We start from the raw sequence: 901446 nt of genomic DNA, 5'->3' as shown, positions 1-901446 counted from the left end.
GGTCTGCCCCCTCGTGGGTCAGATTCCCTACGGCGTCAGCGATGTCCGCAGCGAATCGGTCATCGGGCGGCGAGACCTCGGTCAGCGCTGAGCGCAGATCGCGTCCGGTGCGGTGGGGTGCGGGTCGGATCTCGGCGATCGGCCGGTTCCCCCGGGTCACCGTGACCGTGTCGCCCGCCTCGATCGCATCGAGCAGGTCGGAGAATCGGCGGGATGCCTCAGTGGCGCTGACAGTACGCATACACCCAGGTTATCTGATAATCAGATCCGGTGAGGCGATCCGGATGAAGCGCCCGGGTGTGATGGAGGCTCTCAAACCTGTGAAGGATGAGAGACCCGCTCGCGCGAGCGCCGACTGGTCCCGTCGCGCACGTCACTCGCGCGACGAACGGTTGGCGACTGCAGCACCGACAAGGCTGACGGCTATGCCGACGGCGGCTCCGAGCAGCGTCTCGGTCATACGGTCGCGAAGCAGGACTCCGGCGCTGAGCGGCCGGGCGAGTTGCGTCATGAGCAGTGCCAGGGGTGTCACGAAGATCATGGCCAGACCGTAGTTGCGCATCACGAAGAGCTCGGCTCCGATCTGCAACAGGACAACGAAGGCGATGATCTCGAGCGCGTCGGTGCTCACCGCGAGCAGGAGCGCCGTCAACGCGACTCCCAGGAGGGTTCCCAGCACGCGTTGCCCGGCGCGCACGAGGTGACCCGTCGTGTCGGCAGCGCCGAGCGCGGCCGACGCAGCGACCATCGCCCAATACGGATGCCCCATGCCGATCACCGTCGGAATCGCCCCGGCCGCGAGGACCGCGACCCCCGCACTGAGCACCCTGAGCGGCTCTCCTGGGCGCGTTGCTGTCGCGCGGAACGAGATCACCAGTCGAGTCGGCCGGCGTGAGCGCCACCGGGGCACCGTCACGCCGACGGTCGAGATCGCCATGGCAAACGCGGCGCTGACGCTTGCCGTCGCGAGCGCCAGAACGATGTCGAAGGGCGTCGCCGGAACGGAGGCGCACGCGGCCATGGCGAACACGAAGAAGAGAGCACCGGGCGGATGCCAGTTCAGCACATCCGAGACGAAGGTCATAGCAGATGCCATGACGGACACAAGCAGGAGGATGAGCCAGTCGCGCATGCCGAACGCGCTCACGGCCGTACCGGCCACGACCGCGAGCAGCAGGCCGACGCCGGCGGTCGCCTGCATGCGCGCCCGGGTGACGTGGGTGTGCGTACGGCCGTACAGCGCCGTGAACGCACCGAAAGCGGCGTAGAGAGCAAGCTGCATGTGGTCGGTCGAGTAGAGGACGACAAGCGGCACAGCCACCGCGATTCCGGCCCTCAGCGCAGCCCAATGCGCGTCCCCGTGAGGACCGATCTCGATCAGCCGCCGAGGGTGCGGTAGCACCCCCCCTCGACCGAGCGACCGAGCTGCCGAGTGCTGGCTGGAACGTGCTCTGCGGGTGGTTTCGGCCATGGATTTCCTTATTCGACGTCTCAGGTCATCGACGACCGCGAGGGTTTCGGCTATATACTTTACTCGTAAACTATCTTATCGTAGCGGTATGGCAGCTGACCGACGCGATGAGGTGGACCGCATTCGCTCCGAGTGGGCGGAGCACCACCCGAAGCTCGACACGGCGACGATCGACGTCGTGGGGAGAATCCTTCGCACGGCAGCGATTGTGACCAAGCGCGGCGACGCTCTGCTCGCGGAGTTCGGGTTGACCCGCGGTGAGTTCGACATCCTCGCCGCTCTTCGCCGCCAGGACCTGCCGCAGTCGCCTGGCTCCCTCCGCACGGTCGCCCTGGCCAGCGGCCCGGCCATCACCAAGCGCCTTCGCTCGCTCGAGTCGCGACTCCTCGTGCAACGCTCACCCAATCCGATCGACGGCCGCGGCGCCCTGATCGCGCTCTCGGGCCAGGGAATCGCCCTCACCGATGAGGTCTTCCCACGGATGCTGGGCCTCGAACGCGATCTTCTTGCCGGCATCCCCAGCGAACGTGCGCCACACGTCGTCGACGCGCTCCGTCTTGTGCTCGCGAGCGTCGAGTCGCGAGGGTAGGCAGCCCGCCCTCGTCCTCCAGGTAGCGGAGGCGGCACGCGACACATCACCCTCGGCCATCCGGTCGGTGAACATCCGCACCGCGCGGGCCTGCGTCTCGGCGTCGTACTTCTTCTGAGCGGGCATCTGATTCTCTCCTTGTTAGATCAAACCCTCCGACAAACCCAGGCCGATTCACCCTGTACTGCGGCTGCGGGAAACGCATGACGATCAACCATGCTCGCAACCGGCACGGCGAGACCTACCCCTACTTCATCTGCCTCGGCCGCCACATGGGCACCAGCGGCTGCGAACGACAGGCCGTGCTCGTCTCGACCGTCGAGAACTTGGTAGCCGAGCACTACCGCACCATCGAGCTCTCACCCGAAGCCTCCAACGCCCTCACCGGCATGATCGAGGACATCTTCGACCGCATCGACGCCGAATCCGAGACCCAGCGCCGCGATCTGACCCGGCAGAAGGAACGCCTCGAAGACGAACAACTCCGGCTCTCGCAAGCCCACTACGCCGACGCGATCAGCCTGCCCGTCCTCAAGAAGGAACAGCACCGCATCGAAGCCATCCTCACCGACATCGACCAACGCCTGTCTGCCTGCCGGTCTGGGCGCGAGGATGCCAAGCTCCGGCTACGCGCCTGCCAGCACCTGGCCACCAACGCCCACGCGTTCTACCTCGCCTGCGACGACGCCCGCCGGCGCCTGTGCAACCAGGCGTTCTTCACCAAGATCACGCTCAAAGAGAACCTTGACGTGACCTCGGAGTTCATCGGCATCTACGAGACCATCCTCGACCCCACCAACCGACTCCACACCGAATTCTGGCAACGCACCGGCCAACTCCACCCCGACATCAACCTGGAGCACAACGAAGAAACCCTGCCCCACGATCAGCGGGGCAGGGTTGGAACTTCGACCAAATGGTGGACCCAGGGGGATTCGAACCCCCGACCTCTTCATTGCGAACGAAGCGCGCTACCAACTGCGCCATGGGCCCTTGCAACCCGGACCACATTACCAGAGTCGCCGCCCCTCTCCCAACCGCGCCGCGTGTCCGGCGAGCCCGACTCAGCCGGTGGCTCGACGGGCCAGCAGCTGCCGCACGTGCTGCTCGATCTCGGCGTCGTCGACGTAGCCCATGCGGGCGAACGCCGACTCCCCCGCGGGAGCCGCGGGACGTGCGGTCGAGATCGGGACGGGCTCGGGCGCCATCCGCTCGGCCTGATCGCGCAGCGCCTCCTCGCGTGCGGCGGCGCGCAGCGCCTCCCGCGCGTCCAGTCCCGCGCGCACGACCGCGGCGCGGGATCCCGACACGGATGTGAGCGGTGCGGGAAGCGACCGTGGCGTCCAGCCTCGATCCTCGGGGTTCATGAGCACCGGCTCCGCACGGCGGACGGGGACCGTCTCGGCGACGGGTGCCGTCTCCTGCACGGAGGGGCGCCGGCGCGAACGGCGCTGCACGTCGGCCATCCGTCGCAGCGTCTGCACGCCGACGAAGGTCACGGCCGCCGCTCCCGCGAGCCACCATCCGGTGCCGCCGGTGGCGGCGATCCAGCCGCCGATCCCGCCGAGCGCCAGCCCTGCGACGAGAAGAGACGTCGCGACGAGCCGGACGGCGCGCCGGCTTCTCGCCTGCCGCACACGCAGCGCCTCCGGGTCGAGACGAGCCGCCTGGATCTCGCGGCGGCGCCTCTCCGACTCGAGCACGAGCTCGCGGCGACGGCGCTCGATCTCGATCGTCGCCTCTTCTCGGGTCCGCTCGACCTCGGCCTGCACCTCGAGCCTCTTGCGCTCGACCTCGAGGCGGTCCTGCTCCGCCCGGAGCCTGTCGTCCTCGGCGCGCAGCTGCCGCACCAGCCTGTGCTGCGCGCGGGCCTCGCGCGCACTCAGCTCGACGCGGATCTCCTGGGGCGTCTCGCTCGTCTCGGCGAGCACGCGCAGCGCCTGGTTCAGCCGCACGGCGTTGCGCTCCGCCGCGTCGTAGCGCATCCGGCTCTGCCAGGTCGGCAGCAGGTAGACGATCCAGAGCAGCACGGCGACGGCGATGATCACGCCTCCGCCCAGCACCTGCCCGCCCATGCGTTCAACGGTAGGCGACGACGGGGGAAGCGCCGGCAGCGGCGCGAGCGTGTCGCGGCGGGATCATCCGGGCAGGAGATCGAGAGCCCAGCCCCCATCGCGACGGCGGTACCGTGCGCGTCGGCTCGGCGCGACCGCCGAGCCCTCCCAGAAGAGCATCTCCTGCGGACGCAGCACGAAGCCCGCCCACGTCTCGGGGGCGTCGAGGTCGGGGTGCGCCGCGTCGAACGCAGCCCAGCGCTCCTCCCGCTCGGCACGCGGCAGCCTCGCGACGTCGGGGGTGTTCATCCACGCCAGCACCTGCAGATAGCGGCCGCGGCGGGCGTAGGCGTCGCGCGCATCCCGTGCGACGGAGCGCTCGACGCCGCCGCGCAGCACGACCTGGCGCGCCGCCGCCTCCCAGCGCACGACCAGCGCCGCCGTCGGCCGTTCTGCGAGCTGCCCCGCCTTGCGGCTGCCGGCGTCCGTGTGGAAGCTCGCGCCCTCGCTCGTGACGGCGGACAGCAGGACCGTGCGCGCATCGGGCAGGCCGTCGGCGTCGAGCGTCGCGAGCGTCGCCGTGGGGCGGACCGGGTCGTCGTTCGACGGCGCCCAGGCCATCAGGAGGGCGAACGGGTCCTCGGGAAGGGCACCGTCCTGCACGGGGCGCTCGAGGTCCGCGGGCGGGATGTTGCCGGGCGCCCCGATCATCCGCGGTGCCGGAACCGTGAGATCTCGGTCAGGGCACGGGCGACGAAGGCCGTCCCCTCCTCGACGAGCACGCGCCCGTACTCCGCGGTCGCGCCGGTGGGGTCGCCGATCACGCCGCTCGCGCCGAAGTCGTCGGAGGTCCATCCGAAGCTCACGGGGTAGCCGTTGAACCCGATGGTCGTGTACTCCGCGATGTGCTCGGGCACGCTGCGGACGGCGGCGTCCATGCGCACCAGCTCGGGGCGCAGCGCGAGCATGACGCTCGTCTCCGAGTGGCCGGCGTGGATGCCCATCCCGAGCTCGTCGGGACCGTGGACGCCGTCGCCCGCCCGCTGCACCCCCGATCCCATGCTGAAGGTCCGCAGCCCGTGCCGACGCCGGATCTCGCGATTGACGACGCCGAGCAGCGCCGTGTTCCCGCCGTGCCCGTTGACGAACACGAGCGACCCCGCGCCGGTCGCCGCGACGGACCGGCCGATGTCGAGGAGCGTGTCCCACAGCGTCGACGCCTCGAGCCAGATCGAGCCGGCCGCCCAGTGGTGCTCGTCGCTCTTGCTCACCGCGAGGGGCGGCAGCAGCCACGCGTCCACGCCTGCGGCGGCGACGCGCTCGACCGCTGCCGTCGCGATGGCGTCGGGGACGACGAGATCCGTGTTGAGCGGCAGGTGTGCCCCGTGCTGCTCGAGTGCGCCGACGGGCTGCACGACGACGGAGTCGTCGTCGAGCAGCGCGGCAGCCGTGGGCTGGGGCAGGTCCGTGAGCAGGCGGGTCATGGCCTCGGTGCTTTCTCGTCGGTCGTCTCCGCGGTCACCGGATGGCCCCCTTGACGGGCCCCGCGTAGTCCGGATCGAGCTTCCCGGGGTTGAGCAGGCCCCGCGGGTCGGTGGTGCGCGCGAGCTCGACCGTGCGCTGCAGCTGGAAGTCGACGTTCCACTGATGCGGGTTGTGCACGCCGACGCCGATCGCCTCGAGGCGATCGATCGCGGCGGCCACCTCGTCGGGTCCGCGGTACTCGGCGGCGAGCATGCCGATCGGCACGGTATGGCCCGCCTCGATGTGGAGGAGTCCGTCGCCGATCGTCGCGTGCACGAGGTCGACGTCGTCGGCCAGGACGTCGCCGGAGACCTCGAGGTGGTAGTAGTAGCCCGGCCGCGTCTTCTGCAGCCACTCGATGGGATGGTTGTAGCTGAGCGTCGACAGCCGTGCCGACGCCTGAGGGCCCGTCCGCACCTCCTCGACACGGCCTCCTGCCCCCTCGACCAGCGCGATCGCGTCCGCCAGGGTCTCCGGGGCGAGGATGGCGCGCAGGCTCGACCGGCCACCGGGGACGGCGGGATCGTCGGGCAGTGCGCGCGAGACCTCGATCGTGTCGGCCGAGACGAGACGCGGACGCGGCGAGAGCAGGCCGATCTCCCGGACGACGCCGAGCGCGCCCGTGAAGGCGGGGAAGGAGGCGTAGAGCGCGCGCCAGTCGACGAGGGGCTCGAGCCGCACGGTCGCACGGGCGATGACACCGGCCGTGCCGTAGTTGTGGACGTACTGCTGCGCCTCGTCGCCCTCCACGTGTCGCATCCCCGTGCCGTCGGCGCTCACGACGTCGAGCGCGACGACGAAGCCCATGTGGTTGGCGCCGTGCTCGATCGTCCCCGTGCCGCCGGACCCGCCGGCGAGGAAGCCGCCGATCGAGGAGTTCATCGTGGAGGGATACATCCAGAGCTGCTGATCCGTCTCGCGCGCCGCCTGCTCGAGGGCGAGCATCGTCGCTCCCGCCTCCGCGGTGATCTCGCCGTGTCCGACGGCGACGACGGCACGGGCCCGCGACGTGTCGAGCACGAGACCGCCGTGCGAGGGGATGGCCTGGCCGTAGTTGCCCGTCCCCTTCCCCCGGGGTGTGACGGGCACGTCGAGGTCGACGGCCGCCTGCACGACCCGGGCGATCTCCTCCGCCGTCGTCGGGAACGCGACGAGCTGCGCGACGCCGAGCGGCAGCAGCTCGCTGATGACGGGCGACATGCGCGCCCCGTCGACGGAGGCGCGCTCGAGCAGACGCGCGTCCCGGGAGACGCCGCGCGGCCCGAGCAGCCCGGCGAGTCGATCGTGCAGGGCGATGACGGTCGTCTCGTCGGCCATCGGATGTCCTTTCGGGAGGGCGAGGGCGGCGCATGCCGCCCTCGCCACGCGATCTCGGGTGCTAGAGCCCGATCGAGGTGTCGATGAACTCGTTGGTGTAGATGTCGGAGGCCTCCAGGTCGGGGTCGACGTCCGCGGCGATCTCGGCGAACAGGTCCATGCCGATGTCGAAGAACCCCTCGACGCGCTCGGGGTCGAAGTCGCCGATGTGGTCGTTGCCGCCGTTGGAGACGATGCCCTCTCCCAGGAGGGTTTCGACGGCGTAGTCGGCGACGCCCTCCGAGTAGGTCCACCCGTTGTCGTACTCCGCGACGAGCTCGAGGACGAGGTCGATCGCCTCGTCGGGCTCGTTCACGAAGTCGACGATCGCCTGCTGCATGACCGGCACGAGCTCGGCGAGGCACGGCGAGAGCTCTTCGAGCCTGTCCGCGCGCACCGAGAGCGCAGAGCCGTAGATGTCCCATCCGGTCGACGAGATGAGCGCGTAGTCGACGGGCTGGTCCCACTCCGGGACCTCGTTCGCGTAGATGTACGGCTCGGCCGATGCGAACCCCTGCTGCACCGAGACGCCGCCGTCGGCCACGAACGACGCGGGCGTGCCGTCGTACCCGCCGTCCGTGAGCTCTTCGGGCACGGTGCCCGATGCGATGAGGTACTCCATGTACGCGGCACCGCCGAAGTAACGCCACACGCCGCCCGTCTCCTCCAGCGCCGAGACGAGGCCCGGGATGTCGTCGACGCCGGGGTACGTCTCCGGATCCCACATGACCATCTGGGGGTTGACGTCCATCTGCGCGAGGACGCCGACGACGGGGGTCGTCGCGGAGCTCGAGATGGCCGCGTCGGAGTGGACGTAGCCGAGGGTGATGGCGTCGTCCTGATACATGAGCGACTGCACGGTGCTGTAGCCGACGGCGGGGCCGCCCGAGCGCACCTCGAGATTCACCCCCGTGTACTCGCCGCCCGCGAGGAGCGGACCCGACACGGACTTGTCGTCGGAGTCGATCGTGTAGTCGTCGCCGAACATCTCGTAGAGGTGACCGTGCTCGGCCTCCGGGTTCCAGTCGGTCTGCACGACGACCGTCGCGGGGCAGACCCCGGACAGGTCGACGGAGCCGATCTCGAGGTCGGCCGCCGGGGCGGCGTCGTCGGCGTCGGCGGAGCAGGCGGCGAGCGCGAGCGCGGAGACGCCCAGGAGCGACACGGCGGCGAGGCCGCGGCGGTGCGAGGGGGAGGCCATTGTTCTCTCTTTCCAGCGGGAGCAGTCGGATGGTGCGGTGCGGTGGTGCGGGAGGGATCAGGCCTTCGTGGCGTCGTACCAGCGGCCGACGGCGAGGCGCGAGAGGAGACCGAAGGCGACGAAGATCGCGACGCCGAGGAGCGCGGCGACGACGACGGACGCGTAGAGCTCGGGGGCGAGCAGCCGCGACGTGTAGGTGCTCATGAGGGACCCGAGGCCAGGAGTGCCGCGACGGAAGAAGTAGTCGCCCACGATGGCGCCGACGATCGAGAGGCCCGCCGAGGTGCGCAGGCCCACGAACATCGCGGGAAGGGCCTGCGGCAGCTGCAGCTTCCAGAGCGTCGTCCAGCGGCCCGCCCGCTGCAGCTGGAACAGCTCGCGCTGCGATCGATCGACCGACTGCAGGCCGAAGAGCGTGTTCGACACGAGCGGGAACAGCGAGATGAGCACGCACACGATGACGCGGGCGGGGAGGCCGTATCCGAACCAGAAGCCGATGAGGGGGACGAGCGCGAGGATCGGGATGCACTGCAGGATGACGGCGTAGGGGTAGAGCGACCGCTCCGCCCACTTGGCCTGCAGCATGACGATCGCCCATCCGACCCCGATGACGACGGCGATCGCGAGCCCGATGAACGCGACGAGCACCGTCTGTCCGAGCGCCTCGACGATCTCGGGCAGGACGATCGGATCGAGCAGGCCCTCGGTGAAGATGCGGGACGGGGCGGGGAGGAGGAAGCTCTGCTCGCCGAGAAGGGCGCTCGCCAGGGACCAGGCCGCGAGGATGACGGCGAAGACGACGAGGGGCGGCCAGATCGTGGCGAGCGCGCCGCCGCGCCGGCGGCGGGGCGGCGCGGGGAGGGCCGTGACGGGCGCCGGCGCGATGCGGGTCATGCGTGAGCCTCCTTGAGCGAGTGCGAGACGCGCCCGACGAGCTCTCCGAACTCCGGGGTGTAGCGCAGCTCGGGGTCGCGCGGCATGTCGAACGGGACGTCGACCACGTCGACGATGCGCCCGGGCCGCCCCGACATGACGACGACGCGCGTCGACAGGTACACGGCCTCGGCGACCGAGTGGGTGATGAAGAGGCCGCCGAAGCCGCGCTCGGCGAAGAGCCGCAGCAGCTCGTCGTTCAGCCGCTGCCGGGTGATCTCGTCGAGGGCGCCGAACGGCTCGTCGAAGAGGAAGAGGTCGGGGTCGAGCGTGAGCGAACGGGCGAGCGACGTGCGCATCCGCATCCCGCCCGACAGCTGCCGCGGGAGCGAGGACTCGAAGCCCGTGAGCCCGACGAGCTCGATCGCCTCGTGCGCCGCCGCCCTGCGTGCGGCGGCGGGGAGCCCGTTCAGCTCGGCGAGCAGCTCGACGTTCTTCCGGACGGAGCGCCAAGGCAGGAGGGTCGCGTCCTGGAACACGAAGCCCACGCGTTCCGTCGTCGTCTCGCAGTCGCCGGCGGTGTGCGTCTCGAGGCCGGCCGCGATGCGCAGCAGGGTCGACTTGCCGCATCCGGAGGGGCCGACGACCGTGACGAACTCGCCGCGACGCACCGCGAAGTCGATGTGCTCGAGGGCGATCGTCCCGCCGGCGTAGGTCATCCCGACGTCGCGGAAGTCCACGAGCGCCGTCTCCCGCTCCGTGCCGACCCCGGGGTCGGCGGTGGTGGTGGTCATGCGGTGTCCTCCTTGCCGGCGCCGGAGTCGATCCAGCGGGTGGTCGTGGAGCGGGCGACGACGCGCCCGCGGGAGAAGACGATGCGATCGGCGGGCGCCGTCGCCATGGCCTCGGGCAGCGAGGCCGCGCGCACGGCGAGCAGCTCGGCCACCGCGCCGACGCGGGGTCCCGCCTCCGGCAGCGCCATCACCGTCCGAGCGTCGTCGCTCACCGCGCGCCAGGCGTCGTCGATCGGGAGATGGCCTGCGACGACGAGCAGCATGGCCGTCTCGAAGGCGTCCGCGCGACCCAGCGGGTTGAAGGGATCGCGCACGTTGTCGCCGCCCGCCGCCGTCCGCACGCCGGCGCGACGCAGGCGGTCGAGCGGGGCGATCCCGCGCGGCGTCGCGACCGGCTCGTCCCACCCCTGCAGCCAGAGGTTCGTCATGGGGTTGGCGATGACGCCGATGCCCGCGTCGGCCACGGCTCGTGCGACGTGGTCGAACCGCGGCGCGGGCAGGGTCGACAGCCGCACGCAGTGGCCGGCCGAGCGGACCACCGACCAGTCGCGCGTGCGCTCCGCGTACGCCTCGAGGGTCTCGCCGTGGCGCAGGTCCTCGTCGACGTGCAGATCGGCTCCCACGCCGCGCCGTTGGGCGATGTCGAGGAGGCGATGCAGGTCCGCGAGCTGGTCGTCCGCGAGGTGCGGTGCGCCGCCCACGAGGTCGGCTCCGGCGTCGAGCGCCGCGTCGATCCTGTCGTCGGTCGTGTCGGGGCCGGCGAGCGCGACGATCTCGAGGCGGACGCGGCCGGCGAAGCGTTCGCGCACCTCGGCGAGCGCGCGCACGGCCCGCACGGGGTCGCCCTCCGCCGGGACGTCGGCGTGGGTGCGGATGGCCGTGGTGCCGTTGACGAGATACGCCTGCACGGCGCGGGTCGCGCGGGAGGAGATCTCGGCGCTGTTGATCGTGGCGACATAGGACCGCCACGCGGCGATGGCCGTGCGCAGATCCCCCGACGGCGGCCGGATCGCGTCCCAGGAGAGGGCCTTGTCGAGGTGCGCGTGCGGGTCGGCGGGCGCCGTGAGGAGCAGGTGCTCGGAGAGATCGATCTCGGCCGGCCCGAGGGCATCGCCCGCGGCGGGCTCGATGCGTGTGACGCGGTCGTCGACGAGGGTGACGTCGACGACGGAGCCGTCTGCGAGCGTGGCGCCGCGGAGGCGGGTGGGAGCCGAGATGTGCATGTGATGAACCTGTGCCAGAATCCGAATGTTGATGTGATCAACATCACCGACGGTACGATTCCGAGGTTTCCACGACGTAACGCGACGATTTCCGTCCTCGCCGGCACCGCGAGGACGGAGGGAGAGGGGTCAGATGGACAGCGAGGACGCCGAACGTCTCGGCGCGAGCATCAGGGCGCGGCGCAAGCGGCTGGGCCTGACGATCGTGCGGCTCGCGGAGCGGGCGAGGCTGTCCCACCCGTTCGTGAGCCAGGTCGAGCGCGGCCTCGCGAGCCCCAGCCTCGACTCGCTCGGCCGCATCGCCCACGCGCTGGGCACGAGCCAGATCGAGCTCATGTCGGGCAGCGCGCTGGCCGCGGGCGGCCCCGGGGTCCAGCTGTCGCGCGCGAGCGCGTCCACGGGGACGTACGGCATGGAGGAGGCGCGCATCCTCGTGCGCGGCGACACCCGCTTCACCCCCATCGACGTGCGGGGCGCGCATCGGGGCCGCGGCGAGTACTACGTGCACGACGAGGACGAGTTCGTCACGGTCATCGTCGGCACGGTCGACGTCGATCTCGGCGACGAGGGCGTCTTCACGCTCGGGGTCGACGAGTCGCTCTACTTCCCGGGCGGCACGCCGCATCGCTGGGGAAGCCACGACGGCGAGCCGTATCGCATGCTCGTCGTGAAGGAGCGGCCGGCGCCGACCGCGACCCTGCGAGGACGGTCCCCCGCATGAGCTTCTTCAGCGATGTCGAGCGGGAGCTCGTCGTCACGGACCGCGTCGAGATCGCGGAGGGGATCGTCGCCCTCGACCTCGCGTCGTCCAACGGCCGTCCCCTGCCCGCGTGGACCGCCGGCAGTCACATCGACCTCGTGCTCGGACCAGGACGGGAGAGGCAGTACTCGCTGTGCTCCGACCCCGACGATCGCGACGCCTGGCGCATCGCCGTCCTGCGCGAGGCCGGCGGACGGGGCGGATCCGCCGCCGTGCATGCCCTGGAGCCGGGTCGGCTCGTGCGATCCCGGGGCCCCCGCTCCCACTTCGACTTCGAGCCGCCCGCGGCCGGCGAGCGCGCCGTGTTCGTCGCGGGCGGCATCGGGATCACGCCCGTGCTCCCCATGGTCCGCGCCGCGGCAGCGTCGGACGCCGACTGGTCGCTCGACTACGCCGTGAGGTCGCGGGCGGCGCTGCCGTTCGGCGACGAGCTCGCGGCCTTCGGCGACCGCGTGCGGATCCACGTCTCGGACGAGGGCGCCAGGATCGACATCGAGTCCCTCGTGGAGGCGGCCGGCGACGCGCCGATCTGGGCATGCGGTCCCGCCCGCATGCTCGACGCGCTCACCGCGGCGTCCACGGAGCGCACCCGCCTGCACGTCGAGCCCTTCACCGCCGGCCGGCTGCCGGAGCCCGTGCGGTCGGAGCCGTTCGAGATCGAGCTGCTCTCGACCGGGGACGTGCTCGAGGTGCCGCCGGACCGGTCGATCCTGGAGGTGCTCGAGGAGAACGGCGTGCTCACCGTGTCGTCGTGCCGGGAGGGCACGTGCGGCACGTGCGAGACGGTCGTCGTCGACGGCGTCGTGGACCACCGCGATCGCGTGCTGAGCGTCTCCGAACGCGCGACGAGCCCCGTGATGATGGTGTGCGTCTCGCGCGCGGCGTGCCCGCGCCTCGTCCTCGACGCCTGAGCGGGCTCAGCGTCCGACGCGGGCGCGCAGGCCGGCGACGATGTCGCGCTCGTCCGCCGTGACGAGACGGTGGTCGCGCACGACGACACGGCCGCCGACGACGACATGGCGCGGACGACGGCCCGGTGACGCCCACAGCAGGCCTGCGACGGGGTCGGACACCCCCGCGTCGGCGACGCCCGAGACGTCCCAGACACACACATCGCCCGCCGCCCCGGGCGCGATCCGGCCGAGCTCGGGGCGCCCGAGCCCGTCCGCGCCGCCGGCGGTCGCCGCCGTGAGCACCTCGCGCGCGGTCAGCTGCCGGCCGACGAGGGCGGAGACCTGGAGCGCCAGCCGTGCGTCGGCGATCAGATGGCCCGCGTCGTTGCTGCCGCCGCCGCTCGTGCCGAGCCCCAGGGGGATCCCCGCCGCGAGGATCCGGGCGGCGGGCGCGATCCCCCATCCCATCGGGACGTCGCAGCCCGGAGCGTGCGTCGCGGCGACGCCGCGCTCGGCGAGCAGCGCGATCTCGCCGTCGGTGATGTCGCACAGGTGCGCGATCGTCGTCCCGGGCACGAGCCAGCCCCATTCGTCCAGGAGCTCGAGGGGTCGGCGCCCGTAGCGCTCCGCCGCGATCGCCGTGTCGACCTGCTCGTTCGCCTGGGTCCTCCGCCGGAGCCCGCGTGCGCGTGCCACCTCGCCCAGAGCGTCGAACGTCGCCTTCCCGTCGCTGTGCACGCCGGCGGGCCCCACCGCGACCTGCACCGCGCCGTCCGCGCTCACTCCCCCGTGCCCGGGCGCGAGCGCGGACGCGACGGCGTCCGCGCTCCGTGCCGCCGTGTCGGCGTCGTCCCCCGCCGTGCCGCGGACGAAGGCGATCCTGCCGCCGAGCTCGCGCGCGGCGCGCGCCGTCCCGCGGGCGATGTCGACGCCGTCGTCCCCGTCGAGGCCTGGCCACGTGAGGTGATGGTCCGCCACCGTGGTGACACCGCTCAGCAGCGCCTCCGCCATGCCCGCCCGTGCCGCCGCGTACGCCAGCTCGCCGTCGACGCGTGCCTCGCGATACGCGGCCGCCATGGCGGGCAGCCAGTCGGCCATGGGGACGCCGCGCGTGCCGGGCAGCGTGCGGAACGCCGTCTGCAGCAGGTGGTGGTGGGCGTTCACGAGCCCGGGGGTCACGATGCAGCCGCTCGCGTCGAGAGCCTCGGCGCCCGCGGGCCCCTCCTCCGCGATCGTCCCGTCCACGACGTGGACGTCGCCCGGCCCCTCCCCCGAGACGGACCACACGGACAGGGCGCTGCGGAGGGTGACGGCGGAGCTCACCCCTCAGGAGTACCAGCGACGTATTGCACGCAGATGTCGCAGCGACCTGCCTCCGGCGGCGGGGTCCTCACGCGCTCATCGTGTCGCTCGGAGGGATCGCGGCCGCGTCCGCGGGCACGCGGCCGCTGATCCAGCGTGCGAGCACGCCCTCGGGGACCTCGTCGCGGACGAGGGCGAACGCGTAGTGGTCCCGCCAGTCCCCGTTGATGTGGATGTAGCGGCGGCGCAGGCCCTCGTAGCGGAAGCCGAGCTTCTGCACGACGCGCAGGCTGGCCGCGTTCTCGGGACGGATGCAGATCTCCATCCGGTGCAGCCTCAGCTCCGTGAAGCAGAGATCCGTCGCGAGCGCGACGGACGTGGGCGTGATGCCCTTCCCCGCGAATCGCTCGCTGACCCAGTAGCCGATGGTCGCGGACGACAGGGAGCCGCGGGAGATGCCCCAGACATTGAGCTGCCCGCACACCTCGCCGTCGTACTCCATGACGAGGGGCACCCCGACGCCGTCGCGGTACTGCTGCAGGAGGCGACGCACCCCGGCGCGCATGTCGAACGATATGGCGCCCTCGGGGTTCGTCGCCTCCCACGGGCGCAGCCACGAGCGGTTCCCGATGAGCTCCTGCTGCAGCACGCGCGCATCGCGCGAGCGGACGAGCCGGATGGAGACGGCGCCGTGCTCGCGCCAAGGCTGAGTGTCCATCCGGTCCCTCGGCAGATGTCGGAGCGGCCGGCTCAGAGAGTGGCCGCGAACTCCTTGAACCACGGCCGGAGGTCGGGTCCGAGGTCGGGACGGTCGGCGGCCAGCTGCACGATGGCCTTGATGTAGTCGAGGCGATCGCCCGTGTCGTAGCGGCGCCCGCCGAAGACGACCCCGTACACCCCGGGGCCCTCCGCGTCGGTCGCGACCTCCTGGAGCGCATCGGTGAGCTGGATCTCCCCGCCCTTGCCGGGCTCGGTGCGCTCCAGCACCTCGAAGATCTCGGGCGCGAGGACGTATCGGCCGATGATGGCGAGGTTGGACGGCGCGTCCTCCTTCGCGGGCTTCTCGACGAGGCCGTTCACCTTCACGACGCCCTCGGTGTCGGTGGGCTCGACGTCCGCGCAGCCGTACATGTGGATGTGGTCCGGGTCGACCTCCATGAGCGCGACGATCATCGCACCGCGCTTGGCCTGCTCGTCGATCATCGTCGTGAGCAGCTCGTCGCGCTCGTCGATCAGGTCGTCGCCGAGCAGAACCGCGAACGGCGAGTCGCCGACGTGCGCCTTGGCCCGCAGGACCGCGTGCCCGAGCCCCTTGGGGTCTCCCTGTCGGACGAAGTGGATGTCGGCGAGGTCGCTCGACGCCTTCACCCGCTCGAGACGGCCGGTGTCGCCCTTCTTCTCGAGGTTGCGCTCCAGCTCGGGAACGGAGTCGAAGTGGTTCGCGAGCGCGTTCTTGTTGCGCCCGATGATCATCAGGACGTCGCGGATGCCGGCGGCGACGGCCTCCTCGACGACGTACTGGATCGCAGGCTTGTCGACGACCGGCAGCATTTCCTTGGGCGTGGCCTTGGTCGCCGGGAGGAAGCGCGTGCCGAGGCCCGCGGCGGGGATGACCGCCTTGATCTTCGGTGAGTCCATGGAGCCAGCCTAGGCGATCCGCCGTTACGCCCTCGTGATCCCCCTCGGCGCAGCGACCCGGCGCGGCCGTCCTGCGCTCTGCGCCCCTACGATCGGAAGCATGACGGAAGACGCGAGCGACGCCAAGCGGTCCGTGCGCTCGACGGTCCGCGAACAGCGTCGGCAGCGGACCGCCGCCGACCGCGACGCCGCGGCCGACGGCATCCGGCGTCAGCTCGACGCGCTCGTCGAGCGCCTCGGGGCGCGGTCGCTCTCCTGCTACCTCCCGACGCCGTCGGAGCCGGGGACCCGGCCGTTCCTCGCGGCGGCCGCGGCGCGTGGCCTGCACGTGCTGCTTCCCGTCACCCGCGCCGACGGGCTCCTGGACTGGACGGTCGCGAGCCCGGACGGTCACGAGGCCAACGGCGTCCACGGCGTCCCGGAGGCGGTGGGCGAACGCCTCGACCCGGCCGCGGCCGGAGACCTCGACGTGCTCATCGTTCCCGCGGCCGCCGTGGACCGCCGCGGCGCCCGGCTGGGCTGGGGTCGCGGCTTCTACGACAGGACGCTCGACGCCCTGACGCACAGGCCGCCCGTATACGCGGTGATCTATGATTCCGAGTTGGTCGATCGCGTTCCGCGCGATCCCCACGATCAGTCCGTGGACGGCGTCGTCACCCCGACGCGCACCGTCCTGCTCAGCGGCTGAGACCCATCCGGCCACCGTCGACCGCCCTTTCGAACGAGGAACCATGCCCACCTACGCATATGCCTGCACCGCCTGCTCGCACCGCTTCGACGCCGTCCAGGCGTTCAGCGACGCCTCCCTGACCGAATGCCCCGAGTGCGGCGGGGCGCTCCGGAAGCAGTACGGCTCGGTCGGCGTGACGTTCCACGGCTCGGGCTTCTACCGCACGGACTCGCGCGCCTCCCCGGCCTCGTCCGGCGCGTCCGCTGGCGAATCCGCGCCGGCTGCGCCATCATCTTCCTCTGGGGCGGCATCCGCCCCCTCCACGGCCGGCGACTGACGGCTCGCGGAGTCGATTCCGCCGGCCGTCGCCGGCAGATGGGGGAACAGCAATGCTTCAGGGGTTCAAGGACTTCATCCTTCGCGGCAACGTGGTCGAGCTGGCCGTCGCGGTCGTCATAGGAACCGCGTTCAACGCCATCGTCACGGTTCTCGTCGACGCTCTCATCACCCCGCTGGTCGGCCTCTTCTTCAACGCCGACAGCCTCGCCGACTCCCTGCGGGTGACGGTGCCCACCCTGCTCGGCGGATCGTCCACGTTCGCCTTCGGCGCCGTGCTCGCAGCGGCGATCAACTTCCTCGTCGTCGCAGCCGCCGTCTACTTCGTCATCGTCCTGCCCATGAACACCTTCAACGAACGTCGCCAGGCGAAGCTCGGCGTCGCCGAGGAGACCCCCGCGCCCACGCAGGAACAGCTCCTCACCGAGATCCGCGACCTCCTCGCGAAGCAGGCGACGAACTAGTTCCCGGCTTCCGGGCGCCCGTCACCAGTGCGGCGGCCGGTCGCGCCGCAGCCGGTCGTCGTTGGGCCCCTTCTCACCCGCGACGGGCGCGCCCGCGGAGTCCTCGTCGCGTAGCGTCGCCTCGGCGTCCGCATCCGCCAGCGTGCCCTCGACCTTCGTCAGCCGGGCCCGTCGCGAGCCTGCGACCTTCTCCACGCGCTGACGGGGACCCTCCGCCATCAGAACGCCAGGGGCTCCGTGTCGCTGTCCACGCGCGGGGTGTCGGCGGAGACGCCGAGCACGGCGGCGATCCGCCCGGCGACCGCCGCGGGATCGCTGTAGAGGTCGAACGCGTGCACGCGCACGTAGTGCCATCCCAGACGCCGCAGCGCGTGGGGACGGAGGCGCAGCGACTCGCGCAGCGAGGCGTCCTGCGACTCGGGGTCGCTCTCGACGACGACCGCCTTGCCTCCGCGCTGGGCGACGAGGGGAAGCGCCCCGTGGTAGTCCACGTCGACCGCCACGCCGAGCTTGCGCAGCTCGCGGGCCAGGACGAGCGTGAGCGGATCGGCGTCGTCCTCGCGCCGCGCCTCGCGGCTGCCGCCGTCGATTCCGCCGAGGATGCCCATGAGGGTCGCCGCGCCGTGCTCGAGCCTGCCGTCGTCGGCCGTGGGATGGATGGAGGACACGATGACCATCGACCGGCGCGCGCGCGTCATCCCCACGGTGAGCAGTCGCTCGCCGTCGGGCGTGGAGAGGTCTCCGAAGTCGCTCAGCACCCTGCCGTGCCTCGTCACGCCGAAGCCGAGCGAGAAGATCACGCGGTCTCGGCTCTCCGCGACCGACTCCTCGAGCGTGAGGACCGTCAGGGGCTCCGCCGTGTCGCGTGAGAGGAAGTCGGCCACGTCGGAGCGGCCGGCGAACCCCGCGGTCACGGCGGAGCGGACGCGCTCTGCGTGCTTGCGGCTCGCGGTGATGACCATGAGCGACTCGTTCGGCCGGTTGACGGCGTGCTCGACGACGAGCGTCACGACCCGCTGGACCTCGGCGTCGGGGCTCTCGACGGCGCCGCTCTCCGGGTCCGGCGCGCCGAAGCCGCCCTCCACGTAGTCGACCGACAGGCTGCCGCGGCCCAGGTACGACCCTGCCCAGGGCAGGGAGACGATCTCGCCGCCGTAGAAGGCGTCGTTCACGAGCTCGGCGAGGTCCTCGCCGCCGGCGCGATAGCTGTGGGTGAGGGTCTCGACGGGCAGCACCTCGGCGAGCTGCTCGAACACGCTCGTCGCCTCCGCCGGCGCGGACGGCGCGCCCTGGACGGCGACCGAGAAGGGCGTCGGCCGCTGCGTCACGGGGTCGCCGAACGCGACGACCTGGCGCGCTCTGCGGATGGCGGGGGCCGCCTCGGCGAGGCCGATCGCGCCCGCATCCGCCAGCAGCACGACATCGAACCCGGGAGCGTCGGGGATGAGGGGGACGTCGTACGGCGACGCGATCCACGCCGGGGCGATCGTGCGCGTCAGGGTCGGCGCGATCGCGGCGAACGATGCGGGCGTGAGCGAGCCGCGCGTGAGGGCCCGGCGCAGGGCGTCCGACTCGGCCGGCTCGTCGACGATGCCGATCTTCCACTGCGTCGCGAGCTGCCAGGCCAGCAGGGGGCCGGACGCGGCCGCATGCGCCTCGTCCACGAGGCGGAAGTCGCGCTCGAGCCTGTCGACGACGGAGGTGTTCGCGCCGAGGAGCGCCCGGTCGGTCTGCAGGAGGTGCTCGAGCACCGACTGCCACCAGGCGAACTCGAGCTCCTCCCCCACGCGGGCCTCGTCGACGTGACGCACCGACAGCTCCGTGAGCAGCGGCTCGAGGCCGAGGCCCGAGAGCTCGGCGCGCAGCTGCGCGCGCTCGACGATGTTGTCGAAGACGTCGGAGTCGGCCGCGAGCCCGGCGAGCGTCCGCACGAGCCGCTGCACGGGCATCGAGGCCAGACGCGTCCCCCGTCCGAGCGCCCCGTCGAGGTCCGTCAGCTCGGCCTCGACCTTCTGCCACTCCACCTGCACGTCCGAGAGCCCCAGCGGGAGCTCCGGGATCGTCCCGACGTCCACGAGCTGCTGCCACTGCTCGCGCTGGCTCTGGATGCGGGTGAGCGCCGCGTGCATGTCGCTCACGTGCACGCCGGGGCGCAGGTACTCCTTCGACAGGCGCTTGAGGCGCCGGCGCTGCGCCGAGGGCATCCCCGAGTCGCGGCGCGATCCGAACGCCTTGATCATGTCGGCGAGCGGCCGCTCGAACACCGCCGGCGCGAACCGGTCGAGCGAGTCGCGGATGCCGTGCAGCAGCCGGAGGTACTCGCCGAGCTCGTCGATCGTCGAGAACGGGCGCATGCGCGTCTGCGAGATGAGCTCATAGCCCCGCTCGAGCAGGTCCGGCACGCTCGTCCGGTGCAGCTTTCCCGCCATCCGGTGCGCCTGACGCGCATCCTCCGTCGAGGAGAAGGTGACGCCGTACCACGGCGAGTCATCGGGACCGACGCGGAACTCGCCCAGTCGCGCCGCGAGCGCGAGCGTCGACGCCGCGGCGCTGCGATCGCCGGCCAGCTGCCGCACGGCGCGGATGCCGAGACGCGCGGTCGTCGAAGGCGGTTCCGGCAGCGCGGCGAGCCGCGTGAGCGTCCGGGTCGCCTCGAGCACCGAGACGCCGACGTCCTCGTGCACGCGTGTGAGGGCTCCGCGATAGTCGCGCAGCACGGATCGCAGGCGCACGAGCGCCTCGTCGATGTCGGCGACCTTGGGCTGCGTCGCCTTCTCGTTGCGCCCGATCGCGCGGATGAGGTCGCGGCGGAGATCGGTGGGCGACACCGCGAGCGCCTCGAGGCCGAGACGCGAGAGCCGGTGGCGGATGCCGTCGAGCGTCGAGCGTCTCGCGCTGACGACGAGGACCCGCTTGCCCTCCCGGACGAGCGCGCCGACCGCGTTGATGACCGTCTGCGTTCCTCCCGTGCCGGGGAGGGTGTGGACGGCGAGCGACTGCCCCGCGGTGATGCGGCTCAGCACGCGCTCCTGCTCGGCGTCCGCGTCGAGGAGCAGCGTGTCGGAGGCGGGCGCACGGTCGTCGGGATCGGACGGCGTCGAGGCCGGCCTCGCCTGGGTGACGGCGGCGAGGTCGTGAGGATGGCCGGCGAGGGCGTTGAGCAGCGGATGGTCGAGCGCGCGCATGTCGCGTGCCATCACCTCGCCGACCTCGGCGAACGTCGAGACGATGAGCCGCGGCTTCACGCTGAAGGTGTCGACATGGGCGACCAGGCTGCGGAGACGGTCGATCACCGGCTGCGGCTTGAAGACGCCGTCCTCGTAGGCGAGCGCGGCGAGCGCGTCGCCGTCGAGCTCGACGCCCAGGTGATCGTGCGCGACGCGGACGAGCTCGGGGTTCACGGAGAACGAGCCGTGGAGCTTGAGCTCGAAGTCGGAGTGGTGCCGGCGGATGGCCAGCGGCCGCAGGAGCACGGGAGCGACGAACTCGTCGTCTCCCACCCGCCAGGCGGCCAGCCCGACGGCCAGGCGCACGGCGTCGATCCCGCGCACCGTGCGCAGTTCGAGGTTCTTCGCCGTGATGCGCTCAGCGGCCAGGCGGGCGTGACGCAGCGCGACCTCGTCGCGGAAGAGGTTCGAGAGGAGCGTCGACCGGCCCGTGATGAACTGCGGCAGGCTTCCCGGGTGCGCCTTGGTGATCTCGATGCCCGACTCCGACGACGGGCGGTAGCGCAGCAGGGGCGATCGTCCTCCGAGGGCGCCCGCGACCGCCCGCAGACGCTCCCTGTCGGCGGACGCGACGTGCCCGACCGACACGTCGGGGTCGGCGACGCGCAGATCCGCGGGAGTCACGAGAGCGAACCTCATGTTCTCCGCGGCGACGTCTTCAGCTGGCAGCACACCTGCCAGAGTAAGGCGCGCCGCACGGAACCTGCCCGCGCACGGCGGAGTTTCGCGGAATCCCGCCGTCGATACGCCCCGCGACGCCGCGTGCACAGCGCGTCCGGCCACGGCGTGTCGCTCCACGACCGCCTCGTGGAGGCTCGACCGGGCCATCGAGCCGATCAGGATGGAGCCATGACCTTCCGGTACGCGATCATCCCGACACCCATCGGCGACGCGGTGTCCGCCTTCTCGGGCGAGGGGCTCGTCGCCCTCCGCATCGCTCCCGAGCCCGAGTGGGCACTGGAGTCCGTGTCCCGCGAGCTGCGCGGCGCGCTCCTTCCCGACGACGGCTCCGACGCCGCCGAGGAGCTCGCCGCACAGCTCGAGGCGTACTTCGCGGGCGAGCGACGGAGATTCGACGTCGCGCTCGACTGGCGGCTCGTGGCCGGCTTCACGCGCGAGGCGCTCGAGGCGGTGCGCGAGATCCCCTACGGCGCGACCGCGGCCTACGGCGAGGTCGCGGCGATGGCGGGCAGGCCCCGTGCCGCCCGTGCGGTCGGCACGGCCTGTCGCACGACGCCCTACTCCCTCGTCGTGCCCGTGCACCGCGTCGTCCGCGCGGACGGCACGATCGGCGGCTACGGCGGCGACGAGGACGTCAAGAGGTTCCTCATCGAGCTCGAGCAGGACGCCCTTGCTCCGGGCCGGGTCCCGCATCCGGGCGTCGATCACCGGTCAGACGGCGCCGCCGGCTCCCGCGAGTAGGCCGCGGGAGCCGGCGGCGCGCATACGCCTCAGTGTTCGACGGCCTTCTCCGCGCCGAACCCGGTGAGCGAGCGCACCTCCATCTCGGCCGCGAGGCGCGGATCCTCCTTCGCGCGCGAGGTGACCGACCCGAGCCATCCGAGCGCGAACCCGACGGGGATCGAGACGATCCCCGGATTGCTCAGCGGCCACACCGCGAAGTCCGCACCGGGGAAGACGCTCGTCTCCGTGCCGGAGAACACGGGCGACAGGACGATGAGGACGAGCGCCGTCGCAAGGCCGCCGTACATGCTCCACACGGCACCGCGCGTGGTGAAGTTCCGCCAGAAGAGCGAGTACAGGATGGTGGGCAGGTTCGCGGACGCCGCGATCGCGAACGCGAGGGCGACGAGGAACGCGACGTTCTGGCCCTGCACGCCGATGCCGCCCACGATCGCCAGCGCCCCGATGACGAGCACCGTGATACGGGCGACCCGGACCTCGCCGTCGCCTTCGCCCTTGCCCTTCTTGATGACGTTGGCGTAGATGTCGTGCGCGAAGGACGTCGCCGCCGTGATCGTGAGGCCGGCGACCACGGCGAGGATCGTCGCGAACGCCACCGCGGAGATGAAGCCCATGAGCACGGGCCCGCCGAGCGCCTGAGCGAGCAGCGGCGCGGCCGAGTTCACGCCGCCGGGTGCCGCCGCGATCCGGTCGGCTCCGACGAGCGCGCCGGCGCCGTATCCGAGGACGAGCGTCAGCAGGTAGAAGAGCCCGATGAGCCAGATCGCCCACACCACCGAGCGCCGGGCCTCCTTCGCCGTCGGCACGGTGTAGAAGCGCATGAGCACGTGGGGCAGGCCCGCCGTGCCGAGCACGAGCGCCATGCCGAGCGACAGGAAGTCGAGCGGCAGGGCGCCGTACTGCAGCCCGGGCGCGAGGATGGCGTCGCCCGACTCCGAGTTCGCCACGGCCGCCTCGAGCAGCCCGTTGAAGTCGAAGCCGTGCTGCGCGAGCACCCAGACGGCCATGGCGATGGCGCCGCCGATCAGCAGGAAGGCCTTGATGATCTGCACCCACGTCGTGCCCTTCATCCCGCCGATGAGGACGTAGAGCACCATGAGCACGCCGACCACGGCGATGACGAGCGACTGGCCGAGACGGTCGCCCACGCCCAGCAGCAGCGAGACGAGCCCGCCGGCGCCCGCCATCTGGGCGAGCAGGTAGAAGAAGCACACGGCGAGCGTCGTGATCGCCGCGGCCATCCGCACGGGGCGCTGTCTCAGCCGGAACGACAGCACGTCGGCCATCGTGAACTTGCCGGTGTTGCGCATGAGCTCCGCCACGAGCAGCAGCGCGACGAGCCAGGCCACGAGGAAGCCGATCGAGTAGAGGAATCCGTCGTAGCCGTTGAGGGCGATCGCCCCGACGATGCCGAGGAACGACGCCGCCGACAGGTAGTCGCCCGCGATGGCGAACCCGTTCTGCGGGCCGCTGAACGAGCGTCCGGCGGCGTAGAAGTCCGCGGCCGAGGTATTGTTGCGGCTCGCCCGGATGACGATGAAGAGCGTCACGGCCACGAACGCGCCGAACACCGAGATGTTGAGCACGGGATTGTTCTCGGGCACCGCTGCGGCCTCGATGCCCGCCGTGAGCGACGCCATCCGCCCGCTCATGCTCCCGCCTCCTGCTCGAGCTGCTCGCGGATCTCCGCGGAGATCGGATCGAGCCTGCGGTTCGCGAAAGCGACATATCCCATCGTGATCGCGAACGTCGTCACGAACTGGCCCAGCCCCAGAAGCAGGCCGAGGGTGATATCGCCCCATACGCGCTGTCCCATGAATTCGGGGAAGAAGCCCGCGAGCACCACGTAGACGAAGTACCAGACGAGGAAGAACACGGCGAGCGGGAAGACGAAACTCCGCTGCGTGCGCTTCAGCTCTCGGAAGCGCGGCGATTCCTCCACCGCGACATAGTCGATCGCCGCCGGAGCGACGCCACCAGGAGAATCAGTCATGAGGCCTCCTTGCCACATGGTCCGATCGCGATGCGTCGTCGCATCGCGCAGTTCCGGCTCGTGCCGGTGATATCTTCGACGCTACGGACAGCGACAGCGCAGTCGTCACCCCCGAAAGTAGGTAGCTCGTGCAGGCAACGACGCAGACGCGACCCGGCGATGAGCAGCGGCTCATCGCCCGTGCCGTGGACGACCTCGCCCGCCGGACGCGTTTCCCCGTCGCCTTCGGGGGGCTCTTCCGGGGCGGACGTGTCACGATGACGGCGTTCCACGGGACGCGCACCACCGCGCTGGAGGGTCTCGCCGTGAAACCGGAGCGCGGGCTCGGCGGCCGGGCCTTCACGGAGCTGCGTCCACGGATGGCCAACGACTACCGGACGGCACAGCAGATCACCCACGACTACGACCGCTACATCCTCGGCGAGGGCATCGGCACGCTGCTGGCGGTTCCCGTCGTCGTCGACGGCGCTGCACGGGGCGTCCTCTACGGCGCCTCGTGGGGGCAGTGGGGCATCGGCGGCGTCGCCGCCACGCCCGCCGTGCAGGTGGCGGAGGAGCTCGCGGCCGGTCTGCGCGCGCGCGACGAGCAGGACCGCGAGCGCGAGACGATCCGGCAGGAGGACGTCTCCCCCGCCTTGACGCCCGCGCATCAGGAGGAGTTGCGCGAGAGCTACGCCGAATTGCGCAGAATAGCCGCTTCCGTCGACGACGCGGCCATCCGGTCACGACTCGAGGACGTCGAACGCAGGCTCGCCGTTCTGTCCGGAATATCGCACGCCGATTCCGGCGGAGCGACGACGACGGATGTGCGTCTCTCCCCTCGGGAGACCGATGTCCTCGCCTGCGCGGCCCTCGGGGCGACCAATGCGGAGATTGCCGCACAGCTGGGTCTCAGGGAAGGGACCGTGAAGGCGTATCTCGGAGCGGCGATGTCGAAGCTCGACGCGTCGACGAGGCTCGCGGCGGTCGCCAAAGCACGACGCGCGGGAATTCTCCCCTGAAAGCAATTGTCAAGCGGCAATTCAGATGCGGCTCGAAGGCTTATGTGCGGTACATTCGGAGCATGGCCCGAAAAATCATTCACCAGCTCGTCGACGACCTCGACAACACCACTCTCGAGCCCGGAGAAGGAGAGACCGTGCTGTTCTCCCTCGACGGAAAGAGCTACGAGATCGACCTGACGGCGAAGAACGCCGCCGCCCTGCGCGCAACCCTCGAGCGCTACATCTCCGCAGGACGTCGCGTCAGCTCGTCGGCCGCCTCCGGCGGAGCGCGCACGAGCAGCGCCCGCCGTCGCAGCGGTCAGACCGACTACGGCCCCGTCCGCGCCTGGGCGAAGGAGAACGGCTACAAGGTGTCGGAGCGCGGACGCATCCCCGCCACCGTCCTCGAGGCGTATCAGGCGGCGAACTGACGCCTCTCCGCCGGAACGGCGCCGGTTCGCGCGGTCTGCAGATGTGCATCCCGTGTGAATCGGCGCCGATTCGCGTTCATGGGCTTGCATCCGCTGCCGGCTCTCGGAATCGTGGCTGGCCCGAGGGAAGGAGAGCCCGATGCTCACACTGACTGAGAACGCACAGACCGCCGTCCGCTCCATCGTGGACCAGTCGCAGACCCCCGCCACGGCGGGTCTCCGCATCGACGGGACGAGCGCGTCCTCCGAGGGATACACCCTGACGCTCGCACCGGAGCCGCAGGTCGAGGACGCCGTCGTCGAGGCCGGTCCGGCCCGCGTCTTCCTGCCGCAGGAGTCGGCCGTCGAGCTGGACGACAAGGTGCTCGACGCCGAGGTCACCCCCGACGGAGTGCGGTTCGCGCTCGCCGTCCAGGCCTGATCACGAGACGAGGCGCCGCCCGGACACCGGGCGGCGCCTCGTCATGTCCGCACGCTTGTTAGGCTGGTGCGGACGCCCCCGTAGCTCAGTGGATAGAGCGTCGGTTTCCTAAACCGTGCGTCGCTGGTTCGAGTCCAGTCGGGGGCACCGGACGATCGGCATGCCCCGACTGCGCCCCTCTCGGGATCACGCCGCGATCGGCAGGTAGCGCTCCCACTTCGGATCGGTCCGCTCCGCTCCCCGCACCGTCCAGGTGCCGCCGCGCGGCGCCGAGGGCGCGATCCGGAGCTTCCACCCCATCTCCTGCGGAGTGCGGTCGCTCTTGACGTTGTTGCAGCGCAGGCAGCAGGCGACCAGGTTCTCCCAGGAGTCCTTGCCCCCGCGCGAACGCGGCAGGACGTGGTCGATGGTCGTCGCGGAGGAGCCGCAGTAGCCGCACCGGAAGCCGTCGCGACGGAGGACGCCGCGACGCGTCACGGGGCTCCGGCGCGCGGACGGCACCCGCACATAGCGTGTGAGGACGATGACGGCGGGCCTGTCGTAGACCGCGCGCGTGCCCCAGACGGGCTCGCCCTCCACACGCTCGACGATCGTCGCCTTCTCGTTCATCACGAGCACGAGGGCCCGCTTGAAGGAGACGACGGCGAGGGGCTCATATCCCGCGTTCAGCACCAGCGTTCGCATACTCGATCCCTTCGACATCACCCGGACGGCTTCCGGGTGATCGAACACGCGTCGCGTCGATCGGCGCAGGGGCGCGCAGGCACGAAGAAGGGCGCCGTCTCACGGACAGCGCCCCGGGAAGGCCGCGGTGATTCCGCGGCCCGTGTGCACACGATGCCGAAGGACGTAACGCCCGAGCGCATCCATGGTGCGGATGCGAGGTATTCGTTCCACCGGCTCCCTCCGAATTCTCTCGGCGACACGGTCAGGCTAGCGCACCTCGGGCGTGTCGAGGGCGACGGACCGGCACCCCCTCCGGCGTGTCACCCCTCCGCCGGATGCCACGGCGCCCGGCACGATGTCGTGCCGGGCGCCGTGGTGAGGCTCTGCGCGGATCAGATCGGGAGGTACGTCCTCGGGTCCACGACCGCGCCGTTGACCCGGACCTCGATATGCAGATGGTTCGCGGTCGAGCGGCCCGTCGTCCCGACGTAGCCGATGATCTGCCCCGCGGTCACGACGTCGCCGGGGCTCACGACCGGCGTGGACACCATGTGACCGTACCGGGTCTGCACGGCGACCCCGTCGATCACGTGCTCGATGTAGACGCCGTTGCCGTAGCCGCCGAGCCAGCCGGCCGACGTGACCGTCCCGTCGGCCACGGCGTAGATCGGCGTGTCCTGCGGCGCGAGCATGTCCTGGCCCTCGTGGCCGCGGTAAGCGGCCTCCGTGCCCTGGCCCAGCGAGTAGGTGCCTGCGGGCAGCGGGTTGACGAGCCCGTTCACGGCGACGGGGACCTCGTAGTCCTGGGTCTCCGCCGGCTGCGAGGAGTCCTCCTCCTGCTGCTGAGCGAGAAGCTCCTCCTGCTCCTGAGCGCGCTCCGCTGCGGCCGCAGCAGCCGCCGCGGCCGCCGCGGCGGCCTTGGCCTCCGCGATCTCCTCCGGCGTGGTGGCGGAGTAGACGGCGCCGCCGAGCGGGGCGGCCTCGACCGCCGCGTCGACGGAGATCGACTGCGCCTCGTCCTCGGCAGCGTCCTGCAACGAGACGGTCTCGGGAGCGGGCTGCGTGGCGGCGTAGGCGGGGATCGCCACGCCGGCGAGCAACGCGAAGACGGCCACGACCGTCCCGGCCGCGCGCAGCGGCTTGATCTTCTGCGCGCCGGCTCTCCGGGTCGCGCGCTCGATGCGACGCACGTCTCTGCGCGACATCTGGACGACGGATCGGGGGCGGGTGGTCTGCACGGCGTGAGCAGCTTGCGTCTGGTCGGCGTCGGGGGTGCCGGCGGACGATGCGTTTTCGGCCAAAGTTGTTCTCCTCCGTCGCCTCGCGTCAGGGAACGCCGGCTCGTCAGAACTGGATCGGGGCACAGTGTCACTCCGTCAGAACGACGAGCCGAGGAGGCGATTTCCGACGAAGCCCGTCCGAGACTCGCGTCACGGACATCGCTCCACGGTAACGGAAGATAACGAAAATGTCACGCTCCGACGAGCGCGTCCGAGAAGCCGCGTCGGACGCGTCCGAGAACCCGTTTCAGGCGCGCTCGTCGACGAGGAAGATGTGCGAGGCGATCTCGACCGGCAGCTCCAGGGCGTCCTCCGCGCCCTCGATCTGCACGAGCACGTAGCCCTCGCTGTACCGGAAGTCTCCCCGCGCGCCCGGGATCACTCCCGCATCGCGGAGCTGCTGCAGCAGCTCGGGGTCCACCTGAGCCGATTCCGCGAGCCGGCGCACGGTCCCGCCCACCGGCCCGCCGGTCTCGTCGAGAAGGCGCACGAGACCGACGACGCCCCCGTCGACGCGCTCGGTCGTGAACTCCCCCAGCTGATCGAGGCCCGGGATGGGGTTGCCGTACGGCGACTCCGTGGGGTACCCGAGGAGCTCGACGAGCCGGCGCTCGACCTGCTCGCTCATGACGTGCTCCCAGCGGCACGCCTCCTCGTGGACGTACGCCCAGTCGAGGCCGATGACGTCGGAGAGGAGCCGCTCGGCGAGACGGTGCTTGCGCATCACGTCGACCGCCTTGCCACGCCCGTCGTCGGTGAGCTGCAGGCGCCGGTCCTCCGCGACGACGACGAGTCCGTCGCGCTCCATCCGGGCGATCGTCTGCGAGACCGTCGGCCCCGAGTGCCCGAGCCGCTCCGAGATGCGAGCACGCAGGGGGACGATCTCCTCCTCCTCGAGATCGAGGATGGTGCGGAGGTACATCTCCGTGGTGTCGATCAGGTCGGTCATCGCAGCCTCCGTGTCGGTCTGAGGCAATCCTAACGGGCACGCGGGGAGCGAGCGGGGGCGCTCCGCCGAGCGGCTGGGGACCGCGGCGGCGAGTCCTAGGATGAAGGGCATGACGCTCACGATTCCCGCCGATCTCCTTCCCGCCGACGGCCGATTCGGCTGCGGTCCCTCGAAGGTGCGCGCCGAGCAGGTCGCCGCCCTCGCCGAGGCCGGATCGTCGCTGCTGGGGACGTCGCATCGTCAGGCTCCCGTCAAGAACCTTGTCGGGAGCGTCCGCGAGCGTCTCTCCCAGCTGCTCCGGCTGCCCGACGGCTACGAGATCGTCACGGGCAACGGCGGCTCGACGGCCTTCTGGGACGCCGCGGCGTTCGGCCTCGTCGAGCGACGCAGCCAGAACCTCGTCTTCGGCGAGTTCGGCGGCAAGTTCGCCAAGGCCGCGGCGGCCCCGTGGCTGGAGGCTCCGGATGTCCGTAAGGCCGAGCCGGGCTCGCTCGCGGCGGCGGAGGCCGTCTCGGGCGTGGACGTGTACGCATGGCCGCACAACGAGACGTCGACCGGCGTCGCCGCTCCCGTCCGGCGCGTGGCCGGGGACGACGGCGCGCTCACGGTGATCGACGCGACCAGCGCCGCGGGCGGGATCGACGTCGACGTCGCGGAGACGGACGTCTACTACTTCGCCCCGCAGAAGAACCTCGGGTCCGACGGGGGCCTGTGGTTCGCCGCGGTCTCGCCGGCCGCCATCGAGCGCATCGAGCGCATCCACGCGTCCGACCGGTACATCCCGGAGTTCCTGAGCCTGTGGAACGCCGTCGACAACTCCCGCAAGAACCAGACGCTGAACACCCCCGCGGTGTCCACCATCCACCTCCTCGACAGCCAGCTCGGCTGGATCCTCGGCAACGGCGGTCTGACGTGGGCCGCCGCGCGCACGGCCGAGTCCTCGCAGGTCCTCTACTCCTGGGCGGAGGCCTCCGCCGTGGCGACGCCCTTCGTCGCGGAGGCGGCGCACCGCTCGCCGGTCGTGGTGACGATCGACTTCGACGAGTCCGTCGACGCGGCCGCGATCGCCCAGACGCTGCGCGCGAACGGGGTGGTCGACACGGAGCCGTACCGCAAGCTCGGCCGCAACCAGCTCCGCGTGGCGACCTTCGTCTCGATCGAGCCCGACGACGTGCGTCAGCTCACCCGGGCGATCGACCACGTGCTCGCGAACGCCTGACGCGCGGAGCGGAGACGAGGAACGCCCCGGCCGTCCGGCCGGGGCGTTCCTCGTCTCCGTCGGCTCAGTCGCCGGACTCGCGCCGGTCGTCGCGCGCGTCCTCCGACTCGTCGTCCAGCGCCTCGACGTCCTCCTCGTCGTCCGGCGCCTCGGCGTCGAGCTCGTCGATGTCGACGCCGTCCAGATCGCCGGCGTGGAGGATAGGAGAGCCGTCCTCGTCGAAGTCGTCCTCGTCGAAGTCGTCGGCGGCGTCCGCCTCCACGTCCTCGTCGTCCTCGGGGTCCTCCTCGCCGTCGGCGCGCGCAGCGGCCTCGGCGGCCGCCTGCGCGGCCTTGTACTCCTCCAGCCTCACCGACCACGGCACCCACTCCGGCGCGAGCAGCGCGCCGTCGCCGGGGAGCAGCTCGGCCTCGAGAACCGTGGGCTCGGCGTCCTCCACGACCGCGAGAGACACCGTCCAGTGCCATCCGGGGTAGCCGGGAAGCGTGTTCTCGAAGCGCAGCGAGACGACCCCGCCGTCCTCGACGAGATAGCCCGCTGGCGCGCCGATCGTCTGCGCGGGGGTGATCTCGCGCAGCGCCGCCAGGGCGAGGTCGTGCGCCTCGAGGAGGCGGGGATCGGAGGCCGCGCCCTCGTCCTCAGGCATCGAGCTCGTCCGCGACCTTGCGCAGCACGGCTGCGATCTTGCGGGAGTGCGACGACGAGGGGTAGCGTCCGCGGCGCAGGTCGCCGCCGATCCCGTCGAGGAGCTTCACGAGGTCCTCCACGATGATCGCCATGTCGTCGGCGTTCTTGCGGGACGCCTTCACGAGGCTGGGCGGCGCGTCGAGAACGCGCACCGACAGCGCCTGGGGCCCCTTGCGCCCGTCGGCCACGCCGAACTCGAGCCGCGTGCCCGCCTTCACGACGGTGCCCGCGGGAAGCGCGCTCGCATGCAGGAAGACGTCCTGACCGTCCTCCGACGTGATGAAGCCGAAGCCCTTGTCGTCGTCGTAGAACCTGACCTTGCCGGTGGGCATGAGAACCTCGCTGAGACCGCTGGAGTCGTCCGAACGGGATCGTGCGATCCCGCCGCCCCAGCCTACCGCGCGTGCGGATACGACTAACCTGGTACGGATGAGCACACCGCCCAGCGAGGAACCGTCCGTTCGACGCATCGATCGCATCCTCGCCTTCATGTCCCTGGGGATCGTCGTCCTGTCGATCGCATGCTTCCTGTCCGTCATCATCGCGACGGCGGTCGGCAACCAGGACTTCTCGGGCGGCGTCTGGCCCGTCGTGTACCTCGTGCAGATGATCGGCCCCGTGATCGCCTTCCTCCTGCTCGTGGCGTTGCTCATCATGAGCTTCGCGCGAAAGGGTCGTTCCTCGAGCAGGGACTGAGCCGATGAGCGGCGCGGACGCACGCGCGCTGGCCGAACGGCTGGCGGGGATGTCCGACGCGCAGCTCTCCTCGCTCCTCGCCGCGCGGAGGGTCCCGATGCAGGTCGGATGGCGCGACTTCTTCGACGCCGCCGAGGCGCTGCTCTCGCCCGAGTCCGTCTCGACCGCCCTGCGCGCGCTTCCGCGGGACGTGCTCGCCGGACTCGCCTCCGGGCGACCGGTGCGCGGCGACGGCGTCGTGTCGTCGCTCGTCGATGCGGAGGGCCGCCGCCTCTCCGCCGTGGCAGCCGCCCTCGCCGGCGCGCGCTTCGAGTCCGCACCGCACGAGGAGCCCGCGCACGCCGACGACACCGCGACCGCCCACGCGGCCGAGCGCGCGTTCACGTCGCTCGCCGCGCTCGCCGACGTCCTCATCGGCGCCCTCAAGACGCCCCTCTCCCGCGTGGGCGGAGGCGCCGTGGGCGCCTCGGACCGGCGCCGTCTCGTGCAGGAGGAGATCGTACGGGACGCCGCCGAGCTCGACGACCTCGTCGCGCTCGGCGAGACCGCGGGGCTGCTGTACGCCGTCGAGCGCAGCTGGCTCGTGACCGACGCCGGACGCGAGTGGATCCGCCGGCCGACGCGAAGCCGATGGACGCTGCTCGTGCGCGGATGGCGCAACGCCCTGCCCGCGGGCGTCCGCACGCCGGAGGGCGGCTGGATCGCACCGTCCTCCTGGCCGGTCGCCTATCCGCTCGATCCCGCCTGGCCCGACCGGGCGACGCTCTGGGGGAGGCTGGCGGTGCTCTCCGGCCTGCTGACCCCGGAAGGCGCCGAGCCGCCCTGGGCGGCTCCCGCCCGCCGCGGCGGCGAGCCCGACGCGGAGGGGCTGGCGGCGTTCCTGCCCGGGGAGGTCGACAGGGTGTTCCTGCAGAACGACCTGACCGCGATCTCCCCCGGCCCCCTCGCCCCGGAGCTCGACGTACGGCTGCGGACGATGACGTCACGGGAGTCGCACGCCCAGGCGTCCACCTACCGGTTCACCGAGACGACGCTCTCCTCCGCGATCTCCGCCGGCGAGACGGCGGAGGGCATCCGCTCCTTCCTCTCCGGCCTGTCGCTCACCGGCATCCCCCAGCCTCTGGACTACCTGCTCTCGCGCGCGGACGAACGCCACGGCCTCGTGCGGGTCTCGATCGAGCCGGAGAGCGGCCACACGATCGTCTCCAGCCGCGATCACCAGCTCATCGAGACGATCGGCGTCGACCAGGCGCTGCGCGCCCTCGGGCTCGTCTTCGAGGGCGCGCTGCTGCGGACGAAGGCCTCCCGCGACGCCGTCTACTGGGCGCTCGCCGACGCCCGCTATCCCGTCGTCGCGCTGGACTCCGCCGGCGACGCCCTGTCGCTGCACCGGCAGCGCCTCGCCGCAGAGGGCGCGGAACGAGACCCGGCCGCGCGGTACGCTCCCCTCGTCGCCCGGCTCCGCGGCGCGCACGGGAACGACTCGGAGGCCGCATGGCGGGAGCGGGAGCTCGACTCGGCCGTGCGCGCGAAGGCGCTCATCGTCGTCGAGGTCGCGATGCCCGACGGCAGCACGCGCGAGCTGACCCTCGAGGCCTCGGGCCTCGGCGGAGGACGGCTGCGGGGGCGCGACCGGGCGGCGGACGTCGAGCGCACGCTGCCGGTGGCGCTCATCCGCTCGGTCCGCCCCGCCTGAGCGCCGCGGGACGACGCCGCGGGCAGCGGGCGGAGGTAGACTGGTCAGCTATGTCTGACGGTCCCCTCATCGTCCAGAGCGACCGCACGGTGCTGCTGGAGGTCGCGCATCCCGACGCGGAAGCCGCACGCCACGAGCTGGCGGTCTTCGCCGAGCTCGAACGCGCGCCGGAGCACATCCACACCTATCGCGTGACGCGACTGGGCCTGTGGAACGCGCGCGCAGCCGGCCACACCGCCGACGACATGCTCCAGACCCTCGATCGGTGGTCGCGCTTCCCCGTGCCCCCCTCCGTCTCGCTCGACATCCGCGAGACGGTGGGCCGGTACGGACGCCTCGTCATCGATCGCGACGAGGAGGGGCTGCTGCGTCTGACCTCGACGGACCGGGCGGTGCTGACGGAGGTCTCCCGCAACAAGCGCATCCAGCCGCTGCTCGTGGGCCATCCGACCCCCGACTCGTTCGTCGTCGACGCCTGGGCCCGAGGGCAGATCAAGCAGGAGCTGCTGAAGATCGGATGGCCGGCCGAGGACGTCGCCGGGTACACGCCGGGGACGCCGCACGAGATCGCGCTGGACGAGAGCGGATGGTCGCTCCGCCCGTACCAGCGTCTCGCCGTCGACACCTTCAGCGAGGACGGCTCCGGCGTCGTCGTGCTGCCCTGCGGCGCGGGCAAGACCCTCGTCGGCGCCGGCGCCATGGCGGCGACGAAGACGACCACCCTCATCCTCGTGACGAACACCGTCTCGGCCCGGCAGTGGCGGGACGAGCTGCTCCGTCGCACGACGCTCACGGCGGAGGAGATCGGCGAGTACTCCGGGCAGTCGAAGGAGATCAAGCCGATCACGATCGCGACCTACCAGATCCTCACGTCGAAGCGGAAGGGCGAGTACGCGCACCTGTCGCTGCTCGACGCGCTCGACTGGGGCCTCATCGTGTACGACGAGGTGCACCTGCTGCCGGCCCCCGTGTTCAAGCTGACCGCCGACCTGCAGGCGCGCAGGCGTCTGGGGCTCACGGCCACGCTCGTGCGCGAGGACGGCCGGGAGGGCGACGTGTTCAGCCTCATCGGCCCGAAGCGGTTCGACGCGCCGTGGAAGGAGATCGAGTCGCAGGGCTTCATCTCCCCGGCGGCCTGCTACGAGGTGCGCATCGACCTTCCCGCCTCCGAGCGCCTCGAGTACGCCGCGGCGGCCGACGACGACCGCTACCGTCTCGCCGCGACGGCGCCGGCCAAGATCGACGCGGTGCGGACCATCATCGCCAGCCATCCCGGCGAGCAGGTGCTCGTCATCGGGCAGTACCTCGACCAGCTCGACGAGCTCGCCGAGGCGCTGAACGCCCCGAAGATCACGGGCGCGACGCCCGTCGACGAGCGCGAGCAGCTGTACGGCGCGTTCCGCGACGGCTCCCTCGGCCTGCTCGTGGTCTCGAAGGTCGCGAACTTCTCCGTCGACCTGCCCGAGGCGTCCGTCGCGATCCAGGTGTCGGGCTCGTACGGGTCCCGACAGGAGGAGGCCCAGCGTCTCGGCCGTCTGCTCCGGCCCAAGGAGTCAGGACACACCGCGAGCTTCTACACCCTCATCGCGCGCGACACCGTCGACCAGGACTTCGCGCAGAACCGCCAGCGGTTCCTCGCCGAGCAGGGCTACAGCTACACGATCCTCGACGCCGACCGCCTCGCGGCCTGAGCCTCGGTGCTCCGACCGCCTCACGGGAGAAGAAGGCGGCGAGAGGAGGACGATTCTCAGGGACGGGCCCTCCCCTGGGCGTCTTCTCCTCCTTTCGGTCGATCCGTCCGACACCAGCCCACGGATAGCCTGGCCGCATGACCTCAGCAGACCGTCCCCCGTCGGCCGCCCGGCGCGCATGGGGCGCAGCGGGGCAGGCCTCAGCGCTGCTGGTCCTCGGAGCGTTCGCGTTCGTCGCCGTCTACGGCGAAGCCATGACGAGGATCGCTCCCGATCGCCCCGATGCTCCTCGGCTCCTGCTGCTGTTCCTGGCCGACATCCCTCTCGGCATCGCGGTTCTGGCACTGTTCGCTCTGCGGCGACGTGCGCCGGTGCTGTTCCCCGCGATCGGTGTCGCGCTGTCCGCGCTCTCCGCCTTCGGCACACCCGCCGCGCTCGCGTTCGTGGTCTCCGTCGCCGCGCGTCGCAGACCACGCGAGATCGCTCTCGTGTCGATCCTGCTCGTCTGCGCGGCGACGGTCGACCTGCTGGTGCGCCCGGACGGCGGCTCGAGGTCGTTGTGGGAACCCGTCATCGGGATGGTCGTGCTCGCGACGATGCTCGTCCTGATCGGCCTCCTGATCGGTTCACGCCGTCAGCTTCGCGCGGCACGTGCAGAACAGGCCGCAAGCGCCGCGCTTCAGCACGCGGCTGAGCTCGAGAGCGCCCGTGCACAGGAGCGGACGAGGATCGCGCGGGAGATGCACGACGTCCTCGCGCACCGTCTCTCACTCGTGACGATCCATGCGGGCGGGCTCGAATACCGCGACGATCTCACTCTCGAACAGGCGAGAGAGACGGCGGGCGTGATCCGGGAGAACTCGCATCGGGCGGTCGATGAGCTCAGAGACGTCCTCGGCGTGCTGCGCGACGACACGGACGACGACGGATCCTCCCCCCGCCCGCAGCCGACCCTCCGCGACATCGCAGCTCTCGTCGAGGAGGGTCGCGCGGTCGGCACACCCGTGCGTCTGGCTGCACCCCCGGACGCGGTGATCGCATCCGTCCCCGAGGCCGTCGGGCGGCACATCTATCGCATCGTGCAGGAGATACTCACGAATGCGCGTCGACATGCTCCCGGCGCTGCCGTCTCCGTGCAGATCCGAGTCGACGGCGGGAGCCAGAGCATCCGGTTGTCGGCGAGCAACCTCACGACCGCAGAAGTCCCGTCCGGCGCATCCGGTTTCGGGCTCGCGGGGATGGCCGAACGCATCCGCCTCGCAGGGGGGACGTTCGATGCGGGCCACCGCGACGGCCTGTTCGTCGTCGACGCGGTGCTGCCGTGGACCTCGTGAACGTCCGTGTCCTCCTCGTCGACGACGAGGTTCTGGTGCGCTCCGGCCTCCGGCTCATCCTCGAGGGACGCGCCGGCATAGAGATCGTCGGGGAGGCGGCCGATGGCGTCGAGGCGATCGCCCTCGTCGAGGCGCTGCGGCCCGATCTCGTGCTCATGGACATCCGCATGCCGGTCCTCGACGGCCTCGCCGCCACAGAGCGCATCCTGAGCCGCGACCCCGACCAGATCATCGTGATGCTCACGACCTTCGACGCCGACCGCACCGTCCTGAACGCTCTCCGCGCAGGGGCGCAGGGCTTCCTCCTGAAAGACACACCGCCGGCGGATCTCGTCGCGAGCGTGCTCCAGGCGGCGGACGGCCGCGTCATGCTCTCGCCCGACGTGACTCGACGCCTCGTCGCGATGACCGCGGGCGTTCCGCGGAGCACCCGTCGCACGGAAGCGGCGACGAGGCTGGCGACGCTCACCCCGCGCGAGCGCGAGGTCGCGGGGGAGGTCGCCTCAGGGCGTTCGAACGCCGAGATCGCCGAGCGCCTCTTCCTGAGTCTCGCCACGGTGAAGACGCATGTGCGGAGAGTCATGGAGAAGCTCCCGGCCGACAACCGCGTGCAGATCGCCGTCTGCGTCCACGAGGCGGAGAGAGAGTGAGGCGGACGCATCCTGCGGACGACGTGCGCTCGGAGCGAAATCCGCGGATCACGCGCCCATTTCCAGCCAGCGCATACCCGGCACCGACATAATGGGGTCATGACCGCACCTCGCATCCTGGTCGTCGACGACGAGCCGAACATCCGCGACCTGCTCTCGCAGAGCCTGCGATTCGCAGGATTCCAGGTCAGGACCGCCGCCAACGGCGCCCAGACGATCTCCGCCGTCCTGGAGGAGGAGCCCGACCTCATCGTGCTCGACGTGATGCTGCCCGACATGAACGGCTTCAGCGTCACCAAGCGGCTGCGCGATGCCGGTTACACGGCGCCCATCATCTTCCTCACCGCGAAGGACGAGACCGAGGACAAGATCAAGGGGCTCAACGTCGGCGGCGACGACTACGTCACCAAGCCCTTCAGCCTCGACGAGATCGTCGCGCGCATCCAGGCCGTGCTGCGCCGCACGATGCAGAGCGACGAGGAGGAGTCGGTCATCCGGGCGGGCGAGCTGACGATGGATCAGGACACGCACGACGTGTACGTCGGCGACGATCAGATCGACCTCAGCCCCACGGAGTTCAAGCTCCTGCGCTACCTCATGCTGAACCCCAACCGCGTGCTGTCGAAGGCGCAGATCCTCGACCACGTGTGGGAGTACGACTTCAACGGCGACGCCGGCATCGTCGAGAGCTACATCTCCTATCTGCGCCGCAAGATCGATCCGCACGCGTCGGACTCGCTCATCCAGACCAAGCGCGGCTTCGGCTACATGCTGAAGGTCGACAAGGTCTCCTGACAGCCGGCGAGCCAGGCTCGCCCCGCGGAAAGGCCCTGCCCTGGAGCCCAGACCGGATGCGGTGACCCGCTGGTGGCGACGCATCAGCCTGCGCGCCAAGGTCACGGGCGTCACGGTCTTCGTGCTCGCCGCCGGGCTGCTCACGGCGGGCCTGGTGACCTTGCCGATCCTGCGGAGCAACCTCTCCATCAACGTCGACAACGCGGTGCTGGAGTACGCGGAGTCGAACGTCGCCGAGCGTCTGCTCACGCCCTACACGACGGCGACGGGCGATCTGCGGTTCGCTCCGACCGACAATGCGCCACGCACCGAGTACTACGTCGCGATCTACGACCGGGAGGGCTCGCTCGTCGCCACGGCGGGCGGCACGGGCGACGAGGACGTCCCGCCCGCCTTCCCCGCGGAGATGACGCTCGACAAGGCCTACATCCAGCAGAACAACGTGCTCGCGCTCGACAGCGCGACGGGCGCCGGAGCGGGCTTCCACGCCGCGGTGTCGGTCAACACCCTCCAGGCGGCGAGCTACGACCTGCCGTACGCCACGATCATCGCGCTGCCGCTGAGCGACGTCGACGAGTTCGCCCGCACCTACGTCGGCGTCTTCACCCTCGTCGCGTTCGCGACGGTGCTCGTGGCGGCGTTCCTCACCCGCGGCGTCGTGACGCTGACCTTCCGCCGGTTCGGGCAGGTCGAGGCGACCGCGATGGAGATCGCCGCGGGCGACTTCAGCCAGCGGATGACCGACATCGAGCCGCGCACCGAGATCGGCCGGCTGAAGATCGCCATCAACACCATGCTCGACCGCATCGACGGCGCCATCGACGAACGCGACGCCACGGTGCGCCAGATGCGCCGTTTCATCGGGGACGCGAGCCATGAGCTGCGCACTCCGCTCGTGAGCGTGCGCGGTTACGCCGAGCTCTACCGGATGGGCGCCCTCCAAGGCGACGAGGCGACGGCGAAGGCCATGGAGCGCATCGAGGCCGAGGCGAAGCGGATGGGCGTTCTCGTCGAGGACCTCCTGGCGCTCACCCGGCTCGACGACCGCCGCGAGCTCGACATCCGTCCCGTCGATCTCCGTCCCATCGCCCACGACGCCGCCCTCGACGTGCGCGCCGCCGATCCGGCACGCGACATCAGGGTCGTGGACCACACGTTCCGGGCGATCACCGAGCCCGTCACACTGCCCGAACGCGCCGTCTTCGAGACCTCGGACCGCGGAGAGCCGGACGCGACGCCGGACGAGCAGGCCGAGGCGGATGCGCCGAGGCGGCGCCGGGGCGGCACGCCGTCCGCGATCGCACGGGCCTCCGCGGCGACGCGGTCGGTCCTGCGCCGGCGCAGGACGGGCCAGACCGACGAGCAGCCCGTCGTCGCGCAGCTCGACATCCCCGTCCAGCTGCCGTCGAAACCCGTCGCGCTGCCTCCCGTCGTGCGCGGCGAGGAGGACAAGATCCGGCAGGTCGTGTCGAACCTGCTCGGCAACGCGCGTCGCTACAGTCCCGAGGACTCCCCCATCTTCATCGAGGTGGGCGTGGACGCCCGCACCCAGCGGGGGTGGATCGCGATCGTCGACCACGGTGAGGGCGTCGCGGAGTCCATCCGGGACAAGGTGTTCCAGCGCTTCTGGAGAGCGGACTCCTCCCGCGCCCGCGACACGGGCGGCAGCGGCCTCGGGCTGTCGATCGTCGCGTCGATCGTCGACTCCCTGAGCGGCACGGTCGAGGTCTTCGACACCCCCGGCGGCGGCGCGACCTTCCAGGTGGCGTTCCCGCTCGCGCGCGAGCGCTCCGACACGTCGGAGACCGCGACGCCGCGTGCACAGCCTCCGGAGACCGCCGTGTCGCCGGAACCGGCTGTGGACTCCGACGCAGACGACTCCTGACGCTTCTAGCGTGAAGCCACACCATCCCGGTGGCGACACGAAAAGGAGTCCAGAATGTCCGTCTTCGCCGTCGACAGCGACGCACTCATCTCGCAGTCCTCGAACGTCCGCGCGACGTCCGATCGCATCCGCACGGAGGTCAACACGATGCTCGCGCAGCTCCTCCAGCTGCAGCCCGTCTGGCAGGGCGCCGCGGCGGCGGGCTTCCAGGGCGTCGTAGAGCAGTGGCGTGCCGCCCAGCTCAACATGGAGGAGTCGCTGACCTCGATCGGCCAGGCGCTCAATGTGGCGGGCAGCCAGTACGCCGAGACCGAGCAGGCCGCAGCCGGCATGTTCCGCTGAGCGTTCCGACGACCGGCACGAGGAAGGGCCCCTCCGAAGAGGGGCCCTTCCGGTGTGCGGACTCGGATCAGAAGTCCATGCCACCGCTGGGGTCGGCGGGAGCCGGAGCAGCCTTCTCCGGCTTGTCGGCGACGACGGCCTCCGTGGTGAGGAAGAGGCCGGCGATCGACGCGGCGTTCTGCAGCGCCGAGCGCGTGACCTTCGCCGGGTCGATGATGCCCGCGTCGAACAGGTTGACGTACTCGCCGGTCGCCGCGTTGAGGCCCTCGCCCACGGGGAGGTCGGCGACCTTGTTCGCGACGACACCGGGCTCGAGGCCCGCGTTGAGGGCGATCTGCTTGAGCGGTGCCTCGATCGCGATCTTCACGATGTTGGCGCCGGTCGCCTCGTCGCCCGACAGCTCGAGACCTTCGAAGGCGATCTTCGCGGCCTGGATGAGCGCGACGCCACCACCGGGGACGATGCCCTCCTCGACGGCCGCCTTCGCGTTGCGGACGGCGTCCTCGATGCGGTGCTTGCGCTCCTTGAGCTCGACCTCGGTCGCCGCGCCCGCCTTGATGACGGCCACGCCGCCGGCGAGCTTGGCGAGACGCTCCTGCAGCTTCTCGCGGTCGTAGTCGCTGTCGGTGCTCTCGATCTCGCGACGGATCTGGGTCACGCGACCCTCGATCTGCGACGCCTCGCCGGCGCCCTCGACGATCGTGGTCTCGTCCTTCGTGACGATGACCTTGCGGGCACGGCCGAGCAGCTCGAGGTCGGTGTTCTCGAGCTTGAGGCCGACCTCCTCGGTGATGACCTGGCCGCCGGTGAGGATCGCGATGTCCTGCAGCTGCGCCTTGCGGCGGTCGCCGAAGCCGGGAGCCTTGACGGCGACCGACTTGAAGATGCCGCGGATCTTGTTGAGGACCAGCGTCGCGAGCGCCTCGCCCTCGACGTCCTCGGCGATGATGACGAGCTCCTTGCCCGACTGGATCACCTTGTCGACGACGGGGAGGAGATCCTTGATGTTCGAGATCTTCTGGTTCGCGATGAGGATGTACGGGTCCTCGAAGACCGCCTCCTGGCGCTCCGGGTCCGTGACGAAGTAGGGGTTCAGGTAGCCCTTGTCGAAGCGCATGCCCTCGGTGAGCTCGAGCTCGGTGCCGAAGGCCTGAGCCTCCTCGACCGTGACGACGCCTTCCTTGCCGACCTTGTCGATGGCCTCGGCGATGAGCTCGCCGATCGACGGGTCGGCTGCCGAGATCGAGGCGGTCGCGGCGATCTGCTCCTTCGAGTCGATCTCCTTGGCCGACGAGAGGAGCTGATCGGTGACGGCCTTGACCGCCTTCTCGATGCCGCGCTTCAGGCTGATCGGGTCGGCGCCCGCGGCGACGTTGCGAAGGCCCTCGCGGACGAGCGCCTGAGCCAGGACCGTGGCCGTGGTCGTGCCGTCGCCGGCGACGTCGTCGGTCTTCTTCGCGACCTCCTTGACCAGCTCGGCGCCGATCTTCTCGAAGGGGTCCTCGAGCTCGATCTCCTTGGCGATGGAGACGCCGTCGTTCGTGATCGTGGGGGCGCCCCACTTCTTCTCGAGCACGACGTTGCGACCACGAGGGCCGAGCGTCACCTTGACGGCGTCGGCCAGCGTGTTGAGGCCGCGCTCGAGACCGCGGCGGGCCTCCTCGTCGAAAGCGATGATCTTTGCCATGTGTTTCTCGTCCCTCCCGGACGTAGGGCGTATGGGTTTAGCACTCGCCTCTCGGGAGTGCTAATCACATTTTGGCACTCGACCCCATCGAGTGCAAGCCGGATCGCGTCACCGGAGGACACACGACGAAGCGCCCCGCGATCGGATCGCGGGGCGCGGGGGACGACGGTCCGCGGCTCAGGCCAGACGCACGGTCTCCGCCTGCGGTCCCTTCTGACCGGCGCCGACCGTGAACTCCACGGCCTGTCCCTCCTCGAGCACGCGGAACCCGCTCATCTCGATGTTCGAATAGTGCACGAAGACGTCCTGGCTGCCGTCGGCGACGGTGATGAAGCCGTAGCCCTTCTCGGCGTTGAACCACTTGACGGTGCCCTGGGTCATGACGATCACTCCTGATTGCGGGTGGGAACTGGAGTGATCGTATCCACGCCGATCCGCGCCAGAACGCGGTTCCGGCGACGTTTGACACGCCCGTCGCGACAGTTTTACCCGGCCGAAACACGATCCAGTCCGACGACCACCGTGAGCTCCTTCTGCTCGGGGTTCTCGTTCTGGTACGCCGTGCTCTGCACGACCTCGCTCGCGCCGATCGCCTCCGCGACGCCGCGGGCCACGGCCTCGTCCACCGCGTCCGCGTAGTACACCGTCGTCTCGGCGAAGTCCGTGGAGCTGGAGTCGGTCGGGATCACGAGGTCCTCGGCGAAGCCCGCCGCGACGAGCTCCGCGGCGACCTCGTCGTCGAGTCCCTCCGTGGCCGTGCCGTTGAGGACGAGCACGGTGTACGAGGTGTCGATGGCGGCCGCGGTCGTCTCGACGGGCGCCGGATCGTCCGTGGGGGCCGGGAGGGCGCCCTGCTGGGAGAGGTACAGGAATCCGAGGACGCCTGCGATCACGAGCACGATCGTCGCGACGGCGGCCCAGAGGAAGACGACGACTCCGCGCATGCCGGGGTTCTCCGCGCGGTGCGCGCCGACGCGTCCTGACTCGTGCGGGACCTCGTCGAAGCGGTCCCGGGGGTAGGTGCTCGGCATCCCTCGATGCTATCCCGCGACGTTCGAGGATCAGCTGGTGACGCGGAGACGCTCTGCGATGCGCTCGTCGCGGATGCGCCGCAGGCGCTTCACGAGCAACGGGTCGGCGGCGATCGCCGCCTCCGTGTCGATGAGCCGGCCGAGCAGCTGGTAGTAGCGGGCGGGGCTGAGACCGAGCTGCATGCGGATGCCCTCCTCCTTCGCCCCGCTGTGCCCGCCCCAGGTCGCCTCGAAGGCGAGGATGGCGCTCTCGCGGTCACTGAGTGCGGCTGCTGCGGACATGCTCCGAGCGTAGATCGGCGTCCGGCTCTCGCCCGTCAGGCACGCCAGTGCAGCCACGACCCGAGCGGATCGGCCGCTGCGAGCACGTCGCCGTCCAGCGCGAGCGCGAAGCCGTCCCCCCACGTGCCGGGGTCGATCGGCGTCGTCCACGCGTCGTGCAGCGCGGGCTGGTCGAGGGTGACCCACCGGGCGTCGAGATCGCGGATGCCCGCGACGAGCGCCTCGCGCCTCGCGCGCGGCAGGTACGGGAGCAGGCCCGGCGTCGTGATCACGAGCGTCGCCCCGACCGGCGCGCTCGCCGCGACTTCCCGGAGGAGGGCGAGGTCGGCGACGTCACCCGCCACGAGCCGCGGCGCACCCGACGCCGCGACGTCGACGGCCGCGGCGATCCGCTCGGCCCGCCCCGTCTCGCCCGGCCACACGAGTCCGGCGAGCCATGCCCTGTCGTCCGGGTCTCGCGGATCCCGGGGCTGCAGGTCGATGCCCGCGCGCCACACGATCTCGGGCATCCGCACCGCAGGCACGACCGAGCCCCGCAGCTCCGCCGCCAGGACGACCGGCGAGGCGCCGTCCGCGGGATCGAGCGCGACCTCTCCCGCCGCACCGGCGTATCGGTACGAGTACCGATCGGGGAAGAGGCACAGTCCGCCCGACGCCCCGAGCTCCAGGAGGGCGACCGGCCCGTCGACGAGAGAGAGGGCGGGCAGGAGCGCCGCGCATCGGAGGGGCTCGTTGGTCTGCAGGCTGCGCGCCGCGCACTCCGCGACGATCCCCTCGGCGTCCGCCCGGACGAACGCGGCCCAGCTCGCGTAGTCGGAGGCGGCCGCGCCGCGCAGGCGCGTGACGGCGAACACGAGCGGCGGCTGCCGGTGCGAGGCGGGGATGCGCGCGAGAATCGCGGCGATCTCCCCGTCCCCCGCCACCCCGCCGGCCCATTCCTCGTAGACGTCGGAGCGGCCGGGCGCCTCCTCAGCGGCGAACCGCGCGAACCGCTCCCTGACCCTGGCGACCTCGTCCATCCGTGCCATTGTGCCCCGCCCGCGCACGACATGTCGCCGCGCCGCCGGGGAGACGGCTCCCCGCCCGCCCCCGGAAGGCCGTGCGGCGGTACCATGGACGCATGTCGTATGAGGTCGAGAAGTCCGACGCCGAGTGGCGCGAAGAGCTGTCGCCGGAGCAGTACGCGGTGCTCCGCGAAGCCGGCACGGAGAGGCCGTGGACGGGTGAGCTCCTCGACGAGGAGCGCGCCGGTCTGTACACCTGCGCGGCCTGCGGCGCGGAGCTGTTCAAGAGCGGCACGAAGTTCGACTCGCACTGCGGATGGCCGAGCTTCTACGAGTCGGTCCGCCCCGACGCGGTGCAGCTCCTCGACGACACGAGCCAGGGGATGGTGCGCACCGAGGTGCGCTGCGCCACCTGCGGCTCGCACCTGGGGCACGTCTTCCCCGATGGGTTCGGGACGCCGACCGGCGACCGCTACTGCATGAACTCGCTGTCGCTGGACTTCACCCCCGAGGCGTGAGCCGCTCGTCATGAGTTCCGCCCTGGAGGCCGCCCGAGGCCGCCGCTCATGGTCGAAGGTGACGGAGGAGGCGCCCACGCGCGAGGAGCTGCTGCCGCTCGTGGCCGCAGCAGGACGCGTCGCGGACCACACGAGGCTGATGCCCTGGCGGCTCGTCGAGCTGCGCGGCGACGACCGACTGCGCCTGGGCGAGGCGATCGGCCGGGCCACCGGCGACGGACCGTCGACGAAGCCGCTGCGCGCACCTCTGCTCATCGCGATCGTCTCGAGTCCGCGGCCGAGCGGGAAGGTCCCCGAGTGGGAGCAGGAGGCCGTCGCCTCCGGCGTCGCGCACACGCTCAGCCTGCTGCTCGACGAGGCCGGCTGGGGCGTCATGTGGCGCACGGGCGGCTTCGTCCGCTCCGCCGCGGTCGCCGAGGCGCATGGGCTGACGCGACGCGAGAAGCTCCTCGGATGGCTGTACGTCGGCGGCCGTCCCGACCGAGACCGGGAGGGCTTCCGGGCCGGGGTCGATCCCGACCGCGTCCTCACGCGGATGCCCGGGGCCTGACGGCCGTCCGCCATCGCGGGGCGGGGCGGGATCAGCCGCGCCGGAGACGCGGCGGCAGCGACGCGACGATCACGCCCGCGGCGGCCAGGGCCACCGTGAGCGCACGCTGCCACACGGCGGGCGGCGACTCCGGCGGCCAGACGACGTCGAGCACGACGGATGCGGCGAGCATCCCGAGCACAGACCCCAGCGTCATGAGCAGCACGCCCGTGCGCGGGGTGAGCGCGGCGGAGATGAAGATGTACGCGACCCCCAGCGCCCCGCCCAGATAGAGCCACGGCTGCGGCGGCGCGGGGGCCGGGGCGCCGACGAACGCGACGTGGCAGAGCGCGGCGACGCCGAGGACGAGGGTGCCGCCGGCGAAGTTCACGAGCGTCGCCGAGAGCGCGGACCCGATCCGCTGGCGCAACCGCCCGTTCGTCGCCGTCTGCCAGGCGACGCCCGCTCCGACGAGGAACGGCAGCACGAGCATCCACAGCGGCGTCCGTGCGATCGACCCGCCCGTGAGCGAGACGGCGACGGCGGCCAGCACGAGCAGCGCGCCCGCCAGGCGGGGCAGGGTGACGGCGCTCACGCCCGCGGGGCTGTAGCCGACGCGGTCGAGGACGAGGCCGTGCACGGTCTGCCCGGCGATCATGCCGACGGAGAACATCGCGACGCCGATCACGGCGACGGTGAGGCTCTGCGTCGCGACGCTGAACGCTCCCGCGCCGCCCCCTGCGAGGAGCCACCAGGGCAGCCGTCGCTCGCGCAGCGCGGTCGCGAGCGACGAGAGGCCGCGGCGTCCGGCGGGCAGCGCGGCCGACAGCACGACGAGGATGAGGAAGCCCGAGCCGAAGGAGACGACCGCCGCGACGAGACCCGCGTCGAGCGCGAGGCCGAGCTGGCCGTTGACGCGCGCCTGGACGGCGGTGAGCGCTCCGACCGCGACGGCGCCGCCGACGCCGACGACCGGGCGAAGAAGCCCTCGCCGGGGCACTCCGGAGGCCATGGCCTCCTCCCCTCCCGCGTCGGTCACGCGCTCCGACATCCTACGGGCGGGCGGGTGCGGTCATCCGCTCGCCGTTGCGCGCACGCCCGGCGTCCGGACGATGCGCGCTCAGGCGAGGACGCGGCGCGTCAGCCGGCGTGGCCTCGACGTGCGGGGGGCGCCGGGACGACGCCCTCTCGCGGGCGGGTCCTCTTCGAGCGCGGCGAGAGCGGTCGCGAGCGAGTCGAAGTCGCCGATCTGCTGACCGTGGCGGTCGTGTGCGAGATGACGACGGCCGTCGAGGGCGACGAAGCCGGCGAACTCGCCGTCGTGCGTCGCGACGAAGACGTCGTCCGCCGCCTGCTTCCAGGCGAGCGGCTCGTCGGTATGGTGATGGTCTTCTGTGGGTGTCTGGGTCATGCTGAACTCGGTTCGTCTGGTGCCGGGCGCCCGCGTGCGGACGGCCGGATCGTCTTTCGGTCGGGCGGGGATCTGCTCGCATCCGTGCGAACGACCCGTGCAGTGGGCCCGTGACCGGTGAGCCGACGCGGCCTGCCCCGAGAGGAAGGCAGAGAATTCACGCTGACGGCCTCGACCAGTGTAGCGGCTTCACCTGTGAACGGGATCGGCGTCTCCGCGGGACCGGGAGGGATCAGGCGTCCCCGTCGTGTGCCGGCTGCGGGGTTCGAACCCACGACCCCCTGTCGGGTCGGGTGGAAATCAAGCGAGACCGCGGCAGGGTTCGGGAAGCCGCAGATCACCGGCGCAACCAGGTGTTTCCCGCTGTGACGTGGCCGCATGAGCGTGTACGAGATTGATCGTGCGTGCGTTGTCATCTTGGACGAATGTTAGACGTCATCTGACCTCCGCCAGAGTGTTGCATACTTCCAACACTTGCGTTAGGCTGGTCACATGGTCAGCAAGGGACGACACCCCAAGAACCCAATCGCCAACGCCCTCGCGGCGCTCGACGGCGAGAGGTTCGAGGTCGTCGAGGTCCACAAGGGGCACCGCTGGGGCGTCGTCTCCTGCCGAGCATGCGGCGCGACGACCCAGGTCTGGTCAACGCCCCGCGTTCCCGAGCACAACGCTCAGGCCATCGCACGATTCGCTCACAACCACACGCACTAGAAGGGAAGACACCATGAGCCTCCACGAGTTCACCGTCTACCTCGACCGCCAGCCGGCAGACGAGGAGTTCGACGCCCTCTTCGACGCGGGCCTCGACGACACCACACCCGAAACGAACAACGGCCGCGGGCTCCTCCACGTCGCACGCGACGCGGACACTCTCGCGAGCGCGATCCTCAGCGTCGTCGACGACATCGCCAAGGCAGGCTTCCACGTCGTCGGGATCGAAGACGAGGACCTCGTCTCCCTCAAGACGATCGCCGCCCGCCTCGGACGCACCCCCGAGAGCGTGCGCCTGCTCTCCACCGGCAAGCGCGGACCCGGCAACTTCCCTGCCCCGCTCACCGGCGACGGTTGGTCGCTGTACTCCTGGACCGCCGTCGCGTCATGGTTCGCCCAGAACCTCGGTGACGACACCGCAGCGGACGAGCACACCCGCATCATCGCCGCCGCGAACCACCTCGTGCGAGCACGAGCACTCGTCCCCGACCTCGCCCCCCTCGCCGCCCTGGCCCGCTGACGATCATGGGATTCTTCTTCCACAAGTCCAAGAAGCTCGGCAAGACCACCCGGCTCAACCTCTCCGGCTCGGGCGCCTCGGTGTCGAAGCGGGTCGGACCGTTCACCATCTCAAGCCGCGGATACTTCGGCGTGCGCCTCGGCAAAGGCATCGGGTTCCGCAAGAAGCTCTGGTAACCCACCCCCACGATGCTGCCCCTCCGCCCCAGCAGGCGCCGGCGTAGGCTCGTTCCGTGTTGATCGGCATGATTCGTCCCGCAACGTCCACAGACATCACCGCCGGCTCGCACGTGCAAGCCGAGCTGCGTGAGGCTCTCGAAGCACAGGTCCCCGCCGGACACCAGCTCACCGACGCACGCGTGGAGATGGTGAAGCGATCCACCGAGCTCATCGGGCACGGACGCTACCGGTCGACGGAGGTCCGCGAGATTGAAGCCGACGACAGGGACGCGCTCGACGCGCTCGTGCCCGACGGGTGGCAGCTGTTGTCGGTGCGGATCGTGTGAGAAGGTTTCGGCATGTGCGGGCGATTCGCTCTGAACGCGACGACGGATGAGCTGATCCGGGAGTTCGTCGCGCAAGGCGGGAGGCCTCAGGACTGGCGTCCCGGGTGGGAGCCTGCGTTCTCGATCGCCCCCACGGACCTCGCCCCCGTCATCCGCGCCCACGAGGGCCGGGAGCTCGAGCTCGCACGATGGGATTGGCCGAAGCCCACGAACCGCCCCAAAGGGCCGCCGATCATCAACGCCCGCATCGAGAAGCTCACCGGCGCGTTCTGGCGGACAGGGTTCGCACGAGCCCGCTGCTTGGTCCCGATGACCGGCTACTTCGAGTGGACCGGCGAGAAGGGCGACAAGACCCCGCACTACATCCACGGCACAGGGCTCCTCGCCGCCGCCGGGATGACGCGCCTCGTCGACAGCGAACCCCGCTTCGTCGTCATCACCCGGGAAGGTCGCGACGCCGCCGGCGACGTCCACGACCGCATGCCCTCGTTCCTCCCCACCGAGACGTGGGACGAGTGGCTGTCCGACGCTCCAGGAGACCCTGGCCTGCAGCAGTTCCTCACCGACGCTTCCGAGCACGTCGCCGGCACCCTGCATAGCCGCATCGTCGACCGTCGCGTGAACTCCGTCCGAGGCGCCGGCCCCACCGACCCGACGCTCATCGAGCCCGCCGGCTGATGGAGATCGCCGACGCCGCCGAGGTCGACGTGCGCAGCCCGGTCGGGCCGTTCGTCTGCCCACGCTGCGGGACGACCCTCCGGGATGACCCGCGCGGCTTCTGGTGCGCCGGAGAGAACGTCCTCTACGTCGTCCGGTGAACGTCACAGCGTCGGGCTAGGGCGCGGGAGTTCCCTGTTCGGGGCACCCCGGTAGACCGATTGCCGCATCCGCTCATACCGGGCGTACGCCCCCTCGCACGCGGACTTGAACGTCGTCGTCCACCCCATCACCTCGCCCGACATGGTCACCCGATACCGGGGGCCGACCTCCGTGCGCCGCAGCTCGATGTCCGCGAACGTACCCGTCGCGGAACTCCCCATCAACCAGTGGCCGGGCTCGACCTCCTGCGTCATCAACATCACGTGATACGGCGGCTTCCCCATGACGCGGCAGCGTACGCCGCACTTCGGACACGGAAGAGCCTCCCTCTTGCGCTTGTCCTAATTTAGGGCATATAGTGGAGATATCAGGCAGGGCATCAGGCCCGACCGAGACCGGAAAGAGACTCCGATGAGCAGCTACGACCGTGAAGCCACCAGCACCTCCGCTGACGCCTACACCCGCTACCTCACCCTCTGCGACGCGATCGACGCCGGATGCTTCCCCGCCGAGCTTCTCCACGAGATCGCCGACGAGGCGCACCGCCTCGGCTACCCGCGCGCCGACATCGACCGCGAGCTGGCGAGGATCTGACCATGACCATCTCCCACGACCTCGACACTGCGATCGACCAACTCGACACCACCCCAGGCCTTGACCCCTTCACGTGGCTGCTCAGCTACGCCACGGCCGTGATTGATCACGTCATGACCGCTGGGGAGCACACGCAGGTCACGATGCGACCCTCCCTACCGCTGGACGACACCGCCATCGACGTGTACACGGTCAGCGACATCATGTCGGTGCAGCGCATCACGACCGTGACCCACTCCGAGGGCATCGCCGCACTCACACTCGCCCTCGACGCCGCATGGCGTGAGCGTGGCATCAGCGCCCTACCGCGGGAGCGTCGCGTCGAGACGGCTATCCAGTGGGCCGCAGACGACATCGAGTCCAGCGTCCTGACCGAGCACGTCGGCCTCTCGCCCGTCATGCACGCCTACCGGGCGGGGCTGGCACTGTGAGCACGATCGAGCAGCTCCGCGACGTCTTCGCCGACGCCGGTATCCGCACCGCCCCGACCGTGACCCGATGGGGTGAGAAGACCTGGACGGTGGAATGCGTGTCCGCCCTCACCCGTCGGCAGATCATCGACGCCCTCCCCGCGGACGCCCAGGAGCGGAAGCTCGCCGAGGCGGACGCGTACAGCACCGACCTCGACGTGCAGGACACGATCACGATCCACGCGCACGCCTACCGCCGCGACCTCGGGCACGAAGACCTCACCCTCGACCGGTGGCTGTACGACCTCGCCCAGAAGATCCCCGCCGGCTACCAGCCCGCCCGGATCATCACCGAGCCCGGCACCGTCCGACCCTCCCGCACCACGCTCACCGCCGAAGAGATCGCCGCCCGCCGACACCTCATCGGCCTCACCCTCGAAGAACTCGCCGCCGAGCTCGGCGTCAACCCCCGCTCCATCCGTCGCTGGGAGGCAGGCACCGCGACACCCTCCGCCGGCGTCGAAGCCGACCTCGAGAGACTCGTCGCGGAGCACACCGCCGACACCGACCGATACCCCGACATCGACGAAAACCGGCCCCGCGGATGGGTGATCGCCGCCCTCGCCCGACGTCTGGACCGCGCCCCCGGGGATGCGGTACGGTGAACCCAGCCCCGCCTCAGCGGGGATGATCCGACTGGCGGACGAGACCCCGACGAACCCACCAGTTCCCCGCCTCTCGCGGGGATACGACGAAACCGCCCCTCCTGGGGAGCCGGCGAAGGCTCACCCAGGAGGGGCGGTGGTCGGTGTGTGAGGTCAGGGCTTGGTGATCGGCGGCACGTCGGCCGACTCGACGACTTCGTACGTCGCGTCGAGCACGTGCGTAGTGGGGTCGTACGGGAGGGTCGCGAGGATGAGACGCACCAGCGAGAGCAGAGCGGACAGGGCGGCAGCCTGGAGGACGACGCCCCAGTCGACGTCGGTGAGGAGTGCGGCGCCCACGAGGCCGGCGGCGAGGGACTGCGCGAAGGTCTTCGCGGTGCGTTCGACGGCGGCGAGCCACCAGGGCAGGTCGACGCCTTCGACCTCGGGGAGGCCTGCGAGGGACGTCGCGAGGGAGGCGATGAAGCCGAGCACGCCGACCGAGAGGACGGTGAGCCAGGGGACGTCGGTGATGAGCGTCGCCCCGAGGTAGGGGACGACGACGGCGAGGGCGGTGTAGACGGCGCGGAGGGAGGCGTCCTTCCACCACAGGGGCGAGGTGAGGTTGGTGAGCATGACTATGAGTCCTTCTTGGTGTGGGCCTGCCGGCCGCGGTGACGTTCGTAGTGGAGGATCGTGATCTTCGCGGTTGCCGAGCCTGCGACCGCGAGCGCGATGGGGAGCCGGTACCATTCCTCGGCGCGCTGGTCGAAGACGATCGCGTAGACGACGAGGCTGAGGAGGGCGACCATCGCTCCTCCGTAGAGGAAGATCACCCAACCGAGGGGGCTGCGGTACCAGGGCGAGAGGAGACCGTAATCGAGCCAGAAGACGAGCACGATGCCCGCCGCGACGAGGAGGACGATGTCCGAGGGGTCGAGCATCAAGGTGTTCCTCTCATGATGGCGCGGAGCTTGTCCGCATAGTGGTTTCGTTCCCGGTGCGCGCGGATCGCTGCGAACACGTCGAGAGCATCGGTGAGGATCTCGGACGTGCGGGCGGTGGACTCGCGGGTCTCGTCGAGCGCTCGACGCGCCCGGGTCGGGTCGGTGTGCTCGCTCATGTCACACTCCTCGCAGCCTCGTCGAGCGCTTGGAGAGCTTGGAGGGACGCCTTGGCGACCTCCACGGACTCGGCGAGGCGATCTGTGGCGGCGTCCGCGCGGGCGCGTTCCTCAAGACGCGCCTGCCGGTAGTAGTCCCGTGATTCACGCATCTCCGCGAGAATGCCCGCCTGGGTCGCGAGCTCACGGTTGTGATGCGCGGTGAGGTCCGCGACGCGGCGGGTGTGCTGTCCCTTCGTCATCACCCGGTCGGTCGCGAACAGGATCGCGAGCGCGCCGAGCCCGAGGGCGGTGAGCACCTGGTCGACCGACGTGGTCGTCGTCATCCACTCCCACGGGGTCACCGCACACCACCTCTCGGGTCACGCATCGGTCAGCCTCGGGGCGGGTAGACGGCGCGGAGCAGGTGGAAGCCGGCCGTGTCGAGGTTGAAGAACGACTCGGGCTTCGAGTAGACCGGCGGCTTGGGGTAGACCTGCGGGTCTCGCTCGTGCAGGATCCGGGCGATGTCGATCAGCTTCTTCGCGTCGGCCTCCTTCTTGAGGTCGATCGACTGCGAGCCGACGATGACGAAGATCAGCGAGTTGTAGCGGAAGAACGTGAGCACGGGGTCTCCTTCGATCAGAGCGGCGATGCCGCCAGGGGTGGTGTCGTTGCTGTCGGGCACGGATGCGCCCTGCCCCGCGTTCGCGGCGGCGATGTAGGCGTTCGGTTCGAGCGAGTTCCACGCGGCGTCGCGGAACTCGTAGTGGGAATGCACGCCCGTGCTGTTGCCGGTCGTGCCCATGATCCCGACGGGGTCGCCCTGCCGGATGGTCGCGCCCTCACGGGTGAGGAAACTCGCGTGGTGCATGAGGCGGACGCTGTCGCCGTTTGGGCGCCGGATGCGGACCTCGTTGCCCGCGCCGCCGTTGTAGCGGGCGAGAGTGACCACGCCGTCGCAGGGGGCGACGACCGTCGACCAGCCCACGAGGTCGATGCCGTGATGGAACGACAGCGGCACCCCCGACACGGGGTGGGTGCGGTTCCCGTACAGGGACGTGACCGTCGGACGGGTCGCGGACCCGTTCGGCCAGATGACGGCGGCCATCAGCCGGCCTCGTCTTCGTAGCCCTCGACGACGAGCACGTCGCCCACGAGGTGAGCGATGTCGTCGGACCCGTCCGGATACACGACGATCACCTGGTCGGCGCCCGCGAGCGCCTCACGGATGATCCGCTCATGCTCGCGGCCGTTCGCGTCGGCTTCCTCCTCCGACGTCGCGGCAGGCAGCTGCGGCAGCTGCACTCTCGGAATGCTCATGGGTGTCTCCTTCTGAAACGAGAGAAGCCGCCCCGTCGGGGCGGCTTCGGATGATGGCCGGGACAGCAGCGGGTTGTGTGCTCAGGCAGTGAGGTAGCTGATGATGACGCCGGCGGAGCCACGGGACCCGGCAGCGTCCTTCCAGAGGTTCATGACGCCCTCCGAATTGACCTGCGCGGTTCCGGCGATGTATCCCGTCGTCGCGAAGAAGACGTTCCCGTAGGCGCCCATCACGGGCCGCCATCCGGCACCGATCCTGCCTGCTGATATGTAGTTGACGCCGGAGGTGTCAAACGTGCCGGAGAGCGCGATCTGCATCGTCACCATGCCCGCGACGCGGCGAGCGGCGAAGCCGTTGACGGTGATGTCGGACGCGGGCGTGAAGATGCCCGTCCGGTCGGTGATGAGCCCCGTGTCGCCGATCTCCTGCCGGAGCGCCGTGATCGCCGCGGTGACGGCGTCGCTCGAGGGGACGCCGAGCGCTGTTCGCGCAGCAGCAGCAGTAGCTCCGCCTGTGCCGCCCTTCCCGATCGGCAGCGTGCCGGTCACGCCGGGCCGCGGCGATGCCGTCATCGGCGACGCGGCCGCCCCGCTCTCGAGGTTCACGAGCAGCGAGGGGGCGACGTTCATGCCGGTGCCGCCCTGCGAGATCGGCAGCAGGCTGTCGAGCGTGTGCACGGCCGCCCAGTCCCCGGCGACACCAGTCGCGTTCAGCTGCAGCTCGAAGTCGCTCGTGTTGAAGACGAGCATCCCGGGCCACAGGTCGACGAGGACATCCCGCTCCGCAGTCGTCACCGATCGGATGCCCGGCATCGTCTCGAGCTTGAACGCGAGGGCTTCAATATCGGTGCGCGGCTTGTCGGGGTCGTCCGGCGTCGGGTACGGGAACCCCTTGTCGGTGGCGGCGGCCATGTCGGTCCTCTCAGATGATGACGGTGATCGTCGACAGCGGGGCGCCATCAGCGAGGGTCGTCGCGATGGCCGTGATGTCGGGTTCTTGCACGCGGGGCTCCCACCTGGCGATCGCGTAGGCGATGTCGCCGGCGTCGATCGTCACGGCGCCGAGCTGGTCGATGAGGCCGTACTCCGACAACGGGGCGCTTCGTTCCCCGATGGTCGTCGACAGCAGCGAGCGCACTGACTGGGCGAGCTCGAGGCTGCTGTCCTGTGCGAGGGTGCGGAGGGCGCCACCCGGTGTGAGCTCGAGCGGCAGGCGGAGGGTCGCGGCCATGATGCTCCTATTCGTCGACGGACACGATCCACGGCCCCGTCGATGTGAAGACGAGGAGCACGTGCATCCCAGGCGCGAGCGGCCCGGACGCGGTCACACGGGGGCCACGGCACGGCCCGACGGGATGGTCGGCGGTCTGCCCCGTGGGGGTCGCGAAGACACCTGCCTCGGTCACAGCGGTCACGACCGCGGATGTCGGAGGCAGCTGCACCGTCGGGGGACGACGGCGCACGAGATCATCGACCGTCATGCGCTCACTCCTCCGCGGCCCGGTAGGTGCCCGCGAGGACCTCGGCGTCGGCGTACGTGCCGGCGACGTCCTCCGACTCCTGGTACGACCGGGGCGGGTAGAACGTGTACTCGAACGTGATCCCCACCGGCCTGTGCCGCTCGGCAAGCGCGCGGATCGTGTCGGCCGTGACGCCGGGCCCGTAGTCGGACTCGTACACGCGGATGCCGACATGCCACGGGTCGGGGTCGCGCTCGGCGACCTCGACTCTCTTCTCGCCCGTGAGGACCGTGCGGATGGCGGCGAGCAACGCCTGGTAGGTGCCGCCCCACCACGCGCCGCGGTCTCGGATGACGTCGCGCTGCTGCTGTGCGGTGAGGGTGGGGTCGGCGGGGATACCGACGAGCTGGGCGAGCCATGCGGGGTTCCCGGCGTCGAGATCGAACATCGCCGCCCACCCCGCGGGGGTCGTGGTGGTGAGGTCGTCAGCGGGTGCGGTGGGTGCGGTGAGTGCGGTCACGAGCGGCGGGAGGAGGTGCCCGGCGTTGCGTCGGAAGCCTGAGCCGAGGCCTTGGAGGACACGAGCGGAGATCGCGGTCACGATGCGGTCACCTCCACTGTCGCGTCGATGAGCGCCCCGGGGCCGGTCAGGGTGACGTCGGCGGTGTCGCCGTTGAGGGTGATCGCTCCGATCGCGGCGACGTCGGGCACGTTCGCGACGACGAGTGCGACGTCGAGCGTGCGCAGCGTGGTGGTCTCCGCCCATGCCGCCGGGTCCCCGCCGCTCCCCCACGCCGCCGGCGACAGGGCTGCCTCGACGGCCGTAGCGACCGCGGACTGGACCGCGGTCACGTCGCCGCCGACGGCGACCGTGACGGTCACGTCGACGGTCACGGGGGTTCGCACCGGGTCGATGATGTGGACGATGAAGCCGACCTCACGGATGCTCTCGATCTCCGTGCGCAGACGGTCGACCTCGAACGAGGCGAGGTCGCCGCCGGCGGCGTCGATCGGGATGATCGTCACCGTCCGATCCGCCGGTGTGCCGGGGTTCTCCGGGTCGTACCGGTCGAGCGCGAGCGCGCGACGCACACCGGGCACCGTCGCAGCGAACGCCGCGAGGTCAGCGGCACGCACCCCGCCGGGCTTGAGCGTCGCGAGCCACGCGGTGAAGCGCGACAGGAACGCGGTCAGCGTCTCCGCTCCCTCCCCTCCCGAGGCGGGAGCGGTGAGGGTGGCGGCGATGATCACCGGAGACACGGTCTGGATGGATGCGACGTCGCCGGCGGCACCGATGTTCCACTCGTCCCCGGCCTCGTACGCGGCGAAGTCTGCCGTGATGATCCCCCGCCAGTACCCGGTGAAGTCGCCCGCCGTGACCTGCGTGAATGCGGCCACACGAGTCACCTGCTTCGGGACGATGAACGGCTGCCCGCCGATGGTGATCGTGAAGCCCGCCGGGACCGTCACCGCCCGTGAGAACGCCGCCGTGCCCGCGGACGGGGGAAGCTGCGCGGTGAGCGTCACATCCTGCAGCACCGCCTTCGTGCCCTCGATCGGCTCGAACCCGAACGCCGCGGCGACGCCCGCGGCCGCGTAGTTCGCGGCCGCCACGGCCGCGGCGTTCACCGCGGCGAGCTGCACGCCGATCTCCTCCGCGAGCGCGACCTCCGGGGCTCCCTCGATGGGCACCCATCCGGGGATCGCCGTGGCGATGCCGGTGAGGATGGTCGTGATGATCTGGTCCTGGTCCACAGGAAGAGGCAGCGGCTCCCAGGCCATGTCACGCTCCGATCGTTGCTGGTCGCGTCAGCCGCACCCGGCCGGGTGCGATGTGCGGAAGATCCCGTGCCCACTCGGACACGAGCCACCGGCCGTCGGCGGGACCGGTGCCGTAGACCTCGACAACCGAACCGGCGTCAGCGGTCCACGTGTCGTCGACGTCGATGGCCGCACGGTCGTACGGCTGGCCGGCGTCGAGGTGGAACGTGACGTCGCCCTGCACGGCGCCGGCTGAGCCGGTCACGCGCGGCGCGTCACGGGCCAGCAGGACGCTGTCCGGGGCGACGACGAGGCGGCTGCCGTCGGAGAACGCCCGCCCGCCCAGACGGTCCGCGAGCGCGCTGATCTCACGCCAGGAGTCGGTGGTGTCGAGGAGGGACCGTCCGGCGCCTTCGACGTGGATCTCCCCGAGGGTGGGGTCGATGTCGGCGGTCACTCCCGCGTCGGTGCAGAAGCGGCCGATGATGTCCGCTGCGGGGAGCGCGACCTGGTACATGATGCGGGACTGCTCGGCGCGGAGGGCGGCGATGATGGTGTCCTCGTAGACGAGGCGGATGGTGTCGCCCTCGCGGCGGATGCCGACGAGCGTCCAGGTTCGCCCGTCGGCGGTCGCGGTGCGCGCCTCGGTGAGGCGTGCGGTGAGCAGATGCTCGGGCAGGTGGACGTGAAGGGTGGACGCTCCGAGGAGGGTCGTGCGGATGCGTGCTTTCGTGGCCGCGGCGACGAGGTCGATGCGGGTCTCCCCGGTGGGGGTGGTGATCGTGACGGTAGAGGCCTTCACGATCACCACCCCTATTCATTGAGGGCCTCGCGGAGCGCTTCGGCGTACCCCTGCGCGGTGACCGGGACGCTCTCGGTGAGCGTCATGGTCACGTCCTGCTGGATGCGCTGCCCCTGCTCGTTGACGACGAACTCGCCCCAGTCGAGACCGGTGATCGCCCAGTTGATCGACAGGGGAACGCGCACGTTCCCGGACACCCGGACGAGGGTGGGCGGGTTGTGCTCGCCCGTGCGCCGTCGGCCCGCTGACGCCCAGTCCTGCAAGCCGCGGATATCGCCGTCGACGGTGTACTCCCATCCGGCGAGGAACCGGTCGAAGCGCAGCGGCAGCGTGTAGGTGCGGAGCGGCTGCTCCGTCCACACGAGGATCGGCTCGCGGAGCCGGCGGGGGACCTCTTTCCACCCGCCGACCCCGCCGCCGAGCTTGTCGGTGCCGATGAGCTTGAGCGTCATGTGCGGGCGGTTCGGGAGGAGCGCCGTGATCCGCACGTCCAGGTCACGGCTCACAGGCGCGCCTCCTCATCAGCCGCATCATCGAACACGGTCTCGGCCAGCACTCGACCATCGACCGTGACCACACGAACGATCGTGCGGTCGCCCCGCGATCCGGCCTGCACCTCGACGTCCTCGAGCGACGAGGAGATGTCCGCGGCGCTCTGACCGGTGAACGTCGGCACCTGCGGGTACACGTACCCGTCGGCGCCCGGCACGAACAGCTCCGGCACACCGCCGTCGCCGACGATGTAGCCCTTGCCCTGCTCGACCGCCCCGCCGTCTGCCAGCATCGGGAGCACGCCACCGTCGCGCATGGCGACGTGGACGTGGTTGTAATGCTGCGCCTTGACCGCGGGCGACCAGCCGGAGAACGGCTGACCGTTGAGCAGCTGCCGGTTCCCGGCAGGCGTGTAGATGAGCTCGGACGCGTTCGGGAACAGGGCCGCGACCTTGTTGAACGTGTCCATCGTGGCGGGGATCAGGTCGATCGCACGCCCGAGAGCGTGATACGACTGCCCCCCGTTCACGGTGGTCGCACCCGGCCGGTAGTTCGACGTCATCACGAGACCGGAATCCGCGCCCTGGACCATGGCCCACATCGCTTCCCATCCCATGCCCGCCGTGCCCGTCCCGGACGCCCCGCCGAACGCGTCGACGAGGTTCTCCACGAGCATGATCGGCAGCTCACCGAACGCCCGCTGGAAGACGTTCCCGCCGTCCCCGAGCAGGGGCCGCAGGATGCCGTCGATGACGTGCGTCTGGATCGCCCCCGCAGGGTCGGTGAGGAACTCCGTCGCCACCGACACGGCCGACGTGATCGTGTCCCAGATGCCCGCACCGAAGTCACCGATCGTGCCCCACACGCCACCGTCCGCGAACGCCTCGCCGCGGCGCGCGGCCGCGTTGAGACGCTCCACTCCGGCGGCTCCCCCGACAGCGCGGGTGAACTCCGGGCGCATGATCGCCTCGCCACCAGACAGAGCGAGGAATCCCGCCGTCGGCGAGTAGAACTGGTGCACGTCACGACCCGGCGTGTAGCCGGGCATCACGCCGCCCTCGGCGAACTCCACCAGCGGCGCCTTCGGGAGCTTGAGGTCCTCGAGACCCAGCGCACCGACGACGTCGTTCCAGAACGATCGCAGGCCGTTGTTCCACACGGTGTCGAGGACGAAGTTGATCGGCACCGCGGCAGCCCGCTTGATGCCATCCCACGACTTCGCGATCGCGTCGGCCCCGACCTTGAAGCCCCGTACGATCAGGTCGATCCCGTCGCGGAAAGGCTTGAAGACGAGGAAGTCGATGAACTGCCACACGACGAGGAACCCGTCCTTGACGGCGTTCCAGATCGTCAGCAGCTGATCACGTGCCGACCCCGACCCGGTGACCAGGGAGACGAGCCAGGTGATGCCGGTAGAGATCCATGAGACGACCTGGGTCAGCACCCCGACGAGGACCCCGAGCGCGCCGGTCGCGAGCTGCAGGATCGGGGAGATCAGCTGCAGCACGACCGGAAGGACGGCCATCAGCAGGCCGATCAGCGGCGGCAGCAGCGCGCCGACGATCGGGATGAGCGCCGTGATGATCGGCAGGAACGCGAGTCCCAGCTGGAACACGGGCGGGAGGAGGGGCAGCAGCATCGTCAGCACCTGGCCGGCGAGCTGAGCGAGCATCACCAGCAGGGGGGCAACCGACACCAGGGCCGACGCGAGCGCGCCGGCCAGGCTCTGCGCGATCTGCAGGACGAGCGGCATCAGGGTGACGATGGCGTCCGCGAGCGTGCCGGAGAGCATGGTCGCGACGGGCATCGCGACCGGGACGATCTGCTGCAGCACCTGCATGAGCGCGCCACCGAGAACGGATGCGAGCATCCCAAACGTCGATGCAAGCTGCGGGAGAACGGGCTGTATCGCCGTCAAGATGAGCGAGAGGGGCGAGAACGCCGACCACAGCTCGAGCACCGGGGCGATGAGCGGGCCAACGGTGTCTCCGAGGTCGGAGAGCATGAACACGACCTTCATCAGCCAGCTCGTGATGAAGGGGGAGAGCTCCTGCGACTTCTCCGCCAGGGCTCCCATCACGCCGCCGAGCGCGTTGAACACAGCGGTTCCGAGCGGCTCGAGCGTGGCGAGCACGTTGTTCTTGATGAGCTGCCACGATTCGGCAGCGTCGGCGGTCTCCTTCCCGACGCCGAGGATCGTGTCCCCGGTGCCGGCGGCGGCCGCGGCGAGGTCGTCGAGGTTGAGGACGCCGGACTGCAGCGCTCCCACGAACTGCGCAGCGCCCTTGGTGCCGAACACCTGCGATGCGAGATCAAGCGCGGAGGCCGTGTCACCGGCTTCGACGAAGGTCCCGATCTCCCCCGTGACGCGCTGGAACGCAGTGGCCGGGTCCTCCCCTGCCCGGGCGAGGTTCACCATGCCCTTCGTCATCGACGTGAGCACAGCGGTCGAGTTGAGACCGGCCTTATCGAGCGATCCCATGAGGGACACGGACTGGTCGAATCCGAACCCGAGCTCCTGCAGGCCGACCGCGTTCGTCTGCACACCGGAGGCGAGCTCGTTCATGCCGACACCGGTGGTCTGCGACACCCGGAACAGGGTGTCGAGGGCGCCGGAGACCTCGTCGCCTTCGATCTTGAACGCCGAGAACGCGGCCGATGTGCCCTTGACGTCGACGGCCTCGCCGAGGATCTCGCCCGCCTGCAGGTACTGGCTCGAAACCGTCTTGAGGGTCTGTCCGGTCAGCCCGAGACGCTGGTCGACCTCGGAGACGACGGGGCCGATCTTCTCGAACTCGACCGGGACATCACGGCCGACCTCCTTCGCGATGCCCACGAGACCGACGAGCGCGGCACCGCTCTTACCGGTGCCGACACGAATCGTGTCCGTGACGTCGTCGAAGGTCGACCCGACCTGGTAGAGGGCCGTCGCCGACGCCGCGGCCGTGGCCACGAGCCCGGCGGCGACACCAGCGACGGCGAGCTTCCACCCGCCCATCCGGGTCTCGCCCTCGCCGAGCTTGTCGCCGAAGCTGTCGAGACCGGACGACACCGACCCGAGTCCGGTGTTGATGGGCAGGACGCTGCTGGCGATGTTGTCAAGACCTCCGGCGAACGATGCCAGCTTCTTGACGCCGCCGCCGGCCTTCGTGCTCGTCTGCTCGAGCGTCGTCCCGACCTCACGCGCCTGCTTCGCCGCCCGCTCCGTACCCGATGTGCGGAATGTGAGGAGGACGACGCCAGCAGCCACCATGCACCTCCTGGTCGGTCACCTCCGCATCTTGGGGAGGTTCTTGCCCAGCCATCTCGTGATGGCCTGCGCGGTCAGCGCGGCGGTCTTCCCGGCGAGGTAGTCCATGCGGCCCCGGTCGCGTTCCTCGTCGATGCGGGCACGCTCGGCGATGATCAGATTCATCAGCCGGAAGTCGTCCTCTTCGAGCGCGAGGAACGCGATCGGGTCCTGCCCATAGACGGAGGCCACCGCTGCCGCTCTCACGGCGCGGTGGCCCCTCAGTTTCCCTCGTACTCCTCGACGGCCTGCTCCTCGGCAAACCCGGCCCACCGGCCGAGCGCCGCCGCCTGCGCGATGATGTCGCCGTCCGTGAAGAACAGGGCGCGCACGACGTCGACGGCCCGCTCGAGCTTCGGCTCACCGAGGTACTCGGCGAGGTCCTTGTCGAACTTCGGCCACTGCTCCGGCTGCCCGATCGGCTTGCCAGCATCGTCCTTCTGGAACACCCCGACCGCGCACTCCGCGAGGAGTGCCGCCTCGGCGAGCGCGTCCTTGTCGCGGGACTTCTTGGCGCGGTCGTTGATCCGGTTGATCTGCGCCTTGGTGGGCGCCGTGTACCGGACGTACACGGGCTCGTCGTATCGGGGCACGAGGAGGTCGAGGTGGAGGGACGCCTTGATCTGCTCCCTCTGCTTGCGGAGGGAAGCGAGGCCCGACGTGGGTGCCGCGGGGGTCTCGCCCTCGTGGGCGTCGAAGGTGGCGAAGTCGCTCATGTCGTGGTCTCTCTTCTTTGGTTACGCGGTCGCCCAGACCACGGCCGTGACCGTGATCATGCGGACATCGTCGGAGTTGGAGTCGACGTCACCAGCGGTGACGCTCGAGACGCGGCCCGTCCAGGTGCGCGGCTTGCCGAACGCGATGCCGTCGACGTCAGTCGGCTGCTCGGTGATCGTGAGGACACCGACGCCCACCCGGTTGCGGAGCTGCTTCTCGATGTCGACGTCACGGTCGACCGTCCACCGGCGCGAGATGGTGACGTCGCTGATGTCGGGGCGGCCGGCGTCGACGACCTGCTGCTTGGTCCCGCCGGGACGGTACTTGCTGATCTCGGCCGTGGACTCGCCGCCGGATCGGGTGTCCCAGATGCCGATCGACTTCCCGTCGAGCGAGGCGGAGACGATGGCCTGCGATGTGGTTCCCATGGTGGTTTCCCTTTCCGTCTCAGCCCGCGAGCGAGGTGACGATGTTGATGACGATCTGCTCGGCCGCCGTCGAGGCGGTGATCGCGATGTCGGCGTGGACCTCACCGTTCGCGATGGTCTCCGCGGTGTTGTTCGAGAAGTCGCACACGATCTCGTAGGCATCCTCCGGGGTGTCTCCGTAGAGCGCCCGCGCGGTGTGGAGACCGAGCAGGTACCCGCTGATGTCTCCGGCGACCTGCGACAGGAGGATGCCCTGACCGTCGATCGGCGACCCGAGGTACTGGTACATGAGCGACGAGATCCGGGCGGAGATCTCCGCCGTCAGGCGGCCGATGTTCAGCTGACGCCACACGGCATCCGTGCCGAGCGACTTCCACCCGGTGAGGGTGACGACGCCGAGCACGTCGCGGAAGACGTTCGCGCCCGCGTCGTACAGGGTGTCGACCTCCCCGTCGCCGAATGCCGACACGACGCCGAGCCCGTTGCGCACGCTTCCCGCGCCGCGACCCTGGTCGAAGATCGGGGCGTGGTTCGCGTTGCCGACCGCCGCGTCCCCGCGGGCCGCGAGGCCCGCTGCGACGAGCGACGCGGGGACCGCGCGGGCTCCCGTCGTTCCCGGCAGCTGCACCCACGGGCCGAACAGCCCCGTACGCTCCGCACCGGCCGTCGCTGCGAGTGCGGCGGCCGTGGTCGCGATGGTCGCGGCGGTGTCGTTCTCGCCGACGTCGAGGAACGCGACCCGCTGCGGGTTCGCAGCGACGTGCGCGAGGAGGGCCGTGTGGGCGGCGGTGCTGGCCACACCGGGGATGGTGACCTGGCCGGGTCCGAACGACGGGGCGAGGAGGTCGAGCGCGGTCGCCCATTCCGTCTCGGTGACGGCCGTGGCGGACTCCGCGGCGGCACGGAGGACGATCACCTCGGGGACGCCCTGCGAGAGAGCATCGCCGATCTGAGTGGCGATCGCGGCGGGGACGCCGGCCGTCTCCGCCTCAGCGGCGGACGTGACGGACGTGGGGACGAGGGGGCCGCCGGTGCCGGCGAACGCGTAGAAGAGCGTGCCGGTCGCGGTCGGGAGCGAAGCGACAGGGAGCGCCTCGCTGATGTTGACAGATACCTGAGGACGCGCCATGGCGGGGTCTCCTTAGTGGGGTTGGACGTTCGGGTGAACAGAGATGAGGGTGGGGTCGCGGCGGAGCGACGTGAGGTCGAGGGCGGTGTCGACGTGCGCGTCGAACAGCACCTCAGCGCCCGCGATGGTGCGGGCGTCCTGCTTGGTGGGGATCAGGTCGTAGAGCTCGCCCGCCCAACGCATCTCGATCCGTGTGCCGGTGAGCGTGCGAGACAGGAGCGCGGCGACACGCAGGACCTTCGCCCACGCCTGGATCTGCGTCTGGGTCTCCTCGTGGTCCTTCCCACGAGCGAAGACGCCGACCGACACTTCCCAGTCGGCGGAATATTCCGTGTGCGACCCGCGCGGCTGCGTCGACACCCTCGGCGTGACGATCGCCACGGCGGGAAGCTGCGCGGCGGAGATCGCGTCCGCGTCGGGCACGACCTGCCACGTCTTCACCTCTCCGAGACGTTCGAGCTTGAGCGCCTCGATGACGAGAGGGACGTTGCCCTTGAGTTGCGCCTCGAGGGCGGTGACGATGTCGTCCCCGCCGATCACGACCGGGGTGCCTGTCATGTGCGGTCCTTCGGTGTGACGAGGCCGAGGAGGTCGGCGGTGAGGATTGCGATGCGGTCGCGCGGAGGTCGCGGAGCGGGGTTGCGGCGGGGCATGTGGCCGCCGAGGCCCTGCCATCCGGCGCGGCGACCGGTACCCGTCTTCGATTTCTCACCGAACCGGCCCGCCTTGAGGTGCTGGGCGTGCTCCGGGCCGCGCAGCTGCACAGATGCCTTCATCTGCCTCGGTGCGCCCGTGAGCGCGGCGAGCAGGGCGCCAGTGCGGACGAGTGGCCGTCCCGGCGTGGACGACGCGAGAGGCTTCCACCGGCGGCCAGCAGCGGCGCCTTGGGAAGAGAACACGTCCCGTTCCCAGTCCTGCGCGAACCGACTGATCTGACCGAGCAGACGCGAGCGGTCCTCGAGGCGCTTGGCCGCCTCCTCGAGAACCTTTGCGCCGAGCGTCGCGTTCAGTTCCGCGCGAAGGGTGGACTTCTCAACGGGCTTCTTGGGGGCGGCCATGACGCACCTCCTGGCTGCTACCGGTAGGGGCGGTAGCCGTAGCGGTCGTGCTGGGCGGGATCGGGATACGGCCGCGCCGGCGGGAAGGATGCCCGCGAGAGTCCCGTGGCCAGGCCGCCGGGCCCCGTCGCGGGCATACTGCGGAGCGTTGCGAGCAGTTCGTTGAATTTGAGCTTGAGGAAGTAGCCACGCCCCACGTCCCCGGCGGTCTGCTGCTCAGGGAACATCGCGTATTCCACGGAGGATGCCACGCCGTAAGCGATGCACTGCACGGCGAGATCCCGCACCACGCCCGTCGGCGACGGGCCGACGACGGAGATCACCTCGGGCACGATCTGCGACACCGTCTCCTCGAACACGGAAGTCGGCGCCTCCGGATCGCCGTACTCGCGATCGAGGATCCCCGGATCACGCTCCACGAGCAGCACGCCGACCATCGGCTTCGTGACTTCGGCGGCGATCCCGGTCAGTGCCATGGTTACTCCTCGGTCTTCGTGACCTTGCGGCTCACGCGCTTCGACGCCGTCGCCACCACCTCGACGCCGACAGTCCCGTCGGCGAGCGCAGCCGCATCGGCGGCGGGCTCATCCGGCGTCGTCGCGGTGTCGTCTTCGCGGATGACTCCGAAGCGGAGAAGCCGGGCGATCTCGATGTCATCGACGCCGTCGGGGAGGCGCGTGGACGGTGCAACCTTCACGGGCTGACCGTCCACGCGGACGACGGCGAAGACGTTCGTGATGTGGTCCGTCATCGTCGTTCTCCTGCTCCTACTTAGCGGCGGCCGCTGCGGCGTCGGCCTTGGCCTTCGCCTCCGCGTCAGCCTTGGCCTTCGCCTCCGCTGCGGCTTCCGCGTCGGGGTCGGCGGCCTGCCTCGTGGATCGCGAGCGGGAGGATGCCGACGGGGCCGGCGCCTCGGCGATGAAGCCCTCCTTGAGCAGACGGGTGATCTCCGCGTCGGGGGCGTCGGCGGGGACCTTCTGCCCGGCGTACACGTACGCCTGCGTGCCGTTGGGGAGCTTGATGATGGTGAGGGCTTCCTTGCCGACGTATCCGTCGGCGGACTGACGGCGCGCCATCAGACGCCCGTCACCTTCACTGCAGCCCGCGGCTCCTGGACGATCGGCACGCCGTTCTTGCGCACCTGGATCTGCCAGCCGTCGCGGTCCTCGAGACGGAACTGCTTCGTCTCGATGCCGAGCGGGTCGGACGGATCACCGAGGTACCCGCCGCCGACGGCCTCGAAACCGATCGACCCGAGCGCGGTGCTGTCCAGCACGAGCACCTCGGTGTTCGCGGGCAGGTGCGTCGACTTGAGCAGCGTGAGGCCGGCGACCTGCAGGACGTTCCCGTTCGCGATGATGTCCGGGGTGCCGATCGCACCGGCGAACGTCTTCGCGAGCGAGCCCACCAGGCGCGCCCACTTCGCCGGGCGTGCGACGACGGTGTTCGCCTCGTAGCCCTCGTTGAGCTCGTCGATCACGGCGCCCGCGAGGAGCAGGTCGAGGAACTGGTCGGCGCCCGTCGTGTTCCAGGCACCGGCAGCGGCCTGCGTCTGCGTCACGGCGGAGCCGATGGCGGACATGATCACCGAGTCGAACTGGAACACAGCCCGGTTCGACATGCGGCGCAGCTTCCGCCCGAACACGTCGAGCCGGTTGCGGGAGATGTTCTGGTCCGATATGCGGGACGCGAACCCGCGAGAGAGGGCCTGTGCGATCGAAGGCTCCGCCTCGCTGTCGTCGATGAGCTTGTACTCCGCGAGCTCGTCGCGGACCTCGGGCTCCTCGTCGACCATGATCGGGTTGTCGACCTCGTAGACCGCGGCGCCCGATCCGGTCATGTCGATACGACCGGTGAGCAGGTGGCCGCCGATGAGCCGCTGAGCCGCGATGTCGCGCACGAGGCGCTGCACAATCGTGGGCTGGTTCAGCAGGTACTCGACGGTGATCTTGCTGCCGTCGAGAGACGGCGCAGGGGGTGCGTAGGTGGGCATGGAAGATCTCCTTGTCAGCGCAGGAACTTGGTGGGGACGGTGGCGCCGACAGCACCCACAGCGAGCGCGACACCGAGGAGGGTCTCGGGGGCGTCGGTGCCGGGGGTGTAGACGGCGATCTCGCCGTCGGCGGCTGCCTTGACGAGGTCTTCGATGGCGATGGGCTCGGCGGCGACGAGCTCCTGGACGCCGCCGCCGTAGACGGTGACGTGCTCTCCGGTGACGACCGTGCGGGCGGAGACGCCGACGACGCTGGGCGAGTCGGCGGGCGACTGTGCGCCGGCGGCGGTGACGAGGCGGCCGGCGGTGATGTCGGTGGTGGCGAGGACGGTGAACGCCGCGCCGGGGTTGAACTTGGGCAGGTATCCGGTGGACACGTTCAGGCTCCGATCGTGATGCCGAGCCGGGAGGCCGCGGCAGCGTAGGCGACGTCCTCGGACGCCTTGACGGTCTCGCCGTCGGCGTCGAACCCGAGCTCGGCGACGGGGATGGTGTTCTCCGCGAGGGAGTTGATGATGGCCGTGGTGCCCTCGGGGTCGGCCTTGTGGAGGGCGAGGAAGTGGTCGCGGCGCGCGGCCGCGAACTTACCCTTCGCGATGGCGCCGTCCACGAGCCGCTCACGCTGCTCGGTGATCTGCTGCTCGCGTGCCTCGACGCCGGCGCGCGCCTGGGCGCGGAGCTCGTCGAGTGCGGTGGCGTCGATCATCTCGACGCCCTCGGGAACAGCGGGTGCCCGGCGGGCTGCGACGGCCGCGAGGATGGCCGTCTCGTCCGCGTCGTCCGCGAGCCCCAGGGAGGCTCGCATGGTGTTGAGCTGGTCGGTGCTGAAAGCCACGGCCGTCTCCTTTCCTGTGTGGGGGTCTCCGGGCGCGGACGCGGCCGGGGTCAGCGTCGCGGCGACGCGCAGGTGCGCGACGTCCTCGACGAGGTCTTCGTCGTCGTCGATGTCGTCTCCGACAGTGGCGGTCTCACCGGCATCGGGGATGACGGCGACACGGTCGGCGAGGCCGAGCTCGACGGCGTCTTTCGCGGGCAGCCAGGTCTCCTCGGCGAGGAGCGCCGCCCAGTCCTTCTCACCGGCCTTGCCGGCATAGATCTCGACGATGGTGGCCTCGAAGCTGTCGAGCGTGGAGGCGACCTTGCGGAGGTCGGTGGCGTTGCCCATCGCGAACGACCATGGCGAGTGGATCATCATCTGCGTGCCGGGCGACATGACCGTCTCGTCGCAGCCGACCGCGATGACGCTGGCGGCCGACGCGGCGAGGCCGTCGACGACCGCGACGATGCTGGCCTTGTGGGCGCGGAGCATGTTGAGGATCGCGACGGCCTCGGAGACCTCACCGCCGGGCGAGTTGAGGCGGAGGATGATCGTCTCGACGCTGTCGGGCAGCTGGTCAAGCACCTCCCCGATGTCGCTCGTGGAGATGCCCCACCATCCGCCGTAGGAGTCGATCGGTCCGTACATGCGGATCGTCGCGACCTCCACGCCCGCCTCGCCCGTGACGGGCGTGGTGACGGCGTTGAAGAACTCGGCCTTGGTCTTGGGCGGAGTGCGGTCCCCCCAATAGCGGTTCTCGTGCTTTCCCATGCGTCCTCCGGGGCGGTGAGCGGCCGTGTCGGCCGGCGAAGCGTCGATGTCGAGGTGGTCCGTCGTGACGACGTGTCCGTCCTCGCGGAGTGCGGCGGCGACGACTTCGGCGAGTGCGACCGATCGGTGCCTGCCCTGGGAGCAGCCGATGGCGAGCGATGCGTCGCCATCGCGTTCGGTGGCCTCCGCGACGAGCTCGTCGCGCCATTCCTGTGCGCGTGTGGAGCCCATGACGGAGTCCTGCACGTCGGGGTCGAGTCCGTTGGAGTCCTCGTGTCCGTTGACGACGATGCCGGGGATGTCGCGCACGTCGGCGACGACATCGGTGTCGGGGGCGTCGCGGAACGAATACCCGAACGTCTGCACTCGGACGCTCATGCCGCGTCCTCTGAGGTGTCCGTGCGCGTGGCGGGCGACGCCGGCGGCAGCTCGAGCGTGGAGCGGATGAACTTCTCGAGGTCCTCGTCGGCGTGCAGCACCCCTGTGGAGACGAGCGAGGCGATCGCGGTGAGGATGGCGCCCTGACGAGATCCGATCTCGTCGAATACGATCCGGGGCGCTGGCTCGTCGGGACCGTAGTTGATGTCGACGAGGTCCTCGACGATGTGCCTCGTGGCGGTCTCGCGGATGTTCTCGGCGACGGCCTGGATCGACAGCGTGAAGAAGTCCGCGAACGTAGCGCCGAGTGCCCACGAGCCGGTCTGGCTGCCGAGGTTCAGGAAGTGCGCGAGGACCGCGCGAGCGATCTGCTCGTCGTGGTACTTGATCTTCTCGAGGATGTCCGGGAGCGTGCCGGTGACGCCCTTGAGGTCGAAACTGGCACCGTTCGCCAGCGAGACGCCGGAGTTGTCTCCGGCCTGCACGGCCTCGACGATTTCGAGGCCCGCCTCGATGGCGGCCGCGGAGCCGTCTGCCGCTTCGTGCGTCGGTATGCCGAGACCGTTACGTTCGACGACCATCGAGTCGACGCGCAGGTAGCGGTCCTTGAGCATGACGTTCTTGTATGCCGAACGCAGTACGCTCTCGCCGACCCAGTTGCCGCCCTTGCGTCGGTTCGTGTAGACGACGAGCCGGTCGACGGGCAGCGGGGTTCCGCCGATCGTGCCGAACCCGGTGAGCACGCCGCCCTCGTTCAGACCGCCGTACTGCTGGATGCCGACGAGCCCACCGTCCGGGGCGACGTTCCACGCTGCGATCGTGCGCGCCGGCCGGTAGCCGAGCTTGCGCAGGTGGAAGAGGCCGTCCCCGCCCTCCTCGACGGATCGCGGACGGAAGTAGACCTGCTCGAACACGGCGTGCCCGAACTGCAGATGATCGGGGACGACGACGGCGAGGTGCTCGGTCCACGAGAACCGGCCACGCGTGCGGGACGCGGGGACGCCGTTCGCCTCCCCCGCGATCGGCAGGCCGAGGTCGGCGGCGACGTGCGCGGTCACCTCGGGACGGCAGCCCTTCCCGTCGACACGCCAACCGGTGCGCATGATCGGCGTCGCGATCGCGGACAGCACGCTCGACGCCTGCGCGTCCTGCCGGACCATGTCCTCGAACACGGGGATCGACAGCGGCCAGCGCAGCTCCGGCGTGCGCTCGTTCGTGAGATCCGACCACCATCCGGATGCGGACTGCGCGGTGTATCCGCGCTCACGCGTCGCCGCGGAGGAGTGCACGAACGCCTGCACGCGCGGCGTGCGGCGGGTGGTCTGGCGGACGCGGGGGCCGGTCATGGTGCCCCCTCTCGAAGGGTCAGAAGCTGGATGTGCGCGGGTCGAACCCGCCGGGCTTGCGAGTCCGGAAGTGGCGCGGCTGCTGGCCGGGACCGGAGGCGCCGTCACCGGTCCGGTTCGCTCGACGGGAAACACCGGCTGCCTGCGTCGGCTTCGCGATGTCAAGACCGTGCGCCGCCCACGTGGCGGCGATGATCGCCGACGAGCTCTCCGTCGTCGTGCGCTTCCACGTCGTCGAGCCCTGCACCGGCCGTGTCTCCGCTGCCGCCGCGGCGCTGGTGAGCACGAGGCCGCCGGTGTGATGGATCGTCGGGTCCTCCGCGGCGAAGGCGTCGTAGAAGTTCCCCCAGGCGGCGGTGACGTCCGCGACCTTGAGCATCACGAGCGGCACCCCGGCGTCACGGAGCGGACCGATGAGGGAACCGGCTGGCCCGCCCGGGTCGATCACAACCCCGAGGTTGTCGTGTGCCTGCGTGAGGCGCTTGAGCTCGGTGACCGCCCACGCGACGCCGACCTCTTCCGCGATCGCTTCGACGTGCTTGTGACCGTCGGCTCGCCATCCGGCGGCGACGATCGCGGTCGAGCTGCGATCCATCCGCACCTCGACGGAGAACGTAACCGGTCCGACCATCTTCGATTGGCGGTCCTCGCCGGCTTCCCACCGGCGGCGCGGGATCGCCCAGTCCTCGCCCTCGTCGCGCGGGTAGTCGCCCACACCGAGACGCTCGGCGGCGAACCGTGTCACGTCCAGCGCGGCCCCCATCGCCACGTACTCCTGCATGACGTAGTCGAGCGAGATGCGTCGGCCGAGCGCGGGGTTGACGCGTGCGATGACTTGCGGGTCCGCGGGGTCGTCGACGTCCAGGTCGGCGGCGAACCGTGCCATGAGCAGGCGACGCTCGCGCGGTTCCTCGCCGGCTTCCCGGCGCTGCAGCTCGGCGTTGGTGCGCTTGACGAGACGGCCGAGCACGGTCGAGCTCCGTTTACCGGCCGACCCGCCGTACCAGATCTGCGGGTCGCCCGTGATCGAGCGGGCCGCGAGCGAGGGGAACAGTGCCGCGATGTGGTCGTCGGTGGCGTCCTGGACCTCGTCGATGATGACGCAGTCTCCGGTGAGCCCACGACCGCCGCCCGGGGTGCGGGTGCGGAACTTGATCATCTGCCCCGTCTTGCGTCCGGGCCGCGGCTTGAGGAGGATCGCCTCCTTGCCGTTCGCGGACGGTGTCTTCCACAGCTCGCGCTTGAGGTCAGGGGACGACTCGATGTACTCGACCATGCGGGTGTACGCCTGCATGGCGGTCTCGCCCTTGTGCGCCGAGTAGACGACCAGGTCCTCACGGAAGACGTAGAGGCCGACGAGCGCGCGGAGCTCGAAGATGACGGACTTGCCGTTCTGCCGGCTCAGCTCGATCGCGTTCTCGTACGTCGCCCACTTCGACCCGCCGTCGGGCGTGCGTCGGCGCCCGAGCCCGTGTGTCAGGAACTCGTCCTGGTAGGGGTCCAGGTCGACGCCGACCATGTCCGCGATCTCACGCACCGCGACGACGTCGGAGTAGTCGACGTCGGGCGGCACGAGAAGGTGCGTCGGAGTCTGCGAGCCGAGCAGCTCAAGCGTTCCCTCCGGCACGACGTTGGTCCTCTCGCTCGCGACGCAGACGCTCCATGCGGTCCTCGGGGACGACGCCCTCGGGCACGTCCCCGCTGCCGGCGCGCGGCGTCGGCGCCTGCGCTGCTCGCACGGCAGCGGGGATCTTCGCCCACTTCTCGGGGAACCGCCGCTCGAGGAACCATCGGTCCGCGTCGGACGACTTCTCACGCACCGCGCGCAGAGCGACGTACTCGGCCCTCGCGATCGCGATCGCGAGGTTCTGCGCGTACTCGGCATGCGCCGCGGTCATCAGCTCGGTCGAAACCTCGTCGGTCGGAGGCGCAGCCTTCCACTCGGCGTGCTCGTCGGCGGTGATGCCGTACGCGAGCGCAGCCCGGTCGGGCTCCATACCGAGCACGACCGCGTCGAGGATCAGTTGCGCGATCACCGGATCGAACATCGCTCACCACGCTCTCGACGGCCGGAAGCGCTCCTTATGCGAGCGCAGCATCGCGCCGAGCGTGCCGCCGGCGGAACGGTTGCAGTCCGCGTGCTCGATGCGGTCACCGACCGAATGCGGGTCGATGGCGTGGTCGACGGTGTGACCGAGGTCGAGGTCGTCGGTCTCGAGCATGATGTTGCCGCAGCGCGGACACGGGGTGTTGTACGCGAGGGGAAGCAGTTCGGCGCGGCGCTTCTGGTGCTCCCACCCGTATGGAGAATCCGTCATCCCCACCCCCTCGCAGGAAGCCGTGTACGCCCCGTAGAGCGACGTGGTCTCGTCAGGTCATCGCCGTCCAAGCCCGCCGTGAACGGCCGTCCTACCCGGGGTGGACGCCCGCCCCGGGTAAAAATTCCTGATCCCGGGGAGAAAAAAAGAGGTGGGGCAGGGATGAGGAAGACGCTCGAAGCCGAGATTTTTTCGCGGAAACGGGGAGAAGACCTGCGCGACGACACTCGCCCGCCAACGACGAACGCCCCATCCGGATTGGACGGGGCGTTCGGTAGTTACAAGTCTGACGCAAGGCTCAGCCTATCACGATGCCGTGCGGGATTTGAAGGGTTTTCGTTTGGCCTCATGCCACTCGTCGTGTCGGACGACGTCGAACACGACCGCACCGCACTCGAGACAGACGTCCACCTCGACGCGATCGGCCGAGTCGGCGAGCCACCCCGACTGGACGGGCAGTACCTTGCGCTCGGTCAGCATCTTGATCTCGACCTTGCCGCCCTCAGCCATTGCCCTGCCCTCCGGTCTCGACACCGTCGTACGTCGGCCCGACGTGGAGCACGGTCGCAGGGAACGCGATCCACGTCGGACCCCACCGGCCTGCTACACCGGCCTGCTCCCACCCGCGCCCGCTCACCTTCTGCCGAGCATCGCCCATGTGGTCCCGGATGATCGAACCGACCGGCAGCGCGTCCGCCTCAGCCTCGGACGTGATGACGCCGTGCTCAGCCATTGCTCTGCCCTCCGGTCTCGGCGATGCTGCCGATGAGGTAGCCGCGCTGCTCGCAGACGGGACACTCGGTGAACGAGTAGCGAGACGTGCCCGGCGCACGATCCCCCTCGCGCTCGGCGCGGAGGAAGCCGACCCCCTCACATGCGCTGCATTCGACGTTGCCGGGCTTGTGGCGGTGGCAGAAGGTCTGCTCCCCCACCATGGTCCAGGTCTCGTCGTCGTTGAAGCCACGCGGCTCGGCGAGCGCCTCCACGACGTACTCGCGCGGCATGTGCGACGCGCCCTCGTGGTCTTCGTTTGGAAGGGTCTCCTCGCATCCCTTGGCGTCACACTCGGCACGGTAGAACGTCTCACTCGTGATGCTCATCGGTCTTCTCCTCGTAGATCGCCGGGTCCCACGGGTGCCACTCCGTGTCGGACTCATGCAGCACGAGTCCATTCGCCCAGTCGACGCCGACCTCTGCTCCGTGACTGCTCATCGGCTCTTCTCCTCGCTCGGGTTGAGGGCGGCGGTCAGGGTCGCCTGAATGTAGGGGCGGAGCGTCTGGCGCTTCGACGCCGTGGTCGGCCACGATGAGCCCGTCCCCAGCCAATCCACCAGCTCGCCCTCCTCTCCTGCCTCCGCTTCGAGATAGCCCGTGATCCCTCGCTCGACCATCTCCTCGGTGACCTGCACGGGGGACGGCTCGCCCGCACGCACACGGATCGCTGAGCACAGCGTCGCCCACGTGTCGGCGTAACCGTGCGCGTCGTAGAACGTGTCGAACGCCCCAGACGTCACGTGCCCGTAGAGCGCCATCCAGACCTCGAGCATCGCGTACCGAGGGATCGGGCCGCCGTGAGCGCCGGGGTCGTCACGCTCGGCGGGCGTTCCAACCTCGGTTGGGGCGTCGGTCTGACCCTCCAACTCCGGGGCCGCCTCCGTGGGAGCATCGGCGGGCTTGTCGACCGCTGCGCGGACCGCCCGGATGATGTGCCGAAGAGGCTCCCCCGAGTGCTCGTCGAGCCGGTTCAGGACGCCGCTCGGGACAATCCCGCGCACCTGATCCACGATCCCGCGCAGACGGTCACGCTCGGCCCGGGCATCGTCACGCTCGATCTGCACGAGTCGCGTCGACGATGCCACCAGGGATGCGAGACGCTTCGCCTTCTCGGGTGATCCCGCAATCGCCGCGTACGCCTCTGCCAGCTCGTCCCGCATTTCGAAGAGGGCGTCGGCGGCACGGTCGATCAGCGCGACAGTCTCACTGTCAAGCGGATACGCACCACGCGCGAATCGCGCATCCGCGATCAGCTTGTCGATGTCGGTCATGATGCGTTCTCCAGGTCGGGCAGGTCCACGTGCCCATCGGCTCGCAGCCCGCGGATGATGTCACGCAGTTCGTCCTGGGAGACGTAGAAGGTCGTGACGGACTCGATGTGGTCTTGCAGATCGGAGATGAAGCGCTCCGCCTCGCGCTGGGGCATCTTCACGACTGCCCCTCCCCCTGAGCCCTGATGCGGGCGGCGATCCGACGTGCGGTGTCGTCGCGGGCGGCAGCGGTGAAGGACGTGACCCGGCCGGGCTCGGTTAGGCCGTCCGCGATCCGCGCCGCCTTCTCGCGCTCCTCCTGGCGAACGGCCTCGACCATTCGGTCAAACGCCTCAGCCCGGAACCTCTCGCGTGCCTCCTCGGCTTGGTCGACCTCTACCCACGGGCGAGGCTCACCGCCCGTCTCGACGTACTCACGCATCTCCGCCACACTCGGCGTGTACGGCTCGGTGTCGGTCATGATCCCTCCTGGGTGGTCTTCTCGGTGAGTGCAGGGACGGTGCCCCAGCGGATCCAGCCGGTGCCCATGTGGGCCTCGCGCCTCTGCCTCGGATGGGGCGAAGGAAGCTCGCACCGGGCACGGTCGCGCATCCACGCATCACAGCGGGGCATCACTCGGTCCGCTCTCGGATCTCGAAGCGGGCGAGGAGGGCGTCGGCGGATTCTCGTGCCGCGTCGATCCCAATCGTCGTCGAGTAGTACCCGGTCCCGACGACGATGCCCGAGATCTCCTCGGCCACCGCCTCCCGTGTGGCGGGAGCCGTGGGCGCACCGACCGCCGCGAGGATCGCCTTCGTGATCGTGCCGACCAACAGCCCCATCGGCTCGCTGACCCACTCCTCGGGCTCACCGCTCGGGAAGCCCCGGGTTTCCACCATCGCGGCGTCGTGCAACGCCTCCTCGATCACGTCCCCGAGCGCACGCTCATCCAAGGCGGGAGCCTGACGAGATGCCCCGGCGATGTAGCCGTCGATGAACGCTTCGGCCTCCCAGTAGTCCCGGTCGTGCGGGCTGTCCGCCCACCCCGGGCGATAGTTCTGCGCCTCGGCGCGGGCCTCAGCCTCGACGCTCTCGTGCTCGGTCATGACTTGTCCTCATCTGTGCGGCTTTCGTGGCCAGTTGTGAGCGCTCGGTGGGTCAGCCGCTGCTCGGTGACGGCGGCGATGTAGGCGTCGACGACCACACCGGACGCGTGGACGACGGCGCCCGCGAAGAGCGCGAACCCGCGAGCGAACTCGGCGATCGCGTCGACCCAGAGCCGTCCGATGCTCGCCAGGTCGATGTGCTGCAGCTGCGCGAGCATCTCCCGCTGCTGTCGTTGCTGCTTCCGGATCGCGCGACCCGCGCGACGTCTCTCTGCCTTCATGTCCTGTCCTTCCTCGGGCGCCCAGGGCGCTTGCTCTTCCTGGCCGCGACGACCAGGTCCTCCCGGTAGAGGCCTCGCTCCGCAGCGAGTGCGGCGGTTCGGCGGTCGTGGGTGGGTTCGGTGTCGGCGGGGTGGAGGAGTCCTTCGTCGATCCAGGTGCGGATGGTGCGTTCTGTGCGGCCGGCGGCTTCCGCGGCTTGGGTGAGGGTGAGCCAACGGGCGGTCATGCGGCTGTTCCTTCGAGGTGGGTGGTGATGTCGTCGCGCCGGTAACGGCCGTCGCGTTTGGTGACGATGCCCTTGTCTGCCCAGTGCCGGATGGTGGCGGGGGTGCGGTGTGCGAGGCGGGCGGCGTCGGCGAGGGTGAGCCATCCGGGGTCGTGGGGGGTGGGTTCTTCGCGTTCGATTTCGTCGCGGAACACGTGCGCCCACAGGCCTCCGTCGTCGGCGCTGTTCGCGACCCATCCGCATGACCGGCACAGGTACCGGGTGTCGTTCCCGCCGCGGCGGGGCGGCTGGACGTGCACGGTCAGACGTGCGCACTCCGGGCACGGCTGCTCCGCGGTGCGGGGCTGGTCGTCGAGCGGGAACCGGGCGAGGGCGTCGGCGACGGTCCACCGGTCCGGGTCCCCCGGCGTGCGGGCGGCGATGTCGGCGTGGAGGCCGAGGGCGGCGTCGTGGTTGTTCGCGATCCGGTCGAGGTCGGTGAGGATGAGGTCGGCGCAGGCGGCAGCGTCCTCATGCGACGACGCGGCGTCGGCGCCCGCCTCGAGGCCCTGAGCCCGCCACGGGTGCCCATACCCGAACTGCACGTACAGCGCCCACGCACGAAGCGCCTTCACGATGTCGTCGGAGGCGTCGATGATCGACGCCTGCACCGGAGCGGGAAGCTCGATCCGACCCGACAGCACGAGACGGTCGAAGTTCCACGACGACCGAGTCGGGTCCGCGATCGAACGCAGATGCCCGACGACATCCGCCGCATCCTCAAGACACCCCCGGATCGCCCGATAGCAGCGCTCACAGATGAGCGCTCCGTCACGCGCCTCGACGGGGACGCAGCCCCTGCACGTGCCGTCGGCGTTGCCGTAGTCGGGGCACGCGGCGAAGTGCTCGCCACGGATCGTGCACCCTCGGGCGCAGTAGCGTTCACTCGTCATCGGTCGACTCCGTTCCGGCGGGGTGGGTGCGTTCGTAGTTCCAAGCCATGAACTCCATGCGGCGGTCCTGACACTTCACGCAGGGCTCCCCGTCTGATCCGTCCGGGAGGTGGTCTGAGCAGAAGCGTGGGGGCGGTGGGCGCAGAGTGTCCCGGCGGGCCGAGGGCGGGGCCTCTCGCGCGCTCGCGCCCTCTCTCGCGCGCTCGCGCTCTCTCTTCTCTCTCCCTACCGATGCTATGAATTCGCTGTGATCGGGCGTTGGCGGGTGCCCCACGCCCTCGTGAGGAGGGGCCGTGAAGCGCTCGAAGGCGTACCGTTCGAGGCCGCGATCGTCGACCCATGTGCGCAGGATCGCCGCCGCTTCGAGCTCGAGAACGTCCATCGACAGGCTCTCCGACGTCACCGTCGTGTCGAGCGGGAAGAACTGCCCCTTGATCAGCGGGAGGTTCAGACGCGCGCTCGACGACGCCCCCAGCCGCGAGCGCAGCACGAGCGACAGGAACCGCGCCGTCACCGGCAGCATGTTCATGTCCTCGTCGGTCAGCTCGGCAGTCAGCTCGTCGGGCGAGAGTTGCAGGGGTGGGTCCTGGTTCATATCGGGTGATTCCTTCGTGGATGATCATGTCGACGGCGATCTCGACTGCTTCGGGGGCGACGAGGAAGCACTCTGTCCACCCCTTGCCTTCGTGTGGGAGCACGTGGGCTGCGGCGTCGCGGGAGGTGAAGGCGGGGTCGAACCATTCGTGCAGGGTCGCGAGGGCGCCGGCTTCCCACGAGGCGGGGGTGTTCTCCCAGTACCACTCGATGCGTGCGCCGGCGGCTTCGTAGTCGTTCAGGCGGCTCTCTCGCCAGGCACGGCCGACTTTGAGGGTCATCGTGTCGGGGAAGTAGACGACGTAGAACTTCGCCAGCTCGGGGATGTGCACCTTCCCCGTCGCCGGGTTCAGGCGGCGGCCTCGCGGGCTGCGGAGTAGCGGACGGGTCGCGGTGGTGGTCATGACCACCCCAGGGCGTTGGCGATGCGGGTGCGGTCGGAGCTGGACAGGTTGACGGCCTCGTCTTGGAGGACGATGGTGGGCCGGGCGCCTCGAGCAAGGCGAACGACCGCGGCCTTGCCAGAACGGTGTCCGCCTGGCGAGACGTACACGCCGCGGCCGACGTATACCTCGGTGCCGCTCAGCGCGATCGTCGCCCAGGCCAGCTGCCACGGCATGAGCTCGATCCCCGCGTCGAGCGCGATCCCGGTGATGAGGCGTTCCTGCCGGCGGCGCTTGCGGATGGCGCGGCCGGCTCGGCGCTTGTCGGCGCGCATCAGTCGTCCGCCAGTCCGAGCCAGATGAGGAAGCGTCGCCACCAGGAGCGGGGTTCGGGAGCCCAGTCGTATCCGGTCGAGTCGTTCGAGGCGACGTGATCGGTCGCACGGTGAGGGTGGTACGGGTCGGGGTCGATGCCGATCATGCGCAGCGCCGCCCGGCGTGCTTCCTCGTCCGTCAACTGCGGCGGGGCCTGCTCGCCATCAGGACGCATGCCAGCGAGGGCACGCTCGGCGGTCTCCGCGCGCGTCTCGGCGACGGCGAGCTCCTGCTCGAGGCGGACGGCGGTCTTGCGGGCACGCTCCGCGGCGAGCCACCAGTTCACCTCCGCCCAGGTGGGACGGTCATCGGAGTGGTTGTCGGGGGCGCTCATCGTGTTCCCTTCGTGGGCAGGCGGTCGCGGGTCGTCTCCCACACGCATGCCCCGTTCGAGCGGTTCGTGGACGCGAGGATCACGACGTCGCCTGCGGCCCATCGGATGAGCCAGCGGACGTTGCCGATGGTGACGACGTCGCCCACCGTCCAGCGGGCGACGACAGGGCGGGGACGTGGGGTCTCGAGGAGAAGGCTCATACGTGGGGTCCTTGGGTCAGGTGGGCGGCACCGCGGCGTGCGGCGACGAATCGGTCGTACTGGTCGGCGAGGAGACGGCAGAGGATCGGGTCGTGCGCCTGGCCCTCCGGGGAGCGCCAAGCGCGACCGAGGAGCGCGTGATACCAGGCCGGCGCGATGCCGAGCTCGGCGCGGATGGCCTCGTCCTTCCACCCCGACTGCTCCCGGTGCTCCCGCTCGAAATCGAGCAGCTGCCCCGGCGTCGGCCGCGGCGAGCGCACGCCGGTCCGTGCCCGGTTCGGTGTGAGGAGGGGTGTCTCGGTGTAGGTGTCGGTGGGGGTCATGCTGCCCATCCCTCCCTGGTGTCGGCGTCGTGGCGTTGCTGCTCGTAGCGGGCGAACGTGGGTCGCGGGTGGGTGGCCCAGTGTTCGAGGAGCTCCTCGGAGGCGTACGCGTTCGCGTAGGTCTGGTTGCTGCGGAACAGGCGGACGGGGTCGATGCCGGCGGTCTTCCCGGCCCGGTTGAGGAGCGCCCCGTTGCACGCGGTCTCTGCGGCCTCGTATGCGGCCCAGAGGACGTCCTCGTACTCGGCGCGGATCTGCGCACGCCGGTCGAGGGCGTCACGGACGAACGGGCTGCCGGTCATGACCGGCCCCACCGTTTGTGTGCGGCTTGCCGGGTCGTGCCGGTCGCTGCGGCGATGCCCGCCCACGTCACACCCCGCTCCCGCTGCCCCTTCACGGCGGCGGCGATCGCGGCGTCAAGGTCGGCCCGGATGGCGATGAGCATGCCGAGCTCGATCTCGTCCGCGTCGGCCACACGCTTCGACGCGGACCGGATTACACGGCGCACGAATCCGAGCCATTTCGCGGTCTCAACGTCATGCTTGGGCATCCGCCGCACCTCCCCCGAGTACGCGATCCGGTGTCAACCCGCGGTTGACCTCAGTCGAGCCCGATGGCGTCGCCTCCCAGAGCGTGCGGGCGACGTGGTCCGCGCGGTTTTTCCGCGGACGTGACGGCGTGCTCCACCCGGGCCGGGACGGGCGCTGCGCGAGCACCCGATACCCGGCGGCACGCAGGCTCGCGCCGGTCTCCCCGTCCTGCGTGTAGGTGATGAGCCGGTCGTAGCCGAGCGCGAACGTCGCCCGCTTGCAGGCGCCGTAGAGCATGCTGTTCGCGTTCCGGGTGCCGTCCGTCGCGGAACGGATGACCTCGAGCGTGCGGCCCTCGGACTGGATCACCCGAGACACTGGACGCCCCACGATCGCCACCCCGACGAGACGCTCACCCTTCGCGACGCCGACAGAGAACTTGTGCCCAACCGGCGCGGCGTGGTGCCGATGGTGGGCGTCGACGAACTCCTGCGCGTGCTTGAGGTCGACGGGCACGATGCGAAGATCGCTCATCCGGCCACCTCCGCGAACACGAGATCCCACGCATCCCGCACACCCGGCTCAGCGAGCAGAGCACCCAGGATCGCGGCACCCATCAGAGGCGGGACAGCGTTCCCGATCTGCAAGAACTGCGACGTCTTCGACCCCCGCCACGCGAAGTCGGGCGGGAACGTCTGCAGGGTCGCCGCCTCGTCACGCGTCAGCTTCAACGCGGTGCCCGACTGCTCGCCGTGCCCGTGATGCTCCCGCGTCGTGACCTCGCCCTTACCCGCGACCGTCGTCGCCGGGGCGTCCTTCCACTTCCACAGGTCCGCGCGCGCGGTCAACGTCGGAGCCGGCGCATCGACGGACTTCGAATAACGCTCCTTCCGCCCACCACCCAGTTGCGAGTCCTGGTTCGTCTCGAGCCGCTCACCTCGGCGAGGCACCTTCCACACGAACCCGCCGGAGGCGTTGCCCCCACCGTTCGCGCGAAGCGTCGGCGCAGGCTGATCCGCCCGCCGGCCCGGACGCTCCCCATACCTCTCCGTCTGCCCCGCACCACGCAACGCATGCGCCTCACGCGGATCATCCGAGTCCCAGCCGAGCGCTTCGGCCATCGACACCCACTTCTCCACACCCGCGTCCAGGCGGGACGGGTCCGTCGAGTAGTAGCGAGAATGCGTCGGTGCCGGCGGCTGCACCTTCCCATCGAGACGAGCCATGAGGATCGCCCGCTTCCGCGTCTGCGGCACCCCGAACATCTCCGCCCGGAGGATGCCCGTCCACACCGAGTAGCCGAGGGTGCGGAGCACCGCGGCGATCGCGTGCCACACCGGCAGCACCTCCGGCACCTGCTCCAACGCCACCAGCTCGGGGCGATGCGCCCAGATGTGCGCGAGCGGAGTGAGAACCAGCGCGGTCCGCGGGTCCAGCCGGTCCGCCAGCCCGTGCAACTGCTCGGGTTTCTTCCACGACTCGTCGTCGATCGCGGCCAGCACATCAGCGAGCGCGTCCCGGCCTTCCCCGTTCCCCGCCATGCTGAACGTCTGACACGGCGGGGACGCGATGTAGAGCCGGTGGGCGGGGATCAGCCACGGGAAGAACAGCCCCGACCACACGTCACGGACGATCGTGCGCATCCCGTTCGCCGTGCGGGAACGAATCGCTTCCTTCGCCCGCTCGATCCCGTACTCCCGGACACCGAGCCACTCACACGCGACACCCCACCCGACACCCGCGAACGCATCCACCGCGGCCGTAGCGCTCACCAGGACACCACCGATACAGTGCGGGCATGAGCCAACAAGTCATCGACTTCCTCAACGATCTTCCCGACGCATCCGAGGGGCATGAAGTCAGCGAATTCGGCGTCTACTTCGACAACCAGGAGGTAACGGTCCGAGTCATTGATCGAGGTGCCGACTCTGGTCACATCCGATACACCGTTGAGGCATGGCTTTCCGCGAGTACCCATCTGCCGCCGTGGGAACGCGGCAACGGATATAGCAGTGGAAATGCGGCGCCCACTCTCGAGCTCGCGTTGCATGAAGTCCACTGGAACGCGATCCGCAACGAAGCGCTGAAGGACGACTGACCCGGCGGCGGCCTTGGCGCTCATGCTGCGTCACCGCCCCACAGATCGAGCACGCCAGCGCGGGCCCGGTTGATCCAGAGCACCTCGACACGATCCTTCTGCACCGCGTTGCCGGTGAACCCCGCCAGCTCGACCCGGTCCCACCCGGTGAGCGCTCGGTCGTAGAGGTCGGCGGCGTAGCCGGAGAGCATCACCGCGGCCCGGCAGTCGAGGAGGGCGTCGAGGAGACGCTCATGGTCGACCGCTGCGCTCATCTCGTGCGCGTAGCGGCCACCCTGCCGGGTCGAGGACAGGTACGGCGGGTCGACGTACAGTAGGTTCCTGGCGTGCTGCCCGTACTGGGCGATGACGTCGAGGGCGTCGCGGTTCTCGAGGGAGACGGCGGCGATGCGCTCGGCAGCGGGGATGATCCGCCCGCGGTAGGCGTCCATGTACATCGCGTACGACGCGCCGGTGTTCCGGCCGGCGGGGTCGGCGAAGAACCGCCACCCGGTGCGGTTCAGGGTGCGGGAGCGGCCCTGGGTGAGGAGCACCCACACCTGGCGGGCGGTCTCAAGCTCGTCGAGATCCGTGCGCAGCTGCATCGCCTGCTCGAGCTCTGCCCGAGAGTGCGGGGTCAGAGCGGCCGCTCTAGCCAGGTCGAGCGGACGGTCCCGCAGGACACGCCAGAACGTCATCAGACGCCCGTCGATGTCGTTGACGACCTCGATGCCCGCGGGCTTCGGCTTCGCCAGCAGCACAGACAGGGAGCCCGCGAACGGCTCGATGTACCCGTCGTGCTCCGGCATCAACGCGACGATGCGCTCCGCGAGCGACGTCTTCCCACCGAAGTACGCGATCGGCGGCTTAAGTACGCTCATGCGGCGTCACCGCCCTGCGGGTCGTCGAGGCGGATGATGGTGAGGGTGAAGCCGCGGTCCGAGACGAGGCCGGCGGACTGGGAAACGGGCAGGATCGCGGCGCGGTCCTTGACCATCAGCGCGGGGCGGTCGTCGGCGACGACGCCGGCGCGGACGATGGCGTCGAAGAGGCGCTTCTCGAGGCGGCCGAGGTTGTCGACGTCGCGGACGTGGTTCGTCGTCACCCACCACGTCACGAGCGCGCGGCAACGACCGAGAGCGGGGATGCGGGCGAACTGCTGGATCAGCTGCTGCGCGTGATCCCGAACGTCCCGCTCCGCCACGGCGGCACGCCGCCAGTTCGCGCCCTTCGGGCCGTTCATCGGGAGCGGGTTCGTCGGCCACGCGAAGTGCACATGCCACATGCCCGGGGCCGGGTTCGACCACCCGCGCACCTCAAGCTCCGTGCGCTCCACCGGCGTCGTGCGGGCGCTCATCGTCCATCCCCGCACACGTGGGAGTGGTGATGGATCGCCATGACCAGGAGGTGCTCGAGCAGGTCCTCCACGCGCTCCGCGTGGTGGGTGCCGTTCACCCACGGCAGCACGAGCGCCATCAGCATGTCGTGGTCACGGTTCGCGGCCGCGGTGACGATCTGCGCCGACGTGAGCTGCATCGGCGAGTACCCGGCACGCGGGTCGATCGCGAACGGCGCCATCCGCATCGGCGCAGGCAACGCAACCCGGTACTCGTGCAACGCCACAGCGGCCTCCGTCGCGACCGCGAGGATCAGGTGCATCAACTCCTCCCCATCGGTCGGCTGCAGGGCGCTCAGCGCCGCCGAACGCTCCTCGTCGGGTCCGTGGAGGACGGCGAGCCTGTGCGCCTGCCAGCGGGCGATGCCACGCTGCGCGGCCTCCGCGCGTGCGGCGGCGTCGTGATCGGTCATGCTGCTTTCTCCTGCTCTGTGACGCGCGCGGCGGCACGGGCGGCGGCGCGCAGACGGTCGACGGTCTTCTCCGCGCAGCCCACGACCTCCGCGATCTCCCGGTGGGTGAGCTCGCCACGCTCCGCGAACGCGTGCACGACACGGTGGAGCTCCTCGCCCCGCAGGCGGGCCGGGGTGCCGACACGGTGCTGCTCGAGGAGCGCGGCGAGATCCAGCTCGAGGTCGAGTTCGTCGTCGGTGACGAACGACTGCGACGGCAGCTCCGGATCGGTGTCGACGTCGTCCCACGCGAGCGGGCCATGCCAGCCCCGATCGCGGGCATGACGCTTCGTGCGCGCAATCATCGCCCGCTCCGTCGCCGTCTCCCCCACCGCCGGCGTGACCGACAGCACCTCATACAGGTCCCGCACCTCGCGAGCCGTTCCCGCGGTGACACGTCGGGCGCGGGCGAGGCGTGCGACGTTTGTGTCGATGCGGCCCAGATGACGGCCAATGACAGCGAAGGACCAGCCCATCGCGGCAAGGGCACGCAGACGGCGGCGCGTGCCGCGTCCGTCAATCACCGCGTGCGCGGCATAGTGATCCAGCGTCGGCGTGAACCCGGCCAGCGTGCGGGCGACGCGCGCCGTCACGAGCTTCTGCTCGGCGCGGGTGCCGTCACGGCGCGTATACCCGTAGATGAGGTGGTCGACGTTGGCACCCGTGGCCTCGCGCAATGTCCGCACGCCGACGCCCTGCGCGATCATGCCCTTCACGTGCTCCCGGATCGGGGCGGCTGGGACGAAGCGCCGGTCGTACGTGCCGTAGGCGAGCTGCCGGCGGCGAACCCGCTGCCTCGCCGTGTTCTCTGCCCTGCAGGCGTCGCACCGGCACTTGTGGTGGAAGTAGCACGTCGTCGTCTCCGCGTGATCGTGCTCCGGCGGGCACGCGTGCCGCGCAGGCGAACCGGCGGCGGTCACAGTGTCACCGCCAGGGCTGCGCATCCGAACGCGACGGCAAGGATCCCGACCGTCGTCGCGAAGAGAAAGCCGAGCGACTCCTCCCACGGCATCACCGCGAGGACGACGATCGCGGCCACGAGCGGCAACGCTGCGAGAGGCTCGTGCGCGATCGTGATGTTCAGCAGCAGGACGACCGTGAAGAACGCCGCGACGCACACGCTCACGAGCGCGGTGACGGCGATGCGCCGGTGTCGGGCGCGACGAATACTGGTGGCCATGACGGCACCTTCCATGGGTGGTCAGTCGAAGAGAGCGGGAGTGAGCGCCGGGGTGAACTCCGGCGCGTCGGAACGGAGCGAAGCGCGGAGCTTGTCCATGCCGGCGGGGGTGACGTAGATGCGGGGGTAGGAGGCGTGCTTCCCGCGCGACGGGTCCGGGTGCGGGATCTGCCGAACCGTGAGGAACCCCTCGGCGCGGGCGTGGTCCGTGGGCGTCCATTCGTCGCCGGCGCGGCGCACCCACCCGCACCGCTCGAGGTACGCGAACAGCTGCACCCGGTTCATACGGAGGCCAGGGTTACGGAGCAGCTGCGCGGCGGTCTGGTCGATCGTGAACGACACCAACGGGGACACGTCCCGTCGGGCCTGAGCGACGACGTCCGGGGCGAGCAGCTGCGGGAGCGTCACGTCCAGCCAGCCGAGAAACTCCCGCGCCGGTTCCTTCCCCGCATGCTCGGACACCTTCGCGACCGCAGCCTCGAGCGTGTAGAACGGGACACCGTCGAGCTCCTCCGGCCACTCGTCACCGAGGACCGTCTCACCCGCAGACCATGCCGGGACCTGCGCGAGGCGCTCGACGTCGTCCGCACGCAGGAACGTGCGATCCCCGTCGACGACGATCATCACGTCGCCACGGCGTGGCCACCGGGCGATCAGCTTCACCGGGATCACCATGGTCAGCCCCTCCCCTGCGTGCACACGCGCTCGTGCGTGAGCGCCGCGACGAGGATCGAATCGAGAGGCCCCGCAGCGTGGAAGCCGCACGGGCACCGGAACCCGGCCATCAGGCAGCCACCTCCGCGAGCGTGGGGACCGCGTCACGCACCAGCGCCGCGGTGATCGCCCACATGCGTGCATCCGCGAGCGGTTTCCCCTCGGCGATCGCGTGCCCGATCATCGCCCGGTCCTCGCCCTCGCGATCGAGGAGAACGACGACGTCACCGTCCGCCGCTTCGATCTGCAGCTCGGCGACACCGATCGCGATCCGCGTGCCGCTTTCGTCCGGGAGCATCGCCGGGGCCATCAGCTCGCCTTCCCGCGGGGCTCGACGCGAGCGCTGGTCAGCCAGGCGATGACGTCGGCACGGGTGTACCGGATCATGCGGCCATCGGGGATCGTGATGTACGCGGGACCGGTGTTCTCCGCACGCCACCGTTGCAGCGTGGCCGCGGTCGTCTCGAGGAACCCGGCGAGTGTCTTCGGGGACATCACCGCGGGCATGTCTTCGAAGCCCGGGACCTCGGGGGCCGGTGTCGCGCCGTCGGCGCGGAGGGGCGTGATGTTGCTCATGCCGCCACCGCCTTCGGTACGATTCGGCCATGAGTCTCATCGACGTTCTGCGGAGCCTTTTCGGCGCGAGGCGCGACAAGGAGGTCACGCCGGCGGCCCCGGCGCCGCGGAGTGCTGTGAAGCGCGAGTCGGTCGCTCTCACGGTGTTCGACGACAACCCGTCGAGCTGGCGCGCCATCTCGGACGCCGGCTACTACCAGGACGAGCTCCGGGGCAAGGTGCCGCGGCGAGTGGAGATCCGCCTGCAGGCGATGCTGCGGGAAGATGCGGTCCGGGCGTACCTCGGTAGTCGCCATGTCGGCGATGCTCGGCTGGCCGGTGAGGTTCGTGACGCTCTTCGTGAACGACGGAAGGCTGGGCTTCCGGACATCGTCGTCCAGGGTGAGGTTCGACCCGGCGACCACGTGCCGGTCTACCTCGCGGCCGACCTGCCCCGGAAGCAGCATGCCGTGGTCGTCGCTCCCGAGGGCTGGACGCTGCCCAAGAACTGACACGACGGCGCTCACGCTGCCACCGCCTTCGACGTTGCGCGAGCGATGAGCTCGAAGATGGGAACGCCGAGCCATACGGAGACGGATGCCAGTTCGATGACGTTGAACGGGACGGCGCCATTGAGGCGACGGCCGACGGTGTGTGCGGTGATGCCGAGGTATTCCGCGAGATCGGCGGCCGATCGGCGCTGACGCGCCATCTCCGCGCGGATCTCGTCGGCGACTCGCTGGGCGAGCGCTTCAGAGGCTGTCTGCTTCGTCATACACATCAGAATGGATGACAAAGCAGACACTGTCAAGCTCATCATTCATGTTGACGAGAAATCATCCATACGACAGGATGAGTTACATGACCCCAGATTTCCCCGCGCGCTTCTCTGACGCGCTCGTCTCCGAGATCAAGGCTGAGATGGGCCGCCAGGACTTGTCCTCACGTGCTCTCGCTCGGCTCATCGGATCCAACGCGCAATTCGTCTCATCCCGTCTCGACGGCGGCAACCCGCGAACCGGCGAGCGCGTCATCCTGACAGTGAGGGACCTCTCGGCGATCGCGCATGCCCTCGGGCTCTCGGAGCTTGAGCTCGTAAGTCGCGCGCAGAGCGTCGCTAACTCGAACGTCGTCCCCCTGCGGCGAGTGCGGACGAGCACTGAGGATCTGGCGGAGGTCGCGTCGGAGTCCATCACGATCAACCCCGACGACACCGACGACCAGTACTGAGCCGGACGACGCATGGACCGACTGCTCAGCATCGCGGAGGACCTCGGCCTCCGGCTCGTCGAAGCGCGCGGCGAGCACGCCGGCGGCTACCGCCCCGATGAGAAGATCATCCGCGTCACGCCCGGTCTCGCTCGTCGCGGCGCACGCTCCGTGCTCGCGCACGAACTCGGGCACCATGTCCTCGGACACCAGCCCTCGCACTTCGGGCCTGTACGGAGCCGCCAGGAGCGTGCCGCGAATGAGTGGGCGGCGCGCTTCCTCATCGACCGGGAGGCGTTCGCGGAGGTCGAGCGCCTGCGGGACGGGCACGTCGCGTCCATGGCGTTCGACCTCGACGTCGTCCCCGAGCTCGTTCAGGCGTTCCAGGCGATGCTGCTCCGCCTCGGCGACACCGTGTACGTGAAGCCGCGCATGGGCGAAGGCCAGTGGGATCACAAGGTCGACGTCGAGGACGCGCGCTGATGGCCCGCGCATGGATCACCGACCGGTGGGTGAAGGACGCCACCGTCACGATGCCCGACGGCAGCACGACGAAGATCAGCCCCACCAGCGCACAGCTCAAGTCCCTCAAGACGCTCCCCGAGCACTTCCGGACGGCGAAGTTCGGAGTCGGGTCACGATGGATCGCCGGCTGGTACGAGCCCACCGCGACCGGGCAGCGGCAACGGCAACGCCTCTTCGCCCGACGGAGCGACGCCGAGGCGTTCGTCGCCGCGCTCGAGGACGACATTCGCTCGCACCGGTACATCGACCCATCCGCCCGCGACCGCACCTACCGCGACGTCGCCGAGTCGTGGCTCGCGTCGAAGAACCGTCTCAAGGGATCGAGCTACTACCGGTACCATCGCGAGCTCACCATGTACGTCCTCCCTCAGTGGGGCGAACGCGCGATCGGCAGCATCACCCGCGAGGACATCGACGCGTGGATCGCGCAGTTGCGCGCCGGCACCGCCGTCTACGTGTTCGACGCGAACAAGCACCTCAAGAAGCCCCGCAAGCCGAAACCGATGAGCCCCGCCTACCTGCGACACGTCGCAGGGGCGACGTTCGGCGGGCCACTCCGGTACGCGGTCAGCGAGCAATGGATCGGCCGCAACCCCCTGCAGAACGTCGAGTTCCCCCGCGTCGGCGGCGACCTCGAGCAGGATCTCCCCTCCCTCAGCTACGCCGCCATCGAAGAGCTCGCGAGCGAGGCGTCGAAACGGACCAACAACTCCTCCGACCGGATGCTCGTGCAGACCCTCGCCTACTCCGGGCCACGCATCGGCGAGGCCACCGCGCTCAAGATCAAAGACCTCGACCTCGACGGAAAGCGGGCACGCATCCACCGCACCTGGACCACCGACCGCGACGGGCACCGCATCCTCGGACCAGTGAAGACCTGGGAGAAGCGATGGCTCCCCCTTCCCGCGTTCGTCGTCGACGGGCTGCGAGCGCTCGTCGAGGGACGCGATGGTGAGGACTTCGTGTTCCGCAGCGTGCAGGGCGCCGCGGTGAACGGGGATGCGTGGCGTAACCGTGTGTGGATGCCGACGTGCACCGCGGTCGGCCTCGCGGTGCCGATGACCGTGCACGACCTCCGGCACGTCGCAGCGACCAATGCGATCGCGGCCGGCGCGGATGTGAAGCTCGTGCAACGGATGCTCGGTCACAAGGACGCCACGGAGACGCTCAACACCTATTCGCACCTCTGGCCCGACCGGGTCGAGGAGGTCATCGCGCAGGTCGAGAAGCGCCGCGCGGAGCAGCTCGACCTCGCGGCGTAGATTCCCGTGTTAGACGAGTGTGAGACGCGGACCTCGGCGAGCGCCTCCCGGACATGGGAAAGCCCCCGGCTCCCGCGTGATTACGCGGGAGCCGGGGGCTTGTGTGTGCCGGCTGCGGGGTTCGAACCCACGACCCCCTGTTTACAAGACAGGTGCTCTACCAACTGAGCTAAGCCGGCGGCGGCCCGGAGGGGCCGGGAAAAGCATACCGTCGCGAGACGGACTCCCCGATTACTCCGCGGGGGTCAGGGTCGGAGCCGGCTCCTCCGTGGGCGCGGGCTCCTCGGTCGGCTCGGTCTCGGCGGGGACGGGCTCCTCCGTGGGCTCGGCGCTCTCCGTCGGCTCGGCCGTCGAGTAGTACGCCTCGCTCGAGACGGTCAGGACGAACTGCGCGAACTCCGCGGGATCGTCGAGCGCGCCGGTGTACGCGCGGCCGTTCACGAGGATCATGGGCGCACCGGTCAGCTCGACGCCGTCCGTGCCGGGGAGGGGCTCCTCCAGCACGCGCTGGGTCGTGTCGCTCGCCCACGTGACGAAGTCCTCGTTCTCGATGCACTCGCGCACGGCCTTCGTGTCGTCCGCCCCCACGGCGGCGGCCCGCGACGCGAGCTCGCCGTCGGTGTAGCCGTCGGTGTCGACGGACGGCTGGTCGACGAGCAGCTCGTGGTTGAAGGCGATGGCCGTCTCCGGAGCGTGCGTGCTCACGCAGGCCACCGCACCGGCGGCGCGCAGCGAGTACTTGGTCCCGTTCGACTTCGCGGTGAGGAGGGCCACGGGGTGGTAGGAGAGCTCCGCCGCTCCCTGGCCGACCCACTCCGCGATCTGGGACGCGTTGGTCTGCTCGAACTCCGCCGACCCCTCGGAGAGGTAGTCGACGTAGACCCGGATGCTGACGGCCGAGGTCGTCGCGGCGCGCGCTTCGTCCGGTTCGACGGTCGTGGCCGACAGGGAGCTCGCGACCATCGACGACAGGTCGTCGTCCTGCTCGACGGAGATGCCGTCCTGGTCGAGGTTGGCGGGCGACAGCACGGGCTTGCTGAGGGTCGGCATCACGACGCTCGTCACCGCGAACGCGATGGCGGCGACGCCGGCGACCGCGACGAGCGCGATCCCGCCGCGGCGCAGCGCCTTCGCGCGCCGCTGTCTCGCCTTCACCTGCTGGGCCTTCTCGCGCACCGCGTCGCGTCGCTCGCTGCCCGCCGGAACGATCGGGTTCTCGTTCGTCATCGCCTGCTCGCACTCCCCTTCGCCGCCGAAAGGATGACGGTCGGTCGCGTCCGATGCTAGACAGCGTCACTGTGAAATGCCCAGACGGGCCATCCGCGGCGCCTGACGGCGCCCCTCGCACGCGCGGCGTCTCCCCCCACGCCACGCGATTCGGTGACATACTGATCCCGGGTCCAAAGACGGGCCCTCGGCGGGTCGACCGCCGCTTCCATTCACAACGGATCGTCCGGCACGTACCTGCCGGTGAAGGAGAAGAACAAGATGGCCACTGTCACTTTCGACGACGCGTCGCGTCTCTACCCCGGCGGCACCCGTCCCGCGGTCGACAAGCTGAACCTGGAGATCGCGGACGGCGAGTTCCTCGTCCTCGTCGGTCCCTCCGGCTGCGGGAAGTCGACGTCGCTGCGCATGCTCGCCGGTCTCGAAGAGGTCAACGACGGCCGCATCCTCATCGGCGACCGCGACGTCACCGACGTCCCGCCCAAGGACCGCGACATCGCGATGGTGTTCCAGAACTACGCGCTCTACCCGCACATGACCGTCGCCGAGAACATGGGCTTCGCGCTCAAGATCGCCGGCGTGAACAAGGACGAGCGTGCCAAGCGCGTGCTGGAGGCGGCCAAGCTGCTCGACCTCGAGGACTACCTCGGCCGCAAGCCGAAGGCCCTCTCGGGCGGTCAGCGTCAGCGCGTCGCCATGGGCCGCGCGATCGTGCGCGAGCCGCAGGTGTTCCTCATGGACGAGCCGCTGTCGAACCTCGACGCCAAGCTCCGCGTCCAGACGCGCACCCAGATCGCCTCGCTGCAGCGCCGTCTCGGCGTCACGACGGTCTACGTCACGCACGACCAGACGGAGGCCCTCACGATGGGCGACCGCATCGCGGTGCTGAAGGACGGCGTCCTCCAGCAGGTCGGCACCCCGCGCGACCTCTACGAGAAGCCGAAGAACGTGTTCGTCGCCGGCTTCATCGGCTCGCCCGCCATGAACCTGTTCCCGGCCGACATCGCAGACGGCGGCATCGCCTTCGGCTCCAAGGTCGTCCCCGTCGAGGCCACGGCCCTGAACAAGGCGCACGGCTCGAAGGTCACCGCGGGCGTGCGCCCCGAGGACTTCGTCGTCGGCGCCGCCGGCACCGACGGGCTCCCCGTCAAGGTCGACCTCGTCGAGGAGCTCGGAGCGGACGGCTACCTCTACGGGCACGTCGAGGGCAGCGACGCGCAGATCGTCGCCCGCGTCGACGGACGCCAGCACCCGCTGGCCGGCGAGACCGTCTCGCTCCTCCCGACGCCCGGGCACATCCACGTGTTCGACGTCGAGACCGGCGAGCGCCTGCTCGACAAGGCGATCGTCTCGGCGTAACCGCCCTTCCGTGTCCGCGGCGCGGACGAACCTCCACGGTTCGTCCGCGCCGCGGCTCGTCTCTGGGGCAGGATCTTCATCATGGCCGACTCCCTCCGCATCACCGCCGCCGAGATCGATCCGCACCTGCTGACCCTCCCGTGGCGCACGAAGCTCGCCGAATGGCCGAGCAGCGCCATCGTGAAGCTGCCGAAGGGGATCTCCCGCCATATCGTGCGCTTCAGCGAGCTGTCGGGGATGGTCATCGCGGTGAAGGAGACGACGGCTCACATGGCGAGCCGCGAGTACGAGCTCCTGGGCGCGCTGCAGCGCCTCGAGGTGCCGTGCGTCCGTCGTGTCGCCGTCATCGACGGCCGCGCCGACGAGGAGGGCAGGCCGCTGCCGGCCGCGCTCGTGACGGCGCATCTGAGGTTCTCGATGCCCTATCGGGCCCTGTTCACGCAGACGCTGCGCCCCGAGACGGCAACCCGCCTGGTCGACGCGCTCGCGCTGCTCCTCGTGCGCCTGCACAAGGTGGGGTTCCGGTGGGGGGACGTCTCGCTGTCGAACACGCTCTTCCGCCGTGACGCCGGCTCCTTCGCCGCCTATCTCGTCGACGCCGAGACGGGGGACCTGTACGAGGGCGGTCTCACCGACGGCCAGCGCGAGCACGACATCGACATCGCGCGCACGAACATCGCGGGCGAGATCATGGACCTCGAAGCCGGCGGCCGCGTCGAGCACGGCCTCGACGCGGTGTCCGTCGCGGATCAGCTGGTCGCGACCTACGGCGAGCTCTGGGCGGCGCTGACGGAGTCGGAGACCTTCGCCCTCTCGGAGACGTGGCGAATCACCGAACGCGTGCAGCGGCTGAACGGGCTCGGCTTCGACATCGACGAGATGACGATCCAGACCGAGCCCGACGGCACCCGCGTGTCCATCCAGCCGAAGGTCGTCGACGCCGGGCACCACCGCCGCCGCCTCCTGCGGCTGACGGGCCTCGACGCGGAGGAGAACCAGGCGCGCCGCCTGCTGAACGATCTCGACGAGTACCGGATCCGGGTCTCGCGCTCCTCCGACGAGGAGGTCGCGGCGCATGACTGGGTCACCCGCGTCTTCGAGCCGGTCGTCCGAGCCATCCCGTACGAGATGCGCGCCAAGCTGGAGCCCGCGGAGGTGTTCCACCAGGTGCTCGAGCACCGCTGGCTGCTCTCGCAGGAACGCGGCGCCTCCGTGCCTCTCGCCGAGACCCTCACGAGCTACATCCGCGACGTGCTGAGTCACCGACGCGACGAGGCGACCATCATGGGTCCGCTCACCGAGACGCTCACGGCGCCGATCACGACCGCGACCGGAGCGATCCGCGACTGGCGCGATCTCGTCTGAGGCCCGGGGTCAGTCCCCCTGAGCGGCCCTCAGCGTCGACACCTGGTACAGGGCCACAGATGCGGCGATGCCGGCGTTGAGCGACTCCGTCACGTCGGAGATCGGGATCGAGACGATCTGGTCGCAGTTCTCGGTGACGAGACGCGACAGCCCCTTGCCCTCGCTGCCCACGACGATGACGACGGGGCGATCGGCGAGCTCGATCGACGGCAGCGAGACATCCCCGTCGCCGTCGAGCCCGAGCACGAAGACGCCCTGCTTCTTGAACTCCTTGAGCGTCGTCGTGAGGTTCGGGGCGATGACCACCGGGACCCGCGCGGCGGCGCCCGCGCTCGTCTTCCACGCCGCGGAGTTCACGCCGGCCGACCGTCGCTGGGGGACGATGACGCCGTGTCCGCCGAACGCGCCGGTCGAGCGGATGATCGCGCCGAGGTTGCGCGGATCGGTGATGCCGTCGAGGGCGATGAGGAGCGGTGTCTCCTCCCGCCCGAGGATCTCCTCGAGGAGATCCTGCGGGTGCCCGTACTCGTACGGCGGCACCTTGAGCGCGACGCCCTGGTGCACGCCGTCGAAGCCCGCCATGCGGTCGAGCTCGGGCCGGGTCACCTCGAGCACGGGGATGTCGCGGTTGCGCGCGATCGCGAGCATCTCCTTGACGCGGTCGTCCATCTCGACGCGCTGCGCGACATAGAGCGCCGTGGCCGGGATCCTCGCGCGCAGCGCCTCGAGCACGCTGTTGCGCCCGGTCACGTTCTCGGTGTCGTCCTTCGGGCGCGAGGAGCGCGGGGCGGCGGGCTTCTGCGCCCCGCCGCGCTTGCCCGCGAGCCGCTCGGCGGCCTGCTTGCGCTTGTGGGCGACGTGGTATGGCCGGTCCTCCGCCTTCGGGGTCGGCCCCTTGCCCTCGAGCGACCGGCGGTTCTTGCCGCCGGTGCCCTTGGTCGGGCCTTTCTTGCCCCTGGGGGCGCCCGGCCGTCCTGTCTTAGCCATCGATGCTCCAAACTGTTCCGTCTGCGGTGTCTTCGAGGACGATGCCGGCCGCAGCGAACGTGTCGCGGATGCGATCGGCCGTCGTCCAGTCCTTCGCCGCGCGCGCGTCGGACCGCTGGGCGAGGAGGTGATCGACCAGGGTGCCGAGCGCGGCCTCCGCTGCGCCGCCCGATGCGACGGCCTTCGCGCTCGCGAACCCCAGGACGTCCATCATCCCAAGAACGGCTGTGAGAGCGCCCCGCGCGGTCTCGTCGTCCCGCGCGTCGAGGGCGGTGTTGCCGATGCGCACGTGCTCGTGGAGCACCGCGAGCCCCTGGGGGATGCCGAGATCGTCGTCCAGCGCCGCCTCGAACGCCTCCGGAAGCACGCCGGACGCCGTCGGGCCGAGGGTGCGGAGCGCGCGATCCCGGAAGGTGCGGATGCGGTCGAGCGCGGCCTGCGCCTCCTCCCGCGCCTTCGCCGAGATGTCGAGGCTCGACCGGTAGTGCGCCGCGGCGAGCGCGTAGCGCACCACCTCGGACGGCCAGGTCTCGAGCAGGTCGGCCGCGGGGACGACGTTGCCCAGCGACTTCGACATCTTCTGCCCGTCGACGGTCACGAGGCCGTTGTGCACCCAGTAGCGCGCGAAGGCGTCGCCCGCGGCGGTCGACTGCGCGAGCTCGTTCTCGTGGTGAGGGAAGCGCAGGTCGAGGCCCCCGCCGTGGATGTCGAACTCCGGGCCGAGATACCGGCGCGACATCGCCGAGCACTCGATGTGCCAGCCCGGCCGGCCAGCTCCCCACGGAGACTCCCAGACGGCGCTCCGCGGCTCGTCCGGCTTGGCGCCCTTCCACAGCGCGAAGTCGTGCGGGTCGCGCTTGCCGCGCGGATCGGCGTCCTGCGCGTCCTCCATCGCGTCGATCGACTGCCGCGTGAGGGCGCCGTACTCCCGCCACGAGCGCACGTCAAAGTAGACGTCGCCCTGGGCGGCGTAGGCGTGGCCGCGGTCGATGAGCTCGCGGATGATCTCCTGCATCTGCGGGATGGACGCCGTCGCCCGGGGCTCGTAGGTCGGCGGAAGGATGCCGATCGCGGCATACGCCGCGTCGAACTCCTGCTCGACGCGGTAGGCGAGAGCCCACCACGGCTCATCCGGCGTCGCGTTGTCGAGGACCTTGTCGTCGATGTCGGTGACGTTGCGCACGAACGTCACGCGCCCGTGCCGATGCGCGAGCCAGCGGCGCAGCAGGTCGAACGAGAGGGCGGCGCGCAGGTGCCCGACGTGCGGGCCGGACTGCACCGTCGGGCCGCACACGTACATCGTCACGTTCTCCGGATCCAGCGGCGCGAAGTCGCGCAGCGCCTGCGCGCGGGTGTCGTACAGCCGGAGAGTCACCGTTCCAGCCTACTGGCCGAGTCGCCGCGGGCACGCGGACGGCGCCTCACGGCCCGCCGTCGTCCGCGTGCCCGGCGAACGGTGTAGAACCGTAGGGTGCTCTCCGTCCTCGCCGTGCTCGCCGCGGCGGTCCTGTTCGGCACGACGGGGACGTCGCAGGCGCTCGGCCCCGACGGCACGACGCCGCTGGCCGTCGGGGCCGTGCGGATGGTCGTGGGAGGGCTCGCGCTCGCCCTCCTGAGCGGCGTCCTCGCCCGGCGACGGAGGGGGGCCGCGTCGCCCCCGGGCCCCCGTCCGACCCTCCGCTCGGGCCTGCTCATGGGCCTCGCGGGGCTGTGCCTCTTCGCGTATCAGCCGCTCTTCTTCCTCGGGACGTCCCTCAACGGCGTCGCCGTCGGCACCGTCATCGCCCTGGGCTCGTCGCCCGTCATCGCGGGCCTGCTGGAGTGGGCGCTCACCCGCCGCTCCCCCGGCGCCCTCTGGCTCGGCGCCACGGCCCTCTCGACGGCGGGCGTCGCCCTCCTCGCGTTCGGCGGGCGGAGCGGCACGGCGGCGTCGGCGCTCGGCGTCGTGGCGTCGATCGGGGCGGGAGCCGCGTTCGCCGTCTTCGCCGTCGCGCAGCGCCGTCTGCTCGACGGGGGATGGCAGCCGCTCACCGTGATCGGCACCGCGGGCGGCGTCGCGGCTCTCCTCGCCCTGACCCTGCTCCCCGGCCAGGACCTGTCGTGGCTCGCCCGGCCGAGCGGCGTCGCGATGACGCTGTGGCTGGGTCTCGGCGCCACGACGCTCGCCTACGTGCTGTTCACAGGGGGCCTGAGCGGGCTGAGGGCCGCGACGGCGGCGACGCTCACGCTCGCCGAGCCGCTCACGGCGAGCGTGCTCGGGCTCGTCGTGCTCGGCGAGAGGCTCGCGCCGCTCGGCGTCGCGGGCGTCGTCGTGCTCGGCGCGGGTCTCGTCCTGATCGCCTGGGGCTCGCGGCGCCCCCGGGCGCCCCGGCCCTACGCCCTGGAGGGCTGAGACCATGACCATCGACATCCGCGCCGACGATCTGAGCGATCCCGCGACGCAGGCGCTCGCAGCCGTCCACCTCGCCGGCATGCACGCGGGCTCGCCCGCCGAGAGCGTGCACGCGCTCGACCTCGACGGGCTGCGCGATCCCTCCGTGACCCCGTGGTCGGCGTGGATCCGCGGGGAGATCGCGGGCATCGGCGCCCTCAAGGAGCTCGACGCCCGGCGCGGGGAGCTGAAGTCCTTCCGCACGGCGGAGACGCATCTCGGGCGCGGCGTCGCGAGAGCGCTCCTCCGACACGTCATCGCCGCGGCAGCCGATCGCGGCATGACCTCGCTCTGGCTCGAGACCGGCAGCGACGAGGCGTTCCTCCCGGCACGGCGCCTCTACGCGAGCGAGGGGTTCGTCGAGTGCGGGCCGTTCGAGGGCTACGCGGCGGACCCGCTCTCGACGTTCATGAGCCGCACCGTCTGACGCTGCGGCTATGCGCGCACGACGAGCGCGACGGCGAAGGCCTGGACGCCCTCGGCGCGGCCGGTGAAGCCGAGGCCGTCGGTCGTCGTGGCGGAGACGCTGACGGGCGCGCCCCCGAGCGCGGCCGACAGGACGGCCTCCGCCTCGGCGCGGCGGGGGGCGAGCTTCGGCCGTGCCGACTGCACCTGCACGGCGACGTTGACGACGGCCCATCCGGCGCTCGCGAGGTGGGCGCGGGTGTCCGCGAGGAAGGCGTCGGCATGCGCTCCGGCGAGCTCCGGCCTGTCGGTGCCGAAGCGCGAGCCGATGTCCCCGAGCCCCGCGGCCGACAGGAGAGCGTCGACGATCGCGTGCGCGACCGCGTCGCCGTCGGAGTGACCCGAGAGCGCGGGCTCCCCCGGCCACTCGAGCCCCGCGAGCCACAGGGATCCCTCTCCGCCGAACGCGTGCACGTCCGTGCCCACGCCGACCCGCGGAAGCGCCGGGCCGACCGCCGCACCCGGGACGGGCGCGATCGGCGCGCCGGACACGAGCGCCCGCGCCCGCGCGAGATCGGCGGGCGTGGTGATCTTGAAGGCCCGGGCATCGCCGGCGACCGAGGCGATCGGGTGGCCGGCATCGGCCACAAGCGCCGAGTCGTCGGTGTACTCGGTGCGCGCGACGCGGTACGCGGCCTCGAGCACGTCGCGGCGGAAGCCCTGCGGGGTCTGCGCCGCGGCGAGCTCCGCCCTGTCGACGACGCCCGTGATGCGGTCCTGCTCGACGCGCTTGATCGTGTCGATCACGGGCAGCACCGGAACGACGCCCCATCCCGTCCGGTCGACGGCGTCGACGACGCGGTCGACGAGATCGCCCGGGGCGAGGGCGCGTGCGGCGTCGTGCACGAGCACGGTCTCGACATCGGGCCAGACGGCCTCGAGGCCCGCAGACACCGACCGCTGCCGGGTCTCCCCCCCGGCGACGACCGAGACGAGGTCGCGGCGCTCGCCCGCCGCCTCCTGCGCGTCGGCGAGCGCCTCGCCGACGCGATCCCCCGGCGCGACGACCACCACCTGCGCGGGCCGCGCGTCGAAGACCCCGCGCAGGCAGTGCCGGAGGACGGTGTGCTCGTCCAGGCCGACGAACGCCTTGGGCGCTCCCGCGGACAGACGCGTTCCCGACCCCGCGGCCACGACGATGACGGCGACACGGGGGGATGACGACACGATGCTCACGACAACAACGTACCCGCCGCGCGCGGCACGGCCCGGCTCCCCGATGGCGAGCCGGGCCGTGCGGTGACCGTGCGGTGCGTCAGCTGCTCGCGAGGACCTCGTCGAGCATCTCCGCGGCCTTCTCCTCTTCGACCTTCTCGGCGAGCGCGAGCTCCGAGATGAGGATCTGACGGGCCTTGGCGAGCATGCGCTTCTCCCCCGCCGAGAGCCCGCGATCCTGATCGCGGCGCCACAGGTCGCGCACGACCTCGCTGACCTTGATGACGTCGCCCGACGCGAGCTTCTCGAGGTTCGCCTTGTAGCGACGCGACCAGTTGGTCGGCTCCTCGGTGAACGGCGCGCGCAGGACGTCGAAGACCTCGTCCAGCCCCTCCTGGCCGATGACGTCGCGAACGCCGACGAGGTCGACGTTCTCGGCGGGGACCTCGATGACGAGGTCTCCCTGCGTGACGTTCAGCTTGAGGTAGATCTTCTCCTCGCCCCTGATGACGCGGGTCTTGACTTCGGTGATCGTCGCCGCCCCGTGATGCGGGTATACGACGGTCTCGCCAACCTCAAAAAGCATAGAAATGTGTCCTTTCGGCGATCTCTATGATATCACAGCGAGGGATGCGCTAAAGTATGCCGGCCTTTCGCCCGGAGGGCGCCTCGACCGTCGGCAGAGGATCCGTACACGTCCCTTTAGGATGGACGGGAAGCGTCCGCTGAGGGGCGACGCCCGCAGCATCAGGAGGATCCGTGAACTCGCGCGCACTCGCGTCAGCCGCCCTTGCCGGGCTCGTCGTCCTGGGAGCCGCCGGCTGCGGGGCGATCACCCCGCAGGCGACGACCATCGACTACTCGGCGTCCGACGGCGTCAACGTGCCCGACACCGAGGGCGCCCCGCTCCAGGTCCGCAACGCCGTCGTCATCGCCGACGACGAGGGCGACCTCGGCAACCTGGCCGCCGCCATCGTCAACACCTCCGACAGCGCGGCGACGCTCGTCCTCGAATGGGGCGACGAGTCGGCGACCGTGCGCGTGCCGGCGGGCAGCGTCGTGAGCCTGGGCGCCGAGGACGAGGAGCCGCTGCTGCTGAGGGCCATCGACTCCCCGGCGGGGTCGACGCTCCCCGTCTACTTCCAGTCGGGCGACGCCGAGGGCGTGCTCGTCGAGGTCCCGGTGCTCGACGGCTGCCTGGCGCAGTTCGAGGACCTCGTGCCCGGCGGCGGCACCAGCGACTGCGAGGTCCCCGCCGTCGAGGAGGCGGAGTCGCACTGACCCGGGGCGCTCAACCCTCGAACCGGTAGCCGAGTCCTCTCACGGTCACGAGCATGACGGGCTCGCTCGGCACCCTCTCGATGCGCGAGCGGATGCGCTTGATGTGCACGTCGAGCGTCTTCGTGTCGCCGAAGTAGTCGCTCCCCCACACGCGGTCGATGAGCTGCCCGCGCGTGAGCACGCGTCCGGCGTTGCGCATCAGCAGCTCGAGCAGCTCGAACTCCTTGAGGGGCATGTTGATCTGCTGACCGTCGACCGAGACGGTGTGACGGTCGATGTCGACGGTCACCCGGCCGCCCTCCAGCACGCGCTCGTCGAGGTCGGCCTCGCTCTGCGCGGTGCGGCGCAGCACGGCGCGCATGCGGGCGAGCAGCTCGCGCGACGAGTAGGGCTTGGTGACGTAGTCGTCGGCGCCCAGCTCCAGTCCCACGACGATGTCGACCTCGGAGTCCTTCGCGGTGACCATGATGATGGGCACCGCGGAGGTCGTGCGCACCTGGCGGCACACCTCGGTCCCCGGCATCCCCGGGAGCATGAGGTCGAGCAGGATGACGTCGGGCTCCTGCTCCCGGAACGCGGCGAGCGCCGCGTCGCCGTCCTCGGCGATCTCCACCTCGTACCCCTCGCGCCGGAGCAGGTAGGCGAGCGGGTCGGCGAGGTCGGGTTCGTCCTCGACGAGCAGAACACGGGTCATTCGTTCACATTCCTTCCGTTGCGCCCGTCACGCGGCGTGAGCCGCACGAGCGCCCTTCTTCTTGTGCTTCACGGACTCGGGCTCCCCCGCCGGCGCGTCCGCGCGCGGGAGCCTGATCGTGAACGTCGACCCCCGCTCGGGCTGGGACCACAGACGCACCTCGCCGCCGTGTCGGCTGACGGCGTGCTTCACGATCGAGAGCCCCAGGCCCGTCCCGCCCGTGCGGCGGGAGCGGGCCTGATCGGCGCGATAGAACCGCTCGAACACCCGCTGCTGGTCGGCCTCGGCGATGCCGATCCCCTGGTCGGCGACGGCGATCTCGACGGCGTCCGGGGTGCCGCGCACGCCGATCCCGACGCGCGACCCGTGCGGGGAGTAGGCGATCGCGTTCGCGATGAGATTGCCGAGTGCCTCGACGAGGATGGTCGCCGATCCGCGCACGACCATCCCCCGGTCGCCGCCGCGCACGAGCGCGACCTCCGCCGAGTCCGCCTGCACCTGGTACTGCTCGAGCGCCGCGGCGACGACCTCGTCGACGGCGACGTCGCCGATCTCGGTGAGCTCGTCCGCGGCCTGGAGCTTCGAGAGGTTCATGATGCGGCCGGTGAGCTGTCCGAGCCGCCTCGCCTCCGCCGACATCCGCTTGGCGAACGTGCGCACCTGCTCCGGGTCGTCGAGGGCCGACTCCATCGCCTCCGCGAGCAGGCCGATGGCTCCGACGGGGGTCTTCAGCTCGTGGCTCGTGTTGGCGATGAAGTCCTGCCGCATCTGCTGCAGACGCTCCTGCTCCGAGATGTCCCGCACGATGAGGAGCGTCAGCCGATCGGCGATGCTCGCCGCGCGCGCGACGACGAGCCGGGTGTCGTCGGAGATGCGGCCGCGGCGGACGCGCATGGTCCGGGACTGGGCCGGCGCGCCGAAGCGGACGGCCTTGACGAGCTCGCGCAGCTCCGGCTGCTCCAGCGCCTGCCCCAGGGCGAGGCCGAGCCAGGCCCCGGAGGACGACACCGCCACGACCGCGCCCGAGGTGTCGACCACGGCGGTGGCGTCGTCGATGGCGTCCAGCGCGGCCGTCAGGACCGGGGACACCTCCCTGCTCTGCTCGCGGATCGCCCTGTCCCGTGTGCGGACCGCGAGCGCCACGATGAGGGTCACGCCTGCGCCGAGGATGATCCCCAGAGCGAGAGCGAGCAGCCCGAGCTGGGTGGAGTCCATGCGTCCAGAGTAGAGTGCAGCCGGGAGCCCCTCTCGACGAAAGGGTTCACGCGGGAACGCCCCCGACGCACTGTTCACCATTCGGGCACCTGCCGTTCACCTTCGCGATCGAGAATCGCGAGGCGCAGACGCGACGCCGAGGCCGCCGCGCGGCTCCACACCCGAAACGACGAAAGGTTCGCCCGATGCGCGAAGTCTTCCACCAGGCACTCGAGGACATCCAGGACCGCCTGGTCGAGATCGCGGAGATGGTCACCGTGGCGATCGACAAGGCGACCACGGCGTTCGAGACGAGCGACGTCGCCCTCGCCGAGGAGGTCATCGCCGACGACTCCAAGATCGACGACCTCGCCGTCTCCGTCGACGAGCTCGCGATCGACACGCTCGCCATCCAGCAGCCGGTCGCCCGCGATCTGCGCATCATCGTGAGCGCGTTGCGCACGAGCGCGTCGCTCGAGCGCATGGGCGACCTCGCGGAGCACATCGCCCAGCTGGCCCGATCCCGCTTCCCCGAGCGCGCCATCCCGAAGGGCCTCAAGGGGACCTTCGTGAAGATGGGCAAGCTCGACGTGTCGGTGGCACGCACCCTCGTCGATCTGCTGCGCACGCAGGATCTGCGGTACGCGGCGGAGATCCGCGACTCGGACGACGAGATCGACGAGCTGCACGCCACCGTGTACGAGAAGGTCCTCAGCGAGGCCTTCAGCGGCGACGCGAGCCACGTCGTCGACGCCGCCCTCGCCAGCCGCTATCACGAGCGCTTCGGCGACCACGCCGTGTCGATCGCCAAGAAGATGGTCTACCTCTCCACGGGCGACTGGACCGGTCAGTCGGACCCCGAGGCCGACGTCGAGATCGTGGACGGACCCGCGGGCGCCGACGACTGAGCCCCCGGAAAAGGAGAAGCGCCCCGCCTTCCGGCCGGGCGCTTCTCCGGTGAGAGGCCGAGAGGCTACTTCTTGCCCTGGGCGGCGACCGCGGCCGCTCCCGCCGCCGCGGCCTCCGGGTCGAGGTAGCGACCGGGCCCGGTCGGCTTCAGGTCGTCGTCGAGCTCGTACACGAGCGGGATGCCCGTGGGGATGTTGAGACCGGCGATGTCGTCGTCGCCGATGCCGTCGAGGTGCTTCACGAGCGCGCGCAGCGAGTTGCCGTGGGCGGCGACGAGCACGGTCTTGCCCGCCTTCAGGTCGGGGACGATCTCGCCCTCCCAGTACGGGAGCAGGCGGTCGATGACGATCTTCAGCGACTCGGTGCCGGGGATGTCGCCGTCGATCCCGGCATAGCGCGGATCGTGCGTCTGGGCGAACTCGTCCTCGGGGTCGATGACGGGCGGCGGGACGTCGAACGACCGGCGCCACTCCATGAACCTCTCCTCGCCGAACTCGGCGAGCGTCTGCGCCTTGTCCTTGCCCTGGAGAGCGCCGTAGTGGCGCTCGTTCAGCCGCCAGGAGCGCTTCACGGGGATCCACAGGCGGTCGGCGGAGTCGAGGGCGATGTCCGCGGTCTGGATGGCGCGGCTCAGGACGGACGAGTGGAGGATGTCGGGCAGCACGCCCTCCTCCTTCAGGAGCTCGCCGCCGCGAGCGGCCTCTGCCCTCCCCTGCTCGGTGAGCCGCACGTCGACCCATCCGGTGAAGAGGTTCTTCTCGTTCCACTCGCTCTGCCCATGGCGGAGCAGGATCAGGGTGTGCGTCATACCTTCCATGCTATCGAGGCTCTGCGCCGGCCGACGTCTCCGCAGGATCCGCACGGGAGAATGGAGCCCATGCCGACGACCGAGGGACGCGCCACCCGCGGCACGACCGGCACGAACCGCCTGCGACGCGTCGACCGCTGGATCGCTCGGCACAGTGCGCTGCGGAGCGCCTCCGACCCGCTCGTGGTCGACCTCGGGTTCGGCGCCAGCGGCGTGACGGCTCTGGAGCTCGCGGCGCGGCTCCGGCGCTCACGCCCCGACGTCGAGGTCCTCGGGCTCGAGATCGACCCCGATCGCGTCGCCGGGGCGATCGATCAGCTCGCGGACGTCCGCGCCGGTCGCACGCCGTTCCCGGCCGATGCGGCGGTGTCGTTCGCGCGCGGGGGCTTCGAGGTGCCGACGGAGCGCGGACGGCGCCCCGCCGTCATCCGCGCCTTCAACGTCCTGCGCCAGTACGACGAGCACGAGGTCGCCGGGGCCTGGAGACGGATGGCCGCGCGGCTCGCTCCCGGCGGCGTGCTCGTCGAGGGCACCTGCGACGAGCTCGGACGCGTGTGCTCGTGGGTCGACGTCGCGCCCGACGGCTCCGCGACGCACGTGACCGTGTCGCTGCGGCTGGCGGGTCTCGAGCGTCCCGGCATCGTCGCCGAACGGCTGCCGAAGGCCCTCATCCACCGCAACGTCCCCGGCGAGCGCGTGCACGGGTTCCTCCGGGCGCTCGACCGCGAGTGGGAGCGCTCCGCCGCGCTGTCGCCCTTCGGCCCCGTGCAGCGCTGGATCGGGACGGTCGAGGCGCTGCGACGCGACGGATGGCCCGTGGCCGGCACCCGCTCCCGCTGGCGGCTGGGCGAGATCACGGTGCCGTGGGCGGCCGTGATGCCCGCGCAGTGAGAGCGCGGCCCGTCAGACGCGCGGGATGGAGGCCCACGCCTCGTCACGGGGGACGCCGCTCGCGATGAGCAGGTCGACGGCGAGCGGGCGCATCGCGGCGACGAGGGCGAGCTCCCCCTGCGGAGCGCCGGGGAGCATCGCGGCGGGATCGAGCCGCCGTGCGATCGCGAGGAGCGTCTCGCGGGCGACGGGCTCCGTCGCGATGTCGTCGAGCGACTCCGCGACGAGGACGGCCGCGCGCTGCAGCCCGGCGAGGGTGTCGGCCGCGACGGGTCTCTGCTCGCCGTCCCGCGACGCGTAGGCCGCACGACGCGCGACCACGCGCAGGTTGCGGCTCGCGAGATCCATGTTCCGCTGGACGCGGGCGTGGCGCTGGAGCTCGATGCGGCGCGAGCGCAGGAAAGGCGACAGCGCCGACACCGCCTGGGCGGACTCGAGCGAGGCGCTCCAGGCGTCCACGAGGCCCTGCACGTCGCGTGCCTTCTCGAGCCCGCGGTCCGCACGGATCGCGTCCCCGCGACGCAGGCCCTGCACGACGCGCCCCGCCGCCGCGTCGAAGGCGGCGAAGAGGGCGCGGCCGTCGCGCACCTCGGCGCTCATCGGGTTGCGCGGCAGCAGCGCCGTGACCGCGACGGCCAGGACGCCGCCGATCGCGCCGTCGGCGAGCCTCATGAACGGCAGAGGCCCGACCGGCAGCACCATCGCGATGGCCGCCTGGATGGCCGCGGCCACGGCGAACTGCGGCGACGGCATGAGGAAGCGCGCCAGGAGCATCGTCACGGCGAGCGTCGCGCCCAGCTGCCACGCCCCCGAGCCGAAGGCGAGACGCAGCAGCTCCGACACGAGGATGCCGGTCAGCATGCCGAGCACCGTCTCGAGCACCCGGCGAGGGCGGGCGTCCCGCGCGAGCCCGAGGCTCGAGATCGACACCGTCGCCGCCAGCAGCGGCGTCTCGTGCCCGAGCAGGTAGTACGCGACGAGGAAGCCCCCCGTCGCCGCCACGACGATCTGCGCGACCGCGACCCAGGAGTCCCGCACGCGCGCCAGCCCGGGGCGCGGCGAGATCCGCCGCCGCCAGGGGACGGGGACGGCCGAGGTCAGCGGCGCGGAGTCGGTCACGTCACGAGGGTATCGCCGGCGTGCGCGCCGCTCGAGAGGCCGCGCGCCGCCGACGCCCCGGGAGTCACCCCCAGATCGCGTCCGCCCAGTCGGGGTTGTCGACGAAGGGGTTCCGGTTGCCCTGGTAGTCGGCGAAGACGATGTCGTTGCGCCGCTGCTCGAACGCGTCCGGCGGATCCTGCTCGTTCCACGCGAGGAGCGCCGAGACACGGCCCACGTTCGGCACGGAGCCGTTGCCGGCGACGTCGTTCACCTCCAGGTCGGCGAAGCCGTCCGTGCCCTCGTAGCGGACCGACATGTAGAAGATCATCCGGGCGACATCGCCCTTCACCTCGTCGCGCGGCTCCCAGGAGTCGGCGTCGGAGAAGTTCCCCGGCGCCTCGTCGTTCTCGGCGCCCCCCTCGTCGAAGTCGAGGTTGCCGCGATCGGCGTTGACGGTGACGTCCTCGGCACGCAGATGGTGCAGGTCGGTTCCCGGGCCGGCGGCCGTGCCGAAGCCTCCGTGCGACTGGGGCCAGACGTGCTCTCGGTTCCACTGGTCCACGCCGCCGCCGTTGTCGTCCTTCGGCAGAGACAGGCCGCTGTACAGGGTCACGACGTTCGCCGGGTCCGCAGGATCCTCGTCGGTCTCCTTCAGGGCGTCCCACACCGCGCTGTAGGAGATCGTCCGCGCGTCGGCGGAGACGATCTCGTGCAGCTCCTGCTCCAGGGCCGCGCCCGTGAGGCCTGTGGCGCTGTCGTAGTAGCCTGTCGGCGCGGCGAGCGGTCGGACGACGGCCGCGGACGTCGCCGTCCCCGCGGGGGAGGCGACGGCGGGCGCGGGGGCCGCCCCGAGAGCGACGATCGCCGCGATGCCGATGAGCGCCGCGACGCCGCGGCGGGGCATGACTCGCAGGGTGTGCCGTGTGGGGGTGCTCCGCATCGGGCCCGTCTCGCTTCCGTCGCGAGCCCGCGTCGTCACCGGCACGGGCTCCGTGTCACGAGCCGGGAGACCGCGACGGCTGTCACGGGGCTCGCGGATCCGATGCTAGGAAGCGACGATGGCCTGAGCGTGTCGGACGGATGACGGACGGATGACGACGGCGCGGTCGTCTCCCCGCCTCACCGTGCGAGGGGTCGCCGCGACAGGCGCGTGAGCCGCGGCACGTCGGCGGTCGCGCCGGCGTCGCCCGGCACGATGACCTCCTGTGCCGCGGCGATCCGGATCCCGTCGGCCTCGACCGTCAGCGTCTCGCCGGGCGGCGTGCGACGCGAGACGATCGCGAGGGCGATGGGGCCCAGTTCGTGGTGGCGTGCCGAGGAGGTGATGCGACCGGCTTCGGCGTCGCCCGCGAAGACGGCGGCGCCGCGCTCGGGCAGGACGCTGTCGCTGCCGTCGAGGTGCAGCATGACGAGACGGCGGGGCGGATGGCCGAGGTTGTGGACCTTCGCGACGGTCTCCTGACCGCGGTAGCACCCCTTGTCGAGGTGCACGGCCGTCCGCAGCCAGTCGGCCTCGTGCGGGATGGACCTCTCGTCGACCTCGCCGGTCCAGCGCGGGCGCCACGCGGCGACGCGGAGCGCCTCGGCGGCCAGCAGTCCCGCGGCGGGCCGGTCCGCCGCGACCTGCGCCACGTCCTCCTCCGCGACGAGCGCCTCCGCCCATCCGTAGTCGGCCCCCGGATGCGCCTCCGTCGCGGCGTACTGCCATCCGCCCGCCCGCACCCCGCCCCAGGGATCGGCCCACACGAGCGGCAGGCCGCCGGGCGACGAGGCGGCCGCGACGAGCGTGCGCTCGGCGGCGCCGCCGCGGACGAAGCCGATCACCGCGAGCTCGGGGCGCAGGGCGACCTCGACCCGGGAGCGGAAGCGCATCATGCCGAGCCAGGCCGCGAGGCCCGCCGCGTCGGGCGCGTCTGCGATGAGCCACGTCGTCTCGCCGTCGTCGAGCACGGCGGCCGCGTGCTCGATGCGGCCCTGCGGGTCGAGGACGAGCAGCTCGGTGCTCTCGCCCGCGGCGAGGCGCGAGACCGCCTGGGAGGTGATCGAGTCGAGCCACGTGAGACGGTCGGGCCCGCCGACGGAGACGACGAGCCGGTCGGCGCGCGGCACGACCGCATCGCCCTCGGCGAGGGCGCGCTGCTCGCGCACGGGGTCGCCGAAGTGCGAGATGCCCGCCTCGGAGCTCACGGCGCCCGGCAGCTGGGCGAAGACGTCGATCACGGGCGGCACCTCATACGGGTCGTCGGCACGGCGCGGGATGGCCGTGGTTCTATTGTGCGCGCGCCGGAGGCGGCGGGCGCCGATCAGTCGACGCGGGCGAGACGCGCGGACGCGTGCGAGGCGAGCTCCCGTCCGAGCGCCGCGATGTCCCACGCCCAGAGGAGATGCCCCTCGACGAGGCCGTAGAGACGGGTCGCCGCGGCGTAGTGCTTCGCGCCGGCGGTCCGCACGACCGCATCGGTCGCGAGATCGATGCGCGGCCCCTTCGCCTCGCCCAGATAGAGCTCGCTGACGCCGTCGGAGTGCACGATGTTCGCCTCGATCTCGAACCCGCCGTCCGCCGTCCGCAGCCTCTCGACGTCGTCGACCGTGCGGACGGCCTCCGTCTCGAGCGCGGGCAGCAGGCCGGGCCCCGGCGTCGCGGCCGTCGCCGGGCGCGCCAGGCGCCAGAAGCCCGTCTCGGCGACGAGGCGCTGCGACGGCCGGTCGTCCGTCGCGGCGAGCCAGGCGGTCGCGGCGTAGTTCAGATAGGGGCCGCCGTCCTGGCTGAAGCTCACGCGATGGGTGAACTCGCCCTCGAAGCGGACCTCTCCCACGCGGTAGTCGATCACGCCCGTGCCCTCCCACACGCCGATGAGCCACGAGAGGGGCGCGAGGTCGGCGGGGAGGTCGGTCGGCAGCTCGATCACGAGGCTCCGGCCGCGCTCAGCGCTGGCCGCGGAAGAGGTTGACGATCACCACGCCGGAGCAGAAGGCGATCGCGAGCGACGCGAGGCCCAGCAGGCCGACGAAGAACAGTTCGAGGGCGACGAGATCCATGCGGCCACTCTAGTCGGCCCGCGGGCGCGGCGCGAGCGTCCCCGCGCGGGCCCTCTCAGGCCGGAGCGATGGCGGCGAGCGCGAACGTGACGGAGATGAGGCCCATGACGGCGACCGCTCCGACGGTGGACGCCGCGACCCGGAAGATGAAGCCGTCGGGCCGCCCGAGGCGGAGGTCCAGGGCGAAGCCGACGAGGAGCGAGGCTCCGGCTCCCACTGCGAGCCACCCGAAGCGATCCCCGATGGGGACGAAGAGGCCGATGGCGATCGCGACGACGGCGCCGAACGCCCACGTCGCCACGACGCCTGCGGGCGAGTTGCGCGGAACGAGAACGGGAGCGGTCACACATCCATTGTCGTCCATCTACGCTGTGCAGGAATACCCGCGTCTCAGCGCGCTCCCAGCAGCGCCTATCATTGGTCCCACGGTGCGGACACCCCGCCGCCCGAAAGGAAGTCGATTGGCTCAGCTCCTCGTCCTCAGCTCCGCCCCGGGCGGAGGATCCGCGCTGCCCGCGCTCGAGCTGCTCAGCCATCGCGTCCGCCAGATCCCCGCGGAGCCCGCCCAGCTCGTGAACGCCCCGCAGGCGGACGCGATCTTCGTCGACGCCCGCTTCGATCTCGTCGGCGCGAAGTCGCTGTGCAAGATCCTCGCCACGACCGGGCTCGACGGCCCGCTCGTGCTCATCGTCACCGAGGGGGGCCTCACGGCGGTGTCGCCGGACTGGGGGATCGACGACGTCATCCTCGTCACCGCCGGCCCCGCCGAGGTCGACGCCCGCATCCGGCTCGTCATCGGCCGTCAGGTCGCCGAGCAGACGACGAGCCGCATCCAGACGTCCGGCATCACGATCGACGAGTCGTCGTACTCGGCGAAGGTCCACGGCAAGCCGCTCGACCTCACGTACAAGGAGTTCCAGCTCCTGCACTTCTTCGCGACGCATCCTTCGCGCGTCTTCACGCGCGAGCAGCTGCTGAGCGAGGTCTGGGGCTACGACTACTTCGGCGGCACCCGCACGGTCGACGTGCACGTCCGCCGCCTGCGGGCCAAGCTCGGAGACCTCGAGCAGCTCATCGGCACCGTGCGCAACGTCGGCTACCGGTTCAACGTGTACGAGGACGACCAGGTGCCGGCGCCGAAGGCGCGACAGAGCCAGAGCTGACGCCCGCGCACGCGACGTGTTCACATGCGCGTCACCGGCGGGTGCGAGGATAGGCACATGACGGAAGCCCCCCTCGTAGACCCCGGCTTCGACACCGAGGACGACGACTTCGACGAGATCGTCGAGGCCCCCGACGCGCAGCTCCCCGAGCACCGGTTCCTGGATCGCGAGATCAGCTGGCTCGCGTTCAACAACCGCGTCCTCGAGCTCGCCGAGGATCCCGCGGTGCCGCTGCTCGAGCGGGCGAACTTCCTCGCCATCTTCGCGAGCAACCTCGACGAGTTCTTCATGGTCCGCGTCGCAGGCCTCAAGCGCCGCATCGTCACGGGTCTCGCCGTCCCGACGAACGTGGGCACCGCCCCCGTGAAGGCGCTCGGGAACATCTCCGACAAGGCGCAGGAGCTGCAGGCGCGCCACGCGGCCGTCTGGCACGAGAACGTCAAGCCCTCGCTCAGCGAGGCCGGCGTCGACTTCGTGGGCTGGACGGATCTCACCGACACCGAGCGGGCCGGTCTCTACGACTACTTCCAGTCGCAGGTCTTCCCCGTGCTCATGCCGCTCGCCGTCGACCCGGCGCACCCCTTCCCGTACATCTCCGGGCTCTCGCTCAACCTCGCCATCCGCATCCGCAACGCCCGGACCGGGCGCGAGGAGTTCGCCCGCCTGAAGGTGCCGCCGATGCTGCCGCGCCTCGTGCCCGTGCCGGTCGGCGAGGGCGACCCGGAGAACATCCGCTTCCTGCCGCTCGAGGACCTCATCGCCGAGCACCTCTCCGACCTCTTCCCCGGGATGGAGGTCCTGGACCACCACGCGTTCCGGCTCACCCGGAACGAGGACGTGACGATCGAGGAGGACGAGTCCGAGAACCTCATCCAGGCGCTCGAGGCCGAGCTGCTGCGCCGCCGCTTCGGGCCGCCCATCCGCCTCGAGATCGCGGAGGACATGGACGACGTCACGCTCGACCTGCTCATCCGCGAGCTCGACATCTCCGAGCAGGAGGTCTACCGCCTCCCCGCGCCGCTCGACCTCCGCGCCCTCTTCAGCCTCGGCCGGATCGAGCGGCCCGACCTGAAGTACACCCCGCATCTGCCGGTCACGCCCCTCGCCTTCCAGCCCGCCGACGTCGACTCGAAGCACGCGCGCGGCGACATCTTCGGAGCCATCCGCAAGGGCGACGTCCTCGTGCACCACCCCTACGAGTCGTTCGCGACGAGCGTGCAGGCGTTCCTCGAGCAGGCCGCGAGCGATCCGCACGTGCTCGCGATCAAGCAGACGCTGTACCGCACCTCGGGCGACAGCCCCATCGTGCAGGCGCTCATCGACGCGGCGGAGGCCGGCAAGCAGGTGCTCGCGCTGGTCGAGGTCAAGGCGCGCTTCGACGAGGCCAACAACATCGAGTGGGCCCGCAAGCTCGAGAAGGCCGGCGTGCACGTCGTCTACGGCCTCGTCGGCCTGAAGACGCACTGCAAGCTCGCCCTCGTCATCCGCGAGGAGAAGGGCCTGCTGCGGCACTACACCCACGTGGGCACGGGAAACTACAACCCGAAGACGAGCCGCACCTACGAGGACCTCGGGCTCTTCACGTGCGACCCGGACGTGGGCCGCGACGTCACGCGCCTGTTCAACGAGCTCAGCGGCTACGCGATCGAGAAGAAGTTCAAGCGCCTTCTCGTCGCGCCCCTGCACCTGCGCAAGGGCCTCCTCCGGCTCATCGACCGCGAGCGGCGTCATGCCGCGGCCGGGAAGCCCGCGCACGTGCGCATCAAGGTCAACTCGATGGTCGACGAGCAGATCATCGACGCGCTCTACCGGGCGTCGCTCGCCGGAGTGCAGGTCGACGTGTGGGTCCGCGGCATCTGCAGCCTGCGCGTCGACCTGCCCGGCGTGAGCGACAACATCCGCGTGCGCAGCGTGCTCGGCCGCTATCTGGAGCACGCCCGCATCTTCGCGTTCGCGAACGACGGCGACCCCGAGGTCTACGTCGGCAGCGCCGACATGATGCACAGGAACCTGGACCGGCGCGTCGAGGCGCTCATCAAGGTCGTCAAGCCGCAGCACATCAAGGAGCTCCAGGCGTTCTTCGACCTCGGGATGGCCGACTCCAGCGCCACATGGCATCTCGGCGCCGAGGGCGTCTGGACGCGCCACCACCTCGACGACGAGGGAAGACCGCTGGCGGACGTGCAGGACAAGACCATGGCGGCGATCCAACGACGTCGACGTCCGCGCGCGACACGATGACCTCGCGCACACGACCGGTGCAGGCGGCCGGATGCGTCGTCTGGCGCGAGCGGGACGGCGAGATCCTCGTGCTGCTCGTCCACCGCCCGAAGTATCGCGACGTCTCGCTCCCCAAGGGCAAGCTCGATCCCGGCGAGATGCTCCCGCAGACCGCCGTGCGGGAGATCCACGAGGAGACGGGGATCCGCGTCGCCCTCGGCCCTCCGGTCGGGCGATCGGTCTTCCTCCAGCCCTCCGGACGCGAGAAGGTCGTGCACTACTGGGCCGCGGAGGCGACGCCCGAGGCCATCCGGGAGAGCGCCTTCGTGCCGAACAAGGAGATCGCCGGAGTCGAGTGGGTCGCGCTCCCCGACGCCCGCGAACGCCTGAGCTACCCGGTCGACGTCGAGATCCTCGAGAACTTCGACGAGCTCCGGCGCGCCTCGGCTCTGCGGACCTTCCCCATCGTGCTGCTGCGTCACGGCAAGGCCGTCGCCCGCGACCACTGGCACGGGCCGGACGCCCGGCGGCCCCTGCAGCGGCGCGGCAAGGAGCAGGCGAAGGCCGTCGTCGGCGCGCTGCGCGCCTTCGGCGTCCGCAGGATCGTGTCGAGCACCGCCGAGCGCTGCGTGAAGACCGTCGCGCCGCTGTCGAAGGCGCTCGGCAGGCGCATCGTCGAGACCGACCTCATCGGGCAGGATGCCTGGGAGGCGGGCACCGCCGACGTGCGCGAGGTCGTCGGCCGCCGGGTGCGCTCCGGCAAGCCCGCGGTGCTGTGCAGCCACCGGCCCGTGCTGCCCGCGATCGCGCGAGAGCTCGCGCTGGCGACGGGAACGGCGGACGGCTCCCCACTCGACGGGGCCTCGTCGCTCGAGCCCGGCGCGTTCATGGTCGCGCACGTCTCCGCGACGCATCCCGATGCCGGCGTCGTCGCGGTGGAGACGCACGCGCCCCGCGTCTGACACCCCGTCTCGGGCGCTCGGCCTAGGATTGTCGGGTGACTCAGAAAGCGCGCCTCTACTCGGGAATGCAGCCCTCCGCCGACTCGCTCCAGATCGGCAACTACATCGGGGCCCTCCTGCAGTGGCGCGGCATGCAGGACACCTACGACGCGTTCTTCTCCGTCGTGGACCTCCACGCCCTCACGCAGCCCAACGACCCCGCCGAGCTGCGCGAGAAGACCCGCCGCACGGCCGCGCAGTACATCGCGGCGGGCATCGAGCCGTCGAGGTCGACGCTGTACGTGCAGTCGCACGTGCGCGCACACGCCGAGCTCGCCTGGGTGCTGTCGACCATCACGGGGTTCGGCGAAGCCGGCCGTATGACGCAGTTCAAGGACAAGTCGCAGCGGTACGGCGCGGATGCGACGAACGTCGGGCTGTTCACCTACCCCGTGCTCATGGCCGCCGACATCCTGCTGTACCAGACGCACGTCGTCCCCGTCGGCGGCGACCAGAAGCAGCACGTCGAGCTCGCGCGCGACCTCGCCGAGCGCTTCAACGGCCGCTACGGGGAGACGTTCCGCCTGCCGGAGCCGGTCATCCAGAGCGAGACCGCGCGGATCTACGACCTGCAGAACCCGACCGCGAAGATGTCGAAGTCGGCCGAGTCGCACGCCGGCGTGGTGTGGCTCCTCGACGACGTCGACGTCACCGCCAAGAAGATCATGCGCGCCGTGACGGACAACGACGGCGTGGTCGCCTACGACCGCGAGGGCAAGCCGGGCGTCTCGAACCTGCTCACGATCTACGCGGCGCTCACGGGACGCCAGATCCCGTCGATCGAGGACGAGTTCGCCGGCCGCGGCTACGGCGACTTCAAGAAGGGCCTGCGGGACGTCGTCGTGGCCGAGTTCGAGCCCGTGCGCGCGCGTGCGCTCGAGCTGCTGGACGATCCCGCCGAGCTCGACCGCGTCCTCGCCGCCAACGCGGACAGGGCGACGGCCGTCGCCGACGAGACCCTCCAGAACGTGTACGACCGCGTCGGCCTGCTGCGCCGTGCGTGAGCCGCTGATCCTCCGCACCGGACGCCTGACGCTCACCCCGCCCGACGAGGACGACGTCGAGGCGATCCGCCTGGCGTGCCAGGACCCCGACGTGCAGCGGTGGACGACCGTGCCGTCGCCCTACACGCGCGAGGACGCCGAGAGGTTCGTCGAGCTGGTGGCCGGCGGGTGGCGAACCGGCGAGGAGTACAACTGGGCCGTGCGCGACGCGACGGGCCTGGTCGGCATGATCGGGCTCAGCCGCATCTCCGACGGCGCGGCGGAGCTCGGCTACTGGATGTCGGCGGACGCTCGCGGCCGCGGATACGGCACGGAGGCGGGATGCGCCGTGGTCGACTTCGCGCTCGGCCCGATGCGCCTGGAGCGACTCGAGTGGCACGCCGTGGCGGGCAACGAGCCCTCGGCGCGTCTCGCGCGGTCGCTCGGATTCCGCTACGAGGGCACGCGTCGACGCGGCATCCGCACGGCCGGCCGCCGCGAGGACGCCTGGCTGGCGGGGCTCGTCGCCTCCGACGACCGCGCCCCCGTCGGCTGGCCCGTGCTGGACGGCTGACGACGGGGCGAGCACAATGCAGGAATCCTCGGCCGGCCGATCCCCGTGAGCGCCGGAATCGTCCGGCGTGTGCGCGGCGGACACGCGGAGTTCCTGCATTGTGTCCGTCCCAGCCTCGTCGCCGGCCGCACCGACGCACGGCCTTCGCCCGTTCGGGCTGCGTCTCGGGGCGAGCACGACGCAGGAAACCCGCGGTGGGACGCACGCGATCGTCGCATCGTTGCGCTGAGAAACCTGATCGAGGTCGGTGGTCTTCCTGCGTCGTGCTGTGGATCAGAGCCGACCACGCGACGCCAGCAGACCACGCACCGCTTCGACGAGGACGTTCGGCTCGTCGAAGATCATGCGTGCGGTGACCCTCACGCTGACGTATCCGAGCGTGGCCAGCGCGAGATCGCGTCTCCGGTCCTCCGCCTGCGCATTCCACGAGGAGTGGAACTCCCTGCTGTCGCACTCCACGACGATCCAGCCGTCGACGACGAGATCGACCCGGCCGACACCGGATATCCGCACCTGCACATCGATCCGCTTGCCGAGCGACCGGAGCGCCAACCGCGCGAGCGTCTCCGGGCCCGACTCCGCGCGTCCGTCGACGAGTGGTCGAAGAACGCGATACCGGTGGGGAAGCAGAGCGAACACGTCGCCGAGCTCGATCCCATCGATGACGCCGAGATGCAGCGCGCTGTCGATCGTCGCCACGGCATCGCGAGGCGATTGGCAGCGCACGGCGCGCGCGAGAGACGCGACCCTGTCCGTCAGCAGGGCGTGGCCCGGCGCAGGGTCGTCACACCAATGCACCACCACGGCATCCTCGCGGGCACGTCGGCGACCCCGGTCCTGCGGCGAGCGGAGTCGGCTGCCGTTGCGTGGAACCTGCACGTGCAGTCGTGTGTGCTCGCGGACGAAGACGCCACGCTCCCTCATCGCCGACACGCAGTCGAGACGCCCGCCGACGCGCGCTGCGGCGAACGCGCGGGGACCCGCCTCGGCTGACACGTACACGTCGCGCCTCGCGCGGAGGAGAGCCCCGCAGTCGAGCGCACGCACGATTCGCCCACGGCTCATCCCCTCAGCGCGCAGGTCGGCGAACGAGTACGACCGCAACGTCTTCTCCGCCCTGGTTTCGAGGTTCATAGGGGCATCGTCGCCGGGGTCGGTGTCCTCCGACCCGCCCTGTGGAGAGAAGGCTCCGCGACACGCCGGAGGATGCGGTGTGTGCACGCGGTGTCTCTGCCCGCGTCCGGGCGCCGCGGTAGGTTGGCGGTCATGCACGACGATCTCGACGGCGTGCCGCTCGTCGGGGGCAACATGGATCCTGTCGTGCGGATCGGCGACACCGTCCGGCGGACGAAGGGGCCGTGGACCGAGTCTGTGCACAGCCTCCTCGGCACGTACGCCGAGGCGGGGCTCACCGAGACCCCTCGCGCGCTCGGGATCGACGCGCGGGGCCGCGAGATCCTCACGTTCCTCCCCGGCGAGCCGCTGTCGGAGTCCGCGCCGGAGGTCCTCTGGGCACCGTCGACGCTCACCGCCGCGGCCGGGCTGCTGCGACGGCTGCATGACGCGAGCGCGCCTCTCGTCGGAGAGCCCGGCATCTGGCGGATGGAGGACCACCCGCCCACCGAGGTGATCTGCCACAACGACTTCGCCCCCTACAACCTCATCGCCTCGGACGGCCGCCTCGTCGGGGTCATCGACTTCGACATGGCCTCCCCCGGATCGCGGCTGTGGGACCTGGCCTACCTCGCCTACCGCATCGTGCCTCTCGCCGAGGACGCCCGGGGGTTCGACGACGTTCGGTTCGGCGCCCGCGACGACCGGCTCCGCACGCTCGTCGACTCCTACGGTCTCGACGCCTCACCCGACGCGGTCGTCGACGCCGCTGGGCGCAGGCTCGACGCCCTCGCAGCGTTCACCGAACGGCGCGCAGAGGTGACGGGGCGCAGCGACTTCGTCGAGCACGCCGCGATGTACCGGCGCGACGCGGAACGCCTGCGTTCAGGCAACGTCACACGACCTGGTATGTGAAGCCGCGGTGCGATCCGACGGAAAGGCCCCGTGCTCGGATGGCGTGCGACGCCATCCGAGCACGGGGCGCTCAGGGGATGCGGGCTACGCTCGCAGCACGCGACGACGAGCGATCAGCAGCGCGGACCCGGCGATCAGCAGCAGGCCGACGATCCCGCCGAACACGAGCTCCGTTCCGGTCGGAGCGAGCTCCGCGGTCGACGCAGGATCGATCGTGATGCGATCCCAGCCGATGAGCGCGCCCTCGCTGTCGTAGACGGCGATCCTGTGCTCGCCCGTCACGCCCTCCGGCAGCTCGACCACGACGGTGCCGCCCACCGCGACCGTCTCGGTGCCGAGAAGCACCGGCTCGGATAACAGGTGCACGCTGACCTGCTCGCCTGCGCGGTCCGCCCCGACGGTGACCGTCACGCTGCTGCCCTCGGTCGCCGTGTCGGGCACGGTGATCAGCCCCTCGGTCTCCGCGGTGAGGTCGTCTGCGGACGGAGCGTCCGGGCTCCCGGACTCGGCAGGCTCGTCTGCGGGATCTGACGGTTCCGCGGGCTCACTCGGCTCCGCAGGCTCACTCGGCTCCGCAGGCTCACTCGGCTCACTCGGCTCACTCGGCTCACTCGGCTCACTCGGCTCCGCAGGCTCCGTCGGCTCCGCAGGCTCACTCGGCTCCGTGGGCTCCGCGGGCTCACTCGGCTCCGCAGGCTCACTCGGCTCCGCAGGCTCACTCGGCTCACTCGGCTCCGCAGGCTCCGTCGGCTCCGCAGGCTCACTCGGCTCCGTGGGCTCCGTGGGCTCCGCGGGCTCACTCGGCTCCGCAGGCTCACTCGGCTCCGCAGGCTCACTCGGCTCCGCAGGCTCACTCGGCTCCGCAGGCTCCGTCGGCTCCGCAGGCTCCGTCGGCTCCGTCGGCTCCGTGGGCTCCGTGGGCTCACTCGGCTCCGCAGGCTCACTCGGCTCCGCAGGCTCACTCGGCTCCGCAGGGACTTCCTGTCCCGCGAAGTACACGGGAGTGAACGTCTCGAGCGCCGCATCGGCCCCACCGTGCGCGCCGATCGTGAACACGCCACACTGGACGCTGCCGTCGAGGCAGTCCACCGCGTTGCCCGAGGCGCCGGTGAACGTCGACTGCGCCGTCAGGCCGTCGACGCTGAACGCTCCGGCGTCGTCGAGCAGCGCGTTCGCCGCCGCCGCCGTCGCGCTTCCCGGCCATGCCACGAAACGCTGGTTCGACGTGCCGCCGATGTAGTCGTAGTCCTTTCCGATCTGCGCGCCCTCCGAGGGGAAGGCCGTGGCGTACCCGAACAGCACGTATACGCCGTGCGGGTTGGAGTTCTTCTCGTAGCCGGCGCCGGTGACCGTCACCGTGTCGCCGATCTGGAGCTCACGGTCGGGCGCGACCGTCAGCCGCGCTCCCTCCACGGGCTCCTCGACCGCGTCGGATGTGACCGTGATCTCGACGGCCTCGGTCTCCGCGACACCGCTGGCGTTCGTGAACACCGCACGGAAGGTGTGCGTGCCCACCGCGAGCCCGGCCGCCTCGTACGACGGGGATGTGGCGCCCGCGATGTCCTCCCATCCGCTCTCGCCGAGACTCTGCCACTGCGCGCTCGGCGCGGGGGATCCGACGGCGCTCGCGGTGAGCGTCACGGAGCCGCCCTCCTGGACGGTGACCGGCGACGGCTGGACGGTGATCGTCGGCTCGCCAGGGGTGAAGTGATCCTCACCGTCGCCGAGCGGATCGAGAGGATCGATCCGCGCGCCTTCGGCGGACGCGCCCTCCGTGCTCGTGGCGAACCTCACCGTCACGGACTCCGGAGCCTTCTCCGGGTCGCGCGTGCTCCCGCTGGCGAGGAACCACGCCCGGTTCCCGTCGCTCAGGTAGTCGACGAAGGACGCCGGGAAGCTGTTCGGGTAGACCGTCGAGTCCGCCAGGCCGGGCTTCGTGTACGCACGCCCCGCCCATTCCGGCGTTCCGGTGACGGTCGTCGTGGTCTCTCCGGCCTCGACGTCGACCGACGAGAACGTCGCGATCACGACACGGGTGTAGCTCTCCGCCACGGAGCCGCTCCACGATCCGCCCCCGTCGTTCCAGGCGACCTCCGCCGTGAGCGTGGCACGTCCGTCGGCGGCGACCGCGAGATAGGGGTTCGAGAAAGCGAGGTAGAGCCCGGCGTACCCGCCGTAGGGCCGGTAGATCGCGGTGCCGTCCCAGAGGATCTGCGTCTCACCGGTCTCGGCGTTCGTCCATCCCGTTCCGGCGCCGAAGGCGAAGCCGCCGTCGTCCGCCAACGCGACGTCCGTCCCGGCGACGGCCCTCGCCCACTCGTGCGAGTAGGCCGAGAGGTCGAGTCCGTACGTGGCGTCCGAGACGACCGTCGCCCCCTCGACCGCCGCGCCGATCTGCACGTCGGACGGCGTCATGACGCTCAGCTCTGCCGCGTCGGTGGCGACCTCGGCGTCCCCGGCGCGGAAGATCGCTCGGAAGCGCGCACCCTGATCGTCCGCGGATGCCGCGAACACCAGCTCGGCGGACGTCGCCCCGGCGATGTCCGCCCAGGTGTCACCGTCCGTGGAACGCTGCCACTGCACGCTCGGCGCGGGGTCCGACTCGGCTTCCGCGCGGAAGGTGACCGTCTCGTCGACGGTGGCCCGGGCTGCGGACGGCTGCGTGACGACGGAGATCCCGACGTCGCTCTCCTGCTCGTCAGCGATCCTGATCATCGTCACGGCGCTGGCCGTGGACCCGAGAGAATTGCTCACGCGGTACCGCCACAACGCGTCGTAGCCCGCGTCCGGGATGGACACGGAGACCTCTGTCCGGGAGAACGCCGACGTCGTCAGCAGTGCGGGGTCCGCCTCCTCGCGCACCGACGGAGCGACGCCGTCGAGCGGTTCCGAAAGCTCGGGCAACGCATACGTGACGTCGCCGATGTCGTCGACGGCGGTCGACCACTCGGCGCCGCGCTCGGCCCACGAGTCGCCGTCGTCGAGGCTGTACTCCCACACCGCGGTGAGGGATCCGGTGCCTCGCGCGGCCAGGCCGAAGGTCACGCCGTCGCCGCGGCTGGCGACCTCCAGGCTCGGTGTCGTGTTGGGCTCGGCGCGCGAGAGCAGCGATGTGCGATACCGGTAGACGGTGCCGTCGATGTCCGACAGGAACGTCGTCGACGGCGACCAGGCGAGCGCCGACCGCAGCGATCCGGGCAGGACGGTGCCGGGCGGTGTCAGGGCGGGGCGCTCCGCGCCGTCCGTCGTGGCGATACGGGCGACACCGTCGCCCGTATCCGTGACGATCTGCAGTTCGTCGATCGCCTCGACGAACTGCAGGGACGCCACGCCTTCGCCGGCGGACGTCGTCGTGATGACCGACGGGTCACCGGAGGTCGAAAGGAGCGCCACGTCGCCGTCCGCATCGGCGATCGCGGTGAGTCCGTAGACGAGCGCCCAGTCGGTGGCCACGCCGAGCTCCGGCACGTCGACACTCCGCTGCTCCGTCGGGGAGTAGATGGAGACCGTGTCGAAACCGCCCTCCCGGCTGGAGAAGACGTTCCCGTACGAGTCGATGGAGAACGAGCGCTCCACGCCGGAGAACGGCAGGACGATCGGAGCCCTGCCTGTCTGCGCGACCATGTCGCCGTCGATGCGCTGTCCGATGTAGACCGGCTCGCCGTCCTGCTCCGAGCGGTACACGAGCAGGCTGCCGGGGACCAGCAGCGAGACGTCCTCGAACGCGACGCCCGTGGTGCGGGCGAAGTCCTCCGCGTCGACGACCTCGACGGTCACCTCGTCGGCAGAGCCGAGCGAAGTGGTGCTGGGCGTGACCAGGCGCACGACGACAGGCTCGCCCTCCTTCTCGCCCGTGACGTACACGACCATCGGGAAGGGCGAGGAGCCGCTGTAGTCGACGAAGTGCGATCCGTACGAGACCGAGTCGAGGTGCTCCGACAGGTCGAAGGACGACTGGAGCTCGCCGGTCGTCTCGTCGACGACCTCGAGCGAGACACGGTCCGCGCTCGGCTCGACCACAGCGCGGAGCGAGCGGCGAGCGGCGGAGAGCGGAGAGGACGTCGCGCCCGTCAGAGGCACGATCTCGGCGTCGGCGACGATGTCGCTGGCCGACACCGCTGAGGTCTCGAAGACGGCGTAGGGAAGATCGGCGGCGGGGGCCGCAGCGGCGGGGGCCGCGGCCGTGACGCCGAGGAGCGCCACGAGGGAGGTCGCCAGCACGGGTATGTGCCAACGGCGTGACAGAGATTGCAAGGTGGTCCTTCCGGGTGAAAAGGGGTCGCCGAGCACCCCCGATCGGGGGAGGCGGGTCGCACGAACGGACGCGATGGTTCCAGGGTGACGTCGACGTCGTGCTTTGGTAAGCCTAACCTAAACTATGCGTCTCCTGGGAGGGTGCTCCACGGCTCCGAGCTTGCGAGGGTCGGTGCCGACCGTGAGGATGGGCGCATGCCCGAGATGCCGGAGGTCGAAGGACTCGCGCGATTCCTGCGCGGCCGCGTCGTGGGGCTCGGCATCACGAAGGCCCGCGTCGCGGCGATCTCGGCGCTCAAGACCTATGACCCGCCGATCGACGCGCTCGTAGGCGCTCGCGTGGAGGACGCGCGACGCCACGGGAAGTTCGTCGACCTCGTGCTGGAGGGCGGCCTGAATCTCGTCTTCCACCTCGCGAAGGCCGGATGGCTGCGCTGGCACGCGGCTCTTCCCGAGACGGTCGTCAAGCCGGGGCGCTCCCCCATCGCCCTGCGCGTCGGCTTCGACGACGGCTCCGGGTTCGACCTCACGGAGGCCGGCACGAAGAAGTCGCTCGCGGTGTACGTCGTCCGCGATCCCTCCGACGTCCCCGGCATCGCCCGCCTCGGCCCCGATCCGCTCGACGAGGGCTTCGATCGCGACGCCTTCGCCGCGCTCCTCGAAGGACGCCGCACGCAGATCAAGGGCCTGCTGCGCGACCAGTCGGTCATCGCAGGCATCGGCAACGCCTATTCCGACGAGATCCTCCACGCGGCGCGGATGTCGCCGTACGCGCTCGCGGCGAACCTCGACGGCTCCGAGGTCGACGGGCTCTACGAGGCGATGCGGACGACGCTCGCGGACGCCGTCGCGACGGCAGCGGGGAAGCCGCCGGCCGAGCTCAAGGACGCGAAGCGGCGCGGGATGGCCGTGCACGCGCGTTCGGGCGAGACCTGCCCCGTGTGCGGCGACACGATCCGCACGGTGTACTTCGCCGACACCGACTTCCAGTACTGCCCGACGTGCCAGACGGACGGGAAGATCCTTGCCGATCGCAGGCTGTCGCGCCTGCTGAGATAGCACGGACCCCGCACGATCCTCGCCCCCCTCGCCGAAACGCAACGACTCATGCGCCGCCGGGAATAACGCGGGTGGACCGCGGTTGATTATGCTGAGACCAATACGTGCTCCGGGGTCGGTGAGAATCCGAACCGGCGGTGACAGTCCGCGAACCTCAGCCATCCGGCTGAGGCCGATCCGGTGGAAGTCCGGGACCGACGGTGATGCGAGGCGAGAGCCTCGCGAGTCCGGAGGAGAGGCAGCACGCAGCGGATGCCCCTGGCGGGCGCCGTTCGCGAACCCCGGCACGACGAGACGGAGGTTCGGATGGCGTTCAGCGAGGCGGAGCAGCGGGCGATGGCCCGGGCGCTCGAGCTCGCCCGCCGCGGACCCCGCAGCCGCAACCCGCAGGTCGGAGCCGTCATCCTGTCGCCGTCCGGCGACGTGATCGCGGAGGGCTGGCATCGGGGCGCGGGCACGGCGCACGCCGAGGTCGACGCCCTCTCGCATCTCGAGGGAGACGCCGCCCGCGGGGCCACGGCGGTCGTGACGCTCGAGCCGTGCAACCACACGGGCCGCACGGGCCCGTGCGCGGCGGCGCTCATCGCCGCGGGCGTCGCCCGTGTCGTCTACGCCCTCGACGATCCCGGCGACGTCGAGGGCGGAGGCGGCGAGCGCCTGCGCGCCGCGGGCGTGAGCGTCGAGAGCGGCCTGCTCGCCCCCGAGGCCGCCGGCCTGCTCGCGTCGTGGCTGACGGCCCGTGCGCTCGGCCGCCCGCACGTCACGGTGAAGTGGGCGCAGAGCCTCGACGGGCGCGCGGCGGCGGCGGACGGCACGAGCCAGTGGATCACGGGCTCCGAGGCACGGGCGGATGTCCACGCACGACGGGCGCAGGCGGACGCCATCGTCGTCGGCACGGGGACTCTGCTCGCGGACGACCCCGCGCTCACGGCGCGCGACGGCGACGCCCTCTTCGCCGCCCAGCCGGTCCCCGTCGTCATCGGATCGGCGCCGATCCCGGCGCACGCGGCCGTGCTGCGGCATCCGCGCCCGCCGCTGCACCATCCGACGCGCGACCTGACCGCTGTGCTCGACGACCTCCACGACCGAGGTCTGCACCGTGTCTTCGTCGAAGGCGGCCCGACGCTCGCGAGCGCGTTCATCGCCGCCGGCCTCGCCGACCGGCTGCTCGTCTACGTCGCGCCGACCCTCCTCGGAGGCGACCGGCTCGCCCTGTCCGATGTCGGCGTCGGCACCATCTCCGAGCAGCGGCGCCTCACGGTCGAGAGCATCGAACGTCTCGGCGACGATCTGCTGGTCGTCGTCGCACCGGATCACGCCCCTGAAGGAGGCAGCTGACATGTTCACCGGCATCATCGAGGAGATCGGCCACATCACGGCCATCGAGCCCTCGGGGGACGGGGTGCGCCTCACCCTGCAGGCGCCGACGGTAGTCGCCGACGCGCACCACGGCGACTCCATCGCCGTCAGCGGCGTCTGCCTCACCGTCGTCGACTGGACGCCCGACGGCTTCACGGCCGACGTCATGCGTCAGACGCTCGACACGTCCACGCTCGACGGGGCGTCCGTCGGGACGGCCGTCAACCTCGAGCGGGCGACCGCGTCGGGCGGACGCCTCGGCGGTCACATCGTGCAGGGGCACGTCGACGGCACGGGCGCCGTGATCGGCGTGCGCCCCGGCGCCGAGTGGCGCGTCGTGCGCGTCTCCCTGCCCGTCGCGCTCGCCCCCCTCGTCGTCGACAAGGGCTCCATCGCCGTCGACGGCGTCTCGCTCACGGTCAGCGCCGTGAGCGCCGCGGACGAGCCGAACCCCTGGTTCGAGGTGTCGCTCATCCCCGAGACGCTCGAGGCCACCACCCTCGGCGAGCGCCGCGTCGGAGACGCCGTCAACCTCGAGACCGACATCCTCGCCCGCCACGTGCAGCGTCTCCTCTCGTTCCGCGCGCAGGAGCCGATCGCGACGTCCGCCGCGGCATCGGCGACGCCGCCCCCCACGGCCGCCTCCGCGCAGCGCGCCGCGGGCACGGGGCCCGGGATGTCCTTCGCGACGTACGACGTGCCCGCCGCGGACTTCGTCGTCCTGCGCCCGACCCCCGAAGGAGGCTCGCGATGAGCCTTGCCAGCCGGCTCTCGGCCATCCCCGAAGCCCTCGACGCCCTGCGTGCCGGCCGCCCCGTCATCGTCGCGGACGACGAGGGCCGCGAGAACGAGGGCGACGTCATCCTGTCGGCACAGCTCGCGACGCCCGAGTGGATCGCCTGGGCCGTGCGCTTCTCATCGGGCTTCCTGTGCGCCCCGATGCCGCAGGAATGGGCCGACCGCCTCGACCTCGCGCCCATGGTCGCCGTGAACGAGGACGCGCGCTCGACCGCGTACACCGTGAGCGTCGACGCGGCGGACGGCGTGACGACCGGCATCAGCGCGCACGACCGCGCCCGGACCGTCAACGTGCTCGCCGACCCCGACGCGACGCCGACGAGCGTGATCCGCCCCGGCCACGTCCTCCCGCTGCGCGCCGTGCCCGGCGGGGTGCGCGAGCGCGCGGGACACACCGAGGCCGCCGTCGACCTCATGCGCCTGGCCGGGCTCGCGCCCGTCGGCGTCATCGGCGAGATCGTGGCCGAGGACGGCGACATGATGCGCCTGCCGGGCCTGCTGGACCTCGGCGAACGCGAGCGGATCCCGGTCGTCACGATCGAGCAGCTCATCGCCTACCTCGGGGAGGTCGAGCCGGCGGGCGAGGAGGTCACGCCGTTCCGCCGTCAGGTGAGCCTGCGCGCGGACTCGACCGTCCCCACCGCGCACGGCACCTTCCGCTTCCTCGCCTACAAGGACCGCGCCACGGGCACCGATCACCTCGCCGTCGTCAAGGGCGACCTCTCCGCCGACGCACCCCTCGTGCGCGTGCACTCGGAGTGCCTCACGGGCGAGGCGTTCGGCTCGCTCAAGTGCGAGTGCGGTCCCCAGCTCGACGCCGCCCTCGACACGATCGAGCAGGAGGGCGGCGTCGTCATCTACATGCGAGGACACGAGGGGCGCGGCATCGGCCTCATCAACAAGCTGCGCGCATACGCCCTGCAGGAGCGCGGATACGACACCGTCGACGCGAACACGGCGCTGGGGCTGCCTGCCGACGCGCGGGACTACGCGGCGGCGGCGGGCATCCTCGCCGACCTCGGCATCGCGAGGCTGCGCCTGCTGACGAACAACACCGACAAGGTCGCCCAGCTGCGCGGCCTCGGCATCGACGTCGTCGAGCAGGTCCCCCTCATCGTGGGCGTCGGCCCCAACAACCACCAGTACCTCGAGACGAAACGCGACCGGATGGGCCACGTCATCGGCGAGGAGGCGCTCGCTGCGGCGATCGCCCAGATGCACGAAGGAGCAGACAAGTGAGCGGCACGGGCGCACCCGCACAGGGAGACATCGACGCGACGGGCGTGAAGGTGACGGTCGTGGCCGGCACGTGGCACGAGGAGATCACCGCGGGGCTCATCGCGGGCGCGCAGCGCGTCCTCGACGCCGCCCGCGCCGATTGGGAGATCGTCCGCGTGCCGGGGTCCTTCGAGCTCCCCGTCGTGTCGAAGGCCGCACTGGACTCGGGGGCCGACGCCGTGGTCGCGCTCGGCGTGATCATCCGCGGCGGGACGCCGCACTTCGAGTTCGTCTCGTCCGCCGCGACGGACGGCCTGACGCGCGTGGCCGTCGACACGGGAAAGCCCGTGGGGTTCGGCGTGCTCACCCTCGACGACGAGCAGCAGGGCCTCGACCGCTCGGGCCGCCCCGGATCGAAGGAGGACAAGGGCGCGGAGGCGGCGGACGCCGCACTGCGCACGGCGCTCGCGCTCCGTTCGATCCGCGGCTGACTTCTACGTAGGGTAGAAGGATGGAGATCCTGGGCAGCATCGTCCTCGTCGTCCATCTCGCCGGATTCGCCGCCCTCTTCGGCGCCTGGCTCGTCGAGATCGTGAACCGCCGCACGAACGTGACACGTCTCATGCAGTGGGGTCTCGTCGTGACGCTCGTCGCCGGCCTCGCCCTCGCAGCACCCTGGGGCATCCATCACGAGCTCGACTACGCGAAGATCGGCGTCAAGCTCGTGATTCTCGTCGTCATCGGGGCGCTGCTCGGCATCATCGGGGCGCGGCAGAGGCGCGGCGCGAGGGTCGCCGCGCCGCTGTTCTGGGCGATCGGCGTCCTGACTCTCGGCAACGCCGCCCTCGCCGTGATCTGGTGACCTCGCCGGGCTGAGCATTCCGCACAGCCGCCGTCGCGAACGCGAGCCTCTCGCTGTGCAGGTCGCACGCGCGAGGAGGCCGTCGTGCCCGGATTGCTCAGAAGGGGTACGATTGCTCTTCGTGCTCCGACAGGCGCCGAAAGCGGTCGTCCCCGATCAGCGCCTCTCGACGCACGGCAATCTCCCCCGGCGGTCGCACCGCACGGGCGACACCGGCTCCCTCCCGACAGGCACTCCATGACATCCACCGCCGCATCCGCGCCCACACCCTCGAAGCCCGCCAACTCGCGCGGCCGCGTCATCACCGCGAGCCTCGTCGGCACGACGATCGAGTTCTACGACTTCTACGTGTACGCCACGGCCGCCGTCCTCGTCTTCCCCGTGCTGTTCTTCCCGACCGGCAACGACACCACCGCCCTGCTCGCCTCGTTCGCGACGTTCGGGGCGGCGATGCTCGCACGGCCCGTCGGCGCGATCGTCTTCGGGCACTTCGGCGACACCTTCGGCCGCAAGGCGACGCTCGTCGCATCGCTCCTGACGATGGGCGTCGCCACCTTCCTCATCGGGCTGCTGCCCACCTTCGACAACATCGGGCTCTGGGCGCCGTTCCTGCTGCTCCTCATGCGCCTCGCTCAGGGCTTCGCGCTCGGCGGCGAGTGGTCGGGAGCGGCGCTCGTCGCCACCGAGAACGCCCCGCAGGGCAAGCGCGCGCTCTACGGGACCTTCCCTCAGCTCGGCGCGCCCATCGGCTTCATCATCGCGAACTCGCTCTTCCTCGTCATCAACTTCGTGCTGCCGGGCGAGAACGGCGCGCCGTCGGAGGCGTTCCTCACGTGGGGCTGGCGCATCCCGTTCCTCTTCTCCGCCGTCATGGTCATCATCGGGCTGTGGGTGCGCCTCAAGCTCGTCGAGTCGAAGTCCTTCACGAAGGCCGAGAAGACCGGCACGATCACGAAGTTCCCCCTCGGGCAGACCGTCAAGAGGCACTGGTGGGCGCTCATCCTCGGCACGTTCTACATGCTGGCGACGTACGTGCTCTTCTACCTGATGACGAGCTTCACGCTGTCGTACGGGACGCGTCCGGCGGACGCCGACGTGCCGGGCCTCGGGTTCACGTACGTCGACTTCGTGCTCATGCAGATCATCGGCGTGGTGTTCTTCGGCATCTTCACGCTCGTGTCCGGACCGCTCGCCGACGCGATCGGACGTCGAAAGCTGCTCATCGGGGTGACGGCGGCGATCATCGCGTTCGGCTTCGTGTTCGTCGTGTTCCTCCTGCCGCAGGGCGATGAGGCCGTGACCCGCACGCTCGTGCAGACGTTCCTCATCCTGGGCTTCCTCCTCATGGGGATGACCTTCGGCCCGATGGGCGCGCTCCTGCCCGAGCTGTTCCCGACGAACGTCCGCTACACGGGGTCGGCGATCTCGTACAACGTCGCCTCGATCCTCGGCGCCGCGCTCGCCCCCATCGTCGCCGTGTGGCTGTGGGACATCGGGCAGGGCAACCCGTGGCTCGTGGGCGTCTACCTCTCCTTCGCGGGCGTGCTGACGCTCATCGCGCTCCTCCTCGGCAAGGAGACGAAGGACGTCGACCTCGACGACGACGCCGCCGTGGAGGCTGCCGGGCGTCGCTGAGGCCCCGCAACGGCTCAGAGCCCGTACGCCTCGAGCAGCCGCAGCCAGACCTCGCTCACCGTGGGGTACGAGGGGACGGCGTGCCACAGACGCTCGATCGGCACCTCGCCCACGATCGCGATGGTCGCGGCGTGGAGCAGCTCGCCGACGCCGGGGCCGACGAACGTGACGCCGACGAGCACGCGCCGGTCCTCGTCCACGACGATCCGCGCAGCACCGGAGTATCCGTCCGCCGTGAGGGACGCTCCGGCGACGGAGCCGAGGTCGTAGTCGACGACCCGGGCGCGGATGCCCGACTCTTCCGCCTGCGCGGCGGTGAGGCCGACCGACGCCACCTCCGGGTCGGTGAACACGACCTGCGGCACGGCGGTGTGGTCGGCCGTCGCCGCATGCGCTCCCCAGGGCGCGTCGTCGATGTCGAGACCCCTCGCCCGCGCGACGACGACGTCGCCGGCGGCGCGCGCCTGGTACTTGCCCTGGTGCGTCAGGAGGGCGCGGTGATTGACGTCGCCCGTCGCAGAGAGCCAGTCGACGCCGCGCACGCGGAGGGTGTCGTCCACGTCGAGCCACGAGCCGGGCTCGAGGCCGACCGTCTCGAGGCCGAGATCCTCTGTGCGCGGCACACGGCCGGTCGCGACGACGATCTCGTCGGCGTCGACGACCTCGCCGACCTCGATCTCGACGTGCACGCCGTCCCCGTCGCGCGTGACCCGCACGGGGGACGCCTCGCGCACCACGACCCCTCGCTCCCGCAGCGCATCTCCCACGCGCTCCCCCGCGAACGGCTCGAACGCCTTCAGCAGTCCGCTGCGGGCGAGCACCGTCACGTCCGCGCCGAGGTCGGAGAGGAACGTCGCGGCCTCGACGGCGACGACCCCGCCGCCGACGATGACGACGCGCGCGGGCACGCTCTGCAGGGACGTCGCCTCGCGGCTCGTCCACGGCTCGGCCTCCCGCAGCCCCGGGATGTCGGGCAGCAGCGCGGCCGTGCCCGTGGCCACCACGACCGCGTGGCGCGCGACGAGCTCGACGTCGCCGTCCTCCGAGGAGACCGTCACGCGCCGCTCCCCGGAGAGACGGGCGTGGCCGCGAACGAGCCCGATGCCCGCCCCGAGGACCCACTCCGCCTGGCCCGAGTCGTCCCATCCGCTCGCGAAGCCGTCCCGGCGCCGCAGGACGGCGTCGGGATCCACACGCCCGCCCGCGACCCCCACCGCCCGCGCAGCGCGCTCGGCCGCACCCGTGCGCAGCAGCGCCTTCGAGGGCATGCACGCCCAGTACGAGCATTCGCCGCCCACGAGCTCGCTCTCCACGAGGACGGCCTCCAGGCCGCCGCGCACGACGCGATCCGCGACGTTCTCTCCGACGGGCCCCGCCCCGATCACCACGACGTCCGTCTCCCGCACCTCTGCTGTCATGCGACAGACGCTACGCGTGCGGCCGCGACGAACGACACCCCCTTGACGGGTCCGGGGCATCCGGCCAGTCCCCTGGCCGAGTTGCATAGGCTGGCAGAAGCGCCGCGACATCGCGTGCGCCGAGGACGCGCAGGTGCGTCGCGCCCGGCTGCAGGGGAACTCCCGGCAGGAGATCGCGGCGGCGATCGGCGCGACGGAACAGGCGGCCCACCGCACGTACGGCCGGAAGCAGGGATCCCGTGAGCCAGACCGCATCGCGAGCACGTCGCTCGCCGTTCTCCCGCCCTCGGCCCGACGAGGGCCCGCGCGCGACCTTCCGCCAGCTGCTGCCCTTCCTCTTCGAGCACAAGGGCGTCCTCGTCGCCGTCGCGGTCCTCAGCGTCGTCGAGGCGGTCGCGACGCTCGTGCAGCCGCTCCTCATCGGACAGGTCATCGACCGCGTCCAGACGGGAACGGCGCTGGGATGGCTGCTGGGGGCGCTCGTGCTGCTCGTGCTCGTCTCGAGCGTGGTCGGCGCGTATCAGCACTATCTGCTGCAGAAGACGGGAACGGCCGTCGTCTACTCGAGCCGCCGCAAGCTCATCTCCCGCATCCTGCACCTGCCGGTGAGCGAGTTCGACGCGCGCCGCACGGGCGACCTCGTCTCGCGCGTGGGGACGGACACGACGCTGCTCTACGCCGTCCTCACACAGGGACTGGCCGACAGCGTGGGCAACGTCCTGCTGTTCGTCGGCGCCCTCATCGCGATGGTCTTCATCGATCCCGTCCTGCTGCTCACGATCGTGGGGGTGATCGGCGTCTCGGCCGCCGGCGTCGGGCTGCTCTCCGGCCGCATCCGCGTCGCCTCCGCCCAGCAGCAGGAGAGGGTCGGGGAGCTCTCGAGCGGCGTCGAGCGTGCGATCGGCTCCATCCGCACGGTTCGCGCGGCGGGAGCGACCGATCGCGAGCAGGAGGCGGTGAGCGGGATGGCGACGGCCGCGTACCATGCGGGCATCCGCGTCGCGAAGGCCTCGGCGCTCGTCGTCCCGGTCGCGGGGATCGCCATGCAGGTGTCGCTGCTCGTCGTGCTCGGCGTCGGAGGCATGCGCGTCGCATCGGGTGCGCTCTCGGTCGCAGAGCTCGTGACGTTCGTGATGTTCCTCTTCCTGCTCATCATGCCGCTGGCTTCCGCCTTCGGCGCGATCGCGAGCGTCGGCCAGGCGCTGGGCGCCCTGGGCCGCATCCAGGAGGTGCTCGACCTGCCGACCGAGGACGCCGGCGACCGCGCGCGGGAGGGGGCGGCCGCGGTGGCGGACGCCCCGTCCCGCGAGGGCGAGGCGGCCGCCATCGCGTTCCGCGAGGTCCGCTTCGCCTATCCCGCGGCGGCGGTCGCCGCGCGCGAGGAGGCGGCGAGGGAGGCGCAGCGCGCGATCGAGCGCGCCCGGCTCGAGACCGGGGACGCCGAGCCGGCGGATGCGCCCGGCCGGGAGGTTCTGCGGGGGATCTCGTTCGACGTCCCGCGCGGCGCGCGCGTCGCGCTCGTGGGCCCGTCCGGTGCGGGCAAGTCGACGGTGCTGTCGCTCATCGAGCGCTTCTACGACCCGACGAGCGGCGCCATCCTCCTCGACGGCGACGACATCCGCGACCTGCCGCGCACGGCCCTGCGGAAGAACTTCGGCTACGTCGAGCAGGACGCCCCGACCCTCGCCGGCTCGCTCGCCGACAACCTGCGCCTCGCCTCCCCCGACGCGAGCGACGCGGAGTGCGACCGTGCCCTGCGAGCCGTGAACCTCGGCGAGGTCGTGGATCGCAGCCCGCTCGGCATCGACACAGCGGTGGGAGAGGACGGCGTCATGCTGTCGGGCGGCGAGCGTCAGCGTCTGGCGATCGCGCGCGCCCTGCTGGCCGCGCCGCCGATCCTGCTGCTGGACGAGTCGACGTCGTCGCTCGACGGCGTGAACGAGCAGCGCATGCGCGAGGCGATCGACGCCGTCGCATCGGGCCGCACGCTCATCGTCATCGCGCACCGGCTGTCGACGGTCGTCGACAGCGACCGGATCGTCGTCCTGGACCACGGCCGCGTGGTCGGACAGGGAACGCATTCCGAGCTGGTGCAGGACGTGCCGCTCTACCGCGACCTCGCGAAGCACCAGCTTCTCGTGTGAGGGCGGCCCGGCTCAGTCCGTGAGCCGGTACGACGAGCCGTCGCGCGCACGCTCGAGGATCCCGTGGTCGACGAGGTGCCGGCGCAGCAGCGCGACGTCGTCGGCCAGCACGCGCAGCCGCTCGTTGGGCGCGGGCTCCGCGACGGTCTCGCCGGGAGACATCGCCCGGGCGGCGACGAGTCGGAGCAGCTCCTCACGTTCGGCGAGAGCGGACGGGTACCGGTCGACGCGGCCGGAGGAGGTGAGGAAGCGCTCGGCGCCCGTGGGACGCGGCGGAGGCGCCGCCTTCGCCAGCAGCCGGCGGAACACGTCCCCGTCTGCGGCGTGGTCGTCGCCCTCCCGCACGAGTCCGGCTGCCACGAGCTGACCGACCACGCGGGCGCGGCGCGACGGGGAGAGCGACGCGGCGGCCTCCTCGATCGTCCGTCCCATGACCAGCCCCGCCCACACCCGTCGGGCGTCGTCGTTGGCGAGCGCCGCCGCGACGGGGCGCCATCCCTCTGGTCGTGTCATCCGCATCCCCCTCGTCCTGGCAGCCTTCCAGGCTAGCAACAGCGAAGCGGCCCGCCCCCGATCGGAAGGAGGGGCGGGCCGCTGGGGTGCGAAGGCCCCGGCGTGCGGTCCGGGGCGACGCGGCGAGAGGTCCGATGTGCGGGATCAGGCCTTCGCGGTCTTCACACGGTCGCGCAGGGCGTCCAGCTGCGCGCGGAGCGCGCCGGGCACCCGCTCTCCGAACGTGTCGTAGAACTCCTCCGTCAGCTGCGCCTCGGCGAGCCACGAGTCGGGGTCGATGTCGAACAGCTCGGCGAGGTCCTCCTCGGGCACGTCGAGCCCCGAGAGGTTCAGGTCGTCCACGACGGGCAGGCGCCCGATCGGAGAGTCGACCGCTTCGGCCTCGCCCTGCAGCCGCCGGATGATCCAGTCGATGACGCGCGAGTTCTCGCCGAAGCCGGGCCAGAGGAAGCGGCCGTCGGCTCCCTTCCGGAACCAGTTGACCTGGAAGACGCGCGGCAGGCGCTCGGCCTTGCCGCCCATCTCGAGCCAGTGCCCGAAGTAGTCGGCCATGTTGTAGCCGCAGAAGGGCATCATGGCGAACGGGTCGCGGCGCAGCTCTCCGACGACGCCCTCGGCGGCCGCGGTGCGCTCGGACGAGATCGTGGAGCCGAGGAAGACGCCGTGCTCCCAGTCGAACGCCTCCACGACGAGCGGCACGTTCGTCGCGCGCCGACCGCCGAAGAGGATGGCGTCGAGCGGGACGGCCTCCTCCCAGTCGTCCGCGATGGACGGAGCCTGCGCGGCGCTCACCGTGAAGCGCGAGTTGGGATGCGCGGCGGGCCGGTCGGCGTCCGGCGTCCAGTCCTGCCCCTGCCAGTCGACGAGGTGCTCGGGCGCCTCGTCGGTCAGCCCCTCCCACCACACGTCGCCGTCGTCGGTCAGTGCCACGTTCGTGAAGAGCACGTTGCCCCACAGCGTCTCGACCGCGGTGACGTTCGTCGACTCCCCCGTGCCGGGCGCGACGCCGAAGAAGCCCGCCTCGGGGTTGATGGCGTGGAACCGCCCGTCGTCGCCGGGCCGGATCCAGGTGATGTCGTCGCCGAGCGTCTCGACCCGCCAGCCGGGGATGGTCGGGCGCAGCATCGCGAGATTCGTCTTCCCGCATGCGGACGGGAACGCCGCGGCCACCTGGTACGCCCGTCCCTCGGGGTCGATCACGCGGATGAGCAGCATGTGCTCGGCCAGCCACCCCTGGTCGCGTCCGAGGACCGAGGCGATGCGCAGGGCGTAGCACTTCTTCGCGAGGATCGCGTTGCCGCCGTAGCCCGATCCGTACGACCACACCTCGAGCGAGTCGGGGAAGTGCACGATGTACTTCTCGTCATTGCACGGCCAGGCGACGTCGGCGTCCCCGGGGGCGAGGGGCGCCCCGACGGAGTGCACCGTGCGCACCCACGGCGTGCCCTCCGCGATGAGGCGCGTGACGTCCTCGCCCACGCGCGTCATGAGCCCGATCGACGCGACGGCGTAGGGGCTGTCGGTGACCTGCACGCCCAGCTGCGAGATGGGGCCGCCCACCTTGCCCATGGAGAAGGGCACGACGAACATCGTCCGTCCGCGCATGGAACCCCGGAAGAGCGGCTGGATGGTCCGGCGCATCTCGTCGGGCGCGGCCCAGTTGTTCGTGGGACCGGCGTCCTCCTCGTCCTCGGAGCAGATGAAGGTGCGCGACTCGAGCCGGGCGACGTCCCCGGGGTGGGAGCGGGCGAGGTAGGAGTTCGGGCGCTTCTGCGGGTCGAGCGCGATGAGGGTGCCGTCGGCGACCATGCGGGCGATGAGCGCGTCGTGCTCGTCCGGCGTCCCCGAGACCCAGTGGATCCGGTCCGGCTCGGTGAGCTCGGCGATCTCCTCGACCCAGGCGAGGAGCTCGGCGGCGCCGGGCCCGTCGTAGGCGGGCTGCGCGCCGAATCCCGCGAGGGCGTCGGTCGCGAGGGGGGCGGTCGTGCGCGGGGCGAGCGGTTCGGCGATGACCATCAGAGCTCCTTGGGATGTGGGGAGGCGGCTTTGCCAGGTTCTCGCGGATGTCGAAGAGATTTCAGCCGGATGTGTGAGAAAGAATCCTTGATCTTTAGCTATCATCAAGGAATGGCTCCGACCAGCGACCAGAAGACCGGAATCGAGCTGAAGACCCTCGGCCACCGCATCCGTCACCACCGCATCCGCAACGGCCTGACGCTCGACGACCTGGGCGCGATCGTCGGCGTCGCCGGCAGTCAGCTCAGCCTCATCGAGAACGGCAAGCGGGAGCCGAAGCTGTCGCTGCTCCAGGCGATCGCCGACGCCGTCTCGACGAGCGTCACGGATCTCATCTCCGGGGAGCCCCCGAACCGGCGCGCGGCGCTCGAGATCGAGCTCGAGCGCGCCCAGTCGAGCCAGGTCTTCCGTCAGCTCGGCGTCCCGCCGGTCAAGGTCTCGAAGGGTCTTCCGGACGAGACGCTCGAGTCGATCATCGGGCTCCATCGCGAGCTGGAGCGACGCGAGCAGGAGGCGATCGCCACGCCCGAGGAGGCCCGCAGGGCCAACACCGAGCTGAGGCTCCGGCAGCGCGTCGCCGACAACTACCTGCCCGAGATCGAGGCGCTCGCGGAGAAACAGCTGCGGGCGGCCGGGCACGCATCGGGCGCGCTGACGCACCGCACCGTGAGCATCATGGCCGAGCAGCTGGGCTTCGAGCTCATCTACGCGGCCGACCTGCCGTCGTCGACGCGATCGATCACCGACCTGGAGAACGGCCGCATCTACCTGCCGCCGGCCTCCATCCCCGGCGGGCACGGGCTGAGGTCCATGGCGCTGCAGGCGATGGCGCACCGGCTCCTCGGCCATGAGCGCCCCACCGACTACGCGGACTTCCTGCAGCAGCGCCTCGAGATCAACTACTACGCGGCCTGCTGCCTCATGCCCGAGACCGCCGCCGTCGCCTTCCTCGAACAGGCGCGGCAGGAGCGGAACCTCGCGGTCGAGGACTTCCGTGACGCCTTCGGCGTGACGCACGAGGCGGCCGGCATGAGGATGACGAACCTCCTGACGACGCACCTCGGGATGCGCCTCCACTTCCTGCGCGTCGGGGGCGAGGGCCAGGTCGAGCGCGTGTACGAGAACGACGACCTCCCCCTGCCGGAGGACGTCACGGGCGCGATCGAGGGGCAGATTGTCTGCCGGCGGTTCTCGGCGCGCAGCGCGTTCGATCAGCAGAACCGCACGACCGAGCACTACCAGTACACGGACACCCCCACCGGGACGTTCTGGTGCTCGACGCAGACGGGCTCGCGCAGCACGGGCGAGTTCTCCATCACGGTGGGCGTGCCGTTCGACGACGCGAAGTGGTGGCGCGGCCGGGAGACGCAAGTGCGTGCGACGTCGACCTGCCCCGACGAGTCGTGCTGCCGCCGCCCGCCGACCGTCGCGCAGTCGCCGTGGCGGGGGAAGGCGTGGCCGAGCGCCCGCGTGCACACGCACATCTTCTCGCCGCTCCCCCGCGGCGCCTTCCCCGGCGTGGACGACCTCGAGGTCTACGAGTTCCTCGACCGCCACAGCACGAGCTGAGCCCCGGGGACGGTCCGGGGCTCAGCGAGCCGAGCGCCTACGGCCGCCGGCCGCCGATCGATGTGCCCTGCGCCGGGGTGTCGCCCGGCGGGTCCGTCAGCACACCGGACGCACGCAGCTCGCTGCGGGCCTCGGCGATGTCCTTCTGCTCGACGTCGAACGTGTTGATGCGCTTCCCGCGGAAGCCGGCCCATCCGATGACGCATCCCACCGCGACGACGAGCGCGATGAGGCCGTACATGAGCCGCGGCGTGCCGAGCAGCGAGGGCGTGAACAGCGCCAGGAGGGCGGCCGCGACCCGCGCGACGGCGATGATGGCGCCTTGCGCGGAGGCCCGCAACAGCGTGGGGAACGACTCCTGCGTCCACACCTTCATGATCCCCTCGAAGGCGAAGGCCATGCCGAACGCGCCGAGCGCCTGACCCGCGATGATCGTGATCAGGCTGAACCCGAAGACTGCGGGCACGCCGAACCCGAGGACCATGAAGACCGCCCCGACGACGAAGTACGTCATTCTGCGGGGTCCGTCGGCGACGCGCATGAACCACAGCGCGAACAGCGTCGCCACGGGCAGCGCGACGAGCGCGATGACCGAGTACGCGGAGACGCCGATGCCGGCGACGTTGACCGCGACGTAGGTCCCGAACTGCCCGCCCGTGTTCGCCCCGAGATTCGTGAGGGCGTAGAAGCCGAGGAGAGCGAGGAACGGAACGAGGTAGATCCGCTGCGTCAGGATGTCGCGCAGACCCGAACGCTGAGCGCGGACGGTGTGGGCGCCGACCCTGCGCTCGGCGCTCGCCTCCGTCCACGCGGCCGACTCCGGGATCGTGAGACGCAGCGCGAAGACGATGACGGCGACGATGCCGACATGTGCGAAGAGCGCCTGCCCGCCGAGATACCCCAGGCCGCCGACGACGATCTGAATCGCCGTCGTCGCGATGATGCCCGCGTACCACATGATCTGGGTGAAGCCGATGAGCTTGCCGCGGTTCGCATCGGTCGCCGCTTCCGAGACCGTCGCGATGGAGACCGGCAGATCGGCACCCGTGCCGACGCCGACGAGGATCGATCCGATCAGGAGGGGCGCGAAGCCGCCGCCGAACACGAGGAGGGCCGCGCCGACGATGATCGTCACCATCGTCGCGAGGAACACCGAACGCCGGCCGAGGCGATCGCCGAGGCGACCCCCCAGCAGCGCGCCGAGAGCGATCGAGAAGGTCAGCGCGGCCGAGATCGCTCCGATCTCCCGCTCCTCAAGGCCGATCGAGTGCTGGTAGAGCACGAGGGCGGTACCGCTTCCCACGATCGCCGCGGAATCGACATATGACGCCATGCCGGCGATCACTCCCACCGCCCACGGATGGGGCGCACGTCGTGTGGTCATTGAGTTCTCCTTTGAACTGCTGCGCTCGGCAGCCGGGACGACCTCGCGAACGGGAGGCCGCGTGAAAGAGCATGACACATTTATTGTCTTCAGGAAACTAGTTAGTATCGATCGGACACGACACCGCGACCCGCCCGCTGGCGCCGGCCGCGGCATCCCGCGTTCGAAGGAGAACCCATGTCCCGCTTGCACGACCACCTGCCGCACCTGCAGGAACCGCCGATCGAGTTCCGTCCGGAGCTGCGCTGGTGGCTCGCGGAGGGCCTGCACACGGATCAGACGCTCCGCCGCGAGATCGATGCCGCCCACCGGCTCGGATTCGGCGGGATGGAGTTCCTCGCCATGGACGAGGAGGCGATCGACCATGCACGCTACGGATGGGGATCCGAAGAGTGGGTCCACGATTCCGAGATCGTCGTCGAGGAGACCACCGCACGGCAGATGTCCGTGAGCTTCACCTCGGGGACGAACTGGTCCAATGCCAACCTGCCGACCATCGACCCGGATCATCCCGCCGCCTCGCAGGAGCTGGACTTCGTGTTCGAGGACGTGCGCAGAGGAGCGGGCCGTGACGGCGCTCTCCCGCGCATCGACCTCGCCGCCGAGCGAACCGCGCTCGTCGTGCCCGGCGAGCGCGTCGCCCCCACGAAGCAGACCCTCGTCGCCGTGATCGCGGTGCCGCTCGTCGCCGCGACGGACGGCGGCGGCTCCCTCGACGCATCCGCCGTCGTCGACCTGACCGCGTCCGTCCAGGACCTGGCGCTGACGTGGGAGCCGGAGGACGATCGCACATGGCGGCTGTTCGTCTTCTGGTCCCACGGCACGGGCCAGACGGCCTCGCCGTCGGCGAGCGTCAACTACACGGTCAACTATCTCGAGCGCGCCGGGGTGGACGCCGTCATCGACTACTGGGATTCCACCGTCCTCACGTCCCGGCTGCGAGAGAGGATCGCGAGGAATCCCCGCGCGCAGATGTACATGGACTCGCTCGAGCTCTCGACCTGGGGCGACGGCGGGATGTTCTGGGGCGCTTCCGTCCGCGAGGAGTTCCGCTCTCGCCGCGGGTACGACATCGTGCCATGGCTGCCGTTCCTCGTGCGCGAGGTGATGATGATGGCGGCGAGCACGACGTACCGCTATGACGCGGGCGAGGCCGAGCGCGCGACGGTGGAGAAGGTGCGCCACGATTACGTCCGCACGCTCACCGACCTCTACATCGAGAACATGCTGCGGCCCTTCGCCGGGTTCCTTCACGAGAACGGCGTCGCCCTGCGCGCGGAGATCAGCTACGGCCTGCCGTTCGAGCTCACACGCCCCGGGCCCGAGGTCGACGGGATCGAGACGGAGTCGCTCGAGTTCGGCTCTCAGATCGACGCCTACCGGCTGCTCGGCGGCCCCGCGCATCTGTTCGGCAAGCAGTACTCGTCCGAGACGGGAGCGACCACCCGAAACCACATGCTCGACCACCGCTTCTACGACCAGATCATCGCGACACAGCTCGCAGCGGGCGTCACGAAGACCGTCCTCCACGGATGGGCGAGCGTCGCCGGCGCCGAGGGCGCGACGCAGTGGCCGGGGCACGAGGGCATGTGGCCGATGTTCTCCGAACGCTTCGACACGCGACAGCCGGCGAGCGAGTTCTACCCGCTCTGGAATCGCACGATCGGCCGCTTCCAGTATCTTCTGCGGCAAGGCCGGCCTCGCATCGATGTCGGCATCCTCCGCACGGACCATTTCGTCGACAACATGTCCGGCATGACGCTCGTGGACGCCGAGGGCCGCCGGATACCCGATGAGGACGCATACGGCCGCCTGTGGATGCGAGATCGAGAGAACCACTGGTGGCAGGACCTCGGCATGCAGGACGCCGGCTGGAGCTATGAGTTCCTCGACCCCTCGCTTCTGCTCCACGAAGACGTCGTCCTCGCCGACGGAGTCGTCCAGCCCGGCGGCCCCGGCTACCAGGCTCTGATCGTGTATCAGGAGGCGCTCGACGCCGACGCCGCCGCGTTGCTGCTCGACTGGGCGCGGCGCGGGCTGCGCGTGGTCATCGTGAACGGCGCGCGCGAGCTCCGGCATCTGCTCACCGGGCGGCACACGACGCATCGCGCGGCCGCATCGCGCACGCCGGGCCTGGACGGACGCGACGACGAGCTGGCGTCGATCGTCGACGCGCTTCGCGAGCTGCCGACGGTCGCGGAGGTCCACGATCCGGCGGAGACCCTGCCCGCGCTGCGGGCCCTCGGTGTCGTCGGCCGCGCCGAGTTCACCGCCGACGAGCCGTCCGTCCTCACGTATCTGCGGGAAGACGGCGACCTCCTCCACCTCTACGCGTATCACTTCCTCTACGAGACGGGCTCGGAGACGACCGTCGAGATCGCGCTCCCGGGACACGGCGACGCGCACCGGATCGACCCGACCACCGGAACGGTCGCACGCCATCGGGGCGTGCGGATCGACGGCGACCGGACGGTCGTGTCGCTGACCCTCGCACCCGGCGAGACCGCGCTGGTCACGCTCGACCGCTCCGCCGCCGCGCGGGAGTCGGCGCCGGACGAGCTCGTCCCCCTGCTCACCCTGGAGCAGTGGGACATCGTCGTCGAGAGCTGGGACGCCGGAGAGCCGGAGCTCATCGTCGAGGATCGCGGTCTCGGCTACGAGACGCGCGAAGTGCGCCCGACGACCGCGATCACGCGGCTTCCCGCCGCGGAGACGACGCTCCGCCCGTGGACGCGGCTCGCCGGCGTCGGCCCCGACGTCTCGGGGGTCGGCGAGTACCGCACGACGTTCCGCCTCGACGCGGACGCCGTCGCCCGAGGACGCCTCGTGCTCGACCTGGGATCGACGAGCGGAGGGCTGGGCGCGATCTCGCTCAACGGCTCCGAGCCCCGTGGGTTCGACACGTCCCACCCGGTCGTCGACATCGCCGGCCTCGCCCGCGAAGGCGAGAACGAGCTCGTCGTACGGGTCGCGAGCTCGCTCAACAACCGCCTCCTCGCGCGCGGCTACTACGATTCGATCCCCGATGTCGTGCTGAGCTTCGTCGGCAGGCAGGACCAACATGTGACGCGCGTCCGCGAGCACGGGCTGGTGGGTCCCGTGCGCGTCCTGCGAGCGCAGGCGTAGGGCGAGAGGGGGCGCGGCCCTTCGCGGCCGCGCCCGTCGGCCGCTCGTCCGGGCTGCGATAGTGGACGGGGAGGATCCATGACCGCTCACCCAGATTCCACAGAGATCGACATCTCGCCCGTCGTCGAGCAGGACCCGCTCGATCTGCGCATCTCCGTCGCCGCCATCATCCACTGGGCCGACAGCCGCGAGGTCCGGCTGCAGGTCATGCGGAAGGTCGACTTCCCGGTCGACGACGTCGCGATGTTCGTCGTCGTCAATCAGCTGGCCTACCGCGGCGCCCTGAGGCCGACTGACCTGGCGTCGACGCTCGGCACGGGCAAGGCCAACGTCAGCAAGATCGTCCAACGGTCGGAGGACGTCGGCCTCGTCGTGCGCGTTCCCTCCCGGTCCGACGAGCGCAGCGTCCTCGTCGCCCTCACCCCCGCCGGTCGAGCCATCGGCGAGAGGATCATGGACGCCGCGGAGGAGCAGTACCGCGCCACGGTCGCCGGGTGGGACGACCAGGAGATCGAAACGCTCCGGAGGTACTTCTCACGGTTTGCCCGGGAGGCCATGGCCGAGATGGCCTCCCGGTCGCCCGCGATCGGGCACGACATCTAGGCCGGACGTCAGAGCCCGGCGAGAGCGTCGTCGAGGTCCTGCAGCAGGTCGTCGACGCCCTCGATGCCGACGGACAGGCGCACGACCTCTTCGGGGACGGCGAGCTCGGTGCCGCGCACCGAGGCGTGCGTCATGGCGTCGGGGTAGTTCAGCAGCGACTCCACGCCGCCGAGCGACTCCGCGAGCGTGAACAGCCTCGTCGACTCCGAGAAGCGGCGTGCGGCGGCTCCGTCCGCGAGCGCGAGCGACACGATCCCGCCGAAGCCCGACATCTGCTGCGCAGCGATGTCGTGACCGGGATGGGATGCGAGGCCCGGGTAGTAGACGCGGGCGACCGCGGCATGCGGTGCGAGGAACTCCGCGACCGCCTGCCCGTTGGCGCTGTGGCGCTCCATCCGTACAGCGAGCGTCTTGATCCCCCGCGTCGTCAGCCACGCGTCGAGCGGCCCCGACACGGCGCCCGCGGCGTTCTGCAGGAAGGCCGGCTGCTCGGCCAGATCGGCGTCGGCGAAGACCAGCGCGCCGCCCACGACGTCGGAGTGACCGCCGAGGTACTTCGTCGTGGAGTGCACGACGACGTCCGCGCCGAGCCGCAGCGGCTGCTGCAGGGCCGGCGAGGCGAACGTGTTGTCCACGACGACGAGCGCCCCGGCGTCGTGCGCGAGCCGCGACACCCGCGCGATGTCGACGATGCGCAGGAGCGGGTTGGTGGGGGTCTCGATCCAGACGATCCGGGGCGCGCGCTCGGCGATGGCGACCGCGACCGCATCCGCGTCCGAGAAGTCGACGACGCGCAGCTTCACGCCCCACGGGCCGAGGACGCGTGCGATGAGGCGGTAGGTGCCGCCGTAGACGTCGTTGCCGAGGAGCACCTCGTCGCCGGGGCGGAGGCTCGCTCGCAGCAGGGCGTCCTCCGCGGCCAGTCCCGATGCGAACGACAGCGCCCGCACGCCGTCCTCCAGCGCGGCGAGCTGGGTCTCGAGCGCCGTGCGCGTCGGGTTCCCGCTCCGGCTGTACTCATAGCCCGCGCGCAGGCCGCCGATGCCGTCCTGCGCATAGGTGGACGAGAAGTGGACGGGCGGGATGACCGCACCGGTCTCCGCGTCGGGCGCCTGGCCCGCGTGGATCGCGCGGGTGGCGAAGGATGTCGGTCGGTCGTCGGTCATGCGTGGCTCCTCGGAGTCGAAGGGGTCGTGTCGGTCGTGTCGTAGCCGCGCGCGGTCATCCACTCGTCGTCGAACACCTTCGCGAGGTATCCGCGCCCGTGATCGGGCAGGAGGACGACGAGGACGGCGTCCTCCGGGAGGTCGCGGGCGACGCGGAGGGCGGCGACGACGGCCATCCCGCTCGAGCCGCCGACGAGCAGTCCTTCCTCGCGGGCGAGCCGGCGCGTCATCGCGAAGGACTCCGTGTCGGAGATCCGCTCGTACGCGTCCACGACGGAGGAGTCGAAGGTGTCGGGGAGGAAGTCCTCGCCGACGCCCTCGACGTCGTAGCCGTGGAGGTCGCCGCCGGAGTAGATGGACCCCTCCGGATCGGCGCCGACCACGACGACCTCGCCGCCCGACGTCTCCTTGAGGAAGCGGCCGGCGCCGCTGATCGTGCCGCCCGTGCCGATCCCGGCGACGAAGTGCGTCACGCGCCCGTCGGTGTCGCGCCAGATCTCCGGCCCGGTCGTCTCGAAGTGCGCTCGCGGCCCGTTCTGGTTGGCGAACTGGTTCGGCTTGAAGGCGCCGGGGATCTCGCTCGCGAGACGGTCGGACACGCTGTAGTACGACCGCGGATCGTCGGGCGGGACGTTCGTGTCGGTCACGACGACCTCGGCGCCGTATGCACGCAGCACGTCGGCCTTCGGGCCCGCGAACTTGTCGGGCACGACGAAGACGCAGCGATAGCCGCGCTGGAGCGCGACGAGCGCGAGGCCGACACCCGTGTTGCCGCTCGTCGGCTCGACGATCGTGCCGCCCGGCCTCAGGTCCCCGGACCGCTCGGCGGCGTCGATGATGTTGGCGGCGATGCGGTCCTTCGAGGACCCGCCGGGGTTGAAGTACTCGACCTTCGCGAGGACCGTGGCGCGGATGCCGTCGGTGACGCGGGCGAGACGGACGAGGGGGGTGTTGCCGACGAGGTCGGACACGCTCTGGGCGTAGCGCACGAGGTTTCCTCAAGGGAGGCCGCGAGAGGACGCGGGATCTGGCAGGGGTCGTCGAAGGCGGCGCGGGAAGCGCTCAGTGACGACAACGACAGATCTGCACGCGGCCACGGTAGCACACGGTGGCGGCCCTCACCCCCGGGACAGCCCGGCGCGGAGTCCCTCGGCGATCGGGCGCAGGATGTCCCCGAGCTCCCCGATCTTCTCGGGGTCGACGTGATCGAGGACGGCGCGGCGGATCTGCTCCATGTGTCCGGAGGCCGCGGCGAGGAAGGCCGTGCGGCCCGTGCGGGTGGGCGACACGTATCGATTCGCACCTCGTCGCTCGCGGGTGACGAGCTCGCGTTCCTGAAGCCTCGCGACCGTGTGGGACAGGCGGGAGAACGAGCCGGCGGTCAGCGTGCTGAGCTCGTCGCGCAGCTCCGCGCCGACGTCGCCCTCGCCGCGGCCGACACCGTGCTCATCGCGATCCCGAACCAGCTCGGCGTCGCCTACAGCACCCGACAGCTCGCGGCCATCCGGGACATCGGCGATGAGATCGGCTGGAACGACCCGCCCACGGCCCGTCGCGGGGGCCTTGACGCAACAAACCGACCCGCGCCTCGCACGGGCCGCGTCTCCGCGCGAGAATGATCCGGAGCCCGCCTGCCCGGCGCGGGCCGCACCCCGGGAGGTCTCGTGAACCGTTCGCTCGCCCGCGTCGCCTCGACGGCGGCCGCCGTCGCCGCCCTCGCCCTCGCCGGATGCGCGGCCGACACGACCGCCGACGACACGACCGCCGACGAGGCCTCGTCCGGCGGCTACGTCAACGAGGGCACGCTCACGATCGGAACCGGAGAGCCCGCCTACTACCCCTGGGCGATCGACGACGACCCCTCGTCGGGCGAGGGCTTCGAGGCGGCCGTCGCGTACGCCGTCGCCGACGAGCTCGGCTTCGGCGTCGACGACGTCGAGTGGGTCCGGACGACCTTCGACGAGGCCATCGCGCCGGGACCGAAGTCGTTCGACATCAATCTGCAGCAGTTCTCCATCACGCCCGAGCGCGCGGAGAACGTCGACTTCAGCTCGCCCTATTACACGACCTCGCAGGTCGTCGTGACCACGGGCGATTCCCCCGCGGCCGACGCGACCTCGATCGCCGATCTGGAGGACCTCCTCATCGGCGCCCAGACGGGGACGACGAGCTTCGACGCCATCGAGCGGGTGATCGATCCCTCCCAGGGCGCCCAGGCGTTCAACTCGAACGACGACGCCAAGCTCGCGCTCGAGAACGGCCAGGTCGACGCGATCGTCGTCGATCTGCCGACCGCGTTCTACATCTCGGGCGCCGAGCTCACCGACGGCGTGCTCGTCGGGCAGCTCCCCGAGATCGACGGCGCCGAGGGCGACGATTTCGGCCTCGTGCTGGCCAAGGACTCGCCGCTGACGGACGACGTCACCGCCGCCGTCGACGCGCTGCGCGAGGACGGCACGCTCGACGCGCTGGCGGCGGAGTGGCTCGGCGGCGAGGACGAGGCGCCGCTCCTCGAGTGACCGCGGAGCGCTCGGGCGGGCGCCGCGGCCCGGCTATCCTGGCACGATGATCCCGCCCGGCGCGCGCCCCGTCAGCGCCGTCGAGCAGGAACGGCGCGTCCACCGTCGGAGACAGGGCATCCGCTCCGTCCTCATCAGCCTCGCCTCGACCGTGGCGCTCGCGGTCGTCGTCTGGTTCGCGCTCGTGAACACACCGGGGTGGGCACGCGTGCAGCAGTCGTTCTTCGACCCCGACGTGCTGATCGCCTCGCTCCCCCGCGTATGGGACGGCTTCCTGCTGAACCTGCGCGTCCTCGCCGCGACGGCCGTGCTCGTCCTCGTCCTCGCGCTGCTGCTCGCCGCCGTCCGCACGCTGCGCGGCCCGGTCTGGCTGCCGCTGCGGGCGCTGGCCGCGGGCTACACCGACCTCTTCCGCGGGCTGCCGCTCATCATCGTCCTGTATCTCGTCGGATTCGGGATCCCCGGTCTCGACCTCATCCCCGAGCGCCTGCCGTACGAGTTCTGGGGCACGATCGCGCTCACCCTCACCTACTCGGCCTACGTCTCGGAGGTGTTCCGCGCGGGCATCGACGCCGTGCATCCCTCGCAGCGGCAGGCGGCCCGCTCGCTCGGGCTGAGCCATGCGAAGACGATGCGCCTCGTCGTCATCCCGCAGGCCGTGCGCAAGGTCACCCCCGCGCTCATGAACGACCTCGTCGCACTGCAGAAGGACGTGGGCCTCGTCTCCGTTCTGGGAGCGGTCGACGCCGTGCGCGCCGCGCAGATCCAGACGGCGGCCTTCTTCAACTTCACCCCGTACGTGCTGGCGGGGCTGCTCTTCGTCCTCCTCGCCATCCCCACCATCCGCCTCACCGACTGGTACACGGCCCGGGTGCGCGAGCGCGAGCAGATCGGGGGCGTCGTATGAGCGCGGCCGTGCTGCGGGTGGACGACGTCTGGAAGAGCTTCGGCGACGACGTGGTCCTCCGAGGCGTCGACCTCGACGTCTCGCCCGGAGAGGTCGTGGCGCTCATCGGCGCGAGCGGGTCGGGGAAGTCGACGCTGCTGCGCACGATCAACCTGCTCGAGCCGATCGACGACGGGCAGATCTGGCTGCGCGACCTCGACGTCAGCGACCCGCGGGTCGACGCCGACGCCGTCCGCGCCCGCATCGGGGTGGTCTTCCAGCAGTACAACCTGTTCCCGCATCTGACGGCACGGCAGAACATCGCGCTCGCGCTGCGGCACGTGCACGGATGGCCGAAGGCGCGCGCGGGCGCCGAGGCGCTGTCCGCGCTGGCGCGCGTGGGACTCGAGGACAAGGCCGACGAGCATCCGGACCGCCTGTCGGGCGGTCAGCAGCAGCGCGTCGCGCTCGCGCGGGCGGTCGTGAGCGCGCCCGAGCTCCTGCTGCTCGACGAGATCACCTCGGCCCTCGACCCGGAGCTCGTCGGCGAGGTGCTCGAGCTCGTGCGCGCCCTGGCGGACGACGGCGCGACGATCGTCATGGCGACGCACGAGATGGCGTTCGCGCGCGACGTCGCCGACCGCGTCGTGTTCCTCGACGGGGGTCGCGTGGTCGAGGAGGGGCCTCCGGCCCGGTTCTTCGGCCGGCCGCGCGAGGAGCGCACGCGGGCCTTCCTCGCGCGCTTCAGCGCCTGAGCGCCCCTCGGGGACGACGTCCGGGGCACGGTCCGGGGCATCCGGGATGAGACCGTGGGGTGACCCGGGTTCATCCCTCAGCGGGATGTGCACGAGGGGCGATGTCACGGAGGCTGAACGGACAGCACCCGCCACCGACCCGACAGGAGCCGACATGCCCGCCATCGCCGTCCCCCCGCCGTCCCAGCCCGCGGATCCGCCCCGCGCCCGCGTCGCCGACCCCGCCTACACCGCGCTCAGGCTCGCCGCGGGCTCGCTCGTGTTCCTCGGGACGGAGTCGACCGCATCCGTCAGCACGCTCAGACTCGCCGGGCGGTGACCGGACGTGGCAGGCTGGGCGCATGAAGAAGTGGCTCATCCGCCTCGTCTGCCTGTACCTGTTCAACGTCGTCGTCCTGCTGCTCGTCGGATGGTTCGAGGGCTCCGTGACCGTCGGGTGGGCCGCCTGGTGGGCAGCGCTCGTCCTCACCCTCGCGACGATCTGGCTCAAGCCCCTGCTCGCGCGGATCTTCCACGGCGCGGCGTCCTCGATCGCGCAGCGGGCGAGGATCGGCGAGAAGCTGGTCCAGTACCTCGCGACGTTCGTCGTGCAGGCGGTCATCTGGCTGCTCGTCGTCTGGCTCTCCGATGTCGCCGTCCGCGGATGGTTCTGGGGATACGTGTTGCCCCCGCTGTACCTCCTTGTGGCCTGGGTCGTCTACGACCTCCTCGACGACCGCTTCGAGCGCGGCGCGACGAACCTGTACGACCGGACCCGCGCGCGGAGCCGCCGGAAGCAGCCGTAGCCGGAGGCGTCACCCCGCGTCTGCCCCGGCGCCCTCCGTCCCGTACGCCTCCCGCAGCTCACGCGCCACGAGGTCCTGCCACGACCGCGCTTCGGGCGAGATCGCCGTCGCGGCGGGCGAGCCGTGGACGTGGCCTGCTCGCACATGCACGCGGACGTGTCCGCCCTGCGCGCGCAGACGCTGCGCGAACCCGAGGGCGCCGTCGGTGAGCACGTCGAACTCGGCGAGCACGAGCAGCGTCGGAGGGAAGCCCTCGACCGTGTCCGCATCCGCGACGAACGCGAGGTCGGGGGCGCCGGGCGCATAGGCCGCGCTCAGAGCGGGGTACTCCGCGATCTGCGCGGCCATCGCGGGATGGGGAGCGTCGTCCGCCGAGCGCTCGCCGATCCCCCGGAGGGAGAGGGCGGGCGCCTCGAGCGAGGCGTGGAAGGGCACGGGTCCGCCTTCCCGGACGAGGACGAGCGCAGCGCTCGCCGCGACGGAGCCGCCGGCCGACATGCCTCCGATCCCGATGCGCTCCGCGTCGATGCGGAGCTCCTCCGCGCGATCGTGCAGCAGCCGGAAGACGCGGACGACCTCGTCGCGGGCGGCGGGGTACGGATGCTCGGGAGCGAGCGCGTACTCGTAGGAGACGATGCGCAGACCGGTCGCGACCGACCTGGCGGAGAGCAGCGCGTCGTTCACGCGCTCGCGCGCGCCGCCGAAGAGGAAGCCGCCGCCGTGCAGGAACAGCTGCGTCGGCGGTGAGGAGGGCGTGCCCGGCGGCTCGTAGACGCGGGCGAACGACTCCCCCGCGACGCCGGGCAGCGCGATCTCGTGGATGCGGGCGCGCTCGTCGACGGGCGCCGCGGCCTCCTCCGCGAGCAGGTCCGAGACGGCTCTCGCGAGGCGCCGGCGCTCGTCGAGCGCGAGCCCCGGCGCGTCCGCGCCGAGGCGCGCCCGCGCCCGCTGCTCCCTGCGGATCCAGTCGATGCCGACGCCGCCCGGCTCCGTCACGTCCTCCGCACCCATGTGGCCTCCTCCGCGCTGGTCCTCCGGACGAATCCAAGCACGTCGGCCGGACGCCCGCCAGGCACGGCCGCCGCGTCAGGAGGTCGAGCGCTCCGCCGCCTCGACGACGTTCGTCATGAGCAGCGCCACCGTGAGCGGGCCCACGCCGCCGGGGTTCGGCGAGAGGAAGCCCGCCACCTCGGCCACATCGGGATGCACGTCGCCGTAGACCCTGCGCTTCCCCGTCTCCGGGTCGATCTCGCGCGTGACGCCCACGTCGAGCACGGCCGCGCCCGGCTTGACGTCCTCGGGCCCGACGAGGTGCTTGACCCCCGCCGCCGCGACGATGACGTCGGCCTGCCGGAGGTACCGCGAGAGCCCGACGGTGCCGGTGTGGGTGAGCGTCACGGTCGCGTTGACGTCGCGCCGTGTGAGGAGCAGCCCGATCGAGCGGCCGATCGTCACGCCGCGGCCGACGACGACGACGTGCTTGCCGGTCAGGTCGTAGTCGTTCCGCGTGAGCAGCTCGATCACGCCGCGGGGCGTGCAGGGCAGCGGGGTGTGGATCGGCTGGCTGACGTTGAGCACGAGCCGCCCGAGGTTGGTCGGATGCAGGCCGTCGGCGTCCTTCGCGGGGTCGATGCGCTCGAGGATCGCGTCGGTGTCGATGTGCTTCGGCAGCGGCAGCTGCACGATGTAGCCGTGGCAGGCCGGGTCGGCGTTCAGCTCGTCGACGAGCGCCTCGACGTCCTCCTGCGTCGCGTCGGCCGGCAGCTCGCGCTGGATGGAGTTCATCCCGATCGCGAGCGACTGCTTGTGCTTCATGCCCACGTAGAGCTGCGACGCGGGGTCGGCCCCCACGAGCACGGTGGCGATCCCGGGCGTGACGCCCTTCGCCGTCAGCGCGGCGACGCGATCGGCGAGCTCCGCCTTGATCGCCGCCGCTGCGGCCTTGCCGTCCAGAATCTGTGCCGTCATGTCCTTCGTCCTCCGTCAGATCCGTTCAACCGTCCGGCCCATCCGCCGCGAGAATCCATCCGCTGCCGGCATTCTCGCGGCCGGGCTGGATCCTCGCGGCCAGGATGGCGGGAAGGGCTGAGCGCGGGTCAGGCCGCCGTGTAGCCCTGGCCGGCGCTCTCGACACCGGGGTAGAGCGGGAAGGCGTCGGCGAGCCTCGCGACGCGCTCGCGGAGCGCGGGGACGTCGGCGCCCGGGAGCAGCGCGAGGGCGATGACATCGGCCACCTCGGCGAACTCCGCGTCGCCGAAGCCGCGCGTCGCGAGCGCGGGCGTGCCGATGCGCAGGCCCGACGTGACGAGCGGCGGGCGCGGGTCGTTCGGCACCGCGTTGCGGTTGACCGTGATGCGGATGTCGTGCAGGAGGTCCTCGGCCTCCTTGCCGTTGATCGCCGCGTCGCGCAGGTCGACGAGCACGAGGTGCACGTCGGTGCCGCCCGAGCGCACGGCGATGCCGGCGTCCTCGACGTCCTGCTGCGAGAGGCGGTCGGCGAGGATCGCGGCGCCGCGCAGGGTGCGCTCCTGGCGGTCCGCGAACTCGGGGGTCGCCGCGAGCTTGAACGCGGTCGCCTTGGCGGCGATCACGTGCATGAGCGGGCCGCCCTGCTGACCCGGGAAGACCGCGGAGTTGATCTTCTTCGCGAGATCGGCGTCGTTGGTGAGGATGAAGCCCGAGCGCGGGCCGCCGATCGTCTTGTGGACGGTCGACGAGACGACGTGCGCGTGCGGCACGGGGCTCGGGTGCACGCCCGCGGCGACGAGCCCCGCGAAGTGCGCCATGTCGACCCACAGGTAGGCGCCGACCTCGTCGGCGATCGCGCGGAAGGCGGCGAAGTCGAGCTGACGGGGGTAGGCCGACCAGCCGGCGATGATGACCTTCGGCCTGTGCTCCAGGGCGAGGCGGCGGACCTCGTCCATGTCGACGAGCGACGTCTCGGGGTCCACGCCGTACGCGACGATGTCGTAGAGGCGGCCGGAGAAGTTGATCTTCATGCCGTGCGTCAGGTGGCCGCCGTGGTCGAGCGAGAGCCCGAGCAGGGTGTCGCCGGGACGCGCGATCGCGTGCAGCACCGCCGCATTCGCCGTCGCGCCCGAGTGGGGCTGGACGTTCGCGAACTCCGCGCCGAACAGGGCCTTGGCGCGCGCGATGGCGAGCTCCTCGGCGACGTCGACCTCCTCGCAGCCGCCGTAGTAGCGACGGCCCGGGTAGCCCTCGGCGTACTTGTTCGTCAGCACCGAGCCCTGCGACTGCAGCACCGAGAGGGGCACGAAGTTCTCGGAGGCGATCATCTCGAGGAACCCGCGCTGGCGATCGAGCTCGCGCTGCAGGACCTGCGCGATCTCCGGGTCGACCTCGGCGAGGGGGGCGTTGAACAGCGGATCGGTCATGGCGATCTCCTGACGACAGACGAATGGATGGTGTTCGCTCCGGCCCAGGCGTGCGGTCGGATGCCGTCTCGGTCGCTCCCCGGTGGTGTCCCACCTCAACGCCAGTCGCGACGCGAACAGCATAGCCGACGGCGTGGCCGTCCGTGGAGGACGGCTGTGCTGCGGCGGGCGGATGTGGGATGGTCGGGACATGGGCACGGTGATCCACGCGACTCTCCTCGTCTCCGACGGCCGCGCGGTCCGCGACGGGTGGGCGCGCTTCGAGGACGGACGCGTCACGGCGACGGGCGACGGAGACGGATGGCGGGCCGCGACGCAGACGGGCGACGAGGTGCTCGACGCACGCGACGCCGCAGGGGAGGGCGCCGTGCTCACCCCGGGGCTCATCGACCTGCACGGCCACGGCGGCGGCGGCGCATCCTATGACGGTGGTCTCGAGGCCGTCCGCACCGCTCGCGCGCTGCACCGCGCGCACGGCACGACGCGCGCCGTGCTCTCGCTCGTGACGGCTCCGCTCGACGAGCTCGAGGAGCACGTCACGGCGATCGGACGGCTGTCCCTGCGGGAGGACGACGTCCTCGGCAGCCATCTGGAGGGGCCCTTCCTCGATCCCGGTCACCACGGCGCGCACGATCCGCGGCTGCTGCGTCGCCCCGAGGAGTCCGACGTCGCGCGTCTGCTCGACGCCGGCATGATCGACGGGGTCCAGACCATCCGGCAGGTGACGATCGCCCCCGAGCTGCCGGGTGCCGTCGACGCCATCCGTCGTGTCGTGGCTTCCGGCGCGATCGCGGCGATCGGGCACACGGATGCCGACGCCACGGCGACGCGGCAGGCGATCGACGCCGGGGCCACGCTCCTCACGCACGCGTTCAACGCGATGCCGGGCATCCATCACCGCCGTCCGGGACCCGTTCCCGTGTCGGCGGGCGACGACAGGATGACGCTCGAGCTCATCGCCGACGGCGTGCACGTCGACGACGACGTGATGCGCATGCTCTTCCGCTCCGCGCCCGGGCGCGTGGCGCTCGTGACGGATGCCATGGCCGCGACGGGGATGCCCGACGGCGACTACGCGCTCGGCCCGCTCGACGTCGTCGTGGCGGGAGGGGCCGCGACCGTGCGCGGCACCGGCACGATCGCGGGGTCGACCCTCACGCAGGATGCGGCCCTGCGCCGCATCGTGGGGCTCGGTGTGCCTCTGCCCGAGGCCCTCGGCGCGCTCACGGCCGCACCCGCCCGCGCGATCGGCCGCGCCGACGAGCTCGGCACGCTGCGCGCCGGAGCGGTCGCCGACGCGGTGCTGTGGACCGGGGGGCTCGACGTGGCGCGGGTGTGGACGGCGGGGACGGCGCGCTGACCGTCGTTCCCGTAGGAGGAGAGGCGGGGCTCGGACCCCTCCCCCGAACAGTCCGAGCCCCCGTTTCGCTTCGGGGTCGATGCCACCGGAGCGAAACCGCCCGACCGGCACTCCCCAGCAGCCGGGCGAACGTCTCTCTCATGCCATGAGACGGGCCGCGGGTGGTTTCGTTACGCGGCTTCGCAGGATTTTTCCGGAATCCGCGAAAACCGCGCGCTTCCGCGGGGGAGCCGTCGTCGCTCCCGCCAACGGGGTGGCGTCGGAACCCGAACAGGGGGAAGATGATTCGGATGGCCTGACACCCGAGTCGGGCGAGCCCGATGAGACGTGCGCCGTGCGCGCCGTGTCGGAGGCGACGACGAGCACACGGATCAATCTGTATGACCACAGACGACGAGAACCTCCACGACGGCGACGCCGACCTCTCGGCGACGCCCGACGTCGATCTCGTCCTGCGCTCCCGCTCCGGCGACCGCGAGGCGTTCGCCGAGCTGTGGCGACGTCATTACCGATCCGGAGTCGTCGCCGCGCGGTCGATCACGTCGAGCTTCGACGCCGACGACCTCGTGCAGGAGGCCTACGCGAAGATCTTCCAGTCGATCCGACGCGGCAAAGGCCCCACCGGGTCCTTCCGCGCCTACCTCTTCACGGCCATCCGCAACATCGCCGCGTCGTGGGGCCGCTCGAGCAACGAGGTGGCGAGCGACGAGCTCGAGAACGTCGAGGACCCGGGGTCGACCGACCAGGCCACGGACGAGGCGCTCGACCGCAGCCTGACCCACACGGCGTTCCGCAGCCTGCCCACCCGCTGGCAGGAGGTGCTCTGGTACACGGAGATCGAGCAGATGAAGCCGGGCGAGGTCGCCCCGCTCCTGGGCATGAAGGCCGCCGGCGTCTCCCAGCTCGCGTTCCGCGCCCGCGAAGGCCTGCGCGAGGCCTGGATCCAGGCGCACATCGCATCCGTCGAGGACGGCTCCGATCACGCGTGGACGATCGAGCGGCTGGGCGCGTACACGCGCGAGAACCTCGGGCCGCGTGACCGGAAGAAGGTCGAGGACCACCTCGGCGACTGCGCCCGCTGCGCGATCGTCGCCTCGGAGGCCAAGGAGGTCAGCGGTCGCCTGGCGCTCGTCCTCCTGCCCCTCACGATCGGCACCGCCGGGGCCGCCGCGTATCTCGCATCGTTGCAGCGCGGGGAGGCGGCGGTCGTCGCCCTCGCCGCCATGCCCTCCTCGGTGCACGAGGGCGCGGCGGTCGTCGCGGGCGGCATGGGCACAGCCGCGGCGGCGGATGGCGCCGCCCAGGGCGGCGGGACGGCCTCCGGGACGCCCGCATGGACGATCGGCGGTCTCCTCGCCGCTGGCGTCGCCGCCGTGACCGTCGCCGGCGTCGTGCTCGCGGCGACCCTCACGGGAGGATGGTCGGGCTCGGCGAACGACGCCGCAGGGGCGTTCGACGACGCGAACCAGCCGGATGCCTCGATCGAGGCGTCGGACGAGCTGCTGACGACCGAGGATGAGAACGGCGACCCCATCGAGCCGCCGATCGGGAGCACGCCGACGCCCACCCCGACGCCGTCCGCCTCATCCACGTCGGAGCCGCGGCCGGAGAGCCCCGCTCCCCGCCCGTCGGCCTCCCCTCGGCCGAGCGCGGACCCGCTGCCGACGGCCGAGCCGGAACCGCTCCCCGAGCCTGAGCCGTCCGCGCTTCCGACCGGGGAGCCCGAGCCCTCTGTCGAGCCCGAGCCGACGGCAGAGCCCTCGCCCGAGCCGACCCTCGAGCCTTCGCCCGAGCCGACCCTCGAGCCTTCGCCCGAGCCGACCCTCGAGCCTTCGCCCGAGCCGACCCTCGAGCCCTCGCCCGAGCCTTCGCCGGAGGAGACGCCCGGCGAGCCCTTCGCTCAGATCGCCGTGGAGCAGGCGTCCGTCGTCGACGCGGACGAACGGATCATCGAGCTCGAGCTCACCGGAGAGGCGGATGAGACGGTGTCGGTGAGTGCCGGGGCCACGACGGGCGCCGCTGCGGCGGCTTTCGCGTCGCTGTCGTTCTTCTCCGCTGCGGACACGTCCGACGCCCTCGCCGAGGGCGATTTCACCGCGCACGGCACGCTCGACCTGGAATTCTCGCTGACGCCGGTGCACGTCACCGAGGACACGCGTCTCGTCATCGCATATCGCGACGGCGAGGGCGACGTCGCGGCGTTCACGGCGTCGCTCTCCGAGTTGGGAGTCCGTGCCCCGCTCCTGGAGGCGCTGGAGTCCGAGCCGACGCCGAGTCCGAGCCCGACGTCTTCCGCCACCCCGAAGCCCAGCGCTACGCCGACACCGACTGCCTCCCCGACGCCGATGCCTACCAAGACGCCGACGCCAACGCCAAGTTCGACAGCGACTCCACCTCCGACGCCGACCCCCTATAGACCTCTCCGGCTCGTCGACGAGTCGGTTCAGGGGAACAAGCAGGAAGGCACGGTCAGCTTCACGGTCACGGGCGAGACAGATGCTCGCGTAGACGTTCTGCTCAATGGCGCGCTCGTCGCCGACGACATCGTGCTGTCGGGACCTCAACGTGTTATCGATCTGCCGCTCGACTTTGCAACCGCGAGCAACAACCCGTCCGTGACGGTCTCTTACGTCGACGGGGATGCTCTCGCCGAGCCGCTCAGCTTCCGTGTGGGAGATAAGGTCCCGCTCGAAGAGCTCGTCATCAATGACGCGCTGGAATTCCGCACGGCATCACTCGATATGGAGAGACCCGTTCAAGGGGCGGTTGAGATCCCAGTAACGGGCGAGCCGAGCGTCGACGCTGTCGCCTCGATCGGCTCGCTGATCGTCGACGTCCCGCTCGACGATGCGGGAAGCGGGACCCTCGCGCTTGTCCTCACTCGCGACCAGCTGGAGTCTGCGCAACCAATCACGTTGAGTTATCCGCAGAGGAACGCCGATCCCGGCACGACATACACGAAGGACGCCGACGAACTCGGCCTCTCTGACCTGCTGGTGTACGACATCGAGGCAAGCGAGTCGCGTCTCACTCAGCCCGGCGGGCTTTCTGTCCTGACGCCCTTACAGGGGCACGCCGATGAGACCGCGCTGGTGACGGTCACGACACAAGATCGTCCAGACGAGTACCTTGAGATCCGCTTCGGTGAGAACGGAGAGCATCTCTTCGAGTACACGGGCGAGCTGGATCGGCGTTTCGACTTCACTGTCGAGTACACCTCCATACCGCCACAGGTATACGGCACGGGAACGACGTTCGGTTGGACGGTGACGCGGAGATGACCCACCTGAGATTCACCCGGTGACGTCCCCCGACCCCTACGGCCCCGAGTGGGTGCGGCACACCGCGATCGCGAGCGACGGCATCCGGCTCGCGTACTGGACGGCGGGTGAGGGCACGCCGCTCGTGCTCGTCGCGGGGCAGGCCGTCGATCACCGGTCGTGGCAGATCGCCGGTCCGGCGCTGCTGCCCGGACGGCAGGTCATCGTCTTCGACCACCGCGGCATCGGCGACAGCGAGCTGGGCGACGCCTCGCGCTTCACGATGCGGCTGTTCGCGGAGGACGTCGTGAGCATCCTCGACGCGGCCGGCGTGGAGCGGGCGGATGTCGTCGGACACTCGATGGGCGGACGCGTCGCGCAGTGGCTGGCGATCGACCATCCCGGACGGCTGCGTCGTCTCGTGCTCGTATCGACCTCGGCCGGCGACGCGTACGGCACCCTGCGATCCGACGCGACGGATCACGCCATCCGCTCCTCCGACCCGAACGAGGTGGCCACGCTCTTCTGGGCCGAGGACCGGCGCGACCTCGTGCGGCTGCTCGCCGTCGGCCGCGATCGCACGGCGCTCGCACGGCATCATCGTGCGAGCACGCGTCACGACGCGCTGGCCGACCTCGGGCGCATCACGACGCCGACGCTCGTGCTGCACGGCGAGCTCGATCCGCTGACTCCGCTCGACAACGCGCGGATCCTCGACGAGCACATCCCGACCGCGCGCCTCACGGTCGTGAAGGGGGCCAGGCACGGCATCGTGCTCGACGGGGGTCTCGGACTCCAGATCGTCGACCGCTTCCTGCGCCCGGATCGGACGCCTTCCTCCCGGGCGAACGGAGGAGGCCGGGATAGCGTCGGGGGATGAGCCCTCTTCGCATCGCCGTCACCGGGGCCGCCGGACAGATCGGCTACAGCCTGCTCTTCCGACTCGCGAGCGGAGGCCTCGGCGATCGCCCCGTCGAGCTGCGGCTGCTCGAGGTTCCGTCGACGCTCCCGAAGGCGGAGGGCGTCGCGATGGAACTGCTCGACAGCGCGTTCCCGCTCCTGAGCGGTATCGAGATCGCCGACGATCCGCGACGGGCCTTCGACGGCGCCGACCTCGCGCTGCTCGTGGGTGCCCGGCCTCGGACGGCGGACATGAACCGCGGCGACCTGCTGTCGGCCAACGGCGCCATCTTCACCGAACAGGGTCGTGCGCTGAACGAGGCCGCAGGCGCCGACATCCGCGTGCTCGTGACGGGGAACCCGGCGAACACCAACGCCCTCGTCGCCCGCGTGAACGCTCCCGACATCCCGGCGGAGCGCTTCTCGGCCCTCACCCGCCTGGATCACAACCGCGCACTCGCGCAGCTCGCGCTCAAGACCGGCGCACCCGTCACGGAGATCGACCGTCTCACCGTCTGGGGAAACCACTCCGCGACGCAGTACGCCGATCTCACGCACGCCCGCGTGCGCGGGCAGGACGCCCTCGACCTCGTCGACCGCGCGTGGGTCGTCGACGACTTCCTGCCCACGGTCGCTCACCGCGGCACGGCCGTCATCCAGGCGCGCGGCGCCTCCTCCGCCGCCTCCGCGGCGAGCGCGACCGTCGACGCGGCGCGCGACTGGCTCGGCGGCACACCGGCCGGCGACTGGACGTCCATGGCGGTCGTGTCGGACGGGTCCTACGGCGTCGCCGAAGGACTCGTCTCGTCGTTCCCCGTCACGACGTCGAACGGCCGCTGGCGCATCGTCGAAGGCCTCGACATCGACCCGTTCTCGCGCGAGCGGATCGACGCGTCCGTCGCGGAGCTCGCGGTCGAGCGAGACGCGGTCAGGCAGCTGGGGCTCATCCCCTCCTGACCGGGCGGTGAGCGCTCCCGGATCTGCCACGATCCCGGCGCAGGGCGCACCCGATCGCCCACGCCCGGCTGCCCACGCCCGGCTGCGTCGCACGGTCAGAAGGGCGGCGGATCTGCGGATGCCTCGCTGCGAGGCGGATCTCCTCCGGGAGGGTCGTCTCCGGGTGGGGCATCCGGTCGCAGGGCGACTTCGTCGAGAGCGGTGAATCTCACCCGCGGCGCCGGGGGTGTCGACGTGCGTCACGCCCGCGGGGCTCGTCCACTCCAGCACTCCGGGCGTGAGGTGCCTCACCCGCCAGGGAGTGTGGTGCTTGTCGCGGTGACATCCCTTGCAGAGGCAGGCGAGATTGCCGATCCGGGTGGTGCCGCCTTCGGAGTTCGGGCGGGTGTGGTCGATGTCGGCGTGGACGGCGGCGTTGGTGCAGGACGGGAACCGGCACGTCTCATCCCGTGCTCTGAGGAACCGTCTCTGCGCCGCGGTGGGGGTGTATCGGTCGACCGTGAGCAGCGCACCGGTGTCGGGGTGGAGGAACAACCGCTCCCACCCCATGCCATACCCCGCGAGGCGTCCTCTGCGAACCCCACCGCACGCTCCTCGAACACCGCCCGCTGCTCGTCGGCGAGCCGTTCGCCGTGCTCGCGGATCACCGCAGCGTGTCTCGCCGTGATGCGGGCATCGGCCAGCGCCTGCGTCGTGACCGGAGAGTACGACACGAGCACGGAGGCGTTCGCCATCCGGGTCTGCACGGCCCTCTTCGACTCCCCCGCGACGGCGGCGAGCTCGGACGCCATCGATCGGAACGGGAAATCATACTGCGACGACGTGTCCGCCCGCACGGTCTGCTCCCGCGCGACAGCCGCCCCGAGAGCGAGGGCGCGCGTCTCGACCGCGTCGGCCATAGCGCGCATCCTCTGCGCCGTCTGCATCGACTCCATCACCACGCGCGTGACCGTCTGCTCGGCATCCGTCGGCTCCCACGGAAGCCCCGCCACCTCGCTGACGCCTGCGGTGATCTCCATACCCCGACACTACGACGGACATCGGACATTTGTTCGAGAGATCGTCGCCGAGGCCGCCACTCGTCTCCTGCCCTCCGACGAGCCCCTCCGGCACCGGGACGCGGCCTTCTGCGCCGTCCCTCTGCTCATCTCCGAGCCATCGCCGCGCCGCTCGCGGGACGCACGGCGTTCCCCCTCGTAAGCGGATCGCCGCATTCATACGGCGCATCCTCTTGCGGAGGGGATCAGCGGCCGTTGGCTCGGAGCACCGCCACAGCGGAGACCGTCGCATAGCCACGCCATTCGAGAGACGCGGCCTCCGAATGGCTGGTGAAGTCGACGGCCCATCCTCCGTCGGCCTGCTGCCCGTTCTCCAGGCGGTCCAGGTCGGCGGCGACGTCGTCGTCGTCGACGAGGTCGCGAACCGCGCGCCCGGGTTCGGGAGCGAGGTCGAGGAGGTGGAGCATCTCGCCCTCGGCGCCTCCCGCGACCGGGACTGCGCCGTCGGCGGGCACATACTGCCGCAAGCCGCGCAGGAGATCGTGCGCCTCGGGATGGGTGTCGGCGGTCGCGTCGAGGAACCGGAGCGCGAACGACAGGACGTAGGCGAACGGGGCCTCGTCCATCCTGCCGATCGCGTCGAAGCAGAAGCGCGTCACCCGTTCCAGCCAAGGATGTCCCTTCGCCCGCTCATCGAAGCGGGCGACGCGGTGCGCCTGCGCAGCGACCCCGGCGGTGATCTGCAACGACGACTCCTCGGAGTCGGTCTCGACCCAGAACGGCGCGCAGGCCACGGGGTTCGCGATGGGCAGCGCGAACGGGAGGCCGCCGTCGGGCAGGGTCACGGAGTCGAGCCAGTCGAAGAGCCGGACGGTCGTCGGCGTCGTCTCCGGTCCGGCGTCGCCGATCGCTTCCAGCGCATGGAGAGCGCCGGCCGGCTGGCTCTCCGGCGCCCGGAGGTCGGGTTCGAGTCCCCATCCGAAGCCGCCGTCGCCGTTGCGGTAGCCCTCCACCGCGGCGAGAACGGCGCCCCGCTCCCGAGACGTCGCCTCGCCGGCGAGCAGTGCGAAGCGGCGTCGATCGAGGACGCGTCCGTGAGCCGCCAGGAACGATGCCGCGCGGCCGATGTCGATGCTCATGCATCCCACGGTGCCACCCACGGGGGTGTGATCGTCTTGGACGAATCGGCCAGTCGCGCCCTTCGCGGATGCAGCACGCGAGGAGGCGCACAGCGCGAGAGGACTCGCCTGTCTCACACGACGAGGTCGGCGGGAGTCGTCCCGGCAAGACGCCGCACATCGCGGGTCAGATGGGACTGATCGACATAGCCCGCCATCGTCGACGCCTCGCCGAGCGGTGTGCCTGAGCGGACGAGGGCGAGAACGCGCTGGAAACGGTGGATAGAGGCGAGCGTCTTCGGGCCGTAGCCGAACAGCCTGTCGGTGAGACGACGCAGGGTGCGTTCCGAGAGGCCGTGCCGATCCGCGATGTCGGTGACACGGGCGCCTCCCCGGGCGGCACGGTCCAGCGACGCGGCGAGTCGAAGCGTTGATCTGCGAGGTCCCGTGCCGGGATGCCCAGGAGGGAGTAGGCCACACCGGGTGCCAGCCTCAGCCCCCACGTCGTTCCTCCGTGCTCAGACGCCGAGATCATCGCCGTGGTGTCCGCACCGGCGAACAGGAACCGCCCCTCGGACCACATGAGGTCCATGACGCCGTCGGGCAGGATGCGCAGATCGCCGGGATCGACCTCGACCCGCCATAGCAACGCCCCCGTCCGGCGCCCACGCCGCGCCTGATAGCTGCCCATCTTCATCTCCCGGTCAGGCGAGCACGACCTCCGCCGCCGGCACGACCCGCGAGGCCGCTCCCGGCCAGCGGGCGATGGACGCGATGCGGTTGAGGTCGTCGACGAGGCCGTCCGCCGTCACGGGCTCTCCGCGGTACTCGTCGTCCTCGGTCGTGTGCGCGTCCTCGACGAGCGTCACGGGATATCCGCGGACGAGCGCGCCGTGCAGCGTAGAGCGGATGCAGTAGTCGGTCTGCGCCCCGCAGAGCACGAGCTCCGTGATCCCCTGCGCGGTGAGACGCTGCACGAGATCGGTGTCCGCGAAGGAGTCGCCCCACTGCTTGTCGACGATCGGCTCGTCCGCGGCAGGGACGAGCTCCGGCACGATCCGCCATCCGTCCGAGCCCTCGACGAGCCCGTCGTCATGATGCCGCACCCACACGACCGGCGTGCCCGCCGACCGCGCGCGGTCCACGAGCGAGACGATGCGCGCGACGACGTCCTCCGCGTGCGCGCAGACGTCCATGACGTCGTTCTGCACGTCCACGACGAGCAGTCCCTGCGCCATCCCCGCCTCCTCGCGTCTCAGCGGCGCCGCGCGCCGCCGAACAGGCCGCGGATCACGCTGTCCACCAGAGCCGCCGAGTCGAGCACGTCTCCTCGACGCGTGGCGGCCGGAGCCCGCCGCGTCGTCGAACGGCCCTTCGTCGCCTTCAGCAGCCGATCGTACTCGCGCTGCGCCTTCCTCTCCACGGCCGCGCGCTGCTTCTCGTGCTCGGCGTCGATCTTCGCCTGCGCGAGCGTCCGCTGCTCGGCCTCCTGGGCCGCCGCAGCCGCGTTCATCTTGGCGGTGAGGATCTCGTACGCCGACTCGCGATCGATCGCCTCGCCGTAGGTCGGCAGCAGCGGAGACGCCGCCACCGCCCTGGCCACGTCGTCAGCGGGCAGGGCGTCCATCCGCGCCTGCGGCGCACGCACGCGGGTCCACGCGACGGGGGTCGGCGCACCACGCTCGCTCATCACGGTGACGACGGCCTCCCCGGTGCCCAGCTCCTGGAGCACCCTCCCGAGGTCGTACCCCGAGGTCGGATACGTCCCGACGGTCGCGCGCAGGGCCTTCGCGTCGTCGGGCGTGAAGGCGCGCAGCTGATGCTGCACGCGCGACCCGAGCTGCGCGAGCACGTCGGCGTGGACGTCCTTCGGCGTCTGCGTCACGAAGAAGACGCCGACTCCCTTCGATCGGATGAGCCGCACGGTCTGCGTGATCGCCGCGAGGAAGTCCTTCGACGCGTTCTTGAAGAGCAGATGGGCCTCGTCGAAGAAGAACACGAGCCTCGGCTTGTCGACGTCGCCCACCTCGGGCAGCAGCTCGAACAGCTCGGCGAGGAGATACATGAGGAACGTCGAGAACAGCTCCGGCCGGTCGGCGACTCCGGGCACCTCGAGCAGCGACACGATGCCGCGGCCATCCGTCGTCGTCCTCAGGAAGTCGGCGACGTCGAACTCCGGCTCGCCGAAGAACACGTCGGCCCCGCCGTCGGCGAACGTGATCAGCTCGCGCAGGATGACGCCCGCCGTCGCCGAGGAGAGCCCGCCCAGCCCCTTGAGCTCGGCTTTGCCGTCATCGCTCGTGAGATACGCGAGCACGGCCCGCAGATCCGCGAGGTCGACGAGCGGGAGCCCGTTCTTGTCGGCGTAGTGGAACACGAGCCCGAGACTCGACTCCTGCGTGGCGTTGAGCCCGAGCACCTTCGACAGGAGCAGCGGGCCGAACCCCGTGACCGTGGCGCGCACCGGCACGCCCGCGCCGATGCCGCCCAGCGCGAAGTGCTCGACGGCGGATGCCCGGGGCGTCCAGTCCTGCCCGATCGCCCTCGTGCGGGCGAGGAGCCTCTCGCTCGACTCCCCCGGCGCCGCCATGCCCGTGAGGTCGCCCTTGATGTCTGCGGCGAACACCGGGACGCCCTTCTCCGCGAGCTGCTCGGCGATCCCCTGCAGCGTGCGCGTCTTGCCCGTGCCGGTCGCGCCGGCGACGAGCCCGTGGCGGTTGAGCATCGAGAGCGGGATGCGGACCTGCACGTCCGCGAGCGGCTCGCCGTTGACGAGCGCGCCGAGGTCGAGGGTCTCGCCGTCGAACACGTAGCCGTCGCGGATCCTCTGCACGCCGGACGCATCGAGCGGGCCGGCGGGAACCCCGTCGGGCTCCGACGCGACGTCGCCGGGCTCGGGCGTCGCGACCGGCTCGACCGGCGCGTCGGATGCGGATGGCGCGGACGCGATCGTCTCGGACGGCGCGGAGCCGGCGCCGTCGGCCGCGGCCCTCCTCGCCGCCTCGGCCTCCGCCGCGGCCAGCCTGGCGCGCGCCTCGGCCGCCCTCAGGGCGGCCTCGGCGAGCTCGGCCTCCGCCCGGAGCCGTGCGAGCTCAGCCGCGGTCGACGCGCTGTCGGGGCTCATGGCTCACAGCCTAGCCACGTCCCGCGCGCGATCCCGTTCCCGCAACGGCGTCATCGCCGCCGCGACGGCGAGGGCGACGCCCGTGCCCACGAGGGCGCCGCCGAGGGTGTCGCTCGCCCAGTGCGCGGAGAGGTACGTGCGGGAGAAGGCCATGGCGACGATCCACGCCGCCGCGATCACCCCCGTCCACCACCGCGGGAAGAGGATCCAGAGCGCGATCCCGACCGTCGCGGCGTTCGCCACATGCCCCGAGGGGAATGAGCCCTCGTCGACGACGACGAGGATGTCCTCGGGCCGCGCACGCGCGAACAGGTGCTTGAGCGCCTGCACGAGCAGCGCGCTGGCCGCCGACGTCGCGACGAAGTACAGCGCGCCCCATCGCCGCCCGACGAGGAAGAGGACGAGCGCGATGCCGGGCGGGACCACGAAGACGGCGATCCATCCTCCGCCGGCGCCGTCGAGCAGCAGCGAGAACGTCAGCACGCCTCCGCCGGGCGGGCTGGACAGGACGTCCGCCCACCACGCGTCGACGGCGAACGGGATCCCGCGCAGCATCGTCCCGAGCCCGAGGGCGATCGCTGCGGCGATCATCCCCGCGCCCCACCATGCCCTCGCGGATCGTGACGTCATCATCGCCCCATTGTCGTCGATGCGCCGACCGTCCGCCGGACACGACGCAGGAAGAACGGCCGCCCGAGCGGCCGCGCGCCTCGGGACTCCGGGACCGACCGGCAGACGCGGCGAGGAGTGTCCTGCGTTGTGCACGCGCCCGGGCCCGGAGCGCCCGTCCCCGCCGGCCGCAGTCCCTCAGCCCTGCAGCAGGCCCAGGGTCCTCGGCCGCACGATGGCCCAGAGCGCGATCACGGCGATCGCCGAGCATCCGATCATGACGACCGCCATCGTGGTCCCCGTGATGCCGGAAGCGGCGGAGATGACGCCGACGAGCGGCGAGACGACGCCCGCGACGCCGTTGTTCGTCGCGCCGAGGATGGATGCGGCGGTGCCCGCGGCCTCGGGATGGCGGTCGAGAGCGAGCACCTGGGCGCAGGGGAAGGTGAAGCCGCACGTCGTCATGAAGAGGAAGAGCGGCACCACGACACCCCACACCCCCAGCCCGAGCTGATCGCACACGACGATGGCGGCGGACGACAGCAGCAGCGCGCCCGTCGAGAACGCGAGCACCCACTGCGGGCCGAACCGCGCAGCGAGCCGGGCCGCGATCTGGTTGCCGACGACGAGCCCCACGGAGTTCGCCGCGAACAGCACGCCGTACTGGAGCTCGGAGAATCCGTACGACTGCTGGAAGAGGAAGGAGGAGGCCGAGAGGTACGAGAAGAGGCCCGAGAATGTCATCGCGCCGATGACGAGCACCCCGAGGAACACGCGGTCGGTGAGGACGACGCGGTACCGGTGCCACACGGAGACCGTCGCATGCGCCCGGCGATCGGCGACGGGGCGTGTCTCCGGCAGCGCGAAGAGCGCGCACAGCAGCATGACGGCGCCGTACGCCGCGAGGACGACGAACAGTCCCTGCCAGGGGATGACCGCCAGCAGCGCCGATCCGATGAGCGGGGCGGCGACGGGGGCGACGCCCGTCACCAGCGCGAGTCGCGACAGCATCACGACGAGCCGGCGTCCGCCGAAGAGATCGCGCACCATCGCCATCGCGACGACACCGCCCGCGGCCGCGCCGATCCCCATGAACACGCGTGCGGCGCCCAGCAGCCCGAGCGTCGGTGCGAATGCCGCGGCGAGGCTCGCCACGACGTGCAGGGCGGTCACGGCGAGAAGCGGCACGCGCCGGCCGACCTTGTCACTCAGCGGGCCGACGACGAGCTGCCCGAGGGCGAACCCGATCATCGTGCCCGTCAGCGTGAGCTGGATGGCCGCGCTCGTCGTGTCGAAGTCGCGTTCGAGCACGGGGAACGCCGGCAGATACAGATCGATCGTGAACGGGCCGAGCGCCGTGAGCGCCCCCAGCAGGAGCACGTACACGATGCGGCGACGGCTCGACAGCGCATCGCCCCTGTGGGTCGCGGGGACCTCTCCCGCGGCGGCACGGGCGGAGTCGGGCAGCGGGATGGTGCCGGTGGGCACCGGGATCATCCCGGTGGCGGTCGGGATGATGCCGGGGCGCGGAAGGCGGTCGCGGCGCGCGTCGCCTGCGGCATCGCCGTCCTCTTCGCGATCGTGTCGGGTGTCGTCTGGGGTCATCGTGAGCGTCGGTGCTTTCGCGAGCGAGTCGTGCGGGGCATGAAAGAAGTCCCGGACATCGGCGGTCGATCCGCACGAAGGGGACTCAGACAATCCTAAGGCCGCTCCCCGGATGCTCATAGGGTGGAACGCCAGCATCCGCTCCCCGATTTCCCAGCACGGCGCGCATTCAGGCGCATAGGATCGAGAACGTGTCGACGCAGAAGCGCCCCCAGCGGTCCAGCGGCAACCCCGCCAAGCAGGCCGAGATCAGCCAGTCCGTGAAGCAGCAACGCGATGCCAAGCGGCAGGAGAAGCTCGCGGAGTACCAGCGCCAGCTTCAGAAGCGCCGCCGCGGCAAGATCGTGTGGTGGACCGTGGGCACGGTCGCGGCCATCGCCGTCGTAGGAGCCGTCGTCGCCTCCTACGTGTTCGCGCCGGCGTCGACGTCGGCGAGCTACACGGCCGGCGGATCGGGGGCGGAGATCGACGGCGTCGAGACCTTCACGAACGAGACGACGCACGTCGAGGGGGTCGTCGACTACGAGCAGACGCCGCCGGCGGGAGGCCCGCACAACGCGTACTGGCTCAACTGCGGCGTCTACACCGAGCCGCAGACGAACGAGAACGCCGTCCACTCCCTGGAGCACGGAGCGGTGTGGATGACCTACGATCCCGAGCGCGTGAGCGACGACGACATCGCGACGCTCGAGGGCTACCTCCCGTCGAGCTACGCCATCCTCTCCCCGTACCCCGACCTGGGCTCGACCGTCGCGGTCAGCGCGTGGAACGCCCAGCTGAAGGTCGACTCGGCCGACGACGAGCGCATCCCCGAGTTCTTCGAGGAGTACTGGCGCAGCGAGAACGCCCCCGAGCCGAACGCCGCGTGCACCGGTGCGCTCGACGGTCCCGGCAAGGCCGGCTGACATCCCCGTGTCCGACACCGAGGCGGCCGGGCGGGCGCGCACGCCGTGGCCGCTCGTGGCGGTCGGCGTCGTCCTCGTCGCGGCCCTCGCCTTCGCGGGCGGGCGCTTCACGGCCTTCGGCACGCTCGCGGACGCCACGGACGCAGGCACCGGGCCGAACGCGGCGGACGCGGGCTTCGCGCGCGACATGCAGGTGCACCACGCGCAGGCGGTGGAGATGGCCATGATCGAGTACCGCGCGACGTCCGACGAGGAGCTGCGCGTGCTCTCCTACGACATCGCGACGGCGCAGTCGGGGCAGCGCGGCGAGATGTTCGGATGGCTCGTCGGATGGGGCCTGCCCCAGTCGGGCGATCCGCTCATGTCGTGGATGTCGGGCGCCGACCACGGCCACGCCGACGACGCGGCGACGACGGAGGAGCTCGAGGCGGCCATGGGCATGGCGACGGACGAGGAGCTCGCACGCCTGCAGTCGCTCTCGGGCGCCGAGCAGGACTGCCTGTTCGTGGAGCTCATGATCCGCCACCACGCCGGCGCGATCGAGATGACGGAGGCCGTGGTCGAGCTCGGGAGCGTCGAGCGCGTGATCGACACCGCCCGGCAGATGGGCGAGAACCAGACGGCCGAGATCGACGCGATGCAGGACGTCCAGGAGCGTCTCGGCTGCTCGGGCTGACGTCGTGAACGCCGGAGGGCGCCCGCCTCGCAGCGGACCCCCTCCGCCCTCTCGGTCAGCCCTTCGCCGAGCCTGCGAGCAGACCCCGCACGAAGTAGCGCTGCAGGAACAGGAACACCAGCAGCGGCACGATGATCGCGATGAACGCGCCCGCCGTGAGGAGGTGCCAGTCCTCGCCGCGCGATCCCGTCATCTGCGCGAGCAGCTTCGTGATCGGCGCGACGTTTCCGTCCGCGAAGATCAGCGCGACGAGCAGGTCGTTCCAGACCCACAGGAACTGGAAGATCGCGAACGACGCGATCGCCGGCATCGACAGCGGCAGCACGATGCGGAAGAAGATCTGCCCGTGCCCCGCGCCGTCCACGCGTGCCGCCTCGATGACCTCCCCGGGGATCTGCGCGATGAAGTTGTGCAGCAGGAAGATCGCCAGCGGCAGGCCGAAGATCGTGTGCGCCACCCACACCTGGGCGTACCCCGCCGACCCGAACGCCTCGATGACGGGGAACCCGAAGACCGTGCCCTGCGAGAACAGCTGCAGGAGCGGGATGAACGCCATCTGGATCGGCACGATCTGCAGTGCGAAGACGAGGACGAACAGCAGGTTCTTCCCGCGGAAGTCCATCCAGGCGAAGCCGTAGGCCGCGAGCGTGGCGAGGATGAGGGGCAGGATCGATCCCGGGAGCGTGATCGCGAACGAGTTGACGAACGCCCCGAGCATCGTGAGGCCGCCGGCGCCCGAGTTCAGGGCCTCGACGTAGTTGTCGCCGGTCCACCCCCAGTTCTGGAAGACGGTCCACCAGCCGGTCGTCTGGATCTCGTTCCGCGGCCGGAACGACGACACCAGCACGCCGAAGGTGGGGATCGTCCACAGCACGGCGATGACGAGTGCCGCGATCGTCGCCCGCGGCGAGGTGAGGCGGCGCTTCGTGTCGTTCAGCGCACGTCGTCCGGACGGCTTCTCCGCCGTCGTCACGAGCTCTGTCGCGGTCATCAGCGCACCTCCCTCTGGGCCTTGATCTGCCGGGCGTTGTAGATGACCAGGGGCAGCACGAGGACGAAGAGGATCACGGCGTACGCCGCGGACCTGCCCGCCTCGAAGCTCCGGAACTGCTGGTACATCTCGTTCGCGATGACGGAGGTGTTGTTCGCGCCCGCCGTCATCGTGCGGACGATGTCGAAGATCTTCATCGACGCGATCGCGATCGTCGTCAGCACCACGACGATCGACGGGCGGATGCCCGGCACGACGACGTTCATGAACCGCTCGTACGCGTTCGCCCCGTCGAGCTCCGCGGCCTCCAGCTGCTCGGTCGGCACGCCCTTGATCGCCGCGGAGAGCACCACCATGGCGAAGCCCGTGTAGATCCAGACGAACACGATGATGAGGAAGAGCGTGTTCCAGGGCTCGACCTGCAGGAAGGGCACGGGCGAGCCGCCGAGCCACACGATCACCTGGTTGACGAAGCCGATCTGCTCGGCGCCGGCAGGACGCGCGGTGTACATGAACCGCCAGATGATCGACGCGCCGACGAACGAGATCGCCATCGGCATGAACACGAGGATCTTGTAGACCTTCTCACCGCGAGACTTGTCGATGAAGTACGCGTAGACGAGCCCCACGACCGTCGACACGACGGGCGCGATGAGCACCCACACGATCGTGTTGAGGATGGTCCGGATCCCCTGCGGCCGCGTGAAGATCCACAGGAAGTTGTCGAGCCCGACGAATCGCGTGCCGCTCGAGTTCAGCATCGACTGGCCCACCGTCTGGATGACCGGGAACACGAGTCCGACGAGCAGCAGGATGAGAGCCGGGGCGAGGAAGCCGACCAGCTGGAACAGGTACCCGGCTCCCGCCTTGGCCCGGTAGTCGAGCCAGAAGAACAGCAGTCCCAGGACGCCGGCGGCGAGGATCGCCCACCACCAGGACTGCAGCGCCCACATGACGCCCAGCGGGAAGAGCACGCACGCCGCGAGCCGGATGATCGTGTACACCCGGCCCGCGCGCGGCGCGATCTCGATGAAGAAGAGCAGGATGCCCACCGCCGCGGCGAAGACCCCGATGATGAGAGGGATCTGCAGCCACGGCGAGAGCACGCTCAGCCATGCGAGGAACGAGGCCATGTCGGTCTACTCCGACGGCCAGCCCGACTCGATCTGATCGAGCACCTGCTCGGTGGAGGCCCCGTTCACCCAGTCGCGCATTCCCTGGAAGAACGTCCCGGCGCCGACGGCGGACGGCATGAGGTCGCTCGCGTCGAAGCGGAACGTCGTGTCCGGGTCCTGCAGGATCTCGATGGCCGACTGGAGGATGGGGCTCTGCGCGTTCTCGGGGTCGAGACCCGAGTTCGCGCTGATGACGCCGCCCAGGGAGACGCGCGAGTTCGCCCACTCGGGGCTGGAGAGGTACTCCTGCACCTGCACGACCGCGTCGTCGTCGCTGAAGGCGCCCACGATCTCGCCGCCGCCGACGACGGTCGATCCCGTGGCGTCGCTCGCCTCGTACGGCGGGAGGATGAACGCCCACACGTCGCCGTCCTCGCCCACCTCGGCGCCCGCCTCGACGAGGAAGCCGTCGAGGAACGACGCCTGATGCGTCAGCGCGCAGTCGCCCGACGCCATCGCGTTCGCCACGTCGCCGAAGGGCGTCGAGACGATCGAGCCGACGTCGCCGAAGCCCGCGTTCACGTAGTCGGGGTCCAGGATGACCTTGCCCACCTCGTCGAAGGCCGAGGCGATCTGCGGGTCCGTGAACGGGACCTCGTTCGCGACCCACTGGTCGTAGACCTCCGTGCCCGACTGGCGCAGGATGAGGTCCTCGATCCAGTCCGTGCCGGGCCATCCCGTCGCCGCATCGGAGCCGAAGCCGACGCACCACGGCGGCTCGCCGGTCTCGTCGCGGATCTGCTGGGTCAGGTCGAGCACCCCCTGCCAGTCGGTCGGGATCTCCCATCCGTTGTCGGCGAACTGCGCGGGCGAGTACCAGACCCAGCCCTTGACGCTGGCCATGAGGGGCGCGCCGTAGAGCGTGTCGTCGACGGTCCCGTACGCCGCCCAGTCCTCCGACCAGTAGTCGGCGACGTTCGAGGCGACGCCGTCCGGCGCCGGCACGAGGTAGCCGCGACTGGCGATGTCCGCGAGCAGGCCCGGCTGCGGGAAGATCGCGAGGTCGGGGGCGTTGCCGCCCTGCGCGCGCACCGCGATCTGCGTCTCGAACTCCTGCGACCCCTCGTACTGGATGTCGATCCCGTTCTCCTCCTCCCAGTCGGCCCACGACTCCTCGAGGAGCTCCTGCTCGGCGTCGATGATCGTGCCGTAGACGGTCACCACCGTGCTCCCGTCGCCGCCCCCGTCGCCGTCGCCGCCTGAGACACCCGGCCCGCCCGTGCATCCGGCCAGGGCGAGGCCGGCGACGCCGAGCCCGCTCGTCGCGAGGAGGATCCGTTTACGTCCTGCAGTCTTCATCGTCTGCTCCCATCTCGAGCACATCGCTGTGGAACCGATATCCCCAAGCTATGAGCCGTAGGAGCGCTTCCACAATCATTTGATGGTCACGGAGCCGTAACGCCCGCGGACGCACGAAGACCCCGGGACGGATCCCGGGGTCTTCGTGAAGAGCTTCGCGAGGAAGTCCTACTTGAGCGTCACCGTGGCGCCGGCGCCCTCGAGGGCCTCCTTGGCCTTCTCGGCGGCGTCCTTGGGCGCGCCCTCGAGGACGGCCTTGGGAGCGCCGTCGACGACGGCCTTGGCCTCGCCGAGGCCGAGCGAGGTGAGCTCGCGGACGACCTTGATGACCTGGATCTTCTTGTCGCCGGCGGCCTCGAGGACGACGTCGAACGAGTCCTTCTCCTCGGCCTCCTCGGCGGGGGCGCCACCGGCGGGCGCGCCGGCTGCCGCAACGGCGACCGGGGCGGCGGCGGTGACGTCGAAGGTCTCCTCGAAGGCCTTCACGAACTCGCTGAGCTCGATGAGGGTGAGCTCCTTGAACGCGTCGAGCAGCTCGTCGGTGCTGAGCTTCGCCATGATGTATCTCCTACTTTTCGGGGTTGGTGGGGTTGCTTGTCCGCGGCCCGATCAGGCTGCGGTCTCCTGCTTCTCGCGCAGCGCCTCGACCGTGCGGACGGTCTTCGACAGCGGCGCCTGGAAGAGGGAGGCAGCCTTGGACGTCGAGGCCTTGAGGAGTCCTGCCACCTTGGCGAGGAGGACTTCGCGGCTCTCGAGGTCGGCGAGCTTGCCGACCTCCTCAGGGCTGAGGGCGGCACCGTCGAAGTACCCGCCCTTCACCACGAGAAGAGGGTGCGCCTTGGCGAAGGCGCGCAGACCCTTGGCGACGGCGACGGGGTCGCCGTGCACGAAGGCGACGGCCGACGGGCCCTTGAGCTCGTCGTCCAGCTCCGTGATCCCCGCGTTGTTCGCGGCGATCTTGGTCAGCGTGTTCTTCACCACGGCGTATTGCGCGTCCTGACGGATGGTGTTGCGGAGCTCCTTGAGCTCGGCAACGGTCAGGCCGCGGTACTCGGTGAGCAGGACGGCGGTCGAGCTCTCGAACTGCTTCGTGAGCTCGGCGACCGATGCATCCTTCTGCGCCATGGCCACTCCTTGGTTGTACGAGGCGCTCCACGGAGGTGGGGCGCCGGCCGCGCCGCTGGACCCCGACAAAGAAAAAAGCTCCGGCGCAGGCGCACGGAGCAGGAATTCCGGAGAATCGTTCGTGACACCTGCGCGGGCCCCTGCTTCGCAGAGCTTCGATCGTCATCCGCTTGCGCACACGACGATGACCGGCGGTCTTCGGCTCCGCTCAGGCTACCCCATCCGGCCCCAGTCCCCCAAATCGGGCGCGTCCCGACGGGGAGGCCGCGGATGGCGGGCGTAGGGTCGACAGGTGACCCCCGAACTCTCCGCCCGGATCGTCGCGGACTCCCGCGACCGGGTGGCGTGGCTGAGGGCGAGGTCGCAGGGCATCACGGCGACGGACATCGCGACGATCACGAGCGAGCGGGTCATCCCGCGCGCGGCCGAGCAGAAGCTGCGCGGGTCGTCGTTCGGCGGCAACGCCTACACCGACCACGGCCGGCGCCGCGAGCCGGAGATCGCCACGTGGGTCGCGGCGACCCACGGCATCCGGCCGTCGAGCGCGCTCTTCCACGCCGCCGTCGAGAGACGCCATCTCGCCACCCCCGACGGGATATCGGTCGACGCGGACGGACGGATCCTGCTCGCCGAGATCAAGACGACGAACAAGACCTGGCGCTCCATCCCCCGCTCGTACCTGCGCCAGGTCTGGTGGCAGCAGCACGTGCTCGGCGCCGAGCGCACCCTCTTCGCCTGGGAGGAGCACCGCGACTTCCAGCCGCTGCACGACGAGCCGAAGTGCGTGTGGATCGAGCGCGACGACGCCGAGATCGCTCACCTCGTGACGCTCGCGACCGCGCTCATCGACGAGCTCTACCGGCGCACGACGGGCAACGAGCCGCCACGACGCGACGCGGAGACGCCCGCCGTCACCCCGCGCGAGCGCGCCCTGCAGCGCTCCGCATACCGCGCTCTCGCGCTGAGCGACTGACCGGGAATTGGTTGCGCTAGGTCAACGTTTCAGATATCGTTGACTTTCCTCAACTTCCGCACGCCGTCGTCGCCGTGCGCCCGAGAACCGATTCCCGAAAGGTGCGAATGAGCGCGCAATCCACCGACACCCAGGCGACAGCCGCACGGATGTCCCGACGCCAGGTGCTCGAGGCCCTCTCCGGCCTCCTCCTGGCGATGTTCTGCTCCATGGTGTCGACGACCGTCGTCGGAACGTCGCTGCCGATCATCGTCCCCGAGCTCGGCGGCACCCAGACGTCCTACACGTGGGTCGTCACCATCACGCTGCTGACCACGGCCATCTCGACCCCGATCTGGGGCAAGCTCGCCGACCTCGTCAACCGCAAGACGCTCATGCTCATCGCCCTCGCCGTCTTCGTGCTCGCGAGCGCCGGGGCCGGCATGTCGACGAGCGCCGAGATGCTCATCACGTTCCGCGCGTTCCAGGGACTCGGCGGCGGCGGTCTCGCGGCGCTCAGCCAGGTGCTCATGGCCGACATCATCAGCCCGCGCGAGCGCGGCAAGTACATGGGCCTGTTCTCGGGCGTCATGGCTGTCGCCACCGTCGGCGGCCCGCTGCTCGGCGGCATCATGACCGACACGATCGGATGGCGCTGGAACTTCTACGTCGGCGTGCCCCTCGGCATCATCGCCTTCGTCGTCCTGCTGCGCACCCTCAGGATCGATCACGTGCGCGCGGCGAAGGTGCGCATCGACTACGCCGGCATCGTCCTGCTCAGCGTCGCCGCCGGCCTGCTGCTCGTCTGGATCTCCAACGTGTCCGACTACGGCTGGATCAGCTGGGAGACGCTCTCCATGGTGGGCGGCGCGATCATCTCGGCCGTGGCGTTCGTCCTCGTCGAGCTGCGGGCGTCCGAGCCGCTCATCCCGCTCACGCTCTTCGCGAACCGCACGTTCACCCTGTCGGTCCTCGCGTCCATCTCGATCGGCGTCGCGATGTTCGGCACGGCGGTCTACCTCGGCCAGTACATGCAGATCTCGCGCGGGTACGGCCCCACGCAGGCCGGTCTCCTCACGATCCCCATGGCGGTGGGCATGTTCGTCGCGTCGACCGCGGCGGGGCAGCTCATCACGCGATTCGGCCGGTGGAAGAGCTATCTGGTCGTCGGCGCCGTCCTCATGGTCGCCGGCACCACGATGCTGTCGACGCTGCGCTTCGACACCTCGCTGTGGCTCGTCGGCACGTACATGCTGCTGCTCGGCGCCGGCACCGGCATGACGATGCAGAACCTCGTCCTCGTCGTGCAGAACACCACGAGGCCGCAGGAGATCGGCGTCGCGAGCTCGGGCGTGAACTTCTTCCGGACGGTCGGCGGAACCACCGGCGTCGCGGTCATGGGCTCGGTGCTCGCCTCGAGCATGTCTCAGCAGCTCGCGGATCGCGCCCAGGACGTCATGGCGGCCGTCGCCACGCTCGGCGACGAGGGGCAGAGGATCCTCGCGGAGCTGCAGTCGGGCGCGCTCCCGGTCACGCGCGACATGCCTGCGGCCATCGCCGTCATCATCGAGGACGTCTCGGCGCAGGCGATCTCGCACGCCTTCCTCATCGGCGTGCCGCTGGCGGTGCTCAGCCTCGTCGCGATCGTGTTCCTGCCGAACAAGCCCCTCACGAGCCAGAACAACGTCGAGCGGATGCGCGCACAGCATCTCGAGGGCGAGCTGGCCGTCGCCACGGCCGAGACGGGCTCCGTCCCGGTGCACGTCGCCGACGACGGGCCGACGTCGTCGGGGCCTTCACGCTGACGCGATCCGGGAGAATGGTCCCGTGACGAACGACACGAGTCCCCCGGGCGCCGCGCCTTCCGGGAAGGCGCGGCGCCCGGGCTCCGTCCCGCCGGAGCGGGCCGAGGCCATCAAGGCGGTGGAGTCGGAGTTCGGCGAGCTCATGATGCGCGTGCGGCGGATGATCCACCGGAACGCGGATCGCGTCTCGCCCGGCATGAACCCGGGCGCCTACAAGATCTTCACCTCGATCGTCCGGAACGGCCCCGTCAAGGCCTCCGACATCGCGGAGCGGATGATGCTCGACAAGGGCCAGATGAGCCGCACGGTGAAGGAGCTGGAGGACCTCGGCCTCGTCACGCGCACCCCCGACCCCGGCGACCGGCGGGCGAGCCTCCTCGAGGCGACGCCGCACGGAGTCGCGCGCCTCGACGAGGCCCGCTCCGGGAACGACAGCCTGCTCTACGACACGCTGGTCGACTGGGACCTGGACCGCGTCCTCGACCTCGCCGATCTGCTCCACGCGCTCACGAACGGGACGGCGCCCGAGAGGCGCTGACCCCGCCTCACGACCCGTTCGCGTACGAGCACGACTGGAGGACGAGAAGGCTCGACGACGAGACCGTGGTCGTCCCCGGAGAGACCCAGGTCGCGCCGCCGTAGTCGACGGATGTGCTCAGCGAGACCGTGTAGTTGCTGACGACCACGCCGAGCACGTCGGCGAGCAGGCCGCGGTCGAACGTCGAGGTGTACAGTCCCGCGGCATTGGGCCCGGTCGTGACGACCCCGGTGGCCGCGGAGCCGTTCACCTGCCACGCCACGTCGGATGCGTCGACGGCGTCATAGGGCGCACCGCTGGCCGGCCAGCGCCACGTGAACACGAGGACAGGGACGCCGAGGAGGGCCGAGATCGGGTTGGCGCACGTGCTGATCGCCTGGACCTGCGGAGGCTGCAGCCGCGCTGCGGCCAGCTCGACCCGCGCGTGCTCGGCATCGGTGAAGGCCGCGTCCCCGTGCTCCGCCGCCGTCGACAGCCCGGCAGCGGCGAGGAGCACCGCCGACGCCGCGGAGACGCGAAGCAGGCGCCGGCGCCGGGCGGTCATCCGCTCGTCCTCTCGCGCCCGCGGCGCAGCAGCCGCGCGATGCCCGCCACGCCCGCCCCGGCGATCAACGCCGCCGCGAACGGCCAGGGGTCGAACGACGCGCCGGTGCCGATGAGGACGTCCTGCTCCTCCTCGCCGGGGACGCTGACCTCCTCGTCGCCCTCGCCGCGGACGTGCACCCGCACCTCCGCCTGCGCCGAGGAGGCCGCCGACTCATCGACCGTCACGCGCAGGCGCAGATACGTGGTGTGGTCGTGCGCCGTGCGGTCGATCCACGTCGTCCCTCCGTCGAGCGGCACCGACCACCCGGCGTGCAGGTCGCGCCGACCGCGCGCGCAGTCGTCGCCGCTCCAGGCGACCTCGCAGCTCGACACGTCGACGACGAGGGGCAGCTCCCCCGAGCCGCTGACGCCGATGTCGAGGTACCCCGGCTCGGGCGCGTCGGCGGAGATGACGAGGTCCCACACCTCCCATCCGCCCGACGCGAGTCCGCCCATCGCGTCCCAGTCGGCGGTCGACACGATCCGGATGTGCTCGCTCTCCACCGTCTCGGTCGTGGAGCCCTCGTCCGCGGCCGCCGGAGCCGCCCCCAGCGCAGCAGCGGCGGCGGCGAGGACGACGCCCGACGCGAGGCCCCTCCCCCGTCTCATCCTCGCCGCCCTGTCCGGCCTCGCCGGGCGCCTCTCACGGACCCGCGCGGCCAGAACGCCCACATCACGAGGACCGTCGCGCCCACCGTCAGCCCGCCGAGGACGAGCGGATCGCCCAGCGACGCGATCACGGGAGCGAGGGCCGGGACGGAGAAGAGCACGATGCGCGCGGACGACACGGCGTACGGATGGGGGTCGTCCTGCTCGTTCGCGTCGCCGCGCATGGTGATGACGCGCTCGTCCGCGCTCTCCGAGCCCTCGACGGAGGTGATCCGGTGCGTGATCGGCAGGAGCCCCTCGCGGTCCACCGTCACCACGTCGCCGACGGAGAGCTCGTCCGCGGCGACACGCTGCACGACGGCGACGGAGCCGGTCGGGATGGTCGGCTCCATCGATCCGGTCCGGAACAGGATGAGGGAGACGTCCAGGAGATGCGCGAGCAGCACGAGCACGATGCAGGCCGCGCCCGCGATCGCCGCGAGCGTCAGGAGGGCGTCGCCGACGACCCCGGCTGGGCCGCGTCCGGTCCTCGTGCCGGGCACCCGTGCGTCCCGGCGGGTCCGGGGCGCCTCCGGAGCGGTCGTCTGCGTCATCGTCGGGACCTCACGACGCGGTCGCCGTGAACTGCCACGCGGGCGAGACCGCCGCTCCCTGCGCGGCGTTGGGCGCGTCGGCGCGCAGCGTCACGGCGAAGCAGTAGTGCACGGTGCTCCCGCCGCCCGCGTCCAGGCTCCGGGCTCCTGCGCCACCGGTCGTGAGGACGCTCCCCGACGCCACGACGTCCGACGACGACCCCGCGAAGGCCGCCGCGTCGCACGTCGTCGAGGAGACCGTCCGCACCCCGTATGTCAGGTACTGCCCGAGCCCGGCTCCGTTGGCCGCGTCGGCTGCCAGCTCGACGGTGCCCGCGACCGACGACGCGGTCGTGCGCACGCTGAACAGCGCGTAGGTCGTGGCCCCCGGCGTCATGGCCGTCGGCGCCACCTGGAAGTTCAGCATCGCCGGCGCGTCCGCCGTCGCGTGTTCCGCGAAGCCCTCCCCATCGGTCGAGCCGACGATGCCGAACGTCCCAGCGGTGAACGTGGCCGAGCCGTGCTCGACGTCGTTCCACGCGGCGAGCGTCGCGGAGGCGCCGACGCCCAGCACCGCTCCGCCCGCCAGCAGCGCTCGCACGCGTCGCCACCGCAGCGCGCGTCGTGTCGCGCGCCGCGCCGCTTTGCGCGCCACGTGCTACTCCGACGTCGCGACGAACGACCAGGTCGCCGTCGTCTCACCGCCCTCTTCGAGCCCCGCGCCGGCGGTCACCTCGAAGCACAGCTGAACGGGCGTCCCCGCGACGCCGTCGCCCGCGGCGAGGTCGGTCCCCGCGCCCACCGTGATCACGTCGAGCGTCGTGCCGGAGGCCACGAGAGCGCCCGTGGCGGCGGTCGCGTCGCACGTGGCGGCGGCGTCGATCGCGTAGACCTCGTAGGCGAGCTGGGCGGAGTTCGCGCCCACGGCGTCGGTCGCCTCCGCCGTCGAGGCGACGAGCGTCGCGGGCGTCGTCGTCGTCTCGTCGAGCCGGACCCAGAAGGGCGCGTACACGACGTCCTCGGGCGAGAGGTTCTCCGCGAGCGGAAGGGTGAAGGAGAGAGGGGCGCCCGGCGCGGCCTCGTGGTCCGCGTAGCCGGCCGTCGCACTCGTCGTCGACCCCTCCAGGTTGAACGCCCCCGCGGCGAACGTGCCGGTGGCGAATTCGGAGTCGTTCCACGCGGCGAGCGTCACGGCCGCGCCCACCCCGAGGACGAGTCCTCCAGCGAGGATCGCGAGCGCCTTCCGTCGTCCTGTGTCCGATGCCATGTCGATCCTCATTCTCTGCGAACGGCGGGTGCCGAATTCTGATATTTCGCCATCCTGCACGTCGTGCCCGGGCAGTGCAAGCGCAACATGCCCCGCGTCGGTGACGATCGTGCAACGACTTCTCGCGCCGGTCTCACCCTCGTAACGCGTCGGAGACAAAGCGCCTGTTGACTTCCCTGCACGGGGGTCGCGATGCCGCGTCCCCGCGGACGAATCGAAAGGGGGCCGCCGATGCGCTTCCGCGCCCAGCGCTCCACCGCCAGCGCTCCTCTGCCCGAAGACGTGGACCCGGCGCCGCGGCGCATGCGCGCGGTCGTGGTCGACGGACCCGGCCCGGCGGGCTCCCTGCGCACCGCCGACGTGGCCGTGCCGGTGCCGGTGATGGACGAGGTGCTCGTGCGCGTCGTGGCCGCCGGGGTCAATCCCGTCGACGCCCAGACGCGCGACGGCGAGGGCGTCTCCGCGCAGATCGGCTCGTATCCGTCCCCGCTCGGCGTCGACTTCTCGGGCGTCGTGGTGAGCGCGCCGTACGAGGCGCATCCGACCCCGCCGGGCACTCCCGTCTTCGGGATGACCGCGTTCCCCCGCGTGGGGGGCTCGTACGCGGACTACGTCGTCGCGTCGTCCCACGCGATCGCCGTGAAGCCCCCGCGGCTCTCCCACGTCGAGGCGGCGGCGGTGCCGCTCGCGGCGCTGACCGCCTGGCAGCTCGTCGTCGACACGGCGCGCACCCACGCCGGCCAGCGGATCCTCATCCATGCCGGAGCCGGAGGGGTCGGGCACTTCGCCGTGCAGCTCGCGGCGCACTTCGGCGCGCACGTCACGACGACGTGCTCCACCCGCAACCTGTCGTGGATGCGCGAGCTGGGCGCGGACGTCGTCATCGACCACACCACCACGCCCTTCGAGGAGGTCGTGCAGCCCGTCGACGTCGTCGTCGACCTCGTCGGCAACGCCCACGACCGCACGGGCTCCCGCTCGCTCGCGGTGCTGCGCCCCGGCGGCCTGCTCGTCACCGTGCCGACGGGGGGATGGACACGGTACTCGGAGGAGGCGGCCGAGGCCGGTGTGAGCGCGACGTCGTTCCGTGCCACGCCCGACGGCGTGACCCTCGCCACGATCGCCCGGCTCCTGGAGTCGGGCGAGCTCGCCGTGTACGTCGACAGGGTCTTCCCGCTCGACAACGCCGCCGCCGCGCACGGCGCATTGGAGGAGCATCACGCCCGGGGAAAGCTCGTCCTCCAGGTCTCGGACGGGTGAGCCCTCCGTAACGCGGAGAAGGGGCCCCGCCGCGTGGCGAGGCCCCTTCTCTGCGTCAGGTGACGTGCGTCACGCGATCGCGTTGACGTCCAGCGGGATGCCGGGGCCGAACGTGGTCGACACGGCGCCCTTCTGAACGTAGCGGCCCTTCGAGCTCGACGGCTTGAGACGCACGATCTCCTCGAGCGCGACGCCGATGTTCTCGTTCAGCTGCTCGGTCGAGAACGAGGCCTTGCCGACGACGAAGTGCACGTTGGCGTGCTTGTCGACGCGGAACTCGATCTTGCCGCCCTTGATCTCCTCCACGGCCTTGGCCGGGTTGGGGGTCACGGTGCCGGTCTTCGGGTTCGGCATGAGGCCGCGGGGGCCGAGCACCTTGCCGAGACGGCCGACCTGGCCCATGAGCTCCGGCACGGCCACGGCCGCGTCGAAGTCGGTCCAGCCGGCGGCGACCCGCTCGATGAGCTCGGCGCCGCCGACCTCGTCGGCGCCGGCCGCGATGGCGGCCTCGGCGGCGGGGCCGTTCGCGAAGACGATGACGCGCGCCGTCTTGCCCGTGCCGTGCGGGAGGATGACGGTGCCGCGCACCATCTGGTCGGCCTTGCGGGGGTCGACGGAGAGCTTCAGCGCGACCTCGACGGTCGAGTCGAACTTCTTCGAGCCGGTCTCCTTGGCCAGGGCGACGGCCTCAGCGGGAGAGTAGAACCTGCCGGCCTCGATCTTCGAGACGGCGGCGTTGTAGGCCTTGGACTTGGTAGCCATGTTCTTCGTTCCCCTCAGCCCTCGACCGTGATGCCCATGGAGCGGGCGGTGCCGGCGATGATCTTCGACGCGGCCTCGAGGTCGTTCGCGTTGAGGTCGGGCTGCTTCGTCTTGGCGATCTCGGCGACCTGCTCCTTGGTGATCTTCGCGACCTTGACCGTGTGAGGCGTCGCGGATCCCTTGCCGACGCCCGCAGCCTTCTTGATGAGCTCGGCGGCCGGCGGGGTCTTCAGGACGAACGTGAAGCTGCGGTCCTCGTAGACGGTGATCTCCACGGGGATGACGTTGCCGCGCTGCGACTCGGTCGCGGCGTTGTACGCCTTGCAGAACTCCATGATGTTGACGCCGTGCTGGCCCAGGGCAGGGCCGATCGGCGGTGCCGGGTTGGCCGCGCCGGCGTTGATCTGAAGCTTGATCAGGCCGGTCACCTTCTTCTTCGGTGCCATTTCCTCTTCCTTTCGTCGAGCGGATGCCGGATGCATCCGCTCTCCCGCGGCCCGGCTGGTCCGAGAGCGGTGGTCTTTCGATCCCCGAGGGGATCAGATCATCTTGGTGACCTGGTCGAACGACAGCTCGACCGGGGTCTCGCGCTCGAAGAGCGACACGAGCACCGTGAGCTTGCCGCTCTCGGGCTTGATCTCGCTGATCGAGCCGGGCAGGCCCGCGAACGAGCCCTCCTTGATGGTGATCGTCTCGCCGATCTCGAAGTCGACCTCGGCGGGGATGACGCGGGTGGACGACTGCTGGCCCTTCTTCGTGGGGCCCTTCGCAGCGGCGGCCTGCGCCTCCTTGATCTCGGCGAGGGGCTTCAGCATGGTGAAGGCCTCCTCGAAGCGCAGCGGCGTCGGATTGTGGGCGTTGCCCACGAAGCCCGTCACGCCGGGGGTGTGGCGCACGACCGACCAGGTGTCCTCGTTGAGCTCCATGCGCACGAGCACGTAGCCCGGGATCCGGACGCGCGTGACCATCTTGCGCTGGCCGTTCTTGATCTCGACGACGTCCTCCATGGGGACCTCGACCTGGTAGATGTCCTCTTCGACCTCGAGCGTGGACTTCCGCTGCTCGATGTTGGCCTTCACCTTGCGCTCGAAGCCCGCGTAGGAGTGGATGACGTACCACTTGCCCTCGAGCGAGCGGAGCTCACGACGGAACGCCTCGTACGGGTCCTCGTCGATGTCCTCGGGCTCCTCGTCGGCGCCGGCCTCCGGGCCGTCGTACGGGGCGACCTCGTCGTCGGCGGCGGCGGCGGCCTCCTCGGCCTCCTCCGCCGCGGAGTCGGTGAGGACCTCCGCTGCGGCCTCGACCTCGGCGGTCTCGTCGATGTTCAGGGCGTCGTTCACGATCGCGTCTGCCTCCGGGTCGTCGATGTCGATGTCCTCGTCCACGGCGCCGTCCTCGTCGCCCTCCACGTGGAGGGCCGAGTGCTCCGCGGGCGCGCTGGCGCGCTCTTCCTCGGCGAGGACGTTGCCCTCCTGGGCCTCGTCGTCCTCGCTCGACTGCTCGGCGGCCGTCGCCAGGTCGACGTCGTCGCCATACTTCTCAGACACGTGGTTTCTCTTCCATTCAGCTCGGGACCCCGAACACCACCGTCGTGACCCACACGAAGAGGTAGTCCAGACCCGAGACGAGCGCCATCATGACCACCACGAACCCCAGCACCACCGCGGTGAACTTCAGGAGCTCCTTGCGGGTGGGCGTGACGACCTTGCGGAGCTCGGCGATCACCTGGCGGATGAAGAGCGCGATCCGCTGGAAGACGTTGAGCTTCTTCTCGCCTGCCGTGCCGTTCGCCGCGACGATCTCGCCGCCCGATGGGTCGTGGGCCATTGAATACCTTTCGTGAGTCAGCTGTCGCTGACGCGCAGGGCGGACAGGAATCGAACCTGCAACCTGCGGTTTTGGAGACCGCTGCTCTGCCAATTGAGCTACCGCCCTAGAGATCTCCCGATCCCGAGAGCGCCCCCTGCCCCCTCCGCGCACAAGGCACGGCGAAAGGATGCAGACGACCACTGCTCCCTCCAGCATACGGCATGGGGTCACGCACCGCGAACCGGGGCGTGTCGATCGTCACCCCCGAGAAGCGGGAATCTCGCACGGAGCTCGCGGTGCAGCCGCGACACGCGCGGGCTCGCGGAGCAGCCGATCCAGACCACGCGCGGCGCCTGCTGGCCGCCCTCGAACATCCACTCGTCGAACCACGCGTGGACCGCCCGCACGACGCACTCGCCCCGCGGCGCCATCCGCCGCGCCGCGCCGTCCCCGACGCCGTCGCGCAGGAGCCAGGTCAGGGAGACCCCCTCCGGCACCTCGAAGCGCTGGATCTGGACCCTCGACGCGATCTCGACGAACACCTGTCCGTAGGCGGCCACGGGGAGCCGCTCGAGCATCCGCCGGATGGCGGGGAGGTCGGTGCTGTCTCCGACCAGGAGGAAATGGGGACGCACGGGATGACGTTCGGCGCTCATGCATTCACATTAGGTTAGGCTTACCTTCACCTCAAGAGGCGGAGTGGACGGCTTCCTGCCGGACGCGCGATCGGTGCGTCCCCGTCGCTCCGCGGAGCTCCTCGATGAACCCAGCAGAGACCGCCCTCCCCCTGTCCGCGCCCGCCGGAGGACCGGACGGGCCGCCCGGAGGAAGAGCGCACGCGAAGGCGATCCTGCTCGGCGAGCACGCCGTGGTCTACGGCGCCCCGGCGATCGCCGTCCCGGTCCGCTCGCTCGAGGCGACGGCGGCCCTGGTGCCGTCCACCGGCTCGAAGATCCGCTCCGCGCTGTACACGGGCCCCGCCGCCGACGCGCCGCCGAGCCTCGCTCCCGTGCTCGCCGCGTGGCACGCGGCCGCCGAACGCTGCGGGACCGCCGGATGGGCCTCGACGCTCACGGTGCGCAGCGACATCCCTGGGGGGCGCGGCCTCGGGTCCAGCGCCGCGGTCGCCGCCGCCGTGGCCTCCGCTGTGGCGGCCCAAGCGCGCATCGTCCTCTCGGACGAGGAGCGCCACGCGCTGATCCAGCGGGCCGAGACGGTCGCCCACGGCAGGCCCAGCGGCATCGACGCGCGCGCCGTCGTCGCGACGTCCCCGTTCCGGTTCCAGCGCGGAGCTGCCGACCCGATCGACGTGGGGGCTCCCCTCGCCTTCGTCATCGCCGACACGGGGACGGCCGGATCGACCGCCGACGCCGTCGCCTCGGTGCGCGCCCTGCGCGACAGCCACCCGCGCACGGTCGACACGGCCGTGGAGCGGATGGCGGAGCTCGCCGACGAGGCGGCCATCGCGATCGCCGAGGCCGATCCCGACGCGCTCGGCGCGAGGATGAGCGCGGCGCACGAGATCCTCGCCCTCCTCGGCGTCAGCAGTCCCGGTCTCGACTCCCTCACCCGGGCCGCGCACGCGGCGGGATCGCCCGGCGCGAAGCTGACAGGGGGCGGACGGGGAGGATGCGTCATCGCGCTCTCGCTCTCGCCGGACACGGCCGGGCTCGAGCGCGCGCTCCGCTCCGCCGGCGCCGTCCGCACGTGGACGACGACCCTGGCGGCGACCGCGTGAGCGCCGCCACCGCCCGCGCCCATCCGAACATCGCGCTCGTCAAGTACTGGGGCAAGCGCGACGAGGAGCTCGTGCTGCCGGCCGCGGGAAGCCTCTCGCTCACGCTCGACGCGTTCCCCACCACCACCACGGTGCGCCTCGACCCCGCGGCGCGCGAGGACTCCTTCGAGCTGAACGGCGACCCGGCCGCGCCCGCGCAGACGGCGCGCGTCGGCCGCTTCCTCGATCACGTGCGGCTCCGCGCGGGATCGGCGGTCAGCGCGCGGGTGAGCTCGGTCAACGAGGCCCCGACGGGCGCGGGGCTCGCCTCGTCCGCCGCGGGCTTCGCCGCCCTCGCGACCGCCGCCGCGTCCGCGTACGGGCTCCCCCTCGACTCCGCCGGCCTCAGCCGCCTCGCACGGCGCGGATCCGGATCCGCCGCGCGCTCGATCGTCCCGGGCCTCGCCGTCTGGCACGCGGGCGACGATGAGACCTCCTTCGCCGAGCCGATCGCCGGGCCCGCGATGCGGATGGTGATCGTCACGGTCGACCGGTCGCAGAAGCCGGTCTCGAGCCGCGAGGCGATGCGGCGGACCGCCCTCACCTCGCCCTTCCACGGGGCCTGGGCCGTCTCGGCCGAGAGCAGCCTGCGGGCGATGACGGCGGCGTGCCGCGCGGGGGACTTCACCCGCGTCGGGCGCATCGCGGAGTCGAACGCGCTGCGGATGCACGCCGTCATCCAGTCGGCCGATCCGCCCATCCGCTACCTCACGGCGCGCGGCACCGCGGTCTTCGACGAGGTCGAGGCGCTGCGCCGCGAGGGGCTCGAGGCCTACGCGACGGCGGACGCGGGTCCCAACGTCGTCGCGATCGTGCGCCCGGACGACGCCGACGACGTCGCGGCGCGCCTCGCCGGCCTCGGCGCCGTGCAGGTCGTCGGGCCGGGCCCCGGCGCGCGGCTGGTGTCGCAGGAGGAGGACGCATGATCGAGAGCCGCGCCCCGGGCAAGCTGTTCGTGGCGGGCGAGTACGCCGTCGTCGACCCCGGGCGGCCCGCCGTGCTCATCGCCGTCGACCGGTACGTCACGGTGCGGCTCGAGGAGGGCGCGGACGTCGGGCGGGTGCACTCGAAGGAGTACGGCTGGCTCCCCCTCGTGTGGACCCGCGACCGCGACGCCGTGAGCCTCGTCATCGAGCACCAGCCGTACGACTACGTGATGGCCGCCATCTCGGCCGTCGAACGGCTGCGCGACGACCTCGGCCTCGCGCCGCGCTACTTCGACCTGCACATCGAGAGCGAGCTCGACGACGCCCGCGGGCGCAAGTTCGGGCTCGGCTCGTCGGCCGCCGTGACGGTCGCCGTCATCACCGCTCTCGACGAGTTCTACCGGCTCTCGCTCACCCGCGCCGAGCGGTTCAAGCTCGCGCTCCTGGCGACGATCCAGGTGGCGCCGACCGCGTCGGGAGGGGACGTCGCGGCGTCCGTCTTCGGCGGATGGATCCGCTACACCGCACCGGACCGCACCGCGCTCGGCGCCGTGCTCGACGCGCACGGCGCCGCCGAGACCCTGCGGTCCGACGCGTGGGAGCACTGCTCGGTGACCCGCCTGCCCCCGCCGGGCTCCGTCCGGCTGCTCGTGGGATGGACCGGGTCGCCGGCGTCCACGGAGCGCCTCGTCGACGGAGTGCGCCGCCCGCGGGCGGCCGCGGACCGTCCGTACGACGCGTTCGCCGACGACAGCCGGGCGTGCGTCGACGACCTCGTGCAGGCGCTCGCCGACGACGACGCACCCCGCGCCCTCGACGTCGTGCGCCGGGCGCGCCGCGTTCTGCAGCGTCTCGGCGCATCCACGGGCATCTCGATCGAGACCGCCGAGCTGCGCACGCTGTGCGACGTGGCCGAACGTCACGGCGCCGCGGGGAAGCCGTCGGGAGCGGGCGGCGGCGACTGCGGCATCGTCCTCGCCGACGCGTCGTCCGCCGTCGGCGGGCTGCTCGCCGCGTGGGAGACGCACGACATCCGCCGGCTGAGCCTGTCGGTGCACCCTCCGGAGGGAGCGGCCGATGGCATCTGACGGGACGGCCGCCGCGAGCGCATCGCGCAAGGACGACCACGTGCGTCTCGCCGCCGCGCAGCGGCGGGAGCCCGCGACGCGGAACGACTTCGACGACGTCGAGCTCGTCCACCACGCGCTCGACGGGATCGACGCGTCGGAGGTCGATCTCCGCACCCGTGTCGCGCACTGGACCTGGCGGTCGCCGCTGTACCTCAACGGCATGACGGGCGGCACGCCGAAGACGACCGCCGTCAACCGGGAGCTCGCCGTCGCCGCGCGCGAGACCGGGATGCCCATGGGATCGGGGTCGATCGGCATCGCGCTCGACGACCCCGACGCCGCAGCGGGCTTCCGGGTCATCCGGGAGGAGAACCCCGCGGGGCTCGTGTTCGCGAACATCGGCGTCGGGCGCAGCGCCGACGAGGCCCGCCGCGCGGTGGACCTGCTCGAGGCCGACGCGCTCCAGGTACACCTCAACGCCGTGCAGGAGACGATCATGCCGGAGGGCTCGCGCGCCTTCTCGGGGTGGGCGGCGTCGCTCGAGGCGATCGTCGCGGCGTCCGAGGTCCCCGTCATCGTGAAGGAGGTCGGCTTCGGCCTCAGCAGGCGGACACTCGAGCGGCTGCGCGACATGGGCGTGCGGCTGGCGGACGTCAGCGGATCCGGCGGCACCGACTTCGCGCGGATCGAGAACGCACGCCGGTCCGCATCCGACTACGCCTTCCTCATCGGCCACGGCTCGTCCGCGGTCAGGAGCCTGCTCGACGCGCCCGAGGACGGGCCCACGCCGCTCGGATCCGGTGGCGTCCGCACCCCGCTCGACGCCGTCAGGGCGCTCGCGCTCGGAGCGCGGGCCGTGGGCGTGGCGGGAGCCTTCCTCGCGCCGGCCGTGTCGGGAGGGGCCGCAGAGGTCGTCGCCGTCGTCCGCACCTGGACGTCGCAGCTGCGGGACCTGCACGCGCTGTTCGGCGCGCCGACGCCGGAGGCGCTGCTCACGAAGGACGTGCTCGTGCACGGCGGCGTCCGCGAGTTCTGCGAGCTGCGGGGCATCGACGCCCGTGCCCTCGCGCGCCGTTCCGAGGATCAGCACCCGAGGGCCGGCGGGCAGCCGGCCGGCCCGGACGACAGGAGGACGACATGACCGATGCCGAGACCGTCACGGCGATCCCGACCCGCTGGGTGGGGCCCGTCCGGGTGAGCGGCGACGCCGTGCACGGCGAGATCGAGATTCCGCTCGCGACGTACGAGTCTCCGCTGTGGCCGTCCGTCGGGCGCGGGGCACGCGTGTCGCGCAGCGTTCCGGACGGCATCCGCATCACCGTGGCGGGCGAGAGCATGACGCGCTCCACGCTCTTCGTCGCAGCCGACGCGGCGCACGCCCACGCGGCGGTGTCCGCCATCCGGTCGCGACTTCCCGAGCTGCAGGCCGCCGTCTCTGCCCAGAGCCGCTACGCACGACTCGAGGGGATGCACGAGGAGGTCGTGGGGAACCTCCTCTTCACGCGCTTCTCGTTCGCCGTCGGCGATGCGTCCGGGCACAACATGGTGACGCAGGCCGCCGACACGATCATGGAGCTCGTGCTCTCCTGGGGCCTCGGACTGGAGTACGGCTCGATCTCGGGGAACTTCTGCTCCGACAAGAAGGCGACGGCCGTCAACGGGATCCTCGGGCGCGGCCGCAGCGTCGTCGCCGACATCCTCATCCCCCACGAGGTCGTGCGGAAGACGCTGCGCACGGACGCTGCGAGCATGGCCGACCTCGTCGTGCGGAAGAACCTCGTCGGCAGCACGATCGCCGGGGCCATCCGGTCGGCGAACGCGCACTACGCGAACATGCTCCTGGCGTTCTACCTCGCCACGGGGCAGGACGCCGCCAACATCGTCGAGGGCTCCCAGGGCATCACCTACGCCGAGGCTCGCGAGGAGGGGCTGTACTTCTCGTGCAGCATCCCGCACCTCATCGTCGGAACGGTGGGGAACGGCAAGCACCTCGCGCACGTCGACGAGGCGCTCGACCGGCTCGGATGCCGCGAGGAACGCGATCCCGGGGCGAACGCCCGCCGGCTCGCGGGGCTCATCGCCGCCGCAGTGCTCTGCGGCGAGCTGTCGCTGCTGGCCGCCCAGACGAACCCGGGCGAGCTCATGACGGCCCACCGCGCCCTCGAGCGGAAGGAGCGCGGCGCGTGACGACGATCGGCATCGACGACATGGCGCTCGCGACCGCGCATCACGTCGTCGACCTCGCCGACCTCGCGGCCGCCGCGGGCGTGGACCCCGCGAAGTACCGTGTCGGGCTCGGGCAGGACCGCTTCGCGTTCCCGGCGCCCGACGAGGACGTCGTGACGATGGGCGCGGCCGCCGCGCTGCCGATCGTCGAGCGGCACGGCGCCGCGGGCATCCGCACCCTGCTCTTCGCGACCGAGTCGGGCGTCGACCAGTCGAAGTCGGCGGGGCTCTTCGTGCACGGCCTGCTGGGGCTGCCGCCGCAGATGCGCGTGGTCGAGCTCAAGCAGGCCTGCTACGGCGGCACGGCGGCGCTGCAGGCCGCGATCGGGATCGTCTCGCGGAACCCGTCCGAGCGCGTGCTCGTCGTCGCCTCCGACGTGGCGCGGTACGAGCTCGACTCCCCCGGCGAGCCCACGCAGGGCGCCGGCGCCGTCGCGATGCTGGTGGCGGCCGATCCGCGGCTCGTCGAGATCGAGCCCGTCTCCGGCCTCAGCTCGGCGCATGTCGACGACTTCTGGCGTCCGAACGACTCGTCGACCGCCGTCGTCGACGGGGCGCTGTCGATGAGCGCGTACCTGTCGGCGCTCACCTCGGCGTGGGACGACTTCGCCGCGCACGGCGGCGCGGGCATCGACGAGATCGACCGGTTCGCGTTCCACCAGCCCTTCACGAAGATGGCGCGCAAGGCGCTGCGCCGGCTCGCGACGCACACGGGCGCCGCGCTCGACGACGTGCTGCAGGAGGCGACATTCGCCTACAACCGCGAGCTCGGGAACACCTACGCGGCCTCGCTCTACGCCGGGATCGCCGCCCTGCTCGACGGCGACGACGACCTCGCCGACCGCCGCATCGGGCTCTTCAGCTACGGCTCGGGCGCCGTCGGCGAGCTCTTCACGGGCGTCGTCCGGCCCGGATACGACCGGGTGCTCCGCCCCGGCGCGGTGCCGGACGCCCTCGCGGCACGAGTGCCCCTGGGGCTGGCGGAGTACCGCGCGCTGCACGCCGTCCAGCACCCGAGCGACGTCGATCTGACGACCCCGAGCGTGACGAAGGCCCCCTTCCGATTCGCCGGGCTCCGCGGCAGGGCGAGACAGTACGAGCGCACGGCCTGACGGCCTCGCACGATCCGTCTGTGGGCGGAAAACGCCGTTTACCCGGACGGGAAAGCGACGTTTTCCGCCCACAGACAAGCCGAAGACGAAGGAGAACGATGAGCACGCACATCCGTTGGAACGGCGGCGTCCAGGAGGAGGCCACGGACGTCCTGCGTCGCGGCGGCGAGATGGTCGTGAGCCCCACCAAGGTCGGCTACGTCGTGATGGCGTCCGACCGCGAGGGCCTCGAGCGGAAGTTCGCGGCGAAGAACAGGGCGCGCACGAAGCCCGCCGTCGTCCTGTGCGGCTCGCTCGACGAGCTGCGCGAGCTGGCCGAGCTGAACGACGAGATCGAGGCGTTCTACGAGCGTCACTGGGACGACGACATCCTGCTCGGATGCATCCTGCCGTGGTCGGAGCGCGGAAGGTCCCTGCTCTCCGCCGACGCCGCCGAGCTCGCCACGGACGGGCGCGGGACGAGCTGCTTCGTCGTGCGCTTCGGCACACCGGGCGAGCTGATCGCGCGGGACCTGTGGGAGAAGGACCGCACGATCGTCTTCGCGAGCTCCGCGAACCCCTCGGGGCGCGGGAACCGCGGCCTCGTCGAGGGCATCGGCGACGCGATCGACGACGCGGCCGACCTCGTGATCGAGGCGGACGACTACGTGCGCGGAATCCAACCGGAGGCCTCGCTCGAGACACGCTACGAGCAGGGCGTCATGGTGTCGTTCGTCGACGACGAGGGCCGCCTCGTCCCCGAGCAGCACGGCGAGAGATCCGTCTCCCCCGCGCCCACGGTCATCCGGGGCGGCCTCGACGTCGACCGGATCCTCGCGCGCCTCGCCCGGTCGTTCCCGAGCTGGGACTACCGCCACGGCGAGTACTACTGAGGCGCCCGGGCACGAACCGCGCGTTCATATCGCGATAAGTGCGCTTCGCGGGTGAGCGAAAGAGCACTTATCGCGATATGAACGAGGCTCGCGTCCTCACCAGCTCGCCACCGGCAGGGAGTCGGCGAGGTCCTCCCACGCGGCGTGCGCCTCGGCGCCCACGATCCCGAGCTGCGTGAACATCGCCACCGTCCTGCCGTGGGCGTCGTAGAGCTCGATCGCGGACGTCTGCCCGTGCGGACCGTGCGAGCGGACGAGGACGCTCTCGTGCACGAGAGCCAGATCGACATCGATCGTGCACTGGCCCAGCACGGTGCCGAGGCGGCCCTCGTCCGACGAGGAGACGAGTTGCACGACCCCGTCTGCGAGCTGGACCACGCCACCGGAGAACACCGCGGCGGACACGGGCAGCTGCGTCGCGCAGAGATGATCGAGCACGATCGGCAGCACGCCCAGCTCGACCGAGCGCACCTCGCCCTCGTAGAGGTCCACCAGGCGCTGCCGCCGCATCACCCCGCCGTCCGCGAGGATCCCGTCGAGCTGCGCGAGCTGATCCGCCTCGTGCCACGGCGTGCGGACGGGAGGGAGCGCGTCCCGCGGCGCCTCCGCACCCAGCTTTCCCTCCGGGCGCGCGAGGCCGTCGAACACGAGCGTGTCGGTCGGCGAGAGCGCCCGGACGCGATGCACGACGTCGTCGCGACGATCGACGAACTGCAGCATCCGCTCCCCGCGTCCGCGGTCGACGACGCCCGCCCGCAGGCGCTCGGGGTCGACGCGCAGGGCGATGCGGCCGTGGGGCGCGACGAGCGCCTGCCCCGGCTCGGTCGGCGTCGCGAAACGTCCCGTCTGCGCCATCACGGCGGCGTAGCCTCCCGTCACGGCGAGCGCGTACTCCAGGAGGGGCAGGGCGGGGAGCACGTCGGACGCGGCGAGGCCGTGCTCAGGGCGGCGCCCGCACGGACAGCGCCGATCCCTCGCGTCGCCGTGGTGCCCGCACCGTCCGCCGTCGACCATCAGTACACGTCCCTCACGTATCGCTTCTCGCGCTTCAGCTGCGCGAGATACTCGGCAGCGCCGTCCGCGTCGACGCCTCCCTGCTGTGCGACGACGTCGAGCAGGGCGCGCTCGACGTCCTTCGCCATCCGCGAGGCGTCACCGCAGACGTAGAAGGACGCCCCTTCCTCGAGCCAGGCGTACAGCTCTGCGGCGCGCTCGCGCATGAGGGTCTGGACGTAAACCTTCTCCGCCTGATCGCGCGAGAATGCCAGGTCGAGGCGTGTCAGGACGCCGCGGTCGGCCAGCTCCTGCAGCTCCTCCTCGTAGACGAAGTCGGTGGCGCGGTGCTGATCGCCGAAGAAGAGCCAGTTCCCGCCCGTCGCGCCGCTCTCCGCGCGTTCGTGCAGGAAGCCGCGGAACGGCGCGATGCCCGTTCCCGGGCCGACCATGACGATCGGCGTCTCGCCGTCGTCGGGGACGCTGAAGGCGGCGTTCGGCTGGGGGTAGATGCCGACGAGGTCGTCGTCGGAGAGCCGATCGGCCAGGAACGTCGAGCAGACCCCTTCGCGCACGCGGTCGTCGCCGTGCCGGACCGAGGCGACCGTCAGGTGGATGCGGTCGGGGCTCTGCAGGGGGCTCGACGAGATCGAGTACTGGCGCGCCTGCAGCGGGCGCAGGAGACCCGCGAGCTCCACGGGGTCGAACCGCACGCCGGGGCTCGCCTCGAGCAGGTCGAGCAGGTCGCGCCCCCACAGCCAGGAGTCCATCGCCTCACGGTCGTCGCGCCGCACCATCTCGGCGAGCTCGCTCTCCGGGTCGCGCTCGGCGATGGCGGCGATGAGGTCCTTCGAGGGCGTGCGGATCTCCCAGTCCTCGCGCATGCGCTGCTCGAGCGTCGCGCCGTCGGCGTCGTCGCCGGCACGCAGGCCCAGCCTGTCGAGGATCCTCCGCGCGAGCGCGGGATCGTTCAGGGGGACGACGGCGAGCGCGTCTCCCGCCGCGTACTCGATTCCGCTGTCTCCGAGCTCGAGCTCGTAGTGGCGGATCTCCTTGGCGCTCCCCAGCCTCGACAGCACGCGGTTGACGGCCAGGCGTGATCCGTAGGGGGTGCGGCGGTTCCACGGCAAGCGCGCCCGGGCCGGAGCGACAGGCGCGGGCACGGAGGCGGGGGCAGCCGCGCCCTCGGGGGCCTCCGCCGCGAGGATGGCCGCGACGTCGGCCGACCACGCGAGCGCCGTCTCCTCGAAGTCGACGTCGCAGTCCGCCCTCGGCGCGACACGGACGGCGCCGAGCTGCTCGAGACGCAGATCGATGAGCTTCCCCGCCTGGCAGAAGTCGTCGTATCCGCTGTCGCCGAGGGCCAGGACGGCGTAGCGCAGGCCCTCCAGACGGGGCGCGTCCTCCGCGCTGAGCGCCTCCCAGAAGAGCTCGGCGTCGTCCGGCATCTCGCCTTCGCCGTACGTGGACGTCACGACGACGACATGCGTCGCCTTCGCGAGCTGCTCGACCCCGACGGCGTCGAGCTCGGCGAGGTTCGCACCGAGCCCGCTCGTGCGAAGCGACGCCGAGAGCTGCTCGGCGAGGAAGGCGGCGTTGCCCGTCTGCGTCCCGTAGAGGACCTCGACGGTGAGCGTCGCGACGGGCGCCTCCGGCTCGTCGGCTCGGCGCATCTGCAGTCCGGCGAAGAAGCCGTCGAGCCACGCCTGCTGCTGCAGCGTGAACGGCGCGTCGGAGGGGATGAGGACGTTCATGCGAGCGCTCCGTGGGTGCTCGGGAGATCCTGCGCGCCCTGCCAGGAACGCGCGAGGTCGTCGAGGGAGGCCGTCGCGATGATCTCGTCGAAGCGCGACGGGTCCGTTCGCCCGGCGTTCTTGCGGTCCTGGTGCAGGATCCACCCGTACGTCGCCGGCGCGTCGCTGCCGCGCACGTTGCGCAGCGCGAGCGACCGCTTGTAGTCGTCGAGGCGCTTGGCCGCGATGAGGGCGGCGAGCTCCGCGTCGTCGAACCGCTCGAGGGCGTCGCGCAGGTAGCGGACCACCTTCTGCATGACGAAGAAGTCCTCCGTGAGGATGATCCTGCGCACCGCGTCGTCGACGCGGGGGTCGTCGGGGCCCAGGGCGCCGGGCACGCGCTCACGCGCGATCTCCTTCGCCACGCTGAGGATCGTGAACGAGCTGAGCAGCGCGAACATGTCGGACGCCCCCTGGTCGCCCGCGAGCGGAGCGCGGCCGCCGACGACCATCCGGTGGTCGCGGTAGTCGAGCTTGAACGCACGCAGGCGGTCGGTCGCGACGGACGTCGCCAGCTCGTCGAGCAGCTCCCTCCGCGATGCGGCCGCGAGGATCTGGTCCGCGTCCTGGTACAGCAGGAGGGCCCGAGGCATCCCGCAGAACATCCTCAGACGCGTCGTCTCCCAGTCGTCGAGGAGGCGGGAGGCGAGGTCTGACCCCGTCGCGTCGAGGTGCCAGCGCAGCAGCAGGAGCACGGCCTCCTCGTGGAAGGCAGCCTCCTCGCTCTCGGCGATGGGGAAGACGAGCAGCGAGTCGGCGCTGACCTTCCCCGACAGCCCGCCGTCGGGGTCGTACTGGTACAGGAACCCACCGCTCATGCCGTTGCCGAGTCCCTTGCCGAAACCGCCGAGGTTCAGCACGGCGCCGTTCGTCATGTACTCGCAGCCGAACTCGCCGATGCCCTCGACGACGGCCGTGGCGCCGGAGTTGCGGACTGCGAACCGGTCTCCCGCCTCGCCCTCGACGAACGTCCGTCCGCCCGTCGCGCCGAAGAGCGCGAAGTTCCCGATGAGGACGTTGCCGCCGCGCTCCGCCGACCCTCCGCCGGGAGTGCGGACGACGATGCGTCCTCCGGACTGGCTCTTGCCCACCCCGTCGTTCGCGGTGCCCGTGTGCACGAGGTCGATACCGTCGTTGCAGAACGCGCCCAGCGATTGTCCGGCCGACCCGCGCGTCTCGACGCGCACGGCGCCGTCGGCGAGCCGTGCGCGCCCGCGGTCGTCGCGGATCGTCGACGGGAGCGCGTCGACGGCCTCGCGCCGCAGCTCGTGGTTGAGCATCCGCTCGACGTCGATGGACAGCTGGCCGCCGACGGACTTGTTCCGGTTGCGGAGGGCGACGCCGTCGATCCGCACCGAGGGCTCGGCGCGATCGACGAGCGCCTCGCGCACGCGGGCGGCGAGCGCGTCGTCGACCGAGAAGTCCTTCTCGAGGTAGACCGGGTCCTCGACGACCTTCTCCGGCACGCGCGTGAGCATGGCGCGCACGTCGAGCCGCCCGACGCTCGCGGGGTGCTCGAGCAGCTGGAGGAGGTCGCTCCTCCCCCGCGCCTCCCGCAGAGAACGGAGGCCGAGGCGCGCGAGGATCTCGCGCACGTCGTGGGCGATGTTGAGGAGGTACTGCGCGAGCGCGCGGGGATCGCCGTCGAACACCTCGGGGTTCGTCGTCAGACCGGCCGGGCACTTGAGGTTGCAGTTCTTGGCCATGACGCACTTGAGCATCATGAGCGCCGTCGTGCCGAACTCGAAGCTGTCCCCGCCCAGCAGCGCCGACACGACGACGTCGCGGCCGGTCTGATGGGCTCCGGAGCAGCGGAGGACGACCTTCTGCCGCAGGCCGTTGGCGAGCAGCGCCTGGTGCACCTCGGCCACGCCGATCTCGGCGGAGCGGCCGGCATACTTCAGGCTCGTGACGGCCGCGGCGCCCGTTCCTCCCGTGTTGCCCGCGACGTTGATGACGTCGGCGCCGGCCTTCGCGACGCCCACGGCGATCGTGCCGATGCCCTCCGACGACACGAGCTTGACGATCACGCGCACGCGCGCCGCCTTGCAGTCATGGATGAGCTGCGCGAGGTCCTCGATCGAGTACGTGTCGTGGTGCGGCGGCGGCGAGACGAGCTCGACGCCGGGCGTCCCGCCGCGCGCGGCGGCGATGTCGACCGTGACCTTCGGCGCCGGCAGCTGACCGCCCTCGCCGGGCTTGGCGCCCTGGCCGATCTTGATCTCGATCTCCTGCAGCTGCGGATCGGCGAGGTATCCGGCCCAGATGCCGAAACGCCCCGAGGCGAACTGCTTGATGCGCGACCCGCGGATGGTGCCGTAGCGGGAGAAGTGCTCGCCGCCCTCACCGCTGTTCGACATCCCGCCGACCATGTTCGTCCCGTGCGCGACGGCCTCGTGCGCGGTCGCGACGAGCGCGCCGTGGCTCATGGCGCCGGAGGCGAGCGAGCGCGTGATCTCGTGCGCGGGCTGGACGTCGTCGAGCGGGATGGATCCGGGCGCCTCCTGGAACAGCTCCAGCAGCCGCCGCGCGCTCCCCTCCGCCGAGAGGGTCACGGCGTCCTCGTCCACGCGCACGCGGGAGACCTCTCCCGGATGCGCGTCCCGCAGCCAGACGGCGAGCTCCCCGTGCCGTGCGAGGTCGCCGCGCGCGAGCCTGAGGACGAACCCGCCGTCCTCGCCCGTCACGGCCATCCCCCGCACCTGGATGGAGAGGTTGCCGTCGATCGAGAACCGGCCGAGCTCACGCGCGAAGTCGTCCGCCGTGCGGAGCCCCGTGACGTCGGCCGGCAGCGCGAGCACGTCGCGCAGGGCGGACGGGCGCCGCGCGCGCTCGGTCTCGGTCGTGGAGACGAAGTCGCGGTAGCCCGGCGTCACGTGGAAGTCGTCGATGCGCTCGGGCGGCAGCTGCGCGTATCCGGCGTTCGCGTATGCGGCGTCGTCCAGCCCGAACGCGTCGCCGAGCTGGCCGAGCGTCAGCAGGCGCAGGCCGTCGTCGGCGTCGGACCCCGAGCCGAGCGCGACCGGCTCCTCCGTCATCCCCGCGAACCCGCGGACGGCCGTCGTGCCGAACGAGTGACCGGCTCCCTCCGACCGCTCCTTGAAGAGGCCGATGAGGGGGATCTGGCCCTCCGCGGCGACCGAGCGCGCACGCTCGTGCCACTCCGCCGCGGCCTGGGCGATGCGGCGGAAGCCGACCCCGCCCACGGGCGCCGCCATATGCGGGAAGCAGCGGGCGAGCACGGGGTCGCGCGTGTCGAGGTAGTTGGGCTCGAAGAACTCCCCTCCGATGTAGCTCTCGACGGTGCACAGGCCGACGCGGCCCATGGTCTTGCCGAGGGACTTCAGCGCCGCCTTCCGGAAGCGCGCGAACGCCTGGTCCGTGTCGGTCTCGATCCCCGCGGGGCCCGCGGGGCTCGGGTACTTCTCCTCTGCGCGCAGGCGTGCGCTCAGGCTGTAGACGGCGCTCGCGCCGAAGCCGAGCGCGGCGGCGATGTGGTGGGAGCTCGGCAGCTGCCCGCTCTCGACGACGAGCGAGGCTTTGAGGCGCAGGCCCGTCGCGATGAGGCGCTGGTTCACCGCCGCGACGGCGAGGAGGAGCGGCACCGGTGCACGGCGGGAGTCGGTCTCGCGGTCGCTGAGCAGGGCGATGCCGCCGCGCTCGCGCGCGAACCGCTCGACGCCATCGCACAGCACGTCGAGCGCCGCCACGAGGGCGTCGGCGTTACGTTCGCCGTCATGCGCGTCGGCGTCGTACAGGAGGGCGAAGCGCTCCAGTGGGGTGACGTCCTGCTCGCGGAGGCGCACCATGTCGAGGTGGCTCAGGATGGGGGACGGCACGACGATCTGCCGCGTGCGGCGCCCCTGCCCCTCGGGCTTCGCGCCGAGCGCGACGCGGAAGCTCATGCCGTCGGCCTCGCGGATGCTGTCGAGCGGCGGGTTGGTGACCTGCGCGAAGCGCTGCGAGAAGTACTTCGCCATCCCGCCCTCCTGGTCGGAGAGCGCGTTGATGGCGTTGCCGTAGCCCATCGCCGAGATGCGCTCGGCGCCCGTGGCGAGCATGGGGTCCATCATGAACCGGAAGCTCTCCTGGTTGAGCGAGTAGGCGACGTAGCGGCCCGCCTGGGAGAGGTCGCCCGTGTATCCGAGGGTGTCGTCGCCGCGTTCGATGCCCGTCACGGGGATGGCGGAGATCTCCACGCGCGCCTCCGCGAGCAGCGCGCCGTAGTCGCGACGCTCGCTCAGCATCTCGAGCGCCTCGCGCGTGCGGTGGCTGCGCCCTGTGCGGTGGTCGAGGTAGAGCATGCCGCCCGCCTCGATGCGGCCTCGCGCGATGACGGTCTCGTCAGGGACCTCGAGCTGGCCGGCCTCCGACGACACCATGAGGTAGTCGTCCGTCTCGACCGTGCGGAGGGGGCGGAGGCCCAGGCGGTCGAGACGCGCGCCCACGACGTCGCCGTCGCTGAAGACGACGGCAGCGGGCCCGTCGTTCTTCTCCTCGTAGAGCGAGAAGTACTCGAGCATGTCGCGCACGGGCTGCGACAGCGTGACATCGTTCTCCCACGCGGGAGGCATGAGCGCCACGACGGCCTCCACGAGGTCGAGCCCGTCGTCGAACACCCGGCTCTGGAGCGTCTGGTCGAGGCGGCTGGAGTCCGACTGACCCGGCGGGCGCACGATGCTGCGGGAGCGAGCCCGGGCGAGGGCCTCGTCGGAGAGGCGGTTCTTGCGGTCGGTGTTGAGCTCGCCGTTGTGCGCCATGAGGCGGAACGGCTGCGCCATGCTCGGATGCGGCTCGGTGTTCGTGGAGAAACGCGTGTGGAAGTACAGCGTGCGCACGGAGTGGCGCTCGTCGAGGAGGTCGGTGAAGAACGGGATGACCTCGCCCGAGTTGAGACGCCCCTTCAGCACCTGCGTACGCGTGCTGAGGGACAGCGGGTAGAGGCCCTTCAACTCGGGACGCCCGTACGCCTCGCGCTCGATGCGGAGGAGCGCCGCGTTCGCGGCGCGGTCGGCGTCCGCGCGGGTCGCCCCCTCCCGCGCCTGGAAGACCCACTGCAGGATGGGGAGCTGGTAGCGGCGCGCGGCCGGACGCGTCACCGAGTGGTCGACGGGCACCTCGCGCACGAGCACGATCTGGAGGCCCTCGGCGTCGAGCGCCTCCGTCACGACATCCCGAGCCGCCTGCTCCTGGGCGTCGTCGTCCGGCAGGAAGAAGTTCCCCACGCCGAAGAGCCCGGCCTCGAGCTCGCGCCCCGTGATGCCGCGGAAGAACTCCGTCGAGAGGTCGATGCTCACACCCGCGCCGTCGCCCACGCCCTCCGACGACATCCCGCCGCGGTGAGGGATGGCGCACAGCGCGGCGTCGCCGCGGAGGATGACGTCGCGCGAGGGCACGCCGTCCTTGCGGGTGATGAAGCCCACGCCGCAGTCGCTGTGCTCTGCAGAGGGGTCGTAGAGACCGAAGGGGAAGTCGTTCACGAGGAGTCCTGAGGGGTCCGCGCGAGCGCCGTTGCACGCGGTGTGGTGGCACGCCGGTCGTTGCCGCTTGTGGCGGACGACGGCACCTCGACTCGGGCATGAAGAAGTGAGGCCAGGCTAACCTAAAGCACAGGGGGCCACTTCGCCAAGACCCGGTCGGGATCTCTCCCGCACGGGCCCCGCATCCCGGATCCCGATGCGGATCGCCTGCGCGATGAGAGAATGGCGCTGAAGCCCGCGGGTCGGGCTCCCGCACCCGGCGACGGCAGGAGCGTCCCGATGACGACACCCTTCAGCCGCACGGGCGGCTCCGTCGCCGACGACGTCGCCCGGCATCTCGAGAGGCTCATCCTCGGCGGCGTCTACCCGCCCGGAGCGCGCCTCCCCGCCGAACGGCAGCTCGCCTCCGAGATGGCGGTGTCGAGGACCGCCGTCCGCGACGCTCTCGCGCGACTGGAGGAGGCGCGGATGATCGTGCGGCGCCAGGGCAGCGGAACACGCGTCGCGGAGGAGCTCTCCCTCACCGCCGCCCTCGCCTCCGCGCTCGCGGTGCACGATGACGAGGCCGACCACTCGGCGGAGCTGCGCTCCGTGACGGAACCGGGGGTCGCCCGCCTCGCCGCAGAGCGCATCACCGCGGCACAGCTCGCACGGCTCGACGACATCGTCCGATCCTCCGAGGAGGAGCCGGACGCCGACCGATCGGTCCAGCTCGACATCGCGTTCCACGTCGGGGTCGCCGAGGCCACGGGCAATCCGCTGCTCCTGACGCTCAGCGAGCTCACCGTCTCCTGGACCGTCGAGGAACGCGTCCACTCCCATCTGGAGGGCGAAGGCCGCCGGCTCTCGCGCGAGGGCCATGAGCGCATCCTCGCCGCGCTGGCGCGGGGCGATGCCGCTCGGGCGGGTGAGGAGATGGAGCTCCACCTCCGCGAGATCGGAGAGGTGATACGCCGCGTCCGCGACGCGCGCTGACGGCGACTGGCGGGCCTGCCTCGCCGAGGAGGCCTCCGCCGGGGAGATATGTGAGCGGGCGGTAAGGATGTTGTTTCCGGGACGTGAAACGTGCTGTTCCGCTGTGGAACGACCACGGCGATCCGCCTAGCCTCGCCTATTGGTATGACCAATACGCGGCCCGGAGGAACCCCATGACCCGCATGCCCTCGACCGCCCCCGCGCATCCCGCGCCGCGACGGCGTCTGCTGCCGAGACGGCGGGCCTCGCCGGGTCCGGTCGCCATCACGACGCTCTTCTCGCTCGGGTGGGTGTTCATGTACGCCGACCGGAACATCCTCTCGCCCGTCATGGGCGTGATCGGCGAGGAGTGGGGGCTCACGCAGGCCGAGCTCGGGCTCCTCTCGACGGTGTTCTTCGCGACGTACGCGTTCATGCAGATCCCCACGGGGTACCTCGCCGACCGCCTCGGACGCGTGCGCATGGTCGTCGTCGGCTACATCGCCTTCGGGATCGGGACCGTCCTGAGCGGCCTGGCACCCGGCTTCCTCGTGTTCCTCGCGATGCGCGCCTTCACGGGCCTCGGCGAGGGGACGTACTACAGCCCGGTCTACGGGATCTCCTCCAGCCGCATCTCGCCACGATGGCGCGGCGTGTCCGCGGCGATCATCAACAGCGGGATGGCCGTGGGCATCTCCCTCGGGTTCATCGGGTCGAGCTTCCTCACCTTCACGCTCGGATGGCACTGGGGCACGTTGTTCCTCGTGTTCGGCGGCGCGACGATCGTGGTGGCGGCGCTCATCCACTACTGGCTCTCGCCGATCGACGACGAGCACGCGGCGGAGCGCGACCGTCTCGCCGCGAGCGGCGTCGAGGCGCCGGCGGAGTCGAGCCGGGCGCTCTTCACGCGGAACCACGTGCTCACGTACGTGCTCATCTTCTGCTCGCTCTACGGCTTCTTCTCGATGCTCACGTGGCTGCCGTCCTACCTCCAGCAGGCTCGCGACGTCGCCGCGTCGGACACCGGCGTCATCTCCTCCCTCGTCCCCTGGGCATCGATCCCCGGCGCGATCCTCTTCAGCATGCTCGCGCGACGCCTGAAGGACACGCGCGCGCTCATCGTGACGATGGCGGTCCTCGGCGGGGCCTGCCAGATCCTCGTGCCGCTCACGGGCGACTACTCCCTCGTGCTCGTCGGCCTCGTCGTCTACGGCCTCGTGGGAAAGCTCGCGCTCGACCCCGTGCTCATCGCGTTCCTCGCCGACAACACGCCCCCGTCGATGTACTCGCGCGCCTACGGCTACTTCAACTTCGCCGGGATGGTGTCGTCGATCTTCGCGCCGTACGTCACCGGGGCGCTCGCTGATGCCACGGGCAGCCTCGAGGCGGGTTTCTACCTGTCGGCGGCGCTCCTGATCGCCGGAGCCGTGGCATTCTGCTTCACCCGGAAGGCGGGGCGCAGGGGGCACCGGAGCCGCAGAGAGGCTGACCCCATCGCGGCGCCTCGACGCGGGCGGTGAAGAAGTGAGGTCACGCCAAGAGCACGGGAGGCCACTTCGCCAAGACCCGGATCTCTCCTGCGGATCCCCGCGACGCCATGTCCGAACACCGGGGATCCCGCGAACGCCGGATGACAGATGCGGTTCCGCTCCGGCGCTCGCGGGATCCCCGGCTTTCTCCGACGTCTCGATGACGCCGCCGCTCAGCCGAGATCGCCTGCTGGAGGCCGGACGGCCTCGGCCGGAGGATCCTCGTGCCGGAACACGAAGCGGTCATAGCTCAGGTAGCGGAAGGCCGTCGCGAGCGCCTGCCCGATGAGCGTGCCCGAGACGTTGTCGGCCACGATCCCGTCGAGCCCCAGGACGTAGCGGGAGAACGCCAGGCTCCCCAGCTGCAGGCCGATCGCGATGAGGTTGCAGAGCGCGAAGGCCGCATAGCGCGAGAACCGGCGCGGCAGGTGCCGATCGGCGAAGGTCCAGTACCGGTTTCCCGCATACGTCACCAGGGAGGCGACGACGATCGCGACGATCTTCGCGAGAAGGGGAAACGCATGGAGCGGGCCGGCGCCGGCGCCCCAGAAGACGAGCAGATTGTACATGAACGCGTCCACGAGGAACGCCAGCCCGCCGATCGCGAGGAACGATCCGGCCTGTCCGGCCTTTCTCGCTGCTCGACTCGCATGCATGGGACTCCTCGGTGCGACGATGTGCGCAGCACCGTTGCCCTCGACGCTGCGTGCTAGCCTGGGTCGGCTTCGAGAGGGCCTGTACGGCGCCTCGCTCGCCAGATGAGATCTTAACGTCGCCGAAAGAGAAGCCATGACGTCGTCGCCCGTGATCGCCGCGATCGTGCCCTGCTACAACGAGGAGCTCGCCGTCGCGAAGGTGGTCGCAGATCTGCAGGCCGCCGTCCCCGGCATCCGCGTCTACGTGTACGACAACAACAGCACGGATCGAACCGCCGAACTCGCGCGGGCAGCTGGGGCTACGACACGACACGAAGCACGCAGAGGCAAGGGCAACGTCATCAGACGCGCCTTCGCCGACGTGGAGGCCGACATCTACGTGATGATCGACGGCGACGACACCTACGATGCATCCGCACTGCCGGAGATGATCCGCGTCCTGCAGGGAGGTCCGTACGATCATGTTCTCGGCGTGCGCGACCAGCGGACGCAGACGGCATATCGCCCAGGACACGAGTTGGGGAACCGCGGCTTCAACAAGCTCGTCGGCGGCGTCTTCGGCACCGAGGTGAGCGACATGCTCTCCGGTTACCGGGTCATGTCGAGGCGCTTCGTCAAGAGCTTTCCCGCGTCGTCACGCGAGTTCGAGATCGAGGCAGAGCTCACGGTGCACGTCATGAGCATCCGCGCGCCGCAGGCCGAGATGCACGTCGGCTTTCGCGACAGGCCGTCAGGCAGCGCGAGCAAGCTGCGCACCTATCACGACGGCTTCCGCATCCTCTCGCTCATCGGACAGCTCGTGCGGCACGAACGGCCGCTGCTCTTCTACGGCCTGATCGGCGCTCTTTCCGTTCTGGTGGGCGTTCTGTTCGGGTCGCCGCTCGTCGTCGAGTTCCTTCAGACGGGCCTCGTGCCACGAATACCGACCGCTGTCCTCGTCGTCGGCCTGGGCCTCATCGGCGCGCTCGCCTGGACCATCGGGCTCATCCTCGACGGCGTGCTGCGCGCACGGCGCGAACAGAGCCGTCTCAGCTACCTGCAGTACCCGGCGGTGCCCGGCCCCGACGATCGCTGAACGCCCGCCGATCTCGCTCAGATGCCGGAGCGCGCACGGTGCAGAGCCGACGTCTACGTCGGCGCGACGGCGACGGGCTCCGGCTTGCGCGACGATGGCCAGCCGCTGACGAGCAGCGTCGATGCGACGATGCCCAGCCCGAAGGGAATCGCGAGATACGTGAAGAACACGTGATGGATCGAGTGACCGGACATGACCTCGAGCCACACGGGATTGACGGCCGCAGTGGCGAGGCCGACGGCCAGGAAGGGCCACGAGACGCTGCCGCGCGAACGCACCGCTCGGACGATGAAGACGATCGCCAGCACCAGGAGCAACGCGAGCACGATACGCGCCGACGGCATGCCGTGAATCCAGTACCCCGTCGCCGTCTTGCTGGATTCGCCGAGCCACGCTCTTTCAGGCTCGCCTTCACCGGTCCACAGGAACATCTTGCCGATCAGCTCCGTCAGCGTCTCGCCACCCCAGAGCACCGCGATCATCCAGCGGCTGCCCCAGGTGAAGGCATAGCCGACGATCCAGCTCGCGACCGCCAGCAGCGCCCATCCGACCAGCCGCCAGGTCGTGACACCGCGGCGGAACGTGACGAGGACGGACGAGAAGACGAACAGCGACCAGGCGATCGACGGGTTGTGCAGGAAGTCCATGTAGTTGAACACACTGCCCGCGAGGAACCCGGTCGCGAAGAGATGAAAGGGTCTCAGCCGACGCAGGAAGAACGGCAGGGTCGCCATGAACGCAGCGACGGCGAACTCGAGGAGGTGAGTGAATCCGTAGACGGTCTGAGCGAACATGTTCGTGCTGAAGGCCAGAGGCACGAGCATCACGACACCGGGTACGAGCGCGGATCGGCGCGCAGAGCACGTGAGGAGCAGCGCGACCGAGCCGACGGCGAGCGCGAGGACGACGGTGCGGAGCAAGGAGATCCCGCCCATCGCGAGAAGCGGGCGGATGATCACGCTGTTGCCACCCCAGTACCGCGGATAGAAGCGTTGGACGAACGGGGCTCCCTGCTCGATCTGTTCCAGCGCCTGGAAGGACTCCTCGCAGTTGCCGAGGTGGGGATACCGGACAGCCCGCTGGAACGGACTCAGCTCCTGTGCATAGAGTCCGGTCGTCAGGGAGATGCAGTCCGTGTACGCGTCGAGCAGGCCGTTCCGGGACACGCCGTCGGGGACGAAATTCGCGTCGCTCCAGAGCTGCTCCTGCGCGTCTTGCTGAAGCTTCTGGAGGATCCGGTCGTTGGGGATGCTCTCCGTGACCACCAGGGCGGAGAAGAAGACGACCTGCAGCAGGACGGCGCCGACGACGATCGCCCCGATCCGCGCGGCCCATGTCTTCCACGCGCACCGTGGCGTCTGCATGGGGGGCGTCACCATATGTCCTTTCCCATTTCCTTGAAACGACGGCTGCGACTGATCCGTCAGCAGCGAGAGCCTCGGGCGGCGCGAGACGGTCTCTCGCCCCTTGCTCCGATGGTCGGGACGATCCTATGATCCGAGGACGCGAAAAACCGAGAGCCGCGCGACGTGGAAACGCCAGCCACCGATAGATCGAGTGACAAGCTGCTGTTGGCCCCGAGCACTCACGTTCTACTCCGTCAAATACGCCTGTGAGGACGGTCAGTCAAGGTAGGAGCACGTTGCCGGTGATGACATTCGTCGTGTCTCCTCCCCGAACATACGGGGCTGTGGAGATGTAGTTATGGGCGACGACCGCGTACGTACGATAGGTCGTCGTCGCACCGCCAACGCTGATGGTCGCACCGGCCGCGTCACTCGGCAGCCAGACGTAGTTCCCGGCGATGACGCAGCGCTGGGCGGTGCCATTCGAGAAACTCGTCTGAGGCATGAGGAGAATGCCGCTGTCGTAGTCAGCTTTCCGGCGGACCTGATTGCCCATGACTCGGGCCCGATCGCATGAGTACACCTCAATGGCTCCGTTATAGATCGAGTTGTTGACGACAGAGCAGTCGTCCGATCCACGCCACTCGATCTTGCCTTGGTGGATCGTGTTGCCGGAGACCACCGTCATCTTGTTGGTACGCGACTGACCGGTCGTCAGAGCCGCCTCGACGATACCCATTGCACTGTTTCCTGGGTCATTGACGATGAGGTTGTCCTTGATCTGGACGTTCTCGAGGTACGTCGTCGTCGGGCTCGTAACGCTCGGAGTCATGACGATGCCCCCGCGAATACCGGTGCTATATGCGTTGACAGTGTTCGACGAAGTCTGAACGATCGTGTTCGCGACGATCGAGCACTGGATGCTCCGGTAGAAAGTAGTGATACATCCGTAATGGGCGTCAACGACAGTGTTGCCCACCACAGCGCAGCGGAAGCATCCTTCCATGTCGATGCCGACGTCGCGTACGCTGGTGACGAAGTTGGCCTCGACGATGTAGTCTCGACAGCTCGTCAGAAAGACACCTGTGCTCTTCTTCCCCTCCGCATCCGGCGTTCCGAACCCAGCGGGCAGGAGACTGCTTCTGAACATGTTGTTGGCAACGATCCCGCGAGTGTTCGCCAAAATGCTTGTGCGAGCATCGATGAAGCTGGAAGATCCCGGGTTGCTCTCTCCACCGTGGCCAATGAACCCCGCCCGGTACATCGTGACATTGTTTCCGAGAATGGTGACGTGGTTGGAGTACCACGCATCTACGAAAACCGCACAGTTGACCGCCGTGCAATTAATGACACTGAGCCCGTCAGCACCCTTCGTGGTACCGGAGCCCAACTGCCCCCTGCCGACGATGATGACGAACTCGCCGCCGTCGAAGTGCACGTCTTGGATCGTCACGTGAGCATGATTGACCTTGATGACATTGTAAAGACCCCAGTTGGGGTAAGTGCTGGCCGCTTGAGCGATCAGTCTCCCCCCCCCCGGCACCGAGGAAGGTCTGCCGGGCTGCCGCCGTGGTGATCGCCTGCGTGACCCGATACGGCCTGTCAATAAGCACCGGCTGGCTCCCGGCGGCATTGACGGCAGCCTGGATGGCCGCAGTATCGTCTGTGGTTCCGTTTCCCGCAGCTCCGTAGTCCAACGGAGACACCCCGAAGCCCGGCGTGACATCGGCGAGTCTCAAGACCTCGCCGGTTCTCGTCTGGACCTCGGTCGAGATGAGCCCATTTGCGGCGCCCGTCCTGCCGGATACTCCCAAAATACCAAGCACTTCTTCGATCGACTCAGCTCGCCCGATCTGCTTTCCCAGATCCGTGGCGTCGGCGATGGAGTCGAAGTCCAGATCTGACACCCCTCCCACAGGGGGCCTCATCGGAGCGTCGTCTTGATGATTTTTCTCAGACATCACTTTTCTCCTTCAAGCGGAATAGAACACATTGAAAGCGCAACAGATACTCGTGCGCTTGTCAACATCAGATCTCGCCACTTCGCTGCTTCAGGAGGCGGCCTGGCTCATCACAGCATCACCCCCAAAGAACCTCCGATCCCGACCTACATCAGTAGCGTCATGGGGCAATCCTCGAACAGATCACATACCAGCAGAAGCGTGACCTCACGCACTAGGGCCATTGACCGTCGCCCTCGCGCCGCTCCTGCTGGTACCGGAGATGATCAGCAGCAGGGCCTGCCTCGCCCCTCGCATCACTCAGCCCCCACGGGCGCGTGCGCCTCCAAAAACTCGTACATCTCCGTCGTGTCGACGCCGGGGAAGGCACCCGAAGGCAGGGTCGCGAGCAGCGTCCGGGGTGTGCTGACGTTCGGCCACACCCCATCCCGCCATGTCGCTTCCAGCTCGGCCGGCGGGCGACGGCAGCACACCTCGACGGCGTGGCGCGAGACGCCGCGCTGCGTCGTGTCGCGCCCGACGAACCACTTCGTGTCATCGAACCGGACGCCGACGCTCACGGAGTGCGCGCCCTGGCTCGAGTGCTCCACGCGCGCGGTGCACCAGTAGGTGCCGTTTCCCGTGTCGGTGTACTGGTAGTACGGGTTGAACCGGTCGTCCACGTCGAAGACGGCACGGCTCGTCCAACGCCGGCAGCACATCTGCCCCTCGATGGATCCCAGGCGGTCGGTCGGGAAGTTCACGTCGTCGTTCTCGTACGCCTTCGTGATCGTGCCCGACTCGTGCACCTTGAGGAAGTGGACGGGGATGTCCAGGTGACGCGTCGCGAGGTTCGTGAAGCGGTGCGCGGCGCTCTCGTACGACACCGCATAGGCGTCACGGAGGTCCTCGATCGAGATCGCGCGGCGCTTCTTCGCATCACGGAGGGCGGCGACGGCGTGCGCCTCGGGGATGAGCAGCGCGCCGACGAGATAGTTCTGCTCGACGCGCTGGCGCAGGAAGTCGGCGTAGTCCGTCGGCTCGGAATGCCCGAGCACACGGCTCGCGAGCGCTTGGAGCACGGCCGTGCGAGGGTCGCCCGTGACGCGGTTCGAGAGATACAGCCGACCGTGCTTCAGATCGGCCACGCTCCGGGTCGTCTGCGGCAGATCGGCGACGTAGTGGAGCGTGAAGCCGAGATGCGCGGCGATGTCGCTCGCGGCGCGCTGCGTGAGAGGCCCGCCGGGATGGTCGATCGCGGCCAGCAGCTCGCGTGCGTGCCGTTCGAGCTCGGGGAAGTGGTTGTCCTGGCGCCGCATGAGGTGGCGCAGCTCGACGTTCGCGCGCCGGGCGACCTCGGGGGTCGCCGAACGCTCGTCGTGCAGCCGGTCGATCTCGCCTGTGAGGCGCAGGAGGGTCCGCAGCACCTCGTCGGGCAGGGCCTTGGGGATGCGGAACGGCTCGATCCCGAGGGACTGCAGACGCGGCGAGCGCATCGCGCGCTCGAGGGCGATCTCCATCCCGGCCCGCTCGTCCAGCTGCTCGGCTTCGAGCAGGGCGTCGAGCCCGACGCCGAGGGCCTTGGCGATCGTCCGGAGCATCGACAGCCGCGGCTCGCGCCTGCCGTTCTCGATCATGGAGAGCTGGCTCGGCGCTCGCCCCACGGATGCGGCGAGCGCGTCGAGCGTGAGGCCGCGCTCGACGCGCAGCTGCCGGATCCGCCGCCCCACGGCGAGGGCGTCCGGGCCGTCTTCCTGGAGGTCTTCCGCGAGGGTCATGGCGCGATCATGTCACAAACCCTCACGTTTGCAGAAGTATTAGAGAAATTCTTCACACGAATCCCCTTGCGAGCCGGCGAACTTCACGGATGGTGGATGGCATGACACCCGCGGCACCCGCCGCCAACGACGACGAGGAGCACGATGATGAGCACCCCCGCAGAGCACAGCGGTCGCCGCCCCGGCGACCAGACGCAGACCGCCGACGACCTCCGCCTCGAGTGGAGCGCCGACCCCCGCTGGCACGGCATCCGTCGCGACTACACCGCCGAGGACGTCCTCCGCCTGCGCGGAACCGTCCGAGAGGAGTCGACGCTCGCGCGCCGCGGTGCCGAGACCCTCTGGGAGCGCCTGACGTCGGACGAGTACATCCGCGCCCTCGGCGCTCTCACGGGCAACCAGGCCGTGCAGCAGGTGCGCGCAGGGCTGAAGGCCATCTACCTCTCCGGCTGGCAGGTCGCCGCCGACGCCAACCTCTCGGGCCAGACCTACCCCGACCAGTCGCTCTACCCCGCGAACTCCGTGCCGGCGGTCGTCCGCCGCATCAACAACGCGCTGCTGCGGCAGGACCAGCTCGAGCACGCCGAGGGCTCCGTCACGCGCGACTGGCTCGCGCCGATCGTCGCCGACGCCGAGGCGGGCTTCGGCGGCCCGCTCAACGCCTACGAGCTCGCCCACTCGATGATCCAGGCGGGCGCGGCCGGCATCCACTGGGAGGACCAGCTCGCGAGCGAGAAGAAGTGCGGCCACCTGGGCGGCAAGGTGCTCGTCCCGACCAAGCAGCACATCCGCACCCTCAACGCCGCCCGCCTCGCCGCCGACGTGGCCGGGATCCCGACCATCCAGATCGCCCGCACCGACGCCCTCGCAGCCGATCTCCTCACGAGCGACGTCGACGAGCGCGACCGCGCGTTCACGACGGGCGAGCGCACGGACGAGGGCTTCTACCGGGTGCGGAACGGCATCGAGCCCGTGATCTCCCGCGGCCTCGCCTACGCGCCCTACGCCGACCTGCTGTGGGTCGAGACGGGGACGCCCGACATCGAGCTCGCCCGCGAGTTCGCGAGCGCGATCCACGCGGAGCACCCGGGGAAGATGCTGGCCTACAACTGCTCCCCCAGCTTCAACTGGCACCGCGCCCTCTCGGACGCGCAGATCGCGTCGTTCCAGGAAGAGCTCGCGGAGCTCGGATACCGCTTCCAGTTCATCACGCTGGCCGGCTTCCACGCGCTGAACCACTCGATGTACCAGCTCGCACGCGGCTACGCCGAGCACGCCATGACCGCGTACGTCGAGCTGCAGGACGCCGAGTTCGCCGCCGAGGCCGACGGCTACACCGCCACCAAGCACCAGCGCGAGGTCGGCACGGGCTACTTCGACCACGTGTCGACCGCGCTCAACCCCTCGAGCGCCACCCTCGCGCTCGTCGGATCCACCGAGTCCGAGCAGTTCCACTGATGCCGACCCCGGCATGACCATCCACATCCTCCCTTCCTCGAAGGAGACATCATGACCATCACCGACATCGCACCGCCGACACCCGATCCGCGCGCCTCAGAGCGCACGTTCCCCGCGATCGAGGTCGCAGGTCCGCTCCACGAACGCTACGAGCAGATCCTCACGCCCGAGGCACTCGCCTTCCTCGCCCAGCTGCACGAGCTGTTCGCCGGGGCGCGGTACGACCGCCTGGCCGACAGGATGCGCCGCGGCTACGAGATCGGCATCGGCCGGGATCCGCGCTTCCGCGAGGACACGGCGCGCATCCGAGAGGACGCCTCCTGGCGCGTCGCCGGCGCGGGCCCCGGGCTCGAGGACCGCCGCGTCGAGATCACGGGCCCGACCGACCCGCGCATGACGATCAACGCCCTCAACTCGGGGGCGCGCGTCTGGCTCGCCGACCAGGAGGACGCCACGAGCCCGACCTGGCGCAACGTCATCGGCGGGCAGCTGTCGCTGCGCGACGCCATCCGCGGGGAGCTCTCGTTCACGACGCCCGAGGGCAAGCGGTACGAGGTGACGGCCGAGCGGACGCCGACGATCGTGATGCGGCCGCGCGGCTGGCATCTGGAGGAGCACCACCTGCGCTTCACCGACCGGCACGGGAGGACGATGGCGGCGTCGGGATCGCTCGTCGACTTCGGGCTGTACTTCTTCCACAACGCCGGCGAGCTCATCGCCCGCGGGGCGGGTCCGTACTTCTACCTGCCCAAGATCGAGTCGTCGGAGGAGGCGCGGCTGTGGGATCAGGTCTTCTCCTTCTCCGAGCAGTACAGCGGGATCCCGCACGGCACCATCCGCGCCACGGTCCTCATCGAGACGCTGCCCGCGGCGTTCGAGATGGAGGAGATCCTCTACGAGCTGCGCGACCACTGCGCGGGCCTCAACGCCGGGCGGTGGGACTACATCTTCTCGATCATCAAGACCTACCGCGGGCGCGGGTCGCGCTTCGTCCTGCCCGACCGCAACGAGGTGACGATGACCGTCGACTTCATGCGGGCGTACACCGAGCTGCTCGTGAAGACCTGCCACAAGCGGGGCGCGTATGCCATCGGCGGCATGAGCGCCTTCATCCCGAGCCGCAAGGAGCCGGAGGTGAACGCCCGCGCGATGGAGAAGGTCGCGGCCGACAAGAAGCGCGAGGCCGCCGACGGCTTCGACGGCACATGGGTCGCGCACCCCGACCTCATCCCCATCGCGCAGGCCGAGTTCGACGCCGTCCTGGGCGACAGGCCGAACCAGCTCGACCGGCAGCGCGACGACGTGAAGGTCTACAAGCGCCACCTGCTGAACCTCTGGATCGGACGGCCCATCACCGACGAGGGCGTGCACGGGAACGTGTCCGTCGCCATCCGGTACATCGAGGCGTGGCTGCGCGGCCAGGGCGCCGTGGCGATCGACGGCCTCATGGAGGATGCGGCGACCGCCGAGATCTCCCGCTCGCAGATCTGGCAGTGGATCCGGCAGGAGCAGGTGACCGAGCAGGGGACGGAGATCACGCGCGAGCACGTGTCGGCGCTCGTCGACCGGGTTCTCGGCGAGGTCGAGCGCTCCGAGGGCGACCGCTTCGACGAGGCCGCCGAGGTCTTCCGCGACGTGGCGCTGAGCCCCACGTTCCGGGCCTTCCTCACGACGAAGGCCTACGCCGACCACCTGGTCGAGCCGGCCTGAGCGGACTCGAGACGCGGAGGGCACCCGGCGATCCGGCCGGGTGCCCTCCGCGTCGCCCGAGCACGACGCAGGACTTCTCGCCGCTCCGGTCGGCCGGAGGCCCGGGATCCCGGGCTCTCGTCGCTGCTCCCCGCGCAGATCTCCTGCGTTGCGCACACGTCGCGTCCGCGTCGCTCCGACCGGGCCGCCGACTACGCTGGAGGCGTGACCGACCGCGCTCCCCTCTCACGCAAGCTCTCCGCCATCGCCGAGTCCGCGACCCTGAAGGTCGATGCGAAGGCCAAAGCGCTGAAGGCCGAGGGCAAACCCGTCATCTCCTATGCGGCGGGCGAGCCCGACTTCGCGACCCCGCAGTTCGTCGTCGACGCCGCCGCCGAGGCGCTGAACGACCCCGCGAACTTCCGGTACACGCCGGGAGCCGGGCTCCTGCCGCTGCGCGAGGCGATCGCCGCGAAGACGCTGCGCGACTCCGGCCTCGACGTCTCCCCGTCGCGGATCGTCGTGACCAACGGCGGCAAGCAGGCCGTCTACCAGGCGTTCCAGGCGGTCGTGAACCCCGGCGACGAGGTCCTCCTCCCCGCGCCGTACTGGACGACGTACCCCGAGGCCATCCGCCTCGCCGACGGCGTGCCCGTCGAGGTGTTCGCGGGTGCGGACCAGGACTACAAGGTCACGGTCGAGCAGTTGGAGGCCGCACGGACCGACAGGACGACCGTACTCGTCTTCGTCTCGCCGTCGAACCCGACGGGGTCGGTGTACACGCCGGAGGAGACCGAGGCCATCGGCCGCTGGGCCCTCGAGTACGGCATCTGGGTTCTCACCGACGAGATCTACCAGAACCTCGTCTACGAGGGCGCCAGGGCCGTCTCGATCGTCGAGGCCGTGCCCGAGCTCGCGGAGCAGACGCTGCTCCTCAACGGCGTCGCGAAGACCTACGCGATGACGGGATGGCGCGTGGGCTGGCTCGTCGGGCCGTCCGACGCCGTGAAGCTCGTCGCCAACCTGCAGTCGCACCTCACGAGCAACGTCAACAACGTCGCACAGCGCGCGGCCGCCGCGGCGCTCAGCGGCCCGCAGACGGAGGCCGAGGCGTTCCGCGCCGCCTTCGACCGCCGCCGCCGCCTCATCGTCGACGAGCTCGCGAAGATCGACGGCGTCACCGTGCCGAACCCGCTGGGCGCGTTCTACGCCTACCCGGACGTGCACGGTCTCCTCGGCCGCGAGTGGAAGGGCCGCCGCGTCGAGACGACGCTCGAGCTCGCCGACCTCATCCTCGACGAGGCCGAGGTCGCCGTCGTCCCCGGCGAGGCCTTCGGCCCGAGCGGCTATCTGCGCCTGTCCTACGCGCTCGCCGACGACCAGCTCGTCGAGGGCATCCACCGTCTGCAGGAGCTCTTCGCGTAGCGGACGGTGAGATCGCTCCTGGATGCGGTCACCCCGGATCGGTGCACCGGCCGAGCCCACGTTCACGCCCGACGAACAGATGAGTCTCGCTAGGAGAAATGTAGATCTTCATCGGAGGCTGCGGGCGGATCGAGATGAACGATCGACGGAAGAGTCGCACATCCTCGTCAAGGTCTCTGCCCGCCAGTCCGTGCACCACGCACAGCCGAAAAATGCTCACCATCCCCCGATGAGCACGCGAAGCGACCCTTGGCCGCGATTCGACACGGCTCACGCAGGCGCTCCTGGATTCCAGAGGGCACAGGCAGCTCAATATCGGTGAGTGCCTGATCCGAACAACGCTTGGCTCCCGATACGGTCAACGTCATGCCAACGAGCGAGCGCTGCGCGGTCACAGACCTTGCGGAGAGCACAAATCGTTACACAATCGATCCCTACTTCTATGAGACCGCTGATAGCTTACAGGTGTTCAGATAAAAGCGGGGCATCCATGCGTCGAAAAGTTTTGTGGAGCGTTGTCGGCGGCCTCATGAGCGTTACGCTCGCAGCGCCCGCGTACGCCACTATCCCAAGCGATGTCCCCGGCTGCCCTGCCGAGGGTGCGCCTTCGGGCCCGCTCACCCCGGAAGACGCCGACGGGTTGAATCTTTCCACCTGCGACGTGGAAGGCTACGCCGTCGAGGTGGATGGGCAAGGAGTGCTCATCCCCGAACCCGGTATCACCGTGACATCCGAGTCCTTCACCGCGACCGCGACGACTCTCGGAGAGACAGATGGGACCTATCTGCAAGTCGAAGTGACGGAAGATGGCACCGTAAACGTCTCCACGATAGAACCGGAGATCTTCTATGGTTCGCCCGTAAACTCGGAAGAGCCGCCGGCACTCGAACCCAACGCCGTCGCTGGATATTCAAGGTGCAGTGACTACGCATACGCGACGAAATTTCAGCCCTCTCCCCTCCACAATTCTTGGAAAGACTTGCACCTGGACTCGCACTTCCGACGGACGTCCGCTCAATAAGGATATCCGAATCGACAACTCAAGTCGCTCGTGGGTGACAACAATCTCCTCCGGGTGCTCAGGCTCGTACGATCTCCGCTCAGTGGTCACTCATGAACTCGGCCACTTCCTTTCACTCGGCCACGCGGGCGAGCGTGGTCTTAACGACCTCACCATGAGCACGGCCACTTCCCCATGCAACTCCGCTGCACGACGTTTGGGAGCGGGAGATGTCACAGCGATCTATTCACAGCACCGCGACTAGGCTTGCGGCGGCAGCGGCAGCCGCACTCGTCCTCGCCGCGGCAGGCTGCTCGGCGACGACCGAGCCGTCTCCTGACACGACCGCGTCCGACGACGTCGCCTGCGCCGCACCGTTCGTCCTCATCGACTCCGTCGAGGTGCCGGAAGCCGACAGCATCACGGTCACGATCTCCGACAACGCCGTCGAGCTCTCGGGCGAAGGATGGCTCGCGTGCAACGACACCAACGATGGACCAACAGCAGTCCCCTGGACGGACGTCGACATCGTCTGGAGGCAGGAGACACGCACCTCAGAGCCCGTTCTGGCGGAGATCGACGAGTCGGGCGCGTTCAGCCTGACGCTCGACGTCCCGCCGGAGTTCACCGCAGGACCCGCGTCGCTCGTCCTCACCGTTCCCGACTACCGGAGACGCATCGACGTCGACCTCACCGCTGGGTGACGTCCGCCCTCCCGGGAGGATCCACCCGCGCCGACGAGCCCCCGGGTCAGCCCATCGGGATCACGGCGTACAGCAGCCAGGTGAGGAGGAACCCGGCGACGCCAAGGACGGTCGTGAGCACCGTCCATGTGCGCAGGCCGTCCTTGACGGAGAGGCCGAGGTATCGCGTCACGACCCAGAAGCCCGAGTCGTTCACGTGGCTGAGGCCGAGGCTGCCGTAGCCGATCGCGACGGCGACGAGCGCCGTGTGGACGGGCCCGAGGCCGAGGACAGCCACGGACGGCAGCATGAGTCCGGCCGTCGTGGCGATCGCGACCGTCGCCGATCCCTGCGCGGCGCGCATGATGAGCGAGATGAGGAACGCCGCGAGCAGGAGCGGCATCCCGCTCGCCGCGAGCACCTCGGCGACGGCGCCGCCGATGCCGGTCTCGGTGAGCACGCGGCCGAACGCGGCGCCCGCGCCGGTGACGAGGATGATCACGGCGGTGCCCGGCAGCGACGCCTCCAGCACCTCGCCGAGCTTCGCGGCCGACCATCCGCGGCGGACGCCGAGGGCGAACATCGCCGCGAGGATCGCGACCATCAGCGCGAAGATCGGCTGGCCGATCATGGCGAGGAAGCCGTGCCAGAACGTGCCGGGTTCGAACAGGGGCGCCACGGCCGTGCCGAGCATGATGAGCGCGAGCGGCAGGAGGATGATGCCGAGCACGGTCCATCCGCTCGGGGCCCTCTCGCCGTCGCGGAGCCCGGCGTTCGCGGAGGCCTCGTCGGTCCCGAAGCTCGCGAACATCTCCCTCGTCGCGTCGAGCATCGCGAACTCCCGCTTGTTGAGCCGGGCCGACACGGCGTACGACACCGCGGCGAGGGGGATCGAGATGAGGAGCGAGAAGATCATGACCCAGCCGATGTCGGCGCCGAGGATGCCCGATCCTCCGACGATGCCGGGGTGCGGCGGCACGGCCACGTGCACGGCGAGCATGATGCCGGCCACGGGCAGGCCGAACCTCACCGGGTTCAGGCCCGCGAGCTTCGAGAAGGCGTAGATGATCGGCACGAGGATGATGAACCCCGCGTCGAAGAAGACGGGGATGGCGAGGATGCCCGCGGCGATCACGAGCGCGAGCCCGACCCGGCGCGGCCCGAGCCATCCGGTGAACTTCCCCGCGAGCGCCTCTGCGCCGCCGGAGAGCTCGATGATCTTGCCGAGCATCGACCCGAGCGCCACGAGCAGGGCCACGGAGCCGAGCGTCCCCCCGGCGCCGGCGATGATCGCCTGGACGACGCCGAGGCGTTCGGGCGTGTCCTCGGTCGCGGGAATGGTCGTCATCGGGAGACCTGCGGCGAGGCCGACGGCGACCGAGACGAGCAGGAGGGCGTAGAAGGCCTGCATCTTGAACCGGATGATGAGCAGGAGCAGCAGCCCGATGCCGGCGAGCCCGATGAGGATGAGGGCGGGAAGAGGAAGCGTCACTGGATCTCTTCTTTCAGGTCGGGGGCGCGCTAGGAGCGGCGCTCGGGGGCGACGACGCGAATGACGGCGGAGTCGTCGCGGGCTCCGAGCCCCTGCGCCTCGCCGAGGAGGAACAGCTGCTCCGCCGCGGCCGCCACGGGCGTCGAGAGGTGCGCCCGACGGGCCGCGTCGCCCACGATGCCGAGGTCCTTCACGAAGATGTCGAGGCGGCTGAGCACCTCGGCGCCCTCCTCGTCGTACGCCTGCAGGGCGCGCGGGCCGCGGTTGCCGAGCATGAACGAGCTCGCCGCTCCCGCCGTCAGCGCCTCCAGCGTCTTCTCGCGGTCGAGCCCCAGGGCGTCGGCCAGCGCGAGCGCCTCGGCGGCCGCGGCGATGTGGACGCCGCACAGCAGCTGGTTGACGGTCTTGAGCGCCTGACCGTCTCCCGGCTTCTCGCCGACGATCGAGAGCGTCGACGCGAGCTGGTCGAGGACGGGGCGGGCGGTCTCCAATGCGCTCGGCGCGGCGCCCACGACGATCAGCAGATCGCCCTCGCCCGCGCGGACGGGGCCGCCCGACAGGGGGGCGTCGACGAGGTGGGCGCCCTGCTCCGCGAGACGAGCGGCGATGTCGCCGATCCCCTCGGTCCCCACGGTGCTCGTCAGGATGACGACGGATCCGTCCGCGAGGTGCGGCGCGAGTCCGGCGTCGCCGAAGAGGAGGTCGTGGAGCTGGCCGCCCGTGCGCACGGCGACGAGCACGGCGTCGGCGCCGGAGACCGCGTCGGCGGCAGAGGGGGAAGCGGCCACGCCGTTCCCGGCCGCGAGCGCCACGCGCTCGGGGGCGATGTCGAAGCCGCGCACGTCGAAGCGCTGGGCGAGCCGGGTGGCCATCGGGAGCCCCATGGCTCCGAGACCGATGACAGCGACGGTGGATGTCATGACTTTCCTATCTGTGGGAGGGGTTCAGCGCGCGTCGGCGAGGGTCGCGACGACCTTCGCGAGCGAGTCGGTGTCGCCGACGTTGCCGGCGAAGACGACATACGGGATGCCGACGGCGGGGCCGGTCTCGGGCTGCCACAGCGACACGATGCCGGGGAGCAGGGGGCCGAGCACGGTCGCACGGCGGATCTCGAGGGCCTCGCTCGCGACGTCGCTCGACGTGATCCCGCCCTTGGCGATGACGAACCTCGGCGGGGCGATCGCGAGCACGCGGCGCACGAGCTCGACGACGCCGCCCGAGACGCGGCGCGCGATGTCGAGGCTCTCCTCGCCGTCCGCCCCCGTCACGAGCTCGCGCGTGGTGTGGACGACGACGCTGCCGTCGGCGAGCGCCCTCGCGACGGCGGAAGCCTGCGCGTCGAGATGGGCATCCCGCCGGTCGTCGATGAGGCTCCGCACGTCGAGCTCGATCGTCGCGGTCTCGGGGCGAGCGCGCCGCAGCTCGTCGAGCTGGGCGGTCGTGAGGGGGACGTGGCTGCCGACGACGATGAGCCCGCCGCGGTCGTGGGCGAAGGGGATGTCCGCGGCGCGCACGGGCTCGGCGATCGCCTGCCCGATGTGCGCGCGCACATACGGCGGGCCGACGCGGAGCAGCACGTCGCGATCGCGCAGGCGGTGGACGGCGAGGGCCACGACGCGCATGTCGGTCTCCTCGACGACGTCGACGGCGACGACCGTGCCCGGGGTGAGCGCGCGGAGGAACTCCTCGACGGCCAGGGCCCCCGAGCGGATGACGTCGATCGTGAGGGCGGCGACGTCGGCCGCGAGGATGCGCCCCGCGGTCTTCTCCTCGACCCAGTCGCGCAGGTCGGAGGAGGAGAACCCGAACGTCGCGTCCTCCGCGAAGGCGGTCTCGCCGACGGGCGTGGCCTCGCCGTCGACGACCCAGTAGTGCACCGCGTCGACCGTGATGCGCCCGGCGTCGGGGAAGGCGGGGACGAGCAGCGTCAGGGCCGGCTCACGCCCCCCGTGGGCGACGATCTCGGCGGCGAGCACATCCGTCTCGAGCGGGAAGTGCCCGCGCAGGGTCGAGTCTCCGCGCGAGACGAACGTCACGTGCCTGCCGACGGAGCGGGCCGCCGCGAGCGCCGCGGCGACGACCTCCCGGCCTCGCCGCGCGGCGGTCTCCTCGTCGAGCGATCGCGTGTTCGTGAGCACGTACACGGCCGGGGCGCCCGTGGCGATCGCGCCGTCGAGGTCCTCGCGCTCCCAGCGGGTCAGCACGGGCAGGTGCGCGACCGACTGCGTCCCCGTCGGGTCGTCGTCGAGGACGACCACGAGGCTCGCCTCGTTGACCTCCGCGCTCACGTCGGCCGCGGTGACCTCGACGGGAGCGGGAAGGGGGGCCAGCAGAGCGTCGACGTGCACGCGAACTCCTTTGTTCCTGGGGTGTGACGGGTCGGGGTGACGGGAAATCCGATATCAGATATCGAAGCTAGCGGAGGATGCCGCGCACCGCAAAATCCGTCAGCGTCCGTGCACGTAGGTGAGGAGGTCGTCGCGCGTCTGCCGCATATGGCTCGCCATCGCCTCGCGTGCCGCCTCCGCGGACCCCTCCGCCATCGCCGCGAGGATGGACGCGTGCTCGGCCAGCGCGTGCGCGCGGATCTGGGGGACGGCGCTCGTCTCGCTCCGCGTGGCCTCGAGCATCGAGGTCAGCGGCCGCATGGAGGCGACGAGGATGCGGTTGTCCGCCGCGCGGATGATGACGTCGTGGAACGCGAGGTCCGCCTCCACGAACACCGCGACGTCCCCCCGCGCGTGCGCCCCGCGCATCCGCTCCAGCGAGGCTCCGAGCTCGACGACGTCGTCGTCCTCTCGACGCGTCGCGGCGAGCTCGGCCGCGCCCGTCTCGAACATCACGCGCATCTCGAGCATCTCGAGCGAGGAGCGCTCCCGTGCGTCCGCGCTGCGGGCGTGCCGCACGACGGCGTCGAGACCCGTCCACTCCGCCGTCGGCGCGATCCGGTGCCTGCTCCCCGGCACCGGCACGATGACGCCCTGCGCCTGCAGCAGACGGACGCCCTCGCGCAGCGTCAGGCGGGACACCTCGAGCTCCGCGGCGAGATCGGCCTCAGGCGGCAGCGGCTCCCCCGCGACGAGACGCCCGGCGATGATCGCGTCGAGCAGGCCGTCGACGACCGCCTGCGTCCGCGTGACGCGCTCGGCCATCGCTACAGCTCGACGCCCACGAGCACGGGCTCGGGCTGCAGCACGATGCCGAACTCGGCGGCGACGCGGCTCTGGATGAACCGGGCGAGCTCGGCGACCTCGCCGCCGGTCGCGCCACCGCGGTTGGTGAGGGCGAGCGCGTGCTTGGTCGAGACGCCCGCGCGCGAGTGCGGCAGCCGGAAGCCCTTCGAGACGCCGGCGTGCTCGATGAGCCAGGCCGCCGGCACCTTGACGTCGACGCGCGACGAGACGACGGGCGGCAGGGCCCCGTCGTACGACTCGAGCGGGATGACGACGACGGGGTCGAGGTCGGGCTCGACGGCCCAGCGCGGGCAGTCGTCGGGGAGCGTCCGCGCGACCGACTCCGGCAGGATCGGGTTCTGGAAGAACGACCCGGCGCTGTGCGTATCGGGATCGGGGCCGTCGAGGACCATGCCCTTCGACGCGCGGATGGCGAGGACCCGGTCGCGGATCCCCGCGAGGGAGATCTCGGCGCCGTCGGGCAGGCCGATCGCGGTGCGGAGCCGCGCGTCGTGCAGGGGACGCTCCCCCGTCCCGACCCGCTCGAGCTCGAGGGTGAGCGAGAGGACGACGGCCTCCCGCTCGGGCGCGCCGCCGCCGTGGCGCTTGAGCACGGATGTGCGCGGCCCGAGCCCGAGGTCGCCGGCCGGGACGGCCGACACCTCGCCCGTGCGCTCGTCGACGAGGTCCACCTCGACGAGCGTCTGCACGATCTCCTGCCCGTAGGCGCCGACGTTCTGGATGGGCGCCGCCCCGGCCGTGCCGGGGATGCCCGACATCGCCTCGATGCCCGCGAGCCCCTGCGAGACCGACCAGGCGACGAGCTCGTCCCAGTTCTGCCCGGCCTCGACGCGCACGCGCACGAAGCCCTCGCGTGCGCCGCCGGCGATCTCGACGCCGCGGGTCAGGATGCGGACGACCGTGCCGGGGAACGGGTCGTCCCCCACGAGCAGGTTCGACCCGCCGCCGAGGACCATCCACTCGCCGCCGTCCGCCCATACATCCCAGAGGGCTGCGACGAGCTCCTCGCGGGTGTGCGCGTCGACCATCCGCTCGGGGGCGGCGCCGACGCGCAGCGTGGTGAGCTGCGACAGCGGGATGGCGGTCATGCGAGGCGGACGCGCACCTGCGCCTTGCCGAGCACGGTCGTGTCGGCGTGCTTCACGGTGAGGTCGACGCGCGCGGTGTCGTCGTCGAGCTGGCCGATCTTCGCCGACACCGACACGTCGGCGCCCGTCTCGGGATCGACGACGACCGGACGCGTGAAGCGCACGCCGTACTCGAGGATGCGGCCGGCGTCTCCGAGCCACTCGGCGATCGTGCCCACGGCGAGGCCCATCGTGAGCATGCCGTGCGCGAGGACGCCGGGGAGCCCCACGGACGTCGCGACGTCGTCGCGGTAGTGGATGGGATTGAAGTCGCCGGATGCGCCGGCGTACCGCACGAGCGACTCGCGCGTGAGGTGGACGGTGCGCTCGGCGACGACGTCTCCGACGGTCAGCTCAGGCATCCTCGTCCCCCTCTCCGCCGACGAGCAGCACGCTCGTCGCGGTGACGACGTGCTCCCCCGCGGCGTCGGCGATCTCGGCGTCGCTCGTGATCATGGCGTTCGCGCCGACCGTGCGGATGCCCGTGACCGTGAGCGTCGCGGTGAGCTCGTCGCCCGCCACGATGGGCCGGGTGTAGCGGAAGCGCTGCTCGGCGTGGATCGTCCGCTCGAGGGCGATGCCGCTGCCGGGCTCGTGGAGGAGCTGCTGCAGCGTGTGGTCCTGCACGACCATCGCGAAGGTCGGCGGCGCCACGACGTCGGCGTAGCCCAGTGCGCGGGCGGCCTCCGGGTCGCTGTGCTGCGGGGCGTCGGCGAAGACGGCGCGCGCGAACTCGCGCACCTTCTCGCGACCGACCAGGTACGCGGGCGTCGGAGGGAACTGCCGTCCGACGAGTTCGGGGTTCACGGGCACCCGGCCATCCTAACGAGCGGGGCTGCGGACGTGCTCGTCCCCGACGGCGTCGACATGCGTAGACTCGGGGGCGTGTCCATCGCGATGAGCGTGCCCCGCACGCGTGAGGAGGTCGCCGGCGCTTCCTGCGCCGGCGTCAGAGGCTGAACGCGCTCGCCGCCGCGAGCCGCTCGATCCCGCGCGCCGTCCGCGCGCCGCTTCCCTCATCCGTATCGCTCCTTCCGCGACGATCCGTCATGCCCGCGAGGATGCACGTGCCGCACGCGTTCTCACGGCGGGTCCGGATGCTCGCGAGTCGTGAGCACGCCCACGAAAGACCGACATGACACCGTTCGCCGAGCGCGACATCCGCGCATCGTTCCTCAACGCCTCCCGCAAGGAGGCCTCCGACCTCTCCCTTCCCGCCGACGTCGCCGACCGCGACTTCACGCGCCTCGACTTCCTCGGCTGGGCCGACCCGAAGCTGCCGCGACGCGCGTACGTCGTCGCCGAGATCGCCGGCGGACCCGTCGGCGTGCTGCTGCGTCAGGCGGAGCAGCGCACGCTCACGCGCGCTCAGTGCTCGTGGTGCGAAGACGTGACGCTCGCCAACGACGTGCAGTTCTTCTCCGCACGCAAGGCGGGGGCCGCCGGGCGCAAGGGCGACACGATCGGCACGCTCGTCTGCGCGAACTTCGGCTGCAACGCGAATGTGCGGAGGCTCCCGCCGCTCGCCTACGAGGGATACGACCGCGAGGCCGCGCGCGAGGAGCGCATCCAGCGTCTGCGCGCGCACGTGCGGTCGTTCGTCCACGGGCTCGGCGCCTGACGCCCCCGGCGGCGCCATCCGCACTGCCATCCGGCCCGCGCCCGCTGGCGAACTGGAGTGTCGGCAGGCGGGCGGATGCTCAGGCCGACGTGCGGGCGGCCGTGATCGCCTTCTGCGCCATCTGCGCCGCGATGATCAGCAGGAACACGGCGAAGAGGACGTTGCCGAGCTGGGGGTCGACGAGGTGCGCGACCCACGCTCCGAGCGGCGTCATCGCGCAGGCGGCGAGACCGACGCAGCCGGCCGCGACGAAGTCGACGTTGCGCTTGCGGAAGTTCGCGACGGTGCCCGAGATCGAGGTCGGGATCATCATGAGCAGCGACGTCCCCTTCGCCACGAGATCGCTCACCCCGAACAGCAGCATGAGCACGGGGACGACGACGATGCCGCCGCCGACGCCGATGAGCCCCGAGAGGATGCCCGTGAGGAGGCCGAGCAGCACGAGCGCGGTGCCGTTGAGCCCGTCGATCACGAGCATGGCGTCGCGCGAGGGGACGATGAGGAACAGGCTCACGATGACGACGACGAGGAAGCCCACGAAGATCCAGCGCAGCACGGTCTCCGAGAGGATGTGCAGCAGCCGCACGCCGATCTGCGCGCCCACCACCGCCCCCGCCGCGATGAGGAGCCCGGCGATCCAGTCGACCTGCCCCTGCGTCGCGTAGGAGACGACGCCGACCGCGGCGGTCGGCAGGATGGCCGCCGACGACGTCCCCGCCCCGAAGCGCTGCGAGAACCCGACGAGCAGCACGAGCAGCGGGACGATGACCGTGCCGCCTCCGACGCCGAACAGACCCGAGAGGAACCCGGCGAGCGCTCCGATGAGCACGAAGGAGACGATCGCCCTCGGGCCGCGCCGCCGCACCTCGGTCACGACGCCGCGCCGTTCGCGAGGTCTCCGCACATCGACGCCATCGATCGCCTCCAAGTCAGCCGTGGTCAACCCGTCAACGCTACCAACGCCGTACGTCGCGCGATGACCGCCCTACCGCAGCGAGCGCACGAAGACGGCCGAGCCCTCGCCGGGCAGCCGCGTGAAGCCGAGCCGCTCGTAGAAGACGAGCGCCCCGGCGTTCGCCGGATCGGCGCCGAGGTGCACTCCGGGCACGCCGCGCTCGCGCAGCGCGTCCTGCAGCAGGCCGATGAGGCGGCGCCCGACGCCCTGGCCCTGCGCTCCGGGCAGCAGGTCGATGTGGAGATGCGCCGGATGGCCGGCCACGTACGGCGGCGTCTCGCGCCCGCGCCCGGATGCGTAGCGCAGCAGATCCGCCTCGCGCCCCGTCGCATCGCCGGGGTGCGGGAACCGCTCCGCGTGCGCCGGCCACCACTCGTCGAGGAACCACGTCTCGAACGCGACGGTGTCGGGCGCGCACACGAGGTAGCCCGCGGCGCGGCCGTCCGTCTCGACCGTGAAGGCAAGGTCGGGATGGCGATCGGCGTACGGGAAGAAGAACAGCGCGGGCCAGAGCCCGTCGTCGCTCAGCAGCCCCGTCGCGTCGCCGCCGGCGTCGGCCGTCCGCACGCAGACGTCGCCGAGCGCGGCGCGGTCGGCCGGGCGGTACGGACGGATGACCGACGTCACGACGAGCCTCGTGGCGGCCGCGCGACGAGCTCCCTGTGCAGCATCGCGAACCAGGCGTCCGGCTCGCTCCCCCAGCGCCGCCACCCGTCGGCGATCCACGCGACGCGGTCACGGTCGGCTCCCTGGCCCGCGGCCTGCTCGGCGAAGACCTCGCCGGAGATCCGGTCGGCCTGGCTCTCGCCCCACCAGCGCGTCGACTCTGCGTCGGCGTAGGTCCAGACGGACGCCGTGAGGCGGATGTCGGAGAGTCCCGCGGCGAGCGCCCACTCACGCAGGCGCCGCCCCGCATCCGGCTCGCCGCCGTTCGCTCGCGCGGCGGCGCGGTACGTGTCCCGCCACAGGTCGAGCTCGGGCGAGGCCGGATGCCAGGTCATGGCCGCGTAGTCCGCGTCGCGTGCCGCGACGACGCCGCCGGGGCGGCACACCCGCGCCATCTCGCGCAGCGCCGCGACGGGGTCGCCCAGGTGCTGCAGCACCTGATGGGCGTGCACGACGTCGAAGGAGTCGTCGCCGAACGGCAGGCTCATCGCGTCGCCGACGACGAAGCGCGTCGTCGTGTCGCCGCGCCCGGCCGCCGCGGCACGCGCCGTCTCGAGGGGGCCTCGACCCGTTCGAGCCCCGTGACGGCACCCGGGGCGACGGCTTCGGCGAGATCGAGCGTGATCGATCCCGGGCCGCAGCCGACGTCGAGCACCGTCATCCCCGGCTCGAGCAGCGGCAGCAGATAGGCAGCCGAGCTCGCCGCCGTGCGTGTGCCGTGCGACGCCAGCGTGCTCTGCTCGTGTCCGTGCGTGTATCGCGTCATCGCGCCGCGTCCTCTCCCGCGAGATCCCGGATGAGCGCACGGTGGAGGACCTCGCCGCACCGGGGTGCCGTCCGTCTCCGTGTGGCCGCCGAAGGGCGAGACGGACGTCGCGACTCCGCGGCGCCGGGTCGCACGGTCGCATCGATCATGCGTCAACGCTATCGGCGCCTCGCACCGGGGGCACGTCGCCCGTCGGGCGAGGCGGTCCCTCCCGGGGGAGGAGCCGCTCATCCGGCTCAGCCGACGCGGATGAGCTTCTTGTTCACGAACTCGTCCGCGGCGAGCAGGCCCAGCTCGCGCGACGTGCCGCTGCGCTTGACGCCGCCGAAGGGCAGCTCGGGACTGTCGGCGAGCACGACGTTGACGTAGACCATCCCCGCCTCGAGGCGATCGGCCACGCGCTGGGCCTGCTCGGCATCGGTCGTGAAGACGTACGAGCCCAGACCGAACGGCGTGTCGTTCGCGAGGCGGACGGCCTCCTCCTCGTCGGCGACGCGGTGGACGACGCCCGCGGGGCCGAAGAGCTCCTCGCGGTAGACGTCCATCTCGGGTGTGACGTCCGTCAGCACGGTGCCGGGGAAGTACGCCCCGGACCGCTGTCCGCCCACGACGAGGGTCGCTCCCTGCTCGACGGCGCGGTCGATCTGCGCCTGGAGCCGCTCGGCGGCCGCGAGCGAGGACAGCGGTCCGAGCACGGTGTCCTCGTCCAGCGGATGGCCGACCTTCGCCGCGCCCATCGCGCTCGCGAACCTCGCCAGGAACTCCTCGTACAGACCGTCCACGACGATGAACCGCTTGGCGCCGTTGCACGCCTGGCCGTTGTTGTCGAGCCGGGCGTCGACGGCCGCCCGCACGACCGCGTCGAGGTCGTCGGCGGACAGCACGATGAACGGGTCGGAGCCGCCGAGCTCGAGCGCCACCTTCTTCAGGTGCTGGCCCGCGAGCGCCGCGACGGCCGACCCCGCGCGTTCGGAGCCCGTCACCGACACGCCCTGCACGCGCGGGTCGGCGATGATCGCCGCCGACTGCTCGTTCGTCGCGTAGACGTTGACGTAGGCGCCGTCGGGCAGCCCCGCGTCGCGGAAGATCTCTTCGAGCGCCGCGGCCGACTCGGGGCACTGCGGTGCGTGCTTGAGGACGATCGCGTTGCCGTTCGCGAGGTTGGGGGCGGCGAACCGCGCGACCTGGTAGGCCGGGAAGTTCCACGGCATGATGCCGAGCAGGACGCCCAGGGGCGACCGGCGGATGACGGCCGTGCCCTCTCCGAGGATGTCGAGCGGCTGGTCGGCCGTGACGACGCCGGCGTTGTCGGCGTAGTACTCGATGATGTCGGCCGAGAAGTCGACCTCCCCGAGCGCCGCCGCGAACGGCTTCCCCATCTCGCGGACGATCGTCGACGCGAGCGACTCGCGCCGTTCGCGGTGCAGCGCGGCGACGCGCCGGAGGCCCGCGGCCCGCTCGTCGGCGGGCAGCGCCGACCAGGCCGCGAAGCCGGAGGCGGCGCGGGCGACCGCCTCGTCGATCTGCGCGTCGGTGAACGTGTCGTACTCGGCGACGGTCTCCCCCGTGGCGGGATCGACGACGGCGTAGTCGCTCATGGCTTCCTCCTGCGATCAGTCGTTCGGGATGAGCGTGTACTTCGTGGAGAGGTACTCGTGGATGCCCTCCACGCCCCCTTCGCGCCCCACGCCCGACTGCTTCACGCCGCCGAACGGCGCCGCCGCGTTGGAGACGACGCCCGCGTTGAGGCCCATCATGCCCGTCTCCAGCCGGTCGATCATGCGGTGGCCGCGCGCGAGATCCTGCGTGTAGACGTACGACACGAGCCCGTACTCCGTGTCGTTCGCGAGGCGGACGGCCTCGTCCTCGTCCTCGAACGTCGCGATCGCGAGCACGGGCCCGAAGATCTCCTCGCGGAGGATGGCGCTGCCCGCGGCGACGCCCGTCAGCACCGTGGGTGCGTAGAACGTCCCGGGTCCGTCGAGCTTCTCACCGCCCGTGAGCAGCGTCGCGCCGCGGCCGGTCGCGTCGACGACGAGCTCGTCGGCCTTCGCCACGGCGTCCTCGTCGATGAGCGGGCCGATCGCGACGCCGTCCTCCGTGCCGCGGCCGATGCGCATGGCCTCGACGCGCTCGGTGATCCGCGCGGCGAACGCCTCCGCGACCGACGCGTGCACGATGAAGCGGTTCGCCGCCGTGCACGCCTGGCCGATGTTGCGGAACTTCGCCGCCAGCGCGCCCTCCACGGCCTTGTCGAGGTCGGCGTCCTCGAACACGACGAACGGCGCGTTGCCGCCGAGCTCCATCGACACGCGCAGCACGCCCTCGGCGGCCTGCGCGATGAGCTGACGCCCGACCTCGGTCGAGCCCGTGAACGACAGCTTGCGCAGGCGCGGGTCGGAGATGATGGGCGCCGACACGCGCCGCGACGACGCCGAGGGGACGACGTTGACGACCCCGGCCGGGACGCCCGCCTCGGCCAGCAGCTGCGTGAAGAACAGCGTCGTGAGCGGGGTCAGCTGCGGGGGCTTGACGACGACCGTGCAGCCGGCCGCGAGCGCGGGGGCGATCTTGCGCGTCGCCATCGCGAAGGGGAAGTTCCACGGCGTGATGAAGAACGACGGTCCCACGGGGCGCTGCGACACGACCATCCGCCCCGTTCCCTCGGGGTTCAGGCCGTAGCGGCCCGTGATGCGCACGGCCTCCTCGCTGAACCAGCGCAGGAACTCGCCGCCGTACACGACCTCGCCTCGGGACTCCGCGAGCGGCTTGCCCATCTCGAGCGTCATGAGCAGGGCGATGTCCTCCTTGCGCTCCTGCACGAGCTCCCATGCCCGCCGCAGGATGTCGCTGCGCGTGCGCGGCGCCGTGGCCGCCCACTCCTCCTGCGCCGCCACGGCGGCGTCCAGCGCGCGTGTGCCGTCCTCGGCCGACGCGTCGGCGACGCGGGCGATCACCTCGTTCGTCGAGGGGTCGCGCACGTCGAAGGCCGCGCCGGCGGACGCGTCCGCCCACTCGCCTCCGATGAAGAGACGGGTCGGCACGGCGGCCAGCAGCGCGCTCTCGCGGTCGTTCGTCATATCGGTTCCTTTCGGTCGGTCTCAGGAAGGTCGCCGCGGCTCAGCGGCGAGCGCGGCGACTCGGCGGGGCGTCTCGGGAGAGTGTCTCGCCTCGGAAGAACGCCGGGCGGCGCACGGCCTGCCACACCATCACGACGATGCCGACGACGATGATCGCCATGCCGAGGAGGAAGACGAGACCGACGCCGCCGATGTTCGACCCGCTCTCAGAGTAGGCCGGGTCGGCGCTGTCCACGAGGGTCGTCGCGAAGAGGATCGCGAGGATGACGCCGCCGAGGAGCGGGAAGAGGAAGGTGAAGAAGAAGGCCCGGACCGAGTCCAGCCACTGCCTGCGGAAGTACCACACGCACGCGAAGGCGGTGATGCTGTAGTAGAGGCAGATCATCATGCCGAGGGTCAGGATCGTGTCCCAGAGCACGTCCTCGCTGACGACGCGCATCACCGCGTAGAACGCCGACGCCACCACGGAGGCGACGATCGTCGCGTAGCCGGGGGTGAAGAACCGCGGGCCGACCTTCCCGAAGGACGGCGGCAGGGCTCCGTAGTGGCCCATCGCGAGCAGCGTGCGCGCGGGCGAGACGAACGTCGACTGCAGCGAGGACGCGGAGCTGGTGAGAACCGCGAGCGACACGAGGAACGCCAGCGGCCCCATGATCTGCCCGGAGAGGGCGACGAAGACGTTCGACTGGATCTCGGGGTTCCCCAGCCCGTACGCCCCGTCCCCCGTGCCCGCGAACATCGTCAGCCCGACGGAGAGCAGCAGGTAGATCGTGACGATGGCGAGGACGGTGAGGGTCGCCGCGCGGCCAGGGGTCTTGCCGGGGTTCTTCGTCTCCTCGTTCATCGTGAGCGTGACGTCCCATCCCCAGAAGATGAAGATCGACAGCGACAGGCCGGCGACCGCGGCGCTGAAGGACGAGACGGCGAACGGGTCGAACCAGGACCACGAGAAGGGCGTCGGATCGAAGGCGTTGCCGCTCAGCGTCTGGACGACGGCCGTTCCCGCGAACACGAGCAGGACGAGCACCTGGAAGGTCACGAGGACGTACTGGAGCCTCTGCGTGGTCTGCATGTCGCGGTATGAGACGAACGTCGCCCCGAGCATGAAGAGCAGGCAGACCACGATGTTGATCCAGGTCACGCCCGCGAGCTGCGCCGCCGAGTCCTGTCCCGTGACCTGCGCGACGAACAGGAAGAGGAAGTCCACCGCGATGCCGGCGAGGTTCGAGAGCACGAGGATCGTCGCCACGACGAGCCCCCATCCGGCCATCCAGCCGACCCACGGCCCGAAGGCGCGCGTCGCCCAGGTGAACGACGTGCCCGAGTCGGGCATCTCGCGGTTGAGCTCGCGGTAGCCGAACGCGACGAGCAGCATCGGGATGAATCCCACGAGGATGATCGCGGGCACCTGGGCGCCGACGGCGCTCGTGGTGGGGCCGATCGCGGCGGTGAAGGTGTAGGCCGGCGCGATGCAGGAGATGCCGATCACGACGGCGCCGAGGAGGCCGACCGCCCCCGTGCTCAGCCCCTTGCGGGAGATGCCGGCGGTGACGGGGTCGGACGCGGCGACGGGCTGCTCCTCGGACATGGCTCAGCCCTCTCCCGACGCCCGCGTGCGGGGCACGACGACCAGGGGAACGGGCAGCTCGTGCAGCATCTTCGCCGCCGTGGAGCCGAGGAACAGGAGCCGGGGACGGGCGAGCCGGCTGGAGCCGACGAGGACGACCTCCCCCGGCAGCCAGTCCAGACGGGCGACGGCGTCCTCGATGCTCTCGCCGTCGGCGACGACGGCGTCGACGGCGAGACCCGCCGGCAGCTGGTCTCGGGCGGCGTCGAGCACCTCGTCCGCGTGCGACGAGCCCACCGCGCGGATCGCCGCCGTCTCCAGGCCCGCGGGCAGGTCGACCGTCACGAGCGAGACGAGGCGCAACGGCACCCCGGCCGCCGTCGCGAGCGCGGCCGCCTCGTCGATGAGCACGTCGGCGCCCGGGCGCGTGCCGACGGCCGCCGTCACGCGCGAGAGCGGTGCGGCGTCCTCCGCCGACCCCGCCGGCGCGAGCACCACGGGCACGTCGGACGAGTGCAGGAGCTCGCTCGCGACCGAGCCGAGGCGATGACGGCCTCGGCGGCCGCCGTTCGCGGCGCCCACGACGATGTGCGACGCGGCGAACTCGCGCGCCGCCGCCACGAGGCCCTCCGCGGACGAGTCGGCCGTGCGCACGTGCGCGTTGCGGCCCACCCCGGACGGCAGGATGTCGGCGGCGTCGCGCAGCCAGTCGCGTGCCTGGTCGCGCACGTACGCGTCGTACGACGCGTCGGGCGGCGTGAGCACGCTGCGGCCGTCGGACGGCACGACGAGGACGACCTCGACGAATGCTCCGGCGGCTTCGGCGATGCGTCCGGCGAGAGCGACCGCGTCCGCGCCCTGCGGCGTGGCCGTGTAGCCGACGACGAGCGAGGCGGTCATGACCGCGACAGCTCGACGATGTCGGCCGCGGCGAGGCGGCCCATCCGTATGGCGCCGTCGACGTGCTGGTATCCGAGCCCTGCGAGGTCGCTGCACGCGAAGTGGACCGGGCCGACGGGAGTGCTCTGGTCCTTGCCGTAGCGGTGCAGGCCTCCCAGGTCGAAGCTCGCCGCGTAGGCGCCGCGGGTCCACTCCTCCGAGCCCCAGTCGCTCTCGTAGTAGACGACGGGGTTCTTCGCCTCGGGCCCGTAGTAGTGGGAGAGCGACTCGAGGATGCGCTCCCTGCGCTCCTCGGCGCTCAGCTCGAACACGTCATCGGCGTTCTTGTCGGAGACGAAGCCGACGAGGGTGCCCCGCTCGTCGCCGTGGATGGTGTTGTCGTATGCCTCGTGCGACAGCTCGTAGGGGCTGAAGGCGGTTCCCGACAGTCCCTGCTCGCGCCAGAACGGGCGGTCGTACACGGCATGCACCTTGATGACGAAGCCCATCGAGAGGTGCTGGTGGAGCTGGTGCTGCCTGCGCGGCAGAGCGGGAACGAACGAGATGCGGTCGTAGAGCACGGGCGCGAGCGCGAGGATCGCGTGCCTCGCGCGCACGGTGACACCCTCCGCCTCCGCGACGACGCCGCCCGCCCCCCAGCGGAGCGTCCGCACGGGGGCGTTCAGGTGGACATCGTCCCCGAGCCGGTCCGCGAGGAGCTGCGGGACCTGCTGCAGCCCGCCGACGACGCGCTGGTCGAGGATGAAGTCGGCGTCGACGAGGTTCGAGAAGCTCCCGGCGCTCGCGGCCATGTGCAGCGCCTGCAGGGCGGAGAACGCGTGGGCGGGCTTCGTGAGCATCGCGCCCGCGATGAACAGCGCGATGTTGTCGCGGGCCTCCCGGTCGTCCGTCTGCCGGGCGAGCCACGCCTCGAACGAGATCGTGTCGAGCGCCTCCGCGTCGGGGTGCTCCCAGGGGCGGGCGGGGTCGATCTCGGCGACGAGGCGGTCGAGCCTCTCGATGAGCTCGACCATGACCCTCTCGGTCTCGGCCGCGACGGGGAAGATCTCGCCCGTGAAGCGCGTGAGCTCGCCGTCGGGGCCGATGTACACGCTCTCGCCCTCGCGGTACCGGCTGTAGGTCTCGAGGCCGAGCTCGGCGATCGTCTCCGTGAGCGCGTCCTGGTCCGGCGACACCCACTGGCCGCCGATCTCGAGCGTCGCGCCCTCGACGACGTCGGTCCAGAGACGCCCGCCGACGCGGTCGCGCGCCTCCAGCACGGCGACCGAGAGCCCGGCCTTCTTCAGCTCGTTGGCCGCCGTGGTGCCGGCGGCGCCGGCGCCGACGACGACGACGTCGCGTGTGATGTCTGTCATGAGGACTCCCTCGTTGGGTGGATGACGACGCGCGCGGTCAGCCGCGCCCGGCTGTCTCGCGGCTGCGCCGACGCTGCACGATGAGGCCTGCGACGATGCACACGATCGCCACGACGAAGCTCGTCGAGACCTCCACCAGACGCGTGGGACCCGCGAAGAACATGAAGACGAGCAGCGCCGAGAGGGCCACGATGACCGCCCACGTGATGTACGGATGCCCCCACATGCGGATCGCCGAGTCCTCGGCGCCCGTGATCCTGCGGCTGCGCAGCTGCGAGACGGCGATCATGATCCAGACGAAGATCGCGATGGCGCCGGTGGAGTTGACGAGGAAGGAGAACACGTAGTCGGGCGCGACGTAGTTGAGGATGACCGTGAGGAGGCCCACGACGGCCGAGACGAGGATCGCCGCGTAGGGCGTGCCGCGGCGCGACACCTTGCGGAGGGCGCGCGGGGCCTCCCCGCGGCCGGCAAGGGAGAACGCCATGCGCGAGGCGGTGTACAGGGAGGCGTTGAGGGTCGAGAGCAGCGCGCTGAGGACGATGATCTCCATCGCGAGCCCGGCCCATCCCACGCCCGCCACGTCGAGCATCGTCACGAACGGACTGACGCCGGCGGTGATCCGGTCCCACGGCAGCACGATGAGCACGACGAGGATCGAGCCGATGTAGAAGAGGAGGATGCGCCACACGACGGAGTTGACCGCCTTGCGGACGGCGGCCTGCGGATGCTCCGACTCCCCGGCCGCGACCGTGGCGACCTCGGCCCCGAACATCGAGAAGATGACGGGCAGCAGCGCCGTGAGCACGCCCGCGATCCCGTAGGGCAGGAACCCTCCCCCGGCCGGGACGAGGTTTGCGAACGACGCGGTGTCGTTGGGGACGACCCCGAGGATGAGGAGGACGCCCACGATGATGAACACGACGATCGCGGCGATCTTGATCGAGGCGAACCAGAACTCGAACTCGCCGAAGGACTTCACGGAGATGAGGTTCGCCGCGAGGAAGAAGAGGGTGATGACGAGCGCCGCCGCCCACTGCGGGACGGCGGGGAGCCATCCGCTGATGATCGCGGCGGCCGCCGTGGCCTCGATGCCGACCACGACGACCCAGAACCACCAGTAGAGCCATCCGATCGACAGCCCCGCCCAGGGTCCGATGAACCGCGTGGCGTAGGCGGAGAACGAGCCCGTCTCGGGCGACGCGGAGGCCATCTCGCCCAGCATCCGCATGACGAGGACGACGATGAGCCCTCCCACGGCGTAGGCGAGGATGACGCCGGGCCCCGCCGCGAGGATCGCCGTGCTGGACGCGACGAGGAGCCCCGCGCCGATCACGCCGCCGAGGGCGATCATCGACAGGTGGCGGGGCTTGAGCGTGTGGGCGAGCTGCGTGTCCTGGTGGACCGCCTCGACGACGGCCGGCTCGCCGAAGATCACCTCGGTGTCCGGCGCGGCCTGTCGTGCGTCGCGGGAGGGGGGTGTGCGGACCATGGGAACCTTCCTGGGGACCATCGGCTCGATGCCGTCTGGTCGTCGGGGACGCCGGCGTGCGGAGCGGGGCGGCGCGGTGGAGAAGAGGCGGTGCGGCGGGGGTCCGGCCGGCGGGATCGCCGCCGGCCGACGGTCAGGCTGCGGCGAGTGCGTCCGTGACGACGCCGAGTCCCTCCGACAGCAGGTCGTCGGCGATCGAGAGGGGCGGCAGGAATCGGATGACGTTCCCGTACGTGCCGCAGGTGAGGACGATGACGCCGGCCGCGATCGCGGCCTTCGCCACGGCGGCGGTGAGCGTCGCGTCCGGCTCGCCGGTGACGGGGTCGACGAACTCCGCGGCGACCATCGCTCCGACGCCGCGGACGTCTCCGAGCCGGGGATCGGACTGCTGCACCCTCGTGAGGTGCTGGGTGAGGAGCGCGCCGATCTCGCGCGCCCGCTCGACCAGCCCGTCGTTCTCGAACGCGTCGATCGCCGCGAGCGCCGCGGCGCAGGCGACGGGGTTGCCGCCGTAGGTGCCACCGAGGCCGCCGGCGTGCGAGGCGTCCATGATCTCGGCCCTGCCCGTGACCGCCGCGAGCGGCAGCCCCGCCGCGATGCCCTTCGCGGTCGTGATGAGGTCGGGGACGATGCCGAAGTGCTCGCTGGCGAACATCGCCCCTGTCCGGCCGAAGCCGGTCTGCACCTCGTCGGCGATGAAGACGACGCCGTTCGCGCGGCACCACTCGACGACCGCGGGGAGGAAGCCTTCCGCGGGGACGATGAAGCCGCCCTCGCCCTGGATCGGCTCGATGACGACGGCGGCGAGGTTGTCGGCCCCGATCTGCTTCTCGATCTGCGCGATCGCGCGCCTCGCCGCCTCCGCGCCGGACAGGCCGTCGCGATAGGGGTACGAGAGGGGCGCCCGGTACACCTCGGGTGCGAAGGGGCCGAAGCCGCTCTTGTAGGGCATCGACTTCGCGGTGAGGGCCATCGTGAGGTTCGTGCGGCCGTGGTAGCCGTGGTCGAACGCGACCACGGCCTGACGGCCTGTGTGCTTGCGCGCGATCTTCACGGCGTTCTCCACGGCCTCGGCGCCGGAGTTGAACAGCGCCGACCTCTTCGCGTGGTCGCCGGGCGCGAGGCGGTTGAGCGCCTCCGCGACGGCCACGTACGACTCGTACGGCGAGACCATGAAGCACGTGTGCGTGAAGGCGGCGACCTGCGCCTGGACGGCCTCGACGACCTTCGGGTGGGCGTTGCCCACGGTCGTCACGGCGATGCCGGAGCCGAGGTCGATGAGGGAGTTGCCGTCGGCGTCGACGACGACGCCGCCGCCCGCTGCGACGGCCGAGATCGGCACGGTGTGCCCGACCCCCGCGGCGACGGCGTCGGCCTTGCGCGCCAGGAGCTCCTGCGAGCGCGGGCCGGGGATCGAGGTCACGAGCCGGCGCTCCTGGGGGAGGGCCGGGCCGCCCGCGACGGGGGCGAGGGATGCGGTGCTCATCCCGCGAGCGTAGGTCCCTCACCACACCCGCGCATTCGCCGATGCGTACAGATCCCTGCCATCCGCTATACGCTCTGTACATCATGTCGCCGCCTGCCCCGTCCGCCCCGACGCTGCGCGCCCTGCTCTCTCGCGCCGACCTCCGCCTGCGCCTCGCGCCGGGCGCGCGCGACACGTCGGCGCTGACACGTCCCATCCGCTGGGTGCACAGCTCCGACCTCGCCGATCCCACGCCGTTCATCGCCGAGGAGATGGTGCTGCTGACCACGGGCACCCAGTTCTCGGGAGACGATCCCGTCCCCTACGACGCGTACGTGCAGCGGCTCGCGGATCGCGGCGTCGTCGCCCTCGGCTTCGGAACGGAGGTGGTCCGGGCCGGGATCCCGGCCCCGCTCGCGGACGCGTGCGGGGCGCGTGCGCTCCCGCTCTTCGAGGTGCCCTACCGCACGCCGTTCATCGCCGTCGCCCGTGCCGTCGCGGAGGCGCTCGCCGCCGGGGCGTACGCCCGGCGCACATGGGCGCTGTCGGCTCAGCGCGCCGTCGCGCTCGCCGCGCTGCGGCAGGACGGGATGGGCTCCGCCCTGACCGAGCTGTCGCGACAGCTGGGCGCGTGGGTCGGGCTCTACGACTCCGCCGGCGCGATCGTGCGCGCCGCGTCCCGACTCGGCGCCGACGCGGACGAGCAGGTCGGACGGGAGGCCGCGACGATGCTCGCCCGGGGCGCGAGCGCCGCCGGGGTCGTCCGCGTCGGCGAGCGCGCGTTCACCCTGCAGACCCTCGGCCCGGGCGGGAGCCTGCGCGGAGTCCTCGCCGTCGGCGCCGAGGCCCTCGACGAGGAGGCGCGGAGCGTCGTCACGGCCGTCGTCGCGATGACGGGCTTCGCCCTGGAGCAGAACGAGTCCCTCGTCCGGACACGCGGCACGCTGCGCGCGGGCGTGGTGCGCGCGCTGCTCACGGGCGACACGGCTCTCGCGGGCGAGATCGCCGACGCCGCCTGGGGCGGCCTTCCGTCCGATCCCGTCGTGGTCGCGGCGACCGACGGCGCTCCGGCAGCCCTCTCGGCGTTCCTGGAGCTGCACGCGGAACGCGAGCAGGAGAGGTTCTTCTTCGGAGAGGAACCGACGGGAGGGCTGGCGATGGCGATGCCCGCCGACGCCGCCGACGCGCTCGGGCATCTCGTCGAGCGGTTCGGCGTCCGGATCGGCGTCTCGGAGCCCGCTCCCCTCGGGTCGTTCGGCGCGGCGCTCGAGGAGGCCCGCATCGCCCGCGGTCGGGGGGAGGCGGTCACGCGCTTCGCCGACGTCGCATCGGCCGGCGTGCTGAGCACCCTCTCGGACGACGCGGCGAGCGTCGCCCGCTCCGTCCTCGCTCCCGTCGTCCGCTACGACGAGGCCCACGGCACCGCCGTCCTCGACTCGATCCGCGCCTGGCTGCTGCACGACACGCGCTACGACGACGCCGCCCGGGCGCTGGGCGTGCACCGGCACACCGTGCGGACCCGCATCCGTCTCGCCGAGCGGCTGCTCGAACGCGACCTGCGGTCGTTCGCCGCCCGGGCCGAGATCTGGGTCGCCCTGCTCGCCGCGCGGGAGGGGGCGCGTCCTTCCGGCTCGTCCTAGCGCCGTCGGGCCTCGTGCACCGCCCACCACACGAGCGGCGCCTGCAGCGGCAGGCGCAGGGCGGCGATGACCCGGCCTCGCCGCGAGCGCGCACGGCGGAAGGACTCGACGTTGCCCGGGAACACCGCGACGAAGAACACGCCCACCGCCGCCGCGGCGAGCCGCCGGGTGCGCGGGGGCAGCAACGCGGCGGCGAGGAGCACCTCGGCCGCACCGCTCACGACGACGACCTGCCGCCGCGTGCCGGGCACCCAGTCCGGCACGATCGGCTCGTAGATCCGCGGCCTGGCGAGGTGCAGCGCGCCCGCGGCTGCGAGCAGGGCGGCGAGGACGGCGGTGGATGCGCGCATACCCGATGCTCTCATCCGCCTCGCCGGGAGGCCATCGGATGGTAGGTTGTGACCGTCATCGTTTTTTCGGTCACAACCGCAGGAGGATCCCCGTGGAACGCAGGATCGAGATCGCGCTCTCCTGGGGCTCCGTCTCGGCCCTGGAGTGGACGCACGGATCGGCCGCGGACCGCGCCGTGCTCCTGCTGCACGGCGGAGGGACCGACAGCGCGTCGCTCTCGTGGGGCGGGATCGGCGGCCGGATCGCCGGCGCGGGCTATCGCGTCATCGCCCCCGACCATCCCGGCCACGGCCGCAGCCCGTCCGCGCCGTGGCCGGTCACGCAGGAGCGGCTGGTCGAGCACGTCGGCGAGGTCGTCGACGCGCTCGCGCTGGAACGCCCCGCGATCGGCGGGCTCTCGCTCGGCGGCGGGATGGCCATCGGCCATGCGCTCCGGCAGCCGGGACGCGTGAGCGGCGCGATGGTGCTCGGCGGCTACGGCATCATGCCGAGGCTCGGCGCCGGATGGCTGTCGCGTCCCGCCCAGCTCCTCGGCTGGGCACTCGTCCGAAGCGGCCTGATGCCCGCGCTCATGCGCTCCTACGCGTCGTCCCCGGCGAGGATGGAGCGCGGCCTCCGCGATCTCGTCCGGGACGCGGACCGGCGCACGCCCGAGCTCGTCGCCGAGGCGATGCACACGCTGCGGCGCGAGGGCGCCCTGGAGACGTTCCAGGAGTGGCAGCGCGACGAGGTCCTGTGGAACCGGCTGCGCACGGACTACTCGTCGCGGCTCGGCGCCCTCCGCGCCCCCGTGCTGCTCGTGCACGGCGAGAGCGACGCCGGCGTGCCCCTCGCCGCGGCGCGCCGCGCGGAGCGCCTCCTCCCCGACGCACGCCTCGTCGTCGCGCCCGGCGCGGGTCACTGGGTGCAGCGCGACGCGCCCGACGTCGCCGTCGCGGCCATGACCGGCTTCCTCGACTCTCTGGAGCGGTAGCCGGTGCCCCGCCCCCTCATCCCCGATCGCCGCGCGCGCATCCTCGACGCCACGGAGGCTCTCGTGCTCGAACGCGGGTTCGACGCCATGAGCGTCCAGAGCATCGCCGGCCGGGTCGGCATCGCCAAGGGCGCCGTGTACCGCGAGTTCACGAGCAAGAACGAGATCCTCGACGAGCTGCTGCGGCGCGCGATGACGCGGATGACGCGGAAGAGCGAGGCTCTCCTGGGCGGACAGGGGCGTCCGCCCCTCAGCCGCGCCTACGCCGTCGGCGCGCGCGTCCTCCTCGACGACCGGCTCATGACCGCGGCCTTCCTCGACGACCGCGGTGTGCTCGGGGCGTACCTCGACGCCGTCGACGACGACCGCTATCGGCGACGTCACCGCGATGTGGTCGCCTGGATCGAGACGCTGCAGCGTCGAGGCTCCCTCAGCCGCGCCGTCGACGCCGAGGCCTTGGCGCTCGTGCTGTCGAGCACGACGATCGGGCTCCTCCAGGCGGCGCGCCATGTCGGCCCCGTGACGGAGGACGATCTCCACGCGGCGATCGAGACGATCGGGGGCCTCCTGCGCCCGCTCGAACGCGCCGACGACGACGGCTGACCCCGCCGCGCGCCTCAGCGGGCGTCGTCGTGCTCGAGGATGCCCTGCGCGTTGTCGGCGACCCACTCGACCAGCGGGAGCATGCGCTCCATGAGATCGCGCCCGAGCGGAGTGAGGCTGTACTCCACGTGCGGGGGCACCGTCGGCAACGACTCACGGTGCACGAGGCCGTCGGCTGCGAGCGTGCGCAGCGTCGAGGCGAGCATCTTCTCGCTGATGCCGTCGACCTCCCGCCGGAGCTCCCCCCAGCGGAGCGTGCCGTCGGACAGCGACGACAGCACCAGGACTCCCCACTTGCTCATGATGTGGTCGAGGACGACACGCGTTCCGCAGCCCTCCGTGAAGACGCGCGGCGTCGACTCCTTGATCTCAGCGAAACTAACCGTCATGTGGGTACCTTACGTCAAAGTGGGTATGGTCTGCTGGGAAGGCTCCGCGCTGGGGCCACGTTGTCGCCTACGACCCATCCACGAAAGGACTCGTCATGACCACACTCGTCACCGGAGCCACAGGCCAGCTCGGCCGCCTCGTCATCGATCGCCTCATCGCACGCGGGGCCGAGCCGCAGAGCATCGTCGCCGGCGCGCGCGACACCGCCAAGGCGTCCGACCTCGCCGCACGCGGCGTGCGCGTCGTGCCGCTCGACTACGACGACGCCGCGACCGTGACGGCCGCCGTGGACGGCGCCGACGCGGTGCTCCTCATCTCGGGTTCGGCGGTCGGCAGGCGCGCCGCCCAGCACCAGGTCGTGATCGATGCCGCCGTCGCCGCGGGCGTGGAGAAGCTCGTCTACACGAGCGCGCCGAAGGCCACCACGAGCGACCTCGTCCTCGCGCCGGAGCACAAGGCGACGGAGGAGGCCATCGCCGCGTCGGGCCTCCCCGCCGTCATCCTCCGCAACAACTGGTACACCGAGAACTACGCCGCCGAGGTGGCGCGCGCCGCCGACACGGGCGCGATCTCCGCCAGCGTCGGCGAGGGCCGCGTCGCCTCCGCGAGCCGCGCCGACCTCGCCGACGGCGCGGCCGTCGTCCTGCTCGAGGACGGCCACGTCGGGCAGGTGTACGAGCTCGGCGGCGACGTCGCCTGGAACTACCACGACCTCGCCGCAGCCGCCGCCGAGATCACGGGCCGTCCCGTGACGTACGTCGCGCTGTCGCCCGAGGAGCACGCCGCAGCGCTCAGGGCCGCCGGCCTCGACGAGGGCACCATCGGCTTCGTGACGGCGCTCGACGCCGGCATCCGAGGCGGCGCGCTGGCCGACACGGACGGCACCCTGTCCCGCCTCATCGGCCGCCCGACCACTCCGCTCGTGGAGGGCCTGCGCGCCGCTCTCTGACCGGACGCATCGGGGCCGTACCGCTGGTGCGGTGCGGCCCCTCTCGCGCCTCTCAGTCCCTCGCGTACACGACAAGACCCCGGAATTCCGGGAGTCCTGGTCGGTAGCCGCACGCTTCACGTCTGCGTCGACCAGCTCCACGGAGCCGCCTCACATTTGCGGAAAGGCCACAGCCACGTGCCCGGAGACTTCGTCGTCACGATCGACGAGGAGCCGAGCAACGGCATCTGTCGGCGACTGCACACTGAACTTCGCGCTCGTGTCACCGCCGATCGTCCGATCGCCGTCACTTTCGATCAAGCGCGCCGCCTTCGCAACGAGGCGCGGTGCAGCTGCACGGAGGAGAGCCTGGAAGGCTTCGTTCTCCGCCGACGGGCCGCTCAAGTGCCCGAGCTCAAGGCGCCTCGCGATGTATGGCCAGAATTCCGGATCCGAACCCGGAACTGTGTCGAGCAGGAGTGACAGGGTGTCTGGGCCGAGCGACGCTGGCGATTCCCTCACCCCCGGGAACGACGTGGATGTGTTCCCGCCGCCGACCCACGCCGCCTGCAGCAACATCTGTACCCGAGAAACGGAGCTTGTGCCGCATCCATGCGGTTCGCCGTCCGGGACGAGTCCGAGGCTCCGCTTACGGTGGAGAGGTGACCTTCCGCCCCGCTGACCGCGTCTACGTCGACGAGTCGAAGGCGCGAGGCTACTATGTCGTTGCTACCGCCTGTGTGATCGGCGACGTGCGAGCATCCGAACGGGCATTGCGCGGTCTCCTCAAGCCGGGTCAGCGACGCATCCATTTCAAGAGCGAGAGCGACAGTCGACGCCGCCAGATCCTCTCGCGCATCTGCGATCTCGATGTGCGCGTGTCCGTGTGGGTCGTCACGCAGCGGTCAGATAAGGAGGCGCGGCCTCTGACTCTCGGCGCGCTCGCTGACCAGGCCATCCGCGCGGGCGTCGCGCAGCTGATCATCGAACGAGACGAGTCCCTCGAACGCGCTGACCGTCGACTGATCGCCGACGCGATCCGCCGTGCTGGATCTTCGGAGATGCAGTACCGACACGTCGCGCCGCACGAACATCCGTTGCTCTGGGTGAGCGATGCCGTCGCCTGGTGCTACTCGAACGGCGGCGACTGGATCCGTCGCGTCGATGCGGTCGTCGAGTCTCGGGTCACCCGGCTGTAGAAACACGTGAGCCTGGCTCGTCATACCGTCCGGAAGACTGCCAGGCTCCGAGGGCTACTGCCCGCCGTGCTCCCAGTGTACCTCGGCGGTCCGCGACCGGCCAGTGCGATGTGTTCTCGACGCCTCAACCGGCACAACAGCCGTCGCAGCATCCCGGACTCACCTCCCGGAAACGACAAAACCCCCGGGATCCCGCGGGTTTCATTCTGTAGCAGGAGCGGGGCTTGAACCCGCGACCTCACGATTATGAGTTAGATGCGGCGGGCTGGTAGGTGCCGATTGGTAGCTGTTTGCCGCGTGATTCCGCGGATGATGTCATCGTTGGTCGTGGCTGGATGAGGGTGGTTTCAGCTGAGCTACCGGCACAAAACCGGCACGCTTCACTTCAGCGTCGATTACCGAGCGACTTCACGTTTCCGGAAAGGCCACGGCCACATGCTCGGAGACCTCGTTGTCACGATCGACGAGGAGCCCCGCAACAGCATCTGTCAGCGACTGCACACTGAACTTCGCGCTTGTGTTCCCGCCGACCGTGGAGGATGAGAAATCGACTGTCATCTCGGGGCCACGCGTCTCAACGACGGCACGTCGCACCTTCGCCGCCACTCCAAGCTGCTCCTCGAGACGATCGATACGGTTATCGGCGACGAGGGAGGTGCCGTCCTCGCTCACAAACTCAAGCCGCCGATCGTCCGAGGCGAGAACAATACGAAGCACGGTCGTTTGGTTCGCCTGGGCGCGTGCCCTGAACCTGGTCGCAGAAGGGCTGAGATCAGTTCCTGAAGATGCAAACTCGTTTTGGCTCCGGTCAGCAAACTGAACACGCAGGGTGCCGACGAGAAGAGTCAGCAATCCGTGGGCTGTTCCCCAACGAAGTCCGTCAACCCGATCGCTGTCACTTTCGACCAAGCGCGCCGCCTTCGCGACGAGGCGTGGGGCGGCCGCACGCAGCAGAGCCTGGAAGGCTTCGTTCTCCGCTGACACGCTCAGGCCGCTCAAGTGACCAAGTTCGAGGCGCCGCGCGATGTGTGCCCAGAATTCCGGGTCCGAACCTGGAACTGTATCGAGGAGGAGCGCCAAGGTATCTGGGCCGAGCGACGCTGGCGATTCCATCGTCCCCGGGAACGATGTGGATGTGTTGCCGCCGCCCACCCACGCCGCCTGTAGCAGCTCCGAGAGAGCGGCTGTCCTCGCGGGGTCCAGGATCTCTTCTGCTGCTCGGACAGCTCCGGCAGTCGATTCGACTTCGCCATTCAATGCCCCGCTAAATCCGGCGGAGACGGCCTCACCAAAGTTGACGGCACCGGCTCCATCGACGAGCCCCTTTCCGCCTTGTAGCACCGCCCGAGACGCCAGGTTTCTGACGGGGCTGCTTCCCAAGCTTTCACCCAATGACGTCAGGCTCGAAGTCTCGGCGACAAGCGCACCCACAGACTGCGAGACGTTGTTGAGTGAGCGCATTGCAGCGTCAACGGAGTCATGCTGTATACCGTCAAGCGGCATGATCATCGGGTCCCGTTGCTGCAGAAGTTGGATGTCCTCAGCGAGGTACTGCTCCCGGTCAGTAGTCCGAAGGTAGACCTTGCGGTCCGCCTTCAAACCTGCCCACGTTAAAACGAGATCGGGCGCGTATGTGTGATTGAAGTACTCCGTCTTGTGGATCCGTACGGAGTCATCGGTGGCACGCAGCGTCGAGATCACGCTCGCCTTTACCGCCTCGATCGAAGAAACGGCGTCGAGACCGCTCCGTTGCACGTGCTCCATCAGCTCTCCTGCAGAATGCGAAGCTTCATAACTTCGGCGCGGTCCTCGCGGCTGATCACCAGTGTCTCCTGACGGTCCGACAACACAATCACCCAGACCCGGTCAGCAAGGTCCGCAACAACGCTTGCATCGAGCTGGTCGGACAGGCCCGTCTCGTCCTCGCCCGTCGTACCGAACACACGCTCCTGCTCGCGAATGAGCGCCTTGACGATCTTCGTCTCGCTGCTCAGTTCGTTCCAGGTGTTGATCCGGAAGGGGTGCCACGTCATCCAGATGAAGTGGTCGGCCAGATGAGGATAGTCCCGCAGGGTTACGTAACTCTGGGCGAGGAACTTATCGAAGTGGCCACCCTGGCTGGCAGAGGAGTACTTCTTGCACTCGACGAGGAAAGCCTGCTTGTGCAGGTCACCCCCGTAGAAGATCCCACCTATGTCATAGGAGTATGCTTCGTCGTCATTCGGCCACGGGTAGGACAATCGGTCCTTTCCGAATTTGTCGTACACCGACCAAGTCGATTCGACGCGTGTCGTCGAGTCCAGCCAGAGCTTCGCGCGGCGGGCACCATCTTCACCGAGCTTCTGAAGGAGCTCGCCCGGATCTTGGTTGGTGAGAGACGGCACGTTCGGATCATATCGACACATGCGGGCCAACTATCGCATCTCGAGCGCCGCGCCATCGGTTGATCAGAGTCGCTGACTACCGCGACCGAACCAGAACCCTCGCCTGTGCCTACGGCAGACCTGTCAGTTCAGCTGCCCGAAAGGATGCTCGCAAGCCGTCGGAGAAGGACAGCGCCGGATGGTGCCGCGCTGTCCATCGCTGCCAACGTGATGGATGTCGCGGCCCGTCACCGAGCTGGAAGACGGGACACCCCGTATTCACCAGGCGCTCGCTCAGCCACTGCAACTGCGCTCGGTGGTGCGCTCTTGCAGAACCAGTTGGCTCTGCAAGTCCGTAAGCAAGTAGCACTCCGTCGCATGACGTGAGCGCACGGTTCAGGTGTTTGCGCGCTGCCAACCAGCCATCTGGCGTCGCACCGAGGTTCGAGATCGCTGTGACGTCCTTGGAAGGGAGCGCGAACAGGTTTCCGACCCGGACTACCTCGAATCCGAGTATGCCGCGGCCCAGCGCCAACCTCCCGAGCGTCCGCTCCCCTGATCCGGCAGGTGGATTGGCGAGGATGCAGAGCAACTCGTCTCGCGGCCTGACGTCAATCCTCGTCACCGCCGTAGAGGATGTCCGTGATGCGGGTGACCGTGCTGTTCTTGATGTCCTCCGCCAGCCTCACGAGCCCAAGGCTCATGAGGGTCTCGGCAACCTCAGCCGGATCCTCCGCAGCAGGGTGGAAGGCCCGCACCAGGTCGAGCAGCTCGCCGCTCGGGTCGAACGAACCCACATTCATGTTTTGCCCGTCTCCGGCCCGACCGAAGTCAGCGCCACGGGTGGGTTCCAACTTCAGCCGCATGGCATAGGAAAGCCCCAGACGGACGATCTGCTGCTTCTCCTTGAACGGGAAGCGCTCGTGAATTTCGTCTCTCGCGAGTTCCGCCTTACCAGTTAGAGCGATGTTCACACGCCCTCGGGTCGAGATTGAGTCAGACACTATGAAGCTCCTGGAGGTTAGTCTGATGAGCGGAATCCCCGCGTCGCAGCTCGAACTCGGCCAACATACGACCTCGGAGCAGATCACGTGCGGTGCTACGAGGTAGTTCACGCTCTGTGACGAGAAGGAACACCTGTGATGTGAGCTTGTCTACGTTCTTGACGACGTCCTCGACGTGGTGCTCGTCGAGACGCCCAAACGGCGAGTCCATGACGAGCGGCCCGCTGATCGGCGAACTCGCCTGCAGACCTCCCAGAAGCGACAGCGCCACCAGGTGCTCATAACCAGCGCTGCGGTGTTTGACAGGCTCTCCTCGTTTGTCGAGGATCCGCAGCCCATACGACTCATTGATTGTCAGCTTCACGAAGTCCTGCTCCGACCGCATGGCCACGAAGAGCTCCGTGGCCTTCTGCTGGACATTCTCCTTGAGCTGGTCGCGGTAGGTGACCACGGCCTGCTCGAAGAGTCTAGAAAGATCCTCGGCCAGTTGCTGACGGACGTAGACACCCTGGTCAGCTTGGCCAGCTCCACCAAGCAGTCGGATCTTCTCATCCAGCTTCGCGATGTTTTGCTTTGCTTGCTCGTGCAGGTCGCGCTGCTTGCGGTATTCGTCTCGCGCGCGATTCAGTTGAATCTCGACATTCTTCGTCCGCTGCACCAACTCGTTTAGGTCATCGTCTTGCCCCTTGAGTTTGTCGTCGTAGTCGTCGAGGTCCTCTCGGTAGTCTTCAATCTGCTGTTGCACCTTCAGGTAACTGTCCTCGACCGACCTAATATCGGCACGGACTTCGTGACCGCGTCCCGAGTCACGGAGCCGTTTCAGGTTCGCCTTCAGTTCCACCGATTCATCCTCGGCAGAAATCAGGTCGCCTGACTTGTTCGCGTTGAGGTGGCTCTCCAGGGCCGCGCGGTTTCTGTCATCCAGGTGCGACGCGCACACCGGGCATGCACCTCCGGACGTTTCATAGTGGCGCGCCAGAGTTGCCGCGAACCTTAGATCGTCAAGCTTCTCCTCCAACGAGTCAAGCTCAGCCTGGCTCTGGTCCAAGCGCGCCGCGATCGGTTCGACGAGCACTGCCCGCCAGGAGTCCGCCAGAAGGCTCTGGAACTTCTCTCGAGTCTCGGAGAGCTCCCCCTCAGCGTTGAGCAAGTTGTTACGCGCTTCATCGCGGAGCGCCTTGATCTGGAGTTTTCCGGACTGCTCGGCCACCTGATGCTCGAGTTTGCGGGACTCGGCTTCGAAGCCCTTCGCTTTCCCGTCTTCCGCCTCGTAGTTCTGACGAAAGGTGGCAAGGCGATTCTGTTCCGTAATCAGCGCGTCGCCGAGAACCTTCGTCTTGGTGTCACGCTGAGCGGCCTTGGCGATCTCCTTGCCAGCGTCCTCGCCGACTCGAGCGCTGTCCTGGGCTGCGTGCTCAAGGATCGGAAGTCCCAGGATGCGCTCGATATCGTCGCGGAGCGTTGCGCCGACCGTGCTGTCGTCGTCGAGGAGTTTTTCGTACTGGTCCAGCAGCTCGCCGTCAAAGAGGAAGAATTGCTCGATCTCCCGCGGCATGATTTCAGCGACCTGCCTCTCAGCATCGGCCGCACTAAGCGCAATCGAGTTCTTGCGAAGGATCAGTTCCTGCGAGTACTCGCCGCCTTCATGGGTGAGCGAGCGAGTGAGGTCCCACTCTGCACCGTCAGCCTCGAACTCCAATCGGACGCGGCAGCGCACTGAACCTCCACGCGCCTCCTGGAGGGCGACGCTGTTGGTGATGTCCTCGATCGGCAGAGGCCTAGTACTGCGCTTTCGAACCTCGCCGCTCCAGACCCAGCGGAAGGCATTGAGCAGTGACGTCTTGCCCTTCCCGTTCCGACCGTAGACGACGACCACGCCGTCCTTGTCCGGGATGGTGAGGTGCTGCTCTCCCTTGAAGACCAGGAAATTCTCGAGGGTCAGGTGCCGGTATCTCAAGCTTCAGCGCTCCCGACCAGGTTGTGCTGGATGGCGCGAGCGACGCCCTCCTGCGCCCGCGGGCGGTTCTCGACGTGCTGCTTCTCGATCTCGACGATCTGTTGCACCAGCTCTGGATCGATGTGGCTGAAGAACTGTGAACGCACCGACTCGACAACGTCGGCGAGGCTATCTCGCATATCTACGAACTCCTATTACGTGGTTGGTTGCGTTCATTGGCTCGGCCGGTAAGCGCCTGTGTTGTGTCAGTCGTCGGTCTCCTCGCCGACGTCGAGGTACTCATAGAGTGCCTCAAGATCCCCGCCAAGTCCTACAACTAGTCGTTCCAATGGGTCCCGCGCGTCGCTGTTGAGGGCATCCCGAGCGAAGTTACCCGCCCGGGCGAGTTCCCCCTGAAGCAACGACATCCCGGAGGTGTCGTTCAAGCTCTCGGGCTGCAGAATCGCGTCGTACACGGTCGCGACGGTCTTTCCTTCGGCTCTCCTGAGCACACGTCCTCTCCTCTGGATGAACTCACGCGGGTTCCTAGATGAAGCAAGGATCAGGGCATGATCGGCGTTCGGTATGTCGACGCCTTCGTCAAGACACTTGATCGATACGACCACGCCGCCATTCTCATCAAAGTGGCGCAGGGTCGCAGCCTTGTCCGCAGGCATGTCCGAGTAATACTGGTAAGCGTCGATTCCGGCGCTCCTCAGGCCAGCCGCGACTGCGTCCATCTGGCCCTTATCATCGCAGTAGACGAGCCATCGCTGCCCACGCTCGTAGTGCTTGGACACGATGGCCTGTGCCAAAGGTGTCTTTGCGGCCGCCTTCTTGGCGATGCGCGCTCGCTGCATCGTCAGCATCCGAATCCGCTCCAACTGGCTCGCGGTTGGCCCACCAGAAGCGTTGTGTGACTGCGCGACGAGCTTGCCAATCTTCTTGCTGAACTCGTCCCAGTCCTCCTGCTCCTGAGGCGAGAGCCGGACCAACTGCGGGTGGTACAGATAGTCACAGAGCGCGCCGGCCATCAGCGCATCGCGGAGCGTGTAGCGATGGATTACTCCGCCGAAGTACTCAAAGACGGCGGCGGTGCCCTCCGAATCACCGGCACGCTCCGGTGTCGCAGAGAGCCCTAGACGCGCCGCCGCGTCGATCTCAAGGATCTTGCGATACGAAGCGGCGCCAAGGCGGTGCACCTCGTCGCCTACAAGCAGGAGGTTCTGCGCGCGCGATGCCTGATTGACAAAGCTCTGCTGGGCAGCCGTTGGGGCGAGTGCGACCACCACGCGTTCAGCAGCGGGCTGCGAGAGCCAGTTCCTCAGCCGGGTCTTCCACGCTGTCTCGCCGTCGCCACACAGATGTACTCGTCGACCCGTGTCCTCAAGCTGTTCCTTCCACTGCCGCGCAACGAGCCTGGACGGCGCGACGACGAGCGCGGGGCCGTTGTAGTTAGCAATTGCTGTGATGCCGGTGACTGTCTTGCCGGACCCTGTCGCGTGAGCGAGGATCCCGCGTTTCCCGTTCTCCTCCCACTTGTCCAACCCGGCGATCTGCTGCTCTCGCAGAGGTCTCCCGTCCGGCGCTGTGCGGATGACCAAATCGTGTTCAGTCTCGGTTGTGATTTCAGCGGCGAATTCTCGCCAAGCCATACCGTCCGCCTGGGACTCGAGCCAGTGGCGAAACGGTGCGGGAAGTGCCAGGACTTCCACCCCTTCACTCTTGCCGTCCCAGAGCTTTTCGAAGCGCTCAGAGGACCGCTGTACACGAATGCTGTCGTTGCGTCCCGTCCAGCTTGTCCATGCATCGAAGGACTCGATGTTGCCGTCTGAGGCGATCCCATACCGCGTCTCGTTGAGTGATCCGCGGAAGCCGATGCGCTGGCCGCGCTCATCAGCGAATAACCCCACCTTGTCGTGGAACATACGGCGATCGTCCAATGACGCGCGGGCCACCCGGGCGAGGCGCACCTCGAGCAGACCCTCGGAGATGAGGGCCGCTAGTGCGAGCGCAGGCTTGCGAAGTTGCTCACTGATGAGCAGCGCGTCGAACTCCGCCCGGAGCACCGCCGCCAGGGACTCGTCATCGCGAGCATCGTAGCCTCGTTCAATGCCTTGAGCATCCTTCTCGGTGATGCGAGGGGAACAGAGGACACGGATCTTCCCGCCGCGGTCCACGAAGTCCGGTATCGCGCCCCAATACAGTGCCAAAGCGCTGCTGGCGAAGAAGCCCGTGATCCGGTCATACGTGACTGCCTCGACAAGCGCGCGCATGTAGAAGTCGTTGAGAATGTCGTCGCGGTCGCTAGCGTACTCGGGTTCCGGAGTCCAGCCGGACGCCCCCCACCCCTCGCCCGTCATGCCGTCAGCCGTTCGATCGACAGTTGCCACCGAAGCTCCAGCGCTTCAGGAAGTGCGTCTGGACGCGATGCAATGACCGTCTCAGTCTCACCAGCGTGGCGGAGCGTCCTCTGCTGACAGGCAACCCCCTGCGAAAGCGCGGTGAGCAAGGTGTTCTCCCGAAGCTGGACACCCTTGGAATGGGCGATCCCCGTCGCCACATCATGAGCCATCGCATCCCACATAGCAAAGACCTCCAGCTTCGGTTCGAACCCGGCCAGGATGATGAAAGGGTTATCTGTGGCATCGAAGTGCCGAGCCTTCCCAGGAAGCATGACCTGAATCCGGTACGCACCCTCCTGCCGTTCTGATGGGTGTGTCGTCATCGTGAACATATAGACCCGCAGCAGTGGAGGAAACGGAGACGACATCTGCAGGTCGAACGGCTTCTGGTCCGTCTCCGCGGAGTCGAGCGAGGCGGAGTAGTCCTCGAGTGAGGCGGCAAAGAGTTGGTTAGCCCGTTTCGTGCCGTCAGCTACTCGCGACCTCTGCACTACGGGCGCGAGCCTGCCCAATGGCAGCAAAGCGTCGGCAGCGCTATCCACGGGGGTCGGCATGAGTCATTCAGCCCAAATGCCCGTCAGGCACCTCGACGCCAGCTGGACCATAGAAGCTATCAAGGGCAGCTGCCGCGGCGCGGGCTGTGGCCAAGGCCTTGGCTTGCGTCTTGATCCGCTTCATGGCGACCGACTGTCGCGCCATCGCAAGTGCCGCCTCCTCACCTGCGCGCTGCAAGGCAGCAATTATGTCGCTGGAGTTGTCGACTGGATCGACCCGTTCCATCTCGGCCCTGTGTTCGATTGCTCTAACATGCTCGAACTCCTTCTCCCGCTGCACCCCCGCCGCGTGCAGTTCCTTCTCGGCGAGCCTGAACTCCTTCTCCGCCGACTGTATCGCTATCGGAATTAGACCTCGCGCTTCTGAGGGCAACGAGACAGTCTTCCTCCGGGCCCTCTCATACAGTGAGAGGGCCGCCTTGGCAGGCATCGAGGGCAAGAACCGCATGATGGACAGCGCAGCGTAGTCGCGGTTGAGCTCAAACGAGTACCACTTCCGACCTAGCTGCTCAGCAACCATTCCTGTGGTGTTTGAGCCCGAAAAAATGTCTACAACGACATCCCCTGGACTCGTGAGGAATTCGATGAAGAACTTGGGCAGGTCGTTGGGAAACCGGGCCGGGTGCGACTTGATCTCAAGCTCGCGGCATAGGCGCAAATAGTTAGTGTTTGATTCGGTGTTGGAGATCTGCAGCAGGTTCGACGGGATCGCACCACCGTTGTCGTTGCCAAAGTGCTTCGAGATGTCATGCTCACTTGGCCTCAATGAGGTCTTGTAGTACTTTTCAGGGTCCTTGAGTAGTTTCTCCATGTTCTTGGAGTAAGGCTGAAGCACCCGATTGACGTCTGCCTGCGGCCATTCCGTCTTCGAGAACCACCACACCGTGTTGACGGCATCCTTAACTCGGATTCGACGCTTGTTTACCCACTCGAGAGGACTGGGCAGCTTTGCCGGGTTGTACCAAAAAAACTCTTCGGCGAGGTGGTACTCGAGCTCATCAACAAATTTGAGTAGGACGCGGTACGGGTAGAGGGAACGAGTAGGGCTCCCCTTACGGTAGGCATTGCCAATGTCGATGACGAGGCTGCCAGTGTCCTTCAATACCCGCTTGGCAGCCTCGCCAAACTGGGCGAGCCAGTCGACGTACGCCTCCTGCTCCTCATTGCCGTACGCCTTCTTCCGCTGCAGTGCGAATGGGGGGCTCGTGACGATCAAGTCAATACTCTCGTCCTCGAGGCCCTTGAGTAGCTCCAGCGAGTCGCCATGAAGTTGCGTGCCCCACGGCGTCGTGTAGACCTTCTGGTCGTCGGTGAACATCGTCACTGCTTCCTCGTCTTGCGAGCTAAAAGAACTAATGGGAGCTACCCCCGCGAAGCGATGGGCGGAGTGCCCGCCGAGGAGCGCCCGGACCGCAGCGGAGCGAGGACCGGACGCACCGCAGTCGGGCACTCCGCCCATCGCACAGCCGGCCGGAGGCCGGCCCTTGAACGAGTAAAGAAAGTTCTCACAGATTCCTCGGTGACCCGATTGTGCCGTCCACGTGAGCACGTTCCTTCGCATACTGGTCCGGCATGAGATCCGCGAGAGTTCCAGGGGTCGGCGTCGACAGTCGGGCTGTCTCGCTCGACGCGCTCCAGGGATGGAACTTAGGATCGGCCTCCGCGGCAGCGATCACCGAGTCGAGTTCATCTGAGATCCCACGGAGGTCTTCGAATCCGAGGGCCCGGATGCCCGCGCGGATCGCAGCAAGATCGGGCTTAGGCGAAAGCAACGCTTCGATCGCTGCCACGGTCTTCGGCGTGTAGCGCTTGGCGAACGACTGTGTGACTGCACCCTGCATCGCAGCCAGCTCCCCAATAGGAGGCTTCGGCTGGTGAAACTTGTGCGTGTACGCATTGAACAAGCTGCGGTAGTCGCGGGTCGCGCGGTCTGCAGCCTCCGACGCCGCGGACATCTGCAGAAACGCCGCGTCGTGGTTCTGGGGAGCCACTCCCCCAATCTGGGCAGTATCCATCGCCTCGACAGCTTCCGCCGCGCGCTCTTGCAGTCGCTGCAGGACACCGCGCACCGGCTCGGGGACGACACCCCAAACCAGGGGCACCGATTGATCGCTCATGCTCGCACGTCCATCCCATCAGCTTAGTGGCCGCGCCTATCACTTCGCGAGTGAGACTCAGTTCGACGATGTAAGAGAAAGGTTGACACTCGACCCATTTCGCGTCATGCTGATGCTGTGAGCAAAAGGTTCACCAACTGAGCGGAACTAGTTATGGCACTGCAGTCAGGAATCCCGGTCAGCTTCGAGGCGTACTTCCCCCGCGGAGCGTTCATGGTCGGCGAAATCGAAGCGGTCGTGAAGTGGTCCGACGACGGCCAACGTCAGGGACAGGATCTCGACAAGAACTCGGGGCACCCGCTGTGGCAGGTGCGCGTCATCGACGCGGATCCCGAGGCCCGGAAGGGCCAAAACGAGGTCACGGTCAAGATCGCGAGCATCTCGGAACCGACGGCACCGCCGGAGGCCAATGGCCTGCCGTTCCGCCCGGTCTTCTTCGACGGGCTCACCGTGACGCCCTACGTCAAGGAGACCGGTGGTCGACCTCGCGTCGCCTTCTCCCTCCGTGCACGCGAGATGAAGCCTGCTGGCAAGCCGCGGGGCGGTGAGTGATGACCTGGTCCTGGCGTGTTGAACGCGCCTACTGGGCGGGCGAGTGGCCGCTGCTTTGGCGACGCGGCTGGTGGCTACTCCCCTTCCTGCTCATCCTCACGTTCTTCAGCGCAGCGCCCTTCGTCGGCCACGTCATCAACTGGACCGTCGTCGCGGCGGTCGCGATCATCGTGTTGCGTCGGATTCGCGCCGCTCGACACTTCGACTCGCTTCTGCAGCGTCGCTGGCAAGAGCAGACCGCGAGGTGGATTGTCGGCTCGTGGCCGTCGCTTGCAGTCCAGCTGGGGCTCGAGGTCAGGGACTACTCCGGGCGAAAGATCGTCACTGGCGCGGGAAACCCAAGCTGGGACGGTTCGACATGTTTCCTTCAGGTATCGATGCCTCCAGGCCTCGCCCGAGAAGACCTTGTCGCGGCGGCTGCTCGCATCGCTCAGGCGTTCAACGCTGTACGCGTAACGGTCGAGGGTGAGCAGATCAGTTCGCTCGCCCTACGGATCGAGTACGTCGATGCACTGGCACAGCCCTTCGGCTTCCCGCTCGGAGGCACCTGGGATGGCGCATCCGTGCTCATGGGGATCTCGGACGGCGGTGCCGAATGGCGACTGCCTCTCGGGCCCCACACGCTCGTGGCGGGCTCCTCGGGCAGCGGAAAGGCCTCGCTCGTGTGGGGACTCCTCCTCGGCCTCGTGCAGCCGATCCATTCCGGACTGATCGAGGTGTGGGGCATCGACCGCAAGGGAGGCATGGAACTGGCGATGGGGCGCGATCTGCTGACTCGCTTCGCTTCCGATGCTGCCCACTCGGTCGCACTGCTCGAGGATGCCGTCGACCAGATGCAGGATCGCGCGCGAAAGCTCGCCGGGATCACGCGTCAGCACACGCCGACCGTAGACAGCCCAACCGTGATCGTCCTGATCGATGAACTGGCTGCCCTCACCGCGTACGAGACCGATCGCGAGATGCTGCGGCGCGCGAACGCAGCCATCGCCACACTCGCCTCACAGGGTCGCGCCGTCGGCTTCATCGTGTTCGCATGTCTGCAAGACCCTCGCAAAGAGACGCTGCCTGCGCGCGGACTGTTCACCCAGACCGTCGGACTCCGTCTGCGTGACCGAACCGAGACGGCCATGGTGCTTGGTGACGGCGCGGTCGCGGCTGGTGCGCTGTGCCACGAGATCTCGGCTTCCACGCCGGGCGTTGCCTACGTCCTTGCGGAGAACGGAACGCCGCCCCAACGGGTACGCGCGGCCTACGCAGCTGACGAGCAGATCCGCGATGCCGCTCTCACCTACTTCGCCCCGAACCCACGACCGGTGGTTCTGCCGGTCGTGGAGGACGAGTCGAAACCACGACGGACCCGCGCCACCCGCAGGACCAAGACAACCGAACCTCAGGAGGAATCATGACCATGAAGAATCGCATCGGGATCGCAGCAATCGCGATCCTCAGCGGCGCAGTGCTGCTGATCGGCGGTGCAACCGGCGGCTACGCGATCGCCGCGCACACCTCGTCCACCTCGCCGACCTCGCTCACCGCTGACGAGGCATCCGCGCAGCCCGTGCCCTGCAACCTACGGCTTGTCTGGGACCGTGTCGAACAGGACTACCTCGCGGTCTACGAGGACTCAGCGATGGTCTCGTATACCGGCGTCTATGGCCGAATCGCGAATCTGTCTTGTACCGACGCCGACATCCTCGAGTGGCAGCAGCACCGTCGTGTGAATGACCTCGACGCTGTGGTCTGCCGCCCCGTCCTGGCAGCGGACGTCATCGGCACGGTATCTCCGATCGGCTGCGCCGTTCCGACGATGGTGGTGACCGGTGAGCCTCGCTGAGTCCGTCGCCACACGCCTGCGGAGCGCGGAGTTCGATCAGTGGATGGCCGGTGCCGCTCGAGTTGGATTCTGCTCGAACCCGGTTCGCCTGACTGGTTCGTCGGCAACGCTCGATCCGCAGAGCGGAGGGGTGATCCGCGAGTTCGCCACGTCGACGCAGCCCGACGGTCTGACGTACACGCGTTGCGGCAACCGGCGTGCCCGTCGATGCGAGTCGTGCAGCCACGAGTACAAGGGTGACACCTGGCACATGATCATGGCCGGTGCCGCGGGCGGGATGAAAGGCGTCCCTGAGACCGTCGCTGATCACCCGATGGTGTTCGTGACCCTGACAGCGCCATCCTTCGGCTCGGTCCACTCGACTTCGCGGTCGCGGCTGCGCGGTGTCTGCTCCCATGGTCGACCGCGCGGCTGCAACTGCGGCCACGAGCAGGGGGATCCGGTGCTCGGCGATCCGATGTGCGACGAGTGTTACGACTACGAGGGACATGTCGTGTGGCAGTTCTTCGCCCCCGAGCTGTGGCGTCGATTCACGATTCAGCTCAGGCGAAGCCTCGCTCACGAGTTGGGCGTCACTCAGCGTGCCGCCGCGGACATCGTTCGAGTTCAGTTCGCGAAGGTCGCGGAGTTCCAGCGTCGCGGCGCCGTGCACTTCCACGCGATCGTTCGACTCGATGGCGTCAGTGCCACCGAGGAGTTCCCGCCGACGCCAGCCGACGTGACCGAGGCGCATCTCACGGCTGCGGTCAAGGCGGCAGCGCAGCGAGTTTCGTTCGAAGCGCCGATCGTCGGCAACGATCTGACCACACGGATCCTTCGGTGGGGTGCTCAGCTTGACGTGCAGCCCATCGTCAGGCGCGGAGGACTCGACGGGGCGCTGTCTGATCGCGCAGTCGCTGCGTACATCGCCAAGTACGCGACGAAGGCGACGGAAGATCTGGACGGCGACACCGGTGGACGGCTCCACATCCGGCGCATCAAGGCGAGTGCAGAGCTGATCGCGGACGCAAGCGGAGCAGAAAGCCCATACGTCCTGCTGGCCAAGTGGGCGCACATGCTCGGCTTCCGCGGGCACTTCTCATCGAAGTCGCGCCGCTACTCCGTCACCCTCGGCTCGCTGCGCGGCGCTCGGCGTCGTTGGCGGCTTGATCGGGTCATCGAACGCGCTCAGGCCGAAGGACATGACGTCGATGAAGTCCTCGTGATCGGCAGCTGGAGTTTCGCCGGGATGGGATGGCGCACCGAGGGTGATCGCGCTCTTGCGGTCGAAGCGGCACGAGCAGCACGTGAATGGCGAGACGCGCGACGTGTGCGTTTCGAAGAGAAAGGAGAGAAGGATGCGTAACACCGCGGAGCTCGTTGAAGACCGAGCCGACATCGAGTCAACTCAGGTCGACAAGTACATGACCCGAAAGGAGGTCGCCGAGCGTTGCCGCGTCCCGCTGTCGACGTTCGATTCGCTGCGGAGACAGGCACGCGTCCCCTTCCCTGACGCGCACGTGGGCAAGCACATGCTCTGGCGAACCTCCACGATCGAAGCCTTCCTGGACTCGGGAGGCACTCATGGCCTCCGGTAACGAGCGGATCGATCCGAAGACGAGGAAGGCGCTCCCCGAGGGCATCCGCTATCGTGCCGACCGAAACAAGTACCAGGTGCGAGTGTGGGCGCTCGGGATCAACGGAGAGCAGCGGGAACGCAGCTTCCTCGTCGACACTCTCGCGGAGGCCAAGAAGCTTCGCAGCGAGGCCCGGCTCAGCGTTAGGCCCGAGGGCGGGATGACTCTCAATGCCTAGAAGGTGCGCCACTGGGCGACCTTGATCGGAGGCGTCCGCCCAGCGACGGAAGCAGCATATGAGCGCGGTTGGCGACTCCGTGTGCAGCCTTGGCTCGGGCATCGGAAGCTCGAATCGATCGGAGTCACTGACGTCGACGACGCGATAACCAGCTGGACCGGCACGGCGTCGACGCGCAACGACGCGCTCGCAGTACTCAGTCGCCTCCTCGAGGGCGCTGCGCGTGCTGGGATCATCTCCGCGAATCCAGTGCGGTTGGCGCGGCGGCCTCGGCAGGAGCGGTCCACGGACGTCCGCTCTCGAGCGCTGACTGTGGGCGAAGTCGGGATCATGCTCGACTTCGTAGAAAGCGAGCCTCACCGCGACTACCTCGCCGCTCTCGTCTACACAGGCATGCGGGCAGGCGAGGCCAGCGCGCTGCGGGTCAGCGACGTGGATCTCGCCCACGGGGTGATCAACGTTCGGCGCAGCTTCTCGCCAGCAGGCGGCGGCAAAGTACGCGAGCAGACGCCGAAGAGCCACAAGGAGCGCACCGTTCCGCTGCCGTCTGCACTGCGGCCCGTCATTGTTCGCCGTTTGCAGGGCCGCGGTCGAAACGAACTCGTCTTCACCGGACCGAATGGCGGACGCCTGAATACGTCGAACGTAAGACGAGCCGTCGACTGGGATGCCCTCCGAGCGCAGTTGGATCGCCCGGACCTCCGCATCCATGATCTCCGCCACACGCTGGCCACGCTGCTATTCGACGCCGGAGCCGCCGCGAACGACGTGCAGGCCATCCTCGGGCACTCGTCGATGCAAGTGACTGAGAAGTACACCAAGGCACGGGCCGATGCCGCGCTGCGCGCAAACGGTGCGCTCGACAAACTGATGGGAATGGAGAAGTAACGATGGTTCGGGACTATCACCAGGTGCGGCTGGGTCGCTACTCACCGCTGTTCGACTACCTGATGGAGCACAACGACGAGGACTCGATCACACTCTCGTTTGACGAGATTGAGACGATCCTTGGAAGGCCGTTGCCCTCGAGCGCGCGGTCGTACGGCATTGGGTGGTGGACCACCAATCCGACGGCGACGCACGCCCGGAGCTGGCTGGCTGCCTCACGGCATCCGCACCCCACGGGCGACGGCCGCGTCGAGTTCGTTTCGGTGAACACCATCTCGTGGAACGGGGCTGTAAACCACGGGCGTGAGGAACGAAGTGGTGACAGGTTCGGTTTAGGCCGCGAGTGTGAGCGGCTCGGCTAGCTTGGCTTCGAACTCGATGGGCGTCAACCCGCCGAGGGTGTCTTGGGCTCGCTGACGGTGGTACTTCCGCTCGATCCAGACCACGATGGCCAGCCGCAGCTCTTGCCGCGTCGCCCACCGCTGTTGGTTAAGCACGTTCGTCTGCAGCAGGGACCAGAAGCTCTCCATGGCCGCGTTGTCGCCAGCCGCGCCGACTCTGCCCATCGATCCGACCATGTCATGACGGCGCAGCTCGCGGACCATCGCGCGGCTGCGAAATTGACTGCCCCTGTCGGCGTGCAGAATGCAGCCGGCGACCTCACCCCGGCGAGTGACGGCGTTGCGGAGCGCGTCGACGGCGAGCTTCGCGGTCATCCGGTTCGAGATCGAGTAACTGACGATCCGGTTCGAGAACACGTCCTTGATCGCGCAGCAGTAGAGCTTGCCTTCGCTCGTCCAATGTTCCGTGATATCCGTGAGCCAGAGCCGGTTCGGCGCGTCCGCGCGGAACGCCCTCTGGACGTGATCATCGAACACGGGCGGGCCGGCCTTCTTGCCCTTGCCCCGCCGCCGGCGTTGCGCCGACGAGAGAATCGCGGCCTGAGAGCATAGCTTCCACGCCGTCCTGCGGCTCATCCGCCACCCTGCACGACGCGCCTCATCGGCGAGGTATCGGTATCCGAACGTGAGGTCGTCGTGGTGCGCGTCATGCAGCGCGTTGGTCCGATACGCGCGGAGGACGTCTGCGTCGCGGATGGGATCATTGCGCCAGCGGTAGTAGGGCTGGCGGGCGAGCTTGAGGACCCGGCACGACACCGTTACGGGGATCCCCGCGTCGGCGAGCTCGGCAACGAGCGGGTACGTCATTTTGGGGAGCCACCGAGTTTCAGGTTCGCTTGCGACAGATACGCCGCCGCTCGCCTGAGGACCTCGTTCTCCTGCTCGAGGAGACGAATCCGCTTCTTCAACTCGCGAGCCTCCGCGGCGTCCGCGGCGGTCTGACCGGGACGGTTGCCGTCTTCGACATCGGCCTGGCGGAGCCAGTTCTGCAGCGTTGCTTCGCTGATGCCGAAGTCGGTGGCGATCTGTTTGATGGTGACGCCACTCTCGCGGCTACGAGCGACCGCGACGACGTCCTCGCGGAACTCTCTGGGATAAGGACCAGGCATGATGACATCCTCCCCGTCAGCGCCTCCCGGCACTAACGATCAGTTGTCACCGATTCGTTCCTCACGCCCCACCTCCGCATCACGCGTATGGCCGTGGCGTATGCCCGCGATCGTCTCACCGACTCGGCGTCACTCGACAAGTGGATGCGCGAGATCACCGACGGTTGGTGGGAGCCCCACGTCGTCTACGTGATTCGCTACGGCGAGGCGAAAATCTCAAAGGTTGGTCTCACGAACGTCAACTCCTCGCGGCTCCGGATGCTGACTCAGATCGGCGGCGAACTGGTCGACACCCTTCAGGTGCCGAACCGTTGGGTGGCGAGGGTGCTAGAAGGTGAGTGCCTGACGCTAGTGGATGAGTACCGAGTCGAGCCTCCTCTGTGGATCGCGCAGGTCGCGGGTGCCACCGAGTTCTGGAGAGACGGCTTCGAACTGCCATCTCTTCAGCAGGTCTTCGAGACCACTTGCGGCGCAGAGACCAGTGATAGCTGGAAGACATCCATCGCGCGCTCCGAGGCGACGGTGGACGACCACTGACCAAAGGGCTCCAGGCCTTCGCAGGGTCCCAGCTCCACCACCGGGAGGAACCACCAGTGATCATCACAGAGTTTCGCGAGCGTGTACTCGACTCTCGAGAGCGACGCATGCTTGCCGTTGATGAGAGCACCGGCGGCCACAGCTTGTCGGATTGCATCGAACTCGAGGAGATCCCCCTCGATCGGAGGGCAACTGACGGCCGGCTATGGCTTCGAGACGATCCGGTTCGCTGGGCTCATGCTTATATTGGCATTCCGCAGCGGATACCTCGCGGCATTTGTGACCGTGGACGTCGGTGTCGGAATGGGCACGCCGGGTTATTGAAGTCTGGCAGTCCAGGATTTGTCCAGCCCTGCGGCGAGCATCAGTCGTCCCGCAAGCGCGCCACCTGTCACCTCGCCGTTGCGATGCGCAAGTGGGTCGAGAAGCTGCGCAAACCGTCGCGGTCGCAGGAACGTTCCCCGCTGCGCCGCGTGCCGCAGAGCGTCCGCTATGAGCGATGGATCTTCCCGTGCTTCTATAAGATCGGCGATCGCGCGCTCAACGGTCATGGTCGGCAGTCCGTCAACGAGGGTCACGTCGACGGAGTGTAGAACCTTGGTTCGCAGTCGAACGCCGTCGAGTCGAGTCGTGCGTCGAGTCGGGGTCACGAAATCGCTCGTGTTGGGGAACCAGTCGCCGATGCTGTGCAGAGTGGTCGCTGTCACCCCCGCGGCGACCACCGATACCGAGCCGCCGAGAGCGAGCCAGTGGATCCGGATCGTATCTATCTCCAGCACCGCAGCCGGAGCGCCTGCCATGCGATACACGCCTTGAGCAACACGCTCGACTGCGCCGGAGGCAGCAAGACCGGACAGCGTCTTACGGGGGATCCCAGCAGCGGAGGCCTGCGACGTCGTGACCATGCCCCAGCGCTCGGACGCGATCGCTCCGAGGCGGGAAAAAGTGCGACCTGACATACAGCATTTGTAGCCTATTGGAGGGACAAAAGCTGATTTCAACGAGAGATCGGCGAACTGCTAGGTCCCTAGCACCCGCGGACGCGACTTGACGCGATCTCGGAAGCGCCGCGCTAGGGTTCAGAGATGAACTCGTTCCCGACTCCAGCGGATGTGGCCCGACGGCAGTCAGGCGAAATCGGCCCTGTAACCGAAGGCCATGCTGAGCGTCTGCGGTCGTTCGCGTTCTTCCCGTATCGGGGACCCCGGCAGGCACCAGGCACGATCGAGCCAGTTGAGTTGGGACGCCTCGCGTGGGAAGAAACATTGACGTCGCTCGCGCATCTCTCCGAGCCCGAAGAGTGGACGGGGTCTACGCCGACCGGACGCCCTTTGCCGATCCTGGATAGCTTCTTGCGGTACACATATCGGCGGTTGGTCATGGAAGACAAGATCGCGGTAACCGCGGATGGCGAGTTCGCGGCTTTCAACACAGGCCTTCTCACTCCTCATGCCGAAGAAATCTTCGGCTTCTTCCAGCGCAACCAGCACGCAGCGCAGCGTTGGTATTTCACCGGTTGGGTAACTGAGTCGAGCCGAGACCTCCTGCGGAACTTCGATCAACCGCCGCAGATGGCCGAGTACGTAACTTCGGCTTCGGAGTTGGTCTACGACTGGCGACGCGAACTCAAGCTTGCGTATGACCACATTCTGGGGGACAACATCGATCGATTCCCTGCAGAGATGATCGAGCAACCGCTACGCGCTCGACAGGCCCTTGATTCGGCCATCAATCTGACGTTGCGTCGAGTCCGACGAAACCACAAGCTCGTAATCCCGCAGTGGTATCCCAAGCTGGGAGAAGCGGGGGCTCAGTTCTTGATGCCACTGGACCTGACAGGCGATCGGACTGCCGATCTAGCGCTCGTGGTCTCGGTTGTAGGTGACCGAGCGTATCGCGGTCATACGGTACTGACCCTCGACATGGCCTACACAAACGCGCGTCTAGTCGCCAGGCCAGATAGCGATTGGCTCGCCCCTAGTGCGACCGCCATACCATCAGTGGACGATGCGTTCTCGGACGATGAAGTGGGTCCCGAGCTGGAGGCCTAGTCAACGACTACTGCGCGTTCAGAGGCCGTCTGCTGAGCGGCCACCGGCACAAAACCGGCACAACCGCCGAGGCCACTCCTCCAGATATCGCCCCACATACGACAAAACCCCCGGAAAACCGGGGGTTTCATTCTGTAGCAGGAGCGGGGCTTGAACCCGCGACCTCACGATTATGAGTCGTGCGCTCTCACCAACTGAGCTACCCTGCCGCGATGCATCCGCAGATGCCGCGAGCCCCGAGTCAGGATTGAACTGACGACCCCTTCCTTACCATGGAAGTGCTCTGCCACTGAGCTATCGGGGCATGCCGCCTTCAGAAGGCAACCACACGAGGATATCATCCCCGGCGCGTGTGTTCGAACGCGCACAGGCCGCGCGCGTCGATCACTCGACCGTGATCTCGTCTCCCAGGAGGGTGGCCAGGCTCGCGTCCGCCGCAGCCTCCTCGTCGTCGGAATAGCGCGTGTTCGCGTACTCCTGCAGCCAGGGCAGGGGGTCTGTCGTCGACCCGTTGATGATGATCTCGAAGTGCATGTGCGCACCGTACGAGCGGCCGGTGTTGCCGGTGAGCCCGACGATGTCGCCCGCCTCCACCTTCTGGCCCTGGACGACCTGCAGAGAGCCGTACTGCATGTGCGCGTAATGGCTCGTCACAACCTTGCCGTCGATGACGTGGTCGATGTACACCGTGACGCCGTAGGCGCCGCCCGACTCCGTCGCGATGCGCACGACGCCGTCGGCGATCGCCTGGACGGGAGCCCCGTCGCCGGGCGTGAAGTCGATGCCCTCGTGCAGGCGGCCCCAGCGCATGCCGTAGCCCGAGCTCATGCTCGTCCCCACCGCGAAGGGCCACTGGATGTCGGCGGAGGCGTCGTTGGTGAAGAACGCCCCGGAGGTGCTGATGCCGTCCGCCGACGCGATGGTGGCGAGCGTCTCCGCCGAGTAGCCCTGCGAACGCTGGACATCGAGGTTCTGGACGTCCGACGAGGCGACGAACGCCTGGATCTCCTCGTCGCCGAGCGCCTGCTCGTCGCTGTCGGCCGCGATCGAGACCGACGCGGCGGCGTTCGCGCCGTCGCCCTGCGCGATGGCGCCGAGCGGCGTCGTCATCCCCACGGCGAGGAGGCCGATGACGCCCATCGCGCCGATCGACGCGGCGGTCGTCGCGACGCGGCGGAAGGCGGGACGACGACGCGGGGCGACATGCGCCGCGTCCGACGAGACCTTCTCGGGCGTCGGCGCCTTCGCGGCCTCCGCCGGAGCGACGACGGGCGTCTCCCCCGTGAACCGGAGGGCGCGCGCCGCCGCGAGGAACTCGTCCTCGTCGCGGGGAAGCGGGATGGCTCCCGTCGCGCTCGCGACCTGCTCGGCGACCTTCAGGGGCTCGCCGAAGTCGGCGTCTCCGTCGTTGATGATCTCGGGAGTGGCCGAGGCGAGCTCGCGCAGCCGCCGACGCGTGAGAGGCGGCTCGGGCAGCACGGCCTCGTCGGCTCGCGCCTGCACACGATCGGACTGCGGGTTCGGCGGGGTCGTCACGCGAAGATCGCGACGCGAGCGGCGCGGGGGCGCGGCTTCGGCCGAGGGCATGTCGAGCGGCAAGGAGGCGTACTTTCCGTCGGTCACTGTGGGGGACAGCGAGAAACGTGAACGGGGAGTGATCGCCTCTCCTGCGTTCGGGTCGCAAAAGTAACGATCGCGTAACCAACGTAGCGGATGATCTCTGGGAGCGCCATCCACGGCCCTCGGCTGGGGATGAATTTACGGCACATGACGCCCTGTGCACGAATCGAGCGTCATGCGCGGAGCACGCCGACGAGCTTTTCGTGCAGGTGGGCGCTCGCGGCGACGAGCATCCTCCGCCCCCGTTCGTCGGCGTCGAGCCATCCGATCCGCCCGCCCGCCTCCTCCACGAGGAGCGAGCCGGCGGCCATGTCCCAGGGCTTGAGCCCGCGTTCGTAGTAGGCGTCGAGGCGCCCGGCGGCCACGAAGGCGAGGTCGAGCGACGCCGCACCGGCACGGCGGAGGTCACGGGCGATCGGCATGACGCGGCTCAGCTCCGCGATGGCGCCCGCGTGCGTGGCCGGGTCGTACCCGAAGCCCGTCGCGACGAGCGCGCCGGCCGGGGAGCCCTCCGTCACGGAGAGGCGCTGCCCGCCGAGGAACGCTCCGTGCCCGCGCGCGGCGACGAAGACCTCGCCGAGAGCGGGCGCGGCGACGACGCCCGCCTGCACCTGCCATCCGCCCGGGTCGGCCGGCCCCGTCACGGCAGCGATGCTCACGGCGTACGACGGCTGTCCGAAGGCGTAGTTGACGGTGCCGTCGATCGGGTCGACGACCCACGTGACGCCGGATGCGCCCTCGTCTCCCCCGGACTCCTCGCCCAGGAACCCGTCGTCGGGGCGCGCCGCGGAGAGCCTCTCGCGGATGAGGGCCTCGACCTCCTGGTCGGCCTCCGTGACGATGTCGGCGATCGTCGACTTGCTGGCGGCGATCGCGACGCCCTCGGCGCGTCGGCGCCGGGCGAGCTCCGCCGCCTCGCGGGCGATGTCGATGGCAAGGTCGCGCAGCTCGAGTTCGAAGGTCATGCCCCCACGCTATCGATCCTGCGCCACGGCGCCCCTGGTGCCGGCCGTCGCCGTGCCGTCAGACGACCGGAGGAAGGGGCGGACGCGGCGGGATGTCCTGGCCTCCGGGACCGGAGGATGGGTCGGGGGCGGGCTGCCCGGAGGACGTTTGCGCGGGCGCGGACCACTGCTGCCCGGACGGATCGGGCGCGGCGGAGGGGTCCTGCCACGACGGCGCCTGCGACCACTGCGGATAGGTCGGATACCCCGTGTAGTACGCGTTCCAGTCGGGGCTCCCGTCGGGCAGAACCGGAAGCGGCGTGACGCCGTCGACGTATGTCGGCCACGCCTGCGGCTGCGGAGCCGCCCCGACCGGCGCCCACGAGTCGGCGACGCCGTACGAGGGTGCGACCTGCGGCACGGAGGCGCCCGGTGCGCCGGCGTACGCCGACCGGGGCCGCTTCGGCGCGAACAGCGCGTTGAGCAGCGGGAGGATCGTCGTGCCGACCGCCGCGAGGATGGCCAGGGAGACGACGATGCGCCAGTAGAGCTCGCCGTACTCGACCGTGCGCGGGAAGGTCAGGAAGAAGACGAGCATCCCCGCCAGCGCGAGGAGGAAGGCCGTCGTCACGATCGCGATGGTGCGCGTGAAGGTCGTCACGTGGCGCTCGTGCGCCTTCCAGTAGAGGCGCGCGTGCAGCAGCGTGAGCTGGAGCACGCCGATGACGAGCACGAACTGGAAGAACCGCTCGGCCCCGTCCACGCCGTAGCCGTATCCATAGCCCATCGCATCCCGCCCGTACGGGGGATCCTTGATCCAGATCTTCACGGCCCCCACGAGGAGGACGACGATCCACGACACCATGCTCGCGAGCGCGAACCAGTCCGGGCGACGCGGCGCGAGACCCGCGTCGAGCAGGACGACGCCCGCGAACGCCGCGAGCAGCAGGACGGTGAGGAAGGCCTTCCCGATGAGCCCGTTCTGGTCCCCGACGAGCACCCAGACGACGCACACGAGCGCAGCGGCGATGAGGGCGCCGATCGCGATCCAGATCGAGCCCTTGATGAGCTTCGACATCGGGCGATCCTCGGGCTGCGGCGGCTGCTGCGGGTCATACGGCGCGTACGGTGCAGACATCTTCATCCCCTTCGACGGGCAGGGCGGGTGCGGTGAGGCCATCCTTCCACGACGCGCCGGGCTCCGGGAGGCTCCCCGCCGAACCGGGGGCAACGCGCCCGGGCAGCCGCCCGGCCGGAGGATTTCGGCTCGCCGCCCTCACCGGGTAACATGATCTCTCGCGCCTCCGGTCGTCTGTCCAAGTCGGGCGGGTGCGCACTGGCGAGTTGCCCGAGCGGCCAAAGGGAGCTGACTGTAAATCAGCCGCGTCATGCTTCGGGGGTTCGAATCCCTCACTCGCCACCCCTGTGCAAGAGCCCCGGATCGCATCGATCCGGGGCTCTTGCGCTGCCGAGGCGCCTCCCTGCGGCTCAGCCGAGCCGCTCGACGGCCTCCCGGATCGCCCCGATGCCGGCCTCGATCGTCTCCCGGTCCGTCGCGAACGACATGCGGAAGAACGGCGCCACGCCGTAGGCGGACCCCTGGATGACGGCCACGCCCGCTTCCTCGAGGAAGTAGAGCGCGACGTCCTGATCGTTCTCGAGCACGGCGCCGGTGGGCGTCGTGCGGCCGAGGAGTCCGCGGCAGTCGACGAAGAGGTAGAACGCCCCGTCCGGCACGATGGGAGCGAGCCCGTCCACCGCGCCGACGAGCTCCACGGCGCGGTCCCGCCGCTCGCGGTACACCGCCGCGGCCTCGGCGACGAACGACTGGTCCCCGGTCAGCGCCTCGGCGGCGGCGGCCTGCGTGATCGAGGAGGGGCACGACGACGTCTGCGACTGCAGCAGGTTGATGGCCCCGATCACCCCGGGATCGCCGACGGCGTAGCCGAGCCGCCATCCCGTCATGGCGTAGCTCTTCGAGACGCCGTTGACGGTGAGGACCCTGTCGCGGATGCCGGGGGCCGCCTGCGCGAGGCCCACGGCGCGCTCGTCGCCGAACACGATCTCGTCGTAGATCTCGTCCGTGAGCACGCGCACGTGGGGCGCCTCGGCGAGGACCTCGCCGAGCGCCGCGAGCTCCCCGCGCGTGTAGAGGACGCCCGTCGGGTTGCTCGGGGCGTTGAGCACGAGCCACTTCGTCCGCGGGGTGATGGCGGCCCGGAGCGCGCCGGGCGTCACCTTGTAGCGGTCCTCGGCGCGCGTCGCGAGGATCACCGGCGTCCCGTCGTTGGCCCGCACCATGTCGGGGTACGAGACCCAGTAGGGCGCCGGGACGATGACCTCGTCGCCCTCGTCGAGCGATGCCGTGAACGCGAGATAGACGACCTGCTTCCCGCCGCCGCCCACGGTGATCTGCGCGTCGTCGTACCGGATGCCCGTCGTCCGGAGCAGTCGCGTGCGGATCGCCTCGCGCAGCCGCGGCGTGCCGTTGACGGGCGTGTACTTCGTCTCCCCCGCCTCGATGGCGCGGATGGCCGCGTCCTTCACATGACGAGGAGTGTCGAAGTCCGGCTCTCCGACGGTGAGGTCCAGGACGTCCCGGCCCGCGGCCTTCAGCTCGCGCACCCGGGCGGCCGCCGCCGAGCTCGGCGACTCTCTGATCCGCCGGACGCGTGCCGCGGGCATGAAGGGGACGGATGCGGTCACGGGCGCGCCCCCAGTCCCTGATCGGGGTCGACGTCGTCGATGTCGGTCGTGAGTCCCTTCTCGCGCAGCACGTCGTGGAGGTTGCAGAGGTCGATCGTCGTGCGCCCCGCCTTGTACAGCTCGATGAGCTCGGCCTCGTGCTCCTCGCGCGCCTGGGAGAGCGCGGCGACCCGGTCGATCTCGTCGTGGCGCACGACGACGACGCCGTCCGCGTCGCCCACCACCGCGTCGCCCGGGTGCACGAGCTGGCCTCCGAAGACGAGGGGCTGGTTGATCGGCCCGAGCGTCTCCTTGACGGTGCCCGTGATCGACACGCTGCCCGAGAAGACCGGCAGGCCCAGCTCGCGCAGCGACGCGGTGTCGCGCACGCCGCTGTCGGTGACGACCGCGGCGACGCCCTTCGCCTTGCTCGCGTTGCCGAGGACGTCGCCGAAGGTCCCGGCCTGGGCGAGCTCGCCGGCCGAGACGAGCAGCACGTCGCCGGGCTGCGCGTAGTGGATCGCCACCTGCAGCATGAGGTTGTCGCGCGGGGCGCACACCACCGTGAAGGCCGAGCCGGCGAAGCGCATCGACGGATCGACGGGCTTGATGTGCGAGGCCACCGCGCCACGACGCCCCTGCGCCTCGTGGATGCTCGCGGTGCCGAACCGGCCCAGGCGCGCGATGGCCTCGGGGGCGGCGCGCTCGAGGCGCGTCGTGACGTGCGGCGGGGTCGTCAGGGGACGGACGGACGTCGTGGTGCTCATGCGTTTCTCCTGTCGAAGGTGAGTCCTCCGGGCACCTGGAAGGTCGGCATGATCTCCAGGAGGCCCACGTTCACGTGCCGCGGCGCGGCGATCGCGAAGTCGATGGCGGCGACGATGTCCGCGGTCGTGAGCGACTCGTACCCCTCGTAGTAGGTCTCCCACGCCTCCTTCATCGCCTCGGGCGATCCGCCGAGGTTGCGCCCGAAGATCTCGGTCTCGACGCGCCCGGGCGCGATCTCCGTCACGCGGATGCGCTTGCCGACGGTGTCGTTGCGGATCTGTCGCGAGATCTGGTGCACCGCGGCCTTGGTCGCGTGATACGCGGTGTGCCCGAAGAAGTTGTACAGCCCCGCGATGCTCGAGACGTTGACGATGTGGCCGAGATCGCGCTCCGCCATCCCCGGCAGGAAGATCCTCGTGAGGTGGAGCACGGCGCGGAGGTTCACGTCCACCATCGCGTCGACGGTCCCGCGCGAGGCGTCGAGGATGTTTCCCGGCGCGCTCACGCCCGCGTTGTTGACGAGGACGTCGACCTCGATCCCCGACAGCTCCTCCTCCAGCCGGTCGGTGTCGGACAGGTCGACGGCGTGCGGGACGGCGCCCGTGCGCTCGGCGAGCGCCTCGAGACGCGCGGCGTCCCGCGCGACGGCGTGGACGACGATGCCGTTCGCCGCGAGCCTCTCGACCGTGGCGGCTCCCATCCCGGTCGACGCGCCCGTCACGAGGGCGGTCCGATAGTCGCTGTAGGGCACGGATGCCCCTCCTTTCGTTGCCGCGGCGCCGTGCGCCGCGAGGTCTCGTGGCGGCGTCACTCGTCCCGTAGCGGGACGTGCGCGCGATCGGTGACGGTGAGCACGGCGAACAGGGTGCCGAGCGAGGTGACCACCGCGTAGAACGCCGGCATGTAGACGTTGCCCGTCAGCCCGATGAGCCAGGTCATGAGCAGGGGCGCGGTGCCGCCGAACAGCGCCGAGGAGATGTTGTAGCCGAGGCCGTAGGCGCTGTAGCGGATGCGCGTCGGGAAGAGCTCCACGATGAGGATGTGGATGACGGCGGTGTGCCCCGCGAACACGACGGCCATGGTGCAGGCTCCGAGGATGGCGAGGCCCAGCTGTCCCGTCGCGATGAGCGCGTAGGCGGGTATCGCGACGATGGCCATCGCGATCGCGGCGCCGGCGATCACGCGCTTGCGGCCGACGCGGTCCGACAGCGCGCCCATGACCGGGATGGCGATGCAGATCGCCTCGAGGCTGCTCGCCGTGACGATGAGCGCCGTGCCGATGTCGAACCCGATCTGGTCGCCCTTGAGGAACGTGGGCATGTAGCTGAACAGCACGTAGTATCCGGATCCGTTCATGAGCGGGATGATCAGGGCCAGCATCATCGCCCGGCGGTGCTCGGGCGTCGAGAACGCCTCCTTGAGCGGGTTGCGGGAGAGCCCGCCCTCCGCCTTGAGCCTCTGGAAGTTGGGGGTGTCCTCGAGCGACTTGCGGATGTACCAGCCGATGACGCCGAGCGGCACGGCCACGAGGAACGGGATGCGCCAGGCCCACGCTCCGAACCCGCCGCCGTCGATGGCCTCGGCCGTGAGCCACGGCGACATGAGGTAGGCGACGATCGTGCCCGTGAGGAGCGCCGCGAACGACGCGATCTGCGCGAGGCTCGTGTGCAGGCCGCGCCTGCCCTCCGGGGCGTGCTCGGCGAGGAACGTCATGGCGCCCGCGGCCTCGCCGCCCACCGAGAAGCCCTGCAGCATGCGCAGCAGCACGAGGAGGATGGGGGCGGCGATGCCGATGGCCGAGTACGGCGGCAGCAGGCCCAGCCCGGCCGTGGCGACGCTGATGAGCATGATGACGGCGACGAGCATCCGCTGTCTGCCGAAACGGTCGCCGAGGATGCCGAAGAAGATGGCGCCGAGCGGGCGGACGAAGAACGACACGGCGTAGCCGGCGAAGACGAAGACGAGCGCGCTCGTCGCGTCGTCGCGGGGGAAGAAGACGAGGGCGAGCGCCGACGCCATGAAGGCGAAGATGCCGTTGTCGTACAGCTCGACGAAGATGCCGATGCAGCCCGCGGTGACCACCTTGCGGCGGCTCGGCTGCTGGTCGATGCGGACGGTGCGGGTTCGTGTAGCGGAACTCATGGGAGATTCCTTTCGAGTGGGCGGAGCGGGACGAGGTCGTCCGCGCCGATGCAGGAGTAGACGGTCGCGACGCGGTCGCGGAGGGCGTCGAGGCGCTCGCGCCACGCGCGCGCGTCCCTGCCCGCCTGGTCGACGGTGACCCCGCGGAACACGACGGACGCCTCCGGCCGCACCTGGCCGAGGGCGTCGAGGGAGGTGGAGGTCGCGACCGCCAGGACCGGATAGCCGGCGGTGACCCCTCTCCCGCGATGGAGGACCAGGAGCTCGTCCCCCGGCGGGACCTCGATCGCGCCGACCGGGATGCCGCGAGAGATCATCTCGTCGGCCCTCACCCGCTCGGGGAGCGATCCGGTCATGCGCAGCCCGATGTGGTCGCTCTGCGTGCTCACCCGGTAGGGCGCGTCGAAGAGGCGGCGGGACGTGCCGGCGAACTCCTCGATGTCCGGGCCGTCGGTGACGTCGACGTAGGCGGTGTCGCCGAAGTGCGGGCGATCCACTCCGAAGTGGAAGAGCGAGATGCCGAAGTAGGGGTTGACGGGAGCGGCGGTGCGGGCGCGCAGGGCGATCGCGGCGCCGTCCGCCAGCACGGTGCCGAAGCCGATGACGGTGTCGGGGGCGCAGCTGCCCAGGAGATCCGGCACGTCGAACGATCCGTGCACGGCCACGTACGTGCGCATGCCCGCCGTCATCGATGCCAGCCGCACCTCCTGCCCGGCGACGACGGGCACGGGCTCCCACATGGGCCGGGCGCATCCGTCGACCGTGACCTCCATCGACGCGCCCGTGACGGCGATGAGGACGTCGGTGTCGGGGACGAAGGCGACGTCGAACGCCGTGGCCTCGATGATCGGGGCGTTCTCGTCGTTGGCGACGAGGATGTTCGCCACGCGCGCGGAGTACTGGTCGAGCGCGCCGTTGACGGGGAGGCCGAACGCCGGCCCGCGCGCACGGCCGAGGTCGGTCACGGCGCTGCGCCCCGCGACGGTGACGACGAGACGAGGGCTCATCGTGTCGCGTCCTCGGGTGCGAGCCGGCGGCCGGCGAGCTCCTCGAACCGCGCCTCGTCGATCCGCTCGAAGCGCAGCGTGTCGCCCGGGGCGTAGGGCACGAGCGGCTCGGCGGCGAGGTCGAGCACCGTGTACGGCGTGCGGCCGATGAGGCACCATCCGCCCGGGGCGGCGGCCGGCGTGATGGTCGCCTGACGTCCCGCGAGCGAGACGGCTCCCTGCGGGACGTGCGTGCGCGGGCTCCGCAGGCGCGGCACCGGCACGGGGAGCGACGGGCCGTCGAGCATGGGCGAGCCGCCCGGGGCGCCCAGGCATCGCACCACGTAGGTCGGAGCGGTGTGCGCAGCGACGACCCCCTCGGGCGTCAGGCCGGTGACGGCGGCGACGTGCCCGAGGTCCGGACCGCCGTCGCCGCCGTAGAGCACCGGGACGACGAAGCGGCGCGAGGGACCGGGGAGGGGCGCGGCGGGGTCGATCTCCGCGAGGAGAGCCTGCAGCACGGCCGTCATCGCCGCGTACCCCGTCGTCGTCGCGTCGAACTCGACGAGCACCGACTCATACGTCGGGATGGCGCTCAGCACCCCGTCGACGCCGTCCGACGTCACGCGACGCGCGAGCGCGTGGACGACGCGCCAGTCGGCCTCGCGGTCGCCCGTCGTCCCCGTCACACGGAGCGCGGACTCGCCCGTCGGCAGGATGGTCGCGATGCTCACGGGCGGAGCGCATCCGCGTCGAGGGGGGCGACGTCCACGCCCGCGGCCTCGAGCGATGTCCGGATCCGCCGCGACAGCTCCACGGCCGACGGGTTGTCGCCGTGGAGGAGGATCGTGTCGGCGGCGACGGGGAGGAGCACGCCGCCGCGACTCTCGACGACGCCGTCGAGGACCATCCGGACCGTCCGCCGTGCGATCTCGTCGGCGTCGTGGATCACCGCTCCGGGCTTCGAGCGCGGCACGAGGGTGCCGTCGTCCTGGTAGGCGCGGTCGGCGATCCCGACGATGCCGACGGCGAGGCCCGCCGCCCGTGCCGCGGACGCGAGCTCGCCGTCCTGCGCGAGCACGACGAGCGTCGGGTCCACGCCGAGCACGGCGTCGACGACGGCGGCCGCGTAGTCGGGGCGCGTCGCGACGAGGTTGCCGAGCCGTCCGTGCGGTGCGAGGTGCGCGACGCGCGTGCCGTGCACGCGGGCGAACGCCGAGAGCGCGCCGAGCTGGTAGACGACGTCCGTGCGCACCTCGTCCGCGGTGAGGTCCATCGCGCGTCGGCCGAACCCGACGAGGTCCGGGAAGCTCGGATGCGCCCCGACGGCGACTCCCCGGCGGACGCACTCCGCGACCGTGCGGTCCATGATGCGGGGGTCGCCGGCGTGGAAGCCGCACGCGATGTTGGCCGACGTGAGGACGTCAAGGAGCGCCTCGTCGTCTCCCATGCGCCAGTCGCCGAAGCCCTCGCCGAGGTCGGCCACGAGGTCGATCGTCCGAGTCACCCGGGGGCTCCTTCCGTCGTCGGGGACATGCCGTTCGGTCATGTCAGAAGCACGCTATTGAAGTGAATGTTTCCCCCGCGTAAAAGGCAACGAGATTTGCCAGATCCTTGCCAGATCCGCTCGGCTCGCAGAAATGCAGTGCGGTAGTCTCGGCCACATCAGCCATCCATCTGGCAATTTTCTTGCCATGTGAGAGGAGCTCCGATGGCGATCCCCTCCCCGAGGAATTCCCGCAGGGTCACCCTGACGGACATCGCCGCGGCGTGCGGCGTCGCCCCATCGACCGTGTCTCGCGCGCTGTCGAACCCGAATCGCGTGAGCCCCGCGATGTACGAGCGGATCGTGCGCAAGGCCCGGGACATGGGCTACCGCTCCGCCGCGCTGACCGACGACCGCGACCGGATGGCCCGGGGCAGCGTCGCCCTCGTGCTGCCGAACCTGTCGAACCCCTTCAACCTCGACGTCATCCGCGGCAGCCAGGCGCAGGCGCAGGCGGCGGGCTACCTCCACCTGCTCGTCAGCACGGAGGAGTCCGTCCACGTCGAGACGACCTGGCTCGGGGAGCTCTCCCGCACGGTCGACGGCGTCGTGCTCGCCTCCCCGCGCGCGGACGACGCGGTCATCCGCGACATGGCCGACAACGTCCCGCTCGTCGTGCTCAACCGCGAGATCGAAGGGCTGACGGGAGTGCTCATCGACACCCCGTCGGGGCTCGCGCAGTCTCTCGACTACCTCGTCTCACTCGGCCATCGGCGTATCGCGTACGTGCGCGGGCCTGCGAGCTCGTGGAGCGATCGCGCCCGGTTCGCCGCCCTGACGGGCGCGGCCGAGGCCCACGGCGCCGACCTCATCCCCGTCGGCTCCTTCCAGCCGTCCCTCGCCTCCGGCGCCGCGGCGGCCGACGCCGTCGCCCTGACGCCGGCGACCGCGGCGATCTTCTTCAACGACACCCTCGCGATCGGGGCGCTGCAGCGCTTCCGGCGGCTCGGCATCGCCGTCCCCGGTCGGATGAGCGTCGTGGGCTGCGACGACATCTTCGGCGCGTCCTTCGCACACCCGCCGCTGACGACGGTGACCTCCCCCGGCGAGCGCGCCGGGCGTGACGTCACCGACCTCCTCATCGGCCGGCTCGCGACGCGCGACCGCGGCCACCGCGTGGACCGCATCGCGGCGCACCTGTCGGTGAGGGAGTCGACGGGGCCGGCCCCCGGGTGAAACCCTCCGGCGCTATGCGGCGTCCTCGAGCACGCGCTCGACGAACGCCCGCGACCGCCGAGCGGTGCCGTCGATCTTCCTGTCGACGCTCGCGCGGTACTCGTTCGGCGCGAGCGGCAGCGCGAGGCGCACGTTCTCGTGACACGAGAGGTCGGCGCAGATGTACGTTCCGATGCTGTCGCCCTTCTCCCCCGCGCTCCCCGCCTTCCGCGCCGTGAACATCGTCACCTGGCTTCCCGGCTGCATCGTGCGGCAGATGTTGCAGATGCCGTGGCGCGCGTTCGACGTGCTCGACGCCGCGCGGAGCACCACCCCCGTCGGCGCGCCGTCGATCTCGGCGACGAGGTACCCCCGGCTGCGCGTGTTCGGATCGCGCCAGGCGAGGAAGTCGAGGTGGTCCCACTCGGTGAGCGGGAAGTCGTGGGGCAGCGCGACGACCGCGAGCTCGCGGTCGTCCGCGTTGACGAACGAGTCGATGACCTCGTCCTCTGTCAGCGGTCGCATCCGTTCCTCCTCGCCTGTGGGCATCCGCCGGACAGTCTACGAATCTCCCGGCGCGGCGGGGCGGATGGGTAGGCTTTCGGTCATGGCAGACTCCAGCTTCGACATCGTCTCCAAGATCGACCGGCAGGAAGCCGACAACGCGCTCAACCAGGCGCGCAAGGAGGTCGAGCAGCGCTACGACTTCAAGGGCACGGACTCGTCGATCGAGTGGAGCGGCGAGGCCATCCTCATCAAGGCGAACAGCGAGGAGCGCGCGAAGGCCGTCCTCGACGTCTTCCAGTCGAAGCTCATCAAGCGCGGCATCTCGCTCAAGAGCCTCGAGGCGGGCGAGCCCGTCGCCAGCGGCAAGGAGTACCGCATCACCTCCACGCTGAAGGAGGGCATCGCGCAGGAGAGCGCCAAGAAGATCGGCAAGATCATCCGCGACGAGGGCCCCAAGGGCGTGAAGTCGCAGATCCAGGGCGACGAGCTGCGCGTCCAGTCGAAGAGCCGCGACGACCTGCAGGAGGTCATCCGCCTGCTCAAGGCCGCCGACCTCGACATCGACCTGCAGTTCATCAACTACCGCTGAGGCGAGCTGTGGCCTGGGGGTTCTCGGTTTCCGTCTGCAGAGAGTCCGGCCGCTGTGCTCGGGGGATGGTCGAAGCGCACGATCTACGAGTGGGTCCGCTCGGAGCGGATAGCGTCCAGGCTCATCGGCGGCAAGATGCACGTCCTCGCGAAGGCCGCTGATCGGCTGGGCGAGACGCTGAAGCGAGGACGCCCGAGCGGCATTCCGACACGCCGCTGAACGTCGAGCGAAATCGAATATGGAAATCTTGCGTTCATAGCACAGTGTTTAGTGGACGGTGGAGCATTCCGCCCAGACAGAAGCCCCGGAACGGTCCCTGAATAGAGTCATACCGCCGAGGCTTCGTCGTGTCAGTCGCCGCCAAAAATGTACTCGCTCCCGTCGTCGCTGACCATATTCCAATCGCGTTTCATCTGGTCGAGACTCCCCTCCGGGTCAAGCGCCCAATCGCGAATCCTCGCGGCCGTGCGCTCATCGTTCTCGTCCAAGCGCCCATAGGCCACCGCCCTTTCACCTTCGTCCGTATCCCGCCCGTCAGGGACTACCAGGTCCCGGCTGCGGATGTCGTAACTGGTCAAATCGAAGAGCAGCTGGGCCCCGGGCACAAGACTCTGAGTCAAGAGCACCTCCGCGTCAAGACGCGCTTCCTCGGCGTCGCTTCTAGGAAGCGGGCTGGTGAGGGCCGCCGACCGGCCGAAACCGATCCTCTGATGACGGACCTCGGACAGCCACCGTTGCAACGCACGAGCCTCGACAAGCGCCATCTCCTGGAGACGAAGTCGCCTTTCGGTCCTTTCCCGCTCGTCTTGCGCCGCCACCCGTTGCCGCTCAACATCGTGCGCGAGCTTCGTCGCACGACCCGAGGCAACTAACGCAGCGATCGAGACGACCACCGTCGCAGCGCCGAGTGCCGCCGGTATCCAAATCTGCGCCCACCACTCGAACGTCAAGTAATCCGTCAGGCTCACACTCCCATCATTCCCCCGTTCCGACGACGCACAACTACTGACACCGGCCCAGGCGCCCGGATCGGAGGCCTCCAGCCCCGCGGACGACCAGTCACCGCGGAAACACGCCAGCGCGTACACGAGCTTCACGCTGAGGAAATGTCGCGGAACTCGATCGCGAAGACGGTCGGACTGTACGGGGCGGTGGTGACGAAGATCGCGAAGCAGCTGGGCTTGTCGTTCGACCGGTCGGCTACGGCGGCGGCGGTTGAGGCGCATCGGGTGGATCTGGCGGAGTCGCGGCAGTTGTTGGCGGAGAAGATGATGGCCGCGGCGCATGGTCTGCTGGATTCGCTCGACAGCCCGTACGAGGTGTTCAACTTCGGCGGGAAGGACAACACGTTCAATTCGCACACGTTACAGACGTCGCCGGTCGAGGTGAAGCGGTCGATCATGACGACCGCGGAGACGAGGCCCGCCGCCGCGGTCACGCGCAACTCACCCTGCGCACATATGCCGAGATCCCGTGGAACGCGCCCTTCTACGCGCGCGCTGGCTTCGTAGAGGGCGAAGCAACGGCATCGTTCCACCACGCGTTGATCCGGGCCGAGGTCGCGCAGGGTCTCGACGGCTATGGGCGCCGCATCATTATGACGGCACCGCTCACGTAGCCGCTCAGGGCATCCGCGCGGCATCCGGGCATCCGCGCACGAGAGGCGGGCAGGCCGGGCGAGTCGTCGACGGGCGCACCGCCGTATATCGCGCGCGACACGCCCGCAGGGGCATCCCTCCCCGCTCGCGCCGGAGCGCATCACGACCGAGCATCCGAGGCACGTCACGAAAGCGCCTGCGACGGAAGCTCGGTGCCCGCCGTGTCCCCCGAAGAGGGGACTGCGTCCCGATTGTCCTCTGCGTAGCGTGGGGGATTCGACGTCGAACCGCACGAAGTGTGAAATCGAAGGAGAGACGATGAACATCAATATGGGCTCGAAGCCCGTTCAGAGCAGGGTCCCGGCGAGGAGACCACCCCGAGGCCGTCTGACGCCCATAGGAGCTGTCGTGGCCTCGCTGGTGTCGTTCGGCGTTGCGGCATCGGCATCGGCGGCCGAGGAGCCCCCCGTGTCCCCCGAGACGCAGATCTTCGAGGAAGGCGGCACGCTCACGGCTGAGCAAGCGGCGGAGCTCGACGCGCTCGAGTCCGCCACCGACTTCGGCGCCAAGACGTTCGACATCGGTGCCGCAGAGGATACAGGGGCGTCTGCGCAAGGCATCGCGGACTTCGCTCACGTTCTCGAAACGCAAGGGTGGACGACCATCGGCGGTGGGCTTACGGTCTCCCCGTCTACGGCGACTGCGCAGATCATCGCGACGGCTGCTGCCGCATGCACGGGCAAGAGCGGGTACACCGGCTTCTACGGGGCGTTCTGGCAGTGGGCGCTGAACTCGTGTCAGACGGACACGCTCATCGCAGGCGTGGCAGCGGGGGCCGCTGGTGCAGGCGCTGTCGCGGCAGTCTTCGCCGCGGTTGGCGTCGCGCCGGCTGCGGGTGTCAGCACTGCGATCGGCGCATTGGTAGGTGCCAATGCCGCCTTCCTCACCGTCTGCAAGACCGCTAGTTATGGCGTGCACGCCATCTACCTCAACGCCTACGTCACCGGCGGCGTGGGATGCTGGGGGCAGTAGATCATGAGCACCACATCATTCAAAGACAACCTCCGGCATCTCTCGACACGCTGGCTCACCTTGGGAGCGCTCGCAGGCGGACTGCTTTGCCTGGTCGCGGTGATCCTCTTCATTTCGATAGCGGCGGTCTCTGCTGGCGGTGACGTTCCCAGTGCGTCTACTGCCATTCAGGCGACGGTTTTCCTCGTGATCGGCCTGGCGCTGACGACGTGGACATCGTTCGCTCTACGGCGACGCACAACGAGTTCGTCACACTGAACGAACCCACTCATGCCGATCCCTTCCGCACCTGGGAGGGATCGGCTTCGTCGCTGTGACAGAGTGCGGCGGGGGACGTCGATCCCGGGTCGGGGTGCTTGGTGGATGCTCTCGTCCCCGGCGTTACCTTCATCGACGGCCAGCTCGGCGGCCGTGGCCCGCGCTTCCTCGACGAGGAACTGGCGTCCCAGCCTGTTCGCCGTGCGATCGTGGCGATCCTCGCCGACGGCCAGCCCAGCGCGGGCCACCTGATCGGCGTCGAGATCCTCCACGCGTCCCGGCTGCTTCGTCCTGAAGACCTCCTCGACTGACTGACGACGGAGTCACGCACACCCGCCCGAGCGTCTCAGACGAAGCGCACCGTCTCCTGCAGGCGCGTGCGCACGTCGAACAGCTCGTTGCCGCCGATGTCGCGCGCCCCCGGGACGCCCGTGCGCAGCACGTGGTGCAGGACGCTGCGGCGCACGACGACGACGGGTGTGCCGCGCACGGTGCCGAGCGGGTTGACGGCCTGCACGAGGTCGTCGTCGGGCAGCACGACGATCGCGCCGCCGAAGCGCACGCGCGCGGCGCGAGCGATCACGCGCATGCGCGACAGGAGAGCGGCGACCGGCGCGCGGGATCCTGCCGCCGGGCCGATGATCTCACCGCGGCGGAACCGCACCTCGCCGCCGAAGTCCTCCGACATCACGCCGTAGAGGCCCGACGGGCTGAGCACGACGTGGTCGAGCTTGTCCTCGGCGCCCTGCCCCGCGGCCACGTCGTGCCACACCGTGAAGCCCATGCCGAGGCCGGCCACGGTGCGAGCCGTGGCCTCCTCGGCGAGCGCGTCGGCGAGGAGGCGGCGGAGCTCCCAGGGCGCCGCGCGCACCAGGTCGGGGGCGTACGGGTCGGGGACCTCGACGCCGCGACCGGCCCATTCGCGGATGAGCTCCAGGTAGCGCTCCCGCCGCCAGCCGCCCGGATGCCCGTACGACCGGGCCCGCGGGCGCGTATCGGCCCTCGCCGGCGGCGCGTGCCCGCCGCCCCACGCCGTGTCGGACGCGAGACCGTTCCCGCGGTCGTAGACCGCACGGCCCTCGGGAGTGCCGACGAGCTCCCAGGCGCGCTGCACCTGGATGAACACGGCCGCGTCGCCGCCCGTGTCGGGGTGCGTCTGGCGGAGCCGCAGCCGGTAGGCGCGACGGAGCTCGGCCTCGTCGGCGGTCGGCTCGACGCCGAGCACCTCGTAGGCGGACGCCGAGAGCGGGCTGTCGAACATCTCACTCCCTCCGGCCGCGATATCCAGGCTAAGTCAGCCGCGGGCCTCGGAGGTCGGTCCTCAGGCAGCTCGCCGCGGACACATCGACAAGCCGCCCTCGGGCGACTCGGCGCGACCTCAGGTGCTCGAAGGCCCCTGCTGCGGCCCCGAGCCCGGCGCGGGAGGTCCGGAATAGCCCTGCTGCGGCGGGTACGCGCCGCCCGGTCGCGGCGGGTATCCGCGTGCGGCGCGCTCCTCGTCCGCCTTCAGGATGCCGTTCTTCACCGCGGTGCGGATGATCAGGTATCCGATCCACAGCACCAGCGCGAGGATGGCGAGGTAGAGGACGATCCCGAAGATCACCACTCCGATCCCCAGCCCCGCGGCCCATCCGTAATCGTCGTTGTACATCGTGAACCCCCTTCGTCGACGGACTCTGTCCAGAGCACAGTATCGAGCAGGCCCCTCCGAGCGCATCATCGGCTCGGGATGCTAGAGTCGAGATCTGCGCGCTTCTGTCGCGCATCGTCGTGTCTTGATCGCGCGGAGGGCTCAGCCCGCAACGCGCCTCGCGAACATCCTGCCGCGGCGAACGGATCCGGCACCCGCCGAGTTCGCCATCCACCGCCGCGCCGGCATACGAACCTCGCTTCCCCGTGCGCGACGGCTTTCTCGAAAGCAGTCACCCTTGACCACTGCTCCCACGCAGACCGAGCCCACCTTCGCCGATCTCGGCGTCCCCTCCAACCTCATCGACGTGCTCGTCGCCGAGGGCCGTCCGACCCCCTTCCCCATCCAGCGCGAGACGCTGCCGTCCACCCTGGCCGGCCACGACGTGCTCGGCCGCGGGAAGACGGGATCGGGCAAGACCCTCGCCTTCGCCATCCCGCTCGTCGCACGTCTCGCGGCGGCGTGCCAGCCCCGCACGGCCGGCCACCCCTCAGCGCTCGTCCTCGCTCCCACCCGCGAGCTCGCGACGCAGATCGCCCGCGTCGTGACGCCGCTCGCCGAGGCCGCGGGCCTCACGACCACCGTCGTCTTCGGCGGCGTCTCGCAGAAGCCCCAGGAGGCCGCCTTCCGCGCCGGCGTCGACATCGTCGTCGCCTGCCCCGGCCGCCTCGAGGACCTCATGGGCCAGGGCGTCGTGAACCTCGACCGCATCGCCGTGACCATCCTCGACGAGGCCGACCACATGGCCGACCTCGGCTTCCTGCCCGGCGTCACGCGCATCCTCGCGAAGACCCCGGCCGGCGGCCAGCGGATGTTCTTCTCCGCCACGCTCGACAACGGCGTGGACAAGCTCGTGAACAGGTTCCTCAAGAACCCGGTGCGCCACTCGATCGACTCGGCCGAGTCGCCCGTGCCCGCGATGACCCACCACGTGTTCGAGGTGTCGGACGACGACAAGGCCGAGCTCGTGCGCACGCTCGCATCGGGCGTCGCCCGCCGCATCCTCTTCACCCGCACGAAGCACCAGGCGAAGAAGCTCGCCAAGCAGCTCACGGCCCACGGCATCCCCGCGGTCGACCTGCATGGCAACCTGTCGCAGAACGCGCGCGACCGCAACCTCGGCGACTTCTCCGCGGGCCGCGTTCGCGTGCTCGTGGCGACCGACGTCGCGGCGCGCGGCGTGCACGTCGACGGCGTCGACCTCGTCGTGCACGTCGACCCGCCCGCCGAGCACAAGGCGTACGTCCACCGCTCCGGCCGCACCGCTCGCGCCGGCTCCGCGGGAGACGTCGTCACCGTCATGCTGCCCTCGCAGCGCGGCGACACCGCCCAGCTGCTGCGCAAGGCCGGCATCAAGGCGCAGCCGCAGCGCGTGACGTCCACGAGCGCGGCCGTCGCCGGGCTCGTCGGCGAGACCGCGCCGCACATCGCTCCCGCTCCGGGCGCTCCGGGCGCGGGCAACGCGCCCGCTCAGGGCAGCACGGGCGGCGGCGCGTCGCAGGGTGCCAACGCCCGCCGCAAGCGCGCGGGCCGCGAGGGCGGGCAGGCGACGCAGGGCGGTCGCGGCGGCCAGGGCCAGGGCGGTCGCGGCGGATCCCGCGGCGGCCAGGGCGGCCAGCCGCGAGGCGGCAAGGACAACAGCGGGCGCCCGCAGGCCGGAGGCGGACAGCGCGTGTACTCCACGTCGTCCAACGACGCCGCGCCGCGGACCCATGCGGCGGGCGCCGACGGCGGCGCATCGCGGCCGCCGCGCCGCCGTCAGCCACGACGGGCCTCCGCGCCCGCTCAGACGACGCGGGGCTGATCCCTTTCAGACGCCCCCGGCCATCCGACGCGGATGGCCGGGGGCGTCTGCGTCGCCGCCGCTACGGTCGCGACACGATGAGCCGCAGCGCCCCGTCGAAGGTCGCGGCGGTGCGGAGCGCTCCGTGCCGCGCGTCCCACGCGCCGGCGTCGAGGTCGGCGCGCAGCGACCTCTCGAAGCGTTCGCCCACCGCGGCGTCGACGAAGCTCCATGCCGAGTTCGCCGATCGCGCGCCGGGATCGAGGAGCGCCTCGGGGCGGCCGTAGTAGGCCTCTCCGAACCCGTCCGTGCAGTCGAGCGGGATCGGGAGCGAGGAGACCTCGACGACACCGCCGAGTCCGTCGGCGACGGCCGCGATGCTCGGGTATCTGCCCGCTTCGGTGGCGATGACCTCCGGAGCGTACTCGGCGAGCCAGAAGCGATCGAGCGCGGTGGGGTCGCACGTGAGCACGACGACGGGGCCGGTCGTGACGCGGCGCAGCTCGCGGAGCCCCGCGCGCAGGTCGCTCCGCTGATGGACGGTGAACGAGGCCAGGGCCGCGTCGAAGGCGTCGTCCGCGAACGGCAGCGCCTCGGCCGTCGCATCGATGGCCGTCGCGAGGGAGGCGGGACGCTGGGCTCTCATCGAGGCGCTGGGTTCCACGGCGGTCACGTCCCGGTCGACCGGTTCGTACGAGCCGGCTCCCGCGCCCACGTTGACGACCGTGCGGGCGTCACCGAAGGCCGCCTCGATGGCGGCGAGGATCCGCGGGTCCGGGCGTCGGTACGTGGCGTACCCGGCGCCGATCACGCCGTAGTCGGCGTCGCCCGCGCTGCCGTCCGCCATCCGCTCGATCATGCGCCCACTTCCGCCGCTGCCCCGCAGGCTACTCGCCGCGCGAGATGCGCACCATCTCGTCGCGCGGGACGACCTTGATCCGGGCGCGCCCCTGCGGCTCGCCCAGCGCGACCTCGTGCGCGTCCAGGCGATGCCAGCCCTCGAGGTCGGTCCAGGCGATGCCGCGCTCGGCGAGGAGGGCCGGGATGGCCTCGTCCGAGGAGTCCTCCGGCTGCCACCACGACGCCTGGTCGTTGACGATGTGCTGCACGGTCTCCATCGCGTCGGACTTCGTGTGGCCGATGAGCCCCACGGGGCCGCGCTTGATCCAGCCCGTCGCGTAGAGGCCCGGCACCTGCTCGTTCGACTCCTCGTGCAGCACCTGCCCCTCGTGGTTCGGGATGACGCCGTGCCGCTCGTCGAACGGCACGCCCGGGAGCGGCGATCCGAAGTAGCCGACGGCCCGGTACAGCTGCCCGAGCTCGACCTCGCGGTACTCCCCCGTGCCGACGACCCCTCCCTCGGCATCCGGCCTCGTCCGCTCGTAGACGAGGGCGGCCACGCGGCCGGCCTCGTCCGTGCGCACCTCGACGGGCCTCGCCCAGAAGTGCAGGTGCAGCCGCCGCGAGGCCTCCCCGCCCGCGCCGTTCGCGCCGGGCCGCGTGCGCCACTGCTGCAGCACGCGGTCGATGACCTTCACCTGCTTGTTCGACGCGACCGCCGCCTTCGACGCCTCGTCGTAGTCGAAGTCCTCGTCGTAGACGACCATGTCGACGTCGCGCAGCTCGCCGAGCTCGCGGAGCTCGAGCGGGGTGAACCTCACCTGCGCGGGCCCTCGACGTCCGAAGACGTGCACATCCGTGACGGGAGACGCCTCGAGGATCTCGTAGACGTTCTGCGGCACCTCCGTCGGCAGCAGGTCCTCGGCGTGCTTCGCGAGGATGCGCGAGATGTCGAGCGCGACGTTGCCGTTTCCGATGACTCCCACCGAGGCGCTCGTGAGCGGCCAGGTGCGGGGCACGTCGGGGTGGCCGTCGAACCAGCTGACGAAGTCGGCGGCGCCGAACGAGCCCTCGGCCGCGATGCCGGGGATGTCCAGGTCGGCGTCCCGCACGGCGCCCGTGGCGAAGACGACGGCGTTGTAGTGCTTCTTCAGGTCGTCGAGCACGATGTCCTCGCCGAAGCGCACGTTGCCGAAGAAGCGGATGTCGCCGCGGTCGAGCACCTCGCGCAGGGCGCCGATGACGCCCTTGATCCGCGGATGGTCGGGGGCGACGCCGTAGCGGACGAGGCCGTAGGGCGCCGGGAGGTGCTCGAACAGGTCGATCGACACGTCGAAGCTGCGTTCGGCCTTCAGGAGGATGTCGGCGGCGTAGATGCCCGCGGGGCCGGCGCCGACGATGGCCAGACGGAGCTTGGTCATGTGCTTCCTTTCGATCCGCGCCCGGGGTGCTCAGGCGCTCGTGACAGGCGAGTCTCCCGCGCCGTCCTGGACGGATGCCATCAGCTGGAGCGGATGGCGAGGCTCTCCGCGAAGCGCGTGAGCGCCTCGCGGACCGTGCCGCGAGGCAGCGCGTCGAGGGCGGCGACGGCTGCCCGGGTCCACTCGAGCGAGAGCTCGCGCGTCGCCTCCGTGACCTCGTGGTCGCGCAGCTCCGCGAGCGGGCCGTCGAGGAGGGACGGATCGGCTCCCTCGGCGATGCGGGCGACGCCGTCGTCGATGCGGCCCAGGAGTTCGCGGGACGCCTCGTCCTCGCGCCTCGCGAGCAGCAGGTACGGCATGGTCGGCACGCCCGCACGGAGGTCCGTGCCGGGCACCTTGCCGGTGTCGCCGGGCGCGGCCGAGAGGTCGATGACGTCGTCGGCCAGCTGGAAGGCGACGCCCACCTTCTCGCCGTAGGTGCGCAGCGGCTCGATGAAGCGCTCGTCGGCTCCCGAGAAGTAGGCGCCGGCGCGCGCGGCGGCGGCGATGAGCGACCCCGTCTTGTCGGCGAGCACCTGGATGTAGAACGCGATCGGGTCGTCGCCCGGCTGCGCTCCGAGCGTCTCGTGCATCTGGCCCAGCACGAGCCGCTCGAAGGTCTCGGACTGCAGGCGCATGGCCTCCTCGCCGTTGCGTGCCATGATCACGCTCGCGCGGGAGAGCAGGAGATCGCCCGTGAGGATGGCGATGCTGTTGCCCCAGACCTGGTGAGCGGCCTCCACGCCGCGGCGGCGGTCCGCCCCGTCCATGACGTCGTCGTGGTAGAGGGAGCCGAGGTGCATGAGCTCGAGCGCCTTGGCGGCGTCGACGACGCGCTGCGAGACGCCGCCGCCGAGCTGCGCCGTGAGGAGAACGAGCATGGGACGCACGCGCTTCCCGCCCGCCTCGTAGAGGTAGCGGCTCGTCGCGTCGACGAGGGGGTCGGCCGCCTTCAGCTCCTCCGCCAGCTCGCTCTCCACGCGCTCGAGTCCCTCCTCGATCCTCGCCGCGAGACGGCGCGCGATGGGACCGGCGAAGACGCGGTCGTTCAGACCGAATCGGCTCGCCAGCGGGGAACCCGGCGCGGAGGGGCTCGGAGTCACCCGTCCAGCCTACCGTCCGACGCGGACGGCCAGCTCCTCCGATCCCTCAGGACTGCGGGCCCGGGTAGGGCTTGACGGCGCGATGGAGGGCGACGATGCCGAAGGTGAGGTTGCGGTACGCGACGTCCGACCATCCTGCCTCCCGGATCCATCCGGCGAGGGTGGCCTGATCCGGCCATTCCCTGATCGACTCGTTCAGGTAGTCGTACGCCTCGGCGTTCGAGCCCACGAGACGGGCCACGCGCGGCAGCACCCGGTCGTTGTAGAAGCGGTAGAGGCCGCGGAACGCGGGATGCGGAGGCGTGGAGAACTCGTTGACGACGAGGCGACCTCCCGGCCTCGTCACGCGGAGGAGCTCGGCGATCGCCCTCTTCGGCTCGTTGACGTTGCGCAGCCCGTACGACATCGTCACGGCGTCGAACTCGCCGTCGGCGAAGGGCAGCGCCGTCGCATCGGCCTGCACGAACGAGAGGTTGCGGACGCTCCCGTGCCGGCGCCGGCCCTCCGCGAGCATGCCGGGCGAGAAGTCGGCGGCGACGACGTCCGCCCCGCTGCGGGCGAGCGACGCCGAGGACGATCCCGTCCCCGCCGCGAGGTCGAGGATGCGCTCCCCCGGCCTCGGCGCGACCGCGCGCGTCGTCGCGGCCCGCCAGAGCGCGTCGTTGCCGAAGGTCATGGCGACATTGGTGACGTCGTAGCGCGCGGCGACCTCGTCGAACATTCCCGCGACGCGAGCCGGGTCCTTGCCCAGGTCGGCGCGGTTCGGGTTCTTCGGCTCGGCGGTCACGCGACGAGTCTATGCGCGCGTGACCGGCGAGCTCCCGGCCCGTCTCTCAGGACGGCGCGAGTCCGTGGAGGACGCCGAACCAGCGGCGGGAGGTCTCGTCGTCGAACGGCGCGGCGTCGGCGCGGACGTCGCGCTCGAGGTCGGCCGTGATCCGTTCGAGCCGCTCCTGCACGTCGGCGGGATACCCGTATGCGGTGCGGTGCTCATCCCACTCGTCCCGATCGTCGACGTAGACGCCCGCCTCGTCGAGACGGTGCACGACGTCGAGGTCCATGTCGATCGCCGTCGGCTCCGGCCCGTCCCACCGCGCGTCCCACGCCACGTCGATGTAGACGCGGGTCTTCGACGGCGCCGCGTTGCGCGTGAGCACCCAGGCCTGCGAGCCGGAGGGGAGCAGCTCGACGCAGGCCGCGTCGAGGGCGACCTCCCGCCCCGGACGCGCGCTGCGCCATCCGGGGAGCTGGCCGAACCAGTCGCCCCACCGATCGGAGCCCAGGTAGACGCACTCGTGCACCCAGTGCGGCGTGCCGTCCCACTTGCGCCAGCGGAAGAGCAGTCTGGTGCCCACGGCGGGCCGGTCGGCGGTCATCCCGCCGAGTCTAGGCGCGGCGAGGGGCGGCTCCGGAACCGCCCCTCGCCGCGGCCGTCAGCGGCGGCCGACGAGCTGAGAGGTGTTCTACGCCGTCCGGATGGTCGCCACGACGAACTCGATGGCCATCCGGTAGAAGATGAGCGACACCAGGGGCACGAGCCATCCGAGGAGCAGGACGAAGATCCCCGCGACGGGTTCCGCGGCGAACGCCGAGATGACCGCCACGAGATAGCCCAGGGCGAGCAGGACGATGAGGAGCGCGTAGATGAACTTGGCGAACTTCAGCGTGACGAACTGCGAGAACGAGAAGTCGAACAGCGCACGGAAGAAGCCCGAGGCGTCCTCGCCCGCCTGCTGCGGCGTCGACCACGGCGGCGTGGGGGCGCCGCGGGGCGGCACGGGGCCGCCCTGGTACGGATGGGGAGCGCCCTGCGGCGGAAGCGCACCCGGCCGCCCGGACGGATACGGAGGCGCCGCAGGGCCGGAAGCGCCGGGGCCCGGGGCCGCGGGAGGCTGCTGCGGCGTCGTCGCGGGCGGGTTCGAGCCGTCCGCGCGGTTGTCCGCCCTGTCGGGCTCGGGTGTGTCGGGGTTCGACGGGTCGCTCATGGTCGGTGCCTCTCTGTCGGTCTGCTCTCGGTCCTCGCCGGCCGGTGTGCGGAGACGCCGGCGACGGCGACACCAGACCAACGCAGGAGGCCGCCGGCGACGCCCGGCGTCGCCGTGTGTCACCCCGCCGGTTCTAGGATTGACGGCGTGCCCGCCCCGCTCTCGCTGCCCCGTCTCGCCGCGATCACGCGCTCCCTCGACCCCGTCGACGACCCGCTGCTGCTGACGTCTCCGGGCGACCCCCTCGTGTGGTCCCGGCGCGGCGAGGGCATGGTCGGCATCGGCCCCGACGTGCTGCGCATCGAGGTCGGCGAGGACGGCCGTCTCGAGGCCCTCGCGGACGTCTGGCGCGCGATCTCGGCGTCCGCGGAGGTCGACGACGCCGTGCGGCTGCCGGGGACGGGGCTCGTCGGCTTCGGCGCGTTCGCATTCGACGACGCGTCCGCCTCGCCCAGCACCCTCGTCGTGCCGAGCACGATCGTCGGGCGCCGCGCCGGGCGCGGCTGGATCACGCGCATCGGCCGGCTGGACGCCCCGATCGCACCGGGCTCTCCCCTGCCGACGGCCTACGGCCCGCACTGGTCGGCGACGCTCGGCCCCGGCGCGCTCGACCCCGAGGCGCACATCCGCGCCGTGACCCGCGCGCTGGACGCGATCGACGCCGGCGAGCTCGAGAAGGTCGTCGTCGCCCGCGACATCACCGGCACCCTCCCGTCCGACGCCGACCTCCGCCGTCTGGTGCGCGCTCTCGCCGAGGGCTACCCCGACACCTGGGCCTATGCCGTCGACGGCATCGTCGGCGCGAGCCCCGAGACGCTCGTGACGGTCTCGGGCGGCACGGTCACCGCCCGTGTCCTCGCCGGCACCCGCCCCCGCGGCGCCGACGCCGACGAGGACACGGCCATCACGGCCGAGCTCGCGACCACGGCGAAGGATCTGGACGAGCACCGCTACGCCGTGCAGAGCGTCCTCGCCGCGCTGCGGCCGCACACGTCCACGCTCGCCGCGGCCGAGCAGCCCTTCACCCTCAAGCTGCCCAATGTCTGGCATCTCGCCACGGACGTCGAGGGCACGCTCGCGAACGGCGGCTCCGCGCTCGACATGGTGCGCGCGCTCCACCCCACTGCGGCGGTCGCCGGCACCCCCACACCCGCCGCGATCGACGCCATCCGCCGCATCGAGCCGTTCGACCGCGGTCGCTACGCGGGTCCCGTCGGATGGATCGACGACCGGGGCGACGGCGAGTGGGCCATCGCCCTGCGATGCGCGCAGATCGGCCCGTCCGACGGCGAGCGTCGCGCCATCACGGCGCACGCCGGAGGGGGCATCGTGGCGGGGAGCCGACCGGACGCCGAGCTGCTCGAGACGCGCGTGAAGTTCCGCCCGATCGTCGACGCCCTGGCCTGAGGCTCCGTCAGAGCGCGTCGAGGAACGACAGGAACGGGTTGCGGAGCCTCCCGTCGGGGTCGTACCGACGCGCGAGTGCGGCGAAGTCGGCCAGGCGCGGCCACACCGCGGCGAGCACCTCGGGGTCGAGGCGGGTGAGCTTGCCCCAGTGCGGGCGCGCGCCGTACGGCTCGAGCGCCCGCTCGATCTTCGCGACCACGGCCTCCACCTCACGCTGCCGCGGCTGCCACGTGAAGTGCAGGCCGACGGCGTCGTGACCGTACGCGGGGCTCAGCCACAGGTCGTCGGCGCGCATGGAGCGGACCTCGGTGACGAGGATGAGCGGCGCGATGTCCTCGGCGAGTGCGCGAACGGCGCGGATCGCCTCGACCGCGTGCGCACGGGGGACGAGGATCTCCGACTGCAGCTCGGCCCCGTTCGACGGCGTGTGGCTGAGCCGGAAGTGGGCGAGGCGGTCGAGCCAGGGCCCGGGCTCCCCGCGCTGCGCGGTCGTCGCGGCCGGGGAGACGCCGGCGAGCATGTGCACCTGCTCGGCGGCCTCCGCGATGCCGCCGGGGAGCCGGGGCGAGGCGTCGCCGCGCGCCTTGGTCCAGACCTGGTCGACCACGTCGGGGTCGTTCCAACGCAGGAAGAGGCTCACGCTGTAGGCGGCGCCCATCACGGCGTCGAACTCGGCGAGCGCGACATCGAGCGGCAGGCTCTCGTAGACGCGCTGTCGGATGGCGAAGGTCGGCTCGATGTCGAGCGTCACCTCCGTCACGACTCCGAGGGCGCCGAGCGAGACGACGGCGCCGTCGAAGTCGGCGTCCTCGCGACCCACGCGCACGACCTCGCCGGGCGGTGTGACGATCTCGAGCGACGACACCGCCGAGGAGAGCGTGCCGACGCCGTCGCCCGAGCCGTGCGTCCCCGTCGCGATCGCGCCGGCGATGGAGATGTGCGGCAGCGAGGCGAGGTTGGCCAGCGCCCATCCTTCGGCCTCCAGCGCGGGAGCGAGCTCGCCGTAGCGCGTGCCGCCGCCCACCGTCACGGTCCTCGCGGCGGCGTCGATGCGCGGCGGCGACGTCAGGCGCGCGGTCGAGAGCAGCGTGTCGTCGGTGTCGGCGATGAGGGTGAACGAGTGCCCCGAGCCGAGCGGCCGCACGTGCTCGGCCGAGGCGAGGACGGTGCGCACCTCGTCGACGTCCGCCGGCGTCTCGATCCGCCTCGCGCCGAAGCGCACGTTCCCCGCCCAGTTCGCCTGCGTCATCGCCGTCTCCTCGTCCGCTCCGGTCGTCCGCGACCGCTCCGTCTCATCCTGCCGGAATCCGCACGCGCATGGCGCCTGCGCCGCGACGGCCGCCTCGCGAGGAGGTGCAGCTGCCGCATCGCGTGGCTGCGGATGGCTGCAAGGCCGTCACCGCGAGACGGAGCGCGCCGCCGGGTCGAGCGGCTCGCTCACGGGGCCGTCTCGGCCCGGCCCGTCAGAGCGCCGCGGCGAGCGCCGCTCCGGCGGCGCGCAGGTGTGCCGCGGGGTCGGCGACCGCCGCCTCGGCGGAGCCGGCGAGCTCGGTGAGCGACAGCGCGTGGGCGACCGAGCCGGTGTCGGCCGCGATCCTCCCCGCGACGATCGCGACGGGGGCGCCGGCCGCGTCCGCGAGGGCCGCGACGTGAGCGGGCGCCTTGCCCGCGGCCGACTGCCCGTCGTACGACCCCTCGCCCGTGATGACGAGGTCCGCGCCTTCCACCGCCCCGGAGAGGCCGGTGAGCTGGGCGACGCGCACGGCGCCGGGCACGAGCTCGGCGCCCCAGACGAGCAGGCCGTAGCCGGCGCCTCCGGCCGCCCCCGAGCCCGGCGCGTCGGGGTCGGCCACGCGCGCCATCGTCACGGCCAGCGTGTCGCCGTCCAGCCCGCGGATCACGTCGGCGAAGCGCGCGAGCCCGGCGTCGGCGCGCGCGACGCCCTCCGCGTCGAGCCCCTTCTGCGGCCCGAAGACGGCAGCCGCCCCCTGTCCGCCCAGGAGCGGGTTCGTCACATCGCTCAGCACCTGGACGCCCGCGGGCGGCAGCGCCCGCAGGTTCGCCAGGTCGGCGCGCGCGACGTCGTCGAGGCCCGAGGCCCCGGGCGCGATCGAGGTGCCGAAGGCGTCGGTGAACCGCGCGCCCAGGGCGGTGAGCAGGCCGGCGCCGCCGTCGGTGGACGCGCTGGATCCGATGCCGAGGACGAGCTGCGACACGCCCGCGGCGAGTGCGGCGGCGATCGCCTGGCCGAAGCCCAGGGTCGACGCCTCCCAGGGACGGAGGTCGTCGCCGAGCAGCTCGATGCCCGACGTCGATGCGAGCTCGACGACGCCGATGCCGCCGGGGGCCTCCTCCGTCGGGGGCAGTCGCAGCCAGGCGGCGTCGATCGCGAAGCCGGTCGGGCCGGTCACGCGCACCGGGATGCGCGCAGCCTCCGGCACCGCCTCGGCGAACGCCTCGAGCGTCCCCTCGCCGCCGTCGGCCATGGGCCGGAGGACGAGCTCGTCATCCGGGCGGACGGTCGCCCAGCCTGCCGCGATCGCGGCGGCGGCGGCCGCTGCGGAGATCGTGCCCTTGAAGCTGTCCGGTGCGATGACGATGCGGCCCATGCCCCCATCCTCCCGCATCCGCGTCCCGGCGGCCGCTCGGCCGCGCGCCGCTTCCGCCCCCGTCAGCGGAGGGTCGCGCGCAGGCGTTCCTTCTCGGCCTCCACGTCGAAGTCGGCCGCCGGCCACTGCGGATCGACGCCCTCGAGCGTCTCGAGCAGCAGCTCCTGCACGGCCAGGCGGGCGTACCACTTCCGGTTCGCCGGCACGACGTACCAGGGCGCGGCAGCGGTCGACGTGCGCTCGAACACCGTCTGGTACGCCTGCTGGTATGCGGGCCAGAGCTCGCGCTCGTCGACGTCGCCCGGGTTGTACTTCCAGTGCTTGTCCGGCCGTTCGAGACGCTCCATGAGCCGGTCGCCCTGCTCGTCGTACGAGATGTGGAGCATGACCTTCACGATCCGGGTGCCGCGCTCGACGAGCCGCCTCTCGAAGTCGTTGATGGCGTCGTACCGCCGTTCGATCTCCTCCGCGGGGGCGAGCTCGCGCACCCGCCCGATGAGCACGTCCTCGTAGTGGGAGCGGTCGAAGACGCCGATGAAGCCGGGTCGCGGGACGCGCCTCTCGATGCGCCACAGGAAGTCGTGCTCGAGCTCCTCCGGCGTCGGCGCCTTGAACGCCGCGAGCTCGACGCCCTGCGGGTCGACGCCCCCGACGACGTGCCGCACGATGCCGCCCTTGCCCGCCGAGTCCATCGCCTGCAGCACGAGCAGCACGGAGTCCTCGCCGTCGCCCGCATGGCTGTCCGCGAAGAGCCGCTCCTGGAAGTCGGCGAGCTGTGCGAGCCCGGCCGCCAGGTCGATCGCGCCGTCCTTCTTGTCGCCGCCGTAGCCGGGTGTGGCGGCGGGGTCGAGAGCGTCCAGCCGGAACCCGTCCGGGGCCTTCAGCACGGTCAGCGCGTCGTCCGTCCACTTCACCTGGCTCTTCGCAGTCATGAGCCCCATCCTGCCCTGGCCCGGGCGCGGGGCGCCAGGGTCACGGACGGAGCGGGACGGCGCCGAGCCGCCGCGACGGGGACGCGGTCCGGACGGAGCGGGTCAGCGCGCCAGCGGGACCTCGACGATCTTCCGGCGCCCGGCCGTCGACGTGAGCGCCTGGTCGAGCGCGCCGCGCGTCGTCACGCGCTGGTACTCCCAGCCGTAGGCCGTCGCGAGGTGCTCGATCCGCACGGACTGCGGTGTGTACTGCACGCGCGTCAGGTCGTCCTCCGACGCCGTGGCCGCGACCTCGAGGCCGTCGAAGATCGTGCCGCCCCGGTCGTTGCCGACGACGACCTGGATGCGCGGCTCGTCCTCCGCGTCGGGCAGCAGCAGGGCGCCGACGTCGTGCAGGAGGGCGAGGTCGCCGAGCAGCACGCGCGTCACGCCCGGCCCGCCTCCCGCCTGGCTGGCGACGGCGATGCCCATGGCCGTGGCGACGGTGCCGTCGATGCCGGCCAGCCCCCGGTTGCCGTGCACGGGGACCCTCTTCCCCGCCAGCACGGCGTCCGCCACGCGCACGAGACGGGACGAGCCGAACACGAGCCGGTCGTGCGGCCAGCTCGCCGCCCAGACCGCGGCCGCGAGCTGCTCGCGATCGAGCGGACGGCGCACGGCGTCGAGCTCGGCGCGGACGGCGGCCCGGCGCTCCTGCGGGTCGGTCGACGACAGGCCCGCCGTGTCGGGTGCCGGGGCGTCGAGCTCGGCCGCGTGAGCGCGGGAGAACCGCGTCCAGGCGCCGAGCCATCCGCGATCCGGCGCGCCGGGCCCGACCTCGATCGCGTCCGCGGCGATCGTGCGCCCGTTGAGGTCGAGCTCCTCGCCCGGGCCGCGCAGCGCGACGACGTCGACGGCGGCGTCCGAGAGGAGCGCCGTCACCTCGCGGCTGAGCGTCGGATGCCCCAGCACGACGGCCCGCTCGATCCGGCCGCCGAGCTCCGGCTCGCGCAGTGCCTCGCGGTATCCGTGCACGACCTGCCTGCCGAACCGGGCGCCGCTCACGATCTCGGCGATGAGCGGCCATCCGCCCCGGTGCGCGATCTCCTCGGCCATAGGCCCCGCATCCGCGCCCGCGACGACGACCGTGCGCGGGCCGCGGTCGACGACCGTGACGGCGGGCACGCCCGCGGGCGCCCCCGACTGTCGCAGCGGGGCCTCCGCGCGCTCCGGCAGGTGTCCCGCGAGCGGCTCGCGGTACGGGAGGTTGAGGTGCACGGGGCCGGCCGGCACGATGCGGCCCTCCGCATCGACGCCTCCGACCGCGCGCGCGTACGCCTCGGCCGCCAGCGTGTGCGCGGCGACGTCCTCCCCCGCGGCGCCCGTCGGCGTCGAGGCGTCGACCGCGAGACGGGCGATCCCGCGGAAGAGGTCCGACTGGGCGCCCGTCGCCTGGTTCGCGCCGACGCCGCGCAGCTCGGCGGGCCGATCGGCCGTGAGCAGGAGGAGCGGCACCCCGGAATGGTGCGCCTCGAGCGCGGCGGGCAGCAGGTTCGCCACGGCGGTGCCGGAGGTGCAGACCACGGCCGCCGGCTCCCGCGTCTCGCGCCCGATGCCGAGGGCGCTGAACCCCGCCACGCGCTCGTCGATCCGCACGTGCAGCCGGATGGCGCCCTCGCGTTCGAGCCGGGCGGCCGCGAGCGCCAGCGCCTGCGAGCGCGATCCGGGGCTCACGACGACATGCCGCACGCCGAGCGCGACGAGCCCCGAGAGCAGCGCCCACGCCGACGCCGACGCCGGGGAGTCGATCCGCTCGCCCGGCCCGCCCTCGCTCACGTCAGCCGAGCGACCCGCGGGCGTCGCGGGCGTCGTCGTCGGAGTCGGGCTTCTCGTCGCCGTCGTTCTCCCCCTGCTCGACGTCTTCGGCGTCGAGCCTGGCGAGCTCCTCCTCGAGCTGACGGATGCGCTCGTCCTGCTCGGCGGTCGATCCGATGCTCCCGAGGAAGGCCGGGTCGTCGTCCGGCGCGCGTGGGCCGACCGGCTGGCTGCCCGGGCGCGAACGGCCGATGACGAACCACAGCAGCCCGCCGATGACGGGGATGAGGACGACGATGAGCAGCCACGCGCTCTTCGAGACGCCGCGATGACGGCTGGCCGGTTGCACCGCGCAGTCGACGATGCTGAACACCCAGAACACGACGGCGGCGACCGCTAGGACGATGAGAGCGCGGGCCATCGGGCCATTCTAGGCGGGGGAGCTTGGCGAAGCCTCCGTGTCCCGGGAACCCCCAGACGACCGTCCCTAGGATGGCTGCGTGAGGATCCGCTCTGTCGTCGTCTACTCCGTGCTGCGCCTGCTGGCCTTCCTGGTGCCCTTCGGCGTCATGATGATCTTCCCCGTGTTCCAGGACCTGTGGTGGCTCGCGGCCATCTTCGCCGCGCTCATCGGCCTGAGCCTGTCGATCCTGCTGCTGCGGAGGCCCCTCGACGATGTCTCGACGAGCCTGTACACGCGCAGCCAGGAGAAGCAGGAGCAGCGCAAGACCGGTCGCGAGCTCGACGCCGAGGCCGAGGACGCCGCCGTCGACGACGAGCGCTGAGCCGCCGGAGGGATCTCAGCCGACGAACGCCCAGGCGAGGACGGCGCCGTAGGCGACGGACGAGAGGGACGTCAGCTGCAGCACGAGGACGAGCTCTCGCGCGGTCCGGTAAGACCAGACGATGACGATCGCGGGGCCCGCGGCCAGCAGCACGAGCAGGGTGAGCCACGCGATGGGATAGAAGAACGCGAGGTAGGCCCCGATCGCGAGCGCCAGCACGACGAGCGACGTGTAGACGGCCTGCGTCGCACGGCCGCCGATGAGCACCGTCAGCGTGCGCTTTCCCGCGACCCGGTCCTGGTCGATGTCGCGCAGGTTGTTCGCGAGCAGGACGGCGCAGGCGAACAGGCCGGCAGCGACGGCGCCGAACCACGCCTCCTGCGGCAGGGCGTGCGCCTGCACCCACGTCGTGCCGAGCGTCGCGACGAGCCCGAAGAAGACGAAGACGAAGACCTCGCCGAGGGCGTTGTAGCCGTACGGCCGCCTGCCGCCGGTGTAGAACCACGCCGCGACGATGCAGACGGCCCCGACGGCGAGCATCCACCACTGCTGGGTGCGGACGACGATGGCGAGACCGGCGAGACCGGCGAGACCGAAGAAGACGAACGCGACGGCGAGGACCGTCTTGGGCTTCACGCGCCTCGACGCGGTGAGCCGGGCGGGTCCGACGCGGTGGTCGTCGGTGCCCCGCACGCCGTCCGAGTAGTCGTTGGCGAAGTTCACGCCGATCTGCAGCGACACCGACACCGCGAGGCACGCGAGCGCGATGACCCAGTGGAAGAGGTCGCCGACGAGCACGGCCGCCCCCGTGCCGATGAGGACCGGCGTGATCGCGAGCGGCAGGGTCCGCAGCCGTGCGGCGCCGATCCAGTCGCCGAGCGTGACGGGCTTCGGCGGGGGCGCCGTGACGGAGCCGCGCCTCGCCGGGTTGCCGCTGATCTGCCTCTTGCGGTTCTTCGCCTGTGCCACGGCTTCCGATCCTAGGCCCGAACGGCTATGCGCCGCCTTCGAGAGCGGGGCGGACGGCGCCGGGCGTCAGCCGACGAGGGCACGGATGGCGCGGCGGTCGGGCTTGCCGGAGGCCAGGCGCGGGAGCGTGTCGACGAGCACCAGGCGGGACGGCCGCGCCGGCTTCCCGATCGCGGCCTCCGCGGCGGTGCGAGCAGCGGCGAGCGCGGTCTCCTCCTCGGCGACGGAGGCGCGTGCCGCGACGACGACGGGCGTCTCGCCCCAGCGATCGTCGGGAGCGCCCACGACGACGGCGTCCTCCAGTCCCGGCAGCTCCCGCACGACGCGTTCGACGCGGTCGAGCGAGACGTTCACTCCGCCCGAGACGACGACGTTGTCGACGCGCCCCGTGACGGACACGACGCCGTCCGCGACGGTTCCGACGTCCCCCGTGCGGTACCAGCGCACCCCGTCGGCATCCGTCGCGAAGACCTCGGCCGTCCGCTCGGGGTCCCCCAGATACCCCTCGGCGAGCGTCGGCCCGGCGATCCGCAGCTCGCCGTCGACGGCGGCCACGCGCACGCCGTCCAGCGGCACGCCGTCGTAGACGCACCCGCCGCTCGTCTCGGTCGAGCCGTAGGTGCGCACGATGCGGGCCCCGAGGGCGCCGGCGCGCTCGCGCAGCGCGGCGGGCAGCGCCTGGCCCCCCACGAGGATCGTCTCGAACGACGCCAGCGCCCGACTCACGTCCGGATCGTGCTCGGCCGCGCCGACGAGGGTCTGCAGCTGCGCGGGGACGAGCGAGGTGTATGTCGGCACACGTATGCCATGGCGGGACGAGTGCATTCCGCTGGCGACATGAACGAAGGCCTGCGCGGAGAAGCGACCGGAGAGGATCGCGGGCTCCTCGCCCTGGACGAGCCCGCGCACGAGCACCTGCACGCCGGCGACGTACGACGCCGTGAGGGGCAGGAGCCATCGTCCCGCTCCGATGCGCGCCGCCGTGGCGAGCGCGCTGGACGTGAGGGCATGCCGCGACAGGACGACGCTCTTGGGCACGCCCGTCGACCCCGAGGTGGTCAAGACGACGGCCGTCCCGGCGGGGACCTCGTCCGGCAGCGCGCCCCGGGGCGGCGCACCGAGCGCGATCGCGGGCCCCGCGCCGAGCGCCGCCCGCAGCGCCCGCAGCAGGTCGCGGGGGTCGTCGCCCGTCAGCCGCTCGAGCCTCATCCCCGCCGTCCCCGACACTCGGTCATCCGCCGACGCCCGGGTCTCAGAAGTGCCAGGGATAGGGCGACCAGTCCGGCGCGCGCTTCTCGAGGAACGAGTCCCGGCCCTCGACGGCCTCGTCGGTGCCGTAGGCGAGGCGCGTCGCCTCGCCCGCGAAGAGCTGCTGGCCGACGAGGCCGTCGTCGACGGCGTTGAAGGCGTACTTCAGCATGCGGATGGCCGTGGGCGACTTGCCGAGGACGGTCCGCGCCATCGAGATCGCCTCGCGCTCCAGCTCGGCATGCGGCACGACGCGGTTGACGGCGCCCAGCTCGTACGCCCGCCGCGCGGAGTACGTCTCGGCGAGGAAGAAGATCTCGCGCGCGAACTTCTGTCCGATCTGCCGGGCGAAGTACGCCGACCCGTAGCCCGCGTCGAACGAGCCGACGTCGGCGTCGGTCTGCTTGAACCTCGCGTGCTCCTCCGACGCGATCGAGAGGTCGCACACGACGTTCAGCGAGTGCCCGCCTCCCGCCGCCCATCCGGGCACGACGGCGATGACGACCTTCGGCATGAAGCGGATGAGCCGCTGCACCTCGAGGATGTGCAGGCGTCCCGCGCGTGCGGAGTCGGTGACGGCGCCCTCGTCCTCCGAGTACTTGTATCCGTCGCGTCCGCGGATGCGCTGATCGCCGCCCGAGCAGAACGCCCAGCCGCCGTCCCGGGGGCTCGGGCCGTTTCCCGTGAGCAGGACGACGCCGATCCGCGGGTCCGTGCGCGCGATGTCGAGCGCCCGGTAGAGCTCGTCGACGGTCGCCGGGCGGAAGGCGTTGCGCACCTCCGGCCGGTCGAACGCGATGCGCGCGATCCGGCCGTCCTTCGACACGTGCGCCGTGATGTCGCGGTAGGCGTCCGCGCGGGGCGCGGCGTCCCACTCGGCCGGGTCGAACAGGTCGGATACGAAGGCGTCGCTCACGCCGTCCACCCTATTCCCGCCTCCCGCCCGGCCGGGAGCGGACGGCGGGACGCAGGGTCAGTTCTTCGCGTCGCGCCAGTCGAGCCAGCGGCGCACGACGTCGAAGTCGAGCTCGGGTCCGGATATCCCGAGGGTGAACAGGCGCACGCCCGCGTCGTAGAGGGCGTCGGCCTCGGCCTCGTCGCGTTCCCTGAGCTCGTTCGAGACGACGAGCCCCGACAGGTCGCGCTCCTCCTTCTCGCCCCAGCGGGCCAGGACGTCGAGCTTTCGCGTGAGCTCCTCCCCCGTGACGAAGCTGTGCCAGATGTCGGCGTGACGGGCCACGAGGCGGAGCGTCTTCTGCTCGCCCTTGCCGCCGATGAGGACGGGGACGCGCCGTGTCGGCGCGGGGTTCAGCACGTCCCAGCGGGCCTCGACGCGCCGCAGCCCCTCGGCGAGATCGTCCAGCCGGGACCCCGGCGTGCCGAACGCGTAGCCGTACTCGTCGTAGTCGCGTTCGGCCCAGCCCGAACCCGTGCCGAAGATGAAGCGGCCCGTGTCGCCGCCCTTCGCCGAGATGTGGTCGACGGTGCGGGCCATGTCGGCCTGGAGGTCGGCGTTGCGGTACGAGTTGCAGTTCACGAGGCATCCGAACTCGACGCGCTCCGTCTGCTCGGCCCACGCGGCGAGCATGGTCCAGGCCTCGAAGTGCGTGCCGTCGGGGTCCCCCGACAGCGGGAAGAAGTGGTCCCAGTTGAAGAGGACGTCGACGCCGAGGTCTTCCAGGCGGCCGACGGCGTCGTGGATCGCGGCGTAGGTCGAGTGCTGCGGCGCGAGCTGCACGCCGAGCCGGACCGGGGTGTCGAGAAGAGGCATGGCGCCAGCATAGGATCGCGGGGAAGCCCGCGGCAGGGGGCAGGATGGAGTCATGACCGCCCCGCTGCCCCCGCTCGCCGAGATCCTCGACACCGTGCGCGTCGTCTCGCTGCCGATGGGGACGCGCTTCCGCGGCATCGACCGCCGTGAGGCCGCCCTCGTCGAGGGGCCGGAGGGATGGGCCGAGTTCTCGCCGTTCCCGGAGTACGACGACGCGGAGGCGGCGACGTGGCTCGCGGCCGCCGTCGACTTCGCCTGGAGCCCGCAGCCGCCCCCGCACCGCGCATCCGTCCCGGTCAACGCGACGATGCCCGCCGTCGCCGCCGGCCGCGTCGCGGAGGTGCTCGCCCGCTTCGACGGATGCCGCACGGTCAAGGTCAAGGTCGCCGAACGCGGCCAGGGCCTCGCGGACGACATCGCCCGGGTGCGCGCCGTGCGCGAGGCGGCAGGACCGGAGGCGCGCGTCCGCGTCGATGCGAACGCCGGGTGGAACGTCGACGAGGCCGAGCGGGCGCTCCACGCCCTCTCGGAGTTCGACCTCGAGTACGCCGAGCAGCCGTGCGCCTCGGTGGACGAGCTCGCCGAGCTCCGCCGGCGGCTGCGCGACTGGGACATCCCGATCGCCGCCGACGAGAGCGTCCGCAGGGCCTCCGATCCCCTGCTCGTGGCCCGCGCGGAGGCCGCCGACATCCTCGTCGTCAAGGCACAGCCGCTCGGCGGCGTGCGCCGGGCACTCGACATCGTCGCCGCTGCGGGGCTGCCGGCCGTCGTCTCCAGCGCCCTCGACACCTCCGTGGGGCTCGCGCAGGGGGCAGCGCTCGCGGCGGCGCTCCCCGCGCTCGACTACGACTGCGGGCTGGGGACCGCCGCGCTCCTCGCCGCCGACGTCGCCGAGCCTCCGCTCGTCGCGAAGGGCGGCGCCATCCCGGTCGGCCGCGTGGATCCGCGGCCCGAGCTGCTCGCCGAGCACCGCGCCGCCCCCGAGCGCGAGGAGTGGTGGCGCGAGAGGATCGCGCGCTGCCACGCGGCGCTCGGGGCCCGCGGGTGAGGGACGCGCTCAGCCCTTCTCGATGACGAGCTGCACGACGCGGCCCACCTCGACGCTGCGCTGCTCGGCGATCGCCTCGGCGTCGAGGCCGGCGATCGCCGCGCGCGCCGACACGTCGGCCCAGACGGCGAGGATGATCCGCGCCGCGTCGACCGACGGCACGCGCAGCACGAGTCCCTTCGCATCGGCGATCTCGTCGATGATCTGCACGACCTCGCCGAGCAGCTCCTGCTCCTGGGCCGCGTAGGCCGTGCCGAGATCGCGGTCGCGCATCGCGCGGATGCTGATCTCGTGCATGAGGAGGGTGCTGACGCGGTCGTCGTCGATCACGTCGAGCACGCGGACGATCGCCGCGGCGTTCGCGAGGTCCAGGTGCAGCTGGGCCCCGGCGTCGATCTCGGCCACCCGGGCGCGCACGGCGGCGACGCGGTCGCCCGCGACGACCTTCGCGAGCTGGAGGAACATCTCGTCCTTCGAGGCGAAGTTCGAGTAGAAGGCGCCGCGGGTGAACCCCGCCCGCTCGCAGATCCGCTCGACGGACGCCTCGCCCAGCCCGACCTCGGCGAAGACCTCGGCGGCGGCGTCGAGGAGCCGCGCGCGCGTGTTCTCACGGCTGCGGGTGCTCGCGCGGGGGTCGTCCGTCACGTCGCCTCCTCACTGCTCCGCCGTCGGCCGCGGACCTCACACCGGTATCCCAGCCTTGTTGCGTCATCCGCGGATACGATACACAATCGTACTGGATACAGCGCTGTATCGAATTCGCCAGGCTTGTCCGCCCGCATCGGAGGCGCCCCACGTGTCCACTCTGCTGTACTCCCTCGGCCGCTGGTCCTACCGTCACCCGTGGCGCGTGCTCGGCTCATGGCTGCTCGTCCTCGCCATCGCGGCCGGCGGCGCGCTCGGGCTGAGCAAGGGGTTCGACAACAGCTTCACCATCCCGGGGACGGAGTCGCAGGAGGGCCTGGAGCAGCTCGAGCGCACCTTCCCCCAGGTCTCGGGCACGGCGGCGCAGTTCATCGTCGTCGCCGCCGACGGCGAGAGCGTCGAGGACGACGCCTACCGCGAGCCCATCGAGGAGAAGGTCGAGGAGCTCGCCGACTTCCCCGGCGTCGAGGCCACGACCTCCCCCTACAGCGAGCTCGTCTCCGGCCTGATCTCGGACGACGGCACGGCCGCGATCGTCCAGGCGCAGTTCTCCGGCACCAGCACGGAGATCGAGGACGACGTCAAGGACGGCTTCGCCGACTCCGTGCACGAGCTCGGCGAGCTGCTGCCGGACGGCTCGCGGATCGCGCTCGGGGGCGATCTCTTCGGCACGGAGCTTCCCACGGTGACGCTCACGGAGGCCCTCGGCGTGATCATCGCGCTGCTCGTGCTGATCGTCACGTTCCGCTCGTTCGTGCTCGCCGGGCTCCCGCTCGGCGTCGCCCTCATCGGCGTGGGGGTCTCCATGCTGGGGATCCTCGCGGCCACCCAGTTCGCGACCGTCTCGGCGACGACGCCGCTGCTCGCGCTCATGCTCGGGCTCGCCGTCGGCATCGACTACGCCCTGTTCATCGCCGCGCGACATCAGGATCAGGTGCGCGACGGCGTCGATCCGGAGGAGTCGGCGGCACGGGCGACGGGAACCGCCGGCTCGGCCGTGCTCTTCGCCGGCGTGACGGTGCTCATCGCGCTCATCGGCCTGGGCTTCGCGGGCATCCCGTTCCTCACGACGATGGGAATCGCCGCGGCCGCGGCCGTCGCGATCGCCGTGCTCATCGCCGTCACCCTCACGCCGGCCCTGCTCGGGTTCGTGAAGCACCGCGCGGCCGGCCGGCCCCGCCGGACGAAGCGGGCGAAGCGGTCCGACGGCGGCGAGCCCGCCGCGCCGAAGCCGGGGTTCGCGACCCGCTGGGTGCGCGGCGTCACCCGCCATCCGGTCGTCACGACCGTCGCCGTCGTCCTCGGTCTCGGCGTCGTCGCCATCCCGGCGGGGCAGCTCACGCTGGCCCTGCCCAACGCCGGCGCCCTCCCCGCGGACAGCGAGGCACGGCAGAGCTACGACCTCGTCGACGAGTACTTCGGCGAGGGGTTCAACGGGCCCCTCATCCTCACGGGCACCATCGTGACCTCCGACGACCCCCTCCAGCTCATGGAGGACCTGAAGGCGGAGGTCGAGGCGATCGACGGCGTCAAGGAGGTCGCCCTCGCCGCCCCGAACGAGACCGCCGACACGGGCATCGTGCAGGTGGTCCCCGAGACCGGCCCGTCCGATCCCGCGACGAGCGACCTCGTGCGCGAGCTGCGCGCGCACCACGACGAGTGGCTCGACGAGTACGGCATCGACCTGAAGGTGACCGGCTTCACGGCCGTCGCGATCGACATCTCCGATCGGCTCGGAGCCGCGCTGCTGCCGTTCGGGATCTTCGTCGTGGGGCTGTCGTTCATCCTGCTGATGATCGTGTTCCGCTCGATCTGGGTGCCGGTCAAGGCGGCGCTGGGCTATCTGCTCTCGGTCCTGGCCGCGTTCGGCGTCGTCACCGCGGTGTTCGAGTGGGGATGGGGGGCCGACCTCCTCCACGTCTCGCGCACGGGCCCGGTGATCGCGTTCATGCCGATCGTCGTCATGGGCGTCCTGTTCGGCCTCGCGATGGACTACGAGGTCTTCCTCGTCTCGAGGATGCGCGAGGAGTTCGTGCACGCCTCCCGGAGGCTCGGCGCCACCAACCGGGTCGCGGTGGACGCCGTGCGGACGGGCTTCACGGCGTCCGCCCGCGTCGTCACCGCGGCGGCGATCATCATGTTCGCCGTCTTCGCCGCCTTCGTGCCGGAGGGCGACATCAACATCAAGCCCATCGCCCTCGCGCTGGCGGTCGGCATCGCCGTGGACGCCTTCCTCGTGCGGATGACGCTCGTCCCCGCGGTGATGACGCTGCTCGGGAGGCGTGCGTGGTGGATGCCCGCCTGGCTCGAGCGGATCCTCCCCCACTTCGACATCGAGGGCGAGGCCGTCGAGCGCGAGCGCGAGCTGGCGGACTGGCCCGAGCCGCGCTCGACCGCCCAGGTCGCGGCCGAGGACCTCGAGATCGCCGAGGGCGGCCGCACCGTCGCCGCCGGCGTCTCGCTGCGCGTCGAGCCCGGCGAGGCACACGTCCTGACCGCCCCCGATCCCCGCCGCTCTCGAGCGGTGCTGCTGGCGATCGCCGCGCGCCTCGCGCCCGACGGAGGGCGCCTCCGCGTCGCGGGGCACCTGCTGCCGGGGCGCGGCGCCTGGGTGCGAGCGCACGTCGGCGTCGCCCTGCTCGATGGCGCGGCCGATCCCGCCACGGTCGTCCGCGAGGCGCTCGAGGGGCGCACCCGCCTCGTCGTCCTGGACGGCCTCGACACCGTCTCGCCCGCCGCGGCGGACCAGATCGCCGCCGTCCTCCGCGACGCCGACAGAGAGCTGGGCCCCGTGACCCCGCTCACGGTCGTCGCCTCCGCGAGGGACGTCGGCGCCGCACGGTCGGTGCTCTCGGACGCCGGCTTCCCGGCGGCGGGCGCCACAGAGATCCGCACGAACTCCGCATCCATCGAGGTGAACGCATGACCCGTGCACGACGTCCCCTGGCCATCGAACGCGCCCAGTCGCGCCGGCCGGTCACCTGGCTCACGCTGGCCGGGGTGCTCCTGCTGCCCGCGCTCATCGGCGGCGTCCTCGTCGCCGCGCTCGACCAGCCCACCGAGCGCCTCGACAACATGACGGCCGCGATCGTGAACGACGACGACGGCACCGAGGTCGACGGGCAGACCGTGCCCCTGGGCCGCCAGCTGGCGGCCGGTCTCGTCGAGGGGTCGGACGACCTCGACAGCAACCTCGACTGGGTGATCTCCAACGACGACGACGCCGCGGAAGGCCTCGCCGACGGCACGTACCAGGCGGTCATCACCATCCCCGAGGACTTCTCCGCCTCGGCGCTGTCCTCCTCGAAGTCCCTGTCGGGGGAGGACGCCGACCCGACGCAGGCCACGATCGACGTGACGACCGCGCCGGATGCGCGCATCGTCGACGGCGCCATCACGAACCAGATCGCCTCCGTCGCGGCGTCGACCCTCGGGTCGTCGCTGTCGGAGTCGACGCTCGAGAACGTCTTCGTGAGCTTCACGACGCTCGGCGAGCAGCTCGGCGAGGCCGCGGACGGCGCGACGCAGCTCGCCGACGGGGCGACCGAGGCGCAGGACGGCGCGGGGCAGCTCTCCGACGGCGCGACGCAGCTCGCCGACGGCATCGGCCAGCTCGGCGACGGCGCCGGGGAGCTCTCCTCCGGAGCGGGCGAGCTGGCGGGGGGAGCGAACGAGGCGAGCGCGGGAGCGTCGCAGCTGTCCGACGGAGCAGGCCAGCTCTCCGGCGGCGTCGCCGGCCTCCAGTCGGGCGCCGGCGAGCTGGCGACCGGCGCCGGCTCCCTCGCCGACGGCGCCACGCAGCTCGCCGGCGGAGCGACGGAGGCCTCCGGCGGCGCCGCGCAGCTCGCCGACGGCGCGAGGCAGAGCTCCGACGGCGCGGCCTCGCTCGCCGAGGGCGCGACGCAGGTGTCGGATGGCGCGGCGGGGCTCAAGAGCGGCGCCGACGCGCTCGCGGCGGGGCTCGCGACGCTGGCCGACGGCACGCATCAGACGCAGCAGGGGGCGGCCGACCTGCAGACGCAGCTGAACGCGGGCGCGGATCGGATCGAGAGCGACGGGCTCGTGCCCGCCGAGCTCACCACCGCGGCCGACGGATCGGCTCAGGCGACCGCGGGCGTCGCGCAGGGCCTCGCCGCACTCAGCGAGCAGTGCGCCGTCTCCGGCGCCGCACCCGAGTACTGCGCGCAGCTCGCGGCGCTCGTCGACGGCGCGAACACGGCGCAGACCGCAGCAGCCGGCACCTCCGCGGGTCTCGCCCGGTTCGCGCAGGAGGCGCCCGCCGAGATCGGCGGGCAGCTGCGCGCGGCGGGCGAGGGCGCAGGGCAGCTCTCGACCGCGCTCACCGGGATCGCGCAGGGCGCCGACGCGTCGACGACCGGTGCGGGCGAGCTCGCGGGCGGGGCGGGCGAGCTCGCGGGCGGGGCGGGAGAGCTCGCCGGAGGCGCGACGGCCCTCGCCGACGGCGTCGGCGCGCTCGCCGGAGGCGCCGACGAGCTCGCCGGAGGCGTCGGCGCCCTGTCGGGCGGAGCCGCCCAGCTGTCGGACGGCGCCGCGCAGCTCTCCGACGGGTCCTCCCAGCTCGCCGACGGAGCCGGACAGGCGGAGTCGGGTGCGAGCGAGCTCTCGACCGGCGCCGACGAGCTCGCCACGGGCATCGGCGCGCTCGCGGGCGGAGCCACCCAGCTCGCGAGCGGAGCCGGCCAGCTGGAGGCCGGCACGGTCCCGCTCGGCGACGGCGCCTCCGGGCTCGCGACGGGCGCCGCCGAGCTGGGCGACGGCATCGGCCAGCTCGGCGACGGCGCGACGACCCTCGGCGACGGCCTCTCGCAGGCCTCGGAGTCCCTCCCGTCGTACAGCGACGACGAGGCGAGCGACCTCGCATCCGTCGTCGCCGATCCCGTGTCCGCCGACGCGTCCGCGCTCGAGCTCTTCGGCGCATCGGCCATCCCCCTGCTCGTCACGCTCGTCCTCTGGTTCGGCAGCCTCGCGACCTTCGTCGCGCTGCGCTCCGTGACCGGCCGGGCGCTCACCTCCCGGCGTCCGTCGGCGCTGCTCGCGGCGGGCGCCCTCCTGCCGGCCGCGCTCGTCGGGGCGGCTCAGGGCGCGATCGTCGCGGTCATCGTGCAGCTCACCGCCGAGTACGACGCGGCGACGTTCGCGCCCCTGCTCGGGCTCAGCGCCCTGGTCGGCGTCGCCTTCGCGGCCGTGAACCAGGCGCTCGTGGCGCTCTTCGGCGGCGCCGGGCGCTGGATCGCCGCGATCGTGGGGACGCTCGCCCTGGCCACGAGCGTCGTCTCGACCATCCCCGGAGCCCTCGGAGACATCGCGGGCGTCCTGCCCACGGCGCCCGCCTACTCCGCCCTGCTCGCCCTGATCGCCGATTCCGGCGGGATGGGCGGTGCGATCGCCGGTCTCGTGCTCTGGACCGTGATCGCCTTCGTCGTGACGACGTTCGCGGTCGTCCGCGAGCGCACGGTCTCGACGAAGGCGGTGCTCGCCGGCTGAGCCGCGCACGCCGCACACGACGAAGGAGGGCGCCCCGTGCGAACACGGGGCGCCCTCCTTCGTCGTCGAGCGCTGCGGGACGGCTACGCCGCGACGGCCTCCGCCTGCGCCGCCACGACGACGTTCTCGCGCCTGCGGGCGAACCTCTTGAGGAAGACCACGGCGAAGGCCGCGACCACCGTCCCCGCGAGGAGCGCCAGCGCGAAGCCCCACAGCGGGTCGATCGCGAAGAACACGAAGATCCCGCCGTGGGGCGCGCGCGAGCCGACGCCGAAGAGCATCGTGAGCGCGCCGGTCACCGCGCCGCCGAGCATCGAGGCCGGGATGACGCGCAGCGGGTCCGCCGCGGCGAACGGGATGGCGCCCTCCGAGATGAACGACAGGCCCAGCAGCCAGGCCGCCTTGCCGTTCTCCCGCTCGGGGGCGGTGAACTCCTTGCGCGCGAGCACGGTCGACGCGAGCGCCATGGCCAGCGGCGGCACCATCCCCGCCGTCATGACGGCGCCCATGATGAGGTACGGCACGGTGTTCGTGGCGGAGGCGTCGCCGAGGCTCGCGACGGCGAACGCGTAGGCGACCTTGTTGACGGGGCCGCCGAGGTCGAAGCACATCATGAGGCCGAGGATGATGCCCACGACGACGATGAGGCCGGAGCCGGCGAGGTTGTTGAGCCCTTCCGTCATGAGGGCCATGAGCGCCGCGATCGGCGACCCGAGGAAGAGCACCAGCAGCCCGGAGGCGAAGATCGAGGCCAGCAGCGGGATGATGACGACCGGCATGAGGCCGCGCAGCCACCTCGGGACCTTGAGCGAGCCGAGCCACCAGGCCGCGAGGCCGGCGAGCAGGCCGCCGACGATGCCGCCGATGAAGCCCGCGCTCATGAGCACCGCGACCGATCCGGCGACGAAGCCCGGCGCGAGGCCCGGCCTGTCGGCGATCGCGAAGGCGATGTAGCCCGCGAGCGCCGCGACGAGGAAGCTCATCGAGATGTTGCCGATCGCGAAGAGGACCGCCCCGAGGTACTCCGTGAGGCCGCCGTCCGGCAGGTTCCACAGCGCATTGCTCACGACGATGTCGTTGGCCGAGGCGTTGATCTCGAAGCCGCCGAACAGGAAGCCCAGCGCCATGAGCAGACCGCCGCCCGCGACGAACGGGATCATGTACGACACGCCCGTGAGCAGGACGCGCTGGATGCGCGCGCCGAACGACTCCGCGGGGGCGTTCGAGGCGGCCGCGGCGGCGGACGCGTCGCCGCTCACGCGCTCGGCCGACGGGTCGGTCGCCGCGGCGACCGCCTGGGCGATGAGCTCGGAGGCGTGCTCGATGCCGGCCTTGACGGGGCGGCGGACGACGGGCTTGCCCGCGAAGCGCTGCGGCTCGCGCACGTCGACGTCGACCGCGAAGATCACGGCGTCGGCCTCGGAGATCGTCCGGGGGTCGAAGGGGTCGTAGCCGCTCGAGCCCTGGGGCTCGACGGCGAACTCGACGCCCGCCTTCTTCGCGGCGGCCGTCAGGGCGTCCGCCGCCATGTAGGTGTGGGCGATGCCCGTCGCGCAGGCCGTGACCGCGACGATGCGCGCGGGATGCCCGTCGACGCGGGGGCCGTCCTCGACGGGGGCCGCGGCGGCCGCGGCCTGCGGAGCCGACGGCGCCTCTCCCCCGTCCTCGCCGATCGCGGCGCGGACGATCGCGACGGCCTCCTCGGCGTCCTTCGCGGCACGCAGGGCCGCGAGGAAGTCCTCGTCCATGAGGTGGCGCGCGAGGGCCGACAGCACGGCGAGATGCTCCTCCGCCGCCGTGTCGGGGGCGGCGATCATGAAGACGATGTCCGCGGGGCCGTCGGAGGCGCCGAAGTCGACGCCCGGCGAGAGGCGGGCGAAGGCGAGCGAGGCCTCCGTGACGGTGGCGCTCTTGGCGTGGGGGATGGCGATGCCGCCGGGCAGGCCCGTCGCGTCGGTCTCCTCGCGCGCCCACGCCGCGGCGAAGAGCTCGTCGGCGTCACGGGCACGGCCCTGGGCGACGAAACGCGCGGAGAGGGCGCGGAGCACAGCCTCCTTGTCTGCTCCGAGGTCCTCGTCGAGACTGACGAGCTGGGTGGTGATGGTGGACACGATGCCCTCCTGATCTGGTTCGGGTGGGGGGAGCGCGCGCTCAGGGGATCGCGCGGACGGGGATGTCGCCGGCCGGGAGGTCGGCGGGGGAGGCGAGCTGCGTTCCGGGCAGCGAGGCCGTCGCGGAGCCGTAGCGGACGGCGCTGCGGAGGAGGTCGTCCTCGCTCGCGCCGGCGAGGAACGCCAGCAGGTACCCGGCGAGCGAGCTGTCGCCCGCGCCGACGGTGCTCTGCACCTGCACGCCGGCGGGGATGGGCGCGTGCCACGCGCCGTCCGCCGTCACGAGCACGGCTCCCTCGCCGCCCAGCGTGACGAGCGCGGCGCCCACCTTCGCCGGGACGACCTCGCGCGCGATGCGCGCGACGGCGTCGACGAGGTCGGGCCCCGCCGGCACGCCGACGCCCGCGAGCTCGGCGAGCTCGAGCTCGTTCGGCTTGATGAGATCGGGGTGCGCCGACGCCACGGTCGCGGCGAGCGCCGGTCCCGAGGTGTCCACGACGACGAGCGGCGCGGGATCGACGCCCGCGCGCACGGCCGCGGCGACGCGCGCGTAGAAGCCGTCGTCGACGCCGGGCGGGAGCGAGCCGCACAGCGCGACGGCCTCCGCGCGTGCATCTCGCGCGGCCACGACGACCGCGTCGACGAGGGCGTCCGCCTCCTCGGCCGAGAGCTCTGCCCCCGGCAGGTTGACCTTCGTCGTCGTGCCGGCGGGGTCGGTGACGGCGATGTTGGAACGCGCCAGGCCCGCGACCGGCACGGCTCGGGCCGCGACGGCGTCCGCGAGGACGCCGGCGTAGGGATCGCCCTCGGCGAGCGGGAGCACCGCGAGCGCGTCGGAGCCGGATCCGCGCAGGACCCGCGCGACGTTGACGCCCTTGCCGCCGGGGTCCTCGTGCGACGCCACCGCCTGCTGCACCTCGCCCGGCCGCAGCGGCTCGGCGAGCACGACGGTGCGGTCCAGCGACGGGTTCGCGGTGAGGGTGACGATCATGCGACCCACACCTCCACTTCTGCGTTCTCGAGGGCTTCCGCGAGCGCGTCGTCGGGCTCTCGATCGGTGACGAGGAGGTCGACCTCGTCGAGGCGGGCGAACCGCTGCAGCGACTCCCCGCCGAACTTCGAGGCGTCGGCGAGGAGGATGACGCGGCGCGCGGCGCGCACGATGGCGCGCTTGACGTCGGCTTCGTCGGGGTCGGGCGTGCTCAGGCCGAAGTCGGCCGTGAGCCCGTTGGTCCCGACGAAGGCGATCTCGGGGCGCAGCGAATCGATCGCCTCGACGGTGCTCGCGCCGACGGCGGCCCCCGTCAGCCCGCGGAGCCTTCCGCCGACGACCGACAACGCGATCTCGTCGGTCGCGCCGAGCGCCGCCGCGATCGCGACGGCATGCGTGACGATCTCGACGCGCGCTCCGGCGAGCCTGGCCGGCAGGAGATCGGCGAGCGCGGCCGTCGTCGTGCCCGCGTCGATGAGCAGGGAGCCGCTGAAGTCGTGTCCGAGCACGTCGAGCGCCCGCGTCGCGATGGCGCGCTTCGACGCGCCGTGGCGCCCGGACCGCTCGCGCAGATCGGCCTCGGCGAGGCTGCCGCGTCCGGCGGGGACGGCGCCGCCGTGCACGCGTCGCAGGACGCCCGCCTGCTCGAGCACGGCGAGATCGCGGCGCACGGTCTCGGTCGTCACCCCGAGCCGCACGGACAGATCGGCGACCGCGACGCGGGAGTGCTCGCTCAGCGCCTGCTCGATGAGCTCCCTGCGCTCCGTCGCGTACATGCGATCCTCCTTCGGATACCCACAGAATACAACTCAAACCCACACGAAACAATATCCGTTCGCTCAGACCCCGACAGGGGCGTCCGGCGCCCCCGCCACGTTTCGCACGCGACCGGCGTTTCCCCGGAGCCGTGCAGACATCCCCCCTAGGCTCTCGGCGTGATGCACATCACCGCGACGCTCCCCCCGGGCCGGCAGTTCGCCCTCACGTGGGCGATCGAGGACTCCTGGGGCGGGATGACGTCGGCGATGCTCCACAGGAGCCGGGCCTTCGTCCGACTCGGCGGGCAGCCCGTGACGGTCCTCACGTTCGATCCGGACCCCGGGTATCCGGAGCGCGAGGCGAGGCTCCGCGCGGCCGGAGACCTCATCGAGGGGATGCGGCTGCTCAACATCTGGGACTGGCTTCGGCAGAACGCCCTCCCCGGCGGCTCGGCGAGACTCGACCGCCATCCGTTCACACCGCTGTCGGAGCTCCCGCCGGATCCGAGCGAGCGCATCACGGAGCGCCGACGCGGAGACCTCGTCCTCAGCCGCGTGCGCTCGGGCGCCGACGGCGGCATCCTGCAGACCGATCACTTCCGCGAGGACGGATCGCTCCTGCTGTCGGAGCGCCGCGACGGGAAGGAGCGCGGAACGCAGGGCGGCAAGTCGGTCGTGCTCTGCGACGGCGACGGCCGGCCGGTGCGCTCGTGGGGGCGCATCGCGCACCTCTACCACGCGTGGCTCGACCGGCTCACGGCATCGGGCCCGGCCTTCCTCGTCGTCGACAGCAAGACCGTCGCCCAGTGGGCGCTCGAGTACCGGCGCCCGCGCGCCGTGACGATGCACGTCGTCCACGCGTCCCACCTCGTCGGCACCCGCCGCCCCCACGCGCCCCTCCGCGAGTCGCGCCGGAAGGTGTTCGAGAACCTCGGCGGCTTCGACGCGGTCGTCCTGCTCACCCGGCGTCAGCGCGACGACGTCGTCGCGCTGCTCGGCCGCCGCCGCACTCTCGAGGTGATCGCGAACAGCCGCGACCTGCCCCCGTCCCCCTCCCTCGAGCGACGGGCGGGGGCCGGGATCATGCTGGCGAGCCTCACGCCCCGCAAGCGCGTCGGACACGCGATCCGCGCCGTGCACGCGGCTCGGGCGCGAGGGGCGGACGTCGAGCTCGACGTGTGGGGCGACGGCGAGGAGCGCGACGCCCTGGCGGGGCTCGCCGGCGACGGCGTGCGCCTCCGCGGCCACTCCGCGGACGCGGCGACGAGGCTCGCGGAGGCGTCGTTCCTGCTGTCCGCCTCGACGTCGGAGGGCTTCCCCCTCGTGCTCGTCGAGGCGCTGGCCGCCGGCTGCGTGCCGATCGCCTACGACGTGCCCTACGGACCGGCCGACGTCATCCGCGACGGCGTGAACGGCTTCCTCGTGCCCGCGGGCGACGAGGAGGCGCTGTCGGCGGCCGTCGAGCGGTTCGTCGCCCTGCCCGAACGGGACCGGGCCCGGATGCGCGCGGCGGCGGTGTCGTCCGCGCAGCGCTTCACCGACGAGGCCGTCACGCGCGAGTGGGGCCGGGCGATGCGTCGCGCGCATCGGCGGAAGCGCCTCCGCCTGGCCCGCTGAACAGCGCCGCGACGCGCCGGCCTGCGGCACGCGCGGCCCGGTGCGACGGCCGCTCCGCCACGATGAAGAACAGCCAGGCGACGACGATGCTGAGCGGGAGCCCGACGAGCCCGACGAGCGGCCAGTTCTCGTCGCCCCAGGCGAACGCCAGCGTGGCGAGCACGGGGGCGTGGACGAGGTAGAGGCTGAACGAGATGCTGCCGAGCCACCGCATGACGCCCGTCTGCATGAGCCGCCCTGCGAGGGGCGAGCAGACGACGACGAGGACGAGTCCCGCCGCGCCCGCTCCGGCGAGCCCCCAGACGGCGTCGCTCAGGGGCGTGGAGGCGGGGATGAACGGACGGGTCCACCACGCCGCGATGAGGAGGAGCGCCGACCCCACGCCCAGCGCCAGCCACAGCATCGGGCGCGGGCGCCGGCGCGCCCACGCCGTCACGTCGTCGAGGCGCACGGCGATGAGGCACCCGAGGAGGAACGTCGGGAGGTAGACGAGCGCATCGAGGTCGAGGGGCCGCTCGTCGAGCATGCGGCCCGCGACCATCGCGAGGACGCACACGGCGGCGACGGGCCACGCCCACCGGCGCAGCAGCAGCGCGACCGCCGCGAACACGGGGAGGAGGATGCTGAACAGGAGCTCCCAGCGCAGCGACCACAGCGTGTTGACGGTGTCGTAGGACGCGGGCGTCAGGGATGCCTCGCGGAGCGCGAGCACCCAGTCTGGCGTGACGATGTTGGCGTTCACGATCCAGACGTCGGCCGTGACCTGAGCGGGATCGCGCGGGAGGGCCACGACGAGCGCCACCGACAGGAGGATGGCCGCCCACACCGGCAGATAGAGGCGCACGAGGCGCGACGCGTAGTAGCCCGGCCAGGAGAACCCGTCCCGCAGCGCCGGCAGCGTGACCACGAGGCCGGACAGCACGAAGAACACCTGCACGGCCTCGGTGCCCGCGAAGCCGAGCTTCAGCGGCGTCTCGGTCGCCGTCTCCCAGATGAGCCGCGCCGTGCCGTCCTCGGCGAACGGACGCGCGATGAGGCTGACGTGGTAGAGGACCACCACGAACGCCGCCGCACCGCGCACGCCGTCGAGCGCGTGCAGCCTCTCCGCTCTCGGTGCCCCCACCCGACCACCCTATGCGCGGCCGGCGGGCCGGCGCTCAGCGCTCTCCCACGCGGGCGTGGTGCGGTGCCTCGCGATCAGCTCAGGCCGCTGTACGCGTGGAGCCCCTCGAAGAACATGTTCACGACGGTGAAGTTGAAGATGACGGCGACGAAGCCGACGATCGAGAGCCATGCCGAGCGGGTGCCCCGCCAGCCGCGGGTCGCGCGGGCGTGGATGTAGCCGGCGTAGAGCACCCAGATGATGAAAGTCCACACCTCCTTGGTGTCGAAGCCCCAGTAGCGGCCCCACGCGTCGTTGGCCCAGATGGCGCCGGCGATGAGCGTGAAGGTCCAGAAGATGAATCCGATGATCGCGAAGCGGTACGCGAGCCCCTCGAGCGCCTCGGCGCTCGGGATGGTGCGCAGCATGCTCTTCTTCGCCGGCCCCTCCGCGGCCTCGACGGCCCGGCGCTCGCGGCGGGCCTGCAGGAGCTGCAGGACGGAGAGCGCGAACGCCAGCGCGAGGAACGCCGTCGCGAGCGACGCGACGAAGACGTGGATGACGAGCCAGATGGACTTCAGCGGGTCCATGAGCGGGACGACCTCGACGTAGAACAACGACGAGCTTCCCAGGAGCACCGCGACGAGGCCCGTGATGAACGCGCCGAGGAAGCGCAGGTCGCGCCAGAACAGCACGCCGAGGTACACGGCCGTGATGAGCAGGGTGCCCGTCATCGCGAACTCGTACATGTTGGACCACGGCACGCGCGCCGCGGCCACGCCGCGCAGCACGGTGGCGCCGAGGTGGAAGACGAGACCGAGCCAGGTGAGCGAGGTGCCGATGCGGCCCCACACGTAGCGCGGGGGCCGCTGCGGGGCGGCGTCCGCGCCGGGGGCGGCGGTCGTCGCGCCTCGCGCGCCCACGCCCGCGAGCTGCCTCTCGGCGGCCGCGTCCTTGGCGGCGATCGACGCCTGGGAGCGGTTCGCGAGGTCGACGGAGTAGGCGAGGAAGCTCAGGACGTAGAGCGACACCGCCGTCCAGACGAGCACGACGGAGTAGGTGTCCAGCGTCACGGCATCGAGCTGCATGGCGTCCATCCTAGATCTCGTGGGCGTACGGCGGTCGGGGTCATCCTCGCAGCGCGGCCTGATGCGTGGTCCGGAGCTGTTCGACGGCCTCGCCGAGCGTCGGGTCCTCCCCGCGCGCGAGGCCCGCGTACTCGATCCGCACGCCGTCGCCGTCGGGCGTCGCCTTGACCCACATGCGCCGGCGCGGCACGAACAGGGCGACGAGGAGGCCGAGCGTGGCGAGGATCGCGAAGAGCAGCACGACGGGCGCCGAGGCGTCGTGGTGGATCTGCAGCGACGCGAACCGCTTGACCGACTCGGTGTACCCGAGGGCGGGGTCGGCGTCCTCGGGCGTGGCGTCCTCGAACGTGATGGTTCCCAGCCCGTTCGGGAGGTCGGCGGTCTCGCCGGGGGCGAGCTCGATGGAATCGGTCTCGGTCTCGGTCCCCGTGAGCTTCTCCATCCCGGTGGGGTCGAGCGTGTACACCGAGCGCGGCGTGCCGTCGTCGATGCCGAGGTCGCCCGCATACACGTCGAGGGTCAGCATGGGGTTGAGCAGGTCGCCGTAGGCGGAGGCGAACGCGCCCGAGCTGTTCTGGACCTGCGTCGGATAGAAGAAGCCGACGAGCCCGAGCTGCTCCGGCATGCCGTCGGTCACCTTCACGACGCCGAGCGACGTCATGTTCGCGTCCTGCGGCAGGAACGGCACGGAGTCGGCGTAGACGACGTCGCCGTCGGCGTCGCGCACCGTGATGGTCGGCGCGTAGCCGTTGCCGAGCAGGTAGATGGCGTCGCCGTCGAGCTGGAGCGGATGGTTGACGCGCACCGCCTCCTCGGTGGTCCTGCCGTCCGTGTGCGTGACGGTGACGTTCGCGGAGAAGTCGCCCGCCTGGCCGGCGCCGTTCGTCCCGGGCTCCACATAGGTCACGTCGAACGTGTCGAGCTTCATCGAGTACGGCGACAGCGCCGCGTCGGAGACGAAGCGGCCCCGGTTCATGGAGGAGTAGTCGAGGAGCGAGTTCACGAACGTCGTCCCCTCGACCACGACCCGCTGTCCCGTGTAGGCGAAGCCCCCGCCGACGCCGACCGTGACGAGGATGCCGACGAGCGCGGCGTGGAAGACGAGGTTGCCGGTCTCGCGCAGGTAGCCCCGCTCGGCGGAGACGGAGTAGGAGCCTCGGCCGTCGTAGCGCTCGACCCGATATCCCTGCGACCTCAGCTGGGCGGCCGCGAAGTCGACCGCGTTCGCGGCCTCGCCGTCGGGGTCGTCGCCCGCCTCGATGCGCTCCTCGCGGAAGTCGTCGAGGCGCCGGAGCCGCACGGGGGTGCGCGGCGGGCGTGAGCGCAGCGCCTTCCAGTGATGCTGGGTGCGCGGCAGGATGCACCCGATGAGCGAGACGAAGAGCAGGATGTAGATCGCCGAGAACCACACCGACTGATACACGTCGAACAGCTGCAGGGCGTCGAGCACGGGGAAGAGGTCGGGGTTGTCGCTCTCCCACTGCGTCACGCCGTTGGGGTTCGCCATCCGCTGCGGGAAGATCGACCCCGGCACGGCCGCGATCGCGAGCAGGAGCAGCAGGACGAGCGCCGTCCGCATGCTCGTGAGCTGGCGCCATCCCCACCGCAGCCATCCGACGAGGCCGAGCGAGGGCTGGGTGATCGTGTCCTCGGAGTCGAAGTGGTCGGACGGCCGCAGCGGCTCGCTCCCGTCGCGTGGCGGTGCGGTGTGCGTGTCGGTCACGGGCTCTCCCTGGTCGGGGGTCACAGCGGGAGGACGATCGTCTGGAAGAGCGCGCCGAGACGCGACATGAGCCCGCCCCAGACCCCTGTCACCATGAGCACGCCGAGCAGGATGAGCAGGACGCCGCCCGCGATGTTCACGGCGCGCACGTGGCGGCGGAGGAAGGACACCGAGCGCGTCGCCCAGCCGAGCCCGAGCGCGACGAGGAGGAACGGGATGCCGAGCCCCAGAGAGTACGCGACGCCGAGGAGCGCCGCGCGCCCGGGGTCGCCGATGTTCCAGGCGAGCGTCGTGATGGCCGCCAGGGTCGGGCCGATGCACGGCGCCCATCCGATGCCGAGCGCGATGCCGAGAAGGGGGGCGCCGACGAGCCCCAGGCCGCCCTTCACCTGCGGACGCGCGATCCGCTGCGCCGACCCGAAGAAGCCGAGGAAGACGAACCCCATGAGGATGACGACGACGCCCAGGACGCGCGTGACGATGTCGCCGTAGAGCAGCGAGAAGCGCTGCGTCGCTCCCCCGGCGACGCCGCCGAGCACGATGATCGCGACGAAGACGAGGGTGAAGCCCGCGATGAACAGCAGCACGCCGCCGACGAGGCGGCCGCGCGACCCTCCGGGGACGTCGAACGCGGCGCCGTCCGCTCCGCGCGGCGCGACGGCGCCGCCGATGAACCCGAGGTATCCCGGGATGAGCGGCAGCACGCACGGCGAGAGGAACGACAGCAGTCCCGCGAGCAGCGCGACCGGGATCGCGAGCCAGAGCGTCCCGCCGACGACGAGGGCGTCGACGTTCACGAGGCGCGCCGCGTGGTCGTCACGCCGTCTCCGCGAGCGCGTCGGCGACGAGCGTGGAGAGGATGGACGCGCCTTCGAGCTGCCCGATGATGCGCGCGGCGACACGGCCCTCCGCGTCGAGCACGAGGGTCGTGGGAGTGGCCTGGATGGGCGTGGCCGCCGCGAACGCGAGCTTCACGGCGCCGTCGTTGACGTCGATGATGCTCGGGTAGGTGATCTCGTACTGCTTCGCGAACGACTTCGCGGTGTCGGCCTGGTCGTAGGTGTTCACGCCCACGAAGCTGACCTCGTCGTCCCGGTACTCCTGCCACACCGACTCGAGGTCGGGGGCCTCCACACGGCAGGGGCCGCAGGCGGCGTACCAGAAGTTCACGACGACGACGTCTCCCGCGGTGTCGTCGCTCGTCAGCTCGTCGCCGTCCTCCGTGACGCCGGCCCACTCGACGGGCTCGCCGCGCTCCTCCTGCGGGATCTCCTCGACACGGAAGTCGCCGGAGATGTAGCCCTGGTTCGTGCCCGACAGATACGCCTCGGTCGCGGGGTCCGCCGAGCACGCCGCGAGCGCCGCGGCGAGCACGAGGACGGCGGCGGCAGCACCGGCACGGCGGGCCTGAGGGGCACGCGTCTTCGGGGACGTGGCTGCTGGGGGACGCACGGATCCCATCCTACGTTCCCGCTCCCGCACTGGCTGGGTCGGGGCTGTGCGTCCCGCCGCGTCGGGCCGCCGCGCTGCGGGTCACACCGCGCCGACGTCCACGGCGCCGTCGGTCGCCCCGGGCTCGGCGTAGTCGGTCTCGCGCCACACGTCGCCCTTGCGCTCGAACGACGTCACGCTCGAGAGCGCGCACCGGCGCGTGCGCGGATCGTGCCGCAGCGGGAGCCCGGCGACCCGCAGGTGCGCGATCCAGATGGGCGACTGGTGCGTCACGATCACGACGTCGCCGTCGTCCGCGCGATGCCACGCGTCGTCCATGGCCGCGGTCATCCGCTCGGCGATCTGCGCGTACGGCTCCCCCCAGCTGGGAACGGACGGCCGACGCAGACGCCACCAGTTCGTCGGGATGAGGACCGCCTTGCTCATGCGCGTGCCCGCGAAGGCGTTCCACGGCTCGACGACGCGGTCGTCGACGCGCGGGGCGAGGCCGAACAGCGCCGTGAACGGCTCCGCGGACTCGCGCGTGCGCTGCAGCGGCGAGCAGACGAGCTCGGTGAGCGGCCGGTCGAGGCCGCGCACGTACTCCGCAGCGGCCCGTGTCATCCGCCGCCCGTCGTCGCTCAGCCCGAAGCCGGGGATGCGCTCGTAGAGCACGCGACGCGGATTGAAGACCTCTCCGTGGCGGACGAGGTGGAGTCGTTCGGCGGGCACGGCCCCAGTCTAGGGACGTGCGTCACGCGGCCGGGGGTTCGACCGCGTGGTCGTCGTTCTTCCGGCGGGCGCGGACACGGACGACGACGAACCACGCCACGACGGCGACGACGACGACGATCACGACGTTCTGGACGACGTCCATGTACTCCTCGACGATGTGCCAGGACTCGCCGAGGTACCACCCCACGAGGATGAACGCCGTGTTCCAGATGAGGCTGCCGGCGGTCGTGTACAGCCCGAAGCGCCACAGCGGCATGCGGACGACGCCCGCGGGGATCGAGATGAGGCTGCGGAAGATGGGGATGAAGCGCCCGAAGAAGACCGCCTTGCCGCCGTGCGTGCGGAACCAGGCGACCGTGCGGTCGACGTCCTCGACGTAGACGAGGGGGAGCTTGTCCGCGACCCAGCGCAGGCGGTCGATCCCGAACCAGGCGCCGATGCCGTACAGCAGCAGGGCGCCCACGAGCGAGCCGATCGTCGTCCAGAGGATCGCCTCCCAGAGCGCGAACTCGCCGGCGTGCGCCGCGAGTCCCGCCATGGGCAGGATGGCCTCGCTCGGAAGAGGCGGGAAGAGGTTCTCCAGGGCGATCGCGAGCCCCGCCCCGTAGGGGCCGATGACGCCCATCAGCCCGACGACCCAGTCGACGAGTGTCGAGAGCCATCCCTGGTCGGCCGCGGCGGCCGCCTCGGTCGTCGTCATGCGGGTGTCGTCCCCTCGTGGCGTGCGGATGAGCCTCCGACGCTACCGGCATCCCCGTCCACGTTGCTGTGAAGCCCCGCACACGGCTGTCCGGGAGGCGCCCCGTCCCGTTCGGCCGCATGCGCCGTCCGCCCGGCGGCGGCGGACCCCGCCCGTAGACTGAGGGAGTTCGTCACCCCGACCAGAAGGATTCCTCCGTGCTTCGCACCCACACGGCCGGCTCGCTGCGAGCCGAGCACATCGGTCAGACCGTCACCCTCACGGGCTGGGTCGATCGTCGTCGCGATCACGGAGGCGTCGCCTTCCTCGACCTGCGGGACGCCTCGGGCATCGCCCAGGTCGTCATCCGCGACGAGGAGACGGCGCACCCGCTGCGGAACGAGTTCGTGCTGCGGGTGACCGGCGAGGTGTCGCACCGCCCGGAGGGCAACGCGAACGCCCATCTCGCGACGGGAGACGTCGAGGTCATCGCGACCGAGGTCGAGGTGCTCAACGAGTCGGCGCCCCTCCCCTTCCAGGTGTCGACCGCGCTCGACGGCACCGAGACGATCGGCGAGGAGGTCCGCCTCAAGCACCGCTACCTCGACCTGCGCCGCCCGGCCCCCGCGGCCGCCCTGCGCCTGCGCTCGAAGGCGAACGCCGCGGCCCGCGAGGTGCTCGCCGGCCACGACTTCGTCGAGGTCGAGACCCCGACGCTCACGCGCTCGACGCCCGAGGGCGCGCGCGACTTCCTCGTCCCCGCGCGCCTGAGCCCCGGCAGCTGGTACGCGCTCCCGCAGTCGCCGCAGCTGTTCAAGCAGCTCCTCCAGGTCGGCGGCGTCGAGCGCTACTACCAGATCGCCCGCTGCTACCGCGACGAGGACTTCCGCGCCGACCGCCAGCCCGAGTTCACGCAGCTCGACGTCGAGGCGAGCTTCGTCGACCAGGAGGACGTCATCGCGCTCGGCGAGGAGATCGTCTCCGCGCTGTGGCGGCTCATCGACGTCGAGGTCCCCACGCCCATCGAGCGCATCACCTTCGCCGACGCCATGCGGCTCTACGGGTCGGACAAGCCCGACCTCCGCTTCGGCAACCCGATCGTCGAGCTGGCCGAGTACTTCTCCGGGACGACGTTCCGCGTCTTCCAGCAGGAGTACGTCGGCGCCGTCGTGCATCCCGGCGGCGCCTCGCTGCCCCGCCGGCAGTTCGACGCGTGGCAGGACTGGGCCAAGTCGCGCGGCGCGCGAGGCCTCGCCTACGTCACGTTCGGCGAGGACGGCGCGCTCGGCGGCCCCGTCGCCAAGAACCTCACCGACGCCGAGCGCGACGGCCTCGCCGAGGCGACGGGCGCGAGGCCGGGGGACGCGGTCTTCTTCGCCGCGGGGACGACGGGCGAGGCGCGCGCGCTGCTCGGCGCCGCCCGCGTCGAGATCGCCCGGCGCACCGGTCAGATCGACGAGGACGCCTGGTCGTTCGTGTGGGTCGTCGACGCGCCGCTGTTCAAGCCGACCGGCGAGGACGACGACGTCGACCTCGGGCACTCGGCGTGGACGGCCGTGCACCACGCCTTCACCTCGCCCAAGCCCGAGTGGATCGACCGCTTCGAGGAGGCTCCCGGCGAGGCGCTCGCGTACGCCTACGACATCGTCTGCAACGGCAACGAGATCGGCGGCGGCTCCATCCGCATCCACCAGCGTGCCGTGCAGGAGCGGGTGTTCGAGGTGATGGGCATCGCCGAGGAGGAGGCGCAGGAGAAGTTCGGCTTCCTGCTCGACGCCTTCCAGTTCGGCGCCCCCCCGCACGGCGGCATCGCGTTCGGCTGGGACCGCGTGGTCTCGCTGCTCGCCGGGGCGTCGTCGATCCGCGAGGTCATCGCGTTCCCCAAGACGGGCAACGGCTTCGACCCGCTGACGGCCGCCCCCGCGCCGATCACCCCTGCGCAGCGCGCCGAGGCCGGCGTGGACGTCGAGCCCAACGAGGGCTGAGAAGAGAGCGCGGTCCGGCGCGCCGGGCCCCGGTGGGGCGTGGCGGACCGCTCAGACCTCGAAGTCGATCGCGGCGCGTCCGCTGCGGATCGTCCCGATGAACGACGCGGTCTCGACGTGTGCCGGATGGACCTGGTAAGCCTCGAGCGCGGCGACGTCGGGGAAATGCGACTCGAGCACGATGTCGAAGTTCGAGCCCTCGTAGGCGACGTTGCGAGAGACGGTGAGGTCGAGCAGGTCGGGCACGACCCCGACGAGCGCCTCGAGACGACGCTTGGCCTCGGCGGCGTGCTCCTCGCGCGTGGCCTCGTCGGTCGCGGCGAGCTGGAACAGGACGATGTGGCGGATGGCCATGGCGGTGCCTTTCTCGGGGTCAGGAGGCGGCGGCGAGCGCCGCGCGCAGTCGGTCGGGCGACACGCGCCAGTGTCCGTGGAGCTGCCCGTCGATGAGCACGACGGGGATCTTCTCCCACCACTGCGCGGCGAGCGCCTCGTCGTCGGCGATCGAGCGCTCGACGATCTCGATGCTGTCGGCGGTCTCGTCGGGGAGATCGGCGACGACCTGGTCGACGACCTCGCGTGCGACGTCGCACAGGTGGCAGTCGGGCTTGCCGATCAGGGTGAGCTGCGTCACCGCGTCACGCCTCGACGTCGTAGCCGGCGTTGCGCCAGGCGCTCGTGCCGCCCGCGACGTTCGTGGCCTCGTAGCCGCGCGCCGTGAGCGCCTCCACGACGCGGCCGGAGCGGCCGCCCAGCTCGCAGATGACGTCGAAGGACTCGGCGGGGAGCTCCTCGAGCCGGTCGCCGATCTCGGACAGGGGGATGTTGACCGCGCCGGGCACGTGCCCCGCCGCGAACTCGTGCGTCTCGCGCACGTCGATGAGAGGCACGTCGCCGCGGGCATGGAGGTCCTGAACCGTGATCTCGTTCATGCTCTCCAGTATCCCGCACACCAGAAACGCCGGCCCGTGGATCACGGAACCGGCGTCGCGGGGAGCCGCTGCTACTTCTTGTTGCGGCGCTGGTGGCGAGTCTTGCGAAGCAGCTTGCGGTGCTTCTTCTTCGCCATGCGCTTGCGGCGCTTCTTGATGACAGAACCCACGGGAACCTCGCTATGTCAGGGGTTGGATGTCGGATGCGGCGACGCCGCGGACACCCGGGATCGGGCACGAAGAAAACGTGCCTCCGATCATCCTATCGTACCGCGGCGACGGAGCCTGAACGGCGGCGGGACGTCAGCCGGCGTCGGCGATGCCCCGCTCGGCAGGACGCTCCAGAGCGGCGGTGACGGCCGACTCGGGGACGCGGTAGCTGCGACCGAAACGCACGGCGGGGAGCTCACCCGAGTGGACGAGTCGATAAACGGTCATCTTCGAGACGCGCATGATGTCCGCGACCTCGGCGACCGTGAGAAACCGCACATCGGGCAGTTCAGCCATTCCCCCACGACCCTCTCTGTTCGATCCTGACAACTCTAGGGGTAAACGGAGACCGGTGTAAACCCGCGTGACGCCTGTGAACGGTGGGGCGTCGCGGATCGCGCCGCCTCTTTCACAGCCGTTTCATCGCGGCGGCATCGTCGCTTGAGAGACCGGCTCGCCAGCGTGGGGGTCATGACCGATCAGAACCTCTCGACGGCGCCGGCCCCGAACGCGGGCGCGGATGCCCACCCGGACGCGGCGCGGTACCTGGCGGCGACACGGCCGTCGACGGACGACGCCCCCGACGCGGACGCCCCGAAGGCGGACCGCGGGGCCCGCAAGGGCCGCCGCGGCTGGAAGGTCGGAGGCGCCGTCGCGGGAGGCGTCGTCGCACTCGGACTCGTCTTCGGCGGCGGCGTGGCCACGGGCCTGGCGATCGGCGACACCGGCCAGGGCGGCCCCGGCTTCTCGACGGAGCAGGGGCCCGGCGACGGGGGCTTCGGGGGCGGCACCCCGCCGGAGATGCCCGGGAACGGCACGACTCCGGGCGACTCCACGGGCACGGCGCCGGACGGGACCGCACCCGACGGCTCGACGTCCAACGGCTCGACGTCCGACGGCTCGACGTCGGACGGCTCGACCTCGGACGGCTCGACGACCTGACGCCAGGGGTGGTCCCGCCCCGGTCCCGCTACGCGCCGAGGCGGCGCAGCGCGGACTGCACGACGTTCTTCGCGGACGCGGCGGCGCGCCCCACGGAGTCGGCGACGCGCGCCGCCGGCTCGGAGAGGCCCGGAGCCAGGTACGCCGCAGCCTCGTCGGCGAGGCCGGCGTCGTCGACGAAGAACGACACCAGCCAGTCGTCGACCGCCTCGAGCGGCTCGGGCGACAGGCTGTAGAAGCGGTGCTGCCCCTCCTCGCGCACGGACACCAGCTCCGCCTCGCGCAGCACCTTGAGGTGCTTGGACACCGTGGGCTGGCTCACGCCGAGCTCGGACACGATCTCCGACACGCTCGTGCCGTCGTGGCCATCGGTCGACCGACGAAGCAACAGCTGCAGGATGTCGCGCCTCGTGCCGTCCGCGATCACGTCGAAGATGTCCGCCATGCCGATAGGTTAGCCGGGCGCGGCGCGGAGTACCATGATGGGCGACTTCGGCGCGAAGGGGGATGCGGATGGCGGCCAGCCGGTCAGCGGGCTACGCCGACTCCGCACGACGGGCGACGCGCGCAGCGGGGCACTTCTTCAAGGAGTTCACGACCTCGTCGCCCTCGCGCTTCGCCATCCTCGTCTTCGTCAGCCTCATCCTCATCTTCACGGCCCTGCTGTCGCTGCCTGCGGCCAGCACGCAGCACTCGCGCACCCCCTTCGCGGACGCCCTGTTCACCGCCGTGTCGACGATCTGCGTGACGGGGCTCTCCACGGTCGACACCGCGACGCACTGGTCCCCGTTCGGGCATGTGGTCATCTTCGTGGGCGTGAACATCGGCGGGCTCGGCGCGCTGACCCTGGCGTCGCTGCTCGGCCTGGTCATCTCGAAGCGTCTCGGCCTGCGCGCCAAGCTCATGGCCGCCGGCGACAGCAATCCGCTGCGGTCGCACGGCGGAGTCGTCAACGAGAGCCAGACCGTGCGCCTCGGCGAGGTCGGCCAGCTGCTGCGCACCGTGGCGCTGTCGACGCTCGTCATCGAGGGGGCCGTCGCGCTGCTCCTCTACTTCCCGGTCGTCTGGGCCGGCTACAGCTGGTTCGAGGCGCTGTGGATCGCCCCGTACTACGCCGCGATGTCGTTCACGAACACCGGCTTCACGCCGACGGTGGGCGGGCTCGAGTCGTTCCATCACGACTACTTCTTCCTGTCCATCCTTATGGTCTCGGTGTTCCTCGGCAGCATCGGGTTCCCCGTCATCTACGCCCTCTCCCGGCATCTGACCACGCCCAAGCGCTGGCCGCTCCACACGAAGCTCACCCTCATCACCACCGTGATCCTGTTCTTCGCCGGCGGGATCGTCCTCCTCGTGCTCGAGTACGGCAACCCCGGGACGTGGGGGACGAGCGACGCGTGGGACACCGTGTTCCAGGCCTTCTTCCTCTCGGCGATGACAAGGTCGGGCGGCTTCTCCGTCATCGATCCCGGCGCGCTCTACGAGTCGTCGATGCTCGCCGCGTGCATGCTCATGTTCGTCGGCGGCGGCTCGGCGTCGACCGCGGGCGGCATCAAGGTCACGACCCTCGCCGTGCTCGCGCTCTCCGTCTGGTCGGAGGCGAAGGGGCGCCGCAGCGTCGAGGTGTTCGGCCGTCGCATCCCGAGCGACGTCCAGCGCGTCGCGGTGGCCGTCGTCGCGTGGAGCGCGACGATCGTCGCGCTGTCGACCATCCTCATCGCCCAGATCACGAAGGCGCCGCTCGCCGAGGTGCTGTTCGACGTCATCTCGGCGTTCGCGACGGTGGGCCTCACGACGGGGCTCACGTCCGACCTCCCGGATCCGGCCGTCTACATCCTCGCCGTCACGATCTTCATGGGCCGCGTTGGTACAGTGACCCTCGCGGCGGCCGTGGCCGCGACGTCCAGGACGCAGCATTACGCGCTGCCCGTCGAAAGGCCCATCGTTGGTTGAGCAGATCCGCAGCGATGCTCCCGTCCTCGTCATCGGGCTCGGGCGTTTCGGCGCCGCGTGCGCCGGCGAGCTCGACCGCCTCGACAGGGACGTCCTCGTCATCGACGACAACCTGGAGCTCGTGCAGAAGTGGTCCGAGCGCGTCACGCACGCCGTGCAGGCCGACGCCCGCAGCATCGAGTCGCTCTCGCAGATCGGCGCCGCCGACTTCCAGGTCGCCGTCGTCGCCGTGGGCTCCTCGATCGAGGCGTCGGTGCTCATCACCGCGAACCTCGTCGACCTCAAGGTGCCGCAGATCTGGGCGAAGGCCGTCTCGCAGTCGCACGGCAAGATCCTCGCCCGCGTGGGCGCCAATCACGTCATCTACCCCGAGCGCGAGGCCGGCGAGCGCGTCGCCCACCTCGTGAGCGGCCGCATGCTCGACTTCATCCGCTTCGACGACGACTTCGTGCTGGCGAAGATGTACCCGCCGAAGTTCATCCGCGGCACCGGCCTCAACGAGTCGGGCGTGCGCACGAAGTACAACGTCACGGTGGTCGGTGTGAAGAGCCCCGGCAGGGCGTTCCGCTACGCGGAGGGGAACACGGTCGTCACGAACCACGACCTCATCATCGTCTCGGGCACCAACGAGGACATCGAGCGCTTCGCCTCGCTCGACCGCTGACGCCCCGCACGGCTGCGGGGCGCCCGAGAGACTCGGACGCCCCGTAGCGGGTCACGACGAGAGCGATGCGCCGTCGGTCGCGATGACCTCGCGGTACCAGTCGAAGCTGGCCTTCGGCGTCCGGTCGCCGGTGCCGCGGCCCTCGTCGTCGAGATCGACGTGGACGAGCCCGTATCGCTTGGTCATCTGCGAGGTCGACGCGCTCACGATGTCGATGCCGCCCCACACCGTGTAGCCCATGAGGTCGACCCCGTCCGCCACGGCCTCCGCCGCCTGCTGGAGATGACGGCGCAGGTAGTCGATGCGGTAGTCGTCGCGGACGCTGCCGTCCGGCTCGACGCGGTCGCTCGCCCCGAGCCCGTTCTCGACGATGAAGAGCGGGACCTGATACCGCGTCCACAGATCGGTGAGGGCGATCCGCAGGCCGATCGGATCGAGGTGCCACCCCCACTCCGACGTCTCGAGGTGCTCGTTCTTGATGGTGCTGAACAGGTTGCCGCCCGTGGCGCCGTACTTCGAGGGATCGACCGCCGAGACGAGCGTCATGTAGTAGCTGAACGAGAGGAAGTCGACCGTGTTCTCGGCGAGGATCCGCTCGTCCTCGGGCTCCATGCGCACCTCGATTCCGTGCTCGCGCCAGTGCCGGCGGATGATGCCGGGGTAGGCGCCGCGCACCTGCACGTCGGAGTGGGCGAGGTTCATGTCGTTGTCGTGCTGGGCCTGCTGCACGTCGGCGGGGTCGGACGTCGCGGGGTAGTGCAGCATCCGTGCGAGCATGCATCCGATCCTCGCCTCCGGATCGATCTCGCGGGCGCGGCGGGTGACGAGAGCGCTCGCGACGAACTGGTGGTGCAGCGCCTGGTACGCGCGCTGTGCGCGGTCGCCGCTCCCGTCGTCGATCACGCCGCCGCCCGTGTACGGCTCGATGACGGTCGTGTTGATCTCGTTGAAGGTCAGCCAGTTGCGCACGAGGCCCTTGTACCGTCGCAGGACGACGTCCGCGTAGCGCTCGAACAGCGCGATCACGCGCCGGTTCGCCCATCCGCCGTACTCCGTCACGAGGTGCAGGGGCATCTCGTAGTGCGACAGCGTCACGACGGGCTCGATCCCGTGCTCGCCGAGGCGCGCGAAGAGCCGCTCGTAGAACGCGAGACCGGCCTCGTTGGGCTCGTCGTCGTCGCCGTCCGGGAAGATGCGGCTCCACGCGATCGACAGGCGCAGGGCCCGGATGCCGAGCCGCGCGAAGCTCTCGACGTCCTCCTCCCAGCGCTCGTAGAAGAGCGAGCCGCGGCGCTTCGGGTATCCGGCGGTGCCGGGCGTCGCGGCCGCCCTCGCGATGCGCTCGGGCGTGGGGCTCATGAGCTCGTGGAGATCGACGTAGTCCGACGCCTTCGCGAAGGGGACGACGTCGGCCTGCGAGAGGCCCTTGCCGTCGGCGTCGTAGGAGCCCTCGGCCTGGTTCGCGGCGAACGCGACGCCCCAGAGGAAGCCGTCGGGGAAGGCCGTGCCGGTCATCGGGTCGCCTCCTTCGCGGACGCCCCTGCGCCGTCCGGGCTCCGCAGCGCGAACAGCTCGTCGCCGGCCGAGACCGCTCCCGTGCGCGCGTCGACCACGGCGTCCGCGGGGCCCTCCGTGACGACCACCACGACCGACGTGTCGTGCGTGAGCGCGACCTGGTCGAAGTCCACCGTCAGGATCCGATCCCCCGCCGCGACGCGGTCGCCCTGCGCGACGTGCGCCTCGAAGCCGCGGCCTTCGAGCGCCACGGTGTCGATCCCGACGTGCACGAGCAGCTCGACGCCGGCGTCGGAGCGGATCCCGAACGCGTGGTGCGTGGGGAACAGCGCCACGATCTCACCGCTCACGGGCGCGACGATCTCGTCCGATGCGGGTCGCACCGCCACGCCGTCTCCCATGATCCCCTCGGCGAAGACGCGATCGGGCACGGTCGACAGGGCGACGGCCTCGCCCGTCACGGGGGAGCCGACGAGGAGGCCGTCGGCGGACGACGGGGCCGTCGCGCCTTCCGGCGCCGCGACCGAGTCCGCGTACGCCGACTCGTCGAAGCCCAGCACGAGCGTCATCGCCGTGGCGACGACGAACGCCACCGCGAGACCGACGATCGCCCAGCCGAACGTCTCGCCGACGAGGCCCGGGAGCCCGGGGACGCCGCTGTTCCCTGCCAGCACGTAGGCGTCGACGCCGAAGCCCAGGCTGATCGCGCCGCCGGCGGCGGCGCCGATCATCGTCGCGATGAGAGGACGGCGCAGCGGGACGACGAGACCGTACAGCGCAGGCTCGGTGACGCCCATGACGCCCGTGAAGGTCGTCGAGAACGCGAGGGACTTGAGCGTCTTCGACTTCGCCCGCAGGGCCACGCCGAGCGCGGCGCCCGCCGTCGCGAAGCTCTGGACGTACGTGAGCGGGAGGAAGCGGTCGGCGCCCGTCTGCGCGAGGTTCGTGAGGATGAACGGGACGAGCGCGTAGTGCACGCCCGTCATGATGATGAGCGGGAGCAGCGCTCCGATGACCGCGCCGGCGACGACGCCGCCGTTCTCGAGCGCCCAGCTGATGCCGCCGGAGACCCCGTTGCCCACGAACGTGCCGAGCGGTCCGAGCACGACGAGGGTGATCGGCGTGACGACGACGAGCGTGAGGAGCGGCACGACCATGAGCCGCACGGGCCGCGGGACGATGCGGTCGAGGCCGCGCTCGACCCACGACATGAGATAGACGCCCAGGAGCACGGGGATGACCGCGTACGAGTAGGTCGTCGCCGTGACCGGGACGCCGAGGAAGTCGACGGCGTCGCCGGAGCCGAGCGCCGTGACGAGCGAGGGGTACACGAGCACGCCGGCGAAGGCGACCGCGACGTACGGGTTCGTGCCCAGCCTGCGCGCGGCCGTCATGGCGACGAGCACCGGGAGGAAGTAGAACGCCGCGTCGCCGATCGAGCTCAGGACGAGGTAGGTGCTCGACGCGGTGTCGATCCATCCGGCGAAGGACAGGAGCGCCAGGATCCCCTTGAGCAGGCCGGCCCCGGCGATCGCCGGGAGGAGGGGCGCGAAGACCCCGCCGATGAAGTCGAAGAAGCCCTGGAACGGGTTCTTCGACGCGGGCGCCGCCTGGGGCGCCGCGTCGCCGCCGAGCCGCGGCACGGCCGCCGCGATCGCGCGGAAGACGTCCGGCACCCTGTCGCCGACGATGACCTGGTACTGGCCGCTCGCCTCGTTCACGCCGACGACGGTCGGGATGGCGGCGAGCGCGGCGGCGTCGGCCCTGCTGTCGTCGTGCAGCGTGAATCGCAGCCGGGTGATGCAGTGGAAGGCCGACGCGATGTTGTCGGCGCCGCCGACGCCTTCGATGATCGCGGCGGCGTCCTTCTCGTATTTCATGACGGGCTTTCTGGTTCGGAGGAGAACGGCTGACGCGGATGACCCTGACGCGCCGACGGGAGGCAGCCGGCTCAGACGAACCGGCTGACGTGCATGGCGATGTAGACCTTCTCGGTCGATGTCATCGCGTGGTCGTGGACATCGCGCGTGTACGCGTCGATGCGGTCGATGACGGCGAACACGCGGGGCATCTGCTCGCGCAGGACGTTCATGAGGTCGGCGTCGTCGCGATCGATCTCGGTGCCCGAGAGCACGCGCTGGGCGAAGTACCGCACGTGCGTCGCGAAGCGCGCGTACGCCGGGTCGGCGTCGTCGTAGGAGATGCCGAAGCGCAGGCGCACGATGTCGAGCACGTCCCGCGTGAACGTCGTGAGCGCCGCAGCAGACCCGTCGCCTCCCCCGACCTCGGCGGTGATGAGGTGCAGCGCCACGTTGGCGGCCTCCGCCGACGGCATCGTCGTCCCCGTCGCCCGCTCGACGACGGCGAGCGCCTCGAGCGCGACGGCGTACTCGTTCGGATAGAAGCGGCGCACCTCGCCCTCGAGCGCGCTCGCGAGGTCGACGTCCTCCCGCGCCCGCTGCACCGCGAACGCCAGGTGGTCCGCGAGGGCGGCGTAGATCGAGTCGCTCAGCCTCTCGCTCAGCCGATCCCGCGCGAGGGTCACGATCTCGTCGGTGGCCCGGAGGATGTCGGCGGGCACGTGCGCCGCGACCTGCGCGAGATGCGTGCCCTGGGCGCTGTCGTCGAGACGGAAGACCTTCTCCACCGACGCCGGGTCGATGTGGTCGCCGGGATGCGCGTGGAAGCCGATCCCCCGCCCGAGGACGATGACCTCCCGCATCGCGTCGTCGAGGGCGTCGACGACGCTGTTGTTGAGAACACGGCGGACGATCATGGCAATACCTCGTGAGGATGGGGAGGACGGTCGTCGACGACGCGTCCGGGTATTGCCCGCAGAACCGCGGTAGCAAGCCGCAACCACCGTACGTCCGCACCGTGCGACGGCGCAAGTCCGCCCGTCCGGGCGCCCCACGACGTTCGCGGGGGCTCACGGGTCAGGCGCCCGCGGCGAGCTCCCGCGCCCGCGCGATCGCGGCATCCGTCGCCTCGCGGAACACGCCGCCCAGCGCCGCGCGCTGCAGCACGGCGACCGCCCGCTCGGTGGTCCCCTTCGGGCTCGTGACGCGGCGGCGCAGCTCGGCGGGGTCCTCGCCGGTCGCGTCGAGCAGCGCGGCCGCTCCGATGAAGGTGCCCTCCGTCATCGCGCGCGCGTCGGCCTCCGAGAATCCCTGCTCCACGGCCACGCGCGTGAGCTCCTCGACGAGCAGATAGACGTAGGCGGGCCCGGACCCCGAGATCGACGACAGCGCGTCGATCCGTTCCTCGGGCACCTCGATCACCGTGCCGACGGTCTCGAACAGGCGCCGTACGATCGCGGTCTCCTCCGCGGACGCGACCGGTCCGGCCGCCAGCCCCGTCACGCCCTTCCCGACGAGCGCGGGGGTGTTGGGCATCGACCTCAGCACGGCCGTCTCGTCGCCGAGGATGCTCGCGAAGGTCCGCAGCGTCACGCCCGCCGCGAGGCTCACGACGATCGCGTCGTCGCGCAGCACGGGCGCGATCTCGCGCAGCAGGTCGGGGACCATCGCGGGCTTCACCCCGACCAGCACGACGCGCGCGGACGCGGCGGCCGCGACGTTCCCCGACGGGTCGTCCTCGAGCGCGACGCTCGTGACGCCGTCGAGCCCGGCGAGCTCCGCCGCCTTCGCGGCCGAGCGGTTGGTGGCGAGAACTCCGCCGTCGACGGGCAGGCCGCTCGCGACGAGACCGCGCAGGATCGCGCCGCCCATGGAGCCGGCGCCGAGGAACGCGACGGATGGCAGGGAATCGGACATGCCCTCATCCTATGGACGGCCTCCGACCTCGCGCTGGGCGTCCGTTCCCGCCCCGCGCGGCAGGCGTCCGCCGAATAGACTTCGAGCATGAGCGCACAAGGCGGCAGCAAGGCGATCCTGGCGGCATTCGCGGCGAACCTCGGCATCGCGATCGCGAAGTTCGTCGGATGGATCATCTCCGGCTCGTCGTCGATGCTCGCGGAGGGGATCCACTCGGTCGCCGACTCCGGCAACCAGCTGCTCCTGCTGCTCGGCGGCAGGAAGGCCCGGCGCAAGGCCGACAGGGAGCATCCCTTCGGCTACGGGCGCGAGCGGTACGTCTACGCCTTCGTCGTCGCGATCATCCTCTTCTCCGTGGGCGGCGTCTTCTCCGTCTACGAGGGCATTCAGAAGATCACCGACCCGCACGAGCTCGAGAACGTCTGGCTGCCGATCGTCATCCTCCTCATCGCGATCGGCCTTGAGAGCTTCTCGCTGCGCACCGCCGTGAAGGAGAGCGACCAGGTGCGCGAGAAGGGCCAGTCGTGGGTCTCCTTCGTGCGCCGGGCCAAGGCGCCCGAGCTGCCCGTCGTGCTCCTCGAGGACGTCGCGGCCCTCACGGGTCTCGTGCTCGCCCTGGCGGGCATCGGCCTCACGGCGATCACCGGCGACGCGGTGTTCGACGCGATCGGCACCCTGTGCATCGGCGTGCTCCTCGTGCTCGTCGCGATGGTCCTCGGCATCGAGACGAAGAGCCTGCTCGTCGGCGAGGGCGCCACCGACTCGGACTTCGACCGGATCGTCGCCGCCATCGAGTCGGGTCCCGAGGTCGAGAAGCTCATCCACGTCAAGACGCTCTACGTCGGTCCCGACGAGCTGCTCGTGGCGGGCAAGATCGGCCTGCCGCAGGACATCTCGGTCGCCGAGGCGTCGCACGACATCGACCTGGTCGAGGCGCGCATCCGAGCGGCCGTCCCCGCGGCGCGCATCGTCTATCTGGAGCCCGACGTGTACCGCTCGCCGTCCGAGCCGAGCCTGCCGACCGAGACGTTCATCCTGAAGTCCTCGGACTGACGCCCGCGCGGGCTGCCAGACTGGGCCCATGGAGTTCTGCGTCTTCACCGAGCCCCAGACGGGCGCCGACTACGACACCCAGCTCGCCTTCGCCCTGCAGGCGGAGAGATCGGGCTTCGACGGGTTCTTCCGCTCGGACCACTACATGGCGATGCACGGCGCGGACGGACGTCCCGGCCCCACGGACGCCTGGACGACGCTGGCGGGTCTGGCGCGGGAGACGAGCACGCTCCGCCTCGGGACGCTCGTGTCATCCGTGACGTACCGGTGGCCGGGCATCCTGGCCGTCCAGGTCGCGCAGGTCGACGCCATGTCGGGCGGCCGCGCCGAGCTGGGCCTCGGCACCGGATGGTACGAGGCCGAGCACCTCGCCCACGCGATCCCGTTCCCTGCGAAGCGCTTCGGGCTGCTCGCGGAGCAGCTCGAGATCGTGAACGGCCTGTGGTCCGCCCCGGCCGGCGAGCGCTACGCCTTCGAGGGAGAGCACTACCGCATCGTCGACTCCCCCGCCCTCCCGAAGCCGACGCAGGAGCGCATCCCCGTGATCGTCGGCGGCGCGGGTCTCACGCGCACGCCGGAGCTCGCGGCGAGGCATGCGACGGAGTTCAACATCGCCTTCCAGCCCGAGGACGTCATCGCCGATCGCTTCGACCGTGTCCGCGCGGCGTGCGAGCGGGAGGGCCGCGACCCGGCGACGCTCGGGCTCAGCGTCGCCCTGCCGACCCTCGCGGGGGAGTCCGAGGCCGATCTCGCCCGGCGGGCGGCGGCCACCGGCGTCGACCTCGACGCCTTCCGTGCGGGCGACGGCTTCAGCGGCACGGCGGAGGAGATCGCCGAGAAGGCGGGCCGGCTGCGGGACCTCGGCGCCTCGCGCCTCTACTTCCAGCTCATGGACATGTCCGACCACGACCACGTCGCCTATCTCGGCGAGGAGCTGCTGCCGCGGCTGCGCTGAGGAGCCGCCTCACCCCTCGCCGAGCATCTCGTCGACCGCGTCGCGCTGCGCGGCGATGAACGCGCCGAAGTCGTCGCCTTCGAGGTAGGCGTCCGTCCATCCGTTCGCCTGCAGCGCCTCCCGCCAGGCGTCGGTCTCCCGCATGCGCGACAGGTCGTCGATCCACGCGACGCGGTCGGGCTCGGCGATGCCGGGCGGCGCGGCGAACCCGCGCCAGTTGCGGAAGACGAGGTCGACCCCCGCCTCCTGCAGCGTCGGCGCGTCGATCCCCTCGGCCCGCTCCGGGCCCGAGACGGCGAGCACCCGCACCGAGCCCGCGCGCACCTGCGGACGGGTCTCCCCGCTTCCGCCGAACGCGACGTCGACCGCGCCCGTCAGCAGACCGGACAGCAGGTCGCCGCCGCCGCTGAACGCGGAGAACGCGATGTCCCCGGGGGCGATCCCGAGAGCGCGCGCCACGCCGACGGCGAGCAGGTGGTCGGGGCCTCCCGCCACCGACCCGCCGCCGACCCGGAGCCTGCGGGGGTCGGCACGCCAGGCCCGGAAGAACTCGTCGGCGGTGCGGAAGCCCGTGCTGTCGTCGACGAGAAGAGCCCCCGGCTCCTCGGAGACCCGGGCGAGGGGCGTGATGTCGAGGAGCTCCGCCCGCGTCCCCGACGTCCTCCAGGCGCCGACGACGCCCATGCCCATGGCGAGCGCGAGCCCGCCGTCGCCCTCCTCGGCGATCGCGCGGACAAGCCCCAGCACGCCGCCCGCGCCCGGCACGTTGAACACCTCGGGGTGCTCGGACGTGATGCCCTCGGCGGCGAGGATCTTCGCCACGGTGCGCGCCGTGAGGTCGTATCCGCCTCCGGCCGCTGCGGGGACGAGGATGCGCCGCGCGGTCACGTCGACGGGCTCGGCCCCTCCGTCCGGGCGTCGGGGCGCGCAGCCGACGGCGCCCGCCAGGAGCGCGGCGCCGAGGCCCGCCGCCGTGACGCGCAGGAACTCCGATCTGCGCACGCGGCCTCCGTTCCTCGGCATCGGGCCGTTCGGCATAGGGTGTCCCTGTCCGTACCTGCACGTCGGCAGCGCCGCCCGACCGGCTTCGCGCACACCCTATCCGCTCGTGGGAGGCTCCCGTGCCCGGTCCTCGTCCCCCGCGCCGTCTCAGTCTCGCCGCCCAGCTGCTCGTGCTGCAGCTCGTGATCCTGCTCGGCGCCCTCGGCGGCGTGCTCTGGCTCTCGATCAGCCAGTCGCTGCGCACCTTCGAGTCGCAGGAGAGCCGTCGCACGCTCTCGGCGGCCGAGTCGCTCGCCGCCACCCCGCTCGTGCGCGCCCTCCTGCCGGACGCGGACGCCTCGGGCCGTGCGGCGCTCGCGCCGGCGGTCGAGTCGGTGCGGGCCGTGGCGGGCCTCACCGAGGCCGCCGTCATCGACGCCGCGGGCTCGGTCGTCTCGTCGAGCGACGTCACGCTCGCCGGGGAGCCGGCGCCGAGCGGCTATCTCGCCGGCGACGCCGGGCGCGCCTGGACGGGCACGACCGAGGTCGACGGCAGGAGCCTGCTGCTCTCGCGCGTGCCCGTCTTCGCGGAGTCGGGCGAGCGGATCGGGCTCGCCGTGGCGGCGCGCGCGTATCCGGGATGGCCCGAGCGCCTCGGCGCCGCGGTACCCGACATCCTCGTCGCCCTCGTCGTGTTCGGGGCGGTCGGGCTGGGCGGCTCGTACCTGCTCTCGCGCCGGCTCAAGCGCCAGACGCTCGGCATGGAGCCCGGCGAGATCGCCGCCGTCGTGGAGCACAGGGAGGCGCTGCTGCGCGGGGTCAAGGAGGGCGTCGTGGCGGTCGACACGGACGGGCGCATCACGGCGCTCAACGACGCCGCCCGCGCGCTGCTCGGATGGCACGACGTGCGGGAGGGGCGCACCCTCGAGGAGACCGGGGCGCCGGCGTCGGTGCTGCTCGCCCTCGCTCCGGACGGCGGGCGGGCGCATCCCCTCGACGAGCAGGTCGACGCGCCGCTCGTCGTGGGCGACCGGCTCGTCGTCGCGAACCGGCGTCCCCTCCGCTCCCACGGCCGCGACATCGGCGCCGTGACGACGCTGCGCGACCGCACGGAGCTCATCGCCCTCGAGGACGAGCTCGGCGCCAGCCGGATGACGGCCGAGCTGCTGCGCGCCCAGACCCACGAGTTCGCCAACCAGCTGCACACGGTCGCGGGCCTCATCCAGATCGACCAGGCCGCGGGGGCCCTGCAGTACATCTCCGGCATCGCGTTCACCCGGTCCGCCCTCGTCGACTCGGTCACCGACCGGATCGCGGATGCGCCGCTGGCGGCGCTGCTCATCGCCGCCTCGTCGGCCGCCGCCGAACGGCACGTCGTGCTGCGCATCGACGAGGACTCGCGGCTCGAGCCGGTGCCGGCCGCGCTCTCGCGCGATCTCATCACCGTCGTCGGCAATCTCGTCGACAACGCCGTCGAGGCCGCGTCGGGGACGGACGCCGCCGCGGTCGACGTCGACGTACGCGACGCCGGCGGGGTCGTGACGATCACGGTGCAGGACTCCGGCCCCGGCCTCGAGGGGCACGACCCCGAGCTCCTCTTCCGGCGGGGCTTCAGCACCAAGCCCGGCGGGATGCCCGGGGGCCGCGGATACGGCCTGGCGCTCACCCGGCAGGTCTGCCGCCGCCGTGGCGGCGACGCGACCGCGCGGGAGCGCGACGGAGCCGTGTTCGTGGCGACGCTGCCCCGTGAGGAAGGGAGCCGGCCCGCATGATCGACGTCCTCGTCGTCGACGACGACGTCACCGTCGCCCGCATCCACGCCGGCTTCGTCGCAGCCGAGCCCGGCTTCCGCGTGTGCGCGGTCGCGCACACCGCGAGCGCGGCCCTCGACGCCCTGGAGCGGCACGGCCCCGAGCTCGTGCTGCTCGACATCCACCTGCCCGACGGCAGCGGGCTGGACCTGCTCACGCGGATGCGGGCGGTCAGGCCACAGCTCGACGCCATCGTCATCACGGCCGCCCGCGAGCACCGCACGGTCGCCCAGGCGCTGCGGGTCGGGGCGGCGGGCTACCTCATGAAGCCGTTCCCGCGCGAAGACCTCAGCGCGCGGCTCTCGGCGTACCGCGCGCACCTCCACGGCGCGGACGAGGGCGGGGTCGCCGATCAGGCGGCGGCGGACCGTCTCTTCGGCGCCCCGCCGGCCCGGGGAGCCTCTGCGCGGGGCGTCGCCGAGACGACGCTCCGCGCCGTGCGCGATGCGCTGGCCGCCTCGCCGGAGGACCTCTCCGCGCAGGAGACGGCCGAGCGCGTCGGCGTCTCGCGCGTCAGCGCCCGCCGCTACCTCGAGCATCTGCACGACCGCGGCGAGGTGCGGGTGCAGCTGCGCTACGGGGCGGGGCGCCCCGAGCGCCGCTACCGCCTCGTGCGCTGAGCCGTCTCCGCCTCGACGGGCTCGGCAGCGGCCGGGCTCGCGGTCCGCCGCGCCCTTAGCCGTCCCACGATCGAGATCGCGAGCGCGCCGAGCAGCAGCAGGTAGATCGCGATCGGGATGGGTCCGGCGACGAAGGTCGCGTAGTCGCCGCCGGAGCTCAGGAGGGCGTCGCGCAGGCTCGTCTCGGCGAGCGGGCCCAGCACCATCCCGATGAGCAGCGGGGCCAGCGGGACCTGGAACCGGCGCATGGCGAAGCCGAGCAGCCCCGCGCCGAGCAGGAGCAGCAGCTCGAACGAGGAGGACGACGTCGCGAAGACGCCCAGGCCGCACATGAGCGCGATCCCTCCGTAGAGGTAGGGCCGCGGGATGAGCAGCAGCTTCGCCCACAGCTGCGCGAACGGCAGGTTGAGGACGAGCAGGACGATCATCGCCAGGAAGAAGCTCGCGAGGAGGCCCCAGACGAGGTCGGGGGCCCGCTCGAACAGCAGCGGACCGGGCTGCAGCCCGTACTGGCGGAACGCCGCGAGCATGATCGCCGCCGTCGCCGACACCGGCAGGCCCAGGGCGAGCAGCGCCCCCATCGCGGTGCCCGTGGTGGCGTTCCCCGCCGCCTCGGGCGCAGCGAGGCCGCGGATGGCGCCCCTCCCGAACTGCGGATGCGCTCGCCGTCTGTCGAGGCCCTTCTCGGCGGCGTACGCGATGAACGTCGGCACGTCGGCGCCCCCGACGGGGATGACGCCGAACGGCAGCCCGATGCCCGTGCCGCGCAGCCACGCCGGGAGCGCCTCGCGGAACTCCGCCCGGGACAGGAACGGGCGGCCTTCGCTGCGCAGGATGCGCGAGGTCGGATCCCGCCGGATGCGGGAGGCGACATGGAAGACCTCGCCCAGCGCGAGGATCGCGACCGTGATCGTGACGAGCGAGACGCCGTCGAACAGCTGCGGGACGCCGAAGCTGAAGCGCTCGGCGCCCGAGACGGAGTCGATCCCGATCGTCGCGATCCCGAGGCCCAGCACGAGCGACGCGAGCCCCTTCAGCACGGAGTCCGACACGACGGACGACGTCGCGACGAACGCGAAGAGCGCGAGCGCGAAGTACTCGGCCGGCCCGAACTCCGCCGAGAGCGCGGCGAGGGCGGGAGCGAGGAACACCACGACGATGCAGGAGATCATCCCGCCGATGAACGCTCCGATCGCGGCCGTCGCCAGCGCCTGCGGGGCCCGGCCCGCTCGCGCCATCCGGTGTCCCTCGAAGGTCGAGGCGATCGCGGAGGCCTGCCCGGGGGTGTTGAGGAGGATGGCCATCGTCGAGTCGCCGAAGAGGCCGCCGAAGTAGACCCCGGCGAACATGATGAACGCGGCGGACGGGTCCAGGGCGAACGTCATGGGCAGCAGCAGCGCGACCGCCATCGACGATCCGAGGCCCGGCAGGACCCCGACCGCGGTTCCCAGCAGGCAGCCGATGACGACGAAGAGCAGGTTCATCGGGGTGAAGGCGTGCCCGAACCCCTCGAACAGCAGCGACAGGGACTCCATCACAGTCCTCCCAGGATCCCGGACGGCAGGTTCAGCCCGAGCACGACGCCGAAGGCGAGGTAGACGAGGCTGCTCATCATGAGCGCCACGACGAGGTCGACGACGGGGCGCCGAGAGCCCATCGACCGGGCGACGCACCAGAACAGCAGCGCTCCCGCGACGATCCATCCGGCGGGCATGAGGAGCAGCGAGAACGCGAGGAACCCTCCGGCGGCCCAGCCGACCGCCGTCCAGTCGGAGAAGGTGCGGTACGAGACCCGCGCGGCGGCCTCCGCCTCGGCGCGCGCGGTCTCGGAGACCTCGTCGAGCGCGCTGTACCGCGCCGGCTCAGCGGGCTCGGGCGTGCGGAGGTATCGGAGGGCCAGCAGCACCGCGACGACGTAGCCGGCGACCGCGATGAGCGTCGGGAAGAACCTCGGCCCGGGCGAGGTGACGCCCGGCGGCACCTGCATGGTCACGATCCCCACCACGAGATAGGTCGAGAACGCCGCGAGGATCGCGGGGACGACGAGGCCGGAGCGTCCGGTCCACCACGAGGCGGAGGCGCGGCGGGCGTCTTCCGCGGCGTCGACGCCGACCGTGCTCACAGCCCCAGCTCCTTCACGAGCTCGGCGGTGCGCTGCTGGTCCTCGACGAGGAAGCGCTCGAGCTCCTCGCCGTCGAGGTACGAGTCGACCCAGCGGTTGCGCGCGAGCGCATCGGCCCAGGCCTCCGACTCCGCGGTCTCGTCGACGATGGCCTTGACCGCGTCGAAGTCCTCGTCGGCGATGCCGGGGACGGCCACGAGGCCCCGCCAGTTCACGAGGTCCACGCCGTAGCCGAGCTCCTCGAACGTGGGGATGTCGACGTCGGCGAGGCGCTGCGGCGCGGAGATCGCGAGCGGCTTGACGCGTCCCGCGTCGATCTGGTCGGCGACCTCGTTGTACCCCGTGACGGCGACGTCGGCGGTGCCGGAGAGGAGGGTCTGGATGGCCTCCCCGCCGCCGGACTTGGGGATGTACGTGATGTCGGAGGGGGCGATCCCCTCGACCTGCGCGAACTGGGCGACGAGCAGATGGTCGATCGAGCCGGCCGAGCCGCCCGTGAACCGGATGCCGCCGTGGTCGCCGGCCCACGCCGCGGCGAACTCGTCCACGGTGTCCCACGGCGCGTCCGCGTGGACGATGAAGACGGCGTAGTCCTCGGCGATGCGGGCGATGGGGCGGACGTCGGTGAGGTCGACGGGCGAGTCGTTCATGACGATGCCGCCGAGCATCGCCGCTCCCGTCGCGAGGAGAGTGTTCGACTGGCCCTCCATGGTGACGAAGGAGCTGAGGCCGATGGTGCCGCCGGCGCCGGGGATGTTCACGACCTGGACGTTGTTCGCGATGCCGTCCAGGCGCATGGCCTGCTGCTGCTCGCGGGCGAAGCCGTCCCATCCGCCGCCGACGCCCGCCGGCGCGATGAGGGTCAGCGACGAGCGCGGGTCGGTGCCGGTGCTCCCGGACGCGAACGAGAACGCGGTCGCCGAGACGACGGAGGCCACGGCGACGACGCCGAACACGATCCTGCCGATCGCGCGCGCCCACCGGGGTGCGCGCCTCGTCGGCAGCACGCCCGTGTACACCGCCGCGGACGGGTCGTTCCTGGCATCCGCGTCCTTGATGGACTCGGAGAACATCATCTGTCCCTTCAGAGGATGAACGAAGGCGGGTCGTCCTCGACTCGCTCGTCCAGGCTGCCCGCCGGGGCACGTTCGCGCATAGCTTGCGTAAGTTGCGTCAACGACGCGCTCAGCGCCGTCTCTCGAAGAACGCCCTCAGCCGCCGGGTCGTCTCCTCCTCGCGCACGCCGCCGACGACCTCGGCGCGCGCGGGCAGGCGCCGGTCTCGCACGACGTCGTAGCGGGACCCCGCCGCTCCGGCCTTGTCGTCCCACGCCCCGAAGACGAGCCGCGAGACGTGCGCCTGCAGCAGCGTGCCCGCGCACATGACGCACGGCTCGAGCGTCACGACGAGGGTGCAGCCCTCAAGGTTCCACGAGCCGATCGCGGCGGCGGCCTCGCGCATCGCGACGACCTCGGCGTGCGCGGACGGATCGTGCGTCTCCTCGCGGCGATTGCGTCCCTCGCCGAGCACGGCGCCGTCCGCCCCGAGCACGACCGCGCCGACCGGGACCTCGCCGGCCTCCGCGGCCTCGTCCGCGAGGCGGAGGGCGCGCCCCATCGCGGCGAGGTCGGCCGGCGAGGGTGTCATGCGTCGAGCCTAGGCGGCCCCGACCCGGGCGGCCGGGACGACAGGACCGGCGCTCACCAGCGGACGCCGAGCATCCGCGCGCTGCGCTCCCCATGCTCGCGGACGATCTCGGGGTCGTAGGCCTGCGCGTTGGTGCGCCCGATCCTGCGGTTCTCGTCGTAGTACTCGCCCGATGCCCAGTCGGCTCCCGGCTCGCCGGCGATGAAGGACGCGAGGGTCGCGCCGCCGCGCTCGGGGGAGATGAGGAACCTCTTCAAGAACCCGTGGTAGATCCACCGGAGAGGGCTGGTGGTGTCGGAGGCGAAGCTCGTCGCGACGTTCCCGGGGTGGAACGCGACCGTCGACAGCCCCCGGTCGTGGAAGCGCTCGTGCAGGGCCCGCGTGAACAGGATGTTCGCGAGCTTGGCGTTGCCGTAGGCCCGGTTCGGGCGGAAGGCGTCCCACGTCTCGAGGTCGTCGAGATCGATGCGGCCGAACAGGCGGGCGGCGACGCTGGAGGTGTTGACGACCGCCGCCCGGCTGTCGACCAGCCGGTCGATCAGCAGGTTCGTGAGCAGGAACGGCGCGAGGTGGTTGATCTGGAACGTCTTCTCGAACCCGTCGACGGTGCGCGTCGGGCCGGAGAAGATCCCGCCGGCGTTGTTGGCCAGCACGTCGATCCGCTCGCAGGACGCGAGAAGCGCGGCGGCCAGGTCGCGGACCTCGTCGAGACGCTCGAAGTCGGCGATCCGATGCTCCGCGCCGACGCGCTCGGCGACGGCCTTCGTCTTCGCAGGCGACCGTCCGACGAGGATCAGCCTGTCGTCCCCTCCCGCGAGAAGGTCCGCGGCGGCCGCGCCGATCCCATCGCTCGCACCGGTGATCACGATCGTGCGCATGTCGGTCTCCGTCCGCCCCGGTGAGGTTCGCCCTCGTACCGCCACGGTAGCCTGAGTCCATGCGCTTGCACGTCGCCGACCACCCGCTCATCACGCACAAGCTCACGGTGCTCCGCGACGAGAACACGTCGTCGCCCGTCTTCCGTCAGCTCACGGAGGAGCTCATGACGCTCCTCGCCTACGAGGCGACGCGCAACGTGCGCGTCGAGCCCTTCACCATCCGGACGCCGGTCACGGAGACCACGGGGGTGAAGATCGCCGACCCGAAGCCCCTCGTCGTCCCGATCCTGCGCGCCGGCCTCGGCATGCTCGAGGGGATGACGAAGCTCGTCCCGACGGCGGAGGTGGGCTTCCTCGGCATCGTCCGCAACGAGGAGACCCTGCAGCCCACCACGTACGCCGAGCGCCTCCCCGACGACCTCAGCGACCGGCAGTGCTTCGTCCTCGACCCCATGCTCGCGACGGGCGGCTCGCTCGCGGCCGCCATCGAGTACCTCTTCGACCGCGGCGCGACCGACGTCACGGCGGTCTGCCTGCTCGGCACGCCCGAGGGCCTGCACGCGATCGAGAGCCTCGTCGGCGACCGCGACGTCACGCTCGTCCTCGGTGCGCTCGATCGGGGACTGAACGAGCGCGGGTACATCGTGCCCGGCCTGGGGGACGCGGGCGACCGCCTCTACGGCACCGTCTGAGGCACGCCCGGCCGCACCGCCCCGACCAGGCGCGCGAACGCGCTCATGCGCGCGACGCCCTCCGCCGCGTACGGCAGGTCGTCGAGCAGCGCGGGCGAGTGGACGAGATACGCCGCCACCATGGCGCGCGAGATCGCCACGTTGAGCCGGTTCTGCAGCAGCAGGAAATCCGTGCCGCGAGGCGCGTCCCGGCCCGACGACGCCGCGAGCGTGACGATCGAGACGGCGGCCTCCTGACCCTGGAACCTGTCGACCGTGCCCACGCGGACCCGACCGTGGCCCGCGCCGCGGAGCGTCTCCTCGACGAGCCGCTGCTGCGCGTTGTACGGCGCGACGACGATGACGTCGTCCTCGGCGAGCGTCCGCGGCGGCAGCGGATGGGCGATGCCGTCGTCGTCGATGCGGATGTCGGTGAACGCGCGGCCGAGCACGTCGCGCACGATGCGCACGACCTCGTCCGCCTCCGCCTGTGACTCCGTCGCATCGCCCCGGTGGCGCACCGGCACCGGATGCACGCCCGGGACGAGGCCGTCGATCGCCCGTCGATCGGCGCCGTCGCGCGACGCGAGCCGGCCCGCGTAGGAGAGGTGCGACACGGCGTCCGCGACGGCGGGGTGCATCCGCCAGGAGGAGGCGAGGAAGTACCCGTGCGTCTCGGGCAGCACCTGCTGGCCGGCCATCACCCATCCGAGCGCGGAGGTGTCCACGGGCTCCGGGTGGACACCCTGGCTGACCTGCGGCAGCTGCTGCGGATCGCCGAGCAGCAGCAGCCGGCGTGCTGCGACCGACACGGCGATCGTCGACGCGAGGGAGAACTGGCCCGCCTCGTCGACGACGAGCAGGTCGAGGCCGCCGCGCGGCACGCGCCCGGCATGGCTGAAGTCCCAGGCGGTGCCGCCGATCACATGGCCGTCGGGATGCTCGGCGGAGAACGGCGCGACGCCGTTCTTGGGGATGAGCGTGAACCGGGGATCGCGGGGCTCCGACCCGCTCTTCGGCGCCTTGGCGATCCTCTCCCCCGGCACGCCCGCCGCGACGACGCGGTCGAGCATGTTCTCCACGACGGCGTGCGACTGTGCGACGACGCCGACCCGAAAGCCGTGGTCGTTCACGAGACGCGCGATGACATGGGACCCCACATAGGTCTTGCCGGTTCCGGGAGGACCCTGCACCGCGAGGAAGGAGCGGTCGAGGCCGAGCAGGGTGCGGACGATCGCGTCGACGTCGTCGCCCGCCGACGGGACGACGGTCCCGCGCGGCGACCGGCGCCGCAGGATGTCGGTGGCGGGGTCGGCCGGGAAGCCGTCGCCGCCGTCGACCGCCTCGCCCGCACGGACGAGGGACTCCGCCCACTCGTCGACGGCGCCCTGCTGATTGCCCGCGCGCGGCGGCGGGGACGGCGTGAGCGCGATCGGCAGCTCCTGCCAGGTCTCGCCGCCCGCCGCGCGCTCCTCGATCACGGCGCCGTCGTCGAGGACCTCGACGACGCGCGCCTGCCTCGGGACGTGCACCCAGCGGGGCGAGGCCTCGCTCGGGAACGGCGCCGGGCGCGCGTAGAGCAGATAGGGCTCGCCGCCGTCGCTCAGGCGCGTGCCGGGGGCGAGCTCGCCGCGCAGCGCGACGAGTCGGCGGAGCGATCTCGCGCCCTCCGGCCGATCCCAGTCCTCGACGACGCGCGAGCGCTCCGCGTCGATCGCGAGCACGTCTCGCGTGTCGTTCCAGAGCCCCAGCGGCTCGCGCAGCCGCTGGAAGTGCCCGTGCCAGAAGCTCTTCGCCTCGCGCGGGTAGTAGTCGATCGCGGCGGCGGCGAGACGGAGCGCGTCCTCGTCGGCCGTCGGCGCCGACGCCGGGTCGACGGAGACGCGGGAGTCGCGCAGCGTCGCCGCGCGTGCGGCCAGCGCCAGCGCGAGCGGCGACGGCGCATAGGCGTGCTCGTCGGCGTCCTCCGGCGGGGCGGGCGTCACGCCCGTCTCGCGGGCGCGCTCGACGAGCCAGTCGCGCAGGCGCCGCGTCGAGACGCAGTCGTAGCGGTTGTAGTCGGCGAGGTCGTCGAGGATCTCGCGCGCCGCGTCCTCCCGGCCGTCGCCGAGCAGCGCTCGCGCCTCGACGTAGCGACCGATGGAGTCGTCGCCCTTCTGCACGTCCTGCGTGCGCACCTCGTCGCCCATGTAGAGCGGCTCGAGCCTCTTGATCGAGTACGACCGCGACCCGACCCGCAGCGCCCGGCGCACGATCGGGTACAGGTCGACGAAGACCTCGTCGCGCAGCATGCGGTCGACGTCGGCCTCGCGCACGCCGTGCCGTGCCGCCATCGCCGACAGATGCGTCGGCTCGTAGGGCGCGTAGTGGTAGATGTGCATGTCGGGATGGGCGGTGCGGCGCGCGGCGACGAAGTCGCAGAACCTCTCGAGCGCCTGCTTCTCCTCCGCGAGCGTGTGCGCCCAGAGCGCGGAGTACCGCTCGTCCAGATCGATCCATCCGAAGAGGTAGTCGATCCCCCACGACGCCGCGGCGGCGCCGACCTGCTCGCTGTAGAGCGGATCGCCCTCGAAGTCGAAGAAGATGTCGCCCCGGCTCGGCCGCGGCATGGCCCCGAGCGCGGCGGGCTGCACGACCTCGTAGGCGGGGATCGGATGGGCATCGACCGGATGCGCGTCGGCCGGGTCGTCCGCGGCGGGCACGCCGGCGGGGCTCCGGAGCTGCAGGCGCGCCTGTGTGCGCAGCGAGTCGAACGTCTCGGCGCTCATCCTCTCCGGCCCTGTCGCCGCCGTGGCCAGCTCGTCGATCGTGCGGATGCCCGCATCGCGCAGCCGTGCCCGCTGCGTCGGACGCATGCCGGCGACGAGGAGCAGGTCGCGGTGCACGACGACCTCGAGCTCGCACGTCGCACAGCGTCCGCAGGCGACGACCGACAGGTCGCCGCGCTCGTCGCCCCACGCGATCGGCTCGGCCCCGGCGCCGCTCTCGACGCGGCGGTCCGAGATGAGGGCGCGCAGCCGGTCGCGGCGCACCTCGAACAGCGGCAGCAGGTCGTCCACCCGATGCGTCGACACCGTGCCGTCGCCCAGCAGCAGGTCGACCTCCCCCGAGCGGGGAACGCCGAGTCGATCGAGCTGGTCGACGTATGCCGCGAGCTGCATGAGCGCCGTGACCCGCGCGGTGCGGGCGAGCTTGCTGTCCTGCACGCGCCACCGGCCATCCGCCTCCCGCACGAGGAAGTCGGCGAACCCCACGAACTCGTCCGTCGCGAACGCCGCCTGGAACAGCACCCGCGCATCCGAGCCGAGGGCGTCGATCGTCCGGTCGACCGCCGCGCCCAGCGCCTCGGCGTCCGCGGACGACGCCCTCTCGATCTCGACGACGCCGTCGCCGACCTCGTCGCGGTAGCGCGCGAGCACGCGCTCCTCGTGGCGATCGCCCAGACGCGCCGCGCGCTCGAGCATGGCGTCCTCGGGCTCGTCGACGGCCGCCGTCCGCCCCAGCTTCGCGTCGATCGCCCGCAGCCAGGCGAACTCGCACTCGGCGGCCGCCTTGAGGTCGCTCGCGCTCCAGACGATACGCTGCTCTGCCGGGATGTATCTCACGCTCCGACGCTAGCCGGGCGCGCCGACATTCCGCGCCGTCATCCCCCGAGCGAGAACCCGCCGTCGCTCGTGAGCACCTGCCCGACGACCCACGACCCGGCGTCGGACGCCAGCCATCCGACGAGCTCCGCCGGGTCCTGCGGCCGCCCGAAGCGCCCGAACGGCATGGCGGCGAGCGTCTCCTCGACGCCGTCGAGCGGCCTGTCGGTCGTCTCGGGGTCGAGATAACCCGTGTTCACGGGCCCTGGGTTGATCGTGTTCAGCACGATTCCCTCGTCGAGGAGCTCGGCTGCGGCGGTCGACGTGATGCCCGCGAGCGCGGCCTTGCTCGTCGCGTAGGCGATCTCGCCGCGCATGGGCCCGTGGATCTGGCCCGAGGTCATCCAGAACACGTGCCCCCGCGGCGCGGCGAAGGGCCCCGTGCGCTCCCCGCGCTCGCCGGGCATCCGCGCCCTGTCGGTGCCCGCGCCCGACACGCGCCGGGCGTACTCGGCCGTGAGCAGCAGCGACGAGCGGGCATTGGCGTCCCAGAAGGCGTCGAGCCGCTCCGCCGTCATGCCGAGCAGGCCGCCGTCTCCCCCGCTTCGCGCATGGTTGCAGACGACGACGTCGAGCCGGCCCGTCAGGGCGAACGCGGCGTCGAGGAGCGCCGGGATCTGCGCCGCGTCCGCGAGATCGGCGCTCGCGTCGCCGAGGCGCGCGCCGTCGACGAGCGCCTCCCGGACGCCGTCGCGGACCGCATCCAGGTCGTCTCCGCCCCACGGCTGATCGAGGTCGTGCGGCCGGAAGTGATGGAAAAAGACGCTCGCGCCCCGCGACGCGAGCGTGCGGGCGACGGCGAAGCCGATGCCGCGGCGGCGGGAGACGCCCGTGACGAGCGCGGTCCGCCCGAGCAGGGGGAGCGAAGGGGAAGCGTGCATGCGTGAGCCTTTGCGACATGCGCCGACGGCGCGACGGGTCGGGAGCGGAGGCCGGCTCACAGGCATTGCATGCTGCGAGCGTACTCCCCTCGCGGGGGCTTGTCCTTGATCGGTGCGGAAGCACGGTGCACGGTGCACGGTGCCCGAACACCGGAGATCCGGCGAACACCGGATGCTTTCGCCCGTATCGATCCGGCGTTCGCGGGATCCCCGGCGCTGAGGGCCGGATGACGGCTTCCGCACCGGCGAACGGGGCGCGCCGCTCAGCCTCGGGCGGACAGGCGGCGTTGGATGCGGCGGGCGGGCCCGGCGAGCCCCGCCACGAGGATGACGACACCGGCGACGAGCACGACGGCGACGGTCCCCGTGACCGGGTCGACGGCGAGCACCCAGTCGATCGTCGCCGACTGCGCGTCGAGATAGCGCCCAGGGCTCGTCGCGACCCACAGCCCGGCGCCTGCGAGGGCCGTGAAGACGACGCCCCAGATGACGGACGCCCAGCGGATGCGCGGGCTCTCCTGCTCGGTGCCCGCCGCGAGCGCGGGCAGCACCTCGGCATCGGTCGGGATCGACGCCGTCGCGATGGGGGCGAAGACCCGCGTCTCGCCGTCGCGTGTTTCGTCCGTCCTGGATTCCCGCTCGCTCATCGCGTCTCCTCCTGCACCTGGATGATGATGCTTCCCGACCCCTGCGTCACGTCGATCGTCCGCACGATCCCGGTGTCGGCGTCGCCTGTGTGGCGCCACGTCACGACACCGTCCTCGGGGACGAGGTGCTCGACCTCGATCTCGCCCCCGGACGACGTGACGACCTGGACGTCGCCCTCCGCCAGGCGGAGCGTGGCGTCCAGCTCGACATCCGGGTCCACCGTCAGGAACGTCGTCCCGCTGCGCAGCCGGACATCGGCTTCACCCGGCTCCGCGTCGTTCGCCGTCACCGCGAGGTGCAGCTCCCCGAACGTCTGCTCGATGGCGTACTCCCCCGCGCCGATCTCGTATCCCGTCGACGAGGCGATCCCGAAAAGCCCGACGCTCGCGAACAGCGTCCCCCCGCCGACGACCGTGCACACCACGGTCATGAACGCGAGCGCCCCGCTGCGCCGCCGGAGGAGGCCCGCCGCGATCATCCCGGCGGCGGCCACGCCGCCCGCGGCGAGCAGCGCACCGGAGATCGACGCGACCATCTGGTCCGTCGGGGACGGCCATCCCTCGTCCTTCATCACGACGAGGGCGGTCACGGCGCCGAGCACGAGGGCGAGGCCCAGCGTCGACGCTCCGTAGGCGAGCGAGATGCGCGGACGGGATGCCCGTCGCTCGGCACGGAGCCGCGCCGACTCCTCCGCGAAGGCCTGCGACGCGGCCCTGCGGCGAGCGCGCTCCTCCTCCCTCGCGACCCGGTCCGCGTCGGCCTGCTGCTCGCGCCATCCCTCGTGCTGCTGATGCCAGGCCTCCTGCTGCTGGCGCCACGCGTCGAAGTCGGCGTCCCCTCCGAGACCGGCGGACGGATCCGCCGGAAGGGCCGCAGGGACGACGCCCGCGTCCTCCGGGTCCGCCTTCGTGGCAGGCTCCGGGGACGGCCCTGCGATGTCCGTCGCGCCCCGCTCCCCGATCCTCCCCGCGGACGGCTCCCCGAAGGGCGGGGCGACAGCCCCCGCTGCCGCCCCGCGGTCGGCGAGGGCTCCCTGGCCCCCGCCGAGGCCCCCGCCCGATCCGGGGGACGAAGACCGCGCGGGCCGCCGCACGAGCCAGAGGACGAGTCCGACCAGGCCTCCGACGACCGCGAGCGGAAGCAGGCCGGCGCCGACCGCATCGGCGAGGCCCCGCGAGTCGGGCCATCCGAACACGAGCCCTGCGAGCCAGCTGCCCGCCCACGTCGACACGACCGCGAGGAAGACCGTGATCCCCACGCCGAACAGCGCGGGGTCGTCCGCCCGCCCGCCGCCGAGCGGGCTCCTCCCCGTCTCGTCGGGGAGGAAGGCCCATCCGATCGCGTACAGCCACAGGCCCGGGAAGCCGAAGAGGGTCGCGACGACGAAGACGCCGCGCACGATCGCCGGGTCGACGCCGATGCGATGGGCGATCGCGGAGCAGACGCCCCCGATCCATGCGTCGGAGCGCACGAGGCCGAGCGAGCGGACCCAGAGGCCGAAGCGCCCGGGAGCGGGCGGCGCCGCGGCGCCCGGTGCAGACGCGGTGGTCGATTCGTTCATGCTCCGATCGTCGCGCGAGGCCGGCCCGTGCCGCCATGAGGGATGACCCTGATCCGACCCCGAAACCGTCCCGCCATATCGTGCCGGGGTGCTTTCATGGGGAGCATGACCGCTCTGCCCCTCCCCGTCGCCGGGTTCGCGCCGCACCCGCCGCTCGTGCGTCCGCGTCGCATGATGGTCGCCGGCGTCGCGGAGGGGCTCGCCGAGCACCTCGGATGGCGCACGGGCGTCACACGCGCGCTGTTCGTCTGCACGACGGCCGTGTTCGGTGCCGGCGCGCTGCTCTACGCGTGGCTGTGGGCTTTCGCACCGCTCACGCCGGGGGACGCACGCGTGACGCGCCGGGCACCGGTCTCGGTCGTCCTGCTCGGCGCCGCGGCGACGATCTCGCTCGTCACCACACCCGCGCTGCTCGACATCGTCCGATACGGCGACGGGGTCATGTCGCTGACCGTGGTCGCAGCCCTCGCCCTCGCGATCCCGCTGACGGCTGCCGGCGGCGTCTGGTCGGCCCTGTTCGACCGCACGGACCCGGCGCGCGGCCCCGCGCACGACCGCACGGCACGTGTGAGTTCCACGGCGCTTCTGGTCCTGCTCGCGTTCGGCTCGCTCCTCGTCGGCAGCGGCAGCGAGTACGGCGTCTTCGCCCTCCTCCTCGCGCTCGCCGCCGTCATGTGCATCGCCGCGGTCTGGTCGTCGACCTGGATCGCGCGTTTCCGCGAACTGCAGACCGCACGCGTCGAGGGCATCCGGGAGGAGCAGCGTTCCGCGATGGCGGCGCACCTGCACGACTCCGTGCTCCAGACGCTCGCCCTCATCCAGAACCGCGCGGGCGCGTCGAGCGAGGTGGGCCGTATCGCCCGCGCCCAGGAGCGGGAGCTGCGCGCCTGGCTCTACGACGCCGACGCTCCGGCCGACAGCGACCTCGCGACCGACCTGCGCGACTACGCGACGGCCCTCGAGCTCGACTACGAGGTCGCGATGACGGTCGTCTCCGCCGGCTCGTCCACCGAGCGCGCCAGCGGCGAGGTCGCGGCGGCCGCGCGCGAGGCGATGCTCAACGCCGCACGGCACGCGGGCGGCGACGTCTCCGTCTACATCGAGGGATCGCCCGGCGCGGTCGACGTCTACGTGCGCGATCGCGGTCCGGGGTTCGATCCGCAGGCGGTTCCCGACGACCGGCTCGGCGTGCGGGAGTCGATCGTCGCACGGATGCGGCGCATCGGCGGCGTCGCCACGGTCTCCCCGGGCGAGGGCGGCACCCAGGTCCACATCCGCTATCCGGCGGCGGGTGCCCGTGCCTGAGCTGACGGTCGTCATCGTCGACGACCACTCGATCTTCCGCTCGGGCCTGCGCGCCGACCTCGACCGGGCGCTCACGGTCGTCGGCGAGGCGGCGGACGTCGCGAGCGCCGTGTCGGTCATCGCCGAGACCCGGCCCGACGTCGTGCTGCTGGACGTCCACCTGCCCGGCGGCTCCGCAGGATCGGCGGGGGGTGAGGACGTGCTGCGGCAGGCCGGCCCCCTCGCACCGGCGACGCGGTTCCTCGCGCTGAGCGTGTCGGATGCCGCGGAGGACGTCGTGCGCGTCATCCGCGCCGGCGCCCGCGGCTACATCACGAAGGGCGCCTCCGGTGCGGAGGTCTCGGAGGCCGTGCGGCTCGTCGCCTCGGGCGACGCCGTGTTCTCCCCGCGGCTCGCCGGCTTCGTCATCGACGCCTTCGGGGCGGCCTCGGGCGAGACGGCGACGGCCGACGACGAGCTCGACCGTCTCTCGGCGCGCGAGCAGGAGGTCATGCGCCTCATCGCCAGGGGATACGCGTACAAGGAGGTCGCCTCCGAGCTGTACATCTCCGTCAAGACCGTCGAGACCCACGTGTCGGCCGTGCTGCGGAAGCTCCAGCTCTCCTCGCGGCACGAGCTCACGGCGTGGGCGACGGCCAGGCGCCTGCTGTAGTCACTCGGCGCCGCATCCGGTCCCGCGCGCGCCGTCCGGCACCCGAACACCGGGGATCCCGCGAACACCGGATGCTTTCGCCCGTATCGATCCGGCGTTCGCGGGATCCCCGGCGCTGAGGGCCGGATGACGGCGAGCCCCACCCGCGCACCCGCGCGTCGCGGGGTGCGAGACTGGACCCGTGAGCGACTTCGACTTCGGCAGCGCATACCGCCACGGCTTCGCCCGCGTCGCGGCGGCGACCATCCCGCTCGCGATCGCCGATCCGGCCGCCAACGCCGAGACCGTCCTCGCGAGCGCACGGGAGCTCCACGACGACGCCGTCGCGGTCGCGGTCTTCCCCGAGCTGTGCCTCTCCGGATACGCGATCGACGACCTCGTCCTGCAGGACGCGCTGCTCGACGACGTCGTGACCGCGATCGAGACGATCGTCGCGGCATCCGCCGACCTGCTCCCCGTGCTCGTCGTCGGCGCGCCCCTCGTGCACGGCAGCCGGGTCTACAACACCGCGGTCGTCATCCACCGCGGGCGGATCCTCGGCGTCGCGCCGAAGTCCTACCTGCCGACCTACCGCGAGTTCTACGAGCGCCGCTGGTACGCCCCCGGCGACGATCAGCGCGGCACGATCCGCGTCGGCGCGCGCGACGTGCCGTTCGGACCGGATCTGCTCTTCGAGGCGACGGATGTCCCCGGCCTCGTCGTCCACGCCGAGGTCTGCGAGGACATGTGGGTGCCCGTGCCCCCGTCGTCGCTCGCAGCGCTCGCCGGCGCGACCGTGCTGCTGAACCTCTCCGGCAGCCCCATCACGATCGCGCGCGCGGACGACCGCCATCTGCTGGGCAAGTCGGCCTCGGCACGGTGCCTCGCGGCGTACGTGTACGCGGCGGCGGGGCTCGGCGAGTCGACCAACGACGTCTCCTGGGACGGCCAGACGTTCGTCTACGAGGCGGGGGGCCTGCTCGCCGAGACGGAGCGCTTCCCCGACGGCGCGCGTCACGCCGTCGCCGACGTCGACCTCGACCGGCTGCGGCAGGACCGGCTCCGCCAGGGCACGTTCGACGACAACCGCCGCACGCTCGCCGGCCGCACGGAGTTCCGCACGATCTCCTTCGAGCTCGACCCGCCGCGCGGCGACGTGGGACTGCGGCGAGCGCTCGATCGCTTCCCCTTCGTGCCCGACGACCCCGCCCGCCTCGCGCAGGACTGCTACGAGGCGTTCAACATCCAGGTGACGGGCCTCGTGCAGCGCCTGCGGGCGATCGGCGACCCCCAGCCGGTCATCGGGGTGAGCGGCGGGCTGGACTCCACGCACGCCCTGCTCGTCATCGCCCGCGCCATGGACCGGATGGGCCGGCCCCGCAGCGACATCCTCGCGTACACGCTGCCGGGCTTCGCGACGAGCGACCACACGAAGTCGAACGCGATCGCGCTGGCCGAGTCGGTCGGCGCGACGATCGAGACCATCGACATCCGGCCCGCCGCGACCGAGATGCTGCAGAGGATGGGCCATCCGTTCGCCGACGGCGAGCCCGTCTACGACGTCACGTTCGAGAACGTGCAGGCGGGGCTGCGCACCGACTACCTCTTCCGGCTCGCGAACCACCACGGCGGCATCGTCGTCGGGACGGGCGACCTGTCGGAGATCGCCCTCGGCTGGGCGACGTACGGCGTGGGCGACCAGATGAGCCACTACGCCGTGAACACGGGCGTGCCGAAGACGCTCATCCAGCACCTCATCCGCTGGGTCGTCGCGGAGGGCCAGGGCGTCTCGCACGACGAGGCCGTCGTGCTGCAGTCCGTGCTCGACACCGAGATCAGCCCCGAGCTCGTGCCCGCGGGCCAGGACGGCAAGGTGCAGTCGACGGAGAGCACGATCGGGCCCTACGCGCTGCACGACTTCACGCTCTTCCACGTGCTGCGGCACGGCTTCCGCCCGTCGAAGATCGCCTTCCTCGCCGAGCGGGCCTGGGCCGATCCCGATGCAGGGGCCTGGCCCCCCGGCTTCCCCGTGGCGGACCGCTACGCCTACGACCTCGCGACGATCGTGAAGTGGGAGCAGGTGTTCCTCGAGCGCTTCTTCGGCTTCGCGCAGTTCAAGCGCTCGGCGATCCCGAACGGCCCCAAGGTGTCGCCCGCGGGATCGCTCTCGCCGCGCGGCGACTGGCGCGCGCCGTCCGACGGCAACGCCCGCGCCTGGCTCGCCGAGCTGAGGGCCGCACTCCCCGGCCTCGTCGACTGAGCTCATCCGGCCCGCGCTCCCGCGCCCCTTCTTCCCCACGAGAATCCACAGACGCCGCAAGAATGCGCGCGCCATCCGGACTCTCACCGGCCGGATGGACTCTCACCGGCCGGATGGACTCTCGCCGAGCCGGGGCGGTGCCCCGCGCGTATCGTGGCGACATGGACGGCTTCGCGGCGGTCGACTTCGCGCTCGCGCGAGAGGTGCTGCAACGCGGCATCGCGGCGCTGTACGTCGTCGCGTTCCTCTCGACGCTGAACCAGTTCCGCCCGCTGCTCGGGGAGCGCGGGCTCCTTCCCGCCCCCGCGCTCCTGGACCGGGCGCGCTCGTCGTCCCGCGCGGCGAAGGCCCTCCGTCCGACCGTCTTCCGCTGGATCCGGTACACGGACCGGCGGCTCGTCGCCCTCTGCGCCGGCGGCATCGCCGTGGGCCTCATGCTCGTCGTCGGGCTGCCGCAGGCGGGTCCGCCGTGGGCGCCGATGGCCTGCTTCCTCGCGCTGTGGCTCGGCTACATGTCGGTCGTCTCGATCGGGCAGACGTTCTACGGCTTCGGATGGGAGATGCTGCTCCTCGAGGCAGGGTTCCTCGCGGCGTTCCTCGGGTCGCAGGATCAGCCCCCACCGACGGCGATCGTCGTGCTCTTCTGGTGGCTCGTGTTCCGTCTCGAGTTCGGCGCCGGGATGATCAAGATCCGCGGCGGGAGGGAGTGGCGCGATCTCACCGCGCTCACCTACCACCACGAGACCCAGCCGATGCCGGGGCCGCTCAGCCGCCAGGCGCATCTGCTGCCGCGCTGGTTCCACCGCCTCGAGGCGATCGGGAACCACATCGCCCAGCTCGTCGTGCCCTGGCTCCTGTTCGCGCCGTTCCTCGGGCTCTGGCTGCCGGGTGCCGTGCCGCAGCTCGTCGGCGCCATCGCGGCGGCGATCGTCGTCGCTACGCAGCTGTGGCTCGTCGTCACGGGCAACTTCGCCTGGCTCAACATCGCGACGATCGTGCTCGCCTTCTCGGCGATCGCGGTGCCGCCCGCGGGCGTCCCGGCCGCGTCCATCCCCGTCCCCTGGCTCGTCGTCACATCCGGAGTGACGGCGCTGTACCTCGTGCTGAGCTGGCAGCCGCTTCGGAACCTCTTCTCCCGACACCAGCTCATGAACGCGAGCTTCAACCGCTGGAACCTCGCCAACGCATACGGGGCGTTCGGCACCGTCACGAAGGAGCGGATCGAGTTCGTGGTCGAGGGCACGCTCGATCAGGACGATGCCGGATGGCGCGAGTACGGCTTCCGCGGGAAGCCGGGCGACGTGCGCCGGCGGCCCTGTCAGGTCGCCCCGTATCATCTTCGGCTCGACTGGCTCATGTGGTTCCTCCCGCTCGGACGAGGCCTCGACGGCTGGTTCCTCGCGCTCCTCCTGCGTCTTCTCGAGGCCGATCGCGCCACCCTGCGGCTCCTCGCGCACGATCCCTTCGGCGGTCGCCCGCCGCGCGCCGTCCGCGTCGTGTCCTATCGCTACCGTTTCGCCACGCGGGCCGAGCTCCGCGACACCGGCGTGCGCTGGGTGCGCGATCGGCGCCGCACGGTCGTCCCGCCGTCCTCGCTCGACGCGTGACGCACTCCGTCCGACCGCCCGGCCTCCGTCCTCCCGTCCGCCGACCGGCATCCGCCCGACGGCGGCGGATGGGCCGGCGCTGGCCGGATGCGCTCAGCGCGACGCGCCGGGCGCCTCGGCCCAGATGCGGCGCTCGCGGGCGATGCGGACGAGCACGTCGCGCACGAACAGGACGGCGGGGCGCGACTCGCCCTCGGCCGTGACGGCGCACATCCGCCGGGAGGCGAGACGGCTGCGGATGGGCACCTGGACGCATCCGGCCGGCGTCGCGGGCTGCTCGGGCATGATCGCGACGCCGAGGCCGGCCGTCACGAGGCCGCGCACCGTGATGAGGTCCTCGCCCTCGAACGCGATGCGCGGGGTCAGCTCGCTGCGCGCGAAGAGCAGGTCGAGCGAGTCGCGCAGGCCGAACCCCTCGGCGAGGGTCACGATGGGCGACGCCGCGATCTCGGGCACCGACACCGACGGATGCGCTGCCAGCGGATGCCCGTCGGGCACGAGCGCGACCAGCGGCTGCTCGAAGAGCGGCACGACGTCGACGCGGTCGCCGAGGGGCGGCCTGTCGACGACGAGCGCCAGGGCGACACGGCCCCCTCGCAGCTGATCGATGAGCAGCGTCCTCGCGCCCTGGTGCAGCTCGAAGCGGATCTCCGGGCGATCCCGCCGCACCTCGCTCAGGACCTCGGGGATGAAGCGCTCGCCGAGCGAGGTCTGGAACGCGAGGGCGACCGTCACGGCGGACGATCCCGTGACGGTGTCGACGCCCTCCTCCAGCTCCTGCAGCGCGCGCCGGAACGCCGGGAGCAGTGCCCGGGCGTCGGGGGTGAGCCGAACGCCGCGGCCGTGCCGCTCGACGAGGGCGGCGCCGAGCCGCTGCTCCAGGGTGCGGATGGCGCGGCTCACGTTGGGCTGGGGCATCCCGAGGAGCTCGGCGGCCGCCGTGACGTGCTCGGTCTCGCCGACCGCGACGAGCACGGGGACGAGGGGGAGGATGGCGCGGAGTCGCGGAAGATCCATGCTCTGATGATATCGAACAAGGTATTCTGGTATTGGAACCGCATGGATGTCGCGCGCTAGCGTTGCCGTGTGACCTCGACCGCCGCGGGCCCGCGACAGCGCGCCGACGCCGAGAACGCGCCGACGCGCCGCCTCTCGGTCGCGATGTGGTGCGCCGGCGTCGCGACCTTCGCGCTCCTCCACGCGCCGCAGGGGCTCCTCACCTTCATCGCGGCCGACACCGGGCGCTCCGCCGCCGCCGTCGCGTGGGTCGTCTCGGGAGTCACCCTGGGTCTCGCGCTCTCCCTGCCGGTGTGGGCCGTGCTCGCCGGGCGCATCGGCATCGCCTGGTCCATGCGCGTCTCCGCCCTGTCCTCCGCGCTCGTCGCGCTCCTGCTGCCGTTCGCCCCGACCCTCGAGGCGCTCGTCGCCGGCCGCGTCCTGCAGGGTGCCGCGATCGGGGGCATCCCGGCGCTCGCCGTCGCGATGGTGCACGAGAGGCTTTCGGGACGGCTCGCGGGCGTCATCGCGGGCGGCTACATCGCCGCCGCGAGCGTCGGGGGTCTCGCGGGGCGGGTCGTGGCCCCCGTCCTCGCCGACCTCGGCGGATGGCGGAGCGGGCTGCTCGTCCTCGACGCGCTCGGCGCGGCCGTGACGATCACGATGGCCGTGCTGCTCCCCCGCACCGAGCCGTCCCGCACGCCCGCACGGCGAACGCTCCGCACCTTCGTCGCGCAGCTGCGCGATCGGCGCCTGCGTGCGCTCTTCCTCATGGGAGGGGTGCTCCTGGGCGCCATGCTCGGCATGTACAACGCCATCACGTTCCGCCTCGAGGCGCCGCCCTATGCACTGCCCGCCGCCGTGGTGTCCTTCGTCTTCCTCGCGTACCTCGGCGGCACCGCGGCCGCACAGCTCTCCGGGCGGCTCACGGCGCGCTTCGGCCTCCGGACGCCGCTCCTCGCAGGCTGCGCGCTCATGCTCGCGGGAGCCCTGCTCACCTGGGCGATCCCGCTGCCGCTCGTCGTCGCGGGCGTCGTCCTCGTCACGACGGGGATGTTCCTCGCCCACTCCGTGGCGAGCTCCGCGGTGGCGGGGATCGCAGGTCCCGACCGCGCGAGCGCGGGCTCGATGTACAACGTGTTCTACTACGCCGGGTCGAGCCTGTTCGGATGGCTGTGCAGCGCTGCGTGGAGCGCCTTCGGATGGCCCGCCGTCGTGGCCGTGCTCTCCGGCCTCGCGATCGCGGCGGCCGCCTGCGCGCTGTCGGCGACGGCGCCCGGCCGTCAGCCGCGGGCGTTGTAGACGGTGATCGCACCCGCGTCGGCGGCGGCGCGGTACTCGCGGAAGACGGCGATCGCCTCGTCCTTCGCGACGCCGTCGATCACGGCGATGCCGCGGGCCTCGAACGCGGCGGCCCAGTCCTCGATCATCGGCCCCTCGTCGAACGTCGTGATCTCCTCGCACTCGGGTCCGGAGCCGGCGATCGCGAGCGTCGTGATGCCCGACCACATCGCCGCGCCGTAGCACTGCACGCACGGGCGCCAGTTGACCACGAGCTCGTGCCGCGGCTGTCCCGCGCCGCCGAGGTCCCACGCGCCCACACGGGCCTGGGCGAGACCGAGCGCGGTCACCTCGGCGTGGCCCGACGTGACCCCCGTCGAGAGCACGACGTTGACGCCGACGGAGACGATGCGCCCCGTGTCGGCCTCGGCGACGAGCGCCGCGAACGGCCCGCCGTTGCCCTCGCGCCAGTTGCGGTCCGCGAGACGGTTCACGAGGGCCATGCGCTCCTCGAGGGTCGGGACGACGTCGGGGACGTCTGCGAGCTCGTCCTCGATCCACGAGGGCAGGGCGATGGTGTACGAGGCGGCGAGAGGCGGGAACTCCATCCCGCCAGCATGCGCCATCCATGTGTCGCGCATGTGTCGCGACCCCGCCCGGCGAAGAGGCGCCGACAGATCATCCGCGCGAAACGACAGATTGTGCGTCCGCCCGCTCACGGGGCGCGCGCGGGCGCTGGAATGGGGGAAGACGTCGTCGCACCGAAGCACGGCGCGGGTCTCCGCCGGAGGAGACCGGCAGCAGGAGGAGAGAGCACATGGGTTCAGCGAAGACCAGACGTCCGATGTCGAACAGGACGTTCCTCGCGATCTGGATCCCGGTCGTCGCGTTCGTCGCGATCGTGGCCGTGGGAGCGAACGTCGCGATCGGGATGTTCCGCGGCGCCATCGAGTCGTACATGGGGACGGGCACGTACGTCGTCAGCAACACCGCCGAGGGCGAGCAGCTCGACACCACGTACAACGAGGCCGGCTACGCGACCGAGGGCGAGGCGAAGGCCGCTTCCGCGGAGCTGGTGGAGGACATCGCCGACGAGGGCATGACGCTGCTCAAGAACAACGGCGCGCTGCCGCTCGGCACCGGCGCGGTCACCCTCCTCGGCCGCGGTGCGGCCGACCCCGTGTACGGCGGGTCCGGATCGGGCACGGCCGACACCCGCACGGCCGTGGACATCCGTCGGGGCCTCGAGAACGCCGGCTTCACGGTCAACGACACCGTGTACGAGGAGCTCGCCGCCTTCGCCGAGGCGAACCCGGCGTCCGAGGGCGGCCGGACGAACATCGTCATGGACAAGCCGGAGGAGTCCAACTACGACATCGGCGAGATGCCGGTGTCCGACTACTCGCAGGACGCGCTCGACAGCTTCGCCGAGTACGGCGACGCGGGCGTCGTGGTCATCGGCCGCGGCGGCGGCGAGGGCGGAGACCTCGCCACGAACATGGAGGCGTGGGACGACAACGCCGAGCCTGGGCAGCACCAGCTCGAGCTGAACCAGGACGAGAAGGACCTCGTCGCGCTGGCCGCCGAGAGCTTCGAGACGGTCGTCGTGGTGATCAACGCGTCGACCTCGATGGAGCTCGGCGTCCTCGAGGACGCCCCCGCCGTCGACGGCATCGTCCTCGCCGGGTCGCCCGGCGTCACCGGCTTCAACGCGCTCGGCGGCATCCTCAGCGGCGCGGTGAACCCCTCCGGGCACACGGTCGACGTGTTCTCGCGCGACTTCACGGCCGATCCGTCCTTCGTGAACTTCGGAGACTTCTCCTACTCGAACCTCGACGAGGCGTACTTCGTCGACTACGAGGAGGGCATCTACAGCGGCTACCGGTACTACGAGACCGCTGCGGTCGAGGGCTTCGTCGACTACGACGACGCCGTCGTCTACCCCTTCGGGTACGGGCTGAGCTACACGACGTTCGACTGGGCCGTCACGGACTCCGAGACCGGTGCCGTCGACGGCGAGATCTCGGTGGACGTCGAGGTCGCGAACACGGGCGACGTCGCCGGTCAGGACGTCGTCCAGCTCTACTACACCGCCCCCTACACCCCCGGCGGCATCGAGAAGGCCCACGTCGTGCTGGGGGACTTCGCCAAGACGGCGGTCATCGAGCCCGGCGCGTCCGAGACCGTCACCGTCACGATCGCCGTGGAGGACATGGCCTCCTACGACTCGGCCGATGCCGCAGCGTACGTGCTGGAGGAGGGCGACTACGAGATCACGCTCCAGACCGACTCGCACACGCCGAAGGACGGCGTCGACCCGATCGTCTACACGGTCGACGAGACGGTCGCCTACTCCGACGGCCGCGCGAGCGACGCCGATGCCGCGACGAACCGCTTCGACGACGTCACGGCGGAGTTCACGGAGGGTCGGCGCACCGAGTTCTCGCGCGCCGACTTCGCGGGGACCTTCCCGACGGCGCCCGAGGGCGACGATCTCGTCGCGAGCGAGGCGACGGTCGCGGCGTACGAGCCCTTCGACGCCTCCGTCCTCGCGGACGAGGACGCCGAGGAGCCGACCTGGGGCGCGGACGGCGACGTCTCGCTCGTCGACCTGCGCGGTCTCGCCTACGACGACCCGGCCTGGGAGGAGCTCCTCGACCGGCTGGAGCTCGACGAGGTGCTGACCATGCTGAACTCCGGCGCCTACAACACGGCCGCCTTCCCCGAGATCGGCAAGATCCGCACGAACGATCTCGACGGTCCCGCCGGGTTCTCCTCGTTCATCAACCCCGAGCTGTGGACGGGCACCGCGTTCCCGTCGGAGTACCTCATCGGGCAGACGTGGAGCAGGGACCTCGCCGAGCGGATGGGCGTGGCGATCGGCGACGAGGCGCTCACGATGGGCGCGAACGGCTGGTACGCCCCGGCGGTCAACCTCCACCGGTCGCCGTTCGCCGGACGCAACTTCGAGTACTACTCGGAGGACCCCGTGCTCTCCGGGGCGCTCGCGACCCAGGTGGTGGACGGCGCGCTCACCAAGGGCGTGTACTCGTTCACGAAGCACTTCGCGATGAACGATCAGGAGACCAACCGCGTGAACGGCGATGGGCTGTCGACGTGGGCGACCGAGCAGACCATCCGGGAGCTGTACCTCAAGCCCTTCGAGACGGTCGTCAAGGACGCCAGCGGCGAGGTGGAGTACTACGACGCCGACGGCGTGCTGCAGACGACCGAGATCGGCTCGACGGCCATCATGAGCTCGTTCAACCGCATCGGCGCGACGTGGGCCGGCGGCTCCGAGGCGCTCATGCACGACGTCCTGCGCGGCGAGTGGGGCTTCGAGGGCTTCGCGATCACGGACTTCAACCTCTACGGGTACATGTACCCCGACCAGGCCTGGGACGCCCGCGGCACGGACCTCATGCTCACGTTCGAGGGCTCGAAGACGATCGAGGACACCGCGAGCCCCGCCGCGCAGGAGAACCTGCGGTACGCCGCCCACAACATCCTCTACACCGTCGCGAACTCCAACGCGGTCAACGGGATGGCGTCGGGCGCCACGCTGAGCTACCAGCTGGCGGGCTGGGAGATCGGCGTCATCGCCGGGACCGTCCTGCTCGCGCTCCTCGTGGTGGCCGGGGTGATCTGGATCATCGTCCGGGTCCGCCGCCACAGGGCCCACCCGTCCATCGCCGCGGCGGGCGCCGAGTCCTACTGACCGGCATCCGCCACACGACCCGGGGCCGGGAGGCGCGCCTCCCGGCCCCGCACAGGAAGACGTCATCGTGAACGAGACCACAACGCTCCTCTCCGAGCTCACCCTGCTCGAGAAGGCCGCACTGCTGAGCGGCGAGAACACCTGGCAGACACGCGCCGTCGAACGGCTCGGCATCCCCGCGGTGTGGATGTCGGACGGCCCGCACGGCGTGCGCAAACAGGTCGGCTCGGCCGATCACCTCGGCATCCACGGCTCGGAGCCCGCCACGTGCTTCCCCACGGCGGCGACCGTGGCGAACAGCTGGGACGAGGGCCTCGCCGCCGAGATCGGCGCCGCACTCGGCGCCGAGGCCGCATCGCAGGGCGTGCACGTGCTGCTCGGTCCCGGGCTCAACATCAAGCGCAGCCCGCTCGGCGGGCGCGGCTTCGAGTACTTCTCGGAGGACCCCGAGCTCGCGGGCCGCCTCGCCGCCGCCTATGTGCGCGGCATCCAGTCGCAGGGAGTGGCGGCGACTCCGAAGCACTTCGCGGTGAACAGCCAGGAGCTCCGGCGCATGGTCAGCGACTCCGTGGTCGACGAGCGCACGCTTCGGGAGCTCTACCTCACGGCGTTCGAGATCGTGGTCCGCGAGGCGAGCCCGTGGGCCATCATGTCGTCGTACAACCTCGTGAACGGCGTCTACGCCCATGAGAACCCGCATCTCCTCATCGACGTCCTCCGCAGGGAATGGGGCTTCGACGGCGCGGTCGTCTCCGACTGGGGCGGCGGGAACGACGCCGTCGCCGCGGTGCGCGCGGGCGGCACGGTCGAGATGCCCTCGCCCGGCTACGACTCCGTGCGGCAGATCGTCGCCGCCATCGAGGCCGGCGACCTCGACGAGGCGGACCTCGACGCCCGGGTGGGCGAGCTGCTCGACCTCGTCCGCCGCGTCACGGAGCGCGCCGTCACCGCGCGCTTCGACGTCGACGCCCACCACGCGCTGGCGCGCAGGGCCGCGGCGGAGTCGGCCGTCCTGCTGAGGAACGAGGGCGGCCTGCTCCCCCTCGGGAGCGGCACGCGCGTCGCCCTCATCGGCGACTTCGCCGACACGCCGCGGTATCAGGGAGCCGGCTCGTCCGCCGTGAACCCCACACGCCTGACGAGCCTGCGCGAGGCGATCGGGGACACGGGCCTCGTCCTCACCGGCTTCGCGCGCGGCTTCCGCCGCGACGGCGCGGCGGACGCCGGCCTCCTGGCGGAAGCGGCCGCGCTCGCGGAGACCGCCGACGTCGCCCTGCTCGCGCTCGGGCTGCCCGAGATCTCCGAGTCCGAGGGCCTCGACCGTTCGGGCCTCGCGCTTCCCGCCGTGCAGGTCGGCCTCCTCCGGGCGGTCGCCCGGGCGAACCCCCGCACGGTGGTCGTGCTGAGCGCCGGCGGTGTCGTCGAGACGCCGTGGCTGGACGACGCTGCAGCCCTCCTGCACGCGTACCTCGGCGGGCAGGCCGGCGCCGAAGGGGTCCTCGACGTCGTCACGGGTGCGACGGGCCCCGGCGGGCGTCTGGCCGAGACCGCGCCCGTCCGCCTCGGCGACACCCCGACGGCGGGCCGGTTCCCCAGCACGCAGCGCACGAGCGAGTACCGCGAGGGCCTCTACGCCGGCTACCGCTACTACGAGACGGCCGGCGTCGACGTGGCCTTCCCCTTCGGCTTCGGCCTCGGCTACACGACGTTCGCGTACTCCGGCCTGCGGGTCGAGGACGGCACGGCGACCTTCACCGTGACGAACACCGGCGACGCCGCCGGCGCCGACGTCGCGCAGCTGTACGTGCGCAGGCTCGGCGGAGGCCGGGTCCACCGCCCCGCGCGCGAGCTCAAGGGCTTCGCGAAGGTGCGGCTCGAGCCCGGCCGCTCCGAGACCGTGACGATCGGGCTCGGCGAGCGCGCGTTCCGCCACTTCGACGTCGCCGAGGGGACATGGCGGATCGAGCAGGGCGACTACGAGATCGCCGTCGGGCCGAACGTGCGCGATCTTCCGCTCACCGCCGTCGTCCCCGTCGAGGGCACCGTGGCCGCGGGCACGCCGGATCCCGCGCTCGCGGTCTACGCCGCGGCAGACATCCGCAACGTCTCCGACGACACGTTCGCCGCCCTCCTCGGCCGCACCGTGCCGCCGGCGGGCTGGGGCAGGGGCCCGCTGGAGGTCAACGACCCCATCGACCGGCTCCGCGTGGCGCGCAGCGGCCTCGCGCGCCTGGCGTTCCGCATCCTCGACGCGCGCCGCCGGAAGGCCGCGAGGTCCGGCCATCCGGATCTCGACATCCTCTTCGTCTTCAACGGCCCCTTCCGGCTGATCTCCAAGATGAGCGGCGGACTGGCCACGCGCCGGCTCACCGACGCCCTGCTCACGCTCGTCAACGGGCAGACGATCCGCGGCCTCGGCCGTGTCGCCGCCGCCTTCTTCCGCGGACGCCGCGAGGAGAAGCGCACCCGCGAGGCCTTCCGGTCCGCCGCGTCGCCCGACGCCGGCCGCCTCACCTCGACCAGGAGCGCCTGATGTTCGCCTCGATCGGGACGTGGTGGCGGGGCTTCCAGGAGAGGCATCCGGAGCTGTCGAGGTTCCTCATGTTCTTCGTGCTCTCCAACGGCGTCACCGTGCTGCAGCTCGCCCTCATGCCGGTCTTCCGCTGGGGCCTCGACGCGTTCACCGGCCTCGTGGACGTGTCCTTCCAGGTGCTTCCGGTGGGCTCGAACGTCGACGGCAGCCAGTACTACATGTTCGACTACGCCGCCGGACAGCTGCCCGAGGGCGGCGGCGGGCTCGCGTACTTCCTCGCGGTGCAGATCACGCTGCTCATCGCGCAGGTGATCAACTTCTTCCTGCAGCGCAACATCACGTTCAAGTCGAACACGTCGATCTGGGTCGCGGCCTTCTGGTACGCCATCGCCTACGTCGTCATCACGTTCATCGCGGCCGCGGCGCAGGGCTTCTACAAGGCGCCCATCTACGACCTGCTCATGAACGGCTGGGGCTGGGGCGGCACCGGCCAGGTCGTCGCCGACGTCGTGACGATGATCGTCAACTCGGCGATCTCGTTCTGGGTGTTCTATCCCATCTTCAGGGTCATCTTCCGTCAGCGGCAGGACGAAACCCTCGCCGCTCCTGTCAACTGAGCGTCCGGACGGGCAGACTAGAGCCATGCCTCTGCTGACGATCGTGGTCCCTGCGCACAATGCGGAAGGCTACCTTCACCGCGGACTGGTGCCGCTCCTGCGCGTGCGGCACGACATCGAGGTGATCGTCGTCGACGACGGATCGACCGACGGCACGGGCGCCATCGCAGACGACTACGCCCGGCGCCGTCCCGACGTGTTCCGCGTCGTGCACCAGGCCAACGGCGGGCACGGCGGGGCCATCAACACCGGCATCGCCCATGCCGCCGGCGACTATCTGAAGGTGCTCGACGCCGACGACTGGCTGAGCATCCCCGCGCTCGAGCGGACGCTGCAGACCCTCGCGGGACTCGAGCAGCACGGCGGCGTCGACGCGCTGTTCACCGACTACGTGCACGACAGGGTGGGGAAGAACAACCGCGTCTCGCGTTTCGACTCGGTGTTCCCCGACGGACGCATCTTCGGATGGGAGGACACCGAGCGCTTCAGCAGACGGCAGTACCTCATGATGCACGCGATCGTCTACCGGACCGACGTCGTGCGCGCGTCGGGTCTCGTCCTCCCCGAGCACACGTTCTACGTCGACAACCTCTATGTCGTCGTGCCGCTCGCGCACGTGCGCGCGATGTACTACCTGCCGGTCAACCTCTACCACTACTTCATCGGCCGCGCCGACCAGTCGGTGAACGCCGACGTCATGCTGCAGCGCGTCGACCAGCAGCTGCGGGTGAACAGGCTGGCGCTGCACGCGCTGCCCTCCCCCGCCGCGGTGGCGAGCGGAGAGATCCCCACGCCGCTCTACGCCGCCCTCCTGCACTACGTGGAGGCGATCTGCGCCGTCACGTCGGCGACGCTCGCACGGGGCGGGACGCGCGAGCACGTCGAGGCGCGGAACGCGTTCTGGCGCGAGGTCAAGGCCGAGAGCCCGTGGGTCTACACCCGCCTGCGGCGCGGCTTCATGGGCGCGAGCAGCAACCTGCCGGGCGAGGCCGGCCGCCGGGTCACCTCGATCGCCTACCACGTCGCCCGCCGCGTGGTGGGCTTCAGCTAGGGCGCACGCGGAGTCGCGGCGCGAACGTCCCTCAGACGGGAAGGAGCAGGGATGATCCGGATCGGCGTCGTCGAGGACGACCCGGGCAGCATCGACCGGCTCCTGTCGCACCTCGACCGGTTCCAGCGGGAGCACGGCGAGCGGTTCCACGTCGGCGCCTTCCACGACGGCGCCGACATCCTGGAGGACTACCGTCCGGACTGGGACCTGCTCCTCCTCGACATCCAGATGGAGCGCGTCGACGGGATGACGGCGGCGAGACGCATCCGCGAGGTCGACTCCGAGGTCGTCATCGTCTTCGTCACGAGCTCACCGCAGTACGCGATCAGCGGATACGAGGTGGACGCCCTGAGCTATCTGCTCAAACCCGTCGCGTACGCCGCGTTCGAGCAGGAGATGATCCGCAGCCTGACACGGCTGCGTCGCCGGGAACGCCGCCATCTGCTCTTCACCTCGACGGACGGCGCCGCACGACGCGTCGACGTCGCCGACGTCCTCTATCTCGAGAGCGTGAAGCACCACGTCCGCATCCACACGCTCGACGACGAGCACGCCGTCGTCACGACGCTCAAGGCGATGGAGGCGGAGCTCGGGGCCGAGGGCTTCTTCCGCTGCAACAGCGGCTTCCTCGTGAACCTGCGCCACGTCACGGGCGTCGAGGGCAACGACTGCCGCGTCCGCGGGGGCGTCCGACTGCAGATCAGCCGCCCCCGGAAGAAGGACTTCCTCGCAGCGCTCGCCGCCTACATCGGCGCCCGCGGGATCACGGCGTGATGAGCCGTTCGGCGCCGGTGCCGACGGGAGGAGAACACGGCGGCAGGAGGACGATGCCGCGCGATCCGGCCTCCCCTCCCGGCCTCCTCCTCCCCTCGGCCGGTCCCGGCGCATGAACGACATCGTCGCGGAGGCGGTCACCGACATCCCGCGCCTGTTCACCGCCCTCGCCGAGTGGGGTGCGTGCGTCGTCTACATCGTCATCGTCCGACGTCGGATGCGGTGGCTGCCGTCGGTCGCCGTCGCCGCGGCCGGGCTCGCGGCGCTCGTCGCCGTGCAGACGTGGGCGGGCACGCTGCCGCTCGCGCTGTGGATCCCGGGGATGCTCGCCGGCGCGCTGACGATGTTCGCGCTCGTCTTCGCCTCGCTGCGCATCCCGGCCGTCACCGCCGGGTACCTCACCGCACGCGCCTTCGTGCTCGCCGAGCTCGCGGCCTCCCTCCACTGGCAGCTCGACCGCTTCTACCTCGCCGACTCCGGCGCGCTGCCGCAGACCCTGTTCTTCGGAACGGTCTACGCGCTCGTCCTCGCCCTGGCCTGGGTCGCCGAGCGCCGGCATCTGCCGCGCGGCGCGCACGTCGAGATCGGATGGCGCGATCTCGTCGGCGCGCTCGCCATCGCCGCCGTGACGTTCGGCATCTCGAATCTCAGCTTCACGAACGCGAGCACGCCGTTCAGCAGCCGGCTCGGACCCGAGATCCTCTACATCCGCACGCTCGTCGACCTCTGCGGGTACATCGCCCTGTACGTGCAGCACGAGATCCGCCGCGAGATGCGGACGCGGCGCGACGCCGAGGCGATGTCGCGGCTGCTGCAGAGCCAGCACGACCAGTACGAGATCTCTCGACGCGCCATCGACGAGGTCAACCGCAAGCACCACGACATGAAGCACCATCTCGACGCCCTTCGCGCCGAGACCGATCCCCGCACCCGTGCGCGGATGCTCGACGACCTCGAGGGGTCCATCCGCGACTACGGGGCGCAGGTGCGCACGGGCAACAGGGTGCTCGACGCCGTGCTCACGGCGAAGCGGATGCGGGCCCGGGAGGACGGCGTCGAGGTGTCGTACGTCGTCGACGGCGGCCTGCTCGACTTCATGGATCCGCTCGACGTCACCTCCGTCCTCGGCAACGCGCTCGACAACGCGATCGAGGCGACGCGACGCGTGCCGGACGCCGACGAGCGGCTCGTGCGCGTGGCCCTCTTCGCCCAGGACGGCTTCGTGATGCTGCGCGTCGAGAACACCTTCGACGGCGTCGTGCGCCGCGCGGACGACCGCATCGTCTCGCGCAAGGACGAGACGGGTCACGGCTACGGCCTGCGGAACATCGAGGCGGCGGTCGAGAAGTACGGCGGCTCGGTGTCGATCGGCGCCGACGAGCGCTGGTTCTCGCTGCGCGCGCTGTTCCCTCGCGGCTGACTCAGCCCCTGTCGGAGCGGAAGAGGCTTCTCAGCACGAAGAAGACGATCACCGCGACGACCGCCACGACGCCGAGCCGGAAGACGAACCACATGACCGAGAACAGCACGTTCACGATCCACCACGCGATGACGACCGCGACGACGACGCCGAGGACGGTCCAGATCGTGCTCTTGTTCACGACTCCAGCCTAGGCCGCATCGCCATGTGTTTCTCCTCCGAGCCCGGGGGCGGCGAATGCTCCTAGCCTGGAAGGCGCGCCCGCCATCGGACGCGCGGATCAGTTCGAAGGGACATCACCATGGCACGGATAGGCTCCAGCGACCTCGACGTCTTCCCCCTCAACCTCGGCGGCAACGTCTTCGGATGGACGGCGGATCGAGAGGAGTCGTTCCGCATCCTCGACGCGTTCGTCGCGGGCGGCGGGAACTTCATCGACACGGCCGACTCGTACAGCGCGTGGGTGCCGGGCAACACCGGGGGCGACAGCGAGCGCGTCATCGGCGCATGGCTCGCGGCCCGCAAGCCCTCCGGCGTCACGGTCGCGACGAAGGTGAGCCAGCACCCCGACTTCACGGGACTCGCCGCCGCCAACGTGCGCGCGGCCGCCGAGGCGTCGCTCCAGCGCCTGGGCGTCGAGCAGATCGACCTGTACTACGCGCACTTCGACGACGAGACGGTGCCGCTCGAGGAGACCGTCGCGGCGTTCGGCGCGCTCGTGAAGGACGGCCTCGTCCGCTACACGGGCGTGTCGAACTACTCCGCCGAGCGCATCCGCGAGTGGATCTCGATCGCACGCGACCTCGGCGTCGCCGAGCCCGTGGCGATCCAGCCCCACTACAACCTCGTCGAGCGCGGCATCGAGAAGACCGTCCTCCCCGTCGCCGAGGAGTTCGGTCTGAGCATCGCGCCGTATTTCTCGCTCGCGAAGGGCTTCCTCGCCGGCAAGTACCGCACGACCGACGTCGAGGGCGCCGGCTCTCCTCGTGCCGCGGGCGCCGTCGAGTACGTCACCGAGAAGAACCTCGCGCTCATCGACGCGGTCGAGCGCATCGGCCAGGAGCACGACGCGTCGATCGCGACGACGTCGCTCGCGTGGCTGCGGTCGCGTCCGGCGGTCGTGGCGCCCATCGCGTCGGCGTCGCGTGTCGATCAGGTCGCTGACCTGCTCGCCGCCGGCCGCCTCGAGCTCACGGCGGACGAGATCGCCGAGCTCGACCGCCTGTCGGCGTAGGAGGTCGCCCCGGCGCCCGGGGCGTCGTCTCTCAGACGCTCACCTCCTGCGAGACGACGCTCCACCCGTGAGGACTGCGATCGACGCGCAGCTGTGCGGGGATCTGCTCCTTCATCGCCTCGACGTGGCTGATGACGCCCACCGTGCGGCCCCCCTCGCGCAGCCCGTCGAGCGTGCGCATGGCGACGTCGAGGGTCTCGGCGTCGAGCGATCCGAAGCCCTCGTCGATGAAGAGCGTGTCGAGGGCGATGCCGCCGGCGCGGTTCGTGACGACCTCCGCGAGCCCGAGGGCGAGGGCGAGGGAGGCGAGGAAGGTCTCCCCACCCGAGAGGGACCGCGGCGACCGGGCCTGGCCGGTGAAGCGGTCCATGACCTCGAGACCGAGACCGCTCGCCGCGCTGCGGTAGACGACGGCATCCGTGTGCCGCAGCGCGTAACGCCCGCCCGACATCTCGTCGAGACGTCGGTTCGCCGCCTCGACGATGCCCTCGAGCTCGGCGGCGAGGACGAACGTCTCCAGATCCATCTTCTTCCCGTTGCGGCCGGCGACCGCGTCGGCGAGATCGCGGACGACGGCGGCCTCACGGGCGGCTTCGGCGATCTGCCGGTGCGCCTGGTCGGCGCGGGCGAGCGCGTCGCCGAGCGAGGTCGCGAGCTGGCGCATGGCGCCCAGGCGGGCCTGCGCGTCGTCACGCGCGTCTGAGGCCGCCGCGAGCGCACGCTCGGCCTCGGCGACGTCGATGGGCTCGGCCCCCAGCACGAGCAGCTCCAGGTCGACGAGCGTCGCCTTGGTGCTGCGCAGGTCGGCGTCGTGCCGGGCGATGCGCTGCTCGAGCGCCTGCCGCGTCGCAGGCTCTCGGATGGCCGCGCGGGCCGCCTCGACGTCCGCGAACCCGGCGTCGTCGAGGGCGGCGGCGAGCGCGTCGGCGGCGTCGGACGCCGCGCGCTCGGCCCGGGCGGCATCGCGCTGCGCCTGCGCGAACGCGGTGGCGGCGGATGCGCGCGTGCGCTCGGCGGCGATCCGCTCCGCGACGGAGGCGGCTCCTCCCTGCGCGTCCGCGATGCGGGCGCGCACGCGCGCGATCTCGTCGTCGAGCGAGCGGATGCGCGCGGCGCGTTCGCTCCTGGCCTCGCCGAGGGCATCCCGTCGAGCGGCGAGCAGCGCCTCCTCGTCGGCGAGCGCGACACGGGCCGCGTCGATCCCGGCGAGCTCCGCGACGGCCGCGTCTGCGGCGGCGAGCCGCTCCGCGGAGGCCGCACGGTCGGCGTCGAGCGTCTCGACGTCGAGCCCGCCGGCCTTCGCCTCGGCCGCCACGAGCGCCTGCTGCGCGACCCGCCGCGCCTCGGAGGCGGCGAGCTCCGCCGTGGCCGTGGCCGTCTTGCGCTCTTCGGCCGCCTCGATCTGCTCGGCCGTGACGTGATCGTCGGCGCGCTCGGCCGGCGCGGGGTGAGCCGTCGAGCCGCAGACGGCGCAGGCCTCGCCGTCGACGAGCGCGCGGGCGAGCTCGCCCGCGTACCCGCCGAGACGACGTCGGTGCAGGTCACCGAGCTCCCTGTCGGCGGCCTCGCGGGCGCGCAGCGCCGCCTGGGCCGCCTCGACCGACCGCGCATACTCCTCGGCGAGGCTCGCCGCCGCCTGCGCCGCCGCCAGCCGGGCGGCGAGCGTCTCGAGCCGGTCGGCCGCGAGCGCACGGGCGGCCGCGATCTCCCCCGCCGCCGCCGCGGACTCGTCGAGATCGCGCCGCCGCGAGGGGATGGCGTCCAGCCGCTGCGCGACGTCGTCGAGGTCGGCGGACGCCGCCTCCTCCTCGTCGTGCAGCGCGGCGCGCGCCTTCTCGTGTGCGGGCAGTCCCTGCTCGAGCTGCTGCACGGGCTGCCAGGCGCCGATGTTCCGCTGCGCGGCCTCGGCCAGCGCGTCGAGCCCCGCCGGCTCGAGACCGGTGTCGCCGTCGACCTCGGCCCACGCGATGCTCGTCGTCCCGACGGCGTCGGCCGCCGCGACGACCGCGGCGAGCGCACGCGTCGCGGCGTCCAGCGAACCGCGCACGCTCTCGGCACGGCGAGCCGCGGCGAGCTCCTCTCGCTCCCTCTCGATCCCGGAGGCGGCCGCCTCGAGGCGATCGAGCGTCGCGCGCAGCTCGTCGCGCTGCGTCTGCTTCTCGCGGTCGCCGCGTCTCCGATCCCGTTCGGCCTCCGCGGCGGCGCGGCGTTCCCGCGCATCCGCCTCGACCGCCTCCGCGATCTCGACCTCGTGCCGCGCACGACGCTCGTGGAGCGCGAGCCGCGCGAGCCGCAGATCCTCCGGAGAGGCGACGGGGCCCGCCGTGACGTCACGATCCGCACCGGCGGCGGGCTCCGGCGCGACGATCTCCGGCAGCGCCTCGGCGAGGGTGTCCGCGTGGTCGAGGACGGCGGTGAGCGCGGTGACGCCGTGCGCGACAGCGCCCTCCGCATCGCTCTTGCGGCGGCCGAGCTCGGCCTCATACTCCTCGAAGCGGCGCGACCCGAAGAGGGTCCGCAAGAGCCGCTGGCGGTCGTTGTTCCCGGCGAGCAGGAACTCGGCGAAACGCCCCTGGGCGAGCAGGATGACCTGGAGGAACTGGTCCTTCGTCAGGCCGATCTCCTCCGCGACGAGGACGGCGACGTCACGGTCTCTGACGGCCTTCCACTCGACGTCCTCTCCGACGACGACGCCCATCCGGGATGTCGCCGGCGACGTCGTCATCCCCTCGCCACGCCGCTTGGGACGCTCGTACTCAGGCGCCCGCTCGATGCGCCAACGGGTTCCGCGCGAGGTGAACTCGACGCCGACCGAGGTCGGGTCGTCCGGCTCGCAGTGGTCGCTCCGCAGCCGCTTCTCGCCTCCCTCGTAGCGCGGGACGCTGCCGAAGATCGCGAACGCGACGGCGTCGAGGATGCTCGACTTGCCCGCACCCGTACGACCGCCGATGAGGAACAGCCCGTCGGCGGCGTACGCGTCGAGGTCGACGACCTGCCGCGTTCGGAAAGGCCCGAACCCCTCGATCTCGACGCGATGGATCCTCACGCGCGGGCCTCCGCGCCTTCACGGGTGCTCACGACGTCGCCGATGATCTCGCGCTCGGCGTCCGTCGCCCGTCGCCCGCCGCGCACGTGCGCGAGGAAGTCGTCCACGAGCTCGCCGTCGGACCGGGCGCTCTCGACCCGCTCCCGGAACGTGCGCCGGTCGGCGTCCGCGCCGCCCTCGGGCGCGATCCGGACGGTCGCGCAGTGCGGGAACCGGGCCTTGAGCTTGCGCATGGGCTCGAGCGGCGGGTTCGGATCGGTGAGGACGGCGCAGACCCAGTCGCCCTCGTGCGGCGCGAGCCGCTCATCGGTCAGCAGGTCGTCGAGCGGCCCGCGGAGGGTCGTCAGCCGGCGCGGGACGGGCAGGTCCATCCATTCGACGCCCTCGACGCCGTCCGCCCCGATGTCGACGATCCAGGCGCCGCGCGGCTTGCCGCCCTCGCCGAAGCTGTAGTGCAGCGGGGCGCCGGAGTACCGCACGTTCTCGGCGAGACGGGACCGCCCGTGGATGTGGCCGAGGGCGACGTAGTCCGGCCCGCCGAAGTCGGCCAGCGGCACGACGTCGAGCGTCCCCTGCCGGATCTCGCGCTCGACGCCCGCCGTCGGCTCGACATCGCCTGCGAAGCAGTGCGACACGACGACGGAGCGCCCGCCCCGCTCCGCGCGGTCGGCGTTCACGAGGCCCATGGCATGGCGGATGGCGTGCTCCTGCGTGCGGAGCTCGGCACCCGGCCAGACGCTCCGCACGATCGCCGGCTCGAGATACGGGATGCCGTAGAAGTGGACGGGGCCGTGCGCATCGTCGATCGTGACGGGGGCGCCGACGGCGCGCGGATCGGTGATGACGTGGATGCCGTCCCGCAGCAGCGGCGCCGTGAACCCGAGACGGGCGGCGTTGTCGTGGTTGCCGCTCGTCAGCACGATCCGGGCGCCGGTCGCGCCGATCTCGCGCAGCGCATCGGTCAGCACCGTGTAGCAGGAGGCCGCGGGCGTCCCGGTGTCGAACACGTCCCCCGCGACGACGACCACGTCGACGTCGCGCCGCCGCACCTCGCCGACGAGGGCTCCGAGCACGCCGCGCAGCGCGTCGAGCGTCGAGTACCCGTGGAAGGTCCGCCCGATGTGCCAGTCCGACGTGTGGAGGATCCGCATGACTCCACGGTACGGAGCGGGTCCGACATCGCCCGCACGACGCGGCGCGACGACGGATCTCGGGACGCGCGGCGAGACGGGGCCCTACGCCCCGTGCCTCGCGATCAGGCGGTCGAACGCCGCGTCCAGCTCGTCGTCCACGCTCTGCCGCGCCCCGTCCGCGAGGTGCCAGTCGACGATCTCGCGCGCGCCCGCCGCGAACGGCGTCGACGCGACCCAGCCGGGGACGAGCCGCTTGACGAGCGTGTTGTCGAAGAGCACCGAGTGCGCCTTGTCGCCCACGAGGCCCGGTCCCAGCGCGGGGATCTCCCGCGCGATCGCCTCCGAGGCGATGTGCACGATCTCGGGCTCGCGACCGAGCGCGCGGCCGAGGAGCCGGGCGACGTCGTCCCACGTGAGGCTCTCGTCGCTCGTGATGTGCACGGCCTGCCCGAGCGCGTGCGGGTTGCCGAACAGCCCCACGAACGCACGTGCGAAGTCGCGGGAATGGGTGAGCGTCCACCAGCTCGTGCCGTCGCCGTGCACCACGACGGGCCGGCCGTCGAGGATGCGCCGCAGCGCGGTCCATCCGCCCTCGAGCGGGACGAGCGACGGTCCGTACGTGTGGCTCGGGCGGACGATCGTGAGGGGGAAGCCCGTCTCGCGGTACGCCGCGACGAGGAGGTCCTCGCTCGCGATCTTGTCGCGCGAGTACTGCCAGAACGGGTTGCGCAGCGGGGTCGACTCGACGATCGGCAGCCGCGCGATGGGCTTCTGGTACGCCGAGGCGCTCGAGACGTAGACGTACTGCGCGGTTCGCCCGGAGAAGATCCGGACGTCGTCGGCCGCCTGCTGCGGCGAGAAGCTGCGGAAGTTCGCGACGGCGTCGAACGTCTCGGCCCCGATCGCGCCCTCGATCGACGCCGGGTCGCCCGCGTCGCCCACGAGCCCGCGGACGCCCGCGGGCGGAGCGGTCCGACCGCGGTTGAGGACGGTCACGTCATGGCCGCCCTCGACCGCGAGCGTCGTCACGAACGAGCTGATGTTGCCGGTCCCGCCGATGATGAGGATGCGCATGGCGTCACGCTACCGCCGTCGGGGGGGCGTGGCGGGCCGGCCGCCGCCGCTATCGCTCGGCGAGGACGCCCGCGCGCTCCGGATGCTCCGCGAACCAGTCGGCGACATACCAGCAGACCGGCAGGACACGGCGGTCGCCGAGCGCCTCGATCTCGGCGACGGCCCGGTCCGTCACCTCCGCGGCGTAGCCGTGCCCGCGGAAGGTCGGCACGGTGAACGCCCGCGTGAGGGCGACGGTCGCGCCGTCGTCGCGGTAGTCGAGCACGCTCACGAGGTCGTCGCCCCGGCGCAGCTCATATCGGGACGCCTCGCGCGCGTTGCTGAAGTCGAACTCGCCCATGCTTGGAGGGTACGCCCACCGAGGCCGGGCCGGGCCGGGCCGTCGCATATCGCCTCCGCCCACGCCCCGCGAAGAGGCACATCGGTCATATTTCGTCACGTTCGCCGTCACATCCGTTCTTCGTTTGACACACGGCGACGTCCCGGAGAATAATCGGCGTCATGACTGACAACGCACAGCCCTCGTCCGCCTGGGAGGCGAACAGGACTGCCGGCTCCATGATGGCCGGCCGTGTTGTCATGTGCTGTCGAATGTGCCGCTGAAGCCCGACGTCCGCTTCCGCATCACCGCCAGGGCAGAGCGAGACCCCTCTGTGGTCCCCGAGCCCCCGAGCCCCGGTCTCTCCGGTGGTCTCGACAACGCCGATTCCGGCGCCGGCCGCACATCAGATCGGGCGACTGCCGATCCGGCCCCTTCGCAGCACGACCGAACCCCCAGGGTTCCCACCTCTAAGGACTCCACCATCATGTCGACCTCCCTCCTCGAGCGCCCCGGCGCCGTCCGTCCGCTCGTCGGTGCCGCCCAGCCCGCACGCGTCCCCCATCTCCGCGCCGTCCCGAACACGGTCGACGAGCAGACGACGGCCCCGGCCAGCCCCTCCGGGGCCGCCCCGCGCGGCTTCGCCCTCTACGTCGGCCTCGACGAGGCCAAGGCCATCGCCGACGGCGTCTCGCTGAGCGCCATCGTCGACGCCCTGCGCCGCACGATCGCCGAGCTCTCGCCGAGCGCCGAGACCTACGCCGCCGTCGCCCTCGCCCCGCAGAACGCCGGCGGCCGCGACGTCGACGTCGTGCGACTCGCGCTCAAGGAGCCGGGCGCCGTCGCGCGCACGCAGCCCGAGTCGTCCGAGCCGGAGCACGCGGAGGGCGTCGTCGTCGACATCTCCCGCAAGCGCGTGCTGCTCGACGGCGAGTCCGCGGCGCTCACCTTCAAGGAGTTCGAGCTGCTGCAGTACCTCGTCCTCCGCGAGGGACGTACGATCGAGCGCACGGAGCTCGTCGAGTCGCTCTGGCAGGCGCACACCGACGAGGAGGCCCCCGGCGAGCGCACCATCGACGTGCACGTGCGGCGCCTGCGTTCCAAGCTCGGCCGCTACGAGGACATCGTCCGCACGGTGCGCGGAGTCGGCTACCGCTTCGACCGTCACGCAGACGTCACCATCCGCTACGGGGCAGGCACCCCGTCGCCCGACCGCTTCTGAGACCGATCGGACGACCGGCACGGGTTTGTCGGAGGGTGCGGCGTAACGTGGGCGCATGATCTCCCCGGCGGCGGCGCAGGCACGTCACGGCGCACGTGGACGCGATCCGCGGCCCGATCCGGGACCCCGGCTGGAGACGAGCTACCGTCCGCGGCACACGCTCGATCTCGTCGCGACCCTCTCCGGCTTCCAGCGCGGCGCGGGCGATCCCGCCCAGACCGCAGACCGCGGCGTCATCTGGCGGGCGACCCGCACACCGGCGGGCGTCGCGTGCACGGCGCTGCGGCAGTCGGCGGACGGGACGGTGCGCGCGGCCGCGTGGGGGCCGGGACGCCAGTGGGCGATCGCGCAGGTACCCGCGCTGTGCGGGGCGCGCGACGACGACACGGGTTTCGCGCCTTCGCTCCATCCGGTCGTGTCCCAGGCACATCACCGGCATCCCGGCGCGCGCCTCGGTCGCAGCGACCTCGTCTTCGACGCGCTCGCGCAGTCGATCACCGAGCAGAAGGTCACCCTCCGGCAGGCTTTCGGCGCCTGGCGCAGCCTCGTCACGTGGTTCGGCGAGCGCGCACCCGGGCCGGCCCCGCGACCGCTCTTCGCGCCGCCGGCCGTCGACGGCTGGCGGCGCATCCCCTCCTGGGCATGGCACCGGGCGGGCCTCGAGCCGCCCCAGTCGCGCGCCATCGTCGAGGCGGCGCGGCGCGGGGCGGCTCTCGTCCGCGCGGTCGAGTCCGCCGTGGACGGCGATGCCCGCGATCGTCCGCTCACGAGCATCCGCGGCATCGGCGTCTGGACGGCAGCCGAGACCCGCATCCGCGCGCTCGGCGACCCGGATGCCGTGAGCGTCGGCGACGTCCACCTCGCGCATCGGGTCGGCTACACGCTCACGGGGCACCGGACGGACGACGACGGCATGCTCGAGCTGCTCGAGCCGTGGCGCGGGCACCGGCAACGGGTGATCCGTCTCCTCCTCGCATCGGGGGCCGGCGAGCCCCGACGGGGTCCGCGGGTCCACATCGAGGATCACCGAGCCCGCTGACGGCGCGCACGAGGCATGATGGAGCCATGAACCGCGGCAAGAACGTCCTCGTCTCGGTCGGCGTGCTCGCCCTCGCGGTGGTCGTCGGGCTCATCCTGAACAACGTGTGGCTCGGTCTCCTGCTCGGCGTCATCGTCGGTCTCGGCCTCTTCATCGGCTTCGAATCGCGTCGCGGCCGCAATCAGGGGGTCAACGACGACGACAACGGCATCGAGCTGTAGCCGGGAGCGACGGCGCCCCGTGCGCGGCGCCGCCCGCCGTCAGCCGAGCACGTGCGCGCGGATGGCCATGGCGGCCGCACCGCGCGCCCACTCGACGAAGTCCGCGGGGCGCACGATGAGCTCGATCGGGGCGGCGCGAGGATCGCGCAGCTCGGGGATCGCGGCGTCGATCTCGGGCCGTGCGATGTCGACGAGGCCGTCCCCCTCCCCCGAGACGACGACCGTGCGCGCGAAGCTGAAGTCCGCGGCGAGGGCGATGAGCAGGCCGATGGCGCGCCCCGCCGCCGAGACGACGGCGGCGGGGACGGGGTCGCCCTCGCGGGCGAGTCGCAGCACCTCCTCGTAGCCGACGGAGCGCCCGAGGCCGATCGACACCTGCGAGCAGATCGCGTCGATGGTCAGCAGCGCCACGGCGCATCCGCGATGCCCGGCGAAGCACATCGGGCCGCCCCGATCGAGCGGGACGTGACTGATCGGGCTCACCCCGTCGTCGGGGCTCTGCACGACGCGACCACCGGCGATGAGGCCGAAGCCCACGCCCGCGCCGATCGTGATGACCGCGACGTTCTCGGCCAGGCGTCCGGCGCCGAACCACTGCTCGGCGTGCGTGAGCGCCACGAGGTCGTTGCTGAGCGTCGCGGGGAGCCCCGTCGCCTCCTCCACCAGGTCGGCGAGGCCCACCTCCTCCCGCCACCCCAGGAACGGCGAGTCGACCACCGTCCGCCCGCCGACGACGGGGCCGCTGATGCTCACGCCCACGCCGTCGGCGGCCGACCGCCGGGTGAGGCGCGCGACGACCGCGGCGACCGCGGCGACGACGTCCTCGACCGAGCGCGACGCGAGCGCGACGTCGAACCGGTCGATCTCGGCGCAGCGCAGGTCGGTCAGCACGCCGTGCGCCGCCTCCGCTGTCACCTTGATCCCGACGAACCGGCGCGTGCCGGGAACCACGTCGAGCGGCTGGGTGGGGCGCCCCACCCGCCGCCCCTGGGGCTCGGCGACGTCGGCCTCGACGAGGAGCCCCGATTCGACGAGCGGCTTCGTCAGACGGGAGAGACTCGACTGCGACAGTCCGAGACGCCGGGCCAGATCGCTGCGGGCGATGGGCCCGGAGACGAGGACCTCGAGCGCCACGGCGTGCGCGGACCCGTCCTGCTCCCCCCAGTCCGCGCCCATGACCCTCCTTTTCTACCATCTCGCGAGCAACTCGCCGCGCGAGACGCGAGAGAGCCGCACGAGACGCGAGAGAGCCGCGCCCGGCCCCGGCGTTGACGGATAATAACTTTTGCTATAGAACTAATTAACGCTCAGGCGAGCGTCGCATCCCCGACGAAGGAGTCCCATGTCCCCCGATGCCCGCACCGTCCAGCTCCGCGCGGCGGGGGTCGCGCTCGTGCTCGACGTCCCCGCCGCCGGCGCGCCGCGCGTGATCCACTGGGGCGCGGATCCGGGGCCGCTGTCGGACGCCGACGTCGACGCCCTGCGGCTCACGGGGCTGCCGGGCATCGGATCGGGCATGCCCGACAGCGGGATGCCCCTCACGCTCCTCCCCGCGCACGCCGAAGGCTGGCTCTGGACGCCCGGCATCGCGGGGCACCGCGACGGCACCGCGTTCTCCCCCGTGTTCACGGGGACGACCGCACGGCTCGAGCCCGTCGGGGACGACCCGCTCATCGCCCAGCGCGTGCGCATCGCCTCGGCCGACGAGGAGAACGGCCTCCGTCTCGCACTGCACGTCGAGATGACGCGCTCGGGCCTCGTGCGCACACGCGCCGAGCTGACGAACACGGGCGAGGGGGTCTACGACCTCGCCTCCCTCGACATCGCGCTGCCCGTCCCGGGACGCGCGACCGAGCTCTTGGACATGGCCGGGCGTCAGCTGCGAGAGCGGGAGCTCCAGCGGTCGCCGTTCACGATCGGCTCGCACCTGCGCGAGTCGCGCAGGTCGTCGGGTCACGAGGCGAGCGTCATCCTCGCGGCGGGCACGCCGGGATTCGGATGGCGACATGGCGAGGTCTGGGCCGTGCACCCGGCGTGGTCGGGCAACACGCGCGCCCTCGCGGAGCGCAACAACATGGGCATGTCGACCCTCGGCGGCGGCGAGCTCCTCCTCCCCGGCGAGGTGCGGCTCGCCCAGGACGAGACATACGTCTCCCCCTGGCTCTATGCGTCGACGGGCGTCGGCCTCGACGCCATGTCCGCGCGCTTCCACGACTTCCTCCGCGCACGACCCCGGCACCCGGGGTCGGCGCGTCCGGTGACGCTCAACGTCTGGGAGGCGGTCTACTTCGACCACGACCTCGACCGGCTGCTCGAGATCGCCGACCGCGCCGCCGAGATCGGCGTCGAGCGCTACGTGCTCGACGACGGATGGTTCCGGCATCGCCGGGACGACACCGCGGGGCTCGGAGACTGGTACGTCGACGAGGGCGTCTGGCCCGACGGGCTGCACCCGCTGACGGATGCCGTCACCGCGCGCGGCATGCAGTTCGGGCTCTGGTTCGAGCCGGAGATGGTCAACGAGGACTCCGACCTCGCCCGCGCGCATCCCGAGTGGATCATGGGCACGGGGCCGCGCCTGCCGCATCCGCAGCGACACCAGCAGGTCCTCAACCTCACCGTCCCGGAGGCCTACGCCCACATCCGCGACCGGATCCTCGCCCTCCTCGACGAGTACCCGATCTCCTACATCAAGTGGGATCACAACCGCGCCCTCACCGAGCCCGGGGACCGCACGACGGGGCGACCCATCGCACACGAGCAGGTGGAGGCGCTCTACCGGCTGCTGGACGAGATCCGCGCGGCGCACCCGGGCCTGGAGATCGAGTCGTGCGCGTCGGGCGGCGGCCGCATCGATCTGGGCATCATGGCCCGCACCGACCGTGTCTGGGGCTCGGACTGCATCGATCCGCTGGAGCGCCAGCAGATCGAGGCGGGCACCGCGCTCCTGCTTCCGCCCGAGATGGTCGGATCTCATGTCGCGAGCCCCGTCAGCCACACGACGGGGCGCGCGCACTCCCTCGGCTTCCGCGCCGGCACGGCCTTCTTCTCCCACATGGGCGTCGAGTGGGACGTGACGAAGGCGAGCGACGCCGACCGTGCCGCGCTCGCGGAATGGATCGCCCTGCACAAGCGGCACCGCGCGCTGCTGCACACCGGCCGCGTCGTGCACGCCGACGAGATCGGCGACGGCCTGTGGACGCACGGCGTCGTCGCACAGGACGGGGAGGAGGCGATCTTCGCCGTCGCGGCGGTGCGGACGGGCCCGTCCTGGCCGACGGCGCGCGTGACGCTGCCCGGCCTCGACGCCGGTCGTCGCTATCGGCTGACGTCGCTCGCACCCGCGGACGCATCCGACCGCCGCACAGCGCACACGGCGCCCGCCTGGTGGCCGGGCCCGGTGGAGCTCCCGGGAGCCGTCCTCGGGCAGATCGGCGTCCAGGTGCCCGCCCTCAACCCGGAGCAGCTCGTGCTCCTCCATCTGACGGCCGTCTGAGCCGCACCCTCATCCCTGTCGCGAAGAAGCGAGGAACGATGACATCTCTCACCACGGCGCACAAGCCCCCTGCGGGGAGGAGACCGCGCGGCGATACGCGCATCGCCGCCGTCTTCCTCCTCCCCGCCGCGGTCGGACTCGTCGCGTTCTACCTCTCTCCCGCGCTGCGCGGACTCTACTTCTCGTTCACCGAGTACGCCGTGCTCACGCCGCCGGAGTGGGTGGGCGGGGCGAACTACGTGCGGATGGCCGAGGACCCGCTGTTCTGGAACGCGCTCTGGGTCACCGCGATCTACGTCGTCCTCAACATCGGCGTCCAGACAGTGATCGCGATCCTCATCGCGGTGCTGCTGCATCGGCTCACCACGTCCACGGTCATCCGGGGCATCGCGCTGCTGCCGTACTTCGTCGCGAACGTCATCGTCGCGCTCGTGTGGTACTTCATGCTCGACTACCAGATCGGCATCGTCAACGTCGCGCTCGACGCGATCGGGCTCGACCGGATGGCCTTCTTCGGCGAGTCGGCCCTGGCCCTGCCGACGATCGCGTTCATCAACGTGTGGCGCCACATGGGGTACACGGCCCTGCTCATCTTCGCCGGCCTGCAGACGATCAATCCCGCGCTCTACGAGGCGGCCCGCGTCGACGGCGCCTCCGAGATCCGGCAGTTCTTCTCGATCACCCTGCCGCAGCTGCGCCCCGTGCTCGTCATGGTGCTCGTCGTCACGGTCACGGGGTCGTTCCAGGTGTTCGACACGGTCGCCGTGACGACGGGCGGCGGCCCCGTCAACGCCACGCGGGTGCTCAACATGTACATCTACGACCTCGCGTTCGGCCAGCTCGACTTCGGCTACGCCTCGGCGCTCGCCATCGCCCTCTTCGTCCTGTTGTTCGCCATCGCCTTCGTGCAGCTGCGCCTCATGCGCGCCGACGAGCACGACGAGAACTGAGGTGACCATGTCGCACACCGCATCCGAGACGCGTCTCATCGTGACGGGGAAGACGTCCCATCGCCGCCGCCGCATCGGCCTCGGGCGCGTCGTCGCGTGGGCCTGCCTCGTCGTGATCCTGCTCGTCACGCTCGTGCCGTTCTACTGGATGCTGCGCACCGCGCTCTCCTCGAACGGCGCGCTCTCCGCCGAGCCGGGAAACCTCCTGCCCGCGGACTTCACGTTCGACGCCTTCCGGCGCGTCCTCGGGCTCACGACCCTGGAGGAGAACCTCGCGCAGGGCGGCGCGGGCTCGGCGATCGACTTCTGGGTGTACCTGCGCAACTCCGTCGTCACGTCGACGATCATCACGGTCGGGCAGGTGACGTTCTCCGCGATGGCCGCGTACGCCTTCGCGCGCCTGCGGTGGCGAGGCCGCGACGCGGTGTTCGCCGTCTTCCTCTCCGCCCTCATGGTGCCCGGCATCTTCACCGCCATCCCGAACTTCGTCCTCGTCAAAGAGCTCGGGCTCCTCAACACGTATGCGGGGATCGTCCTGCCGACCGTCCTCATGACGCCGTTCGCGATCTTCTTCCTCCGCCAGTTCTTCCTCGGCATCCCGCGGGAGACCGAGGAGGCGGCGCTCATCGACGGCGCGGGGAGGGTGCGCTGCTTCCTGCGGGTGATCGTCCCCATGAGCGCGGCGCCGATCACGACCCTCGCCGTCCTGACCTACATCACGGCGTGGAACGAGTACCTGTGGCCCCTGCTCGTCGGCCAGAGCGAGGACGTGCGGGTGCTGACCGTCGCACTCGGCATCTTCCGGTCGCAGACGCCGCAGGGCACGCCGGACTGGTCGGGGCTCATGGCGGCGACGCTCATCGCGGCCCTCCCGATCGTCCTGCTCTTCGCCGTGCTCGGGCGGCGGATCGTGAACTCCATCGGCTTCAGCGGGATCAAGTGAGGTGACCAGGATGACGAAACACACGCGACGCACCGTCCGGCGATGGGCGGCGATCGGCTCCGCCGCCGCGCTGGGGCTGACGGGCTGCGCCTCGTCGGGAGACATCGCCGCCGACGGCTCGACGGTCATCACGTACTGGATGTGGGACTCGAACCAGATGCCGGGCTACCGGCAGTGCGCGGACGACTTCCAGGAGCGGAACCCCGGCATCGAGATCCGGATCGAGCAGTACGGATGGGACGACTACTGGACCCAGCTGACCGCGACGATGGTCGCCGAGTCGGCGCCGGACGTGTTCGTCGACCACACGTCGCAGTTCGGCAAGTTCGCCTCGCTCGGCCAGATCCTCGACCTCTCCGGATATCTGGACGAGTCGGACCTCGACCTCGGCCAGTACCAGGAGGGGCTCGTCGAGCTCTGGGCGGGTCCCGACGGGGAGTCGCAGTACGGGCTCCCGAAGGACTGGGACACGGAGGCGATCTTCTACAACGCCGAGATGGTCGAGGCCGCCGGGTACTCGCCCGAGGACCTGTGGGAGCTCGAGTGGAATCCGGAGGACGGAGGGACGTTCGAGGACTTCCTGGCCGCCATGACGATCGACGAGAACGGCGTGCGCGGCGACGAGGAGGGGTTCGATCCGCGCGATGTCGCGACGTACGGTCTCGGCTACAACGAGGCGGGCGGCGGTTACGGGCAGGTGCAGTGGTCGCCGTTCGCCCTCAGCAACGGGTGGGACTACTCCGACGAGAACCCCTGGGGCACGAGCTTCCGATACGACGAGGAGGAGTTCCTCGAGGCCGTCTCGTGGTGGCGCTCGCTCATCGAGAAGGGCTACATGCCGCCCCTCGCCCAGGCGACGTCGGGCGTCGGCACGCAGGAGTCGCTCGGCGCCGGCGCCTACGCCACGGTGATCGAGGGCTCCTGGAACGCGCTGGCGTTCTCAGAGCTCGGCGGGGTGGACGCCCAGGTCGCCCCGACGCCCATCGGCCCGGAAGGGCAGCGCGCCTCCGTCTTCAACGGGCTCTCCGACGCCGTCTGGTCGGGCACGCCGCATCCCGACGAGGCCTGGCTGTGGGTGGAGTACCTCGCGAGCACCGAATGCCAGGACGTGATGGCCGAGACGGGCAGGATCTTCCCCGCGATCACGACATCGTCCGACCGCGCGCTCGAGACGTTCGACGGGCTCGGCATCGACGCGCGCGCGTTCTCGGTCCACGTCGAGGACGGGACGACGGCGCTCACGCCCGTGACCGACCAGTGGGCGCAGCTGCAGACGATCATGACGCCGGCGATGGACGCGGTGATGGCGTTCGACGCGGAGCCCGAGTCGCTGCGCGACGCGAACGCGCGCGTCAACCGCCTCTTCGATGAGTAGCGCGGAGAACAGCGGGATGCTGATGATCGTCGGGGTGTCCGCATCGGCACCATCGGCACCAGAACTCCCGCTGCCCGCGATGGCCGGGATCAGCGGATGGCGAGCACCGCGTCGACGAGCGCGTCGGCGACCTCGCGCTTCGTGCCCGCGACGGAGGCGACGACCTCGTCGCGCGCGTCGATGATCGTCAGCGCGTTGTCGACCTGCTCGAAGCCCGTCGACCATCCGACCTCGTTGACGGCGAGCAGGTCGACGCCCTTGCGCCGGCGCTTGCGGACGCCGCGCTCGGCAAGGCTCTCGCCCGCTTCCGGGGTCTCGGCGGCGAAGCCCACGACCATCTGCCCCTCCGCCCGGCGCTCCACGAGACCCGCGAGGATGTCCTCGTTCTCGACCAGGGTGATCGCCGGGGGGACGCCGTTCGACGTCTCCTTCGTGAGCTTGCGATCGGACGCCTCGGCCACCCGGTAGTCCGCGACGGCGGCCGCCATGACGATCACGTCCGCCGCGGGCGCGAGCCCCCGCAACGTCTCGGAGAGCTCTGCCGCGGTGTCGGCGCGATGGACGCCGATGCGCGGGTGCGCCGCGGCCAGGGCGAGCGTCGCCTCGTCGGCATGGGCCACGACGAGCGTCACCTCCGCGCCGCGATCGGCGGCCGCGACGGCGACGGCCACTCCCTGCTTGCCGCTCGACCGGTTGCCGATGTAGCGGACCGGGTCGATCGGCTCTCGTGTCCCGCCGGCGGAGACGACGAAGCGCAGCCCTCGGGCGTCGCACCGCGCCGCGAGCACCCGCCCGACCTCCGCGTGGATGAGCTCGGGCTCGGTCATCCGCCCCGGGCCGCTGTCGTCGCCCGTGAGCTGTCCGCTGTCGGGGCCGATCACGCGCACGCCACGCGTGAGCAGCGTCCGGACGTTGGCCTGCGTCGCCGCGTGCCGCCACATCTCCGTGTGCATGGCGGGGGCGACGACGACGGGGGCGGCCGTCGCGAGCAGGGTGGTCCCGAGCAGGTCGTCCGCGAGTCCCGCGGCCATCGTGGCGATCGTGTTGGCGGTCGCGGGGGCCACGACGACGAGGTCGGCCTCCTGACCCAGAGCGACGTGCCGCACCCTCGCCACGTCGTCGTGCACCGACGTCGTGACGGGGTGGCGGCTGATCGCCTCCCAGGTCGGCGCGCCGACGAAGCGGAGCGCGTCCGCCGTCGGGACCACGTGCACCTCGTGGCCGTCCTTCACGAGCAGGCGGACGAGCTGCACGACCTTGTACGCGGCGATCCCGCCGGTCACCCCCACCACGATGTTCATCGTCTGCGATTCTTCCATCTACGGCGGGGCCGGGGCGACGATCGAGCGCAATAGGCTGAGACGGATCACCATGTGCACCGTCATCGTCCGCGTCCCCGAGACGCCCGCAGACCCCGTCCGCCTTCTCGCCGTCCGCGACGAGGACCCGGCACGGCCTTGGAACCGCCTCGGCGCGTGGTGGCCGGAGCTGCCCGGCGTCATCGGCGTACAGGACCGCCTCGCGGGAGGGGCATGGCTCGCCGCGGTCGGCGGCCGCCTGTCGGTCCTGCTCAACCGCGAGGGCCTTCCCGACCTCCCGGAGGCCGAGCTCGCCTCCCGCGGGGGCATCGTGCTCGACTCCGTCACGGGCGTCCCGCCGTCGAGCCGCCCGCGGACGCGGGGCTTCAACCTCCTGGAAGTGGACGGCGCCGACGCCGCCGTCGTGTCATGGGACGGATCCGCGCTCCGGCGGCACGCCCTGCTGCCGGGAACGCACATGATCGCCCACGACGACGCCGACGATGACGGGACGCCGCGCATCGCGGCGTGGCGCGACGCCTTCGCGCAGGCGCCCACGACGGGCGACGACGACGTCTGGTGGCACCCGTGGCTGCGCGTCCTCGAGGAGACCAGCGCACTCCCCCCGACGGACGATCGTGCCATCGTCCGCGACAACCGTCCGCACGGCGTGGGGACGCTGTCGCTCCTCGCATGCGTCGCATCGGTAGGGCCCACGGCCGCGGATGTCCGCTACGCGGAACTCCGGCAGGCGGGGGTCTGGAACCCGCTGACATTCCGGTGACGGAGGTGCGGTGTGTGGGTGGTCGTGGTGGGGTGCAGAAAAGGGCCGCCCGGCGTTGGGCGGCCCTTTTCTCACGTGAAGTCCGGCGGTGTCCTACTCTCCCACAAGGTCTCCCTTGCAGTACCATCGGCGCTGAGAGGCTTAGCTTCCGGGTTCGGAATGTGACCGGGCGTTTCCCTCTCGCTATGACCACCGAAACACTCTGCGATGCTTCGGAACATCAAGCTTCTCTATGAAACTATACGGGTGCCCATACATCGGGAACCACAAAGTGGACGCGAACACGCACTCTCGAAAAAACGACGATGAGTCATGTTGTTTTCAAGTCGTCGGCTTATTAGTACCAGTCAGCTCCACACGTTGCCGTGCTTCCACATCTGGCCTATCAACCCAGTAGTCTGCTGGGAGCCTCACACCCTCAAAGGGGCAGGGAAGTCTCATCTTGAGGCCGGCTTCCCGCTTAGATGCTTTCAGCGGTTATCCATCCCGAACGTAGCCAACCAGCCATGCACCTGGCGGTACAACTGGCACACCAGAGGTTCGTCCAACCCGGTCCTCTCGTACTAGGGTCAGATCCTCTCAAACTTCCAACGCGCGCAGCGGATAGGGACCGAACTGTCTCACGACGTTCTAAACCCAGCTCGCGTACCGCTTTAATGGGCGAACAGCCCAACCCTTGGGACCTACTCCAGCCCCAGGATGCGACGAGCCGACATCGAGGTGCCAAACCATGCCGTCGATATGGACTCTTGGGCAAGATCAGCCTGTTATCCCCGAGGTACCTTTTATCCGTTGAGCGACAGCGCTTCCACAAGCCACTGCCGGATCACTAGTCCCGACTTTCGTCCCTGCTCGACCTGTCAGTCTCACAGTCAAGCTCCCTTGTGCACTTACACTCGCCACCTGATTGCCAACCAGGTTGAGGGAACCTTTGGGCGCCTCCGTTACTCTTTAGGAGGCAACCGCCCCAGTTAAACTACCCACCAGGCACTGTCCCTGAACCGGATCACGGTCCGAAGTTAGATATCCAGAATGACCAGAGTGGTATTTCAACAACGACTCCACAACCACTGGCGTGGCCGCTTCACAGTCTCCCACCTATCCTACACAAGCCACACCGAACACCAATACCAAGCTATAGTAAAGGTCACGGGGTCTTTCCGTCCTGCTGCGCGTAACGAGCATCTTTACTCGTAATGCAATTTCGCCGAGTTCGTGGTTGAGACAGCTGGGAAGTCGTTACGCCATTCGTGCAGGTCGGAACTTACCCGACAAGGAATTTCGCTACCTTAGGATGGTTATAGTTACCACCGCCGTTTACCGGGGCTTAAATTCTCAGCTTCGCCCCAAAGGGCTAACCGGTCCTCTTAACCTTCCGGCACCGGGCAGGCGTCAGTCCGTATACATCGTCTTGCGACTTCGCACGGACCTGTGTTTTTAATAAACAGTCGCTACCCACTGGTCTCTGCGGCCACCACACCCTTTCCCAGGAAAACTGGTATAAGCGGGTGGCCCCCCTTCTCCCGAAGTTACGGGGGCATTTTGCCGAGTTCCTTAACCACGATTATCTCGATCTCCTTAGTATTCTCTACCTGACCACCTGAGTCGGTTTGGGGTACGGGCAGCTCGAACCTCGCGTCGATGCTTTTCTTGGCAGCAGAGGATCACCCACTTTTCATCCCCATCACATCTCACCCTGTAAGACTCCCGGATTTACCTAGAAGTCGGGCTACATGCTTGGACCAGGACAACCATCGCCTGGCTTGGGCTACCTTCCTGCGTCACACCTGTTAACACGCTAACCGCACCAGCATGGGGTCACGCGCTCCCCACCACGATGAGTCCCGAAGGACCCGGTGTGATGGCTCGGGCGCTTAGCACCACTGGATCAGCTTGGGCGGTTCTTCGCCGGTACGGGAATATCAACCCGTTGTCCATCGACTACGCCTGTCGGCCTCGCCTTAGGTCCCGACTTACCCAGGGAAGATTAGCTTGACCCTGGAACCCTTGGTCTTCCGGAGGACGTGTTTCTCACACGTCATTCGCTACTCATGCCTGCATTCTCACTCGTGTGCCGTCCACGGCTGGATCACTCCGCCGCTTCACCCCGCACACGACGCTCTCCTACCCATCCACACAACTGGACCCGCCCCCCGAAAGGAACAGGCCGGTCAAAAATATGAATGCCACAACTTCGGTGGCGTGCTTGAGCCCCGTTACATTGTCGGCGCGGAATCACTTGACCAGTGAGCTATTACGCACTCTTTCAAGGGTGGCTGCTTCTAAGCCAACCTCCTGGTTGTCACAGCAACTCCACATCCTTTCCCACTTAGCACGCGCTTAGGGACCTTAGATGGTGGTCTGGGTTGTTTCCCTCTCGACGATGAAGCTTATCCCCCACCGTCTCACTGCTGCGCTCTCACTTACCGGCATTCGGAGTTTGGCTGACGTCAGTAACCTTGTCGGGCCCATCGGCCATCCAGTAGCTCTACCTCCAGCAAGAAACACGCAACGCTGCACCTAAATGCATTTCGGAGAGAACCAGCTATCACGAAGTTTGATTGGCCTTTCACCCCTATCCACAGCTCATCCCCTCAGTTTTCAACCTAAGTGGGTTCGGCCCTCCACGACGTCTTACCGACGCTTCAGCCTGGCCATGGATAGATCACTTCGCTTCGGGTCTAGGACACGCGACTCCAAACGCCCTGTTCAGACTCGCTTTCGCTACGGCTCCCCCACACGGGTTAACCTCGCCACGTATCACTAACTCGCAGGCTCATTCTTCAAAAGGCACGCCGTCACCCCAACAAGGAGGCTCCGACGGGTTGTAAGCAAACGGTTTCAGGTACTCTTTCACTCCCCTCCCGGGGTACTTTTCACCTTTCCCTCACGGTACTAGTCCGCTATCGGTCATCTGGGAGTATTTAGGCTTACCAGGTGGTCCTGGCAGATTCACACGGGATTTCACGGGCCCCGTGCTACTTGGGATACCACTCATGGAAGAACACGCATGTCGGCTACGGGGCTACCACCCACTCCGGCCGGCCATTCAAAGCCGTTCGCCTATACGCTTCTATACCATCGAGACCACGGCAGCAGTCTCAAAACGGTCCCACAACCCCGAACGTGCAACACCTGCCGGCTATCACACACGCCCGGTTTAGCCTCCTCCGCTTTCGCTCGCCACTACTCACGGAATCACAATTGTTTTCTCTTCCTGCGGGTACTGAGATGTTTCACTTCCCCGCGTTCCCTCTACCCGCCCTATATATTCAGACAGGAGTCACCAGGACGACTCACACCGCCTGGCGGGGTTTCCCCATTCGGACACCCTCGGATCACAGCCCGCTTATCGGCTCCCCAAGGCTTATCGCAGATTGCTACGTCCTTCTTCGGCTCCAGATGCCAAGGCATCCACCGTTTGCTCTTAAAGACTTGACAAAACATGAGCCACACACCCCACCACACCCCCAAAAGGGCACAGCAAAAATGTGTGTTCGCATTCTTTCTAAAAGATGCTCGCGTCCACTGTGTAGTTCTCAAAGTACGGGCGGAACCCCACCCACCCCGGCACACACCGGTTCAGACGAGGCCCAACGAAGACCAACCACCCCCCACAACAGGGGACGCCTGAGCCCTCAGGACCCAACAACGTGCACACGCCCCACCCGAACCAGACCCCCCGTTCCCACCACACCGAAGCATGACGTACTGAGAAGACCTAGCCGACTGAGGCGCCTTGTCAAATGTTCCACCCATGAGCGACCAGCACCACACATCCGGTGATGACCTGGCCCCCTGCACACCCCCACCCCCACACACGTGAGAACAGAGATGCCCAGATGCTCCTTAGAAAGGAGGTGATCCAGCCGCACCTTCCGGTACGGCTACCTTGTTACGACTTAGTCCTAATTACCGATCCCACCTTCGACAGCTCCCTCCCAAAAGGGTTAGGCCACCGGCTTCAGGTGTTACCGACTTTCATGACTTGACGGGCGGTGTGTACAAGACCCGGGAACGTATTCACCGCAGCGTTGCTGATCTGCGATTACTAGCGACTCCGACTTCACGTAGTCGAGTTGCAGACTACGATCCGAACTGGGACCGGCTTTTTGGGATTCGCTCCACCTCACGGTATCGCAGCCCATTGTACCGGCCATTGTAGCATGCGTGAAGCCCAAGACATAAGGGGCATGATGATTTGACGTCATCCCCACCTTCCTCCGAGTTGACCCCGGCAGTATCCCATGAGTTCCCACCATAACGTGCTGGCAACATAGAACGAGGGTTGCGCTCGTTGCGGGACTTAACCCAACATCTCACGACACGAGCTGACGACAACCATGCACCACCTGTACACCGACCAAAAAGGGGCGACTGTTTCCAGCCGTTACCGGTGTATGTCAAGCCTTGGTAAGGTTCTTCGCGTTGCATCGAATTAATCCGCATGCTCCGCCGCTTGTGCGGGTCCCCGTCAATTCCTTTGAGTTTTAGCCTTGCGGCCGTACTCCCCAGGCGGGGAACTTAATGCGTTAGCTGCGTCACGGAGACCGTGGAAAGGCCCCCACAACTAGTTCCCAACGTTTACGGGGTGGACTACCAGGGTATCTAAGCCTGTTTGCTCCCCACCCTTTCGCTCCTCAGCGTCAGTCACGGCCCAGAGATCTGCCTTCGCCATCGGTGTTCCTCCTGATATCTGCGCATTCCACCGCTACACCAGGAATTCCAATCTCCCCTACCGCACTCTAGTCTGCCCGTACCCACTGCAGACCCGAGGTTGAGCCTCGGGATTTCACAGCAGACGCGACAAACCGCCTACGAGCTCTTTACGCCCAATAATTCCGGATAACGCTTGCGCCCTACGTATTACCGCGGCTGCTGGCACGTAGTTAGCCGGCGCTTTTTCTGCACCTACCGTCACCCCGAAGGGCTTCTTCGATACTAAAAGAGGTTTACAACCCGAAGGCCGTCGTCCCCCACGCGGCGTTGCTGCATCAGGCTTCCGCCCATTGTGCAATATTCCCCACTGCTGCCTCCCGTAGGAGTCTGGGCCGTGTCTCAGTCCCAGTGTGGCCGGTCACCCTCTCAGGCCGGCTACCCGTCGACGCCTTGGTAGGCCACTACCCCACCAACAAGCTGATAGGCCGCGAGCCCATCCCCAACCGAAAAAACTTTCCCACCACAGACCATGCGGCCATGATGCATATCCAGTATTAGCAACCGTTTCCGGCTGTTATCCCAGAGTCAGGGGCAGGTTACTCACGTGTTACTCACCCGTTCGCCACTCATCCACCCCGCAAGCGGGGCTTCAGCGTTCGACTTGCATGTGTTAAGCACGCCGCCAGCGTTCATCCTGAGCCAGGATCAAACTCTCCAAAAAAACCAAAACCCACCCCAGCCCAAAGACCAGGACAAGCGAGCTTGAAACTGACCAAAAAAAGAAACCACCAAAAAGATGATCCCCCATTGATCCAAAGGAATTCTCACCCCGGAAAAAACCGAGACGAGGATAAAATTTGGCACTTGACAAGTGCACGCTGTTGAGTTCTCAAAGATCAGACACACCCAGCCCCCGACCACACAGCCGAGCCCTCCGGGGCACCCACACCCCCCACCCGACGATCCGAAACGAACCACCAGGAAGAGACCATGTTCTCCGCCGCCATCCTGGGGAAGGGAGCCTACCGGCTCGACCACACCACTTGGCGGCGACAAGGGACAACATTACGCCGATGTGAACGGCAGGGCAAATCGGGACGCATGCTCGGCGTGTCGCCCGCGCGCCCGCGACACGGGCGCCGATGTCGTCGCCTCCCGCGACACTGGAGCCATGGATGCGCGCCTTCTCACATCACACGCGATGCGCGTCGCGGAGCAGTTCCCCGCGGTGACGCAGGAGCAGCCGTTCGGACCCGACGTCGAGGTCTTCAAGGTCCACGGAAGGATCTTCCTCCTCGTCATGGGTCCGCCCGACAGGCCACTGGTCACGGTCAAGGCCGACCCCTTCGACGCGGCGGAGCTGCGCGCCGCCTTCGCCGACATCGTCACCGGCCACCACATGAACAAGAGGCACTGGATCTCCATCGCTCCCGGCGACGCCGTCGACCGCGATCTGCTGCGGGAGCTCGTGACCGACTCGTACCGGCTCGTCGTCGCCCGTCTCCCGGCGCGCCGGCGTCCCGTGGATCCCGAGACCTTCGGCTACCGGCCCTGAGCCTTCCGCGAGGCTCTCAGTGCACTCCGAGCTTGAAAGTGCAAACTTGCACTCTATGGCCGAGAGTGCACTGAATCTGCGCGAGAGACGACGGCAGAAGACGCTCCGCCGGCTCACCGACGTCGCACGACGCCTGACGGGCGACCGCGGTTTCACCGGCTTCACGGTCGAGGAGCTCTGCGAGGAGGCCGGCGTCTCGCGCCGCACCTTCTTCAACTACTTCGCCGCCAAGGAGGACGCCGTCCTCGGCTTCCCCGTCCGGCGCGACGACGACGCGATCGACGCCGCCTTCGTCACCGGCGGAGCCGACCGCCCTCCCGGCGGCGTCAGCACGACCCTCCTCGACGACATGCTCGCCTTCTTCATCGCCCGCTGGGGCCGGTTGTCGCTCACGGCCTCCGAGGCGAAGCGCGTCTTCGCGATCATCGACCAGGAGCCGCGCCTGCACACCCGCATCCTCCAGCTGCTGCGCGAGGGCGAGCAGACCACGATCGCCCTCGTCGAGCGGCGCGAGGACCTCGCTCCCGGCGACATCCGCGCGAGCACGCTCGTGCACGTCGTCGGCACGCTCAACCGGATCGTCGCCGAGGAGTACCTCGCCACGCACGGCGACGCGCCGCCGTCCCTCGACGACTTCGCCGACCGTCTCCGCGAGAGGGCCGCCATCGTGCGCGCGCTCTTCGCGTGACCCCTTCGATCACCCGCCTCTCACCCTCCACGGAGCGAACATGACATCCCCCACCGCGGGAACGCCCTTCCTGCTCACGAAACGACGCATCTGGATCATCTTCGGCGCGCTCATCGCCGGCATGCTGCTCTCGAGCCTCGATCAGACGATCGTCTCGACCGCCATGCCGACCATCGTCGGCGAGCTGGGAGGCGTCGAGCACCAGGTCTGGATCACCACGGCGTACCTTCTGGCGACCACGATCGTCATGCCGATCTACGGCAAGTTCGGCGACGTGCTCGGTCGGCGCAACCTCTTCCTCATCGCGATCGCGCTCTTCACGCTCGCCTCGGTCGGATGCGCGTTCGCGAACGACTTCTGGGCGTTCGTCGTCTTCCGCGCTCTGCAGGGCCTCGGCGGCGGCGGGCTCATGATCCTCTCGCAGGCGATCATCGCCGACATCGTGCCGGCCAACGAGCGCGGCAAGTACATGGGCCCGCTCGGCGCCGTGTTCGGGCTGTCGGCCGTCGCCGGTCCGCTGCTCGGCGGCTTCTTCGTCGACCACCTCACGTGGCAGTGGGCGTTCTACATCAACATCCCCGTCGGCATCGCCGCGTTCGTCATCGCGCTCGTGGCGCTGAAGCTGCCGAGCAAGAAGGCGGAGAAGCCGATCGACGTCTTCGGCGTGATCTTCCTCTCGCTCGCGACGACGTGTCTCATCTTCTTCACCGACTTCGGCGGCGACTCGGCATACGGCTGGGGCTCCCCCGTCACCTGGCTGTGCGGCGCCGGTCTCGTCGTCGCCGCGGCGGCGTTCATCCTGACCGAGTCGCGCGTGCAGGACCCGATCATCCCGCTGAGCCTCTTCCGCAACCCGATCTTCGTCAACGCGACCGCGATCGGCCTCGTGCTCGGCATCGGCATGTTCGCGGCGATCGGCTTCATCCCCACGTTCCTGCAGATGTCGTCCGGCACGTCGGCCGCCGTGTCCGGCCTCCTCCTGATCCCCATGATGGTGGGCCTCATCGGCACGTCGATCAGCTCGGGCATCCTCATCTCCCGGACCGGGAGGTACAAGCTCTACCCGATCGCGGGCACGATCCTCACGGGCATCGCCATGACCGCCATGACGACGCTGAGCGCCGACACCCCGATCTGGCTCATCTGCGTGTTCCTGTTCTTCTTCGGCGCCGGGCTCGGCCTCATCATGCAGGTGGTCGTGCTCATCGTGCAGAACGCGGTGCCCGTGAACGAGATCGGCACCGCGACGAGCACGAACAACTATTTCCGCGAGGTGGGCGCCTCACTCGGCACGGCCGTCTTCGGCACCATCTTCACGACGCGCCTCACCGCGAACCTCACCACCGTGTTCACGGACGCCGGCGCGACGGCGGAGGACGCGGCCACGGCGACCGCGACGATCGATCCGGCCACGCTGAACGCGCTGCCCGACGACGTCCGCGACGGCATCGTCACGGCGTACGCCGACGCGCTCGCCCCCGTGTTCTGGTACCTCATCCCGTTCATCGCGCTCGCCTTCGTCCTCTCGCTCTTCCTCAAGGAGATCCCGCTGTCGGATCAGTCCGGTCTCGTCGCCCGCGGCGAGGCGATCTCGGGCGAGGAGGCGGAGCGGCTCGAGGCGGAGCTGCGCGCGGGCCGCGCCGTCGCCGGCCGAGCGGGCTCCGTGACGGGCGGACGCGGCGCCGATGCCGAGAGCCGCAGGAACGACGACACGGCGTCGGGGACGCCGCCGACGACCTGACCCGATCCGTCGCCGACGTGGTCGCGGCCCGCGTCGAGCGGGTCGCGACCACGTCGGTCGATCAGGACGCGGGACGGCGGCCGGACAGGAGGTCGCGGACGGCTGCCGGCGCCTTGAGCCCCGTTCCGCTGAGCATGATCGCCGTCGTCTCGCCCTGCCGGATCACGCCCGCCGCCGTGAGCCGCGAGTACGCGGCCGCCGCCGTGGCGCTCGTCGGCTCGACGAAGAGCCCCTGCTCGCACAGCCTGCGCAACGCGTCCACGATCTCCGTCTCCGGGACCGCGACGGCGTCGCCTCCGCTCCCGCGCAGCGCCTGGACCAGTTGGGGCAGACGCACCGGGCGGCGGATGGCCGTGCCCTCCGCCGCCGTCGGGGAGACCGCGCGATCGGCCTCGCCGCGGAGCGCGGCGTCGACGGGGGAGCAGTTCAGCGGCTGAGCCGCGAACAGACGCGGCATCCGCGCGATCTCGCCGGCCGCGAGGAGCTCGCGGAAGCCCAGCCAGCATCCGAGCAGGCTGCTCCCGGCCCCCACCGGCATCACCACGTTGTCCGGCGCCCGGAAGCCCAGGTCCTCCCACAGCTCGTAGGCCTGCGTCTTGGTCCCCTCGAGGAACAGCGCCTGCCAGTTGTGACTCGCATAGAACGCGACATCGGACTCGCGGACGGCCGCCGCCTGCGACTCCTCGCGCGGTCCTTCGACGAGCTCCACCTCGGCGCCGTACGCGACGACCTGCGCGATCTTCGCGGGCGAGGTCGACGCCGGCGCGAAGATCTTCACGCGCATCCCGCCCGCCGCGCCGTATCCCGCGACGGAGGAGCCGCCGTTGCCCGAGCTGTCCTCGAGCACGGCGTCGATCCCGCGTTCGCGCAGGTACGACAGCATGACGCTCGTGCCGCGGTCCTTGAAGCTGCCCGTCGGGCTGAACCACTCGAGCTTGAACAGCGGACGATGCGCGCCCCACTCCCGCTCGACGAGCGGCGTGCAGCCCTCGCCCAACGAGATCGGACGCGGGATGTCGACGGGCAGCGCGGCCCGGTATCGCCAGAGCGACCGATCCGTCCGCTCGATGTCGTCGCGCGAGATGCCCGGCTGCGCCGAGACCATGAGCGGTCTGCCCGCATCCGACCGCCAGCGCGGCACGTCGAGACCGTAGGAGCGTCCGTCGACGGGATCCACGTACACGGCGGCCATCCTCATCCCCTCCTCGACGCGCTGCCCAGAAGACTACCGATGCCCGGCGGCGCGCACGGGCGCCGGCGGGAGGACAGAGCCTGTCAAGTCCTCCCGCTCGACGTCCCGCGCCCCTAGTCTGGCCGGATGACCGAGCTGACGAGTCCGACGGGAGAAGAGGCCGCGCTGAGGGCCGCACCACGGGCCGACGGGTCGGCGCCCCGCGCGCTCGTCCTCGGCGCGACCGGATACGTCGGAGGACGACTCACCCCCCGGCTGCTCGCGGCGGGGTATCGCGTGCGGATCCTCGCGCGCGACGCGGGACGGGCCGCCGCGCTCCCATGGGGCGCCGAGTGCGAGATCGTCGAGGGGTCGGCCGACGACGCGGACGCCGTCGCGCAGGCCTGCGCGGACGTGGACGTGCTCTTCTACCTCATCCACTCGATGAACGCCGGCAAGGACTTCGAGGACGCCGACGCACGCGCCGCAGGCACGGTCGCGTCCGCCGCGGCCGACGCCGGCGTCGGCCGCGTCGTCTACCTCGGCGGGCTGCACCCCGCGGGCGTCGCCCTGTCGCCGCACCTGCGCTCGCGCGTGGCCGTGGGCGAGGTGTTCCTCGGCTCGCCCGTCCCGGCACTCGTGCTCCAGGCCGGGGTCGTCATCGGCTCCGGCTCCGCGTCGTTCGAGATGATCCGGCATCTCACCGAGGTGCTCCCCTATATGCCGGCGCCCCGCTGGGTGCGCAACCGGATCCAGCCCATCGCCGTCCGCGACGTGCTGCACTACCTGCTCGGCGCGGCCCGCGTGGCCGGCGACGTGAATCGTGCCGTCGACATCGGCGGCCCCGACGTGCTCCGCTACGGACAGATGATGAACGGCTACGCCCTGGCGGCGGGACTGCCGCAACGCGCGATCGCCGCGCTGCCCGTCCTCACCCCCGGGCTCGCGTCGCACTGGGTGAACCTCGTCACGCCCGTGCCGCGATCGATCGCGCGCCCCCTCATCGCGTCGCTGCAGAACGAGTGCGTCGTGAAGGACCGCTCCGTCGACGAGATCGTCCCGCCTCCCGAGGGCGGCCTCACGCCGTATCGCAGAGCGGTCGAGCTCGCCCTCGGACGCGTCGACGCGGACCTCGTCGAGACGAGCTGGCGCGATGCGGAGGTGTCCGGCGCACCGAGCGACCCGCTGCCGAGCGACCCCGGCTGGGCCGGCCGCACGGTCTTCACCGACGAGCGCTCTCAGCGCACGCGTGCCACGGAGCACGACCTCTGGACGATCATCGTGGGGATCGGCGGCGAGAACGGGTGGTACTCGTCTCCCCTGCTGTGGGCCGCGCGCGGATGGATGGACCGCGTCGCCGGGGGCGTCGGACTGCAGCGGGGACGACGGAGCCGCAGCGTGACCCACGTCGGCGACGCGATCGACTTCTGGCGCGTGGAGGCCGTCGAGGACGGCCGCCTGCTGCGTCTTCGCGCCGAGATGAAGGTGCCGGGCGCCGCGTGGCTCGAGCTCCGCGTCGCGTCGGACGAGCAGGGCACGCACTACGAGCAGCGTGCCGTGTTCTTCCCCCGCGGGCTCGCCGGGCGCCTGTACTGGCTCGCCGTGCTGCCGTTCCACGGCCTCATCTTCGCGGGCATGGCGACACGGATCACGGCCGCCGCGGAGGCACTGCGCTGAACGCGGGCAGCGACGCGGCTACGCGCTGACCAGCGCGGGCAGGGGCTCGATCTCGTCGATCCAGTCCCAGATCGGCAGGAGCGTCCCGGCGACGAGCGAGCTCATGGCGCGGTTGCCCTCGCTGCGCGTGCAGACGATCCCGGCGTCGCGGAGGACCGCGAGATGACGCGAGGCGCCGAAGCGCGTGATCCCGACCTCTCGCGCGATCTCCGTGATCGACATCCCCCGGACCGAGGCGCCGCGGCTCTCTCCGAGCGTCCGGACGATCCGCAGCCGGTCGCCGTTCGAGAGCGCGGCGAACAGGTCGACGAGCGCGGCGTCGTCGCCGTCTTGTCCGTCATCTTGGTCGGCCATGGCAGAACGCTATTCCCCCGGTCGCGCAGCCCACGACGCCGACGGCGCGGAAAGATCGCCTGTTCTTGTCTCCGGGGGAAGCCGCCCGGTGCGGCGCACCGCGGGAGCACGAGGGCTCGGCTCTCGCATCGGGCGACCCACCCCGACCCGACGACGAGCACCCATCCTGAGCGTCCGTTATGAGCCCGAGATGAAGTCACAGAAACATAACGACATGGGTTGCCGCTCGTTACCGGGCCGTTATAGAGTCCACGTCAGGCAGTTGTTTTGCTGTGGCAGCTGCCGACATGTGATTGCAGGACACTCTTGGTGCAAGGGACAAGGGCCGGGCGGCTTCCTCTCCGTCCGGCCCTTACTTGCGCCCCGTCTCCGTCGGCGAGGCCGAGACGCCGCAGACGGCCGCCGGAGCATTCGCGGACCAGGCCTATGAGCGCGCATAGACCGCTACCCTGAGATCCATGGCTGACCGAAGACTCGCAATCGAGGCGTGGGAGAGCCTTTTCCGCGCTCAGCACGAAGTGTTCGAGGTGCTCTCGAACGACTTCGTCGGAACCGATCTGTCGCAGGCCGAGTACGACGTGCTCCTCACCGTGACCCGTTCGCCGGCCATGACGGCGCGCCTCCGCGACGTCACCGCGAACATGCTCATCAGCCAGCCGAGCGTCTCGCGGCTCGTCGACAGGATGGTCGGACGAGGCCTCGTGACGAAGTGCAACGACCCCGACGACGGCCGCGGCGCCCTCGTCACGGCGACGGACCTGGGCGTCCGCGCCTTCCGCGCGATCGGAGCCGCCCACGGCAAGCGCATCGCGGAGCAGATGTCGCGCCTCGACGACGACGAGCTGCTCGCGCTCCGGGCCCTCACCGAGAAGCTGCGCGCCGGCGTCGACGTCGACGAGGCCTGACGGGCGGGTCCTCCGCGAACTGCTTCGACAGCAGACGGTACGCGGGCAGCAGGAACCCCGAGAAGGCGAGCAGCACCGCGACGCCCCCCGCGCAGAGGAAGACGAGCGCGATCCCGCGGGCGTCTCCCTCGCCGAGCAGCCACGCCCACCGCTGCCGTCCTGCGTCCGTGCGCATGTAGGGGATGACCCAGAGCTCGGCGATCGGCGCGATGAGGAACGACGTCACGGGCCCCGACGCCGCCTCGAACGTCATCGCGAAGCCGAAGACGCGCCCCTGCTTCTCGTACGGCGTCACCCGCTGGACGACCGTCTGCTCGGCCGCCTCGACGGCGGGGACGAAGGCCATGTAGACCCAGAAGCCCAGCACGTAGAGCCAGGCCCATTCCCGGATGGTGAACACCGCGCCGACGACGCCGATGAGCGCCGCGACGAGCAGCATCGTCCGGATGGGGTTCCTGCCCAGGCCGAACCTCGCGATGACGACTCCGCCGACGATGAACCCCGTCGAGCCGACCGCGAGCCAGACGCCCCACATCTCCACCGAGAACAGCTCGAGGCCGTAGGGGTCCATGAGCGCCATGTAGACGCCTCCGACGAGGTTGTTCAGCGTCGTGAAGAGCACGAGCGTCAGGAGGCCGGGCACGGCGAGGACGGCCCGGAAGCCGCCGGCGACGTCGACCCACCGCGTCTGCCCCTCGGCGTGCACGATGTCCCGTTCGGGGATGGCGATCGCAAGCAGGTGGACGAGCGACAGGGCCAGGAGCACGAGCGCGATGAGGATGGTCGGGCCCATGCCGAGCCGGCCGACGGCGAGGCCGCTGAACACGCTCGTCACGAGGAACGCGAGCCCCTGCACGGTGCCGACCATGCCGTTGGCGTTGGCGTGCCTCTCGACCGGCACGAGCAGCGTGACGGTGGTCGACAGCGCGATGTTGCGCAGCTGCTCGACGACGGCCCCGGCGAGCATGACGACGGCGAAGATCCAGAACCACGGCCGGGTGAGGTCGGCGATCGCCTCCTCCCCCACGACGAAGAAGAAGACCGCGTCGAGGCAGAACACGCCGAACGCGATGAGCGTCGCCCACGCCATGACGGCCTTCTTGCGGAAACGGTCGACGAGGGTGCCGAACATCATGCTGAACAGCGCGATGAAGAGCATGTAGGCGCCGCCGATGACGCCCGTCGCGATGACGTTGCGGGTCTCGAGGTAGATCCAGAACGTGAACGCGAACCAGAGGAAGCTCGTCGTGATGTTCGCGAACGCCGTGTTCACGAGCACGTGCACGAAGCTCCGCATGCCGTTCTCGGGAGGCGCGGGATCGCCGTCGCCGGGATGCGTCTGCGTGTCGGGCATGTCTCCTCCGTCTGTCGCAGACAGGGTATGACGCCCCTCGGACATTCCCGCAAGCCGTCCTCCGGCGTCCGCGCGAGGCGTAACGTCGCAGGCACCGGATGCACGACACGAGCGGAGGCACGACCCCATGACCAACGTCGCAGAGAACATCGTCGCCACACTGAAGGCGAACCGGATCGAGCGGGTGTACGGGCTCCCCGGCGACTCGCTCAACGGCTTCACCGACGCCCTCCGCAAGGACGGGTCGATCCGCTGGGTCCACGTGCGCCACGAGGAGTCCGCCGCGTTCGCCGCCGCGGCCGACGCGGCGACGACGGGGGAGCTCGCGGTCGTCGCGGGATCCTGCGGCCCGGGGAACCTCCACCTCATCAACGGCCTCTTCGACGCCCATCGCTCGCGCGTCCCCGTGCTCGCGATCGCGGCGCACATCCCGACCTCCGAGATCGGCAGCAACTACTTCCAGGAGACGCACCCCCAGGAGCTCTTCCGCGAGTGCAGCGTCTACGTCGAGTACGTCGCCGACCCGGTCCAGATGCCGCGCGTGCTCGAGATCGCGATGCGCGCAGCGATCGAGGAGCGCGGCGTCGCCGTCGTCGTGATCCCCGGAGACGTCGCGCTCGCCGAGACGGTGTCGGACCGCGTCACCGTCATCGAGCGCGCGCGACCCGTCATCGTGCCGAGCGACGCCGAGCTCGATCGCGCCGCGGCGCTGCTGGACGCCGCGAAGAGGGTCACGATCCTCGCCGGGGCGGGCGTCGAGGGCGCGCACGACGAGGTCGTCGCCCTCGCCGACCGGCTCGCGGCGCCCGTCGTGCACGCGCTGCGCGGCAAGGAGTTCATCGAGTACGACAACCCCTTCGACGTCGGCATGACGGGGCTGCTCGGCTTCGCCTCGGGCTACCGCGCGATGGAGGGCGCCGACGCCCTGCTCATGCTCGGCACCGACTTCCCGTACCCGCAGTTCTATCCCGAGCACGCCACGACCATCCAGGTCGACATCCGCGGATCCCAGCTCGGCAGGCGTCATCCGCTCGACCTCGGGCTCGTCGGCGATGTGAAGGCGACCGCACCCGCGCTCCTGGCCCGCCTCGCCGACGGCCGCGACCGCACGCACCTCGACGACGCGCGGGACCACTACGTCAAGACCCGGAGGAAGCTCGACGAGCTCGCCGTGCCGCGCCGCGGCTCGCAGCCGATCCACCCGCAGTACCTCGCACGCGTCCTCGACGAGACGGCCTCCGAGGACGCCGTGTTCACCGCCGACGTCGGCTCGCCGACGGTGTGGGCCTCCCGGTACCTCACGATGAACGGCCGGCGCCGGCTCATCGGGTCGTTCAGCCACGGGTCCATGGCGAACGCCCTGCTCCACGGCATCGGAGCGCAGGTCGCGCACCCCGATCGCCAGGTCGTCGCGCTCGCGGGGGACGGGGGGCTCGCGATGATGCTCGGCGAGCTCATCACCCTCACCCAGAACGGCCTCCCCGTGAAGACCGTCGTCGTCAACAACTCGTCGCTCAACTTCGTCGAGCTCGAGATGAAGGCGGCCGGCTTCGTGACCTACGGCACGGAGCTGACGAACCCGAACTTCGCGGACGTCGCGAACGCGCTCGGCATCAGGGGCATCCGGGTGGAGCGGTCGAAGGACCTGCCCGGCGCGGTGGCGGAGCTGCTCGCGCACGACGGGCCGGCGCTGCTCGACGTCGTCTCCGAACGGCAGGAGCTGTCCATGCCGCCCGCCGTGACGGCGGAGCAGGTCAAGGGCTTCGCGCTCTACGCGATCCGCACAGTCATGTCGGGCCGGGGCGACGAGCTGCTCGACCTCGCGAAGGCGAACTGGCGCCAGCTGCTCTGATCGGCCGAGTCGACGCGATACTGAGAGGGTGACTGCGCACGACTCCTCGGTCCCGCCGCCGCTCGAGCATCCCATCGTCGCGACGGCGGCGGGCCGCGTGCGCGGATTCTGGCGGAGGGGCTGCGCGACCTTCCTCGGCATCCCCTACGCCCAGCCGCCCGTCGGGCCGCTCCGCTTCCAGGCGCCGCAGCCGCATGAGCCGTGGGACGGCGTCCGCGACGCGACCCACCACGGGGCGACGCCGCAGCGGGGCATCACAGGGGTCACGATGATCCCGGAGCCGTCCGTGCCCGGGCGGTCGACGCTCAACGTCAACGTCTTCACGCCCCGGCCCTCCGCGGACGCGGCCCTCCCCGTCCTCGTCTACATCCATGGCGGCTCATACGTCTCGGGATCGATCGCGAGCCCCTGGTACGACGGTCGGGCGTTCGCCCGCGACGGCGTCGTCGTCGTGACGCTGTCGTACCGCCTCGGCTTCGACGGGTTCGGCTGGATCTCCGACGCCCCGAGCAACCGCGGGGTCCGGGACTGGATCGCCGCCCTCGAATGGGTGCAGGCGAACGTCCGCGCTTTCGGCGGCGATCCCGATCGCGTCACGATCGCCGGGCAGTCCGCGGGCGGAGGCGCCGTGCTCACGCTGCTCGGGATCCCCGCGGCACAGCATCTGTTCACGGCGGCCTGGGCGATGTCCGCGACCATCGGCGTCATCACGCCCGCCGCGGCGGAGTCCTTCGGCCGCCGGATCGCGCGGGAGGCGGGCGTCGAGCCGACGGTCGCCGGATGGCGCGAGCTCACCGAGAGGCAGGTCCGCGTCGCCGCGCAGGACCACATCGCGATGCGCGACCTCCGCGGTGCGCAGGCCGTTCTCGCCGACGGCCTCCAGCTCGGCCCGGCGATCGACGACGACCTCATCGCGCAGCCGACCATCCGCGCCATCGCCTCGGGCGTCGGCTCGGACAAGCCGCTCGTGCTGGGGACCACCGACGACGAGTTCTCCATGATCGTCGACGACTACCGCCGGTGGCTGCGCTGGCTGCCCGCCGCTCCCGTCCTCGCGGTCCTCGGGCTCCCCCGCGCCCGCCGCCGCGCGTACCTGAAGGCGAACGCCGGGCTCCGTCGCGCGAAGGGCACGCATGCGCTGCTCGGCCGTTTCGTCACCGACGCCCTCTTCCGGCGCCACGTCGTGCGCATCGCACGCGCGAGGACACGCGCGCACGCGGCGGCGACGACCTGGGCGTACCGCTTCGAGTGGGTCTCGCCCGTGCGCGGATGGTCGCTCCACTGCCTCGACGTGCCGTTCTTCTTCGACGTGCTCGACGCGGAGGACGTCGACCGGATGACGGGCGACGAGCCCCCTCAGCAGCTGGCGGACGCCGTCCACGGCGCCGCGGCGGCGTTCGTCCGCACGCAGGCCGCCGACTGGAGCGCGTGGTCGGAGGGCTCCACCCCCTCGCGCGTGTTCACCGACCCGCCCCCGGCCGCGCGCGAGACGTCGACGGGCTACGACGGCGCGGTGCCGCTCGCGTGAGGCCCCTCAGCCGAGCGCGGGGATGACCTTCTGCTCGAAGAGCTCGACGCCCGAGAGGTCGTACGCGGCCTCGGGGAAGTAGTGGATGGCGTAGGCGAGGCCCTGCTCTCCGAGGGCGGCGAGGCGCTCGGTCACCTGCTCGACCGTGCCGACGCCCACGGCCCTCCCGCTGCGGTAGTCGCCGATGACGCCGTCGGTCGCGTCGCCCAGGAACGGGCGGAGGCGCGCCTCGATCGCGTCGATCCGCTCGGCCACCTCGGCCTCGGTCTCGCCGATCACGGTGTTGTAGTTGGCCGACCGCACGATCTCCGAGAAGTCGCGGCCGATCGCGTCGGTGTGCTCGCGCAGCACGGCGCTCTTGTGCGCGAAGGTCTCCGGGTCGCCGGCGAAGTTGGTGTACTGGCCGTACTGCGCCGCGATCTTGAGCGTGACCTTCTCGCCGCCGCCCGAGATCCAGAACGGGATGCCGGGGCGCTGGATCGGACGCGGCTGAACGATCGCGCCGTCGACCTGGAAGAAGCGGCCGTCGAGGGTCGCCTCCCCCGTCTCCCATCCCTGCTTCATGATCTCCACGCCCTCGCGGAGCATCCGGAGCCGGTCGCCGATCTTCGGGAACCCGTAGCCGTACGCCCGCCACTCGTGCTCGTACCAGCCTCCGCCGATGCCCATCTCCACGCGTCCGCCGGACACGTGGTCGACGGTCGCGGCGACCTTCGCGAGGTAGGCGGGGTTGCGGTAGCCCATGCACGTGCACATCTGCCCGAGGCGGATGCGGCTCGTCGACGCGGCGAACGCCGCCATGAGCGTCCACGCCTCGTGCGTGGCCTCCTCAGAGGGCACGGGCGTCGTGTGGAAGTGGTCGTAGACCCACAGCGACTCCCACGGACCGGCGTCCGCACGCTGCGCGAGGGACAGCATCGTCCCCCACTGGCCGGCCGGCTCGATGCCGACGAGGTCGTACCGCCAGCCCTGGGGGACGAATGTTCCGAATCGCATGGCGCCAGACTACGGCCTGCCGGCGGCGACCGCCTCGGCATCCGCGCCCCCCGACGACACGACCGAGCGCATCCCGCTCACCCTCATGGCGACGACGGACGTCCACGGCCACGTCCTCGACTGGGACTACTTCCAGGACGCCCCGTTCCCGGCCGACGACGCGCTGGGCCTGACGAGGACGGCGACCGCGATCGACGAGGTGCGCGCCGAGCGCGGCGCCGAGTCGGTCGTCGTGCTCGACAACGGCGACGCCATCCAGGGGACCCCGCTGACGTACTACTACGGCATGGGGGACGGCGCGCCATCCGTTCTGGCGGACGAGGTCGAGCACCCGATGGCGACGGCCTTCGACGCGATCGGGTACGACGCGCAGGTCGTCGGCAACCACGAGTACAACTACGGGCTCGACCTGCTCTCCGCCTACGAGGAGGACCTCGACGCGCCGCTCCTCGGCGCGAACGTGGTCGACGCCGCCACCGGAGAGCCCTATCACGAGCCCTACACCCTCATCGAGCGGGAGATCGGCGGCGAGAGCGTCACGATCGGCGTGCTCGGCCTCGTCACGCCCGGCGTGCGCGTGTGGGATCGCGGCATCGTCGAGGGCGTGCTCGAGTTCCGCGACGTCGTGGAGACCGCCGAGGAGTGGGTGCCCGTCGTCGAGGAGCAGGCCGACGTCGTCGTCGTGCTCGCGCACACGGGCAAGGGGACCACCCCCGACGCGGACTACGACCGCACGGCGCTCACCGAGGACGCCGCGAGGAACATCGCCACCATGGTGCCCGGCATCGACGTCGTCGTGGGCGGGCACAGCCACAACGACGAGCCGCAGGAGGTCGTCGAGAACGTCGCGGGCGAGCCCGTGCTCATCACCCAGCCGAACTACTGGGCGCGCTCCGTGAGCCAGGTCGACCTCTCGCTCGTCGCCGACGGCGACGGCTTCCGCGTCGACTGGTCGGACGAGGCGGCCCCGACCGTGACCCCGCGCTACGGGACGGACGGACTGGCGGAGTCGACGGCGGTCGCGGACGCCGTCCGCGACGCGCACGACACGACGGTCGCCTACGTCGACACCCCCGTCGCGACGTCGACGGAGGAGCTGCTCACCGAGACCTCGCGCTACGAGGACACCCCCATCATCGAGTTCATCGGCGAGGTGCAGGCCGACACCGTCGACGCGGCGCTGGAGGGCACGGAGTACGCCGGCCTGCCGGTCGTCTCCCAGGCCTCGCCGTTCTCGCGGACGGCGCGCTTCCCGCAGGGAGAGGTGACGATCCGCGATCTGGCGGGGCTCTACATCTACGAGAACACCCTGCTCGGCGTGGTCCTGACGGGCCGCGAGATCGACGACTACCTGGAGTACTCGGCGAGGTATTACGTGCAGACGCCGGAGGGCGCGGAGTTCGACCCGGAGAACGGGACCAACGCGGTGTACCCCGATGCCCCCGAGGGCGTCCCCGACTACGCGTACGACGTGCTCACGGGCCTCGACTACACGATCGACGTCTCGCAGGACCTCGGCGAGCGCGTGAGCGACCTGCGCCACCCCGACGGGACCCCCGTCGGGGACGACGAGTGCTTCGTGCTGGCCGTCAACAACTACCGGCAGAGCGGCGGCTCGGACTACCCGCACGTCGCCGAGGCGCCTGTCGTCTACGACGACAGGCTGGAGATCCGGCAGCTCCTCGTCGACTGGGCCTCGGAGCGCGGCGTGATCGACCCGGCGGACTTCTTCACCGAGAACTGGACGCTCACGACGGAGCCGGCCGAGGCGCCCACGCCCACGCCCACGCCGACGCCCACGGGAGAGCCTTCCCCCGAGCCGACGGACGCCCCGACGCCGGGCCCGCGCGAGACGGAGCCGCCCGGGCCGGAGGAGAGGCAGCCCCTCGTCCCGACGGACGGCTCGACCGCGGCGGTCGCGGCCGTCGCCGCGATCGCCGTCGTCGCGGGGGCCGGGCTGCTCGTCACGCGCCGCGCACGCCGGCGCGTCTGAGCCGGAGGGGCGCCCGGACCGGTCAGAGCGCCCCTCCGCCGGTCGGGCACGCGCGGCTCAGCGCGCCGGCCTGCGCAGGACGACGCGGGCGTCGGGGATGCGCTCCCCCATGACGCGGACGGCGTCGGGGTTGTCGTCGATGAGGATCGCGTCGCGCCCGAGATCCGCGGCGACGGCCCCCGTCGTGCCGCTGCCCGCGAACATGTCGAGCACGCGGTCGCCGGGGCGCGAGGACGCCTGGACGATGCGGCGCAGGATGCCCTCGGGCTTCTGCGTCGCGTAGCCCGTCCGCTCGCTCCCGTTCGTCGGCACGATCGTGTGCCACCAGACGTCCGTCGGCAGCTTGCCCCGCCGCGCCTTCTCGCGCGTGACGAGGCCCGGGGCCATGTACGGCTCGCGGTCCACGGCGCCGGAGTCGAACCAGTACCGGTCGGGGTCCTTCACGTAGACGAGGATCGTGTCGTGCTTCGTGGGCCAGCGGCTGCGCGACTTCGCGCCGTAGTCGTAGGCCCAGATGAGCTCGTTGAGGAAGCAGTCGCGCCCGAACACCGCGTCGAGCATGACCTTCGCGTAGTGCGCCTCCCGGTAGTCAAGGTGCAGGTACAGCGTGCCGTCGTCGGCCAGCAGGCGCCAGGCCTCCTCGATGCGCGGCACGAGGAAGCCCCAGTAGTCGTCGAACCGGTCGTCGAACGTGCGGAGGGCGCCGCGCACGCGCTCGTAGCCGCGGCCGTGGAAGCCCGCGTGCGCGACGGCCCTCGGCTCCCTCCCCCGCCCATCGGGCGCCGAGATGTCGGCGCCGTCGGGATGCCCGAGCAGGGCGCCGTCCTCGGGCTCGGCGGCAGCCGCGATCCACGTCTCCGGCTCGGTGCGCGCGGCGATCGAGACGCCGCGGCGGCTCTCGTCCGTCTCGCGGTCCCTGCCGGTGTTGAAGGGCGGGTCGAGGTACGCGATCGCGAAGGCGCCGTCGGGCAGCGTGCGCGCGACGTCGAGGTTGTCTCCGTAGTGGATGGTGACCGCCCCGCGCGCCGGCGCGAGCGCGTCGAGCGGGGCGTCGTCGAGGGCGCCGGGGCCCTCGACGCTCACGGGACGCGGTGCAGCCACGCGTCCGTGCCGAACTTCGTGCGCACGAGCTCCTCCGCCGCGGCCAGCTCCTCCGCCGAGACCGAGCCGCGCGTCGCGCCCGTGAAGCCCTGGAACGACGCGATGAAGCGGTCGATGATGTCGCGCCGTGCCATCCCCGTCTGGCTGCGGATGGGGTCCACCCGCTTGACCGCCGAGACGGTGCCCTTGTCGCTGAGCTTCTCCCGCCCGATGCGCAGCACCTCCGACAGCGCCTGCCCGTCGATGTCGTACGAGAGCGTCGCGTGGTGGAGGACGCCGCCGTTGGCGAGGCGCTTCTGGGCCGCCCCGCCGATCTTCCCCGACGGGCTCGCGATGTCGTTGAGCGGCTGATACGTCGCCTCGATGCCGATCGAGCGCAGCGCCTGCAGCACCCAGTCGTCGAGGAACGCGTACGAGTCGGCGAACGTCAGCCCCGCGACGAGGGACGCGGGCACGTACAGCGAGTACGTGATGATCTGCTCCGCGCCCATGAGCATGGCGCCGCCGCCCGAGATCCGCCGCACGATCTCGAAGCCGTGCCGCTTCGCGCCGTCGGGGTCGACCTCGTTGCGGAACGACTGGAACGAGCCGATGACGACGGCCGACCTCTCCCACTCCCAGATGCGGAGGGTGGGCCTGCGGAGACCGTCGCCGACGCGCTCGGTGAGCACCTCGTCGAGGGCGATGTTGACGAGGGGCGAGACGGCGGGGTCGTCGATCACCTCCCACTCGAAGTCGGTCCAGCTCGAGGCGGTGACGAGAGCGCGCCGCACGGCGGTGCCGACGGCCTCGGGCGTGAACCCCAGCAGCTGCGCCCCCTCCGGGAGCCGCGCGCGGATGGCGGCCGCGATCGCGGGGACGTCGGCGGTGTCGGGGAGGCCCGTCACCGCGCGGTTGATGTCCTCGAGCGCCGTGTCGGGCTCGAGGAAGAAGTCGCCGGCCAGGTGGAAGCCGCCGATCCTCCCCGCCTCGACCTCCAGGTCGACGACAACGAGCTTTCCTCCGGGGACCTTGTACTCGCCATGCACGAGCACCAGCCTACGGCGTGCGGCTACGAGCGGGCGGGGATGCGCGCATCGAGCCACGCGAGGAGATCGGCGCGCACCGCGGCCTGGACGGGCTCTTTCAGGATCTCGTGCCGCCCCTCGTAGACGAGCGTCGTGACATCCGCGAGCCCCGCGCGCTCCCGATACGCCTTCGCGAGACGGTGGACGGCGCGCGGGCCGCCGACGGAGTCGTCCCGTCCCACGAGCAGCAGCACGGGCACATCCGCTCCCGCGCGCTCCCGGAGCCCGCGGCGGGGACGTCCGTAGAGCTGCAGGGCTCCCCGCGGCCCGAAGAGCCTCAGGAGCGGGACGCTCGTCGTGAGCGGGTCGTCGAGGAACGCCCGCTGCACCTCCGGGTCGGACGAGAGCCATTCGACGCCGTTCGCCCCCTCCGTCTTCCACCGGGCGTTCAGATCGCCTGCGTTGAGAGAGCCCGGCCACCTCAGCGACGATCCGACGAGGACGACGGCGTCGTACGCGTCCGGATGCTCGTCGAAGAGCTTCTGCGCGAGGAAGGAGCCCCACGAGTGCCCGAGGAGCACGACGGGGAGCCCCGGGCGCTCCGCGCGGATGAGCTCGGTGAGCTGCCAGACCGCCGCGACCGCGGCACCGTGGCCGCCGACGCCGAGGCGGCCCAGGCGCTCCGGGCCCCCGTGCTGCCGGATGCCGGTGCGGCCGTGCCCGCGATGGTCGTCGGCGTAGACGGCGAAGCCCTGCGCGGCGAGCGCCTCCGCCAGCACCGCGTACCGCCCCGCGTGGTCGCCGACCCCGTGGAGGATCTGCACGACGCCCCGCGCCTCGCCCTCGGGCTCGTACAGGTCGTACACGATCACGACGCCGTGCGCGTCGACGTACTCGGGCATGCGTCGATGGTACACGCGGTTTCGCTTAGCAGAACTAATGAGCTAAACTAATCATTCGTATGGCTAAGCAATCCGCGTCGACGAGGCTCTCCTCCGACGCCTCCGAGATCCGGGCCGCCGTCTTCCGCCTCTCGCGCCGCCTCCGGCAGCAGCGAGCGGTCTCCGACATGACCGACGGCCAGTTCGCCGTGCTCGTCGCCCTCACGGTGCACGGGCCCCACACGCTGTCGGCGCTCGCCGATCGCGAGGGGATCACCGCACCCTCCATGAACCGCACCGTGAACGGCCTCGAGGAGCTCGGCCATCTCACACGCAGGGAGAACGACGTGGACCGCCGCAAGGTGAGCATCGACATCACCGAGAGCGGGCGGGCCATCGTCGAGGAGACGGTGCGGCGCCGCGACGAGTGGCTCGCGAAGGTGCTCGCCGGTCTCGACGCCGACGACCGCGTCACGATGCGGCGCGCGGCGGAGATCATCATGAGGGAGATCGAGCGATGAAGGGGATGTTCCGCTCGCTCGGCCTCTTCAACTACCGCGTCTGGTTCCTCGGCGCCCTCGTCTCGAACATCGGCGGGTGGATGCAGTCCACCGCCCAGGACTGGGTCGTGCTCACCGAGCTCACCGACAACGACGCCACGGCGATGGGCGTGACGATGGCGCTGCAGTTCGGCCCGCCCCTCGTGCTCGTCAGCATGACGGGCTGGGTGGCCGACCGGTTCGACCGGAGACGCGTGCTGCTCATCACGCAGACCGCGCTCCTGCTCCTCGCGATCGCCGTGGGCGCACTGCTGCTGGCCGGCGTGATGACGCTGCCGCTGATGCTCGTCTTCGCCCTCGCCTTCGGCGTCGCCAACGCGTTCGACAGCCCGGCCCGCCAGGCGTTCGTCTCCGACATCGTCTCCCGCGACGACGCCTCGAACGCCATCGCGCTCAACGCGGCGTCGTTCAACATGGCACGCCTCATCGGCCCCGCCGTCGGCGGCCTCCTCATCGTCGTGATCGGCACGGGGTGGGTGTTCATCGTCAACGCCGCGACGTTCCTCGCCATGCTCGTCGCCCTCGTGGCGATGCGCCGCGACGAGCTCGTGCCCCGCGTGCGCGGCACGGGCGCCTCGCGCCTGGCGGACGGATTCCGGTACGTCGCCAGGCGGCCCGACCTCGTGGTGACGTTCACGATGGTCTTCCTCATCGGCGCGTTCGGGATGAACTTCCCCATCTTCGCCTCGACCATGGCGATCGAGTTCGGCCGGGGCGCGGACGGCTACGGCGTGCTGAGCTCGGTCCTCGCGATCGGCTCGCTCGCCGGGGCGCTGCTCGCCGCGCGACGCGCTCGGGCGCGCATCCGGGTCGTGATCCTCGCGGCGGGCGGCTTCGGCCTCGCGTCGCTCGTCTCGGCCGCGATGCCGGGCTACGGACTGTACGGCGCCGCGCTCGTGTTCGTCGGGTTCTCGACGGTGACGATGATGACGACGGCGAACGGCTACGTGCAGACGACGACCGACCCGGCGCTGCGCGGGCGCGTGATGGCGCTGTACATGGCCGTCATCATGGGTTCGACGCCCGTCGGAGCGCCCATCGCGGGCTGGATCGTCGACGCGCTCGGCCCGCGCGCGGCGATCGTCGTGGGCGGGGCCGCGGGCCTCGTCGCGTGCGCCGTCGGCGTGACCTGGGTCCTCCTCTCCGGGCGCCTCCACCGCAGCGAGGAGAGCCGGTTCCGCCTGACCCTCGACGAGACGCGGCCGCTGACGGTCGTCGAGCCCGAGGACTTCAGCGACGAGGTCGCCCAGACCACGCCCCTCCGCATCACGGACGAGGCGGAGGCGATGGGGACGCTCCCGCACCGGCAGAGAGGTCATCGAGGATGAGCACCGCGACGCGTCAGGCCTCGCGGGTGAGCGTCACCTCGACGTGCAGCTCGCCCCTGCCCGGCCCCGCGTACACGCCCCGCAGCGGCGGCACGTCGCCGTAGTCGCGCCCGCGGCCCACGAGGACGTGGCGATCGGTGATCTCGCTGTCGTTGGTCGCGTCGAAGCCGTGCCAGTCCCCCGCGAACCACTCGATCCAGGCGTGGGACTCCCCCCGCACCGCGACGCCGACATCCGCGTTCTCGCGCGGGTGGAGGTATCCGGAGACGTAGCGTGCGGGGATGCCGACCGATCGCAGCGCGCCGATCACGATGTGCGTGATGTCCTGGCAGACGCCTTTGCGCTCCCGCCACGCGTCCGACGCCGTCGAGTGGACGCCCGTCACGCCCTGCACGTACTCGAGGGCGTCGCCGAGCGTCGCCGCGATCGCCCGTGCGGCGGCGGACGGATCGGCGTGCTTCGCGGCGAGCTCGCGGGCCATCTCGACCACCTCGGCATGCGGTCGCGTGCGATCGCTCTGCCCGAGGTGCTCGACGGTCTCGACGGCGCGCTCGGCCTCGCGCGCGAGACGATCCCATGACAGGTGCGCCGGCTCCGCATGCCGTGAGCGCACCTCGACGAGGCTGCGCGAGGTGATCATGAGCTCCGTGTGCGGGGCGAGCACGTCGAAGCTGCTCACGCGCGTGCCGAAGTAGTCGACGTACGAGCTGACGGAGACCTGCGGATGGATCTCCAGGTTCGCGCTGAGCACGAACTGGCTCTCGGTCGTGCCGGGGAGCATCCGCGCCTCGTTGTACGAGGCGGTGACCGTGTCGTCGTAGCGGAAGCCGGTCTCGTGCTCGATGAGGAGACGCTTCATGAGATCTCTCCGATCCAGCTCGGCTCCGCCTGCGACGGGAAGAAGCGCCGCCCGATCGCCTCCGACGCCTCGCGCGTGACGATCTGCACCTCCTCCATGTAGTCGTTGAGGCTGCCGAGGATCCGGTCGATCGGGGTGTACTCGAGCTCGTTGCGGATCTTGCCGAGCGCCCGCAGGCCGGCGTTGGAGTGGCCGACCCGATCCGCGACGGGGTCGATCGCGCTCATGCACTGCTCCGCCATCGAGATCGAGAAGATGATCGAGCGGGGGAAGAGCCGGTCGAGCAGGAGGAACTCCGCGGCGTTCACGGCGCTCGGCATCCCCCGGTACGTGCGCAGATAGGGCTCGTAGGCCCCACAGGAGCGCAGCAGGGTCGTCCAGGACGGCCCCGGCGCCTCGGCGAGCGCGCGCGTGGCGAGCAGCCTCGCCGTCATGTCGGCACGCTCGATCGCGCGCCCGAGCGTGAAGAACTGCCAGGCCTCGTCCCTGCTCGTCGAGGCCTCGACGACGCCGACGGCGAGCGCGGCGCGCTCGCGCACCCACTTGAAGAACTCGTGGCTCTTCTCGCCCTGAAGCCGCCGGGGCAGGCGAGCGCTCGTCGTGTTGAGGCACTCCCAGAGCTCGGTCGAGACGATCTCGCGCGCGCGGCGGGCGTTCTCCCGCGCCGCGCGGATCGAGAAGGCGATGCTCGAGGTGTTCACGTGCGCGACGCCCAGCTGCTCGAGCACGTACTCGCGGCCCATCCTCTCGACGCCCTCGTCCGGGATCGCGCCGATGACCGTGAGCAGCGCGCGGCATGCGGTGTCCTCGTCGATCCAGGGGTCCTCCAGCAGGAGCTGGAGGTGCACGTCGAGGATGCGCGCCGTGCCGTCGCTGCGCTCGATGTAGCGGCCGATCCAGAAGAGCGACTCCGCGATGCGTGCGAGCATCCTCAGGCCTCCCCGTCCGCGTCGACGGCCGCCTGCTGCTCCCGCTGCTCGCCGAGGACGGGGATCGCCTGGGTGATGGTCGCCGCCTGATCGGCGACGAGGCCCGCGACGCCCGTGCCCTGCCCGTACTCGACGTGCGGACGCGGCGCCCCGCCGACCACCCAGGTGTCCTTCGAGCCGCCGCCCTGGCTGGAGTTCACGACGAGCTGTCCCTCCGGCAGCGCCACGCGCGTCAGGCCGCCGGGCAGCACCCAGACCTCGTCGCCGTCGTTCACGGCGAAGGGACGCAGGTCGGCGTGCCGCGGGCGCATCCCGTCCTCGACGAGGGTGGGGATGGTCGAGAGCATGACGACGGGCTGCGCGATCCATCCGCGCGGGTCGGCGACGAGCCGCTTGCGGAGCGTCTCGAGCTCGGCGGGCGAGGCGTCGGGGCCCACCACGAGGCCCTTGCCGCCCGAGCCGTCGACGGGCTTCACGACGAGCTCGTCGAGCCGGTCGAGCACCTCCTCGAGGGAGCCGGGGTCCTCCAGCCGCCAGGTGTCGACGTTCTTCAGGAGAGGCTCCTCCCCGAGGTAGTACCGGATGAGATCGGGCACATAGGTGTAGAGGAGCTTGTCGTCGGCGACGCCGTTGCCCACGGCGTTGGCGATCGCGACGTTGCCGAGACGCGCCGCGAGCATGAGACCGGGGGCGCCGAGCATGGAGTCGGCGCGGAACTGCAGCGGATCGAGGAAGTCGTCGTCGACCCGGCGGTAGATGACGTCGACGCGCTTGGGCCCGCGCGTGGTGTGCATGAACACCTTTCCGCCCACGCAGGTGAGGTCGCGCCCCTCGACGAGCTCGACGCCCATGAGGCGCGCGAGGAGCGTGTGCTCGAAGTACGCGGAGTTGTACACCCCGGGGGTGAGCACGACCACGTTCGGGTCGCGCACGCCGGGCGGCGCGCTCGCGCGCAGGGCGGCGAGCAGCCTGTTGGGGTAGTCGCCCACGGGGCGCACCTGCATCGAGTGGAACAGCTCGGGCAGCGTCTGGGCCATCACGCGCCGGTTCGAGATGACGTAGCTCACGCCGCTCGGCACGCGCACGTTGTCCTCGAGCACGCGCATCTCGCCGTGCTCGTCGCGGATGAGGTCGATGCCCGCGACCTGGATGCGCACGCCGTTGGCCGGATGGATGCCCGCCGCCTGGCGGGAGAAGTGCTGGCTCGACGCGATGAGCCTCGCCGGGAGGACGCCGTCGCGGACGCCGTGACGACGGCCGTACGCGTCGTCGAGGAACGCCTCGAGCGCGCGGACGCGCTGTGCGACGCCGGCCGAGACGTGGTCCCACTCCTCCGACGCGATCACGCGGGGCACGGCGTCAAGCGGGAACGGCCGCTCCTCCCCGGCGAAGTCGAACGTGACGCCCTGGGCGAGGTACGAGTTCGCGAGCGACTCCGTGCGCCCCCGGAGCTCCTCCTGCGTGAGGCGCGCGAGCGCCGTGTGGAGCTCGCGATACGCCCCGCGCACCTCGGCGGCGTCGCGTGCCCCGAACATCTCGTCGAACGCGGGCTCGCCCTGCATCGTCTTGCGCGGTGACAGCGTGGGTCCGTAGCCGTCGAACAGGTCGCCCATGCCGGCGAGAGTATCCGCGCGGTGTTGCCGGGAGGTTACCCTGTGCGTCACGTGGCGTCGTATGCCGCTGTGCCCATCCCCCTCAGCGGGCGAGCACGACCTGGAGCTGCTCGAGCGCCCAGTCGATCTCCGTCGCGCGGATGACGAGCGGCGGTGCGATGCGGATGGTCTGGCCGTGGGTGTCCTTGACGAGGACGCCGCGCGCCATGAGCGCCTCCGAGATCTCCCGGCCCGTGCCCACCGCGGGATCGATGTCGACGCCCGCCCAGAGGCCCGCGACACGGACCTCGGTGACGCCGTGGCCGACGAAGCGCGCGAGCTTCGTCTCCAGATGCTCGCCGAGCATCTTCGCGCGCTTCTGGAGGTCGCCCGTCGCGAGGAGCTGCACGACGCGGTGCGCGACGGCCGCCGCGAGCGGGTTCCCGCCGAACGTCGAGCCGTGCTCGCCCGGCCGGATGACGCCGAGCACGTCCTCGTCGGCGACCACGGCCGAGACGGGGAGGATCCCGCCGCCGAGCGCCTTGCCGAGCAGGTACACGTCCGGGACGACGCCCTCGCGATCGCAGGCGAACGTCTCGCCGACCCGGCCGAGTCCCGACTGGATCTCGTCGGCGATGAGCAGCACGTTCCGCTCGCGCGTGATCTCCCGCACGCGGCGCAGGTACCCGTCGGGCGGGACGATCACACCCGCCTCCCCCTGGATCGGCTCGATGAGCACGGCGGCGGTGTCGTCGTCGATCGCCGCGGCGATCGCGTCGGCGTCGCCGAACGGCACCGAGACGAATCCGGGCGTGAACGGCCCGAAGTCGTTCCGCGCCTCGGGGTCGTCGCTGAAGCTCACGACGGTCGTGGTGCGGCCGTGGAAGTTGCCGTGCGCGACCACGATCCTCGCTCGCCCCTCGGCGATGCCCTTGACCCGGTACCCCCAGGCCCGGGCGACCTTGATGCCCGTCTCCACCGCCTCGGCGCCCGTGTTCATCGGCAGCACGAGGTCCTTGCCGCTGAGCTCCGCGAGCGCGGCCGCGAACGGCTCGAGACGGTCGTTGTCGAACGCGCGGCTCGTGAGGGTCACGCGCCCCAGCTGGTGCGCGACGGCCTCGACGAGGCCGGGATGGCGGTGCCCGAAGTTGAGCGCGGAGTATCCGGCGAGCAGGTCGAGATAGCGCCTGCCGTCCGTGTCGGTGACCCAGGCGCCCTCGCCGCCGGCGATGACGACGGGCAGCGGACGGTAGTTGTGCGCGACGTGGCTCTTCACGGCCGCCTCGGCGGCGGTCACTTCGCGCCCCGCAGCTCGAGCGTGCAGCACTTGATGCCCCCGCCGCCGAGCAGCAGCTCGGACAGGTCGACGAGCACGGGGTTGTAGCCGCGTTCGCGCAGCTGCGCCTCGAAGCCCTTCGCACGCGGCGAGATGAAGACGTTGTACCCGTCGCTCGCCGAGTTGAGCCCGAACACCGCGCCGTCCTCGTCCGACACCCGGATGGCGTCGGGGAAGCGCTCGGCGAGGATCGCGCGGCTGCGCTCGTCGAAGGCGCCGGGGAGGTAGGCGATGTTCGCCGGCCCCGTGGTGGCGTCCTCGACCGGATCGAGCACGCTGAGCGCCGTGTCGAGGTGGTAGAAGCGGGGATCGACGAGGTCGAGGCTCACGACCTCGCGTCCGAAGACCCGGGCGACCTCGGCATGGCTGTCGCCCGTCGAGCGGAAGCCCGTGCCCGCCAGGATGACGTCGCCCGCGAGGAGGAAGTCCCCCTCGCCCTCGTTGACCTCTTCCGGGACGACCGTCTCGAACCCGTTCGCACGGAACCAGTCGATGAAGGCCGGCGCCTCGCCCTGCCGCTCGACGTAGCGGAAGCTCGGCCCGTAGGCGATGCCGTCGACGACGAAGCCGCCGTTGGCCGTGTAGACCATGTCGGGGAAGCCCGGCAGCGGGTCGATGAGCTCGACCTCGTGGCCGAGGTCGCGGTACGCGTCGTACAGCGTCTGCCACTGCGCGAGGGCCCGCGCGGTGTCGGTCGGCCGGGACGGCTCCATCCAGGGGTTGATGGAGTACGACACCGTGAAGTGCGAGGGCACGCACATGAGATACCGCCGCTTGTGCGCGGTACGGAGGGGCGCCTCCACGGGCGCCGCGATCGCTTCGGACATTTTTCGCTCCTCGTCGTAGCAACGGGCGGCGGACGCTGTCCAGAGGCCCGGCGGGGCTGTGAGAAGCCACGACCCGGGCACGCCGCGCTCATTCTTTCACGACGACGGCGAACGGTCGATGAGGACGCGGCGTCAGGAGGCCGGCGGATCGCCGAGTTCGCGCCGGTAGCGGTGCACGACGTCACGCTCCGGAGGGACGATCTGCGTCGTCAGCTCGCCACGAAGCGACTCGATCTGCTTCTCGATCGACGCGAGGGACGTCTTGAGGCTGTGCGTGAAGCTCGTCATGACGACCGCGATCACGCTCCCAGGGTCGCAGGTGCGATCGAGTCCGGCACGCGATCCGGCCGGGCGACCGTTCACGCCGGGAGACGTGCGTGGATCGACGATCCGACGGGGCTGTGCACGCGTCGTCGGGCCAGGCGAAGACGGCCCCGGGCGCGACGGAGGAGATGCGCGCGGCGTCAGGCGCCGAGGTCGATCTCCGTGCCGATCCCCCGCTCGCGCGCGGCGCGGACGAGCAGGTCGGCGATCGCGAGGTCCTGCGCCCCGATGCCGACGGAGTCGAAGAGCGTGATCTCGGCGTCGTCACGGCGCCCGCGCACGCGGCCAGCGATCGTCTCGCCGATCGTCCCGACGACGTCGTCGAGCGCCACCGCCCCCTCCGCGACGGCCAGGAGGAGGTCGCCCGACTTCGTCTCGGCCGTCGCCCTGTCGTCCACCCACACCGAGGCACGGCGCATCGTCTCGCCGTCGACCTCCCTCTCGTCCGCGCGCGGCCGGGCTCCCACGACGTTCACGTGCTGACCGGGGCGCAGCCATCCGCCCGAGACGATCGGCGCGACCGACGGCGTCAGCGTGCAGACGACATCGGCCGCGTCGAACACGTCGCGCACGCCGGAGGCGACGTCGACCTCACCGCCCCACGCGATGTCCGCGGCGAGAGCCTCCGCCGACGCACGGGTCCGCGACCATACGACGAGACGTTCGAAGGACCGCACGCCGCTCAGTGCCGCGACGTGCTCGCGCGCGAGCGCGCCGGCTCCCACGAGCCCGAGCACGCGGCTGTCCGCTCGGGCGAGCACGTCCGTCGCCACGGCGCTCGCCGCCGCGGTCCGCACGCGCGTCGGCACGCCGCCGTGCAGCAGCGCGACGGGCTCGCCGTCCGCGCGGTCGACGACGAGGATCGACGACCGCTGCGTCGGCAGGCCCCGCCGCGCGTTGTCGGGGACGTCCGCGAGCAGCTTCACCGCAGCCGTCCCCGTCGCATCCGACAGTGCGGACATGAGGATGTACCGCCCTGTCCCCGCATCGGTGGCCATCGACGTCGGCCCGGGCTGGGAGGCCTCCCCCGCCGCGATCTCGGCGAAGACGCGGGAGACGGCGGCGATCGTCGCCGGCCGGTCGACGAGCCGCTCGAGCTGCGACGCCGTGAGGACGAGCGTCACGCGCCGGCGCCCGTCAGCGCGAGGCCCTCGGCCACGACGACGCCCCCGCGGAGCACCGTGCGATCGGGGCTGCGATCCATGACGGCCGCCGTCACGGTGTCTCCCTCGACGAGCACGAGATCTGCGGGGGCGCCCACCGCGAGACCGGGCCTGTCGTCGACCGACCGCAGGCGCGGGGCCGTGCCGATGACGGAGCGGCCGCCCATGGTCGCCACGGCGACGCAGTGCTCGATGTCGGCGTCGCGACGGAACCCGTTCGTGAAGGCCATCTGCCAGGTGCGGTCGAGCATGTCGGCGTTCCCGTAGGGCGTCCAGTAGTCGCGCTGCCCGTCCTCGCCGAGGCCGAGCCGGATGCCGTGCTCGGCGAGGAGCAGCGTCGGAAGCGGCGTCGGCGGCGCGACGGTGGCCATCGCGATGTCGTGTTCGCGGAAGTCCTCGAGCAGCGCCCGCAGCTCGCGTTCGGGCAGCCCCCCGAGGCCGTATCCGTGCGAGATCGTGACGCGCCCCCTGAGGTCGAGCGCCTTGACGCGCTCGACGACGAGCTCGGCCGAGAACTTCGCCAGCTGATCGGGCTCGTGCAGATGGATGTCGATGGGAGCGTCGAACCGCTCCGCGAGCCCGAAGACGATGTCGAGGTGCCGGACCGGGTCGCGGTCGAGCGCGCAGGGGTCGATCCCGCCCACGACGTCCGCGCCGTGCTCCATGGCACGAGCGAGCATCTCCGGCGCCCCGTCCTCGCGGAGGAGCCCGGCCTGCGGGAACGCCATGACCGTCACGTCTGCCCGGTCCGCGTGCGCCTCCTTCGCGGCGAGGACGGCGTCGAGCCGCTCGAGGCCGCAGTCGACGTCGACCTGCGCATAGGTGCGCACGCTCGTCGTCCCGTGCGCGATCATCCGCCCGAGGGTCGTCGTCGTCCGCTCCGCCATCGACGCCTCCGCCGAGCGCCAGTTGCGCCGGTCGTTGAGCATCATGTCCCACACCCCGGGGCTCCCCGTATGCGGGCGGAACGGCAGCCCGATGCGCGTCGAGTCGAGGTGCACGTGCACGTCGGAGAACGACGGGAGGAGGATGCGCCCGCGGCCGTCGACGCGCCTCGCGCCGGGCTCCGCGGCGCCTCCGGCCGGGCGCAGCTCGGCGATGACGCCGTCCGCGAGGACGACGTCGGTCGCGTCCGCGCCCCACGGGCGCACGTTCTGGAGGACGGTGCGGGTCACTGGAAGCTCGTCTCCGTGAAGTCGTACAGGCCGTCGGCGCGCGGGGCCCAGTCGAGCGCCGGATCGGCGGCGAAGTTGTTCATGGGCACGTACAGCGGAACGAAGTAGCCCTGCGCGTTGCTGTACGCGAGGAGCTCGGCGAAGACGGCCTCGCGCTCGGGGCCCGTCACGCCGCGCTGGGCGACGGCGAGCTCGGCGGTCACGGGGTCCTGCGCGTAGTTGTTGTTGCCGTCGGGCTCGTAGAAGTCGGTCAGGGGCAGATCGCCGTCGACCGTGGATGGCGCCCACGTGTTGAGGTAGATGCCGGTGAACTCCTTGTTCCGCACCTTGAGGGTGTGGCTCTCCTGGTCGGCGCCGGCCATCTCGACGGAGACGCCCACGTCGGAGAGGTATCCCTGGACGGTCTGCGCGACCTCCGCGGACAGCGGGATGCGGCCGTCGGTGGCGTAGTCGAACGGGATGGTCTCGCCGTCGTATCCGGCCTCCGCGAGCAGCTCCTTCGCCCGGTCGGGGTCGTAGGCCGTCCCCTCCACCTCGTCGGAGAAGCCCTCGACGGCCGGCGCCAGCATCGACGTCGCAGGCTCCGCGAGCCCCATGAGCAGGTTCTCCGCGATGGCCTCCCTGTCGATCGCGAGCGCGATCGCCTCGCGCACCCTGACGTCCGCCAGCACGCCCGCCGTGGAGTTCACGCCGAGGAAGACGACGCCGTTCGACAGCGCCGACGACACCTCCGCCGACGCGTTGCCCTCGACCGACGAGACCTGCGTCGGGCCGATCTGTGCGACGTCGAGGGAGCCGGAGAGCACGCCGTTCACGCGCGACTCGTCGGAGGAGACCGGCTGCAGCGAGATCGACTCGATCGCGGGAGCCTCGCCCCAGTAGTCGTCGTTGCGCACGAGGTCGTACGAGACGCCCTTCGTCACGTTCTCGAAGACGTACGGGCCCGAGCCGACGGGTTCCTGCGCGAAGGCGTCGGCGCCCATCTCCTGGTAGGTGTCGGCCGGCACGATCGAGATGAGCGAGGTGTTGCGGGGGAACGCGGAGAACGGCTGCTTCAGGTGGAAGCGCACCGTGAGGTCATCGATCGCCTCGACGGAGTCGATCGACGAGAGGTAGGCGAAGTTCTCGCTCGTCGGGTCGTCGAGGATGGCCCGGTAGGAGAAGACGACGTCCTCCGCCGTGATCTCCTCGCCGTTGCTCGCGACGACGCCCTCGTGGAGCGTGAAATCCCACTGGGTGAGATCGTCGTTCGCGGTCCACTCCTCGGCGAGCTTCGGCTCGAGCTCGCCGTCGGCCGTGATCCTCACGAGCTGGTCGAAGGTGTGGAAGAAGACCGACAGCACGACGAGGGCGCCGGAGCGGACGGGATCCATCGACGAGGGGTCCGTGGGGATGGCCGCGACGACGGACGTCGGCGTCGACTCCGGCGTGCCGCCGGAGCCCGATGCGCCGTCGAACCCTCCCGCGCATCCGGCGAGCACGAGGCCGCCGATCGTGACGAGGGCTCCTGCGCCGAGGGCGCGGCGGGGGCTGAGGGATGTCATGGGTGTTCCTCTTTCGGGATGGCTCGGGTGGTGCCGGTCAGGGGAGCGAGGGAGCGCATTCGGGGGTCGCAGGGGGCCCGTCGATGCGGGGGATCGCGTCGAGCAGGGTGCGCGTGTAGGGATGTCCCGGGCGCCGGAAGATCTCGTCCGTCGGCGCCTCCTCGACGATGCGGCCCGCCTGCATCACGACGACGCGGTCGGCGATGTTCCGGACGACGCCGAGATCGTGCGAGATGAACAGGTAGCCGAGACCGTGCTCGCGCTGCAGATCGTCGAGCAGACCGAGCACCTGCGCCTGGATCGAGACGTCGAGGGCCGACACGGGCTCGTCGAGCACGAGCAGCCGGGGCCTCAGCGCGAGGGCGCGGGCGATGCCGACGCGCTGGCGCTGGCCTCCCGAGAGCTGACTGGGCAGGCGGCCCGCGAAGGACTCGTCGAGCCCCACGTCGGCGAGCAGGCGCTCGACCCGGTCCGGACGGTGGCTGCGGCGCACGCGCAACGGCTCGGCCACGATCTCCGCGACGGTCATGCGCGGGTCGAGCGCGGAGTACGGGTCCTGGAAGACGATCTGCGCGCGCTCGCGCTCGGCCGCGCTCCGGCGAGCGAGCGCGGGTGCCACGACGTCGCCGTCGAGCCGGACGCTGCCGGAGGCCGCCGCATGGATGCCGAGGACCGCACGGGCGAGCGACGACTTGCCGCACCCCGACTCCCCGACGACCGCGACCGTCTCACCGCGGGCGACGCGGACGCTCACGCCGTCGACGGCGCGCACGGGCGCTGCTCCGCGGCGCCCCGCGTACTCCACGACGACGTCGGAGACCACGAGCGCGTCGGGCGCGGAGTCCGTCGCGTGCGCGCGACGGTCGGGTGCCGACGCCTCGGGGCGGGCGTCGAGGAGCCGCCGGGTGTACTCGTGCCGCGGCGCGTGCAGGACGGTGCCGGTGGCCCCTTCCTCCACGATCGAGCCCCGGTACATGACGGAGACGCGGTCGGTGTTCTCGGCGACGAGCCCGAGGTCGTGCGTGATGAGGACGAGGGCCGATCCGGTGCGCTCGCGCACCTCGGCCAGCAGCTCCATCACCTGCGCCTGGACGGTCACGTCGAGAGCGGTGGTGGGCTCGTCGGCGATGAGGAGCAGAGGGTCGTGGGCGATCGCCATCGCGATCATGGCGCGCTGGCGCATCCCGCCCGACCACTGATGGGGACGCGTGCCCGCACGGTCGGCCGCATGGCGCACGCCCACGGACTCGAGGAGCTCGACGGCGCGCTCGCGCGCGCGGCGGCGGCTGAGCCCGGGGGCGTGGACGCGGACGGCGGTCGCGATCTGGGCGCCGACGGCGCGCAGCGGGTTGAGGGCGGACATCGGGTCCTGAAAGACCATGGCCGCCGTGCGGCCGCGCAGCGGACGCATGTCCCGCTCGCCGAGGCTCGTGATGTCGCGCCCGTCGAGCACGATCCGGCCGGACGCGACGCGGGTCCCTGCCGGCAGCAGCCCCAGCGACGCGAGCATCGTGAGGCTCTTGCCGGAGCCGGACTCCCCCACGATCCCGAGGGACTCTCCGCGGCCGACCCGCAGGCTCACGCCGTCCACGGCCGTACGCAGGCCTCCCCCGTGCGGATCCGCAGGGACCTCGATCCGCAGGTCCTCGATGCGCAGCACGTCGTCCGTCATCGCATGTCTCCCTTCCGGAGGAGGGCGCCGCGACTCTCGGCCGTGAACTGCTGGCTGAGGAACTGCGCTCCCGCGACGGCGAGGAACATCGCGAGCCCCGGCAGGATCGCGAGCCAGGGCACCGTGCCGAGGTACTTCTGCCCGTCGAAGATCATGGAGCCCCAGCTCGGCACGGGCGGCTGCACGCCGAGGCCGAGGTACTCCAGCGACGACTCGATGAGCACGATCGTGGCGATGTCGGTGGCCGCGATGATGAGCGTGTGCGGCCAGATGTTCGGCACGATGTGACGGGCGAGGACCCACACGGTGTCGGCTCCCTGCGTGAGCGGGGCGACGACGAAGTCCTGCCGACGCAGCGATGCCGCGACGTTGCGCGTGACCCTCGCATAGCCGACCCACCACGTGCAGCCGAGGACGAGGATCGTCAGACCCGCGCTCGGGCGCAGCACGGCGCAGATCGCGATGAGCAGCAGGACGACGGGCATCGCGAGGGTCACGTTGCTCACGACCGAGACGAGCGCCTCGATGCGCCCGCCGACGTAGCCGGCGAGGATGCCGACGGTGCTGCCGATGACGGCGTTCATGCACACGATCGCGAGGGTGATGCCGAGGGTCACGCTCGAGGCGAGCGACACACGGCTGAGCAGGTCGCGGCCCAGCGCGTCCGTGCCGAGGGGCCGGGCCGGATCCGCGAAGGGCGGGATGAGCGCGCTGCGCAGGTCCTGCCCCATCGGGTCGAATCCGGGCAGCAGCGGAGGGACCGCCGCGAGCAGCACCACGGAGCCGAGCATCACGACGCCGACCAGGGCGGACGGCCGGAGGGACCGCCGGGGGCGCGGAGGCCGGATGCCGGACGGTTCCGCGATGCCTGCGGCGGTGAGGGGCTGAGCGGTCATGCGAGGGCCGTCCTGGGGTCGATGCGGGAGACGACGACGTCGACGAGCGTGTTGACGACGACGAACATGAGGGCGACGAACAGCAGACCGGCCTGGACGATCGGGAAGTCGCGCTGGCTGACGGCGTCGGTGAGCAGCTGTCCGAGGCCGGGCCAGGCGAACACGACCTCCACGACGACCGTCCCGCCGAGCAGGCCGCCGAGATTGAGCCCCGCCATCCCGAGCACGGGCAGCAGCGCGTTCGGCAGCATCTGCGTGAGCAGGATGGAGCTCCGTCTCTGCCCCTGCGCGAAGGCCGTGCGGACGTAGTCCTGAGCCGCCTGCTCGCTGAGAGCGGCGTCGAGCAGGCGCAGGTACATGACGAACTGGCCCGTCGCGAGCGTGACCACCGGGAGGACGAGGCTCGCCGGGCTCGTCCGCCCGAGCGACGGCAGCGCCCCGAGCATCACCGCGAAGACGAGCACGAGCAGCAGCCCGAAGAAGAAGTCGGGGACGGACTGCCGGAGCGCGCCTGCCCATCCCGCGATCGCCCTCAGCGCCCGGCTGCCCGTGAGCTGGATGGCGAGCGCCACGACGAGGGCCAGGGCGAGTCCCGCGGCGAACGACCAGAACGCGAGCTCGAAGGTCGCCGGGATGCGCTCGAGCACGAGCCCGAGCGCAGGCTCGCGCAGCCGGTAGGAGTCGCCGAAGTCTCCGGCGAACAACCCGCCCAGGGAGGAGACGTACTGGACGACGAGCGGTCTGTCGAAGCCCAGCGCCGCGTTCAGGGCGGCGACGTCCTCGGCCGTCGCGTTGTCGGGGAGGAGCAGTGCGGCCGGCTCTCCCGTGGCGCGACCGAGCGCGAACGCGATCGTCACCACGGCGAAGAGCGTGGCGAGGGCGAGCGCGAAGCGGCGGACGAGGAAACCGGTCATGTCTGGGACGTTAGGCGAGCGATCGGGGCGGGGATGCGCGTTTAACACGGTCGTCACACGACTCTTACGCCAGCGTCATTTTTGCATACCAAAAACGGCCTTTTGCGTCGAATCATCCCCGATGACTGCCGATTTGGCATTCAATAAGGCGCTTACGGGGTTCTCGCGCCGACCTGCGATGATGGTCCCCATGACACCCGACGCCGATCTCGCCCTGCCCGTGCGCATCGCCCACGCGCTGCGCGAGCAGATCATCACGGGCGAGCTCGCGATGGGCGCGAAGCTCAACGAGCGGGAGATCGCCGAGCGTCTCTCCGTCTCGCGCGTCCCGGTGCGCGAGGCGCTGCCGATCCTCGAGTCCGAGGGGTTCATCGTCTCGCAGCCGCGACGGGGAGCCGTCGTGCATACATTCACGCTCGTGGACGCCCGCGAGGTCTTCGACCTGCGCGATCAGCTCGAGCCGCTCGCCGCCGAGCTCGCGGCGCGGAGGGCGGCGGAGGGCGCCGACGTCACGGCGCTGCGGGCGGCGCTCGAGTTCGCGCACGCTCCGGCATCGTCTCCGCCCCCGTCGACGCGCAACTCCGACCTGCACGAGGAGATCATCGCGCTCGCGGGCCACGCGCTGCTCCAGCGCGTGAGCGGCCTGCTCAACGGCCGGGTGCGCTGGCTCTTCCGGCTCACCCCCGAACGCGACACCACGACGATGTGGCAGGAGCACCGCGAGCTCGTGGACGCCATCGTGTCCGGGCACGCCGAGCTCGCCTCGATGCTCGCCGCCGCCCACGTGGAGCGCGGGCGGATCGAGTCGATGCCCCTGCTCGAAGGCCGGCTCCCCGCCGCGCCCCCGAAGGCCCGGCGGCGCCGCTCGGACGCCGTACGCTGACGGGACGGCGTCAGGAGGCGGCGGGCCCGTGCTCGGGAGGGGCGCCGAAGATGTGCCGGTAGAGCGCGTCGAGGTCACGGCGCAGAGGCGCGATCTCGGCTCTCACCTGCTCCTTCACCTGCTCCTTCACCTCGGCTTTCACCTCGGCTCGCAGCTGGATCATCTCGCCGCGCATGTCTGCCCGGACCTCGCCGATCTCCGCACGGACCGTGCCGATCTCCGCACGGACCGTGCCGATCTCCGCACGAACCGTGCCGAGCGTCGCGCGGATCGTCGACAGCACGAGCGTGATCATCGCGGCCATCGACGCCGCGAAGACCCCGATGAGCGTCCAGACCTGCGGCTCGTTCATCTCGATCACCCCTCCAGTGTGCCGTCCGGTCTCGATGTTGTCACGCCTGCCGGGGCAGGAAGGCGCGCCGAGAGCGATCTGTGGACGACGAGGAGTCATCCGGCGCGCTGTGCACGCGGCGTCGTCGTCAGATGACCTCGGCGAACGTGTCGTCGGGGTTGCCGAAGCGGTGCGCCGTGATCGAGATCGCCTGCTCGCGCAGGAACGGCAGCAGCTCGAGCCTCCCCGCGGCCGTCACCTCGCCCGCGTAGACCGCGATGTCGGGGTCGCCCGAGACGCCGTCCGCGAGCGCACGATGCAGCACGGCCACCGCGTCGGCCGGGCCGACGAGACGCACGCGGTCCGGGCGCTCGTGCTGGATGCCCAGGATCTGCTCGGAGGTCGGGACGTCGCCGGCATCGGCGTCGGGCTCTCCGGCCCGTCCCGCCATCCGTTCGATCCACTCCCCGTCGCTCTCGACGAACACCGGCACGTCGAGATCGCCGAGCGCCCTGCGCACCGACGCGGGGATGCCGGTCGGCACGCTGAGCGAGAACCAGTCGGCCGCGCGCACCCCGGCGAGCACGACGCGCAGCACCGCCTGCCAGGTGGCGTCGCCCGTGGCACGCACGGCCACGGAGGCGGCGCGGTAGCGGAAGAGGTTGCGCTCCACGCCCAGCCCCGACACGTCCTTCACCTTGCCGAACTCGCGATCCCACGCGATCGCGTCCGAGAGCGCCGCGCGCCTCAGCCATTCGAACTCGTCATAGGTCAGCGAGGGCTGCGCCGCCTCGATGAGCGTCGTGATGCGCGTGTCGAGGCCGCGGAGGTGCAGGGAGTGCGAGGCCGGACCGCCGCTCGTCGCGCGCCACGACCCGAGGCCGACGAGGTAGTTCGGGCCGCCCGCCTTGGCACCCGGCCCGACGGACGAGCGCTTCCAGCCGCCGAACGGCTGACGCTGCACGACGGCCCCCGTGATGCCGCGGTTCACGTAGAGGTTCCCGGCCTCGACCGACGCGAGCCACTGCTCGAGCTCTGCGGGGTCCTGGGTGTGCAGCCCCGCCGTGAGCCCGTAGTCGACCGCGTTCTGCAGCTCGATCGCCTGCTCGAGCGTCGCGGCGTGCATGATGCCGAGCACGGGGCCGAAGAACTCCTCGCGGTGGAAGCGCGAACCGGGGCGGACTCCGATGCGGATCCCCGGCGTCCAGTACCGCCCGTCCTCCTCCGCGCCCGCCAGCGGCCGGGGCTTCACGAGCCAGGACTCGCCTTCGCCGAGCTCGTTGAGCGCCCATTCCAGCTTGCCGCTGGGCGGCCCGATGAGCGGCCCGACCTCGGAGAGCGGATCGTGAGCGGGCCCGACGCGCAGCGACTTCGTCGCGTCGACGACCTGGCGGGCGAACCGCTTGGACCGGCCGACGGATCCGACGAGGATGACGAGCGAGGCGGCGGAGCACTTCTGCCCCGCGTGCCCGAAGGCGCTGCGCACGAGGTCGGCGGCTGCCAGGTCGAGGTCGGCCGACGGGGTCACGATGAGGGAGTTCTTCCCGCTCGTCTCCGCGAGGAGGGGGAGGTCGGGCCGCCAGGAGCGGAACAGCCGTGCGGTGTCCCAGCCGCCCGTGAGGATGACGCGGTCGACGTCCCGGTGCGCGACGAGGTGCCTCCCGAGCGCGTCCTCCTCGAGGTCGACGAGCGCGAGGAGGTCTCGGGGCACGCCGGCGCTCCACAGCGTCTCGGCGACGACCGCGGCGCTGCGCCGCGCCTGCGGCGCCGGCTTGAACACGACGCCCGAGCCCGCGGCGAGCGCGGCCAGCACCCCGCCCGCGGGGATGGCGACGGGGAAGTTCCACGGCGGGGCGACGACGGTCACGGCGGACGGCACGAACACCGCGCCGGCCACGTGGTCGAGCTCGCCCGCGTTCGCCGCGTAGTAGTTCGCGAAGTCCACGGCCTCGCTCACCTCGGTGTCGGCCTCGGCGAACACCTTGCCCGTCTCCGACCCCGCGACCTCGATGAGCGCCGCGCGGCGCGCTTCGAGGGCGCTCGCCGCGCGGCGGAGGACGGCGGCGCGCTCGATCGCCGGCCGCGCCCCCCAGGCGGCGCCCGCGGCCCGGACGCGCTCGACGACGGCGTCGAGGTCCGCGGCGGCGTCGATGCGGGCGGCCTCGATGGTGGCGACGCCCGCCGTCGAACCCGGGATGCGGGCGAGGATCTCCCGCGCCCAGGACCGGTTCGCGGGGAGGGCGGGGTCGGTGTCGGCGGCGTTGCGGAAGCCGGGCGCTCCGACGGCGATCGCGCTCTCGCGCGGCGAGAAGACCGCGGTCTCCACCCAGTCCTCGTCGGAGCCCGCCGCCTCGGGCTGCGTCTCCCCGAGGGCCGCGGTGTCGACGCGACCGTCCGCGTGCCGCGCGATCCCGAGCACGGCCTGCGTCAGCTGCTCCGGGGCGTCGGGCTCCCCCGCGCCGCTTCCTCCGCGTTCCTCAGGGTCGACGTCGTCCGCTTCCTCGGGGTCGCCGTCCAGGTCGTCCGCGTCCTCCGGCGCGACGCGCTCCTGCGCACGCCTCGGACCGATCGCGAGCGACGCGTCCTGCGCCCGCCGCACCGACCCCGTGAAGCGGTTCTCCTCACGGGCGAACAGCGACTCGTCCTCGTGCAGCGAGAACGCCGCGGAGAGGAAGTTGTCGCTCGACGCGTTCTCCTCCAGGCGCCGGACGAGATAGCTGACGGCGACGTCGAACTCGTCGGGGTGGACGACCGGCACGTACAGCAGCACCCGGCCGACGTCGCGGGAGACGGCCTGCACCTGCCCCTCCGCCATCCCGAGCAGCATCTCGAACTCCACCGCGTCGCGCACGCCCCGGTCTCCGGCCAGCAGCCAGGCGTAGGCGATGTCGAAGAGGTTGTGCCCGGCGACGCCCACGGCCACGGCACGGGCGCGATCCGGGTCGAACGCGGCGTGCAGGCAGCGGAGGTAGTTCGCGTCCGTGTCGAGCTTGGTGTCGTAGGTCGCCGGCGACCATCCGTGCACGGCGGCGTCGACGTGCTCCATCGCGAGGTTCGCGCCCTTCACGAGCCGCACCTTGATGCGCGCGCCCTCGCCGTCCACGCGCTCCGTCGCCCACTCCGTGAGCCGGTCGAGGGCGGGCAGCGCGTCGGGCAGATACGCCTGCAGCACGATGCCCGCCTCGTACCCGTGGAGCCGTGGGTCGTCGAGGACGCGCTGGAAGACGGCGACCGTCAGGTCGAGGTCGCGGTACTCCTCCATGTCGAGGTTGAGGAACGTGCCGTTGCCCGCCGCGGAGAGGTACAGCGGCAGGAGGCGCCCGGCGACCTCCTCGACCGTCTCGTCGAAGGCCCACATCGACAGGCGGCTCGCGACGGCCGAGACCTTCACCGACACGTAGTCGACGTCGGGCCGGCGCACGAGGTCGTGGATGCCCTCGAGGCGCCGGTGCGCCTCCTTCTCCCCCAGCACCGCCTCCCCGAGCAGATTGAGGTTGAGGCGGGCGCCCTTCTCGCGCAGCGCGGCGAGAGAGGACTCGAGCCTGTCGGGCCGCGCGTCGACGATGAGGTGGCCGACCATGCTCCGCAGCACCCTGCGCGCCGCGGGGACGACCGCGAACGGGGCGACGGGAGCGACCGCGCCGCCCGCACGGACGGCGCCGCGCAGATACCAGGGGAGGAAGGCCGGCGCGAGCGGAGCGATGCGGGCGAACCGGACGGCCGAGGCCGAGAGGCTCTCGGGGCGCATCACGCCGTCGACGAATCCGATCGTGAACGGCAGCCCCTTCGGATCCTGCAGGACGCCGGCCAGACGCCGTGCCGCAGGATCCACCTCGACGGTCGCGGCCTCGCCGACCCAGCGCCTCGTGAGCGTGATCGCGCGTTCGACCAGCTCGTCTGTACCCGCCCGGGCTGCTTCGTCGGCCATGACCTCAGCCTACGAGCGGGATCGTGCCGGAGCCGGGCATGGATGTTGTGGGTCTCCTGAGTCGTGCGCGTCTCACGAGACCGCGTACGGCTCGCCGTGCACGCGCGCCGTCGCCGCGCCGTGCAGCAGCTTCGAGACGGGGCATCGGGCGTCCACCGCGCCCAGCAGCCGCTCGGTCTCGGCAGGGGTCGACCCCTCCGCCGAGAGGTACGCGTCGACGTGGAACTCGTACCCCGGGCCCGGCACGGCGTCGTGCAGCTCCACGGTCACCCGGACGGAGGTGCGGCGCCGGCCTGCCACGACCGTCTGCGCGGTCGCGTTCAGGCAGGTCGCCCACGCGAGCGCGAGCAGCTGCTCGGGGTTGGTCGCCTCGGGATCGGCTCCGCCCGCGAGCGGCGAGGCCACCCGCACCCCGAGCCCGTCCCCGACCCTGCTCCATCCCTCGACGCCGTCGTGATTCGCCGCCTCTGTCCGATACCGAGCACCCACACTCGAACTATAGTTGGACCTCGGTCAGGAAATCCGATCAGCGGAAGGGAACGGCACGACTCGTGACGGCAACCGATACGGCGGTCGTGAGGCTCGTCGAGGTCACCAAACGCTACGCCGAGCACCCGGACGAGCCTCCCGCCCTCGACGGCATCACCCTCGAGGTGGGCGCCGGCGAGGTCTTCGGCGTCATCGGCGAGAGCGGTGCCGGCAAGTCCACGCTGCTGCGGCTGCTGGCGGGGCTCGAGAAGCCCGACTCCGGCTCCGTCGCGGTGCGGGACCTGCCGGTCCCCGCGCTCGGGCGCCGCGCGCTGCGCGAGCTGCGGCGCGGCATCGGCGTCGTCTTCCAGAGCGTCGACCTCCTGAGCAATCGCACCGTGCGCCAGAACGTCGCGCTGCCGCTGCAGCTCGCACGGCGGCGCGACGCTCCGACGTCGCGGGCGGAGGAGCGGCACAGGGTCGACGAGATCCTCGAGTTCGTCGGCCTCTCCCATCGGGCGGACCACTTTCCCGCCCAGCTGAGCGGCGGCGAGCAGCAGCGCGTCGGCCTCGCACGCGCCCTCGTCACGCGGCCCGCGCTGCTGCTCTGCGACGAGCCGACCTCATCCCTCGACACCACCACGACGTCGGAGGTGCTCCGCGTGCTCGTCAACGCACGCGACCGGCTGGGCACGACGGTCGTCGTGATCACGCACGACCTCGACGTGGTCAAGGCGATCTGCGACCGCGCGGCCTTCCTCGAACGAGGGACGCTGCGCGAGCTGTTCGAGGTCGCGAAGAGCGACTACCGGAGCCTGCCGACCTACTACGAGCAGGTCCGTCAGGAGCTGATGGGGTGAGCGGGCTGTCCGACCTGCTCGCCGAGCACGGGGAGGACCTCGTCGAGGCGCTCTCCGAGACCGGATACATGCTGCTCGTCTCGCTGGGCGCCGCGGTGCTGCTCGGGCTCCCGCTCGGCATGACCGTCTTCCTCACCCGCCGCGGGGGCGTCGCCGAGCATCGCCCGGTCTGGACGGCCGCGAACCTCTACATCAACGTCGTCCGCTCGTTCCCGTTCCTGCTCCTCGTGGTGTTCCTCATCCCCTTCACGCGTCTCGTGTTCGGCACGACGTTCGGCACGCAGGCCGCGAGCCTCCCCCTGTGCTTCGTGGCGGTCGCCATCTACGCGCGCCTCGTCGAGCAGATCCTCCTCGAGGTCCCGCCCGGCATCTCCCGGATCGCGGTGGCCATGGGGGCGACGCTGCCGCAGACGGTGTTCCGGGTGCTGCTCCCCGAGGCGCGTTCCGGTCTCGTGTACGCCCTCACGTCGGCGGCGATCAGCCTGATCTCCTACTCCACCGTCCTCGGCGTCGTCGGCGGGGGCGGCATCGGCGACTTCGCCATGCGCTACGGCTACCAGGAGTACGACGACACGCTCATGTACGTGACGATCCTCGTGATCGTCGCGTGCGTCCTCCTCATCCAGGCGATCGGGCACCGTGTGTCGTCGCGTCTGGATCACCGGTGACGCACCAACGCCACCCCGGCGGACCGCTTCAGCTCCAGAGAGAAGGAACACCATGAGATCGATCCGACGCGGCGCACTCGCCGCCACCGCGGGAACCGCGCTGCTGCTGAGCGGCTGCGCGTCGTCCGGCACGGACGACGACGCCTCCGCGGAGCCGATGACGCTCCAGGTGGCGGCCGTCACCTCGCCCATGACCGACGTCGTGGAGGCCGCCGCCGAGGCGATCGACGGCGACTACGAGATCGAGCTCGTCGAGATCTCGGACTACGTGACGGCGAACACGATCCTGAACGACGGCGACGTCTACGCGAACTTCTCGCAGCACGTGCCGTACATGGAGTCATTCAACGAGGCGAACGACGGAACGCTCGTCGGCGTGCAGCCCGTCTACAACTTCGTCATCGCGTTCTACTCGAAGACGCTCACCGACATCGACGACCTCCCCGACGGCGCCACCGTGGCGATCCCGGACGACCCCTCGAACACGGGGCGCGCTCTCAAGCTGCTCGCCGACGAAGGGATCATCGCCATCGACCCGGCGATCGACCCGTTCACGGCGACTCCCGACGACATCGCCGAGAACCCGAAGGACCTCGAGTTCCTGCAGGTGGCGATCACCCAGCTGAACACGGCGTACGACGAGGCCGATCTCGTGTTCCAGTGGCCGTCTCACATCGCGGCGCTCGGTCTCACCCCGCAGGACGACGGCCTGATCACGGAGCTCGACGACCGGTTCGCGCTCGACCTCGTCGTGCGCGAGGAGGACGAGGACTCGGACGCCACCGAGGCGCTGAAGGCGGCGTTCACGAGCGACGAGGTCCGCGACGTGATCGAGTCGAACGGCACCATCACGGTCGCGTTCTGAGCCGGCGCGCTCCCGTGCTCAGTCCCAGACGCTGGGCGCGGGGCGTCTCGTCGACGGGAGGGCGGAGGCGTCCGCCCAGTCGTGGATCCAGGCGGCGACCTCGGGCAGGCCCTCCGGCACCTCGACCGCGGCGAACAGGTCGTCGTGCGCCACGGGGCCGCCGGGGCCGAGGAGGCGCGCCCGGATGATGGCGCGCGCGTAGACCTCGCCGCCCACGACGGCTCTGTGCTCCATGTAGAGCGCCCGGTCGTCCCGTCCGATCCAGCGCGTCTCGAGGTCGAACCGCTGCCAGAGGCCCAGCGACTTGCGGAAGGTGATCGTCTCGCTGGAGACGACCGGATACCACCGGCGCGCACGGAGCACGCCCGTGAGGCCCGTCCGCTCGAGCATGTCCCAGCGCCCGAGGTCGAACAGCGACAGATACCGCCCGTTGTTGAGGTGTCGCAGCATGTCGATGTCGGTCGGGAGCACGCGCAGCCGGATGCGGTGGACCTCGGTGAGAGGACGATGGCCGCCGCCGCGCACGCGCAGCTTGGCGCGCAGCGTCACGAGAAGGGTTCGCCAGAGCACGTTCACGAGCACCGACGCTAGAGCGGAGCACATCCTCTGCGCAGATCCTTGTCGCCATCCGACAATCGGGCGCCCTTCCGCCGGTCGTCCGATTTCCTCCCCCCTCCCGCGCCGCGTACCCTGGCGCCATGGCCTCCGAAACGCACGCCGACGTGCTCGTTCGCCCTGTCCGCGACGTCGACGCCGAGGCACTCGGCCGCGTGCACGCCCGGGTGTGGCACGAGACGTACGACCAGCTGATCAGCGCGGCCACGCTCGAGAACGTCTCGCCCCGCCGCCTCGCCGAGCTCTGGACGCATTACCAGGCGCAGGGGCCCGAGTACCGTCTCGCGGCCGCGCTCGTCGACGGCGAGATCATCGGCTTCGCCGGCTCCGGCCCCGCACGGGACAGCGACGCCCCCGCCGAGCGCGAGCTCTACTTCGTGTACCTGCTCGACTCGTGGCACCGCAAGGGCGTCGGCCGGATCCTCTTTGACGCGGTCGTCGACGAGGACGAGCCGCTCTACCTGTGGCTGGCCGAGCGCTACCCCGGCGCGCGCGACTTCTACGAGAAGCGCCGCTTCCGCCTCGACGGCGCCCGCCGCGACGAGCCGTTCCTCGGTGAGACGCTCACCGAGGTGCGCTACGTGCGCTGAGGCGCGCCGCAGGACGCGGGATGCTGCAGGTCTGGGCGCTGGAGGGCATCGGCGAGGTCCGCGCCGGCGCCGACCTCGCCTCCGTGGTCGGCGATGCGATCGAGGCGTCGGATGATCGGGTGCGCGATGGCGACGTCGTGGTCGTGACGAGCAAGATCGTCTCTAAGGCCGAAGGACGCTTCGTCGTCGCCTCCGACCGCGAGGACGCGATCACGCAGGAGACGGTGCGGGTCGTCGCGACGCGCACATCCGAATCGGGGCACACGACGCGGATCGTCGAGAACCGGCTCGGGATCGTCTCGGCCGCCGCCGGCGTCGACGCGTCGAACACACCCGACGGGACGGTCCTGCTGCTCCCCGTCGACCCCGACGCCTCGGCGCGCGCGCTCTCCGCCGCGCTGCGCGAACGGTTCGGTGTTCTCGTCGGCGTCCTCGTGTCCGACACGCTCGGCCGCGCATGGCGGGACGGGCAGACCGATCATGCCATCGGGGCGGGCGGCGTGAGGGTCTTCGAGGATCTGCGCGGCGGGGTCGACGCACAGGGGCGCCCCCTCGTCGTGACCCTCCCCTGCGTCGCCGACGAGCTGTGCGCCGCGGCCGATCTCGTCAAGGGCAAGGCGGCGGGGCGCCCCGTCGCGATCGTGCGCGGGCGCCCCGATCTCGTGGGCGAGCTCGACCTGCCCGGTGCGCGCTCGATCGTCCGGACGGGAGAGCGCGACATGTTCCGCCTCGGAGCGGACGAGGCGTACGCCGCGGGATATGCGGCGGGGCGGGCCGAGGCGCATACGATCGAGGGGTGACCGATCCCGCTCTCGTCCTCGTCGCCAACGCCGCAGACGGCTCCCTCAGCACCTTCCGGCTCGAGGGCGGCGCCCTCGACCGGCTCGCCGTCACGCCGGGTCTGACCGGCTGCTCCACCTTCGTCGTCGACCCGGCACGCGATCTCGTGCACGCGGCGGTCAAGGGCGACGCGTCCGGCGCTCCGGCGGGGATCCTCACCCTGTCGCTCGACCGCGAGACCGGGGGCCTCACGGAGCGGTCGCGACGCGATCTGCCGGACGGCGGGATGAACTACCTCGCCCCCACGCGCGACGGCACGGGCCTCCTCGGCGCGTCGTACGGCGGCGGGTACGGCATCAGCAGCCCCGTGGAGGACGGCGTCGTGGGAGCGCCCGTGTCACGGGTCTCGTTCCGGAACCTGCACTCCGTGCTCCCGAGCGCCGACGGCCGTTTCGCCTACTTCGTGTCGCTGGGCGAGGACCTCATCGCCCAGTACGCGATCGCCGACGATCTCACCCTGACGCCTCTCGACCCGCCGACGGTCGCGTGCCCGGCGGGGAGCGGACCGCGACACCTCGTCTTCGACGACGCGCAGGACGCCGTCTACGTCCTCACCGAGTTCTCGGGCGAGGTCCTCCATCTCACGCGCGACACTGTGTCGGGCGCGCTGAGCCTGCGCGGCGCCGCCACCGCGTTCGACACCTCGAAGGGTCTCGGCCGCAGCGCGCTCGGCGCCGACCCGCTCGCGGGGCACCTCGTCTGGGGCGCCGACATCCACGTGGGCGACGGCGTGCTGTGGTGCTCGGAGCGCACCGAGAGCACGCTCGGAGCCGTCGCGCTGTCCGGAGACGGGTCGCCCGTCTCCGCGGAGCGGTTCGTCGTGAGCGAGACGCAGCCGCGGGGGTTCGCGATCAGCCCCGATCGGCGCCATCTCGTCGTCGCCGGGGAGAGGTCGACGAGCGTCTCGCTCTACGAGATCGACGGCGACCGTCTCGAGCTGCGGCAGCGGGCCGAGACCGGCCGCGGCGCCAACTGGGTGCGGTTCCTGCCGCTCGGCTGACCGTCACGCCAGTGCCCTCTGGGCCTCCACGGCGATGAGCTCGGGCTCTGTGAGAGGGATGAGGTGGGCCGACCGCTCGGCGGGGACGAAGCGTCCGCCGTCGTGCTGGGCCGCGGTCGTCCGGTGCGCCCGGACGAGCCCCCGCCGGATGCGACGGTCGATCGGAGTCGCCCTCTGACCGGAGATCACGGTGACGGGGAGGCTGCCGAGCCGGGGCGGGGCGTTCTTGAGGCGCTCCAGCCCTGACTCGACCTGTGCGAGCTCGGCCGCGGTCTCGCGGGCCGCCGAGATCGAGGACGACGCGTCGGCGACCGCTCGTCGAAGCGGCACGTCGAGGCCTGTCATGGACGCCCGGGTGAGCGGGCCGAGAAGCCGCATGCGCGCGAGGGGCACCATCGACGACGCCTGCCATACGTCGACGACGCGGGCGAGCCTCGTGAAGTAGATCGGGTCGTTCTCGTCGCTCTGGTCGACGAGGACGACGCCTGCGAGGGAATGACCGCGCTCGACGAGACGCGCCGCGACCGTGCGGACGATGGGGCCTCCCCAGCTGTGCCCGACGAGCACGAGTCGGCGGTGGGGGTGCGCACGGACGACGGCCTCGAGATCGTCGGCGAGCCTCGTGAGATCGCGTGGACGGGTGTCGGGGTCGCTCGCGCCGAATCCGGCACGGTCGTACGCGACGACGCGCACATGACGCCGCAGCGCTTCGTGCACGGGCCCCCAGTACAGCCCGCTCACGCCGAGGCCGGCTTCGAGGACGACGAGGTCTTCTCCGTCGCCGCCGACCCTGACGCGCAGGCGTCGGCCGTCGTCGGTCGTGACGAGCTCGTCGCGGCCGAGGAGGTGCGGGGTGGAGGCCATGGGTCATGCCTACCAGGTGCTCACGCGGCGACCCGGAAGCGTCGCGGCGGCGGATCGACGTCGCCCCAGAGGTATCTCAACGCCAGGCGGGGTGGGAGCACGACGGGGTCGCGGCCATCGGGAGGATGCAGGACGAACTCCCCGAGTCCCTCGCGGGTGATGCGCCACCCTCCATGATGAAGCTGCATGTGATGGAAACGGCAGAGGAGGATGCCCCTGTCGACGTCCGTGAGCCCCTGATGCTCCACGTAATGATCGATGTGATGCGCCTCCCCGTAGGAAGCGGGGCGATCGCATCCCCTCCACCGACAGCCTCCGTCGCGGATGGCGAGCGCGATGCGCTGCCGGGTGGAGAACAGACGCTGTTCCCGCCCGAGGTACAGCGGGTTTCCGACACGGTCGACCGCGCACTCCGTGATGCCCGTCTCACAGGCCTGCTGCGCCACGAGCCAGGCTGGCAACGCGGTCGGCTCGTCCTCCGTGATCCCGACGGCGTCTTCGCCCGCCGCGTGCGAGACGAGAGCTTCTCGCGAGATGACGACGCGGACGCCGGCCTGACGCGTGCCGAACACGGCCTCCGGCTCGGCGAGCGCTCCTGCGCGGAGCAGATCCACGACGAGGTCGTAGGCGAGCTGATCGTTCGAACGGGGGTCGGCCTCGAGCTCCTCGGCTCGCTTCCGCTCCGCGGAGTCGACGAACCGCGGCCCGCCCTTCCGCGGTCGGAGCGCAGACGCGATGATCGACTGCACCCACGCCGCCGCATGGTCGTCGAAGGCCATCGACGCCCGCCGCACGCCGTCCGCATCCGTCCACATGCGGAACGACCGAGCAGCGAAGCGCTCGTCGAAACGCCTGGCCGCACTCGCCGGGTCGAGCTGGTCGCGCACGGCACGGGCAGCGCGGGCGAGCTCTTCGACGGTGCGTTCTGCGGCCTCGCCGATGAGCTGCTCGACGGCCAAGGACCAGGCCTCCGCCGAGTCGTCACCAGGAGGTTCGCTCAGGCCCCGGAGGATCGCATCGTGCTGTGCCGACGTGAGCGCGCCGGAGAGCAGCGCCCGGGTGAGCGGCGCATGCCACGGCGCGGCCTCGTCCGTCTGCTCGCGATCCCCGTCATCGCCCTCTGCCGCATCCGCGCCGGCGATCACGCACTCCCCGAGCCGCACCTGCCTCGTCGCATCCGCCTTCGTGGACCCCATGATCTCCTGCACGAGCGACACGGGCGATCTGTGCCCGCGCTTCTGCGCGAGCCCCGAGTGGCCAGCCTCGCGCGTCGAGCGCGATGCCGCGACGCCTGACGCGGCGATCCGCAGGGCCTCCGCCTGGCGCACCAGCTCCGAGGCCTCGCGGATGACCGACACGACGGCGTCGTCGCCGAGTCCGGCGACAGCGGCAGGCATCTCACGATCCGCCATTTCTCCCCCGACCGCGGCGCGCAGTCCTGCGACACGCTGTTCCATGGCGGCGAAGAACGTCATGGAACGATGGTCGCACCGACCTCCGACATTCGAACGTCCTTCCGCGCCTGACCCCGGGATCGCCTGGTCCCTCAGCGCCGCGCCGGCTCGCGCTCCACGAGCGGGAACACGTCCCGGGCGATGCGCCCCAGCTCCGGTGCGAGCGGCGACGACTGGACGAGGAGCAGCGTCACGCCCGCGTCGCGGTACGCGCGGATGCGCGCGGCCACCTGGGCGGGCGTGCCGACGAGGTTCGGGCGCAGGCCGCGCGTGCCGACGGAGTACTCGCGCGCCGAGACGTCGACGTCGAGCGCGGAGTTCGCCGTGAACTCCTGGAACGACGCGTATCCGGGCGATGCCGGGTCGACCGTCGTGATGCGCGCCAACTCGCGCTGCGCCTCCTCCTCGGTGTCGCGCACGATGACATAGGCGGCCATCGCGAACTCCCGCATCGGCTCCCCCGAGACCCGCAGGCGTCTCTCGTCGAGATCAGCGACCTTGTCGCGGACCTCGTCGATCGTCCCGCCATGCATCGCATACGCGTCCGCGAAGCCCGCGATCGCCTCGCGTCCGGCGACGCTCTCCCCTCCCGCGAACACCGTGGGGAGGGACGTCGGTTTCGGCTCCACCACGGTGCCCCGGACCCGGAAGAAGCGCCCGTCGTACGAGAACGGCGACTCGCGCAGCGCCCCGAGCAGCACCTCGACGAACTCCCGCGCCTGCTCGTAGCGCTCGTCATGGGCGGGGAAGTGCCCGCCGAACTGCTTCGCCTCCTCGGCCCACCATGCGGCGACGACGTTCAGCGCGAGCCTGCCGGGAGCGAGATCGGAGATCGTCGAGATGGTCTTCGCCGCGACGGCCGGAAGGTGGAAGCCCGGGCGGATGGCCGTCATGACGCGCAGCCGCTCGGTCACGGCGAGCACGGCGGAGGTGAGCGACCACGCCTCGAGCGACGGGGCGTCCGGTCCCTTGCGGTCGTTGAGGTACAGCTCCGGGATGAGCATGGTGTCGTAGCCGAGCCGGTCGGCCGTCTGCGCGACCTCCCGGATGGTCGCCCAGGTCGCCGGCATCCCCTCGTCCTCGATGTTGCGGAGGAAGCCGCCGTATACGGGTGCCCAGAGTCCGAATCGCATGCGTCACGCCTCCGTCGCGGTCACGAGGGGGCGCGGGCGCACCGTCGCGAGCGCCCTGTCGAGGTCCGCGACGAGGTCCGCGGGGTCCTCGAGGCCGACGGAGAGCCGCACCGTCGCACGGGAGAACCCGGCGAGCGCGAGCTGGCCGTCGTCGAGATGGGAGTGCGTGGTCGTCGACGGATGGATGACGAGCGAGCGCGCGTCCCCGATGTTGGCGGCGAGGGTGAAGGTCTCGAGAGCGTCGACGAAGCCGGGGACCGCCTCGGCGCCCGCGACGAGGTCGAAGGAGAAGACCCCGCTGACGCCGTCGGGCAGGTAGCGCGCGGCGAGAGCGCCATAGGGGCTGCCGGACGCCGCAGGATGATGGACGCGAGAGACCGCAGGGTGGCCGTCGAGATGCCGGGCGATGGCCGCCGCGCTCTCGGACTGGCGGCGGACGCGCAGGTCGAGCGTCTCGATGCCCGTGAGCAGCTCGTGCGCGTTGAACGGCGAGAGGGCGGGGCCGAGGTCGTGCGCGAGCTTCGTCTTCGCGTAGACGATGAAGGCGCTGCCCTCGCGGCCGAACCGCTGCCAGAGGACGACGTCGCCGACGCGGCGGTACGGCTCGGTGAACTGCGGCCATCTCGCGGGCTCCGCGCCGTAGTCGAAGGTCCCGAGGTCGACGATGAGCCCGCCGAGCGACGATCCGTGGCCGCCGAGATACTTCGTGGCGGAGTAGACGACGACGTCGGCGCCGTGCTCCTTGGGCCGCAGCAGCGCGGGCGTCGCGATGGTGTTGTCGACCACGAGAGGGACGCCCGCGTCGTGCGCGGTGTCCGCCACGGCCGCGATGTCGGGGATGGCCGCCGTGGGGTTGCCGATGCTCTCGAGGAGGAACGCGCGGGTCTCCGGCCGCACCGCCGTGCGCCACGCCGCCGGGTCGTCCTGGTCGACGAGCGTCGCGTCGATGCCGAAGTCTGCGAACGTGTCGGTGAGGAGGTCGACCGTGCCGCCGTAGAGCCCCGATCCGGCGACGATGTGGCCGCCGGGGGCCGCGAGCGCGAGCAGGGCGATGGCGACGGATGACTGGCCGGATGCGGTGGCGAGTGCGGCGACGCCGCCGTCGAGCGCCGCGACGCGCTGCTCGAGCACGGTCTGCGTGGGGTTCCCCGTGCGGCTGTAGAGGTTGCCCTGGCGTCGCAGCGCGAAGATGTCGCGAGCCGCCTCCCACGACGCGAACTCGTAGGCCGCCGTCTGGTAGATGGGTGTCACGACGGGGTTCGGCGTGATCGCGGGAACGGAGCCCGCGCGGATCTGCCTGGTCGCGAACTCGGTCATGCGATGGCCTCCCTCGTGAGGACGGGTGCGGCGGCGTCGATGCGGAGACGCTCGAGGAACTCGACGATGGCGGCGGCGACGCTGCGGTGGTGGACGTCGTTGAGCACATCGTGCAGGCCGCCGTCGACCGTGATGAGCTCGGCGGCCCACCCCCCGAGCCGTCGCCTGACGGCGTCGACCGGCGCGATGGCGTCCGCACCGCCGTGGATGGCGAGGGTCGGGATCCCGGGGCTCGACGCGACGGCATCCGGCCAGTCGGGCTCCAGGCCGTCGGCGAGGAGCGGAGGGGCGTCCGAGTGCTGCGCGACGCCTCGGTGCACGGGGCATGCGCTGCGCAACGCGAGCTCGGCGTCGAGGCCGCCGGCCGGGTCCGGCGCCGTGCCGCCGCCCGTCGCGCTTCCCGCGAGGACGACGCCGGCGGGCACGGGGCTCAGCGCGCCGTCGGCCAGCGCCCGGGCGACATAGCTCGCCGCGGTGTCGGGGGCGACGATCACCCGGAGCGCTCCGTCGACGAACAGCTCGCCGGAGAGAGATCCCCACAGGGACGCCACCTCGGCGGCCGACGCGGGGGCTTCCGCCGGCACGACGGCCGTGTAGCCATCGGCGGCGAGCCTGCGCGCGAGCCTCCGATAGTGCGCGGGCGCGTCGCCTCGGCCCTGCAGGATGATGGCGACGCCCCGCGCGGCGGTCTCGGGCAGGACGACATCAGCGTCGACGCCGGGAGAGTCGGTGACCGTCATGGGAAGCTCCTGAACACTCGAGATACGTTCATCCAATGCATGAACATACCGCGTTCGCACAGCCCGGCGCATTCGCGTGCGTTCGAACCAAACATCCTCGTTCTGCCCACCCTCTTGCCATACAAGCCCCGAGCAGTCCGACTGCACCCGTCTATGTTCACCTCGAAAATATACGGGAACGTCGAAACAAACGGTAAGAACTGTCCAGCCCAGTGCTCGCCCTCGCCATAATCGACTCACGGCCGAGGACCTCTCCCGCGCCGAGCACCCGACCTCTCACCGAAAGCGGGACACGCAATGACCTCGACGCGTCACCTCAAGCTGGGCGCCGTCCTGACCGGCGTCGGCGGCCCCGGGGCGCATGGCGTCTGGAAGAGCCCCGAGGTTCCCACAGATGCGAGCATCGACATCGCCTGGTACATCGAGCAGGCGCAAGCGGCGGAGCGCGGGAAGTTCGATCACGTCTTCATCGTCGACAGCCAGTTCATCACCGCCGACTCCCCTCCCCACTATCTCAATCGCCTGGAACCGCTCACCCTTCTCTCCGCGCTCGCCGTCGCGACGACGCGGATCGGTCTGATCGGCACGCTCTCGACCTCTTACGACGAGCCCTTCAGCGTCGCCAGACGCTTCGCCTCGCTCGATCTCATCAGCGGCGGCCGTGCCGGCTGGAACGTCGTCACGAGTGGCGACGAAGGGACCGCCGGCAATTACGGGCGCAGTGCTCACTACGACTACACGACGAGGTACGCCCGTGCGCTCGAGCACGTGCGCGTCGTGCAGGCGCTGTGGGACTCGTACGAGGACGATGCCTTTCCCGCGGACGTCGAGACGGGCGTGTTCCTCGACCCGGACAAGCTCCATCGCCTCGAACACGTCGGCGAGCACTTCTCGGTGACGGGCCCGCTCAATCTCTCCCGTTCGAAGCAGGGGCAGCCCGTCATCTTCCAGGCAGGCGACTCCGAGCAGGGCCGCGATCTCGGCGGCGCGATCGGCGAAGGCATCTTCACCCACCAGACGTCGATCCCCTCGGGCAAGGCCTTCCGCGACGATCTTCGGGCACGAGCGGCCGCACACGGCCGGGATCCCGAGACCGTGCTGGTCTTCCCCGGAATCAACGTCGTCATCGGGGACAGCGACGAAGACGCCCGGAGGATCGAGCGTGCCTTCCACGAGGAGGACAAAGACTTCGAGAAGTCGCTCAAGCAGTTCGGACGTCCCTTCGGATGGCACGACTTCACCCGGTACGACCTCGACGCCCCGTTCCCCGAGCTGGGCGATCTCGGCGACCGAAGCTTCAAGACGAACGCCGACACGGTCAAGCGCGTCGCCCATGAGCAAGGCCTCACACTCCGACAGACCGTGGAGCTCTTCAGCGCGCCCAAGCCCGGCGTCTTCGTCGGCAGCGCCGAGACCGTCGCCCGGACATTCGCGGATTGGTTCCTGCAGGGCGCCGTCGACGGGTTCAACATCCACGTGCGGACTCCGAGCCAGTTCGCCAGGTTCGTCGACGAGGTCCTGCCGATCCTCCGGGAACGCGGCCTCTTCCGCGAGGACTACGAGGCCGACACCCTGCGCGGCAATCTCGGCCTTCCCGTCCCCGAGAACCGTCACGCCGTCGCACGCAACAGACGCACCGTCGCCGTCTGATCCGACGCCCCGCACGACGACCCACGCCACCCCCGATTGGAACTCCCGATGGCTTCCTCCGCCCCTGCCCTTCTCCTCGACCGACGAGGATTCCTCGCCCTCGCGGGCTTCGGAACCGCGGCAGTGCTCGTCGGATGCTCGCCGGCCGGATCGGCCGACGACGCCTCGAGCACGAAGACCTTGAAGTGGGCGAACTCCTACCCGCCCTCGACGTGGGATCCCGTGGTGCAGGGCAGTGGCTTCGCGTTCAATCAGACCGCCCTCGTCTACGCCTCGCTCACCGAGATCGACGAGAAGGGCGAGGCACAACCGGGGTTGGCCGAGGGCTGGGACTACAACGAGGCAGGCGACGCCATCACCTTCCATCTGCGCGAAGGGCTCGTGTTCCAGGACGGTGAGCCGGTGAACGCCGAGGCGGTCAAGCTGTACCTCGAGCGAGCGAAGACGCAAGAGGACTCTGCGCTGAGCGGTGACCTGACCTCGATCGACACGATCACGGCGGACAGCGCGACGGACGTCACGCTGCATCTGACGCAGGTCGACCATCAGATCCCCCTGCTGCTCGGCCGCCGGGTCGCCCAGATCACGAGCCCCGCCGTGAGCGCGGAGGATCTCGCGACCAGCCCCATCGGCGCCGGACCCTTCACCGTGCTCGAGCTCGTCCCGGAGTCGCACGTCTACCTCGAGAAGAACCCCGACTACTGGGACGCCGAGAACATCCACATCGATCGCATCGAGCTCTCGTGGGGAATCGACGCCTCGTCGATCGTCTCCGCCCTGCAGACGGGGGTCTACAACTTCGCGGACCTCTCCGCCGCTCAAGCGGCGGCAGCTGTGAGCGCCGACCTCGATGTCGTCGAGCATCCCGGTTTCAACGCGTCCAACATCTCGGTCAACAGCCTCAAGACGCCCTTCGACGACCCCGCGGTGCTCGATGCCGCACGGTACGCGATCGACCGACAGGAGTTCGTCGACAAGCTCTCGTTCGGATACGGCAAGGCGACCGCCCAGCCGTTCCCCGAAGGCTATGTCGCCTGGTCGTCCGAGGTCGAGGACCCTTGGCCCTACGACCCGGAGAAGTCGAAGCAGCTGCTCGCCGATGCCGGCTACTCCGAAGGCGACATCTCCGTCGACCTCGTCGTCTCCGCGGACGTGCCCCAGAACGAGATCATCCAGGCCCAGCTCGCGGCTGTGGGGATCACGGCGAACATCGAGGTCGACACGAACTGGGCGGAGCCGTTCTTCGCCAAGGAGCTCGCGCTCTCCACCTACGGGACGACCGGCCGCGAATCGCCCGTGCAGACGCTCACCGCGCACTTCGGCCCCGAGGGTCCGTTGAACCTCGCGGGGCCCTACGTCTCGGACGAGTTCCTCGAGGCCGTGAAGGTCGCACGAGAGACGCCCCTCGACGCGGAGGACTATGGCAAGAACCTCCAAGCGGCAACGGCGATCGGCGTCAGGACGAGCCCGACGATCTTCACCTACAGCCAGCCCAACCTGTTCGTGAAGAAGGGCGTCTCCGACATCCCGGCTGTGCCGGGCCAGATCCACTGGGCCGGCGTCACGATCGACGACTGAGCGCCTTCCCGTCGGCGCAGCTCGTCGGCTCGATCGGAACAGAGGAGCACCATCCATGACGGCCCAGGCCGAGCATCTCAGCACCAGGCTCTCCCTTCAGCCAGTCGCGTCGGCGAAGACCGTCGGCGTGCTCAGGCTGCATCGCGTCGGACGCACCGTGCTGAGGCTCGTCGGAGTGTTCGTGCCGGTGTTCCTGCTCGGGACGTTCGCCACATTCCTGCTCGGCAACCTGAGCGGGTTGAGTCCTGCCTACCTGCAGCTCGGCGAGTCGGCGACACCGGAGCAGGTCGCCGCACTCGAGCGCGAGTGGGGGCTCGACCGGCCGTTCGTCGTGCAGTATCTCGACTGGTTCGGCTCGCTGCTGCGCGGCGACCTCGGAAACAGCTGGTACAACGGCCAGAGCATCAGCGAGCTGCTGCTCGGCAGGGCGATCGTCAGCCTTTCCGCATCGTTCCTCGCGCTCGTCATCGGGGTCGTCGTCGGCTTCGCGCTCGGAGTCCTCGCGGCTGCGTTCCGGGGGAGGCCGGTCGACCGGGGGGTCACGGCGTTCACGACCCTCATCTCGACCATGCCGCCCTTCGTCGTCGGCATCGCGCTCGTCGCGGTGTTCGCGGTCAGCCTCGGCTGGCTGCCGTCGGCCGGCTATCTCCCGCTCGACGCAGGACTCTGGCCATGGCTCAGCCACTTGCTGTTGCCCGCGATCGCGCTGAGCTTCGACACGATCGCCGATGTCGCACGTCAGCTGAGGACCGGGCTGGTCACCGCCTCCGGCGAGAACTACGTCACGGGGGCGATCGTGCGGGGCTTGAGCCCGAGGCGGGTGTTCTTCGTCCATGTGCTCCGCAACGGCGTCAGCCCGGCCATCGCGATCCTCGGCATGAAGTTCCCCAACCTTCTCGGCGGCGCCGTCGTGACGGAGGCGATCTTCGGGCTCGCGGGATACGGAGTGTTCGCCAGCGAGTCCGCCCTGCGCGGCGACGTGCCTGCCGTGCAGGGAGTGCTCGTCATCGCCGTCGTGCTGGTGGTCACCTTCAACGTCATCGTCAATCTGATCCTCAACCGGATCTCGCCCGCATCGGCCAGAGGGGTCTGACATGCTGCGCAACCTCACCCGCCTGCGCTCTGCGAGAATCGCGTTCGGCATCCTCGCATTCATCGCCGCGCTGACTCTCTTCGGCCCGCTCCTCGCCCCGTACGACCCGCTCGAAGGCGGCGACGAGATCCTCGCAGCGCCGAGCGCATTGCACTGGCTCGGCACCGACTACCTCGGCAGGGACGTCCTCAGCCGCCTGCTCGCCGGATCGCCGGTCAGCGTGGCAGGAGCCGTCGAGGTCGCCGCGATCGCGCTCTTCGTCGGAGCCCTGCCCGGCGTCCTCTCCGTCTACCTCGGACGCGCCTTCGAATGGTTCACGCTGCGCCTCGTCGACACGCTCATCGCGCTGCCGTTCCTGGTGTTCGCCGTCGCCATGACCGCGCTGCTCGGCAACGGCATCAACCAGGCCATGTTCGCCGTCGGCCTCCTGGTGTCTCCCGTCTTCTACCGGGTGGCGCGCGCCGCCGCCCTGCAAGCGGCCAACGCACAGTACGTGGAGGCGGCCGTCCTCGCCGGAGCATCGACCTGGTGGGTGATCCGACACCACGTCTGGGCGAAGGTGCTGCCACCGATCGGGGTCGCGCTCGCCAACACCATGGGCACCGGGCTCGTGATCGTCGCGAGCCTCACGTTCCTCGGTATCGGCGTCCAGCCGCCGACCCCGACCTGGGGCGGACTGCTCGCGTCCGATCTCGGATACCTCGGCTACCGTCCCTACGCCCCGCTGTTCCCGACGGCGCTGATCATGCTGACCGTCTGGGCGTTCAACCTGCTCGCCGACGCGATCCGCGACGCTGCGGGCGTCCACGGCCGTTCGGCCGGGACGAGGCCCGTCGCCTCGGCACGGAAAGTCGAGATCGCGGCATGAGCGAACCGCTCCTCGTCATCGACGACCTCCACCTGCGCAATCGACTCTCCGGCGCCGAGACCGTCGCCGGAGTGTCCGCGTCGCTCGAGCGCGGAAAGGTGCTGGGAGTCGTCGGCGAGTCCGGTAGCGGCAAGACCCTCACCTGCCGCGCCGTGCTCGGCATCCTCCCCGACGTGTTCGCGATCTCCCGCGGCCGAATCGATCTGTTCGGGCAGGACGCGAGCGCGCTCTCGCCGAGGTCGTGGCAGTCGCTCCGCGGGAGCCGAATCGCTGCGGTGTTCCAGGATCCCGGCTCATATCTCAACCCGTCGATCAAGGTGGGGAGGCAGATCGAGGAGGTCGTCAGGGTCAAGGGCGGGCTCCGGGGGAACGCGGCGAAGGCCAGGGTGCTCGAACTGTTCGAGACGGTCCATCTGCGCGAGGTCGAGTACGTGTATCAGCAGTACACCCATGAACTCTCCGGCGGCATGCTGCAGCGCGTGCTCATCGCCGGGGCGATCGCGCTCGAACCGGAGATCCTGATCGCCGACGAGGCCACGACGGCGCTGGATGTGACCGTGCAGGCCGAGATCCTCGATCTGCTCGTCGAGTTGAAGGAACGCATCGGGCTCGCGCTCCTCGTCGTCTCTCACGACCTGGCCGTCGTCGCGCAGCTGTGCGACGACGTGATCGTGCTCAAGGACGGGCGGGTGGTGGAACAGGGCCCGGCGTCTCAGATCCTGTTCGCGCCCACCCACGAGTACACGAAGCTGCTCATCGACGAGCACGAGCTGTACGGGCTCGATCGCTTCCTCACCGCGACCGGAGCCGACCGTGGCTGACGCCGGAGCGCCGCTGCTCGACGTGCAGGGCCTCGACGTGCACTTCGGAAGCGGAGCCGCCCGCAAGCACGTGATCAAAGAGGCGTCGCTGCGCGTCGAAGCCGGCGAGTCGGTCGGCGTGATCGGGGAGACCGGCTCAGGGAAGTCCACGATCGCCCGCGCGGTTCTCGGCCTCGTCAAGCCGTCGAGCGGGGTCGTCCGTATCGAGGGCACGGATGTGACCGGCTTCGACTCCCGTCGCTGGCGGGGGTTCCGTCGCCGCGGCGCAGTCCAGTACGTGTTCCAGGACCCGCTGCGCAGCCTCGACCCCGATCTCACCGTCGGGGCATCGATCGCCGAACCGCTGCGGCTCAGGGGCGGTCTCTCGTCCGCGGAGATCTCCAGCCGAGTCGACGAGCACCTCTCCCGGATGAAGCTCGACGCCGACTTCGCGAACCGCTTCCCCGCGGAGCTCTCGGGAGGGCAGCGGCAACGCGTCGCGGTGGCACGAGCGCTGGTCACCGAGCCGGAACTGCTCATCCTCGACGAACCCGTGAGCGCCCTCGACTCGGCGAACCGCGTGCAGGTGCTGCACCTGCTCGAAGAGCTGCGCCGCAGCGACGTCGCCCTCGTGTTCATCTCGCACGATCTCGGGTCGGTGGCCGGGATCACCGACCGAACCATCGTGCTCTACCGGGGAACGATCGTCGAGGACGCGCCGACCGAGCAGATCATCAACCGCCCGACACATCCCTATACGCGGTTGCTCATCGGGTCGGCACCGACCCTGCGCGGTGCCGCGATCGACCGCTCAGAGCGTGACGAGCTGCGCGCCGCACTCGCCCGGCACACGGTCGGCTGATCGCCCCTCTCTCTGCAAGAAAGGCCACCCGACCCATGGTCATCGCCACCCCTTCTCACCACGAGCACGCAAGCGACGTCGTCCGGTTCCCCCTGGAGACGCCGCCCGATTCGGTCGACGTGCTCGTCGTCGGCGCGGGCCCGGCCGGACTGGCGGCCGCGCTCGAGCTGCGGCAGTTCGGGCTGCGCGTCGCCGTGGTCGACCGCGCCGTCGATGCACCGCTCATACGAGCCGGTGCGATGGGGCACACGAGTCGCGTGGCAGAGCTGTTCCGACGCTGGGGCGTCCTGCACGACATACGTCAGTCGTGGACGGTGCCGCCGGAATGGCACACCGGGCACGAGCTCGTCACATCTCTCACGGGGCACCGTCTGAGAGGATCCCGCCCCCGGTCGTTCGCCGGTGTCGCCATCGGCTCCCCCAGCGCGGAAGAGGCCATACGCCGGCCTCAGACGGTCCTGCAGGCCGCGTTCCTCCGCAAGCTCGCGCAACTCGGCGTGCCGGTCTCAGGGGGCTGGGCGTGGGAGGGCTTCGCGGAGTCCGGCGACGATGCGGTCAGCACGGTCCGGCACGTCGGATCCGGGGAGTCCCGGCCGATCCGCTCCCGGTACATCGTCGCCGCCGATGGCTCGAAGAGCACCGTCAGGCGGGCTGCGGGGATCGAGCGCGAGGGCGCATATGCGACCCATCGTCAGATTCGCTTCGTCGTCCGCGTGCACGGGGACTACCCGCCGGCGATCGGGCCGTTCCCCAGCGCGACGAACATCGTCGCGAATCAGCACTACAGCGGCTTCCTCGCCGCGCTGAACGAGCGCGACTGGCGAGTCTACGCGGGCCCCTACGGAGTGGATGCGCTGCCGGGGACCGCCGAGCTCGAAGCGATCGCGAAGCACGCGTTCGGCGCCGAGCTCGACCTCGAGGTCGTGGCCGTGCATCCGTTCTACCCGAGCAAGCGCATCGCCACCGGCTTCCGCCGACGAAGGGTGCTCCTCGTCGGCGATGCCGCGCATGTCCGGGCGCCCGGGGGCAACCTCGGCGAAGGGCTGGGCGATGTGGCGAATCTCGGGTGGAAGCTCGCCGCGGTCGTCAAGGGAATCGCCGACGACGCTCTGCTGGACTCCTACGACCAGGAGCGTCGCCCGCACAATCACCGCATCGGCGATCATGCGAGCGCACGCGCAGCTGGCAGCGCATCCAACCTCGCCGCGGCGCGCGAGCTCGGGTTTCCCGACGACGCGGACGCCACTCCAGCGGCCAGCCGCCGTCGGCTGCAGATCGCGCAGATCCTGCGACGAGGGGCCGGGCCGGCCCCCGGGGTCGTCTTCGACGAGCGGTACGACCGGTCGGACGCGATCTGGTACGAGCCCGACCAGCATGCCAGCGAAGAGCCGTGGAGCCCGCACGTCTACCGTGACGTCTCTCTCCCGGGGCATCGCGCACCCGACGGAGTGATCGACCCCTTCGGCACGCGCCTCTACGACCGCATCACGACTCGTCCCCTGCTGCTCGTCAGCGATCCCTCCGCCGGGTCCGAGGTGCAGGGCTTCATCGATGCGGCCGCAGGACGCGACCTTCCGCTCGACGTCGTCTACCTCTTCGACGATGCGGCACGCGAGCTCTATACCGAGCCCCTCACCCTCATCCGCCCCGACCACCACGTGGCCTGGCACGGTCTCGACGACGCTCCGGGTGCCGTGCTCGACACGCTGCTCGGCACGCATCGCCGCCGTCACGCCCACGCGGCACGCGCCGGCGCCGCATCGTCAATCGAAGGCGACCCGCAAGTCGCCGTGTGATGCTCGGGAGACGAGCGAAGCCAGCTCCGCCACGAGCGCGGGATCCTCCGGCAGCTGAGCCGTCGAGAGCCGCAGCAGACCCGTCTCCTGCCGCGTCACGAACGACGTCCGGCCCACATCGACGATGACGCCCCTGCCCGCGAGTGCGAGCGCGGCGGCGCCCTCATCGATGACCTCCACCCAGATCACGTGGCTCCCGGGGCCGGCGTGGACGGCGAGACCCGCCTCCGCGAAGACGCGCACGGCCAGTTCCGTGCGGGCGGAGTAGCGGGCGCGCGCCGCGTCGACCACGCGCTCCGCGTCGGGGTCGCGGACGAGTGCGGCCAGGGCGTGCTGGAGGATGCGGCTGTTGGACGCGACGCCCGCGCTCCTCGCGGCGATGGCGCGCTCCACGAGACGCTGAGCCCCGCCCACGACCGACGTGCGCAGATCGAGACCGTAGGCCCGACAGAAGCTCAGGACACGGATGGTCCGGCTCGGCAGGCGGTCACCCACGGTACGCACGAGGACGGGCGAGAGCGGTCCCAAGGAGTCGTCCTCGAGCACGACGGCGTCGGAGTCCTCGACGAGACCGGCGAGCTCCTCCGCACGCCCCTCGCCGAGCACATGCCGGGTCGAGTACGGTCCACCGGGCTGGTGGACGAAGGCCGCCGCGCCCTCCGCGAGCGCCGCCCTCAACGCATCCGGCGACGGGCCGTCGTCGTCCACGGGCACGCCGATGGCGCGCACGCCGAGCTCCGCGAGCGTCGCCAGGTATCCGGGCGCAGCAGGTTCCTCCACGGCGATCGGCCTACCAGGCTCGATCACCGCCTTCGTCGCGAGCCAGAGTCCCTCCGTGCCGCCGCCCGCGCTCGTCCACGCCTCGGCCGGGAACGGCCAGCGGGCGATCGCGACGTCGCGCAGCTCTCTGATCATGTGCTCGCGTCCCCACGCGTTGACCCCCGGCTGGCGCACCGCGTGCGCGAAGGCCGCCTCGAGCGGAGGCTGCAGCGACACGTCCGGGCTCGAGAGCAGGAAGTCGACGTTGCTCCACCCCGCGAACGGCCGAGCTCCCGTCGTCGCCCCGACCACCGTGGTGCCGCCGCGCCGGCGCGTCTCGACGAGCCCGCGCGACCGCAGGGCGCTCCATGCCTCGGCCACGGTGCCGACGCTGACGCCCAGTGACGTCGCGACCGAGCGGATCGTGGGAAGCCGCTCGCCCTGCGGAAGGACGCCGACCTCGATGAGAGCGGTGATCTCATCGGCGATCGTGCTCGCGGTGCGTCCCCCGACCTGTGCAGCCATCGCATCCGCGGTTATGTTCATTTCTTCAGTCTAGTGAGCGGACACGCCGGCTTCCGGCGCCCAGCCCCGCCGGCCCCGACGTGACCACGTCGACGACCACCCGCGCATACCGTCCGTCGGGATCGAGGTCGGGATCGAGCACATCGACGTCGATCTGTCGTCCACGTGCCATACGTGACCTGGACGTTATCCGCGCGTTCCTCACCGGCGCATAGCATGGAAGCGCCAGAGAAACGGAACCACGGGTCCACGCCTCGACACCGGTTCCACAGCGTCGTGAAACGGGTCGATACGGAGGATGACACATGGCTGACCGGAGCTCGCTGACCGGAACGATCAGGACTCGGGCATCCCGATCCGCCGCCGATCCCCGCCCCTCCGCGGACCTCAGCCCCGGCGAGCAGGCGCCGGCCGAGACCCCGCGCGACAATCTTCGCCAGTGGACCGGCTTCGCCGTCGGGATCGTCGGCGCCGTGCTCGCCTACCTGCTCATGCCCGAGGACGTCGGCCACCCGGCTCGCCTCACGGCCGCGGTCGCCGTGCTGATGGCGGCGTGGTGGATGACCCAGGCGCTCCCCCTGCCCGTGACGGCGCTCATCCCGCTCGCGCTGTTCCCCGTGCTCGGCCGCGACGACGAGACCAGCGCCGCCGACGTCATGGGCCAGATCGGCGCCTCGTACGGCAACCCGATCATCTTCCTGTTCCTCGGCGGCTTCATGCTCGCGCTCGCGATGCAGCGCTGGAACCTGCACAAGCGTCTGGCGCTGCTGGTGATCCGCGCCATCGGGACGAAGCCCACGAGCATGATCGGCGGCTTCATGATCGCCACCGCGCTGCTCAGCATGTGGGTCTCCAACACCGCCACCGCCGTCATGATGCTCCCCATCGGGGTATCGGTCCTGCTGCTCGTCGCGAACGCCTCGGATCTGGACACGACAGGCGACGAGGATGCGCGTCCCGGCGGTCACTCGGCGATGCGCACGAGGTTCGGCACCGCGCTGATGCTCGGCATCGCCTACGCGGCGTCCATCGGCTCGCTCGGAACCATCATCTCGACGCCGCCGAACGTCCTGTTCGCCGCGCACATGCGCGAGGCCCACGGGGTCGACATCAGCTTCGGCCAGTGGATGCTCGTGGGCGTCCCGCTCGGCGCCGTCTTCCTGTTCCTCGCCTGGGTGCTCCTGGCGAAGGTCGTCTTCCGGCCGGAGATCACGGAGATCCCCGGCGGCCGCGAGATGATCGGAGCGGAGCTCGCGAAGCTGGGGCGGATGACCAGCGGCGAGATCCGGGTGCTGGTGGTCTTCGTGCTCGCGGCCCTCGGCTGGGTGCTCGTCCCCCTGCTGTGGCCCGAGGCGCAGCCCGTCAGCGAGCACGGCATCGCGATCGTGGTCGCGCTGCTGCTGTTCATCCTGCCCGCAGGCGCCAACCGCGGCGTACGGCTCCTCGACTGGAGCGCGGCCAACGAACTGCCGTGGGGCGTCCTGCTGCTGTTCGGCGGCGGGCTGGCCCTGTCGTCGCAGTTCACCGCCAGCGGTCTGAGCGCCTGGATCGGCGCGCAGGTCGAAGGGCTCGCCGGGGTGCCCGTCTGGGTGCTCGTGCTGATCGTCTGCATCGGCGTGCTGGTGCTGACGGAGCTGTCGAGCAACACCGCGACGGCCGCGACGCTCCTTCCGGTCGCCGGCGGCGTCTCGATCGGCCTGGGCATCGACCCGCTCCTGCTCGCGTTCCCCGTCGCGGTCGCCGCGACGTGCTCGTTCATGCTCCCCGTGGCCACTCCCCCGAACGCGATCGCCTACGGGTCGGGCTACGTCACGGCGGCGCAGATGCTCAAGGGCGGGTTCTGGCTCAACGTGATCGCGCTCGGACTCGTGAGCGTCGCCACCCTGACGCTGGCGACCTGGGTGTTCGGCATCGGCTGGTAGGCGCCGCGCGCGCCCCGGCGTCGCCGTGGCAGAAGGGCGGTGGGCCGGGATCGTGGATGAGGGTGCGGGCGGGGATGGCGACCTGCACGGCCCTGCGGATCGCGCCGAGCCCGCGAGAACCGTGAAGCCCTCGCCCCTCGGACCACCGACATTCGAACAGAGAGACGACCGATGGGCTCGATCCGCCTCCATCGCGCGCGCTCGGAGACATCCCGTTCACTCTCCCGAAACCTGAGACGGGTAGGCAGGACGGTGTGAGGTGCGCGCCCGCGCGCCGTCATCCATCCACTCCCACCACGAGGACGACGATGCCTTCTCCCACTCCCCGACGCGTCGCCGGCACGGCCGCCGCCATGGCGGCCGCGTGCGCGCTCGCGTTCATCCCCACCGCCGCGAACGCGTCCGTCGAACCCGACACGACCGACATCCAGGTGCTCACGATCAACGACTTCCACGGTCGGATCGAGGCGAACGGCGACGAGGTCGGCGCCGCGGTCCTCGCCGGCGCCGTCGCGCAGTACCGGTCCGAGAACCCGAACACGATCTTCGCCTCGGCGGGCGACAACATCGGCGCCTCGACGTTCACGTCGTTCATCCAGGACGACGACCCGACGATCGACGCGCTCGTCGCCGCGGGCCTCGACGTCTCCGCGGTCGGCAACCACGAGTTCGACCAGGGCTTCGCCGACCTGCGCGACCGCGTCATCCCGCGCTTCGGCGGCGGCGACTGGGCCTCGGGCGTCGACTACGCGCTCGGCGCGAACGTCTACGCGAAGGGAACGACCGATCCGGCGCTCGCCGAGTACGCCATCCGCGAGGTCGACGGCGTGCGGGTCGGCTTCATCGGCACCGTGACGAGCGACACCGCCACCCTCGTGAGCCCCGCCGGCATCTCGGAGCTCGACTTCGGCAGCCAGCTGGAGGCCGCCGACCGCGTCGCGGCGGAGATCGCCGACGAGACGGACGTCATCGTGCTGCTCTCGCACTCCGGTGCGTCCGGCGACGACTGCGCGGCGCTGGCGGGCGAGGACTCCGAGTACGGCGAGCTCGTGCGGAACGCGTCGTCCGACATCGACGCGATCGTCTCCGGCCACACCCACCGGCTCTACTCGTGCGAGGTCGACGGGCGCCCCGTCGTCCAGGCGTACCAGTACGGGACCACTCTCGGCGCCCTGGACATCCAGGTGGATGCCACGACACACGACCTCGTCTCCATCGCGGGGTCGACGATCGATCTCGCGACGCAGGAGCTCGACGAGAACGGCGAGGAGATCGACGTCCCGCAGTTCCCGGCGGACGAGGAGGTGCAGGCGATCGTCGACGAGGCGACCGCGGAGGCGGACGTGCTGGGTCAGGAGGTCGTCGGACGCATCAGCGCCGACATCCTGCGCGGCGGCAACCCGCCGGGCGACGACCGCGGCGTCGAGTCGACCATGGGCAACCTCGTCGCCGACATCTACCTCTGGTCGACCTCGGAGTACGCGAACTACGGCGGCGCGCCCGCGGACATCGCCGTCATGAACCCCGGCGGCCTGCGCGACGACCTGCTCTACGGCGAGGACGGCACCGTGACGTATGAGGCGGCCGCCGCGGTGCAGCCGTTCGGCAACACGCTCACGACCACGACGCTCAGCGGAGCGCAGCTGAAGCAGCTGCTCGAGGAGCAGTGGCAGCCCGGGAACGAGCGGCCGAAGCTGCACCTCGGCATCTCGGAGGGCTTCGCCTACGAGTACGTCGACGAGGCGCCCGCGGGCGAGCACGTCGTGTCGATGTCCCTGAACGGCGAGGCGATCGCGCCCGAGGACGAGTTCCTCGTGACGACGAACTCGTTCATCTCGGCGGGCGGCGACGGCTTCACGGCCTTCCTGGACGGCACGGGGACATCCGACACCGGCCTCATCGACCTGTCGGCGACGGTGGACTACTTCGCCGAGCACGACGTCGTCGACCCCGCCCCGCTCGGCCGCGCTGCGGAGTACGTCGCGGAGCCGGAGCCGACGGCGACCCCTGAGCCGACCCCGACCGCGACGCCCGAGCCGACCGCGACGCCCGAGCCCACGCCGACGCCGACGCCCGAGCCGATCCCGACGCCGTCCCCGACCGATGCACCCGACGAGGAGCTCGCGCCCACCGGCGGAGACGTCGCCTGGCCGCTCGCGGGCGTCGCCGCGGCGCTCGTCGCCGCGGGCGTCCTGCTCGTGGCCCTGCGCCGTCGCGAGCGCGCGTAACGGCCGCGCATGACGAGGGCCCCGGCGCACCCGCGCCGGGGCCCTCGTCGCGTCACGTCCTGACGGCATTTCAGCCGCTTCCGACGGCGGGGCGCTTCGCGTCGTCTCCGGGTTCGCCGGCTGCTCGCCGTCAATCGAGGGCCGACAGCACGTCGGTGTGGACGAGATCGTCTCCGACATACAGGAGGGGCTCGCGCCGGACGGTCGCGAGCGCGTAGCTGGAGCAGTCGCCCCTGTCGAGCCGGGCGGCATGCCCGGACCCCCGGCCGAATCGCGGTACGCCTGCTGGCGACCCGCGCCTGCTCCTGATCGAACGGCACGATCTCGACGCCCCAGTCGTCGAGCGCTCGTTGTGCGAGGGCATGCATCGCACGCTCTCGGTATCGCATCAGCACCGCCGTCAGCTCGAGCCGACATCCTCACATGGCCGGCCGCGAGCAGGCGTTCCTCGATCGAAGGGGCACGCTCCGTCGCGTCGATCACCTCGATGACGTCCGACGTGTCGAGGATCACCTCGGCAGCGCCTGTTCGTGAGATCGGCGAGCTCACGCACGAGATCCACGACCCGCTCGTTCTTGATGCGGAGGCCCACAGGTCGATTCTCCCTGCGGCCCTTCTCCCGTTCTCCCCTTCCCCGAGGAACGCCCGAGCGGATGGCGCGGTGGAGACGGGCGTGATCCCGCAGCCCGCCGACGGGGCCCGAGCCGGCGAGAACTCATCTGCGCCGCGAGGATGCGGCTGCCGAGTGCATCGTCATGACAATGCTGGATTCTCGCTGGTCGGATGGACGCTCAGCCGCGGAACGGCGCTCAGCAGGGCACGGGTGTAGTCCTCACGCGGAGAGGCGAGCACCTCGCGCGTCGGCCCCTGCTCGACGATGCGCCCGCCCTGCAGGACGACGACGCGATCGCACAGATACCGGACGACGCCGATGTCATGTGTGACGATCACGATCGACGTGCCGAGCTCGTCGCGCGTCCTCGCGAACAGGCGCAGGATGTCCGCCTGGACCGACACGTCCAGCGCCGACGTCGGCTCGTCGGCGACGATCAGCCTCGGCTGCACCGCGAGCGCCCGCGCGATGGCGACGCGCTGACGCTGCCCTCCCGACAGCCTCGCGGGGCGGGCATCGGCGGTCTCGGGCGGCAACGACACCCGGGCCAGCAGCTCCTCGACCCGCTGGCGCACCTCGCGACGCGGAGCGATGCGGTGCACGACGAGCAGCTCGGCGAGCATCGTCCCGACGGTGAGTCTCGGGTTGAGGGAGAGCGACGGGTCCTGGAACACGACCTGGATCGCACGCCTCTCCTGCGGCGAGCGCCGCGAGGGAAGCGCACGCCCCTCCCAGCGGACGTCGCCGCGGGAGACGGGCGTCGTCCCGGCGATCGCACGGCCGATCGTCGTCTTCCCCGATCCCGACTCTCCGACGAGGCCGACGATCTCGCCCGGCGCCACCGCGAACGAGATTCCGCTCACGGCCTCGTGGGCGCCGTAGCGGACGGTCACGTCGGCGAGGCTCAGCAGCGGCGGGGTCATGAGCCGCTCCCGCCTGCGGGCGAGTCGGCCGAGAGCTCGGCCGCGGCCCTCACGAGGCCACGCGTGTACGGATCCCGAGGCGCGCCGAGCACGTCGATCGTGTCGCCGGCCTCGACCACCACGCCCCGGCGCATGACGACAAGACGGCTGCTCACGGTCGACACGACCGGCAGATCGTGGCTGACGAACAGGACGCCCACCGACCGGGAGCGCCGGATGTCGTCGAGCAACGCGAGGATCTCCGCCTGCACCGTGACGTCGAGCGCCGTCGTCGGCTCGTCGCACAGGAGGAACTCCGGCTCGCTCGCCAGGGCGACGGCGATCATCACCCGCTGCCGCTGCCCTCCCGAGAGCTCGTGGGGATATCGCTCGTACGCGGCCGCCGGGTCCGGCAGACGGACATCCGCCAAGAGCCCCAACGCATCCTCCCTCGCCGCTCGGGCGGACCGTCCGCGCACGTGACGACGCACGGCGGCCACCTGCGCCCCGACGCGCCTGAGGGGGTCGAGCGCCGCGGCGGGGTCCTGGAAGACCATCGACAGCCGCCCGCGGCGCGACGACCGCGCGGCGGCGCCCGACCGCGGCATCGGCAGGCCATCGACCCGCACCTCGCCGCCGGTCGCCTCGACGCCGTCCGGCAGCAGCGCCATGATCGCGCGCAGCGTCAGGCTCTTCCCCGAACCGGATTCGCCGACCAGCCCGACGCATTCCCCGCGGCGCACCGACAGGTCCACGCCCTCGACGATGCCCGCCCCCCTGCGACGTGCGATCGAGAGCCCCGACACCTCGAGCACGCTCGCCGTCTCCGCGCTCATCGCCCGCTCCTCACCCTGTCGGCGACGCCGTCCGCGAGGAGCGAGAAGCCGACTCCCGTCACGAGGATCGCCGCGCCGGGGAACAGGGCGATCCACGGCCTCGTCGCCAGGAACGCCTGGCCGTCCGAGATCATCCCGCCCCAGTTCGGCGTGGGCGGCTGGATGCCCAGCCCCAGGTAGCTCATCGTGACGACCGCGAGGATGACGAAGACGATGTCGCCCACGAGGATGACGACGATCTGCGGCAACGCGTTGGGCAGGACGTGGCGCAGGACGACCCTCCCGTGCGACAGCCCGCCGCCTCGGGCGGCGACCACCCAGTTCTCCCGGACGAAGCCCGCGGTGACGGTCGCGACGACGCGCGCGTAGTTGACCCACGCGACGAGCGCGAACGTCACGTAGATCGCGATGTCGCCCGTCCCCAGCAGGGCGACCATCGCGAGCACGATGACGTAGAACGGGAAGGACAGGTTCACGTCGACGAGGTAGGTCGCGATCCGCTCGGCCCACCCCCCGAAGTACCCGGCGATCAGCCCGATCGCCGTGCCGATGACGGCCGGGGCGATGACGGCCAGCACACCCACGCGCAGGTCGGTCCGGGCTGCGTGGACGATGCGGGACCAGAGGTCGCGCCCCAGCTGATCGGTGCCGAGCCAGTGCTCGGCCGACGGCGGCTGCAGGCCGCCCGTGAGGTCCTGCGCGAGCGGGTCGTGGGTCGCCACGACCGGCGCGAGCACCGCCGCGAGGACGACCGCCGAGACGATCACGGCGCCGGCGACGAGCGTGCCGGAGCGCCGGCGCTCGGCTCCGGGAGCCGCCGCCGTCTCGAACGCCGCGACGGTCATACGACCGCCCCTTCCACCCGGCGCCGGGGATCGATCGCACGCACCACCACATCCGTGACGACGCCGACGAGGACCACGGCGAGCGCCGTGTACAGCACGACGCCCTGCACGACGGGGACGTCGCGATCCTGGATCGCGTCGAACATGAGCGCTCCCAACCCGTGGATGCCGAACACCTGCTCGACGACGAACGTCCCGCCCACGAGATACGCCACGTTGAGGCCGAGGAGCGTGAGGGCGGGTATCGCCGCGTTCGGCAGCAGCACCCCGAACGTCACGCGCCGCTCGGAGAACCCCGCCGCACGCGCAGCGGCGACGACGTCGGAGCCCGACACCTCGAGCAGCTGGACGCGGAGGCTGCGCGTGACGACCGGCACCACGGCGGATGCCGCCGTGACGGCGGGGAGCACGTACGAGAGGAACCCGTCGTCCACGCCGCCCACCGGGAACCAGCGCAGACGCACCCCGAACACGAGGATGAGCGCCATCCCGAGCAGGAAGGAGGGGACGGCCACGCCGGCCGTGGACACGATGCGGACGATCTGGTCCACGGGCCGGTCGTGGTGCGCGGCGGCGGCGAGCGCGAGCGCGGCGCTGACGGCCGCCGCGACGACGAGCGCCGCGAGCACGATCGTGGCCGTGGGCGCCGCCCGCGCGGCGATGAGAGCCGTGACCGGCTGGCCGTTGACGTACGAGGTCAGCGAGCCGGTGAGGACGTCGGAGATGAAGGCCCCGAGACGCGCGTACCAGGGCAGATCGAGCCCGAAGTCCTCGCGGAGGGCGGCGACGGCCTCCGGCGTCGCCCGGCTGCCGAGCAGCGCCGAGGCCGCGTCGCCCGGCACGAGGCCGAGCAGAACGAAGGTCGCCAGCACGACGCCGACGGCGACGAGCGCTGCTCGTGCCGCCGGTCGTACGAGCCGGGCGATCCGGGTCACGACTGCGGATCGATCCAGACGTTCTCGAGCCGGACGGTGCCGTTCGGGATGAGCTGGAGGCCGTGGACGTGCGCCCCCGCGGCCTTGATCTCCGACACATAGTCGAGCGACAGCGACGGCGAGTCCTGCGCGACGATCTCCTGGATCTGCGAGTAGATGGCGGCCCTCTCGTCGCCGTCGGGCGTGATGCGGCCCTCCTTCACCAGGGCGTCGACCTCGTCGTTGTCGTAGTACGTGTAGAACGCCTGCGTCACGCCGTCGCCGTCGACCTGCCAGCTCGAGACGTTGTCGGGATCGCCCGTGTCGGCGATCGTCGTCGACAGGGCGAACTCGTAGTCTCCGGCCGGGAACCGCGTCCAGAACGTCGCGCTGTCGACGGTCTCGATCTCGACGTCGACGCCGATCTCCGCGAGGGACGCCTGGATGATCTGGGCCTGCTGCGCGCGCGACTGCGAACCGCCCTCGACGAGCAGCGTGGCGGCCGCGCCCTCGGGGTGCTCCGAGGCGGCGAGCTCGTCCTTCGCCGCATCGACGTCGTACTCCAGTGCGTCGACGTCCTGGTCGGAGTAGCGGATGGTCGAGGCGATGAACGTCCGGGCGGGAGTCCCGGTCCCGAACGTCGTCGCCTCCGTCAGCGCGTCGCGATCGACCGCCTGCACGACGGCACGGCGCACGCCGCGGTCGGAGAACACGTCGGACGTCGTGTTGAAGAAGACGATGTCCTGGTTCCAGCTGCCGACGCTCTGCACCCGCACGTCGCCGTTCGCCTCGAGCTCCTCGACGTTCGCGATGGGCACGTCGTCGACGATGTCGGCCTGCCCGCTCTGCACCTGCTGGACGAGCTGGTTGTCGTCGTCGACCGTGGTGAGGCGGACGGTGTCGAGGTACGGAAGCCCCTCGACCCAGTACTCGTCGTTGCGCGCGAGGGTGAGCTCGGTGGAGGACGGGTCCCACTCCTCCACGGTGAAGGGGCCCGTCCCGATCGGGTCGGCGAAGAACTCGTCCTCGTCGAGCCCCGCGAGATCCTCCGGGAGGATGCTGCTGGAGAAGACGGACAGCTCCGACAGCAGCGGCGTGTAGGGCTCGCTCAGCACGATCTCGACCGTGTGGTCGTCGACGGCGGTGACGCCGATGATGGGGGCGCCGAGAGGCAGCGCTCCGCCGAGGTCGAGGTGGCGGCCGATCGAGTAGACGACGTCGGCGGCGTCGAACGCCGAGCCGTCCGAGAAGACCACGCCGTCGCGGAGCGAGAACGTCCATGTCAGCCCGTCGTCGCTCACCTCGTACGAGGTCGCGAGCGAGGGCTGCGGCTCGCCCTCCTCGTCGAGGGCGTAGAGCGTGTCGAAGACCTTGTCGAGCGTGTAGGCGTTGATCGTGATGAGCGTGTCGTCGTGGGGGTCGAGCGAGGTGACGGGCGAGCTCAGACGGGCGAAGGTGATGTCGCCGCCGGCGACGGGATCGCCCGTCGCGTCCGCATCGCTCGTCGCCGGCGCGGCACAGGAGGCCAGGATCAGCGCGGTCGCGGGCAGGAGGAGTGCGGCGGATGCGCGGAGGGCACGGCGGGGCGGGCGCGCGGTGGTGCGCTGCATGGGGTTCTCTCTTCGGGCAGGGAGCGAAAGACGTCGTATGACGACTCGTGAAGAATAATGCGTACGAACGTGTACATTATTTCGCAGCCGTAACAGGACGTAAACCCGGCCCCGCACGGGCCCGCCGAGACATCCGAGGACCCGCCATGAGCGCAGCCGCACCCTGTCTTCCCGAGGCCTGCCGATGAGCCGTCTCGACGCATGGCCGTTCGCCGCCCTGCCGGCGTTCCCCGCCGAGCGGTACTCCGCCCTCGGCGAGCGGATCGGCCGGATCCTGGGCGCGGAGGAGCACGACGTCGTCCTCGTGCCCGGCGAGGCGATCGTCGCGCTGGAGGCCGCGGCCCGCGAGGCCGGGGCGTCGCGGAGACGATTCCTCAACGTCGCCACGAGCGTCTACGGCCGGCTCTTCGGCGACTGGCTGGCCGACGCCGGCGGCGAGGTGACGACGGTCTCCCCGGCCGTCGCAGGACAGCCCATCGCGATCGACGAGGTCCGTGCGGCCCTCTCCGGCGGCTCCTTCGACGCGATCTCCTTCGTCCACGGTGAGGCGGCGACGGGGATCGTCAACCCGATCGACGACATCCTCGCGGAGGCACGCGGACTCGGCCTCGTCGCGATCGTCGACGCCGTGGCCTCCGTTGGCGCCGAGCCGCTCGTCCTCGGGGAGGACGGCCCCGACATCGTCGTCGTCGGGCCGCAGAAGGGGCTCCGCGGGCCCGCGGGCGTCTCCGCCGTCGCGATCAACACACGAGGCTGGGCGCTCCTCGCCCGTCCTCCGCGACGCGCGACCCTCTCGTCCCTCTCCCTCCTCGACATCCGTCGCGACTGGCTCGACTCCGACCGCGCCGTCATCCCCGGAACGCCCGCCCCGCACGAGCTCTGGGCGCTGGACGCCGCGCTCGACGCGATCGGGCACGAGGGCATCGACGGCGTCGTCGCCCGTCACCGCCTCGCCGCGCGCGCGGCCCGGTCCGGCGCGCGGGCGCTGGGGATCGCGACGTGGACGGGCGACGACGAGCGCTCGTCGGGGCTGACCACAGGAGTCCTCCTCCCGCAGGACGTCGATCGGACCCGTGTCATCGCCCTGGCCCAGGCCCTGTTCGGCGTCACGCTCGCCGTCGGCCCGGAGGGCGTCGACCCCCGGCTCGTCCGCATCCGTCACACGGCGGCGGAGGCCGGCTTCGAGCCCGTCCTCGCGGTCGTGGCGGCGCTCGGCGGCGCCCTCGTCGCGGCGGGCGCGGACGTCGACGTCGCCGCAGGCGCCGCAGCCGTCGTCTCGGTCTACGCCGAGGCGCGGCATGACGACGCACACGACGACTAGAGGAGCCCACATGACGAGACGGACCATCCACCTCAACGCCTTCGAGAACTTCTCCCCCGGCAACATCTCCTCCGGGCTCTGGCGACATCCGCAGGACCGCTCGCACGAGTACAAGAGCATCCGGTACTGGACGCGCCTGGCGCGCGACCTCGAGCACGCGGGATTCGACGGCGTCTTCATGGCCGACATCCTCGGGATGCTCGACGCCTACAAGGGCGGGCCCGACGAGGCGCTGCGGACCGCGAGCCAGGTGCCGATCGACGACCCCACGACCGTCGTCTCGGCGATGGCGGCCGTCACCAGACGGCTCGGATTCGCCATCACGCTGTCGACGTCGTACACGCAGCCCTACCTTCTAGCCCGGACGCTGACGAGCCTCGACCACCTGTCGGACGGCCGCATCGGCTGGAACATCGTCACCTCGTTCCTCGACAGCGCGGCACGGAACGTCGGAGCCGGCGAGCAGCTCGCGCACGACGCACGCTACGACCGCGCCGACGAGTTCCTCGCGGTGACGCACAAGCTCTGGGAGCTCTCGTGGGACGACGACGCCGTCGTGCTCGACAAGGAGCGCGGCGTCTACGCCGACCCCTCACGCGTGCACCCCGTCCGGCACGACGGGACGCACTTCCACGTGCCCGACGCGTTCCTCGCCGAGCCGTCGGCGCAGCGCACCCCCGTGCTCTTCCAGGCCGGTTCGTCGGGACGCGGCCAGCGCTTCGCAGCGGAGCACGCCGAGGGGCTCTTCGTCCACGGCACGCGCCCCGAGGTGATCGCGCCCATCGTCGCGGCCGTCCGCGCAGAGGCCGCGGCGCTCGGGCGCGACCCCCGATCGGTCAAGACGTTCGCGGTCGCGACGATCGTGACGGGCGAGACGGACGAGATCGCGCAGGCGAAGCACCGCGACCTGCTGGAGTACATCGACTACGGAGGGGCGATGGTGCAGTTCGCCGGCCCTGTGGGGGTCGACCTGTCGGAGTTCGACCCCGACGTCCCCCTCGCCGACATCCCGTCGAACGGCGCGCAGTTCTCCGCGCGATTCTTCGCGTCCGCCGACCCCGATCGCGTCTGGACTCTCCGGGAGGTCGCCCACTACATGGGCGTCGGCGGCATGGGACCGGTCATCGTCGGATCGGGCGAGACCGTCGCCGACGAGCTGGAGCGCTGGGCGGAGGTCGCCGACCTCGACGGCTTCAACCTCGCCTACGCCGTGCGCCCCGGCACCTTCGACGACATCATCCGTCACGTCGTGCCGGTCCTGCGCCGCAGGGGCCTCCTCTCCGAGGCCGCCGGCGACTCGACGTTCCGCGAACGGCTGTACGGCGAAGGCCAGACCCGGCTGCACGACGACCATCCGCACCGCCGCATCGCCCTCGACGCGTCCGGACAGGCATGAGAAGCGCGGCGTCCGGCGGGGAGACCGCCGCCCTCTCGCACTACCGGACCCTCCGCGAGCGCATCCTCGCGGGCGACATCGACGCCGAGACCCGTCTCTACGAGAGCGCCCTGACGGACGACCTCGGGACGTCGCGCACCCCCATCCGGGAGGCGCTCGCGATGCTCGAGCGCGACGGGATCCTCAAGCGGGAGCGCCGCGGCTACCGGGTGCACGAGCGCACCGAGCAGGAGATCCTCGACTACTTCGACGTGCGCAACGCCCTCGAGGCGACGAGCGCCGAGGCCGCGGCCTCACGGGCGACCGAGCTCGAGCGCGCACGCATGACGGCGATCCTGCGCGAGGCGCGACAGAGTGCAGACGCCGCCGTGCGGGAGGCGCTCCACGGCGAGTGGCATCGGGCCCTCATCCTGGCGTCGCACAACACGGCGCTCGCCGACTTCGTCGCCCGCGCGGAGACCCTCATCAGCCTGCACCGGCGCCCGTGGGAGCGGTCCATCGCAGGCACGGAGGAGTCGCAGGCCGAGCACGAGCGCATCCTCGACGCCGTCGTCGAGCGCGACCCCGAACTCGCCAGGCGGCGCATGGCGGCGCACATGGCCCGCGCCCGCGACTACCAGCTGCTCCTCCTCAGCACCCGCCGGAGCTGAGGCGCCTCACCGCCCGTCGAAGAAGCCGCGCGGGCGCGGGAGCCCGAGGTGCCCCCGGAACGTGCTCGCCTCGTACTCCGTGCGCTGCAGACCGCGTCGCTGGAGGATCGGCACCACCTCGTCGGCGAAGCGGTCGAGCTGCCCCCACAGGTACGGCGACTGCACGTTGAAGCCGTCGGCCGCCCCCTGCTCGAACCACTCCTGCAGCGTGTCCGCGACGCTCTCGGCCGTGCCGATCGCGAGCGGGAAGCCGTCGATGACCGACGCGTACAGTAGGTCCCTCACGCGCACGGGGTCGGCGCCCTCCGGCGTCCGGTCGGTGCGCTCCGTCACCGACGCGAGGAGACGCCGGCCCCGCTCGGACAGCCCCGCGACGTGGGCGGAGGGGAAGACGGCGTCGAGGCCGGCGTCCGTCACGTCGACGCCGATGAGCGCCGACAGCGCGCCGAGGTTCCGCAGGCCGTGGCCGAGCGGCGCCTGGCCCGCAGGCGACGCCGCGTACGCCGCCCAGTGCTCACGGTCGCGCCCGCCCCAGACGATGTCGTCGTCGAGCGGGAGCGCGGCGTTCAACCGGTCGTAGACGGCGACGGCGGACGCGCGGGTGTCGCCGATGACGGGCGTGATCCCCGGCAGGAAGAACAGCTGCTCGGGGTCGCGGCCGAACGCCGCCGCGCGCTCGCGGACGTCGGCGTTGAACGCGGCGGACGCCTCGATCGTGCGCGAGTTCGTGAAGTGCACGTCGGCCCACTTGGCCGACAGCGCGCGCGACGCCTCGCTCGCTCCCGCGTACAGCAGCGGCGGATGCCCCTGGGGCGGCCGGCGCAGCGGGAGCGTCCCCTCGACGCGGAAGTGCTCGCCCCTCCAGTTCAGCCGGTGGATCCGGCTGTCGTCGATGAAGCGTCCCGACTCCTTGTCCTGGATGTACGCGTCGTCCTCGATGCTGTCCCAGAGGCGCTTCACGACCTCGATGAACTCGTCCGCGCGCTCGTAGCGGGACGCCCCGCCGAGGTCGTCCAGGCCGAAGTTGCGCGCGGCGGCGTCCGAGGCGCCCAGCACGACGTTCCACGCGAGGCGTCCCCCGCTCAGATGGTCGAGCGACGACGTGAGCCGAGCCAGGATGTAGGGGTCATAGAACGTCGGATGCGCCGTCACCACGATGCCGATGTCCGTGGTCTGGAGCGCCAGCTGCGACCCGAGCGTGAAGGGCTCGAGCCTGCCGGTGTTGTGCGTCGTCTTCCACTGCTCGTCGACGATGTCGCCCGGGAGGGTGTCGCCGAGGAAGAAGAAGTCGAACTTCGCCCGCTCGACCGTGTGCGCCGCGCGGAGGGCGTACGCGACGTCGAAGGCGCCGTCCGTGGGGGCGTCCGGCTGACGCCATCCGCCCCAGTGGGTGCCGTTGACCCAGTACATGTAGCCGAGGTGGAGCTGTCGCCGGTGCGGACCGGGGGTTGCGCTCATGAGGAGGCCTTTCGGGGAGAGGGCCGGTCGTCGCCGGCGACGGGATGGACGGGTCAGGCGAACGCCGGGCGCGGGATCGCCGCGATGAGCTCGCGGACGTACGCCGTCCGAGGCTCGCGCAGCAGGGCGGCGGCGGGGCCCGATTCGACCACGTCGCCGTGCTGCAGGACGAGGACGTCGTCGGACACCTCGCTGATCACGCCGAGATCGTGAGAGACGAAGAGGTACGTCAGCCCCAGCTCGCGCTGCAGGTCGTCGAGCAGGTCGAGCACCTGCCGCTGCACGGTGACGTCGAGCGCCGAGACGGGCTCGTCGCAGATGAGGACCTCGGGACGCGGCGCGAGAGCCCGGGCGATGGCGACCCGCTGGCGCTGCCCTCCCGAGAGCTCGGCGGTGTAGCGACCCGCCACGGCCGACGGCAGGCCCGTCAGGTCGAGCAGCTCGGCGATGCGCCGCGCCCTCTCGCCGCGTCCGCCGAGCCGGTAGCCCGTCAGCGGCTCCTCGAGCAGCGAGCGCACGGTCTGCCGCGGGTCGAGCGACGAGTAGGGGTTCTGGTACACGAGCTGAAGCTTCCGGTAGAGCGCGCGGCGATCGGTCGCGCCCTCGCGGTCGTGGATGAGCTCCTCGCCGTGGATGCGCACGGTGCCCGCGTCGGGCCTCGCGAGCCCGGACAGCACGCGCACGAGCGTCGTCTTGCCGGAGCCCGACTCGCCGACGATGCCGAGGGTCGTGCCGCGCGCGACGCTCAGCGACACGTCGCGGAGGGCGCGGACCTCGTCGCCGGTACGGCTGCGGAACGTCTTCTCCAGGCCTTCCGCGACGACGACGGCCTCCGGGGCCGCCGCGTCGGCGGGGATCGTCCGGCCCCTGCGGCTCTCGGCGAGCGCGAGCGGCGAACGGTCGATGTGCGAGGACGCGACGAGCTGGGCGGTGTACTCCGCCCGGGGGCGCCTGACGATCCGCTCGGCGTCGCCCGCCTCCACCACGCGACCCTCGCGGAGCACGACGACGCGCCCCGCGCGCTCCGCGGCCACGCCCAGGTCGTGCGTGACGAGCAGGAGGCTGAGCCCCTCCTCGCGGGCGAGGTCGGCGAGGAGGTCGAGGATCCTCCGCTGCACCGTCGCGTCGAGGGCCGTCGTCGGCTCGTCCGCCACGACGAGGTCCGGTCCCGCCGCGATCGCGGCGGCGATGAGCACACGCTGGCACATGCCGCCCGAGAGCTCGTGGGGGTGGCTGTCGTACACGCTCTCGACGCGCCGCAGCCCGACCCTGTCGAAAAGCTCGAGCACGCGCGCGCGCCGCTCGTCCTTGTCGAGGCCGGTGTGCACGCGGAGCGGCTCGGCCGCCTGCCGCCCGACGGGGAGCAGCGGGTTGAGCCCGAGCAGCGCGTCCTGCGGGACGTAGCCGATGCGGTTGCCCCGCAGCGCACGGTAGCGGCGCGACGAGATGCGCGTCAGGTCCTCGCCGTCGAAGACGACCGAGCCCGCCGTGATCCTCGCGTGGGCGGCCAGCGTGCCCGTGACGGTCCGCGCGAGCGTGCTCTTGCCCGATCCCGACTCGCCCACGAGGGCCAGGACCCCGCCGCGTTCGAGCCCGAACCCGACATCGTCGACGACCGTGTGCGCACGCCCGCGCCCCGTGCGGTATTCGAGGGAGACCCCCTCGAGGCGGAGGATCTCCTCCCGCCGTTCAGCCGACGACACTCGTCCTCCCCTGGTCGATGGAACGCCCGATCCGGTAGACGGCGAGCACGGACAGCACGATGACGACGCCCGGCAGGGTGCTGAGCCACCACTGGACGGTGAGGAAGGAGCGCCCCTCGGCGACGAGCGCGCCCCACTCCGGCGTGGGCGGCGGGGCGCCGAAGCCGAGGAAGCTGAGCGCCGCGACGCCGAGGATGGCCGTCCCGATGTCCATCGTCGCGGCCGCGAGGACCGAGCCGGACGCGTTCGGCAGGATGTGCCGCGCAAGCCGGTACGGGAAGCGGTGCCCCGTGAAGACGGAGGCCTCGACATAGGGCAGGGCCCGCACCTTCAGCACCTCCGACCGCATGAGGCGTGCGAAGCTCGCCACGCTGTTGATCCCGATGGCGATCGCGATGTTGATCGTGCCGCGCCCCAGCGCCGTGACGATCGCGAGCGACACGATGAGGCTCGGCACCGCGAGCATGATGTCGACGACGCGCATGAGGACGGTTTCGACGACGCCGCGGAGCGCTCCGGCGATCAGGCCGATGAGCGAGCCGGCCACGAGCCCGATGAGCACGGCGACGACGGCGGCCTGCAGCGACTGCGACGTGCCGTGGACGGTGCGGGCGAAGTGGTCGCGGCCGTACTGGTCCGTCCCGAAGAGGTGATCGGCGCTCGGCGGGAGGAACCGCGCCTGAGCGTCCTGGGCGAGCGGGTCGTATCCCACGAACCACTGCGGCGCGACGGCGCTCGTCAGGACGAGCGCGACCCAGATCCAGGAGAGGACGAGCGTGGGGCGCATCATGCCTCCAGCTCGATACGTCGATCGATCAGCGGGTAGACGGCGTCGACGACGAAGTTGACCGCGACGAAGATCGCGGCGCTCACGGTCACGCAGACGAGGACGACAGGGGTGTCGCGCCCGTCCACGGCGTCCACGATGACGCGGCCGACGCCCGTGCGCGAGAAGACGGTCTCCGTGAGCACGGTGCCCCCGATCATGACGCCGACCGTGGTCCCGAACGAGGTCACGACGGGAAGGATGGAGTTCCGCAGCGCGTGCCGGACGACGACGCCCGCGCGGCCGAGCCCCCAGTTGCGCACGGTCTCGATGTAGGGCGAGGTCAGCGCGCCGCGGAGGTTCGTCGTGAGCAGCTGCGAGACGCCGCCGGCACCGGGGATGGCGAGCGCCAGCGAGGCCACGAGCAGCCCGGGCAGGCTGTCGTTCCCCGTCGGCGGGATGAGCCGCAGCTGGAACGCGAAGAGCTGCAGCAGGACGATCCCCACCCAGAAGGGCGGCACGGAGACGGCGATGGGCGGGAGCGACAGGAGCAGCTCCCTCGCCCATGTCCAGTCGATCAGCTCGATGAGCACGGAGAGCAGCACGCCGAGGACGACGGCCAGGGCGAGGCCGACGGCGGCGAGCCTGATCGTCTCGCCGAACGCCTCGAAGTAGAGCTCCGTCGCCGGGCGACGCGTGAAGATGCTGATGCCGAAGTCGCCGTGGAGGGCGCGCCAGAGCGCATCGCCGTACTGGACGAGGACGGGCCGGTCGAGGCCGAGCAGCTCCCGCTGCTCCGCGAGGATCGCCTCGAGGTCCTCCCCCTCCGCCCCCGCCGTCAGGCCGCCGGCCGCATCGCCCGGCAGGACGTAGAGGAGGAAGAAGCTCGCCGTGAACGCGCCCCACAGCACCACGACCCCGTAAGCGAGGCGCTTGCCGAGGTAGCGGAGGCGCCCGCCCGCGCCCGGGCCGCCGCTCACTCGCCGCCCTGCAGCCACGCGTCGTACAGGAGCTGATCGAGGCCGTTGCTCTTGATGTCCTGCAGGTCGGGGCTGTACGCCCAGACGTCGACGTCGGTCTCGAGCGGCAGGGTGTAGGCGTCCTCCACGAGGAGGCGAGCGGCCTCGTCGACGACCGCCTGACGGGCGTCGTGGTCGAGCAGGGTGTTCTGCTCCTGCAGGAGTGCGTCCAGCTCCTGCCCGCGCTCGTCGTCCTCGGCGATGAAAGCCCGGTTGGATCCCGTCGCCACGCCGTAGTTGGCGCGCAGGACGTCGGCGTCGGGCGAGGAGTGGTACCAGTAGGCGAGGTCGTACTCGCCCGACAGGAGCTTCTCGTTCGCCTCCGCCGCGAGCGGCGGGTCGAGCACGAGCTCGACGCCGATCTGCTTCCACTGCTCCTGGACGATCTGCTCGACGGCGCCGTCGCGCGGGAAGCGCAGCGACAGCCGTTCGCCGGCGTCGTTCACGCGGATGCCGTCACTGCCGATCTCGTCCCATCCCGCCTCGTCGAGCAGGTCGGCCGAGAGCTCGGGGTCGTATGCGAGGTACTCGCTCTGATCGGAGAAGTACGGGTTCTCCTCGCTGAGCGGCCCCTTGGGGACGAGGTACACGCCGTTCGACGAGATGGCGGCGAGCGACGCGCGGTCGACGCCGTGCTGAAGCGCCTGCCGCACGCGGACGTCCTGCAGCAGCGGCGACGACGTGTTCACGGGCCATTCGGTGCCCGTCGCGGGGTTCACCGCGCTGTAGCTGATCGTGAGCCCCGAGGCCTCGAGCTCGGGGATGTAGTTCGCGTCGACCCAGTAGATGAAGTCGAGGTCGCCGCTCTGGACGGCGCCGTTGCGGACCGAGTCCTCGGGGATGATCTTGTAGGTGACGCCGTCGAGGTAGGCACGACCCTCGTGCTCGTAGTAGTCGGGCGCCCAGTCGTAGTCCTCGCGCGCCTCGAGCACGATCTCCTGGTTGTCGGTGTAGGACACGAGCCGGAACGGGCCGCTGCCGTCGAGGCTCTTCTGCCGCTCCTCGACGGGCGCCTCCGCGCTCGCCTGCGAGACGATGCCCGCGTGCGCCCGGGAGAGGCTGGGGAGGAACGCCGCGTTGGGCTCCGCGAACTCGACGACCACCTCGTCCTCGCGGGGCACCGTGATCGAGGAGATGCCCTCGACGATGGCCCGCGCGCTCGTATGGATGCCGGGCCGTGCGAGGCTCTCGAGGTTCGCCTTGACGACCTCGCCCGTGAGCGCCGTGCCGTCGTTGAACGTGACGTCGTCGCGCAGCGTGAAGCTGTACGTGCGCGCGTCCTCGCTCACGGTCCAGTCCGTGGCGAGCCAGGGCTCGATCTCCTGCGTCTCCGGGTCGAGGAACACGAGGGAGTCGGAGAGCGCGCGGGCGACGTGGCGCCAGACCTGGTTCACGACGGCGGCGTCCACGCCGAGCGGGTCGGCCGACAGGCCGATGTTCAGCGTTCCGCCGTAGCGGTCCTCCTCGGCGACGCCGGATACGTCCGCCTGCTCCTCGGCGGGCGATGCGCAGCCGCTCAGCACGATCGACCCCGCGGCGAGCGCGACGGCCGCGACGCGGAGACCACGGCGAAGGGTTGTCCTCACGATGTTCCTTCTTTCTGGATGTTCGACGCCCGAGGCGGCGGGCTGCGTCGGCTATGCGATCCGTATAGAAGGCGAGTATCCAGGAGTTGTGGAGCGTTTCAATCTCATAGGAAATACTGTGTAATCAAGTATCGTGATCTATCGTATTCCAATGCAATCTATATTTGATTTTAATTAGGAGGTCATCATGGCGTTGCCGTCCCCCACCCTCCCCGACGGCTACCGGGCGCTCGGGGCGTCCGGCCTCGTGCTGTCGCAGCTCGGCGTCGGCGCGAGCACGTTCGGCCGTTCCGGCATGCGGGCGGCCGGCCCCGAGGCCGTGACGGCCATCGTCGACCGCGCCCTCGACCTGGGGGTGACGTACTTCGATCTCGCCGAGGGATACGGCGACGAGCCGGGCCTCAGCGAGACGCTGTTCGCACGCGCCCTGCGCGGCCGGCGCGAGCAGGTCGTGATCGGGACGAAGTTCGGCCGCGCGCTGCGGGAGACGAGGGGTCCCTCGTACGCGCTGACGGGCTCCCGCAAGTACGTCGTCGCCTCCGTCGAGGACTCGCTGCGGCGGCTCGACACCGACTACATCGACCTCTACCAGATCCACTTCCCCGACGCGCACACGCCGATCGAGGAGACGCTCGAGGCGCTCGACGACCTCGTGCACGCGGGCAAGGTGCGCTACATCGGCGCGTCCAACTTCGCCGCGTGGCGCATCGCCGAGGCCGACCACACGGCCCGCGAGCGGGGGCTCACGCGCTTCGCGTCGACCACGGACGAGTACAACCTCCTCTGGCGCCGCCCCGAGGAGGAGCTGATCCCCGCCCTCCGTCGCTACGGGCTGGGGTTCATCCCGTACTTCCCACTGCAGAACGGCCTGCTCACCGGCAAGTATCGCGAGGGGCGCTCCCCGGCGGGGGCGAAGATCACCAATCTGAAGCACAACCTGCTGCGTTCCGCCCCGTGGGACGCGCTCGGACGGTTCGAGGAGTTCGCGAGGGAGCGCGCCATCACCCCGACCGCTGCGGCCCTGGGCTGGCTGCTCGCGCAGCCGACGGTCACGAGCGTGATCGCGGGCGTGACCGTCCCCGGCCAGCTCGACGAGAACCTCACGGCGAGCCGCTGGGTGCCGACCCCCGAGGAGGAGCGCGAGCTGAGGGGTCTCCTCCCGGCCGACATCTCCGGGGGCCCCGGCCTCGTCGTCACGGACTGAGAGGACACCATGCCCGCATCCCCGTCCTCCTCGCCCCTGCCCGCCGCCACTCCTCTCGTCACGCTCGACGAGGCGACCGCGCGCCTCGCCGCGGAGTCGGCCGTCGCGATCGAGGTCGCGGGCGACGCCGGCGAGCCGTCGCCGCCCGCCTCCCTGCGCCTGACGCTCGACGACGTCTCGGGCGAGGAGGGCCCGCGCACCGGCGCCCGCCCGCTCCCGAAGCACGGCCCCCTCGTGCGGCGCCTCGCGTCCGCCGGCCTGACGCCCCCGACCCCGGTCGTCCTCGTCGCCAGGACGCCGCGCGACCTCGCGGCCGCCGCACGCGCCTGGGTCACGCTCCGCTGGGCGGGTCTGCGCGACGTGTCGTTCCTCAACGGAGCGCACTCCGACGATCTCGCCGCCCTTCCCCGACCGGCGACGCTCCCCGCGACGGACGCCTCGGCCTTCACGAGGGACCACGCCGTCGTCGCCGTCCGCTCCGAGGTCGCCGGGCGCGACGAGGCGTCGGTTCTCGTGGACGCGCGCACGCCCGAGGCCTACGGCGGCGACCACGCGCACATCCCCGGCGCCGTGAACGTGCCGACGCGCCTGCTCGCGCGGGACGGACGGATCCTCGATCCCGGCGCCGTCCGGGCGGCCTACGCCGAGACGATCGGCATCGACCCCGCGGAGCGGCCGCTCGTGCTCTCCTGCGGCAGCGGCGTCGCGGCGAGCGTGCAGGCTCTCGCCCTCGCCTCGATCGGCGTCGCGGCGCCCGTGTACGTCGGATCGTGGTCGGAGTGGTCCAAGACGTCAGGACGCACCTGAGACGTCAGCACCGCGACGATAGAGTTATCGCGACGCACGATAGGAAACCGATATGGCATTCGAGCGAAAGTACAGCGACGAGGTCCGTACGCGGTCGGTCGAGACCGTGCTCAGACGCCGCCAGGATGAGCCGCGCAACCGTTCGATCATCCGGGAGGTCGCGGAGGAGTTCGACGTCGGCCAGCAGTCGCTGCGCCAGTGGCTCGCCCGCTACGACGACGGCAGCTACGACTACGGCGACGACCCTTCGGGCGCGGCACGCTACGCCGGGATGAGCCGCGCCGACCTGATCGCCCGCGTCGAGGAGCTCGAACAGCGCGTGCACGTGCTCGACGAGGACAACAGGAGCCTCACCCGTGTCGTGGGGCTCCTCTCCGAGCAGCTGCGCCCATCCGCCTGACCGACCGTAAGACTTCTCAACGACGGGGCGGGTCGGCGTCCCGCGTTGCTAACGTCGCTTCTGCCGGTCCGCCCCTGCAGAAAGCCGTCACATGAACGATCGCATCGTCGTCGCGAGCAACGTCCACGGACGTATGACGGACGTCCGCGGACGCTACGTCATCGGCGACGGCGGATTCGAGATCGTCTCCGACGGGTCGATCCGCAGCGGAGCGCCCGGCGAGGCCGCGAGCTCGCTCGACCTGCTCGTGGCGTCGCTCGTGTCGTGCGCCCTCAACGCCTTCCGCCAGGACTTCGTCGAGGAGGGGCAGCCCGACCGCCGCGTGGAGATCTTCGCGCGCGTCGAGCGACGCGTCGAGGGCGACTACCTGGGCCGGCTCATCATGGAGTGCTTCATCGAGGGCGTCGACCACCGCGGCGCCGACGAGCTCGTCGAGGAGTACAAGAAGCGCTGCCGGATCTACAACGCGCTGAAGGACAGCCTGCCGGTCGAGTTCGTCCCGCACACGACCGATCGCATCGGCTGGTAGCCGATGCCCGGCGCAGCCGATCTGCTGCTGAACGCGGACGACGCCCTCCGTGCACGCTCGTCCCTGGTCTTCGTCGAGGTGGCGCCGTGGCGCGCGCCCGACGGACCGGGCCGGGGGTCGGGAAGCATCCCCGGCGCGGTGCGCACGAACGTCCGGGCGGACTTCGCGGGCACGCCGACGGCCTCCAGCGGCCATCTGCCCCTCCCCGACGCCGACGCCGTGCGCAGGCGTGCGGCGCGCTGGCGCGGACCGGAGCCGCGACGGATCGTCCTCTACACGCGGAATGCGGCGGAGCTCGCGTCGGCGACCCGCGCCTGGTTCACGCTGACGCACGCCGGCGTCCCCGACGTCTCGCTCCTGCACGGAGGGCTGCCGGCGTGGGTCGCGGCGGGCGGCGACGTCGGCACCCCGGCGAGGGACGCCGTCGGGGGCGAGGAGCGGGATCCCGGGCCCGTCGCCTCGTCGACGCCGCCGCTGCGCGTCCTCGACGCCGCCGAGGCCGCCGAGGTCGCGCGCCTCGGGACCCTGCTCGACGGGCGCCCCGCGAGCGCGTTCCACGGGCTGGTCGATCACCCGCGCACGGGGCACATCCCCGGTGCGGTGCACGCGCCGGCGCACGAGATCGTCGACGACGGCGGCCTGCTGCGTCCACCGGCGGAGCTGCGGAGATGGATGCTGGCGCGCCGAGCGCTCGGACGCCACGAGGTGGCGGCGTACTGCGGCGGCGGCGTCGCGAGCTCGGCGCTCGTCTTCCTCGGGGCCCTCCTGTCGCAGCCGGTCGCGCTCTACGTCGACTCGTGGTCCGGGTGGGAGAAGGATGCGAGCCTGCCTGTGGAGCAGGGCGTCCCGCACGCGCGGCCCGGCGCCCACGACCTCGACTGCCTCGAGGACGAGCCCGCGGCCTGACCGGTCTCCCGCCCCCTGGTTGCCCCGCCCCTCCTCAGCGACAATCCACCTGCACGGTCAGAATGCGCGCGCTGGACGCATTCTCGCGGGTGGGATGGATTGTCGCTGGCGATCGGGGCGGGCCGGGTCTGCTCGCGCTCACTTGCGCAGGCGGACGTCCCCGAAGAGCTTCGCGATGGGGGCGATGACGCGGTCCTTCACGAGGAACCAGCCGGACACCATCGCCACGAGCGACAGCGCGAAGATCCAGAACCCGGTCCAGCTGACGGCGTCCTGACCGGCGTACATGTGGTTGAGGTTGCGCAGCGCACCCGTGGCAAACACGAGGCCCACGTGCACGACGACGAACGCCACGAAGAAGAGCATCGTCGGGAAGTGCAGCGCCTTCGCCCACTCCAGCGGGAAGGCGCGTGTCAGGCGCTCGTTCCCCTTCGGCCAGAAGGCGCTGAGCCGGAAGCCCGTGACCGCGGCGACGGGGGCCGCGAGGAACGTCACGGCGAAGTAGCTCAGCTGCTGCAGCGCGTTGTAGTTCACCCATCCGTTGTGCGTCGGCCAATCGAGCGAGACGTACTGGATGAGCGCCGAGAGCGCGTTCGGGAAGACCTCCCAGCTCGTCGGCACGATCCGCGCCCAGTGACCGGTGGCGAAGAGCAGCACGACGAAAACGACCCCGTTGACGAGCCACAGGACGTCGATCGCGATGTGCGCCCAGAGCGCGAGGCTCATCCGGCGCTTCTTCACGCGCTTCGACGACCACAGCCCTCCCGCGACCTTCTCGCCCCGCACGCGGAGCCCAGACCGGATGACCAGCACGAGGAAGAACGCGTTGAGGAAGTGCGTCCACGACGCCCAGGCGGGGATGCCCGTCTTCACGAAGGAGGGGAGCTCGTACTCGCCGGGGTAGGCGCGGACGAAGTCCTGGACCGGCCCGAAGCTCGTCATCCAGCGCGAGGCGAAGACCGCCATGAGCGCGAGGACGACGAGCCCCGAGGCCGCGAGAGCGTAGGCAACCGCACGCGTCCAGGTGAGGCGCGGCCGGGAAGGTGTCACCTATGCATCATGCCAAGAACGACCGGATGATCGTTCATCGGGCTCGGAGGAACCCGTGCTCTCTCAGACGATCGCGTCGCGCAGCGCCTTGGCGGCCGCTGCGGGGTCCTCGGCGGAGTAGATCGCTCCGCCTGCGACGGCGACCTGCGCGCCTGCGCTCTGCACATCAGCGATCGTCGCGGTGCTCACGCCGCCCGCCACCGAGAACGGCACGTTCGACGCGGTTCCCGCCTCGAGCAGCGTGCCAAGGCTGAAGCCCGGCTGCGCCTGCTCGTCGAGGCCCGCGTGGAACTCGACGAACTCGGCTCCGAGCGCGTGCACCTCACGGGCACGGGCGGCCTTGTCGGCGACGCCGATGAGGTCGACGACCACGCCCTTGCCCTTGTCCTTCGCGACCGACACCGCACCCGCGATCGTCGAGTCGTCGGCCGTGCCGAGCACGGTCACGAGGTCCGCTCCGGCATCGAAGGCGATCTGCGCCTCGAGCGCGCCCGCGTCGGCCGTCTTCAGATCGGCGAAGACCGTCTTGTCGGGGTGTGCGTCCTTGACGGCGCGGATGACGCTGAGGCCCTCGCTCTTGATGAGCGGCGTCCCCAGCTCGATGATGTCGACGTAGGGCGCGACCTTTCCGGCCAGTTCGAGCGCGGCGTCCGTGCTGAGGAGGTCGATGGCGACCTGAAGCTTCGTCATGGGGTGTTTCCTTTCGATGGGATCTATTCGAGGTTCGCGTGGCGGGGCCAGAGGTCCTCCGCGGCCGTGCCGCTGCGCTGCCAGAGCGCCTGGAAGACGGCGTCGCCGACGAGCAGGACGGTCTGCTCGAACAGGCTGCCCGCGTACTGCTGCGACGCGGCGGAGCCGTGGTCGGTCTTGACGGCCGCGCGGACGCGCAGCACCACGTGCGCCGTCTGCGACAGCGGCGAGTCGGCTTCGGCGGTGATCGCGATGACGGTCACGCCCAGCTCAGCGGCCTTGCGCGCCCCACGGACGACGGTCTCGGTCGTCCCGGAGCCCGACGCCACGACGAGCGCATCGCCCTCGCGCACCGCGGGAGAGGTCGTCTCGCCCACGACGTGCGTCTCGAGGCCGAGGTGCATGAGACGCATCGCGAAGGCCTTCAGGGCGATGCCGGAGCGCCCTTGTCCGAGGACGAAGACGCGCTCGGCGCCGGCGATCGCATCCGCGACCGCGTCCAGCTCTGCGGGGTCCACACCTCGTGCGGCTTCGACGATCTCGTCGACGACAAGGGAAAGCGCTGCGGCGGACGTCTCAGACATGATGTCCATCGTCGTCGCGCGATACGGGTGGGCGCCATCACCCATTCGACCCGTTGTGCCACCCGAACGGGTGGTTATGGTCATGCGTCGTCACACGACTACCCTGATGTCGTGGCAGCCCACCTCTCCCCTCTCTCCCACACCAGCCCCGCGACGGCCGCGTCCGTGGCGGCCGTCGCCACGGCGACCCTCCCGGAGATCGCGCAGCGACTTCGACAGGCGCTGCGCGAGGTCGTGGGCCATCGCGCCCTGCTGATCTTCACGGAGGACTGCACGGGCCGCCCGCAGAAGAAGGCCGGCGACCCCGAGATCACCGAGCACGCCTCCATCCTCGAGCTCGAGGACGTGCGGCGGCGCCTCGCCTCGGGCGAGGACGTCCGCACCGCGCGGATCGGCGGACAGGACCGTCCCGTCCTCGCGCTCGCCGCACCGACCGGCGCGATCCTCGTGCTGTGCGAACCGGACGCGGAGGATGCGGCGGCGCTCGAGGACACGACGACCGCGAGCGCATACGTGCGGATCGTGTGGGAGATGGCCGCGACGCGGATCCGACAGCAGGTCTCGGACGCCAGCCCCGCATACCTCGTCGAGTCGCGCGCCGCGTCGGCCGAGCGGCTGCGGGTGACGACGGAGCTCACCGAAAGCCATGCGACCGATCTGGAGTCCCTGCTCGCCCTCCTCCGCAACACGGGGATCGACGACCGCCGAGCCCGCGCAGCCGCCGTCGAGCTCGCGACGACAGCACTCGTGCACGCGAAGACCCGCAGCGACGTCGTCGTCGCGCTCACCGAGGAGCCCGTCGCGAGCGCCTTCGAACGGCTCCGCGCAGACCTTCGCCCGCTCACCCGTTTCGGCAGGCTGGACGTGCAGTTCGTCGAACCGCCGGCGGACGGACGCGCCCTGCCCGGAGAGGTCGCCCATGCCGCTCGCGCCATCGTCCGCAGCGCCGTGCTCGCCTTCAACGATCAGCCCGACACGACGCGCGTCCGCATCCAGTGGGACTGCGACGGGACGAACCTCCTCATCAAGCTGCGCGACGACGGAGCGGGCGCACTCGACGGCTCCGTCGCGGAACTGCGGCAGGTGCAGGCGCGCGTCTCGATCCTCGGCGGCCGCGCCGAGCTGACGGGCGTGCCGGGCTGGGGGTCGGAGATCGACGTGACGCTTCCCCTCGACGCTCCCCCTCCTGCGACCTCCGGCTGGGATCTCGCCCCGCGCGAGCGGGACGTGCTGCGCCTGATCGCGGCGGGGCAACGGAACCGCCAGATCGCGACGACGCTGGGCATCAGCGAGAACACGGTCAAGTTCCACACGAGCCACCTCTACCGGAAGCTCGGCGTGTCGTCCCGCGCCGCAGCGGCCGCAGCGGCGATCGCCTCGGGCCTGCGCTGACCGGACGAGACCGAGGCCCGCGTAACGCCGATGTAAACATCGGGTCTCCCTCGTCGACGCGCTCTTGCCGGAGCATGCGGGAGCCCGTAGCGTGTTGCGCGATCTACACGTCGTTGCGAATAGAGCAACACCATGTCGAGTCGAGGTGATCCGTGGCCGAGCTCTCCCCCCTCGCCGCACAGCCGCGCGTCGTGATCGTCGGGCTCGGGGTGGTGGGCTCGGCCCTCGCCGACGAGCTCACCCTGCGCGGCATCGCCGACGTGACCGTGTTCGACCAGGGGCCGCTCTACGTCACGGGCGGGTCGTCGTCCCACGCCCCCGGTTTCGTCTTCCAGACCACCGCCGACCGCACCATGACGAGGCTCGCCGCGCGCACGCTCGACAAGCTCGACGGCGTCCGGCTCGACGGGCAGTGGCTCGTCAAGCGCGTGGGCGGCCTGGAGATCGCGACCACGCCCGAGCGCCTCCACGACCTCCGGCGACGTCACGGGCTCGCCTCGTCGTGGGGCGTGCCCTCCTCCCTCGTGGATGCCGACGAGTGCGCGAGGCTCTGGCCGGGCCTCGACCCGGCGTCCGTGCTCGGCGGCTTCCTCACCCCCACCGACGGCGTCGTCAAGTCCGTGCCGGCCGTCCGCTGGCAGGCCGAGCGGGCCGCGGACAGGGGCGCCCGCATCGTCGGGTCGACGCGCGTGGTCGGCATCGCGAGGAAGGGCGGCCGGGTCACGGGCGTCGAGGTCGTCCCCGTCCCCTCCCGCGATGCGGCCCCCGAGCACGTGCCCGCCGACGTCGTCGTGTCCTGCGCCGGCCTGTGGGGTCCGGGCATCTCGCGCGACGTGCTCGGGTTCGAGCTCCCGATGCAGCCGATGGAGCACGGCTTCGGCCACAGCGGGCCCGTGCCGTCTCTGGCCGGGCGGAACACCCCGCTCGACGAGACGTCGCGGCCCATGCTGCGCCATCAGGACTTCTCCCTCTACCTGCGCGAATACGTCGACCGCATCGGCGTCGGCGCCTACAACCACCGCCCCATCCCGCTCGAGCAGTCGCAGATCGCATCGGCGGACGAGTTCGCCGCGACCGGCGTGCACCCGGCCATGCATCCGCTCACCTGGGACGACTTCGCCCCGTCGTGGGAGGAGGCGAGGCGGCTGCTGCCCGAGCTGCGCGACGTCGCCTTCGACACGGGATTCAACGGCATCTTCTCGTTCACGCCCGACGGCGGCCCCCTGCTCGGCCCCGTGCCGGGGACGGAGGGGGTCTGGCTCGCGCAGGCCGTCTGGGTCACGCAGTCCGCGGGCGTCGCGCAGGTCATGGCCGACTGGATCGTCTCCGGCGACCCCGGCATCGACACCCACGGCCTCGACCACTCGCGCTTCGATCCGGCGCTCGTCAGCCGCGCGTTCACACGCGAGCGGGCGGAGGAGGCGTACGACGAGGTCTACGACATCCGCCATCCCCACCGGCCGACGGCACGACTGCGCGGGCTGCGCACGAGCCCGTTCCATCCGCGCCACGTCGCGCAGGGCGCCGTGTTCGGCGAGGGCGGCGGATGGGAGCGGCCCCTCTGGTTCGAGGCGAACGCGCACCTGCTCGACGGGCTCACGACGGTTCCGGCACGGGACGCGTGGGCGGGCGAGGGCTGGTCGCCCATCGCGGCCGCCGAGGCGCACGTCACCCGCACCGCCGTCGCGCTGTACGACCTCTCCCCCCTCCCCCGGCTCGAGGTGGAGGGCCCCGGGGCCACGGAGCTCCTGCAGCGCCTCCTGACGAACGACGTCGACGTCGCGATCGGGCGCGTCGTCTACGGCCTCCTCCTCGACGACCGCGGCGGCATCCTCTCCGACGTCACCGTCACGCGCCTGGGCGAGGAACGGTACCTCGTCGGGACGAACGGCGAGCCCGACCGCGTCCGTCTCGTCGAGCATGCGCCCCCGGGGGTGTCCGTCCGGCCGGCGTCCCCCGGAGGCTGCGGCATCGGCCTGTGGGGGCCTCGCGCGCGGGAGGTCCTGCAGCGCGTGACCGACGACGACGTCTCGCACTCCGGCTTCGGGTACTTCCGCGCCCGGTCGATCCGCGTCGCCGGGGCACCCGTGCTCGCCCTCCGCGTGAGCTACGTCGGAGAGCTCGGATGGGAGCTGTACACGACGGCCGATCACGGCCTGTACCTCTGGGACACGCTCTGGGAGGCGGGGCAGCCCTCCGGCGTCATCGCGGCGGGACGACGCGCGTTCAACTCCCTGCGGCTTGAGAAGGGCTACCGCGCGTTCGGCGCCGACATGAACCGCGAGCACACCCCCGAGGAGGCCGGGCTCGGCTTCGCCGTGCGGATGGGCAAGGCCGGTTTCGTCGGCAGGGACGCGCTCGCGACCCGCGCCGCGCCGCGCCGGCTCGTGCCGCTCGTCCTCGACGACCCCGCACGCGTCGTGCTCGGCGGCGAGCCCGTGTACGCGGCCGACGAGACCGCCGCGGTCGGGTACGTCGCGAGCGCCGACCAGGGGTACACGATCGGCGCGTCGATCGCCTACGCCTGGCTCCCCGCCCGCCTGGCCGAGCCCGGGACGCGGCTCGAGATCGAGTACTTCGCCGAACGGCAGGCGGCGACGGTGCGGGCCGAGCCGCTGTTCGACGCGGAGATGACGCACATCCGCCGCTGAGCCGAGGAGGGAGGAGCGCACCGATGGAGCACTACGACGTCATCGTCCTCGGCGTCGGATCGATGGGAGGCGCCGCGGCGAACAGCCTCGCCGGGCGCGGCGCACGCGTTCTCGGGCTCGAGACGTTCGCGCCCGGGCACGATCAGGGAGCCGCGCACGGCGGGACCCGCATCGTCCGGCAGTCGTACTTCGAGAGCCCGGAGTACGTGCCGCTGCTGCGACGCGCCTACGAGGGATGGCGCCGGCTCGAGGAGGAGTCGGGTCGCGCGATCATGGAGCTCTGCGGAGGCGTCTACATCGGCGACCCGGACGACGTGACGTTCACGGGCAGCAGGAGCGCCGCCGAGCTGCACGGCCTCGCCCACGAGATCCTCGACGCGGAGGAGATCCGGCGCCGGTTCCCGACCATGGACCCCGCCGACGACGCGATGGCCGTCTACGAGGCGAACGCCGGCTACGTGCGCCCGGAGGAGACGACCATCGCGAACGCCGAGGTCGCGGCGCGCAAGGGCGCCGCGCTGCGGTTCCACGAGCCCGTCACGCACTGGCAGGCGACGCCGGGCGGTGGCGTGGAGGTCGTCACGACGCGGGGCGCCTACGGGGCGGACAGGCTCGTCGTCACGCCCGGGCCGTGGGCGCCGCAGATCCTGCCCGAGCTCGGCCTGCCCCTGGCCATCGACCGGATGGTCTTCTACTGGTTCGCGCCGGAGGACACCGATCGGGTGCCGTACGAGAGCTACAGCGACGCGCGCCATCCGGTCTACATCGAGGAGACGCACGGCAACGGGCAGATCTACGGCTTCCCCATGACCGACGGGCCGCGCGGCGGCCTCAAGCTCGGGTACTTCCGCAGGGGCACGCCGACGACGCCGCAGACGATCGACCGCACCGTCCACGACGACGAGGTCGACGACATGCGCCGGCGCGCGCTGCAGCTGTTCCCCCGGCTGACGGGGGAGCTCGTCCAGGCCAAGACGTGCCTCTACTCGGTCACCCCCGACGAGCACTTCGTCATCGGCGCCCACCCGCTGCACGAGCAGGTGCAGATCGCGTGCGGCTTCAGCGGGCACGGCTTCAAGTTCGTGCCCGTCGTCGGCGAGATCCTCGCCGACCTCGCGCTCACCGGCTCCTCGTCGCTGCTGCCGACGACGCTCTTCGACCCGCTGCGTCCCGCGCTTCAGCGCGGGAGGGCGGCGAGCGCCTCGTCGTAGAGGGCGACCGCCTCGGCCACCTCGTCGTCGGTGACGACGCAGGGCGGCACGACGTGGATGCGGTTGTCCTGCACGAACGGCAGCAGGCCGCGGCCGACCAGGTCCTTCTTGAGCGCCGCCATCGCGGCGTCCGGCAGCGGCTCTCGCGTCGCGCGGTCGGCGACGAGCTCGATCGCCCAGAACACGCCGTCGCCGCGCACCTCTCCCACGACCTCGTGTCTCTCGGCGAGCTCCGCGAGGGCGGGGGCGATCGCATCGTCGCCGACGCGGCGGGCGTTCTCCACGATCCCCTCGTCCTCCATCGCGTCGAGGGCCGCGACGATGGACGCCGCCGCCAGCGGGTGCCCCGAGTAGGTGAGGCCGCCCGGGAAGACCCGCTCGTCGAAGCCCGCGGCGATCTCGTCGGAGATGATGACGCCGCCCACGGGCACGTAGCCGGAGTTGACCCCCTTCGCGAAGGCGATGAGGTCGGGGACGACGTCGTGCCCTTCGAAGGCGAACCAGCGCCCCGTGCGGCCGAAGCCGGCCATCACCTCGTCGAGGACGAGCACGATGCCGTACCGGTCGCAGATCGCGCGCACCCCGGCCAGGTACCCGGGCGGCGGGACGAGGACGCCGGCGGTCCCGGGCACCGACTCGAGCAGGACCGCGGCGACGGATCCCGGGCCCTCGGCCTGCACGACGCGCTCCAGGTGGCGGAGCGCCCGCTCGGACTCCTGCTCGGGCGTGGTGGCCCAGAACTCGCTGCGGTAGAGATAGGGGCCGAACACGTGGACGTGCCCGCGGGCGTACTCGTTCGGGACGCGCCGCCAGTCGCCCGTGGACACGATCGCCGCGCCGGTGTTGCCGTGGTACGAGCGGTAGGCCGACACGACCTTGTCGCGCCCCGTGTGCAGCCGCGCCAGGCGGATCGCGTTCTCGTTGGCGTCGGCGCCCCCGTTGGTGAAGAAGACCTTGCGGAAGCCCTCCGGGGCGCGGGCGACGATGCGCTTCGCGGCCTCGCCGCGGGCGAGGTGCGCGGTCGACGGCGCGACGGTGGCCAGCTGCGCCGCCTGCTCCTGGATCGCGCGGACCACGACGGGGTGCTGATGCCCGATGTTGACGTTGACGAGCTGGCTGGAGAAGTCGAGATAGGTCCTGCCTGCGTGGTCCCAGACACGGGTCCCCGACCCGCCCGCGATCACGAGCGGGTCGAGCGCCCCCTGCGCCGCCCAGGAGTGGAACACGTGCGCGCGGTCGAGGTCGTGGGCGAGCGCGTCGAGCGACGAGTCGGCGCCGGTCGACGGATCTGTGCCGGTCATGGATGGGTGCCTCTCCTGAGGGGCCGGCGGTCCCGCGAGGCCGCCGGCCCGGATGTGGTGTCCCCGATCGGGACGACGTCAGCTGCCGCCCTCCTGCAGCTCGACCTCGAGGGGGGCGAAATCGTCTCCCGTGAGATCGAGGCCTTCGCCCTCGAGGGCGTCGAGCGCCTCCTGGATGTACTCGTTCGAGTACGCCGTCGCGGGCGGCTCCGCGGTGATGAGGCGCGCACCGGTCTCGTTGACGGCGGCGAGTGCGGCCGAGACCGTGCGATCCCACGCCGTCTCGTCGACGACGCCCACGCCGTCCGGCGAGGGCCAGATGAGCTTGTTCGTCTCGTTCATCATCCACAGCTCGTGGCTCGGGCCCCAGCCCGACCCCTGGGCGATCGTGGTCTCGGCGGCCTCCTCCGGGTCGTCGCGCGCGAAGACCCATCCCTTGACGACGGCCTTGAGGAACGAGACGGCGGTCTCGGCGTATGCGGCGTCGCTCTCGAGCCGCTCGGCGTCCGCCCAGACGGCGTCCTGCAGCATGGCGCCCGTCGTGTCCTCGTAGCTGATGACGGTGAAGTCCTCGGGCCGGTAGAGCTCTCCCGTGTCGGGGTCGACCGTCTCCAGCAGCTGCGCGTACTCGTTGTAGGTCATCGCCTGCGCCGCGTCGATGTCGCCCTGCAGGAAGGCGTTCATGTTGAAGTCCTGCGTGATGATCTGCACGGTCGACGCGTCCAGACCCTCGTCGGCCATCGCCGCGAAGATCTCCCACTCGTTCCCGTAGCCCCACGAGCCGATGCGCTGGCCCTCGAAGTCGGCGACCGATTCGATGCCCGAGTCGGCCCAGGAGACCTGCAGGGTGCCCGAGCGCTGGAAGATCTGCGCGATGTTGGTGAGGTTCGCGCCGGCTTCGATCGATCCGAGCACCTTGGGCACCCACGCGATCGCGAAGTCGGCGTCGCCGTTCGCCAGGGCGTCCTGCGGGACGATGTCGCCGCCGGACGGGACGATCTCCACCTCGAGCCCCTCCTCGGCGAAGAAGCCCTGCTCGACGGCGGCGAAGTAGCCGGCGAACTGCGCCTGCGGCAGCCACTGCAGCTGCAGGACGACCGGTGTCAGCTCCTCCCCGGCGCTGTCGGTCCCTCCCCCGTCGCCGGAGCAGGCGGAGAGGACGAGGAGGGCCGGGACGGCGAGGGCGCCTGTCGCCCTGCGGCGACGTGTGCTGTGGCTCATGTCATTCCTTTTCGGGTTCGTGTGCGACGGGGTGGTGCGGATGGATGCGGACCGGACGGCGCGAGCGGACGGCCGGCGTCACGACGTCGCTCCGGACGGGATGCGTCGCAGCACGAGACGCTCGAGCAGCGCCGTGACGAGGAAGAACGCGAGGCCGATGACGATGCCGGCCACGACGTACGCCCAGGCCCGCGCGTACGCGCTCGTGGCCGCCGAGGTCGAGATGAAGCTGCCCAGGCCCCCGCGCGGCCCGCCGAAGTACTCGGCCACGAGCGCCGAGATGACCGCGAGGGAGCTCGCCAGGCGGATGCCGGTCATCAGATGGGGCACGGCGGAGGGGAGGGTCACGAAGCGGAAGGCCTGCGCGCCCGTGGCGGCGTAGGCGTGCAGGAGCTCGCGATGGATGGGCCGTGCCTGGCGCAGGCCGCGAAGCGCGTTGACGAAGACCGGCACGAAAGCGGCGAGCGCCGCGATCGCCTGCCGGCCGAACTGGCTGTCGGCGCCGAACATCGAGTTGAGCACGGGGGCGAGCGCGACGATCGGGACGACCGCGAGCGCCGCGACGACGGGAGACGCCATCGCGTCGACGGCGTGCCAGCGCGAGGCCAGGGCGGCGAGCGTCACCGCGACGACCATGCCGACGACGAGCCCCACGAGCGCGTTCGCTCCCGTCACGGCGGCGGCTCCCGCGATGGCCGGGGCGAACGCGACGAGCTCTCCGACGATCGCGGCGGGGCTGGGCAGCAGATAGTCGGAGACGCCCACCACGCTCACGAGGAACTGCCACAGCCCGAGGCCCACGACCCCGAGCGCGATAGGGGCGAGGATGCGCAGGCCCTGCTGCGCCGTCGGCGAGGGAGCGGAGGAGAGCGTCATCGGCGCTCCCGCCCTCGCCCAGGGACGGGAGCGCCGTGCAGCGCCTCGCGCACCGCGGTGACGCGCTCGAAGAAGCGCGGCGACTCGCGCAGGGCGTCGTCGCGGGCGACGTCGGCGCCGAGACCCGTCCCGACGATGTCCGTGATCCGCCCCGGCCGGGGCGACATCACCACGACGCGGTCGGAGAGGAAGACCGCCTCGGGGATCGAGTGCGTCACGAACACGACGGCGGCGCCCGTCTCGGCGGCGATGCGCGAGAGCTCGGTCTGCATCCGCTCGCGCGTCATCTCGTCGAGCGCCCCGAACGGCTCGTCCATCAGCAGCAGCCGCGGCCGCTCGGCCAGCGCCCGCGCGATCGCCACACGCTGCTGCATCCCGCCGGACAGCTGGTCGGGGTGGCGGTCGGCGAAGTCGGCGAGGCCGACGAGGTCCACGAGGTCGCCGACGCGCGCGCGGCGCTCGGCGGCGGGGACGCCGTGAAGCTCGAGGGGCAGGCCGATGTTCGCGGCGACGGTGCGCCAGGGCAGCAGGCCCGCCTGCTGGAAGGCGATGCCGTAGTCCTGATCGCGCCGGGCGCGCGAGGCCGGCTTCCCGAAGACCTGCACCGAGCCCGAGGTCGGCGAGTCGAGGTCGGCGATCAGGCGCAGGAGGGTCGACTTGCCGCACCCGGACGGGCCGATCAGCGACACGGACTCGCCGGCGCGCACGGTCAGCGAGACGTCGTCGAGGGCGTGCACCTCGCCGCGCCTTCCCGGGAAGACCTTGGACGCCCCGGCGACGGAGACCGCGTCGGCGACGTCGTGCGCGTCGGCGATCGTCATGTCGCCTCCCCTCGCCGGTAGTCCTTCAGCAGCAGACCGAGCATCGCCGCCGCTCCCGCCGCCACGAGCCCCAGCGCGACGGCGCCGAAGATCGGCCCCCACGCCTTCGCCGGGTCGCCCGAGGCCTGGCCCGCGAACTGGATGAGCACACGGCCGATGCCGCCCTGCATCCCCGTCGAGACCTCGGCGACGACCGCGCCGACGACCGCGTTCGCCGCGGCCAGCCGCAGCGCCGGCAGCAGGTGGGGCACGGCGGCGGGCAGGCGCAGCGCGACGAGCGTCCTCCAGTATCCGGCGGCGTAGGCGTGCATCAGCTCGACGTGGATCCGGTCGGGCGACTGCAGCCCCCTCAGCGCGCCGAGGGCGATCGGGAAGAACGCGAGATACGACGCGATGAGGGCCACCGACATCCAGTCCTGCCACTCGAACGCGCCGATCTCGATCCGCGCGCCCCAGCCCCGCACGATCGGAGCGAACGCGATCAGCGGCACGGTCTGGCTGAGGACGATCCAGGGGAGGACGCTCCACTCGGCCAGCCGCCAGCGCTGCATGACGAGGGCGAGCCCGAGGCCCACCACGACCCCGATCAGCCAGCCGGCGGCGGCGATGCCGAGGGTCGTCAGCGCGGCGAGCGCGACGGCGACCCACAGCGCGGGCGCGCCCTCGGAGCGGGTGACGGGCTCCAGCAGCCGGACCGCCATGTCCCACGCGTGGGGCATCGCGAGATCCGTCGTGCGCGGCAGCACCCGCGCCCCGCCGATCACGACGCCGTCGTCGGGGCCCAGCAGCTTGTAGCCCTCCCACACGGCGACGATCAGCAGCACGCCGGCCGCTCCCCATCCCCAGGCGCTCGCCCGGCGGCTCCCGCCGGGCCGACGGGGCGGCGCCGGCGCACCGGGCTCGATCGTCGCCGCGCTCATCTCTTCGCCGTGATGCTCTCGGTGAGGGCGGGGATGACGGTCTCGCCGTACACCCGAAGGGTCTCCTCCTTGTTGTCGTGCTGGAGGTAGCCCGCGAACTGGGTGACGCCGATCTCCTGCAGCGCGCGGAGCTTGGCGATGTGGTCGTCCGCCGTGCCGAGCACGCAGAACCGGTCGACGACGGCGTCGGGCACGAAGTCGACGTGGTCGTTGTCGGATCGGCCGTGCGAGTTGTAGTCGTAGCCCTCGCGGTCCGCGATGTAGTCGGCCAGCTCCTTCGGGATGGCGCCATCGGCGCCGTACTTGGCGACGATGTCGGCGACGTGGTTGCCGACCATGCCGCCGAACCAGCGGCACTGGTCGCGCATGTGCTCCTCGTCGTCGCCGATGTACATGGGGCCCGCGACGCAGAACGAGAGCGACTCGGGGTCGCGGCCGGCCGCCGCGGCGGCGTCCTTCACGGTCGCGATCATCCAGGAGGCGATGTCGACGTCGGCGAGCTGCAGGATGAAGCCGTCGCCGACCTCGCCGGCGACCTGGAGCGCCAGCGGGCCGTAGGCGGCGACCCACACCTCCAGCGACGAGCCGCGGCTCCATGGGAACTGCAGCGTCGCGCCGTTGTGCGCGACCGGACGCGAGTTGCCGAGCTCGCGGATGACGTGGATCGACTCGCGCAGCTCCCTCAGCGTCGTCGGCCTGCCGTTGAGGACGCGAACGGCCGAGTCGCCGCGGCCGATGCCGCAGATCGTGCGGTTGCCGTACATCTCGTTGAGGGTCGCGAACACCGACGCCGTCACCGTCCAGTCGCGGGTGGCCGGATTGGTCACGAACGGGCCGACCGTGACGCGCCGGGTCTCGGCGAGGATCGCCGCGTGGACGACGTACGGCTCCTGCCACAGCAGGTGCGAGTCGAAGGTCCACACGTGGCTGAAGCCGTGCGCCTCGGCGAGCTTCGCGAGCTGCACGGTGCGCGCGGCGGGAGGATCGGTCTGGAGGACGACTCCGAAGTCCATGCGCGGCTCCCTAGACGAGGTACTGGCTGAGGCCGCGCTTGATGTAGCGGCCGTCGCCCCGGGCGCCGAGGTAACGTCCGCCGTCGACGACGACCTTGCCGCGCGACAGCACGGTGTCGACGTGCCCGTCGATCTCGAAGCCCTCCCACGCCGAGTAGTCCATGTTCATGTGGTGCGTCCTTCCCTCGCCGACGCCGATCGAGGTGTGCCCGTCCGGGTCGTAGACGACGACGTCGCCGTCGGCTCCGGGCTGGATGACGCCCTTCTTCCCGTACATGCCGAACATCCGCGCGGGCGTCGTGCTGGTGAGCTCGACCCAGCGCGGCAGGGTGATCTGCCCCGTCACGACGCCCTGGTACATGAGGTCGACCCGGTGCTCGACGGAGCCGATCCCGTTGGGGATCTTCGAGAAGTCGCCGATGCCCATCTCCTTCTGGTCCTTCATGCAGAACGGGCAGTGGTCGGTCGAGACCATCTGGATGTCGTTCGTGCGCAGGCTCTGCCACATGCGCTGCTGATGCCCCTCGTGCTTCGAGCGCAGCGGCGTCGAGCACACCCACTTGGCGCCCTCGAAGTCCCCCCATTCCTCGCTCGACGCGCCGAGCTGGTCCTCGAGGGAGAGGTGGAGATACTGCGGGCACGTCTCGCCGAAGACGTTGAGCCCCCTGTCCCGGGCGGCGGCGATCTGCGCGACCGCCTGCTTCGCGCTGACGTGCACGACGTAGAGGGGAGCCCCGGTCAGGTCGGCGATCATGATCGCCCGGTGCGTCGCCTCCTCCTCCGCCTGCCACGGCCGCGTCGTGCCGTGGAAGTACGGGGTGGTCTTCCCCTCCGCGAGCGCCTGCTGCACGAGGACGTCGATCATCGCGCCGTTCTCGGCGTGCATCATCATCATCGCCCCGTTGTCGGCGCCCTTCTGGAACGCCCGCAGGATCTGCCCGTCGTCGGAGAGGAACACGCCCTTGTAGGCCATGAAGAGCTTGAAGCTCGTCACGCCCTCGGCGATGAGCTCGTCCATCGCGGTGAGGCTCGCGTCCTGCACGTCCGACAGGATCTGGTGGAACCCGTAGTCGACGGCGCAGTTGCCCGCGGCCTTCTCGTGCCACAGGTGGTACTGCTCCAGGATGCTCTGCTCGGGGTACTGCACGACGAAGTCGACGATCGAGGTCGTGCCGCCGAACGCCGCCGCGCGCGTGCCCGTCTCGAACGTGTCGGAGGCGTTCGTGCCGCCGAAGGGCATCTCCATGTGCGTGTGCGCGTCGACGCCTCCCGGGATCACGTACTTGCCCGCCGCGTCGATCACGGCGTCGACGGACCCGGCCAGGTCGTGGCCGAGCAGCGTCGAGCCGGGTGCGAGCACGGCGGCGATCGTCTCCCCGTCGATGAGGACGTCGGCGGCGCCGGTCCCGGTCGCGTTGACGACGGTGCCGTTCGCGATGAGCGTGGTGGTCATGATGTGCTCCGCTCGCTCAGGGGGCCGTGATCTCGCCGTAGGAATCGGGCCGGCGGTCGCGGTAGAACTGCCAGTCGTCGCGCATCTGCCGCACGAGGTCGAGGTCGAGGTCGCGGATGAGGATCTCCTCGTGCTCGCCCGAGCCGAGCTCCCCGACGTGGTTGCCGCGCGGGTCCACGATCTGGCTCTTGCCGTAGAAGTCCACCGCCTCGTCGCCGTACTCGTTGTCCTCGAGCCCGACGCGGTTGGGCGCGAGCACGAAGTACCCGTTCGCGACGGCGGCAGCCGGCTGCTCCACCTCCCACAGCCGGTTCGACAGGCCGGGCTTGGTGGCGTTCGGGTTGAAGGCCATGTGCGCCCCGTTCAGGCCGAGCTCGCGCCAGGCCTCGGGGAAGTGACGGTCGTAGCAGATGATGACGCCGACCTTGCCGACGGCGGTGTCGAAGACGGGATAGCCGAGGTTGCCGGGGCGGAAGTAGAACTTCTCCCAGAACTTCTCGACGTGCGGGAGGTGGTGCTTGCGGTATTTCCCGAGGATCGTGCCGTCGGCGTCCACCACCACGGCCGTGTTGTAGTACACGCCGGTCTGCTCCTCCTCGTAGATGGGGAGGATGGTCACGAGGCCCAGCTCCTTGGCCAGCGCCGCGAACCGCTGCACGATCGGGCCGTCGGCCGGCTCCGCGTAGCGGTAGTACTTCTTGTCTTGCGTGATGCCGAAGTACGGGCCGTAGAACAGCTCCTGGAAGCAGATGATCTGCGCGCCCTCGGCCGCCGCCTCCCGGGCGAACCGCTCGTGCGTGTCGAGCATCGACTCCTTGTCGCCCGTCCACGTGGTCTGCGTGATCGCTGCGCGAACCGTCGTCATCGTCGCCTCCTGGTCTCGGATCCGGTGAGGATCGCCTGTCATGGAGGACCCGCCGCCGCCCCGGGGACCGGGCGCGGGCCGACGAGCCGGCCTCTTTGTGTTATTCTTCCGGCTGAACATTTCTCTTCGGTTTCGGCCTGTGACGTGACCGTTAAGCCTCCGGACCGGTGCGCGCAGGAGGGGAGCCCACGTGCAGAGGATCGACGCGGAGTTCCCCGACCGCACCCCGCAGGGCATCGCCGGGGTGCTCGCTCGCCTCGTCACCGATGGCGTGCTCGCCCCGGGCGACCGGCTCCCCACGGTGCGCGAGATCGCCTCCGTCCTCTCGGTCAGCCCGGCCACCGTGAGCGCCGCCTGGCAGGCGCTCGCCCGGGCGGGGGTCATCGTCTCGCGCGGGAGGGCGGGCACCTTCGTGCGCGAGACGCCCCGCGATTGGCTCACGCCGCGCATCCAGGGGATGAGCGGCGGCGGCGAGCCGCGGCTCGACCTGTCGCTCGGCACGCCCGATCCCGCGCTGCTGCCGGCACTCGGACCGGCCTTCTCCCGCGTCTCGCCGCGCGCCGAGGCGGGGCGCTACCGCGACCTGCCGGTCCTCCCCGCGCTCGGCTCCCTGCTCGAGGCGATGTGGCCGTCGCGCGCCGAGACGATCACGGTGGTCGACGGGGCGCTCGACGGGATCGACCGCACGCTGGGGCAGCTCGTGCGGTTCGGGGATCGCGTCGCGGTGGAGTCGCCCGGCTTCCCCCACTTCCTCGACCTGATCGAGGTCCTCGGCGCCGAGCCGGTGCCGCTCGCGCTCGACTCCGAGGGGGTCACGCCCGCGTCCCTCGCCGCCGCCCTCGCCCGCCGGCCCGTCGCCGTGCTCGTGCAGCCGCGCGCGCAGAACCCCACGGGGGCGTCGATGACGACGGATCGCGCGCACGAGCTCGCCCGCGTCATCGCGGCCTCCCGCGACGGCGACCGCGTGGTCGTCGTCGAGGACGACCACTCCGGCCCCATCGCCGACGCCCCCGACGTGACCCTCGGCACGTGGCTGCCCGAGCAGGTCGTGCACGTGCGCAGCTTCTCGAAGTCGCACGGCCCCGACCTGCGCCTCGCCGCCGTCGGCGGGCCGGCGCGTATCGTCGAGCGCGTGGTCGCGCGCCGCATGCTGGGGCCGGCGTGGACGTCGAGGCTGCTGCAGGCCGTGCTGGTCGACCTGCTGACCGACCCCGCCTCGGCGGAGGTCGTGCGCGCGGCGCGGCGCGCGTACCGCGATCGCGCGGGGGTCCTCGCCGACGCGCTGGGCGCCCGCGGGGTGGACGTCGGCCGCCCCGACGGGCTCAACCTGCGGCTCCCGGTGGCCGACGAGCGCGCGGCGCTCGTGCACCTGGCCGCCGCGGGCATCGGCGTCGCCGCGGGGACGCCGTTCGTCGTCGGAGCGGAGTCCGCCGCGCCGTTCGTGAGGGTGACCGCCGGGGTCGTCGCCGAGGGCGCGGCGGCGATCGCATCGGTCCTCGCAGAGGCCGCCGCGCTGTCCGAGGGGGAGCGCGCCGCCCGGCCCTAGGAGGCGTCCGCCGCGGCGGCCGACGGCGGACCGCACGTATGCTCGGGGCCATGTCGAGGGTGGGGTCGATCGTCGTTCGCGTCGAGGACATCGCGTCGCAGACGCGATTCTGGTCCGCGGCCCTGGACTACGTCGCGCGCGAGCCCGCCTCGACGGATTTCGTGGTGTTGCGGCCCCGGAACGGGGCGGGACCGAACATCTCCCTGGACGCGCTTCCGTCCGAGCGGGTGCTCCCGCCCCGGATGCATCTCGACCTGTACGCGCGGGATCGGGCCGCCGAGGTGCGGCGCCTCACCGCCCTGGGCGCGCGCGAGGTGCACGGGGACCGGAGACCCGCGGACGCGGACTACATCATCATGGAGGACCCGGAGGGGAGCCGGTTCTGCGTCGTCGACGCCGCCGACTGACCCCGCCGTTGGCCGGAGGGGGATCGGCGGGGAAGTCCGGTCTCACCTCACGACGGCGACGACGCCTCTCCGCCCTCGTCGACGACCGCCGCCTCCACCTCGACCGTGCTGAGCTGGAACGGCTCGCCGGCGTGCGTCTCCACGCCGCTCGCGACGCTCTCGACCAGCAGGTGGCGGGCCAGGTCTCCCCGGATCACGAGGGGGTCGCGCGCGAGATCGCGCCACAGCGCGACGCACAGCACGAGCATGACGACCACGAACGGCACCGCCGAGACGATCGTGATGTTCTTCAGCCCGTTCAGAGCCGCTGCGGGGTCGTCGCCGCCGGCGAGCAGCATGACCGCAGCGACCGCTCCGGTCGAGACGCCCCAGAAGATCACGGTCTTGCGGGTCGGGTCCTCGGCGCCGTTCTCGCTCAGCGAGCCCATGACGATCGACGCGGAGTCGGCTCCGGTGACGAAGAAGATCGCGATGAGCACGGCGGCGAGGACGAAGAGCGCGACCGTCGCCCACGTCGGGAACGGCAGGGCGTCGAGGAGGGTGAACAGAGCGGTGTCGAAGTCGATGTCGGGAACGCCGCCGACCACGTCCACGAGCGCCGCGCCGGTGTCGCCCGCCTCCTCCGCCCGCTCCTGGAGGCCGATCGCCCCGCCGCCGAAGACCGTGAACCAGATCGTCGAGACGAGGGAGGGGACCAGCAGCACCCCGGTGACGAACTGCCGGATGGTCCGCCCGCGCGAGATGCGCGCGATGAACAGCCCCACGAAGGGCGTCCACGAGATCCACCACGCCCAGTAGAAGACCGTCCACCCCGACATCCACTCGGCGAGCGAGGCGTCGCCGGCGACCGCCGTCCGCGATGCCATCTCCGGCAGGTTCCCGACGAACGCGCCGATCGCGTCGGGCAGGACGTTGAGGATGAACAGCGTCGGGCCGCCCACGAAGACGACGAGCGCCAGCACGACCGCGAGCAGCATGTTGATGTTCGACAGCCACTGGATGCCGCGCTCGATCCCGGAGACGGCGGAGGCGACGAACGCCGCCGTGAGGACCGCGATGACGATCACGAGCAGGGGCGTGCCCGCCTCGGGCAGCAGGCCGGCGTAGGCGATGCCGCCGCCGATCTGCAGGGCGCCGAGCCCGAGCGAGCACGCCGAGCCGAACAGCGTGGCGATGATCGCGAGGACGTTGATGACGCGCCCTCCCGCGCCGTCCACGACGCGCGGGCCGAACAGGGACGTGAACATGGACGAGAACAGCTGGCTGCGCCCGAGCCGGTAGGTGCCGTACGCCATGCCGAGGCCGACGATCGCGTACATGGCCCACGGGAACAGGGTCCAGTGGAAGAGCGTCTGGCCCATCGCGACGCTCAGCGCCTCGGGGGTCTGCCCCTCGACCGTGCCGGGCGGGGGCGAGACGTAGAAGTACAGCGGCTCGGCGACGCCGTAGAAGACGAGGCCGATGCCCATGCCCGTCGCGAACATCATCGCGATCCACGACGACGTGCGGTACTGCGGCGTGTCGCCGTCGCGGCCGAGCGGGACGCGGCCGAAGCGTCCGAGGGCGACGACGAGCACGAACACCGTGAACACGGACGCGGCGATGACGAAGAGCCAGCCGAGCGTGTCCATCGTCCACGACAGCGCACTCGATGCGACGGCGCCGAGCCCCGACGGGGCGGACACGCCCCAGGCGACGAAGGCGACGGCGATGACCGCCGCGGCGCCGAAGACGATCCTGTCGACGCCCGTGCGACGCGGACGGGGCGCATCGGCGCCGCCGGCGTCCCTGAGCGAGGTCAGGAGGCTTCGGGTGGTGTCGCGGTCGCTCACGGTCGCAACGCCTCGACGAGCCACTGGTGGAAGAAGGCGATGTGGTGCTCCGCCGGGACGAGCGCGCCGCCCGTGCGGTAGAGACGCGACGACATCGCGGGCTGGGTCTTCTCGCACGCGTCGAAGTCCTGCAGGTTGACCCGGTCGAACAGCTCCACCGACTTCGAGACGTCCCTGGCGGAGTCCACCACCTCCGGCAGGAACAGCCAGTCGCACTCGACGTAGGTGGACGACTCGCTGACCGGGAACATCCGGTGGACGATGACGTGGTCCGGGACCATGTTGACGAAGACGTTGGGCCGGATGGTGATGGCGAAGTACCGCCGCTCCTGGCCGGGGGCGATGAGCGGCAGCTCGGCCGCCCCGGCCGACCCGTCGACCGTGAAGCCCTCGATGCCCTCGCCGAACTCGGCGCCGAGGCCCACGTTCGTCTGCGCGGCCCAGCCCTCGGCGAACTCGGGGATCACCTGCGTGAGCTCCGGATGGATGGTCGCGCAGTGGTAGCACTCCATGAAGTTCTCGATGACGAGCTTCCAGTTCGCATGGACGTCGTACGCGATCCGTCTGCCGATCGCGAGGTTCTCGACCTGGTAGCGGTCGAGGCTCTCCACCTCGCCGAGACGGTTCACCACCTCGCTCAGCACCGTCTCCTCGAACGACGGCGCCTCCTCCGCCGTGCACACCCAGACGTATCCGAGCCACTCGCGGACGTGGATGCGCCGCAGGCCGTAGTCGTCGCGGTCGATGTCGGGCATCCGGGTGAGGTTGGGCGCGGCGATCAGCCTCCCGTCGAGGTCGTACGTCCACGCGTGATAGCCGCACTGGAAGGTGCGCCGCGTGCCCGCCTCCTCCGTGCACACGCGCATGCCGCGGTGGCGGCAGACGTTGAAGAACGCCCGGACCTCGCGCCTGCGGTTGCGCGACACGATGAGCTGCTCGCGGCCCACCTGCACGAGCCTGTAGTCGCCGGGGTCCGGGATGTCGCTGCCGTGGACGACGCAGAACCAGGACTGCTCGAAGATGCGCTCCTGCTCCTGTGCGAACACGGCGGGGTCGGTGTAGTAGCCGCCCGCCAGCGTGGGCAGCAGGGAGCCGGGAAGCGGGTTGTCCAACTGCTCGATGATCATCGTGCGTGCCCTCTCCTGAGCTCGAACGGGACGGTTCTCATGCGGCCGCGACCTGCGGGGAGGGCGAGGCGACGGCGCGGTGCGTCTTGCGCCAGCGCATCATGAGGCGGGGCTGGTCGATGCCGAACGCGGCGACCTCCTCGCCGCGGGAGTCGCGGTAGACGAGGAGCGGGTCGCCCGCCGCGACGTCGCCCGCGGCGACCGAGACCGTCTCGTCGCCGCGGAGGCGCCCGGCGAACTGCACTCTCGCGCCGTGCTGGTCGCTCCACACATAGGGAGGCTCCCCCGACGCCGCGGCCGTCCCGGGGGCGACGATGTCTTCGGCCGCGCGCGAGGCCTGCTCCCGCGCGAGCGTCCAGTGCCCGCAGGAGACCTCTCCCCAGGCGGCGCAGTCTCCGGCGGCGTGGATCCCCGGGGCCGCACGCCCCCGGTCGTCGCACGCGACGGCTCGCCAGGGCGTGAGGGCGAGACCGCTGCCCGCGAGCCAGCCGGTGGACGGGACGGCGCCGATCCCCGCGACGACCACCGACCCCTCCGCCACGCGCCCGTCGCCCAGCCGCACGCCGACAGGGCGACCGTCCGGGGAGCGCTCGACGCCGACGACGCGCACGCCCGTCACGAAGCGCACGCCGGAGCGTTCGTGCAGCCCGCGCACGGCGGCGCTCGCCTCGGCGCCGAACCGGCGCAGCGGAGACGTATCGGCGCAGACGACCGTCACGGACGCCGCGCCGGCGGCGATCGCGGCGGCGGCGACCTCGAGGCCGACGAATCCCGCCCCCGCGATCACGACCTCGGCTCCGGGGACGAGCGCCGCACGCAGGGCGTCGGCGTGCTCCCTCGTCCCGAGCACGTGCGCCGGCGCGCCGGACGGCGCACCCGGCAGCTCGGGCAGTTCCCGCGGCGACGCCCCCACGGCGAGGACGATCTCGTCCGCTCCCAGCACGCTTCCGTCGGAGAGCGCGAGGGCCCGGGTGCCGGCGTCCAGTCCGACGGCCGCGACGCCGAGACGCCATCCGACGCCGATCTCCTCGTCGCCCTCCAGCGCGATGCCCGCCGCGTCGAGCTCGCCCGAGAGGTAGGCCTTGCTGAGCGGGGGACGGTCGTACGGCCGGTGCGCCTCGGCGCCCACCACGACGATCTCCCCCTCGTGGCCCGCCGCACGAAGGGTGCGCGCGACGGTGTAGCCGGCGAGCCCGGCGCCGACGATCGCGACGCGGGGCATCAGTACACCACCCCGGGAGGAAGGTTCGGCTCCGCGGTGGAGAGCTCGACGAAGACCTCCCCGTCGATCACCTCGACCTGATGCGCCCTGACGCCGCGCGTCGCCGGCGGGGCGTCGACCTCGCCCGTCCGCAGCGAGAACGTGCTCGCGTGCAGGGGGCACTCGACGCGGCCGCCTTCGACCCATCCCTCCGCGAGGGATGCGTCCTGATGGGTGCACGTGTCGTCGAGCGCGCACACCTCCCCCTCGGAGGTCAGGAACACCGCGATGGGAGGGGAGACGGCATCGATGCGGATGCCCTCGTCGTCGGTCAGTTCGTCCAGCGAGCAGATGCGCAGCATGCGATCGGAGCCTCCCCCGTCCCAGGATGTGAACGTGTTGTGTATTACGCACGATTTCGCGTATTGCACAACACATTGGGAGCGCACCAGAACGCTGTCAAGAGGAACGCGACCAAACGACCCGAGGAATTCACGGACCCGAAACAGACGCCGACACGCGATCGACGCGAGGGGGCTCAGGCCGGGTCGCCGGCCGAGCCCAGCCGGGCGCTCAGATGCTGTGCGTGACGGCGCAGCACCGCGACGATGCCGGGGAACCCGTCGGGAGACATCCGGAAGCTCGGCGCCGTCACGCTCAGCGCCGCGACGACTCCGCCCGCGCGATCGCTCACGGCGACGGCGACCGCGTTCGTGTCCGACTCCCACTCCTCGACGGCGGCGGCCCAGCCGCGGTCGCGGATCTCCTCGAGACGCGTCTCGAGCTCCGCCGCATCCGTGACGGTGTGCGGGGTGAAGGCCTCGAGCGAGCCCGACAGCGTCGATCGCAGGACATCGGCCGGCGCGTGCGCGAGGAGGATCTTGCCGGTCGACGTGGCGTGCAGCGGCGTGCGCCGCCCGACGTACTGCTGCGTCACCGCGACCAGGCGCGTCCCCGTGGTCTGGCAGATGTTGACGGCGGCGCCGTCGTCGAGGATCGCGACGTTGCTCGTCTCGTTGAGCTCGTCCGTCACCTCATCGCAGACGAGCTGCGCCTCCTTGACGAGATCGGTGCGGGCCTCGACCTGGCCCGAGAGACGGAGCACGCCGAACCCGAGCCGGTAGGTGCCGCGACGGCTCTCCTGCTCGACGTAGTTGTGCGACTCCAGCGTCGCCAGCAGCCGGAACGCCGTCGAACGGTGCACCCCGAGTTCTCGCGAGATCTCGCTGACGCCCAGCGACGGCGCCTCGGCGAGCAGGTTCAGGATCTGCAGCGCCCGGTCCACGGACTGCACCGAGCCGTCCTGCGACCTCTGATCCCCCACGACCACCATCCTAGGGGCGTGCCCGCCCGGCCATCGCGGCGCGGGCGGGCACGGAGGGCTCAGGCGAGACGGGTCTTCGGCGACACCGAGTACGTGTCCTCCGGGTCGTCGTTCACGACGCCTTCGAGCGCCTGCTCGATGGCGGCGAGGACCCCCGGCTCGAGCGTCACGCCCGACGCCTTGACGGTGTCGGCGAGCTGCTCGGGGCGCGACGCCCCCACGAGCGCCGCGGCCACATTGGGGTTCTGCAGGACCCACGCGATGGCGAGCTGCGGAAGCGTGAGCCCCAGGTCGGCCGCGATCGGCTTGAGGTTCTGCACGGCCGTGAGCACCTCGTCGCGCAGGAGGCTCTTGATGAACCCGGCGCCGCTCTTCTCGTCGGTCGCGCGGCTGCCCGCAGGCACGGGCTGTCCCGGCAGGTACTTCCCGCTCAGCACGCCCTGCGCCATGGGAGACCAGACGATCTGCGAGATGCCCAGCTCCTCGGAGGCGGGCACGACCTTGCCCTCGATCACCCGGTGGAGCAGGGAGTACTGCGGCTGGTTCGAGACGAGCTGGACGCCGAGCTCCTTCGCGAGAGCGTGCCCCTCGCGCAGCTGCTCGGCCGTCCACTCGGAGACGCCGATGTACAGCGCCTTGCCCTGACGGACGACGTCGGCGAACGCCTGGAACGTCTCCTCCAGCGGGGTCTCGTAGTCGAACCGGTGCGCCTGGTAGAGGTCGACGTAGTCGACGTTCAGGCGGCGCAGCGACCCGTGGATGCCGTCGAGGATGTGCTTGCGGCTGAGGCCGGTGTCGTTCGGCCCCTTGTGCCCGATGGGGAAGTAGACCTTCGTGAAGATCTCGAGCCCCTCGCGGCGCTGTCCCTTCAGCGCCTCGGCGAGCACCTCCTCCGCGGCGGTGTTGGCGTACGTGTCCGCGGTGTCGAAGGTGGTGATGCCGGCGTCGAGCGCGGCGTGCACGGTGGCGATCGCCGCATCGTTCTCGACCTGCGAGGCGTGGGTGACCCAGTTGCCGTACGTGATCTCCGAGACCTTGAAGCCGCTGTTGCCGAGATAGCGATAGTTGACCATGTGCCCACGCTAGCGGGCCGCGCCCGCGGCGCGGGCCGATCGGATCACGCCCGGGGCGCGCCCAGCGCCATCATGAGCCGGTTCGCCCACGCGAACAGGGCGGCCACGGCGATCGCCTCCGCGGTCTCCGCCGCGCTGAGGCCCGCCGCGGACAGCCGTGCCAGATCGTCGCCGTCGAGCGCCGAGGGCGTCGACGCGCTGCGGGCCGCGAGGATCGCGAGCGCCGCCCGGCGTGCATCCAGCCCCGCGCCGTCGAGGGACCCGGAGGCCGCGAGCCGGACGGCCGTGGCCCGGTCGCCAGAGAGCTGGATGTGGCGGCGTCCGTGCACGCCCGCGCAGTACTCGCATCCCGTCGTGAGCGAGGTCACGAGCGCGACGAGCTCGCGATCGGCGCGCGGCAGCTCCCCCTCGCCCGTCATGATCGCGTCGTAGAGCGCCGTGCGCGCGGCGAGCACCTCCGGCTCGTGCGCGAGCGTGCGGTAGAACGGCGTCAGGGTCGCCGGGAGGCCGTCCCCGGGTGTGCGCGGCGGGTCGCCCGGCTCGACCCACGGCCGCCAGGCGAGCACGGGGAAGGCACCGGCCCCCTCCGGCAGGATGCGGCGGAGCGGCGGCGTCGCCGGCTCGGAGGGCGACGCGGAGGGCCGCCCGTCGCTCCGGCCGAGGAGGGCGAGGCCGGCGTCGAGCCGCGCGCGGAAGCTCGCATAGGCGACGGCCTGGGCGGCCGCGACGATCGCGGCGCTGGAGACGCCGAGTCCCCGCAGGCGGAGGACGTCGTCGCCGTCGAGGTCGGAGGGATCGACGGCCATCTGATCGCACAGCTCGAGGAGCGCGCCCTCCCGCTCGTCGAGCTCGCCCCAGCGGCCGGCGTCGGAGACCACGAGGACGTCGGCGCCCCATCCGCGTGCGCGGAGCTCCGCGGCGAGCCGGTCCCCCAGCGTCGCGGCGGCGTTGACGCCGGCCGTGCGCAGGCCGATCCGCAGCCGCGTGCGCACCGGCAGCGGCGAGGGTCCCGGCGGCGTGAGGACGAGCCGGTCGACGTCGTGGACGAGGCGCACGAGGCCGCTGCGCGACGGCGACGGATGGCCGGGGGTCACGGGCACGTCCTCTCCGCAGCGCCCGCCGCCGCGTGCTCGATGACGGCTCGGGCGGCCGCGTCGGTCTGGGCGAGGAACCGCGACCCGGAACGGGGGACGGGGCTGACGACGCTGTGACCGAGCTGCTCGTCCGACGGGATGCCGACGGCGTGGAGACCGTCGACGCGCGCGCCCCGGGCGGAGACGAGCGCCCCGTCCGCGGGATCGACGTGGAGCGCGTCGCTGACGAACTCCCCCGTGTCGTCGCGCACGGCGAACGCCGAGGCGACGCCGCGATCGCGCAGCGCCCGCAGGAGCGGATCGGCGGTGCGCGCGACGGACGGCCTGTGCATCCACGACTCCACGACCCAGTCGACGTGGAGCCGCGCGCCCCCTCCGTCCGCGCAGGAGAATCCGAGGCCGTTCTCCTCCGGGGCCGCGCGCAGCCCGGGTCCGAGGAGGACGGCGACGCCGACGTCGACCAGAGCGAGCAGCTGCCGCACGCGCTGCACGGGCGGGCCGCCGCCGAGACGCGGAGCCGCCGCGCCGTACCGGCGGTATCCGTCCGCCCGGGAGCGGGCGGACACGCGCCCCTCGGCGAGCGGCGCCGCGAGCACCGCCCTGGCGCCGCTGAGCGACGTCAGCGCGCGCACGAGCGGGCCGTCCTCGCCGCGCTCCACCGCGTCCGCCGTCGTCCCGAGACGCCGGAGCAGCCATGCGGCGCCGGCGGAGGGAGGGGGCGTCGCCCCGAGCAGCTCGGCGGCGGGGAGGCCGTCGGAGGGATCGCGCAGAATCGTCTCGGCGAGGCCCGCGAGCCGGTCGTGCGCGTCGCGGCCCGCGGCGGCGAGCCGCGCGACCCGCGCGTCGACCTCCTCCGCCGGCGCGGAGAAGGCGGTCGGCCGCCGCTCGCGGAGGACGCGATAGAACTCGGATGCGGCGTCGGCGACGAGCGCCGGCCAGATGTCGGCGTCGAAGTCGAGGAGGCCGGCGCGCTCCAGCACGGCGTCGAGGTGGTCACGGCGCTGCGCGCGCGGCGGGGCGCTCAGCACGGGCTTCGGCCAGTACGGCCGCCCCGAGGCGGAGCCGATGACGAGGAGCGGCTCGCGCCCGCTCGGCACGTAGCGCAGGGGCGCGCCGGCCGCGCCGGGCACCACGACGAACCGGCCGCCGCGCCCCTCGGTGAGGCGCGCGAGGTTGTCGAACATGCTCATGCCGAGACCCGTGAGCAGCACGCGCTCCCCTGCGGCGATGCGCGACAGATCCTGGTCGATCGGGTTGTCGGGACCGATCCAGCGATCGCCCGCCGGTCGCGGATGCTCGGCGTCGAGCCATCCGAGCGCGAGCACGGCGGCGTCGACGCGCTCGGCCCGGCCGGTGTCGTCCACGACGAGCCGCGACGGGCCGTCGACGACGACATCGACGACGCGGCGGGCGCGATGGCGGATGACGACCCCCTCCGGAGGCGCGTCGCGCAGCGCGCGGAGGACGTCCGCGAGATAGGCGCCGTAGAGCGCGCGCGACGGGAAGCCCGTCGGCGCGATGCGGGCGCACTCGTCGACGAGGTCCGCGGCGATGTCGCGGCGCCCCTCGGCGAGGAGCGGCCACGCCGCCCACGCGGCGTCGTCGCGCGAGGCGACGGCGCGCGCCCATTCCAGCAGCGTCGGCCCGTGCCGAGCGGGCAGCGAGACCGGCACCGTCTCGTCGGGGAAGATCGTCACCTCGCCGGCGCGCGTGTTCATGAGGAGCTCGCGCGGCTGGGCCGGATCCCAGACGCGCCCGGCTCCCGGCGTCCCCGGCTCGTAGAGCAGCACCTCGAGCGCGAGGCCGGGTCCGCGGGCCGCCCCCGCGCACAGGCGCTCGAGCACGGAGAGCCCCCTCGGCCCTCCGCCGACGATCGCGATGCGGAGCGTCATGTCCCGCCACGCTCGAGCGCGACGAGCAGCGCCTCCGCGTGCCGGCGCGCGAGGGTGCGCGCACGCCCGTCGCCCTGGTCGTTCGGGAACCGCTCCGGCAGCGCGGCGAGCACCTCGTCGAACAGTCCGGTGCGCAGGCGCTGCCGCGCGTCGGCCGGCGCGGCGAACAGCACGCTCTCGAACCGGTCGTACCAGGCCTCGGGGAACACGTCGTCCCAGGCGTCGCGTTCGGGCCCGAAGGCGAACGCATGCGCCTCCTCGTCGTGGACGAGGGGCCTCGCCGCCCGCGCGGCGTCCGTCGCCTCGGCGGCGACGACGAGCCCGTGCGCGTCCTCCGCGATGCACACGCCGTACGCCTCGCGCGCCGCCTCGACCGAGACGAGCCCCGCGCGCACGTCGGCGAGCACGGCCGCGGCATCGCGCAGGAACGGGTCCCCCCATCCGCCCCCGCCCGGCGAGCGGAACGTCACGGTGTCGCCCCGATCGACCGAGAGGACGTCGATCTTGCCGAGCTCCCGCTCGCGCTCGGTCCCCTCGTTGAGCACGAGCCGCATCTTCTCGCCCGGCTGCCCGCCCGCCACGCCCCAGGGGCGGAACGTGAAGCGCTCCAGGCCGCGCCCGAGGACCTGCGTCCCGTCGGCGAGGATCTCGAACGTCAGCTGCCGTCCCATGCCGCCGCGCCACCGGCCCGCCCCGCCGGAGTCCGGGCGCAGGGAGTAGTCGATCACGCGCACGCGCAGCTCCGACTCCGACGACTCCATCGGGCTCGACGCGAGGTTCGAGTAGCTGTTGTCCTTGCCGTCGTGCCCGTCGAGGCCGTAGGCGCCGCCGAAGCCGCCGAAGATGCGCGTGAGCACCTGCGACGACCGGCCGTGCTCGTGCTGCTCCGACACGACGATCGGGATGACCACGCCGCTTCCCGCGGCCGGCATGACGCGGGGCGCCGCCTGCGCGAAGCAGCCGCCCACGGCGTCGGACACGCGCACGGCCGAGCCGTGGCGCACGCCCATCGCCGCCGGATACGCGGCGTTCACGACCGAGCCGGCCGGCGCCGCCACCGTGATCGCGCCCGTGTGGCCGCCGTGGACGGGGGTCGCGGGATCGAGCGTCTGCAGCACGGAGCGCACGCGGCCGGTCACCATCGCGTGCGGCCGGCCGTGGCTGACGATGTTGTAGGCCGACGGCACCTGCGGGTCGGTGCCGCGGAAGTCGACGACGACGTCCCCCGACTCCTCGATGCGCGTCGTGACGGCGAAGCGCACGGGATGGCGCGAGACGCCGTCGTCGTCGAGGAAGTCGCTGAAGCGATAGGTCCCGGCCGGGAGCGTCCGGAAGAGGGCGCGCGCGTGCTCGGCGGCGCCGCGCTGCAGATCGCGCTGGACGGCCGCGAACTCGTCCGCGCCGTAGCGCGCGACGAGCTCGGCGATCTGCCGCTCGCCTGCCCGGATCCCCGCGAGCATCGCCCGGATGTCGGAGACGTTCGCCTCCGCCGTGCGCGTGTTGAGGCGGATGAGGTCGAGGAGCGGCTCGTTGAGCGCGCCGCCGTCCGACAGCAGCGTCGGCGGGATCTGCAGCCCCTCCTCGTACACCGTCCGGTTGAAGGGGGAGACGCTGCTCGGCACGCGCCCTCCGATGTCGGAGCAGTGGATGAACGCCCATCCGTACGCGACGATCTCGCCCTCGTGGAAGTACGGCGCGACGACGTGGATGTCGGGAAGGTGCGTGCTGAGTCCCTTCGAGGTGTGCGCGTCGTTCGTGATGACGACGTCGCCGGGCTTCAGCGGCCCCACCGCCTCGAGCGTCGCGCTGACGTCGACGATCGTGAGCAGCGTCGAGCCGACCGAGTCGGGTGCCGCCAGCAGCAGGCCGTCCAGCCCCGCCACCGACGCGCAGAAGTCCTCGCCGTCCTTCACGTAGAGCGAGCGGCTCGTGCGCTTGATCGTGTAGCTCATCTCGACCGCGATGGCCTGGAGGCGGGCGGAGACGGCGGGAGTGTGGAGGCTCCTCCTGACGGAGGCCGACCCGGCGGCGGTCATGCGCGTGCCCCCGTCAGGGCGCGTCCGGGCGCGGCGACCGCGGCCGGCGTCCGGCGGAGGCGCACGGCGCCGTCCGACGGCGCCGCCGTCCATCCGTCCGGCACGAGGATCGTCGAGTCCGGCAGGTCGAACGCCGCCGGGCCCGCCACGCCGCCGGCCTCCAGATCCGCGAGGCCGCGGACGGGGACCGTGCGCCATGCGCCGCCGACGAGCATCCGGCGCTCGCGATCCCGGTCGCCCGGACGTCCGTCTGCGGGATGCGCGGCGAGGGAGGGCTCTCCGGGGGCTGCGGCGATGACGACCGCCCGGACGGCGATCGCCTCGACGGGGGACGCCGTGTCGCGGTAGCCGAACTCGCGCGCGTGCTCCGTGTGGAAGCGCTCGGCGAGCTCGGCGGCGTCGAGCGGGAGGTCGTCGTCCGGTATCGCGACGTGCAGCTCGTAGACCTGGCCGCGGTAGCGCGCCGAGAAGCTCGTGCGGCAGGTCACGCGGCGCGCGGCGTCGGCGTCTCCGAGCTGCGCCGTCGCCCAGTCCACGCCGTCGCGTCGCAGGGTCTCCGCGAGAGCGGCGATCGTCTCCGCGCTCTCCGCGAGCGGCCGCCCCACGCCGCGCAGCAGCTCGCGGCGGATGTCGGACCACGCGGCCCCCAGCGCGCAGAACGTCCCGGCGTTGAGCGGCACGATCACCTCGGCGGAGCCGACCTCCTCGGCGAGCAGCGCTCCGGCGACGGGCCCTGCGCCGCCGAAGGGCGCGATGGCGAACTGCGACGCCGTGCGCCCGTGCCGTGCGAGCATCTTCCGCAGCTCGCTCGCCGCGAGCGCCGTCGACAGCTCGAGCGCCCCCGCCGTCGTGAACGCCACGGGGTCGTCGCCCTCGTGGCCGAGCACGCGGGCGATCCGCTCGGCCTCCTCGCGCGCACGCTCCAGCCGCAACGCGCCGAAGCGGTGCTCGAACGACGCCGGCGAGAGGATTCCCGCGAGCAGGTAGACGTCGGTGAGGGTGAGCTCCTCGCCGCCGCGGCCGAACGCGATGGGACCCGGATCCGCGCCCGCGCTGCGGGGGCCGACGCGCAGCAGCCCCTGCCCGTCGACCCAGACGATCGACCCGCCGCCCGTGCCGATCGCGTTGACGTCGACGACGGGCGTGATGAGGGGGATGCCTCCCACCTCGCTCCGCGTCGCGAACGCCGGCTGCCCGCCGGAGATGACGGAGATGTCGGTCGAGGTGCCGCCCATGTCGAGCGAGATGAGATCGGCCCCGGTCGCCCGCGAGAGCAGCGCCCCCGCCATCACGCCCGACGCCGGGCCCGACAGCAGCGTCTCGACGGGGCGGTCGATCGCCGACTCCACGCCGATGCAGCCTCCGGCGCTCGTCGTGACGAAGAGCGGCGCGTCGACGCCGAGATCGCGGATGCCCGTGCGGAGCTCCCCCAGGTAGCGGCGCATGAGCGGGGCGACGTACGCGTTGATCGTCGCGAGCGCCGTGCGCTCGTACTCGCGGATCTGCGGCCACAGGAGGGCCGCCGCCGAGACGGGCACGCCGGGCAGACGGCGCTCGATCTCCTCCGCCAGCCGTGCCTCGAACGCGGGGTCGGCGTAGCCGTGCAGCACGGAGAGCGCCACCGCCGTGACGCCGCGCGTGCGCAGCTCGTCGGCCACCCGGTCGAGCTCGTGCCCGTCGGGGCGCGCGAGCACGGCGCCGCGGGCGTCGAGCCGCGCGTCGATCTCGACGATGTCCTCCCGCGCCACGAGGGACGGAAGGTGCGGCTGACGCAGGTCGTACTCCTCCGGCAGCCGCTGGGTGAGCTGCATGACGTCGCGGAAGCCGCGCGTCACGACGAGCCCGACGTGGGCCCCCGCGCGCTGCACGATCGTGTTGAGGCCGATCGTCGTGCCGTGCACGACGGCCTCGACGGCGTCCGCGGGGACGAGGTCCCCCACGGCGTGCGCGAGGCCGGACAGCACCGCCCGGGCAGGGTCGGACGAGGTGCTGGGCACCTTGAACGACACGGCCGCCTCCCCTCCCGTCACGTCGACGACGGCGAAGTCGGTGAACGTGCCGCCCACGTCGATCCCGATGCGGTATCCGCCGCGGGTCATCCCGCCTCCTCCCCGCCCCGGGGCAGACCCCCGGGGATCGCGTCGAGCAGACGACGCGTGTCCTCGTGCTGCGGATCGGCGAAGACCCGGTCCGTGGGGCCCTGCTCCACGATGCGGCCGTCGCGCATCACCACGACGCGGTGGGCGACCTGGCGGACGACCGCGAGATCGTGCGAGACGAAGAGGTAGGCGACGCCGAGCTCGCGCTGCAGTCGCGCGAGCAGATCGAGGATCCGCTGCTGCACGACGACGTCGAGCGCGGAGACGGCCTCGTCCAGCACGATCGTCTCGGGCTCGAAGGCGAGGGAGCGGGCGATCGCGACGCGCTGCTGCTGGCCTCCCGAGAGCTCGTCCGGCATCCGCCCGGCATGGCCGGGCTCGAGGCCCACGAGCTCGAGCAGCTCGCGCACCCGCGTCCGCTCGTGGCGGCCCGAGCCGCCCAGGCGGACGGCCTCGCGGAGGGTCCGCTCGACCGAGTAGGCGGGGTCGAGCGACGCGTAGGGATTCTGGAAGACGGGCTGGACGCGGCGCCGGTACGCCCGCAGCGCGCTCCCCCTCGCGCGACGCACGTCGAGCGTCCCGTCGGCCGTGAGCTCTCCGGCGTCGAGCTCGAGGAGGCGGAGCACGCCGCGGGCGAGCGTGCTCTTGCCGCTGCCCGACGGGCCGACGACGCCGAGCGTCTCGCCCCGGCGCAGCTCGAACGACGCGGCGTCCAGCGCCGGGACGCGCCGGCCTCGCGCGCGATACGTCTTCGCGAGCCCGGCGCCGGCGAGCACGACCGGCGCCTCGGCGGACGACGGGCGCGGCGCGGCGACGTGGCGCGAGGACGCCCCGAGCAGTTCCCGCGTGTACGGGTCGCGTCCGAGCCGCTCGGGCGGTCCCTGCTCGACGACCTCGCCGTGGCGCAGCACGACGACGTGGCGCGCGCGTTCGCGGGCGATCTCGATGTCGTGCGTGACGAGGAGGAGGCCCGCGCCGTGCTCGGCGGCCCGGAGGCAGAGCAGGTCGAGCACCTCCTTCTGCACCGTGACGTCGAGGGCGCTCGTCGGCTCGTCCGCGACGACGAGCCGCGGACGCCCCGCGAGCCCCAGCGCGATGAGCACGCGCTGGCGCTGCCCGCCGGAGAGCTCGTGCGGATAGCGCCGCGCGACCCGGTCGGCGTCGCCGAGGCCCGCGTCGCGGAGCAGCGCGTGGACCCGCTCCGCGTCCGGACGAGTCCCCGTGGCGCGGAGCGCCTCGCGGAGCGCGGCGCCGACGCGCTGAAGCGGATCGAGGTTGGTCACGGGGTCCTGCGGCACGTATCCGATGCGGCGGCCACGCAGCGCGCGGCGCTCCGCGGCGGGAAGCCGCGTGACGGCCGTGCCGTCGAAGACGACGTCGCCCTCGGCGCGTGCTCCGTCCGGCAGCATCCCGAGCACGGCGCGCGCGAACGTCGACTTCCCGCTCCCGGACTCCCCGATCACGGCCGTGACCCCTCCCGCGGGGACGTCGATCGTGACCCCGCGCAGCGCCCGGTGCCCGTTGCGGTAGGTCACCCGGAGGTCCGCGGTCGCGAGCAGCGCGCTCATGCGAGCACCTGCCTCTCCGCCGCGGCGTCGGCGACCTCGCGGCGCGCGCTCAGCCAGTCGCCGACGAGGTTGACCGCGAGCACGAGCACGACGATCGCGATGCCGGGGAACGTCGCCATCCACCACGCGATCGTCAGCAGCGACTGCCCCTGCGACACCATGAGCCCCCAGTCGGGGGACGGCGGCGACACGCCGAGCCCGAGGAAGCTGAGACCGGCCTCCATGAGGATCGCGCGGGAGAAGTCGAGGGTGACGCACATGACGAGGAGCACGCGGACGTTCGGCAGGAGGTGCCGCACGACGACCGACGCACGGCTCTGCCCCGACGAGATCGCGGCGTCGACGAACGGGCGGACCCGCAGCTGGAGCGTCGCGGAGCGCACGAGGCGGAAGTACGCCGGCCATCCCGTCACGGCGATGACCGCGACGAGCATGGCGATGTTCTGCCCCGAGAACGCCAGGAGCGTGAGCGCGACGAGGATCGACGGCAGCGACAGCTGGACGTCGGCGAGGCGCGAGAGCACGTTGTCGGCCCATCCCCCGAGGAACCCGGCGGCGAGCCCGAGCACCGTCCCGAAGACGCCCCCGCACGCCACGGCGCCGAGGCCCACGAGGATCGGGATGCGCCCGCCGGCGAGCGTGCGGGCGAGCACGTCGCGGCCGAGGTCGTCCGTGCCGAAGAGATGAACGCCGCGGTCGGTGACGCTCCCGGGAGGCAGGAGGGTCCTCGACAGATCCTGCTGCAGCGGGTCGAAGGGCAGGAGGAGGGGCCCGACCATCGTGGCGAGGAGCACGACCGCGGTCGCCACGACGCCGACGACGAGGCCGGCGTCCGTCGCGGCGACCCGGGAGCGCAGGCGCCTCATCGCGCCCCTCCCGAAAGCCGGACGCGCGGGTCGATCGCGACGTAGACGAGGTCCACGACGATGTTGAGCACGGCGAGCGCCGCGCTGAGGAACACCACGCCCGCGAGCACGACGGGGAAGTCCCGCTGGAAGATCGAGTCGACGATGAGCCGGCCGACGCCGGGCCACGAGAAGATCTGCTCCACGATGACGGTGCCGCCGAGGAGCGAGCCGAACTCCATCCCGAGCACGGTGACGAGCGGCAGCGCCGAGTTCGGCAGGATGTGGCGCGCGAGCACGCGGGACTCCCGCACGCCGCGCGTGCGCAGTGCGAAGACGTAGTCCTCCCGTCGCACCTCCACGAGCGTGCCGCGGAACACCCGGGCGATGCTCGGCGCGATCGACAGGGCGAGCACGGTGCTCGGCAGGATGAGCTGAGCCGGGGTGCCCGCCCCGCCCGTCGGGAGCAGGCGCAGGTTCACGGCGACGACGAGCACCGCGACGACGGCGATGAAGAAGCTCGGCGTCGCCTGGAGGAGCGACGTCACCGCCGTCGCGGCGCCGCGCACGACGGGGTTGCGGACGCTGCCCGCCAGGTAGCCGAGCAGCAGGCCGACGACGAGGCCGAGCACCGTCGCCGCGATCGCGAGGTCGACCGTCGCGGGCACGCGCGACAGCACGAGCTCGAGCGCGGGCCCGCCCGTGACGATGCTGTCGGGGAAGCGGCCCGTGAAGGCCTGCGCGACGAACGTCCCGAACTGCACGAGGAACGGCCGGTCGAAGCCGAGCGCACGCCGGGTGTTCTCGATGACCTCCGGCGGCGCCCCCGCGGGCACGAGCATGAGCACGGGGTCGCCCGAGAGGTGCAGCGCGACGAAGCACGTCGTCGTCACGGCGAGCACGACGAGCACGCCCGCCGAGACGCGCCAGGCGAGATACGAGATCATGCCGCGGCCGCCCCCGTGACGGGGACGGCCGCGGCATCCGGGCGAGCCGTCGTCATCCGGTGAAGGCCATGTCATACGGGAGGATCCAGCCGTCCGCCGACGGCGTCCACTCCAGCGCGGCGTCGTGCCCGTAGATCGCCGGCTGGGGGAAGAGGAAGAGCACGGGAGCCTGCTCGCGGAAGTGGGCGAGCGTCTCGGCGTAGGCGGCGTCCTGCTCCTCGGCGGTCTCGGCGAACCGCGCGGTGTCCAGCAGCTCGGTGTAGGTGTCGTCGTTCCAGTACGCGTAGGGGCTCGACTGCTCGAACAGGCCGAGGAACCCGCTCGTGGTCTGCCACGACTGCGTGATGTAGATGCTCTGGGCCATGTCGCCCTCCTGCACGTACTTCGACAGCCACACGTCGAACGGCGCAGTCGACGCCTCGACGGTCACGCCGACCTCGGCGAGCTGCGCGGCGACGGCCTGCACGATGGCGTCGCTCTCGACGTAGGTGTCCGTGGGGTACTCGAGGGCGATCGTGAAGCCGTCCGCGTACCCGGCCTCCGCGAGGAGCTCACGCGCCTTCTCCGGGTCGTATTCGTACGCCGTGAGCTCGGGATCGTAGCCGGTGAAGTTGTCGGTGAGGATCTGCCCGTTGCTCGGCTCGACGGTGCCGCGCAGGATGGAGTCGATGATCGCCTGCTTGTCGACGGCGTAGTTGAGGGCCTGACGGACACGGACGTCGTCGACGGGCGCGAGCGTCGTGTTGAGCTTCACGAACGCCGCGCGGCTGGATGCGATGGGCTCGAGGGTCACGTCGTCGTTGCCGTCGAAGCGCTCGATGTCCTTGGGCGCCAGGCCGCTCACGAGATCGATCTCGCCCGTCTGCAGCGCGTTCACCTCGGCCTCCGATCCTCCGAGGTCCGCATACTCCACCGTCTGGATCTCCGCGGGATCCGACCAGTGGTCGTCGCGGGCCTCGAGCGTGAGCGCGCCCTTGGGCGTGTAGTCGGTCAGCTCGTAGGGGCCGGAGCCCATCGCCTCCGCCGCCGGGTCGTGCTCCTCGGCCCACGCGGGGTCGAGGAGGTAGAAGAACGACAGCCCCTGCAGCAGGTCGGCGTCGGGCTGCTCGGTGCGGATGGTGACGGTCGTCTCGTCCTCGGCCGTCACCTCGACGACGTTCGTGAAGAACGACTGCAGGCGCAGCGCGAGGTCGGGATCCTGCACGCGCTCGAAGTTCCACACGACGTCCTCGGCCGTGAGAGGGTCGCCGTTCGAGAAGATCACGTCGGGGTCGAGCGTGAACCGCCAGGTGAGCGCGTCGATCCGCTCCCACGACTCCGCGGCGTCCGGCTCCATCTCGCCGTCCGCCGTGCGGTGCACGAGCGCGGAGTAGATCGACCCGATGACGGAGAGGTCGCTGCCGACGCTCGCGGTGTTGTGCGGGTCGAGCGTGTTGACGCCGCCCGACAGGCCGATGCGGAGGGTGTCCCGCTCTCCGTCGTCGCCGGAGCCGCCGCCCGTGACCGCCGAGCTGCAGGCGCTGAGGACGAGGGCGATGGCCGCGCCTGCGGCGAGGACGGCGGGGAGCCGGTGTGCGCTGTTCATGGGGATTCCTCAGGGGGACGGAGCCGTCTGTCAGGCGGCGAGTCGGATGGCGAAGGCGCCGGACGCGATGTCCGCGACGGAGGTGTACTCGGAGACGCTGCCCGATGCGGGCTCGGCCTCGCGGCAGATGGGCGCGCTCTCCATGATGCGGAGGACGTCGTCGAGCCCTCGGCGGGCCGACGCGCCGTCCGTGGCGCCGGAGAGGAAGCGCTCACGCCGGAAGGTGTTCTCATACTCGCTCTCGCGCGGGCCGATCGCGCCGAACTCGCCCGTCTGCGTCGCGTAGTGGTTCGTGCGGATGAGCCGGCCGTCCGCGGCGGGGACGATCGACGCCTCCGTCGCCGTCAGCTCGACGCCGAACGCCTCCTCGGGGTCGGCGGCGACGAGGTTGATCCCGACAAGGCGGGACTGGGCGGCCGCGAGCTCGGCGAACTCGCGCGCGCTGCGCGCCGTGCGGGCGATGACGTCGCCGTTGAAGAGCAGCCATCCCGCGTCCGCCCGTGCGGCGTCCGCCATCACCCGGTCCGACCACACGCCCGAGGTGGAGTACGCGACGCCGTGCGAGGTCAGGCCGCTTCCCGGCCACGTGACCGAGCCCGCCGTGTGACCGGCGATCGTGCGCGTCCCGTCGGCGTGCTCCGAGACCACGACGACCTGGGCGAACGCCCGGTCGGCGGGGAAGTCGCGCGTCTTCGCGAGGAAGGCGCCCGTCGCCCGCGGAGCGCCGAGGTAGAGCTGCGAGCACTCCTGCGCGATGCGCCCCAGGAGGAAGTGCGCGGGCAGGTTGAGCCCCCAGAGCGCCTTCTCGGGCAGTCCGGAGCCCGCCGCGATGCCCGCGACGATGGGCGCGAGGTCGGGGTCCTGCGTCGTCGCGAACGCGTGGTTGCGGGCGACCAGCTCGTCGAACTCGTCCCGGCCGATGCCCGGGTGGTCGGCGACGATGCGGTCGATGAGGGCGACGTTCGCGCGGATCTTCTCGGCGGCGTGCCGCCCGTGCGCCTCGCCCTGGGCCACGGCGTCCCCCGTCGCGTAGACGACGTCCGCCGACGACGCGGCGGCGTCGATCGGGTCATGGACGGACAGGGTCTTCCAGCTGCTCACGGCGGGTCTCCTCGACGGAGCGACGCGGTCGGGCACGGCCGCTCCGTCCTCCAGAGAACTCGATGAACGCGGAGCAGACAAATCGACACCCGTCGATCAGCTGCTCCGGCGGCCCAATGCGCGAGCGCGCATCCCACGGCCGGCTCGTCGGCCCCGGAAAAACGCGGGGTTGGAAAGAGAGCGCAACAGAAGCCGCGACCGGCGGCGGCGGCCACGGCTACGCTTCCGATATGGCCCCGCCGCTTCGCATCCGACACTCGTATGCGCTGATCCGCGGCTGGGTGCGCGACGTCCCGTCCCCCGAGGCGCCGATCGACGAGACCACGCTGCAGCACGCGACGGGAGCGAGCCGCACGGAGGTCCGCGAGGTTCTCGGCCACCTCACCGCCGACGGGCTCCTGCGGCGCCGCCAGCGTTCGGGGACGCTCGTCGACTCGCGGTTCGCCGACTTCGCGATCGACCTCCCGCTCGCGTACCAGGCCGCGACGACCGAGCGCTACCGGCAGGTGACGCTCCACGAGGAGAGCGTCCCGGCCTCCGACGCGCTCGTGCGGCTCTTCGGCGAGCCCGACGAGGGGCACTACCTCCTCGCCGACTCGCGGATCGAGCTCGACGGCACGCCCCTCGCCGTGCGGACGTCGTTCTGGCGGGGGAGCGAGCGCCGTCGCCCGTCGCCGGCGGGGCGCGGCGACACCGACATGGCGCGGTCGTTCGCTCGGACCTTCGGCGTCCCGCTCGCCTCGTGCGACGCGAGGGTCGACGCCCTGAGCGCGACCGAGCGCTTCGCCGGCCAGCTGCGCGTGGCTCCCGGCGAGCCGCTGCTCCTGCGCGAGGCGGTGCTGACCGGCACCGACGGCGTCGTCCACGAGGTGAACGTGACCTTCTACGCGAGCCGGCGCATCTCGCTGACGGTGACGACGCCCTACGACGCGGACTGAGGGGCTCCGCCGAGATCGTCGACGAGGGCGGCGAAGCGGTGCGCGGCGGCGGCGAGGGCGGCGTCGCCGGCGGGGACGGCGGGGAAGCCGGCGGGCAGCGTGCGCAGGACCTCGCCCAGGATCGCGCGCCGCCGCGCGGACCGCGTCGTCACGGGCAGGGTCTGCAGCCGTGCCTGCAGCCGGTCGGCGACGTGCGACGGGAAGGCGCGATCCCAGCGGTCCCGCTCCGCGCCCAGACGATGGCCCTCCGGCCGGAGGCCGTCCGGCTCGGGGCGCTCGGCGCGGAGCGCCCCCGTACGGGCGGCGTCGACGTCGCCGTGCTCGATCACGACGCCGTACGCCTCCCGGGCCTGTGCGACCGAGACGAGACCCGCCTCGACATCGTCGCGGACGGCCTCCGGATCGCGCTGGAGCGGGTCGCCGTACCCGCCGGCCCCCGCGGTGCGCAGCACCACGCGGTCGCCCGCGCGCAGGGGGCGCACGTCGACGATCGAGAGGCGCTCCTCGTCGGGCTCCCCCTCGTTGACCACGAGCTCCGTGGCCGCCCCGGGATGCCCTCCGGCGAAGCCCCAGGGGCGGAACCGCAGCCGCTCCAGGCCGCGGGCGAGCAGCGCCCCCTCGGTCAGCGCCTCGAACTCGAGCTCGAGGCCGACGCCGCCGCGCCATCGGCCGGGCCCGCCGGAGTCGGGGCGCGAGGCGTACCGCAGGACGCGCACCGCGACGTCCGACTCGACCACCTCGACGCTGTTGTTCGAGAGGTTCGAGATGCCCGAGTCGCGCCCGTCGGCCCCGTCGGAGCCCTTCCGCGCCCCGGTGCCGCCGACCATGGGCTCGACGACGTCGATGCGCGAGCCGTCGGAGGCGGCGAAGACGACGGGCACGACGAGTCCGCTCGACGCGGCCGGCAGCACGTCGGGGGCCGCCTGGATCAGCGCGCCCGAGACGACGTCGTTGACGCGCGACGTGGTGGCGTGCCGCACGCCGGTCGCCGCCGCGCCGACGGCGTTGAGCAGCGTGCCCTCGGGCGCGTGGAAGCCGATCGCGTCCATGAGCCCCCCGCCGAGCGGGATGGAAGGGTCGAGCGTGCCGATCAGCGCGAAGAGCCGCGTCACGACCCAGGAGTGCGCCTCGCCGAACGTCACCATGTTGAGAGCGGCCTCGACCTGCGGATCGGTGCCGGTGAGGTCGAGATGCACGTGCCCGTCCGACACGGTCGCCGTCACGACGATGCGCAGCGGCGTCTGGCCGACGCCGTCGTTGTCGAGGTAGTCCTCGAAGCGGTAGACGCCGTCCCGCAGCGTGCGCAGCGCGGCCCGGGCGCGCGCGGCCGTCTGCGCCCGCGCGAAGGACCCCACCTCGGCGAAGCCCTCGGCGCCGAGCTCGCCCGAGAGCTCGCCGACGCGGCGCCGGCCGGTCGAGAGCGCGGCCAGCATCGCGTGCAGATCGCCGCGGTTCGCCTCGGGCGTGCGGGAGTTCGCGGAGAGGAAGGCCTCGACCTCGTCGACCACGCGCCCCGCCCGCACGTAGCGCACGGGCGGGATGCGCAGGCCCTCGGCGTAGATCGAGTCGTTGACGACGCTCACCGAGGACGGCACCCGGCCGCCGATGTCCGAGACGTGCACGAAGGCCCATCCGTAGCCGATCAGCTCGCCGCCCTCGAAGTACGGGGCGATGGCGTGGACGTCGGGCAGGTGCGTCGACAGGCCGTGCGACAGGTACGGGTCGTTGGTCAGGAGCACATCGCCGGGCGCGAGCGGCTCGCCCGCGGTCGCCGCGGCGACGGCGGGTCCCAGGTCCAGCCCGAGGAAACCCGAGACGCCGATCTGCTGCGGATAGGCCACGAAGCGGCCGGACAGATCGGCGACGGCGCACGCGAAGTCGGCCGCGTCGCGGACGTACAGGCTGCGGCTGGCGCGCTGCAGCGTGAGGCACATCTCCTCGGCCGTCGCCTGCAGCCGCGTCTGCGCGACGTCCTTCTCGACCGTGCTCAGCATGCCCGCTCCCTGCTTCCGTCCGGGACGCCCCGATCCTCCGTGCTCCGATCCTCCGTGCCCCGATCGAGGACGCTCCGGTCCAGGCGGATGCTCCCCGCCTCCCCCGCCGTCGCGCGCCATCCCGCGGGCACGAGGACCGTCGTGTCGGGACGCTCGATCACGGCGGGACCCGCGATCGACGTGAGCCCGCCGTCCGCCGCGAGCGCGTAGACCCCCGCAGCACGCGTCGTGCCGTCGTACCGCACCTCGCGGCGGCCGGCGCCGCGGAACGATCCGGCGCCCTCGCCCTGCCGCACCTCGCCGAGCCGCACCGTCATGCTCGCGCGCACCGTGCTGGCGCGCACCTGCGCGACGTCGTCGGCAAAGCCGTGGACCTGCGCGTGGCGCTCCGCGAACCGGCGCAACACGACGGCCGCGTCGATCCCGGGGGCCTGCGCGGCGTCGGACTCCTCGCTCAGCGGGATCTCGAGCGTGGTGGGCTGCCCGGCGTAGTTCAGGTCGGCGCTGAAGCCCAGCGAGGCGATCGCACGGGGCTGGTCCTGTCGCAGCCAGGCCAGGGCCTCCTGCTGCAGGGCCGCGCAGGCCTCCTCGAGCCGGTCCGCGGCGTCGGCGTCGATCGCGACGCGCAGGGTCCGCGCCCAGTCCCGGCGGATGGGGGCGATGGCGGCCCCGACGGCGCAGAAGGTGCCCGCCGTGGCGGGCACGAGCACGCTGGCGATGCCGACCTCCGCGGCCAGCAGGGCGGCGTGCGTCGCCCCGGCCCCGCCGAAGGCGACGAGGCTGTAGCGCTCGGGCACCTCCCCGCGCGCCGCGAGCACACGGCGCAGCCGCGCCGCCATGCCCGCCGCGGCGAGCCGCAGCGACGCGTCGACGACGCCGTCCGCCGCCGTGCGGGGGTCGAGCGCGCTCGCGGGGTCGAGGGCGGCCGCCACGGCGGAGAGCGCCGAGGTCGCGAGGTCGGGCCGCAGCGGGAACGTGCCGCCCAGGAAGTGCGCGGGGTCGATCACGCCGCCGTGCACGTACGCGTCGGTGAGCGCGGGGTGCTCTCCTCCGGCCCCGTAGCTCGCGGGCCCCGGCACGGCGCCGACGCTCTCGGGCCCGACCCGCAGCACCGGCTCGGCGCCGCCGTGGTCGGCCCGGATCACGGAGCCCCCGCCCGCGCCGATCGCCGACACCTCGACGACGGGCGTGATGAGGGGGTACGGACCCACCGCGGCCGACGTCGTGAGCACGGGGGCGCCGCCGTGCAGCACGCCGATGTCGCTGCTCGTGCCGCCCATGTCGAAGGTCACGAGGTTGCGGCCCGGCCATGTCGCCGCCGCGGCGGAGACGCCGGACGCCGGCCCGGAGAGCACGGTCTGGATGGGCTGGGCGATCGCCGCCTCGAGCGAGACCGACCCGCCGTTGGACGTGGAGATGTACAGCGGCGCCTGCACGCGCAGGCCCGTCAGACGCCGCTGCAGGGACGTGAGATAGCGCGTCATCAGGGGCGTGATCTGCGCGTCGAGCAGGGCGAGCGTCACGCGCTCGTACTCCCCGGCCTGCGGCCACAGCCCTGCCGCCGACCGCACGGGCGCGTCGAGCATCTCCCCGAGACGACGCACGACGTCGATCTCGTCGGCGTGCGCGGCGTACCCGCCGATGAGGCTGACGACGACGACCTCCGCCTGCGCTCCCGCCAGACGCGCGGCGAGGGGCGCGAGGTCGCCGGACCGGCCGGGCACGACGTCTCCGGACGCGGAGTACCTGCGGTCGAGCTCGAACACCCGCGATCGCGGGATGAGGGGCTCGGCCGGCAGCGCGTGCAGGTCGAAGCTGCGCGGCATGCGCGCCCGGGCGATCTGCAGCACGTCCCGGTGCCCCGTGCTCGTGACGAGCGCGGCGCGCGCGACACGGCCCTGCAGGATGGCGTTGAGCCCGATCGTGGTGCCGTGGGTGATGGCGGCGACCGACTCGACCGCGACGCCGCGCTCGAGCAGCTCGCCCAGCCCCCGCTCGACGCCCTCGGAGGGATCGTGCGGCGTGCTCGCCACCTTGTGGGTGACGGCGTCGTCGAGCCACCACGCCGATCCGTCGCCCGGCACGGCGACGAGGTCGGTGAACGTGCCGCCCACATCGATGCCGATGCGCCAGCGGGCGCCGGTCCGCCGTGTCGTCATAGGAACCTCGAGATGCGGACGGTGCGGTCGAGAACGGCGATCGTCACGACGCTCAGCAGCAGGAGGAGCGTCGACACGGCCGCGACGGTGGGCTCCAGCTGCACCTGGACCGCCGAGTAGATGCGCACGGGGACGGTCGTCGTCCCGGAGCCCGCCACGAAGACCGACACCGCGACCTCTCCGAGCGAGATGACGGCGGCGAGGAACGCCCCCGCGACGATGCCGGGGCGCATGAGCGGGATGGTCACGGTCAGGAAGGCGCGCAGACGCGACGCCCCGAGGACGCGCGCGGCGTGGACCAGGCGCCTGTCGAGCGAGGCGGCGCTGACCGCGGCGACGCGCACGCAGAAGGGGAAGGTCACGACGAGGTGGGCGACCCAGATGCCCAGCACGGATCCGCGCATCCCCGTGGACTGGAACTGGTACAGCAGCGCGAGGCCGATCATGATCCCCGGCACCGCCAGCGGCGACAGGAACAGCACCGACAGCACGCGCCGGCCGGGGAACCGCCCCGCGCCGATCGCGTAGCCGCCGAGCGTGCCCAGCACGACGACGACGGGGGCGACGAGCACCGCGAGCAGGAGGGACGTGCCGAGCGAGGAGAGCCAGTCCCGCGAGGCGAAGACCTCCGCGTACCAGCGCAGCGAGAGCCCCTCGGGCGGGAAGCGGAAGTTGCTCGCCGAGGTGAGGGAGCTGATCGCCACGACGACGAGGGGCAGCAGCAGGAACGCGCAGACGAGGACGACGGGCGTCAGCGCGACGGCCCGACGCCACCACGGGGCGCGGACGGACGAGGGCGCGTGCTCAGCCACGGCCCCTCCTCCCGACGAGCCGCCCGGGCTCCGCGAGACGCCCCAGGCCGCCGAGCAGGGCGCACACCGCGAGCGTGACGACCAGCAGCACGAAGCTCAGCGCGGCGGCGCCGGGCTGGTCGAAGGTCGTCATCGCCTCGGTCTGGATGCGCAGGCCGGCCAGCGGCTGGTTGGCTCCCCCGACGAGCATCGGCGTGACGTAGACCCCCATCGACAGCGAGAACACGATCACGAGCGCCGCGACGATGCCGGGAGCGGCCATCGGCACGACGACGGAGAGGAACGTGCGCGTCTTCGAGGCTCCGAGCACGGCGGACGCGTGCAGCAGGTCGGTGTCGATGGCGCCCAGCGATGCCGAGAGCGCGATGATCGCGAACGGCAGCATGACGTGCACGACCGCGATGAAGACGGTCCACGGCGAGCGCAGCAGGGACAGCGGCTCGTCCACGACCCCGAGCGCCTGCAGCACGACGTTGACCGGTCCCTCGCCGCCCATCACGACGCGCCATCCGAACGAGCGCACGACCTCGCTGGTGAGCAGGGGGGACAGCGTCGCGACGAAGACGATGCTCTTGCCCGCCCGCGACGTCGAACGGGCCAGGTACCACGCGACCGGGAACGCGAGCACGAGGGAGGTCGCGCTGACCCGCACCGCGAGCCACAGGCTCTCGAGCACCGACCCCCAGAGGTAGCCGGTGGAGAACACCGTGGCGTACTGGTCGAGCGTGAGACCCGGCAGCGGGTTGTTGAGCTCGTCCGTGGGACGCAGGCTCAGCACGAGCAGGCCGCCCAGCGGCACGAGGAAGGCCAGCACGATGAAGGCCGTCGGGACGAGCGCCGGCACGAGCCCGGGGAGACGGTCTGCGGCGCGGCGAGGAGGCGCGGTCATTCAGCGGCCGCCGATCGGGATCGGCTCGCCCTCGTCCCAGGCCACCCCGACGACGCTCCCCGGCGCGAGGCGGTGCTGGGCGTCCGGCGGGGAGGCGAGCAGCTCGGTGCCGTCCGCGGCGCGGAGACGGTACTCGTAGCGCTCGCCGGCGAAGCCCGCCGACACCACGGTCGCCGAGACCAGTCCCTCGCCCTCCGCGACGAGACGCAGGTGCTCGGGACGCAGCGCGACCGCGTCGACGGCCGGGCCGATCCCGGGGAGGGGCACTCCCAGGACGGTGCGCTCCGCGTCGTCCGAGGCCGGCCCGTCCACCACCGGGACGACGTTCGCGGCACCCACGAAGTCGGCCGCGAACCGCGTGCGCGGCGTGCGGTAGAGCTCCTCCGGGGTGCCGAGCTGCTCGAGGCCGCCGTCCGCGAGGAGGACGACGCGGTCCGAGAGCGCCAGGGCCTCGGCCTGGTCGTGCGTGACGAACACGGTCGTCGTGCCGACCTCGCGCTGCAGCTCGCGCAGCTCGTGGCGCATCTGACGGCGCAGCTTGGCGTCGAGGTTCGACAGCGGCTCGTCGAGCAGCAGGACGCGAGGCCTGGTGACCAGCGCGCGGGCGATCGCGACGCGCTGCTGCTGGCCGCCCGAGAGCTGCGCGGGGGCCCGGTCCGCATACGGCTCCAGGTCGACCAGGCGGAGCGCGTCCCGCACCCGCTCGTCGCGCTCGGCGCGGGGCACGCGGCGGACGCGCAGACCGTACTCGAGGTTGCGGCGGACCGTCATGTGCGGGAACAGCGCGTAGCTCTGGAAGACCAGCCCCGTCTCGCGGTGGTTGGGGGCGAGACGGGTGACGTCGCGTCCATCGATGCGGATCGAGCCGTCGTCGACGGAGACGAACCCCGCGAGCGCGCCCAGGAGCGTGGACTTGCCGCACCCGGACGGGCCGAGCACCGAGAGGAACTCGCCCGCCTCGATCGTCAGCTCGTCCAGCTCCAGCACGGGCGTGCCGCCGTAGCCGACGCTCAGCCCGCTGATCTCGACCCGGCCCTGCGCGGCCGGGCGCCCGCCGTCCGCCGGCATCACTCGAAGATCTGCTGCCAGCGCGCCTGCAGGTCGCCCAGCTCGGGCGCGATGGTCTCGTAGTCGACCCAGACGAAGTCGTCGTATGCGCCCTCGCCGTGGGCGATCTGCTCGGCGAACTGCTCCGGGTACACGTTGTCGTCGTTCGAGGCCGCGTACCACGTGCCCTCCGAGAACGTCGGCTGGTAGTCGCTCGACGCGATGACGTCGAGGAACGCGTAGGCGAGGTCCTCGTTCTCGGTGCCCTCCGCGACGAACAGCGAGGTCAGCGCCCCGACCGAGCCCGACGCCGGGTAGACGTAGCCGATCGGTTCCCCCGCGTTGGCCTGCACGAACGCGCGGCCGTCCCAGTGCGCCGCGATCCACGCGTCGCCGTTGGACAGGGCGGTCTCCACGCTCGTGCCGTCGGCGGGGAAGGCGGAGGCGCAGTCGGCGATCCCGGCGAGCTGGTCGAAGGCGGCGTCGACGTCGTCCGGGTCGGAGATGCTGCCGCCGTTCTCATTGATGAGACCCGCAAGGAACTCGACGCCCGTGTTGAAGGTCAGCGGCGAGATCGCGACGTGACCGCAGTACTCGGGGTCGAGCAGGTCCGACCAGTCGGTCGGAGGCGTCTCGATCTGGTCGGTGCGGTATGCGATGCCGGTCGCTCCGACCGTGAGCGGCACGCCGTACTGCGTGCCGTCGATGAGGCTCTGCTCGACGAGCGTCGTGTTGAGCTCGTCGAACGCGTCGATCCGGTCGGTGTCGAGCGGCGCGACGACGCCCGCGGCGACGGCGTTGGGGGTCACGTTCGGCGTGAACGCGACGACGTCGTAGGCCGGGGCGCCGCCCTGGCTCGACCGCAGCGCCGTCAGCCAGTCGGCGGGCCCGCCGGGGACGACCTCGACGGTCGCTCCCGTCTGCTCCTCGAAGGGCTGGATGAAGGCCTCGTCGAAGGACTCGCCCCAGGAGCCGGCGTAGACGGCGACGGTGAGCGTGCCGCCTTCGGCGTCGGAGCCCTCTCCCTCGCCGCTCGTGCAGGAGGCGAGGAGCGCGGCCGCCGCGACCGAGGATGCGACGACGAGGGCGCGGCGGAACGTGGTCGAAGAACGGTTCATGGGGGTTCGCATTCCGGATCGGGTGGGGTACGGGTGAGGCAGCACGGGGCGGCGGGTCTTCGGGACCCCCGTCGCCCTCTTCCGCCTCGTCGCAGACGACCGGTCGGAGGAGGCGGACAGCACCGCAGATATTACCCCAGCGCGGCGGAGGACACGCACCCTGCCGTCACCTTCCGACTTCCGCCGGGCGAGGATCTCGACGCCCGGCCGCCACGCCGGGACGTCCGTCTTTTGGACACGGGTGCGCCCGTGCCCTTAGCGTGAGCCTCGCCGTCGAATCGGAGGTCATCGCATGTGGGAACAGAGCATCGCCCCGACCGGGCAGCTGTGGCTCTCGGCGCTGATCGCCGCGATCCCCATCCTCGCTTTCCTCCTGTGCCTCACGGTGTTCCGGATGACGGGCGTCACGGCGGGCATCGTCGCCGTCGTCCTGCAGGTGATCGTCGCGCTCTGGCCGTTCGGCATGCCGGCGGCGTCGATCGCGGGAGCGGGGCTGCTCGGCGTGCTGACGGCGATCTGGCCGATCGCCTACATCATCGTCATGGCCGTGTGGCTGTATCGGCTGGCCGTCGCGAGCGGACGATTCGACATCATCCGGGCGTCCATCTCGGGCGTCTCCCCCGATCAGCGCATCCAGGTGCTCCTCATCACCTTCGCGTTCGGGGCGTTCCTCGAGGGAGCGGCGGGGTTCGGCGTCCCCATCGCGATCTGCGCGGCCCTGCTCGTGCAGCTGGGCTTCGGCCCCGTCAAGGCGGCGATGCTCTCGCTCGTCGCCAACGTCGCCGCGGGCGCGTACGGCGCCATCGGCATCCCCGTCATCGTGGGCGCGCAGGTCGGCGACGTCGATCTGGCCGATCTCAGCGTCTTCATGATCGTCGTGCTGCAGCTGCTCGCGCTCGTCGTGCCGTTCGTCCTCGTCGCGATCCTCGACGGGCGGCGGGGCCTGCGCGAGACGTGGCCCATGACGCTCGCCGTGTCGCTCGGCTACAGCATCGTGCAGGCCGGCGTCCTGGTGTTCCTCGGCCCCGAGCTCGCCGACATCCTCCCGGGCCTCACGGCGATGGTCGTGGTCTTCGCGGTGGGGCGCGTCTGGAAGCCCTCTCACATCTACCGCGAGGACGGCGGGGTCGCCGCGGAGCCCGAGAGACAGGGCTTCCGTGACGTGGTCGTCGCGTGGAGCCCCTTCTACATCCTCACCGCCGTCGTCTTCGCGTGGAGCGTCCCCTGGTCGAAGGCCCTCTTCGCGGAGGGCGGAGCCCTCTCCGGCACCGTCTTGTCCGTGCCCATCCCCGGCATCACGGGCGTCGTCGTGCCGGCGGGCGCGGAGGAGGCGTCGAGCGCGGTGTGGACGTTCAGCCCGATCGGCGCGACGGGGACCGCGATCCTGCTCGCCGTGCTCATCACCTTCTTCACGACCCCGCAGCTCTCGAGGACGCAGCTCCTCGAGGAGCTCGAGGCGACCGTGCGGATGCTGTGGAAGCCGATCGCGCTCATCGCGCTCGTCCTCGTCGTGGCGAACGTCGCCAACTACTCCGGCGGATCGGCCTCCATCGGCAACGCGCTCGCCGCCGTGGGGGTGCTCTTCCCGCTGCTCTCCCCCGTCATCGGGTGGTTCGGCGTGTTCGTCACGGGATCCGTCGTCAACAACAACACGCTGTTCGCGGCGCTCCAGCACATCACGGCCGACGGGATCGGCGTCGACCCGACGCTGCTCGTCGCGGCGAACACGGCCGGGGGCGCCGTGGCGAAGATCGTCTCGCCGCAGTCGATCGCGATCGCCGCGGGGTCTGTGGGGCTCTCGGGCCGCGAGGGCGAGATCCTGCGGACGTCGATCGGCTACAGCCTCGCGATGCTCGGCGGGATGTGCGTCTGGGTGATGCTGCTCTCGCTCGTCGTCCCCGCGTAGGGATCGTCGGCGAACGGCGCGATCAGGCCGTGACCGCCTCCGCGGCCGTCTCGTCGTCCTCCGTCGCGACGAGCTGGCCGCAGGCGCCGTCGATCTCCTTGCCTCGCGTGTCGCGGATCGTCGTGGGGACGCCCGCGTCGTTGAGGCGCCGGACGAACTCGTTCTGCACGGAGCGCTCGGAGGCGTCCCACACCGACCCCGGGGTGGGGTTCAGCGGGATGGGATTGACGTGCACCCAGCCGCGCCCGCGCGCGTTGAGCTTCTCGGCGAGGAGGTCGGCGCGCCACGGATGGTCGTTCATGTCGCGGATGAGGGCGTACTCGATCGAGACGCGGCGCCCCGTCGCCTCGAAGTAGGCGCGCGCGGCGTCGAGCGCCTCGTCGACCTTCCAGCGCGAGTTGATCGGGATGAGCTCGTCGCGCAGCTCGTCGTCGGGCGCGTGCAGGGAGAGCGCGAACGTGACGGGGATGGCCTCGGCGGCGAGCTTCCGGATCGCCGGCACGAGCCCGACGGTCGACACCGTGATGCCGCGGGCGCTCATCCCGAGACCCTCCTTCTTGTCGACCATGACGCGCACCGCCTGCATGACGCGGTTGTAGTTGGCGAGCGGCTCGCCCATCCCCATGAAGACGATGTTCGACACGCGCTCGGCGCTGTGGTCGTCCGCCTTCTTGCCGCCGAGCTCGCCCGACGCGATGGCCCGGTTCGCGCGCACGATCTGCTCGACGATCTCCGCGGCGGACATGTTGCGGGTGAGGCCCGCCTGGCCCGTCGCGCAGAAGGGGCAGTTCATGCCGCAGCCCGCCTGCGACGAGACGCAGAGGGTGATGCGGCCGGGATAGCGCATGAGCACCGACTCGACGAGGGCGCCGTCGTGCAGCTTCCAGAGGAACTTGATGGTGTCGCCGCCGTCGGTCTGCAGGCGTCGCACCTCGGTGAGCAGCGGCGGGAGGAGACCGGCGACGAGCTCCTCCCGGCCCTCGGCCGGCAGATCCGTCATGTCCGCGGGGTCGCTCGTGTGGTGCGTGAAGTAGTGCTTGGCGATCTGCTTGGCCCGGAAAGCCGGGAGGCCGAGCTCGGTCACCTTCGCCACGCGCTCGTCGGGCGTGAGGTCGGCGAGGTGCACGGGGGGCTTCCCGCGCTGGGGGCTCGCGAACTGCAGCAGCGGCCGGCCCGTGGCGTCCTTCTGCTGCCGCCAGCCCTCGGTGCGCGGGCGCACCTGACGGACACCGGTGTTCGTCGGGCGTTCGGGGCTCTCGGTCATGCCTCCAGCGTAGGGGGTGGGGCCTGCGAGGCCGCTGGTGCCGGGGCGGCGAGAGCGACGACCCCAGCATCGACGTCGTCGTCCTTCCCCAGGACGACGTCGGCCATCTCGTCGACCCCTCCTTCGACGCCGCGCTCAGCGAGCGACCCCCGCGCCGCCGCTCAGCGAGCGACGGAGTATCCGGCCTCCCGGACCGCCTCCTCGACGGCGTCGCGGGCCAGCGGGCCGGACCGGCGGATGGTGACCGTCGAGACCCCGCCGGCGACGAGATCGACCTCGACGCCCTCGACGCCCTCGACCGCGGTGAGCTCCTCGGTGACGCTCGAGACGCAGTGCCCGCAGGTCATGCCCTCCACGAGGACGACGTCCTCCGACGCCGACGCGGTCTCCGCGGGGGCGTCCTGCTGCGTCGGGGCGGCACAGCACGCGCATCCGGCGGAGGTGTCCTTCACTCCGAGCTCGACTCGTTCGATGGTCATGGCTGACGTCCTCTCGTTGTCCGGAGCACCCGGGCGCATCCGTTCGGTCCCGACGAGGGTACCCCCCTAGGGTATCCTCGTCAAACACGGGCGAACCGGGCAGGATGGCGGGATGAGCATGCCCGCCGCCGATGTCGTCGTGCCCGAGCGCGTGCGGGCGCTCGCGGACGGAGCCCGGCTCGAGCCCGTCTGGCGGAACGGCATCGGCGGGCTCACCTTCCGCACGGACGACGGCCGCTTCATCAAGTGGGGCCCGCACGACGCCGAGACGAGCATGGCCGCCGAGGCCGAGCGGCTCGCGTGGGCCGGGCGATGGCTGCGCGTGCCGCGCGTGCTCGCGGGCGGGACGGACCCCACGCACGAGTGGCTCGTCACGGAGGCGCTCGACGGCGAGAGCGCGGTGTCCGCGCGCTGGCTCGACGACCCCGCGACGGCCGTCCGCGCCGTGGGGGAAGGGCTGCGCGCGCTCCATGAGAGGCTGCCCGTCGACGGATGCCCGTGGTCGTGGCGTGTGCCCGACCGCATCGCCGCCGCCGGGGAGCGGGGCATCCGCGTGCCCGACCGGCTCCGGGACCATCCACCCGTCGACCGGCTCGTCGTCTGCCACGGCGACGCGTGCTGCCCCAACACGCTCATCGGCGACGACGGGCGGTGGTCGGGCCACGTCGACCTCGGCGCGCTCGGCGTCGGCGACCGCTGGGCGGACATCGCGGTCGCCGCGATGAGCACGGCGTGGAACTACGGGCCCGGCTGGGAGGGCGCCCTCGTCGCGGCCTACGGGGTCGCGCCGGACGAGGAGCGGATCGCGTACTACCGCGACCTCTGGAACGCGACGTAGCGGACGCTTACCCGCGCCCCGCGCCCGGCGCCCCGAGCACGACGCAGGAGATTCGGCGACGCGCGACGACCACGCCCGCGTGTCTGCGCGGATACGACCTTCACCGGCGAGCAGATCTCCTGCGTTGTGCCCGGCGTCGCGGAGCGCGCCGCCTCATGCGCCCCAGTCGACGGGGACGACCAGCCGCGACTGCGCGGGAGGCGTGGCCGGGTCGGCGATGCGGGCGATGACGAGCTCGGCGGCCAGCCGCCCGAGCTCCTGCCCGTCGACGTCGATGGCGGGCACCCCGCGCAGGCCGAGCGCCTCGACGATCGCCCGTTCGGAGCTGACGACGGGGGGCTTCGCGCCGTCGGCGAGGTACGCGTACTGGATGCCGAGGCCGATGGCCGTCGCGTAGGGGATGACGGCGGTGGGATCGTGACGGCGGACGTCGGCCGCCGCTGCGACGCCGGCGGCGAACGTGGACGGGTGGGGGCCGACGACGCCCAGCCGCGCGCCGAGCGCCTCGGCCGCGGCGCGCACGGCGGCCGTGCGCTGCGCGTCCTGCCATGAGCCCTCGGGCCCGCCGACGTACACGAGTCGTTCATGGCCGTCGCGGACGAAGCGCTCGGCGAGGGAGCCGAAGGCCGACGCGGTGTCCGCGACGACGGACGTCACCCCGTCGATCTCCCTGTCGACGAGCACCGACGGCTTGCTCCCGCCCGCGGTCACGACGAGGTCGTCCGTGCCGCGGGGGGCGACGACGATGAAGCCGTCGACCTGCCGCGACAGGCGCTCGAAGGCCGCCAGCTCGCCCGTGCGCTCGAGGGGATGCACGACGACGGTGAGCTGGAAGCCGGCCGCGTCGGCGCGCGCCTGGGCCCCGCCGATGATCGGCGTGAAGAAGCTGTTGTCGAGGGTCGGGACCACGAGGGCGATGACGCCCGTGCGGCCCCCGGCGAGCAGCCGCGCGGTGTTGTTGACGACGAAGCCGAGCTTGCCGGCCGCGTCGCGCACACGCTGCGCGGTGGCGGGCGACACCATCTCCGGCCGCGAGAACGCCCGCGACGCCGTCGCCTTCGAGACCCCGGCGAGCGTCGCGACATCGGCGATCGTGGCCATCCGCACCCCCTGTCCTCCGCCATCCTAACGCGCGGCTTGGAACCGGTTTCAGGCGTTTGTAACAGGATGTTTACACCGCTGGTTGGCACTCGTATCATCGTGCGTCGTAGCGTGTCATGCAACCGGTTACATTCTCACGATCGATCCTGGAGGCTGCGATGAGATCCCGCCTCACGCCCGCGCTCCTGCTGCTCCCAGGGCTCGCGTTCCTGCTCATCGGCTTCCTCGTGCCGTCGCTCGCGATGCTCTTCTCGCCGCCCGGCACGGCGACGCCCGACATCTTCGCGCGCTTCGGCGAGATGCTCACCGATCCGTACGACCTCGCCATCATCGGGCGGACGCTCCTGCTCGGCCTCATCGTCACGGCGATCTGCGTGGGTCTCGGCTTCCCCATCGCCTACCTGCTCGCACGGTCGACGTCGCGCTGGTCCGGCGTCTTCCTCGCGCTGGCCATCTTCCCGCTGCTGCTCAGCAACGTCGTCCGGACCTTCGGCTGGCTCGTCGTGCTCGGATCGAACGGCGCCATCGGCCAGCTGCTCGTGGGCCTGGGCATCGTGGACCAGGCGCCGCAGCTGCTCTACACGCCGCTCGCGATCGTGCTCGGCCTCACCCAGCTGTTCCTGCCGCTCGCGGTCATCACGTGCTACTCCGCGGTCTCGCAGGTCGACGCCGGCCTCGACGACGCCGCACGGGGGCTCGGCGCCTCGCGCACGCGCACGTTCTGGGACGTCGTCCTCCCGCTCTCGCTGCCCGGCGTCGTCGTGGCCGCGACCCTCGTGTTCGCCGGGGCCGTCACGGCCTACACGACGCCGTACCTGCTGGGCGGCTCGGGCAACCGGATGCTCTCGACCCAGCTGTTCTCGTACTCCAGCGTCACGGTCGACTGGGCGAGCGCCTCGGCGACCGCGCTCATCATGACGATCCTCGTGTTCGCCGTCTCCGCGGTGTCGACCGTCGTGGGCAGGAAGGGGGCGACCTCGTGAGCACCCGCCGCCCCGTCGCCACCGCGCTCGCAGTGGCCGGCTACATCATCATGATCGTGCCGATCCTCTTCGTGGTCGCCACCGCGTTCACGGGAGGGAGCACGCTCCGCTTCCCGCCGGAGGGCCTGTCGCTGCGGTGGTTCGGCGAGGCGCTCTCCTACCAGCCGTTCATCGGCTCGCTCGTCACGAGCGCCGAGATCGCCGTCCTCGCGACGTTCCTCGCGCTGCTCGTGGGCGTGCCCGCGACCCTCGCCATCCATCGCGGGAGGCTGCCGGGCAAGGGCGTCGTCGAGGCCCTCTTCCTGTCCCCGCTCATCGTCCCCGAGCTCGTCGTGGGGCTGGCGCTCTTCCAGCAGCTCATCGTGACGTTCCGCCTCGACAACGGGCCCGTCCTCCTCATCGGCCACACGGCCCTGCTCCTCCCCTACGCCGTGCGCGTGACGGGCGCGGCGCTCGCCGGCGCCGACCCCGCCCTCGAGGAGGCCGCACGCGGGCTCGGGGCGTCGCCGCTGCGCACGTTCTGGACGATCACGCTCCCCGTGCTGCGGCCGGGCATCTTCTCCGCGGCGCTGCTGAGCTTCATCACCTCGTTCAACAACGTGCCCCTCTCGCTCCTCCTGCAGAGCCGCACGACCCAGACCCTGCCGATCACGATGCTCGACTACGTGCAGCAGAGCTACGACCCGATGGTGGCCGCCACCTCCACCCTCATCCTCGCGGCCACCGTCGTCATCGCCGTCATCGCCGAGCGCACGGTCGGCTTCGCCAAGATCTTCGGAGGCATCAACCGATGAACGCCGCTGCCCAGTTCGTCTCCGTCAGCCAGGTGTTCGGGGAGGTCACCGCCGTCGACGACATCGACCTGTCGATCCCGTCCGGCAAGCTCACGACCCTCCTCGGCCCGTCGGGATGCGGCAAGACGACGTCGCTCCGCATGCTCGCCGGGTACACCCGCCCGACGTCCGGACGCATCCTCATCGACGGCGTCGACGCCACGACGACGCCGCCCGAGAAGCGCGGGCTCGGCATGGTCTTCCAGTCGTACGCGCTCTTCCCCCACATGACCGTCGCCGACAACGTGGGCTACGGGCTCAAGCTGCGCGGCGTCTCGAAGGCGGATCGCGCGGCACGCGTGGCCGAGAGCCTCGAGCTCGTCGGCCTCGAGCACCTCGCCTCGCGCAGGCCGCGGGCTCTCTCTGGCGGCCAGCAGCAGCGTGTCGCGCTCGCCCGAGCCGTCGCCGTCCGCCCCAAGCTCCTCCTGCTCGACGAGCCCCTGTCGAACCTCGACGCCCGCCTGCGCGTGCAGATGCGCGCCGAGATCCGCCGCATCCAGGCGGAGACGGGCCTCACCGTCGTGCTCGTCACGCACGATCAGGACGAGGCGCTGGAGATGAGCGACGAGATGGTGCTCATGCGCGCGGGCAGGATCATGCAGCAGGGCGCGCCGTCCGAGGTCTTCGGCGCCCCCGCCGACCGGTTCGTCGCCGACTTCCTCGGCTACGAGAACTTCGTGCGGACGCCCGCCGGCCTCGTCACCGTGCGTCCCGAGCACGTGTCCGTCGTCGCCGGCGCCGTCGAGAGGGGCGAGGGGCTCGCTGTCGAGGGCACCGTGACCGACGTCGCCTACCGCGGCGTCGACCTGCTCATCACGGTCGCCGCGCGCGACGCGGAGGGCGAGACGCGGCTCCTCTCCGACATCCGCTCCGACGGCGCGCCCCACGTCTCCCCCGGCGACCGCGTCACGGTCACGGCTCCCGCCTCCCGCCTCGTCGCGCTCGCCGACTGAAGCACCCCCTCGAAAGGACCTCATCATGCGCCACATCCCCGTCCGGGCCATCGGGCTCGCCTCCGGCGCCGTCATCGGCGCCGTCGCCCTCGCCGGCTGCTCGGCGTCCGGCGGCGACGCCGCCGACGCCGACACGCTCGTCGTCAGCACCTTCCCGTTCGGCGCCGAGCAGTTCCAGGAGGCGGTGATCGACCCGTTCACGGAGGCCACCGGCATCGCCGTCGAGGTCGACACCGGCTCCAACGCCGACCGCCTCTCGCAGCTGCAGCTCTCCGGCGGGGAGGACCCCGGCGTCGACGTCATGCTCATCAGCGACTACTACGCCGCTCTCGGCCAGGAGGACGACCTGTTCCAGCAGGTCGACGCCGACGCGGTGCCGAGCCTCTCCGAGATCGCGGGCTTCGCGACCGAGGACGCCTACCTCGGCCCCGCCTACAGCTACCAGCTGAACGGGACGCTGTACCGAACGGACGAGCTCTCGGCCGACGAGGCCGCGAGCTGGGACCTGTACGCCGACGACGCGTACGCCGGCCGGCTCGCGCTGCCCGACATCTCCGTGACGGCGGGCCAGCTCGCGATCAGCGGCGTCGCGGCGACCTACGGCGACGGCCCCTACGACGTCGACACGGCGTTCTCGACGATGGGCGGGTGGGCGCCGAGCATCCTGCAGTTCTACAGCTCCTCGACCGAGGTGACGAACCTCATCACGCAGGGCGAGATCGTCGCGGCCGACTCGCTCAACGGCTTCGCGACCGACCTCGTCGCCTCGGGCGAGCCCGTGGCGTGGACCGCCCCGGCCACGGGAGCGTACATGGCGACGAACCGCGCGATGGTCCCGACGGGAGCGGCGAACGTGGATGCCGCCCAGCAGTTCATCGACTACCTCCTCGGCGTCGAGGCGCAGACCTCCTCGGCCGCGATCGTGGGCGATCTGCCCGTGAACCCCGGCGCCGAGATCCCGGAGGAGATCACGGCCGTCGTCGGCGACATCGCCGCCGACCCCGTGGCGGCCGGCTACGAGACGCTCGACCCGACGGAGCTCGTCCCGACGCGCAGCGAGTGGGTCGACCGCTTCGCGCGCGAGGTGACGGCCCAGTGACGGGGGCCGTCCCGTCGGACTGGATCGAGAGGCTCCCCAAGGTCGAGCTGCACTGCCATCTCATCGGCGCGGTGAGGGCGACGACGTTCGCCGAGCTCGCCCGGCGCGAGGGGCTCGACCTGCCCGACGAGCCCGAGCGCATCTTCGCCGACATCAACTCGCTGCCGCCCGATCCCGCGCTCTACCGCGACACGGTCGTCCCCGTGCCCCAGGGCCGCTCGGCCGACGAGCCCGACGTGTCGTACTCGCTCTTCCAGGCGTCGAGGTGGGTCATCGAGACGCTCCGCGACGCCGACGACCTCACGCGCATCGTGTACGAGGCGTTCGAGGACGCGCACCGCACGAGCAACGTGCGTCATCTGGAGCTCTTCTTCGACGACGTCCCCGGGCACCTGGCGTCGCTCGGCTATGCGGGAAGCGTCGAGGCGTACGCGGAGGGCATCCGGATGGCCGAGCGCGACTTCGGCATGACGGGTCGGATGATCAAGGGCATCGACCGCTCGAAGAGCGGCGAGGAGGCGCTCGCGCGCGTCCGCGAGGTCGTCGACAACCCGCACGAGTACGTCGCGGGCATCGGCCTCGACAACCTCGAGACGGCGGGGCCGCCCGAGCGGTTCGCCGACGCCTACCGGCTCGCGGGCGAGGCGGGCCTGGGACGCACGGCGCATTCCTCGGAGCACGCGCCGAGCGCGCAGAACACGGTCACGTGCCTCGACGTGCTCGGCTGCGACCGCATCGACCACGGCTACTACGTGCTCGAGGACCCCGAGGTCGTCGCGCGTGTCCGCGACGAGGGCGTGACCTTCACGGTCGGGTCGACGACCTCGCGCCGCTCGTGGCGCCCATGGCGTCGCGCCTCCATCCGCGCCATGCTCGACGCCGGGCTCGGGGTCGTCCCGTGCTCGGACGACCCCGGCATGTTCCCCACGACGCTCGCGAACGAGTACACGATCCTGAACGAGCGGATCGGCGCGACGCACGCCCAGATGAGCGCCATGGCGCTGCGCGCCGTCGACGCGTCGTGGCTTCCGGAGGCAGAGCGCACCGCGCTGCGCGCCGAGGTCGCCGCCGAGATCGCCGCACTGGACGCGGAGTTCGGCCTGGTGTGAGGCGTCCTCCGCGCGGCCCGCGCGGAGGACCGCCGACGACCGCGAGGCGGTTCGCCGACGCCTACAGGAACACGTCGGGGATGAGGTCCGCGTCGGGCGTGCCCGGCACGGCGGCGTAGCCCGAGAGGTCGGTCACGCCCGCCCGGTCGAGGACGTCCTCGACCAGGAGCGTACGTCCGGTGAGCGACCGCGCGGGCTGCGTGAGCACGACGTGCGCGGCGTCGGCGTAGATCTCCGGCTTCCGGCTGCGAGCCATCATGGTCTCGCCGCCGATGACGTTCCGCACGGCTGCGGTCGCGATGAGGGTCTTCGGCCACAGCGCGTTCGCCGCGATCCCCGCGTCCGCGAGCTCGGCCGCGAGCCCCAGCGTGGCCATCGTCATCCCGAACTTCGCCAGGCTGTATCCGGGATGCGCGCCGAGCCACCGCGGGGTGGCGTTGAGGGGCGGCGAGAGCGACAGGATGTGCGGGTTCGCGCTCTCGCGGAGCGCCGGGATGGCGGCGCGGCTGAGCATGAACGCGCCGCGCACGTTGACGTCCTGCATGAGGTCGTACCTCTTGGCGCTCAGGTCCTCCGACCCCGACAGGTCGATGACGCTCGCGTTGTTCACGACGACGTCCACGCCCCCGAAGGCGCCCACCGTCTGGAGCACGGCCTGGGCGATCGCGTCGTCGTCGCGGACGTCGCCGACGATGGCGAGCGCCTGTCCACCGGCCTCGCGGATGGCCTCCGCCGCCGTGTGGATCGTTCCCTCGAGCTTCGGATGGGGCGTGTCGGTCTTCGCGAGCAGGGCGACGTTCGCGCCGTCGCGCGCGGCACGCAGCGCGATCGCGAGGCCGATGCCGCGGCTGCCGCCCGACATGAGGATCGTGCGACCTGCGAGGGAACCGTCGGGGATCATCCGCTCTCCTTCGAACGTCTCGGCGCGCGGATGCACGCCCGACCATCCTCCACCGCATCCCCGGGCGGCGGTCAAACTTCTTGGCGGACGCGCACAATCCCTCCCTTCGGCTCGTCGCGAGCATCGGCGTCACGCTGCGTCAGATCGTGCTCGACGAGGAGGACCGCCCCCTCTCGGTCGCGGTCCGCGAAGACGTCCCGAGCGGGCCACCGGCACCGGCGGTGAGAACGCGGCCATCCGGGACGCCCTCGCCTCCCTCGGGCGTCGGCGCCCCGTGGATAGGGTACGAAGACGACCCGAGAGAGGCATCCGCGGTACGAGGAGGTACGCATGATGACGAACGCACCCGACACCCGGGCCCCGCGATGGAAGGTGATCGGCCCCGGACTCGTCGTCGCGGCGACCGGCGTCGGCTCCGCCGACATGGTCGCCACGCTCGTCGCGGGGTCGAACTACGGCTACATGCTGCTGTGGGCGGTCGTCCTCGGCGTCGTCCTGAAGATCGTGCTCGTCGAGGGCGCGGGGCGTTACACGGTCGCCACGGGGAAGACGATCTTCGAGGGATGGCGCTCGCTCGGCCGCTGGCCGGTCTGGTACTTCGCGCCGTACATCGTCATCTGGGGCTTCGTCTACGGCGCCTCCGCGATGAGCTCGACCGCGCTCCCCCTCGCGGCGCTCTTCGGCGGTCCGCTGTGGGTCTGGGCCGTCGCCACCGGTCTCATCGGGTTCGTCCTCATCTGGTTCGGCCGCTACAGGTTCTTCGAGCGGATCACGGCGGCGCTCGTGGGCGTCATGTTCGTCACCATCGTCATCCTCGCCGTCATCGCGGCGCCCAACGTGCTCGACGCGATCACGGGCCTCGTGCCGCTCATCCCCGACGAGCCCAACGCCGTCTTCTACACGCTCGCCCTGGCCGGCGGGGTGGGCGGCACCATCACCCTCGCCGCCTACGGCTACTGGCTGCGCGAGAAGGGATGGGACAAGCCGCAGTTCCTGAAGGTCATGCGCATCGACAACACCGTCGCGTACATCGTGACGGGGGTCTTCGTCATCTCGATGCTCATCGTCGGCGTCGAGGTCGTGCAGGCCGCCGGCGTCGCGATCTCGGCGAGCGACCAGGGACTGCTCGAGCTCGACGGCGTGCTGCGCGAACGCTACGGGGAGGTCATCGGCGTGTGGTTCCTCATCGGCTTCTGGGCCGCGGGCTTCTCCTCCGTGCTCGGCGTGTGGAACGGCGTCTCGCTCATGTTCGCCGACTTCATGGGCAACGTCACGGGCAAGGGCTCCGAGCATCCCGACTCCCGGGCCAACGGCAGATGGTTCAAGGTCTACGTGCTCTGGCTGACGTTCCCGCCGATGCTCCTCCTGTTCCTCGACCAGCCCGTCTTCCTCGTCCTGCTGTACGGCGTGCTCGGGGCGCTCTTCATGCCGTTCCTCGCGATCACGCTGCTGCCCATCCTCAACAGCGACCGCGTGCCGCGCGGGTTCCGGAACAGGTGGTACCTCAACGTGGCGCTCGGCGTCACGACGATCCTGTTCGTCGTGCTCGGCGTCTACCAGGTCTGGAACGCGATCGCGAGCGTCATCGGCTGACCGGGGGACGGTCCGCCGCCCCGGCCCGCTCAGGACGGGCCGAGGATGAAGTTCCACGCGCCCGTCGCGACCGAGACCGCGATCGCCGTGAGCGAGATCCCGAGGCCCGCGCACAGGAGCGCCCGCTCGCGCGCTCCCCAGCGCGACTCCCGCGCCCACGTGCGGCGTGCCGTGCCGCCGAAGCCGCGGGCCTCCATCGAGGTGGCGAGGGTCGCGCCCCGGCGCAGCGCGAGCACGACGAGGGCGAACGCCATCCCGAGCAGGCGCCGGACGCGGCCCGTGTCGGCGACGCCGCGCGCGCGGCGTGCGATGGCGAGCTCACGCCAGTCGTCGACCAGCAGGCCCACGAGCCGCATGCCTCCCAGCGCGCCCAGCACGAACCGCGCCGGCAGCCGCACACGTTGTGCGAGCCCGTCGGCGAGGTCGGTCGGATCCACGGTCGAGAAGAGGACGACCCCCGGCAGCGCGAGCGCCAGCACACGCAGGAACGTCGCCGCCGCCAGGGCGAGCGACCCGTCGCTCACCCGGACGAGCAGCCATTCCAGATGGACGGTCCCGCTCGGCTCCCCGTAGAGCGCGATCGTGACCGCCGCGAGCGGAGCGGCGATCCAGACCGGAGACGTGCGGCGCCAGAACGCGCCCCATCCGAGACCCGCCGCGACGAGCAGCGGAATCTCGAGCACGAGGGCGACGAGCGCCGAGACGACGTCGACGGTGAGGATGAGCGGGAAGGCGATGAGCAGAGCGGCCCCGAGCTTCGCGACGGGGTTGACGTCCGCGAGCGGCCCGCGCGCGACGACCGGAGCGGGGATCACGAGCGGACGCCCGCGGGGACGACGCGGTGCTCACGGGCGTGCAGCGCCGCGAGCACCTCCGCATCGTGCGTGACGGCGACCACGGCGGCCGGCTCGCCGTCCTCGCCGTCCCGCAGGCGCGCGACGATCGCGACGAGCTCCGCCCAGGTGGTGGCGTCCTGCCCGAAGGTCGGCTCGTCCAGGACGCACACGCGCGGCCGCGTCGCGAGCATCGCCGCGACCGTCAGACGACGCTTCTCGCCGCCCGAGAGCGTGTGCGGGTTCGCGTCGGCGAGACGGGCGAGGCGCAGCGATCCGAGCAGCTCGTCGGTCCGTCTCCGGATCTCCGCCTCCGGCAGCCGCAACGCCCGCGTCCCGACCTCGAGCTCACCCCGGACGGTGCGCGCCAGGAGCTGATGGTCGGGCGACTGCAGGACGGTGCCGATCCGGGTCAGCAGCTGACGCGACGACCAGCGGACGGGCGCGGCTCCCACCCCCTCCGCGAGCCGGGGCGAAGCGAGGACGTCCCCGCCGAAGGGCGCGAGAAGGCCCGCCAGCGTTCGCGCGAGCGTGGACTTGCCCGCTCCGTTGGCGCCCGTGATGCCGAGCACCTCGCCCGGCCGCGCCTCGAGGTCCATGGGGCCCGCGACGGCGACGCCGCGCGCACGTGCGACGCGGAGGTCGCGCGCGCTCAACAGCACCTCGCCCGGAGCCGCGGCGGGCGGCCCCGGGCGCCGCGGCGGGATGCCCGGCACCCACACTCCCCCCGCGGCGAGCGCGGCGCCACGGTCGACCAGCACGTCCGACGGGCTCCCGTCGGCGATCACGCCCTCTCCCCCGCCGGACGGGGTGCCGAGGACGACGACGCGGTCGACGAGCGGGAGCCACACGTCCACGCGGTGCTCGACGACGACCAGCGTCGCGCCGGTGCGGTCGACCACGCGGCCCACGGCGTCGCGCACCTCGGCGACCCCGTCGGGGTCGAGATTCGCCGTCGGCTCGTCGAGCAGGAGCAGGCCCGGCCGCATCGCGAGGGCGCCCGCGAGCGCGAGCCGCTGCTTCTGACCGCCCGACAGCGCCGAGGTGGAACGGTCGAGCGGGACGTCGAGCCCGACGAGATCGAGCGCCTCGCGAACCCGCGCCCAGGTCTCCTCGCGCGCGACGCCGAGGTTCTCGCAGCCGAAGGCGACGTCGTCGCCGACCCGGGCGAGCACCGCCTGCGCATCGGGATCCTGCTGGACGAGGCCGGCGCGCCCGCGGGCGGATGCCGGATCGGCGCCGTCCACGAGCAGCCGGCCGGCCTGCTCCCCCTCGTCGGCCCCGCCGAGCACGCCCGCGAGCGCGTGGAGGACCGTCGACTTGCCCGCCCCGCTCGCTCCGAGGAGGAGCACGCGCTCCCCCGGCTCGATGCGCAGCGAGATGCGGCGCGCAGCCCACGCCTTCCGCGTGCCGTATCGCCAACCCCACCCCTCCGCGACGACGGCGGAAGGACGCGTATCGACGCGCGACACGTCAGACGCGGCGGGCGACGTCGCGTCCCGCGGCGAAACGGCCGAGCGCCCCCGTCGCCGCCAGCGCGCGGACGACGGCCCATCCGCCCAGTCCGGCGACGACCGCGCCGGAGACCGTCGTGGAGACGATGTAGATCGCCTTGAACGCGCCGTCGGCGGCGGCGTACCAGACGAGGCTGTCGTTGACGCCGGCGGCGAGTCCGGCGGCGGCCCCCGAGAGCGCGGCGACGGCCGGCCCGAACGCCCGGTAGAGGAAGATCGCGAGGACGATCTCGGCCCCCAGCCCCTGCACGAGGCCGGACACGATCGTGAGAGGACCCCACCGGTTGCCGACCAGGGCGGAGATCACGGCGGCGAGCAGCTCGGTGTAGATCGCGGCGCCCGGCTTGCGCACGACGAGCCCGCCGATGACCCCGGCGATGAGCCACGGCCCCGCCAGCAGCCCGCCGAGGCCGGGGAGCAGCGGACCGAGCAGCGAGCTCGGCAGCTCGTAGCCGATGTTCCAGACGAGGAAGATCACGGCGCAGGCGACGCCGATCACGCTCGCCACGACGATGTCGACGACGCGCCACGTGTAGCGGCGGGCTTCTGCGGTCCTGTTTCCGGACGCGGATGCAGACATCCTGTTCTCCTTCCTGCGCCGGCATGACCCGGATCAGGTTCGACGGTCGACGCGCTGCTCGCGTCCTCTCAGCCCGCTCGGCGGACTCCCGTGTGATGTGACGCCGATTGTAGTCGTCCCGGGGCGCGGATGCCGAGGCCTCGGAGCCGGGACGGGGTAGCGTAGGCCCGTGGCAATCGACGACTCCCCGGCGCCCGGGACCCCCGACGCGACGTCCGGGGCCGGTGACGCCGCGGCCCCCGAGCGCGGCGACATCTTCGCGCGCGCGGACGCCGCGGCGGAGCGCCGGCTGAGGGCGGATGCCCGCAGGTCGGCCGAGGGAGGGTCGCGCAAGAGCCCCCGGACGGGCGCCCGGCGCGGCGGCGCCGAGGGTCCCGGCGCCCCGGCCGCATCCGCCTCGAGGGGCGAGCCCGCCGCGGCGGCGCCCCTGACGGCGCTCGGATGGGTCGACCCCGCCGCCGTCGGCACGTCGAGTGCGGCGGGCGCGCTGTCGACGAGCCGCCTCGTCCCCGTCGAGCCTCCCCTTCTTCCCGAGCGCACGCGCGGCCGCGGATGGGTCGGCCCCGTCATCGCCGTCGGGGCCCTCGCCTTCGGCTACGTCGTGGCCACGGCGTTCTGGCCGCTCTCGAACGTCCAGCCGAGCATCTCGGACCTCACGGTCGAGACCCCGATCGGCGAGGAGTTCCCCGTCACCTGGCCCGCGGACGGCACCGCGGCCCTCGCGGCCGTGGACGGCCCCGGCGGGACGATCGCCTCGAACGACGACGCCCTGCCGATGGCGAGCATCACGAAGGTCATCACGGCGCTCATGATCATCGAGCGCGAGGGCCTCCGGCTCGACGAGGACGGGGGGTCGTACGCGTTCACCTACGCCGACAGCCAGGAGTACTGGGCATACCTCGTCGCCGACGAGTCGGCGCTCGACGTGCCCGTGGACGGGACGCTCACCCTCCGCCAGATGCTGGAGGGCGTCATGCTCGGCTCGGCGAACAACTACGTCGACCGCCTCGTCGCGGAGCTCTGGGGCTCGCAGGACGCCTGGCTGGTCGACGCCCAGGCATGGCTCGAGGCCAACGGTCTCGCCGACATCACGGTGACCGACCCGAGCGGGATCGGGCCGACCAACGTCGCGACGGCCCGCGCGCTCATCGCGCTCGCCGACCGCGCCCTGCAGGACCCCGTGCTCGCGGAGATCATGGCGGAGAAGTCCGTCACCCTCCCCGGCGCGGGCCTCGTCGAGAACTCGAACCCGCTCATCGACGACGCGGGCGTCGTCGGGCTCAAGACCGGCTCGCTCTGGTCGACGGGCGTGCAGTACTGGAACCTGCTCGCCGCGAAGGACGTCACCGTGGGCCAGACGACCGTGCGGCTGTACTCCGCCGTCGTCGGCCAGCCCGACGAGGAGGGCCGCGAGACCGTCAGCCGCGAGCTGCTCGCCTCGCTCGAGGAGGGCATCCAGCCCGCGACGGCCGTCGCGGCCGACACCGCCGTCGCCCACATCAGGACCGAGTGGGGCGCGCAGAGCACGATCGTCACCGCGTCCGACGCCGAGGTCCTCTCGTGGCAGGGCGTCGCGCCCGCGACGACGCCGGAGTACGACGTCGAGCTCGGCGCGGGCTCCGGCGACGAGGTGGGGACGCTCACCGTCGCCGGCGGGCTGAACGAGACGAAGGTCGCTCTCGCCCTGACCGACGACGTGCCGCCGCCCTCGTTCTGGTGGCGCCTGACGCACCCGCTGGATCTGCTCGGCCTCGGCTGAGGCGGATCGGCCGCGTCTTGCGTGCCTCGGCGGCCACCGCATTCTTCGGAGGATGACGCGTTCCCCGGAGCGAGACGGCCACGAACGTCCGGGGAACGGCGCGCTCCTCCGGGGTTCGGAGGCCGACCCCGGCCGAAGGCTCCGCCCGCCCCGCGGCTCAGGCCCCGGCGAGCCCCGGGACGACGTAGCGCCGCTCGTTGCCGAAGCGGTGCGCCGTGATCGAGACGGCCTGCTCGTGCAGGAACGGCAGCGTCTCCACCCGGCCCGCGGAGGTCACGGGTCCGTCGTAGACGGCGACGTGCGGAGCGCCGTCCGTGGCGGCGACGACCTCCGCGACGGAGCCGCCGACGAGACGGATGCGCCCGCCCGTCCGGGCGAGGGACGCGGCTCGGGACGCCCAGGCCGTCGCGTCCTCCACGACGGTGTCGGCCCCGGCGCCGCGCAGCCATCCCGCGACGCCGTCCGGCAGCGAGGCGGCCGAGCTCACCACGAGCGGCGCCCCGACGCGCAGGCCCGCGGCCGCGACCCGGACGAGCTCCACGACCGGCCGGCCGTCGAAGCGGATGGTCACGGGAACCGGCGCGTAGCGCAGCACGTTCTGCTCGAGCCGGAGGCCCTGGACATCGCGCGCGACGCCGAACTCGGCCGCGAAGGCCGCGACGTCCGTGCCGAGCGCGGACGCGAGCCACGCCGATCCGTCCTTCCCGTCCGCTCCGCCGAGCGCCTCCACGGCTCCCCGGGAGAGCGCATCCGCCGCGGCACCGGCGCGCACCGGCGCATCCGTCCACGTGCCGAGCCCGAAGAGGTAGCTCGGGCCGCCCGCCTTCGTCCCCGCTCCCACGGCCGACCTCTTCCATCCGCCGAAGGGCTGGCGCTGGACGATCGCACCCGTCGTCCCGCGGTTGACGTAGGCGTTGCCGACGTCGATGCGCTCGAGCCAGCGTGCGATCTCGTCCTCGTCGAGCGCGTGCAGCCCCGACGTGAGGCCGTAGTCGACGGCGCGCACGATGTCGATCGCCTCGTCGAGCGTCTCGGCCGTCATGATGCCCAGGACGGGGCCGAAGTACTCCGTGAGGTGGAAGGCGCTCCCCGGCTTCACGCCCTCGCGGATCCCGGGGCTCCACAGCGCGCCGGCCTCGTCGAGACGCCTCGGCTCGACCACCCAGCGCTGCCCGGGCTCCAGCTCGGTGAGCGCGCGCTTCAGCTTGCCCTCGGCGGGGCCGATGAGCGGTCCGATGCGCGAGGACGCCTGCCAGGGCATCCCCACCTCGTGGCCTCCCACGGCGTCGACGAGCTGCCGCCGGAACCGCTCGCTCCTCGCCACCGATCCGACGAGAACGACGAGCGACGCGGCGGAGCACTTCTGCCCCGCGTGGCCGAAGGCGGAGGAGGCGACGTCCTTCGCGGCGAGGTCGAGGTCGGCCGACGGCGTCACGATGACGGCGTTCTTGCCGCTCGTCTCGGCGAGCAGCGGCAGATCGGGGCGGAAGGAGCGGAACAGCTCCGCCGTCTCGTAGGCGCCCGTGAGGATGACGCGCTCGACGCCCTCGTGCGACACGAGTCGCCGCCCGAGGTCCTTCTCCTCGACGTTCACGAGGCGCAGCACGTCGCGCGGCACGCCCGCCTCCCACAGCGCCTCGGCGATCACGGCGCCGCAGCGCGCGGCCTGCGGCGCGGGCTTGAGGATCACGGGGGAGCCGGCGGCGAGCGCGGCGAGCGTCGAGCCGGCCGGGATGGCGACCGGGAAGTTCCACGGCGGCGTCACGACCGTGAGCCGGACGGGCGCGAACTCCGCGCCGTCGACCTCGTCGAGCAGCGCGGCGCCGGACGCGTAGTAGTGCGCGAAGTCGATCGCCTCGGAGACCTCGGGATCGCCCTGCTCGACGACCTTGCCGCACTCCGACCCCATGACCTCGAGGAGCTCCGCGCGGCGGGCCTCGAGCGCGTCGCCGACACGGTGCAGGATCTCGGCGCGCCCCGTGGCGCCGAGCCCGCGCCATCCCTCGCCCGCGGCGACGGCGCCGTCGATGGCGGCGTCGACCTCGTCGGCCGAGCGCAGGGTGTGCGCGTCGCGCGTCGCCTCGCCCCGTCGCGATCCGGCCATCCGATCGCGGATGCCGGCGGCCCACTCGCGGTTGCCCGCGATGCTCGGATCGCTGTCGGGGGCGTTGCGGAAGCCGTCGCGCGGCCCCTCGGGCTGCGGGGCGCGACGGTCCTGCACGCGGTTCGGCCGGGGGGCCTCGGCCGGCATGAGGTCGATGGACGCGCGGAAGCGCTCCTCCTCGCGGGCGAACAGCGCGGGGTCGGCGTCGAGATCGAACACGGCCGACATGAAGTTCTCCGGGCTCGCCCCCTCCTCCAGCCGGCGGATGAGGTACGCGATCGCGACGTCGAACTCGTCGGGGTGCACCACCGGCGTGTAGAGCAGCAGCGAGCCCACGTCCCGCCGGACGACGGCGGCCTGCGCCGTGGCCATCCCGAGCAGCATCTCGAACTCGACGCCCGCGCCGTCCGCGATGCCGCGACGCGTCGCCAGGAGCCGGGCGAGCGCGATGTCGAAGAGGTTGTGGCCCGCGACGCCCAGGCGCACGTTGCGCACCCGCGCGGGGTGCAGCGCGTAGTCGAGGACCGCCTTGTACGAGGCGTCGGAGTGCTGCTTGCTCTGCCACGTGGCGAGCGGCCATCCGTGCGTCTCGGCGTCGACCTGCTCCATGGGGAGGTTCGCGCCCTTGACCACGCGCGCCTTGATGGGCGCGCCCCCGCGCGCGACGCGATCGGCGGCCCACTCCTGCAGACGGATCATCGCGCCGAGCGCATCGGGCAGGTACGCCTGCAGCACGATGCCCGCCTCGACGTCGTGGAGGTCGGGGCGCTCGAGGAGCGTCGTGAAGACGGCGAGCGTGAGATCGAGGTCCTTGTACTCCTCCATGTCGAGGTTGATGAAGGTGCCCGAGCGCTTCGCGAGCGCGTAGAGCGGCGCGAGCGCGTCGACGGCGTGCGCCACGGCATCGTCGAACGCCCACGGGCTGTGCGGCGCGACCGTGGACGACACCTTGATCGAGACGTAGTCGACGTCCGGCCGCTCGAGCAGGCGCCGTGTCCCGGCGAGCCGCTTCTCCGCCTCGCTCCGTCCGAGGATCGCCTCTCCCAAGAGGTTGACGTTGAGGCGGATCCCCTCGCCGCGGATCCGCGAGAGCGTCCGGCCGAGCCTCTCATCGCGCGCATCGACGATGAGGTGCCGGACCATCCGCCGCAGCACCGTGCGGCTTGCGGGGACGACGATCCGCGGCAGCACGGGCGCGAGAGCCCCTCCGAGACGGATCAGGCCGCGAAGGGGCGCGGGAAGGAAACCGGGGATGAGCGGGACGAGCCCGGCGAGGTTGCGCGCGGCGACGCGCTCGTCCTCGGGGCGCACGACGCCGTCGACGAATCCCACGGTGAAAGCGAGCCCGTTCGGGTCGCGAAGGACGCCCGCGAGGTTTCTCGCGGACGAGTCGACCTTCTCGTCCCGTGCGGCGGCGAGCCAGTTGCGTACCTGGGCGATCGCCTCCTCTGCGAGCGCGGTGTCGATGCCGGGTGCGTGGTCCTGGGAGGAGGGCGATGGCGCAAAGGTCATGGCACGGTCTTTCTCGAGGGGGATGCTCCCAGTGTGGGTGGCCCCTTCCTCGCGGAAAAGCGCATGTTTTCGACGTCGACTCTTCGATATCCTCGAACGATGATCGCTCCCTGGAACGGCAGAGGCCTCCTGCTCCTGCACGAGCTGCGCCTGCGCGGCACGATCGCGGCCGTCGCGTCGGTGCTGAGCTACAGCTCGTCCACGGTGTCGCACCAGCTTGCGCAGCTGGAGCGCGAAGTCGGCGTCAAGCTGCTGGTGCCCGAGGGACGCGGGCTCCGGCTGACGCCCGAGGGCGAGGCGGTCGCGCAGCACGCCGCCCGGCTGCTGGCCGCGCAGGAGCAGCTGCGGGGCGAGCTCGACGCCCTCGCACCCGATGCGGCACCGCTGCGCATCGCCGTGCTGCAGACCGCCTCCCGCACCCTCGTCCCCCGGGTGCTCGACGCTCTGAGGGAGGCTCTTCCGGCCCTGCGGGTCGAGATCGTCGTGACACCGCCGGAGCACGGCCTGTTCGAGGTGGAGACCGGCCGCTTCGACATCGCGATGGCCGAGCAGTACCCGGGTCACACGCGCCCGCACCGGGAGGGCCTCGACCGCGATCTGCTCGGGCGGGACCCCATCCGCCTCGCCGCACCGCCCGACAGCGGCGTCGTCTCGCTCGCCGATGCGCGGGGCCTGGCCTGGATCATGGAGCCCGAGGGCACGGCGGCACGGGCATGGGCCGTCCAACAATGCCGGGCGGCCGGTTTCGAGCCCGACATCCGCCACGAGGCGACCGACCTGTCGGCGCACGTGCGGCTCGTCGCGGCCGGGCATGCCGTGAGTCTCCTCCCCGGGCTCGCCCTCGCCGGCGACGACGCGTCAGCACGGCTCGTCGATCTGCCGGGCTCGCCGCATCGCGAGATCTTCACGGCGACGCGCGTCTCGGCCAGGGCCGCGCCCGGTGTGCGCGCAGCGAGGGAGGCGCTCTCCGTGGCATTCGCGACGGTCGCCGACGCCGGCTGACGCCGCGTCTGCCGGATGGACGTCTGTTCAGCCCGGTAGGTGCGAGCTCGTCCACGCGTCGATCGCGGCGCGCTGACTCTGCATGAAGCCGTTGATCGCGTCCGTCGCCGCGAGGTCGTGAGCGACGGCCCGTCCGTCGACGGCCGTGACGGACTGGACGAACGAGGCGCCCATCGTCCAGACCGCGTCCGCGGCGAAGAGCCGCTCGGTCGGGATGTCCTCGTAGGAAATCTCGAGTCCGTTCAGGGCCGCCCAGGCGAAGAGCTCGACCTGCGTCGTGCCGTGCAGGATGCCGATGCGCGGATGCGGGGTCGCCACACGGTTCCCCTCGCGGATGACGACCGACGACTGCGGCCCTTCGAGCACGTACCCGTCGCGCGTCACGAACACGGCGTTCTGCGCTCCCCGGCGCTCATACTCCCGGCGCGCCGCCATGTTCGTCGCGTACGAGAGCGTCTTCGCGCCGAGCAGCAGCCACGGCGCCCGTTCCGCGGAGTCGCGGAAGAGCTCGCGCTCGAGGGTCACGATCTCGATCTCCGGGGCGCGCCTGCCGAATCCCGGATCGACGAGGGCGAACACCGTCGGCACGACCGGCAGCGACACGGCGGACAGCGAGGCGTCCACACCGCGAGTGATGACGAGCTTGACGTGCGCATGAGGGGTCGGGCCCATCCGTCGGATCGCCTCTCGGACGAAGGCGTCGAGCACCCGGAGGTTCGGCGCCGGGAGATCCAGCGCCGCAGCCGACTGGGCGAGACGGCGCAGATGCAGGTGCCAGGCGAGAGGCACGTCGTCGACGACGGTCGTGGCCTCGAAGACGCCGTCGCCGCGGAGCAGGCCGAGGTCGAACACCGAGACGGATGCGTCGCGAGGCTCGACGACGCGCAGCTCCGGCTCCCCCTCGAACGCCGTGTCGAGCAGCTGATCGGCTCGCCCGAAGAACACCCCGAAATCGCCCATGCGTCCTCCTGTCGAGCATCACGCTACCGGCGCGCCGGAGGGAGGAGACGCGCGGCGCGTCGTATCGCGGGCACGCGCCCATGAGCTGAAGGCGTCCTGAACCTCGTCGAAGAACGCCGTCTTCGCACGCGTGTAGTCGTCGTAGTCCGCCTTGCCCCGGTTCTCGGCGGACAGACGGCGCTTCACGCTCTCGTAGCGGTCGCGGGCGTCCGGATGCGCGCGCAGCCAGTCGCGGAACCACACCGCGTACCGCCCCCAGGGTGAGTCGGAACGCCGGATGTGCAGGATGACCGATCCGTCCTCGATGACGAAGAGACGCTTCGTCCAGACCTCGTCCGGCACCGTCTCATCACCTCGCGGGATGTCACGGTGCACGCCCGGTGAGTCGGGCCGGGAGCCCTGTGCCCTCACGTAGCCGATCGCGCCGAGACGCGCAGCGAGGTCCTCCTCCGACGGCAGGGGGAGGATGCGCACCTGCAGATCGACGAACGGCTTCGCCGCGAGCCCCGGGACGGAGGTCGATCCGATGTGGTCGAAACGGGCTTCCGAGGCTCCGTCGAGCCCTTCGACGGCGCGCCGGACGATCGCGAGCTGCGCGTCCGCGCGCTCGGCCCACGCCGGGTCGTGCGCATGGAGCTCTGCGGGGTTCGGGAGCGGACGATCTCGGGCAGGCATCTCCGTCAATCGTGCTCGCCCATGACACGACGGGTGAGGGCCGAGACGTCGCCGTCGAGGTGGTCGATCCTCATGTTGACGACGTCGAAGCGTGCGTTCATCTCCGAGCGCAGCCCGTCGATCTCCTTGCGCACGCCGTCGATCTCTTTACGGACCCCGCCGATTTCGCCGCGGACGCTTCCGATCTCGCCGCGGACACTTCCGATCTCGGACCTTACGCTGCCGATCTCCGAGTGGACGCTGTCGATTCGGGCATGCACACCTCCGATCTCGGCACGCAGGACGCGTGTGAAGTTCGCCGAGACGAGACCGATCGCCGCGAATGCGAACGTCGCGAACGTGCCGAGGAACACCCAGGTCTGTGCCTCCGTCATGACCATGCCTCCCAGTGTGAGTCGATATCCCGAATTTGTCACGCTTCGCGGACACGGAGCGGCACGTACGGCGGATTGTGGAAAACGGCATCGCGCACACGCCGCTGTGCACGCGTCGACGCTTCCGGCAGGTCTCGGGGCGGGGACGTCCCACCTCGCGCCCGGCCTCAGCGCGTCGCGTTCGCGACGCGGACGCGCAGTCCCTCGGCGAATCGGTACGGTGCGGGAACGATCGCGTCGCCGAGCGTCCGACGGAGACGACTGATCTCGGCACGCACGGTGACGTCGCGCTCCGGCGTGCCGTAGAGAAGCGCCGAGAGCTGCGGAGCCGTGAGGCCGTGCGGATGACTCGCCAGCAGGAGGAGGATGTCGGCCTGCCGCCTCGTCGCCTCCATCTCCGTCCCGCCCGCCGCCGACGCGAACCGCAGAACGGCGCCGTGCGCGCTCTGGCGGATCTCCAGGCATGCCTCCGGGAGCGACAGCAGGCCCGATCGCGGGCGCAGAAGCCACCCGCCGTGCATTCGCTCAGCCACGGTCTCGCCGAGACCGGGCACCCACGCGCCCGCCTCACCGGGAAGCGTCACTCGACGACGATTCTCCACCTCGTTCGCCGCGGCGACCCAGCCCCATTCGTCTGCGACGATCCACGGGCCGGCGATCCTTCGCGTGACGAGCCAGCTCGCGGAGCGCAGGGCGTGAAGATCTCTGCGATGCCGTTCACGCAGCTCCGTCGCAGCGCTGTGCGCGACGAGCGACGCGAGAGCGAGAACCGTGCTCCCGGCGTCCGTCGCCGCCATCGACAGATCGACGACGCCGAGCATGTTCCCGCTGCGCGGGTCGCGGAGGGGCGCGCCCGCACAGCTCCAGTCGTGCTGATCGACGCAGAAGTGCTCCGCTCCATGCACGTGGAGCGGATGCCGCGTCGCCAGGGTCGTCCCGATCGCGTTCGTCCCCACCTCCCACTCGCTCCAGAGCGCGCCGCGGACGAAGCCGATGCTCTCCGCACGGTCGCGCATGCGAGCACCCCCCTCGCTCCAGACGACGCGGGCCTGCGCGTCCGCGAGCACGAGGAGGACGGCGTCGTCCTCGAACAGATAGTCCAGGTGCGCGCGCACCCCGGGCAAGAGCGAGCGGAGGACATCGCCGCCGCCCCCGCTCTGTCGCTCATCCGGTGTCGCTCGGCGACGGCGGTCAGGTCGCAGGCCGCGACGGCGCAGCCTCGACCACGACTCGGCGATGACGTCCCTGGGACGAGCAGGCGGACGCCGCCCCTCGAACGTCGCACGATGGATACGGCCGAGAAGCTCGGCGTACTCCGTCGCGTCGCTGTTCCCGGGGATCGCCGCCTCGAGACGACCAGGCATCAGACCTCCTGTCGACGTCTCGATCCTATTCGCGGCAGGGGTTGCAAGGGGTAGCGCGGGCGAGAGCGCCGCGTCGTCCCGGGTTCCTCCGGGCCGACCGTGTCGGCGGCTGGCGCAGGCTCGCCGACACGATCTAGCGTGACGACAGCTGCGATGGCGCACGCCCGCAGCCTGAACGAAGGAGTGTTACACGATGACTTCCACGAAGGTCGCTCTCGTCACAGGCGCCGGTCAGGGCATCGGCCGCGGGATCGCGCTCAAGCTCGCCTCCGACGGCTTCGATGTCGCGGTCGCCGACCTCGCCTTCCAGCAGGAGAAGGGCGACGCGGTCGTCTCGGAGATCGAGGCACGGGGACGAAAGGCGTTCTTCGTCGCCGCCGACGTCTCGAAGAAGCAGGACATCGAGGCGGCCGTCGCGACGACGGTCGACACGCTCGGCGGCTTCGACGTGATCGTCAACAACGCCGGGATCGCACAGGTCAAGCCCGTCCTGGAGATCACCGAGGACGAGCTCGACAAGATCTTCCGCATCAACGTCAACTCCGTCGTGTTCGGCATCCAGGCGGCCGCCGCGAGCTTCATCGAGCGCGGGGTGAAGGGCCGTATCGTCTCTGCCGCCTCCATCGCGTCGATCAAGGGCTTCCCGATCCTCGGCGCGTACTCCGCATCGAAGTTCGCCGTGCGCGGCCTCACGCAGGTGGCCGCGCAGGAGCTCGCCGGTCACGGCATCACGGTGAACGCATATGCGCCCGGCATCGTCGGCACCGGCATGTGGGAGCTCATCGACGCCGAGCTCAGCAAGATCAACGGCAAGCCGCTCGGCCAGAACCTCAAGGAGAACGTCGACTCGATCGCACTCGGCCGCATCGAGACACCGGAGGACGTCGCCGGCGTGGTGTCGTTCTTCGCGGGGCCGAACTCCGAGTACGTGACCGGTCAGGTCCTCCTCGTCGACGGCGGCATCCTCTACAACTGACCCGACCGGCAGTCATCGCTGCCGCGTCACGCGCCCCACACGCCGCTCGCGCCGCGGCGATGACTGCCGACGAGGTGCGTGTCGACGATCCCGACGGCTTCCATGAGCGCGTATATGGTCGTCGGTCCGACGAAGCGGAACCCGCGCCTCTTGAGGGCCTTCGACAGGGCGACGGACTCGTCAGAGGTCGTCGGGATGTCGGCGAGCCTGCGCGGCGCAGGAGTCGCCGCGGGCCGATGGCTCCAGACGAACTCGGCCAGCCCGCCTTCCTCCCGCAATGCGACGGTGGCGCGGGCGTTGCCGATCGTCGCGAGGATCTTCGCCCGGTTGCGGATGATCCGGGCATCGGCGAGGAGACGCGCGACGTCGTCGCCGCCGAACGTCGCGACGGCGTCGGGATCGAACCCGGCGAAGGCCTCGCGGAACGCCGGGCGCTTGCGCAGCACGATCGCCCACGACAGGCCGGACTGGAACGCCTCGAGGCTCAGCCGCTCGAACAGGCCTGCCTCGTCGCGAACGGGCATCCCCCATTCGGCGTCGTAGTACTCGCGGAGCAGCAGGTCCGCCGCCGCCCACCGCGGCCTTGCCAGACCGTCCTCGCCGACGACGACGTCCAAGCTCGGCACAGCGGCCCGGTCGGGGTTCGACTCGCTCATCCTCGTGCCGTCTCCTCGGGCTCGGACGCCGCCGCAGCGTCGTCCTCCGCATCGAGGTCGACCGCCGCATGCTCGAACTGCGACTGGTACAGCCGCCAGTACGCGCCCGCGCGGCGGATGAGCTCCTCATGCGTCCCCTGCTCCACGAGGCGCCCGTGCTCCATCACGAGGATGAGGTCGGCGTCGCGGATGGTCGACAGGCGGTGCGCGATGACGAACGACGTGCGTCCCTCGCGCAGAGCCGCCATCGCGTGCTGGAGGAGGAGCTCGGTGCGGGTGTCGACGGAGCTCGTCGCCTCGTCGAGGATGAGCACGCTGGGGCGGCGCACGAACGCCCGCGCGATCGTGATGAGCTGGCGCTCGCCCGCCGACACGTTCGCCGCGTCCTCGTCGAGGGGCGTGTCGTAGCCGTCGGGGAGGGAGCGGACGAAGCGGTCGACGTACGTGGCCCTCGCGGCCGCGACGATCTCGTCGTCCGTCGCCGTCTCCCGCCCGTAGCGGATGTTGTCGCGGATGGTCCCGGCGAACAGCCACGGGTCCTGCAGCACCATGCCCGTGCGCGAGCGCACGTCCTCGCGGGTCAGCTCCGAGATGTCCTGCCCGTCGAGCAGGATCGCCCCGCCGTCGAGCTCGTAGAACCGCATGACGAGGTTGACGAGCGTGGTCTTCCCCGCCCCCGTCGGACCGACGATCGCCACCGTCTGACCCGGCTCCACCCGGAACGACAGGTCCGCGATGAGCGGGCGCCCCGGCGTGTACGAGAACGACACGTCGCGGAACTCGATGACGCCATCGCCTGCGGCCGCCGCGGGGGCGTCCTCGTCGTCCGCTTCCTCTTCCTCCTGGTCGAGCAGGTCGAAGACGCGCTCGGCGGACGCGGTTCCGGACTGGATGACCGGGAGCATCCCCCCGAGCTCCGTGAGCGGCTGCGTGAACTGCTGCGAGTACTGCACGAACGCCTGCACGTCGCCGATCCGCAGCTGTCCGCCCGCCACCATGATGCCGCCGAGCACGGCGATGCCGACGTAGGTCAGCGACCCGATGAACTGCATGCTCGGCATCATCACGCCGGAGAGGAACTGCGCCTTGAAGGCGGCGCGGTAGAGCTCCTCGTTCTCCTCCTGGAACGCCTCGCCCATCGCCTTCTCCCGGCCGAACACCTTGACGAGGGCGTGCCCCGAGAAGGACTCCTCGACGCGGGAGTTGAGCCGCCCGACCTTCCGCCACTGCGTCTGGAACGCCCGCTGCGACTGCGGGCCGATGCCGAGCATCACGAACGCGATGAGCGGCAGCGCGACGAGGGCGACGAGGGCGAGCTGCCACGAGATGGAGAACATCATGACGAGCACGCCCACCACCGTGAGCAGCGACGTGAGCGCACCCGACAGCGACTGCTGCAACGTCTGCGTCATGTTGTCGATGTCGTTCGTGACGCGCGAGATGAGCTCGCCGCGCTGGACCCTGTCGAAGTAGGCCAGCGGCAGGCGGTTGATCTTCCTCTCGACCCGCTCCCGCAGGGCGAACATCGTCCGCACCATGATGACGTTGATGACGTAGCCCTGCACCCACTGCAGCACCGACGACAGCACGTAGACGACGAGCGCCCACACGATCACGACGCGCAGCGCGTCGAAGTCGATGCCGACGCCCAGCTGGAAGTGCTGCATGGCCCCCACGAGGTTGGCCATGTCGTCCTGCCCCGCCGCCCGCAGCCCGGCGACGACCTCCGCCTGAGAGGTCCCGGCGGGGAACTGGGAGGCGAGGGTGAGCGACATCACCCCCTCGAAGACGATGTTCGTCGCCTCGCCGAGCACCCTCGGGGCGATGACCGCGAGCACGACGCCGATCGCGCCGAGCAGCGACACGAACGCGAACACCCACGCGTACGGTCGTAGGAGGCCGATGAACCGGCCGAAGCTCCTGCCGAAATCGGCGGGCTTGCCGGGCGCGACCGAGTCCCAGTCGCCCGAGGAGAGCCGCGCCTGCTCGGCCAGCTCGAGCTCCGCCTGCTCGTCGGCTCCTGTCCGCTCCCTCTCGCTCACGCCTCCACCCCCAGCTGCGACTCGACGATCTCCCGGTAGGTCTCGTTGGAGGCCAGGAGATCCTCGTGCCTGCCCGAGCCGACCATCCTGCCGCCGTCGAGCACGATGATCCGATCGGCGTCGGTGATCGTCGACACGCGCTGGGCGACGACGATCTTGGTCACGTGGGGAAGCTCTCTCCACAGCGCCTGTCGCAGCCTGGCGTCGGTCGTGAGGTCGAGCGCGGAGAACGAGTCGTCGAAGACGAGGACGTCCGGGTCGTGGACGATCGCCCGCGCGATCGACAGCCGCTGGCGCTGCCCGCCCGACACGTTCGTCCCGCCCTGCGAGATCCGGGAGTCGAGGCCGTCCGGCATCTCCTCGACGAAGTCCCTCGCCTGCGCGATCTCGAGGGCGTCCCACAGCTCCTCGTCGGTGGCGTCCTCGCGCCCGAACCTCAGGTTGCTCGCGACCGTGCCGCTGAAGAGGAAGGGCCGCTGCGGCACGAGCCCGATGCCCTGCCACAGGAGGTCGAGGTCGGCCGCGCGCACGTCGACGCCCTGCACCCGCACCTGCCCCGCGGTCGCGTCGAAGAGACGCGGGATGAGCGAGACGAGCGTCGTCTTGCCCGACCCGGTCGATCCGATGACCGCGACGGTCTCGCCGGGCTCCGCGGAGAAGCTGATGCCGCGCAGCACGGGCTCCTCGGCCCCGGGGTAGGTGAAGGCCACGTCGTGGAAGCGGACGGCTCCGCGCTCCGGGAACGCGGTCACCGGGTCGTCGGGGCGCGACAGCGTCGACGCGCTCTCGAGCACCTCTCCGACGCGGTCCGCGGAGACGGCGGCACGCGGGATCATGAGCGTCATGAAGCTGGCCATCATGACGCCGCCGAGGATCTGTCCGACGTACTGCATGAAGGCGAAGAGCGTGCCGATCTGCGTGTTGCCCGCGTTGACCTCGATGCCGCCGAACCACACGACCGCGACGATCGTCACGTTGAGCACGAGCATGACGAGGGGGAAGATCAGCACGAAGAGGGAACCGACCTTGCGCCCGACCACCATGATGTCGGCGTTGGCCGCCCGGAAGCGCTCCTCCTCGATGGCCTCCCGGACGAACGCGCGCACGACCCGGACGCCCGTGAGCTGCTCGCGCATGACGCGGTTCACGCCGTCGAGCCTGGACTGGTAGGCGCGGAACAGCGGGACCATGCGGGCGATGACGAGTCCGGCGATGACGAGGAGGACGGGGATGGACACCGCGAGGATCCAGCTGAGCCCGACGTCCTGACGGACCGCCATGACGATGCCGCCGATGGCGAGCATGGGCGCCTGGACGAGCATGGTCGCGCTCATCATCGAGACCATCTGGATCTGCTGCACGTCGTTCGTGTTGCGGGTGATGAGCGAGCCCGCCCCGAACTGCGACACCTCGCGTTCGGAGAAGCCGCTCACCTTCCCGAAGACGTCGCCGCGGATGTCGCGCCCGGCTCCCATGGCGGCGCGTGCGGCGCAGAAGGTGGCGACGATCGAGGCGACGATCTGGCCGAGCGACACGGCGAGCATGGACAGCCCGGTGCGGACGATGTAGCCGGTGTCGCCGCGGGCGACGCCGTTGTCGATGATGTCGGCGTTGAGGGTGGGGAGGAAGAGCGCGGCGAGCGCGGCGGCCAGCTGGAAGACGAGGACGCCTGCCAGGAGCCATCGGTATCGCGCGAGATAGCGGGTGAGCAGCTTCAGGAGCACGTGGACAGTGTCTCAGCGACCGCGGACATTCTCATCCCCCTCGGGGAGGACATCCGCTGAGGGCGGAATCGGGGCGATCGTCTATCGTCGAACCGCCGCCGATCGATGGAGGTCCCCGATGACAGCCGAGAGGCCCGACGTCCCGTCGCACGGTCCGCTCGCTCACGTGCTCGCGCAGCAGGCGGGCGTCGACGTCCCCGCCCTCCCGGGCGCGCTCGCGGATCTGCTCGCCGTGCCGGACGACGCGCTCCCCGCCTGGGATGCCGCCGCGGCGGACCCCCTCACGATCGCGTGGTTCCGCGGGCGGGCGGAGGCGGAGCTCGGCTCGGCGTGGCCGCAGCCTCTCGCACACGACGCGGCGCGCTTCCACGGCGACGGCGATCGCGTCGCCTGGGAGGCGCCCGCGTTCGCGCGGCAGGAGCGCCTCACCCGCGTGGCCGTGCTCGCCGCGGCGACGGACGAGGACGGCTGGCTCGACGAGGCCGTGGACGGCGCCGTCCTGCTCTGCGAGCAGAGCTCGTGGTGCTGGCCCGCGCACGACGACACGTTCCGGCGCCACGACGCCGTGCTCGCCACGGTCGCCGATCCGTACCTCGACCTCGGCGCGGGCGAGGTCGCCCAGCAGCTGGCCTGGCTCGACCACCTGCTGGGGAGGCGTCTCGACGACCGGTACCCGGGCGTCCGGGCGCGTCTCCGCCACGAGGCGCGCGTCCGCGTCTTCGAGCCCTTCCTCCGACGGCGGGACTGGCACTGGCTGGGGCTCGACGGCGAGGTCAACAACTGGACCCCGTGGATCCACGGCAACGTGCTCGTCGCCGCGCTCCGCCTTCTCGACGGGCCCGGCGAGGAGGACGAGCGCATCCGCGTCGTCGCGCTCGTCCTCGAGGGACTCGACCGCTACGTCGCGTCCCTCCCCGACGACGGGGCCGTCGACGAGGGCTACGCCTACTGGTGGAACGGCGCCTGCCGTCTGCTCGAGGCGCTCGACGTCCTGACGCACGCGACGGGCGGCGTCCTCGATCCCGTGGCGCGCATCCCGGCGCTGCGCGAGACGATCGCGTTCCCGCACCGGATGCACCTCGGCGGGGACTGGTTCGTGAACGCCGCGGACGGCCAGGCCAGGCAGGACGGCCGGCAGCCGTGGCACTCCCTGCTCCGCGCCGCGCGCCGCGCCGGCGACCACGCGGCGGAGGCGTTCGCCACGTCGCACCGCGACCCCGCCCGGCCCGCGGTCGCCGAGTCGGAGGGCCTGGGGCGGGTCGCGCGCGGGATCTCCGACCGGGCGTGGCTCGGCTCGTCGCCGGGAGCATCCCCGCTGCCGGCCGTGACCTGGCTGCCGTCGACGCAGATGCTCGTCGCGCGCGAGACCGCGGGGTCTCCGTCGGGCCTGGCGGTCGTCGCGAAGGGCGGGCACAACGCCGAGAGCCACAACCACAACGACGTCGGCGGGATCATCGTGGCCACCGACGGCGTCCCCGTGATCGTCGACGCCGGCCGGCCGACCTACGAGGCGCGCACCTTCGGCGCCGGGCGCTACGGCCTGTGGCCCATGCGGAGCGAGTGGCACAGCGTGCCGTTCGTGCGGGGCGCCGGGCAGCGCAACGGACGCGATCGCGCCGCGGAGCTCGTCTCCGTCACGACGGCCGGCGGCGCCGCGGAGCTCGTGCTCGACCTCTCCGGCGCCTACGACGCCCCGTCGCTCGCCTCCTGGCGGCGCACGGTGCGCCTCGACCGTGCGGCGCGCGTCGTCGAGCTGCACGACGCGTGGCGGTTCGACGAGGAAGGCGAGGACGAGGACGAGGACGAGCCCACGCAGGTGCGTCTGCTCCTCGCGGGCGAGGCGACGCTGTCGCCGGGGTCGGCGCGCATCGTCCCCCTCGACGGCGCGACGCCGGTGCGTCTGGACTGGGCGCCGTCCGCGGGCGCCGCGCTGGTCGCGCAGCCGCTGGACGACCCCATGCTCACGAGCGTCTGGGGCGCGCGCCTCGTCCGCCTCGACATCGACGTCACGTCGCTGTCCGAGTCGACGATCGCCGTGCGCCAGGAGGGATCGGGCGCCGGGGCGGATCTCCGGCGTCCGGGGCCGGGCGGGCGCGCGGGTCGCTAGTCGCCCGCCCCCAGGCCCAGCGCGGGCGCGAGACGCTCGAGCGTGCCGAGCGGGTCGTCCCCGAGCGCCTGCACGGACACATGGTCCGCTCCGGCGTCGAGGTGCGAGCGCAGGCCCGCGACGGCGTCCTCGACGTCCGGGTTCGCGACGACGGCATCGACGAGGGCGTCCGACCCGCCGCCCGCGACGTCGTCATCGCCGGCGCCGAAGCGGCGCAGCGCGCCGACGTAGTTCTCCAGGCGGAAGTAGCGCTCCAGGAAGGCGCGTCCGGTCCCGCGGGCCTCGTCCGCGGATCCGGCGAGCGCCACCTTCAGCTCGGGCGCGAGGAACGCCTCTCCCAGCACCTCTCGCGCATGGCGCGTGTGCGCGGGGACGGTCAGATAGGGATGGGCGCCCAGCGTGCGCTCCGCGGCGAGCGCGAGCGTCCGGTCTCCGAGGGCCGCGAGGAGCCGCTGATCCTTCCCGACGCCCTCCTCGTCGAGCACGTCGAGGTAGGCGCGGAGCGCGGTGAACGGCCTCGCCCGCTCGGGGGTGGCCTCGCGGTGGCCCGACCCGATCCCCAGCACGAGGCGGCCCGGGTGCGCGTCCTCGATGCGGTGGAACGCCTGCGCCACGCTCCGGGCGTCGGCTGTCCAGATGTTGACGATCCCCGTCGCGACGACGATCGTCTCGGTCGCGTCGAGGAGCTCCTCGACGATCATGAGGTCGGCGGCGGGCGATCCGCCCACCCACAGCGCGCCGAACCCGAGCTGCTCGACCCGCTGCGCGAAGGCGCCGTCCAGGCGGCTCGCCATGCGCCAGACGCCATAGGTCCCGAAATCCGCCTTGTCGGTCATGTCACCTCTCCAGGTCGGGGAACAGCACCGTCGGCGCAGGATGCGCGAACGCGACGCCCACCGTGTCGTCGGGTACATCAGACACGCTAGCGGGCGACCAGCGCGGAGCGCGATCCTTGTCGACCACGCGGGCCCTGATGCCCTCCGCCGGGTCGGGCTGGGTGCTCAGGAACCAGGACATGAGGCGGTACTCCTGTTCGAGCGCATGGCGCTGCGACGGCAGGGCGCGCGCGGAGCGGATGGCGGCGAGCGTCACGACGAGCGCCGTCGGCGAGCGCTCCTCGAGTGCGGCGAGCGCTCCGGCCGGTGTGATCTCCTCCCCCGCGGCGACATCGGAGGCCCCGAGCTCCCGCAGCCTCTCGAGGATCTCCGGCAGCGTGTCGACGGCGAACGCCTCGTCGATCCACGGCTGGGCCCGCTGCAGCGGCCCCGCCTGCGGCGTCTCGTCGAACAGCATGACGAGCTCCGCCGGGGTGGCGGGGTCGGCGCGCGTCTCCAGCGCGTCGCAGAGGGACGCGATGTGCGCGCTCGGCACGAGGTGGTCGGCGAAGCCGCAGTGGATGGCGTCGGCGGCGTTCATCGCGTCGCTCGTGAGCGCGAGGTACTCGCCCAGGCGTCCCGGAGCGTGGGCGAGCAGCCACGACCCGCCGGCGTCGGGCGCGAACCCGATCCGCGTCTCCGGCATCGCCAGGCGCGACCGCTCCGTCACGACCCGCACGAGCGCGTTGCCGGCGAGGCCGATTCCGCCGCCCATCGTCGCGCCGTCCGCGATCGCGACGATCGGCTTGGGGTACTCGGCGACGGCCGCGTCGAGCAGGTACTCCTCCCGGAAGAAGGGGTCCGTCGCCTCCGCCCCCTCGTCCGCGATCTGCGCGTACAGGGCCCTGATGTCGCCGCCGGCGGAGAACCCGCGGTCCCCGGCCCCCGTGAGGAGCACGATCGAGACGTCCGGCTCGTCGCGCCAGTGCTCCAGGGCCTCGCGCACCCCCCGGATCATCCCCAGATCGAGCGCGTTGATGGCCTCGGGGCGGTTCAGCACGATCCATCCGACCCCGCCGCGCATCGTCGCCTCGACGCGTTCAGAGCGGGTGGTCTCCATCACGGGTGCCACGTTACCCGCCCGCCCGGCCGCTCCCCGCCGCGCACGCCCGGGAGCGGCTTCGACACGGATGTGCGACGATTCGATGGCGCAGTCCGCCAAGATAGGGGGAACATGCACGCACATGAAGGGGTCACCATGACCGACGGCAAGGTGCTCGAGCTCACCGGAGTCACCAAGACCTTCGACGGCATCGCGGCCGTCTCGGACTTCACCGCGCGCGTCGACCCCGGCTTCGTGACGGCGTTCCTCGGACCGAACGGGGCGGGCAAGACCACGACCCTGCGCATCCTCCTGGGTCAGCTGCGCGCGAGCGCCGGGACCGCGACGATCGGAGGCAAGGCCTTCGCCCAGCTCTCCAGCCCGCGGCGGACGGTCGGCTGGGTCGCCGAGACGCCCGTCTTCCGCCCGCGACGCACGGCCGTCAAGCATCTCTCGATCGTCGCCCGTCAGGCGGGCCTCCCCTCGTCGCGGGTCGGCGAGGTCCTCGACCTCGTCGGTCTCTCCGAGGTGTCCGACATCCGCATCTCCGGCTACTCGCTCGGCATGACGCAGCGTCTCGCCGTGGCGGAGGCGCTGCTCGGCGACCCCGGCGTGCTCGTCCTCGACGAGCCGGCCAACGGGCTCGACCCCGAGGGGATCCGCTGGATCAGGCTGCTCATCCGCCGCCTGGCCGACGAGGGGCGCACGGTGCTCGTGTCGTCGCACATCCTGAGCGAGATCCAGCAGGTCGCCGATCGCCTTCTGGTCATCTCGAACGGCTCGCTCGTCTTCGCCGGGGCCATCGAGGACCTCGAGGACGCCTCGTCGCAGTCCGTCGCCGTGGACTCCCCCGACCGCGCGGGGCTCTCCCGCGCGCTGCGCGGCAAGGGCTATTCCTTCGAGCTGCTGCGCTCCGGCATCAACGTCCACCGGACGTCCGCAGCCGAGATCGGCGCGCTCGCGGCGGACGCGGGGATCGCGCTCGTGACGCTGCAGCAGCGCAGCCCCAGCCTCGAGGACGTCTTCCTGAAGCTCGTGAACGGCGAGTACGTCCCGCCCATGACCGCAGCGCTCGAACCGCACACGGCGGAGACGGATGCGGCGGAGACGGATGCGGCGGACCCGCAGGACGGCGGCGTCGCCCCGGAGGAGCGGGACGACGCCGGGACACGTGAGGAAGAGCGCGCGCAGGACGCCGCGGCCCGGCAGGATCGCGAGGACGAGGCGCTGCGGGTGACCGTGGCGGACGTCGCTCTCGCCTCGGCCGGGCCCGGCATCACCGCGGCCGCGGGCGCGTCCCTCGCCGCCACGGCGGTCGCGGAGGCTCAGAGAGCGGAGGACGCCGAGGCCCCGACGACGGACGCGGCGGCGGACACCGTGCCCGAGGCCGACGCGCCGGAAGACACCGTGCCCGAGGCCGAGAACGCCGCGCCCGAGGCCGACGCGCCCGCAGCGGCGACCGCAGCACCGGACGCGCCGGAGGGGTCCGAGGCGGGAACGCCGGAGACGACGGCCGCCGAGACGTACGACGCCCCGGCCGACGACGTCGCACACGAGGACGAGCCCGCCGAACACGAAGGCACGGACCACCAGCACGCCGAGGACACGAGCATCGAGAACACGAGCATCGAGAACACGAGCATCGAGGACGAGCACAGCGGGTCCGACCACAGCGAGCACGAGCGCGCCGACGCCCCCGACGACGGGCGCGGTCCCGAGGGCTTCGTCGCCGAGGAGTGGACGATCGACGGCGCCGCCGCCCGCCCCGCCACGACGGGGACGGGCCACCCCGCGGACGCTCCGAGCTCCGGCGCAGACAACGCCGACACCTTCGACGTGCTCGAAGAGGCCGATGTCGTCGAGTACGAGAACGAGGACGACGACTCCGCGCACGGCGCGGGCCTTCCCGGATCGACGTCGCTCGCGAGCCTCCTCGCCGGCGAGGACGAAGAGGTCGGTGGAGCGGCCTCCTTCCTGGAGAACGACCAGGCGGACGACGCCGACGCCCCGTCCGATCAGACCGTGCTCCTCCCCGTCGCGGGAGACGACGACGCGACCGTGGCGATCCCGACCGTCGGCGGGAACGCGGACGAGACGGAGCAGCCGACGGCCGACGCGCAGCCCGCCGACGGCGAGGCGGCCGAGGACGACGGCTTCACCTTCGACGACCTGCTGCGCGGGACGGGCGCCGAGGCGATCGCCGACGCGTCGGACGAGGACTGAGAGCCCGCGTCAGACCGCCGGAACGGGGCGCGCCGCCGGCTTCCGTCTCGGCTTCCGCTGCGAGGCCGGAGCGGTCGGCGTCCCGAACGCGGCGACCTCTGACGCCTCGGCCGGGTCGAGGCGCAGGGCTCGTGTGAGCGCGAGACCGTGACGGGTCGAGATGACGAGCCGCTGGAACGCGCCCTCGCCGAGGAGATCGATCACGACGCCGGGCAGGCGACGCCCGCGCACGGCGACGAAGTCGTCGCCCGACTCCGACTTCCACGTGCCGAGGGCGACGGCACCCGGGACGTGCGTGCCGCGCGAGCGCACGCCGCGCAGCCAGGTCCACGGGTCGTCGGTGAGCTGCACCTTCGCGATGGACGTGCGCTCCACGCGGATGCTCCCGCGCTGGAACGCGAGAGCGCGTTCGGTGGGCGACAGCACGATCTCCAGCTGCGAGTGATCGAGGAGCAGGGTCACCATGAGTCCATCCTGCCAGCGGACCGCGGAGACCGCCCTGGGGAGACCTCACAGGAAGGCAACGATCCGCCTGTGGTTCGCGTCAGCCCCGGACGGATCCGCGCGGATCCGACGAGACCCGGCGCCGGCCGCGGCCGGATGCACGCGAGGTTCGCGCCGACGGCGCCGCGCGCACGAGGCGGTGCGAGACTGGGTCGGTGACCCTGCTCCCGACCGACGCGCCCGCGACAGCGGCCATCCGTCGCGCCGCGCGCGGAGAGCGTCTCGGCGCGGACGACGCGCATGCGCTGCTCACGGCGGAGGGCGACGCCTTCGACGAGGTCCTCGCGCTCGCCGCGCGCACACGGGACGAGGGTCTCGCCCTCGCCGGGCGCGAGGGCGTCATCACCTACTCCCGCAAGGTCTTCATCCCGCTCACGACGCTGTGTCGCGACCGGTGCCACTACTGCGTCTTCGTGGACACCCCCGGCCAGCTGCTGAAGAAGCGCAAGCCCGCCTACATGTCGCCCGAGCAGGTGCTCGCGGTCGCCCGGCAGGGGCAGGCGCTCGGATGCAAGGAGGCGCTGCTCACCCTCGGGGACCGGCCCGAGGACCGCTGGCCCGAGGCACGCGCCTGGCTCGACGCGCACGGCTACGCCTCGACGCTCGCCTATGTGGGCGCCATGGCGCGCCTCATCACGGAGGAGACGGGTCTGCTGCCCCACCTCAACCCGGGCGTCATGAGTCCCGAGGAGCTCGCAGCGCTGCGCCCCGTCGCCCCGTCCATGGGCGTCATGCTCGAGACGACCTCGCGCGATCTCTTCACGCAGCCCGGCAAGGTGCACTACGGCTCGCCCGACAAGGATCCCGCTGTGCGCCTCGACCTCCTCGAGAACGCGGGCCGCGCTCGCATCCCGTTCACCTCGGGCATCCTCGTCGGCATCGGCGAGACGGTGCGCGATCGTGCGGAGTCGATGATCGCCCTGCGCGACGCGCACGATCGGCACGGGCACATCCAGGAGGTGATCGTGCAGAACTTCCGGGCCAAGCCCCGCACCGCGATGCAGAACGCCCCCGATGCCGCGCTCCGGGAGTACGTCGCGGCCGTCGCCGTCACGCGCCTCGTCATGGGGCCGCGCATGCGCGTCCAGGTGCCCCCGAACCTGTCCGACCCCGAGGAGCTCGGCCTGCTCGTCCGCGCGGGCGCCGACGACTGGGGCGGCGTCTCGCCGCTCACGGCCGATCACGTGAACCCCGAGCGGCCCTGGCCGCACCTCGACGACCTCGCGGCGCGGACGGCCGAGCTGGGCTTCGCGCTGCGCGAGCGCCTCACCGCGCACCCCGAGTTCGTGAGGGACGACGGATGGCTCGACCCCGCCGTCCGCGAGGCGACACGGGCGCTCGCCGGGCCCGACGGGCTGGCCGGGACGGGCGAGGACGGCGAGATGGTCCGCCCCCTCGGCCGGCGGGCCGCCGAGAGCGGACAGGACGCAGGACATCCGGGCCCGCCGACGCCCGGGCGGCGGCTTTCCGGCACGGACGACGCCGGGGCTCCTGCGTCGTGCGCGCCGGGCGGGCTCATCGCCGCCGTGATCGAGCGCGCGGCACAGGATCCGGCGTCCCTCGCCGACGACGAGTGGGAACGGCTGCTCACCGCCACGGGCGACGAGCTCGACGCGCTCGCGCAGACCGCCGACGACGTGCGCCGGTACACGGTCGGCGAGACCGTCAGCGCGGTCGCCAACCGCAACGTCGCCTCGACGGGGTTCCGCGCCGGAGGGGCAGAGTCGGACGACCAGTACGACCTCGCCGTGCTCGGAGACATCGCACGCGACGCCGTCGCGCTGGGCCTCACGGAGATCTGCGTCCAGGGTCTCGTGGCGCCCTCGGAGGCGCCGGAGGCGTACCTCGACATCGCCCGCACCCTCAAGACGGCGGCCCCGGCCGTCCACCTGCACGCCTTCCGCCCGCAGGACGTCGCCGACCTCGCCGACCGTACGGGCCTCGGCCTCCACGGCGCCCTCGCGGCCCTCAGCGAGGCGGGCGTCGACACCGTGCCGGGGACCGGCGTGAAGGTCCTCAGCGAACGCGTGCGCGGCGAGGTCGCACCGGGCGACCTCGAGGTCGACCGGTGGATCGAGACCATCGCGGCGGCGCACCGGGCCGGCTTCCGCTCGACGTCCGTGCTCTTCTACGGCCACGTGGAGACGGCGGCCGAGCGCATCGCGCACCTGCGCGCGCTCTCCGCCATCCAGCACGAGACAGGCGGCTTCACGGAGTTCGTGCCCATCCCGATGCCCGGCTGGGGTGTGCCGCTCGTCGACGGACGCTCCGACCTCGACGAGCACCGCGCCATGGTCGCCGTGTCGCGGCTCCTGCTGTCGGGCGTCATCCCGCACGTGCAGATCCCGTGGACGCGGCACGGCGTCTCCGTGACGACCGAGCTGCTGCGCTCGGGCGGCGACGACCTCGGCGGCACGCTCCTCGACGGCCGCGTCGCGCCCCGGGCCGGCGTCGAGGCGGGCCTCGAGCTGCCGCTGCCCGCCGCGCGCGCCATCGCGCGGGGCCTCTTCCGCCCGTTCCGGCAGCGCACCACGACGTACGCGGACGTGCGCGGGGAGACCGCGGGATGACGGCGACCGGCACCGTGATCGTCGGCGCGGGATTCGCCGGCATCGCCGCCGCGCTCGCGCTGCGCGCCCAGGGCGTCGACGACTTCGTCATCCTCGAACGCGCATCCGCCGTCGGCGGCACGTGGCGCGACAACACCTATCCCGGCGTCGCGTGCGACGTGCCGTCGCACCTCTACGGGCTCTCGGCCCATCCCTGGCCGGAGTGGTCGCACGTCTTCGCCCCGGGGGCGGAGATCCGTGCCTACCTCGAGCGGATCGTACGCCGGGAGGGGCTCGAACGGCACCTGCGGCTCGCGACGCCGATGCTCGACGCCCGGTGGGACGGCGAGGAGTGGGCGATCCGGACGGGCCGCGCGCACAACGCAGGGATTCCGGAACGGGTCGCCCCCGTGAAGCGCGTTCTCGGCCCGTCCGCGGACGGGATTCCTGCGTCGTGCGCGGACGACGAGCTGCGCGCCTCTCATCTCGTCCTCGCCTGCGGGCGTCTCACGGAGCCGCGGATCCCCGATCTGCCGGGCCTGGAGTCCTTCGGAGGGCCGATCTTCCACTCCTCGCGCTGGGACCACACGGTCGACGTCCCGGGCCGGCGCATCGCCGTGGTCGGCACGGGAGCGAGCGCCGTGCAGCTCGTCCCCGCGCTGGCCGCAGCGGGAGCGGACGTCGTGCTGTTCCAGCGCACGCCCGCGTGGATCGTGCCCAAGCGCGACCGCGTCTACTCCGAGGCCGAGCGGGACGCGCTCCGCGACCCCGACGAGGCGGCCCGGCTGCGCGAGAGGCTGTACGACGACGGCGAGGCGCGGTTCGCCTCGCGCTCCGGCGACGCCGTCGCGGCCGCCGAGGCCGAGACCGCGGCACGCGCCCATCTCGCCGCGCAGGTCGGCGATCCCGCGCTGCGCGACGCCCTCACCCCCTCCTACGCGTTCGGCTGCAAGCGCGTCCTGCTGAGCGACGACTTCTACCCTGCCGTGGCGTCCGGATCCGTCGACCTCGTGCCGTCCGCCCTGTCCTCGGTCTCCGACGGGGCGCTCGTCGCCGCCGACGGATCGCGCCACGACGCCGACGTCGTCGTGCTCGCGACGGGCTTCGCGTCGACCCGGCAGCCGTGGGCGCCGCTCGTCGCCGGCGCCCACGGACTCACGCTGGAGGAGCACTGGGCCGACGGGATGACCTCGGTCGGCTCGACGCTCGTGCACGGCTTCCCGAACTTGTTCGTCCTCGGCGGGCCCAACGCCGCCCTCGGCCACAACTCGGCCGTCCTCATCGTCGAGGAGCAGGCCGCGTTCGCCGCCGCGCTCATCCGGGACGGCGCCTTCGTGCATGCGACGTCGGAGGCCGAGGCGGCGTACACCCGCGAGATCGTCGAGCGCTCGGCGGCCACGCCATGGGTCGCGGGAGGCTGCGACAACTGGTACGTCGACGAGCGGAGCGGCCGTCTGACGCTGCTGTGGCCCGGGACCGTCGCCGCCTTCCGCGAGCGCCTCGCCCGCGTCCGGAACGAGCTCACCGATCTCCACGCCGCCGGAACGAATCCGGCGGCACCGGCACTGTCGCACGAAGGAGCCGCACCATGACCATCCCCTTCCGTTTCGGGTACAAGGCGTCGTCCGAGCAGTTCGGCCCGCGCGAGCTGCTCGACCTGGCCGTCCTCGCCGAGGAGGCGGGCTTCGACTCGGTCTTCCTGAGCGACCACCTGCAGCCCTGGATGCACGACGGCGGCCACGCCCCCGCGGCCCTCCCGTGGCTCGGCGCCGCCGCCGAGCGGACCGAGCGCGTCCTGCTGGGGACCTCGGTCCTCACCCCGACGTTCCGCTACCACCCCGGCGTCGTCGCGCAGGCGTTCGGCACGCTCGGCGCGCTGCACCCCGGGCGGATCATCCTCGGCGTGGGGACGGGCGAGGCGCTCAACGAGGTGACGCTCGGCCTCGAATGGCCGGAGCCGCCCGAGCGCTTCCAGCGCATGAAGGAGGCGATCGTCCTCATCCGGAGGCTCTGGACCGAGGACCGCGTCACCTATGACGGCACCTACTACTCCGTGAAGAACGCGACGATCTACGACCGCCCCGACGAGCTCGTGCCGATCTACATCGGCGCCTCCGGCCCCGCCGCCACGCGCCTGGCCGGGCGCATCGGCGACGGCTGGATCACGACGAGCGGCAAGGACCCGGGCCTGTACACCGACAAGCTCCTGCCGGCCTTCGACGACGGGCTCGCGAAGGCCGATCGGGCGCGCTCGGATGTCGACACCCTCATCGAGGTCAAGGTGTCGTTCCGTCCCGACATCGAGAAGGCCCGCGAGAACACGCGGTTCTGGGCGCCTCTCGCGCTCACGCCCGAGGAGAAGACCGGCGTCGACGACCCGCTCGAGATGCAGCGGCTCGCCGAGGAGCTCCCGATCGAGCGCGCCGCATCCCGCTTCATCGTCTCGGACGACGTCGACGAGCACATCGCCGCGATCGAGCGGTACATCGAGCTCGGCTTCCGGCACCTCGTCTTCCACGACCCGGGGCACGACCAGGAGACGTTCCTGCGCCTCTACGGCGAAGAGGTCCTCCCGCGCCTGCGCGCGAAGCACGGCGCGTGAGCGGAGGTGCGCACGGGCCGGCGGCGCGCGAGTCGGTGCACGGGACGGCGGCGCGAGGCCGTGCCCGCGGCGGCGGCGGCGGGACGACGACGGGCACGGGCGGATGGCGCGTCGTCGTCCCCGTGAAGCCCGCGGCGGTCGGCAAGTCGCGGCTCGCGGTCGACGGCGTCGACAGGACGGCGCTGGCCCGCGCCGTCGCGCTCGACACGATCGAGGCGGCCGCCCGGGCGTCCCGGGTCACCGAGGTGATCGTCGTCACGGCGGACGAGACGCTTCGCGACGAGCTGCGCGGATGGCCGGAGGGCGCGGCGCCGGAGGGTCCTGATGCCCGGATGCCGGAGATCCCGCGAGCGCCGGACGATTCCGGCCGACGCGACCCGGCGTTCGCGGGATCTCCGGCCCTGGGGACCGGGCGGGCGCCTGTCCGCGTCGTCCGGGAGGCCGAGCCCGCGGGTCTGGACGCCGCCGTCCGCGCGGGTCTCGCCGCCGTCCCGGCCGATCGCCCGCGCGCCGTGCTGCTCGGCGACCTGCCCGCGCTGCGGCCATCCGACCTCGACGCGGCGCTCGTGCTCGCCGGCATCGTCGATCGCGGCCTCGTGCCCGACGCCGAGGGCACGGGGACGACCCTCGTCACCGCGCGCGCGTCCATCCCGCTCTCCCCTGCCTTCGGCACGGACTCCGCGGCTCGCCATCGCGCGGCCGGGCACGTCGATCTCGACGTCGGCGCGTCCTCCACCCTGCGGCGGGATGTCGACACGGCCGCGCAGCTCGCCGCCGCGCTCGCCCTCGGCGCCGGGCCGCGGACGGCGGCACTGCTCGGCTGACCGCCCTCGAACAGGAGTGCTCGCCGGAACGGAAAGCGGCCTCGACGAGACGAGCGAAGAGCTCCCTCGCGCTCGGACGCGTGTCGTCGGCCGCGGCAGCACGACGACGTACCGCATCAGCGGCGCCGGGCGGATCGCGTATGCGGCCTACCTCGACGCGCTCGCCAGACTGCTCCGTCGATCCTGAGACGCCCGAGACGGGGCTCGAGGTTCACGGCGCGAGGGCCGTGCTCACGCTCCGCGCGGTCTGCGGCGCGGCGCGACACCCGGAGGACGCCGCTTCCCCCGGAGCATCGCCTCGATCCCGGCCCTGGGAGAACGGCATCCTCCTGAGAATCCGCGCCCGATGAAGGGCGGACTGCGGAACGGAGGCCCGGACCCGCTTGAATGTGAGGCATGAGGCGTGTGCTCGTGCTGGGCGGGACCGGATGGCTGGGTCGAGAGGTGGCGCGGGCTGCCCGCGACGGCGGGGCCGAGGTCGTCTGCCTCGCACGCGGAGAATCCGGCGCCGTACCGGACGGCGTCGAGCTGATCCGCGCGAACCGCCGGGCGCCGGGCGCGTACGACGAGGTCGCGGGCGACTGGGACGACGTGATCGAGTTCGCCTACGAGCCGGAGCTCGTCGGGCCGGCGCTCGATGCCCTCGCCGAGCGCGCGGCGCACTGGACGCTGATCTCCAGCGTCTCCGTCTACGCGGACAACGCCACGCCGCACGCCGACGAGACGGCGGATGTGGTCGTCCCGCAGGATCTTTCCCAGTACCCGGATGCGAAAGCCGCGGCCGAGCAGGCGACCGCGTCCCGCCTGGCGGACCGTCTGCTGATCGCGCGCCCCGGCCTGATCGTCGGCCCGGGCGATCCCAGCGACCGGTTCGGCTACTGGCCGGCGCGACTGCGCCGCGGCGGACGAGTCCTGCACCCGACCGTCGCGGGCCGTTTCGTGCAGGTCATCGACGTCGCCGATCTCGCGCGGTGGACCGCGCATGCAGGAGGGAACCGGGTCACGGGCACCGTCGACGCGGTCGGAGCGATCCACACGATGGCGGACTTCTTCAGCGCGACGCGTGCATCCGTGGGGTTCGATGGGGAGCTGGTGAGCGCCGACGACGACGCGCTGCTCGCCGAGGACGTCCGCTACTGGGCAGGGCCTCGCTCGCTTCCGCTGTGGCTCCCCCGGACGGATGCCGGCTTCGCGCAGCGGGACGGGAGCGCATTCCTCCGGTCGGGCGGTTCGCTGCGCCCGCTCACGGACACCCTGTCGCGAGTCCTCGCGGACGAGGTCGACCGCGGCATCGAGAGAGCACGACGCTCGGGTCTCACCTCCGCCGAGGAAGATGCCGTGCTGCAGAGGCTTCTCTAGCCGACACGTCGCCGAAGCACGGCGCCCGCGCTCAGCGAGCGGCGCCGAGCCGATCGTCACCGGCCAGATGGATGCCGAAGTCGGTGCGGCCCGGCAGGAGGTCCTCGCGCAGCGCACGCGTGTCGCGGTAGTCGCCGTCCCGCAGACGCCGGAAGGGACGGGCGGGCTCGGCGTCGAGGCCGTCGAGCCTGTCGCGTAGGCGCGCGATCTCCCGGTCGACGCCCTCGGCCCCCAGCGTGTCGGCGTCGTGGACCACGTGCAGGCCGAGCGCCTCGATCCCGACGTACCAGAGGGTTCCGTGGGTGAGGGGGAAGAGCAGGGAGTCGATGTCGCCGCTGATCCCGCGCCGCCCGATGGAACGGTCGTCCTCGCCGGCGGTCACGACGACGAGCGCCCGGCGTCCGAACAGACCGCCGTCGCCGTACCGGCGGGGCACGCCGAGCTCGGGATCGAGGTCGCCGTAGGCGAATCCGGCGGTCAGCACCCGGTCGAACCAGCCCTTGAGGATCGCCGGCACCCCGTACCACCACAGGGGGAACTGCAGGACGAGCAGCTCCGCCGCCGCGAGCTTGGACTGCTCCTCGCGCACCTCGGGGGCGAGTTCGCCGCGCGCATACGCCTCCCCCGCGAGGTCTGCGATGTTCCCCGGCCGCCCCGCGGGCCGTCCGAGATCGCGGTCGCCGAGCACGGGGTCGAAGCCCTGGGCGTACAGATCGGATGTCGCCACCTCGTATCGCCGCGACAGCGCCTCCGTCCCGGCCCGGAAGAGGCGGTCGTTGAACGAGCCGCGGCGTGGATGCGCGTACACCCACAGAGCGGTCCCGGGCCTGGACGGATGGGAGATGGTCATGGTCGCCTTTCGATGCGGAGTTCCGGACACATCCATTCCATCGGCGCACGATGAGACGGGGAATAGTCGATCAGCTCAGATCGATACGTCGTCGTCTACTCTGGACGCATGGACACGTTGACCGAGGTGCTCGACCACATCCGCTCGGCGGGGGCGCTGCTCGGTCAGAACCTGATGTCGCCGCCGTGGTCGATCCGGGTGGACGAGTGCGCGTCGATGACGCTCGTGACCATGCTGCGCGGCGACGGATGGGTCGTCCCCGACGGCGCTTCGCCGGTCCGGCTGCGGACCGGCGACATCGCGATCCTCACAGGACCACGGCCGTTCGGCGTCACGAGCGACCCGGGTGAGCGGATCCCGCCGCTCTACGTCCTCACCGAGGCGGGCACCTGCACCGACGGGGCCGGCAACGTCCTCCCCGACGAGAGCATCCTCCTGGGCGTGCGGACGTGCGGCACGCATCTGGAGGCCGAGCACGCGCTGCTCACCGGCTCCTTCGCCGCGACGGGCCGGGTCGCCGACCGCCTTCTGAACGCGCTCCCGCGCCTCCTCGTCGTCCCCCGCGAGCGGCAGCGGTCGGCTCCCCTCGAGCTCCTCGAATCGGAGATCGGCCGCGACGAGCCGGGGCAGCAGGCGGTGCTCGACCGACTCCTGGACCTCGTGCTCGTCGGCACCCTGCGCGACTGGTTCGCGCTCCCCGACGCGTCCGTGCCGGGCTGGTACCGGGCCGCGGCCGACCCGATCGTGGGGCCCTCCCTCGGGGCCATCCACGCCGAGCCGGCACGGGCGTGGACCGTCGGATCCCTCGCACGCGAAGCGCGGGTGTCGCGTGCGACGTTCGCGCGCAGATTCACGGACCTGATGGGCGAGCCGCCCATCTCCTACCTCACGGGGTGGCGCCTGTGCCTGGCCGCCGACCTCCTGGAGCGCAGCGACGACACCGTCGAGTCCATCGCCCGGCAGGTCGGCTACTCCAGCGCCTATGCGCTGAGCACGGCCTTCCTGAGGGAGTACGACGTCCGCCCCGGCAAGCACCGGGCGGAATCGGCCGAACGCATCGCGTAGAGGTCACGCCGTCGCGGGACGCCGGGAGGGACGCAGCCCCCGAGACACCGGAGGACGCCGCTTTCCCCGAACCGGAAACGACGGGACGCCCCTGGGAGAACGGCATCCTCCGGGAAACGCGGGCACCCCCATGCGGGCACGCCCCGCTCGAGGCCGAACCCGTCTACGCGGAGGCGGCTGCCGCCGCTCGCGCCGCCGCCGGCAACGCCTCGACGATCCGACCGATCGCCTCCTCGTCGTGCGCGGCGGTGAGGAACCACGCCTCGAACACGCTCGGCGGGAGCGAGACGCCCGCATCGAGCAGGGCGTGGAAGAACGGCGTGTAGCGGAACGCCTCCTGCGTCTTCGCGGTCGCGTAGTCGGCCGGCGCCTCCGGCAGGAACGCGAGCCCGAAGAGGTTGCCCGCCCGCGGCACGGCGTGCACGACGCCCTCCGCTGACAGCGCGGCCGACAGCGCATCGGCCACGGTCGATGCGGCCGCGTCCACCGCGGCATACACCTCGGGCGTCGCGAGCCTCAGCGTCGCGATGCCCGCGGCCACCGACAGCGGGTTCCCCGACAGCGTCCCCGCCTGGTAGACGGGGCCGACGGGCGCGAGCCGGTCCATCACGGAGCGCTTGCCGCCGAGCGCTGCCAGCGGCATCCCGCCGCCCACGACCTTGCCGAACGTGATGATGTCGGGCTCGAATGCCTCTCCGGCCTCGACCTGGAGCCCCCAGTACCCGGCAGGATGCACGCGGAACCCCGTGAGCACCTCGTCGAGGATGAGCAGGGCGCCGGCCTCGTGCGCGATCTGCGCGAGCGCGGCGTTGTAGCCGGGGGCGGGCCGCACGACGCCCATGTTGGCGGGCGCCGCCTCGACGATCACGGCGGCGATCTCGCCGCCGCGCGCCGCGAAGACCTGCCGTACGGCGTCGAGGTCTCCGTACGGCGCGACGAGGGTCTGCGCGGCGACGGCCGCGGGGACCCCGGCCGTTCCCGGGAGCGCGAGGGTCGCGACGCCGGAGCCCGCGGCGGCCAGCAGCCCGTCGGAGTGGCCGTGGTAGTTGCCGTCGAACTTCACGAGCAGGTCGCGGCCGGTGACGCCGCGCGCGAGGCGGATGGCCGTCATCGTCGCCTCGGTGCCGGTCGAGACGAGGCGCACCTGCTCGACCGGCCGCAGCCCTCCGGCCCGCACGCGGCCGGCGATGAGGTCGGCCAGCTCGACCTCGCCCTCCGTCGGGGCGCCGAACGACAGCCCGTGGGACGCCGCCTCCTGCACGGCGCCCACGACCTCGGGATGGGCGTGGCCGAGGAGAGCCGGGCCCCACGACGCGACGAGGTCGACGTACTCCCGGCCCGCGGCATCCGTCACGTACGCGCCCCGCGCCGAGGCGAGGAAGCGCGGCGTGCCGCCCACCGATCCGTACGCACGCACGGGCGAGTTCACCCCTCCGGGGATCACGTCGCGGGCATGCTCGAACAGGACGTCGTTGCGGTCGGTCATGCGTCCATTCTCCCGCGGCGCCGAGGGGCCCCGGGCGGGCGCACGTCCGCGGCGGGCTCAGAAGCGGTAGGCCTCGACGCCCCCGTCCGTCGCGACGTAGTACCAGGCGGCGCTGTCATCCAGCGGGTCCTCCGTGGCTCCTCCCAGAACCGCCGCGGAGGAGAGCTCCTCGCCGTCGCGCCACGCCGACGGGGTCGAGGAGACGACCGCCGACCTGCTGAACGCCCCCGCGACAGGCTCGCCCGTTGCGTCGCACGGCGACGCGACGACACCGGTGGAGAACTCCGTCCACTCGTCCGTGCTGCGCGCGTTCTCGTAGCCCATCCACGTCGTCTCCTCGATGCAGGCCGTGATCGCGCCCTCGGGCGACGGCGTCGCCTCGCCGGTGTCGGCGGCGAGATACATCGCGGCGCCGCCGTCGATCACGCGCAGATACCCGATGGCGTTCGCGGCCGGAGCCTCGGCACCCGTCGTGACCTCGTCCAGCGTCGTCGACCAGGTCTCCTCGCCGGTGGCCACGTCGAGGCCCCGGTACGTCTGCGCCACAGGCTCGTCCGGAGCCTCGACGTCGTCGGCCGCCCCGACGTCCTCGAGGGGGCAGAGGATCGCCACGCCGCTGCTGCACAGGACGATGTCGTCGTGCGCCCAGAGCGGATGCCCGTCGTCGAGCGCGAAGGCGAAGGCGCCCGCCGCCGCGCCGTCGGGCGCCTCGAAGTCGATCATCGCGGCGGTCGGCGCGAACGGCTCGTCGACGGCCACGCGGAAGCTGAACCCGCCGCCGAAGACGTCGGGCGACACCCCGTCCGGAAGAAGGTCCGACAGGGTGGTCCGCCACACCTCCTCGCCGTCGACCCGCCAGGCGAGGTAGTCCTCGTCCACGCCGAGGAGGAGGTTGTCCGTCATCTGCCAGGAGCCGGTGGAGCCGCCGGTCTCCTCGCCGGGGACGAGCTCCGCGGAGCCGACGTCGAGCGTCGCCTCGCGCCAGATCCCCTCCGGGTCGTCGCTCGGCTCCCAGGCGTACAGGCACAACCCCTCGTCGCACTCCCACACCGTCGACACCCACGTCGCCGCGGGCGACGGGCGCGCCTCCCCGGTGCGCGCGTCGCGCAGCGTCAGCGGGTGGGCCCAGTTGCCGTCGGCCTGCTGCTCCGCGGCCCCGACGGTCATGGTGACCGCGTCCCCCTCGGCGTCGCGCGCCACGACGGGCGCCCAGGGATCGTCGACGCCGGAGGCGCCGGACGTCGCAGGAGCCTCCCACAGGGTGTCGCCGCTCTCGGCGTCCAGAGCCTGCAGGTAGGTGCCCTCGTCGTGCGTCGTGTACAAGAGCACGACGTCGTCGATCCGGACGACCTCCGACCCGACCGACTCCAGCGCGACGGTCCACTCGGGCTCGACCGTCTCGCCGAGCATGCTCGAGAGCACCTGCTCCTCCGTGAGCGGGGTCGGCGTCGGCGTCGGCCCGGCGTCGGGTTCCGGCACGCACGAGGTCAGCAGCAACGGGGCGCACGCGAGCAGGAGGAGGGAAGCGCTTCGTCGCCGCATGCCGTCAGGCTAGCGCCAGAGCCGGGCCGGCGATAGGGGCACGGGCTGCCGTGCCCGCCCGATCAGCGGCCGGACGTCAGCCAGCGGGCGGCCTCGACGGCCCAGTACGTGAGGATCGCGTCGGCCCCGGCACGCCGGATGGCCAGCAGCGACTCCTCGATCGCGCCCCGGCGATCGATCCAGCCGTTCGCGCTCGCCGCCTCGACCATCGCGTACTCCCCCGACACCTGGTACGCCCAGACGGGGACGTCGACGGCGGCGCGCACGTCGGCGAGCACGTCGAGGTACGGCAGGGCCGGCTTCACCATCACGATGTCGGCGCCCTCCTCGACGTCCAGCAGCGCCTCCCGGAGGCCTTCGCGCGCATTGCCGGGATCCATCTGATAGGTTCGGCGATCGCCCTTCAGCTGCGAGTCGACCGCCTCGCGGAAGGGCCCGTAGAACGCCCCGGCGTACTTCGCGGAGTACGCGAGGACGATCGTGTCGATGAAGCCCTCCGCGTCGAGGGCCTCGCGCACGGCCTCGACCTGGCCGTCCATCATGCCCGAGAGCCCGAGCAGGGCGGAGCCCGCCCGGGCCTGGGCGACGCCCATCGCGGCGTAGCGCTCGAGGGTGGCGTCGTTGTCGACGGCGCCCCCGGCGGTCAGCACGCCGCAGTGGCCGTGGTCGGTGAACTCGTCGAGGCACAGATCGGTCTGCACGACGAGCGCGTCCCCGACCTCGGCCGCGAGCGCCGCGGCGGCGACGTTGAGGATGCCCTCCGGGTCGTCCGCGCCCGAGCCGACGGCGTCGCGGACGGCGGGCACGCCGAACAGCATGATGCCGCCGACGCCCGCCTCCGCGGCCTCGACCGCGGCGCGGCGCAGCGAGTCGATCGTGTGCTGCCGGACGCCGGGCATCGACGAGATCGCGACGGGCTCCGAGATCCCCTCGCGCACGAACGCCGGCAGCACGAGCTGCGACGGGACCGCGTGCGTCTCGCGCACGAGCCTGCGGACCGCGGGAGTCCGGCGAAGCCGGCGCGGCCTCTGGGAGGGGAAGCTCACCGGCGCGCCTCGTTCTCCTCGACCACCTGGATGACCTCGGTCGGGGTCGTGGGAGGCACGGCGCGGGCCTCCGGCGTCTCCGGCGGCACGGGGATGTCCGCGAGCGCGTCGATGAGGGAGTCGATGGTCTGCTTGGCGGCGACGACGTGGATCGGGAGCCCGGCCGCGTCCGCGTCCCGTGCGGTGCGGGGGCCGATCGCGGCGATGATCGTCTGATCGGGGATGTCGGGGAACTGCTCGCGCACCTGCTGGGCGACGGATCCGCTCGTGACGAGGATCGCGTTGATGCGTCCGTTGAGGACGTCCCGATGCGCGCGCTCGGGAGCGGGGACGCCGACCGTCCGGTAGGCGACGACGCTGTGCACGTCATGGCCCGCGGCGGTCAGCGCGTCGGTGAGGACGGGCTTGGCGATCTCGCTGCGCAGCGTGAGGATGCGCCTCGGCTCCGGCTCGAGGGCCAGCAGCTGCCGCGCGAGCCCGGCCGCGGAGTTGTCGGTGTCGGGGATGAGGTCGACGGCGTAGCCGACGGCCTGGAGGGCGGCCGCGGTCGTCTCGCCGACCGCGGCGACCTTCGTCCCGGCCGGGATGGCCGCTCCGTACGCGTAGAGGACGTCGACCGTCGTCGCGCTCGTCGCCGTGACCCAGTCGAAGGCGCCGTCCGCGAGGTCGCGCAGCGCCTGCTCGAGCGCGGCGGTGTCCTCGGTCGGCGCGAAGTTGATGAGCGGGGCGATGACGGGCACCGCGCCGTCCGACCGCAGACGCGCCGCGACGCCGTCGCCCCATGGGCCGCCGCGCGGCACGAGCACGCGCCATCCGGCGAGGGGCTTTCCGGTCATGTGTTCCACAGGCTCCGTCATGAGGCGGTCGAGGGGGAGATGAGCTCCGCCGCCCCGCGATCGAGCAGAAGACCGGCGACCAGGGCGCCGATCCCGCTCGCGCGCTCATGGGCGACGCGCGAAGCAGCGTCCGCACCCTTGCCGCTGCCCTGGGGACGAATATACTCCTGCGCCAGGGGCTCGGCGCGGTCGACGACGACTTCGTCGCCCGGCTGCGCGCCGTAGACGGCCGCCCTCACGCGGAGCTCGTCGTCGTCGATCACGGCGTGCACGCCGACGGGGGCGTGGCAGCCGGCCTCGACGCCGGCGAGGATCGCGCGCTCCACGATCACGGCGAATCTCGTCCGGGGGTCGTCGAGGGCGCGGAGGGTCTCGAGCAGCTCCGCGTCGGCGTCGGCCCGGGTCTCGACGGCGAGCGATCCCTGTCCCGCCGCCGCCGGCCAGGCTGCGAGGTCCCGCGGCTCGGCCACCAGGTCGATCTCCGCGCCGAGACGCGAGAGCCCCGCGGCGGCCAGGACGATGGCGTCGAGCTCGCCGTCGCGCACGCGCCGCATGCGCGAGTCGACGTTGCCGCGGAGGTCGCGCACCTCGACGCCGGGGTTCTCCCCGCGCACCTGCGCGATGCGGCGCGGCGAACCCGTGCCGACCGTCGCGCCGGGTGCGAGATCCGCGAGCGCGGTGCCGTCGCGCGTGAGGACGACGTCACGGGCGTCGGCCCGCTCCGGCGTCGCCGCGAGCAGCAGGCCGGGGGCGTCCGCCGTGGGAAGGTCCTTGAGCGAGTGGACGAGCAGGTCGCACTCGTCCGCCCGCAGCGCATCGCGCAGCCGGGTCGCGAACACCCCCGTCCCGCCGAGCTGCGAGAGCGAGGCGCGGGACGCGTCGCCCTCCGAGACGATCTGCACGAGCTCGACGGAGCGGCCCGAGACGCGTTCGAGCGCGCGGGCGACCTGCGACGACTGAGCCATCGCGAGGGCGCTGCGGCGCGTGCCGAGACGGATGGGCGCCGTCGTCACTGCAGCACCTCGGGGACGGCGGACGCCGGGATGCGGCGACCCGTGAAGAACGGCACCTCCTCGCGCACGTGACGACGGGCATCCGTGTAGCGCAGCTCGCGCATCATGTCGACGAGCTCGGTCAGCTCGTCCGACTCCATGGGGAGCATCCACTCGTAGTCGCCGAGCGCGAACGACGCCATGGTGTTCGCGACGACGCCCGTGAACGCGGCTCCCTTGCGGCCGTGGTCGGCGAGCATCGCCCGGCGCTCCTCGTCGGGCAGGAGATACCACTCGTGGCTGCGCACGAACGGGTAGACCGTGAGCCAGCCCTTCGCGGGGATGCCGCGCAGATAGCCGGGCACGTGACGCTTGTTGAACTCCGCGTCTCGATGCACCGCCATCGCGTTCCACGTGGGAAGCAGGTCCTTGAGCAGGTCGGTGCGTCGCAGACGCCGCACGGCCCGCTGCAGGTCCTCCGCGACGGAACCGTGGACCCAGACCATCAGGTCGGCGTCCGCACGCAGCCCGCTGACGTCGTAGAAGCCGCGGACGGTCACGCCCTCGCCCTCGAGCAGGCCGACGATGTCCTCGAGCTCCGTCGCGTCCGCCTCGTTCACGGGACGGTGCGGATCGCGCCGCCACACGGCCCAGAGGCTGTAGTTGTCGCCGGTCGTCTCGAGGGGTTCGTCAGACATGACTCCATCATGCGCCTCCCGCTCGATAAGGCGAAAACGGGCCCCGGATCGTCCCGTGACCAGGCCTTCGACGTCGTCGTTCAGCGCGAGACGATGCGAGCCACGCCCCAGATGGCGACTCCGACCGCCGCGGCGACCGACACCGCGGCCGCGGCCGCGGCGACGGGGCTGCGCTCGGCGAACGTCTTCGCCCTGGCGACGCCGCGCTCGGTCGCCTCCGCCGCGCGACGGGGAAGGTTGCCCTTGACCTCGATGGCGGCGAGCGCGGCCTTCAGCTCGGCCCGGGCCCGCTCGACCGGGTCGTCGATGCCGCTCGGGACGATGGTCTTGGGCAGGACGGCGTCTGTGCGCGAAGCGTCAGAACTCACCAGCGACCTCCTTGACGATGCCGACGTCTGTCTTGGCGGCTTGCACGGGGTTCTCGCTCTTGGCGAGATGGCGGAAGCGCAGGACGCCGAGCAGGGCGAACACGGCGGCGAGCACGAGGCCGACGCCGAACACGATGAGCGCCGCCGCCCAGACCTGCAGCCAGAGCGAGAGCAGCGCGACGACGAAGCCGAGGAACGCCGGGATGGCCCAGAAGAGGAAGAACAGGGCGACGATGAGCCATCCCGTGCCGATGCCGGCGTCCTTCGCGGTGCGCACGGCCCACTTCTTCGCTGCGTTCACCTCGGCGACGACGAGGTTCCGGACGAGCTCCGGAAGGTCGCCGATCAGCGAGAAGAGACCGTCGTCCGCGCGGTCGCGCACGGGAGAGGGGGGGAGCTCCGGCATCAGCTCTGCGTCCTCTTCGTGGCTTCCTTCACATCGTCCGCTGCGTCGTCCACCTCATCCAGCGCTGCGTCGAGCCTCTGGCCCGGCGTGCCGGACGTGGTGGCGGCCTTCACGACCTTGATCGCCCCGCTCCACGCCGCTCTCGGGATGGCGAGCGCGCTCGACGTCGCGAGCTTCTTCGCCTTGCCGACCTGCGTCTGGACGGCGGGGATCTCCCACACCTCCTGCGCCTTCTCCTTGATCTGCTCGTAGCGCTCCCTGCCGGCGCGCGTGCCGAGCACGTAGCCCACACCGACGCCGATCACGAGTCCCAGCTTCCCCCTCATCGGGTTCTCCTCTACATCGTTTCGTGTGTTGCTCAGGTGTCCCACAGTAGCCATGTATGCCGTCTTCGGCATCCGCCTTGTGGATGACCGTCAATGCGAGTAAAAGGACGCGCCTGCGCGATCAGCCGAAAAGCGCGCTCCGGCGCACCCGGTCGGCCTCGGCGATCGCGTCCGGGACGACCTGGGCGAGGCCCGTCCCGGCCAGCCACGCTCCGACCGCCCCGAGGGCCGGGACCGCCCGGATCGCCTCGCGCGCCTGCGCCGTGGCCTCCGCGAGCCCCGCGGTCGCCGCCGGCTGCGCCTGGGCGAACCGCTCCCGGCGCGCTCCGACGAGCTCGGTCCCGGCCAGAGGCACCCCGAGGAGAGCGGACGCCTCCGAGAGCGCGAGCGCCACGGCGTCGTCGTCGGAGAGACCTGCTGTGGCGGGCGGCTCGCTCTGCGTGCCGAACGAGATGCGCACGACGTGGCGGTGGGGCCCGGCGAGGTCGGCGACCCACTGCCATTTCGCGGTCGCATGGGTGAGCGCCTTCGCGGTGTGCGACCCGGGCACGGTGAGCACGCCCGTGCCGCGGGGCCGCGCGTCGAGGGTCTCCGTGTCGAGGACGAGCGTGACGAGCTCGACCACGGGACCCGGCCGGTCGGGCTCCGCGGCGAGCCCCGCGACATGCGGGGAGACGAGCCGCCGCGCCTCGGCCTCCTCGACGGCGACGATCAGGAGGTCGGCCTCGAGCGTCGAGGGCGTCTCGTCCGGCGCGTCGCCGACGGCGGGCGACGCCCCCTCGTCGCCCGCCGTCGGCGCGACGTGCACGACCCATCCTTCGTCGGCCTCCTCGATGCGCTCGACGCGAGAGGACGTCCGGACCTCTCCGCCGAGGACGTCCAGGCGCCCCACGAGGGCTTCGACGAGCCGGCCCATCCCCCCTCTGATCCCCAGGGCGGCCCCGCCCGGGGCCGTTCCCCGCGCGCCCGCGAGCTCGGCGACCGCGCCGGTGAGCGATCCCGTGCGCGTGAGGGCGGCGTTGAGCCCCGGCGCCGCGATGTCGGGGTCGATGTCGTCGGGCAGCGCCGAGTACACGCCCGTCGTCACGGGCGCGACGAGTCGGTCGAGCACCTTGGGCCCGAGGCGTCCGCGCACGAGGCGTCCGAGGCTGTGCTCGTGGCCGATCGTCAGCACGGGCTTCACGCGGTCCAGGTACGCACGCCAGGCTCCGCCCCATCCGATGATCCTGCGCACGTCCTCGGCGAAGGGGCTGGCGGGGATGCCGAGGACTCCGCCGGCGGGAAGCGGGGCGGCGCCGATGCCGGGGACGCCCGCGACCCAGGCTCCGCCGGCGCCGGTGCCGGGGGCGACGACGTCGTCGGCGAGGCCGATCTCCTCGACGAGCGCGCGCACGTGACCCCCGCGCGTCGCGAAGCTCTCCGCTCCCAGGTCGAGCCGGAGCCCGGCGACCTCGTCGGAGCGGACGACGCCGCCCGCGCGCTCCGCCGCCTCGAGGACCGTCACCCGCATGCCGACCTTGGCGCATTCGAACGCCGCGACCAGCCCGCCGACACCGGCTCCGACGACGACGACGTGCTGGTCGTTCGCGAGGGCGTACAGGTCTTCGAGCTGTCCGGTCACGCTCTTCATCCTCTCAACGGCCCGCCGCGCTCAGGCGGCGTGGACGAGCTCGACGATGCGGGTGAGCGCATCCGGGTCGGTCTCGGGCGGCACGCCGTGGCCCAGGTTGACGATGTGCGCCCGCGCGGCGCGCCCCCGGCGCAGGACGTCGCGCACGTGCGCCGCGAGGACCTCCCACGGCGCGGACAGGAGCGCCGGATCGATGTTCCCCTGCAGGGTGGTGCCGGCACCGACGATGCGCGCCGCCTCGTCGAGGGGCACGCGCCAGTCGACGCCCACGGCCGCGGCGACGCCGCCCAGGCGCATGTCGTCGAGGACGGGCCCCGTGCCCACGCCGAAGTGGATGACGGGCACGTCGACGCCCGCGACGGCCGCGGCCGAGTGCGGGGCGACGAACGCGCGGAAGTCCGCCGGGGCGAGCGACCCGGCCCACGAGTCGAAGAGCTGCACGGCCGCGGCGCCGGCCTCGATCTGCGCGGAGAGGAAGGCGCGGGACACCAGCGCGAGCCATCCCGCCAGCGCATGCCACGCGTCGGGGTCGGAGTGCATCATGGCGCGGGCGCGCAGATGCTCCTTCGACGGGCCTCCCTCGACGAGGTACGCCGCGAGCGTGAAGGGCGCTCCGGCGAAGCCGATGAGCGGCGTCCCGGAGCCGTCGAGCTCGGAGACCACGGCGCGCACCGCCTCGCGGACGGGCTCGGCGGCCGCCGCGACGTCGGCGGGATCGACGGACGTGACCCGGTCGACGTCGGCGCGCGAGCGCACCGGGTCGGCGAAGACCGGTCCGCGGCCGGGCTGGATCTCGACGTCGATGCCGGCGAGCCGCAGCGGCACGACGATGTCGCTGAAGAAGATCCCGGCGTCGACGCCGTGACGGCGCACCGGCTGGAGCGTGATCTCGGCGGCGAGATCCGGGGTGAGGCACGCGTCGAGCATCCGGGTTCCGACGCGCAGCTCGCGGTACTCGGGGAGCGACCGTCCCGCCTGCCGCATGAACCAGACGGGAGTCGTCTCCGGGCGCTCGCCGCGCAGGGCGCGCAGCAGCGGTGCATCGGGGGAAGGCATGGCCCCATCCTCGCATCCGCCGCTCCACGACGGCGGAGACGGCCGGTAAGGCGACCCTTCCTTATCCTGAACGATTCATAACTGCCTTTTCCGCGAGGTAGAATGGCCGACGTGCTGTTCTGCCTCTCCGCGAGTCACAAGACCGCGCCCTTCGACCTCCTCGAGCGGCTGAGCACGCACACGACCGCGATCGCGCCGCTCATCGCGGGACATCGCGACGAGGTCTCCGGCGCCGTGGTGCTGTCGACGTGCAACCGCTTCGAGGCGTACATCGACCTCGACCTGCCGTCGGGCGAGGCGCGCGAGGCGGCGCTGGACGCCGCGCAGCAGGCCATCCGGGCCGCGACGGGGGTGTCGGCCGACGACCTCGACGGCGCCTACGAGGTGAGCGCCGGCGGCAAGGTCGCGGAGCATCTGTTCTCCGTGGCGTCCGGGCTCGAGTCGGTCGTCATCGGCGAGGGCGAGATCGGCGGGCAGGTGCGGCGCGCGCTCGAGGAGGCCCGCGACCACGGGACGGCGTCGAGCGAGCTCGAGCGCCTGTTCCAGCGGGCGACGGAGACGCAGAAGGGCGTGAAGAACGCCACCGCGCTCGGTCGGGCCGGGCGGTCGCTCGTGCGTCTCGCGCTCGATCTCGCCGCCAGCCGCATCGCCGACTGGACGACGCAGCGGGCGCTGCTCGTCGGCACCGGCTCGTACGCCGCCGCGACCATCGCGGCGCTGCGCGACCACGGGGTCGTGGACATCGTCGCGCACTCGCCCTCCGGGCGCGGCGCGCGCTTCGCCGCCAAGCACGGTCTGCGCAGCGTCGACCACGACGGCTTCGCGGCCGCGGCGGCTCAGGCCGACCTCGTCATCACGTGCACGTCGCGCGAGGAGCCCGTCATCGACGCGGCCATGCTGCGCGACGCCGGCTTCGACGGCGCCACGATGATCATCGACCTGGGCATGCCGCGCAACGTCGCCCCCGACGTCGCGACGCTCGCGGGCGTGACCCTCCTCGATCTCGAGACCATCCGCCTCCACGCGCCTCTCGAGGAGCTGCAGGCGACGGATGCGGCCCGTGCGATCGTCCAGGACGCCGCGGCGAGGTTCCACCTCGCCGGGCGACAGCAGAGCGCGCAGCCCGCGATCGTCGCGCTGCGCAAGCACGTCTTCGAGCTCACCCAGGCCGAGGTCGATCGCGCGCGCAGGCGCGGCGAGGGCGAGCAGGTCGAGCACGCGCTGCGCCACCTCGTCGGCGTGCTGCTCCACGATCCCACGGCGCGCGCGGCGCGGCTCGCGGCCGAGGGGCGCTCCGACGAGGTCTTCGACGCGCTCGAGACCCTCTTCGGCATCGACGCGCGCCCGGCCGCCGCCGCGCAGGACGCCGCCGTGTGCCCCTTCACGGGCGAGGCGAGGGCCTCCTGAGCCCGACCCTCTCGACGGGCCGACGCACGGCTCGGTGAGACGCCGGGGCGCCCCTGTCCGCCGGAGGCCGGCGGACCCGAGCTGATCGACGCGGCCGTCGAGAGACGACCGGCCCGTCCGGGGCTCCCCGCAGGCGGGCGCGCCCCCGTGTTTCCGCGTGTAAAAAGTCTGTTGCTGATTGTTGACAATCTGCATATCGGAACTAATGTCACACCAGACGCAGCGAGGGCACCTCGTCGCGGAGGGCGACCAGCAGCACGGGAGGCACCATGAGAAGTCTCGAAGTGACCGGACTCACGATCTCCATCGGCCGGACGACGATCGTCGACGGGATCTCGTTCTCCGTGTCCCGGGGCCAGCGGGTCTGCCTGCTCGGCCAGTCGGGCTCCGGGAAGTCGCTCACCGCGGGAGCCGTGCTCGGGCACCTGCCCTCGAACGCCGTGACGAAGGGCAGCATCAGGATCGACGGCGTCGAGGTGCGGGGCGTGCCCGCGCCCCGGCGCGCGGAGGACGCCCGTGTCGGCATGGTCTTCCAGGACTCCGCCGTCGCGCTCAACCCGCTCGTGCGCATCGGAGATCAGCTGGCCGAGCCGCTGCGCCGCCACCGGGGCCTCTCCCGACGCGACGCCGTGGCCGCCGCGGTCGAGCTCGCCGGGTCGGTCGGGCTGCCCGACCCCGGGCTTCTCGTGCGCCGCCACCCGGCCGAGCTCTCCGGCGGTCAGCGGCAGCGCGTGTGCATCGCCCTGGCCCTCGCGTGCGACACGGGGCTCATCGTCGCCGACGAGCCGACGACCGCCCTCGACGTCGTCACGCAGGCCAAGGTCCTCGACGTGCTGAAGAGGTACACCGCCGGGCCGAGCGCCCCCGCGCTCCTCTTCATCACCCACGACCTCGCGGTCGCATCGGAGCTCTGCGACGACGCCGTCGTGCTGAAGGACGGCCGGATCGTCGAGCACGGCCGGATCGACGCGCTCTTCACGGCGCCGAGGGAGCCCTACACGCGCGACCTCGTCCGGGCCGCGCGCGCCGCCACCGTGCAGCCCCACATCGAGCGACTCGCCGCGCTCGCCGACCGGGCCGCTCCCGCGACGGCCGACCGCACCGCTCGTGAGGGCTTCTTCGACATCGCCGACGTGAGCCGCGCGTACCGCACGCGCCGCACGGGCCCGTTCTCACGCCGCGAGCGGACGCCCGCGCTGCACCCGACGAGCCTGGCGATCGCGGCGGGGGAGCGCGTCGGCATCGTCGGCGCCTCCGGCTCCGGCAAGTCGACGCTGCTGCGGCTCGTGCTCGCGCTCGAGGACGCCGACACGGGCACCGTGCGCTGCGAGGACGCGGAGGTGTTCCCCACGAGCGTGAGCCGGCTCAAGTGGTATCGCCGCAAGGTGCAGTACATCCCGCAGGACCCCGCGAGCGCGCTCGACCCGCTCATGACCGTGCACGATCTGGTCGCCGAGCCGCTGCGCCGCCTCGACGTGCCGTGCGACTGCGACAGCCGAGTGCGCGACGCCCTCGACTCCGTCGGCCTCGACGAGCGGTTCCTCGACCGCCGTGCGAGCGAGCTTTCCGGCGGCCAGGCCCAGCGCGTGGCCATCGCCCGCGCCATCGCGACGAACCCCGACTTCCTCGTCGCGGACGAGCCCGTCAGCGGCCTCGACCTGCCGATGCGCGAGCAGATCGTCGCCCTGCTCGCCGAGATCTCCGAGCGACGCGGGACCGGGATCATCGTCGTGTCCCACGACCTGTCCATGGTCGCGAGCATGTGCACCCGCACGATCGTGATGCACGGCGGACAGATCGTCGAGGACAGGCCGACGGCCGAGATCCTGGCCGGGCCGCGCCACGAGCGCACCCGCGAGCTGCTCGCCGCCGTCCCCGCCCTCCCCACGGTCCCGGAGGCCGGAGCGCCTCTCCCGGCAGCCGTCTGACGCCCCGCCCCTCCCCCACCCCGAAGGGTCTCCCTGATGAATCGCACGAACACGCGCCGCACGAGCACGCTGGGCGCCGTCGCCCTCACGGCGGCTCTCGTCCTCACCGGCTGCTTCAGCGGAGGCGGGGGAGGCGCCGGCCCCTCCCCCGAGGAGGGCGACGGCCGCATCGCCCTCGCGATGCTGCAGCCGCCGAGATCGGGCCTCACCCCGCTCAGCGACGATGCGTTCAAGCTCACCCGCTGGTCGACCGTCGAGTCGCTCGTCTCCCTCGACGACGCGGGCGACGCGCAGCCCGCCCTGGCGACGGACTGGACGCAGTCGGACGACACGACCTGGGATCTCACGATCCGCGAAGGCGTCCTCTTCCACGACGGGACGACCCTCGACGCGGCCGCCGTGGTGAACGCGCTGCAGAACGCGCTCCACGCATCGCCCCGCCCCCGCGTGCTCGACGGATACGAGCTCACCGCGGAGGCGGTCGACGACATGACGGTGCGCATCGTCACGGGGACCCCCGACCCGATCCTCCCGCAGCGGCTGTCGAGCCCGCAGCTCGTGATCCTCGCCGCATCGGCCTACGGCGACGACGGCACCGTCGACCCCACGGGCACGGGCACGGGCCCGTTCGAGCTCACCGAGATCGGCGGGACGTCGACGGCGACCCTCGAGCGCTTCGACGACTACTGGGGCGGCCCCGCGGAGGCGGCCGGCATCGACGTGACCTACGTCAACGACGGCGCGGCCCGAGGCGCGGCGCTGCGCACCGGCGCCGCCGACATCGTCGAGGCCATCCCCGTCTCGCAGCTCGCGCTGCTCGACCAGGCGCTCCTGCACGAGGTCCCCATGCCCCGCACGAACGCCGTCTACTTCAACAACGGGGAGGGCGTGTTCGCCGACCAGGCGATGCGCGCCGCCGCCCGCGCGGCGCTGGACCCCGAGTCGATCGTCGAGAACGTCTACGAGGGCCACGCCGACATCACGGGAGGGCTCTTCGGCCCCGCCCTCCCGTGGGCCGAGGACGTCCGCGGCGACATCGCGTCGTCCGTCGCCCCCGCCGACCCCGCCGGCGCCACCATCACGCTCGCCACGTACTCCGACCGCGCCGAGCTGCCGGAGGTCGCCGTGCTCGTCGAGCAGCAGCTCGAGGCCGCCGGCTTCGAGGTGCGTCAGGACGTGCGCGAGTACGCCAACTTCGAGCCGGACGCGCTCGAGGGCGACTTCGACGCGATCATCTTCTCCCGCGCGGTGCTGCTCGAGACGGGCGACCCCGTCGCCTACCTCACGAGCGACTACTCGTGCGCGGGCACGTTCAACTTCGCGCAGCTCTGCGACCCCGAGATCGACCGGCTCATCGCCGCCGCCTCGGCGGCGGAGCCCGGCGAGGAGCGGCAGAAGGCGATCGCCGCGGTCGAGGAGGCGATCCTCCAGGCGGACGCGCTCGCCCCCCTGCTGCACGAGCGCGTCGTCCAGGGCGAGGGCGAGGGCGTCGCCGGCGCCCTGCGCGATCCGCGCGAGCGCCGTCTCATCACCGAGGACACGACGGCTCCGTGAGCCGCCTGCCGACAGAGCCGGAAAGGACTGCCGATGGTCGTCTCGACACAGGCCGTGCCGATGCTGCAGCGCGCACGTCGCGGACGCACGGGGGACCGCTCGCCGCGCACGTGGCTGCCCGCGGCGTCCCGAGCGGCGTCGATCCTCGTCGTCGTGTTCATGCTGGGCGTGCTGCCGTGGCTGTCCGACCGAGATCCCGCGCTGTCGATCTTCCGCGCCCGCTTCGCCGAGCGCGACATCACGCCGGAGGCGCTGGACGCCGTCCGGCAGGAGCTCGGGCTCGGCGCCGGACCCTTCGGCGTGTTCTTCGCCTGGCTGGGCAACGCCCTGCGCGGCGACTGGGGCGTGTCCTGGGTCAGCCGTGAGCCCGTCCTCCCCGTCATGCTGTCGGCGCTCGGGGTCTCGCTCACGCTCATGCTGTTCTCGCTCGCCGTCGCGTTCGTCGTCGCATCCGGGCTCAGCGCGGCGACCTTCCGCCGCGGCCTCGACGGCCGCGGCGACCGCACGGGCGGGGGCATCGCAGCGGCCTTCACGGCGATGCCCGAGTTCCTGCTCGCCTCGCTGCTGCTGGTCGTCTTCGCGGTGTGGCTGCGGTGGTTCCCTCCGTACGGCTGGGCGGACACGGCGAACGCCGTGCTGCCGGCGCTCGCCATGGGCCTGCCCGCCGGTGGGTTCGTCGGCCGGCTGTTCTCGGACGCCCTGGCGCGGACGTTCGGCGAGCGATGGGTGGCCACGTGGACGGTGGCGGGCTTTCCGAGGCGGCGGATCGTCGGCGCGGCCATCCGCCGGACCCTGCCCGGCATCGCCCCGCAGATCGGGCTCGTGCTCGTGGGGCTCACTGCGGGCGCCGTCGCCGTGGAGCAGGTCTACGCGATCCCCGGCATCGGCCGTGCGACCCTCGGCGCGGCCGAATCGCAGGATCTGCCCGTGCTGCAGGCGGGCGTCATCCTGCTCATGCTGCTGGCCGTGGCGCTGGGCGTCGGGGCAGGCATCGTGCGGCGCGTGCTCCTGGGGCCCGCCCTGCGCACCGGCTCGCTCCCGACGTCGGTGCCGCAGGCCCCCAGCCCGCGGAGCGCCTGGATCCTGCCGGCGACGACGCTCGCGATCCTCGTCGCCCTCATCCTCGTGGGCCTGCCGCGCGACCCCTACTCGCTCGACTTCCCGCGTCTGGCTCCTCCCACGTGGGAGCTGCCGCTCGGCGCGGACGCGAGCGGCAGGGACGTGCTGGCCCGCATCTCGCACGGCGCGCTGACGACGATCGGCGTGGCCGCGATCGCCGCCGTGGCGTGCCTCGTGCTGGGTCTGCTCATCGGCATGTTCCCGAACCTCGCGGCCGGGCCCATCGAGATCACCAACGCCGCGCCCCCGGTGATCGCCGGCCTCCTCGTCTCCGCGGTCCTCGGGCCGTCGGCCTTCGGCGCGGCCCTCGCGGTCACCGCGGTCAGCTGGGCGCCGCTCGCCGCGCACACCGCCGCGCTCGTCGCCGAGGTCAAAGCACAGCCGTACGTGCGGATCGCGCCCGTGCTCGGCGTCGGCACGACGCGGACGATGCTCCGCTACGTGCTGCCGAGCGTGATCGGCCCCGTGCTCCGCCACGCCGCCCTGCGCCTGCCGGGCATCGCGCTGGCTCTCGCCGCCCTGGGGTTCCTCGGCCTGGGGCCCCAGCCCCCGCAGCCCGACTGGGGGCTCATCCTCGCCGAGGGCATGCCCTACGTGGAGCGTTCGCCGCTGGTCGTGCTGGTCCCCGCCGGCGCGCTGGCGCTGCTGTCGGTCTTCGCGGTGTCGCTGTCGAGCCTGACCGTCGACTTCCGCAGCGGACGCGGGCGTCGAGGCGGCCGGCGTGACCGCTTATAGTCGGATTGTTGACAATACGACGACATTCTCCCTACGCTCGACTGACGACGAGAAAGGCTCCCCCGTGACACCCACGTTCCGCCCCCGGTACATCTCCTTCGACTGCTACGGCACCCTCATCTCCTTCCGGATCCGCGAAGCGACCGTCCCGCTGATCTCGGACCGCCTGGATGCGGCCGGCGTCGAGGCCTTCATGGACCGCTTCCGCATCTACCGTCTGGACCAGGTCCTCGAGTACGCGCCGTACGACGAGATCATCGAGGCGGCGTACCGCCGCACGTGCGCCCGATTCGGCCTCGAGGTGCGCGACGGCGACATCGCTGCCCTCACCTCGGCCGTGCTCACGTGGGGCGCGCACGAGGACGTCGTCTCGCCGCTCCGGAAGATCGCCGAGCACTTCCCGCTCGTCATCCTCTCGAACGCCGACGACCGCCACCTCGCCGCGAGCGTCCCGCGCCTCGGGGCTCCCTTCCACGCCGTCCTCACGGCGGAGCAGGCGCAGGCGTACAAGCCGCGGTACCAGGCGTTCGAGTACATGTTCGACACGCTCGACGCGACGCCGGAGGACTTCCTCCACATCTCGTCGCACCAGCGCTACGACCACATGCCGGCGTTCGATCTGGGCATCCGCGACAAGGTGCTCCTCGACCGCGGCTACGACCCCGACCTCCCCCACTACGGCGCCGTGCGGATGGACACGCTCGACGAGGTCGCCAAGGCTCTGGGGATCTGATCATGAGCGACTCCGGCACCCGCGTCGGCACCGACGTGAAGATGACGTCCTACTGGCTCGACACGGCCGTCCCCAGCGGCGACTACCGCACGACGACCATCCCGAAGGAGGTCGACGTCGCCGTCGTCGGCGCGGGCTTCACGGGGCTCTCGACCGCGCTGCACGCGGCCCGCGCCGGCAGGTCCGTCGCGGTCCTCGAGGCGAACACCGTCGTCTGGGGCGCATCCGGGCGCAACGGCGGGATGGCGACGACGGGCCTCGCGATCGGGTTCCGCCAGGCGCTCAGACGCTACGGGGAGCAGCGCGCCATCGGGTACTTCACGGAGTACAACAGGGCGATCGACCTCATCGAGGACATCGTGCGCGAGAACGGCCTGGACGTCGACTACGCCCGTTCGGGCAAGATGAACCTCGCCTGGAAGGAGTCGCACTTCGAGGGGCTCACGCAGACCGCCGACGCCCTTCGCCGCCTCGTCGGGCAGCCCGTGCGGATCGTCGACCGGGAGAGCATCCGCAGCGAGATCGGTTCCGACGTCTACCACGGCGCCATGGTCGACCCGCTCGGCGCGGGCGTGCACGTCGCGAAGTTCGGACACGAGCTCGCGCGCCTCGCCGTCGAGGCCGGCGCCACCGTCCACGAGAACGCGGAGGTCGTCGACGTCACGCGCATCGGCGACGGCACCACGCACGTCCTGCAGACCTCGCGGGGCACGATCCGCGCCGGCAAGGTCGTCATCGGCACGAGCGGATACACCGGGCGCCCGTTCGGCTGGGTGCAGCGTCGCATCGTCCCGGTCGGCAGCTTCATCGTGGTGACGGAGCCACTGCCGCAGGCGGTCGCCGACGAGCTGCTGCCGAACCGCCGGATGGCGTCGGACACGAAGAACTTCATCTACTACTTCCGCATCACGCCCGACAACCGCCTGCTGTTCGGCGGCCGCGCCCGCTTCGCGCAGTCAGACCCGTCTTCCGACCGCAAGAGCGGGGAGATCCTCATCCGCGCGATGCACCACGTCTTCCCGCAGATGCGGGAGGCCCGGATCGACTACATGTGGGGCGGGCTCGTCGACATCTCGATGGACCAGATGGTGCACGCGGGCGAGCACAGGGGGCTCTTCTACTCGACGAGCTACTCCGGGCACGGCGTGCAGATGGCCACCTACATGGGCAAGGTCATGGCCGACGTCGTGTCGGGCCGGCCCGAGGCCAACGTCTGGCGGGATCTGAGGAACCCGTGGATCCCCGGCCACTACGGCGCACCGTGGATGCTTCCCCTCGGCGGCGCCTGGTACGGGCTGCAGGACAAGCTGAGCTGAGAGAGGGACCGTGGAGATGAGCGCGAGCACCCGCGACGTCGCCCCGCCCGCGCTGGACGCGGCCGGGACCGGGGGCATCCCGGGCGGCGGCTATCTGGACGGCCGCTGGCTGACCGATGATCTCGCCCTGGAGGTCGTCGACCCCGAGGACGGCTCGGTCGTGGGCCGGGTCCGCCTGGCCGGGCCGGCCGACGTCGACGCCGCCGTCGGCGGCGTCTCACGCAGCCTGCGCGAGGACGCGTGGGAGCTGTGGGAGCGCCGCGAGACGCTCGAGCGCGCCGCGGCGCTCGTCCGCGAGGAGCACGAGCGCCTGGCCGCGATCCTGTCGGCGGAGAGCAGCAAGACGATCACGGAGGCGCTGCGCGAGGTCGCGCGCACGGCGGAGACGCTGCGGCTGTCGGCCGCGGCCGCTCCCCTGCTGGAGGGCGAGACCCTGCCGTTCGCCGACACCGCGCGCGGGGCGGGCCGGATCGGCTGGAACCGCCGGGAGCCGCTCGGCGTCGTCGCGGCGATCACGCCGTTCAACGACCCGATGAACCTCGTCGCGCACAAGGTCGGCCCCGCCCTCATCGCCGGCAACGCCGTCGTCCTCAAGCCCGCGCAGAAGACGCCGCTGTCGGCGCTCGCGCTGCTCGACCTCCTGCTGCGCGCCGGGATGCCCCCGCGCAGGATGGCCGCGCTGGTGTCGGATCGCGAGGCCGGCACGGCGCTCGTGCGCGATCGTCGCGTGGACGCCGTGTCGTTCACGGGAGGCCCCGCGACCGGCGACCTCATCGCCGCGACGGCCGGGGCGCGCAAGACCCTCATGGAGCTCGGCGGCAACAACGCCGTCATCGTGTGCGAGGACGGCGACGTCTCCGCCGCCGCGGCGGGCATCGTCGACGGCGCGTTCGGCGTCGCGGGGCAGAACTGCCTCTCGGTGCAGCGCGTCCTGGCGCACGCGGCGGTCTACGACGAGCTCGTCGCGCTCGTGTCCGAAGGCGCCCGCGGGCTCGTCGTGGGGACCAAGCGCTCGCCCTCCACCGACGTGGGCCCGCTCATCTCACGGCGCGAGGCCGATCGCGTCCAGAGCTGGATCCGCGAGGCCGAGGCCCAGGGCGCGCGCATCGTCGCGGGGGGCGGCCTCCACGGGGCGTTCCACGAGCCGACGGTGCTCGTCGACGTGCCGGCGGGCGCACGCGTGCTCGAGGAGGAGGTCTTCGGCCCCGTCGTCTCGATCCTGCCGTTCACGGAGCTGGACGACGCGATCGCCCGCGCCGACGCGACCGACTACGGGCTGCAGGCGGGCGTGTTCACCGCGTCGGTCACCGTCGCGATGCACGCCGCCGCCAGGCTGCGCGTCGGCACCGTGCTCGTCAACGAGACGAGCGACTTCCGCATCGACGCCATGCCGTTCGGCGGGTCCAGGCGGTCCGGCGTCGGCCGCGAGGGGGTCGCGAGCGCCGTGCTCGAGCTGAGCGCCCCGAAGAACGTCATCCTGAACCGGCTCTGACGGGCGCCGCACGCTCCTCCGGCCTGCCGTGCCGCAGATCGCCGTCGTCGTCGTGGTCGTGCAGCTGGTGGTTGTCGAGCGACAGATGCCGGTGCAGGGCGAGGTGCACGGCCGTCATGTCGCCGTCCCGCAGCAGGCTCGCGATCTCGCGGTGGTCCGCGTCGACCCGGTCGGGATCGGGGTAGGTCTCGTCGGCGTGCGACATGCAGATGAGCGCCTCGGTCGCCAGCGTCGAGTACGCGCGCACGAGACGCGTGTTGCCCGCCTCCTCGACGAGCGTGGTGTGGAACTCGAGATCGATCCGCCCGAGACCGCGCCAGTCTCGCGCGTCCGCATACGGCGTCATCCGGTCGATGATCGGGGTGAGGCGCTCGACCGTCCGGCGCCGCGCGTCGAGGGCGCGCCTGGTGATGACCTCCGCGGCCGCGCACTCGATGACCTCGCGGGCCTCGTAGACCTCCGCGACGTCGCGGGCCGTGAGATCGCGGACGAACACGCCGCGGTTCGGCCGGCTCAGCAGCAGGCCCTCCTGCACGAGGCGATGGAGCCCCTCGCGCACGGGTCCTCGCGAGACGTTCAGCTGGGCGGCGACCTGCGCCTCGTTGATCTGGTCTCCGGGCCCGAACGAGCCGTCGATGATGCGCTCGCGCAGCTGGTCGGCGATGATCACCGCGGTCGGCCGGCTGTTGATCGCCGACAGCGTCTCCACTCCGCTCATGCGTCCCCCTCCATCGAGTGCGTGAGGGGGATCCTATCAGGATTGTCTATTGTCGACAATTCTGATTCCGCGGGCGTCGGCGGAGCCCGATCGGCCGGCGGCTACTCGGCTGGAGACGACCCGCGATCTGCCGACCCGCTCCGGAACGAGCGGAGCCGCAGGCTGTTGCCGACGACGAAGACGCTCGAGAACGCCATCGCCGCGCCGGCGAGCATAGGATTGAGCAGGCCGAGGGCCGCGAGCGGGATCGCCGCCGTGTTGTAGGCGAACGCCCAGAACAGGTTGCCCTTGATCGTGCCGAGCGTCTTGCGGGAGAGCCGGATGGCGTCGGCCGCGCTGCGCAGATCGCCACGGACGAGCGTGATGTCGCTCGCCTCGATCGCGACGTCCGCGCCCGTGCCCATCGCCAGCCCCAGGTCGGCCTGGGCGAGCGCGCCGGCGTCGTTGACGCCGTCGCCGACCATCGCGACGACGTGCCCCTCGGACTGCAGCGCCGACACGGTGGCGGCCTTGTCGGCGGGCATGACCTCGGAGATCACGCGCTCGATCCCGACCTCCCCCGCGATGCGGCGGGCGACCGTCTCGTTGTCTCCCGTGAGCAGGATGGGAGCGAGGCCCAGCGCCCGGAGCTGCGCGATCGCCTCGGCGCTCGTCGCCTTCACGCGGTCCGCGACGACGACGAGCCCCCTCACCTCGCCGTCCCACGCCACGAGCACGGCGGTCTTGCCCTCGCCCTCCGCGCGCTCGCGCGCCGCGGCGACCTCGGCGTCGGGCGCGACCGACCGGTCGGACAGGAGGCTCGGCCGGCCCACGAGAAGGGCATGCGCGTCGACGACGCCCGTCACGCCCTCGCCCTCGACGTTCTGGAAGGCCTCGACGGCGGGGAGGGGGCCGACCTCCTCGGTCGCCGCCCTGGCGATCGCCTGCGCGATCGGGTGCTCGGACGCGTCCTCGATCGCGCCCGCCAGGCGCAGCAGCTGCGCCCGGTCGGTCCCGGGCGCCGTGACCACCTCGGCCACCGTCATCCTGCCCGTGGTGACCGTGCCCGTCTTGTCGAGCACGACGGTGTCGACCTTGCGCGTGGACTCCAGGACCTCGGGGCCCTTGATGAGGATGCCGAGCTGCGCGCCGCGGCCGGTGCCGACGAGCAGAGCCGTCGGCGTCGCGAGGCCCAGAGCGCACGGGCACGCGATGATGAGCACGGCCACGGTGGCGGTGAAGGCCGCCGACAGGGGGAAGCCCGCGCCGATCCATGCGCCGAGCGTCATGACCGCCACGGCGATCACGACGGGGACGAAGACGCCGGAGACCCTGTCGGCGAGACGCTGCACCTCGGCCTTGCCCGACTGGGCGTCCTCGACGAGCCTCGCCATCCGGGCGAGCTGGGTGTCGGAGCCGATGCGCGTCGCGCGCACGATGAGCCGCCCGCCGGCGTTCACCGTGGCCCCCGTGACGGCGTCGCCCTCGACGACCTCGACCGGGACGGACTCGCCCGTGAGCATCGACGCGTCGATCGCCGACCGCCCGGAGACGATCACGCCGTCCGTGGCCACCTTCTCCCCGGGGCGCACGACGAAGTCGTCGCCCACCGAGAGCCGGTCGACCGGGATGCGCACCTCGGCGCCTCCGCGCACGACCGCGACGTCCTTCGCGCCCATCTCGACGAGCGCCCGCAGAGCGGCCCCCGCGCGGCGCTTGGAGCGCTTCTCGAAGTAGCGGCCTCCGAGGAGGAACATCGTCACGCCCGCGGCGACCTCGAGGTAGATGTTCGATGCGCCGTCCGAGGGCGTGATCGACAGCTCGAAGGGGTGCGTCATGCCGGCCTGCCCCGCGGTGCCGAAGAACAGCGCGTAGAGCGACCAGAGCAGGGCGGACAGCGTGCCCACCGACACGAGGGTGTCCATCGTCGCGGCGCCGTGGCGCAGGTTCGCCCATGCGGCGCGGTGGAACGGCCACGCGGCCCACAGCACGACGGGGGCGGCGAGCGCGAGGGACGCCCACTGCCAGTACGTGAACTGCAGGGCGGGGATCATCGCCATCGCGATGACGGGCACCGAGAGCACGACCGAGACGATGAGCCGCTGCCGCAGCGACGCAAGCTCGGGATCGGGCGCCTCGCCGTCCGCCTCGGACTCGTCGTTCGCAGCGGGGAGGGCCGCGGTGTAGCCGGTCCTCTCCACCTCCGCGATGAGCAGCTGCGGGTCGAGGCGCTCGTCCGCGAGCACCCTCGCCTTCTCCGTGGCGTAGTTCACCGTCGCCTCGACGCCTTCGAGGCGGTTGAGCCTCTTCTCGATGCGGTTCGCGCACGAGGCGCACGTCATGCCGCCGATCTCGAGCTCGTAGCTCCTGCCGGTCGTCGCCCCTGGCCGGGATATCGACATCGCCGTCCCTCGTCTCTTCCGTGTTCCGCTTCGCCCACGAGCGCCTCAGCGCTCGTGCCCCTCGCCCGTCCCGTGCTCCGCCTCGCCGTCCGTGCCGGTTCCATCGTCCGCGGGGTCGCCCGCATCCACCTGGAAGGGGACGCTGCGGACGACGCCGTCGATCTGGAAGTCGAAGTAGAGCAGGTACCGGCCGGGCGTGGGCGCCTCCGACACGAAGGCGATCTCGGGGCCCGAGAGCTCGCCGGCCTCGGGGTCGGCCCCCTCCGGATGCACGTGCAGGTACGACAGGTCGCCCGACCGCAGCGCCACGAGATGCCCGAACGCGCCGAGGTACGGCTCCAGCTCCGTCACGGGCTCGCCGTCCTTCGCGACGGCGAGCGTGAGATCCGACGACGCGCCGACCCGCAGCTCGCCCTCGAGGGTCACGTCGTATCCGTCGACGCTCGCCTCGCGCACCTCCCCGGCGATCTCCTGCGGGACGAAGTCCCCCGCGACCTGGAGCGTGCTGGTGAGCGTGATCGACTCGTCCTGCGCCGCGGGGACGAAGTCGGCGAACACCCGGTAGCCGCCCGCCGCCTCCCACGTCCACGGCAGGGACCAGGTCCCGTCGGCGCCGATCTCGGGGTGCACGTGCCGGAACTCCGCGCCGTCGCCGCGGACGACGACGAGGTGCAGGTCCTTCTCGTGCGACTCCGCGTACTCGGTCACGGCCGCCCCCGACGCGTCGACCACCGTGAAGCTGAGCTCGCCCGCCCGTCCCGGCTCCCCGGGTGCCGCGACATCCGCGAGCCGGTACCCCTCGCGGTCGAGCGAGACGCCGTTCGCGAGCGGGGCGTCGTCGGCCTCCGCGTCGCCGTGGCCGTCCTGGGCGGCGATGCTCGCGTTCCAGTCATCGACGGCGTCGGCGGGAACGACGGCGTCCGCGACGAGGAAGGCCGCCCCGAAGGCCGCGGCGAGCCCCGTCGCGTAGAGGCCGAGGCGGGCAGGGGTGTTCATACGGCGCGCGCGGCCTCGTATCCCGCCTCTTCGACGGCCGCGAGCACGGCGTCGTCGTCCGCGGGGGATCCTACGCCCGTGTCGACCACGAGCACGCCCGTGGCCGCGCTCACCTCGACGCCCGCGACGCCGTCGATCGCGCTGACCTCGCCGTCGACCGCGCGCTCGCAGTGCTCGCACGTCATCCCCGTGACCCGGTAGGTCGTCTTCGCCATGGTGGCCTCCTCCGTCGCGACGAGCCGATCTGCTCGGCCCGGCACCCTCTCGGGTGCCCGATACGGTCCACCATATACCCCGGGTGGGTATATGGCACAACCCGTCGTCGCGGGCACGAGAGCCCCGCGCGCGGTGATAGCCTTCCGCGGATGACGAACGATCCCGGTGCCGGGGCATCCCGTGCACGGAAGGACGCCGCGGAGCGGACGGCGGACGCGACCGCCTCGCTGCACCTCACCCGGACGAGCGCAGCCGAGCACGTCGCCGAGCTGCTCACCCGCCGCATCCTCGACGGCACGCTGCGCGCGGGAGAGAGGCTGACCGAGAGCGCGTTCACGTCGTCGCTCGGCTACTCGCGCAACTCCGTGCGCGAGGGCATCCGCCTGCTCGAGCAGAGCCGCCTCGTCCGATACGAGATGCACCGCGGCGCGGTCGTCGCGACGCCGTCGCTCGACGAGCTCGACGACCTCTATCGCGCGCGGACGCATCTCGAGGGCGCGGCCGTCGTCGCCCCCGCGAGCGCCGAGAGCGGCGCGCGACTGCGCGCGGCGTTCGCGACGCTCGCGGAGGCCGCGCACAGCGGCGGCCCCCGCGATCTCGTCGCCGCCGACATGGCGTTCCACGCCGAGATCGTCGCGATGCTCGGCAGCCGGCGCATCGACGCGTTCTACCGCACGATCACGACCGAGATGGGCTACTACCTGCTGCTGCTCTCGTACACGGACGACGAGCACCGCAGGGCCGACGAGCTTGTCGTGCCGCAGCACCGCGCGCTCCTCGAGGCGATCGCCTCCGGCGACGCGTCCCGCGCCCGTGCGACCGTGCTCGACCACCTTCGCGAGAACCACGAACGGATCAGGGAGATCCTCGCGGACGCCGCCGACGCGTGAGCCGCCTCCGGTTGCGGGACGTGGGCGTCACCGGCGCGCGACGTTGTAGAAGCGGACCTCCTGGTACTCCTCGAGCCCCTCGGACCCGCCTTCCCGCCCGAGTCCCGACGCCTTCACGCCGCCGAAGGGCGCTGCGACGTTCGAGACGATGCCCTGGTTGACGCCGACCATCCCCGCATCGAGCCGGTCGGCGACGCCGAGCGCGCGATCGAGGCTCTCCGTGAAGACGTAGCTCGCGAGGCCGAAGGGCGTGCCGTTCGCGCGGGCGACGCCCTCGTCCTCCGTCGCGAAGCGCGCGATGGCCGCGACGGGGCCGAAGATCTCGGTGCCGGCGATGTCGGAGTCGTCGGGGACGCCGTCGAGCACCGTCGGCTCGAAGAAGTGCCCCTCGCCCGGGAGCGCCGCCCCGCCGAGACGCAGGCGCGCGCCCTTCGCCACGGCGTCGTCGACGAGGCGCACGAAGCCGCTGACGGCGCGCTCGTCGATGACGGGCCCGAGGGCGACGCCGTCGGCCAGCCCGTTTCCCACGACGGTCTCGGCCATCCGCTCGGCGAAGCCCTCCGCGAAGGCGTCGGCGATGCCGTCCTGCACGAGGATGCGGTTGGCCGCCACGCACGACTGGCCGCCGTTGCGGAGCTTCGCGATCACGGCGCCCTCGACGGCCCGCTCGAGGTCGGCGTCGTCGAAGACGAGCAGCGGCGCGTTGCCGCCGAGCTCCATCGAGCTCTTGACCACGTGCTCGGCCGCCTGTCGCAGCAGCACGCCGCCGACGCCCGTCGAACCCGTGAACGAGACCTTCCGCACGCGCCCGTCCGCCATCAGGGTCGAGCTGAGACCCGCGGCGTCCGTCGTCGTCACCACCTGCACGAGCTCGTCCGGCACGCCCGCCGCGACGAGGATCTCCGCGACGACGAGGGTCGTGAGCGGCGTGAGCGCCGCAGGCTTGACGACGACGCCGCAGCCCGCCGCGATCGCGGGCGCGATCTTGCGCGTCGCCATCGCCATGGGGAAGTTCCACGGCGTGATGAGCAGGGCCGTGCCCACGGGGGCGCGCGTGGTGAGGATGGTCGATCCGCCCGCGGGGCTCTCGCGGTAGCCCCCGGCGGGACGCAGCGCCTCCTCCGCGTACCAGCGCACGTAGTCGGCCGCGTACTGCACCTCGCCGTAGGCCTCGGCGAGCGGCTTGCCCATCTCGCGGGTGATCACGGCCGCGAGGCGGTCGCGCTGATCGACGAGCATGCCGTACGCCCGGTGCAGCACGTCGGAGCGGTGGCGGGACGTCGTCCGCGCCCATGCGGCGCCCGCGCGGTCGGCCCGCTCGAGCGCCACGAGCGCGTCGGCCGTCGTGTGGTCGGGCAGCGTCGCGATGACGCCCTCGGTCGCCGGGTCGCGCACCGCGAAGGTCGCGCGCGGTCCGAGGTCGAGACGGTCGACGACGACGCTCGCGAGAGCCCTGTCGGTGCGCTCGCGCACCGCCGCGTCGACGGTGCGGACGGGTGCCGGGGCGACGAGCGACGTCATCGCGCCATCGCCAGGTCGACCGGCGCGACGACGTCGAGCGCGGACACGGCCGCGGCGACGATCCCGCGCACCTCGTCGTCGGTCGTCGTGAACGGCGGGCTCACCTGCACCACGTTGCCTCGCAGAGGTCGCGCGATCCAGCCCTGCTCGAGCATCTCGTCCGCCACCCGTTCGGCCGGGTACTCGGGACGCAGCTCGATGCCGCCGAGGAATCCGGCCACGCGCGTCTCGGCGATGCGCGGATCCGAGGAGATCGAGCCCAGCTCGGCGGAGAGGACGCCCTCGAGCTCGCGCACCCGTCCGATCAGCCCCTCGCGCTCGATGATCTCGAGGTTCTTGAGGGCGACGGCCGCCGAGGTCGCGTGACCGGAGTACGTCGTGCCGTGACGGTAGACGGGCCCGCCCGACTCGTAGAACGGCTCCCACACCTCGGGGGCGACGACGGCGCCGCCGACGGCGGAGTATCCCGACGAGATGCCCTTCGCCATCGCGATGATGTGCGGACGCAGCCCGTAGCGCTCGGTCGCGAACCAGTGCCCCGTGCGCCCGAACCCCGTGATGACCTCGTCGAGGACGAGCAGGATGTCGTTCTCGTCGGCGATCCGCTGCAGGCCCTCCAGGTAGCCGGGCTCGGGCGGGATGACGCCGCCCGTGCCCTGGATCGGCTCGGCGACGATGGCGGCGATGCGCTCGGGGCCGATCCCCGCCACCGTGCGGCGCACCTTCTCGATGTCGCGGGTGTCGAACCGCGCGGTGTCGGCGACGAGCGACTCGGTGCCGTAGCCCTCCCGGTTGACGTCGATGCCGGCGACGGACGTGCCGTACGCGTGCAGCCCGTGATAGGAGAGGTCGCGGCTGAGGATCACGGTCTTCTCCGTGCGACCGAGGAGCTGCCAGTAGCGGCGTGCGAGCTTGAGGGCAACGTCGACGGCATCGGAGCCGCCGCTGTTCAGGATGACCTTGGAGTCGGCGACGGGCGACAGGTCGCGGACGCGCTCGGCGAGCTCGACCGCCCTGTCGTTCAGGTAGCGCCCGAAGACGTGATAGGTCTCGAGCCTCGCCATCTGCTCGGCCGCCGCCTCCGCCATCTCGGCGCGACCATGACCGATGTTGGCGTGCCACAGGCCGGCGGTCCCGTCGAAGAGCCGCCGCCCGTCGGTCGTGTGGACGTAGTTCCCCTCGCCGCGGGTGACGACGATCTGCCGGCCGAGCACGGACGGCATGTGGGCCTGCGCGCTCCAGAGCGCGGGGCCGGTGCGGGCTGCGTCGTTCACGTTCGTCATCTCCTCGGGCCGGAGGGGCGGCGACGCCTCCTCGTTGGTCCTTGGATTGTAGGGCAATACTACGATCCAAGGAAGCAGGACGGCCGGACCGCTCCGATCGCCACGAGAGAGACGGCCTTCTCCTCGCGTCTGGACGGCGACCCGCTGGAGGGATGGGGGACCGTCGCGCTGCGCGAGCGCGACCTGGCCGCTCTCGCCACGCGCATGCCGTCCGGGACGGCATCACCGGCTCGGCTGCCGGGTCTCACCCTGGCCCGTGCGGAGTTCTCCGCTCCCGACGCGCGGGACCGCTTCCTCGACACCACGGGGTGGGGCAAGGGCATCGTCTGGGTCAACGGCTTCTGTCTGGGTCGCTACTGGTCGCGGCCGCCCCAGCGGACGCTCTACCTGCCGGGGCCGGTCCTGCGCCCCGGCACGAACGAGCTGGTGGTGCTCGAGCTCGACGGCGCTCCCACGGCGTGCGTCCGTTTCGTCGCCGACGCCGACCTCGGACCGACGGAGGACTGAGCGCGCGCGGAGCCTGCTAGGCTCGCCGGTGCGAGATTCGCATCTTCGTAGGGTGACGAGCGCGATCCGGGTGGGGGGACGCGCGGTGAGAGAGCGCCCTGTGACCGATACCTCGTCGACGCCCCGCGTGGGGCTGTCCTCCTACCGCGTCCTTCCCCGCATCGCCGGCGGGAGCTATCTCGCCGCAGCCGCCCTCGGCCGTCTGCCGATGTCGATGATCCCGCTCGCGATCCTGACGCTCGCCTCGTCGGCGACCGGCTCGATCAGCACCGGCGGGTTCGCCGCCGCCGCAGCGGCGCTGGGCCAGGCGATCGGCGCTCCGGCGGGAGGCGCCCTCGCCGATCGCTGGGGTCAGCGCACGGTCCTCCTGACGGCCGTCGCGCTGCACGTCACCGCTCTGGGTGCGTTCACGCTCGGGATCGGCCTTCTCCCCGACACCGTGTCCGTGATCCTCGCCGCGCTCGCCGGGTTCACCCTGCCTCAGGTCGGAGCGTTCTCCCGCGCGCGGTGGCTCGCGATCGCGCCCGGCCACGTGCCGACCGCTTTCGCGTTCGAGGGCGTCGTGGACGAGATCGTGTACATCTTCGGCCCGGCGTTCGTCGGCCTCATCGCCGTGATCGCCGACCCCCGCCTCGCCGTGCTCGCCGCCGGCGCGCTCGTCGCCGTCTTCGCCACCTGGTTCGCGGTGCACCCCAGCCATCGCATGGTGCCGCGACGACGCGCCACGCGCGCCGTCGCGGGCGACGGCCAGGCTCGCCCCTCCGGCTCGTCGCGGCTTCGACGGCGCATGCTCATCGCGGTGGCGTTCGCGGGAATGCTCTCGATGGGCTTCTTCTTCGCCGGCAGCCAGACCGGGCTCACGGCCTTCGCCGAGCAGGCGGGCGTCCCCGGGTCCGGGGCGCTTCTCTATGCGGCGATGGCGCTCGGGTCGGCCGTCACCACGATGTCGATGGTCGCGATACCGGCCTCGGTGGGTCCGTGGACCCGATGGTGCGTCGCTGCGGCGGGCATGGCGGGCGGCGCCGCGCTCATGCTCCTCTCCGACGACGTTCCCCTGGTCGTTCTCTCCGCAGTCGTCGCCGGCGCCTTCCAGGGCCCTCTCCTGCTCACGATCTTCAGCGTCGCCGGATCGGTGACCGAGCTCGGCAAGGGCGGGATCACCATGACCTTCACGGCGAGCGGCACCGTCGTCGGGTTGGGCGCGGGCGCGGCGATGTCCGGCGTCCTGTCGGACGAGTTCGGTTCGGCCGGAGGTTTCAGCGTCGTGCTGGCCGCATCCCTGCTGCTCGCCGGGCTCGGCGCGACGGCCGCGGTCATCGCCCGCGGGCGGCGCCGACGAGAGGCCGGCGCCGAAGACCCTCAGGCGCCGCGGAGGCGCCCGGCGAGGTAGGACCGGAGGCCGTCGAGCGGCACGCGCTCCTGGGCCATGGCGCGGACCGTTCCGCGTTGCCACCCGGCCGGGGACGTTCCGGCTCTCGAAGCCATGCCCACGACGCGCTCTCCCCTGTGCGACAGAGCCGCACTCGGCGGATGCGGCCCTGTCCGGCTGCCATGCGGTGCGACGACGGATCGCTGCATGGAGTCGCTCGCGCACGGTCACGGCGGAGACCGGGCGGTGACCAGGCGCCGGCATTCCGCACATGGCAGGATCGCTCCGCCCGTCGTCCGGATGACGCCTGGCGGATGCCCGACGACGGCGCGATGATCGATGCCATGGCCCTCTCCTCCAGCCCAGTCCCGGCATCCGGCATGGCTCTTCTCGTCATCGATGTGCAGGAGTCGTTTCGTCAGCGTCCGATCTGGGCAGAGGTCAGTGATCCCGACATCGTCGCGCATGTCGGCGAGCTGGTCGGGCGAGCGCGTGAGCTCGGTCATGAGGTCGTGTGGATCCTGCACGCCGAGCCCGGATCCGACGACGTCTTCGACCCCGCGCAGGGGCATGTCCGCCTCGTCGAGGGGCTGGAACCCCGCCCCGGCGAGGCGACCTTCACGAAGACGTCCCGCAACGCGTTCACGACGACGGGCCTCGGGCAGCACCTGCAGCAGCAGGGCATCCGGAGAGTCGTCGTGTCGGGGATCCAGACCGAGCAGTGCTGCGAGACGACAGCGCGCGTCGCCGCCGACCTCGGCTACGACGTGACGTTCGTCACCGAGGCGACGGCGACGTTCCCGATCACACGGCCCGACACGGGAGACGTTCTCGCCGTGCATGCTGTCCTCGAACGCACGGAGTTCGCGCTCGCCGGCCGGTTCGCACGCATCGCCACGCGGGCGACGGCGTTCGCCTGACCCGCCGGAGCATGCCCTCAGGCACGTGAGGGCAGTCGTTCCCGCGCCGCGACAACGATGCGTCCGGCGAAGGTCAGTCCCTCGAAGACGGCGCGGGAGATCCTGCTGTCCTCGACCGGAAAGCACGGCTCGCGGAGCCGCAGCCGACGGTCCCGCCGGAATCGGACGATCTGTCACGCGAGAAGAAGCAGGAGTGCCGATCCCCTGGGCGAGCCGTCGGCCCACGCCCCGAGGTCGCGCTCAGACCCCCGGATGAGCGTCGCGCCGGATGACCGGGGCGGGGCGTTCGAAGACCCTCAGGCCCCGCGGAGGCGCTCGGCGAGGTAGGGCTGGAGGCCGTCGAGCGGCACGCGCTCCTGGGCCATGGTGTCGCGGTCGCGCACCGTGACGGCGCGGTCGTCGAGGGAGTCGAAGTCGACCGTCACGCAGAACGGCGTGCCGATCTCGTCCTGACGACGGTAGCGGCGGCCGATCGCCCCGGCGTCGTCGAAGTCGACGTTCCACGAGGCGCGCAGCTCGTCGGCGACCTCTCGGGCCAGCGGCGAGAGGCGCTCGTTGCGCGACAGCGGCAGCACGGCGGCCTTGACGGGGGCGAGGCGGGGGTCCAGCTTGAGCACCGTCCGGGTGTCGACGCCGCCCTTGGCGTTGGGCACCTCCTCCTCGCGGTACGAGTCGACGAGGAACGCCATCATCGAGCGGGTGAGGCCGAACGAGGGCTCGATGACGTACGGCACGTACTTCTCGCCCGACGCCTGGTCGAAGAACGACAGGTTGGAACCGGACTGCTGGATGTGGTTCGACAGGTCGAAGTCGGTGCGGTTCGCGATGCCCATGAGCTCGCCCCATCCCTTGCCCGCGAAGCCGAACGCGTACTCGACGTCGATCGTGCGGTCGGAGTAGTGGGCGCGCTCGCCGTCGGGCACGTCGAGCCTCCGCATGTTGTCGGGGTCGATGCCGAGGTCGACGAACCAGTTCCAGCAGGCGTCCACCCAGTGCTCGAACCATTCCCCCGCCTCGGCCGGGGGCACGAAGAACTCGATCTCCATCTGCTCGAACTCGCGCGTGCGGAAGATGAAGTTGCCGGGCGTGATCTCGTTGCGGAACGCCTTGCCCACCTGGCCGACGCCGAACGGCGGCTTCTTGCGGGCCGCCGTGACGACGTTGGCGAAGTTCACGAAGATGCCCTGAGCGGTCTCGGGGCGCAGGTAGTGCAGCCCCGACTCGTCGTCGACGACGCCCACGTAGGTCTTCATGAGGCCGGAGAAGGAGCGGGGCTCCGTCCACTGGCCGCGCGTGCCGCAGTCGGGGCAGGCGATGTCGGCGAGCCCGTTCTCGGGGGCACGGCCCTTCTTCGCCTCGTACGCCTCGACGAGGTGGTCCTCGCGGTGGCGCTTGTGGCACTGCAGGCACTCGACGAGCGGGTCGCTGAACGTCGCGACGTGACCGGACGCCTCCCACACCTTGGTGGGCAGGATGACCGAGGAATCGAGGCCCACCATGTCACCGCGGCCGCGGACGAACGTCTGCCACCACTGACGGCGGATGTTCTCCTTCAGCTCCGTGCCGAGGGGGCCGTAGTCCCACGCAGACCTCGAGCCTCCGTAGATCTCGCCCGCTTGGAACACGAACCCGCGGTGGCGGGCGAGGGCGATGACTTTGTCGAGGCGGGACTGCTCGGCCACGGTGGCTCCAATGGTCGGAAAGGGGTGAGGATGCGCGCAGCGCGGTTCCCGGAGACGGGAACGCGGATGGCAGCAAGTCTAGTCGCGGCCGCCGTCGCGAGCCTGCGCGGAGGCGGCCGCGACGGTCAGGACGGCACGTCTCCGAACGTGCCCGTCGTGTACGTCGTGCCGTCGGGACCGGCGGCTCCGAGCACGTACTCGAGCGGATACCCCTCGACGTCCGCGTCGGCCCAGCGCGGATCGCTCAGAGCGGCGTCGAGCTCGCCGACCTCCTCGGCCGTGAGACCGGAGACATAGAGCCGCGGCCATTGGTTCCCGGGAGTCGTCAACGTGTCGAGCAGCACCTCGGCCTCCGGCAGGCGGCGAGCGATGTCGACGATCTCGAGGATCGCCTCGTCGGACGTGCGCGACGGCACGTGCACGATGCGCAGGCGCTCCCCCGACGACAGCGTGTAGGTCGCGCCGTCTGCGAACTCGTCTCGCCCAGACAGCTCCTGGAAGACGGCGGCGAATCGATCGATGTCCGTGACCGTGACGTAGGTCCACCCCTGGACGACGCTGTACGAGACGATGTCGGGCATCGCCGCGGCCAGCAGCATGCTCTCGAGCGACGCGACGACGTCCTCCCCGTCGTCGCCGGGGGAGATCTCCAGAGACCACGGCGCCGGCGCCGGGTCCTCCGAGAGCCACGGGCGCTCGCGGCTCAGGACGACTCGCGCGCCTTCCGCCTCCGCGGCGTCGAGCACCTCCTGCGCGAACACCACGATCTCGTCGTCCGTCGCCTCGTCGGTGACGATGACCGTCGTCCCGTCGCAGCGCTCGACGACGTCGGCCGCGCACAGCTCCTCGAAGGTCGCGGGGGTCTCCGCCGCGGCGCACCCGGAGAGCGCAAGCACCATCGCGCTCGCGAGCACCGGCTGCACGCGGCGCGCGCCGTTCACCTCGCCGCCTCCGTCGCGGCGGCCCTCGCGAGCCCGGCGCCGGGCCGTCGCGGCGGGACGAGACCCCCGGCCTCGCTCTCCACGCTTCGGCCCGGTCTCCCCGCGCCCATGCCGTCGGCAGGATCTGTCGTCACGCGACAAGGATGACACGGCGGTCGGACGCCGCGAGCCCGTCTCGACGTCGGAGGCGGCTGCGACCATGGGCTCATGACAGAGACATCGGCACCGCCGCCCACCGTCGGCATCGTCTTCCGTCCGCAGTCGCCGCCAGAGGACCTGCCGTCCGTGGCGCGCGAGGCCGAGGCGGCGGGCATCGCAGAGCTGTGGCTCTGGGAGGACTGCTTCCTCGAAGGCGGTCTCACGAGCGCGACCGCCGCGCTCCTCTCCTCCGAACGGCTGAAGGTGGGCATCGGGCTGCTCCCCGTGCCGCTGCGCAATCCCGCTCTCGCTGCGATGGAGCTCGCCACCATCGAACGCCTCGCACCCGGCCGCCTCGTGGCGGGCTTCGGTCACGGCGTGCTCGATTGGATGGGGCAGGTCGGCGCGCGCGTCGCCTCGCCCCTCACCCTCCTGCGGGAGTATGTGACGGCCGTGCGCTCACTGCTCGACGGCGACACGGCCGACGCCGACGGACGATACGTGAAGCTCGACCGCGTCGCGCTCGGCTGGCCTCCGGCATCCGCGCCGGAGATCGCGATCGGCGCGACCCGTCCCCAGACGCTGCGCCTGGCGGGAGAACTAGGAGACAGCGTGCTCCTCGACTCCGTGAACGACGCGGCGGCCGTGCGCGCCGCACGCGTCATCGTCGACGAAGGCCGGGCGGAGTCCGGGCGCCCGGGCAGGACGCGCGTCCGCGTCTTCGCCGAGGTCGACCCGCGATCAGATGCTCCGGCGTCGCGCATCGCCGACCGCATCGCCGAGCTCGTCGACGCGGGCGCCGACGCCGTCGCCGTCCAGGCCCCCGCCGACGCCCCCGACCCGCGCCCGCTCCTCGACGCGCTGCCGCGCTGAGAGGAGACCGTCGCCGACACGCGTCGGCTCATCCCCACGGGCGCCCGCCCTCGCCCGGACGCATCGGCCGCAGCCCGGCCGGAGGCGGCCAGGGCGGCGTGAGCAGCTGATATGGCACGTCGACCGCGCCGAGGTCGTCGGTCTTCACGACGACGCGACCGGGCTCGAGCGAGCCGTCGGCGCGCACCCGCTCCGGTGAGAACTCCCCGGTCCGCACGCGGATCGGGGCGGGGTCGTCGCGCTCGAGCATCCAGGCGTCCGCCCTCCAGGACAGCGGCATCCTCGAGCGCCTCCTCCGCGTCGGCCGCTCGACCTCGTCGGTCCGCTCCGTCCCCGCCGGAGCCTGCGTCGGGCTCCCGGCGGGGAGGAGGCTCAGGCGCGAGGGTCCACGATGATCTTGACGTGGTGCTCGTTGTTCTCGATGAGCTCGTCGAACCCCTCGGAGACGAGGGTGTCCAGCGTGATGCGGCCGGTGATGAAGGGAGCGAGATCGATCCTGCCGCTCTGCACCAGCGCGATCGTCTCGGGATGGTCGCCGGCGTAGCCGATGGTGCCGCGCAGGTCGACCTCCTTGAGCACGATCTTCGGCAGGTCGACCTCGGGCTTGTGCCCCCAGATCGAGACGTTCACCACCACGCCTCCCGGCCGCACGGCGTCGATCAGCGTGTCGAGCACGACCGGGACGGACGAGCACTCGAAGGCGACGTCCGCGCCCTCGCCGCCGGTGAGCTCGCGCACCCGTGCGGCGACGTCGCCGTCACGGGGATCGAAGACCTCGTCGGCGACCCCGGTCTCCCTCGCCTTGGCCTTGCGCGCCTCGGAGAGCTCGGAGATGTAGACCGTGAGACCCTCGGCCTTCAGCACGGCCGCGGTGAGCAGGCCGATCGGGCCCGCTCCTCCGACGAGCGCGACCTGCCCGGCCTTCGCGCCGGAACGGACGAACGCATGGTGGCCCACCGAGAGCGGCTCGATGAGCGCCGCCTGGTCGAGGGGGATGTCACCGATCGGGTGCACCCAGCGCCGCTCGACGACGATCTTCTCCGAGAGCCCGCCGCCGCGACCGCCGAGGCCGATGAAGTTCATGTCCTTCGAGAGGTGATAGCTCTGCCCTGGGCTCGTGTCGACGTCGGCGGCGATGATGTAGGGCTCGACGACGACGTTCTGGCCGACCTCGAGATCCGAGACGCCCTCTCCCAGGGCGGTGATCGTTCCGGAGAACTCGTGACCGATGACGACGGGCGCGGACTCGCCGGAGATCGGATGCGGGTGCCCGGCCGGCGGGACGAAGATGGGGCCGTCCAGGTACTCGTGCAGGTCCGTGCCGCAGATCCCGCACCAGGCGACGTCGATCGCCACGGCGCCGGGTCTCAGCTCGGGTTCCGGGATGTCCTCGATCCGGATGTCCTTGCGATCGTGATACCGCGCGGCCTTCATCTTCTGCTCCTTCGTGAGGGGGATGCGGCGGTCCCGCGCCCTTCGCCGATGCGCCGAACCCGGTTCCGAGTCTAGTTCCGTCCCCCGGCCCGGGCCGGACGCCCGACACGGCGCCCGTGTCCCCGCCCGCCGATAGGGTTGACAGGTGAGCGACGACGACGATCCCCGGAGACGTCGCACGAGAAGACACCCGCTCGGACTCACCGTCGCCGTGCTCGCGTTCGCCGGGCTCTGCTCGTCGTTCATGTTCACGCTCGTGGTGCCACTGCAGGCCGAGCTGCCGCGACTGCTCAGCGCCTCTCGGGAGGACACGACGTGGGTCGTGACCATCACCCTCCTCGTCGCGGCGGTCGCGACGCCCATCTCCGGGCGGCTCGGCGACATGTACGGCAAGCGCCGCGTGATCATCGCCCTCATGGCGCTGCTCATCGTCGGATCCCTCATCGCCGCCCTCTCCGGCTCGATCGTCGGGGTCATCGTCGGGCGCGCCCTGCAGGGTGCGGTGACCGGAGTCATCCCCCTCGGCATCGCGGTCATGCGCGATGTCCTCCCGCCCGCACGACTGGGGACGGCCGTCGCCCTCATGAGCGCGACCATGGGCGTGGGCGGCGCCGTCGGCATGCCGTTGGCCGCGTACCTCGCGCAGAACGCCGACTGGCACGCGCTGTTCTGGCTCGCCGCCGGCCTCGGGGTCGCCGGCCTCGTGCTCGTCCTGCTCTTCGTCCCGCAGGACGTGCCGCTCTCGCACGGCCGGCTCGACGTCGTCGGCGCCATCGGCCTCGCGATCGGGCTCACGGGCATCCTCCTCTTCGTCTCGCGCGGTGCGGAGTGGGGCTGGTCGTCGTCCGCCGCGCTCGGGTGCGCGATCGGAGGCGTCGCCGTGCTGCTCGTCTGGGGCTGGTACCAGCTGCGCGTACGGGAGCCGCTGCTGGATCTGCGCGTCGCCGCTCGACCCGCCGTGCTCTTCACGAACATCGCCGCGATCGGGATGGGCTTCGCCCTGTTCTCGTCGAACGTCACGTTCCCGCAGCTCCTGGAGCTGCCCGTCGAGACCGGCTCCGGCTTCGGGCTCAGCATGCTCGCGGCGGCGTTCGTCGTGATGCCCGCGGGGCTGGTCATGATGGTCATCTCGCCGCTGTCGGGCTGGCTGGAACGCACGGTCGGGCCGCGCCCGCTGTTCACCGTCGGGGCGTCGGCGATCGTGCTGGCGTACGTCTTCGTGCTCCTCTGGTCGACGCAGGTGTGGCACATCCTCGTCGCCAACGCGCTCGTCGGCGTGGGAATCGGGTTCACGTTCGCGGCGATGCCGATGATCATCATGCAGTCCGTGCCGGCGAACGAGACGGGCGCCTCCAACGGCCTCAACGCCCTGTTCCGGTCGGTCGGGACGTCGAGCGCCTCGGCCGTCATGGGAGGGGTGCTCGCCGCGATGAGCGTCGAGGTCGACGGCGCGACGATCCCCACCCGCGCCGCCTTCGACGTGTGCTTCTGGATCGCGATCGTCGCGGGCGTCGTCGCCGTCGTGCTGTCCCTGTTCATCCCGGGGCAGCGTCCCGCCGACGCGCACCCGCCGACCCCGCTGGCCTGACCCCGCCCTCCGGGCGTCACGCTCCGTCACCCGATGCGGCGTCGCCCGCCGGTTCGCGATACGTTCACCCTCGGCACCGTGCGCAGACCGACCGCGCAGCGACCCACCGGCGCCCATCGCAAGGAGCAGCATGACGACCATCCAGACCACCACAGCCGGCAGCCTCCCACGCACGCAGGCGCTCATCGACGCGAACGCCGCGCGCGCCTTCGAGGACGACGGCTTCACGCTCACGTCGACGCCCGAGTACGAGGCCCTCGTCGAAGAGGCCGTGCGCGACGTCGTCGAGCGTCAGCGCGAGGTCGGCATCACCCAGCCCGGCGACGGGGAGTTCGGGAAGGCCATGTCGAGCCCCGTCGACTACGGCGCATGGTGGGGCTACTCCTTCCAGCGCGTCACGGGGCTGTCGCTCACCGAGGTGAACGCCTTCAACGAGCCGGCGCGCCGGTCGGAGCCCGGGGACATCCGGCTGACGGCCTTCCTCGACCGCCGCGACCGCCAGCTCTTCGCCGACGCCTACAACGACCCCGACAGCGGAGTGCCGGCCGGGAAGAACGTGATGGCCTTCCCCACGACGACCGGCGAGATCGCCTACCGCGGGCAGGACGCCGTGGCGGCGGACGTCCGCCACCTGGCCGAGACGCTCCGCGCGGACGAGACGGGCTTCCTCACGGCGATCGCCCCGGGATCGGCGGCCCGCGTGCGCAACGAGTTCTACGCGACCGAGCTGGAGCACATCCAGGCGTGGACCGAGGCGCTCAAGGAGGAGTACCGCGCGATCACGGACGCGGGGCTCATCCTGCAGCTCGACGATCCGTCGCTCGCGGAGAACTGGGACCAGATCAACCCCGAGCCGAGCGTCGAGGACTACCTCGCCTTCACGCAGATCCGCGTCGACGCCATCAACGAGGCGATCGCCGGGCTTCCGAAGGAGCAGGTGCGCCTGCACCTGTGCTGGGGCTCGTGGCACGGGCCGCACACGACCGATGTCGACCTGAAGCACATCCTGAGGACCGTGCTCGGCGCGCGGGTCGGCCAGATCTCGTTCGAGGCGGCCAACGCCCGTCACGAGCACGAGTGGGCCGTGTGGGAGGAGAACAGGGACATCATCCCCGACGACCTCGTGCTCGTGCCCGGGGTCGTCGGGCACTCGACCAACCTCGTCGAGCACCCCGATCTCGTCGCGCAGCGCATCGAGCGCTTCGCCCGGATCGTCGGCCCCGAGCGCGTCATCGCCGCGACGGACTGCGGGCTCGGCGGACGCATCCACCCTCAGATCGCCTGGGCCAAGCTCGAGTCTCTCGGCGAGGGCGCCCGGCGCGCCGGCGCACGCGTCTGACCCGCGGCGGCCTGCGGCTCGGCCGGACGGGGCTCAGCGGCGGACGGGGTCGCCTTCGGGGCCGAGGAGCCTCGCGATGTCGCGGAGGGTGGGCGACGACTCCCAGTCGCCGGGGCCGGTGCAGGCCATGGCGCCGCACGCGTTCGCGCGCACGAGCCGCTCGGAGACGGAGAGCCCCTCGAGCAGGCCGCTGAGGTATCCGGCGACGAACGCGTCGCCCGCGCCGACCGTGTCGACGGCGTCGACGCGCAACGCCGGGGCCTCCACGACGCGGTCGGCGCGGAAGACCGCCGCGCCGTCGGACCCGCGCTTCAGGACAAGCTCCGAGCCGCCGGCCGCCCGGAGGCGGGCCGCCGCGTCCTCGACGTCGGCCCCGGGGTGCAGCAGCCCGATCTCCTCGGCGTTGCCGAAGACGACGTCGGCGCGCTCGGCGAGGTCGCGGAGCACGGGGCCCGCCTCCCCCGCGGGCGCGAGCGACGAGCGGAAGTTCACGTCGAACGCGATCGTCGTGCCGGCGGCCGCGGCGCGGTCGATCGCGGCCGACAGCGCGGAGCGCGCCGAGTCGGACAGCAGCGCCGTGATGCCGGAGACGTGGAGCAGCGACGCCTCCTCGATCCAGCCGGGAGGGATGTCCTCCGGCGCGAGGCGGGAGCCGGCGGACCCCGCCCGGTAGTAGAGGACGGCGGTCGCGCTCGCCGTCGTGCGCTCCTTGAGCATGAGCCCCGTCGGCGCGTCGGCGTCGACCGGGCAGCGCACGTCGACGCCCTCCGCCCTGATCTCACGCGCCACGCGCTCGCCCAGCGGGTCGTCGCCCACCCGGCCGAGCCAGGAGACGTCGACGCCGAGCCGGCGGAGGCCGATCGCGACGTTGCTCTCCGCACCGCCGATGCCCAGGGCGAGCGCGCCCGCGTGTCGCAGCGAGCCGATCTCGGTCGCGCGGACGAGCGCCATCGTCTCGCCGAGCGTCACGACGCGGGGCCGGCCGTCGTCGCGCCCGCTCACGCCGGCTCCCGCCGGCAGAGCGCCACGAAGCGCGCCGTGCGCTCCCGGAGCGCCGCGAGGTCGCCGCCGCGGAAGGCGTCGCCGAGGAGCGGGCCCCCGACGCTGACGGCCGCGGCGCCCGCGCGCAGCCAGGCCGCGGCGCCGTCGAGGTCGACGCCGCCGGACGGCACGACCTCGATGCCGGGGAACGGGCCGCGGAGGTCGGCGACGTAGCCGGGCCCGACGCGGCCGGCGGGGAACACCTTCACGGCTGCGGCGCCCGCCGACCACGAGGCGAACAGCTCGGTCGGGGTGAGCCCGCCGGGGACGATCGGCAGGCGCGCGGCGACGGCGGCCTCCACGAGCGGGGCGGACGTGATCGGCGTGACGACGTACCGCGCCCCCGCGTCGATGGCGGCGGAGAGCTCGTCCTGGCGGGTCACGGTCCCCACGCCGATGTCGGCGGCCTCGTCGTACCGCTCCCGCAGGCGCGGGAGGGCGGCGAGCGTGCCGGGCGTCGTGAGCGTGAGCTCGACGCTGCGGATGCCCGCGTCGACGAGCACGTCGAGCACGCGGTCGTAGGCGTCCGCCGCAGGGGCGCGCACGACGACGACGAGACGCGCGTCGCTCGTGCGGGAGGGGAGGGGGACGCGAGCGTCCCTGCTGTCACCAGTCATGGACGGTCCCGTCGGTCAGCCGGTTCACGGGCAGGTACGCCGACGTGAAGGAGGTCGCGGAGGCCTCCTCCTCGTCGAGCTCCACGCCGAGCCCCGGGGCGTCGCCGGGGTGGAGGAAGCCGCGGTTGAACGTGAAGGAGGTCTGGAACACCTCGAGCGTCCTCTCGTTGTGCGGCATGTACTCCTGGATGCCGAAGTTGTGGATGGCGAGGTCGAGGTGCAGCGCCGCGGCCATCCCGATCGGCGAGACGTCGGTGGGTCCGTGGATCCCGGAGCGGATGCCGTAGACGGCGGCGAAGTCGAGGAGCTTCTTCATCGCGGTGATGCCGCCCGTGTGCGTCACCGCGGAGCGCACGTAGTCGATGAGACGCTCCGTGATGAGGGTCTGGTAGTCGTACACCGTGTTGAACACCTCGCCGATCGCGAGCGGCGTCGTGGAGTGCTGGCGGACGAGACGGAGCGCCGCCTGGTCCTCTCCCGGCGTGCAGTCCTCGAGCCAGAACAGGTCGTACGGCTCGACGTCCTTCGCGAAGCGCGCGGCCTCGATGGGCGTCATCCGGTGGTGACCGTCGTGGAGGAGCCTGAGGCCCGTCCCGAAGTCCTCGCGGATGCGGGAGAAGACGCCGGGCATGTGGGAGAGGTAGGCCCGGGTGTCCCAGACCTCCTCGGTGGGGGCGACGGCGGGGGACCCGTCGGCGGAGCGCTTGGCGGGCTCGTAGTCGTAGCGCACCCCGGGGCCGGAGGCGGAGACGCCGTAGATCTGGCCGAGGCCCGGCACGCCCGTCTGCACCCGGACGGCCGTGAACCCGAGCTCCCGGTACCCCGCGATCGCGTCCTTGAGCGCCTCGTAGTCGGTGCCGGACGCGTGGCCGTACACACGCACGGCGTCGCGGCTGGCCCCGCCGAGCAGCTGGTACAGGGGCATCCCGGCCTTCTTCGCCTTGATGTCCCAGAGCGCCATGTCGACGGCGGCGATCGCGGCCATCGTGACGGGGCCGCGGCGCCAGTACGCGCCGCGGTAGAGGTACTGCCACGTGTCCTCGATGCGGTCCTCGTCCCGCCCGACGAGCGTGCTCGCCAGGTGGTCGCGGAGGTACGACGCGACCGAGAGCTCGCGGCCGTTCAGGGTCGCGTCCCCCCATCCGACGACCCCGTCGGAGGTGACGATCTTCAGCGTCACGAAGTTGCGGCCGGGGCTCGTGACGTTGACGGTGACGGTCTCGATGGTCATTGCTTCTTCTCTCCTGGGGGCCGGTGCGCGGTCTCGGGCCGCGCACCGGCGGGTCGTCGGTCGTCGGGTCTGGCTGTCGTCACATCGCCGAGCGCGGATCGGTGAGGTCGCGCCCCGTCCACTCGGGCGCCCAGATCGCCGCGATGAGCGCCGACAGGGTGAACACCCCCAGCAGCACCATGACGGGCACGATGCTGCCGGTCGCCGCGGCGACCCAGGCGGCCGCGACGACGGGCGCGATGCCCGTCGCGATGATCGCCGCGATCTCGCGCACGATCGCGGTCAGCGTGTAGCGGTTGCGGGCGCCGAAGATCTCGGGGATCGAGATGTTCTCGAGCGAGGCCAGGCCGAGGACGGAGACGTTGTGGATGATCGCGTAGCCCACGATGATCCAGCCGACCTCCCTCGAGTCGATCGCGAGCATCGAGGGGATGACGAGGGCGAGCGAGAGCGACGTCATGACGATGTACATCCGGCGCCGGCCGAAGCGGTCTCCCAGGAGGCCGACGAGCGGGATGGTCAGGAAGCCGAACAGCGACGAGATGATGACGATCTCCGGGCCGACGCCCCGCTCCATGGCGAGCGTGACGGTGATGAAGGAGATGAGGTAGGTCTGGATCATGCCGGAGTTGCCGGCCTGGCCGAACCGCAGGAGGAACGACACGACGACCGCCTTGAAGGGCTTCCGCTCGGCCGCCTCGAGCGTCCGGATGTCACCGGTCTTCGTGGCCAGCGCGATCATCTCGTCGCGGGACAGCGCGCGGCCGTCGACGACGTCGGAGCGCTCCTCGAAGACGGGGCTCTCCTTGAGGTTGAACCGCACCCAGAGCGCGAAGAGCATGATGACGGCGCTGCCGATGAACGGGATGCGCCATCCCCACGCGACGACGTCCTCCTCGACCATGACGAAGAGGAGGAGCGCCCAGATGCCGGACGCCAGGAGCGTGCCGCAGTTCGTGCCGAGGGCGACGAGCGAGGCGATGACCCCTCGGCGCTCGGCCGGGGCGTACTCGGCGAGCATGACGCCCGCCCCGGAGATCTCCGCCCCCGCGCCGAACCCCTGGGCGAGCCGCAGGGCGACGAGGAGGGTGGGCGCGATGATCCCCGCCTGCTCGTACGTCGGCAGCACGCCGATGAGGGTCGTCGACGCGCCCATGAGGAGGATGGTGGCGAACAGCACCTGCTTGCGGCCGATGCGGTCGCCGATGCGGGCGAAGAACAGGGCGCCGAGCGGGCGGGCGACGTAGCCCACGCCGTAGGTGGCCATCGCCAGCACGACCGCCATCGCCGGGTCGCTGGACGAGAAGAACACCTGGTTGAACACGAGCGCTGCGGCGAGCGAGTAGAGCTGGAAGTCCATGAACTCCAGCGCGGTGCCGAGCCAGCCGGACACGGCTGCTCGGGCGAGGTCTCCCACGGACCTCTTGGCGACGGGCGACGAGGAGGTCTCCTCGGCGCCCACGGGGCGGGGCGTGCTCATTCGTACTCCTTCGTAGATGGCAGGGGGGGGTGGGCGCGGTGCGCCTAGAGCGCGAGGAGGACCTTCGCCGAGGCGGACGAGTCGCGCGCGATCTCGAACGCCCCGGCGGCGTCCGACGCGGGGAGGACGTGGGAGACGACGGCGTCGAGCGCGTCGGTCTCCGCGAGGTAGGCGATCGCGTCGTCGATCTCGTCCGAGAAGCGGAAGGCGCCGTGGAGGGCGACCTCCTTCGCGAGCAGGGGCGCGAGGTTCGCGCGGATCTTTTCGTTCGGGAGCATGCCGACCTGCACGACCGTGCCCGCGCGGCGCACGGTCCGCAGGGCCTGGGTGAGCGAGGGGGCCGCGCCGGAGCACTCGAAGACCACATCGGCCGACTCGTCGACGACCGCGTCGCGACCGATGAGGAAGGTGTCCCCCGCCCCGAGCGCGACGGCGCGCGCGAGGGGCTCCGGCCGCAGATCGCTCGCCGCGATGTCCGCGGCGCCCGCGCGTCGCGCGGCGGCCACGACGAGGAGGCCGATGGGCCCGGCGCCCGCGACGAAGACGCGCCTGCCGCGGATGTCGCCGGCCAGCGACACGGCGTGCAGCGCGACCGCGAGCGGCTCGGCGAGCGCGGCGCGCTCGAGCGGCAGCCCGTCGGGGAGCGTGCGCACCATGTGCTCCGCCACGATCAGGTGCTCGGCGGCAGCGCCCTGCCGGTGCGGCGTCGTCGCGGCGCTCCCGAGGTAGTCGCCGCCCGGACGGAGGTGCGGGTGCTCCTCCAGGCCCGGCACGTCGGCGCCGTGGCGCGCGGGGTGGACGGTGACCGGCGTGCCCGGTGCGAGCCGGCCGGACGGGTCGAGGTCGACGACGCCGGAGAGCTCGTGCCCCGGGGTGAGGGGCTCGCGGATCGTGTACTCGCCGTTGGCGCCGTGGAAGTAGTAGTGCAGGTCGGAGCCGCAGATGCCCACGAAGCGGACGCGCAGGCGGACCTCCCCCTCGGCCGGCTGCGGGTCGTCGCGGTCCTCCCAGCGGATGTCCTCGGCGGCGTGGATGACGAGGGCCTTCATGGCTTCTCCCTCTGGTCGGCGGACGACGCGGCGACGGCGTCGGACGCCGCCGCTCTGACGCCGTGGCGGACGATGGTCTCGACGAGCTCCTCGACGCGCCCGGCGAACGCGGGGCTCGCGACGAGGGCGTCGGGGAGGAGCCCGCCGCCGAGCACGGCGCGGGCGCTCTCGCGGGGCGTGGTGGCCGCCCGGGCGAGCTCCGCGATCCGCTCCCGCGCGGGCTCGCGCATCGCGTCCGCGAACGGGCCGGGCGCGAAGCCCTGCAGCGGCGTGACGCAGCAGATCCAGCCGGCGACCGTGAGGGCGAGCAGGTGCGGGACGCGTCCTCGGCGGAGCGCGAAGAGCGCGGGCTCGGGCACGCGCTGCAGGAGCTTGACCGACCCGTCCGTGCCGACCTGCCGGGTGCCGTGCGCGAGCGGGGCGTTGCCCCAGCGGTGCGAGAGCTGCTCGAGGTACGCCGCGACGTCGAAGCCGCGCGGGAGGCGGATGGTCGGGAGGTAGTCGTCCTCGACGACGGCGTGCACGGCGTCGCGGACGAACTCCTCGCCCCAGGCGTCGGCGATGGTCTCGCGTCCGTCGAGGGCGCCGAGGGAGGCGATGAGCGAGTGGGACCCGTTGAGGAGGCGCAGCTTCACGAGCTCGTACGCCTCGACCTCGTCGCTGAAGATCGCGCCGGCACGGTCCCACGCGGGGCGTCCCGCGGCGAAGGAGTCCTCGAGGACCCACATCGCGAAGTCCTCGGCGGGCACGGGCGCCTCGTCGCGGACGCCGAGGATCCGGCCGACCTCCTCGATCGTCTCGGGAACGGTGGCGGGGACGATGCGGTCGACCATGGAGTCGGGGAAGGAGACGTGCCCCGCGACGTAGTCGAGCACGTCGGAGGAGGCGCCGCTCGCCTCGAGGAACTCCGTCACGACGGCGCGCGTGGCGGCGCCGTTCGCGGTGAGGTTGTCGCAGGAGAGCACGGTGAAGGGCTCGCCGTCGGCGGCGCGGACGGCGAGCCCTCGCGCGATGAGGCCGACGGTGCTGCGGGGGCGCTCGGGGGCGCCGAGGTCGTGCCGCACCTCGGGGAGGTCGGCGTCGAGCGCTCCCGTGCGCGCGGAGCGGCAGTAGCCGGCCTCGCTGACCGTGAGCGTGAGGATGCGGCGGGCGGGATCGGACACGGAGGCGACGAAGGCGTCGGGGGTCTCGGCGAGGACGTCGAGGCCGCGGTGGACGTCGACGACCGCGGCGCCGCGTCCCCGCTCGGAGAGCTCGAGCACGCTGTACCGGCCGTCCTGCGCCCGCAGGGCGTCGACGACGCGCCGCGAGCGGTTCGCGAAGCCGTGGATGCCCCAGTCGCCCGCCTCGTGGGCGAGCGCACGGGCGGTGTAGACCGCCGCGTGCGCCCGGTGGAAGTTCCCGAGGCCGAGGTGGACGATGCCCGCCGTCTCCGGGGCGCTCTCGCCGATGAGGGCGCCCCCGGGGGTGGTCGTCCGCGTGAGTCGTCGCATCGTCGCGCTCCGGATCGTGAGTCGTGAGTGTTCCACATCGTGGACCACTCGTATCATTAGGTGAACCACGCTAGCAGGAGTCGGGATGGCGTCGCAACGCGTGCCGCCGGCTTCCCTACACTGAAGGCGAAACGGAGGCATCGTGGATTCGACACCGAAGGCGCCGGCCGCGTCGCCCGTCGGGAGCGTCGACAAGGCGCTCGCCCTCGTCGAGCTGCTCGCGGAGGCGGGTCCGGAGGGTCTCGCCCTCCGCGACGTCGTCGAGCGCAGCGGCCTGAACAAGCCGTCGGCCCATCGGCTCCTGCAGGCGCTCGCGCACCGAGGGTTCGCCGACCAGGACGCCGCGCAGCGATACCGCCTGGGCGCCAAGCCGGTGATCCTCGTCGGGCGCTTCCTGCGGGAGGACGATCTCGCTGCGCTCTTCCGTCCGGTGCTCGTCGTGCTGGCTCAGGAGGTGCAGGAGCTCGTGCACCTGGGGCTGCTGGAGGGCACCGGCGTGCTGTACCTCGACAAGGTCGAGCCGGATCGATCCATCCGGGTCTGGTCGCGGGTCGGCCGCCAGGCCAGGGCGCTCACGACGGCCCTCGGACGCGCGATGGTCGCGGCGGAGGGAGGCGGCCCCGATCTTCTCGGCGCCTACGCCGCCGGGGCCGACGAGGAGGTCTCGGCGCGCTTCCGCGATGCGGTGACGCGTGCGCGCGAACGCGGGTACGCATCGGAGCAGGAGGAGAACGAGGCGGGCATCTCCTGCGTCGCCGTCGCCCTCCACCGGCCGATCGGCGCGCCCGTCGCCGTGAGCATCACCGGTCCGAGCAGCCGGATGACCCCCGCGCGCATCGAGGAGCTCGGCGTGCTCCTCCGCGAGCGCCTCGCGGCGACGGCGCCCGCGGGCTTCTCCGTCTCCGGCCCGCTCCCGGAGCCGGCCGGCGCCCCCCTCGACGGCACGGCATCGGAGGGCTCGGCGCGCGCGCCCGGCGCCCGCTGAGGCGGCCTCCGTAGACTCGGCCAGGCGGCGCGATCGCCGCGCAGGACGGGAGGGCGACGCGACGGTGACGGCACGCACGGCCTTCGGCTGCTCCCGCCTGCTGGCGGCTGCCCTCTGCCTCGTCGCCCTCGCGCATCGTCTGCTCTGGGGGCTCGGGTCGCAGACCATCGCGGGCGAGAACTTCCTCGCCTACCTGACCATCCAGTCCAACATCGCCTTCGCGGGGCTCGCCGTCGTCGCGGGCGCCATCGCGCTGCGCCGCCGGGAGGACCCGGGCTGGCTCACGACGGCGCGCGCGATCGTGCTGAGCTGGACCATCACCGCGGGCCTCGCCTTCGCGCTCATCGTCTGGCAGGCGGGCGTGCGCGGCATCCGCATCGACGTGCCGTGGTCGGACGTCGTGCTGCACTTCGTGCTTCCGGCGTGGACCGTCGCCGCATGGGTCTTCGGCCCCGGTCGCGGCGCGGCCTCGTGGCGGGTCGTGCCGATCGTCGTGCTGTATCCCCTCGTGTGGGGCGGCGTCACGATGTGGCGCGGGAGGTTCGTCGGCTGGTACCCCTACTACTTCCTCGATCTGCGGCAGGTGTCCGGCTTCGGGGAGTTCTCCCTCACGTGCGCGATCGCGCTGACGATCTTCGCGGTCGTCGCCTCCGGCCTCGTCCTCCTCAGCAGGGCGCACCCGACGACGGGCGGACGCGCGGCGGTCGGCGGGGCGGATGACGATGCCGTGCTCGCGCGAGCGGAGGAGGAACTCGCGCGGAGAGGATGACCGCACCGCGTCCGTCCTGCTCTCGCGGCCTCGTCCTGCCGTCGGAAGCCGCTCTAGGCGTCCGGCGTCGTGAAGTACCCCAGCGACAGCAGCGCGGCGGCCTCGGCGTCGTCGTCGCCCAGCGCGGCGAACTCCTCGGCGGCGGCACCCCCGACGAGGCCGACGAGCACGGGCTCCCCCGTCTCCGGCTCGAGGTTGAACCACGTCCGGATGGCCGCGTCGCCGCCCACCACGTGCCAGACGGCGGCGTCGGTCGGCCAGAACGGCTCGTCGAACCGCAGCCACACCGTCTCGACGGCGCCCGCTCCGAGCGCCGCGATCGCCCCCCGCTGCGCGAACGGCAGCGCGGGCGAGAACTCGATGCCCTGCTGCTGCAGCACGCCGAGCGGCGCCGTGACGACGACGCGGTCGAACGACAGCGACTCCCCCGTGCCGATCCGCAGGCTGACGCCCGTGTCGTCGTAGGCGACGCGCACCACGGGCGAGGAGAGCGTCACCTGGATGCCGTCGAGAGCGCTCCCCACCACGGAGGTCAGGTCGCCGCTCATGGCCGTGAGAGGCTCGACGGGGAACGCGGGCGGGAACCAGCTCGACACCTGATCGGCGTCCGCTCCGGATGCGGCGGCGAGCCAGGCGAGGGATGCCGCGAGCGCGGGGTCGTCGAGATCGGCGCCCGACTCGGCGAGCGCATCGGCGAGGGCGATGTCGGCGGGCAGCCCGCTGGCGCGGTCGATCGCGGCCTGCACCGGCTGCAGATCGACGCTCGCCGTCTCGCCCGTCTCCGACCATCCCGTCGCCGTGTCGAGGGCGAGCTCGTCGATCCCGAGGAGCCGCAGTCGGGACACGACCGACGCGTCCTCCTCGCCGAAGGCCCACGCGCCCAGCTGCACCGGAAGCGGCCATGCGTCGTCGACGATCGAGTGGAGCCTGCCGCCCACGCGGTCGCGCGCCTCGAAGACGGTGACGTCGAACCCCGCGTCGGCGAGGGCGCGCGCCGCGACGGCGCCCGCGACACCCGCGCCGACCACGGCCAGGCGCTCTCCCGCGGAGGCGAGGTCGACGACCTCTTGCGCTGCGCGCTCGCCCGTGTCGAGGGCGCCCCGCACCGTCCCCGGCCGGCCGGCGTCCGTGGCCTCCCCCGCGAAGAAGACCCGTCCGAGGAGCGGCTCGGCGAGCGCCTCGCGCTGCTGCGGCGTCGCGCCGGGCGGGACGAAGCTCACCGCCCCGTGCGCGTAGGGGTCGGCGGCCCACGCGCTGCGGAGGAACGCGGCGGCGGGCGGCACGCCGTTCGTGGGGCTGGGCCGGGGCGTCGACGGCTCCTCCGTCGGCGGCTCCTCCGTCGGCGTCGCCGGAGTGCTCCCCGACGGCGCGGGGTCTCCCGTGCACGAGGCGAGCAGCATCGCGACGGCGCCCGTCCCGGCACCGGCGAAAAGGGTACGGCGCGTGATCCTCATCGTGTCGCCACCCTATCCCGCACGGCGTCCCGCTTTCGGGACACGACGGCTTCCGGATCCGGCACGAGCCGGTAGGAGAACCCGCCGGCGTACTCGTACACCCGGCCGAGGAGCGGCGCATCGATCGTCACCTCCACGTGCTGGCGCGCGGCTCCGTCGTCGTAGCGCTCCGTCAGCCGCACGGTCGGCGCGACGACACGCGGTACGCGCATCCGCAGGCGGCCCCAGCGCAGCCCCACCGCCCGGCTCGTCAACACGAGCGCGCCGCGACGCGTCGTCACGTCGAACGCCGCCGCGACGGTCTGCGGCACGCCCAGGCGGTCGACGACCCCGCCGCCCGCGGCGACGGACACCGCATCGGTCATCGTCCATGAGCCGCTCGGGAGATGCAGCTCACGCCGGGCGCGTGCCTCGCCGTCGACGGCGCGGTTGACGATGCGGAACGGCACGTCCTTCTCCCATCCGGCCCAGACGACGCCCTGACGCTGCAGGACGCGCAGGAACGGCCGCAGCCACCGGCGCGGCGTGCCCACGACGTCGAAGACGCCCTCGCCGACGCCGACGTGGCCGAGGGGTATGGCCGAGAAGTAACGCCGCAGCACCGGATGGAGCTCCTCGACGCGCTCGCCGAGCGCGTCCGCATAGGGCGATCCGCTGGTCACGGCCCGAGCCTACGCGGGCTCTTCCCCCGCGAACACCTCGTCGCGATGCGGAACGCCGTGTCGGCGGCCGGCGCCCCGGAGCGGCTGCACAACGCAGGAAGAATCCGGCCGCGCGACACGACACGCCGCTCCGGGGAGGCATGCACCGCCAAGATTCCTGCGTCGTGCGCGAGGGGCGCGGTCGATGTGCGCGGCGAACCGGGTCGATCCCGTCATTCGGACACCGGGCTCGTTCCGACACCGGGCTCATCCGGACACCGGGCGGACGACGGCACGCTCAGCGGCGCAGAGGCGTCCCGCGCCGTGCCGCACGCGCACGACGCTGCGCTCGCCGGGCGGCGCGGGCGGCGCGTTCCTCCCGGCGGCGCGCCTCGGCCCGCCACACCGGGACGCCCGCGAGCAGCACGAGCGCGGTCGCCGAGAACGCCATGACGGCCCAGCCGCCGAGCGCCACCCCGGTGAGCGACGCGGCCTGGCCGCCTCCTGCCGCGAGCATCCCGACCGCGAAGAGCAGGCCGACGATCCCCGCGCCACGTCGGAGGGCCCGGCCGGCGAGCCATCCCGCCACGAGGATCGGGCCCGCCACCGAGACCGCCAGAACGCCCGTGAGCACGGGCATGACCCATCCGGGCCAGTCCGCCGTGACGAACGGCATGACGCCGCCGGCGACGACGAGCCACGCCACGAGCCAGACGGTGAGCCACGCCGCCGCGCGGCGCGGCGGCGGCGTCCCCTTCGTCGAGCGGGCAGGGCGGGTCGAGGGGGAGGACGCGGTTGCGGAGCGGACGGGCATCCTCTCAGCGAAGCGCCCGTTCCTCTGGGCCGGATGTGGGTCTCTTCTGAGCGAGCAGGGAGCCCGGCGCCCCGGCGGGGACCGGCCCGCCTACGACCGCGCGGTGTCCCGCCACGAGTGCCGCGGCTCGTAGCCGAGCACCCGGCGGGCCTTGTCGATGGCGAGCAGCGTGTCGTGGTCGCCGAGATCGCGGACGAGCGGCACGCCCGGGAACACCTCCTCGACGAGCTCGGCGTTCGGCCGGGTCGTGACGGTGTCGGCCGCGGCGACGATGAAGCGATCGAAGCCGGGTCCCGCCGTCTCCAGCGCGCGTTCGATCGCCTGCGCGCCGTCGCGGGCGTCGACGTAGCCCCAGAGGTTCCACTTGCGCTCGCGCGGGTCGGCGTCGTAGGGGAACACGGCGTAGTCCTCGGGATGCATGACGTTCGAGAAGCGCAGCGCCGTGATCGACAGGTCGGGATGCCAGCGCACGAGCTCGACGGCGAGCGTCTCCTCGAGGTGCTTCACGAGGGAGTACACCGACTCGGGGCGGGCGGGGTACTCCTCGTCGACGGGGATGTACGGCGGAGGCACGTCGAACGGCAGCCCGAGGACCGTCTCGCTCGACGCGTAGACGATGCGCCGCACGCCGGCGCGGATGGCCGCCCAGAAGACGTCGAAGGTCGTCAGGATGTTGTTGCGGAACGTCTGCACGTCGCTCGCGATGCCGGGCGCCGGGATCGCCGCGAGATGCACGACGGCATCGAGCCCCGAGTGGACCTCCTGGACCCCGGCGAGCGCGTCGGCGACCTGTCCGTGGTCGGACAGGTCGACCTGGACGAACCCGGGCTCCCGCGCGCCGACGCGGTCGAGCGCGACGACCTCGTGCCCCGCCGCGCGCAGCTCGCGCACGACGACCGAGCCCAGCTTCCCCGTCGAACCGGTGACCGCGATCCTCATGCCCCCACCCTGCCAGGCCGGAGCCCGCGGCGCGAGGGGCGTCAGTCCCCCAGGACGCGCTTGGCGAGCGCGGACACGTCCCGGTCGAGATGCTCCATGTTCGCGTTCACGGCGTCGAAACGCACGTTCATCTCGGCGTTCACGGCGTCGAAACGCACGTTCATCTCCGCCCGCAGTCCTCGGATCTCCGCGCGGATCCCGTCGGCCACCGCGTACAGCGAACGGTGGAACGACGTCAGCGTCACCGTGATCATCGTCCCGACCGCGGCGACGAACGCGCCGATCAACACCCATACCTGCGGCTCGGTCAAGGTCATCCCTCCATTCTGCCGACCCGTGACCGGGATGTCACGAGGCCCGTCATGAAGAGGCTGCACCCTCGCGGCGCACGAGGGTCGCCCTCCACAGAGCCGCCTCGACGACACGCCGCCCTCGGCGCGCTGTGGACGAGACAACGCCTCTGCCGGCCCCTACTGGTTGCGGAAGGCCGCGTCGAACGACGCCTCCGGCAGCTTCCACAGGAGGGAGCGGATGTGGCCGACGGCCTCGGCCGCCCCGTGCAGGCGGTCCATCCCGGCGTCCTCCCACTCGATCGAGATCGGGCCGTCGTAGCCGATCGACGCGAGCGCACGGAAGGCGTCCTCCCACGGGATGTCGCCGTGGCCGGTCGAGACGAAGTCCCAGCCGCGGCGCGGGTCGCCCCACGGCAGATGCGAGCCGAGGATTCCCTGGCGGCCCGATGCCGCGCGGATGCGGGTGTCCTTGCAGTCGACGTGGTAGATCCGGTCGGCGAAGTCCGTGATGAACGCGACCGTGTCGACGCCCTGCCAGGCCATGTGCGACGGATCCCAGTTGAACCCGAAGGCCGCGCGGCGGTCGATGGCCTCCAGCGTCCGCACCGAGGTCCAGTGGTCGTAGGCGATCTCCGAGGGATGCACCTCGTGCGCGAAGCGCACGCCCTCGGCGTCGAAGACGTCGAGGATGGGGTTCCAGCGGTTCGCGAAGTCCTCGTAGCCGGCGTCGATCACCTCGGCGGGAACGGGCGGGAACATCGCCACGTACGGCCAGATCTTCGATCCCGTGAACCCCACGACGGTGTCCACGCCGAGCTTCCGCGCCACGCGCGCCGAGCGCTTCATGTCCTCGGCGGCGCGCTGCCGGACGCCCTCGGGGTCGCCGTCGCCCCACACGTACGGGCGCAGGATCGCCTGATGGCGGAAGTCGATGGGGTCGTCGCACACCGCCTGGCCGCCGAGGTGGTTCGAGATCGCCCAGACCTTGAGGCCGTATCGGTCGAGGATGTCGAGCCGCGACTGCGCGTACGCGTCGTCCTCGTCGGCCCGCTCGAGGTCGAGATGGTCGCCCGACGCGGCGATCTCGAGGCCGTCGTACCCCCACTCGGCCGCACGCCGAGCGAGCTCCTCGAAGGGCATGTCGGCCCACTGGCCGGTGAACAGCGTGACGGGATGGCGTGCCTGCTCGGTCATGGTTCCTCCTGGTCTGTCAGTTCTCGAAGGGGGTGTCGACCCAGACGCCGTCGCGCGCGGAGGCGATGACGGCCTCCGTGAGGCGCGCCGCGCGCAGCCCGTCGCGGAAGGTCGGCAGCCCCTCGGGCTCGGCGCCGATCGTGGCGGCGTACGCGTCGGCGACGAAGGCGTTGAACGCGTCCTGGTAGCCCATCGGATGGCCCGACGGGACGCGGCAGAGCCGCGCGGCGTCGGACGAGAGGATGCCCTCCTCGCGCGGCAGCAGGAGGGCGCCGTCGCGTCGTCCGATCCAGAGCTCCTCCGGACGCTCCTGCTCGAAGCGGTACGCGGCGTCGCCCGTGTGGACCTCGAGCGTGAGGCCGTTCTTGCGCCCCGCCGCCATCTGGCTCACCAGCGCCGTGCCAGGCGCTCCGCCGGAGAGCTGGAACAGCACGGCGGCGATGTCCTCGTTCGAGACCGGCTGCCCGGCCCGCTCGTCGAAGACCGTGCGGGTGAGGGCGCTCACCCGCGTGACGCGCTCGCCCGTGACGAACTCGATGAGGTCGAACAGGTGCGAGCCGATGTCGGCGAAGGCGCGCGACGCGCCGCCGTCCGATCCCGCGCGCCAGTTGCCGTCGTCCTCGCCGAGCAGCCAGTCCTGCAGATAGGCGGCGTCGACCGACAGCACCGCCTCTCCCCCGGCCGCCACGCGGGCGCGCGCCTCCCGCACCATGGGGTGGTAGCGGTAGACGAACGGCACGGCGCCGACGAGGCCCGCGTCGTCGCGCGCGCGGACGAGGCCCTCCGCGTCGGCCGCGGTCGTCGCGATGGGCTTCTCGCAGACGACGTGCTTGCCCGCGGCGAGCGCGGCCAGCGCCTGCCCGGCGTGCTGCGCGTTCGGCGTGCAGACGTGGACGACGTCGACGTCCGGATCGGCCACGAGCGCGTCGAATCCCGCGAGGGCCCGCTCGACGTCGAGCTCGGCCGCCGCGGACGACGCGCGCTCGGCGGACGACGAGCTCAGCGCGGTGAGACGTGCGCCGGCCGCGCGGGCGGCGCGGCTGTGCACGCGCGCCATGAACCCCCCGCCGACGAAGCCGGCCCCGACCTCAGACGGCATAGGGAGTCCACTCGGCCGGGATCGGCGCCGGGCGCTCGACGCGGCTCTCGACGGCGACGGTCTGCCCCGTCGAGACGGAGGCGTCGATCGCGATCATCGTCTCGAGCACGTGCAGGCCCATGTCGCCGGAGGCCCTGTGCGGCCGGCCGGAGCGGATGCCGCGCACGAGGTCGACGATGCCGAGCCCACGGCCTCCGACGACGCCGTCGGACACGAGGTCCTCCCACTCGGGCTTCGGGTTCGACGCCGTGGGCGCGCGCAGGAGCCGCAGCGGCCCCTCGAACATGTTCGGGTCGGGGACGGAGAGCGTCCCCTCGGTTCCCGTGATCTCGACGACGCCCATCCGCGTGAGCGCCGACTCCCAGCTGAAGACGCTCTGCGACGTGCCCCCCTCGACGAACTCCAGGTTCGCGTTGACGTGCGTCGGCACGCTGACGGGGAACTCCGCGCCCGTGCGCTCGCCCGCGCGCACGGTGCGCGTGGGCGTGCTCGTGAGGCCGAACGCCGAGGCGCGCGCCACGGAGCCGAACACGTTCACGAGCGTCGTGAGGTAGTACGGCCCCATGTCGAAGACCGGGCCGGCACCGGCGGCGAAGAAGAACTCGGGGTTCGGATGCCACTTGTCGGGGCCGAGGCTCATCATGGCGGTGGTCGCGCCGAGCGGGCGGCCGATCTCCCCGCGCGCGATGGCGCGCAGGGCGCTCTGCACGCCCCGGCCGAGCACGGTGTCGGGGGCGATGCCGACGCGCAGGCCCTTCTCCGCGGCGCGGCTCACGAGCTCCTGGCCGGACGCGTAGTCGACCGCGATGGGCTTCTCGCTCCAGACGTGCTTGCCCGCCTCGATCGCGGCGAGGGAGACCTCGGCGTGCACGGCCGGGATCGTGAGGTTCACGACGAGCTCGACGTCGGGGTGCGCGAGGATCTGGTCGGGCGTCCCCGAGAACGGCACGCCGTGCTTCTCGGCCTGCGCACCGGCGCGCACGACGTCGATGTCCCCGACGGCCACGACCTTCACGTCGGGGAACTGCCCGAGATGCTCGAGGTAGGTGTCGCTGATCATGCCCGCGCCGATGAAGCCGACGCCGACGGGTTCCGGTCCGCTCACAGGACCCTCTCCTTCTGCCGGGGGATGGTTCGGTCGGTCATGCGCCGAGCAGCGCTCGGGTCCCCGCGAGGCCCTGCGCGATCCCCTCGAAGATGTCGCCGCGGTACTCGTCGAACTCGACGACGAGCAGCTCGGCCTGCGGCGCCGCCGCGAGCACGGGGGGCCAGTCGATGTCGCCCTGGCCGGCGGGCAGCTGGTCCTCCCGGTCCTTGCTGAGGGCACCGTCGACGAGGGGCGCGTCCTTGATGTGCAGGAAGCGCACGCGCGGGCCGAGGGAGGACAGGAGCGCCGGGACGTCGGCCCCTCCGACCGCCGCCCAGTATGCGTCCACCTCGAGGACGACCTCGTCGGGGAGGGCGCCCGCGAGCACCTCCAGCGCCGTCTCGCCGTCGAGCCGGCCCTCGACCTCCCAGAAGTGGTTGTGGTAGCCGAAGGAGAGTCCGTACGCCTTCGCCGCGTCCGCGTGCCCTGCGAGCTCGTCGGCGACGCGCAGCACCTCGTCGCGGCTCTGCCACCGCTCGGCGGCGATGAAGGGGTCGATGAGCGTCTTCACGCCGAGCGCCTGGGCGGCCTCGAAGAACGTCTCGGGCTCGCCGCTCGACAGCACGGCGTGCGCGGTCGGCGCGGCGAGCCCGTTGGCGGCGAGACCGCTCTCGAGCAGCGACCGCCACTCGACGATGTTGTAGAGCTCGACCTGGTCGAACCCGATCTCGGCGACGCGCGCGAGCGTCGCCGCGGCGTCCTGCGCCACCGCATCGCGGAGCGAGTAGAGCTGGAGGGCGATGGCGGGGGCGGCGGACATGTGCGTTCTCTTCTCTCGACTCTGAGGCCTGCGGTCCTGCGACGGAGGTCTGACGACCGTCCCTGCGACGGTACCAGGACTTCTGCTGATCCACAATCAAAAGTGTGATCCGTGCCGACAGATCACTTCACCGCCCCGGCCGACAGCCCGCTGATCAGGTGGCGCTGGACGAGCATGAAGCCGACGAGGACGGGAAGGGAGACCACCACGGACGCCGCCATCAGCTCGTTCCAGTACACGTCCGTCTGGGAGGCGTAGGCGCGCAGGCCGATCGCGAGGGTCCGGGTGTCGCTGTTGGTGAGGACGCTCGCGAAGAGCACCTCGCCCCACGCCGTGATGAAGCAGTACACGGACACGGCGACGATGCCCGGCCGCGCCACCGGGATCACGACCCGGACGAGCGCGCCGATCCTGCCGAGCCCGTCGATCATGGCCGCCTCCTCCAGCTCCTTCGGGATGGACGCGAAGAAGCCCGTGAGCATCCAGATGGAGAACGGGAGGGAGAACGTCAGATAGGTGATGATGAGCCCGAGGTGGCTTCCGCTCAGCTGGATCCCGACGGTGTTCTGGATCTGCGTGAAGATGAGGAACAGCGGCAGGAGGAAGAGGATCCCCGGGAACATCTGCGTCGACAGCACGACGAGGCTGAACGCGCGCGAGCCGCGGAACGCGAAGCGGGAGAGCGCGTACGCCGCCATGACCGCGAGGACGACCGAGCACACCGTGGCCGACACCGTCACGATGAGGCTGTTGACGAAGTAGTCCGCCAGCGGCACCGTCGTCCAGATCCGGAGGTACGGCTCGAGGGTGACCGTCGACGGGATCCACGTGAACACGCCGCGCACGTCCTCCAGCGGCTTCACGGACGTGACGAGGATCACGTAGAGCGGGAGCACGACGATCGCCGACAGGACGGCGAGACCGGCCGCCCGGAGGACCTTGAACCCGCGCGTCTCAATCATCGATCGACCTCTCCTTGGGCATGACGAGCCGGATGTAGAACGCCGACGCGACCAGCAGCGCGAGGAGCAGCAGCACGCTCATCGCCCCTCCGACGCCGAAGTTCCAGTTGTTGAACGACTGCTGGTAGATGAGCGGGGACACGAGCGTCGCCTCCTCGGGCGATGCCGGGCCGAACAGCACGTACGGGACGTTGAACTGGTTGAAGATCCAGAGGCCGAGGATGAGGAGCAGGACGACGTTCGCATGCCGCACCATCGGCAGCGTGATGCGCGTGAACTGCTTCCACAGGCTCGCGCCGTCGAGGGCGGCGGCCTCGTAGACGTCCCCGGGGATGCTCTGCAGCGCCGCGAGCAGCATGAGGAACGCGAAGGGCCAGAACTGCCACACCGTGACCACGACGATCACCCAGAACGCGTTGCCGCCCAGCAGCCAGAAGGGCCCCTCGTCGAGGATGCCGAGGTCCTCGACGAGGATCCGGTTGACGACGCCGTCGCGCTGGTTGAACATGAACGCCCACGCGATCGTGCCGACGTAGCTCGGCAGCGCGTACGGGACGAGGAAGAGCGTGCGGAGCCATCCGTTCCCCCGGAACCTCGACGTCAGCAGCACCGCCGCGAACATCCCGAGCGCCCAGGAGAACGCGACGACGACGAGCGTGAAGACGAGCGTCCGCCCCAGCGCCCCGTAGAACTGGCTGCCGATCGCGCCGGCGGGGTCGAGCCCCGCGACGAAGTTGTCGAGCCAGACGAACGGGGCGCCGACCCAGTTCGCGATGGAGAACTGCGTGAGGGCGAGGAAGGCGATCCACACCCCGAGGATCATCGGGACGATGTGGATGAGCAGCTCCATCAGGGCGGCCGGTGCGACCAGCCCGTACGGGAGCGGCGAACGCCTCCTCCTGCGCGGCGCCGCCGAGGCGCCGTGCGGGGAACGTCGTGAGGACATGACGGGGTTCCTTCCTGAGCCGCCGTTCACCGGGGTCCGGGGTGAGCGCATGGGGGCGCGTCAGCTCGACGGCATCTGCGCGGCGGCGTCCTCGAGCGCCTCGCGCACGTCGTCCTCGGTGACCGTGCCGCCCTGCGCGATCCGCGCGAACAGATCCTTGATGGCCGTCCCGACGAGGGTCTCCATCTGCCCCTCGGTCGGGTACAGCGGCATCGGCTGCGCGTGCTCGGACAGGATCTGCTGCTTGAGGGCGATCTCGTCGGACTGGAAGGCGGGGTCGTCGTACGCCTCCGTCACCACCGGCAGGGAGGTGAAGGCGTCGTTGAGGTACCTCTGCTCCTCGTCGCTCGTCAGGTGCGCGACGAAATCGATCGCCGCCTCCGGGTCGTCCGCGTTCTCGAAGACGCTGACGTTGATGCCGGCGACGTGGCTCTGCGTCCCCTCCAGCCCCGTCGCGTCGGCGGTCACCATCGGCATCGGGGCCGCCGCGTAGTCCTCCATCCCGGCCGCGTCGAGCGTCTTGCCCGGCGCCTGGTCGAAGAACATCGCCGCGTTGCCGTCGATGAACTCGGCGACGATCTCGCTGCCGTTGAGGAGCTCGGCGTTCGACGGGCTCACCACCCCGTCCTCGCCCATCAGCTGGATCCACTGGTCGACGCCGGCGACGACCCCGTCGTTCGCGAAGTCGGGATCCCCGTCGGCGTCGTAGAGCGCCCCGCCGTTCTGCAGGCCGCGGATGAAAGCCGCGTGCGCGTTGCCGGTGATGCTGGAGCCCGCCAGTGCGGCGCCCCACTGGTCGATGCGGCCGTCCCCGTCGGTGTCGACCGTGAGCGTCTTCGCCGTCTCGACGAACTCCTCCCACGTGGCGGGCGGCTCCGCGATGCCCGCCTCCTCGAACATCGCGGTGTTGTAGTACATCGAGTAGGCGAGCCCGTACAGCGGCACGGACGCGGGCACCTGGCCATCCGCGCCTCCCGTCGCCCAGCTGGAGGCGACGAAGCGGCCCTCCCCGCCGATGGCCTCGAGCGCCTCGCCCTCCCAGGGCAGGAAGGCGCCGCTCGACTGGAGCGACACGGCCCACGTGTTGCCGATGTTGAGGACGTCCGGCCCCTCGCCGCTCGAGACGGCGGTGAGGATGCGGTTGTAGAGGTCGGTCCAGGGGATGACCTCCAGCTGCACCTCGACGCCCGTCGCCTCGGTGAAGCGCGCGATCGACTCCGCGAGGATCTCCTCGTCCTGCGTGATCGAGGTCCCCTGATTGCTCGCCCAGTAGACGATGCGGCCGCCGTCCGAGCCGCCGTCGCTCGAGCATCCCGTCAGGGACAGGGCGGTGAGCGCCGTCGCTCCCAGGCCCGCCGTCCACCGTGTGGTCGTCTTCATTGCCGTGCTCCGTTCTCTCGTCGTCGAGTGGGGGGATTCGTCCCGTGAGGGGCGAAGGTCAGAGGGTGCTGCTCGCCGGATCCCATCCGGGCTCGAGGAGCGGGGACGGATCGGCACGACTGGCGACCTCGACGGGTCTGCCGAGGTCGGCCGACTCGACGATCGACGTCATGACGTCGAGCACGTGCAGGGCGAGGGCGCCGGGAACGCGCTCGGCGCGATCCGCGCGGATGGCCCGGGCCAGCTCGAGCACGCCGGTCCCGCGGGTGTACCGGGATCCGTTCGCGGGGATGGTGCGCGACTCGCCGTCGGCGCCCCACACCACGGTGTCGCCGTCGAACTCGTTGGGATCGGGGAAGACGACCGTCCCCCGCGTGCCGGCGAACTCGACGAGGCCCGCGCGACGCAGCGGGGAGTCGAAGCTGAAGATGCTCTGCGCGCTGCCGCCGCCGGCGAACTCGATGAGCGCGCCCACGTGCGTCGGGACCTCGACGGGGAACGGCGTGCCCGCCTTCGGCCCGCTCCCGATCACGCGGCTGCGACGGGCCCGCGAGGACGCCGCGGAGACGCGGCTCACCGCGCCGAGCACCTGCACGAGCGCCGTGAGGTAGTAGGGCCCGACGTCGAACAGCGGTCCCCCGCCCTTCGCGTAGAGGAACTCGGGGCTCGGATGCCACGACTCGGGCCCGGGGATCTGGAAGAGCGTGAGCGCCGTCAGCGGCTCCCCGATCTCGCCTTCCCGGACGGCGCGCAGCGCCGTCTGCAGGCCCGCTCCGAGGAAGGTGTCGGGGGCGACGGCGACGCGCACGCCGCGTCGCCGGGCCGCCGCGGCCAGCCTGCGCGCGCTCGTCCGGTCGAGGGCGTAGGGCTTCTCGCCCCAGACGTGCCTGCCCGCCTGCACGGCGCGCAGCGCGACCTCCACGTGCGCGGCCGGGATCGTCAGGTTGACGACGATCTCGATCCCGTCGTCGGCCAGCAGCTCGTCGTACGAGCCCGTCGCGGGCACTCCCCACTTGCCGGCCTGGGACGCCGCGCGCGCGGTGTCGACGTCCGCCACGAACCGCACGTCGAGATCGCCGAAGGCCGTGAGGTTCTCCAGGTACTGGTCGCTGATCGTCCCCGCGCCCACGATGCCGACGCCCACGCGCCCCGACCCGGTCATGCGCTCAGCCCCTGGAGGAAGCGGAGGCTGTCGGCCACGGCCCCGAACACGTCCCCGTCGAAGTCGTCGAGCTCGACGACCGGGAGGGCGTCCGGCGCCGCGGCGAGGATCTCCGCGATCGGCAGGTCGCCTCGTCCGACGGCGACCTGCTCCCTGTCGTCCTTCGTCCGGGGGCCGTCCTTGACGTGCAGGAACGCGACGCGCTCGCCGAGGCGGCGGAGCAGTGCGGGCGCCGGCTCGCCGCCGACCTCCGCCCAGTACGTGTCGACCTCGAGCACGACCCGCTCGGGAAGGGCGTCGGCGAGGACCTCCAGCGCGGCCACGCCCCCGATGCGACGCTCGAGCTCGAAGGCGTGGTTGTGGTAGCCGACGCGGAGGCCGCGATCGGCCGCCCGTTCGGCGGCCGCTCCGAGCTCGGCGGCGATCGCCGCCACGCCCTCGCGATCGGCCCACCGCTCCTCGGGGATGTGCGGGTCGATCACGGTGCCGATCCCGAGCCGGGCCGCCGCGTCGAAGGTCGCGTCGAGGTCCGCCCCCACGAGCGGAGCGTGCCCGCTGGGCGCCGCGAGCGCCGCCGCGCGGAGGCCCTCGTCGTACGCGCCCGCGCGTGCCGCGAAGCCCCACGGCTCCACCTGCCGGAAGCCGGTGTCCGCCAGGCGCCGGAGGGTGCCGGGGAGGTCCGCCGCGAGGGCGTCGCGCACGGTGTAGAGCTGGATCGAGAGGGGGGACGTCTCGGTCATGCCGTTCCTGCTTTCGTCGTCGAAGTCGTCACGGGGAGGCATCTGTGCTGCCGCATATATGCGGCCTTCTCCGAAGCTAGCGAAGCTTTCGCGGTCGGGCAAGTAAAAGATTGATCACGATCGACAAATCCCGCTTCCGCCCCTGCGAAAGCGCGTCTGTGCGGCAGACTGTGACGGATGACGACGACGGATCACGCGAACGCCCTCACCGCGGGAGCGCTGTTCCAGCGTCTCCGCGACGGCGTCGCCCGCACCCGCGGCGATCTCGTCGCCGACACCGGCCTCGGCCGCGCCGCCGTCGCCGCGCGCGTCGACGCGCTCCTGGCCGCGGGACTGCTCGTCCCCGCGGGGGCGGCGAGCTCCACGGGCGGCCGGCCTCCTCAGGTCGTCCGGTTCGACGCGCACGCCGGCGCGACGCTCGCGCTCGACTTCGGCGCGCGCCACGCGACCATCGGCCTCGCCGATCTCTCGGGGGAGCCCATCGCGACGGTGTCGCGCGAGCTCGACATCGCCGAGGGGCCGGAGACGTGCCTCCGCCTCGCCCTCGACCAGGCGCGCGAGCTGCTCCGCGACTCCCGGGCCGAGCTCTTCGGCGTCGGGGTCGGCGTCCCCGGCCCCGTGGAGCACTCCACCGGGCGGCCCGTCAACCCGCCCATCATGCCGGGCTGGGACGGCTTCGACATCCCCGGCGCGGTGCGCGAGGAGCTCGACGGCGAGGTCCAGGTCGACAACGACGTGAACATCCTCGCCATCGGCGAGCACGCCCTGCGCGGGGGCGCGGTCGACGACCTCGTCTACGTGAAGGTCGCGACGGGGATCGGCGCCGGGATCATCTCCGGCGGCCTCCTCCAGCGCGGCGCGCTGGGCTCGGCGGGCGACCTCGGCCACATCCACGTGCGCCTTCCCGAGTCGCCCCTCGTCGCACCGGGCGACGAGCGCGACCTCGAGGCCGTCGCGAGCGGCACCGCCGTCGCCGCGGCCCTGCGCGAGCGCGGCACCCCCGCGCACTCCAACGCCGACGTCGTGCGGCTGATCCAGGCGGGCGACGCCGACGCGATCACCCTGACGCGCGAGGCCGGCCGCGTCCTCGGCGAAGCGCTCGCGATCGTCGTGAACCTCATGAACCCCTCCATGATCGTCATCGGCGGCAGCCTCGGCCGCGTCGCCGACCACCTCATCGCCGGGGCCCGCGAGGTCGTCTACCGGCGCTCCATCCCGCTGGCCACGCAGCATCTGCGCATCGAGCCCTCGCGCGGCGGGGTGACGGCCGGCGTCCGCGGGGCCGCGACCATGGCTCTCCAGGCCGCGCTCTCCCCGGCGGCGGTCGACCGCCGCCTCGCCGCGCAGGGCTGATCCCGCGCGCTCCGACGCCGGAAGGCCCGCGCTCCGTCCCCGGAGCGCGGGCCTTCCGGCTCACAGGAGGTCAGACCTTCGCCAGGAGATCCTCCACGGCCGCCGTGCCGTCGATCTCGCCGCCGAAGCCGAGGAGCGTGCGCAGCGGCATGGACTCGAGCATGCGCGCCATCTCCTCGTCGGCGACGATCGCCGCGGCCTGGCCGCCCGCCTCGGCGATGGCGTCGTCGAGCATGGCGGCGCCGACGGGGTGGCGCCTCCAGTCGCCCACCGTCGAGCCGACGTCGAGCGGGAAGACGGGAGCGGGCACGTCGAGCGCGATGCCGGCCGATGCGGCGATGTCGCGCGACGAGGTGCCGACCTCGATCGCGAACGCGCCGGGCTCCACGGTCCATCCGCTCCCACCCCAGAACGCGAAGGCGCGCTCGTCGAGCTCGAGGCGCACGCGCGCGGACTCGCCCGCGGCGAGGCGCACCTTGCGGAACGCCCGCAGCTCGCGCACGGGACGGTCGACGGAGGCCTCCGGATCGCCGACGTAGACCTGCACGACCTCCGACCCGGCGCGGTCGCCCGTGTTCGTCGCCGTGATCTCGACGACGGCGTGCGCCCGCGCGGGATCGGGGACGGAGACGGCCAGATCGCTCAGCGCGAAGGTCGTGTAGCCGAGGCCGAACCCGAACGGGAAGGCGACCTCGCGCTCGGTGCGGTCGTACCAGCGGTAGCCGACGTAGACGCGCTCGCCGTAGACGACCTCCTTCGGCGTGCCGGGGAAGTTCACGTGCGCCGGGTTGTCGGCGAGGCGCAGCGGGATGGTCTCGGCGAGGCGGCCGCCGGGCTCCGCCGCGCCGAAGAGCACGTCGGCGACGGCGGATCCGGACGCCTGGCCGCCGAGCCACGTCTCGAGGATGGCGGGCACGCGGCCGGCGATGCCGTCGAGCGAGACGACGGAGCCGTTGCTCAGCACCACGACGACCCGCTCGTTCACGGCGAGGACGGCGTCGAGGAGCGACCGCTGCACGGCGGGCAGATCGATGTGCGTGCGGTCGAAGCCCTCCGACTCCTCCTCGTCGGGGAGGCCGAGGAACAGCACGACGACGGCGGCGGCGCGGGCGGCGGCGACCGCCTCGTCGACGAGGGCGGCGTCCTCGCGCCCGTCCAGGCGGAAGCCCGCGGCGAAGGGCACCTCGGCCGACGCCGCCGCGCGGACGGCGTCGAGCGCCGTGTCGAGGCGCGTGGGGTTGATGTGCGAGCTGCCGGCGCCCTGGTAGCGGGGCGTGCGGGCGAACTCGCCGACGACGGCGATCGAGGCGTCGGCGGCGAGCGGAAGGAGACCGCCGTCGTTCGCCAGCAGGACCGAGCTCTCGGCCGCGATGCGGCGGGCGAGGGCGTGGTGCGCGTCGACGTCGACGGCCTCCGTCTCGCCGCGCCCCTCCCGCAGACGGTCGTGCACGGTGAGGATGCGCGAGACGGCGAGGTCGACGGCGGTCTCGTCGAGCTCGCCGGCCTCGAGCGCCGCGCGGACGTCCTGCGCATGGCGTTCGCCCGCGGCGGGCATGGTGAGGTCGAGGCCGGCCGCCACGGCCGCCGGCGGGTCGACGACGGCGCCCCAGTCGGAGACGACGTAGCCCTCGTAGCCCCACTCGTCGCGCAGGACGTCGGTGAGCAGCCAGCGGTTCTGGGATGCGTAGACGCCGTTGATGCGGTTGTACGAGCACATGACCGTCGCGGGCTGCGCGTCGGTCACCGCGCGCTCGAACGCGGGGAGGTAGATCTCGCGCAGCGTGCGCTCGTCGACCTCGGCGCTCACGCGCATCCGCTCGGTCTCCTGGTTGTTGGCGGCGAAGTGCTTGAGCGAGGCCCCCACGCCCTGCGACTGGATGCCGCGCACCCATCCCGCGCCGAGCGATCCCGCGAGCAGCGGGTCCTCGGAGAAGTACTCGAAGTTGCGTCCGCACAGCGGCGAGCGCTTGATGTTCACGCCGGGGCCGAGGAGGACGTCGACGCCCAGCGCGCGGCTCTCGCGGCCCAGCGCGCGTCCCATCTCCTCGAGGAGCTCCGGGTCCCACGTGGAGCCGGTCGCCGCCGCCGTCGGGAACGCGGTCGCCGGCTCGCTCTCGTTGAGCCCGAGGTGGTCCGCCGAGCCGCTCTGCAGGCGCACGCCGTGCGGCCCGTCCGTCAGCAGGGCGCCGTCGACGCCCGCGTGCTCGACGGAGCGGGTCGACCAGAACGTGTCGCCCGTCAGGAGCGAGAGCTTCTCGTCGAGGGTGAGACGGGAGACGGCAGGATGCATCGGAGGCCTTTCTCTCGCGCGGACCGCCGACGTCGGCGGGGTCACTTACGCGCTTCAGTGTGGTGTTGAATGTACCCAGAACCCACATCGATCGCAAGGACGCACATGGCCTCCGCCGACTCTCGCAGCACGCGGCCGGGCCGCGCGACGGCAGCCGACGTCGCCGCCGCGAGCGGAGTGTCGCGCGCGACCGTGAGCTACGTCCTCAACGCCACGCCCGGCCAGACCATCCCCGAGCCCACGCGCAGACGCGTGCTCCAGGCGGCCTCCGATCTCGGATACGTGCCGAGCGTGCACGCCCGCGCGCTCGCGAGCGGGAGCACGGGCATCGTCGTGATCGACAGCAGCACCATCCCGCACGGGGAGCTCATCGCCTCGACCACGCGCACGCTCTCCCGCGCGCTCGTCGACCGCGGCTACGTGCCCGTCGTCAACCAGCACACGGGCTCGGACAGCGCCGACGACGTGCTCGTGACGCTCGCGCAGCGGCTGCAGCCGGTCGTCGTCGTCGCGCTGGGCGGCCTCTCCGCGGAGGTCGTGCGACGGCTGCGCGAGGCGGGCGTCGGGCGCGTCGTCGCGCCCGAGCAGGACGGCGGCGCCGCGCATCGCCGCATCGCCGATCCCGCCGCCGCCCAGATCGACTACCTGGCACGGCGCGGGCACACCCGCGTCGCCTACGCGGCGCCGTCGGAGCCCGAGCTCGCCGCGCTCTCGGAGCTGCGGCTACACGGGGCCCGCGGGGCGGCCCGGGCGCACGGCGTCGAGCTCGTCCCGATCGCGCTCACGGCGCAGGAGGAGGTCGCCTCCCTCCTCCGGCGGGCGTGCGCCGACGGCGTCACCGCGGTCGCGGCCTACAACGACGACGTCGCCGTCGGCGTGCTGGGGGCGGCGCAGCGGGCCGGCATCGCCGTGCCGGAGGAGCTGGCCGTCATGGGCGTCGACGACCTCCCCGTCGCGCGCCGCACGCATCCGCAGCTCACGTCGGTCTCGCAGAGCGACGGCGCCGCCCCCCGGGTCGACCCGGCCGACGTCGAGGACGTGCTCTCGGGCGCGCGCCCCCTCCTGACGACGTCGCCGCCGCGCGTCGTCGTCCGCGCATCGGCCTGAGGCCGTCCCCCCGCCAGATCGACGCCGTGCTCGCGGGCGAGGTCGCCGTCCTCCCGGCCCGACCGGGCCACTCGATTCGGGGCCGGTCCGCGGATGCGTGGGGCTGGTGTGCGCGGGACGACTTGCGCACCGGCGTTCCGCAGACCGGGCGGCCCCGGCGGACGGGGCGACGGATGCCTACCGCGCGAGGCGCCGGAAGCGGTCGCTCACGCGCGTCGAGCCCGACACCGCGACCTCGGCGCCCGACACCCCGCTCGCGCCGACGGAGAGGATCGCCCTCGCGAGCACCTCGTCGCGCACCTCTCGGCGCGCGTGGTCGTCGGCGAGCATCTCGACGAGCGCGGCGACCTCGGCCTCCGCCCGCGCGGCGATCGGGAACCACGGCAGCGCGGAGCGCCAGGCGCGGAACGCGAGCAGCAGCAGATCGTGCCGCTGCTCGACGTGCGCCCGCTCGTGTGCGATGACCGCGACGAGCTCGTCCGCGTCGAGCCGGTCGAGGAGTCCCTGCGAGAGCACGGTCACCGACCCCGCACCCCTCGGCAGGCAGTACGCCACGGGCACGGCGTCGTCGAGCACGCGCGTCCGCGCCCGCGTCGGGTGCGGCGAGGTGAGCATGTCGAGCAGGGAGAGATGGCGCCGGCGCTGTCGGACGACCTGCACGACCGTGACGGCGAGGTGCGCGAGCAGGTACGCGGCGAACGCGAACGCGGGGATCAGCGCGCCGAGATGGTGCGCCGGGGCGACGGCGAGGCCTCCGAGGGCGAGGCCGACGATCATCGACAGCCCTCCGCCGAGCCCGATCGCCTGCCACAGCAGGAGCGCGAGGACGGGCGTGCGCATGGGCCAGGCCGCCCGCGACAGGACGACGGGGACGGGCCAGGCGAGCGCGACGGCGACGAGGCCGAGGACGACCGCTCCCGCCACGACGGCGTCGTGCGGGATGACGAGCGCTCCCTCGAGGGCCGGGTCGGGCGCGACGGCGATCACGACGACTCGCTCAGACGACGCCGCGCGGCATCAGGCGGCGCCGCGCAGCAGCTTGCGCAGCACGGCGGCGTCCTCCGCCGAGACGCCGCCGACGAAGCGCTCGAGCACCGCCATCCGGTCGGTCGACTCGCCCAGCACCTCGTGCATGAGCTCGGCGACATGGTCGGCGCGCGACGCGACGGCCGTGTAGCGATGCGGCCTCACCGAGCGGTCGGAGGCCACGAACCCCTTCTTCTCGAGCCGCGAGAGCACGGTCAGGAGCGTCGTCGCGGCGAGGTCTCGTCCCTCGAGCCGCGCGAGCTGCTCCTGCACGTCGTAGGCGGTCATCGGCACGCGGGCGTCCCACACCGCGTCCATGACGGCACGTTCGAGTTCGCCGAGCGTCCCCATGCGCACCTCCTCGGAACCTGTGTCCACGACCCGCACCATCCGTCCGGGTCGTCCTTCCCGCTAATTCTACCCCCGGTCGAATTTCTTCTATGCTGTGTCGAAGTAGTTCTACAGGTCGTAGAATTACCCTGGCCCGGATCATCGGCCGGGCCGATGAGGTCCCGAAGGAGAACTCGAGTGGACGTCCTCGACATCGCGCGGTGGCAGTTCGGCATCACGACCGTCTATCACTACCTCATGGTGCCGCTCACGATCGGCCTCGGCATGATGGTCGCCATCATGCAGACGGCATGGGTCCGCACGGGCGACGAGAAGTTCCTGCGGATGACGAAGTTCTGGGGGAAGCTCTACCTCATCAACTTCATCCTGGGCGTGGCGACGGGCCTCGTGCAGGAGTTCCAGTTCGGCATGGCCTGGAGCGAGTACTCGCGCTTCGTCGGCGACGTGTTCGGCGCCCCGCTGGCCCTCGAGGGGCTGCTCGCGTTCTTCGCCGAGTCGACCTTCCTCGGCATCTGGATCTTCGGATGGGGGCGCCTCCGCAAGGGGCTGCACCTCATGGCGCTGTGGTGCGCCGTGATCGGCTCGTGGCTGTCGGCGTACTTCATCATCGTCGCGAACTCCTGGATGCAGCACCCGGTCGGCGTCGAGCTCGGCGACGACGGACGGCCCGTCATGACCGACATCTGGGCCGTGCTCACGAACAACACCGCGATCGCCGCGTTCACGCACACGCTCTTCGGCGCGCTCGTCGTGGCGGGCATGTTCCTGCTCGGCATCGCCTGGTACCACCTGTGGCGGCGCCGGCACGACGGGATCGACACGGTGGACGACACCGGTCACGTCGTCGTCGGCGGGTCGAGCACCGCCGTCGGACGGGACGAGAAGGACCACGGCGTGTGGCTGTGGTCGCTCCGGTTCGGCGCCGTCGTCGCGATCCTCGGGTTCGCCGGCACGGTCGTCACCGGAGACGTCCAGGGCAAGCTCATGTACGAGCAGCAGCCCATGAAGATGGCGGCGGCCGAGGCCGCATGCCACACCGGCTCGGCGTTCTCCCTGCTCTCGCTCGGCGACCCCGGCTCCCGCGACTGCGACGACGTCATCACGCTCGTCGAGATCCCCGGCCTCCTCGGCTTCCTCGGCACGGGCGACTGGGGCGCCGAGATGCCCGGCATCAACGACCTCGAGCCGGAGTACGTGAACCAGTACGGCGAGACCATCCCCGACGACGCGCTCTACGGCGACCGTGCGGGCAGCGAGGTCGAGTACGTGCCCGTCATGTGGGTGACCTACTGGGGCTTCCGCCTCATGATCGGGCTCGGCGGCATCGTCGCGGCGGCCGCCGTCATCGCGCTCTGGCTCACGCGCAAGGGGACCGTCCCGCGCTCGAAGGGGATCATGCGCCTCGCCATCCTCGGGATCGTCGCGCCCTTCGCGGCGAACATCGCCGGATGGATCTTCACCGAGATGGGGCGCCAGCCCTTCGTCGTCGCGCCGAACCCCGATGCGACCGGCGTGGACGGCGTGTTCATGTTCACCGCCGCGGCGGTCTCTCCGGGGGTGACGGCCGGCGAGCTGCTCTTCTCCGTGATCTCGCTGGCCGCCGTCTACGGGGTGCTCCTCGTCGTCGAGCTGTACCTCCTCGTGAAGTACGTGCGCGGCGGGGTCGCGAGCGCGATGCCGGAGCTGTCGCACGCCCACGAGGACGACGACGGCCCGGACGACCAGGGCAGGCGGGACGACGTGCTCGCCTTCGCCTACTGATCCCGATCCGCAGACTGCAGAGGAACTCTCATGGAACCGCTCCCCATCGTCTGGTTCATCGTGATCGCCGCGCTCTGGATCGGCTACCTGCTGCTCGAGGGCTTCGATCTCGGCGTCGGCATGCACATGGTCTTCCGCACCCGGAGCGACAACGACCGCCGGGTCATGCTCAACACGATCGGCCCCGTGTGGGACGGCAACGAGGTGTGGCTCATCACGGCGGGCGCGGGGATCTTCGCCGCGTTCCCCCTCTGGTACGCGTCGCTCTTCTCCACGCTCTACATCCCGCTCACGATCACCCTGATCGGGCTCATCATGCGGGCGGTCGGCATCGAGTACCGCGGGAAGGTCGCCTCCCCGCGGTGGGCGGCCTTCTGGACGTACGCGATCGGACTCGGATCGGCCGTCGTCGCGTTCTGCATCGGCGCGGCGCTCGCGCTCACCTCGACCGGGCTGCCCCTGAACGAGAACGGCGACCGCGTCGGCGGGCCCTTCGTGTGGCTCACGCCCATGGCGGTCCTCGGCGGCCTCGCCGTGGTGGGGTACGCCCTCGCCCACTCCGCGACGTTCCTGGCGCTGAAGGCGGACGGGCCCGTCCGGGAGAGCGCCGGCCGGTTCGCCGCGACCTGGGCTCCCCTGTGCCTCGCGCCGGCTGCGATCTGGGCCCTGTGGGTGCAGTTCCAGCAGGGGGGCTCCCTGCTGTCGTGGGCGTTCGTCGTCCTCGCGGTCGTCGCCGCGGCCTTCGGCTGGACGAACGCCCGCCGTCGCCGGGAGGGCTTCGCCTTCACGGGGTACGCCGGCTTCGGGCTCTTCGGCGTCGCGGCGATCTTCGCCGCGATGTTCCCGAACGTGCTGCCGTCGACGATCGACCCCGCCTTCGACCTCACCGTCTGGAACGCGTCGAGCGGTTCGTACACACTGGGAGTCATGACCGTCGTCGTGTGCGTCGCACTCCCCGTCATCCTCGCGTACCAGGCGTGGAGCTACTGGATCTTCCGCCAGCGCGTGACGCCCGGCATGATCCCCGACGCGCACGTCGTGCTCCCCGCCGTCCTGCGCGAGAAGTGACGCGCGCGGAGGCCCCGGGCATCGACCCCTGGGTCATCGAGGCGGAGCGCACGGCGAAGGACCCGGGCTTCCAGCCCCCGTCCTTCGGTCCCGTCCCGAAGCCGCAGCTGTTCGGGCTGGGGGTGCTGGCCGCGCTCCGCGCGCTCGGCCTCGTGCTCGTCGCCGAGGCGATCGCGCGCGGCATCGCCGGTCTGAACGCCGGCGGCATCGACGCGGAGGCGACCCGGCTCATCGTCGTCCTGGGCCTGGCGGGCGCCCTGCTGCGCACGGGCGCCGAATGGGGGTCGTCCGTCCTCGCCCGCCGCATCGCGACGGGGGTGAAGCGCGACCTGCGCGGCCGCCTGTGGCGCCGCATCGCGGGAGGCGACGTCGACGGGGGCGCGACGGCGGTGCTCGCCTCCGACGGCCTCGACGACCTGGACGACTACTTCACGCAGTCCCTCCCCTCGATGATCGGCGCCGCCGTCGTGCCGCTCCTCGTGGGCGTCCGGGTCCTCGGCGCCGACTGGCTCAGCGCCCTCGTCATCGTGCTCACCGTGCCGCTCGTGCCGCTGTTCATGGTGCTCATCGGCCGGCACACGCAGCAGCGCACCGACGAGGCGCTGTCCGCGCTCTCCCGGCTCGCCGATCATCTGTCCGAGCTCGCGCGCGGCCTCCCCGTGCTCGTCGGCCTCGGCCGCGTCGAGCAGCAGACCCGCGCGCTCGACGACATCCAGCGCGCCTATCGCACGCGCACGCAGGAGACCCTGCGCTGGGCGTTCCTCTCGGCGCTCGCGCTCGAGCTGATCGCGACGATCTCCGTCGCCGTCGTCGCGGTTTTCCTCGGCCTGCGCCTCCTCAACGGCACGATCGAGCTCGAGCCCGCCCTCCTCGCCCTCATCCTCGCGCCCGAGTGCTACACGGCGCTGCGCGAGGTCGGCACGGCGTTCCACGCCTCGCAGGACGGCCTCGCGGCGCTCGACCGCGCGAAGGCCCTGCTCGCCCGCGCGACCGGCCGCGACGTCCGCACGGCGGCGGGAGCCGGCCCCTCGCCCACGGCGGCCGGCCTCTCGCCGGCGGGAGGAGAGGTCTCCGCGGTCGCGGCGTCCCCGCACGCAGGAGAAGACGGCGGCAGGAGGACGGACGCGGCGGATCCCTCCTCCTCCGGCAGGAATGTCCTCCTCGCGGAGAAGGCGGACGCCGCCGTCCGCCTCGAGGGGCTCGGCGTGCGCTACGCCGGCCGCGGCGCCGCCGTGCTCGACGGCGTCACGGCGACGCTGTCCGGCATCGTGTCGGTGTCGGGGCCGAGCGGCGCCGGCAAGTCGACACTGCTCGCCGCCCTCACCGGCACGCTCCCCGCGGACGCCCAGGTGACCGGGGCGATCCACGGGGTCGATGCGGACGGCGTGGGCTGGGCCCCGCAGGCGCCGCGCGGCTTCCGCGGCTCGCCGCGCGAGGAGCTCGCCCTCTACGGCGCCGCGGACCCCCTCGCCGGCCTCTCGGAGCTCGGCCTGGCGCACGTCGCCGACGCCGCCGTCCCGGAGCTGAGCCCCGGCGAGCAGCGACGCCTCGCCGTGGCCCGCGCCCTCGCGCGGGCGGACGCCGGCGCCCGGCTGCTCGTGCTCGACGAGCCCACGGCCCATCTCGACCGCGTCTCCGCCGAGCGCGTGCGCGCCGCGATCCGGCGCCGCGCCGAGAACGCCGTCGTCGTCCTCGCGAGCCATGAGCCCGAGACCCTCGCCCTCGCGACGTCGGAGCTCTCCGTGGGCTCGGGGCGTCCGGCAGGGTCCCCGCACGCGCCCGACGCGGCCCGGCATCCGGCCCTCCCCCGCTCGTCCGCCGGCCTGCGGCACGACGGCACGACGCACGACGGCACGACGCACGACGGCACGGCGGACGAGGGTGCGACGACCGCGAACGCGGCGGCCTCCCCTCCGGACGGCATCCCGCCCGCAGCGGAGCACGTGCGCGCCACGCGACCGGGCAGGCCCCTCTCCCTCGGCTCGCTCATCCGACCGCATCTGTGGACGTGGATCGGCGCGATCGCGCTCGGCGCCGTCGCGACGAGCCTGGGCCTCGCGCTCACGGCCCTGTCGGGATGGCTCATCGTGCGCGCGAGCGTCGAGGAGTACATCATGTACCTCCTCGTCGCGATCGTGGGCGTGCGCGCGTTCGGCATCGGTCGGTCGGTCGGTCGCTACGCGGAGCGGCTCGTGACGCACGAGGCGGCCTTCCGCGTCGTCGACGACCTGCGCCTGCGCCTGTGGCGCGCGATCGCGTCGCGCGGAGCGGGGTCGCGGCGGCTGCTCGAGGGCGGCGCCCCGCTCGACTACCTCGTGACGCTCGCCGACGAGCTACGCGATCAGCTCCCCCGCGTGCTGCCGCCGATCGCGGTCGGCGTCGTCGTCATCGCGGGCGCCGGGGTGACGACCGCCTTCGTCGCGCCGCACCTGGCCCTGCTCGTCGTCGTCTCCCTCGTCGCGGCGACGGCGCTCGCCTCGGCGCTCGCGATCGCCGCCGAGCGCGGGGCGGGACGGGCGCGCATCGCGGCCCGCTCCGCGATCGTCCGCGGCACGGCCTCGCTCGCCGCCTCGGCGGCGGACCTCCGCGGCAACGGCGTCGCCGGGGCGGCCCTGGAGGAGCTCGACGCCGCCGCCGATCGCCTCGCCGCCGCGGAGCGCCGCAGCGCCTGGGCCGCGGGGCTCGGCGCAGCGGTCATCACGGCGACGACGACCGTCCTCGCCTTCGCGGTGCCGCTGCTCTCGCCCGATCTGCCCGCCGAGCGGACGTCGGTCATCGCGCTCCTCGCGCTCGCGCTCCTCGAGCCGCTGACGGGCCTCGTCTCGGCCGCGCACCGGGTGCCCGCCCTGCGCGCCGTGCTGCGGCGTCTCGCGCCGGCCCTGCAGCCGACCCCGCAGGCGACGTGGGGCGACGCGCAGCCGTCCTCCCCCGTCTCCGAGCTCGCTCTCGACCACGTGGCCGTGCAGTACCCCGGCACGGACCGTCCCGCCGTGTCCGACGTCGGCGGGATCGCGGAGACGGGACGCTGGCTCGTCCTGGAGGGGCCGTCCGGCTCCGGGAAGTCGACCCTGCTGTCGGCCGTCATGGGCGCCCTGCCCGTCCTCCGCGGCGCCGTCCGCGCCGACGGCACGCCGCTCACCGGCCTCGACGCCGCCGCGTGGCGCGAGCGGGTCGCCTGGTGCCCGCAGGACGCGTACGTGTTCGACTCCACGCTGCGCGGCAACCTCCTGCTCGCTCGCACGCACGCCGACGCGCCCGACGACGCCGATCTGCACGACGCGCTCGTGCGCGCGGGCCTCGCGCCCCTGCTCGCATCCCTGCCCGACGGCCTCGCGACGCGCGTCGGCGCGGGAGGGTCCGCGCTCTCCGGCGGCGAGCGTCAGCGCCTCGCGGTGGCGCGCGCGCTGCTCACGCGGGCGGACGTCATCCTCCTCGACGAGCCGACCGCGCACCTCGACGCGCCCACGGCGGAGGCGATGATGACGGATGTCCGCGGGGCGACAGAGGACCGCGTCGTCCTCCTCGTCTCGCATCGCGCGGACGACCGCCGGGCGGGCGACGTCGTCGTCGCGCTGCCCGCGGCCTGAGCCTCACGGGGCGCCGCGCACCTGCGCTCAGGCGGTCGCCGCCGAACGGCCCAGCACGGGATGAGCGCTCCCGAGACGGTCGCCTCCGCGACCTTCCGTCAGACGTGACCGCAGCGTGTGGCCCGGCTCGCCGTCGCGGAGACGCCCGCGCTCGCGCAGCAGCGGCATGACGAGGTCGCCGAACGCCCGCAGGTCGTTCGGCTCGAACACGGGCTCGATGAGGAAGCCGTCGAGGTCGGTCTCGGCGGCGAGCTCCTCGATCCGGTCGGCGACCCGGACGGGGTCGCCCACGACGCGGAACCCGCGCGTGCCGAGCCCGCGGAGCTGATCGAGGATCTCGCGCACGGTGGGCGCGTCCTCGCCCAGGAAGCGCTCGATGTTGCTCGTGCCCATCTGGCCCACGGGCCCGCCCGCGTCGAGCACCTGCTGGAGCGTGCGGTCGGGGTCGAGCGAGAGCAGGTCGATGCCCGTGTTCCCGGCGTAGAGCGCGGCGACGATCTCGTCGGTCTGCATCGCGTCGAACTCCGCCTCGAGCTCGCGGGCGCGGTCCGCCGTCTCCGCCACGAACACGGTCATGCCCGCCATGAGCTTGAGGCGCTCCGGGTCGCGACCCCGCTCCGCGGCCAGCCGGCGGATGTCGGCGACGGCCGCCGCCGTGCGCGCGGGCGTCGTCCCCTGCACGAAGACGCACTCGGCGTGATCGGCGGCGAAGGCCCGCCCCTTCGGAGAGGTCCCCGCCTGGAAGAGCACGGGCGTGCGCTGCGGCGACGGCGGGGCGCCGTAGTAGCCGCGCGAGCGATAGTGCTCCCCCTCGTAGACGATGCGGTGCACGCCCTCCCGACGCGCGAAGAGGCCGGATGCGCGGTCGGCGACGAGCGCGTCGTCGTCCCATGCCTCCTCCCACAGGCGCGACGCGAGCTCGACGTACTCGGCGGCCATGTCGTAGCGGGTGTCGTGGGGCACCATCCGCTCGTGGCCGAACACCTCGGCCACGGCGTTCTGCGAGGCGCCCGTGACGATGTTCCAGCCGATGCGCCCGCCCGTCAGGTGGTCGAGCGTCGAGAGGCGGCGGGCCAGCTGGGCCGGATGGTCGAGACCCGTCGACTGCGTGACGACGAAGCCGAGCGTCGAGGTGTGCTGGGCGAGCACGGGGATGATGTAGTCGGGGTCCAGCCCCGAGAAGTTGATCCCCTTCTCCACCGAGACGCGCGAGACGTCGTCGCCGATGATGGGGTACCCGTAGCCGCCGGCGAAGAAGAGGAAGTCGAACCCCGCCTCCTCGACGACCTGCGCCATCCGGATCCAGTGCGCCGGGTCGAGGTAGTCGATGCCCGCGCTCAGCGGGTGCGGCCAGCTGTACGTGCCGCCGACCTGCGGCCCCATGACCTCGAACACCCCGAAGTGCAGCGTCTTCATGCCTGCGTCCCCTTCTCGTCCATCCATGCGTCCATCCGTTCCCTCGCGGCGGCCTTCACCTCGACGGGCGCCGACGTCGTCTCGATCGAGGTCCACGCGCACGCCGCCAGCTGCACGTCGCTCAGCCCGAGGGCCGTGCGACACGTCTCGTACTCGGCGAGGATGCCCGGGCCGAAGAGGAGGGGGTCGTCCGCGTTGATCGAGCAGCGCACGCCCGCGGCGAGCAGGCGGGGCAGCGGATGGTCCTCGATCGCGTCGACGACGTCGAGGAGCACGTTCGACGTCGGGCAGACGTCGAGCGGGATGCCGCGCTCCGCGAGCACGGCGACGAGGGCGGGGTCCTCGATCGCCCGCACGCCGTGCAGCACGCGGTCGGCGTGCAGGACGTCGATCGCCTCGCGCACCGACTCGGGGCCGGCGAGCTCGCCCGCGTGCGGCGTCGCCTGAAGCCCCGCGGCCCTCGCGATCGCGAACGCCTCCGCGAAGTCGCGGCACGGGAAGCCGCGCTCGTCGTTCGCGAGCCCGAGCGCGACGACGCCCTCCCCGGCGAGCGCGGCCGCCGCGCGGGCGACCTCGACCGCCTGTGCGGCGCCCGCCGTGCGGTCGACGGTCGCCATGAGGCCGTGGGAGACGCCGTGGGCGCGCGACGCCGCATCGGCGAACGCGACCATCCGCGCCAGCGCCGCGGGCGTCGAGCCGTACGCCTCCGCGTAGAGGGCGGGGCTCACGGCCAGCTCGACGTAGACGACGCCGTCGGCGGCCTGGTCCTCGAAGACCTCGTGGAAGAGCCGTTCGAGGTGCTCCGGCGCCTGCAGCACCGCGAGCAGCGCCCGGTAGCACCGCACGAACTCGGTGAAGCCCGTGAAGCCGCTCGTCGGCGGCGGCTCGATGCCGAGCCTCCGGCACATGTCGGTGAGCGTGGCCGGACGCATCCCGGCCTCGAGGTGCAGGTGCAGATGGCCCTTCGGGAGGGCTCTCAGGTCGCGGGCGCCGGCGGCGGGGCGCTGTCGTCCGGACGCGACGACGGTCATGCGGTCCTCCTTCTCGCGGGATGCGGATGCGTCACTCGTCGAGGGCGGCGTATGCCGCCTCGAGGTAGCTCATGTCGAGGTACTCCTCCGGCGCGGGGATGCCGGTGTAGCCGGCCGCCGCCAGCCCCGGGTACATGACGTCCGTCATGAGCTCGGCGTCCATCCAGAACAGCGGGTCGCCGTACTCGCCGACGACGAGCGGCTGCTGCAGCTCGTTCTCGCGCGTCTGCTGCGTGAGATCGAGGCCGAGGTCGGCGCCGTACTCGTCCACGGCGAGCCCCGCCCCGACGGACGGGTCGTCGCCGTTCTCCTCCCAGCCGCGGATCGAGGCGCGCAGGAAGCCCTCCATCGCGTCGCCGTTCTCCTCGATGTACGACGCGTCGCCGAAGACGACGTTGCCGTAGAGCGGCATGCCGAGCTCGGAGTACATCGTGACGACGTAGTCGTCGGGCGACATGTCGTACTGCTCCTCGAGCATGATCGGCTGATTCGTCGAGTACGCGGTGTAGGAGATCCCCTGGCCCTCCACGAGCGGCGCGATGTCGAAGCCGACGGGGATGAACGCGTAGTCGGGCTCGAGACCCGCCAGCGCGAACACGGCGTCGTAGTTGATCTGCGTGCCCTCCTGCCCGAGCACGGTCTGCCCGACGAGGTCCTCCGCCGTGTGCACGGGGTCGCTCGCCAGCGACACGAGAGCGCCGGGGCTCTCCTGGAACAGCGCGCCGATGGCGGTCCAGTCGTTGCCGTCGGCGAACGACTGGAGCCACGACTGGGTCCCGGGCTCGATGCCGAGGTCGGCGTCCCCCGCCGCGACGGAGGCCATCGTGCTCGGCGCGTTGGGGCCCCCGCCGATCCATTCGATGTCGAGCCCCTCCTCCTCGTAGTAGCCGTTGGCGTCGGCGATCCAGAAGCCGGCCCACTCGACGTTCGCGATCCAGCCGAGCGAGACGCGGATGGTCGTGAGGTCGTCGTCGCCGGCATCGTCTGTCGGGCCGGCGCAGCCGGCGAGCGTCAGCGCGGTCGCGAGGGCGGCTCCGGAGACGCCGAGACGCGCCCGGCGAGGGGGGAAGCGGGACATGATGCTCCTTCTGGTGTGCGGGGCGGGGCCGGTGCTGCTGCGCGGGCGGGGAGGGGGCGGGCGTCAGGCGACGCGGTCGTTCACGCGGCGTTCCAGGAAGCGGGCGCCGACGAACACGAGCACGGAGACGACGGTCGCGACGAGGGCCGTCCCCCAGGCGCGTTCCATGTCCATGTAGCTGCGCGAGGTGGAGAAGAGCGCGCCGAGCCCGTTCGTGCCCATGAGGAACTCGGCGAGCATCGCGGCGAGCACGGCGCTGGGCGCCGTGATCCGCACCGAGACCATGAGGTTCGGCAGCGCGTAGAGGACGCCGAGCCGCCCGAGGACCTGCGCCTTGTTCGCTCCGAGCACGCGGAAGAGGTCGCGGCCCGCGTCGGGGACGGAGGCCAGGCCGGAGAGCGTGAACACGAACGCGGGGAAGAAGCAGATGAGGGCGGTGGAGGCGAGCACCGCCGGATCGCCGTAGCCGACGACGCGCGCGATGATGGGGATCAACGCCGTGATCGGCACGGAGCGGACGACGAGCGCGGCGGGCGTGACGATGCCGGACAGCGCCGCCGACCACCAGACGAGAACCGCGCCGGCGAACCCGATGGCCGTTCCGCCGACGAGTCCTGCGAGCGACATGCCGAGCGTGTACAGGACGGACGGCGCGTAGTCGGCGAAGCCGACGACGACGTCGGAGACGACGTCCCACGGGCGCGGTGCGACGGTCGACGTGTAGCCGTTGAGGACGACCCACAGGTCCCAGGCGACGAGGACCAGCGCGACGGGCCAGAGATGCAGGATGCCGGTCCCGACGGCGCGGAGCCTGCTCATGCGAACCTCCTCGCGGCGAGACGCTGGACCTGGACGAGAACCACGTAGGCGACGAGCGAGAGCAGGGTCGCGGCGAGCGCGGCCGCCCACAGGAGCGCCATCTGGTAGTTCTGCATCGCGCTCACGATGAGGAGGCCGAGCCCCATCGGGGCGCCGAACCACTCGCCGATCGTCGCGCCCAGGACGGCGGCGGGCGCGGCGAGGGTGAGGCCGTCGAAGAACGCCGGCACCGAACGCGGCAGCTCGAGACGGGCGAGCCTGCGCAGCCGGCTCGCCCCGAACACCGTGAAGAGGTCGTGGTGCGCGGCGCCGGCGTTCGCGAGGCCCGAGGTCATCGAGACGAACATGACGAAGCCGACGCTCAGCGCGGCGATCACGAGGGGGGTGTTCTCGCGCCCGACGGTCGTGATGAGGAGCGGGGCGAGCGCGATGGTGGGCACGGCGTTGAGGATCGCGGCGAACCTGTCGAAGCCGGGCCGGAGCACGGGGACGACGAGCGCGAGCGCCGCGCCGAGGACGGCGACGACGACGCCCAGGGCGAACCCCTGCCCGGCCGCGACGACCGTGACGAGCAGGTTGCGCCCGAGCAGGCTCGCGCCCGCCGGGGTCGAGACGTACGCGACGACGTCGGTGAGGGGCGGCCATGCCTTGCCTGCGAGCTCGAACACGCCGACGAGCTGCGCGAGGACGATGAGGAGGAGGCCGCCCGCGATCGCGTAGGCGACCCTCGTCGACGCGCGGGGCGCGCCGTTCACGCGCCCTCGTCGGCGTCGAGCAGGCTCGTGAGCTCGTCCACGAGATCGTGGAACGCGGGGCTGCGCGTCGTCTCGGTGCCGCGCGGACGAGGGAAGGCGACCTCGACGGTCGTGCGGACGTGTCCGGGGCGCCCCGTCATGACGACGACGCGGTCGGCGAGGATGAGCGCCTCGTCGACGTCGTGCGTGACGAGGATCGTCGTGATGCGCTCCTCCGCCCAGATGCGCGCGAGCTCGGCGTTCATCCTGCGCCGGGTGACAGCGTCGAGCGCGCCGAACGGCTCGTCCAGGAGAAGGAGGTCGGGGCTCAGCACGAGCGCCCGGGCGATCGACGCGCGCTGGCGCATGCCGCCGGAGAGCTGCCTGGGCCGCGCCTTCTCGAAGCCGCCCAGGCCGACGAGCTCGATGAGCCCGTCGACGCGGGCGTCGTCGACCGTGCGCCCGGACACCCGGTACGGCAGGGCGACGTTCTCGCGGACGGAGGCCCAGGGCAGGAGCGCATGCTCCTGGAAGGCGACGCCCAGACGATGCTGGGCGGCGAGCGTCTGCGGGGTGTCGCCGAAGATCTCGACGCTGCCGCTCGTCGGGACGTCGAGTCCCGCCGCGAGCCGCAGCACGGTCGACTTGCCGCATCCCGACGGACCGATGATGGCGACGAACTCGCCCTCGGCGATCTCGATGTCGACCTCGGCGAGCGCCTGCAGCGTCCTGCCGCGACCGAGGGGGAAGACCTTGTCGGCGGCGGCGGCCGAGACCGCCGTGCGCGGCTCCGGCCCGCCGGGCGGGGCCGAGGGGGAACCTGCGAGCGCGGGCGCAGAGGTCATCGGGGCGGGCTCCGTTCCGGGGAGGGCGTGCCTGTGTCGTTCCCGCGACGCGTGCTGCTCCGTCTCGGCGGGGATCGTCTGGTTCACGACAGTAGGAAGAACCTGTTTCCGCCGCGTGAAGCCCCCGTGCGGCCCGTGTTACGTTCTCGTCGCCGGCGGGCGAGGGCTCGTGCGCCCCGCGCCCGCCTCGCGACGTGTCAGAGTATTCCGGTGACCCTTGCTCCCGCAGACCGTCCCGGCGCATGAGCCTGCTGCGCGACTACGGCGCGTCCCTGTCACAGCCGACGCTTCCCCTCCCGAGCACGCGCGGCGACGGCCCGGCGCGCTTCGACGAGGTGTACGGCGCCAACGGCCGTCGGCGCCCGGCGTGGCACGGCCTCGCGACCACCCTCTCCGAGCTGACGGCCGACGACCTCGCGCGCATCGCCGCGGAGGGCGCCGACCTGCTCGCCGACGACGGCGCGAGCGCGGCGCAGCGCGGGGGGAGCTCCCGGCCGTGGCGGCTCGACCCCGTCCCGCTCGTGCTCGACGCCGCGGAATGGGAGCGGCTCGAGGTGGGGCTGGCGCAGCGCGCGGAGCTGCTCGGAGCCGTGCTCGCCGATCTCTACGGGCCGCAGCGCCTCCTCGCCGACGGCGTCGTGCCCGCCGCCGCCGTCTTCGGGCACGCGGGGTTCCTGCGCCCGCTCGTCGGCGTCTCCGACCCCGCGCCGCTCGTCCTCACGGGCACCGACCTCGGGCGGGACGCCGACGGCGCCTGGCGCGTGCTGGCGGATCGCGTGCAGGCGCCGTCGGGGCTCGGGTACGCGATGGAGAACCGCCGGGTCATGACACGCCTGATGCCGGGGCTCCACCGCGAGAGCGGCACGCACCGCGTCGAGCCGTTCGTGTCCGCGCTGCGGACGGCGCTCGTGCATGCGGCCCCGCGGGGCGACGCGATCCCGCGCGCGGTCGTGCTGTCCCCCGGGACGCATTCCGAGACCGCCTTCGACCAGGCGTTCCTCGCGAACGTGCTCGGCTTCCCGCTCGTCCGCGGGGGCGACCTCGTCGTCCGCGACGGCGAGGTCTGGATGAAGCCGTCGGGATGGCCCCGCACGGCGCCCGTCGACCGCGTCGACGTGATCGTCCGGCGCGTGGACGCCGACTGGAGCGATCCGCTCGAGCTGCGGGGAGAGTCGCAGCTCGGCGTGACGGGTCTCGTCGAGGCGGTGCGCCGCGGCAATGTGCGCGTCGCGAACGGCCTCGGCGCCGGCGTGCTCGAGAATCCGGCGCTGCTGGCGTACATGGCGGACGTCTGCGAGCACCTGCTCGGCGAGGAGCTGCGTCTCGGCGTCGCCCAGAGCTGGTGGTGCGGGGACGCCGGCCACCGAGAGACCGTCCTGCGTCGGCTGGACGAGGCCCCCGAGACCGTCATCGTCCGCACGATCGACGGCTCCGGCGACGACCTCTCCGCGGCGTCGCCGGCGCACCTGCGATCGCGCATCGAGCGGCATCCACTGCGCTACGCGGCGCAGCTGCGGATGCCGCTGTCGCAGGCGCCCGTGCTCGAGGGAGGGCGGCACGACGCGCGGATCGGCGGGGCCCCCGTCACGATGCGCGCCTTCACGGTGCGCGACGGCACCGCCCAGCGGCCGTTCGTCGGCGGCCTCGCCATGGTCGCGGACGGCGCCCTGACGCCGGCGACCAAGGACGTGTGGGTGCGGAAGGCGCATGCCGACGACCCCGATCAGGGAATCGACAGGCTCGTCCGCACCGCCCTCGCCCGCGCCGTCCCCGTGTTCTCGCCGCGCGCCCTCGACGACCTCTTCTGGGCCGGGCGCTACGCCGAGCGGGCCGAGGACGTCGTGCGCATCGTCCTCACGGCCGACGGCCTCACGCGCGGTCGGCGCCGGTCGCAGTCGGACGGCGCCGACGCCCTGAGCGCGGCGCTGGCGCGGCTGTGCGGCACGCGCGGAGCCGACCGGGACGAGGACCACCGCTCCGCGCTGCTCGACGCGGATCGCCCGGGCTCGGCGGCCGACTCCCTCGCACGCCTGCGCGACGCGCTCGCCGGTGTGCGCGATCAGCTCTCCGACGACACGTGGCGCGTGTTCAGCGCGACGGATCGCGCGGCCGGCCTGCTGCGCGCCGAGCCCGGCTACCCTCTCGCCGACGCCGCGGCGCGCACGCTCACGGGCCTGCTCTCCCTCTACGGCGTGACGGCGAGCATGATGCGCGACGAGGGCTGGAACGCGTTCGAGGCGGGGCGGCAGCTCGAGAGGGCGCTGCAGGTGTGCCTGCTCGTGCAGGCGACGCTGCCCGCGCTGACGGGACCGGGAGCGGAGGACGCGCTGGAGGGCGTGCTCGGAGCCGCCGAGAGCGCCGTGACGTACCGCAGACGACACGGCGGATCCGGCCGGCCCGTCGAGGCGCTCGAGCTGCTGCTCGCGGACCCCGACAACCCGCGTTCGCTCGCCTCCGCCGTCGCCACCCTCGGCGGCCATCTCGACGCGCTGCCGCTCGCGACCGGCTCCACCCGCCCTGAGCGTCTGCGCGACGACCTCGCCTCGCGGCTCGGCGGCCACGCCCCCCTCGAGCCGGGCCCGCGCCTGGCCGCCTTCCTCTCCGAGACGGTCTCCGCCCTGGGCCGGCTCGCCGACGCCATCGCGCTCGTGCACTTCGAGTCCGGTCCGCTGCCGCAGCCGATGGACGCCGGCGCCGAGGGCGCGGCCGCCGAGACGGTGACGGCGTGAGGTACCGGGTGACGCACCGCACGACCTACGCGTACGACGAGGACGTGCACGACAGCCACGGCGTGGGGCGCCTCGTCCCGCGGCCGCTGCCCTGGCAGATCGTCGCCGAGCACCGCGTCGAGGTCCGCCCTCGGCCCCTCGCCCTGCGCACGGGGCTCGACGGATACGGCAACGAGCTCACCTCCTTCCAGGTGACCGACCCGCACCGGTCGCTCGTCGTCGAGGCGACGAGCGATGTGCGCGTGGAACCGCCCGTCTACGACGCCGCAGCCCTCGCCGCGCCGTGGGAGGAGTCGAGGCCGTGCGCGTCGGACGCGGCGTCGGCCTGGGCCGCGACGGAGTTCGCCCTCGAGTCGCCGCAGGCCGCTCACGCCGAGGAGGCGCACGACTACGCCGCCCCCTCCCTCGTGCCCGGGCGCCCCGTCGGGGAGGCGGTGACCGACCTCGTGCACCGCATCCACTCCGACTTCGCGTACGACGGCGCGGCCACGACCGTGACGAGCACCGTGGAAGAGGTGCTGCGCACGCGCGCGGGAGTGTGCCAGGACTTCGCGCACCTGATGCTCGCCTGCCTGCGAAGCCACGGCGTCGCGGCGCGCTACGTGAGCGGATACCTCGCGACCGAGCCGCCGCCGGGCGAGGAGCGCATGGTGGGCGCCGACGCCTCGCACGCCTGGGTCGCCGTCTGGCTGCCGGGATCGGACGCGTGGCTCGCCGTCGACCCCACCAACGACCGCTGGGCCGGCGATCGCCACGTCACCGTCGCCTGGGGGCGGGACTACGGAGACGTCGCGCCCGTGAAGGGTGTGATCTTCACCGAGGCACGACGGTCGACGCTGGAGGTGTCCGTCGATGTCGCCCCCCTGGGCGGCGTGGACGACGGGAGGAGGATGGGCGGATGAGGATCTACTCCTGCCGGGTCTGCGGCAACCGGCTCTACTTCGAGAACTCCGTCTGCGTGCGCTGCGGCACGGGCCTCGGCTACTCGCGGGACGAGCGGGACATCGTCCCCGTCGACGGGGGCGGACGGCACGTCGACGGCGCGGGCATCGCGTGGCACGTCTGCCGCAACCTCGGGCTCTCGGGATGCACCTGGCTCACGACGGACGAGGGCGGCCAGTGCACCGCATGCGATCTCACGCGCACGCGGCCGCACGACGGCGACGCGCAGGGCCTGGCGCAGTTCCCCGTGGCGGAGCGCGCGAAGCGACAGCTCGTCGCGGAGCTCGACCGCCTCGGCTTCCGCGTCGTGAGCCGGGCGGACGACCCCGGACGCGGGCTGTGCTTCGACATGCTGTCGAGCGTCGGCGAGAGCGTCGTCATCGGCCATGCGGACGGCGTCATCACCATCGACCTCGCCGAGGCCGACGCCTCGCACCGCGTGCGCGTGCGCGACGACCTCGGCGAGCCGTACCGCACGATGATCGGGCACCTGCGCCACGAGTCCGGGCACTACTTCCAGTGGCTCCTCGTCCAGGATCCCGCCCTCGTCGAGCGCGGGCGCGCCCTCTTCGGCGACGAGACCGCCGACTACTCCGCGGCGATCGGCAGGCACTACGCCGAGGGGCCGCCGGCCGACTGGAGGGCGTCGTACATCTCCGCATACGCGACGATGCACCCGTTCGAGGACTTCGCCGAGACGTGGGCGCACTTCCTCCACATCCGCGACACGATCGAGTCGGCCGCGGCGACGGGCCTCATCACGGTCGACCCGTCCGCCTTCTCGCCGTTCAGCGCGCTCGTGACGCGGGTGTGGATGCCGCTCTCCCTCGGCCTCAACCTCATCAGCCGCTCGCTGGGCGACGACGACCTGTACCCGTTCGTCATCCCCGCCCCCGTGCTCGACAAGCTCGACTTCGTCGCCGCGCTGCGGCCGTCCCCCGCCTGATCCGCGTGCCCGAGCCGTCCGGAGCCGTCCTCCGCCGCGTCGCCGTGATCGTCCCCGAGGGCGCGAAGCCGCTCGACGTCGGCATCCCCGCTCAGGTGTTCACGACCCGCGGGAGCATGCCCTACGAGGTGCGCGTCTGCGGCGCCGAGCCGGGCCTCGTGGCCGGCGGCGACGGCCTCTCGTACCACGTGGCCCACGGCCTCGAGGCGCTCGAATGGGCCGACATCGTCTTCATCCCCGGCTCTCGGTCGCCCGGCAGCGAGGATCCGCCGTCCGCCGTCGTCGACGCGCTCGTCGCGGCGCATGCGCGCGGCGCCCGCCTCGCCGCCATCTCGACGGGCGCGTTCGCGCTGGCCGCCACCGGCCTGCTCGACGGCCGGCGGGCGACGACGCACTGGCACTACACCCGTGCGCTCGCCCGCAGGCATCCGCGGGTCCGCGTGGACGAGAACGTCCTCTTCGTCGACGAGGGCAGCGTCCTCACCTCCGCGGGCGCGGCGTCGGGGATCGACCTGTGCCTGCACATCCTGCGCTCCGACCTCGGCGTCGCGGCGTCGAACCACGCCGCACGCCGGCTCGTCGCCGCCCCCTACCGCAGCGGCGGCCAGGCGCAGTACGTGCCCCGCAGCGTCCCGGAGCCGATCGGCGAGCGCTTCGCGGCCACACGCGAGTGGGCGCTGCACCGGCTCGGAGAGCCGCTCACCCTCGAGGCGCTGGCCCGCCATGCGGCCGTGTCGCCGCGCACGTTCTCGCGCCGCTTCGTCGAGGACACCGGCTACACCCCCATGCAGTGGGTCATGCGGGCGCGCATCGACCTCGCACGCGAGCTGCTCGAGCGCTCGGAGCTCGGCGTCGAGCAGATCGCCGCGGACGTCGGGCTCGGCACGGGGGCGAACCTCCGGCTGCACTTCCAGCGGATCCTCGACACGACGCCGACCGAGTACCGCCGCACGTTCACCCTCGGCTCGTAGAAGCAGCGTTCGTATGACGAATCCGACCCCGTCGGCGTCGTGAACCGGGTCGAACTCGTCATACGGGGGTGCCGGGCGAAGGCGCCTCCGCCCGGCTCCTCAGCACGCGCCGCACGCGCTGCGCCATCCGCACGACGCCGCGAGCGGGCGCCCCGATCACGAGCGCCACGGTGCCCGACGCCGTCCGGTCGTGGCGCCCGAGCACGCGCTTGCGCTCCCACGCGTCGCGCAGCCGGCCGCCCCGGCGCGCGAGCGGAGGCGTCACCGGCAGCTCGCCCCGTCTGCGCAGCGAGACGAGCGCCGCGAGCCGCTCGGCCCAGTCGTCCTCCGCCGGGTCGTGCAGGTAGTTGTCGCGCAGCCAGCGCGGGTCGGGGCTGCGGAACTCCCGGCGCGCGACGGCGTCCTCGTCGCCGAAGAGCCCGCTGCCCGCGAACACCGTGTTGACGAGCGGGCCGGAGACGCCGAAGAGGTCGAGCAGGATCACCGGGATCCCGCGCGCGACGGCCTCGACGGCGGCCGTCGAGCTCACCGTGACGAGTCCCTGCGCGCTGTCGAGGGCGCGGGACATGGGCCCCGAGGCGACGACGAGGTTCGGCGGGCGCCCGCTCCGGGCCTCGAGCAGCTCCGCGTACGCATGCCGCTCGGGATGGGTCTCGCGCTCGCCCCTCACGCTCCGCAGCTTCAGGACCACGCGGCGGCTCGGATCCGCCTCCGCGGCGCGGACGAGCAGGTCGACCACCCGCACGCGGTCCGCGCGCTCGCGCGGGACGATCGCCTGCGCGGCGAAGACGAGATCCGTCCCGCCCGGCGCCCGCCGCTCGCCTCCGGCCGCAGCGAACGGCAGGCGCGCCAGGCCGAAGCGCTGCGGCCGCCCCTCGCGCGCCGCGAGCGCCGCGAAGTCCCGCACCTCGCGATGCGAGTGGAGCACGAGCAGGTCGCACTGCACGCGGTAGAGGAGAGCGCGCCGTCCCGCCGGGAACGTGATCCCGGGGATCCCGCCGAAGAGGACGGGGGCGCTCTCCTGCGCCGCGATCCGGCGGGCCAGGACGCGGACGAGCGGACCACGGGCCGCGAGGAGGACGGCATCGGCTCCGAACTCCGCGAGGCTGCCGGGCAGCTCGTCGTAGGAGACACGGCGGACCCGCGCCGGGCGCAGCCCGCTGCCCTCGAGGGCGTCCGCGAGCTGCGCGTCGCTCACCGTGAGCGGCGTCGCGAGCACGAGCAGCCGCGCCTCGGCGCCCGACGCCCCGAGCAGCGCCGCCGCCCACTTGACGTACGAGTCGGAGTCGGCGACGGCGGCGACCCGCAGGGCGGCGGCGCTCGTCACGCGGGGACGCGGCGCAGCTTCGCCAGAGGCGCGAGCTCGCCGGGGAACACCCGCTTGACGCCGTCGCCGAGCGCGGTCTCGACGATCCGGATGTCGCGGACGAGGTGCTCGAGCCCCGCGGGCTCGAGCGACGCGGCGTGGTCGGAGCCCCACATCGTCCTGTCGAGCGTGATGTGGCGCTCGACCGCCACGGCGCCCAGCGCCACGGCGGCCAGCGAGATCTGCAGGCCCCGCTCGTGCCCGGAGTATCCGACGGGCACGCCCGGGTACCGGTCGCGGAGCATCGGGATGACGCGCAGGTTCGCCTCCTCCGGCTCCATCGGGTACGTGGAGGTCGCGTGCAGGAGTACGACGCGATCGGTGCCGAGGGTCTCGAGCGCGCGGTCGATCTGCTCCATCGTCGACATCCCGGTGGACAGGACGACCGGCTTGCCGGTGTCGCGCACGGCCTCGAGCAGCCCCGTGTCCGTGAGGCACGCGGAGGCGATCTTGTGGGCGACGACGCCGAGGTCCTCGAGGAACGCCACGCTCGGCACATCCCACGGCGACGCGAACCAGTCGAGTCCGCGCAGCAGCGCATGGTCGGCGATCTCGACGTAGGCGTCGCGGTCGAGCTCCACGCGACGGCGGTAGTCGAGGTACGTCATCGTGCCCCAGGGCGTCTCGCGGGGCACGTCGCGCATGTGGTCGGGCGTCGCGATCTCCGGCGTGCGCTTCTGGAGCTTCACGGCGTCGGCCCCCGCGTCGGCCGCGACGTCGATCAGGCGCTTGGCGAGCTCGACGTCGCCGTTGTGGTTGAGGCCGATCTCCGCGATGACGTAGGCGGGACGCCCACCGCCCACCACGCGGCCTCCGATCGCGACGGTCATGTCGTCTTCCTTTCCGCTTCCCTGGATCCGAGCCCCGATCGGGACTCGTCACGCCGTGCCCGCAGGACGAGCTCGGCCAGTTCCCGCACCGCTCCGGCTCCGCCGGGACGGTCGAGCACGACGCGGGCGGCGGCCGTCACGAGCGGATGGGCTCCGCGCACCGCCACGGGCCATCCGACGGCCTCCAGGCAGTCGAGGTCGTTGACGTCGTTCCCCAGATAGGCGATCCGCGACAGCGCGACGCCCCGCTCAGCCGTCCATGCCCGGAGAGCGGACGCCTTGTCGTCGAGCCCCTGACGGACGTCGACGCGCAGCTTGCGCGCACGTGCCGCGACGACCCGGTTGCGCTCCGTCGAGAGGATCAGCACCGGGATGCCCGCACGTCTCAGGAGGTCGACGCCCATCCCGTCCGAGCGGCTGACACGCACCTGCTCGCGGCCGTCGGCGTCGACGATCGCCGTGTCGTCGGTGTGCACGCCGTCGAAGTCGGTCACGACGGCGTCGACGTCGATCCCGCCGTCGTCGCGGACCAGCGGCGCGACGGCCCCGGCGAGCTCCAGCTGCTCCGGGGAGTCGATCTCGATCGCGGTGCGCTCCGGCACCTCGACGACGCCGACGCGTCCGAAGAAGCGGTGACGCGCGGCTCGGAACCCGGCGGCGTCCATCGCGTAGAAGGCGCCGGTCTCGAGGAGCTGCGGCGACCTGTCCTGCCGTCGGGGCCGCCGGGCGCTGTCGTGGTTGACCGCCGAGGCGGCTCCCGAGGCGTCGCGCTCCCAGAGGAACCCGTAGGTCGAGACCGCGGACAGGACGGTGTCGAAGACGCCCTCCGCCACGAGCGCGATCGCCTCGTCGAGCAGCGACGGCACGATGAACGGCGACGTCGCCTGCAGGAGGACGACCACGCCGACGTCGACGCCCTCCGACGCGAGCACGTCGCAGACGTGGATGAGCGCGCTCTCGGAGCTCGCCTCGTCTCCGGCGAGCTCCGCGGGCCGCGGCACGGCCCGCGCTCCCCACTCCTCCGCGACGCCCGCGATCTCGGCGTCGTCGGTCGACACCACCACCCGGTCCACGCCGGACGCCTCCTGCGCCGCGACGATCGCACGGGCGACGAGGGGAAGACCTCCCACGCGCCGCAGGTTCTTGCGCGGCACGCCCTTCGACCCGCCGCGGGCGGGGATGACGGCGACGACCTCGCCCATCAGGCGTTCCGCGCCCGGCTCGCCCGGGAACGCACGACGGCGGCGGATCCGTGGAGCACGTGCGAGAGCGTCGTCGTCGTGCTCGAGGGGAGCGTGCGGATCTCGACGGACCCGGGGAGACCGGCCAGCACGAGCTCCGCCGGCATCCCCGTCCGCACGACCCGGACCCCGGGCAGGGCGGCGACGAGCTCGAGCTGGTCGCGCGGCTCACGGCGATGCGGCAGGTAGACGACGGGCTCCGCCGACGCCTGGCCGGCCACCCACGCGATGTATGCGCTCATCGGCAGGCGACCGTCGACGGGGCGGGCGCTGCCGAGCACGATGCGACGGCCGAGATCGGGCCTCGGCCGGGCGGTCGCACGCGTCCACGGGAAGCGGTGCCGCTCGATCCGGACGCCGCGCTCGCCCAGCGCCGCGGCCCGCTCCCCGCCGAGGTCGAACGCCGTGAAGAGCTCGACGTCCCCCGCCAGCGCCCTGCGGAGGACGTGGTCCTCGACGAGCGGCGCGACCCGCGTCGCGAGCCCGCGCTCCGCGACCCCCGGGCGCGCGTACGCCCGGCGCCCGAGCAGGGCGTCGGCGAAGGCGAGCGTGTTCGCCCCGTCGTCGAGGAACGTGATCCGCCGGGGACGCAGCACCGTCGCCGCCAGCCGGAACTGCCCGGAGAACCCGTCGCCGACGAGCCAGTGCCCGTGCCGGGCCAGCAGCCGCCACGGGATGCCGAGGTACGGCGCGCACTCCCCGAACCGCGCTCCGCGCGCGATGAGCTCGTCGGCGGTCTCCGGCATCTGGTCGGTGAGCCGGGCCGCGAGCGAGACCGTCCGATCGTGCGCGGACGCCCACTCGGCCGCTCCGATGAGTTGAAGCGGCGACTCGGCCCATGCGATGACCGGCTGCGATTCCGCCACGGTCCCTCCTCCGCTCGCCAGGGGTGGTCCCCGTGCGGACCAGGCTCGACCGCGGACGTGAACGCGCGGGCAGGAGGAGATGACGAGCCGGTGAGGAGCGGATGAACGGCGGGTCGCTCCGCCCGGCCGTCGGCGGACCGATTCAGGCGACTGGCGAGATCCTTTCGAACCATGACCATCTCGCCGCTGTCACGCGGGGACCATCCGCGAGAGGCTGGTCATGTATTCGATGGGGTCGGCGCTCGCACCGTCGCCTCGTCCGTCATACCTCTCGAACGGGCCTGTCGCACAATGGGCCCGTTCGCCTGTTTCCGGATCAGCGCCGGGCGCTCAGACGCCCTCGCGCCCAGGCGAGCACGACGTCGTCGGCATCGCCTCTGGGCAGCACGCCGTCCTCGAGGAAGCCCGTCGTGGTGTGCGATCGCAGCTCCGCCCGCACGCCCGCGGCATCGCCCGCCTCGACGCGCGTGAGAACGCGCCGGTGACGCTCTGCACGCTCGTGCAGCGTCTCGGACCCCGCCGTCGAACGACGATTGAGCCCCATGAGCAGTCCCAGCGGCTGGACGATGACGCCGAACGCGGCCTCGAGCTGCGCGTGTCCCGCGAGGCCGATGAACGCGCGATGGAAGTCGAGGCCATCCGTGCCCGCCGCCTCCTCGTCCCCGCACTCGGCGTTCCGCTCCATCCGTTCGACCGCCTCGGCGAGCGACGCGAGGCGGGCCGGATCGGCCGACGGCACGCCGAGCCCGATCGCGAAGTCCTCCAGGTGCTCGCGCAGGGTGACGATCTCGTAGGCGTCTCGGAGAGTGAGCGAGACGACGCGGCTGCCGGCGCGCGGCACGGTGACCACGAGGCCGTCGCGCTCGAGGAGACGGAGGGCCTCACGCAGCGCAGCCCTGCTCACGCCGAGCTCATCGGCGATCGCCTGCTCGGAGATGTGCGCCCCCTGCGGGAGGGCGCCCGTGACGATCCGGCGGCGCAGGCCGTCAGCGGCGATCTCGGTGACGCTGCGGGGCCCGCCGACGAGCCGTCCCTCGCGGCGCCCTCGGCGCGATGGCGTCATGCTCCTCCTCAGTCCCTCGACCGCACGGCGCGGTGCGGCACGATGACGGGACGCCCCGTCCGCGGATCCTCGAGGAGAGAGGCGTCGATGCCGAAGACCGTGCGCAGGAGCTCCGGTGTGACGACGCTTCCGGCGGGACCGGCGGCGGCGATCGCACCGCCGTGCACGGCGACGATGTGGTCAGCGTACCGAACGGCGAGTCCGAGGTCGTGCAGCACCATGACGACCGTCATCCCCCGCTCCCGCTGCAGCTCGGCGACGGTCTCGAGCACGTCGAGCTGATGCGCGATGTCGAGATAGGTCGTCGGCTCGTCGAGGAGGAGCACATCGGCCGACTGCGCGAGGGCGAGGGCGACCCAGGCGCGCTGGCGCTGGCCGCCGGAGAGCGTCTCGAGAGGCCGGTCGGCGAGATCCGTCAGTCCCGTCCGCTCGATCGCCTCGTGCACGACGGCCTCATCGGCGGACGACCACTGGTCGTACCAGCGTCGGTACGGGTCGCGTCCGCGCGTGACGAGGTCGACGATCGTGAGGTTGTCCGGCGCGATCGGCGCCTGCGGAAGAAGCGCGACCCGGCGCGCGAAGGCGCGGGCGGGCATCCGGCGCACGTCCTCGCCGTCGAGCGTCACGGCGCCGCGGTGATCCTGGAGCCGTGCCAGGCAGCGCAGCAGCGTGCTCTTGCCGGATCCGTTGGGGCCGACGATCGCGGTCGTCGCACCGGCGGCGATGTCGACGCCGATGTCGTCGAGCACGGTGCGGCCGCCGAGGTCGACGCGGAGACCGTGGGTTCGCAGCGCGCCCGTCATGAGCCGACGCCCTTTCTCTCGCGGACGAGGAGCCAGATGAGGAACGGGGCTCCGACGATGGCGGAGACGGCGCCCGTGGGCAGGAGGAGCGGAGCCGCCACGACGCGTGCGACGATGTCGCTGCCCGTGACCAGCGCAGAGCCCGCGAGCGCCGACGCGGCCAAGGGCGCCCGCGGCGCCCGGCTCGCGAGGCGTGCGAGGTGCGGCGCGACGAGCGCGACGAAGCCGATGGGACCCGCGACCGCCGCGGCGATCGATGCGAGCACGACCGCGGACACGAGCAGTCCCGCCCGGAGCCGCGGGACGCGGTGCCCGAGCGACGCCGCGGTGTCCTCGCCGAGGTGGAGTGCCGAGAGCCGCGCTGAGAGCGGCACGAGGATCACGACGACGAGCGCGAGCGCGCCCGCTGCGAGCCGCACTTCCTCGACGCCCCGCCCGCCGAGCGATCCCATGAGCCATGCGCTCGCGCGTTCGGCGTCGTCGATGCTCGCCTCCACGAGCATCCCGCTCGTGAGCCCGCTGAACAGGGCGGATACGCCGACCCCGATGAGGACGGTCTGCAGCTGCCCTCCGCGTGTGGCGCGCAGGACGACCGCGACGGTCGCCCCTGCGGCCAGTCCGCCGGCGAGCGCCGCGGCCGTGGTCCCGACCCCGTGCAGAAACGAGGAGAAGCCCGTCGCACCGCCCAGGACGATGACCGCGACGGCGCCCGCGGACGCTCCGCCCGTGACGCCGAGCAGATCCGGGCTCGCCAGTCCGTTGCGCGCGGTGGTCTGCACGATGGCTCCCGAGAGGCCGAGCATCGCGCCGACGAGGAGGCCGAGGAGAACGCGAGGGAGGCGCAGCCTCGTCACGACGAGCGTCTCCTGCGCGTCGCCCTCGCCGAGAAGCGTCAAGACGATGCGATCCGGTGGGACGAGGTAGTCGCCGACGCCGAACGAGACGCCGGCGAGAGCCGCGACGACGACGACGGAGACGATCACCGTGACGACCGTGCGGCGGGGCGTCCTCGCCGACGCTGGTCCGACGCGCCAGACGAGGACGGCGCCGCTCATGACGCCCTCCGGAACAGCCGGATGACGACGAGGAGGAAGAGCGGGCCGCCCAGGACGGCCAGCACCACTCCGACGGGCAGTTCGGCCGGCGAGACGACGACACGTGCCACGACATCCGCCGCGAGGACGAGCGCACCGCCGATCAGCGCGGACAGCGGGATGAGCGAGCGATGCCCCGTCCCGACGAGCCCGCGCGCGATGTGCGGCGAGGCCAGTCCGACGAAGCCGAGCGATCCGACCAGTGCGGTCGCGCCGCCCGCGAGGAGCGTGACGCTCGCCAGCCCCCAGAGCCGCGTGCGGAGCAGGCTCCGACCGAGCGACCGGGCGATGTCGTCGCCGAGCGCGAGGGCGTCGAGCGCGCGCGTCTGCAGCGCCGCCACGAGCGCGCCCGCCGTCAGCGCAGGCACGACGATCGGCAGGAGATCCCCTGTCCGACCGCCGGAGAGGGAGCCGACCGTCCAGAACCGGTAGACGTCGAGGGTCGACGCGTCGAGCAGGAGGATCACACCCGTCACCGCGCTCAGCAGAGCCGACACGGTGGCGCCGGCGAGCACGAGGGAGGCGGGAGACACGTCGCGTCTCCGGCTCGCGGCCGCGCCCAGAGCCGTCACGAGCGCCGTGGCCGCCGCGGCCCCCGCGAAGGCGAACCACAGGTATCCCGCAGGCGTCGTCAGTCCGAAGACCGAGATGGCGACGACGACGGCGAGCGCCGCCCCCGAGGTCACTCCCAGCAGCCCCGGGTCGGCGAGCGGGTTGCGGGTGTGCCCCTGGATGACGACGCCCGCGACGGCGAGCGCCGCACCGCCCAGGAGCCCCACGATCGTGCGCGGGATGCGCTGTCCCCCGACGATGGCCTCGGCCTCGGCACCGGCGTCGCCGACGAGTGAGAGGAGGACCGTCCCCGCGGAGAGGCCGCGCGATCCGACGAGCACGCTGAGCGCCATGAGCGCGACGAGGACGACGGCCGCCGCCGCGATGGCGCGCACGCTGCGGCGTCGGCGCCCGGTCGAGTCCTCGGCTCGCGGCAGGGCGGCGCGCATACGGCTCAGAAGGTCGCGAGCAGCTGCTCGACGACGTCGAGCGCATGCTCGGCCGTGAGCGCGGCGCCCTCGTGCGTCTGCTTGTCGGAGCGCACCGCATGGCCCTCCTGCACCGCGGGGAGCTGCTGGTACAGCGGGTCTGCCTGCAGCTGCTCCCACGTCTGCGGGTCGTTCACGAGAGCGACGATCGCGTCGGCGTCGCCGAAGCCCTGGAGCAGCTGCTCGAGGCTGTACTCGCCGTCGCCACCGTCGATGACGTCCGCGAACGCGGCGGACGGCGTCGCCCCGACATCGCGCAGGACGAGCGAGAGGAGACGGTTGGGTCGCGCCTCGGCGCTCTCGCCGTTGTAGCTCATGGGCGCGAAGGCGTGGTCGGCGAGGACGTCCGCGTACTCCGCCGAGATCGTCTCGACGCGCTCCTCGTACCCCGCGATGAGCTCCTCCGCGCGCTCCTCCGTGCCCGTCGCCTCCGCGACGAGGCGGAGATCGTCCTGCCACGTGCTCGTGTCCTGGTCGCCGATGGCGAGGACGGGCGCGATCGCCGTCAGCTCCTCGAGGAGGGGCTGGACGTCGTCGACGCGGCTCACGATGAGGTCCGGGGCGACCGTGGCGATCGCCTCGACGTTGACCTCGTCGGCGAGGAAGAGCTCCTCCGCGCCGTTCTGCCGCGCGTCCTCGAGGGCGTCGGCGAGGGGGGACTCGAGATCGAGGGCGCCCTGCTCCTCATAGGGGTAGCCCGAGAGCGGCAGGCCGAGCGACAGCACGATGTCGAGGTCGCGGCGCCCCTCGATCACGACGACCGAGTCGATGTCGGCGGGGACGACGACCTCGCCGAGCACGGTGTCGACGGTGCGACCGTCGACCGCCGGCCGCTCGGGCACGGAGGCCGAGCAGCCGGCGAGGGGGACGAGGACGATGAGGGGGACGAGAGCCAGGGATGCCGCGCGCGAGTTCACGCTTATTAGCTTACCCTAACCCAGTCGACCGGACCGGGTCGGGCGGGGATCAGACGAACCGCGGCTCGCCGACGTCCGACAGCTCGGGGTCGAGGTCCCACTTCTCGAGGTACTCCTTCAGCGTGCCGTCCTCGTGGATGGTCTGGAGGTAGTCGTCGAAGGCGGCCACGAGCGCCTCGCTCTCGTGCGAGAAGGGGAGCCCGGTCTGGGCGGGCAGGACCGACTGGCGGACGCGGTCGTCCGGCTCGAGGGAGGAGATCGTCGCACCGCCGTAGACGACGGCGGCGGAGGCCACGTCGAAGGCCGCGTCGATGCGCCCGGCGGAGAGGTCCTCCGCCAGGAGCGTGGGCTCCGGGTAGGTGTTGACCCTTCCGGGGAACAGGGCCTCGAGCTCGTCCACGAAGTTGTACCCCTGGACGACTCCCACCGTCAGCCCGTCCAGGTCGTCGAAGGTCTCGTAGGCCTCGGGCGCGGCGACGATGAGGCCGTCGAGATACATCGGATAGCTCAGCGCGACGACCTCGCTGCGCTCCTCGGTGCGGTACCAGCCGCCCAGCGAGGTGTCCACGCGCCCCTGCTGCACGGCCGTGACCGCGGCGGTCGCGCCGACGTCCACGGGCTCGACCGTGAGGCACTCGAGGGCCGCGAAGCCGTTGACGATGTCGGCGTCGAGCCCCTCGTAGCCGTCTTCGCCGGTGGGGGTGACGAGCGGCGGCATGTCGGAGATGCCGATCGTGAGAGTGCCCTCGGCGATCGTGGGCAGGTCGGCGTGGGCGGGCGTGCAGTCGTCGGCGACCGCGTCGGCGGTCGTGTCCTCGCTCGCGCACCCGGCGAGGGCGACTCCGAGCGAGAGGACGACGAACGGGGCTGTGGCGGTGAGGCGCTTGTTCATGCGGATCGTTCTCCTGATGTGTGCGAGGGGATGGGGACGGAGGCCAGGGGCGTCAGCGGGCGCGCACGACCGGCAGCGCGGTCGTCGAGGGGACGATCGACCTGCGCGATCTGCGCCCCCGGCGCCGCCGGCCGCCCGCAGACGATCCGGCGGCGATGCGCTGGGAGAGGAAGCTGAGGGGGATCGTGACGACGAGGTAGAGCAGACCGGCCAGCGCGAGCGCCGACAGATACTGGAACGTCTGCGTGCCGGTGCTGTAGGCGCGCGAGAGCAGCTCGGGGAGCGCGATCTGGTAGGCGAGCGCGGTGGCCTGGAACATCTGGATCGCGAGGCCGATGAGGGAGGGCAGCGCCACCGCGAGCCCCTGCGGCACGATGACGTCCCACATCGTGAAGAACCCGTTCATCCCGAGGGCGCGCGCGGCCTCCCGCTCGCCCGACGGCACCGACTCGAAGCCCGCCCGGAAGAGCTCGCTCGAGTACGCGGCGGTCGTCAGGCCGATGCCGACGACGGCGGCCGCGAAGCTGGTGAGGGTGAGGCCGAACTCGGTGAGGCCGTAGTACACGAGATAGAGGAACACGAGCGCGGGGATGCCGCGACCGACCTCGACGATCGTCACGCATGCCGCGCGCACGGACCGCGTCCGCACCGACGACCCGATGCCCAGCAGCGCGCCGAGCGGGAGACCCACGACGAGGGCCAGGATCGTGACGCCGAGGGCCGTCCAGAGACCCTCCAGCATCGACGGCAGCCAGCTCAGCCAGTCCTCGACGAACATCTCAGGCCACCTTCTTCCGGAGGGCGGTGTACACCGCCCGGCCGAGCAGGCCGATCGGGAGCGAGATCGCGAGGTAGAGCGCGGCGACGACGAGGAAGGGCAGGATCGGGTCGCCCGTCGCCCGCATGGCGCGGCTGGCGGCGAACACGATGTCCGCCACGCCGATGATCGACACGATCGAGGTGTCCTTCAGCAGGCCGACGGCGTAGGCGACGACGCCCGGGACGGCCACCCGGAACAGCTGCGGGGCGACGACGTCGGCGAACGCGCGGGTCCGGCTCAGGCCGAGGGCGGCCGCGGCCTCGAACTGACCCGCCTTCACGGAGAGGTACCCGCCGCGGTAGACCTCGGCGATGTACGCCGCGGAGATCAGCGAGAAGGCGAGGACGGCGGCCGGCATCGGGTCGAACCGGAACGAGCCGATCTCGACGCCGAAGAACACGATGAACACCCACACGACCGGGGGCACGCCGCGGACGACCTCGATGAGGGCGCGGGTCGCGCCCGAGAGCAGCCGGTTGCGGGAGACCCTCCCCAGCAGGAGGGGCACGGCCGCGACCGCGCCGATCACGAGCGACGAGAGGGAGACCAGCAGCGTCGTCCCCAGCGCGGCGGGCAGCGCCTCGAAGAACGCGATCACCGGCGCACCACCGCCCCGAGGAACCGCCGCGTCCGGTCCTCCTTCGGGTTCGCGATCACCTCGGCGGGGTCGCCCTCCTCCAGGATGCCGCCGTCCGCCATCACGACGAGGCGGTCGCCGACCTTCCGCGCGAACTCGATCTCGTGCGTGACGACCATCATCGTCATGCCCGACTCCGCGAGCTCCTGCATCACGGCGAGCACCTCGAGGCCGATCTCCGGGTCCAGCGCCGAGGTCGGCTCGTCGAAGAGCATCACCTCCGGGTCGAGTGCGAGCGCCCGTGCGATGGCGATGCGCTGCTGCTGTCCGCCGGAGAGCCGCCGGGGGTGCTCGTCGTACTTCGCGGCGAGGCCCACCCTGTCGATCAGCTGCCGGGAGCGTTCGTCCGCCTCCTCCTTCGACCGTCCCAGCACGCGGCGCTGCGCGAGCGAGACGTTCTCCAGCACGGTCTTGTGCGGGAAGAGGTTGAACGACTGGAACACCATCCCCGCGACCCGGCGGAGCTCCTCCAGCTGCCTGTCCGTGTGCCGCCCGCCGGCGTCGAGGACGTGCTCGCCGACCCGGACGGTGCCGGAGTCGGGGACCTCCAGAAGGTTCACGCAGCGGAGGAAGGTGCTCTTCCCCGCACCCGACGGGCCGATGATCGACACCACCTCGCCCTGCCGGACGTGAAGGGTGACGTCGTCCAGGACGACGTTCTCGCCATACGTCTTCCGGATCCGGTCGAGTGCGACTTTGGGGATGTCCGTGTCGCTGCTGGCGCCGAATGCTTCCGGTGACGGGGTCATGAGTTTCCTCTGCTGATTCCTCGGATCGTGACGTAGACGATCCTGACCCCGGAATGTTTCGTCTCGATTTCCCGCCGATTGCACGATGGCGCGATTTCCGCTTTTCCGGCAAAGCCCGTCGGATATCGCTCGGATGCACACGGACGTCGAGGCGCGCATGGCCTGAGAGCCCGTCTTTCCAGGGAGGAAGCGATGCCCGCCCCGCGATTCCGTCCGGTTTCGACGCGCGTTCTCTTCCGTTCCGGCGACGAGGAATGTCGCGGATGAGAAAAGCGCTCGAGAAAATATCCGTCTCTCCGGAAGGACGCGAATCGAGCGATTATCCCCTTTTATCGGAATGCGCCGGGGGACGGGGATGTCCCCGCATGATACGCAGGCGCGGACATCCGAGGTGATCGACACGATGTCGAATCCGGTCATGAGAACATGACTCCATGTCGACCATCGCCGCATCGGGCTCCCCCGCACCGCTCCCCACCTCGAGCACGACGACGCCGCCCACCCTGCGCTCCCTGCTCCGCGACCCCGCGCTGTCCCTGCGGCTGCTCGGCGACGAGACGGGGCTGCCCGCCGGAGCGCTTGACCGTCCGATCTCCTGGGTGCACAGCTCCGACCTGGCGGATCCAACGCCCTTCCTCGTCGAGGGCAACGTGCTGCTGACCACCGGGACGCAGTTCGACGGGAGCATCGCAGAGGGCGACACCGCGGAGTATGTCGCCCGTCTCCGGGACCGCGGCGTCACCGGCCTGGGCTTCGGGACGGAGGTGGTGAGGGACGGGACCCCCTCCTCCCTCGTCGTCGCCTGCGCCCGGGCGGGGATCCCGCTGTTCGAGGTGCCCTACCAGACGCCCTTCATCGCCGTGGCGAGGGCGAACGCGAACGCGCTCGCGGCGGCCGAGTACTCCCGCGGCATCTGGGCGCTGACCGCCCAGCGGGCGATCTCGCTGGCCGCGCTGCGGCCCGACGGCCTGGGCGCGACGCTCGCCGAGCTGTCGCGGCACCTGGGCGCCTGGGTGGGCCTGTACGGCGCGACGGGCGATCTCGACCGCGCATTCCCGGAGCCGCTGAACGCGGACGACGCGGCGGAGATGCGGCGCGAGGTCACGGCGCTGCTGGCCGGGGGGCGGCACGCCAGCAGACGCGTCCTCCTCACCGGGCGCGACTACGCGCTGCAGACGCTCGGCGCCGCGGGCGAGCTCCGCGGCGTGCTCGCCGTCGGGCGGGCGGAGGACATCGACCAGGCCGGCCAGCAGGTCGTCAACTCCGTCGTCGCCCTCGCCTGGCTGTCGCTGCAGCAGAACCGCGACCTCGTGAACGCGCGCGGGCACCTGCGCTCCGGCCTGCTGCATGCGCTCCGCGGCGGCGACCCGTCGCTCGTCGCCCGCATCTCCGCCGAGATGTGGGGGCCTCTGCCGGGAGAGCCGATCCGCGTCGCCGCCGTCGCGGTGCGCGGCGCAGACCTCGACATCGTGTCGGAGGTGCTCGAGCTGCGCGTCGCATCGCGTCCCGGCGAGCTCTTCTTCGCGCGAGGCGACGCGTCGCTCGTGCTGTGCGCGCCCGACGGCGCGACGGATGTCCTGACCCAGCTCGTCGAGAGGTTCGAGGCGCGGATCGGGCTCTCCGAGGCGACCGGCTATGCCGGGTTCGGGCGTGCGCTCGAGCAGGCGGAGCAGGCGCTGCGGCGCCGGGCCGATGCGCCGGCCGGCGTCACCGGGTTCTCCGAGCTGGCCGGGGAGGGAGTGCTCGCCTTCGTCGCCCAGGCCGGCGCGGGAGAGGTCGCGCGCTCCGTGCTCGCGCCGCTGACGCGATACGACGAGACCCACGGCACGGCGCTGCTGACGACCATGCGGACGTGGTTCGCGAGCGGGTGCGAGTACGACGCCGCGGCGGGCGCCCTGGGGGTCCACCGGCACACGGTCCGCTCCCGCATCGACCTCGCCGCGCGCCTGCTCGGAAGGGATCTCGGGTCCTTCGCGGTGCGGGCGGACGTGTGGGCCGCGTTCGTGGTCCTGGATCCCGAGCGGCCCGGGGCGTCTACCCGCGGATGAGCCGCAGCGTCGCGCGCTCCACGGCGAGCTGACGCGCGTCGTCGTCGGCATGCCGTCCGCGCACGGCGCGCGCGATCGTCCTGCCCTCGTCGTACGCCGAGACCACGCGCGGGTCGACGTACGACGTGCGCGTCACCGCGGGGGTGTTGCCGAGGAAGGCCGCGACGTCGCGCATGGTCGCGGCCACGGCGCGGCGCCGTGCCGTCGCCGAGGCCGCCTGCTCGCCGTGCTCCGCGAGCGTCGCTGCGGCGAGGACCGTCGCGTGCCAGGTGCGGAAGTCCTTGGCCGTGGCCTCCACCCCCGTCGAGGCGCGAACGTAGTCGTTCACGAGCGCGGGAGTGAGCCGGTGCCACCCGCCGCGGTCGCGGAACGACAGGAGGGTCGCCTCTCCGTCCCCCCTCCGGCGCATGGCGTCGATCGCCCTCCCCACCGCCGCGTCGTCGATCTCGATGCGGTGGCCGACGCCGGACTTCCCCGTGAACCGGAAGACGAGAGCCTCGCCCGCGCGCCGCACGTGCCCCCGCTCGAGCGTCGTGAGGCCGAAGCTGCCGTGCCGGTCGGCGTAGACGTCGTCGCCGATGCGGAAGCAGCCGAGGTCGAGCAGCCGCACGGCCGTCGCGCACGCGCGCTCGGGCGGCATGCCGCGGCGCGAGAGGTCCTCGAGGATCCGCGGCCGGGAGCGGCCGAGCGCCTCGCCGAAGCCGAGCACGCGGTCGAACTTCTCGGCGTCCCGTCGCGCGCGCCACTGCGGGTGGTACAGGTACTGGCGCCGGCCCGCGTCGTCCGTGCCCACGGCCTGGAGGTGGCCGTTGACATGCGGCGTGATCCACACGTCCGTCCAGGCCGGCGGGATGACGAGCCCCGTGACGCGGGCCACCGCGTCCTCCGGCAGCCGCTCGCCGTGCTCGTCGAGGTAGGCGAAGCCCGGGCCTGAGCGTCGGCGCGTCCATCCGCGCTCCTCGGGAGACGTGCGCCGCAGCCTGACCATGCCTGAGAGTCTCTCCCGGGCCGCCCGAGGGCCGGGAGCCCTTGACAGGGGGCTCCCGTTCCACCGGAAGGCGTCGCCGGGCCGACCGACAGCGGTGAGAATGGACCTCATGCGCTCCCCGACCCGACCGTCCGGCGGGATGGCCGCTTCGACCGGGCTCATCATCGGATCGTGCGTCTCGCTCCAGTTCGGCGCCGCGCTCGCCGTGCAGCTCTTCCCCGCCCTCGGCTCGTGGGGCGTCACGGCGCTGCGGCTCTCGATCGCGGCGATCGTCGTGCTCGTCGCGGTGCGGCCGCGGATCGCGCGCTGGAGCCGCGACCAGTGGATCGCCGTCACCGCCTTCGGGCTCGCGCTCGGCGCGATGAACGGCTTCTTCTACGCCTCGCTCGAGCGCATCCCCCTCGGCGCTGCGGTCGCGATCGAGTTCCTCGGGCCGCTCGTCCTCGCCGCCTTCCTCACCCGCCGGATGCTCGACGTCGCCTGGGTGGGCGTCGCGCTGGCGGGGATGGCGCTGCTCGGCGTCGACAGCGCGATGGGCTCCGGCTCCCTCGATCCGCTGGGCGTGGCGTTCGCGCTCGTCGCCGCGGGCTTCTGGGCCCTCTACATCCGGACGAGCGCACGCGTCGGCCGGGTGATCCCCGGGATGGGCGGTCTCGCGATCGCGCTGCTCATCGCGTCCGTCGCGCTCCTCCCGTTCGGCGTGCCGGCCGTCGGCGTCGTCGCCGCCGACCCCCGGCTGCTCGCCCTCGCGGTCGGCACCGCCCTGCTCGCCTCCGTGGTGCCGTACACGCTGGAGCTGATGGCGCTCCGCCGCCTGCCGCAGCGCGTGTTCGGCGTGCTGCTGAGCCTCGAGCCCGTCGTCGCGGCCGCAGCGGGATGGCTGCTGCTCGGCCAGCAGGCGGGTCCGCTGCGCCTGACGGCGATCGCGCTCGTCGTGGTCGCGAGCGCCGGCACCGCCCTCGCCGCGCGACGCAGCGGGGAGGCGGTCGTGGGCGACGCGGTCGCGACGCCCACGGGGGCGATCCCCCTCCCGCCCGCGCGGCCCGCGGCGGGGCCCTCCGCGGGCGACGAGCGCGGGTGACGCCGGGAGCCGCGCGTCAGGCGCCGAGGAAGCTGATGGGGTCGAACTCGTCGATGGGGATGACCCGCAGGCGCGGCAGCTGCGCGTCGAAGACGGCGGCGTCGTACTCGAGGTCGAACTTCTGCAGGCCGGCGACGGCGTTGTAGCCCGCGTTGCGGAACTCGGTGAAGGCGACGACGCCGACGCGGCGCTCGTCGTCGATGAGGGCCGCGACGTCGTCGAGGAAGTCGCCGTCGTGGCTGACGAGCATGACGTCGTCGTCGCGGCCGGCGAGCGCCTGCAGCGTGCGCTGGATGGCGATGTCGACGACCTTCTCGTCCGGAGCGCCGGCGAGCAGGACGACCTCGTAGTCCATCGCCTTGAGAGCCTGCACGAAGCTCTGCGGGATGACCGACGAGGCGTTGATGAAGAACACGCCCTGCGCGCGCCGCCCCCATTCCCGCGTCGCGAAGGAGACGAGCCGGTCCCAGCGGGGACGCTCCTCGGGCTGCGGCCGCCGGCCGATGATGGACGTCCCGAGCGTCGCGTCGATGTTCTCGCCGTCGACGAGCACCCAGGTGACGTCTTCTCCGGTCGCGCGCATGCGCCCCTCCTCCGGCCGCTCCGCGGTGGAGAGGTCCTCGTCCGATCCTACGAGGGGCGGCGCGCGTCCTCCGCCGACGGCCGCACGACGCGAAGACGCCCGGACGCCGGCACGATGCGCCCGGGCGCCGGAGATCCCTCGAAGACCGGACGGAGAGCGCCGAATCGCTCCGGCTTTCACAGGATCTCCGGTGTTCGGGACGCGGCGTCCTTTCCTCGGAGCGCGCGGATGCGGGATAGCATCGCTGAAACATCCGCATCTGCGAGGAGAATCATGCCGGGCATCCGCATTCGCGACGCCGCGCGCTTCCTGGGCGTGAGCGACGACACCGTGCGTCGCTGGATCGACAACGGCACGCTCTCGTCCGCGGTCGACGACGCGGGGCGCAAGGTCGTCGACGGCCTCGAGCTCGCGCGGCTCGCGCGGGCGCACGCCGACCTCCCCGACGACCCGACCACGGGCGGGAGGTCCGCCCGCAACCGCTTCGTGGGGCTCGTCACCGCCGTCACGAGCGACACCGTCATGAGCCAGGTCGAGATGCAGTGCGGCCCGCACCGCGTCGTGTCGCTCATGAGCACGGAGGCCGTGCACGAGCTGGGCCTGGAGCCCGGCTCGGTCGCGGTCGCCGTCGTCAAGGCGACGACCGTCCTCGTCGAGACCCCCTGAACCGCCCTCCGAACGCCCGAGAAGGAAACGCAGCCATGACCGCACGCCCCGCCATCCGCACCGCCCTCCTCGCCGTCGCCGCGATCGGCGCCGTCGCCCTCTCCGGCTGCTCCGGCACGCCCGCGGCGGAGGAGACGGCGAGCCCCGCCCCCGAGGAGCGCGAGCTGCAGGTCTTCGCGGCCGCATCGCTCACGGAGACGTTCACCGCCCTCGCGGACGACTTCGAGGCCGAGAACCCCGGTGTGACGGTGCAGCTGAACTTCGACGGCTCGTCGGGGCTCGCGACGCAGATCGTCGAGGGCGCGCCCGCGGGGGTGTTCGCCGCGGCGAACACGAGCACGATGGACTCCGTCGTCGCGGAGGGGCTGACGGCGGCCGACCCCGTCCTGTTCGTGCGCAACGTGCTCGAGATCGCGGTGCCCGCCGGCAACCCGGCGGGCATCACGAGCTTCGCCGATCTCGCCGACCCCGACGTCACGCTCGTCGTGTGCGCCGTCGAGGTGCCGTGCGGCGCCGCGACGCAGAAGGTCGAGGAGTCCACGGGCGTCGAGCTGACGCCCGTGAGCGAGGAGAACGCCGTCACCGACGTGCTCGGCAAGGTCACGGCGGGCGAGGCGGATGCCGGGCTCGTCTACGCGACGGATGTGCTCGGCGCCGGAGACAGCGTCGAGGGCATCCCGTTCGACGAGGCGCAGGACGCCCTGAACGACTACCCGATCGCGCCGCTGACCGGAGCGGACGACCCCGAGCTCGCGCAGGACTTCGTCGACTTCGTCCTCGGCGAGCACGCGCAGGAGGAGCTCACGGCGGCCGGGTTCCTCCCCGCGGAGTAGGCGGATGACACCCACGCGGCACCGTGCAGGAATCGCGATGCGTCCGAGCCGCGCGACCCGCGCGATCGCGCCCCTGTCCCCGGAGTCCGCGCTCGGAGTTCCTGCGTCGTGTCCGCTCGATCGCCCCGTATGACACAGGACGAGCGGACGGGGCGGGCATCGCGAGGAGCCCACGCGGTCACGACCGACCTGCCCCGGTGGATCTGGGCTCCCGCGGCGCTGGGCCTCGCCTTCATCCTCGTCCCGCTCGCCGCGCTCGTCCTGCGCGCCGAGTGGGGTGACTTCTGGCCGCTGCTGACGAGCGAGTCGTCGCTCGACGCGCTCGCCCTGAGCCTGCGCACGGCACTCGTCTCGACCGGGATATGCCTCGTCATCGGCATCCCCCTCGCGACGGTGTTCGCGCGGGCGCGCTTTCCGGGCCAGCAGGCGCTGCGGGCCTTCGTGCTCGTGCCTCTCGTGCTGCCGCCCGTCGTCGGCGGGATCGCCCTGCTCTACGCGTTCGGCCGCCGGGGCCTCGTCGGGCAGGCGCTCGGCGTCGTCGGCGTCCAGATCCCGTTCACGGAGGTCGCCGTCGTCATGGCGCAGACGTTCGTGGCGCTGCCGTTCCTCGTCATGAGCGTCGAGGGCGCCCTGCGATCCGCCGGCACGCGCTACGGCGCGATCGCGGCGACGCTCGGCGCATCCCCCGGCCGCGTGCTGTGGCGCGTGACGCTGCCGCTCATCGCCCCGGGCATCCTCTCGGGCGCGATCCTGTCGTTCTCGCGGGCGCTCGGGGAGTTCGGGGCCACGCTCGCGTTCGCAGGCAGCCTGCAGGGCGTCACGCGCACGCTGCCGCTGCAGGTGTACCTCGTGCGCGAGAGCGACAGCGCATCGGCCGTGGCCCTCTCGCTCGTGCTCATCGTGCTCGCGGTGATCGGCGTCGTGCTCGCCTACCGTCCGCGGCGGGTGCAGCCGTGAGCGCATGTCGGCCCCGAAGGGCTCAGCCGTGAGCGCGTACCTGTCGATCGAGGCGCGCGTCGCCGAGCGCGACGTCGAGGTCTCGCTGTCGGCCGCGCACGGCGAGACGCTCGCGATCGTCGGCCCGAACGGCGCAGGGAAGTCGACCGTGCTCACGTTGCTCGCCGGGCTCCTCCGGCCCGACGCCGGGAGGATCGAGCTGGACGGCGCGACGCTGGCGGGCGACGGACGCTGGATCCCGCCGCACCGTCGCGGCATCGTGCTCATGGCGCAGCAGACGCTGCTCTTCCCGCACCTCTCGGTGCGCGACAACGTCGCCTTCGGCCCGCGGGCATCCGGTCTCTCCCGATCCGCCGCGCGCGACGCCGCCGAACGCTGGCTCGTCGAGGTCGGCGTGCGGCATCTCGCCGAGCGCCGCGCCACGGATCTGTCCGGCGGCCAGGCGCAGCGCGTCTCGCTCGCCCGCGCCCTCGCCGCCGAGCCGGCCGTGCTGCTGCTCGACGAGCCCACCGCCGCGCTCGACGTCGACGCGGCCCCCGAGCTGCGCATCCTGCTGTCGCGTGCGCTCGAGGGGCGCACGGCGGTCCTCGTCAGTCACGACCCCGGCGACGTCTCGGCGCTCGCCGACCGCACCGTGCGGATGGCCGCGGGGCGCATCATCGCGTGAGCCGCCCGGCCGCGATCCCCCATCCGGCCCAGCCCGCATCCGGCCCAGCCCGCATCCGGCCCCCGGGACCGGAGATCCCGCGAAACCCGGACCATCCGGCAGGAATCCGTCCGGTGTTCACGGGATCTCCGGCGCTCAGGGCGCGGGCGATCTGCGGCGTTCGGGCTCGCGGGATCTCCGGCGCTCAGGAGCCGGCGATCCCGCCGCAGGATCAGGCGGCTTCGGCGATCTCGCGTCCGGCGGTGCGCGCGGCGTCCTCGGCGGTCTCCTTGAGCGAGGCCGCGAGGTCGGCGAACTCTTCGAGCGCCGGGTTCGCGCCGACGAGGGTGAAGGGCCGCTCCACGACGCGCAGGTCGAGCCCCCAGACGTCTTCGAGCACACGACGGATCCACGGCGTCGCGTGGTCCCAGCCCTCCTTGGGGGTCCCGGGACCGTAGTTGCCGCCGAGCACGGTGACGAGCGTCGCGGGCTTGCCGCGCAGGGCGGTGCCGGTCGGGTTGATCCGCTCGTCGGCGTACGCGACGTCGAACCAGGTCTTGAAGTGCTGCGAGACGCCGTAGTTGTAGAGCGGCACGGCGAAGAGCAGCGCCTCGGCGTCGACGAGCTCGTCGGCGAACGTCTTCGCGAGCGCCTGCGCCTCGCGCTGCGCGTCGGTGCGGTCGGCCTCGGGGGTGAATCCGGCGGTGACGGCGTTCTGCCAGACCGTGGCGGGCACGGGCGAGGCGGCCAGATCGCGTCGCACGACGGTCGAGCCGGGGCGAGCGGCCGTCCATTCGGCCTCGACGATGTCGGCGAGCGCACGGCTGGAGGACGTCGCGGGGAGAATGCTCGCATCCAGGCGGAACAGTGTCATGGGGGATCTCCGATCGGTTACGATGAGTCGCTCTGTAAACCAGAGCGACTCTCGGGAGCGTAGCACGGGTAGGGTGGAGGCATGCGAGGGAGCGAGAACGACGGATCGCCGTGCGACGCCGCGGTCGCCCTCGCGTTCTCGGTGCTCGGCAAGCGCTGGAACGGCATGATCCTCGACGCCCTCAGCCGCGGCGCTCTCTCCTTCGTCGCGTTGAGGCGGGCCGTGACCGGGATCAGCGACGCCGTGCTCTCGGACCGGCTCTCCGAGCTCGCCTCGGTCGAGCTCGTGAGGCGCGAGGTGAACGCGGGCCCGCCCGTGTCCGTCACGTACGTCCTGACACCCGCCGGGGAGCACCTCATCCCCGCGCTCGCCATGCTCGGGGAGTGGGCGTCCGAGAACCTGCGTGTCACGCGCGCCTGAGCGCGGTCGCCGGATCGTCAGTCGTCGTCGCGTCGCGTGACGACGCGTTCGACCGTCCCCAGGCCGGGAGCCGCATCCGCCCACCGCTCGATCGCCAGGTCGACGACCGCGAGGGCCGCGGGCGGGTAGTGGAGCGGAACCCATCGGCGCTGATCGGGCGCGGCGAGCGTCGCGAGCAGGTCGGGCACGGCGGGACTGTGCCCGACGAGGACGAGCGAGGAGGCGTCTCCCCCGCGCTCCCGGACGACCTGCAGCAGGCCGCGCGTCGACGCGGCATAGATGTCGTCGTCGACGAGGTGCTCGGGCGGGCTCTCCCAGGATCCGCCGACGAGACGCCACGTCTCCCGGGTGCGCCGTGCCGGCGAGACGAGCGCGAGATCGGGGACGAGGTCCTGGTCGGCGACGTACGCGCCGACGCGCCGGGCATCCCTCATGCCCTGCGGGGAGAGGGGGCGGTCGATGTCGTCGACGCCGTGCGGCCAGCCGGCCTCGGCGTGCCGGAGGAGGAGGAGCCGGAGCATGCGTCCAGCATGGCGGATCGACACCCCCGGACGGCAGAGCGACCCGGCGTCGACCTGGCCCAGACCTCCGAGGCGGAGCCGCGAGAGAATGGACGTGTCATCGACATCTGTCGACGGCTGTGCTCAGGAAAGGGGATGCGCATGCGCGCCGCACGGTTCCACGCGAAAGAGGATGTCCGTATCGAAGAGGTCGAGGAGCCGTCGCCGGGTCCCGGACAGGTGAAGCTGCGCAACGCGTTCGCCGGGATCTGCGGGTCGGACCTCCACGTGTACTACGCCCCCGAGGCGTCGGGTCTCGACCTCACGAAGCCCCATCCGGTGACGGGTGCGATGCCGCCGCAGATCCTCGGCCACGAGTTCTCGGGCACGGTCGTCGAGGTCGGCGAGGGCGTCGACCGTGTCGCGGTCGGCGACGACGTCGCCGTCTGGCCCGTCTACGGATGCGGCACATGCGCGGCCTGCCGTCGCGGCATGTTCAACGCCTGCCGCACGATCGCCTTCCACGGCCTCAACGCGCACGGCGGCGGGATGGCCGAGTACACGACGGTGGACGCCGCGAAGCTGCACAAGCTGCCCGAGGGCGTCGACCTGCGGCTGGGCGCGCTCGTCGAGCCCATGTCCGTCGCATGGCACGCGGTCGCCCATGCGAACGTCCAGGCCGGAGGCTCCGCCCTCGTCGCCGGCGCCGGCCCGATCGGCATCGGGGTCTGGTTCGCGCTCCGCGCGCAGGGCGTCGAACGCGTGCTCGTCTCCGAGCCGAGCGCCGATCGACGCGCCATCATCGAGGCGCTGGGGGCGACGACCGTCGACCCCGTGAACGACGATCTCGCGTCCGCCGTCGCCGACCTCACGGACGGCGACGGAGTGGACGCCGCGTTCGACGCGGCGGGCGTCGGCCCCTCGATCACGTCGGGTCTCGCGAACCTCACGCCGGGCGGCCGTCTCGTCGTCGTGGCTCTCCACGAGCGCACGATGGACTTCCTGCCCACGCAGCTCGTGATGAGCGAGACCGAGATCGTCGGCGTGCTCGGCTACACCCAGGACGACTTCGACGCCGTCATCCAGGCGATGTCGGAGGGCCGCTACGACACGACCGGATGGGTGCAGGAGGTCGATCTGGACGACGTGGTGGACGCCATCCGCTCGCTCCGCGGGGGCAACGGCGCGAAGGTGCTCGTCCGCAGCGGCGCGGCGGCCTGACCGCGGAGGGCTCACGCGGATCGCAGGGATCCGTGTGAGCCCTCACCGCGGACGCGGTCGCTATGCGTCCTCGCCCGGCTCCCCGCCGCCGGGGCGGACGGCGGCGTCGTCGGCGACGTCGATCCGCGTGACGCCGTCGTGCTCCGTCACCTCGATGCGGGGCTTCGCGTCCTCCTCCGTCGCCTCGGGCGCGGTCGTGAGCTGGTCGTGCCGCTTCTCGTCGTCCGTCATGTCGTCTCGTCCCACGATTCCTCCTCGTCGCTCGTATGGGCCGACCGTATCCGATGCGCGCCCGCGGGCGAACCCCCTTGCGCCGGCGCGGAGACGGAGGCTCGACCTCTCCGTCGAGCCGTCAGATCCGCCGGTTGCGCAGCACGGGCAGCCGTTCGCGGACCTCGGCCACGCGGGCGACGTCGAGGTCGAGGACGCGCGTCTCCGGCGCGGCGCCGAGACGTGCGATCTCCACGCCGTCGGGGGCGATGACGCCGCTCGCGCCGACGCCCGTCGGAGAGCCGACCGGGTCGTCACGACCGATCGTGCGGGGATCGGCCTGGCCGCTCGCGACGACGAAGACGGTCGCGTCGAGCGCGCGGGCGCGCGTGAGCAGCTCCCACTGCTCCCGCTTGCCGGGCCCCGAGCCCCACGACGCGCACACGATCACGACCTGGGCGCCCGCATCGGCGAGCGCCGTGAACAGCCCGGGGAACCGCACGTCGTAACACGTCGCCAGCCCGATGCCGACGCCGTCGAGGGTGAAGACCGCAGGCGCCGCCCCGGGCTCCACGGACGCCGACTCCCGGTACCCGAAGGCGTCGAAGAGGTGGATCTTGTCGTACGCGGCCTCCGCGGCGCCGGCGACGAGCAGCGTGTTGCGCACGCGACCGTCGTCGCCGGGGGTGAACATCCCGGCGACCACCGTGACGCCGTGTTGCGCGGCGATCGCGCGCACCTCGCCGGCCCACGGGCCGTCGAGCGGCTCGGCGACGCCCGACAGCGGCGGCCCGTCGAAGCGGCACATCGTCGCCTCCGGGAAGACGACGACCTCCGCGCCGGCGTCCGCCGCACGAGCCGTCTGCTCCTCCACCTGGGCGAGGTTCCCCGCGGGGTCCTCGGTGCTCACGATCTGGGCGATGGCTATGCGCACGGCATGGCTCCTCTCTCGGTCACGCCCGCGACGGCGTGTTGTATACATGAAGAATGCCTCACCCGTCGACGCCACCGCTCTCGGGCCGCGAGCGGGCGCTCGAGCACCTTCGCCTGATGCTGGCCGACCCGCGCATCGAGGGCGCGTTCATCAACGAGCAGGACGTCGCGGCCGAGATCGGCGTCTCGCGAACCCCCGTGCGCGAGGCGCTGCTCATCCTCGCCTCCGAGGGGCTCGTGCAGCTGCAGCCGCGACGCGGGGCTCTCGTCTCGCCGCTCACGCCTCGCGAGATGTCCGAGCTCATGGACCTGCGGGCGCTCATCGAGCACCATGCGGCCGGGCGCGCACTGGCGGCGGGGCTCTCGCCGCACGAGCGGATGGCGGAGATCGTGCGCGACCAGGACGCGCTGACGTCCGGCCGCGTCTCCCTCGATCCGGCGACCGCACGGCAGTGCATCGAGCTCGACCGGGAGTTCCACCAGACGCTGGTCGACGCGGCGGGGAGCGCACTGCTGTCTCGCACCTACGCCGGACTCCGCGAGCGGCAGGTGCGCGTGGGAGTGACGGCCCTCGCGAGCGGCCCCCGCCGCTGGGACGCGGTCAGCAGGGAGCACACGGAGATCATCGACGCCCTGCGCTCCGGCGATCGGGTGCTCATCGATCGGGCGATCGACGAGCACCTCTCCAAGACGCTGCACGCGATCCTCTCCGGCGCTTAGGCCTGCGCGCCGGCCGTCACGCTCAGCCGCTCGAGGTACTCGTCGTCCTCGGCGTGGTGCGGGTTGCGGCCGAGGAGCACGCCGACGACCGTGAGGGCGGCCGCGACCGCCAGGTAGATCGCGGGCGCGACCCATCCGCCCGTCGCGTCGAGCAGCGCCGTGAAGATGACCGGCGCCAGCGCGCCGCCGAACACGCCCGCGATCGTGTAGGCGAGCGAGGACCCCGTGTACCGGAGCCGCGGGCTGAACTGCTCGGTGATGAACGCCGCCTGCGGGCCGTAGAGGAAGGAGTGGATGCCGAGGCCCACGACCACGCCGAGGACGAAGAGCGTCTGCGATCCGCCGCCGACCATCGTGAAGAAGACGAACGGCCAGACGGCCGCGGCCACCGCGGCGGCGGCGTAGAGGAGACGCCGGTTCACGAGGTCGCTCACCCATCCGGCGAGGGGGATGAGCCCGAGCTGGAAGGCCGACCCGACGAGAGTGGCCGTGAGCACCTCCGATCGCTCCATCCCGAGCTGCGTGAGCCCGTAGGTGAGCGTGAAGACGGTGAACATCGCGTAGAGGATGTCGGGCGCGAGGCGGCTGAGGATGGCGGCGAGCAGGCCGCGCCGCTCATAGCGGAAGACGTCGCGGATCGGAGCCTGGGGGCGGTCGCCGCTCTCCTCGATCGCCCGGAAGATCGGCGTGTCCTCGAGGGCGAGGCGGATCCACAGCCCGAAGGCGACGAGCACGGCGGACAGGAGGAACGCCACGCGCCATCCCCAGCCGAGGAACTGCTCCTCCGTCAGCACGAGGGTGAGGAACGCCAGCACGCCGTTGGCGAGGAGGTTTCCGGCGGGCGGGCCGACCTGCGCGGCCGACGCCCAGAAGCCGCGACGACGCGGGCTGCCGAACTCGCTCGAGAGCAGCACGGCCCCGCCCCACTCCCCGCCGACGCCCACGCCCTGCGCGAAGCGGAGGAGCACCAGGATGACCGGCGCGACCGCGCCGATCGACGCGTAGGTCGGGAGGACGCCGATGAGGAAGGTGGCGATGCCGACGATGAGGAGGGTCAGGACGAGCACGCGCTTGCGCCCCACCTTGTCGCCGAGCCGGCCGAACACGATGCCGCCGATGGGACGCGAGAGGTAGCCCACCGCGTACGTCGAGAAAGCCAGCAGCGCCCCGGTCAGCGGGTCGCTCTCCGGGAAGAAGAGGACGGGGAAGACGACCGCTGCGGCGGTGGAGTACACGGCGAAGTCGTACCACTCCAACGATGTTCCGGTGAGGCTGGCGGTGTAGGCCTTGGCGAGTGCGCGTCTGTCGACGGGCGGCTTCGTCGGGCCGGCGGATGTGCTGTCGCTCATGTGTTCGCTCCAATCGGGATCTTCACATACTTGCGGTATACAAGACATATACGCAACAACGGGCGGATGATTTTCCCTCCCCGTAACAAGAGGAACGAGCGCACATGACCCGACTGACCTTCGACATCATCGGCCGCGACGAGACCGTCGACGTCGACATCCAGAGGCTCTACAACGCCGGGTACGCCGGGCGCGATCAGGAGCAGGTGCGCCTGCACATCGACGAGCTCGCCGCGCTCGGAGTGCCCGCGCCGAGCACGACGCCCTCGCTCTACCCGGTCTCGCCCTACCTGGCGCGCCAGACCGGCCTCGTCGACGCGCAGCACGCCCAGACCTCCGGCGAGGCGGAGTGGGGCGTCGTCATCGCGGGCCCGCGCCCCGAGGACGTCCTCCTCACGGCGGCCTGCGACCACACCGACCGCGCGCTCGAGGTGCACGGCGTCGCCTGGAGCAAGAACGCGGGACCGGACGTCCTCGGACGCCGTGCGTGGCGCCTCGTCGACCTCGGCGACCGGGTGGACCGTCTCCGCCTCCGCGCCTGGGTGGGAGCCGGCCGCGTCCTCATCCAGGACGGCCGCGTCGGCGACCTCCTCTCGCCGTCCTCCTGGCTCGACGTCCTGCGCGAGCGAGGCGAGCACGAGCCGGGAGTCGCGCTCATCTCGGGGACGATCCCGATGATCGAGGGAGTCGACCAGTTCGCCGATCGGTGGGAGGTCGAGCTCCTCGACGAGGCGACGGGCGAGACCTCGCGCGTCGTGTACGACGTCGCGCGGATGCCGGAGCCCATCGGCTGATCGCGGCGGTCGAGCCCGCGGCCCCCGCGTCCACGACGGACGCGGGGGCCGCCCCGTCGACGCCCCCGCGCAATGCGGCGATACAAAAGGGCACGTCCACGAGCCTGCGGTCATAGGCTTCCCTCGTTCACGGAAGAGGCCTTCGACGGACGAGGCAGACGAGAGGAACGCCGCATGAGCACCGGAGCAGTCGAGCCGGCGTCGCCCGCGGCGCCCGTCTTCGGGCGGCGACAGGCGTCCCGGCGCATCGGCCTCGACGAGCTCGCCGAGGCACGCGGCTCCGGGCGTCTCGGGGACCTCCGGGCACGGTTCGCCGACGCCTTCTCGATCATCCGGCACGACGCCGCGGACGCCGACAGGACGGGCGGGCGGCAGACGGCGGGCATCACAGCGCTGATCGCCTCCGGGTTCACGCGGCTGCGGGTCGCCGAGGCCGACGGAGGCATCGACATCCCGCTCGTCGACCTGTTCGCCCTGCTCGCCGATCTGGGCGCCGCCGATCCCGGCGTCGCGAACGCCCTGCGGGGGCATCTCAGCTTCATCGAGGTGCTGCGCCATCAGCCGGACGTCTCCCCTGAGGCGCGAGCGCACTGGACGGCGGAGATCGTGTCGGGGAGGGTCTTCGGCAACGCGCAGACCTCCGCCCCGGGTGCCCCCGTGACCACGGCCCGGCGGACGGCGTCGGGCGAGTGGGTCGTCTCGGGACGCAAGTACTACTCGAGCGGATCGCTGTACGCGGACTACATCCGCGCCTCGGCCGAGGACGAGGACGGGCGCCCGGTCTGGGCGATCGTCCCCACGGACCAGCCCGGCGTGGAGCGCGCGGACGACTGGCGCGGCTTCGGCCAGCGCACGTCGGCGAGCGGCAGCACCCTCCTCTCGGAGGCGCGGGTCCATCCGCTCGGGATCATCCCGATCGACCAGGAGGTCGCCCAGCACCAGAGCTTCGTGCAGCTCTACCACCTCGCGACGCTCTCGGGGATCACGAGGGAGGTCCTCGACGAGGCGATCGCGCTCAACGTGTCTCGGCCGCCGAGGAAGGAGGCCTTCGGCGATCACGCGCTCGACGTGGTCGGGTCGCTCTCCGTGTCGTACGTCACGGCGCAGAGCCTCGTGCGCACGGCGGCCGACGTCCTGGAGCACGCGAACGCGCTCTTCCTCCGGGACGGCGACCGCGAACCGTACGAGAGGCTCAGCGTCTACACGCTCGCGAACCAGGTCGCGGTGATCGAGACCGCGCTGGAGGCGACCACCCGGCTGTTCGACGCCGCCGGCGCGAGCCTGACCGACGCCGGCAAGGCGCTCGACAGGCACTGGCGCAACGCCCGCACGATCGCCTCCCACAACCCGGTGGCGGTGAAGCCCCGGCTGCTCGGCGACTACCTCGTCAACGGGCGCTTCTACGGCAGCCCGTTCTCGCCCTTCGACGCGGACGGAGCACCGTCGGAGGTGCCGCCGTTCCGCCCCGGCGAGTAGGGACGGGCGGGGCCCCGCTCATCCGGCGGTCCCGGCGCCGATCACCTCGCGCAGCGTCGTGTGGTCGTACTCGCGCTTGTGGATGCCCTTCCGCTGCAGCAGCGGCGCGACCTCGTCGGCGAAGGCGACGAGCCCGTCGGGGAAGTGGTCGATCATGAGGTTGAAGCCGTCGGCCGCACGGGAGCGGAACCAGAGCTCCATGTCGTCGGCGATCTGCTCCGGGGTGCCGATGACGATGCGCGCGCCGTACCCTCCGAAGTCCCGCAGGATCTCGCGCACGGTCTGCTGGCGGCGCTCCTGGATCCAGTCGAGGAAGGTGAGGCGGTAGCCCGCCGACGTCGGATGCTCGTCGGGGTTCCAGGGCTTGTCGAGGATGTCGGCGGGGATCGGCGCGTCGAGGTCGAGCGTCCTCGCGTCGTGCGCGATGACGTTGCTGAGCGATCCGAGCGCGTAGCTGTCGGGCACCCGCGATTCGAAGTCGTCGAACCGGCGTCGCGCCTCCTCGACCGTGCTGCCGATGACGAGCGAGAGACCGGGGGTGATCCTCGGCAGGCCCGGGCGGCGTCCGAGCGCGGCCGCGCGGCGCGTGAGGTCCGCGTAGTTCTCGATCGCGCGCGGCAGCGTCAGCTCGACGGCGAACACGCCCTCGGCGTGGCGAGCCGCCAGGTCGCGCCCCTGCGCGCTCCCGCCGGCCTGGAACAGGACGGGCGTTCCCTGCGCCGACGGCGGGACGGCCGTGACGCCCTCGAAGCGGAAGTGCTCCCCGTCGAAGCGGAAGCCGCCGTCTCCCGCGGCTCCGGCCCAGACCGTCTTGACGGCGTCGACGAACTCGCCGGCGCGCTCGTAGCGGGTCGCGCGGTCGGGGTTCGCGTCCACGCCGAAGTTCCCCGACACGGCGGGGTTGTACGTCGTGACGATGTTCCATCCCAGCCGGCCGCCCGTCACGACGTCGGTGCCGAGCAGTCGTTCGGCCAGCTCCACGGGGTCGTTGTACGTGGTCGATGCGGAGGCGATCACGCCGACGTGCTCGGTCGCGGCGGTGAGGAGCGCCGCGAGCGCGATGGGCTCCAGCTGCGCTCCGGGACGCGGATCGGGATTGTGGAGGGCGGGCTGATCGGCGAAGAAGACCGCGTCGAGGAGGCCGCGCTCGGCCGCCTTCGCGGATGCGATCCAGTGCTCCGGGCGGATGAGGGTGTCGGCGTCGTGGTCGCCGAACTGCCAGGCGGCCGGCCGCTGCCCGAAGGCCTGGAGGTTGACGTTGAGCGTGAGGTGGTCGGTGCGGTCGGTCATCGTGCGCCTCCGAAGGCGAGGGGCTTGTCCGTCAGGTCGTATCGGCGCTCGGGGAGGCCGAGCCGCGCGCGCAGCGTCCCCGAGAGCACGCCGGGTTCGAGCGGCCGCGCCGCGTCCAGCACGTCCTGCAACGCCGGCAGCGACTCCACGCGGACGAGCGAGAGCGCCGCATCCTCCCGCTCGACGCCCGCCGAGACGAGGCCCGGCCGGCCCTCGGCCTCCGACCCCGCCCAGGCGTCCGCGAGCGCGGCGTCATCGACGACGACGAGGTCCACGAGGCCCCCTGCGGCGGCGAGCTCGGCCTCCGACGTCACATGCCAGAGGGACACCGGCTCGGCCTGACGGCTCGTGGGCGTGTTGAGCGCGCCCGCGACCCGGTAGTGCTCCCCGTCGTGCTCGATCCGCCGGATGCCGTCCGTCGTCGCGTAGACGCCGCGCTCGCGGTCGGCCAGCAGGGTCTCGACCGGCCACGAGTTCCAGAGCGCGCGGATCACGCGGATGCGCTCCGCCGTCCGCTCCGCGTCGCCGTCTCCGGATCGGAAGACCACGCCGCTGCGCGCCCCGCTGAGATGGTCGAGCGAGAGGAAGCGCCGCGCGGCGTTGTACGGCGCATCGCGGAGGCCGTCCGACGAGACGAGCGCGGGAAGCCCCGGCGCACGGACGGTCAGCGACGTCGCCGCCGCCACGGGGTCCAGCTGCTGCGGGCGGCCCCCGGCTCCGACGACCACGGCGCCCACGACATCCGCCGCACGCCGCAGCTCCGACAGGAGCCCCGGGTCCCCCGAGCGCAGCAGGGCGGGGAGGTCGCCCACGAGAGCGATGAGGGGCCGCGGATGCGTCATGGGAGGTCTCCTGCCGGGTGGAACGGGGTGTCGACGACGCGACGGGTGCCGGGGATGGCGTCGAGAAGCGTCCGCGTGTACTCGTGCCGAGGCGCGGCGAACACCTCGGCGGCGGGCCCCGTCTCGACGACGGCGCCGTCCTTCATCACGGTGACGTCGTCGGCGATGAGCCGCACCACGCCGAGGTCGTGCGTGACGAACACGTAGCTCAGCCCGAGCTCCGCCTGAAGGTCGACGAGCAGCTGCAGGATCTGCGCCTGCACCGACACGTCCAGCGCGCTCACGGCCTCGTCCAGCACGAGGATCCGCGGGCTGAGCGCGAGGGCGCGGGCGATGGCGACCCGCTGCCGCTGCCCGCCGGACAGCTGCGCGGGCGTCCGGCGCAGGTAGCCGTCGTCGAGGGACACCGCTCGCAGCAGCTCGCTCACGCGAGCAGCGAGCGCGGCCGGGGAGGCCGTCGCCCGGAAGGCCCGGAGCGGCTCGGCGACGATCTTGCCGACGGTGAATCGCGGGTCGAGGGAGGTGAACGGGTTCTGGAACACGAACTGCAGGTCGCGGCGGACGTCGCGCAGCTCCCGCCGCCCGAGCGACGTGATCTCGCGTTCGCCGACGTGGACGGTGCCGGCGTCGGGCGAGGCGAAGCCCGCGATGATGCTCGCGAGAGTGGACTTCCCCGCCCCCGACTCCCCCACGATCGCGTGCGTCGTGCCCTCGCGCACGGTGAGCGCGACGCCGTCCAGGGCGCTGACGACGGCGCGCTTGCCGCCGGCTCCCGCGACGTAGCGCTTCTCGAGGCCCTCCGCGCGGAGCACGTGCGCCTGTCCCGGCTCCCGGACGGCGCCGGAGGTCGGTGCGAGGCGTCCGGCGTGACGCGCCGGGGCGGCGTCGAGCAGCCTCCGGGTGTACGCGCTCGCCGGGTTGTCGACGAGGTCGCGGACGGCGCCGTGCTCGACGATCTCGCCGCGCTGCATGACGAGGATGCGGTCCGAGCGGTCGAGCGCGACGCCGAGGTCGTGGGTGACGAGCAGGATGCCGATCCCGAGCTCGCGGCGCAGGCGCTCGAGGTGGTCGAGGATGCGTCGCTGCACCGTCACGTCGAGAGCGCTCGTCGGCTCGTCGGCGACGATGATCCTCGGCTTCCCCGCGAGGGCGATGGCGATGAGGGCGCGCTGCTTCATGCCGCCGGAGAGCTCGTGCGGGTACTGGTGGAAGACCCGCCCCGCGTCGGCGAGGCCCGCCGTCCGCAGGCTCTCGAGCGCCGCGTCGCGATGCTCCTCGGCCGAGGCCGTGCGCGACTCGTTGAACGCGACGGCCTCGACGACCTGCCGGCCGATCTTCTTGACGGGGTTGAGCGAGGTGGCCGGGTCCTGCGGGATGAAGCCGACGTAGCTGCCGCGCACGCGCGCCATCCGCTGATCGGGCCATCCGGTGACGTCCACGCCCGAGTACGCGATCGACCCGCCGCGGATGCGGGCGGCGGACGGGAGCAGGCCCAGCGCTCCCTGGACGAGCGTCGTCTTCCCGGAGCCCGACTCCCCCACCAGCGCGACGAACTCCCCCGGGTCGACGCGCACGTCGACGCCCCGGACAGCCGGCGCCCAGGTGCGCCGCTCGGCACGGTAGTCGATCTCGAGCCCTGTGATGCTCAGGAGCGCTTCGGCCGGCTCCGCGAGGTCGGCCTGCGCCTCGACGACGATCGGGGCGGTCATCGGCGGTGGTCCTTTCGGAAGGAGGTGCTGATCCGGTGCGTGGAGAGCACCACGAGGGCGAGGGCGACGCCCGGCAGGATCGAGATCCACGGGTGGACGGCCAGGTAGTCGCGCCCCTCGGCGACGAGGAGTCCCCATTCCGGCTCGGGCGGAGGGGCGCCGTAGCCGAGGAAGCCGAGCGAGGCGACCGCGATGATCGAGGTGCCGATCTCGAGGGCCGCGAGCGCGACGACGGAGCCGAGGGAGTTCGGCACGACGTGTCGCAGGACGACGCCGATCCGGCTGACGCCGAGCCCGTATGCGGCGCGCACGTAGTCGCGGCCGACGATGCCGATCACCTCGGAGCGCATGACACGTGCGAACGAGGCGATGGACGAGATGCCGACGGCGAGGGCGATGTTGTGCGTCGAGTAGCCGAGGACGGAGACGATCACCATCGCCAGGAGGAGGCTCGGGATGGACAGGAAGACGTCGATGACGCGCATGACGACCGTGTCGGTCTTGCCCCCGAGGTATCCCGCGACGAGACCGACGAGAGTGCCGACGACGAACGCGATGAGGACGGCGAGCAGGGTCGCGGAGAGGGTCGTGCCCGCTCCGTACACCGACCGCGCGAGCAGGTCGCGCCCCAGCCGGTCGGTGCCGAAGGGATGCTCGGCGCTCGGCGGCGAGAAGCTCAGGGCGGGGTCGCCCGCATACGGGCTGTACGGCGTGAAGAGGCCGGGGGCGATCGCCCAGCCGATCGCGACGAGGACGACGACCCAGGCGAGCACGAGGACCGGCTGGCGCAGGATCCCGCCCAGGCGCCGCGCGCTCCGTCCCCTGACGAGGACGGCCGGCGTCGAGTCGGGCGAGGTGCGGGGCTCAGCGGTTTCGATGGTCATGTCCGGTCCTCAGACGGTCTGTGCGGCGAGCGAGGCACGCAGGCGCGGGTCGAGCAGCGGGTAGACGAGGTCGACGACGAGGTTGATGAGCGCGAAGCTGGCGGCGACGAGCACGACGATGCCCTGGACGACCGGCACGTCGAGGGTGTTGATGGCCCCCTGCGTGAGCCGCCCGATCCCGGGGCGGGCGAACACCGTCTCGGTGATGACGGAGCCCGCGATGAGGTTGCCGAAGGTGATGCCCGCGATCGTCAGCGCGGGCAGGCTCGCGTTGCGGAACACGTCGCCGACGATGATGCGGCCCCGCGTGGCGCCCTTCGCGAGGCTCGTCGTGACGTAGCCCGACTCCAGCTCGCTCGCGAAGCTCCGGACGAGGAGCTGCGCGATCGGGCCCGACACCGGGATCGCGAGCGTGACGAGCGGCAGGACGAGGCTCTGCCATCCCGCGTCCCCGAACGAGGGGAACCAGCCGAGAGTGAACGAGAAGATCTGCAGCAGGAGGATGCCGAACATGAACACCGGGACCGACACGGACGCGGAGGGCAGCGACTCGAGGAGGTTCCGCAGCCACGGACGGCGGGTGGCGGCGGCGGCGAGCGCGATCGCGAACCCGATCAGGACGGCGAGCAGGAGCGCGCCGACCGCGAGCACGAGCGTGCTCGGCAGCACCTCCAGAAGCGCCCGGGTCACGGGCCGCCCCGACTGCACGGAGTTGCCGAAGTCGCCGACGGCCGCATGGGCGAGCCGGTCGAGGTACTGCAGGATCAGCGGCTTGTCGAAGCCGTAGTTCGCGGCGACCTGTGCGCGCACGTCCTCCGGGATCGTGCCCAGCTCGGCCGGGTCGAACAGCAGGTCGACGGGATCGGCGGGCAGCACGAAGAGCAGCAGGAACGTGAGGGTGAACGCGGCCCAGACCACGAACAGCGCCCGGCCGGCCTTGAGCGCGACGTAGCGGAGCACGGGAGTCCTCTTCCGAGCGGTGGACGGGGTGGGTAGCGACGGTATCGGCACTCGCGGCCCGGGAGCCCGGCATGTCGTCACGGATCGCCATCCGGCGAAACATGATGACGGGCGCCTCACGCGGGGAGGGCCGACGGCTCCCGTGTCGCGAGCGCGCGGTCGTGACCGGGCGCGAGCGGGGCGAGGCCGAGGTTCCCGCGCAGCGTGTCTGCCTCGTAGTCGCGGTGGAACAGGCCCCTGCGCTGCAGGATCGGGACGACCGACTCGGTGAAGCGCCCGAAGTCGACGGCGGTGTCCGCGGGCATGATCGTGAACCCGTCGGCGGCCCCGGCGCCGTGCCACTGCTCGAGGTCGTCGGCGATCTGCTCGGGCGTGCCGACGAGCAGGCGGTGCCCCGACCCGGACGCGGACCGGATGAACAGCTCCCTGACCGTCAAGGGATGCTCGCTCAGCAGAGCGCGGATGCTGCGATGGAACCCGGCCGATCCGGGCGGGTCCGGGGCGGCGTCGAGGACGTCGGGGGTCAGCACGGTGTCCGGCGTGATCGCCGCCGGGTCCAGGCCGAGCTGACGGGCCACCCCGTGCGCGGCCTCGACGGGGTCGGAGGCGTCGACCAGCTCCTCCACGCGGGCGCGCGCCTCTCGCTCCGTGGCCGCGACGAGCACGACCACGCCGAGCGAGATCGCGACCTGCCCGGGGTCCCGGCCCCCAGCCGCGGCGCGCTCCCTCGTGCCGTCCCGGAACGCGACGGCGTCGCCGAGGGTCTGCCCGACGGTGAACACGACGTCGGCGTACCGGGCCGCCAGCGCGAGGCCGCCGGGCGAGCCTCCGGCCTGCACGAGCACGGGACGGCGCTGCGGCGACGGCGGCACCGACAGTGCGCCCTCCAGGCGGACGGACTTGCCGTGGAGCTCCGTGCGGTGGATCCGCCCCGGGTCCGCGAACCTGCCGGACGTCCGGTCGCCGACGATCGCGTCGTCGTCCCATCCGTCCCACAGGGACAGCACGGCGCGGACGAACTCGTCGGCGCGCCGGTACCGCTCGGACTTCTCCGGCGTCCGGTCGTACCCGAACGCGGCGGCGGCGTTCGGGGAGAACGTGGTCACGACGTTGAACGCGGCCCTGCCCCCGGTGACGTGGTCGAGGGCGAGGTAGCGGCGGGCGAGGTTGTACGGGCTGTTGTAGGTGCTGCTGGCCGTCGCGATCGCGCCGAGCCCGCGGGTGCCGGCCAGGACGTGGGAGAAGAGGACGGTCGGATCGAGCCCCGCTTCGGGGTGCTCGGCGATCGCCCGCCCGAGCCCCGGGGAGTCGCCGAGGAAGAGCGCGTGGATGCGGGCCGCCTCTGCCTGCCGGGCGAGCTCACGGTAGCGGGCGACGTCGATCCAGGCGAGCGGATCGCGGTCGGGCAGCCGCCACGCGCCGCGGAAGTGGCCCGGCGTCATGAGGGACAGGTTCAGGTGGAAGGTGCTCACGCGTCCTCCTTCTCATCGCCGGATGCCGGTCGCCACCCGAGCAGCGGCGCCAGGTCGTGGGCAGTCGCCTCCAGCAGCCGCCGATGCTCGCGGATCGACGGGGACGCCGGCGGGAAGCTCACCAGCAGCTCCGTGGCGGCGACGACGCCCGCGTCGTGCGCGAGGCCCTCGGCGATGGCCTCGGCCTCGCCGAAGCGGGTGTGGTCGCGCACCAGGTACTCCTCCGGGGAGACCCTGGCGGCCTCGTCGCGTCCGAGCGCGCCGAACCAGCTCTGCCAGCGGCGGGCGCCGTCGACGAGCCGGGAGAGCGCCTGCGCCCGGCTGGCGTCGGGGTAGACCGCGCGCGACACGAGCACGCGCGGCGCGACGCCGGCGGGAAGCGCCTGCCGGTACGCGTCGACGAGGGCGGCCTGGGCATCCGGGCTCTGGTGGCGGTTCCAGTCGGTCGCACGCGACAGCTGCAGTCCGTCGCCCGCGGCGCCGGCGGTGCGGGCCTGCGCGAACGCGACGTCCGGCGCGCTGGAGATGGCCTGCCACAGCCGGCCGCGCACGCCCGCGCCCGGCGGGTGCAGCCTCTCGCCGAGGCCGTTGAGCGGGGCGCCCTCGAGCACCTCGTGCAGCCGGGACACGCTCGTCTCCCAGAGCGCCGGCCGCTCGTCGAGGTCCCGGCCGAACGCCTCCCAGGCGCCGGGGAAAGGGCCCGACCCGATCCCCAGCTCCAGGCGTCCGCCGGCGAGGACGTCGAGCGTGGCGGCGTCCTCGGCCACCTTCAGGGGATCCTCCAGCGGGAGGACCAGCACCCCCGTGCCCAGACGGATCCGGCTCGTGTGCTGAGCGATGGCCGCCAGCAGCACGAGCGGGGAGGAGACGTGCTCGTTGCCCTGCCGGAAGTGCCGTTGGATCACCCAGCCGGAGTCGTATCCGGCCTCCTCCGCGAACCGGAAGAGCTCGATCGCCTGCCGGTAGGACGTGGCGGGGTCGGCGTCGGAGTCGAGGTGCAGCAGGAAGCCCAGGCGCTTGCCCGCCAGCACGCCGGATCCGGTCTCCGGCGGCGTCGCGCGCGACGAGGTGCCGGCAGTGGCGGTCATGCGATCCGCAGCCCTGTGCCGTGCACGCCGTGCGTGTCGATGACCGCCAGCTCCTCCTCCGTCAGCGGGGCGAAGGCCGGGGCCTTCAGGTTGTGGTGCAGCTGCTCCACGGAGCTCGCCCCGATCAGCGCGCTGGTCACCTCGGGGCGGCGCAGCACCCACTGCAGCGCCAGCTGGGCGAGGGACTGGCCGCGCAGGCCGGCCAGCTCGTTCAGCGCCCGGGCCCGCCTCCGGTACTGCTCGGTGATGTCGGCGGTGGACAGGAAGTCGCTGTCCACCGCCCGCGCGCCCGCGGGCACGCCGTCGAGATACTTGTCGGTCAGCAGTCCCTGCGCGAGCGGCGAATAGGTCACCAGCCCGACACCGTCCTGCTCGGACTGTCCCAGCACGTCCTGCAGCTCGAGACGGCGGTCGAAGATCGAGTACCGGGACTGGTGCAGGGCGAGCGGCACCCCCGCGTCCTTCAGGAGGGCGGCGGCGCGGTGCGCCTCGTCACGGTCGTAGAAGTTCGAGACGCCCGCGTACAGGGCCTTGCCGGACTGCACGGCCGTGGCCAGCGCGCCGACGGTCTCCTCGAGGGGGACCGCCGGGTCGGGATGATGGAAGTAGAACACGTCGACGTAGTCGGTGCCGAGGTCGCGCAGGCTGTGGTCGAGACTCTGCAGCAGGTTCTTGCGCGACCCCCCTCGGTGATACGGGCTCGGGCCGATCGGGTTGCCGGCCTTCGTGGTCAGGATCAGCTCCTCGCGCCACGCCCCCAGGTCGTCGCGCAGGATCCGGCCGAAGTTCTTCTCGGCGGCGCGGTGAGGCGGACCGTACCGGTTCGCGTTGTCGAAGTGGACGATGCCCGCGTCGAACGCGGCGAGCACGATCTCGCGCTGCGTCTCGAACGGGGACCGGTCGCCGAACTTCTGCCACAGGCCGAAGGCGAACTCGGGGAGGGTCAGGCCGGTCGTGCCGGCTCGACGCCAGCTCACGTTCTCGTAGCGGTCGTCGGAGGGCTGGTAGCTCACGGTGTGTGCGCCTTTCGTGGTGTGGGGGTCGGTCGGCGGTGCGGGTGCCGGGACGTTCAGAACAGACCGTTGGCCGGCGGGCTCTCCCCCGCCAGCAGCCAGGCGCCGATCGCGGCGGCCTTCCAGCCCCGCGGGTTGTGGTTCGCGATGGTGCGGGCGTTGCGCCAGTGCCGGTCCAAGCCGAGATCCCTCCGGGTGAGCGTCCCCCCGCCGACGTCGAACAGCAGCTCCGCCGCCGCCAGGGCCTGCTCCCCCGCCCCGACGTAGGCTTCGGCGACGGACACGACCGCCCCCACCGCGGTGTCCTCGTCTCCCGTCGCCCAGTGACGGTCGAGCGCCTCCGCCGCGGCGACGACCTGCGCGCGCGCCGTGAACGCCGCGGTGGCGATCCGCCCCGCGACGAGACGGACGTAGGGGTCGTCGGCCGCGCGCGTCGCCGTCGAGTGCTTGATGGGCCGGGCGACGTCGCCGACCACGTCGACGGCGTCCTGCCGAGCCGCCGCCGCGATGCCCGCGAGGGTGGCCGCGAGGACGAGGTGCGCAAGGGATCCGTGCGGATGGCGCTTGCGGGCGTCCGGCTCGCCGAGCTCGCCCGGTGCGACGCGCACGCCCTGCAGCAGGGTGCTTCCGCTCGCGGTCAGGCGCTGCCCGATGGCGTCGAAGTCGTCGAGCCGGACGACGCCGTCCCGGTCGGTGGGCACCGTGAACCCGACGATCCGGTCCTGCTCGTCGAGAGCGGTGCCCGAGAACCACTGCGCGTGCAGCCCGCCGGTGCTGTAGAACTTCCGCCCGTCGATGCGCCATCCGTGCTCGTCGCGCACCAGCCGCGTCCGCACCCCGCCCGGCCTGCCCGCGCTCTCGTTGACGGTGCCCGCGAAGAGGTCTCCCGCCAGCACCCGCTCCAGGACGGCCCGGCGCTCCTCGCCCGCGAGCGCGCCGGTGACGAGCGACTCGGCGACGAGGAAGCCCGGTCGGAGCGCCTGCGCGACGTTCGGGTCCGCGGCGGCGATGTCGATGATCAGCTCCGCGAGCTGACGGACGCTCGCGCCCGCCCCGCCGTCCGCGGCCGGGATCCGGAACCGGAGCACCCCGGCGGCGGCCAGTTCGCGGATCTCGGCGTACGGATGCTCGCGTTCGGCGTCTCGCCGCGCCGACTCCGCACGAAGCCGGTCGAGGACGGGGGCGATCGCGGCGCGGATCCGCTCCGTCGACGGCGGAGCCCCCACGGGCGGGCTCACAGCCCGTCCGCCGGCGTGAACTCGGCGTCGCCGCCGGCGCCGCGCAGCGACGGCGGATTCTCGCCGCGCAGCACGCGGAACGCCCGGTCGAGGTCGGCGAGGAGGTCTTCGACGTCCTCGATGCCCACCGACAGGCGGATGAGGCCCGGATGGATCCCGGCCTGCTCGCGCTCCGCTGCGGAGAGCCTGGAGTGCGTGGTCGTCGGGGGATGCAGGATCAGCGAGCGGACGTCGCCGATGTGGGTCATCCGCGTGAACACCTCGACCGCGTCGTAGAGCGTCTTCGCCGCCTCCTGCCCGCCGGCGAGGGTGAACGCGAACACGGACCCCGCCCCGCGCGGGTAGTACCTCTGCGCGAGGGCGTGGAACGGGTTGGACGGCAGGCCGGGGTAGTCGACGCCGGACACCTCCGGCTGCCGCTCGAGCCAGGTCGCCACCGCGAGCGCGTTGCGCGCGTGCCGGTCCAGGCGCAGCGAGAGCGTCTCGATGCCCTGCTGCAGCAGGAAGGCGTTGAAGGGCGACAGGCTCGTGCCGAACCGGCCGGCGACGACCGCGCGGGCGAACGCGAAGTTGGCCTTGAGGCCGAACTTGTCCACCCAGGTCGCGGTCTCCACGCCGTCGTCGAAGATCGGCTGGTGCAGGTGCGGATAGCTGTCGGGATGCGCGGCCCAGTCGAACCGGCCCGCATCGATGACGACCCCGCCGATCGAGTTGCCGTGCCCCGCGAGGAACTTGCTCGTGGAGTGGAACACGATGTCCGCGCCGTGGTCGATCGGCCGCAGCAGGTACGGGGTCGGGACGGTCGAGTCGATCGCGAAGGGCACGCCGTGCTCGTGCGCCGACGTCGCGATCGCCTCGATGTCGATGAGGTCGTTCTTCGGGTTGGGGATCGCCTCCCCGAAGAACAGGCGCGTGTTGTCGCGCACCCGGCGATGCCAGTCGGCGGGGTCGTTCGGGTCGTCGACGAACTCGACCTCGATGCCGAACCGGGCGAAGTTGCCGCGGAACAGCGCCCGCGTGCCCTCGTAGATGCTGGGGGCGCTGAGGAAGTGGTCGCCCGCCTTCAGCACGCTGAGCAGGGCGACGGTGGCGGCCGCCTGGCCGCTGCCGACGAGCGTCGCGCCCGCGCCGTGCTCGAGGTCGGCGAGCAGCTTCTCGACCGCCGCGTTGGTGGGGTTGTTGATGCGGGAGTACACGTACCCGGGGTCGGTGCCGGCGAAGCGGGCCCTGGCGTGCTCGAAGTCGTCGAAGACGAACCCCGCGCTGAGGTAGATCGGCGTGATGCGGGCGCCGTGCCCGGCCTCGCCGAGGTAGCCGGCGTGCACCTGCTCGGTGCTGAAGCCGAACTCGTGGGCGTCGCGGGGAGTCTCGGTCATTCGGGATCCGTCTCGCTTCTCGTGGTGTCGTCCGGTCATGCCGCCGCGGCGGACGCCGTCCGAAGCCGCTGCAGCAGCGCGCCGTCGCCGGCCGGGCCTGCGCCGCGGCCGGTCTCGTGCACCAGGGCGTCGAGGGCCGCTTCGAGGTGGGCGGGGGTCTCGGCCGGCGAGGCGTCGATGCGCAGCAGCACCCCGCCGGACGGCGGTGCGGCCCCGGGCGCGAAGCCGGCGTCGACGGCCGCGGGGCGCCAGACGAGCGGCCGGTAGGAGGACGCTCCCGCGAGGGGCGTCCCCGTGCGGGAGACGACCGCGTCGACGGGGGCATCGCCGTCCAGCGACTCCGCGTCGACGAGGACGACGGGGCGCCGACCCGGCGCGATCGGCACGTTCAGGGCGCCCTCGACGCCGTACGTCTCGCCCCGATGACGGGCGGGAGCGATCTGGTCGACGTCGGCGAACAGACCGGCGTCGCGATCGCCCAGGAGCGCGGACTCGGGGAAGCTGTCCCACAGACGACGGAGCACGCGGACGTACTCCCCGAGCACGGCCGAGGCTGCGGCCGCACCCGGCCGCGAGGCGGCGGTGACCGGATCCACGCCCGTGTCGCGGAGGTAGAGGCCGGCGCGCCCGCCGGTGATGCGTGCGAGGGTCTGCAGCCGCCGGGCGAGGTTGAAGGGCGCGTGTCCGCCGGTGCGCGCTTCGACGATGAGCGGGATGTCGATGCCGTCGGCGCTGAGCAGCCCGGCCAGGACCGTCGGGTCCAGCGCGGGCTCCTCGCCGTGCGGGATGAGGACCGCCTCCGCACCGAGCTCGGCGGCGGCCGCGACGGCGTCACGCGTCCAGGCGGCGGCCCGGAGCGGGTCGGCGGATGCGCCGGGCAGCGGGAGCTGCACGATGACGGGAGTGCTCGTGGTCATGGTGGGGCGTCTCTCTTCACCAGGTCGCGGACAGCACCGGCGGGGAGCCGCGGAGCGGCTCCCGCACCGGCAGGCCCAGATGGTCGCGCAGGGTGTCGCCGGCGTACTCGGTGCGGAACAGCCCCCGCCGCTGCAGCTCGGGGACGACCTGCTCGGCGAAGTGGTCGAACCCGCTGGGCAGCGCGTCGGGCATCACGTTGAACCCGTCTGCGGCGCCGGCTCGGAACCACCGCTCGATGTCGTCGGCGATCTGCTCGGGAGTGCCGACGACGATGCGGTGCCCTGCGCCGCCTCCGAGCGTGCGCAGCAGTTGCCGGTACGTCGGCCGGTCGCGTTCGATGATGCCGAGCACGAGGCGGTAGAAGGTCTGCGAGCCGGCCGCCTGCTCCGGCACGGGGAACGCGCCCCGCGGCACGGCCTCGTCGAGGTCGACCGCGCTCAGGTCGATGCCCAGCTGCCCGCCGAGGCGGCGGAGCGCGTACGGCTCCGGCACGAGATCCGCGAGCAGCCGGCGCCGTTCCCGCGCCTCGGCCTCGGTGCTCCCCACCACGGTGGACAGGCCGGGGAGGATCACGACGTGCTCGGGCCGGCGGCCGAACGCGGCGGCCTGCTCGTCGATCGCTCTGCGGAGAGCGAGCGCCTCGTCGATCGTCTGCGCGGCCGTGAAGACGGCCTCGGCGTGCTCCCCCGCCAGCCGGGTCCCGTCCTTCGACGCCCCCGCCTGCACGAGCACCGGGCGGCCCTGCGGCGAGGCGGGCACCCGCGGCACGCCGTCCTGCCCCGCCCATACCGAGATGACCCGGGCGGTGACGTCGCTGGCGCGGGCGTATCGTGCGGCGTGCGCGGGCTCGACCGGGCGGCCGAAGTTCGCCGCCGCGGCGGCGCCCGCCGTCGTGACGACGTTCCAGCCGAGTCGGCCGCCGGAGAGCGCGTCGATGCCCGCCAGCCGGGCCGCGAGCTCGTCGGCGTCGTTGTAGCTCGATGAGAACGTCCCGATGAGCCCGATGCGGTCGGTCTCGGCGGCGATGCGCGCCAGCAGCACGCTCGGCTCGAAGCCGTTGCCGGGGCGGTAGGCGAGGTCGGGCTCGAGACCGGGCCCGTCGGCGAGGAAGATCGCATCCAGCCTCGCGAGCTCCGCCTTCTTCGCGATGTCGACGTAGTGATCCCACGCGTAGGCCGAGAGCGGGTCGTTCTCGGGCACGCGCCAGGATCCGCCGAACACCCCGGCGTTGAGGATGTTGACGTTGAGATGCAGCTCGCGCGCCGGCTCGCTCACGAGGCGGAGTCGTCCTTCCAGGTGTCGACGAAGTGGTTCCGCGCCTGCGCGTCGAAGATGATGCCGTGGACGGAGGGCGCGTGCGCGATGACCTGTGACGGGTAGTAGACCGGGTTCACGAGGGCGTACTCCTCGAGAAGGAGGTCCTGGGCGTCCTCGGCGTACGCGGTGCGCTCGTCGGGATCGAGGGTGAGCTCCAGGCTGCCGAGGCGATCGACGATCTCGTCTCGCCCCTCGAAGTCGTCCGCGATATAGGAGCCGTTGCCGATGATCGGGCTGTACTGCAGGTTGAGGACGGCGGGGTCGTTGCGCGAGCGGTTCGCGGCGGTGATGTTCCAGTCGCTGACGGCGGAGGCCGACGCCGCCGCATAGTCCGCCAGCGGCAAGACGTTCAGCTGCAGGTCGATGCCGATCTCGGCGAGGTCCTGCTGGACGGACTCGTAGGCGGGCCTGTTCGCCACGAGGTTGCTGATGCCGATGAGCGACACCTCGAGGCGCTCGCCGTCCTTGATGCGGACGCCGTCGTCTCCGGCCCGCCATCCGGCCTCTTCCAGGATGCTCTTCGCCTCCTCCGGGTCGTACCGCAGCACCGTGTCGCTGTGGTCCGCATAGCCCGGGACCGAGTCTGCGAGCACGGAGGTGGCGACGGAGTAGTTGTCGGTGAGCACCGTCTGCTCGAGCGCGTCGCGGTCCCATCCGAGCTGGATGGCCCTGCGCACCGCGATGTCGTTCGTCGGGAACAGCTGCGTGTTGAAGTTGAAGAAGATGGCCGTCCCCGAGACCTGGCGCGAGACGATCTCGAATCCGGCGGCCTCGAGGGGCTCCTCGTCCGTCGTCCCCACGTCGAGCGTCGCGTCGATCTCGCCCGACTGCAGGGCCCCCGTCCTCACGCTCGACTCCGGGATCGTGTTGAACACGATCCGGTCGAGGTACGCCTCGCCGTCGTGATCGATCGCGGGCGGAGCCCAGTCGTACCCGTCCCGCTTGACGAGGACCGTGCGCACCTGCTCGGTCCACTCCTCGTACACGAACGGCCCCGTGCCGATGATCTTCGTGGGGTCGGTGCGCTCCTCCGCGCTCAGGGCGAGCGTCGACGGCGACAGGAAGCCCGGGCCGGCGTTCGCCGTGAACGAAGACGCCTGCAGGAAGCTCGCGCTCGGCTGGGAGAACCGGACCGTGACGGTGAACTCGTCGTCCACCGCCGTCTCGAGGTAGCCCGGGAACAGCACCGCGCCGTTCGGGTTGATCCCGAGCGATGCGTCGCCGTTCACGTACTGGTCGAAGTTCGCCTTGACGGCTTCGGCGTCGAACGGCGTCCCGTCGGAGAAGGTCACGTCGTCGCGGAGATGGAAGGTGAACTCCGTCAGCGCCTCGTCCACCTCCCACGACTCGGCGAGCCAGGGCGTGATCTCGCCCGTGTCGGGGTCCTGCCACGTCAGCTTGTCGGTGATGTTGTCGGCGACGATCGACTCGGCGTAGTTGGTGCCCCAGTGAGGGTCGGGGCTGCGCTGGTAGTCGATCAGCGCGAACTCGAGGGTGCCCCCGGAGACGGGAGCGCCGTCTCCGGCGTCCTGCGCCTGTGCGCCGGCGCCCGCGCCTGCGCGCACCGCCGCGGTGATCGCGACCGCGACGACGACGACCGCGGCGCCCGCGGCGATGAGCCACGGCCATCTCCTGCGGGCGGGCTTGCCGCTCTCGATCGGGGTGCGAAGGTCCGACATCGACGCGTCTCCTGAGGAATCGGGGGGGGTGGGAGGGGACGCGGCCAGCGTAGGGAGGCCGCGCACGAGGCACGGAGAATATGACCCCACGAGTCGACGTGTAACGCGATGCTTCGTCGTCCGCGCCTCCGCGCGACGGACGGGTCGCGGGTCATGGACGGGGAGGAGAGGCCGCCGCGCGGCCGGCACGTCGTTCAGCCGGCAGTTCCTCGGCCCGGTCGGCGTCGGGCTCCCGGATGCTCCGCGGGGTTCACGTTCTCGCGGGGGACGGCAGCGTCACGGTGAAGGTCGTGCCGGCTCCCTCCCGGCTGTCGACGTCGATGGTGCCGCCGTGGGCTTCGGCTGAAGAGCTCGGCTTCGCGTTGTCTCGCCTCCCTCTCCCGCAGCCGGACGACCTGGACGCGCACCCTGCGCGAGAGCTCGTTGAGCGTGAGGGCCGCGAGGACGAGCACGCCGGGGGCGAAGAGGGCGTGCCACACATCGGCCGGGTTCTCGCCCTGCCAGGGCTCGACGCCGAGAAGATATGGCAGCAGGAGCGCGAGCGAGGTGACCGCGACGCCCTGCGCCGAAAGCCTTCCCGAGATCCCCGCGGCATCGCGAACGATCTCCAGCGGTTCCGCGCTCGTGCCCGTGCCGAAGCGCGACCAGTACCGAGCCGTGGCCAGCACGAAGTCCGGCTTCAGGTACCCGCGGACGTCCGACTGGGACCGATAGCAGTCCAGCAGCCGCAGCTTCCCCTCGATGTGGTCGTCGACCGTCACGAACCGGTTCGGGCGGAAGTCGACCGTGCTCGACGGGCTCTGATAACAGCCCACGACGGGGATGTCCCGGGTGGCGACCATGGTCGCCTCGTGGACGGCCCGATGATCCTGATGCCGGTCATGGGAGCTGTGCGTGTACACGCTGGAGGGGCGCACCTCCCGCACGACCCGTTCGATGATGTCCACCGGCTCGTCGCTACGAGCGATCCGGGTGTCCCACAGGTCCTCGAGGAAAAGCCGTGCGCCCAGCAGCTCCGCAGCCGCGACCGACTCGTGCTGACGACGGTCGACGTCGCCGCCCCGCGCCCCCCGCGAGAGCGTCAGCACCACGACCGTGTCCCCGACCGCGCGGTGGGCGACGAGGGTCGCGCCCACCCCGATCTCCACGTCGTCCGGATGGGCGCCGATCGCGAGCACGACCTGCTCACGCTGCTGCTCGCGCACGCGACGCGACTCCGCTGCCAGCCGGGAGACGATCGAGACCAGCTCCGCCGAGTCGACGGGCTTGGTCAGGAACTCGTCCGCATGTTCGCGAAGCGCCGACACCGCATACTCCACAGACACGTGCGCGGTCATCACGACGATCTTCAGGCCGGGGCTCTCACGCCTCAGCTGCGCCATCAGCTCCAGCCCGTTCACTCCGGGCATCTCGATATCCGTGACGACCACGTCGGGGACGAACCGTCCGACGATTCCCCGCGCCTCGAGCGGGTCCGTCAAGACCTCCACCACGCACCCCGCGCGCTTCATCAGGATCCGCTGCGTGAACAGCGCGACATCGGGATCGTCGTCGATCACCACGACCCGCGGCGGTTCGGACCCGGATTCCGTCATATACGCCCCCTCGCACCCTCATAGTAAGCACTGACCGGAGACAGCGGACGATTGCGCCGTCCGCGCGGCCCTCGTCGGCTACTCCGCCGACACCATCGTGTCAATCGGGCGACGGGAGCGCCTGCGCCTTGCTACACAGGGCTTATCCCGCGGGCACCGGCCGGAGGCCACCCGACGCCTCCGGCTCGCGGGAGACAGGGCCTTCGTCGCCCGGAAGGAGAGATGACCATGGGTATCGGATCTGGAATCGCCCTCTTCGTCATCGGCGCGATCCTCGCGTTCGCCGTGAACGTCGATCTGGGCGGCGCCGTCGACCTCCCCCTGATCGGCTACATCCTGATGGGCGCCGGGGCGGTGGTCTTCCTCATCAGCCTCGTCTTCGTCTTCCGCCGCCGGAGCGCCGTGTCGACGTCGCGCACAGCGGTCGATCCCGCGAGCGGCGAGCAGATCACCACGCGACGCACGACGGACAGCGGCGAGCCCCCGGTCTGAGGATGGGATCGGATCGATCCGACAGACCGGGGAAGAGTCGAGCGCTAGGCACCAGCGGGACTCGATGCCGCGAAGCGTAACGCGGCGTTCTTCGGCAGTGTCGTCATCACCCGCCTGATCCAGCGGTTGCGTGTTCCCGAGATGACGCTGACCGGCGGATTCCTCCGCCGCAGCGCGCGGAGTGCGGTCGCGACGACCTGAGCGGGAGTCTGGAACCGCACTCCGCTCTGCGTGGTCCCGGAGGTGCTGTAGAACTCCGTCGCCGTCGGCCCCGGCGACAGGGCCATGACAGCCCGCCGCCTCGGACGATCGGATACCGGCGTCAAGAACACGGGCCGTCACGGAGCGTCTGGATGGATGTGGGTGAGGAAGAGCTCTTCACGGCGGGAGAGAGGGCGGTCGCGTCTACGGATCAGGGTGATCGGCCGATCCTGCGGGGTCGGCTCGAGGAGAATCGGCGCGACGCGGCCGGCGGTGACGGCATCGCGCGTCGGCTTCGGCAGCCTCCTTCCGGTCGGTGAGGGTGCGCAGCGCCTCCTCCACCGTTGCCGCAGTGTCCGCGCCGACGGTGCAGTGCCAGCGCTGGTAGACATCATCGAAGGCGGTGGCGCCGATGGCGACGGCCTCATGCCCATGGTCGGTCACGACCAGGTGCTTTCGTCGCGCATCTTCCTCATCGGATGTGCGCGTGACGTATCGGAGTCCTTCGAGGGATGTGATCGTCTTCGCCGCCGCCTGGCGGGTCACCCCGAGTGCTCGGGCGAGGTCGGCGGCACTGCTCGCGCCTTCGTCGATCGCCTGAATGGCGAACTCGTTGGCGACAGTGAGGTCGGGGTGTCCCGCACGCGCAAGCTCCGCGCGAACCTGCTCGACCATCGAATCGAACGCGCCGAGTACGAGCCGTGCGAATCCGGCGCCGCTCATACTCTCCACGCACGGAGTCTACGGCGGCCGTCGCTTCTTGACAACCCAGTTGTCAACTCCTAAAGTAGGCAACCTCGTTGTCAATAGGTCGAGGAGCAGCCATGATCACCCGGGTCACCCCCACGGGCGCGTCCATCCCCGAGGTCCAGCACCACGTCGCCGCCGTCGGCGACGCGAACCTGCACTATGTCTCCGCCGGCACGGAGGGATCGCCGATCCTGCTCGTGCATGGCTTCCCCGAGTCGTGGTGGGCGTTCCACAAGCTCATCCCGCTCCTCGCTCACACGTACCGCGTCTTCGCCGTGGACCTCCGCGGCTTCGGTGACTCCACTGTCGCCGAAGCCGGCTTCACCAGTGCTCAGGCGGCCGAGGACCTGCACGAGCTGATCACCGCGCTCGACGTCGGCCCCGTGCACCTCGCCGGACAGGACATCGCCGGCGGCACGCTCTACCGCCTCGCCACCGAGCACCCGGACGATGTGCGGAGCATCATCGCCACCGAGATGGGCCTCGCCGGCTTCGGTCTCGAGAACCTCGGCGACATCACCCACGGCGGCTCCTGGCACATCGGCGCTCTCGCCGCGCCGGGAATCGCCCGCCTGCTCTTCACCGGCCGCGAACACGAGCTCCTCGGCACCTGGGCCTTCCCGTCGATGACCGCCGTCCCAGGATCCATCAGCGATGCAGATGTCGCGGAATTCGCCCGCGCGTTCGCGCGCGAAGGAGGCTGGAACGGCCCCGTCGGGCTGTACCGATCGATGCTCGCAGAAGGCGAGGACTTCCGCTCCCGCGCGACCACCAAGCTGACCATCCCCGCACTGGCCGTGGGAGGCTTCGGTGGCCCGTTCACGGCGGGAACGCTCTCCCAGATCGTCACGGGACCGATCGCCAGCGTCGAGTTCGACGGCGTCGGCCACTACGTCGCACTCGAGGCACCCGAGCGCCTCGCCGCGGCCATCCTCGACTTCCTCGCAGACATCACGCCCGGCGCGCTCACGTAGGCGCTCGTGACCACCGGCGTCCGAGATCGCATGTGGTCGCGATCGCCGCCGACCCCGACCCGGGTCTGGCCGCGTTCCGCGCCCTCGACGGCACGGAGCCCGACATCGCGTGGATCATCGCGCAGAACACACGCAAGAACCGCCTTGCACGCCTCATCTGACGGTCCGTCCCGTCGCCGGGCTCTCTGCCAGCCGGGCCGCCTGAGGCCGGGTGATCGCGAACACCGGCACCCGCGGCGCCGACGCGGCGATATCCTCCACAGGCGCATCCGGGTCCGCTCGGATGTGCGGGCGGGCGCCGGGCACCTTCTGCAGATAGGCCTTGATGATGGGTGCGCGGCTCTCGACGCGGACCTCGACCAGGCGCACGGGACGCCGACGGCCGCGTTTGATCGCGGCCCGGCCGTCAGCAGCCCGTACGTTGCGCACCCATGCGCACTCACCGAGCATCGACACCAGGTACCAGCGCCCCTCGTGTCGCGCCATCCCCAGCGGCACCCGGCGCAGCGTCCCGGTGCGGCGCCCCACGACCTCCAGGGCGATCCAGCGCCGCCCGATGAAACCGGTCCCGAACACGGCCGCCCACACCCGCGCGTACGCCTTGGCCCGTCGATCGGCACGCCCGTTCGGATACATGCTGCGCAGCCGCGCGGCGGCGCGGCCGTCGCGCCGGTAGAGCCGGACCATCGCATCCCCCTCTCGCTGTCGACGTGGACGGACGGCGACGCATCACCGCCGCCGTCGGCCGCGCACAGGGGTCACACGCTGCGCTGCGTCTCGACGACGAGCAGCCAGGTCAGCAGGGCGCCGAGCGCGATCACGACCACCGCGACGCACCCGTACACCCACCACGCCCACCCGAATGCGAGCAGGTAGAGCAGACTCACCGCCGCCGTGACCCACACGGCCGCCATCGGCAGCCACCGCGGCCGACCGCGCACCGCCCACAGCCCGGCGGTCAGGGCGACCAGACCGCCGATCGCATACGTGAAGAAGCGATCCGGCCCGCTCCAGGCTCCTCCCGCGCCGACGAGCACGCCGACCGAGATCGCAGCCCAACCCACGATGTTCAAGACCCACTGATGTCGGCGGACCCGTGCGCGCCGATCGTCGAGGCCGTCGATCGCCGCGGCGAACCCGGCGCCGTCGGTCGTCACGAACAGGTCCCGAACCTCGACCTTCAACGCGTCCGCGATGCGGGAAAGCGTCTCGAGGCTCGTCTCATTGCCGGCCTCGAGCCGTTGGATCGTCCGCACGGGAACACCGCTCTGCTCACAGAGCCGCTCTTGCGTCCAGCCCGCGCTCCTACGCAGCGCGCTGACCCTCGTCTCGTTCCTGCCGCTCTTGCCGTTCATGTCTGCAACGCTACGAGCGCTCACGTCCGGTGGCCACGACACGGACCCGCAACCAGGCCGCCACCCACCCGCCACCGACCCGTCGGCTCGCTCGCGTTACCCGAGATGTCGGCCGCCGTCGTGTCTCCGCGCTTCCCGGGCGAACATGATGTCCACCGTCGTCGACCGTCCGGGAAGGGGACACCGTGTCCGGGTTCGAGCGCTTCCTCCTCACCCTCGGCGCTGGCTCGTACACCGAGCCGCACCTCCAGGCAGCGTGCAGCGAGGCCCTCGCGACGGAGGGGGCACGTCCACGCGGCGAGAGGGCCGTCGGCCGTTGATTCGAGCGAGGTGACGCCCTGGTCCATCTACTCGATGTGGCTCGGAGAGACGTAGTTCCCTCACGCGTCCGGCAATCTCGCGGGCCAGTACGCGCCGCCGCTCGACGACCTTCACATATCGAGTGGTGCGCCCGACTCGACGGACCCAGACCTCGAAGCCCACCGTCTCCTCCAGGTGCGCATCGCGGTGATGACGCGGTACCTGCTCACCGACGAGGGCCTGCCAGAAGAGTTCGCGGGGCGTATCGGAGCCGCATTCTTCGCGGTCTCGGTCCTCGCCCCTGCCCGCGGGGGACGACCTCTTGCTTTGCAACCTGCGCGCTGTGCGCTCTCGTCTGCTCTCGACCGGCGTGAACAAGGAGGAGATCGAGCCGCGCCGACTACGATGGGGCAGGCGTGGCAGGCTCAGCGGCACCTCGTCGCGGTTGCGCAGGCGGCCTCCTCACGGAGCACGGGATGAACTCTTATCGGCAGGATGACTGGGCGGCGAGCCCGTCGCATCCGTCGGCCGTCAACGCCCCGTATCTGATGGGGACCGGCGTCGTCACGGCCGAGGACACGGGCACTCGCCCGCTCTCGCCCCCGCACAGCCACCCCGACCCGATGCTCGCTTGGTGCTACCGCGGCACCGTCTGGGTGCACCTGCAGGATGCGATGTGGCGTCTGGCCCCGGGCCAGGGGATGTGGATCCCTGCGCACACTCCGCACACCGCTCACCATGAGGCCGACTCGACCGGTTGCTACACCTACATCCCGGATTCGTCGCTGATCGTGCCGATCGATGACGTCACCCGGGTGCTCGTGCCCCGCGCGGTGCAGGAGATGCTCCTCCACCTCGGCATCAACGACATGCCGACCGATCTGCGCGTGCGCATCCAGTCGGTGCTCATCGAGATGCTGCAGCAGCCCGTTCCGGAGGCCGCGAGCGAGTGGGGCGAGGTGCCGATGCCCGCTGATGAGCGCGTGCGGCCGCTCGTGCAGGCTGTGCTCGCCTACCCCGGCGATCCCCGCAGCGCCAGGGACCTGCTCCTCGCACACGGACTCCACGAGCGGACGGTCCTCCGCATCTTCCAGAACGACGTCGGGATGAGCTTCGGGCGCTGGCGCACCGGCGTGCGGATGACCCTCGGCGCTCGGCTGATCATCGACGGCACACCGGTCGGGGCGGCGGCGCACCGCTGCGGATACGCCACGACGAGCGCGTTCTCCGCGAGCTTCAAGGAGCGGTTCGGCATCACGCCGCGGCAGCACGTGGCACGCGTGCAGGCCGATGCGGCCCACCAGCTGTACTGGCGTTGACCTCCGCGGGGCTGGGCCGACGGACATTGTCGGTTCAGCGATACAAGTCGTCGATAGAGCAACACTGAGCGTCGAATCGGCGTTCTAACATCATTCTGTTAGGGCATGCTTACCTAACTTCTTGCCGCGTTGACGCGGCATTCCCCTCCCCCTTCCCGAAGGAGAACCATGACGCACGCTCCCGCGCGCCCGATGAACCGCCGAGGTGCCGCGCTCGTCGCCGCAGCCATCGCCGCCGCCCTCGCCCTCGCCGGGTGCTCGGCGTCCGGTGAAGGCACCGAGCCCGCGCCCGCCTCCACGGACGGCGTGGTCATCGAGCACGGCCATGGCGAGACCGTGATCCCCGAGAAGCCCCAGCGCATCGTGGCCCTCGGCTGGATGACGCCGGACATCGTGGCCGCACTCGGCACCAACCCGGTCGGCATCGAAGAGGTCTGGGGCGCGGACGAGAGCGGCTACCAGCCCTGGTTCGAGGAGTTCGTCACCGAGGAGTACGGGGACACCCCCGAGATCATCCCCTTCGTCGAGGACGGCCCGAACTACGAGGCGATCAAGGAGCTCAAGCCCGACCTCATCCTCAGCCTCTACTCCGGGGTGTCCGACATCGAGTACGAGCGCCTGAGCGAGATCGCGCCGACCGTGCCCTACATCGAGGGGCCCTGGAACCCGGGCACGTGGGAGGGCATGACCCGCACCGTCGGCAAGGCCATGTCTGAGGATGCCAAGGCCGAGGAGCTGATCGCCGAGACCGAGGAACAGATCGCCACCCTCGCCGGCGAGCACCCCGAGTTCGACGACAAGACGTTCGTCTGGGGCCTGACCCTGAACGAGGGCGGAACCGACCTCGGCGTCTACCTGGAGTACGACCCCCGCGTGCGCATCACGGAGGCGCTCGGCTTCACCTCGACCTCAGCGATGGACAGCTTCCTCGCGAGCGCCGAGGGCGACAACTGGTACACCGGCGTCAGCCTCGAGAAGCTCTACGACGTACAGGCCGACCTCTTCGCGGCCTGGGGCGGCAGCGTGGACGAGGGCGAGTACACGGTCGAGAACAAAGTCGTCTCGCGCTGGGAGCCGGTCGCCAACGGCGCCTACGTCATCTACGCAGACGATGCCGAGGCGTCCGCGATCAGCGCGCCGACCGTGCTCTCGCTGAAGTACATCCTCCCGAAGTACGTCGACGACCTCGCAGCCGCGCTGCAAGGCGAGCCGACCATCGACGGGAAGTGACGTCGGAGATGTCCCGGCCGACCTCTCCCCCGGCTCCACTGGTGACGGAAGACGGCGCGGACGTCTCGAACACGGATGCGGGGAGTCGCGCACACGACTCCCCGCATCGCAACGGGGCGCTCGTGGCGGGACTCGTCGTCTCGGCGGTGGTGCTGGTGGTCGCCGCCGTTGCGTCGCTCACGGTCGGCAACCGCGCGATCGACCCCGTCACAGTGCTCCGGGCGCTCTTCGCATACGACGACGAGAACCCGCTGCACCTCATGGTGGGCGAACTGCGGGTGCCGCGAACCCTGCTCGGCATCGTCGTGGGCGCCGCGCTGGCCGTGTGCGGCGGGCTGATCCAGGCCTTCACCCGCAACCCGCTGGCCGACCCCGGCATCCTCGGCGTGAACGCCGGGGCATCCTTCGCCGTCACGTTCGCGGTCGGCGTGCTCGGGCTGACGATCCCGGGCGCCTACGTGCCCTTCGCCCTCCTCGGAGCCTTCGTCCTCACCATGCTCGTCTATCTCCTGGGCTCGTTCGGAGCCTCCGGCGCGACGCCCATGAAGCTCACCCTCGCCGGGGTCGCCCTGGGTGCCGCGTTCACCGGCTTCACCACCGCGATCGTGCTGCGCGATCACAGCACCCTCCAGGTCATGCGCTTCTGGGGAGTCGGCTCGATCGGCGGACGCACCCTCGACCAGCTCACGTGGGCGGTGCCCCTGATCGTCACAGGTCTCCTGATCGGCCTTCTCTGCGCACGTTCCCTGAACGCCCTGGCGTTGGGCGACGATCTGGCGCAGTCCCTCGGCGCGCGCGTGCGGACCACCCGCGTGCTGGTCATCATCGCGGTCACGCTGCTCGCCGGAACCAGCGTCGCAGCGGCTGGCCCCATCGCCTTCGTCGGGCTCATGATCCCGCACATCGTCCGCTGGTTCACCGGCCCCGATCAGCGCTGGGTGCTGACCTATTCGATGATCATCGGCCCCGCGTTCCTGCTGCTCGCCGACATCCTCGGCCGCATCGTCCTTCCCAGCGGGGAGCTGCGCGTCGGGATCGTCACCGCCCTCCTGGGAGCACCCATCCTGATCATCCTCGTGCGCCGTAAGCGGGTGAGCGGACTGTGAGCATCGACCAGAAACCCGTCGCCGTTCCGAGCGTCGAAGCCCCGCACCCCGAGCTCGCACCGGTCGACCACGGGCGCCGCCTCATCCGGATCGAGACCTCACGCATCGCCGCACTCCTCCCGGTGCGGTCCGTGATCGTGTGCGTCGTGCTCCTCGTCGTCATCTTCGGGGCGGGTCTCGCCTCGACGACGATCGGCGCATACGAGGTGGACTTCGCCTCGGTCATCCGGGCGATCGTCGACCCCTCGTCCGACCCCGACATCCGCCAGGTGGTCTTCGAGTGGCGTCTGCCCCGCGCGCTGTTCGCGGTGCTGTGCGGCGCGGCGCTCGCCCTCGCCGGCGGCATCTTCCAGTCGCTCACCCGCAACCCGCTCGGCTCCCCCGACATCATCGGCTTCGGGACCGGCGCCCAGTTCGGCGTGACGCTCGTGATGGTCGTCCTCGAGCTGAACACGTACATGCTCAAGGCGGCGGGCGCGCTCGTCGGAGGCCTGTTCACCGCTCTGCTCGTCTACGTGCTGGCCAGCAAGAACACGATGTCGTCGTTCCGTCTGATCATCGTCGGCATCGGCGTCTCCGCCGGACTCGGGTCACTCACCTCCTGGATCCTGATCTCGGTCAGCGTCGAGAAGGCGATGATGGCAGCGACGTGGGGCGCGGGCTCACTCGCCTCGCTCGGCTTCGACCAGCTCATCCCCGCCGCGATCGTGTTCGTGATCGTGACCCTCCTCTCCCTCCCGCTGGCCCGGACACTGCCCGTGCTGGAGATGGGCGACGACGCGGCGACCTCGCTGGGGATCAGCCCCGGGCGCACCCGCCTCGCGGCGATGGTGTTGGGCGTGGCCCTGATCGCCCTCGTCACCGCCGCCGCCGGTCCCATCTCGTTCATCGCGCTCGCGGCTCCGCAGATCTCGCAGCGCCTCACCCGCTCGAACACCCCGATGGGCACGGTGTCCGTGATGCTCACCGGCGCTGCCCTCGTCGTGGTGTCGGATGCCGTCGCCCAGCTCGTCGCGGTGCCGGTGGGCGTCGTGACGGTCTCGGTCGGCGGCATCTATCTCGCCTGGCTGCTGGCCGCCCAATACGCGCGCCGCACCTGAAAGGAACACCCATGACCGCCTCGCTGCTGGCCCGCGACATCACGGTGGGCTACGGAGAGACCCCCATCATCTCCGACCTGTCGCTCGAGGTGCCCGACGACTCGTTCACGATCATCATCGGCCCGAACGCGTGCGGCAAGTCGACCCTGCTGCGCGGGTTCGCCCGTCTGCTGCGCCCGACCACCGGTGCCGTGCTCCTCGACGGCGACGAGCTGCGCTCGCTCAAGCCGAAGGAGGCCGCGCGCAAGTTGGGGCTGCTCCCCCAGTCGTCCATCGCCCCCGACGGCATCACAGTGGCCGATCTCGTCGGCCGCGGACGATTCCCGCACCAGAGCACGATGCGCACCTGGAGCAGCGCCGATGAGCGCGCGGTGTCCGAGGCCATGGCAGCCACCGGCGTCACCGATCTGTCGCGCCGCCTGGTCGACGAGCTCTCCGGCGGACAGCGGCAGCGCGCGTGGGTGGCGATGGCCCTCGCCCAGCAGACGAAGCACCTGCTGCTCGACGAACCGACCACGTTCCTCGACATCGCGCACCAGATCGACCTGATGGAGCTGTTCGCCGACCTGCACCGCAGCGGCACGACGCTCGTGGCGGTGCTGCACGACCTGAACCACGCCGCCCGCTACGCCACCCACCTGGTGGCCATGCGCGACGGGACCATCGTGGCGCAGGGCGACCCGCGGGAGATCATCACCGCCGAGCTCGTCGACGCCGTGTACGACCTGCCCTGCAAGGTGATCACCGATCCCGTCTCGGGAACACCGCTCGTGCTCCCGCTCGGTCGGCGGACGCCGTGACGAACACTCCGCGGCGGCTCTTCGGGATCGCGCTGACGTCGGAGGGACGCGGTATGGCCCTCGTCGGAGCGACCGCGCTCCTCATCGTGCACGCGCTCGCCGAGGCGACGATCCCCGTCATCATCGGTGCGACGATCGACCGCGCTGTGCTCCCCGCCGACCCGGTCGCGCTCGCGACCTGGGGCGGCGTGCTGGTAGGCACGTTCCTCGTTCTGACCACGAGCTACCAGTCGGCCTCCCGACTGATGGTGTCGATCTACGGCCACGGCGAGCAGGCCCTGCGCCACCTCACCCTCTCCCGGATGCTTCGCCCCCGGCTCTCCCGCCGCACGATGACCCCGGGTGAGGCGCTGACATTCGTCACCTCCGACACGTACCGGGTAGCCGGGGTCGCCTGGTCGGTGGCGCAGCAGTGCTCCACGATCGCCGCGATCATCGGGGCAGGGCTGACGATGCTGGTGATCTCGCCCGTCGCGACGATCGTCGTGTTCGGCTCGACCATCGCGATGATGCTCGTGATGCAGGTCGTCTCGCGTCCGCTCGAACGTCGCGGCTTCGCCGAGCAGCAGGCGGCGACCGAGGCCGGGGCGGTCGCGGCCGACTTCATGAGCGGATTCCGGGTGCTCGTGGGGATCGGCGCGCGCGAGGAGGCCGTGCGGCGCTACGTCGCGGCGAGCGACACGTCCCGCCGGGCCGCGACCGTCGCCGGCCGGTCGCTCGCCTCCTACGAGGCGGTGGGCGGCACGCTGGCCGCGGTCGCCACAACCGCGCTCGCAGGCATGTCGGCGTGGTTCGCCGCGGAGGGCCGCATCAGCATCGGCGAACTGGTGACGGTGCTCGGGCTCGCCCAGTTCATCAGCGGGTACCTCGCCTACGCGGGATCGTTCCCCTCGAACTGGGTCCACAAGCTCGCCTCGGCCAAGAGGCTCACCGAGGTGATCGATGCCGAGGATCTCCTCGACCCGCCGGTCGCGCCGCACGCCAACCCCGCGGAACCGGCGGACGACGTCGTGCTGACGTTCCGTGCGGGCTCGGCTTCTCCGCTCGTGGAGGTGCGCGGGCGGGAGCTGCTCGGCATCCGCCCCGCCGACAGCGACACGGCTCGCGCCCTCTCCCGCCTTCTCGGCCTGCGCACGCGCCCCGATCGCGGCCGGGTCTCACTCGCGGTCGACGGGGAGCTCCGGGATCTGACGGACCTGGATCCGGTGGAGTACCGCCGCCGCGTCGTCGCCCCGCCGCATGGGCAGACGATCGTGAGCGGGACTCTGCGCGAAGCCGTCCGCGGCCACGGGGTGGATGAGCCTCCGCTCGCCGCCCTCGTCGACATGGCGGCCCTGCACGACACCGTGGCGCAGGTCGGCGGCTGGGAGTCGCAGGTCGGCGAAGCCGGACGACGCCTCTCCGGCGGGCAGCGGCAGCGCATCGGGATCGTACGCGCACTGCACACGGATGCCGATGTCCTGGTACTCGACGAGCCGACCTCGGCGGTCGACGCCATCACGGAGGCGCACATCGCCCGGGCGCTCTCGGATCATGACGAGACCGTCATCGTGATCACCACCTCGCCGGTGCTGCTCGGCGCCTGTGACCGGGTCATCGAGCTCCCCTCCGAAGGATCGGATGCTCGACATGACTGACCTGACCTCGACAGCGCCGCTGCTGCCGATCGCCTCGGGCGCGCGCGTGCGCGCCGTCGTCGGCGCGCTGCTGCGACAGCATCCGGGCCGAGCCATCGCCGTCGCGGTGCTCTTCCTCACGACATCCGCTCTCGGGATCGTCATGCCCGCGTGCCTGGGCCGCATCGTCGATGCCGTCGCGTCCGACGCGGGGTTCGCGACCATCGCCGGCTGGGTCGCCGGGGCGGGCCTGGGGGCGATCGGCGCCACCGTGGTGATGCTGTGGGCGGTGCGGGTGCTCACCGGGCTGGTGCAGGACATGCTCGCCCACCTGCGCGAAGACGTGTTCGCCTCGGCGATGCGGCTCCCGGTGAGCGAGGTCGACGACGGCGAGAGCGCCGACCTGCTCTCCCGGGTCACCGGCGACGTCGACGCGGTGGCGGAGGCCGGCGGGAACGTCGCGCCGACCCTGCTGTCGGCGGGCTTCGGGATCGGGGTCGCGGTGGTCGCGTTGACGGCTCTCGACCCCTGGCTCGCCCTCGCCGGGATCGCCTCGGCGCCCTTCTACGTGCTCGGCACCCGCGCATTCCTGCGGAAGTCGCGCGTGGTGTTCCGCGAGGTGCGCGTGCGCGAGGCCGCGCGCAGCCAGGCCGTGCTCGACGCGGTCGAGGGCATCGAGACGCTGACCGCGTTCAACGAGCAGGACCAGGCGCTCGAACGCGTGCGGAAGCGCGCCGAGGCCTCGATCCGGATGCAGATCGAGGGCGTGCGGGCGACGAACCGGCTGTTCCGGTGGATCAACGGCGGCGAGCTCGTCGGCCTGGCCGCGATCCTCGGGACCGGATTCCTGCTGCAGTCCGGCGGCGTGATCACTGTGGGCGCGGTGACCACCGCGGCGCTCCTCTTCCATCGCCTGTTCGGCCCGGTCGGGCAGCTGATCTTCGGTCTCGACGACATCCAGCGGGCCGCGATCGGGCTCGCGCGACTCGTGGGCGTCATCGACCTCGCCCCCGCGGCTGCCCCGGCACGCGCGCGGGACTCGGGTGCGGATGCTGCGCCGCGACGCACGGCGCGGATCGAGCCGGCGGGGATCGATGTGCGCGACGTGACGTTCCGCTACCCGACGACCGGTCGCGGGATCAGCGAGGTGACGCTCCAGGTCGAGCCGGGCACCACCGCCGCGCTGGTCGGCGCCTCCGGCTCGGGCAAGAGCACGCTCGCCCGGGTCATCGCCGGCCATCATCCGCCGATGTCGGGCAGCGTGCATCTCACTTCGGACGCGAGCGCGCCGTACTACCTCTCGCAGGAGCTCCACCACTTCCGCGGCACGATCGCCGACAACCTGCGGCTGGCCGCTCCTGATGCGAGCCTCGACGATGTGGTCGCGGCCCTGCACGCCGTCGGAGCCCGGTGGGCGGTCGACGCGATGCTCACCGAGGACGACGGCGAGCATCATCCGTCCGCCGACCCGGTCGTGCCGCTGGACGAGGGACGCATCCAGCAGCTCGCCGTCGCGCGGGCCTTCCTCGCCGACCCCGATGTGGTGATCCTCGACGAGGCGACCGCAGACGTCGGCCTGCATCATCGCGACGCCGTGGAGGAGGCGATCGCCGCACTGCGCAGGGGCCGGACCGCTCTGCTCATCGCGCACCGGCTGCAGCAGGCCGTCACCGCCGAGCAGATCGTCGTCTTCGCCGACGGCCGGGCCCTGCAGCAGGGCACGCACGAGGAACTGCTCGCGACCGACGGCGCCTACCGAGACTTCTGGCTCGCCCAGACACGGAGCACGCCCCCTCCCTCCCCCACCCCCGAAGAGACGGAGAGTTCGTGAGCATCCACCGCGGCATCGTCCGCAGCACGACCACGCTCACCCCGACGCTCGTGCGCATCACACTCGGCGGTGACGGCGTCGCGGGCTTCCTCAGCACCGGCATCGGCGACGAGTATGTGCGGGTGTTCTTCCCGCACGGCGACGACCCCACCGACGTCTCGCTGCCCGTACCCGCGGGCGACTGGTGGGAGACCCCCGAGGGCGCGCCGGAAGCCCCGATGCGCACGTACACGATCAGCAGCGTGCGCCCGGATGCCGGCGAGCTCGACATCGACTTCGTGATCCATGAGGCGGGCGTCGCCGGCCCGTGGGCTGCTCGTGCCGAGCCCGGCCACGTGCTCGGACTGAACGCGCCGACCGGTCTGTACTCGCCTCCGTCCGGGATCACCTGGCAGGTGCTCGTGGCGGACCTCACCGGGCTGCCCGCGGCGGCGCGGATCGCCGCAGACGCTCCGGAGGGTGTCCGCACCCGCGTCGTGCTCGAGGTGCCGAGCGAGGAGGACCGGATCCCCCTCGCCATCGGCGCTGATGTCGAGGTGACCTGGATGATCGGCGGCAACGGACACGGTCCGAGCGCGCTCGGCCAGCTCGTGCGCGGCATCGTCGACGACCGGCTCCCGCTCGACGAGGGGTACGTGTGGGTGGCCGGAGAGACCGTGGCGCTGCGTGACGTTCGCAAGTACCTGCGCAAGGAGCTCGACCTGCCCGCCACCCGGTTCAAGGTCATCGGCTACTGGACGCCGATCGCCGCGTGGGACGAGAAGTTCGCCGCGCTCCCGGAGTCGGTGCAGAAGGAGCTCGACGCCATCTGGACCGAGATCGAGGACGACGAGCCCGAGGACGTGCAGGTGCGGTTCGAGGAGAGACTCGATCAGCTCGGGCTGTGAGGGGCGAGGTCGCAGACCGGGTGATCTCTGACGTGGCGACGGTCGTCGGACGGCGAGGTGTCACCGCGCGGTTGTCGCACGATGGGCCCGCTCGCGATCGCGACTTTGACCTTGGATCCTCGACAGCCCAGCGCCCGTGCCGGGCCCGCAGAAGAGCTTCTTGGCGATCGCTGACGCTCTAAAGTCCTGCGAACCGCAAGGCGTCGGACGGACAGTACGGCTTCCGACACCGTCAGCCGCGGAGAACCCGAGACTCAGCGGCGATCGAACCCCGGCTGGCGACCGGCGCGCTGGAGAAACGGCGAGAGGAGGTTGAACCACGCGACCACGACAAGCGCGATCCGGAGCGGTCTCGGCACAGGCTTGGATTCCCCGGTTTGAGATTATCGGCAACGGCTCAAGCGACGGCACCCAAGCCACGCCGCTGAGAGCGCCGCATCGCTCGATAGCCTTTCGATCGTGGGATTTTCACCGCTCGGACTGGTCGTGAGCATCGCCGCGCTCGCCCCCAACCTCCTCCTGATCTGGTTCCCACCCCGCGACCAGACGCCCGCCGCGCACGCGCCACGCCCCCTGGAATGGCTGGAACGCGCGGGCCAAGCACTGTGCCTCGTCCTTCCCGCGATCACGCGACCGGGGAACATTGTGTGGTGGTGGACGCTTCCCGCTGCCATCGCGCTGGTCGCGTACTACGCGCTGTGGACCCGATACCTCATCGATGGACGTCTACACACGCTGCTCTACGAGCCTCTGTGGCGGGTTCCGGTTCCGATGGCGATCCTGCCGGTCGGGGTGTTCCTCGCCACCGCGGCATGGCTCAGCAATCCGTGGATCGCGGCCGCCGCCCTCGTCCTCGGCGCCGGACACGTCCCCGTCGCCATCATCACCAGTCGCACCATAGCCTCTACGCCGTGAGCACGGACAGAGCCGACCGTGGCTACCCGTCTCGGACAAGGCTCCGCAACGGGGTCGAGGTGGCCCTCCTGCCGACGGGCCGAACAAGGGCCTGGAGCCTTTTCTCACGTCGCCTCCGCCATGATCCGGGGCGGGCTCGGCGGTCCGGCACGGCCGAGCACAGAGCGACCAGGTCTTCTGCGGCGAGATCCTGTGCCTCTTCGACGAGGATCTGCTGCTCCAGAGGAGGCGACGCGTGTGGTCGTGCGGCGGCGATACGAACGGCGGCGGCGGCGCCTACTCCCCGCCGAACTCGCTCACGGGCGCCATGTCGGCGAAGCGGGAGTAGTGGCCCTGGAAGGCGACCTCGATGTTCGCCGTGGGCCCGTTGCGGTGCTTGGCCACGATGAGCTCGGCGCCGCCGGGGTTGTCGTTCTTGTCGTACACCGACGGGCGGTGCAGCAGCATGACCATGTCGGCGTCCTGCTCGATCGAGCCCGACTCGCGCAGGTCGCTCACCTGGGGGCGCTTGTCCTGGCGCTGCTCGGGGCCTCGGTTCAGCTGCGACAGCGCGATGACCGGCACCTGGATCTCCTTGGCGAGGAGCTTCAGGGCGCGCGAGAACTCCGACACCTCCTGCTGGCGCGACTCGACCTTCTTGCCGCTCGTCATGAGCTGCAGGTAGTCGATGATGACCATCTTGAGGCCGGCGCGCTGCTTCAGACGCCGGCACTTCGCGCGGATCTCGACGAGCGTCATGTTCGGGCTGTCGTCGATGTACAGCGGCGCGTCGTTGATACGGCCCCGGGTCGAGGCGACCGTCGTCCAGTCGCGGGAGTCGAGGTTGCCCTTCCGCATCGACTGCAGCGGGATGGCGCCCTCCGCGCTGAGCAGGCGCATGGCGATCTCACTGCGGCCCATCTCGAGCGAGAAGAAGATCGTCGGCATGTCGTTCTTGATCGCGGCGGCACGCGCGAAGTCGAGCGCGAGCGTCGACTTCCCCATCGCGGGGCGCGCGGCGATGATGATCATCTGGCCGCCGTGCAGACCGTTCGTCAGCTGGTCGAGCTCGCCGAAGCCGGTGGGGATGCCCGTCATCTGGCCGTCGCGCCCGCGCGCCGCCTCGATCTCCTCCACGGCGGCGTCGACCGCCACCGTGAGCGGGACGTAGTCCTCGGTCTGCTCGGTGCCCGTGACGTTGTAGATCTCGGCCTGCGCGGCGTTGACGAGCTCCACGGCCTCGCCCTGGCCCTGGTACCCCATCTGCGCGATCTTCGTCCCCGCGTCGACGAGGCGGCGCAGCAGCGCGCGCTCGGCCACGATGCCGGCGTAGTAGCCCGCGTTGGCGGCGGTCGGCACGATCGACGTCAGCGAGTGCAGATAGTCCGCGCCGCCGGCGCGCTGGAGGTCGCCGGTCTTGATGAGCTCGTCGGTGACGGCCACGACGTCGGTCGGCTCGCCGTGCGAGTAGAGGGACAGGACGGCCTCGAAGATGACCTCGTGCTTGGGGACGTAGAAGTCCGGGCCCCGCAACGTCTCGATCACGTCGGCGACGGCGTCCTTCGAGAGCAGCATCCCGCCGAGCGTGCTCTGCTCGGCGATGAGGTCGTGGGGGGGCGTGCGCTCGTGCTCCCGAGGACCCCCGAGACGGTCCTGCCCGATTTCAGCGATCGACACGCGCGCTCCTGTTCTCCGCCCCTGCGGGGGTGCTCATGCTCCACGACAGCATCGACCACCGACATCCGCCGCGTTCACGCTAGGCCCGCTGCTCCGCACCTTCAACGAGGCCTGTGGATAACTCTGTGGAGGACCTGCGCAAAACGCCGTGGATGATGTGGAATCACACTGTGGAGAAAGGACACGCACCCGGGGCGCGCACCTCCATTATTGCTCCTTGACCAGGGCATTTCGATTCCCACACCCTGTGGACGGGAGTGTGATTAAAGGAGGGCTTGAAGGTTGACGTCGGCTACACCCAACTGTGTACAACGGCAAGACCCCGCGTCCCATGTGTCGGGGGATTTCGTGGGATGGGGAAGACTCCCCGGGCACGCGGAAGCGGCGCGGACCCCGAGGGGCCCGCGCCGCTTCCGCGTCGCTCTGAGAGCTACTTCTTGAGCGCGACGACCTGCAGGGAGATGACCGCGGTCACCTCGTCGTGCAGGCGCACGAGCGCCTCGTGGTCGCCCACGACCTTGATCGGCGAGGGCACCGAGATCTTGCGCTTGTCCAGCTCGCCGATGCCGGCATCAGACACCGCCTGGGCGATGTCGGCCGGCTTGACCGAGCCGAAGAGGCGGCCCTCGGCGCCGGCCTTGACGGCCAGGCGCACGCGCGCGTTCTCGATGGCGTCCTTCAGGGTGACGGCCTCGTCGTGGGTCGCGATCGCGCGAGCCTCGCGGGCCGCGCGGATGACCGCGACCTGCTTCTCGCCACCGCGGCTCCACGAGACGGCGAAGCCCTGGGGGATGAGGTAGTTGCGGGCGTACCCGTCCTTGACCTCGATCACGTCTCCGGCGCTGCCCAGGCCGTCGACCTCGTTCGTGAGAATCAGCTTCGACATGGGTGCTCCTTAGCGGCCGGCGCCTGCGTAGGGCAGGAGCGCCATCTCGCGCGCGTTCTTGATCGCGCGAGCGATCAGACGCTGCTCCTGCACCGAGACGCCGGTGATACGACGGGCGCGGATCTTGCCGCGCTCCGAGATGAACTTGCGAAGGGTCGCGACATCCTTGTAATCGATGACGCCGACCCGGATCGACTTCGCGGGAGCGGCGTTCTTCGCGCCCTTCCGCGGCTTGCGGCGGTCGCCGCTGGACTTTCCAGCCATTTCAGGTCCTTAGGAAAACGAGTGGGGGGATCAGAACGGGGTGTCGTCCGAGAACGACCCCGGGGTGCTCCATGCGTCGGCGCCGGACTGCCCGGGCGTCGCCCAGGGCTCGTCCGAGGTCTGCTGCGCGGGGCGCTGCTGGCCGTAGCCCGCATTGCCGCCGACAGCGGCGTTGCCGCCACCGGCGTTGTTGCCGCCGCCGTAGTTGCCCCCGCCGCCTCCGGCGGCACGGGTGACCTGGGCGGTGGCGTAGCGCAGCGAGGGTCCGATCTCGTCGATCTCGAGCTCGATGGAGGTGCGGCGTTCGCCCTCCTTCGTCTCGTAGGAGCGCTGACGCAGGCGGCCCTGTGCGACGACGCGCATGCCCTTCGTCAGCGAGCCGGCGACGTGCTCGGCGAACTCGCGCCAGACGCTGGCACGGAGGAAGAGGGCTTCGCCGTCCTTCCACTCGCCGGACGCGCGATCGAAGTTGCGCGGCGTCGAGGCGATCGTGAAGTTCGCCACGGGCAGGCCGTTCTGCGTGTAGCGCAGCTCGGGGTCAGCCGTGAGGTTTCCCACGACGGTGATGACGGTTTCGCCGGCCATGATGCTCTAGGCCTTCGCCGCCGTCTTGCGAGCAGCCTTCTCCTCGGCGCGCTTCGCCTCGGCCGCCACCAGGGCGATGGCCTCCTCGGCGCGCAGCACCTTGGTGCGGATGATCAGCTCGCTGAGCTTGAGCTGACGGTCGAGCTCGACCGTCGCCTCGCTGGTCGCGGTGAAGTTGACGACGGCGTAGATGCCCTCGGTCTTCTTCTGGATCTCATATGCGAAACGGCGCTTGCCCCAGATGTCGACGTTCTCGATCGAACCACCGTTGTCGGTGATGACCGAGAGGAACTTGTCGAGATGTGTGGGGACCTGGCGCTCGTCGACCTCAGGCTGGATGATGACCATGAGTTCGTACTGGTGCGTCACTGACCCACCTCCTTCGGACTTGAACGGATGCCGGGCATTTCCCGGTATCAGGAGGGTGTGTTGCACGTCGCGCGGACCGACGCAGGCAGGGCTGCAGCCGCGCAACCTTCATATAGTACCCGACGCGGCGCGGATGCCCCAAGTCGGAGGTCAGAACACCGTGAGGTCGACGGCACCCGCCGGAAGGTGACGGCCACGAGGAGTGCCATCGACCAGCTCGCCGCCCTCGATCACGACCCGCCCGCGCACGATCACCGTGGTGGGCCTGCCCGTGATCTCCATCCCCTCGTAGGGGCTGTAGTCCGTGGCCATGTGCAGCCCGCCGGATCCGATCGTCCACACCGCCTTCGCGTCCCAGATGGCGATGTCCGCGTCGGATCCCGGCTGCAGCGCTCCCTTGCGAGGGTAGAGCCCGTTGACCCTCGCCGGGTTGGCGGCGGAGAGCTCGACGAACCTCTGCGGGGACAGCCCCTTCCCGACGACGTACTCGCTGAAGACGACGGGGAGACGCGTCTCGACGCCGGGAAGGCCGTTGGGCATCGACCTCACGTCGTGGGGATGCTCGCGCTTCTGCGCGAGGTCGTAGCAGCAGTGATCGCTCGCCAGGGTCGTGATCTCCCCGTTGAAGAGATAGCCGCCGAGCGCGTCGACCGTCTCGCGGTCCCGCAGCGGCGGGCAGCAGACGTATCGCTCCGGCTCCGGGCCGGCGTACTTCCCGTCGTCCAGCACGAGGTGATGCGCGACGCCCTCCGAGTACGCCGGGATCCCGCGTCGTCTCGCGGCCGAGACGAGCTCGATGGCGGCCGGCGTGGACTGGTGCACGAAGTAGATCGGCGATCCGAGCCTCTCCGCGATCGCCAGGACCTCCGCGACGGCCGCGGTCTCGGCGAGCGCGCTCCGCGTCCCGCTCATGTGCCCGGCGTCGATCTCGCCTCGCACCTGCGCCCTGCGCTGGTCCTCCTCGATGATGTGGTTCGCCTCGCAATGGATGACGACCATCCCGCCGATGTCGGCGAGGGTCTGCATCGTCCTGAGGATCGTGTCGTCGTCGGCCATCGTCTCGCCGCGGTACGTCGTGAACATCTTCACGGTGACGATGCCTTCGCTCGCGAGCGTGCGCAGCTGCTCCTCCGTCGAGTCGTCCCAGGCGACGACGGACGCGTGCAGCGCGCTGTCGCAGAGGCCCTCCGACGCCTTCGCCCGCTGCGCGCGGGCGACGTCCAGCGGTCGCTGCCCGGGCGACGGGATGGCGAAGTCGACGATCGTCGTCGTCCCGCCGTGCAGCGCCGCGAGCGTGCAGCCGCGGTAGTCGTCGAGCGACGTGAACTCTCCCGAGGCGTATCCGACGTGGCAGTGGGGGTCCACGCCGCCGGGCATGACGAGACGACCGGTCGCGTCGATCACGCGCGCGTTCTCCGACCCCGCGGGCGCGGCGGCGCCCGGCGCCACGATCGCCGCCACCCTCCCCTCCTCGACGAAGAGGTCCGCCGGCCCCTGCCACGTCGGCTCCACGACGGTCCCGCCGCGCACGATCAGCTCGATCGTCATCCTCTCGTCCTCCCTTCGCGGCGCGTCTCCGCGCCCGCGACCTGTCCGCCGACCCGCCCGGCCGACCCCGTCATGTCCGCGCTCCCCACGTGCTCCCGACGAGCGCCGAGCGGACGATCCGGCCTTCCTGGATCACGGTGTCGATCGTCCGGAGCGCGGAGACCGTGCGAGTCGGGTCCTCGATCGTCAGGACGATGTCCGCGGCCGACCCCTCGGCGATGGCGCCGAACAGCGCCTGCGCGCCGATCGACCGGGCACCCTCCCAGGTCCCCGCGCGCAGGACGCTCTCCGGCGCCATGCCCGCCTGCTCCAGGTACTCCATCTCCCTGACGTGGCACGATGTGCCGTCGTGCGGCTCCCCGGGGAGGTAGTCGGTGCCGACCGTGATCCGGATGCCCTCGCCGTCGAGGTCCGCCGGATCGACCGACCGCGCGATGGCGCGGCGGGCCGAGGCGAGGTGGACGGGGCCGACCCGGGCCGCGAGCTCGATCTGCCACTCGGTGAAGCCGTGCGCCCTCATCCATCCGGGGCTCGAGGTGACGGACAGCGTGGGCGACAGGTACGCCCGCGCCCGCGCCATCTTCTCGATCACGGCGTCGTCGAGATCGTAGCCGTGCTCGAAGTGGCGGATGCCGTTGTCGATCGCCTCGCTGATCGCGCCGCCTCCGCCCGCATGCGCGACGACGTAGCCTCCTGCCTCCCTCGTCGCGCGAACGGCGGCGCGCATCTCCTCCGGGGTCATCTGAGCGCCGCTGTAGCTCTCGTTCGCGTGCGCGATCCCACCCGTGATGAACACCTTCACGTGGTCGGCGCCACGCTCGAGCGACGCCCGCGCGGCCTTGAGGAACTCGTCGTGCCCGTCGGCGTTGATGCCGCCGAGCCCCTTGCCGTGACCGTTCGTCACGCCGATCGCGCGGCCGGCGGCGAAGATGCGCGGCGCGTCCGCCCATCCCTGCGCGACCGCGGCGCGCAGCACGATGTCGGCGTCGTTGCGCTCGTCGAGGCACCGCACGGTCGTCACCCCCGCGTGCAGGGCGTCGCCCGCCCGCGCGAGCGCACGCAGAGCGCTCGCGCCGCTGCTCTCGTGGAGGTCCGTGTCCTCGAACGGATACACGATCGTCAGGTGCGTGTGGACGGAGACGAGTCCCGGCACGACGAACCGCCCGCCGATGTCCAGGACGTTCGCGCCGACGGGCGCGGGCGAGGGCGTGACCGCGACGATGCGTCCGCCGCGGAGCTCGACGTTGCGGCCCTCGAGCACGGTCCCGGCGACGACGTCGACGATGTGACCGCCGACGAGCCACAGCGAGTCCGGATGGCCGGGCATGCCCGGCCGCGGGGCGCGCGCGTTCGTGTTGTGCATCAGATGACCGCTTCCTGACGATGTCCGACGGTGGAGGGGGAGAGGAGGCGGCCCGGGCCCAGGTCGTCCACCTCGATCGCGGGGGCGGCCCGGCCGATGAGCTCTGCGATCGTGCGGGCCCAGAGAGGGGAGAACGTGAACGCGTAGGTGCCGCCCATGACGAAGAGCCCGTCGTGGCCCGGGACGGCGCCGACCACGGGCATCTCGTCGGGCGTGGCGGCGAGGGGCCCCGCCCACGCCCTCGAGAGCCGGAGGGCCGACACGGCCGGGACGATGCGGCGTGCGTCGGACATGTTGCCGTCGGCGCTCCGCTCGTCGATGGGCGTGTAGTCCCCGAGGCGCAGCGCTCCCGCAGGCCAGCCCCCTCCGATCACGACGTTCCCCGTGCGCACCTGCTTGACCGAGAGCCCTCGGCCGACATGCTGCACGAGCACCTCCAGGAGACGGCCCGCGCGGACCGTCTCGTGCATCTGGATCGCGATCGGCGCCATGGCGATGCGCGCACCGGCGAGCGCCATCACCTCCTGGATCCACGGGCCCGCGGCGTTCACGACGAAGGGGGCCTCGAACTCGCCGGCATCGCTCGTCACGAGCCATGTCCCCTCCGGGCGCCTGTCGAGGGCGCGCACGGGCGCGTGCGCGTAGACGCGCGCCCCCAGCCCGGAGGCGCGCCGGAGGTAGGCGGGGATCGCCAGCAGGCTGTTCGCATAGCCGTCCCACGCGCAGTAGGTGGCGGCGCGCACGGAGGGCCCGATCGACGGGGACGCCGCGCGGACGGAGTCCCCGTCCATCACCTCCGTCGGCACGCCCGCCGCCCGCTCCCACCGATGCTTCTCGCGAAGCGCCCGCTCCTGGGCATCCGTCTCGGCGACCGTGAAGCCGCCGGAGCGCGTCACCTCCAGGTCCGCGTCGAGGCGCGCCTCGAGCTCGTCCCAGAGGAGGCTCGCCTCGCGCTGCAGCGGGAGGAGGCGGGCGGTGTCGACGGGCACGTCCTGCCCGGGCCGCTCGGGGTGGATGGCCTGGATGTGCAGGTTTCCGGCGGTCGTCCCCGATCCCTGGCGTCCGGGGAGGGCTCGTTCGAGGAGCACGACGTCGTGTCCGCGTTCGCTCAGCTCGAAGGCGGTGGCGGCGCCGAGCACTCCCCCGCCGATGACGACGACGTCGGCGGTGCCTCTCACGCGATCTCTCCCGCCAGGGCGGCGCGCAGTCGCGCCTCGCGGACGATGAGACCCGCCTCGCGCAGGATCTCCGCGATCGCAGCGACCGCCCGGGGCTCGACGAGCGGCGACAGCGGCTCCCTGACGACGCCTCCGGGTTGTCCGAGCAGCCACATGGCGGCCTTCAGCTGAGAGATCGGCGACGCGAACCTGCCGGCGTAGTCGGGTGCGATGAGCCGCCCGCTGATCGCCTGATACTTGTCGACCCAGTAGCGCGCCAGCTCCGCGTTGCCGTCGGCCACGGCGTCGAAGAAGGGCACCGCGTACGGCGCGCCCACGCCGCCGCCGTCGATCGCGCCGTCCCCTCCGAGCCCGAGCATGAGCGCGAGCCCCTTCCGGTGCGCGAGGCTGCCGAACACGCGCACGCGATCGCCGACCTCCTCGAGCGTGGAGACCATCGCGTTCCAGTCGCCCGTCGAGTCCTTGATCGCGGCGACATGGGGGATGTCCGCGAGCGCGCTCATCAGACCGGGCACCTGCGCCATGTCGACCGCGGTCCCGCGCGGCCAGTTGTAGACCATGAACGGCAGCTCGGTCGCAGAGCTCACCTGCTCGTAGAACGCGACGATCTCCGCCGCGGAGGGGTGGACGTACGGCGGCGGCGTGGCGAGCGCCCCGGCGGCCCCCGCGCGCGCCGCGTGGCGCGCGAGCTCCGAGGACTCCGCGATCGTGTAGGAGGTGACGCCGACGACCACCGGGATCCTGCCGTCGACGGCGTCGACGGCGATCTCGGCGACGCGCCGCCGCTCCTCGGGCGTCTGGCTGAACCATTCCCCCGTGCTCCCGTTCAGGAGCACGCCGTGCACGCCCTGGGAGACGTAGAGCTCCATGAGCTGCGCGAGGGCCGTCTCGTCCAGGTCGCCCGCGGACGTGAAGGGCGTGGGTGCGGCGGGCCAGTATCCGAGCCAGTCGACGTCGTGGCGATTCATGAGGGCCTTTCGTGGGCGTTCGCAGAGCCGCGACCGCCGATTAATGCATCAGCAGATATATTTGATTCGCGCGCAACAGCGCGTCATGCTCGACCAGGGAGCCGGATAAGTGACGTCAGGGACCAAGCGCACGAAGGCGCAGCAAGCGCACGACATCATTCGGCAGCAGATCATCCGGTGCGAGCTCCGGCCGGGCGAGCTGCTCAGCGAGGCGCGCCTCGTGGAGGTCACCGGGCTCGGGCACACTCCCATCCGCGACGCGCTCCAATGGCTCAGCAACGAGGGCCTCGTCACGATCACCGCTCGCCGCGGCACGGCGGTCGCGCCGCTCAACCTCGACGACGTGCAGCAGATCTTCGATCTGCGCATCGCGATCGAGTCCGTCATCGCCGACCAGGCCCTCCGGCACATCACGGACGAGCACCTCGATGCTCTCCGCGAGCTCATCCGGATCCTGGAGGACGGCGCCGGCCCCGAGCTCGAGTCGGATCCCGACATCGACCGTCGATTCCACGAGACGCTGCTGGACGCGACGGGCAACCGCTACCTCGTGAGCATCTACTCCGGCCTCCACGACGCGTCGCTGCGGCTGTTCTACCTCACGAGATGCGGGATGGAGCCCCGCTCGCAGCAGCTCGACAGCCTCCGGGCGACGCTCGCGGCGTGCACCGAGCACGACGGGGCGGCCCTGCGGGAGGTCCTCGTCGAGCACGTGAAGGACTTCCGCAAGCGCGTGACCGGAGCGATCTGACCCAGGCCGGGGCATCACAGGATCTTCTCCAGGAACCGCCGGCTCCGCTCCTCGGTCGGGTTCGTGAAGAACTCGTCCGGGCGCCCCTGCTCGACGACGCGGCCGTCGGCCATGAAGACGACCCTGTGCGCCGCGGCACGCGCGAAGCCCATCTCGTGCGTGACGACGACCATGGTGATCCCCCGGCCGGAGAGCCCGACCATGACGTCGAGCACCTCGCTCACCATCTCCGGGTCCAAGGCGCTCGTCGGTTCGTCGAACAGCAGCACCGACGGGTCCATCGCCAGCGCGCGTGCGATCGCGACCCGCTGCTGCTGTCCGCCGCTCAGCCGATCCGGGTACGCGCCCACCTTGTCGGAGAGGCCGACCGCCGTCAGCAGCTCGGCCGCACGTTCCGTGGCGGCCTTCCTCTCCTCCTGCAACGCGTACACGGGCCCCGCGGCGACGTTCTCGAGCGCGGTCAGATGCGGGAAGAGGTTGAACTGCTGGAACACCATGCCGATGCGGCTCCTCTGGTGCGCGAGCGGACGGCTCCCCCAGCCGAACGTGCGCGCCAGCCAGCTCGGGTGCGCGAAGGGCTGCCCCGACACCTCGATCACGCCGCTGTCGGGCGACTCGAGGGAGTTGAGCATGCGCAGGAACGTGCTCTTGCCGCCGCCGCTCGGACCGAGGATCGTGACGACCTCGCCCGCGGCGATGTCGAGGTCGATGCCCCGGATCACATGATGGGATCCGTACGACTTGTGCACGTCGCGCGCGCGGACGGCGCCGGACGCGGTCGTGTCGACGATCGATTCAGGCGACATCGGCCATCACCGTCCTGTTCTTCCGATCGGCACGCACCGGACGCGTGTGCCGGTTCAGCCGCTGTTCCATCGCGTTCTGCGCCCATCCCCAGACCGTGGTCATGAGGAGGTAGTACAGCGCCGCGACGGTGAAGGTCTCGAGCACGTGGAAGGTGAGCTGCCCCAGCTGCTGCGTGCGCCGCAGCAGCTCGTCCATGGAGATCACGGAGGCGAGCGACGTCGCCTTGATGAGCGAGTTGAACTGGTTGCCGAGCGGAAGGAGCGTGACACGCGCGACCTGCGGGGCGATGATCCGGCCGAACAGGACGGGCTCCGTCATCCCCAGCGCTCGCGACGCCTCGAACTGACCGCGCGAGACGGCCTGGTACCCCGAACGGATGATCTCCGCCTGGTACGCGGCCTCGTTCAGGCTCAGGCCGATGATCGCGGTCGCCACCACGCCGAGGGTGATCCCGATCTGCGGCAGACCGGTGAAGATCACGATGAGCTGCACGAGGACCGGCGTCCCGCGGAAGACCCAGATGTACAGGCGTGCGAGCCCCGAGAAGAGCACGAACGAGGATCCGCGCATGGCGGCCAGGAGCACGCCGCCCACGAGCCCGAAGGCCATGCAGAGGACCGAGAGCCAGACCGTCGTCCATGCGCCCTCGAGCAGTCGCACGTTCACGAGGGCGTCGAACAGCGCGCCCCAGTCGAAGTTCATGTCGTCATCCGCTCGTTCACGAGGATCCGCTCACTCGCCCGTGTACTGCACGGCGAAGTCGTCGACCGGCTCGAGGCTGTAGTCGGCGATGAGCGCGTCGTACGAGCCGTCCGCCTTCATCGCGTCGAGCGCCTCGATCACGGCGTCCGCGAGCGGGCCGTTGCTCACGACGAGCGCGGTGTCGGTCAGCTCCAGGCCTTCGATGGCGGCGTCGAATCCTCCCTTGTCGGCGTAGTAGGCGGCGACCGGGCTGGTCGTCGCGACGCTGTCGACCTGCCCCGCGCTGAGAGCCTGGAACACCATGTCGTACTCGTCGAAGCTCCGGATGTCGATCGGATCGAGGCCGTCCTCGACGAGCCCGTCCGAGATCGTCTGGAGGGTCGCCTCCTCGAAGCTCGACACGGCCGCCCCGAGGGTGAGCCCGGAGAGATCCTCCACGGATTCGACGCCGCGAGGATTCCCCGCGGCGACGCTCACGCTGATGCCCATCCGCTCGGTCGGGATCATCCGCATCTCGGCGATGCGCTCCTCCGTCACGAAGTAGCCGATGTCGACGATGTCGATCCGGCCCGCCTCCATGGACGGCTGGAGCGATGTCGCCTGCGCGTTCGTCCATGCGACGTCGAGGCAGAGGCGCGCGCCGAGCTCTTCGCCCAGCTCCCAGCGCTGCCCCCGGATCTCGCCGTCGGCGTCCACATAGCTGAGGGGCGGCAGGGTCGCATTGGTGCCGATGTTCAGCACGCCCTGCTCGACCACCGCGTCGTCGGCGATCTCGATGCAGTCCTCGGGCGCGGCACCCGCCGCCGACTCCTCGCCGGAGTCCGCCGACGAGCAGCCCGCGAGCGCGAGAACCGCGATGGCCCCTCCTGCGAGATAGCGATGCTTCCTGACCACGGTCACTCCTGTTCGATTTGGTGATATATAAGGATGTGTCTTAGCTTCTGTAACCGGAACAGTATTAGCCCGGTGTGACCGCGACGTTACGGACGATGTCGATCGGATTAACCCGTCGACCCGAGATCCCAGGAGAACCGCATGCCCGCAGTAGTCGTCATCCACGAGCCCGTCGTGGGCTCCCGTCCGAGCGCCGAGCCGTTCCGGATCGTGCCGTTCGACGAGCCGATCGTCGACGCCATGAACCTCGGGATCACCCGCGGCGACGGGATCTTCGAGTCCGTCGGCATCCGTCACGGATACGTCCACGAGGAGGAGGCGCACCTGACGCGCTTCGCCAACTCCGCCCGCATCCTGGAGCTGCCGGCCCCCAACGCGGACGCGTACCGGGAGGCGGTGCGCATCGGCTACCGCGCCCTCGGCGGGGGCATCGCCGACGCATACGCCAAGTACGTGCTCACACGCGGGATCGAAGCGCGCGAGAGCGACCCGTTCGGATACGCCTTCGTCGACGTGAACCCGGACTGGAGCCGGGAGCGCACGCAGGGCATCCGGGTCGTCACGCTCGATCGCGGCTATCCCCTGAACGTCGCGCAGACCTCGCCGTGGCTGCTGCAGGGGGCGAAGACGCTCTCCTACGCCGTCAACCGCGCGGCGATCCGCGAGGCCGCGCGCCGCGGAGCGGACGACGTCGTGTTCACGACGACCGACGGATACGCGTTGGAAGGCCCCACCGCGACCCTGATCCTGCGCTTCGGCGACGCGTTCGTCACCCCGTCCCCCGACTTCGGCGTGCTGCACGGGACGGGACAGCTCGGGGCGTATCGATGGCTCGCGGCCCTCGGGATGCGCACCGAGTACCGGCCCGTCCGGGCGGAGGAGCTCCGGCAGGCCGACCAGATGTGGCTCGTCAACAGCCAGCGGCTCGCCGCTCCGATCCGCGCCCTGGACGGCGAGGACGTGACGATCGACCGCGCGTTCACCGACGGGATGAACGAGTACCTGCGCGATCGGCGCAGCTGACGCCCTCCCCTCGGCGGCGACCTCCGGGCGGCGCCGTCCGCTGACGGGACGGCGAGGCTCAGCGGACGGGGCCGGCCTCGGCGAACTCCAGCGACGGCTCGTCGTCGACGGACAGGGACAGCACGACGGCCTCGACGACCGGGTGGGCCTCGATCCGGCGCTCCACCTCGCGGAGCCGGCGCGCGACGTCGTGCTCGCGCGCGTCGCCGGCGAGGTCGATCTCGGCGACGATGAAGAGGCGGTTGGGTCCGACGTACTCGATGTGCAGATACGTCACGCGCTCGATGTCGGCCGATTCGAGGAGCGCGCGTCCGGCCCGCGCCCGCAGCACGGGAGACGCGCTCGTCCCGACGAGGAACGCCATGTTGCGCCAGATGAGCACCACGGCCACGACTCCGAGCAGCAGCCCGACGAGGATCGAGCCCACGGCGTCCCACGCCGCGACGCCCGTGATCTGGTGGACGGCGATCGCCCCTCCCGCGATCAGGAGCCCGACGAGCGCGGCGGCGTCCTCGAAGAACACCGCACGCAACGTCGTGTCGCTCGTCTCGATGACGTAGTCCCACGTCGACGTGCCGCGCTCGCGGGCGAGTCGTCTCGAGCGGATGAACGCCTGCAGGAACGACGTCCCCTCGAGCACGAAGGCGACCCCGAGGACGACGTAGGCGACGACGGGGCTCTCGACGGGCTCATCGGAGGCGAGCTCCTGCACCCCGTGCATGATCGACACGATCGACCCGGCCGTGAAGATGCCGAACGCGGCGACGAGCGACCAGACGAAGGCGCTGCGTCCGTAACCGAGCGGATGGCGCGCGTCCTTGCGGCGCGCGCCCCGCCTGTCGGCGATGAGCAGGAAGATCTCGTTGCCCGCGTCGGCCCACGAGTGCGCGGCCTCCGCGACCATCGACGCGGAGGACGTGACGACCGCGGCGACCGTCTTCGCGACCGCGACGAGCACATTGGCGAAGAAGGCGATGATCACGGTCACGCGGTCAGGCTACTCCCGGCGCCTCGGCCCCGCAGGCGGGCGTGCAGGGCGTCGACCGTCCCGGGCTCGCCGCCGGTCGAGCGGAACCAGGACTCGGCGCCGCCACGCGCGTCGAGGGCGTCGAGGAAGGTCTCCATCGCGGGCGCGGGAGCGGTCAGGATCTCCGCCGGCACGTCGAGGGCGAGCCGCGTGCCCGTCGTGCGGGCGGCGACGGTGCGGGCGGCCCGCGCACGCACGCCCGGCATGTTCTCCGCCGTGCGGACGTAGTCGGCCACGATGTCGTCGTACGGCACGCCCGCGAGCGCGAGCGCCAGGGCGACCGTCACGCCCGTGCGGTCCTTGCCCGCCGTGCAGTGGACGAGCACCGCGCCGTCCGCCCGCGCGATCTCCTCCATCGCACGGATGAGGAGCGCGGCGGCCTGTCCCTGGATCATCGACACGTACATGCCGCCGAGGCCCGCCCGCAGGAACGCCTCCACGTCGACCTCGTCGGGATCCATCCTCGCCCGTCCTCCGAGGAGCGGGAGGTCGACGATGCGGCTGCGGGACGAGTACGGATGGGCCTCGCGCTTCTCCGCCGCGTCGCGCAGATCGAGCACGACGGCCGGTGGCCACGCGTCGACGCCGGGAGGCTCGTCCTCGGAGTGCGGGGCGTCGCTGCGCAGCAGGACGCCGGGGCGCAGCAGCGGGCTCGCCGTCGCGACGTCGCGCAGGTTGACCAGCCTCGGGGGGATGTCGGCGGTGCTCATGGATCCTCCTCCGTGGCGGGAGCGACGATCACCGGATCGTTCCGAGAGACGCTCCGCGCCACGAGTCCGATCGTAGAAGACGCCGCCGATCAGTCGGCGTCCCTCGCGAGCCGCTGCGAGATCCACACGGGGACGAGCGAGAGCACGATCATGACGGTCGCCACGACGTTCACGACGCTCGCCTCGTTGGGCCGCGCCATCTGGTTCATGATCCACAGCGGCAGCGTGTCCACACCGGGCGGGGCCGTGAAGATCGTCACGACGACCTCGTCGAAGCTCAGGGCGAAGGCGAGGACGCCGCCCGCGACGAAGGCGCCGCGGAACTGCGGGAACGTGACCATCCGGAACGTCTGCCACGGCGTCGCGCCGAGATCCGCTGCGGCCTCCTCCACGGAGGGGCTCAGTCGCCGCAGACGCGCGAGCACGTTGTTGAACACCATGACGATGCAGAAGGTGCCGTGCGCGACGATCATCCCGAAGTACCCGACGTGGATCCCGATCGGCTCGAGCAGCTGGTTGTACGTGTTGTTGAGCGCGACGCCCGTGACGACCCCGGGCAGGGCGATGGGCAGCACGACGAGGAGGCTGACCGTCTGCGTGCCGAAGAAGGAGTGGCGCCGCAGCGCGAAGGCGACGAGCGTGCCGAGGACGAGTGCGACGGTCGTGGCGCCGAGGCCGACGACGATCGAGTTCCCCACGGCCGCGTGGATCGGCTCACTCGTGAACGCCCTGCCCCACCACTCGAGTGAGAAGCCCCGGATGGGCCAGCTCGCGATGCGCGCGGCGTTGAAGGAGTTGAGCACCACGAGCAGGAGCGGCACGTACATGAAGGCGAGCACGGCGACGACGATCGCACCGAGCGCCGCCTTGGCGCCGAGGGAGAGTCTGAGCACGATGACCTCACATCCGCTGCAGCGCGCCCGTGCGCTGCACGCTGACCAGGTAGACGACGACGAAGACGATGGGCACGATCGAGAAGGCCGCCGCGATCGGCGGGTTGAGGTTGATGTTCGACGCGATGACGCTGCCGATCATCTGCGTGGACCCTCCCACGAACCGGGCGGCGAGGTAGTCGCCGAGACTCAGCGAGAACGTGAAGACGGATCCCGCGATGATCGCCGGCCGGATGAGCGGCAGGACGACCGTGCGGATGGTGCGCCATGCACCCGCGCCGAGGTCGGCCGAGGCGTCGAAGAGGTGGGACGGAAGCTGGCGGATGGCCGTGTACACCGGGACGGACATGTACGGCAGCCAGAGGTAGGTGAGGGTGAGCACCACCGTGACGATGCCGAAGCCCGGGCCGCTGATGCCCAGCGGCGAGAGCACCGCGTTGAAGAACCCGTCCTCGGTGAAGGTGATCCGCATTGCGAGGATCTTCACGAGGTAGCCCGCCCACAACGGCAGCGTGATGGCGACGGCCAGCACGGCCCGCAGCCAGGCGGGCGCGATCTTGGCCATGAAGATCCCCAGCGGCACGGAGACGAGGATGCACAGCGCCGTGACGGCGAGCGCGATCCCGAGCGTGCGCAGCGCCGTGGAGAGGTACGCCGGATTCACGACGAGCTGCTCGAAGTTGCGCAGCGTGAAGCCCGGCGTCACCTTCGAGGTGAACGGGTCCGTCACCCAGAACGCCGTGACGAGCAGCATGACGAGGGAGAGGATGTAGATGCCGATGAGCCACGCCATCGGCAGCGCGAGCAGGCTCGCGAGGCGAAGTCGCCGTTTCATGTTCGTCCTGTCGTGAGGGGAGGCGGGGCGGTGTGAGCCGCCCCGCCCGCGCGGTCAGCTCTTGACGGTGAGCCAGGCGTCCGTCCACTGCTGGAAGTTGGTGCACGTGACGTCCGTGCGGCCGTCGATGCACTGCTCGATCGGGGTGGTCCAGAACCAGACGTTCTCGAAGTACTCCTCGTCGGTCGCGTGGTAGTCGTCGCAGTGCGCCTGCGCCTCGTCGCTCGTCTCGCAGAACGCCGCGTTGGCGGGCGCCATGCCGAAGTTCATCGCGATCGCCCCGTTGACCTCCGGGGAGGAGGTGTAGTCCATCCACGCGTACGCGCAGTCGGGATTCGCCGCCTGCGCGGAGAGCATCCACGCATCCGACCATCCGGTCGACCCCTCCTCCGGGAGGACGCTGCCGAACTTCTCGTCCTCCGTGAGCTTGCGCAGCACCTCCCAGGAGGTGCCGAGCACGGTCGTGCCGCCGACGAACGAGGTGACCTGCGCCGCCGCATCCGACCAGTACTCCGACACGATCGCGTTCTGCTCCTGCAGCAGCTCGATGGCCGCGTCGAGCTGGGTCTGGTCGAGGGCGTAGGGGTTGGTGATGCCGAGGTCGGGCTCGTGCGCCATGAGGTAGACCGCGGCGTCGGCGATGTAGATCGGCGCGTCGTACGCGATGATCTGCCCCGCGTAGGGGCTGTCGGCCTCCCACGCGACGTCCCAGCTCGTGGGCGCCTCGGTGACGACCTCGCTGTTGTACTGCAGGATGTTCGCGCCGCGCCCGATGGGGACGCCGTACGACTGGCCGTTGATGGTGTCGTACAGCTGGCCCTTCATCCCCTCGACGATGTCGTCGCCGAAGTTCGGGATGAGGTCGAGGTTGAGCGGCGCGACGTCGCCGCCCGCGATGAGGCGCAGGCTCGCATCGCCCGACGCCGACACGAGATCGTAGTCGCCCGAGCGCATGAGCTGCACCATCTCGTCGCTCGTTCCGGCGACGCGCCGGTTGACGACGCACCCCGTCTCCGCGGTGAACTCGTCGCTCCACGCGGGCTCGACGAAGCCGCTCCAGGCGACGATGTTCACCTCGTCCTCGTAGTCGCCGAGCTCTTCCTGCATCGGCACGTCGGGGACGTCGATCGACAGCCCCGGCGCCTCGTCGTCCTCGCCTGTGCTGCTGCATCCGGACAGCGTCAGCAGGGACACGGCGACCAGCGCCGTCCCGGTCATGATCGTGGATCGCATGTGCTCACTCCTTGATGGTCGATGGTTCTGGACGGATGACGGTGTCTCAGGGGAGTCGGGCGGCGTGGTCCGCCTGCCAGGCGACGCGGACCTCCGTGCCACGCGCCAAGGACTCGGTGGCGGCCGGATGGTGCGCATTGGGTCGCTCTGCGATGATCTGCAGACCCTCCTCGACGTCGACGAGGTAGCGCGTGGTCGGCCCCGTGTAGACGATCTCGGCCACCGTCCCCGCCAGCGTCGTCTCGCCCGGATGAGAGTGCTCCCCCGGCGAGACGATGCGCACCCGCTCAGGCCGGACGCTCAGCGCCGCGCGGCTGCCCGCGACGCGCTCCGCGACATCCGGCGGCAGCACGTTCGACAGCCCGAGGAAGCGAGCGACGAACTCCGTCCGGGGGAGTTCGTACACCTCGCGCGGCGTGCCGATCTGCTCGATGCGCCCGCCGTTGAACACGGCCACCCGGTCGCTCAGGGTGAGGGCCTCCTCCTGGTCGTGCGTCACGAAGACGAAGGTGATGCCGACCTCGCGCTGGATCTGCTTGAGCTCGATCTGCATCTGCTCGCGCAGCTGCTTGTCGAGGGCGCCGAGCGGCTCGTCGAGCAGCAGCACCTGCGGGCGGAGGATGAGCGCGCGGGCGAGCGCGATCCGCTGACGCTGGCCGCCGGAGAGCTGGTGCGGCAGCCGGGACGCGACGTGCGCGAGGCGCACCTGCTCGAGCGCCGTGACGACCCGCTCGCGCCGTGCGGCCCTGCGCTCGCCACGCACCCGGAGGCCGTACCCGACGTTCTCCTCGATCGTGAGGTGGGGAAAGAGCGCGTAGTCCTGGAACACCGTGTTGACCTGACGTGCGTGGGGCGGCACCCGGGTCACGTCGACCCCGCCGAGCGAGATCGTCCCCTCCGTCGCGTCCTCGAAGCCCGCGATCATCCGCAGCACGGTCGTCTTGCCCGAGCCCGACGGCCCGAGCATCGACAGGAACTCCCCCGCGCGGACATCGAGGTCGAGGTCTCGCACGGCGGCGACAGCGCCGAACGACTTCGAGACCCCGCGGAGGGAGACGGCACCCGCGTCGCGTCCGCTCGACGCCTCGTGTGCAGGTGCGACCAGGGGTGACGGGCTCATCGCTGCTCCTCGGGTCCTCGATGAACGAGGATGTCGACGTTTAACATATGAACCCATAGTTCATATTTCACGTGTCATGCGCATAACGTGGTGATGACCGTCGTGTTACCCGGCCCGGGAGAGGAGCGCCATGACCGCACAGGCGCCGCCTCGCACGCCCGGCCCCCGCCTGCACGGGGCGCTCTTCCGGCCCATCGGCGACGAGGGGCGCGCGGCCCTCGTCGAACGCCGCCTGGACGAGGCGATCACGGGCGGGCATCTGCGGGCCGGGGAACGGCTGCCGAGCGAGACCGAGCTCGCGAAGAGCTTCGGCGTCGCCCCGACGACCGTGCGCGAGGCGCTCCTCTCGCTGCGCTCGCGGGGCCTCGTCGTCACGCGCCGAGGGCGCGGAGGCGGCAGCTTCGTCGCGGAGAGCGCCGACCCGCTCGCCCACGCGCACGCCGCGGTGATGGGAGCCTCGCGCACCTCCCTTCGCGACATGGGCGTCCACTACGCGGCGGTGACGGGTGCCGCGATGCGTCTCGCGGCACGGCGTGCCGATCCCAGCGAGGCGCGGTTCGTCGGCAGCCACCTCGAGCGGCTCGACGAGTCGGACGTCGAAGCGTGGCGGCGCATCCTCGACGACGCCCAGCTCGAGCTCGTGGCGCTGAGCCAGTCTGCGCGCCTGACCCGCGTCCAGATGCAGCTGCAGGCCGAGCTGTCGCCGTACCTGCGGCTGATCGACGCCGAGGCCCCGACGCGCGACGCCTACCGCGCCGGGCTCGAACGCGTGATCGCGGCGGTCGAGGCGGGCGACGCCGCCGCCGCGGGCGCCGAGATCGAGACGATGACGACGAACGTGATCGACGCCCTGATCGAGCTCCGCACCCGCCCGCCCGCGTCCGAGGGCTGACCCGCACCTCCAGGAGGTCACGATGCACCACGACACCGGCACCGCCGTCGATCACGCTGCGTCGATCGTCGAGAGCTACTTCCGCGCGCCGGTCACGGCGCTCGTCGACACGGCCGAGGTGCTCTCCGCCGACCTCGGCGGCACGCGCGGCGCGTCGCCGCTCACCGCGTCGTCGCTCGACGGCCTCGTGCGGCCCCACGCCATGTCGCTGCTCGCGCTCCCCGGCGTCGCGGCGTACGGGGCCGGCTTCATCGCCGCGCTCGATCTCGTCGACGGCGCGCGCGGCCACCTCGCGTGGTGGCAGGGAAGCGCGCGGACGAGGCTCGTCCTCGCCTCGCAGCCGCTCGGGAAGGAGCGGATCGACTACAGCGACATGGAGTGGTTCCGCGTCCCCCTGCGCACGGGAGCGCCCCATGTCGCGGGTCCGTACGTCGACTACCTGTGCAGCGACGAGTACACGGTGACGATCTCCGCGCCCGTGACGACGACCGGAGGCGTCTTCGCGGGGGTCGCGGCGCTCGACATCCTCGTCGACTCCATCGAGCGCGATCTGACGCCCCGGCTCGAGCAGATCGGCCGGCCCGTCACGCTCGTCAACGGCGTCGGCCGGGTCGTCGTCTCCACCGACCATCGCTCGGCGGCGGGCGACTCCGTGCGCGGGAGCCGACTCGCCGCCCTCCCGCGCACCGCGTGCGGCGACGTCGCGCTCGACGTCATCGTCGGATAGCGCGCCGAGGTGCTCGTGCCGCGTCGTCTTGTACCGTGATCCCCATGTCCGTGACGACGCAGAGCGGCTCCCCCGCGCCGTTCGACGCCCGCGCGCTGACCGAGGCCGTCGACCGCGTCGAGGTCGGCAGATTCGCACGGGACCTCGCGCGGCGCCATCCGAAGCCCGCGAACGCGCAGCTGATCGTCGGGATCGTCGTCGCCGTGGTCGCGGTCCTTCTGCTCGGCGGCACCCTCACGACGTTCGCGACGGTGCTCGTCGGCCTCGCGTCGGCGGGAATCGGCCTCGGCGGGCTCGCGCCCGCCGCGGTCGCGTTCCCCGTCGTCAGCGTGCTCCTGGTCGCCGTGATCGTCGGGATCGTCGTCTCGGGTCGACGCCGCACGCGGGAGCGCCGGTATCGGCTCGACCGCTTCGCGCGGGCGAACGGGATGGGCTATGTGCCGTCCCTGTCCGCCCCCGCGCTGCCGGGGATGATCTTCGGGCTCGGCCACAGCCGCCGCGCCGACGACCTCGTGCGCGGAGAGGCCCCGCGCTTCGTCGAGTTCGCGAACTACCGTTACACGACGGGTGCGGGCAAGAACCAGACCACGCACCGCTGGGGCTACGTCGCCATCCGGCTCGACGCTCCCCTGCCGCACATCGTGCTCGACGCCCTCGGGAACAACAGCGTCTTCGGGTCGAACCTGCCCGTCGGCTTCGCGAAGCAGCAGCGCCTGTCGCTCGAGGGCGACTTCGACCGGCACTTCGCGCTCTCCTGCCCGGAGGGGTACGAGGCGGACGCGCTCTACCTCTTCACGCCGGACATCATGGCGCGCTTCCTCGACCACGCCGGCGAGCTCGACGTCGAGATCGTCGACGACTGGCTGTTCCTCTACACCCGGCGGCAGGTCTCGACGCTCGACCCCGCGACGTGGGCGTGGCTGTTCTCCGTCGTCGGCGCGCTCCTCGACAAGCTCGCGCAGTGGGGCCGCTGGCGCGACGAGCGCCTGGTGGGTGCGCCCGGTGCCGCGTGGACGGGGCGCGCGGGCGAGGCGCTGCCGTTCGCGGCGCCCGCCGCGCCCCTCGCGCCGCCGCCCGGCGTCACCGCGGGAGGACGACGTCTGCGCCGCGGGCTGCCGACCCGCGTGTGGGTGATCCTCGCCGTGTTCTTGGGGCTGTTCGCGTTCCAGGCGCTCGGCGGCGCGTTCTTCTTCGGCCGCGCCCTCTTTCCCTGAGGCGGGGGCGACGCTGCCCGCGCGCCCGCGCATCCGTGCCGACACCGCCCGCGCCCGGGATTCGGTCGCCGAATCGACGGGCCCTAGGCAGAAGCCAGCCCGAAGCGCTCGAGCTCGGGCTCGGTCAGCATGCGCGAGCGGATGAGGAACCGCATCCCGGTCGGCCCCTCCACGCTGAACCCGGCCCCGCGCCCCGGCACGACGTCGATCGTCAGGTGCGTGTACTTCCAGTACTCGAACTGCGCGGCCGACATGTAGACCTCGACCGGGTCGTCGAGACCGGCGTCGATCGTGCCGAGGAGGACGTCGCCGGGACCCGTCAGGTACATCCCGACGGGGAAGCACATCGGCGCCGAGCCGTCGCAGCATCCGCCCGACTGGTGGAACATGAGCGGCCCGTGCTGGGCCGTGAGGGTGCGCAGCAGCGCGGCGGCGGCGTCCGTCACCGCGACCCTGCTCAGCTCGTCGCTCATCCGATCCCCCTTCTCCCGCGAGAATCCACCCGCGCCGCGAGAATCCGTCCCTCCCGTGCATTCTCGCGGCGCAGATGGATTGTCGCTCAACCCCGGAAGCCGATCGGGCCATCCGGGGCCGGTCGATCAGAAGAAGCCCTGCGCACCCTCGGCGTACGAGACGAGCAGGTTCTTCGTCTGCTGGTAGTGGTCGAGCATCTTGAGGTGGTTCTCGCGGCCGATGCCCGACTGCTTGTATCCGCCGAACGCCGCGTGCGCCGGGTACTGGTGGTACGTGTTCGTCCACACACGCCCCGCCTCGATGGCGCGGCCCGCGCGATAGGCGGTGTCTCCCGAACGGCTCCACACGCCGGCGCCGAGGCCGTAGAGTGTGTCGTTCGCGGTGTGGATGGCGCCGTCGAAGTCGTCGAACGAGGTCACGGACACGACCGGGCCGAAGATCTCCTCCTGGAAGATCCGCATGCTGTTCGACCCCTCGAACACCGTCGGCGCGACGTAGTAGCCGCCGCTGAGGTCGCCCCCGAGATCGACGCGCTCGCCCCCCGTGAGCAGCTTCGCGCCCTCCTGCTTCCCGATGTCGATGTACGACAGGATCTTCTCGAGCTGGTCGTTCGACGCCTGTGCGCCGATCTGCGTCTCGGGGTCGAGGGGGTTGCCCTGCCGGATCCTCCCGACCCGCTCGAGACCGTCCCCGAGGAAGGAGTCGTAGATCGAGCGCTGGACGAGCGCACGCGACGGGCACGTGCAGACCTCGCCCTGGTTGAGCGCGAAGAACGCGAAGCCCTCGAGCGCCTTGTCGTAGTAGGCGTCCTGCTCGCGCGAGACGTCCTCGAAGAAGATGTTCGCGCTCTTGCCGCCGAGCTCCAGCGTCACCGGGATGAGGTTCTGCGACGCGTACTGCATGATGAGCCGGCCCGTCGTCGTCTCGCCCGTGAACGCGACCTTGCGGATGCCCTTGTGCTGGGCGAGCGGGGCGCCGGCCTCGATGCCGAAGCCGTTGACGATGTTGACGACGCCCGCCGGGAGGAGGTCGCCGACGAGCTCGAAGAGGAAGAGGATCGACGCCGGGGTCTGCTCGGCGGGCTTGAGGACGACCGTGTTGCCCGCGGCGAGCGCGGGGGCGAGCTTCCACGTCGCCATGAGGATGGGGAAGTTCCACGGGATGATCTGCCCCACCACGCCCAGCGGCTCGTGGAAGTGGTAGGCGACCGTGTCCTCGTCGATCTGGCTGAGCGAGCCCTCCTGCGCGCGGAGGACTCCGGCGAAGTAGCGGAAGTGGTCCACGGCCAGCGGGATGTCGGCGCCGAGCGTCTCGCGCACCGGCTTGCCGTTGTCCCACGTCTCGGCGACGGCGATCGCCTCGAGGTTCTCCTCGATGCGGTCGGCGATCTTGTTGAGGATGTTCGCGCGCTCGCTGGGCGTGGTCTTCTTCCACGACGCGAACGCCTTCCAGGCGACGTCGACGGCGCGGTCGATGTCCTCGACGGTGCCGCGGCCGACCTCCGTGAACGGCTTGCCCGTCACGGGGGTGATGTTCTCGAAGTACTGGCCCTTGACCGGTTCGACGAACTCGCCGCCGATGTAGTGGCCGTAGCGTGCCCGGTACTGGGCGACGGACCCCTTCTCGCCGGGGGCGGCGTAGACGCTCGAGACGCCTTCTTCCACGATGGTCATTGCTGTCTCCTTCGACTGCGTGACGGCGGGGCACGACCCCGCGTAGGTGTGGGGCAACGCTAGGCGAGACGACGTTGCATCCGGTTGCACCCTCCGATTCAGTCCAGTCGCTCCACTCGCGCGACGATGCCGGGCCGGCGCGGCGAGCGCGGGGGCAGCATCCGCAGCACCTGGCGGAGGGCCTCGACGTCCTCCGCCCCGGCGTCCGTGTCGATGTAGGCGAGGAGGACGTCCACGCCCGCCTCCGCGAGGAGCGACTCGTGCAGCGCGGCACGGAGGGTCTCCCGCACCTCCTCGATCCCGGGGGCGACCGAGTCGGGGAGCGCATCGCCCCGGAAGGCCGTGAGCGCCACCCGGTGCGCCCCTCGGTCGAGCAGCGACAGCACCTGCTGCACATCCGTCTCGATCGCCGCCGTCATCCGATACGGTCGCGACTCGGGCACGAGCGCGGGCGCCACCCGCGCGAGGAGCTTGCGCAGCCGGACCATCTCCGGGCGCAGCGTGCCGACCGCCGACGCGTCGCCGTACACGAGCTCGGCGAGACGCTCGGCGGTGAGCCCCTGCCGATACGTCGCGAGCATGAGCACGATCTCGGCGTGCCGCAGCCCCAGCTCGACGACCTGCTCTCCGTCGTCGCCGACGAGGGTGAGGAGCGCCCGATCGCGGCCGAGCACGCTGAGCGTCGCGCGCGACGCATCCGGGGCCCGACGGCGTCGGCGCGCGGGCTCGCGCCGGCCCTGCCGGGCGTGCAGACGCGTCACGAGCAGCTCGCCCTCGACGGCGCGCGCCGTGGCGTCCACGAGCATCTGCGCCTGCGGGGTCGCCGCCTCGTCGCCGCCGGTCACGTCGATCACCCCCAGGAGGCGTCCCGACTCCGGGTCTCGGACGGGCGCGGCCGTGCACGACCACGGCTGGACGAGGCGGTTGAAGTGCTCCGCGCCGCGCACCTGCACGGAGCGGCCGAGGGCGAGCGCGGTCCCCGGAGCTGACGTCCCGACGCGGTCCTCGGCCCAGTTCGCGCCTTCGACGAACCCCATGTCGCCCGTGCGGGAGCGCACGCGGCGGTCGCCCTCGACCCACAGCAGCCGGCCCGCGGCGTCCCCCACGGCGACGACGACGCCCGCCTCGGCCGTCTCACCCGGGAGGAGGAGGCCCCGGATGAGCCCGATCGCCCCGGAGAGCGGATGGACGCGCCGGTAGGCGTCCAGGTCCCGGCCGCGCAGTTCGAGCGCGGGGACGGCCTCGGCGCGGACATGGCTCAGCACGGAGCGACGCCACGAGTCGCGCACGAGCGAGCGCACCTGCTGCAGGCGCGGATCGGCGCTGTTGCCCGCGAGGAGCTCGTCGTGCGCGCGCTCCACGAGCAGACGGGATCCGTGCAGAGGATCGATGCCGCTCAGCCAGGCGGATGACATGAGTGCTCCTTCCTCGTCGAGGGAGCCGGATGTCCGCCCAGTCTAGGCCGCTCGCCGCCGTTTGGGGAGGGCCGGATTCCCCGCGCTACGGCGTGCGGACGCCGAGGAACTCCGTGCGCCGCCGCAGCAGGAAGCCGAGCCTCTCGTAGGCGCGGATGGCCCCGGTGTTGGTCGCCGCGGCGTGCAGCAGCGCCCGGTCGCCGCGCTCCTGGATGTGGAACGCGACGTCGAGCACGAGGCGCGAGGCGAGCCCTTGCCGACGGTACGCCTCGTCCGTCGACACGGCGCTGATCTCCGTCCACCCGTCGGGATGCAGCCGCTCCCCCGCCATCGCGACGAGCCGCCCGTCGCGGCGGATGCCGATGTAGCGGCCGAGCTCGTGCGTGCGCGGCAGGAACGGCCCCGGCTGGTTGCGTGCGACGAGGGCGAGCATCTCCGGCACGTCGTCGGCGCCGAGCTCGATCGCCTCCTCGTCGGGGCGCGGGGCAAGACGCGCGGTCTGCACGAGCTGCACCCCCGCGCCGCGACGCACCTCGGCCCACCCGGCCGGGAGCACCGGGTCGGCGTTCGAGACGCTCACCTCGGCGCCATGGCCGAACACGTCGATGACGGCGTCCCACACGTCGGGGTCGTCCCACGAGCGCACGCCCACGAAGGGCGAGACGTCCTCGGGGTAGTGCTTCACGAGCTCGTTGCCCACGGCGAAGCGGGCATGCGCCCCCGTCAGGGACGACCAGGCGGGATTGTCGAGGATGGCCTCGTCGTCCGCCGCGAGCGTCGCGCCGCCCGCATCCGACGAGCCCTCCGAACCGGTGACCGTGACCATGTGCGCCTCTCGTCCGCGTCGGATCGGTGCCGAACGCCATCCCCCGAAACGCTAGACCCGGCTCGGATCTTCCCGGCGCGGGCTGGTCGCGGGATGTCGCCGGATGACGGATGTCGACGGTCTGTTACGCGGTGCGGACCATGGCCGTCGCGGCGCGCCCGCGACGTGCCCTGCTCAGGACGCCCTGCGCTCGGCGGGGTCGATGAGCCAGCCGTGGGGAAGCAGGTCGTCCACCGCGACGTCGAGGGCCTGGGCGATCGACACGAGCACCCAGATCGACGGGTTCGCCGGCTCCCCGCTGGTGAGGCGGCCCATCTCGATCTGCTGGTAGAAGCTGCGGGTGACGTTCGCGCGCGACGCGACGTCGACCTGCGTGAGCGTCAGCTGCCGGCGGCGACGCTGGATGGCGAGTCCGAGCTCCTTCGCATACGCCGCCCACGGTGTGGCGGAATACGGGGGCTCGCCGCGATCGGAGGCGGCGGCGGAGGACACCGGTCAAGACTGCCAACGGCAGCAGGAAGATCGAGCCGTATATACAGGGCGAACTCCGCGATGTACCATCCTCCTCGCCGCGTGACGGGCGAGGCCGTGATTCGTGGATGCCCCCACGCATCCGACCGCGGGCGAGCCCGGCCGCCGTCGGCGGTCGGGACGGCGGCGTTCTCCGCCGACGGTCGCCGTCAGTCGAACGGGCGCAGGATCCGGTCGAGGAAGCGACGCGTGCGCTCGCCCTGCGGGTCGCGGAAGATCTGCGCGGGGGCGCCGCGCTCGGCCACCACGCCCCCGTCGAGGAAGAGCACCTCGTCGGCGACCTCGCGGGCGAACTGCAGCTCATGGGTGACGACGACCATCGTCCATCCCTCGTCCGCGAGCTCCTTCATCACGACGAGCACCTCGCCGACCAGCTCGGGGTCGAGGGCCGACGTCGGCTCGTCGAACAGGAGGAGGTCGGGACGCAGCGCGAGCGCGCGCACGATTCCCACCCTCTGCTGCTGCCCGCCCGAGAGCTCATGCGGGTACGCGTCGCGCTTCTCCTCCAGGCCCACGCGGGCGAGCAGCCGCTCCCCTTCCGCGATCGCCTCGGCCCGAGGCACCTTCTGCACCCGTGTGGGCCCTTCGACGACGTTCTCGAGCACCGTGCGGTGCGGGAAGAGGTTGTTGTGCTGGAACACCATCGCCGACCGGTCGCGCAGGGCGAAGCGCTGCGCCTTCGCGCGGGGAGCGGCGAAGTCGACCTCCGGCCCGCCGTCGAACGCGATCGTGCCGGCGTCCGGCGTCTCGAGGCCGTTGAGGGAGCGCAGCACCGTCGTCTTGCCGGAGCCGCTCGGCCCGATGAGCGCGACGACCTGGCCGCGGCGCACCTCGAGGTCGATGCCCTTCAGCACCTCCTGGTCGCCGAAGCTCTTGCGGAGCCCGCGGGCGCTGAGGAGCGGAGTCGTCTCAGTGGGCGACATAGCGGTCGAGCCTCCGTTCGATGCGCGACTGCGCGGCCGACAGCACCGTGCAGAAGATCCAGTAGACGAACGCCGCCTCGGCGTACACGAGCAGGAACTCGTTCGAGAACGTCGCGATCTGCTCGGCGACCCGGAACATCTCGGCGACGAGGATGAGCGAGGCGAGCGAGGTGTCCTTCACGAGCGAGATGAACGTGTTCGACAGCGGTGGCACCGACACCCGGGCGGCCTGCGGGAGGATGACCCGCCGCATCGTGAGCGCATTCGACATCCCGATCGTGTACCCCGCCTCCCACTGGCCCTTCGGGACGGAGAGGATGGCCGCGCGCACCACCTCCGCCGCATAGCCGCCGACGTTGAGCGAGAAGGCGATGACGGCTGCCGGCCACGAGGGCAGGGTGACGCCGATCGACGGCAGCCCGTAGAAGATGACGAACAGCTGCACCAGGAGCGGGGTGCCGCGGATCGCCGAGACGTAGGCGCGGGCGAACCACGACAGCACGCGGTTGGCGGAGAGCCGGAGCAGCGCGATGCCGACGGCGATCACGAGGCCCAGCGCGAACGAGGCGAGCGCGAGCGGGATCGTCCCCGTCAGGCCGCCCCAGAAGAGCGGCCAGAACGAGTCGACGACGAGCTGCCAGTCGTCCATGTCAGACGGCGCACGCGATCATGCGACGAAGGCCCCCGGCCGCCGCCGCGGCGCGTAGATCGCATCGCTCACTGCGAGACGTCCTCGCCGAAGAACTGCTCGCCGAGATCCGCCAGGACCCCTTCCTCGCGCAGCTCGTCGAGCGCCCCGCTGATCGCCTCGGCGAGGTCCTCGTTCTCCGAGGTGAAGACGAAGGCCGACTCGCCCGCCTCCTCGGTCTCGGCAGCGATCTTCAGCCCCGTGTCGCCCTGCTCGACCTCGTAGTCCAGGAAGGTGAGCTCGTCGTTGATCGTCGCATCCACGCGCCCCTGCTCGATGAGCGTCACCGCCTGCGCCCATCCCTCGACGGGCTCGACGGTCGCACCCGACTCCTGTGCCAGCTCGTACCAGTTGCTCGTCAGCGACTGCGCCGTGGTCTTGCCCTCGAGGTCGTCGAACGACGTGATCGAGTCGTCGTCCTCGGGCACCACGATCACGCCGGGCGAGACCGTGTAGGGCGTGCTGAAGACGTACTTCTCCTCGCGCTCGTCGGTGATCGAGACCTGGTTGGCGATCGTCTCGAAGCGCCCGGCGTCGAGCCCCGCGAAGATCGCGTCCCACTGCGTCTCCTCGAAGGTCACCTCGACCCCGAGCTTGTCCGCGACGGCGCGGGCGACCTCGACGTCGTACCCCGTCAGCTCGCCGTCGCCGTCCTCGTGGTAGCTGAACGGACGGTAGGTGCCCTCCGTCGCGACGACGAGCGTGCCGTCTGCGAGCGCGGCGGGGCCGTCGGCGTCTCCTCCGTCCGATGAGCCGGACTGGCTGCTGCAGCCCGCGAGCGCCAGCAGGGCCGCCGACGCGGCGATGACGGTGACGGTGACGATTCGGTTGCGTCGCATGAGTGTGCCTTCGTGAGGTCGGTCGAGGCGTGCAGGATGCCGCGGGACAAGCTCAGCACGCCCGGACCCCGTTGTCGAACCGGTATTGCGGAGAGCGTCCGCCTCAGCGCTCGCACATGATGCCGTCGCGGTCGGCGTCACGCGCGATCGACTGCAGGCTGTAGAGCCTGTCCGAGACGAACGGTTTCCCGTCGAACGGCGTGAGGACGCCCCGCTCCCGATCGCCCTTCACCCCCGACTTGCGGATGCCGTCGGGGTAGTCCTTGTTGAGCGCCGCGCAGAGCGGGTAGACCTTGCCGGTGACGCGCCGGGTGACGGCGCTCGCGACCGTCTTCGTCGTGTATCCGGACTTCGATCCCGTCACCTTCACCGTGATCGTCCGGTCGACGTTCCCGGGCCGGACGACGTAGGTCGATCCCGTCGCGCCGGAGATGGCGGAGCCATTGGCGAACCACTGGTAGCGCAGCCTCGTCCCCGCGGTCCATCTCCCGGGCTTCGCCGTGAGGCGCTGACCCGTCTTCACGGTGCCGGAGATCGTCGGCTTCGACGAGGTGAGCACGCGTGCGGCCGCGGACGCATCCCCTGCCGGGGCGTCCGCCGCGGACACCGCGGACGGAGCCGCGATCCCTCCGAACACGATGATCGCGCCCAGCAGCACGCTCCCCACACGACGGCGCACGTCCATCCGCTTCCCCTGTCCTCGTCGTTCGAGCACAGCGATCCACGGTGCCGGGGCGATCATATCGCCGGTCGGGCGACGACGGGTCCCCTCGTCCCCGCCGTTGCGGACGGCGGTCCGAAGCCGCACCGGATGTTTCCTGCGTTGTGCACGCCCGGGGCGATCAGGTGGCTCACGCGAGGACATCGGGCACGCGGTGGGGAGCGCGGAGCACGTGCTCGGCGACGATGAAGCACGTGACATCCACCGCTTCGCTCTCCGTGCCGTCCTCTGCGGCGACTCCGTCGCCATCCGCCCGCATCGTCGCGGTCGTCGGGATGATCGCCGTGCACCTCATCGCGCCCGCAGCGTGAAGCGGCTCGTGTCGCAGACACGGTGAAGCACGAGTTCACCTCCTCGCGACATCGGGACAACATGCGCGAAACATGAGTCCTCGAAGATGTCCAACGATGGATACATTCATGGGCACACCCGAGCGGAACAGCACGTCCGGCCCCCGCATGCCGGCTCGCCGTCGCGTGTACGAGGCACTCAGGGCCGAGCTGCTCACGGCGGCGGTCTCCCCGTTCCAGCGGTTCACGGAGGAGGACGTCGCCGAGCGCTTCTCGGTCTCCCGCACACCCGTGCGAGACGCCCTCGCGCGGCTCGAGGCCGACGGCCTGCTGGTCAAGCGCAGCGGGGCGCTGTACCGCTACATGCCCACCCTCGAGGAGTTCACCGAGCTCTACGAGCTGCGCATCCTGCTCGAGTCGCATGGGATCGATCGAGCCATGTCCGACCCGACCATCCGGCACTCGCAGACCGTTCTCGAACAGGAGATGGCGGTGTGGCAGGAACGCGCGGAGAGGACGATCGAGCCCGACCCGGGCTTCGTGGACGCGGACGAGCAGTTCCATGTCGAGCTCCTCCGCGCGGCGGGCAACGCGCAGCTCGTGCAGGCGCTGCAGCGCGTGAACCGCCGGATCCGCCCCATCCGGATGCACGACTACCTCACCCAGGACCGCGTCGACGCGACCGTCGCCGAGCACCTGGAGATCATCGAGCTCACCCTGCGCGGTCGTCTCCACGAGGCCAGGGACACCCTGCGCCGGCACATCGGCCTGTCCCAGTCGGTCGTCCAGGCACGTGCGGCACGGGCCATGCAGATCGCGCAGATGTCGTGATCGAGGAATCGGAGTACGCAATGCCCCTGATCGATCTTCGCCACAACACGACGGCCGCGGTCTCCGCGCTCTTCGAACGGATCCGTTCGGCTCCCGCTGACATCTGGATCACGCTCCGCGACGAGGCGGACGTCGCCGCAGAGGTCGGCGAGGTCCGTCGTCGCATCGATGCAGGAGAGGATCTGCCGCTCGCCGGATACGTGTTCGCGGCCAAGGACAACATCGACGTCGCAGGTCTCCCGACCACGGCCGCCCACCCCGCTTTCGCGCACACGCCCGAGCGCACGGCGACGGTCGTCGAGCGGATCGTCGCCGCCGGCGCGATCCTCATCGGCAAGACCAACATGGACCAGTTCGCGACCGGCCTCGTGGGATCGCGAAGCCCGTACGGCGCCGTGTCCAGCGCGCATCACCCGGACCGGGTGGCGGGCGGCTCGAGCTCCGGCTCGGGCGCCGCGGCCGGATGGGGGATCGTCGACTTCTCCCTCGGCACCGACACGGCCGGCTCAGGGCGGGTCCCCGCAGCATACAACCGTGTGGTCGGGCTGAAGCCCACGCTCGGACTGCTCCCGCTCGACGGCGTTCTCCCCGCCTCCCCGTCGTATGACGCCGTCTCGGTGTTCGCACCCGGCATCGCCCTCGCGACGAAGGTGCTCGACGTGGCCGCGGGGTCCTCCACGCGCGATCCGCGCAGCCGGGCCTGCCCGGCCGATGCCCCGCAGGCAGCGCCGGCCCGGCCGGCGATCGCCGTGCCCGACGACGAGTCGCTGAAGACCCTGTCCCCCGGGATGCGGGCGGCCTTCGACCGGGCCGTACGACGTGCCGTGGAGATCGGCGCAGAGGTGAGCGCGATCGACCTGGAGCCCTTCCTCGAGGCCGCGCGCCTCCTGTACGACGGCGGGCTCGTGAGCGAGCGGGCATGGTCGTTCGGCTCGTTCCTCGCGGAGCACCCCGAGCACGCCGATCCGTCGGTCGCGACGATCGCCGCCGGCGCCATGTCGGTGGAGGCGGTGAGCGTGATCGACGCGCAGCAGCGCCTCGTCGCGCTCACGGCCGAGGCGAAGCGCCGTCTCGACGGCTCGGACGCCCTGATGCTCCCCACGGCGCCGCTCCATCCGAGCCATGCCGAGCTCGCGGCCGACCCGATCGGCGTCAACCGCACCGTGGGGACGTTCACGAACTTCGTCAACCTCATGGACATGGCGGCGATCGCCGTCCCCGGAGAGACCGTCGCCGGGGAGGGCGAGTTCGGCGTCTCGTTCGTCGTGCCCGCGTTCCACGACCAGGTGGCCGTCGACATCGCGGCCCGCTTCACCGCGCAGGAGCCAGGCGAGCCGCTCCGATTCTCGAAGGGGATCGACGTGGCCGTGTTCGGCGCGCACCTCCGCGGAGAGCCGCTCAACCGCCAGCTGCAGGATCTCGGCGCGCGCTACGTCCGCGACGTCTCGACCGCCGGCACCTTCCGCATGCTCCTCGTGGAAGGCCCTGTCGACCGTCCAGCCGTCATCCGCGCCACGACGGGAGCCGAGCTGCCCGGCGAGCTCTGGCGACTGTCGCCGCTCGCCGTCTCGCAGCTGCTGACGAGCATCGCCGCGCCTCTCGCCCTCGGTCGCATCGAGCTGGCGGACGGCGATGTCGTGCTCGGGTTCACCGCGTCCGTCGCCGACGGCCACCGCGACATCACCGATCTCGGCGGCTGGCGCGCCTTCCGCGCCGTCGCCACCGTCTGAGCACCACCCGACCACGAGGAGAATCTCCGTGAAACTCAGCAAGCCGTTCGCCCTGACCGGTGCTCTCGCCGCTCTCGCGCTTGTCGCCGGCTGCGCGCCCGCCGACGCATCGGCCGAAGGCGACGCCATCACCGTCGGCACGCTCCGAGGCCAGCCGCACCTCTTCAGCCCCTACTTCTACGACGAGGTCGCCGAGGACGGCCTCTCGTTCGAGATCGTGCTGTTCGACTCGTCGAGCGACATCAAGAACGCGATCGTGTCGGGCTCGATCGACTTCGGCGTCACCGGCTCCGCCTCGGTGGTCTCGGGGGTCGCCGAGGAGCAGGACGTCCGCATCGTGGCATCCGCGGCAGACGGCGGCACGCGCATCGTCGCATCGCCGGACATCGGATCGGTCGAGGATCTCGTCGGGACGAAGGTCGGCTTCCCCCTGGGGTCGACGCAGGAGATCCTGCTCAAGCGCACGCTCGAAGCGCAGGGCGTCGATCCCCTGTCAGACGTCGAACTCGTCAATCTGCCGTTCGCCGACATGGCGAGCGCGTACGAGTCGGGTCAGGTCGACGCCTTCATCTCGGCCGAGATCGGGCCGTCGATCGCGATCGGCGGCGGCGCGCACGAACTGCTCTCGGCGTACGACACCGAGATCGGCCGGACCAACATCGTGCTTGCGACGAGCAACTCGCTCATCGCAAGCGATCCCGACCTCGTGCAGGACGTCGTCGACACGCATGTCGCCGCGGTCGAGCACATGAGCGACGACGTGGACGCGTGGGCGGAGGGGCTCGTCGACGAGTTCGGGCTCGACGAGACCGTCACCCGGACCGCCATCGAGAACACCTGGCCGCGCTGGCAGCTCGACGACGACTACCTCGCGACCCTCGAGGCGATGAGCGCCGAGATGCTCGCGTTCGACCAGGTCGCGGCGGAGGTCGACCCGTCGCTGCTCGTCGACACGTCGTTCGTCGAGGCGTCGGCGGCGTCATGACCGTCGCACTCGAGGCCCCCGCGTCCGAGCAATCGCCGAGGCGGGTCGCGCCTGAGCGCCCCGCGAAGCGACGTCGTCCGTCGTGGGGCTGGGCGATCGCGCTGCCCGTGCCGGCCCTCGTCCTCGTGGGATGGCACCTGGGCGCCGTCAACGGCTGGGTGCTGCCGTTCGACATCAAGATGACGTTCCTGCCGACCCCCGGCGAGGTGGGCCTGAGGCTCATCGACTTCGCCTTCGGCGGCATCTACGACGACTCGTACAGCGCGACGCTCTGGGGCCACCTCGGGGCGTCCGCCATGCGCGTGCTGCAAGGATTCCTCCTGGCGGTCGCGGTGGGGGTGCCGCTCGGCGTGCTGATGGGACGCTCCTCCCGCCTCTTCCGCATGCTCGAGCCGACGGTCAACCTCATCCGCCCCATTCCCGTCACCGCGTGGGCCCCGCTCACACTGCTGATCATCGGGTTCGGCGACCGGTCGACCGTCTTCCTCGTGTTCCTCGCGGCCGTGTTCCCGGTCCTGCTGAACACCATCAGCGGGGTGCGGCAGGTGCCCGTCAGGCTCTTCGAGGCCGCGGCCATGCTCGGGACGCCCCGCCTGCAGGCACTCGTCAAGGTCGTGCTCCCCGCGGCCGCGCCGCAGATCATCAGCGGCATGCGCATCGCGATGGGCCTCGCGTGGGTGATCCTCGTCGTCGGGGAGACGGTGGGCATCAGCACCGGCCTCGGTGCGCTCATCACGCAGGCGCGTGAACAGTCACGGACCGACCTCATCATCGTGGGGATGATCGTCATCGGCCTCGCCGGCTTCATCGCCGATCGCCTGCTCTCGCTCGTGTTCGCCGTGGCCTTCGGCCGTCGGCCCATCCAGACCTGACGAAGGGAAGCCCATGTCCAAGAACGGCTCGCGAACCACGGGAGCGCCGGCAGACATCCGGTTGGAGGGTCTCGGCAAACGCTACCCGGGATCCACGCTCGCGGCGGTCGAGGATGTCGACCTCGATGTCGCCGCCGGGGAGGTCGTCTGCATCGTGGGCGCCTCGGGCTGCGGCAAGTCGACCGTGCTGAGGATGGTCGCCGGCTTCGAGCCCGTCACCGACGGGTCGCTGCGCGTGGCCGGCGAGGCCGTCACCGGCCCGGGCCCCGAGCGCGGCGTGGTCTTCCAGGACTACGGGCTGTTCCCCTGGCTGACCGTCGCCGAGAACGTCGCCTACGGCCCCCGGCAGGCACGCCTGCCGAAGGAAGAGGTACGCGCTCGGACCGATGAGGCGCTCACCGCGGTCGGGCTGACGCGCGTCGCGCAGTCGTTTCCGCATCAGCTGTCCGGGGGCATGCAACAGCGCGTCGCCATCGCCCGGCTCCTCGCGAACCGCCCCTCGGTCATGCTGATGGACGAGCCGTTCGGCGCTCTCGACGCGCTGACGCGCACCGAGATGCAGCACGAGCTCCAGCGCATCCAGCGCCAAGCGGGCACGACCGTGCTGTTCGTCACCCACAGCATCGAGGAGGCCGTCTACCTCGGAGATCGTGTCGTCGTCATGGCGGGCGGCACCGCGCACGGCATCTCCGGCCATGTGCGGGAGGTGGTGGACATCGATCTCGGCGAGGACCGCGACCCCACGTCGCCGGAGTTCACGTCCATCGAGCGACGCATCGACGCCCTCATCCACGCGGGGAACGACCGGCGGTTGGCATCGCACGCCGCCTGACGGAGGACCCGTGCGCCACGTGCGACCGGGGGTCCGCTCGGGCGATCGCTCGCGCGGCGGGGCGCGAACGAGCGGCAGGCCGCGCCCGGGGCGGCAGTGCCCGCGGCGGTGTGCGGATGGCTGGGGCCGGTGCGACGGACGAGTCCCGGCAGGCCACTCCTGCACCGGCGTTCCGCCGACCGGCCGACGGGCAGGGCCAGACTGATCCCATGCGCACTCTCACCGCGGTCCTCGGAGACATCACGCTCCAGCGCGCCGATGCGATCGTGAACGCGGCGAACAACGCCATGCGCGGCGGCGGAGGCGTCGACGGCGCCATCCACCGGGCCGGCGGGCCGGCCGTCCTCGACGACTGCATCGAGCGGTTCCCGCACGGTCTCGCCACGGGAGACGCCGGATGGACGACCGCCGGCGCGCTCTCCGCGACCCGGGTCATCCACACCGTCGGCCCGAACCATCGCGCCGGGCAGACCGACCGCGCCCTGCTGGAGTCCTGCTATCGGCGCTCGCTCGCCGACACCGAGGCCCGGGTCGAGGACATCCGCCTCGTCGCGCGGGACGAGAGCATCCACCGGCGAGTCCGCGAGTCCATCCTTCGCCGATCGTCCGCGGCCGGATAGCCGTCCGCGCCCGGAAGCCGACGCGGGGCCCGGCGCGCAGCGCGGGTGCTCGCCGGCGACCGCAGGATCTCTGCCAGGGGTTGCACGATTCCTGCCAGGAACGTTGGATGGTGCGATGACCCAGAACACCACCGTGCCTGTGGCCGAGAACCCGCCGGGACTCAAGCGGGTTCTCGGAACCCCGCTGCTGTTCGCGTTCATCGTCGGCGACACGCTCGGAGCCGGCATCTACACGCTCGTCGGCACGATGGCGACCGACGTCGGCGGGGTCATCTGGCTCCCCCTGCTCATCGCGCTCGTCGTCGCGCTAGTGACCGCCGGGACCTACGCCGAGCTCATCACCAAGTACCCGCACGCCGGGGGAGCGGCGCGCTACGTCGACCGGGCGTTCGGCATCCCGTACCTGTCGTTCCTCGTGGGGTTCCTCATGATGGCGTCGGGCATCACGACGGCCGCCGCGCTCGCGAACGCCTTCGCGGGCGACTACCTCTCGGCCCTGTGGGACATCCCGCCCATCCCGACCGCGATCGTCTTCATCATCCTGCTGACCCTCATCAACCTGCGCCGCGTGCGCGAGTCGCTCGGGGCCAACCTCGTCGCGTCGGTCATCGAGGTCACCGGTCTCGTGATCGTCATCGTCGTCGCCGCGATGGTGTTCGGCAGCGGGGGCGGCGAGCCCGAGCGGATCTTCGAGTTCGCGCCCGACGTGCCACCCCTGCAGGGAGCGTTCGCGGCATCCATCGTCGCGTTCTTCTCGTTCCTCGGATTCGAGGCCGCCGCCAACATGGCCGAGGAGGTCAAGAACCCCTCGAAGTCGTATCCGCGCGCCCTGTTCGGGGCGATCTGCACCGCGGCGGTCATCTACCTGCTGATCGCGGTCGGAGCGGTCATCGTCGTGCCGCCGGCAGATCTCGCCGAGTCGACCGGGCCGCTGCTCGACGTCGTGACCGCGAGCGGCTTCGCCGTGCCGTCGTGGCTGTTCAGCCTCATCGCGCTCGTCGCCATCGCGAACGGCGCTCTCCTGTTCATGGTGATGGCGAGCCGTGTCGGCTATGGGCTGGGGAAGTCAGGCCTCCTGCCGCACGCGTTCACGCGCGTGCTGCCGAAGCGCCGGACGCCCTGGGTCTCGATCCTCGTCGTGGCGGTGGCCACGATCGGCCTGTCGGTGATCGGCGACATCGGGACCCTCGCCGAGACGACAGTGCTGCTCCTCCTGCTCGTGTTCCTGTCGGCGAACGTGAGCGTCCTCGTGCTGAAGAAGGACAAGGTCGATCATGACCACTTCTCGATTCCGCGCGTCGTGCCCGTGCTCGCCATCATCGCGAGCATCGTGCTGCTGACGCAGCAGACCGGCGCGGTGTGGCTCGGCACCGCCGTGTACATCGTCGTGGGGACGGTGCTGTTCTTCATCGCGCGGTTCGGGAGGAGGCGGGAGCGCGCTGTGCAGCAGTGAGCCTGTTGACTCCACGGGCAGACCCGGGCACTCTGAGTCCAGACGCGGGTCCTGTGCGGGACGCGTTCGCGATCACATCCCCCGGCTTTCTCGGCTGACCGATGTCGCGCTGGACACACCGTCGGCTGGAGAGAACGAGAAGTTGCCATGGCGAGCATCCCGCCCGGGTGGTACCCCGACCCGTCAGATCATCGAATTCTGCGATGATGGGACGGTTCGGAGTGGACCGCTGATGTGAGCCCCAACACCCTGCCACCAGTGGGCACTGCGCCGGGAGCGAGCGCGTCGCCGCCACGTGGCCGTGTCGCCGTGTGGGTCTGGGTGGTGATCGGAGCGGCCTCGCTCGTGCCGATCGTGCTTCTCGCGCCGATCATCGCGCCGGTGGCGCTCGTCGTGGTCATCACCGGGATCGTGGGATGGAGCAGGGGCACGCGCACATGGCTGCGGTTCCGCTCGAAGAAGGCGGCCATCGGCGTCACCGCCGCCGCAGCCGCCGTGCTTCTCCTCACCGGGAGCGTGACGGCGTCGATCCGGCCGCCTGAGGAGGGAACCGAGGCCTCGTCCTCCTCGTCGTCGGAGCACGCCGTCGTGGAGACGACGCCGACCTCGACTCCCCGTCCGACCCGGTCTGCGTCCCCCACTCCGACTCCGACCCCCATCGTCCGCGAAGAGGTCGTGACCGAGGCCGTCGCCTTCGAGGTGACGACCATGGAGGATGCGAGCATCGCGAGCGGGGAGACGCGCGTGACGACCGTCGGGCAGCCCGGGGAACGCACCCTCACGTACCGCATCACCGAGCTCGACGGGGCCGAGGTGAGCCGCGAGCTCGTCTCCGACGTGGTGACGGTCGAACCGGTCGCCGAGGTCACGGCGATCGGGACATATGTGGCTCCGCCTCCGGAGCCGGAGCCCGCGCCGGTCGACCCGGGAGGCGGCTGCGATCCGAACTACGCCGAAGCCTGCGTCCCGATCGCCAGCGACGTCGACTGTGCGGGCGGAAGCGGCGACGGCCCCGAATACTTCGACGGCATCGCCCGTGTCATCGGCGTCGACATCTACGACCTCGACCGGGATGGCGACGGGTACGCCTGCGAGTGATGGACCGGGCGGCAGGATCCTCGCGATGATCGGCTCTCAGACGGTCGTCACGGACCCTCGCCCCCCAATCGGATCGAGAACGTACAGCCCAAGGAGACGCGAGGCGCAGCATCGTCTCGTCATGACTGACGACGACCGTCGCACTGCCCAGCGTGATCGCGCTCGAGAGCATCAGGTTGTCAGGGTCGGCCGTCGTCTTCTCGAACCACTCGGAGGCGCTTCCGTCGACGAGCAGGGCGTCTGCCGCAACAGACGTGTCGACGTAGTATCAGGTCATCGATCGTCAGCCATCTCCGCCAAGAGGTCGGTCACCTGTTCGTCCGTGTAGGAACGGTCACCGAGGCGCTCTCGCAGTCGGGCGGCTCCGCCTGCTCGCGGCGGAATGATCGCGACAGACTCTGATGTGTACGGCACGAGCCTCGCCACCGGATGACGGTGCCGCGTGACCACATACGTCTCGCCGCCTTCGACCTGTGTGAGCGCCTCGGTCGGGTTCTGTCGCAGTTCCGCCACGGTGATCGTCCTCATGTCCAGATGGTAGATCTTGCATCTACCCGACCGAGATCACCACGTCGAGACTGTAGTGGCTGACCCGGTACGTCTTGCCGTCATCCGCGGTTGTTGCAAAATCCGCAACAACCGCGCTCCGCTCGAGCTCGCCCTCACGGAAAACAGAGGAGAGGTGCCTCGAGATCGTCGACTGTCGCGACCGAAGAGAAGCGCCAACTGATCCGCCGTCAACCAGACGGTGTCATCCCCCGCGCGCACTTCCAACGTGACGGCGCCGTCCGAGGACTCGTGGAGTTCAATGCCCTCCATGTGCTGACGCAACCACGAGCCTCCGACCTCGAAGCCCTCCGTCCATCCGCTCCGCTATGTTTCGTTCGTGACCTCCCTCGCCCCATCCGGCCCTCTCGGCTTCGCGACCATCGACTTCGAGACCACCGGGGTCATCCCCGAGCGGACCGACCGCGCGATCGAGGTCGCCGTCGTCCACTCCGACCCGGACGGCACGATCACGGGACAGTGGGAGACGCTCATCAACCCCGCCCGCGACCTCGGACGTCAGGACATCCACCAGATCTCGGCGCGCGAGATCCTCCGAGCTCCCCGGTTCGGCGATATCGCCGCGGAGCTCGTGGAGCTGCTGTCGGGCCGAGTGGTCGTCGCGCACAACGCCTCGTTCGACCTGCGGTTCCTCAGCGCGGAGCTGAGCCGGATCGGCTACTGGGCCGGCGCGCCGTTCACGTCGGCGTGCACGATGCAGCTCGCTCGCACCTATCTGGGCGGCGGCCTGTCGCTGGCGGACTGCTGCGCGGCGTTCGACATCGAGCTGGCAGGGGCACACCGCGCGAGCGTCGATGCGCTCGCGACAGCACAGCTCCTGGGCGGCTACATCGCGAGCACGGGCGTGGACGAATGGACTCCGCTTCTGGTCTCTGCACCGCCACTCTCCCCGCTCAGCACCCCGCGCGTCCCCTGGTACCCGCGTGAGAGTGCGGGCACATACCGCGCCTCGTTCCTGGAGCGGATCGCATCCCGAGTGCCGGATGTCTCGAGCGACGCCGACCAGGCCAGCTACCTCGCCCTCGTCGAGCGCTGCCTGCTCGACCGCCACCTCTCCGAGCACGAGAAGGACGCCCTGATCGACCTCGCCGATCGGCTCGGCATCGGCCATGAGACGGCGAACCATCTCCATCTCACCTACTTCCGCGCTCTTGCGGAGATCGCGTGGGCTGACGGGGTTCTCACGGATGACGAACGCGATGACCTCGTCCTCGTCGCACACCTGCTCTCCATCGGCGAGCGCGCCACAGCCGCCGCGCTCGTGCGTCCAGCGCAGCCCACACCCGCGCCCTCGTCCGACGATGCCTTCTCCCTGGAGCCCGGCGACCTCATCACGCTTACGGGAGAGATGCGGCGACCCCGGAACGAGTGGCAGGCGATCATCGCCGAACGCGGTTTCACCGCGAAGGACGCCGTCACGAAGAAGGTGCGGCTCGTCGCCGCCGCCGATCCGGACTCGCTCTCCGGCAAGGCGCGGAAGGCCCGCGACTACGGCATCCCGGTGGTGAGCGAGGAAGGGCTGGCGCGGTTGCTCGGGGTGAGCGGTTGAGCGGCTGGTCGTCGCGTAGGAAGGATGGACGAACCACTCGACGGTGATCGATTTTCGTTATACATTAATACCATGACCGACCGCGAGACGATCAACGGCGTTCCCGTGACAAACGAGCAGATCAACGCCTGGGCCGACGAGGCCGACGTTGGCTATGACGTCGAGGCACTCAAGAAGCGCGGCCGGGGTAGACCCGGACGAGGCGCTGAGCCCGCGCAGGTCATCGCACTTCGGCTCACGGCGGATGAGCTGGCGGCCGTCGACGCACGAGCCGCCCGCGAGCACAAGACGCGTTCCGAGGCGATCCGCGACGCGCTGGCCGCATATGCGGCATGAAGGCTCACGATTCCGCTCTCAGGCATGGGATCTCCGCGGAAGACGCGATCCACGCAGCGACCTGGCCGCTATGGATCGATGATCTCGAGGAGGACAGCCCTGCACGCCAACTTCGTCTGGGCTTCGATACACAAGGCCGCCTGCTCGAGACGGTCGTTCTGACCTTCGACAGCGGCAACGAGCTGGTCATCCATGCGATGAAGGCCCGCCCACAGATGCTCGATCTTCTTCCGTAGAAGCGGGACCGACCCGGCGCGTGCGGGAGTTCAAACGGCGCGCAGACAGCGGCGAGACGCGCGGGGTTATTGGATCAGTAGTTCACGTGCGTACCAGTCGCAACCCGTCGACCTTCCCTTGCTCACATTGGGTCCCTCGTGCTTCCTCACCGCAACGAAGGATCCGGTCCCCCCTCGCGGATCTAAGCAGAAGATACGTCGACAGATGCCGTGCGCCTGTCGAGAACCAATCCTCGGCCGCGTTCACCCACCTTGTCGAACCGAGAGATCGCCGGCCCTCCCCACCACCCCGACTAGACTGGCTCCCGTCCGCTCCCCCTCGCCCCTCCAGGAGCCCCTCGCGTGACCACGCCCGCCTCAGCCGCGAACGCAAGCCCCCACACCGTCGCCGACACCGTCGCGAACGCGGCGGCCACGCCCGAGAAGGAGCAGCCGTACGACGCGCTGGGCCTGAAGCCCGACGAGTACGCGCAGATCAAGGCCATCCTCGGGCGGCGCCCCACGAGCGGCGAGCTGGCGATGTACTCCGTGATGTGGAGCGAGCACTGCTCCTACAAGAGCTCCAAGAACTACCTGCGCCGCTTCGGCCAGAAGGTGTCCGACGAGATGAAGACCCGCCTCATGGTCGGGATGGGCCAGAACGCGGGCGTCGTCGACGTCGGCGAGGGCTGGGCCGTGACCTTCAAGGTCGAGTCGCACAACCACCCCAGCTACATCGAGCCGTTCCAGGGAGCGGCGACCGGGGTCGGCGGCATCGTGCGCGACATCATCTCGATGGGCGCACGCCCCGTGGCGGTCATGGACCAGCTGCGCTTCGGCGCCGTCGACCACCCCGACACCGCCCGCGTCGTGCACGGGGTCGTCTCCGGCATCTCGTCATACGGCAACTGCCTGGGCCTTCCGAACATCGGCGGCGAGACGGTGTTCGACTCCGTCTACCAGGCCAACCCCCTCGTCAACGCGCTCGCGGTCGGCGTCCTGCGCCACGAGGACATCCGCCTCGCCAACGCCACGGGCCCGGGAAACAAGGTCGTCCTCTTCGGCGCCCGCACGGGCGGCGACGGCATCGGCGGGGCGTCCATCCTCGCCTCCGACACCTTCGCCGACGGCGGCCCGACCAAGCGCCCCGCGGTGCAGGTGGGCGACCCCTTCGCCGAGAAGGTGCTCATCGAGTGCTGCCTCGAGCTCTACTCGGGCGACCTCGTGGAGGCCATCCAGGACCTCGGCGCCGCCGGCATCTCGTGCGCCACGAGCGAGCTGGCCGCCAACGGCGGCTCGGGCATGAGGGTCGAGCTGACGAACGTGCTCCTCCGCGACCCCTCGCTCACGGCCGAGGAGATCCTCATGAGCGAGTCGCAGGAGCGCATGATGGCGATCGTCGCGCCCGAGAAGCTCGACGCGTTCCTCGCCGTGACGAGCAAGTGGGATGTCGAGACGAGCGTCCTCGGCGAGGTCACGGGCGACGGCCGCCTCGTCATCACGTGGGACGGCGAGACCATCGTCGACGTCGACCCCTCGACGGTCGCGGTCGACGGCCCCGTCTACGACCGCCCCGTCTCCTACCCGACGTGGATCGACGCCCTCCAGGCCGACAGTGCCGCGTCGCTCCCGCGACCCACCGAGCCCGAGGCCGTCCGCGAGCAGTTCGCCCGGCTCGTGTCGAGCCCCAACCTCGCCGACACGTCGTGGATCACGAACCAGTACGACTACTACGTGCTCGGCAACACGGCGCTGTCGTTCCCCGACGACGCGGGCATGATCCGCGTCGACGAGGAGTCGGGCCTCGGCTTCTCGATCGCCACCGACGCCAACGGCCGCTACTGCCAGCTCGACCCCTACGCGGGCGCGCAGCTGGCCCTCGCGGAGGCGTACCGCAACGTCGCCGTCACGGGCGCCGTGCCGACCGCGGTCACCGACTGCCTCAACTTCGGCAGCCCGGAGAACCCCGAGGTGATGTGGCAGTTCGGCCAGGCCGTCGACGGCCTGTCGGACGCCTGCCTGGAGCTCGGCGTGCCGGTCACGGGCGGCAACGTGTCGTTCTACAACCAGACGGGCGACACCCCCATCCACCCGACCCCCGTCGTCGGCGTGCTGGGCATCATCGACGACGTCGCGCGCCGCATCCCGAGCGGATGGCAGGACGCGGGCGAGAACATCTACCTCCTCGGCACGACGCGGGCCGAGCTCGACGGGTCGGCGTGGGCGGACGTCGTCCACGGCCACCTCGGCGGACGCCCGCCGGCGGTCGACCTCGCGGGCGAGCGCACGCTCGCGGGCCTCATCCGCGCGGGCGCCGAGCAGGGGCTCATCTCCTCGGCGCACGACCTCTCGGAGGGCGGCCTCGGCCAGGCCCTCGCGGAGGGCGTGCTGCGCTTCGGCGTGGGGGCGCGGGTCTGGCTGAGCGGGATCGCCGAGCGCGACGGCGTGGACGCCGCGACGGCGCTGTTCAGCGAGTCGACGGGCCGCGTCATCGTCACGGTGCCGCGCGAGGAGGACGTGAAGTTCCGCGGCCTCTGCGCCGGGCGCGACTACCCCGTGCTGCGCATCGGCGTCACCGACCCCGTCTCCGACCTCGAGGTGCAGGACGTCTTCACGTTCTCCGCCGCCGAGCTGCGGGGCCTGTCCACCTCGACGCTGCCGAGGCACTTCGGCCCCACCGTCGTCGAGCCGGTCGTCTGAGCCGCGCATGAGCACCGACGGTCCCGACCCCGACGACACCGAGCTGTACTCCAGCCGCCGCAACCGGCGCGTCCGCGCGACGGCCTGGGTCGTCATCATCGCCCTCATCCTCACCGGCGGGGGCGCGGCGGTGTTCTCGCTGCTCGCCGGCGTGGTCTGACGCCGAACCGCGACCCTCGGGTCCCCTCCTCACTTCTGCGCACCCTTCCGACCTTTCTGTGACGATTCCATCCGGGCATCCGTCCTATCTGTAGAGCGAACGAATCGCTCCCGGACTCAGCCGAGAACGTGGTTGCGTCCGGCCGTCGTGAACAGATAAGAGGACCTGAGATGGTTGACGAAGACCAGACGAGCACCTTCACCGAGGCCACGTCGCGCAAGACCGCGGCGCCGCAGCCGGCGGCAACGCCCGGATCGCGCGTGGACAAGGTGGATCGACCCGCCCCCTCCGGCGAGAAGGCCCAGGAGGGCACGACGGGCCACACGACGATCGCCGACGGCGTCGTCGCGAAGGTCGCCGGCATCGCCGCCCGCGAGGTGTCGGGCGTCTACGCGCTCGGCGGCGGCGGAGCGCGCACCCTCGGCGCCATCCGCGATGCGATCAACGCGACCGACCTCACGCAGGGCGTGAAGGTCGAGGTCGGCGAGACGCAGGCCGCGGCCGACATCACGATCGTCGTGGAGTACCCCGCGCCGGTCCAGGACGTGGCGTCGCAGGTGCGCGCGGCCGTGACGCGAGCGATCTCGCAGCTCGTGGGCCTCGAGGTCGTCGAGGTCAACGTCGCCGTGGACGACGTCCACCTGCCGACGGATGACAACGACGACGAGAACGAGGAGTCGCGGGTCTCATGAGCGCCACTGCCTCCGGTGCGCTGATCGGTTCGGTTCTCGCTCTGGCTGCACTGGCGTTCGGCTTCTGGGGATTCCTCCTCGTCGCCGTCTTCGCGGGGATCGGCGCGATCATCGGCCGCGTCGCGACGGGGCAGCTGGACGTGCGCGCCGTCGCGAACGCCTTCACAGGACGGCGCACGTCGTAATGGACGCGCGCCTGAGCGGCCTCTCCGAGCCGCCGGGGACGGAGGACGGAGAGGCCGCCCCCGCCGGCCGGATCGAGGTGAGGGAGCGCGTGCTCCGCAAGATCGCCCGGACGGCGTCGGCGAGCGCGATCGGGATCGATTCCGGAGACGTGACCGCCCACGTGGTGGACCATCGCGGCGGGATCGCCGTGCGGGTGCGCGCTCCCCTTCCGGTCCCCGATCTCGCCGACGACCTCGCCGTCGGCAACGCCACATCCGTCATAGACCGTGCACGCGCCCTCCAGGAGGATCTGCACACCCGGCTGACGCAGATCCTCGGCCGGGACGTGAAGCGCGTGGAGATCACCATCGACGGCGCTCGCGTGAACAGGAAGGGGAGGGTGAGATGAGCAACGCCATCCTGAACCGGATCGTGCGACGTGAGACGCACACGCCCCGCACGACGGCGATGTTCGTCGTGGTGCTGCTCCTCGCGGCCGCGCTCGTGTACCTGGCGGTCGAGGAGATCCTGCATCTCTCGGGCGTGGGCCCGCTGCTGTGGTCGCCGGTCGACATGGTCGCCTGGGCCTCGGCCCTTCCGACGGAGCAGCCCCGCGGGGCCGTCGCCGTCGGCGCCGCGGTCGTCGTGCTCGCCGGCATCGTGCTGCTGGTGCTCGCCGTCGCCCCGGGGCGTCGTTCGAGGCATGCGCTCGACGCGACGGACCACGCCGTGCTCGTCGACAACGGCGTCATCGCCTCCGCGCTGTCCCGCCGCCTCTCGGAGGAGACGGGGCTGAGCCCGGATGCGATCGTCGTGGGCGTCGGCCACCGCACGGCGGATGTGACCGTGAAGCCCGAGACCGGATGGTCCCTCGACGAGCGTCACGTCCGCGAGATCGCCGATGCGGAGATCTCGCGCTACGGCCTCTCCCCGTCGCTCAAGACGCGCGTGCGCATCTCGCGCGCCGGACAAGGAGGCTGACGCCATGAACAACACCAACAGGGCGCTCAACCGGATCGTGCTGGCCGTGACCGGGCTCGTCCTGGTCGTCGTCGGCGCGGCCGTGCTGACGACGCTCGCCTGGCCTGTCGCCGCGACGCTGTGGCACGACGGCGCACGGGCGACGCAGGACTGGTTCGCCTCCGCGGTCGACGCCAGCCGGATCAGCGGGTCCGAGGTGAGCTGGATCGAGGTCGCCCTGGTGGCGGCGCCCATCGTCCTCGCCGTGCTGCTCCTGCTCATCCCGATCCGCGTCATCGCGCGCCGGTCGCATCCCCGCGAGGCGGGAGTGCACGACGAGACCCCGCTCGGGCGCATCGTCGTGTCGGAGGACTTCGCCTCCGACGCCATCCGCCAGTCGCTCACGCAGCGCGACGAGATCCTCGCGGTCAACGTCGGCGTGCGGCAGACGAGGGCCGCGCAGGTGCTGCACGTGAGCGTCACGCCACGGCAGAGCACCCCGCCGCTCGACGTCACGGACACGGTCGACCGGCTGCTCGCGAACCTCACGGCCCTCACCGGACGGAGCCTGCCCGCGGTGATCTCCATCCACTCGGGCCTGCGCACGCGGCTCGCCGGAGACCAGCGCCGCGTCGACTGACCCGGGCGCTCGACGCCGGCGACGACGTGACACCCGCCAGACGGCGAGAGACCCGAGAGCACCGCCCTCGTCGAGGGTGGTGCTCTCGGGTTCGTCGGCTCAGAGCTTGCCGGCCAGTCCGCCGCGCCGGCGCAGCGTCAGGAGTCCGCCGGCGGCGAGAGCCGTCAGCGCCGCTCCGGCGAGCACGAACGACACCGTGCCGCCCGTCGAGTTGAGCGGCGGCGTCCGGGAGTCTCCCGGCGGCAGGCCCGCCTCGGACTCGGGCGTCTCTCCGGGCGAAGGAGCCTCCGTGGCCTCCGGCGTCGGCGTCTCCGACGGTGCCGGTGCCGGTGCCGCACCGTCGGCGACGTCCACCTCCACGGCGAGCGCCGTTCCCGTCTGCGTTCCGGTGAGCGCCACGGTGAACGAGCCGGGCTCGTCCGGGGCCGTCACGGTGAACGAGGCCGCTCCGTCGATGATGTCGGCCTCTCCGAGGTCCGTCTCCGCACCGGCGACGGCGGCCACCTGACGGTCCCCGTACAGGTCGGCCACCGACACCGTGAACTCCTCGCCCGGCGCGATCCGCGCCACGTCGGCCGACGCCGTTCCGGAGGCGCTCAGCGCGGCGGCGTCGCGGTTCAGCGAAAGCGCCCCCGACGCCGTGAAGAACAGGTCCGTCTGGTCGGTCAGCCCCACGACGTTGGCGGCGCCGGGGCCGTAGGCGGCGATGCGCACCTGCGAGCCGGTGTGCTGCTGCGACTCCCCCTCGACGGCCGTGCCGTAAGACACGATGAGGTTCTGGCCCTCCTCCGTGAGCAGGTTGGCGCTCAGCCCCGGGGGCGTGCTCCCGACGATCTGGCTCGTGTGCGCGTGATCCGCGGTGACGACCACGAGCGTGTCGCCCTGCTCTTGGGCGTAGGACAGCGCGACCTGCACGGCCTCGTCGAGGTCGACGGTCTCGCCGATCTGCCCGCACGCGTCGGCCGCGTGGTCCCGCTTGTCGATGCTCGCGCCCTCGACCTGCAGGAAGAAGCCGTCCTCGCCGTCCAGCAGGTCGATCGCCTTCGACGTCAGCGACCCGAGCGAGAGACCCGACTCCAGGCGCTCCGGGTTCTCGGTGCAGCTCTGCGGCTCGAGGTCGCCGCCGCCGACGGCCGCCTCGGGACCCTGCCAGCGCACCGGGAAGTTCCCCTCGGTGAAGAGACCGAGGACGGGGCTCGTCTGATCCGCTGCCACGACCGCGTCGAGCTCCGCCGCGTCGCGGACGAGCTGGTAGCCGCGCGCCTCGGCCTGGTCGAACAGGCTCAGGCCCTCCCACTGACCGGCAGCGGCGACCTGGTCGAACGTCGCCGAGCCGCCGCCCAGCGTGACGTCGGGGCGCGCGTCGAGCAGCTGCTCGCTGACGGAGCCGAGGCCGCCGTTCTCGAGCGCCTCGTCGGCGCAGTCGATGCTCGTCTCCTCGGGGCCGTAGCATCCGCGCTTCGAGATGTGCGCGTACTCGGCGGCCGGAGTGGCGTCCTGGATCTCGGCCGTCGACACGTTGCCCGTCTTCAGGCCGTTGGCCTTCGCCAGCTCGAGCAGCGTGGCCTGGGGAGTGCCGTTCACGTCGACGCTGAGGCTGCCGTCGACGGCCTTCGTCCCCGTGGACCATGCCGACGCCGTCGATGCCGACTCGGAGGCGTAGTCCACGGCGCCGTCCTCGGTGACCGACCACGTCGTGTACGAGCCCGTCAGCGGCAGCGCATCGATTCCCGCGAGCTCTCCGCCGGCGCCTTCGGCGTAGTTGCGCGCCACGGTGATCTCCGAGTCGCCCATGCCGTCGCCGATGATCACGATGACGTTCTTCGCATCGCTGTCGAGGATGGAGTCGCGCAGCGCCTGCGCGCGGTCGTCGTCGTTGCGCGCGGCGCCGCCGTTCTCGGTGTACGACTCTCCGCTCGGCTCCTCGGCCGAAGCCGGCGCCGCCGTCAGCAGGCCGCCGGCGGCGACGAACGTCGCGACGACCAGAGCGGCCGCCGCTCGCGGCCGCGCACGTGTCCCGGGTGTCTTCATGATCTCCCTCTACCGTCGTGGACGCCGACCGGCGCCCGTGGTCGAGACAATCGACCCCAGGCGGCAGCAAGGCCACGGAAAGGTGAACGCGGGGTGACAGGCGCGTGATCGAACGGTGTCCTCCTGCCGTGTCAGCCGTGCCCCGCCCGCCTAACATGGGCGGTGTGGAACCCCTCTTCGCCTTCCTCGGGAGCTACTGGTGGCTCGCCTTCCCGCTCATGGGTGTGGCCAGCGGCCTGGCCGGATGGTGGTCGAAGCAGTCGAAGGAGCGCCACAGGCGCCGGCTCGAGGTCATCAAGGCCAAGAGCGAGGCGCGCGCCGTCGAGCTCGGCGCCCGCGCGCAGATCAAGGCGTCGAAGATCCGGGGCGCGGCGGACGACGACGTGGAGGCGTCGGATGCCGCGGGGCGACGGGATCGGCTGAAGCGGCTCATGACGACCCACGACGACGTCGTGCGCCGCTGGCTCGACTACGAGCTCGACGTCGGGAAGCTCATCGCGTTCCCCACCATGAGCGACGGGCGCCAGCCCCTCACGGCCGCGTTCCTGCGCGCGAAGAAGGTCGCCGACGGCCTGCGCCCGCCCTCCGCCGAGACGAGGACCGACCCGGAGACGCTCGCCGAGTACCGGGACGCGGTGCACGACTTCGAGGTCGCGTTCGACGTCGCCGAGCAGGATGCGCGCCGCGTGCGCGACAGCGGCTTCACCGAGACCGAGCGCAAGCGTCTCGAACGGGCGCAGCACCTGCTCCAGGTCGCGATCGACCAGTCCGCGACGACGGCGGAACGGCAGCTCGCCTACAAGCGCGTGCGCGAGGAGCTCGACGGGCTCATCGTCCTCTCCGACGACGCCGTCGAGGTGCTCGAGAAGCAGGTCGCGCCCGAGATCGAACCGCCGAAGCGCGCAGAAGGGCTGAATCCATGAGCCTGCTCACCACTCCGGCGGTCGCGAACGCGATCGCCCGGCTCATCCAGCGCGGACCCGGGCCACGCATCCGGGCCGAGATCGCGTTCGCCGAGCTCTCGGCCGAGACGCGGTCGCTGACGGTGCCGACGCGACACGGAGACGTCGGCGCGACGCTCTATCTCCCCGCCGAGCCGGCCTCCTCTCCGCCGGCGCTGTACGTGAACTTCCACGGTGGCGGCTACGTGATCCGGCATCCCGAGCAGGACGACCCCCTGTGCCGCTACCTCGCGGCGCACGCGGGCGTCGCCGTGCTGAACGTCGACTACGACGTGGCCCCGGGGCATCCGTTCCCCGTCGCCGTCGAAGAGGCGTACGACGCCGTCGTCTGGGCCGCCGGTCGGGACGGCACGTGGGACGGATCGCGCATCGTCGTGGGCGGTCAGAGCGCGGGCGGCGGACTCGCGGCGGCGGTCGCCCGGCAGGCTCTCGAACACGGGTCGCCCGCGCTCGCCCTGCAGGTGCTGCACTATCCGCCGCTCGACGTGACGACACCGGGCGACGAGAAGCACGCGGCCGGGAGGTCGATCATCTCCGTGCCCCTGACGCGGATCTTCGACACCGCCTACGCTCCGCGGCCGGATCAGAAGCGGCACCGGCTCGCCTCGCCGGCCTGGGGCGCGAACGCCGACGGCATCGAGGGCATCGCGCCGGCGCTCGTCATCACGTGCGGGCTCGACCGTCTCCACGACGAGGGCGTGCGCTATGCGGACCGCCTGCGTGAGGCCGGCGCCCTCGCCGAGCACGTCGACCTGCGGGGCGTCGACCACGGCTACAGCATCATGGGCTCCGATCGCGCGACCGTCGAACGCAGCTACCGGCTCATCGCGGGTCACGTGCGCCGGGCCGCGCGACCGGGGGACGCCGGCCACGCGTAGGCGCCCCCGCGCGAGCCCGTGAGCGCGGTCAGATCTCGTCGTCGGCCGCGATGAGGTCGATCGACCAGCGGCGGGCGCCGTCCTCCCCCGGCTGATGGAGGTCGCGCACCTCGTCGATCGCCTCGCCGATCTTCTCGAGGAGCGCGACCCATTCCGCGTCGGTGAGCCAGAGCGAGTACTGGTTGAACGTGCCGTGGATCTCGCGCGTCCGGCCGCTCGAGTACTCCGGCGCCCACTCGACGACCCGCCGGACGAGGTCCTGGTGCTCTCCGACGATGGCATGGAGCAGCGCGCCGCCGAGATGCTCGTCCTCCACCGGATGCTCGGGGCTGCCGAGCTGCCAGGCCATCCTCGCCGGCCGCCAGACACGATCGCGACGATCGCGCGCGTGCTCCGGCGCCTCCTCGATGAGCCCCGCATCGGCGAGGACCCGCAGGTGGAAGCTGATCTGGTTCGCCGGGAGACCGAGGTCGGCGGCGAGGTCGGCGGCCCGCGCGAACCCCCGACGCCCGAGGGCGTGCTCGAGCTGGAGACGCACCGGATGCGCTTTGGCCTTGAGCTGTTTCGCGGGGATGGTCGGTATCGCGTCGGGCCGCGCTTTCCTCCCCGCAGTGCCGTCGGATTCCGCCATCCCCCCACCCTACGCAAAGCTCATCCACAATTGCGCAACTAATATTGCGCAATGGACCTTGCTCATATACGGTGACCCCGTGCCCTCCGATGCCCCCGCGCCGCCGCACCGCCTCTCGCGCAACGGCCGCTACCTCGTCTGGCTCGCCAGCGACACCGCCTCGGGGCTGTCGAACGCCCTCGCGAGCTTCGCCATCCCGCTCCTCGCCCTCGTCGTGACGGACGACCCGGCACAGGCGGGCGCGATCGGCGCGGCCGGGATGGCGGCGCGCGTCGTCACGACGCTCGCCGGCGGCGTGATCGCCGACCGTCACCGGCGCCTGCGTCTCATGCTCGTCGGCGCCGTCGCCGGGCTCGTGCTCGCCGTCGCCTTCGCCGCGCTCGCGTGGTCGGACGCACTGACGTTCTCGACACTGCTCGCCGTCAACACGCTCATCACGGTGCGCTCCGGGCTGTTCGGCGCCGCGGGCGAATCCGCTCTCAAGGAGCTCGTTCCCGCCGAGGCGATCGGCCGCGCGCAGGCAGCGAACCAGGGCAGGGATGCTCTGCTGTCGCTCGTCGGCGGACCCCTCGGCGGCGTGCTCCTCGCGGCGGGCGGATGGCTCGTGGGCGCGGCGATGACGCTCTGCCAGCTCGTCGCCGCCGCGACGGCATGGGCGCTGCGACGAGGCAGGTGGGCGGGCATGGCCCCGGCGGGCGAGCAGCAGCCCACCCCCGATGCCCGGTCGTCCGCCCTGCGCGAGGCGCGGGACGGCATCGCCTGGCTGCTCGCACGACGCGATCTGCGCGACGTGCTGCTCGTCACGACGGTCGTGAACCTCGGCTTCACGGCGGGCACGACCGCCGTCATCTACGCGCTGCAGCAGGACGGCCGCTCGCCGGCGACCATCGGATGGGTCGCCGCAGGCCTCGGCGCGGCGATGCTCGTCGGCGCCGCCTTCGGGCCGGCCCTCGTGTCGCGCGTGCGAGCGGGCGCCCTTCTCGTCGGCGGGCTGGTCGCCGCGACCGGCGGCGTCCTCGCCCTCGCCTTCGTCGACGACCCGATCGCGATCGTCGGCGTGCTCGGCCTCGCCGTGCTCGGCATCCCGGCGCTGAACGCCGGACTCCTCGGATACTTCACCGTCGCGACGCCGAGCCGGCTGCTCGGACGCGCCAACAGCGACAGGGGCCATGCCGCTCGCACCGCTCATCGCAGGGCTCGGACTCTCCTGGTTCGGGCGTGAGGCGACCCTCGTCGCAGCCGCCGCGATCTGCCTCGTCGCGACCGCCCTCGCTGCGGCGAGCCCGAGCCTGCGCTCGCTCCCCGCCGAGCCGGGCTGGGCCGCCCATGCGCGGCGCTTCGGCAGCGAGCGGGGCGCACCCGTCCGGGAGCCTTGACATCTCTCCGCCTCCATGGTTCATTAGTCGAGTAACTAACCGACTCACCAGGAGGTCGCGGTGATCGAAGAAGGCCGACCGCTGTTCGTGCAGATCGCCGAGCAGGTCGAGGACTCGATCGTCGACGGCACCCTCTCCGAGGAGGCGCAGGCGCCGTCGACCAACGAGCTCGCCTCCTTCTACCGCATCAATCCCGCGACCGCGGCGAAGGGAGTGAACATGCTCGTCGACAAGGGCGTGGTCTACAAGCGCCGGGGCATCGGGATGTTCGTCGCCACGGGAGCCCGTGAGCTCCTCCTGAGCGAACGCCGCAGCGCCTTCGCCGATCGCTACGTCCAGCCGCTGCTCGCGGAGGCGCGCAAGCTCGGACTCGGCCCCGACGACGTCGCCGACCTCGTCCGCGTGAACGCCGCGCAGGCCATCCCGTCACCGTCCAGCTCGAAGGGAACCCCATGAACCCCGTGATCGAGGTCCGGAACCTCGCCAAGCGCTACAAGGACAAGGTCGCCCTGGACGGGGTGAGCTTCGACATCGAGAAGGACGCCGTCTACGGCTTCCTCGGCCGCAACGGCGCCGGCAAGACCACCGCCATGTCGATCCTCACGGCGCAGAGCTTCGCCACGAGCGGCGAGGTGCGCGTGTTCGGCGAGAACCCGTACGAGAACGCGCGCGTGCTGAGCCGCATGTGCTTCGTGCGAGAGAGCCAGAAGTATCCAGACGACGCCACGCCGCGTCATGCCTTCGCATCGGCCCGTCTGTTCTTCCCCCACTGGGACCAGGGGCTCGCGGACGAGCTCGTCGACGCCTTCCAGCTGCCGACGAAGCGCACCATCAAGAAGCTCTCGCGCGGGCAGCTCTCCGCCGTCGGCGTCGTCATCGGGCTCGCCTCGCGCGCCGAGATCACCTTCTTCGACGAGCCGTACCTCGGCCTCGACGCCGTCGCCCGGCAGATCTTCTACGACCGCCTGCTCGCCGACTACGCGGAGCACCCGCGCACGGTCCTCCTCTCGAGCCATCTGATCGACGAGGTCGCGAACCTCATCGAGCGCGTCCTCGTGATCGACGACGGCCGCATCATCATGGACGAGTCGACGGACGACGCCCGAGCGCAGGCGACGAACGTCGTCGGCGACGCCGCCGCCGCCGTGGAGGGGGCGATCCGCGGACGCGAGGTCATCCATCGCGAGAGCCTCGGCCGCGTCGTCTCCGTCACTGTCGCCGGCCCCCTCACCCGCCTCGAGCGCGCCGAGCTCGCCGAGGCGGGCCTCGAGGTCGCCCCCGTCTCGCTGCAGCAGCTCATCGTGCGCCGCACGCAGCACTCATCCGGCCGGGGCGAGTCCGCGGCGCCCGCTCAGGAAGGAGCCCTCCGATGACCGCCGTCGACCTCGGGCGGAGGCATCAGCCCGCCCCGCGCAGCCGCACGCTCGACGTCGTGCGCCTGCAGTTCATCAACACGCAGACCTTCGTCTGGGTGCCGCTCCTCGTGCTCGGCGGCTCATGGGTCATCACGATGCTCATCTACTGGATCCTCCGCACCGCCGGCGTGGAGGGAGCAATCGTCGGCGGAGGCGCGCAGGCGCCGCTGTGGTACTTCCTCGTCATCGGCGTCCAGGCGCTCGCGCTGTCGTTCCCCTTCTCGCAGGCCATGAGCCTCACGCGGCGGGAGTTCTTCGTCGGCTCGCTCGCCGCGGCCGCCGTGAGCGCCCTCGGGATGGCCGTCGTGTTCGTCCTCCTCGGTCTCGTGGAGCGGGCGACCGACGGGTACGGGTGGGAGTCCTACTTCGCTCGCCTCCCCTGGGTGTGGGAGGGCGGCGCCTTCGTCGCCGGACTCGGGTACTTCGTCGCGACGATGCTCATGTTCGTCATCGGCTTCTGGTTCGCCACGATCTACAAGAGGTTCGGGACGGCCGCGCTCACGATCGTGATCTTCGCCGTGGCGCTCGCCGTGCTCGGCGTCGTCGCGCTCGTGACCTGGCAGCGGGCGTGGCCCGAGGTCTGGGAGTGGATCCTGACCACCGGCGTCCTGGGGCTGACCCTCTGGGGCATCCTGCTGACCGTCGTGCTGGCCGCCGGCTCCTACCTGACCCTGCGGCGGATGCCCGTCTGACGTCTGCGGCACGGCACAACGCAGGAATTCCTCGTGGGCGAACCCGTCCGGTCCGCGCGATCTCGCGGGCCGGATTCTCGCCTCGGCCCGGATCTCCTGCGTTGTGTCGCCTCGCTCAGTCCTGGTGCTGCTCGGCGGCCTCGGTGTGGTGGCGGATGACCTCGGCGACGACGAAGTTGAACCACTTCTCGGCGAACTCGGGATCGAGGTGGGCGGCCTCCGCGAGCGTGCGCAGCCGCGCGACCTGCTGCTCCTCCCGGCCGGGATCGGAGGCGGGGAGGTCGTGCTCGGCCTTCAGCAGGCCGACCTGCTGCGTGCAGCGGAACCGCTCGGCGAGCATGTACACGAGCGCGGCGTCGATGTTGTCGATGCTCGCCCGAAGGCGCAGCAGCTCGGCTCGGGCTTCCTCGTTCGTCTCGCTCATGGTGTCGAGATTACCGGTGCGATCGAGGCGGCTCGTCCGAGAGCCCCTAGAGTGACGGGATGAGCTCAGCCGACTCGATCGACCCCGCCCCGACGGTCGCGGAACCGCCGCCGTCGCGCACGTTCTGGGCGTTCCTGCGTCAGCCCTTCGGCGCCGGATTCCTCCTGACGCTCGGCGGGCTCGCGGCGATCGCGGCGGGCAGCGCGATCTCGAGCCTGTCCACGATCCTCGTCTACATCGCCTTCGCACTCTTCATCTCCCTCGGCCTCGACCCCGCGGTCCGCTGGATCCAGGAGCGCGGGCTCGCGCGCGCCTGGTCCATCGTCATCGTCTGCGTCGCCTTCCTCGGCGCGCTGGCCGGCGTCCTGCTGCTCATCATCCCGACCGTGGTGCGGCAGATCTCGCAGTTCGTCGGCGACATCCCGTCCCTCTTCGCCGACCTCCAGTCGTCCGATCTGTACCTCTGGGTCGAGGACGCCTTCGGCGACCAGGTGGGCACGATCCTCCAGGACGCGCAGACCTTCCTCGCCGACCCGGCCAACATCGCCGCGATCGGCGGCGGCGTGCTGCAGGTGGGGACGACGATCGCGACCGCGGTCACGGGCGTCGTCATCGTCATCGTGCTGAGCCTGTACTTCCTCGCCACGCTCCCGGCGATGAAGACCTCGCTCACGCGACTCGCACCGGCGCGGAACCGGCCGACGATCGCAGACCTGACGGAGAAGATCACGTCATCGGTCGGAACCTACCTCGGCGGCATGATCGTCCTCGCCTTCGTCAACGCGGTGTTCGCCTTCGTGATGCACCTGATCCTCGGGCTTCCCTTCCCGCAGCTGATGGCCGTGACGGCGTTCTGCATCACGCTCATCCCGCTCGTCGGCTCGGTGCTGTTCTGGGCGATCGCGTCGACGCTCGCCCTCTTCACGAGCCCCGTGTCGGCGCTGATCTTCGCGATCGCCTACCTCGTATACATGCAGCTGGAGGCATATCTCCTGACGCCGCGCGTGATGAACCGCGCCATCTCGGTCCCCGGATCCCTCGTGGTGATCGGCGCCCTCGTCGGCGGCACGCTCCTCGGACTGCTCGGCGCGCTCATCGCCATCCCCGTCACCGCGTCGATCCTGCTCGTCCTCAAGGAGCTGCTCATCCCGCGCCAGGACGCGAAGGTCTGAGACGGCCGGCTCTTCTCTCAGCGCGTCGGGAGGAGGTGCGTGGGGGTCGGGACGGCCAGACGGTGCCGCGGGCGCGCGGGCACCCCCGTCCGGGCGTCGAGCGGCAGCGAGACGATCTCGTCCGAGCCCTGTCCGGCCACGAGCAGGGCGTCGCGCCCGACGACGTGATGGCGCGGGACGGCGGCTCCCGCCTCGACGAGCGCGACCCCGTCCAGCGTCCCGCCGTCGCCGCGCACGCGGAGCACGGCGATCGTGTCGCTGCCTCGCAGACCCGCGTAGAGGAACTCGCCGTCCCGTGACCGGGCGAGCTCGGCGCCCGTGTCGCCGTCGAGCGAGGCGCCCGAAGCCCGCATGCCGCCTCGCAGAGCCCAACGACCGTCGGGGCCCTGCGCGAGGACGAAGACCTCCCCGGAGAACTCCGTCAGCACGTAGAGGAAACCGCTCGGATGCCGCACGGTGTGGCGCGGGCCCGTGCCGAACGGCAGCACGACCTCGTGGTCGAGGACGAGCCCGCGCGCCGACGTCCGCCAGATGCGCACGAGGTCGAGGCCGAGATCGGTCGTCGCGACGCGTCCTCCGGGGAGGAACGCCGCCGAGTGCGCTCGGGACGGCCGGGGCTCGGCGGGCGCGCTCGGCGCGGCCTCGCGCAGGACGTCGCCGATGTCGGACGGCCGTCTCGCCGCGTCGAGGATGCCGCGCACGGCGGGGTCGTCGAAGGGGTCGCCCTTCACCTGCCCGAGGAGGGCACGGAGATCAGCCTCGGCGGAGCCGCCGTCGCCGCCCGCGAGCAGGGCGGCGAGAACGGCGGGATCGGCGTCGCCGTCGACGAGCGCACGGAGGTCCATGGCACCCGACCAGTCGGACGGGGCGGACGCCCCGCCCGCGTCGGCGAGGAGCGCGGCGATGTCGGCCGGCTCCGCACCCCGGCCCAGCAGATCGCGGACGTCGACCTCGCCCTCGCCCGCGAGGGCGTCGCCGAGGTCCGGCTCGGGGGCCGCCGCGTACGGGTCGGCCGCGGCATCGCCGAGCGCGGGGTTCCCGAGCGAGCCGTCGGAGCGGAGCGGCACGTGCACGACGCGTCCGTCGCCCCAGCACGACGCGATGAGGTGCGAGCCGTCCGCCGCGACCGCGATATGGCAGACCGCGGCTCCTGCTTCGATCGTCTCGCCGAGCGGCGCGAGGGACGCCTCCCCCGTCCGGGAGAACGCCGTCAGCCGGCCGTCCGCCTCGAGCGCCGCATAGACGACGTCGTGCGCCGGATGCGCGGCGAGCCATGACGCCGACTCCGTCGGCGCCGCGAGCCCGCGATCGGCGAGCACGCCTCCCGCCAGCGGGGACTCGGCCTCGCCCGCCGTGACGAGCGAGACGCCCTCCGACTCCCCGCCCTGCGCAGGACCCCATCCGCCGACCCAGAACCTCATGGCTTCCTCCCCGTCGCGCGGCGCGTCAGACCAGGTCGTGGCGGACGATCACGGCGTCGCGGCCCGGCCCCACGCCGATGACCGAGATGCGCGTGCCGCTCATCTCCTCGAGTGCGAGCACGTAGTCCTGCGCGTTCTTCGGGAGGTCCTCGAACGTCCGGGCGCGGGAGATGTCCTCGCTCCAGCCGGGGAAGTGCTCCAGCACGGGCGTGGCGTGGTGGAAGTCGCTCTGGTTGACGGGCACCTCGTCGAAGCGCTCGCCGCCCACGTCGTAGGCGACGCAGACCGGAACCTGCTCGAGGCCCGTGAGGATGTCGAGCTTCGTGAGCACCAGGTCGGTGATGCCGTTCACCCGGGTCGCATAGCGCGTGATGGGCGCGTCGTACCATCCCACGCGGCGCGGACGACCCGTCGTCGTGCCGAACTCGAAGCCCCGTGCGCGCAGCCAGTCCCCCTGCTCGTCGAAGAGCTCGGTCGGGAAGGGCCCCGCGCCCACGCGCGTCGTGTACGCCTTGACGATGCCGACGACGCGGTCGAGGCGGCGGGGGCCGACCCCGGAGCCGGTCGCCGCCCCGCCCGCCGTCGCCGAGGACGACGTGACGAACGGGTACGTGCCGTGGTCGACGTCGAGCATGGTCGCCTGGCCGCCCTCGAACACGACGACCTCGCCGGCGTCGAGCGCCTTGTCCAGGAGCAGCCCGGTGTCGCACACCATGGGCTTCAGCCGGTCGGCGTACACGAGCAGGTCGTCCACGATCTCGTCCACCGTCGTCCCGCGGCGGTTGAACACCTTCACGAGCAGCTGGTTCTTCTGCTCGAGGGCACCCTCGACCTTCTGGCGCAGGATGCTCTCGTCGAAGAGATCCTGCGCGCGGATGCCGACGCGGTTGATCTTGTCGGCGTAGGCGGGGCCGATGCCGCGGCCCGTCGTGCCGATCTGGCGCTTGCCGAGGAAGCGCTCGGTGACCTTGTCGAGCGTGCGGTGGTACTGCGTGATGATGTGCGCGTTGGCGCTCACACGGAGCTTCGAGACGTCGATGCCGCGCGCCGCGAGGGCGTCGAGCTCCGCGAAGAGCACCTCGAGGTCGACGACGACGCCGTTGCCGATGACGGGGTTCACGCCGGGGCTGAGGATGCCGGAGGGCAGCAGGTGGAGGGCGTACTTCTCGTCGCCGACGACGACCGTGTGGCCGGCGTTGTTGCCGCCGTTGAACTTGACGACCCAGTCGGTGCGGTCGCCGAGCAGATCGGTGGCCTTGCCCTTGCCCTCGTCGCCCCACTGAACGCCCACGATCACGATGCCCGGCATGGAATACCCCCTGATGGGTCGGTGTGCCCGGATGCCCGGTACGGCCCCCGGCGGAGGCGTGCGTCTGCCGCGGCGCTCTCCCGTGCCATCCTACCGGCGAGCCGTGACGCGACCCCGGGACGGCGGCCTCAGTGCCCGAAGACGCGCTCGGCGGGACTCGCGCCGACGGCGACCGGCCGGCCGGCGCTCTGCGTCCAGCGACTCCACGACCCGGAGAAGACCTTCGCGTCGAGCCCGGCCACGGCCAGCGCGAGCGCGCTGTGCGCGGAGGCGATGCCGGAGGCGCAGTAGAGCGCGATCGGGGTGTCCTCGGTCGCGCCCACGCGCGCGAACGCACGGCGGACCTCCTCGCCGTCGCGCAGCCGGCCGTCGGCGGCGATGTGCGTGACGGCCGGCAGGTTGACCGCCCCGGGGATGTGCCCGGCCGCGGGGTCGTACCCCGCGGACGTGCCGCGGTAGCGCTCCGGCGTGCGCACGTCGATGAGCACCCCCTGCGTCGGGAAGGCGGCGGCCTCCTCGATCGAGAGGTCCCCCGGGTCCTCCTCGCGCAGCGCGGCGGTGCCCGCACGCGGGGCGACGTCGCCCGCCCGGAGCAGATGGCCCGCGGCGATCCATCCCCGCAGACCGCCGTCGAGGACGCACACGTGCAGCCCCGAACGGCGCAGCAGCCACCACGCGCGCGCCGCCGCGACGCTGTCGTTGTCGTCGTACACGACGACGAGGTCGCCCTCGTCGACCCCCCACCGGGTCACCGCCCGCTGCAGGTCGGCGTGCAGCGGGAGGGGATGCCGTCCGTCCTCCGGATGCCCCCGGCGCGACAGCTCGGCCTCGAGGTCGACGTAGACGGCTCCCGGGAGGTGCCCCGAGACGTACTCGGGCCGGCCCTCCGGCAGATCGAGCCTCCACCGCACGTCGAGGAGCGTCACGGGCGCGCCGTCGGCGAGTCGCGCGTGCAGTTCGTCGGGGGAGATGAGGTGCGACATGGGAGACATCATGATCGGGAATCGGTCGTCTCGAATCGGCGCGGACGGGAATGTGACGCAATGTGGCGTCGCGGAACGTCATATCCGACGCCGGACCGGACGACCGCGTCCCTTCGTGACGTTCCGAGTCGATTCGTGACAGCGCGCTTTGAGCGGCACGACCCGCGGCGCGACAGTGGTTCCGGTGCCGTCATGCCGCGACTCCGCACGAGAAGAGCCGCACGAGAAGGGCCGCACGAGAAGGGGAGGAGCCGTGCCGGAGCAGGTGCATGTCGCGGTCGCACTCGAGGGGGCGGGATGGCATCCCGCGGCCTGGCGCGATCCGTCGGCGAGGCCGCGCGAGCTCGTGAGCCCCGCGTACTGGCGGGAGCTGCTGCGCACGGCGGACGACGCGGCGATCGCGTTCGCGACCGTCGAGGACGCGCTCTCCCTGCCCGTGCGCGGCGAGGCCGAGCCGGCTCCGGGCCACGTCGGCGGACGCCTCGACGCCGTGCTCGTCGCGTCGTTCGCCGCGCCGCTGACCCGCCGCATCGGGCTCATCCCCACCGTCACGACGGCGCATCCGGAGCCGTTCCACGTCGCGACGGGCGTCCAGACCCTCGACCACGCCAGCCGCGGCCGCGCTGGTGTGCGCCTCGTGGTCGGCGCACCGCCGGCGGAGGTCGCGAACTTCGGCCGCCGGTCCGACGCGATCTCCGGCCTGCCGGCATCCGGCCGCGTCGAGGACTCCCCCGAGGTGCTCGCCGCGTTCCGGGAGGCGGGCGAGTTCGCGGACGTCCTCGGGCGGCTCTGGGACTCGTGGCAGGACGACGCGATCGTCCGCGACGTCGCGACCGGCCGCTACCTCGACGCCGACCGCGTGCACCGCATCGACTTCGAGGGCGAGTTCTTCTCGGTGACGGGAGCATCCATCGTGCCCCGGTCGCCGCAGGGGAGGCCGATCGTCACGGCGCTCGCGCACCAGAGCGTGCCGTACCGCTTCGCCGCCGAGCACGCCGACGTCGTCTTCGTCACGCCGCGCTCGGCCGCAGACGCGGCCGGGATCCGGACCGAGCTCGACGCCGCCCCGCGCGCCGCGGGCACGCCGCTGCGCGTCTTCGCCGACCTTCTCGTCCTCGTCGAGGAGAGCAGGTCGGAGGCTCGGGCCGCGAAGGCCCGTCTCGACGCGCTCGCGGGAGCGCCGCTCGCCTCCGACGCGCGCATCGTCGCGGGCACGCCCGACGACGTCGTCGAGGAGATCCGCGCCCTCGCGGCGGCCGGCGTCGACGGCGTCCGCCTGCGCCCCGCCCGCCTGCCCCGCGACCTCCTCGCGATCGCCGAGCGGGTCGTCCCGCGCCTGAACGCCGCGGACGCGCTGCTCGACGCCGCCGCCGACACCCTGCGCGGACGACTCGGCCTGCCGCGCCCCGAGAGCCGCTATGCACGAGAGAAGGCCCTGTCGTGAGCCGCCCCCTCCGCCAGGTGCACCTCGCCGCGCACTTCCCCGGGGTGAACAGCACGACCGTGTGGACGGACCCGTCGTCGGGCAGCCAGATCGACTTCGCGTCGTTCGAGCACTTCGCCCGCAACGCCGAACGCGGGCTCTTCGACTACGTCTTCCTCGCCGAGGGGCTCCGGCTGCGGGAGCACAAGGGCCGCGTGCACGAGCTCGACGTGCTGGGACGCCCGAACACCCTCGCCGTCCTCGCGGGCCTCGCCGCCGTGACCGAGCACGTCGGGCTGGTCGGCACGCTGTCGACGACGTTCAACGAGCCGTACGAGCTCGCCCGCCAGCTCGCGACGCTCGACCATCTGTCGGGCGGGCGCGCCGGATGGAACGCCGTGACGAGCTCCGACGCGTTCCACGGCGCGAACTTCCGCCGCGGCGGCTACCTCGACCACGCCGACCGCTACGAGCGGGCCGGGGAGTTCGCGGCGCTCGCGAAGAGGCTGTGGGACTCCTGGCCCGACGAGGGCCCGCGCGCAGACCCCGCCTCGGGCGTCTTCCTCGACGAGGGGACGCCGTCGCGTGTGCGCCACACGGGCGCGCAGTTCGACGTCGACGCGCTCTTCGACGTGCCGCGCTCGCCCCAGGGCCGGCCCGTCATCGTGCAGGCGGGCGACTCCGCCGACGGCCGCTCCTTCGGCGCGGAGCACGCGGAGGTCATCTTCTCGCTGCACGCGGAGTTCGCCGACGCGCAGGACTTCTACCGCGACGTCAAGGGTCGGCTCGCCGAGCGCGGTCGCACGGAGGAGTCGCTCAAGATCCTCCCGGCGGCGACCTTCGCGATCGGCGACACGGCCGAGGAGGCGCGTGAGCGCTCGCGCGAGATCGCGCTGCAGCAGGTGCGGCCGGAGACGGCCATCGCCTACCTCGAGCAGATCTGGAACCGCGACCTCAGCGGCTACGACGCCGACGGCCCGCTGCCCGACGTCGAGCCCGACACCGGCTCGGAGCTGACCCACGGATGGGCGAACCGGCACGCCGCCGTCCGTGCGCGCGTCGACAGGCTGCGCGGCATCGCCGAGGCCGACCGCCTCTCCGTCCGCGAGCTCGTCATCCGTCTCACGGCGCAGCACACGTTCGTCGGCACGCCCGGGCACATCGCCTCCGAGATCGACCGCTACGTCCAGGAGCGCGCGACCGATGGATTCACGGTCGTCGGACACCTCACGCCGCACGGGCTCGACGAGTTCGCCGAGCGCGTCATCCCGCTGCTGCAGGAGCGCGGCTCCTACCGTTCCGGCTACGAGGAGGGCGCGACGCTCCGCGACCTCCTCGGCCTGCCCTCGCCCGTCCGGGGCGACGTGCCGGCAGGAGCGCGGTGACGACCCCGCGCGTCGTCTTCGCCGGCGCGGGTCCGCGGGCGGCGATGCTGCTCGAGCGGCTGCTCGCCCGGCTCGGCGAGCGCGAGCGCCTCGACGTCGTGCTCGTCGACCCGCATCCCGCGGGAGGCGGACGGATCTGGCGGCACGCGCAGTCCCCGCTGCTGAAGCTCAACTCCATGGCGCGGGACGTCACGGTCTTCACCGACGACTCGTGCCGCATCGACGGCCCCGTCGAGCCCGGCCCCTCGCTCATCCGGTGGGCGGAGCTCTGGCGCGACGGCGCCCTGCCCGACGTGGAGCTCGACGCGTCGGTCGTCGACGAGGCGCGGGCGCTGCGCGGCGACGGCTTCCCCACCCGGCGGCTGCACAGCCACTACCTCGACTGGTTCCTGCGGCGCACGATCGCGAGCGCGCCGGAGGGGGTCGACGTGTCCGTCCGCCGCGGCCTCGTGACGACCGTGCAGGACGACGCGGACGGCACGCACGTCGTCGCGCTCGACGACGGGACGCAGATCGCCGCCGATGTGGTCGTCTACGCGCTCGGCCACAACGGGCGGCGTCCGGACGACGCCTCGCAGGCCCTCGTCGACGCCTCCTCCGACGCGGGACTCGTGTACGTGCCCCCGTCGTTCACGGCGGACGCCGACCTCGACGTGCTCGAGGCGGGCGCGGATGTCGTCGTGCGCGGGATGGGACTGGCCGCCGTCGACCTCGTGGTGCTGCTCACGGAGGGCCGGGGAGGACGATTCATCCGGGAGGAGGACGGCGCGCTGCGCTACGCGGCGTCCGGGCGCGAGCCGCACCTGCACATCGGCTCCCGCCGCGGGGTCCCCTACCGCTCGAAGGTCTCGTCCGCCATCCGCGGCGAGGCTCCGGTGCGCGAGGTGCTCACCCCCGAGGCGATCGCGGACCTGCTCGCCCGCCCCGCCGCGCTCGACTTCGCGCGCGACGCGTGGCCGCTCATCGCCTCCGAGCTGCTGCACGGCCACTACCGCGAGCTCTTCACGGGGTACCCCGAGCGCGTGCGCGGCACGTGGCCGGAGTTCCGAGAGACGCTGCGCTCGCACGCGTGGGACGATCCCGACCTGCTCGCCGGCATCGCGGACGTCGTCCCGGACCCCCGCGACCGCTTCGACGTGCAGAGCCTCGACACCCCCCTCGCCGGCGAGGACTTCCCCTCCGCCGAGGCCCTGCATCACCGCGTGTACGCGCACATCCGGGAGGACCTCGCGCTGCGCACCTCTCCCGACCACAGCGCCGCGCAGGGCGTGTTCGTCGCCGCGCTGCTGTCGTTCGTGGCGCTCGCCGAGGTCCCGGCCGATCGGTGGAACGCCCGCTCGCGCGCCGTCTCGCTGCAGACGCGCTGGCAGACGTTCTTCAGCTACGTCGCGAGCGGTCCGCCGGCGCACCGGCTGGAGGAACTGCTCGCCCTCGCCGACGCGGGCATCGTCCGGTTCCTCGGCCACGACGCCGCGGTGCGGGTCGAGCCCGGGCGCGGCTTCGTCGCATCGAGCCCGCACGCTCCCGGCGAGATCGTCGCCCCCGCCCTCGTGGACGCCTGGCTGCCCGCGCCGAGCGCGGCCGAGAGCGACAACCCCGCTCTGCGCGAGCTCGCCGAGGAGACGGGCACCGAGCTGCACGTCGCCGACGAGACGTTCTCCGGCTCGCTCGGCCGCATCGTCACCGACGTCGAGGGGCGCATCGTCCGCCCCGACGGCACCGCACACGCGACGCTCTTCGGCATCGGGCCCTTCACCTCGGGCACCGACGGCGGAGCGTTCACGCGGCCCGACGCCGACTCGCTGTCGCTGCGGGTCACCGACCGCATCGCCGGCGCCCTCGCCGTCGCCCTCGGCGTGGGCGCACCCGTCGCCGTCGGCTGAGCACCGCCTGCGGCGGGCATCCCGCCGACACAGCGCAGGACATCCACCGGCGGCCACGACGCCGGCCCGCAGAACGTCGAGGAGCACACCGGCTCAGGGCACCGGAACTCCTGCGTCGTGTCCGCGCGCGCCGTCGTGTCGCGCGCCACGTCGCCACATGACCCGTCGCCGCATGACCCCCCGTGTCGCCGCGTGACAGCCCGTGTCGCCGCGTGACCCCCGGTGACACGGGCGGCGGGCGCGACGAGCCGCGGGTGTCAACCTGGCCCATCGGGACTCTCGTCCCCGACCCGACCCGACCCGAAGGGGAGACGTGCTGCGCTACGTGCTCATGCGCCTGCTGCAGGCGGTCGGCGTGCTGTGGGCCGCCTACACGGTGTCGTTCCTCGTGCTCTACGCCCTGCCGTCCGATCCCGTGCTGCTGCTCGTCGGCAGCGACGCGAACGACGTCAGCCCGGAGCAGATCGACGCGTTGCGCACCCGGTACGGACTCGACCGGCCCCTCATCGTGCAATACCTCGGTCAGCTGTGGTCGGCCCTGCGCGGCGATCTGGGAACGTCGATCACGATGGGGCGGCCCGTCACCGACGTCCTGGGCGAGGCGCTGCCGCCCACCCTGCAGATCTCCCTCCTCGCGCTCGTGCTCGCGGTCGTCTTCGGGACGGGCGTCGCCGCCCTCTCCACCTACACGCGGGCGCGCTGGATCGGCACCGTCCTGCAGGCGCTGCCCCCGCTCGGAATCGCCATCCCGGGCTTCTGGTTCGGCCTCATGCTCATCCAGTGGTTCTCGTTCCGGCTGCCGCTGTTCCCCGCGGCGGGCGACCGCGGCCTCGCGTCGCTCGTCCTGCCTGCCGTCACGCTCGCGCTGCCGACGGGGGCGACGATCGCCCAGCTGCTGTCGAAGAGCCTCGCCGCGACGCTCCGTGAGCCGTACATCGACACGGCGTGGGCGAAGGGCGCCGGACGGGCCACGGTGCATCTGCGCCACGCCCTCCGCAACGCCGCCCTCCCCGCGCTCACCGTGACGGGCCTCATCGTGGGCCAGCTGCTCTCGGGCACGGTGGTGACCGAGACGGTGTTCTCCCGGCCCGGCATCGGCCGCGTGACGGCGGGCGCCGTGCAGCAGCAGGACATCCCGCTCGTGCAGGGGGTCGTGCTCTTCGCCGCGGCCGTCTTCGTGCTGGCGAACCTCGTCGTCGACCTCGTCTACCCGCTGATCGACCCGCGGATCGTGCTCCTCCCCGGCGCGCGGCGCCGTGCGGGCGCCCCCGAGCGGAAGACCGACGAGGAGAGGACGGACACCCCGGCCGGCGCCGTGGCCGTCGCCTCGCGCAACGACCCGTCGGAGGGGGAACGATGAGCGAGACCGCCGCTCTCGCCGCACGCCGCGATGCGGACGGCGCCCGGCACGACGACTTCGGCGCGACGGCACCCGACCGGTTCGACGATGCGGTGCGCGGCCGCCTCGGCCCACGGCGGACGAGCCGGCTCCGACGGGTGCTGCGCCGGCCGACCGTCGTCCTCTCCGGGCTCTGGCTCCTCGTCGTGCTCGTCGCGGCGGTCTGGCCGACCCTGCTCGCGCCCGGGAACCCCCTCGACGGCGTCCCGTCAGACAACCTCCTCCCGCCGGGGTGGGGGCATCCCCTCGGCACCGACCAGCTCGGTCGCGACCTCTACACGCGCGTCGTCCACGGCGCGGGCCTCACCCTGTCCGCGGCGAGCCTCGCGGTGGCGGTCGGGCTCGTCGCCGGCTCGGTCCTCGGTCTCGTCGCGGGTTTCGTCGGCGGATGGCTCGACAGTCTCGTCATGCGCGTCGCGGACGTGCTGCTCGCCATCCCGAGCCTGCTGCTGTCGCTCGCGATCATCACCGCACTGGGGTTCGGCACCGTGAACGTCGCCATCGCCGTCGGCATCGGCAGCATCGCCTCGGTGGCGCGCATCATGCGGTCGGAGGTCCTGCGCGTGCGCTCCTCGGTGTACGTCGAGGCGGCGCGCGCGGCGGGCAACACCTGGCTGCGCGTGCTCGCGCGCCACGTGCTGCCGAACTCGACCGGCCCCGTGATCGTGCTCGCCGTGCTCGAGCTCGGCGGCGCGATCCTCGCGGTGTCCGCCCTGAGCTTCCTCGGATACGGGGCGCAGCCGCCCGACCCCGAATGGGGCGCGCTCGTCGCGGGAGGCCGCGACTTCCTGCGCGGCGCCTGGTGGCTCACCACCCTGCCGGGCGTCGCGATCGCGCTCACCGTGCTGGCCGCGAACCGCCTGTCGCGTGCGCTCGACCGCGAGAGCGAGGCCGTCCGATGAGCCGTCGTCCCCCCTTCGAGACCGACCGGCGCCCCGGCGAGCCCGTGCTGCGCGTCGAAGGCCTCGGCGTCGCCTACGACACGGCCGCCGGCACCGTCGACGCGGTGACCGGCACGTCGTTCGAGATCGGGCAGGGCGAGACGGTCGCGGTCGTCGGCGAGTCGGGGTCGGGCAAGTCGACGACCGCCCACGCCCTCATCCGCCTGCTGCCCGGCAACGCCCGCATCACCGGCGGCACGGCGCACTTCCTCGGGCGGGACCTCGTCGCGGCCTCCTCCGCCGAGCTGCGCAGCGTGCGCGGGCGCCTCATCGGACACGTGCCGCAGGACCCGACCGTGAGCCTCAACCCCGTGATGCGCATCGGCGAGCAGGTGGCCGAGGTCCTTCGCCTGCACGGCCTCGCCGACCGCAAGAACGCCGCGCACCGTGCCGTGGACGCCCTCGCGAGGGCCGGCCTGACCGAGCCCGAGCTGCGCGCACAGCAGTACCCGCACGAGCTGTCGGGCGGGATGCGCCAGCGCGTCCTCATCGCCATCGCGATCGTCGCACGCCCCGCCCTCATCATCGCGGACGAGCCGACGAGCGCCCTCGACGTGACGGTGCAGCGGCAGATCCTCGACCATCTCGACACCCTCAAGGAGGAGCTCGGCACGAGCCTCCTGCTCATCACCCACGACCTGGGCGTCGCCGCCGACCGGGCGGACCGCGTGGTCGTGATGTCGGAGGGGCGCGACGTCGAGCAGGGCGTCCCCGCCCGGACTCTCGCCGACCCGCAGCATCCGTACACGCGCCGGCTCATCGCCGCCGCCCCCAGCCTCAACGCCGGCCGTGCACCGCTCATCGAGGTCGTCGACCGGCCGGACGAGACGGGGCGAGAGGCCGATGACGTCGCGACCGGCGGATCGGGCGAGACTCCCGTGCTGAGCGTCGAGCATCTCGTGAAGGACTTCGCGCTGCGACGCGGCGCGGGTTCGCAGGGGCACGTGCGCGCGGTGGACGACGTGAGCTTCTCCCTCGCACGCGGCCGGACGCTCGCGCTCGTCGGGGAGTCGGGCTCGGGCAAGACCACGACGGCGCGCATCGCCCTCCGTCTCGCCGACGCCACCTCGGGCCGGGTGCTCGTGGACGGCGAGGACGTCACGCGGGCCGGCGGTCGCGCCCTGCGCGCCCTGCGGAGACGGCTGCAGATCGTCCACCAGAACCCGTACGCCTCGCTCAACCCCCGCCTGACGGTCGCCGAGGCCATCTCCGATCCGCTGCGCGCCCTGCGGATCGGATCGCGGGCCGGACGCGGCGCGCGCGTGGCGGAGCTCCTGGAGCTCGTCGCGCTGCCCGCCTCCGCAGGGCCCCGCAAGCCCGCCGAGCTCTCAGGCGGCCAGCGGCAGCGCGTCGCGATCGCCCGGGCGCTCGCGATCTCTCCGGAGATCGTCGTGCTGGACGAGCCGGTGTCGGCCCTCGACGTGTCGATCCAGCATCAGATCCTGACGCTGCTCGCCGGCATACAGCGCGAGCTCGGGGTGAGCTATCTGTTCATCTCGCACGACCTCGCCGTCGTGCGGCAGATCGCGCACGACGTCGCCGTGATGCGCCGCGGCCGCATCGTCGAGCACGGCGAGACCGGCCGGGTCTTCTCCTCCCCCGCCGCCGACTACACCCGCGCCCTCCTCGACGCCATACCCGGCCGCGAAGCGGCGCTCCCTCGACCGCACCCGTGAGACGGCGCCCCGCTCCCCTCCCGCCCAGCCCCCGTCCCGAAAGGCCCCGCCCATGAGAATCCCCCGCCGCCTCCCGGCCGCCCTCGCCCTCGCGGCCTCCGCCGCCCTCATCCTGTCGTCGTGCGCCGCGCAGGAGCAGAGCGCGCCCGCGGCCACGTCCGACGGCTCGCCCGTCGACGGCGGCGAGCTCGTCGTCGCGATCGGCAACGATCCGGTGTCGCTGAACCCCTCCGGCACGGGCTCGGGCAACGACACGTGGAACGTCAACCGGCAGATCGTCGACTCGCTGCTCTACCAGAACCCCGAGACGCAGGCGCTCGAGCCGTGGCTCGCCGAGAGCTACGAGGTGAGCGACGACGCGACGACGTTCACCTTCCACCTGCGCGACGACGTCACCTTCTCCGACGGCACGCCGCTCACCGCCGAGGTCGTCCGGGGCACCTTCGACGACATCGTCGCCGCCGGCGCCGCCAGCCAGAACGGCGCGAGCCTGCTCGTGGGCTACGAGGAGACCGTCGTCGTCGACGAGCACACCGCCGAGGTGCGGTTCGCCAAGCCCAACGCGGCGTTCCCCAACTCGGTCGCGTCGGTCACCCTCGGCATCGTCGGCGCGGCGACGTTCGACACCGCCTACGAGGAGCGCGCCGACGGATCGGCCGTCGTCGGGTCCGGGCCCTTCGTGGTGGACCACTACACGAAGGACGTCGAGACCGTCCTCACCGCGCGCGACGACTACGCGTGGGCGCCCGAGGCGTTCGGCAACGACGGCGCGCCCCACCTCGACGAGGTGACCTTCCAGGTCGTCCCGGAGCCGAGCGTGCGCACCGGCGGCCTCGTCTCGGGTCAGTTCGACGCCGTCACGGGCGTGCAGCCCTCCGACCAGTCGCAGGTGCAGGACGCGGGACTGACGCTCGTCGACCGCGTGAACCCCGGCCTCTCGTTCGGGCTTTCGGTGAACGTCGCACGGCCTGCCGTGTCGGATGTCGCAGTGCGCGAGGCCATCGCCGCCGCCATCGACCCGCAGGTCGTCGTCGACACGGCCCTCAACGAGCTCTACTCGGTCGCCGACAGCTCGCTCTCCTCGACGACGCCCGCTTACGCCTCGCAGGCGGAGCGCTTCGCCTACGACCCCGAGCACGCCGCCGCGCTGCTCGACGAGGCCGGCTGGGAGGAGGGATCGGACGGGGTCAGGGAGAAGGACGGCGAGCCCCTCGAGATCCTGCTCCTGTGGAGCACGAACAACTCGACCAACCAGACCGTCGTCGAGCTCGTCCAGCAGCAGCTCGCGCAGGTCGGCATCGGCGTCGAGCTCGTCTCGGGCACGGTCCCCGAGGTGGTCGAGCGACAGGCGTCGGGCGACTTCGACCTGTCGTGGGGCAACCTCTCCCGCGCCGACGGCGACGTGCTGCGCACGACCTTCTCGTCGGCCACGACGCGCCTGGGCATCGACGACCCCGAGCTGGACGCGCTGCTGCAGGAGCAGCTCGCCGTCACGGGCGACGAGCGCGACGCCGTGCTCGCGGACGTGCAGGAGCGCATCGCGAGCCAGTACTACCAGATCCCGGTGCACGAGCTCACCTCGGTGATCGGCACGCAGCTCGCCGTCCACGGCCTCCAGTTCGGCGCGGACTCGCGGCTCGACTCGCTCGCGGGCACGTGGAAGGACGCGGAATGACCGGCGTCGTCACGGCGGCGGGCCTCGTCATCGCGGGGAACCACCCGGAGGACGACCCGGCCGCGGGCCTCGCGGAGACGCTGCGCGTGTTCTCCTTCGCCGAAGGGCTCGGCTACGACGTCGCCGGAGTGCGCCAGCGGCACCTGGAACGCGGCGTCTCCTCCGCGCTGCCGTTCCTCGCGGCGGCCTCGCAGCGCACGACGCGCATCGCGCTCGAGACGGACGTCGTTCCGCTCGGCTACGAGAACCCGTTCCGGCTCGCGGAGGACTTCGCGACGGTGGACGCCCTCTCGGGCGGGCGCGTCCACGTCGGCGTGAGCTCATCGGCTCCGCACGCCGGGCTCCTCGCGCCGCTCACCCGTCCCGACATCGACACGGCGACCGATCCCTACGCCCTCATCGGGCGGTTCCTCACGGCGCTGGAGGGGCGTCCGCTGGCGGACGAGCCCATCGCCACCCCCTACGGCCCGCAGATCCCCCGCATCCAGCCGCATGTGCCGGGGCTCCGCGAGCGCGTGTGGCTCGGCGGGGGAAGCATCCGCTCCGTGCGGTGGGCGGCAGAGCGAGGGCTTCATCTGCTGCTGGGGAACGTCGGCGACGGCGAGGTCGCCGACGACTTCGAGGCGGCGCAGCACATCCACGTCGAGCTCTACCGCTCGGCGTTCGCCGGTGCGGATGCGCCGCGCATCGGCGTGGAGCGGGTGATCCTGCCGACCGACTCGGCCACGGCGGCACAGCGCGCGCACTACGCCGACTATGCCGCGTCGCGCGAGGAGCGCACGCGGCGCCCCGTGTCGCACGGCACGCGCAAGGTCGTCTTCCAGCGGGATCTGCACGGCACCTCCGACGAGATCGTCGAGCGTCTGGCGCACGACCCGACCTTCGCCGCGGGCGCCGAGCTGCGCGTCGCCCTCCCCTACGCCTTCGCGGAGGACGAGTACCGGCAGATCCTCTCCGACGTGCGGCATGCCGTGCTCCCGAGGCTCGGCTGGTCGCCCGGCGGCGCCGCAGGCGCGGCGTCCGGCGCCGCGCCTGACGCTCGCCGCCCGGCGGGAACGACGAGCGTCGCATGAGCGGGCTCTCGCGTCTGGGCGCGCAGACGGCCGACCTGCTCCAAGAGCTCATCCGCAACGCGGCCGTCAACGACGGCACACCCGACTCCGGGCAGGAGATCCGGCAGGTCCGCACCATCCAGCGGTTCCTCGAAGGCTCGGGCCTCGAGGGCGTGGTCGTCGAGCCGCACCCCGGTCGCGCCTCGCTCATCGTGCGGCTGGAGGGCACCGATCCCCGCGCCCCCTCCCTCGCGCTCGTCGGGCACACCGACGTCGTGCCCGTGGAGCCGGCGGGGTGGGAGCGCGACCCGTTCGGCGGCGAGATCGTCGACGGCGTGCTGTGGGGGCGCGGCGCCATCGACATGCTGAACCTCACGGCGGCCTACGCCGTCGTCCTGCGCGATCTCGCCGTGAGCGGATTCCGGCCGCGCGGCGACATCGTCTTCGCGGCCGTCGCGGACGAGGAGAACGGCAGCCGTGTCGGCGTCGGCTGGCTCACGGAGCACCGCCTCGACCTCATCGACGCCGACTACGTGCTCACCGAGTCGGGAGGCGCGCCGGCGGGCGGCCTTCCCCACATCGGCGTCATGGTCGGGGAGAAGGGCGGAGCGGGGAGGCGCCTGCGGATCACCGGGAGACCCGGTCACGGCTCGGCGCCGTGGGGCGCCCGCAACGCCGCCGTCATCGCGGGGGAGGCGCTGACCCGGCTGGCGCGCCACCGCACGCCCACCGTCATCACGCCGCAGTGGCGCGCCTACGCGAACGCGCTCGACCTCGACGCGGACACGACGGCGGCCCTCACCGATCCCGACCGCTTCTTCGACGCGCTCCCCGCCACGGGCCGTCTCGCGGGCTTCGCGCACGCGTCGACGCATACGACCGTCTCGCCCAACGTCGTCGTCGCGGGCTCCAAGAGCAACGTCATCCCCGGCGAGGCGAGCGTGCTCCTCGACATCAGGGTGCTTCCCGGCGTCTCGGCCGCCGACGTGGAAGGCCACCTCCGCGAGGCGCTCGGCGATCTGCTCGAGCACATCGAGATCGAGGGCGACTGGTTCGGGGAGTCGACGCTGTCGCCGACCGACACGCCGCTCTTCGGTGCCCTCCGCGATGCGGTGCGACGCGCCTATCCGCACGCCGAGCTGCTGCCCATGCTGGGGGTCGGCGGGACGGACGGTCGCTTCTACCGGAAGCGGGGCATCCCCGCCTACGGGTTCGGCGTGCTGAGCGAGGACTGGGACTACGGACGCTTCCGCACGCTCTTCCACGGCAACGACGAGCGCATCGACCTGCGCTCCCTCGACCTCACCACGACGGCGCTCGCCCAGGTGGTGCGCACGTTCCACGACCCCGACGGCGCGGCGACCAGGCGGAAGGGCACGGAGACGACGTAGGCGGCGAGTTCGTCCCCAGGCGTCATCCGCCTCGGGATTGTCGCCGTTGTCCGATAGCTTCGAGGGGATGCGCGTACCTGGAAGTGACGACCGGCGACCCGAGCGGACGGCGGAGGCATGAGCGCGCCCTCAGACCGTCAGACGCCCCTGGGCCGGCAGACGACGCTGCTGCTGCAGGAGCTCATCCGCAACGCGGCCGTCAACGACGGCACGCCCGACTCGGGGCACGAGATCCGGCAGGTGCGCACGCTCCAGGCCTTCTTCGAGGGGTCCGGGCTCGAAGGCGTGGTCGTGGAGCCCCACCCCGGCCGCGGCAACCTGGTCATCCGCATCGCCGGCACCGATCCGCACGCGCCGTCCCTCGTGCTGCTCGGGCACACCGACGTCGTGCCCGTGGAGCCGGCGGGGTGGGAGCGCGACCCGTTCGGCGGCGAGATCGTCGACGGCGTGCTGTGGGGCCGCGGCGCCATCGACATGCTCGACCTCACGGCGGCCTACGCCGTGGTCACGCGCGAGATCGCGCGCAGCGGCTTCCGCCCGCGCGGCGACCTCGTCTTCGCGGCCGTCGCAGACGAGGAGAACGGCGGCCACTACGGCGCCGGATGGCTGACGGAGCACCTCGTCGACCTCATCGACGCCGACTACGTGCTCACCGAGTCGGGGGGCGCGCCCACCGGCAGCCTCCCGTCGGTCGGCGTCATGGTCGGGGAGAAGGGCCAGGCGCCGCGCACGCTGCGGGTCACGGGCGTCCCCGGCCACGGCTCGGCGCCCTGGGGCGCGCAGAGCGCCGCCGTCATCGCCGCGGAGGCGGTCTCGCGCATCGCGCGCTTCCGCACGCCGACGGTCATCACCCCGCAGTGGCGGGCCTACGCGGACGCGCTCGACCTCGGCCCGACGACGGCCGCGCTGCAGGATCCGGAGCGGCTCTACGAGGCGCTCCCGGCGACGGGCGCGCTGCAGGGCTTCGCCCACGCGTCGACCCACACGACGATCTCCGCCAACGTCATCCAGGCCGGAGAGAAGCTGAACGTCATCCCCGGTGAGGCGACCGTCCGCCTCGACATCAGGGTGCTGCCGGGCGTCGACGGCGACGAGGTGGACGGGTACATCCGCGAGGCGCTCGGCGACCTTCTCGATCACATCCGGATCGAGGGAGATCAGTTCGTCGAGTCGACGGTGTCGTCCACCGACACCCCGCTCTTCGACGTGCTGCGGAAGGCCGTGCGCCGCGCCCGCCCGCAGGCCGACCTCCTGCCCATGCTCGGGGCCGGCGGCACGGACGGCCGCTTCTACCGCCTGCGCGGCATCCCGTCGTACGGGTTCGGCGTCCTGAGCGACCGATGGGACTACGGCACCTTCCGCACGCTCTTCCACGGTCACAACGAGCGCGTCGACCTCGACTCGATCGACCTCACGGTGAACGCCCTCGACCACGTCGTCCGGGAGTTCCTCGGCACCGACCACGGCGTGCGGCTGGCGCGCTGACTCAACGGTCTCGTTCCGCCGACGCCTCCTCCTCCGCCACGATGGGGATGGCCTGGGTGAAGGTGCTCGCGCGCGCCTCCGCCTCCGCGCTTCCGGTGAACAGGCCCCCTTCCTCGGCCCGCACGGGCTCGTCGAGCGCCGTCTCGTCCGGCTCGGTGATGAGCACGCGCTGCACGGGAAGCGCCGCCGGCGTGGTCCGCTGGACCCACGCGACCATCTCCTCCCGCACGACGCAGCGCAGGTCGAAGAGCGTCGGCGCGTCCTTCGCGGTGACGAGGGCGCGCACGCGCACGAGCCCGCCCGTCGCCTCGGTCACCTGCAGCACACCGGCGCGGCCGTCCCACAGGCTCGTCCGGGCGAGCACGTGGTCGAGATGATCCCGCATCCGGCCCGGTGAGACGCGCCAGTCGAGATCGAGCTCGACGGACCCCAGCAGCTCGGAGCCCTGCCGCGTCCAGTTCTGGAACGGATTGGTCGTGAAGTACGTGCACGGCAGGACGAGCCGCCGGTCGTCCCAGAGGTCCAGGACGACGTAGCTGAGCGTGATCTCCCCCACCGTGCCCCACTCGCCCTCGACGACGACGACGTCGTCGACCCGGAGCGCGTCGCTGAACACGAGTTGCACGCCCGCGAAGATGTTGGCGAGCACCGACTGGGCTGCCAGGCCCGCGACGATCGACGCGATGCCGGCCGAGGCGAGGAGGCTCGCCCCCACGGCCCGCACCGCCGGGAAGGTCAGCAGCACCGTGCCGATCGCCACCACGACGATGACGACGATCGCCAGGCGTCGCACGATGAGCGTCTGGGTGCGGAGACGTCGCGCCACACGGTTGTCGGGGACGTCGATCCGATACCGCCCGAGCGCCACGTCGCTCGCGAACAGCACGAGCGCGGCGAGGAGCCAGGCCGTCGTCGCGACGACGAGGATGGTCATCACCTGGTCGACGAGCCCGCCGAGCTCGAGGTCGGCGGGGAGGGCCGTCGAGAGGGCGATCCACAGCGCCACGACGAGGACGGTGGCACGGAACGACGCCCTCGCGCGCGTCATGAGCGCCTTCGGCCAGGTGCGACGCCGAGCGATGAGCCGGATCACGATGGTCACCACGACGGTGAGCGAGAGAGCGGCGACGATGCTCGCGGCGAGCACGACGGAGAAGTGCAGCCAGGTCTGGCTCATGGGCCTCCTTCGAACGAGAGAGGCCCCACCGTAACGATCGCGGCTCGGACCGGGAAGGGGTTGCGCACATCCGGTTCCCGCGGAAGGGACCGCTCCCGCGAGACGCGAACCGGCCCCGTCTCCGGTCAGCCGCCGGCCAGCTCGCGATCGATGACCTCTCGGGAGAGCACCCGGCGCAGGATCAGCGTCGTCGCGCCCCGTCCCTCGGCGTCCGCCGCTCCGCGTCCCACCGTGACGGTCAGCCTGCTCGACACGACCGGGAGGGCGAGAGCGAAGACCGTCGCCCGCACCGCGGCGATGAGGTTCTCGCACGAGGCGAGGACGCCGCCGAAGACGATCGCCGAGGGGTTGAGCATGTTCGCCATCCCGGCGAGCACCTCGCCGATGCGCTCGCCCCCCTCGCGAAGGATCCCGGCGACGGTGCTGTCATGCGTCTGCGAGATGCGCACCACGTCGGAGGTGGTCGTCACGTCGTACCCCATCGAGCGCAGGCGCGCGATGATCGCTCCGCCGCTCGCGACCGATTCGAGGCAGGACTCCACGCCGCACGTGCACCCCACCGCCGACGTCCCCGCCACTCGCTGATGGCCGATCTCGCCGGCCGCGCCGGTGTCGCCGCGGAACAGCTCGCCGTCGAGGATCAGCCCCGCTCCGATCCGTCTCCCGAGCTTGATCGCCAGGACGTTCGAGCCGATCTCCGGCTGGAGGGCGGTCTCGCCGACGGCGAGCAGATTCGCGTCGTTCTCGACGAGCACCCACGCCGACGTGTGAGCACGGAAGAACTCCGCGATGTCGACCCCCTGCAGGCTCGGGACGAGCGACGGCGCGCCGATGACGCCTCGCCGTTGATCGACGGGGGCCGGGAACCCGAGCAGGATCCCGCGGAGCGCCGCCGGATCGAACCCGAGGGCGCGGCTGGCGTCCACGATCGCTCTCCAGATGCTCTTCACGAACTCCGCGGCTCCCGCGCCCAGATCGAGGGTCGGCGAGCTCTCCGACCGACGCGTGCCACGCAGGTCGGAGATCCAGAGCGTCGCGTGCGTCGCCCCCAGCTGGAGGCAGGCGACATAGCCCGCGTCCGCGCGGATCTCGAGGAGCCGCGCCTGCCTCCCCCCTGTGGACTCCACCACGCCCTGTTCGACGACGAGACCGCGCTCGATCAGATGGTTCACCCGTGCGGACACGGTCGAAGGAGCGACCCCGAGGATGCGCGTGACCGCCGCACGGCTGTCGGCGCGCCCGGTGTGGATGAGCTCGAACACCGCTCCCGGGCTCGTCCGCGGATCCATACGTCGTGGCATCCACACCTCCCGGGACCGATCCTACGGCTCGACGAGACGCCCACTTTTTTCGATAATAGAAGCTTAACGTTCTAGAAACACCAAAAGATCGCGAAAGTCCTAGCTTCGAGGCGAGGAGGTTCGCATGACACGTGGTGGACAGGGCGGGGCGTCGGTCTTCGAGCGACGAGAGGGACGCGCCGGATACGCGCTGGTCGCGCCCAGCGCGATCCTGCTGGCGGCGTTCTACCTGTATCCGCTGCTGCTGACGATCGTCTACAGCTTCACCGACTGGAACTCGAGCGGCACGGGCGACACGGCGTTCGTCGGCCTCGCCAACTTCGCACGTCTCGCCCAGGACGGCGACTTCCTGAGGTCCCTCGGCAACACGGGCCTCTACGTCGTCGTGGTGGTCCCCGTCTCGATGGCGGTCGGCCTCTGCCTGGCGGCCATGCTGAGCACGCCCTTCCGGGGGCGCACGGTCTATCGCACCCTCGTGTTCCTGCCCTACATCGCGCCGATGGTCGGCAGCGCGCTCGTCTTCACCTACCTGCTGTCGCCCCTGGGCGGTCTCGTCAACGCGTTCCTCGCCTCGTGGGGCGTGCCGCCGGTCGCGTTCCTCAGCGTCGAGCCGTGGGCGTTCGTCGTGGTTCTCGTCTTCTCCGTCTGGCAGCTCGTCGGGTACACGATGATCATCTACTCGGCTGCGCTGGCGAACATCCCCGAGAGCTATCACGAGGCGGCCACGCTCGACGGGGCCGGCCCCGTTCGCCGGTTCCTCTCGATCTCCCTGCCGCTCGTGCGCCCGACCACGGGCTTCCTCGCCGTCACGGGGACCATCGGCGCGCTGCAGGTCTTCACGCAGGTCTACGTCCTGACGCGCGGGGGCCCGACAGGGTCGAGCAGCACGGCGCTGTACTGGATCTACGACCAGGGCTTCAACGACTTCAACGGGGGCGTCGCCACCGCCGGAGCCGTGGTGCTCCTCGTGATCGGCGTCGTCTTCGCCTCGGTCCAGCTCCGCCTCCAGTCGCGCCGCGATCCGATCGAGCTTCAGTGAGGACGTCATGACATCCATCCGCCTCGCGCGCCGCCCGGCGCGCGTCCTCCTCGCCTCCTCGGCGCGCCACGTCGTCCTGCTGGTCGCGGCCGTCGTGTTCGCCGGGCCGTTCGCTTGGATGGTGCTCACGAGCTTCAAGTCCACCGCCGAGGCGATCAGCTTCCCACCCGCCTTCCTGCCCGAGCAGTGGAGATTCGACAACTACGTCCAGCTGTTCGAGGCGGTTCCTTTCGGGAGGTACTACCTCAACAGCCTCGTCGTGGCCGCGGTCGCCGCGACCGGACAGGTCGTCACGAGCCTCGCCGCGGGATACGCGTTCTCGCGGCTCACGTTCCGCGGGAAGAACGTCCTCTTCGTCGTCCTCCTGTGCGCGCTGATGGTGCCGTTCGAGATCGTCTTCACGCCGCTCGTCGACGTCATCGCGACGCTGGGATGGATGAACACCTACCAGGGACTGATCGTGCCGAACATCCCGTCCGCGCTGGGCATCTACCTCTTCCGGTCCTTCTTCGACGGGTTCCCCGGAGAGATCGAGGACGCAGCGCGCATCGACGGGGCCTCGGTCCTCCGCCGGCTGCGGTCGGTCGCGATCCCGGTGGCGACGCCGATGATCGGCTCCTTCGCGATCCTCTCGTTCGTCTACAACTGGAACAACTTCTTCTTCCAGTACCTCGTCGTGAACAGAACCGACATGTTCACCGTGCAGCTCGGGCTGACCCAGCTTCAAGCGGCCCAGGGTGGCACCGACTTCTCGCTCCTGATGGCCGGCTCGACCCTCGCCGTCGTTCCCGTCCTCGTCGTCTTCCTCCTCTTCCACAAGCGCATCATCACCGCGATCTCCGGCGGCCTCCGTTGACGTCGATCGCGAGCCGCCGCCCTTCTGCCATGCACCACGACACATCATCCCGAAAGGACCCGCCCGTGAACAAGAAGCTCCTGTCCCGGTCCATCCTCGGCATCGCGACGGCAGCGCTCACCGCCGCGGTCGCCGGCTGTTCGACATCCGGCGACACGAACGGCGGCGAGCTGCTCCTGTGGCACGGCTACTCCGCCGGCACCGAGACCCTGTTCCAAGAGCTCGTGGACGAGTACAACGCGACCGATCCCGATGTACCCGTGGGGAACGTGCAGTACATCACCGGCGAGACGACGACTCAGATCGTGAGCGGCATCCGCAGCGGCGAGGCGCCGAACCTCTTCGTCGGGGACGGGAACCCGTCGCAGCTGGGTCAGATCATCGCGACGGACGAGATCGTCGCGCTCGACGACCACCTGGCGGACTCGGAGACGACGGCGGCGGACGACTTCTATCCGGGCATGCTCAGCGCGGGGGTCTTCGACGACGTGACGTACTCGCTGCCCACAGACGGCGGCGACTACGCGCTCATCTACAACCGCGAGATGTTCGCCGAGGCCGGCCTGGAGCCGCCCACGACGTGGGACGAGGTGCGGGAGGCGGCCGCAGCGCTGACGGATCCCGGCTCCGGCCGATACGGCATCTACCTCCCGATGAGCAACGACGAGTGGCCCGTCTTCACCTGGCAGTCGATGCTGTGGAGCGCGGGAGGCGAGTTCCTCTCCGAGGACAACACGGAGGTCGCGTTCGACAGCGACGAGGGCGTCGAGGCGCTGAGCATCTGGACGGACCTCGTCGCCGACGGATACGCGTACCCGACGAACCTCGCGTCCGATGCCGACGGACAGGCGATGTCGGCCTTCACGTCGCAGAGCGTGGCGATGATCGTCACGGGCGCATACAACCTCTCGCTGCTCGACGAGGCGCTCGGCACCGAGACGGTGGGCGTGACGGCCTTCCCCGTCGTCGACGAGCCGGCCATGAACACCGGCGTGAACGTGTCCTACATCCTCGAGAGCACCGACGCGCTCGAGCAGGGCGCGTGGGAGTTCCTCGAGTGGTGGACCTCGCCGGACGTCCAGTCGCGATGGGCGGCGGGAAGCGGCTACCTGCCGACGACCGCAGCCGCCACGGAAGCCGAGGCGACCCAGGAGGCCGTGGCCGCCGACGAGCGGCTGCAGGTCTTCCTGGATGAATTGGAGTACGCGTCGTCTCGACCGTCGATCCTCTCGTACGGCGAGGTCAGCGGTGCGCTGAGCGCCGAGATCGAGAAGGCGATGCTCGGGCAGCAGACCCCTCAGCAGGCGCTCGAGAACGCGGCCGATGCGGCACAGGAGGCCCTCGATGGGGAGCGATGAAGCGCCGATCATGGGCCTGCTCGGAGCGGGCGGCATCGCTCGCGCACACCTGCCTGCGCTGCTCTCGCTCGGCCTGAGGGTTCTCGTCTTCTCCGAGGACGGCCGGGAGGACGCGCTCATCGCCGACTGCGGCGGCGGGGAGCGCGCGACGAAGGCCGAGCTGCTCGATCGCTGCGACATCGTCGACGTCTGCACGCCCACCTTCACGCACCGGGGCCTCGTGCTGGAGTGCGCCGCCGCAGGCAAGGACATCATCTGCGAGAAGCCGCTCGGACTCACCCCGGCGGAGGCGATCGAGATGCGGGACGCGTGCAGGCGGGCCGGCGTCGCACTGCACCCCGCTCACGTCGTGCGCTACTTCGGCGCGTACCGGACGGCTCGGACGGCTGTCGAGCGCGGCGAGATCGGCCGCGTGGCGGTGCAGCGCTTCGTGCGCGGCGGGGCGAGACCGAAGTCGTCCTGGTTCGCGGACGAGGGACTCTCCGGCGGCATCATCCTCGATCAGATGATCCACGACCTGGACTTCTCGCTCTGGTCGGCGGGACCGGTCGCGACCGTCTTCGCCCGCCACGTCGATCGCGGTCCCGGAAGCGTCTGCGCCGCGCACGTCGTCATGACCCATCGGACGGGAGCGCTGACCACCGTGACCGGCTACTGGGGGGCGGAGGGCATCGCCTTCCGGACCTCCTTCGAGGTCGTCGGCACGGCCGGCCTCGCCTCCCACGACTCGGCGACGGAGTCGTCCTTCCGCGCCGACGTCCCGGCCGGCGCCCGCGCAGGCGGCGGGCTCCTCCCCTCCGTCAGCCTGGAGGAGAACCCCTACCGGAGAGAGCTGGCCGACTTCCTGAACGCGATCCGAAGGGGATCCGACGCGACGGTGACCGTCGATGACGGCGTGTCCGCCGTGCAGCTGGCCTGGTACGCGCAGGAATCGGCCCGGACGGGACGCGCCCTGACCGTGACGAGGGAGGAGGCCGCATGAGGATCGGACTGATGTCGCTCGCGCACACGCACGCGATGTCCTATGCGTCGGCGCTCGGCTCCACGCCCGGGGTCGAGGTCGTCGCGAGCGATCCGTTCCACGCTGAGAGGCCCGACGGCGAGGTCGGCGGAGCGTCCTTCGCCGCCGACCTCGGCGTCGGATACCGGGAGGGCTACGACGAGCTCCTCGCCGAGGTCGACGCCGTCATCGTGTGCTCGGAGAACGTCCGGCACCGCGAAGACGTCGAGCGTGCGGCCGCAGCCGGCGTCCACGTGCTGTGCGAGAAGCCTCTGGCGACGTCCGCGGCCGACGCCGCGGCGATGGCCTCCGCCTGCCGTGAGGCGGGCGTCGTGCTGATGGTGGCGTTCCCGGTGCGGTACTCGCCCGAAGCGATCGCCCTCGCCACGTCGGTCGAGGCGGGAGCGCTCGGCGACATCGTCTCGTTCACGGGCACGAACAACGGGAAGCTGCCGGCCGCGCGATCGTGGTTCGCCGATCCGGCGCTCGCGGGCGGCGGGGCCCTGACCGACCATGTCGTCCACCTCGCGGACATCATGGATCTGCTGCGGGGAGGTGCGCTTCCGGAGAGCGTGTACGCGGTCGAGGGCAGAGCCCTGCACCCGGGCACTGCGGTCGAGACCGAGGGCATGGTGTCGCTGCGGTATCCGGACGGGGTCATCGCCACCATCGACTGCAGTTGGTCGCGCCCGGACGGCTATCCGGTCTGGGGAGGTCTCACGCTGCTCACGGTCGGCTCGTCCGGCACGATGTCGATCGCCCCGTTCGAGCAGCGCGTGGACGGGTTCTCGTCCGCCCGGGGAGAGCAGCTGTGGATGCCGTTCGGGGAGAACGCGGACGCGCGCATGATCGCCGCTTTCCTGGGCGCGATCACGGGCGGCGACGCGGCGTATCCCGACGGCGCCACCGGCATCCGGACGAGCGCCGTCGTCGAGGCGGCCTACGCGTCCGTGCGCAGCGGCCAGCCCGTGATGCCGCGGCTCTCCTGACGGCGTCGGTGGGATCGGCACGCACTGCGGGCTGCGGAACGAGATGGACACGAGGTTCGAGGCCATGGGCGCCGAGATCGATCATCTCGACGGCGCGGCGCTCCCCCGCCGCGTCGTCGGCGGCCACGACCGACTCCGAGCACGACGGGCTCCGAGAGGGGGCGCGCACGGGTCCGGCCCGCCCCGTTGACTAAGGTGGATGGTCGCGCCGGCCACACGGTCGCGCACGTCCCACCACGAGGAGCACAGCATCGTGACCCAGACGACCTTCCGCGCCGCCGCCCGGCTGCGCACGGCAGGCCGACGCGCGGGGGCGGTGCTGCTCGCGTCCGCCCTGGCCGCCGCCGCTCTCATCGGCGGAGCCTCCGCCGCGTCCGCAGCCGGCGACGGCGAGACGTATGTCATCGGCACCGACACCACGTACGCGCCGTTCGAGTTCACGAACAGCGACGGCGAGCTCGTCGGCATCGACATGGACCTTCTGCGCGCCATCGCCGAGGATCAGGGCTTCCAGGTCGACATCCGCCAGCTCGGCTTCGACGCCGCGGTGCAGGCGCTGCAGTCGAACCAGGTCGACGCGGTCATGGCGGGCATGTCGATCACGCCCGAGCGCGAGGAGACATTCGACTTCGGCGACCCGTACTTCACCGGAGGCATCCAGCTCGGGGTCCTCGAGTCGAGCGGCATCGAGTCGTACGACGACCTCGACGGTCAGACGGTCGCCGTGAAGACCGGCACGCAGGGCCAGACGTTCGCGAACGAGATCAGGGACGAGTACGGCTTCCGCGTGAGCCCGTACCAGGACACGACCGACATGGTCGACGCCGTGAAGGCCGGTCAGGCCGTCGGATACTTCGAGGACTACCCCGTGCTCGCCTACGGCATCCAGCAGGGGTCGGGCTTCCGGCTCGTCGGCGAGCCCGAGCTCGGCGGCGAGTACGGCCTCGCCGTCAACAAGGGCCAGAACGCCGAGCTGATCGAGATGTTCGACGCGGGCCTGGCGAACCTGCAGGCGTCGGGCGAGTACGACGAGATCGTCGACGCCTACGTGGGCGGCGGAAGCGCCTCCGCCCAGCCGACCGACATCGTCTCCGTCGCGGTGCAGTACTGGCCGGCCCTCATGAACGGCCTGTGGCTCACGATCCTCGCGACGCTCATCGCGATCGTCGCCGCGTTCGTCCTCGGCGTCGTCTTCGGGTTCGGGCGGATCTCGCGCTTCCTCCCGTACCGCTGGATCGCCACCGCGTACGTCTACGTGTTCCGCGGAACCCCCATCCTCGTGCAGGCGTTCTTCGTGTTCTTCGCCGTGCCGCAGCTCGTCCCCGGCCTCCAGTTCAACCCGTTCGTGGCGGGCGCGATCACGCTCTCCCTCAACACGGGCGCGTACATGACCGAGATCATCCGCGGCGGCATCCAGGCCGTCGATCCCGGCCAGACCGAGGCGTCGCGCTCCCTCGGTCTGGGGCATTGGAAGACGATGCGGAAGGTCGTCCTCCCGCAGGCGTTCCGGATCATGATCCCCTCGTTCGTGAACCAGGGCATCATCACCCTCAAGGACACGTCGCTCCTGAGCGCCATCGGCCTCGCCGAGCTGACGTTCCAGTCCCGCCAGATCATCGCGTCGACGTACCTCTCGGCGCAGGTGCTGACCGTCGTCGCACTGATCTACTTCGTCGTCATCACGCTGCTGACGGTCCTCGCCAACCGTCTCGAGAGGAAGTCCCCCGCATGAGCAAGATCGTCGTGCAGGACCTGCACAAGTCGTTCGGCGACAACGAGGTCCTCAAGGGCATCGACCTCCGGGTCGGCGAGGGGGAGGTCGTCGCGGTCATCGGCCCGTCGGGCTCGGGAAAGTCCACGCTGCTGCGCTGCCTCAACAAGCTCGAGGAGCCCACGTCGGGGCACGTCATCGTCGACGGCGTCGATCTGACGGACAAGAGCGTGAAGCTCGACGAGGTGCGTCAGCGGATCGGGATGGTCTTCCAGCACTTCAACCTGTTCCCGCACATGACCGTGGTCGAGAACATCGCCCTCGCGCCCGTCGAGCTGGGGCGGATGACGAGGGCCCAGGCCCGCGAGCGCGCCCTGGCGCTGCTGCGGCGTGTCGGGCTCGAGGAGAAGGCCGACGCCCGGCCGGCGTCGCTCTCGGGCGGACAGAAGCAGCGCGTGGCTATCGCCCGGGCGCTCGCGATGGACCCCGAGGTCATGCTCTTCGACGAGGCGACGAGCGCCCTCGACCCCGAGATGGTCGGGGAGGTGCTCCAGGTCATCCGCGACCTCGCGGCGGGCGGGATGACCATGGTGCTCGTGACGCACGAGATGGGCTTCGCCCGCGAGGTGTCGAACCGCACGGTCTTCATGGACGGCGGCGTCGTGGTGGAGGAGGCCGCACCGGCCGACCTCTTCGGCGCCCCGAAGAACGAGCGCTTGCGCGACTTCCTCTCGAAGGTCCTGTGAACGGAGGGAGGGGGCGGACACGGTCCGCCCCCTCCCGCGTCACGCGTCAGATGCGACCGGCGACGTCCGTCCCGACACGGGGCCCGTCGGGATTGGGCTCGCTGAGCTGCTCGCCGGGAGCCGTCGGCTCCTCGATCGGCGGGAGCGCCGCCTCCAGCCGGGAGCCGATCCCGAGGTCGACCCGCTTCCAGTAGTCGATGGCGCGTGCGCGGACGTCCGGGCGGGTGACCCCGCCCACGTGCCCCGTCAGCGTCTCGACGAGGCGGTCGCGCTCCTCAGGCGACATGACGTCGCGGACGAGGGTCCCGGCCTGCCCGAAGTCGTCGTCCTCCGCATGCAGCGTCGCCGCCGTGCGCACGAGCTCGCCGTCACTGTGCCATCCGCCGTCGCCCGCGGCCGCCGCGTCGCCCCGCGGTCCGCCCGCGGAGTTCGGGGCGTACACCGGCTCCTCCGGCGGGTTGTAGGCGAACCGCATCGCGCCCTCCTTCGCGTAGGAGTTCACGGGGGCCTTCGGATGGTTGACCGGGAGCTGCTGGTAGTTCGTGCCGATCCGGTACCGGTGGGCGTCGGCGTAGCTGAAGATGCGCGCCTGCAGCATCTTGTCGGGGCTCGCGTCGATCCCCGGCACGAAGTTGGAGGGCTCGAACGCGGCCTGCTCGATCTCGGCGAAGTAGTTCGACGGATTGCGGTCGAGCGTCATCCTCGCCAGCTCGATCTCCGGGTAGTCCGCGTGGGGCCACACCTTCGTGAGGTCGAAGGGATTGAACCGGTACGTCTTGGCGTCCTCGTAGGGCATGATCTGCACCTTGAGCGTCCAGGTGGGGTGGTCGCCCCGCTCGATGGCCGCGTAGAGGTCGCGGATGTGGAAGTCGGCGTCCTGCCCGGCGATCTCGTCGGCCTCGTCCTGCGTGAGCGTCCTGTGGCCCTGGTCGGTGTGAAAGTGGTACTTGACCCAGAACCGCTCGCCCTCGGCGTTGATCCACTGGTAGGTGTGCGACCCGTAGCCGTTCATGTGGCGCCAGGACGCCGGGAGCCCCCTGTCGCCCATGAGCCACGTCACCTGATGGGCGCTCTCGGGCGAGAGGGTCCAGAAGTCCCACTGCATCGTGTTGTCGCGCAGGTGGCTCCCGGGGAGGCGCTTCTGCGAGCGGATGAAGTCGGGGAACTTGATGCCGTCCCGCACGAAGAAGACGGGAGTGTTGTTGCCGACGAGGTCGTAGTTCCCCTCCTTCGTGTAGAACTTGATCGCGAACCCGCGGGGATCCCGCCAGGTGTCGGGGCTGCCCTGCTCGCCCGCGACCGACGAGAACCGGATGAGCAGCTCCGTCTCCTCGCCGGGCTGGAACAGGGATGCCCGGGTGTACGCGGAGAGGTCGCTCGTGATGCGCAGGCGCCCGAAGGCTCCGCCGCCCTTCGCGTGCACGACCCGCTCGGGGACGCGCTCGCGGTTGAACTGCGCGAGCTTCTCGATGAGGTAGTGGTCGGTGAGCGAGATGGCGCCGTCCGTGCCGACGCTCTGCGAGTGCTCGTCGCTCGCCACCGGCGCACCGCTGTTCGTGGTCGTGATGTCCGTCATCCTCTTCTTCCCTTCTCTGCTCGTGTCGACCACCTTCGCACACTCTTGAAAAGTTCAAAAGAGGGTTGGCGGAGCGAGAGGGTGCCGGCGTGGTCGAACCCGAATGACGCATGCAGCCCGAGGCGCGAAGACGGCGGCATCATGTCGTCGGCGGCGGAGGCGCTCTCGGCGCGCCGCGGCTCTCATGACCTCGTCGACGGCCTCCCCATTACGGCGTGTGAACGGGCGTGTCCGCGTTTGACGCCCGGTGGAGCCGCCGTGCCCGGAGAGGCGGGAGCCTGGATCCGACGGCGATCATCCGCGCCGCCGGACAGGAGCACCCTCATGACGCACCGCATCCGCCTCGGAGTCGCCCTCGACGGCGCCGGCTGGCATCCCGCCGCCTGGCGCGAGCCGTCCGCCCGTCCGACCGAGCTGTTCACGGCCGCCTCCTGGGCCGACCAGGCGCAGCAGGCCGAGCGCGGGCTCGTCGACTTCGTCACCATCGACGACAGCCTGTCGCTGCAGTCGAGCGACCCGTTCGCCGCCGACGATCGCACCGACGAGGTCCGTGGCCGACTCGACGCCGTCCTCGTCGCCTCGCGGATCGCCCCGCTCACCTCGCGCATCGGGCTCGTCCCGGTCGCCACGGTCACGCACACCGAGCCGTTCCACGTCTCCAAGGGCATCGCCACCCTCGACCACATCAGCGAGGGCCGCGCCGGATGGCAGGCCCGCAACTCCGTCCGCCGCGACGAGGCCGGCCACTTCGGCCGCCGCGACGTCGGCATCGACCGCATCGACGACTCGACCGCCGCGGCCGTCGAGGAGCTCTTCCACGAGGCAGCCGACGTCGTCGAGGCCGCCCGGCGCCTCTGGGACAGCTGGGAGGACGACGCCGAGATCCGCGACGCCGCCACCGACCGCTTCCTCGACCCCGACAAGCTCCACCGCGTCGACTTCGAGGGCCGGTGGTTCAGCGTGCGCGGCCCGTCGATCACCCCGCGTCCGCCGCAGGGACAGCCCGTCGTCACGGCCCTCGCGCACGGGCCCGTCCCCTACCGGTTCGCGGCGACGTCGGCCGACGTCGTGTTCACGACGCCACGCGACGCCGACCATGCGGCCGCCGTGCTCGCCGAGGTCCGCGACGCCGAGCGCGCCGTCGGTCGCGAGGGACTGCCGCTGCAGGTCTTCGCCGATCTCGTCGTCCTCCTCGACGCGGCCGACGAGCCCGCCGCCGACCGCCTCACGCGCCTCGACCGCCTCGGCCGGCCGCTCACGTCCGACGCCCGCGTCGTCGCCGGATCGGCCGCGCAGATCGCCGACGAGATCGCGGCCCTCCACGCCGCCGGCTTCGACGGCATCCGCCTCCGCCCCGCCGTCACGACGGACGACCTCCCGCGCATCGCGGACGACCTCGTGCCGGAGCTGCAGCGCCGCGGGATCTTCCACGACGCCTACGAGGCCGAGACCCTCCGCGGTCTGCTCGGCCTCCCCACCGACGTCCCCAACCGCTACGCGGCCGCCGTCTGAGCCGTCCGACGACGACAGAGCAGGAGCCTCCGATGAGCACGACACCCCGCAAGCAGATCATCCTCGCCGCCTATGTCGGCGGCGTCAACGAGCACACCCTCTGGGAGCACCCCGACGCGGGCAGCCAGATCGCGTTCTCGACCTTCCGACAGGTCGCGCAGACGGCCGAGCGAGGACGGTTCGACTACTTCTTCCTCGCCGAGGGCCTCGCCCTGCGCGAGCGCGCCGGCCGCGTCTTCGACCACGACATCGCAGGGCGTCCCGACACCCTGCCCGTCCTCGCCGCGATCGCCGCCGTCACGGAGCACATCGGGCTCGTCGGCACGATCAATGCGACCTTCAACGAGCCGTACGAGCTCGCCCGCCAGCTGCTGTCGCTCGACCATCTGTCGGGAGGGCGCGCCGGATGGAACGTCGTGACGAGCTTCGACGCCTTCACGGGATCGAACTTCCGACGCGGCGGCTTCCTCCCCCGCGAGCAGCGGTACGAGCGCGCGGGCGAGTTCGTGAACGCCGTGCGCGCCCTGTGGGACTCGTGGCCCGAGGACGCGATCGTCGCCGACAAGGAGTCGGGCCGTTTCCTCGCCGACGCCGAGGCGGGCTCCTTCGCGGTCAGCGGCTCCCAGTTCGACATCTCGGGGCGCTTCACCGTGCCGCGCAGCCCGCAGGGCCGTCCCGTCATCGTGCAGGCCGGCGTCTCGCCCCAGGGCCGCGACTTCGCGGCCGCGAACTCCGACCTCATCTTCTCGCCGTATCACCGCATCGACGAGGCGCGGGCGTTCTACGCCGACGTCAAGAGGCGGGCGGCGGGGTTCGGGCGCAACCCCGATCACCTCAAGATCCTGCCGAGCGTCGGATACGTCATCGGCGACACCGAGGCCGAGGCGCAGGAGAAGGCGCGGTGGGTTCTCGAGCAGCAGCTGAGCGAGAAGGCCATCCGCGTGCGCTTCGAGCAGGTCTGGAACCTCGACCTCTCGTCGTACGACCTCGACGGACCGGTCCCGGACGTCCAGCCCGACCCCGACGCGGCGCCGATCGTCCAGGGCAAGGCGTTCACGTACCAGGACCGCTTCGAGACGGTGCGCGGATGGCGTGAGCTGGCGGACGAGCGGGGGCTGACGTTCCGCCAGCTCGCGTTCGAGACCTTCGGCCGCTCCGACTTCGTGGGGACCGCGGCGCAGGTCGCCGATCGTCTCGACGCGTTCGTCCAGCAGGACGGCGCCGACGGCGTCGTCCTCGGCGGCCACGTCACGCCGGGAGGCATCGACGAGTTCGTCGACGAGGTCGTGCCGCTGCTGCAGGAGCGCGGATCGCTCCGCACCGAGTACGAGGGCACGACGCTGCGTGACAACCTCGGGCTCCCCCTCCCCGCGCGCGACGCCGCGCTGACCACGACCGCCTGATCGGACGGGACGACGACATGAGCACGAGCACCGTCAACGCCGGACTCGACCGCGCCCAGTACGGGCGCGACTGGGAGGAGTGGCACCGCGCCCACGAGGAGCACCGCGCCGACGCGCTCGGGTTCCTCGCCATCACGGGCCTCCACTGGCTCACCGCTTCGCCGATCGACCTCCCGGACGCACCGGGGCGCTGGACGACGGGCGCCGAGGGCCCGGTCGTCGAGCTCGACGACGGCGAGGAGCTGCTGCTCGACGGCGAGACGATCCGCGGCCGCCGTGCCCTCGGCCCGCTCGCGGAGCGCGGGGGCCTCACCCTGCGGTTCGCGGACGGCGACGTCGCGGGCGCGATCGAGGTCGCGCGCCGGGGCGGGCACGACATCGTCCGACCACGCCGCTCGGACCATCCGTTCCTCGCCGACTACCCCGGCACGCCGACCTACGTCCCCAACCCCCGCTGGCGGGTCGCGGCACGGTACATCCCGTTCGACGAGCCGCAGCGCACGGAGGTCGGCTCGGCCGTCGACGGGCTGCAGCACGTGTACGAGGCGCCCGGTCGCCTCGAGTTCGAGCTGCACGGCGAGACGTTCACGCTCGTGGCGTTCCCGGGCAAGACGCCCGGATCGCTCAGCGTGCTGTTCACGGACGCGACGAGCGGCCTGACGACCTATGCGGCGAACCGCTCGCTCAGCGTGCCGGCGCCCGACGAGACGGGCGCGACGGTCGTCGACTTCAACCGTGCGGTCAACCTCCCCTGCGCCTACACCGACTTCGCGACGTGTCCGCTGCCGCCGGCGGGCAACCGCCTCCCCGTGGGCATCGAGGCGGGGGAGAAGACGCCGCTCGGCCGCGTGCACGCGGCGGACGCCCCGGCGGCGCCGGCATGAGGTTCCAGCTCCTCGACATCGTCCCCTACCGCCCCGATCCGATCACGGGGAGGCAGGTCTCGCCGTCGGAACGCCTCGAGCAGACCATCCGCCAGGCCGTCCGCGCCGAGGAGCTCGGCTTCGACGCCGTCGCGATCGGCGAGCGTCACGCGGGGCCGTTCCTCTCGTCCTCGCCCTCGGTCATCCTCGGCGCCGTGGCCGCGCGGACCTCGTCCATCCGCCTCAACACGGGCGTCACGGTGCTGTCGCTCCTCGACCCGGTCCGAGCGGCGGAGGACTACGCGACGATCGACCAGCTCTCGGGCGGACGCCTCGAGCTCACGATCGGCAAGGGCAACGAGGTGGCCCAGTACCCGCTGTTCGGACTGGACATCGACGACCAGTGGGATCTGCTGGCGGAGAAGTACGCGCTCCTGCGCGCGCTGTGGGCCGAGGAGGATCTCTCGTGGCCGGGCGGTGCGTTCACGCGCGAGCTCGTCGGCGTGACGACCCGGCCGCGCCCCTACGCCGGTGTGCCGCGCGTCTGGCACGGCTCCGCGACGACGCTCGCATCGGCCGCGCTCGCGGCACGACACGGCGACCCGCTGTTCAGCGCCAACGCCATCCAGCCGCTGGAGAACTACGGGGTGCTCGTCGACCACTATCGCGCCGAGTACGCGCGGCACGGCCACCCGGCGGGCCTGGACTACGTCGCCGCCGGCGCCGGGTCGCTCTTCATCGCCGACACGGAGGAGGAGGCCATCCGCGACTTCGGGCCCACGTACGACGCCCTCGTCGCCGCGACGAACGTGCCCGGGAACAACACCCCGTTCCGTGACATCCGCCATGCCGTCGCCGAGGGCCCGGCGCTCGTGGGCACGCCGCAGCAGGTGATCGACAAGATCGCCCGCTTCCACGACAGGCTCGGCCACTCGCTGCAGTCGGTCGGCCTCCCCACGACCGTGCCGTTCGAGCGTCAGCTCGAGATCCTGGAGCGCTTCGCGACCGAGGTCGCGCCCGTGCTGCGCCGGGAGCTCCCGACGACGCTGTGGACGGACGAGGACCCGGTGGGCAGCCGGCCGGCGTTCACGAGAATCCACGCCGCCCGCGAGAATGCGGTCGTCAGCGGGATTCTCGCGGCGCGGGTGGATTCTCGCGGGGGTGGATGAGCCTTCTTGTGCGCCGTGTCGCGGCGCTCAGAGGGTCTTCTCGAACGTCCTCGAGAAATCGTGCTCGCGGTACGGCGAGTAGATCGGGATGGGCCTGTAGCCGAGCTTCTCGTAGAGGGCGACGGCGTCGTGCTGACGGTCGCCCGTCTGCAGGATGACCCGCGGGGCGCCGCGCTCGGCGCCGATGCGCTCGAGCTCGGCGAGGAGCGCCCGGCTCGCTCCCGTGCCGCGCGCCGACTCGCGGACGAAGACGCGCTTGACCTCCAGGTCCCGCGTGCCGTCGTGCTCGAGGTCGCGCAGCGCCCCGTGCCCCACCGCCTCGCCCGAGGGGGCCACGACGAGCACGACCGCGACGATCGTGTCGGGGTCGATCGAGAACGAGCGCCGCGAGCGCTCCGCCGCCTCGGCGTCGTCGTCCGGCCAGCGGTCGGCGTAGCGGGGGCCGACCTCCTCGTCCATCTCGGCCCGCAGCGACACGGCGCGCGGGTCGTCCCAGGTCGTCCGTTCGAGCGTCCACGCCGGCACCGCGGGCGCGACCGCGGGCTCGGGCCCGAGGTCGTAGCCGAAGGCGAGCAGCTCGATGAAGCGGCCGGGCTCCACCTCCGTCGCGCCCTCGCGCTCGTGCAGGCGTCGGAAGCCGAGCTTGGCATAGAGCGCGTGCGCACCCGTCATCTGCGGGCCGCTGTTCATCACGACGCGGTGGGAGCCGCGTCGGCGCGCGAGCTCGACGACGTGACGGGTGAGCGCCTCCCCGACGCCGCGGCCGCGCGCCTCGGGCGCCACCGCCAGCTGCCGGAAGTCGGTCTCTCCCGGCAGCGCGAGATCGGAGAGGCGCCGGTTGGGCCGCGCGACCCAGACGCTCCCGAGGATCGCGCCGTCCGCGTCGTCGACCGCGACCCACACCTCGCCGAGCCCGACGCGCCCCGCGACGTCCCGCAGCGATGCGTCGTAGCCGGCCGAGAGGAGCCCGTAGCTCGCACGGTAGGCCTCCGCCGTGACGCGACCGGCCTCCTCGTACTCCTCCGTGCGGACGAGGCGGATGGCCACGCCCGGCGCGACCCGCGGCCGGTCTGCGGAGGTCTCGGTCCCGCTCACGCGGCGGTCTCCTCGATGTCTTCCCGGCTCGCCCTCGCCGGTCCCCAGGCCTCCGCCAGCAGCGAGAACGAGCGGATGCGGTCGGCCGGGTCGTGCGTGACGGTCGTGACGAGCAGCTCGTCGGCGCCCGTCACCCGCTGCAGGGTCGCGAGACGGGAGGTCACCGTCTCAGGACTGCCGACGAGCTGCGTGTCGAGCCGGTCGCGCACGAGGCGCTCCTCGTCGGGCGAGAGCGGGGAGGCGAGGGCCTCGTCCGGCGCCGGGAACGCGACGGCGCCCTGACCGGCGCGGATGCTGTGCACCCATCGACCGTACCCCGCGGCGAGGCGACGGGCCTCGGCGTCGGTGTCGGCGACGACGACGTCCACCGACACGGTGACGTACGGCGTCTTCCGGCGTCCGGGACGGAACGCGGCGCGGTAGGCCTCGACCGCGTCGAGCACGGTTCCCGGGGCGACGTGATAGCTCGCGCCGAACGGGAGCCCGAGGGCGCCCGCGAGGCGCGCGCTCGGACCGTCGCTCGTCCCGTGGATCCAGACGTCGATGTCCTGCCCCTCGGCCGGAGTCGCGTGGACCGGGACGCCCTCGGGCGCACGGTAGGTCCCGGCGACGAGATCGAGGATGTCGTGGACGTCCTGCTCGAAGCGGTCGGCGTCGCCCGGGGAGCGCCGGAGCAGACGAGCCTGAGCGAGGAAGCGCGACGAGTCGACCGGGAACGGCCGCGGTGCGGGCAGGAGGAGCCCGTTGACCGTGCGCTCGGGGCGAGCCGGTGCGTCCGGGTCGGGCGGCGTCCTGCCCGAGCCCGAGCGCCCGATGCCGAGGTCGACCCTCCCGGGATGCAGCGCCGAGACGACTCCCGCCGCCTCGACGACCTGGAGGGGAGCGTAGTTGCCGACGATCGTGGCCGCCGTGCCGACGCGGATGGTCTCGGTCGCCGCGGCGACGAGCGGAAGCAGCACGTGCGGCGCCGCCCCGGAGATCCCCGGGTTGAGGTGGTGCTCGGCGAGCCAGAAGCGCGCGTATCCGAGCGCCTCGGCCCGTTGCGCGAGCTCGATCGTCGAGCGCAGTCCGTCAGCGGGCGTCTGCCCCGTGCCGAAGGCGGACAGGTCGAGGACGGAGAGGGGGACGCGGGGGTGGGACATCGGGCCTCGCTGGCTGGGGACGGGTGACACCCGCCCGCGTCCTGCGGACGCGGGCGGGCGGGGCTGGTCAGGACGCGGGAAGGCCGGGCGGGTTGATCTCGCTCGTCTCGACCGCCTCGGACTCGAGGCCCCAGAAGTCGAGCACCTCGGCGTACTGGCCGCCCTCGATGATGGCGTCGAGCGCGATCTGCACGGGCTCGACGAGGCCGTTGCCCTTCGCGGTCGCGGCCGCGATGTTGGCCGTCAGGGGCCATCCGCCCGGGATCAGCCCCACGACCTTCGTGTCGCCCGTCTCGACGGCGGACCACGCGGCGGTCGCGTTGGGGCCGAAGGTCGCGTCGATGCGACCCGACTGCAGGGCGAGCGTCGCTGCGGCGTTGTCGTCGTAGTAGACGAGCTCCGCGGGCTCGGAGCCCGCGGCCTCGAGCTCCTCGTTCCACGTGAGCAGCACCTGCTCCTGGTTCGTGCCCGATCCGACCTGGATCGTCAGCCCCGAGATGTCGGCGGCCTCCTCGATGCTCTCGATGTCGCTGTCGGCGCGCACGGCGAATCCGAGCAGGTCGACGCGGTACGAGGCGAAGTCGAACCTCTCCTTGCGCTCCTCCGTCACCGTGACGTTCGACGTGATGAGGTCGTACTTGCCCGACTCGATGCCCAGGGGCCAATCGGCCCACGCGACCTCGACGGGGTTGTACTCGAGGCCGAGGGCGTCGGCGATGAGCGCCCCGATGTTCGGCTCGGTGCCCGCGGGGAGGGTCTCGCCCTCGGGGATGTACCCGAGCGGCGGGAGGTAGGACGAGTGGGCGACCGTGAGCTTGCCCTCCTCGACCGGCTCGAAGCCGCTCTCCTCGAGCGCCGCGACGGCCGCGTCGACGGGCGCGTCGAGACGGACCCATTCGATCTCGTCGGTCGCGACGTTCGCCTCGGTCGCCTCCTCGGGGGAGGCCGCCTCCGCGACGTCGTCCGGCTGGTTGAGGGCGAACGCCGCGGCGATGCCTCCCGCGATCACGGCGACGACCGCGACGGCGGCGCCGATCGCGATCCCCTGCTTCTTGCTGATGGCCATTGCTGTGGGTTCTCTCTGGTTCGGGTGCGGATGTACGGGAGGGGAACGGCGTCAGCCGAGGACCTTGGCGAGGAACTCCTTCGTCCGCCGGTGCCGGGGCGCCACGAGCACCTGCGACGGCGGACCCTGCTCGACGACCGCCCCCTGATCGACGAAGACGACGCGATCGGCGACCTCTCGGGCGAAGCCGATCTCGTGCGTGACGATGACGAGCGTCGTTCCGAGCTGCGCGAGGTCGCGGATGACGTCCAGCACCTCGCCGACGAGCTCGGGGTCGAGAGCGCTCGTGGGCTCGTCGAAGAGGAGGACCTTGGGCTTGAGCGCGAGGGCCCGGGCGATGGCCACCCGCTGCTGCTGCCCGCCCGAGAGCTGACGCGGATAGTGCGCGGCCTTGTCGGCCAGGCCGACAAGGCCGAGCAGTCCGCGCGCGAGATCCCGCGCATCCGCCTTGTTCAGCCGCTCCGTCGCGATGGGCGCCTCCGCGACGTTCTCGAGGGCGGTGAGGTGCGGGAACAGGTTGAAGCTCTGGAAGACGATGCCGATCTGCGTGCGACGCTTCAGGATCTCCCGCTCGCGCAGCTCGTGCAGGCGGTCTCCGCGCTGCTCGTAGCCGATGAGCTGGCCGTCGACCGTCACCGAGCCCCGGTCGACGGACTCGAGGTGGTTGATCGTCCGCAGCAGCGTCGACTTGCCCGATCCGCTCGGGCCGAGGATCGCGACGACCTCCCCGGGGGCGATCGTCAGGTCGATGCCGCGGAGCACCTCGACGCCGCCGTAGCTCTTGTGGACGTCGTGGATCTCGACGAGGCCGCGCGTGGCGGCCTCGGGCTCGACCGCGGTCATCGGACGCCTCCGAGCTTCGTCTCGTCGTCTCCGAGCCGGTTCCACTGCACCCCGATCCAGCGGCGCGCCCGCTGCAACGGCGTGGGCGGCAGCACGCGCACGGCGCCGCGCGCGTAGTGGCGCTCGATGTAGAACTGCGCGATGCTCAGCACGGTGGTGACGATCGCGTACCAGACCACCGCGACGAGGAGCAGCGGGATGACCGCGCTGTTGCGGTTGTAGATGACCTGCACGGCGTAGAACAGCTCGGGCAGCGCGATGACGAAGACCACGGACGCGCCCTTCACGAGGCCGATGACCTCGTTCGTCGCGTTGGGGACGATCGAGCGCATCGCCTGCGGGAGGACGATGCGGAACAGCCGCTTGCCCGCGGGGATGCCCAGCGCCGACGCCGCCTCGATCTGCCCCTGGTCGACCGACAGCAGACCGCCTCGGATGATCTCGGCCGAGTAGGCGGCCTGATGGAGGCTCAGGCCGAGGACGGCCGCAGCCCACTGGCTGATGAGCGTCGTCGTGCTGAACTCGACGATCCAGAAGTCGTCGGTGAACGGCCATCCGAGCCCCAGGGTGGGATACAGATAGCCGAGGTTGTACCAGACGACGAGCTGCACGACGAGGGGCACGGAGCGGAAGAACCAGATGTACGCCCACGCCGCCGAGCTCAGCAGCGGGGACTTCGACAGCCGGCCGAGCGCGAGCACGGTTCCGAGCGTGAAGCCGATGACCGTGGAGAGCAGCGTCAGCCAGAGGGTGATGAGGACACCGCGGACCACGGGCTCGGAGAAGAAGTAGTGGGCGAAGACGTCCCACTCGTAGTTCTCGTTCGTGACGAGCGACCACGCGAACTGCGCGAGGGCGAACACGATGACGGCGCCGATCGTCCACCGCCACCAGTGCCGCGTGTGCACGACGCGGGCGTCGGCGAGATCGACGCCCGCGCGCGGTGTCTCCGCAGGCGGTGCGCTCGGCTCGCGCGAGACGGTGTCGGTCATCCTGTGCTCCTCGGGTGGGACGAGAGGAGGGATCCCGTCCTCTGTGATCCAGGACGGTAGGCGACCCCGTCTCGCCCTGTCCATCGCGCCCCACACAGGCGGCAACGAATCGATACGGGGCGTAACACGGCGGTCGGCGAGGCGAGCCCGCCCATCCATCCGGCTACCCTCTCCCTGTGAGCGCGACGTCGTCCCCGACCCCCGTCCTCGTCGACCTCGGCGCCGGTCTCCGCGTCCCGCCGCAGGGGTACGGCGGCATGTCGCTGAGCGACGTGTACGGGCCCGTCTCCGACGACGACGCCCTCCGCACGCTGACGCACGCGGTCGACGCGGGCGCGACGTTCGTCGACACCGCGAACATCTACGGCGAGGGCCGCAGCGAGCGGATCATCTCACGGCTGCTGACGACGCGACGCGATGAGGTGCAGCTCGCGACGAAGTTCGGCATCGTGCCCGGCGGGCGCATCGGCGAGCGCTCGGTGCGCGGCGATCGCGCCCACGTCCGCGAGCAGATCGAGCGGAGCCTGGGACGCCTCGGCACGGATCACGTCGACCTCTACTACCAGCACCGCGTCGACCCGTCGGTGCCGATCGAGGACACCGTGGGCGCGGTCGCCGAGCTCGTCGAAGAGGGCAAGGTGCGTCACATCGGCCTCTCGGAGCCGACCGGCGGGGAGCTGCGCCGCGCCGTCTCCGTCCATCCGATCGCCGCCGTGCAGAGCGAGTGGAGCATCGTGAGCCGCGACGTCGAGGCGTACGTCGTCCCCGCGGCTCGCGAGCTCGGCGTCGGCTTCGTGCCGTACTCTCCGCTCGGCCGCCAGTGGCTCACGGGGGCGTACGACCCCTCGGCCATCGCGGAGGGCGACGGCCGGCCGAAGTTCCCGCGGTTCGCGGACGACGCCATCGCGGCGAACCGTCCGCTCCTCGCCGAGGTGCTCGATGTCGCCGTGGAGGCCGGTCTGACACCGGCGCAGCTCGCGCTCGCGTGGCTCTACGACAAGGGACGGGCGTTCGGGCTGCCGGTCGTGCCCATCCCCGGCACCCGCTTCCCCGAGCGCGTCGACGAGAACCTCGCGGCCGTCGCCACGCAGCTCGCGCCCGAGCTCGTCGCGCGTCTCGACGCGATCGCCGATCGCGTCACAGGGCACCGATCGTTCGACCCGCTGTGGGTGTCGGCGGGTCGCGAGTAGGGGTTCCCCCGCCGCGGCTCAGACGTCGCCGTGGAGGACCGGGTCGATCGCGACGGCCGCGACGACCGCGATGAGCGGAACGACGACCAGCGTCTGCCAGATGACATCCCACATGATGACCTCGCTTCCGGGACGACGGGCGCGTCCCCTGGCATCCAGAGAAGCCGCCCTGCCGATGCGCACCATCGGATCCGCCGTTGAGCCGCCTGCACGATGCCTGTCCGTCTCGCAGAGAGCGCTCGGAATCCGCTGTGCTCCCGCTACGCGAACGATGCCGACGGCTCCCGCACGGCGGGAAGGCCGAGGTTCTCGCGCAGCGTCGTCCCCGCGTACTCGGTCGCGTACACCCCGCGCTCCTGCAGCTCGGGGACGAGCCCGTCGACGATGTCGTCGAGGCCGGACGGGACGAGGTACGGCGAGACGTTGAAGCCGTCCACGGCACCCGACTCGGCGTAGCGGACGAGCAGGTCGGCGACGGACGCGTACCCGCCCACGATCGACCGGCGGCTCGACTGCGCGATGACGAACTCGCGGATCGACAGCCCCTCCTCGGCGGCCTGCGCGCGCCACGCGTCGGCGGTCTCCTTCGCGGGCTTGCCCTGGAAGAGGGCGCCGCGCGTGCCGTCGGCCTCCTCCTGCACGGGGTCGACGTCGGGGAGCGGGCCGTCGGGGTCGTACTCGGACAGGTCGCGTCCCCACACCTGCTCGAGGAACTTCAGCGCCGTCTGCGGCGACACCTGGGCGTGCCGCACCCACTCGGCCTTCTCCTGCGCCTCGGCGTCCGTCTCGGCGAGGATGAACTCCTGGCCGGGGAAGAACTTCAGCTCGTCCTCGCCGCGGCCGTACGTGGGCAGACGGCGGCGGAGGTCGGCGGCGAACGCGATCGCGGCGTCGAGCCTGCCGTGCGCGGAGAAGATGACGTCGGCGTGCCGCGCGGCGAAGTCGCGGCCCGTGTCGGAGTCGCCGGCCTGGAAGACCACGGGCCTGCCCTGCGGGCTCGGGGGGAGCGTGCCCACCGACGAGAACGGGATGAGGTCGTCCGGCGTCTCGACGGGGCCGCCGACGCCTGCCGCCCACAGCCGCTTGGCCGCGGTCACGAACTCTGCGGCGCGGCGGTACCGGTCGGCGTGGTCGAGCCATCCGCCCCGCCGGAAGTTCGCACCCGTCCAGGCGTTGTCGGTCGTCACGACGTTCCACCCCGCGCGCCCCTCGCTGAGCAGGTCGAGCGACGCGAGCCGCCGGGCGAGGTCGTGCGGGTCGTTGTAGGTCGCGTTCTGCGTCGCGACGAGACCGATGCGCTCGGTCACCGCGGCGAGCGCGGCGAGCTGCGTCTGCGCGTCCGGGCGTCCGGCGACGTCGAGCTCGTGGACGCGCCCTCGGTGCTCGCGCAGACGCAGTCCCTCCCCGAGGAAGAACGCGGGGAACAGGCCACGCTCCGCCGTCTGGGCGATCTGACGGAACGAGGCGAAGTCGTGCTGCGAGCCGCTCCGCTCGTCCGACCAGATGGTGCCGAAGTTCACGCCCTGGAAGAAGACCCCGAACTGGATGGTCCGGGCGGGCGGGGTCGGGCTGGACGGCGCGCTCATGCGACGCTCCTCTCGTAGCGGTTCGCCGGCCTCCGCAGGCCGAGCGTCTCGCGCAGCGTCGCGCCCGCGACGGGCGAGCGGAAGGCCAGGCTCTCGCGCAGCGCGGGGATGACGGCGCGTCCGGCCTCGTCGAGGTCGGGGTCGAGGACGGCGGGATGCAGGCGCACGCCGTCGACGACGTGCGCCAGCCGGGCGATGAGCGCGGCGAGGCCGGCTGCGTCGCCGACGTGCCGCAGGCGGGGGCCGGGCTCCCACACGGCACGCGCGTCGAGCGCGGCCAGACGGTCGGATGCCGTCACGCCGCGTGAGTCGAGGAGGTACTCGATCTCGGCGAGGACGCGGCCCGCGCCCTCCTCGCGCGCGGCCGTGGCCCTGGCCGCGACACCGTCCTCGTCGGGCGCCGACACGAGCACGATGTCCACGTCGCCGGCATGGCCCGCCGCGACGACGAGCTGGCCCTGCGGCGGACGCGGGATGATCGACGGTCCCTTGACGGAGTACGACGCCCCCTCGAAGTCGGCGTAGTGCAGCCGGTCGGCGTCGAGATAGCGGCCCGTCGCGACGTCGCGGACGACGGCGTCGTCCTGCCACGAGTCCCACAGGCGACGGGCGACCTCGATCGCGTCGTCGGCCTCGCGGCGCACCTCCGCGGGGTCGTCGATCGCCGCCCTGCCGTACGCCGCGGCCTCGGACGCATCGCCCGCGGCGCGCACGATCCATCCCGCGCGTCCCTCCGAGGCGTAGTCGACGCTCGCCAGCTGGGTCGCGACGTGGAACGGCTCGGAGAACGCGACCGACACCACGGGGAGCAGCCCGATGCCGCTCGTGAGCGGCGCGACGTAGGCCGCGCGCTGCACGGCGTCGAGCCGCGCGACGGCGCCGTCGGGAAGAGGCGAGTCCTCGAAGGTCACGGCGGTGAAGCCGTGCCGCTCTGCGGCGAGCGCCGTCTCGGCCACGCGGCGCGCCGAGAGCGCGCGTGCGCCGTCCCCGGCCAGAGCGGCCGCGGGATGCGCCCCCTCGCCGTCGAGCTCGATGGCGACCGCGAAGGGCACCTGCGTCATGTCGTCGGATCCTCTCGTCCACGCCCGGTCACGGGGCGCGCGGGCGCGCATCCGGTTCGGGTACGGGGCAAATCTAGGAACTCCCGGCGGGCCGGCGCCCGAGTGTTACCCCGCGCGACGGCGCGTGACGCTCCGCGCGACCTCGGCGGGCGCACGCCGCCGGAGCCGCCTATCATCGGCGGGATGAGCTCCCCTGCGCAGACCGCGCTCTCCTTCGCCGTCCGCACGGCACGTGAGGACGAGCACGAGACGGTCGGAGAGGTGACCTACCTCGGCTTCGGCCACGGCGAGCCCGGCGCACGGCAGCCCGGCGAGGCACGCCTGCGCCTGCTGCGCGATGCGGCGGCCCGCGCCGAGGGCGGCGACCTGCTGGTCGCCGCGAACGCGTCGGACGGCCGCATCGTCGGCACGGCGAGCCTGCTGCGCGCCGACTCCGCCCTCATCCGCCAGTCGCGGGACGACGAGGCCGAGCTGCGGCTGCTCGCGGTGCTGCCCGAGGCGCGCCGCCGCGGCATCGGCGAGGCGCTCCTGCGCGAGTCCCTCGAGCGTGCACGCGCGTGGGGCTCCCCCGCGCTCGTCCTCGACACGGGACCGTGGAACGAGCGCTCGCAGCGTCTCTACCGGAAGCTCGGATTCGAGCGGCTCCCCGAGCGCGAGACCCTCCCGGCGTCGAACGGCGGCAACCTCGCGGTCTACCGCTACGACCTGCGGGCCGGGGGCGCGGCGACCTGAGCCGTGGTGGCGCGCGCGACGATCTCGATCGCGGGAGCGTCCCCGCCGTCGAGGTCGACGCCGAGGAATCGTTCCGCCACGCGGCGTCCCGAGAGCACTGAGTCGACGCGGACGGTCGACAGGGCGGGCGACATGAGCGCCGCGAAGGGGGTGTCGTCCACGCCGATCACCGACAGCGCGTCCGGCACACCGATGCCGCTGTCGAGCGCCGCGGCCAGGACCGAGGCCGCGACCACGTCGTCGAAGCAGCACACGCCGAGGCGCCGCGGCTCCCCCGCGTCGCTCCGGAGCAGAGCGATCTGCTCGCGCGCCTCCGCCCGCTCCCGGCCGACGACGACGGCCGCCATCTCCTCCCCCGTCCGTCTGCGGTACTCGCCCATCGCTCCACGCGCCCGGGCGCGGGCGATCGTCGTGCGCGGCGAGCCGGGGTGCGGAAGGGCATAGACCATCCGCATCGGGCCGGACTCGCTCAGATGTGCCACCTGCGCCCTGCCGATCTCCTCCTCCCACGGTCGACGCTCGTCGTCCACTGTCTGCTCCCCCCGGGATCCGAACGAGTGGTACTGGCGGCGCACGCCGCTCTTCTCCAAGGCCGGGCCGACCTCCGCTCCCACCGCCGCCAGCGAGAGCACCCCGAAGAGCCCGAGCTCGCCCGCGAGCGCGACGAGCGCCTCGTCCGAGGTGTAGTCGGTCGTCAGCGGGGTGTGCCCGGCATCCCTCAGGCGCTCCGAGATCGCGGCGATGAACGGCTCCGTGATGTAGCCGCTGAGGGCGGCGTCCTTCACGATCAGCACGATGTTGGAGTGCCCGCGGCGCAGCGCGACGGCCGCCGCGGAGCGCGTGTAGCCGAGCTCGGCCGCCGCCTCTCGAACCCGCTGCCGGGTGGCGGGAGGGATCGTCTGGTTCGGGGCGTCGTTCAGCACGTAGCTGACCGTGGCCCGCGAGACTCCGCTCAAGCGCGCGACATCGCTGACCGTCACACGGCGGCTGGGCTTCTCCGACCGCTCCCCCATAGACCCCAGTGTGCCATCGCGCGCGGGATCACCCGGCGTCGGCGAGCCTCGCGGTCTCCGTGACGACCTCTGCGGGGGCCTTCGGCAGACGCCGGATCCAGACGAAGCCCACCAGCGACGAGAACGCCACGCACGCCGTGAGGAGCACGAACAGCGCATGCGGGTCGGATGCGGCGATCGTCGGGATGAAGATCGCCGCGATGGCGGCGACCACGCGTGCGGCGGCGATCGTGGTGCCCTGCGCCGACGAGCGCAGAAGGGTCGGGTAGAGCTCCTGCGACCACACCTTGAACAGCGCCTCGCCGGCGAACGCCGCCCCGACGGAGAACGCGTAGGTCATGAACATGAGGGTCCACAGCTGCCCGCCGAAGAGCATCGGCACGCCGAAGGCGGCGATCTGGACGATCGCTCCCACGACGAACCAGGCGTAGCGTCCCCTGCCGTCGACGATGCGCATGAAGACGAAGCCGCTGATGAGGCCGAGCGGGATGTTCACGAGCTTGATCAGACCGAACGTCTGGATCGTCGTCCCCCCGAGCTCGACGAAGAGGAGGGCGGAGAACTGGCCCATCGTGTTGGAGGCGATGGTCCACGCCGCGTAGAACACGGCGGTCGCGACGAGGGCGGCGAGGAACGGCGCGCGCAGCAGACGGCGCAGAGAGCCGAGCGTGATCTCGTCCCCCGCCGTCCGCCTCCTCCTGTCGTCGGCCTTCGCGGCCGCCCACTCGGGCGACTCCGGCAGCGAGAGACGCGCGATCAGCACGGCGAGGGCGACGACTCCGACATGGACGAACATGATGCGCCCGCCCAGCTCGCCGAGCCCTCCGACGATCGCGCTCAGGCCGTTCGAGGCGGAGATCCCGACGAGCCAGAGGATGGCGGAGAACGCCACGAAGCGGCCCTTCGCACCGTCCGGCGCCTCCTCCGCGATCAACGCGAGCGAGACGGGGAGGTCGGCTCCGATCGCCAGGCCCGCGATGACCACGCCGAGGAAGAGCATCGGGATCGTCGCGGCGAACGCCATGAGCGCCATCGACGCGACGAGCGCGACGAGCGTCACGCTGTAGACGACCCTGCGCCCGAAGAGGTCTCCGAGCCGGCCTCCGAAGAGCGCGCCGGCCGCGAAGCTGAAGGTCAGGAGGGACGACAGCGCGCCGAACTGCAGATCGTCGATGCCGAGCACCGGCCGATAGAGCACGAGCGCGATGCCCGTGGAGATGAGCACGGCGGCATCGAGGTACGACGCCATGCCGGCGAGGAACGCGGTCTTCCAGGGACGACGTGCGGGTGTTGTCGTCGTTGTCATGGGTTCTCCTCATTGAGCGTGCGAGAATCGCGCTACTGGCACGATTAAGTAGATCGTGAGGCCTCCCCGCCGATTCGTCAAGTCGGGGCAGGATGGCGACGACGGATCGAGGACGATGTGACGGGACACGCATGGACGGCGCAATGGCTCGGAGCGGCGGGCGCGCAGAAGGCCGCCGCGACCGCCTCGGGGTCGGGGTTCGGCCGGACCCTCTTCCGGTCCACGCTCGATCTGACCTCCGACGTGCCGGCCTCGGCGACGGCGAGGGTCTCCGCCGATTCCGCCTACGTGCTCTACGTCAACGGGATCGAGGCGGCACGCGGCCCGCAGCGCGCGCAGCCCCGACGCAAGCGGCACGACGTCGTCGAGATCGCGCACCTGCTCCGCCCCGGCAGGAACGCCCTGGCCTGCATCGTGACGTTCTACGGCCGCTCGAACGCCGTGTGGCAGGCGGCGGTGCCCTCGGGGGCCCTGGGCCGGCGCGCGGCGCTGCTCTTCGACGGTCGCGTGGGCGACATCGAGCTCGGCAGTGCCCTGCGGTGGCGCGCGATCGAGTCGCCGGCGTGGACGGATCTCCCGCGCAGGCACCTGGAGGGCGTCGCCTCCGTCGTCCACGACGCGCGGCTCCTCGATCCGGGGTGGTGCTCCGAGGAACACGACGATTCCGCGTGGCCGCTCGCGGTGCCCGTCCCCGGCGGGCACCGGGGCAGGGCCGGCGCGGCCCGGCCCCCGATCGCGCCCTTCGGCCATGTGCCCGAGCGCACGGGGAAGCCGCTCGACGAGACCCGGCGCGTCCCCTCCGTCCGCTCGGTCGCGCTCGCCGCGGGAGCGGGGTCCGCCGGCGAGCGGAGCCACCCGGGCGACCTCGCCGACGCCGGGAGGCCGTTCGAGGACGGCGGGTCGGAGCAGACGACGATGACCGTCGCCCCCGGCCAGGCTCTCGTCGTGCGGGCCGACTTCGGACGGATCGTCTCCGGACTGCTGGAGTTCGACGTCGTCGCGCCGGAGGGGACCGTCGTGGACGTCGCCTTCCACGAACGCCTCGCAGAGGGCGACGGGGCTCTCTCCGAGCGAAGCGGCGAACGCTACATCGCCCGCGGCGCTCGAGACCGCTTCCGGCCCCTCGAGCGGCACGGGATGCGCGCGGCGACGATCCTCCTGCGACCTCCGGCGGCGTTCCGGGGCGAGCTCCAGGTGAACGGGATCGAGCTGCGGGAGCAGCTGCGCCCCTGGTCGGACGGCCCGTTCTTCCGCTCATCGGACGACGAGCTCGTGGCCCTGTGGCACGCAGGCGTCCGCACCGTGCACCTCAACACCCTGGACGGCTTCACCGACTGCCCCACGCGCGAGCAGCGCGCCTGGGTCGGCGACGGCGTCGTGCACAGCGCCGTCCATCTGGTGTCGAACGACGACTGGGGTGCCGTGCTCGACTACCTCGTGCTCTCGGCGTCGCCGCGGGAGGACGGCATCCTCCCCATGAGCGCGGCGGGCGACCTCGAGGCGGCGGACGGCGTGACGATCCCCTCGTGGTCCCTGCACTGGATCCACGCCCTCTGGGAGTACTTCATGCACGCCGGCACGGGCGACATCGCGGAGCTGCTGCCGACGGCGAGGGGAGTCCTCTCCTGGTTCGCGCGCCGGCTCAGCGGAGCCGGGGCCGTCACCGAGACCGGGGAGTGGGACCTCGTCGACTGGTCGAGCGTCTACGTGGCAGGGGAGTCCGCTGCGCTGACGGCGCTCTGGGGGCGCGCGCTGCGCGAGTACGCGAGCATGACCCGCGCTCTCGGGGACGCGGCGTCGGCCGACTGGGCGCAGACGAACGTCGCACGCGCGGAGCGGGCGTTCGAGCGGTTCTGGGACCCGCGACGACGCCTCTACGTCGACTACCTCGCGGAGGACGGGCTCGACGCGCCCACGTCGCAGGCCGTCAACGCGGCGGCGGTCGCGGCGGGGCTCGTGCCGCGGGAACGGATCGACGACCTCGTCACCCGGATCAGCGATCCGGGCCGCCTCGTCATCCGCACGATGTACGCGACCCCCGAGGGCCGCGTGGACGCCGGCAAGTGGGACGCCGTCTCCTCCGGCGCTCGGGTCGTCGACTGGGACCCGGAGAACGAGATCGTGCGCGCGGAGCCCTTCTTCTCCTCCGTCGTGCACGACGCCTATCTGGCGGCCGGCAGGCCGGATCTGGTGCGCCGCGCGGTACGCGACTGGTCGCGCTTCCTGTCCGACGGCTTCGACACCTTCGGCGAGACGTGGCTGTGGGGAACGCCGTGCCACGGCTGGAGCGCGACGCCGACGAAGGACATCACCCGCAGCGTGCTCGGGGTGCAGCCGATCGCGCCGGGCTATGAACGCGCGCGCGTCGCACCTCGCCCCGGCGACGTCCTCACCGTGACCGGGGCGGTGCCGACGCCGCACGGACTCATCCGCGTCGACGTGGCGGACGGCGTCGCGACGATCGACACCCCCGTTCCCGCGCTCTTCGATCCGGTGGACGGGAGCCCGGTGCCGCTGGAGGCGGGACGCCACCGCGTGCGGCTGGCCGACGGGTCGGCTTCGTGACCCCGGCCACGGGCCGGTGCGCGCCACCTCCCGGCATGCACGATCGTGACGCCCCGTTTCCGTGCATGACGCCACGCCTCCCGCCGACGGGCCGCACGCCATAGCGTGCCCTCATGACCGCGCTGCCTCCCGCCTTCCCCGACCCCTCGCTCGCCCGCGTGTACGGCGACGCCTTCGAGCTCGTGGGCAACACCCCGCTCGTCCGCGTGAACCGCATCGCCGCGGGGCTCCCGGCCGAGGTGTACGTCAAGCTCGACCAGCACAACCTGGGCGGATCGAGCAAGGACCGCATCGGCATCAACATCGTGCGCGAGGCGATCGCCTCGGGCGACCTCAAGCCGGGCGACCGCATCATCGACTTCGGCGCCGGCAACACGGCCATCGGCTATGCGCTCGCCGGCATCGCGACGGGGCATCCCGTCACGGCGGTCGCCGCTCCCACGCTCTCGCCCGCCAAGGCCTCGCTCCTGCGCCTGCTCGGCGCGGACATCGTCCCCGGCCGCCCGGACGTGCCCAAGGACGACCCCGAGCACTGGGGCGTCATCGCGGCGCGGTACGAGAACGAGGACCCCGGCACGTGGTGGGCGCGCCAGGAGTCGAACGACACCAATCCCGCCGCGCACGCGCTCTCGACGGGGCCCGAGATCTGGGAGCAGACGGACGGCCGCGTCACGCACTTCGTCGCGGCGCTCGCGACGGGCGGCACGGCGACCGGAACCGGCCGCTACCTGAAGGGCCGCAACCCCGAGGTGACCGTGATCGGGACGGCGTTCGACGACACCCCCGTCGGCCGCGGAGAGAACAACCTCGCCCGTGCCGTCGCCGGCGAGGACGGCCTGGAGGAGGACTGGTCGCCGAACATCGACGTCCAGGTGCTCGACCGGCTCGAGCTCCGCGAGAAGGCGGAGATCATCGCCTTCGGATGGCACGTGGCGCGCACCGAGGGCCTCGTGCTCGGGCCGAGCTCCATCCTCAGCCTGCAGGTCGCCCTCGAGCTCGCGGCGCAGGCGCCGGAGGGCTCGGTCGTCGTGTCGTTCTCCGCCGACAGCGGCCGCGACTACCTGCAGCGCGAGTACGACCCCGCCTGGCTGCGCGAGAACGAGCTCGGCCACGTCGCCGACCGCGTCGCCCCGGTGGGCGAGCCCGTATGACCTGGGGGTTCGAGACCCGTCAGATCCACGCCGGCGAGGTCGTCGACGCGCAGGCCGGGGCGCGGATCACGCCCGTCTACCAGACGGCCGGGTACGTCTTCGACGACTTCGAGGACGCGGTCGGCCGCTTCGCGGAGAAGGGCGAGCGCCTCGTGTACTCGCGCCACGCGAACCCCACGAACGTCGTCGCGGAGCGTCGCATCGCCGATCTCGAGGGAGGGGCGGGGGCCCTGCTCACCGGAAGCGGGCAGGCGGCGATCTTCACGACGATCTACAGCCTCGCGAGCGCCGGCGATCACATCCTCGCCACGTCGAGCCTGTACGAGGGCACCAAGCAGCTCTTCCGCGGCAACCTCGCCCGGCAGGGGCTCGTGTTCGACTTCCTCGACGCGGAGGCGCCCGACGCGGAATGGCTGGCGCGCATCACACCGCGGACGAAGGCGATCTTCACCGAGAGCATCCCGAACCCGAAGAACGACATCCCCGACGTCGACCGGCTCGGCGGGATCGCCCGCCGAGCCGGCGTGCCGCTCGTCGTCGACAACACGGTCGCCACCCCGTACCTGTTCCGGCCGATCGAGCACGGCGCCGACATCGTCATCCACTCCACGTCGAAGTGGCTGGGAGGCCACGGCGCGGTGATCGGCGGGGTCGTCGTGGACTCGGGGCGCTTCGACTGGCGGGCGCAGGCGGATCGCTACCCGCAGCTCACCCGCTCGCCGCGACCGGGCGTGCCGAGCTTCGCCGAGAAGTTCGGCACGGGCGCGTTCCTGCCCTTCGCGGTCACGCTCGCGAACGACTACGGGCCGACCCTGCCGGCCACGAGCGCCTTCCTCCTGCTGCTGGGGATCGACACCCTCTCGCTGCGCGTCGAGCGGCACGTCGCCAACGCGCAGCGCATTGCCGAGTGGCTCGACGCGCATCCCGCCGTGCGGAGCGTCGACTACGCGGGCCTTCCCGGCAACGCGTACCACGAGCGCGCACGGCGCCTGCTCCCGCTCGGGGCCGGATCCGTGCTCGCCTTCGAGGTGCGCGGGGGACGGGAAGGGGCCCGGACGGTCATCGACGCGCTCGAGCTCGTGACGCGGATGACGCACATCGGCGACGTGCGCACCCTCGCCATCCACACCGGCAGCACCATCCACAGCAAGCTGTCGGAGGAGGAACGCGTCTCCCTCGGGATCGCCCCGGGACTCATCCGGCTCTCGGTCGGGCTCGAGACGCCCGACGACGTGATCGCCGACCTCGACCAGGCGCTCGCGCGGATCTGAGGCCGGCCATCCGCCGTCCTCAGCCGCGCGACGCGGCCACCGTGACCGACCCGTCGAGCACGTTCACGCCGCGCACCGCATCCCACGTCCCGACGTTGGCCGTGCGGATCGCGAACCGCGGGTCGTCCTGCGTGCCCGCATCGGGCGACGACAGCGCGAGCGCGAGCGCGTAGGTCCCCGGCCCGACGTCCTCCAGCGCGGCCGAGATCGTCGTCGACGTGCCGGGCTCCCACGCACGGGCATCGGCCCCGAACGGAACCTCCGTCGGCGCTCCGTCCGCGCCCGTGAGCACGAGGGTCGCCGGTCGCGGCGTGTACGGCGACGCCCATCCGTCGTTGCGCACGGTCACCGTCACGGTGGGGACGCCTTCGGCGTCCGTGCCGACCGTGCTCGACTCGAGCACGAACCGGTAGCCGAGCCGGGCGGCCGTCTCGGCGATGCCCGACGCTCCCCACGAGTTCAGGACGTCCTGGTTGTAGTCCCGGTTGAGGTAGCTGTAGTGGTAGCGGGCCAGCTCCGCGGAGGCGCTCTCCCACTCCGAGCGGGGCGGGTTCACGGCGCACGTCTCGCCGCCCACGGGCACGTACCGGCTCTCCGCCTCGAGGTACTCCTGGTCGAGCGTGATCGGGTCGGAGAGGAACGTGCCGAAGTCGTCGGGGGATGCGAGCAGGCAGTCGTTGTGGTGCCCCATGCGCGCGATGGGGGCGTCGGCCCACGCCTCGGCCGCCGTCACCGCGCCGGACGCGCCCGACGGCACGCCCAGGAGCTTCTGCTTCGAGAGCATCGTGCGCACCTGCACCGACCGGTCGGCGGGCAGCTCGTCCAGGAGCGCCTGCGTCACGGCGGATCTGTTCGCCCAGTCGGCCTCGGTGACGACGCCCGGGTCCGCCGGGTCCGCGACGAAGTGATCCGTGTAGTAGGCCTCGCCCCACAGCCCGATGAAGCCGTTCTGCACGACCGGGATGACGTCGGCGTTGGCGCGCAGCACGGGGCCGAGCTGCGCGATGTGGGAGAGCACGACGTCGAGCGGCGCGTCGCCGTACGGCGGCTCGTACGGCCACGCGCCGCCCTGCGCGTAGGCGAACCTCGTGATGACGGAGACGCCGGCGGCGCGCGCCGTGTCGTAGTCGGCCTGCACGAGGTCGAGGAACGCCTGGTCGAGCTGAGGCGTGCCGGCGAACTTCTCGAGGTAGAACACCCGCAGGATCTGCGTGATGCCCTCGTCGCGGTAGCCGGCGAGCGTGGAGGCGTCGAGCGGGGTGTAGCCCGAGCCGTCGGCACGGTAGTGGGTCTCGGTGTGGTGGTAGAACCCGCGCTGCGGGTTCGGGATGTTCTCGTCGCTCGCCTCGTAGGTCGAGGTCGTCTCGACTGTCGCGGCGGCGGCGGGCATGGTGCCGGCGATCAGCGCGCCGGCGGCGAGCGCGGCCACGAGTCCCGCGGTGAGACGTCGGGGGGCGACGTGCATGGTCTCCATGATGTTCCCTTCGACATGTCTGCCGGTCCGCCCGGTGGCGGCCCGGGTCCTGCTCACTTGAGCCCGCTCGAGGCCAGGCCCTCGATGACCCGGCGCTGCAGCAGCACGAAGAGGACGAGCACCGGCGCCATGGCCAGCAGGCTCGCCGCCATCACGAGCGGGTAGTCCGTCGTGCGGTCGCCGATGAGCGTCGCGAGGCCCGCCGAGAGCGGCATGCGGTCGCCGTACGTCGTCACGACGAGCGGCCAGAGCAGCTCGTTCCACGACCAGAGCACCGTCGTGATCGCGAGCACGCTGATCGTGGGCCTCGCCAGCGGGAGCATGACCTTCCAGAACACCTGCAGCGGGTTGGCGCCGTCCAGGCGCGCGGCCTCCTCCAGCTCGGCGGGCATCGCGAGGAACGCGGTGCGCATGAGGAACGTGCCGAAGGCGCTGAACAGTCCCGGCAGGACGAGCCCGCCGACGCTGTCGAGCAGGCCCAGCCCCTGGATGATCTGGTACTGCGACAGCAGGTACACCTGCGAGGGCACCATGAGGATCGAGAGGACGACCGCGAGGAGCGCCCCGCGCCCTCGGAAGCGCATGCGGGCGAACGCGTAGCCCGCGAGCGTGCAGAAGAGGATCTGCGCGAGCGTGCGGATGACGGTGACGAGCACGGAGTTGCCGAGCTGCTCGAGGAACGGCAGCCGCTCGAACACGCGTGCGTAGGTGCCCCACTGCGCCTCGGCGGGCCAGAACACCGGCGTGACGCTCTGCACCTCGGCGTTCGTCGAGAGCGACATGACGAGCTGCCAGAGGAACGGGAACGCCATGACGAGCCCGCCGACCCCCAGCACGATGTGGGCGAACGCGTACGACCCGCCGCGACGGGGCCGGCCGGGTCCCGCGCGCCGCGGGGGGAGGGACACGAGGGCCGCCGTCGCCTGCTCAGTCACTCTGCACCCACCGCTTCTGGAGCCGGAACTGGATCGCGGTCGCGATGCCGATGACGAGGAACACGAACATCGCGATGGCGGCGGCGTATCCCCTGTCGTTGTTGACGAACCCCTCGCGGTAGAAGAAGTAGACGAGGGACATGCTGCGCGTCAGCACGGGATTGCTGCTGCCGAGGATCGCGTAGAGGAGATCGAACAGCTGGAAGCCGGCGATCACCGTGACGATCGTGACGAAGAAGACGCTCGGGGTGAGCAGGGGCACGGTGACCGAGCGGAACTGACGCCACCGAGAGGCGCCGTCGAGCTCGGCGGCCTCGTAGAGCTCCGGCGGGATGTTCTTGAGCCCCGCCGCGAGCACGATCATGCTGAAGCCGAGCGACGACCACAGGCCCACGATCGCGACGGCGACCGTGGCCGCGCCGGGCGTCGATATCCAGTACGGCCCGTCGACCCCGAACAGCGCGAGCGCATGGTTGACGAGCCCGAAGTCGCCGTTGAAGATGACGCGCCAGACCATCGCGATCGCCGTCGGCATCGCCACGTACGGCAGGAAGAACAGCACCCGGTAGAAGGCGGCGAGGCGAAGCCCCGGCAGGTTGAGCAGGCTCGCGAGGCCCACCGCGATCGGGATGCCGATGAGCACGATCGCCGTGTAGAGGAGGGTGTTGCCGAGCGACACGTACAGCTCGGGGTCCTGGAACATCTCCACGTAGTTCGCGAGCCCCGCGAACGCGGAGCCGCCGAACGGCCCGGTCTCGGTCAGCGAGTACCACGCGGTCTGCACGATGGGCCACAGATAGAACACGCCGATGCCGGCTACGAGGGGCCCGACGAAGAGCCACGGCCACAGTCCGTCCGGGGACGTCCTGCGGCGCGGGCGCCGCGGGGCTCCGGACGCGGCCGGCACCGGGCCGCCCCGGGAGGGCGCCCCCGGCGGGGCGGGTCGGTCGGAGACGGTCGTCATGCGCTCACTCCTCGGCGAGAGCCGCGTCCATCCGCGTCGCGAGGTCCTCCGCGACGTCCGCGACGGGCCGCTCGCCCGAGAACGCCTGCGGCAGCAGCTCCGTCTCCGCAGCGTTCCACGCGGCCGAGTTGAGGCTCACCGGAAGGGGCTGGGCGTACTCCACGGCGTCGAGGAAGGTCTCCAGGCCGGCGGCCGGCATCGACGCCGCGAACGCGTCCTGCGTGCCGTCGAAGGCGGGGATGATCGCGCCCGCGTCGCCCTGCTGCCGCTGGGCCTCCTCCCCGGCGAGGAACGCCTGCAGCGCCTGCGCGGCCTGCTTCTCGCCGGAGGAGGCGGAGACCGCGTTGGCGACGCCGTGGATGACGGTCGCCTGCTCCTCGCCCACGGGCAGCGGGAGCACTCGGATGTCGTCTGCGAAGGCGCTGTCGACGAGGGCCGAGCGGAACCAGCTCCCGCCCCAGTACATCGCGAGCTTGCCCGACGTGAACCACTGGTCGGCGGTCGTGTCGGTGAGCTGCGAGATCGAGGGGGAGCCGCCCGAGGCGATGAGGTCGGTCCAGAACTGGATGCCCGCCTCGGACTCGGGGGTCGCGTAGCCGGACACGTCGCCGTCGACGACCGTGCCGCCGGCCTGGAAGACGGTGTTGTAGTAGGTCGTCTGGCCGTCCATGCCGCCTGCGGCGCCGTAGGCGCCCTGGTCGGCGAGCGCCTCCGAGAGCTCTGCGGCGGTCTCCTGGAACTCGTCCCAGGTCCAGTCGCCCTCGGGGAGCGCGACGCCCGCCTCCTCGAAGAGGCCGGCGTTGGCCCAGATCCCGATGGTGTCGAAGTCCTTCGGCACCCCGTACGACACCTCGTCGATCGTGTAGAGGTCGACGAGGGACTCCGGATAGTCCGCCGGATCGATGTCGCCCGCCTCGACCGCGCCGGTGATCGGCTCGATCTTGTCGTTCGACGCGTAGAGCCCGACGTTCGGGCCGTTCATCCAGAACACGTCGGGGAGGGTGTCGCTGGAGGCCTGCGTCTGCAGTTTCGTCCAGTACTCGGAGAAGGGCGTGACGTTCACCGTCACCTCGATGTCCGGATACAGCTCGTTGAAGGCGGCGATGTTCTCCTGGATCGCGGGGACCTGGTTCTGGTCCCAGACGCCGTAGGTGATCGAGGCGGACAGGTCCGCGTCGGGCGCTTCGTACGCGCCGGACGCGCCGTCGCCCTGGTCGGACGCGCACGCGCCGAGCACGAGCGAGAGCCCGGCGAGGGCGGCCGGCGGCGCTGTGCGGCGCAGGCGGGACGGAGAGGACGGGCTCATCGGGTGCTCCTTGCGGTCGAGTCGGGGACGGGGGGAGAGGCCGGGGCGGAGAAGTGGGCGAGCACGTGCGCGGGCGGGTCCGGGATGGCGCGCGGTCGTGATCCGTCGCGGAGCGAGGCCGCGGCGAGGGCTCCCGCGGCGACCGCCTCCCGGGCGGCGATGGGGGACACCACTGTCGGCGTCCCGTCCACGACGTGGTCGAGGAACTCGGTCATCGTGAGCAGATCGGCGTCGGCGTGACCGCTTGCGACGCCTTCGATCGGGTACTCCGCGTCGCCGTCGACCTGCCACTCGTGCCGCCGGTTCCAGACCTTGACGACGCCTCCGGCGGTGTCGCCGACGTTCTCGAGTCGGCCCTCGGTGCCGATGACGGTGTAGTTGCGCCAGTAGTCAGGGGTGAAATGGCACTGCTGGTAGCTGGCGAGGACGCCGTTGTCGAGCGTCATGAGCATCATCGAGACGTCCTCGACGTCGACGACGGGGTTGAGCCCGGTGTGGGATGCCGGAGGCCAGTTGTCGAAGGAGAACCAGTCGGGCATCGACTCCCCCGCGCGCTCGCGGCGATCCGAGATCGCGCCGTAGAGCATGAGCTCGCCCATGCCGACGACGCGCCGGGTGTATCCGGAGGCGAGATAGTGGACGACGTCGATGTCGTGACTCGCCTTCTGCAGCAGCAGCGAGTTCGTCCGCGACCGATCCGCGTGCCAGTCCTTGAAGTAGTAGTCCGCGCCGTTGCCGACGAAGTGGCGCACCCAGACGGCCTTGACCTCTCCGATCTCACCGCGGTCGATCACGGCGCGCATGGTCCGGACGACGGCGGAGTGCCGGAAGTTGTGGCCGACGTACAGCGGCGTCCGCGTCTCGGCCGCGGTCGCGAGCACGCGGTCGGCGCCCTCGACGGTGATCGCGAGGGGCTTCTCGAGATACACCGCGACGCCCGCCCGCAGGAGGGCGACGGCGATCTCCTCGTGCGTGTCGTCGGGGGTGAGGACGATCGCGGCGTCCGCGGCCCCCGCCGTGATCAGGTCGTCGACGCTCGCGAACGCCGCGGCGCCGGGGTGCGCCGCACGCGCGCGCTCGAGGCCGCGGGGCGAGGTGTCCGCCACCGCCGCGACGCGCGCCCCGTCACGCGCCCGTTCGACGTGCGCCGCGATCGGAGACCGGGCGCCGAAGCCGACGACGGCCACCCGGAGATCGCTGCCGCGGGAGCGGGCGTCGTCGGTCACCACGGGAGAGGACGCTTCGTCGCGCATGCCATCATCATCGCGCATCTGCACGAAAATGTCACTAACAGGTCTGAATCGAGCATGTTCAGACACTAGACGCGCAGGCAGCGTGCGTTGGGGGGACGAGCGGATTGTTTACGGCCCCGTAACACGCTCCCGCCTCGCCGCCCCGCCGGGCGGGCCCGAGGCGCCGCTAGGAGCGGGGGGCGACGACGATCTCGACGCTCGATCCGGCGAGCTCCGCGGCGAGCTCCGCGGAGACCGGCTGATCGGTGACGAGCACGTCGATGCGCGAGAGCGGGCAGATCCGGGCGAACGTCGACCGGCCCAGCTTCGTGGCGTCGGCCGCGATCACGACGCGCCGGGCCACGGCGGCGATCTCGCGGCTCGCCTCCGCCTCGCCCTCGTGCATGGTCGTCGCGCCGAACCCGGCGCTCAGACCGTCGACGCCGAGCACGGCGGTGTCGATGCTGAACTCCCGCAGCGCCGCGCCCACGAGCGGGCCGACGAGCTCGTACGACTGCCGGCGCGGGACGCCCCCCGTCACGACGATCTTCACGTGCTCGCGGACGGACAGCTCATAGGCGATGTTGAGCGCGTTCGTGACGATCGTGACGCCCGGCGCATCTCCCCGCGATCGCAGGCGCTCGCTGCGGCCCAGCTCGCGCGCGACCTCGCTCGTCGTCGTGCCGCCGTTGAGGCCCACCGAGTCGCCCGGCTGGACGAGGCCCGCGACGGCGCGCGCGATCGCGACCTTGGCCTCGGCCTGACGGGCGGTCTTGTACTGCAGGGGCAGCTCGTACCCCGATCCCAGCGCGGTGGCGCCGCCGTGGGTCCGCGTCACGAGCCGCTGCTCGGCGAGCGTGTTGAGGTCGCGGCGCACCGTGGCGGTGGAGACGCCGAGGGCGTCGCCGATCTCGGCGATGGACACGCTGCCCCGCTCGCTCACCAGCTCGAGCACGCGATTGAGGCGCTGCTGCTGCGTCATCGTCCTGTCCGCCCTTCGACCCGCCCCATCCTCTCACGCGGACGCTTGCACGTTTTGATCGTTTCTGCTCAAATAAGCAGACTACAAGTCACTCTTGATCTTGCGTCGATCACGACATGCGACCCCAGCGGAAAGAAGCCGATGCACTCCTCCTTCGTCGACACGGAAATCGCCTCGCAGCCCGACACCTGGCGCCGGGCCGCCGACCTCGTCCCCGCAGCGGCGGACAGCCTGCCGCGACGAGGCGAGCGCGTGGCGGTCGTCGGCTGCGGCACGAGCTGGTTCATCGCCATGTCGTACGCCGTCCTGCGCGAGACGGCCGGTCACGGCGTGACCGATGCGTTCGCCGGCAGCGAGTTCCCCCGAGGGCGGGAGTACGACCGCGTCGTCGCGATCTCGCGTTCCGGCACCACCACCGAGATCGTCGAGCTCCTCGCCGCGCTCGCGGGCACGCACACGACGCTCATCACGGCCGTCTCCGGCTCGCCCGCGGCAGAGAACGCGGAGGCGAGCGTGGAGCTGCCGTTCGCCGACGAGCGGTCCGTGGTGCAGACCCGCTTCGCGACGTCCACGCTCGTCCTGCTCCGCGCTCACCTCGGCGCGGACGTCGATGCGCTCGTCGCCGACGGCGAGCGCGCTCTCGGCGTCCCCGTCGACGACTACCTCGCGGCCGACCAGACCACCTTCCTCGGTCTCGGCTGGGCCGTGGGCCTCACCCACGAGGCCGCCCTCAAGACCCGTGAGGCGGCGCAGTACTGGTCGGAGTCGTACCCGGCCATGGACTACCGTCACGGACCGATCGCGATCGCGCAGCCCGGCCGGCTCGTCTGGAGCCTCGGCGCCGCCCCGGAGGGGCTCGTCGAGGAGGTGGAGTCGGCCGGCGCCACGTTCGTGCGGCACGACCTCGACCCCCTGGCCGGCCTCGTCGTCGCCCAGCGCTTCGCCGTGGCGCTCGCGAAGGCGCGTGCCCTCGATCCCGACCGTCCCCGCTCGCTGACGCGGTCCGTCATCCTCGCATGAGCCCTGCCGGCGGAGGGATGAGCTGCGGCGTCGACGTCGGCGGGACGACCGTCAAGGCCCTGCTCGTCGACGACGGCGTCGTGGTGCGCGAGCACCGCGCGCCCACGCCTGTGCCCGACACCGACGGCTCCCGCGTCGTGAGCGCCGTCGCCCGTGCCGTGACGGCGCTCGATCCGCCGGAGGGGACGCCGATCGGGGTCGCCGTCCCCGGCGTCGTCGACGAGGAGCGCGGCACGGCGATCCTGTCGGCCAACATCGGCTTTCGCGACGCGCCTCTCGCCGCAGCGCTCACAGCCGTGCTGGACCGGCCCGTGGCCTTCGGCCAGGACGTGCGGGCGGGCGCCCTCGCCGAGCGCCACTCCGGCGCCGCACGCGACGCGGCCGGCCCCGTCGTGTTCGTGCCCGTCGGCACGGGCGTCGCCGCCGCGATCCTGATCGGCGAGACGGCCCTCGTCTCGGGCGGCTGGGCCGGCGAGATCGGCCAGCAGCTCATCGCGGCGGGCCCCCACGCCGGCCGGAGGGTCGAGGAGGTCGCCTCCGCCTCCGCCCTCGCGCGACGCGCGCACGCTCCCGACGCGCGAGCGGTGGCGGTCCGGGTCGCCGAGGGCGACCCGGACGCGGTGGCGGCGTGGACCGACACCGTCGAGACACTGGCCGACGCGCTCGCCGGGCTCACCACGGCCGTCGGCGCGGCGACGATCGTCGTCGGAGGGGGTCTGTCGGAGGCGGGCCCCCTGCTGCTCGATCCGCTCGCCGTCGCGCTGGCCCGGCGGCTTCCCGGACTGCGGATGCCGCGCGTCGTCGCGGCCCGGCACGGCGACCGCGCGGGCGCCATCGGCGCGGCGCTGCTCGCCTCCCGCCTCCTCCCCCGGGGGGCGGCGTGACCGTCGTCGCCGCGCGCCGCATCGTCGACGGCCGAGGCCACGACGGGCCGGGATGGCTGGACGTGGTCGACGGCCGCGTCGTCGAGCGCGGGACGGGCGCGACGCCCGGGCGCGCGGACACGACCGTCGACGCCCTCGTGCCCGGATTCGTGGACGCTCACGTCCACGGCGCGTGCGGCATCGACTTCGCCGCCGCGGGCACGGATCCCGGCCCCGCGATCGCTCACCACCATCGGGCCGGGAGCACCGCCCTGGTGGCCTCTCTCGCCACCGGCCCCCTCGACACGACGCTCACACGCCTGCGGGAGCTCGCCCCGTTCGTCCGCGACGGCGCGCTCGCCGGTCTGCACCTCGAAGGCCCCTTCCTCTCCTCCGCACGCCGCGGAGCCCACGACCCGGCTCTCCTGCGCTCCCCCGACGCCGTCGACGTCGACATGCTGCTGAGCGCCGCGGACGGCGCGCTCGCCACGGTCACCCTCGCCCCCGAGCTGCCCGGCGCGCTCGATGCCGTGCGCCGGTTCACCGACGCCGGGGTCGCCGTCGCCCTCGGCCACACGGGAGCCTCGGCCGAGATCGTCGGCGACGCCGTGGACGCGGGCGCGCGCGTGCTCACGCACGTGTTCAACGGGATGCCCCCTCTGCACCACCGAGAGCCCGGTCCCGTCGGGGTCGGCCTCGCGGACGCCCGTCTCGCTCTGGAGCTGATCGGCGACGGTCACCACGTGGCCGACATCGCGATCGACGCGGTGCGCCGGGCGGCACGTGGACGGACCATGCTCGTCTCCGACGCCATGGCCGCGACGGGTCTCGGCGACGGCCGGTACCGCGTGGCCGGATCCGACGTCGTCGTGGTGGACGGCGTCGCGACCCTCGCGGACGGCTCCTCGCTCGCGGGGGCCACCGCCGTCGTCGGCGACGCCGTCGAGAGGCTGCTCGCCCGCGGCGTCGATCTCGCCGAGGTCGTCGCGCTCACCCGCACCGCCCCCGTCCGCGCACTGCGCATGCCGAACGAGGCGCTCGCGCCGGGAGCGCCGGCCGACCTCGTCTCGTTCGAGGGCCCTCGCATCAGCCGTGTGATGAGGAGGGGCGAATGGCTCGCATCGTCGTCGTGACGCCGAACCCGGCGATCGACGTCACCTACCGGGTGACCGAGCAGCGCATCGGGGACACCGTGCGCGTGCACGGCGTCGACAGGCGCGCCGGAGGCAAGGGCGTCAACGTCGTCCGCGTGCTCGCCGCACTCGGGATCCCCGCCGTCGCGGTGCAGCCGCTCGGCGGGGCCTCGGGGCGATGGATCGCCGACGCGCTCTCAGCCGAGCGCATCGAGACCGTCACGGTGCACGTTCCGGCCGAGACCCGCCAGACGGTCGCCGTGGTCGACGATCGCGCGCACCCGACGCTGTTCGCCGAATCCGGCCATCCGCTCTCGGATGCGGCATGGCGCCGTCTCGCGGCCGCGGTGGGCGACCGCGCCGAGCCCGGAGGGTGCGTCGTCCTGTCCGGGTCCGTGCCGCCTCGCACGGATCCGCGGCAGGTGTCGGGCGTCATCGCGGCGGCCCGTGCCGCGGGCGCGACGGTCGTCGTCGACACGAGCGGTCCCGCCCTTCTCGTCGCCGCGGGCGCGCAGGCGGACTACGTCACCCCGAACGAGGCCGAGGCCCTCGCGGCGAGCGGGGCGACGACGCTCCGCGAGGGCATGCGCGCGCTCGTCGACGCGGGAGCGGGCACGGTCGTCGTCTCCCGCGGCGCCGACGGCATGGTGGCGCTCGGCCGAGACGGCGCCGAGACGCGCCAGGTCGCCGTCCCCGACGTCCACGGCAACCCCACGGGCGCGGGGGACGCGGCCACCGCCGGCCTCGTCGGCGCCCTCGCCGACGGCGGGGGTCTCGCCCGTGCGCTGCGCTCCGCGGCGGTGCTCGGCGCAGCCGCCGTGCTCGCCCCCGTCGCCGGCGAGATCGACGCCGCGGCGATCGACGGGCTCCGCGCCCGGCTCGGCCCTGAGCCCTCCCGCCCGCATCCGTCCGCCGCCCCGCGATCCCCCGAGACCCAGAGGTGACCATGATCACGCCCACCGCCGACCGCCCGCGTCTCGTCGCCGAGGCGCATGCCGCCGGCCGCGGCCTCGGCGCCTTCAACGTCGTGCTGCTCGAGCACGCCGAGGCGATCGTCGCGGGCGCGGAGCGCGCCGAGTTGCCCGTCGTCCTGCAGATCAGCCAGAACGCCGCTCGCTACCACGGCTCTCTCGAGCCGATCGCGACGGCGTGCCTCGCCCTCGCGCGTGAGGCGGCGGTCGCCGTCGCCGTCCATCTCGACCACGCGGAGGAGGTGGGTCTCGTGCACGAGGCCGTCGCGCTCGGCGTGCGGAGCGTCATGTTCGACGGGTCCGCGCTCCCGTACGAGGAGAACGTCGCCGCCACGCGCGACGTCGTGACGCACTGCCACGCCCGGGGGACGTTCGTGGAGGCCGAGCTGGGCGAGGTGGGGGGCAAGGACGGCGTGCACGCGCCGGGTGCGCGCACCCGGCCGGACGAGGCGGCGGCGTTCGTCGCCGCCACCGGCGTCGACGCCCTCGCCGTCGCCGTCGGCACGTCGCACGCGATGACGTCGCGCGTCGCGACCGTCGACCGAGACCTCATCGCCCGCCTGGCACAGGCGGCGGGCGTGCCGCTCGTCCTGCACGGCTCGTCCGGTCTGAGCGATGACGAGCTCGCCGGCGCCGTGGCGGCGGGCATGACGAAGATCAACATCTCGACGCATCTCAACGGCCTGTTCACGGCGGCCGCGCGCGAGGTGCTCGATGCCGACAGAGCGGTCGTCGACCCGCGCCGCTACCTCACCCCGGCGCGCGCCGCCGTCGCGGCCGAGGTCGAACGGCTCCTGCGCCTGCTGGCCGGATGAGCCCCGTCGGCGAGGACCCGGAAGGCGGCCACGACCGTCTCCTCGAGGCCGTCGTCGCGGCGGTCGCCGCCGACGGGGCGGGAGCCGCGCGGCTCGTGCACGACGTCGTGCGCGAGGCGGACGCGGTGCGCGAGGCGGACGGGCGGCGCGGGGCGCGACGGTCCCGGCGGGGCGCGTTGAGCGTGCGGCTGACCGAGGCGTTCGCGGCGGCGCGGCCCCTCGCGCTCCGCCGGCACCGGGGCCTCGGTGTGGAGCCCTCGACGACCGACGCGACGCTCGCCGACATCGACCGCAAGATCGCCGCGTACGGCGACGACGCCGACATCCCGTGGCTCATCGGGATCGCCCGCGCCGACGTCCTCGCCTTCGGACGTCTGCAGGCGGCACGCGAGACGGGCGGGCGAGGGCGGGACCTGCACGTTCCCGAGGGCGGACCGCTCGCCCCACCGCTCGTCGACGACGCGCTGTCCCGCATCCGGAGCGCCTTCCCGGGGGAGGCGCTCGTGTGCACGTCATGGCTGCTCGACCCGGCGTTGTCCTCGCTGCCCGCGGGGTCGAACATCCGCGCGTTCGCCGCCCGCTTCGACGTCGCCGGATGCGCGCCCACGCAGGAGGGCGGACGTGCCGCGGCTTTCTTCGTCTTCCGCCGCCCGCTCGCCGAGGTGCTCGACCCCGACGCCGTCAGGCCGCGCACGACGCTCGAGCGCCTGGTCGCGGAACGTCTGCGATCGGGCGCGGGATGGTCCGAGCCCGCCGGGACCCTCCGCTAGCCGCGAGACGTGCCGCGGCTCCTCGTCAGACCGCCGCGGGCGCGGGGGCGAGCAGGCCGCCGAGGAAGCGGGCGACCCGGCGCGTCGCGGGGTCGTCGATCGCGGCCTCGACGTCGGGGCTGTAGTTCGTGTTCGTGTTGATGTCGTACGTCACCGTGCGGCCCGTGGACGTCGTGAGGAACTCGATGCCGGCGATCTCGATGCCCAGCTGCGCGAGCAGCTCCTCGTAGCCGCGGATGAGCGGGTCGTCCGCCGTGACCTCGGGGCGTACACGGAAGAGCGGCTCCGGCTCGACGCCCGCCTCGGGGACGGCACAGGCCTCCGCGGGGCACAGCTCGAAGCCGCCGGCCGACGTGTCGACGCGGACGGCGTAGGCGAAGCGGCCGCCGATGAACTCCGCGCGCGTGACGAAGGGCTCGGCCGACGGGAGGAACTCCTGCAGGAGCGTGATGCCGTCGGCGGGCTCCTCGAACTCCGTGCTCTCGACGTACGCGTCGAAGGCCGCGTAGTCGTCGAACCGGCGGACGCCGAGCCCCTTGCCCCCCTGGTTGTGCTTCGTGATGAAGGGGAGGTCGAAGCCGCGTGCGGCCTCCGAGAGCCCCTCGCGCCCGAAGACGGCCACGGTGCGCGGCACGTCGAAGCCCGCGCGGCGCAGCGCCGCGTGCTGGGCGGCCTTGCTCACCTCGAACGACGCCACGGCGCTGCCGTTCACCACCCGCCGTCCCCACGACTCGAGCCACGAGAGCGTCGCGCGCGCGGCGTCCTTCGCCCTCTCGGCTCCGCGGGTGTGGGACGAGGCGCTCAGCCGCGACCAGAAGACGCCCTGCGGCGGCTCGGCGTCGAGGTCGAGCACGCCCTCGCCGAGGCGCCACTCCCGCAGCGGCACGCCCTCGGCCTCGAACGCGCGCGCGAAGGCGGGGATCCAGTCGGGGTTGTCGTGCAGCACGTAGACGGCGGTCATGGCGTCCCTTTCGTCGTGGCGGGCCTCAGGCCGTGCGCAGGATGCGCTCGGTCACGCGGGCGGAGAACAGCAGTGCGTCGACGGGCACCCTCTCATCGGCCGCATGGAACTGGCTGAAGACGTCGAAGCCGGGCTCCACGCGCAGCGGCACGAACCCGTAGCCGTGGATGCCGAGGCGCGCGAAGTGCTTGTTGTCGGTGGACGCCTGCAGCAGGTACGGCACGACGACGCCGTCGGCGTCCTGCTCGGCGATCGCCTGCTGGAAGACGTCGATGAGGGGCGCGTCGACGGATGCCTCGGTGGCCGGCCACCAGCGTCCCTCGCGGATGTCGACGTCATCGCCCGCGACGTCCCGCAGATGGTCGCGGACGGCCTCGTCCTGGCCGGGCAGGATGCGGATGTCCACGCGCGTGAACGCCTCGGCGGGGATGATGTTCGTCTTGCGCCCGCCGCCGAGGACGGTGGGCGTGACGGTGTTGCGGGTGGACGCGTCGACGAGCGACGAGACGAACCCGAGGCTCGCGATGTCGTCGGCGAGGGTCTCGTCGCTGAACGACAGGCCCCGCGCCTCGCCGAAGACGTCGAAGAACCGCTGCAGCGCCTCGGTCCTGTGCACGGGGAACCGGTGGTCGCCGATCGCCGCGACCGCCTGCGCGAGGCGGACGACCGCGTTGTCGGGGGTCGGCCGGGATCCGTGGGCGGCGTGGCCGCGGGCCGTGAGCGTCGCCCACGCGACGCCCTTCTCGGCGGTCGCGACGAGATAGGCGCGGCGGTCGTCCCCCTCGGCGCCCGTGAGCGGCACGGAGAACCCGCCGACCTCGCTGAGCGCCTCGGTGACGCCGGCGAGCAGGTCGGGCCGGTTGTCGACGATCCAGCCCGCGCCCCACACGCCGCCGGCCTCCTCATCGGCGAGGAACGCGAAGACGAGGTCGCGTCGCGGCACGATCCCCTCACGGGCGTAGTGTCGCGCGACGGCGAGGATGGTCCCGGCGTAGTTCTTCATGTCGACCGCGCCGCGGCCGTAGAGATGGCCGTCGTGGATCTCGGCGCCGAAGGGCGGATGCGTCCAGTCCTTCTCCTCGACCGGGACGACGTCGAGGTGCGCGTGCACGAGGAGGCCCCCCGCCTCCGGATCGCCGCCGCGCAGCCGGGCGACGACCGAGCCCCTGCCGGGTCGTCCCTCGACGAGCTCGGAGGCGATCCCCGCCTCCGCGAGGCGTTCCTGCACGTACCGCGCCGCGCGCGTCTCCCCGTCGCCGATCTCGGCGGCCACCCCCGTGTTGACGCTCTCGATCCGGATGAGGTCGCGCGCGAAGACGAGGGCCTCGGTCTCCAGCAGCGTCGTCACGCAGACCCCTCTCGTCGTCGGCTGCGTCGATCCGAGCGTATGCGGCGCCGGGGGCCGGCGTGCCGACTGCCGCCACACATCGTCACACGCCGACGCGTCGGGAAACAGGGCCCCTGCCGTCCGACCTCCTCCCCTACCGTCGTGTGCATGTCATCGTCCGCGCGCCCCGACGCGGCGGACGGCTCCTCGCGGGCGGCGCTCTGGGCGTGCCTGGCCGCGGGCTTCGCGACGCTCTTCGACGCGACGGCGATCACCTACACGGTGCCCGCCGTCAGCTCGACGCTCGGCGGCGGGACGCCCGGCGTGCAGTGGCTCCTCGCCTCGTTCTCCCTCACCTTCGGCCTCGGGCTCGTGCCGGGCGGCAGGCTCGGCGACGCCTACGGCCGCCGCGGGCTCTTCGCCGTCGGGCTCGGGACCTTCCTCGTCGGAGGCGTCCTCGCCGTCGCGGCGCCCGGCATCGGCGTGCTCGTCGCCGCACGCCTCGTGCAGGGCCTCGGCGCCGGGGTCATCAGCGCCCAGGTGCTCGGCGCCATCCAGGACCTCTTCCTCGGCGCCGCCCGGCTCCGCGCCCTCGGCGCCTACACGGCCGTCGGCGCGCTCGCCGGCTTCCTGGGCCCGATCGCGTCGGCCGTCGCGCTCGGGTCGACGCCGCCGGAGGCCGCCTGGCGCCTCGTGCTGTTCCTGCCGCTCCCGTTCGCCGGGCTCGCGCTGTGGCTCGGACGGCGCGGGCTGCCGCGCGGCTCCGGCTCGCACGCGCGCGTCTCGCTCGACCTCCCGGCGATCGGCCTGCTCGGCGGCATCGTGCTCGCGGTGACGCTTCCGGTGATCGAGCCCGGCCTCCCCGCCCCGGTCGTCGTGGGGCTCGTCGCCGGATGCGGGATCGCGGCCGCCGCGCTCGCGCTCTGGGAGCGGCGCCACGCCGCACGCGGGCGCGTGCCGCTCTTCGCCCCCGCCCTCATCCGATCGCGCGGCTTCGTGGCCGGCAACGTCGTCGCGATGACGTGGTTCGGCGCGACGCTCGCCCTCGGGTCGGTCGCGACGGTGTACTTCCTGCAGCGGCCCGATCTGTCCGCGCTCACGATCGCCCTCGTCTTCGCCCCGGGCGCGCTCGCGCGACTGGCCGTGTCGCTGTTCAGCCAGCGGATCTTCGCGCGGCTCGGCCCGAGCACGGTGCCGCTCGGGCTGTCGCTGCAGGGCGCGCTCATCGCGGCCGTCGCGATCGCCGCCCCGCTCGTCCCGGACGGCACCCTGTTCGTCCTCACGGCGATCGCGCAGGTGGGGCTCGGGGCGTCGGGCGGCCTGGTCGAGCCGCCCCTGCGGGTGATGACGCTCTCCTTCGCCCCGCCGGGCCTCCACGGCGTGGCGGCGTCGTTCCTCCAGCTCACCCAGCGGCTCTCGGCGACCTACCTCATCGCCCTCGCCACGGGCATCCTGCTCGGCGCGGCCGGCGTCGGCTCGCCCGCCTCCCTGCGGGCGGCGCTCCTCGCGTGCGCCGTCGCGTCGGCGATCGCGCTCGCGGTCTCGCTCGCGCCGTCGTTCCGGGCGGCTGCTCCCCCGCGACGCACGTGAACGCCCGGAGGCGCGCGTCGGGACGCGGCGCTGCTCCTCTCCCGTGCGGCCGCGGTCACCCTCCGAGCGAGAGGCCCGCGGCGACGGCGAAGCCGATGACGGTCGCGAGGCCCGTGAGGTCTCGGGCGCGTCTCTGCGCCTCGGGGATCATCGAGTCGACGAGCATGACGAGGAGAGCGCCCGCGGCGAAGCCGCTCGCGCCGGCGCGCAGCTCCGGTGTCGCGAGATCCGCGACGACGAACCCGACGACTGTCGCCGCGGCGCAGACGACCGAGACCGCCGTCCACAGCAGGAGCACGTCGCGGCGCTTCGCTCCCCCGTCGAGCATCTCCGAGGACGAGCCGATCGACTCGGGGAGGTTGGAGACGACGATCGCGATCACGAGCGCGACGCTCACCCCCTCGCCCGCGGCCAGGCCGATGCCGAGGACGAGCTGCTCCGGGATGCCGTCGAGGAGCGCGCCGATGGCGAGCGGCGCGCCCGCGGCCGCCCCCGATCCGCCGCCCCGGCGGCGCGACCAGACGTCGACGCCCCTGTCGGCGAAGAAGTAGCAGAGCGCTCCCGCCGCCACGCCCGCCGCGAGCGCGACGGGCCCGCCGACGTCGAGCCCCTCCTCCCACAGCTCGTAGGCGATGGAGGCGATGAGCGCGCCGGCGCCGAACCCCAGCACGATCCCGAGCATCCGCGGAGGCCAGGCGCGCACGCCGGCGAGCACCGCTCCGAGCAGCAACGGCGCAGCGCCGACGGCGCCCCACAGCACGCTCTCGCCCATCCGCCCACCTCCTCCCCGACACTCTGGCGCACTTCGCGGCTCCGCGCACGGGTCCCCCCGAACGGTGCGGGCATCCGCGCGCCTCTAGGATGGAACCCATGTCGAAGGTCCTGGAAACACTGCCCGTCGGCGAGCGCGTCGGCATCGCCTTCTCCGGGGGTCTCGACACCTCCGTCGCCGTCGCCTGGATGCGCGACAAGGGCGCCGTGCCGTTCACGTACACGGGCGACCTCGGCCAGCCGGACGAGGACGACATCGCGTCGATCCCCGGCCGCGCGCTGAGCTACGGCGCCGAGGCCTCGCGCCTCATCGACTGCAAGCCGCTGCTCGTCGAGGAGGGCCTGTCGGCCCTCGCGTGCGGCGCCTTCCACATCCGGTCCGCCGGGCGCACCTACTTCAACACGACGCCCATCGGCCGCGCCGTCACCGGCACGCTGCTCGTGCGCGCGATGAAGGAGGACGGCGTCGACATCTGGGGCGACGGGTCGACCTACAAGGGCAACGACATCGAGCGGTTCTACCGCTACGGCCTGCTCGCGAACCCGCGCCTGCGCATCTACAAGCCCTGGCTCGACGCGCAGTTCGTCACGGAGCTCGGCGGCCGCACCGAGATGAGCGAATGGCTCGTCGCCCACGGCTACCCGTACCGCGACTCCGCCGAGAAGGCGTACTCGACCGACGCGAACATCTGGGGTGCGACGCACGAGGCGAAGACCCTCGAGGAGCTGGACGTCTCGCTCGAGACGGTCGAGCCGATCATGGGCGTGCGGTTCTGGGACCCCGCCGTCGAGATCGAGACCGAGGACGTCACGGTCGCGTTCGAGGCCGGACGCCCCGTCGCGCTGAACGGCGTGGAGTTCGCGGACGCCGTCGAGCTGGTCTTCGAGGCGAACCGCATCGGCGGCCGCCACGGCCTCGGCATGAGCGACCAGATCGAGAACCGCATCATCGAGGCGAAGTCGCGCGGCATCTACGAGGCTCCGGGGATGGCGCTGCTCTTCATCGCGTACGAGCGGCTCCTCAACGGCATCCTCAACGAGGACACCCTCGCGACCTATCACGAGCAGGGGCGCCGCCTCGGCCGCCTCATGTACGAGGGCCGCTGGCTCGAGCCGCAGTCGCTCATGCTGCGCGAGTCCATCCAGAAGTGGGTCGGCTCGACGATCTCCGGGTCCGTGACCCTGCGCCTCCGCCGCGGCGAGGACTACACGATCCTGTCGACGGAGGGCCCCGGCCTGTCGTACGCCCCCGAGAAGCTCTCGATGGAGCGCGTCGGCGACGCCGCCTTCGGACCGGTGGACCGCATCGGGCAGCTCACGATGCGCAACCTCGACATCGCCGACTCGCGCTCGCGCCTGGAGGGCTACGTCGCGCGCGGCATCGTCGGCGGCGCGACGGGCGAGCTCATCGGCGCGCTCGAACGCGGCGAGGCCGACGAGATCACCGGCAGCGTGAACCCCGTGTCGGCCGCCGAGGAGGAGCTCGCCGACGCGTTCGACGAGGCCGGCGAGTCCGCCGCGTTCGACTCCGGCACCGACTGAGCCGGCGGCGATCTCGTCTGCATCGGACAGCGCGCGACTGCGTCTCATCCTGGAGGACGAGAGCGGACCGGCGCGGTCTCGAAGGCCCGGCGCGGTGCCGCGCTACTCAGTCCGCTGCGCCTGCCTGCACGATCCACCGATGCGAGAACGCCGGGCTCACCGCGGCGACGTGCTCGAAGTCGTGGTCGTAGTGCACGACTTCGACCGTGGTGGATGCGTCGGTGTACCGGATGGCCGTTGCCGCGATCTGAAGATCGCTCACTCCCACGGCGCGCCCCTTGCCCGCGCGGAAGAGACGGCGTTGCAGATCGAGCGCCAACTCGGCGACGCGTCCGTCGGGCGGCAGGAACACCCTCGCGCGACGGCTCGCATCGACGATGGTTCCGTGGTCGTCGGCCGACCGCGCCGAGTACCCCTCCTCCAGAAGCTGAGGAAGACAGCCTGCGAGGTCTCCTGTCGCGGTGAGGTCGATGAGCGCCCCGGCGACGGCCTCGGAACGCGCCACCCGCTGCAGGACCGAGTTGTCGACGAGGTACAGCAGCCTCATCGCTGGGCGCCGCGAGTCACCTCTGGGTCGTCCAGCTCCACGACCAGGCCGCCCTGGACCAGATCGATGTAGCCAAGCGCCTCATGCCGTCGCACGACCTGCGCCAGGGCCTCGTTGACCGCAGCCCTCTTCGTGGCGCTGCCCGTGAGCTCCATGGCACGCTCCAGCAACGCGTCGTCGATGTCGACGATCGTCTTCGTCATGCGCCACCTCCGTATATCCCCGCTCGTCGGTCAGTATATATCCGAACGTGGCCGAAGACCCCGCGCGTCCTCCGCTCAGCGCCGCAGGATGCGGCGCGCGAGGACGTTCCCGAAGCCCTGCACGAACTGCGTGATGACGATGATGATGATGAGCGCCGACCACGTGACGACGTCGTCGAACTGCCGGTATCCGTAGGCGAGGGCATAGTTTCCGAGGCCCTGACCGCCCGCGACTCCCGCGACCGCCGACATGTCGATGATCGAGACGGTGGCGAACGTGTACCCGAGGATGAGCGGGCCGAGTCCCTCTCGCAGGATGACGGTGCGGATGATCCGCCACGGGCTCGCGCCGACCGAGCGGGCGGCCTCGATCACGCCGGGATCGACCGTGACGAGGTTCTGCTCGACGATGCGCGCGATGCCGAACGTCGCGGCGATGGACAGCGTGAAGATGATCGCCTCGTTGCCGATGCCCCTGCCCACCACGACGCGGGCCAGGGGCTGCAGCGCGACGAGGAAGATGATGAAGGGGATGGGACGGATCGTGTTGACGAGCGCGTTGAGGATCCAGTAGACCACCGGCTGCTCGAGGATCGCGCCCCGGCGGGTGACGGTGATGGCCGTGCCGACGACCAGCCCGCCGATGCCGCCGATCACGAGCGAGGCGGCGACCAGCCACAGGGTGATGCCCGTCTGCTCGAACAGGTCGGGGGCGAGGTCGGCGAGCTGTGCGAGGAGATCGTTCATGCGGCGACCTCGCTGACGGTCACGCCCGCGCCCACGCCGTCGAGAGCGCGACGCACGTCGGCGTCGTCACCTCGCACCGCGATGGTCAACAGGCCGTAGACACGGCCCTGGATGTCGTCCACGCCGCCGTGGACGAGGTTGAAGTCCACCCCGGCACGCGCGAGAGCGGCGAAGACGCGCGCCTCCGACGCCCCTTCGTCGGTGAACGAGATGGTGAACAGGCGTCCATCGTGCTTCGCGCGGAGCGCCGAGAGGGCGTCCCCCTCCGGCAGGGCCCGGACGACGGTGCGCACGAAGCGCTTGGCCGTCTCCGTCCGAGGATGGGTGAAGACGTCGTACGTCGGACCCTGCTCGACGACCCGCCCCCTCTCCATGACGGCCACCTTGTTCGCGATGCGCGCGATGACGTCCATCTCGTGCGTGATGACGACGATCGTGACGCCGAGGTCTCGGTTCACGCGCGCGAGCAGGTCGAGCACCTCGTCGGTCGTCTCCGGGTCGAGCGCGCTCGTCGCCTCGTCCGCGAGGAGGATGGCGGGCCCCGCGGCGAGTGCCCTGGCGATGCCCACGCGCTGCTGCTGACCGCCGGAGAGCTGCTCGGGATAGGCGTCGGCCTTGTCGGCGAGCCCCACGAAGTCGAGGAGCTCCGTCACGCGCGCCGTGCGCTCGGCGCGGGGGACCTTCGCCACCTCGAGCGGGTAGGCGACGTTCCCGCGGATGGTCCGGGAGCGCAGGAGGTTGAAGCGCTGGAAGATCATGCCGATGCCTTGCCGCACGTCGCGCAGCTTGCGCTCGGGCAGGGTGACGACGTCGACTCCGTCGACCTCGATCGATCCGGCCGTGACCGGCTCGAGACCGTTGATCAGGCGCACGAGCGTCGACTTCCCCGCCCCGGAGTAGCCGATGACCCCGAAGACGTCGCCGCGCTCGATGTCGATCGACACGTCGTCGACGGCCTGGATGACGTCGCCGCCTCGGCGCTGAGAGGGATAGGTCTTCGAGACCTCGGAGATGCGGATGTGCGTCTGCGTCATGGAGTTCCTCGTCGGGACGGCGATGGGCGCGTGCGCGATTCATCATCGCGCACGCGCCCATGTCACGTCACTGGTTGGCTTCGACGGCCTCCTCGACCTCGACGAGCGACGCCTGCAGCTCGTCGACGGGCGTGGTCGCGAACACGGCGGTGCCGCCGGATGCCTCCTGCACGCCGTCGAGCACGTCCTGGTTCGACTGGTAGATCTCGACGAGCCGGTTCAGGACCTCGTTGTCGACGTCGTCCGCGCGCACGGCGAAGATGTTGACGTAGGGCAGCGCCGACGGGTCCGAGGGGTCGTCCGCCGCGATGGCGTCGTCCGACGTCAGGTCCGCGTTGTCGAGGAAGTCGTTGTTGACGATCGCGGCGGCGACGTCGGGAAGCGACGTGACCGTGATGGCGGCGTCGAGCGCCTCCACCTCGACGCGGGAGTCGTCCTCGACGATGTCGTCGAGCGACGAGAACGAGCTTCCGCCGTCCTCCAGCGCGATGAGGCCAGCCGACTGCAGCACGAGAAGTCCGCGCGCCTGGTTCACCGTGTCGTTCGGGACGACGACCGTCTCGCCGTCGGGGATGTCTTCGACGCTGTCGTACTTCTCGGAGTACAGCCCGAGCGGGTAGATCGCCGTGGCGCCGATGGGCTGGAGGTCGTCGCCCGCGGAGACGTTGTAGTCCGCGAGGTACTGGATGTGCTGGAACTGGTTGATGTCCAGCTCCCCCTGGCTCAGCGCGGGGTTGGGCTGCGTGTACTCGGTGAAGTCGACGATGTCGAGCTCGATGCCCTCCGCCTCGACGGCCTCCTCGTAGACCGCCCAGTACGGGTCGCTCGCGCCGACGACGCCGAGCTGTACCGGGTCGTCCGCCGTGCCGAGGGTGTCCTCGGCGCTCGTGTCGGGGTCGCCGCTGGACGCGGGCTCGCTGTCCGACGCGCAGCCGGCGAGGGCCAGGATGCCCACCGCGGCGATGGGCGCGAGGGTACGGAAACGGAATGCCATGTGGTGCTCCTCTGGTGCAGGACCCCCACCGTAGGCAGACGCCGGCGCCCTCCGCCAACCGGACGACACGCGACGCAACAGAGACGGTCGCCCGGTCGCCGGAGGAGATCAGCGGAACGGCGCCGCGACGGCGTTGCGGTGGTACTCGAAGATGATGCTCGTGCGCGTCGTGGCGACGTACCGCTGCGCGGAGAGGTGCTCGACGACGAACTGCCGCACGTCCGACGCGCCCTCGACCGCGATGTGCACGAGGAAGTCGTCGGAGCCCCCGATGAAGAACAGCTGCAGCACCTGCGGCAGACGGCGGACCTCGTCCGCGAACGCGACGATGCTGTCGTGGCGGGCGCCGGGCCGCAGCGTCACCCCGACGATCGCCTGGAGCCCCCGTCCGAGCAGCTCCTGGTCGACGCTCGCGTGGAAGCCCGTGATCACGCCGCGGTCCACGAGCGAACGCATGCGCGCATGGGCCGTGGACGGGGCGACGTCGAGCGTGGCCGCGAGATCGGCGTTCGTGATGCGGCCGTCGTCCGCGAGGATCCCGACGATCCGCTCGTCCAGCTCGTCGAGCTCGGGACGGCGAAGATCCTTCGCCGGTGGGCGGGGTCGGATGCCGGTCATGCGGCAAAGACTATCCAGAGACGACGCTGAGGTGAAGGATCTCCCGTGTTAACCCTCCGGAAACGAAGAAGCTGCGATCCTGTCGGCACGAGGAGCGCCCGCGCCCGGGCCGAACACGACGAGGAGCATCCATGAGGGTCGGCATCCCCACCGAGATCAAGAACAACGAGAACCGCGTCGCGATCACCCCCGCGGGCGTCGACGCGCTCCTGCGGCACGGCCACGACGTGATCGTGCAGGCCGGCGCGGGATCGGGCTCCCACCTCTCCGACGACGACTACGCGGCAGCCGGCGCGCGCATCGTCGCCGACCCGTCGGCGGTCTGGGGCGAATCGGAGCTGCTCGTCAAGGTGAAGGAGCCCGTCGACGCCGAGTACGCCTATCTCCGCGACGACCTCACGCTCTTCGCCTATCTGCACCTCGCGGCCGATCGCCCCCTGACCGACGCGCTCCTCGCATCCGGGACGACCGCCGTGGCGTACGAGACGGTGCAGCTCGCCGACCGGTCGCTGCCGCTGCTCACGCCCATGAGCGAGGTCGCCGGGCGCCTGTCGACGGTCGTCGGCTCGTACCACCTCCTCTCCCCCCAGGGCGGCCGCGGGATGCTCCTGGGCGGCGTCGCGGGGGCGCCACGCGCGGACGTCGTCGTGATCGGCGGCGGGGTGGCCGGCGAGCACGCGGCCGCGAGCGCGCTGGGGCTCGGCGCCCAGGTGACGGTGATCGACGTGAGCCTGCCGCGCCTGCGCGAGCTCGAGCAGCGCTACGGCGGCGCGCTGCAGACGCGGCACTCCACGCGATACGCGATCGCCGAGGCGCTCCGCACCGCCGACCTCGTCATCGGCTCCGTGCTCATCCCGGGAGCCGCGGCGCCCAAGCTCGTGACGGACGAGATGGTCGCCGGGATGAAGCCCGGCGCGGTGCTCGTCGACATCGCGATCGACCAGGGCGGGTGCTTCGAGCACTCGCACGCGACGACCCACGACGATCCCACCTTCCGCGTGCACGACGCCCTCTACTACTGCGTCGCCAACATGCCGGGGGCCGCTCCCGAGACCTCCACGCGCGCGCTCACCAACGCGACGCTGCCGTACATCGCCGCGATCGCCGATCGCGGATGGGACGCCGCCTCCGCCGCGGACCCCGCTCTCGCACGGGGCCTCAACGTCCGCGCCGGCGCCGTCGCCAACGCGGGCGTCGCCGCGGCCCTCGGCTACGTGCTCGCGAGCTGACCCCGTCGCGCCGCACGCCGCGGGGTCAGATGCGGTCGTCCTCCTCGGCGATCTCGTCGATGACGAGGTTCTCGCGGTCGATCGTGCCGTTGCGGTACGCCTGACGTCCGACCATATGGGCCGAGAGCGGCGCGGTCGCCATCTGGATGACGACGATCGGGACGAGCGCCGCGAGGACGGACCACGAGCGCAGCGACAGCGCGATCGCGACGGAGATGAGCAGCAGCCCGAGCACCTGGGGCTTCGTCGCGGCGTGCAGCCGGGACGGCACGTCGGCGAAGCGCAGCAGGCCGATGGCGGCGGTGAGGCACAGCAGCGCGCCGGCGAGCACGAGCACGAGCGCCGCGGTGTCGAGGACGTCGTCGAGGCTCATCGGTCCCGCTCCTTCCTGGCGACGAAACGGGCGACGGCGATCGATCCGAAGACGCCGATCGCCGCGATGATGAGCATGACCGGCAGCGTGCGCGTGTGCTGGTTGATGACGGCCTCGGCGCCGAGGACGCACAGCACCATCGTCAGCAGCACGTCGCTCGCGACCGCGCGATCGAGGATCGAGGGACCGATGACCATCCTGACGATCGTCAGGGCGGACGCGACGGCGAAGACCGCGAGGATGGCGATGACGAGCGGATTCATCGTCCTCCCCCTTCCGCGGCGATGCGGTCCACGACGGGCGGGGCGTCCGACCGGATGAGCGCGACGTGCGCGCGCGACCCCACCGCGAGCACCGCGCGCTCCTCCCAGCGCTGCGCGATGCGGCGCTGGCGTTCGACGTCCTCCGCCGAGGTCACCCCGATCACGTGCAGGTAGAGCACGCGGTTCTCCCGATCGGCCTCGACCACGAGGGAGCCGGGGACGAGCGAGTTCGCCACGGCCGCATGGGTCATGATGAGGTCGTCGTCCACCCGCAGCGGCACGCGGACGATCGCGGTGCCGGGATGGCCGGGGGCGACCGTCTGCCAGGCGACCGTCAGCGCTCCGCGGGCGAGGGCGGCGAGGAACGCGACGGCGAACAGGAAGCCGTACCAGAGGTTCACGCGCCCCGACAGGTCGGCCGTCGGAAGGCGGAACACCGTCGTCACGAAGACCGCGATCACGATTCCCGTGAGGGCCGCGAGCACCGTGAACTGGCCCCACAGCAGCATCCACAGCACGACGAGCCAGAGGAAGAACGGAAGCTGCGACCAGAACTGGCGCCGGATGCTGCGCGGGGTGTCCGGGCTCATGACTCGTCCTCCGCGTTCTCGAGCTGGACGAGGGAGATGGGCTCCAGGAGCGACTGGCCGATGCGCTCGCACACCTCGTACAGCGGACCGGCGAACACCGTCAGACCGACCGTCACCGCGACCATCCCGACCGTCGCGGTCGTCATGATCCGCGGGATCGCCCTGCGCTCGTTCTGCACGCCCGCCGCGGGTGCCTCGGAGAGGTGCGAGATGCGCGCCTCGGTCTCCGCCGAGTCCTCCTCCTCACGCCAGAACGCGAGGTTCCATGCGCGCATGAGGGCGTAGAGCGTGAGGAGCGAGGTGACGATGCCGCCGGCGATGAGCGCGTACATGATCGGCGTGCCGACGTCGGCCGCCGCCTCGAACAGGGCGAACTTTCCGATGAAGCCGGAGAACGGCGGGAGCCCGCCGAGGTTGAGCGCGGGGATGAAGTACAGAGCGGCCAGCAGCGGCGCCGCCGCGAAGAGCCCCTTCACCTTGAGGATCGACGTCGACCCCGCCCGGCGCTCGATGAGGCCGACGGCGAGGAACAGCGTCGTCTGCACCACGATGTGGTGGACCATGTAGTAGATCGTCGCGCCGATCGCCGCCTCCGTGGCGATGGCGAGGCCGAAGATCATGTAGCCGACGTGGCTGACGAGCGTGAACGACAGGATGCGCTTGAGCTCGGCCTGCGCCACGGCGCCGAGGATGCCCACGAGCATCGTCGCCAGCGCGACGACGAGCAGCACGATGTTGATGTCGGAGTCGTGGAACAGCTGCGTCTCCGTGCGGATGAGCGCGTAGACGCCGACCTTCGTGAGGAGGCCCGCGAACACCGCGGTGACGGGCGCGGGCGCGGTCGGGTACGAGTCGGGCAGCCAGAACGACAGCGGGAACACGGCCGCCTTGATCGCGAACGCGAGCACGAGCAGCACGTGCAGCACGAGCTGCACGTTGTCGGGAAGCTCCACCATCCGCTCGGCGATCTGCGCCATGTTGACGGTGCCGAGGGCGCCGTACAGCACCGCGATCGCCGACAGGAACAGGATCGACGACACGAGCGAGACGACGATGTAGACGACCCCTGCGCGGATGCGCGCCGTCGTCCCGCCGAGCGTGATGAGCACGTACGAGGCCACGAGGAGGATCTCGAACCCGACGTAGAGGTTGAACAGGTCTCCCGCGATGAACGCGTTGAAGATGCCGGCGGCGAGGATGAGGTACGACGGGTGGAAGATCGACACCGGGGTCTCCTCGTCGCCGTCCGCGGCGCCCTGCCCGACCGAGAAGAGGAGGACGGCGAGCAGCACCACGCTCGAGACCGCCACGAGGAGGGCGGAGAGCCGGTCGACGTAGAGCACGATGCCGAACGGCACGGGCCACCCGCCCACCGAGACGGCGATCGGCGTGCCCTGGTCGACCGCGACGAGGAGCGTCGCGGCGATCACGAACGTCACGCTGAGCGTGAGGATCGACACCGCGACCTGGAGACGACGGCGCCGGCCGAAGATCAGCGTGAGCGCGGCGCCCAGCAGCGGGACGGTGACCAGGAGGGGGACGAGAGCGCTCATCGGCTGCCTCCTCCTTCGTCGTCTCGATCGGGATCCTGCTCATCGTCCTCGACGCCCTTGCGCCTGCGCGGTGGCGACGGGGTGTCCACGGGGGCGTCGTCCCGCAGCCCTGCCGCGTCCGCGGCGTGCAGGATCGTGATGGGCGAGGCCACGTCCCCGACGAAGTCGGTCACCGACTCGTCCCCCGACTCGGCGTGCTCCTCCTCGTCCTCGAGCGCGTCCTCGGTCTCGATCGCCCGTTCGCGCAGCGAGCGGTCCTCCTCGTCGTCCTCCACCGTGTCGGCGCGGCCCAGCTGCCAGGAGCGGTAGATGAGCGCGAGCAGGAACGCGCTGATCGCGAAGGTGATGACGATGGCGGTGAGCGTGAGGGCCTGCGTCAGCGGGTCGCTCTGCTCGCCCTCGTCCCCGTAGAACGGAGAAACCCCGGGGAAGCCCATGACGGTGAGCAGGAGCAGGTTCGTCGCGTTGCCGAGCAGGAGGAAGCCGATGAGCACACGGCTGAGGCTGCGCTCCAGCATGGCGTAGACGCCGGCCGCATAGAGCGCGCCCATGATGACGACGAGGGTGAGAGAGGTGCTCATCCGCGGACCTGCCCCGTCTCCTCGGCGACCGGGTTCTCCTCGCGCAGCTGCCTGTCGACCTCGGCGCCGAGGCTGCGCAGCACGTCGAGAACGAGACCGATCACGACGAGGTACACCCCGACGTCGAAGATGGTCGACGTCACGAACTCGATGTGGCCGACGAGGGGCAGCTCCGCCTCCCAGACGCCGCGCGTGAGGGGGTCCAGGCCGAACAGCAGCGGCACGACGGCCGTGCCCACGGCGAGCACCATGCCGGCGCCGAGCAGCTGTCCGGCGTCTCGCGGCGCGGCCGCCCCGAGCTCGTAGCGGCCGCCGGCGATGTAGCGCATGACGAGCGCCATCCCCGCGACGAGCCCCCCGGCGAAGCCGCCTCCCGGGAGGTTGTGGCCGGCGAACAGCAGGTAGAGCGACACGACGATGATCGTGTGGAAGAGGATGCGGACGATGACCTCGAGCAGGATCGACCGCGACTCCCGGCTCATCCTCTGGCCGCCCACGAGCCAGGCGCGGGGCCGGTCGCGGTTCTCCACGGTCTGAAGGCGGAGGCCGTCGGTCGTCTCCACGAGCGGACGGCTGCGCACCGCGCGACGGGCCGAGCGCGGGATCTTCTTCCTCAGCCGCTGAAGCGTGTTGTCGGAGCGCTGCGTGACGAAGACGAGGGACGCGACGCCGGTCGCCGCCAGGACGAGCACCGACAGCTCGCCCATCGTGTCCCATCCGCGCAGATCGACGAGGGCCACGTTGACGATGTTGCGTCCGTGGCCGATCTCGTACGCCATCTCGGCCCAGTCGACCGAGATGGGCTCGTGGATGCGCGCGCTCGTCGCGACGACGACGATCACGGCCATCGTCGCACCGACCGCGATGGCGAGGACGGCACGGACGACGGGCGCGACGGAGCCGTTGTGGGAGCCGACCCGCGAGGGCAGGCGGCGCAGCACGAGGGTGAAGGCGATGAGCGTGACCGACTCGACGAGCACCTGCGTGAGGGCCAGGTCGGGGGCGCCCTCGACGGCGAAGAGGACGACCATCCCGAGCCCGGTCGCCGACACGAGCACGACGCCCGTGTACCGCTTGCGGGCGCGCACGGCGAGGATGCCGGCGGCGATCATGATCGGGGCGATGGCGAGCTGCACGGGGTGCTGCCAGGCGTCGAGGGCGATCTTCCACTCGGGATCCGCGAGCAGCACGACGCCCTCCGCGACGACGAACACGACGAACACCGTGCCGACGTACGCCGGGAGCGACCCGCGCTGGGTGATCGACGTGACGAGGACCGAGAGGCGGTCGATGCCGCGGGTGACGAGGTAGTAGACGTCGCCGGCCTGAAGGCGGAGGATCCGCCTGGCGCGATCCCAGCCGCGGGCGCGCACGAGCCAGAACACGCCGACGCCGCCGACGATCGTCAGCGCCGACAGGGCCAGGGCGGGCTCGAGACCGTGCCAGAGCGCGAGATGATACTCCCCGTCCCCCGGGGCGGAGTCCGCATAGCCCGAGAGCACGGAGTCGAGCAGCGGCGCGACGAGTCCGCCGGCGAGCGCGAGCGTGGACAGCACGAGGGGCGAGCCGAGGAAGCCGAGCGGCGGATCCGGCCAGTGCGTCGGCTCGAGCCTCTCGCCGCCCGCGCCGCGCTTGGTCCAGAACGCGCCCCAGATGAAGCGGAGCCCGTAGGCGAGCGTGAGCGCCGAGCCGACCACGACGCCGACGAGCGCGACGAGCGCCCAGGCCCCGCCGGCGGAGGCCTCCTCGAGCAGCGCCGTGAACGCGGCCTCCTTCGCGACGAAGCCGAGGGTCGGGGGCAGGCCGGCCATCGTGGCCACGGCCACCATCGCGAGCGCGGCCATCGTGGGGGCCTGCCGGCCCACGCCGCTCAGCTCGCGGATGTCGCGCGTCGACAGCTGACGGTCGATGACGCCGACGATGAGGAAGAGCGACGACTTGAAGAGCGCGTGGCTCAGCAGGAGGGCGATGCCCGCGAGCGCCATGTCGCGCGTGCCGTAGCCGATGATCGCGGAGATGAAGCCGAGCTGGCTGACGGTGCCGAAGGCGAGGATGCGCTTGAGGTCGGTCTCGCGCAGCGCCTGCACGCCGCCGTGGAGCATCGTGATCACGCCCAGGGTCACGATGATCGGACGCCACGGCCCCTCCTCGGCGAAGGCCGGGGCGAAGCGCGCGAGCAGGTAGATGCCGGCCTTGACCATGGCGGCGGCGTGCAGGTAGGCGCTGACGGGCGTCGGCGCGGCCATCGCCCCCGGAAGCCAGAAGTGGAACGGGAACAGGGCCGACTTGCTGACCGCTCCCACGAGCAGGAGCACGAGGGCGACGTCGACGAGAGCGCCCGACGGAGCGAGCTCGAGGATCGCCGAGATGCTCGACGTGCCGGTCTCGACCACGAGCAGGACGATGCCGACGAACATCACGAGGCCGCCCAGGGTCGTGACGAGGAGCGCCTGCAGCGCGGCACGACGGCTGGCGGCGCGGGTGTAGTAGTGCCCGATCAGCAGGTACGACAGGATGCTCGTGATCTCCCAGAACATCACGAGCATGACCGCGTCGTCGGTGAGGACGAGCCCGTACATGGCGCCGGCGAAGGCCAGCAGCACCGCGGAGAATCGACCGAGCCCGGCCGTCTTGCCGCGGAAGTACACCCGGCAGTAGAGGAGGACGAGCGCTCCCACGCCCGTCACGACGAGCGTCATCACCCAGCTGAGCGTGTCCATGCGCATCGAGAGCTCGATGCCGAGCGGAGCGATCCAGGTGTATGACTCGTAGGGAATGTCACCGCCGACGACCTGGGGCGACACGATGACCGCCTGCACGAGCGCCGCGACGGGGAAGAGCGCCGCGACCCAGAACACGTGCGCGCCGAGCCACTTCGCCAGGATCGGGAGCACCAGCGCGCCGGCCGCGAAAAGCGCGAGGAGCACGAGCATGGGGCATCTCCTCTGGCGCGTCGAACACGGCGGGTCAGGTGCAGGTGGGCCTCGTCAGTCTACCCGTGCAGAACCTGTGAGGACGCGCACGGCCACGAATACGCCGGACGGCATAGATGACGTCGTCGACGTCGAGGGATCGACGGAGGCTAGGCTCGTCCGGTGCGTCTCGTCATCGCCCGCTGCTCCGTCGACTACACCGGTCGGCTCCATGCGCATCTGCCCCTCGCCACCCGCGTGCTCATGCACAAGGGCGACGGCAGCCTGCTCGTCCACTCGGACGGCGGCTCCTACAAGCCGCTCAACTGGATGAGCCCGCCCTGCCGCCTCGACGTCGTGGCTCCCGACGAGGAGCTCTCGTCGGCGGGCGTCGTCGAGGTGTGGAAGGTGACGCACCAGAAGACGGGCGACGCCCTCACCGTGCGCATCCACGAGATCGTGAGCGACACGCGACACGACCTCGGCGTCGACCCCGGCCTCATCAAGGACGGCGTCGAGTCGGACCTGCAGCGGCTGCTCGCGGAGCAGGTCGACCTCATCTCCGTCGGCGCGACGCTCGTCCGCCGCGAGTACCCCACCGCGATCGGTCCCGTCGATCTGCTCGTGCGCGACGCAGCGGGCGTCGCCATCGCCGTCGAGGTCAAGCGACGGGGAGACATCGACGGCGTCGAGCAGCTCACGCGGTACCTGGAGCTGCTCGGCCGCGACCCGCATCTCGCCCCCGTGCAGGGCGTGTTCGCCGCGCAGGAGATCAAGCCGCAGGCCCGCGTGCTCGCCGAGGATCGCGGCATCCGCTGCCTCACCCTCGACTACGACGAGATGAAGGGCATCGAGTCGGGCGTGCCGCGGCTGTTCTGAGGCCGGCGGCCGGTTCGAATGACGAATCCGACTCGGTTGGAGTGGGAGACCGGGTCGGATTCGTCATCTGAACGGGCGACCGGACGCCCGCGCCTACGCCCGGCCGATCCGCACGGTCACGAGCTCGAAGGGGCGCAGGTCGAGAGCGAGCGCGTCGTCGGGCCGGTGGTCGAGAGGCCGCTCCAGCAGGTCGGTGCGCACCGCCCCGGCGGCGGCGAAGCCCGGGACGAGCCGCCCCCTCGCACGTCCCCCGCGCGCCTCGTAGAGCCGCACGACGACATCCCCCGATCCGTCCTCCGCGAGCTTCACGGCCTCCACGAGCACCGACGGTGCGCCCTCCACCCGCACGAGCGGCTCGACGGGCCCGCCGCGGCGGGAGCGCGTCGGCAGGTTCAGGCGGTAGCCCTCCGCGACGGCGTCGAGGATGCCGCCGGTCGACAGCGCGTGGCGGAAGACGTGCACGCCCTGATCGGCCGAGGGGTCGGGGAAGACCGGCGCGCGCAGGAGCGACTCCCGCACGCGCGTCGTCCCGCCGCCGCCCGCCCGCTCGCGGCGTGTCACGTCATGGCCGTAGACGCGGTCGTTGGCGAGCGTCACGCCGAAGCCCGGCTCGTCCACGTGCAGCCAGCGGTGCGCCACCGTCTCGAAGCGCGCGGCGTCCCACGACGTGTTGGCGTGGACGGGACGGCGGACGTGCCCGAACTGGATCTCGGATGCCGCGGTGTCGGCCAGCACGTCGACGTCGAAGGAGAGCTTCAGCAGCTTCTGGCGCTCGTGCCAGTCCACCGTCGTCTCGATGTCGACGGCGAGGCCGTGCGGCGCGATGCGGAGGCGCTGCGTCACGGCCGACCGGCCGATCTCGTGCTCGACGACGACGGCGTCGCCCTCGATCCGCGCCGACGAGACCCGGGAGGCGCCCTGCGGCGTGCGGTTGAAGTGGTGGTCGAGATCCCACGCGTCCCACTGGTTGGGGGTGTCGCGGAAGAGCTGCAGGACGTTGCCGCGGCCCTCGGGGGCGATCGCCTCACGGCCCGTCGCCGTGTCGATGAGCGAGACGATCTCGCCGCGGGCGTCGACGACCACGCGGATCCCCTCGCCCTCGAGCACGAAGCCGTCGTCCGTCCGCGAGACCCCGGCCCGGGGCCGCGCACCCGGATGCCCCGCGGCCATCGCCGCCACGCCGTCGACGGTCACCGGCGCCGCGTTGAAGACGACGTCCTCCCGCCCGGACGTGCCGTCGTCCGGCGGCGGTGTTCCGCCCGCGAGCACGTCGAGGGACGCGTCGACGATCTCCTCGAGCTCCGCGGCGACACGGGCGTACTCCTCCTCCGCCTGCTGATGCACCCAGGCGATCGAGGAGCCGGGGAGGATGTCGTGGAACTGCTGCAGCAGCACCGTGCGCCAGAGGTCGCGCAGCCGGTCGGCAGGGTAGGCGGCGCCGTGGCGCACGGCGGCCGTCGCCGCCCACAGCTCGGCCTCGCGCAGCAGGTGCTCGCTGCGGCGGTTGCCCGCCTTCGTCCGGGCCTGCGAGGTGTACGTGCCCCGATGGAACTCCAGGTACAGCTCGCCCGACCACGTCGACGGAGCCGGCAGCTCCGCCTTCGCCTGCGCGAAGAAGTCGTCGGGGCGCGTCAGCTCGACGCGCGGCGACCCCTCGAGGTCGCGCTTGCGGTGCGCCGTCTCGATCATCTCGCGCGTCGGCCCGCCTCCGCCGTCGCCGAAGCCGAACGGCACGAGCGAGAGGTCGCTGATGCCCCGCTCCGCGTGCTGACGCTCCGCCCGGTCGAGATCGACGGCGCCGAGGTCGGAGTTGTACCTGTCGACGGGAGGGAAGTGCGTGAAGACCCGGCTGCCGTCGATGCCCTCCCAGAGGAAGGTGTGGTGCGGCATCACGTTCGTCTCGTTCCACGAGATCTTCTGCGTGAGGAAGCTGTCCGACGCCGAGGCTGCCACGATCTGCGGCAGCGCGGCCGAGTAGCCGAACGAGTCGGGCAGCCAGACCTCGGTCGTCTCGACCCCCAGCTCGCGGAGGAAGTACCCCTTGCCCGCGACGAACTGCCGTGCGAGGGCCTCCCCGCCCGGCATGTTCGTGTCCGACTCGACCCACATCCCGCCCACGGGAACCCACCGACCCTCCGCCACACGCGCGCGGATGCGGTCGAAGATCTCCGGGTAGCTCTCCTGCATCCACAGGTACTGCTGCGCCGACGAGGCCGCGAAGACGAAGTCCGGATACCGGTCCATGAGGTCGAGCACGTTCGAGAACGTCCGCGCGCACTTGCGGACGGTCTCGCGCACGGGCCAGAGCCAGGCGGAGTCGATGTGCGCGTGTCCGACGGCCGCGACGCGGTGCGCCGAGCCGGTCGCGGACGACGCGAGTGCGGGGGCGAGCGCCGCCCTCGCGTCCGCCGCCGAGCCGGCGACGTCGTCGGGGTCGAGCGCGTCGGACGCGCGTTCGAGCGCACGCAGGACGCCCGCCCGCCGCGGCGAGCGCTCCGGCAGCACGGCGAGGAGCCCCGCGAGCGTCGTCCAGTCGCGGTCGAGCGCGAAGACCGCGCGGTCGCGCAGCACGACCTCGACGCCGCCGAAGCGGTAGAGGGGGTCGTCGCCCGCCGTCGCCCTGTCGCCCACGGGCGTCGGGCGGAACGACCAGTCCGACCCGACGTCGGGGTTCGACGCCGCCTCGATGTAGACCTCGAACCCGTCCTCGCCCGCCGGGAGCGCGATCCAGTCGTTGAGCGGCTCGAGTCCCTTCAGGACGCTTCCCTGCGGCGTGTAGACGAGCCCCTCCGACTGGAAGCCCGGCTGCCCCGGGGTGAAGCCGAGGTCAACGACGAGCTCCGCCTCGTGGGTGCCCGCCTCCACGCGCTCCCGCCATCCGCCGGGCAGGGAGCCGCGCACCCGGAGCCACGTCGTGCCCCAGGGCCTGCCCCACGGCTCCCCGCGTTCGAGGGGGGAGAACGCCCGCCCGGCCGCCTCCGCGAACGGCACGGGCTCGCCGGGCGCCTCCCAGGCCTCGACGGCGACGGGAGCGCGCGGCGACCGGATGGCCGGGGCGATGCGATCGCGGTGGGTCCGGGCGATCCTCGCCTCGACGAGGGCGGAGTCATCGTGCATGGACGGGTTCCTTTCTTTCGGACGTTCAGCCCTTGACCGCGCCCGCGAGGGCGAACGAGCCGCCCGAGAGCCGGGTGACGAGAACATACAGCGCGAGCACGGGGAGCGAGTAGAGGAGCGAGAACGCGGCGAGCTGCCCGTAGGCGACGGCGCCGTACTGCCCGAAGAAGGAGAAGATGCTCACCGCCGCGGGCTGACGGTCGGGGCTCAGCAGCAGCACGAACGGGACGAAGAAGTTCCCCCACGCCTGCATGAAGACGAAGATGAACACGACGCCGATGCCCGACCGCATGAGCGGCATGACGACGCGCACGAGCGTCGTCATCATGGAGGCGCCGTCGACCCAGGCCGCCTCCTCGAGGGAGATCGGGACCGAGTCCATGAAGTTCTTCGTCATCCAGATGGCCATCGGCAGCGACGTTGCCGCGAGGAAGAGGACGGTCCCCGCGATCGAGTCGATGAGGTCGAACCACACGAACAGCATGTAGACCGGCACCATCATCGCCGTGATCGGCAGGCACGTCCCGAAGAGCACGCCGTAGAGGAAGGGCGGGTTGATCCGCAGCCGGTACCGCGAGAGCGGATAGGCGGCGAGAACGGAGACGACGACGGTGATGACGGCGCATCCGCCCGCCAGGATCAGGCTGTTGAGGAGCGGCCGGAACGCGAGGTCCCAGGTCATCACGGCCGTGAAGTTCTCGAGCGTCCATTCCGACGGCAGCCCGACGGACAGGGTCGCGCTGCGGTCGAACGACGCCAGCAGCAGCCAGACCATCGGGAGCAGGAACGCGACGCCGATGAGCGCGAGGACGAGGTTCGCGGTGATCCGCAGGCCCCTGCCGCGCGGCGAGGTGAGGGCGAGCGACATCAGTCCGCCTCCGGCCGGAGCGCACGGATGTACACGACGGAGAAGACGCCCCCGACGACGAGCAGGATGGTCGCGATCGCCGTGCCGAGCCCGAGCTCGGAGAACCGGAAGGCCTCCTGGTAGGCGAGGACGGGCAGCGTCGACGAGTCGGTCCCCGGACCGCCGCCCGTCATCACGTAGACGAGCGTGAAGACCGAGAGCGTCTGCAGCGTCGTGAGCATGAGGTTCGTCGAGATGCTGCGACGGATCATCGGCACCGTGATGTAGGCGAAGCGCTGCCATCCGCGCGCGCCGTCCACCTCCGCCGACTCGGTGATCTCGGGCGGCACGTCGGAGAGCGCGGCGGAGTACACGAGCATCGAGAACGCCGTCCCGCGCCAGACGTTCGCGAGGATGACGGACATCATGGGCGCGTCGTAGAGCCACGACGGCCCCTCGACGCCCACGAGGCCGAGGAGCGCGTTGAGCGTCCCGTCCTGCGCGAAGAACGCGTATGCCGCGAAGGACGCGACGATCTCGGGCAGCACCCACGCCCCCACGACGATCGTCGAGACGATGCCCCGCACGGGCCTCGCGGAGGACCGCATCGCGACGGCGAGGACCATCCCGAGCACGTTCTGCCCCAGGATGGCCGAGCCGATGAGGAAGACGAGCGTGAGGAGCACCGACTTCGGGAAGTCGGGATCGGAGAAGAGGTCGACGTAGTTCCGCAGGCCCACGAACTCGGTGCTCCTCGCGGCCGCGCCCCGGAGCGAGGCGTTCGTGAAGGCGCCGTAGAACGAGCTGACGACGGGACCGAGCAGGAAGACCGCGAGGAGCACCACGGCCGGGAGCAGGGGCAGGGCACGCACCGCGTCGCGCCGGGCCGTGCCGCCGCGGGGCAGGGGCCCGCCCCGTCGCCGGCGCGGGTCGACGCCGACGACGAGGGCGGTCTCGGAGGAGGAGTCAGCCATCCTGCGTGCTCTCCTCGCCGACGATGCCGATCACGGCCTCGTCGTACGCTGCCGCGGCCTCCTCCGGAGTCTGCTGCCCGGTCATCACGGCCTCCATCGCGACGGTGATCTCGTTGGAGATCTGCGCGTAGTCGCTCGTCGCCGGGCGGTAGTGCGTCACGTCGACGAGCGACGAGAAGAACTCGAACGACGCGTTGGCGGCCGTGTACTCCGGGTCGTCCGCGACGTCGGACCGCACGGCGATCTGGCTGTTGGCGATGTCGTAGCCTTTCGAGTTGTCCTTGTTCAGCGCGAGCGCGATGAAGTCCCACGCGGCGTCCGGATTCTCCGTGCCCGATCCCATCGCGAGCGTCCACCCGCCCGACATGCTCGTGGCGCCCGGCTCCTGGCCGTTCTGCGTCGGCATGGGCGCCTGCGCCATGACGTCGTTCCACTCGGGCCACGGCGTCGTGCCCGACTCGAGCCAGGTGCCGCTCAGCCACGACCCGTCGAGGGCGATCGCGAGCTCGCCCGCCGGAAGCCACTCGGCCGCGACGGTCGTGGCGACGTTGGTGTCGAGGGCCTGCTGCGGCGTCGGCCCGAGCCCGCCCTGGTAGACGTCGGCGATGAACTGAAGCGCGTCCACGAACCCCTGCGAGCCCGTGACCCACTTCGCGGCGTCGGTGTCGTAGAGGGTGTCGTCCGTGCCGTACAGGAGCATCTCGAAGCCCTGCATCGCGGCGGCCTCCCCCTGGGGCTTGCCGGAGTAGACGTTGAGCGGGATGACCCCGGGCAGCGCCTCCTTGACCGTCGCCGCGGCGTCGAGGACGTCCTGCCAGGTCTCCGGCTCCCAGGGGACGGGGAGACCGGCCTGCGCGAACAGCTCCTTGTTGTACCAGAGCGCCCTCGTGTCGGTGCCCATCGGGATCCCGTAGAGCGCGCCGTCGTCTCCGAGGCCCGCCTGCTTGGCGTTGTCGAAGAACTGGTCCCAGTCGTCCCAGTCGGCCACGTAGTCGTCGAGCGGCGCGAGGTAGCCGGCGTCGACGTCCGACTTGATCATGAACGTGTCCTCGTACATGACGTCCGGCGCCGTCGACGCCGACTGGTTCATGAGGGCGAGCTTGGTGAAGTAGTCGTTCTGCTGGGCCTCGATGGGGACGAGCTCCACCGTGAGACCGTCGTGCGTCTCCTCGAACTCCGTCTTGACCTCGTGGAGGAGGTCGTCGAGCTGGGTGAAGTTCCCGAATTTCTGGTACGCGACGCGGATCGTGTCCGCGTCTCCCGCCCCGCCTCCTCCGCAGCCGGAGAGCAGCAGCGCGCCGCCCCCGATCAGTGCGAGCGACGTCGTCGTCCTGCGCATCATGACTCCCTTGTCCGCGTTCGGCCGGCACTCCTTCGGGCGGCCGTCAGGGATTAATAAATCGTCTTGATTGACTAATGTCAAGACCCGGAGGGGACCTCCGACGGTCGATACTGGAGGCGGAGGTGTGCGGATGATGCGACGAGGCGCGAACCTCCCGTCGATCGGCGAGTTCAACCAGTCGGTCGTGCTCGACGCGATCCGGCTCTCCCCCGGCGGCGTCAGCCGGGTCGAGATCGCCGCGCAGACCGGGCTCTCGTCGCAGACCGTGACGAACGTCGCCAGGCGCCTGATCGCCGCCGGCCTCATCCGGGAAGGCGAGCGGCTGGCATCCGGCCCGGGCAAGCCGCGCACGTCCATGCACCTCGTGCCCGGCGCCCGCACCGCGATCGGCATCCATCTCGATCCGTCGTTCATCACCTACACGGTCGTGGACCTCGCGGGGAGCGTCATCGCCCGCGCGAGCACCGCCACGCCGCGCGTCGTGTCCCCCGACGACGTGATCGAGAGCATGGCGCGATCGGTCGACGCCCTCGTCGACGACGCCGGCATCGATCGCGGGCAGCTGCTCGGCATCGGCATCGCCGCACCCGGTCCGCTCGACCTCGAGGCCGGCACGGTGAACAACCCGCCCCTGCTCGACGGATGGGACGACGTCGCGCTGCGGGATGCGCTGGGGCGCGCCCTCGACCTCCCCGCGATCCTCGAGAAGGACGTCACCTCCGCCACCGTCGGCGAGCTCTGGTCGAGCCACGACGCCGATCGAGACGACTTCGCCGTCTTCTACCTCGGCACGGGCGTCGGGCTGGGGCTCGCGCTGGATCACAGCGTCCGCCGCGGCGCGACCTCCAACCTCGGCGACATCGGGCACGTCCGGGTCTCCGACCGGGGTGCGATCTGCCGATGCGGGAACAGCGGATGCCTGGGCGACAACATCGCCCCGGCCAGGCTCGTGCGGGCCGCGGCGGAGCGGGGCGTCATCGCGCTGCCTGACCTCTCCGACCACGTCTCGGTCGCGCAGGCGTACGCCGCCGTCGGCGAGGCGGCGCGCCGCGACGAGCGCGCGCACACGCTCGTCGCGGAGATGGCCGCCGACATCGCGACCGCCGTCGTGACGATCGCGAACATGCTCGACCTCAGCGACATCGTCTTCAGCGGCGCGTTCTGGAATCACATCTCGGACGTCGCGCTGCCGGAGATCCGCCGCCGCGTCGGCGACTCGCGGGCGTACATGCTCCCCCATGCGCTCCGGGTGTCGACCTCGTCGCTCGGCGCGGACGCGACGGCGGTCGGCGCCGGCTGCCAGGTGCTCAGCTCGGCGTTCGCCCCGTCGGACGCGCAGCTCGTGCCGCGCGCGCTCGCCTGACGTCGCCCGCCGCGTCTCAATCGGCGGGCCCGGCGCACGACGTCGATAGGGTGGATTCCATGTCGTCGACGGAATCCCCCTGGTCCTGCATCCTCTGGGATGTCGACGGCACCGTCGCGGACGCATCGGCCGGCATCCTGCCGCGCATCACCGCCGTGCTCACCGACCTCGGACGCACGCCCCCCGGGGCCGACGAGCTCTCCGCGTGGATCGGCCCTCCCATGCTCGAGTCGTTCCAGGTCCGCGGCATGCTGAGCCCCGAGGAGGCCAGGGACGCCGTCGCCCGATACCGCGCCCTCGCCGCGCGCGACGGCTATGCGAGCTCCGTCGCGCTCTACCCGGGCGTGGCCGACCTCATCCGCGACCTCCACGACGCCGGCGTCCCGCAGGCGACGGCGAGCACGAAGCCCGAGAACCAGGTGCGCGCCATCCTCGAGCACTACGACCTCGCCGACCGGTTCGCCTCCATCACGGGCGCCTCCTCCGACCCCGACTCCCTCGACACGAAGTCGATCGTGCTCGGCCGCGCGCTGGAGCGGCTCGTCGCCGCGGGCGTCGACGTCTCCCGCCCCGTGCTCGTCGGCGACCGGCACCACGACGTCGACGGCGCCGCGGACCACGACGTGCCGGTGATCTTCGTCCGCTGGGGCTTCGGCACGCCGGGCGAGGACGAGGGGGCGATCGCCGTCGTCGACGACATCGACCAGCTGCGGGCTCTGCTGCTGCTCTCCGGGCAGCCCGGATCCGCCTGACCGGAACGCCATGCCGGACATCGACTCCGTGGTCTCCTGGCTCGTGCCGGCGCTCGTCGTGCTCGGCGGGTCCGCGCTGCTCGTCGTGCTGATCGTGTGGGCGACGAAGCGCGCGCGGCGCGGCAGGCGCGCGCGGGCGAAGGCCGAGACGGCGATCGCCGAGACGGGCGCAGCGCTCGTCGAGCTGGACGACGCGGTCGACGAGCTCGAACTGGAGCTGGGACTGTCGGGAGCGCTCTACGGCGGCGACCCGCCGGCGGCCCTGCGCCGGGCGCGGATGACGGCGCAGCACACGCGCGACGACGCCTTCGCCGAGTTCCGGGCGATGCAGGAGTCGGCGGCCCTGCCCGTCCTGAGACGTCGCACGGCGCAGGCTCTGCGGCTGCGGATCGGCAGGGCCCTGACGGCCGTCGCCGACGGCAGGGCCGAGCACCGCGCGTGGATCGACGCCCACACCTCGGCCCCGGCGCAGGTCGATGCCGCTCACCGACGGCTGGCGAGCCTCCGTGAGCGGATCGGCGATCCGGCGGCGCTCGTCTCCGAGCTCGAGGAGCGCGCCGATCCGTCGGAGTGGAGCGACGCGGCCGACGACGGAGCCTCGGCGGCCTCCTCGCTCGACGAGGCGGAGCGGCTGCTCGGCGAGGCTCGACGCAAGGCCCGCGATCCGTCCGCGTCGGCGCTGGACGATCTCGCTGCGGCAGAGCGGGCGCTCCGACGCGCGGAACAGCGCTCCCGCGCACTCGAGGAGCGCCACCGGATCGTGCTCCAGGCGAAGCAGGCGGTCGCCGGCGAGCTCGAGGCGGCGTCCGCCGCCGTCCGCTCGGCCACGGGCATCCGCGCCGCCCTGGAGCCCGACGACGCGGAGCGGCTCGGACGCGAGATCGAGACCGCCGTCGCGGAGATCGCCTCCCTCCGCCGGGAGGCGGACCGGCGGCCGGTGCACGCCAACGAGGAGATCGCCCGCCTGCGCGACCGCCTCGACCGGGCGCTGGCCGACGCGCGCACCGCGCAGCAGCGGCTGCTCGGCGCGCGCAGCGCCCTGCCCGGAACGCTCGCTGCGGCCCGCAGCGCGCTCGCCAGGGCCGACGCGGCGATCCGCCCGGGAGCGTCGCTGGACGCGAGGGTGCGCCTCGACGCCGCCCGCGAGGAGCTCGCGAAAGCGCGGCAGACCGCCGACCCCGTCGAGGCCCTCGACGATGCGCGACGCGCCATCCGCCATGCGGAGGACGCCAAGGCGCTGTCCGATCACGATCGCCTGCGGGCATGAGGAAGGGCCTCCACGATCGCGTCGTGGAGGCCCTTCTCAAGCTGTAAGTTACAGCGGCTGGATGTTCTCCGCCTGGAGGCCCTTGGGACCCTGGGCGATGTCGAACTCGACGCGCTGGTTCTCTTCGAGCGAGCGGTAGCCGCTCGCGGTGATTGCGGTGTAGTGCGCGAAGACGTCAGAGCCGCCCTCATCGGGAGCGATGAAGCCGAAGCCCTTCTCCGAGTTGAACCACTTGACGGTGCCTTGCGTGCTCATGTACTGCCGTTCTTCTTGATGGGAGCCGATGCATATTTCGCGCCGACCAGACCCCACGCTACGGGACTGCGAGCGAAATGGATAGGGGGGTCTCCCAGAATGACGCCGGAAGTCATCCGCCCGGGAAGAGAATCAGCCCTCATCGACTAGGGGGGGATAGCGATGAGGGCTGGACGACCGAGAGGGACGTCGCACACGACGATACGGCATTTGTCCCCCATTTGGGGGACAAATCACCATATCCCTCAGATCACAGACCCTGTGCGACCCGGTGGTACACGGCGTTCCCGCGCAGTTCGCGCTCGAACGCGGGCAGCGTCGTGTCGTCGTCGATCGTGATGAACTCGATACCGGCGATCTTCGCGAAGTCGCGGAACACGTCCACGCCGACCTGCGTCGACATGACCGTGTGGTGCGCGGCGCCCGCCGTGAGCCACGCCGCCGCCGAGGTGTGGAGATCGGGGGCGGGCCGCCAGAGGGCGTGCCCCACGGGCAGCTTCGGCATCGGCTCGGGCAGGTCGACGTTCTCGACGACGTTCGCGACGAGGCGGAAGCGGTCGCGCAGGTCGCTCATCGCGACGACGACGGCCGGCCCCGCATCCGCCGTGAAGACGAGGCGCACGGGGTCCTCCCGGTCGCCGATCCCGAGCGGGTGCACCTCGAGGCGCGGCCTCGAGGTCGTGAGCGAGGGGCTGACCTCGAGCATGTGGGCGCCGAGGATGAGCTCGCTCCCGGCCTCGAGGTGGTACGTGTAGTCCTCCATGAGGCTCGCGCCGCCGGGGAGGCCGGCTCCCATGACGGCCGCGAGGCGCACGAGCACGGCGGTCTTCCAGTCGCCCTCGGCGCCGAATCCGTAGCCGTCCGCCATGAGGCGCTGTACGGCCAGGCCGGGCAGCTGTCTGAGCGCCCCGAGATCCTCGAACGACGTCGTGAAGGCGCTGAACCCGCCGGCCTCGAGGAACGAGCGCAGGCCGATCTCGACCTGGGCGCCGTAGCGCAGCGACGCGGCGCGCTCCCCGCCCGGGCGGAGCTCCTCGGCGACGTCGTAGAGCGCGAGGTACTCGTCGACGAGCGCGTCGACGTCCGTCTCGGCCGCGGCGTCCACGGCCTCGGCGAGCTCGTTCACGCCCCACGTGTTGACCTGGACGCCGAGGCGGATCTCCGCCTCGGTCTTGTCTCCCTCGGTCACGGCGACGAAGCGCATGTTGTCGCCGAAGCGGGCGAGCCTGAGCCCCTGCGCGGCGGCGCGCCCGGCGGCCGCGCGCGCCCAGACGCCGACGCGCGCGGTCACCCGCGGATCGCTCACGTGACCGACGACGGTCGTGCGCGGGATGCCGAGGCGCGTCTCGATGTACCCGAACTCGCGGTCGCCGTGCGCCGACTGGTTCAGGTTCATGAAGTCCATGTCGATGTCGGCGTACGGCAGCGCGACGTTCACCTGCGTGTGCAGGTGGAGGAGGGGCTTCTGCAGCGCGTTCAGGCCGGAGATCCACATCTTCGCGGGGCTGAAGGTGTGCATCCACGCGATGAGGCCGATCACGCGATCGTCGGCGTTCGCCTCGAGGACGAGCCGGCGGATGTCGTCGGACCCCGTGAGCACGGGCTTCCACACGACGCGCACGGGGACGTCCGGCGCGTCGACGAGGCCCTGCGCGACCTGCTGCGACTGCTCGGCCACCTGACGGAGCGTCTCCTCCCCGTAGAGGTGCTGGCTCCCCGTGAGGAACCAGACCTCGTGGTCGGCGAGGTCGGGGACGATGCTGCGGCTCATCGGTTCATGCCTCCTTGGGGCGTCTGACCGTACACGTTCTGATAGCGGTTGTAGAGGGCGTCGACCTTCTCCTGCGGGATCGGCACCGGCTCGCCCAGCTGGCGGGCGATGTGGACGCTGCGCGCAGCGTCCTCGACCATCACGGCGGCCTTGACGGCGTCCTTCGCGTCCTTGCCGATCGTGAAGGGCCCATGGTTCTGCATGAGGACGGCGCGCGAGCGGTGGCCGCGCAGCGTCTCGACGATGCCGCGGCCGATGGAGTCGTCGCCGATGACGGCGAAGGGACCGGCCGGGATCTCGCCGCCGAACTCGTCGGCCATCCCCGTGATGACGCACGGGATCGGCTCGGCGCGCGCAGCCCACGCGACGGCGTAGGTCGAGTGCGTGTGCACCACGCCGCCGACCTCCGGCATGTTCCGGTAGACGTACGCGTGCGCCGCGGTGTCGCTGGAGGGGTTGCGCTCGGAGCCCGGCGCGCCGGGGACGGCGGCGCCGTCGAGGTCGCAGAGGATCATGTTCTCCGGCGTCAGCTCGTCGTAGCCCACGCCCGACGGCTTGATGACGAAGAGATCCGCGCCCGGCACGCGACCCGAGACGTTGCCGCCGGTCCAGACGACGAGCCCGTAGCGGGTGAGCTCGCCGTGGAGCCGCGCGACGTCGGCGCGGACGCGGTCGATCGAGGCCTGCACCTCGGGGCTGAAGTCGGTCATCTCTCTCCTCACTCGCGGGAGTCCGCGTCGGTCGCGGGCATCGAGGCGATCGCCGCGGCCTCGACCGCGAGCCCCTCGCGCCAGCGCTGCAGATAGGCCTCGAAGGCGACGACCTCCGCCGGCTCGGCGACGACCGTCTCCGCAGAGGCGCCGGCGAAGACCTCCTGATCGAGCCAGGCGGCGAGGCCCCGCCCCGCGGCCGTCCCGTCGATGCGCGCCCGCCGGTACAGCCCCAGCACGGCGATCCCCCACGCCCCGCCCTCGCCGGCGGTCTCCGCCACCGACACCGGGGCGTCGAGCGCGGCGGCGAGGATGCGCTGCGCGACGCCGCGCGTGCGGAACATCCCGCCGTGGGCGCGCATCGCCTCGATCGTCACGCCCTCGTCCGTCAGCGTGCGCATGCCGAGGCTCAGCGCGGCGAACGCCCCCTGGAGCTGCGCGCGCGCGAACCCGGCGAGCGTGAGGCGCGACCCCGGCGTGCGCACGAACAGCGGGCGGCCCTCCGGCAGTCCCGCGATCGGCTCGCCGGAGAGGAGGTTGTAGGCGAGCAGCCCGCCGTCGGCGTCCGCGTCGAGCGCGGTGCCGAGCAGCGCCTCGAACACGGCGTCGGAGCTGGACGCATGTCCGAGCGCCGCAGCGAACTCGCCGAAGACGGCCGCCCACGCGTCCAGCTCGCTCGCGCCGTTGTTGCAGTGCACCATGGCCACCGGGTCCCCGGCCGGCGTGGCGACGACGTCGACGTCGTCGTGGGCGACCCGGGGCGCCTCCTCCAGGACGACCATCGCGAAGATGCTCGTGCCCGCGCTGACGTTCCCCGTGCGGGGAGCCACGGCGCCGGTGGCGACCATCCCGGTTCCCGCGTCGCCCTCCGGCGGGCACAGCGGCGCCCCGGCCCGGAGCGTCCCGGTCTCGTCCAGCAGCGCGGCGCCGGCGGCGGTCAGCTCGCCCGCGTCCTCGCCCGCGCTCAGCACCTCGGGCAGGATCTCCGCGATGCGCAGCCCCTCCGCGCCGCGGGCGGCCGCGCGCTCGTCGAAGGCGCCGAGCATCCGGGCGTCGTAGGTCCCCGTCGCCGTATCGACGGGGAACATGCCCGAGGCGTCGCCGACGCCCAGCACGCGCCGCCCGGTGAGGAGCTCGTGCACGTAGCCGGCGAGCGTCGTGAGCGCGTGCACGCGGGGGACGTGCGCCTCGCGGTCGAGGATCGCCTGGTAGAGGTGGGCCGCCGACCAGCGCAGCGGAACGGCGAACCCGAGGGCCTCGCTCAGCTCTCTCGCCGCGGCGCCCGTGTTCGTGTTGCGCCAGGTGCGGAAGGGGACGAGCAGCTCCCCCGCGGCGTCGAACGCCAGGTAGCCGTGCATCATCGCCGAGACGCCGACGGCCGCGAAGGTCTCGGGCCTCGCGCCGTGCTCCCTCTCGACGTTCGCCGCGAGCTCGCCGTAGGCGGCCCGCACGCCCGCGCGCACGTCGTCGAGCGAGTACGTCCACAGCCCGTCGACCAGGCGGTTCTCCCACGTGGAGCCGCCCGTGGCCAGCGTCGTGCCGTCGGGCGCGACGAGACAGGCCTTGATCCGGGTCGAGCCGAGCTCGATCCCGAGCGATGCCCGTGCGATGGCAGCCGACATCCGTCCTCCTCGACATGTGAGCGCTCACATGATGCGCGTCCCTCAGATTACCCCGCGATGCGACCCCGCGCAATCAGGCCGGAGCACCGCCTCCGTGCGCGGGCGCCGCCGTCGATCCGCGGACGACGAGCCGCGGCGCGACCGTCGCCGGCTCCGGGGCATCGGCGCCGTCCAACCGCGCGACGAGGCGCGCGACGGCCAGCCTCCCGATCTCGGCGAAGTCCTGATGCGCCGTCGTGAGGGGAGGCAGGCAGTGTGCGGCCTCGGGGATGTCGTCGAACCCCGTCACGCTCATGTCGTCCGGCACCCGGAGGCCGCGATCGGCGAGCCCGTGGACGACCCCCAGGGCCATCTGGTCGTTGCCCGCGACGATCGCCGACGCCTCGGGCGAGACGGACGCGGCGAGCGCGTGTCCCGCATCGGCCGTCCAGTCGCCCTGCAGCAGCGGCAGCACCGGCAGCGCCCGCGCGGCGACCGCGCGCGCGAAGGCCGCCCGCCGCAGATCCGCCTCGATGTAGCCCGAGGGACCCGCGATGTGCTGGATGCCCGTGTGCCCGAGGGCGAGGAGGTGGTCCAGCAGCGCGTCGACGCCCGCCTGCTGGTCGACCGCGACGCCGTCCGGCCCCTCGTCGCCCGCCTGCAGCATGAGCACGGGAAGGCCGGCGCCCTCGAGCTCCGCGAGCATGACGCGGTAGGGGGCGATCGCGACGAGCGCCTCCACGGAGTGGTCGAGCAGGAACTCCACGCCGGCGCGCACCGCGTCGCCGTCGGCCACGACGCTCGTCACCAGCGGGCGATAGCCCGCATCGCGCACGGCGTGCTCGACCGCCAGCAGCGAGCTCACCGCGCCGTACGCCGCGGTCGCGGGGGAGAGGATGCCGATGGATCCCGTGCGGCTCGTCGCGAGCGTGCGCGCGGCCACGCTGCGCCGGTAGCCGAGCCCGCGGATGGCGTCGAGCACCCTCTCGCGCGTCGCGGGCCGGATGCCCGCGTAGTCGTTGAGCACCCGCGACACCGTCTGGTGCGAGACGCCGGCGCGCTGCGCCACGTCGTAGATGCTCGGCGCCCGCCGCTGCTCAGCCATCCGGCCCTCCCGTCCTGAACACGGTAGCGTCCCGCCGGGCACCGGCCCGCGGCTCAGCGGTAGGCGCGGTGGTACCGCGGCTCGATCGTGGCCGCGCCCTCGAGCTCGAGCTGGGCGCGCCGCGCCCAGTGCGGGTCGCGCAGCATCGCCCGCCCGAGGAGCACGACGTCCGCCAGCCCGTCGCGCACGATCGCCTCGGCGTGGGCGGGCTCGCAGATGAGGCCCACCGCCGCCACGGTCGCGCCGGATGCGCGCACCGCCGCGGCGCCCGGCACCTGGTAGCCGGGCGACGGGTCGTACTCGGCACCCCAGACGAGCCCGCCCGAGGAGCAGTCGACGAGGTCGACGCCCCGTGCGCGCAGCCGCCCCGCGAGGGCGGCGGAGTCCGCGGCGACGAGCCCGCCCTCGGCGACGTCGTCGACCGACAGCCGCACGAGAAGGGGCATCCCCGCCGGCATGACCTCGCGCACGGCGTCGACCGTGCGCAGGAGGAGCAGCTCGCGGTCGGCGCCCCACCGGTCGTCGCGCGTGTTCGTGACGGGCGAGAGGAACTCGTGCAGCAGATATCCGTGCGCGGCGTGCAGCTCGACGGCGTCGAAGCCCGCGGCCACGGCGCGCCCGGCCGCAGCGCGGAAGCCGTCCACGACCTCCTCGATCTCGCCGTCCGAGACCCGCCGCGGCGCGGCGTAGTGCCCGAAGCCCGCGCCGGAGGCGCCCGCCGTCACCCATCCGCCGGCGTCGGGCGGCACCGATCCGCGCTCGTCCGCCGGGTCGCCCGGAAGACCCGCGTGCTTCCCGCCCTTGCGGCCCGCGTGGGCGAGCTGCACGGCGATCGCCGCGCCGGCGCGGTGCACGGCGTCGACGACGGCGCGCCACGCGGGGACGTGCGCGTCGTCCCAGAGTCCCGCGTCCCGCGGCGTCACGCGCCCCTCCGCGAGCACCGCGGTGGCCTCGGTGACCACGAGCGCGGCGCCGCCGAGCGCGAACTGCCCGTAGTGCACGACGTGCCATGCGTGGACCCGGCCGGAGCGGTCCTCGCACGCGTACATGCACATGGGCGAGACGCCGACGCGATTGCGCAGCTCCAGGTCTCGCAGACGGAGCGGCCGGAAGAGGGCGGAGCGAGGGGCGGTCATGACCGGCCTCTCCGGAGGCGGGCGAGCGCGACGAGCGACGCGGCGAGGAGCACGGCGCCGATCACGCAGACGGCGGCTCCCATGGCGTGGACGCCCCCCGCCGGCGCGCTCTCGTCCAGCGTGTGCGCGACGACGACCGCCGCGAGCGAGGCGCCGATGTACTGCGCCGTGCGGTACACGCCGCTCGAGCTGCCCGCCGCCTCCGCGGGGACCGCGCGATGGAGCAGAAGCTGGTTGCCGAGGTTGTTGAAGCCGTTGGGCACGCCGAGCAGGGCGCAGACGATCGCGAGCCACCACAGCGGGGCGTCCGGTCCGGTCGCGAACGCGAGCGCGGCGCCGGCGACGACCATCGCCGACGAGCCGATCACGAGCAGCTCGCGCGGGTGCCACCGCGCGCCGAGCCTCGTCGCGGTCCAGGTGGACAGCGCTCCGACGCCGAACACCGGAAGCATGAGCAGGCCCGTGAGGCCCGCGTCGAGACCGCGGGTGGCCTCGAGCCACTGCGGCAGACCGTAGAACACGCAGTAGAAGGAGACGAAGGTCGCCACCGCCCGCAGGCAGGTGAGCGCGAACTGCGGGTACCGGGTCATGAGCGTCACGTCGACGAAGGGGCTCGCGGCACGCCGCTCCCGCCAGACGAAGAGCGCCAGCGCGGGCACGAACGCCGCCAGGAAGAGCCACGCCGGCCCCGCGCCGTCGAGCGAGAGCAGCCCCAGCATGAGGAGCACCAGCGTCACGACGAGCAGCAGCATGCCGAGCGGGTCGAGGGAGGCGAGCTGCGCCGCGCCTCCCCGCCGCGGGCGGCGGGCGTCCTTCGGCACGAAGGCGAGCACGAGCGTCGCGCACAGGGCGACCATGGGCAGGTTGACCCAGAAGATCCCCTGCCATCCCCACAGCAGCACGACGAGGCCGCCCGTCGTCGGACCGAGCGCCGCCGTCGTCTGCCCGCACAGCGCGATCACGCCGATCGCCCCCGTCGGCCGCGCCCCGCGGCGCTCGGCCTGCTGGCGGATGATCGCCATCGCCGCGGGGAACTGCACCGAGGCTCCCAGGCCCAGCAGCACGCGGTCGGCGATCATGAGCTCGGCGGTCGGGACGAAGGGCCCGAGCGTCGACGCGACGAGGACGATCGCGAGGCCGGCCAGGTAGGTCCGCCGCGGTCCGAGGAGGTCGGCGAGCCGCCCCGCCGTCGGCGAGCCGACGGCGGCCGCGATGTACAGCGAGCTCACGATCCAGGCGATGACGCCCGCATCCCCGAACTCGGCCGCCATGGGGACGAGCGCCACGGCGATCATCGCGGAGTTCAGGCCGAGCAGGATGGTCCCGCTGCCGAGGGACCACGGCAGCCTGCGCGGCAGGGAGGAGGGCGGCTCCCCGCCGACGGCGGGCGTCGATCGGACGTCTTGCGTCACGGTGGTGCTCTTTCGTGTCTCGCGGGGGACGGCGCGCGCCCCGGTCAGAGGGCGGCGGCTTCGCCGGGGGTGACGAGGAGGATGTCGGGGTGCGACGCGAGCAGCCGGAGCGTGCGCTCGGCGACGTCCGCGAAGCACGCCTGCCCGAGAACCCATCCGAACCAGCTCAGCCCCAGGTGGCGCGCGCCCGTGACGTCGGCGTCGGCGACGAGCTGCTCGATCGTCTCCTCGAGCAGCGTCTCGTAGTCGGCGAACGGCAGCCCCCGGGTGTACAGCTGGAACATGTCCTCCGTCTCGAGGGGGTGCGGGAGCGCGATGAGCCTGCGGGAGGCCCCCTCGAGCGCGACGGGCCGCTCGTCGACCGGCCAGTCGCCGAACCAGGAGAACCCCTCGTCCCGCAGCAGCGACGTCGTCCGGGGCGTCATGGACCGCTCGGGGCCGAACCAGCCCGTCGGGGACGTGCCCGTGAGACGCGCGACGCTCTCGCGGGCGTTCGCGATGTAGGCGCGCTCCGCGTGCTCGCCCATCGTGGGCGAGAGGATGATGTTGGCGGCCGAGCCGCGCACGACGATCTCCTGGGCGCGCGCGGCGACGCCGCGCGCGAGACCCGGCACGGTGCGCGCCCCGTGCTCGTCGAGAGACACCGCTACGGGAACCCCGGCGCGCTCCGCGATCGAGAGCAGCCGCCAGATGCCCGTCGTGAGGCCGAAGTCCCACTGCGACAGCCGCGCGACCTGGCCGTGCGCGGGCTCCGACGTGTCGCGGCCGACGCCGCCCGCCATCGCGAGCGGCTTGACGGCGCCGTCCGGGACGTCGTCCTGGTAGCTCGGCGCGTGCAGCAGCACGCTGACGGCGAGCCTCCTGTCTCCGGGAAGGCTCCACGGGGCGCGGTGCGCGTCGTACGAGGCCGGCAGGTCGGGGGCGAAGACCGTCGCGTCGGCGGGATGGGCGATGAGCGTCATGGGGAGACCTCCTGCGGGGTCAGCGCGGCGAGGTGCTCGGACTCCAGCCGCGCCGCGAACGCGACCTGCTCGTCGTAGTGGTTCTCGATGTAGTGGTCGGCGATCTCGCCCGCCGTCGTGCACCGGATGCGGTCGTCCGACCGGACGTACGCGAACACCTCCGACAGGTACCGGTGGAACCACGGCTGTCCCGACAGGAACGGATGCGTCGCGAAGCAGGCGACGCGCGCCTGGCCGTCCTCCTCCGCGTCGCGCAGGAGCCTGTCGATCTGGGCGATCGCGAGGTCGATGAACTCGCGGCCCGAGAGCGAGCGAGCGTGGATCATCGGAACGTCGTTGAGCATGAAGCTGTACGGCATCGAGACGAGCCGGCCGCCGGCCGCCGTGCGCAGCGGACGCGGCTGCTCGTCGTGGATCCAGTCCGCGACGTACGCCATGCCGTGCGCGACGAGCAGCTCGCACGTGTTGTCGGTGCCCGAGACCTTCGGGCCGAGCATCCCCTTGATGCGCCGCCCGCCGCAGTACGCCTCGCTGAGCCGCTGCGACAGCGCGAAGAACGCGTCCTCCTCGTCGTAGGACAGGCCGTAGAGGGGACGGAGATTGGAGATGCCGTGGCTCATGATCTCCCAGTCGCGCTCGAGCACGGCGTCCCGCACCTCGGGCTGCTCCTCGAGCAGCGACAGGCTCAGCGACACCGTCGACGGCATCTCGAAGGCGTCCACGGCGCGGAGCATCCGCCACAGGCCGACGCGGTTCCCGCTGTCCCGGTGCATGTAGTGCTGGAGATCGGGATACGCGACGCGGCCCTGGGGCGTGCCGCCGCCGGGCGCGATGTAGTCGTAGTGCTCGACGTTGGGCGCGTGCCAGAAGGCGACGAGCGCACCGCCCGGCATCGTCACCCGTGGCCGGGTCGACATGGGGGCGTAGACGAGCCTCTCGTTGTTGCGCAGCGGCGCCCGCCCCGCCATCATCGCGCGACGGCCTCCTGCTCGCGGTCCGCGGCGATCGATGCGAGCCGGTCGAGCATCCACCGCTTCGACACGACGTCCCCAAAGCGATCCTGCATGTCCCACAGCGACACCTCTCCCGAGAGCGCGCGGAAGTCGTCGCAGCACTCCTCGACGATGCTGACGCGGTAGTCGCGGTACGCGGCGTCGACGACGGTCGCGCGCACGCATCCGCTCGTCGACGTGCCGGTCATGACGACCTCGTCGACGCCGAGCTCCTGGAGCAGGTCGTGGAGGCGCGTGTTGTAGAAGCCGGAGGCGACGGTCTTCTCCACGATGTGGTCCGACGGCTCGGGGGCGACGGCCGGGCTGATGTCGGTCCACGGATCTCCGCGCTCGCACCGCTCGGTCAGGCTCGACCGCACCCGCTGGGCGAGCATGCGGTCGTCGAGCGAGTCGAGGATCATGACGAGGTAGATCACGGGCACGCCGGCCGCCCGCGCCGCCCGCAGCAGCTCGGCGGTGTGGGCGAGCGCCACGGCCGTGCCGGGTCCGATGTGCTCGTGCTCGGTGAACGCCTTCTGGAAGTCGACCACGACGACGGCCGGCCTGCTGCCCGGCCCGACCCTGGCGCGGCTCGCGCGGAGGTCGCGGATCCTGGCGACCTCGTCGTTCCAGTCGATCTGCTCGGTCATCGGGTCTCCTTCGGGGTACGGGGTGGAACAGTCGTGTCCATCGGGCGTCAGCCGCCCAGGTAGGCGGCCCGGATGCGCTCGTCGTCCGCGAGCGCGACGGCCTCGCCCTCGAGGGCGACCGAGCCCGACTCGAGCACGTAGGCGCGGTCGGCGAGCTTCAGCACCTGGCCCGCGTTCTGCTCCACGATGAGCACGCTCACGCCGCGTTCGCGGATCGCGTGCACCGCGTGGAAGACGTCCCAGGTGAGCTTGGGCGAGAGCCCCGTGGACGGCTCGTCGAGCATGAGCAGCCGCGGGGCGCCCATGAGCGCGCGGGCGATCGCCAGCATCTGCTGCTGGCCGCCCGACATCGTCTCCGCGCGCTGCGACCGGCGTTCGCGCAGGATGGGGAACAGCTCGAGGACCTCCGCCTCCGAGAAGCCCTCCCGGCCCCTCCGCCCCCACGAGCCCATCCGCAGGTTGTCCTCGACGGTGAGCGAGCCGAACAGGGCCCTGTTCTCGGGGACGAGCATGAGGCCCCGCCGGGCGACGAGGTGGCTGCGCCCGTGGCCGACGGGCCGGCCGTCGAAGCGCACCGCGCCGCCGTACTGCCTGACCTCACCCGCGAGCGCCTTCAGCGTCGTCGACTTGCCGGCGCCGTTGGCGCCGACGATCGCGACGACCTCCGCCTCGCCGACGGTGAGGGAGAGCCCGTGGAGGATCTCCAGCCCGTGGTAGCCCGCGCGGAGCTCGTCCACCTCAAGCAGCATGCCCGTACTCCTTCCCGAGGTAGGCCTCGATCACGCGCGGATCGGCGAGCACGTCGTCGACGGCCCCTCGGGCGAGCACGGCGCCCTGGTCCATCATCACGACGCGGTCGCTCAGCCGCCGGACGGCGGCCATGATGTGCTCGATGAAGAGCAGGGTCGTGCCCTCCTCCCGTCGCAGGTCGTCCAGCAGGTCGAGCACCGGCATGCGCTCGGAGGGGACGAGCCCCGCCAGCACCTCGTCGAGGAGCAGCACGCGCGGGCGCGTCGCGAGCGCGCGCGTCAGCTCCAGACGCTTCTGCACGGCGGTCGGCAGGGAGCCCGACACCGCGTCCGCCCAGTCGGCGAGGCCCGTGCGGGCGAGCAGGGTCTCGGCTTCGTCCCGCGCCCGGCGCTCCGGACGCACGCCCCGGCTCTGCACGGCGATCGTGACGTTCTCGCGCGCCGTCATGGTCGCGAAGGGGCGCATGAGCTGGAAGGTGCGCACGAGACCGGCGCCGACGAGGCGGTGTGTCCTCGCGCCCGTGACGTCGCGCCCGTCGAGGAGGACGCGGCCCGCGTCGGGCGGGAAGGCGCCCGTCACGCAGTTGAAGAGGGTCGTCTTCCCCGCGCCGTTCGCGCCGATGATGCCGACGATCTCGCCCTCCTCCACGGCGATGTCGACGTCGCGCAGCGCCGTCAGCCCGCGGAAGGACTTGGAGACGCCCTGGATCTCGAGAAGGCTCACCTCCGCACCGCCCTGTTCTTGATGGAGCCGTAGATGCCCTGGGGCAGCAGCAGGACGCAGGCGATCAGGATCACGGCGTAGACGAGGACGTCGAGGCCTCCGTGACCCGTGACGAACGACAGCCACTCGGGCGGGTTGCGGAGGAACCCCGCGACGAGGTCCGACAGCGGCGCCATGACCACGGCGCCGACGACGGGACCCCACACGGTTCCGGCGCCTCCGACGACGGCGGTGATGATGGCGTTGTTCGAGACCGAGGCGCCGAACGCGAGCTCGGGGTCGACGAACATGTAGTACTGCAGGTAGAGCGTGCCCGCCGCCGCCGTGATCGCCGCGGAGATCGCGACGGTCGTGAGCTTGTATCGCAGCACGTCGATGCCGATGGCGGCCGCGGCCATGTCGTCGTCGCGCGCGGCGAGCGTGAAGCGGCCCGTGCGGCTGCGGAGGAACTGGATGGAGACGACCAGCGCGGCGACGAGCATCCCCGTCGCGATCCAGAAGTACACGGGCGATCCGGCGCGGAACTGGAACATGCCCCAGCTGTCGCCCTGCTGCACGGGCACGGTGAACCCGACGGTGCGCCTGAGGCCGTCGTTGCCGACGACGAAGAGGCGCAGCATCTCGGCGAAGGCGAACGTCGAGAGGGCGTAGTACGCGCCCGTGAGCTTGTAGCGAAGGGCGAGGTAGCTGATGCCGACCCCCGCGCCCGCCGCCACGGCCATGCCCGCGACCAGGCCGATCCACGGCGACACCCCGAAGTCGACGAGCAGGACGGCGGTGACGTACGCGCCGATGCCGAAGTAGGCGGCGTGCCCGAAGCTGAACATCCCGCCGAAGCCGCTCATGATGTTCCAGCCGATCCCCATGAGGGCGAAGATCACGACGCGCATCGCGATGGCGAGCTCGGCCGACGGCAGGACGAACGGGAGGGCGATGCCGACGGCGGCGAGCGCGGCCAGCGCGACGTACTGCCGGAGCCAGGGCGAGCGCCGCGCGACGACACGAGGCGGCACGACGGGCGTGCTCCTCGCCGACTCCGCGGGCGCGGGTGCGGTGACGGTCATGACGCCCTCCCGAAGATGCCGCGCGGCTTGGCGAAGAGCACGACGAGGAAGACCGCGAACACGGCGAGCAGGGGCGACTGGCCCGGGAGGATCAGTCCGCCGAGCTGCTCGGTCAGCCCGACGATGAGGCCGCCCACGAGGGCGCCGGGCACGTTGCCCATCCCGCCGAGCACGACGACCACGAACGCGGTCAGGTTGAAGACCGAGCCCGCGGTGGGCTCGATCGTGGTGAACGGGGCGACGAGCGTGCCGGCGGCGCCGGCGGCCGCCGCGCCGAGCGCGAAGGTGAGCACGTAGATCGACCGGATGTCGATGCCCACGAGGCGGGCCCCTTCCGGGTTCGCCGCGACCGAGCGGATGGCGGTGCCGACGGGGGTCCTCTGCAGCACGATCCAGAGGACGGCCACGAGGACGAGCGCGCCGGCGAAGGCGAAGATCCGGCTCGTGTCGACCGTCGCGCCGAGGATCGAGACCCCCGCGCCGCCCGGCAGCCGCACCGACCGCGGATTGGGCCCGAAGACGAGCAGCAGCCCGTTCTCGATCGCCAGCGCGAGCCCGATCGTCACGAGGAGCTGGGTCTGGATGGGCGCCTTCATGATCGGGTTGAGCAGCGTCGTCTGCATCGCCGCTCCCAGGAGGAACATCGCCGGCACCGTGATGAGCAGGGTCGCGTAGGGGTGCATCCCCGTCGCGTCGACGACGGCGAAGGTGATGTACATCGCGAGCGCCACCATCGCGCCGTTGGCGAAGTTGATGATGTGCAGCACCCCGTAGACGAGGGTGAGCCCCATGGCGACCAGGCTGTAGACGCCGCCCGTCAGCAGCCCCGTGACGAGGGCCTGCGTCAGCACGGTGGTGCTGCCGGACACGAGCCCCGCGACGACGGAGGCGACGACGAGGACGAGGAGCGTGACGAGGAGCGTGCGCGGCGACGGTCCCCCGGACGCGCGGGCGCGCTCGGGAGGACCGACGACCGATGCGGTCGCGGCCGGGGCGACGGTCTGAGTCGACATGGGCTGGCTCCTGACCGGGTCAGCCGACGGGTGCGGGGTAGACGACGCCGGCCTCCGCGAGGTCGTCGGGGAACACCTGGAGCACCGAGCCGTCCTGCACCTGCATCACGACGACGGAGGCGTTGGCGTTCTGACCGGTCTCGTCGAACGACACGGGTCCGTCGTTCACGACGAGGGGCTCATAGCCCGACTCGGCGATCGCGTCGCGGATGTCGGCGGGGTCGGCGCTGCCGGCCTCCTCGATCGCCTGCGCGATGAGCATGACGGCGTCGTAGGTGAGCACCGCGCTCGTGCGGATCGGCTCGCCGAACTCCTCCTCGAACCCCGAGGCGAGGTCCTGCGCCTCGGGATTCGTGACGTCCCAGTGGTAGTTCGCGTTCAGGTAGCCCTCCCCGCCCGCGGGGGCGTCGGTCACGAACTGCGCCTGGTCGTAGCCGCCGTTCGCGACGCCGAAGACCGCGTCGATGTCGGGTGCGATGGACGACACGGCGCGCGCGATCGCGAGGCTGTCGTTGTAGTAGCCGGAGACCGCGAGCACGTCGGCTCCGGCCGCCGCCACCTGCTGCACCTGCGTCGAGAGGTCGCTCGAGGCCGGGTCGTAGCTGATCGCCGGGTCGACCTCGATGCCGAGCTCCGCGGCCCGGGCGGCGAAGGCCTCGTATGCGGAGGCGCCGAAGTTGCCCTGCTCGTAGAGGTATCCGACCTTCTCGACGGGGCTGCCGCCGGCCTCGCCCATCTCGGAGAGGTAGGCGGCGCTCTGGGCGCCCATCATGCTGCCGGAGGGCTGGATGCGGAAGGAGTACGCGTACCCCTGCTCGAGGATCGAGTCGAGCGCGGAGACGTCCATGACGAACGGCACGCCGTTGCGCTCGGCCACCGAGGCGATGTTCGCGCTCGTCGCGCTCTGGAAGGAGCCGACGAGCGCGGCGGCGCCCTCCTGGATGAGGCGGGTCGCCTCGCTCTGTCCCGTCTCCGCCTCGCCGCGCGTGTCGGCCACCTCGAGCACGAGCTGCGCCCCGCCGAGGGACTCGATGCCTCCTGCCTCGTTGATCGCGTCGACGGCCATCTGCGCGGCATCCGACATCTGCTGCCCGTCGACGGCGTTCGCCCCGCTCAGCGGGTGCAGCGAGCCGATGACGACCTCGTCGACCTCCTCCGCGCCGCCGTCGGCATCGTCCTGCGCCTGTCCGACGGCCGAGCCGGCGCACGAGCTCAGGGCGAGGGCTCCCGCCGCGAGCCCGGCGGCGACGCCGAGCGTCCTGAATGCTGTCTTCAACGCGATCTCCTCAAGCTGACGTTCCACTCCGGTCAAGATGTTTCGATGTGCGGAACAGTGACGGATGTCTGTGGTGGGGCGTCAGCGACGTTACGCCGGAAATTCCGCCGAAAAATTGCCCCGATGTAAACGACGTGTTTCCGACCGTCCGAAACACGCCTAACTCGTTCCGTTCAATGAAACGTCAAGCGGATAGGGTGGACGCACGAGAAGGAGGACCATGACCCCAGAGCCCGGCGCCCCGGCGTCCACGACCGAGCGCGTCGCCCGGATCCTCATGGCGTTCGGCCGCGCCGGCCAGCCCCTGGGCGTGTCCGAGGTCGCCCGCGCGTGCGACCTCAGCAAGGCCGTCGTCCATCGCATCCTGCAGACGCTCGTCCGCGAGGGACTCCTCCGCGCCGACGCCGGATCGCGCAAGTACGCGCTGGGCCCGGCCGCTCTCGCCCTCGGCCAGGAGGCCGCCCGCGGCGACGCCCTGCGGTCGGCCGCGATGCCCGTCATCTCGCACCTCGCCGAGGTGACCGGGGAGACGACGACCGTGACCGAGCGGGTCGGACACGGTCGCCACTACGTCGGGCAGATCGAGAGCTTCAGGCCCATCCGGATCACGATCCGCATCGGCGACCAGGTCCCGCTGTGGTCCGGTGCGAGCGGGCTCAGCATCCTCGCGTTCATGGACGACGACGACGTCGACTACGTGCTCGGCGGCGAGCTCACCGCGTTCACGGAGGCGACCGTGACCGACCCGATCGAGATCCGCGAGCGGCTGACGGCGATCCGGGAGCGGGGATGGGCCAAGACGGCGGGCGAGCGCGTGCCGTTCTCGAGCAGCATCGCCGCCCCCATCTTCGACGTCGACGGGACGCCCGCGGGATCGCTGTCGATCGCGATCCTCGCCGACCGTGCCGACGGCCACGCCGAGCAGGAGCTCTCGCGGCTCGTCGTGACGTCGGCGGCCGACGCGTCGACGCGGCTGCAGCGGATCAGGCGCGGCGTCGAGAGCCCGCGTCGACGCTGACCCCTCCCCGATGTCCGACTCATCCCGTAGGGTCGCCGCATGCGCGGAATCGTCCCCCCCTTCCTCCTCGAACGGCTGACCGCACACGAGAGCGCCACCGTGTCGCAGTGCGCCTCGCGCACGCTCACGGTCGACGACGACCTGCGCTCCCGGCGCGCCCTCGCGGCGCCTCCCGCACCGCGCGCCCGGGCGGCGAGCGCGGCGGCCGGGCCGCAGCGCACGATCTCCGACGCCGAACGCACGACGACGCTGCCGGGGAGGACCGTGCGCCGCGAAGGCGACGGACCGACCGGTGACACGTCGGTCGACGAGGCGTACGACGCGCTCGGCAGCACGTGGGAGCTGCTGAACGACGAGTACGGACGCGATTCGCTCGACGGGGCGGGTCGTCCCCTCCTCGCGACCGTGCACTACGGCGAGCGCTACGACAACGCGTTCTGGGACGGCGAGCGCATGGTCTTCGGCGACGGGGACGGCGTCGTCTTCCGCTCGTTCACGGGGGCCGTCGACGTCGTCGGGCACGAGCTCGCCCACGGTCTCATCCAGTCCACCGTCGATCTCGTCTATCAGGGGCAGTCCGGGGCGCTCAACGAATCGGTCGCCGACGTCGTCGGCGCGCTCGTGAAGCAGCGCGAGCTCGGGCAGACGGCCGATCAGGCCGACTGGCTCATCGGCGCGGGGATCTTCGCCGAGGGGGTGAACGGCTCGGCGCTGCGCTCGATGAGCGCCCCGGGCACGGCATACGACGACGACGCGCTCGGCAAGGACCCGCAGCCGGCGACGATGGCCGGCTACGTCGAGACGACGAGCGACAACGGGGGCGTCCACATCAACTCCGGCATCCCCAACCACGCCTTCTTCCTCGCGGCGACGGCCATCGGCGGCAGCGCGTGGGAGGGTGCGGGCCGCATCTGGTTCGACGTGCTCGAGACGCGCGCCGTCGCCGCGGACGCCGACTTCGCCGCGTTCGCGGCGGCGACGATCGCCGCCGCCGGCGCCCGGTTCGGCGACGACTCCGCGGAGCGGACGGCGGTCGCGGACGCCTGGGCGCGGGTGGGCGTCGGGGCGTCGACCGCCGCGGCGCCCGCCGCGCCGGTCGACGACGAGACGGTCCGCGTCGAGCGCTCGGGCGGCCTGCTCGGCCGTGTCCACGTCGCCGAGGTGCCGGAGTCGTCCCTCCCCGGCCCGGAGCGCGAGCAGCTCGAGTCCCTCGTCGGCTCGGGTGCTCTCCACGGTCTGGAGGAGGATCCGCCCGTCCCCGACGCCTACACCTGGCGCGTCGAGATCTCGCAGCGCATCGACGTCACGCTCGGGGAGCGCGCGCTCCCCGACGACGTGCTGGCGCTCCTGCGCAGCATCCTCGACCGGGGAGGGAGACGCCGCCCCTGAGTCCCGTCAGTCCGCGCGATCGACGGTGATGAGCGCCCCGGCGACGAGGAACGCGACCGCGGCGGCGAGGTGGAGCGGGACCCACGCCTCGTTCGGGAGGTCGAACGGGTACATCGGGTTCCAGACGACGAGGACCGCTGCGAACACGACCGCCCACCACCACTGCTTCGCCTGCAGGGCGAACCACGCGACGATGGCCGCGAAGATCGCCACGACGAAACGGATCACGGTGAACCCCTCCGAGTCGAGCAGCGTCGGCCCGAAGAAGAGGGCGGCCGCGCCGACGAGACCCGGCGCGAAGGCGTTGCGCTGCGGCGGCCGCTCCTTGGCGGTCATGCGGTGGCCGTGCGGTCGGGAGCGGTGCGCATGCGTCGATCGTAAACGCTCCGTGCCACGCGGCGCCTCTCCTCGCACTCCGACGGAGAACGGCCCCCGACCCGGAGTCGAGAACTCCGGGTCGGGGGCCGTCGTCGCGCTGTGCGCGAGGGGGGACTTGAACCCCCACGCCCTTTCGGGCACTGGCACCTGAAGCCAGCGCGTCTACCTATTCCGCCACTCGCGCAGAGCCCGGATGACACCGGGCCCAACTCACCGAGAGTAGCATGCAGAGTCCCCGCTCACGAATGCGAAGGAGCCGCCGCCGCGGGTCCGTCCCGTCCATCCGCAGAGTGATCCCGATCCGCCGGAAGACGCGTTCCCAGGTCATGGGAAGCCGCGCGTCCAGGGGATCTGGCTACGATGACCCTGACCAGTCGGCCTGCATGAGGAGCCCCGTGGGACTACTTGACAGCTTCGAGAAGGGACTCGAGCGCGCCGTGAACAGCGCGTTCGCGAAGACCTTCCGCAGCGGGCTGCAGCCCGTCGAGATCGCCTCCGCCCTGCGCAGCGAGCTCGACAAGAAGGCCGCCATCGTCACGCGCGACCGCGTGCTCGCCCCCAACAGCTTCACCGTGCGGCTCAACCCGGCGGACGCCGAGCGGATGTCCGCGCTCGGCTCCGCGTTGACGAACGAGCTCGACGAGGTCGTCCGCGCGCACGCCGCCAAACAGGGGTACAGCTTCCCCGGGCCCGTCTCGATCAGCCTGCGCACCGACGATCAGGTCGCCGCGGGCACCCTCGGCGTCGACTCGGTGACCGCGGAGGGCCGGGTCGAGTGGCGGGCCGTCGTGGAGATCTCGGGCCGTCGGCACCCGCTCGCGCAGGCCCGCACCGTCATCGGGCGGGGAAGCGACGCGGACATCACCATCCCCGACCCTGGAACCAGCCGGAAGCACGTCGAGGTGCTGTGGGACGGCCGGAGCGCCATGGTGCGCGATCTCGGCTCGACGAACGGGTCGAAGCTCGACGGCCGGCAGGTGGCGCAGTCGGCCCTCGCGAACGGCCAGGTCATCACGATCGGGCGCACGGACATCGTCTTCCGCCTCGTCCCCCTCGCGGCGCCCGCGCAGCGCGTGCCCCGCGACGACGCCGCGACCGAGCTGTACGACTTCCGCGGAGGCGGCCGGTGAGCACCTTCAGCGACCTCACGCTCCTCCTGCTCCAGTACGCCTTCCTGCTCGTGCTGTGGCTCTTCGTCTTCTCCGTGGTCTTCTCGCTGCGCGCCGACATCTTCGGCGTGCGTGTGCGGAAGCTCCCCGCCTCCGCCGCGCCGACCCCGCCGCCGGGCGGCGCGGCGCCCGCAGCCGCTCCGAGCCCCGCCGGGGGCCCGGCCACCGCGGGCGCCGTGAGCCGCATCGTCATCACCTCCGGCCCGAAGGCGGGGCTCGAGGTCCCCCTCGGGCGCGAGGCCCTCACGATCGGCCGCTCGAGCGAGTCCGGGCTCGTCATCCGCGACGACTACACGTCGAGCCACCACGCGCGCCTCGTCCTGTGGGGCGACCAGTGGATGCTGCAGGACCTCGAGTCGACCAACGGCACGTTCCTCGACGGCGAGCGCGTCTCGCCGAACGCACCCGTGGCGGTGCACGCCGGCGTCCCCGTCAAGGTGGGCGCGACGACGTTCGAGCTGCGGAAGTAGCCGCGCCGCGATGGTCTTCATCGGGTCGAGCGCCGCCATCTCCCACACGGGGAAGGTGCGGTCGAACAACCAGGACTCCGGGTACTCCGGGTCGAACCTCTTCGTCGTGGCGGACGGGATGGGCGGGCACGCGGGCGGGGACGTCGCCTCGGCGATCGCCGTCCAGAAGCTCGAACCGCTCGACCAGATCTACGGCTCCCCCGTCGAGGCGGAGGCGGCCCTCAAGCTCACGATCGCGTCGACGGCGGGCGACCTCATCCAGATCGCCTCGAAGCGGCCGGAGCTCGCCGGGCTCGGCACGACGGTGAGCTCGATCGTCATGGTCGACGACAACGCGGTGATCGCGCACATCGGCGACTCGCGCATCTACCTCTACCGCGACGGCGAGCTCACCCAGATCACCACCGACCACACGTTCGTCCAGCGCCTCGTCGACTCCGGCCGCATCACGCCGGAGGAGGCGCGATACCATCCCCGCCGCTCGGTCCTCATGCGCGTGCTCGGCGACATGGACCCGAACCCCGAGGTCGACACGTTCATCATGCCGACGCACGACGGCGACCGCTGGCTGCTGTGCTCGGACGGCCTCTCCGGCGTGGTCGACGAGGCGCACATCGGCAAGGCCATGCGCCAGGGGTACGCGCCGGGGCGCACCGCAGACATCCTGCTCAAGAACGCGCTCGACGGCGGCGCCCCCGACAACGTCACCGTCGTCATCGTCGACGTGGGCGGGCAGCATCCGCTCTTCACGGGCACGCCCACGATCGTCGGCTCCGCCTCGAACCCGCAGGGCGTGGTCGTCCCCGCCGCGCGCACCGTGCTGCCGACGAGCTGGTTCCACCCGAACCGCGCGGCCGCGAACGAGCCCACGCACTTCGAGCCGGAGCCCGAGTACCTGCAGGAGCTCATCGCGGAGGACCGGCGGCGGAGACGCCGGCGCCGGCTCGGCGCGATCGGCGCCCTCCTGCTGCTCGTGGCGGCCGTCGCCGGAGGCCTCGCGCTGTTCTTCAGCTGGACCCAGACGCGGTACTACGTCGGCGCCGACGACGACTCCGTCGTCATCTACCAGGGCATCCAGCAGTCGATCGGCCCGATCTCGCTGTCCGAGGCCCATGAGGACACCGAGCTCCTCCTCGCCGACCTGCCCCAGGCCTACCGCACGCAGGTCGAGCGGACCATCACCGCGCGATCGCTCGCCGACGCCGAGGCGATCGTCGACCGGCTGCGCAGCTACCAGCTCGAGCCCGGCGAGATCGACGAGACGCTCGACGACGAAGAGGACGGGGCGGACGACCTGTCGACCCCGACCCCCACGGTCACCGAGACGCCGGGGTCCGACGGATGACCGCGACGACCGACACCCAGGTCCAGAAGGCCCTGCGCCGCGTGCGCAGGCCCCAGCCGCTGCGCAACCGCGAGCTCCTGCTGCTGCTGTTCGCCCTCGCGCTCTCCGCCGGCGCCATCGTCCTCGTGCAGTTCGGCGCGATCGGCGAGATCCAGCCGGGCGTCCTCATCGGGACGGGGGTCGTCGGGGCGCTCACCCTCGCCCTCCACATCGTGCTGCGCGCCCGCGCATCGCAGGCCGACCCGTTCGTGCTGCCGATCGCGACGCTCCTCACGGGCTTCGGCATCGCGATGATCTACCGCATCGACATCTACAACGAGTCGGTCGGCGAGCGCCTCGCGGCGCCCAACCAGATCGTCTACGCCGGGGTCTCGATCCTCCTCGCCACGATCCTCGTCTTCACCCTGACGAACTACCGCGTGCTCTTCCGGTACACGTACATCTTCGGCCTCACGGGTCTCGTGCTCCTCCTCCTCCCGTTCGTGCCGTTCCTCCACGGCGGCGGCAACGCCGACGTGTGGATCAACGTCTTCGGCTTCAACTTCCAGCCGGGCGAGCTCGCGAAGATCTGCCTCGCGATCTTCTTCGCCGGCTATCTCGTGCGCACCCGCGAGAGCCTCGCGTCGACCGGCCGGAAGTTCCTCGGCTTCACCTTCCCTCGCGCTCGCGAGTTCGGGCCGCTCATCGTCGTCTGGCTCGTGTCGATGGCCATCATCGTCCTCCAGCGCGACCTCGGAACGGGCCTGCTCATCTTCGGGATGTTCGTGGCCACGCTGTACGTCGCGACCGGCAAGACGGGATGGATGCTCATCGGCGTGCTGCTGGCCGTCGGCGGGGCGATCGCGGCGACGTTCGTGCTGTCGTACGTGCGCGGCCGCTTCGAGAGCTGGCTGAACGCGTTCGACCAGTCGGTGTACGAGGCGCCGGGGGGCAGCTTCCAGCTCGTCAACGGCATCTTCGGGCTCGCGCACGGCGGCCTGCTCGGCACGGGTCTCGGCCAGGGGCGCCCGTACCTCACCCCCGTCTCGCAGAGCGACTACATCTTCCCGAGCCTGGGCGAGGAGCTGGGGCTCGTGGGCCTCTTCGCCATCCTCTGCCTCTACCTGGTCTTCAGCGCGCGGGGCCTGCGCATCGGCGTGCTCGGCCAGGACGACTTCGGCAAGCTGCTCGCCACCGCGCTGTCGTTCACGCTCGCCCTGCAGGTGTTCATCATGGTCGGCGGCGTGACGCGGGTCATCCCGCTCACGGGCCTCACGACGCCCTTCCTCGCCGCGGGCGGCTCGTCGCTGCTGTCGAACTGGCTCATCGTGGCGATCATCCTGCGCATCAGCGACGCGGTGCGCCAGCAGCCCCGGGCGGTGATCGGATGACCAAGGAGCTCCGCAGGCTCAGCATCATCGTGCTCTTCATGTTCCTGTCGCTCTTCGTCGCGACGAGCTGGATCCAGGTCGTGAACGCGCCGACGCTGAACGAGGACGTCAACAACCGCCGCACGCTGTACGACAGCTACGAGGTGCAGCGCGGGTCGATCATCGCCGGCGGCGAGGAGATCGTCACGTCGATCGCGAGCGACGACCTCTACGCCTGGCAGCGGCAGTACGCCAACGCCGACGTGTGGTCGACGGTGACGGGATGGATCAACCCCGTGCTGCAGTCGACGGAGGGGCTCGAGCGGGCCATGAACCAGGAGCTGTCCGGCCAGGCGAGCTCGGCGTTCTTCTCCCGCATCGACCAGATCCTCTCGGGACAGGACCCCCGTGGCTCGAGCATCGAGCTGAGCCTCGAGCCGGCGGCCCAGCAGGCCGCCTACGATGCGCTCGTGAACCGCGGCTACACGGGCGCTGTCGTCGCGGTCGAGCCGTCGACGGGCCGCATCCTCGCGATGGTGTCGACGCCCGGATACGACACGAACCAGCTCGCGCTCCACGACGGCGACGCCGTGAACGCAAACTACACGGCCCTCGAGGCCGACGCGCTCGAACCGCTGCAGAACCGCGCGATCGCCGGCGACCTGTACCCGCCCGGGTCGACCTTCAAGCTCGTCACCGCCACGGCGGCGATCGCCTCAGGCGACTACACGATGGACTCGACGTTCCCCAACGTCGCCGCCTACACGCTGCCGAGCTCGTCGGCCGTCGTCAGCAACGCCGACGGCGGGACCTGCGGCTCCGGCGACACCGTCACGCTGCGCGACGCGATCCGCCTCTCGTGCAACGTCCCGATGGCCGAGCTCGCCGTCGAGCTGGGCGAGGACGCCATCCGCGAGGCGGCCGAGTCGTACGGCTTCAACCGGAGCTTCGAGACGCCCCTGCCCTCGACGGCCTCGTCGTACCCCAGCCTCGCGGGAGACGACGCCCAGACGGGTCTCACCGGCTTCGGCCAGGGCCAGGTCACCGCGACGCCGCTGCAGATGGCGATGGTCGCCGCCGGCATCGCGAACGACGGGGTCGTCATGAACCCCTGGATGGTCGACGACGTCATCGGCCCCGACCTGTCGGTGCAGGAGACCTACGATCCGACGGCGTTCGGCGAGGCGCTCGACGCCGACCTCGCCGACGCGCTCACGGAGGCGATGACGGCGAGCGTCCAGGATGGCGCCGCGACCAATGCAAGAATTGACGGAGTCGACGTGGCCGGGAAGACGGGCACCGCCGAGAATGCGGACGACGACCCCTACACGCTCTGGTTCACCGGCTTCGCGCCGGCGGACGACCCGCAGGTCGCGGTCGCCGTCGTCGTGGAGGACGGCGGTGGCCAGGGGCAGTCGGGAAGCGGGAACACGATCGCGGCTCCCATCGCGAAGGAAGTCATGGAGGCGGTGCTGGCACGATGAGACCAACACGGGGTGTTTCTTTCGGCGGCCGCTACGAGCTCAACTCGCGCATCGCCATCGGCGGCATGGGCGAGGTCTGGGAGGCGACCGATCACGTCATCGGCCGCTCGGTCGCGATCAAGATCCTCAAGGACGAGTACATGGGCGACCCCGGGTTCCTCGAGCGCTTCCGCGCCGAGGCCCGCCACGCCGCGCTCGTCAACCACGAGGGCATCGCGAGCGTGTTCGACTACGGCGAGGAGAACGGCTCCGCGTTCCTCGTCATGGAGCTCGTGCCCGGCGAGGCGCTGTCGACCGTGCTCGAGCGCGAGGGCGCGCTCCCCTCCGACCGCACCCTCGACATCACCGCTCAGACCGCCTCCGCCCTGCAGGCGGCGCACGCGGCCGGCCTCGTGCACCGCGACATCAAGCCCGGGAACCTGCTCATCACGCCGGACGGCCGGGTGAAGATCACCGACTTCGGGATCGCGCGGATCGCCGACCAGGTGCCGCTGACGGCCACCGGCCAGGTGATGGGCACCGTGCAGTACCTGTCCCCCGAGCAGGCGTCCGGCCATCCGGCGAGCCCGGCGACCGACACCTACTCCCTCGGCATCGTGGCGTACGAGTCCCTCGCGGGGAAGCGTCCCTTCACGGGCGAGTCGCAAGTCGCCATCGCGATGGCGCAGATCAACGAGCAGCCCCCGCCGCTGCCGTCCGACGTGCCCGAGCCGGTGCAGAACCTCGTCATGGCGATGATCGCCAAGAAGCCCGAGGACCGTCCGGCGTCGTCCGCCGCCGTCGCACGCGCGGCGAACGCGCTGCGCCGCGGCGATGTGGCCGCCGCGGCCGCCGCCGTTCCGGCGATCGCCGCCGGCGCCGCGATCGGGAACGACGACTTCACGCAGCTGCTGGGCGGCTCCGACGACCCGACGCGCATCCTGTCGTCGACCCGTCCCATCCCCGCGGGCGCCGCAGGCGCTGTGGAGGGGGTCGAGGAGCCCGCGCCGAAGAAGACGAAGAAGAAGCGCAGCCCGTGGACGTGGCCGCTCGTCGCGCTCATCCTGCTGCTCGCGCTCGTCCTCGGCGGCACGCTCTGGGCCGCGCTCTCCGGCCAGGACGGCGACCCCGACGCCTCCGAGACGACCACCCCGCCGACATCCGCGGCGCCCTCGACGCCCGCGTCGACCCCCACGCCGACGGAGACCACCGCGAGCGTCGACATCAGCACGCTCGGCCTCGAGGGGATGGCGTACGACGACGCGGCCGCGATCCTGTCCGGTGCCGGGTTCGGCGTGACGCGCGCGCAGGGCGACCCCGCCTCGACCGCCGATCAGGTGGGCGTCGTGTACCAGGTGAGCCCGAGCGGAGTCCAGGCCCCCGGCCGGGAGATCACCCTCACGGTGTACTCCGACGTGACGCCGATCGAGGCCCCCAGCACCGCGACGTTCACCTTCGGCAGCGAGACGAACGCCGCCGAGATCACCGAAGGCGCCTCCTTCACGATCACCTGGCCGCCCTTCACGTGCCCGAGCGGGACGGGGAGCCTCAGCGGCTACACCGTCTCCCTCTCGAACGCCGTCTTCTCCGACAACCAGAGCGCGACCCGCGAGTTCCTGCCCGGCGAGACGTCGGCCGCGCTCGAGGCGACGGGAACGCTCGGCAGCTTCATCAGCGCGAGCTACGTCGCCCACTGCGAGGGCTCCGACGGCACGATCCGCGACTCCGACTCCTCGGGCCAGACGACCGCGCAGATCGTCGCCGACGAGGCCACGCCGTCGCCCGACCCGTCCGAGACGCCGAGCGCCGGCCGCGGCACAGAGAGCGACGACGCACCGACGACGGGGCGCTGAGCACACACCGTCGGCGCCAGAGCCGACGTTCAGCAGGCGGGTCTAAGCTGACCGGACCTGCGTCATCAGGGGGGATCATCCGTGCAGGCCGAGCCACGCGTTCTGAACGATCGATATCGCGTCGACGACCTCATCGGCCGCGGCGGCATGGCGAGCGTCTACCGGGGGTACGACGAGAAGCTCGGCCGGACGGTCGCGATCAAGATCCTCGAGCGGGACCTCGCCGGCGACAGCACGTTTCGCACCCGCTTCCGGCTCGAGGCGCAGGCGGCCTCGAGGATGGCCCACTCGTCGATCGTGCGGGTCTTCGATGCGGGCGAGGACAGCGAGACCGACTCCTCGGGAGCGAAGCGCCCCGTGCCGTACATCGTCATGGAGCTCGTCACCGGCACGCTCCTGAAGGACGTCATCGCGCGCGGGCCGCTGACGCCGAAGGACGCCGTGCGGTACGCCGACGGCATCCTCGAGGCGCTCGAGTACTCGCACCGCGCGGGCGTCGTCCACCGCGACATCAAGCCGGGCAACGTCATGGTCACCGAGGCCGGCCAGGTGAAGGTGATGGACTTCGGGATCGCGCGCGCCGTCTCCGACTCGTCGTCGACCGTCGCGCAGACCACCGCCATCCTCGGCACGGCCGCGTACTTCTCGCCCGAGCAGGCCAAGGGCGAGGCCGTCGACGCGCGGGCCGACCTGTACTCGACCGGCGTGGTGCTCTACGAGATGCTCACGGGCCGGCCGCCCTTCCGGGGCGACTCCCCCGTCGCCGTCGCGTACCAGCACGTCAGCGAGACCCCCGTCGCCCCGACAGCCGTGAACCCCGAGCTGCCCCGGGGTCTCGACCCCGTGGTGCTCCGTGCGCTCGCGAAGGACCCGTACCAGCGCTATCCCGACGCCGCCCGCTTCCGGGAGGCGCTCGACGAGGCGCTCGACGGCCGCGCCCCCACGAGGCGCGAGCTCGACACCCTCACCAACGAGCTCTACGGGCCCAGCCCGCGCCAGGCGCAGGAGACGGCGCGCACGCTGCGCCAGCTCTCCAGCGACAACACCATGACGCGCACGCAGTCGGGGCCTCCCGTCGTGTGGATCTGGTCGGCCGTGGCGCTCGTCGCGGTCCTCATCGTCGCGATCCTGTTCTGGGTGAACACGATCCAGCCCTGGACCGGCGCCCCCGCCAGCTCGCGCGTGATCCCGGACGTCGCGGGCATGACCTACGAACGGGCGGCGGCCGAGCTCGAGGCGAACGACCTCGTCCCCGTCGAGGTCGGCGAGCCGAGCGACACCGTGGACGAGGGCGTCGTCATCGGGACCGACCCGGGCGAGGGCCTCTCGGTGAGCCCGGATCAGCGGGTCGAGGTGCACGTGTCCGAGGGCCCGCAGGTCGCGGTGGTGCCCGAGCTCGTCGGCCTCGGCCTCGCCGACGCCCGGCAGGCGATCACGGACGCCGGGCTGTCGCTCGGCGCCATCCTGCCCGTCGACGACGCGTCGAGCGCGAAGGACACCGTGCTGAGCATCCATTCCGGCACCGACGAGCTCGCCGCGGGCGACGAGGTGTCGCAGGGATCCGTCATCGACCTCGAGGTGGCGACGGGGCGCGTGCAGGTCAACAACTACACGGGATGGTCGGTGGAGTCGGCCGAGAACGCGCTCGCCGAGCTCGGGCTGACGTCCGAGGTCATCGAGGACGAGAACTGCATGGCGGCCGACCAGCCCGGCATCGTCTCACAGTCGTCGATCGGTTCGGTCCCGATCAGGTCGACGATCAGCGTGCGCGTCTGCACGGGCGTGGAGGAGACGGAGTCGCCGACTCCGAGTCCTGATCCCGAAGCCGGTCAGGACATCGATGCTCACACCTCGCACGAGGCGCAGGGTTCCCCCGCGGCGCCCTAGTAGACTCTCCACCATGGCACGAGCAACCCAGGACGAAGAGCCCGTCGAGAGCAGCAAGGGCCCGAACCCGGTGTGGTTCAAGCCGGTGATGGTCTCCTTCATGCTCATCGGGCTCGTGTGGATACTCGTCTTCTACCTCTCGGGGATGGCCTTCCCGATCCCCGACATCGGCGCGTGGAACCTCGTCATCGGCTTCGGGATCGCCTTCATCGGCTTCCTCATGACGACGCAGTGGCGGTGAGGGTCTAGCTCTCCTCCGTAGGACGAAGACGCCCGTCGCGATCGATGATCGCGACGGGCGTCTTGCTGTGTGATGGGACACACAGAGGGATGGGGTCCCGATCTCACGGTATTCCGCCGGCGCCCGGCAGACGCCTGCCCGGGTCGTCTTTCGCCCCCGATCTCATCCGGATCGATAATGGTGTTCGGGGGATCCCTCTCAGAAAGCCCCCATGGATCTTCCGCACGACGTCACCAGCGAAATCGACCGCGCGCTCCGGGACGCGGATCTCGATGCGATCGAGTCCATGTCCGATCGGCTCTGGTACGCGCTGCCCGCGGCCGCGGGGCGAGAGCTCGCAGACCTCCTGTCCGCCCTTCCACGGCAGGCGATCCTCCGCAGGCCACGTCTCCTCCTGCTCTTCGCGCAGTCCTCGCAGTTCTCCGACGGGGCAGGCGACGTGACCCTGCGCCATCTGCTGCGGGCCTTCACGGTCTTCGCCCCGCACTTCGCCTCGGCCTTCGCGACGATGGAGGATCCGGACGAGGCTCTGGTCGCAGGGATGTTCGCGGTGATCGGCCTGCGACTCGACGGAGAGCTCTACGAATCGGAGGCCACGGCGCAGAAGCTCGAGCGGACACTTCGGCTGCACGCGCGAGCGGGACGCAGCACGACGTCGCGCCCGGGGTGGCTCCCCGCCCAGCGAGCACTCACCGCCATGCTCCGGGGGCGTTTCACGGAGGCCTTCGGCTTCGCCCGGCGGGCCTACGAGGAGGCCGGACCGACCCCGCACCAGCAGACGGCGGGCAAGGACGGGGCCGGCTACGCCGCGCTCCTCGCCGCCTTCGCCGGGAGTCGGGACGTGTCGCTCGGCTGGCTGTCGAAGCATGCCGGCATCGACGGCGTGCCGAACCACATCCATCCGCTCGTCGACGCCGCCGCGATCCTCGCCCGGGCGGTACTCGCTCTCGACGCACTCGACACGGACTCAGCCCGCGCCTATCTGCAGGAATTCGGGCCCTCGGCCGGCGGCTATGAGATCTGGCCGTACATCGCGATGGTGTGGAGCCGCCACGACCAGATCCTCGGCAACACGGCGACGGGGCTTGCACGCATGGACGACATCATGTTCGCCAACGCCGCGCCCTCCGACGCCGACACCCTCGCGGGCGGGCTCCTACTGCGCGCCAGAGCGGACCTCCTGCTCGAGGCCGGAGAGGGAACGACCGTCATCTCGCTGGCGAGGCAGCATCCGCATGCCCCGATGCTGCAGATCGCCGCCGCCAGAGCACATCTGCGCGCAGGCGACTTCGCGGACGCGCTTCGCATCGCATCCATCCCGGGCCTCGCACGCGGCGCGACACGGCGCGACACCGTCGACCTCCTCCTGATCAGCGCCTCGGCCCATCTGAGGCGCGATGAGAGCGACGAAGCCGCACGGGACTTCGCTCAAGCGATCGAGTGCTTCGCCTTCACCGGAGACGTCTCCACGTTCCGCGAGATCGACGACGACGATCGACGACGGCTCTGCGCGCTCGTCGGCGTCGACGATCCCCTCGCGTCGATCCTCCCGCACCTGTCCCCGCGCTGTCGTGCCGCGGTCAGGGTCGTGCAGCTCTCCCCCCGGGAACGCGTCGTCCTCCGAGAGCTCGCGACGGACGCGCCCCTCGATGCCATCGCCGTGCGGCTGAGCGTGTCGATCAACACCGTGAAGACGCAGACCCGGCGCATCTACCGCGCCCTCGGGGCGACCTCGCGCGAGGAGGCCGTTCTTCTCGCGACCCAGCAGGGTCTCCTCGCCGCCTCTCCGTCCCCGTCGACGGCGGAGGGAGGGATCGACCGGATTCACACGCCAAAGGGGTGAAAACGCGGGTGATTCTGCTCCACATCGCCCGATACCCCGTGTCTGCGCATGGGAACTTCATAGTGAGGTAGTTCTCGGGAGCAGGGGCGGACATGGACTCGCAGATCTCGCGTGCGATCGAGCGCGCCGATTTGCACGCCCTGGAACGGCTCGGCGACGGCCTCTGGTTCGAGGTGCCCCGGGATTATGGGGCACGGCTGCTCTCCCTCCTCCGGCGGCTTCCCCCTGAGACCCTGAACGGCCATCCGCAGATTCTCATGGCCGGGTACCTCGCGCACCAGCTCGGATCCCGCCGCAGTCCCTGGTCGAGGTACCAGAACTTCTACACGACCTGGGGACGCCGCTACGCCGCCACGTTCTCATCGTTCCGGCATCCCGCCGACGTGCTGACCGCCGGGATGATCGCGCTCATCGGAGCACGCCTGCGCGGAGACTTCACGGAGGCGGAGAAGATCGCCCGCCGCGTCGAGGAACACGTCACACATCGTCGCGGCCACGGAGCCGTGCCCTGGCACTCCGATCCTGCGACGCACCGTCCGGGGTGGATCGCCGCGCAGCGGTCGCTGACCACGCTGCTCATGGGCAGGTTCGACGACGCGATGACGCACGCGCGGATGGGGTACGAGCAGTCCACGTCCGCGGCGATGAGGTCCGCACGAGGGAATGCCGCGGCATACGCGGCACTCCTGTCAGCGCTCTCCGGCAGCAGGCGCCACGCGGTGGAGTGGCTGCGGAAGGCGGAGGACCTGTCCGAGCCGTCCAGGGGCATCGCCCCCTTCCTCACGGCTCCCGCCCGCATCGCCCGCGTCGTGCTCGCCATCGACGAACTCGACGAACACCGTGCGGAGGCGATGCTCATCGAGCTCGGAGACGCCGCAGCAGGCTATGAGATCTGGCCCTTCGTCGCCGCGGCGTGGGCACGCTTCGATCTCCTCTTCCGCAACCCCGCCTTCGGTCTCATCCGGCTGGACGAGACCCTCATCGCGCAGGGGGCGACCGAGAGTGCCGACCGCATCGCGGGAGGCATCCTGCTCTCGGCGAGAGCGGACCTGCTCCTGGCCGCCGGAGAGGCCCAGTCCGCGCTCGCGCTGTCGACCGCGTACCCGGCGAACGCACGACTGCGCGCCGTCGCCGGACGCGCCCATCTCCGCGCCGGCCAGGCCGCTCGCGCCATTCGCGCCTCGTCGATGCCGCTGCGGAGGGCCGGGTCCAGCCGAGACAAGCTCGACCATCTGCTCGTGCTCGCGACGGCCCAGCTGCGGCGCGGCAGTACAGCCGATGCCGTCGCCCTCTTCGACACCGCCTCGACGTACGTCGAGTCGAGCGGCATCCTGTCGGCGCTGCTCGAGATCCCCCAGGGCGATCTCGAGGAGCTCTGCCGCAGGACGGGGCGCATGAAGCTCTACGAACAGGTCGTCGCACGAGCCGGGCACCATGAGAGCCGCCCCGTCGAGCTCGTGGAGCTCACGCCGCGGGAGCAGATCATCCTCCACGCGCTCGCAGGCGACGACACCCTGCAGGCGATCGCCCAGAGCCTCAGCGTCTCGATCAACACGGTGCGAAGCCAGGTGCGGAGCGTCTATCGCAAGCTCCAGGTCTCCACGCGCGACGACGCCATCGCGGTCGCGACGCGCAGCGGCCTCCTCGGCCTTCCGCCGGCACGCCCCGCCGAACGCTCCTGAGCCGGCGCGGCGTCTCGGGTCCCCGGCCGTCTCCTGCGGATGACGCCGACACACACAGAGAGGCGCCCCCGGACCGAGCGGTCCGGGGGCGCCTCCACGCGGCCGGGGATCAGCCCGCGTGCTGCTCCCTCCTGCGACGCGCGATCAGAAGGGCGACGGCGCCTGCTCCGAGGAGCAGCATCGCGATGCCGAGGGCACCCACGCCGAGCACCATGCCCGTCGCGTCGAGCTCCTGCGGAGGCTCGTCGGCCGGCGGCTCTTCGATCGGGTTCACTGTGCAGAGCACGCTGTTCGGATCGCATTCGGTCGGCGGCTCCTCACCTGCAAGGGTGAGGAAGTTGCCGAGCGAGTGGTCCCCCTGCGCAAGGTACTCCTTGACCTCGACCGTGTACGTGACCGTCGAGGTCTGTCCAGCGGGCACCTCCCCCGTGATCTCGAGCACATTTCCCTCGAGAGCGGCAGCGAGGCCCTCCGACGCGACGACGTCACCGATGATCTCCGCATCGTCGAGAACGCCGATCAGATGGTCGGTATGCTCCACGTCCGCCGGTCCGGCGCCGATGTTCTCGAACGACAGCGTGTAGGTCAGCTTCTGGCCGACCTCCACGTCCGTGCCCGACACCGGGTCTACCGTCTTCGTCACGACGAGGTCACCCGTGACGTGCTCGGTGCACTCCACGCCGTCCTCACCGCACTGCGGGTCATCCGTCCCGGTTTCGGCGACGACGTTCAGGAGACGGTTGTCCCCCCTCTCGCCCTCGTCATTGACCGTGACCCGGTAGGTCACCGTCGCGTGAGCGCCCGCCGCGAGATCACCCGTGACCCGGATCACGTGTCCGTCCACAGCGGCAGCGAGGCCCTCGCCACCCACGACGGGCTGGCCCGTCAAAGTGGCGTCATCGAGCACTCTCGACAGGTCGTCGGTGTAGTCCACCGCTCCCTGCGCGTTCCCGTCGTTCGTGAACGCGAGCGTGTAGGTGATGACCTGACCGGCATCCACCTTCGTGCCCGATGCCGGATCAGCCGACTTCTCCACGGAGACGTCGGGGTGTCCTGCCGGATGCTCCGTGCAGAGCAAGCTGTCCGGATCGCAATCCGGACCGGGAGTGTTTCCCGCCAGCGTGACCACGTTGCCCAGCGTGTGGTCGCCCTGATCCTCGTACGCCCGGACCTTCACCGTGTACGAGACCGTGACGGTCTCACCCGCCGCCAGGTCCCCGCGCACGCCGAACCGTCCGTCCTCGACGGCCGAGACCGTCAAGGAGTCCGCGGAGGCGGTCGGCTGCTTCACGAGATCGGCGTCGTCGAGGACGCCGGCCATGTGATCGACGTAGTCGACGGCTCCCGTTCCTTCACCGGCGTTGGCGAACGTCAGCGTGTAGGTGACGTCCTGACCGCTGTCCACGACGGTCCCGTCCTCCGGATCGGCGGACTTCACCACCGAGACGTCGGACACCGGGTTGCACGTGCTGTCCTCGGTCTCCTCGCAGACCGGGTCGGGCGGCGGCACCTCGTCGGGCTCGAGAAGGAAGTTCGCGAGCACGGAATCGCCGAGTGCCTCCGCGGGCTTCACCGTGACCGTGTAGCTCACGGTCACGACCTGTCCGGGCTCGAGGACGCCGGTGGTCGAGAACCTGCCGTTCTCGACCGGCGACACCGCCAGCGCCTCGTCGGAGGCGAGCGGCGCGACCGTGACGTCCGCGTCGTCGAGCACGTGCGTCAGGTCGTCGACCCGATCGACCGCGCCCGCAGCTGCGCCCCTGTTCTCGAACGTCAGCGTGTAGGTGAGCTCCTGACCGGGCTTCACGGCCGTGTTCGAGGCAGGGTCCACCGTCTTGCTGTCGACGATCTCCGGGACGTCGTGCTCGGTGGTCGGGGGCACGAACGGATCGCAATCCTCGTCCTCCCCGTCACACACGTACGGCGGCACGTCGGGGATCAGGGCGTTGTCGATCTCATCGTCGCCGCGTTCGCCGTCGGGCAGCACCGTCACCTCGTAGACGACGGTCACCGTCTCGCCCGGCGCGATCTCGCCGACGACTCGGATCGACTTCTCCGCGGCGGAGTACACGGCCTCCACCGAATCGGCGTGAGCCTCGTCGACGAGCGGCTCGCCCGTCACCTCGGCGTCGTCGAGCACCTTCGAGAGGTCATCGGTCGCGTCGAGCGGCCCTGTCGCCTGGCCCGTGTTCGTCCACGAGAGCGTGTAGGCGATGACCTGTCCAGCCTCGACATCCGTTCCCGTCGTGGGATCCGAGGACTTGCTCGGCTCCACGTGCGGGACCTTGACATCGATGGGCGGCGTCGGCGGGTCGCAGATGACGCCGTCAGGGCACTCCGGCACGGCGACGTTCGTGAGCACGTCGTCGCCGAGTCCCGTCACCGTCACCGAATAGGTCACCGTGACGGACTGCCCGCCGGCGAGCGGTCCGGACCATGCCAGCGTCGTGCCGTCGAGGGTCACCTCGCCCGCGTCCGTGCCATCCGACGACACCGCGACGGCGTCGCCGTTGTACGAGGCGTCGTCCAGCACATCGGCCAGATCATCCGTGAAGCCCGCCGGACTGTCCGCCGTGTAGTCGCCCTTGCCGTTGTTCGTGACGACGACGCTGTAGTCGACCACATCACCCGGCTGCGCGACGCCATCGGACGTCGAGGCCTTCTTCACGTCGAAGTCACGGACCGGGTGCTCGGTCGACGGGCAGTCGGCCGGCTCGCAGTCGCCCCGCACGACGTTCTCGAGCAGGTGGTCGGCGTAGTCTTCGAAGGCGTTCACCTCGACGGTGTACGAGACGGTGTACGTCTGGCCGGCGGGCACCTCGCCCGTGACCAAGAGGGTCTCGCCGTCCAGCTCGGCGACGAGATCGTCGTTCGAGACCGTCAGCGACCCTTCGACGAACGTGGCGTCGTCGAAGACCTTCGACAGGTCGTCGGTGGTGTTCACCTCCGCCGGGATCTCACCGGTGCTCGTGAACGACAGCGTGTACGTCACGTCCTGGCCGGGGTCGACCGGGGTCCCCGAGGCCGGGTCGGCGCTCTTCTTGATCTCGAGCCCGCGGCCGGGGACACGGTTGTCCGCGCACGGATCTGCGCCCAGAAGCACATCGTCCTCGGGGACGCAGGCGACGTTGTAGAGCACGTGGTCGCCCGCGAAGGCGTCGTACTCCACCGTGTAGACGATGGTCTTCGACTCGCCTGCGGCCAGCGGGCCCGACCAGGTCAGCTCCTCGGCCGATCGGTCGAACGAGGCACCCTCCGACGGCTCGACGATCTCGCCGAACTCCGCGTCGTCGAGGACCTCCGAGAGGTCGTCCGTGACCGACGCAGGAGCCTGCTCCGTGTAGACACCGGGGCCCTCGTTCGTGACCGTCACAGTGTACGTGGCGACCCCGCCGTCTTCGGGCAGCTCCGTCACATCGGACGTCTTCTCGACGGACACGCGCGGGAGCAGCGTCTTCGTGGAGTCACACGGCTCGGCGGTGTCCTCGCAGTCGGGAGTCGGCGGTACCTCGTCCGGTGGCGTCTCCGGCGCCCACGTGACGTTCGTCACGTCTCCGTCCCCGCCTTTCACGAGCGTCAACTCGTAGGCCAGCGTCACGGACCCGCCTGCCGGAACCGGGCCCTGCCACTGAAGATAGCGACCGTCACGGAGAATCGGGGCCGATACCTCCGCACCATCAGACGAGACCGCCCGGAGGGAGGACTCATCGAGGGACGCATCGTCGAGAACACCGGCGAGGTCATCGAGGACATACGCGGGGCTCTCCTCCGTGTAACCGTCCGTGCCGGGGTTGCTGACCGTCACGGTGTATGCCACCACGTCTCCCACGCGGGATGCGTCGGTAGCGTTCGAGGACTTCTCGAGTTCGATCGATCGGTCCCTCACCGCGACCGGGTAGTCCTCGACCTCACCGCCCCTGGCCGCCCCTGTGGACGGGAACGTGGTGACGCCGGAGGAGAACAACCGGAATCGCGCGTACGTGTCGTCGAGCGTCGTGCCGACAGGGAATGTGAGCGTGAAACGTCCGTCCGTCGTGCCTGCGGGCACCGCGACCGTCTGCAGTTCGTCCTCCGCAAAGACGCCGTCGCCGTTCGAGTCGATCCAGCCGGCGAGCGTGGCGTCCGCGCCCGTGAGGTTCGTGGCCGACACCACGACAGCAGTTTCCTCACCGGGAACCGCGACGATGTCGCCGGAGACGCCGTCCTCGTCGGCGGTGATGCCTTCGTCGCCGTCCGCCGCTTCACGCGGCTCAGCATCGTCCTCGTGATCGATCGATGAGCCCAGCATGAGCGAGGAGGTACTCGTCGCCTCGTCGTAGTCGCGTATCAGGTGGCGCGCACCGTCGCCCGCCAGCGTCGTCCCATAGGAGTCCGGGGCGTCTCCGTAGTCGAGTGCGAGGGTCGACAGGAAACAGCGCGCACCGTCGTTCCCGGTCGACGAGGGCCCGTTCGCGAAGAGCACAGCCCTGCGCGTCTGGATGTCGATGCGGTAGATGTAGCCCGTGCGGTTGTCGGAGGCGTACAGGAAGCCGGCGCTGTCGGCGTAGACGGCGCCGACCAGCCCTCCGAAGCCCGTGGCCCCGGTCACCGCGCCGAGGATCGTCGTCTCTCCGCTCTCCTTATCGAACGCCAGGAGCACCATGTCCCCCGCGGCGTTCGTCGCCGCTCGGTAGAGGAAGTCCCCGCCTCCGGGGACGTGCGCCCAGTCCGCGCCGGCGCTGATGCCGGCGGGTTCGGACAAGGTCCCCTGGCTGAGAACCGTGCCGAAGGTCGGCGAGTCCGGAGCGAGATCGATCTCGTACCACGGGGGTATCCCGTCGATGTTCGCGGAGACCCAATAATGGCCGTCCGCGTCGATGTCGCCCATGTTGTACCCGCGGTCTGCGACGCCCGCGGGCCGCCCGAGGTCCGTGACCGTGCCGTCGGATGCGACGCGCACGAGCGATCGTGACTCGGTGTTCCAGCCGTATACGTAGTTGTCGAGGACGTTGTAGGCGACCGCGTTGATATTCTGCGCGGGCGACAGCGCCTGCTGCTCGTATTCGCCCGTGACGAGGTCGACCGCGAAGAGGCTCGTCGTCGAAGAGCCCTGGAAGAGGAGCCCGTCGGCATTTGGCTGGCAGGAGAACGGCGGCGAGTCCGCGGCTGAAGCCGGTGACGCCGCGATGCCGGCGGCGGCGAACAGTCCCGCCACGAGGGCGAGCACCGTTGTCATCGTGACAGAGCGATGCGGCAGCGATCCCGTTCGCGTCACCTTCACAGGGGAATGTCGGGAGAGCGACGATTGTCGTCCTCCGCCTCCCAGGCGGTCGGCGGTCTCCCGCCGACGGAATCTCCAGTCCATGCTGTTCCTTCCCCTAGATCGCGGCTGCACACACAGCGCGGGAACACAGATATGCCCGCTTCCACGAGGAGGCGGGCATGTTCAGTTCTATGGGTTTCCTGATGATCACCCCGAGGTGGTGCCGGCATTTTTCACCTCCTGTTTCATCCCCGCCATCCCACGTCGTGCGGCGGATGCCGGAGGCGTCCGACAGAGGTGCGGCGCCCCGATGTTGCCGACGGTGACGACGTTCCGGACAGCCGACGGCCTCGGGAACCTAGGCTGTCGGCGGAGCAGAGAAGGCCGAGAGTCGAGGTAGAGCCATCCCCATCGAGCACGCCGCGAAGGCTCGCGACCAGGACGAGCACGAGCGCCTCGCCACGCGGTTCCGGCCGCTCTTCCAGAGGATCGCCGAGGGTGAGGCCGAGCGGGAGCGGACGGGTACGGTGCCGCACGAGCAGCTCGGATGGCTCGTCGACGCCGGATTCGCAGGGTTCCGGATCCCGGGCGATCTCGGCGGGGAGGACGCGCGACTGTCGACGGCGTTCCGGCTGGTCGCAGAGCTCGCCGAGGCCGACGTCAACCTCGCCCACATCTGGCGGAACCACCTGTCGTTCGTCGAGGATCGCCGATACGACCGCGCCGACCCTCGCACGGACGAGTGGCTCCGCCGTCTCGGGAGCGGCGAGATCGTGGGCGGCGGATGGAGCGAGCCCGACACGGACGTCGGATCCGTGCGCACGACGCTTCTGCCCGACGCCGAGGGCGTCCTGCGTCTCAACGGCACGAAGTACTACGCGACCGGCAGCGTCTACGCGCGGTGGACGACCGTCCTCGCCGCGGACGAGGCAGGGCACCGCGTCGTCGCACTCGTCGACATGACAAGCGACGGCGTCGCCGTCGGCGACGACTGGGACGGATTCGGACAGCGCCTGACGGGCAGCGGATCGGTCGCCTACGTCGACGTCGCGGTCCCCGCCGAGCGCGTCTTCTCCTATGCGAAGCGCTACGTGTATCAGAGCCAGTTCTACCAGTCCGCGCTCAACGCCCTGCTCGTGGGGATCGGCAACGCGATCCTGCGCGACGGCATCGCCGCGTTGCGGGCACGGCGCCGGTCGCACGGCAATGCGCTCGTCCCCGAGCCCGTCGACGACCCCGAGCTGCAGGAGGTCATCGGGCGCCTCGCGGCCAACGCCTTCGCGGCGGAGGCGACGCTGCTGCGGTCGCTCGATCTCGTCGACGTCGCCGTGGCGCGCGCGGAGGCGGGAGACACCGCCCAGGATCGTGCCAGCCTGCTCGCGGTCGGCGCCGCGCAGCACGCGATCTCGACGCTCGTCCTGGAGTCGGCCACCCTCGTCTTCGACTCGCTCGGATCGTCCGGCGTGAGCGAAAGGCATGCGCTCGACCGTCACTGGCGGAACGCGCGCACGATCGCCTCTCACAACCCGAGGGTCTACAGGACACGGCTCGTCGGCGGATGGGCGCTGGAAGACGCCGCCCGCGGCGACACGGAAGACGCGTGACCCGCGTCAGCTGTCGACGGGCTCCAGGCCGATGAACTTCATCCGGTCTTCGCCGTAGAAGCACGACTGGAGGGCGAGCTCCCCCTCGAGGCCGACGAGGTCGGCGGTGGACGACCAGATCTTCGACGTGTAGGTGATGTCGACGATCTCGTACACTTGGTCGCTTCCCGCGACGCGGAGGCGCTGGCCGATCTCCCACGGGAGGATGACGTCTCCGCCGCAGTTGTTGTGCGCCGCCCACACAGGAGGGACGCCCTCCCGCTCGTACGAGAGCATCTCGGTGAACGTGCCGTCGCACAGGTCGAGCTCCGCCTGTCCGCCCGAGACGCCGAGGCTCACGGTGGGGAGCTCCTCGAAGACCTCCTGCTGCACCTGCTGGACCCTGTCGGCGACGCCCACCTTGACCGCGCCATACGCCTGCTCCACGGCCTGAGGCGCGAAGAGGGTCCCGGCGCCGAGGGCGAGCCCCCCGATGAGCAGGCCGACGCCGAGCACGGTGAGGACGGCGTTCCCGGCTCCGCGACGGCGCTTGCCCGCCTTGCGCCGTGCCGAACGCGCGCGACGCGTGCCGGGCTGCTCGGGGCCCGGTTCCTCCATGAGGCGCTCGAGAGTGTCGGCCATCGCGCGTTCCTTTCACGATCCGATCGCGAGCTTACGCCACGACGCCGGACGGCGGAGAGGCCGGGGTCGCCATCCCCGGCGACTTTCCAGGCGGCGGCCGTCCGGATGACACCCGTGTGATTCATCCCCAGCCCCGTGCACACCTGTGAATAACAGTCGTGTAATTCATCCCCAATGGGGATAACCCTGTGGATAACCAGGTGGAGAAGTGGCCGTTCCCCGTGGACAGGACGTGCACAACCCGGGCCGGACCGTGGAGAACCCGGCCGTTTCTGTGGAGGACGTGTGGAGAGGAGCCGGGGATCCTCAGCCGAAGACGGGGTTGAGGAGCGGCGGGACCGCGAGCAGGGCGACGAGCCCGACGAGGACGAGCCCGAGGAGCGCGGTCTGCAGGCCGCGCCGGCCCCGGCCTCCCGTGCGGGAGAGCACGAGGCCGACCACAAGTCCCGTGACGAGGCCTCCGACGTGCGCCTGCCACGAGACGTTGAAGCCGGGGAGGAAGCCGATCACGAGGTTGATGCCGAGGAGCACGAGGATCCCCGTGATGTTCCCGCCGAGTCTGCGCCCGATGACGAGCAGCGCCCCCAGAAGCCCGAAGACGGCGCCGGAGGCGCCGACGACGGGCGTCGTGAAGGAGAGCAGCGCGACCGCGACCGACCCGCCGAGGGCGGACAGCACGTACAGGGCGAGGAAGCGCGCGCTCCCGACGACGGGCTCGAGGATCCTCCCGATCATCCACAGCGAGAGCATGTTGAGACCGACGTGCCAGATCCCGCCGTGCACGAGCGCGACCGTGAGGAGGCGCCAGGGCTGGAACGTGCCGGTGAGGTCGGGATAGAGATAGGGCGCGTAGAAGGCGAGCCACGACTGGATCCCGAGCGAGCCGCCCAGCGCATACTGGTCGACCATCTGCAGGAGGTAGACGATCGCCGTGATCCCCGCGATCCACGGCACGACGCGCGATCTCCCGCCCGAGACGGCGACCGCGCCGCTGCCGCGCCAGCGACGCTCGGCGCGCTTCTGCACGGGAGTCCGGTTCTTGCGCTGCTCCTTCATGCACTCGGGGCAGATGACCCCGACCGGGCCCGGGGTCTGGCACTCGCCGCAGATCGTGCGCAGACAGCGCTGGCACATCACGAAGCTCTGCCGCTTCGGATGCCGGTAGCAGTAGTCGTCCGGGTTGCGGGTGGGCTCGGTCGTGGTCACGCGGGAACCGGTGGCGTCGTCAGACGGGGACGACGTCGATCGACGAGATGACGACCGGCTCGACCGGACGGTCCTGCGCGCCGGTCGGCACCTGGGCGATCGCGTCGACGACGGCCTTCGACGCCTCGTCGGCGACCTCGCCGAAGATCGTGTGCTTGCCGACGAGCCACGGCGTCGGATCGGTCGTGATGAAGAACTGGGAGCCGTTCGTGCCGCTCAGCTGGCCCGTGATGGCGTTGGGGCGCTTGCCGGCGTTGGCCATCGCGAGCTTGTAGGGGGCGTTGAAGTCCAGCTCGGGGTGGATCTCGTCGTCGAAGGCGTAGCCGGGACCGCCCACGCCCTGGCCGAGGGGGTCGCCGCCCTGGATCATGAAGTTCGGGATGATCCGGTGGAAGACGACGTCCTGGTACAGCGCGCCCTCGCCCTTCTGGCCCGTGCGGGGGTCGGTCCACTCCTGCGAGCCGTCGGACAGGCCGATGAAGTTCTGCACCGTGCGCGGGGCGTGATCCCCGAAGAGGTTGGCGACGATGTCGCCGTGGTTCGTGTGGATGGTCGCGACGGCCGTGTGCTGAGTCATGTGCATATCCTCTCAGAGTCCGCAAGGCCTCAGCTGATCCCGGCCGCATCTGGCAGGATGGTCGAAAGCAAACCCCATCGATGCGGGAGGGCACACGTGAGCCTCAGTCTCAGCAGGAAGCAGAAGAAGGAGCTCAAGAAGCTCCAGCAGTCGGCGACGCAGCTCTGGGAGGCGCAGCAGGTCGTCGCCTCGGGTGCCGCGGACATCGCGAAGAAGGCCGGACACCAGCTGGAGACCTTCGGGCGCAAGCAGGTCGCTCCCACCGTGGAGGAGAAGTACCACGAGTACGTCGAGCCGTATGTCGACCGTGCTCGTCCGTATGTCGAGCGGGGCGTGAAGACGTCGAAGAAGTTCATCGACCACTCCGTCGTGCCCGTGGCGGGCACCGTCGTCGGCAAGGCCCTGTCGGCGTGGGATGTGGCGAACGACACGCGGCTGAACCTCGCCCGCACGCGTGCGGGCCTCCCCGAGATCACGAAGAAGAAGAAGAAGTCGAACGCCGGCCCCGTCGTGGCGATCGTCCTCGGCGTCGCCGCCGCTGCCGGGGTGCTCTTCGCCGCGTGGCAGACGCTGCGCGCGGACGACGAGCTGTGGGTGGCGGACGACCCGCTGGCCGCGCCCGACGCCTGACCGGGTCGCGCCCCTTGGACGAGGGAGCCACGACGGCGGACGCGACGCGGCGCGTTCGAGATGCCGCGGCGGAGCTCGGCCTCGAGATCGAGGTGCGGGTGTCGCCCGTCGCAGCGTCGCTCGAGGAGGCCGCGACTCTGCGGGGCATCGACCCGTCGGACATCGTCAAGACGCTCGTCGTGAAGGGGAAGGGCGACCGGTACTGCTTCGTCCTCGTTCCGGGAGACCGCTCGATCTCCTGGGCCAAGCTGCGCGCCGTCGTGGGAGTGAACAAGCTCCGCCTCCCCGAGGCGGAGCTCGCTCTGGAGGCGACCGGGTACGAGCGAGGGACGATCGTCCCTCTGGGCTCGAAGACGGCGTGGCCCGTCTATGCCGACGAGCGCATACGCGGCAGGCGTGTCTCCATGGGCGCCGGAGCGCGGGGCTTCACGATCTATGTCGACGCCGATGCCCTCATCGCCGCGTACGACGCGACCGTGGGCGACGTCACGGAGCCGATCGAAGCCATCCGCTGACGCCCGTGGCGCATCCGCGCACGCATGTCCGCTCACATCCGCTCACGCCCACGCACGTCCGCGAGGATCCTCCTGCACCGCGAGAATCCCGCCGGCGGAGGCATTCTCACCGGAGAACTGAGCCCTCGTCTGGTCGGCCGGGCTCAGGCCGACGGATCCCGCAGCGCCCCCTCAGCCCTGCGCCACCGCCACGAGCCGCTGCACGGCGAACGCGTACCCCTGCACGCCCGCCCCGGCGATGACGAAGCTCGCGACATCCGACAGGTACGAGTGGTGCCGGAACGGCTCGCGGGCGTGCACGTTCGAGATGTGCACCTCCCCGAACGGCAGCCGCACCCCCGTGAGCGCGTCGCGCAGCGCCACCGAGGTGTGCGTGAACGCGCCGGGGTTGATGACGATCGCGTCGCAGTCCGACCGCGCGTCGTGGATGGCGTCGACGAGCACGCCCTCGTGGTTGCTCTGCACGGCCCGCACCTCGAAGCCGAGGCCGCCGGCCGTCCGCTCGACGAGGCCGACGACGTCGTCGAGGGTGTCGGAGCCGTAGATCTCGGGCTCGCGCGTGCCCAGCAGGTTCAGGTTCGGACCGTTGACGAGCAGGATGCGGTTGTTCATGGGGATCTCCTTCTCGCGGATGTCGGTCAGAGGGCGCCGGCGAGCCGGAGGGCGACGTCGACGAGGGACACGCGCTCGATCGACCGCACGCGGCTGAGCGGGATCCACTCCGCCATGTCGGTCGAGCCGTCGAGCTCGAAGGCGAGCTCCCCGCCCGTGATCTCGGCGCGGTAGACGATCCGCAGCGCCTGCAGGTCCTCGCCCGCCGAGAACCTCTTGCGCGCCGGGATGACGATGGAGTCGATGCCGAGGACCTCCCCCACGGCGACGTCGTATCCCGTCTCCTCCTTCACCTCGCGACGGCACGTCTGCGCGGGGTGCTCGCCCGGCTCCATCCCGCCGCCCGGCATGGTCCATGCGGGCTTGGAGCCCTCGATCCAGCGCGACAGCAGCACCTGGTCCCGCTCGTCGGTGATGACGGCGTACGCGGCGACTCGCAGATCCATGACGTCAGCCTACTGACCGCCCCGACACGGCATGCTCAGCCGGCCGCGCGGACGGTCGCCTGGCCGGCTGAGACGTCGACGCTCACCCCGTGCCGCGAGGAGGCCGACACGTCCAGGCGGTTGTCGAAGGAGCCCGCCGTGACCTCCGAGTCCACCGCGTAGGCGGCCTCCGGCAGCGTGAGGTCGAGCTGGCCGGCGCTCACCTCGACCGCCACCTCCGACGGCGCGTCGCCCGTGAGCTCGGCGTCGAGCCGTCCGGCCGCCACCGAGAGGCCGGCGCGGGAGACGTCGTCGACGGCCAGCTCGGCGCGGCCCGCACTCACGTCGACGTCCAGGTCGGTCGCCGAGCCTTCGAAGCTGAGGTATCCGGCTCCGACCTCGATGTCGAGCTCTCCGAACGCGCCCTCGGCGCTCAGGCTGCCGCCGCTGAGCGTGAGGTCGCCGTCGAGGCCCGCCTCGCGCAGGCTCTCGGGCAGTGTGAGGACGACGCTCTCCTCGCGCCCGTCGCCGCCCAGCCAGTCCCCGACGAACCACCAGTCTCCGAGGAGCCCGCCGCGTCGATCGACCGACAGGTCCCGCCCGTCCCGCGAGAGCGACCATCCGCTCCGCGAACCGGTCACCTCGAGCACGGCCTCGTCCACGTCGCCGAAGACGATCGCGAACTCCGACGCCGACACGTCGACGTCGAGCGCGGCGACACCCCGCACGTCGGCCGTGTGCACGTCGTCCGACGCGCCCGCTCCCAGGAGGGCCGAGAGCCCCGCGGCGAGCGCCGTGCCGAGGATCACCGCTCCGCCGACGACGCCGACGACGATCGCGACGGTCCTCCCCGACCCGCCCGAGGAGGGCTCCGGGCGCTGCGCGGGGCCGGAGGGCGCCGGCGGCGGAACCGCGGAGGGCCGATCGGTCGGGGACGTGAAGTCGGTGCTCATCGTGAGCCTCCTGTCTGCGGCGTTCCGCCGGTGTTCTCGATATGGGCCAGTGCGGCGAGCACGCGGCGATTGCCCGACTCGTCCGGCTCGAGGCCGAGCTTCTGGAAGATGGCGGTGATGTACTTCTCGACGCTCGCCTCCGACACGAACAGCGTGCCGGCGATCGCCTGGTTCGACCTGCCCTCGGCGAGGAGAGCGAGCGTCGCGCGCTCCCGCTCCGTGAGCCGCGTCATCCGCTCGTCGCGCGTGCGCCTGCTGAGGAGCTGTGCGACGACCTCGGGGTCGAGCACCGTCGCACCCTGCGCGATGCGGTCCAGCGACTCGAGGAACTCGGCGACGTCGGCCACGCGATCCTTCAGGAGGTATCCGAGCGCCCCGCCCTGCGCGGAGATGAGCTCGCTCGCGTAGCGCTCCTCGACGTACTGCGAGAGCACGAGCACCGCCAGGGCGGGATGGAGGCGGCGCAGCTCGACGGCGGCGCGGACGCCCTCGTCGGTGAACGTGGGCGGCAGCCGCACGTCGAGGACGCAGAGGTCGGGTGCGGAATCCGCGACGGTCGCGACGAGCTCCGAGGCGTCGGGGAGGGCCGCGACGACGTCGTGGCCGGCGTCGTCGAGCAGGCGCACGAGGCCCTCGCGGAGGAGGACGGAGTCCTCGCAGATCAGGATGCGCACGGGACGCTCACCTCCAGGGCGGTCGGGCCGCCGTTCGGGCTGTCGAGGCGGACGGAGCCGCCCGCGGAGAGGATGCGGTTCGAGATGCCGTCGAGGCCGCCGCCGGGAAGCACGCGGGCGCCCCCGATGCCGTTGTCCTCCACGCGCGCCCAGAGGACGCCGTCCTCGCGTCGCCGGACGACGACGCGGCACTCGGCCGCACGCGAGTGCTTGGCGGCGTTGGTGAGCGACTCCGCGATCGCGAAGTACACCGCGGCCTCCGCCTCGCGGCTGCACCGGCCGTCCATCCGGACGTCGAGGTGCACGGGGATGTGCGATCGGCCGGCGAGCGCCGAGAGCGCGGCGTCGAGGCCACGGTCGTCGAGCACGGAGGCGTGGATGCCGCGGGCGAGCTGGCGCAGCTCGGTGATCGCGGCCTTCGTGGAGGTGTGCGCCTCCTCGACGAGCGCCCGCGCGGCGTCGGGATCGCTGTCGATCTTCTGCTGCGCGAGGCCGAGCGTCATCCCCACCGACACGAGGCGGGGCTGGACCCCGTCATGGAGGTCGCGTTCGATGCGGGACCGCTCCACCTCGGAGGCGCGGACGGCGCCGGCGCGTTGGGCGTCGGAGGTGCGCGCCTGCGCGGCGAGCTGCTCCTCCCGCGACGGCACGACGATCGCGCGGCTCAGCACGCCGTGCAGCAGGGCGAGGCCGACGATGCCGGCGGCGGTCACGATGACGCCCAGGACGCCGACGAGAGGAGTCCACGCGACGTCGATGGGGATGTCGAAGACGCCGCGCACGTCGCCGTCAGCGTGGAGGGGCGCGAAGCTGACGGCGATCGCCCCGATGAGAGAGCGGAGGAGCGAGAGGACGATCGCGCCGGACACCGTGGCGATCGCGAGGTTGGCGATCGCGCGCCACATCCGGGCGTCGACCGACTGCCTCAGGACCATCCGCACGAACCCGCCGAAGCCGTCCGCGTCGCGTCCGCGTCGCGCGAGCGGCGGGATCCCGAAGCCGTAGAGGCCGTCGACGCGGGCGATCTCGAGCCACGCGACGCCGAAGAGCGCGTACACCAGCGCGACGAGCAGGGGCAGCCCGAGGCCGAGCACGGGCGTCAGGCCGATGCCGAGCGCCAGCATGCCGACGAGGAGGGAGTAGACGACGGACCCGACGACGCCGAGCGCGGCCAGGTGCGCGATCGCCCCGGCGATCCGCAGGGGCGACGCGATCCGGACGGAGGCCGATGGGGCGAGCTGTGCGGTCATGGCTCCACGCTAGGCCGGGGAGCATCGCGCGCACCGCCGAGCCAGCCGGAGACGTGGTCTCGGGTTGACCCGAAGGAATCGAGGTGCGCGGGTTCGGCCGGAGCCGTCGCGCACCGCCCTCCGGGCCGATGCCGCCTCCGGGCTATGTCGACTGGTCCGCCGCCGCGTTCCGTCGGCGGCGCGCTGCCGACCGCGGCGGAGTCCGGCGCATGTGGTCCCGGACGCGGGCGAGGATGTCGGCGAGCGTCTCGATGTCGGAGCGGGACAGGGGGGCGAACAGCAGGTCGTCGAGGACGGCGAGGTGACCGGGGAACACCTCTGCCAGGACGGCCCGTCCCGCATCGGTGATCGTGACGGTGATCCCGCGTTCGTCGTCCGTGGCGGGCGTCCGCGTCACGAGGCCTCGCTTCTCCAGCGTCTGGGCCTGGTAGGTGAGCCCGCTGCGGCTGTAGACGACGCCGTCGGCCAGATCGGTCATCCGCCGGCTGCCCGTCGGGGCGTCGCCGAGGGTGGCCAGGAGTTGGAACTGCACGTAGCTGAGATCCCCGGTCTCCCGCAACTGCTGCTCGACGGTGTGCTTCAGCAGGCTGCTCGCCTCGATGAGGGCGAAGTACGCGCCCAGCTGCGTGGCATCGAGGGGGGGCGGCGTCGAGGTCATGAGCCGAGTCTAGCAGTGCTTCTAACTCGAAGCACTTGCTTCTCATTCGAAGCAGTGTTACGGTCATGTCAGTTGCTTCGAATCCGAAGCACATCATCGAAGGGAAAGACATCATGAAGGCAGTACGGTTCCACGAGACGGGC

At 71.5% G+C, this 901446-nt stretch carries 856 protein-coding genes, 8 tRNA genes, 3 rRNA genes, 5 pseudogenes and 3 riboswitches (1 of these 875 only partly in view); of the genes and pseudogenes, 344 read left to right on the top strand and 528 right to left on the bottom strand.

What is annotated here, in order from left to right; all coding sequences use genetic code 11:
• Together N8K70_RS04340 and N8K70_RS04335 are read right to left on the bottom strand one after the other, a co-directional pair.
• Window positions 1-241 carry the 5' portion of a type II toxin-antitoxin system Phd/YefM family antitoxin gene (locus tag N8K70_RS04340; RefSeq protein WP_317140390.1) on the bottom strand. Its footprint begins 17 nt before the window's first position, so the window shows 241 of its 258 coding nt (coding positions 1-241); the start codon lies at window positions 239-241; its stop codon lies off the left edge, out of view.
• Window positions 242-373: 132 nt separating this feature from the next.
• Complete coding sequence (locus N8K70_RS04335; protein WP_317140389.1) at window positions 374-1471, bottom strand: FUSC family protein; 1098 nt, start codon at window positions 1469-1471, stop codon at window positions 374-376.
• An 88-nt stretch (window positions 1472-1559) separates the two neighbouring features.
• Between N8K70_RS04335 and N8K70_RS04330 the strand changes: the two genes are divergently transcribed.
• Both N8K70_RS04330 and N8K70_RS17130 read left to right on the top strand, forming a co-directional pair.
• On the top strand, window positions 1560-2060 hold the full coding sequence (locus tag N8K70_RS04330) for a MarR family winged helix-turn-helix transcriptional regulator (RefSeq protein ID WP_317140388.1): 501 nt from the start codon (window positions 1560-1562) through the stop codon (window positions 2058-2060).
• 179 nt (window positions 2061-2239) lie between these two features.
• Window positions 2240-2395 (top strand): annotated as a pseudogene (locus tag N8K70_RS17130) (zinc ribbon domain-containing protein); the annotation flags it as partial.
• 24 nt (window positions 2396-2419) lie between these two features.
• On the opposite strand, the gene N8K70_RS04325 reads toward N8K70_RS17130, so the two are convergent.
• From N8K70_RS04325 to N8K70_RS04275, 11 genes are all read right to left on the bottom strand, one after another.
• Window positions 2420-2641, bottom strand: a complete 222-nt coding sequence (locus N8K70_RS04325; RefSeq protein WP_317140387.1) for a hypothetical protein — start codon at window positions 2639-2641, stop codon at window positions 2420-2422.
• 45 nt (window positions 2642-2686) lie between these two features.
• Window positions 2687-2944, bottom strand: coding sequence for a hypothetical protein (locus tag N8K70_RS04320; RefSeq protein ID WP_317140386.1), 258 nt, complete (start codon window positions 2942-2944; stop codon window positions 2687-2689).
• A 33-nt stretch (window positions 2945-2977) separates the two neighbouring features.
• Window positions 2978-3053: transfer RNA gene (locus tag N8K70_RS04315), tRNA-Ala, on the bottom strand.
• 71 nt (window positions 3054-3124) lie between these two features.
• Window positions 3125-4135, bottom strand: coding sequence for a large exoprotein (locus N8K70_RS04310; RefSeq protein ID WP_317140385.1), 1011 nt, complete (start codon window positions 4133-4135; stop codon window positions 3125-3127).
• Window positions 4136-4198: 63 nt separating this feature from the next.
• On the bottom strand, window positions 4199-4825 hold the full coding sequence (locus tag N8K70_RS04305) for a pyridoxamine 5'-phosphate oxidase family protein (RefSeq protein WP_317140384.1): 627 nt from the start codon (window positions 4823-4825) through the stop codon (window positions 4199-4201).
• A complete protein-coding gene (locus N8K70_RS04300) occupies window positions 4822-5598 on the bottom strand; it encodes a creatininase family protein (RefSeq protein ID WP_317140383.1) in 777 nt (258 codons plus the stop codon). The genes N8K70_RS04305 and N8K70_RS04300 overlap by 4 nt, the downstream gene beginning before the upstream one ends.
• A 34-nt stretch (window positions 5599-5632) precedes the next feature.
• On the bottom strand, window positions 5633-6955 hold the full coding sequence (locus N8K70_RS04295; protein WP_317140382.1) for an FAD-binding oxidoreductase: 1323 nt from the start codon (window positions 6953-6955) through the stop codon (window positions 5633-5635).
• A 61-nt stretch (window positions 6956-7016) separates the two neighbouring features.
• Window positions 7017-8195: an ABC transporter substrate-binding protein gene (locus N8K70_RS04290; RefSeq protein ID WP_317140381.1), complete on the bottom strand. Its 1179-nt coding sequence runs from the start codon at window positions 8193-8195 to the stop codon at window positions 7017-7019.
• Window positions 8196-8252: 57 nt separating this feature from the next.
• Window positions 8253-9089, bottom strand: a complete 837-nt coding sequence (locus N8K70_RS04285) for an ABC transporter permease (RefSeq protein WP_317140380.1) — start codon at window positions 9087-9089, stop codon at window positions 8253-8255.
• Window positions 9086-9862 carry an ABC transporter ATP-binding protein gene (locus N8K70_RS04280; RefSeq protein WP_317140379.1) on the bottom strand — a complete coding sequence of 259 codons (777 nt, stop codon included), beginning with the start codon at window positions 9860-9862 and terminating at the stop codon, window positions 9086-9088. Before N8K70_RS04280 ends, N8K70_RS04285 begins: the two co-directional genes overlap by 4 nt.
• Complete coding sequence (locus tag N8K70_RS04275; RefSeq protein ID WP_317140378.1) at window positions 9859-11085, bottom strand: amidohydrolase family protein; 1227 nt, start codon at window positions 11083-11085, stop codon at window positions 9859-9861. Before N8K70_RS04275 ends, N8K70_RS04280 begins: the two co-directional genes overlap by 4 nt.
• A 133-nt stretch (window positions 11086-11218) precedes the next feature.
• Between N8K70_RS04275 and N8K70_RS04270 the strand changes: the two genes are divergently transcribed.
• Together N8K70_RS04270 and N8K70_RS04265 are read left to right on the top strand one after the other, a co-directional pair.
• Window positions 11219-11806, top strand: coding sequence for a helix-turn-helix domain-containing protein (locus N8K70_RS04270; protein ID WP_317140377.1), 588 nt, complete (start codon window positions 11219-11221; stop codon window positions 11804-11806).
• Window positions 11803-12756 carry a PDR/VanB family oxidoreductase gene (locus N8K70_RS04265; RefSeq protein ID WP_317140376.1) on the top strand — a complete coding sequence of 318 codons (954 nt, stop codon included), beginning with the start codon at window positions 11803-11805 and terminating at the stop codon, window positions 12754-12756. The genes N8K70_RS04270 and N8K70_RS04265 overlap by 4 nt, the downstream gene beginning before the upstream one ends.
• A 6-nt stretch (window positions 12757-12762) precedes the next feature.
• On the opposite strand, the gene N8K70_RS04260 is transcribed toward N8K70_RS04265, so the two are convergent.
• From N8K70_RS04260 to galU, 3 genes are all read right to left on the bottom strand, one after another.
• Entirely contained in the window at window positions 12763-14061 is a 1299-nt protein-coding gene (locus tag N8K70_RS04260; RefSeq protein WP_317140375.1) for an amidohydrolase family protein, read from the bottom strand.
• A 67-nt stretch (window positions 14062-14128) separates the two neighbouring features.
• The gene (locus N8K70_RS04255; RefSeq protein ID WP_317140374.1) at window positions 14129-14758 is read right to left on the bottom strand and encodes a GNAT family N-acetyltransferase; all 630 of its coding nucleotides are present in this window, start codon (window positions 14756-14758) and stop codon (window positions 14129-14131) included.
• A gap of 32 nt (window positions 14759-14790) precedes the next feature.
• Window positions 14791-15678 carry a UTP--glucose-1-phosphate uridylyltransferase GalU gene (gene galU, locus N8K70_RS04250; protein WP_317140373.1) on the bottom strand — a complete coding sequence of 296 codons (888 nt, stop codon included), beginning with the start codon at window positions 15676-15678 and terminating at the stop codon, window positions 14791-14793.
• Between the two features lie 100 nt (window positions 15679-15778).
• On the opposite strand from galU, the gene N8K70_RS04245 reads away from it, so the two are divergent.
• Genes N8K70_RS04245 through mscL form a run of 3 tightly spaced genes read left to right on the top strand, consistent with a single transcriptional unit; the run spans window position 15779 to window position 17148 of the window.
• Window positions 15779-16366, top strand: a complete 588-nt coding sequence (locus N8K70_RS04245) for a 5-formyltetrahydrofolate cyclo-ligase (RefSeq protein ID WP_317140372.1) — start codon at window positions 15779-15781, stop codon at window positions 16364-16366.
• 43 nt (window positions 16367-16409) lie between these two features.
• On the top strand, window positions 16410-16685 hold the full coding sequence (locus N8K70_RS04240; protein WP_317140371.1) for an FmdB family zinc ribbon protein: 276 nt from the start codon (window positions 16410-16412) through the stop codon (window positions 16683-16685).
• 52 nt (window positions 16686-16737) lie between these two features.
• On the top strand, window positions 16738-17148 hold the full coding sequence (gene mscL / locus N8K70_RS04235; RefSeq protein ID WP_317140370.1) for a large conductance mechanosensitive channel protein MscL: 411 nt from the start codon (window positions 16738-16740) through the stop codon (window positions 17146-17148).
• Window positions 17149-17169: 21 nt separating this feature from the next.
• Here the strand turns inward: mscL and N8K70_RS04230 are convergent, their stop codons facing one another.
• Together N8K70_RS04230 and N8K70_RS04225 are read right to left on the bottom strand one after the other, a co-directional pair.
• Window positions 17170-17367 (bottom strand): hypothetical protein, encoded by a 198-nt coding sequence (locus N8K70_RS04230; protein ID WP_317140369.1) that lies wholly within the window; start codon window positions 17365-17367, stop codon window positions 17170-17172.
• A complete protein-coding gene (locus tag N8K70_RS04225; protein ID WP_317141168.1) occupies window positions 17367-21014 on the bottom strand; it encodes an AAA family ATPase in 3648 nt (1215 codons plus the stop codon). The genes N8K70_RS04230 and N8K70_RS04225 overlap by 1 nt, the downstream gene beginning before the upstream one ends.
• Before the next feature lie 210 nt (window positions 21015-21224).
• Here N8K70_RS04225 and N8K70_RS04220 point away from each other — a divergent pair, with 210 nt between their 5' ends.
• Window positions 21225-21797: a methylated-DNA--[protein]-cysteine S-methyltransferase gene (locus N8K70_RS04220; RefSeq protein ID WP_317140368.1), complete on the top strand. Its 573-nt coding sequence runs from the start codon at window positions 21225-21227 to the stop codon at window positions 21795-21797.
• 29 nt (window positions 21798-21826) lie between these two features.
• Here N8K70_RS04220 and N8K70_RS04215 read toward each other — a convergent pair whose 3' ends face one another.
• Both N8K70_RS04215 and N8K70_RS04210 read right to left on the bottom strand, forming a co-directional pair.
• Window positions 21827-23452, bottom strand: a complete 1626-nt coding sequence (locus N8K70_RS04215) for a solute symporter family protein (protein ID WP_317140367.1) — start codon at window positions 23450-23452, stop codon at window positions 21827-21829.
• Entirely contained in the window at window positions 23449-23793 is a 345-nt protein-coding gene (locus tag N8K70_RS04210) for a DUF485 domain-containing protein (RefSeq protein WP_317140366.1), read from the bottom strand. The genes N8K70_RS04215 and N8K70_RS04210 overlap by 4 nt, the downstream gene beginning before the upstream one ends.
• Before the next feature lie 128 nt (window positions 23794-23921).
• Between N8K70_RS04210 and N8K70_RS04205 the strand changes: the two genes are divergently transcribed.
• The 4 genes from N8K70_RS04205 to N8K70_RS04190 all read left to right on the top strand — a co-directional run bounded on the left by N8K70_RS04205 (window position 23922) and on the right by N8K70_RS04190 (window position 25775).
• Window positions 23922-24794 (top strand): LuxR C-terminal-related transcriptional regulator, encoded by an 873-nt coding sequence (locus N8K70_RS04205; RefSeq protein ID WP_317140365.1) that lies wholly within the window; start codon window positions 23922-23924, stop codon window positions 24792-24794.
• A 62-nt stretch (window positions 24795-24856) separates the two neighbouring features.
• The gene (locus tag N8K70_RS04200; protein ID WP_317140364.1) at window positions 24857-25207 is read left to right on the top strand and encodes a histone-like nucleoid-structuring protein Lsr2; all 351 of its coding nucleotides are present in this window, start codon (window positions 24857-24859) and stop codon (window positions 25205-25207) included.
• Window positions 25208-25346: 139 nt separating this feature from the next.
• Window positions 25347-25628, top strand: coding sequence for a Fe-S cluster assembly protein HesB (locus tag N8K70_RS04195; RefSeq protein ID WP_317140363.1), 282 nt, complete (start codon window positions 25347-25349; stop codon window positions 25626-25628).
• Window positions 25629-25702: 74 nt separating this feature from the next.
• Window positions 25703-25775 (top strand) — tRNA-Arg (locus N8K70_RS04190).
• A gap of 39 nt (window positions 25776-25814) precedes the next feature.
• On the opposite strand, the gene N8K70_RS04185 is transcribed toward N8K70_RS04190, so the two are convergent.
• The 3 genes from N8K70_RS04185 to N8K70_RS04175 all read right to left on the bottom strand — a co-directional run bounded on the left by N8K70_RS04185 (window position 25815) and on the right by N8K70_RS04175 (window position 28523).
• The gene (locus N8K70_RS04185; RefSeq protein WP_317140362.1) at window positions 25815-26312 is read right to left on the bottom strand and encodes an HNH endonuclease; all 498 of its coding nucleotides are present in this window, start codon (window positions 26310-26312) and stop codon (window positions 25815-25817) included.
• Between the two features lie 374 nt (window positions 26313-26686).
• Entirely contained in the window at window positions 26687-27595 is a 909-nt protein-coding gene (locus tag N8K70_RS04180) for a M23 family metallopeptidase (protein ID WP_317140361.1), read from the bottom strand.
• Window positions 27596-27821: 226 nt separating this feature from the next.
• Complete coding sequence (locus tag N8K70_RS04175; protein ID WP_317140360.1) at window positions 27822-28523, bottom strand: metal-dependent transcriptional regulator; 702 nt, start codon at window positions 28521-28523, stop codon at window positions 27822-27824.
• Between the two features lie 109 nt (window positions 28524-28632).
• Between N8K70_RS04175 and serC the strand changes: the two genes are divergently transcribed.
• Complete coding sequence (serC, locus tag N8K70_RS04170; protein WP_317140359.1) at window positions 28633-29742, top strand: phosphoserine transaminase; 1110 nt, start codon at window positions 28633-28635, stop codon at window positions 29740-29742.
• A gap of 64 nt (window positions 29743-29806) precedes the next feature.
• Here serC and N8K70_RS04165 read toward each other — a convergent pair whose 3' ends face one another.
• Together N8K70_RS04165 and N8K70_RS04160 are read right to left on the bottom strand one after the other, a co-directional pair.
• The gene (locus tag N8K70_RS04165; RefSeq protein ID WP_317140358.1) at window positions 29807-30388 is read right to left on the bottom strand and encodes a DUF3027 domain-containing protein; all 582 of its coding nucleotides are present in this window, start codon (window positions 30386-30388) and stop codon (window positions 29807-29809) included.
• On the bottom strand, window positions 30381-30761 hold the full coding sequence (locus N8K70_RS04160; protein ID WP_317140357.1) for a cold-shock protein: 381 nt from the start codon (window positions 30759-30761) through the stop codon (window positions 30381-30383). Before N8K70_RS04160 ends, N8K70_RS04165 begins: the two co-directional genes overlap by 8 nt.
• A gap of 97 nt (window positions 30762-30858) precedes the next feature.
• Here N8K70_RS04160 and N8K70_RS04155 point away from each other — a divergent pair, with 97 nt between their 5' ends.
• The 8 genes from N8K70_RS04155 to N8K70_RS04120 all read left to right on the top strand — a co-directional run bounded on the left by N8K70_RS04155 (window position 30859) and on the right by N8K70_RS04120 (window position 39518).
• Window positions 30859-31125 (top strand): multidrug ABC transporter ATPase, encoded by a 267-nt coding sequence (locus tag N8K70_RS04155; protein WP_317140356.1) that lies wholly within the window; start codon window positions 30859-30861, stop codon window positions 31123-31125.
• Window positions 31126-31129: 4 nt separating this feature from the next.
• Window positions 31130-32821: a helicase-associated domain-containing protein gene (locus tag N8K70_RS04150; protein ID WP_317140355.1), complete on the top strand. Its 1692-nt coding sequence runs from the start codon at window positions 31130-31132 to the stop codon at window positions 32819-32821.
• A 50-nt stretch (window positions 32822-32871) separates the two neighbouring features.
• Complete coding sequence (locus tag N8K70_RS04145; protein ID WP_317140354.1) at window positions 32872-34512, top strand: DNA repair helicase XPB; 1641 nt, start codon at window positions 32872-32874, stop codon at window positions 34510-34512.
• Between the two features lie 137 nt (window positions 34513-34649).
• Window positions 34650-35846, top strand: coding sequence for a sensor histidine kinase (locus N8K70_RS04140; protein WP_317140353.1), 1197 nt, complete (start codon window positions 34650-34652; stop codon window positions 35844-35846).
• Window positions 35843-36496 carry a response regulator transcription factor gene (locus N8K70_RS04135; RefSeq protein WP_317140352.1) on the top strand — a complete coding sequence of 218 codons (654 nt, stop codon included), beginning with the start codon at window positions 35843-35845 and terminating at the stop codon, window positions 36494-36496. Before N8K70_RS04140 ends, N8K70_RS04135 begins: the two co-directional genes overlap by 4 nt.
• A gap of 99 nt (window positions 36497-36595) precedes the next feature.
• Window positions 36596-37291, top strand: coding sequence for a response regulator transcription factor (locus N8K70_RS04130; protein ID WP_317140351.1), 696 nt, complete (start codon window positions 36596-36598; stop codon window positions 37289-37291).
• 61 nt (window positions 37292-37352) lie between these two features.
• The gene (locus tag N8K70_RS04125; RefSeq protein ID WP_317140350.1) at window positions 37353-39176 is read left to right on the top strand and encodes a sensor histidine kinase; all 1824 of its coding nucleotides are present in this window, start codon (window positions 37353-37355) and stop codon (window positions 39174-39176) included.
• Between the two features lie 54 nt (window positions 39177-39230).
• Complete coding sequence (locus tag N8K70_RS04120; RefSeq protein WP_317140349.1) at window positions 39231-39518, top strand: WXG100 family type VII secretion target; 288 nt, start codon at window positions 39231-39233, stop codon at window positions 39516-39518.
• A gap of 67 nt (window positions 39519-39585) precedes the next feature.
• On the opposite strand, the gene groL is transcribed toward N8K70_RS04120, so the two are convergent.
• The 5 genes from groL to N8K70_RS04095 form a co-directional block, all read right to left on the bottom strand.
• On the bottom strand, window positions 39586-41205 hold the full coding sequence (gene groL / locus N8K70_RS04115) for a chaperonin GroEL (protein WP_317140348.1): 1620 nt from the start codon (window positions 41203-41205) through the stop codon (window positions 39586-39588).
• 177 nt (window positions 41206-41382) lie between these two features.
• The gene (locus tag N8K70_RS04110; RefSeq protein ID WP_317140347.1) at window positions 41383-41586 is read right to left on the bottom strand and encodes a cold-shock protein; all 204 of its coding nucleotides are present in this window, start codon (window positions 41584-41586) and stop codon (window positions 41383-41385) included.
• 104 nt (window positions 41587-41690) lie between these two features.
• Window positions 41691-42236 carry a LytR C-terminal domain-containing protein gene (locus N8K70_RS04105; protein ID WP_317140346.1) on the bottom strand — a complete coding sequence of 182 codons (546 nt, stop codon included), beginning with the start codon at window positions 42234-42236 and terminating at the stop codon, window positions 41691-41693.
• A gap of 30 nt (window positions 42237-42266) precedes the next feature.
• Window positions 42267-42518, bottom strand: coding sequence for a DUF3263 domain-containing protein (locus N8K70_RS04100; protein ID WP_317140345.1), 252 nt, complete (start codon window positions 42516-42518; stop codon window positions 42267-42269).
• A gap of 35 nt (window positions 42519-42553) precedes the next feature.
• Window positions 42554-43537 carry a DUF2332 domain-containing protein gene (locus N8K70_RS04095; RefSeq protein WP_317140344.1) on the bottom strand — a complete coding sequence of 328 codons (984 nt, stop codon included), beginning with the start codon at window positions 43535-43537 and terminating at the stop codon, window positions 42554-42556.
• A 101-nt stretch (window positions 43538-43638) separates the two neighbouring features.
• Here N8K70_RS04095 and msrB point away from each other — a divergent pair, with 101 nt between their 5' ends.
• Both msrB and N8K70_RS04085 read left to right on the top strand, forming a co-directional pair.
• On the top strand, window positions 43639-44040 hold the full coding sequence (gene msrB / locus N8K70_RS04090) for a peptide-methionine (R)-S-oxide reductase MsrB (RefSeq protein WP_317140343.1): 402 nt from the start codon (window positions 43639-43641) through the stop codon (window positions 44038-44040).
• A gap of 10 nt (window positions 44041-44050) precedes the next feature.
• The gene (locus tag N8K70_RS04085) at window positions 44051-44590 is read left to right on the top strand and encodes a nitroreductase family protein (RefSeq protein WP_317140342.1); all 540 of its coding nucleotides are present in this window, start codon (window positions 44051-44053) and stop codon (window positions 44588-44590) included.
• Between the two features lie 31 nt (window positions 44591-44621).
• Here the strand turns inward: N8K70_RS04085 and N8K70_RS04080 are convergent, their stop codons facing one another.
• Together N8K70_RS04080 and N8K70_RS04075 are read right to left on the bottom strand one after the other, a co-directional pair.
• Window positions 44622-45608, bottom strand: coding sequence for a DMT family transporter (locus N8K70_RS04080; RefSeq protein ID WP_317140341.1), 987 nt, complete (start codon window positions 45606-45608; stop codon window positions 44622-44624).
• Between the two features lie 81 nt (window positions 45609-45689).
• Window positions 45690-45980, bottom strand: a complete 291-nt coding sequence (locus N8K70_RS04075; RefSeq protein WP_317140340.1) for a hypothetical protein — start codon at window positions 45978-45980, stop codon at window positions 45690-45692.
• A 492-nt stretch (window positions 45981-46472) separates the two neighbouring features.
• Here N8K70_RS04075 and N8K70_RS04070 point away from each other — a divergent pair, with 492 nt between their 5' ends.
• The 10 genes from N8K70_RS04070 to N8K70_RS04025 all read left to right on the top strand — a co-directional run bounded on the left by N8K70_RS04070 (window position 46473) and on the right by N8K70_RS04025 (window position 50204).
• On the top strand, window positions 46473-46691 hold the full coding sequence (locus tag N8K70_RS04070; protein ID WP_317140339.1) for a hypothetical protein: 219 nt from the start codon (window positions 46473-46475) through the stop codon (window positions 46689-46691).
• Between the two features lie 13 nt (window positions 46692-46704).
• Window positions 46705-47211: a hypothetical protein gene (locus tag N8K70_RS04065; protein WP_317140338.1), complete on the top strand. Its 507-nt coding sequence runs from the start codon at window positions 46705-46707 to the stop codon at window positions 47209-47211.
• Window positions 47212-47216: 5 nt separating this feature from the next.
• On the top strand, window positions 47217-47387 hold the full coding sequence (locus N8K70_RS04060; RefSeq protein ID WP_317140337.1) for a DUF4236 domain-containing protein: 171 nt from the start codon (window positions 47217-47219) through the stop codon (window positions 47385-47387).
• Between the two features lie 68 nt (window positions 47388-47455).
• Window positions 47456-47716 (top strand): hypothetical protein, encoded by a 261-nt coding sequence (locus N8K70_RS04055; RefSeq protein ID WP_317140336.1) that lies wholly within the window; start codon window positions 47456-47458, stop codon window positions 47714-47716.
• 12 nt (window positions 47717-47728) lie between these two features.
• Complete coding sequence (locus tag N8K70_RS04050) at window positions 47729-48394, top strand: SOS response-associated peptidase (RefSeq protein WP_317140335.1); 666 nt, start codon at window positions 47729-47731, stop codon at window positions 48392-48394.
• The gene (locus N8K70_RS04045) at window positions 48394-48534 is read left to right on the top strand and encodes a hypothetical protein (protein WP_317140334.1); all 141 of its coding nucleotides are present in this window, start codon (window positions 48394-48396) and stop codon (window positions 48532-48534) included. The genes N8K70_RS04050 and N8K70_RS04045 overlap by 1 nt, the downstream gene beginning before the upstream one ends.
• Window positions 48535-48640: 106 nt before the next feature.
• Entirely contained in the window at window positions 48641-48802 is a 162-nt protein-coding gene (locus N8K70_RS04040; RefSeq protein WP_317140333.1) for a hypothetical protein, read from the top strand.
• 144 nt (window positions 48803-48946) lie between these two features.
• Window positions 48947-49129 carry a hypothetical protein gene (locus N8K70_RS04035; RefSeq protein WP_317140332.1) on the top strand — a complete coding sequence of 61 codons (183 nt, stop codon included), beginning with the start codon at window positions 48947-48949 and terminating at the stop codon, window positions 49127-49129.
• Between the two features lie 2 nt (window positions 49130-49131).
• Complete coding sequence (locus N8K70_RS04030) at window positions 49132-49560, top strand: hypothetical protein (RefSeq protein ID WP_317140331.1); 429 nt, start codon at window positions 49132-49134, stop codon at window positions 49558-49560.
• On the top strand, window positions 49557-50204 hold the full coding sequence (locus N8K70_RS04025) for a helix-turn-helix domain-containing protein (RefSeq protein WP_317140330.1): 648 nt from the start codon (window positions 49557-49559) through the stop codon (window positions 50202-50204). The genes N8K70_RS04030 and N8K70_RS04025 overlap by 4 nt, the downstream gene beginning before the upstream one ends.
• A gap of 153 nt (window positions 50205-50357) precedes the next feature.
• On the opposite strand, the gene N8K70_RS04020 is transcribed toward N8K70_RS04025, so the two are convergent.
• From N8K70_RS04020 to N8K70_RS03775, 50 genes are all read right to left on the bottom strand, one after another.
• Complete coding sequence (locus N8K70_RS04020) at window positions 50358-50819, bottom strand: holin (protein ID WP_317140329.1); 462 nt, start codon at window positions 50817-50819, stop codon at window positions 50358-50360.
• A gap of 2 nt (window positions 50820-50821) precedes the next feature.
• A complete protein-coding gene (locus tag N8K70_RS04015) occupies window positions 50822-51127 on the bottom strand; it encodes a putative phage holin (RefSeq protein ID WP_317140328.1) in 306 nt (101 codons plus the stop codon).
• On the bottom strand, window positions 51127-51306 hold the full coding sequence (locus N8K70_RS04010; RefSeq protein WP_317140327.1) for a DUF7620 family protein: 180 nt from the start codon (window positions 51304-51306) through the stop codon (window positions 51127-51129). The genes N8K70_RS04015 and N8K70_RS04010 overlap by 1 nt, the downstream gene beginning before the upstream one ends.
• Window positions 51303-51632 (bottom strand): hypothetical protein, encoded by a 330-nt coding sequence (locus N8K70_RS04005; protein ID WP_317140326.1) that lies wholly within the window; start codon window positions 51630-51632, stop codon window positions 51303-51305. Before N8K70_RS04005 ends, N8K70_RS04010 begins: the two co-directional genes overlap by 4 nt.
• 47 nt (window positions 51633-51679) lie before the next feature.
• Window positions 51680-52396 carry a M23 family metallopeptidase gene (locus N8K70_RS04000; RefSeq protein ID WP_317140325.1) on the bottom strand — a complete coding sequence of 239 codons (717 nt, stop codon included), beginning with the start codon at window positions 52394-52396 and terminating at the stop codon, window positions 51680-51682.
• Window positions 52396-52608, bottom strand: coding sequence for a hypothetical protein (locus N8K70_RS03995; RefSeq protein ID WP_317140324.1), 213 nt, complete (start codon window positions 52606-52608; stop codon window positions 52396-52398). The genes N8K70_RS04000 and N8K70_RS03995 overlap by 1 nt, the downstream gene beginning before the upstream one ends.
• 81 nt (window positions 52609-52689) lie before the next feature.
• Window positions 52690-53520: a hypothetical protein gene (locus N8K70_RS03990; protein WP_317140323.1), complete on the bottom strand. Its 831-nt coding sequence runs from the start codon at window positions 53518-53520 to the stop codon at window positions 52690-52692.
• 10 nt (window positions 53521-53530) lie between these two features.
• Window positions 53531-53839 carry a hypothetical protein gene (locus tag N8K70_RS03985; RefSeq protein ID WP_317140322.1) on the bottom strand — a complete coding sequence of 103 codons (309 nt, stop codon included), beginning with the start codon at window positions 53837-53839 and terminating at the stop codon, window positions 53531-53533.
• 7 nt (window positions 53840-53846) lie between these two features.
• On the bottom strand, window positions 53847-54089 hold the full coding sequence (locus N8K70_RS03980; RefSeq protein WP_317140321.1) for a hypothetical protein: 243 nt from the start codon (window positions 54087-54089) through the stop codon (window positions 53847-53849).
• 4 nt (window positions 54090-54093) lie between these two features.
• Entirely contained in the window at window positions 54094-54669 is a 576-nt protein-coding gene (locus N8K70_RS03975) for a hypothetical protein (protein WP_317140320.1), read from the bottom strand.
• Complete coding sequence (locus N8K70_RS03970; protein WP_317140319.1) at window positions 54666-55850, bottom strand: baseplate J/gp47 family protein; 1185 nt, start codon at window positions 55848-55850, stop codon at window positions 54666-54668. Before N8K70_RS03970 ends, N8K70_RS03975 begins: the two co-directional genes overlap by 4 nt.
• Before the next feature lies 1 nt (window position 55851).
• Window positions 55852-56631 carry a hypothetical protein gene (locus tag N8K70_RS03965; protein WP_317140318.1) on the bottom strand — a complete coding sequence of 260 codons (780 nt, stop codon included), beginning with the start codon at window positions 56629-56631 and terminating at the stop codon, window positions 55852-55854.
• 11 nt (window positions 56632-56642) lie between these two features.
• Window positions 56643-57137, bottom strand: a complete 495-nt coding sequence (locus tag N8K70_RS03960) for a hypothetical protein (RefSeq protein ID WP_317140317.1) — start codon at window positions 57135-57137, stop codon at window positions 56643-56645.
• Entirely contained in the window at window positions 57134-60376 is a 3243-nt protein-coding gene (locus N8K70_RS03955) for a phage tail tape measure protein (RefSeq protein ID WP_317140316.1), read from the bottom strand. Before N8K70_RS03955 ends, N8K70_RS03960 begins: the two co-directional genes overlap by 4 nt.
• 15 nt (window positions 60377-60391) lie before the next feature.
• Window positions 60392-60604 (bottom strand): hypothetical protein, encoded by a 213-nt coding sequence (locus N8K70_RS03950; RefSeq protein WP_317140315.1) that lies wholly within the window; start codon window positions 60602-60604, stop codon window positions 60392-60394.
• Between the two features lie 29 nt (window positions 60605-60633).
• On the bottom strand, window positions 60634-61128 hold the full coding sequence (locus tag N8K70_RS03945) for a hypothetical protein (protein WP_317140314.1): 495 nt from the start codon (window positions 61126-61128) through the stop codon (window positions 60634-60636).
• 21 nt (window positions 61129-61149) lie between these two features.
• On the bottom strand, window positions 61150-61557 hold the full coding sequence (locus tag N8K70_RS03940; protein ID WP_317140313.1) for a hypothetical protein: 408 nt from the start codon (window positions 61555-61557) through the stop codon (window positions 61150-61152).
• A gap of 19 nt (window positions 61558-61576) precedes the next feature.
• Window positions 61577-62686 carry a hypothetical protein gene (locus N8K70_RS03935; RefSeq protein ID WP_317140312.1) on the bottom strand — a complete coding sequence of 370 codons (1110 nt, stop codon included), beginning with the start codon at window positions 62684-62686 and terminating at the stop codon, window positions 61577-61579.
• Between the two features lie 12 nt (window positions 62687-62698).
• Complete coding sequence (locus tag N8K70_RS03930; RefSeq protein WP_317140311.1) at window positions 62699-63244, bottom strand: hypothetical protein; 546 nt, start codon at window positions 63242-63244, stop codon at window positions 62699-62701.
• Window positions 63241-63744 carry a hypothetical protein gene (locus tag N8K70_RS03925; RefSeq protein WP_317140310.1) on the bottom strand — a complete coding sequence of 168 codons (504 nt, stop codon included), beginning with the start codon at window positions 63742-63744 and terminating at the stop codon, window positions 63241-63243. Before N8K70_RS03925 ends, N8K70_RS03930 begins: the two co-directional genes overlap by 4 nt.
• A gap of 17 nt (window positions 63745-63761) precedes the next feature.
• Window positions 63762-64220 (bottom strand): hypothetical protein, encoded by a 459-nt coding sequence (locus N8K70_RS03920; RefSeq protein ID WP_317140309.1) that lies wholly within the window; start codon window positions 64218-64220, stop codon window positions 63762-63764.
• A 2-nt stretch (window positions 64221-64222) separates the two neighbouring features.
• Window positions 64223-64495: a hypothetical protein gene (locus N8K70_RS03915; protein WP_317140308.1), complete on the bottom strand. Its 273-nt coding sequence runs from the start codon at window positions 64493-64495 to the stop codon at window positions 64223-64225.
• A 16-nt stretch (window positions 64496-64511) separates the two neighbouring features.
• A complete protein-coding gene (locus N8K70_RS03910; RefSeq protein WP_317140307.1) occupies window positions 64512-64820 on the bottom strand; it encodes a hypothetical protein in 309 nt (102 codons plus the stop codon).
• Window positions 64820-65737, bottom strand: a complete 918-nt coding sequence (locus N8K70_RS03905; RefSeq protein WP_317140306.1) for a phage major capsid protein — start codon at window positions 65735-65737, stop codon at window positions 64820-64822. The genes N8K70_RS03910 and N8K70_RS03905 overlap by 1 nt, the downstream gene beginning before the upstream one ends.
• A 14-nt stretch (window positions 65738-65751) precedes the next feature.
• A complete protein-coding gene (locus tag N8K70_RS03900) occupies window positions 65752-66114 on the bottom strand; it encodes a capsid cement protein (RefSeq protein ID WP_317140305.1) in 363 nt (120 codons plus the stop codon).
• Window positions 66115-66116: 2 nt separating this feature from the next.
• Complete coding sequence (locus N8K70_RS03895) at window positions 66117-67703, bottom strand: head maturation protease, ClpP-related (protein WP_317140304.1); 1587 nt, start codon at window positions 67701-67703, stop codon at window positions 66117-66119.
• Entirely contained in the window at window positions 67700-69049 is a 1350-nt protein-coding gene (locus N8K70_RS03890; RefSeq protein WP_317140303.1) for a phage portal protein family protein, read from the bottom strand. The genes N8K70_RS03895 and N8K70_RS03890 overlap by 4 nt, the downstream gene beginning before the upstream one ends.
• Before the next feature lie 19 nt (window positions 69050-69068).
• Window positions 69069-70676 (bottom strand): hypothetical protein, encoded by a 1608-nt coding sequence (locus N8K70_RS03885; RefSeq protein ID WP_317140302.1) that lies wholly within the window; start codon window positions 70674-70676, stop codon window positions 69069-69071.
• Window positions 70657-71097, bottom strand: coding sequence for a hypothetical protein (locus N8K70_RS03880; RefSeq protein WP_317140301.1), 441 nt, complete (start codon window positions 71095-71097; stop codon window positions 70657-70659). The genes N8K70_RS03885 and N8K70_RS03880 overlap by 20 nt, the downstream gene beginning before the upstream one ends.
• 3 nt (window positions 71098-71100) lie before the next feature.
• Window positions 71101-71367: a hypothetical protein gene (locus N8K70_RS03875; RefSeq protein ID WP_317140300.1), complete on the bottom strand. Its 267-nt coding sequence runs from the start codon at window positions 71365-71367 to the stop codon at window positions 71101-71103.
• 306 nt (window positions 71368-71673) lie between these two features.
• Window positions 71674-71877 carry a hypothetical protein gene (locus N8K70_RS03870; protein WP_317140299.1) on the bottom strand — a complete coding sequence of 68 codons (204 nt, stop codon included), beginning with the start codon at window positions 71875-71877 and terminating at the stop codon, window positions 71674-71676.
• The gene (locus N8K70_RS03865; RefSeq protein WP_317140298.1) at window positions 71870-72100 is read right to left on the bottom strand and encodes a hypothetical protein; all 231 of its coding nucleotides are present in this window, start codon (window positions 72098-72100) and stop codon (window positions 71870-71872) included. Before N8K70_RS03865 ends, N8K70_RS03870 begins: the two co-directional genes overlap by 8 nt.
• Window positions 72093-72467 (bottom strand): hypothetical protein, encoded by a 375-nt coding sequence (locus tag N8K70_RS03860; RefSeq protein ID WP_317140297.1) that lies wholly within the window; start codon window positions 72465-72467, stop codon window positions 72093-72095. The genes N8K70_RS03865 and N8K70_RS03860 overlap by 8 nt, the downstream gene beginning before the upstream one ends.
• Window positions 72451-72579 carry a hypothetical protein gene (locus N8K70_RS03855; RefSeq protein WP_317140296.1) on the bottom strand — a complete coding sequence of 43 codons (129 nt, stop codon included), beginning with the start codon at window positions 72577-72579 and terminating at the stop codon, window positions 72451-72453. Before N8K70_RS03855 ends, N8K70_RS03860 begins: the two co-directional genes overlap by 17 nt.
• Complete coding sequence (locus N8K70_RS03850; RefSeq protein WP_317140295.1) at window positions 72576-73412, bottom strand: hypothetical protein; 837 nt, start codon at window positions 73410-73412, stop codon at window positions 72576-72578. The genes N8K70_RS03855 and N8K70_RS03850 overlap by 4 nt, the downstream gene beginning before the upstream one ends.
• The gene (locus N8K70_RS03845) at window positions 73409-73573 is read right to left on the bottom strand and encodes a hypothetical protein (protein ID WP_317140294.1); all 165 of its coding nucleotides are present in this window, start codon (window positions 73571-73573) and stop codon (window positions 73409-73411) included. Before N8K70_RS03845 ends, N8K70_RS03850 begins: the two co-directional genes overlap by 4 nt.
• Window positions 73570-73872 carry a hypothetical protein gene (locus N8K70_RS03840; protein ID WP_317140293.1) on the bottom strand — a complete coding sequence of 101 codons (303 nt, stop codon included), beginning with the start codon at window positions 73870-73872 and terminating at the stop codon, window positions 73570-73572. Before N8K70_RS03840 ends, N8K70_RS03845 begins: the two co-directional genes overlap by 4 nt.
• Window positions 73873-74023: 151 nt before the next feature.
• Window positions 74024-74497: a hypothetical protein gene (locus N8K70_RS03835; protein WP_317140292.1), complete on the bottom strand. Its 474-nt coding sequence runs from the start codon at window positions 74495-74497 to the stop codon at window positions 74024-74026.
• Entirely contained in the window at window positions 74494-74778 is a 285-nt protein-coding gene (locus N8K70_RS03830; protein WP_317140291.1) for a hypothetical protein, read from the bottom strand. The genes N8K70_RS03835 and N8K70_RS03830 overlap by 4 nt, the downstream gene beginning before the upstream one ends.
• Window positions 74775-75005 carry a MerR family transcriptional regulator gene (locus N8K70_RS03825; RefSeq protein WP_317140290.1) on the bottom strand — a complete coding sequence of 77 codons (231 nt, stop codon included), beginning with the start codon at window positions 75003-75005 and terminating at the stop codon, window positions 74775-74777. Before N8K70_RS03825 ends, N8K70_RS03830 begins: the two co-directional genes overlap by 4 nt.
• On the bottom strand, window positions 75002-75937 hold the full coding sequence (locus N8K70_RS03820) for a hypothetical protein (protein WP_317140289.1): 936 nt from the start codon (window positions 75935-75937) through the stop codon (window positions 75002-75004). The genes N8K70_RS03825 and N8K70_RS03820 overlap by 4 nt, the downstream gene beginning before the upstream one ends.
• The gene (locus N8K70_RS03815) at window positions 75927-76532 is read right to left on the bottom strand and encodes a hypothetical protein (RefSeq protein ID WP_317140288.1); all 606 of its coding nucleotides are present in this window, start codon (window positions 76530-76532) and stop codon (window positions 75927-75929) included. The genes N8K70_RS03820 and N8K70_RS03815 overlap by 11 nt, the downstream gene beginning before the upstream one ends.
• A gap of 399 nt (window positions 76533-76931) precedes the next feature.
• Window positions 76932-77249, bottom strand: coding sequence for a hypothetical protein (locus N8K70_RS03810; RefSeq protein WP_317140287.1), 318 nt, complete (start codon window positions 77247-77249; stop codon window positions 76932-76934).
• Window positions 77249-77623 carry a hypothetical protein gene (locus N8K70_RS03805; protein ID WP_317140286.1) on the bottom strand — a complete coding sequence of 125 codons (375 nt, stop codon included), beginning with the start codon at window positions 77621-77623 and terminating at the stop codon, window positions 77249-77251. Before N8K70_RS03805 ends, N8K70_RS03810 begins: the two co-directional genes overlap by 1 nt.
• Window positions 77620-77823, bottom strand: a complete 204-nt coding sequence (locus N8K70_RS03800) for a hypothetical protein (RefSeq protein WP_317140285.1) — start codon at window positions 77821-77823, stop codon at window positions 77620-77622. Before N8K70_RS03800 ends, N8K70_RS03805 begins: the two co-directional genes overlap by 4 nt.
• On the bottom strand, window positions 77820-78146 hold the full coding sequence (locus tag N8K70_RS03795) for a DUF3263 domain-containing protein (RefSeq protein WP_317140284.1): 327 nt from the start codon (window positions 78144-78146) through the stop codon (window positions 77820-77822). Before N8K70_RS03795 ends, N8K70_RS03800 begins: the two co-directional genes overlap by 4 nt.
• On the bottom strand, window positions 78143-78448 hold the full coding sequence (locus N8K70_RS03790; RefSeq protein WP_317140283.1) for a hypothetical protein: 306 nt from the start codon (window positions 78446-78448) through the stop codon (window positions 78143-78145). The genes N8K70_RS03795 and N8K70_RS03790 overlap by 4 nt, the downstream gene beginning before the upstream one ends.
• Window positions 78445-78696, bottom strand: coding sequence for a hypothetical protein (locus N8K70_RS03785; protein WP_317140282.1), 252 nt, complete (start codon window positions 78694-78696; stop codon window positions 78445-78447). Before N8K70_RS03785 ends, N8K70_RS03790 begins: the two co-directional genes overlap by 4 nt.
• On the bottom strand, window positions 78683-79210 hold the full coding sequence (locus tag N8K70_RS03780; RefSeq protein ID WP_317140281.1) for an XF1762 family protein: 528 nt from the start codon (window positions 79208-79210) through the stop codon (window positions 78683-78685). The genes N8K70_RS03785 and N8K70_RS03780 overlap by 14 nt, the downstream gene beginning before the upstream one ends.
• The gene (locus N8K70_RS03775; RefSeq protein ID WP_317140280.1) at window positions 79207-80448 is read right to left on the bottom strand and encodes a DNA cytosine methyltransferase; all 1242 of its coding nucleotides are present in this window, start codon (window positions 80446-80448) and stop codon (window positions 79207-79209) included. Before N8K70_RS03775 ends, N8K70_RS03780 begins: the two co-directional genes overlap by 4 nt.
• A 26-nt stretch (window positions 80449-80474) precedes the next feature.
• Between N8K70_RS03775 and N8K70_RS03770 the strand changes: the two genes are divergently transcribed.
• Entirely contained in the window at window positions 80475-80774 is a 300-nt protein-coding gene (locus N8K70_RS03770; RefSeq protein ID WP_317140279.1) for a hypothetical protein, read from the top strand.
• Between the two features lie 20 nt (window positions 80775-80794).
• On the opposite strand, the gene N8K70_RS03765 is transcribed toward N8K70_RS03770, so the two are convergent.
• The 8 genes from N8K70_RS03765 to N8K70_RS03730 form a co-directional block, all read right to left on the bottom strand.
• Window positions 80795-81634 (bottom strand): DNA adenine methylase, encoded by an 840-nt coding sequence (locus N8K70_RS03765; protein ID WP_317140278.1) that lies wholly within the window; start codon window positions 81632-81634, stop codon window positions 80795-80797.
• Window positions 81631-82110, bottom strand: a complete 480-nt coding sequence (locus N8K70_RS03760) for a RusA family crossover junction endodeoxyribonuclease (protein ID WP_317140277.1) — start codon at window positions 82108-82110, stop codon at window positions 81631-81633. Before N8K70_RS03760 ends, N8K70_RS03765 begins: the two co-directional genes overlap by 4 nt.
• Window positions 82107-82562 carry a hypothetical protein gene (locus N8K70_RS03755; RefSeq protein WP_317140276.1) on the bottom strand — a complete coding sequence of 152 codons (456 nt, stop codon included), beginning with the start codon at window positions 82560-82562 and terminating at the stop codon, window positions 82107-82109. The genes N8K70_RS03760 and N8K70_RS03755 overlap by 4 nt, the downstream gene beginning before the upstream one ends.
• A complete protein-coding gene (locus tag N8K70_RS03750; RefSeq protein WP_317140275.1) occupies window positions 82559-83308 on the bottom strand; it encodes a hypothetical protein in 750 nt (249 codons plus the stop codon). The genes N8K70_RS03755 and N8K70_RS03750 overlap by 4 nt, the downstream gene beginning before the upstream one ends.
• A 209-nt stretch (window positions 83309-83517) precedes the next feature.
• Entirely contained in the window at window positions 83518-83781 is a 264-nt protein-coding gene (locus N8K70_RS03745; RefSeq protein ID WP_317140274.1) for a hypothetical protein, read from the bottom strand.
• A 21-nt stretch (window positions 83782-83802) separates the two neighbouring features.
• Complete coding sequence (locus N8K70_RS03740) at window positions 83803-84456, bottom strand: phage antirepressor KilAC domain-containing protein (RefSeq protein WP_317140273.1); 654 nt, start codon at window positions 84454-84456, stop codon at window positions 83803-83805.
• Between the two features lie 109 nt (window positions 84457-84565).
• On the bottom strand, window positions 84566-84805 hold the full coding sequence (locus tag N8K70_RS03735) for a hypothetical protein (RefSeq protein ID WP_317140272.1): 240 nt from the start codon (window positions 84803-84805) through the stop codon (window positions 84566-84568).
• Entirely contained in the window at window positions 84805-85071 is a 267-nt protein-coding gene (locus N8K70_RS03730; RefSeq protein ID WP_317140271.1) for a helix-turn-helix transcriptional regulator, read from the bottom strand. Before N8K70_RS03730 ends, N8K70_RS03735 begins: the two co-directional genes overlap by 1 nt.
• Before the next feature lie 29 nt (window positions 85072-85100).
• Here N8K70_RS03730 and N8K70_RS03725 point away from each other — a divergent pair, with 29 nt between their 5' ends.
• Entirely contained in the window at window positions 85101-85562 is a 462-nt protein-coding gene (locus tag N8K70_RS03725) for a hypothetical protein (RefSeq protein ID WP_317140270.1), read from the top strand.
• Window positions 85563-85573: 11 nt separating this feature from the next.
• Here N8K70_RS03725 and N8K70_RS03720 read toward each other — a convergent pair whose 3' ends face one another.
• Window positions 85574-85825, bottom strand: coding sequence for a helix-turn-helix domain-containing protein (locus N8K70_RS03720; protein WP_317140269.1), 252 nt, complete (start codon window positions 85823-85825; stop codon window positions 85574-85576).
• An 86-nt stretch (window positions 85826-85911) separates the two neighbouring features.
• Between N8K70_RS03720 and N8K70_RS03715 the strand changes: the two genes are divergently transcribed.
• Genes N8K70_RS03715 through N8K70_RS03705 form a run of 3 tightly spaced genes read left to right on the top strand, consistent with a single transcriptional unit; the run spans window position 85912 to window position 88046 of the window.
• Window positions 85912-86280, top strand: coding sequence for a hypothetical protein (locus tag N8K70_RS03715; protein WP_317140268.1), 369 nt, complete (start codon window positions 85912-85914; stop codon window positions 86278-86280).
• A 12-nt stretch (window positions 86281-86292) separates the two neighbouring features.
• Window positions 86293-86742, top strand: coding sequence for an ImmA/IrrE family metallo-endopeptidase (locus N8K70_RS03710; protein WP_317140267.1), 450 nt, complete (start codon window positions 86293-86295; stop codon window positions 86740-86742).
• Window positions 86742-88046, top strand: a complete 1305-nt coding sequence (locus tag N8K70_RS03705; RefSeq protein ID WP_317140266.1) for a tyrosine-type recombinase/integrase — start codon at window positions 86742-86744, stop codon at window positions 88044-88046. The genes N8K70_RS03710 and N8K70_RS03705 overlap by 1 nt, the downstream gene beginning before the upstream one ends.
• A 106-nt stretch (window positions 88047-88152) precedes the next feature.
• Here N8K70_RS03705 and N8K70_RS03700 read toward each other — a convergent pair.
• Together N8K70_RS03700 and N8K70_RS03695 are read right to left on the bottom strand one after the other, a co-directional pair.
• Window positions 88153-88225 (bottom strand) — tRNA-Thr (locus N8K70_RS03700).
• A 52-nt stretch (window positions 88226-88277) separates the two neighbouring features.
• On the bottom strand, window positions 88278-89273 hold the full coding sequence (locus N8K70_RS03695) for a DsbA family protein (protein ID WP_317140265.1): 996 nt from the start codon (window positions 89271-89273) through the stop codon (window positions 88278-88280).
• A 261-nt stretch (window positions 89274-89534) separates the two neighbouring features.
• On the opposite strand from N8K70_RS03695, the gene N8K70_RS03690 reads away from it, so the two are divergent.
• A complete protein-coding gene (locus N8K70_RS03690) occupies window positions 89535-90632 on the top strand; it encodes an ABC transporter ATP-binding protein (protein WP_317140264.1) in 1098 nt (365 codons plus the stop codon).
• Between the two features lie 81 nt (window positions 90633-90713).
• On the top strand, window positions 90714-91997 hold the full coding sequence (locus N8K70_RS03685; RefSeq protein WP_317140263.1) for a DUF4032 domain-containing protein: 1284 nt from the start codon (window positions 90714-90716) through the stop codon (window positions 91995-91997).
• A 9-nt stretch (window positions 91998-92006) separates the two neighbouring features.
• Here the strand turns inward: N8K70_RS03685 and rlmB are convergent, their stop codons facing one another.
• Both rlmB and cysS read right to left on the bottom strand, forming a co-directional pair.
• Window positions 92007-92984, bottom strand: coding sequence for a 23S rRNA (guanosine(2251)-2'-O)-methyltransferase RlmB (gene rlmB, locus N8K70_RS03680; protein WP_317140262.1), 978 nt, complete (start codon window positions 92982-92984; stop codon window positions 92007-92009).
• Complete coding sequence (gene cysS, locus N8K70_RS03675) at window positions 92977-94359, bottom strand: cysteine--tRNA ligase (protein ID WP_317140261.1); 1383 nt, start codon at window positions 94357-94359, stop codon at window positions 92977-92979. The genes rlmB and cysS overlap by 8 nt, the downstream gene beginning before the upstream one ends.
• A 96-nt stretch (window positions 94360-94455) precedes the next feature.
• Here cysS and N8K70_RS03670 point away from each other — a divergent pair, with 96 nt between their 5' ends.
• On the top strand, window positions 94456-95376 hold the full coding sequence (locus N8K70_RS03670) for a DMT family transporter (protein WP_317140260.1): 921 nt from the start codon (window positions 94456-94458) through the stop codon (window positions 95374-95376).
• A 4-nt stretch (window positions 95377-95380) separates the two neighbouring features.
• Complete coding sequence (locus tag N8K70_RS03665; RefSeq protein WP_317140259.1) at window positions 95381-95842, top strand: GNAT family N-acetyltransferase; 462 nt, start codon at window positions 95381-95383, stop codon at window positions 95840-95842.
• Window positions 95843-95850: 8 nt separating this feature from the next.
• Here the strand turns inward: N8K70_RS03665 and ispD are convergent, their stop codons facing one another.
• Both ispD and N8K70_RS03655 read right to left on the bottom strand, forming a co-directional pair.
• Complete coding sequence (ispD, locus tag N8K70_RS03660; protein WP_317140258.1) at window positions 95851-97056, bottom strand: 2-C-methyl-D-erythritol 4-phosphate cytidylyltransferase; 1206 nt, start codon at window positions 97054-97056, stop codon at window positions 95851-95853.
• 79 nt (window positions 97057-97135) lie between these two features.
• Entirely contained in the window at window positions 97136-97621 is a 486-nt protein-coding gene (locus N8K70_RS03655; protein WP_317140257.1) for a CarD family transcriptional regulator, read from the bottom strand.
• Window positions 97622-97794: 173 nt separating this feature from the next.
• Between N8K70_RS03655 and N8K70_RS03650 the strand changes: the two genes are divergently transcribed.
• Window positions 97795-98316 carry a DNA modification methylase gene (locus N8K70_RS03650; protein ID WP_317140256.1) on the top strand — a complete coding sequence of 174 codons (522 nt, stop codon included), beginning with the start codon at window positions 97795-97797 and terminating at the stop codon, window positions 98314-98316.
• A gap of 10 nt (window positions 98317-98326) precedes the next feature.
• Here the strand turns inward: N8K70_RS03650 and N8K70_RS03645 are convergent, their stop codons facing one another.
• Window positions 98327-99010, bottom strand: a complete 684-nt coding sequence (locus tag N8K70_RS03645; protein ID WP_317140255.1) for a response regulator transcription factor — start codon at window positions 99008-99010, stop codon at window positions 98327-98329.
• Between the two features lie 27 nt (window positions 99011-99037).
• Window positions 99038-100225, bottom strand: a complete 1188-nt coding sequence (locus tag N8K70_RS03640) for a sensor histidine kinase (RefSeq protein ID WP_317140254.1) — start codon at window positions 100223-100225, stop codon at window positions 99038-99040.
• Between the two features lie 185 nt (window positions 100226-100410).
• Between N8K70_RS03640 and phoU the strand changes: the two genes are divergently transcribed.
• On the top strand, window positions 100411-101112 hold the full coding sequence (gene phoU / locus N8K70_RS03635; protein WP_317140253.1) for a phosphate signaling complex protein PhoU: 702 nt from the start codon (window positions 100411-100413) through the stop codon (window positions 101110-101112).
• A 65-nt stretch (window positions 101113-101177) separates the two neighbouring features.
• Here the strand turns inward: phoU and N8K70_RS03630 are convergent, their stop codons facing one another.
• Window positions 101178-101930, bottom strand: coding sequence for a phosphoglyceromutase (locus N8K70_RS03630; protein ID WP_394357806.1), 753 nt, complete (start codon window positions 101928-101930; stop codon window positions 101178-101180).
• A gap of 60 nt (window positions 101931-101990) precedes the next feature.
• Here N8K70_RS03630 and N8K70_RS03625 point away from each other — a divergent pair, with 60 nt between their 5' ends.
• Complete coding sequence (locus N8K70_RS03625; protein WP_394357805.1) at window positions 101991-102812, top strand: methyltransferase domain-containing protein; 822 nt, start codon at window positions 101991-101993, stop codon at window positions 102810-102812.
• A 12-nt stretch (window positions 102813-102824) separates the two neighbouring features.
• Here the strand turns inward: N8K70_RS03625 and N8K70_RS03620 are convergent, their stop codons facing one another.
• The 5 genes from N8K70_RS03620 to N8K70_RS03600 all read right to left on the bottom strand — a co-directional run bounded on the left by N8K70_RS03620 (window position 102825) and on the right by N8K70_RS03600 (window position 107298).
• Window positions 102825-103931 carry an FUSC family protein gene (locus N8K70_RS03620; RefSeq protein WP_317140250.1) on the bottom strand — a complete coding sequence of 369 codons (1107 nt, stop codon included), beginning with the start codon at window positions 103929-103931 and terminating at the stop codon, window positions 102825-102827.
• Between the two features lie 64 nt (window positions 103932-103995).
• Window positions 103996-104817 (bottom strand): endonuclease I family protein, encoded by an 822-nt coding sequence (locus tag N8K70_RS03615; RefSeq protein WP_317140249.1) that lies wholly within the window; start codon window positions 104815-104817, stop codon window positions 103996-103998.
• A gap of 215 nt (window positions 104818-105032) precedes the next feature.
• Window positions 105033-106130: a CAF17-like 4Fe-4S cluster assembly/insertion protein YgfZ gene (gene ygfZ / locus N8K70_RS03610; protein ID WP_317141167.1), complete on the bottom strand. Its 1098-nt coding sequence runs from the start codon at window positions 106128-106130 to the stop codon at window positions 105033-105035.
• Between the two features lie 86 nt (window positions 106131-106216).
• Entirely contained in the window at window positions 106217-106822 is a 606-nt protein-coding gene (locus tag N8K70_RS03605) for a nitrobindin family protein (RefSeq protein WP_317140248.1), read from the bottom strand.
• Window positions 106823-107007: 185 nt separating this feature from the next.
• Window positions 107008-107298 (bottom strand): hypothetical protein, encoded by a 291-nt coding sequence (locus N8K70_RS03600; RefSeq protein WP_317140247.1) that lies wholly within the window; start codon window positions 107296-107298, stop codon window positions 107008-107010.
• A gap of 115 nt (window positions 107299-107413) precedes the next feature.
• On the opposite strand from N8K70_RS03600, the gene N8K70_RS03595 reads away from it, so the two are divergent.
• From N8K70_RS03595 to N8K70_RS03575, 5 genes are read left to right on the top strand one after another with little or no spacing between them, the layout of a single operon-like run.
• A complete protein-coding gene (locus N8K70_RS03595; RefSeq protein WP_317140246.1) occupies window positions 107414-108115 on the top strand; it encodes a response regulator transcription factor in 702 nt (233 codons plus the stop codon).
• A 57-nt stretch (window positions 108116-108172) separates the two neighbouring features.
• On the top strand, window positions 108173-110356 hold the full coding sequence (locus N8K70_RS03590; protein WP_317140245.1) for an RNA degradosome polyphosphate kinase: 2184 nt from the start codon (window positions 108173-108175) through the stop codon (window positions 110354-110356).
• A complete protein-coding gene (locus N8K70_RS03585) occupies window positions 110353-111297 on the top strand; it encodes an NUDIX hydrolase (protein WP_317140244.1) in 945 nt (314 codons plus the stop codon). The genes N8K70_RS03590 and N8K70_RS03585 overlap by 4 nt, the downstream gene beginning before the upstream one ends.
• A gap of 35 nt (window positions 111298-111332) precedes the next feature.
• Complete coding sequence (gene trpS, locus N8K70_RS03580; RefSeq protein WP_317140243.1) at window positions 111333-112340, top strand: tryptophan--tRNA ligase; 1008 nt, start codon at window positions 111333-111335, stop codon at window positions 112338-112340.
• Window positions 112333-112893, top strand: a complete 561-nt coding sequence (locus N8K70_RS03575; protein WP_317140242.1) for a GNAT family N-acetyltransferase — start codon at window positions 112333-112335, stop codon at window positions 112891-112893. Before trpS ends, N8K70_RS03575 begins: the two co-directional genes overlap by 8 nt.
• A 273-nt stretch (window positions 112894-113166) precedes the next feature.
• Here N8K70_RS03575 and N8K70_RS03570 read toward each other — a convergent pair whose 3' ends face one another.
• Window positions 113167-114027, bottom strand: a complete 861-nt coding sequence (locus tag N8K70_RS03570; RefSeq protein ID WP_317140241.1) for an endonuclease domain-containing protein — start codon at window positions 114025-114027, stop codon at window positions 113167-113169.
• Window positions 114028-114159: 132 nt separating this feature from the next.
• On the opposite strand from N8K70_RS03570, the gene N8K70_RS03565 reads away from it, so the two are divergent.
• Window positions 114160-114921 carry a phosphotransferase gene (locus N8K70_RS03565; protein ID WP_317140240.1) on the top strand — a complete coding sequence of 254 codons (762 nt, stop codon included), beginning with the start codon at window positions 114160-114162 and terminating at the stop codon, window positions 114919-114921.
• Window positions 114922-115005: 84 nt separating this feature from the next.
• On the opposite strand, the gene N8K70_RS03560 is transcribed toward N8K70_RS03565, so the two are convergent.
• Window positions 115006-119142, bottom strand: coding sequence for an immunoglobulin domain-containing protein (locus N8K70_RS03560; RefSeq protein WP_317140239.1), 4137 nt, complete (start codon window positions 119140-119142; stop codon window positions 115006-115008).
• 228 nt (window positions 119143-119370) lie between these two features.
• On the opposite strand from N8K70_RS03560, the gene N8K70_RS03555 reads away from it, so the two are divergent.
• From N8K70_RS03555 to N8K70_RS03525, 7 genes and pseudogenes are all read left to right on the top strand, one after another.
• Window positions 119371-120234 (top strand): Fpg/Nei family DNA glycosylase, encoded by an 864-nt coding sequence (locus N8K70_RS03555; RefSeq protein WP_317140238.1) that lies wholly within the window; start codon window positions 119371-119373, stop codon window positions 120232-120234.
• A gap of 100 nt (window positions 120235-120334) precedes the next feature.
• A riboswitch (FMN riboswitch) is annotated at window positions 120335-120483 on the top strand.
• A gap of 57 nt (window positions 120484-120540) precedes the next feature.
• Window positions 120541-121572 carry a bifunctional diaminohydroxyphosphoribosylaminopyrimidine deaminase/5-amino-6-(5-phosphoribosylamino)uracil reductase RibD gene (gene ribD / locus N8K70_RS03550; RefSeq protein WP_317140237.1) on the top strand — a complete coding sequence of 344 codons (1032 nt, stop codon included), beginning with the start codon at window positions 120541-120543 and terminating at the stop codon, window positions 121570-121572.
• A 1-nt stretch (window position 121573) separates the two neighbouring features.
• Window positions 121574-122203, top strand: a pseudogene (locus N8K70_RS03545) (riboflavin synthase); the annotation flags it as partial.
• Between the two features lie 140 nt (window positions 122204-122343).
• A complete protein-coding gene (ribA, locus tag N8K70_RS03540) occupies window positions 122344-123630 on the top strand; it encodes a GTP cyclohydrolase II (protein ID WP_317140236.1) in 1287 nt (428 codons plus the stop codon).
• Window positions 123627-124100, top strand: a complete 474-nt coding sequence (gene ribH / locus N8K70_RS03535) for a 6,7-dimethyl-8-ribityllumazine synthase (protein ID WP_317140235.1) — start codon at window positions 123627-123629, stop codon at window positions 124098-124100. The genes ribA and ribH overlap by 4 nt, the downstream gene beginning before the upstream one ends.
• A gap of 20 nt (window positions 124101-124120) precedes the next feature.
• Entirely contained in the window at window positions 124121-124471 is a 351-nt protein-coding gene (locus N8K70_RS03530) for a Fe-S protein (RefSeq protein ID WP_317140234.1), read from the top strand.
• 237 nt (window positions 124472-124708) lie between these two features.
• Window positions 124709-126106 (top strand): MFS transporter, encoded by a 1398-nt coding sequence (locus tag N8K70_RS03525; protein WP_317140233.1) that lies wholly within the window; start codon window positions 124709-124711, stop codon window positions 126104-126106.
• 14 nt (window positions 126107-126120) lie between these two features.
• On the opposite strand, the gene N8K70_RS03520 is transcribed toward N8K70_RS03525, so the two are convergent.
• A complete protein-coding gene (locus N8K70_RS03520) occupies window positions 126121-127524 on the bottom strand; it encodes a dihydrolipoyl dehydrogenase family protein (protein ID WP_317140232.1) in 1404 nt (467 codons plus the stop codon).
• A gap of 239 nt (window positions 127525-127763) precedes the next feature.
• Between N8K70_RS03520 and N8K70_RS03515 the strand changes: the two genes are divergently transcribed.
• Window positions 127764-129668: an ABC transporter ATP-binding protein gene (locus tag N8K70_RS03515; RefSeq protein ID WP_317140231.1), complete on the top strand. Its 1905-nt coding sequence runs from the start codon at window positions 127764-127766 to the stop codon at window positions 129666-129668.
• A 12-nt stretch (window positions 129669-129680) separates the two neighbouring features.
• On the opposite strand, the gene N8K70_RS03510 is transcribed toward N8K70_RS03515, so the two are convergent.
• Together N8K70_RS03510 and N8K70_RS03505 are read right to left on the bottom strand one after the other, a co-directional pair.
• Window positions 129681-130181, bottom strand: coding sequence for a DUF2087 domain-containing protein (locus N8K70_RS03510; protein ID WP_317140230.1), 501 nt, complete (start codon window positions 130179-130181; stop codon window positions 129681-129683).
• A 144-nt stretch (window positions 130182-130325) separates the two neighbouring features.
• Complete coding sequence (locus N8K70_RS03505; RefSeq protein WP_317140229.1) at window positions 130326-132197, bottom strand: phosphoenolpyruvate carboxykinase (GTP); 1872 nt, start codon at window positions 132195-132197, stop codon at window positions 130326-130328.
• 111 nt (window positions 132198-132308) lie between these two features.
• Between N8K70_RS03505 and N8K70_RS03500 the strand changes: the two genes are divergently transcribed.
• A complete protein-coding gene (locus N8K70_RS03500; RefSeq protein WP_317140228.1) occupies window positions 132309-133766 on the top strand; it encodes an XRE family transcriptional regulator in 1458 nt (485 codons plus the stop codon).
• Between the two features lie 37 nt (window positions 133767-133803).
• On the opposite strand, the gene N8K70_RS03495 is transcribed toward N8K70_RS03500, so the two are convergent.
• On the bottom strand, window positions 133804-135150 hold the full coding sequence (locus N8K70_RS03495; protein WP_317140227.1) for an MFS transporter: 1347 nt from the start codon (window positions 135148-135150) through the stop codon (window positions 133804-133806).
• Between the two features lie 177 nt (window positions 135151-135327).
• Here N8K70_RS03495 and N8K70_RS03490 point away from each other — a divergent pair, with 177 nt between their 5' ends.
• Together N8K70_RS03490 and N8K70_RS03485 are read left to right on the top strand one after the other, a co-directional pair.
• A complete protein-coding gene (locus N8K70_RS03490) occupies window positions 135328-138276 on the top strand; it encodes a glycosyl hydrolase (protein ID WP_317140226.1) in 2949 nt (982 codons plus the stop codon).
• Between the two features lie 78 nt (window positions 138277-138354).
• Complete coding sequence (locus tag N8K70_RS03485; RefSeq protein WP_317140225.1) at window positions 138355-138879, top strand: MarR family winged helix-turn-helix transcriptional regulator; 525 nt, start codon at window positions 138355-138357, stop codon at window positions 138877-138879.
• A gap of 8 nt (window positions 138880-138887) precedes the next feature.
• On the opposite strand, the gene N8K70_RS03480 is transcribed toward N8K70_RS03485, so the two are convergent.
• The 3 genes from N8K70_RS03480 to N8K70_RS03470 form a co-directional block, all read right to left on the bottom strand.
• Window positions 138888-140045, bottom strand: a complete 1158-nt coding sequence (locus N8K70_RS03480) for a cystathionine gamma-synthase (protein WP_317140224.1) — start codon at window positions 140043-140045, stop codon at window positions 138888-138890.
• A complete protein-coding gene (locus N8K70_RS03475) occupies window positions 140042-141034 on the bottom strand; it encodes a pyridoxal-phosphate dependent enzyme (RefSeq protein WP_317140223.1) in 993 nt (330 codons plus the stop codon). The genes N8K70_RS03480 and N8K70_RS03475 overlap by 4 nt, the downstream gene beginning before the upstream one ends.
• 129 nt (window positions 141035-141163) lie before the next feature.
• Window positions 141164-141334, bottom strand: coding sequence for a hypothetical protein (locus N8K70_RS03470; protein WP_317140222.1), 171 nt, complete (start codon window positions 141332-141334; stop codon window positions 141164-141166).
• Between the two features lie 63 nt (window positions 141335-141397).
• Between N8K70_RS03470 and N8K70_RS03465 the strand changes: the two genes are divergently transcribed.
• From N8K70_RS03465 to N8K70_RS03440, 6 genes are all read left to right on the top strand, one after another.
• Window positions 141398-141664, top strand: coding sequence for a hypothetical protein (locus tag N8K70_RS03465; RefSeq protein ID WP_317140221.1), 267 nt, complete (start codon window positions 141398-141400; stop codon window positions 141662-141664).
• Window positions 141665-141709: 45 nt separating this feature from the next.
• Window positions 141710-142564: an ABC transporter substrate-binding protein gene (locus N8K70_RS03460; RefSeq protein WP_317140220.1), complete on the top strand. Its 855-nt coding sequence runs from the start codon at window positions 141710-141712 to the stop codon at window positions 142562-142564.
• 46 nt (window positions 142565-142610) lie between these two features.
• On the top strand, window positions 142611-143471 hold the full coding sequence (locus N8K70_RS03455; protein WP_317140219.1) for an amino acid ABC transporter permease: 861 nt from the start codon (window positions 142611-142613) through the stop codon (window positions 143469-143471).
• A complete protein-coding gene (locus N8K70_RS03450) occupies window positions 143468-144205 on the top strand; it encodes an amino acid ABC transporter ATP-binding protein (RefSeq protein ID WP_317140218.1) in 738 nt (245 codons plus the stop codon). The genes N8K70_RS03455 and N8K70_RS03450 overlap by 4 nt, the downstream gene beginning before the upstream one ends.
• Before the next feature lie 154 nt (window positions 144206-144359).
• Complete coding sequence (locus N8K70_RS03445) at window positions 144360-144524, top strand: hypothetical protein (protein ID WP_317140217.1); 165 nt, start codon at window positions 144360-144362, stop codon at window positions 144522-144524.
• Window positions 144525-144546: 22 nt separating this feature from the next.
• The gene (locus N8K70_RS03440) at window positions 144547-144990 is read left to right on the top strand and encodes a hypothetical protein (RefSeq protein WP_317140216.1); all 444 of its coding nucleotides are present in this window, start codon (window positions 144547-144549) and stop codon (window positions 144988-144990) included.
• Between the two features lie 9 nt (window positions 144991-144999).
• On the opposite strand, the gene N8K70_RS03435 is transcribed toward N8K70_RS03440, so the two are convergent.
• The 3 genes from N8K70_RS03435 to glyA form a co-directional block, all read right to left on the bottom strand.
• Window positions 145000-146001, bottom strand: a complete 1002-nt coding sequence (locus N8K70_RS03435) for an alpha/beta hydrolase (protein ID WP_317140215.1) — start codon at window positions 145999-146001, stop codon at window positions 145000-145002.
• A gap of 75 nt (window positions 146002-146076) precedes the next feature.
• Window positions 146077-146958 (bottom strand): bifunctional methylenetetrahydrofolate dehydrogenase/methenyltetrahydrofolate cyclohydrolase, encoded by an 882-nt coding sequence (locus N8K70_RS03430; protein ID WP_317140214.1) that lies wholly within the window; start codon window positions 146956-146958, stop codon window positions 146077-146079.
• Window positions 146959-147086: 128 nt separating this feature from the next.
• A complete protein-coding gene (gene glyA, locus N8K70_RS03425; RefSeq protein WP_317140213.1) occupies window positions 147087-148385 on the bottom strand; it encodes a serine hydroxymethyltransferase in 1299 nt (432 codons plus the stop codon).
• Between the two features lie 35 nt (window positions 148386-148420).
• Window positions 148421-148504: riboswitch (ZMP/ZTP riboswitch) on the bottom strand.
• Window positions 148505-148575: 71 nt separating this feature from the next.
• On the opposite strand from glyA, the gene N8K70_RS03420 reads away from it, so the two are divergent.
• The 4 genes from N8K70_RS03420 to N8K70_RS03405 all read left to right on the top strand — a co-directional run bounded on the left by N8K70_RS03420 (window position 148576) and on the right by N8K70_RS03405 (window position 154862).
• Complete coding sequence (locus tag N8K70_RS03420; protein ID WP_317140212.1) at window positions 148576-149745, top strand: N-acetylglucosamine-6-phosphate deacetylase; 1170 nt, start codon at window positions 148576-148578, stop codon at window positions 149743-149745.
• A gap of 380 nt (window positions 149746-150125) precedes the next feature.
• Complete coding sequence (locus tag N8K70_RS03415) at window positions 150126-153026, top strand: sigma-70 family RNA polymerase sigma factor (protein WP_317140211.1); 2901 nt, start codon at window positions 150126-150128, stop codon at window positions 153024-153026.
• A 19-nt stretch (window positions 153027-153045) separates the two neighbouring features.
• Entirely contained in the window at window positions 153046-153885 is an 840-nt protein-coding gene (locus N8K70_RS03410) for an alpha/beta fold hydrolase (protein ID WP_317140210.1), read from the top strand.
• On the top strand, window positions 153882-154862 hold the full coding sequence (locus tag N8K70_RS03405) for a malate dehydrogenase (RefSeq protein WP_317140209.1): 981 nt from the start codon (window positions 153882-153884) through the stop codon (window positions 154860-154862). Before N8K70_RS03410 ends, N8K70_RS03405 begins: the two co-directional genes overlap by 4 nt.
• A gap of 351 nt (window positions 154863-155213) precedes the next feature.
• Here N8K70_RS03405 and N8K70_RS17125 read toward each other — a convergent pair.
• From N8K70_RS17125 to N8K70_RS03375, 8 genes and pseudogenes are all read right to left on the bottom strand, one after another.
• Window positions 155214-155411, bottom strand: a pseudogene (locus N8K70_RS17125) (HNH endonuclease signature motif containing protein); the annotation flags it as partial.
• 694 nt (window positions 155412-156105) lie between these two features.
• Window positions 156106-156999, bottom strand: a complete 894-nt coding sequence (locus N8K70_RS03395) for a hypothetical protein (RefSeq protein ID WP_317140207.1) — start codon at window positions 156997-156999, stop codon at window positions 156106-156108.
• Between the two features lie 113 nt (window positions 157000-157112).
• Window positions 157113-157481 carry a helix-turn-helix domain-containing protein gene (locus N8K70_RS17120; RefSeq protein WP_394357804.1) on the bottom strand — a complete coding sequence of 123 codons (369 nt, stop codon included), beginning with the start codon at window positions 157479-157481 and terminating at the stop codon, window positions 157113-157115.
• Window positions 157463-157561, bottom strand: a pseudogene (locus tag N8K70_RS17115) (hypothetical protein); the annotation flags it as partial. The pseudogene N8K70_RS17115 and the gene N8K70_RS17120, both read right to left, overlap by 19 nt.
• 121 nt (window positions 157562-157682) lie before the next feature.
• Window positions 157683-158216, bottom strand: a complete 534-nt coding sequence (locus N8K70_RS03390; RefSeq protein WP_317140206.1) for a cysteine hydrolase family protein — start codon at window positions 158214-158216, stop codon at window positions 157683-157685.
• A gap of 17 nt (window positions 158217-158233) precedes the next feature.
• Window positions 158234-160102, bottom strand: a complete 1869-nt coding sequence (locus N8K70_RS03385) for a helicase HerA-like domain-containing protein (RefSeq protein ID WP_317140205.1) — start codon at window positions 160100-160102, stop codon at window positions 158234-158236.
• A 3-nt stretch (window positions 160103-160105) separates the two neighbouring features.
• On the bottom strand, window positions 160106-160735 hold the full coding sequence (locus N8K70_RS03380) for a phosphatase PAP2 family protein (RefSeq protein ID WP_317140204.1): 630 nt from the start codon (window positions 160733-160735) through the stop codon (window positions 160106-160108).
• A 174-nt stretch (window positions 160736-160909) separates the two neighbouring features.
• On the bottom strand, window positions 160910-162208 hold the full coding sequence (locus N8K70_RS03375; RefSeq protein ID WP_394357823.1) for a multidrug effflux MFS transporter: 1299 nt from the start codon (window positions 162206-162208) through the stop codon (window positions 160910-160912).
• A gap of 299 nt (window positions 162209-162507) precedes the next feature.
• Between N8K70_RS03375 and N8K70_RS03370 the strand changes: the two genes are divergently transcribed.
• Both N8K70_RS03370 and N8K70_RS03365 read left to right on the top strand, forming a co-directional pair.
• Window positions 162508-163221 (top strand): DUF3105 domain-containing protein, encoded by a 714-nt coding sequence (locus N8K70_RS03370; protein ID WP_317140202.1) that lies wholly within the window; start codon window positions 162508-162510, stop codon window positions 163219-163221.
• Window positions 163222-163228: 7 nt separating this feature from the next.
• Window positions 163229-163897, top strand: coding sequence for a DUF305 domain-containing protein (locus N8K70_RS03365; protein ID WP_317140201.1), 669 nt, complete (start codon window positions 163229-163231; stop codon window positions 163895-163897).
• 55 nt (window positions 163898-163952) lie between these two features.
• Here N8K70_RS03365 and N8K70_RS03360 read toward each other — a convergent pair whose 3' ends face one another.
• The 5 genes from N8K70_RS03360 to rplJ form a co-directional block, all read right to left on the bottom strand.
• Window positions 163953-164888, bottom strand: a complete 936-nt coding sequence (locus N8K70_RS03360; RefSeq protein WP_317140200.1) for a carbohydrate ABC transporter permease — start codon at window positions 164886-164888, stop codon at window positions 163953-163955.
• Window positions 164888-166021 carry a carbohydrate ABC transporter permease gene (locus tag N8K70_RS03355; protein ID WP_317140199.1) on the bottom strand — a complete coding sequence of 378 codons (1134 nt, stop codon included), beginning with the start codon at window positions 166019-166021 and terminating at the stop codon, window positions 164888-164890. Before N8K70_RS03355 ends, N8K70_RS03360 begins: the two co-directional genes overlap by 1 nt.
• 6 nt (window positions 166022-166027) lie before the next feature.
• Window positions 166028-167362 carry an ABC transporter substrate-binding protein gene (locus N8K70_RS03350; RefSeq protein WP_317140198.1) on the bottom strand — a complete coding sequence of 445 codons (1335 nt, stop codon included), beginning with the start codon at window positions 167360-167362 and terminating at the stop codon, window positions 166028-166030.
• Between the two features lie 168 nt (window positions 167363-167530).
• Window positions 167531-167920, bottom strand: a complete 390-nt coding sequence (gene rplL, locus N8K70_RS03345) for a 50S ribosomal protein L7/L12 (protein ID WP_317140197.1) — start codon at window positions 167918-167920, stop codon at window positions 167531-167533.
• Window positions 167921-167971: 51 nt separating this feature from the next.
• The gene (rplJ, locus tag N8K70_RS03340) at window positions 167972-168487 is read right to left on the bottom strand and encodes a 50S ribosomal protein L10 (RefSeq protein WP_317140196.1); all 516 of its coding nucleotides are present in this window, start codon (window positions 168485-168487) and stop codon (window positions 167972-167974) included.
• A 292-nt stretch (window positions 168488-168779) separates the two neighbouring features.
• Here rplJ and N8K70_RS03335 point away from each other — a divergent pair, with 292 nt between their 5' ends.
• From N8K70_RS03335 to N8K70_RS03325, 3 genes are all read left to right on the top strand, one after another.
• Entirely contained in the window at window positions 168780-169460 is a 681-nt protein-coding gene (locus tag N8K70_RS03335; protein ID WP_317140195.1) for a YqaJ viral recombinase family protein, read from the top strand.
• 107 nt (window positions 169461-169567) lie between these two features.
• Entirely contained in the window at window positions 169568-171244 is a 1677-nt protein-coding gene (locus tag N8K70_RS03330; protein ID WP_317140194.1) for an MDR family MFS transporter, read from the top strand.
• Between the two features lie 22 nt (window positions 171245-171266).
• Complete coding sequence (locus tag N8K70_RS03325; RefSeq protein WP_317140193.1) at window positions 171267-171782, top strand: MarR family winged helix-turn-helix transcriptional regulator; 516 nt, start codon at window positions 171267-171269, stop codon at window positions 171780-171782.
• A gap of 7 nt (window positions 171783-171789) precedes the next feature.
• On the opposite strand, the gene N8K70_RS03320 is transcribed toward N8K70_RS03325, so the two are convergent.
• The 5 genes from N8K70_RS03320 to N8K70_RS03300 are packed head-to-tail and all read right to left on the bottom strand — an operon-like array spanning window position 171790 to window position 174815.
• Window positions 171790-172326: a hypothetical protein gene (locus tag N8K70_RS03320; protein ID WP_317140192.1), complete on the bottom strand. Its 537-nt coding sequence runs from the start codon at window positions 172324-172326 to the stop codon at window positions 171790-171792.
• Window positions 172323-172976 (bottom strand): hypothetical protein, encoded by a 654-nt coding sequence (locus tag N8K70_RS03315; protein WP_317140191.1) that lies wholly within the window; start codon window positions 172974-172976, stop codon window positions 172323-172325. The genes N8K70_RS03320 and N8K70_RS03315 overlap by 4 nt, the downstream gene beginning before the upstream one ends.
• Window positions 172973-173569: a signal peptidase I gene (locus N8K70_RS03310; RefSeq protein WP_317140190.1), complete on the bottom strand. Its 597-nt coding sequence runs from the start codon at window positions 173567-173569 to the stop codon at window positions 172973-172975. The genes N8K70_RS03315 and N8K70_RS03310 overlap by 4 nt, the downstream gene beginning before the upstream one ends.
• Window positions 173570-173579: 10 nt before the next feature.
• Complete coding sequence (locus N8K70_RS03305; RefSeq protein ID WP_317140189.1) at window positions 173580-174203, bottom strand: SipW-dependent-type signal peptide-containing protein; 624 nt, start codon at window positions 174201-174203, stop codon at window positions 173580-173582.
• Between the two features lie 3 nt (window positions 174204-174206).
• On the bottom strand, window positions 174207-174815 hold the full coding sequence (locus tag N8K70_RS03300) for a SipW-dependent-type signal peptide-containing protein (RefSeq protein ID WP_317140188.1): 609 nt from the start codon (window positions 174813-174815) through the stop codon (window positions 174207-174209).
• Window positions 174816-175046: 231 nt separating this feature from the next.
• Here N8K70_RS03300 and N8K70_RS03295 point away from each other — a divergent pair, with 231 nt between their 5' ends.
• A complete protein-coding gene (locus N8K70_RS03295) occupies window positions 175047-176075 on the top strand; it encodes an NADP-dependent oxidoreductase (protein ID WP_394357803.1) in 1029 nt (342 codons plus the stop codon).
• Window positions 176076-176144: 69 nt separating this feature from the next.
• Here N8K70_RS03295 and rplA read toward each other — a convergent pair whose 3' ends face one another.
• The 6 genes from rplA to N8K70_RS03265 all read right to left on the bottom strand — a co-directional run bounded on the left by rplA (window position 176145) and on the right by N8K70_RS03265 (window position 179302).
• Entirely contained in the window at window positions 176145-176837 is a 693-nt protein-coding gene (gene rplA, locus N8K70_RS03290; RefSeq protein WP_317140187.1) for a 50S ribosomal protein L1, read from the bottom strand.
• Between the two features lie 14 nt (window positions 176838-176851).
• Window positions 176852-177283: a 50S ribosomal protein L11 gene (rplK, locus tag N8K70_RS03285; RefSeq protein ID WP_317140186.1), complete on the bottom strand. Its 432-nt coding sequence runs from the start codon at window positions 177281-177283 to the stop codon at window positions 176852-176854.
• A gap of 93 nt (window positions 177284-177376) precedes the next feature.
• A complete protein-coding gene (gene nusG, locus N8K70_RS03280) occupies window positions 177377-178384 on the bottom strand; it encodes a transcription termination/antitermination protein NusG (protein WP_317140185.1) in 1008 nt (335 codons plus the stop codon).
• A 16-nt stretch (window positions 178385-178400) separates the two neighbouring features.
• The gene (gene secE / locus N8K70_RS03275; protein WP_317140184.1) at window positions 178401-178664 is read right to left on the bottom strand and encodes a preprotein translocase subunit SecE; all 264 of its coding nucleotides are present in this window, start codon (window positions 178662-178664) and stop codon (window positions 178401-178403) included.
• 35 nt (window positions 178665-178699) lie between these two features.
• Window positions 178700-178772 (bottom strand) — tRNA-Trp (locus N8K70_RS03270).
• 101 nt (window positions 178773-178873) lie between these two features.
• A complete protein-coding gene (locus N8K70_RS03265; RefSeq protein ID WP_317140183.1) occupies window positions 178874-179302 on the bottom strand; it encodes an SIP domain-containing protein in 429 nt (142 codons plus the stop codon).
• Between the two features lie 104 nt (window positions 179303-179406).
• On the opposite strand from N8K70_RS03265, the gene mvk reads away from it, so the two are divergent.
• From mvk to N8K70_RS03230, 7 genes are all read left to right on the top strand, one after another.
• A complete protein-coding gene (mvk, locus tag N8K70_RS03260) occupies window positions 179407-180384 on the top strand; it encodes a mevalonate kinase (RefSeq protein WP_317140182.1) in 978 nt (325 codons plus the stop codon).
• Window positions 180381-181349 carry a diphosphomevalonate decarboxylase gene (gene mvaD, locus N8K70_RS03255; protein ID WP_317140181.1) on the top strand — a complete coding sequence of 323 codons (969 nt, stop codon included), beginning with the start codon at window positions 180381-180383 and terminating at the stop codon, window positions 181347-181349. Before mvk ends, mvaD begins: the two co-directional genes overlap by 4 nt.
• On the top strand, window positions 181346-182437 hold the full coding sequence (locus N8K70_RS03250; RefSeq protein WP_317140180.1) for a phosphomevalonate kinase: 1092 nt from the start codon (window positions 181346-181348) through the stop codon (window positions 182435-182437). Before mvaD ends, N8K70_RS03250 begins: the two co-directional genes overlap by 4 nt.
• Window positions 182427-183560 (top strand): type 2 isopentenyl-diphosphate Delta-isomerase, encoded by a 1134-nt coding sequence (gene fni / locus N8K70_RS03245; RefSeq protein ID WP_317140179.1) that lies wholly within the window; start codon window positions 182427-182429, stop codon window positions 183558-183560. Before N8K70_RS03250 ends, fni begins: the two co-directional genes overlap by 11 nt.
• The gene (locus tag N8K70_RS03240; protein WP_317140178.1) at window positions 183557-184606 is read left to right on the top strand and encodes a hydroxymethylglutaryl-CoA reductase; all 1050 of its coding nucleotides are present in this window, start codon (window positions 183557-183559) and stop codon (window positions 184604-184606) included. Before fni ends, N8K70_RS03240 begins: the two co-directional genes overlap by 4 nt.
• Window positions 184603-185757 carry a hydroxymethylglutaryl-CoA synthase gene (locus tag N8K70_RS03235; RefSeq protein ID WP_317140177.1) on the top strand — a complete coding sequence of 385 codons (1155 nt, stop codon included), beginning with the start codon at window positions 184603-184605 and terminating at the stop codon, window positions 185755-185757. The genes N8K70_RS03240 and N8K70_RS03235 overlap by 4 nt, the downstream gene beginning before the upstream one ends.
• 98 nt (window positions 185758-185855) lie before the next feature.
• Entirely contained in the window at window positions 185856-186629 is a 774-nt protein-coding gene (locus N8K70_RS03230; RefSeq protein WP_394357802.1) for an L-threonylcarbamoyladenylate synthase, read from the top strand.
• A gap of 96 nt (window positions 186630-186725) precedes the next feature.
• Here N8K70_RS03230 and N8K70_RS03225 read toward each other — a convergent pair whose 3' ends face one another.
• The 3 genes from N8K70_RS03225 to N8K70_RS03215 all read right to left on the bottom strand — a co-directional run bounded on the left by N8K70_RS03225 (window position 186726) and on the right by N8K70_RS03215 (window position 194895).
• Window positions 186726-187547: a hypothetical protein gene (locus N8K70_RS03225; protein ID WP_317140176.1), complete on the bottom strand. Its 822-nt coding sequence runs from the start codon at window positions 187545-187547 to the stop codon at window positions 186726-186728.
• 95 nt (window positions 187548-187642) lie between these two features.
• Window positions 187643-189376, bottom strand: coding sequence for a diflavin oxidoreductase (locus tag N8K70_RS03220; RefSeq protein ID WP_317140175.1), 1734 nt, complete (start codon window positions 189374-189376; stop codon window positions 187643-187645).
• Window positions 189373-194895 carry a glutamate synthase-related protein gene (locus N8K70_RS03215; RefSeq protein WP_317140174.1) on the bottom strand — a complete coding sequence of 1841 codons (5523 nt, stop codon included), beginning with the start codon at window positions 194893-194895 and terminating at the stop codon, window positions 189373-189375. The genes N8K70_RS03220 and N8K70_RS03215 overlap by 4 nt, the downstream gene beginning before the upstream one ends.
• Before the next feature lie 279 nt (window positions 194896-195174).
• Here N8K70_RS03215 and N8K70_RS03210 point away from each other — a divergent pair, with 279 nt between their 5' ends.
• Together N8K70_RS03210 and N8K70_RS03205 are read left to right on the top strand one after the other, a co-directional pair.
• Window positions 195175-195870, top strand: coding sequence for a FadR/GntR family transcriptional regulator (locus N8K70_RS03210; RefSeq protein ID WP_317140173.1), 696 nt, complete (start codon window positions 195175-195177; stop codon window positions 195868-195870).
• A gap of 173 nt (window positions 195871-196043) precedes the next feature.
• On the top strand, window positions 196044-197369 hold the full coding sequence (locus N8K70_RS03205) for an MFS transporter (RefSeq protein WP_317140172.1): 1326 nt from the start codon (window positions 196044-196046) through the stop codon (window positions 197367-197369).
• A gap of 182 nt (window positions 197370-197551) precedes the next feature.
• Here N8K70_RS03205 and N8K70_RS03200 read toward each other — a convergent pair whose 3' ends face one another.
• A complete protein-coding gene (locus tag N8K70_RS03200) occupies window positions 197552-198034 on the bottom strand; it encodes a GtrA family protein (protein WP_317140171.1) in 483 nt (160 codons plus the stop codon).
• 133 nt (window positions 198035-198167) lie between these two features.
• Here N8K70_RS03200 and N8K70_RS03195 point away from each other — a divergent pair, with 133 nt between their 5' ends.
• Window positions 198168-199109, top strand: a complete 942-nt coding sequence (locus tag N8K70_RS03195; protein WP_317140170.1) for a glycosyltransferase — start codon at window positions 198168-198170, stop codon at window positions 199107-199109.
• A 53-nt stretch (window positions 199110-199162) separates the two neighbouring features.
• On the opposite strand, the gene N8K70_RS03190 is transcribed toward N8K70_RS03195, so the two are convergent.
• From N8K70_RS03190 to N8K70_RS03180, 3 genes are all read right to left on the bottom strand, one after another.
• Window positions 199163-200473, bottom strand: a complete 1311-nt coding sequence (locus N8K70_RS03190) for a hypothetical protein (protein ID WP_317140169.1) — start codon at window positions 200471-200473, stop codon at window positions 199163-199165.
• Window positions 200474-200735: 262 nt separating this feature from the next.
• A complete protein-coding gene (locus N8K70_RS03185) occupies window positions 200736-201908 on the bottom strand; it encodes a right-handed parallel beta-helix repeat-containing protein (RefSeq protein ID WP_317140168.1) in 1173 nt (390 codons plus the stop codon).
• A gap of 804 nt (window positions 201909-202712) precedes the next feature.
• Complete coding sequence (locus tag N8K70_RS03180; protein ID WP_317140167.1) at window positions 202713-204173, bottom strand: helix-turn-helix domain-containing protein; 1461 nt, start codon at window positions 204171-204173, stop codon at window positions 202713-202715.
• Between the two features lie 144 nt (window positions 204174-204317).
• Here N8K70_RS03180 and aceA point away from each other — a divergent pair, with 144 nt between their 5' ends.
• The 5 genes from aceA (at window position 204318) to N8K70_RS03160 (ending at window position 210449) form a co-directional block, all read left to right on the top strand.
• A complete protein-coding gene (aceA, locus tag N8K70_RS03175) occupies window positions 204318-205631 on the top strand; it encodes an isocitrate lyase (RefSeq protein WP_394357801.1) in 1314 nt (437 codons plus the stop codon).
• A gap of 51 nt (window positions 205632-205682) precedes the next feature.
• Window positions 205683-207341: a malate synthase A gene (aceB, locus tag N8K70_RS03170; RefSeq protein WP_317140165.1), complete on the top strand. Its 1659-nt coding sequence runs from the start codon at window positions 205683-205685 to the stop codon at window positions 207339-207341.
• 204 nt (window positions 207342-207545) lie between these two features.
• Window positions 207546-208745 (top strand): pyridoxal phosphate-dependent aminotransferase, encoded by a 1200-nt coding sequence (locus N8K70_RS03165; protein WP_317140164.1) that lies wholly within the window; start codon window positions 207546-207548, stop codon window positions 208743-208745.
• A gap of 920 nt (window positions 208746-209665) precedes the next feature.
• Window positions 209666-210010 carry a matrixin family metalloprotease gene (locus tag N8K70_RS17110; RefSeq protein WP_394357800.1) on the top strand — a complete coding sequence of 115 codons (345 nt, stop codon included), beginning with the start codon at window positions 209666-209668 and terminating at the stop codon, window positions 210008-210010.
• The gene (locus N8K70_RS03160) at window positions 209976-210449 is read left to right on the top strand and encodes a hypothetical protein (RefSeq protein ID WP_317140163.1); all 474 of its coding nucleotides are present in this window, start codon (window positions 209976-209978) and stop codon (window positions 210447-210449) included. The genes N8K70_RS17110 and N8K70_RS03160 overlap by 35 nt, the downstream gene beginning before the upstream one ends.
• 46 nt (window positions 210450-210495) lie before the next feature.
• On the opposite strand, the gene N8K70_RS03155 is transcribed toward N8K70_RS03160, so the two are convergent.
• From N8K70_RS03155 to N8K70_RS03125, 7 genes are all read right to left on the bottom strand, one after another.
• Window positions 210496-211920 (bottom strand): GntP family transporter, encoded by a 1425-nt coding sequence (locus tag N8K70_RS03155; RefSeq protein WP_317140162.1) that lies wholly within the window; start codon window positions 211918-211920, stop codon window positions 210496-210498.
• A gap of 29 nt (window positions 211921-211949) precedes the next feature.
• Window positions 211950-212840: an NAD(P)-dependent oxidoreductase gene (locus N8K70_RS03150; RefSeq protein WP_317140161.1), complete on the bottom strand. Its 891-nt coding sequence runs from the start codon at window positions 212838-212840 to the stop codon at window positions 211950-211952.
• Window positions 212841-212864: 24 nt separating this feature from the next.
• Window positions 212865-214268 (bottom strand): four-carbon acid sugar kinase family protein, encoded by a 1404-nt coding sequence (locus N8K70_RS03145; RefSeq protein WP_317140160.1) that lies wholly within the window; start codon window positions 214266-214268, stop codon window positions 212865-212867.
• A 99-nt stretch (window positions 214269-214367) separates the two neighbouring features.
• The gene (locus N8K70_RS03140; protein WP_317140159.1) at window positions 214368-215072 is read right to left on the bottom strand and encodes a FadR/GntR family transcriptional regulator; all 705 of its coding nucleotides are present in this window, start codon (window positions 215070-215072) and stop codon (window positions 214368-214370) included.
• Between the two features lie 2 nt (window positions 215073-215074).
• Window positions 215075-216202: a UDP-N-acetylmuramate dehydrogenase gene (locus N8K70_RS03135; protein WP_317140158.1), complete on the bottom strand. Its 1128-nt coding sequence runs from the start codon at window positions 216200-216202 to the stop codon at window positions 215075-215077.
• The gene (locus tag N8K70_RS03130; RefSeq protein ID WP_317140157.1) at window positions 216199-216603 is read right to left on the bottom strand and encodes a MaoC family dehydratase; all 405 of its coding nucleotides are present in this window, start codon (window positions 216601-216603) and stop codon (window positions 216199-216201) included. Before N8K70_RS03130 ends, N8K70_RS03135 begins: the two co-directional genes overlap by 4 nt.
• Window positions 216596-217054, bottom strand: a complete 459-nt coding sequence (locus N8K70_RS03125; RefSeq protein WP_317140156.1) for an FAS1-like dehydratase domain-containing protein — start codon at window positions 217052-217054, stop codon at window positions 216596-216598. Before N8K70_RS03125 ends, N8K70_RS03130 begins: the two co-directional genes overlap by 8 nt.
• Window positions 217055-217376: 322 nt before the next feature.
• Between N8K70_RS03125 and N8K70_RS03120 the strand changes: the two genes are divergently transcribed.
• Complete coding sequence (locus tag N8K70_RS03120) at window positions 217377-217862, top strand: FBP domain-containing protein (RefSeq protein ID WP_317140155.1); 486 nt, start codon at window positions 217377-217379, stop codon at window positions 217860-217862.
• Between the two features lie 79 nt (window positions 217863-217941).
• On the opposite strand, the gene N8K70_RS03115 is transcribed toward N8K70_RS03120, so the two are convergent.
• The 10 genes and pseudogenes from N8K70_RS03115 to gabT form a co-directional block, all read right to left on the bottom strand.
• Window positions 217942-218736, bottom strand: coding sequence for a sulfite exporter TauE/SafE family protein (locus N8K70_RS03115; RefSeq protein ID WP_317141164.1), 795 nt, complete (start codon window positions 218734-218736; stop codon window positions 217942-217944).
• Window positions 218737-218847: 111 nt separating this feature from the next.
• Window positions 218848-219444, bottom strand: a complete 597-nt coding sequence (locus tag N8K70_RS03110) for a GNAT family N-acetyltransferase (RefSeq protein ID WP_317140154.1) — start codon at window positions 219442-219444, stop codon at window positions 218848-218850.
• Window positions 219441-220249, bottom strand: a pseudogene (locus N8K70_RS03105) (methyltransferase domain-containing protein). Before N8K70_RS03105 ends, N8K70_RS03110 begins: the two are co-directional and overlap by 4 nt.
• Window positions 220250-220485: 236 nt before the next feature.
• Window positions 220486-221847 carry an NAD-dependent succinate-semialdehyde dehydrogenase gene (locus N8K70_RS03100; RefSeq protein WP_317140153.1) on the bottom strand — a complete coding sequence of 454 codons (1362 nt, stop codon included), beginning with the start codon at window positions 221845-221847 and terminating at the stop codon, window positions 220486-220488.
• 15 nt (window positions 221848-221862) lie between these two features.
• Window positions 221863-223329 carry an NAD-dependent succinate-semialdehyde dehydrogenase gene (locus N8K70_RS03095; RefSeq protein ID WP_317140152.1) on the bottom strand — a complete coding sequence of 489 codons (1467 nt, stop codon included), beginning with the start codon at window positions 223327-223329 and terminating at the stop codon, window positions 221863-221865.
• 40 nt (window positions 223330-223369) lie between these two features.
• Window positions 223370-224917 (bottom strand): APC family permease, encoded by a 1548-nt coding sequence (locus N8K70_RS03090; RefSeq protein WP_317140151.1) that lies wholly within the window; start codon window positions 224915-224917, stop codon window positions 223370-223372.
• 3 nt (window positions 224918-224920) lie between these two features.
• The gene (locus N8K70_RS03085) at window positions 224921-225796 is read right to left on the bottom strand and encodes a universal stress protein (RefSeq protein ID WP_317140150.1); all 876 of its coding nucleotides are present in this window, start codon (window positions 225794-225796) and stop codon (window positions 224921-224923) included.
• A complete protein-coding gene (locus N8K70_RS03080) occupies window positions 225793-227151 on the bottom strand; it encodes a flavin monoamine oxidase family protein (RefSeq protein ID WP_317140149.1) in 1359 nt (452 codons plus the stop codon). Before N8K70_RS03080 ends, N8K70_RS03085 begins: the two co-directional genes overlap by 4 nt.
• A gap of 37 nt (window positions 227152-227188) precedes the next feature.
• Window positions 227189-228643 carry an amino acid permease gene (locus N8K70_RS03075; RefSeq protein ID WP_317140148.1) on the bottom strand — a complete coding sequence of 485 codons (1455 nt, stop codon included), beginning with the start codon at window positions 228641-228643 and terminating at the stop codon, window positions 227189-227191.
• Between the two features lie 133 nt (window positions 228644-228776).
• On the bottom strand, window positions 228777-230129 hold the full coding sequence (gene gabT, locus N8K70_RS03070) for a 4-aminobutyrate--2-oxoglutarate transaminase (protein ID WP_317140147.1): 1353 nt from the start codon (window positions 230127-230129) through the stop codon (window positions 228777-228779).
• A gap of 83 nt (window positions 230130-230212) precedes the next feature.
• On the opposite strand from gabT, the gene N8K70_RS03065 reads away from it, so the two are divergent.
• Window positions 230213-231748, top strand: coding sequence for a PucR family transcriptional regulator (locus N8K70_RS03065; protein WP_317140146.1), 1536 nt, complete (start codon window positions 230213-230215; stop codon window positions 231746-231748).
• On the opposite strand, the gene N8K70_RS03060 is transcribed toward N8K70_RS03065, so the two are convergent.
• Window positions 231745-232098 carry a DoxX family protein gene (locus N8K70_RS03060; RefSeq protein ID WP_317140145.1) on the bottom strand — a complete coding sequence of 118 codons (354 nt, stop codon included), beginning with the start codon at window positions 232096-232098 and terminating at the stop codon, window positions 231745-231747. The two genes, N8K70_RS03065 and N8K70_RS03060, sit on opposite strands and share 4 nt — an antisense overlap.
• A 92-nt stretch (window positions 232099-232190) precedes the next feature.
• Here N8K70_RS03060 and N8K70_RS03055 point away from each other — a divergent pair, with 92 nt between their 5' ends.
• Both N8K70_RS03055 and N8K70_RS03050 read left to right on the top strand, forming a co-directional pair.
• Entirely contained in the window at window positions 232191-233072 is an 882-nt protein-coding gene (locus tag N8K70_RS03055) for an alpha/beta fold hydrolase (protein WP_317140144.1), read from the top strand.
• 3 nt (window positions 233073-233075) lie between these two features.
• Window positions 233076-233675: a TetR/AcrR family transcriptional regulator gene (locus tag N8K70_RS03050; RefSeq protein WP_317140143.1), complete on the top strand. Its 600-nt coding sequence runs from the start codon at window positions 233076-233078 to the stop codon at window positions 233673-233675.
• Between the two features lie 14 nt (window positions 233676-233689).
• On the opposite strand, the gene N8K70_RS03045 is transcribed toward N8K70_RS03050, so the two are convergent.
• Entirely contained in the window at window positions 233690-234064 is a 375-nt protein-coding gene (locus tag N8K70_RS03045) for a winged helix-turn-helix transcriptional regulator (protein ID WP_317140142.1), read from the bottom strand.
• 95 nt (window positions 234065-234159) lie between these two features.
• On the opposite strand from N8K70_RS03045, the gene N8K70_RS03040 reads away from it, so the two are divergent.
• Window positions 234160-235014: an SDR family oxidoreductase gene (locus N8K70_RS03040; RefSeq protein ID WP_317140141.1), complete on the top strand. Its 855-nt coding sequence runs from the start codon at window positions 234160-234162 to the stop codon at window positions 235012-235014.
• Window positions 235015-235164: 150 nt separating this feature from the next.
• Here the strand turns inward: N8K70_RS03040 and N8K70_RS03035 are convergent, their stop codons facing one another.
• Window positions 235165-235572, bottom strand: coding sequence for a hypothetical protein (locus tag N8K70_RS03035; RefSeq protein WP_317140140.1), 408 nt, complete (start codon window positions 235570-235572; stop codon window positions 235165-235167).
• 83 nt (window positions 235573-235655) lie between these two features.
• On the opposite strand from N8K70_RS03035, the gene N8K70_RS03030 reads away from it, so the two are divergent.
• Window positions 235656-236192, top strand: coding sequence for a hypothetical protein (locus N8K70_RS03030; RefSeq protein ID WP_317140139.1), 537 nt, complete (start codon window positions 235656-235658; stop codon window positions 236190-236192).
• 408 nt (window positions 236193-236600) lie between these two features.
• Here N8K70_RS03030 and N8K70_RS03025 read toward each other — a convergent pair whose 3' ends face one another.
• The 9 genes from N8K70_RS03025 to N8K70_RS02985 all read right to left on the bottom strand — a co-directional run bounded on the left by N8K70_RS03025 (window position 236601) and on the right by N8K70_RS02985 (window position 246571).
• Window positions 236601-237956, bottom strand: coding sequence for a hypothetical protein (locus tag N8K70_RS03025; RefSeq protein WP_317140138.1), 1356 nt, complete (start codon window positions 237954-237956; stop codon window positions 236601-236603).
• Window positions 237956-238576: a hypothetical protein gene (locus N8K70_RS03020; protein ID WP_317140137.1), complete on the bottom strand. Its 621-nt coding sequence runs from the start codon at window positions 238574-238576 to the stop codon at window positions 237956-237958. The genes N8K70_RS03025 and N8K70_RS03020 overlap by 1 nt, the downstream gene beginning before the upstream one ends.
• Before the next feature lie 590 nt (window positions 238577-239166).
• Complete coding sequence (locus tag N8K70_RS03015) at window positions 239167-239559, bottom strand: hypothetical protein (protein WP_317140136.1); 393 nt, start codon at window positions 239557-239559, stop codon at window positions 239167-239169.
• Window positions 239552-241516, bottom strand: a complete 1965-nt coding sequence (locus tag N8K70_RS03010; RefSeq protein ID WP_317140135.1) for an AAA family ATPase — start codon at window positions 241514-241516, stop codon at window positions 239552-239554. Before N8K70_RS03010 ends, N8K70_RS03015 begins: the two co-directional genes overlap by 8 nt.
• The gene (locus N8K70_RS03005; protein WP_317140134.1) at window positions 241513-241695 is read right to left on the bottom strand and encodes a hypothetical protein; all 183 of its coding nucleotides are present in this window, start codon (window positions 241693-241695) and stop codon (window positions 241513-241515) included. Before N8K70_RS03005 ends, N8K70_RS03010 begins: the two co-directional genes overlap by 4 nt.
• Window positions 241696-241761: 66 nt before the next feature.
• Window positions 241762-243888 (bottom strand): DEAD/DEAH box helicase family protein, encoded by a 2127-nt coding sequence (locus N8K70_RS03000; protein ID WP_317140133.1) that lies wholly within the window; start codon window positions 243886-243888, stop codon window positions 241762-241764.
• Window positions 243855-244454 carry a hypothetical protein gene (locus N8K70_RS02995; RefSeq protein WP_317140132.1) on the bottom strand — a complete coding sequence of 200 codons (600 nt, stop codon included), beginning with the start codon at window positions 244452-244454 and terminating at the stop codon, window positions 243855-243857. Before N8K70_RS02995 ends, N8K70_RS03000 begins: the two co-directional genes overlap by 34 nt.
• A gap of 7 nt (window positions 244455-244461) precedes the next feature.
• Window positions 244462-245772: a DNA-methyltransferase gene (locus N8K70_RS02990; RefSeq protein WP_317140131.1), complete on the bottom strand. Its 1311-nt coding sequence runs from the start codon at window positions 245770-245772 to the stop codon at window positions 244462-244464.
• A gap of 187 nt (window positions 245773-245959) precedes the next feature.
• Complete coding sequence (locus tag N8K70_RS02985) at window positions 245960-246571, bottom strand: hypothetical protein (protein ID WP_317140130.1); 612 nt, start codon at window positions 246569-246571, stop codon at window positions 245960-245962.
• Between the two features lie 153 nt (window positions 246572-246724).
• Here N8K70_RS02985 and N8K70_RS02980 point away from each other — a divergent pair, with 153 nt between their 5' ends.
• The 8 genes from N8K70_RS02980 to N8K70_RS02945 all read left to right on the top strand — a co-directional run bounded on the left by N8K70_RS02980 (window position 246725) and on the right by N8K70_RS02945 (window position 252001).
• Window positions 246725-247123, top strand: a complete 399-nt coding sequence (locus N8K70_RS02980) for a plasmid replication, integration and excision activator (RefSeq protein ID WP_317140129.1) — start codon at window positions 246725-246727, stop codon at window positions 247121-247123.
• Window positions 247123-248529, top strand: coding sequence for an FtsK/SpoIIIE domain-containing protein (locus N8K70_RS02975; RefSeq protein ID WP_317140128.1), 1407 nt, complete (start codon window positions 247123-247125; stop codon window positions 248527-248529). The genes N8K70_RS02980 and N8K70_RS02975 overlap by 1 nt, the downstream gene beginning before the upstream one ends.
• Entirely contained in the window at window positions 248526-248957 is a 432-nt protein-coding gene (locus N8K70_RS02970) for a hypothetical protein (RefSeq protein WP_317140127.1), read from the top strand. The genes N8K70_RS02975 and N8K70_RS02970 overlap by 4 nt, the downstream gene beginning before the upstream one ends.
• Before the next feature lie 43 nt (window positions 248958-249000).
• Window positions 249001-250302, top strand: a complete 1302-nt coding sequence (locus tag N8K70_RS02965; protein ID WP_317140126.1) for a replication initiator — start codon at window positions 249001-249003, stop codon at window positions 250300-250302.
• Window positions 250295-250534, top strand: a complete 240-nt coding sequence (locus tag N8K70_RS02960) for a helix-turn-helix transcriptional regulator (RefSeq protein ID WP_317140125.1) — start codon at window positions 250295-250297, stop codon at window positions 250532-250534. Before N8K70_RS02965 ends, N8K70_RS02960 begins: the two co-directional genes overlap by 8 nt.
• Entirely contained in the window at window positions 250521-250751 is a 231-nt protein-coding gene (locus tag N8K70_RS02955; RefSeq protein ID WP_317140124.1) for a hypothetical protein, read from the top strand. The genes N8K70_RS02960 and N8K70_RS02955 overlap by 14 nt, the downstream gene beginning before the upstream one ends.
• A 330-nt stretch (window positions 250752-251081) precedes the next feature.
• Window positions 251082-251639 (top strand): tyrosine-type recombinase/integrase, encoded by a 558-nt coding sequence (locus N8K70_RS17105; RefSeq protein ID WP_394357799.1) that lies wholly within the window; start codon window positions 251082-251084, stop codon window positions 251637-251639.
• A 2-nt stretch (window positions 251640-251641) separates the two neighbouring features.
• Window positions 251642-252001: a DUF7662 domain-containing protein gene (locus N8K70_RS02945; protein WP_317140122.1), complete on the top strand. Its 360-nt coding sequence runs from the start codon at window positions 251642-251644 to the stop codon at window positions 251999-252001.
• Here the strand turns inward: N8K70_RS02945 and N8K70_RS02940 are convergent.
• Window positions 251972-253149 (bottom strand): IS3 family transposase gene (locus N8K70_RS02940; RefSeq protein WP_394357785.1). Its coding sequence is split into 2 segments (ribosomal slippage): window positions 251972-252880 and window positions 252883-253149, totalling 1176 coding nucleotides; the frame shifts between segments, so codons are not numbered across the junction. The two genes, N8K70_RS02945 and N8K70_RS02940, sit on opposite strands and share 30 nt — an antisense overlap.
• Before the next feature lie 87 nt (window positions 253150-253236).
• Here N8K70_RS02940 and N8K70_RS02935 point away from each other — a divergent pair.
• Entirely contained in the window at window positions 253237-253686 is a 450-nt protein-coding gene (locus N8K70_RS02935) for a hypothetical protein (protein WP_317140121.1), read from the top strand.
• 317 nt (window positions 253687-254003) lie between these two features.
• On the opposite strand, the gene N8K70_RS02930 is transcribed toward N8K70_RS02935, so the two are convergent.
• Window positions 254004-254645, bottom strand: a complete 642-nt coding sequence (locus N8K70_RS02930; protein WP_317140120.1) for a type IV toxin-antitoxin system AbiEi family antitoxin domain-containing protein — start codon at window positions 254643-254645, stop codon at window positions 254004-254006.
• 126 nt (window positions 254646-254771) lie between these two features.
• Here N8K70_RS02930 and N8K70_RS02925 point away from each other — a divergent pair, with 126 nt between their 5' ends.
• On the top strand, window positions 254772-255737 hold the full coding sequence (locus N8K70_RS02925) for a DUF3825 domain-containing protein (RefSeq protein ID WP_317140119.1): 966 nt from the start codon (window positions 254772-254774) through the stop codon (window positions 255735-255737).
• A gap of 135 nt (window positions 255738-255872) precedes the next feature.
• On the opposite strand, the gene N8K70_RS02920 is transcribed toward N8K70_RS02925, so the two are convergent.
• The 5 genes from N8K70_RS02920 to N8K70_RS02900 all read right to left on the bottom strand — a co-directional run bounded on the left by N8K70_RS02920 (window position 255873) and on the right by N8K70_RS02900 (window position 259439).
• Window positions 255873-255946 (bottom strand) — tRNA-Met (locus N8K70_RS02920).
• Window positions 255947-255969: 23 nt separating this feature from the next.
• Window positions 255970-256041, bottom strand: a tRNA-Thr gene (locus tag N8K70_RS02915).
• Between the two features lie 80 nt (window positions 256042-256121).
• The gene (locus N8K70_RS02910) at window positions 256122-257273 is read right to left on the bottom strand and encodes a M23 family metallopeptidase (protein WP_317140118.1); all 1152 of its coding nucleotides are present in this window, start codon (window positions 257271-257273) and stop codon (window positions 256122-256124) included.
• A gap of 257 nt (window positions 257274-257530) precedes the next feature.
• The gene (locus N8K70_RS02905; RefSeq protein ID WP_317140117.1) at window positions 257531-258322 is read right to left on the bottom strand and encodes an inositol monophosphatase family protein; all 792 of its coding nucleotides are present in this window, start codon (window positions 258320-258322) and stop codon (window positions 257531-257533) included.
• A 58-nt stretch (window positions 258323-258380) separates the two neighbouring features.
• Window positions 258381-259439 (bottom strand): hypothetical protein, encoded by a 1059-nt coding sequence (locus N8K70_RS02900; protein ID WP_317140116.1) that lies wholly within the window; start codon window positions 259437-259439, stop codon window positions 258381-258383.
• A 200-nt stretch (window positions 259440-259639) separates the two neighbouring features.
• On the opposite strand from N8K70_RS02900, the gene N8K70_RS02895 reads away from it, so the two are divergent.
• A tRNA-Tyr gene (locus N8K70_RS02895) sits at window positions 259640-259721 on the top strand.
• 68 nt (window positions 259722-259789) lie between these two features.
• Here the strand turns inward: N8K70_RS02895 and N8K70_RS02890 are convergent.
• Genes N8K70_RS02890 through N8K70_RS02860 form a run of 7 tightly spaced genes read right to left on the bottom strand, consistent with a single transcriptional unit; the run spans window position 259790 to window position 266389 of the window.
• Complete coding sequence (locus tag N8K70_RS02890) at window positions 259790-261007, bottom strand: aspartate transaminase (protein ID WP_317140115.1); 1218 nt, start codon at window positions 261005-261007, stop codon at window positions 259790-259792.
• Entirely contained in the window at window positions 261004-261753 is a 750-nt protein-coding gene (locus N8K70_RS02885; RefSeq protein ID WP_317140114.1) for a 4-carboxy-4-hydroxy-2-oxoadipate aldolase/oxaloacetate decarboxylase, read from the bottom strand. The genes N8K70_RS02890 and N8K70_RS02885 overlap by 4 nt, the downstream gene beginning before the upstream one ends.
• The gene (locus tag N8K70_RS02880; protein WP_317140113.1) at window positions 261750-262505 is read right to left on the bottom strand and encodes an SDR family oxidoreductase; all 756 of its coding nucleotides are present in this window, start codon (window positions 262503-262505) and stop codon (window positions 261750-261752) included. The genes N8K70_RS02885 and N8K70_RS02880 overlap by 4 nt, the downstream gene beginning before the upstream one ends.
• Window positions 262506-262561: 56 nt before the next feature.
• Window positions 262562-263896 carry an MFS transporter gene (locus tag N8K70_RS02875; RefSeq protein ID WP_317140112.1) on the bottom strand — a complete coding sequence of 445 codons (1335 nt, stop codon included), beginning with the start codon at window positions 263894-263896 and terminating at the stop codon, window positions 262562-262564.
• Complete coding sequence (locus tag N8K70_RS02870; protein ID WP_317140111.1) at window positions 263893-264903, bottom strand: 5-oxoprolinase subunit C family protein; 1011 nt, start codon at window positions 264901-264903, stop codon at window positions 263893-263895. The genes N8K70_RS02875 and N8K70_RS02870 overlap by 4 nt, the downstream gene beginning before the upstream one ends.
• Window positions 264900-265616 carry a 5-oxoprolinase subunit B family protein gene (locus tag N8K70_RS02865; protein WP_317140110.1) on the bottom strand — a complete coding sequence of 239 codons (717 nt, stop codon included), beginning with the start codon at window positions 265614-265616 and terminating at the stop codon, window positions 264900-264902. The genes N8K70_RS02870 and N8K70_RS02865 overlap by 4 nt, the downstream gene beginning before the upstream one ends.
• Window positions 265613-266389, bottom strand: a complete 777-nt coding sequence (locus N8K70_RS02860; protein WP_317140109.1) for a LamB/YcsF family protein — start codon at window positions 266387-266389, stop codon at window positions 265613-265615. The genes N8K70_RS02865 and N8K70_RS02860 overlap by 4 nt, the downstream gene beginning before the upstream one ends.
• Before the next feature lie 204 nt (window positions 266390-266593).
• Here N8K70_RS02860 and N8K70_RS02855 point away from each other — a divergent pair, with 204 nt between their 5' ends.
• On the top strand, window positions 266594-267604 hold the full coding sequence (locus N8K70_RS02855) for a LacI family DNA-binding transcriptional regulator (protein ID WP_317140108.1): 1011 nt from the start codon (window positions 266594-266596) through the stop codon (window positions 267602-267604).
• Window positions 267605-267616: 12 nt separating this feature from the next.
• On the opposite strand, the gene N8K70_RS02850 is transcribed toward N8K70_RS02855, so the two are convergent.
• Window positions 267617-268108, bottom strand: coding sequence for an FBP domain-containing protein (locus tag N8K70_RS02850; protein ID WP_317140107.1), 492 nt, complete (start codon window positions 268106-268108; stop codon window positions 267617-267619).
• Between the two features lie 82 nt (window positions 268109-268190).
• Here N8K70_RS02850 and N8K70_RS02845 point away from each other — a divergent pair, with 82 nt between their 5' ends.
• On the top strand, window positions 268191-268679 hold the full coding sequence (locus tag N8K70_RS02845) for a YajQ family cyclic di-GMP-binding protein (protein ID WP_317140106.1): 489 nt from the start codon (window positions 268191-268193) through the stop codon (window positions 268677-268679).
• Between the two features lie 350 nt (window positions 268680-269029).
• On the opposite strand, the gene N8K70_RS02840 is transcribed toward N8K70_RS02845, so the two are convergent.
• Complete coding sequence (locus N8K70_RS02840; RefSeq protein ID WP_317140105.1) at window positions 269030-269647, bottom strand: hypothetical protein; 618 nt, start codon at window positions 269645-269647, stop codon at window positions 269030-269032.
• Window positions 269648-269785: 138 nt separating this feature from the next.
• Between N8K70_RS02840 and N8K70_RS02835 the strand changes: the two genes are divergently transcribed.
• The 4 genes from N8K70_RS02835 (at window position 269786) to N8K70_RS02820 (ending at window position 271878) form a co-directional block, all read left to right on the top strand.
• Window positions 269786-270190, top strand: coding sequence for a hypothetical protein (locus tag N8K70_RS02835; RefSeq protein WP_317140104.1), 405 nt, complete (start codon window positions 269786-269788; stop codon window positions 270188-270190).
• 495 nt (window positions 270191-270685) lie between these two features.
• Window positions 270686-271309: a hypothetical protein gene (locus N8K70_RS02830; RefSeq protein ID WP_317140103.1), complete on the top strand. Its 624-nt coding sequence runs from the start codon at window positions 270686-270688 to the stop codon at window positions 271307-271309.
• A 3-nt stretch (window positions 271310-271312) separates the two neighbouring features.
• Window positions 271313-271567, top strand: coding sequence for a hypothetical protein (locus tag N8K70_RS02825; RefSeq protein ID WP_317140102.1), 255 nt, complete (start codon window positions 271313-271315; stop codon window positions 271565-271567).
• A gap of 101 nt (window positions 271568-271668) precedes the next feature.
• Window positions 271669-271878, top strand: a complete 210-nt coding sequence (locus N8K70_RS02820; RefSeq protein WP_317140101.1) for a hypothetical protein — start codon at window positions 271669-271671, stop codon at window positions 271876-271878.
• A gap of 35 nt (window positions 271879-271913) precedes the next feature.
• On the opposite strand, the gene N8K70_RS02815 is transcribed toward N8K70_RS02820, so the two are convergent.
• Together N8K70_RS02815 and N8K70_RS02810 are read right to left on the bottom strand one after the other, a co-directional pair.
• A complete protein-coding gene (locus tag N8K70_RS02815; protein ID WP_317140100.1) occupies window positions 271914-272828 on the bottom strand; it encodes a J domain-containing protein in 915 nt (304 codons plus the stop codon).
• 117 nt (window positions 272829-272945) lie between these two features.
• Complete coding sequence (locus N8K70_RS02810; RefSeq protein ID WP_317140099.1) at window positions 272946-273218, bottom strand: hypothetical protein; 273 nt, start codon at window positions 273216-273218, stop codon at window positions 272946-272948.
• 277 nt (window positions 273219-273495) lie between these two features.
• Between N8K70_RS02810 and N8K70_RS02805 the strand changes: the two genes are divergently transcribed.
• Window positions 273496-275061: a DEAD/DEAH box helicase gene (locus tag N8K70_RS02805; protein ID WP_317140098.1), complete on the top strand. Its 1566-nt coding sequence runs from the start codon at window positions 273496-273498 to the stop codon at window positions 275059-275061.
• Between the two features lie 61 nt (window positions 275062-275122).
• On the opposite strand, the gene N8K70_RS02800 is transcribed toward N8K70_RS02805, so the two are convergent.
• The 6 genes from N8K70_RS02800 to N8K70_RS02775 form a co-directional block, all read right to left on the bottom strand.
• Window positions 275123-275887 carry a methyltransferase domain-containing protein gene (locus tag N8K70_RS02800; RefSeq protein WP_317140097.1) on the bottom strand — a complete coding sequence of 255 codons (765 nt, stop codon included), beginning with the start codon at window positions 275885-275887 and terminating at the stop codon, window positions 275123-275125.
• A gap of 40 nt (window positions 275888-275927) precedes the next feature.
• Complete coding sequence (locus N8K70_RS02795; protein WP_317140096.1) at window positions 275928-277301, bottom strand: FAD-dependent oxidoreductase; 1374 nt, start codon at window positions 277299-277301, stop codon at window positions 275928-275930.
• An 80-nt stretch (window positions 277302-277381) separates the two neighbouring features.
• On the bottom strand, window positions 277382-278443 hold the full coding sequence (locus N8K70_RS02790) for a polyprenyl synthetase family protein (protein ID WP_317140095.1): 1062 nt from the start codon (window positions 278441-278443) through the stop codon (window positions 277382-277384).
• A 46-nt stretch (window positions 278444-278489) separates the two neighbouring features.
• The gene (locus N8K70_RS02785) at window positions 278490-279230 is read right to left on the bottom strand and encodes a demethylmenaquinone methyltransferase (protein ID WP_317140094.1); all 741 of its coding nucleotides are present in this window, start codon (window positions 279228-279230) and stop codon (window positions 278490-278492) included.
• A gap of 46 nt (window positions 279231-279276) precedes the next feature.
• Complete coding sequence (locus N8K70_RS02780; RefSeq protein WP_317140093.1) at window positions 279277-279819, bottom strand: DUF402 domain-containing protein; 543 nt, start codon at window positions 279817-279819, stop codon at window positions 279277-279279.
• Between the two features lie 87 nt (window positions 279820-279906).
• Complete coding sequence (locus N8K70_RS02775; RefSeq protein ID WP_317140092.1) at window positions 279907-280428, bottom strand: DUF4282 domain-containing protein; 522 nt, start codon at window positions 280426-280428, stop codon at window positions 279907-279909.
• 147 nt (window positions 280429-280575) lie between these two features.
• On the opposite strand from N8K70_RS02775, the gene N8K70_RS02770 reads away from it, so the two are divergent.
• Complete coding sequence (locus N8K70_RS02770; protein ID WP_317140091.1) at window positions 280576-281835, top strand: isochorismate synthase; 1260 nt, start codon at window positions 280576-280578, stop codon at window positions 281833-281835.
• A gap of 7 nt (window positions 281836-281842) precedes the next feature.
• Here the strand turns inward: N8K70_RS02770 and N8K70_RS02765 are convergent, their stop codons facing one another.
• The 5 genes from N8K70_RS02765 to N8K70_RS02745 form a co-directional block, all read right to left on the bottom strand.
• Window positions 281843-283084, bottom strand: coding sequence for an FAD-binding protein (locus tag N8K70_RS02765; RefSeq protein ID WP_317140090.1), 1242 nt, complete (start codon window positions 283082-283084; stop codon window positions 281843-281845).
• 214 nt (window positions 283085-283298) lie between these two features.
• Window positions 283299-284444: a glycerate kinase gene (locus N8K70_RS02760; protein WP_317140089.1), complete on the bottom strand. Its 1146-nt coding sequence runs from the start codon at window positions 284442-284444 to the stop codon at window positions 283299-283301.
• Between the two features lie 62 nt (window positions 284445-284506).
• Window positions 284507-285376, bottom strand: coding sequence for a polyphosphate kinase 2 family protein (locus N8K70_RS02755; protein WP_317140088.1), 870 nt, complete (start codon window positions 285374-285376; stop codon window positions 284507-284509).
• 102 nt (window positions 285377-285478) lie between these two features.
• Window positions 285479-287191, bottom strand: coding sequence for a 2-succinyl-5-enolpyruvyl-6-hydroxy-3-cyclohexene-1-carboxylic-acid synthase (menD, locus tag N8K70_RS02750; RefSeq protein WP_317140087.1), 1713 nt, complete (start codon window positions 287189-287191; stop codon window positions 285479-285481).
• A 1-nt stretch (window position 287192) separates the two neighbouring features.
• Entirely contained in the window at window positions 287193-287591 is a 399-nt protein-coding gene (locus N8K70_RS02745) for a PLD nuclease N-terminal domain-containing protein (RefSeq protein WP_317140086.1), read from the bottom strand.
• Between the two features lie 79 nt (window positions 287592-287670).
• Between N8K70_RS02745 and N8K70_RS02740 the strand changes: the two genes are divergently transcribed.
• Window positions 287671-287955, top strand: a complete 285-nt coding sequence (locus N8K70_RS02740; RefSeq protein ID WP_317140085.1) for a DUF4229 domain-containing protein — start codon at window positions 287671-287673, stop codon at window positions 287953-287955.
• 15 nt (window positions 287956-287970) lie between these two features.
• Here the strand turns inward: N8K70_RS02740 and N8K70_RS02735 are convergent, their stop codons facing one another.
• From N8K70_RS02735 to N8K70_RS02720, 4 genes are all read right to left on the bottom strand, one after another.
• Window positions 287971-288924: a 1,4-dihydroxy-2-naphthoate polyprenyltransferase gene (locus N8K70_RS02735; RefSeq protein WP_317140084.1), complete on the bottom strand. Its 954-nt coding sequence runs from the start codon at window positions 288922-288924 to the stop codon at window positions 287971-287973.
• A 66-nt stretch (window positions 288925-288990) separates the two neighbouring features.
• Window positions 288991-290133: an AMP-binding protein gene (locus tag N8K70_RS02730; protein ID WP_317140083.1), complete on the bottom strand. Its 1143-nt coding sequence runs from the start codon at window positions 290131-290133 to the stop codon at window positions 288991-288993.
• Window positions 290134-290176: 43 nt separating this feature from the next.
• Window positions 290177-291088: a 1,4-dihydroxy-2-naphthoyl-CoA synthase gene (locus N8K70_RS02725; protein WP_317140082.1), complete on the bottom strand. Its 912-nt coding sequence runs from the start codon at window positions 291086-291088 to the stop codon at window positions 290177-290179.
• Between the two features lie 57 nt (window positions 291089-291145).
• Window positions 291146-291943 carry an LLM class F420-dependent oxidoreductase gene (locus N8K70_RS02720; protein ID WP_317140081.1) on the bottom strand — a complete coding sequence of 266 codons (798 nt, stop codon included), beginning with the start codon at window positions 291941-291943 and terminating at the stop codon, window positions 291146-291148.
• A gap of 52 nt (window positions 291944-291995) precedes the next feature.
• On the opposite strand from N8K70_RS02720, the gene N8K70_RS02715 reads away from it, so the two are divergent.
• Window positions 291996-292991 carry an o-succinylbenzoate synthase gene (locus tag N8K70_RS02715; protein ID WP_317140080.1) on the top strand — a complete coding sequence of 332 codons (996 nt, stop codon included), beginning with the start codon at window positions 291996-291998 and terminating at the stop codon, window positions 292989-292991.
• Between the two features lie 9 nt (window positions 292992-293000).
• On the opposite strand, the gene N8K70_RS02710 is transcribed toward N8K70_RS02715, so the two are convergent.
• Window positions 293001-293636 (bottom strand): TetR/AcrR family transcriptional regulator, encoded by a 636-nt coding sequence (locus N8K70_RS02710; protein WP_317140079.1) that lies wholly within the window; start codon window positions 293634-293636, stop codon window positions 293001-293003.
• A 151-nt stretch (window positions 293637-293787) separates the two neighbouring features.
• On the opposite strand from N8K70_RS02710, the gene N8K70_RS02705 reads away from it, so the two are divergent.
• Window positions 293788-296562, top strand: coding sequence for an efflux RND transporter permease subunit (locus tag N8K70_RS02705; RefSeq protein WP_317140078.1), 2775 nt, complete (start codon window positions 293788-293790; stop codon window positions 296560-296562).
• Window positions 296559-299141 (top strand): YhgE/Pip domain-containing protein, encoded by a 2583-nt coding sequence (locus N8K70_RS02700; RefSeq protein WP_317140077.1) that lies wholly within the window; start codon window positions 296559-296561, stop codon window positions 299139-299141. The genes N8K70_RS02705 and N8K70_RS02700 overlap by 4 nt, the downstream gene beginning before the upstream one ends.
• Window positions 299142-299224: 83 nt before the next feature.
• Here the strand turns inward: N8K70_RS02700 and N8K70_RS02695 are convergent, their stop codons facing one another.
• The 3 genes from N8K70_RS02695 to N8K70_RS02685 are packed head-to-tail and all read right to left on the bottom strand — an operon-like array spanning window position 299225 to window position 303019.
• Window positions 299225-301255 carry a PTS fructose transporter subunit IIABC gene (locus tag N8K70_RS02695; protein WP_317141163.1) on the bottom strand — a complete coding sequence of 677 codons (2031 nt, stop codon included), beginning with the start codon at window positions 301253-301255 and terminating at the stop codon, window positions 299225-299227.
• A gap of 37 nt (window positions 301256-301292) precedes the next feature.
• Window positions 301293-302243 (bottom strand): 1-phosphofructokinase family hexose kinase, encoded by a 951-nt coding sequence (locus tag N8K70_RS02690; RefSeq protein ID WP_317140076.1) that lies wholly within the window; start codon window positions 302241-302243, stop codon window positions 301293-301295.
• The gene (locus N8K70_RS02685; RefSeq protein ID WP_317140075.1) at window positions 302240-303019 is read right to left on the bottom strand and encodes a DeoR/GlpR family DNA-binding transcription regulator; all 780 of its coding nucleotides are present in this window, start codon (window positions 303017-303019) and stop codon (window positions 302240-302242) included. Before N8K70_RS02685 ends, N8K70_RS02690 begins: the two co-directional genes overlap by 4 nt.
• A gap of 162 nt (window positions 303020-303181) precedes the next feature.
• On the opposite strand from N8K70_RS02685, the gene N8K70_RS02680 reads away from it, so the two are divergent.
• Entirely contained in the window at window positions 303182-304618 is a 1437-nt protein-coding gene (locus tag N8K70_RS02680) for a glycosyltransferase (protein WP_317141162.1), read from the top strand.
• On the opposite strand, the gene N8K70_RS02675 is transcribed toward N8K70_RS02680, so the two are convergent.
• The 7 genes from N8K70_RS02675 to N8K70_RS02645 form a co-directional block, all read right to left on the bottom strand.
• Window positions 304551-305741, bottom strand: coding sequence for an acyltransferase family protein (locus N8K70_RS02675; protein WP_317140074.1), 1191 nt, complete (start codon window positions 305739-305741; stop codon window positions 304551-304553). The two genes, N8K70_RS02680 and N8K70_RS02675, sit on opposite strands and share 68 nt — an antisense overlap.
• Before the next feature lie 74 nt (window positions 305742-305815).
• The gene (gene ccsB / locus N8K70_RS02670) at window positions 305816-306808 is read right to left on the bottom strand and encodes a c-type cytochrome biogenesis protein CcsB (protein ID WP_394357798.1); all 993 of its coding nucleotides are present in this window, start codon (window positions 306806-306808) and stop codon (window positions 305816-305818) included.
• 40 nt (window positions 306809-306848) lie between these two features.
• Window positions 306849-308531, bottom strand: coding sequence for a cytochrome c biogenesis protein ResB (gene resB, locus N8K70_RS02665; RefSeq protein WP_317140072.1), 1683 nt, complete (start codon window positions 308529-308531; stop codon window positions 306849-306851).
• 20 nt (window positions 308532-308551) lie between these two features.
• On the bottom strand, window positions 308552-309328 hold the full coding sequence (locus N8K70_RS02660) for a cytochrome c biogenesis CcdA family protein (protein WP_317140071.1): 777 nt from the start codon (window positions 309326-309328) through the stop codon (window positions 308552-308554).
• 19 nt (window positions 309329-309347) lie between these two features.
• Window positions 309348-309992 (bottom strand): TlpA family protein disulfide reductase, encoded by a 645-nt coding sequence (locus N8K70_RS02655; RefSeq protein ID WP_394357797.1) that lies wholly within the window; start codon window positions 309990-309992, stop codon window positions 309348-309350.
• Between the two features lie 72 nt (window positions 309993-310064).
• Window positions 310065-310694, bottom strand: a complete 630-nt coding sequence (locus N8K70_RS02650; RefSeq protein ID WP_317140069.1) for a histidine phosphatase family protein — start codon at window positions 310692-310694, stop codon at window positions 310065-310067.
• 22 nt (window positions 310695-310716) lie between these two features.
• Window positions 310717-311397 (bottom strand): DedA family protein, encoded by a 681-nt coding sequence (locus tag N8K70_RS02645; RefSeq protein WP_317140068.1) that lies wholly within the window; start codon window positions 311395-311397, stop codon window positions 310717-310719.
• Between the two features lie 197 nt (window positions 311398-311594).
• Between N8K70_RS02645 and aspS the strand changes: the two genes are divergently transcribed.
• On the top strand, window positions 311595-313361 hold the full coding sequence (gene aspS / locus N8K70_RS02640) for an aspartate--tRNA ligase (protein WP_317140067.1): 1767 nt from the start codon (window positions 311595-311597) through the stop codon (window positions 313359-313361).
• Window positions 313362-313412: 51 nt separating this feature from the next.
• On the opposite strand, the gene N8K70_RS02635 is transcribed toward aspS, so the two are convergent.
• The 5 genes from N8K70_RS02635 to N8K70_RS02615 form a co-directional block, all read right to left on the bottom strand.
• The gene (locus N8K70_RS02635; RefSeq protein WP_317140066.1) at window positions 313413-313715 is read right to left on the bottom strand and encodes a Dabb family protein; all 303 of its coding nucleotides are present in this window, start codon (window positions 313713-313715) and stop codon (window positions 313413-313415) included.
• 19 nt (window positions 313716-313734) lie between these two features.
• Window positions 313735-313995: a glutaredoxin family protein gene (locus N8K70_RS02630; protein ID WP_317140065.1), complete on the bottom strand. Its 261-nt coding sequence runs from the start codon at window positions 313993-313995 to the stop codon at window positions 313735-313737.
• A gap of 4 nt (window positions 313996-313999) precedes the next feature.
• Complete coding sequence (locus N8K70_RS02625; RefSeq protein WP_317140064.1) at window positions 314000-314293, bottom strand: rhodanese-like domain-containing protein; 294 nt, start codon at window positions 314291-314293, stop codon at window positions 314000-314002.
• Window positions 314294-314364: 71 nt separating this feature from the next.
• Window positions 314365-314463, bottom strand: a complete 99-nt coding sequence (locus N8K70_RS02620; protein WP_003792170.1) for a 30S ribosomal protein bS22 — start codon at window positions 314461-314463, stop codon at window positions 314365-314367.
• Window positions 314464-314596: 133 nt separating this feature from the next.
• Window positions 314597-314800 carry a helix-turn-helix domain-containing protein gene (locus N8K70_RS02615; protein WP_317140063.1) on the bottom strand — a complete coding sequence of 68 codons (204 nt, stop codon included), beginning with the start codon at window positions 314798-314800 and terminating at the stop codon, window positions 314597-314599.
• 174 nt (window positions 314801-314974) lie between these two features.
• Here N8K70_RS02615 and N8K70_RS02610 point away from each other — a divergent pair, with 174 nt between their 5' ends.
• Window positions 314975-315445, top strand: coding sequence for a hypothetical protein (locus N8K70_RS02610; protein ID WP_317140062.1), 471 nt, complete (start codon window positions 314975-314977; stop codon window positions 315443-315445).
• A gap of 28 nt (window positions 315446-315473) precedes the next feature.
• Here N8K70_RS02610 and N8K70_RS02605 read toward each other — a convergent pair whose 3' ends face one another.
• Window positions 315474-315890: an ArsR/SmtB family transcription factor gene (locus tag N8K70_RS02605; RefSeq protein WP_317140061.1), complete on the bottom strand. Its 417-nt coding sequence runs from the start codon at window positions 315888-315890 to the stop codon at window positions 315474-315476.
• 68 nt (window positions 315891-315958) lie between these two features.
• On the opposite strand from N8K70_RS02605, the gene N8K70_RS02600 reads away from it, so the two are divergent.
• The gene (locus tag N8K70_RS02600; RefSeq protein WP_317140060.1) at window positions 315959-317398 is read left to right on the top strand and encodes a TrkH family potassium uptake protein; all 1440 of its coding nucleotides are present in this window, start codon (window positions 315959-315961) and stop codon (window positions 317396-317398) included.
• Window positions 317391-318062, top strand: a complete 672-nt coding sequence (locus tag N8K70_RS02595; RefSeq protein WP_317140059.1) for a potassium channel family protein — start codon at window positions 317391-317393, stop codon at window positions 318060-318062. Before N8K70_RS02600 ends, N8K70_RS02595 begins: the two co-directional genes overlap by 8 nt.
• A 51-nt stretch (window positions 318063-318113) precedes the next feature.
• Here N8K70_RS02595 and N8K70_RS02590 read toward each other — a convergent pair whose 3' ends face one another.
• The 4 genes from N8K70_RS02590 to proC all read right to left on the bottom strand — a co-directional run bounded on the left by N8K70_RS02590 (window position 318114) and on the right by proC (window position 323353).
• Complete coding sequence (locus N8K70_RS02590) at window positions 318114-319577, bottom strand: glycoside hydrolase family 1 protein (protein ID WP_317140058.1); 1464 nt, start codon at window positions 319575-319577, stop codon at window positions 318114-318116.
• A complete protein-coding gene (locus N8K70_RS02585) occupies window positions 319574-321457 on the bottom strand; it encodes a beta-glucoside-specific PTS transporter subunit IIABC (RefSeq protein WP_317140057.1) in 1884 nt (627 codons plus the stop codon). The genes N8K70_RS02590 and N8K70_RS02585 overlap by 4 nt, the downstream gene beginning before the upstream one ends.
• 71 nt (window positions 321458-321528) lie before the next feature.
• Complete coding sequence (locus N8K70_RS02580) at window positions 321529-322353, bottom strand: PRD domain-containing protein (protein WP_317140056.1); 825 nt, start codon at window positions 322351-322353, stop codon at window positions 321529-321531.
• Between the two features lie 160 nt (window positions 322354-322513).
• On the bottom strand, window positions 322514-323353 hold the full coding sequence (gene proC / locus N8K70_RS02575) for a pyrroline-5-carboxylate reductase (protein WP_317140055.1): 840 nt from the start codon (window positions 323351-323353) through the stop codon (window positions 322514-322516).
• A gap of 87 nt (window positions 323354-323440) precedes the next feature.
• On the opposite strand from proC, the gene N8K70_RS02570 reads away from it, so the two are divergent.
• Complete coding sequence (locus tag N8K70_RS02570; protein ID WP_317140054.1) at window positions 323441-324406, top strand: cation diffusion facilitator family transporter; 966 nt, start codon at window positions 323441-323443, stop codon at window positions 324404-324406.
• A 28-nt stretch (window positions 324407-324434) separates the two neighbouring features.
• A complete protein-coding gene (locus N8K70_RS02565; protein WP_317140053.1) occupies window positions 324435-325361 on the top strand; it encodes a TIGR03560 family F420-dependent LLM class oxidoreductase in 927 nt (308 codons plus the stop codon).
• Window positions 325362-325370: 9 nt separating this feature from the next.
• Here N8K70_RS02565 and N8K70_RS02560 read toward each other — a convergent pair whose 3' ends face one another.
• Window positions 325371-326363, bottom strand: a complete 993-nt coding sequence (locus N8K70_RS02560) for a Bug family tripartite tricarboxylate transporter substrate binding protein (RefSeq protein ID WP_317140052.1) — start codon at window positions 326361-326363, stop codon at window positions 325371-325373.
• Window positions 326364-326482: 119 nt separating this feature from the next.
• Between N8K70_RS02560 and N8K70_RS02555 the strand changes: the two genes are divergently transcribed.
• Both N8K70_RS02555 and N8K70_RS02550 read left to right on the top strand, forming a co-directional pair.
• On the top strand, window positions 326483-328114 hold the full coding sequence (locus tag N8K70_RS02555; protein WP_317140051.1) for a sensor histidine kinase: 1632 nt from the start codon (window positions 326483-326485) through the stop codon (window positions 328112-328114).
• Window positions 328111-328773 (top strand): response regulator, encoded by a 663-nt coding sequence (locus N8K70_RS02550; RefSeq protein WP_317140050.1) that lies wholly within the window; start codon window positions 328111-328113, stop codon window positions 328771-328773. The genes N8K70_RS02555 and N8K70_RS02550 overlap by 4 nt, the downstream gene beginning before the upstream one ends.
• On the opposite strand, the gene N8K70_RS02545 is transcribed toward N8K70_RS02550, so the two are convergent.
• The 5 genes from N8K70_RS02545 to N8K70_RS02525 form a co-directional block, all read right to left on the bottom strand.
• Entirely contained in the window at window positions 328755-330308 is a 1554-nt protein-coding gene (locus N8K70_RS02545; protein WP_317140049.1) for a tripartite tricarboxylate transporter permease, read from the bottom strand. The two genes, N8K70_RS02550 and N8K70_RS02545, sit on opposite strands and share 19 nt — an antisense overlap.
• The gene (locus N8K70_RS02540; protein WP_317140048.1) at window positions 330308-330895 is read right to left on the bottom strand and encodes a tripartite tricarboxylate transporter TctB family protein; all 588 of its coding nucleotides are present in this window, start codon (window positions 330893-330895) and stop codon (window positions 330308-330310) included. The genes N8K70_RS02545 and N8K70_RS02540 overlap by 1 nt, the downstream gene beginning before the upstream one ends.
• A complete protein-coding gene (locus N8K70_RS02535) occupies window positions 330892-331971 on the bottom strand; it encodes a Bug family tripartite tricarboxylate transporter substrate binding protein (protein WP_317140047.1) in 1080 nt (359 codons plus the stop codon). The genes N8K70_RS02540 and N8K70_RS02535 overlap by 4 nt, the downstream gene beginning before the upstream one ends.
• A gap of 109 nt (window positions 331972-332080) precedes the next feature.
• Window positions 332081-332542 (bottom strand): nucleoside deaminase, encoded by a 462-nt coding sequence (locus tag N8K70_RS02530; RefSeq protein WP_317140046.1) that lies wholly within the window; start codon window positions 332540-332542, stop codon window positions 332081-332083.
• A gap of 53 nt (window positions 332543-332595) precedes the next feature.
• Window positions 332596-333420: an SDR family NAD(P)-dependent oxidoreductase gene (locus N8K70_RS02525; RefSeq protein ID WP_317140045.1), complete on the bottom strand. Its 825-nt coding sequence runs from the start codon at window positions 333418-333420 to the stop codon at window positions 332596-332598.
• Window positions 333421-333479: 59 nt separating this feature from the next.
• Here N8K70_RS02525 and upp point away from each other — a divergent pair, with 59 nt between their 5' ends.
• Window positions 333480-334112: a uracil phosphoribosyltransferase gene (upp, locus tag N8K70_RS02520; RefSeq protein WP_317140044.1), complete on the top strand. Its 633-nt coding sequence runs from the start codon at window positions 333480-333482 to the stop codon at window positions 334110-334112.
• Here upp and N8K70_RS02515 read toward each other — a convergent pair.
• The 4 genes from N8K70_RS02515 to N8K70_RS02500 all read right to left on the bottom strand — a co-directional run bounded on the left by N8K70_RS02515 (window position 334097) and on the right by N8K70_RS02500 (window position 340825).
• Window positions 334097-337696 (bottom strand): TM0106 family RecB-like putative nuclease, encoded by a 3600-nt coding sequence (locus N8K70_RS02515; RefSeq protein WP_317140043.1) that lies wholly within the window; start codon window positions 337694-337696, stop codon window positions 334097-334099. The two genes, upp and N8K70_RS02515, sit on opposite strands and share 16 nt — an antisense overlap.
• Window positions 337697-337734: 38 nt before the next feature.
• Window positions 337735-338616: an SDR family oxidoreductase gene (locus tag N8K70_RS02510; RefSeq protein WP_317140042.1), complete on the bottom strand. Its 882-nt coding sequence runs from the start codon at window positions 338614-338616 to the stop codon at window positions 337735-337737.
• 263 nt (window positions 338617-338879) lie between these two features.
• Window positions 338880-339263, bottom strand: a complete 384-nt coding sequence (locus tag N8K70_RS02505; protein WP_317140041.1) for a hypothetical protein — start codon at window positions 339261-339263, stop codon at window positions 338880-338882.
• Complete coding sequence (locus N8K70_RS02500) at window positions 339260-340825, bottom strand: PspC domain-containing protein (RefSeq protein WP_317140040.1); 1566 nt, start codon at window positions 340823-340825, stop codon at window positions 339260-339262. The genes N8K70_RS02505 and N8K70_RS02500 overlap by 4 nt, the downstream gene beginning before the upstream one ends.
• A gap of 105 nt (window positions 340826-340930) precedes the next feature.
• Here N8K70_RS02500 and N8K70_RS02495 point away from each other — a divergent pair, with 105 nt between their 5' ends.
• The 4 genes from N8K70_RS02495 to N8K70_RS02480 all read left to right on the top strand — a co-directional run bounded on the left by N8K70_RS02495 (window position 340931) and on the right by N8K70_RS02480 (window position 346628).
• On the top strand, window positions 340931-342130 hold the full coding sequence (locus tag N8K70_RS02495; protein ID WP_317140039.1) for an ATP-binding protein: 1200 nt from the start codon (window positions 340931-340933) through the stop codon (window positions 342128-342130).
• Window positions 342123-342782, top strand: a complete 660-nt coding sequence (locus tag N8K70_RS02490; protein ID WP_317140038.1) for a response regulator transcription factor — start codon at window positions 342123-342125, stop codon at window positions 342780-342782. The genes N8K70_RS02495 and N8K70_RS02490 overlap by 8 nt, the downstream gene beginning before the upstream one ends.
• 181 nt (window positions 342783-342963) lie before the next feature.
• Window positions 342964-345021 carry an NAD(+) synthase gene (locus tag N8K70_RS02485; protein WP_317140037.1) on the top strand — a complete coding sequence of 686 codons (2058 nt, stop codon included), beginning with the start codon at window positions 342964-342966 and terminating at the stop codon, window positions 345019-345021.
• Between the two features lie 161 nt (window positions 345022-345182).
• Window positions 345183-346628, top strand: coding sequence for a lipase maturation factor family protein (locus tag N8K70_RS02480; RefSeq protein ID WP_317140036.1), 1446 nt, complete (start codon window positions 345183-345185; stop codon window positions 346626-346628).
• Between the two features lie 93 nt (window positions 346629-346721).
• Here N8K70_RS02480 and N8K70_RS02475 read toward each other — a convergent pair whose 3' ends face one another.
• Window positions 346722-347645, bottom strand: a complete 924-nt coding sequence (locus N8K70_RS02475) for a LysR family transcriptional regulator (RefSeq protein WP_317140035.1) — start codon at window positions 347643-347645, stop codon at window positions 346722-346724.
• 69 nt (window positions 347646-347714) lie between these two features.
• On the opposite strand from N8K70_RS02475, the gene N8K70_RS02470 reads away from it, so the two are divergent.
• Window positions 347715-348926: an MFS transporter gene (locus N8K70_RS02470; RefSeq protein ID WP_317140034.1), complete on the top strand. Its 1212-nt coding sequence runs from the start codon at window positions 347715-347717 to the stop codon at window positions 348924-348926.
• Here N8K70_RS02470 and N8K70_RS02465 read toward each other — a convergent pair.
• A complete protein-coding gene (locus N8K70_RS02465; protein ID WP_317140033.1) occupies window positions 348908-349513 on the bottom strand; it encodes a nucleoside deaminase in 606 nt (201 codons plus the stop codon). The two genes, N8K70_RS02470 and N8K70_RS02465, sit on opposite strands and share 19 nt — an antisense overlap.
• 209 nt (window positions 349514-349722) lie before the next feature.
• Here N8K70_RS02465 and N8K70_RS02460 point away from each other — a divergent pair, with 209 nt between their 5' ends.
• From N8K70_RS02460 to N8K70_RS02435, 6 genes are all read left to right on the top strand, one after another.
• Window positions 349723-352623, top strand: a complete 2901-nt coding sequence (locus N8K70_RS02460; RefSeq protein ID WP_317140032.1) for a glycoside hydrolase family 3 N-terminal domain-containing protein — start codon at window positions 349723-349725, stop codon at window positions 352621-352623.
• 67 nt (window positions 352624-352690) lie between these two features.
• Entirely contained in the window at window positions 352691-355156 is a 2466-nt protein-coding gene (locus N8K70_RS02455; protein WP_317140031.1) for a glycoside hydrolase family 3 C-terminal domain-containing protein, read from the top strand.
• Complete coding sequence (locus N8K70_RS02450) at window positions 355156-355773, top strand: hypothetical protein (protein WP_317140030.1); 618 nt, start codon at window positions 355156-355158, stop codon at window positions 355771-355773. The genes N8K70_RS02455 and N8K70_RS02450 overlap by 1 nt, the downstream gene beginning before the upstream one ends.
• Before the next feature lie 25 nt (window positions 355774-355798).
• Window positions 355799-356824 (top strand): glycosyltransferase family 2 protein, encoded by a 1026-nt coding sequence (locus N8K70_RS02445; protein ID WP_317140029.1) that lies wholly within the window; start codon window positions 355799-355801, stop codon window positions 356822-356824.
• 51 nt (window positions 356825-356875) lie between these two features.
• Window positions 356876-357598, top strand: coding sequence for a LytR/AlgR family response regulator transcription factor (locus N8K70_RS02440; protein ID WP_317140028.1), 723 nt, complete (start codon window positions 356876-356878; stop codon window positions 357596-357598).
• Between the two features lie 112 nt (window positions 357599-357710).
• On the top strand, window positions 357711-359018 hold the full coding sequence (locus tag N8K70_RS02435; protein WP_317140027.1) for a GHKL domain-containing protein: 1308 nt from the start codon (window positions 357711-357713) through the stop codon (window positions 359016-359018).
• A gap of 1 nt (window position 359019) precedes the next feature.
• Here the strand turns inward: N8K70_RS02435 and N8K70_RS02430 are convergent, their stop codons facing one another.
• Window positions 359020-359199, bottom strand: coding sequence for a hypothetical protein (locus tag N8K70_RS02430; protein WP_317140026.1), 180 nt, complete (start codon window positions 359197-359199; stop codon window positions 359020-359022).
• Between the two features lie 120 nt (window positions 359200-359319).
• Between N8K70_RS02430 and N8K70_RS02425 the strand changes: the two genes are divergently transcribed.
• Complete coding sequence (locus tag N8K70_RS02425; protein ID WP_317140025.1) at window positions 359320-360252, top strand: aldo/keto reductase; 933 nt, start codon at window positions 359320-359322, stop codon at window positions 360250-360252.
• Window positions 360253-360283: 31 nt separating this feature from the next.
• On the opposite strand, the gene N8K70_RS02420 is transcribed toward N8K70_RS02425, so the two are convergent.
• From N8K70_RS02420 to N8K70_RS02405, 4 genes are all read right to left on the bottom strand, one after another.
• Window positions 360284-363298: an SMC family ATPase gene (locus N8K70_RS02420; RefSeq protein ID WP_317140024.1), complete on the bottom strand. Its 3015-nt coding sequence runs from the start codon at window positions 363296-363298 to the stop codon at window positions 360284-360286.
• On the bottom strand, window positions 363295-364449 hold the full coding sequence (locus tag N8K70_RS02415; protein WP_317140023.1) for an exonuclease SbcCD subunit D: 1155 nt from the start codon (window positions 364447-364449) through the stop codon (window positions 363295-363297). Before N8K70_RS02415 ends, N8K70_RS02420 begins: the two co-directional genes overlap by 4 nt.
• Window positions 364450-364533: 84 nt before the next feature.
• On the bottom strand, window positions 364534-365505 hold the full coding sequence (locus N8K70_RS02410; protein ID WP_317140022.1) for an SDR family oxidoreductase: 972 nt from the start codon (window positions 365503-365505) through the stop codon (window positions 364534-364536).
• A gap of 49 nt (window positions 365506-365554) precedes the next feature.
• The gene (locus N8K70_RS02405; protein WP_317140021.1) at window positions 365555-365845 is read right to left on the bottom strand and encodes a GNAT family N-acetyltransferase; all 291 of its coding nucleotides are present in this window, start codon (window positions 365843-365845) and stop codon (window positions 365555-365557) included.
• 466 nt (window positions 365846-366311) lie between these two features.
• Between N8K70_RS02405 and N8K70_RS02400 the strand changes: the two genes are divergently transcribed.
• From N8K70_RS02400 to N8K70_RS02390, 3 genes are read left to right on the top strand one after another with little or no spacing between them, the layout of a single operon-like run.
• Entirely contained in the window at window positions 366312-367046 is a 735-nt protein-coding gene (locus N8K70_RS02400) for a winged helix-turn-helix domain-containing protein (RefSeq protein WP_394357796.1), read from the top strand.
• Between the two features lie 55 nt (window positions 367047-367101).
• A complete protein-coding gene (locus tag N8K70_RS02395) occupies window positions 367102-368085 on the top strand; it encodes a DNA-3-methyladenine glycosylase family protein (protein WP_317140020.1) in 984 nt (327 codons plus the stop codon).
• A 26-nt stretch (window positions 368086-368111) separates the two neighbouring features.
• Entirely contained in the window at window positions 368112-368306 is a 195-nt protein-coding gene (locus tag N8K70_RS02390; protein ID WP_317140019.1) for a hypothetical protein, read from the top strand.
• Window positions 368307-368345: 39 nt separating this feature from the next.
• Here N8K70_RS02390 and N8K70_RS02385 read toward each other — a convergent pair whose 3' ends face one another.
• The gene (locus N8K70_RS02385; protein ID WP_317140018.1) at window positions 368346-369482 is read right to left on the bottom strand and encodes an ROK family transcriptional regulator; all 1137 of its coding nucleotides are present in this window, start codon (window positions 369480-369482) and stop codon (window positions 368346-368348) included.
• A 166-nt stretch (window positions 369483-369648) separates the two neighbouring features.
• On the opposite strand from N8K70_RS02385, the gene N8K70_RS02380 reads away from it, so the two are divergent.
• Genes N8K70_RS02380 through N8K70_RS02365 form a run of 4 tightly spaced genes read left to right on the top strand, consistent with a single transcriptional unit; the run spans window position 369649 to window position 375070 of the window.
• Window positions 369649-371802 (top strand): alpha-galactosidase, encoded by a 2154-nt coding sequence (locus N8K70_RS02380; RefSeq protein ID WP_317140017.1) that lies wholly within the window; start codon window positions 369649-369651, stop codon window positions 371800-371802.
• A 38-nt stretch (window positions 371803-371840) separates the two neighbouring features.
• Window positions 371841-372752 carry a carbohydrate ABC transporter permease gene (locus tag N8K70_RS02375; protein ID WP_317140016.1) on the top strand — a complete coding sequence of 304 codons (912 nt, stop codon included), beginning with the start codon at window positions 371841-371843 and terminating at the stop codon, window positions 372750-372752.
• Between the two features lie 7 nt (window positions 372753-372759).
• Window positions 372760-373695, top strand: a complete 936-nt coding sequence (locus tag N8K70_RS02370) for a carbohydrate ABC transporter permease (RefSeq protein ID WP_317140015.1) — start codon at window positions 372760-372762, stop codon at window positions 373693-373695.
• Between the two features lie 10 nt (window positions 373696-373705).
• Window positions 373706-375070, top strand: coding sequence for an ABC transporter substrate-binding protein (locus tag N8K70_RS02365; RefSeq protein ID WP_317140014.1), 1365 nt, complete (start codon window positions 373706-373708; stop codon window positions 375068-375070).
• 89 nt (window positions 375071-375159) lie between these two features.
• Here the strand turns inward: N8K70_RS02365 and coaBC are convergent, their stop codons facing one another.
• Window positions 375160-376371: a bifunctional phosphopantothenoylcysteine decarboxylase/phosphopantothenate--cysteine ligase CoaBC gene (gene coaBC, locus N8K70_RS02360; RefSeq protein ID WP_317140013.1), complete on the bottom strand. Its 1212-nt coding sequence runs from the start codon at window positions 376369-376371 to the stop codon at window positions 375160-375162.
• Window positions 376372-376441: 70 nt separating this feature from the next.
• On the opposite strand from coaBC, the gene N8K70_RS02355 reads away from it, so the two are divergent.
• Entirely contained in the window at window positions 376442-377152 is a 711-nt protein-coding gene (locus tag N8K70_RS02355) for an NRDE family protein (RefSeq protein ID WP_317140012.1), read from the top strand.
• Between the two features lie 80 nt (window positions 377153-377232).
• Here N8K70_RS02355 and rrf read toward each other — a convergent pair.
• The 3 genes from rrf to N8K70_RS02340 form a co-directional block, all read right to left on the bottom strand.
• Window positions 377233-377349, bottom strand: a 5S ribosomal RNA gene (gene rrf / locus N8K70_RS02350).
• A 120-nt stretch (window positions 377350-377469) separates the two neighbouring features.
• Window positions 377470-380593: ribosomal RNA gene (locus tag N8K70_RS02345) — 23S ribosomal RNA — on the bottom strand.
• 412 nt (window positions 380594-381005) lie between these two features.
• A 16S ribosomal RNA gene (locus N8K70_RS02340) occupies window positions 381006-382532 on the bottom strand.
• Together the 16S, 23S and 5S rRNA genes form the textbook arrangement of a ribosomal RNA operon.
• Before the next feature lie 450 nt (window positions 382533-382982).
• Between N8K70_RS02340 and N8K70_RS02335 the strand changes: the two genes are divergently transcribed.
• The 3 genes from N8K70_RS02335 to N8K70_RS02325 are packed head-to-tail and all read left to right on the top strand — an operon-like array spanning window position 382983 to window position 385795.
• Window positions 382983-383366 carry an MmcQ/YjbR family DNA-binding protein gene (locus N8K70_RS02335; protein WP_317140011.1) on the top strand — a complete coding sequence of 128 codons (384 nt, stop codon included), beginning with the start codon at window positions 382983-382985 and terminating at the stop codon, window positions 383364-383366.
• 55 nt (window positions 383367-383421) lie between these two features.
• Entirely contained in the window at window positions 383422-384054 is a 633-nt protein-coding gene (locus tag N8K70_RS02330) for a TetR/AcrR family transcriptional regulator (RefSeq protein WP_317140010.1), read from the top strand.
• A gap of 40 nt (window positions 384055-384094) precedes the next feature.
• Complete coding sequence (locus N8K70_RS02325) at window positions 384095-385795, top strand: MDR family MFS transporter (protein WP_317140009.1); 1701 nt, start codon at window positions 384095-384097, stop codon at window positions 385793-385795.
• 61 nt (window positions 385796-385856) lie between these two features.
• Here N8K70_RS02325 and N8K70_RS02320 read toward each other — a convergent pair whose 3' ends face one another.
• Window positions 385857-386987: a threonine synthase gene (locus tag N8K70_RS02320; protein WP_317140008.1), complete on the bottom strand. Its 1131-nt coding sequence runs from the start codon at window positions 386985-386987 to the stop codon at window positions 385857-385859.
• A 126-nt stretch (window positions 386988-387113) separates the two neighbouring features.
• Here N8K70_RS02320 and N8K70_RS02315 point away from each other — a divergent pair, with 126 nt between their 5' ends.
• A complete protein-coding gene (locus N8K70_RS02315; protein ID WP_317140007.1) occupies window positions 387114-388643 on the top strand; it encodes an SDR family oxidoreductase in 1530 nt (509 codons plus the stop codon).
• An 18-nt stretch (window positions 388644-388661) separates the two neighbouring features.
• Here the strand turns inward: N8K70_RS02315 and N8K70_RS02310 are convergent, their stop codons facing one another.
• Window positions 388662-388997: an ArsR/SmtB family transcription factor gene (locus N8K70_RS02310; RefSeq protein WP_317140006.1), complete on the bottom strand. Its 336-nt coding sequence runs from the start codon at window positions 388995-388997 to the stop codon at window positions 388662-388664.
• A 458-nt stretch (window positions 388998-389455) separates the two neighbouring features.
• Between N8K70_RS02310 and N8K70_RS02305 the strand changes: the two genes are divergently transcribed.
• Entirely contained in the window at window positions 389456-389902 is a 447-nt protein-coding gene (locus N8K70_RS02305) for a MarR family winged helix-turn-helix transcriptional regulator (RefSeq protein WP_317140005.1), read from the top strand.
• On the opposite strand, the gene N8K70_RS02300 is transcribed toward N8K70_RS02305, so the two are convergent.
• Window positions 389859-391256: an MFS transporter gene (locus N8K70_RS02300; protein WP_317140004.1), complete on the bottom strand. Its 1398-nt coding sequence runs from the start codon at window positions 391254-391256 to the stop codon at window positions 389859-389861. The genes N8K70_RS02305 and N8K70_RS02300 overlap by 44 nt on opposite strands.
• A gap of 127 nt (window positions 391257-391383) precedes the next feature.
• Here N8K70_RS02300 and poxB point away from each other — a divergent pair, with 127 nt between their 5' ends.
• Complete coding sequence (poxB, locus tag N8K70_RS02295; RefSeq protein WP_317140003.1) at window positions 391384-393108, top strand: ubiquinone-dependent pyruvate dehydrogenase; 1725 nt, start codon at window positions 391384-391386, stop codon at window positions 393106-393108.
• A gap of 28 nt (window positions 393109-393136) precedes the next feature.
• Window positions 393137-394636: a carboxylesterase/lipase family protein gene (locus N8K70_RS02290; protein WP_317140002.1), complete on the top strand. Its 1500-nt coding sequence runs from the start codon at window positions 393137-393139 to the stop codon at window positions 394634-394636.
• A 6-nt stretch (window positions 394637-394642) separates the two neighbouring features.
• Here N8K70_RS02290 and N8K70_RS02285 read toward each other — a convergent pair whose 3' ends face one another.
• Window positions 394643-395632: an LLM class F420-dependent oxidoreductase gene (locus N8K70_RS02285; protein WP_317140001.1), complete on the bottom strand. Its 990-nt coding sequence runs from the start codon at window positions 395630-395632 to the stop codon at window positions 394643-394645.
• Here N8K70_RS02285 and N8K70_RS02280 point away from each other — a divergent pair.
• Window positions 395631-397625 carry a bifunctional metallophosphatase/5'-nucleotidase gene (locus tag N8K70_RS02280; RefSeq protein WP_317140000.1) on the top strand — a complete coding sequence of 665 codons (1995 nt, stop codon included), beginning with the start codon at window positions 395631-395633 and terminating at the stop codon, window positions 397623-397625. The genes N8K70_RS02285 and N8K70_RS02280 overlap by 2 nt on opposite strands.
• Window positions 397626-397682: 57 nt before the next feature.
• Here N8K70_RS02280 and N8K70_RS02275 read toward each other — a convergent pair whose 3' ends face one another.
• The 3 genes from N8K70_RS02275 to N8K70_RS02265 are packed head-to-tail and all read right to left on the bottom strand — an operon-like array spanning window position 397683 to window position 400635.
• A complete protein-coding gene (locus N8K70_RS02275) occupies window positions 397683-398726 on the bottom strand; it encodes a DNA-methyltransferase (RefSeq protein ID WP_394357795.1) in 1044 nt (347 codons plus the stop codon).
• On the bottom strand, window positions 398705-399754 hold the full coding sequence (locus N8K70_RS02270; RefSeq protein WP_317139999.1) for a lipoate--protein ligase family protein: 1050 nt from the start codon (window positions 399752-399754) through the stop codon (window positions 398705-398707). Before N8K70_RS02270 ends, N8K70_RS02275 begins: the two co-directional genes overlap by 22 nt.
• Before the next feature lie 23 nt (window positions 399755-399777).
• On the bottom strand, window positions 399778-400635 hold the full coding sequence (locus N8K70_RS02265; RefSeq protein ID WP_317139998.1) for an alpha/beta fold hydrolase: 858 nt from the start codon (window positions 400633-400635) through the stop codon (window positions 399778-399780).
• Window positions 400636-400694: 59 nt separating this feature from the next.
• Between N8K70_RS02265 and N8K70_RS02260 the strand changes: the two genes are divergently transcribed.
• Entirely contained in the window at window positions 400695-401135 is a 441-nt protein-coding gene (locus N8K70_RS02260; protein ID WP_317139997.1) for a MarR family winged helix-turn-helix transcriptional regulator, read from the top strand.
• The gene (locus tag N8K70_RS02255; RefSeq protein WP_394357794.1) at window positions 401132-402502 is read left to right on the top strand and encodes an MFS transporter; all 1371 of its coding nucleotides are present in this window, start codon (window positions 401132-401134) and stop codon (window positions 402500-402502) included. The genes N8K70_RS02260 and N8K70_RS02255 overlap by 4 nt, the downstream gene beginning before the upstream one ends.
• A 13-nt stretch (window positions 402503-402515) precedes the next feature.
• Here the strand turns inward: N8K70_RS02255 and N8K70_RS02250 are convergent, their stop codons facing one another.
• The 12 genes from N8K70_RS02250 to N8K70_RS02195 all read right to left on the bottom strand — a co-directional run bounded on the left by N8K70_RS02250 (window position 402516) and on the right by N8K70_RS02195 (window position 415733).
• Window positions 402516-403361 carry a transglutaminase family protein gene (locus N8K70_RS02250; RefSeq protein ID WP_317139996.1) on the bottom strand — a complete coding sequence of 282 codons (846 nt, stop codon included), beginning with the start codon at window positions 403359-403361 and terminating at the stop codon, window positions 402516-402518.
• Window positions 403358-404290: an alpha-E domain-containing protein gene (locus N8K70_RS02245; RefSeq protein WP_317139995.1), complete on the bottom strand. Its 933-nt coding sequence runs from the start codon at window positions 404288-404290 to the stop codon at window positions 403358-403360. Before N8K70_RS02245 ends, N8K70_RS02250 begins: the two co-directional genes overlap by 4 nt.
• A 2-nt stretch (window positions 404291-404292) precedes the next feature.
• Complete coding sequence (locus N8K70_RS02240) at window positions 404293-405903, bottom strand: circularly permuted type 2 ATP-grasp protein (RefSeq protein ID WP_317139994.1); 1611 nt, start codon at window positions 405901-405903, stop codon at window positions 404293-404295.
• Between the two features lie 82 nt (window positions 405904-405985).
• Window positions 405986-407179 carry an ornithine--oxo-acid transaminase gene (rocD, locus tag N8K70_RS02235; RefSeq protein WP_317139993.1) on the bottom strand — a complete coding sequence of 398 codons (1194 nt, stop codon included), beginning with the start codon at window positions 407177-407179 and terminating at the stop codon, window positions 405986-405988.
• Window positions 407176-408045 (bottom strand): dimethylargininase, encoded by an 870-nt coding sequence (ddaH, locus tag N8K70_RS02230; RefSeq protein ID WP_317139992.1) that lies wholly within the window; start codon window positions 408043-408045, stop codon window positions 407176-407178. Before ddaH ends, rocD begins: the two co-directional genes overlap by 4 nt.
• 132 nt (window positions 408046-408177) lie before the next feature.
• Window positions 408178-408348 carry a hypothetical protein gene (locus N8K70_RS02225; RefSeq protein WP_317139991.1) on the bottom strand — a complete coding sequence of 57 codons (171 nt, stop codon included), beginning with the start codon at window positions 408346-408348 and terminating at the stop codon, window positions 408178-408180.
• 161 nt (window positions 408349-408509) lie between these two features.
• Window positions 408510-409493 (bottom strand): ornithine cyclodeaminase family protein, encoded by a 984-nt coding sequence (locus N8K70_RS02220; protein WP_317139990.1) that lies wholly within the window; start codon window positions 409491-409493, stop codon window positions 408510-408512.
• Window positions 409490-410707, bottom strand: a complete 1218-nt coding sequence (locus N8K70_RS02215) for an amidohydrolase family protein (RefSeq protein ID WP_317139989.1) — start codon at window positions 410705-410707, stop codon at window positions 409490-409492. Before N8K70_RS02215 ends, N8K70_RS02220 begins: the two co-directional genes overlap by 4 nt.
• On the bottom strand, window positions 410704-412251 hold the full coding sequence (locus tag N8K70_RS02210; RefSeq protein WP_317139988.1) for an ABC transporter substrate-binding protein: 1548 nt from the start codon (window positions 412249-412251) through the stop codon (window positions 410704-410706). The genes N8K70_RS02215 and N8K70_RS02210 overlap by 4 nt, the downstream gene beginning before the upstream one ends.
• Before the next feature lie 37 nt (window positions 412252-412288).
• A complete protein-coding gene (locus N8K70_RS02205; RefSeq protein WP_317139987.1) occupies window positions 412289-413923 on the bottom strand; it encodes an ABC transporter ATP-binding protein in 1635 nt (544 codons plus the stop codon).
• On the bottom strand, window positions 413920-414819 hold the full coding sequence (locus N8K70_RS02200) for an ABC transporter permease (protein ID WP_317139986.1): 900 nt from the start codon (window positions 414817-414819) through the stop codon (window positions 413920-413922). The genes N8K70_RS02205 and N8K70_RS02200 overlap by 4 nt, the downstream gene beginning before the upstream one ends.
• Window positions 414816-415733: an ABC transporter permease gene (locus N8K70_RS02195; RefSeq protein ID WP_317139985.1), complete on the bottom strand. Its 918-nt coding sequence runs from the start codon at window positions 415731-415733 to the stop codon at window positions 414816-414818. Before N8K70_RS02195 ends, N8K70_RS02200 begins: the two co-directional genes overlap by 4 nt.
• Before the next feature lie 190 nt (window positions 415734-415923).
• Between N8K70_RS02195 and N8K70_RS02190 the strand changes: the two genes are divergently transcribed.
• On the top strand, window positions 415924-416616 hold the full coding sequence (locus N8K70_RS02190) for a GntR family transcriptional regulator (protein WP_317139984.1): 693 nt from the start codon (window positions 415924-415926) through the stop codon (window positions 416614-416616).
• A gap of 10 nt (window positions 416617-416626) precedes the next feature.
• Here the strand turns inward: N8K70_RS02190 and N8K70_RS02185 are convergent, their stop codons facing one another.
• The 3 genes from N8K70_RS02185 to N8K70_RS02175 all read right to left on the bottom strand — a co-directional run bounded on the left by N8K70_RS02185 (window position 416627) and on the right by N8K70_RS02175 (window position 421364).
• Window positions 416627-416977 (bottom strand): hypothetical protein, encoded by a 351-nt coding sequence (locus N8K70_RS02185; protein WP_317139983.1) that lies wholly within the window; start codon window positions 416975-416977, stop codon window positions 416627-416629.
• A 118-nt stretch (window positions 416978-417095) separates the two neighbouring features.
• A complete protein-coding gene (locus N8K70_RS02180) occupies window positions 417096-420875 on the bottom strand; it encodes a bifunctional proline dehydrogenase/L-glutamate gamma-semialdehyde dehydrogenase (RefSeq protein WP_317139982.1) in 3780 nt (1259 codons plus the stop codon).
• A 72-nt stretch (window positions 420876-420947) separates the two neighbouring features.
• Window positions 420948-421364 (bottom strand): OsmC family protein, encoded by a 417-nt coding sequence (locus N8K70_RS02175; protein WP_317139981.1) that lies wholly within the window; start codon window positions 421362-421364, stop codon window positions 420948-420950.
• Between the two features lie 62 nt (window positions 421365-421426).
• Between N8K70_RS02175 and N8K70_RS02170 the strand changes: the two genes are divergently transcribed.
• From N8K70_RS02170 to N8K70_RS02160, 3 genes are read left to right on the top strand one after another with little or no spacing between them, the layout of a single operon-like run.
• A complete protein-coding gene (locus N8K70_RS02170) occupies window positions 421427-422203 on the top strand; it encodes a methionine ABC transporter ATP-binding protein (protein ID WP_317139980.1) in 777 nt (258 codons plus the stop codon).
• Window positions 422200-422871: a methionine ABC transporter permease gene (locus N8K70_RS02165; protein WP_317139979.1), complete on the top strand. Its 672-nt coding sequence runs from the start codon at window positions 422200-422202 to the stop codon at window positions 422869-422871. The genes N8K70_RS02170 and N8K70_RS02165 overlap by 4 nt, the downstream gene beginning before the upstream one ends.
• 52 nt (window positions 422872-422923) lie before the next feature.
• The gene (locus N8K70_RS02160; RefSeq protein ID WP_317139978.1) at window positions 422924-423736 is read left to right on the top strand and encodes a MetQ/NlpA family ABC transporter substrate-binding protein; all 813 of its coding nucleotides are present in this window, start codon (window positions 422924-422926) and stop codon (window positions 423734-423736) included.
• 18 nt (window positions 423737-423754) lie between these two features.
• On the opposite strand, the gene N8K70_RS02155 is transcribed toward N8K70_RS02160, so the two are convergent.
• Window positions 423755-424339, bottom strand: a complete 585-nt coding sequence (locus N8K70_RS02155) for an acyl-CoA thioesterase (protein WP_317139977.1) — start codon at window positions 424337-424339, stop codon at window positions 423755-423757.
• Window positions 424340-424434: 95 nt separating this feature from the next.
• On the opposite strand from N8K70_RS02155, the gene N8K70_RS02150 reads away from it, so the two are divergent.
• Genes N8K70_RS02150 through N8K70_RS02140 form a run of 3 tightly spaced genes read left to right on the top strand, consistent with a single transcriptional unit; the run spans window position 424435 to window position 426781 of the window.
• Window positions 424435-424941, top strand: a complete 507-nt coding sequence (locus tag N8K70_RS02150; protein ID WP_317139976.1) for a GNAT family N-acetyltransferase — start codon at window positions 424435-424437, stop codon at window positions 424939-424941.
• Window positions 424942-424961: 20 nt separating this feature from the next.
• Entirely contained in the window at window positions 424962-425741 is a 780-nt protein-coding gene (gene cofE, locus N8K70_RS02145) for a coenzyme F420-0:L-glutamate ligase (RefSeq protein ID WP_317139975.1), read from the top strand.
• Window positions 425738-426781, top strand: a complete 1044-nt coding sequence (locus tag N8K70_RS02140; RefSeq protein WP_317139974.1) for a lactonase family protein — start codon at window positions 425738-425740, stop codon at window positions 426779-426781. Before cofE ends, N8K70_RS02140 begins: the two co-directional genes overlap by 4 nt.
• Before the next feature lie 3 nt (window positions 426782-426784).
• On the opposite strand, the gene N8K70_RS02135 is transcribed toward N8K70_RS02140, so the two are convergent.
• From N8K70_RS02135 to N8K70_RS02115, 5 genes are all read right to left on the bottom strand, one after another.
• Window positions 426785-427645, bottom strand: a complete 861-nt coding sequence (locus tag N8K70_RS02135) for an alpha/beta fold hydrolase (RefSeq protein ID WP_317139973.1) — start codon at window positions 427643-427645, stop codon at window positions 426785-426787.
• Window positions 427646-427665: 20 nt separating this feature from the next.
• The gene (locus N8K70_RS02130) at window positions 427666-429120 is read right to left on the bottom strand and encodes an HNH endonuclease signature motif containing protein (protein WP_317139972.1); all 1455 of its coding nucleotides are present in this window, start codon (window positions 429118-429120) and stop codon (window positions 427666-427668) included.
• Window positions 429121-429191: 71 nt separating this feature from the next.
• Complete coding sequence (locus tag N8K70_RS02125) at window positions 429192-430232, bottom strand: LLM class flavin-dependent oxidoreductase (protein ID WP_317139971.1); 1041 nt, start codon at window positions 430230-430232, stop codon at window positions 429192-429194.
• Between the two features lie 3 nt (window positions 430233-430235).
• Window positions 430236-431549, bottom strand: a complete 1314-nt coding sequence (locus N8K70_RS02120) for an O-acetylhomoserine aminocarboxypropyltransferase/cysteine synthase family protein (RefSeq protein WP_317139970.1) — start codon at window positions 431547-431549, stop codon at window positions 430236-430238.
• Window positions 431546-432289, bottom strand: a complete 744-nt coding sequence (locus tag N8K70_RS02115) for an alpha/beta hydrolase (protein WP_317139969.1) — start codon at window positions 432287-432289, stop codon at window positions 431546-431548. Before N8K70_RS02115 ends, N8K70_RS02120 begins: the two co-directional genes overlap by 4 nt.
• A gap of 297 nt (window positions 432290-432586) precedes the next feature.
• Between N8K70_RS02115 and N8K70_RS02110 the strand changes: the two genes are divergently transcribed.
• From N8K70_RS02110 to N8K70_RS02080, 7 genes are read left to right on the top strand one after another with little or no spacing between them, the layout of a single operon-like run.
• Complete coding sequence (locus N8K70_RS02110; protein WP_317139968.1) at window positions 432587-433939, top strand: LLM class flavin-dependent oxidoreductase; 1353 nt, start codon at window positions 432587-432589, stop codon at window positions 433937-433939.
• 48 nt (window positions 433940-433987) lie between these two features.
• Entirely contained in the window at window positions 433988-435517 is a 1530-nt protein-coding gene (locus tag N8K70_RS02105; RefSeq protein WP_317139967.1) for an ABC transporter substrate-binding protein, read from the top strand.
• 55 nt (window positions 435518-435572) lie between these two features.
• A complete protein-coding gene (locus N8K70_RS02100) occupies window positions 435573-436610 on the top strand; it encodes an ABC transporter permease (protein WP_317139966.1) in 1038 nt (345 codons plus the stop codon).
• 1 nt (window position 436611) lies between these two features.
• On the top strand, window positions 436612-437478 hold the full coding sequence (locus tag N8K70_RS02095; protein ID WP_317139965.1) for an ABC transporter permease: 867 nt from the start codon (window positions 436612-436614) through the stop codon (window positions 437476-437478).
• Complete coding sequence (locus N8K70_RS02090) at window positions 437475-438299, top strand: ABC transporter ATP-binding protein (protein WP_317139964.1); 825 nt, start codon at window positions 437475-437477, stop codon at window positions 438297-438299. Before N8K70_RS02095 ends, N8K70_RS02090 begins: the two co-directional genes overlap by 4 nt.
• Window positions 438292-439140, top strand: coding sequence for an ABC transporter ATP-binding protein (locus N8K70_RS02085; RefSeq protein WP_317139963.1), 849 nt, complete (start codon window positions 438292-438294; stop codon window positions 439138-439140). Before N8K70_RS02090 ends, N8K70_RS02085 begins: the two co-directional genes overlap by 8 nt.
• Window positions 439141-439175: 35 nt before the next feature.
• The gene (locus N8K70_RS02080) at window positions 439176-440936 is read left to right on the top strand and encodes an FAD-dependent monooxygenase (RefSeq protein ID WP_317139962.1); all 1761 of its coding nucleotides are present in this window, start codon (window positions 439176-439178) and stop codon (window positions 440934-440936) included.
• Here N8K70_RS02080 and N8K70_RS02075 read toward each other — a convergent pair.
• Window positions 440904-442241: a PLP-dependent aminotransferase family protein gene (locus N8K70_RS02075; RefSeq protein WP_317139961.1), complete on the bottom strand. Its 1338-nt coding sequence runs from the start codon at window positions 442239-442241 to the stop codon at window positions 440904-440906. The genes N8K70_RS02080 and N8K70_RS02075 overlap by 33 nt on opposite strands.
• A 284-nt stretch (window positions 442242-442525) precedes the next feature.
• Here N8K70_RS02075 and N8K70_RS02070 point away from each other — a divergent pair, with 284 nt between their 5' ends.
• Together N8K70_RS02070 and N8K70_RS02065 are read left to right on the top strand one after the other, a co-directional pair.
• A complete protein-coding gene (locus N8K70_RS02070) occupies window positions 442526-444142 on the top strand; it encodes an SLC13 family permease (protein ID WP_317139960.1) in 1617 nt (538 codons plus the stop codon).
• 308 nt (window positions 444143-444450) lie between these two features.
• The gene (locus N8K70_RS02065; protein WP_317139959.1) at window positions 444451-446370 is read left to right on the top strand and encodes a bifunctional metallophosphatase/5'-nucleotidase; all 1920 of its coding nucleotides are present in this window, start codon (window positions 444451-444453) and stop codon (window positions 446368-446370) included.
• A gap of 753 nt (window positions 446371-447123) precedes the next feature.
• On the opposite strand, the gene N8K70_RS02060 is transcribed toward N8K70_RS02065, so the two are convergent.
• From N8K70_RS02060 to N8K70_RS02040, 5 genes are read right to left on the bottom strand one after another with little or no spacing between them, the layout of a single operon-like run.
• Window positions 447124-447906, bottom strand: coding sequence for an ABC transporter ATP-binding protein (locus N8K70_RS02060; RefSeq protein WP_317139958.1), 783 nt, complete (start codon window positions 447904-447906; stop codon window positions 447124-447126).
• The gene (locus N8K70_RS02055) at window positions 447903-448721 is read right to left on the bottom strand and encodes an ABC transporter ATP-binding protein (protein ID WP_317139957.1); all 819 of its coding nucleotides are present in this window, start codon (window positions 448719-448721) and stop codon (window positions 447903-447905) included. Before N8K70_RS02055 ends, N8K70_RS02060 begins: the two co-directional genes overlap by 4 nt.
• Window positions 448718-449566, bottom strand: coding sequence for an ABC transporter permease (locus N8K70_RS02050; protein ID WP_317139956.1), 849 nt, complete (start codon window positions 449564-449566; stop codon window positions 448718-448720). Before N8K70_RS02050 ends, N8K70_RS02055 begins: the two co-directional genes overlap by 4 nt.
• The gene (locus N8K70_RS02045) at window positions 449563-450501 is read right to left on the bottom strand and encodes an ABC transporter permease (RefSeq protein ID WP_317139955.1); all 939 of its coding nucleotides are present in this window, start codon (window positions 450499-450501) and stop codon (window positions 449563-449565) included. The genes N8K70_RS02050 and N8K70_RS02045 overlap by 4 nt, the downstream gene beginning before the upstream one ends.
• Window positions 450498-452090: an ABC transporter substrate-binding protein gene (locus N8K70_RS02040; protein WP_317139954.1), complete on the bottom strand. Its 1593-nt coding sequence runs from the start codon at window positions 452088-452090 to the stop codon at window positions 450498-450500. The genes N8K70_RS02045 and N8K70_RS02040 overlap by 4 nt, the downstream gene beginning before the upstream one ends.
• Before the next feature lie 184 nt (window positions 452091-452274).
• Between N8K70_RS02040 and N8K70_RS02035 the strand changes: the two genes are divergently transcribed.
• The 3 genes from N8K70_RS02035 to N8K70_RS02025 are packed head-to-tail and all read left to right on the top strand — an operon-like array spanning window position 452275 to window position 455457.
• A complete protein-coding gene (locus tag N8K70_RS02035; RefSeq protein WP_317139953.1) occupies window positions 452275-453411 on the top strand; it encodes an aminotransferase class V-fold PLP-dependent enzyme in 1137 nt (378 codons plus the stop codon).
• Window positions 453412-453421: 10 nt separating this feature from the next.
• Window positions 453422-454807, top strand: a complete 1386-nt coding sequence (locus N8K70_RS02030; RefSeq protein WP_317139952.1) for an LLM class flavin-dependent oxidoreductase — start codon at window positions 453422-453424, stop codon at window positions 454805-454807.
• Window positions 454804-455457, top strand: coding sequence for a GntR family transcriptional regulator (locus N8K70_RS02025; protein ID WP_317139951.1), 654 nt, complete (start codon window positions 454804-454806; stop codon window positions 455455-455457). The genes N8K70_RS02030 and N8K70_RS02025 overlap by 4 nt, the downstream gene beginning before the upstream one ends.
• A 6-nt stretch (window positions 455458-455463) precedes the next feature.
• Here the strand turns inward: N8K70_RS02025 and N8K70_RS02020 are convergent, their stop codons facing one another.
• From N8K70_RS02020 to N8K70_RS02000, 5 genes are read right to left on the bottom strand one after another with little or no spacing between them, the layout of a single operon-like run.
• A complete protein-coding gene (locus N8K70_RS02020) occupies window positions 455464-456915 on the bottom strand; it encodes an NtaA/DmoA family FMN-dependent monooxygenase (RefSeq protein WP_317139950.1) in 1452 nt (483 codons plus the stop codon).
• Window positions 456916-456968: 53 nt separating this feature from the next.
• Entirely contained in the window at window positions 456969-458618 is a 1650-nt protein-coding gene (locus N8K70_RS02015; protein WP_317139949.1) for an ABC transporter ATP-binding protein, read from the bottom strand.
• Complete coding sequence (locus tag N8K70_RS02010; RefSeq protein ID WP_317139948.1) at window positions 458605-459408, bottom strand: ABC transporter permease; 804 nt, start codon at window positions 459406-459408, stop codon at window positions 458605-458607. Before N8K70_RS02010 ends, N8K70_RS02015 begins: the two co-directional genes overlap by 14 nt.
• Window positions 459405-460364 carry an ABC transporter permease gene (locus N8K70_RS02005; RefSeq protein ID WP_317139947.1) on the bottom strand — a complete coding sequence of 320 codons (960 nt, stop codon included), beginning with the start codon at window positions 460362-460364 and terminating at the stop codon, window positions 459405-459407. The genes N8K70_RS02010 and N8K70_RS02005 overlap by 4 nt, the downstream gene beginning before the upstream one ends.
• On the bottom strand, window positions 460361-461989 hold the full coding sequence (locus N8K70_RS02000; RefSeq protein ID WP_317139946.1) for an ABC transporter substrate-binding protein: 1629 nt from the start codon (window positions 461987-461989) through the stop codon (window positions 460361-460363). The genes N8K70_RS02005 and N8K70_RS02000 overlap by 4 nt, the downstream gene beginning before the upstream one ends.
• A gap of 187 nt (window positions 461990-462176) precedes the next feature.
• On the opposite strand from N8K70_RS02000, the gene N8K70_RS01995 reads away from it, so the two are divergent.
• The 5 genes from N8K70_RS01995 (at window position 462177) to N8K70_RS01975 (ending at window position 465835) form a co-directional block, all read left to right on the top strand.
• The gene (locus tag N8K70_RS01995; RefSeq protein WP_317139945.1) at window positions 462177-463193 is read left to right on the top strand and encodes an aldo/keto reductase; all 1017 of its coding nucleotides are present in this window, start codon (window positions 462177-462179) and stop codon (window positions 463191-463193) included.
• Window positions 463194-463202: 9 nt separating this feature from the next.
• Window positions 463203-464000 (top strand): sulfurtransferase, encoded by a 798-nt coding sequence (locus N8K70_RS01990; RefSeq protein WP_317139944.1) that lies wholly within the window; start codon window positions 463203-463205, stop codon window positions 463998-464000.
• 52 nt (window positions 464001-464052) lie between these two features.
• Window positions 464053-464400, top strand: coding sequence for a hypothetical protein (locus N8K70_RS01985; RefSeq protein WP_317139943.1), 348 nt, complete (start codon window positions 464053-464055; stop codon window positions 464398-464400).
• A gap of 91 nt (window positions 464401-464491) precedes the next feature.
• Window positions 464492-464929 (top strand): OsmC family protein, encoded by a 438-nt coding sequence (locus tag N8K70_RS01980; RefSeq protein ID WP_317139942.1) that lies wholly within the window; start codon window positions 464492-464494, stop codon window positions 464927-464929.
• Between the two features lie 3 nt (window positions 464930-464932).
• Window positions 464933-465835 (top strand): sulfurtransferase, encoded by a 903-nt coding sequence (locus tag N8K70_RS01975; protein ID WP_317139941.1) that lies wholly within the window; start codon window positions 464933-464935, stop codon window positions 465833-465835.
• A 138-nt stretch (window positions 465836-465973) separates the two neighbouring features.
• Here the strand turns inward: N8K70_RS01975 and N8K70_RS01970 are convergent, their stop codons facing one another.
• From N8K70_RS01970 to hxlB, 3 genes are all read right to left on the bottom strand, one after another.
• Window positions 465974-466885: a cytochrome b/b6 domain-containing protein gene (locus tag N8K70_RS01970; protein ID WP_317139940.1), complete on the bottom strand. Its 912-nt coding sequence runs from the start codon at window positions 466883-466885 to the stop codon at window positions 465974-465976.
• 63 nt (window positions 466886-466948) lie between these two features.
• The gene (gene hxlA / locus N8K70_RS01965) at window positions 466949-467575 is read right to left on the bottom strand and encodes a 3-hexulose-6-phosphate synthase (RefSeq protein ID WP_317139939.1); all 627 of its coding nucleotides are present in this window, start codon (window positions 467573-467575) and stop codon (window positions 466949-466951) included.
• A 23-nt stretch (window positions 467576-467598) separates the two neighbouring features.
• Window positions 467599-468168: a 6-phospho-3-hexuloisomerase gene (gene hxlB / locus N8K70_RS01960; protein WP_317139938.1), complete on the bottom strand. Its 570-nt coding sequence runs from the start codon at window positions 468166-468168 to the stop codon at window positions 467599-467601.
• A gap of 102 nt (window positions 468169-468270) precedes the next feature.
• On the opposite strand from hxlB, the gene N8K70_RS01955 reads away from it, so the two are divergent.
• The 3 genes from N8K70_RS01955 to solA all read left to right on the top strand — a co-directional run bounded on the left by N8K70_RS01955 (window position 468271) and on the right by solA (window position 473413).
• Window positions 468271-469551: a helix-turn-helix transcriptional regulator gene (locus N8K70_RS01955; RefSeq protein ID WP_317139937.1), complete on the top strand. Its 1281-nt coding sequence runs from the start codon at window positions 468271-468273 to the stop codon at window positions 469549-469551.
• A 152-nt stretch (window positions 469552-469703) separates the two neighbouring features.
• A complete protein-coding gene (locus tag N8K70_RS01950) occupies window positions 469704-472202 on the top strand; it encodes a GcvT family protein (protein WP_317139936.1) in 2499 nt (832 codons plus the stop codon).
• 23 nt (window positions 472203-472225) lie between these two features.
• A complete protein-coding gene (gene solA / locus N8K70_RS01945; protein WP_317139935.1) occupies window positions 472226-473413 on the top strand; it encodes an N-methyl-L-tryptophan oxidase in 1188 nt (395 codons plus the stop codon).
• Here the strand turns inward: solA and N8K70_RS01940 are convergent.
• The 8 genes from N8K70_RS01940 to N8K70_RS01905 form a co-directional block, all read right to left on the bottom strand.
• Entirely contained in the window at window positions 473380-474714 is a 1335-nt protein-coding gene (locus tag N8K70_RS01940; protein WP_317139934.1) for an aspartate aminotransferase family protein, read from the bottom strand. The two genes, solA and N8K70_RS01940, sit on opposite strands and share 34 nt — an antisense overlap.
• A 78-nt stretch (window positions 474715-474792) precedes the next feature.
• Window positions 474793-475935 carry an ABC transporter substrate-binding protein gene (locus tag N8K70_RS01935; RefSeq protein WP_317139933.1) on the bottom strand — a complete coding sequence of 381 codons (1143 nt, stop codon included), beginning with the start codon at window positions 475933-475935 and terminating at the stop codon, window positions 474793-474795.
• Window positions 475936-476013: 78 nt separating this feature from the next.
• Window positions 476014-476811 (bottom strand): ABC transporter permease, encoded by a 798-nt coding sequence (locus tag N8K70_RS01930; RefSeq protein ID WP_317139932.1) that lies wholly within the window; start codon window positions 476809-476811, stop codon window positions 476014-476016.
• Window positions 476808-477632 carry an ABC transporter ATP-binding protein gene (locus tag N8K70_RS01925; protein WP_317139931.1) on the bottom strand — a complete coding sequence of 275 codons (825 nt, stop codon included), beginning with the start codon at window positions 477630-477632 and terminating at the stop codon, window positions 476808-476810. Before N8K70_RS01925 ends, N8K70_RS01930 begins: the two co-directional genes overlap by 4 nt.
• The gene (locus tag N8K70_RS01920) at window positions 477629-478552 is read right to left on the bottom strand and encodes an ABC transporter permease (RefSeq protein WP_317139930.1); all 924 of its coding nucleotides are present in this window, start codon (window positions 478550-478552) and stop codon (window positions 477629-477631) included. Before N8K70_RS01920 ends, N8K70_RS01925 begins: the two co-directional genes overlap by 4 nt.
• The gene (locus N8K70_RS01915; protein WP_317139929.1) at window positions 478549-479565 is read right to left on the bottom strand and encodes a TIGR03842 family LLM class F420-dependent oxidoreductase; all 1017 of its coding nucleotides are present in this window, start codon (window positions 479563-479565) and stop codon (window positions 478549-478551) included. Before N8K70_RS01915 ends, N8K70_RS01920 begins: the two co-directional genes overlap by 4 nt.
• A gap of 10 nt (window positions 479566-479575) precedes the next feature.
• Window positions 479576-481018 carry a dihydropyrimidinase gene (gene hydA / locus N8K70_RS01910; RefSeq protein WP_317139928.1) on the bottom strand — a complete coding sequence of 481 codons (1443 nt, stop codon included), beginning with the start codon at window positions 481016-481018 and terminating at the stop codon, window positions 479576-479578.
• Between the two features lie 16 nt (window positions 481019-481034).
• Window positions 481035-481883 (bottom strand): nitrilase-related carbon-nitrogen hydrolase, encoded by an 849-nt coding sequence (locus tag N8K70_RS01905; RefSeq protein ID WP_317139927.1) that lies wholly within the window; start codon window positions 481881-481883, stop codon window positions 481035-481037.
• Between the two features lie 190 nt (window positions 481884-482073).
• Here N8K70_RS01905 and N8K70_RS01900 point away from each other — a divergent pair, with 190 nt between their 5' ends.
• On the top strand, window positions 482074-483429 hold the full coding sequence (locus tag N8K70_RS01900; RefSeq protein ID WP_317139926.1) for an aminotransferase class I/II-fold pyridoxal phosphate-dependent enzyme: 1356 nt from the start codon (window positions 482074-482076) through the stop codon (window positions 483427-483429).
• A 50-nt stretch (window positions 483430-483479) separates the two neighbouring features.
• Window positions 483480-483836, top strand: a complete 357-nt coding sequence (locus N8K70_RS01895; RefSeq protein WP_317139925.1) for a VOC family protein — start codon at window positions 483480-483482, stop codon at window positions 483834-483836.
• A gap of 47 nt (window positions 483837-483883) precedes the next feature.
• On the opposite strand, the gene N8K70_RS01890 is transcribed toward N8K70_RS01895, so the two are convergent.
• The 15 genes from N8K70_RS01890 to N8K70_RS01820 all read right to left on the bottom strand — a co-directional run bounded on the left by N8K70_RS01890 (window position 483884) and on the right by N8K70_RS01820 (window position 503560).
• Window positions 483884-485668: a BCCT family transporter gene (locus N8K70_RS01890; protein WP_394357793.1), complete on the bottom strand. Its 1785-nt coding sequence runs from the start codon at window positions 485666-485668 to the stop codon at window positions 483884-483886.
• Window positions 485665-486795, bottom strand: a complete 1131-nt coding sequence (locus N8K70_RS01885; protein ID WP_317139924.1) for an aromatic ring-hydroxylating oxygenase subunit alpha — start codon at window positions 486793-486795, stop codon at window positions 485665-485667. The genes N8K70_RS01890 and N8K70_RS01885 overlap by 4 nt, the downstream gene beginning before the upstream one ends.
• A gap of 37 nt (window positions 486796-486832) precedes the next feature.
• Window positions 486833-488017, bottom strand: a complete 1185-nt coding sequence (locus tag N8K70_RS01880; RefSeq protein WP_317139923.1) for an NAD(P)/FAD-dependent oxidoreductase — start codon at window positions 488015-488017, stop codon at window positions 486833-486835.
• Window positions 488017-488358 (bottom strand): bifunctional 3-phenylpropionate/cinnamic acid dioxygenase ferredoxin subunit, encoded by a 342-nt coding sequence (locus tag N8K70_RS01875; protein WP_317139922.1) that lies wholly within the window; start codon window positions 488356-488358, stop codon window positions 488017-488019. The genes N8K70_RS01880 and N8K70_RS01875 overlap by 1 nt, the downstream gene beginning before the upstream one ends.
• Window positions 488359-488534: 176 nt before the next feature.
• Window positions 488535-489320, bottom strand: a complete 786-nt coding sequence (locus tag N8K70_RS01870) for an IclR family transcriptional regulator (protein WP_317139921.1) — start codon at window positions 489318-489320, stop codon at window positions 488535-488537.
• 59 nt (window positions 489321-489379) lie between these two features.
• Window positions 489380-490393, bottom strand: a complete 1014-nt coding sequence (locus tag N8K70_RS01865) for an aldo/keto reductase family protein (RefSeq protein WP_317139920.1) — start codon at window positions 490391-490393, stop codon at window positions 489380-489382.
• Window positions 490394-490437: 44 nt separating this feature from the next.
• Entirely contained in the window at window positions 490438-491493 is a 1056-nt protein-coding gene (locus N8K70_RS01860) for a peroxidase-related enzyme (protein ID WP_317139919.1), read from the bottom strand.
• Window positions 491484-493379, bottom strand: coding sequence for an FAD/NAD(P)-binding protein (locus N8K70_RS01855; protein WP_317139918.1), 1896 nt, complete (start codon window positions 493377-493379; stop codon window positions 491484-491486). The genes N8K70_RS01860 and N8K70_RS01855 overlap by 10 nt, the downstream gene beginning before the upstream one ends.
• The gene (locus N8K70_RS01850; RefSeq protein WP_317139917.1) at window positions 493376-495415 is read right to left on the bottom strand and encodes a hydantoinase B/oxoprolinase family protein; all 2040 of its coding nucleotides are present in this window, start codon (window positions 495413-495415) and stop codon (window positions 493376-493378) included. Before N8K70_RS01850 ends, N8K70_RS01855 begins: the two co-directional genes overlap by 4 nt.
• Complete coding sequence (locus N8K70_RS01845; protein WP_317139916.1) at window positions 495412-497514, bottom strand: hydantoinase/oxoprolinase family protein; 2103 nt, start codon at window positions 497512-497514, stop codon at window positions 495412-495414. Before N8K70_RS01845 ends, N8K70_RS01850 begins: the two co-directional genes overlap by 4 nt.
• Window positions 497511-499082 carry an ABC transporter ATP-binding protein gene (locus N8K70_RS01840; RefSeq protein WP_317139915.1) on the bottom strand — a complete coding sequence of 524 codons (1572 nt, stop codon included), beginning with the start codon at window positions 499080-499082 and terminating at the stop codon, window positions 497511-497513. The genes N8K70_RS01845 and N8K70_RS01840 overlap by 4 nt, the downstream gene beginning before the upstream one ends.
• On the bottom strand, window positions 499079-499948 hold the full coding sequence (locus N8K70_RS01835) for an ABC transporter permease (RefSeq protein ID WP_317139914.1): 870 nt from the start codon (window positions 499946-499948) through the stop codon (window positions 499079-499081). The genes N8K70_RS01840 and N8K70_RS01835 overlap by 4 nt, the downstream gene beginning before the upstream one ends.
• Window positions 499945-500874 (bottom strand): ABC transporter permease, encoded by a 930-nt coding sequence (locus N8K70_RS01830; RefSeq protein ID WP_317139913.1) that lies wholly within the window; start codon window positions 500872-500874, stop codon window positions 499945-499947. Before N8K70_RS01830 ends, N8K70_RS01835 begins: the two co-directional genes overlap by 4 nt.
• A gap of 52 nt (window positions 500875-500926) precedes the next feature.
• The gene (locus tag N8K70_RS01825; RefSeq protein ID WP_317139912.1) at window positions 500927-502459 is read right to left on the bottom strand and encodes an ABC transporter substrate-binding protein; all 1533 of its coding nucleotides are present in this window, start codon (window positions 502457-502459) and stop codon (window positions 500927-500929) included.
• A gap of 30 nt (window positions 502460-502489) precedes the next feature.
• On the bottom strand, window positions 502490-503560 hold the full coding sequence (locus N8K70_RS01820; RefSeq protein ID WP_317139911.1) for a C45 family autoproteolytic acyltransferase/hydolase: 1071 nt from the start codon (window positions 503558-503560) through the stop codon (window positions 502490-502492).
• Window positions 503561-503790: 230 nt separating this feature from the next.
• Between N8K70_RS01820 and N8K70_RS01815 the strand changes: the two genes are divergently transcribed.
• A complete protein-coding gene (locus N8K70_RS01815) occupies window positions 503791-504498 on the top strand; it encodes a GntR family transcriptional regulator (RefSeq protein WP_317139910.1) in 708 nt (235 codons plus the stop codon).
• Here the strand turns inward: N8K70_RS01815 and N8K70_RS01810 are convergent.
• The 6 genes from N8K70_RS01810 to N8K70_RS01785 are packed head-to-tail and all read right to left on the bottom strand — an operon-like array spanning window position 504483 to window position 512517.
• Window positions 504483-506492, bottom strand: coding sequence for a hydantoinase B/oxoprolinase family protein (locus N8K70_RS01810; protein ID WP_317139909.1), 2010 nt, complete (start codon window positions 506490-506492; stop codon window positions 504483-504485). The two genes, N8K70_RS01815 and N8K70_RS01810, sit on opposite strands and share 16 nt — an antisense overlap.
• Entirely contained in the window at window positions 506486-508651 is a 2166-nt protein-coding gene (locus N8K70_RS01805; protein WP_317139908.1) for a hydantoinase/oxoprolinase family protein, read from the bottom strand. The genes N8K70_RS01810 and N8K70_RS01805 overlap by 7 nt, the downstream gene beginning before the upstream one ends.
• The gene (locus N8K70_RS01800; RefSeq protein WP_317139907.1) at window positions 508648-509463 is read right to left on the bottom strand and encodes an ABC transporter permease; all 816 of its coding nucleotides are present in this window, start codon (window positions 509461-509463) and stop codon (window positions 508648-508650) included. Before N8K70_RS01800 ends, N8K70_RS01805 begins: the two co-directional genes overlap by 4 nt.
• On the bottom strand, window positions 509456-510352 hold the full coding sequence (locus N8K70_RS01795) for an ABC transporter permease (protein ID WP_317139906.1): 897 nt from the start codon (window positions 510350-510352) through the stop codon (window positions 509456-509458). The genes N8K70_RS01800 and N8K70_RS01795 overlap by 8 nt, the downstream gene beginning before the upstream one ends.
• The gene (locus tag N8K70_RS01790) at window positions 510353-511420 is read right to left on the bottom strand and encodes an ABC transporter ATP-binding protein (protein ID WP_317139905.1); all 1068 of its coding nucleotides are present in this window, start codon (window positions 511418-511420) and stop codon (window positions 510353-510355) included.
• Window positions 511420-512517, bottom strand: coding sequence for an ABC transporter substrate-binding protein (locus N8K70_RS01785; RefSeq protein ID WP_317139904.1), 1098 nt, complete (start codon window positions 512515-512517; stop codon window positions 511420-511422). The genes N8K70_RS01790 and N8K70_RS01785 overlap by 1 nt, the downstream gene beginning before the upstream one ends.
• A 292-nt stretch (window positions 512518-512809) precedes the next feature.
• Between N8K70_RS01785 and N8K70_RS01780 the strand changes: the two genes are divergently transcribed.
• Window positions 512810-514423 carry an L-lactate permease gene (locus tag N8K70_RS01780; protein WP_317139903.1) on the top strand — a complete coding sequence of 538 codons (1614 nt, stop codon included), beginning with the start codon at window positions 512810-512812 and terminating at the stop codon, window positions 514421-514423.
• Between the two features lie 22 nt (window positions 514424-514445).
• Here N8K70_RS01780 and rlmN read toward each other — a convergent pair whose 3' ends face one another.
• On the bottom strand, window positions 514446-515687 hold the full coding sequence (gene rlmN, locus N8K70_RS01775; RefSeq protein WP_317139902.1) for a 23S rRNA (adenine(2503)-C(2))-methyltransferase RlmN: 1242 nt from the start codon (window positions 515685-515687) through the stop codon (window positions 514446-514448).
• 161 nt (window positions 515688-515848) lie between these two features.
• Window positions 515849-516166, bottom strand: a complete 318-nt coding sequence (locus N8K70_RS01770) for a heavy-metal-associated domain-containing protein (RefSeq protein ID WP_317139901.1) — start codon at window positions 516164-516166, stop codon at window positions 515849-515851.
• Between the two features lie 112 nt (window positions 516167-516278).
• On the opposite strand from N8K70_RS01770, the gene N8K70_RS01765 reads away from it, so the two are divergent.
• Complete coding sequence (locus N8K70_RS01765) at window positions 516279-517004, top strand: aminoglycoside 3'-phosphotransferase (protein ID WP_317139900.1); 726 nt, start codon at window positions 516279-516281, stop codon at window positions 517002-517004.
• Window positions 517005-517157: 153 nt separating this feature from the next.
• On the opposite strand, the gene N8K70_RS01760 is transcribed toward N8K70_RS01765, so the two are convergent.
• Complete coding sequence (locus N8K70_RS01760; protein ID WP_317139899.1) at window positions 517158-518105, bottom strand: LacI family DNA-binding transcriptional regulator; 948 nt, start codon at window positions 518103-518105, stop codon at window positions 517158-517160.
• 158 nt (window positions 518106-518263) lie between these two features.
• On the opposite strand from N8K70_RS01760, the gene N8K70_RS01755 reads away from it, so the two are divergent.
• Genes N8K70_RS01755 through N8K70_RS01735 form a run of 5 tightly spaced genes read left to right on the top strand, consistent with a single transcriptional unit; the run spans window position 518264 to window position 523082 of the window.
• Window positions 518264-519088 carry an ABC transporter permease gene (locus N8K70_RS01755; protein WP_317139898.1) on the top strand — a complete coding sequence of 275 codons (825 nt, stop codon included), beginning with the start codon at window positions 518264-518266 and terminating at the stop codon, window positions 519086-519088.
• Window positions 519085-519882, top strand: a complete 798-nt coding sequence (locus N8K70_RS01750) for an ABC transporter permease (RefSeq protein WP_317139897.1) — start codon at window positions 519085-519087, stop codon at window positions 519880-519882. Before N8K70_RS01755 ends, N8K70_RS01750 begins: the two co-directional genes overlap by 4 nt.
• Entirely contained in the window at window positions 519879-520874 is a 996-nt protein-coding gene (locus tag N8K70_RS01745; RefSeq protein WP_317139896.1) for an ABC transporter ATP-binding protein, read from the top strand. Before N8K70_RS01750 ends, N8K70_RS01745 begins: the two co-directional genes overlap by 4 nt.
• A 25-nt stretch (window positions 520875-520899) precedes the next feature.
• Window positions 520900-521973 carry an ABC transporter substrate-binding protein gene (locus N8K70_RS01740; RefSeq protein WP_317139895.1) on the top strand — a complete coding sequence of 358 codons (1074 nt, stop codon included), beginning with the start codon at window positions 520900-520902 and terminating at the stop codon, window positions 521971-521973.
• Window positions 521970-523082 (top strand): adenosine deaminase family protein, encoded by a 1113-nt coding sequence (locus N8K70_RS01735; protein ID WP_317139894.1) that lies wholly within the window; start codon window positions 521970-521972, stop codon window positions 523080-523082. The genes N8K70_RS01740 and N8K70_RS01735 overlap by 4 nt, the downstream gene beginning before the upstream one ends.
• Window positions 523083-523143: 61 nt before the next feature.
• Here N8K70_RS01735 and N8K70_RS01730 read toward each other — a convergent pair whose 3' ends face one another.
• Window positions 523144-523983, bottom strand: a complete 840-nt coding sequence (locus tag N8K70_RS01730; protein ID WP_317139893.1) for an SDR family oxidoreductase — start codon at window positions 523981-523983, stop codon at window positions 523144-523146.
• Window positions 523984-524313: 330 nt separating this feature from the next.
• Between N8K70_RS01730 and N8K70_RS01725 the strand changes: the two genes are divergently transcribed.
• Window positions 524314-525576: an Nramp family divalent metal transporter gene (locus tag N8K70_RS01725; RefSeq protein WP_317139892.1), complete on the top strand. Its 1263-nt coding sequence runs from the start codon at window positions 524314-524316 to the stop codon at window positions 525574-525576.
• 29 nt (window positions 525577-525605) lie between these two features.
• Here N8K70_RS01725 and N8K70_RS01720 read toward each other — a convergent pair whose 3' ends face one another.
• From N8K70_RS01720 to N8K70_RS01710, 3 genes are all read right to left on the bottom strand, one after another.
• Window positions 525606-526391 carry an energy-coupling factor transporter transmembrane component T family protein gene (locus tag N8K70_RS01720; RefSeq protein WP_317139891.1) on the bottom strand — a complete coding sequence of 262 codons (786 nt, stop codon included), beginning with the start codon at window positions 526389-526391 and terminating at the stop codon, window positions 525606-525608.
• Window positions 526388-527881 (bottom strand): ABC transporter ATP-binding protein, encoded by a 1494-nt coding sequence (locus N8K70_RS01715; protein ID WP_317139890.1) that lies wholly within the window; start codon window positions 527879-527881, stop codon window positions 526388-526390. Before N8K70_RS01715 ends, N8K70_RS01720 begins: the two co-directional genes overlap by 4 nt.
• Window position 527882: 1 nt before the next feature.
• Window positions 527883-528503: an ECF transporter S component gene (locus N8K70_RS01710; RefSeq protein ID WP_317139889.1), complete on the bottom strand. Its 621-nt coding sequence runs from the start codon at window positions 528501-528503 to the stop codon at window positions 527883-527885.
• Window positions 528497-528604: riboswitch (TPP riboswitch) on the bottom strand. It overlaps the preceding gene by 7 nt.
• A 68-nt stretch (window positions 528605-528672) precedes the next feature.
• Between N8K70_RS01710 and N8K70_RS01705 the strand changes: the two genes are divergently transcribed.
• Entirely contained in the window at window positions 528673-530262 is a 1590-nt protein-coding gene (locus N8K70_RS01705) for a D-alanyl-D-alanine carboxypeptidase family protein (RefSeq protein ID WP_317139888.1), read from the top strand.
• Between the two features lie 157 nt (window positions 530263-530419).
• Here the strand turns inward: N8K70_RS01705 and N8K70_RS01700 are convergent, their stop codons facing one another.
• Window positions 530420-533878 carry a bifunctional proline dehydrogenase/L-glutamate gamma-semialdehyde dehydrogenase gene (locus N8K70_RS01700; RefSeq protein WP_317139887.1) on the bottom strand — a complete coding sequence of 1153 codons (3459 nt, stop codon included), beginning with the start codon at window positions 533876-533878 and terminating at the stop codon, window positions 530420-530422.
• Between the two features lie 99 nt (window positions 533879-533977).
• Here N8K70_RS01700 and N8K70_RS01695 point away from each other — a divergent pair, with 99 nt between their 5' ends.
• Window positions 533978-534880, top strand: coding sequence for a LysR substrate-binding domain-containing protein (locus N8K70_RS01695; protein ID WP_317139886.1), 903 nt, complete (start codon window positions 533978-533980; stop codon window positions 534878-534880).
• Window positions 534881-534907: 27 nt separating this feature from the next.
• On the opposite strand, the gene N8K70_RS01690 is transcribed toward N8K70_RS01695, so the two are convergent.
• The 4 genes from N8K70_RS01690 to N8K70_RS01675 all read right to left on the bottom strand — a co-directional run bounded on the left by N8K70_RS01690 (window position 534908) and on the right by N8K70_RS01675 (window position 538253).
• The gene (locus N8K70_RS01690; RefSeq protein ID WP_317139885.1) at window positions 534908-535840 is read right to left on the bottom strand and encodes an aminotransferase class IV; all 933 of its coding nucleotides are present in this window, start codon (window positions 535838-535840) and stop codon (window positions 534908-534910) included.
• An 18-nt stretch (window positions 535841-535858) separates the two neighbouring features.
• A complete protein-coding gene (locus tag N8K70_RS01685) occupies window positions 535859-536515 on the bottom strand; it encodes a GrpB family protein (RefSeq protein ID WP_317139884.1) in 657 nt (218 codons plus the stop codon).
• Window positions 536516-536520: 5 nt separating this feature from the next.
• A complete protein-coding gene (locus N8K70_RS01680; RefSeq protein ID WP_317139883.1) occupies window positions 536521-536889 on the bottom strand; it encodes a coiled-coil domain-containing protein in 369 nt (122 codons plus the stop codon).
• Window positions 536890-537056: 167 nt separating this feature from the next.
• Window positions 537057-538253 (bottom strand): helix-turn-helix domain-containing protein, encoded by a 1197-nt coding sequence (locus N8K70_RS01675; protein WP_317139882.1) that lies wholly within the window; start codon window positions 538251-538253, stop codon window positions 537057-537059.
• 193 nt (window positions 538254-538446) lie between these two features.
• Between N8K70_RS01675 and N8K70_RS01670 the strand changes: the two genes are divergently transcribed.
• A complete protein-coding gene (locus tag N8K70_RS01670; RefSeq protein ID WP_317139881.1) occupies window positions 538447-539229 on the top strand; it encodes an acetoin reductase in 783 nt (260 codons plus the stop codon).
• A 26-nt stretch (window positions 539230-539255) separates the two neighbouring features.
• Here N8K70_RS01670 and N8K70_RS01665 read toward each other — a convergent pair whose 3' ends face one another.
• From N8K70_RS01665 to N8K70_RS01655, 3 genes are read right to left on the bottom strand one after another with little or no spacing between them, the layout of a single operon-like run.
• Window positions 539256-539885, bottom strand: a complete 630-nt coding sequence (locus tag N8K70_RS01665) for a DNA-3-methyladenine glycosylase I (RefSeq protein WP_317139880.1) — start codon at window positions 539883-539885, stop codon at window positions 539256-539258.
• Window positions 539882-541927, bottom strand: coding sequence for an ABC transporter ATP-binding protein (locus N8K70_RS01660; RefSeq protein WP_317139879.1), 2046 nt, complete (start codon window positions 541925-541927; stop codon window positions 539882-539884). The genes N8K70_RS01665 and N8K70_RS01660 overlap by 4 nt, the downstream gene beginning before the upstream one ends.
• Window positions 541924-543651, bottom strand: a complete 1728-nt coding sequence (locus N8K70_RS01655) for an ABC transporter ATP-binding protein (RefSeq protein ID WP_317139878.1) — start codon at window positions 543649-543651, stop codon at window positions 541924-541926. The genes N8K70_RS01660 and N8K70_RS01655 overlap by 4 nt, the downstream gene beginning before the upstream one ends.
• 118 nt (window positions 543652-543769) lie before the next feature.
• Between N8K70_RS01655 and N8K70_RS01650 the strand changes: the two genes are divergently transcribed.
• On the top strand, window positions 543770-545758 hold the full coding sequence (locus N8K70_RS01650) for a heparinase II/III domain-containing protein (RefSeq protein ID WP_317139877.1): 1989 nt from the start codon (window positions 543770-543772) through the stop codon (window positions 545756-545758).
• Here N8K70_RS01650 and N8K70_RS01645 read toward each other — a convergent pair.
• Together N8K70_RS01645 and N8K70_RS01640 are read right to left on the bottom strand one after the other, a co-directional pair.
• The gene (locus N8K70_RS01645; RefSeq protein WP_317139876.1) at window positions 545755-546594 is read right to left on the bottom strand and encodes a TIGR03620 family F420-dependent LLM class oxidoreductase; all 840 of its coding nucleotides are present in this window, start codon (window positions 546592-546594) and stop codon (window positions 545755-545757) included. The two genes, N8K70_RS01650 and N8K70_RS01645, sit on opposite strands and share 4 nt — an antisense overlap.
• A gap of 1 nt (window position 546595) precedes the next feature.
• Complete coding sequence (locus N8K70_RS01640; RefSeq protein ID WP_317141243.1) at window positions 546596-547693, bottom strand: enoyl-CoA hydratase/isomerase family protein; 1098 nt, start codon at window positions 547691-547693, stop codon at window positions 546596-546598.
• A gap of 138 nt (window positions 547694-547831) precedes the next feature.
• Here N8K70_RS01640 and N8K70_RS01635 point away from each other — a divergent pair, with 138 nt between their 5' ends.
• Window positions 547832-549898 (top strand): ATP-binding cassette domain-containing protein, encoded by a 2067-nt coding sequence (locus tag N8K70_RS01635; protein WP_317139875.1) that lies wholly within the window; start codon window positions 547832-547834, stop codon window positions 549896-549898.
• Between the two features lie 9 nt (window positions 549899-549907).
• Here N8K70_RS01635 and N8K70_RS01630 read toward each other — a convergent pair whose 3' ends face one another.
• Window positions 549908-550363, bottom strand: a complete 456-nt coding sequence (locus tag N8K70_RS01630) for a hypothetical protein (RefSeq protein ID WP_317139874.1) — start codon at window positions 550361-550363, stop codon at window positions 549908-549910.
• A gap of 194 nt (window positions 550364-550557) precedes the next feature.
• Between N8K70_RS01630 and cofG the strand changes: the two genes are divergently transcribed.
• From cofG to N8K70_RS01605, 5 genes are all read left to right on the top strand, one after another.
• The gene (gene cofG, locus N8K70_RS01625) at window positions 550558-552972 is read left to right on the top strand and encodes a 7,8-didemethyl-8-hydroxy-5-deazariboflavin synthase CofG (protein WP_317139873.1); all 2415 of its coding nucleotides are present in this window, start codon (window positions 550558-550560) and stop codon (window positions 552970-552972) included.
• The gene (locus N8K70_RS01620) at window positions 552969-554543 is read left to right on the top strand and encodes a flavin-containing monooxygenase (protein WP_317139872.1); all 1575 of its coding nucleotides are present in this window, start codon (window positions 552969-552971) and stop codon (window positions 554541-554543) included. The genes cofG and N8K70_RS01620 overlap by 4 nt, the downstream gene beginning before the upstream one ends.
• On the top strand, window positions 554540-555553 hold the full coding sequence (fgd, locus tag N8K70_RS01615) for a glucose-6-phosphate dehydrogenase (coenzyme-F420) (RefSeq protein ID WP_317139871.1): 1014 nt from the start codon (window positions 554540-554542) through the stop codon (window positions 555551-555553). The genes N8K70_RS01620 and fgd overlap by 4 nt, the downstream gene beginning before the upstream one ends.
• Entirely contained in the window at window positions 555550-556377 is an 828-nt protein-coding gene (cofC, locus tag N8K70_RS01610) for a 2-phospho-L-lactate guanylyltransferase (RefSeq protein WP_317139870.1), read from the top strand. Before fgd ends, cofC begins: the two co-directional genes overlap by 4 nt.
• Window positions 556378-556773: 396 nt before the next feature.
• On the top strand, window positions 556774-557736 hold the full coding sequence (locus N8K70_RS01605) for a Rossmann-fold NAD(P)-binding domain-containing protein (protein WP_317139869.1): 963 nt from the start codon (window positions 556774-556776) through the stop codon (window positions 557734-557736).
• Window positions 557737-557767: 31 nt separating this feature from the next.
• Here N8K70_RS01605 and N8K70_RS01600 read toward each other — a convergent pair whose 3' ends face one another.
• A complete protein-coding gene (locus tag N8K70_RS01600; protein ID WP_317139868.1) occupies window positions 557768-558586 on the bottom strand; it encodes an NAD(P)H-dependent oxidoreductase in 819 nt (272 codons plus the stop codon).
• A gap of 108 nt (window positions 558587-558694) precedes the next feature.
• On the opposite strand from N8K70_RS01600, the gene N8K70_RS01595 reads away from it, so the two are divergent.
• Window positions 558695-559651, top strand: a complete 957-nt coding sequence (locus N8K70_RS01595; RefSeq protein ID WP_317139867.1) for an AraC family transcriptional regulator — start codon at window positions 558695-558697, stop codon at window positions 559649-559651.
• A gap of 163 nt (window positions 559652-559814) precedes the next feature.
• Here the strand turns inward: N8K70_RS01595 and hemL are convergent, their stop codons facing one another.
• The 11 genes from hemL to hemE form a co-directional block, all read right to left on the bottom strand.
• Window positions 559815-561137, bottom strand: a complete 1323-nt coding sequence (hemL, locus tag N8K70_RS01590; protein ID WP_317139866.1) for a glutamate-1-semialdehyde 2,1-aminomutase — start codon at window positions 561135-561137, stop codon at window positions 559815-559817.
• Between the two features lie 57 nt (window positions 561138-561194).
• Window positions 561195-562679 carry a hypothetical protein gene (locus tag N8K70_RS01585; RefSeq protein WP_317139865.1) on the bottom strand — a complete coding sequence of 495 codons (1485 nt, stop codon included), beginning with the start codon at window positions 562677-562679 and terminating at the stop codon, window positions 561195-561197.
• 62 nt (window positions 562680-562741) lie between these two features.
• Window positions 562742-563725 (bottom strand): porphobilinogen synthase, encoded by a 984-nt coding sequence (hemB, locus tag N8K70_RS01580; RefSeq protein ID WP_317139864.1) that lies wholly within the window; start codon window positions 563723-563725, stop codon window positions 562742-562744.
• Window positions 563722-564561: a uroporphyrinogen-III synthase gene (locus N8K70_RS01575; RefSeq protein WP_317139863.1), complete on the bottom strand. Its 840-nt coding sequence runs from the start codon at window positions 564559-564561 to the stop codon at window positions 563722-563724. Before N8K70_RS01575 ends, hemB begins: the two co-directional genes overlap by 4 nt.
• Before the next feature lie 17 nt (window positions 564562-564578).
• Entirely contained in the window at window positions 564579-565574 is a 996-nt protein-coding gene (gene hemC, locus N8K70_RS01570) for a hydroxymethylbilane synthase (protein WP_317139862.1), read from the bottom strand.
• Complete coding sequence (hemQ, locus tag N8K70_RS01565) at window positions 565571-566251, bottom strand: hydrogen peroxide-dependent heme synthase (RefSeq protein ID WP_317139861.1); 681 nt, start codon at window positions 566249-566251, stop codon at window positions 565571-565573. Before hemQ ends, hemC begins: the two co-directional genes overlap by 4 nt.
• Window positions 566252-566331: 80 nt before the next feature.
• Entirely contained in the window at window positions 566332-566619 is a 288-nt protein-coding gene (locus tag N8K70_RS01560; protein WP_317139860.1) for a hypothetical protein, read from the bottom strand.
• On the bottom strand, window positions 566609-567025 hold the full coding sequence (locus N8K70_RS01555; protein ID WP_317139859.1) for a phage holin family protein: 417 nt from the start codon (window positions 567023-567025) through the stop codon (window positions 566609-566611). Before N8K70_RS01555 ends, N8K70_RS01560 begins: the two co-directional genes overlap by 11 nt.
• Window positions 567025-567351 (bottom strand): hypothetical protein, encoded by a 327-nt coding sequence (locus tag N8K70_RS01550; RefSeq protein ID WP_317139858.1) that lies wholly within the window; start codon window positions 567349-567351, stop codon window positions 567025-567027. Before N8K70_RS01550 ends, N8K70_RS01555 begins: the two co-directional genes overlap by 1 nt.
• Window positions 567352-567472: 121 nt before the next feature.
• Window positions 567473-568981, bottom strand: coding sequence for a protoporphyrinogen/coproporphyrinogen oxidase (locus N8K70_RS01545; RefSeq protein WP_317139857.1), 1509 nt, complete (start codon window positions 568979-568981; stop codon window positions 567473-567475).
• A gap of 21 nt (window positions 568982-569002) precedes the next feature.
• A complete protein-coding gene (hemE, locus tag N8K70_RS01540; RefSeq protein ID WP_317139856.1) occupies window positions 569003-570037 on the bottom strand; it encodes a uroporphyrinogen decarboxylase in 1035 nt (344 codons plus the stop codon).
• A 111-nt stretch (window positions 570038-570148) separates the two neighbouring features.
• Here hemE and N8K70_RS01535 point away from each other — a divergent pair, with 111 nt between their 5' ends.
• The 7 genes from N8K70_RS01535 to N8K70_RS01505 all read left to right on the top strand — a co-directional run bounded on the left by N8K70_RS01535 (window position 570149) and on the right by N8K70_RS01505 (window position 580321).
• A complete protein-coding gene (locus tag N8K70_RS01535) occupies window positions 570149-571444 on the top strand; it encodes a glutamyl-tRNA reductase (protein WP_317139855.1) in 1296 nt (431 codons plus the stop codon).
• Between the two features lie 284 nt (window positions 571445-571728).
• Entirely contained in the window at window positions 571729-573372 is a 1644-nt protein-coding gene (locus tag N8K70_RS01530) for an ABC transporter ATP-binding protein (protein WP_317139854.1), read from the top strand.
• Window positions 573373-573408: 36 nt separating this feature from the next.
• On the top strand, window positions 573409-574926 hold the full coding sequence (locus N8K70_RS01525) for an ABC transporter substrate-binding protein (protein WP_317139853.1): 1518 nt from the start codon (window positions 573409-573411) through the stop codon (window positions 574924-574926).
• Between the two features lie 33 nt (window positions 574927-574959).
• Complete coding sequence (locus N8K70_RS01520) at window positions 574960-576780, top strand: ABC transporter permease subunit (RefSeq protein ID WP_317139852.1); 1821 nt, start codon at window positions 574960-574962, stop codon at window positions 576778-576780.
• Between the two features lie 64 nt (window positions 576781-576844).
• Complete coding sequence (locus N8K70_RS01515; RefSeq protein ID WP_317139851.1) at window positions 576845-577513, top strand: haloacid dehalogenase type II; 669 nt, start codon at window positions 576845-576847, stop codon at window positions 577511-577513.
• Between the two features lie 2 nt (window positions 577514-577515).
• Window positions 577516-578829, top strand: coding sequence for an NAD(P)/FAD-dependent oxidoreductase (locus N8K70_RS01510; RefSeq protein WP_317139850.1), 1314 nt, complete (start codon window positions 577516-577518; stop codon window positions 578827-578829).
• Between the two features lie 16 nt (window positions 578830-578845).
• Window positions 578846-580321: an aldehyde dehydrogenase family protein gene (locus tag N8K70_RS01505; protein ID WP_317139849.1), complete on the top strand. Its 1476-nt coding sequence runs from the start codon at window positions 578846-578848 to the stop codon at window positions 580319-580321.
• Here N8K70_RS01505 and N8K70_RS01500 read toward each other — a convergent pair.
• The 4 genes from N8K70_RS01500 to N8K70_RS01485 all read right to left on the bottom strand — a co-directional run bounded on the left by N8K70_RS01500 (window position 580302) and on the right by N8K70_RS01485 (window position 584631).
• Complete coding sequence (locus N8K70_RS01500) at window positions 580302-581039, bottom strand: GntR family transcriptional regulator (RefSeq protein ID WP_317139848.1); 738 nt, start codon at window positions 581037-581039, stop codon at window positions 580302-580304. The genes N8K70_RS01505 and N8K70_RS01500 overlap by 20 nt on opposite strands.
• Before the next feature lie 101 nt (window positions 581040-581140).
• Complete coding sequence (locus N8K70_RS01495) at window positions 581141-583420, bottom strand: heavy metal translocating P-type ATPase (RefSeq protein ID WP_317139847.1); 2280 nt, start codon at window positions 583418-583420, stop codon at window positions 581141-581143.
• A 45-nt stretch (window positions 583421-583465) separates the two neighbouring features.
• On the bottom strand, window positions 583466-584416 hold the full coding sequence (locus N8K70_RS01490) for a heavy-metal-associated domain-containing protein (RefSeq protein ID WP_317139846.1): 951 nt from the start codon (window positions 584414-584416) through the stop codon (window positions 583466-583468).
• Entirely contained in the window at window positions 584413-584631 is a 219-nt protein-coding gene (locus N8K70_RS01485; RefSeq protein ID WP_317139845.1) for a heavy-metal-associated domain-containing protein, read from the bottom strand. Before N8K70_RS01485 ends, N8K70_RS01490 begins: the two co-directional genes overlap by 4 nt.
• A gap of 150 nt (window positions 584632-584781) precedes the next feature.
• Here N8K70_RS01485 and N8K70_RS01480 point away from each other — a divergent pair, with 150 nt between their 5' ends.
• Window positions 584782-585522: a GntR family transcriptional regulator gene (locus tag N8K70_RS01480; protein WP_317139844.1), complete on the top strand. Its 741-nt coding sequence runs from the start codon at window positions 584782-584784 to the stop codon at window positions 585520-585522.
• Between the two features lie 27 nt (window positions 585523-585549).
• On the opposite strand, the gene N8K70_RS01475 is transcribed toward N8K70_RS01480, so the two are convergent.
• The gene (locus tag N8K70_RS01475; protein WP_317139843.1) at window positions 585550-587043 is read right to left on the bottom strand and encodes an NAD-dependent succinate-semialdehyde dehydrogenase; all 1494 of its coding nucleotides are present in this window, start codon (window positions 587041-587043) and stop codon (window positions 585550-585552) included.
• The gene (locus N8K70_RS01470) at window positions 587040-588317 is read right to left on the bottom strand and encodes an aminotransferase family protein (RefSeq protein WP_317139842.1); all 1278 of its coding nucleotides are present in this window, start codon (window positions 588315-588317) and stop codon (window positions 587040-587042) included. Before N8K70_RS01470 ends, N8K70_RS01475 begins: the two co-directional genes overlap by 4 nt.
• A 213-nt stretch (window positions 588318-588530) precedes the next feature.
• Between N8K70_RS01470 and N8K70_RS01465 the strand changes: the two genes are divergently transcribed.
• From N8K70_RS01465 to N8K70_RS01455, 3 genes are all read left to right on the top strand, one after another.
• On the top strand, window positions 588531-588833 hold the full coding sequence (locus N8K70_RS01465; RefSeq protein ID WP_317139841.1) for a hypothetical protein: 303 nt from the start codon (window positions 588531-588533) through the stop codon (window positions 588831-588833).
• Between the two features lie 100 nt (window positions 588834-588933).
• Window positions 588934-590223: an MFS transporter gene (locus N8K70_RS01460; protein WP_317139840.1), complete on the top strand. Its 1290-nt coding sequence runs from the start codon at window positions 588934-588936 to the stop codon at window positions 590221-590223.
• A gap of 359 nt (window positions 590224-590582) precedes the next feature.
• The gene (locus tag N8K70_RS01455) at window positions 590583-591122 is read left to right on the top strand and encodes a cysteine hydrolase family protein (RefSeq protein ID WP_317139839.1); all 540 of its coding nucleotides are present in this window, start codon (window positions 590583-590585) and stop codon (window positions 591120-591122) included.
• 296 nt (window positions 591123-591418) lie between these two features.
• Here the strand turns inward: N8K70_RS01455 and N8K70_RS01450 are convergent, their stop codons facing one another.
• Complete coding sequence (locus tag N8K70_RS01450) at window positions 591419-592804, bottom strand: glycine--tRNA ligase (RefSeq protein WP_317139838.1); 1386 nt, start codon at window positions 592802-592804, stop codon at window positions 591419-591421.
• Between the two features lie 125 nt (window positions 592805-592929).
• The gene (locus N8K70_RS01445) at window positions 592930-593745 is read right to left on the bottom strand and encodes a hypothetical protein (protein ID WP_317139837.1); all 816 of its coding nucleotides are present in this window, start codon (window positions 593743-593745) and stop codon (window positions 592930-592932) included.
• Window positions 593746-593952: 207 nt separating this feature from the next.
• Here N8K70_RS01445 and N8K70_RS01440 point away from each other — a divergent pair, with 207 nt between their 5' ends.
• Window positions 593953-594756 (top strand): LLM class flavin-dependent oxidoreductase, encoded by an 804-nt coding sequence (locus N8K70_RS01440; RefSeq protein WP_317139836.1) that lies wholly within the window; start codon window positions 593953-593955, stop codon window positions 594754-594756.
• Window positions 594757-594784: 28 nt separating this feature from the next.
• On the opposite strand, the gene N8K70_RS01435 is transcribed toward N8K70_RS01440, so the two are convergent.
• Together N8K70_RS01435 and N8K70_RS01430 are read right to left on the bottom strand one after the other, a co-directional pair.
• Window positions 594785-595036 carry a hypothetical protein gene (locus tag N8K70_RS01435; protein ID WP_317139835.1) on the bottom strand — a complete coding sequence of 84 codons (252 nt, stop codon included), beginning with the start codon at window positions 595034-595036 and terminating at the stop codon, window positions 594785-594787.
• A gap of 92 nt (window positions 595037-595128) precedes the next feature.
• Window positions 595129-596190 carry a 2,3-butanediol dehydrogenase gene (locus tag N8K70_RS01430; RefSeq protein ID WP_317139834.1) on the bottom strand — a complete coding sequence of 354 codons (1062 nt, stop codon included), beginning with the start codon at window positions 596188-596190 and terminating at the stop codon, window positions 595129-595131.
• Between the two features lie 211 nt (window positions 596191-596401).
• Between N8K70_RS01430 and N8K70_RS01425 the strand changes: the two genes are divergently transcribed.
• Together N8K70_RS01425 and N8K70_RS01420 are read left to right on the top strand one after the other, a co-directional pair.
• Window positions 596402-597778 carry an MFS transporter gene (locus tag N8K70_RS01425; RefSeq protein WP_317139833.1) on the top strand — a complete coding sequence of 459 codons (1377 nt, stop codon included), beginning with the start codon at window positions 596402-596404 and terminating at the stop codon, window positions 597776-597778.
• A 130-nt stretch (window positions 597779-597908) separates the two neighbouring features.
• Complete coding sequence (locus N8K70_RS01420) at window positions 597909-599117, top strand: cobalamin-independent methionine synthase II family protein (RefSeq protein WP_317139832.1); 1209 nt, start codon at window positions 597909-597911, stop codon at window positions 599115-599117.
• Between the two features lie 33 nt (window positions 599118-599150).
• Here the strand turns inward: N8K70_RS01420 and N8K70_RS01415 are convergent, their stop codons facing one another.
• The 6 genes from N8K70_RS01415 to N8K70_RS01390 all read right to left on the bottom strand — a co-directional run bounded on the left by N8K70_RS01415 (window position 599151) and on the right by N8K70_RS01390 (window position 606028).
• A complete protein-coding gene (locus tag N8K70_RS01415; protein WP_317139831.1) occupies window positions 599151-600119 on the bottom strand; it encodes a sugar kinase in 969 nt (322 codons plus the stop codon).
• On the bottom strand, window positions 600116-600775 hold the full coding sequence (locus tag N8K70_RS01410) for a bifunctional 4-hydroxy-2-oxoglutarate aldolase/2-dehydro-3-deoxy-phosphogluconate aldolase (protein ID WP_317139830.1): 660 nt from the start codon (window positions 600773-600775) through the stop codon (window positions 600116-600118). Before N8K70_RS01410 ends, N8K70_RS01415 begins: the two co-directional genes overlap by 4 nt.
• On the bottom strand, window positions 600765-602006 hold the full coding sequence (manD, locus tag N8K70_RS01405) for a D-mannonate dehydratase ManD (RefSeq protein ID WP_317139829.1): 1242 nt from the start codon (window positions 602004-602006) through the stop codon (window positions 600765-600767). The genes N8K70_RS01410 and manD overlap by 11 nt, the downstream gene beginning before the upstream one ends.
• 79 nt (window positions 602007-602085) lie before the next feature.
• Window positions 602086-603486: an MFS transporter gene (locus tag N8K70_RS01400; protein WP_317139828.1), complete on the bottom strand. Its 1401-nt coding sequence runs from the start codon at window positions 603484-603486 to the stop codon at window positions 602086-602088.
• Window positions 603487-603530: 44 nt separating this feature from the next.
• Window positions 603531-604535: an L-idonate 5-dehydrogenase gene (locus tag N8K70_RS01395; protein WP_317139827.1), complete on the bottom strand. Its 1005-nt coding sequence runs from the start codon at window positions 604533-604535 to the stop codon at window positions 603531-603533.
• A complete protein-coding gene (locus N8K70_RS01390; protein ID WP_317139826.1) occupies window positions 604532-606028 on the bottom strand; it encodes a mannitol dehydrogenase family protein in 1497 nt (498 codons plus the stop codon). The genes N8K70_RS01395 and N8K70_RS01390 overlap by 4 nt, the downstream gene beginning before the upstream one ends.
• Window positions 606029-606170: 142 nt before the next feature.
• On the opposite strand from N8K70_RS01390, the gene N8K70_RS01385 reads away from it, so the two are divergent.
• Entirely contained in the window at window positions 606171-607013 is an 843-nt protein-coding gene (locus N8K70_RS01385; RefSeq protein ID WP_317139825.1) for an IclR family transcriptional regulator, read from the top strand.
• A 64-nt stretch (window positions 607014-607077) separates the two neighbouring features.
• A complete protein-coding gene (locus tag N8K70_RS01380; RefSeq protein ID WP_317139824.1) occupies window positions 607078-607782 on the top strand; it encodes a Pr6Pr family membrane protein in 705 nt (234 codons plus the stop codon).
• Between the two features lie 53 nt (window positions 607783-607835).
• Here N8K70_RS01380 and N8K70_RS01375 read toward each other — a convergent pair whose 3' ends face one another.
• From N8K70_RS01375 to N8K70_RS01310, 14 genes are all read right to left on the bottom strand, one after another.
• Window positions 607836-609236 carry a flavin monoamine oxidase family protein gene (locus tag N8K70_RS01375; protein WP_317139823.1) on the bottom strand — a complete coding sequence of 467 codons (1401 nt, stop codon included), beginning with the start codon at window positions 609234-609236 and terminating at the stop codon, window positions 607836-607838.
• Window positions 609233-609898: a DUF4166 domain-containing protein gene (locus tag N8K70_RS01370; protein WP_317139822.1), complete on the bottom strand. Its 666-nt coding sequence runs from the start codon at window positions 609896-609898 to the stop codon at window positions 609233-609235. The genes N8K70_RS01375 and N8K70_RS01370 overlap by 4 nt, the downstream gene beginning before the upstream one ends.
• 277 nt (window positions 609899-610175) lie before the next feature.
• The gene (locus N8K70_RS01365; RefSeq protein WP_317139821.1) at window positions 610176-610691 is read right to left on the bottom strand and encodes a hypothetical protein; all 516 of its coding nucleotides are present in this window, start codon (window positions 610689-610691) and stop codon (window positions 610176-610178) included.
• A 90-nt stretch (window positions 610692-610781) separates the two neighbouring features.
• Window positions 610782-611630 (bottom strand): NAD-dependent epimerase/dehydratase family protein, encoded by an 849-nt coding sequence (locus N8K70_RS01360; protein WP_317139820.1) that lies wholly within the window; start codon window positions 611628-611630, stop codon window positions 610782-610784.
• Window positions 611631-611671: 41 nt separating this feature from the next.
• Window positions 611672-611947, bottom strand: a complete 276-nt coding sequence (locus N8K70_RS01355) for a hypothetical protein (protein WP_317139819.1) — start codon at window positions 611945-611947, stop codon at window positions 611672-611674.
• 153 nt (window positions 611948-612100) lie between these two features.
• Complete coding sequence (locus N8K70_RS01350) at window positions 612101-613117, bottom strand: sugar phosphate isomerase/epimerase family protein (protein ID WP_317139818.1); 1017 nt, start codon at window positions 613115-613117, stop codon at window positions 612101-612103.
• Window positions 613118-613133: 16 nt separating this feature from the next.
• Window positions 613134-614216: a Gfo/Idh/MocA family protein gene (locus N8K70_RS01345; protein WP_317139817.1), complete on the bottom strand. Its 1083-nt coding sequence runs from the start codon at window positions 614214-614216 to the stop codon at window positions 613134-613136.
• On the bottom strand, window positions 614206-615321 hold the full coding sequence (locus N8K70_RS01340; protein WP_317139816.1) for a Gfo/Idh/MocA family protein: 1116 nt from the start codon (window positions 615319-615321) through the stop codon (window positions 614206-614208). Before N8K70_RS01340 ends, N8K70_RS01345 begins: the two co-directional genes overlap by 11 nt.
• Window positions 615322-615358: 37 nt before the next feature.
• Entirely contained in the window at window positions 615359-616123 is a 765-nt protein-coding gene (locus N8K70_RS01335; protein ID WP_317139815.1) for a sugar phosphate isomerase/epimerase family protein, read from the bottom strand.
• A 122-nt stretch (window positions 616124-616245) separates the two neighbouring features.
• The gene (locus N8K70_RS01330) at window positions 616246-617085 is read right to left on the bottom strand and encodes a carbohydrate ABC transporter permease (protein WP_317139814.1); all 840 of its coding nucleotides are present in this window, start codon (window positions 617083-617085) and stop codon (window positions 616246-616248) included.
• Window positions 617078-618031 (bottom strand): carbohydrate ABC transporter permease, encoded by a 954-nt coding sequence (locus N8K70_RS01325; RefSeq protein ID WP_317139813.1) that lies wholly within the window; start codon window positions 618029-618031, stop codon window positions 617078-617080. Before N8K70_RS01325 ends, N8K70_RS01330 begins: the two co-directional genes overlap by 8 nt.
• 60 nt (window positions 618032-618091) lie before the next feature.
• Entirely contained in the window at window positions 618092-619411 is a 1320-nt protein-coding gene (locus tag N8K70_RS01320) for an ABC transporter substrate-binding protein (protein WP_317139812.1), read from the bottom strand.
• A 58-nt stretch (window positions 619412-619469) separates the two neighbouring features.
• On the bottom strand, window positions 619470-620573 hold the full coding sequence (locus tag N8K70_RS01315) for a Gfo/Idh/MocA family protein (RefSeq protein WP_317139811.1): 1104 nt from the start codon (window positions 620571-620573) through the stop codon (window positions 619470-619472).
• Window positions 620570-621313 (bottom strand): sugar phosphate isomerase/epimerase family protein, encoded by a 744-nt coding sequence (locus N8K70_RS01310; protein WP_317139810.1) that lies wholly within the window; start codon window positions 621311-621313, stop codon window positions 620570-620572. The genes N8K70_RS01315 and N8K70_RS01310 overlap by 4 nt, the downstream gene beginning before the upstream one ends.
• Window positions 621314-621490: 177 nt before the next feature.
• On the opposite strand from N8K70_RS01310, the gene N8K70_RS01305 reads away from it, so the two are divergent.
• Window positions 621491-622666, top strand: coding sequence for an ROK family protein (locus tag N8K70_RS01305; protein WP_317139809.1), 1176 nt, complete (start codon window positions 621491-621493; stop codon window positions 622664-622666).
• 70 nt (window positions 622667-622736) lie between these two features.
• On the opposite strand, the gene N8K70_RS01300 is transcribed toward N8K70_RS01305, so the two are convergent.
• On the bottom strand, window positions 622737-624956 hold the full coding sequence (locus N8K70_RS01300) for a glycoside hydrolase family 3 C-terminal domain-containing protein (protein ID WP_317139808.1): 2220 nt from the start codon (window positions 624954-624956) through the stop codon (window positions 622737-622739).
• Between the two features lie 105 nt (window positions 624957-625061).
• On the opposite strand from N8K70_RS01300, the gene N8K70_RS01295 reads away from it, so the two are divergent.
• Window positions 625062-626063 carry a LacI family DNA-binding transcriptional regulator gene (locus tag N8K70_RS01295; RefSeq protein ID WP_317139807.1) on the top strand — a complete coding sequence of 334 codons (1002 nt, stop codon included), beginning with the start codon at window positions 625062-625064 and terminating at the stop codon, window positions 626061-626063.
• 177 nt (window positions 626064-626240) lie between these two features.
• Here the strand turns inward: N8K70_RS01295 and N8K70_RS01290 are convergent, their stop codons facing one another.
• Both N8K70_RS01290 and N8K70_RS01285 read right to left on the bottom strand, forming a co-directional pair.
• Window positions 626241-627050: a M56 family metallopeptidase gene (locus tag N8K70_RS01290; protein WP_317139806.1), complete on the bottom strand. Its 810-nt coding sequence runs from the start codon at window positions 627048-627050 to the stop codon at window positions 626241-626243.
• A 30-nt stretch (window positions 627051-627080) separates the two neighbouring features.
• Window positions 627081-627440, bottom strand: a complete 360-nt coding sequence (locus N8K70_RS01285; RefSeq protein ID WP_317139805.1) for a BlaI/MecI/CopY family transcriptional regulator — start codon at window positions 627438-627440, stop codon at window positions 627081-627083.
• 177 nt (window positions 627441-627617) lie between these two features.
• Between N8K70_RS01285 and N8K70_RS01280 the strand changes: the two genes are divergently transcribed.
• The 3 genes from N8K70_RS01280 to cydC are packed head-to-tail and all read left to right on the top strand — an operon-like array spanning window position 627618 to window position 633856.
• Window positions 627618-629201, top strand: coding sequence for a cytochrome ubiquinol oxidase subunit I (locus N8K70_RS01280; protein WP_317139804.1), 1584 nt, complete (start codon window positions 627618-627620; stop codon window positions 629199-629201).
• A 30-nt stretch (window positions 629202-629231) separates the two neighbouring features.
• Window positions 629232-630269 carry a cytochrome d ubiquinol oxidase subunit II gene (gene cydB, locus N8K70_RS01275; protein WP_317139803.1) on the top strand — a complete coding sequence of 346 codons (1038 nt, stop codon included), beginning with the start codon at window positions 629232-629234 and terminating at the stop codon, window positions 630267-630269.
• Window positions 630266-633856 carry a thiol reductant ABC exporter subunit CydC gene (gene cydC, locus N8K70_RS01270; RefSeq protein ID WP_317139802.1) on the top strand — a complete coding sequence of 1197 codons (3591 nt, stop codon included), beginning with the start codon at window positions 630266-630268 and terminating at the stop codon, window positions 633854-633856. The genes cydB and cydC overlap by 4 nt, the downstream gene beginning before the upstream one ends.
• 27 nt (window positions 633857-633883) lie before the next feature.
• Here the strand turns inward: cydC and N8K70_RS01265 are convergent, their stop codons facing one another.
• From N8K70_RS01265 to N8K70_RS01240, 6 genes are all read right to left on the bottom strand, one after another.
• The gene (locus N8K70_RS01265) at window positions 633884-635272 is read right to left on the bottom strand and encodes an NtaA/DmoA family FMN-dependent monooxygenase (RefSeq protein ID WP_317139801.1); all 1389 of its coding nucleotides are present in this window, start codon (window positions 635270-635272) and stop codon (window positions 633884-633886) included.
• The gene (gene add, locus N8K70_RS01260) at window positions 635269-636303 is read right to left on the bottom strand and encodes an adenosine deaminase (RefSeq protein WP_317139800.1); all 1035 of its coding nucleotides are present in this window, start codon (window positions 636301-636303) and stop codon (window positions 635269-635271) included. Before add ends, N8K70_RS01265 begins: the two co-directional genes overlap by 4 nt.
• A 31-nt stretch (window positions 636304-636334) precedes the next feature.
• The gene (locus N8K70_RS01255) at window positions 636335-637381 is read right to left on the bottom strand and encodes an ABC transporter substrate-binding protein (RefSeq protein ID WP_317139799.1); all 1047 of its coding nucleotides are present in this window, start codon (window positions 637379-637381) and stop codon (window positions 636335-636337) included.
• A gap of 63 nt (window positions 637382-637444) precedes the next feature.
• Window positions 637445-638200, bottom strand: a complete 756-nt coding sequence (locus N8K70_RS01250) for an ABC transporter permease (RefSeq protein WP_317139798.1) — start codon at window positions 638198-638200, stop codon at window positions 637445-637447.
• On the bottom strand, window positions 638197-638955 hold the full coding sequence (locus N8K70_RS01245; protein WP_317139797.1) for an ABC transporter permease: 759 nt from the start codon (window positions 638953-638955) through the stop codon (window positions 638197-638199). Before N8K70_RS01245 ends, N8K70_RS01250 begins: the two co-directional genes overlap by 4 nt.
• The gene (locus N8K70_RS01240) at window positions 638952-639779 is read right to left on the bottom strand and encodes an ABC transporter ATP-binding protein (protein ID WP_317139796.1); all 828 of its coding nucleotides are present in this window, start codon (window positions 639777-639779) and stop codon (window positions 638952-638954) included. The genes N8K70_RS01245 and N8K70_RS01240 overlap by 4 nt, the downstream gene beginning before the upstream one ends.
• Window positions 639780-640021: 242 nt before the next feature.
• On the opposite strand from N8K70_RS01240, the gene N8K70_RS01235 reads away from it, so the two are divergent.
• From N8K70_RS01235 to N8K70_RS01220, 4 genes are read left to right on the top strand one after another with little or no spacing between them, the layout of a single operon-like run.
• A complete protein-coding gene (locus N8K70_RS01235; RefSeq protein WP_317139795.1) occupies window positions 640022-642508 on the top strand; it encodes a circularly permuted type 2 ATP-grasp protein in 2487 nt (828 codons plus the stop codon).
• Window positions 642509-642516: 8 nt separating this feature from the next.
• On the top strand, window positions 642517-643410 hold the full coding sequence (locus N8K70_RS01230; RefSeq protein ID WP_317139794.1) for a transglutaminase family protein: 894 nt from the start codon (window positions 642517-642519) through the stop codon (window positions 643408-643410).
• Window positions 643407-644396, top strand: coding sequence for a zinc-binding metallopeptidase family protein (locus N8K70_RS01225; RefSeq protein WP_317139793.1), 990 nt, complete (start codon window positions 643407-643409; stop codon window positions 644394-644396). The genes N8K70_RS01230 and N8K70_RS01225 overlap by 4 nt, the downstream gene beginning before the upstream one ends.
• Window positions 644393-645367, top strand: coding sequence for a GlxA family transcriptional regulator (locus N8K70_RS01220; RefSeq protein ID WP_394357846.1), 975 nt, complete (start codon window positions 644393-644395; stop codon window positions 645365-645367). Before N8K70_RS01225 ends, N8K70_RS01220 begins: the two co-directional genes overlap by 4 nt.
• A 58-nt stretch (window positions 645368-645425) precedes the next feature.
• On the opposite strand, the gene N8K70_RS01215 is transcribed toward N8K70_RS01220, so the two are convergent.
• From N8K70_RS01215 to N8K70_RS01155, 13 genes are all read right to left on the bottom strand, one after another.
• Window positions 645426-646694, bottom strand: a complete 1269-nt coding sequence (locus tag N8K70_RS01215; RefSeq protein ID WP_317139791.1) for a DUF6716 putative glycosyltransferase — start codon at window positions 646692-646694, stop codon at window positions 645426-645428.
• Entirely contained in the window at window positions 646691-647563 is an 873-nt protein-coding gene (locus tag N8K70_RS01210) for an N-acetylneuraminate synthase family protein (RefSeq protein WP_317139790.1), read from the bottom strand. Before N8K70_RS01210 ends, N8K70_RS01215 begins: the two co-directional genes overlap by 4 nt.
• Window positions 647560-648765: an acylneuraminate cytidylyltransferase gene (locus tag N8K70_RS01205; RefSeq protein WP_317139789.1), complete on the bottom strand. Its 1206-nt coding sequence runs from the start codon at window positions 648763-648765 to the stop codon at window positions 647560-647562. The genes N8K70_RS01210 and N8K70_RS01205 overlap by 4 nt, the downstream gene beginning before the upstream one ends.
• Window positions 648765-649670, bottom strand: coding sequence for a hypothetical protein (locus tag N8K70_RS01200; protein ID WP_317139788.1), 906 nt, complete (start codon window positions 649668-649670; stop codon window positions 648765-648767). The genes N8K70_RS01205 and N8K70_RS01200 overlap by 1 nt, the downstream gene beginning before the upstream one ends.
• Before the next feature lie 316 nt (window positions 649671-649986).
• Window positions 649987-650733: a GntR family transcriptional regulator gene (locus tag N8K70_RS01195; RefSeq protein ID WP_317139787.1), complete on the bottom strand. Its 747-nt coding sequence runs from the start codon at window positions 650731-650733 to the stop codon at window positions 649987-649989.
• 8 nt (window positions 650734-650741) lie between these two features.
• Window positions 650742-651536 (bottom strand): ABC transporter ATP-binding protein, encoded by a 795-nt coding sequence (locus tag N8K70_RS01190; protein WP_317139786.1) that lies wholly within the window; start codon window positions 651534-651536, stop codon window positions 650742-650744.
• Complete coding sequence (locus N8K70_RS01185) at window positions 651533-652591, bottom strand: FecCD family ABC transporter permease (protein ID WP_317139785.1); 1059 nt, start codon at window positions 652589-652591, stop codon at window positions 651533-651535. The genes N8K70_RS01190 and N8K70_RS01185 overlap by 4 nt, the downstream gene beginning before the upstream one ends.
• Window positions 652588-653631 carry a FecCD family ABC transporter permease gene (locus tag N8K70_RS01180; protein WP_317139784.1) on the bottom strand — a complete coding sequence of 348 codons (1044 nt, stop codon included), beginning with the start codon at window positions 653629-653631 and terminating at the stop codon, window positions 652588-652590. The genes N8K70_RS01185 and N8K70_RS01180 overlap by 4 nt, the downstream gene beginning before the upstream one ends.
• A gap of 5 nt (window positions 653632-653636) precedes the next feature.
• The gene (locus tag N8K70_RS01175; RefSeq protein ID WP_317139783.1) at window positions 653637-654587 is read right to left on the bottom strand and encodes an ABC transporter substrate-binding protein; all 951 of its coding nucleotides are present in this window, start codon (window positions 654585-654587) and stop codon (window positions 653637-653639) included.
• A 49-nt stretch (window positions 654588-654636) separates the two neighbouring features.
• Complete coding sequence (locus N8K70_RS01170; protein ID WP_317139782.1) at window positions 654637-655479, bottom strand: substrate-binding periplasmic protein; 843 nt, start codon at window positions 655477-655479, stop codon at window positions 654637-654639.
• Window positions 655480-655531: 52 nt separating this feature from the next.
• Complete coding sequence (locus N8K70_RS01165) at window positions 655532-656257, bottom strand: amino acid ABC transporter permease (RefSeq protein ID WP_317139781.1); 726 nt, start codon at window positions 656255-656257, stop codon at window positions 655532-655534.
• Window position 656258: 1 nt separating this feature from the next.
• Window positions 656259-656897 (bottom strand): amino acid ABC transporter permease, encoded by a 639-nt coding sequence (locus tag N8K70_RS01160; RefSeq protein ID WP_317139780.1) that lies wholly within the window; start codon window positions 656895-656897, stop codon window positions 656259-656261.
• Window positions 656894-657685: an amino acid ABC transporter ATP-binding protein gene (locus N8K70_RS01155; protein WP_317139779.1), complete on the bottom strand. Its 792-nt coding sequence runs from the start codon at window positions 657683-657685 to the stop codon at window positions 656894-656896. The genes N8K70_RS01160 and N8K70_RS01155 overlap by 4 nt, the downstream gene beginning before the upstream one ends.
• Window positions 657686-658119: 434 nt before the next feature.
• Between N8K70_RS01155 and N8K70_RS01150 the strand changes: the two genes are divergently transcribed.
• Complete coding sequence (locus tag N8K70_RS01150) at window positions 658120-659733, top strand: PucR family transcriptional regulator (protein WP_317139778.1); 1614 nt, start codon at window positions 658120-658122, stop codon at window positions 659731-659733.
• Here the strand turns inward: N8K70_RS01150 and N8K70_RS01145 are convergent.
• Window positions 659720-660721 (bottom strand): DNA topoisomerase IB, encoded by a 1002-nt coding sequence (locus tag N8K70_RS01145; protein ID WP_317139777.1) that lies wholly within the window; start codon window positions 660719-660721, stop codon window positions 659720-659722. The genes N8K70_RS01150 and N8K70_RS01145 overlap by 14 nt on opposite strands.
• Window positions 660722-660860: 139 nt before the next feature.
• Between N8K70_RS01145 and N8K70_RS01140 the strand changes: the two genes are divergently transcribed.
• Window positions 660861-661802: an EamA family transporter gene (locus tag N8K70_RS01140; protein ID WP_317139776.1), complete on the top strand. Its 942-nt coding sequence runs from the start codon at window positions 660861-660863 to the stop codon at window positions 661800-661802.
• Window positions 661803-661818: 16 nt separating this feature from the next.
• Here the strand turns inward: N8K70_RS01140 and N8K70_RS01135 are convergent, their stop codons facing one another.
• Window positions 661819-662385, bottom strand: coding sequence for an NYN domain-containing protein (locus N8K70_RS01135; RefSeq protein ID WP_317139775.1), 567 nt, complete (start codon window positions 662383-662385; stop codon window positions 661819-661821).
• Window positions 662386-662658: 273 nt separating this feature from the next.
• Between N8K70_RS01135 and N8K70_RS01130 the strand changes: the two genes are divergently transcribed.
• From N8K70_RS01130 to N8K70_RS01115, 4 genes are all read left to right on the top strand, one after another.
• Window positions 662659-663051: a TOBE domain-containing protein gene (locus N8K70_RS01130; RefSeq protein WP_317139774.1), complete on the top strand. Its 393-nt coding sequence runs from the start codon at window positions 662659-662661 to the stop codon at window positions 663049-663051.
• Between the two features lie 35 nt (window positions 663052-663086).
• Entirely contained in the window at window positions 663087-663884 is a 798-nt protein-coding gene (modA, locus tag N8K70_RS01125) for a molybdate ABC transporter substrate-binding protein (RefSeq protein ID WP_317139773.1), read from the top strand.
• Between the two features lie 129 nt (window positions 663885-664013).
• Window positions 664014-664841 carry an ABC transporter permease gene (locus tag N8K70_RS01120; protein WP_317139772.1) on the top strand — a complete coding sequence of 276 codons (828 nt, stop codon included), beginning with the start codon at window positions 664014-664016 and terminating at the stop codon, window positions 664839-664841.
• 28 nt (window positions 664842-664869) lie between these two features.
• The gene (locus N8K70_RS01115) at window positions 664870-665508 is read left to right on the top strand and encodes a sulfate/molybdate ABC transporter ATP-binding protein (RefSeq protein ID WP_317139771.1); all 639 of its coding nucleotides are present in this window, start codon (window positions 664870-664872) and stop codon (window positions 665506-665508) included.
• Window positions 665509-665719: 211 nt separating this feature from the next.
• On the opposite strand, the gene N8K70_RS01110 is transcribed toward N8K70_RS01115, so the two are convergent.
• Window positions 665720-666361 (bottom strand): FMN-dependent NADH-azoreductase, encoded by a 642-nt coding sequence (locus tag N8K70_RS01110; RefSeq protein ID WP_317139770.1) that lies wholly within the window; start codon window positions 666359-666361, stop codon window positions 665720-665722.
• A gap of 81 nt (window positions 666362-666442) precedes the next feature.
• Here N8K70_RS01110 and N8K70_RS01105 point away from each other — a divergent pair, with 81 nt between their 5' ends.
• Window positions 666443-666781 (top strand): winged helix-turn-helix transcriptional regulator, encoded by a 339-nt coding sequence (locus N8K70_RS01105; RefSeq protein ID WP_317139769.1) that lies wholly within the window; start codon window positions 666443-666445, stop codon window positions 666779-666781.
• A gap of 17 nt (window positions 666782-666798) precedes the next feature.
• Here N8K70_RS01105 and N8K70_RS01100 read toward each other — a convergent pair whose 3' ends face one another.
• Window positions 666799-667302 carry a SixA phosphatase family protein gene (locus N8K70_RS01100; protein ID WP_317139768.1) on the bottom strand — a complete coding sequence of 168 codons (504 nt, stop codon included), beginning with the start codon at window positions 667300-667302 and terminating at the stop codon, window positions 666799-666801.
• 141 nt (window positions 667303-667443) lie between these two features.
• Between N8K70_RS01100 and N8K70_RS01095 the strand changes: the two genes are divergently transcribed.
• Window positions 667444-668502: a 2,3-butanediol dehydrogenase gene (locus N8K70_RS01095; protein WP_317139767.1), complete on the top strand. Its 1059-nt coding sequence runs from the start codon at window positions 667444-667446 to the stop codon at window positions 668500-668502.
• 60 nt (window positions 668503-668562) lie between these two features.
• Here the strand turns inward: N8K70_RS01095 and N8K70_RS01090 are convergent, their stop codons facing one another.
• Both N8K70_RS01090 and N8K70_RS01085 read right to left on the bottom strand, forming a co-directional pair.
• Window positions 668563-668748, bottom strand: a complete 186-nt coding sequence (locus tag N8K70_RS01090) for a multidrug transporter (RefSeq protein WP_394357791.1) — start codon at window positions 668746-668748, stop codon at window positions 668563-668565.
• A 106-nt stretch (window positions 668749-668854) separates the two neighbouring features.
• Complete coding sequence (locus tag N8K70_RS01085) at window positions 668855-669646, bottom strand: carbon-nitrogen hydrolase family protein (RefSeq protein WP_317139766.1); 792 nt, start codon at window positions 669644-669646, stop codon at window positions 668855-668857.
• A 53-nt stretch (window positions 669647-669699) separates the two neighbouring features.
• Between N8K70_RS01085 and N8K70_RS01080 the strand changes: the two genes are divergently transcribed.
• On the top strand, window positions 669700-670365 hold the full coding sequence (locus N8K70_RS01080; RefSeq protein ID WP_317139765.1) for a GntR family transcriptional regulator: 666 nt from the start codon (window positions 669700-669702) through the stop codon (window positions 670363-670365).
• Here the strand turns inward: N8K70_RS01080 and N8K70_RS01075 are convergent.
• On the bottom strand, window positions 670362-671714 hold the full coding sequence (locus tag N8K70_RS01075; RefSeq protein ID WP_317139764.1) for an MFS transporter: 1353 nt from the start codon (window positions 671712-671714) through the stop codon (window positions 670362-670364). The genes N8K70_RS01080 and N8K70_RS01075 overlap by 4 nt on opposite strands.
• A 104-nt stretch (window positions 671715-671818) precedes the next feature.
• Between N8K70_RS01075 and N8K70_RS01070 the strand changes: the two genes are divergently transcribed.
• Both N8K70_RS01070 and N8K70_RS01065 read left to right on the top strand, forming a co-directional pair.
• Window positions 671819-672508, top strand: a complete 690-nt coding sequence (locus tag N8K70_RS01070; protein WP_317139763.1) for a DUF2848 domain-containing protein — start codon at window positions 671819-671821, stop codon at window positions 672506-672508.
• A gap of 174 nt (window positions 672509-672682) precedes the next feature.
• A complete protein-coding gene (locus tag N8K70_RS01065; RefSeq protein ID WP_317139762.1) occupies window positions 672683-673984 on the top strand; it encodes an acyl-CoA dehydrogenase family protein in 1302 nt (433 codons plus the stop codon).
• Window positions 673985-674002: 18 nt separating this feature from the next.
• Here the strand turns inward: N8K70_RS01065 and N8K70_RS01060 are convergent, their stop codons facing one another.
• The 14 genes from N8K70_RS01060 to N8K70_RS00995 form a co-directional block, all read right to left on the bottom strand.
• Window positions 674003-675274, bottom strand: coding sequence for an NtaA/DmoA family FMN-dependent monooxygenase (locus N8K70_RS01060; protein ID WP_317139761.1), 1272 nt, complete (start codon window positions 675272-675274; stop codon window positions 674003-674005).
• Entirely contained in the window at window positions 675271-676116 is an 846-nt protein-coding gene (locus N8K70_RS01055; protein ID WP_317139760.1) for an LLM class oxidoreductase, read from the bottom strand. Before N8K70_RS01055 ends, N8K70_RS01060 begins: the two co-directional genes overlap by 4 nt.
• Window positions 676113-677825, bottom strand: a complete 1713-nt coding sequence (locus tag N8K70_RS01050; protein ID WP_317139759.1) for an ABC transporter ATP-binding protein — start codon at window positions 677823-677825, stop codon at window positions 676113-676115. The genes N8K70_RS01055 and N8K70_RS01050 overlap by 4 nt, the downstream gene beginning before the upstream one ends.
• Complete coding sequence (locus tag N8K70_RS01045; RefSeq protein WP_317139758.1) at window positions 677822-678709, bottom strand: ABC transporter permease; 888 nt, start codon at window positions 678707-678709, stop codon at window positions 677822-677824. Before N8K70_RS01045 ends, N8K70_RS01050 begins: the two co-directional genes overlap by 4 nt.
• 9 nt (window positions 678710-678718) lie before the next feature.
• Complete coding sequence (locus N8K70_RS01040; protein WP_317139757.1) at window positions 678719-679669, bottom strand: ABC transporter permease; 951 nt, start codon at window positions 679667-679669, stop codon at window positions 678719-678721.
• Between the two features lie 116 nt (window positions 679670-679785).
• The gene (locus N8K70_RS01035; RefSeq protein ID WP_317139756.1) at window positions 679786-681141 is read right to left on the bottom strand and encodes an NtaA/DmoA family FMN-dependent monooxygenase; all 1356 of its coding nucleotides are present in this window, start codon (window positions 681139-681141) and stop codon (window positions 679786-679788) included.
• Window positions 681138-682229 (bottom strand): LLM class flavin-dependent oxidoreductase, encoded by a 1092-nt coding sequence (locus N8K70_RS01030; RefSeq protein WP_317139755.1) that lies wholly within the window; start codon window positions 682227-682229, stop codon window positions 681138-681140. Before N8K70_RS01030 ends, N8K70_RS01035 begins: the two co-directional genes overlap by 4 nt.
• Entirely contained in the window at window positions 682226-683242 is a 1017-nt protein-coding gene (locus N8K70_RS01025) for an aldo/keto reductase (protein ID WP_317139754.1), read from the bottom strand. The genes N8K70_RS01030 and N8K70_RS01025 overlap by 4 nt, the downstream gene beginning before the upstream one ends.
• Before the next feature lie 56 nt (window positions 683243-683298).
• Window positions 683299-684480, bottom strand: a complete 1182-nt coding sequence (locus N8K70_RS01020) for an acyl-CoA dehydrogenase family protein (RefSeq protein WP_317139753.1) — start codon at window positions 684478-684480, stop codon at window positions 683299-683301.
• Window positions 684477-685856 (bottom strand): O-acetylhomoserine aminocarboxypropyltransferase/cysteine synthase family protein, encoded by a 1380-nt coding sequence (locus N8K70_RS01015; RefSeq protein WP_317139752.1) that lies wholly within the window; start codon window positions 685854-685856, stop codon window positions 684477-684479. Before N8K70_RS01015 ends, N8K70_RS01020 begins: the two co-directional genes overlap by 4 nt.
• 35 nt (window positions 685857-685891) lie before the next feature.
• Window positions 685892-686773 carry an LLM class flavin-dependent oxidoreductase gene (locus tag N8K70_RS01010; RefSeq protein WP_317139751.1) on the bottom strand — a complete coding sequence of 294 codons (882 nt, stop codon included), beginning with the start codon at window positions 686771-686773 and terminating at the stop codon, window positions 685892-685894.
• 16 nt (window positions 686774-686789) lie between these two features.
• Entirely contained in the window at window positions 686790-688049 is a 1260-nt protein-coding gene (locus N8K70_RS01005; RefSeq protein ID WP_317139750.1) for an LLM class flavin-dependent oxidoreductase, read from the bottom strand.
• The gene (locus N8K70_RS01000) at window positions 688046-689770 is read right to left on the bottom strand and encodes an ABC transporter substrate-binding protein (RefSeq protein ID WP_317139749.1); all 1725 of its coding nucleotides are present in this window, start codon (window positions 689768-689770) and stop codon (window positions 688046-688048) included. The genes N8K70_RS01005 and N8K70_RS01000 overlap by 4 nt, the downstream gene beginning before the upstream one ends.
• Before the next feature lie 194 nt (window positions 689771-689964).
• Window positions 689965-691365, bottom strand: coding sequence for a response regulator (locus tag N8K70_RS00995; RefSeq protein ID WP_317139748.1), 1401 nt, complete (start codon window positions 691363-691365; stop codon window positions 689965-689967).
• Between the two features lie 228 nt (window positions 691366-691593).
• On the opposite strand from N8K70_RS00995, the gene N8K70_RS00990 reads away from it, so the two are divergent.
• Window positions 691594-691857: a DUF6458 family protein gene (locus tag N8K70_RS00990; protein ID WP_317139747.1), complete on the top strand. Its 264-nt coding sequence runs from the start codon at window positions 691594-691596 to the stop codon at window positions 691855-691857.
• 405 nt (window positions 691858-692262) lie between these two features.
• Here N8K70_RS00990 and N8K70_RS00985 read toward each other — a convergent pair whose 3' ends face one another.
• Window positions 692263-692781, bottom strand: a complete 519-nt coding sequence (locus N8K70_RS00985) for a MarR family winged helix-turn-helix transcriptional regulator (RefSeq protein ID WP_317141241.1) — start codon at window positions 692779-692781, stop codon at window positions 692263-692265.
• A gap of 101 nt (window positions 692782-692882) precedes the next feature.
• Here N8K70_RS00985 and N8K70_RS00980 point away from each other — a divergent pair, with 101 nt between their 5' ends.
• Both N8K70_RS00980 and N8K70_RS00975 read left to right on the top strand, forming a co-directional pair.
• Entirely contained in the window at window positions 692883-693782 is a 900-nt protein-coding gene (locus N8K70_RS00980; RefSeq protein ID WP_317139746.1) for an alpha/beta fold hydrolase, read from the top strand.
• A gap of 32 nt (window positions 693783-693814) precedes the next feature.
• Window positions 693815-693943 (top strand): hypothetical protein, encoded by a 129-nt coding sequence (locus N8K70_RS00975; RefSeq protein ID WP_317139745.1) that lies wholly within the window; start codon window positions 693815-693817, stop codon window positions 693941-693943.
• On the opposite strand, the gene N8K70_RS00970 is transcribed toward N8K70_RS00975, so the two are convergent.
• Complete coding sequence (locus N8K70_RS00970; protein WP_317139744.1) at window positions 693936-694469, bottom strand: nitroreductase/quinone reductase family protein; 534 nt, start codon at window positions 694467-694469, stop codon at window positions 693936-693938. The genes N8K70_RS00975 and N8K70_RS00970 overlap by 8 nt on opposite strands.
• Window positions 694470-694540: 71 nt before the next feature.
• Complete coding sequence (locus N8K70_RS00965; RefSeq protein WP_317139743.1) at window positions 694541-695137, bottom strand: helix-turn-helix domain-containing protein; 597 nt, start codon at window positions 695135-695137, stop codon at window positions 694541-694543.
• A gap of 776 nt (window positions 695138-695913) precedes the next feature.
• On the opposite strand from N8K70_RS00965, the gene N8K70_RS00960 reads away from it, so the two are divergent.
• The 9 genes from N8K70_RS00960 to N8K70_RS00920 all read left to right on the top strand — a co-directional run bounded on the left by N8K70_RS00960 (window position 695914) and on the right by N8K70_RS00920 (window position 706241).
• Window positions 695914-696756, top strand: a complete 843-nt coding sequence (locus N8K70_RS00960; RefSeq protein WP_317139742.1) for a helix-turn-helix transcriptional regulator — start codon at window positions 695914-695916, stop codon at window positions 696754-696756.
• Between the two features lie 168 nt (window positions 696757-696924).
• A complete protein-coding gene (locus tag N8K70_RS00955) occupies window positions 696925-697986 on the top strand; it encodes an ABC transporter substrate-binding protein (RefSeq protein ID WP_317139741.1) in 1062 nt (353 codons plus the stop codon).
• 41 nt (window positions 697987-698027) lie between these two features.
• A complete protein-coding gene (locus N8K70_RS00950; RefSeq protein WP_317139740.1) occupies window positions 698028-699092 on the top strand; it encodes a FecCD family ABC transporter permease in 1065 nt (354 codons plus the stop codon).
• On the top strand, window positions 699089-700192 hold the full coding sequence (locus N8K70_RS00945) for a FecCD family ABC transporter permease (protein ID WP_317139739.1): 1104 nt from the start codon (window positions 699089-699091) through the stop codon (window positions 700190-700192). Before N8K70_RS00950 ends, N8K70_RS00945 begins: the two co-directional genes overlap by 4 nt.
• Window positions 700193-700203: 11 nt before the next feature.
• Window positions 700204-700992, top strand: a complete 789-nt coding sequence (locus N8K70_RS00940; RefSeq protein WP_317139738.1) for an ABC transporter ATP-binding protein — start codon at window positions 700204-700206, stop codon at window positions 700990-700992.
• Entirely contained in the window at window positions 700989-702629 is a 1641-nt protein-coding gene (locus N8K70_RS00935) for an ABC transporter ATP-binding protein (RefSeq protein ID WP_317139737.1), read from the top strand. Before N8K70_RS00940 ends, N8K70_RS00935 begins: the two co-directional genes overlap by 4 nt.
• Entirely contained in the window at window positions 702622-704439 is a 1818-nt protein-coding gene (locus tag N8K70_RS00930) for an ABC transporter ATP-binding protein (RefSeq protein ID WP_317139736.1), read from the top strand. The genes N8K70_RS00935 and N8K70_RS00930 overlap by 8 nt, the downstream gene beginning before the upstream one ends.
• Entirely contained in the window at window positions 704436-705326 is an 891-nt protein-coding gene (locus N8K70_RS00925; RefSeq protein WP_317139735.1) for a siderophore-interacting protein, read from the top strand. The genes N8K70_RS00930 and N8K70_RS00925 overlap by 4 nt, the downstream gene beginning before the upstream one ends.
• A gap of 459 nt (window positions 705327-705785) precedes the next feature.
• The gene (locus N8K70_RS00920) at window positions 705786-706241 is read left to right on the top strand and encodes a hypothetical protein (protein ID WP_317139734.1); all 456 of its coding nucleotides are present in this window, start codon (window positions 705786-705788) and stop codon (window positions 706239-706241) included.
• 276 nt (window positions 706242-706517) lie between these two features.
• On the opposite strand, the gene dnaB is transcribed toward N8K70_RS00920, so the two are convergent.
• The 9 genes from dnaB to N8K70_RS00875 form a co-directional block, all read right to left on the bottom strand.
• Complete coding sequence (gene dnaB, locus N8K70_RS00915; RefSeq protein WP_317139733.1) at window positions 706518-707897, bottom strand: replicative DNA helicase; 1380 nt, start codon at window positions 707895-707897, stop codon at window positions 706518-706520.
• Between the two features lie 430 nt (window positions 707898-708327).
• Entirely contained in the window at window positions 708328-708783 is a 456-nt protein-coding gene (rplI, locus tag N8K70_RS00910; protein WP_317139732.1) for a 50S ribosomal protein L9, read from the bottom strand.
• 9 nt (window positions 708784-708792) lie between these two features.
• Window positions 708793-709047: a 30S ribosomal protein S18 gene (rpsR, locus tag N8K70_RS00905; protein ID WP_029146075.1), complete on the bottom strand. Its 255-nt coding sequence runs from the start codon at window positions 709045-709047 to the stop codon at window positions 708793-708795.
• A gap of 30 nt (window positions 709048-709077) precedes the next feature.
• Window positions 709078-709632 (bottom strand): single-stranded DNA-binding protein, encoded by a 555-nt coding sequence (locus N8K70_RS00900; protein WP_317139731.1) that lies wholly within the window; start codon window positions 709630-709632, stop codon window positions 709078-709080.
• A gap of 6 nt (window positions 709633-709638) precedes the next feature.
• On the bottom strand, window positions 709639-710001 hold the full coding sequence (rpsF, locus tag N8K70_RS00895; protein WP_317139730.1) for a 30S ribosomal protein S6: 363 nt from the start codon (window positions 709999-710001) through the stop codon (window positions 709639-709641).
• A 150-nt stretch (window positions 710002-710151) separates the two neighbouring features.
• Window positions 710152-711549: a dihydropyrimidinase gene (hydA, locus tag N8K70_RS00890; RefSeq protein WP_317139729.1), complete on the bottom strand. Its 1398-nt coding sequence runs from the start codon at window positions 711547-711549 to the stop codon at window positions 710152-710154.
• A 70-nt stretch (window positions 711550-711619) separates the two neighbouring features.
• Entirely contained in the window at window positions 711620-712912 is a 1293-nt protein-coding gene (locus N8K70_RS00885) for an amidohydrolase family protein (protein WP_317139728.1), read from the bottom strand.
• Complete coding sequence (locus N8K70_RS00880) at window positions 712912-714090, bottom strand: NAD(P)/FAD-dependent oxidoreductase (protein ID WP_317139727.1); 1179 nt, start codon at window positions 714088-714090, stop codon at window positions 712912-712914. Before N8K70_RS00880 ends, N8K70_RS00885 begins: the two co-directional genes overlap by 1 nt.
• Window positions 714087-715058: a dihydrodipicolinate synthase family protein gene (locus tag N8K70_RS00875; RefSeq protein WP_317139726.1), complete on the bottom strand. Its 972-nt coding sequence runs from the start codon at window positions 715056-715058 to the stop codon at window positions 714087-714089. Before N8K70_RS00875 ends, N8K70_RS00880 begins: the two co-directional genes overlap by 4 nt.
• Before the next feature lie 109 nt (window positions 715059-715167).
• Here N8K70_RS00875 and N8K70_RS00870 point away from each other — a divergent pair, with 109 nt between their 5' ends.
• On the top strand, window positions 715168-715809 hold the full coding sequence (locus N8K70_RS00870; RefSeq protein WP_317139725.1) for a GntR family transcriptional regulator: 642 nt from the start codon (window positions 715168-715170) through the stop codon (window positions 715807-715809).
• A 14-nt stretch (window positions 715810-715823) separates the two neighbouring features.
• Here the strand turns inward: N8K70_RS00870 and N8K70_RS00865 are convergent, their stop codons facing one another.
• From N8K70_RS00865 to N8K70_RS00855, 3 genes are read right to left on the bottom strand one after another with little or no spacing between them, the layout of a single operon-like run.
• Window positions 715824-716615, bottom strand: coding sequence for an amino acid ABC transporter ATP-binding protein (locus N8K70_RS00865; protein WP_317139724.1), 792 nt, complete (start codon window positions 716613-716615; stop codon window positions 715824-715826).
• A complete protein-coding gene (locus tag N8K70_RS00860) occupies window positions 716605-717318 on the bottom strand; it encodes an amino acid ABC transporter permease (protein ID WP_317139723.1) in 714 nt (237 codons plus the stop codon). Before N8K70_RS00860 ends, N8K70_RS00865 begins: the two co-directional genes overlap by 11 nt.
• 30 nt (window positions 717319-717348) lie before the next feature.
• On the bottom strand, window positions 717349-718212 hold the full coding sequence (locus tag N8K70_RS00855) for a transporter substrate-binding domain-containing protein (protein ID WP_317139722.1): 864 nt from the start codon (window positions 718210-718212) through the stop codon (window positions 717349-717351).
• 141 nt (window positions 718213-718353) lie between these two features.
• On the opposite strand from N8K70_RS00855, the gene N8K70_RS00850 reads away from it, so the two are divergent.
• Window positions 718354-719235: an aminotransferase class IV gene (locus N8K70_RS00850; protein ID WP_317139721.1), complete on the top strand. Its 882-nt coding sequence runs from the start codon at window positions 718354-718356 to the stop codon at window positions 719233-719235.
• Window positions 719236-719293: 58 nt separating this feature from the next.
• On the opposite strand, the gene N8K70_RS00845 is transcribed toward N8K70_RS00850, so the two are convergent.
• The 6 genes from N8K70_RS00845 to N8K70_RS00820 all read right to left on the bottom strand — a co-directional run bounded on the left by N8K70_RS00845 (window position 719294) and on the right by N8K70_RS00820 (window position 725053).
• The gene (locus tag N8K70_RS00845; protein WP_317139720.1) at window positions 719294-720223 is read right to left on the bottom strand and encodes a cation diffusion facilitator family transporter; all 930 of its coding nucleotides are present in this window, start codon (window positions 720221-720223) and stop codon (window positions 719294-719296) included.
• Window positions 720220-720972, bottom strand: a complete 753-nt coding sequence (locus N8K70_RS00840) for a tyrosine-protein phosphatase (RefSeq protein WP_317139719.1) — start codon at window positions 720970-720972, stop codon at window positions 720220-720222. Before N8K70_RS00840 ends, N8K70_RS00845 begins: the two co-directional genes overlap by 4 nt.
• 89 nt (window positions 720973-721061) lie before the next feature.
• Window positions 721062-721865, bottom strand: coding sequence for an ABC transporter permease (locus N8K70_RS00835; RefSeq protein WP_317139718.1), 804 nt, complete (start codon window positions 721863-721865; stop codon window positions 721062-721064).
• A 7-nt stretch (window positions 721866-721872) separates the two neighbouring features.
• Window positions 721873-722700, bottom strand: a complete 828-nt coding sequence (locus N8K70_RS00830; RefSeq protein ID WP_317139717.1) for an ABC transporter permease — start codon at window positions 722698-722700, stop codon at window positions 721873-721875.
• A 54-nt stretch (window positions 722701-722754) separates the two neighbouring features.
• On the bottom strand, window positions 722755-723933 hold the full coding sequence (locus N8K70_RS00825) for an extracellular solute-binding protein (RefSeq protein ID WP_317139716.1): 1179 nt from the start codon (window positions 723931-723933) through the stop codon (window positions 722755-722757).
• Between the two features lie 46 nt (window positions 723934-723979).
• Window positions 723980-725053 carry an ABC transporter ATP-binding protein gene (locus tag N8K70_RS00820; protein WP_317139715.1) on the bottom strand — a complete coding sequence of 358 codons (1074 nt, stop codon included), beginning with the start codon at window positions 725051-725053 and terminating at the stop codon, window positions 723980-723982.
• Window positions 725054-725183: 130 nt separating this feature from the next.
• On the opposite strand from N8K70_RS00820, the gene N8K70_RS00815 reads away from it, so the two are divergent.
• From N8K70_RS00815 to N8K70_RS00805, 3 genes are read left to right on the top strand one after another with little or no spacing between them, the layout of a single operon-like run.
• Window positions 725184-725945 carry a winged helix-turn-helix domain-containing protein gene (locus N8K70_RS00815; protein WP_317139714.1) on the top strand — a complete coding sequence of 254 codons (762 nt, stop codon included), beginning with the start codon at window positions 725184-725186 and terminating at the stop codon, window positions 725943-725945.
• A 22-nt stretch (window positions 725946-725967) separates the two neighbouring features.
• Window positions 725968-726672 (top strand): cache domain-containing protein, encoded by a 705-nt coding sequence (locus tag N8K70_RS00810; protein ID WP_317139713.1) that lies wholly within the window; start codon window positions 725968-725970, stop codon window positions 726670-726672.
• A gap of 44 nt (window positions 726673-726716) precedes the next feature.
• On the top strand, window positions 726717-727886 hold the full coding sequence (locus tag N8K70_RS00805; RefSeq protein WP_317139712.1) for a hypothetical protein: 1170 nt from the start codon (window positions 726717-726719) through the stop codon (window positions 727884-727886).
• Between the two features lie 83 nt (window positions 727887-727969).
• Here the strand turns inward: N8K70_RS00805 and N8K70_RS00800 are convergent, their stop codons facing one another.
• The 9 genes from N8K70_RS00800 to N8K70_RS00760 all read right to left on the bottom strand — a co-directional run bounded on the left by N8K70_RS00800 (window position 727970) and on the right by N8K70_RS00760 (window position 735970).
• Window positions 727970-728359, bottom strand: a complete 390-nt coding sequence (locus N8K70_RS00800; RefSeq protein WP_317139711.1) for a DUF779 domain-containing protein — start codon at window positions 728357-728359, stop codon at window positions 727970-727972.
• A gap of 126 nt (window positions 728360-728485) precedes the next feature.
• On the bottom strand, window positions 728486-730033 hold the full coding sequence (gene exaC / locus N8K70_RS00795; RefSeq protein WP_317139710.1) for an acetaldehyde dehydrogenase ExaC: 1548 nt from the start codon (window positions 730031-730033) through the stop codon (window positions 728486-728488).
• 98 nt (window positions 730034-730131) lie between these two features.
• Window positions 730132-731448 (bottom strand): GAF domain-containing protein, encoded by a 1317-nt coding sequence (locus N8K70_RS00790; protein ID WP_317139709.1) that lies wholly within the window; start codon window positions 731446-731448, stop codon window positions 730132-730134.
• Between the two features lie 85 nt (window positions 731449-731533).
• Window positions 731534-732274 carry a GNAT family N-acetyltransferase gene (locus N8K70_RS00785; protein ID WP_317139708.1) on the bottom strand — a complete coding sequence of 247 codons (741 nt, stop codon included), beginning with the start codon at window positions 732272-732274 and terminating at the stop codon, window positions 731534-731536.
• Window positions 732275-732448: 174 nt separating this feature from the next.
• Window positions 732449-732766, bottom strand: a complete 318-nt coding sequence (locus tag N8K70_RS00780; protein ID WP_317139707.1) for a helix-turn-helix domain-containing protein — start codon at window positions 732764-732766, stop codon at window positions 732449-732451.
• Between the two features lie 188 nt (window positions 732767-732954).
• On the bottom strand, window positions 732955-733728 hold the full coding sequence (locus tag N8K70_RS00775; protein WP_317139706.1) for an amino acid ABC transporter ATP-binding protein: 774 nt from the start codon (window positions 733726-733728) through the stop codon (window positions 732955-732957).
• Window positions 733715-734377 (bottom strand): amino acid ABC transporter permease, encoded by a 663-nt coding sequence (locus tag N8K70_RS00770; protein WP_317139705.1) that lies wholly within the window; start codon window positions 734375-734377, stop codon window positions 733715-733717. Before N8K70_RS00770 ends, N8K70_RS00775 begins: the two co-directional genes overlap by 14 nt.
• A gap of 68 nt (window positions 734378-734445) precedes the next feature.
• Window positions 734446-735255 (bottom strand): amino acid ABC transporter substrate-binding protein, encoded by an 810-nt coding sequence (locus N8K70_RS00765; protein ID WP_317139704.1) that lies wholly within the window; start codon window positions 735253-735255, stop codon window positions 734446-734448.
• Between the two features lie 103 nt (window positions 735256-735358).
• Window positions 735359-735970 carry a hypothetical protein gene (locus tag N8K70_RS00760; protein WP_317139703.1) on the bottom strand — a complete coding sequence of 204 codons (612 nt, stop codon included), beginning with the start codon at window positions 735968-735970 and terminating at the stop codon, window positions 735359-735361.
• 425 nt (window positions 735971-736395) lie between these two features.
• Here N8K70_RS00760 and N8K70_RS00755 point away from each other — a divergent pair, with 425 nt between their 5' ends.
• The 8 genes from N8K70_RS00755 to N8K70_RS00720 all read left to right on the top strand — a co-directional run bounded on the left by N8K70_RS00755 (window position 736396) and on the right by N8K70_RS00720 (window position 744687).
• Window positions 736396-737097, top strand: a complete 702-nt coding sequence (locus N8K70_RS00755; RefSeq protein ID WP_317139702.1) for a GntR family transcriptional regulator — start codon at window positions 736396-736398, stop codon at window positions 737095-737097.
• A gap of 20 nt (window positions 737098-737117) precedes the next feature.
• Window positions 737118-738827, top strand: a complete 1710-nt coding sequence (gene atzF / locus N8K70_RS00750; RefSeq protein ID WP_317139701.1) for an allophanate hydrolase — start codon at window positions 737118-737120, stop codon at window positions 738825-738827.
• A gap of 28 nt (window positions 738828-738855) precedes the next feature.
• Complete coding sequence (locus N8K70_RS00745) at window positions 738856-739812, top strand: ABC transporter substrate-binding protein (protein ID WP_317139700.1); 957 nt, start codon at window positions 738856-738858, stop codon at window positions 739810-739812.
• Window positions 739809-740684: an ABC transporter permease gene (locus N8K70_RS00740; protein ID WP_317139699.1), complete on the top strand. Its 876-nt coding sequence runs from the start codon at window positions 739809-739811 to the stop codon at window positions 740682-740684. The genes N8K70_RS00745 and N8K70_RS00740 overlap by 4 nt, the downstream gene beginning before the upstream one ends.
• Window positions 740685-740697: 13 nt before the next feature.
• Window positions 740698-741516 carry an ABC transporter ATP-binding protein gene (locus N8K70_RS00735; RefSeq protein ID WP_317139698.1) on the top strand — a complete coding sequence of 273 codons (819 nt, stop codon included), beginning with the start codon at window positions 740698-740700 and terminating at the stop codon, window positions 741514-741516.
• A gap of 209 nt (window positions 741517-741725) precedes the next feature.
• A complete protein-coding gene (locus tag N8K70_RS00730) occupies window positions 741726-742136 on the top strand; it encodes a macro domain-containing protein (RefSeq protein WP_317139697.1) in 411 nt (136 codons plus the stop codon).
• Between the two features lie 115 nt (window positions 742137-742251).
• A complete protein-coding gene (locus tag N8K70_RS00725) occupies window positions 742252-743589 on the top strand; it encodes an APC family permease (RefSeq protein ID WP_317139696.1) in 1338 nt (445 codons plus the stop codon).
• Window positions 743590-743847: 258 nt separating this feature from the next.
• Window positions 743848-744687: a G5 domain-containing protein gene (locus N8K70_RS00720; protein WP_317139695.1), complete on the top strand. Its 840-nt coding sequence runs from the start codon at window positions 743848-743850 to the stop codon at window positions 744685-744687.
• A gap of 273 nt (window positions 744688-744960) precedes the next feature.
• Here N8K70_RS00720 and N8K70_RS00715 read toward each other — a convergent pair whose 3' ends face one another.
• Window positions 744961-745215: a type II toxin-antitoxin system Phd/YefM family antitoxin gene (locus N8K70_RS00715; RefSeq protein ID WP_317139694.1), complete on the bottom strand. Its 255-nt coding sequence runs from the start codon at window positions 745213-745215 to the stop codon at window positions 744961-744963.
• A 358-nt stretch (window positions 745216-745573) separates the two neighbouring features.
• On the opposite strand from N8K70_RS00715, the gene N8K70_RS00710 reads away from it, so the two are divergent.
• From N8K70_RS00710 to N8K70_RS00665, 10 genes are all read left to right on the top strand, one after another.
• Entirely contained in the window at window positions 745574-746803 is a 1230-nt protein-coding gene (locus tag N8K70_RS00710) for an exonuclease domain-containing protein (protein WP_317139693.1), read from the top strand.
• 72 nt (window positions 746804-746875) lie between these two features.
• Window positions 746876-747139, top strand: a complete 264-nt coding sequence (locus tag N8K70_RS00705) for a ribbon-helix-helix domain-containing protein (RefSeq protein WP_317139692.1) — start codon at window positions 746876-746878, stop codon at window positions 747137-747139.
• Window positions 747136-747375: a toxin gene (locus N8K70_RS00700; RefSeq protein WP_317139691.1), complete on the top strand. Its 240-nt coding sequence runs from the start codon at window positions 747136-747138 to the stop codon at window positions 747373-747375. Before N8K70_RS00705 ends, N8K70_RS00700 begins: the two co-directional genes overlap by 4 nt.
• Before the next feature lie 342 nt (window positions 747376-747717).
• Window positions 747718-750054 carry a phosphoribosylformylglycinamidine synthase subunit PurL gene (gene purL, locus N8K70_RS00695; protein WP_317139690.1) on the top strand — a complete coding sequence of 779 codons (2337 nt, stop codon included), beginning with the start codon at window positions 747718-747720 and terminating at the stop codon, window positions 750052-750054.
• A 7-nt stretch (window positions 750055-750061) separates the two neighbouring features.
• Window positions 750062-750214, top strand: a complete 153-nt coding sequence (locus tag N8K70_RS00690; protein WP_317139689.1) for a hypothetical protein — start codon at window positions 750062-750064, stop codon at window positions 750212-750214.
• 170 nt (window positions 750215-750384) lie between these two features.
• On the top strand, window positions 750385-750906 hold the full coding sequence (locus N8K70_RS00685; protein WP_317139688.1) for an Asp23/Gls24 family envelope stress response protein: 522 nt from the start codon (window positions 750385-750387) through the stop codon (window positions 750904-750906).
• Entirely contained in the window at window positions 750903-751091 is a 189-nt protein-coding gene (locus N8K70_RS00680; RefSeq protein ID WP_317139687.1) for a DUF2273 domain-containing protein, read from the top strand. Before N8K70_RS00685 ends, N8K70_RS00680 begins: the two co-directional genes overlap by 4 nt.
• Complete coding sequence (locus N8K70_RS00675) at window positions 751091-751480, top strand: Asp23/Gls24 family envelope stress response protein (RefSeq protein ID WP_317139686.1); 390 nt, start codon at window positions 751091-751093, stop codon at window positions 751478-751480. The genes N8K70_RS00680 and N8K70_RS00675 overlap by 1 nt, the downstream gene beginning before the upstream one ends.
• On the top strand, window positions 751477-752052 hold the full coding sequence (locus N8K70_RS00670) for an Asp23/Gls24 family envelope stress response protein (protein WP_317139685.1): 576 nt from the start codon (window positions 751477-751479) through the stop codon (window positions 752050-752052). The genes N8K70_RS00675 and N8K70_RS00670 overlap by 4 nt, the downstream gene beginning before the upstream one ends.
• A 4-nt stretch (window positions 752053-752056) precedes the next feature.
• Window positions 752057-752671, top strand: a complete 615-nt coding sequence (locus N8K70_RS00665; RefSeq protein WP_317139684.1) for a hypothetical protein — start codon at window positions 752057-752059, stop codon at window positions 752669-752671.
• Between the two features lie 99 nt (window positions 752672-752770).
• Here N8K70_RS00665 and phoA read toward each other — a convergent pair whose 3' ends face one another.
• Window positions 752771-754702 carry an alkaline phosphatase gene (gene phoA, locus N8K70_RS00660; protein WP_317139683.1) on the bottom strand — a complete coding sequence of 644 codons (1932 nt, stop codon included), beginning with the start codon at window positions 754700-754702 and terminating at the stop codon, window positions 752771-752773.
• A gap of 164 nt (window positions 754703-754866) precedes the next feature.
• Between phoA and N8K70_RS00655 the strand changes: the two genes are divergently transcribed.
• Together N8K70_RS00655 and N8K70_RS00650 are read left to right on the top strand one after the other, a co-directional pair.
• The gene (locus N8K70_RS00655; protein WP_317139682.1) at window positions 754867-755625 is read left to right on the top strand and encodes a hypothetical protein; all 759 of its coding nucleotides are present in this window, start codon (window positions 754867-754869) and stop codon (window positions 755623-755625) included.
• Window positions 755622-756542, top strand: coding sequence for an alpha/beta hydrolase (locus tag N8K70_RS00650; protein WP_317139681.1), 921 nt, complete (start codon window positions 755622-755624; stop codon window positions 756540-756542). Before N8K70_RS00655 ends, N8K70_RS00650 begins: the two co-directional genes overlap by 4 nt.
• Before the next feature lie 28 nt (window positions 756543-756570).
• Here the strand turns inward: N8K70_RS00650 and N8K70_RS00645 are convergent, their stop codons facing one another.
• On the bottom strand, window positions 756571-757173 hold the full coding sequence (locus N8K70_RS00645) for a winged helix-turn-helix domain-containing protein (protein WP_317139680.1): 603 nt from the start codon (window positions 757171-757173) through the stop codon (window positions 756571-756573).
• 79 nt (window positions 757174-757252) lie between these two features.
• On the opposite strand from N8K70_RS00645, the gene N8K70_RS00640 reads away from it, so the two are divergent.
• Genes N8K70_RS00640 through N8K70_RS00620 form a run of 5 tightly spaced genes read left to right on the top strand, consistent with a single transcriptional unit; the run spans window position 757253 to window position 760656 of the window.
• Window positions 757253-758395, top strand: coding sequence for an MFS transporter (locus tag N8K70_RS00640; RefSeq protein ID WP_317139679.1), 1143 nt, complete (start codon window positions 757253-757255; stop codon window positions 758393-758395).
• Window positions 758343-758549, top strand: coding sequence for a hypothetical protein (locus N8K70_RS00635; RefSeq protein WP_317139678.1), 207 nt, complete (start codon window positions 758343-758345; stop codon window positions 758547-758549). Before N8K70_RS00640 ends, N8K70_RS00635 begins: the two co-directional genes overlap by 53 nt.
• Window positions 758550-758609: 60 nt before the next feature.
• Window positions 758610-759005, top strand: a complete 396-nt coding sequence (locus N8K70_RS00630) for a GntR family transcriptional regulator (RefSeq protein WP_317139677.1) — start codon at window positions 758610-758612, stop codon at window positions 759003-759005.
• Window positions 759002-759922: an ABC transporter ATP-binding protein gene (locus N8K70_RS00625; protein ID WP_317139676.1), complete on the top strand. Its 921-nt coding sequence runs from the start codon at window positions 759002-759004 to the stop codon at window positions 759920-759922. The genes N8K70_RS00630 and N8K70_RS00625 overlap by 4 nt, the downstream gene beginning before the upstream one ends.
• Entirely contained in the window at window positions 759919-760656 is a 738-nt protein-coding gene (locus tag N8K70_RS00620; protein WP_317139675.1) for a hypothetical protein, read from the top strand. Before N8K70_RS00625 ends, N8K70_RS00620 begins: the two co-directional genes overlap by 4 nt.
• Window positions 760657-760771: 115 nt before the next feature.
• Here N8K70_RS00620 and N8K70_RS00615 read toward each other — a convergent pair whose 3' ends face one another.
• Complete coding sequence (locus N8K70_RS00615) at window positions 760772-761080, bottom strand: chorismate mutase (RefSeq protein ID WP_317139674.1); 309 nt, start codon at window positions 761078-761080, stop codon at window positions 760772-760774.
• Window positions 761081-761139: 59 nt separating this feature from the next.
• On the opposite strand from N8K70_RS00615, the gene N8K70_RS00610 reads away from it, so the two are divergent.
• Window positions 761140-762252, top strand: a complete 1113-nt coding sequence (locus N8K70_RS00610; RefSeq protein WP_317139673.1) for an AI-2E family transporter — start codon at window positions 761140-761142, stop codon at window positions 762250-762252.
• 17 nt (window positions 762253-762269) lie between these two features.
• Here N8K70_RS00610 and N8K70_RS00605 read toward each other — a convergent pair whose 3' ends face one another.
• From N8K70_RS00605 to N8K70_RS00595, 3 genes are all read right to left on the bottom strand, one after another.
• Entirely contained in the window at window positions 762270-763673 is a 1404-nt protein-coding gene (locus N8K70_RS00605; protein ID WP_317139672.1) for a lactonase family protein, read from the bottom strand.
• 25 nt (window positions 763674-763698) lie between these two features.
• The gene (locus N8K70_RS00600) at window positions 763699-764982 is read right to left on the bottom strand and encodes an adenylosuccinate synthase (RefSeq protein ID WP_317139671.1); all 1284 of its coding nucleotides are present in this window, start codon (window positions 764980-764982) and stop codon (window positions 763699-763701) included.
• 128 nt (window positions 764983-765110) lie between these two features.
• Window positions 765111-765965 carry a sulfurtransferase gene (locus N8K70_RS00595; protein WP_317139670.1) on the bottom strand — a complete coding sequence of 285 codons (855 nt, stop codon included), beginning with the start codon at window positions 765963-765965 and terminating at the stop codon, window positions 765111-765113.
• Between the two features lie 253 nt (window positions 765966-766218).
• On the opposite strand from N8K70_RS00595, the gene N8K70_RS00590 reads away from it, so the two are divergent.
• From N8K70_RS00590 to N8K70_RS00545, 10 genes are all read left to right on the top strand, one after another.
• Entirely contained in the window at window positions 766219-767409 is a 1191-nt protein-coding gene (locus tag N8K70_RS00590; RefSeq protein WP_317139669.1) for an LLM class flavin-dependent oxidoreductase, read from the top strand.
• Entirely contained in the window at window positions 767406-768773 is a 1368-nt protein-coding gene (locus N8K70_RS00585) for an NtaA/DmoA family FMN-dependent monooxygenase (protein WP_317139668.1), read from the top strand. The genes N8K70_RS00590 and N8K70_RS00585 overlap by 4 nt, the downstream gene beginning before the upstream one ends.
• Window positions 768770-770656 carry an FAD/NAD(P)-binding protein gene (locus tag N8K70_RS00580; RefSeq protein ID WP_317139667.1) on the top strand — a complete coding sequence of 629 codons (1887 nt, stop codon included), beginning with the start codon at window positions 768770-768772 and terminating at the stop codon, window positions 770654-770656. The genes N8K70_RS00585 and N8K70_RS00580 overlap by 4 nt, the downstream gene beginning before the upstream one ends.
• A 313-nt stretch (window positions 770657-770969) precedes the next feature.
• Window positions 770970-772016 (top strand): ABC transporter permease, encoded by a 1047-nt coding sequence (locus N8K70_RS00575; protein ID WP_317139666.1) that lies wholly within the window; start codon window positions 770970-770972, stop codon window positions 772014-772016.
• The gene (locus N8K70_RS00570) at window positions 772013-772957 is read left to right on the top strand and encodes an ABC transporter permease (RefSeq protein ID WP_317139665.1); all 945 of its coding nucleotides are present in this window, start codon (window positions 772013-772015) and stop codon (window positions 772955-772957) included. Before N8K70_RS00575 ends, N8K70_RS00570 begins: the two co-directional genes overlap by 4 nt.
• The gene (locus N8K70_RS00565; RefSeq protein ID WP_317139664.1) at window positions 772954-774672 is read left to right on the top strand and encodes an ABC transporter ATP-binding protein; all 1719 of its coding nucleotides are present in this window, start codon (window positions 772954-772956) and stop codon (window positions 774670-774672) included. The genes N8K70_RS00570 and N8K70_RS00565 overlap by 4 nt, the downstream gene beginning before the upstream one ends.
• A gap of 52 nt (window positions 774673-774724) precedes the next feature.
• Window positions 774725-776347, top strand: a complete 1623-nt coding sequence (locus tag N8K70_RS00560; RefSeq protein ID WP_317139663.1) for an ABC transporter substrate-binding protein — start codon at window positions 774725-774727, stop codon at window positions 776345-776347.
• On the top strand, window positions 776344-777420 hold the full coding sequence (locus N8K70_RS00555; protein ID WP_317139662.1) for an LLM class flavin-dependent oxidoreductase: 1077 nt from the start codon (window positions 776344-776346) through the stop codon (window positions 777418-777420). Before N8K70_RS00560 ends, N8K70_RS00555 begins: the two co-directional genes overlap by 4 nt.
• Complete coding sequence (locus N8K70_RS00550) at window positions 777417-778790, top strand: M20/M25/M40 family metallo-hydrolase (RefSeq protein WP_317139661.1); 1374 nt, start codon at window positions 777417-777419, stop codon at window positions 778788-778790. The genes N8K70_RS00555 and N8K70_RS00550 overlap by 4 nt, the downstream gene beginning before the upstream one ends.
• Before the next feature lie 117 nt (window positions 778791-778907).
• Window positions 778908-780275, top strand: coding sequence for a M20/M25/M40 family metallo-hydrolase (locus N8K70_RS00545; RefSeq protein WP_317139660.1), 1368 nt, complete (start codon window positions 778908-778910; stop codon window positions 780273-780275).
• Between the two features lies 1 nt (window position 780276).
• Here the strand turns inward: N8K70_RS00545 and N8K70_RS00540 are convergent, their stop codons facing one another.
• On the bottom strand, window positions 780277-781452 hold the full coding sequence (locus N8K70_RS00540) for a mechanosensitive ion channel family protein (RefSeq protein WP_317139659.1): 1176 nt from the start codon (window positions 781450-781452) through the stop codon (window positions 780277-780279).
• 125 nt (window positions 781453-781577) lie between these two features.
• Window positions 781578-782753, bottom strand: coding sequence for an ROK family transcriptional regulator (locus N8K70_RS00535; protein ID WP_317139658.1), 1176 nt, complete (start codon window positions 782751-782753; stop codon window positions 781578-781580).
• 124 nt (window positions 782754-782877) lie between these two features.
• Here N8K70_RS00535 and N8K70_RS00530 point away from each other — a divergent pair, with 124 nt between their 5' ends.
• The 7 genes from N8K70_RS00530 (at window position 782878) to N8K70_RS00500 (ending at window position 790452) form a co-directional block, all read left to right on the top strand.
• A complete protein-coding gene (locus tag N8K70_RS00530) occupies window positions 782878-783792 on the top strand; it encodes a carbohydrate ABC transporter permease (RefSeq protein ID WP_317139657.1) in 915 nt (304 codons plus the stop codon).
• Window positions 783793-783799: 7 nt separating this feature from the next.
• Window positions 783800-784648: a carbohydrate ABC transporter permease gene (locus tag N8K70_RS00525; protein ID WP_317139656.1), complete on the top strand. Its 849-nt coding sequence runs from the start codon at window positions 783800-783802 to the stop codon at window positions 784646-784648.
• 65 nt (window positions 784649-784713) lie between these two features.
• Window positions 784714-786006: an ABC transporter substrate-binding protein gene (locus tag N8K70_RS00520; protein ID WP_317139655.1), complete on the top strand. Its 1293-nt coding sequence runs from the start codon at window positions 784714-784716 to the stop codon at window positions 786004-786006.
• Complete coding sequence (locus N8K70_RS00515) at window positions 785993-786988, top strand: Gfo/Idh/MocA family protein (RefSeq protein WP_317139654.1); 996 nt, start codon at window positions 785993-785995, stop codon at window positions 786986-786988. The genes N8K70_RS00520 and N8K70_RS00515 overlap by 14 nt, the downstream gene beginning before the upstream one ends.
• Entirely contained in the window at window positions 786985-787995 is a 1011-nt protein-coding gene (locus N8K70_RS00510; RefSeq protein WP_317139653.1) for a Gfo/Idh/MocA family protein, read from the top strand. The genes N8K70_RS00515 and N8K70_RS00510 overlap by 4 nt, the downstream gene beginning before the upstream one ends.
• A 253-nt stretch (window positions 787996-788248) precedes the next feature.
• Window positions 788249-789727 carry an amino acid ABC transporter substrate-binding protein/permease gene (locus N8K70_RS00505; protein ID WP_317139652.1) on the top strand — a complete coding sequence of 493 codons (1479 nt, stop codon included), beginning with the start codon at window positions 788249-788251 and terminating at the stop codon, window positions 789725-789727.
• The gene (locus N8K70_RS00500; protein WP_317139651.1) at window positions 789724-790452 is read left to right on the top strand and encodes an amino acid ABC transporter ATP-binding protein; all 729 of its coding nucleotides are present in this window, start codon (window positions 789724-789726) and stop codon (window positions 790450-790452) included. The genes N8K70_RS00505 and N8K70_RS00500 overlap by 4 nt, the downstream gene beginning before the upstream one ends.
• A 46-nt stretch (window positions 790453-790498) precedes the next feature.
• Here the strand turns inward: N8K70_RS00500 and N8K70_RS00495 are convergent, their stop codons facing one another.
• Complete coding sequence (locus N8K70_RS00495; RefSeq protein WP_317139650.1) at window positions 790499-792028, bottom strand: catalase; 1530 nt, start codon at window positions 792026-792028, stop codon at window positions 790499-790501.
• 324 nt (window positions 792029-792352) lie between these two features.
• Between N8K70_RS00495 and N8K70_RS00490 the strand changes: the two genes are divergently transcribed.
• The 4 genes from N8K70_RS00490 to N8K70_RS00475 are packed head-to-tail and all read left to right on the top strand — an operon-like array spanning window position 792353 to window position 796975.
• Window positions 792353-793540 carry an LLM class flavin-dependent oxidoreductase gene (locus N8K70_RS00490; protein ID WP_317139649.1) on the top strand — a complete coding sequence of 396 codons (1188 nt, stop codon included), beginning with the start codon at window positions 792353-792355 and terminating at the stop codon, window positions 793538-793540.
• Between the two features lie 32 nt (window positions 793541-793572).
• Window positions 793573-794943 (top strand): NtaA/DmoA family FMN-dependent monooxygenase, encoded by a 1371-nt coding sequence (locus N8K70_RS00485; protein ID WP_317139648.1) that lies wholly within the window; start codon window positions 793573-793575, stop codon window positions 794941-794943.
• Window positions 794944-794960: 17 nt separating this feature from the next.
• Window positions 794961-795827, top strand: coding sequence for a DUF1684 domain-containing protein (locus N8K70_RS00480; protein ID WP_317139647.1), 867 nt, complete (start codon window positions 794961-794963; stop codon window positions 795825-795827).
• Window positions 795824-796975, top strand: a complete 1152-nt coding sequence (locus N8K70_RS00475) for an LLM class flavin-dependent oxidoreductase (RefSeq protein WP_317139646.1) — start codon at window positions 795824-795826, stop codon at window positions 796973-796975. The genes N8K70_RS00480 and N8K70_RS00475 overlap by 4 nt, the downstream gene beginning before the upstream one ends.
• A 27-nt stretch (window positions 796976-797002) precedes the next feature.
• Here N8K70_RS00475 and N8K70_RS00470 read toward each other — a convergent pair whose 3' ends face one another.
• From N8K70_RS00470 to N8K70_RS00450, 5 genes are all read right to left on the bottom strand, one after another.
• Window positions 797003-798070, bottom strand: a complete 1068-nt coding sequence (locus tag N8K70_RS00470; protein ID WP_317139645.1) for a GNAT family N-acetyltransferase — start codon at window positions 798068-798070, stop codon at window positions 797003-797005.
• Window positions 798067-799212, bottom strand: a complete 1146-nt coding sequence (locus tag N8K70_RS00465) for an LLM class flavin-dependent oxidoreductase (protein WP_317139644.1) — start codon at window positions 799210-799212, stop codon at window positions 798067-798069. Before N8K70_RS00465 ends, N8K70_RS00470 begins: the two co-directional genes overlap by 4 nt.
• Window positions 799213-799279: 67 nt before the next feature.
• Window positions 799280-800278 carry an ABC transporter substrate-binding protein gene (locus N8K70_RS00460; RefSeq protein ID WP_317139643.1) on the bottom strand — a complete coding sequence of 333 codons (999 nt, stop codon included), beginning with the start codon at window positions 800276-800278 and terminating at the stop codon, window positions 799280-799282.
• A 51-nt stretch (window positions 800279-800329) separates the two neighbouring features.
• Window positions 800330-801121, bottom strand: coding sequence for an amino acid ABC transporter ATP-binding protein (locus tag N8K70_RS00455; protein WP_317139642.1), 792 nt, complete (start codon window positions 801119-801121; stop codon window positions 800330-800332).
• Window positions 801118-802113, bottom strand: a complete 996-nt coding sequence (locus tag N8K70_RS00450; protein WP_317139641.1) for an amino acid ABC transporter permease — start codon at window positions 802111-802113, stop codon at window positions 801118-801120. Before N8K70_RS00450 ends, N8K70_RS00455 begins: the two co-directional genes overlap by 4 nt.
• A 176-nt stretch (window positions 802114-802289) precedes the next feature.
• On the opposite strand from N8K70_RS00450, the gene N8K70_RS00445 reads away from it, so the two are divergent.
• Entirely contained in the window at window positions 802290-803303 is a 1014-nt protein-coding gene (locus tag N8K70_RS00445; protein ID WP_317139640.1) for an aldo/keto reductase, read from the top strand.
• Window positions 803304-803563: 260 nt separating this feature from the next.
• Here N8K70_RS00445 and N8K70_RS00440 read toward each other — a convergent pair whose 3' ends face one another.
• The gene (locus N8K70_RS00440) at window positions 803564-804889 is read right to left on the bottom strand and encodes an LLM class flavin-dependent oxidoreductase (protein WP_317139639.1); all 1326 of its coding nucleotides are present in this window, start codon (window positions 804887-804889) and stop codon (window positions 803564-803566) included.
• Window positions 804886-805950 (bottom strand): LLM class flavin-dependent oxidoreductase, encoded by a 1065-nt coding sequence (locus N8K70_RS00435; protein WP_317139638.1) that lies wholly within the window; start codon window positions 805948-805950, stop codon window positions 804886-804888. Before N8K70_RS00435 ends, N8K70_RS00440 begins: the two co-directional genes overlap by 4 nt.
• A 183-nt stretch (window positions 805951-806133) precedes the next feature.
• On the opposite strand from N8K70_RS00435, the gene N8K70_RS00430 reads away from it, so the two are divergent.
• Window positions 806134-806682 carry a GNAT family N-acetyltransferase gene (locus N8K70_RS00430; RefSeq protein WP_317139637.1) on the top strand — a complete coding sequence of 183 codons (549 nt, stop codon included), beginning with the start codon at window positions 806134-806136 and terminating at the stop codon, window positions 806680-806682.
• On the opposite strand, the gene N8K70_RS00425 is transcribed toward N8K70_RS00430, so the two are convergent.
• Both N8K70_RS00425 and N8K70_RS00420 read right to left on the bottom strand, forming a co-directional pair.
• Window positions 806649-807695 carry a LacI family DNA-binding transcriptional regulator gene (locus N8K70_RS00425; RefSeq protein WP_317139636.1) on the bottom strand — a complete coding sequence of 349 codons (1047 nt, stop codon included), beginning with the start codon at window positions 807693-807695 and terminating at the stop codon, window positions 806649-806651. The genes N8K70_RS00430 and N8K70_RS00425 overlap by 34 nt on opposite strands.
• A 28-nt stretch (window positions 807696-807723) precedes the next feature.
• A complete protein-coding gene (locus tag N8K70_RS00420) occupies window positions 807724-809001 on the bottom strand; it encodes an MFS transporter (RefSeq protein ID WP_317139635.1) in 1278 nt (425 codons plus the stop codon).
• Between the two features lie 117 nt (window positions 809002-809118).
• Here N8K70_RS00420 and N8K70_RS00415 point away from each other — a divergent pair, with 117 nt between their 5' ends.
• The 3 genes from N8K70_RS00415 (at window position 809119) to N8K70_RS00405 (ending at window position 813988) form a co-directional block, all read left to right on the top strand.
• Complete coding sequence (locus tag N8K70_RS00415) at window positions 809119-811566, top strand: family 78 glycoside hydrolase catalytic domain (RefSeq protein ID WP_317139634.1); 2448 nt, start codon at window positions 809119-809121, stop codon at window positions 811564-811566.
• Between the two features lie 113 nt (window positions 811567-811679).
• The gene (locus tag N8K70_RS00410) at window positions 811680-812717 is read left to right on the top strand and encodes a PLP-dependent cysteine synthase family protein (protein WP_317139633.1); all 1038 of its coding nucleotides are present in this window, start codon (window positions 811680-811682) and stop codon (window positions 812715-812717) included.
• Window positions 812714-813988, top strand: coding sequence for an O-acetylhomoserine aminocarboxypropyltransferase/cysteine synthase family protein (locus tag N8K70_RS00405; RefSeq protein ID WP_317139632.1), 1275 nt, complete (start codon window positions 812714-812716; stop codon window positions 813986-813988). The genes N8K70_RS00410 and N8K70_RS00405 overlap by 4 nt, the downstream gene beginning before the upstream one ends.
• Before the next feature lie 19 nt (window positions 813989-814007).
• Here N8K70_RS00405 and N8K70_RS00400 read toward each other — a convergent pair whose 3' ends face one another.
• The 6 genes from N8K70_RS00400 to N8K70_RS00375 all read right to left on the bottom strand — a co-directional run bounded on the left by N8K70_RS00400 (window position 814008) and on the right by N8K70_RS00375 (window position 820881).
• On the bottom strand, window positions 814008-815462 hold the full coding sequence (locus tag N8K70_RS00400; RefSeq protein WP_317139631.1) for a DUF4832 domain-containing protein: 1455 nt from the start codon (window positions 815460-815462) through the stop codon (window positions 814008-814010).
• Between the two features lie 53 nt (window positions 815463-815515).
• Window positions 815516-816397 (bottom strand): carbohydrate ABC transporter permease, encoded by an 882-nt coding sequence (locus N8K70_RS00395; protein WP_317139630.1) that lies wholly within the window; start codon window positions 816395-816397, stop codon window positions 815516-815518.
• Window positions 816390-817361 (bottom strand): carbohydrate ABC transporter permease, encoded by a 972-nt coding sequence (locus N8K70_RS00390; protein WP_317139629.1) that lies wholly within the window; start codon window positions 817359-817361, stop codon window positions 816390-816392. The genes N8K70_RS00395 and N8K70_RS00390 overlap by 8 nt, the downstream gene beginning before the upstream one ends.
• A 4-nt stretch (window positions 817362-817365) precedes the next feature.
• Window positions 817366-818667, bottom strand: a complete 1302-nt coding sequence (locus N8K70_RS00385; RefSeq protein ID WP_317139628.1) for an ABC transporter substrate-binding protein — start codon at window positions 818665-818667, stop codon at window positions 817366-817368.
• Window positions 818664-819920: a Gfo/Idh/MocA family protein gene (locus N8K70_RS00380; protein WP_317139627.1), complete on the bottom strand. Its 1257-nt coding sequence runs from the start codon at window positions 819918-819920 to the stop codon at window positions 818664-818666. The genes N8K70_RS00385 and N8K70_RS00380 overlap by 4 nt, the downstream gene beginning before the upstream one ends.
• A 166-nt stretch (window positions 819921-820086) precedes the next feature.
• Window positions 820087-820881: a DeoR/GlpR family DNA-binding transcription regulator gene (locus N8K70_RS00375; RefSeq protein ID WP_317139626.1), complete on the bottom strand. Its 795-nt coding sequence runs from the start codon at window positions 820879-820881 to the stop codon at window positions 820087-820089.
• A gap of 141 nt (window positions 820882-821022) precedes the next feature.
• Here N8K70_RS00375 and N8K70_RS00370 point away from each other — a divergent pair, with 141 nt between their 5' ends.
• From N8K70_RS00370 to N8K70_RS00345, 6 genes are read left to right on the top strand one after another with little or no spacing between them, the layout of a single operon-like run.
• Window positions 821023-821901 carry an SIS domain-containing protein gene (locus tag N8K70_RS00370; RefSeq protein ID WP_317139625.1) on the top strand — a complete coding sequence of 293 codons (879 nt, stop codon included), beginning with the start codon at window positions 821023-821025 and terminating at the stop codon, window positions 821899-821901.
• Complete coding sequence (locus N8K70_RS00365; RefSeq protein ID WP_317139624.1) at window positions 821898-822785, top strand: ROK family protein; 888 nt, start codon at window positions 821898-821900, stop codon at window positions 822783-822785. The genes N8K70_RS00370 and N8K70_RS00365 overlap by 4 nt, the downstream gene beginning before the upstream one ends.
• Entirely contained in the window at window positions 822782-823897 is a 1116-nt protein-coding gene (locus N8K70_RS00360; RefSeq protein WP_317139623.1) for an N-acetylglucosamine-6-phosphate deacetylase, read from the top strand. The genes N8K70_RS00365 and N8K70_RS00360 overlap by 4 nt, the downstream gene beginning before the upstream one ends.
• Window positions 823876-824841, top strand: coding sequence for a 1-phosphofructokinase family hexose kinase (locus tag N8K70_RS00355; protein ID WP_317139622.1), 966 nt, complete (start codon window positions 823876-823878; stop codon window positions 824839-824841). Before N8K70_RS00360 ends, N8K70_RS00355 begins: the two co-directional genes overlap by 22 nt.
• Before the next feature lie 2 nt (window positions 824842-824843).
• Window positions 824844-825683: a class II fructose-bisphosphate aldolase gene (locus N8K70_RS00350; protein ID WP_317139621.1), complete on the top strand. Its 840-nt coding sequence runs from the start codon at window positions 824844-824846 to the stop codon at window positions 825681-825683.
• Window positions 825680-826453, top strand: a complete 774-nt coding sequence (locus tag N8K70_RS00345) for a hypothetical protein (RefSeq protein WP_317139620.1) — start codon at window positions 825680-825682, stop codon at window positions 826451-826453. The genes N8K70_RS00350 and N8K70_RS00345 overlap by 4 nt, the downstream gene beginning before the upstream one ends.
• 25 nt (window positions 826454-826478) lie before the next feature.
• On the opposite strand, the gene N8K70_RS00340 is transcribed toward N8K70_RS00345, so the two are convergent.
• Complete coding sequence (locus N8K70_RS00340) at window positions 826479-827414, bottom strand: ATP-grasp domain-containing protein (RefSeq protein ID WP_317139619.1); 936 nt, start codon at window positions 827412-827414, stop codon at window positions 826479-826481.
• Between the two features lie 25 nt (window positions 827415-827439).
• Window positions 827440-828762 (bottom strand): M20/M25/M40 family metallo-hydrolase, encoded by a 1323-nt coding sequence (locus tag N8K70_RS00335; RefSeq protein WP_317139618.1) that lies wholly within the window; start codon window positions 828760-828762, stop codon window positions 827440-827442.
• Between the two features lie 147 nt (window positions 828763-828909).
• Between N8K70_RS00335 and N8K70_RS00330 the strand changes: the two genes are divergently transcribed.
• Window positions 828910-830331 carry an MFS transporter gene (locus N8K70_RS00330; RefSeq protein ID WP_317139617.1) on the top strand — a complete coding sequence of 474 codons (1422 nt, stop codon included), beginning with the start codon at window positions 828910-828912 and terminating at the stop codon, window positions 830329-830331.
• Window positions 830332-830386: 55 nt separating this feature from the next.
• Here the strand turns inward: N8K70_RS00330 and N8K70_RS00325 are convergent, their stop codons facing one another.
• Complete coding sequence (locus N8K70_RS00325; RefSeq protein ID WP_317139616.1) at window positions 830387-831103, bottom strand: ZIP family metal transporter; 717 nt, start codon at window positions 831101-831103, stop codon at window positions 830387-830389.
• A 98-nt stretch (window positions 831104-831201) separates the two neighbouring features.
• On the opposite strand from N8K70_RS00325, the gene argG reads away from it, so the two are divergent.
• The gene (argG, locus tag N8K70_RS00320) at window positions 831202-832644 is read left to right on the top strand and encodes an argininosuccinate synthase (RefSeq protein WP_317139615.1); all 1443 of its coding nucleotides are present in this window, start codon (window positions 831202-831204) and stop codon (window positions 832642-832644) included.
• A 106-nt stretch (window positions 832645-832750) separates the two neighbouring features.
• On the opposite strand, the gene N8K70_RS00315 is transcribed toward argG, so the two are convergent.
• The 6 genes from N8K70_RS00315 to N8K70_RS00290 form a co-directional block, all read right to left on the bottom strand.
• Window positions 832751-833191 (bottom strand): PIN domain-containing protein, encoded by a 441-nt coding sequence (locus N8K70_RS00315; protein ID WP_317139614.1) that lies wholly within the window; start codon window positions 833189-833191, stop codon window positions 832751-832753.
• A complete protein-coding gene (locus tag N8K70_RS00310; protein ID WP_317139613.1) occupies window positions 833188-833394 on the bottom strand; it encodes a type II toxin-antitoxin system VapB family antitoxin in 207 nt (68 codons plus the stop codon). Before N8K70_RS00310 ends, N8K70_RS00315 begins: the two co-directional genes overlap by 4 nt.
• Window positions 833395-833469: 75 nt before the next feature.
• Window positions 833470-834141: a methionine ABC transporter permease gene (locus tag N8K70_RS00305; RefSeq protein ID WP_317139612.1), complete on the bottom strand. Its 672-nt coding sequence runs from the start codon at window positions 834139-834141 to the stop codon at window positions 833470-833472.
• The gene (locus tag N8K70_RS00300) at window positions 834138-835175 is read right to left on the bottom strand and encodes a methionine ABC transporter ATP-binding protein (protein ID WP_317139611.1); all 1038 of its coding nucleotides are present in this window, start codon (window positions 835173-835175) and stop codon (window positions 834138-834140) included. Before N8K70_RS00300 ends, N8K70_RS00305 begins: the two co-directional genes overlap by 4 nt.
• Window positions 835176-835242: 67 nt before the next feature.
• The gene (locus N8K70_RS00295; RefSeq protein ID WP_317139610.1) at window positions 835243-836169 is read right to left on the bottom strand and encodes a MetQ/NlpA family ABC transporter substrate-binding protein; all 927 of its coding nucleotides are present in this window, start codon (window positions 836167-836169) and stop codon (window positions 835243-835245) included.
• 108 nt (window positions 836170-836277) lie between these two features.
• A complete protein-coding gene (locus N8K70_RS00290) occupies window positions 836278-836787 on the bottom strand; it encodes an Lrp/AsnC family transcriptional regulator (protein WP_317139609.1) in 510 nt (169 codons plus the stop codon).
• A gap of 131 nt (window positions 836788-836918) precedes the next feature.
• On the opposite strand from N8K70_RS00290, the gene ald reads away from it, so the two are divergent.
• Window positions 836919-838016, top strand: a complete 1098-nt coding sequence (gene ald, locus N8K70_RS00285; RefSeq protein ID WP_317139608.1) for an alanine dehydrogenase — start codon at window positions 836919-836921, stop codon at window positions 838014-838016.
• Between the two features lie 25 nt (window positions 838017-838041).
• Here ald and mnhG read toward each other — a convergent pair whose 3' ends face one another.
• The 6 genes from mnhG to N8K70_RS00255 are packed head-to-tail and all read right to left on the bottom strand — an operon-like array spanning window position 838042 to window position 844309.
• Window positions 838042-838389, bottom strand: coding sequence for a monovalent cation/H(+) antiporter subunit G (gene mnhG, locus N8K70_RS00280; RefSeq protein WP_317139607.1), 348 nt, complete (start codon window positions 838387-838389; stop codon window positions 838042-838044).
• Complete coding sequence (locus N8K70_RS00275) at window positions 838386-838652, bottom strand: monovalent cation/H+ antiporter complex subunit F (RefSeq protein ID WP_317139606.1); 267 nt, start codon at window positions 838650-838652, stop codon at window positions 838386-838388. Before N8K70_RS00275 ends, mnhG begins: the two co-directional genes overlap by 4 nt.
• A complete protein-coding gene (locus N8K70_RS00270; protein WP_317139605.1) occupies window positions 838649-839242 on the bottom strand; it encodes a Na+/H+ antiporter subunit E in 594 nt (197 codons plus the stop codon). Before N8K70_RS00270 ends, N8K70_RS00275 begins: the two co-directional genes overlap by 4 nt.
• Entirely contained in the window at window positions 839239-840795 is a 1557-nt protein-coding gene (locus N8K70_RS00265; protein WP_317139604.1) for a Na+/H+ antiporter subunit D, read from the bottom strand. The genes N8K70_RS00270 and N8K70_RS00265 overlap by 4 nt, the downstream gene beginning before the upstream one ends.
• Window positions 840792-841376, bottom strand: coding sequence for a Na(+)/H(+) antiporter subunit C (locus N8K70_RS00260; RefSeq protein WP_317139603.1), 585 nt, complete (start codon window positions 841374-841376; stop codon window positions 840792-840794). The genes N8K70_RS00265 and N8K70_RS00260 overlap by 4 nt, the downstream gene beginning before the upstream one ends.
• A complete protein-coding gene (locus N8K70_RS00255; RefSeq protein ID WP_317139602.1) occupies window positions 841373-844309 on the bottom strand; it encodes a Na+/H+ antiporter subunit A in 2937 nt (978 codons plus the stop codon). Before N8K70_RS00255 ends, N8K70_RS00260 begins: the two co-directional genes overlap by 4 nt.
• Window positions 844310-844471: 162 nt before the next feature.
• Here N8K70_RS00255 and nucS point away from each other — a divergent pair, with 162 nt between their 5' ends.
• Window positions 844472-845167: an endonuclease NucS gene (gene nucS / locus N8K70_RS00250; RefSeq protein ID WP_317139601.1), complete on the top strand. Its 696-nt coding sequence runs from the start codon at window positions 844472-844474 to the stop codon at window positions 845165-845167.
• Window positions 845168-845260: 93 nt separating this feature from the next.
• Here the strand turns inward: nucS and N8K70_RS00245 are convergent, their stop codons facing one another.
• The 4 genes from N8K70_RS00245 to N8K70_RS00230 are packed head-to-tail and all read right to left on the bottom strand — an operon-like array spanning window position 845261 to window position 851444.
• Window positions 845261-848284, bottom strand: a complete 3024-nt coding sequence (locus N8K70_RS00245; RefSeq protein WP_317139600.1) for an alpha-mannosidase — start codon at window positions 848282-848284, stop codon at window positions 845261-845263.
• A gap of 25 nt (window positions 848285-848309) precedes the next feature.
• Window positions 848310-849152, bottom strand: a complete 843-nt coding sequence (locus N8K70_RS00240; RefSeq protein WP_317139599.1) for a carbohydrate ABC transporter permease — start codon at window positions 849150-849152, stop codon at window positions 848310-848312.
• A complete protein-coding gene (locus N8K70_RS00235) occupies window positions 849152-850105 on the bottom strand; it encodes a carbohydrate ABC transporter permease (RefSeq protein ID WP_317139598.1) in 954 nt (317 codons plus the stop codon). Before N8K70_RS00235 ends, N8K70_RS00240 begins: the two co-directional genes overlap by 1 nt.
• Window positions 850098-851444 (bottom strand): extracellular solute-binding protein, encoded by a 1347-nt coding sequence (locus N8K70_RS00230; RefSeq protein WP_317141240.1) that lies wholly within the window; start codon window positions 851442-851444, stop codon window positions 850098-850100. The genes N8K70_RS00235 and N8K70_RS00230 overlap by 8 nt, the downstream gene beginning before the upstream one ends.
• Window positions 851445-851577: 133 nt before the next feature.
• On the opposite strand from N8K70_RS00230, the gene N8K70_RS00225 reads away from it, so the two are divergent.
• From N8K70_RS00225 to N8K70_RS00215, 3 genes are read left to right on the top strand one after another with little or no spacing between them, the layout of a single operon-like run.
• On the top strand, window positions 851578-852810 hold the full coding sequence (locus N8K70_RS00225) for an ROK family protein (RefSeq protein WP_317139597.1): 1233 nt from the start codon (window positions 851578-851580) through the stop codon (window positions 852808-852810).
• Between the two features lie 59 nt (window positions 852811-852869).
• On the top strand, window positions 852870-853562 hold the full coding sequence (locus N8K70_RS00220) for an HAD hydrolase-like protein (protein ID WP_317139596.1): 693 nt from the start codon (window positions 852870-852872) through the stop codon (window positions 853560-853562).
• 10 nt (window positions 853563-853572) lie between these two features.
• Window positions 853573-854829: a hypothetical protein gene (locus tag N8K70_RS00215; RefSeq protein ID WP_317139595.1), complete on the top strand. Its 1257-nt coding sequence runs from the start codon at window positions 853573-853575 to the stop codon at window positions 854827-854829.
• Window positions 854830-854877: 48 nt separating this feature from the next.
• Here the strand turns inward: N8K70_RS00215 and N8K70_RS00210 are convergent, their stop codons facing one another.
• The 15 genes from N8K70_RS00210 to N8K70_RS00140 all read right to left on the bottom strand — a co-directional run bounded on the left by N8K70_RS00210 (window position 854878) and on the right by N8K70_RS00140 (window position 870249).
• Window positions 854878-855084: a cold-shock protein gene (locus tag N8K70_RS00210; RefSeq protein ID WP_317139594.1), complete on the bottom strand. Its 207-nt coding sequence runs from the start codon at window positions 855082-855084 to the stop codon at window positions 854878-854880.
• A 250-nt stretch (window positions 855085-855334) separates the two neighbouring features.
• Window positions 855335-856855, bottom strand: a complete 1521-nt coding sequence (gene araA / locus N8K70_RS00205) for an L-arabinose isomerase (protein WP_317139593.1) — start codon at window positions 856853-856855, stop codon at window positions 855335-855337.
• On the bottom strand, window positions 856852-857565 hold the full coding sequence (locus N8K70_RS00200; protein WP_317139592.1) for an L-ribulose-5-phosphate 4-epimerase: 714 nt from the start codon (window positions 857563-857565) through the stop codon (window positions 856852-856854). Before N8K70_RS00200 ends, araA begins: the two co-directional genes overlap by 4 nt.
• Window positions 857566-857573: 8 nt before the next feature.
• Entirely contained in the window at window positions 857574-859187 is a 1614-nt protein-coding gene (locus N8K70_RS00195; protein ID WP_317139591.1) for a xylulokinase, read from the bottom strand.
• 73 nt (window positions 859188-859260) lie between these two features.
• Complete coding sequence (locus N8K70_RS00190; RefSeq protein ID WP_317139590.1) at window positions 859261-860271, bottom strand: LacI family DNA-binding transcriptional regulator; 1011 nt, start codon at window positions 860269-860271, stop codon at window positions 859261-859263.
• 53 nt (window positions 860272-860324) lie between these two features.
• Window positions 860325-861407, bottom strand: a complete 1083-nt coding sequence (locus N8K70_RS00185) for an oxidoreductase (protein WP_317139589.1) — start codon at window positions 861405-861407, stop codon at window positions 860325-860327.
• A complete protein-coding gene (locus N8K70_RS00180; protein ID WP_317139588.1) occupies window positions 861404-862819 on the bottom strand; it encodes an MFS transporter in 1416 nt (471 codons plus the stop codon). The genes N8K70_RS00185 and N8K70_RS00180 overlap by 4 nt, the downstream gene beginning before the upstream one ends.
• Window positions 862820-862863: 44 nt before the next feature.
• Window positions 862864-863781: a polysaccharide deacetylase family protein gene (locus N8K70_RS00175; protein ID WP_317139587.1), complete on the bottom strand. Its 918-nt coding sequence runs from the start codon at window positions 863779-863781 to the stop codon at window positions 862864-862866.
• Complete coding sequence (locus N8K70_RS00170; protein WP_317139586.1) at window positions 863778-864752, bottom strand: polysaccharide deacetylase family protein; 975 nt, start codon at window positions 864750-864752, stop codon at window positions 863778-863780. Before N8K70_RS00170 ends, N8K70_RS00175 begins: the two co-directional genes overlap by 4 nt.
• Window positions 864749-865423: a cysteine hydrolase family protein gene (locus N8K70_RS00165; RefSeq protein WP_317139585.1), complete on the bottom strand. Its 675-nt coding sequence runs from the start codon at window positions 865421-865423 to the stop codon at window positions 864749-864751. The genes N8K70_RS00170 and N8K70_RS00165 overlap by 4 nt, the downstream gene beginning before the upstream one ends.
• 47 nt (window positions 865424-865470) lie before the next feature.
• Window positions 865471-866172 (bottom strand): ABC transporter ATP-binding protein, encoded by a 702-nt coding sequence (locus N8K70_RS00160; protein WP_317139584.1) that lies wholly within the window; start codon window positions 866170-866172, stop codon window positions 865471-865473.
• The gene (locus N8K70_RS00155) at window positions 866162-866896 is read right to left on the bottom strand and encodes an ABC transporter ATP-binding protein (RefSeq protein ID WP_317139583.1); all 735 of its coding nucleotides are present in this window, start codon (window positions 866894-866896) and stop codon (window positions 866162-866164) included. Before N8K70_RS00155 ends, N8K70_RS00160 begins: the two co-directional genes overlap by 11 nt.
• Window positions 866893-867960: a branched-chain amino acid ABC transporter permease gene (locus N8K70_RS00150; protein WP_317139582.1), complete on the bottom strand. Its 1068-nt coding sequence runs from the start codon at window positions 867958-867960 to the stop codon at window positions 866893-866895. Before N8K70_RS00150 ends, N8K70_RS00155 begins: the two co-directional genes overlap by 4 nt.
• Window positions 867957-868973 (bottom strand): branched-chain amino acid ABC transporter permease, encoded by a 1017-nt coding sequence (locus N8K70_RS00145; protein WP_317139581.1) that lies wholly within the window; start codon window positions 868971-868973, stop codon window positions 867957-867959. The genes N8K70_RS00150 and N8K70_RS00145 overlap by 4 nt, the downstream gene beginning before the upstream one ends.
• Before the next feature lie 19 nt (window positions 868974-868992).
• Window positions 868993-870249: an ABC transporter substrate-binding protein gene (locus tag N8K70_RS00140; RefSeq protein ID WP_317139580.1), complete on the bottom strand. Its 1257-nt coding sequence runs from the start codon at window positions 870247-870249 to the stop codon at window positions 868993-868995.
• Between the two features lie 220 nt (window positions 870250-870469).
• Here N8K70_RS00140 and N8K70_RS00135 point away from each other — a divergent pair, with 220 nt between their 5' ends.
• Window positions 870470-871267, top strand: coding sequence for an IclR family transcriptional regulator (locus tag N8K70_RS00135; RefSeq protein ID WP_317139579.1), 798 nt, complete (start codon window positions 870470-870472; stop codon window positions 871265-871267).
• Between the two features lie 39 nt (window positions 871268-871306).
• On the top strand, window positions 871307-872656 hold the full coding sequence (locus N8K70_RS00130) for a protealysin inhibitor emfourin (RefSeq protein WP_317139578.1): 1350 nt from the start codon (window positions 871307-871309) through the stop codon (window positions 872654-872656).
• Window positions 872657-872662: 6 nt separating this feature from the next.
• On the opposite strand, the gene N8K70_RS00125 is transcribed toward N8K70_RS00130, so the two are convergent.
• Complete coding sequence (locus tag N8K70_RS00125; protein WP_317139577.1) at window positions 872663-872992, bottom strand: DUF6804 family protein; 330 nt, start codon at window positions 872990-872992, stop codon at window positions 872663-872665.
• A 142-nt stretch (window positions 872993-873134) separates the two neighbouring features.
• Window positions 873135-873218: transfer RNA gene (locus N8K70_RS00120), tRNA-Leu, on the bottom strand.
• 211 nt (window positions 873219-873429) lie between these two features.
• Between N8K70_RS00120 and N8K70_RS00115 the strand changes: the two genes are divergently transcribed.
• From N8K70_RS00115 to N8K70_RS00070, 10 genes are all read left to right on the top strand, one after another.
• Window positions 873430-874164: a DUF3662 and FHA domain-containing protein gene (locus N8K70_RS00115; RefSeq protein ID WP_317139576.1), complete on the top strand. Its 735-nt coding sequence runs from the start codon at window positions 873430-873432 to the stop codon at window positions 874162-874164.
• Window positions 874161-874673: an FHA domain-containing protein FhaB/FipA gene (locus N8K70_RS00110; RefSeq protein ID WP_317139575.1), complete on the top strand. Its 513-nt coding sequence runs from the start codon at window positions 874161-874163 to the stop codon at window positions 874671-874673. The genes N8K70_RS00115 and N8K70_RS00110 overlap by 4 nt, the downstream gene beginning before the upstream one ends.
• Window positions 874674-874683: 10 nt before the next feature.
• A complete protein-coding gene (locus N8K70_RS00105; RefSeq protein WP_317139574.1) occupies window positions 874684-876018 on the top strand; it encodes a PP2C family protein-serine/threonine phosphatase in 1335 nt (444 codons plus the stop codon).
• A complete protein-coding gene (locus tag N8K70_RS00100) occupies window positions 876015-877388 on the top strand; it encodes an FtsW/RodA/SpoVE family cell cycle protein (protein WP_317139573.1) in 1374 nt (457 codons plus the stop codon). The genes N8K70_RS00105 and N8K70_RS00100 overlap by 4 nt, the downstream gene beginning before the upstream one ends.
• Window positions 877385-878851: a peptidoglycan D,D-transpeptidase FtsI family protein gene (locus tag N8K70_RS00095; protein ID WP_317139572.1), complete on the top strand. Its 1467-nt coding sequence runs from the start codon at window positions 877385-877387 to the stop codon at window positions 878849-878851. The genes N8K70_RS00100 and N8K70_RS00095 overlap by 4 nt, the downstream gene beginning before the upstream one ends.
• On the top strand, window positions 878848-880683 hold the full coding sequence (locus tag N8K70_RS00090; protein WP_317139571.1) for a serine/threonine protein kinase: 1836 nt from the start codon (window positions 878848-878850) through the stop codon (window positions 880681-880683). Before N8K70_RS00095 ends, N8K70_RS00090 begins: the two co-directional genes overlap by 4 nt.
• Before the next feature lie 81 nt (window positions 880684-880764).
• Complete coding sequence (gene pknB / locus N8K70_RS00085; RefSeq protein WP_317139570.1) at window positions 880765-882570, top strand: Stk1 family PASTA domain-containing Ser/Thr kinase; 1806 nt, start codon at window positions 880765-880767, stop codon at window positions 882568-882570.
• Window positions 882571-882583: 13 nt separating this feature from the next.
• Window positions 882584-882811 (top strand): cell division protein CrgA, encoded by a 228-nt coding sequence (locus N8K70_RS00080; protein ID WP_317139569.1) that lies wholly within the window; start codon window positions 882584-882586, stop codon window positions 882809-882811.
• Window positions 882812-883022: 211 nt separating this feature from the next.
• Complete coding sequence (locus N8K70_RS00075; RefSeq protein WP_317139568.1) at window positions 883023-884654, top strand: helix-turn-helix transcriptional regulator; 1632 nt, start codon at window positions 883023-883025, stop codon at window positions 884652-884654.
• Window positions 884655-884746: 92 nt separating this feature from the next.
• Window positions 884747-886336: a helix-turn-helix transcriptional regulator gene (locus N8K70_RS00070; protein ID WP_317139567.1), complete on the top strand. Its 1590-nt coding sequence runs from the start codon at window positions 884747-884749 to the stop codon at window positions 886334-886336.
• A gap of 109 nt (window positions 886337-886445) precedes the next feature.
• On the opposite strand, the gene N8K70_RS00065 is transcribed toward N8K70_RS00070, so the two are convergent.
• Window positions 886446-891551: a DUF7927 domain-containing protein gene (locus N8K70_RS00065; protein ID WP_317139566.1), complete on the bottom strand. Its 5106-nt coding sequence runs from the start codon at window positions 891549-891551 to the stop codon at window positions 886446-886448.
• Window positions 891552-891982: 431 nt separating this feature from the next.
• Between N8K70_RS00065 and N8K70_RS00060 the strand changes: the two genes are divergently transcribed.
• Window positions 891983-893182, top strand: coding sequence for an acyl-CoA dehydrogenase family protein (locus tag N8K70_RS00060; protein ID WP_317141239.1), 1200 nt, complete (start codon window positions 891983-891985; stop codon window positions 893180-893182).
• A 6-nt stretch (window positions 893183-893188) separates the two neighbouring features.
• Here the strand turns inward: N8K70_RS00060 and N8K70_RS00055 are convergent, their stop codons facing one another.
• The 3 genes from N8K70_RS00055 to N8K70_RS00045 all read right to left on the bottom strand — a co-directional run bounded on the left by N8K70_RS00055 (window position 893189) and on the right by N8K70_RS00045 (window position 895586).
• The gene (locus tag N8K70_RS00055) at window positions 893189-893803 is read right to left on the bottom strand and encodes a hypothetical protein (RefSeq protein WP_317139565.1); all 615 of its coding nucleotides are present in this window, start codon (window positions 893801-893803) and stop codon (window positions 893189-893191) included.
• Window positions 893804-894109: 306 nt separating this feature from the next.
• Window positions 894110-895009 (bottom strand): rhomboid family intramembrane serine protease, encoded by a 900-nt coding sequence (locus N8K70_RS00050; protein ID WP_317139564.1) that lies wholly within the window; start codon window positions 895007-895009, stop codon window positions 894110-894112.
• A 19-nt stretch (window positions 895010-895028) separates the two neighbouring features.
• Entirely contained in the window at window positions 895029-895586 is a 558-nt protein-coding gene (locus N8K70_RS00045; RefSeq protein ID WP_317139563.1) for a peptidylprolyl isomerase, read from the bottom strand.
• A 96-nt stretch (window positions 895587-895682) separates the two neighbouring features.
• On the opposite strand from N8K70_RS00045, the gene N8K70_RS00040 reads away from it, so the two are divergent.
• Both N8K70_RS00040 and N8K70_RS00035 read left to right on the top strand, forming a co-directional pair.
• Entirely contained in the window at window positions 895683-896216 is a 534-nt protein-coding gene (locus tag N8K70_RS00040) for a DNA helicase (RefSeq protein ID WP_317139562.1), read from the top strand.
• Window positions 896217-896230: 14 nt separating this feature from the next.
• The gene (locus tag N8K70_RS00035) at window positions 896231-896731 is read left to right on the top strand and encodes an aminoacyl-tRNA deacylase (protein WP_317139561.1); all 501 of its coding nucleotides are present in this window, start codon (window positions 896231-896233) and stop codon (window positions 896729-896731) included.
• Window positions 896732-896902: 171 nt separating this feature from the next.
• Here the strand turns inward: N8K70_RS00035 and aroQ are convergent, their stop codons facing one another.
• From aroQ to N8K70_RS00005, 6 genes are all read right to left on the bottom strand, one after another.
• The gene (gene aroQ / locus N8K70_RS00030) at window positions 896903-897343 is read right to left on the bottom strand and encodes a type II 3-dehydroquinate dehydratase (protein WP_317139560.1); all 441 of its coding nucleotides are present in this window, start codon (window positions 897341-897343) and stop codon (window positions 896903-896905) included.
• A gap of 26 nt (window positions 897344-897369) precedes the next feature.
• A complete protein-coding gene (locus tag N8K70_RS00025) occupies window positions 897370-897789 on the bottom strand; it encodes an NUDIX hydrolase (RefSeq protein ID WP_317139559.1) in 420 nt (139 codons plus the stop codon).
• A gap of 35 nt (window positions 897790-897824) precedes the next feature.
• Window positions 897825-898721, bottom strand: a complete 897-nt coding sequence (locus tag N8K70_RS00020) for an AsmA family protein (protein ID WP_317139558.1) — start codon at window positions 898719-898721, stop codon at window positions 897825-897827.
• Window positions 898718-899395, bottom strand: a complete 678-nt coding sequence (locus N8K70_RS00015; protein WP_317139557.1) for a response regulator transcription factor — start codon at window positions 899393-899395, stop codon at window positions 898718-898720. The genes N8K70_RS00020 and N8K70_RS00015 overlap by 4 nt, the downstream gene beginning before the upstream one ends.
• Window positions 899383-900645, bottom strand: coding sequence for a sensor histidine kinase (locus N8K70_RS00010; protein ID WP_317139556.1), 1263 nt, complete (start codon window positions 900643-900645; stop codon window positions 899383-899385). Before N8K70_RS00010 ends, N8K70_RS00015 begins: the two co-directional genes overlap by 13 nt.
• Window positions 900646-900787: 142 nt before the next feature.
• Window positions 900788-901303: a MarR family winged helix-turn-helix transcriptional regulator gene (locus tag N8K70_RS00005; protein ID WP_317139555.1), complete on the bottom strand. Its 516-nt coding sequence runs from the start codon at window positions 901301-901303 to the stop codon at window positions 900788-900790.
• Window positions 901304-901446: the final 143 nt, after the last annotated feature.

Source organism: Microbacterium sp. AB (assembly GCF_032878875.1).
Classification (GTDB): Bacteria; Actinomycetota; Actinomycetes; order Actinomycetales; family Microbacteriaceae; genus Microbacterium; species Microbacterium betulae.
Note: the sequence above shows the minus strand (reverse complement) of the source record. Positions and strands in the feature narration are given on the sequence as shown.

What these genes read in the sequence shown, in the direction of transcription:
- N8K70_RS04335 (WP_317140389.1), bottom strand. Translation starts at nt 1,471, where the DNA reads ATGGCCGAAACCACCCGCAGAGCACGTTCCAGCCAGCACTCGGCAGCT.
- N8K70_RS04330 (WP_317140388.1), top strand. Translation starts at nt 1,560, where the DNA reads ATGGCAGCTGACCGACGCGATGAGGTGGACCGCATTCGCTCCGAGTGG.
- N8K70_RS04310 (WP_317140385.1), bottom strand. Translation starts at nt 4,135, where the DNA reads ATGGGCGGGCAGGTGCTGGGCGGAGGCGTGATCATCGCCGTCGCCGTG.
- N8K70_RS04305 (WP_317140384.1), bottom strand. Translation starts at nt 4,825, where the DNA reads ATGATCGGGGCGCCCGGCAACATCCCGCCCGCGGACCTCGAGCGCCCC.
- N8K70_RS04300 (WP_317140383.1), bottom strand. Translation starts at nt 5,598, where the DNA reads ATGACCCGCCTGCTCACGGACCTGCCCCAGCCCACGGCTGCCGCGCTG.
- N8K70_RS04295 (WP_317140382.1), bottom strand. Translation starts at nt 6,955, where the DNA reads ATGGCCGACGAGACGACCGTCATCGCCCTGCACGATCGACTCGCCGGG.
- N8K70_RS04290 (WP_317140381.1), bottom strand. Translation starts at nt 8,195, where the DNA reads ATGGCCTCCCCCTCGCACCGCCGCGGCCTCGCCGCCGTGTCGCTCCTG.
- N8K70_RS04285 (WP_317140380.1), bottom strand. Translation starts at nt 9,089, where the DNA reads ATGACCCGCATCGCGCCGGCGCCCGTCACGGCCCTCCCCGCGCCGCCC.
- N8K70_RS04280 (WP_317140379.1), bottom strand. Translation starts at nt 9,862, where the DNA reads ATGACCACCACCACCGCCGACCCCGGGGTCGGCACGGAGCGGGAGACG.
- N8K70_RS04275 (WP_317140378.1), bottom strand. Translation starts at nt 11,085, where the DNA reads ATGCACATCTCGGCTCCCACCCGCCTCCGCGGCGCCACGCTCGCAGAC.
- N8K70_RS04270 (WP_317140377.1), top strand. Translation starts at nt 11,219, where the DNA reads ATGGACAGCGAGGACGCCGAACGTCTCGGCGCGAGCATCAGGGCGCGG.
- N8K70_RS04265 (WP_317140376.1), top strand. Translation starts at nt 11,803, where the DNA reads ATGAGCTTCTTCAGCGATGTCGAGCGGGAGCTCGTCGTCACGGACCGC.
- N8K70_RS04255 (WP_317140374.1), bottom strand. Translation starts at nt 14,758, where the DNA reads ATGGACACTCAGCCTTGGCGCGAGCACGGCGCCGTCTCCATCCGGCTC.
- galU (WP_317140373.1), bottom strand. Translation starts at nt 15,678, where the DNA reads ATGGACTCACCGAAGATCAAGGCGGTCATCCCCGCCGCGGGCCTCGGC.
- N8K70_RS04245 (WP_317140372.1), top strand. Translation starts at nt 15,779, where the DNA reads ATGACGGAAGACGCGAGCGACGCCAAGCGGTCCGTGCGCTCGACGGTC.
- N8K70_RS04240 (WP_317140371.1), top strand. Translation starts at nt 16,410, where the DNA reads ATGCCCACCTACGCATATGCCTGCACCGCCTGCTCGCACCGCTTCGAC.
- mscL (WP_317140370.1), top strand. Translation starts at nt 16,738, where the DNA reads ATGCTTCAGGGGTTCAAGGACTTCATCCTTCGCGGCAACGTGGTCGAG.
- N8K70_RS04230 (WP_317140369.1), bottom strand. Translation starts at nt 17,367, where the DNA reads ATGGCGGAGGGTCCCCGTCAGCGCGTGGAGAAGGTCGCAGGCTCGCGA.
- N8K70_RS04225 (WP_317141168.1), bottom strand. Translation starts at nt 21,014, where the DNA reads ATGAGGTTCGCTCTCGTGACTCCCGCGGATCTGCGCGTCGCCGACCCC.
- N8K70_RS04220 (WP_317140368.1), top strand. Translation starts at nt 21,225, where the DNA reads ATGACCTTCCGGTACGCGATCATCCCGACACCCATCGGCGACGCGGTG.
- N8K70_RS04215 (WP_317140367.1), bottom strand. Translation starts at nt 23,452, where the DNA reads ATGAGCGGGCGGATGGCGTCGCTCACGGCGGGCATCGAGGCCGCAGCG.
- N8K70_RS04210 (WP_317140366.1), bottom strand. Translation starts at nt 23,793, where the DNA reads ATGACTGATTCTCCTGGTGGCGTCGCTCCGGCGGCGATCGACTATGTC.
- N8K70_RS04200 (WP_317140364.1), top strand. Translation starts at nt 24,857, where the DNA reads ATGGCCCGAAAAATCATTCACCAGCTCGTCGACGACCTCGACAACACC.
- N8K70_RS04195 (WP_317140363.1), top strand. Translation starts at nt 25,347, where the DNA reads ATGCTCACACTGACTGAGAACGCACAGACCGCCGTCCGCTCCATCGTG.
- N8K70_RS04185 (WP_317140362.1), bottom strand. Translation starts at nt 26,312, where the DNA reads ATGCGAACGCTGGTGCTGAACGCGGGATATGAGCCCCTCGCCGTCGTC.
- N8K70_RS04175 (WP_317140360.1), bottom strand. Translation starts at nt 28,523, where the DNA reads ATGACCGACCTGATCGACACCACGGAGATGTACCTCCGCACCATCCTC.
- serC (WP_317140359.1), top strand. Translation starts at nt 28,633, where the DNA reads ATGACGCTCACGATTCCCGCCGATCTCCTTCCCGCCGACGGCCGATTC.
- N8K70_RS04165 (WP_317140358.1), bottom strand. Translation starts at nt 30,388, where the DNA reads ATGCCTGAGGACGAGGGCGCGGCCTCCGATCCCCGCCTCCTCGAGGCG.
- N8K70_RS04160 (WP_317140357.1), bottom strand. Translation starts at nt 30,761, where the DNA reads ATGCCCACCGGCAAGGTCAGGTTCTACGACGACGACAAGGGCTTCGGC.
- N8K70_RS04155 (WP_317140356.1), top strand. Translation starts at nt 30,859, where the DNA reads ATGAGCACACCGCCCAGCGAGGAACCGTCCGTTCGACGCATCGATCGC.
- N8K70_RS04150 (WP_317140355.1), top strand. Translation starts at nt 31,130, where the DNA reads ATGAGCGGCGCGGACGCACGCGCGCTGGCCGAACGGCTGGCGGGGATG.
- N8K70_RS04145 (WP_317140354.1), top strand. Translation starts at nt 32,872, where the DNA reads ATGTCTGACGGTCCCCTCATCGTCCAGAGCGACCGCACGGTGCTGCTG.
- N8K70_RS04140 (WP_317140353.1), top strand. Translation starts at nt 34,650, where the DNA reads ATGACCTCAGCAGACCGTCCCCCGTCGGCCGCCCGGCGCGCATGGGGC.
- N8K70_RS04130 (WP_317140351.1), top strand. Translation starts at nt 36,596, where the DNA reads ATGACCGCACCTCGCATCCTGGTCGTCGACGACGAGCCGAACATCCGC.
- N8K70_RS04120 (WP_317140349.1), top strand. Translation starts at nt 39,231, where the DNA reads ATGTCCGTCTTCGCCGTCGACAGCGACGCACTCATCTCGCAGTCCTCG.
- groL (WP_317140348.1), bottom strand. Translation starts at nt 41,205, where the DNA reads ATGGCAAAGATCATCGCTTTCGACGAGGAGGCCCGCCGCGGTCTCGAG.
- N8K70_RS04110 (WP_317140347.1), bottom strand. Translation starts at nt 41,586, where the DNA reads ATGACCCAGGGCACCGTCAAGTGGTTCAACGCCGAGAAGGGCTACGGC.
- N8K70_RS04105 (WP_317140346.1), bottom strand. Translation starts at nt 42,236, where the DNA reads ATGCCGAGCACCTACCCCCGGGACCGCTTCGACGAGGTCCCGCACGAG.
- N8K70_RS04100 (WP_317140345.1), bottom strand. Translation starts at nt 42,518, where the DNA reads ATGTCCGCAGCAGCCGCACTCAGTGACCGCGAGAGCGCCATCCTCGCC.
- N8K70_RS04095 (WP_317140344.1), bottom strand. Translation starts at nt 43,537, where the DNA reads ATGGACGAGGTCGCCAGGGTCAGGGAGCGGTTCGCGCGGTTCGCCGCT.
- msrB (WP_317140343.1), top strand. Translation starts at nt 43,639, where the DNA reads ATGTCGTATGAGGTCGAGAAGTCCGACGCCGAGTGGCGCGAAGAGCTG.
- N8K70_RS04085 (WP_317140342.1), top strand. Translation starts at nt 44,051, where the DNA reads ATGAGTTCCGCCCTGGAGGCCGCCCGAGGCCGCCGCTCATGGTCGAAG.
- N8K70_RS04075 (WP_317140340.1), bottom strand. Translation starts at nt 45,980, where the DNA reads ATGACCCAGACACCCACAGAAGACCATCACCATACCGACGAGCCGCTC.
- N8K70_RS04070 (WP_317140339.1), top strand. Translation starts at nt 46,473, where the DNA reads ATGGTCAGCAAGGGACGACACCCCAAGAACCCAATCGCCAACGCCCTC.
- N8K70_RS04065 (WP_317140338.1), top strand. Translation starts at nt 46,705, where the DNA reads ATGAGCCTCCACGAGTTCACCGTCTACCTCGACCGCCAGCCGGCAGAC.
- N8K70_RS04060 (WP_317140337.1), top strand. Translation starts at nt 47,217, where the DNA reads ATGGGATTCTTCTTCCACAAGTCCAAGAAGCTCGGCAAGACCACCCGG.
- N8K70_RS04055 (WP_317140336.1), top strand. Translation starts at nt 47,456, where the DNA reads ATGATTCGTCCCGCAACGTCCACAGACATCACCGCCGGCTCGCACGTG.
- N8K70_RS04050 (WP_317140335.1), top strand. Translation starts at nt 47,729, where the DNA reads ATGTGCGGGCGATTCGCTCTGAACGCGACGACGGATGAGCTGATCCGG.
- N8K70_RS04045 (WP_317140334.1), top strand. Translation starts at nt 48,394, where the DNA reads ATGGAGATCGCCGACGCCGCCGAGGTCGACGTGCGCAGCCCGGTCGGG.
- N8K70_RS04035 (WP_317140332.1), top strand. Translation starts at nt 48,947, where the DNA reads ATGAGCAGCTACGACCGTGAAGCCACCAGCACCTCCGCTGACGCCTAC.
- N8K70_RS04030 (WP_317140331.1), top strand. Translation starts at nt 49,132, where the DNA reads ATGACCATCTCCCACGACCTCGACACTGCGATCGACCAACTCGACACC.
- N8K70_RS04020 (WP_317140329.1), bottom strand. Translation starts at nt 50,819, where the DNA reads ATGCTCACCAACCTCACCTCGCCCCTGTGGTGGAAGGACGCCTCCCTC.
- N8K70_RS04015 (WP_317140328.1), bottom strand. Translation starts at nt 51,127, where the DNA reads ATGCTCGACCCCTCGGACATCGTCCTCCTCGTCGCGGCGGGCATCGTG.
- N8K70_RS04010 (WP_317140327.1), bottom strand. Translation starts at nt 51,306, where the DNA reads ATGAGCGAGCACACCGACCCGACCCGGGCGCGTCGAGCGCTCGACGAG.
- N8K70_RS04005 (WP_317140326.1), bottom strand. Translation starts at nt 51,632, where the DNA reads ATGACGACGACCACGTCGGTCGACCAGGTGCTCACCGCCCTCGGGCTC.
- N8K70_RS04000 (WP_317140325.1), bottom strand. Translation starts at nt 52,396, where the DNA reads ATGGCCGCCGTCATCTGGCCGAACGGGTCCGCGACCCGTCCGACGGTC.
- N8K70_RS03995 (WP_317140324.1), bottom strand. Translation starts at nt 52,608, where the DNA reads ATGAGCATTCCGAGAGTGCAGCTGCCGCAGCTGCCTGCCGCGACGTCG.
- N8K70_RS03990 (WP_317140323.1), bottom strand. Translation starts at nt 53,520, where the DNA reads ATGGCCGCCGCCACCGACAAGGGGTTCCCGTACCCGACGCCGGACGAC.
- N8K70_RS03985 (WP_317140322.1), bottom strand. Translation starts at nt 53,839, where the DNA reads ATGGCCGCGACCCTCCGCCTGCCGCTCGAGCTCACACCGGGTGGCGCC.
- N8K70_RS03980 (WP_317140321.1), bottom strand. Translation starts at nt 54,089, where the DNA reads ATGACGGTCGATGATCTCGTGCGCCGTCGTCCCCCGACGGTGCAGCTG.
- N8K70_RS03970 (WP_317140319.1), bottom strand. Translation starts at nt 55,850, where the DNA reads ATGGCCTGGGAGCCGCTGCCTCTTCCTGTGGACCAGGACCAGATCATC.
- N8K70_RS03955 (WP_317140316.1), bottom strand. Translation starts at nt 60,376, where the DNA reads ATGGTGGCTGCTGGCGTCGTCCTCCTCACATTCCGCACATCGGGTACG.
- N8K70_RS03945 (WP_317140314.1), bottom strand. Translation starts at nt 61,128, where the DNA reads ATGAGCGACTTCGCCACCTTCGACGCCCACGAGGGCGAGACCCCCGCG.
- N8K70_RS03940 (WP_317140313.1), bottom strand. Translation starts at nt 61,557, where the DNA reads ATGGGAACCACATCGCAGGCCATCGTCTCCGCCTCGCTCGACGGGAAG.
- N8K70_RS03935 (WP_317140312.1), bottom strand. Translation starts at nt 62,686, where the DNA reads ATGGCGCGTCCTCAGGTATCTGTCAACATCAGCGAGGCGCTCCCTGTC.
- N8K70_RS03930 (WP_317140311.1), bottom strand. Translation starts at nt 63,244, where the DNA reads ATGACAGGCACCCCGGTCGTGATCGGCGGGGACGACATCGTCACCGCC.
- N8K70_RS03925 (WP_317140310.1), bottom strand. Translation starts at nt 63,744, where the DNA reads ATGGCCGCCCCCAAGAAGCCCGTTGAGAAGTCCACCCTTCGCGCGGAA.
- N8K70_RS03920 (WP_317140309.1), bottom strand. Translation starts at nt 64,220, where the DNA reads ATGGCACTGACCGGGATCGCCGCCGAAGTCACGAAGCCGATGGTCGGC.
- N8K70_RS03915 (WP_317140308.1), bottom strand. Translation starts at nt 64,495, where the DNA reads ATGACGGACCACATCACGAACGTCTTCGCCGTCGTCCGCGTGGACGGT.
- N8K70_RS03910 (WP_317140307.1), bottom strand. Translation starts at nt 64,820, where the DNA reads ATGGCGCGCCGTCAGTCCGCCGACGGATACGTCGGCAAGGAAGCCCTC.
- N8K70_RS03905 (WP_317140306.1), bottom strand. Translation starts at nt 65,737, where the DNA reads ATGCCCACCTACGCACCCCCTGCGCCGTCTCTCGACGGCAGCAAGATC.
- N8K70_RS03895 (WP_317140304.1), bottom strand. Translation starts at nt 67,703, where the DNA reads ATGAGCGTCCGAGTGCAGACGTTCGGGTATTCGTTCCGCGACGCCCCC.
- N8K70_RS03890 (WP_317140303.1), bottom strand. Translation starts at nt 69,049, where the DNA reads ATGACCGGCCCCCGCGTCCGCCAGACCACCCGCCGCACGCCGCGCGTG.
- N8K70_RS03880 (WP_317140301.1), bottom strand. Translation starts at nt 71,097, where the DNA reads ATGTTCGATCCGGTGATCGCGCAACTGATCCTCGACGCGGTCGTGCTC.
- N8K70_RS03875 (WP_317140300.1), bottom strand. Translation starts at nt 71,367, where the DNA reads ATGACGGATTCTCCATACGGGTGGGAGCACCAGAAGCGCCGCGCCGAA.
- N8K70_RS03870 (WP_317140299.1), bottom strand. Translation starts at nt 71,877, where the DNA reads ATGGCTGAGGGCGGCAAGGTCGAGATCAAGATGCTGACCGAGCGCAAG.
- N8K70_RS03865 (WP_317140298.1), bottom strand. Translation starts at nt 72,100, where the DNA reads ATGGCTGAGCACGGCGTCATCACGTCCGAGGCTGAGGCGGACGCGCTG.
- N8K70_RS03860 (WP_317140297.1), bottom strand. Translation starts at nt 72,467, where the DNA reads ATGAGCATCACGAGTGAGACGTTCTACCGTGCCGAGTGTGACGCCAAG.
- N8K70_RS03855 (WP_317140296.1), bottom strand. Translation starts at nt 72,579, where the DNA reads ATGAGCAGTCACGGAGCAGAGGTCGGCGTCGACTGGGCGAATGGACTC.
- N8K70_RS03850 (WP_317140295.1), bottom strand. Translation starts at nt 73,412, where the DNA reads ATGACCGACATCGACAAGCTGATCGCGGATGCGCGATTCGCGCGTGGT.
- N8K70_RS03840 (WP_317140293.1), bottom strand. Translation starts at nt 73,872, where the DNA reads ATGACCGACACCGAGCCGTACACGCCGAGTGTGGCGGAGATGCGTGAG.
- N8K70_RS03835 (WP_317140292.1), bottom strand. Translation starts at nt 74,497, where the DNA reads ATGACCGAGCACGAGAGCGTCGAGGCTGAGGCCCGCGCCGAGGCGCAG.
- N8K70_RS03830 (WP_317140291.1), bottom strand. Translation starts at nt 74,778, where the DNA reads ATGAAGGCAGAGAGACGTCGCGCGGGTCGCGCGATCCGGAAGCAGCAA.
- N8K70_RS03825 (WP_317140290.1), bottom strand. Translation starts at nt 75,005, where the DNA reads ATGACCGCCCGTTGGCTCACCCTCACCCAAGCCGCGGAAGCCGCCGGC.
- N8K70_RS03820 (WP_317140289.1), bottom strand. Translation starts at nt 75,937, where the DNA reads ATGACGAGTGAACGCTACTGCGCCCGAGGGTGCACGATCCGTGGCGAG.
- N8K70_RS03815 (WP_317140288.1), bottom strand. Translation starts at nt 76,532, where the DNA reads ATGAACCAGGACCCACCCCTGCAACTCTCGCCCGACGAGCTGACTGCC.
- N8K70_RS03810 (WP_317140287.1), bottom strand. Translation starts at nt 77,249, where the DNA reads ATGCGCGCCGACAAGCGCCGAGCCGGCCGCGCCATCCGCAAGCGCCGC.
- N8K70_RS03805 (WP_317140286.1), bottom strand. Translation starts at nt 77,623, where the DNA reads ATGAGCGCCCCCGACAACCACTCCGATGACCGTCCCACCTGGGCGGAG.
- N8K70_RS03800 (WP_317140285.1), bottom strand. Translation starts at nt 77,823, where the DNA reads ATGAGCCTTCTCCTCGAGACCCCACGTCCCCGCCCTGTCGTCGCCCGC.
- N8K70_RS03795 (WP_317140284.1), bottom strand. Translation starts at nt 78,146, where the DNA reads ATGACCCCCACCGACACCTACACCGAGACACCCCTCCTCACACCGAAC.
- N8K70_RS03790 (WP_317140283.1), bottom strand. Translation starts at nt 78,448, where the DNA reads ATGACCGGCAGCCCGTTCGTCCGTGACGCCCTCGACCGGCGTGCGCAG.
- N8K70_RS03785 (WP_317140282.1), bottom strand. Translation starts at nt 78,696, where the DNA reads ATGCCCAAGCATGACGTTGAGACCGCGAAATGGCTCGGATTCGTGCGC.
- N8K70_RS03780 (WP_317140281.1), bottom strand. Translation starts at nt 79,210, where the DNA reads ATGAGCGATCTTCGCATCGTGCCCGTCGACCTCAAGCACGCGCAGGAG.
- N8K70_RS03770 (WP_317140279.1), top strand. Translation starts at nt 80,475, where the DNA reads ATGAGCCAACAAGTCATCGACTTCCTCAACGATCTTCCCGACGCATCC.
- N8K70_RS03765 (WP_317140278.1), bottom strand. Translation starts at nt 81,634, where the DNA reads ATGAGCGTACTTAAGCCGCCGATCGCGTACTTCGGTGGGAAGACGTCG.
- N8K70_RS03760 (WP_317140277.1), bottom strand. Translation starts at nt 82,110, where the DNA reads ATGAGCGCCCGCACGACGCCGGTGGAGCGCACGGAGCTTGAGGTGCGC.
- N8K70_RS03755 (WP_317140276.1), bottom strand. Translation starts at nt 82,562, where the DNA reads ATGACCGATCACGACGCCGCCGCACGCGCGGAGGCCGCGCAGCGTGGC.
- N8K70_RS03750 (WP_317140275.1), bottom strand. Translation starts at nt 83,308, where the DNA reads ATGATCGCGCAGGGCGTCGGCGTGCGGACATTGCGCGAGGCCACGGGT.
- N8K70_RS03745 (WP_317140274.1), bottom strand. Translation starts at nt 83,781, where the DNA reads ATGGCCACCAGTATTCGTCGCGCCCGACACCGGCGCATCGCCGTCACC.
- N8K70_RS03740 (WP_317140273.1), bottom strand. Translation starts at nt 84,456, where the DNA reads ATGGTGATCCCGGTGAAGCTGATCGCCCGGTGGCCACGCCGTGGCGAC.
- N8K70_RS03735 (WP_317140272.1), bottom strand. Translation starts at nt 84,805, where the DNA reads ATGGCCCCGGCGATGCTCCCGGACGAAAGCGGCACGCGGATCGCGATC.
- N8K70_RS03730 (WP_317140271.1), bottom strand. Translation starts at nt 85,071, where the DNA reads ATGAGCAACATCACGCCCCTCCGCGCCGACGGCGCGACACCGGCCCCC.
- N8K70_RS03725 (WP_317140270.1), top strand. Translation starts at nt 85,101, where the DNA reads ATGAGTCTCATCGACGTTCTGCGGAGCCTTTTCGGCGCGAGGCGCGAC.
- N8K70_RS03720 (WP_317140269.1), bottom strand. Translation starts at nt 85,825, where the DNA reads ATGACGAAGCAGACAGCCTCTGAAGCGCTCGCCCAGCGAGTCGCCGAC.
- N8K70_RS03715 (WP_317140268.1), top strand. Translation starts at nt 85,912, where the DNA reads ATGACCCCAGATTTCCCCGCGCGCTTCTCTGACGCGCTCGTCTCCGAG.
- N8K70_RS03710 (WP_317140267.1), top strand. Translation starts at nt 86,293, where the DNA reads ATGGACCGACTGCTCAGCATCGCGGAGGACCTCGGCCTCCGGCTCGTC.
- N8K70_RS03705 (WP_317140266.1), top strand. Translation starts at nt 86,742, where the DNA reads ATGGCCCGCGCATGGATCACCGACCGGTGGGTGAAGGACGCCACCGTC.
- N8K70_RS03695 (WP_317140265.1), bottom strand. Translation starts at nt 89,273, where the DNA reads ATGACGAACGAGAACCCGATCGTTCCGGCGGGCAGCGAGCGACGCGAC.
- N8K70_RS03690 (WP_317140264.1), top strand. Translation starts at nt 89,535, where the DNA reads ATGGCCACTGTCACTTTCGACGACGCGTCGCGTCTCTACCCCGGCGGC.
- N8K70_RS03685 (WP_317140263.1), top strand. Translation starts at nt 90,714, where the DNA reads ATGGCCGACTCCCTCCGCATCACCGCCGCCGAGATCGATCCGCACCTG.
- rlmB (WP_317140262.1), bottom strand. Translation starts at nt 92,984, where the DNA reads ATGGCTAAGACAGGACGGCCGGGCGCCCCCAGGGGCAAGAAAGGCCCG.
- N8K70_RS03665 (WP_317140259.1), top strand. Translation starts at nt 95,381, where the DNA reads ATGACCATCGACATCCGCGCCGACGATCTGAGCGATCCCGCGACGCAG.
- N8K70_RS03655 (WP_317140257.1), bottom strand. Translation starts at nt 97,621, where the DNA reads ATGCTTTTTGAGGTTGGCGAGACCGTCGTATACCCGCATCACGGGGCG.
- N8K70_RS03645 (WP_317140255.1), bottom strand. Translation starts at nt 99,010, where the DNA reads ATGACCCGTGTTCTGCTCGTCGAGGACGAACCCGACCTCGCCGACCCG.
- N8K70_RS03640 (WP_317140254.1), bottom strand. Translation starts at nt 100,225, where the DNA reads ATGGACTCCACCCAGCTCGGGCTGCTCGCTCTCGCTCTGGGGATCATC.
- phoU (WP_317140253.1), top strand. Translation starts at nt 100,411, where the DNA reads ATGCGCGAAGTCTTCCACCAGGCACTCGAGGACATCCAGGACCGCCTG.
- N8K70_RS03630 (WP_394357806.1), bottom strand. Translation starts at nt 101,930, where the DNA reads ATGGAAGGTATGACGCACACCCTGATCCTGCTCCGCCATGGGCAGAGC.
- N8K70_RS03625 (WP_394357805.1), top strand. Translation starts at nt 101,991, where the DNA reads ATGCCGACGACCGAGGGACGCGCCACCCGCGGCACGACCGGCACGAAC.
- N8K70_RS03615 (WP_317140249.1), bottom strand. Translation starts at nt 104,817, where the DNA reads ATGCCCCGCCGCGGCGTCGCGGCGCTCATCGGCATCGCGGCGATCGTC.
- N8K70_RS03590 (WP_317140245.1), top strand. Translation starts at nt 108,173, where the DNA reads ATGACGGAAGCCCCCCTCGTAGACCCCGGCTTCGACACCGAGGACGAC.
- N8K70_RS03585 (WP_317140244.1), top strand. Translation starts at nt 110,353, where the DNA reads ATGACCTCGCGCACACGACCGGTGCAGGCGGCCGGATGCGTCGTCTGG.
- N8K70_RS03570 (WP_317140241.1), bottom strand. Translation starts at nt 114,027, where the DNA reads ATGAACCTCGAAACCAGGGCGGAGAAGACGTTGCGGTCGTACTCGTTC.
- N8K70_RS03565 (WP_317140240.1), top strand. Translation starts at nt 114,160, where the DNA reads ATGCACGACGATCTCGACGGCGTGCCGCTCGTCGGGGGCAACATGGAT.
- N8K70_RS03555 (WP_317140238.1), top strand. Translation starts at nt 119,371, where the DNA reads ATGCCCGAGATGCCGGAGGTCGAAGGACTCGCGCGATTCCTGCGCGGC.
- ribD (WP_317140237.1), top strand. Translation starts at nt 120,541, where the DNA reads ATGGCGTTCAGCGAGGCGGAGCAGCGGGCGATGGCCCGGGCGCTCGAG.
- ribA (WP_317140236.1), top strand. Translation starts at nt 122,344, where the DNA reads ATGAGCCTTGCCAGCCGGCTCTCGGCCATCCCCGAAGCCCTCGACGCC.
- N8K70_RS03530 (WP_317140234.1), top strand. Translation starts at nt 124,121, where the DNA reads ATGGAGATCCTGGGCAGCATCGTCCTCGTCGTCCATCTCGCCGGATTC.
- N8K70_RS03525 (WP_317140233.1), top strand. Translation starts at nt 124,709, where the DNA reads ATGACATCCACCGCCGCATCCGCGCCCACACCCTCGAAGCCCGCCAAC.
- N8K70_RS03520 (WP_317140232.1), bottom strand. Translation starts at nt 127,524, where the DNA reads ATGACAGCAGAGGTGCGGGAGACGGACGTCGTGGTGATCGGGGCGGGG.
- N8K70_RS03510 (WP_317140230.1), bottom strand. Translation starts at nt 130,181, where the DNA reads ATGACACGACCAGAGGGATGGCGCCCCGTCGCGGCGGCGCTCGCCAAC.
- N8K70_RS03505 (WP_317140229.1), bottom strand. Translation starts at nt 132,197, where the DNA reads ATGGTCATCGCCGAACCGCTCGCCCCGCGCACGACCGCCCCCCTCGCG.
- N8K70_RS03500 (WP_317140228.1), top strand. Translation starts at nt 132,309, where the DNA reads ATGGCTCCGACCAGCGACCAGAAGACCGGAATCGAGCTGAAGACCCTC.
- N8K70_RS03495 (WP_317140227.1), bottom strand. Translation starts at nt 135,150, where the DNA reads ATGACCACACGACGTGCGCCCCATCCGTGGGCGGTGGGAGTGATCGCC.
- N8K70_RS03490 (WP_317140226.1), top strand. Translation starts at nt 135,328, where the DNA reads ATGTCCCGCTTGCACGACCACCTGCCGCACCTGCAGGAACCGCCGATC.
- N8K70_RS03485 (WP_317140225.1), top strand. Translation starts at nt 138,355, where the DNA reads ATGACCGCTCACCCAGATTCCACAGAGATCGACATCTCGCCCGTCGTC.
- N8K70_RS03480 (WP_317140224.1), bottom strand. Translation starts at nt 140,045, where the DNA reads ATGACCGACGACCGACCGACATCCTTCGCCACCCGCGCGATCCACGCG.
- N8K70_RS03455 (WP_317140219.1), top strand. Translation starts at nt 142,611, where the DNA reads ATGATCCCGCCCGGCGCGCGCCCCGTCAGCGCCGTCGAGCAGGAACGG.
- N8K70_RS03450 (WP_317140218.1), top strand. Translation starts at nt 143,468, where the DNA reads ATGAGCGCGGCCGTGCTGCGGGTGGACGACGTCTGGAAGAGCTTCGGC.
- N8K70_RS03445 (WP_317140217.1), top strand. Translation starts at nt 144,360, where the DNA reads ATGCCCGCCATCGCCGTCCCCCCGCCGTCCCAGCCCGCGGATCCGCCC.
- N8K70_RS03440 (WP_317140216.1), top strand. Translation starts at nt 144,547, where the DNA reads ATGAAGAAGTGGCTCATCCGCCTCGTCTGCCTGTACCTGTTCAACGTC.
- N8K70_RS03435 (WP_317140215.1), bottom strand. Translation starts at nt 146,001, where the DNA reads ATGGGTGCGGAGGACGTGACGGAGCCGGGCGGCGTCGGCATCGACTGG.
- N8K70_RS03430 (WP_317140214.1), bottom strand. Translation starts at nt 146,958, where the DNA reads ATGACGGCACAGATTCTGGACGGCAAGGCCGCAGCGGCGGCGATCAAG.
- glyA (WP_317140213.1), bottom strand. Translation starts at nt 148,385, where the DNA reads ATGACCGATCCGCTGTTCAACGCCCCCCTCGCCGAGGTCGACCCGGAG.
- N8K70_RS03420 (WP_317140212.1), top strand. Translation starts at nt 148,576, where the DNA reads ATGGGCACGGTGATCCACGCGACTCTCCTCGTCTCCGACGGCCGCGCG.
- N8K70_RS03415 (WP_317140211.1), top strand. Translation starts at nt 150,126, where the DNA reads ATGACCACAGACGACGAGAACCTCCACGACGGCGACGCCGACCTCTCG.
- N8K70_RS03405 (WP_317140209.1), top strand. Translation starts at nt 153,882, where the DNA reads ATGAGCCCTCTTCGCATCGCCGTCACCGGGGCCGCCGGACAGATCGGC.
- N8K70_RS03395 (WP_317140207.1), bottom strand. Translation starts at nt 156,999, where the DNA reads ATGAGCATCGACATCGGCCGCGCGGCATCGTTCCTGGCGGCTCACGGA.
- N8K70_RS03390 (WP_317140206.1), bottom strand. Translation starts at nt 158,216, where the DNA reads ATGGCGCAGGGACTGCTCGTCGTGGACGTGCAGAACGACGTCATGGAC.
- N8K70_RS03385 (WP_317140205.1), bottom strand. Translation starts at nt 160,102, where the DNA reads ATGAGCCCCGACAGCGCGTCGACCGCGGCTGAGCTCGCACGGCTCCGG.
- N8K70_RS03380 (WP_317140204.1), bottom strand. Translation starts at nt 160,735, where the DNA reads ATGATGACGTCACGATCCGCGAGGGCATGGTGGGGCGCGGGGATGATC.
- N8K70_RS03375 (WP_394357823.1), bottom strand. Translation starts at nt 162,208, where the DNA reads ATGATCCCGGTGCCCACCGGCACCATCCCGCTGCCCGACTCCGCCCGT.
- N8K70_RS03360 (WP_317140200.1), bottom strand. Translation starts at nt 164,888, where the DNA reads ATGACCGCGACAGAGCTCGTGACGACGGCGGAGAAGCCGTCCGGACGA.
- N8K70_RS03355 (WP_317140199.1), bottom strand. Translation starts at nt 166,021, where the DNA reads ATGGCCTCGTTCCTCGCATGGCTGAGCGTGCTCTCGCCGTGGCTGCAG.
- N8K70_RS03350 (WP_317140198.1), bottom strand. Translation starts at nt 167,362, where the DNA reads ATGAAGACTGCAGGACGTAAACGGATCCTCCTCGCGACGAGCGGGCTC.
- rplL (WP_317140197.1), bottom strand. Translation starts at nt 167,920, where the DNA reads ATGGCGAAGCTCAGCACCGACGAGCTGCTCGACGCGTTCAAGGAGCTC.
- rplJ (WP_317140196.1), bottom strand. Translation starts at nt 168,487, where the DNA reads ATGGCGCAGAAGGATGCATCGGTCGCCGAGCTCACGAAGCAGTTCGAG.
- N8K70_RS03330 (WP_317140194.1), top strand. Translation starts at nt 169,568, where the DNA reads ATGAGCGCGCAATCCACCGACACCCAGGCGACAGCCGCACGGATGTCC.
- N8K70_RS03320 (WP_317140192.1), bottom strand. Translation starts at nt 172,326, where the DNA reads ATGACCGCCCGGCGCCGGCGCCTGCTTCGCGTCTCCGCGGCGTCGGCG.
- N8K70_RS03315 (WP_317140191.1), bottom strand. Translation starts at nt 172,976, where the DNA reads ATGAGACGGGGGAGGGGCCTCGCGTCGGGCGTCGTCCTCGCCGCCGCC.
- N8K70_RS03310 (WP_317140190.1), bottom strand. Translation starts at nt 173,569, where the DNA reads ATGACGCAGACGACCGCTCCGGAGGCGCCCCGGACCCGCCGGGACGCA.
- N8K70_RS03300 (WP_317140188.1), bottom strand. Translation starts at nt 174,815, where the DNA reads ATGGCATCGGACACAGGACGACGGAAGGCGCTCGCGATCCTCGCTGGA.
- N8K70_RS03295 (WP_394357803.1), top strand. Translation starts at nt 175,047, where the DNA reads ATGCGCTTCCGCGCCCAGCGCTCCACCGCCAGCGCTCCTCTGCCCGAA.
- rplA (WP_317140187.1), bottom strand. Translation starts at nt 176,837, where the DNA reads ATGGCTACCAAGTCCAAGGCCTACAACGCCGCCGTCTCGAAGATCGAG.
- rplK (WP_317140186.1), bottom strand. Translation starts at nt 177,283, where the DNA reads ATGGCACCGAAGAAGAAGGTGACCGGCCTGATCAAGCTTCAGATCAAC.
- secE (WP_317140184.1), bottom strand. Translation starts at nt 178,664, where the DNA reads ATGGCCCACGACCCATCGGGCGGCGAGATCGTCGCGGCGAACGGCACG.
- N8K70_RS03265 (WP_317140183.1), bottom strand. Translation starts at nt 179,302, where the DNA reads ATGAGCGCCGAACGTCATCCCGTGCGTCCCCATTTCCTCCTGGTCGGA.
- mvk (WP_317140182.1), top strand. Translation starts at nt 179,407, where the DNA reads ATGAACCCAGCAGAGACCGCCCTCCCCCTGTCCGCGCCCGCCGGAGGA.
- N8K70_RS03250 (WP_317140180.1), top strand. Translation starts at nt 181,346, where the DNA reads ATGATCGAGAGCCGCGCCCCGGGCAAGCTGTTCGTGGCGGGCGAGTAC.
- fni (WP_317140179.1), top strand. Translation starts at nt 182,427, where the DNA reads ATGGCATCTGACGGGACGGCCGCCGCGAGCGCATCGCGCAAGGACGAC.
- N8K70_RS03240 (WP_317140178.1), top strand. Translation starts at nt 183,557, where the DNA reads ATGACCGATGCCGAGACCGTCACGGCGATCCCGACCCGCTGGGTGGGG.
- N8K70_RS03230 (WP_394357802.1), top strand. Translation starts at nt 185,856, where the DNA reads ATGAGCACGCACATCCGTTGGAACGGCGGCGTCCAGGAGGAGGCCACG.
- N8K70_RS03220 (WP_317140175.1), bottom strand. Translation starts at nt 189,376, where the DNA reads ATGAACGTCCTCATCCCCTCCGACGCGCCGTTCACGCTGCAGCAGCAG.
- N8K70_RS03210 (WP_317140173.1), top strand. Translation starts at nt 195,175, where the DNA reads ATGACGACACCCTTCAGCCGCACGGGCGGCTCCGTCGCCGACGACGTC.
- N8K70_RS03205 (WP_317140172.1), top strand. Translation starts at nt 196,044, where the DNA reads ATGACCCGCATGCCCTCGACCGCCCCCGCGCATCCCGCGCCGCGACGG.
- N8K70_RS03200 (WP_317140171.1), bottom strand. Translation starts at nt 198,034, where the DNA reads ATGCATGCGAGTCGAGCAGCGAGAAAGGCCGGACAGGCCGGATCGTTC.
- N8K70_RS03195 (WP_317140170.1), top strand. Translation starts at nt 198,168, where the DNA reads ATGACGTCGTCGCCCGTGATCGCCGCGATCGTGCCCTGCTACAACGAG.
- N8K70_RS03190 (WP_317140169.1), bottom strand. Translation starts at nt 200,473, where the DNA reads ATGCAGACGCCACGGTGCGCGTGGAAGACATGGGCCGCGCGGATCGGG.
- N8K70_RS03180 (WP_317140167.1), bottom strand. Translation starts at nt 204,173, where the DNA reads ATGACCCTCGCGGAAGACCTCCAGGAAGACGGCCCGGACGCCCTCGCC.
- aceA (WP_394357801.1), top strand. Translation starts at nt 204,318, where the DNA reads ATGATGAGCACCCCCGCAGAGCACAGCGGTCGCCGCCCCGGCGACCAG.
- aceB (WP_317140165.1), top strand. Translation starts at nt 205,683, where the DNA reads ATGACCATCACCGACATCGCACCGCCGACACCCGATCCGCGCGCCTCA.
- N8K70_RS03160 (WP_317140163.1), top strand. Translation starts at nt 209,976, where the DNA reads ATGTCACAGCGATCTATTCACAGCACCGCGACTAGGCTTGCGGCGGCA.
- N8K70_RS03150 (WP_317140161.1), bottom strand. Translation starts at nt 212,840, where the DNA reads ATGACATCCACCGTCGCTGTCATCGGTCTCGGAGCCATGGGGCTCCCG.
- N8K70_RS03140 (WP_317140159.1), bottom strand. Translation starts at nt 215,072, where the DNA reads ATGGCCGAGCGCGTCACGCGGACGCAGGCGGTCGTCGACGGCCTGCTC.
- N8K70_RS03135 (WP_317140158.1), bottom strand. Translation starts at nt 216,202, where the DNA reads ATGACCGCCATCCCGCTGTCGCAGCTCACCACGCTGCGCGTCGGCGCC.
- N8K70_RS03130 (WP_317140157.1), bottom strand. Translation starts at nt 216,603, where the DNA reads ATGCCTGAGCTGACCGTCGGAGACGTCGTCGCCGAGCGCACCGTCCAC.
- N8K70_RS03120 (WP_317140155.1), top strand. Translation starts at nt 217,377, where the DNA reads ATGACACCGTTCGCCGAGCGCGACATCCGCGCATCGTTCCTCAACGCC.
- N8K70_RS03100 (WP_317140153.1), bottom strand. Translation starts at nt 221,847, where the DNA reads ATGAGCGACTACGCCGTCGTCGATCCCGCCACGGGGGAGACCGTCGCC.
- N8K70_RS03095 (WP_317140152.1), bottom strand. Translation starts at nt 223,329, where the DNA reads ATGACGAACGACCGCGAGAGCGCGCTGCTGGCCGCCGTGCCGACCCGT.
- N8K70_RS03090 (WP_317140151.1), bottom strand. Translation starts at nt 224,917, where the DNA reads ATGTCCGAGGAGCAGCCCGTCGCCGCGTCCGACCCCGTCACCGCCGGC.
- N8K70_RS03085 (WP_317140150.1), bottom strand. Translation starts at nt 225,796, where the DNA reads ATGACCGCCTCGCTCGTCGTCGGCTACACGGCCACGCCGCAGGGCGCG.
- N8K70_RS03080 (WP_317140149.1), bottom strand. Translation starts at nt 227,151, where the DNA reads ATGACAGACATCACACGCGACGTCGTCGTCGTCGGCGCCGGCGCCGCC.
- N8K70_RS03075 (WP_317140148.1), bottom strand. Translation starts at nt 228,643, where the DNA reads ATGGTCCGCACACCCCCCTCCCGCGACGCACGACAGGCCGCGCCGGAC.
- gabT (WP_317140147.1), bottom strand. Translation starts at nt 230,129, where the DNA reads ATGAGCACCGCATCCCTCGCCCCCGTCGCGGGCGGCCCGGCCCTCCCC.
- N8K70_RS03065 (WP_317140146.1), top strand. Translation starts at nt 230,213, where the DNA reads ATGTCGCCGCCTGCCCCGTCCGCCCCGACGCTGCGCGCCCTGCTCTCT.
- N8K70_RS03060 (WP_317140145.1), bottom strand. Translation starts at nt 232,098, where the DNA reads ATGCGCGCATCCACCGCCGTCCTCGCCGCCCTGCTCGCAGCCGCGGGC.
- N8K70_RS03045 (WP_317140142.1), bottom strand. Translation starts at nt 234,064, where the DNA reads ATGACGGTTAGTTTCGCTGAGATCAAGGAGTCGACGCCGCGCGTCTTC.
- N8K70_RS03040 (WP_317140141.1), top strand. Translation starts at nt 234,160, where the DNA reads ATGACCACACTCGTCACCGGAGCCACAGGCCAGCTCGGCCGCCTCGTC.
- N8K70_RS03035 (WP_317140140.1), bottom strand. Translation starts at nt 235,572, where the DNA reads ATGTTGCTGCAGGCGGCGTGGGTCGGCGGCGGGAACACATCCACGTCG.
- N8K70_RS03025 (WP_317140138.1), bottom strand. Translation starts at nt 237,956, where the DNA reads ATGGAGCACGTGCAACGGAGCGGTCTCGACGCCGTTTCTTCGATCGAG.
- N8K70_RS03005 (WP_317140134.1), bottom strand. Translation starts at nt 241,695, where the DNA reads ATGCGAGATAGCCTCGCCGACGTTGTCGAGTCGGTGCGTTCACAGTTC.
- N8K70_RS02995 (WP_317140132.1), bottom strand. Translation starts at nt 244,454, where the DNA reads ATGCCGACCCCCGTGGATAGCGCTGCCGACGCTTTGCTGCCATTGGGC.
- N8K70_RS02990 (WP_317140131.1), bottom strand. Translation starts at nt 245,772, where the DNA reads ATGTTCACCGACGACCAGAAGGTCTACACGACGCCGTGGGGCACGCAA.
- N8K70_RS02985 (WP_317140130.1), bottom strand. Translation starts at nt 246,571, where the DNA reads ATGAGCGATCAATCGGTGCCCCTGGTTTGGGGTGTCGTCCCCGAGCCG.
- N8K70_RS02980 (WP_317140129.1), top strand. Translation starts at nt 246,725, where the DNA reads ATGGCACTGCAGTCAGGAATCCCGGTCAGCTTCGAGGCGTACTTCCCC.
- N8K70_RS02975 (WP_317140128.1), top strand. Translation starts at nt 247,123, where the DNA reads ATGACCTGGTCCTGGCGTGTTGAACGCGCCTACTGGGCGGGCGAGTGG.
- N8K70_RS02970 (WP_317140127.1), top strand. Translation starts at nt 248,526, where the DNA reads ATGACCATGAAGAATCGCATCGGGATCGCAGCAATCGCGATCCTCAGC.
- N8K70_RS02965 (WP_317140126.1), top strand. Translation starts at nt 249,001, where the DNA reads ATGGCCGGTGCCGCTCGAGTTGGATTCTGCTCGAACCCGGTTCGCCTG.
- N8K70_RS02960 (WP_317140125.1), top strand. Translation starts at nt 250,295, where the DNA reads ATGCGTAACACCGCGGAGCTCGTTGAAGACCGAGCCGACATCGAGTCA.
- N8K70_RS02955 (WP_317140124.1), top strand. Translation starts at nt 250,521, where the DNA reads ATGGCCTCCGGTAACGAGCGGATCGATCCGAAGACGAGGAAGGCGCTC.
- N8K70_RS17105 (WP_394357799.1), top strand. Translation starts at nt 251,082, where the DNA reads ATGCTCGACTTCGTAGAAAGCGAGCCTCACCGCGACTACCTCGCCGCT.
- N8K70_RS02945 (WP_317140122.1), top strand. Translation starts at nt 251,642, where the DNA reads ATGGTTCGGGACTATCACCAGGTGCGGCTGGGTCGCTACTCACCGCTG.
- N8K70_RS02935 (WP_317140121.1), top strand. Translation starts at nt 253,237, where the DNA reads ATGGCCGTGGCGTATGCCCGCGATCGTCTCACCGACTCGGCGTCACTC.
- N8K70_RS02930 (WP_317140120.1), bottom strand. Translation starts at nt 254,645, where the DNA reads ATGTCAGGTCGCACTTTTTCCCGCCTCGGAGCGATCGCGTCCGAGCGC.
- N8K70_RS02925 (WP_317140119.1), top strand. Translation starts at nt 254,772, where the DNA reads ATGAACTCGTTCCCGACTCCAGCGGATGTGGCCCGACGGCAGTCAGGC.
- N8K70_RS02905 (WP_317140117.1), bottom strand. Translation starts at nt 258,322, where the DNA reads ATGACCTTCGAACTCGAGCTGCGCGACCTTGCCATCGACATCGCCCGC.
- N8K70_RS02900 (WP_317140116.1), bottom strand. Translation starts at nt 259,439, where the DNA reads ATGTCTGCACCGTACGCGCCGTATGACCCGCAGCAGCCGCCGCAGCCC.
- N8K70_RS02885 (WP_317140114.1), bottom strand. Translation starts at nt 261,753, where the DNA reads ATGAGCACCACGACGTCCGTCCGTCCCCTGACGACCCCGCCGCACGTC.
- N8K70_RS02875 (WP_317140112.1), bottom strand. Translation starts at nt 263,896, where the DNA reads ATGAGTTCCGCTACACGAACCCGCACCGTCCGCATCGACCAGCAGCCG.
- N8K70_RS02870 (WP_317140111.1), bottom strand. Translation starts at nt 264,903, where the DNA reads ATGAGCCCTCGTCTCGTCGTCACCGTCGCGGGGCGCAGCGCCGTGACC.
- N8K70_RS02855 (WP_317140108.1), top strand. Translation starts at nt 266,594, where the DNA reads ATGGCGATCCCCTCCCCGAGGAATTCCCGCAGGGTCACCCTGACGGAC.
- N8K70_RS02850 (WP_317140107.1), bottom strand. Translation starts at nt 268,108, where the DNA reads ATGCGACCGCTGACAGAGGACGAGGTCATCGACTCGTTCGTCAACGCG.
- N8K70_RS02845 (WP_317140106.1), top strand. Translation starts at nt 268,191, where the DNA reads ATGGCAGACTCCAGCTTCGACATCGTCTCCAAGATCGACCGGCAGGAA.
- N8K70_RS02835 (WP_317140104.1), top strand. Translation starts at nt 269,786, where the DNA reads ATGTCGCGGAACTCGATCGCGAAGACGGTCGGACTGTACGGGGCGGTG.
- N8K70_RS02825 (WP_317140102.1), top strand. Translation starts at nt 271,313, where the DNA reads ATGAGCACCACATCATTCAAAGACAACCTCCGGCATCTCTCGACACGC.
- N8K70_RS02815 (WP_317140100.1), bottom strand. Translation starts at nt 272,828, where the DNA reads ATGTTCGACAGCCCGCTCTCGGCGTCCGCCTACGAGGTGCTCGGCGTC.
- N8K70_RS02810 (WP_317140099.1), bottom strand. Translation starts at nt 273,218, where the DNA reads ATGTACAACGACGATTACGGATGGGCCGCGGGGCTGGGGATCGGAGTG.
- N8K70_RS02800 (WP_317140097.1), bottom strand. Translation starts at nt 275,887, where the DNA reads ATGGCGGACGGCAGCGCGGGCGACGCCGACTACGGCGTGATCGGCGCC.
- N8K70_RS02795 (WP_317140096.1), bottom strand. Translation starts at nt 277,301, where the DNA reads ATGACCAAGCTCCGTCTGGCCATCGTCGGCGCCGGCCCCGCGGGCATC.
- N8K70_RS02780 (WP_317140093.1), bottom strand. Translation starts at nt 279,819, where the DNA reads ATGACCGCCGACCGGCCCGCCGTGGGCACCAGACTGCTCTTCCGCTGG.
- N8K70_RS02775 (WP_317140092.1), bottom strand. Translation starts at nt 280,428, where the DNA reads ATGAGCGACCCGTCGAACCCCGACACACCCGAGCCCGACAGGGCGGAC.
- N8K70_RS02765 (WP_317140090.1), bottom strand. Translation starts at nt 283,084, where the DNA reads ATGACGCAGGCGAACTGGGCGGGGAACGTGCGCTTCGGCGCGAGGCGG.
- N8K70_RS02760 (WP_317140089.1), bottom strand. Translation starts at nt 284,444, where the DNA reads ATGGGCCGCATCGTCATCGCACCGGACAGCTTCAAGGGCACGATCTCC.
- N8K70_RS02755 (WP_317140088.1), bottom strand. Translation starts at nt 285,376, where the DNA reads ATGACTGCGAAGAGCCAGGTGAAGTGGACGGACGACGCGCTGACCGTG.
- N8K70_RS02745 (WP_317140086.1), bottom strand. Translation starts at nt 287,591, where the DNA reads ATGGCCCGCGCTCTCATCGTCCTAGCGGTCGCCGCCGTCGTGTTCTGG.
- N8K70_RS02730 (WP_317140083.1), bottom strand. Translation starts at nt 290,133, where the DNA reads ATGAGGCTCGAGCGGCTGACGGGCGACGACCCCCGCGACCTGCTGCGG.
- N8K70_RS02720 (WP_317140081.1), bottom strand. Translation starts at nt 291,943, where the DNA reads ATGCCTCTTCTCGACACCCCGGTCCGGCTCGGCGTGCAGCTCGCGCCG.
- N8K70_RS02715 (WP_317140080.1), top strand. Translation starts at nt 291,996, where the DNA reads ATGACCGCCCCGCTGCCCCCGCTCGCCGAGATCCTCGACACCGTGCGC.
- N8K70_RS02700 (WP_317140077.1), top strand. Translation starts at nt 296,559, where the DNA reads ATGACCCGTGCACGACGTCCCCTGGCCATCGAACGCGCCCAGTCGCGC.
- N8K70_RS02690 (WP_317140076.1), bottom strand. Translation starts at nt 302,243, where the DNA reads ATGATCGTCACCCTCACCGCGAACCCGTCGCTGGACCGCACCGTCGTG.
- N8K70_RS02685 (WP_317140075.1), bottom strand. Translation starts at nt 303,019, where the DNA reads ATGTACGCGACGGAGCGCAGGGAGCTCATCGAGCAGGCGCTGAGCGAG.
- N8K70_RS02680 (WP_317141162.1), top strand. Translation starts at nt 303,182, where the DNA reads ATGCACATCACCGCGACGCTCCCCCCGGGCCGGCAGTTCGCCCTCACG.
- ccsB (WP_394357798.1), bottom strand. Translation starts at nt 306,808, where the DNA reads ATGCAGCTCGATGCCGTGACGCTGGACACCTACTCCGTCGTGCTCGTC.
- N8K70_RS02655 (WP_394357797.1), bottom strand. Translation starts at nt 309,992, where the DNA reads ATGGGATCCGTGCGTCCCCCAGCAGCCACGTCCCCGAAGACGCGTGCC.
- N8K70_RS02645 (WP_317140068.1), bottom strand. Translation starts at nt 311,397, where the DNA reads ATGACGACGACCGAGGCGGCCGCCGCGGCCGACCAGGGATGGCTCTCG.
- N8K70_RS02635 (WP_317140066.1), bottom strand. Translation starts at nt 313,715, where the DNA reads ATGGCCATCCGCCACATCGTCCTGTTCCAGCTCGCCGCGACCGACGAG.
- N8K70_RS02625 (WP_317140064.1), bottom strand. Translation starts at nt 314,293, where the DNA reads ATGAACGAGATCACGGTTCAGGACCTCCATGCCCGCGGCGACGTGCCT.
- N8K70_RS02615 (WP_317140063.1), bottom strand. Translation starts at nt 314,800, where the DNA reads ATGGCTGAACTGCCCGATGTGCGGTTTCTCACGGTCGCCGAGGTCGCG.
- N8K70_RS02610 (WP_317140062.1), top strand. Translation starts at nt 314,975, where the DNA reads ATGACCGATCAGAACCTCTCGACGGCGCCGGCCCCGAACGCGGGCGCG.
- N8K70_RS02605 (WP_317140061.1), bottom strand. Translation starts at nt 315,890, where the DNA reads ATGGCGGACATCTTCGACGTGATCGCGGACGGCACGAGGCGCGACATC.
- N8K70_RS02600 (WP_317140060.1), top strand. Translation starts at nt 315,959, where the DNA reads ATGGCGGCCAGCCGGTCAGCGGGCTACGCCGACTCCGCACGACGGGCG.
- N8K70_RS02590 (WP_317140058.1), bottom strand. Translation starts at nt 319,577, where the DNA reads ATGACCGGCACGGCCTTCCCCGACGGCTTCCTCTGGGGCGTCGCGTTC.
- N8K70_RS02585 (WP_317140057.1), bottom strand. Translation starts at nt 321,457, where the DNA reads ATGAAATACGAGAAGGACGCCGCCGCGATCATCGAAGGCGTCGGCGGC.
- N8K70_RS02580 (WP_317140056.1), bottom strand. Translation starts at nt 322,353, where the DNA reads ATGATCGTCCGCCGTGTTCTCAACAACAGCGTCGTCGACGCCCTCGAC.
- proC (WP_317140055.1), bottom strand. Translation starts at nt 323,353, where the DNA reads ATGTCCGATTCCCTGCCATCCGTCGCGTTCCTCGGCGCCGGCTCCATG.
- N8K70_RS02570 (WP_317140054.1), top strand. Translation starts at nt 323,441, where the DNA reads ATGAGCGCACAAGGCGGCAGCAAGGCGATCCTGGCGGCATTCGCGGCG.
- N8K70_RS02565 (WP_317140053.1), top strand. Translation starts at nt 324,435, where the DNA reads ATGGAGTTCTGCGTCTTCACCGAGCCCCAGACGGGCGCCGACTACGAC.
- N8K70_RS02550 (WP_317140050.1), top strand. Translation starts at nt 328,111, where the DNA reads ATGATCGACGTCCTCGTCGTCGACGACGACGTCACCGTCGCCCGCATC.
- N8K70_RS02545 (WP_317140049.1), bottom strand. Translation starts at nt 330,308, where the DNA reads ATGGAGTCCCTGTCGCTGCTGTTCGAGGGGTTCGGGCACGCCTTCACC.
- N8K70_RS02535 (WP_317140047.1), bottom strand. Translation starts at nt 331,971, where the DNA reads ATGATGTTCTCCGAGTCCATCAAGGACGCGGATGCCAGGAACGACCCG.
- N8K70_RS02530 (WP_317140046.1), bottom strand. Translation starts at nt 332,542, where the DNA reads ATGACACCCTCGCCGGCCGACCTCGCCGCGATGGGGCGCGCCCTCCGC.
- N8K70_RS02525 (WP_317140045.1), bottom strand. Translation starts at nt 333,420, where the DNA reads ATGCGCACGATCGTGATCACCGGTGCGAGCGATGGGATCGGCGCGGCC.
- upp (WP_317140044.1), top strand. Translation starts at nt 333,480, where the DNA reads ATGCGCTTGCACGTCGCCGACCACCCGCTCATCACGCACAAGCTCACG.
- N8K70_RS02510 (WP_317140042.1), bottom strand. Translation starts at nt 338,616, where the DNA reads ATGCACGCTTCCCCTTCGCTCCCCCTGCTCGGGCGGACCGCGCTCGTC.
- N8K70_RS02505 (WP_317140041.1), bottom strand. Translation starts at nt 339,263, where the DNA reads ATGAGCGAGCGGGAATCCAGGACGGACGAAACACGCGACGGCGAGACG.
- N8K70_RS02500 (WP_317140040.1), bottom strand. Translation starts at nt 340,825, where the DNA reads ATGAACGAATCGACCACCGCGTCTGCACCGGGCGCCGCGGCGCCGCCC.
- N8K70_RS02495 (WP_317140039.1), top strand. Translation starts at nt 340,931, where the DNA reads ATGACCGCTCTGCCCCTCCCCGTCGCCGGGTTCGCGCCGCACCCGCCG.
- N8K70_RS02480 (WP_317140036.1), top strand. Translation starts at nt 345,183, where the DNA reads ATGGACGGCTTCGCGGCGGTCGACTTCGCGCTCGCGCGAGAGGTGCTG.
- N8K70_RS02475 (WP_317140035.1), bottom strand. Translation starts at nt 347,645, where the DNA reads ATGGATCTTCCGCGACTCCGCGCCATCCTCCCCCTCGTCCCCGTGCTC.
- N8K70_RS02465 (WP_317140033.1), bottom strand. Translation starts at nt 349,513, where the DNA reads ATGGAGTTCCCGCCTCTCGCCGCCTCGTACACCATCGCCCTGCCCTCG.
- N8K70_RS02460 (WP_317140032.1), top strand. Translation starts at nt 349,723, where the DNA reads ATGGGTTCAGCGAAGACCAGACGTCCGATGTCGAACAGGACGTTCCTC.
- N8K70_RS02450 (WP_317140030.1), top strand. Translation starts at nt 355,156, where the DNA reads ATGTTCGCCTCGATCGGGACGTGGTGGCGGGGCTTCCAGGAGAGGCAT.
- N8K70_RS02445 (WP_317140029.1), top strand. Translation starts at nt 355,799, where the DNA reads ATGCCTCTGCTGACGATCGTGGTCCCTGCGCACAATGCGGAAGGCTAC.
- N8K70_RS02440 (WP_317140028.1), top strand. Translation starts at nt 356,876, where the DNA reads ATGATCCGGATCGGCGTCGTCGAGGACGACCCGGGCAGCATCGACCGG.
- N8K70_RS02435 (WP_317140027.1), top strand. Translation starts at nt 357,711, where the DNA reads ATGAACGACATCGTCGCGGAGGCGGTCACCGACATCCCGCGCCTGTTC.
- N8K70_RS02425 (WP_317140025.1), top strand. Translation starts at nt 359,320, where the DNA reads ATGGCACGGATAGGCTCCAGCGACCTCGACGTCTTCCCCCTCAACCTC.
- N8K70_RS02415 (WP_317140023.1), bottom strand. Translation starts at nt 364,449, where the DNA reads ATGCGGATCCTCCACACGTCGGACTGGCACATCGGGCGGACCTTCCAC.
- N8K70_RS02410 (WP_317140022.1), bottom strand. Translation starts at nt 365,505, where the DNA reads ATGCGCATCCTCATCATCGGCGGGACCGGCAACATCAGCTCGTTCGTG.
- N8K70_RS02405 (WP_317140021.1), bottom strand. Translation starts at nt 365,845, where the DNA reads ATGGGCGAGTTCGACTTCAGCAACGCGCGCGAGGCGTCCCGATATGAG.
- N8K70_RS02400 (WP_394357796.1), top strand. Translation starts at nt 366,312, where the DNA reads ATGTCGACCTCCCTCCTCGAGCGCCCCGGCGCCGTCCGTCCGCTCGTC.
- N8K70_RS02395 (WP_317140020.1), top strand. Translation starts at nt 367,102, where the DNA reads ATGATCTCCCCGGCGGCGGCGCAGGCACGTCACGGCGCACGTGGACGC.
- N8K70_RS02390 (WP_317140019.1), top strand. Translation starts at nt 368,112, where the DNA reads ATGAACCGCGGCAAGAACGTCCTCGTCTCGGTCGGCGTGCTCGCCCTC.
- N8K70_RS02385 (WP_317140018.1), bottom strand. Translation starts at nt 369,482, where the DNA reads ATGGGCGCGGACTGGGGGGAGCAGGACGGGTCCGCGCACGCCGTGGCG.
- N8K70_RS02380 (WP_317140017.1), top strand. Translation starts at nt 369,649, where the DNA reads ATGTCCCCCGATGCCCGCACCGTCCAGCTCCGCGCGGCGGGGGTCGCG.
- N8K70_RS02375 (WP_317140016.1), top strand. Translation starts at nt 371,841, where the DNA reads ATGACATCTCTCACCACGGCGCACAAGCCCCCTGCGGGGAGGAGACCG.
- N8K70_RS02370 (WP_317140015.1), top strand. Translation starts at nt 372,760, where the DNA reads ATGTCGCACACCGCATCCGAGACGCGTCTCATCGTGACGGGGAAGACG.
- N8K70_RS02365 (WP_317140014.1), top strand. Translation starts at nt 373,706, where the DNA reads ATGACGAAACACACGCGACGCACCGTCCGGCGATGGGCGGCGATCGGC.
- coaBC (WP_317140013.1), bottom strand. Translation starts at nt 376,371, where the DNA reads ATGAACATCGTGGTGGGGGTGACCGGCGGGATCGCCGCGTACAAGGTC.
- N8K70_RS02355 (WP_317140012.1), top strand. Translation starts at nt 376,442, where the DNA reads ATGTGCACCGTCATCGTCCGCGTCCCCGAGACGCCCGCAGACCCCGTC.
- N8K70_RS02335 (WP_317140011.1), top strand. Translation starts at nt 382,983, where the DNA reads ATGGATGCGCGCCTTCTCACATCACACGCGATGCGCGTCGCGGAGCAG.
- N8K70_RS02330 (WP_317140010.1), top strand. Translation starts at nt 383,422, where the DNA reads ATGGCCGAGAGTGCACTGAATCTGCGCGAGAGACGACGGCAGAAGACG.
- N8K70_RS02325 (WP_317140009.1), top strand. Translation starts at nt 384,095, where the DNA reads ATGACATCCCCCACCGCGGGAACGCCCTTCCTGCTCACGAAACGACGC.
- N8K70_RS02320 (WP_317140008.1), bottom strand. Translation starts at nt 386,987, where the DNA reads ATGGCCGCCGTGTACGTGGATCCCGTCGACGGACGCTCCTACGGTCTC.
- N8K70_RS02315 (WP_317140007.1), top strand. Translation starts at nt 387,114, where the DNA reads ATGACCGAGCTGACGAGTCCGACGGGAGAAGAGGCCGCGCTGAGGGCC.
- N8K70_RS02310 (WP_317140006.1), bottom strand. Translation starts at nt 388,997, where the DNA reads ATGGCCGACCAAGATGACGGACAAGACGGCGACGACGCCGCGCTCGTC.
- N8K70_RS02305 (WP_317140005.1), top strand. Translation starts at nt 389,456, where the DNA reads ATGGCTGACCGAAGACTCGCAATCGAGGCGTGGGAGAGCCTTTTCCGC.
- N8K70_RS02300 (WP_317140004.1), bottom strand. Translation starts at nt 391,256, where the DNA reads ATGCCCGACACGCAGACGCATCCCGGCGACGGCGATCCCGCGCCTCCC.
- poxB (WP_317140003.1), top strand. Translation starts at nt 391,384, where the DNA reads ATGACCAACGTCGCAGAGAACATCGTCGCCACACTGAAGGCGAACCGG.
- N8K70_RS02280 (WP_317140000.1), top strand. Translation starts at nt 395,631, where the DNA reads ATGGCGCCAGACTACGGCCTGCCGGCGGCGACCGCCTCGGCATCCGCG.
- N8K70_RS02285 (WP_317140001.1), bottom strand. Translation starts at nt 395,632, where the DNA reads ATGCGATTCGGAACATTCGTCCCCCAGGGCTGGCGGTACGACCTCGTC.
- N8K70_RS02265 (WP_317139998.1), bottom strand. Translation starts at nt 400,635, where the DNA reads ATGCCCGAGTACGTCGACGCGCACGGCGTCGTGATCGTGTACGACCTG.
- N8K70_RS02260 (WP_317139997.1), top strand. Translation starts at nt 400,695, where the DNA reads ATGGCTAAGCAATCCGCGTCGACGAGGCTCTCCTCCGACGCCTCCGAG.
- N8K70_RS02255 (WP_394357794.1), top strand. Translation starts at nt 401,132, where the DNA reads ATGAAGGGGATGTTCCGCTCGCTCGGCCTCTTCAACTACCGCGTCTGG.
- N8K70_RS02250 (WP_317139996.1), bottom strand. Translation starts at nt 403,361, where the DNA reads ATGAAGCGTCTCCTCATCGAGCACGAGACCGGCTTCCGCTACGACGAC.
- N8K70_RS02245 (WP_317139995.1), bottom strand. Translation starts at nt 404,290, where the DNA reads ATGCTCGCACGCATCGCGGAGTCGCTCTTCTGGATCGGCCGCTACATC.
- N8K70_RS02240 (WP_317139994.1), bottom strand. Translation starts at nt 405,903, where the DNA reads ATGGGCGACCTGTTCGACGGCTACGGACCCACGCTGTCACCGCGCAAG.
- ddaH (WP_317139992.1), bottom strand. Translation starts at nt 408,045, where the DNA reads ATGTCCGAAGCGATCGCGGCGCCCGTGGAGGCGCCCCTCCGTACCGCG.
- N8K70_RS02210 (WP_317139988.1), bottom strand. Translation starts at nt 412,251, where the DNA reads ATGACATCCCTCAGCCCCCGCCGCGCCCTCGGCGCAGGAGCCCTCGTC.
- N8K70_RS02205 (WP_317139987.1), bottom strand. Translation starts at nt 413,923, where the DNA reads ATGACGGACGACGTGCTGCGCATCGAGGACCTGCGGATCGAGGTCCCT.
- N8K70_RS02200 (WP_317139986.1), bottom strand. Translation starts at nt 414,819, where the DNA reads ATGACCGCTCAGCCCCTCACCGCCGCAGGCATCGCGGAACCGTCCGGC.
- N8K70_RS02195 (WP_317139985.1), bottom strand. Translation starts at nt 415,733, where the DNA reads ATGACCGGTTTCCTCGTCCGCCGCTTCGCGCTCGCCCTCGCCACGCTC.
- N8K70_RS02190 (WP_317139984.1), top strand. Translation starts at nt 415,924, where the DNA reads ATGACACCCGACGCCGATCTCGCCCTGCCCGTGCGCATCGCCCACGCG.
- N8K70_RS02180 (WP_317139982.1), bottom strand. Translation starts at nt 420,875, where the DNA reads ATGGCCGACGAAGCAGCCCGGGCGGGTACAGACGAGCTGGTCGAACGC.
- N8K70_RS02160 (WP_317139978.1), top strand. Translation starts at nt 422,924, where the DNA reads ATGAGATCGATCCGACGCGGCGCACTCGCCGCCACCGCGGGAACCGCG.
- N8K70_RS02155 (WP_317139977.1), bottom strand. Translation starts at nt 424,339, where the DNA reads ATGTGCTCCGCTCTAGCGTCGGTGCTCGTGAACGTGCTCTGGCGAACC.
- N8K70_RS02150 (WP_317139976.1), top strand. Translation starts at nt 424,435, where the DNA reads ATGGCCTCCGAAACGCACGCCGACGTGCTCGTTCGCCCTGTCCGCGAC.
- cofE (WP_317139975.1), top strand. Translation starts at nt 424,962, where the DNA reads ATGCTGCAGGTCTGGGCGCTGGAGGGCATCGGCGAGGTCCGCGCCGGC.
- N8K70_RS02135 (WP_317139973.1), bottom strand. Translation starts at nt 427,645, where the DNA reads ATGGCCTCCACCCCGCACCTCCTCGGCCGCGACGAGCTCGTCACGACC.
- N8K70_RS02130 (WP_317139972.1), bottom strand. Translation starts at nt 429,120, where the DNA reads ATGACGTTCTTCGCCGCCATGGAACAGCGTGTCGCAGGACTGCGCGCC.
- N8K70_RS02125 (WP_317139971.1), bottom strand. Translation starts at nt 430,232, where the DNA reads ATGCGATTCGGACTCTGGGCACCCGTATACGGCGGCTTCCTCCGCAAC.
- N8K70_RS02120 (WP_317139970.1), bottom strand. Translation starts at nt 431,549, where the DNA reads ATGACCGAGTTCGCGACCAGGCAGATCCGCGCGGGCTCCGTTCCCGCG.
- N8K70_RS02115 (WP_317139969.1), bottom strand. Translation starts at nt 432,289, where the DNA reads ATGACGGTCACCGACTCTCCCGGCGTCGACGCTGATGTCGTCCTGCCC.
- N8K70_RS02110 (WP_317139968.1), top strand. Translation starts at nt 432,587, where the DNA reads ATGACCTCGACGCGTCACCTCAAGCTGGGCGCCGTCCTGACCGGCGTC.
- N8K70_RS02105 (WP_317139967.1), top strand. Translation starts at nt 433,988, where the DNA reads ATGGCTTCCTCCGCCCCTGCCCTTCTCCTCGACCGACGAGGATTCCTC.
- N8K70_RS02100 (WP_317139966.1), top strand. Translation starts at nt 435,573, where the DNA reads ATGACGGCCCAGGCCGAGCATCTCAGCACCAGGCTCTCCCTTCAGCCA.
- N8K70_RS02095 (WP_317139965.1), top strand. Translation starts at nt 436,612, where the DNA reads ATGCTGCGCAACCTCACCCGCCTGCGCTCTGCGAGAATCGCGTTCGGC.
- N8K70_RS02090 (WP_317139964.1), top strand. Translation starts at nt 437,475, where the DNA reads ATGAGCGAACCGCTCCTCGTCATCGACGACCTCCACCTGCGCAATCGA.
- N8K70_RS02080 (WP_317139962.1), top strand. Translation starts at nt 439,176, where the DNA reads ATGGTCATCGCCACCCCTTCTCACCACGAGCACGCAAGCGACGTCGTC.
- N8K70_RS02075 (WP_317139961.1), bottom strand. Translation starts at nt 442,241, where the DNA reads ATGAACATAACCGCGGATGCGATGGCTGCACAGGTCGGGGGACGCACC.
- N8K70_RS02070 (WP_317139960.1), top strand. Translation starts at nt 442,526, where the DNA reads ATGGCTGACCGGAGCTCGCTGACCGGAACGATCAGGACTCGGGCATCC.
- N8K70_RS02065 (WP_317139959.1), top strand. Translation starts at nt 444,451, where the DNA reads ATGCCTTCTCCCACTCCCCGACGCGTCGCCGGCACGGCCGCCGCCATG.
- N8K70_RS02060 (WP_317139958.1), bottom strand. Translation starts at nt 447,906, where the DNA reads ATGACCCCGCCGCTGCTGAGCCTCGCCGACGTGACCGTCCGCTACGGC.
- N8K70_RS02055 (WP_317139957.1), bottom strand. Translation starts at nt 448,721, where the DNA reads ATGAGCGCGGAGACGGCGAGCGTGCTCGAGGTGTCGGGGCTCTCGATC.
- N8K70_RS02050 (WP_317139956.1), bottom strand. Translation starts at nt 449,566, where the DNA reads ATGACCGTCGCGGCGTTCGAGACGGCGGCGGCTCCCGGAGCCGAGCGC.
- N8K70_RS02040 (WP_317139954.1), bottom strand. Translation starts at nt 452,090, where the DNA reads ATGCAGCGCACCACCGCGCGCCCGCCCCGCCGTGCCCTCCGCGCATCC.
- N8K70_RS02035 (WP_317139953.1), top strand. Translation starts at nt 452,275, where the DNA reads ATGAGCCGTCTCGACGCATGGCCGTTCGCCGCCCTGCCGGCGTTCCCC.
- N8K70_RS02030 (WP_317139952.1), top strand. Translation starts at nt 453,422, where the DNA reads ATGACGAGACGGACCATCCACCTCAACGCCTTCGAGAACTTCTCCCCC.
- N8K70_RS02025 (WP_317139951.1), top strand. Translation starts at nt 454,804, where the DNA reads ATGAGAAGCGCGGCGTCCGGCGGGGAGACCGCCGCCCTCTCGCACTAC.
- N8K70_RS02020 (WP_317139950.1), bottom strand. Translation starts at nt 456,915, where the DNA reads ATGAGCGCAACCCCCGGTCCGCACCGGCGACAGCTCCACCTCGGCTAC.
- N8K70_RS02010 (WP_317139948.1), bottom strand. Translation starts at nt 459,408, where the DNA reads ATGATGCGCCCCACGCTCGTCCTCTCCTGGATCTGGGTCGCGCTCGTC.
- N8K70_RS01995 (WP_317139945.1), top strand. Translation starts at nt 462,177, where the DNA reads ATGGCGTTGCCGTCCCCCACCCTCCCCGACGGCTACCGGGCGCTCGGG.
- N8K70_RS01990 (WP_317139944.1), top strand. Translation starts at nt 463,203, where the DNA reads ATGCCCGCATCCCCGTCCTCCTCGCCCCTGCCCGCCGCCACTCCTCTC.
- N8K70_RS01985 (WP_317139943.1), top strand. Translation starts at nt 464,053, where the DNA reads ATGGCATTCGAGCGAAAGTACAGCGACGAGGTCCGTACGCGGTCGGTC.
- N8K70_RS01980 (WP_317139942.1), top strand. Translation starts at nt 464,492, where the DNA reads ATGAACGATCGCATCGTCGTCGCGAGCAACGTCCACGGACGTATGACG.
- N8K70_RS01975 (WP_317139941.1), top strand. Translation starts at nt 464,933, where the DNA reads ATGCCCGGCGCAGCCGATCTGCTGCTGAACGCGGACGACGCCCTCCGT.
- hxlA (WP_317139939.1), bottom strand. Translation starts at nt 467,575, where the DNA reads ATGACGAAGCTTCAGGTCGCCATCGACCTCCTCAGCACGGACGCCGCG.
- hxlB (WP_317139938.1), bottom strand. Translation starts at nt 468,168, where the DNA reads ATGGACATCATGTCTGAGACGTCCGCCGCAGCGCTTTCCCTTGTCGTC.
- solA (WP_317139935.1), top strand. Translation starts at nt 472,226, where the DNA reads ATGGAGCACTACGACGTCATCGTCCTCGGCGTCGGATCGATGGGAGGC.
- N8K70_RS01940 (WP_317139934.1), bottom strand. Translation starts at nt 474,714, where the DNA reads ATGACCGGCACAGATCCGTCGACCGGCGCCGACTCGTCGCTCGACGCG.
- N8K70_RS01935 (WP_317139933.1), bottom strand. Translation starts at nt 475,935, where the DNA reads ATGAGCCACAGCACACGTCGCCGCAGGGCGACAGGCGCCCTCGCCGTC.
- N8K70_RS01930 (WP_317139932.1), bottom strand. Translation starts at nt 476,811, where the DNA reads ATGACGCTCTCCTCCGCTCCCTCGCCGACGGCGCAGCAGGGCCTGCGC.
- N8K70_RS01925 (WP_317139931.1), bottom strand. Translation starts at nt 477,632, where the DNA reads ATGACGATCGCCGACGCGCACGACGTCGCCGACGCGGTCTCCGTCGCC.
- N8K70_RS01920 (WP_317139930.1), bottom strand. Translation starts at nt 478,552, where the DNA reads ATGAGCGCGGCGACGATCGAGCCCGGTGCGCCGGCGCCGCCCCGTCGG.
- N8K70_RS01915 (WP_317139929.1), bottom strand. Translation starts at nt 479,565, where the DNA reads ATGGACTTCGGAGTCGTCCTCCAGACCGATCCTCCCGCCGCGCGCACC.
- hydA (WP_317139928.1), bottom strand. Translation starts at nt 481,018, where the DNA reads ATGACCACCACGCTCATCGCGAACGGCACCGTCGTCAACGCGACCGGG.
- N8K70_RS01905 (WP_317139927.1), bottom strand. Translation starts at nt 481,883, where the DNA reads ATGACGACGGTTCGCGCAGCGATCACGCAGACCACGTGGACGGGCGAC.
- N8K70_RS01895 (WP_317139925.1), top strand. Translation starts at nt 483,480, where the DNA reads ATGTCGAGGGTGGGGTCGATCGTCGTTCGCGTCGAGGACATCGCGTCG.
- N8K70_RS01885 (WP_317139924.1), bottom strand. Translation starts at nt 486,795, where the DNA reads ATGATCATCGAGCAGTTGGACAACCCGCTTCCCGGCTCCCTGCTGCCC.
- N8K70_RS01880 (WP_317139923.1), bottom strand. Translation starts at nt 488,017, where the DNA reads ATGCCCCGCGTCGCGATCGTCGGCGCCGGGCTCGCCGGCTACACCGTC.
- N8K70_RS01875 (WP_317139922.1), bottom strand. Translation starts at nt 488,358, where the DNA reads ATGCTGCGCATCTGCTCGCTGGACGAACTGACCGACGACGAGGGCATC.
- N8K70_RS01865 (WP_317139920.1), bottom strand. Translation starts at nt 490,393, where the DNA reads ATGGTCAACTATCGCTATCTCGGCAACAGCGGCTTCAAGGTCTCGGAG.
- N8K70_RS01855 (WP_317139918.1), bottom strand. Translation starts at nt 493,379, where the DNA reads ATGACGCTCCGCATCGCGATCGTCGGCGGAGGGCCGAGGGGGCTCTCC.
- N8K70_RS01850 (WP_317139917.1), bottom strand. Translation starts at nt 495,415, where the DNA reads ATGACCGCCGCCGGGTCGGCCTCCGTCAGGAGGAGCCTCCACACTCCC.
- N8K70_RS01845 (WP_317139916.1), bottom strand. Translation starts at nt 497,514, where the DNA reads ATGACCCGCGGCGGATACCGCATCGGGATCGACGTGGGCGGCACGTTC.
- N8K70_RS01840 (WP_317139915.1), bottom strand. Translation starts at nt 499,082, where the DNA reads ATGAGCGCGCTGCTCGCGACCGCGGACCTCCGGGTGACCTACCGCAAC.
- N8K70_RS01835 (WP_317139914.1), bottom strand. Translation starts at nt 499,948, where the DNA reads ATGAGGCGCCTGCGCTCCCGGGTCGCCGCGACGGACGCCGGCCTCGTC.
- N8K70_RS01830 (WP_317139913.1), bottom strand. Translation starts at nt 500,874, where the DNA reads ATGATCTCGTATCTCGCCTGGCGCGTCTCGGCGGGCGTGCTCGTCGTG.
- N8K70_RS01825 (WP_317139912.1), bottom strand. Translation starts at nt 502,459, where the DNA reads ATGAACAGCGCACACCGGCTCCCCGCCGTCCTCGCCGCAGGCGCGGCC.
- N8K70_RS01815 (WP_317139910.1), top strand. Translation starts at nt 503,791, where the DNA reads ATGGCCCCGCCGCTTCGCATCCGACACTCGTATGCGCTGATCCGCGGC.
- N8K70_RS01810 (WP_317139909.1), bottom strand. Translation starts at nt 506,492, where the DNA reads ATGCTGAGCACGGTCGAGAAGGACGTCGCGCAGACGCGGCTGCAGGCG.
- N8K70_RS01805 (WP_317139908.1), bottom strand. Translation starts at nt 508,651, where the DNA reads ATGACGACACGGCGGACCGGCGCCCGCTGGCGCATCGGCATCGATGTG.
- N8K70_RS01795 (WP_317139906.1), bottom strand. Translation starts at nt 510,352, where the DNA reads ATGACCGCGCCTCCTCGCCGCGCCGCAGACCGTCTCCCCGGGCTCGTG.
- N8K70_RS01790 (WP_317139905.1), bottom strand. Translation starts at nt 511,420, where the DNA reads ATGCCGGCGGACGGCGGGCGCCCGGCCGCGCAGGGCCGGGTCGAGATC.
- N8K70_RS01785 (WP_317139904.1), bottom strand. Translation starts at nt 512,517, where the DNA reads ATGAACCGTTCTTCGACCACGTTCCGCCGCGCCCTCGTCGTCGCATCC.
- N8K70_RS01780 (WP_317139903.1), top strand. Translation starts at nt 512,810, where the DNA reads ATGTGGGAACAGAGCATCGCCCCGACCGGGCAGCTGTGGCTCTCGGCG.
- rlmN (WP_317139902.1), bottom strand. Translation starts at nt 515,687, where the DNA reads ATGACCGAGAGCCCCGAACGCCCGACGAACACCGGTGTCCGTCAGGTG.
- N8K70_RS01770 (WP_317139901.1), bottom strand. Translation starts at nt 516,166, where the DNA reads ATGACCATCGAACGAGTCGAGCTCGGAGTGAAGGACACCTCCGCCGGA.
- N8K70_RS01765 (WP_317139900.1), top strand. Translation starts at nt 516,279, where the DNA reads ATGAGCATGCCCGCCGCCGATGTCGTCGTGCCCGAGCGCGTGCGGGCG.
- N8K70_RS01760 (WP_317139899.1), bottom strand. Translation starts at nt 518,105, where the DNA reads ATGGCCACGATCGCCGATGTCGCGACGCTCGCCGGGGTCTCGAAGGCG.
- N8K70_RS01755 (WP_317139898.1), top strand. Translation starts at nt 518,264, where the DNA reads ATGAGATCCCGCCTCACGCCCGCGCTCCTGCTGCTCCCAGGGCTCGCG.
- N8K70_RS01745 (WP_317139896.1), top strand. Translation starts at nt 519,879, where the DNA reads ATGAACGCCGCTGCCCAGTTCGTCTCCGTCAGCCAGGTGTTCGGGGAG.
- N8K70_RS01740 (WP_317139895.1), top strand. Translation starts at nt 520,900, where the DNA reads ATGCGCCACATCCCCGTCCGGGCCATCGGGCTCGCCTCCGGCGCCGTC.
- N8K70_RS01730 (WP_317139893.1), bottom strand. Translation starts at nt 523,983, where the DNA reads ATGATCCCCGACGGTTCCCTCGCAGGTCGCACGATCCTCATGTCGGGC.
- N8K70_RS01725 (WP_317139892.1), top strand. Translation starts at nt 524,314, where the DNA reads ATGATGACGAACGCACCCGACACCCGGGCCCCGCGATGGAAGGTGATC.
- N8K70_RS01710 (WP_317139889.1), bottom strand. Translation starts at nt 528,503, where the DNA reads ATGTCTGCATCCGCGTCCGGAAACAGGACCGCAGAAGCCCGCCGCTAC.
- N8K70_RS01700 (WP_317139887.1), bottom strand. Translation starts at nt 533,878, where the DNA reads ATGACCTTTGCGCCATCGCCCTCCTCCCAGGACCACGCACCCGGCATC.
- N8K70_RS01695 (WP_317139886.1), top strand. Translation starts at nt 533,978, where the DNA reads ATGATCGCTCCCTGGAACGGCAGAGGCCTCCTGCTCCTGCACGAGCTG.
- N8K70_RS01690 (WP_317139885.1), bottom strand. Translation starts at nt 535,840, where the DNA reads ATGGGCGATTTCGGGGTGTTCTTCGGGCGAGCCGATCAGCTGCTCGAC.
- N8K70_RS01685 (WP_317139884.1), bottom strand. Translation starts at nt 536,515, where the DNA reads ATGCCTGCCCGAGATCGTCCGCTCCCGAACCCCGCAGAGCTCCATGCG.
- N8K70_RS01680 (WP_317139883.1), bottom strand. Translation starts at nt 536,889, where the DNA reads ATGACGGAGGCACAGACCTGGGTGTTCCTCGGCACGTTCGCGACGTTC.
- N8K70_RS01675 (WP_317139882.1), bottom strand. Translation starts at nt 538,253, where the DNA reads ATGCCTGGTCGTCTCGAGGCGGCGATCCCCGGGAACAGCGACGCGACG.
- N8K70_RS01670 (WP_317139881.1), top strand. Translation starts at nt 538,447, where the DNA reads ATGACTTCCACGAAGGTCGCTCTCGTCACAGGCGCCGGTCAGGGCATC.
- N8K70_RS01665 (WP_317139880.1), bottom strand. Translation starts at nt 539,885, where the DNA reads ATGAGCGAGTCGAACCCCGACCGGGCCGCTGTGCCGAGCTTGGACGTC.
- N8K70_RS01650 (WP_317139877.1), top strand. Translation starts at nt 543,770, where the DNA reads ATGACAGCCGAGAGGCCCGACGTCCCGTCGCACGGTCCGCTCGCTCAC.
- N8K70_RS01645 (WP_317139876.1), bottom strand. Translation starts at nt 546,594, where the DNA reads ATGACCGACAAGGCGGATTTCGGGACCTATGGCGTCTGGCGCATGGCG.
- N8K70_RS01640 (WP_317141243.1), bottom strand. Translation starts at nt 547,693, where the DNA reads ATGGAGACCACCCGCTCTGAACGCGTCGAGGCGACGATGCGCGGCGGG.
- N8K70_RS01635 (WP_317139875.1), top strand. Translation starts at nt 547,832, where the DNA reads ATGACCGACGGCAAGGTGCTCGAGCTCACCGGAGTCACCAAGACCTTC.
- N8K70_RS01630 (WP_317139874.1), bottom strand. Translation starts at nt 550,363, where the DNA reads ATGGTGACCCTGCTCCTCGATCACTCGCAGCTGGAGATCGTGCTGTCG.
- N8K70_RS01620 (WP_317139872.1), top strand. Translation starts at nt 552,969, where the DNA reads ATGACGGCGACCGGCACCGTGATCGTCGGCGCGGGATTCGCCGGCATC.
- fgd (WP_317139871.1), top strand. Translation starts at nt 554,540, where the DNA reads ATGACCATCCCCTTCCGTTTCGGGTACAAGGCGTCGTCCGAGCAGTTC.
- N8K70_RS01605 (WP_317139869.1), top strand. Translation starts at nt 556,774, where the DNA reads ATGAGGCGTGTGCTCGTGCTGGGCGGGACCGGATGGCTGGGTCGAGAG.
- N8K70_RS01600 (WP_317139868.1), bottom strand. Translation starts at nt 558,586, where the DNA reads ATGACCATCTCCCATCCGTCCAGGCCCGGGACCGCTCTGTGGGTGTAC.
- N8K70_RS01595 (WP_317139867.1), top strand. Translation starts at nt 558,695, where the DNA reads ATGGACACGTTGACCGAGGTGCTCGACCACATCCGCTCGGCGGGGGCG.
- hemL (WP_317139866.1), bottom strand. Translation starts at nt 561,137, where the DNA reads ATGACCGACCGCAACGACGTCCTGTTCGAGCATGCCCGCGACGTGATC.
- N8K70_RS01585 (WP_317139865.1), bottom strand. Translation starts at nt 562,679, where the DNA reads ATGCGGCGACGAAGCGCTTCCCTCCTCCTGCTCGCGTGCGCCCCGTTG.
- N8K70_RS01575 (WP_317139863.1), bottom strand. Translation starts at nt 564,561, where the DNA reads ATGACCGGAAAGCCCCTCGCCGGATGGCGCGTGCTCGTGCCGCGCGGC.
- hemQ (WP_317139861.1), bottom strand. Translation starts at nt 566,251, where the DNA reads ATGTCTGACGAACCCCTCGAGACGACCGGCGACAACTACAGCCTCTGG.
- N8K70_RS01555 (WP_317139859.1), bottom strand. Translation starts at nt 567,025, where the DNA reads ATGCCGGAGCTCCCCCCCTCTCCCGTGCGCGACCGCGCGGACGACGGT.
- N8K70_RS01550 (WP_317139858.1), bottom strand. Translation starts at nt 567,351, where the DNA reads ATGAGGGGGAAGCTGGGACTCGTGATCGGCGTCGGTGTGGGCTACGTG.
- N8K70_RS01545 (WP_317139857.1), bottom strand. Translation starts at nt 568,981, where the DNA reads ATGAAGAGCGTGACCGGACAGCTCGAAGACCTGTACGCCCTCGCGAAC.
- hemE (WP_317139856.1), bottom strand. Translation starts at nt 570,037, where the DNA reads ATGCCTTCCCCCGATGCACCGCTGCTGCGCGCCCTGCGCGGCGAGCGC.
- N8K70_RS01525 (WP_317139853.1), top strand. Translation starts at nt 573,409, where the DNA reads ATGAATCGCACGAACACGCGCCGCACGAGCACGCTGGGCGCCGTCGCC.
- N8K70_RS01520 (WP_317139852.1), top strand. Translation starts at nt 574,960, where the DNA reads ATGGTCGTCTCGACACAGGCCGTGCCGATGCTGCAGCGCGCACGTCGC.
- N8K70_RS01510 (WP_317139850.1), top strand. Translation starts at nt 577,516, where the DNA reads ATGAGCGACTCCGGCACCCGCGTCGGCACCGACGTGAAGATGACGTCC.
- N8K70_RS01505 (WP_317139849.1), top strand. Translation starts at nt 578,846, where the DNA reads ATGAGCGCGAGCACCCGCGACGTCGCCCCGCCCGCGCTGGACGCGGCC.
- N8K70_RS01500 (WP_317139848.1), bottom strand. Translation starts at nt 581,039, where the DNA reads ATGAGCGGAGTGGAGACGCTGTCGGCGATCAACAGCCGGCCGACCGCG.
- N8K70_RS01495 (WP_317139847.1), bottom strand. Translation starts at nt 583,420, where the DNA reads ATGTCGATATCCCGGCCAGGGGCGACGACCGGCAGGAGCTACGAGCTC.
- N8K70_RS01490 (WP_317139846.1), bottom strand. Translation starts at nt 584,416, where the DNA reads ATGAACACCCCTGCCCGCCTCGGCCTCTACGCGACGGGGCTCGCCGCG.
- N8K70_RS01485 (WP_317139845.1), bottom strand. Translation starts at nt 584,631, where the DNA reads ATGGCGAAGACGACCTACCGGGTCACGGGGATGACGTGCGAGCACTGC.
- N8K70_RS01480 (WP_317139844.1), top strand. Translation starts at nt 584,782, where the DNA reads ATGACGAACGATCCCGGTGCCGGGGCATCCCGTGCACGGAAGGACGCC.
- N8K70_RS01475 (WP_317139843.1), bottom strand. Translation starts at nt 587,043, where the DNA reads ATGACGTCGCTCGTCGCCCCGGCACCCGTCCGCACCGTCGACGCGGCG.
- N8K70_RS01465 (WP_317139841.1), top strand. Translation starts at nt 588,531, where the DNA reads ATGCCGTCCGGGACGGCATCACCGGCTCGGCTGCCGGGTCTCACCCTG.
- N8K70_RS01455 (WP_317139839.1), top strand. Translation starts at nt 590,583, where the DNA reads ATGGCTCTTCTCGTCATCGATGTGCAGGAGTCGTTTCGTCAGCGTCCG.
- N8K70_RS01440 (WP_317139836.1), top strand. Translation starts at nt 593,953, where the DNA reads ATGACAGAGACATCGGCACCGCCGCCCACCGTCGGCATCGTCTTCCGT.
- N8K70_RS01435 (WP_317139835.1), bottom strand. Translation starts at nt 595,036, where the DNA reads ATGCCGCTGTCCTGGAGGGCGGACGCCTGGATGCTCGAGCGCGACGAC.
- N8K70_RS01430 (WP_317139834.1), bottom strand. Translation starts at nt 596,190, where the DNA reads ATGAAGGCCGCGCGGTATCACGATCGCAAGGACATCCGGATCGAGGAC.
- N8K70_RS01420 (WP_317139832.1), top strand. Translation starts at nt 597,909, where the DNA reads ATGACGACCATCCAGACCACCACAGCCGGCAGCCTCCCACGCACGCAG.
- N8K70_RS01410 (WP_317139830.1), bottom strand. Translation starts at nt 600,775, where the DNA reads ATGACTGGTGACAGCAGGGACGCTCGCGTCCCCCTCCCCTCCCGCACG.
- manD (WP_317139829.1), bottom strand. Translation starts at nt 602,006, where the DNA reads ATGACCATCGAGACCGTCACCGTCAACGTCACGAGCCCCGGCCGCAAC.
- N8K70_RS01400 (WP_317139828.1), bottom strand. Translation starts at nt 603,486, where the DNA reads ATGAGCACGCCCCGCCCCGTGGGCGCCGAGGAGACCTCCTCGTCGCCC.
- N8K70_RS01395 (WP_317139827.1), bottom strand. Translation starts at nt 604,535, where the DNA reads ATGAAGGCCCTCGTCATCCACGCCGCCGAGGACATCCGCTGGGAGGAC.
- N8K70_RS01390 (WP_317139826.1), bottom strand. Translation starts at nt 606,028, where the DNA reads ATGCGACGACTCACGCGGACGACCACCCCCGGGGGCGCCCTCATCGGC.
- N8K70_RS01375 (WP_317139823.1), bottom strand. Translation starts at nt 609,236, where the DNA reads ATGAGGATCACGCGCCGTACCCTTTTCGCCGGTGCCGGGACGGGCGCC.
- N8K70_RS01365 (WP_317139821.1), bottom strand. Translation starts at nt 610,691, where the DNA reads ATGCCCGTCCGCTCCGCAACCGCGTCCTCCCCCTCGACCCGCCCTGCC.
- N8K70_RS01360 (WP_317139820.1), bottom strand. Translation starts at nt 611,630, where the DNA reads ATGAGGATCGCGGTCACCGGTTCGACGGGGAAGCTGGGCTCGGTCGTC.
- N8K70_RS01355 (WP_317139819.1), bottom strand. Translation starts at nt 611,947, where the DNA reads ATGACCTTGACCGAGCCGCAGGTATGGGTGTTGATCGGCGCGTTCGTC.
- N8K70_RS01350 (WP_317139818.1), bottom strand. Translation starts at nt 613,117, where the DNA reads ATGACCGAGCAGGCACGCCATCCCGTCACGCTGTTCACCGGCCAGTGG.
- N8K70_RS01345 (WP_317139817.1), bottom strand. Translation starts at nt 614,216, where the DNA reads ATGCCGTCTGAGGTCGGGGCCGGCTTCGTCGGCGGGGGGTTCATGGCG.
- N8K70_RS01335 (WP_317139815.1), bottom strand. Translation starts at nt 616,123, where the DNA reads ATGTCCGCCGCCCCCGCCATCGCCCTCCAGCTCTACTCGCTCCGCGAT.
- N8K70_RS01330 (WP_317139814.1), bottom strand. Translation starts at nt 617,085, where the DNA reads ATGATTGAGACGCGCGGGTTCAAGGTCCTCCGGGCGGCCGGTCTCGCC.
- N8K70_RS01325 (WP_317139813.1), bottom strand. Translation starts at nt 618,031, where the DNA reads ATGTCCTCACGACGTTCCCCGCACGGCGCCTCGGCGGCGCCGCGCAGG.
- N8K70_RS01320 (WP_317139812.1), bottom strand. Translation starts at nt 619,411, where the DNA reads ATGAAGACGACCACACGGTGGACGGCGGGCCTGGGAGCGACGGCGCTC.
- N8K70_RS01315 (WP_317139811.1), bottom strand. Translation starts at nt 620,573, where the DNA reads ATGACCGGGTCGGGGCGCGTGGGCGTCGGCATCGTGGGCGCGGGGACG.
- N8K70_RS01310 (WP_317139810.1), bottom strand. Translation starts at nt 621,313, where the DNA reads ATGACCGAGACGTCCCCCCTCTCGATCCAGCTCTACACCGTGCGCGAC.
- N8K70_RS01305 (WP_317139809.1), top strand. Translation starts at nt 621,491, where the DNA reads ATGACGACGACGGATCACGCGAACGCCCTCACCGCGGGAGCGCTGTTC.
- N8K70_RS01300 (WP_317139808.1), bottom strand. Translation starts at nt 624,956, where the DNA reads ATGCATCCTGCCGTCTCCCGTCTCACCCTCGACGAGAAGCTCTCGCTC.
- N8K70_RS01295 (WP_317139807.1), top strand. Translation starts at nt 625,062, where the DNA reads ATGGCCTCCGCCGACTCTCGCAGCACGCGGCCGGGCCGCGCGACGGCA.
- N8K70_RS01285 (WP_317139805.1), bottom strand. Translation starts at nt 627,440, where the DNA reads ATGGGGACGCTCGGCGAACTCGAACGTGCCGTCATGGACGCGGTGTGG.
- cydB (WP_317139803.1), top strand. Translation starts at nt 629,232, where the DNA reads ATGGAACCGCTCCCCATCGTCTGGTTCATCGTGATCGCCGCGCTCTGG.
- N8K70_RS01265 (WP_317139801.1), bottom strand. Translation starts at nt 635,272, where the DNA reads ATGAAGACGCTGCACTTCGGGGTGTTCGAGGTCATGGGGCCGCAGGTC.
- add (WP_317139800.1), bottom strand. Translation starts at nt 636,303, where the DNA reads ATGACCGTCGTCGCGTCCGGACGACAGCGCCCCGCCGCCGGCGCCCGC.
- N8K70_RS01255 (WP_317139799.1), bottom strand. Translation starts at nt 637,381, where the DNA reads ATGTCCCGCTTCCCCCCTCGCCGGGCGCGTCTCGGCGTCTCCGGAGCC.
- N8K70_RS01250 (WP_317139798.1), bottom strand. Translation starts at nt 638,200, where the DNA reads ATGAGCAGGCTCCGCGCCGTCGGGACCGGCATCCTGCATCTCTGGCCC.
- N8K70_RS01240 (WP_317139796.1), bottom strand. Translation starts at nt 639,779, where the DNA reads ATGACCTCTGCGCCCGCGCTCGCAGGTTCCCCCTCGGCCCCGCCCGGC.
- N8K70_RS01235 (WP_317139795.1), top strand. Translation starts at nt 640,022, where the DNA reads ATGAGCCTGCTGCGCGACTACGGCGCGTCCCTGTCACAGCCGACGCTT.
- N8K70_RS01225 (WP_317139793.1), top strand. Translation starts at nt 643,407, where the DNA reads ATGAGGATCTACTCCTGCCGGGTCTGCGGCAACCGGCTCTACTTCGAG.
- N8K70_RS01210 (WP_317139790.1), bottom strand. Translation starts at nt 647,563, where the DNA reads ATGACCGTCGCGATCGGAGGCCGCGTGGTGGGCGGTGGGCGTCCCGCC.
- N8K70_RS01205 (WP_317139789.1), bottom strand. Translation starts at nt 648,765, where the DNA reads ATGGGCGAGGTCGTCGCCGTCATCCCCGCCCGCGGCGGGTCGAAGGGC.
- N8K70_RS01195 (WP_317139787.1), bottom strand. Translation starts at nt 650,733, where the DNA reads ATGACGCCATCGCGCCGAGGGCGCCGCGAGGGACGGCTCGTCGGCGGG.
- N8K70_RS01190 (WP_317139786.1), bottom strand. Translation starts at nt 651,536, where the DNA reads ATGACGGGCGCGCTGCGAACCCACGGTCTCCGCGTCGACCTCGGCGGC.
- N8K70_RS01185 (WP_317139785.1), bottom strand. Translation starts at nt 652,591, where the DNA reads ATGAGCGGCGCCGTCCTCGTCTGGCGCGTCGGACCAGCGTCGGCGAGG.
- N8K70_RS01180 (WP_317139784.1), bottom strand. Translation starts at nt 653,631, where the DNA reads ATGCGCGCCGCCCTGCCGCGAGCCGAGGACTCGACCGGGCGCCGACGC.
- N8K70_RS01170 (WP_317139782.1), bottom strand. Translation starts at nt 655,479, where the DNA reads ATGAACAAGCGCCTCACCGCCACAGCCCCGTTCGTCGTCCTCTCGCTC.
- N8K70_RS01165 (WP_317139781.1), bottom strand. Translation starts at nt 656,257, where the DNA reads ATGTTCGTCGAGGACTGGCTGAGCTGGCTGCCGTCGATGCTGGAGGGT.
- N8K70_RS01155 (WP_317139779.1), bottom strand. Translation starts at nt 657,685, where the DNA reads ATGACCCCGTCACCGGAAGCATTCGGCGCCAGCAGCGACACGGACATC.
- N8K70_RS01150 (WP_317139778.1), top strand. Translation starts at nt 658,120, where the DNA reads ATGTCGACCATCGCCGCATCGGGCTCCCCCGCACCGCTCCCCACCTCG.
- N8K70_RS01145 (WP_317139777.1), bottom strand. Translation starts at nt 660,721, where the DNA reads ATGGTCAGGCTGCGGCGCACGTCTCCCGAGGAGCGCGGATGGACGCGC.
- N8K70_RS01140 (WP_317139776.1), top strand. Translation starts at nt 660,861, where the DNA reads ATGGCCGCTTCGACCGGGCTCATCATCGGATCGTGCGTCTCGCTCCAG.
- N8K70_RS01135 (WP_317139775.1), bottom strand. Translation starts at nt 662,385, where the DNA reads ATGCGCGCGACCGGAGAAGACGTCACCTGGGTGCTCGTCGACGGCGAG.
- N8K70_RS01130 (WP_317139774.1), top strand. Translation starts at nt 662,659, where the DNA reads ATGCCGGGCATCCGCATTCGCGACGCCGCGCGCTTCCTGGGCGTGAGC.
- modA (WP_317139773.1), top strand. Translation starts at nt 663,087, where the DNA reads ATGACCGCACGCCCCGCCATCCGCACCGCCCTCCTCGCCGTCGCCGCG.
- N8K70_RS01120 (WP_317139772.1), top strand. Translation starts at nt 664,014, where the DNA reads ATGACACAGGACGAGCGGACGGGGCGGGCATCGCGAGGAGCCCACGCG.
- N8K70_RS01110 (WP_317139770.1), bottom strand. Translation starts at nt 666,361, where the DNA reads ATGACACTGTTCCGCCTGGATGCGAGCATTCTCCCCGCGACGTCCTCC.
- N8K70_RS01105 (WP_317139769.1), top strand. Translation starts at nt 666,443, where the DNA reads ATGCGAGGGAGCGAGAACGACGGATCGCCGTGCGACGCCGCGGTCGCC.
- N8K70_RS01100 (WP_317139768.1), bottom strand. Translation starts at nt 667,302, where the DNA reads ATGCTCCGGCTCCTCCTCCTCCGGCACGCCGAGGCCGGCTGGCCGCAC.
- N8K70_RS01095 (WP_317139767.1), top strand. Translation starts at nt 667,444, where the DNA reads ATGCGCGCCGCACGGTTCCACGCGAAAGAGGATGTCCGTATCGAAGAG.
- N8K70_RS01080 (WP_317139765.1), top strand. Translation starts at nt 669,700, where the DNA reads ATGCCTCACCCGTCGACGCCACCGCTCTCGGGCCGCGAGCGGGCGCTC.
- N8K70_RS01075 (WP_317139764.1), bottom strand. Translation starts at nt 671,714, where the DNA reads ATGAGCGACAGCACATCCGCCGGCCCGACGAAGCCGCCCGTCGACAGA.
- N8K70_RS01070 (WP_317139763.1), top strand. Translation starts at nt 671,819, where the DNA reads ATGACCCGACTGACCTTCGACATCATCGGCCGCGACGAGACCGTCGAC.
- N8K70_RS01065 (WP_317139762.1), top strand. Translation starts at nt 672,683, where the DNA reads ATGAGCACCGGAGCAGTCGAGCCGGCGTCGCCCGCGGCGCCCGTCTTC.
- N8K70_RS01060 (WP_317139761.1), bottom strand. Translation starts at nt 675,274, where the DNA reads ATGACCGACCGCACCGACCACCTCACGCTCAACGTCAACCTCCAGGCC.
- N8K70_RS01055 (WP_317139760.1), bottom strand. Translation starts at nt 676,116, where the DNA reads ATGACGCATCCGCGGCCCCTCATCGCTCTCGTGGGCGACCTCCCCGCC.
- N8K70_RS01050 (WP_317139759.1), bottom strand. Translation starts at nt 677,825, where the DNA reads ATGACCGCCCCGATCGTCGTCGAGGCGCAGGCCGACCTCGCGGAGCCG.
- N8K70_RS01045 (WP_317139758.1), bottom strand. Translation starts at nt 678,709, where the DNA reads ATGACCATCGAAACCGCTGAGCCCCGCACCTCGCCCGACTCGACGCCG.
- N8K70_RS01030 (WP_317139755.1), bottom strand. Translation starts at nt 682,229, where the DNA reads ATGACCGCCACTGCCGGCACCTCGTCGCGCGCGACGCCGCCGGAGACC.
- N8K70_RS01015 (WP_317139752.1), bottom strand. Translation starts at nt 685,856, where the DNA reads ATGACCGAGACTCCCCGCGACGCCCACGAGTTCGGCTTCAGCACCGAG.
- N8K70_RS01010 (WP_317139751.1), bottom strand. Translation starts at nt 686,773, where the DNA reads ATGACCACGAGCACTCCCGTCATCGTGCAGCTCCCGCTGCCCGGCGCA.
- N8K70_RS01000 (WP_317139749.1), bottom strand. Translation starts at nt 689,770, where the DNA reads ATGTCGGACCTTCGCACCCCGATCGAGAGCGGCAAGCCCGCCCGCAGG.
- N8K70_RS00995 (WP_317139748.1), bottom strand. Translation starts at nt 691,365, where the DNA reads ATGACGGAATCCGGGTCCGAACCGCCGCGGGTCGTGGTGATCGACGAC.
- N8K70_RS00990 (WP_317139747.1), top strand. Translation starts at nt 691,594, where the DNA reads ATGGGTATCGGATCTGGAATCGCCCTCTTCGTCATCGGCGCGATCCTC.
- N8K70_RS00985 (WP_317141241.1), bottom strand. Translation starts at nt 692,781, where the DNA reads ATGAGCGGCGCCGGATTCGCACGGCTCGTACTCGGCGCGTTCGATTCG.
- N8K70_RS00980 (WP_317139746.1), top strand. Translation starts at nt 692,883, where the DNA reads ATGATCACCCGGGTCACCCCCACGGGCGCGTCCATCCCCGAGGTCCAG.
- N8K70_RS00970 (WP_317139744.1), bottom strand. Translation starts at nt 694,469, where the DNA reads ATGGTCCGGCTCTACCGGCGCGACGGCCGCGCCGCCGCGCGGCTGCGC.
- N8K70_RS00965 (WP_317139743.1), bottom strand. Translation starts at nt 695,137, where the DNA reads ATGAACGGCAAGAGCGGCAGGAACGAGACGAGGGTCAGCGCGCTGCGT.
- N8K70_RS00960 (WP_317139742.1), top strand. Translation starts at nt 695,914, where the DNA reads ATGAACTCTTATCGGCAGGATGACTGGGCGGCGAGCCCGTCGCATCCG.
- N8K70_RS00955 (WP_317139741.1), top strand. Translation starts at nt 696,925, where the DNA reads ATGACGCACGCTCCCGCGCGCCCGATGAACCGCCGAGGTGCCGCGCTC.
- N8K70_RS00940 (WP_317139738.1), top strand. Translation starts at nt 700,204, where the DNA reads ATGACCGCCTCGCTGCTGGCCCGCGACATCACGGTGGGCTACGGAGAG.
- N8K70_RS00930 (WP_317139736.1), top strand. Translation starts at nt 702,622, where the DNA reads ATGACTGACCTGACCTCGACAGCGCCGCTGCTGCCGATCGCCTCGGGC.
- rplI (WP_317139732.1), bottom strand. Translation starts at nt 708,783, where the DNA reads ATGTCGAAGCTGATTCTCACGAACGAGGTCGACGGCCTGGGCAGCGCC.
- rpsR (WP_029146075.1), bottom strand. Translation starts at nt 709,047, where the DNA reads ATGGCTGGAAAGTCCAGCGGCGACCGCCGCAAGCCGCGGAAGGGCGCG.
- N8K70_RS00900 (WP_317139731.1), bottom strand. Translation starts at nt 709,632, where the DNA reads ATGGCCGGCGAAACCGTCATCACCGTCGTGGGAAACCTCACGGCTGAC.
- hydA (WP_317139729.1), bottom strand. Translation starts at nt 711,549, where the DNA reads ATGACGATCGAGCTGATCGTGCGCGGCGGGACCGTCGTGGAGCCGACG.
- N8K70_RS00885 (WP_317139728.1), bottom strand. Translation starts at nt 712,912, where the DNA reads ATGCACAACACGAACGCGCGCGCCCCGCGGCCGGGCATGCCCGGCCAT.
- N8K70_RS00875 (WP_317139726.1), bottom strand. Translation starts at nt 715,058, where the DNA reads ATGAATCGCCACGACGTCGACTGGCTCGGATACTGGCCCGCCGCACCC.
- N8K70_RS00865 (WP_317139724.1), bottom strand. Translation starts at nt 716,615, where the DNA reads ATGTCGCCTGAATCGATCGTCGACACGACCGCGTCCGGCGCCGTCCGC.
- N8K70_RS00860 (WP_317139723.1), bottom strand. Translation starts at nt 717,318, where the DNA reads ATGAACTTCGACTGGGGCGCGCTGTTCGACGCCCTCGTGAACGTGCGA.
- N8K70_RS00850 (WP_317139721.1), top strand. Translation starts at nt 718,354, where the DNA reads ATGCCCGCAGTAGTCGTCATCCACGAGCCCGTCGTGGGCTCCCGTCCG.
- N8K70_RS00840 (WP_317139719.1), bottom strand. Translation starts at nt 720,972, where the DNA reads ATGAGCACCGCCGACATCCCCCCGAGGCTGGTCAACCTGCGCGACGTC.
- N8K70_RS00830 (WP_317139717.1), bottom strand. Translation starts at nt 722,700, where the DNA reads ATGAAACGGCGACTTCGCCTCGCGAGCCTGCTCGCGCTGCCGATGGCG.
- N8K70_RS00825 (WP_317139716.1), bottom strand. Translation starts at nt 723,933, where the DNA reads ATGCGATCCACGATCATGACCGGGACGGCGCTGGTCGCCGTGTCCCTG.
- N8K70_RS00820 (WP_317139715.1), bottom strand. Translation starts at nt 725,053, where the DNA reads ATGAGCCCGTCACCCCTGGTCGCACCTGCACACGAGGCGTCGAGCGGA.
- N8K70_RS00815 (WP_317139714.1), top strand. Translation starts at nt 725,184, where the DNA reads ATGACCGCACAGGCGCCGCCTCGCACGCCCGGCCCCCGCCTGCACGGG.
- N8K70_RS00810 (WP_317139713.1), top strand. Translation starts at nt 725,968, where the DNA reads ATGCACCACGACACCGGCACCGCCGTCGATCACGCTGCGTCGATCGTC.
- N8K70_RS00805 (WP_317139712.1), top strand. Translation starts at nt 726,717, where the DNA reads ATGTCCGTGACGACGCAGAGCGGCTCCCCCGCGCCGTTCGACGCCCGC.
- N8K70_RS00800 (WP_317139711.1), bottom strand. Translation starts at nt 728,359, where the DNA reads ATGAGCGACGAGCTGAGCAGGGTCGCGGTGACGGACGCCGCCGCCGCG.
- exaC (WP_317139710.1), bottom strand. Translation starts at nt 730,033, where the DNA reads ATGACCATCGTGGAAGAAGGCGTCTCGAGCGTCTACGCCGCCCCCGGC.
- N8K70_RS00790 (WP_317139709.1), bottom strand. Translation starts at nt 731,448, where the DNA reads ATGTCATCCGCCTGGCTGAGCGGCATCGATCCTCTGCACGGATCCCGT.
- N8K70_RS00785 (WP_317139708.1), bottom strand. Translation starts at nt 732,274, where the DNA reads ATGGTCACGGTCACCGGTTCGGAGGGCTCGTCGGATGCGGGCGGCGCG.
- N8K70_RS00775 (WP_317139706.1), bottom strand. Translation starts at nt 733,728, where the DNA reads ATGTCGCCCACTGAGACGACTCCGCTCCTCAGCGCCCGCGGGCTCCGC.
- N8K70_RS00770 (WP_317139705.1), bottom strand. Translation starts at nt 734,377, where the DNA reads ATGGACGACTGGCAGCTCGTCGTCGACTCGTTCTGGCCGCTCTTCTGG.
- N8K70_RS00765 (WP_317139704.1), bottom strand. Translation starts at nt 735,255, where the DNA reads ATGCGACGCAACCGAATCGTCACCGTCACCGTCATCGCCGCGTCGGCG.
- N8K70_RS00755 (WP_317139702.1), top strand. Translation starts at nt 736,396, where the DNA reads ATGGGCACACCCGAGCGGAACAGCACGTCCGGCCCCCGCATGCCGGCT.
- atzF (WP_317139701.1), top strand. Translation starts at nt 737,118, where the DNA reads ATGCCCCTGATCGATCTTCGCCACAACACGACGGCCGCGGTCTCCGCG.
- N8K70_RS00740 (WP_317139699.1), top strand. Translation starts at nt 739,809, where the DNA reads ATGACCGTCGCACTCGAGGCCCCCGCGTCCGAGCAATCGCCGAGGCGG.
- N8K70_RS00735 (WP_317139698.1), top strand. Translation starts at nt 740,698, where the DNA reads ATGTCCAAGAACGGCTCGCGAACCACGGGAGCGCCGGCAGACATCCGG.
- N8K70_RS00730 (WP_317139697.1), top strand. Translation starts at nt 741,726, where the DNA reads ATGCGCACTCTCACCGCGGTCCTCGGAGACATCACGCTCCAGCGCGCC.
- N8K70_RS00725 (WP_317139696.1), top strand. Translation starts at nt 742,252, where the DNA reads ATGACCCAGAACACCACCGTGCCTGTGGCCGAGAACCCGCCGGGACTC.
- N8K70_RS00715 (WP_317139694.1), bottom strand. Translation starts at nt 745,215, where the DNA reads ATGAGGACGATCACCGTGGCGGAACTGCGACAGAACCCGACCGAGGCG.
- N8K70_RS00705 (WP_317139692.1), top strand. Translation starts at nt 746,876, where the DNA reads ATGACCGACCGCGAGACGATCAACGGCGTTCCCGTGACAAACGAGCAG.
- N8K70_RS00700 (WP_317139691.1), top strand. Translation starts at nt 747,136, where the DNA reads ATGAAGGCTCACGATTCCGCTCTCAGGCATGGGATCTCCGCGGAAGAC.
- N8K70_RS00690 (WP_317139689.1), top strand. Translation starts at nt 750,062, where the DNA reads ATGAGCACCGACGGTCCCGACCCCGACGACACCGAGCTGTACTCCAGC.
- N8K70_RS00685 (WP_317139688.1), top strand. Translation starts at nt 750,385, where the DNA reads ATGGTTGACGAAGACCAGACGAGCACCTTCACCGAGGCCACGTCGCGC.
- N8K70_RS00680 (WP_317139687.1), top strand. Translation starts at nt 750,903, where the DNA reads ATGAGCGCCACTGCCTCCGGTGCGCTGATCGGTTCGGTTCTCGCTCTG.
- N8K70_RS00675 (WP_317139686.1), top strand. Translation starts at nt 751,091, where the DNA reads ATGGACGCGCGCCTGAGCGGCCTCTCCGAGCCGCCGGGGACGGAGGAC.
- N8K70_RS00670 (WP_317139685.1), top strand. Translation starts at nt 751,477, where the DNA reads ATGAGCAACGCCATCCTGAACCGGATCGTGCGACGTGAGACGCACACG.
- N8K70_RS00665 (WP_317139684.1), top strand. Translation starts at nt 752,057, where the DNA reads ATGAACAACACCAACAGGGCGCTCAACCGGATCGTGCTGGCCGTGACC.
- phoA (WP_317139683.1), bottom strand. Translation starts at nt 754,702, where the DNA reads ATGAAGACACCCGGGACACGTGCGCGGCCGCGAGCGGCGGCCGCTCTG.
- N8K70_RS00650 (WP_317139681.1), top strand. Translation starts at nt 755,622, where the DNA reads ATGAGCCTGCTCACCACTCCGGCGGTCGCGAACGCGATCGCCCGGCTC.
- N8K70_RS00645 (WP_317139680.1), bottom strand. Translation starts at nt 757,173, where the DNA reads ATGGCGGAATCCGACGGCACTGCGGGGAGGAAAGCGCGGCCCGACGCG.
- N8K70_RS00635 (WP_317139678.1), top strand. Translation starts at nt 758,343, where the DNA reads ATGCCGCTCGCACCGCTCATCGCAGGGCTCGGACTCTCCTGGTTCGGG.
- N8K70_RS00625 (WP_317139676.1), top strand. Translation starts at nt 759,002, where the DNA reads ATGAACCCCGTGATCGAGGTCCGGAACCTCGCCAAGCGCTACAAGGAC.
- N8K70_RS00620 (WP_317139675.1), top strand. Translation starts at nt 759,919, where the DNA reads ATGACCGCCGTCGACCTCGGGCGGAGGCATCAGCCCGCCCCGCGCAGC.
- N8K70_RS00615 (WP_317139674.1), bottom strand. Translation starts at nt 761,080, where the DNA reads ATGAGCGAGACGAACGAGGAAGCCCGAGCCGAGCTGCTGCGCCTTCGG.
- N8K70_RS00610 (WP_317139673.1), top strand. Translation starts at nt 761,140, where the DNA reads ATGAGCTCAGCCGACTCGATCGACCCCGCCCCGACGGTCGCGGAACCG.
- N8K70_RS00605 (WP_317139672.1), bottom strand. Translation starts at nt 763,673, where the DNA reads ATGAGGTTCTGGGTCGGCGGATGGGGTCCTGCGCAGGGCGGGGAGTCG.
- N8K70_RS00600 (WP_317139671.1), bottom strand. Translation starts at nt 764,982, where the DNA reads ATGCCGGGCATCGTGATCGTGGGCGTTCAGTGGGGCGACGAGGGCAAG.
- N8K70_RS00595 (WP_317139670.1), bottom strand. Translation starts at nt 765,965, where the DNA reads ATGTCGCACCTCATCTCCCCCGACGAACTGCACGCGCGACTCGCCGAC.
- N8K70_RS00570 (WP_317139665.1), top strand. Translation starts at nt 772,013, where the DNA reads ATGAGCGAGACCGCCGCTCTCGCCGCACGCCGCGATGCGGACGGCGCC.
- N8K70_RS00565 (WP_317139664.1), top strand. Translation starts at nt 772,954, where the DNA reads ATGAGCCGTCGTCCCCCCTTCGAGACCGACCGGCGCCCCGGCGAGCCC.
- N8K70_RS00560 (WP_317139663.1), top strand. Translation starts at nt 774,725, where the DNA reads ATGAGAATCCCCCGCCGCCTCCCGGCCGCCCTCGCCCTCGCGGCCTCC.
- N8K70_RS00555 (WP_317139662.1), top strand. Translation starts at nt 776,344, where the DNA reads ATGACCGGCGTCGTCACGGCGGCGGGCCTCGTCATCGCGGGGAACCAC.
- N8K70_RS00550 (WP_317139661.1), top strand. Translation starts at nt 777,417, where the DNA reads ATGAGCGGGCTCTCGCGTCTGGGCGCGCAGACGGCCGACCTGCTCCAA.
- N8K70_RS00545 (WP_317139660.1), top strand. Translation starts at nt 778,908, where the DNA reads ATGAGCGCGCCCTCAGACCGTCAGACGCCCCTGGGCCGGCAGACGACG.
- N8K70_RS00540 (WP_317139659.1), bottom strand. Translation starts at nt 781,452, where the DNA reads ATGAGCCAGACCTGGCTGCACTTCTCCGTCGTGCTCGCCGCGAGCATC.
- N8K70_RS00535 (WP_317139658.1), bottom strand. Translation starts at nt 782,753, where the DNA reads ATGCCACGACGTATGGATCCGCGGACGAGCCCGGGAGCGGTGTTCGAG.
- N8K70_RS00530 (WP_317139657.1), top strand. Translation starts at nt 782,878, where the DNA reads ATGACACGTGGTGGACAGGGCGGGGCGTCGGTCTTCGAGCGACGAGAG.
- N8K70_RS00525 (WP_317139656.1), top strand. Translation starts at nt 783,800, where the DNA reads ATGACATCCATCCGCCTCGCGCGCCGCCCGGCGCGCGTCCTCCTCGCC.
- N8K70_RS00515 (WP_317139654.1), top strand. Translation starts at nt 785,993, where the DNA reads ATGGGGAGCGATGAAGCGCCGATCATGGGCCTGCTCGGAGCGGGCGGC.
- N8K70_RS00510 (WP_317139653.1), top strand. Translation starts at nt 786,985, where the DNA reads ATGAGGATCGGACTGATGTCGCTCGCGCACACGCACGCGATGTCCTAT.
- N8K70_RS00500 (WP_317139651.1), top strand. Translation starts at nt 789,724, where the DNA reads ATGAGCAAGATCGTCGTGCAGGACCTGCACAAGTCGTTCGGCGACAAC.
- N8K70_RS00495 (WP_317139650.1), bottom strand. Translation starts at nt 792,028, where the DNA reads ATGACGGACATCACGACCACGAACAGCGGTGCGCCGGTGGCGAGCGAC.
- N8K70_RS00490 (WP_317139649.1), top strand. Translation starts at nt 792,353, where the DNA reads ATGACGCACCGCATCCGCCTCGGAGTCGCCCTCGACGGCGCCGGCTGG.
- N8K70_RS00485 (WP_317139648.1), top strand. Translation starts at nt 793,573, where the DNA reads ATGAGCACGACACCCCGCAAGCAGATCATCCTCGCCGCCTATGTCGGC.
- N8K70_RS00480 (WP_317139647.1), top strand. Translation starts at nt 794,961, where the DNA reads ATGAGCACGAGCACCGTCAACGCCGGACTCGACCGCGCCCAGTACGGG.
- N8K70_RS00475 (WP_317139646.1), top strand. Translation starts at nt 795,824, where the DNA reads ATGAGGTTCCAGCTCCTCGACATCGTCCCCTACCGCCCCGATCCGATC.
- N8K70_RS00465 (WP_317139644.1), bottom strand. Translation starts at nt 799,212, where the DNA reads ATGTCCCACCCCCGCGTCCCCCTCTCCGTCCTCGACCTGTCCGCCTTC.
- N8K70_RS00460 (WP_317139643.1), bottom strand. Translation starts at nt 800,278, where the DNA reads ATGGCCATCAGCAAGAAGCAGGGGATCGCGATCGGCGCCGCCGTCGCG.
- N8K70_RS00455 (WP_317139642.1), bottom strand. Translation starts at nt 801,121, where the DNA reads ATGACCGCGGTCGAGCCCGAGGCCGCCACGCGCGGCCTCGTCGAGATC.
- N8K70_RS00450 (WP_317139641.1), bottom strand. Translation starts at nt 802,113, where the DNA reads ATGACCGACACCGTCTCGCGCGAGCCGAGCGCACCGCCTGCGGAGACA.
- N8K70_RS00440 (WP_317139639.1), bottom strand. Translation starts at nt 804,889, where the DNA reads ATGAGCGCGCCGTCCAGCCCGACCCCGCCCGCCCGGACCATCCAGTTC.
- N8K70_RS00435 (WP_317139638.1), bottom strand. Translation starts at nt 805,950, where the DNA reads ATGACGCAGGTGCCCTTCGCGGTCGCCATCGAGCTCGACGGCGAGGGG.
- N8K70_RS00430 (WP_317139637.1), top strand. Translation starts at nt 806,134, where the DNA reads ATGAGCTCCCCTGCGCAGACCGCGCTCTCCTTCGCCGTCCGCACGGCA.
- N8K70_RS00425 (WP_317139636.1), bottom strand. Translation starts at nt 807,695, where the DNA reads ATGGGGGAGCGGTCGGAGAAGCCCAGCCGCCGTGTGACGGTCAGCGAT.
- N8K70_RS00420 (WP_317139635.1), bottom strand. Translation starts at nt 809,001, where the DNA reads ATGACAACGACGACAACACCCGCACGTCGTCCCTGGAAGACCGCGTTC.
- N8K70_RS00410 (WP_317139633.1), top strand. Translation starts at nt 811,680, where the DNA reads ATGACCGCGCTGCCTCCCGCCTTCCCCGACCCCTCGCTCGCCCGCGTG.
- N8K70_RS00405 (WP_317139632.1), top strand. Translation starts at nt 812,714, where the DNA reads ATGACCTGGGGGTTCGAGACCCGTCAGATCCACGCCGGCGAGGTCGTC.
- N8K70_RS00400 (WP_317139631.1), bottom strand. Translation starts at nt 815,462, where the DNA reads ATGGAGACCATGCACGTCGCCCCCCGACGTCTCACCGCGGGACTCGTG.
- N8K70_RS00390 (WP_317139629.1), bottom strand. Translation starts at nt 817,361, where the DNA reads ATGACGACCGTCTCCGACCGACCCGCCCCGCCGGGGGCGCCCTCCCGG.
- N8K70_RS00385 (WP_317139628.1), bottom strand. Translation starts at nt 818,667, where the DNA reads ATGAGCCCGTCCTCTCCGTCCCGCCTGCGCCGCACAGCGCCGCCGGCC.
- N8K70_RS00380 (WP_317139627.1), bottom strand. Translation starts at nt 819,920, where the DNA reads ATGCGCGACGAAGCGTCCTCTCCCGTGGTGACCGACGACGCCCGCTCC.
- N8K70_RS00375 (WP_317139626.1), bottom strand. Translation starts at nt 820,881, where the DNA reads ATGACGCAGCAGCAGCGCCTCAATCGCGTGCTCGAGCTGGTGAGCGAG.
- N8K70_RS00370 (WP_317139625.1), top strand. Translation starts at nt 821,023, where the DNA reads ATGCACTCCTCCTTCGTCGACACGGAAATCGCCTCGCAGCCCGACACC.
- N8K70_RS00365 (WP_317139624.1), top strand. Translation starts at nt 821,898, where the DNA reads ATGAGCCCTGCCGGCGGAGGGATGAGCTGCGGCGTCGACGTCGGCGGG.
- N8K70_RS00355 (WP_317139622.1), top strand. Translation starts at nt 823,876, where the DNA reads ATGGCTCGCATCGTCGTCGTGACGCCGAACCCGGCGATCGACGTCACC.
- N8K70_RS00350 (WP_317139621.1), top strand. Translation starts at nt 824,844, where the DNA reads ATGATCACGCCCACCGCCGACCGCCCGCGTCTCGTCGCCGAGGCGCAT.
- N8K70_RS00345 (WP_317139620.1), top strand. Translation starts at nt 825,680, where the DNA reads ATGAGCCCCGTCGGCGAGGACCCGGAAGGCGGCCACGACCGTCTCCTC.
- N8K70_RS00340 (WP_317139619.1), bottom strand. Translation starts at nt 827,414, where the DNA reads ATGACCGCCGTCTACGTGCTGCACGACAACCCCGACTGGATCCCCGCC.
- N8K70_RS00330 (WP_317139617.1), top strand. Translation starts at nt 828,910, where the DNA reads ATGTCATCGTCCGCGCGCCCCGACGCGGCGGACGGCTCCTCGCGGGCG.
- N8K70_RS00325 (WP_317139616.1), bottom strand. Translation starts at nt 831,103, where the DNA reads ATGGGCGAGAGCGTGCTGTGGGGCGCCGTCGGCGCTGCGCCGTTGCTG.
- argG (WP_317139615.1), top strand. Translation starts at nt 831,202, where the DNA reads ATGTCGAAGGTCCTGGAAACACTGCCCGTCGGCGAGCGCGTCGGCATC.
- N8K70_RS00315 (WP_317139614.1), bottom strand. Translation starts at nt 833,191, where the DNA reads ATGAGGCTGCTGTACCTCGTCGACAACTCGGTCCTGCAGCGGGTGGCG.
- N8K70_RS00310 (WP_317139613.1), bottom strand. Translation starts at nt 833,394, where the DNA reads ATGACGAAGACGATCGTCGACATCGACGACGCGTTGCTGGAGCGTGCC.
- N8K70_RS00305 (WP_317139612.1), bottom strand. Translation starts at nt 834,141, where the DNA reads ATGAACGATCTCCTCGCACAGCTCGCCGACCTCGCCCCCGACCTGTTC.
- N8K70_RS00300 (WP_317139611.1), bottom strand. Translation starts at nt 835,175, where the DNA reads ATGACGCAGACGCACATCCGCATCTCCGAGGTCTCGAAGACCTATCCC.
- N8K70_RS00295 (WP_317139610.1), bottom strand. Translation starts at nt 836,169, where the DNA reads ATGGCATTCCGTTTCCGTACCCTCGCGCCCATCGCCGCGGTGGGCATC.
- N8K70_RS00290 (WP_317139609.1), bottom strand. Translation starts at nt 836,787, where the DNA reads ATGACCGGCATCCGACCCCGCCCACCGGCGAAGGATCTTCGCCGTCCC.
- ald (WP_317139608.1), top strand. Translation starts at nt 836,919, where the DNA reads ATGAGGGTCGGCATCCCCACCGAGATCAAGAACAACGAGAACCGCGTC.
- mnhG (WP_317139607.1), bottom strand. Translation starts at nt 838,389, where the DNA reads ATGAGCCTCGACGACGTCCTCGACACCGCGGCGCTCGTGCTCGTGCTC.
- N8K70_RS00275 (WP_317139606.1), bottom strand. Translation starts at nt 838,652, where the DNA reads ATGAATCCGCTCGTCATCGCCATCCTCGCGGTCTTCGCCGTCGCGTCC.
- N8K70_RS00270 (WP_317139605.1), bottom strand. Translation starts at nt 839,242, where the DNA reads ATGAGCCCGGACACCCCGCGCAGCATCCGGCGCCAGTTCTGGTCGCAG.
- N8K70_RS00265 (WP_317139604.1), bottom strand. Translation starts at nt 840,795, where the DNA reads ATGAGCGCTCTCGTCCCCCTCCTGGTCACCGTCCCGCTGCTGGGCGCC.
- N8K70_RS00260 (WP_317139603.1), bottom strand. Translation starts at nt 841,376, where the DNA reads ATGAGCACCTCTCTCACCCTCGTCGTCATCATGGGCGCGCTCTATGCG.
- N8K70_RS00255 (WP_317139602.1), bottom strand. Translation starts at nt 844,309, where the DNA reads ATGCTCGTGCTCCTCGCGCTTTTCGCGGCCGGCGCGCTGGTGCTCCCG.
- N8K70_RS00245 (WP_317139600.1), bottom strand. Translation starts at nt 848,284, where the DNA reads ATGCACGATGACTCCGCCCTCGTCGAGGCGAGGATCGCCCGGACCCAC.
- N8K70_RS00240 (WP_317139599.1), bottom strand. Translation starts at nt 849,152, where the DNA reads ATGTCGCTCGCCCTCACCTCGCCGCGCGGCAGGGGCCTGCGGATCACC.
- N8K70_RS00235 (WP_317139598.1), bottom strand. Translation starts at nt 850,105, where the DNA reads ATGGCTGACTCCTCCTCCGAGACCGCCCTCGTCGTCGGCGTCGACCCG.
- N8K70_RS00230 (WP_317141240.1), bottom strand. Translation starts at nt 851,444, where the DNA reads ATGCGCAGGACGACGACGTCGCTCGCACTGATCGGGGGCGGCGCGCTG.
- N8K70_RS00225 (WP_317139597.1), top strand. Translation starts at nt 851,578, where the DNA reads ATGATGCGACGAGGCGCGAACCTCCCGTCGATCGGCGAGTTCAACCAG.
- N8K70_RS00220 (WP_317139596.1), top strand. Translation starts at nt 852,870, where the DNA reads ATGTCGTCGACGGAATCCCCCTGGTCCTGCATCCTCTGGGATGTCGAC.
- N8K70_RS00215 (WP_317139595.1), top strand. Translation starts at nt 853,573, where the DNA reads ATGCCGGACATCGACTCCGTGGTCTCCTGGCTCGTGCCGGCGCTCGTC.
- N8K70_RS00210 (WP_317139594.1), bottom strand. Translation starts at nt 855,084, where the DNA reads ATGAGCACGCAAGGCACCGTCAAGTGGTTCAACTCGGAGAAGGGCTTC.
- araA (WP_317139593.1), bottom strand. Translation starts at nt 856,855, where the DNA reads ATGAGCCGCAGCATCGTCCCCGACCTCGCCGACCACGAGGTCTGGTTC.
- N8K70_RS00200 (WP_317139592.1), bottom strand. Translation starts at nt 857,565, where the DNA reads ATGACCGACTTCAGCCCCGAGGTGCAGGCCTCGATCGACCGCGTCCGC.
- N8K70_RS00195 (WP_317139591.1), bottom strand. Translation starts at nt 859,187, where the DNA reads ATGTCGGCTGCCATCGCACGGGCATCGCTCGGGATCGAGCTCGGCTCG.
- N8K70_RS00190 (WP_317139590.1), bottom strand. Translation starts at nt 860,271, where the DNA reads ATGGCTGAGCAGCGGCGGGCGCCGAGCATCTACGACGTGGCGCAGCGC.
- N8K70_RS00185 (WP_317139589.1), bottom strand. Translation starts at nt 861,407, where the DNA reads ATGACCGCCCCTCGCTCCGCCCTCTTCCGGCCGCTCCGTCTGCGAGAC.
- N8K70_RS00175 (WP_317139587.1), bottom strand. Translation starts at nt 863,781, where the DNA reads ATGACGCTCATCGCCCATCCCGCCGACGCGACGGTCTTCGCCCCCGAC.
- N8K70_RS00170 (WP_317139586.1), bottom strand. Translation starts at nt 864,752, where the DNA reads ATGATGGCGGGGCGGGCGCCGCTGCGCAACAACGAGAGGCTCGTCTAC.
- N8K70_RS00165 (WP_317139585.1), bottom strand. Translation starts at nt 865,423, where the DNA reads ATGACCGAGCAGATCGACTGGAACGACGAGGTCGCCAGGATCCGCGAC.
- N8K70_RS00160 (WP_317139584.1), bottom strand. Translation starts at nt 866,172, where the DNA reads ATGCTGCTTGAGGTGGACGAGCTCCGCGCGGGCTACCACGGGCTGGAG.
- N8K70_RS00150 (WP_317139582.1), bottom strand. Translation starts at nt 867,960, where the DNA reads ATGACCGTCACCGCACCCGCGCCCGCGGAGTCGGCGAGGAGCACGCCC.
- N8K70_RS00145 (WP_317139581.1), bottom strand. Translation starts at nt 868,973, where the DNA reads ATGTCGACTCAGACCGTCGCCCCGGCCGCGACCGCATCGGTCGTCGGT.
- N8K70_RS00135 (WP_317139579.1), top strand. Translation starts at nt 870,470, where the DNA reads ATGACCCCAGAGCCCGGCGCCCCGGCGTCCACGACCGAGCGCGTCGCC.
- N8K70_RS00130 (WP_317139578.1), top strand. Translation starts at nt 871,307, where the DNA reads ATGCGCGGAATCGTCCCCCCCTTCCTCCTCGAACGGCTGACCGCACAC.
- N8K70_RS00125 (WP_317139577.1), bottom strand. Translation starts at nt 872,992, where the DNA reads ATGACCGCCAAGGAGCGGCCGCCGCAGCGCAACGCCTTCGCGCCGGGT.
- N8K70_RS00105 (WP_317139574.1), top strand. Translation starts at nt 874,684, where the DNA reads ATGGTCTTCATCGGGTCGAGCGCCGCCATCTCCCACACGGGGAAGGTG.
- N8K70_RS00100 (WP_317139573.1), top strand. Translation starts at nt 876,015, where the DNA reads ATGACCGCGACGACCGACACCCAGGTCCAGAAGGCCCTGCGCCGCGTG.
- N8K70_RS00095 (WP_317139572.1), top strand. Translation starts at nt 877,385, where the DNA reads ATGACCAAGGAGCTCCGCAGGCTCAGCATCATCGTGCTCTTCATGTTC.
- N8K70_RS00090 (WP_317139571.1), top strand. Translation starts at nt 878,848, where the DNA reads ATGAGACCAACACGGGGTGTTTCTTTCGGCGGCCGCTACGAGCTCAAC.
- N8K70_RS00080 (WP_317139569.1), top strand. Translation starts at nt 882,584, where the DNA reads ATGGCACGAGCAACCCAGGACGAAGAGCCCGTCGAGAGCAGCAAGGGC.
- N8K70_RS00075 (WP_317139568.1), top strand. Translation starts at nt 883,023, where the DNA reads ATGGATCTTCCGCACGACGTCACCAGCGAAATCGACCGCGCGCTCCGG.
- N8K70_RS00070 (WP_317139567.1), top strand. Translation starts at nt 884,747, where the DNA reads ATGGACTCGCAGATCTCGCGTGCGATCGAGCGCGCCGATTTGCACGCC.
- N8K70_RS00065 (WP_317139566.1), bottom strand. Translation starts at nt 891,551, where the DNA reads ATGACAACGGTGCTCGCCCTCGTGGCGGGACTGTTCGCCGCCGCCGGC.
- N8K70_RS00055 (WP_317139565.1), bottom strand. Translation starts at nt 893,803, where the DNA reads ATGGCCGACACTCTCGAGCGCCTCATGGAGGAACCGGGCCCCGAGCAG.
- N8K70_RS00045 (WP_317139563.1), bottom strand. Translation starts at nt 895,586, where the DNA reads ATGACTCAGCACACGGCCGTCGCGACCATCCACACGAACCACGGCGAC.
- aroQ (WP_317139560.1), bottom strand. Translation starts at nt 897,343, where the DNA reads ATGAACAACCGCATCCTGCTCGTCAACGGTCCGAACCTGAACCTGCTG.
- N8K70_RS00025 (WP_317139559.1), bottom strand. Translation starts at nt 897,789, where the DNA reads ATGGATCTGCGAGTCGCCGCGTACGCCGTCATCACCGACGAGCGGGAC.
- N8K70_RS00020 (WP_317139558.1), bottom strand. Translation starts at nt 898,721, where the DNA reads ATGAGCACCGACTTCACGTCCCCGACCGATCGGCCCTCCGCGGTTCCG.
- N8K70_RS00010 (WP_317139556.1), bottom strand. Translation starts at nt 900,645, where the DNA reads ATGACCGCACAGCTCGCCCCATCGGCCTCCGTCCGGATCGCGTCGCCC.
- N8K70_RS00005 (WP_317139555.1), bottom strand. Translation starts at nt 901,303, where the DNA reads ATGACCTCGACGCCGCCCCCCCTCGATGCCACGCAGCTGGGCGCGTAC.